The organism is Actinomadura sp. 3N407 (assembly GCF_052245875.1).
GTDB lineage: Bacteria > Actinomycetota > Actinomycetes > Streptosporangiales > Streptosporangiaceae > Spirillospora.
Map to the genome: position 1 here is coordinate 57,672 of NZ_JBQQBP010000001.1, position 807,535 is coordinate 865,206.

Annotated in this window: 758 protein-coding genes, 5 tRNA genes, 12 pseudogenes and 2 riboswitches (1 of these 777 running past the window's edge); of the genes and pseudogenes, 480 read left to right on the top strand and 295 right to left on the bottom strand. The window is 71.2% G+C overall.

Annotation, left to right across the window (positions count from 1 at the left end; all coding sequences use genetic code 11):
* From ACTWPP_RS00230 to ACTWPP_RS00245, 4 genes are all read right to left on the bottom strand, one after another.
* On the bottom strand, nt 1-2,288 hold the 5' portion of the coding sequence (locus ACTWPP_RS00230; RefSeq protein WP_443101950.1) for a CDP-glycerol glycerophosphotransferase family protein. The gene continues 1,261 nt to the left of window position 1, outside the view; 2,288 of the gene's 3,549 nt are visible here — the first part of the coding sequence; its start codon is at nt 2,286-2,288; its stop codon lies off the left edge, out of view.
* A gap of 121 nt (nt 2,289-2,409) precedes the next feature.
* Nucleotides 2,410-3,570, bottom strand: a complete 1,161-nt coding sequence (locus ACTWPP_RS00235; protein WP_443101951.1) for an acyltransferase family protein — start codon at nt 3,568-3,570, stop codon at nt 2,410-2,412.
* A gap of 11 nt (nt 3,571-3,581) precedes the next feature.
* Nucleotides 3,582-5,003: an LCP family protein gene (locus ACTWPP_RS00240; protein WP_443101953.1), complete on the bottom strand. Its 1,422-nt coding sequence runs from the start codon at nt 5,001-5,003 to the stop codon at nt 3,582-3,584.
* 113 nt (nt 5,004-5,116) lie between these two features.
* Nucleotides 5,117-5,977: a TIGR03089 family protein gene (locus tag ACTWPP_RS00245; protein WP_443101954.1), complete on the bottom strand. Its 861-nt coding sequence runs from the start codon at nt 5,975-5,977 to the stop codon at nt 5,117-5,119.
* Between the two features lie 104 nt (nt 5,978-6,081).
* Between ACTWPP_RS00245 and ACTWPP_RS00250 the strand changes: the two genes are divergently transcribed.
* The 3 genes from ACTWPP_RS00250 to ACTWPP_RS00260 are packed head-to-tail and all read left to right on the top strand — an operon-like array spanning nt 6,082 to nt 10,366.
* Entirely contained in the window at nt 6,082-8,169 is a 2,088-nt protein-coding gene (locus ACTWPP_RS00250; RefSeq protein WP_443101955.1) for a hypothetical protein, read from the top strand.
* A gap of 39 nt (nt 8,170-8,208) precedes the next feature.
* Complete coding sequence (locus ACTWPP_RS00255; RefSeq protein ID WP_443101956.1) at nt 8,209-9,249, top strand: glycosyltransferase family 2 protein; 1,041 nt, start codon at nt 8,209-8,211, stop codon at nt 9,247-9,249.
* A gap of 22 nt (nt 9,250-9,271) precedes the next feature.
* On the top strand, nt 9,272-10,366 hold the full coding sequence (locus tag ACTWPP_RS00260; protein ID WP_443101957.1) for a glycosyltransferase family 4 protein: 1,095 nt from the start codon (nt 9,272-9,274) through the stop codon (nt 10,364-10,366).
* On the opposite strand, the gene trxA is transcribed toward ACTWPP_RS00260, so the two are convergent.
* A complete protein-coding gene (gene trxA, locus ACTWPP_RS00265; protein WP_443101958.1) occupies nt 10,347-10,670 on the bottom strand; it encodes a thioredoxin in 324 nt (107 codons plus the stop codon). The genes ACTWPP_RS00260 and trxA overlap by 20 nt on opposite strands.
* Nucleotides 10,667-11,635 (bottom strand): lysylphosphatidylglycerol synthase transmembrane domain-containing protein, encoded by a 969-nt coding sequence (locus tag ACTWPP_RS00270; RefSeq protein WP_443102699.1) that lies wholly within the window; start codon nt 11,633-11,635, stop codon nt 10,667-10,669. The genes trxA and ACTWPP_RS00270 overlap by 4 nt, the downstream gene beginning before the upstream one ends.
* A 65-nt stretch (nt 11,636-11,700) precedes the next feature.
* Between ACTWPP_RS00270 and ACTWPP_RS00275 the strand changes: the two genes are divergently transcribed.
* The 5 genes from ACTWPP_RS00275 to ACTWPP_RS00295 all read left to right on the top strand — a co-directional run bounded on the left by ACTWPP_RS00275 (nt 11,701) and on the right by ACTWPP_RS00295 (nt 16,493).
* Nucleotides 11,701-12,405: a class I SAM-dependent methyltransferase gene (locus ACTWPP_RS00275; protein WP_443101959.1), complete on the top strand. Its 705-nt coding sequence runs from the start codon at nt 11,701-11,703 to the stop codon at nt 12,403-12,405.
* Nucleotides 12,406-12,576: 171 nt separating this feature from the next.
* On the top strand, nt 12,577-13,734 hold the full coding sequence (locus ACTWPP_RS00280; RefSeq protein ID WP_443101960.1) for a glycosyltransferase family 4 protein: 1,158 nt from the start codon (nt 12,577-12,579) through the stop codon (nt 13,732-13,734).
* A gap of 38 nt (nt 13,735-13,772) precedes the next feature.
* The gene (locus ACTWPP_RS00285) at nt 13,773-14,840 is read left to right on the top strand and encodes a sugar phosphate nucleotidyltransferase (protein ID WP_443101961.1); all 1,068 of its coding nucleotides are present in this window, start codon (nt 13,773-13,775) and stop codon (nt 14,838-14,840) included.
* Between the two features lie 242 nt (nt 14,841-15,082).
* On the top strand, nt 15,083-16,021 hold the full coding sequence (locus tag ACTWPP_RS00290; RefSeq protein ID WP_443101962.1) for a DNA-3-methyladenine glycosylase family protein: 939 nt from the start codon (nt 15,083-15,085) through the stop codon (nt 16,019-16,021).
* A 289-nt stretch (nt 16,022-16,310) separates the two neighbouring features.
* Nucleotides 16,311-16,493, top strand: a complete 183-nt coding sequence (locus ACTWPP_RS00295; protein WP_443101963.1) for a helix-turn-helix domain-containing protein — start codon at nt 16,311-16,313, stop codon at nt 16,491-16,493.
* Here the strand turns inward: ACTWPP_RS00295 and ACTWPP_RS00300 are convergent, their stop codons facing one another.
* From ACTWPP_RS00300 to cofD, 4 genes are all read right to left on the bottom strand, one after another.
* Nucleotides 16,494-17,540, bottom strand: coding sequence for a substrate-binding domain-containing protein (locus ACTWPP_RS00300; RefSeq protein ID WP_443101964.1), 1,047 nt, complete (start codon nt 17,538-17,540; stop codon nt 16,494-16,496).
* 28 nt (nt 17,541-17,568) lie between these two features.
* A complete protein-coding gene (locus tag ACTWPP_RS00305) occupies nt 17,569-20,133 on the bottom strand; it encodes a bifunctional FO biosynthesis protein CofGH (RefSeq protein ID WP_443101965.1) in 2,565 nt (854 codons plus the stop codon).
* Between the two features lie 100 nt (nt 20,134-20,233).
* Nucleotides 20,234-21,520 carry a coenzyme F420-0:L-glutamate ligase gene (locus ACTWPP_RS00310; protein WP_443101966.1) on the bottom strand — a complete coding sequence of 429 codons (1,287 nt, stop codon included), beginning with the start codon at nt 21,518-21,520 and terminating at the stop codon, nt 20,234-20,236.
* On the bottom strand, nt 21,517-22,470 hold the full coding sequence (cofD, locus tag ACTWPP_RS00315) for a 2-phospho-L-lactate transferase (RefSeq protein WP_443101967.1): 954 nt from the start codon (nt 22,468-22,470) through the stop codon (nt 21,517-21,519). The genes ACTWPP_RS00310 and cofD overlap by 4 nt, the downstream gene beginning before the upstream one ends.
* A gap of 157 nt (nt 22,471-22,627) precedes the next feature.
* On the opposite strand from cofD, the gene ACTWPP_RS00320 reads away from it, so the two are divergent.
* The 4 genes from ACTWPP_RS00320 to ACTWPP_RS00335 all read left to right on the top strand — a co-directional run bounded on the left by ACTWPP_RS00320 (nt 22,628) and on the right by ACTWPP_RS00335 (nt 29,123).
* Entirely contained in the window at nt 22,628-23,644 is a 1,017-nt protein-coding gene (locus ACTWPP_RS00320; protein ID WP_443101968.1) for a hypothetical protein, read from the top strand.
* A 222-nt stretch (nt 23,645-23,866) separates the two neighbouring features.
* Nucleotides 23,867-24,130 carry a WhiB family transcriptional regulator gene (locus ACTWPP_RS00325; RefSeq protein WP_021594342.1) on the top strand — a complete coding sequence of 88 codons (264 nt, stop codon included), beginning with the start codon at nt 23,867-23,869 and terminating at the stop codon, nt 24,128-24,130.
* A gap of 218 nt (nt 24,131-24,348) precedes the next feature.
* Entirely contained in the window at nt 24,349-27,648 is a 3,300-nt protein-coding gene (locus ACTWPP_RS00330; protein ID WP_443101969.1) for a glycosyltransferase, read from the top strand.
* Nucleotides 27,645-29,123 carry a DUF5719 family protein gene (locus ACTWPP_RS00335; protein ID WP_443101970.1) on the top strand — a complete coding sequence of 493 codons (1,479 nt, stop codon included), beginning with the start codon at nt 27,645-27,647 and terminating at the stop codon, nt 29,121-29,123. The genes ACTWPP_RS00330 and ACTWPP_RS00335 overlap by 4 nt, the downstream gene beginning before the upstream one ends.
* 42 nt (nt 29,124-29,165) lie before the next feature.
* Here the strand turns inward: ACTWPP_RS00335 and ACTWPP_RS00340 are convergent, their stop codons facing one another.
* Nucleotides 29,166-29,696 carry a metallopeptidase family protein gene (locus ACTWPP_RS00340; RefSeq protein ID WP_443101971.1) on the bottom strand — a complete coding sequence of 177 codons (531 nt, stop codon included), beginning with the start codon at nt 29,694-29,696 and terminating at the stop codon, nt 29,166-29,168.
* Between the two features lie 202 nt (nt 29,697-29,898).
* Here ACTWPP_RS00340 and ACTWPP_RS00345 point away from each other — a divergent pair, with 202 nt between their 5' ends.
* From ACTWPP_RS00345 to ACTWPP_RS00385, 9 genes and pseudogenes are all read left to right on the top strand, one after another.
* Nucleotides 29,899-30,279 (top strand): DUF3499 domain-containing protein, encoded by a 381-nt coding sequence (locus ACTWPP_RS00345; RefSeq protein ID WP_358451203.1) that lies wholly within the window; start codon nt 29,899-29,901, stop codon nt 30,277-30,279.
* A gap of 177 nt (nt 30,280-30,456) precedes the next feature.
* Nucleotides 30,457-30,732, top strand: coding sequence for a helix-turn-helix domain-containing protein (locus ACTWPP_RS00350; protein ID WP_443101972.1), 276 nt, complete (start codon nt 30,457-30,459; stop codon nt 30,730-30,732).
* Nucleotides 30,720-30,907 (top strand): annotated as a pseudogene (locus ACTWPP_RS00355) (zinc ribbon domain-containing protein); the annotation flags it as partial. The gene ACTWPP_RS00350 and the pseudogene ACTWPP_RS00355, both read left to right, overlap by 13 nt.
* A 112-nt stretch (nt 30,908-31,019) precedes the next feature.
* Nucleotides 31,020-32,375, top strand: coding sequence for a phosphomannomutase/phosphoglucomutase (locus tag ACTWPP_RS00360; protein WP_443101973.1), 1,356 nt, complete (start codon nt 31,020-31,022; stop codon nt 32,373-32,375).
* Nucleotides 32,376-32,414: 39 nt separating this feature from the next.
* The gene (locus tag ACTWPP_RS00365; protein WP_443101974.1) at nt 32,415-32,597 is read left to right on the top strand and encodes a Trm112 family protein; all 183 of its coding nucleotides are present in this window, start codon (nt 32,415-32,417) and stop codon (nt 32,595-32,597) included.
* A complete protein-coding gene (locus ACTWPP_RS00370; protein WP_443101975.1) occupies nt 32,594-33,733 on the top strand; it encodes an SIS domain-containing protein in 1,140 nt (379 codons plus the stop codon). The genes ACTWPP_RS00365 and ACTWPP_RS00370 overlap by 4 nt, the downstream gene beginning before the upstream one ends.
* Nucleotides 33,734-33,735: 2 nt before the next feature.
* Nucleotides 33,736-34,761 (top strand): cation diffusion facilitator family transporter, encoded by a 1,026-nt coding sequence (locus ACTWPP_RS00375; protein WP_443101976.1) that lies wholly within the window; start codon nt 33,736-33,738, stop codon nt 34,759-34,761.
* A 353-nt stretch (nt 34,762-35,114) separates the two neighbouring features.
* Complete coding sequence (locus ACTWPP_RS00380; protein WP_443101977.1) at nt 35,115-36,728, top strand: sensor histidine kinase; 1,614 nt, start codon at nt 35,115-35,117, stop codon at nt 36,726-36,728.
* A gap of 108 nt (nt 36,729-36,836) precedes the next feature.
* Nucleotides 36,837-37,508, top strand: a complete 672-nt coding sequence (locus ACTWPP_RS00385; RefSeq protein ID WP_443101978.1) for a response regulator — start codon at nt 36,837-36,839, stop codon at nt 37,506-37,508.
* A 161-nt stretch (nt 37,509-37,669) separates the two neighbouring features.
* On the opposite strand, the gene ACTWPP_RS00390 is transcribed toward ACTWPP_RS00385, so the two are convergent.
* The gene (locus tag ACTWPP_RS00390; RefSeq protein ID WP_443101979.1) at nt 37,670-38,026 is read right to left on the bottom strand and encodes a MerR family transcriptional regulator; all 357 of its coding nucleotides are present in this window, start codon (nt 38,024-38,026) and stop codon (nt 37,670-37,672) included.
* 143 nt (nt 38,027-38,169) lie between these two features.
* Here ACTWPP_RS00390 and ahcY (ACTWPP_RS00395) point away from each other — a divergent pair, with 143 nt between their 5' ends.
* From ahcY (ACTWPP_RS00395) to ACTWPP_RS00430, 8 genes are all read left to right on the top strand, one after another.
* The gene (gene ahcY / locus ACTWPP_RS00395) at nt 38,170-39,600 is read left to right on the top strand and encodes an adenosylhomocysteinase (RefSeq protein ID WP_443101980.1); all 1,431 of its coding nucleotides are present in this window, start codon (nt 38,170-38,172) and stop codon (nt 39,598-39,600) included.
* Between the two features lie 219 nt (nt 39,601-39,819).
* A complete protein-coding gene (gene ahcY / locus ACTWPP_RS00400; RefSeq protein WP_443101981.1) occupies nt 39,820-41,076 on the top strand; it encodes an adenosylhomocysteinase in 1,257 nt (418 codons plus the stop codon).
* Between the two features lie 3 nt (nt 41,077-41,079).
* On the top strand, nt 41,080-41,661 hold the full coding sequence (locus tag ACTWPP_RS00405) for a hypothetical protein (protein ID WP_443101982.1): 582 nt from the start codon (nt 41,080-41,082) through the stop codon (nt 41,659-41,661).
* A gap of 163 nt (nt 41,662-41,824) precedes the next feature.
* Complete coding sequence (locus tag ACTWPP_RS00410; protein ID WP_443101983.1) at nt 41,825-42,457, top strand: hypothetical protein; 633 nt, start codon at nt 41,825-41,827, stop codon at nt 42,455-42,457.
* Between the two features lie 36 nt (nt 42,458-42,493).
* Nucleotides 42,494-43,759 carry an MFS transporter gene (locus ACTWPP_RS00415; protein ID WP_443101984.1) on the top strand — a complete coding sequence of 422 codons (1,266 nt, stop codon included), beginning with the start codon at nt 42,494-42,496 and terminating at the stop codon, nt 43,757-43,759.
* Nucleotides 43,760-43,771: 12 nt separating this feature from the next.
* Nucleotides 43,772-44,287, top strand: a complete 516-nt coding sequence (locus tag ACTWPP_RS00420; protein ID WP_443101985.1) for an RNA polymerase sigma factor — start codon at nt 43,772-43,774, stop codon at nt 44,285-44,287.
* Nucleotides 44,284-44,766: a hypothetical protein gene (locus ACTWPP_RS00425; protein ID WP_443101986.1), complete on the top strand. Its 483-nt coding sequence runs from the start codon at nt 44,284-44,286 to the stop codon at nt 44,764-44,766. Before ACTWPP_RS00420 ends, ACTWPP_RS00425 begins: the two co-directional genes overlap by 4 nt.
* 132 nt (nt 44,767-44,898) lie before the next feature.
* Entirely contained in the window at nt 44,899-45,636 is a 738-nt protein-coding gene (locus ACTWPP_RS00430) for a hypothetical protein (protein ID WP_443101987.1), read from the top strand.
* A 107-nt stretch (nt 45,637-45,743) separates the two neighbouring features.
* Here ACTWPP_RS00430 and ACTWPP_RS00435 read toward each other — a convergent pair whose 3' ends face one another.
* On the bottom strand, nt 45,744-46,049 hold the full coding sequence (locus ACTWPP_RS00435; protein ID WP_443101988.1) for an SCP2 sterol-binding domain-containing protein: 306 nt from the start codon (nt 46,047-46,049) through the stop codon (nt 45,744-45,746).
* A 587-nt stretch (nt 46,050-46,636) separates the two neighbouring features.
* Here ACTWPP_RS00435 and ACTWPP_RS00440 point away from each other — a divergent pair.
* Nucleotides 46,637-47,671, top strand: a complete 1,035-nt coding sequence (locus ACTWPP_RS00440) for a CaiB/BaiF CoA transferase family protein (protein ID WP_443101989.1) — start codon at nt 46,637-46,639, stop codon at nt 47,669-47,671.
* 42 nt (nt 47,672-47,713) lie between these two features.
* The gene (locus tag ACTWPP_RS00445; RefSeq protein ID WP_443101990.1) at nt 47,714-50,710 is read left to right on the top strand and encodes a helix-turn-helix transcriptional regulator; all 2,997 of its coding nucleotides are present in this window, start codon (nt 47,714-47,716) and stop codon (nt 50,708-50,710) included.
* A gap of 300 nt (nt 50,711-51,010) precedes the next feature.
* Here the strand turns inward: ACTWPP_RS00445 and ACTWPP_RS00450 are convergent, their stop codons facing one another.
* Both ACTWPP_RS00450 and ACTWPP_RS00455 read right to left on the bottom strand, forming a co-directional pair.
* Nucleotides 51,011-51,856, bottom strand: coding sequence for a class I SAM-dependent methyltransferase (locus tag ACTWPP_RS00450; RefSeq protein ID WP_443101991.1), 846 nt, complete (start codon nt 51,854-51,856; stop codon nt 51,011-51,013).
* 236 nt (nt 51,857-52,092) lie between these two features.
* Nucleotides 52,093-54,072, bottom strand: coding sequence for an acyl-CoA dehydrogenase family protein (locus tag ACTWPP_RS00455; protein ID WP_443101992.1), 1,980 nt, complete (start codon nt 54,070-54,072; stop codon nt 52,093-52,095).
* Nucleotides 54,073-54,324: 252 nt separating this feature from the next.
* Here ACTWPP_RS00455 and ACTWPP_RS00460 point away from each other — a divergent pair, with 252 nt between their 5' ends.
* Nucleotides 54,325-55,083 carry an IclR family transcriptional regulator gene (locus ACTWPP_RS00460; protein ID WP_443101993.1) on the top strand — a complete coding sequence of 253 codons (759 nt, stop codon included), beginning with the start codon at nt 54,325-54,327 and terminating at the stop codon, nt 55,081-55,083.
* A gap of 58 nt (nt 55,084-55,141) precedes the next feature.
* Here ACTWPP_RS00460 and ACTWPP_RS00465 read toward each other — a convergent pair whose 3' ends face one another.
* The 3 genes from ACTWPP_RS00465 to ACTWPP_RS00475 are packed head-to-tail and all read right to left on the bottom strand — an operon-like array spanning nt 55,142 to nt 57,473.
* The gene (locus ACTWPP_RS00465; RefSeq protein ID WP_443101994.1) at nt 55,142-56,194 is read right to left on the bottom strand and encodes an ABC transporter permease; all 1,053 of its coding nucleotides are present in this window, start codon (nt 56,192-56,194) and stop codon (nt 55,142-55,144) included.
* Nucleotides 56,191-57,072 (bottom strand): ABC transporter ATP-binding protein, encoded by an 882-nt coding sequence (locus ACTWPP_RS00470; RefSeq protein ID WP_443101996.1) that lies wholly within the window; start codon nt 57,070-57,072, stop codon nt 56,191-56,193. Before ACTWPP_RS00470 ends, ACTWPP_RS00465 begins: the two co-directional genes overlap by 4 nt.
* Entirely contained in the window at nt 57,069-57,473 is a 405-nt protein-coding gene (locus ACTWPP_RS00475; RefSeq protein ID WP_443101997.1) for a GntR family transcriptional regulator, read from the bottom strand. Before ACTWPP_RS00475 ends, ACTWPP_RS00470 begins: the two co-directional genes overlap by 4 nt.
* Nucleotides 57,474-57,638: 165 nt before the next feature.
* Between ACTWPP_RS00475 and ACTWPP_RS00480 the strand changes: the two genes are divergently transcribed.
* From ACTWPP_RS00480 to ACTWPP_RS00515, 8 genes are all read left to right on the top strand, one after another.
* Nucleotides 57,639-58,142 (top strand): SigE family RNA polymerase sigma factor, encoded by a 504-nt coding sequence (locus ACTWPP_RS00480; RefSeq protein ID WP_443101998.1) that lies wholly within the window; start codon nt 57,639-57,641, stop codon nt 58,140-58,142.
* Nucleotides 58,139-59,203: a hypothetical protein gene (locus ACTWPP_RS00485; protein ID WP_443101999.1), complete on the top strand. Its 1,065-nt coding sequence runs from the start codon at nt 58,139-58,141 to the stop codon at nt 59,201-59,203. Before ACTWPP_RS00480 ends, ACTWPP_RS00485 begins: the two co-directional genes overlap by 4 nt.
* Before the next feature lie 44 nt (nt 59,204-59,247).
* Nucleotides 59,248-60,177, top strand: a complete 930-nt coding sequence (deoC, locus tag ACTWPP_RS00490) for a deoxyribose-phosphate aldolase (RefSeq protein ID WP_443102000.1) — start codon at nt 59,248-59,250, stop codon at nt 60,175-60,177.
* Nucleotides 60,178-60,180: 3 nt separating this feature from the next.
* A complete protein-coding gene (locus ACTWPP_RS00495; protein ID WP_443102001.1) occupies nt 60,181-61,626 on the top strand; it encodes an aldehyde dehydrogenase family protein in 1,446 nt (481 codons plus the stop codon).
* On the top strand, nt 61,619-62,503 hold the full coding sequence (locus ACTWPP_RS00500) for an aldehyde dehydrogenase family protein (RefSeq protein WP_443102002.1): 885 nt from the start codon (nt 61,619-61,621) through the stop codon (nt 62,501-62,503). Before ACTWPP_RS00495 ends, ACTWPP_RS00500 begins: the two co-directional genes overlap by 8 nt.
* Nucleotides 62,504-62,585: 82 nt before the next feature.
* Nucleotides 62,586-63,542 (top strand): hypothetical protein, encoded by a 957-nt coding sequence (locus ACTWPP_RS00505; RefSeq protein WP_443102003.1) that lies wholly within the window; start codon nt 62,586-62,588, stop codon nt 63,540-63,542.
* Complete coding sequence (locus ACTWPP_RS00510) at nt 63,520-63,795, top strand: DUF2630 family protein (protein ID WP_443102004.1); 276 nt, start codon at nt 63,520-63,522, stop codon at nt 63,793-63,795. Before ACTWPP_RS00505 ends, ACTWPP_RS00510 begins: the two co-directional genes overlap by 23 nt.
* On the top strand, nt 63,792-64,688 hold the full coding sequence (locus tag ACTWPP_RS00515) for an LLM class flavin-dependent oxidoreductase (protein WP_443102005.1): 897 nt from the start codon (nt 63,792-63,794) through the stop codon (nt 64,686-64,688). Before ACTWPP_RS00510 ends, ACTWPP_RS00515 begins: the two co-directional genes overlap by 4 nt.
* A gap of 36 nt (nt 64,689-64,724) precedes the next feature.
* On the opposite strand, the gene argS is transcribed toward ACTWPP_RS00515, so the two are convergent.
* The 6 genes from argS to ACTWPP_RS00545 all read right to left on the bottom strand — a co-directional run bounded on the left by argS (nt 64,725) and on the right by ACTWPP_RS00545 (nt 70,372).
* The gene (gene argS / locus ACTWPP_RS00520) at nt 64,725-66,470 is read right to left on the bottom strand and encodes an arginine--tRNA ligase (RefSeq protein WP_443102006.1); all 1,746 of its coding nucleotides are present in this window, start codon (nt 66,468-66,470) and stop codon (nt 64,725-64,727) included.
* Nucleotides 66,471-66,531: 61 nt separating this feature from the next.
* Nucleotides 66,532-67,764: a phosphate acyltransferase PlsX gene (gene plsX, locus ACTWPP_RS00525; protein WP_443102007.1), complete on the bottom strand. Its 1,233-nt coding sequence runs from the start codon at nt 67,762-67,764 to the stop codon at nt 66,532-66,534.
* A 134-nt stretch (nt 67,765-67,898) separates the two neighbouring features.
* Nucleotides 67,899-68,357: a hypothetical protein gene (locus ACTWPP_RS00530; RefSeq protein ID WP_443102008.1), complete on the bottom strand. Its 459-nt coding sequence runs from the start codon at nt 68,355-68,357 to the stop codon at nt 67,899-67,901.
* A 55-nt stretch (nt 68,358-68,412) separates the two neighbouring features.
* Entirely contained in the window at nt 68,413-68,778 is a 366-nt protein-coding gene (locus tag ACTWPP_RS00535) for a hypothetical protein (protein WP_443102009.1), read from the bottom strand.
* On the bottom strand, nt 68,775-69,650 hold the full coding sequence (locus ACTWPP_RS00540; RefSeq protein WP_443102010.1) for an alpha/beta fold hydrolase: 876 nt from the start codon (nt 69,648-69,650) through the stop codon (nt 68,775-68,777). The genes ACTWPP_RS00535 and ACTWPP_RS00540 overlap by 4 nt, the downstream gene beginning before the upstream one ends.
* Nucleotides 69,647-70,372, bottom strand: coding sequence for a DUF998 domain-containing protein (locus ACTWPP_RS00545; protein ID WP_443102011.1), 726 nt, complete (start codon nt 70,370-70,372; stop codon nt 69,647-69,649). Before ACTWPP_RS00545 ends, ACTWPP_RS00540 begins: the two co-directional genes overlap by 4 nt.
* A 391-nt stretch (nt 70,373-70,763) precedes the next feature.
* Between ACTWPP_RS00545 and ACTWPP_RS00550 the strand changes: the two genes are divergently transcribed.
* The 3 genes from ACTWPP_RS00550 to ACTWPP_RS00560 all read left to right on the top strand — a co-directional run bounded on the left by ACTWPP_RS00550 (nt 70,764) and on the right by ACTWPP_RS00560 (nt 72,580).
* Nucleotides 70,764-72,080 (top strand): KamA family radical SAM protein, encoded by a 1,317-nt coding sequence (locus tag ACTWPP_RS00550; protein WP_443102012.1) that lies wholly within the window; start codon nt 70,764-70,766, stop codon nt 72,078-72,080.
* A 102-nt stretch (nt 72,081-72,182) separates the two neighbouring features.
* Complete coding sequence (locus tag ACTWPP_RS00555; RefSeq protein WP_443102013.1) at nt 72,183-72,434, top strand: SCO4225 family membrane protein; 252 nt, start codon at nt 72,183-72,185, stop codon at nt 72,432-72,434.
* Nucleotides 72,431-72,580 carry a hypothetical protein gene (locus ACTWPP_RS00560; RefSeq protein WP_443102700.1) on the top strand — a complete coding sequence of 50 codons (150 nt, stop codon included), beginning with the start codon at nt 72,431-72,433 and terminating at the stop codon, nt 72,578-72,580. The genes ACTWPP_RS00555 and ACTWPP_RS00560 overlap by 4 nt, the downstream gene beginning before the upstream one ends.
* Nucleotides 72,581-72,640: 60 nt before the next feature.
* On the opposite strand, the gene ACTWPP_RS00565 is transcribed toward ACTWPP_RS00560, so the two are convergent.
* From ACTWPP_RS00565 to ACTWPP_RS00595, 7 genes are all read right to left on the bottom strand, one after another.
* On the bottom strand, nt 72,641-73,162 hold the full coding sequence (locus ACTWPP_RS00565; RefSeq protein ID WP_443102014.1) for a YbhB/YbcL family Raf kinase inhibitor-like protein: 522 nt from the start codon (nt 73,160-73,162) through the stop codon (nt 72,641-72,643).
* Nucleotides 73,163-73,228: 66 nt separating this feature from the next.
* A complete protein-coding gene (locus ACTWPP_RS00570) occupies nt 73,229-74,167 on the bottom strand; it encodes a carbohydrate ABC transporter permease (RefSeq protein WP_443102015.1) in 939 nt (312 codons plus the stop codon).
* Nucleotides 74,168-74,190: 23 nt separating this feature from the next.
* Nucleotides 74,191-75,135, bottom strand: coding sequence for a carbohydrate ABC transporter permease (locus ACTWPP_RS00575; RefSeq protein WP_443102016.1), 945 nt, complete (start codon nt 75,133-75,135; stop codon nt 74,191-74,193).
* Nucleotides 75,132-76,205, bottom strand: coding sequence for an ABC transporter ATP-binding protein (locus tag ACTWPP_RS00580; RefSeq protein WP_443102017.1), 1,074 nt, complete (start codon nt 76,203-76,205; stop codon nt 75,132-75,134). The genes ACTWPP_RS00575 and ACTWPP_RS00580 overlap by 4 nt, the downstream gene beginning before the upstream one ends.
* 34 nt (nt 76,206-76,239) lie before the next feature.
* Nucleotides 76,240-77,697, bottom strand: coding sequence for an ABC transporter substrate-binding protein (locus ACTWPP_RS00585; RefSeq protein WP_443102018.1), 1,458 nt, complete (start codon nt 77,695-77,697; stop codon nt 76,240-76,242).
* A 231-nt stretch (nt 77,698-77,928) separates the two neighbouring features.
* Complete coding sequence (locus ACTWPP_RS00590; protein ID WP_443102019.1) at nt 77,929-78,720, bottom strand: ABC transporter ATP-binding protein; 792 nt, start codon at nt 78,718-78,720, stop codon at nt 77,929-77,931.
* On the bottom strand, nt 78,713-79,681 hold the full coding sequence (locus ACTWPP_RS00595; RefSeq protein WP_443102020.1) for an ABC transporter permease: 969 nt from the start codon (nt 79,679-79,681) through the stop codon (nt 78,713-78,715). Before ACTWPP_RS00595 ends, ACTWPP_RS00590 begins: the two co-directional genes overlap by 8 nt.
* Before the next feature lie 215 nt (nt 79,682-79,896).
* Between ACTWPP_RS00595 and ACTWPP_RS00600 the strand changes: the two genes are divergently transcribed.
* The 4 genes from ACTWPP_RS00600 (at nt 79,897) to ACTWPP_RS00615 (ending at nt 83,534) form a co-directional block, all read left to right on the top strand.
* Nucleotides 79,897-81,444, top strand: a complete 1,548-nt coding sequence (locus ACTWPP_RS00600; RefSeq protein ID WP_443102021.1) for a bifunctional phosphatase PAP2/diacylglycerol kinase family protein — start codon at nt 79,897-79,899, stop codon at nt 81,442-81,444.
* Nucleotides 81,445-81,530: 86 nt separating this feature from the next.
* Complete coding sequence (locus ACTWPP_RS00605) at nt 81,531-81,767, top strand: DUF6158 family protein (protein ID WP_443102022.1); 237 nt, start codon at nt 81,531-81,533, stop codon at nt 81,765-81,767.
* 333 nt (nt 81,768-82,100) lie between these two features.
* A complete protein-coding gene (locus ACTWPP_RS00610; RefSeq protein ID WP_443102023.1) occupies nt 82,101-82,922 on the top strand; it encodes a VanW family protein in 822 nt (273 codons plus the stop codon).
* Between the two features lie 78 nt (nt 82,923-83,000).
* Entirely contained in the window at nt 83,001-83,534 is a 534-nt protein-coding gene (locus tag ACTWPP_RS00615; protein ID WP_443102024.1) for a YceI family protein, read from the top strand.
* Here ACTWPP_RS00615 and ACTWPP_RS00620 read toward each other — a convergent pair.
* From ACTWPP_RS00620 to ACTWPP_RS00655, 8 genes are all read right to left on the bottom strand, one after another.
* A complete protein-coding gene (locus ACTWPP_RS00620; protein WP_443102025.1) occupies nt 83,482-84,315 on the bottom strand; it encodes a hypothetical protein in 834 nt (277 codons plus the stop codon). The genes ACTWPP_RS00615 and ACTWPP_RS00620 overlap by 53 nt on opposite strands.
* Complete coding sequence (locus tag ACTWPP_RS00625) at nt 84,312-85,439, bottom strand: glycosyltransferase family 4 protein (protein WP_443102026.1); 1,128 nt, start codon at nt 85,437-85,439, stop codon at nt 84,312-84,314. The genes ACTWPP_RS00620 and ACTWPP_RS00625 overlap by 4 nt, the downstream gene beginning before the upstream one ends.
* On the bottom strand, nt 85,439-85,792 hold the full coding sequence (locus tag ACTWPP_RS00630; RefSeq protein ID WP_443102027.1) for a hypothetical protein: 354 nt from the start codon (nt 85,790-85,792) through the stop codon (nt 85,439-85,441). The genes ACTWPP_RS00625 and ACTWPP_RS00630 overlap by 1 nt, the downstream gene beginning before the upstream one ends.
* Complete coding sequence (locus tag ACTWPP_RS00635) at nt 85,789-86,517, bottom strand: hypothetical protein (protein WP_443102028.1); 729 nt, start codon at nt 86,515-86,517, stop codon at nt 85,789-85,791. Before ACTWPP_RS00635 ends, ACTWPP_RS00630 begins: the two co-directional genes overlap by 4 nt.
* A 10-nt stretch (nt 86,518-86,527) precedes the next feature.
* Nucleotides 86,528-87,700 (bottom strand): glycosyltransferase, encoded by a 1,173-nt coding sequence (locus ACTWPP_RS00640; RefSeq protein WP_443102029.1) that lies wholly within the window; start codon nt 87,698-87,700, stop codon nt 86,528-86,530.
* Nucleotides 87,697-88,659, bottom strand: coding sequence for an NAD-dependent epimerase/dehydratase family protein (locus tag ACTWPP_RS00645; RefSeq protein ID WP_443102030.1), 963 nt, complete (start codon nt 88,657-88,659; stop codon nt 87,697-87,699). The genes ACTWPP_RS00640 and ACTWPP_RS00645 overlap by 4 nt, the downstream gene beginning before the upstream one ends.
* 64 nt (nt 88,660-88,723) lie before the next feature.
* Nucleotides 88,724-90,385 (bottom strand): ABC-F family ATP-binding cassette domain-containing protein, encoded by a 1,662-nt coding sequence (locus ACTWPP_RS00650; protein WP_443102031.1) that lies wholly within the window; start codon nt 90,383-90,385, stop codon nt 88,724-88,726.
* 82 nt (nt 90,386-90,467) lie between these two features.
* A complete protein-coding gene (locus ACTWPP_RS00655; RefSeq protein WP_443102032.1) occupies nt 90,468-92,174 on the bottom strand; it encodes a proline--tRNA ligase in 1,707 nt (568 codons plus the stop codon).
* A gap of 78 nt (nt 92,175-92,252) precedes the next feature.
* Here ACTWPP_RS00655 and proS point away from each other — a divergent pair, with 78 nt between their 5' ends.
* Entirely contained in the window at nt 92,253-93,701 is a 1,449-nt protein-coding gene (proS, locus tag ACTWPP_RS00660; protein WP_443102033.1) for a proline--tRNA ligase, read from the top strand.
* A 51-nt stretch (nt 93,702-93,752) separates the two neighbouring features.
* On the opposite strand, the gene ACTWPP_RS00665 is transcribed toward proS, so the two are convergent.
* The 7 genes from ACTWPP_RS00665 to ACTWPP_RS00695 all read right to left on the bottom strand — a co-directional run bounded on the left by ACTWPP_RS00665 (nt 93,753) and on the right by ACTWPP_RS00695 (nt 102,948).
* The gene (locus ACTWPP_RS00665; protein WP_443102034.1) at nt 93,753-94,262 is read right to left on the bottom strand and encodes a DUF6328 family protein; all 510 of its coding nucleotides are present in this window, start codon (nt 94,260-94,262) and stop codon (nt 93,753-93,755) included.
* A gap of 55 nt (nt 94,263-94,317) precedes the next feature.
* On the bottom strand, nt 94,318-96,456 hold the full coding sequence (locus ACTWPP_RS00670) for a SpoIIE family protein phosphatase (protein WP_443102035.1): 2,139 nt from the start codon (nt 96,454-96,456) through the stop codon (nt 94,318-94,320).
* Nucleotides 96,457-96,613: 157 nt separating this feature from the next.
* Nucleotides 96,614-97,459 carry an ANTAR domain-containing protein gene (locus ACTWPP_RS00675; RefSeq protein WP_443102036.1) on the bottom strand — a complete coding sequence of 282 codons (846 nt, stop codon included), beginning with the start codon at nt 97,457-97,459 and terminating at the stop codon, nt 96,614-96,616.
* Between the two features lie 242 nt (nt 97,460-97,701).
* Nucleotides 97,702-98,124, bottom strand: coding sequence for a CBS domain-containing protein (locus ACTWPP_RS00680; protein ID WP_443102037.1), 423 nt, complete (start codon nt 98,122-98,124; stop codon nt 97,702-97,704).
* Nucleotides 98,125-98,241: 117 nt separating this feature from the next.
* Nucleotides 98,242-98,616 (bottom strand): SSI family serine proteinase inhibitor, encoded by a 375-nt coding sequence (locus tag ACTWPP_RS00685; protein ID WP_443102038.1) that lies wholly within the window; start codon nt 98,614-98,616, stop codon nt 98,242-98,244.
* A 129-nt stretch (nt 98,617-98,745) separates the two neighbouring features.
* The gene (locus tag ACTWPP_RS00690; protein WP_443102039.1) at nt 98,746-99,348 is read right to left on the bottom strand and encodes a sigma-70 family RNA polymerase sigma factor; all 603 of its coding nucleotides are present in this window, start codon (nt 99,346-99,348) and stop codon (nt 98,746-98,748) included.
* A 441-nt stretch (nt 99,349-99,789) separates the two neighbouring features.
* On the bottom strand, nt 99,790-102,948 hold the full coding sequence (locus ACTWPP_RS00695) for a M14 family zinc carboxypeptidase (protein WP_443102040.1): 3,159 nt from the start codon (nt 102,946-102,948) through the stop codon (nt 99,790-99,792).
* A 253-nt stretch (nt 102,949-103,201) separates the two neighbouring features.
* Between ACTWPP_RS00695 and ACTWPP_RS00700 the strand changes: the two genes are divergently transcribed.
* The 3 genes from ACTWPP_RS00700 (at nt 103,202) to ACTWPP_RS00710 (ending at nt 108,612) form a co-directional block, all read left to right on the top strand.
* Nucleotides 103,202-105,682, top strand: coding sequence for a SpoIIE family protein phosphatase (locus tag ACTWPP_RS00700; RefSeq protein WP_443102041.1), 2,481 nt, complete (start codon nt 103,202-103,204; stop codon nt 105,680-105,682).
* Between the two features lie 132 nt (nt 105,683-105,814).
* A complete protein-coding gene (locus ACTWPP_RS00705) occupies nt 105,815-106,699 on the top strand; it encodes a hypothetical protein (protein WP_443102042.1) in 885 nt (294 codons plus the stop codon).
* Nucleotides 106,700-107,838: 1,139 nt separating this feature from the next.
* The gene (locus tag ACTWPP_RS00710; RefSeq protein ID WP_443102043.1) at nt 107,839-108,612 is read left to right on the top strand and encodes a hypothetical protein; all 774 of its coding nucleotides are present in this window, start codon (nt 107,839-107,841) and stop codon (nt 108,610-108,612) included.
* Here the strand turns inward: ACTWPP_RS00710 and ACTWPP_RS00715 are convergent, their stop codons facing one another.
* The 6 genes from ACTWPP_RS00715 to ACTWPP_RS00740 form a co-directional block, all read right to left on the bottom strand.
* Entirely contained in the window at nt 108,613-109,494 is an 882-nt protein-coding gene (locus tag ACTWPP_RS00715) for a hypothetical protein (protein WP_443102044.1), read from the bottom strand.
* A gap of 295 nt (nt 109,495-109,789) precedes the next feature.
* Nucleotides 109,790-111,538 (bottom strand): sporulation protein, encoded by a 1,749-nt coding sequence (locus tag ACTWPP_RS00720; RefSeq protein ID WP_443102045.1) that lies wholly within the window; start codon nt 111,536-111,538, stop codon nt 109,790-109,792.
* A gap of 190 nt (nt 111,539-111,728) precedes the next feature.
* Nucleotides 111,729-113,093, bottom strand: a complete 1,365-nt coding sequence (locus ACTWPP_RS00725; RefSeq protein ID WP_443102046.1) for a M16 family metallopeptidase — start codon at nt 113,091-113,093, stop codon at nt 111,729-111,731.
* Nucleotides 113,090-114,346, bottom strand: coding sequence for a M16 family metallopeptidase (locus ACTWPP_RS00730; protein ID WP_443102047.1), 1,257 nt, complete (start codon nt 114,344-114,346; stop codon nt 113,090-113,092). The genes ACTWPP_RS00725 and ACTWPP_RS00730 overlap by 4 nt, the downstream gene beginning before the upstream one ends.
* A 315-nt stretch (nt 114,347-114,661) precedes the next feature.
* Nucleotides 114,662-115,015 (bottom strand): STAS domain-containing protein, encoded by a 354-nt coding sequence (locus ACTWPP_RS00735; protein WP_443102048.1) that lies wholly within the window; start codon nt 115,013-115,015, stop codon nt 114,662-114,664.
* A 98-nt stretch (nt 115,016-115,113) separates the two neighbouring features.
* Entirely contained in the window at nt 115,114-115,731 is a 618-nt protein-coding gene (locus tag ACTWPP_RS00740; RefSeq protein ID WP_443102049.1) for an ATP-binding protein, read from the bottom strand.
* Between the two features lie 272 nt (nt 115,732-116,003).
* Between ACTWPP_RS00740 and ACTWPP_RS00745 the strand changes: the two genes are divergently transcribed.
* Entirely contained in the window at nt 116,004-116,825 is an 822-nt protein-coding gene (locus ACTWPP_RS00745) for a helix-turn-helix domain-containing protein (RefSeq protein WP_443102701.1), read from the top strand.
* Entirely contained in the window at nt 116,825-117,076 is a 252-nt protein-coding gene (locus ACTWPP_RS00750; protein ID WP_443102702.1) for a DUF397 domain-containing protein, read from the top strand. The genes ACTWPP_RS00745 and ACTWPP_RS00750 overlap by 1 nt, the downstream gene beginning before the upstream one ends.
* A 193-nt stretch (nt 117,077-117,269) precedes the next feature.
* Here ACTWPP_RS00750 and ACTWPP_RS00755 read toward each other — a convergent pair whose 3' ends face one another.
* On the bottom strand, nt 117,270-119,117 hold the full coding sequence (locus tag ACTWPP_RS00755; protein ID WP_443102050.1) for a serine/threonine protein kinase: 1,848 nt from the start codon (nt 119,115-119,117) through the stop codon (nt 117,270-117,272).
* A gap of 159 nt (nt 119,118-119,276) precedes the next feature.
* Between ACTWPP_RS00755 and ACTWPP_RS00760 the strand changes: the two genes are divergently transcribed.
* The gene (locus ACTWPP_RS00760) at nt 119,277-119,903 is read left to right on the top strand and encodes a TetR/AcrR family transcriptional regulator (protein WP_443102051.1); all 627 of its coding nucleotides are present in this window, start codon (nt 119,277-119,279) and stop codon (nt 119,901-119,903) included.
* 93 nt (nt 119,904-119,996) lie between these two features.
* On the opposite strand, the gene ACTWPP_RS00765 is transcribed toward ACTWPP_RS00760, so the two are convergent.
* Both ACTWPP_RS00765 and ACTWPP_RS00770 read right to left on the bottom strand, forming a co-directional pair.
* Nucleotides 119,997-120,179 carry a hypothetical protein gene (locus ACTWPP_RS00765; protein ID WP_443102052.1) on the bottom strand — a complete coding sequence of 61 codons (183 nt, stop codon included), beginning with the start codon at nt 120,177-120,179 and terminating at the stop codon, nt 119,997-119,999.
* A gap of 278 nt (nt 120,180-120,457) precedes the next feature.
* Nucleotides 120,458-123,922 carry an AAA family ATPase gene (locus ACTWPP_RS00770; RefSeq protein WP_443102053.1) on the bottom strand — a complete coding sequence of 1,155 codons (3,465 nt, stop codon included), beginning with the start codon at nt 123,920-123,922 and terminating at the stop codon, nt 120,458-120,460.
* A gap of 272 nt (nt 123,923-124,194) precedes the next feature.
* Between ACTWPP_RS00770 and ACTWPP_RS00775 the strand changes: the two genes are divergently transcribed.
* Entirely contained in the window at nt 124,195-127,569 is a 3,375-nt protein-coding gene (locus tag ACTWPP_RS00775) for a pyruvate carboxylase (RefSeq protein WP_443102054.1), read from the top strand.
* 83 nt (nt 127,570-127,652) lie between these two features.
* Here the strand turns inward: ACTWPP_RS00775 and ACTWPP_RS00780 are convergent, their stop codons facing one another.
* Complete coding sequence (locus ACTWPP_RS00780) at nt 127,653-128,336, bottom strand: TetR/AcrR family transcriptional regulator (RefSeq protein ID WP_443102055.1); 684 nt, start codon at nt 128,334-128,336, stop codon at nt 127,653-127,655.
* A 166-nt stretch (nt 128,337-128,502) separates the two neighbouring features.
* Here ACTWPP_RS00780 and ACTWPP_RS00785 point away from each other — a divergent pair.
* Both ACTWPP_RS00785 and ACTWPP_RS00790 read left to right on the top strand, forming a co-directional pair.
* Nucleotides 128,503-129,444 (top strand): annotated as a pseudogene (locus ACTWPP_RS00785) (RNA polymerase sigma factor); the annotation flags it as partial.
* A gap of 123 nt (nt 129,445-129,567) precedes the next feature.
* Entirely contained in the window at nt 129,568-130,905 is a 1,338-nt protein-coding gene (locus tag ACTWPP_RS00790) for a serine hydrolase domain-containing protein (protein ID WP_443102056.1), read from the top strand.
* A gap of 15 nt (nt 130,906-130,920) precedes the next feature.
* Here the strand turns inward: ACTWPP_RS00790 and ACTWPP_RS00795 are convergent, their stop codons facing one another.
* Together ACTWPP_RS00795 and ACTWPP_RS00800 are read right to left on the bottom strand one after the other, a co-directional pair.
* Entirely contained in the window at nt 130,921-131,862 is a 942-nt protein-coding gene (locus tag ACTWPP_RS00795) for a threonine/serine dehydratase (RefSeq protein ID WP_443102057.1), read from the bottom strand.
* 86 nt (nt 131,863-131,948) lie between these two features.
* Nucleotides 131,949-132,833 (bottom strand): sigma-70 family RNA polymerase sigma factor, encoded by an 885-nt coding sequence (locus ACTWPP_RS00800; RefSeq protein ID WP_443102058.1) that lies wholly within the window; start codon nt 132,831-132,833, stop codon nt 131,949-131,951.
* 84 nt (nt 132,834-132,917) lie between these two features.
* Here ACTWPP_RS00800 and ACTWPP_RS00805 point away from each other — a divergent pair, with 84 nt between their 5' ends.
* Both ACTWPP_RS00805 and ACTWPP_RS00810 read left to right on the top strand, forming a co-directional pair.
* On the top strand, nt 132,918-133,265 hold the full coding sequence (locus ACTWPP_RS00805) for a VOC family protein (protein WP_443102059.1): 348 nt from the start codon (nt 132,918-132,920) through the stop codon (nt 133,263-133,265).
* A gap of 152 nt (nt 133,266-133,417) precedes the next feature.
* Nucleotides 133,418-135,457 (top strand): MMPL family transporter, encoded by a 2,040-nt coding sequence (locus tag ACTWPP_RS00810; RefSeq protein WP_443102060.1) that lies wholly within the window; start codon nt 133,418-133,420, stop codon nt 135,455-135,457.
* A gap of 15 nt (nt 135,458-135,472) precedes the next feature.
* On the opposite strand, the gene ACTWPP_RS00815 is transcribed toward ACTWPP_RS00810, so the two are convergent.
* Together ACTWPP_RS00815 and ACTWPP_RS00820 are read right to left on the bottom strand one after the other, a co-directional pair.
* Nucleotides 135,473-136,765, bottom strand: coding sequence for an RNA polymerase sigma factor (locus tag ACTWPP_RS00815; protein WP_443102703.1), 1,293 nt, complete (start codon nt 136,763-136,765; stop codon nt 135,473-135,475).
* 75 nt (nt 136,766-136,840) lie between these two features.
* Nucleotides 136,841-137,194, bottom strand: a complete 354-nt coding sequence (locus tag ACTWPP_RS00820) for a YciI family protein (RefSeq protein WP_443102061.1) — start codon at nt 137,192-137,194, stop codon at nt 136,841-136,843.
* 270 nt (nt 137,195-137,464) lie between these two features.
* On the opposite strand from ACTWPP_RS00820, the gene ACTWPP_RS00825 reads away from it, so the two are divergent.
* Together ACTWPP_RS00825 and ACTWPP_RS00830 are read left to right on the top strand one after the other, a co-directional pair.
* Entirely contained in the window at nt 137,465-138,286 is an 822-nt protein-coding gene (locus tag ACTWPP_RS00825) for an SAM-dependent methyltransferase (protein ID WP_443102062.1), read from the top strand.
* The gene (locus tag ACTWPP_RS00830) at nt 138,283-139,194 is read left to right on the top strand and encodes a helix-turn-helix domain-containing protein (protein WP_443102063.1); all 912 of its coding nucleotides are present in this window, start codon (nt 138,283-138,285) and stop codon (nt 139,192-139,194) included. The genes ACTWPP_RS00825 and ACTWPP_RS00830 overlap by 4 nt, the downstream gene beginning before the upstream one ends.
* Nucleotides 139,195-139,289: 95 nt before the next feature.
* Here ACTWPP_RS00830 and ACTWPP_RS00835 read toward each other — a convergent pair whose 3' ends face one another.
* On the bottom strand, nt 139,290-139,850 hold the full coding sequence (locus ACTWPP_RS00835) for a dihydrofolate reductase family protein (RefSeq protein WP_443102064.1): 561 nt from the start codon (nt 139,848-139,850) through the stop codon (nt 139,290-139,292).
* A gap of 127 nt (nt 139,851-139,977) precedes the next feature.
* Here ACTWPP_RS00835 and ACTWPP_RS00840 point away from each other — a divergent pair, with 127 nt between their 5' ends.
* From ACTWPP_RS00840 to ACTWPP_RS00860, 5 genes are all read left to right on the top strand, one after another.
* A complete protein-coding gene (locus ACTWPP_RS00840) occupies nt 139,978-143,184 on the top strand; it encodes a BTAD domain-containing putative transcriptional regulator (RefSeq protein WP_443102065.1) in 3,207 nt (1,068 codons plus the stop codon).
* A 120-nt stretch (nt 143,185-143,304) separates the two neighbouring features.
* On the top strand, nt 143,305-146,598 hold the full coding sequence (locus tag ACTWPP_RS00845; RefSeq protein WP_443102066.1) for an FtsX-like permease family protein: 3,294 nt from the start codon (nt 143,305-143,307) through the stop codon (nt 146,596-146,598).
* Nucleotides 146,595-149,138: an FtsX-like permease family protein gene (locus ACTWPP_RS00850; RefSeq protein WP_443102067.1), complete on the top strand. Its 2,544-nt coding sequence runs from the start codon at nt 146,595-146,597 to the stop codon at nt 149,136-149,138. Before ACTWPP_RS00845 ends, ACTWPP_RS00850 begins: the two co-directional genes overlap by 4 nt.
* Complete coding sequence (locus ACTWPP_RS00855) at nt 149,138-150,064, top strand: ABC transporter ATP-binding protein (RefSeq protein ID WP_443102068.1); 927 nt, start codon at nt 149,138-149,140, stop codon at nt 150,062-150,064. The genes ACTWPP_RS00850 and ACTWPP_RS00855 overlap by 1 nt, the downstream gene beginning before the upstream one ends.
* Nucleotides 150,061-150,759, top strand: coding sequence for an ABC transporter ATP-binding protein (locus tag ACTWPP_RS00860; RefSeq protein ID WP_443102069.1), 699 nt, complete (start codon nt 150,061-150,063; stop codon nt 150,757-150,759). The genes ACTWPP_RS00855 and ACTWPP_RS00860 overlap by 4 nt, the downstream gene beginning before the upstream one ends.
* A gap of 13 nt (nt 150,760-150,772) precedes the next feature.
* Here the strand turns inward: ACTWPP_RS00860 and ACTWPP_RS00865 are convergent, their stop codons facing one another.
* Nucleotides 150,773-151,519: a GntR family transcriptional regulator gene (locus tag ACTWPP_RS00865; RefSeq protein WP_443102070.1), complete on the bottom strand. Its 747-nt coding sequence runs from the start codon at nt 151,517-151,519 to the stop codon at nt 150,773-150,775.
* 460 nt (nt 151,520-151,979) lie between these two features.
* Between ACTWPP_RS00865 and ACTWPP_RS00870 the strand changes: the two genes are divergently transcribed.
* From ACTWPP_RS00870 to ACTWPP_RS00880, 3 genes are read left to right on the top strand one after another with little or no spacing between them, the layout of a single operon-like run.
* A complete protein-coding gene (locus ACTWPP_RS00870) occupies nt 151,980-153,185 on the top strand; it encodes a Tm-1-like ATP-binding domain-containing protein (RefSeq protein WP_443102071.1) in 1,206 nt (401 codons plus the stop codon).
* Nucleotides 153,182-154,003, top strand: a complete 822-nt coding sequence (locus ACTWPP_RS00875) for a phosphoenolpyruvate hydrolase family protein (RefSeq protein WP_443102072.1) — start codon at nt 153,182-153,184, stop codon at nt 154,001-154,003. Before ACTWPP_RS00870 ends, ACTWPP_RS00875 begins: the two co-directional genes overlap by 4 nt.
* A complete protein-coding gene (locus ACTWPP_RS00880) occupies nt 154,003-154,410 on the top strand; it encodes a cupin domain-containing protein (RefSeq protein ID WP_443102073.1) in 408 nt (135 codons plus the stop codon). The genes ACTWPP_RS00875 and ACTWPP_RS00880 overlap by 1 nt, the downstream gene beginning before the upstream one ends.
* Here ACTWPP_RS00880 and ACTWPP_RS00885 read toward each other — a convergent pair.
* Nucleotides 154,407-155,576, bottom strand: a complete 1,170-nt coding sequence (locus tag ACTWPP_RS00885) for an ROK family transcriptional regulator (RefSeq protein ID WP_443102074.1) — start codon at nt 155,574-155,576, stop codon at nt 154,407-154,409. The two genes, ACTWPP_RS00880 and ACTWPP_RS00885, sit on opposite strands and share 4 nt — an antisense overlap.
* Nucleotides 155,577-155,638: 62 nt before the next feature.
* Here ACTWPP_RS00885 and ACTWPP_RS00890 point away from each other — a divergent pair, with 62 nt between their 5' ends.
* Nucleotides 155,639-156,793 (top strand): MFS transporter, encoded by a 1,155-nt coding sequence (locus tag ACTWPP_RS00890; protein ID WP_443102075.1) that lies wholly within the window; start codon nt 155,639-155,641, stop codon nt 156,791-156,793.
* 58 nt (nt 156,794-156,851) lie between these two features.
* On the opposite strand, the gene ACTWPP_RS00895 is transcribed toward ACTWPP_RS00890, so the two are convergent.
* Nucleotides 156,852-157,016: a YchJ family metal-binding protein gene (locus ACTWPP_RS00895; RefSeq protein ID WP_443102076.1), complete on the bottom strand. Its 165-nt coding sequence runs from the start codon at nt 157,014-157,016 to the stop codon at nt 156,852-156,854.
* Nucleotides 157,017-157,076: 60 nt separating this feature from the next.
* Nucleotides 157,077-157,478, bottom strand: a pseudogene (locus ACTWPP_RS00900) (putative glycolipid-binding domain-containing protein); the annotation flags it as partial.
* 346 nt (nt 157,479-157,824) lie between these two features.
* Between ACTWPP_RS00900 and ACTWPP_RS00905 the strand changes: the two are divergent.
* Both ACTWPP_RS00905 and ACTWPP_RS00910 read left to right on the top strand, forming a co-directional pair.
* Nucleotides 157,825-158,346: a lytic polysaccharide monooxygenase auxiliary activity family 9 protein gene (locus tag ACTWPP_RS00905; RefSeq protein WP_443102077.1), complete on the top strand. Its 522-nt coding sequence runs from the start codon at nt 157,825-157,827 to the stop codon at nt 158,344-158,346.
* Nucleotides 158,343-159,233: a chitinase gene (locus tag ACTWPP_RS00910; RefSeq protein ID WP_443102078.1), complete on the top strand. Its 891-nt coding sequence runs from the start codon at nt 158,343-158,345 to the stop codon at nt 159,231-159,233. The genes ACTWPP_RS00905 and ACTWPP_RS00910 overlap by 4 nt, the downstream gene beginning before the upstream one ends.
* Before the next feature lie 141 nt (nt 159,234-159,374).
* Here the strand turns inward: ACTWPP_RS00910 and ACTWPP_RS00915 are convergent, their stop codons facing one another.
* Together ACTWPP_RS00915 and ACTWPP_RS00920 are read right to left on the bottom strand one after the other, a co-directional pair.
* On the bottom strand, nt 159,375-162,050 hold the full coding sequence (locus tag ACTWPP_RS00915) for a cellulose binding domain-containing protein (protein ID WP_443102079.1): 2,676 nt from the start codon (nt 162,048-162,050) through the stop codon (nt 159,375-159,377).
* 236 nt (nt 162,051-162,286) lie between these two features.
* Nucleotides 162,287-162,748: a MarR family winged helix-turn-helix transcriptional regulator gene (locus ACTWPP_RS00920; RefSeq protein WP_443102080.1), complete on the bottom strand. Its 462-nt coding sequence runs from the start codon at nt 162,746-162,748 to the stop codon at nt 162,287-162,289.
* Between the two features lie 91 nt (nt 162,749-162,839).
* Between ACTWPP_RS00920 and ACTWPP_RS00925 the strand changes: the two genes are divergently transcribed.
* Both ACTWPP_RS00925 and ACTWPP_RS00930 read left to right on the top strand, forming a co-directional pair.
* Complete coding sequence (locus ACTWPP_RS00925) at nt 162,840-163,901, top strand: LLM class flavin-dependent oxidoreductase (RefSeq protein ID WP_443102081.1); 1,062 nt, start codon at nt 162,840-162,842, stop codon at nt 163,899-163,901.
* Nucleotides 163,898-164,515, top strand: coding sequence for an NAD(P)H-dependent oxidoreductase (locus ACTWPP_RS00930; RefSeq protein ID WP_443102082.1), 618 nt, complete (start codon nt 163,898-163,900; stop codon nt 164,513-164,515). Before ACTWPP_RS00925 ends, ACTWPP_RS00930 begins: the two co-directional genes overlap by 4 nt.
* A gap of 20 nt (nt 164,516-164,535) precedes the next feature.
* Here ACTWPP_RS00930 and ACTWPP_RS00935 read toward each other — a convergent pair whose 3' ends face one another.
* The 4 genes from ACTWPP_RS00935 to ACTWPP_RS00950 all read right to left on the bottom strand — a co-directional run bounded on the left by ACTWPP_RS00935 (nt 164,536) and on the right by ACTWPP_RS00950 (nt 167,336).
* A complete protein-coding gene (locus tag ACTWPP_RS00935; protein WP_443102083.1) occupies nt 164,536-165,699 on the bottom strand; it encodes an NAD(P)/FAD-dependent oxidoreductase in 1,164 nt (387 codons plus the stop codon).
* Entirely contained in the window at nt 165,696-165,893 is a 198-nt protein-coding gene (locus ACTWPP_RS00940) for a ferredoxin (RefSeq protein ID WP_443102084.1), read from the bottom strand. Before ACTWPP_RS00940 ends, ACTWPP_RS00935 begins: the two co-directional genes overlap by 4 nt.
* 2 nt (nt 165,894-165,895) lie before the next feature.
* Complete coding sequence (locus tag ACTWPP_RS00945; RefSeq protein ID WP_443102085.1) at nt 165,896-166,786, bottom strand: pyridoxamine 5'-phosphate oxidase family protein; 891 nt, start codon at nt 166,784-166,786, stop codon at nt 165,896-165,898.
* 67 nt (nt 166,787-166,853) lie between these two features.
* Nucleotides 166,854-167,336 (bottom strand): VOC family protein, encoded by a 483-nt coding sequence (locus tag ACTWPP_RS00950; RefSeq protein ID WP_443102086.1) that lies wholly within the window; start codon nt 167,334-167,336, stop codon nt 166,854-166,856.
* Between the two features lie 144 nt (nt 167,337-167,480).
* Here ACTWPP_RS00950 and ACTWPP_RS00955 point away from each other — a divergent pair, with 144 nt between their 5' ends.
* Nucleotides 167,481-168,065, top strand: a complete 585-nt coding sequence (locus ACTWPP_RS00955; protein WP_443102087.1) for a CGNR zinc finger domain-containing protein — start codon at nt 167,481-167,483, stop codon at nt 168,063-168,065.
* 226 nt (nt 168,066-168,291) lie between these two features.
* On the opposite strand, the gene ACTWPP_RS00960 is transcribed toward ACTWPP_RS00955, so the two are convergent.
* Nucleotides 168,292-168,753 carry a nuclear transport factor 2 family protein gene (locus ACTWPP_RS00960; protein WP_443102088.1) on the bottom strand — a complete coding sequence of 154 codons (462 nt, stop codon included), beginning with the start codon at nt 168,751-168,753 and terminating at the stop codon, nt 168,292-168,294.
* Nucleotides 168,754-168,845: 92 nt separating this feature from the next.
* Between ACTWPP_RS00960 and ACTWPP_RS00965 the strand changes: the two genes are divergently transcribed.
* A complete protein-coding gene (locus ACTWPP_RS00965; RefSeq protein ID WP_443102089.1) occupies nt 168,846-169,415 on the top strand; it encodes a TetR/AcrR family transcriptional regulator in 570 nt (189 codons plus the stop codon).
* 556 nt (nt 169,416-169,971) lie between these two features.
* On the opposite strand, the gene ACTWPP_RS00970 is transcribed toward ACTWPP_RS00965, so the two are convergent.
* Nucleotides 169,972-170,044, bottom strand: a tRNA-Arg gene (locus ACTWPP_RS00970).
* A 672-nt stretch (nt 170,045-170,716) separates the two neighbouring features.
* Between ACTWPP_RS00970 and ACTWPP_RS00975 the strand changes: the two genes are divergently transcribed.
* Complete coding sequence (locus ACTWPP_RS00975; protein WP_443102090.1) at nt 170,717-171,748, top strand: D-alanyl-D-alanine carboxypeptidase family protein; 1,032 nt, start codon at nt 170,717-170,719, stop codon at nt 171,746-171,748.
* A 173-nt stretch (nt 171,749-171,921) separates the two neighbouring features.
* Here the strand turns inward: ACTWPP_RS00975 and ACTWPP_RS00980 are convergent, their stop codons facing one another.
* The 4 genes from ACTWPP_RS00980 to ACTWPP_RS00995 all read right to left on the bottom strand — a co-directional run bounded on the left by ACTWPP_RS00980 (nt 171,922) and on the right by ACTWPP_RS00995 (nt 176,274).
* On the bottom strand, nt 171,922-172,335 hold the full coding sequence (locus ACTWPP_RS00980; protein WP_443102091.1) for an MscL family protein: 414 nt from the start codon (nt 172,333-172,335) through the stop codon (nt 171,922-171,924).
* A gap of 189 nt (nt 172,336-172,524) precedes the next feature.
* A complete protein-coding gene (locus ACTWPP_RS00985) occupies nt 172,525-173,160 on the bottom strand; it encodes an SAF domain-containing protein (RefSeq protein ID WP_443102092.1) in 636 nt (211 codons plus the stop codon).
* On the bottom strand, nt 173,157-173,981 hold the full coding sequence (locus ACTWPP_RS00990) for an S-methyl-5'-thioadenosine phosphorylase (RefSeq protein ID WP_443102093.1): 825 nt from the start codon (nt 173,979-173,981) through the stop codon (nt 173,157-173,159). Before ACTWPP_RS00990 ends, ACTWPP_RS00985 begins: the two co-directional genes overlap by 4 nt.
* A gap of 163 nt (nt 173,982-174,144) precedes the next feature.
* On the bottom strand, nt 174,145-176,274 hold the full coding sequence (locus ACTWPP_RS00995; RefSeq protein ID WP_443102094.1) for an MMPL family transporter: 2,130 nt from the start codon (nt 176,272-176,274) through the stop codon (nt 174,145-174,147).
* Between the two features lie 308 nt (nt 176,275-176,582).
* Between ACTWPP_RS00995 and ACTWPP_RS01000 the strand changes: the two genes are divergently transcribed.
* Entirely contained in the window at nt 176,583-176,711 is a 129-nt protein-coding gene (locus tag ACTWPP_RS01000) for a hypothetical protein (protein WP_443102095.1), read from the top strand.
* A gap of 155 nt (nt 176,712-176,866) precedes the next feature.
* Here ACTWPP_RS01000 and ACTWPP_RS01005 read toward each other — a convergent pair whose 3' ends face one another.
* The 4 genes from ACTWPP_RS01005 to ACTWPP_RS01020 all read right to left on the bottom strand — a co-directional run bounded on the left by ACTWPP_RS01005 (nt 176,867) and on the right by ACTWPP_RS01020 (nt 180,788).
* Entirely contained in the window at nt 176,867-177,247 is a 381-nt protein-coding gene (locus ACTWPP_RS01005; protein ID WP_443102096.1) for an FmdB family zinc ribbon protein, read from the bottom strand.
* Nucleotides 177,248-177,416: 169 nt separating this feature from the next.
* Nucleotides 177,417-178,901 (bottom strand): potassium/proton antiporter, encoded by a 1,485-nt coding sequence (locus ACTWPP_RS01010; RefSeq protein ID WP_443102097.1) that lies wholly within the window; start codon nt 178,899-178,901, stop codon nt 177,417-177,419.
* Nucleotides 178,902-179,004: 103 nt separating this feature from the next.
* Complete coding sequence (locus tag ACTWPP_RS01015; RefSeq protein WP_443102098.1) at nt 179,005-179,994, bottom strand: NAD(P)-dependent oxidoreductase; 990 nt, start codon at nt 179,992-179,994, stop codon at nt 179,005-179,007.
* A gap of 182 nt (nt 179,995-180,176) precedes the next feature.
* Nucleotides 180,177-180,788 carry a 5-formyltetrahydrofolate cyclo-ligase gene (locus ACTWPP_RS01020; protein ID WP_443102099.1) on the bottom strand — a complete coding sequence of 204 codons (612 nt, stop codon included), beginning with the start codon at nt 180,786-180,788 and terminating at the stop codon, nt 180,177-180,179.
* Between the two features lie 3 nt (nt 180,789-180,791).
* Between ACTWPP_RS01020 and galU the strand changes: the two genes are divergently transcribed.
* The 10 genes from galU to ACTWPP_RS01070 all read left to right on the top strand — a co-directional run bounded on the left by galU (nt 180,792) and on the right by ACTWPP_RS01070 (nt 188,574).
* The gene (gene galU, locus ACTWPP_RS01025) at nt 180,792-181,727 is read left to right on the top strand and encodes a UTP--glucose-1-phosphate uridylyltransferase GalU (RefSeq protein WP_443102100.1); all 936 of its coding nucleotides are present in this window, start codon (nt 180,792-180,794) and stop codon (nt 181,725-181,727) included.
* Between the two features lie 26 nt (nt 181,728-181,753).
* Complete coding sequence (gene glp, locus ACTWPP_RS01030; protein ID WP_443102101.1) at nt 181,754-182,962, top strand: molybdotransferase-like divisome protein Glp; 1,209 nt, start codon at nt 181,754-181,756, stop codon at nt 182,960-182,962.
* Nucleotides 182,959-183,438, top strand: coding sequence for a cyclic pyranopterin monophosphate synthase MoaC (gene moaC, locus ACTWPP_RS01035; protein ID WP_443102102.1), 480 nt, complete (start codon nt 182,959-182,961; stop codon nt 183,436-183,438). The genes glp and moaC overlap by 4 nt, the downstream gene beginning before the upstream one ends.
* An 8-nt stretch (nt 183,439-183,446) precedes the next feature.
* Entirely contained in the window at nt 183,447-183,923 is a 477-nt protein-coding gene (locus ACTWPP_RS01040; protein WP_443102103.1) for a MogA/MoaB family molybdenum cofactor biosynthesis protein, read from the top strand.
* A gap of 150 nt (nt 183,924-184,073) precedes the next feature.
* Nucleotides 184,074-184,694 (top strand): GNAT family N-acetyltransferase, encoded by a 621-nt coding sequence (locus ACTWPP_RS01045; RefSeq protein WP_358451837.1) that lies wholly within the window; start codon nt 184,074-184,076, stop codon nt 184,692-184,694.
* A gap of 215 nt (nt 184,695-184,909) precedes the next feature.
* Entirely contained in the window at nt 184,910-185,440 is a 531-nt protein-coding gene (gene sepX, locus ACTWPP_RS01050; protein ID WP_443102104.1) for a divisome protein SepX/GlpR, read from the top strand.
* A 47-nt stretch (nt 185,441-185,487) separates the two neighbouring features.
* Nucleotides 185,488-185,561, top strand: a tRNA-Ala gene (locus tag ACTWPP_RS01055).
* A 450-nt stretch (nt 185,562-186,011) separates the two neighbouring features.
* Nucleotides 186,012-186,185: a transposase gene (locus ACTWPP_RS01060; RefSeq protein WP_443102105.1), complete on the top strand. Its 174-nt coding sequence runs from the start codon at nt 186,012-186,014 to the stop codon at nt 186,183-186,185.
* A gap of 695 nt (nt 186,186-186,880) precedes the next feature.
* Nucleotides 186,881-188,023: a helix-turn-helix domain-containing protein gene (locus tag ACTWPP_RS01065; protein WP_443102106.1), complete on the top strand. Its 1,143-nt coding sequence runs from the start codon at nt 186,881-186,883 to the stop codon at nt 188,021-188,023.
* Nucleotides 188,020-188,574: a hypothetical protein gene (locus ACTWPP_RS01070; protein ID WP_443102107.1), complete on the top strand. Its 555-nt coding sequence runs from the start codon at nt 188,020-188,022 to the stop codon at nt 188,572-188,574. Before ACTWPP_RS01065 ends, ACTWPP_RS01070 begins: the two co-directional genes overlap by 4 nt.
* Before the next feature lie 183 nt (nt 188,575-188,757).
* Here ACTWPP_RS01070 and ACTWPP_RS01075 read toward each other — a convergent pair whose 3' ends face one another.
* Both ACTWPP_RS01075 and ACTWPP_RS01080 read right to left on the bottom strand, forming a co-directional pair.
* Entirely contained in the window at nt 188,758-189,126 is a 369-nt protein-coding gene (locus ACTWPP_RS01075) for a hypothetical protein (protein ID WP_443102108.1), read from the bottom strand.
* Between the two features lie 958 nt (nt 189,127-190,084).
* Nucleotides 190,085-190,714 (bottom strand): TetR/AcrR family transcriptional regulator, encoded by a 630-nt coding sequence (locus ACTWPP_RS01080; protein ID WP_443102109.1) that lies wholly within the window; start codon nt 190,712-190,714, stop codon nt 190,085-190,087.
* Nucleotides 190,715-190,768: 54 nt separating this feature from the next.
* Between ACTWPP_RS01080 and ACTWPP_RS01085 the strand changes: the two genes are divergently transcribed.
* Entirely contained in the window at nt 190,769-191,245 is a 477-nt protein-coding gene (locus ACTWPP_RS01085; protein ID WP_443102110.1) for a VOC family protein, read from the top strand.
* A 21-nt stretch (nt 191,246-191,266) separates the two neighbouring features.
* Here ACTWPP_RS01085 and ACTWPP_RS01090 read toward each other — a convergent pair whose 3' ends face one another.
* Complete coding sequence (locus ACTWPP_RS01090; protein ID WP_443102111.1) at nt 191,267-192,277, bottom strand: tetratricopeptide repeat protein; 1,011 nt, start codon at nt 192,275-192,277, stop codon at nt 191,267-191,269.
* A gap of 238 nt (nt 192,278-192,515) precedes the next feature.
* Between ACTWPP_RS01090 and ACTWPP_RS01095 the strand changes: the two genes are divergently transcribed.
* Nucleotides 192,516-193,220 carry a class I SAM-dependent methyltransferase gene (locus ACTWPP_RS01095; RefSeq protein ID WP_443102112.1) on the top strand — a complete coding sequence of 235 codons (705 nt, stop codon included), beginning with the start codon at nt 192,516-192,518 and terminating at the stop codon, nt 193,218-193,220.
* Between the two features lie 548 nt (nt 193,221-193,768).
* Nucleotides 193,769-194,197: a DNA alkylation repair protein gene (locus ACTWPP_RS01100; protein ID WP_443102704.1), complete on the top strand. Its 429-nt coding sequence runs from the start codon at nt 193,769-193,771 to the stop codon at nt 194,195-194,197.
* Nucleotides 194,198-194,474: 277 nt separating this feature from the next.
* Here the strand turns inward: ACTWPP_RS01100 and ACTWPP_RS01105 are convergent, their stop codons facing one another.
* The gene (locus ACTWPP_RS01105) at nt 194,475-194,762 is read right to left on the bottom strand and encodes a putative quinol monooxygenase (protein ID WP_443102113.1); all 288 of its coding nucleotides are present in this window, start codon (nt 194,760-194,762) and stop codon (nt 194,475-194,477) included.
* Between the two features lie 601 nt (nt 194,763-195,363).
* Nucleotides 195,364-196,458: a PrsW family intramembrane metalloprotease gene (locus ACTWPP_RS01110; RefSeq protein ID WP_443102114.1), complete on the bottom strand. Its 1,095-nt coding sequence runs from the start codon at nt 196,456-196,458 to the stop codon at nt 195,364-195,366.
* Nucleotides 196,459-196,823: 365 nt separating this feature from the next.
* Between ACTWPP_RS01110 and ACTWPP_RS01115 the strand changes: the two genes are divergently transcribed.
* Complete coding sequence (locus tag ACTWPP_RS01115) at nt 196,824-197,204, top strand: response regulator (RefSeq protein ID WP_443102115.1); 381 nt, start codon at nt 196,824-196,826, stop codon at nt 197,202-197,204.
* Here ACTWPP_RS01115 and ACTWPP_RS01120 read toward each other — a convergent pair.
* Nucleotides 197,182-197,835, bottom strand: coding sequence for a response regulator (locus ACTWPP_RS01120; RefSeq protein WP_443102116.1), 654 nt, complete (start codon nt 197,833-197,835; stop codon nt 197,182-197,184). The two genes, ACTWPP_RS01115 and ACTWPP_RS01120, sit on opposite strands and share 23 nt — an antisense overlap.
* Nucleotides 197,836-197,963: 128 nt before the next feature.
* On the opposite strand from ACTWPP_RS01120, the gene ACTWPP_RS01125 reads away from it, so the two are divergent.
* The 4 genes from ACTWPP_RS01125 to ACTWPP_RS01140 all read left to right on the top strand — a co-directional run bounded on the left by ACTWPP_RS01125 (nt 197,964) and on the right by ACTWPP_RS01140 (nt 200,833).
* Nucleotides 197,964-199,364, top strand: a complete 1,401-nt coding sequence (locus tag ACTWPP_RS01125; protein WP_443102118.1) for a CHASE3 domain-containing protein — start codon at nt 197,964-197,966, stop codon at nt 199,362-199,364.
* Between the two features lie 138 nt (nt 199,365-199,502).
* A complete protein-coding gene (locus ACTWPP_RS01130; protein ID WP_443102119.1) occupies nt 199,503-200,171 on the top strand; it encodes a trimeric intracellular cation channel family protein in 669 nt (222 codons plus the stop codon).
* A gap of 97 nt (nt 200,172-200,268) precedes the next feature.
* Nucleotides 200,269-200,436: a hypothetical protein gene (locus ACTWPP_RS01135; protein WP_443102120.1), complete on the top strand. Its 168-nt coding sequence runs from the start codon at nt 200,269-200,271 to the stop codon at nt 200,434-200,436.
* 58 nt (nt 200,437-200,494) lie between these two features.
* A complete protein-coding gene (locus ACTWPP_RS01140; protein ID WP_443102121.1) occupies nt 200,495-200,833 on the top strand; it encodes a HEAT repeat domain-containing protein in 339 nt (112 codons plus the stop codon).
* A gap of 121 nt (nt 200,834-200,954) precedes the next feature.
* Here ACTWPP_RS01140 and ACTWPP_RS01145 read toward each other — a convergent pair whose 3' ends face one another.
* Nucleotides 200,955-201,392, bottom strand: coding sequence for a hypothetical protein (locus tag ACTWPP_RS01145; protein ID WP_443102122.1), 438 nt, complete (start codon nt 201,390-201,392; stop codon nt 200,955-200,957).
* Nucleotides 201,393-201,483: 91 nt separating this feature from the next.
* A complete protein-coding gene (locus tag ACTWPP_RS01150) occupies nt 201,484-202,722 on the bottom strand; it encodes an MFS transporter (protein ID WP_443102123.1) in 1,239 nt (412 codons plus the stop codon).
* Between the two features lie 144 nt (nt 202,723-202,866).
* On the opposite strand from ACTWPP_RS01150, the gene ACTWPP_RS01155 reads away from it, so the two are divergent.
* On the top strand, nt 202,867-203,298 hold the full coding sequence (locus ACTWPP_RS01155; protein WP_443102124.1) for an ArsR/SmtB family transcription factor: 432 nt from the start codon (nt 202,867-202,869) through the stop codon (nt 203,296-203,298).
* Nucleotides 203,299-203,356: 58 nt separating this feature from the next.
* Here ACTWPP_RS01155 and ACTWPP_RS01160 read toward each other — a convergent pair whose 3' ends face one another.
* The gene (locus tag ACTWPP_RS01160; RefSeq protein WP_443102125.1) at nt 203,357-203,722 is read right to left on the bottom strand and encodes a metalloregulator ArsR/SmtB family transcription factor; all 366 of its coding nucleotides are present in this window, start codon (nt 203,720-203,722) and stop codon (nt 203,357-203,359) included.
* Between the two features lie 81 nt (nt 203,723-203,803).
* Here ACTWPP_RS01160 and ACTWPP_RS01165 point away from each other — a divergent pair, with 81 nt between their 5' ends.
* The 5 genes from ACTWPP_RS01165 (at nt 203,804) to ACTWPP_RS01185 (ending at nt 207,579) form a co-directional block, all read left to right on the top strand.
* Nucleotides 203,804-205,411, top strand: coding sequence for an FAD-dependent oxidoreductase (locus ACTWPP_RS01165; RefSeq protein WP_443102126.1), 1,608 nt, complete (start codon nt 203,804-203,806; stop codon nt 205,409-205,411).
* A 191-nt stretch (nt 205,412-205,602) separates the two neighbouring features.
* The gene (locus ACTWPP_RS01170) at nt 205,603-205,917 is read left to right on the top strand and encodes an ArsR/SmtB family transcription factor (RefSeq protein WP_443102127.1); all 315 of its coding nucleotides are present in this window, start codon (nt 205,603-205,605) and stop codon (nt 205,915-205,917) included.
* A gap of 65 nt (nt 205,918-205,982) precedes the next feature.
* Nucleotides 205,983-207,029, top strand: a complete 1,047-nt coding sequence (gene arsB, locus ACTWPP_RS01175) for an ACR3 family arsenite efflux transporter (RefSeq protein ID WP_443102705.1) — start codon at nt 205,983-205,985, stop codon at nt 207,027-207,029.
* Nucleotides 207,026-207,157, top strand: a complete 132-nt coding sequence (locus ACTWPP_RS01180) for a hypothetical protein (RefSeq protein WP_443102128.1) — start codon at nt 207,026-207,028, stop codon at nt 207,155-207,157. Before arsB ends, ACTWPP_RS01180 begins: the two co-directional genes overlap by 4 nt.
* Complete coding sequence (locus ACTWPP_RS01185) at nt 207,157-207,579, top strand: arsenate reductase ArsC (RefSeq protein WP_443102129.1); 423 nt, start codon at nt 207,157-207,159, stop codon at nt 207,577-207,579. The genes ACTWPP_RS01180 and ACTWPP_RS01185 overlap by 1 nt, the downstream gene beginning before the upstream one ends.
* Before the next feature lie 21 nt (nt 207,580-207,600).
* Here the strand turns inward: ACTWPP_RS01185 and ACTWPP_RS01190 are convergent, their stop codons facing one another.
* The 3 genes from ACTWPP_RS01190 to ACTWPP_RS01200 all read right to left on the bottom strand — a co-directional run bounded on the left by ACTWPP_RS01190 (nt 207,601) and on the right by ACTWPP_RS01200 (nt 209,396).
* Nucleotides 207,601-208,350, bottom strand: a complete 750-nt coding sequence (locus tag ACTWPP_RS01190; RefSeq protein WP_443102130.1) for a tRNA(His) guanylyltransferase Thg1 family protein — start codon at nt 208,348-208,350, stop codon at nt 207,601-207,603.
* Nucleotides 208,347-208,469: a hypothetical protein gene (locus ACTWPP_RS01195; protein ID WP_443102131.1), complete on the bottom strand. Its 123-nt coding sequence runs from the start codon at nt 208,467-208,469 to the stop codon at nt 208,347-208,349. The genes ACTWPP_RS01190 and ACTWPP_RS01195 overlap by 4 nt, the downstream gene beginning before the upstream one ends.
* Nucleotides 208,470-208,835: 366 nt before the next feature.
* Complete coding sequence (locus tag ACTWPP_RS01200) at nt 208,836-209,396, bottom strand: GNAT family N-acetyltransferase (RefSeq protein ID WP_443102132.1); 561 nt, start codon at nt 209,394-209,396, stop codon at nt 208,836-208,838.
* Between the two features lie 207 nt (nt 209,397-209,603).
* On the opposite strand from ACTWPP_RS01200, the gene ACTWPP_RS01205 reads away from it, so the two are divergent.
* Entirely contained in the window at nt 209,604-210,182 is a 579-nt protein-coding gene (locus ACTWPP_RS01205) for a TIGR03086 family metal-binding protein (protein WP_443102133.1), read from the top strand.
* Nucleotides 210,183-210,440: 258 nt separating this feature from the next.
* Nucleotides 210,441-212,594, top strand: a complete 2,154-nt coding sequence (locus ACTWPP_RS01210) for an acyl-CoA dehydrogenase (protein ID WP_443102134.1) — start codon at nt 210,441-210,443, stop codon at nt 212,592-212,594.
* A gap of 51 nt (nt 212,595-212,645) precedes the next feature.
* Here ACTWPP_RS01210 and ACTWPP_RS01215 read toward each other — a convergent pair whose 3' ends face one another.
* From ACTWPP_RS01215 to ACTWPP_RS01225, 3 genes are all read right to left on the bottom strand, one after another.
* Nucleotides 212,646-213,659, bottom strand: a complete 1,014-nt coding sequence (locus ACTWPP_RS01215; RefSeq protein ID WP_443102135.1) for an aldo/keto reductase — start codon at nt 213,657-213,659, stop codon at nt 212,646-212,648.
* A gap of 92 nt (nt 213,660-213,751) precedes the next feature.
* Nucleotides 213,752-214,534: a hydrogenase nickel incorporation protein HypB gene (gene hypB / locus ACTWPP_RS01220; protein ID WP_443102136.1), complete on the bottom strand. Its 783-nt coding sequence runs from the start codon at nt 214,532-214,534 to the stop codon at nt 213,752-213,754.
* Nucleotides 214,527-214,895 carry a hydrogenase maturation nickel metallochaperone HypA/HybF gene (locus ACTWPP_RS01225; protein WP_443102137.1) on the bottom strand — a complete coding sequence of 123 codons (369 nt, stop codon included), beginning with the start codon at nt 214,893-214,895 and terminating at the stop codon, nt 214,527-214,529. Before ACTWPP_RS01225 ends, hypB begins: the two co-directional genes overlap by 8 nt.
* A gap of 151 nt (nt 214,896-215,046) precedes the next feature.
* Here ACTWPP_RS01225 and ACTWPP_RS01230 point away from each other — a divergent pair, with 151 nt between their 5' ends.
* The 16 genes from ACTWPP_RS01230 to hypE all read left to right on the top strand — a co-directional run bounded on the left by ACTWPP_RS01230 (nt 215,047) and on the right by hypE (nt 226,405).
* Complete coding sequence (locus tag ACTWPP_RS01230; RefSeq protein ID WP_443102138.1) at nt 215,047-216,096, top strand: hydrogenase expression protein HypE; 1,050 nt, start codon at nt 215,047-215,049, stop codon at nt 216,094-216,096.
* A gap of 152 nt (nt 216,097-216,248) precedes the next feature.
* Nucleotides 216,249-218,033: a nickel-dependent hydrogenase large subunit gene (locus tag ACTWPP_RS01235; protein ID WP_443102139.1), complete on the top strand. Its 1,785-nt coding sequence runs from the start codon at nt 216,249-216,251 to the stop codon at nt 218,031-218,033.
* Nucleotides 218,033-218,521, top strand: coding sequence for a hypothetical protein (locus ACTWPP_RS01240; protein ID WP_443102140.1), 489 nt, complete (start codon nt 218,033-218,035; stop codon nt 218,519-218,521). The genes ACTWPP_RS01235 and ACTWPP_RS01240 overlap by 1 nt, the downstream gene beginning before the upstream one ends.
* Nucleotides 218,518-219,171 (top strand): DUF5947 family protein, encoded by a 654-nt coding sequence (locus ACTWPP_RS01245; RefSeq protein WP_443102141.1) that lies wholly within the window; start codon nt 218,518-218,520, stop codon nt 219,169-219,171. Before ACTWPP_RS01240 ends, ACTWPP_RS01245 begins: the two co-directional genes overlap by 4 nt.
* The gene (locus ACTWPP_RS01250) at nt 219,168-219,371 is read left to right on the top strand and encodes a hypothetical protein (RefSeq protein WP_443102142.1); all 204 of its coding nucleotides are present in this window, start codon (nt 219,168-219,170) and stop codon (nt 219,369-219,371) included. The genes ACTWPP_RS01245 and ACTWPP_RS01250 overlap by 4 nt, the downstream gene beginning before the upstream one ends.
* The gene (locus tag ACTWPP_RS01255) at nt 219,368-220,057 is read left to right on the top strand and encodes a DUF6084 family protein (protein WP_443102143.1); all 690 of its coding nucleotides are present in this window, start codon (nt 219,368-219,370) and stop codon (nt 220,055-220,057) included. Before ACTWPP_RS01250 ends, ACTWPP_RS01255 begins: the two co-directional genes overlap by 4 nt.
* On the top strand, nt 220,054-221,022 hold the full coding sequence (locus tag ACTWPP_RS01260) for a hypothetical protein (RefSeq protein ID WP_443102144.1): 969 nt from the start codon (nt 220,054-220,056) through the stop codon (nt 221,020-221,022). Before ACTWPP_RS01255 ends, ACTWPP_RS01260 begins: the two co-directional genes overlap by 4 nt.
* A complete protein-coding gene (locus ACTWPP_RS01265) occupies nt 221,019-221,780 on the top strand; it encodes a hydrogenase maturation protease (RefSeq protein WP_443102145.1) in 762 nt (253 codons plus the stop codon). Before ACTWPP_RS01260 ends, ACTWPP_RS01265 begins: the two co-directional genes overlap by 4 nt.
* 25 nt (nt 221,781-221,805) lie before the next feature.
* Nucleotides 221,806-221,937 (top strand): DUF6893 family small protein, encoded by a 132-nt coding sequence (locus ACTWPP_RS01270; protein WP_443102146.1) that lies wholly within the window; start codon nt 221,806-221,808, stop codon nt 221,935-221,937.
* 10 nt (nt 221,938-221,947) lie between these two features.
* The gene (locus ACTWPP_RS01275; protein ID WP_443102147.1) at nt 221,948-222,472 is read left to right on the top strand and encodes a DUF892 family protein; all 525 of its coding nucleotides are present in this window, start codon (nt 221,948-221,950) and stop codon (nt 222,470-222,472) included.
* Nucleotides 222,469-223,065, top strand: coding sequence for a D-sedoheptulose-7-phosphate isomerase (locus ACTWPP_RS01280; RefSeq protein ID WP_443102148.1), 597 nt, complete (start codon nt 222,469-222,471; stop codon nt 223,063-223,065). The genes ACTWPP_RS01275 and ACTWPP_RS01280 overlap by 4 nt, the downstream gene beginning before the upstream one ends.
* Nucleotides 223,062-223,283 (top strand): HypC/HybG/HupF family hydrogenase formation chaperone, encoded by a 222-nt coding sequence (locus ACTWPP_RS01285; protein ID WP_443102149.1) that lies wholly within the window; start codon nt 223,062-223,064, stop codon nt 223,281-223,283. Before ACTWPP_RS01280 ends, ACTWPP_RS01285 begins: the two co-directional genes overlap by 4 nt.
* Entirely contained in the window at nt 223,280-223,933 is a 654-nt protein-coding gene (locus ACTWPP_RS01290) for a D-sedoheptulose-7-phosphate isomerase (protein ID WP_443102150.1), read from the top strand. Before ACTWPP_RS01285 ends, ACTWPP_RS01290 begins: the two co-directional genes overlap by 4 nt.
* The gene (locus ACTWPP_RS01295; protein WP_443102151.1) at nt 223,933-224,202 is read left to right on the top strand and encodes a HypC/HybG/HupF family hydrogenase formation chaperone; all 270 of its coding nucleotides are present in this window, start codon (nt 223,933-223,935) and stop codon (nt 224,200-224,202) included. The genes ACTWPP_RS01290 and ACTWPP_RS01295 overlap by 1 nt, the downstream gene beginning before the upstream one ends.
* Entirely contained in the window at nt 224,202-225,344 is a 1,143-nt protein-coding gene (gene hypD, locus ACTWPP_RS01300; protein ID WP_443102152.1) for a hydrogenase formation protein HypD, read from the top strand. Before ACTWPP_RS01295 ends, hypD begins: the two co-directional genes overlap by 1 nt.
* Nucleotides 225,341-226,405 (top strand): hydrogenase expression/formation protein HypE, encoded by a 1,065-nt coding sequence (gene hypE / locus ACTWPP_RS01305; RefSeq protein ID WP_443102153.1) that lies wholly within the window; start codon nt 225,341-225,343, stop codon nt 226,403-226,405. The genes hypD and hypE overlap by 4 nt, the downstream gene beginning before the upstream one ends.
* 17 nt (nt 226,406-226,422) lie before the next feature.
* Here hypE and ACTWPP_RS01310 read toward each other — a convergent pair whose 3' ends face one another.
* Nucleotides 226,423-227,082: a hypothetical protein gene (locus tag ACTWPP_RS01310; protein WP_443102154.1), complete on the bottom strand. Its 660-nt coding sequence runs from the start codon at nt 227,080-227,082 to the stop codon at nt 226,423-226,425.
* 242 nt (nt 227,083-227,324) lie between these two features.
* Entirely contained in the window at nt 227,325-228,500 is a 1,176-nt protein-coding gene (locus ACTWPP_RS01315; RefSeq protein WP_443102155.1) for a hypothetical protein, read from the bottom strand.
* Nucleotides 228,501-228,622: 122 nt separating this feature from the next.
* Here ACTWPP_RS01315 and ACTWPP_RS01320 point away from each other — a divergent pair, with 122 nt between their 5' ends.
* Nucleotides 228,623-229,123, top strand: coding sequence for a hypothetical protein (locus ACTWPP_RS01320; RefSeq protein ID WP_443102156.1), 501 nt, complete (start codon nt 228,623-228,625; stop codon nt 229,121-229,123).
* Between the two features lie 92 nt (nt 229,124-229,215).
* Here the strand turns inward: ACTWPP_RS01320 and ctaD are convergent, their stop codons facing one another.
* Nucleotides 229,216-230,952 (bottom strand): aa3-type cytochrome oxidase subunit I, encoded by a 1,737-nt coding sequence (gene ctaD, locus ACTWPP_RS01325; protein ID WP_443102157.1) that lies wholly within the window; start codon nt 230,950-230,952, stop codon nt 229,216-229,218.
* Between the two features lie 50 nt (nt 230,953-231,002).
* A complete protein-coding gene (locus tag ACTWPP_RS01330; RefSeq protein WP_443102158.1) occupies nt 231,003-231,386 on the bottom strand; it encodes a DUF3040 domain-containing protein in 384 nt (127 codons plus the stop codon).
* Nucleotides 231,387-231,866: 480 nt separating this feature from the next.
* Here ACTWPP_RS01330 and ACTWPP_RS01335 point away from each other — a divergent pair, with 480 nt between their 5' ends.
* Complete coding sequence (locus ACTWPP_RS01335) at nt 231,867-232,271, top strand: nuclear transport factor 2 family protein (RefSeq protein ID WP_443102159.1); 405 nt, start codon at nt 231,867-231,869, stop codon at nt 232,269-232,271.
* A gap of 232 nt (nt 232,272-232,503) precedes the next feature.
* Nucleotides 232,504-232,575: transfer RNA gene (locus ACTWPP_RS01340), tRNA-Met, on the top strand.
* A gap of 364 nt (nt 232,576-232,939) precedes the next feature.
* On the opposite strand, the gene ACTWPP_RS01345 is transcribed toward ACTWPP_RS01340, so the two are convergent.
* The 3 genes from ACTWPP_RS01345 to ACTWPP_RS01355 all read right to left on the bottom strand — a co-directional run bounded on the left by ACTWPP_RS01345 (nt 232,940) and on the right by ACTWPP_RS01355 (nt 240,788).
* A complete protein-coding gene (locus tag ACTWPP_RS01345) occupies nt 232,940-237,814 on the bottom strand; it encodes a DNA repair ATPase (protein ID WP_443102160.1) in 4,875 nt (1,624 codons plus the stop codon).
* A 233-nt stretch (nt 237,815-238,047) separates the two neighbouring features.
* Nucleotides 238,048-240,069 carry a flotillin family protein gene (locus ACTWPP_RS01350; RefSeq protein WP_443102161.1) on the bottom strand — a complete coding sequence of 674 codons (2,022 nt, stop codon included), beginning with the start codon at nt 240,067-240,069 and terminating at the stop codon, nt 238,048-238,050.
* Nucleotides 240,070-240,107: 38 nt separating this feature from the next.
* Nucleotides 240,108-240,788, bottom strand: coding sequence for a hypothetical protein (locus tag ACTWPP_RS01355; RefSeq protein ID WP_443102162.1), 681 nt, complete (start codon nt 240,786-240,788; stop codon nt 240,108-240,110).
* Between the two features lie 500 nt (nt 240,789-241,288).
* Here ACTWPP_RS01355 and ACTWPP_RS01360 point away from each other — a divergent pair, with 500 nt between their 5' ends.
* The 14 genes from ACTWPP_RS01360 (at nt 241,289) to ACTWPP_RS01425 (ending at nt 255,261) form a co-directional block, all read left to right on the top strand.
* Entirely contained in the window at nt 241,289-242,311 is a 1,023-nt protein-coding gene (locus tag ACTWPP_RS01360; protein ID WP_443102163.1) for a sulfotransferase family protein, read from the top strand.
* A 452-nt stretch (nt 242,312-242,763) separates the two neighbouring features.
* Nucleotides 242,764-243,021, top strand: a complete 258-nt coding sequence (locus ACTWPP_RS01365) for an acyl carrier protein (RefSeq protein ID WP_358451604.1) — start codon at nt 242,764-242,766, stop codon at nt 243,019-243,021.
* Nucleotides 243,021-243,644, top strand: coding sequence for an SGNH/GDSL hydrolase family protein (locus ACTWPP_RS01370; protein WP_443102164.1), 624 nt, complete (start codon nt 243,021-243,023; stop codon nt 243,642-243,644). The genes ACTWPP_RS01365 and ACTWPP_RS01370 overlap by 1 nt, the downstream gene beginning before the upstream one ends.
* A gap of 34 nt (nt 243,645-243,678) precedes the next feature.
* Nucleotides 243,679-244,635 (top strand): SGNH/GDSL hydrolase family protein, encoded by a 957-nt coding sequence (locus ACTWPP_RS01375; protein ID WP_443102165.1) that lies wholly within the window; start codon nt 243,679-243,681, stop codon nt 244,633-244,635.
* Nucleotides 244,636-244,666: 31 nt separating this feature from the next.
* Nucleotides 244,667-245,104 carry a nuclear transport factor 2 family protein gene (locus ACTWPP_RS01380; RefSeq protein ID WP_443102166.1) on the top strand — a complete coding sequence of 146 codons (438 nt, stop codon included), beginning with the start codon at nt 244,667-244,669 and terminating at the stop codon, nt 245,102-245,104.
* A gap of 15 nt (nt 245,105-245,119) precedes the next feature.
* On the top strand, nt 245,120-246,982 hold the full coding sequence (locus tag ACTWPP_RS01385; protein ID WP_443102167.1) for an acyl-CoA dehydrogenase family protein: 1,863 nt from the start codon (nt 245,120-245,122) through the stop codon (nt 246,980-246,982).
* A gap of 6 nt (nt 246,983-246,988) precedes the next feature.
* The gene (locus ACTWPP_RS01390; protein WP_443102168.1) at nt 246,989-248,980 is read left to right on the top strand and encodes a fatty acyl-AMP ligase; all 1,992 of its coding nucleotides are present in this window, start codon (nt 246,989-246,991) and stop codon (nt 248,978-248,980) included.
* A gap of 85 nt (nt 248,981-249,065) precedes the next feature.
* Complete coding sequence (locus tag ACTWPP_RS01395; RefSeq protein WP_443102170.1) at nt 249,066-249,647, top strand: PadR family transcriptional regulator; 582 nt, start codon at nt 249,066-249,068, stop codon at nt 249,645-249,647.
* A gap of 162 nt (nt 249,648-249,809) precedes the next feature.
* Entirely contained in the window at nt 249,810-250,319 is a 510-nt protein-coding gene (locus ACTWPP_RS01400; RefSeq protein WP_443102172.1) for an ATP-binding protein, read from the top strand.
* 44 nt (nt 250,320-250,363) lie between these two features.
* On the top strand, nt 250,364-250,711 hold the full coding sequence (locus ACTWPP_RS01405; protein WP_443102173.1) for a hypothetical protein: 348 nt from the start codon (nt 250,364-250,366) through the stop codon (nt 250,709-250,711).
* A 218-nt stretch (nt 250,712-250,929) separates the two neighbouring features.
* Nucleotides 250,930-253,743, top strand: a complete 2,814-nt coding sequence (locus ACTWPP_RS01410; protein ID WP_443102174.1) for a nitrate- and nitrite sensing domain-containing protein — start codon at nt 250,930-250,932, stop codon at nt 253,741-253,743.
* Nucleotides 253,740-254,159, top strand: coding sequence for a roadblock/LC7 domain-containing protein (locus ACTWPP_RS01415; RefSeq protein ID WP_443102175.1), 420 nt, complete (start codon nt 253,740-253,742; stop codon nt 254,157-254,159). Before ACTWPP_RS01410 ends, ACTWPP_RS01415 begins: the two co-directional genes overlap by 4 nt.
* Before the next feature lie 6 nt (nt 254,160-254,165).
* Nucleotides 254,166-254,588, top strand: a complete 423-nt coding sequence (locus ACTWPP_RS01420; RefSeq protein ID WP_443102176.1) for a DUF742 domain-containing protein — start codon at nt 254,166-254,168, stop codon at nt 254,586-254,588.
* Complete coding sequence (locus ACTWPP_RS01425; RefSeq protein WP_443102177.1) at nt 254,569-255,261, top strand: GTP-binding protein; 693 nt, start codon at nt 254,569-254,571, stop codon at nt 255,259-255,261. Before ACTWPP_RS01420 ends, ACTWPP_RS01425 begins: the two co-directional genes overlap by 20 nt.
* On the opposite strand, the gene ACTWPP_RS01430 is transcribed toward ACTWPP_RS01425, so the two are convergent.
* On the bottom strand, nt 255,258-255,875 hold the full coding sequence (locus ACTWPP_RS01430; protein WP_443102178.1) for a winged helix-turn-helix transcriptional regulator: 618 nt from the start codon (nt 255,873-255,875) through the stop codon (nt 255,258-255,260). The genes ACTWPP_RS01425 and ACTWPP_RS01430 overlap by 4 nt on opposite strands.
* 65 nt (nt 255,876-255,940) lie before the next feature.
* On the opposite strand from ACTWPP_RS01430, the gene ACTWPP_RS01435 reads away from it, so the two are divergent.
* Nucleotides 255,941-257,368: an MFS transporter gene (locus ACTWPP_RS01435; RefSeq protein ID WP_443102179.1), complete on the top strand. Its 1,428-nt coding sequence runs from the start codon at nt 255,941-255,943 to the stop codon at nt 257,366-257,368.
* A 164-nt stretch (nt 257,369-257,532) separates the two neighbouring features.
* On the opposite strand, the gene ACTWPP_RS01440 is transcribed toward ACTWPP_RS01435, so the two are convergent.
* From ACTWPP_RS01440 to ACTWPP_RS01455, 4 genes are all read right to left on the bottom strand, one after another.
* On the bottom strand, nt 257,533-257,757 hold the full coding sequence (locus tag ACTWPP_RS01440; protein ID WP_443102180.1) for a helix-turn-helix domain-containing protein: 225 nt from the start codon (nt 257,755-257,757) through the stop codon (nt 257,533-257,535).
* Nucleotides 257,757-258,362, bottom strand: coding sequence for a DUF2975 domain-containing protein (locus ACTWPP_RS01445; RefSeq protein ID WP_443102181.1), 606 nt, complete (start codon nt 258,360-258,362; stop codon nt 257,757-257,759). Before ACTWPP_RS01445 ends, ACTWPP_RS01440 begins: the two co-directional genes overlap by 1 nt.
* A 117-nt stretch (nt 258,363-258,479) precedes the next feature.
* Nucleotides 258,480-258,914: a hypothetical protein gene (locus tag ACTWPP_RS01450; RefSeq protein ID WP_443102182.1), complete on the bottom strand. Its 435-nt coding sequence runs from the start codon at nt 258,912-258,914 to the stop codon at nt 258,480-258,482.
* Between the two features lie 13 nt (nt 258,915-258,927).
* Entirely contained in the window at nt 258,928-259,467 is a 540-nt protein-coding gene (locus ACTWPP_RS01455; RefSeq protein WP_443102183.1) for a DUF2231 domain-containing protein, read from the bottom strand.
* 134 nt (nt 259,468-259,601) lie between these two features.
* Between ACTWPP_RS01455 and ACTWPP_RS01460 the strand changes: the two genes are divergently transcribed.
* From ACTWPP_RS01460 to ACTWPP_RS01470, 3 genes are all read left to right on the top strand, one after another.
* Entirely contained in the window at nt 259,602-260,300 is a 699-nt protein-coding gene (locus ACTWPP_RS01460) for a helix-turn-helix transcriptional regulator (protein ID WP_443102184.1), read from the top strand.
* An 82-nt stretch (nt 260,301-260,382) separates the two neighbouring features.
* Nucleotides 260,383-260,613, top strand: coding sequence for a DUF3040 domain-containing protein (locus tag ACTWPP_RS01465; RefSeq protein WP_443102185.1), 231 nt, complete (start codon nt 260,383-260,385; stop codon nt 260,611-260,613).
* Between the two features lie 82 nt (nt 260,614-260,695).
* Nucleotides 260,696-261,511 (top strand): glutamate ABC transporter substrate-binding protein, encoded by an 816-nt coding sequence (locus ACTWPP_RS01470; protein WP_443102186.1) that lies wholly within the window; start codon nt 260,696-260,698, stop codon nt 261,509-261,511.
* Between the two features lie 142 nt (nt 261,512-261,653).
* Here ACTWPP_RS01470 and ACTWPP_RS01475 read toward each other — a convergent pair whose 3' ends face one another.
* Complete coding sequence (locus ACTWPP_RS01475) at nt 261,654-262,208, bottom strand: hypothetical protein (protein ID WP_443102187.1); 555 nt, start codon at nt 262,206-262,208, stop codon at nt 261,654-261,656.
* Nucleotides 262,205-263,452: a protein kinase domain-containing protein gene (locus tag ACTWPP_RS01480; RefSeq protein ID WP_443102188.1), complete on the bottom strand. Its 1,248-nt coding sequence runs from the start codon at nt 263,450-263,452 to the stop codon at nt 262,205-262,207. The genes ACTWPP_RS01475 and ACTWPP_RS01480 overlap by 4 nt, the downstream gene beginning before the upstream one ends.
* 237 nt (nt 263,453-263,689) lie before the next feature.
* On the opposite strand from ACTWPP_RS01480, the gene ACTWPP_RS01485 reads away from it, so the two are divergent.
* The gene (locus tag ACTWPP_RS01485; protein WP_443102189.1) at nt 263,690-264,535 is read left to right on the top strand and encodes a DUF6338 family protein; all 846 of its coding nucleotides are present in this window, start codon (nt 263,690-263,692) and stop codon (nt 264,533-264,535) included.
* A gap of 3 nt (nt 264,536-264,538) precedes the next feature.
* Here the strand turns inward: ACTWPP_RS01485 and ACTWPP_RS01490 are convergent, their stop codons facing one another.
* The 4 genes from ACTWPP_RS01490 to ACTWPP_RS01505 form a co-directional block, all read right to left on the bottom strand.
* Nucleotides 264,539-268,051, bottom strand: a complete 3,513-nt coding sequence (locus tag ACTWPP_RS01490) for an indolepyruvate ferredoxin oxidoreductase family protein (RefSeq protein WP_443102190.1) — start codon at nt 268,049-268,051, stop codon at nt 264,539-264,541.
* A gap of 389 nt (nt 268,052-268,440) precedes the next feature.
* Nucleotides 268,441-269,604, bottom strand: a complete 1,164-nt coding sequence (locus ACTWPP_RS01495; protein WP_443102191.1) for a cytochrome P450 — start codon at nt 269,602-269,604, stop codon at nt 268,441-268,443.
* A complete protein-coding gene (locus tag ACTWPP_RS01500) occupies nt 269,601-270,419 on the bottom strand; it encodes an SDR family oxidoreductase (RefSeq protein ID WP_443102192.1) in 819 nt (272 codons plus the stop codon). The genes ACTWPP_RS01495 and ACTWPP_RS01500 overlap by 4 nt, the downstream gene beginning before the upstream one ends.
* Nucleotides 270,419-271,210: an SDR family NAD(P)-dependent oxidoreductase gene (locus ACTWPP_RS01505; protein ID WP_443102193.1), complete on the bottom strand. Its 792-nt coding sequence runs from the start codon at nt 271,208-271,210 to the stop codon at nt 270,419-270,421. Before ACTWPP_RS01505 ends, ACTWPP_RS01500 begins: the two co-directional genes overlap by 1 nt.
* A 211-nt stretch (nt 271,211-271,421) precedes the next feature.
* Here ACTWPP_RS01505 and ACTWPP_RS01510 point away from each other — a divergent pair, with 211 nt between their 5' ends.
* From ACTWPP_RS01510 to ACTWPP_RS01535, 6 genes are all read left to right on the top strand, one after another.
* The gene (locus tag ACTWPP_RS01510; RefSeq protein WP_443102194.1) at nt 271,422-272,021 is read left to right on the top strand and encodes a TetR/AcrR family transcriptional regulator; all 600 of its coding nucleotides are present in this window, start codon (nt 271,422-271,424) and stop codon (nt 272,019-272,021) included.
* A 65-nt stretch (nt 272,022-272,086) separates the two neighbouring features.
* Nucleotides 272,087-272,716 (top strand): LysE family translocator, encoded by a 630-nt coding sequence (locus ACTWPP_RS01515; RefSeq protein ID WP_443102195.1) that lies wholly within the window; start codon nt 272,087-272,089, stop codon nt 272,714-272,716.
* 162 nt (nt 272,717-272,878) lie between these two features.
* Nucleotides 272,879-274,099 carry a PucR family transcriptional regulator gene (locus tag ACTWPP_RS01520; protein ID WP_443102196.1) on the top strand — a complete coding sequence of 407 codons (1,221 nt, stop codon included), beginning with the start codon at nt 272,879-272,881 and terminating at the stop codon, nt 274,097-274,099.
* A gap of 32 nt (nt 274,100-274,131) precedes the next feature.
* The gene (locus ACTWPP_RS01525; RefSeq protein ID WP_443102197.1) at nt 274,132-274,752 is read left to right on the top strand and encodes a TetR/AcrR family transcriptional regulator; all 621 of its coding nucleotides are present in this window, start codon (nt 274,132-274,134) and stop codon (nt 274,750-274,752) included.
* The gene (locus ACTWPP_RS01530; protein ID WP_443102198.1) at nt 274,752-276,092 is read left to right on the top strand and encodes an MFS transporter; all 1,341 of its coding nucleotides are present in this window, start codon (nt 274,752-274,754) and stop codon (nt 276,090-276,092) included. The genes ACTWPP_RS01525 and ACTWPP_RS01530 overlap by 1 nt, the downstream gene beginning before the upstream one ends.
* A complete protein-coding gene (locus tag ACTWPP_RS01535; protein WP_443102199.1) occupies nt 276,082-277,515 on the top strand; it encodes a pyridoxal phosphate-dependent decarboxylase family protein in 1,434 nt (477 codons plus the stop codon). Before ACTWPP_RS01530 ends, ACTWPP_RS01535 begins: the two co-directional genes overlap by 11 nt.
* A gap of 39 nt (nt 277,516-277,554) precedes the next feature.
* Here ACTWPP_RS01535 and ACTWPP_RS01540 read toward each other — a convergent pair whose 3' ends face one another.
* Nucleotides 277,555-279,450, bottom strand: coding sequence for a hypothetical protein (locus ACTWPP_RS01540; protein ID WP_443102200.1), 1,896 nt, complete (start codon nt 279,448-279,450; stop codon nt 277,555-277,557).
* Between the two features lie 223 nt (nt 279,451-279,673).
* Between ACTWPP_RS01540 and ACTWPP_RS01545 the strand changes: the two genes are divergently transcribed.
* From ACTWPP_RS01545 to ACTWPP_RS01555, 3 genes are all read left to right on the top strand, one after another.
* Nucleotides 279,674-280,255: an RNA polymerase sigma factor gene (locus ACTWPP_RS01545; protein ID WP_443102201.1), complete on the top strand. Its 582-nt coding sequence runs from the start codon at nt 279,674-279,676 to the stop codon at nt 280,253-280,255.
* Between the two features lie 2 nt (nt 280,256-280,257).
* Nucleotides 280,258-281,271, top strand: coding sequence for an LCP family protein (locus ACTWPP_RS01550; protein WP_443102202.1), 1,014 nt, complete (start codon nt 280,258-280,260; stop codon nt 281,269-281,271).
* Nucleotides 281,272-281,354: 83 nt separating this feature from the next.
* Complete coding sequence (locus ACTWPP_RS01555; protein WP_443102203.1) at nt 281,355-281,774, top strand: CBS domain-containing protein; 420 nt, start codon at nt 281,355-281,357, stop codon at nt 281,772-281,774.
* Between the two features lie 100 nt (nt 281,775-281,874).
* On the opposite strand, the gene ACTWPP_RS01560 is transcribed toward ACTWPP_RS01555, so the two are convergent.
* A complete protein-coding gene (locus tag ACTWPP_RS01560) occupies nt 281,875-283,080 on the bottom strand; it encodes an aminotransferase class V-fold PLP-dependent enzyme (protein WP_443102204.1) in 1,206 nt (401 codons plus the stop codon).
* A 130-nt stretch (nt 283,081-283,210) separates the two neighbouring features.
* Here ACTWPP_RS01560 and ACTWPP_RS01565 point away from each other — a divergent pair, with 130 nt between their 5' ends.
* Entirely contained in the window at nt 283,211-285,100 is a 1,890-nt protein-coding gene (locus ACTWPP_RS01565) for an ABC transporter ATP-binding protein (RefSeq protein WP_443102205.1), read from the top strand.
* 61 nt (nt 285,101-285,161) lie between these two features.
* Entirely contained in the window at nt 285,162-285,620 is a 459-nt protein-coding gene (locus ACTWPP_RS01570; RefSeq protein ID WP_443102206.1) for a VOC family protein, read from the top strand.
* Between the two features lie 90 nt (nt 285,621-285,710).
* On the opposite strand, the gene ACTWPP_RS01575 is transcribed toward ACTWPP_RS01570, so the two are convergent.
* From ACTWPP_RS01575 to ACTWPP_RS01595, 5 genes are all read right to left on the bottom strand, one after another.
* Nucleotides 285,711-286,145, bottom strand: coding sequence for an SRPBCC family protein (locus ACTWPP_RS01575; protein WP_443102207.1), 435 nt, complete (start codon nt 286,143-286,145; stop codon nt 285,711-285,713).
* A gap of 154 nt (nt 286,146-286,299) precedes the next feature.
* On the bottom strand, nt 286,300-287,115 hold the full coding sequence (locus tag ACTWPP_RS01580) for an ABC transporter permease (protein WP_443102208.1): 816 nt from the start codon (nt 287,113-287,115) through the stop codon (nt 286,300-286,302).
* Nucleotides 287,116-287,215: 100 nt separating this feature from the next.
* Entirely contained in the window at nt 287,216-288,163 is a 948-nt protein-coding gene (locus tag ACTWPP_RS01585) for an ATP-binding cassette domain-containing protein (protein WP_443102209.1), read from the bottom strand.
* The gene (locus ACTWPP_RS01590) at nt 288,160-288,483 is read right to left on the bottom strand and encodes an ArsR/SmtB family transcription factor (protein WP_443102210.1); all 324 of its coding nucleotides are present in this window, start codon (nt 288,481-288,483) and stop codon (nt 288,160-288,162) included. The genes ACTWPP_RS01585 and ACTWPP_RS01590 overlap by 4 nt, the downstream gene beginning before the upstream one ends.
* A gap of 16 nt (nt 288,484-288,499) precedes the next feature.
* Nucleotides 288,500-288,859, bottom strand: coding sequence for a VOC family protein (locus ACTWPP_RS01595; RefSeq protein ID WP_443102211.1), 360 nt, complete (start codon nt 288,857-288,859; stop codon nt 288,500-288,502).
* Between the two features lie 130 nt (nt 288,860-288,989).
* Between ACTWPP_RS01595 and ACTWPP_RS01600 the strand changes: the two genes are divergently transcribed.
* Nucleotides 288,990-289,910 carry an NADP-dependent oxidoreductase gene (locus ACTWPP_RS01600; protein WP_443102212.1) on the top strand — a complete coding sequence of 307 codons (921 nt, stop codon included), beginning with the start codon at nt 288,990-288,992 and terminating at the stop codon, nt 289,908-289,910.
* 8 nt (nt 289,911-289,918) lie between these two features.
* Nucleotides 289,919-291,217, top strand: a complete 1,299-nt coding sequence (locus ACTWPP_RS01605; RefSeq protein ID WP_443102213.1) for a cytochrome P450 — start codon at nt 289,919-289,921, stop codon at nt 291,215-291,217.
* Here ACTWPP_RS01605 and ACTWPP_RS01610 read toward each other — a convergent pair.
* Both ACTWPP_RS01610 and ACTWPP_RS01615 read right to left on the bottom strand, forming a co-directional pair.
* Nucleotides 291,206-291,955 (bottom strand): SDR family NAD(P)-dependent oxidoreductase, encoded by a 750-nt coding sequence (locus ACTWPP_RS01610; protein ID WP_443102214.1) that lies wholly within the window; start codon nt 291,953-291,955, stop codon nt 291,206-291,208. The genes ACTWPP_RS01605 and ACTWPP_RS01610 overlap by 12 nt on opposite strands.
* A 179-nt stretch (nt 291,956-292,134) precedes the next feature.
* On the bottom strand, nt 292,135-294,864 hold the full coding sequence (locus ACTWPP_RS01615; RefSeq protein ID WP_443102215.1) for an ATP-binding protein: 2,730 nt from the start codon (nt 294,862-294,864) through the stop codon (nt 292,135-292,137).
* Nucleotides 294,865-295,167: 303 nt separating this feature from the next.
* Between ACTWPP_RS01615 and ACTWPP_RS01620 the strand changes: the two genes are divergently transcribed.
* From ACTWPP_RS01620 to ACTWPP_RS01640, 5 genes are all read left to right on the top strand, one after another.
* Nucleotides 295,168-295,494 (top strand): hypothetical protein, encoded by a 327-nt coding sequence (locus tag ACTWPP_RS01620; RefSeq protein WP_443102216.1) that lies wholly within the window; start codon nt 295,168-295,170, stop codon nt 295,492-295,494.
* Complete coding sequence (locus ACTWPP_RS01625) at nt 295,491-296,366, top strand: RNA polymerase sigma-70 factor (RefSeq protein ID WP_443102217.1); 876 nt, start codon at nt 295,491-295,493, stop codon at nt 296,364-296,366. The genes ACTWPP_RS01620 and ACTWPP_RS01625 overlap by 4 nt, the downstream gene beginning before the upstream one ends.
* A gap of 105 nt (nt 296,367-296,471) precedes the next feature.
* Nucleotides 296,472-296,606, top strand: coding sequence for a hypothetical protein (locus ACTWPP_RS01630; protein ID WP_443102218.1), 135 nt, complete (start codon nt 296,472-296,474; stop codon nt 296,604-296,606).
* A gap of 332 nt (nt 296,607-296,938) precedes the next feature.
* Nucleotides 296,939-297,730: an SRPBCC family protein gene (locus ACTWPP_RS01635; RefSeq protein ID WP_443102219.1), complete on the top strand. Its 792-nt coding sequence runs from the start codon at nt 296,939-296,941 to the stop codon at nt 297,728-297,730.
* A 10-nt stretch (nt 297,731-297,740) separates the two neighbouring features.
* Nucleotides 297,741-298,805, top strand: coding sequence for an SRPBCC family protein (locus tag ACTWPP_RS01640; RefSeq protein ID WP_443102220.1), 1,065 nt, complete (start codon nt 297,741-297,743; stop codon nt 298,803-298,805).
* Between the two features lie 54 nt (nt 298,806-298,859).
* On the opposite strand, the gene ACTWPP_RS01645 is transcribed toward ACTWPP_RS01640, so the two are convergent.
* The gene (locus tag ACTWPP_RS01645; RefSeq protein ID WP_443102221.1) at nt 298,860-301,787 is read right to left on the bottom strand and encodes an AAA family ATPase; all 2,928 of its coding nucleotides are present in this window, start codon (nt 301,785-301,787) and stop codon (nt 298,860-298,862) included.
* Between the two features lie 401 nt (nt 301,788-302,188).
* Between ACTWPP_RS01645 and ACTWPP_RS01650 the strand changes: the two genes are divergently transcribed.
* Nucleotides 302,189-303,514 (top strand): PucR family transcriptional regulator, encoded by a 1,326-nt coding sequence (locus ACTWPP_RS01650; RefSeq protein WP_443102222.1) that lies wholly within the window; start codon nt 302,189-302,191, stop codon nt 303,512-303,514.
* 40 nt (nt 303,515-303,554) lie between these two features.
* Here the strand turns inward: ACTWPP_RS01650 and bdeA are convergent, their stop codons facing one another.
* The 8 genes and pseudogenes from bdeA to ACTWPP_RS01690 form a co-directional block, all read right to left on the bottom strand.
* Entirely contained in the window at nt 303,555-304,400 is an 846-nt protein-coding gene (bdeA, locus tag ACTWPP_RS01655; protein ID WP_443102706.1) for a bis(hydroxyethyl) terephthalate hydrolase, read from the bottom strand.
* Nucleotides 304,401-304,614: 214 nt separating this feature from the next.
* A pseudogene (locus ACTWPP_RS01660) lies at nt 304,615-304,773 on the bottom strand (DUF6183 family protein); the annotation flags it as partial.
* A gap of 49 nt (nt 304,774-304,822) precedes the next feature.
* Nucleotides 304,823-305,062, bottom strand: a complete 240-nt coding sequence (locus ACTWPP_RS01665; RefSeq protein WP_443102223.1) for a hypothetical protein — start codon at nt 305,060-305,062, stop codon at nt 304,823-304,825.
* A complete protein-coding gene (locus ACTWPP_RS01670; RefSeq protein ID WP_443102224.1) occupies nt 305,059-305,679 on the bottom strand; it encodes an amino acid permease in 621 nt (206 codons plus the stop codon). Before ACTWPP_RS01670 ends, ACTWPP_RS01665 begins: the two co-directional genes overlap by 4 nt.
* Nucleotides 305,676-306,641 carry a polysaccharide deacetylase family protein gene (locus ACTWPP_RS01675; protein ID WP_443102226.1) on the bottom strand — a complete coding sequence of 322 codons (966 nt, stop codon included), beginning with the start codon at nt 306,639-306,641 and terminating at the stop codon, nt 305,676-305,678. The genes ACTWPP_RS01670 and ACTWPP_RS01675 overlap by 4 nt, the downstream gene beginning before the upstream one ends.
* A 44-nt stretch (nt 306,642-306,685) precedes the next feature.
* Nucleotides 306,686-307,687 carry an agmatinase gene (gene speB / locus ACTWPP_RS01680; protein WP_443102227.1) on the bottom strand — a complete coding sequence of 334 codons (1,002 nt, stop codon included), beginning with the start codon at nt 307,685-307,687 and terminating at the stop codon, nt 306,686-306,688.
* Nucleotides 307,688-307,707: 20 nt separating this feature from the next.
* The gene (locus ACTWPP_RS01685; protein WP_443102228.1) at nt 307,708-308,454 is read right to left on the bottom strand and encodes an SDR family NAD(P)-dependent oxidoreductase; all 747 of its coding nucleotides are present in this window, start codon (nt 308,452-308,454) and stop codon (nt 307,708-307,710) included.
* Complete coding sequence (locus tag ACTWPP_RS01690; protein WP_443102229.1) at nt 308,455-309,150, bottom strand: SDR family NAD(P)-dependent oxidoreductase; 696 nt, start codon at nt 309,148-309,150, stop codon at nt 308,455-308,457.
* Nucleotides 309,151-309,349: 199 nt separating this feature from the next.
* Between ACTWPP_RS01690 and ACTWPP_RS01695 the strand changes: the two genes are divergently transcribed.
* From ACTWPP_RS01695 to ACTWPP_RS01745, 11 genes are all read left to right on the top strand, one after another.
* On the top strand, nt 309,350-310,390 hold the full coding sequence (locus ACTWPP_RS01695) for a PucR family transcriptional regulator (RefSeq protein WP_443102230.1): 1,041 nt from the start codon (nt 309,350-309,352) through the stop codon (nt 310,388-310,390).
* Nucleotides 310,391-310,872: 482 nt separating this feature from the next.
* Complete coding sequence (locus ACTWPP_RS01700; protein ID WP_443102231.1) at nt 310,873-311,682, top strand: SAM-dependent methyltransferase; 810 nt, start codon at nt 310,873-310,875, stop codon at nt 311,680-311,682.
* Between the two features lie 228 nt (nt 311,683-311,910).
* Nucleotides 311,911-312,741 (top strand): helix-turn-helix domain-containing protein, encoded by an 831-nt coding sequence (locus ACTWPP_RS01705; protein WP_443102232.1) that lies wholly within the window; start codon nt 311,911-311,913, stop codon nt 312,739-312,741.
* Between the two features lie 288 nt (nt 312,742-313,029).
* Complete coding sequence (hpnC, locus tag ACTWPP_RS01710; protein ID WP_443102233.1) at nt 313,030-313,905, top strand: squalene synthase HpnC; 876 nt, start codon at nt 313,030-313,032, stop codon at nt 313,903-313,905.
* A gap of 4 nt (nt 313,906-313,909) precedes the next feature.
* Nucleotides 313,910-314,779, top strand: coding sequence for a presqualene diphosphate synthase HpnD (gene hpnD / locus ACTWPP_RS01715; protein WP_443102234.1), 870 nt, complete (start codon nt 313,910-313,912; stop codon nt 314,777-314,779).
* Nucleotides 314,776-316,362 (top strand): hydroxysqualene dehydroxylase HpnE, encoded by a 1,587-nt coding sequence (gene hpnE / locus ACTWPP_RS01720; RefSeq protein ID WP_443102235.1) that lies wholly within the window; start codon nt 314,776-314,778, stop codon nt 316,360-316,362. Before hpnD ends, hpnE begins: the two co-directional genes overlap by 4 nt.
* Nucleotides 316,359-317,369: a polyprenyl synthetase family protein gene (locus tag ACTWPP_RS01725; RefSeq protein ID WP_443102236.1), complete on the top strand. Its 1,011-nt coding sequence runs from the start codon at nt 316,359-316,361 to the stop codon at nt 317,367-317,369. The genes hpnE and ACTWPP_RS01725 overlap by 4 nt, the downstream gene beginning before the upstream one ends.
* A 97-nt stretch (nt 317,370-317,466) precedes the next feature.
* Nucleotides 317,467-319,347 (top strand): squalene--hopene cyclase, encoded by a 1,881-nt coding sequence (gene shc / locus ACTWPP_RS01730; RefSeq protein WP_443102237.1) that lies wholly within the window; start codon nt 317,467-317,469, stop codon nt 319,345-319,347.
* Nucleotides 319,344-320,852: a 4-hydroxy-3-methylbut-2-enyl diphosphate reductase gene (gene ispH / locus ACTWPP_RS01735; RefSeq protein ID WP_443102238.1), complete on the top strand. Its 1,509-nt coding sequence runs from the start codon at nt 319,344-319,346 to the stop codon at nt 320,850-320,852. The genes shc and ispH overlap by 4 nt, the downstream gene beginning before the upstream one ends.
* Nucleotides 320,849-321,853 carry an adenosyl-hopene transferase HpnH gene (hpnH, locus tag ACTWPP_RS01740; protein WP_443102239.1) on the top strand — a complete coding sequence of 335 codons (1,005 nt, stop codon included), beginning with the start codon at nt 320,849-320,851 and terminating at the stop codon, nt 321,851-321,853. The genes ispH and hpnH overlap by 4 nt, the downstream gene beginning before the upstream one ends.
* Nucleotides 321,854-322,139: 286 nt before the next feature.
* Entirely contained in the window at nt 322,140-322,958 is an 819-nt protein-coding gene (locus ACTWPP_RS01745; RefSeq protein WP_443102240.1) for a hypothetical protein, read from the top strand.
* Here ACTWPP_RS01745 and ACTWPP_RS01750 read toward each other — a convergent pair.
* The 4 genes from ACTWPP_RS01750 to ACTWPP_RS01765 all read right to left on the bottom strand — a co-directional run bounded on the left by ACTWPP_RS01750 (nt 322,886) and on the right by ACTWPP_RS01765 (nt 327,917).
* A complete protein-coding gene (locus ACTWPP_RS01750) occupies nt 322,886-324,307 on the bottom strand; it encodes a DUF1996 domain-containing protein (RefSeq protein ID WP_443102241.1) in 1,422 nt (473 codons plus the stop codon). The genes ACTWPP_RS01745 and ACTWPP_RS01750 overlap by 73 nt on opposite strands.
* Nucleotides 324,308-324,455: 148 nt before the next feature.
* On the bottom strand, nt 324,456-325,472 hold the full coding sequence (locus tag ACTWPP_RS01755; RefSeq protein WP_443102242.1) for a cytochrome d ubiquinol oxidase subunit II: 1,017 nt from the start codon (nt 325,470-325,472) through the stop codon (nt 324,456-324,458).
* On the bottom strand, nt 325,469-326,836 hold the full coding sequence (locus tag ACTWPP_RS01760) for a cytochrome ubiquinol oxidase subunit I (RefSeq protein ID WP_443102243.1): 1,368 nt from the start codon (nt 326,834-326,836) through the stop codon (nt 325,469-325,471). The genes ACTWPP_RS01755 and ACTWPP_RS01760 overlap by 4 nt, the downstream gene beginning before the upstream one ends.
* Nucleotides 326,837-327,071: 235 nt before the next feature.
* Nucleotides 327,072-327,917, bottom strand: a complete 846-nt coding sequence (locus ACTWPP_RS01765; RefSeq protein WP_443102244.1) for an SMP-30/gluconolactonase/LRE family protein — start codon at nt 327,915-327,917, stop codon at nt 327,072-327,074.
* Nucleotides 327,918-328,166: 249 nt separating this feature from the next.
* Here ACTWPP_RS01765 and ACTWPP_RS01770 point away from each other — a divergent pair, with 249 nt between their 5' ends.
* Nucleotides 328,167-329,231, top strand: a complete 1,065-nt coding sequence (locus ACTWPP_RS01770; RefSeq protein WP_443102245.1) for a class I SAM-dependent methyltransferase — start codon at nt 328,167-328,169, stop codon at nt 329,229-329,231.
* Here ACTWPP_RS01770 and ACTWPP_RS01775 read toward each other — a convergent pair.
* Nucleotides 329,210-332,065 carry a BTAD domain-containing putative transcriptional regulator gene (locus ACTWPP_RS01775; protein WP_443102246.1) on the bottom strand — a complete coding sequence of 952 codons (2,856 nt, stop codon included), beginning with the start codon at nt 332,063-332,065 and terminating at the stop codon, nt 329,210-329,212. The genes ACTWPP_RS01770 and ACTWPP_RS01775 overlap by 22 nt on opposite strands.
* 97 nt (nt 332,066-332,162) lie before the next feature.
* Nucleotides 332,163-332,750 carry a TetR/AcrR family transcriptional regulator gene (locus ACTWPP_RS01780; protein WP_443102247.1) on the bottom strand — a complete coding sequence of 196 codons (588 nt, stop codon included), beginning with the start codon at nt 332,748-332,750 and terminating at the stop codon, nt 332,163-332,165.
* Nucleotides 332,751-332,861: 111 nt separating this feature from the next.
* Here ACTWPP_RS01780 and ACTWPP_RS01785 point away from each other — a divergent pair, with 111 nt between their 5' ends.
* The 6 genes from ACTWPP_RS01785 (at nt 332,862) to ACTWPP_RS01810 (ending at nt 338,962) form a co-directional block, all read left to right on the top strand.
* Nucleotides 332,862-333,746, top strand: coding sequence for a hypothetical protein (locus tag ACTWPP_RS01785; protein ID WP_443102248.1), 885 nt, complete (start codon nt 332,862-332,864; stop codon nt 333,744-333,746).
* Nucleotides 333,747-334,081: 335 nt separating this feature from the next.
* Nucleotides 334,082-334,735 (top strand): M15 family metallopeptidase, encoded by a 654-nt coding sequence (locus ACTWPP_RS01790; protein WP_443102249.1) that lies wholly within the window; start codon nt 334,082-334,084, stop codon nt 334,733-334,735.
* Nucleotides 334,736-334,811: 76 nt separating this feature from the next.
* The gene (locus tag ACTWPP_RS01795; RefSeq protein WP_443102250.1) at nt 334,812-335,507 is read left to right on the top strand and encodes a response regulator transcription factor; all 696 of its coding nucleotides are present in this window, start codon (nt 334,812-334,814) and stop codon (nt 335,505-335,507) included.
* Nucleotides 335,500-336,633, top strand: a complete 1,134-nt coding sequence (locus ACTWPP_RS01800; RefSeq protein WP_443102251.1) for a sensor histidine kinase — start codon at nt 335,500-335,502, stop codon at nt 336,631-336,633. Before ACTWPP_RS01795 ends, ACTWPP_RS01800 begins: the two co-directional genes overlap by 8 nt.
* A gap of 279 nt (nt 336,634-336,912) precedes the next feature.
* Nucleotides 336,913-338,205 (top strand): tetratricopeptide repeat protein, encoded by a 1,293-nt coding sequence (locus ACTWPP_RS01805; protein WP_443102252.1) that lies wholly within the window; start codon nt 336,913-336,915, stop codon nt 338,203-338,205.
* A 172-nt stretch (nt 338,206-338,377) separates the two neighbouring features.
* Nucleotides 338,378-338,962 carry a suppressor of fused domain protein gene (locus tag ACTWPP_RS01810; RefSeq protein ID WP_443102253.1) on the top strand — a complete coding sequence of 195 codons (585 nt, stop codon included), beginning with the start codon at nt 338,378-338,380 and terminating at the stop codon, nt 338,960-338,962.
* 76 nt (nt 338,963-339,038) lie between these two features.
* On the opposite strand, the gene ACTWPP_RS01815 is transcribed toward ACTWPP_RS01810, so the two are convergent.
* Nucleotides 339,039-339,302, bottom strand: a complete 264-nt coding sequence (locus ACTWPP_RS01815) for a hypothetical protein (RefSeq protein WP_443102254.1) — start codon at nt 339,300-339,302, stop codon at nt 339,039-339,041.
* A 404-nt stretch (nt 339,303-339,706) separates the two neighbouring features.
* On the opposite strand from ACTWPP_RS01815, the gene ACTWPP_RS01820 reads away from it, so the two are divergent.
* Complete coding sequence (locus ACTWPP_RS01820; RefSeq protein ID WP_443102255.1) at nt 339,707-341,065, top strand: ATP-binding protein; 1,359 nt, start codon at nt 339,707-339,709, stop codon at nt 341,063-341,065.
* Nucleotides 340,980-341,879 (top strand): helix-turn-helix domain-containing protein, encoded by a 900-nt coding sequence (locus tag ACTWPP_RS01825; RefSeq protein ID WP_443102256.1) that lies wholly within the window; start codon nt 340,980-340,982, stop codon nt 341,877-341,879. Before ACTWPP_RS01820 ends, ACTWPP_RS01825 begins: the two co-directional genes overlap by 86 nt.
* A 171-nt stretch (nt 341,880-342,050) precedes the next feature.
* Here the strand turns inward: ACTWPP_RS01825 and ACTWPP_RS01830 are convergent, their stop codons facing one another.
* Both ACTWPP_RS01830 and ACTWPP_RS01835 read right to left on the bottom strand, forming a co-directional pair.
* Nucleotides 342,051-343,313, bottom strand: a complete 1,263-nt coding sequence (locus ACTWPP_RS01830) for an MFS transporter (protein WP_443102257.1) — start codon at nt 343,311-343,313, stop codon at nt 342,051-342,053.
* 203 nt (nt 343,314-343,516) lie between these two features.
* Entirely contained in the window at nt 343,517-344,305 is a 789-nt protein-coding gene (locus ACTWPP_RS01835; protein ID WP_443102258.1) for an MBL fold metallo-hydrolase, read from the bottom strand.
* A gap of 86 nt (nt 344,306-344,391) precedes the next feature.
* Here ACTWPP_RS01835 and ACTWPP_RS01840 point away from each other — a divergent pair, with 86 nt between their 5' ends.
* Nucleotides 344,392-344,991 carry a CGNR zinc finger domain-containing protein gene (locus ACTWPP_RS01840; protein ID WP_443102259.1) on the top strand — a complete coding sequence of 200 codons (600 nt, stop codon included), beginning with the start codon at nt 344,392-344,394 and terminating at the stop codon, nt 344,989-344,991.
* A gap of 487 nt (nt 344,992-345,478) precedes the next feature.
* Nucleotides 345,479-345,976 carry an anthrone oxygenase family protein gene (locus tag ACTWPP_RS01845; protein WP_443102260.1) on the top strand — a complete coding sequence of 166 codons (498 nt, stop codon included), beginning with the start codon at nt 345,479-345,481 and terminating at the stop codon, nt 345,974-345,976.
* Here the strand turns inward: ACTWPP_RS01845 and ACTWPP_RS01850 are convergent.
* The 3 genes from ACTWPP_RS01850 to ACTWPP_RS01860 form a co-directional block, all read right to left on the bottom strand.
* Nucleotides 345,927-346,121 carry a hypothetical protein gene (locus tag ACTWPP_RS01850; protein ID WP_443102261.1) on the bottom strand — a complete coding sequence of 65 codons (195 nt, stop codon included), beginning with the start codon at nt 346,119-346,121 and terminating at the stop codon, nt 345,927-345,929. The genes ACTWPP_RS01845 and ACTWPP_RS01850 overlap by 50 nt on opposite strands.
* A gap of 83 nt (nt 346,122-346,204) precedes the next feature.
* A complete protein-coding gene (locus ACTWPP_RS01855; protein ID WP_443102262.1) occupies nt 346,205-347,209 on the bottom strand; it encodes a DUF1349 domain-containing protein in 1,005 nt (334 codons plus the stop codon).
* A 31-nt stretch (nt 347,210-347,240) separates the two neighbouring features.
* Nucleotides 347,241-347,783 (bottom strand): dihydrofolate reductase family protein, encoded by a 543-nt coding sequence (locus ACTWPP_RS01860; protein ID WP_443102263.1) that lies wholly within the window; start codon nt 347,781-347,783, stop codon nt 347,241-347,243.
* A 238-nt stretch (nt 347,784-348,021) separates the two neighbouring features.
* On the opposite strand from ACTWPP_RS01860, the gene ACTWPP_RS01865 reads away from it, so the two are divergent.
* Nucleotides 348,022-348,996 (top strand): ArsR/SmtB family transcription factor, encoded by a 975-nt coding sequence (locus tag ACTWPP_RS01865; RefSeq protein WP_443102264.1) that lies wholly within the window; start codon nt 348,022-348,024, stop codon nt 348,994-348,996.
* A 126-nt stretch (nt 348,997-349,122) separates the two neighbouring features.
* On the opposite strand, the gene ACTWPP_RS01870 is transcribed toward ACTWPP_RS01865, so the two are convergent.
* The 7 genes from ACTWPP_RS01870 to ACTWPP_RS01900 all read right to left on the bottom strand — a co-directional run bounded on the left by ACTWPP_RS01870 (nt 349,123) and on the right by ACTWPP_RS01900 (nt 358,649).
* Complete coding sequence (locus tag ACTWPP_RS01870) at nt 349,123-349,974, bottom strand: alpha/beta fold hydrolase (RefSeq protein WP_443102265.1); 852 nt, start codon at nt 349,972-349,974, stop codon at nt 349,123-349,125.
* Between the two features lie 66 nt (nt 349,975-350,040).
* Nucleotides 350,041-351,345, bottom strand: a complete 1,305-nt coding sequence (locus ACTWPP_RS01875) for an erythromycin esterase family protein (protein ID WP_443102266.1) — start codon at nt 351,343-351,345, stop codon at nt 350,041-350,043.
* A gap of 213 nt (nt 351,346-351,558) precedes the next feature.
* Nucleotides 351,559-354,324 (bottom strand): helix-turn-helix transcriptional regulator, encoded by a 2,766-nt coding sequence (locus tag ACTWPP_RS01880; protein WP_443102267.1) that lies wholly within the window; start codon nt 354,322-354,324, stop codon nt 351,559-351,561.
* A 44-nt stretch (nt 354,325-354,368) separates the two neighbouring features.
* Nucleotides 354,369-355,313, bottom strand: coding sequence for an AraC family transcriptional regulator (locus ACTWPP_RS01885; RefSeq protein ID WP_443102268.1), 945 nt, complete (start codon nt 355,311-355,313; stop codon nt 354,369-354,371).
* A 325-nt stretch (nt 355,314-355,638) separates the two neighbouring features.
* The gene (locus tag ACTWPP_RS01890; RefSeq protein ID WP_443102269.1) at nt 355,639-356,772 is read right to left on the bottom strand and encodes a hypothetical protein; all 1,134 of its coding nucleotides are present in this window, start codon (nt 356,770-356,772) and stop codon (nt 355,639-355,641) included.
* 30 nt (nt 356,773-356,802) lie between these two features.
* Nucleotides 356,803-357,285, bottom strand: a complete 483-nt coding sequence (locus ACTWPP_RS01895) for a peptidoglycan-binding domain-containing protein (RefSeq protein WP_443102270.1) — start codon at nt 357,283-357,285, stop codon at nt 356,803-356,805.
* A gap of 461 nt (nt 357,286-357,746) precedes the next feature.
* Nucleotides 357,747-358,649 carry a LysR substrate-binding domain-containing protein gene (locus tag ACTWPP_RS01900; RefSeq protein WP_443102271.1) on the bottom strand — a complete coding sequence of 301 codons (903 nt, stop codon included), beginning with the start codon at nt 358,647-358,649 and terminating at the stop codon, nt 357,747-357,749.
* Nucleotides 358,650-358,837: 188 nt separating this feature from the next.
* Here ACTWPP_RS01900 and ACTWPP_RS01905 point away from each other — a divergent pair, with 188 nt between their 5' ends.
* Nucleotides 358,838-359,143: a DUF1330 domain-containing protein gene (locus tag ACTWPP_RS01905; protein ID WP_443102272.1), complete on the top strand. Its 306-nt coding sequence runs from the start codon at nt 358,838-358,840 to the stop codon at nt 359,141-359,143.
* Nucleotides 359,144-359,365: 222 nt separating this feature from the next.
* On the opposite strand, the gene ACTWPP_RS01910 is transcribed toward ACTWPP_RS01905, so the two are convergent.
* The 4 genes from ACTWPP_RS01910 to ACTWPP_RS01925 form a co-directional block, all read right to left on the bottom strand.
* Nucleotides 359,366-360,211, bottom strand: coding sequence for a hypothetical protein (locus tag ACTWPP_RS01910; RefSeq protein ID WP_443102273.1), 846 nt, complete (start codon nt 360,209-360,211; stop codon nt 359,366-359,368).
* A 58-nt stretch (nt 360,212-360,269) separates the two neighbouring features.
* Entirely contained in the window at nt 360,270-362,222 is a 1,953-nt protein-coding gene (locus ACTWPP_RS01915) for a DNA/RNA non-specific endonuclease (protein ID WP_443102274.1), read from the bottom strand.
* 705 nt (nt 362,223-362,927) lie between these two features.
* Complete coding sequence (locus ACTWPP_RS01920) at nt 362,928-365,456, bottom strand: transglutaminase domain-containing protein (protein ID WP_443102275.1); 2,529 nt, start codon at nt 365,454-365,456, stop codon at nt 362,928-362,930.
* Nucleotides 365,457-366,072: 616 nt separating this feature from the next.
* Nucleotides 366,073-366,528, bottom strand: coding sequence for a MarR family winged helix-turn-helix transcriptional regulator (locus ACTWPP_RS01925; RefSeq protein WP_443102276.1), 456 nt, complete (start codon nt 366,526-366,528; stop codon nt 366,073-366,075).
* A 92-nt stretch (nt 366,529-366,620) separates the two neighbouring features.
* Here ACTWPP_RS01925 and ACTWPP_RS01930 point away from each other — a divergent pair, with 92 nt between their 5' ends.
* From ACTWPP_RS01930 to ACTWPP_RS01940, 3 genes are all read left to right on the top strand, one after another.
* Nucleotides 366,621-367,490 carry an alpha/beta fold hydrolase gene (locus ACTWPP_RS01930; protein WP_443102277.1) on the top strand — a complete coding sequence of 290 codons (870 nt, stop codon included), beginning with the start codon at nt 366,621-366,623 and terminating at the stop codon, nt 367,488-367,490.
* Between the two features lies 1 nt (nt 367,491).
* Nucleotides 367,492-368,334 carry an EamA family transporter gene (locus tag ACTWPP_RS01935; RefSeq protein WP_443102278.1) on the top strand — a complete coding sequence of 281 codons (843 nt, stop codon included), beginning with the start codon at nt 367,492-367,494 and terminating at the stop codon, nt 368,332-368,334.
* Nucleotides 368,335-368,672: 338 nt separating this feature from the next.
* The gene (locus ACTWPP_RS01940) at nt 368,673-369,488 is read left to right on the top strand and encodes an SAM-dependent methyltransferase (protein WP_443102279.1); all 816 of its coding nucleotides are present in this window, start codon (nt 368,673-368,675) and stop codon (nt 369,486-369,488) included.
* A 157-nt stretch (nt 369,489-369,645) separates the two neighbouring features.
* Here ACTWPP_RS01940 and ACTWPP_RS01945 read toward each other — a convergent pair whose 3' ends face one another.
* On the bottom strand, nt 369,646-370,776 hold the full coding sequence (locus ACTWPP_RS01945; RefSeq protein ID WP_443102280.1) for an AfsR/SARP family transcriptional regulator: 1,131 nt from the start codon (nt 370,774-370,776) through the stop codon (nt 369,646-369,648).
* Between the two features lie 260 nt (nt 370,777-371,036).
* Between ACTWPP_RS01945 and ACTWPP_RS01950 the strand changes: the two genes are divergently transcribed.
* Complete coding sequence (locus ACTWPP_RS01950; RefSeq protein WP_443102281.1) at nt 371,037-371,249, top strand: helix-turn-helix domain-containing protein; 213 nt, start codon at nt 371,037-371,039, stop codon at nt 371,247-371,249.
* A gap of 12 nt (nt 371,250-371,261) precedes the next feature.
* Here ACTWPP_RS01950 and ACTWPP_RS01955 read toward each other — a convergent pair whose 3' ends face one another.
* On the bottom strand, nt 371,262-374,372 hold the full coding sequence (locus tag ACTWPP_RS01955) for an AfsR/SARP family transcriptional regulator (RefSeq protein WP_443102282.1): 3,111 nt from the start codon (nt 374,370-374,372) through the stop codon (nt 371,262-371,264).
* Between the two features lie 617 nt (nt 374,373-374,989).
* Between ACTWPP_RS01955 and ACTWPP_RS01960 the strand changes: the two genes are divergently transcribed.
* The gene (locus tag ACTWPP_RS01960; RefSeq protein WP_443102283.1) at nt 374,990-376,669 is read left to right on the top strand and encodes a BTAD domain-containing putative transcriptional regulator; all 1,680 of its coding nucleotides are present in this window, start codon (nt 374,990-374,992) and stop codon (nt 376,667-376,669) included.
* A gap of 273 nt (nt 376,670-376,942) precedes the next feature.
* Here the strand turns inward: ACTWPP_RS01960 and ACTWPP_RS01965 are convergent, their stop codons facing one another.
* Nucleotides 376,943-377,593, bottom strand: a complete 651-nt coding sequence (locus tag ACTWPP_RS01965; RefSeq protein WP_443102284.1) for a TetR family transcriptional regulator — start codon at nt 377,591-377,593, stop codon at nt 376,943-376,945.
* 120 nt (nt 377,594-377,713) lie between these two features.
* Between ACTWPP_RS01965 and ACTWPP_RS01970 the strand changes: the two genes are divergently transcribed.
* From ACTWPP_RS01970 to ACTWPP_RS02005, 8 genes are all read left to right on the top strand, one after another.
* Nucleotides 377,714-378,925: an MFS transporter gene (locus ACTWPP_RS01970; RefSeq protein WP_443102285.1), complete on the top strand. Its 1,212-nt coding sequence runs from the start codon at nt 377,714-377,716 to the stop codon at nt 378,923-378,925.
* Between the two features lie 82 nt (nt 378,926-379,007).
* Complete coding sequence (locus ACTWPP_RS01975) at nt 379,008-379,808, top strand: NAD(P)H-binding protein (RefSeq protein WP_443102286.1); 801 nt, start codon at nt 379,008-379,010, stop codon at nt 379,806-379,808.
* Between the two features lie 166 nt (nt 379,809-379,974).
* Complete coding sequence (locus ACTWPP_RS01980; protein WP_443102287.1) at nt 379,975-380,247, top strand: hypothetical protein; 273 nt, start codon at nt 379,975-379,977, stop codon at nt 380,245-380,247.
* A 497-nt stretch (nt 380,248-380,744) separates the two neighbouring features.
* Nucleotides 380,745-381,317, top strand: a complete 573-nt coding sequence (locus tag ACTWPP_RS01985; RefSeq protein ID WP_443102707.1) for an LLM class flavin-dependent oxidoreductase — start codon at nt 380,745-380,747, stop codon at nt 381,315-381,317.
* Entirely contained in the window at nt 381,314-383,047 is a 1,734-nt protein-coding gene (locus tag ACTWPP_RS01990; RefSeq protein WP_443102288.1) for an ABC transporter ATP-binding protein, read from the top strand. The genes ACTWPP_RS01985 and ACTWPP_RS01990 overlap by 4 nt, the downstream gene beginning before the upstream one ends.
* A gap of 373 nt (nt 383,048-383,420) precedes the next feature.
* A complete protein-coding gene (locus ACTWPP_RS01995; RefSeq protein ID WP_443102289.1) occupies nt 383,421-385,280 on the top strand; it encodes a tetratricopeptide repeat protein in 1,860 nt (619 codons plus the stop codon).
* 687 nt (nt 385,281-385,967) lie between these two features.
* The gene (locus ACTWPP_RS02000; protein ID WP_443102290.1) at nt 385,968-386,156 is read left to right on the top strand and encodes a hypothetical protein; all 189 of its coding nucleotides are present in this window, start codon (nt 385,968-385,970) and stop codon (nt 386,154-386,156) included.
* Between the two features lie 50 nt (nt 386,157-386,206).
* Nucleotides 386,207-387,016, top strand: coding sequence for an LLM class flavin-dependent oxidoreductase (locus tag ACTWPP_RS02005; RefSeq protein ID WP_443102291.1), 810 nt, complete (start codon nt 386,207-386,209; stop codon nt 387,014-387,016).
* Between the two features lie 194 nt (nt 387,017-387,210).
* Here the strand turns inward: ACTWPP_RS02005 and ACTWPP_RS02010 are convergent.
* A pseudogene (locus ACTWPP_RS02010) lies at nt 387,211-387,585 on the bottom strand (hypothetical protein); the annotation flags it as partial.
* A 686-nt stretch (nt 387,586-388,271) separates the two neighbouring features.
* Here ACTWPP_RS02010 and ACTWPP_RS02015 point away from each other — a divergent pair.
* From ACTWPP_RS02015 to ACTWPP_RS02045, 7 genes are all read left to right on the top strand, one after another.
* On the top strand, nt 388,272-389,168 hold the full coding sequence (locus tag ACTWPP_RS02015; RefSeq protein WP_443102292.1) for an AfsR/SARP family transcriptional regulator: 897 nt from the start codon (nt 388,272-388,274) through the stop codon (nt 389,166-389,168).
* The gene (locus tag ACTWPP_RS02020; protein ID WP_443102293.1) at nt 389,165-391,531 is read left to right on the top strand and encodes a lanthionine synthetase C family protein; all 2,367 of its coding nucleotides are present in this window, start codon (nt 389,165-389,167) and stop codon (nt 391,529-391,531) included. Before ACTWPP_RS02015 ends, ACTWPP_RS02020 begins: the two co-directional genes overlap by 4 nt.
* A gap of 26 nt (nt 391,532-391,557) precedes the next feature.
* Nucleotides 391,558-392,100, top strand: a complete 543-nt coding sequence (locus ACTWPP_RS02025) for a lantibiotic dehydratase (RefSeq protein ID WP_443102294.1) — start codon at nt 391,558-391,560, stop codon at nt 392,098-392,100.
* Between the two features lie 293 nt (nt 392,101-392,393).
* Nucleotides 392,394-393,866, top strand: a complete 1,473-nt coding sequence (locus ACTWPP_RS02030; protein ID WP_443102295.1) for an aKG-HExxH-type peptide beta-hydroxylase — start codon at nt 392,394-392,396, stop codon at nt 393,864-393,866.
* Nucleotides 393,775-394,110: an FDLD family class I lanthipeptide gene (locus tag ACTWPP_RS02035; protein ID WP_443102296.1), complete on the top strand. Its 336-nt coding sequence runs from the start codon at nt 393,775-393,777 to the stop codon at nt 394,108-394,110. The genes ACTWPP_RS02030 and ACTWPP_RS02035 overlap by 92 nt, the downstream gene beginning before the upstream one ends.
* 936 nt (nt 394,111-395,046) lie before the next feature.
* Nucleotides 395,047-395,886: a hypothetical protein gene (locus ACTWPP_RS02040; protein ID WP_443102297.1), complete on the top strand. Its 840-nt coding sequence runs from the start codon at nt 395,047-395,049 to the stop codon at nt 395,884-395,886.
* Nucleotides 395,887-395,958: 72 nt separating this feature from the next.
* Entirely contained in the window at nt 395,959-399,264 is a 3,306-nt protein-coding gene (locus tag ACTWPP_RS02045; RefSeq protein WP_443102298.1) for a lantibiotic dehydratase, read from the top strand.
* A gap of 327 nt (nt 399,265-399,591) precedes the next feature.
* Here the strand turns inward: ACTWPP_RS02045 and ACTWPP_RS02050 are convergent, their stop codons facing one another.
* The 3 genes from ACTWPP_RS02050 to ACTWPP_RS02060 all read right to left on the bottom strand — a co-directional run bounded on the left by ACTWPP_RS02050 (nt 399,592) and on the right by ACTWPP_RS02060 (nt 402,268).
* Nucleotides 399,592-399,972, bottom strand: coding sequence for a helix-turn-helix transcriptional regulator (locus ACTWPP_RS02050; protein ID WP_443102299.1), 381 nt, complete (start codon nt 399,970-399,972; stop codon nt 399,592-399,594).
* Between the two features lie 757 nt (nt 399,973-400,729).
* Nucleotides 400,730-401,167 (bottom strand): hypothetical protein, encoded by a 438-nt coding sequence (locus ACTWPP_RS02055; RefSeq protein ID WP_443102300.1) that lies wholly within the window; start codon nt 401,165-401,167, stop codon nt 400,730-400,732.
* Nucleotides 401,168-401,545: 378 nt separating this feature from the next.
* Nucleotides 401,546-402,268 (bottom strand): aspartate/glutamate racemase family protein, encoded by a 723-nt coding sequence (locus ACTWPP_RS02060; protein ID WP_443102301.1) that lies wholly within the window; start codon nt 402,266-402,268, stop codon nt 401,546-401,548.
* A 103-nt stretch (nt 402,269-402,371) separates the two neighbouring features.
* Here ACTWPP_RS02060 and ACTWPP_RS02065 point away from each other — a divergent pair, with 103 nt between their 5' ends.
* From ACTWPP_RS02065 to ACTWPP_RS02075, 3 genes and pseudogenes are all read left to right on the top strand, one after another.
* Complete coding sequence (locus ACTWPP_RS02065) at nt 402,372-403,295, top strand: LysR family transcriptional regulator (protein ID WP_443102302.1); 924 nt, start codon at nt 402,372-402,374, stop codon at nt 403,293-403,295.
* A 30-nt stretch (nt 403,296-403,325) separates the two neighbouring features.
* Nucleotides 403,326-403,550: pseudogene (locus ACTWPP_RS02070) on the top strand (transposase); the annotation flags it as partial.
* A complete protein-coding gene (locus tag ACTWPP_RS02075; RefSeq protein WP_443102303.1) occupies nt 403,531-403,692 on the top strand; it encodes a hypothetical protein in 162 nt (53 codons plus the stop codon). The pseudogene ACTWPP_RS02070 and the gene ACTWPP_RS02075, both read left to right, overlap by 20 nt.
* A gap of 131 nt (nt 403,693-403,823) precedes the next feature.
* Here the strand turns inward: ACTWPP_RS02075 and ACTWPP_RS02080 are convergent, their stop codons facing one another.
* Nucleotides 403,824-404,366 carry a hypothetical protein gene (locus tag ACTWPP_RS02080; protein ID WP_443102304.1) on the bottom strand — a complete coding sequence of 181 codons (543 nt, stop codon included), beginning with the start codon at nt 404,364-404,366 and terminating at the stop codon, nt 403,824-403,826.
* Nucleotides 404,367-405,218: 852 nt separating this feature from the next.
* On the opposite strand from ACTWPP_RS02080, the gene ACTWPP_RS02085 reads away from it, so the two are divergent.
* Nucleotides 405,219-405,596 (top strand): hypothetical protein, encoded by a 378-nt coding sequence (locus ACTWPP_RS02085; RefSeq protein ID WP_443102305.1) that lies wholly within the window; start codon nt 405,219-405,221, stop codon nt 405,594-405,596.
* A 638-nt stretch (nt 405,597-406,234) separates the two neighbouring features.
* Here ACTWPP_RS02085 and ACTWPP_RS02090 read toward each other — a convergent pair.
* Complete coding sequence (locus ACTWPP_RS02090) at nt 406,235-406,810, bottom strand: ArsR/SmtB family transcription factor (protein ID WP_443102306.1); 576 nt, start codon at nt 406,808-406,810, stop codon at nt 406,235-406,237.
* Between the two features lie 66 nt (nt 406,811-406,876).
* Between ACTWPP_RS02090 and ACTWPP_RS02095 the strand changes: the two genes are divergently transcribed.
* Both ACTWPP_RS02095 and ACTWPP_RS02100 read left to right on the top strand, forming a co-directional pair.
* Nucleotides 406,877-407,944, top strand: coding sequence for an aldo/keto reductase (locus ACTWPP_RS02095; protein WP_443102307.1), 1,068 nt, complete (start codon nt 406,877-406,879; stop codon nt 407,942-407,944).
* A 345-nt stretch (nt 407,945-408,289) separates the two neighbouring features.
* On the top strand, nt 408,290-408,892 hold the full coding sequence (locus tag ACTWPP_RS02100) for a hypothetical protein (RefSeq protein ID WP_443102308.1): 603 nt from the start codon (nt 408,290-408,292) through the stop codon (nt 408,890-408,892).
* A gap of 326 nt (nt 408,893-409,218) precedes the next feature.
* Here the strand turns inward: ACTWPP_RS02100 and ACTWPP_RS02105 are convergent.
* Nucleotides 409,219-409,290, bottom strand: a tRNA-Arg gene (locus tag ACTWPP_RS02105).
* Between the two features lie 106 nt (nt 409,291-409,396).
* Between ACTWPP_RS02105 and ACTWPP_RS02110 the strand changes: the two genes are divergently transcribed.
* From ACTWPP_RS02110 to ACTWPP_RS02240, 27 genes are all read left to right on the top strand, one after another.
* On the top strand, nt 409,397-409,780 hold the full coding sequence (locus ACTWPP_RS02110; RefSeq protein ID WP_443102309.1) for a response regulator transcription factor: 384 nt from the start codon (nt 409,397-409,399) through the stop codon (nt 409,778-409,780).
* A gap of 21 nt (nt 409,781-409,801) precedes the next feature.
* Nucleotides 409,802-410,488: a DALR anticodon-binding domain-containing protein gene (locus tag ACTWPP_RS02115; RefSeq protein ID WP_443102310.1), complete on the top strand. Its 687-nt coding sequence runs from the start codon at nt 409,802-409,804 to the stop codon at nt 410,486-410,488.
* A complete protein-coding gene (lysA, locus tag ACTWPP_RS02120) occupies nt 410,485-411,876 on the top strand; it encodes a diaminopimelate decarboxylase (RefSeq protein ID WP_443102311.1) in 1,392 nt (463 codons plus the stop codon). Before ACTWPP_RS02115 ends, lysA begins: the two co-directional genes overlap by 4 nt.
* Nucleotides 411,873-413,177 carry a homoserine dehydrogenase gene (locus ACTWPP_RS02125; protein ID WP_443102312.1) on the top strand — a complete coding sequence of 435 codons (1,305 nt, stop codon included), beginning with the start codon at nt 411,873-411,875 and terminating at the stop codon, nt 413,175-413,177. Before lysA ends, ACTWPP_RS02125 begins: the two co-directional genes overlap by 4 nt.
* A 116-nt stretch (nt 413,178-413,293) precedes the next feature.
* Nucleotides 413,294-414,361, top strand: a complete 1,068-nt coding sequence (gene thrC, locus ACTWPP_RS02130; protein ID WP_443102313.1) for a threonine synthase — start codon at nt 413,294-413,296, stop codon at nt 414,359-414,361.
* A gap of 22 nt (nt 414,362-414,383) precedes the next feature.
* Nucleotides 414,384-415,286 carry a homoserine kinase gene (thrB, locus tag ACTWPP_RS02135; protein ID WP_443102314.1) on the top strand — a complete coding sequence of 301 codons (903 nt, stop codon included), beginning with the start codon at nt 414,384-414,386 and terminating at the stop codon, nt 415,284-415,286.
* A 470-nt stretch (nt 415,287-415,756) separates the two neighbouring features.
* Nucleotides 415,757-417,913, top strand: coding sequence for a transcription termination factor Rho (gene rho / locus ACTWPP_RS02140; protein WP_443102315.1), 2,157 nt, complete (start codon nt 415,757-415,759; stop codon nt 417,911-417,913).
* A gap of 384 nt (nt 417,914-418,297) precedes the next feature.
* A complete protein-coding gene (locus tag ACTWPP_RS02145; RefSeq protein ID WP_443102316.1) occupies nt 418,298-419,701 on the top strand; it encodes a sensor histidine kinase in 1,404 nt (467 codons plus the stop codon).
* Between the two features lie 57 nt (nt 419,702-419,758).
* Nucleotides 419,759-420,412 (top strand): response regulator transcription factor, encoded by a 654-nt coding sequence (locus ACTWPP_RS02150; protein WP_443102317.1) that lies wholly within the window; start codon nt 419,759-419,761, stop codon nt 420,410-420,412.
* Between the two features lie 292 nt (nt 420,413-420,704).
* Nucleotides 420,705-420,923 carry a 50S ribosomal protein L31 gene (gene rpmE / locus ACTWPP_RS02155; RefSeq protein WP_021598595.1) on the top strand — a complete coding sequence of 73 codons (219 nt, stop codon included), beginning with the start codon at nt 420,705-420,707 and terminating at the stop codon, nt 420,921-420,923.
* 123 nt (nt 420,924-421,046) lie between these two features.
* Nucleotides 421,047-422,111 (top strand): peptide chain release factor 1, encoded by a 1,065-nt coding sequence (gene prfA / locus ACTWPP_RS02160; protein ID WP_443102318.1) that lies wholly within the window; start codon nt 421,047-421,049, stop codon nt 422,109-422,111.
* The gene (prmC, locus tag ACTWPP_RS02165) at nt 422,108-422,968 is read left to right on the top strand and encodes a peptide chain release factor N(5)-glutamine methyltransferase (RefSeq protein ID WP_443102319.1); all 861 of its coding nucleotides are present in this window, start codon (nt 422,108-422,110) and stop codon (nt 422,966-422,968) included. The genes prfA and prmC overlap by 4 nt, the downstream gene beginning before the upstream one ends.
* Before the next feature lie 73 nt (nt 422,969-423,041).
* On the top strand, nt 423,042-423,971 hold the full coding sequence (locus ACTWPP_RS02170) for an L-threonylcarbamoyladenylate synthase (protein WP_443102320.1): 930 nt from the start codon (nt 423,042-423,044) through the stop codon (nt 423,969-423,971).
* Between the two features lie 134 nt (nt 423,972-424,105).
* Nucleotides 424,106-425,209 carry a DUF2207 domain-containing protein gene (locus ACTWPP_RS02175; protein ID WP_443102321.1) on the top strand — a complete coding sequence of 368 codons (1,104 nt, stop codon included), beginning with the start codon at nt 424,106-424,108 and terminating at the stop codon, nt 425,207-425,209.
* Between the two features lie 162 nt (nt 425,210-425,371).
* Complete coding sequence (locus tag ACTWPP_RS02180) at nt 425,372-426,538, top strand: MraY family glycosyltransferase (protein ID WP_443102322.1); 1,167 nt, start codon at nt 425,372-425,374, stop codon at nt 426,536-426,538.
* A 193-nt stretch (nt 426,539-426,731) separates the two neighbouring features.
* A complete protein-coding gene (locus ACTWPP_RS02185) occupies nt 426,732-427,148 on the top strand; it encodes a hypothetical protein (RefSeq protein ID WP_443102323.1) in 417 nt (138 codons plus the stop codon).
* An 84-nt stretch (nt 427,149-427,232) separates the two neighbouring features.
* Complete coding sequence (locus ACTWPP_RS02190) at nt 427,233-427,457, top strand: AtpZ/AtpI family protein (RefSeq protein ID WP_443102324.1); 225 nt, start codon at nt 427,233-427,235, stop codon at nt 427,455-427,457.
* 61 nt (nt 427,458-427,518) lie between these two features.
* Nucleotides 427,519-428,316 carry a F0F1 ATP synthase subunit A gene (gene atpB / locus ACTWPP_RS02195; protein ID WP_443102325.1) on the top strand — a complete coding sequence of 266 codons (798 nt, stop codon included), beginning with the start codon at nt 427,519-427,521 and terminating at the stop codon, nt 428,314-428,316.
* A 99-nt stretch (nt 428,317-428,415) separates the two neighbouring features.
* Nucleotides 428,416-428,649, top strand: a complete 234-nt coding sequence (gene atpE, locus ACTWPP_RS02200; RefSeq protein ID WP_358465636.1) for an ATP synthase F0 subunit C — start codon at nt 428,416-428,418, stop codon at nt 428,647-428,649.
* A gap of 32 nt (nt 428,650-428,681) precedes the next feature.
* Nucleotides 428,682-429,239, top strand: coding sequence for a F0F1 ATP synthase subunit B (locus ACTWPP_RS02205; protein ID WP_443102326.1), 558 nt, complete (start codon nt 428,682-428,684; stop codon nt 429,237-429,239).
* The gene (locus ACTWPP_RS02210; RefSeq protein ID WP_443102327.1) at nt 429,236-430,057 is read left to right on the top strand and encodes a F0F1 ATP synthase subunit delta; all 822 of its coding nucleotides are present in this window, start codon (nt 429,236-429,238) and stop codon (nt 430,055-430,057) included. Before ACTWPP_RS02205 ends, ACTWPP_RS02210 begins: the two co-directional genes overlap by 4 nt.
* A 61-nt stretch (nt 430,058-430,118) precedes the next feature.
* Complete coding sequence (atpA, locus tag ACTWPP_RS02215) at nt 430,119-431,753, top strand: F0F1 ATP synthase subunit alpha (protein WP_443102328.1); 1,635 nt, start codon at nt 430,119-430,121, stop codon at nt 431,751-431,753.
* 5 nt (nt 431,754-431,758) lie between these two features.
* Complete coding sequence (locus tag ACTWPP_RS02220) at nt 431,759-432,655, top strand: F0F1 ATP synthase subunit gamma (RefSeq protein ID WP_443102329.1); 897 nt, start codon at nt 431,759-431,761, stop codon at nt 432,653-432,655.
* A gap of 2 nt (nt 432,656-432,657) precedes the next feature.
* Entirely contained in the window at nt 432,658-434,088 is a 1,431-nt protein-coding gene (gene atpD / locus ACTWPP_RS02225; RefSeq protein ID WP_443102330.1) for a F0F1 ATP synthase subunit beta, read from the top strand.
* Between the two features lie 80 nt (nt 434,089-434,168).
* Complete coding sequence (locus ACTWPP_RS02230; protein ID WP_443102331.1) at nt 434,169-434,555, top strand: F0F1 ATP synthase subunit epsilon; 387 nt, start codon at nt 434,169-434,171, stop codon at nt 434,553-434,555.
* A gap of 36 nt (nt 434,556-434,591) precedes the next feature.
* Nucleotides 434,592-435,056 carry a DUF2550 domain-containing protein gene (locus ACTWPP_RS02235; RefSeq protein WP_443102332.1) on the top strand — a complete coding sequence of 155 codons (465 nt, stop codon included), beginning with the start codon at nt 434,592-434,594 and terminating at the stop codon, nt 435,054-435,056.
* A gap of 154 nt (nt 435,057-435,210) precedes the next feature.
* Nucleotides 435,211-436,743 carry a M20/M25/M40 family metallo-hydrolase gene (locus tag ACTWPP_RS02240; RefSeq protein WP_443102333.1) on the top strand — a complete coding sequence of 511 codons (1,533 nt, stop codon included), beginning with the start codon at nt 435,211-435,213 and terminating at the stop codon, nt 436,741-436,743.
* Here ACTWPP_RS02240 and ACTWPP_RS02245 read toward each other — a convergent pair.
* Entirely contained in the window at nt 436,728-437,672 is a 945-nt protein-coding gene (locus ACTWPP_RS02245; RefSeq protein ID WP_443102334.1) for a DUF4097 family beta strand repeat-containing protein, read from the bottom strand. The two genes, ACTWPP_RS02240 and ACTWPP_RS02245, sit on opposite strands and share 16 nt — an antisense overlap.
* A gap of 118 nt (nt 437,673-437,790) precedes the next feature.
* Nucleotides 437,791-438,417 carry a cob(I)yrinic acid a,c-diamide adenosyltransferase gene (locus tag ACTWPP_RS02250; protein WP_443102335.1) on the bottom strand — a complete coding sequence of 209 codons (627 nt, stop codon included), beginning with the start codon at nt 438,415-438,417 and terminating at the stop codon, nt 437,791-437,793.
* A gap of 71 nt (nt 438,418-438,488) precedes the next feature.
* Between ACTWPP_RS02250 and ACTWPP_RS02255 the strand changes: the two genes are divergently transcribed.
* The 5 genes from ACTWPP_RS02255 (at nt 438,489) to ACTWPP_RS02275 (ending at nt 445,795) form a co-directional block, all read left to right on the top strand.
* Nucleotides 438,489-440,081: a GMC family oxidoreductase gene (locus ACTWPP_RS02255; protein WP_443102336.1), complete on the top strand. Its 1,593-nt coding sequence runs from the start codon at nt 438,489-438,491 to the stop codon at nt 440,079-440,081.
* 173 nt (nt 440,082-440,254) lie between these two features.
* Nucleotides 440,255-441,640, top strand: coding sequence for an FAD-binding oxidoreductase (locus ACTWPP_RS02260; RefSeq protein ID WP_443102337.1), 1,386 nt, complete (start codon nt 440,255-440,257; stop codon nt 441,638-441,640).
* A 500-nt stretch (nt 441,641-442,140) separates the two neighbouring features.
* A complete protein-coding gene (locus tag ACTWPP_RS02265; protein ID WP_443102338.1) occupies nt 442,141-443,460 on the top strand; it encodes a DUF1264 domain-containing protein in 1,320 nt (439 codons plus the stop codon).
* A gap of 17 nt (nt 443,461-443,477) precedes the next feature.
* Nucleotides 443,478-444,875, top strand: coding sequence for an MBL fold metallo-hydrolase (locus tag ACTWPP_RS02270; protein ID WP_443102339.1), 1,398 nt, complete (start codon nt 443,478-443,480; stop codon nt 444,873-444,875).
* Between the two features lie 47 nt (nt 444,876-444,922).
* Nucleotides 444,923-445,795 (top strand): NAD(P)-dependent oxidoreductase, encoded by an 873-nt coding sequence (locus ACTWPP_RS02275; protein ID WP_443102340.1) that lies wholly within the window; start codon nt 444,923-444,925, stop codon nt 445,793-445,795.
* A gap of 23 nt (nt 445,796-445,818) precedes the next feature.
* Here ACTWPP_RS02275 and ACTWPP_RS02280 read toward each other — a convergent pair whose 3' ends face one another.
* Complete coding sequence (locus ACTWPP_RS02280) at nt 445,819-446,265, bottom strand: MarR family winged helix-turn-helix transcriptional regulator (RefSeq protein ID WP_443102341.1); 447 nt, start codon at nt 446,263-446,265, stop codon at nt 445,819-445,821.
* 78 nt (nt 446,266-446,343) lie between these two features.
* Between ACTWPP_RS02280 and ACTWPP_RS02285 the strand changes: the two genes are divergently transcribed.
* The gene (locus ACTWPP_RS02285; RefSeq protein WP_443102342.1) at nt 446,344-447,015 is read left to right on the top strand and encodes a hemerythrin domain-containing protein; all 672 of its coding nucleotides are present in this window, start codon (nt 446,344-446,346) and stop codon (nt 447,013-447,015) included.
* A 207-nt stretch (nt 447,016-447,222) separates the two neighbouring features.
* On the opposite strand, the gene ACTWPP_RS02290 is transcribed toward ACTWPP_RS02285, so the two are convergent.
* The 7 genes from ACTWPP_RS02290 to ACTWPP_RS02320 all read right to left on the bottom strand — a co-directional run bounded on the left by ACTWPP_RS02290 (nt 447,223) and on the right by ACTWPP_RS02320 (nt 452,628).
* Nucleotides 447,223-447,717 (bottom strand): GNAT family N-acetyltransferase, encoded by a 495-nt coding sequence (locus ACTWPP_RS02290; protein WP_443102343.1) that lies wholly within the window; start codon nt 447,715-447,717, stop codon nt 447,223-447,225.
* Between the two features lie 53 nt (nt 447,718-447,770).
* The gene (locus ACTWPP_RS02295; protein ID WP_443102344.1) at nt 447,771-449,270 is read right to left on the bottom strand and encodes an aldehyde dehydrogenase family protein; all 1,500 of its coding nucleotides are present in this window, start codon (nt 449,268-449,270) and stop codon (nt 447,771-447,773) included.
* A gap of 99 nt (nt 449,271-449,369) precedes the next feature.
* Nucleotides 449,370-450,158 (bottom strand): site-2 protease family protein, encoded by a 789-nt coding sequence (locus tag ACTWPP_RS02300; RefSeq protein ID WP_443102345.1) that lies wholly within the window; start codon nt 450,156-450,158, stop codon nt 449,370-449,372.
* 72 nt (nt 450,159-450,230) lie between these two features.
* Nucleotides 450,231-450,815: a TetR/AcrR family transcriptional regulator gene (locus ACTWPP_RS02305; RefSeq protein ID WP_443102346.1), complete on the bottom strand. Its 585-nt coding sequence runs from the start codon at nt 450,813-450,815 to the stop codon at nt 450,231-450,233.
* Nucleotides 450,816-450,846: 31 nt separating this feature from the next.
* Nucleotides 450,847-451,254 carry a DUF3224 domain-containing protein gene (locus ACTWPP_RS02310; RefSeq protein ID WP_443102347.1) on the bottom strand — a complete coding sequence of 136 codons (408 nt, stop codon included), beginning with the start codon at nt 451,252-451,254 and terminating at the stop codon, nt 450,847-450,849.
* A 43-nt stretch (nt 451,255-451,297) separates the two neighbouring features.
* Complete coding sequence (nucS, locus tag ACTWPP_RS02315; RefSeq protein ID WP_443102348.1) at nt 451,298-451,978, bottom strand: endonuclease NucS; 681 nt, start codon at nt 451,976-451,978, stop codon at nt 451,298-451,300.
* 41 nt (nt 451,979-452,019) lie between these two features.
* Nucleotides 452,020-452,628: a TetR/AcrR family transcriptional regulator gene (locus ACTWPP_RS02320; protein WP_443102349.1), complete on the bottom strand. Its 609-nt coding sequence runs from the start codon at nt 452,626-452,628 to the stop codon at nt 452,020-452,022.
* A 143-nt stretch (nt 452,629-452,771) separates the two neighbouring features.
* Between ACTWPP_RS02320 and ACTWPP_RS02325 the strand changes: the two genes are divergently transcribed.
* From ACTWPP_RS02325 to ACTWPP_RS02335, 3 genes are all read left to right on the top strand, one after another.
* Nucleotides 452,772-454,895: an MMPL family transporter gene (locus ACTWPP_RS02325; protein WP_443102350.1), complete on the top strand. Its 2,124-nt coding sequence runs from the start codon at nt 452,772-452,774 to the stop codon at nt 454,893-454,895.
* Between the two features lie 112 nt (nt 454,896-455,007).
* Entirely contained in the window at nt 455,008-455,196 is a 189-nt protein-coding gene (locus ACTWPP_RS02330; RefSeq protein WP_443102351.1) for a hypothetical protein, read from the top strand.
* A gap of 136 nt (nt 455,197-455,332) precedes the next feature.
* A complete protein-coding gene (locus ACTWPP_RS02335; protein ID WP_443102352.1) occupies nt 455,333-455,719 on the top strand; it encodes an SCO5389 family protein in 387 nt (128 codons plus the stop codon).
* 63 nt (nt 455,720-455,782) lie between these two features.
* Here the strand turns inward: ACTWPP_RS02335 and ACTWPP_RS02340 are convergent, their stop codons facing one another.
* Nucleotides 455,783-456,877, bottom strand: a complete 1,095-nt coding sequence (locus tag ACTWPP_RS02340) for an LLM class flavin-dependent oxidoreductase (RefSeq protein WP_443102353.1) — start codon at nt 456,875-456,877, stop codon at nt 455,783-455,785.
* Between the two features lie 54 nt (nt 456,878-456,931).
* On the opposite strand from ACTWPP_RS02340, the gene ACTWPP_RS02345 reads away from it, so the two are divergent.
* The 4 genes from ACTWPP_RS02345 to ACTWPP_RS02360 all read left to right on the top strand — a co-directional run bounded on the left by ACTWPP_RS02345 (nt 456,932) and on the right by ACTWPP_RS02360 (nt 460,473).
* Nucleotides 456,932-458,506, top strand: a complete 1,575-nt coding sequence (locus ACTWPP_RS02345; RefSeq protein WP_443102354.1) for a 3-hydroxyacyl-CoA dehydrogenase family protein — start codon at nt 456,932-456,934, stop codon at nt 458,504-458,506.
* 15 nt (nt 458,507-458,521) lie between these two features.
* The gene (locus tag ACTWPP_RS02350; protein WP_443102356.1) at nt 458,522-458,836 is read left to right on the top strand and encodes an ATP/GTP-binding protein; all 315 of its coding nucleotides are present in this window, start codon (nt 458,522-458,524) and stop codon (nt 458,834-458,836) included.
* Nucleotides 458,837-458,844: 8 nt separating this feature from the next.
* Nucleotides 458,845-459,567 (top strand): alpha/beta hydrolase, encoded by a 723-nt coding sequence (locus ACTWPP_RS02355; RefSeq protein WP_443102357.1) that lies wholly within the window; start codon nt 458,845-458,847, stop codon nt 459,565-459,567.
* Nucleotides 459,568-459,681: 114 nt separating this feature from the next.
* Nucleotides 459,682-460,473: an alpha/beta fold hydrolase gene (locus tag ACTWPP_RS02360; protein ID WP_443102358.1), complete on the top strand. Its 792-nt coding sequence runs from the start codon at nt 459,682-459,684 to the stop codon at nt 460,471-460,473.
* 1 nt (nt 460,474) lies between these two features.
* On the opposite strand, the gene ACTWPP_RS02365 is transcribed toward ACTWPP_RS02360, so the two are convergent.
* The 3 genes from ACTWPP_RS02365 to mce form a co-directional block, all read right to left on the bottom strand.
* The gene (locus tag ACTWPP_RS02365) at nt 460,475-461,935 is read right to left on the bottom strand and encodes an AI-2E family transporter (RefSeq protein WP_443102360.1); all 1,461 of its coding nucleotides are present in this window, start codon (nt 461,933-461,935) and stop codon (nt 460,475-460,477) included.
* Nucleotides 461,936-462,086: 151 nt separating this feature from the next.
* Nucleotides 462,087-463,421, bottom strand: coding sequence for a DivIVA domain-containing protein (locus ACTWPP_RS02370; RefSeq protein WP_443102361.1), 1,335 nt, complete (start codon nt 463,419-463,421; stop codon nt 462,087-462,089).
* A 341-nt stretch (nt 463,422-463,762) separates the two neighbouring features.
* Complete coding sequence (mce, locus tag ACTWPP_RS02375) at nt 463,763-464,185, bottom strand: methylmalonyl-CoA epimerase (protein ID WP_443102362.1); 423 nt, start codon at nt 464,183-464,185, stop codon at nt 463,763-463,765.
* A 107-nt stretch (nt 464,186-464,292) separates the two neighbouring features.
* Here mce and ACTWPP_RS02380 point away from each other — a divergent pair, with 107 nt between their 5' ends.
* Nucleotides 464,293-465,528, top strand: coding sequence for an acetyl-CoA C-acetyltransferase (locus ACTWPP_RS02380; protein ID WP_443102363.1), 1,236 nt, complete (start codon nt 464,293-464,295; stop codon nt 465,526-465,528).
* 165 nt (nt 465,529-465,693) lie between these two features.
* On the opposite strand, the gene ACTWPP_RS02385 is transcribed toward ACTWPP_RS02380, so the two are convergent.
* Entirely contained in the window at nt 465,694-466,395 is a 702-nt protein-coding gene (locus ACTWPP_RS02385; protein WP_443102364.1) for a DUF4230 domain-containing protein, read from the bottom strand.
* Between the two features lie 121 nt (nt 466,396-466,516).
* Here ACTWPP_RS02385 and ACTWPP_RS02390 point away from each other — a divergent pair, with 121 nt between their 5' ends.
* Nucleotides 466,517-466,831: a DUF3817 domain-containing protein gene (locus ACTWPP_RS02390; RefSeq protein WP_443102365.1), complete on the top strand. Its 315-nt coding sequence runs from the start codon at nt 466,517-466,519 to the stop codon at nt 466,829-466,831.
* A gap of 69 nt (nt 466,832-466,900) precedes the next feature.
* Here the strand turns inward: ACTWPP_RS02390 and ACTWPP_RS02395 are convergent, their stop codons facing one another.
* Nucleotides 466,901-468,241: a hypothetical protein gene (locus ACTWPP_RS02395; protein ID WP_443102366.1), complete on the bottom strand. Its 1,341-nt coding sequence runs from the start codon at nt 468,239-468,241 to the stop codon at nt 466,901-466,903.
* Nucleotides 468,234-469,061 (bottom strand): ATP-binding cassette domain-containing protein, encoded by an 828-nt coding sequence (locus tag ACTWPP_RS02400; protein WP_443102367.1) that lies wholly within the window; start codon nt 469,059-469,061, stop codon nt 468,234-468,236. Before ACTWPP_RS02400 ends, ACTWPP_RS02395 begins: the two co-directional genes overlap by 8 nt.
* Before the next feature lie 475 nt (nt 469,062-469,536).
* Here ACTWPP_RS02400 and ACTWPP_RS02405 point away from each other — a divergent pair, with 475 nt between their 5' ends.
* From ACTWPP_RS02405 to ACTWPP_RS02415, 3 genes are all read left to right on the top strand, one after another.
* Nucleotides 469,537-470,487, top strand: coding sequence for a tetratricopeptide repeat protein (locus ACTWPP_RS02405; protein WP_443102368.1), 951 nt, complete (start codon nt 469,537-469,539; stop codon nt 470,485-470,487).
* Nucleotides 470,488-470,585: 98 nt separating this feature from the next.
* Nucleotides 470,586-471,245 (top strand): AAA family ATPase, encoded by a 660-nt coding sequence (locus ACTWPP_RS02410; protein ID WP_443102369.1) that lies wholly within the window; start codon nt 470,586-470,588, stop codon nt 471,243-471,245.
* Between the two features lie 110 nt (nt 471,246-471,355).
* Nucleotides 471,356-472,759, top strand: coding sequence for an NAD-dependent malic enzyme (locus tag ACTWPP_RS02415; protein ID WP_443102370.1), 1,404 nt, complete (start codon nt 471,356-471,358; stop codon nt 472,757-472,759).
* A 45-nt stretch (nt 472,760-472,804) separates the two neighbouring features.
* On the opposite strand, the gene ACTWPP_RS02420 is transcribed toward ACTWPP_RS02415, so the two are convergent.
* Nucleotides 472,805-473,452, bottom strand: coding sequence for a hypothetical protein (locus ACTWPP_RS02420; RefSeq protein ID WP_443102371.1), 648 nt, complete (start codon nt 473,450-473,452; stop codon nt 472,805-472,807).
* A 170-nt stretch (nt 473,453-473,622) separates the two neighbouring features.
* Here ACTWPP_RS02420 and ACTWPP_RS02425 point away from each other — a divergent pair, with 170 nt between their 5' ends.
* The 4 genes from ACTWPP_RS02425 (at nt 473,623) to ACTWPP_RS02440 (ending at nt 477,527) form a co-directional block, all read left to right on the top strand.
* Entirely contained in the window at nt 473,623-474,198 is a 576-nt protein-coding gene (locus tag ACTWPP_RS02425; protein WP_443102372.1) for a YqgE/AlgH family protein, read from the top strand.
* Between the two features lie 10 nt (nt 474,199-474,208).
* Nucleotides 474,209-474,472, top strand: coding sequence for a DUF3039 domain-containing protein (locus ACTWPP_RS02430; RefSeq protein ID WP_443102373.1), 264 nt, complete (start codon nt 474,209-474,211; stop codon nt 474,470-474,472).
* A 415-nt stretch (nt 474,473-474,887) separates the two neighbouring features.
* Nucleotides 474,888-475,712 (top strand): zinc metalloprotease, encoded by an 825-nt coding sequence (locus tag ACTWPP_RS02435; protein ID WP_443102374.1) that lies wholly within the window; start codon nt 474,888-474,890, stop codon nt 475,710-475,712.
* A 36-nt stretch (nt 475,713-475,748) separates the two neighbouring features.
* On the top strand, nt 475,749-477,527 hold the full coding sequence (locus ACTWPP_RS02440; RefSeq protein ID WP_443102708.1) for a DEAD/DEAH box helicase: 1,779 nt from the start codon (nt 475,749-475,751) through the stop codon (nt 477,525-477,527).
* A 61-nt stretch (nt 477,528-477,588) separates the two neighbouring features.
* Here the strand turns inward: ACTWPP_RS02440 and ACTWPP_RS02445 are convergent, their stop codons facing one another.
* From ACTWPP_RS02445 to ACTWPP_RS02455, 3 genes are all read right to left on the bottom strand, one after another.
* Nucleotides 477,589-478,149, bottom strand: coding sequence for a gluconokinase (locus tag ACTWPP_RS02445; protein WP_443102375.1), 561 nt, complete (start codon nt 478,147-478,149; stop codon nt 477,589-477,591).
* Between the two features lie 2 nt (nt 478,150-478,151).
* Nucleotides 478,152-478,733, bottom strand: a complete 582-nt coding sequence (locus ACTWPP_RS02450; protein ID WP_443102376.1) for an isochorismatase family protein — start codon at nt 478,731-478,733, stop codon at nt 478,152-478,154.
* Nucleotides 478,734-478,825: 92 nt separating this feature from the next.
* On the bottom strand, nt 478,826-480,145 hold the full coding sequence (locus tag ACTWPP_RS02455) for a nicotinate phosphoribosyltransferase (RefSeq protein ID WP_443102377.1): 1,320 nt from the start codon (nt 480,143-480,145) through the stop codon (nt 478,826-478,828).
* A gap of 135 nt (nt 480,146-480,280) precedes the next feature.
* Between ACTWPP_RS02455 and clpS the strand changes: the two genes are divergently transcribed.
* The 16 genes from clpS (at nt 480,281) to ACTWPP_RS02535 (ending at nt 491,722) form a co-directional block, all read left to right on the top strand.
* Complete coding sequence (gene clpS / locus ACTWPP_RS02460) at nt 480,281-480,577, top strand: ATP-dependent Clp protease adapter ClpS (RefSeq protein ID WP_131875481.1); 297 nt, start codon at nt 480,281-480,283, stop codon at nt 480,575-480,577.
* A gap of 47 nt (nt 480,578-480,624) precedes the next feature.
* Nucleotides 480,625-481,152: a DUF2017 domain-containing protein gene (locus tag ACTWPP_RS02465; protein WP_443102378.1), complete on the top strand. Its 528-nt coding sequence runs from the start codon at nt 480,625-480,627 to the stop codon at nt 481,150-481,152.
* A gap of 148 nt (nt 481,153-481,300) precedes the next feature.
* On the top strand, nt 481,301-482,221 hold the full coding sequence (locus ACTWPP_RS02470; RefSeq protein ID WP_443102379.1) for an MEDS domain-containing protein: 921 nt from the start codon (nt 481,301-481,303) through the stop codon (nt 482,219-482,221).
* Between the two features lie 27 nt (nt 482,222-482,248).
* Nucleotides 482,249-483,100, top strand: a complete 852-nt coding sequence (locus tag ACTWPP_RS02475; RefSeq protein WP_443102380.1) for an MEDS domain-containing protein — start codon at nt 482,249-482,251, stop codon at nt 483,098-483,100.
* Nucleotides 483,097-484,074, top strand: a complete 978-nt coding sequence (locus ACTWPP_RS02480; protein ID WP_443102381.1) for an anti-sigma factor RsbA family regulatory protein — start codon at nt 483,097-483,099, stop codon at nt 484,072-484,074. The genes ACTWPP_RS02475 and ACTWPP_RS02480 overlap by 4 nt, the downstream gene beginning before the upstream one ends.
* A 56-nt stretch (nt 484,075-484,130) precedes the next feature.
* On the top strand, nt 484,131-484,550 hold the full coding sequence (locus ACTWPP_RS02485) for a Mov34/MPN/PAD-1 family protein (protein WP_443102382.1): 420 nt from the start codon (nt 484,131-484,133) through the stop codon (nt 484,548-484,550).
* A 54-nt stretch (nt 484,551-484,604) separates the two neighbouring features.
* A complete protein-coding gene (locus ACTWPP_RS02490; protein WP_443102383.1) occupies nt 484,605-484,739 on the top strand; it encodes a hypothetical protein in 135 nt (44 codons plus the stop codon).
* A gap of 93 nt (nt 484,740-484,832) precedes the next feature.
* Complete coding sequence (locus tag ACTWPP_RS02495) at nt 484,833-485,105, top strand: MoaD/ThiS family protein (protein WP_443102384.1); 273 nt, start codon at nt 484,833-484,835, stop codon at nt 485,103-485,105.
* Nucleotides 485,106-485,126: 21 nt separating this feature from the next.
* Entirely contained in the window at nt 485,127-486,074 is a 948-nt protein-coding gene (locus ACTWPP_RS02500) for a PLP-dependent cysteine synthase family protein (protein WP_443102385.1), read from the top strand.
* A gap of 84 nt (nt 486,075-486,158) precedes the next feature.
* Nucleotides 486,159-487,004 carry a thioesterase family protein gene (locus ACTWPP_RS02505; protein WP_443102386.1) on the top strand — a complete coding sequence of 282 codons (846 nt, stop codon included), beginning with the start codon at nt 486,159-486,161 and terminating at the stop codon, nt 487,002-487,004.
* 248 nt (nt 487,005-487,252) lie between these two features.
* Nucleotides 487,253-488,092, top strand: a complete 840-nt coding sequence (murI, locus tag ACTWPP_RS02510) for a glutamate racemase (RefSeq protein ID WP_443102387.1) — start codon at nt 487,253-487,255, stop codon at nt 488,090-488,092.
* Between the two features lie 30 nt (nt 488,093-488,122).
* On the top strand, nt 488,123-488,872 hold the full coding sequence (locus ACTWPP_RS02515) for an MBL fold metallo-hydrolase (protein ID WP_443102388.1): 750 nt from the start codon (nt 488,123-488,125) through the stop codon (nt 488,870-488,872).
* A gap of 20 nt (nt 488,873-488,892) precedes the next feature.
* Nucleotides 488,893-489,612 (top strand): ribonuclease PH, encoded by a 720-nt coding sequence (gene rph / locus ACTWPP_RS02520; protein ID WP_443102389.1) that lies wholly within the window; start codon nt 488,893-488,895, stop codon nt 489,610-489,612.
* Nucleotides 489,609-490,226, top strand: a complete 618-nt coding sequence (gene rdgB, locus ACTWPP_RS02525; protein ID WP_443102390.1) for an RdgB/HAM1 family non-canonical purine NTP pyrophosphatase — start codon at nt 489,609-489,611, stop codon at nt 490,224-490,226. Before rph ends, rdgB begins: the two co-directional genes overlap by 4 nt.
* A gap of 627 nt (nt 490,227-490,853) precedes the next feature.
* The gene (locus tag ACTWPP_RS02530; protein ID WP_443102391.1) at nt 490,854-491,366 is read left to right on the top strand and encodes a SigE family RNA polymerase sigma factor; all 513 of its coding nucleotides are present in this window, start codon (nt 490,854-490,856) and stop codon (nt 491,364-491,366) included.
* Nucleotides 491,363-491,722, top strand: a complete 360-nt coding sequence (locus ACTWPP_RS02535; RefSeq protein ID WP_443102392.1) for a hypothetical protein — start codon at nt 491,363-491,365, stop codon at nt 491,720-491,722. The genes ACTWPP_RS02530 and ACTWPP_RS02535 overlap by 4 nt, the downstream gene beginning before the upstream one ends.
* A 123-nt stretch (nt 491,723-491,845) precedes the next feature.
* On the opposite strand, the gene ACTWPP_RS02540 is transcribed toward ACTWPP_RS02535, so the two are convergent.
* From ACTWPP_RS02540 to ACTWPP_RS02555, 4 genes are all read right to left on the bottom strand, one after another.
* On the bottom strand, nt 491,846-492,790 hold the full coding sequence (locus ACTWPP_RS02540) for an anti-sigma factor RsbA family regulatory protein (protein WP_443102393.1): 945 nt from the start codon (nt 492,788-492,790) through the stop codon (nt 491,846-491,848).
* On the bottom strand, nt 492,790-493,716 hold the full coding sequence (locus ACTWPP_RS02545) for an MEDS domain-containing protein (RefSeq protein ID WP_443102394.1): 927 nt from the start codon (nt 493,714-493,716) through the stop codon (nt 492,790-492,792). The genes ACTWPP_RS02540 and ACTWPP_RS02545 overlap by 1 nt, the downstream gene beginning before the upstream one ends.
* Before the next feature lie 79 nt (nt 493,717-493,795).
* Nucleotides 493,796-494,776 carry an anti-sigma factor RsbA family regulatory protein gene (locus ACTWPP_RS02550; protein ID WP_443102395.1) on the bottom strand — a complete coding sequence of 327 codons (981 nt, stop codon included), beginning with the start codon at nt 494,774-494,776 and terminating at the stop codon, nt 493,796-493,798.
* Between the two features lie 161 nt (nt 494,777-494,937).
* Nucleotides 494,938-495,597, bottom strand: coding sequence for a TetR/AcrR family transcriptional regulator (locus tag ACTWPP_RS02555; protein WP_443102396.1), 660 nt, complete (start codon nt 495,595-495,597; stop codon nt 494,938-494,940).
* Between the two features lie 79 nt (nt 495,598-495,676).
* On the opposite strand from ACTWPP_RS02555, the gene ACTWPP_RS02560 reads away from it, so the two are divergent.
* The gene (locus ACTWPP_RS02560) at nt 495,677-497,266 is read left to right on the top strand and encodes an MFS transporter (RefSeq protein ID WP_443102397.1); all 1,590 of its coding nucleotides are present in this window, start codon (nt 495,677-495,679) and stop codon (nt 497,264-497,266) included.
* Nucleotides 497,229-497,313, top strand: a tRNA-Leu gene (locus ACTWPP_RS02565). The genes ACTWPP_RS02560 and ACTWPP_RS02565 overlap by 38 nt, the downstream gene beginning before the upstream one ends.
* A 54-nt stretch (nt 497,314-497,367) precedes the next feature.
* On the opposite strand, the gene bcp is transcribed toward ACTWPP_RS02565, so the two are convergent.
* Nucleotides 497,368-497,835 (bottom strand): thioredoxin-dependent thiol peroxidase, encoded by a 468-nt coding sequence (gene bcp / locus ACTWPP_RS02570; protein WP_443102398.1) that lies wholly within the window; start codon nt 497,833-497,835, stop codon nt 497,368-497,370.
* Nucleotides 497,836-497,973: 138 nt separating this feature from the next.
* Between bcp and ACTWPP_RS02575 the strand changes: the two genes are divergently transcribed.
* Nucleotides 497,974-498,300, top strand: coding sequence for a DUF3618 domain-containing protein (locus tag ACTWPP_RS02575; protein ID WP_443102399.1), 327 nt, complete (start codon nt 497,974-497,976; stop codon nt 498,298-498,300).
* Here ACTWPP_RS02575 and ACTWPP_RS02580 read toward each other — a convergent pair.
* From ACTWPP_RS02580 to ACTWPP_RS02605, 6 genes are read right to left on the bottom strand one after another with little or no spacing between them, the layout of a single operon-like run.
* On the bottom strand, nt 498,251-498,607 hold the full coding sequence (locus ACTWPP_RS02580; RefSeq protein ID WP_443102400.1) for an anti-sigma factor family protein: 357 nt from the start codon (nt 498,605-498,607) through the stop codon (nt 498,251-498,253). The genes ACTWPP_RS02575 and ACTWPP_RS02580 overlap by 50 nt on opposite strands.
* Nucleotides 498,608-498,627: 20 nt before the next feature.
* Complete coding sequence (locus ACTWPP_RS02585; RefSeq protein ID WP_443102401.1) at nt 498,628-499,899, bottom strand: family 4 glycosyl hydrolase; 1,272 nt, start codon at nt 499,897-499,899, stop codon at nt 498,628-498,630.
* Nucleotides 499,896-500,573, bottom strand: a complete 678-nt coding sequence (locus tag ACTWPP_RS02590) for an SIMPL domain-containing protein (RefSeq protein WP_443102402.1) — start codon at nt 500,571-500,573, stop codon at nt 499,896-499,898. Before ACTWPP_RS02590 ends, ACTWPP_RS02585 begins: the two co-directional genes overlap by 4 nt.
* A 31-nt stretch (nt 500,574-500,604) precedes the next feature.
* Nucleotides 500,605-501,789, bottom strand: a complete 1,185-nt coding sequence (locus tag ACTWPP_RS02595) for an amino acid deaminase/aldolase (protein WP_443102403.1) — start codon at nt 501,787-501,789, stop codon at nt 500,605-500,607.
* Between the two features lie 55 nt (nt 501,790-501,844).
* Nucleotides 501,845-502,780 carry an alpha/beta hydrolase family esterase gene (locus tag ACTWPP_RS02600; RefSeq protein WP_443102404.1) on the bottom strand — a complete coding sequence of 312 codons (936 nt, stop codon included), beginning with the start codon at nt 502,778-502,780 and terminating at the stop codon, nt 501,845-501,847.
* A gap of 34 nt (nt 502,781-502,814) precedes the next feature.
* Nucleotides 502,815-503,102 carry a hypothetical protein gene (locus ACTWPP_RS02605; protein ID WP_443102405.1) on the bottom strand — a complete coding sequence of 96 codons (288 nt, stop codon included), beginning with the start codon at nt 503,100-503,102 and terminating at the stop codon, nt 502,815-502,817.
* A 188-nt stretch (nt 503,103-503,290) separates the two neighbouring features.
* Between ACTWPP_RS02605 and purU (ACTWPP_RS02610) the strand changes: the two genes are divergently transcribed.
* From purU (ACTWPP_RS02610) to ACTWPP_RS02675, 14 genes are all read left to right on the top strand, one after another.
* Nucleotides 503,291-504,139 (top strand): formyltetrahydrofolate deformylase, encoded by an 849-nt coding sequence (purU, locus tag ACTWPP_RS02610; RefSeq protein WP_443102406.1) that lies wholly within the window; start codon nt 503,291-503,293, stop codon nt 504,137-504,139.
* Between the two features lie 117 nt (nt 504,140-504,256).
* Nucleotides 504,257-504,871, top strand: coding sequence for a DUF6286 domain-containing protein (locus ACTWPP_RS02615; protein WP_443102407.1), 615 nt, complete (start codon nt 504,257-504,259; stop codon nt 504,869-504,871).
* 1 nt (nt 504,872) lies between these two features.
* The gene (locus tag ACTWPP_RS02620; RefSeq protein ID WP_443102408.1) at nt 504,873-505,430 is read left to right on the top strand and encodes a hypothetical protein; all 558 of its coding nucleotides are present in this window, start codon (nt 504,873-504,875) and stop codon (nt 505,428-505,430) included.
* A gap of 454 nt (nt 505,431-505,884) precedes the next feature.
* Nucleotides 505,885-507,546 (top strand): sensor histidine kinase, encoded by a 1,662-nt coding sequence (locus ACTWPP_RS02625; RefSeq protein WP_443102409.1) that lies wholly within the window; start codon nt 505,885-505,887, stop codon nt 507,544-507,546.
* Nucleotides 507,543-508,214: a response regulator gene (locus ACTWPP_RS02630; protein WP_443102410.1), complete on the top strand. Its 672-nt coding sequence runs from the start codon at nt 507,543-507,545 to the stop codon at nt 508,212-508,214. Before ACTWPP_RS02625 ends, ACTWPP_RS02630 begins: the two co-directional genes overlap by 4 nt.
* 47 nt (nt 508,215-508,261) lie before the next feature.
* Nucleotides 508,262-508,477, top strand: coding sequence for a hypothetical protein (locus ACTWPP_RS02635; RefSeq protein ID WP_443102411.1), 216 nt, complete (start codon nt 508,262-508,264; stop codon nt 508,475-508,477).
* 92 nt (nt 508,478-508,569) lie between these two features.
* Complete coding sequence (locus ACTWPP_RS02640) at nt 508,570-509,049, top strand: Asp23/Gls24 family envelope stress response protein (protein WP_443102412.1); 480 nt, start codon at nt 508,570-508,572, stop codon at nt 509,047-509,049.
* Nucleotides 509,046-509,669, top strand: coding sequence for a hypothetical protein (locus ACTWPP_RS02645; RefSeq protein ID WP_443102413.1), 624 nt, complete (start codon nt 509,046-509,048; stop codon nt 509,667-509,669). Before ACTWPP_RS02640 ends, ACTWPP_RS02645 begins: the two co-directional genes overlap by 4 nt.
* Nucleotides 509,670-509,828: 159 nt before the next feature.
* Nucleotides 509,829-510,023, top strand: coding sequence for a hypothetical protein (locus tag ACTWPP_RS02650; protein WP_443102414.1), 195 nt, complete (start codon nt 509,829-509,831; stop codon nt 510,021-510,023).
* Complete coding sequence (locus ACTWPP_RS02655) at nt 510,020-510,373, top strand: Asp23/Gls24 family envelope stress response protein (protein WP_443102415.1); 354 nt, start codon at nt 510,020-510,022, stop codon at nt 510,371-510,373. The genes ACTWPP_RS02650 and ACTWPP_RS02655 overlap by 4 nt, the downstream gene beginning before the upstream one ends.
* Nucleotides 510,370-510,978, top strand: coding sequence for a DUF6286 domain-containing protein (locus ACTWPP_RS02660; protein WP_443102416.1), 609 nt, complete (start codon nt 510,370-510,372; stop codon nt 510,976-510,978). Before ACTWPP_RS02655 ends, ACTWPP_RS02660 begins: the two co-directional genes overlap by 4 nt.
* Nucleotides 510,978-511,556, top strand: coding sequence for an alkaline shock response membrane anchor protein AmaP (locus ACTWPP_RS02665; RefSeq protein WP_443102417.1), 579 nt, complete (start codon nt 510,978-510,980; stop codon nt 511,554-511,556). Before ACTWPP_RS02660 ends, ACTWPP_RS02665 begins: the two co-directional genes overlap by 1 nt.
* A 393-nt stretch (nt 511,557-511,949) precedes the next feature.
* The gene (locus tag ACTWPP_RS02670; RefSeq protein ID WP_443102418.1) at nt 511,950-513,113 is read left to right on the top strand and encodes a thiolase family protein; all 1,164 of its coding nucleotides are present in this window, start codon (nt 511,950-511,952) and stop codon (nt 513,111-513,113) included.
* A 39-nt stretch (nt 513,114-513,152) separates the two neighbouring features.
* Nucleotides 513,153-513,599: a winged helix-turn-helix transcriptional regulator gene (locus tag ACTWPP_RS02675; RefSeq protein WP_443102419.1), complete on the top strand. Its 447-nt coding sequence runs from the start codon at nt 513,153-513,155 to the stop codon at nt 513,597-513,599.
* A 103-nt stretch (nt 513,600-513,702) separates the two neighbouring features.
* Here ACTWPP_RS02675 and ACTWPP_RS02680 read toward each other — a convergent pair whose 3' ends face one another.
* The 6 genes from ACTWPP_RS02680 to ACTWPP_RS02705 form a co-directional block, all read right to left on the bottom strand.
* Complete coding sequence (locus tag ACTWPP_RS02680; protein ID WP_443102420.1) at nt 513,703-514,044, bottom strand: VOC family protein; 342 nt, start codon at nt 514,042-514,044, stop codon at nt 513,703-513,705.
* Nucleotides 514,045-514,331: 287 nt separating this feature from the next.
* Nucleotides 514,332-515,705 (bottom strand): L-serine ammonia-lyase, encoded by a 1,374-nt coding sequence (locus ACTWPP_RS02685; protein WP_443102421.1) that lies wholly within the window; start codon nt 515,703-515,705, stop codon nt 514,332-514,334.
* Between the two features lie 55 nt (nt 515,706-515,760).
* Nucleotides 515,761-517,017 carry a serine hydroxymethyltransferase gene (gene glyA, locus ACTWPP_RS02690; RefSeq protein WP_443102422.1) on the bottom strand — a complete coding sequence of 419 codons (1,257 nt, stop codon included), beginning with the start codon at nt 517,015-517,017 and terminating at the stop codon, nt 515,761-515,763.
* A gap of 2 nt (nt 517,018-517,019) precedes the next feature.
* Nucleotides 517,020-517,409: a glycine cleavage system protein GcvH gene (gene gcvH / locus ACTWPP_RS02695; RefSeq protein ID WP_443102423.1), complete on the bottom strand. Its 390-nt coding sequence runs from the start codon at nt 517,407-517,409 to the stop codon at nt 517,020-517,022.
* Nucleotides 517,410-517,551: 142 nt separating this feature from the next.
* Nucleotides 517,552-518,646 carry a glycine cleavage system aminomethyltransferase GcvT gene (gene gcvT, locus ACTWPP_RS02700; protein ID WP_443102424.1) on the bottom strand — a complete coding sequence of 365 codons (1,095 nt, stop codon included), beginning with the start codon at nt 518,644-518,646 and terminating at the stop codon, nt 517,552-517,554.
* 73 nt (nt 518,647-518,719) lie between these two features.
* Nucleotides 518,720-518,806, bottom strand: a riboswitch (glycine riboswitch).
* Nucleotides 518,807-518,810: 4 nt separating this feature from the next.
* A riboswitch (glycine riboswitch) is annotated at nt 518,811-518,906 on the bottom strand.
* A 44-nt stretch (nt 518,907-518,950) separates the two neighbouring features.
* On the bottom strand, nt 518,951-519,277 hold the full coding sequence (locus tag ACTWPP_RS02705) for a hypothetical protein (RefSeq protein WP_443102425.1): 327 nt from the start codon (nt 519,275-519,277) through the stop codon (nt 518,951-518,953).
* 241 nt (nt 519,278-519,518) lie between these two features.
* Here ACTWPP_RS02705 and ACTWPP_RS02710 point away from each other — a divergent pair, with 241 nt between their 5' ends.
* Nucleotides 519,519-520,817: a M50 family metallopeptidase gene (locus ACTWPP_RS02710; RefSeq protein WP_443102426.1), complete on the top strand. Its 1,299-nt coding sequence runs from the start codon at nt 519,519-519,521 to the stop codon at nt 520,815-520,817.
* Here the strand turns inward: ACTWPP_RS02710 and ACTWPP_RS02715 are convergent.
* On the bottom strand, nt 520,807-521,904 hold the full coding sequence (locus ACTWPP_RS02715) for a PLP-dependent cysteine synthase family protein (RefSeq protein WP_443102427.1): 1,098 nt from the start codon (nt 521,902-521,904) through the stop codon (nt 520,807-520,809). The two genes, ACTWPP_RS02710 and ACTWPP_RS02715, sit on opposite strands and share 11 nt — an antisense overlap.
* Nucleotides 521,905-521,993: 89 nt before the next feature.
* On the opposite strand from ACTWPP_RS02715, the gene ACTWPP_RS02720 reads away from it, so the two are divergent.
* Nucleotides 521,994-523,067 carry a hypothetical protein gene (locus tag ACTWPP_RS02720; protein ID WP_443102428.1) on the top strand — a complete coding sequence of 358 codons (1,074 nt, stop codon included), beginning with the start codon at nt 521,994-521,996 and terminating at the stop codon, nt 523,065-523,067.
* 24 nt (nt 523,068-523,091) lie between these two features.
* Here ACTWPP_RS02720 and ACTWPP_RS02725 read toward each other — a convergent pair whose 3' ends face one another.
* Nucleotides 523,092-524,618: an ATP-dependent DNA ligase gene (locus tag ACTWPP_RS02725; protein ID WP_443102429.1), complete on the bottom strand. Its 1,527-nt coding sequence runs from the start codon at nt 524,616-524,618 to the stop codon at nt 523,092-523,094.
* Between the two features lie 143 nt (nt 524,619-524,761).
* On the opposite strand from ACTWPP_RS02725, the gene ACTWPP_RS02730 reads away from it, so the two are divergent.
* Entirely contained in the window at nt 524,762-525,496 is a 735-nt protein-coding gene (locus tag ACTWPP_RS02730; protein ID WP_443102430.1) for a hypothetical protein, read from the top strand.
* Nucleotides 525,497-525,834: 338 nt separating this feature from the next.
* Here the strand turns inward: ACTWPP_RS02730 and ACTWPP_RS02735 are convergent, their stop codons facing one another.
* The 3 genes from ACTWPP_RS02735 to ACTWPP_RS02745 all read right to left on the bottom strand — a co-directional run bounded on the left by ACTWPP_RS02735 (nt 525,835) and on the right by ACTWPP_RS02745 (nt 528,903).
* Entirely contained in the window at nt 525,835-526,806 is a 972-nt protein-coding gene (locus tag ACTWPP_RS02735) for an AurF N-oxygenase family protein (RefSeq protein WP_443102431.1), read from the bottom strand.
* A 58-nt stretch (nt 526,807-526,864) separates the two neighbouring features.
* Nucleotides 526,865-527,728 carry an SDR family NAD(P)-dependent oxidoreductase gene (locus ACTWPP_RS02740; RefSeq protein WP_443102432.1) on the bottom strand — a complete coding sequence of 288 codons (864 nt, stop codon included), beginning with the start codon at nt 527,726-527,728 and terminating at the stop codon, nt 526,865-526,867.
* A 68-nt stretch (nt 527,729-527,796) separates the two neighbouring features.
* Entirely contained in the window at nt 527,797-528,903 is a 1,107-nt protein-coding gene (locus ACTWPP_RS02745) for a ferritin-like domain-containing protein (protein WP_443102433.1), read from the bottom strand.
* A 108-nt stretch (nt 528,904-529,011) separates the two neighbouring features.
* Between ACTWPP_RS02745 and ACTWPP_RS02750 the strand changes: the two genes are divergently transcribed.
* Nucleotides 529,012-529,692, top strand: coding sequence for a TetR/AcrR family transcriptional regulator (locus ACTWPP_RS02750; RefSeq protein WP_443102434.1), 681 nt, complete (start codon nt 529,012-529,014; stop codon nt 529,690-529,692).
* Here ACTWPP_RS02750 and ACTWPP_RS02755 read toward each other — a convergent pair.
* Nucleotides 529,643-530,287, bottom strand: coding sequence for a TetR/AcrR family transcriptional regulator (locus ACTWPP_RS02755; RefSeq protein ID WP_443102435.1), 645 nt, complete (start codon nt 530,285-530,287; stop codon nt 529,643-529,645). The genes ACTWPP_RS02750 and ACTWPP_RS02755 overlap by 50 nt on opposite strands.
* Nucleotides 530,288-530,369: 82 nt before the next feature.
* On the opposite strand from ACTWPP_RS02755, the gene ACTWPP_RS02760 reads away from it, so the two are divergent.
* Complete coding sequence (locus ACTWPP_RS02760) at nt 530,370-531,833, top strand: flavin-containing monooxygenase (protein ID WP_443102436.1); 1,464 nt, start codon at nt 530,370-530,372, stop codon at nt 531,831-531,833.
* Nucleotides 531,834-531,931: 98 nt separating this feature from the next.
* Nucleotides 531,932-532,312, top strand: coding sequence for a nitroreductase family deazaflavin-dependent oxidoreductase (locus ACTWPP_RS02765; RefSeq protein WP_443102437.1), 381 nt, complete (start codon nt 531,932-531,934; stop codon nt 532,310-532,312).
* 51 nt (nt 532,313-532,363) lie between these two features.
* Here ACTWPP_RS02765 and ACTWPP_RS02770 read toward each other — a convergent pair whose 3' ends face one another.
* Nucleotides 532,364-533,587, bottom strand: coding sequence for a helix-turn-helix domain-containing protein (locus ACTWPP_RS02770; protein WP_443102438.1), 1,224 nt, complete (start codon nt 533,585-533,587; stop codon nt 532,364-532,366).
* A 471-nt stretch (nt 533,588-534,058) separates the two neighbouring features.
* Between ACTWPP_RS02770 and ACTWPP_RS02775 the strand changes: the two genes are divergently transcribed.
* The 17 genes from ACTWPP_RS02775 to ACTWPP_RS02855 all read left to right on the top strand — a co-directional run bounded on the left by ACTWPP_RS02775 (nt 534,059) and on the right by ACTWPP_RS02855 (nt 551,997).
* Nucleotides 534,059-535,060 (top strand): ABC transporter ATP-binding protein, encoded by a 1,002-nt coding sequence (locus tag ACTWPP_RS02775; protein WP_443102439.1) that lies wholly within the window; start codon nt 534,059-534,061, stop codon nt 535,058-535,060.
* The gene (locus ACTWPP_RS02780) at nt 535,047-535,835 is read left to right on the top strand and encodes an MlaE family ABC transporter permease (RefSeq protein WP_443102440.1); all 789 of its coding nucleotides are present in this window, start codon (nt 535,047-535,049) and stop codon (nt 535,833-535,835) included. The genes ACTWPP_RS02775 and ACTWPP_RS02780 overlap by 14 nt, the downstream gene beginning before the upstream one ends.
* Before the next feature lies 1 nt (nt 535,836).
* On the top strand, nt 535,837-536,673 hold the full coding sequence (locus ACTWPP_RS02785; RefSeq protein WP_358470212.1) for an MlaE family ABC transporter permease: 837 nt from the start codon (nt 535,837-535,839) through the stop codon (nt 536,671-536,673).
* Between the two features lies 1 nt (nt 536,674).
* On the top strand, nt 536,675-537,955 hold the full coding sequence (locus ACTWPP_RS02790) for an MCE family protein (RefSeq protein WP_443102441.1): 1,281 nt from the start codon (nt 536,675-536,677) through the stop codon (nt 537,953-537,955).
* The gene (locus ACTWPP_RS02795) at nt 537,952-539,019 is read left to right on the top strand and encodes an MCE family protein (protein ID WP_443102442.1); all 1,068 of its coding nucleotides are present in this window, start codon (nt 537,952-537,954) and stop codon (nt 539,017-539,019) included. The genes ACTWPP_RS02790 and ACTWPP_RS02795 overlap by 4 nt, the downstream gene beginning before the upstream one ends.
* Before the next feature lie 95 nt (nt 539,020-539,114).
* Nucleotides 539,115-540,233: an MCE family protein gene (locus ACTWPP_RS02800; RefSeq protein WP_443102443.1), complete on the top strand. Its 1,119-nt coding sequence runs from the start codon at nt 539,115-539,117 to the stop codon at nt 540,231-540,233.
* 1 nt (nt 540,234) lies between these two features.
* The gene (locus ACTWPP_RS02805; protein ID WP_443102444.1) at nt 540,235-541,488 is read left to right on the top strand and encodes an MCE family protein; all 1,254 of its coding nucleotides are present in this window, start codon (nt 540,235-540,237) and stop codon (nt 541,486-541,488) included.
* Nucleotides 541,488-542,759 carry an MCE family protein gene (locus ACTWPP_RS02810; RefSeq protein WP_443102445.1) on the top strand — a complete coding sequence of 424 codons (1,272 nt, stop codon included), beginning with the start codon at nt 541,488-541,490 and terminating at the stop codon, nt 542,757-542,759. Before ACTWPP_RS02805 ends, ACTWPP_RS02810 begins: the two co-directional genes overlap by 1 nt.
* Before the next feature lies 1 nt (nt 542,760).
* Entirely contained in the window at nt 542,761-544,011 is a 1,251-nt protein-coding gene (locus tag ACTWPP_RS02815) for an MCE family protein (RefSeq protein WP_443102446.1), read from the top strand.
* The gene (locus ACTWPP_RS02820) at nt 544,008-544,580 is read left to right on the top strand and encodes a hypothetical protein (RefSeq protein ID WP_443102447.1); all 573 of its coding nucleotides are present in this window, start codon (nt 544,008-544,010) and stop codon (nt 544,578-544,580) included. Before ACTWPP_RS02815 ends, ACTWPP_RS02820 begins: the two co-directional genes overlap by 4 nt.
* A complete protein-coding gene (locus ACTWPP_RS02825) occupies nt 544,577-545,182 on the top strand; it encodes a hypothetical protein (protein WP_443102448.1) in 606 nt (201 codons plus the stop codon). Before ACTWPP_RS02820 ends, ACTWPP_RS02825 begins: the two co-directional genes overlap by 4 nt.
* Before the next feature lie 21 nt (nt 545,183-545,203).
* On the top strand, nt 545,204-545,872 hold the full coding sequence (locus ACTWPP_RS02830) for a hypothetical protein (protein ID WP_443102449.1): 669 nt from the start codon (nt 545,204-545,206) through the stop codon (nt 545,870-545,872).
* A 16-nt stretch (nt 545,873-545,888) separates the two neighbouring features.
* Nucleotides 545,889-546,440, top strand: a complete 552-nt coding sequence (locus tag ACTWPP_RS02835) for a hypothetical protein (RefSeq protein ID WP_443102450.1) — start codon at nt 545,889-545,891, stop codon at nt 546,438-546,440.
* A gap of 438 nt (nt 546,441-546,878) precedes the next feature.
* A complete protein-coding gene (locus ACTWPP_RS02840; RefSeq protein ID WP_443102451.1) occupies nt 546,879-547,598 on the top strand; it encodes a hypothetical protein in 720 nt (239 codons plus the stop codon).
* Nucleotides 547,599-547,690: 92 nt separating this feature from the next.
* Entirely contained in the window at nt 547,691-549,814 is a 2,124-nt protein-coding gene (locus ACTWPP_RS02845; RefSeq protein WP_443102452.1) for a hypothetical protein, read from the top strand.
* Between the two features lie 483 nt (nt 549,815-550,297).
* A complete protein-coding gene (locus tag ACTWPP_RS02850) occupies nt 550,298-551,098 on the top strand; it encodes a hypothetical protein (RefSeq protein WP_443102453.1) in 801 nt (266 codons plus the stop codon).
* Nucleotides 551,099-551,304: 206 nt separating this feature from the next.
* A complete protein-coding gene (locus tag ACTWPP_RS02855; RefSeq protein ID WP_443102454.1) occupies nt 551,305-551,997 on the top strand; it encodes a hypothetical protein in 693 nt (230 codons plus the stop codon).
* Between the two features lie 107 nt (nt 551,998-552,104).
* Here ACTWPP_RS02855 and ACTWPP_RS02860 read toward each other — a convergent pair whose 3' ends face one another.
* Entirely contained in the window at nt 552,105-552,998 is an 894-nt protein-coding gene (locus tag ACTWPP_RS02860) for a hypothetical protein (protein ID WP_443102455.1), read from the bottom strand.
* A 392-nt stretch (nt 552,999-553,390) separates the two neighbouring features.
* On the opposite strand from ACTWPP_RS02860, the gene ACTWPP_RS02865 reads away from it, so the two are divergent.
* From ACTWPP_RS02865 to ACTWPP_RS02875, 3 genes are all read left to right on the top strand, one after another.
* A complete protein-coding gene (locus tag ACTWPP_RS02865) occupies nt 553,391-554,593 on the top strand; it encodes a helix-turn-helix domain-containing protein (protein WP_443102456.1) in 1,203 nt (400 codons plus the stop codon).
* Between the two features lie 252 nt (nt 554,594-554,845).
* Nucleotides 554,846-556,063 (top strand): helix-turn-helix domain-containing protein, encoded by a 1,218-nt coding sequence (locus tag ACTWPP_RS02870; RefSeq protein ID WP_443102457.1) that lies wholly within the window; start codon nt 554,846-554,848, stop codon nt 556,061-556,063.
* Between the two features lie 222 nt (nt 556,064-556,285).
* On the top strand, nt 556,286-557,449 hold the full coding sequence (locus tag ACTWPP_RS02875) for a hypothetical protein (RefSeq protein WP_443102458.1): 1,164 nt from the start codon (nt 556,286-556,288) through the stop codon (nt 557,447-557,449).
* A gap of 42 nt (nt 557,450-557,491) precedes the next feature.
* Here ACTWPP_RS02875 and ACTWPP_RS02880 read toward each other — a convergent pair whose 3' ends face one another.
* The 4 genes from ACTWPP_RS02880 to ACTWPP_RS02895 form a co-directional block, all read right to left on the bottom strand.
* On the bottom strand, nt 557,492-558,139 hold the full coding sequence (locus ACTWPP_RS02880) for a TetR/AcrR family transcriptional regulator (protein WP_443102459.1): 648 nt from the start codon (nt 558,137-558,139) through the stop codon (nt 557,492-557,494).
* Nucleotides 558,140-558,276: 137 nt separating this feature from the next.
* Nucleotides 558,277-558,939, bottom strand: coding sequence for a TetR/AcrR family transcriptional regulator (locus ACTWPP_RS02885; RefSeq protein WP_443102460.1), 663 nt, complete (start codon nt 558,937-558,939; stop codon nt 558,277-558,279).
* Nucleotides 558,940-559,054: 115 nt separating this feature from the next.
* On the bottom strand, nt 559,055-559,885 hold the full coding sequence (locus tag ACTWPP_RS02890; protein ID WP_443102461.1) for a lytic transglycosylase domain-containing protein: 831 nt from the start codon (nt 559,883-559,885) through the stop codon (nt 559,055-559,057).
* 72 nt (nt 559,886-559,957) lie between these two features.
* A complete protein-coding gene (locus tag ACTWPP_RS02895; RefSeq protein ID WP_443102462.1) occupies nt 559,958-560,548 on the bottom strand; it encodes a MarR family winged helix-turn-helix transcriptional regulator in 591 nt (196 codons plus the stop codon).
* Nucleotides 560,549-560,874: 326 nt separating this feature from the next.
* Between ACTWPP_RS02895 and ACTWPP_RS02900 the strand changes: the two genes are divergently transcribed.
* The 12 genes from ACTWPP_RS02900 (at nt 560,875) to ACTWPP_RS02955 (ending at nt 573,239) form a co-directional block, all read left to right on the top strand.
* A complete protein-coding gene (locus ACTWPP_RS02900; protein WP_443102463.1) occupies nt 560,875-561,678 on the top strand; it encodes an MlaE family ABC transporter permease in 804 nt (267 codons plus the stop codon).
* Entirely contained in the window at nt 561,678-562,532 is an 855-nt protein-coding gene (locus ACTWPP_RS02905; RefSeq protein WP_443102464.1) for an MlaE family ABC transporter permease, read from the top strand. Before ACTWPP_RS02900 ends, ACTWPP_RS02905 begins: the two co-directional genes overlap by 1 nt.
* Nucleotides 562,529-563,614: an MlaD family protein gene (locus ACTWPP_RS02910; protein WP_443102465.1), complete on the top strand. Its 1,086-nt coding sequence runs from the start codon at nt 562,529-562,531 to the stop codon at nt 563,612-563,614. The genes ACTWPP_RS02905 and ACTWPP_RS02910 overlap by 4 nt, the downstream gene beginning before the upstream one ends.
* The gene (locus tag ACTWPP_RS02915; protein ID WP_443102709.1) at nt 563,614-564,690 is read left to right on the top strand and encodes an MCE family protein; all 1,077 of its coding nucleotides are present in this window, start codon (nt 563,614-563,616) and stop codon (nt 564,688-564,690) included. Before ACTWPP_RS02910 ends, ACTWPP_RS02915 begins: the two co-directional genes overlap by 1 nt.
* Complete coding sequence (locus ACTWPP_RS02920; RefSeq protein ID WP_443102466.1) at nt 564,690-565,712, top strand: MCE family protein; 1,023 nt, start codon at nt 564,690-564,692, stop codon at nt 565,710-565,712. The genes ACTWPP_RS02915 and ACTWPP_RS02920 overlap by 1 nt, the downstream gene beginning before the upstream one ends.
* Nucleotides 565,712-566,791, top strand: coding sequence for an MCE family protein (locus ACTWPP_RS02925; protein WP_443102467.1), 1,080 nt, complete (start codon nt 565,712-565,714; stop codon nt 566,789-566,791). Before ACTWPP_RS02920 ends, ACTWPP_RS02925 begins: the two co-directional genes overlap by 1 nt.
* Nucleotides 566,791-567,894, top strand: a complete 1,104-nt coding sequence (locus ACTWPP_RS02930; RefSeq protein WP_443102468.1) for an MCE family protein — start codon at nt 566,791-566,793, stop codon at nt 567,892-567,894. The genes ACTWPP_RS02925 and ACTWPP_RS02930 overlap by 1 nt, the downstream gene beginning before the upstream one ends.
* Entirely contained in the window at nt 567,891-569,186 is a 1,296-nt protein-coding gene (locus ACTWPP_RS02935; protein WP_443102469.1) for an MCE family protein, read from the top strand. The genes ACTWPP_RS02930 and ACTWPP_RS02935 overlap by 4 nt, the downstream gene beginning before the upstream one ends.
* 23 nt (nt 569,187-569,209) lie before the next feature.
* Nucleotides 569,210-570,217, top strand: coding sequence for a hypothetical protein (locus tag ACTWPP_RS02940; RefSeq protein WP_443102470.1), 1,008 nt, complete (start codon nt 569,210-569,212; stop codon nt 570,215-570,217).
* A 98-nt stretch (nt 570,218-570,315) separates the two neighbouring features.
* A complete protein-coding gene (locus ACTWPP_RS02945) occupies nt 570,316-570,810 on the top strand; it encodes a MarR family winged helix-turn-helix transcriptional regulator (protein WP_443102471.1) in 495 nt (164 codons plus the stop codon).
* Nucleotides 570,811-570,924: 114 nt separating this feature from the next.
* Nucleotides 570,925-571,719, top strand: a complete 795-nt coding sequence (locus tag ACTWPP_RS02950; RefSeq protein ID WP_443102472.1) for a DUF2470 domain-containing protein — start codon at nt 570,925-570,927, stop codon at nt 571,717-571,719.
* 338 nt (nt 571,720-572,057) lie between these two features.
* Nucleotides 572,058-573,239, top strand: a complete 1,182-nt coding sequence (locus tag ACTWPP_RS02955; RefSeq protein ID WP_443102473.1) for a trans-sulfuration enzyme family protein — start codon at nt 572,058-572,060, stop codon at nt 573,237-573,239.
* On the opposite strand, the gene ACTWPP_RS02960 is transcribed toward ACTWPP_RS02955, so the two are convergent.
* Nucleotides 573,236-574,399, bottom strand: coding sequence for a DUF5925 domain-containing protein (locus ACTWPP_RS02960; protein WP_443102475.1), 1,164 nt, complete (start codon nt 574,397-574,399; stop codon nt 573,236-573,238). The genes ACTWPP_RS02955 and ACTWPP_RS02960 overlap by 4 nt on opposite strands.
* Nucleotides 574,400-574,484: 85 nt before the next feature.
* On the bottom strand, nt 574,485-575,264 hold the full coding sequence (locus ACTWPP_RS02965; RefSeq protein WP_443102476.1) for a lysophospholipid acyltransferase family protein: 780 nt from the start codon (nt 575,262-575,264) through the stop codon (nt 574,485-574,487).
* Between the two features lie 130 nt (nt 575,265-575,394).
* Between ACTWPP_RS02965 and ACTWPP_RS02970 the strand changes: the two genes are divergently transcribed.
* Nucleotides 575,395-576,246 (top strand): hypothetical protein, encoded by an 852-nt coding sequence (locus ACTWPP_RS02970; RefSeq protein ID WP_443102477.1) that lies wholly within the window; start codon nt 575,395-575,397, stop codon nt 576,244-576,246.
* 39 nt (nt 576,247-576,285) lie between these two features.
* On the opposite strand, the gene ACTWPP_RS02975 is transcribed toward ACTWPP_RS02970, so the two are convergent.
* The gene (locus ACTWPP_RS02975) at nt 576,286-576,963 is read right to left on the bottom strand and encodes a uracil-DNA glycosylase (RefSeq protein ID WP_443102478.1); all 678 of its coding nucleotides are present in this window, start codon (nt 576,961-576,963) and stop codon (nt 576,286-576,288) included.
* A 245-nt stretch (nt 576,964-577,208) separates the two neighbouring features.
* On the opposite strand from ACTWPP_RS02975, the gene ACTWPP_RS02980 reads away from it, so the two are divergent.
* Nucleotides 577,209-578,669 (top strand): WS/DGAT/MGAT family O-acyltransferase, encoded by a 1,461-nt coding sequence (locus ACTWPP_RS02980; protein WP_443102480.1) that lies wholly within the window; start codon nt 577,209-577,211, stop codon nt 578,667-578,669.
* Here the strand turns inward: ACTWPP_RS02980 and ACTWPP_RS02985 are convergent.
* Together ACTWPP_RS02985 and ACTWPP_RS02990 are read right to left on the bottom strand one after the other, a co-directional pair.
* Nucleotides 578,641-579,651: a hypothetical protein gene (locus tag ACTWPP_RS02985; protein WP_443102481.1), complete on the bottom strand. Its 1,011-nt coding sequence runs from the start codon at nt 579,649-579,651 to the stop codon at nt 578,641-578,643. The genes ACTWPP_RS02980 and ACTWPP_RS02985 overlap by 29 nt on opposite strands.
* Before the next feature lie 10 nt (nt 579,652-579,661).
* On the bottom strand, nt 579,662-580,570 hold the full coding sequence (locus ACTWPP_RS02990; RefSeq protein WP_443102482.1) for an NAD(P)/FAD-dependent oxidoreductase: 909 nt from the start codon (nt 580,568-580,570) through the stop codon (nt 579,662-579,664).
* A 64-nt stretch (nt 580,571-580,634) separates the two neighbouring features.
* On the opposite strand from ACTWPP_RS02990, the gene ACTWPP_RS02995 reads away from it, so the two are divergent.
* Together ACTWPP_RS02995 and ACTWPP_RS03000 are read left to right on the top strand one after the other, a co-directional pair.
* Nucleotides 580,635-581,207, top strand: a complete 573-nt coding sequence (locus ACTWPP_RS02995; RefSeq protein ID WP_443102483.1) for a helix-turn-helix domain-containing protein — start codon at nt 580,635-580,637, stop codon at nt 581,205-581,207.
* 16 nt (nt 581,208-581,223) lie between these two features.
* Complete coding sequence (locus ACTWPP_RS03000) at nt 581,224-582,504, top strand: MFS transporter (RefSeq protein ID WP_443102484.1); 1,281 nt, start codon at nt 581,224-581,226, stop codon at nt 582,502-582,504.
* Here the strand turns inward: ACTWPP_RS03000 and ddaH are convergent, their stop codons facing one another.
* The 3 genes from ddaH to ACTWPP_RS03015 all read right to left on the bottom strand — a co-directional run bounded on the left by ddaH (nt 582,505) and on the right by ACTWPP_RS03015 (nt 584,315).
* A complete protein-coding gene (gene ddaH, locus ACTWPP_RS03005; protein WP_443102485.1) occupies nt 582,505-583,344 on the bottom strand; it encodes a dimethylargininase in 840 nt (279 codons plus the stop codon).
* A 126-nt stretch (nt 583,345-583,470) separates the two neighbouring features.
* Nucleotides 583,471-583,806 (bottom strand): hypothetical protein, encoded by a 336-nt coding sequence (locus ACTWPP_RS03010; protein ID WP_443102486.1) that lies wholly within the window; start codon nt 583,804-583,806, stop codon nt 583,471-583,473.
* Complete coding sequence (locus tag ACTWPP_RS03015; protein ID WP_443102487.1) at nt 583,803-584,315, bottom strand: ATP-binding protein; 513 nt, start codon at nt 584,313-584,315, stop codon at nt 583,803-583,805. The genes ACTWPP_RS03010 and ACTWPP_RS03015 overlap by 4 nt, the downstream gene beginning before the upstream one ends.
* A 145-nt stretch (nt 584,316-584,460) precedes the next feature.
* Here ACTWPP_RS03015 and ACTWPP_RS03020 point away from each other — a divergent pair, with 145 nt between their 5' ends.
* A complete protein-coding gene (locus ACTWPP_RS03020; protein ID WP_443102488.1) occupies nt 584,461-585,765 on the top strand; it encodes an XRE family transcriptional regulator in 1,305 nt (434 codons plus the stop codon).
* A 28-nt stretch (nt 585,766-585,793) separates the two neighbouring features.
* Here the strand turns inward: ACTWPP_RS03020 and ACTWPP_RS03025 are convergent, their stop codons facing one another.
* Nucleotides 585,794-586,225, bottom strand: coding sequence for a hypothetical protein (locus ACTWPP_RS03025; RefSeq protein ID WP_443102489.1), 432 nt, complete (start codon nt 586,223-586,225; stop codon nt 585,794-585,796).
* Nucleotides 586,226-586,570: 345 nt separating this feature from the next.
* Between ACTWPP_RS03025 and ACTWPP_RS03030 the strand changes: the two genes are divergently transcribed.
* The 3 genes from ACTWPP_RS03030 to ACTWPP_RS03040 all read left to right on the top strand — a co-directional run bounded on the left by ACTWPP_RS03030 (nt 586,571) and on the right by ACTWPP_RS03040 (nt 588,892).
* The gene (locus ACTWPP_RS03030) at nt 586,571-587,059 is read left to right on the top strand and encodes an excisionase family DNA-binding protein (protein ID WP_443102490.1); all 489 of its coding nucleotides are present in this window, start codon (nt 586,571-586,573) and stop codon (nt 587,057-587,059) included.
* Between the two features lie 2 nt (nt 587,060-587,061).
* Entirely contained in the window at nt 587,062-587,628 is a 567-nt protein-coding gene (locus tag ACTWPP_RS03035; protein WP_443102491.1) for a PIN domain-containing protein, read from the top strand.
* 541 nt (nt 587,629-588,169) lie between these two features.
* Nucleotides 588,170-588,892 (top strand): hypothetical protein, encoded by a 723-nt coding sequence (locus ACTWPP_RS03040; protein WP_443102492.1) that lies wholly within the window; start codon nt 588,170-588,172, stop codon nt 588,890-588,892.
* Nucleotides 588,893-588,923: 31 nt separating this feature from the next.
* Here the strand turns inward: ACTWPP_RS03040 and ACTWPP_RS03045 are convergent, their stop codons facing one another.
* Nucleotides 588,924-590,504, bottom strand: a complete 1,581-nt coding sequence (locus tag ACTWPP_RS03045; protein WP_443102493.1) for a helix-turn-helix domain-containing protein — start codon at nt 590,502-590,504, stop codon at nt 588,924-588,926.
* A 122-nt stretch (nt 590,505-590,626) separates the two neighbouring features.
* Here ACTWPP_RS03045 and ACTWPP_RS03050 point away from each other — a divergent pair, with 122 nt between their 5' ends.
* The 3 genes from ACTWPP_RS03050 (at nt 590,627) to ACTWPP_RS03060 (ending at nt 593,600) form a co-directional block, all read left to right on the top strand.
* A complete protein-coding gene (locus ACTWPP_RS03050; protein ID WP_443102494.1) occupies nt 590,627-591,880 on the top strand; it encodes an NAD(P)/FAD-dependent oxidoreductase in 1,254 nt (417 codons plus the stop codon).
* A gap of 101 nt (nt 591,881-591,981) precedes the next feature.
* On the top strand, nt 591,982-592,932 hold the full coding sequence (locus ACTWPP_RS03055; protein ID WP_443102495.1) for a DUF2637 domain-containing protein: 951 nt from the start codon (nt 591,982-591,984) through the stop codon (nt 592,930-592,932).
* Between the two features lie 59 nt (nt 592,933-592,991).
* Entirely contained in the window at nt 592,992-593,600 is a 609-nt protein-coding gene (locus ACTWPP_RS03060; RefSeq protein WP_443102496.1) for a hemerythrin domain-containing protein, read from the top strand.
* Between the two features lie 49 nt (nt 593,601-593,649).
* On the opposite strand, the gene lpdA is transcribed toward ACTWPP_RS03060, so the two are convergent.
* Complete coding sequence (gene lpdA / locus ACTWPP_RS03065) at nt 593,650-595,053, bottom strand: dihydrolipoyl dehydrogenase (protein WP_443102497.1); 1,404 nt, start codon at nt 595,051-595,053, stop codon at nt 593,650-593,652.
* A 308-nt stretch (nt 595,054-595,361) separates the two neighbouring features.
* On the opposite strand from lpdA, the gene ACTWPP_RS03070 reads away from it, so the two are divergent.
* The 3 genes and pseudogenes from ACTWPP_RS03070 (at nt 595,362) to ACTWPP_RS03080 (ending at nt 597,455) form a co-directional block, all read left to right on the top strand.
* Entirely contained in the window at nt 595,362-595,964 is a 603-nt protein-coding gene (locus tag ACTWPP_RS03070) for a hypothetical protein (RefSeq protein ID WP_443102498.1), read from the top strand.
* Nucleotides 595,965-596,029: 65 nt separating this feature from the next.
* Nucleotides 596,030-596,713 (top strand): annotated as a pseudogene (locus ACTWPP_RS03075) (MFS transporter); the annotation flags it as partial.
* Nucleotides 596,714-596,774: 61 nt separating this feature from the next.
* A complete protein-coding gene (locus tag ACTWPP_RS03080) occupies nt 596,775-597,455 on the top strand; it encodes an MFS transporter (RefSeq protein WP_443102499.1) in 681 nt (226 codons plus the stop codon).
* 94 nt (nt 597,456-597,549) lie between these two features.
* Here the strand turns inward: ACTWPP_RS03080 and ACTWPP_RS03085 are convergent, their stop codons facing one another.
* A complete protein-coding gene (locus ACTWPP_RS03085) occupies nt 597,550-597,855 on the bottom strand; it encodes an ArsR/SmtB family transcription factor (RefSeq protein ID WP_443102500.1) in 306 nt (101 codons plus the stop codon).
* 215 nt (nt 597,856-598,070) lie between these two features.
* Between ACTWPP_RS03085 and ACTWPP_RS03090 the strand changes: the two genes are divergently transcribed.
* Genes ACTWPP_RS03090 through ACTWPP_RS03110 form a run of 5 tightly spaced genes read left to right on the top strand, consistent with a single transcriptional unit; the run spans nt 598,071 to nt 604,006 of the window.
* Complete coding sequence (locus tag ACTWPP_RS03090; RefSeq protein ID WP_443102501.1) at nt 598,071-599,495, top strand: family 2B encapsulin nanocompartment shell protein; 1,425 nt, start codon at nt 598,071-598,073, stop codon at nt 599,493-599,495.
* Entirely contained in the window at nt 599,492-600,877 is a 1,386-nt protein-coding gene (locus ACTWPP_RS03095; RefSeq protein WP_443102502.1) for a family 2B encapsulin nanocompartment shell protein, read from the top strand. The genes ACTWPP_RS03090 and ACTWPP_RS03095 overlap by 4 nt, the downstream gene beginning before the upstream one ends.
* A 45-nt stretch (nt 600,878-600,922) precedes the next feature.
* Nucleotides 600,923-602,146, top strand: a complete 1,224-nt coding sequence (locus ACTWPP_RS03100) for a family 2 encapsulin nanocompartment cargo protein polyprenyl transferase (RefSeq protein ID WP_443102503.1) — start codon at nt 600,923-600,925, stop codon at nt 602,144-602,146.
* A gap of 20 nt (nt 602,147-602,166) precedes the next feature.
* Nucleotides 602,167-603,723: a serine/threonine-protein kinase gene (locus ACTWPP_RS03105; RefSeq protein WP_443102504.1), complete on the top strand. Its 1,557-nt coding sequence runs from the start codon at nt 602,167-602,169 to the stop codon at nt 603,721-603,723.
* 31 nt (nt 603,724-603,754) lie between these two features.
* Nucleotides 603,755-604,006 (top strand): hypothetical protein, encoded by a 252-nt coding sequence (locus tag ACTWPP_RS03110; protein ID WP_443102505.1) that lies wholly within the window; start codon nt 603,755-603,757, stop codon nt 604,004-604,006.
* A gap of 21 nt (nt 604,007-604,027) precedes the next feature.
* On the opposite strand, the gene ACTWPP_RS03115 is transcribed toward ACTWPP_RS03110, so the two are convergent.
* Both ACTWPP_RS03115 and ACTWPP_RS03120 read right to left on the bottom strand, forming a co-directional pair.
* Nucleotides 604,028-604,918, bottom strand: a complete 891-nt coding sequence (locus ACTWPP_RS03115) for an LLM class flavin-dependent oxidoreductase (protein WP_443102506.1) — start codon at nt 604,916-604,918, stop codon at nt 604,028-604,030.
* 53 nt (nt 604,919-604,971) lie between these two features.
* On the bottom strand, nt 604,972-606,198 hold the full coding sequence (locus tag ACTWPP_RS03120; RefSeq protein WP_443102507.1) for an ABC transporter substrate-binding protein: 1,227 nt from the start codon (nt 606,196-606,198) through the stop codon (nt 604,972-604,974).
* A 205-nt stretch (nt 606,199-606,403) separates the two neighbouring features.
* Between ACTWPP_RS03120 and ACTWPP_RS03125 the strand changes: the two genes are divergently transcribed.
* Genes ACTWPP_RS03125 through galT form a run of 4 tightly spaced genes read left to right on the top strand, consistent with a single transcriptional unit; the run spans nt 606,404 to nt 610,817 of the window.
* Nucleotides 606,404-608,740: a sensor histidine kinase gene (locus ACTWPP_RS03125; RefSeq protein ID WP_443102508.1), complete on the top strand. Its 2,337-nt coding sequence runs from the start codon at nt 606,404-606,406 to the stop codon at nt 608,738-608,740.
* A gap of 6 nt (nt 608,741-608,746) precedes the next feature.
* Nucleotides 608,747-609,127 carry a DUF742 domain-containing protein gene (locus tag ACTWPP_RS03130; protein WP_443102509.1) on the top strand — a complete coding sequence of 127 codons (381 nt, stop codon included), beginning with the start codon at nt 608,747-608,749 and terminating at the stop codon, nt 609,125-609,127.
* Entirely contained in the window at nt 609,108-609,740 is a 633-nt protein-coding gene (locus ACTWPP_RS03135) for a GTP-binding protein (RefSeq protein WP_443102510.1), read from the top strand. Before ACTWPP_RS03130 ends, ACTWPP_RS03135 begins: the two co-directional genes overlap by 20 nt.
* 12 nt (nt 609,741-609,752) lie before the next feature.
* On the top strand, nt 609,753-610,817 hold the full coding sequence (gene galT, locus ACTWPP_RS03140; protein ID WP_443102511.1) for a galactose-1-phosphate uridylyltransferase: 1,065 nt from the start codon (nt 609,753-609,755) through the stop codon (nt 610,815-610,817).
* Here galT and ACTWPP_RS03145 read toward each other — a convergent pair.
* Nucleotides 610,792-612,252 (bottom strand): hypothetical protein, encoded by a 1,461-nt coding sequence (locus tag ACTWPP_RS03145; protein WP_443102512.1) that lies wholly within the window; start codon nt 612,250-612,252, stop codon nt 610,792-610,794. The genes galT and ACTWPP_RS03145 overlap by 26 nt on opposite strands.
* Nucleotides 612,253-612,410: 158 nt before the next feature.
* On the opposite strand from ACTWPP_RS03145, the gene ACTWPP_RS03150 reads away from it, so the two are divergent.
* Complete coding sequence (locus tag ACTWPP_RS03150) at nt 612,411-613,373, top strand: hypothetical protein (protein WP_443102513.1); 963 nt, start codon at nt 612,411-612,413, stop codon at nt 613,371-613,373.
* A gap of 111 nt (nt 613,374-613,484) precedes the next feature.
* On the opposite strand, the gene ACTWPP_RS03155 is transcribed toward ACTWPP_RS03150, so the two are convergent.
* Genes ACTWPP_RS03155 through ACTWPP_RS03165 form a run of 3 tightly spaced genes read right to left on the bottom strand, consistent with a single transcriptional unit; the run spans nt 613,485 to nt 616,557 of the window.
* Nucleotides 613,485-614,285, bottom strand: a complete 801-nt coding sequence (locus ACTWPP_RS03155) for a sugar phosphate isomerase/epimerase family protein (RefSeq protein WP_443102514.1) — start codon at nt 614,283-614,285, stop codon at nt 613,485-613,487.
* Nucleotides 614,285-615,409, bottom strand: a complete 1,125-nt coding sequence (locus tag ACTWPP_RS03160) for a dihydrodipicolinate synthase family protein (RefSeq protein ID WP_443102515.1) — start codon at nt 615,407-615,409, stop codon at nt 614,285-614,287. Before ACTWPP_RS03160 ends, ACTWPP_RS03155 begins: the two co-directional genes overlap by 1 nt.
* Nucleotides 615,406-616,557 carry a Gfo/Idh/MocA family protein gene (locus tag ACTWPP_RS03165; protein ID WP_443102516.1) on the bottom strand — a complete coding sequence of 384 codons (1,152 nt, stop codon included), beginning with the start codon at nt 616,555-616,557 and terminating at the stop codon, nt 615,406-615,408. The genes ACTWPP_RS03160 and ACTWPP_RS03165 overlap by 4 nt, the downstream gene beginning before the upstream one ends.
* A gap of 44 nt (nt 616,558-616,601) precedes the next feature.
* On the opposite strand from ACTWPP_RS03165, the gene ACTWPP_RS03170 reads away from it, so the two are divergent.
* Both ACTWPP_RS03170 and ACTWPP_RS03175 read left to right on the top strand, forming a co-directional pair.
* The gene (locus ACTWPP_RS03170) at nt 616,602-616,802 is read left to right on the top strand and encodes a hypothetical protein (RefSeq protein ID WP_443102517.1); all 201 of its coding nucleotides are present in this window, start codon (nt 616,602-616,604) and stop codon (nt 616,800-616,802) included.
* Nucleotides 616,803-617,105: 303 nt separating this feature from the next.
* Nucleotides 617,106-618,164, top strand: a complete 1,059-nt coding sequence (locus tag ACTWPP_RS03175) for a LacI family DNA-binding transcriptional regulator (RefSeq protein WP_443102518.1) — start codon at nt 617,106-617,108, stop codon at nt 618,162-618,164.
* Nucleotides 618,165-618,465: 301 nt separating this feature from the next.
* On the opposite strand, the gene ACTWPP_RS03180 is transcribed toward ACTWPP_RS03175, so the two are convergent.
* Together ACTWPP_RS03180 and ACTWPP_RS03185 are read right to left on the bottom strand one after the other, a co-directional pair.
* A complete protein-coding gene (locus ACTWPP_RS03180; protein WP_443102519.1) occupies nt 618,466-618,591 on the bottom strand; it encodes a hypothetical protein in 126 nt (41 codons plus the stop codon).
* 253 nt (nt 618,592-618,844) lie between these two features.
* On the bottom strand, nt 618,845-619,078 hold the full coding sequence (locus tag ACTWPP_RS03185) for a hypothetical protein (protein ID WP_443102520.1): 234 nt from the start codon (nt 619,076-619,078) through the stop codon (nt 618,845-618,847).
* Nucleotides 619,079-619,389: 311 nt separating this feature from the next.
* Between ACTWPP_RS03185 and ACTWPP_RS03190 the strand changes: the two genes are divergently transcribed.
* The gene (locus tag ACTWPP_RS03190) at nt 619,390-622,827 is read left to right on the top strand and encodes an nSTAND1 domain-containing NTPase (RefSeq protein WP_443102521.1); all 3,438 of its coding nucleotides are present in this window, start codon (nt 619,390-619,392) and stop codon (nt 622,825-622,827) included.
* Here the strand turns inward: ACTWPP_RS03190 and ACTWPP_RS03195 are convergent.
* The gene (locus ACTWPP_RS03195; RefSeq protein ID WP_443102522.1) at nt 622,816-625,035 is read right to left on the bottom strand and encodes a terpene synthase family protein; all 2,220 of its coding nucleotides are present in this window, start codon (nt 625,033-625,035) and stop codon (nt 622,816-622,818) included. The genes ACTWPP_RS03190 and ACTWPP_RS03195 overlap by 12 nt on opposite strands.
* 112 nt (nt 625,036-625,147) lie before the next feature.
* Here ACTWPP_RS03195 and ACTWPP_RS03200 point away from each other — a divergent pair, with 112 nt between their 5' ends.
* The 5 genes from ACTWPP_RS03200 to ACTWPP_RS03220 all read left to right on the top strand — a co-directional run bounded on the left by ACTWPP_RS03200 (nt 625,148) and on the right by ACTWPP_RS03220 (nt 630,141).
* Nucleotides 625,148-625,534 (top strand): phage holin family protein, encoded by a 387-nt coding sequence (locus ACTWPP_RS03200; protein WP_443102523.1) that lies wholly within the window; start codon nt 625,148-625,150, stop codon nt 625,532-625,534.
* Between the two features lie 13 nt (nt 625,535-625,547).
* Nucleotides 625,548-626,438 carry a Cgl0159 family (beta/alpha)8-fold protein gene (locus ACTWPP_RS03205; RefSeq protein WP_443102524.1) on the top strand — a complete coding sequence of 297 codons (891 nt, stop codon included), beginning with the start codon at nt 625,548-625,550 and terminating at the stop codon, nt 626,436-626,438.
* 66 nt (nt 626,439-626,504) lie between these two features.
* Nucleotides 626,505-627,065 (top strand): 2Fe-2S iron-sulfur cluster-binding protein, encoded by a 561-nt coding sequence (locus ACTWPP_RS03210; RefSeq protein ID WP_443102525.1) that lies wholly within the window; start codon nt 626,505-626,507, stop codon nt 627,063-627,065.
* The gene (locus tag ACTWPP_RS03215) at nt 627,062-628,039 is read left to right on the top strand and encodes an FAD binding domain-containing protein (RefSeq protein ID WP_443102526.1); all 978 of its coding nucleotides are present in this window, start codon (nt 627,062-627,064) and stop codon (nt 628,037-628,039) included. Before ACTWPP_RS03210 ends, ACTWPP_RS03215 begins: the two co-directional genes overlap by 4 nt.
* The gene (locus ACTWPP_RS03220; protein ID WP_443102527.1) at nt 628,036-630,141 is read left to right on the top strand and encodes a xanthine dehydrogenase family protein molybdopterin-binding subunit; all 2,106 of its coding nucleotides are present in this window, start codon (nt 628,036-628,038) and stop codon (nt 630,139-630,141) included. Before ACTWPP_RS03215 ends, ACTWPP_RS03220 begins: the two co-directional genes overlap by 4 nt.
* Nucleotides 630,142-630,187: 46 nt before the next feature.
* Here ACTWPP_RS03220 and ACTWPP_RS03225 read toward each other — a convergent pair whose 3' ends face one another.
* Nucleotides 630,188-630,433, bottom strand: a complete 246-nt coding sequence (locus tag ACTWPP_RS03225; RefSeq protein WP_443102528.1) for a DUF2630 family protein — start codon at nt 630,431-630,433, stop codon at nt 630,188-630,190.
* Nucleotides 630,434-630,553: 120 nt separating this feature from the next.
* On the opposite strand from ACTWPP_RS03225, the gene ACTWPP_RS03230 reads away from it, so the two are divergent.
* Nucleotides 630,554-630,967, top strand: coding sequence for an STAS domain-containing protein (locus tag ACTWPP_RS03230; RefSeq protein WP_443102529.1), 414 nt, complete (start codon nt 630,554-630,556; stop codon nt 630,965-630,967).
* Nucleotides 630,968-630,999: 32 nt separating this feature from the next.
* Here ACTWPP_RS03230 and ACTWPP_RS03235 read toward each other — a convergent pair whose 3' ends face one another.
* On the bottom strand, nt 631,000-631,599 hold the full coding sequence (locus ACTWPP_RS03235) for an RDD family protein (RefSeq protein WP_443102530.1): 600 nt from the start codon (nt 631,597-631,599) through the stop codon (nt 631,000-631,002).
* A 144-nt stretch (nt 631,600-631,743) separates the two neighbouring features.
* Here ACTWPP_RS03235 and ACTWPP_RS03240 point away from each other — a divergent pair, with 144 nt between their 5' ends.
* The 6 genes from ACTWPP_RS03240 (at nt 631,744) to ACTWPP_RS03265 (ending at nt 637,391) form a co-directional block, all read left to right on the top strand.
* Nucleotides 631,744-632,565, top strand: coding sequence for an acetate uptake transporter family protein (locus ACTWPP_RS03240; RefSeq protein WP_443102531.1), 822 nt, complete (start codon nt 631,744-631,746; stop codon nt 632,563-632,565).
* A 79-nt stretch (nt 632,566-632,644) separates the two neighbouring features.
* Nucleotides 632,645-632,830 (top strand): hypothetical protein, encoded by a 186-nt coding sequence (locus ACTWPP_RS03245; protein ID WP_443102532.1) that lies wholly within the window; start codon nt 632,645-632,647, stop codon nt 632,828-632,830.
* A gap of 188 nt (nt 632,831-633,018) precedes the next feature.
* Entirely contained in the window at nt 633,019-634,779 is a 1,761-nt protein-coding gene (locus ACTWPP_RS03250; RefSeq protein WP_443102533.1) for a hydroxysqualene dehydroxylase, read from the top strand.
* A 139-nt stretch (nt 634,780-634,918) separates the two neighbouring features.
* Nucleotides 634,919-635,386 carry a GDSL-type esterase/lipase family protein gene (locus ACTWPP_RS03255; protein WP_443102534.1) on the top strand — a complete coding sequence of 156 codons (468 nt, stop codon included), beginning with the start codon at nt 634,919-634,921 and terminating at the stop codon, nt 635,384-635,386.
* A gap of 39 nt (nt 635,387-635,425) precedes the next feature.
* Complete coding sequence (locus ACTWPP_RS03260) at nt 635,426-636,223, top strand: maleylpyruvate isomerase family mycothiol-dependent enzyme (protein ID WP_443102535.1); 798 nt, start codon at nt 635,426-635,428, stop codon at nt 636,221-636,223.
* Nucleotides 636,224-636,326: 103 nt separating this feature from the next.
* Nucleotides 636,327-637,391, top strand: a complete 1,065-nt coding sequence (locus tag ACTWPP_RS03265; protein ID WP_443102536.1) for a hypothetical protein — start codon at nt 636,327-636,329, stop codon at nt 637,389-637,391.
* 43 nt (nt 637,392-637,434) lie between these two features.
* On the opposite strand, the gene ACTWPP_RS03270 is transcribed toward ACTWPP_RS03265, so the two are convergent.
* Both ACTWPP_RS03270 and ACTWPP_RS03275 read right to left on the bottom strand, forming a co-directional pair.
* Nucleotides 637,435-637,932: a nuclear transport factor 2 family protein gene (locus tag ACTWPP_RS03270; RefSeq protein WP_443102537.1), complete on the bottom strand. Its 498-nt coding sequence runs from the start codon at nt 637,930-637,932 to the stop codon at nt 637,435-637,437.
* Nucleotides 637,929-638,801 (bottom strand): TIGR03619 family F420-dependent LLM class oxidoreductase, encoded by an 873-nt coding sequence (locus tag ACTWPP_RS03275; RefSeq protein ID WP_443102538.1) that lies wholly within the window; start codon nt 638,799-638,801, stop codon nt 637,929-637,931. Before ACTWPP_RS03275 ends, ACTWPP_RS03270 begins: the two co-directional genes overlap by 4 nt.
* A gap of 178 nt (nt 638,802-638,979) precedes the next feature.
* Between ACTWPP_RS03275 and ACTWPP_RS03280 the strand changes: the two genes are divergently transcribed.
* On the top strand, nt 638,980-639,888 hold the full coding sequence (locus tag ACTWPP_RS03280; protein WP_443102539.1) for an IclR family transcriptional regulator: 909 nt from the start codon (nt 638,980-638,982) through the stop codon (nt 639,886-639,888).
* A gap of 50 nt (nt 639,889-639,938) precedes the next feature.
* Here the strand turns inward: ACTWPP_RS03280 and ACTWPP_RS03285 are convergent, their stop codons facing one another.
* Complete coding sequence (locus tag ACTWPP_RS03285) at nt 639,939-640,538, bottom strand: flavin reductase family protein (protein ID WP_443102540.1); 600 nt, start codon at nt 640,536-640,538, stop codon at nt 639,939-639,941.
* 308 nt (nt 640,539-640,846) lie between these two features.
* On the opposite strand from ACTWPP_RS03285, the gene ACTWPP_RS03290 reads away from it, so the two are divergent.
* Genes ACTWPP_RS03290 through ACTWPP_RS03305 form a run of 4 tightly spaced genes read left to right on the top strand, consistent with a single transcriptional unit; the run spans nt 640,847 to nt 645,676 of the window.
* Nucleotides 640,847-641,716 (top strand): alpha/beta fold hydrolase, encoded by an 870-nt coding sequence (locus ACTWPP_RS03290; RefSeq protein ID WP_443102541.1) that lies wholly within the window; start codon nt 640,847-640,849, stop codon nt 641,714-641,716.
* The gene (locus ACTWPP_RS03295) at nt 641,713-643,452 is read left to right on the top strand and encodes an FAD-binding protein (RefSeq protein WP_443102542.1); all 1,740 of its coding nucleotides are present in this window, start codon (nt 641,713-641,715) and stop codon (nt 643,450-643,452) included. Before ACTWPP_RS03290 ends, ACTWPP_RS03295 begins: the two co-directional genes overlap by 4 nt.
* On the top strand, nt 643,449-644,468 hold the full coding sequence (locus ACTWPP_RS03300) for a 2Fe-2S iron-sulfur cluster-binding protein (protein WP_443102543.1): 1,020 nt from the start codon (nt 643,449-643,451) through the stop codon (nt 644,466-644,468). The genes ACTWPP_RS03295 and ACTWPP_RS03300 overlap by 4 nt, the downstream gene beginning before the upstream one ends.
* Nucleotides 644,469-644,491: 23 nt before the next feature.
* Complete coding sequence (locus ACTWPP_RS03305) at nt 644,492-645,676, top strand: acyl-CoA dehydrogenase family protein (RefSeq protein ID WP_443102544.1); 1,185 nt, start codon at nt 644,492-644,494, stop codon at nt 645,674-645,676.
* On the opposite strand, the gene ACTWPP_RS03310 is transcribed toward ACTWPP_RS03305, so the two are convergent.
* Together ACTWPP_RS03310 and ACTWPP_RS03315 are read right to left on the bottom strand one after the other, a co-directional pair.
* A complete protein-coding gene (locus ACTWPP_RS03310; protein WP_443102710.1) occupies nt 645,607-645,948 on the bottom strand; it encodes a hypothetical protein in 342 nt (113 codons plus the stop codon). The two genes, ACTWPP_RS03305 and ACTWPP_RS03310, sit on opposite strands and share 70 nt — an antisense overlap.
* Nucleotides 645,893-646,015 (bottom strand): hypothetical protein, encoded by a 123-nt coding sequence (locus tag ACTWPP_RS03315; protein ID WP_443102545.1) that lies wholly within the window; start codon nt 646,013-646,015, stop codon nt 645,893-645,895. Before ACTWPP_RS03315 ends, ACTWPP_RS03310 begins: the two co-directional genes overlap by 56 nt.
* Nucleotides 646,016-646,157: 142 nt before the next feature.
* Between ACTWPP_RS03315 and ACTWPP_RS03320 the strand changes: the two genes are divergently transcribed.
* The 6 genes from ACTWPP_RS03320 to ACTWPP_RS03345 are packed head-to-tail and all read left to right on the top strand — an operon-like array spanning nt 646,158 to nt 652,303.
* Entirely contained in the window at nt 646,158-647,063 is a 906-nt protein-coding gene (locus ACTWPP_RS03320; RefSeq protein ID WP_443102546.1) for a VOC family protein, read from the top strand.
* 4 nt (nt 647,064-647,067) lie between these two features.
* Entirely contained in the window at nt 647,068-648,594 is a 1,527-nt protein-coding gene (locus tag ACTWPP_RS03325) for an FAD-dependent oxidoreductase (protein WP_443102547.1), read from the top strand.
* Nucleotides 648,591-649,472 (top strand): LLM class F420-dependent oxidoreductase, encoded by an 882-nt coding sequence (locus tag ACTWPP_RS03330; protein ID WP_443102548.1) that lies wholly within the window; start codon nt 648,591-648,593, stop codon nt 649,470-649,472. Before ACTWPP_RS03325 ends, ACTWPP_RS03330 begins: the two co-directional genes overlap by 4 nt.
* Nucleotides 649,469-649,915 carry a nuclear transport factor 2 family protein gene (locus ACTWPP_RS03335; RefSeq protein ID WP_443102549.1) on the top strand — a complete coding sequence of 149 codons (447 nt, stop codon included), beginning with the start codon at nt 649,469-649,471 and terminating at the stop codon, nt 649,913-649,915. The genes ACTWPP_RS03330 and ACTWPP_RS03335 overlap by 4 nt, the downstream gene beginning before the upstream one ends.
* Nucleotides 649,908-650,714, top strand: a complete 807-nt coding sequence (locus ACTWPP_RS03340) for an SDR family NAD(P)-dependent oxidoreductase (protein WP_443102550.1) — start codon at nt 649,908-649,910, stop codon at nt 650,712-650,714. The genes ACTWPP_RS03335 and ACTWPP_RS03340 overlap by 8 nt, the downstream gene beginning before the upstream one ends.
* 8 nt (nt 650,715-650,722) lie before the next feature.
* On the top strand, nt 650,723-652,303 hold the full coding sequence (locus tag ACTWPP_RS03345; RefSeq protein ID WP_443102551.1) for an AMP-binding protein: 1,581 nt from the start codon (nt 650,723-650,725) through the stop codon (nt 652,301-652,303).
* A gap of 1 nt (nt 652,304) precedes the next feature.
* Here the strand turns inward: ACTWPP_RS03345 and ACTWPP_RS03350 are convergent, their stop codons facing one another.
* Nucleotides 652,305-652,481: a hypothetical protein gene (locus tag ACTWPP_RS03350; protein WP_443102552.1), complete on the bottom strand. Its 177-nt coding sequence runs from the start codon at nt 652,479-652,481 to the stop codon at nt 652,305-652,307.
* A gap of 346 nt (nt 652,482-652,827) precedes the next feature.
* Here ACTWPP_RS03350 and ACTWPP_RS03355 point away from each other — a divergent pair, with 346 nt between their 5' ends.
* The 4 genes and pseudogenes from ACTWPP_RS03355 to ACTWPP_RS03370 all read left to right on the top strand — a co-directional run.
* Entirely contained in the window at nt 652,828-653,346 is a 519-nt protein-coding gene (locus ACTWPP_RS03355) for a DUF6879 family protein (RefSeq protein ID WP_443102553.1), read from the top strand.
* A 9-nt stretch (nt 653,347-653,355) separates the two neighbouring features.
* Entirely contained in the window at nt 653,356-654,096 is a 741-nt protein-coding gene (locus tag ACTWPP_RS03360; RefSeq protein WP_443102554.1) for a helix-turn-helix domain-containing protein, read from the top strand.
* A 267-nt stretch (nt 654,097-654,363) separates the two neighbouring features.
* Nucleotides 654,364-654,783: a phosphotransferase family protein gene (locus ACTWPP_RS03365; RefSeq protein ID WP_443102711.1), complete on the top strand. Its 420-nt coding sequence runs from the start codon at nt 654,364-654,366 to the stop codon at nt 654,781-654,783.
* A 438-nt stretch (nt 654,784-655,221) separates the two neighbouring features.
* Nucleotides 655,222-655,551, top strand: a pseudogene (locus ACTWPP_RS03370) (protein kinase domain-containing protein); the annotation flags it as partial.
* A gap of 456 nt (nt 655,552-656,007) precedes the next feature.
* Here ACTWPP_RS03370 and ACTWPP_RS03375 read toward each other — a convergent pair.
* Nucleotides 656,008-656,601: pseudogene (locus ACTWPP_RS03375) on the bottom strand (MBL fold metallo-hydrolase); the annotation flags it as partial.
* A 117-nt stretch (nt 656,602-656,718) separates the two neighbouring features.
* On the opposite strand from ACTWPP_RS03375, the pseudogene ACTWPP_RS03380 reads away from it, so the two are divergent.
* Both ACTWPP_RS03380 and ACTWPP_RS03385 read left to right on the top strand, forming a co-directional pair.
* Nucleotides 656,719-656,889, top strand: a pseudogene (locus ACTWPP_RS03380) (LysR family transcriptional regulator); the annotation flags it as partial.
* 227 nt (nt 656,890-657,116) lie between these two features.
* Complete coding sequence (locus tag ACTWPP_RS03385) at nt 657,117-657,566, top strand: LysR substrate-binding domain-containing protein (RefSeq protein ID WP_443102712.1); 450 nt, start codon at nt 657,117-657,119, stop codon at nt 657,564-657,566.
* On the opposite strand, the gene ACTWPP_RS03390 is transcribed toward ACTWPP_RS03385, so the two are convergent.
* The 5 genes and pseudogenes from ACTWPP_RS03390 to ACTWPP_RS03410 form a co-directional block, all read right to left on the bottom strand.
* Nucleotides 657,563-658,492: an NADP-dependent oxidoreductase gene (locus ACTWPP_RS03390; RefSeq protein ID WP_443102555.1), complete on the bottom strand. Its 930-nt coding sequence runs from the start codon at nt 658,490-658,492 to the stop codon at nt 657,563-657,565. The two genes, ACTWPP_RS03385 and ACTWPP_RS03390, sit on opposite strands and share 4 nt — an antisense overlap.
* Before the next feature lie 72 nt (nt 658,493-658,564).
* Entirely contained in the window at nt 658,565-659,353 is a 789-nt protein-coding gene (locus tag ACTWPP_RS03395) for an SDR family NAD(P)-dependent oxidoreductase (RefSeq protein WP_443102556.1), read from the bottom strand.
* Nucleotides 659,350-659,655, bottom strand: a pseudogene (locus tag ACTWPP_RS03400) (SDR family NAD(P)-dependent oxidoreductase); the annotation flags it as partial. The gene ACTWPP_RS03395 and the pseudogene ACTWPP_RS03400, both read right to left, overlap by 4 nt.
* Nucleotides 659,656-659,718: 63 nt before the next feature.
* Nucleotides 659,719-659,955, bottom strand: a complete 237-nt coding sequence (locus ACTWPP_RS03405) for a ferredoxin (RefSeq protein WP_443102557.1) — start codon at nt 659,953-659,955, stop codon at nt 659,719-659,721.
* Complete coding sequence (locus ACTWPP_RS03410; RefSeq protein WP_443102558.1) at nt 659,952-661,118, bottom strand: Rieske 2Fe-2S domain-containing protein; 1,167 nt, start codon at nt 661,116-661,118, stop codon at nt 659,952-659,954. Before ACTWPP_RS03410 ends, ACTWPP_RS03405 begins: the two co-directional genes overlap by 4 nt.
* A 145-nt stretch (nt 661,119-661,263) precedes the next feature.
* On the opposite strand from ACTWPP_RS03410, the gene hsaA reads away from it, so the two are divergent.
* The gene (gene hsaA, locus ACTWPP_RS03415; RefSeq protein WP_443102559.1) at nt 661,264-662,430 is read left to right on the top strand and encodes a 3-hydroxy-9,10-secoandrosta-1,3,5(10)-triene-9,17-dione monooxygenase oxygenase subunit; all 1,167 of its coding nucleotides are present in this window, start codon (nt 661,264-661,266) and stop codon (nt 662,428-662,430) included.
* A 78-nt stretch (nt 662,431-662,508) separates the two neighbouring features.
* On the opposite strand, the gene ACTWPP_RS03420 is transcribed toward hsaA, so the two are convergent.
* Together ACTWPP_RS03420 and ACTWPP_RS03425 are read right to left on the bottom strand one after the other, a co-directional pair.
* Nucleotides 662,509-663,705, bottom strand: a complete 1,197-nt coding sequence (locus ACTWPP_RS03420) for an alpha/beta hydrolase family protein (protein ID WP_443102560.1) — start codon at nt 663,703-663,705, stop codon at nt 662,509-662,511.
* The gene (locus ACTWPP_RS03425) at nt 663,702-665,219 is read right to left on the bottom strand and encodes an FAD-binding protein (protein ID WP_443102561.1); all 1,518 of its coding nucleotides are present in this window, start codon (nt 665,217-665,219) and stop codon (nt 663,702-663,704) included. Before ACTWPP_RS03425 ends, ACTWPP_RS03420 begins: the two co-directional genes overlap by 4 nt.
* Nucleotides 665,220-665,379: 160 nt before the next feature.
* Here ACTWPP_RS03425 and ACTWPP_RS03430 point away from each other — a divergent pair, with 160 nt between their 5' ends.
* From ACTWPP_RS03430 to ACTWPP_RS03440, 3 genes are read left to right on the top strand one after another with little or no spacing between them, the layout of a single operon-like run.
* Nucleotides 665,380-665,994, top strand: a complete 615-nt coding sequence (locus ACTWPP_RS03430) for a TetR family transcriptional regulator (protein ID WP_443102562.1) — start codon at nt 665,380-665,382, stop codon at nt 665,992-665,994.
* A 48-nt stretch (nt 665,995-666,042) separates the two neighbouring features.
* Nucleotides 666,043-666,792 carry an SDR family NAD(P)-dependent oxidoreductase gene (locus ACTWPP_RS03435; protein ID WP_443102563.1) on the top strand — a complete coding sequence of 250 codons (750 nt, stop codon included), beginning with the start codon at nt 666,043-666,045 and terminating at the stop codon, nt 666,790-666,792.
* Nucleotides 666,793-666,804: 12 nt separating this feature from the next.
* Nucleotides 666,805-667,581, top strand: a complete 777-nt coding sequence (locus tag ACTWPP_RS03440) for an SDR family oxidoreductase (RefSeq protein WP_443102564.1) — start codon at nt 666,805-666,807, stop codon at nt 667,579-667,581.
* A gap of 48 nt (nt 667,582-667,629) precedes the next feature.
* Here the strand turns inward: ACTWPP_RS03440 and ACTWPP_RS03445 are convergent, their stop codons facing one another.
* Complete coding sequence (locus ACTWPP_RS03445; protein ID WP_443102565.1) at nt 667,630-668,550, bottom strand: 3-oxoacyl-ACP reductase; 921 nt, start codon at nt 668,548-668,550, stop codon at nt 667,630-667,632.
* A gap of 274 nt (nt 668,551-668,824) precedes the next feature.
* On the opposite strand from ACTWPP_RS03445, the gene ACTWPP_RS03450 reads away from it, so the two are divergent.
* The 9 genes from ACTWPP_RS03450 (at nt 668,825) to ACTWPP_RS03490 (ending at nt 679,584) form a co-directional block, all read left to right on the top strand.
* Nucleotides 668,825-671,353, top strand: coding sequence for an acyl-CoA dehydrogenase family protein (locus ACTWPP_RS03450; protein ID WP_443102566.1), 2,529 nt, complete (start codon nt 668,825-668,827; stop codon nt 671,351-671,353).
* Nucleotides 671,350-671,961, top strand: coding sequence for a PaaI family thioesterase (locus tag ACTWPP_RS03455; RefSeq protein WP_443102567.1), 612 nt, complete (start codon nt 671,350-671,352; stop codon nt 671,959-671,961). Before ACTWPP_RS03450 ends, ACTWPP_RS03455 begins: the two co-directional genes overlap by 4 nt.
* 63 nt (nt 671,962-672,024) lie before the next feature.
* Nucleotides 672,025-673,446, top strand: a complete 1,422-nt coding sequence (locus tag ACTWPP_RS03460; protein WP_443102568.1) for an ATP-binding protein — start codon at nt 672,025-672,027, stop codon at nt 673,444-673,446.
* Between the two features lie 7 nt (nt 673,447-673,453).
* Nucleotides 673,454-673,825: a hypothetical protein gene (locus ACTWPP_RS03465; protein WP_443102569.1), complete on the top strand. Its 372-nt coding sequence runs from the start codon at nt 673,454-673,456 to the stop codon at nt 673,823-673,825.
* A 1,060-nt stretch (nt 673,826-674,885) separates the two neighbouring features.
* Nucleotides 674,886-675,566 (top strand): alpha/beta fold hydrolase, encoded by a 681-nt coding sequence (locus ACTWPP_RS03470; protein WP_443102570.1) that lies wholly within the window; start codon nt 674,886-674,888, stop codon nt 675,564-675,566.
* Between the two features lie 9 nt (nt 675,567-675,575).
* Nucleotides 675,576-676,379, top strand: coding sequence for a class I SAM-dependent methyltransferase (locus ACTWPP_RS03475; protein ID WP_443102571.1), 804 nt, complete (start codon nt 675,576-675,578; stop codon nt 676,377-676,379).
* A gap of 187 nt (nt 676,380-676,566) precedes the next feature.
* Entirely contained in the window at nt 676,567-677,379 is an 813-nt protein-coding gene (locus ACTWPP_RS03480) for an SDR family oxidoreductase (protein WP_443102572.1), read from the top strand.
* 84 nt (nt 677,380-677,463) lie between these two features.
* Entirely contained in the window at nt 677,464-678,057 is a 594-nt protein-coding gene (locus ACTWPP_RS03485; protein ID WP_443102573.1) for a hypothetical protein, read from the top strand.
* Between the two features lie 141 nt (nt 678,058-678,198).
* The gene (locus ACTWPP_RS03490) at nt 678,199-679,584 is read left to right on the top strand and encodes a hypothetical protein (protein WP_443102574.1); all 1,386 of its coding nucleotides are present in this window, start codon (nt 678,199-678,201) and stop codon (nt 679,582-679,584) included.
* Between the two features lie 33 nt (nt 679,585-679,617).
* Here ACTWPP_RS03490 and ACTWPP_RS03495 read toward each other — a convergent pair whose 3' ends face one another.
* On the bottom strand, nt 679,618-680,637 hold the full coding sequence (locus ACTWPP_RS03495; protein ID WP_443102575.1) for a YeiH family protein: 1,020 nt from the start codon (nt 680,635-680,637) through the stop codon (nt 679,618-679,620).
* A 71-nt stretch (nt 680,638-680,708) separates the two neighbouring features.
* Here ACTWPP_RS03495 and ACTWPP_RS03500 point away from each other — a divergent pair, with 71 nt between their 5' ends.
* On the top strand, nt 680,709-681,632 hold the full coding sequence (locus tag ACTWPP_RS03500; RefSeq protein WP_443102576.1) for a LysR family transcriptional regulator: 924 nt from the start codon (nt 680,709-680,711) through the stop codon (nt 681,630-681,632).
* A gap of 16 nt (nt 681,633-681,648) precedes the next feature.
* Here ACTWPP_RS03500 and ACTWPP_RS03505 read toward each other — a convergent pair whose 3' ends face one another.
* A complete protein-coding gene (locus tag ACTWPP_RS03505; RefSeq protein WP_443102577.1) occupies nt 681,649-683,247 on the bottom strand; it encodes a class I adenylate-forming enzyme family protein in 1,599 nt (532 codons plus the stop codon).
* A gap of 245 nt (nt 683,248-683,492) precedes the next feature.
* On the opposite strand from ACTWPP_RS03505, the gene ACTWPP_RS03510 reads away from it, so the two are divergent.
* The 18 genes from ACTWPP_RS03510 (at nt 683,493) to ACTWPP_RS03595 (ending at nt 703,078) form a co-directional block, all read left to right on the top strand.
* A complete protein-coding gene (locus ACTWPP_RS03510; RefSeq protein ID WP_443102578.1) occupies nt 683,493-684,254 on the top strand; it encodes an SDR family NAD(P)-dependent oxidoreductase in 762 nt (253 codons plus the stop codon).
* A gap of 162 nt (nt 684,255-684,416) precedes the next feature.
* On the top strand, nt 684,417-685,823 hold the full coding sequence (locus ACTWPP_RS03515) for an ABC transporter substrate-binding protein (protein WP_443102579.1): 1,407 nt from the start codon (nt 684,417-684,419) through the stop codon (nt 685,821-685,823).
* A gap of 51 nt (nt 685,824-685,874) precedes the next feature.
* Nucleotides 685,875-688,097, top strand: a complete 2,223-nt coding sequence (locus ACTWPP_RS03520; protein WP_443102580.1) for a branched-chain amino acid ABC transporter permease — start codon at nt 685,875-685,877, stop codon at nt 688,095-688,097.
* Complete coding sequence (locus ACTWPP_RS03525; RefSeq protein WP_443102581.1) at nt 688,090-688,839, top strand: ABC transporter ATP-binding protein; 750 nt, start codon at nt 688,090-688,092, stop codon at nt 688,837-688,839. The genes ACTWPP_RS03520 and ACTWPP_RS03525 overlap by 8 nt, the downstream gene beginning before the upstream one ends.
* Nucleotides 688,832-689,608, top strand: coding sequence for an ABC transporter ATP-binding protein (locus ACTWPP_RS03530; protein ID WP_443102582.1), 777 nt, complete (start codon nt 688,832-688,834; stop codon nt 689,606-689,608). Before ACTWPP_RS03525 ends, ACTWPP_RS03530 begins: the two co-directional genes overlap by 8 nt.
* A gap of 5 nt (nt 689,609-689,613) precedes the next feature.
* Nucleotides 689,614-689,964 carry a hypothetical protein gene (locus ACTWPP_RS03535; protein WP_443102583.1) on the top strand — a complete coding sequence of 117 codons (351 nt, stop codon included), beginning with the start codon at nt 689,614-689,616 and terminating at the stop codon, nt 689,962-689,964.
* A 142-nt stretch (nt 689,965-690,106) separates the two neighbouring features.
* Nucleotides 690,107-691,306, top strand: a complete 1,200-nt coding sequence (locus ACTWPP_RS03540) for an NADH:flavin oxidoreductase (protein ID WP_443102584.1) — start codon at nt 690,107-690,109, stop codon at nt 691,304-691,306.
* Entirely contained in the window at nt 691,299-692,954 is a 1,656-nt protein-coding gene (locus tag ACTWPP_RS03545; protein ID WP_443102585.1) for an AMP-binding protein, read from the top strand. The genes ACTWPP_RS03540 and ACTWPP_RS03545 overlap by 8 nt, the downstream gene beginning before the upstream one ends.
* Before the next feature lie 15 nt (nt 692,955-692,969).
* Complete coding sequence (locus tag ACTWPP_RS03550; RefSeq protein ID WP_443102586.1) at nt 692,970-694,133, top strand: acyl-CoA dehydrogenase family protein; 1,164 nt, start codon at nt 692,970-692,972, stop codon at nt 694,131-694,133.
* Complete coding sequence (locus ACTWPP_RS03555) at nt 694,130-695,101, top strand: bifunctional MaoC family dehydratase N-terminal/OB-fold nucleic acid binding domain-containing protein (protein WP_443102587.1); 972 nt, start codon at nt 694,130-694,132, stop codon at nt 695,099-695,101. The genes ACTWPP_RS03550 and ACTWPP_RS03555 overlap by 4 nt, the downstream gene beginning before the upstream one ends.
* Nucleotides 695,101-696,165, top strand: a complete 1,065-nt coding sequence (locus tag ACTWPP_RS03560; protein WP_443102588.1) for an acyl-CoA dehydrogenase family protein — start codon at nt 695,101-695,103, stop codon at nt 696,163-696,165. The genes ACTWPP_RS03555 and ACTWPP_RS03560 overlap by 1 nt, the downstream gene beginning before the upstream one ends.
* A gap of 11 nt (nt 696,166-696,176) precedes the next feature.
* A complete protein-coding gene (locus ACTWPP_RS03565; protein ID WP_443102589.1) occupies nt 696,177-696,605 on the top strand; it encodes a MaoC family dehydratase in 429 nt (142 codons plus the stop codon).
* Nucleotides 696,602-697,777, top strand: coding sequence for a lipid-transfer protein (locus ACTWPP_RS03570; RefSeq protein ID WP_443102590.1), 1,176 nt, complete (start codon nt 696,602-696,604; stop codon nt 697,775-697,777). Before ACTWPP_RS03565 ends, ACTWPP_RS03570 begins: the two co-directional genes overlap by 4 nt.
* 79 nt (nt 697,778-697,856) lie before the next feature.
* A complete protein-coding gene (locus ACTWPP_RS03575; RefSeq protein ID WP_443102591.1) occupies nt 697,857-699,998 on the top strand; it encodes a hypothetical protein in 2,142 nt (713 codons plus the stop codon).
* A 108-nt stretch (nt 699,999-700,106) separates the two neighbouring features.
* Nucleotides 700,107-700,607, top strand: a complete 501-nt coding sequence (locus ACTWPP_RS03580; protein WP_443102592.1) for a DoxX family protein — start codon at nt 700,107-700,109, stop codon at nt 700,605-700,607.
* A gap of 334 nt (nt 700,608-700,941) precedes the next feature.
* Entirely contained in the window at nt 700,942-701,571 is a 630-nt protein-coding gene (locus tag ACTWPP_RS03585) for an HNH endonuclease family protein (RefSeq protein WP_443102593.1), read from the top strand.
* A 132-nt stretch (nt 701,572-701,703) separates the two neighbouring features.
* The gene (locus tag ACTWPP_RS03590; RefSeq protein WP_443102594.1) at nt 701,704-702,495 is read left to right on the top strand and encodes an SDR family NAD(P)-dependent oxidoreductase; all 792 of its coding nucleotides are present in this window, start codon (nt 701,704-701,706) and stop codon (nt 702,493-702,495) included.
* Nucleotides 702,485-703,078, top strand: coding sequence for a TetR/AcrR family transcriptional regulator (locus ACTWPP_RS03595; RefSeq protein WP_443102595.1), 594 nt, complete (start codon nt 702,485-702,487; stop codon nt 703,076-703,078). The genes ACTWPP_RS03590 and ACTWPP_RS03595 overlap by 11 nt, the downstream gene beginning before the upstream one ends.
* A gap of 93 nt (nt 703,079-703,171) precedes the next feature.
* Here ACTWPP_RS03595 and ACTWPP_RS03600 read toward each other — a convergent pair whose 3' ends face one another.
* A complete protein-coding gene (locus ACTWPP_RS03600; protein WP_443102596.1) occupies nt 703,172-703,507 on the bottom strand; it encodes a hypothetical protein in 336 nt (111 codons plus the stop codon).
* Nucleotides 703,508-703,533: 26 nt separating this feature from the next.
* Nucleotides 703,534-703,926: an ATP-binding protein gene (locus ACTWPP_RS03605; protein WP_443102597.1), complete on the bottom strand. Its 393-nt coding sequence runs from the start codon at nt 703,924-703,926 to the stop codon at nt 703,534-703,536.
* A 174-nt stretch (nt 703,927-704,100) separates the two neighbouring features.
* Between ACTWPP_RS03605 and ACTWPP_RS03610 the strand changes: the two genes are divergently transcribed.
* Nucleotides 704,101-704,940: a helix-turn-helix domain-containing protein gene (locus ACTWPP_RS03610; RefSeq protein WP_443102598.1), complete on the top strand. Its 840-nt coding sequence runs from the start codon at nt 704,101-704,103 to the stop codon at nt 704,938-704,940.
* The gene (locus tag ACTWPP_RS03615) at nt 704,876-705,082 is read left to right on the top strand and encodes a DUF397 domain-containing protein (protein ID WP_443102599.1); all 207 of its coding nucleotides are present in this window, start codon (nt 704,876-704,878) and stop codon (nt 705,080-705,082) included. The genes ACTWPP_RS03610 and ACTWPP_RS03615 overlap by 65 nt, the downstream gene beginning before the upstream one ends.
* 108 nt (nt 705,083-705,190) lie before the next feature.
* Here the strand turns inward: ACTWPP_RS03615 and ACTWPP_RS03620 are convergent, their stop codons facing one another.
* From ACTWPP_RS03620 to ACTWPP_RS03630, 3 genes are read right to left on the bottom strand one after another with little or no spacing between them, the layout of a single operon-like run.
* Entirely contained in the window at nt 705,191-705,817 is a 627-nt protein-coding gene (locus ACTWPP_RS03620; protein ID WP_443102600.1) for a dihydrofolate reductase family protein, read from the bottom strand.
* On the bottom strand, nt 705,814-706,284 hold the full coding sequence (locus tag ACTWPP_RS03625) for an SRPBCC domain-containing protein (protein ID WP_443102601.1): 471 nt from the start codon (nt 706,282-706,284) through the stop codon (nt 705,814-705,816). The genes ACTWPP_RS03620 and ACTWPP_RS03625 overlap by 4 nt, the downstream gene beginning before the upstream one ends.
* Nucleotides 706,281-706,619, bottom strand: a complete 339-nt coding sequence (locus tag ACTWPP_RS03630; protein ID WP_443102602.1) for an ArsR/SmtB family transcription factor — start codon at nt 706,617-706,619, stop codon at nt 706,281-706,283. Before ACTWPP_RS03630 ends, ACTWPP_RS03625 begins: the two co-directional genes overlap by 4 nt.
* 156 nt (nt 706,620-706,775) lie before the next feature.
* Between ACTWPP_RS03630 and ACTWPP_RS03635 the strand changes: the two genes are divergently transcribed.
* Nucleotides 706,776-707,147 carry a DUF1330 domain-containing protein gene (locus ACTWPP_RS03635; protein ID WP_443102603.1) on the top strand — a complete coding sequence of 124 codons (372 nt, stop codon included), beginning with the start codon at nt 706,776-706,778 and terminating at the stop codon, nt 707,145-707,147.
* 56 nt (nt 707,148-707,203) lie between these two features.
* Here ACTWPP_RS03635 and ACTWPP_RS03640 read toward each other — a convergent pair whose 3' ends face one another.
* Nucleotides 707,204-708,403, bottom strand: a complete 1,200-nt coding sequence (locus ACTWPP_RS03640) for an erythromycin esterase family protein (RefSeq protein ID WP_443102604.1) — start codon at nt 708,401-708,403, stop codon at nt 707,204-707,206.
* A 58-nt stretch (nt 708,404-708,461) separates the two neighbouring features.
* On the opposite strand from ACTWPP_RS03640, the gene ACTWPP_RS03645 reads away from it, so the two are divergent.
* Nucleotides 708,462-709,229: a TioE family transcriptional regulator gene (locus tag ACTWPP_RS03645; RefSeq protein WP_443102605.1), complete on the top strand. Its 768-nt coding sequence runs from the start codon at nt 708,462-708,464 to the stop codon at nt 709,227-709,229.
* A 33-nt stretch (nt 709,230-709,262) separates the two neighbouring features.
* Here the strand turns inward: ACTWPP_RS03645 and ACTWPP_RS03650 are convergent, their stop codons facing one another.
* The 7 genes from ACTWPP_RS03650 to ACTWPP_RS03680 form a co-directional block, all read right to left on the bottom strand.
* Nucleotides 709,263-710,891, bottom strand: coding sequence for a Coagulation factor 5/8 type domain-containing protein (locus ACTWPP_RS03650; RefSeq protein ID WP_443102606.1), 1,629 nt, complete (start codon nt 710,889-710,891; stop codon nt 709,263-709,265).
* 103 nt (nt 710,892-710,994) lie between these two features.
* Entirely contained in the window at nt 710,995-711,405 is a 411-nt protein-coding gene (locus tag ACTWPP_RS03655) for a hypothetical protein (protein WP_443102607.1), read from the bottom strand.
* Nucleotides 711,406-711,421: 16 nt separating this feature from the next.
* Nucleotides 711,422-711,976, bottom strand: a complete 555-nt coding sequence (locus ACTWPP_RS03660; protein WP_443102608.1) for an EndoU domain-containing protein — start codon at nt 711,974-711,976, stop codon at nt 711,422-711,424.
* Between the two features lie 12 nt (nt 711,977-711,988).
* Complete coding sequence (locus ACTWPP_RS03665; RefSeq protein WP_443102609.1) at nt 711,989-712,483, bottom strand: WXG100-like domain-containing protein; 495 nt, start codon at nt 712,481-712,483, stop codon at nt 711,989-711,991.
* Nucleotides 712,483-712,812, bottom strand: coding sequence for a hypothetical protein (locus ACTWPP_RS03670; RefSeq protein WP_443102610.1), 330 nt, complete (start codon nt 712,810-712,812; stop codon nt 712,483-712,485). The genes ACTWPP_RS03665 and ACTWPP_RS03670 overlap by 1 nt, the downstream gene beginning before the upstream one ends.
* Before the next feature lie 14 nt (nt 712,813-712,826).
* Nucleotides 712,827-713,231 carry a YbaB/EbfC family nucleoid-associated protein gene (locus ACTWPP_RS03675; RefSeq protein ID WP_443102611.1) on the bottom strand — a complete coding sequence of 135 codons (405 nt, stop codon included), beginning with the start codon at nt 713,229-713,231 and terminating at the stop codon, nt 712,827-712,829.
* A gap of 11 nt (nt 713,232-713,242) precedes the next feature.
* On the bottom strand, nt 713,243-713,650 hold the full coding sequence (locus ACTWPP_RS03680; RefSeq protein WP_443102612.1) for a YbaB/EbfC family nucleoid-associated protein: 408 nt from the start codon (nt 713,648-713,650) through the stop codon (nt 713,243-713,245).
* A 297-nt stretch (nt 713,651-713,947) separates the two neighbouring features.
* Here ACTWPP_RS03680 and ACTWPP_RS03685 point away from each other — a divergent pair, with 297 nt between their 5' ends.
* Nucleotides 713,948-715,510: a FadD3 family acyl-CoA ligase gene (locus ACTWPP_RS03685; RefSeq protein ID WP_443102613.1), complete on the top strand. Its 1,563-nt coding sequence runs from the start codon at nt 713,948-713,950 to the stop codon at nt 715,508-715,510.
* Here ACTWPP_RS03685 and ACTWPP_RS03690 read toward each other — a convergent pair.
* Nucleotides 715,494-716,393, bottom strand: coding sequence for an acyl-CoA dehydrogenase family protein (locus ACTWPP_RS03690; RefSeq protein WP_443102614.1), 900 nt, complete (start codon nt 716,391-716,393; stop codon nt 715,494-715,496). The two genes, ACTWPP_RS03685 and ACTWPP_RS03690, sit on opposite strands and share 17 nt — an antisense overlap.
* Before the next feature lie 153 nt (nt 716,394-716,546).
* On the opposite strand from ACTWPP_RS03690, the gene ACTWPP_RS03695 reads away from it, so the two are divergent.
* The gene (locus ACTWPP_RS03695; protein WP_443102615.1) at nt 716,547-717,707 is read left to right on the top strand and encodes an RNA-guided endonuclease InsQ/TnpB family protein; all 1,161 of its coding nucleotides are present in this window, start codon (nt 716,547-716,549) and stop codon (nt 717,705-717,707) included.
* Between the two features lie 100 nt (nt 717,708-717,807).
* Here ACTWPP_RS03695 and ACTWPP_RS03700 read toward each other — a convergent pair whose 3' ends face one another.
* The 3 genes from ACTWPP_RS03700 to ACTWPP_RS03710 form a co-directional block, all read right to left on the bottom strand.
* Nucleotides 717,808-718,953 carry an acyl-CoA dehydrogenase family protein gene (locus ACTWPP_RS03700; RefSeq protein WP_443102616.1) on the bottom strand — a complete coding sequence of 382 codons (1,146 nt, stop codon included), beginning with the start codon at nt 718,951-718,953 and terminating at the stop codon, nt 717,808-717,810.
* A gap of 121 nt (nt 718,954-719,074) precedes the next feature.
* On the bottom strand, nt 719,075-720,370 hold the full coding sequence (locus tag ACTWPP_RS03705; protein WP_443102617.1) for a phosphodiester glycosidase family protein: 1,296 nt from the start codon (nt 720,368-720,370) through the stop codon (nt 719,075-719,077).
* Nucleotides 720,371-720,498: 128 nt separating this feature from the next.
* On the bottom strand, nt 720,499-721,311 hold the full coding sequence (locus tag ACTWPP_RS03710) for a class I SAM-dependent methyltransferase (protein WP_443102618.1): 813 nt from the start codon (nt 721,309-721,311) through the stop codon (nt 720,499-720,501).
* A gap of 279 nt (nt 721,312-721,590) precedes the next feature.
* Between ACTWPP_RS03710 and ACTWPP_RS03715 the strand changes: the two genes are divergently transcribed.
* From ACTWPP_RS03715 to ACTWPP_RS03760, 10 genes are all read left to right on the top strand, one after another.
* Nucleotides 721,591-721,932 carry a DUF7064 domain-containing protein gene (locus ACTWPP_RS03715; RefSeq protein ID WP_443102619.1) on the top strand — a complete coding sequence of 114 codons (342 nt, stop codon included), beginning with the start codon at nt 721,591-721,593 and terminating at the stop codon, nt 721,930-721,932.
* Nucleotides 721,929-722,969 carry a phosphotransferase gene (locus ACTWPP_RS03720; protein ID WP_443102620.1) on the top strand — a complete coding sequence of 347 codons (1,041 nt, stop codon included), beginning with the start codon at nt 721,929-721,931 and terminating at the stop codon, nt 722,967-722,969. The genes ACTWPP_RS03715 and ACTWPP_RS03720 overlap by 4 nt, the downstream gene beginning before the upstream one ends.
* A gap of 325 nt (nt 722,970-723,294) precedes the next feature.
* Nucleotides 723,295-724,023 carry a hypothetical protein gene (locus ACTWPP_RS03725; RefSeq protein WP_443102621.1) on the top strand — a complete coding sequence of 243 codons (729 nt, stop codon included), beginning with the start codon at nt 723,295-723,297 and terminating at the stop codon, nt 724,021-724,023.
* A 16-nt stretch (nt 724,024-724,039) separates the two neighbouring features.
* Nucleotides 724,040-724,837 carry a glycosyltransferase family 2 protein gene (locus ACTWPP_RS03730; RefSeq protein WP_443102622.1) on the top strand — a complete coding sequence of 266 codons (798 nt, stop codon included), beginning with the start codon at nt 724,040-724,042 and terminating at the stop codon, nt 724,835-724,837.
* Nucleotides 724,834-726,042, top strand: coding sequence for a 2-phospho-L-lactate transferase CofD family protein (locus ACTWPP_RS03735; protein ID WP_443102623.1), 1,209 nt, complete (start codon nt 724,834-724,836; stop codon nt 726,040-726,042). Before ACTWPP_RS03730 ends, ACTWPP_RS03735 begins: the two co-directional genes overlap by 4 nt.
* Nucleotides 726,039-726,668 (top strand): HAD family hydrolase, encoded by a 630-nt coding sequence (locus ACTWPP_RS03740; RefSeq protein WP_443102624.1) that lies wholly within the window; start codon nt 726,039-726,041, stop codon nt 726,666-726,668. Before ACTWPP_RS03735 ends, ACTWPP_RS03740 begins: the two co-directional genes overlap by 4 nt.
* Nucleotides 726,665-727,420, top strand: coding sequence for an NTP transferase domain-containing protein (locus tag ACTWPP_RS03745; RefSeq protein WP_443102625.1), 756 nt, complete (start codon nt 726,665-726,667; stop codon nt 727,418-727,420). The genes ACTWPP_RS03740 and ACTWPP_RS03745 overlap by 4 nt, the downstream gene beginning before the upstream one ends.
* Nucleotides 727,417-728,718: a lipopolysaccharide biosynthesis protein gene (locus ACTWPP_RS03750; RefSeq protein WP_443102627.1), complete on the top strand. Its 1,302-nt coding sequence runs from the start codon at nt 727,417-727,419 to the stop codon at nt 728,716-728,718. The genes ACTWPP_RS03745 and ACTWPP_RS03750 overlap by 4 nt, the downstream gene beginning before the upstream one ends.
* Nucleotides 728,715-729,962 carry a glycosyltransferase family 4 protein gene (locus ACTWPP_RS03755; RefSeq protein WP_443102628.1) on the top strand — a complete coding sequence of 416 codons (1,248 nt, stop codon included), beginning with the start codon at nt 728,715-728,717 and terminating at the stop codon, nt 729,960-729,962. Before ACTWPP_RS03750 ends, ACTWPP_RS03755 begins: the two co-directional genes overlap by 4 nt.
* Nucleotides 729,959-730,966: a glycosyltransferase family 2 protein gene (locus tag ACTWPP_RS03760; protein WP_443102629.1), complete on the top strand. Its 1,008-nt coding sequence runs from the start codon at nt 729,959-729,961 to the stop codon at nt 730,964-730,966. The genes ACTWPP_RS03755 and ACTWPP_RS03760 overlap by 4 nt, the downstream gene beginning before the upstream one ends.
* Here ACTWPP_RS03760 and ACTWPP_RS03765 read toward each other — a convergent pair.
* The 4 genes from ACTWPP_RS03765 to ACTWPP_RS03780 all read right to left on the bottom strand — a co-directional run bounded on the left by ACTWPP_RS03765 (nt 730,944) and on the right by ACTWPP_RS03780 (nt 736,256).
* A complete protein-coding gene (locus tag ACTWPP_RS03765) occupies nt 730,944-731,906 on the bottom strand; it encodes a DUF5954 family protein (protein ID WP_443102630.1) in 963 nt (320 codons plus the stop codon). The genes ACTWPP_RS03760 and ACTWPP_RS03765 overlap by 23 nt on opposite strands.
* Before the next feature lie 124 nt (nt 731,907-732,030).
* Entirely contained in the window at nt 732,031-733,284 is a 1,254-nt protein-coding gene (locus ACTWPP_RS03770) for a cation:proton antiporter (RefSeq protein WP_443102631.1), read from the bottom strand.
* Between the two features lie 101 nt (nt 733,285-733,385).
* Nucleotides 733,386-734,438: a glucose 1-dehydrogenase gene (locus ACTWPP_RS03775; RefSeq protein WP_443102632.1), complete on the bottom strand. Its 1,053-nt coding sequence runs from the start codon at nt 734,436-734,438 to the stop codon at nt 733,386-733,388.
* A gap of 18 nt (nt 734,439-734,456) precedes the next feature.
* Nucleotides 734,457-736,256 carry a glycoside hydrolase family 15 protein gene (locus ACTWPP_RS03780; protein WP_443102713.1) on the bottom strand — a complete coding sequence of 600 codons (1,800 nt, stop codon included), beginning with the start codon at nt 736,254-736,256 and terminating at the stop codon, nt 734,457-734,459.
* Between the two features lie 257 nt (nt 736,257-736,513).
* Between ACTWPP_RS03780 and ACTWPP_RS03785 the strand changes: the two genes are divergently transcribed.
* The 7 genes from ACTWPP_RS03785 to ACTWPP_RS03815 are packed head-to-tail and all read left to right on the top strand — an operon-like array spanning nt 736,514 to nt 746,248.
* The gene (locus ACTWPP_RS03785; protein ID WP_443102633.1) at nt 736,514-738,790 is read left to right on the top strand and encodes a hypothetical protein; all 2,277 of its coding nucleotides are present in this window, start codon (nt 736,514-736,516) and stop codon (nt 738,788-738,790) included.
* Nucleotides 738,787-739,923, top strand: a complete 1,137-nt coding sequence (locus ACTWPP_RS03790) for a hypothetical protein (RefSeq protein ID WP_443102634.1) — start codon at nt 738,787-738,789, stop codon at nt 739,921-739,923. Before ACTWPP_RS03785 ends, ACTWPP_RS03790 begins: the two co-directional genes overlap by 4 nt.
* Nucleotides 739,924-739,926: 3 nt before the next feature.
* Nucleotides 739,927-740,712 (top strand): hypothetical protein, encoded by a 786-nt coding sequence (locus ACTWPP_RS03795; RefSeq protein ID WP_443102635.1) that lies wholly within the window; start codon nt 739,927-739,929, stop codon nt 740,710-740,712.
* 23 nt (nt 740,713-740,735) lie between these two features.
* Nucleotides 740,736-741,389 carry a hypothetical protein gene (locus tag ACTWPP_RS03800; protein WP_443102636.1) on the top strand — a complete coding sequence of 218 codons (654 nt, stop codon included), beginning with the start codon at nt 740,736-740,738 and terminating at the stop codon, nt 741,387-741,389.
* Nucleotides 741,386-744,895: a CHAT domain-containing protein gene (locus tag ACTWPP_RS03805; RefSeq protein WP_443102637.1), complete on the top strand. Its 3,510-nt coding sequence runs from the start codon at nt 741,386-741,388 to the stop codon at nt 744,893-744,895. The genes ACTWPP_RS03800 and ACTWPP_RS03805 overlap by 4 nt, the downstream gene beginning before the upstream one ends.
* Before the next feature lie 16 nt (nt 744,896-744,911).
* Complete coding sequence (locus tag ACTWPP_RS03810) at nt 744,912-745,313, top strand: hypothetical protein (protein ID WP_443102638.1); 402 nt, start codon at nt 744,912-744,914, stop codon at nt 745,311-745,313.
* Entirely contained in the window at nt 745,310-746,248 is a 939-nt protein-coding gene (locus tag ACTWPP_RS03815) for a hypothetical protein (RefSeq protein ID WP_443102639.1), read from the top strand. Before ACTWPP_RS03810 ends, ACTWPP_RS03815 begins: the two co-directional genes overlap by 4 nt.
* Before the next feature lie 59 nt (nt 746,249-746,307).
* Here the strand turns inward: ACTWPP_RS03815 and ACTWPP_RS03820 are convergent, their stop codons facing one another.
* Nucleotides 746,308-747,690 (bottom strand): endo-1,4-beta-xylanase, encoded by a 1,383-nt coding sequence (locus ACTWPP_RS03820; RefSeq protein ID WP_443102640.1) that lies wholly within the window; start codon nt 747,688-747,690, stop codon nt 746,308-746,310.
* A gap of 81 nt (nt 747,691-747,771) precedes the next feature.
* Nucleotides 747,772-750,927: a glycosyl hydrolase 115 family protein gene (locus ACTWPP_RS03825; RefSeq protein WP_443102641.1), complete on the bottom strand. Its 3,156-nt coding sequence runs from the start codon at nt 750,925-750,927 to the stop codon at nt 747,772-747,774.
* Nucleotides 750,928-751,252: 325 nt separating this feature from the next.
* On the opposite strand from ACTWPP_RS03825, the gene ACTWPP_RS03830 reads away from it, so the two are divergent.
* The 3 genes from ACTWPP_RS03830 (at nt 751,253) to ACTWPP_RS03840 (ending at nt 753,879) form a co-directional block, all read left to right on the top strand.
* A complete protein-coding gene (locus tag ACTWPP_RS03830; protein ID WP_443102642.1) occupies nt 751,253-752,056 on the top strand; it encodes an SAM-dependent methyltransferase in 804 nt (267 codons plus the stop codon).
* A gap of 101 nt (nt 752,057-752,157) precedes the next feature.
* On the top strand, nt 752,158-752,802 hold the full coding sequence (locus ACTWPP_RS03835; RefSeq protein ID WP_443102643.1) for a nitroreductase family protein: 645 nt from the start codon (nt 752,158-752,160) through the stop codon (nt 752,800-752,802).
* A gap of 39 nt (nt 752,803-752,841) precedes the next feature.
* Nucleotides 752,842-753,879 carry a hypothetical protein gene (locus ACTWPP_RS03840; protein ID WP_443102644.1) on the top strand — a complete coding sequence of 346 codons (1,038 nt, stop codon included), beginning with the start codon at nt 752,842-752,844 and terminating at the stop codon, nt 753,877-753,879.
* A gap of 41 nt (nt 753,880-753,920) precedes the next feature.
* Here ACTWPP_RS03840 and trxB read toward each other — a convergent pair whose 3' ends face one another.
* The 5 genes from trxB to ACTWPP_RS03865 form a co-directional block, all read right to left on the bottom strand.
* Entirely contained in the window at nt 753,921-754,898 is a 978-nt protein-coding gene (gene trxB / locus ACTWPP_RS03845; protein ID WP_443102645.1) for a thioredoxin-disulfide reductase, read from the bottom strand.
* Between the two features lie 215 nt (nt 754,899-755,113).
* Nucleotides 755,114-755,425 (bottom strand): muconolactone Delta-isomerase family protein, encoded by a 312-nt coding sequence (locus ACTWPP_RS03850; RefSeq protein ID WP_443102646.1) that lies wholly within the window; start codon nt 755,423-755,425, stop codon nt 755,114-755,116.
* A 26-nt stretch (nt 755,426-755,451) separates the two neighbouring features.
* A complete protein-coding gene (locus tag ACTWPP_RS03855; protein ID WP_443102647.1) occupies nt 755,452-756,159 on the bottom strand; it encodes an alpha/beta fold hydrolase in 708 nt (235 codons plus the stop codon).
* A 167-nt stretch (nt 756,160-756,326) separates the two neighbouring features.
* Nucleotides 756,327-757,004 carry a response regulator gene (locus tag ACTWPP_RS03860; protein ID WP_443102648.1) on the bottom strand — a complete coding sequence of 226 codons (678 nt, stop codon included), beginning with the start codon at nt 757,002-757,004 and terminating at the stop codon, nt 756,327-756,329.
* On the bottom strand, nt 757,001-758,449 hold the full coding sequence (locus tag ACTWPP_RS03865) for a histidine kinase (RefSeq protein ID WP_443102649.1): 1,449 nt from the start codon (nt 758,447-758,449) through the stop codon (nt 757,001-757,003). Before ACTWPP_RS03865 ends, ACTWPP_RS03860 begins: the two co-directional genes overlap by 4 nt.
* Before the next feature lie 306 nt (nt 758,450-758,755).
* On the opposite strand from ACTWPP_RS03865, the gene ACTWPP_RS03870 reads away from it, so the two are divergent.
* The gene (locus ACTWPP_RS03870; RefSeq protein ID WP_443102650.1) at nt 758,756-760,210 is read left to right on the top strand and encodes an aldehyde dehydrogenase family protein; all 1,455 of its coding nucleotides are present in this window, start codon (nt 758,756-758,758) and stop codon (nt 760,208-760,210) included.
* Nucleotides 760,211-760,374: 164 nt separating this feature from the next.
* Here the strand turns inward: ACTWPP_RS03870 and ligM are convergent, their stop codons facing one another.
* Entirely contained in the window at nt 760,375-761,778 is a 1,404-nt protein-coding gene (ligM, locus tag ACTWPP_RS03875; protein WP_443102651.1) for a vanillate/3-O-methylgallate O-demethylase, read from the bottom strand.
* Between the two features lie 301 nt (nt 761,779-762,079).
* Here ligM and ACTWPP_RS03880 point away from each other — a divergent pair, with 301 nt between their 5' ends.
* The 4 genes from ACTWPP_RS03880 (at nt 762,080) to purU (ACTWPP_RS03895) (ending at nt 765,298) form a co-directional block, all read left to right on the top strand.
* Nucleotides 762,080-762,439: a hypothetical protein gene (locus tag ACTWPP_RS03880; RefSeq protein ID WP_443102652.1), complete on the top strand. Its 360-nt coding sequence runs from the start codon at nt 762,080-762,082 to the stop codon at nt 762,437-762,439.
* Nucleotides 762,432-763,289 (top strand): class III extradiol dioxygenase subunit beta, encoded by an 858-nt coding sequence (locus ACTWPP_RS03885; RefSeq protein ID WP_443102653.1) that lies wholly within the window; start codon nt 762,432-762,434, stop codon nt 763,287-763,289. Before ACTWPP_RS03880 ends, ACTWPP_RS03885 begins: the two co-directional genes overlap by 8 nt.
* Nucleotides 763,290-763,308: 19 nt before the next feature.
* On the top strand, nt 763,309-764,172 hold the full coding sequence (locus ACTWPP_RS03890; RefSeq protein ID WP_443102654.1) for a methylenetetrahydrofolate reductase: 864 nt from the start codon (nt 763,309-763,311) through the stop codon (nt 764,170-764,172).
* Nucleotides 764,173-764,425: 253 nt separating this feature from the next.
* Entirely contained in the window at nt 764,426-765,298 is an 873-nt protein-coding gene (gene purU / locus ACTWPP_RS03895) for a formyltetrahydrofolate deformylase (RefSeq protein ID WP_443102655.1), read from the top strand.
* 67 nt (nt 765,299-765,365) lie between these two features.
* Here the strand turns inward: purU (ACTWPP_RS03895) and ACTWPP_RS03900 are convergent, their stop codons facing one another.
* Nucleotides 765,366-767,210 carry a cellulase family glycosylhydrolase gene (locus ACTWPP_RS03900; RefSeq protein ID WP_443102656.1) on the bottom strand — a complete coding sequence of 615 codons (1,845 nt, stop codon included), beginning with the start codon at nt 767,208-767,210 and terminating at the stop codon, nt 765,366-765,368.
* Nucleotides 767,211-767,332: 122 nt separating this feature from the next.
* Here ACTWPP_RS03900 and ACTWPP_RS03905 point away from each other — a divergent pair, with 122 nt between their 5' ends.
* The gene (locus ACTWPP_RS03905) at nt 767,333-767,917 is read left to right on the top strand and encodes a TetR/AcrR family transcriptional regulator (RefSeq protein WP_443102657.1); all 585 of its coding nucleotides are present in this window, start codon (nt 767,333-767,335) and stop codon (nt 767,915-767,917) included.
* A 47-nt stretch (nt 767,918-767,964) separates the two neighbouring features.
* Here ACTWPP_RS03905 and ACTWPP_RS03910 read toward each other — a convergent pair whose 3' ends face one another.
* On the bottom strand, nt 767,965-768,783 hold the full coding sequence (locus ACTWPP_RS03910) for an SAM-dependent methyltransferase (RefSeq protein ID WP_443102658.1): 819 nt from the start codon (nt 768,781-768,783) through the stop codon (nt 767,965-767,967).
* A gap of 162 nt (nt 768,784-768,945) precedes the next feature.
* On the opposite strand from ACTWPP_RS03910, the gene ACTWPP_RS03915 reads away from it, so the two are divergent.
* The 5 genes from ACTWPP_RS03915 to ACTWPP_RS03935 all read left to right on the top strand — a co-directional run bounded on the left by ACTWPP_RS03915 (nt 768,946) and on the right by ACTWPP_RS03935 (nt 776,096).
* Nucleotides 768,946-769,830 carry an SDR family oxidoreductase gene (locus ACTWPP_RS03915; protein WP_443102659.1) on the top strand — a complete coding sequence of 295 codons (885 nt, stop codon included), beginning with the start codon at nt 768,946-768,948 and terminating at the stop codon, nt 769,828-769,830.
* Nucleotides 769,831-770,356: 526 nt separating this feature from the next.
* A complete protein-coding gene (locus tag ACTWPP_RS03920; protein WP_443102660.1) occupies nt 770,357-771,820 on the top strand; it encodes a family 43 glycosylhydrolase in 1,464 nt (487 codons plus the stop codon).
* A gap of 10 nt (nt 771,821-771,830) precedes the next feature.
* Nucleotides 771,831-773,648, top strand: coding sequence for a rhamnogalacturonan lyase (locus tag ACTWPP_RS03925; protein ID WP_443102661.1), 1,818 nt, complete (start codon nt 771,831-771,833; stop codon nt 773,646-773,648).
* A 156-nt stretch (nt 773,649-773,804) separates the two neighbouring features.
* Entirely contained in the window at nt 773,805-774,374 is a 570-nt protein-coding gene (locus tag ACTWPP_RS03930; protein ID WP_443102662.1) for a TerD family protein, read from the top strand.
* Nucleotides 774,375-774,380: 6 nt separating this feature from the next.
* A complete protein-coding gene (locus tag ACTWPP_RS03935) occupies nt 774,381-776,096 on the top strand; it encodes a TerD family protein (RefSeq protein ID WP_443102663.1) in 1,716 nt (571 codons plus the stop codon).
* 158 nt (nt 776,097-776,254) lie between these two features.
* Here the strand turns inward: ACTWPP_RS03935 and ACTWPP_RS03940 are convergent, their stop codons facing one another.
* The gene (locus tag ACTWPP_RS03940; RefSeq protein ID WP_443102664.1) at nt 776,255-776,398 is read right to left on the bottom strand and encodes a hypothetical protein; all 144 of its coding nucleotides are present in this window, start codon (nt 776,396-776,398) and stop codon (nt 776,255-776,257) included.
* 338 nt (nt 776,399-776,736) lie between these two features.
* On the opposite strand from ACTWPP_RS03940, the gene ACTWPP_RS03945 reads away from it, so the two are divergent.
* Genes ACTWPP_RS03945 through ACTWPP_RS03955 form a run of 3 tightly spaced genes read left to right on the top strand, consistent with a single transcriptional unit; the run spans nt 776,737 to nt 778,357 of the window.
* Nucleotides 776,737-777,174 carry a hypothetical protein gene (locus ACTWPP_RS03945; RefSeq protein ID WP_443102665.1) on the top strand — a complete coding sequence of 146 codons (438 nt, stop codon included), beginning with the start codon at nt 776,737-776,739 and terminating at the stop codon, nt 777,172-777,174.
* Entirely contained in the window at nt 777,168-777,398 is a 231-nt protein-coding gene (locus tag ACTWPP_RS03950) for a helix-turn-helix transcriptional regulator (protein ID WP_443102666.1), read from the top strand. The genes ACTWPP_RS03945 and ACTWPP_RS03950 overlap by 7 nt, the downstream gene beginning before the upstream one ends.
* On the top strand, nt 777,395-778,357 hold the full coding sequence (locus tag ACTWPP_RS03955) for an NAD(P)-dependent alcohol dehydrogenase (RefSeq protein WP_443102667.1): 963 nt from the start codon (nt 777,395-777,397) through the stop codon (nt 778,355-778,357). The genes ACTWPP_RS03950 and ACTWPP_RS03955 overlap by 4 nt, the downstream gene beginning before the upstream one ends.
* Before the next feature lie 73 nt (nt 778,358-778,430).
* Here the strand turns inward: ACTWPP_RS03955 and ACTWPP_RS03960 are convergent, their stop codons facing one another.
* The gene (locus ACTWPP_RS03960; protein WP_443102668.1) at nt 778,431-779,036 is read right to left on the bottom strand and encodes a pyridoxamine 5'-phosphate oxidase family protein; all 606 of its coding nucleotides are present in this window, start codon (nt 779,034-779,036) and stop codon (nt 778,431-778,433) included.
* 230 nt (nt 779,037-779,266) lie between these two features.
* Here ACTWPP_RS03960 and ACTWPP_RS03965 point away from each other — a divergent pair, with 230 nt between their 5' ends.
* From ACTWPP_RS03965 to ACTWPP_RS03985, 5 genes are all read left to right on the top strand, one after another.
* A complete protein-coding gene (locus tag ACTWPP_RS03965) occupies nt 779,267-780,040 on the top strand; it encodes a helix-turn-helix domain-containing protein (protein WP_443102669.1) in 774 nt (257 codons plus the stop codon).
* Nucleotides 780,041-780,318: 278 nt separating this feature from the next.
* Nucleotides 780,319-781,362, top strand: coding sequence for an iron-siderophore ABC transporter substrate-binding protein (locus tag ACTWPP_RS03970; protein ID WP_443102670.1), 1,044 nt, complete (start codon nt 780,319-780,321; stop codon nt 781,360-781,362).
* Complete coding sequence (locus tag ACTWPP_RS03975; protein ID WP_443102671.1) at nt 781,359-782,420, top strand: FecCD family ABC transporter permease; 1,062 nt, start codon at nt 781,359-781,361, stop codon at nt 782,418-782,420. The genes ACTWPP_RS03970 and ACTWPP_RS03975 overlap by 4 nt, the downstream gene beginning before the upstream one ends.
* Complete coding sequence (locus tag ACTWPP_RS03980; protein WP_443102672.1) at nt 782,417-783,466, top strand: FecCD family ABC transporter permease; 1,050 nt, start codon at nt 782,417-782,419, stop codon at nt 783,464-783,466. The genes ACTWPP_RS03975 and ACTWPP_RS03980 overlap by 4 nt, the downstream gene beginning before the upstream one ends.
* Complete coding sequence (locus ACTWPP_RS03985; RefSeq protein WP_443102673.1) at nt 783,463-784,350, top strand: ABC transporter ATP-binding protein; 888 nt, start codon at nt 783,463-783,465, stop codon at nt 784,348-784,350. The genes ACTWPP_RS03980 and ACTWPP_RS03985 overlap by 4 nt, the downstream gene beginning before the upstream one ends.
* A gap of 334 nt (nt 784,351-784,684) precedes the next feature.
* Here the strand turns inward: ACTWPP_RS03985 and ACTWPP_RS03990 are convergent, their stop codons facing one another.
* Together ACTWPP_RS03990 and ACTWPP_RS03995 are read right to left on the bottom strand one after the other, a co-directional pair.
* The gene (locus ACTWPP_RS03990; RefSeq protein ID WP_443102674.1) at nt 784,685-785,656 is read right to left on the bottom strand and encodes an LLM class flavin-dependent oxidoreductase; all 972 of its coding nucleotides are present in this window, start codon (nt 785,654-785,656) and stop codon (nt 784,685-784,687) included.
* A 102-nt stretch (nt 785,657-785,758) separates the two neighbouring features.
* Entirely contained in the window at nt 785,759-786,718 is a 960-nt protein-coding gene (locus ACTWPP_RS03995; protein WP_443102675.1) for an AraC family transcriptional regulator, read from the bottom strand.
* Nucleotides 786,719-787,117: 399 nt separating this feature from the next.
* On the opposite strand from ACTWPP_RS03995, the gene ACTWPP_RS04000 reads away from it, so the two are divergent.
* The 3 genes from ACTWPP_RS04000 to ACTWPP_RS04010 all read left to right on the top strand — a co-directional run bounded on the left by ACTWPP_RS04000 (nt 787,118) and on the right by ACTWPP_RS04010 (nt 791,115).
* The gene (locus tag ACTWPP_RS04000) at nt 787,118-787,954 is read left to right on the top strand and encodes an SAM-dependent methyltransferase (protein WP_443102676.1); all 837 of its coding nucleotides are present in this window, start codon (nt 787,118-787,120) and stop codon (nt 787,952-787,954) included.
* Between the two features lie 319 nt (nt 787,955-788,273).
* The gene (locus ACTWPP_RS04005) at nt 788,274-789,776 is read left to right on the top strand and encodes an MFS transporter (protein WP_443102677.1); all 1,503 of its coding nucleotides are present in this window, start codon (nt 788,274-788,276) and stop codon (nt 789,774-789,776) included.
* A gap of 301 nt (nt 789,777-790,077) precedes the next feature.
* Complete coding sequence (locus ACTWPP_RS04010; RefSeq protein WP_443102678.1) at nt 790,078-791,115, top strand: ketoacyl-ACP synthase III family protein; 1,038 nt, start codon at nt 790,078-790,080, stop codon at nt 791,113-791,115.
* A 4-nt stretch (nt 791,116-791,119) separates the two neighbouring features.
* On the opposite strand, the gene ACTWPP_RS04015 is transcribed toward ACTWPP_RS04010, so the two are convergent.
* Complete coding sequence (locus ACTWPP_RS04015; RefSeq protein ID WP_443102679.1) at nt 791,120-792,742, bottom strand: AMP-binding protein; 1,623 nt, start codon at nt 792,740-792,742, stop codon at nt 791,120-791,122.
* A 150-nt stretch (nt 792,743-792,892) separates the two neighbouring features.
* On the opposite strand from ACTWPP_RS04015, the gene ACTWPP_RS04020 reads away from it, so the two are divergent.
* The 11 genes from ACTWPP_RS04020 to ACTWPP_RS04070 all read left to right on the top strand — a co-directional run bounded on the left by ACTWPP_RS04020 (nt 792,893) and on the right by ACTWPP_RS04070 (nt 802,591).
* Complete coding sequence (locus tag ACTWPP_RS04020; protein WP_443102680.1) at nt 792,893-793,774, top strand: sulfotransferase; 882 nt, start codon at nt 792,893-792,895, stop codon at nt 793,772-793,774.
* 1 nt (nt 793,775) lies between these two features.
* On the top strand, nt 793,776-794,549 hold the full coding sequence (locus ACTWPP_RS04025) for an SDR family NAD(P)-dependent oxidoreductase (RefSeq protein WP_443102681.1): 774 nt from the start codon (nt 793,776-793,778) through the stop codon (nt 794,547-794,549).
* A gap of 3 nt (nt 794,550-794,552) precedes the next feature.
* Nucleotides 794,553-795,482: a phage major capsid family protein gene (locus ACTWPP_RS04030; protein ID WP_443102682.1), complete on the top strand. Its 930-nt coding sequence runs from the start codon at nt 794,553-794,555 to the stop codon at nt 795,480-795,482.
* A gap of 17 nt (nt 795,483-795,499) precedes the next feature.
* Nucleotides 795,500-796,318: a transketolase gene (locus ACTWPP_RS04035; protein ID WP_443102683.1), complete on the top strand. Its 819-nt coding sequence runs from the start codon at nt 795,500-795,502 to the stop codon at nt 796,316-796,318.
* A complete protein-coding gene (locus ACTWPP_RS04040; RefSeq protein ID WP_443102684.1) occupies nt 796,315-797,304 on the top strand; it encodes a transketolase family protein in 990 nt (329 codons plus the stop codon). Before ACTWPP_RS04035 ends, ACTWPP_RS04040 begins: the two co-directional genes overlap by 4 nt.
* Nucleotides 797,279-797,446: a lysine biosynthesis protein LysW gene (gene lysW, locus ACTWPP_RS04045; RefSeq protein ID WP_443102685.1), complete on the top strand. Its 168-nt coding sequence runs from the start codon at nt 797,279-797,281 to the stop codon at nt 797,444-797,446. Before ACTWPP_RS04040 ends, lysW begins: the two co-directional genes overlap by 26 nt.
* Nucleotides 797,443-798,300, top strand: coding sequence for a lysine biosynthesis protein LysX (gene lysX / locus ACTWPP_RS04050; protein WP_443102686.1), 858 nt, complete (start codon nt 797,443-797,445; stop codon nt 798,298-798,300). Before lysW ends, lysX begins: the two co-directional genes overlap by 4 nt.
* Nucleotides 798,297-799,304 (top strand): N-acetyl-gamma-glutamyl-phosphate reductase, encoded by a 1,008-nt coding sequence (argC, locus tag ACTWPP_RS04055; protein ID WP_443102687.1) that lies wholly within the window; start codon nt 798,297-798,299, stop codon nt 799,302-799,304. Before lysX ends, argC begins: the two co-directional genes overlap by 4 nt.
* The gene (locus ACTWPP_RS04060) at nt 799,304-800,104 is read left to right on the top strand and encodes a [LysW]-aminoadipate kinase (protein WP_443102688.1); all 801 of its coding nucleotides are present in this window, start codon (nt 799,304-799,306) and stop codon (nt 800,102-800,104) included. The genes argC and ACTWPP_RS04060 overlap by 1 nt, the downstream gene beginning before the upstream one ends.
* Nucleotides 800,101-801,132, top strand: coding sequence for a M20/M25/M40 family metallo-hydrolase (locus ACTWPP_RS04065; RefSeq protein WP_443102689.1), 1,032 nt, complete (start codon nt 800,101-800,103; stop codon nt 801,130-801,132). The genes ACTWPP_RS04060 and ACTWPP_RS04065 overlap by 4 nt, the downstream gene beginning before the upstream one ends.
* Nucleotides 801,133-801,439: 307 nt before the next feature.
* Nucleotides 801,440-802,591: a serine hydrolase domain-containing protein gene (locus tag ACTWPP_RS04070; protein ID WP_443102690.1), complete on the top strand. Its 1,152-nt coding sequence runs from the start codon at nt 801,440-801,442 to the stop codon at nt 802,589-802,591.
* Between the two features lie 137 nt (nt 802,592-802,728).
* Here ACTWPP_RS04070 and ACTWPP_RS04075 read toward each other — a convergent pair whose 3' ends face one another.
* Together ACTWPP_RS04075 and ACTWPP_RS04080 are read right to left on the bottom strand one after the other, a co-directional pair.
* Entirely contained in the window at nt 802,729-803,178 is a 450-nt protein-coding gene (locus ACTWPP_RS04075; protein ID WP_443102691.1) for a hypothetical protein, read from the bottom strand.
* Nucleotides 803,179-803,244: 66 nt separating this feature from the next.
* Nucleotides 803,245-804,078, bottom strand: coding sequence for a histidine kinase (locus tag ACTWPP_RS04080; protein WP_443102692.1), 834 nt, complete (start codon nt 804,076-804,078; stop codon nt 803,245-803,247).
* Nucleotides 804,079-804,095: 17 nt separating this feature from the next.
* Here ACTWPP_RS04080 and ACTWPP_RS04085 point away from each other — a divergent pair.
* Nucleotides 804,096-804,890, top strand: a pseudogene (locus ACTWPP_RS04085) (MMPL family transporter); the annotation flags it as partial.
* 22 nt (nt 804,891-804,912) lie between these two features.
* Nucleotides 804,913-805,281: a hypothetical protein gene (locus tag ACTWPP_RS04090; protein WP_443102693.1), complete on the top strand. Its 369-nt coding sequence runs from the start codon at nt 804,913-804,915 to the stop codon at nt 805,279-805,281.
* Here ACTWPP_RS04090 and ACTWPP_RS04095 read toward each other — a convergent pair.
* Complete coding sequence (locus tag ACTWPP_RS04095) at nt 805,268-806,146, bottom strand: alpha/beta fold hydrolase (protein ID WP_443102694.1); 879 nt, start codon at nt 806,144-806,146, stop codon at nt 805,268-805,270. The genes ACTWPP_RS04090 and ACTWPP_RS04095 overlap by 14 nt on opposite strands.
* 15 nt (nt 806,147-806,161) lie before the next feature.
* The gene (locus ACTWPP_RS04100) at nt 806,162-807,364 is read right to left on the bottom strand and encodes an MFS transporter (RefSeq protein ID WP_443102695.1); all 1,203 of its coding nucleotides are present in this window, start codon (nt 807,362-807,364) and stop codon (nt 806,162-806,164) included.
* Nucleotides 807,365-807,535 lie beyond the last annotated feature (171 nt).

The following is an 807,535-nucleotide window of genomic DNA, read 5'->3' on the forward strand; positions in this document are numbered from 1 at the left end:
GAGCGGGCGACGGCGACCGCGACCTCGCCCTCGGCGGTCGGGGCGAAGAACCCCCAGTGCCCGCTCGCCAGCGGCAGCTCCTCGCCGAACCGCGGGATCCGGGCCGGGGACAGCTCGGCGGTGAAGCCCCGCTCGTCCCAGGTCGCCGGGAAGCGGTGGACGTCGCCGCCGTCGCGCAGCCGCACCAGCAGATGGTCCGGGCGTCCGGCGCCGGCCATCTCCCCGGTGAGGACGAGCCGCCCGTCCGGCGTCCACTCCGCCCCGGACACGGCCGGGCGGCGCGAACGCTCCAGGACGCGCAGGTTGCCGAACCTGGTGCGGGTGACGACGATCTCGTCGGTGCCGAGGGAGTGGCGCAGCTCGACGTCGTCGTCGATGGTGAGCCTGATCGGCTTCGCCTGCCCGGTCACCTGCAGCGAGGCCTTCCAGTCCAGGCCCTCGGTGACCCAGGTGTGCAGCATCGCGGCGGTCTCGGCGCCGTGCGAGACGAGCACGTCGACGGGCACCCGGACGGTGAACGTGCCGTCCGCGGCGATGTTCGCCGGCAGCCGCGCCTCGGCCATGCCCTGCTGCCGGGCCAGCACCAGCTCACCGGAGGCGGCGGTGTCCACGCCGGGGACCCGGCAGTCCAGCATGATGGCGTCGTCCTCGGCACGCGCCGCCGTGACGTGCGCGACGAGCCTCTTCACCTGGACGCCGAACCGGTTGTCGGGCGTGGTGACCGGCCGGATCGACACGTCCGGGGCCGCGTGCCACGCGTTCGCCCAGCGCATGTTGCTGCGCCGGGGGCCCCACAGCTGCCCGGCGCGGCGCAGCCCGCCCGGCGCGGTGACCTCGGCGTGCAGTTCCCAGGTGCCCGCGTGCGGCGTCTCCGCCGGGGGCCGCCGGTCGAGCAGCCGGTGGAGGCGCCGGCGTCCGGCGCCCAGGGCCGCCGGGTCGACGGCGACGCTGAACCCGGCCCAGTCGTAGTCGGCGGCCGCCCGGCGCGCGTCCGCCGACACGTCGGGGCGGCGGACACGCCGCACGGGCAGCTCCACCTTCAGGTCCGAGCGGGAGTGCTTCAGCCACACCCGGATCCGGCATGCCTCCGGGTCGGCGTCCGGATCGGTCATCGGGACGCGCGTGATGTAGGCGTGGCCCGAGATGCGCAGTTTCCCGTCCTCCCAGCGGGCCTCGTCGGCGCGGCCCCGCAGGCTCAGCTCGTCGGTGACGTCGTAGAGCTCGTCGGGGACCGCGCGATCCGGGTCGCCGAAGTACGGGTACCGCGCGTACCAGCGGTCGTCCCTGCGCACCACGTCGGCGGTGAAGATGCGGGCCTGCTGGTAGCCGATGAGCTCCAGCAGCTCCTCGAACATCCCCCCGGCGATGAAGTGGTACTTGAGCCGCTTCAGCGCCGACAGATCGCGCAGCGCGGCGTCGTCGGCCTCGTTCATGATGCCGGTCACCAGGGTGCGCAGCCGCTCCCGGTACTCGGGGCCGCCCTCGCCGGCCATGTCGATGTACAGCGGCAGCTCCCCGGACAGGGCCGAGGTCATCTGAAGGCGCCACAGTTCCGGCGACCGGTCGCGCAGGAAGGCGTTGACCGCCCGGATGGTGCGCACCCGGTCCTCAAGGTTGCCCGGCTCGGTGCGCCGCTGGGTGATCGACTGCGACTCCCCTTCGCGTTCCCGCCAGTAGTAGACGATGTCGCCCAGGACGTCCACGGTCTTCGCGAGGAAGTGCGCCGGGATCGTCACCGGGGCGTCCTCGTACAGGCCGGGCGGGAAACGGAAGTCGTGCGCGTCGAAGAAGTCCCTGCGGAAGAGCTTGTTCCACGCGGTCCGGTCGCCCAGAAGGTCGGTTCGCCGCGTGATGTGCGTCTCGTTCTCCGGGGCGAGGAAGATCTCAGTGTGCATCGGGGAAGGGCGCGGCCCGGCGGACGTGAGCCGCCGCACGCCGCCGCAGCACAGGTCCGAGCCGGTGCGCTCCAGGGAGCCCACCATCAGCTCGTAGGAGTAGCGGGGGACGATGTCGTCGGAGTCCATGAAGGCGAGGTAGCGGCCGCGGGCGTGCCGCACGCCGGTGTTGCGCGCGGGGCCGAGGCCCTGGTTCTCCTGGCGGACGAGCCGGAACCGGCCGTCCCGTTCCGCGAACTCCTTGGCGATCGTCGCGCTCGTGTCGGCGGAACCGTCGTCGACCATGACGACTTCCAGGTCGCTCAGCGTCTGCTGCGCGATGGACTCCAGGCAGGCGTCGAGGTAGGCCTCGACGTTGTAAAACGGGACGACGATGCTCAGCAGCGGCGACAACGACTCTCTCCGGCAGGGCGCGGCAAGGTGGTGAATTCCGCTTTTACGCTGGACGAACGCGGCGGATGGACCGTAGGGATGATATCCGACGGATGCTCGCCCTACCTGGTGACTGCTTTTCTCACCCGTGTCCGTGATCCGCCTGCCGGGGGCGGTTGCGAGGACGGCCTCCGGGTCGGCCTGCGGGTCGGCGCAGGGGAGTGAAAGCCCAAGTCATCCTGGGCTCCAGGGCCCAGTTCATCGTGCGGACGACCGGGCCGGCGCACAGCGCGGTGCCGACGACGGCGGAGGAGGCGATGAGGATGAACGTCCCCGGAAGCGTGTGCATCCAGGCCGACTCCCACCAGCCGGTGTAGTCCAGCAGGCGGATGACGAACCCGTGCAGCAGGTACGTGTAGAGGGTCGTGGCGCCGAGTGCGCTGAACCAGTGGCGCTTGCGTGGCACGACGCTGAGGAACGCGGCGACCAGCACCACCGCGGAGACGAGCATGGCCGACATCATCACCGTGCCCGCGGCGTTGCCGACCCCGAGTTCGGCGTACGGGTTCTTCCAGTAGACCCAGTCCTCCGACATGCGGTCCTTGGCGAAGAAGGCGACGGCCAGCCCTCCGGCCAGCACGGCGGCGCCGATGGGCCGGGCGATCGGCTTCTTGAGGATCTCGAAGTGCTCGGGCTTCAGCGAGAGGCCTAGGACGAACAACGGGAGGAGACCGAGCACCCGGTGGATGTTGAACACCCCGCCGAGGTCGCTCATGTAGGACAGCAGCGAGAACACCACGGCCAGCGCGAGCGGCCAGCGGACCTGCTGCCACACCGGCGTGGACAGGCGCCAGAGGAACAGCGCGCACATGAACCACATGAGCCAGTACGGCTGGAGGAGGCTGAACTCCAGCTTCTCCCCGCCCGCCAGCCAGGCGAACAGCGCGTAGGCGATCTCGAACGTCACGTACGGCACGCCGACATGGGTGATGAGCTTGCGCGCCTTGCCGGTGGAGAACGTCCAGTTCCTGGAGAGATAGCCGGTGATCACGATGAACAGCGGCATGTGGAACATGTAGACGAAGAGGTACAGGGCCTTGGCGAAGGGGACGTCCGACCGCACGTTGGCGATGGCGTGCCCCATCACCACCAGCAGGATCGCGAAGTACTTCGCGTTGTCGAAGAACGGGTCTCGCTGCTTGCGCGGCCGGCTCTCCTGCACCCCGGTGTCACCGGGCGCCGCCGGCGCCTCCCGCGGGGGCGGTGCCGTATCGGCGCCGGATGGCCTGGTGGTGTAGGTCATGGGCTGCCCGGTCAGGTCTCCTTGCAGATGTCGTCGCTGGCGCGGATCTCACCCTGCTGCTTCGGGATCCCCGCGCCGGCGCTCTTCAGGTTCGTCCAGTTCCGTCCGATGACCAGGTCGACCAGGCCCGGCGTGCCGCCCTTCCCGCGCGCCGCCGGCTGCGGCTTGCTGGGGATCAGGCCCGCCAGGGTCTGTGCCTGCTGGTCGGCACCGGAACCGTACAACACCTTGGTGGTGGAAGTGGTGGAGGGCGCGTTGCCGCCGACCGTGACCTGGAAGCCCTGCGACTCCAGGTCGTCCGCGACGCGGCCCGCCTGGCCGTTGATGCCGCTGCCGTTGAAGACCCGCACCCGCACCTGGCTCGGCGGGATCTTCACATCGCCCTGCTTGGGCTCCTTGGGCACGGTCTTGTCGTTGCGGACCGCGGCGAAGAACGGCTGGGCGGTGTCGCTGAGCGCGACCCGGTTCGGGTCCTGCGGGTCGGGGCCGGACGGGACGGTGACGAAGCGCAGCTTGCCCGAGGTCATGCCCTGCATCTCGCGGGCGATGTCCATCATGACCTGCGGCGTCAGTTCCTTGTCCGTGGTGAGCGACTCGGTGACCGCGTTCATCAGGCTGATGAGCTTCTTGGGGTTGCTGAGCACGCCCGCGCTCAGCGCCTTGCTGGCGAGGGCGCCCATGAACTTCTGCTGGCGCTTGATGCGGTCGAGGTCGGAGCCGTCGCCGAGGCCGTGCCGGACGCGCACGTAGGCCAGTGCCTGCTCGCCCTTGATGTTGTGCTTGCCCGCGCTCAGCCGGAGCTCGGACTGGGGGTCGTTGACGGCCTTCGACAGGCACACCGGGACGCCGCCGATGGCGTTCGTGATCGCCTTGAACCCGTTGAAGTCGACCTGCATGAAGTGGTCGACGCGGATGTTGGAGATGCTCTCGATCGTCTTGATGACGCAGGCCGCGCCGCCGTTGGTGAACGCCGAGTTGATCTGGGCGCGGGACTGCGCCGGGATCACCTGGCCGTTCCTGCCCTTGCAGGACGGCATCTGGACCATCAGGTCGCGGGGGAAGCTGATGCCCATCGCCTGGCCGCCGCCGGGGGACAGGTGCAGCAGGATCATCGTGTCCGAGCGGGGCGGGTCGTCCTTCAGCCGCCGGCCGTACTTGGCGTTGGCCCCGGCGCGGGTGTCGGACCCGAGCAGCAGGATGTTCATCGCCTCGTTCAGCTTCTTCGGCCGGTCGGGGCCGAGCTGGGCGTTGACGTCCTCGTGGGAGATGTTCCCGAACGCCTGGCGGTACAGGCCGTAGGCGGTGAGGGATCCGGCCACCATGACGAGCGACAGTCCGATGCACACCCATCCGAGGATGCGCCAGCCACGCCGAGGCGCCGGGTGGGGATCGACGTCGTCGACGTACTCCATGTACATCGGGTTGCTGTTCATCGGCTCCGAGGTCCGGGTCTAGGCAGTTGTGGGGGGTGTGGGGGTCGTCCCCCACAAGGCGTACGCCCGCTTTCCGGGGTCGGGTACTGGACGAGGGCAAGGGAGAGCGTAGGTCAGGCGAGCCGGCGTGGGTGCCCGGATTCGTCATCGCCTCCGGACAGTCCGGCGACCACCGTCACATGCTCCACGGTCACACGACGATCTAGTGTCGCTTTGTCGAAGTTTCGTTGGATTATGACGGAAGCACCCGAGATTAGTGGTGCGAGCAAGCCGGTCAGTACCCCGTCGAGTGTGGCGAAGGACATGTCAACCAGGAGCCGGTCGCGTGCGTCCAGCTCCCATTTTTCGACGGCGGCGCGGCCCGCGCCGACAAGTTCCACCCCCGTGAGTGTGGTCTTTGTCACACTCATCGCGGGCATCTCGGGCGTCACCTCCGGGCCTGGGACGAACCGGTCACCATAGCTGCGGACCTCCAGGGCGTAGTCGGTGACGCCCGGCGGGCACTCGGCGAGCGCCCCGCCCAGCGCGTGCAGCGACAACCCGACGATCTCCTCGGCCTCCGGGTCCCTGATCACGTCGTCCAGCACCTCCTGCGCCGCCGCCAGGATGTACGGCCCCGCCGCCCCGATCGGTTCGGCGCCCCCGGCCGCTTCCGCGGTGCCGCGTCCCCGGACCGCCTCCGGCTCGACCGGCTCCACCACGAGCCCGGCGGACCAGCAGGCCATCAGCCACACCGCGGTCTGCCAGTGCGGCGGCAGGACGAGCACGACCCGCGTGCCCGGCTCGGCGGCCAGCCCGTCCACCAGGAAGTTCGCCGTCTTGGCCACCCAGTTGTCGAACGTCCGCGCGGACAGTTCGACCCGTTCGCCGCTCGCGTCGTCGAAGAAGGTCACCAGCGGGTTGGACGGGTCGTCCGCCACCCGCCGCCGCAGCAGTTCCGCGGGTCCGGCCGCGTTCCCGGCGTGTGCGCTCATGGGCCGAGCGTATGCCCGCATGATCAGCCGGGAGTCGGCACCCTGCCGGTACCGCTACGCTCCGCACGGGTGAAAGAGTCGACGGACGAGCACGGGGCGAGAACATGAACGCGGGTCGGCTGCTCGTGCGGGTCACCGTGATCCCGGCGCTTCTCATCGTGGCGTGGCTGGCCGTCTCGCTGCCGCTGCTGATGGCGGGCGTGTTCCGTCCGGTCCCGGCGATCGCGCTGTTCGTGCCCGCGGCGGCGCTGGCGCTGTGGCTGGGCCTGCGGTCCCGGCCACGCGAGGACGCCGATGACGCCGATGACGCCGACGACGCCGACGACGCACGTGACACCCGCGACACCCGCGACACCGGCGACGCGGTGCCGTGGTGGAGCGTCGCCGCCGTCCTCGGCATCACGGTGGCGTTCCTGGTGCTCCAGATCGTCATGAGCTCGGAGCAGATCATCGTCCGCCGGGACCCGGCCTCCTACGTGCAGTTCGCGACCTGGCTGGCCGAGCACGGGTCGCTGCCGATCCCGCTGATGGAGCAGGCGTTCGGCGGCCCCGACGGCGTCCTCTACTTCGAGAGCCCCGCCTTCTACCAGCACGACGGCGCGATCGTCCCCCAGTTCATGGCGGGGCTGCCGCTGGTGCTGACGCCCGGCGGCTGGATCGGCGGCACCCACGGCATCCTGCTGATGGCGCCGCTGCTCGGCGCGTGCTGCGTGCTCGCGTTCGCCGGTCTGGTCGCCCGCCTCGTCGGGCCCCGCTGGGCGCCGGCGGGCGCGCTGCTCCTGGCGCTGACGCTGCCGATGCTCTACGTGTCCCGCAGCACCTTCAGCGAACTGCCCGCGATCGTCCTGTTGCTGGGCGGGCTGTCGCTGATGCACGACTCCCGGCGCGAGACGGGACGGCACGCCGACCTGAAGGCGTTCCTCGCGGGCCTGGCGCTCGGCCTCATCGTCCTGGTCCGCATCGACGGGCTGCGGGACGTCCTCCCGGTCCTGGTCTTCGCCGGGTTCTACGTGGCGCGCATGCGGTGGATCGGCTACTGGACGGCCGGCGGCCTGCTGCTCGGCGCCGGCGCCGGGCTGACCGAGGGCTTCACGCTGTCCCTGCCCTACCTGGCCTACCTGTACGCGTCGCTCGCGCCGCTGCTGGCCATCACGGTGGCGATCCTCGTGGCGACGACGGCCATGGTGGTCCTGCTGCGCTGGGACCGGACGGGGGCGCCGCTGCGCCGCGCCGGGGCGGCGGTCGCACGCGGCAGGCCGCCGGGGGCGGCGGCCGTGCTGACCGTGCTGGTGATGCTGGGGTTCGCGCTCCGGCCCCTGGTGCAGACCGTCCGCCGTCCCCCGGCCACGCAGGACGACGAGATGAACGTCCGCTTCATCGAGATGATCCAGCGGATCCAGGACCTTCCGGTCGACGGCACCCGCCAGTACTCGGAGAACAGCTTCCACTGGGTCGCCTGGTACATCGGCGTTCCCGCGCTGCTGTTCGCGACGTTCGGCGCGGCGCTGCTGGTGCGGCGGCTGATGCGCGGGCAGTCCCCGGAGTGGCTGCTGCCCTACGCGATGATCGTCTGGACGACGACGCAGGTGCTGATCCGGCCCGGGATCACCCCCGACCATCCGTGGGCGTCCCGCCGGCTGATCGGCCTCGTCATCCCCGGGCTGCTGCTGTTCACCGTGTTCGCGTCGGCGTGGACGGTGCGGCGCGTCCGCCGGCTCGGCTACTCGCCGCGGGCGATGCGGGCGGGCGCGGTCGCGGGCGTCGCGCTGATGCTGGTGCCGGTCGTGCTGACATCCGGCGGCTACCTGGTGACCAGGACGGAGCAGCGCGAGGTGGCCGCCGTCGACGGGATGTGCGACGCCCTGGAGCCGGGTGACTCCGTCGTGGTCGTCGAACGCTCCACCGCCGACCGGTTCCTCCAGGTCGTCCGCGGCATGTGCGGGCTGCCCGCCGCGCGCACGACCGACGCCGCCACACCCGACGACATGCGGCGCGTCATCTACAAGGTGCGAGAGACCGGACGCCGCCCGGTGATCATGGCGGCGAAGGCGGAGCAGGTCGCGCCGTACGGGCGGCCGTCCCGGGTCCTGCGCCTGAAGACGCGGCAGGACGGGCGGACGCTCACCGAGCCGCCCGGCGGCACCTGGGGGCTGGCCGTGGAGGTCTGGATCGCCGAACCCTCCCCGTCTTAAGGCCGCCCAGGTGCCGCCGGGCGAGTATCCTCGCGCTGCGTGAGCACTCAGTCTGCCGAGACCCGGCCCGCCGAGACGATGGCCCAGCCCGCTCCCGAGCCTCCGCCCGCGGCCGGGCCGCAGGCCCCGGAGTCCCCGGCCCCGCCGCCCGAACCCGCGGCCGCGCCGGAGCGGGCCGAGCCGGCGTCCGGGCCGGTCCACGTCACGATCGTGCTGCCCTGCTACAACGAGCAGGACCACGTGATCGACGAGGTCGAGCGCATCTGCGAGGCGATGGACGGCAGCGGCAAGACCTATGAGCTGCTGGCCGTCGACGACTGCTCGACCGACGCGACGCTCGCGCGGCTGCGGGAGGCGGCGCCCCGCTTCCCGAACATGCGGATCGTCGCGTTCCAGCACAACAGCGGCTCGGGCACGGTGCGGCGCATCGGCTCCCAGCAGGCCCGCGGCGAGATCGTCGTGTGGACGGACGCCGACATGTCCTACCCCAACGAGCGGATCCCCGAGCTCGTGGACCTCCTGGACACCGACCCGTCCGTCGACCAGGTCGTCGGGGCGCGCACGAGCGAGGAGGGGTCGCACAAGGCGCTGCGGGTGCCCGCCAAGTGGTTCATCCGCAAGGTCGCCGAGCGGCTCACCAACAGCCGGATCCCCGACCTGAACTCGGGGCTGCGCGCGTTCCGCCGCGAGGTGTCGCTGCCGTACCTGCGGCTGCTGCCGCCCGGGTTCTCCTGCGTCACGACGATCACGATCGCGTTCCTGTCGAACCAGCACCCGGTCCACTACATGCCGATCGACTACGCCAAGCGGGCCGGGAAGTCGAAGTTCCACTTCACCAAGGACGCCTACCGCTACATCCTTCAGGTGCTGCGGATGGTCATGTACTTCAACCCGCTCAAGGTGCTGATGCCGCCGGCGCTGTGGCTGATCGTGATCGGGCTGCTCAAGGGCGTGTTCGACATGGTGGTCCACTTCGGCTACTTCGCCAACAACACCATCATGATCTTCGTGACGGGGTTGATCATCGCGTCGCTGGCGCTGCTCGCCGACCTGATCGTCCGGTCGCGCGGCGACGTCTAGCGGCATGCCCACGCCCAGCGGCATGCCGGAGAGGCCACGCGTCGCGATCGTCGGGCCCGCGTTCCCCTACAAGGGCGGCGGCGCCCACCACACCACCGAGCTCGCGCACCGGCTGGCCGCCGCGGGCCACGACGTGGTCATCGAGTCGTGGCGCGCCCAGTACCCGGGGTTCCTGTACCCGGGGCAGCAGACGATCTCCGAGCCCGAGGGCGAGCCGTTCCCCGGGACCCGGCGGCGGCTCGACTGGCGCCGCCCGGACGGATGGTGGCGCACCGGCCGTTCCCTGCGCGCCTACGACCTGGTCGTCCTCGCGGTGCTGAGCCCGGTTCAGGTGCCGTCCTACCTGGGGATTCTCTCGGGGCTGCGGCGAGGCCCCCGCGCGGTGGCGCTGTGCCACAACGTCCTGCCGCACGAGCGCAAGGCGTACGACGAGCCGCTGATGAGACGTCTCCTGCGGAAGGTCGACGGCGTCCTCGTCCACTCCGAGGCGCAGGCCGAACTGGCGCGCACCCTCACCGGGCGTCCCGTGCGCGTCGCGGAGATGCCCGCGCACCTGCCCGTGACCGCCGCCCCCTCCCCGGACGACCAGAAGGTGCGGCGCCGGCTGCTGTTCTTCGGGATCGTCCGCCCGTACAAGGGGCTGGACGTCCTGCTGCGCGCCCTCGCGAAAGGGCCGGACGACGTGGCGCTGACCGTCGCGGGCGAGTTCTGGGGCGGGCTGGACGAAACGCGGGAACTCATCCGGTCGCTGGACCTGACCTCGCGGGTGGAACTGCGTCCGGGCTACGTCCCCGCCGCCGACGTCCCGGGGCTGTTCGCCGCCGCCGACGCGCTCGTCCTGCCGTACCGGACGGCCACCGCGTCGCAGAACGTGTGGATGGCCTACGAGTACGGTCTGCCGGTGATCGCCACCGACGTCGGAGGGTTCGCGGACCAGATCCGCGACGGAGTCGACGGACTGGTCTGCGCACCCGACGACGTGGCGTCCCTCGCCGGCGCGCTGGGCCGGTTCTACGCGCCGGGGGAGCCGGAGCGGCTCCGCTCCGGCGTCCACCCGGTCGACCACGGCCCGGTGTGGGCCGCCTATCTCGACACGCTCACAGGTGAGGTTCGATGACCTTCAGCAGGGCGCGCTTGGGCTTGGCACCGACGATCTGCTCGACGACCTCGCCGTTCTTGTAGAGGAGCAGCGTCGGAAGGCCCATCACGCCGTACTTGTTCGGCGTCTCGGGGTTCGCGTCGTAGTCCAGCTTCGCGATCTTGATCTTGCCGTCCTGCTCCGCGGCGATCTGCTCGAGAACCGGGGCGATCATGCGGCAGGGGCCGCACCAGTCGGCCCAGAAGTCGACCAGTACCGGGGTGTCGCTGCTGAGGACCTCGTCGGCGAACGTCGCGTCGGTCACGGTGATCGGGGCCGTCACGGTCCCTCCTTCGTTGGCTGCGTACCCCTCACAAGTTGCTTGGACGGCGGTTCATTCCCCGAGCCCGGCGTCGTACGCCCGAGCAGGAACGCCACCCCCGCGACGATCAGGTCGGCGATGGTCAGCAGCACCCGGGACGCGATCGCGACGACGACCGGCGCGCCCGCCGGCAGCACCGGCGTCAGCACCACCGTCAGCGCGGCCTCCCGCGCCCCGATGCCGCCCGGAGCGATGAAGACGAGGAACCCGGCGACGAACGCCAGCGCGTACGCGCCCGTCGCGAGGAACGGCAGGCCCTTCCCGTCGCCGCCGACGGCCATGCACAGCAGCCAGGTGTGCACACCGAAGAGGACCCAGCCGAGGACCGTCCAGCCGATGGCCCTGAGCGTCACGCCCAGGCTCACCGGACGCTCCAGCGGCGGACGCCGGATGATCCTGAGCATCAGCCCCAGGCACCAGGTCACGATCTTCGGGTGGAGGAGGATCAGCAGCACGGGCGCCAGCGGGAACAGGAACCAGTAGTTCTCGCGCGCCGTCACCGACGTCAGCGGCAGCGTCACCGCCGCGACCGCCAGCCCGCACGCCGTGGACGTCGCCACCGCCAGCAGCGTCGACCCGAAGCTGCGCTCGGGCGGGACCCTGTGCTCCCGCGTCATCTCGATCTGCGTCACCAGCGCCCACACCTTGCCGGGGACGTACTTGCCGAGCTGGGAGATTCCAGAGATCCGGAAGATGGCGCGCACCGGCAGCGGCGACCCGAGGCCGCCGAGGAACTCCCGCCATCCGAGCATCCAGGTGAAGAGCCCCGCCAGGCCCGCGGCCAGCGCCGCGGCCAGCGCCACCCAGGACATCTGCCGGAACGCGTCCACCGTCGCGTCCCACTGGGAGGCGACGCTGTAGGCGCAGAACGCCAGCGCGAGCATCACCAGGAACACCCGCAGCGCCCGCACGGCGACGACCTTCATCTTCACGCGCCCAGCGTAGGCGAACGCGACCTCGCGGCCGTCCGCGCGGCCTACAGTTGGAAACGATGAAGATCTCGGATGTGGTCGCCTTCATGGGCCACCAGGTACACGTGTGCCGGTACCGCGAGGCGGGGACGCTCCTCGGCTGGATGGGGCGGGACCTGCGCGGCCGGCGCGTCCTCGACGTCGCCGGCGGCGACGGCTACTGGGCCGGGCGGGCGCGCCGGCGCGGCGCCGACGCGGTCTCGATCGACCTCGCCCGCGGCAAGATGGTGTACGGGCGGACGCTCGCCCACGCGCCCGCCCTGATCGAGTGCGACGCGCTGCGCCTCCCGTTCGGCGACGGCTCGTTCGACGCGATCCTGTCCGTCTGCGCGATCGAGCACTTCGACGACGGCGGCAGGTCCCTGGACGAGATGGCGCGGGTCCTCAAGCCCGGCGGTGACATCTTCATGTCCGCCGACGTGCTGAGCCGCGCCGACACCTGGCCGAAGCTGCGCGACGCGCACAAGGCCAAGTACCACGTCCAGCACACCTACACCCACGACAGCCTCCGCAAGCTGATGGACGAGCGGGGCCTGGACCTCGTCAGGCACAGCTACCAGTTCCGCACGGCCGCCACGGAACGCCTCTACCTGTCGCTTTCGACGTACGGCGGCAAGGTCGGCTTCAACGCGGCGGCGCCGTTGACGCCCCTCGTCGCCCTCGCCGACCGCAAGGCACCGAACGAGCGCGGCAGCATCGTCCTCGTTCAGGCGCGCAAGAGATAGTTCAGCAGGGGTGTGGGGCGCGGCTCCACATTGAGAGGTGGTTCTCGGGGATGTGTAGGGGCGGTATCCACATGGAATCGCGATGAATGACGTGCCCCGAAGGGGGCGCAGACGGGCGTAGGCTCGAAGAGTAAAGAGTGATCTACGCCACCGCGAAAGGGGGAGCGGACCGTGGCGCCTCGGATTCTGCTCGACGCCACCGCCGTGCCGGCCGACCGCGGCGGACTCGGCCGGTACGTCGACGGGCTGCTGAGCGCCCTGCACGCGCAGGGTGCGGACCTGGCCGTCGTCTGCCAGCGTGCGGACGAGGAACGCTACGGGGGCCTCGTCCCCCGAGCGCGGATCGTCGCCGGCCCGGCGGCGCTGTCGCACCGCGCCTCCCGCCTGGCCTGGGAACAGTCCGGCCTCCCGCACGTCGCCGAACGCGTCGCCGCGGACGTCATCCACCTGCCCACCTACACGATGCCGGTGAGCGCGGTGCTGCCCACCGTGGTGACGATCCACGACGTGACGCAGTTCGCCGAACCGGAGGCGCACGACCCGGTCCGCAGCACCTACATCAAGTCGGCGATCCGCACCGCCGCCCGCCGCGCCACCCGGCTGATCGTCCCGTCCCGCGCGACCCGCGACGAGCTCGTCCGGCTCCTCGCCGCCGACCCCGCCGGCATCGACGTGGCCTACCACGGCGTCGACCACGAGGTGTTCCACCGGCCGTCCGAGGCGGAGATCAAGCAGGTCTCCGACCGGCTGGGCCTGCACGGCCACCCCTACGTCGCCTACCTGGGCGCGCTGGAGCCGCGCAAGAACGTCCCGAACCTGATCCGCGGCTGGGTCCGGTCCTGCGCGGACCGCCCCGACGCCCCGGCGCTCGTCCTCGCGGGCGGCGGAGGCTGGGACGACGAGGTCGACGCCGCCCTCGCCACCGTGCCGCTGGACCTGCGCGTCCTGCGCCCCGGGTACCTGCCCTGGCCGTCCCTCCCCGGGTTCTTCGGCGGCGCCCTGGTCGTCGCCCTCCCCAGCCGCGGCGAGGGCTTCGGCCTCCCCGTCCTGGAGGCCATGTCCTGCGGCGCTCCCGTCCTCACGACCCGCCGCGGTCCCCTCCCCGAGGTGGGCGGCGACGCGGTCGCCTACACCGAACCCGACCCGCCCGGCATCGGCGCGGCCCTCGACGCCCTCATCGACGCGCCTTCCCGCCGCGCCGAACTCGCCGACGCCGCCCACGTCCGCTCGCGGAAGTTCTCCTGGTCGGCGTCCGCGGAGGGGCACATGGCCTCCTACCAGCGGGCCGTCGACCAGCACGAGAGGGCCCGAGGCTCCCGCACCCGCTAGGCTCGCTCGCACCGCGCCCCGGTGGAGAAAGGAACCGAGTGGAAGCGATCCTGCTGGTGGGAGGTCAGGGCACCCGCCTGCGCCCCCTGACCATCTCCACCCCCAAGCCCCTGCTTCCCACGGCCGGCGTGGAGTTCCTCGCCCACCAGCTGGCCCGGGCCCACGCCGAGGGCGTCACCCGCATCGTGTTCGCCACGTCCTACCGCGCCGAGATGTTCGAGGCGGCGTTCGGCACCCACGCGCACGGCGTCGACCTGGCCTATGTCAGCGAGGACGAGCCGCTCGGCACCGGCGGCGCCATCCGCAACGCCGCGCGGGCCCTGACCGGCGGCCCCGGCGACCCGGTCCTGATCCTCAACGGCGACATCCTGTCCGGTCATGACGTGCGCGCCCAAGTCAAGCTGCACGAGCAGGCGGACGCGGCGGTGACGCTTCACCTGACCGAGGTCGACGACCCGTCCCGGTTCGGCTGCGTGCCCACCGACGACCGGGGACGCGTCACCGCGTTCCTGGAGAAAACGCCCCATCCGGTGACCGACCAGATCAACGCCGGCTGCTACGTCTTCCGCCGCTCGGCGATCGACGTGATCCCCGAGGGCGAGGTCGTGTCCGTCGAGCGGGAGACGTTCCCGTCCCTCATCGCGTCCGGCGCCGTCGTCATGGGGCACGTGGAGTCGGGCTACTGGCTGGACGTCGGCACCCCCGAGGCGTTCGTGCGCGGCTCCCGCGACCTGGTCCTCGGGACGCTCAGCTCCCCGGCGATGCCCGGTGCGCCGGGCGAGCGGCTCGCCCTTGCCGGCGCGAGCGTCGCCCCGGGCGCGGTCGTCCGCGGCGGCACGACCGTCGGCCGCGGCGCGGTGGTCGAGGCCGGCGCCACCGTGATCGGCAGCGTGCTGCTGGACGGCGCGTTCGTCGCCGAGGGCGCGACGGTCCGCGACTCGGTTCTCGGCCGCGACGCCCGCGTGGGCCCCGGCGCCGACCTGGACGGTGTGGTGCTGGGCGACGGCGTCGTCGTCGGCCCCGGCAACGAACTCCGTGCGGGGCTGCGGGTGTGGCCCGGCATCGAACTCCCCCCGACCGCCATCCGCTTCTCCGCCGACGCCTGACCCGCCGGACGCGTTCACGTGGCGGGCGCCGCTCGGGTGTCGCTGTAGGCCGGACTTCCGATCGGCGTTGATTTCGGGGCGCTTCGGGAGTGGCAGACTGGTGCTCGCCCGCCGGAGTGCCGGACGTTCGGGAAGGGTCCGAGCTCATCGCCGTGCGGGCGCTCCCGAGATCCCCTCGCGTTGACTGATCGAGCGCATGATGGAGTACATGAGATGACCTCCCGGGCCGGTCGGCGGTCTCGTTGAGCCCTTCCGACACTCCGGCCGGTGTGGCCGGGGAGAAGACCGCTGGGCGTCTCCCCGGCCGGGTCCGGGAGTGGCGGCCGCCGTGGCCGCTGGATCTGCTCGGCACGGTCTCGCCGCATCAGCGGGGACCGCATGATCCGGCGTTCCGGGTGGAGCGGGACGGCTCCGTGTGGCGCGCGTCCCATACGCCGGACGGGCCGGGGACGCTGCGGCTCCGGTGGCGCGGGGACGTCGTCGAGGCGACGGGCTGGGGGGCGGGTGCCGGGTGGCTGCTGGACGGGGTGCCCGAGCTACTGGGGGCCTCTGATGTGCCCGGGGAGTTCGAGGCGCGACATGACGTCGTCCGGGGGCAGGTGCTTCGGCGGCCCGGGTTGCGGATCGGGCGGACGGGGCGGGTCTTCGAGGCGCTCGTGCCGGCGGTGATGGAGCAGAAGGTGCTCACGCAGGAGGCTTGGCGGGGCTGGGGTTACCTGCTGCGGAAGTTCGGGGAGCCCGCGCCGGGCGCGCCCCACATGCGGGTTCCGCCGCCGCCCGGGGTGTGGGTCCGGATTCCCTCGTGGGAGTGGCACCGGTCCGGGTTGGAGGCCGTCCGGGCCCGGACGATCATCGAGGCCGCCCGGGTCGCGGGCCGCCTGGAAGAGGACGCGGGGGAGGGGCGGCTGCGGTCGCTGCCGGGGATCGGGGTCTGGACGGCCGCCGAGGTGCGGCAGCGGGCGGTGGGCGATCCCGACGCCGTCTCCGTCGGCGACTACCACCTGCCCGGCCTGGTGGGCTGGGCGCTGGCGGGCCGCAAGGTCGACGACGCCGGGATGCTCGAACTCCTGGAGCCCTACGCCGGTCATCGTTACCGGGTCACCCGGCTGCTGGAATCGTCCGGGAGGCGCCCGCCGAGGCGCGGCCCCCGTTTGCCCGTCCGGGACTACCGGTCTTTCTGACCGGGGCCGGGGCCGGGCGGCGGCGCAGCCAGAAGTTGTTCGGGGTCCAGTCGAGGCCGTCGCGGCTGTCGGCTCCGAAGAGGGGGCCCAGGATGGCTAGGGCGGTCATGATGCCGAGCACGTACAGCATGGTCTTCTTCTTTCTCTGGGATCGCTGTCGGCGTTCCCGCGCGGGGCGATCGGGTGGGGCGGGGTCACCGTCCCTTGCCGTCGCATGTTCAGTTTGACTGAGTCCAACGTTCAGGTCCAGCGACTCTTTCTGTAGGGAATGTGTAAGAATCGCTTCACGATGATGGATCTGGGCCGGTTGCGGGTGCTCCGCGAACTCAAGCTGCGCGGGACGGTCGGGGCCGTCGCCGACGCCCTCGGCTCCAGCCCGTCCCCGGTGTCGCAGCAGCTCGCCCAGCTGCGGAAAGAGGTGGGCGTCCCGCTGGTCGAGCATCGTCCAGGCTGCGTCCGCGGCGCGCCCTGATCACGTTTCCCAGGACGTGAGGGCCTCCTCGACCTCCTCGCGGGTCGGGAGGCGCAGGGAAGGCGGTGCCGTTTCCGGGAGGTCGTGCTCGTCGGCGTAGGCGGGCGCCAGGGTTCCGTCGGGGGCGCGGAAACCGGCCTGCTGGAGGATGTCGTGGGCGGCACGTGTCCCGAGCGCGGCTTTGAACGCCTCCGCCGCGTCCCGCCGGTGCCGGTCTTTCGTGGTCACGACGTAGGGGTGGTCCAGCATCAGCGTGCCTTCGTCCGGCATGAGGCCGGCGACGGGGTTGGGGCGGTGGGTGTCGTTGTAGGCGATGACGGCCTGTTCGGTGGTGACCGCCAGGGGACGGGCGGATCGTTCGGCGCCGGTGAGGTCGGCCAGTACCGCCGTCGACGCGCCGGACGTGCCGTCCGGCCTGCCGGGTGCGTTGCCGCGGAGTGCCTCGGCCGCGTCGTCGGCCTTGCCCTCGGCGACCTGCTCGACGGCGATCATGGCGATCGTCCCGCTCATGCCGGTGCGGGGGTCGGCGGCGCTGCGGGCCAGGCCGGAACCGGCCGCTTCGTCCTTCAGCAGCAGTCCCCAGCCGATGTCGAGGTCGGCGTCGCGGAACTCCGCCGCGACCGGACGGGGCGTGGCGAACACCACCGGTGTCGCGGCCACCGGCGTTCCCGCGGGCGGGACGGACGTGTCGCCGGCGTCCCGGACGATGTCCAGCCACAGCGTCGACTCCGGTACCCATGCGTCGGTCTTGGCGCGCAGGGTCGAGTCACCCGCGTAGCCGGTGGGCGGGGCCGCCGTGACGCGCGCGTCGACACAGCGTCCGGCCACGCGGTGTTCCTCGACGTTGAAGCGGTCCGCCACGTCGCTCAGCGCGGGCGCGATCTCCGGCTGGGCCGCGATGGTGATCCGGAGCGAGGAACCGCTGCACGCTGACGTCCCTGGGAGCAGGCCGAGCGCCCACGCCCCGCCGCCCACGCCGGACAGGAGCAGCGCCGCGGCGGCCCAGACGGCCGGCCGCCTCCATATGCGGCGCTCCTGTTCGTCCACGCGTCAGTCATACATGACCGACTGGATCTCAGGTACCGACCAGCGGCAAATTGAGCTTCCCTCCGGACTTGCCGAAATGGCCTATGCCGTCGGTGCGGCGGGACGCTTCCACGCGTTCCTCGGGCACTTCGCCGTAGAGGGTGGAGCGCTGCTTGGCGGGACGGCCAGCACGCGCCGCTATCCCCTCCAGTTCGCTGATGGCCTTGAAGGAACCGTTCTCCGACCCGGCCATGCGGCTGATGGTCTCTTCCATGAGCGTGCCGCCGAGGTCGTTCACGCCTCCCTGCAGAACCCGCGTGCACAGTTCGTCTCCCAACTTCACCCAGGACGTCTGGATGTTGGGGATCGCGCCATGCAACAGGATGCGCGCCAAGGCGTGGACGGCGATGTTCTCCCGGACGGTCGGTCCCGGACGTGCCAGCCCGGCGAGATAGATCGGCGAATTGTGGTGGACGAAGGGAAGCAGAACGAATTCGCTGAACCCGCCCGTCCGTTCCTGGATGGAGCGGAGCAGTTTGATGTGCGCGACCCAATGCGACGGTGTGTCCACGTGCCCGTACATCATCGTGGACGTCGTCCGGAGACCGATCTCGTGCGCGGTGGTGACGACCTCGACCCACTGGTCGGTGGGCAGTTTGCCCTTGGTCAGCACCCACCGGACGTCGTCGTCCAGGATTTCGGCGGCCGTCCCTGGCAGCGAGTCGACACCGGCCTCCTTCGCCCCCTCCAGCCATTCGCGGATCGACATGTCCGCGCGGGACGCGCCGTTCACGACCTCCATCGGGCTGTACGAATGCAGGTGGATGTCGGGTGCGCGGTTCTTCACCTCGCGGGCGAGATCGAAGTAGGCGGTGCCGGGCATGTCGGGGTGGATGCCGCCCTGCATGCAGATCTCGGTGGCGCCGGCCTCCCACGCCTCGTCCACCCGGTCCCCGACCTGCCGGAGGGACAGCGTGTAGGCGTCGGCGTCCGTGCGGCGCTGCGCGAACGCGCAGAACCGGCAGCCGGTGTAGCAGACGTTCGTGAAGTTGATGTTCCGCGTGACGACATAGGTGACGTCGTCGCCGACGGTGTCGCGGCGCAGGTCGTCGGCGAGTTTGGCGAGTGCGTCCAGTTCCGGGCCGTCGGCGTGCAGAAGGGCCAGCGCCTCATCGTCCGACAGGCCCGCAGGGTCCTGCTCCGCGCGCGCGAGAGCGGCCTTGACGTCGGCGTCGAAGCGCTGGGGGGCCGACATCCGTTCCTTGAGCGCGTCCCAGTCCCCGTACACCTCGTCGAAGTCGTCGCGGCGGTCGCCGGTGCGGCCGGTCGTGTCGATCTCGGTGTGCAGGTCGGTCCGTCCGGACGCCTCGAAACCGCCGTCGGGCTCCTGCCAGGGGCGCCCCTCAAGGACGGCGTCCTCCCGCGCGAGGCCGGTCGCCGGGTCGGCCAGCGCCGCCACGTGACCGATGAGCCGCGGGTCCAGCCAGGGCTCGCCGCGCCGCACGTACTCGGGGTAGATCGTCAGCCGTTCGCGCAGCTCGAACCCCGCCGCGGCCGTCTGCCCGGCCAGTTCGTCGATCTGCGGCCACGGCCGCTCGGGGTTCACGTGGTCGGGGGTCAGCGGCGAGACGCCGCCCCAGTCGTCGATGCCGGCGCGCAGCATCAGCGCGTACTGGTCGGCGACCAGGTTCGGCGGCGCCTGGACGCGGGCCTTCGGGCCGAGGACGAGCCGCGTCACCGCGATCGTCGCGGCCAGCTCGTCCAGTTCCGCGTCGGGGGTGTCGCGCATCTTGGTGTCGGGCTTCGCGCGGAAGTTCTGGACGATGACCTCCTGGATCGCCCCGTACTCCCGCATCGTCCGCCGGATCTCGAAGATCGCGTCCGCGCGTTCCCCGATCGTCTCGCCGATGCCGATGAGGATGCCGGTCGTGAACGGCACGTTCGTCCGTCCCGCGTCCTCCAGGACCCGCAGCCGGACGGCGGGGTCCTTGTCCGGAGACCCGAAATGGGGGCCGCCGCGCTCGCTGAACAGCCGCGTCGCGGTCGTCTCCAGCATCATGCCCATGGACGGCGCGACCGGCTTGAGCCGCTGGAAGTCACGCCAGGTCATGACGCCGGGGTTCAGGTGCGGCAGCAGCCCCGTCTCCTCCAGCACCCGGATCGCCATCGCGCGGACGTAGGAGAGCGTGTCGTCGTAGCCGTGCGCGTCCAGCCACTCGCGGGCCTGCTTCCAGCGGTCCTCGGGACGGTCCCCGAGCGTGAACAGGGCCTCCTTGCAGCCCATCTCGGCACCCCGCCGCGCGATCTCCAGGACCTCGTCGGGGCTCAGGTAGGGGGCGTCCAGTTTGTGGGGGACGGTCGCGAACGTGCAGTACCCGCAGCGGTCCCGGCACAACCGGGTCAGCGGGATGAAGACCTTGCGGCTGTAGGTGATGACGCCGGGGCGGCCGGCGGCGTCCAGTCCGGCGTCCCGGGTGCGGGCGGCGTAGGTGAGGAGGTCGTCGAGCTGCGCACCGCGGGCGTGCAGCAGTGTGGTGGCCTCGGATCGGTCCAGTGTCTTGCCGTCACGCGCGCGGGCCAGTGCCCGGCGAAGCGCGGAGCTCGTGGCGTCCATGCGGGCACTCTATGCCAATCGTCATATTTTGCACCGCGTCGGGGCCGTCGAAATGTCCGCCATCTGTGGCAGCCCGGGACGCGCGCGATCTATTCCCGCGTCACCGGACCTCGATGAACGCCTCCGGGCCGCGCGGCGGACGCTCGCGCGGCGGCGCGGCCGGATGCCCGACGCCGACGGCGCCCATCGGGTCCCAGTCGTCCGGCAGGCCGAGCGACTCGCGGACGACGTCGCGGCAGAACATCGTGCTCGACACCCAGCACGAACCGAGCCCCTCCACGGCCAGCGCGACCAGCAGGTTCTCCACGCCCGCGCCGGCGGCGACCACGAACATCTCCCGTTCGGCGCGCGACCGCCGCTCGTCCGGATAGTCGTGCGAACCGTCCATGACCAGGCACGGGACGACGAGGTACGGCGCCCGCCGCAGCACATCGCCGCGCCGCAGCCGCTTGGTGACCGACTCCTCGGAGAAGCCGTCGCGGCGCAGGTCGGCCTCCCAGGCGTCGCGCATCGCGTCCAGCAGCCGCGTCCGCGACTCCGCCGACTCCAGCAGGACGAACCGCCACGGCGTCGTGTGGTGCGGCGCCGGCGCGGTGATCGCGGCGGCGACCGCGCGGCGCACCGCCGCGGGATCGACCGGGTCGGCGGTGAACTCGCGGATCGTGCGCCGCGCGTGCAGCACCTCCGACGACCCGTACCGGAACATGTCCTCGTCCGGCGGGCGGACCAGCACCCGGGCGCCCGGCCCGTCCTCCCGCGTGACCAGGCCGGACAGGCCGCGGACGACGGCGACCGGTACCCCGTCCAGCTTGCCCTTGACCAGTTCCGCGGCGGCCGCGACCTCGTCGGCGACGGCGGTGATCGTGGCGTCGAGCCGGTTCCCGTGCGCGTCGTCGCGTCCCCGCAGGTCGCTGAGCGGCTCCAGGCCCGCGACGCCGATCGCCGCGTCCGTCAGCCCGTTGCGCCAGGGCCGCCCGAGCGTGTCGGAGACGATGACCGCGACGTCCGCACCGGTCCGCTCGCGCAGGCCCGCGCGGATGCGGCGGGCCGAGGCGTCCGGGTCCTCCGGCAGCAGCAGCACCGTGCCCGGCTTCGTGTTGGACGCGTCCACCCCCGCCGCCGCCAGGACGAGCCCCTGCCGGGTCTCCACGATCCGGGTCTCGCCGCGCGCGTGCGTCCGCCGCGCGACCACCCGCACGGTCTCCGCGTCGATCGCCTTCTCCCGGTCGTCGGCGACCAGGACCCGCCCCTCCGCCTTACTGACGATCTTGGACGTGACGACGAGGACATCGCCGTCCCGCACCGCCTCCGCCGGGATCAGCGCCGCGATGTCGTCGCCCTCCGCCACCTCCGGCAACCCCGCGACCCCGAACACCTCGAACCTCACTCGGCCTCCTCCGCCCGCTTCAGCTCCAGCGCGAGGTCGACGGCCGCCTGGGCAATGGCGGCCGTGGCCCGCTCATCGCTCATCAGCAGCGGCCGCGGCCGGATCTCGATGCCCTCCACCCGGACGCCGGCGTCCGCCTCGTCGACGAGCCAGCCGTCCAGCAGGCCGAGCCCGTACAGCTCGGCGACCGCGCGCGCCGACGTCTCCGTCCCGATCGCGGTCAGGCAGGCGTCCGCCATACCCCGCACGGGCGCGCCGCCGATGATCGGGGAGACGCCGACGACCGTCTTGGCCGCGATCGCGTCCCGGATGCCGGGCACCGCCAGGATCGTCCCGATGCTGACCACCGGGTTGGACGGCGGGAACAGCACCATGTCGGCCGCCTCGACGGCCGCGAGCACACCCGGCGCCGGCTTGGACTCCTCGGCGCCGATCGCCGCGATCGACAGCGCCGGGACCGACGCCCGCAGCCGCACCCACCACTCCTGGAAGTGGATCGCGCGCCGCCCCTGCTCGTCCTCGACGACAACGTGCGTCTCGACCTGGTCGTCGGTCATCGGGATCAGCCGGACACCCGGCTTCCACCGGTCGCACAGCGCCTCGGTCACCGCCGACAGCGTGTAGCCGGCCCCCAGCATCTGCGTCCGGACGATGTGGGTCGCGAAGTCGCGGTCCCCCAGCCCGAACCAGCCGGGCCCGACGCCGTAAGCGGCGAGTTCTTCTTTGACGGTGAACGTCTCGTCGGTCCGTCCCCAGCCCTGGTCCTCGTTGATGCCACCGCCGAGCGTGTACATAACGGTGTCCAGGTCCGGGCACACGCGCAGCCCGAACAGCGAGATGTCGTCCCCGGTATTGCCGATGACGGTGATCTCCGCGTCGGGAACCGCCGACCGGAGCCCGCGTAGAAAGCGGGCACCGCCGATGCCGCCCGCCAGCACCACGATCTTCATGAAGGGCAGCCTACGGGGGTTGCTCCGGCCCTGGCAGGCCGGACCTCGCCCCCGGAGAACGGGCGGGCCGGAAGGGCGTGCCCCCACTGGGTGAACGGCGCCGAACTATGCAAAGCTTTGCCGTGTAATCGCATTGCCTCGGTCTGGAGATGTCACCGTGAACAAGGAAGCCGTCCAGCGCCTGCGCGAACCGGCCGCCTGGGTACTGCTCGCCTCGGCGGGCGTGCAACTGCTCGCGGGCATCATCACGCTCCTGGGCGACGATGGCACGTTCACCTTCCGTGCGCTGCTGGAGACCCGTGACGGGATGTTCCTGCAGATCGGGATCGTCGGGCTTCTCGTCCTCGCGGTTCTGCTGGTGACCTGGGGCGACCGCCCCACGCCGCAGGCCCGGACGATCACCATGGGAGCGCTCGGCACCCTCGGCGTCATCGTCCTGTTCGGCGTCGTCTGCTGGCTGAGCGGGATGCTCGCCGACTCCGAATCCGCGGGCGCGCTCACGAAGCTCTCGGTGTTCCTGATCGGTGCCGGGAAGCTCGCCGTGGTCGGTGTCGGCGGCTGGTACGTCTACACCGTCTTCCAGGGGATGCAGCCGCCGCGCCCGCAGGCCCAGCCGCAGATGCAGCAGGGCTACCCCGACTTCGGTTACCAGCAGGGCCAGCCCGGTCAGCCCGGCCCGCAGGGGCAGCAGTACGGCCCGCAGGACTACGGCCAGCAGGGCCAGCAGCAGTACGGGCAGCAGCAGTACCAGCAGTACGGCCAGCAGCCGGGCGTCGAGGGCCAGCAGGCCGCGCAGCCGGGGTACGAGCCGCAGTACGGCCAGCAGGGCCAGCAGCAGGATTACGGCCAGCAGCAGTACGGGCAGCCCCAGCAGCAGTACGGCCAGCCGCAGGACTACCAGCAGTACGGCGGGCAGGGCGGCTACCAGCCCGGCCAGCAGGGCTACGAGCAGCAGGGATACGAGCAGCAGGGGTACGAGCAGCAGGGCTACGAGCCGCAGCAGGGCGCGCAGCCCGCCTCCGAGCAGGAGGAGATGGGCGAGTGGACCCGTGCGTACGGCGGCTCGGGGCAGGAGCAGGGGCCGCAGGGCACCCAGCCCGCGCCCGGCGGTGAGCAGCGCCCCGACGACGGCGGCGACTGGTACCGCGACAACCGTCCCCCGCCTCCGCAGTGAGGTACCTGCTCCGACGGTGACCGGCGGATTAACTGATCTTCAGCCAAAGGTCAGTCCGTTCATCCCGGCATAACCCGCTAAGTCGCCCTGGAAAGCTCTCCGGCTTGACGGGGCGGGCGCTACACGCGTGTAATTTCGTCGGTGTAGTTTCAATGCCTTCCCGGGGGAAGGAACCGGAGGGATGGCATTGACCAGGGGGTTCCACGGGCAGGGAGGTGCGCTGTGAGCGAGGTGGTCATCCCGCTGGCGCACGGCACAGACGGTGAAGAGTTGGGCTGGCAGGAGCGCGCACTGTGCGCGCAGACGGACCCGGAGGCTTTTTTTCCGGAGAAGGGCGGCTCCACTCGCGAGGCCAAGAAGGTGTGCCGGGCATGCGAGGTGCGTACGGAGTGCCTGGAGTACGCGCTGCAGCACGATGAACGTTTCGGCATCTGGGGAGGGCTCTCCGAGAGGGAACGCCGCAAGCTGAAGCGCCAGGCCGTCTAGCGGCGTCCGGCCGCGGGGGTCTTCGACGGGGGAGACCCGGCCGGACCGGCCGCGCACCCGGATCTCGAGGATCCAAGGCGTGCCCCGCGCGGCCACGCGTACAGTTGTCAGCCGTGCCGGCCCCAGGGCCGGCACGGCTGCCGTCGTTTCGGCCGACGCTGTCGTTTCGGCACGAACGTTCCAGCCACGAACCCGTCGTCCCACAGATCGAGCGATCCTTGGCCCCCACTCTCGATCGCCACGTCGTCACGGCCGTCCTGGTCACCCATGACGGTGCGCGCTGGCTCCCGGAGACGCTGAAGGCGCTGCTGACGCAGGCGCGGCCCGCGCAGCGCCTCGTCACCGTGGACACCGGAAGCCGCGACCGCGGCCCCGCCGTGCTCGCCGAGGTCGTCGGTGAAGGCGCCATCCTCACGCTCCCTCGCACCACCGGCTACGGGGAGGCAGTCGCGGAGGCGCTCCGCCAGGACGCCGCGTCCGCCCCCGTCCCCGACGACGACCCCGGCCCTGCTTTCACCCACCAGCCGACCCCCTACGACCTTCCGGCCCGCACCGAATGGATCTGGCTGCTGCACGACGACTGCGCGCCCGCCCACGATGCGCTCGCCCAGCTGCTGCGGACCGCGGACACCGACCCCAACGTGGCGGTGCTCGGCCCCAAGGTCCGCGACTGGAGCGACCGGCGCGTCCTGCGGGAGCTGGGCGTCACCGTCGACGCCGCCGGACGCCGCGAGACGGGCCTGGACCGGCACGAGTTCGACCAGGGCCAGCACGACGGCGTCCGCGACGTGCTGGCCGTCGGCAGCGCCGGGATGCTGGTCCGCCGCGACGTGTGGGACCGGCTCGGCGGCTTCGACGTCGAGTACGGCATCTTCCGCGACGACCTCGACTTCTGCTGGCGCGTCCACGCGGCCGGGCACCGGGTCGTCACCGCGAGCGACGCCGTCGTGTACCACGCGGAGGCGTCCCGGCGGGGGCTCCGCGAGATCGGCATGACCGCCGAGCACCCGGCCCGTCGCGACCGCCGCAACGCCGTCCACACTCTGCTCGCCAACCAGCCCCTGCCCGCGATGCTGCGGGCGCTGGCCCGCAACATCTGGGCGTCGCTCGTCCACGCGCTCTACCTGGCGGCCACCAAACGGCCGGTGGCGGCCCGCGAGGAGGTCCGCGCGCTCGGCGACGTGCTGCGCGACCCGGGGCGGCTCCGGCGGGCGCGGGCCGCCCGCGCGGACGGCCGGACGCGCGTGCACCGCAGCGTCCGGCGCTTCCAGTCCCGCTGGGTCGTGCTCCGCCGGACGGTCGAGGCGATCTCCGAGTACCTCGCCGCCCACGAACACGACCGCGAGGACCCGGACGAGGAGAACATCTCCGACGAGCCCGGCCCGATCCGCCGGTTCCTCGCCCGCCCCGGCGTCATGGTCGTCCTGGTGCTGGCCGCCGTCGCGATCGCCGCCGAACGCTCCCTGCTCACCGCCGCCGGACACCTCGGCGGCGGCGCGCTCGTCCCCGCGTGGGGCGGCGCGAGCGACCTGTGGGCGCAGTACCTGTCCGGCTGGCATCCGGTCGGGCTCGGCAGCGACGCCGGGAGCCCGCCGTACGTCGGGATCCTCGCCGTCCTGTCCACGGTGCTGTTCGGCAAGCCGTGGCTGGCGGTGTCGGTCCTGCTGCTGGGCAGCGTGCCGCTCTCCGGCCTCACCGCCTACCGCGCGTCCCGGCTGCTGGTGGTGGAGGCGCCGCGCACCGGGCGGCGCGCCCGCGCGAGCGGCCGCCGCGTCCCCGTGTCCGCCGTCCGGGTGTGGTTCGCCGCCGTGTACGCGCTGCTGCCCGCCGCCACCGGCGCCATCGCGGGCGGACGGCTCGGCACCGCCGTCGTCCTCGTCCTCCTCCCGCTGATCGCCATGCACGTCGCCCGCGTCTACGGCCTCCCCCGCTCCGGCCTGTCGACCACCGGCCTGTCGACCACCGGCCTGTCGGCCACCGGGGCCACCGCGTCCGACGCCCGGACGCGGCGCAAGCGCGCGGGGCGGTCCGCGTGGACGGTCGCGCTGCTGCTGGCCGTCGCGATGGCGTTCGTCCCGCTCACCTGGCTGATCGGCGTGGTCGGCGCGGCGATGGTGTGGGCGCTGTTCGACCGGCCGGGACGGAGCGGGCGCCGCAACCTCGCCATCGCGCTCGGCGTTCCCCCGCTGCTGATGCTGCCGTGGACGATCGGCCTCCTGCTCAACCCGTCCCGGTTCCTCACGGAGGCGGGCCTGCACCGGCGGTTCGAGCCCGCCACCGCCGCCGACCTCCTCGCCCTCGACCCTGGCGGCCCCGGCACGCCCGCGCGGTGGGCGCTGGCCGGGCTGCTCGCGGTCGCCGTGTGCGCGCTGCCGCTGCGCCGCCGCCGGGGCGCCGTGCTGGCCGGCTGGCTGCTGGCGATCTTCGGGCTGCTCGTCGCGATCCTGACCAGCGCCGCCACCGTGACCAAAGGGGCGGACGAGGCGCCCGTCTGGCCCGGCGTCGCGCTCATCTTCGCGAGCGCCGGGGTACTGCTCGCCGCGACCGCCGCCGTCCAGCGCGCCACCGAGGCCCTCGCGGGCAGCCACCTGATCTACCGGGTCGGCGGGGCGGTCGTGGTGCTCGCCGCGCTCACCGCCCCCGTGCTGGCCGCCGGGTTCTGGGTCGCCGGGGGCGCGGGCGGCCCGCTCGCCAAACTCGACCCGGACACGGTCCCCGCGTTCGTGCACGCCCCCGGCGGGCAGCGCACACTCGTCCTGCACAGAGAGCCGACCGGACGTGTCTCCTACACGCTCCTCAGAGACGCACGTCCGAGGATCGGTGAATCGGAGGTCATGGACGGCGGCCGAGCCGACGACCGCCTGGACGACCTCGTCGCCGGCCTGGTCGCCGGCCGTGAAGGTGACGCCGGGCCTGCACTGACCCGGATGGGCGTCCAGTACCTCCTGGTGCCGCATCCCAAGACGGACCCCATCACCAAGGTCCTGGACGCGGCGCCCGAGCTGACCCGTCTCAGCCGTACCGGCACGTTCGCCGTGTGGAAACTCCAGTCGCCGTCCGCCCGGATGATGCTTCTCCAGGGGGCCACGCTCACTCCATTGCCCGCAGGCAGGATCGATGCCCGAGTGCAGATCCCGCCGGGAACGGGCACGCGCGCCGTCCTCCTGGCCGAACCGTCCGACGGTGGGTGGCGAGCAACCCTGAACGGCCAGGACGTCAAAGAACGGACCGTGGACGGCTGGGCGCAGGGCTACGACATCCCCGCCGCCGGAGGACAGTTCCAGCTGACCAGGTCCATGACGATGCGCCACATGTGGCTCGTCGTCCAAGGCATCGCCGTCCTGCTGGTGGCCGCCCTGGCGCTCCCCGGCGCGCAGGCCGAGAACCTGCCGTTCGCCGGTGAACGCGAACGGCGCCGTGGACGGCGCAGCCGCAGGCGCGGAAGCCACACCCGCGCCCGGCACGAGACCCCGCCTCCCGAGCCCGTCGAGGAGCGCAGCCCGGAGGAGGTCTCATGAACCTGAACCTGAAGCCGGACGTGGACCTCGACAAGGTTCTGCGCCTCCTCAGCCTCCGCTACGCCTCCGCCGCCCTCGTGCTCGTCGCCCTCGCCGCGCTGTACGGGGCCGCGACGTTCTCCCGCCCGGGGCAAGCCCCCGAGAAGGGCCGGGACGCCCCCGTCACCACCGCCGTGATGGTCTGCCCCGGCCACGAAGGCGGACGGCTGGCCGTCCAGTCCCACCCCGACGGGAAGGCCGGTGGAAGCGTCGCCATGACGCCGACCAAGGGCGGCGCCGCGGTCACGTCCATGTCCTCGCCCGGCCGGGGCGAGAAGGACACCGAGTCCGGCGAGGACTCCTACACCCTCCGCGCCACCGGAGGCATGGCCGCAGGGCTGGAAGCCGAACAGACCACCCACCGGGACGACGGCGACGACCGCGGTCTCGCCGGCGCCCGCTGCGCCTCACCCGGCACCGACCTGTGGTTCATGGGCCCCGGCCCCGTCTCCGCCGACGAACTCGACCTCTACCTGACCAACGTCGACTCCCAGCCGGCGTCCGTGGACCTCACCGCCCTGTCCGGCGAAGGCCCCCTCGACACCGTCGACGGGCGCGGCATCCGCGTCGACCCTTCCACCACCAAGGTCGTGAAGATCGGCGAGTCGGCGGAGGGCCTCGGCGACATCGTGAAGACCGCCGCCGACCTCACGCTGCGCGTCCGCACCACCAGCGGCCGCGTCGCGGCGTCCCTGCGCGTCCGGATCGGCGAGGAGAAGGGCATCGAGTGGCTCCCGCAGTCGCACGCGCCCGCCCCGTCCCTGCTCATCCCCGGCGTGCCGGGCGGCTCGGGCGAACGCCGGCTCCTGGTCGCCGTGCCCGGCGAGGCCGACGCGCGGATCAGGGTGCAGGTGATCACGCCGGACGGCGCGTTCGCCCCGCAGGGCCAGGACATCCTGGACGCCCCCGCCAAGACCGTCACGTCCGTCGCCCTCGACCGCGCCCTGCTCGGCAAGACCGCCGCCATCCGGCTTGTCGCCGACCGCCCGATCCTCGCGGGTTTCGCCGCCGAACGGGGCGCCGACGTCGCCTACGGCACCGCCACCCCGCCGCTCGCCCGGTCCGGCCCCGGCATCGTCGCCGACAACCGGTTCGACTCCGCCCTCGTGCTGACCGCCCCGGCCGGCGCGGCGACCGTCCAGATCAGGACCATGAACGCCGAAGGCGCGAGCGGCCCGCAGGAGATCAGGATCCCGGCCGGCCGGACGGTGCTGACCGAGCTGACCGCCCCGTCCAAGGACGCCGAGGACGGCGCGGCCTACGGTGCCGTGATCATCCCGAAGCCCGGCTCGGCCCCCGTCCACGCCTCCCGCACCCTCTCCACGGGCAAGGACGACGAGTACCTGTTCACCGTCCTGCCGATCACCCCCGCGTCCACGACCGTCCACCTGCCCGACACGGCCGGCTCCCAGAGCGCCCTCGTCCCCGGCGAGTGACCGCCGCCTTCCGCTCCGCCGGGGCTCGGCTCCAGGCGGCGGTCAGTCGTCGGGGGAGTCGTAGCCGGGGTCGACCAACTCGGGAGACAGGCCGAGCAGGTCGGCGACCTCTTCGACGAGCAGGTCGCGGATCATGCGGGCCAGTTCCGCCTCGCCGGTGGCGCGGGCCTCGATGGGACGGCGGAAGACGACGATGCTCACCCGGTCGCCCTCACCGGCGGGGGGCCGAGCAGAGCTCGTCGATTGATCGGCGGTGGGTGGGGGCTGGAGGACGGTGGACCGAGCAGAGCTCGTCGATTGATCGGCGGCGGATGGAGGCTGGAGGACGGTCTGGCCGAGCGGGACGGGACCCTCGAACCACGGTTCCAGGCCCGGCACCTCCTCGACCGTGAACCGGACCCTCGCCAGTTCCCGGCCCCAGCGCAGGCCCAGCCGGCGCACCTCGTCGTCGACGAGGTCGTCGAACCGTTCCGCCCGGGTGCGCGAGACCGGCGCCTGCGGGGGTGTCAGAGGACCACGAACGCCACGACCGTGCCGATCGCGACGCCGTACGCCTGCCACACGGGATCGCACACCTCAAGAGTACCTCTGCCGCCGCCCGTCCCCGGCGAGCAGGCCATCGTGTACCGTCCGGCACCGCCACCGTCCAGACACCCCACGGTGAGGGTCGGAGACCACACGGAATGTAGTTGTTACCCCGGAAATCGCCCGGTAACGGCGACACGTGCGCCCGGGTGGTGGCGGAGCCGGTGGGAGGGAGGTACGGTCAGCCATCGTGAGCCCCGTCCGTACCTGCTCCCGCACCGCCTGCAAGGCGCCCGCAGTGTTCACGCTCACGTACGTCTACCGCGACTCCACCGCGGTCTTGGGGCCGCTAGCCACGTACGCCGAGCCGCACTGCTACGACCTGTGCGCGGAGCATTCCGAGCGGCTCACCGCCCCGATGGGCTGGGAACTGGTGCGGCTGCCGGTCGAGGAGGAGTCCGAGCCCAGCGCGGACGACCTGGAGGCCCTCGCCGACGCCGTCCGCGAGGCCGCCAAGCCCGCCCCAGGGTCGGGTCAGGAGCCGGTCGGGCAGGGCACGGAGGTCGGCCGCCGCGGCCACCTGCGGGTGCTCCGCTCGGAGCCCGCGGCGACGCAGCCCGGCCAGGAGTGACCGCACCACCTCGGGATACCCCCGCCCCGGAACCGCACCGCTCGCGTGGCGACGCCCCGGCCGGCCGCGGCCGCCCATTTCGGTAGGCTCGTGACCCTGCCGCTTCTCGGTCCACCGTCCGTCGCCCTCCTTCCGGAGCGGCTGCGGTCTCACACTCCGGCCGTTAGGTTGTGGGGCATGGCGCGGCAGGTGAAGCGGGCGTTTCGGTACCGCTTCTATCCCACGGACGAGCAGGCGGCGGAGTCGTCGCGCACGTTCGGCTGTGTCCGGCTGGTGTACAACAAGGCCACGCGGCGCCGCTCGATGTACCAGGCGCGAGTGCGCTCCTCCAAAGATCACGTGACGGCGCGGGCCGCTGGTTCTGCTCGATCCTGTGCACCGACACCATCACGCGGCTGGACCCGGTCGAGGCGGTCGTGGGTGGCGGGACCATCCGCGGGGGCCTGCCTTTGAATGTGAGGGTGTGGGAGTGCGGGTGCGGCGCCCGGCATGATCGGGACGTCAACGCCGCGCGTAACATTGTGGCCGCCGGGCTGGCGGTGTCGGCCTGCGGAGCCGGTGTAAGACCTCAACGGGAGTCCTCCCGGACGGGCGGCCGGCGGTGAAGCAGGAAACCCGACCGGCGACGGTTGGAACCCCTGCCTTCAGGCGGGGGAGGAGGTCAAGCAAGCAGGGTTCTCCGGGCGGTGTTCGTCCCGGTGGGCCCTTCCGGACCGGGTTCTTCTGGACAGGGAGCAGGAGTGGGCGACCTCGCCAAGATCTTCAAGGCGTACGACATCCGCGGTGTCGTACCGGACGAGCTCGACGCCGCGACGGCCGAGGCGGCCGGCGCCGCGTTCGTCCGGGTGACCGGGGCGAGCGCGATCGTCACCGCCCACGACATGCGCGAGTCGTCGGTGCCGCTGTCGGAGGCGTTCGCGCGGGGCGCGACGTCCCAGGGCGCGGACGTGATCGAGGCCGGGCTCGGCTCCACCGACCTGCTCTACTACGCCAGCGGCAACCTCGACATGCCCGGCGCGATGTTCACCGCGAGCCACAATCCCGCCAGGTACAACGGGCTGAAGCTGTGCCGCTCGGGCGCCCGGCCCGTCGGCCGCGACACCGGCCTCGCCGACATCCGCGAAATGATCGAGAACGGCGTGCCCGCCTATGACGGCGGGCCCGGCACGGTCTCCCGGCGCGACGTCCTCAAGGGCTACGCCGACCACCTGAAGACGCTCGTCGACCTGTCGTCCATCCGGCCGCTCAAGGTCGTCGTGGACGCGGGCAACGGCATGGGCGGGCACACCGTCCCGCCGGTGTTCGAGGGCCTCCCGATCGACCTGGTGCCGCTGTACTTCGAGCTGGACGGCACCTTCCCCAACCACGAGGCCAACCCGATCGAGCCGGAGAACCTGCGCGACCTTCAGGCCAAGGTCCGCGAGACGGGCGCCGACATCGGGCTGGCCTTCGACGGCGACGCCGACCGCTGCTTCGTGGTGGACGAGCGCGGCGAGACCGTCGCCCCGTCCGCGATCACGGCGCTGGTCGCGACGCGGGAGCTGGCCAAGCATCCGGGCTCCTCGATCGTGCACAACCTGATCACCTCGCAGGCCGTCCCGGAGATCGTCTCCGAGCACGGCGGGACGCCCGTCCGGACGCGTGTCGGGCACTCGTTCATCAAGCAGACGATGGCGGAGACGGGCGCGGTGTTCGGCGGCGAGCACTCCGCCCACTTCTACTTCCGCGACTTCTGGTTCGCCGACTCCGGCATGCTGGCGGCCCTGCACGTCCTCGCCGCGCTCGGGCAGCAGGACGGACCGCTCTCCGAACTGCTCGGCGAGTACACCCGCTACGTGGCGTCCGGCGAGATCAACAGCGAGGTCGCCGACCAGGCGGCCGCCGCCGCGAAGGTCAAGGAGTCCTTCGCCGGACGGCCCGGGGTCGCGATCGACGAACTGGACGGCCTGACGGTGAGCGACCAGGCGGGCGGCTGGTGGTTCAACCTGCGGCCGTCCAACACCGAGCCGCTGCTGCGCCTCAACGCGGAGGCGGGCGACGACGCGACCATGGCGGCGATCCGTGACGAGGTCCTGGCCCTGGTCAGGGAAAAGTGACCGGCCAGGGAAGTGACTGCTGAGGGAAGTGACGCTGCTATGACGATGAATCTCGACTCCTGGCTCCTGGAGATCCTCGCCTGCCCCAACTGCGGCGGCGACCTCCGCGCCGACGACGACGCCGCCGAACTGGTGTGCACCGGCTCGTGCGGCTACGCCTACCCCGTCCGCGACGACATCCCCGTCCTGCTCGTCGACGAGGCCAGGACCCCCGCCCCGTGACGGAGGGGCTGGATCCTTCGCGGCTGGAGGATGCGGCGGCGGCCGAGGAGGCCGATCCCGGGGGGATGCTGCGGCAGGTCGCGTCGTCGGCGGCGCAGGTCCGGGAGGCGCAGCGGGCGGCGGCCGAGGCGGGCGTCGCCGGGCTCGCCGAGGACGGCAGGCCGCGCGCGATCGTGGTCGCCGGCATGGGCGGCTCGGGGCTGTCGGGCGACGTCCTCGCCGCCGTGTGCGGGGTGGGCTGCTCGGTGCCGGTGATGACGGTGCGCGGCTATCGGCTGCCCGGCTGGGTGGGCGCCGCCGACCTCGTCATCGCGGTGTCCTGCTCCGGGGAGACGGAGGAGACCCTGGAGGTCGCCGCGGAGGCCGCCCGCCGGGGATGCAGGCTGCTGTTCGTCGGCGGGGCCGGTTCACCGCTCGCCGGCCTGTCCGACAGGAGCCGCGGGGTGTTCGTCCCCGTGCGTTCGGTGGGGCAGCCGCGGTCGACGCTGTGGGGCCTGACGATCCCGCTGATCCTCGCCGCGCGCTCGCTGGGCCTGGCGGACGCGCCCGACACGGTGCTGGAGTCCACCGCCGTCCTGCTGGAGGACGTCGCGCACCGGTGCCGCCCGTCCAGCGAGCCGTTCGTCAACCCGGCCAAGCGGATCGCGCTCGACCTGGCGGGCGACGTCCCGCTGGTGTGGGGGTCGTCCCCGCTCGCCGGGACGGCGGCGTACCGGCTGTGCTGCCAGCTCAACGAGAACGCCAAGTACCCGGGCGTCTTCGGCGAGGTTCCGGAGGCGGACCACAACCAGGTGATGGCGTTCGACGGCTTCTTCGCCCGGGGCGGCTCCCCGTCCGACCCGGATGACTTCTTCCGTGACCGGACCGACGACCCGGAGCACGGCCTGCACCTGGTGCTCATGCGGGACGGGGAGGAGCATCCGCAGGTGCGCAAGCGGTGCGAGGCGTCCGCCGGCATGGCCCGCGACCGGGGCGTGGCGGTGACGGAGCTCCGAGCCGAGGGCGAACATCCGCTGGAAAGAATCGCGAGCCTGATCGCGATGGCGGACTATGTCACGGTTTACTTGGCTATCGCGCTGGGCGTGGACCCCACTCCGGTGCCGGCCATTCAAGAACTCAAAGCGAGGATCTCCTAAAGATGAGTGCTGAGGGCGGAACAAAGGCCATCGTCGCGGCGCTGGTCGCCAACCTCGGGATCGCGGTGTCGAAGTTCGTCGCGTTCGCGTTCACCGGTTCGTCGTCGATGCTCGCCGAATCGATCCACTCGATGGCGGACTCGGGGAACCAGGGCCTGCTGCTCTTGGGCGGCAAACGCTCCAGGCGCCACCGGACGCAGCAGCACCAGTTCGGCTACGGGCGTGAGCGCTACTTCTACGCGTTCGTCGTCGCGGTCGTCCTTTTCACCGTCGGCGCGGTCTTCTCCCTGTACGAGGGCTACCACAAGATCTCCCACCCGGAGGAGATCAAGTCCGCGGGCTGGGCGTTCGGAGTGCTGATCGCCGCGATCATCATGGAGATCTTCTCCTTCCGCACCGCGATCAAGGAGTCGAACCTGGTCCGCGGCGACCAGTCCTGGTGGGAGTTCATCCGCCGCGCCAAGGCCCCCGAGCTGCCGGTGGTGCTGCTGGAGGACCTCGCCGCCCTCGTCGGCCTGTTCCTCGCGCTGTTCGGCGTCTCGATGGCCGTGGCCACCGGCGACGGCGTGTGGGACGGCGTCGGTACCATCGCGATCGGCGTGCTGCTCGCCGTGATCGCGGCGATCCTGGCGTTCGAGACCAAGAGCCTCCTGATCGGCGAGGGCGCCGACCCCGACACCGAGCGGCAGATCGTCGAGGCGCTGGAGTCGGTGGACCAGGTCGACCACCTCGTCCACATCCGTACCCAGTACATGGGCCCGGAGGAGCTGCTGATCGCCGCCAAGATCGCTGTCAACCACGACGACACGGCCGTGGACGTGGCCCGGGGCATCGACGCGGCCGAGGCGAAGATCCGGGAACGGTTCCCCGAGGCGAAGCTGATCTACCTGGAGCCGGCGCTGAGCGAGCCCTCGACCAAGGGCGTCCCGGCACCCGCGGACAGCCCGGAGACGACGAGCCCGGAGACGACGAGCCCGGAGGAGACGAGCCCGGAGGCGCCGGCCCCGGAGAGCCCCGCGTCATCGTGAACATGGGACCCCTCGCCGGGCGGCCGCCGCCGTGCCGGTCGACCCCAGCCCAGGCGAGACCGGCGAGTGCCTCCGAAGAGGCCGGTACGACGGCCGTCCGGCGAGGTGTTCCCATGCCTCCCCGCCCGGACCCCTGAAACCGGGCGGTTCTGGTGTGACCGCGGTGGCCTCGCCGAACCCCCTACGTCGGCGGCGGCCACCGTTGCGGTCACGGTTAAGACACTACGTTCGCGCTGGTCTCCGGCACGTCCCCCTCAGGGAGGGAACGCACGTGGTACTCCAGGTGGACACGCGCCGCCCGCATACATCCGCGCGGTGAGGAAAGTGCGCGCCCCAGCGGTCACTATTGAGAGGTGACCTCCGACGACAAGGCCCGGCCCGGACCCGACCCCGCGGGGTTCGGCCCAGCGCTCGCGCACCACGCGTGGCGGCTGTCCGGCCGGATCGTAGCGGGCGTGGGGCAGCTGCTGCTGTGGATCCTCACCGGCATCGGCACCCTGCTGCGCCCGCCGGCCGTCCGGCTCGCCGTGCGGCTGAACGGCGGCATGGGACGCCGCCCGGCCCCCGGCATGCCCGGCGCCCCCGGAGCGCCCGGTGGCCCGGCGGACGCGACGGCGCCGCTGCCCCGGTGGATCAACACCTGGCGGGAGGTCGCCGGCTCCTGGTACTTCGCCCCGCTGACCGGCCTCGCCCTCACCATCGCGGCCCTCGCCGAGCTGGCGCCGCGCGCCGGCTCGCCGATCAGCCTCGCGGCCGGGTTCGCGGTCGCGGCGACGCTCCCGCTGGTCTGGCGCCGGGAGAACCTGCGCCCGGTCGCGGCCGTGGTGCTCGGCGCGGTCGCCGCGAACCTGCTCACCGGCGAGATCCTGCTGATCACCACCGGTTTCGCGGCCCTCTACACGCTGTACGCGCTGGGACGGCAGCTGCCCCGGCAGTCCACCGGCGTTCTCGCGATCGGCAGCGTCGCCACGCTCGCGGTCGTCTACCTGGCCACCGGGACGCTGGACGACATCCCGTGGCCGGCCGCGTTCATCGCCGTCCTCGCCGCGATCGGCCTCGGGGACGCGCGGCGCGTCGTGGAGTCGGCGGGACGGACCGAGGCGGAGGCCGCCGAACGCACCAACGAGACCCTCACCCGGCTCACCGCCGTCCAGCGGGAGCAGGCGGTGATGCGGGAACGCGCCCGCATCGCCCGTGAACTCCACGACGTCGTCGCGCACTCCGTCTCCATGATCGCGGTGCAGGCGGAGACCGCCCCGTACACGATGGACAACCTGTCGCCCGAGGCCCGCGCCGGCTACACCGAGATCGCCAAGACCGCGCGGGACGCGCTGGTGGAGATGCGGCGGCTGCTCAGCGTGCTGCGCGCGGACGCCGCGCCGGAGCCGGAGGCGGCCAACTCCCCGCAGCCGCGCCTGGACCGGCTGCCCGACCTGATCGAGCAGCACCGCGGCGCCGGCGGCCGCGTCGACCTCGCCGTACACGGCGACCCGCGTGCGCTGTCCACGACGGTGGAGCTGTCGGCGTACCGGATCGTCCAGGAGGCGCTGACGAACGCCAGGCGGCACGCACCCGGCGCCGGAGTGCACGTCGACCTGATGTTCCTGCCGGACCGGCTGGCCGTCCGCGTCAGCGACAGCGGCGCGCCCGCGCAGGGTCCGGCAGGGCAGGACGGGTCCGCGCGGACGAGGGTGCTGAACCGCGACGACCCCGCCTCCCGTACCGCGATCGTGGACCCTGCGGGCCCGACGTCCGTGGACAGCGGACGCACCCGCCTGGAGACGCCGGAGTCCGGTGGCGGACACGGGCTCGTCGGGATGCGGGAACGTGCGACGATGCTGGGCGGACGGTTCTCCGCCGGCCCGGCCGCCGAGGGCGGGTTCCTGGTGGAGGCCGAGCTTCCGCTGACGAGGGAGGGGAATTCGACCCGTGGACACGGTTCCGAGGCGCCTCCGGGCGTCCGCTGACCCCGCCGCCGGCATTCCCCCCGGCGGTGTTCTCCCCGCCGGCGCGCCCCGCGCCGGCGTTTCCTTCGCAGGCGTCCCCTTCTTCGATGAGCCCGTGAGGCGGCAACGGTGATCAATGTGCTGATCGTCGACGACCAGACGATCGTGCGGGCCGGGTTCGCCGCGCTGCTCGCCGCGCAGGACGACATCACCGTCATCGGGGAGGCCGGCGACGGGCGCGAGGCCGTCCGGATCGCCGAACGCAGCCGGCCCGACGTCGTCGTCATGGACATCCGGATGCCCGGCATGGACGGCATCGAGGCGACCCGCCGCATCCTCGCCCTCCCCGGGTCGGAGGGCGTCCGGGTGCTGGTGCTGACGACGTTCGACGTGGACGAGTACGTCTACGAGGCGCTCGCCGTCGGCGCGAGCGGTTTCCTGCTGAAGGACGCGACGGCGGACGAGCTCGTCTCCGCCGTCCGGGTGGTGGCGCGCGGCGACTCGCTGCTCGCTCCGCAGGTCACCGGGCGGCTCATCCGCGAGTTCACCAAGCAGCGGCGCAACAGGCCGCAGGCGCCGTCGGAGCTGTCCACGCTGACGGCCCGCGAGTCGGAGGTCCTCGTCCTCATCGCGGGCGGGCTGTCCAACGGCGAGATCGCGGAGCGGCTCGTGGTCAGCGAGCACACCGTCAAGACGCACGTGGCGCGGGTCTTCACCAAGCTCGGCCTGCGCGACCGGGCCCAGGCCGTCATGCTCGCCTACGAGTCCGGTGTCGTCGTCCCCGGCGAGAACGCGTGTTGATCGCAGTCCCGGCCCACTGCGCTCGCCTGGCGGCTCGCTCCGTGACCGGGTCTGTGCGAGCGCGCATCGCTTCGCGATCTTCCGGTGAGGCTCGCCTTCGGCGTCGCCTCCCCCGTCAGGTCACGCGCTCGCGCGACGGCTGAGGCCGTTTCGGGCCGGCCCTACCGGCGGCGGAGGAGGCGCATGGCCTTCTCCTTCTCGAAGTCGAGTGCGCGGGTGGGAGGAGCGGACAGCCGTCCGATACGTTCGCCGAGTTCGCGCACGTGCGCCTGCACCTGGGGCTCGGCCAGGACGCGCAGCCCGAACGCCAGCTCGGCGGGGCCGATGTCGTAGCGCTTCTCCAGCGCGAGGGCGAGCGCGACGGCCCGCAGCTCGGCGTCGCCGAACTGGCGGTGGCCGCCGCCGCGCCCGCGGCCGGAGACCGCCTCCCGGGTGGTGGGCAGCAGCCCGAGGGCCTCGCGGTAGCGGAGCATGCGGGGCGAGGTGCCGAGCCGCCGGGCGGCCTCCGTGATGCGCATGGGCCAATTCTGACAAATCTGTGTCAGGAAGTCGCCTCCGGTCGTGCCAGCGGGTGCCCGCCGACCGTAGACTCACGCGTTGACGCCACCGCGCACCGACCCGCACCCCGCGGACCCGCCACCACCAAGGGAGCAACGAAAGCATGGACTACAAGGTCGCCGACCTATCGCTCGCCGATTTCGGGCGCCGTGAGATCCGGCTCGCCGAGCACGAGATGCCGGGCCTCATGGCGGTGCGCGAGGAGTACGCCGCCGCCCAGCCGCTGCGCGGCGCGAAGATCATGGGCTCGCTGCACATGACCATCCAGACCGCCGTGCTGATCGAGACGCTCGTGGACCTCGGCGCCGATGTCCGCTGGGTGTCCTGCAACATCTTCTCCACCCAGGACCACGCCGCCGCCGCGGTCGTCGTCGGCAAGGACGGCACCGTCGACGACCCGAAGGGCGTCCCGGTGTTCGCGTGGAAGGGCGAGACCCTCGAAGAGTACTGGTGGTGCACCGACCAGGCCCTCCAGTGGCCGGACGGCAGCGGCCCGAACATGATCCTGGACGACGGCGGCGACGCCACCATGCTGGTCCTCAAGGGCGCCGAGTACGAGAAGGCGGGGGCCGTGCCGACCGCCACCGCCGAGGACCCCGAGGAATGGGGCGTCATCCTCGACACCCTCCGCCGGACCATCGCCGACAAGCCCGGCCGCTGGACCGCGACCGCCGCCGAGATCAAGGGCGTCACGGAGGAGACCACCACCGGCGTCCACCGCCTCTACGAGATGGCGAAGGCCGGCACGCTCGCGTTCCCGGCGATCAACGTCAACGACTCGGTCACCAAGTCGAAGTTCGACAACAAGTACGGCTGCCGTCACTCGGTGATCGACGGCCTGAACCGCGCCACCGACGTCCTGATCGGCGGCAAGGTCGCTGTCGTGTGCGGCTACGGCGACGTCGGCAAGGGCTGCGCGGACGCGCTCCGCGGCCAGGGTGCCCGCGTGATCGTCACCGAGATCGACCCGATCTGCGCGCTGCAAGCGGCGATGGACGGCTTCCAGGTCACCACCCTGGACGACGTCGTCGACGTCGCCGACATCTTCGTGACGACCACCGGCAACTTCAACATCATCACGGCTGAGCACATGGGCCGGATGAAGCACCAGGCGATCGTGTCCAACATCGGGCACTTCGACAACGAGATCGACATGGCCGGCCTCGCCAAGACCCCCGGCATCGAGAAGATCGACATCAAGCCGCAGGTCGCCGAGTGGCGCTTCGAGGACGGCCACTCCATCCTCGTCCTGGCCGAGGGCCGGCTGATGAACCTGGGCTGCGCCACCGGGCACCCGTCGTTCGTGATGTCCAACTCGTTCACCAACCAGGTCATCGCTCAGATCGAGCTGTTCACCAAGACCGACGAGTACCCGATCGACGTGTACGTCCTGCCGAAGCACCTGGACGAGAAGGTCGCCCGCCTCCACCTGGACGCGCTCGGCGTCAAGCTCACCGAGCTGACCAAGGAGCAGGCCGCCTACATCGGCGTCCACGTCGAAGGCCCCTACAAGCCCGACCACTACCGTTACTGAGTTGATTGGCGGTGCCCGTGGCTCCGGGCGCTGGGGCGCCCTCCGCCACGGGCACCGCGTGCGATTGCCGCATCGCTCCGACTCGCCTAGCGGCTCGCTGCGCGATCAGGTTCTCGCAGGCTCGAACCTGGCTTCGCTCGCAATCGCGACGGTTTGGGTTGTCGCGTGGCTGGTGCGTCGGCCGGTGTTGTCGTAAAAGTGGGTGGATGCGGGGAGTCGATGAGCGATATCGCGGATGCTTCGCTGGCCTATGAGGGTGTCAAGCGGATCGAGTGGGCCGACCGGAGCATGCCCGTGCTGCGGCAGATCCGGGAACGGTTCGCTGACGAGCGTCCCCTGGACGGGCTGAAGGTCGCGGCGTGCATGCACATCACGACCGAGACCGCCGGGCTGATCCGTACTCTCCAGGCGGGCGGCGCGAGCGTCGCACTCGCCGCGTCCAACCCGCTCTCCACCCAGGACGACACGGCCGCCGCGCTCGTCCAGGAGTACGGGGCGGAGGTCTTCGCGCGGGCGGGCATCGACCGTGAGGGCTACTACGCCCACATTCACCAGGCGTTGGAGACCGGGCCCGACATCGTCCTGGACGACGGTTGCGACCTGGTCAACACGTTGCACATCGACCGCACCGACCTGCTCGGCACGGTCAAGGCGGGTTGCGAGCAGACGACGACGGGCGTCATCCGCCTGCATCAGATGGTCTTCGAAGGCGCGCTTCGCTTCCCGATGGTCGCGGTCAACGACACCGACACCAAGCACATGTTCGACAACCGGTACGGCACCGGCCAGTCGACCCTGGACGGCATCATCCGCGCCACGAACACTCTCCTGGCCGGCAAGACGGTCGTCATCGCGGGTTTCGGTTACTGCGGCCGCGGCCTGGCCGAGCGGGCGCGCGGCCTTGGATCCCGTGTCGTCGTCACCGAGATCGACCCGGTCAAGGCCCTGGACGCCGCCCTGCAGGGTTTCTCCGTCCAGCCCATGTCGGAGGCCGCCGTCGACGGCGACGTCTTCATCACGGTCACGGGTAACCGCGACGTCGTGAACGCTGAGCACCTCGCGGTGATGAAGGACGGCGCGATCCTCGCGAACTCCGGCCATTTCGACGTGGAGATCGACGTCCGCGCCCTGGCCGAGATGGCCGTCGAGGTTCACCGGGGCGTCCGCCCGCAGGCCGACGAGTACGTCCTGGCCGATGGGCGCCGCCTCGTCCTCCTCGCCGAGGGCCGCCTGGTCAACCTGGCCGCCGCCGAGGGGCATCCGGCCGCCGTGATGGACATGTCGTTCGCCGACCAGGCACTCACGTGCGCGTGGCTCGCCACCGCCCACCCGACCCTGGCCCCGGCCGTCCACGACGTCCCGAAGGAGATCGACACGGAGGTGGCGCGCCTCAAGCTGGCGTCGATGTCCATCTCCATCGACCTGCTGACCAAAGACCAGGAGGACTATCTGCACTCCTGGCGCATCGGATCCTGAGCCGTGCCCGCCGGCACCTACCTCCACCTGGACGAGGAGTCAGAGGAGCGCTTCCAGTGCGCCCCGGGACCCGGCGGCTGGCGCTACACGTCCCTGCGCTCCGACGGCGTCCGCGTGGACCTGGTCGTGGACGCGCGCTGGCGCCAGATCCGCCTCGAACTCGTCACGCCGACCTGGTGGCTTCGGGGCGGCGTCACCGGCCCCGAGGTCGCCTGGGTGCGCGCGGCCGGTGAGACGGGCACCGAACACACCGAACGGGCGGCGGGCTTCATATCCGACTCGCCCGGTTTCCTCATCGCGGTCGCGCGCTTTCTGGACCTGGGCGAGGACGCGGAGGCGGACGTCCGCCTCGTCCGGCTGAGCGGCCCGTCCCTTTCGCCGCTGACGGCCACCTGGCGATGGCGTCGGGCCGGAACGTCCACCTACGACACCGACACTGGGCCGCTCCCGGTCTCGCAGTACGACGTCACGGACCTGTCCACGGGCGAGATCGAAACGGTGCACCTCGCGGGCGACGTCGTCCTCGCCGCGCCCGGCATAGAACTCACCGCCCTGGAATCCCCGCCCAACCTCACCTTGCCGTGACCACACGGCGGGCGACGCGGCGCCGGAGCGGTCCCCAGGATCGGGCGGCCGAGAGACCCCGGCGTCGTCCGCCCCGCTCGTCACGGAAAATGCTCAACAAGCTGTCCTGATACGCATTTGCCGATATTGTCCCAAGCCTCGTCATGATCAGGAGGTCGCGGACGTGTACGGCCAGGTACCGGACCGGCAGGGGCAGCCGCCGCTGCCCGTCCCCCGGGTGGGCGCCCCCGCCCCGCCGCCCGCCAAGCCGCCCGCCAAGAAGCCGCCCGCGCTCGTCCTGGTGGGCGTGGGGGTCGTGGCCATGCTCGGCGTGGCGGCCCTCGGCGTCGCGCTGTTCAAGGACATCGGCGAGATGACGGGCCCGCTCAAGGCCGAGCAGTGCGTCGACACGAGCTTCGGCGTGAACGCGGGCAACAAGATCCCGGCCAGCGAACGGGTGCGCTGCGACGGCGGCGAGGCCAAGGCCAAGGTGCTCAAGGTCACGGGCGAGGGGGAGGCCACCGCCTTCCGGTACGGCACGCGGGCCGAGCCCGACTGTCCCGCCGGGACCGACGGGATAACCAACGTCACGGTCAAGACCGGCGACAAGCACTACTTCGAGGCGTGCGTCCGCAACGTCAAGGGGCCGCACCCGGGCGACCCGGGCGCGGGCGGCGCGCAGCTCTCCACCGGCGACTGCGGCATCGGGATTCACCAAGCAGACCCCGGACGTACAACGAATCGTTGTAACTGGCCGTCAATCCAGTTGTTTGATCCTGGAATCCCCTGCTCAGTACGGTCACCCCGATCAACGTGAAGTTGTCGAGGGAGATGACGAGGGGCGCGGGCGAACGTGGTCAGACGGTCGCTGGGCCGGCGGTTCGGGTGGCTCTGGACGGCGTACGCGGCCAGCACATTCGGCACCTCGCTCGCACTCGACGCGTTCCCCCTGATCGCGATTCTCGTGCTGGGCGCCGGACCGGGCCAGGTGTCCCTCCTGGCGGCCGCGGGCCTGGCGGCGGGGGCGGTGGTCGCGGTGCCGCTCGGCCCCTGGGTGGAGTCCAGCCGCAAACGGCCCGTGATGATCGGGATGGACCTGATCCGGTTCGCGGCCTTGATGAGCGTCCCCGCGGCATTCGCGCTCGGCCGGCTCACCCTCCTCCAGCTCCTGGTCGTGTCCGTCATCGTCGCCGCCGCCGGGATCGCCTTCAGGGCGGCGAGCGGGGCATGCCTGAAAGCGCTCGTGCGGCCCGGCGACCTGCTCGTCGCGAACGGACGGTTCGAATCCACGACCTGGACCGCCACCGTGCTCGGTCCACCGCTCGGCGGCGCCGCGATCGGCCTGTTCGGCCCGGTGACGACCGTGCTGGCGGACGCGGTCGGCCATCTCCTGTCCGCCGCGGCCGTCCGCGCGATCGGCGGAAGGGAGCCACGCCCCGCCCGAACCGGCCCACCCGGGTTCCGAGCCGGTGACCTGCTCGAAGGATGGCGGTACATCCTGACCCACCCGGCGCTCCGTCCGCTGTTCTTCAACTCGATCCTGGTCAAAGGTCTGATCCTCGCGACGTCACCGCTGCTGGCCGTCCTCATGCTCGGCAACCTCGGGTTCGCCCCGTGGCAGTACGGCCTGGCGTTCGGTGCCCCCTGCGTCGGCGGCCTCATCGGCTCGCACATGGCCCCCCGGCTCGTCGCACGGTTCGGCCAGCACAAGGTCATGCTCACCACCGGCACCCTGCGCGCGTGCTGGCTGCTCGGGCTGGCCTTCGTCCACCCGGGCACCACCGGCCTCGTGCTGGTCATCACCGTCGAACTCGGCCTGATCACCTGCATGGGCGTGTTCAACCCGGTGTCCGCCACGTACCGGCTGCAACAGACCGCGACGGACCGGGTGGCCCGTACCCTGGCCGCCTGGTCGGTCACCGGCAACATCACCGTCGCGGCCCTGACCGCCCTGTGGGGCCTCCTGGCCGCCATCACCGGGCCCCGCATCGCGATCGCGGCGGCCGGCATCGTCATGCTGACGACCCCGCTCCTGCTCCCTCGCCACGCCCGGACACCACCAGAACCGGACCCGGCCCCGCGTGAACCCGGCGGCCCTGTCCGGCGACTGTGCGGGTGACGGAAGGACGAGATGGACGACGAACTGCTGGTGGTCCGCTCCCAACTGGGGGAACGGGCGGCCTTCGCCGAGCTGGTGCGCCGCTGGCACGTCCCGGTGTGGACGTTCACCCGCCGGATGCTGGACGAACAACGAGCCGACGACGTGGCCCAGGAGGTCTGGGTGGCGGTCCTGCGCGGCCTGCCCCGGCTGGCCGACCCCGCCAGGTTCGCCCCCTGGCTGTTCACCATCGCCCGCCGTGCGGTGCTCAACAGGCTCCGCCAGGAGTACACGGTCACCGAAACCCCCGCCGGCCCGCCGCCGGACGACCTGGCCGGCGAAGTCGTGGACCGCACCGTACTGGTCGCCGCCCTGGCCGCGCTGCCGGCCGCCGAACGAGAGATCCTCATCCTGTTCTACCTGGAGGACCTGTCCGCCGAGGACTGCGCGCAGATCTGCGCCGTCCCCGTCGGCACAGTCAAATCCCGCCTCCACCGCGCCCGCCGCCTGCTCCGCGAACACCTGGCCGAGAAGGGATACCAGCCATGACCGACGAACCGCGCATCACCGCAGGGGAAATGCTGGAGCGGCTGGAGCCGATGATGTCGCGCGGCCGGCGCCTCCGGAACGTCGGGGCATTGCTCGCCGGACTGTCCGGAGCGACGTTCACCACGCTCTTGTGGGCCACCGAACCGGGGCCGCTGCCAGACCGCACACACCTGTCCTTCGCCCTGCTCACCCTGATCTGCCTGGCATGGACCGGCTACGGCATCTGGTCCCTCACACGGCGCACCCCGCTGTTCGCCCTGGACCAGGTGATCGCCGCCTGGCTCGCCACGGCCGCCGCCCTGCTCACCGCGACCGTCACGGTCACCCTGGCCGTCGTCAGGGACCGAGGCACGACCCTCGCCCTGGCGACGAGCGCCGTCCTCATCACCCTGGGCGCGCTGCTGGTCACCCGCGCCCACAAACGCCGAGCAGTCCTCCTACGCCGAAAAACAGACCTCACCGATCCCGACCACCGATGAAACCGACCCGCCCATCCCGCTCGGCGCCAACGACAGACCTGACTTCGATGACATCGTTCTAAGGCGGTGAACGGTAGGAACCGTTGGGCGTGGGGTGACCTGATTTTGCCCGGCGGCGGGAAAGCCCCCGGTGTGGGGGAGTGGTTCACGCGGGAGATCGCGGACACCGGGCGGCTGCGGTTGTTCTGCTTCTTCGTGGCGTTCATCGCCGGGTTCCTGTTCATCCGGTTCAGCGTGCGGATGATCCGGCGGCGGGTGCGGTGGTGGCCGGGGAACGTCACGCCGGGCGGGCAGCACATTCATCACGTGGTGTTCGGCCTGGTGTTCATGTGCGTGGGCGGTGTCGGCGGGCTGGCCGTCCAGGACGGGTCGTCCGGGTGGGCTGCGGCGTCCGCGGCGGTGTTCGGGGTCGGGACCGCGCTGGTGCTGGACGAGTTCGCGCTGGTCCTGTACATGCGGGACGTCTACTGGAGCGAGCAGGGCCGGTTGTCGGTCGAGGTCGTGTTCATCACGATCGCCCTGTGCGGGTTGCTGTTGCTGGGTCTGCGGCCATTGGGCGTGGACGACATCGCGGGGGACGGGCTGTGGAGCGTCATGCTCGTTCTCGTGCTCGATGCGTGCGTGGCCGTGGTCGCCCTGGTCAAGGGCAAGATCTGGACAGGGGTCATCGGGTTGTTCGTCGGCGTGATCGCGCTGGTCGGGGCCGTACGGCTGGCGCGGCCGGAGTCGCTCTGGGCCCGGCGCCGGTACTCAGCGGGTTCGCGGAAGGAGCGGCGGGCGCAGGTTCGTGAACGCCGGTACCGGCGTCCCGTGCAGCGGTTCGGTGATCGGCTGAGCGACCTCATCGCCGGACGTCCGTCCGCCGATTAGCTCAGTGATCGATCTTTTTGCGGGGGAGCGCGAACCTGGGCGTGGGGTGTGGGCGTCTGACTGTGTGGTGGCCGTGGAGGTCGGGGGACCACGGCCACCACCCCGACTCAGTAGGGGGACGGGCCGCCGAACATTTCGCTGAGGCGCGGCGCCAGTTCGAAGTCGCCGCGCAGTTCCAGCCGGCCGTCCATGATGAGGGACGCCGGGTTCGCGTCGCCGGCGAGGGTTCGCAGGAAGTCGGCCGTCGACATCGTGAGGGTGAGGGCCGGGTCCTTCGCGGGGCCCTGGCGGGCGCGGGCGCGGGTCTTGCCGATGCCGAGCGTCCAGGCGGTCTCGCCGCCCGTACGGGTCAGGCGGATTTCCAGTTCGCCGGTGAAACCGCCCGACGCGGACGGGTCGTAGGCGCGGGCCATGCCGGCGAAGAAGACGCGTTGGGCGTTCGGGCCGAAACGCCGTTCGATCTGCGCGTCGGTCCGGCCGTGGACGAGTTTGTAGAAGCCTCGCCGAAACCGTCTGCGGCTCGCGGCGCGGATGTCCGCGCCGACGGGAAGCCGGGTACGGGACGAGCGGTGTGCGCGGGCGACTTCCGCGTCCTCGTCGATGCGGTAGCCGGGCGGCGTCGTGCGGGCCGGTTTCCGGCGGGCGAGGGCGGCCTCGATGGCGGGGGCGAGGCGTTCGGCCTTGGCGGCTTCGCGTTCGTCGCGGCCTTCGGTGAAATGGGGCAGGACGGCTTTCCCGAACAGTTCGAGGGTCTCGCATATGTGCTCGTGCTTGTTCGGGCCCGCCTGGAGGACGAAGGAGATCTGGTCGACGCCGACCGACTCGTAGCGCCGGATCCCTCGTCACCCGGTCGCTCGTCACCCGGTCGCCCCTTCGGGTCAGCCTCACCCCGATTGGACGCCACGTCAACAAGCCCCGGACCGCGCCGACCAAGCGTTCGCTTGACGTGGTGCGGGCCGGGACGGCACCGTGAACCGGACGGAACGGCGGGAGGAGGCCCATGGCGCCGCTGGACGGACTCCGGGTCCTGGACCTGACGATGTGGCGGCCCGGCCCGTACGCGACCCAGCTGCTCGCCCAGCTCGGCGCCGATGTGATCAAGGTGGAGCCGCCGCGCGGGGAGCCGATGCGGATGTTCCGGAGTCACTTCGACGTCCTCAACCGGCACAAGCGCAGCATGGTGCTCGACCTGAAGTCCGAGGACGGGCTCGCGCGGTGCCGGGAGCTGGCGGGCGGCGCCGAGGTCTTCGTCGAGGGGTTCAGGCCCGGTGTGGCCGACCGGCTCGGTGTGGGGCACGAGGCGCTGCGCGAACTCAACCCGGGCCTCGTCTACTGCTCCATCTCCGGGTACGGCGCCGAGGGGCCGCTGTCGGACGTCCCCGGACATGACATCAACTACCGCGCCTACGCCGCCGCGCTCCCGCCCGACGCCGTGTCACCCGAGGCGGACGAGCTGCCCATAGCGGATATGTCCGCCGCAACGATGGCCGCGTTCGCGATCACCGCCGCCTGCCTGAAGGCACGGGCCACCGGCGTCGGCGACCGGATCGACCTCGGTATGGCGGACGTCCTGGCTCACTGGGTCGGCACCGTCCCGGAGGCGACACGGCGGTCGGGCGCCGGGCCCGTCCCCGGATACGGCGTGTACCCGGCGAAGGACGGCCGGAAGATCACGCTCGGGGTCGTGTCCGAGGACAAGCTGTGGGCGGCGACGTGCCGCGCCCTCGGGATCGGCGAGCACGCGGACGTCCCGTTCGCCGAGCGGCTGGGCAGGATCGGGGAGCTGGACGCCGCCGTGACCGCCGCCGTCGGGAAGCTCACCGGGGCGGAGGCGATCGAGCGCCTGACCGAGGCCGGCGCACCGGTCGCGCTCCTGCTGTCCCGCGCCGAGATGCTCGGCGTCGGCCACTTCGGGCAGCGGCGGGTCCAGGCCGAGGGACCGGTGCGGACGACCGTGCACCCGCCGCTCCCCGAAGGACCGGTCGCCGAGCTGGACGAGCATCGCGGGCAGGGCTGGCGTCATCTCACGGACTGATATTCAGGTTGGAATGTCCGATCCGGGTGGCATGCTTGTGACGTGAGCCCACGTGTGATGAGTCCCGTCCTGGTCGGCCGGTCGGCCGAGCTGGGGGAGCTGGAGGACGCGCTCGCCGGGGCGCCCGGGGCCGTGCTCATCGGCGGTGACGCGGGCCTCGGCAAGACCCGCCTGATCCGCGAGTTCGCCCGGACCGTGGCGGGCGCCGCCGGCGGCGGACGCGCCAGGGTGCTCGTCGGCGGCTGCCTGGAGCTCGGCTCCGACGGCCTGCCGTTCGCCCCGTTCACGACCGTCCTGCGCGAACTCGTCCGCGACATCGGCATCGACGGCGTCGCCGGGCTCGTGCCGCGCGGCGACACCGGCGGCCTCGCCCGGCTGCTGCCCGAGTTCGGGGAGCCCGAGTCCGACGCCGCCTCCGGTGAGGAGCGCGCACGGCTGTTCGAGGTGATGCTGACGCTGCTGGAGCGGCTCGCCGAACGCGGCCCGGTCGTGCTGGTCATCGAGGACGCCCACTGGGCCGACCGCTCCACCCGCGACCTGCTGGCCTTCCTGATCCGCAACCTCGGCGTCGCGCCGGTGCTGATCGTCGTCACGTACCGGTCGGACGAGCTGCACCGCACCCATCCGCTGCGCCCGCTGCTCGCCGGGCTGGAGCGGGTCGAACGCGTCCGGCGGACGGAGATCGCCCCGCTGTCCCGCAGCGATGTGGCCGCGCTCGTGGCGGAGCTTCTCGGGGACGAGCACCGCCAGGCCCCGCCCGGCCTCGTCGAGCGGATCGCCGCCCGCAGCGAGGGAAACCCGCTGTTCATCGAGGCGCTCCTCGACGACGACGGCACGCTGGCGTGCGAGATCCCCGAGTCGCTGCGCGATCTGCTGCTGGCCGGCGTTCAGCGCCTGCCGGAGGAGACCCAGGACGTCCTGCGGGACGCCAGCGGCGGCGGCACCCGCATCGACCACGCGCTGCTGGCCGCCGTCACCGGCCTCGAAGACACCGCGCTGACGCGGGTGCTCCGTCCCGCCGTCGCCGCCAACGTGCTGGTCGTGGACGGCGACGGCTACGCGTTCCGGCACGCCCTGATCCGCGAGGCCGTCCACGACGACCTGCTGCCGGGCGAGTACACGCGGCTGCACCGGCGCTATGCCGAAGCCCTGGAGGACGACCCGGCGCTCGTTCCGTCCGGGCGGCTCTGGGTCGAGTTGAGCTACCACTGGAAGGCCGCCCACGACAGTACGTGGGCGCTGGTCGCGTCCTGGCGCGCCGCCGCCCACGCACGCAAGGCCCTCGCTTACGCCGAGTGCTTGACGATGCTGTCGCGCGTCCTCGAACTGTGGGACCGGGTCCCGGACGCGGAGGAACGCATCGACGCCGACCACGTCACGGTCCTGGAGAAGGCCGCGTCCGCCGCCGACCAGGCCGGCGAGTTCGACCGCGGCATCAAGCTCGTCACCGCGGCCCTCCGCGAAGTCGAAGCCGAGGCCGGGACCGTGCCGGCGGCCGGGGCGGCGCCGGAGGCCGGGGAGGGCCCGCGTGACCCGGCCCGCGTGGCGATGCTGCTGGAGTTGCGCGGCCGCATGCGCTACCAGATGGCGCGTCCGGGCTTCGTCGAGGACCTGCGGGCCGCGGTGGCGCTGCTGCCGCCCGACCCGCCGACCGCGCTGCGCGCGCGTGCGCTGGCCACGCTGGGGAACTACGTCCGGCTCACCACCGACATCGGCGAGGCCCGCAGGGCGGCGGCCGAGTCCCTGGCCATCGCGCGGGCGCTCGGCGACCCCCTCACCGAGGCGGAGGCGCTGATCACCCAGTTCTGCGCCGACATCGACTACGTGAACGAGGTCGACCTCGCCGAGGTCGAACAGACGGTGAAGGCCAGCGGCGACCACCGGGTCCTGCTCCGGTACTACGTGATCAAGACGCATTTCCTGGAGGGCGCCGGCCGGCACGAGGAGGCCGCCGCCGTCGCCGGACGCGGCATCGAACTCGCCCGCGAGCACGGTGTGGCCCGTACGCAGGGGACGTTCCTGTCCATCAACCAGGCCGAGCCGCTCGTCTCGCTCGGCCGGTGGGACGAGGCCGTCAGCGTGCTGAACCACGCCATGGAGCAGGACCCCGCGGTGACGACCCGCACGTCGCTGCTCGTCCTGTCCGGCTGGATGGCGCTGTCGCGCGGGGACCTGGTCACCGCGAAAGAGCGGCTGATCACGTCCCGCGACATCATGAACCTCAGGATGAAGTGGCTCAAGACCCAGGACTACTTCAGCACGCTCTGGCTTGAGGCGAACGTGGCGCTCGCCGAAGGACGCGCCGAAGCGGCGCTGGACGCGGTGCGTCCCGTCGTCGGTCACGCGGGCCTGCCCGACGACGCCCGCTACGCCTGGCCGGCGCTGGTCACCGGCGCGTCGGTCTGCGCGGAGCTGGGCCCCGCCGCCGCGGGCGACCTGCGGCGGATCGAGGAACGCGCCGCCGCCCTCGACGTCAACGGCCCTCTCCAGCGTGCGCACTGCCTCACGTTCAGCGCCGAGCTGGCCCGCGCGCGCGGCGTCCTCGACCTGGCCGCCTGGGAGGAGGCCGCGGCGGCGTGGGAGGCGCTCGGCAACCCGTACTACCGGGCGGGGGCGCTGTTCCACGCGGCGGAGGCCGCGCTGGCGGGCGGCGACCACGACGCGGCGGCGTCCCGGCTGCGGACGGCTGCGGAGCTGGCGGACGGCCTCGGCGCCGTCCTGCTCGGCGAACGCGTCGCCGACCTGCTGCGCCGCACCCGCACACCGCGGGGAGGCGAGACGTCCGCGCCGCTCGGGCTGACGCCGCGGGAGTACGAGGTGCTGCGCCTGGTCGCGGAGGGCCGCAGCAACCGCGACATCGCCGAGGCGCTTTTCATCTCGGCGAAGACGGCCAGCGTGCACGTCTCCAACATCCTCGGGAAGCTGGACGTGGCGAGCCGTGGTGAGGCCGCCGCGACCGCGCACCGCCTGTCGCTGTTCGCCGCGCCCGCCGGGCGCGACACCGCCGAGAACGGGCGTGGCGCCGCCTCCCTGACGTGATTCGGTGGCGGGGATCTCCCCTCCGCAGGACCCCCGCCCCCGAACCGTCGGACCACACGGGAACTTCGTGGCCGGCCTTCGCGGTCACGGTCCGCGGAAGCAGGCGTGCTTCTCCGCCCGGAGAGGCGGCCCGTGACCGTTCCGGCCAATGCCCAGTGTCGTGGTCGAGGGGCCGCCAGGTACGGGAAGACATACCGATCTCCGGTACAGGAAAAAAGCGACGGGGACGAGCCGTGTTTCGTGACCCGTCCCCGTCCAAGGCGTCCTCGCCCGGCGCGTCCCGTCCGGGACCCGGCCGTGTCAGCGGGGGACGCGGGCGACGCAGAACACCGTCTGCCCGAACGGCGGCTTGACCACGCGCTCGATGGTGCGGGTGAGCGGCACGACCGTCCGGTCGTAGATCTTGACGAGCTTCGGGTCGGGGTAGCCGGCGCCGCCGCGGCGGACCGCGAACCACCAGGCGATCCCGCCGAGGAAGTTGATCGGCTTGAGCACCTCGGGGACGAGCCCGGCCTCGCGGACGGACGCCTCCAGCGTCGCCGGGGTGTACCGGGTGACGTGACCGACCTTGCGGTCGAAGTCCCCGTACAGCTGCATGTAGCCGGGCACCCAGATGACGATCCGGCCGCCGGGCTCGGTGACGGACGCGAGGTCGCGGAGCGCCTGGACGTCGTCCTTGATGTGCTCCAGGACGTTCATCATCACGACGGTGTCGACCTTGCGCCGGATCTCGATTTCGGCGGGCAGCGCCAGGTCGATGACCTCGACGTCGCCGTCACCGTCGTAGCGCTTGCGCAGCTCACCGACGCAGTACGGGTCGTTGTCGCTGACGACGAGGTAGTCGAGGCGCCCGGCGAACTGCTCGGAGAAGTGCCCGAGACCCGAGCCGACCTCCAGCATGGACCGGCCGACGTGCGGGGCGACGGTCTCGTACTCGTACTTGCGGTAGTTGCGGGCCTCGTCCCCGCCCAGATGGTTCTCCAGTGCCCCTTCCCCGGCGGCGGGCTGGACGACGTCCCCGCCCGCGTTCTCACCCGCGGCGGGCGCGGCGGGTGCGGCGGCCGGGCCGGACGGCTTCTTCTGCCGGCTGCCGACGAGGTTGAGGAGGGTGCCTGCGATGGACTTCTTCTGACCAGGTGACTGCATACTTCCCGCTCGCTGGGTGCGTTGGCGCTGTGCGTTGGCGCTCGGATGCTCGTTCGCCGGACCGGATGACCTGATCCGCTCGGGACGGTCCGATCTCAGGCGCGAAGATCGGGCCAGTCTACCCAGCCGCGGGCGCCGGGCGCGGCGCGGTGACCGAACACCGCGCGCCGCGCGGTGTGCGCGGGTCCGGTGTCCGGTGTGCCGCCGTGCCCGGTGGTGTGGCGGGTCTCCGCTGGTCAGCCGATGGTGCGGTGGACGTCCTCCTTCTCACTCGCACCCGGTTCGGACGGCGCGATCCACGGCCCGGGAATGGACGGGTCGAGGACGCCTTCCTCCACCCAGGCGAAGTCGCCCGCGAGGACGGCCCGGGCGAGTTTCACGTCCATCGCGTCGGTGTTGCGCCACAGCCCGTCGAACAGTTCGTCGACGCGGACGCGCGACTGCCGGCAGAACGCGTCCGCGAGCAGCACGGCCGACGCGCCGGGCGCCGTGGCCGGACCCTCGCCGTCCCGTCCGGCGCTGCCGAGCGGGCCCTCGGCCGACGAGTCGGCGTGCGCGCGGACGCACACAGCGCTCATCGCGAACAGTTCGGCGCCGATGTCGACCATCCGGCCGAGGAACCCCTGCCGCTGCTCCAGGCCGCCCTGCCAGCGCCCGGCCGCGTAGAAGATCGAACGGGCCAGCTTGCGGGACGCCCGCTCGACGTACCGCAGGTGCTTGGCCAGCTCTCCGAACTCGGCGTAGGACTTCGGGCGGTGCCCGGCCCCGGTGACCAGCGTCGGCAGCCAGCGCGCGTAGAAACCGCCCGCCTTCGCCGCCGCCCGCGCCTTCTGCCCGGTGGACGCGTCCGGGTCGATGATGTCGCCGGCGACCGACAGGTGCGCGTCCACCGCCTCGCGGGCGATCAGCAGATGCATGATCTCGGTGGAGCCCTCGAAGATCCGGTTGATGCGCAGGTCGCGCAGGACCTGCTCGGCCGGGACGCCGCGTTCGCCGCGCGCCGCGAGGGACTCGGCGGTCTCGTAGCCGCGGCCGCCGCGCACCTGGACCAGCTCGTCCGCGGCGCGGCACGCCATCTCCGACGACCACAGTTTCGCCAGCGCGGCCTCGATCCGGATGTCGTTGCGTTCGTCGTCGGCGAGCTGGCTGGACAGGTCGAGAATGGCCTCCATCGCGTACGCGGTCGCCGCGATGAACGCGATCTTGCGGGACACGGCCTCGTGCTCGCCGACGGGCCGGCCCCACTGCACCCGCTCCTTCGACCACTCCCGCGCGATCCTGGCGGCCCACTTGCCGCTCGCCGCGCAGATCGCGGGCAGCGACAGCCGCCCGGTGTTGAGCGTGGTCAGCGCGACCTTCAGGCCCGCGCCCTCCTTGCCGATGAGGTTCGCCTTCGGGACGCGGACGTCGTGGAACCGGGTGACGCCGTTCTCGATGCCGCGCAGCCCCATGAACGCGTTGCGGTTCTCCACGGTGATGCCGGGCGTGGACATGTCCACGACGAACGCGGAGATGCCGCCGCGGTGGCCGCCGTCGCCGCCGGTCCGTTCCTGCTTCGGGACGCGCGCCATCACGACGACGAGGTCGGCGATGACGCCGTTGGTCGTCCACAGCTTGACGCCGTTGAGGACGTAGTCGTCGCCGTCGGGGACGGCGGTGGCGCGCAGCCGGGCCGGGTCGGAGCCGACGTCGGGCTCGGTGAGCAGGAACGCGCTGACCTGCTTGGCGCAGCGCGGCAGCCATTCGTCCTTCTGCTCCGGCGTCCCGAACAGCTTGACCGGCTGCGGGACGCCGATGGACTGGTGCGCCGACAGCAGCGCGCCGAGGGCGGGGCTGACCGAGCCGACGATCATCAGTGCCCGGCCGTAGTACAGCTGGCTGAGCCCGAGGCCGCCGTACTTCTCGGGGATCTTCATGCCGAGCGCGCCGAGTTCGCGCAGGCCCTCGACGACGTCGTCCGGGATGCGCGATTCCCGTTCGATGAGCGCCGCGTCGATCTTGGTGGCGCAGAACTCGGTGAGCCGCGCGAGGAATTCCTCGCCCTTGCGGCGGGCCTCCCCGTCGGGACGCGGATGCGGGTGGATGAGGTCGAGGCGGAAGTCGCCGAGGAACAGCTGCTTGCCGAAGCTCGGCAGCCGCCATTCCGTCTCGCGCGCCTCCTCGGCGACCTTCCGGGCGGTCCGCTCGTCGACGTGGGCGTGGCTGCTCTGGCTCATGCGTCCTCCTGGGAAGGGGACGGCCCCCCACGTCCCCCGTTCGGATCTGCTGATCTGGGGTCCTCGGATGCGACGTGCCGATGCCCCGAAGTTACTCCCCGGTTGTACTTCTGAGTAGTCCCATGCATGTGATCGCCATTTCCCGTGGCCGGATCGGGAAACCCTCCCCGGGCGGACGGAGGAGGTGATCCAATGAACGGGACCGTCGCCGAGGCCTTGACCGGACCGGGCCAGAGGGGTTCGCTGTGCGTAATGGATGAGACACGCAAACCCACTCTCATCGCCTCCGTGCAGCGTGCGCTGCGTCTGATGGAGGTGGTCGCGTCTCATCCGAGCGGCGCGCCCGCCAAGCAGCTCGCCCGGGAGGCCCGGCTCCCGCTCGCCACCACCTACCACCTGCTGCGCACCCTCGCGCACGAGGGCTACGCCACGCGCCTGCCGGACGGTGTCTGGGTGCTGGGCGAGCGGGTCGAGTCCCTGCACGGGCGGAGCAGGACACAGCAGCTGCTCGCCCGGATCCGCCCGACCCTGATGTCGCTGCGGGACGAGCTGGGAGTCGCGGCCTATTTCAGCATGCATATGGACGACGAGATCCGCCTCATCGACATCGCCGACGGCCCGCGCGCCCCCCGCGTGGACGTGTGGGTCGGCTTCGAGGACGCCGCGCACGCCACCGCCATCGGCAAGTGCGTGCTGAGCCAGTTCGACGACGAGCACCGGCGCGACTACCTGTCCCGGCACCCGCTCGTCGACCTGACCCCGAACACCATCACCGACCCCGGACGGCTGTTCCGGTCCCTCGGCTCCCCGAGCGGCCTGCAGTTCGACCGCGAGGAGTACTCTCTCGGCACCGCCTGCGCCGCCGTCCCGGTCACCGACGCCACCGGCACCGTCCTCGGCGCGGTCGCCATCTCGTGCCGCCCCGGCAAGCTCCCCAGGATCGAGCGGTCGGCGCACCGGATGCGCGCGGCCGCGGAGGAGATCCAGCGCACGATCACCCTCACCCCCTGACCCGACGGCATCACCGCCACCGGTGCGTCCCGGTGGCGGTGAGCGGTTTCTGGGACTTCTAGGAAACGCGGCGGCGCGTCCAGTAGAAGCAGAAGCCCGTCAGGCCCAGGGTGAGGACGGCGAACACCCCCGTCTCGGCCCACTGGAGCGGCCAGAAGCGTTCGGCGGGCTGGTAGACCACCTTCTGCTTGTAGCCGTTCTGGGCGATCGCGTCGAAGCACGCCTGCGCCGGGCCATGCGGCGGCTCGCCGTTCGGCCCTGGTCCCGGCGGTGCGCACGCTCCGTCGAACTGGGAAATGGGAATTTCATCGACGATGCGGCCCGACGCGTCGATCGTGTCGTTCGAGACTGTCCAGGCCCCCGGTTCCGCCTCCACCTCCACCCGCATGTGTGCGGACGCGGAGTCCGGGGGTGCGTTCAGCATCATTTCCCCATGGTTCTCGGTCGAGATCGAGACGGTCTTGCTCTCCGGGGGGATGAGGTAGGGGCGGACCCACAGCGGCATCGCGATCTGGACGGCGACGAACACGGCCAGGGTGATCGCCATGGTCGGCAGCAGGCGGCGCACGAGGACGCCGACGGTGACCCCGAGCATGAAGGCGAAGGCCGCGTAGCCGATCGGAGTGATGCCCCGTGCGTCGAACAGGAGCGGCGTCATCCGCGGGAGGCTCTCGGCCGCCGCCTTGTCCAGCGGATCGGACCACCAGCTCGCGGCGAGCACGGCGAGCCCCGCGGCGCCCACGGTGGCCAGGCCGATGAGGCCGAGCTTGACGGCCAGCCAGCGGGTTCGGGTGACGCTCTGGTTCCAGACGAGCCGGTGCGTTCCGTTCTCGAGCTCACGGGTGATGAGCGGCGCGCCCCAGAAGATGCCGATGAGGCCCGGGAGGAACAGCACGATGCCGATCAGCGCGCCGAAGTACGCCTGGTGGTCGTCGAGGAACTGCCTGTTGAAACTCGTGCAGTCGCCCTGGGCGGTGCAGACCGCGAGCCCTTCGCCGTAGTCGTCGGAGAGACCGGGCCCGGTGACCGCCAGGACGGCGCCGAGGACCGCGAGGCCGCCGAACGCCACCGCGCCCTGGACGCGGAACTGCCGGAGCGTCAGCCAGATCATCGGATCGCCTCCAGTGCGGGACGGGTCGGGGCCGGGGCCATGTAGGCCAGGACGAGGTCTTCCATCCCGATCTGGCCGACCGTCCACGCGGGGTCGTGGATCGGGTCGTCCGTCCGGACGATGAGGGTGCTCTGCCTGTCGGTGTGGCTCTCGGACACGATTTCCTGCCCGGCCGGCAGCGTCGCCGGGTCGCGGCGCGGCCCGGTCAGCCGGTGGTGGGCGGCGAGAAGGTCGTCGACGTCCCCGGCCACCCGGACGCGCGAGTCGACGAGGACGATGAGGTAGTCGCAGGTCCGTTCCAGGTCCGACACCAGATGGGACGACAGCACGACGCTGAGCGAGTGCTCGACGGCGGCCTCCAGCAGACCCTGCAGGAACTCGCGGCGGGCCAGTGGATCGAGAGCGGCGACCGGCTCGTCCAGGATCAGCAGTTCGGGCCGCTTGGCGATGCCGAGGGTGAGGGCGAGCTGGGCCCGCTGCCCGCCGGACAGTTTCCCGGCCCGCTGCGCGGGGTCGAGCCCGAGTCGCTCGACGCGTTCCCGGGCGAGGGCGTCGTCCCATCGGGGGTTGAGCCGGGCACCGAGCTTGAGGTGGTCGGCGATGCTCAGCCCGGCGTAGGTGGGCGTGTCCTGCGCGACGTACCCGACCTTGGCGAGCTGCTCGGGTCCGCTCGCCGGACGCCCGCCGAGCACCTGGATGTCGCCGGCGGACGGCGCGAGCTGGCCGACCGCCAGGTTCAGCAGCGTCGTCTTGCCCGCGCCGTTCGGCCCGACGAGGCCGACGACCCGTCCGGCCGGGATGTCGAGCGTGCAATCGGACAGCGCCCAGCGCTGCCCGTACTTCCTGCCCAGTCCCTGGGCCTGCAAGGCGGTGGTCACGCTATGTCCTCCTGACTGGCGGACCGAAAGGTCGTCATGAACAGCGCCTCGATGCTCTCGTCGTCGAGTCCGGCCAGCCGCGCCTTGGCCAGCCAGCGCTTCAGGTCCTGGCGCAGCGGCCCGTGCGCGGCGAGCGACTCGCCCGCCAGCGTGCGCGTCACGAACGTCCCGACGCCCGGACGCGGCGCGACGAGGCCCTCGTGTTCGAGTTCCCGGTACGCCTTGAGCACGGTGTTCGGGTTGATCGCGAGCTGCGCCACCACGTCCTTGACCGTCGGCAGCTGATCGCCCTCGCGCAGCAGGTCGAGCCGCAGCGCGTGCCGCACCTGCCGGACGAGCTGCATGTACGGCGAGACGCCCGAACCGGGATCCAGATGGAACTCGATCACCGACACCTCCATTTAACTAGGATCCTAGTACTTTAGAGGTATGGCTCTATCTCATGTCAACAGCGCCGGCGAAAGTCCGGGCAGTCGGCAAGGGACCCCGGTCATTTCCGTGGCGTGTGCAACCTTCTGCGGGGCCCGGTGCATCAGGTGGGTGTGGAGCAGGCGAGGAGTGTGCGGATGGCGAGCCGTGACGAGGAGTTCACCGCCTACGTGACGGCCCGGATGCCGTGGTTACGGCGGGTCGCCTACCTGCTGTGCCAGGACTGGCACCGAGCGGACGACCTCGTCCAGTCAGCGATCACGCGTCTCTACGTGCACTGGCGGCGGGCGTCGGCGGCGGAGAACGTCGACGGGTACGCCCGGACGGTCCTGGTCAGGGTGTTCCTGGCCGAGCAGCGGGGCGGCTGGCGACAGCGGGTCCGGGTCGTCGACCGGACGCCGGACACGGCCGTCGAACCCGCCGACCACGCGGGCGGGGTGGATCTGCGGGCGGCGCTGGCGGAGTTGCCGCCGCGCCAGCGGGCCGCGGTGGTGCTGCGCTTCTACTGCGATCTGTCCATCGAGCAGACGGCCGACGCCCTGAACTGCTCCACCGGGACGGTCAAGAGCCAGAGCGCGCGCGGCCTGGACGCGCTGCGGCGCGTGCTGGGGCCGGTGGCTGAAGGGGAGAGGCTGGCGTGAACGATCTCAAGGCGGAACTGGAGCGCCTCGCCCGGACGCCCGGACCCGCACCCGCCGTGGACGTCCCGGCGGCGGTGGCCGCCGGACGGAGGGTCAGGCGGATGCGGCGGGCCCGGAAGGCGGCGGTGGTCGTCGTGGCGGCGGGGACCGCCGCGGCGGTGTCCGTGGTCGCGGTGCTGCCGTCGTCGTCCCACGAAGAGCGTCCCGACAAGGTCGTGGAGCCGTCGAAGTATCCGAGTCCGCTGGTCCAGAAGGCCACGTTCGGGTGGCTGCCCGCCGGTTACACGCGGACGCGGGTCGCGCAGGAGGGCGGGCGGTCCCCCTCCTACGAGGTGCATGCCGGGCGGGGCCCGGGGAGCATGTCCATCGAGCTGACCGTGATGCCTCCCGGAGAACGGCCGGGCATCCCGCTGCTGCCCGGAGCCCGGAAGGGGAAGCTGACGAAGGCGGCGCCGGTCAACGGGCGGCCCGCCTACTGGTCGATCAAGCCGGGCGGACCCGGGTCGCAGCAGGTGCCGGCGGAGTTCCGGTGGGAGTACCGGCCGAAGAGCTGGGCGCTGCTGTCGATCGGCGACCGGGCCGTCGCCGATGTGGCGACCGTCCACCGCATCGCGGCGGGTGTGAGGTTCGGCGGGGACGAGCCGGTGGCGTTCCCGATGCGGGTGTCCGGGATTCCGGACGGTCTCAAGGTCGCGCAGACGTTCGTCGACACCCGGCCGGAGGCCATGATCAGGCTGGGGAGCCCCCGCGAGGACGATCAGCTGACGGTCCTGCTGTCGGTGTCCCGCCCGCGATACAGGGAACTCTTCAAGCCCAACACGAAGATCGACGGGCATCCGGCGTTCGACACGCGGCTCCCGCATCCGGGGCTGAGGCCCGGCAAGGAGCCGAACCGGCAGACGCTCTGGGTGTTCGGGGTGGACGGGTTCGACGTCAACATCGTGGCGGCGGGCGAGCCGCTGCGGCGCCTGCAGGCCCGTGGCGGGCTGACCGGCCTGTTCCGCCGCGTCACCCCGCTGGGCACCGATCCCGCCCGCTGGACGACGACACCGCTTCGTTAGCTGTCTGTTTTGTGCCCGGGGCGTAGTTCGGCGATGCTTAGGGCGTGTCGACGGAGACTCTGAACAGCGCCGCCGAGCTGCGCGCCTTCCTGCACGGCCTGCCGGGCGTGGACCAGGTGGGGGCCGAGGAGCGGGCCGCGCGACTGGCCACCAGGTCCATCAAGACGACGGCGAAGGCCGAGGCGATCGACCTCGCGATCTCGATGGTGGACCTGACCACCCTGGAGGGGGCGGACACTCCGGGGAAGGTGCGGGCGCTGTGCGCCAAGGCCGCCCACCCCGATCCGGCGGACGCGTCCGTCCCCAAGGTCGCGGCGGTGTGCGTGTACTCCGACATGGTCGACGTCGCCGTCCGCTCCCTTGAGGGGACGGGCATCGGGGTGGCGAGCGTGGCGACGTCGTTCCCGTCGGGGCGGGCGCCGCTGGAGGCCAAGCTCGCCGACACGCGCGCGGCGGTCGCGGCGGGCGCGGCCGAGATCGACATGGTGATCGACCGGGGCGCGTTCCTGTCCGGCGACTACGCCAAGGTGTTCGACGAGATCGTCGCGGTCAGGGACGCGTCCGGTCCCGCGCATCTGAAGGTGATCCTGGAGACGGGCGAGCTGGCCACCTACGACAACGTCCGGCGGGCGTCGTGGCTGGCGATGCGGGCCGGCGCCGACTTCATCAAGACGTCGACGGGGAAGGTGTCGCCGGCCGCGACGCCGCCGGTGACGCTGGTGATGCTGGAGGCCGTCCGCGACTACCGCGCGGCCACCGGACGGCAGGTCGGCGTCAAGCCGGCCGGCGGGATCCGGACGACCAAGGACGCGATCAAGTACCTGGTGCTGGTCAACGAGACCGCCGGCCCGGACTGGCTGACGCCGGACTGGTTCCGGCTGGGCGCCTCCAGTGTGCTGAACGATCTGCTGATGCAGCGCCGCAAGCTGGCCACCGGGGTCTACTCCGGTCCCGACTACTTCACGCTGGACTGATCCATGGTTTCCGAGAACACGGTCTTCGAGTACGCGCCGGCGCCCGAGTCGCGGGCGGTCGTCGACATCCGCGCCTCCTACGGGCTGTTCGTCGACGGCGAGTTCACCGACGGGCACGGCGAGCCGTTCAAGTCGATCAATCCGGCCGACGAGACCGTCCTGGCCGACATCGCCTGCGCGGACGAGGCGGACGTGGACCGCGCCGTCCGGTCCGCCCGCACCGCGTTCGACAGGGTGTGGGGGCCGATGCCGGGCCGCGAGCGCGCCAAGTACCTGTACCGGATCGCCCGGATCATCCAGGAACGGTCGCGGGAGCTGGCGGTGCTGGAGTCGATCGACAACGGCAAGCCGATCCGCGAGTCACGGGACGTGGACGTCCCGCTGGTCGCGGCATGGTTCTTCTACTACGCCGGATGGGCCGACAAACTGCCCCACGCCGGGTTCGGGCCCGACCCGAAGCCCGTCGGTGTGGCGGGCCAGGTGATCCCGTGGAACTTCCCGCTGCTGATGCTCGCCTGGAAGATCGCGCCCGCGCTGGCGTGCGGCAACACCGTCGTCCTCAAGCCGGCCGAGACGACGCCGCTGACCGCGCTGCTGTTCGCCGACATCTGCCGCCAGGCGGAGCTCCCGCCGGGGGTCGTCAACATCATCACCGGAGCCGGTGAGACCGGCCGCGCGCTCGTCGAGCACGACGGGATCGACAAGGTCGCCTTCACCGGCTCCACCGACGTCGGGCGGCAGATCGCCCGTGCCCTCGCCGGGACGGACAAGAAGCTGACCCTCGAACTCGGCGGTAAGGCCGCCAACATCGTCTACGCCGACGCCGCGCTCGACCAGGCCGTCGAGGGCGTCGTCAACGGCATCTTCTTCAACCAGGGGCACGTGTGCTGCGCGGGCTCCCGGCTGCTCGTCCAGGAGTCGGTCGCCGAGGAGGTCCTGGACCGCCTCAAGACCCGGATGGCGACGCTGCGGGTCGGCGACCCCCTCGACAAGAACACCGACGTCGGCGCGATCAACTCCGCCGCCCAGCTCGCCAAGATCAAGGAGCTGTCGGACGCGGGCGAACGGGAGGGCGCCGGACGCTGGTCCCCGCCCTGCGACCTTCCCGCCCAGGGCTTCTGGTTCGCGCCCACGATCTTCACGGGCGTGGCCCAGTCGCACCGGATCGCCCGTGAGGAGATCTTCGGGCCCGTCCTGTCGGTGCTGACGTTCCGTACCCCCGACGAGGCCGTCACCAAGGCCAACAACTCCCCCTACGGGCTGTCGGCGGGGATCTGGACGGAGAAGGGCTCGCAGATCCTGTGGACGGCGCAGCGGCTGCGCGCCGGAGTCGTGTGGGCCAACACCTTCAACAAGTTCGACCCGGCGTCCCCGTTCGGCGGCTACAAGGAATCGGGGTTCGGCCGCGAGGGCGGACGCCACGGACTGGAGGCCTACCTCAATGCCTGAGAAAGCACGGACCGAGAAGGCGGGGGCCGGCCGTCTCGCGGTCCGCAAGACCTACAAGCTGTTCATCGGCGGCGCGTTCCCCCGATCCGAATCCGGCAGGTCCTACGTGGTCACCGACGCCAAGGGACGTTTCGTCGCCAACGCGGCCCGCGCGTCCCGCAAGGACGCCCGGGACGCGGTCGTCGCCGCACGCAAGGCGTTTCCCGGCTGGTCGGGGCGCACCGCCTACAACCGCGGCCAGATCATCTACCGCGTCGCCGAGATGCTGGAGGGACGCCGCGACCAGTTCGTCGACGAGCTCCGCGGAACGGGCCTGACGAAACCGCAGGCCGCCGCCGAGGTGGACGCGGCCGTCGACCGGTGGGTGTGGTACGCGGGGTGGGCCGACAAGCTCGCCGCCGTCGCCGGGTCCGCCAATCCCGTGTCCGGCCCGTTCTTCAACTTCTCCACGCCGGAGCCCACCGGCGTCGTCGCCGTCGTCGCGCCCGACTCGCCGCTGCTCGGCCTGGTGTCGGTCGTGGCCCCGGCGATCGTGTCCGGGAACACCGCCGTCGTGGTCGCGTCCGAACCGGCGCCGCTGCCGGCGATCACGCTGGCCGAAGTGCTCGCCACGTCCGACCTGCCCGGCGGAGTGATCAACATCCTCACCGGGCACCGCGCGGAACTCGCGCCGTGGCTGGCGGGACACATGGACGTCAACGCCGTCGACCTCACCGGATCCGCGCCCGCGGACGTCCCGGACCTCGAAGACAAGGCCGCCGGGAACCTCAAACGCGTCCTGCGCCCGGACGGAGCCGACTGGACCGCCGAGCCCGGAACCGCACGGATGACCGCGTTCCTGGAGACCAAGACCGTCTGGCATCCCGTGGGCGTCTGATCTGGAATGACGCGGCGTGTGTAGACAGTCACAAAGCGTGGAATAGATCTCCCCGTAACTGATCATCACTGGGGGGAGATCAGTGCCTACCAAGACCGCATCGCGCACGACGTCGAGCCGAGGTACGGCCGGTCGCGCGAAGAACACGTCAGCGAACAAGTCCACGACGGCCAGGAAGCCGGCGGCGAAGAGCACGTCGGCCGCGAAGTCGTCGTCCAAGACCACGACCAGCCGTTCGACCGCGTCCAAGGGCGGCACGGCGAAGAAGGCGGCGGCGAAGAGCACGGCGGCGAAGAAGACGGCGCCGGCCGGCCGGACGTCGCCGTCGACGGCCGCGACCCGCGTCACGAACGCGGCGAGCCAGGCCAAGACGGCCGCCACGCAGATGAAGTCGGTGGCGACCAAGGCGTCCTCGTCGGCGAAGGCCATGACGGCGATGACCAAGGCGATGACCAGCGCGACCAAGGCGATGAGCGACGCCGCCAAGGCGATGGACGCCGCCGCGAAGGTCATCACCACCACGGCCAAGTCGACCGGCACCAAGAGCACCGGGGCGAAGAGCACCGCGGCGAAGAGCACGGCGGCGAAGAAGAGCACCGCGAAGAAGAGCACGCCGTCCAAGTCGGGGACGACCCGCAAGACGACGGCGGCGAGCAGCGGCTCCAGGTCGACGACGTCGGCCCGGGCGGGCTCCGCCAAGTCGACCACGTCGCGCAGGTCGTCCACGGCGGCGGCGAAGGCGTCCGGCACGGCGAAGAAGACGACCGCGGCCCGCAAGCCCGCGGCGTCCCGGACGACCTCGGCCGCCAAGTCCGGCACGTCGCGCGGGTCCGGGATCTCGTCGGCGGCGAAGCCGAAGACGGCCAGGTCCACGACGGCCCGGAAGACGCCGGCCCGCAGCGCGGTGGAGGAGTCGAAGACGGCCGCCGCGCCCGCGGCGCCCATGGTCGAACCGAAGCCCGGTTCGCTCCAGCACTCGACCCGGACCGACGGCGGGTTCCTCAGCGGACTCACCGATGCCGGCGACCGTGGCCGCTGACGGGCCGATGGACGAGAAGGACATCCTGGCCCGCATCGACGAGTACGTCGGCGAGGAGCAGCGGCTCCGCGAGCGCTACCAGCGCGGCGAACTCGGGCGCGAGGAGGAGCACCGGCGGCTGGAAGGGCTGGAGGTCGCGCTCGACCAGTGCTGGGACCTGCTGCGCCGCCGCCGGGCCCGGCTCGAGGCCGGCGGGGACCCCGGCGGCGAGCGGGTCCGGCCACCGGACGAGGTCGAAGGCTATCTGCAGTGACCCCGGCGCGGGCGCGGCGCGGGCCGCTGCGCTTCGGCGTGTCCCTCGCACCGGACGCGTCCGTCCCGCTGATCCGGACCGCGCAGGACGCGGACCGGTACGGCCTCGACCTCCTCGGCGTCCGCGACCAGCCGTACCGGCGTGACACGGCGGACGCGCCCGCGCTGATGGCGTCCGCGCTGGCCGTCACGTCCCGGATCCGGGTGCTGCCGGCGGTGGCGTGCCTGCCGCTGCGTCCGCCCGCCGCGCTGGCCAAGGCGATCGCGACGATGGACCGGCTCAGCGGCGGCCGCGTCGAACTCGGCCTCGGCGCGGGAACGTCCTGGGACGGCATCGAGGCGTACGGGGCGGGACGGCTCGGCGGCACCGCGGCCCGCAGGGCCCTTGAGGAGGCCGTGCAGATCATCAGGCTGCACTGGAGCGACCAGAACGGGCTGCGCTTCCAGGGCGAGCACTACCGGTTCACGGCGATGCAGAGCGGTCCCGTGCCCGCGCACCAGATCGGAATCTGGCTCGGCGTCACCGGCCCGCGCGGCCTCGACCTCGCCGGACGCGTCGCCGACGGCTGGATCGCGCCGTCGTCGCTCGTCCCGCCGAAGAAGCTCGCCGACGGCCAGCGGCGGCTCGACGACGCCGCCGCCGGTGCGGGCCGCGACCCCGCCGAGATCCGCCGCGTCTACGTCCTGGAGGGCTCGGTCGACGGGCGGGACTCGCGGGGTTTCCTGCACGGCCCGCCACGCCAGTGGATCTACGAGCTGACGGAACTGGCCATCGGCCACGGCATCGACTCGTTCCTGTTCGGCGGCGACCCCGAACAACTCGCCGTGTTCGCCCTGGAGGTCGTCCCGGCGGTCCGCGAACAGGTCACCCGTGAACGCGTCTTGATGCAGTGACCTTGGCGCCGGGCCCTGTGACCAAGGGTCGAGTACTCACATGCGGTCGGGGGTGGGGACGCCGAGGAGGGCCAGGCCGGTGGTCAGGGTGCGCAGGGTCGCGGCGCACAGGGCCAGCCGGGACGCCTTCGTCGCCTCGTCCGGGGCCTTCAGCACCGGGCAGTTCTCGTGGAACGTCGTGTAGGCGTCCGCGACCGAGTAGACGTAGCTCGCCAGCCGGTGCGGCTCGGCGGTGTCGCCGGCCTGCTTCAGGACGGCGCCGAACCCGAGCAGTTCCAGTGCCAGCGCACGCTCGGCCGGGTGGCCGAGAACGATCGGGCCGGTCGCGTCCTCCGGCGCCAGCCCGCCCTTCCGGAAGATCGACCGGATCCGTGCCACCGCGTACTGCAGGTACGGGCCGGTCTTTCCGTGGAACGAGATCATCCTGTCGAGGTCGAAGACGTACTCGCTGTCGCGGGCGACCGACAGGTCGGCGTACTTCACCGCGCCCATGCCCACGTCCTGGACGATCGCGGCGCGGGTCGCCTCGTCGAACGACTCGTCGTGCTGGACCTCGTCGAACGCGGCGCCCGCCCGCTCGACGGCCTCGTCCAGCAGTTCGGACAGCTTGACGGTGCCGCCGGCCCGGGTCCGAAGGATCTTGCCGTCGGTGCCGAGGACGTTGCCGATCTGGGCGTGCTCGGCCTTGACGTCGCCGTTCAGCCAGCCGGCCATCCGCGACACGGCGAACACCATCTGGAAGTGCAGCGACTGCGGCGCGCCCACCACGTAGATCATCCGGTCGACGTGCTCGGTGTCGACGCGGTACCGGATCGTGGCGAGGTCGCTGGTGGAGTAGTTGTAGCCGCCGTCGCTCTTGCGGATGATCACGGGCAGCGGCTCGCCCTCGCGGCCGGTGAACCCGGGCGGGAACGCGCACAGCGCCCCTTCGCTGATCACCGCGATGCCCTTGTCCTCGAGCTCCTCGGCGGTCGGTGCGAGGAGGTCGTTGTAGAAGCTCTCGCCCTTGATGTCGTCGTCGGTGAGCGTGACGCCGAGCCGCCCGTAGACGGCGTTGAAGTACCGCTTGGACACGTCCACGAGGACCTGCCAGAGCCGCAGCGTCTCGGCGTCGCCCGCCTGGAGCGCGACGACCCGGCTGCGGGACCGGTCGGCGAACTCGGTGTCGCCGTCGAACTTCTCCCGCGCGGCCTGGTAGAACGCGGTCAGGTCGCTGACGGACGAGTCGCCGCGGGCGGCGGCGTCCTCGCCGATGTCGACCAGGTGCTCGATCAGCATGCCGAACGGGGTGCCCCAGTCGCCGACGTGGTTGTCGCGGACGACGTCGTGGCCGAGGAACGCCAGGATCCGCGCGATCGCGTCCCCGACGATCGTGGTCCGCAGATGTCCGACGTGCATCTCCTTCGCCACGTTCGGCGACGAGTACTCGACGACGACCTTCTGCGGCTTGTCCGCGGCGGGGACGGCGAGCCGTTCGTCCTCCAGGGCGTACTGCGCCTCGGCGGCGATCCAGCCGTCGCTCAGCGTCAGGTTGATGAAGCCCGGCCCGCTGACCTGCACGTCCGACACGACCTCGGCGGTGTCGAGGTTCGCGACGATCTCCTCGGCCACGTCTCGCGGCCTGCGGCCCAGCTTCTTGGCCAGCGGCAGTGCCACGTTGGCCTGAAGGTCGGCGAACTGCGACGGCCGGATGACCGGGTCGGTGTCCGCGTACGACGGTCCGAAGGCGGCGCCGAGTGCGGCCTGGACCCGGGCGGCGAGTACGAGTTGCGGATCGGGCATGTCACAAGGCTATCGGCGCGGTGCCCCGGCCCGGACCCGGTTTTCCGCCGTGTCCCGCCGGCTACGGGGTGGCGGGCGGCTCCATGCGATCGGGGACGGTGTCTCCGGCGGGTCCCCCGCCGCCCGGACGGGCGTCCGGCTGCGGGGCGTTGTCGGCGGGTCTGTCGGTGCCGTCGCGGTCGCCGTGCGTCCAGCGCCCGAACCGGGACGTGCGGGTCAAAGCGACCTGCTCGCGGATCCGCTCGACGATCCGCCCGGCGGCGAGCCGGTGCGCGAGTTCGCACGCCGAGGTGATGGCGCGGGCGTGGGACGCGCCGTGCGCGATGACGACCGTCCCGTTCAGCCCGAGCAGCACACCGCCGCCGTAGGTGTCGGGGTCGAGGCGGTCGCGGAGGTCCTGGAGGCGGCGTCGCTGGAGGAGCGCGCCCATCCGCGCGGCGGGGCTCGCCGTCATCGTGTCGCGGACCTCCGCGAACGCCGTCCGGATGGTGCCCTCCATGGTCTTGAGGGCGATGTTGCCGGTGAACCCGTCCGCGACGACGACGTCCACCCGCCCGGTCAGGAGGTCGTGGCCCTCCACGTTCCCCGCGAACTCGATGCCGTGGCTGCCGCCGGTGAGCAGCTCGTGCGCCCGTTTGGTCTGCTTGTTGCCCTTGCCCGGCTCGGCGCCGATGTTGAGGAGCCCGACGGACGGGCGGTCGAGGCCCAGCAGGATCTGCGCGTACGCGGTGCCGAGCGCGGCGAACTGGACGAGCCCTTCGGGCTTGACGTCGGTGGTGGCGCCCGCGTCGAGCAGGATCGTCGGGCGCGGCCGCGTCGGCAGCGTCACCGCGATCGCCGGGCGCATCACGCCCTGCTGGCCCTTCAGCCGCAGCCGCGACGTCGCCACGACGCCCGCCGTGCTGCCCGCCGACACCAGCGCCGACGCCCGCCCCTGCTTGATCAGATGGCAGGCGATCGCGATGGACGAGCGGGGCTTGCGCCAGCTCGCCAGCGCGCCCTCGCCCATGTCCAGGGCCTCGTCGGCGTGCACGATCGGGATCTTGCCGACGATGCCGTACCGGTCCAGCTCGCGGCGGATCCTTGAGGCCTGCCCCACCAGCACGAGCCGGACGTCGTGCTCGCGGACCGCGTCCACCGCCCCGGCGATGATCTCCTCGGGGGCGTGGTCGCCGCCCATCGTGTCGACCGCGATCGGCAGCGGACGGACCGCCGCCTGGCGGCGCGACCCTCCCTGGCGGGGGGCCTGACGGCGAGGCGTCGCCGGGCGGGGCGGCTCGCCAGTGCCGGTCATGGCCGCTCCAGGAGGGTGAAAGGAAATGCGGTGCGCCGCAAGAACGCAGCTCATCGCATCGTAGGACGTTCTTTCACCCGTCTTGGCGGCACCCGCCCGGAGTGGTGATCGTCACCCCGTCCCGTTGATCAGGCCTAGCCCTCCTCTGCGTGGCAGTCGGCGCCCAGGCAGGGCGCGTTCTCCACGACCGGGCGACCGTCCACCAGGATCGTGTAGCGGCTCTCGGCCGTCTCCCGTTCGCCGCTGCCGAGGACCTCGACCGGCTTCTTGTCCGAGGTCGTGCCGGTGCAGGACACGCGCAGCTTCTCCTTCGTCCAGCCGGGCAGGTCCTCGCACTTCAGCGGCGACGCCAGCGTCACGCCGCGCTCGTGCAGCTCGGCCGCCGCCGTCACCGGCAGCGCCTTGCGCAGCGCGGACTGGGTCTCGTACGTCAGCTCTTCGCGGTCGGACAGCAGCAGGAAGGCGCCGCCGCCCGCCACCACGAGCACGAGAAGCGCGGCGGACCCCAGGATCAGTGCCTTCTTGCGGCCTATCTGCCGGATCTTGCGACTCATCTCCACCATGACGGTGTCACCGGCGGTACGCGGGTGCATGCGGTCAGTGGTCGATCTTTTCGTTCCGTATGCGGATTCGTTGCCCTGCGGGTCCTCAGCGGCAGCCGGCGCCGAGGCAGTCCTTGCGCAGCACCTCGCGACCGCCGACGGTCACGATGTAGGACTCGCGGGGACGGCGGGTGTCCGCGCGGTGGACGACACCGTCCACGGTGACCGGCTCGCCCGTCCAGGTGCGGGCGGTGCAGTTCACGCGCACGACGGAGCGGGTTTTGATGTCGGGTGTCTTGCAGTCGGGGCGTTTGCGCAGTTCGATGCCCTGTGCCTTCAGCTCTTCCACGGTGCCGCCGGTGACGGCGTTGCGGTACGCCCCTTCCGAGATCCGCTGCGTCGTCTCGCAGCCGGACGCCCCCAGGACGAGTACGAGCAGCGCGGCGAGCATGGCCGCGGGGGGCCGCCTCACGGCGTGTCTCCCACTGCGGCTTCCGCTCGGCGCAGTTCGGCGACCGCGTCGGCGAGCACGTCGGGCCGGTCGAGCGGCACCATGTGCAGGGCGTCCGGCAGCTCGACCCGGCTCCCGTGCGGGCTCATCGCGGCGAGCCGCGCGTGGCCCTCGGCCCATTCGTGCTTCTCGTCCGGTTCCGTCACGTCCCCGAGCGCGGTCACGACCACCAGCGGGACGGGCGGGAACCGGCGCCGCTCGCGCAGCCGCGCCAGGTCGGCCGCCATCTCCCGGTAGGCCAGCTCCTCCGCGATGACCGTTCCGACCACCGTCCCGCGCCCGTACACCGACCGGACGACGTGGTCCGGGACGGCCTCGTCGCGGCGGCTGGTCTTCCGGAGGATCAGCCGCCGTCCGCACGGCCCGGCGACCTTGGCCAGCCGCGTCGCGCCGAGGACCGCCCCGGTCGCCGTGGCCAGGGGGGTCAGCACGGCCGCCAGGCGGATGGCCGCGCGCGGGTCGCGCTCGTAGCTCGGGTCGACCAGCACCATCCCCCCGACCAGGCCGGGACGCAGCCTGGCGAGGGCCTCGGCGTGGAACGCGGCCATCGAGTGCGCGAGGACGATCACGGGCCGTCCGGCCCGCTCCGCCAGGGCCTCCAGGGTCGCGGCGTCGCGCCGGAGGGTGGGCCGCGCGTTCCCGGCCGGGCTGAGGCCGAGCCCCGGACGGTCGAACACCGTCACCCGGTACTGGTCCCGCAGCAGCTCGACGGTCGGGACCCAGTCGAACCAGGCGCCGCCCAGCCCGGCGGTCAGCAGCAGCGGAACTCCGTCCACCGGCCCGGACTCGACCACGTGCACCTGTTCGCGTCCCACGTTCACGATCTCGCTCACAGCCGAGCCCTCTCTCTCGCCGCCGCGACGTCCCGTGCGGCGTGCGCCGCGTCCCGCCGGTCGGTGTACAGGGCCCGGGCGATGACCAGCAGCCCCAGGCACAGGACGCAGATCTGGACGCGCTGGACGACCCCGAGCCACTGCCCCATGTACATCGCCGTGAGTGTGCACGCCGCCAGGACGGTCTGCGTCAGCGCCAGCCGCCGGCCCCAGCGTGCCAGGGCCGGCCACCATCCGTACCGGCTGGCCGCCAGGGACAGCAGCACAAGCGCCGCCAGCCAGCAGATGATCACGGCGCTGCTGGTGACCGCGTGGAGTTGATGGGAGAACGACACGTGCCCCGAACGCTCCCGCAGCGCGCACCAGGTGTCCAGGCTGGGTGCGCAGTCCAGGGGGAAGACCGCGTCGCCGATGGCGAACAGGCCGAACAGGCCGAGGAAGGTCCATCCGGCGGTGGCCAGGGGCCTGCGCGTGAGCTTGCGGAGCGTTCCGAGCGCCACCAGGATCGTCAGGACGCCGGTGACGAGGTCTCCGGCGCTGTAGACGTAGTGGAACGGCTGGTCGGCGGCCGACAGTTCGCTCACGTAGCCGTTGAAGAAGTCGAGGTCGGGGTTGAGCACGCTCCCCAGCAGGAACGTCGCGTAGGCGAGGGCCGCGACCACGGTCAGGACGATCACCGGTGCGGGAACGATCCCCGGCCCGTCACGCTCGTCGGAGTTCACCAGACCCCCCTCCGCCGCCCGACCCTGCCGCCCGGCCCAGTATTTCCGAACTCGCGGCGTGGTGTGACACGGGGCGCGGGTCGCCGCGAAACCGCTGGCAGAATCCATCGCCCGCGTCCGCCTCCGGTGCGGCGACGGGACTTCACCCTCTGCTGACGGAGAAGTTGACGTGCCGTAGTCGTTGTACAACGGACGGAACGTCAACGATGATGTCCAGGCGATTTGTCGGGATCGTCCTTGACCAGCTTTTTTACTACCAGGTAGGGGGTATCAATTCGGCATGGACCCGCCCCAAACGGTTGAATGGGGGTGACCAGAGCAGGTCCGATCACGTTCCGTGACGACGCCCCCGGGGGTGCGCTTCCCCGCTGACAGCAAGGAGTACCAACACGTGACACTGGTGAACGACGCGGCGCCAGCAGTGCGATCCACAGGTCGCAAGTTCCGCGCCTTCACGGCGAAGCACCTTGACGAGCTCACCGCTCGCGCGGGGCTGTCGCCCGCGCAGCGCCTCGCGACCCGGGCGGTGGCCACGGTCCTGCCGTTCCGGACGAACGCGTACGTCATTGAGGAGCTCATCGACTGGTCGGCCGCGCCCGACGACCCGATCTACAGGCTGGTCTTCCCGCAGGAGGACATGCTCCCTCCCGAGGACGTCGCGCACCTGTCCGACCTCCTGCGCCGCGAAGCCCCCAAGGCCGAGGTCGAGGCCGCCGCCCACCGGGTGCGGATGAAGCTGAACCCGCACCCCGCCGGGCAGATGGAACTCAACATCCCGAGCTTCGGCGACGGCAAGATCCCAGGAATGCAGCACAAGTACGACGAGACCGTCCTGTACTTCCCCAAACAGGGCCAGACCTGCCACGCGTACTGCACGTACTGCTTCCGCTGGGCCCAGTTCGTCGGCGAGGCCGACCTCAAGATGGCCGGCGACGACGTCACCGCCCTGCGCGACTACCTCGTCTCCCACCCCGAGGTGACCAGCGTCCTGTTCACCGGCGGCGACGCCATGATCATGGGCGAGTCGGTGCTGCGCCGCTACATCGAACCGCTGCTGGACCTCGACCAGCTCGAATCCATCCGCATCGGCACCAAGTCCCTCGCCTACTGGCCGCAGAAGTTCGTCACCGACCCCGACGCGGACGACATGCTCCGCCTGTTCGAGCAGGTCGTGGAGTCGGGCAAGAACCTGGCGTTCATGGCGCACTTCTCCCACCCGCGCGAGCTCGAACCCCTCATGGTCGCCGAGGCGTGCCGCCGCATCCGCGACACCGGCGCGATCATCCGCACCCAGGCCCCGCTGATCCGGACGATCAACGACAGCGTCGCCGACTGGGAGAGCATGTGGCGCACCCAGACCCGGATGGGCCTCATCCCGTACTACATGTTCGTCGAGCGTGACACGGGCCCGCAGGACTACTTCGCCGTCCCGCTCGCCGACGCGTACGAGATCTTCCGGGACGCCTACAAGAACGTCTCCGGCCTCGCCCGCACCGTCCGCGGCCCGTCCATGTCCGCGACGCCGGGCAAGGTCTGCGTGGACGGCGTCGTCGACCTGGCCGGCGAGAAGGCGTTCGCGCTCCACCTCATCCAGTGCCGCGACGCGGACCTGGTCGGCAAGCCGTTCTTCGCCAAGTACGACCCCACCGCGGTCTGGCTGGACGAACTGAAGCCGGCCTTCGCCGACCGCTTCCCCTGGCAGACGTAAGAGGCAGCGGGGGCCGGTCACGGACCGGCTGAGTACCGGACCGGCCCCGGCTGAGTACGAACGCCCAGGCGGCGATCATCGTCATGCGACGAGGATGATCGCATGTTCCCCCACCGCCTTTCCGCCGCGGCGCCCAGCACGGCCCACCGGGTTCGGCTCGTGCCGGCCGCCGCGTACACCGTCGTCGTCCTCGTGGTGAGCGCGGTGGTCCTCGCGGCCGTGCTCTTCTCGGACGATCCCGGCTTCATCGGCGTCTGGCTCATCTTCGTCACGGCCCCGCTGGCAAGCTGGTCGGCCGTACCCGGGCGGACCTGCTGCGCCTGCTCGCCGACCCCGCCACCACCACCTGGCTGAGCGCCCGCCTCCGGATGAGCGTCGGCGGGGTCGGGGACCATCTCGCGGTGCTGCGCGCGTCCGGGCTCGTCACGAAGGAGCGCAGCGGCCGCTCCGTCCTCTACCGCCGCACGGCCGTCGGCGACGTCCTCGCGGGCACGGCCTAGACACGCCGCGGCGCTGCCCGCAGGCACATCGCGCTCGCCGCCGCGACGGCGGCGGCCGGATCAGCTGCCGTACTCGGGGACGATCGTGGCGCGGGCCAGCGTGTGCGCCGTGACGTTGAAGCCGACCACGGCCGGGGACGTGTCGGAGTCCAGACCGAGCGACTCCACGTCCAGGGCGTGGACGGTGAACACGTAGCGGTGCGGGTCGCCGGGCGGCGGGGCCGCGCCTCCGTACGCCTTCACCCCGAAGTCGCTGCGGGCATGGACACCGACCTTGGAGTCCTCGGTGCCGGCGCCGGTGGGCAGCTCGATCACGTCCGCGGGGATGTCGAACAGGACCCAGTGCCAGAAGCCGCTGCCGGTCGGCGCGTCCGGGTCGAAGCACGTCACCGCGAAGCTCTCGGTCTCGGCGGGGAACCCCGACCAGCGCAGGTGCGGCGACCGGTTGCCGCCGCCGAAACCCCAGTCGTCGAACACCTGCCCGTCCGGGAGACGCTCCCCGTCGGTGACGTCGTCGCTGGTGACGGTGAACGACGGAACCTCGGGCAGGTGCTCGTGCGGAAGCGGTGGCTTGCCGGCCATGGCGACCTCCTAGTCGGGGACTGCGCGTCAAAGATCTGCTTGCCCCTCCATCTCTATCAGGGGCGGTCAGGTCTTGACGGCTCCCATCGTGAACCCGGTGACGAAACGGTCCAGGAACAGGTTGAAGAGGAACGCGATCGGCACCGCCGTGATCACCGTGGCGGCCTGCAGCGACTGCCAGAAGAAGACGTCCCCCCGGACCAGCTGGGTCGGCACCCCGGTGCTGATCACCATCTCCGGGCTCGCCGACACGAACGCCAGCGCGTACACGAACTCGCTGGACGTGAGCGTGAAGCTGAACACCACGACCGCGACGATCCCCGGGAACACCAGCGGCATCACCACCCGCCGGAACGCGCCGAGACGGCTGTAGCCGTCCACCATGGCCTGCTCTTCCACGTCCTTCGGGACGGCCTTGAGGAACCCGATCAGCAGCCACACCGACACCGGAACCGTGATCGTCGGATACACGACGATCATCGACCAGAGCGTGTTCTCCAGGTGCAGCGCCACCACGACGCGCGTCAGCGACAGGAACAGCAGCGACGGCGGCACCAGATACACCAGGAAGATCGCGATGCCCATCGGCGTCCCCCACGGGCGGTCCAGACGCGCGAGGGAGTACGCGGCGGGCAGCGCCAGCGCCAGCGTCACCGCCACCACCGCCGCGCCGACGATCAGCGTGTTGACCACGAACGTCATGAACGGGGTGTCGGTGAACAGGAACGTCACATGGTCGGGCGTCGCCGGCATGTTGAAGAAGAACGGGTTGCTCTCCGGGTTGTACAGGTCCTGGTTCTGCTTGAACGCGCTGATCACGCTCCACAGGAACGGCAGCGCGCACAGCAGCGCGGCCATGATCGCGGCCGCGTACACGCCGCACCTGGCCGCCGCGTGTCGCCGCCCGTACCGCCGGCGGAGCCGCTCCACCTCGTCGCCGGACGCCTTCCCGGCGGGCGCCCCGCCGCCGGAAGACTCGTTGCCGGACCGCTGGGCCGTGCGCAAACTTCCTCGCCTCCGCTCGGGGCTCATCGGGCCTCCAGACGCCGGACCGCGCGCAGGATCGCGATCGCGGCCGCGAGCAGCAGCGGGAACAGGAACAGCGCGATCGCGGCGCCCTGCCCGACGTCGCCGCCCTCGATGCCGCGGAAGTACGCCCACGACGCCAGGACGTCCGTCGAGTGCGTCGGGCCGCCCCGCGTCAGCACGTACGGGACGGTCATGTCGGTGAACGTCAGGATCGCGCCGAACAGCGCGGCGACGGCGATCACCGGCATCGTCATCGGGATCGTCACCTCGAACATCCGCCGCCAGAACCCGGCGCCGTCGATCCGCGCGGCCTCGTCGATGTCGCGGGGGATCGCGATCAGCCCCGCCATCACGATCACCGCGGCCAGCGGCGTCAGCCGCCACACGTGCACGGCGATCACCGACGCCATCGCGGTGCCCGGACGGCCGAGCCACACGACGTTCGCGTCGATCAGCCCGACCTGGCGCAGCACCCAGTCGACCGGCGAGAAGATCGAGTCCAGGAACCACAGCCACGAGATCGTCGACAGCGCCACCGGCGTCGTCCACGGCAGCAGGATCAGGAACCGGACGAACCACTTGCCGCGGAAGTCGGCGACCAGGATGTTGGCGAGGATCTTCCCGAGCACGACGATCAGCACCATGCTCACCGCGGTGAAGACCAGCGTGTTCCGCAGCGAACGCCAGAACACCCGGTCCTCGAACACCTCGGCGAAGTTGGCGAACCCCACGAAGTCGAACGACGGGTCACCGGTCGTCACGTCCGAGAACGCGAACGCGATCGCCAGCAGGAACGGGATGCCGACCAGCGCGATGATGTAGATGACCGACGGCAGCAGCATCACCCACGCGAGGAACCCGTCACGGTCGGCGAGCCCCGCCTTCGTGCGCCTGTCACGCCTCCGCGCCGTGTCCGGCTCCGGTTCGGTCTTCACGTCCGTCATGGGGCGTCCCCGACCGGCACCGCGGCCGCCCGGGTTCCCCCCTCGGCGTCGAAGAACCGGAGCCGGTCCGAGGGCACCGCGAACTCGTGCGTCTCCCCGGCCTCCAGCGGCGTCCCCACGGTCGCGGGCAGCCGGGCGATGACGCGGGTCTCCTCGCCGATGCCCGTCACCGTCCCGTACACGTGCCGGTCGCCCGACAGGTACTCCATCCGGTCGACGTGCAGCGGCATCGTCACCCGCGTGTCCGCCGCGACGTTCTCGGCGGGCAGCAGATGCTCGGGGCGGAACCCCACCAGCCGGTCACCGCGCTTGACGAGGTTCATCGGCGGGGACCCGATGAACGTCGCGACGAACGTGTCGGCCGGGTCGTCGTACACCTCCTGCGGTGTCCCGATCTGCCGGACGCGGCCCCGCTCCAGCACCGCGATCCGGTCACCGAGGCCCATCGCCTCCGCCTGGTCATGGGTCACGTAGATCGTGGTGGTCCCCACGCGCTCCTGGAAGCGCTTCAGCTCGTCCCGCGCCGTCGCGCGCATCTTCGCGTCCAGGTTGGACAGCGGCTCGTCCAGCAGGAACACCGCAGGGTCACGGACCAGCGCGCGTGCCAGCGCCACCCGCTGCCGCTCCCCGCCCGACAGCTGGCGCGGTTTGCGGCGCAGCAGCGGCTGAATCTCCAGCAGATCCGCCGCCCACTTCGCCTTGCGGTCGCGTTCCTCCCGGGCCATGCCCTCCGCCCGCAGCGGGAAGACGATGTTGTCCATCACCGTCTTGTGCGGGTAGAGGGCATACGACTGGAACACCATCGCGATCTGCCGGACCCGCGGCGGGAGCCCGTTCACCACGTTCCCGCCGATCAGCACCTCGCCTTCCGTCGGCTGCTCCAGGCCCGCGATCGTCCGCAGCAACGTCGTCTTCCCGCAGCCGGACGGCCCGAGGAGCACGAGATACTCCCCGGGCTCCGCCGCCAGATCCACGCCGTCCAGCGCGAGGACGTGCTCCGACCGCCCCCGCCGCGCCCGAAGATGCCCGTCGAACGCCTTGACCAGCCCCTTCACTTCGACGGTATTCACAGACCTCGCCTCCGCTCAGAGGATGTGCACGGGATCAGCCGCCCACGAGGCCGCGGGAGCGCCAGTTCTCGAAGATCGAGTTGATGCTCTTCTCCGCCTCCGCGACGGCGTCCGCGGGGGACGCCTGGCCGCGGGCGGCGCGCCCGAACATCGTCGGCAGGATGTGCGTGTTGAAGGTCTCCCCGATCGCGGGGTTGGACGGGCCCGGGTAGCCGATGTTGGCGCTCCACGACACGGCGTCCTTCAGCAGGCTGAGCTTGTTCGCGGGCTTGGCGCCCCACGGGTCGTTGTCGAACCAGCCGTTCAGCTGCGGCACGAGCGACGGCCACGCCGGCAGGTCGTACAGCTCGGAGTGGTACGTCACGGCCGGGAAGTTGGCCGTGTAGTGCAGCAGGAACTCCTTCGCCGCGTCCGCGTTCTCCGCGTACTTGGGGACGATCCACTGCTGGATCACGTGCTGCGCCGCGAACGACGCCTTCGGGCCGCGCAGGGCGGGGACGAAGAAGATGTCGTCGCCGATCGTGCGGTTCGTGCCCATCGCGGTCCGCCACGCCGAGATCGAGTTCAGGATGAAGGACGACTTGCCGGCGATGAGCGCCTGGTTGTTGGACGCCGGGTTCCAGGAGAAGACCTCGCTGGTCTCGGCCTCCTTGAACAGCCGGGTCATGTACTCCACGGCCGCGACCGTCGCGTCGGAGTTGATCACGACCTGCTCGTTCTCGTCCTGGACGGAGCCGCCGAACGACCACAGCAGCGCCCGCGCCGCCATGTTCGAGTCGGTCTCGGGGGACAGCCCGATCCCGCACGGCACCCCCGTCTGCTTCTTGATCTCCGAGCCGCCGCGCAGCAGGTCGTCCCAGCTGGCCGGGCCGTTCGGCATGCCGACCTTCTCCCACATCGACTTGCGGTAGTCGCCGGGGTCGGGCGTCCAGCCGGGGCAGTAGGCGTAGAACCGCTCGGTGTTCGGGTTGTAGCTCGACTTGCGGCACAGCTCCTGCTGCTGTCCCCACCGCCGGTTCGCCTCCTGGACGACGTCGGACATGTCCAGGACGGACGGCTCGTACTGCGAGAACGGCGCGATGTGCTGGATGAGGTCGTGTCCGCGTCCCGCCTGGATCTCCGACGCGGCGCGGCGGGGGACGTCCACGGTGTTGACATGGTCGACGCGGACGTCGACTCCGACTTTCTCACCCCAGTCGGCGACGAACTTGTCGAACCACTTGTCGTGCCGGGGCACGAAGTGGCTCCACATCAGGATGCTGAGCGAGCCGCTCAGCTTCGACGCGGGGGAGGTGAACACCTCCTTGGGAGCGTTACCGGAGTTCTTCGCCTGCGGTCCGCTGGACTCGCTGGCGCATCCCGCCAAGAGTCCGTACGCGCCCGCGGCGAGCGCCGTGGAGGACAGGAATCCGCGTCTGCTGATTCCGGCGAAGTCGGTGCGGGGGGTGTGGGGGGTCGTGCCCCCTCGGGGGGTACTGAGCCGGTCGGCCATCGGGAGTCTCCCTCGCCGCTGAAGGTCTCCCCTCGAAGGTAGATCGACGAGGCCGTTTCATCCAGAGACGATCCGGTAACTCGGTGTCACTGTGGTCTCACGGGCAACACCGGTCCCAAAGGTCACTCGCGTTGCTCTTCGATGACCCTGACAAACCACTGACCCGATGTTTCAGCTGGCCTTACTCTCTCCGTGGTGCCGCCGCGCCGCCCCGTCACCTTCCGGCGGCCGCTACTTCCCGGTGGCCTCGGTGTAGGCGGCGATGACCTCGTCCGGCTCGCCGTCCATGTGCATCCGGCCCTCGTCGATCCAGATGACGCGGTCGCAGGTCTCCTTGATCACGTCCAGCTGGTGGGCGACGAGGAACACCGCGCCCGCCTCCTTGCGCAGCTCCTCGATCCGGCGCTTGCTCTTGACCTTGAACTGGGCGTCTCCGGTGGCGAGGGCCTCGTCGATCAGCAGCACGTCGTGGGTCTTGGCCGCGGCGATCGCGAACCGGAGCCGGGCGCCCATGCCGGACGAGTACGTCCGCATGGGGTACTGGATGAACCCCTCCTTGAGCCCCGCGAAGTCCACGATCTCCTTGTAACGGGACTTGGTCTCCGCAGGGGTCATGCCCATGGCCAGGCAGCCGAGGACGATGTTGCGCTCACCGGTGAGGTCCTTCATCAGGGCCGCGTTCACGCCCAGCAGGGACGGCTGGCCATCGGTGTACACGCCGCCCTTGTGCGGCGGCAGCAGCCCCGCGATCGCCTTGAGCAGCGTCGACTTGCCGGAACCGTTGGTGCCGATGATGCCGACGGCCTCCCCGCGGTAGACGACGAACGTCAGGCCCTTGATCGCGTGGACCTCGGTCATCGTGGGGCGGCTCTGCCGGCGGAGGACACGGGAGAAGGCCGACGCGGCGTTGCCCTTCCCTCCCGCCCCGTAGACGCGGTAGATGATGTGCAGGTCGTCGACGACGACGATCGGGTCCCGGTGCGGGTCGACGTCGACGGCCCCCCGGACCTTGGTGTCAGCCACGGCCGTATCGCTCCTCGGCTCTGTAGAAGTACATGAACCCGCCGACCAGCATCACCACGGACCAGATGAGGCCGTACAGCCACAGGTGCGCCGACGAGGTGACGCCCAGGTCCGTCTGGACGTAGTTCCGGTATTCGCCCAGCAGGACGTACCGGCTGAGCTCCAGGTACACGTACGCCGGGTTGAGCTGCAGGAGCTCGCCGAGGAAGGGGTACTCGGCCAGCTTGCCCCGCTCCATCAGCGAGGGCAGGCTGAAGATGACACCGGACATGTACAGCCAGGTGCGCATGACGAACGGCAGGAGCTGGGTGATGTCGCGGTTGAACGCGCCCAGCCGGGCCATCACCATGCTGATGCCCACGTTGAACATGAGCTGCAGGAACACCACCGGCACGAACAGCAGCATGTGGAACGACCACGGCTCGCCGAAGGCGATGATGATCGTGAACAGCACGGTCAGGGCCATCAGCAGCTGCTGGAACTCCACGACCGCGATCGCGAGCGGCAGCGTGGCCCGCGGGAAGTGCAGCGCCCGGATCAGCGAGAGGTTGTCCCCGACGGATTTGGCCCCGGCGGTGACGGACCGCTGCGTGAAGCCGAACAGGAAGACGCCGGTCACCAGGAACGGGATGAAGTCCGGTACGCCGCGGCTGATGCCCAGCAGCAACCCGAAGACCAGGTAGTACACTGCCGCGTTCAGCAGCGGTGTCAGCACCTGCCACACCTGGCCGAGGCGCGAGTCGCTGTACATCGAGATGTTCTTGGCGGAGGCGAACGCCCATATGAAGTTCCGCCGGGCCCACACACTTTGGAGGTATTTGCGCAGCGGGGGGCGCGCCGCGCTCTGCCTCAGCCCATGCCGTGCGGCGTAGTCGGCCAGCGTCTCGTTCACGTGATGGGGCTCCGCGATCGTTCCGACCGACTCGCCACCCGGGGAACCGAGCCGTTCCGGGTGACTCATGCCGCGAAGCTTATTGCAGTCGATGAGTCGAGAGTGACGTGTGCCCGCATGTGACCCCCGATTTGAGATCTTAACGGAATCATGTCGGCCTCCCTGGGGATACCCCGGTCATGCGCGTCAACCACAATCGGCGGACTCCCGCGCCGTCACGGCCCGTTCGCAGGCCCGGCCGCCGCCCGGCACAGGAACCCCGGCCGGGCCTGCTGCCTTCCAGCGTGCGGCGTTCCCGGCTGCTGCGCAGGCTCGGGCGGGCCGACCGGTGGGCGTTCGACCGGGTCGCGGCGGCACGGCTGCCGGGGCTGGAGTACGTCCTGCCGAGGCTGTCGCGGTTCGCCGACCACGGAGTGCTGTGGTTCACGACCGCGGGTGTGATGGGGCTCGCGGGACGGGCCGGGCTGCGGCGCGCGGCGCTGCGCGGCTCGATCGCGATCGCGGTGGCGAGCCCGGCGGTGAACGTCCTCGGCAAGCACGCGTTCGGCCGCAAACGCCCCGTCGTGGATCTGGTGCCGCCGATCCGGATCCGCTGGAAGCTGCCGACGTCGCACGCCTTCCCGTCCGGCCACTCGGCGTCCGCCGCCGCGTTCGCGGCGGGCGTCGCTCTGGAGGCGCCGCGCCGGGTGGCCGTGCCGGTCACGGCGACGGCCGCGGCGGTGGCGTTCGCCCGCGTCTACACCGGCGCCCACTATCCGGGCGACGTCCTGGCCGGGATGGGGATCGGCGCGCTCGCCGCGGTCGGGACGCGGGTGGTGTGGCCCGCGCGGCCTCCGGTGGCCCGCGTGACCCGGGCCGAGGACGCCGGCGCCGAGGGCGGGCCGGTCACCGAGGACGGGCGGGGCCTGGTCGCGGTCGTCAATCCCGGCTCGGGCGTGTCCGGTGAGGCGACCGCCGGGATCCTGCCGGGCCGCGCGGAGATGGCGATCGGGCTGGTGGAACGGGAACTGCCGGCGGCGGAGATCGTCCGGTACGGCCCGGACGAGGACATCGACAAGGTGTTCGGCGAGGCGGCGGGGCGGGCCGCGGTGCTCGCCGTCATCGGCGGGGACGGCACCGTGAACGCGGGCGCGCGGGCCGCGCTGGAACACGGCGTCCCGCTGCTGGTCATCCCCGGCGGGACGTTCGACCACTTCGCCCGCGCGCTCGGCATGGAGTCCGCGACGGAGGCGATCGCCGCCTACCGGGACGGGCGGCTCGGCCGCGTCGACGTCTCCTACGTCACACCCGCGGCCGGCGAGCACGGGCGCGACGAGGAGCACCTGTTCCTCAACACCGCCGGTTTCGGCGCCTACACCGAGATGATCGACCGGCGGGAGCGGCTGGAGCACCGGCTCGGGAAGTGGCCGGCGCTCGCCATCGCCGCCGCCCGCACGCTGCGGCACTCCGAGCCGGTCGAACTGGTCGTGGACGGCCGGAGACGCAGCGTCTGGCTGGGGTTCGTCGGGAACTGCGTCTACGGCTCGCGGGGCGCGGCGCCCACCTGGCGCGAACGCCTCGACGACGGGCGGCTCGACGTCCGGATGGTCGCCACCGGACGCCGCGTCCCCCGCGTCCGCGCGCTCGCCGCGATCCTGGTCGGGCACCTGCACATCACGCCCGGTTACCGCGCGTGGCAGGCGAGCCGCCTGGAGGTGGTGTCGCCGTCCGGGGGCGTGCGGCTGGCCCGGGACGGCGAGCTCTCCTCGCTGCCCGCCTCGCTGCGGTTCGGCAAGCACACCGGCGCCCTGGCGGTGTTCTGCACGGCCGACGCCACCGCCGGCGCCGCCTGAACGTTGATATCGAACGCGCCCGGCCCACGGTTCGGCTCCCTGCGGCCGGGTAGGGGACGGGACGCCCACGGAGGAGGGGGACCGGAATGACGAGCCATGACACCGCGATGGGAGTCGACCCTGGCGCGCTCACCGACGATGACCTGTTCCGTGAGCTGGGCCACCTGTACCAGACGAGGCTCGATGCCCTCCGGCACGCCGCCGACCAGGCGTACGGGGAGCACACGCGCCGTATGAACCAGCTCGAAGCCGAATACCTGCGCAGGCGTCCGGGGCGCGAGATCGATCCCGAGCGGCTGCGTGAGGGGGCCCGCGCCCGCTGACGGCTTCGTGCCGAACCCCGGCCGCCCGGCCGGTTCCGCGCCACCGGCCGGACGGTCGGCCGCCTGTTCCCGGGGCCGGCGCCGGGCCGGCCATCGGTGCGACGAGCCCTGCCGGGGCTTGTCTTGTTCGGGGGTTCGTCTTGTTCGAGTAAAAGGCCGGGCGTTGGCCGTGGTGGAGCGGAAGGGTCCGTTGCAGGATCCGGAAGGGATCCTCGGGGGGTGTGAGCTGTGAGGCGGACCCGGCCTGGCCGGAATCGACTGCGCCATCGGAAACGACATGGTCATGGGCACCAGCCGAAGCTTCGCGAGTGCGTCCGCCAGTGGTGGCCGTTCGTGGCGGGGGCGCTGGCGACGACCGGGCTGCTGCTCGGCGCCTACCTGTGGGCACCGCGGGAGCCGGGCGCGGCGGCGGCGCTGGCCGTCCCGGGCGACACCCCGCCGGACGGTTCGCCGCGGAAGAAGACCGTTCCGGGGCAGGCCGCGCCGGTCAAGCCCGTGCCGGAGCGGCCGATGAGCAGCTACACCACGCATTTCACGCCGGGGGAGCCCCGGGTGCGCAACATAGAGCTGGCCGCGGAGAGCCTGGACGGGCACGTCGTCGCCCCGGACCGGACGTTCTCGTTCAACGGCGTCGTCGGGCCGCGCACCAAGCGCCGTGGTTACGTGCCGGCCCCGGCCATCATGGGCTCGCGGCTGGTGAACGACGTGGGCGGCGGCATCTGCCAAGTGTCCTCGACGTTGTTCAACGCGGTGTTCCGGGCGGGCCTGGACATCCGGAAGTCACGCGCGCACACCATGTACATGCCGGAGTACCCGGAGGGACGCGAGGCCGCGGTGTCCTACCCGGCGCTGGACTTCACCTGGCGGAACGACACCGGGCAGCCCGTGCGAATCGAGATCGCCTACACGGCGTCGTCGCTGACGGTCAACCTGTGGGGGGAACGCAAGTACGAGGTGCGGTCGAAGACGTCCGAACGGTACGGGTTCAGGCCCTACCGGACGGGCGTGGGACGGGGACGCAGGTGCGTTCCCATGGTCGGCCGCAAGGGCTTCGAGATCGACGTCTGGCGGACCCTGCTCGACGACGGCCGGAAGGTCCGCCGCGAGAAGTTCCACACCGAGTACCGTCCGCAGCCCAAGGTGAAGTGCGCGTAGGGGTGTGTGCGGAGCCCGGCGGCGCGCATGACAGTGTTGAAGGCATGGCGGTGTTGAAGGCATGGCGGTGTTGAGGGCATGACGGTAGGCGAAGGAACGTACGAGCTGGGGCCGGACGATGGGCGGCTGCTGATCAGGACGGGCCGCAGCGGGCTCGGGCGGCGGGCCGGCCACGACCTGACCATCGAGGCCACCCGGTGGACGGCGGCGGCCGAGGTCCGGGAGCCGCTGGACGGGTCGTCCGTCGAGGTGACCGTCGACGTGGACGCGCTGGAGGTGCGGGAGGGCGCCGGGGGCGTGAAGCCCCTGACCGACGAGGACCGCGCGGAGATCAAGAAGAACCTGCGCAAGGTGCTGGACGTCCGGCGCTATCCGCACATCACGTTCGTCTCCACCCGGACCGCCGGGGACGACGAGATCGAGGGCGACCTGACGATCATGGGGCGGGTGAAGCCGGTGCGGATCCGGGCCGCCCTGGAGGGTGACCGGGTGCGGGGCGGTGTCACCGTGACGCAGAGCCGCTGGGGCATCAAGCCGTACTCGGCGTTCTTCGGCGCGCTCAGGCTCGCCGACGACGTGGAGATCGAGTTCGATCTTCGGTTTCCCGCCTAGCGCGGGCGGCGCGGGTGTACTGGTCGTCCAGGCTGCGGGGGAACGGCAGCATCCGGTGTACGTCTCGCCAGGGCGCGAACTGCCGGACGGCGTTGAAGCCGGCCGCGGTCACGATCCGTTCGACGTTCGGTCCGGGCGGGCAGGCGGGATAGGCGTCCAAGTGCGCGACCTGCGGGGGCAGACCGTCCGGCCTCTGGGGCGATATCAGCGTCATCGGCGGGCGGACACCCTCGGCGGACGCCATGTCCCGTGCGTAGGCGACGAGTTCGAGCGTCTCCGGGTCCGGGCCACTGTGGACGATGAGCCAACCGTCCACGTCGACCGGTTCCGACGGGGGATCGGTCAGGAGCAACGGCGAAACCTCGTCCGAGACGGTGTGCAGGTACGCCTCGTGCGGAGGATACAGGGGTTCGAGGACGAACGTGCGATCGAATCGCGGGGGGTCGGCGGGCAGCATCGGCGCGTAGGCGTCCCAGCGCAGCAGCCGCGCCAGATGCGTGACCTTCGTGCCGGGCGGGATGCCGTCGGCCCGGGTGAGTTCGCCCTTCAGCCCGGCCGGGAACGCGTCCACGATCACCTCGTCCGGCGCGAATCCCGCGATGTCGCCGCTCCGCACGACGCGCCAGCCGCCCGTGACGCGCGCATCGCCCGCGAACGGCGACCCGGTCACGACGGTGACGGGCCCGTCCGGGAGGTGCCCGTCCAGGCGCAGGGTGTGCAGGGCGGACCGGAGCCGCGTCAGATGCCCCAGCCCGTCACCGGAGGCGTAGCAGAGGATCAACGGACCGCGTCGAGGACGGCCAGGTAACCGGCGGTCTCGGCGGCGGGAGTGAAGTCCCGGCGGACGCGCTCCGCGCCCGCCGCGCCGAGCTTCGCCAGTTCCTCGGCGCCCGCCCGCGCCGCCCGGTCGATCGCCGCGCGGCAGGCGTGCGCATCGCCGGCGGGGAACACGAAACCGATCTCGTCGTCGGCCACGTCCGCGAGCCCGCCCGCGTCCGACGCGATCAGCGGCACTCCGAGCGCCGCGGCCTCAAGCGCGACGTTCGGCATCCCGTCGTAGAACGAGGGCAGCGCGACCAGGTCACAGCTCGCGTAGACGGCCGGGAGGTCGTAGCGCTCAAGGAACGGCAGGACCGAGTGCGGCACGGACCCTTCGCGCTCGGCCAGCCACTCCGTCACGGACTCCTCGACCTCGCCGACCAGCAGCAGATGGAACGCATCGGCGTGCCCGGACGCGGCCAAAGCGTCCAGGAAGAAACCGATGCCCTTCTTCACTTTGAGCTGCCCGATGAGCCCGATGGTCCGGTGTCCGGTCCGGACGTGCCCGTCCCGCCATGCCCGGCCCCGCTCCCGCTCGGACGGCAGGATCCGCCACTGCCCGGTGTCGACGCTGTTGGCGACGTACGCGACCGCGGTGTCCGGGGCCAGCGCGGACACCAGCGGCGCATGGGAGCGGGCGACGACGCACACCCGGGACGAGGCGCGCAACGCGTCCGCCAGCACGCCCCGCCGCCGCGTCGAGAAGACGCCGACATCGATGTCGTTGCCGCGCAGCAGCGTGATCAGCGGCGCCCCCAGCAGCGCGGACAGGACGGGCGCCGCGAGCATCGCGTACGTCCCGCCGAACGCGACCACGTGACTGTAGCCGGTGAGGTTCTCGGCGGTGATGGTCGTCCACAGGCGGCGCAGCGCGTGCTCGTGGTCGTCGCCGAGCGGGGCGGACAGCAGCCGCCCGCCGTGCTCACGCCTGACGCCCCACGGGCGGGCGCGGCGGGTCAGGTGCGCGACGTCGACCTCCGCCCCGGACGCGCGCAGCCCCCGGACGATGCGGTCGCACGACTGGGACATCCCGCCCTGGCTCGGCGGATAATGCTCGGTCAGCCACAGAACGCGGTGTGCCGGCATCAACTGTCCACGAAGCCCGTGTCGTCGTCCGTGCCCCAGTCGCCGCCGTGGGAGTACTCGCCGCCCGGGTTGAACGCCCCGCGGTCGTATTCGTCGAACGACGAGTACCAGTAGGAGTCGCGGTAGGTCTGCGAACTCCGCTGGTAGTAGTGCCGCCGGTAGCCCCGGGTCCAGGACGGGTCGTGCGGGTCGTCCGTCCGGTACCCCTGGGCCGCCGCGCACTCGGGGCAGAGCCCGCCCGGCGCGGCGTGCGCGCCGCAGACGGCACGTCCGCACTGCGGGCACGACGCCACCGCCGCCTGCCCGCAGTGCCCCAGAACGAAGAACCCGGTGGTCACCGTGCAGCGGGTCACTTGGCCCTCCTCGCGGCCGTGCCGGGCGGCGTCCACCGGAACGGTTCAGTCGAAACCTGCAGGATCTGGTCCACCATCGCCCCGTCCTCCAGCGGCCCGGCGAACTTCCCGTTCGCCCGGATCACCAGCCGCCCGCCCTGCTTGACCCGGACCCTGACCCATTGCGGCGGCGGCGTCCCCGGCCGCTGGACGACCGCGTCCTTCGCCAGCCGGCGCGTCACGCTCACGATCTGCACCGTCTTCGACTTGCTCTTGAACTTGATCTTGCCTCGGGGATTGCGTTTGCGGTACTTGCGGTGCCGGATCCGGTCGGTCACCGACAGCTCCAGGACGCTGCCGTCCCGCAGTTCCGCCCGCATCCGCAGCCACGGGTCCACCGCGTACCACTGCTTCATCGACGTGATCGGCGGCCGGACGGGCACGTCGTGCTGAGGCCCGTTCTTCTCGGGCAGCTTGTGGCCGCGCATGTCCGCCGCCACCGACAGCGTTCCGTCCGGCCGCATGTCCGCCGCCAGCACCCGCAGCATCGGCACCAGGACGCCCGGGACCCGCCCGGAGAGCCGCCACCTCCGCCGGCGGATCTCGGCGCTGTGCCGCGCGAGGCTCTGGATCACCTGCTCCCAGTCGTCCCGCCGCAGCGAGACGGAGAAGCCCCCCTCCAGGGTCAGCGCCTTGTGCAGCGGGTGGAACCGCTCGATGGCGGCCTTCTGCTTACGCCAGAACATGACGAACCACCTATCGCCCCCGTTCTTCGATCGGCCGCGTGACCGTGCGGTATACCTCTGCCAGCCGGTCGCGCGAACGCGCCCAGGTCAGGTGGTCCTCGATCCGCCGGCGGCCCCTCCGCCCCATCGCGGCGGCCTCCTCCGGATACTCCAGCAAGATCCGGACGGCCCTGGCCAGCTCGGCCGGACGGTCCGCGGGGACGAGCCGCCCGTGCTCCCCGTCCGCCATCAGCTCCCGTACCGCCGGCAGGTCCGAGGCCGCCACCGGCACACCGGCCGCCATGGACTCGATCACCTTCAGCGGCGCGCACCCCTGGTCGAGGTTGCGGGCGCAGCCCGTCAGCGGGGCCACCGAGACCTCCGCGTGCGCCAGCCACGCGGCGACCTCGTGATGCGGCAGCGTGAACCGCCAGTCGATCCTCTCGTGCACCCCGAGCCGCTCGGCCAGCCGCCGCACCGGCCTCGCGCGCCGTTCCGGGACGGACGCGCAGATCACGAGCCGCAGATCGTCCAGGTCGGCGAGCCTGGCGAACGCGCGCAGCAGCACGTCCAGGCCCTGCCACGGCTGCAGCGCACCGATATAGACGACATACCTCGCGGGGGCGTCGCCGGGACGCTCCGGCCTCTCGCGGATCTCGGCCCCGTTCGGCACCAGATGGATCTTGCCCTCCGGCACGCCGAGCCCCCGGACCGCCTCACCGATGACCCGCGACGGCACCACGACCACATCGCTGCGCTCCAGGCAGAACCGCTCCAGTTCCCGGATCTTGCCGAGCGTCCTGGGCGCCGCCCACGGCCAGGTGTGGCTCATCTCGATGGACGGCAGGCCGTTGACCTCGTACACGACCCTGTGGCGCCGGCCGTCCGCCACCGCGGGCAGCGCGCTCCACGGGTCCCGGACGTGGCAGACCTCCAGCGTCCCGAGATGCGGCTCCAGATGATCGGCGACCCACCCGGAGAACGCCTCCGCCCGGTCGATCAGGTTCGGGATCGGCGCGTCGAACCGCGCGATCTCCCGCGGCCCCTCCCGCTGGTAGCGCGGCAGGTCACCGCCGCCGATCACGCCGAGCAGGCCGCCCTCGTAACGCGTGAAGAGCTCGTCGGCCATCTGCGCGATGTGCACCGCCGACCCTTTGCTGGACGGGAACCGGTCGAACGCGACGTACGCCGCCCGGTGCCTCATCCGACCCGCACTTCCTCGTGCACGCCGCGATGCCAGGCGATCTGGTCCGCCAGCCCGTCGGCCAGCCCCGTCGTGGCCGTCCAGCCGAGCATCTCCCGGGCGCGCCCGGTGTCGGCCCACGTCCGTGCGGCGTCACCGGCCACCGGCGCCTCCCGCCGGATCTCCGCCCGGACGCCCAGGATCCCGGTCAGCATCCCGATCGCGTCCCGTACCGCCACGGGCTCATGATGACCGACGTTGACGGCGATGCCCGGCCGCAGATCCTCGGCCGCTGCCACCAGCGTCGCCGCCACCACGTCCCGGACATGCGTGAAACTCCGCGAACTGCGCCCGTCCCCGAACACCGGCAGCGGCCGCCCGTCGAGCGCCGCGTCCACGAACCGGTGGAACGCCATGTCGGGCCGCTGCCGGGGCCCGTACACCGAGAAGTACCTGAGCAGGACGGTGCGGAGACCGCTGCCCGCGGCCGACCCTGCGAGGCGCTCCACCTCCACCTTGCTGGCCGCGTACGGGCTGGCCGGGTTCAGCGGATCGTCCTCCCGGTTCGGCCGCCGCCCCGCCGACCCGTACACCGACGAACTGGACGCGATGACCACTTTCGGCCGCAGCCTGGCCGGCCGCTCCAGGCACGCCGCGAGCAGCCGCCGGGTGGCCACCACGTTGTCCCGCCGCGCCGCCGCCTTCCCGGTGCCCCACGAGCAGCGCACCCCCGGCCGCCCCGCGAGGTGGACGACGACGTCCGCGGCCGCGACGGCCTCCAGACCGTCCACCGCCAGATCGACCTCCGCGGCGACGACGCCCGGCCCCACCGCGACCTTCGCCCACGTCCGGCGCGCGACCTCCGGGGCCAGCGAACGTCCGGGCGCGTCAACGGCGAGCACCTCATGCCCGGCGCCGGAGAACGCATCGACCACATGGCTCCCGATGAACCCCGCCGCACCCGTGACGACCACCCGCACCCGCGCACTTTATCCGTACCAGTACAGACTTGGACAGATGCCCGACCCTTCTCACCTGCCAAGATCAGCGCAGACCCTGGGAGGGGCCCGGCCGGACCACCCGGGCTTCGTCCCAGACCGGTTCGCGGGACTCGTAGACCGAGCCGTCCGCGCCGAACACGAGGCAGCGGTCGAAGGAGCGGGCGAACCAGCGGTCGTGGGTCACCGAAAGGACGGTGCCCTCGTAGGACTCCAGCCCTTCCTGGAGGGCCTCGGCACTGGCGAGGTCCAGGTTGTCGGTGGGCTCGTCGAGGAGGAGCAGCGTGGCGCCGCCCAGTTCCAGCAGGAGGATCTGAAGACGGGCCTGCTGGCCGCCCGAAAGCGTCTCGAAGGGCTGCTCGGCGCAATATTGGAGTTCGTAGCGGGCCAGGGCGCTCATCGCGTCGTTGCGGAGGCGTGCGTGCTCGGTCATGACGATCTCGCACGGCGTGCGTCCCGCCAGGTCGGGGCGCGCGTGGGTCTGGGCGAACAGGCCCGGGACGACGCGCGCGCCGAGGCGGGCCGTGCCGGTGTGGGCCACGGGCGAGGCCGGGGTCGCGCCGCGCGGATGGGAGTCGGCGATGGCGGTGAGCAGCCGCAGGAAGTGTGATTTGCCGGAACCGTTCGAGCCCAGCACCGCGACCCGCTCGCCGTACCAGACCTCGGTGCCGAAGGGCTTCATGAGGCCCGTCAGTTCGAGGTTCTCGCAGATCACCGCGCGTTTGCCGGTGCGGCCGCCGTGGAGGCGCATCTTGAGGTTCTGGTCGCGGGGCGGGAGTTCCGGCGGCCCGGCCTCCTCGAACTTGCGCAGACGCGTCTGCGCAGCGCGGTAGCGGGACGCGAAACCGTCGTTGACCGTGGCCTTGTTCCTGAGGGTGTTGACGAGTTCCTTGAGTTTCGCGTGTTCCTCGTCCCAGCGGCGGCGCAGCTCCTCCAGGCGTTCGTTGCGGTCGCGGCGGGCGGCGGCGTAGGTGGAGAAGCGGCCGCCGTGGATCCAGACCCGGCCCGCCTCGACGGTGACGATGCGGTCGGCGGACCGGTCGAGGAGCTCACGGTCGTGGGAGACGAGCAAGATGGTCTTGGGTGATTCGCGCAGCCTCTCTTCGAGCCACCGCTTGCCCGGGACGTCCAGGTAGTTGTCCGGCTCGTCCAGGAGAAGGACCTCGTCGGGGCCGCGCAACAGGGCTTCGAGGGCCAGGCGCTTCTGTTCGCCGCCGGAGAGGGTGCGCACCTCGCGCCAGCGGCACGAGTCGTAGGAGACGCCGAGGGCGGCGACGCAGCAGGCGTCCCAGAGGACCTCGGTCTCGTAGCCGCCCGCGTCGCCCCAGCCAGCGAGTGCCGTCGCGTACCTGAGCTGGGTCGGCTCGTCGTCGCGTTCCATCATGGCGAGTTCGGCCGCCTCGACGGCGGCCGCGGCCTCGCGCACCCGGGGAGGCGCGATGGAGAGCAGCAGGTCGTGGACGGACGAGTCGTCCCGCATACCGCCGATGAACTGCCGCATCACGCCCAGCCCGCCGCTGTGGGCGACGGTTCCCGCCTGGGGCGTGAGGTCCCCGGCGACGAGGCTGAGCAGCGTCGTCTTGCCGGCGCCGTTCGGGCCGACGAGTGCCGCCGTCACGCCTTCGCCGACCCGGAAGGAGACGTCGTCCAGCAGCACCCGGCCGTCCGGCAGGGTGTGGCGGACATGACCGACCTCGACGTGGCCCACGGTGGCTCCCCCTCGATACGTGCCGAGTCTCGGGAACGCCGGTGGGTCCGTCAAACGGATTTCGGTGAAGCGGGCGGCGGCGTCAGCCGTCCAGGAGGGAACGGACGCGGGTGACCACGGCGTCCAGCGGCGCCTTCTCCGTTTCACCGGTGGCGCGGGCGGTGAGTTCGGCGGCGCCTTCGGCCAGACCGCGGCGGCCGACCGTGACGCGGAACGGGATGCCGGTCAGTTCGACGTCGCGGAACTTGACCCCGGCCCGTTCGGGACGGTCGTCGATCACCACCTCGACACCGGCCGCGGACAGGCCGGAGTAGACGTCCTCGGCGGCCTTGGCGACCTCGGCGTCGTCGGACTGGGCGACCACGACCGCGACCTGGAACGGCGCGACGGACAGCGGCCAGACGATGCCGCGGTCGTCGTTGTGGGTTTCGACGATCGCGGCCATCGCGCGTTCGACGCCGATGCCGTAACTGCCCATGATCACCGGGGTGCGCCTGCCGTCCGGGTCCAGGACCTCGACGCCGAGGGCGCGGGAGTAGCGGTCGCCGAGCTTGAAGATGTGGCCGACCTCGATCGCGCGCTGGATCTCCAGTCGCTCGCCGCAGCGGACACAGCGCTGACCGGCCCTGACCTCACGCAGATCGGCCCACTTGCCGACGTCGATGTCGCGGGCGACGTCGACGCCCCGCAGGTGGACGTCGTCGGTGTTCGCGCCGGTGAACATGTCGCGGCGGTCCCGCAGCGCCTCGTCCGCGATCACCGGGAAGGGCGAGGGGAGGAACGCGTCGACGGCGCCGAGGCTGCCGGGCAGCGCGCCCACGGCGTCCTGGATCTCGGCCGCGTCGGCGGCGCGGATCTCGGTGGCGCCGGTCGCGTCCACGAGTTTCTGCTCGTTGAGCGGATGGTCGCCGCGCAGCAGGACGAGCGTCAGCGTGCCGTCCAGGACGTAGACGAGCGTCTTGATCTGCCGGTCGGCCGGCGCGTCGTAGGCGCGAAGATCTTCGATCGTGCGGACGCCGGGCGTGTCGAAGCGTTCCGGCGCCGCGAGGCCGGGCCCGTCGGACGCGGCGGGGAGCACCGATGTCGCCCGTTCGATGTTGGCCGCGTAGCCGCACGCCGGGCAGTGGACGACGAGGTCCTCGCCGACGTCGGACGGGCACATGAACTCGGTCGAGCCGGAGCCGCCCATGGTCCCGCTGGACGCCTCGCACGCCAGCGCGGGCAGCCCGAGCCGGGCGAAGATCCGGGTGTAGGCGCCGTGGTAGGCGTCGAACGAGGCGTCCAGGCCGGGACCGTCCACGTCGAAGCTGTAGGCGTCCTTCATCGTGAACTCGCGGGTCCGCATGAGGCCGCCCTTGGGGCGCGGCTCGTCACGGAACTTCGTCTGGAACTGGTACCACTGCTGCGGAAGCTGCCGGTAGGAGTTCAGTTCGCGGGCGACCGTCGCGAAGATCTCCTCGTGCGTCATGCCGAGGGCGTGGTCGGCGCCGCGGCGGTCGCGCAGCCGGAACATCTCCTGGCCCATCAGGTCCCAGCGCCCCGAGCGCTGCCACGGTTCGGCGGGATGGAGGGCGGGGAGCAGCATCTCCTGCGCGCCGATCGCGTCCATCTCGTCCCGCACGATCCCGATGATCTTGGATCGGACGCGCACGGCCAGCGGCAGCAGCGAATAGTGGCCGGCCGTGAGCTGCCGGACGTAGCCCGCGCGGAGCAGCAGCCGGTGGCTCGGCGCGTCCGCCTCGGCGGGGTCGTCACGGAGCGTGGGAACGAACATCTGGGACCAGCGCATCCCGCGAGCGTAGCGAAGCACCCGCCGGTCGGGCCGTCCGCCGGTCGGCACCGGCCGCGAGTCAGTACCCTGATTGCCGTGAGCCGAGAAGGTGTGACGCCGCAGAGCGAGGATTTCTCCGCCTGGTACAACGAGCTGGTCGTGCAGGCCCAGCTCGTCGACCGCGGACCGGTGCGCGGCACGATGGTCATCCGCCCGTACGGTTACCGGATGTGGGAGCTGCTCCAGGCCGACCTGGACCGGCGGATCAAGGACGCGGGGCACGACAACGCGTGCTTCCCGATGTTCATCCCGGAGTCGTATCTCAAGCGCGAGGCCGAGCACGTCGAGGGCTTCTCCCCCGAGCTGGCCGTCGTGACGCACGCGGGCGGCAAGGACCTGGAGGAGCCGCTGGTCGTGCGGCCGACGTCCGAGACCGTCATCGGCGAGTACATGGCCAAGTGGATCGACTCGCACCGCGACCTGCCCCTGCTGCTGAACCAGTGGGCGAACGTCGTCCGCTGGGAGATGCGGCCCCGGATGTTCCTGCGGACGACCGAGTTCCTCTGGCAGGAGGGCCACACCGCGCACGCCGACGAGGACGACGCGATGCGCGAGACGATGTGGGCCCTCGACGCCTACACCGCCCTCGCGCGCGACCTGGCGGCGATGCCGGTCGTCGCGGGGGAGAAGACGCCCGGTGAGCGGTTCGCCGGCGCCGTCCGCACGTACACGATCGAGGGCATGATGCGGGACGGCCGGGCGCTGCAGGCCGGGACGTCGCACTACCTCGGCACCAACTTCGCCAAGGCGTTCGAGATCCAGTACCAGGACGAGGCGGGCAGGCTGACCCTCGCGCACACCACGTCCTGGGGCATGAGCACCCGCATGATCGGTGGCGTGATCATGACGCACGGGGACGACAAGGGGCTCGTGCTGCCGCCGCGCCTCGCGCCGTACCAGGTCGTGATCGTCCCGATCGGGCGCAAGGAGCAGGGCGAGGAGGCCGCGGCGGAGGCCCGCAGGCTGGGCGCGGCGATCAAGGCGATGGGCATCCGCGTGCACGTCGACGACAACCGCCCGCAGCTGTCGCCGGGCTTCAAGTTCAACGAGTGGGAGATGCGGGGCGTCCCCGTCCGCATCGAGCTGGGCAAGCGCGACATCGAGGCCGGCGTCGCGACCCTCGTCCGGCGGCTCTCCACGATCGAGGGGCAGGGCAAGGAGCAGATCCCGCTGGAGAAGGTCGCCGAGGTCCTGCCCGGGATCCTCGCCGATTTCCAGTCGTTCCTGCTGGACCGGGCCGAGAGGTTCCGCGAGGGCAACACCTCCGTCGTGGACGCCTGGGACGCGTTCGCCGCGCAGGTCGCGTCCGGCTGGGCCCGCGCCTTCCACTGCGGCGACGCCGCCTGCGAGGACGACATCAAGGCGGAGACGGCCGCGACACCGCGCGTCATCGCGTCCGACGCGCCGGAGGAGACCGGCGACTGCGTGAAGTGCGGCCGCCCGTCCGCCTACGGCAAGCGCGTCATCTTCGGCCGCGCCTACTGAGCGGAGGCGAGACCGGGGCACTGAGCGGAGGCGACGCTGGGCGGGCGCCGGTCAGTCGCCCTCGGGCTCGCGCGGCGGGCGGTTCGCCCTCAGCCGGGTCAGGTACGGCTGGACGAACCACACGTAGGTGCACAGCGTCAGCAGGGCCACCGCCGTGGTGATCGTCCAGACCGGCGTTTCCGCGAGCGACTCGACGATCAGCGTGGTCGCCGCCGTCATCGAGGCCATCAGGGCGAAGGCGCCGATGATCCCGAAGAGGTTGGCGCGGCGGATCAGCAGCGGTTTCTGCCCCAGCCGGAACAGGATCCGGTGGTGGAACGCCGGCGCGGTGAAGCAGATCGAGGCGATCGCGGCCCCGAACAGCGCGATGTAGAACAGCGGCGTCCCCGCACCGTCGACCTTGTCGAAGTTGGCGGAGAACGGGACGGTGAGCAGGAACGCGAACAGCACCTGCACGCCGGTGACCGCGACACGGAATCCCTGGAGAAGCTCCACCAGTTGCCGGTCGAGACGTTCGTGCTCGGTCTCGTTGCGTGGCTTGTCCGCGGGATCGACGGTCATGAACGGCATCTACCCGGCTAAATGACCATCAGTCCACCAACCGGGTCGGCCGTTCCTAGCCGAGCGACGGCGGTTCCACGCGCAGCGCGAGCATCGAGACGTCGTCGCGCAGGTCGCTGTCGCAGAACTCCAGCAGTGCCCGCTCCACCGCGGCGAGCATGCCCTCCGGCGGCTCGCCCGCGTGGCCGGCGAGGGATTCCAGCAGACGCTCCTGCCCGAACTCCTGCCGCAGCATGTCGCACGCCTCGAGGACGCCGTCGGAGTGCAGGATCAGTGTGTCGCCGACGGCGAGTTCGACCGTGTCCAGCCCGGCCTCGAAGTCCTCGAACAGGCCGAGCGGGACACCGCCGCGCGACGCCGACCTGATCACCCCGTCGGCGCGGACGACGATCGCGGGCGGGTGGCCCGCGGTGCCGAGGGTGACGACGACCCGCTCGGTCTCCAGGGTCAGCCCGGCCATCACCGCGGTGACGAACCGGTCCTCGTCCAGCAGGGCCTCGTTCACGATGCCCAGGACGTCCCCCGGGTGCGCCTTCCACCGCGCCGCCAGCCGCGCGCAGTGCCGGGCCGTCGCGGTCACGGCCGCCGCGTCCTCGCCCTTCCCGCACACGTCGCCGAGGATCAGGCCCCAGCCGTTCTCGGTGCGGAACACGTCGTAGAAGTCGCCGCCGACCTCCGAGCCGTGCGTCGCCGTCAGATACTTCGCGGCCACGCGCACACCGGGAATGGCCGGCAGCGACTTCGGCAGCAGCCCCGCCTGCAGCGTCTCGGCGACCTCGGCTCGGCGCCGGTACAGCCGCGCCGCCCGGATCACCAGGGCCAGGTAGCGTCCGAGGCGCTGGACGACCCCGAGGTCCATGAGGTCGAACGGGCCGTACTCGCCGCTGGCCGCCAGCGTGATCGTCCCGATGGCGTGGTCGCCGTCCTCGATCGGGACGCTCAGCACCGACGTCGCGCCGATCTTTCCGCAGACGGGCTGGCCGTCCGGGCACACGCCGAGGACGTCGAGGTTCTCCACGTGCGGCCGCAGCGCGCTCTGCCGGGTGACGAAGACGGTGTGGGGCAGGCTGCCCTGGGCGGGCTCCACCTCCTCCAGCATCCGTGCGGCCTCGACGGAATGCTCGTCCTCCGGGCCAATCACGACCTGGCGGCGCAGCGGCGGTGCCGAGCCCGCCGCGTGCGCCCCGGCCGGGGAGGACGCGCCCGGGCCGCCGTTCGGGCCGGTCAGGTCGATGAACGCCCAGTCGGCCAGTTCGGCCGCCAGCAGCCGGGCGCACCGCCGCACCGCCACGGTCTCGTTGAAGACCGGTTCGTCGAGCAGCAGTTCACTGGCGGTGGCGAGGACGTCCATCCGGTGGACGATCGTCGCGACGGCCTCATCGTCGGGCTGGGCGCCGTGAGCCGTCCTCGTGTGAGCGGGCCCGTCCAGGGCGGGCGCCGCCTGCGGGGACGCCGGTCGAGTGGACGCCGCCCGTACGGACGCCGCCCGTGTGGACGCACCTTGTGTGGACGCCCCCTGTGCGGGCGCCGCCTGGGCCGATGCGACCTTGGCCGACGCCGTCCGGCCGGACGCCGCCCGTCCGGTCTTCCCCCGCCCGTCGGGCGGGGCCTGGTCATCGGTGGGAGTGTTCGCCGGACCGGCGGCCACCACGACCATCGGGTCCGGTTCGCCGCGGATCCACACGCGGGCCAGCGTCACCACGGCGTCGACCGGGTGGTCGCGGCCGAGGAAGCGGACCGGGACGCGGCGGCGCCCTCCCGTCCGGACGACCGCGGCCAGCTGCGACCGCACGGCCGCACGGCCCGCCATGTCGCAGAACGCCGTGAACTGCTTGCCCGACACGTAACCGGCGGACGTGCCGAGCAGCGCCGCCGCCTGCCGGTTGACGCGCCGGACGCTCGTGTTGCGGTCCAGCACGAACAGCGGCACCGGGGCGTCCTGGAAGACCGTGCGAAGCACCCGCCGCTCGTTCTCGCTCGCGGTCGACCCGCCCTGCTCGCCGGTGTGCTCGGTGCCCATCGTCCGCAGCACGGTCAGCGCCAGCTCCAGCTCGACCAGGGCCGCGTCCAGCGTGGCCCGCAGGTCGGGCTCGGGCACGCCGGCGGCCTGGCGCAGCTCGCCGATGCGCCCTTCGAGGTCCGAGATCTCCCGCATCAGGGTCTCGGGTTCGAGCTGGTCGGGCTGATCGTGCATCTGGTCACCCTCTCGTCCGCGTCGTGCGGTGGAACCGGGTCGGCTTTCGCCCCGGGCCGACCGGACCAGGTTCGTCGAGTCGCGCAACGGCCCGGCCCTGCTGGGCCCGGCTGTCCGCAGCCTATGCGCCTCACCCCCGCGCGCCTAGATTCATGATTCAGGGAAGCCCCTGTTGACCGACGATACGTTGGGCGAGGGCGGTGAGCTTCACGTGACGTGTCTGCGAGATGCGGCGCATCTCGGCGAACGCCTTGTCGGCGTCGCACCCCAGCGCGTGCATGAGGATGCCCTTCGCCTGGTCGACGACGGCGCGCGCCTCGACCGCCTCCTGCAGCTGCACGGCGGTGCGGTGCACGTCGTCGTACTGCCGGGTGTTGGTGACCGCGGCGCTGCCCTGGGCCATGAGCAGGGACGCGAGCGCGTGCCGGCCGGAACCGAGCGACTTGGGCGTCACCCCGAACAGGGCGAGCGTGACGAGGACGGGCGGGTTCAGGTGGGGGGTCGTGGTGAAGCAGCGCACCCCGCGGCGCAGCATGTCGGCCATCGCCTCGGGCCAGCGGGTCTCGGCGAGGATGTCCTCGGACGTCAGCGCCCGCCGGTCCAGGACCACGTCGAAGATCGGCCCGTGGCCGCGGGACAGCTGCCGCTCGATGACCTCGGCGAGATCGGGATGGCTGGCCGCCGCCGCGAGCGGCTCGGGCCGTGCCTCCTCGGGCACCGGGACTCCGGACCGGGCACCGTCCGGCCGCGTGTTCTGCCTGGGGATGCTGGGGACGTCCTGGGCGGCGTCCGGCGGAACGCCGAGCGCGGCGCCTGGATCGTTCCCGCCCCCTCCGGGGAGGGCCCAGCGCACGCTCGCCGCGCCCGCGCATCCGGGGATGGCGCGCGAGGCCAGCTCCGTCACCCGGTGCAGGGTGCCGATGTCGGAGGACTCCCCGACCATGCCCAGCCGGGCGATCTCCAACGCGAGCTGGTCCGTCAGAACCGTTTCGGTGGGCGTCACCCCTCCGAGATTATCCTGCGTCGCGGGTTCCGGCGTCGGCGGCGCCTGGCCCGCTCCCCTGCCGTAGTGTCCACGGTTCATCGAAGTCCCCAGTGCTAGTAGTGCCAGGACGCTGCTGCTTCGTGGTGGGAGGGCCTGGACTGCTCGTAGGGACGGGCTGCTCGATGAAACGGGACGGCTCAGGTCGGAGGGCTCGTTCGATCGGGGCTGATCGGGGGATGGACGACGCCGGGGGCGGGGGCCTAGTTGTTCGCCGGGGCCTTGCTGATCTCGGTGAGGGGGCCGACGTCACCGTCGGCGATGGCCAGATCGCCGATGCAGATGATGCCGACCGGACGTTGCTCGGCGTCCACGACGGGCAGACGCCGGACCGCCTGCTCGCACATCAGCCGGACCGCGGTTCCGGTGTCGTCGTCCGGACGCACGGTGGTCAGCTCCGCCGTGCACACGTCGCCGAGAGGGGTGAGCGACGTGTCGCGGCTCTCGGCGACGGCCCTCACCACGATGTCGCGGTCGGTGACCACGCCGCATAGCCGTCCCGCGTAGGTGACCAGCACGTCGCCGATTCCTTTGTCCCGCATGATCCGGGCGGCTTCGTACAGCGTCGCGTCCAACGGCAGCGTCTGCGGAGCCGCCGTCATCACGTCGCTGACCCTTGGTGGCATCGCACGCACATCCTTCCGAATTGCCGGCGGCTCGCGCGGGCCCGTGTGCGCGCCTTACCCACGGTCGGCGCGCCTATTCGGACGGTTCCGCTATCGGCCGTCGCCCCGACTTACCCGTCAGAAGGCGAAGACCGTTCCGGTGCGCGACCGCATGGCGCAATCATTGCCGTACTCGGCCCGGAATCGTACAGGCTTTCCGTGCCACCGCCCCTTCGCCTGGGCGATCACCGGCGAGTGGACCGCGGTGCACATCCGCCCGTCCGGCGCGTGGGCGAACCGGCCGCCGGATTCGCTCAGCTCCGAACAGGCCCGCGCCGCCTCGGGATGCTCGCCTCCCGGCGGCTCGCAACGCAGCGTGACGCTCCTGCCGCCGGTCGTGGCGCGGTCCGGATGGGTGAGGGTGAGCCGGAGGGAGGTCTCCGGCTCCGAAGGAACCGCCGGCATGAGGGCGATCACCGCACCCGCGATGACGCCGGTGGCGAGGTTCGGCATCGATACTCCGAGGGGGTCGAGGGCGAAAGGGCATCGACAATCTCTCAGAGTATCCGCAAAGTAACTGATCGTGCAGGAAAATGGCCGATCCCGCAGTCACGGGGCAACTGCGGGATCGAGTCCGGACGGCTATGCGGCGAGCACGTGGTCGGAGAGGGCTTCGCGGAGCTGCTTGCGGCCTCGGTGCAGGCGGGACATGACCGTGCCGATGGGCGTGCCCATCATCTCGGCGATCTCCTTGTAGGCGTAGCCCTCGACGTCGGCGAGGTAGACGGCGTCCCGGAAGTCCTTCGGCAGGGCGCGCAGGGCGGTGATGACCTCGGAGTCGGGGATGCGGTCGAGCGCCTCGGACTCGGCGGACCGGAAACCGGACGAGTGCGCCTCGGTCCGCGCGATCTGCCACTCCTCCAGCTCCTCGGAGCCGGCGCGCTGGGGCTCGCGCTGCTTCTTGCGGTAGGTGTTGATGAAGTTGTTGGTGAGGATGCGGTGCAGCCACGCCTTGAGGTTCGTGCCTTCCTGGAACTGGTGGAAGTTCACGTAGGCCTTGGCCAGGGTCTCCTGGACGAGGTCTTCGGCGTCGGCGGTGTTGCGGGTCATGCGGACGGCGCTGGCGTACAGCGGGTCGGCGAGCGGCAGGACGTCGCGCTCGTAGCGCCGCGTGTTGTCGGCTGTCGCGGCGCCGCCCGCGTCGCGGCTCGCGTTGCGGCGGACAGGCGTGGTCACAGCGGTCATCGTCGCTCCCCGTAGGTAGTGGCCCAGCGAGAAAGGGCCGGTTGCTGGCGCGTGTTCGGGGGCACGCGCGGACCGGGCGGACGAACCGCCCCCCGTTCAAGTGGTACGTGCCACCGTTCCCGACGGGTTCGGAGGGTTCTCGGCCGCGCATGGAGGGTGGGCCAAGGGGTGTGCGCGGGTCAGCGATGCCAGGGCGACCCCGTCATCCGGGACGTCGCGGGCCAAGCTCGATCAGGCGCTTCCCACCCGTCGGTGGTCTTCCTGCTATGTAAGACGCCTGGAAGGGTCCAAATGGTTGCGTGCGGCCGAGTGTCGTCCGTCACACCCCGTGGCGTGTCGTCCCCGCCAGTGATGATCGAGCGGTATGGGCCGATGGGAGCCGGCGGGGACATGAGGGTCCCCGGGAGCCCGGCGCGACCGGGGCTCCCGGGGACGGGACGGTCAGCGGATCAGGTGTCTCAGGGCCCTGGCCATCAGGGCCCGCCGGTCTGCGGGGTCCGCCTGCTCAAGCCCGAAGCCGAACAGGATGCTGTCCCTGGTCGCGACCGACGAGACGGAGTCGATCAGGGCCTGTGCGCGGACGAGTTCTTCGGCGTTGCCGGGGCTTCCTTCGGGGGCGCCCTGGATGGCCCAGGGGCCGAGGCCGGTTTCGAAGCCCTCGGCGTCGATCTCACCGCCGGACGTGGTGAGCCTGGTGTCGTCGATGAACAGCCCGGTTCCGCCGGTGAAGGGGTCGCTCACGTAGGAGATGGACACCTCGACCTGCTTGCCCGCGTAGTCGGACAGGTCGAACGCGACGGGAACCCAGCCGTTGGAGTTGCCCGTGAGGGCGTTCCACTCACCGGACGATCCGGTGTTGCCGCAGGGGTTGCCTCCAGTGAGGTAGTGGTTGAGGAACGGGTGCATGTCGAGGTAGTAGCCCTGCTCGCACTGTTCCGGGACGGTCGTGGTCGTCCGCCCGTTCTTCTCGGGCAGGGTGGTCCAGTCGTCGCCGCCGGCGGTGTGCGCTTCGATGATGATGTTGTCGAAGCCCGTCTCGGTGCTGTAGGAGAGCTGGGCCTGCAGGGCCGGGGCCTGCGCGGCGGTGACCTCGGACAGGTCGATCGTCCGGGTCAGGCGCCGCCATGTGGAGTCCTGGTGGGGTCCGGCGACGTACCACTCGCCCTCGACGGGTTCGGTGGGCGCGGCGGCGCCCGCGTAGTCGCCGAGCTTCCAGCTGTTGAACTGCGGGAAGTCGTCCTTGGGCAGCACGGTGGAGGTGACCTGGAAACCGCTCGTCTCGTTCAGCGGGTTGGTCGCGGTTCCGGGGAGTCCCGCCGTGACGTCGTTGAACGGCCACTTCGTACCGGTGAACTCCGTCGGGGCCCCGATGCGCTGCCTGTCGTACGCGCCCAGGTAGTACTGGAAGAAGTCGTCCGACAGCAGTTCGCAGTCGTCACGGAAGCTCGTGGTGATCACGCACGGCTGCTCCGGATGACCCTTCAGGCCGTAGTAGATGCCGCCGCCGTTCGCCTGGCTGAGCGGTCCGTAGTATCCGGTCGTCTCGCCGGTGTGGACGAGTTTCCCGCCCTCGTTGAGGTACGAGCGGACGTTCAGGAGCAGGTCCTTCGCCCGGTCGGCCACCTGTGAGTCGGGGTAGTCGCCGATGACGGTCCGCAGGGGCTCGTCGGCCTCGTCCTGGGTGAGGCGGTTGTCGCCCAGGTACCAGACGACGGCCTTGAAGTGCTTCAGGACGCCGAGGTCGTGCGGGACGCCGTCCTTGTCGATGTCCCAAATGAGCGGCTTGTGCCTGGCCGCCTTGACGAGATCGGCGTACTGCTCGGCGTACCGGGGCCTGTCCGTCCCGGGTGGGTAGGTCGGGTTGACGCCGGTGTAGTCCTCGTCCGCGATGACCAGGACGTCCGCCCTGTTCTGGTCGCGAACGGTGTAGGTGAAGTGTTCGCTCTCGACGCGCTTCCGGCCCTCCCAGCCGGTGAACCACACCTCGACCTCGTCGCCGGGCCGCTGCCGCTTGACCTCCCCGCGGAACTCTCCGTAGTAGGTGTCGTTCTCGTCGCCGTACCGCTCACCGCCGCGCCACTCGCGCACCCGGTCGCTGTGCGCACGCCCTCCGTTGATCCGGTAGTTGAGCGTCTTGTGGCGCAGTGACCTGCGGATCACCGAGGCCACTTCCTGCGAGTGGCCGTAGGACGTGCCGAACGCGTCGGTCTTGAAGGCGGGGGCGGTGCGTCCGACGGGGGACACGGGCTCGTCCGGGTTGTCCGCCGACTTGGCGGCGGACAGGGCGAGCGGGATGTTCTTCTCGAACTCCTTCTGGATGAGCGTCTCGTCGTCCGGGAACTCGAAGCCGCTGCCGCAGTCGCCGGGCTCCCACTCGTCGTCCGGGTCGGACTCCGCGGCCGAGGCGCAGGTCGCCATCTCCGGCGTGATCGCCAGGGCGCCGTGCACATTGTCGGCCTGGCCGTCGGTGTCGCCGTTGGTGGTGTAGAGCTGGGCGCCCAGCTGCGGCGTGTAGCCAGGGACGGCCGGGTTGTCGATGTCGCCCAGCAGCGCCTCATGGATCACGTCGTCCGGGCTGTGGGTCAGGGTCTGCCACCCCACGCCGTACAGCAGCAGCTCCGCGGCCGAGTGGTAGTTGATCAGGTAGGCGGGGCGGAGCTTCTTGTAGAGCTCCGTCTGCACCCGGGTCTCCGGCTCGGAGGCGGGCGACGGGCCCCGGTAGGTCTGGTTGGAGGGCTGGTCCGAGGACCCCTCGTTGTCGTAGCCCCACTTGTAGGGGAAGTTGCGGTTCAGGTCGACGCCGTCGACGCCGGTGATCTGGCCGTCGCCGTTGTTGTCCCGGGTGTTCTTGCGCCAGAGCCGGAACCCGTCCTCGAACGTCAGGTCGTACCCGTCGACGTTGACGACCGGGATGAACCACAGCTCGGTCGTGTCGATGATCTTGGTGATCTCGGCGTTCGCGCCGTACCCGCCGACGTAGTGGTGCAGCAGCCGGCGCACCATCTCGGGGGTGATCCACTCGCGGGCGTGCTGGGCCGCCTGGTAGACGACGACGGGCTTCTTGTGGCGCTTGTGCCGTCCCCTGTCGTCCTTGCCGTCGTCCTTGGTGACCTTGACGGCGGTGATCGGCCGGCCCTCGCCGCTCTTGCCGATGTCCACGGCGGTCGCGATGGAGGGGTTGTCGGAGGCGACCTTGAGGAGTTCCTCGCGGATGTTCCCGGGGCCGCTGTAGGGGCGGAACACGCCGTCGGCGGCGGCCTTCGTGCGCGCGCGGGCGTCCTGGCCGCCGGCCTTCACCGTAAGGCCGAGGCCCTGACTGTTGAGCGCGGCGGCCTGGGGTGCGCTCATCACGGCCTCGACGCGGACGGTGCCCTTCTTCGCGCCCTTGGTGACACGGACGTCCTCGTGGTCGAGGCCGGAACCGTTCAGCAGCTCGACCTGGGCGGTGTTCAGCTCGGCGGTGTAGACGCTCACGGCCGCGCCGGGGGACGCGGGGCCGGGGGCGGCGGCGGCGGGGGGCGCCGCCAGCGTTCCGATCAGGAGCGCGGCGGCAGCGAGGATGGGGGTGAGTCTTCGATGCCGGAACAGTGTGCGCGGCATTGCGCCTCCCTGCAGGGATCACGAACGGGGGTTGCGTGATCGTCTGCCGGGGAATGATGGGTGTCAATGGGGCATTAGGGACCTATGCCGCATTCGGTCACCGGCTTGGCGGCCGCGTCCGTGTGTGCTTCCGCCCTCCGGCCGGACCGACTTCCCCAGACCGCCAGCGTGATCTTCTTACGCCAGGTAACGTTCCCTTTACCAGGAGTCGCCGAGAGCGCCGAGCGTCCTTCGCTCCGGGGAGGGGGACCAGATGGTCGTCGACGAGCTGCTGGGTGTGGCGCGGATGACCGCCATCACCCTGAACGGGCGCGGCCGCATCAGTCACTGGGACGACACCGCCGCCCGGCTGTTCGGCGCCGGACGGCACCAGGCCGTGGGCCGGCCGCCCGCTTCGCTGCTGCGGCTCCCGCGCGAACACCGCGGCGCCTTCGAGCCGGAGGTCTTCGGCCACGTCTGGTGCGGAGCCTGCACCCTGCCGCGCGTCGACAACGGCGAACCCACCGAGGTCGGCTGGTGGGTCTACCCGATCGGGCCCGACCCCGGCGGCCAGGACGTCCGGGTCCTGGCGCTGGCCGCCGACATGCGCCGGCTCCGCGAGGACGGCCCCGGCGTCACCATGGGCGACCTGCCCGTCGCGCCGCCCGACGGCACCGCCCGGCGCGCCGCCGGGGCACGGCTGCTGCGGGTCGAGCCCGCGCTGGCCACCTCGCCGGGGCCCGCCTCCGGCCCGTTCGCCGCCCGGCTCGCCGACCTGCTGCCCGCGATGGAACCGGCCGCGGCCGAGGAGATCGCCGCGCGGGTGCTCGACCTCGGCTGCCCGGCGGTCTCGCTCGGGCTGACCGTCCGGCTGCCGATCGTCCCGCACATGGACGCGCGGCCCGTCCCGCCGCCCCGGCCCGAGACCGCCCCGCCGCCCCGCCCCGTACCGGCCCCGGCGCCCAGGCCCGAACCCGCTCCGCCCGAGGAGGTCCGCCCGCACCGGGAGGACGACTGGATCCGCCCGCCCCATGCATCGCGCCCGGCCGCGCCCCACGCGCCCCCGGGCACCGACAAGGGCTGGGAGACCATGGCCGTCCGGGAGCCGCTGACCTACCTCGGCGAGGCCGGCCAGCAGATCGGCAGCTCGCTCGACCACCTGCAGGCCGCCAGGAAGCTCGCCGAGGTGCTGGTCCCGCGGCTCGCCGACTTCGCCGCCATCGAACTGCTCGAACGCGTCGTCGCCGACTCGGCGCCACCCGTCGACGAGATCGACGAGACCACGCAGATGCGCCGCGTCGCGGTCGTCCACAACGACGAGTCCGGACGCTGGGACGACCTCGTCCCCGAAGGGGAGGCGCTGCTCCTGTCGTCCTCCTCGCCGTTCGTGCAGGCCATGCGGACCGGGCGTCCCGTCCACATCCCGCACGTCGGCCCCCGGCGGGCCGCCGAGATCGCCGCCTCCTTCGGCGCCCGCGACCTGCGGCCGCTGTTCACCGGCCGGGCGCTGCTGATCGTCCCGCTGATCGCCCGGGGCCGGGTGCTCGGGACGTTCAAACTGATCCGCAAACCGGACCGTCCCGGATTCGGCGAACTCGACCTCGCCATGGTCGACGAACTGGCCCGCCGCGCCGCGCTGTGCATCGACAACGGCCGGCTGTACCGGCGCGAGGTGCAGGTCGCCGAGGAACTGCAGCACAGCATGCTGCCCGACGATCCGCCGGACGTCGCGGGCGCGCGCGTCCGCTACCGCTACCGGCCCGCCGAACAGGCCGTCAACGTCGGCGGCGACTGGTTCGACGCCATCCCGCTGCCCGGCTGCCGGCTCGGCATCGTCGTCGGCGACGTCATGGGCCACGGCCTCACCTCAGCGGCGATCATGGGGCAGATGCGCACCGCCGTCCGCACCCTCGCCGCCGAGGACATGCGGCCCGCGCGGCTCCTGCGCCAGCTCGACGGCCTCGCCCGCCGGCTCGGCGAGGACTACCTCGCCACCTGCCTGTACGCCGTGTACGACCCCGTCGAACGGAGATGCACCCTCGCCAACGCCGGGCACGTCCCGCCCGTCCTGGTGTCGGCCTACGGCGAAAGCCGCATCCTGACCGTCCCGTCCGGTGTGCCCATCGGCGTCGGCGGCGAGCCGTTCGAGGCGGTCGAGGTGCAGGTCGAGGACGGGTCGCAGCTCATCCTGTGCACCGACGGCCTCCTGGAGCGCCGCGACCGCGACGTCGAACAGGGGCTGGAGGAACTGCGCGGCCGGCTCACCGGGGCGACGGCCGATCTCGACGGCACCTGCGACACCCTGCTCGACACCCTCGCCGCGTCCACCCCCGCCGACGACATCGCCATCGTGGCGGTCGGGTTCGACGGGATCCCGAAGGACGACGTCTCCGTCTGGGAACGGCTGGAACCGCGGCCGAGCACCGTCCCCTGGATCCGGACGCAGGTCGCCGGCCGGCTCGCCGACTGGCGCCTCGAACCGCTCGCCGACACCGTCGAACTGCTCGTCAGCGAACTCGTCACCAACGCCCTCGTGCACGGCGCCGGATCCATGGGACTCCGAGTGATCAAGGGCGGGAGCCTGCTCTGCGAGGTCTACGACGACGGCGCCGACCTGCCCCGCCTCCGAAACGCCGACGCCACCGACGAGTCGGGCCGCGGACTCCAGCTCGTCAGCCACCTCGCCGCGCGCTGGGGAACGCACCGCACCGAGCGGGGAAAGGTCGTCTGGTTCGAACATCCGCTGCCGCGCTGATGTGCGTGGTCATGGGCCCGCATCGCGGCCTTGTGAGGTAAATGTCCCGTTGCGATGGATGGTTTCCACCGTTCCCGTCGGCTCTGATCGATGGAGAGCCCTTTCGTCCATCGAGGCCACCGGGGGAACCAGTTGGGGCAGAATCTGACGCTGCCGGTCCCGGAGACGCTCTACGGCACTTACGCCGTGGCGCTCCCCACGCCGATCGCCGACCCGGCCGGACTGTCCCACGACGAGGTGACGCGACGCACCCGGCCGCCCCTCCGCGACCTGGTCCTCGGCATGCTCGACAGCCCCATGCTCACCCTCGACCAGCGTCCCGCCGGCGACTTCCCGCCGCTGCCCGGCGAACTCCTCGCCGCCTACGGGGCCGATCCGTCCGACCTCACCGCCATCGCCGGCGCCGCGCACCTGCTCGCCGTCAGCGCCGCGTACCGTCCCGGCCGCCCACCCGCGCACGAATGGTCCGCCCGCGCCGTCGCCGGCGCCGTCGGGGCCGCGCTGACCGCCCCCGTGATCGACGTCTTCACCCCGCGGGTGCTCCCCGCCGGCCACATCGAACGTTCCCTCCCCGGCCCGGACGGCGCCTTCCGGCTCACCGACTGGATGCTGCTCCCGCACACCTCGGGCCCGCGCGGCTTCTTCTTCACCACCAAGGGCCTGGCCAGATTCGGGCTCCCCGAACTGCAGACCGAAAATGTTCCGCCCGCGCTCGTGGAACCGTGGGGACGCCTCCTCAACGGCCTCGCCCGCCGCGTCCTCGACCTCTGGCTGGACGAACTCCCCGCCGGTGAACAGCCCCTCGTCGTCGACATCCCCGAGATCGTCTCCGTGGGGCTGCGGGACATCGCCGCCGCTCAGGGCACCGACGAGCCGATGCGGCGGGAGGTGTCGGTCCGCCTGCGCCTCGACACCGGCGAGACCCCCGTCCTCACCGTGCGGCCCGCCGAGGACGGCCCGGACCGCCTCGAATCCCTGTGCGCCGCCCTCTTCGGCACGCCCGAAAGCCACCGATGACCTTGCCGATGATCTTGATCTGAGCGCAGGATCGACAAGTGAGATTCGGCCCGCGCGACCGTCCAAGCCCCGAACCCGAGGACCCCGGCCCCCCGGAGCCCGGAGACGCCGCCCCCCGGCCGCGTCCCGGCCCCTACCCGGAAGACGTCCACGTGGCGGGCAGAAGCTCCGCCCCCCAGGAAGATCAGCCCCCCTCCGACTGGGTCCCCGTCCAACCCCCGGAGGAGGCCCCCGCGAACGACCCGCCTTGGACCCCCCACCAGCCGGCCCCTCCCCCCGGCGCAACACCCCCATCGGGCGCCCCGCCACCCGAGCCCCTCCGACGCGCTCCCGGCACCGCTCCGTCCCCCCGCCGCCGACCTGCTGACACGCCGACGCCCCCGTCACAACCCAGACGCCCGCGGCCCGAGTCGTCCGCGCCATGGACACCACACGCGCCCACAGACCAACCCCCCGCCCAAGCGGGACCTCCACGGCCCGAGCCACCTCCGTCCTGGCAACCCCCCACCCCACCGGCCACCGAACCCGGCCCTCCCGAGACCACTGCTCCACCCGCCCCACCGGCCGCCGCGGCCGGCCCCTCAGCCGGCGTTGCTCGGCCATCCGAGTCGGCCGCCGCCTGGCGGCCGCGTGAGCCCGGCGTCGCGCCGCAGCCCGGTCCGACCTCGGGTGGCGCTCCGTCAGGCGCCCCGCGGCCCGAGTCGCCCCCGTCCTGGGAACCGCACGTCCCGCCCGCCCGGCCAGAAGCCGGGCCGCCGCCCGAACCGACCGCACCATGGCGGCCGCGCGAGCCCGAGGCGCCTTCAGGCGGGACTTCGCCGGAGTCCGGGACGCCGCCTGCATGGACAGCCGGCGGCCCGTCTTCCGGCGAGCCGCCGTCGGACGCCGGTGGTGCGCCGCCCGGTTCCACACCGGGCACCCCGCCGTCCGAGCCGCCCGCCACCTGGCGGTCGCGCGAGCCGGGCACCGCGCCGCAGCCGGGCACCCCCGGGCCAGAGCCATCCCCGGCGTGGGCGCCGCACGACCCGCTGGCCGGGCGGCGTGAATCACCGGCCGGGCGGCATGAGCGCACCGGCGACAAGCCTTTCCTGCCGGGTAAGGGGCTGTCGGCCGAGCCGCCGTCGCGGACGAAGCCGGACGTGGCGGCGCCGCCGGTGCGGCCGGGGCCGATGGCGGATCCGGGGCGCCGCAAGTCGCTCGCGGACGCGTTCGTGGCCGAGTTCGTGGGGAGCACCACGTGGCGGGCGACGCTCGCGGTGCTGGAGGGGGCCTTCCCCGGGCTGGGGATGGCGGCGACGCTCTCCCGCCGCACCGATGAGCTGTGGCGGACGATGGACGCCCTCGACCGGAAGGCCGCGGCCAAGCTCGGGGTTCCGGCGTGGCTCGACGACGCCGGGATGGTGTTCGACCTCAGCGCCCACCTGGGCGCGCGGACCGCGCGGACACCGATCCGGGAACGGCCCGGGCGTCCCCGCGCGTCACGGCCCTACGCGGGGGCGTTCGTCATCGACACCCTCGATCCGCTGCGGTACCACCGTGCCGTGGGCGGTCCGCGGGCGCCGCGCGACCTGCCGGGGGAGGGTGCGCTGCCGGTGCCGCCGGTGGCGGAGGACGACGACAGCGGCGTCGTGATCGTCGTGAACCTCACGTCCGCGGGCGTGCGGGTGCTGGACTCGGCCGCCCTGTGGCGGTACGCGGGCCAGGTGGTCACGGGAACCCTGCACGAGGCGGCGCGTCCGGAGACACGGGCCCGGGTCCGCCGGGCGCTGTGGGCACTGCGGCGTGTCGTCCTCGTCGACCCCGACCTCGGGCTCGGGCTGTGCCTGCAGATCGACGCGGCCCGGGTGCCCCGGTGCCTGCTGGCGTTCCGCGTGGACCGGACGGAGGGCGCGCCGCGGTTCGTCCGGCCCTGATCAGTCGTCGGAGCGCAGCCAGGACAGGTCGCTCTGCCGGTCGGGCGAAAGCTCGCGGAGATGATCCACGAGCTGCCAGGGCTCGGTCGGCGGCGTGCTCTCCTCCGGGAGGACGCCGCAGACCAGGGCGCTCTGCGTGCTGACCGCGGTGAACGGGCCGAACTGCACGACGCCGCCGCCGCGCAGCGCCGCCAGCTCGGTGAGCAGCGCGCTCAGGGCGGACGAGTCCCGCGGGTCGTACAGGCCGCGGACGTAGGTGAACATGTCCTCGGCGAGCACCTCCGGGCGCCGCCCCGAAAGGTAGTACACCGTCCCCCGGTAGGTGCCCGTGGCCTGCGCGGAACGCCGGTCGCGGACACGGGCCCGCAGCCCGTACTCGGCGGCGCACCGCTCGTACGCGTCGGCGAGCAGCGCCTCGGCCTCACCCTCCTCGCTGAGCAGGACGCCGGTGACGACGCCCTCGTCGCGGTCGAGACGGTCCAGCATCTCCCGATGCAGATCCAGGACGTCCTGCTCCACCGCGTCCAGCGAACGGGCCAGGGCGCGCTGGGCGTCGCGGTCGAGGTCGACGCCCGCCAGTTCCTCGGAGATGTCGCCGAGCTGTTTCTCCAGCCGGTCCACCCGGCCGGTGACGGACTCCAGCCTGTCGAGGACGTCGGCGGGCGGGCTCTCGGGCTGCGGCGGCGGGATCGTGATGCCGGCGGGCTCGGTCGCCTCATCGACCACCGTCCTGAGCGCCTCGTGCCGCCGCGCGAGTTCGGACAGCTGGTTGCGCAGGTCACGCAGTTCCGCCTGCGCGCGGGGGAGCCGCTTGTCGGACGCCAGGTAGAACTCCCGTCCGGCGATCGCAAGGCAGAGCAGGACCAGGATCACGGTGGTCATGTGACTCCTCGGAAGGCGGGCTGCGCTTTCGACGATAACCATCCGCGGCCGTGTTGGCGGAGGACGCGGCGGATCTCGTCCAAAAGGCCTGGCATTTCCCATGGCCCGCAGGGGCACCGCCGCCCGCCTTGTCAGTCGATGTCGCGACGCGGATGCCGGGGGCCGGGCCCGGTCGCGCACGCGGGCACGTTCGGACCCGCGATGAGGCGGACGCGGGGACGCGGGCGGGTTCGGCTGGTGGGCGAGCCGCGGCGGGTCGGTGGCGGTCCCGGGGTGCCGCGGGTGTGGGGATGGGTCAGCCGAACAGGCCGCCCAGCAGGCCGCCGAGGACTTCGGCGGCGCCGCCCGCGATCTCTCCCGCCACGTTGCCCGCCATGTCGCCGGCGACGCCGCCTGCGGCGTCCGCGACCATGTTGCCGGCGATGTCGCCGGCTGCCTGGCCCGCGTAGCCGGCGATCGCGTTGCCGAACGCGTCCACGGGTGCGCCCGCGACGTAGCCGGCGACGTTCTGCGCGTATCCGGCCGCGTCGCCCATCGAGCCGACGGCCATGCCGCCCGCGACTCCGGCGGCGCCGACCGCGGCGGCTCCGCCGACGACACCGGCCGCGGCGGCTCCGTAGCCGCCGTAGCCGCGGTGCCCATGGTGCCCGTGGTAGCCGGGGGAGCCGTGATGGACGTGCGCGGGCGGCGGGCCCGGCTGGCCGTGGGGCGCGGGCGGGTACGGCGCCGGGCCCGGCGGGGCGGGTGGCGGCGGCCCGGTGTGGTGCGGCGGCGGGTACGGTGCGGCGCCGGGCGGTACCGGCCCGGGTGGGGTGTGGCCGGGAGGCGGCGGCGGGGCGCTGTGGCCCGGCATGGGTGAGTGGGCGGGCGGAGCGCCCGGAGGGGGCGGCGGGAAGGCCGGGCCTCCCGGTGCGTGGCCGGGGCCGCCGCCGGGTGGTGGCGGAGGGGTCTGCGACGGGCCCGGCGGGTAGGCGGGACCGGGTGGGGGCGGCACGTGACCGTGGCCGGGACTCCGCATGGGGGCGGGCGCCTGGCCGGGGGAGGGTGCGGGCGGCGGGAACTGCGCGTTGCCCGGGCGGCCGTACTCGCCGGGGCCTCCGTAGGACGCGGCGGCGGGCTGCGCCGGTGACGGCGGCGGTGGCGGGAAGGTCGAGGGGCCGCCGGGAGGGGGCAGCGGAGCCTGGCCCGGAGGCGGTGTTATCTGACCGGGGGGCGGTGTCATCTGGCCCGGAGTGGACGGCGCTTGGCCGGGAGGGGGTGGGGGGCTGCCGTGGGCGGAGCCGGGGCGGGACGAGCGAGGCAACGCGACCGCGGCGTCCAGCCACTGGCTGATCTTGGTGTTCCAGTCGGTTTCGGCGGCCTCGGCGTGCGGGACCTGGAAGACGCCGAACGACTCGTCCGACGGGGCGTCGCGGTCCTCGGCGCGGAGCACGAACGCCATGCTGCGGGGGCTGGCCACGAAGCTCAGCCCGACCTTGTCGATCCGGCCCTGGTACGACGTCGGCGGGTTGAGGTGCATCTCCTGGTGGAACGGCAGCTGCTGGGAGACGCCCCGCAGCTTGGACGCCTCGAACGTCACGTTCGAGATCTGGAAGCCGAGCCGGGCGATCGCGGCGAGCACCCACTGCTGGGACTCCAGCGGCTCGACGGAGATCGGGTCGACGTCGCCGGGGTCGGGCTGGCCGGCCGCGTCGACCTCGGTGCACATCCCGATGGTGAAGCCGGGGAGCTCGTGGCCGAGCACGGTGGTGAACGGCAGCTCGTACGGCAGCGGGATGGAGAACGCCAGGTCGCGCTGCTGCGCGGGATCCAGCCGGAAACCGCGTGTCAGGGCGCCCCGGTACACCTCGGGCCCGGCCGTCTCACCGCCATAGCCGTTCTGCATGCGCGGCATGAGCGCCAGCGTCACGTGCCGGATCTCCACGGCCTGGGCGCCGCCGCGCAGATGCACCTTGCCCGCCACGACCCCGCCGGGTTTGCAGTTCGGCTCCGACAGGATCGTGTCAACGGACGGTCCGCCGCCCGCCATCTGCCCGTAGGACAACGGCCGTTCCCCTCTCCCGACGGCGAGGACGTTTCCCCGCATCAGTCAGCCCGCGCATTGTGGCCGACGCGAGTTAGACCTACTCCACCATGCCATCGGTTCACACCGCGAAGCGGAATACCGAGGCTTTTCCTCCGGCGTGATACGAAGTTCGCACCTCGCCGGTTTGCTCAGGAGTGGGCCGGAGGCCTCATTCCTCCTTGGCGGTGACGGTGACGGTGGCGTAGCCGAGCTTCTCCAGCGGTTCGCGGATCTGCGCGGCGTCCCCGACGGCGATGACGGTCAGCGCCTCCGGGTCGATGTGCTTGCGGTAGGCGCGGGCGACGCCGTCCGGGGTGGAGGCGCGTACGGCGGCCAGGTAGGCGCTCGGGTAGTCGGCGCCCAGGCCGCTGGCGGACACGTCGGCGAGTTCGGCGGCGACGGAGCGGGCCGTCTCGTACTCGGCGGGCGCCCGGTCGGCCAGCGCGCGGACGGACGAACCGTGCTCGTCGGCGTCGATGCCCCGGGACACGATGCCGCGCAGTTCGGTCAGCGCGTCGGCGACGGCGTCGGCGGTGACCTCGGTGTGGACGGCGCCCTGCGCGATGAACAGGCCGCAGTGCCGCATCCGCAGCAGACCCGCGCGCATGCCGTAGGTGTAGCCCTTCTCCTCGCGCAGCACCGCGTTGAGCCGGGACGTGAGCCCGCCGCCGAGCACGTGCGACGCGACCGCGAGGGACGGCCAGTCGTGGTGGGAGCGGTCGGGGACGCCGTGCCCGAAGCTGAGGTACGTCTGCACCGAGCCCGGACGGTCGACGACGACGATCCGGGGGGCCGACTCCGGCAGGACCCGGTCGGCGGTCGGCAGCGGCTCGCGGCTACCGGACCAGCCTTCCAGAGCGGCGGTGAGCGCCGCGTCGGCGTCCACCCCGGAAAGATCACCGGCGACGACCGCGGTGGCCTCAGCGGGCACCACGGAGCCGTAGAAGCCGCGGACGTCCGAACCCTGGAGCGCGCCGACCGAGGTGCGGGTGCCGCCGGTCGGGCGGGACGCGCGGGCGTCGGCGGGGAACATCACGGCGCGCAGTTCGCGCATGGCGCGCGATCCCGGGTCGGCGTCCTCCTGCGCGATCTCCTCCAGGCGTTCGCGGACGAGGCGCCGCACGTCGGAGTCGTCCAGCGCCGGCCGCCGCACGACCGTGGAGAACAGTTCGAGGGCCGCGCCGAGCCGCGTGGTCGGGACGTCGAGCGCGATCCGCAGGGCGGTCAGGTCGGCGTGCGCGAAGAAACTGGCGCCGAGCCGCTCGAACGCGGCGGTCAGCGCGGTGCCGCCGCCCGGCTCGGTGCCCTCCGTCAGCGCGTGCGCCGCCAGCGTCGCGACGCCGTCGAGACCGGACGGCTCACGGCCCGCGCCCGCGTGCAGGACGAGCCGGACCGCGGCGAGACGGCGTCCCGGCAGGTGGCAGCGGAGCGTCGCCGGGCCGGCCGGGACACGCCCCGCGGTGCCGGCCGGGAAGGCCCAGGCCGGGACGGGCCCGGGGACGGGACGGGGCTGCAGGTCCAGGCCGCTGCTCACGAGGTGCCTCCGTAGGTCAGGGCGGTGCGGGCGCCCGGCGCCAGCCAGCGGCCCGCCATCTCCTTGATCGCGTCGCCGGTCACCGCGGCGGCGCGGCCGGGGGCGGTGAAGACGCGGGCCGGGTCGTCGAACTGCGTGGCGTTCTGCGACAGGGCGTTGGCCAGGCCCGTGACGGTTTCGGTCTGCTCCAGGAAGCCGCGCTCGGCCTGCGCGGTGGCGCGGGCGGTCTCGTCGGCGTCCGGGCCGTGCTCGGCGAACCGCCGGAGCTCCTCGTCCAGCACGGCGGCGATCTTGTCCGGTTCCGGTCCGATCGCGTCCACGATCGCCAGGGACGGGCCGGACGCCAGCCGCGTCACCCCGGCCCACACCTCGGTGGCGATCTCGTCGCGCCGCACCATCCGGTCGTAGAGGCGGGAGCCGGAGCCGCCCCCGAGGATCTCGACCGCCAGCTCGGCGGCCTCGACGTCGTCGCCGCCGTCGGTGGGGAGCGTGAACATCGCGAAGTAGGCGGGGGACGGGACGTCCTCGTCGAGCGTCTCCCCGCGGACACTGCCCAGCGGCCCGAGGTCGCCGGGCCGCGCGGGCGGCTTCTCGGGGCCGGTGGGCAGCCCGCCGAAGTAACGCTCCACCGCGTTCAGGGTCTTCTCCGGGTCGACGTCGCCGACGACGGACAGGACCGCGTTGCCCGGCGCGTACCAGGTGGCGAAGAAGTCCGCGCAGTCTTCGAGCGTGGTGGCGTCCAGGTCTTCCATGGAGCCGATCGGGGTGTGCGCGTAGGGGTGGCGCTCCGGGAACGTCAACGCGCACAGCCGCTCGAACGCCGTCCCGTAGGGCTGGTTGTCGTAGCGCTGGCGACGCTCGTTCTTCACCACGTCGCGCTGGTTGTCGAGGTTGGCCTGGGTGAGCGCGGCGGGCAGCGTGCCCATCCGGTCGGCCTCCAGCCAGAGCGCGAGCTCCAGATGGCTGACCGGCACCGTCTCGTAGTAGTTCGTGCGCTCGAACGACGTGCTGGCGTTGAACGCCGCGCCGGCGCTCTCCAGCAGCGCGGCGTGTTCGCCTTCGGCGACGTTCGCCGAGCCCTGGAACATGAGGTGCTCGAAGAGGTGCGCGAGCCCGGTGCGGCCGGCCCGCTCGTGCCGTGAGCCCACCCCGTACCAGATGTTCACGGCGGCCAGTGGTACGACATGGTCCTCGCAGACCACCACGCGCAGGCCATTGCCGAGCGTGTGCTCATGCAGCGGCTGTTCTGCCACGGAGCGCTCCCGTCCGTTCGATGGGTCGGCTGGCGGACAGCACCGCACGCGTCGGCGGGACGTGCCCAGGCGGCGGGCGGGCTTGATCTCGGTCTCACCGTACCGGGTACCCGCGGCCGGAGGCGCGCCCCCGCGAACTGTGGATAACCCGCGGAGGCGAATCAACCCAAACCCGGCCGTATAAGGACGAGATCGCAACGAATCGGGTGCCGGAGAACGCGCCCGTGGACGGAAGACGGCGGGTGCCTGGGCGCTGGGAGCGGTGGCCGCTGGAGGGGCGGCGGTGCGGTGGGGTGCTCGGGAGGAGGCGGGGGGTCAGGTGGTCGGGGAGTTGTGGGCGGCGATGGCTTCCTCCAGGGAAGCGTGCAGGACGAAGATCTTGGTGAGCTGGGTGACGTGGAAGACGCGGCGTACCCGGTCGTTGACGCCCATGAACGACATCGAGCCGTCCCGCGCGCGGAGCCGGTGGTAGATGCCGACCAGCACGCCGAGGCCCGTGGAGTCCAGGAACGTGACCTCGCCGAGGTCGATGACCAGCTGCGCGCCGCCGTTTTCGATGATCTCGAGCAGGGCTTCCCGCAGCCGGGGGCTGGTGAAGACGTCGATCTCGCCGCTTATCTTCACGACCGTGAGGCCCTTTTCGACGCGATGCTCGACGGCGAAGTCCACCGGTGCTCCTCTCTGCCGCTCGTCTCGTCGAGACTAGTGGGAACTCGTTTGTTACCCCTATGGCACGTCGTTACGCAGGACGGGAACGGTCCGGGCCTTCATGGGGTACGGAACAGGGCCCAGACGACCTTGCCCTGCGGGATGGCGCGCCAACCCCACCGGACGCTGAACGATTCCACGAGGTGGAGGCCGCGGCCCGTCTCGGCGATGTAGTCGGGTTCCTTGCGGCGGGGCGCGGCCCGGCTCGCGTCCATGATTCCGCAGAGGAGCCAGGGGGCCTGGTGGCCGAGCCGCAGCCTGATGGCGGACGGTGCGGAGCCGAGCGGATCGGCCGGGTCGTCGTACACGCCCTCGCGGTGCACGTCGTCGCCCGGCCGGCCGCGGAACGTCCCCCCGCTGTGCCGCAATGCGTTCGTGACGAGTTCGGAGACGACGAGACCGACATCGTCGGCGAGTTCGGGCACGCCCCATTCGGTGAGCCGGGACACGGCGAAATGGCGTGCCTCAGTGACCGATTCCGGATCGGGCTCGACCGTGAACGAGACCGTCGGGCCGCGCAGTTCGGTCAGGGCCGTCACGGCCGTGTCCAGGCGCGGGGGCAGGTCGGACGACTCCGGGACGGGCGTGGAGCACCCGGCATGGCCGTGCGGATCGGCCGGCCCCACGAAGGGGCCGAGCTCCCACCGCGTGTCGTCGTGCGCGTGGCGTGACGTCATTCCAACCGGACCCCGCAGAGTGATCTCGTTGTGCAGCCGTGGCTCGGAAGTCTCGTGCGTTATCCTGCGCATCGTAGCGTGCGAATGCAAGGCCCAATGCACGTGCATCCGCGTTGTGAGGGTGTGGGGTGGCGCGAATGCACGCGAGCTGATCGGAGGTAACCGCAGGACGCTGAGGCCAGTGGCACACTAGGTTCGCTGTCCGCCGAATAGCCGGGAGGTTGGGCGTGACTCCAGAGACGCCGGGAAGCGGGTCGACGGTTCGTCGGATCCTGCTCGGGTCGCAGCTTCGCCGTCTGCGCGAGCAGAAGGGTGTGACCCGTCAGGACGCCGGCTACGTCATCCGCGCGTCGGAGTCGAAGATCAGCCGCCTGGAGCTCGGACGGGTCAGCTTCAAAGAGCGAGACGTGGACGACCTGCTCTCGTTGTACGGCGTCAGCGACAAGACAGAACGCGAGGCGCTGCTGCAGCTTGCGCGGGAGGCCAACACCCCCGGATGGTGGCACCGGTACAACGACGTACTTCCCGGCTGGTTCCAGACCTATGTCGGCCTGGAGGAGTCGGCGGCGTTGATCCGCACATATGAACTGCAGTTCGTCCCGGGACTGCTGCAGTCGGAGGGGTATGCGCGCGCGGTGATCCGCCTGGGCAACGCCGGAGCCGCCGAACACGAAATCGACCAACGCGTGGAACTCCGCATGCAACGGCAGGAACGCCTCACAGGTCCGGAAGCTCCGCGCCTGTGGGCGGTGGTGGACGAGGGGGCGCTGAAGCGTCCCATCGGCGGCCCGGAGGTGATGAGGGGCCAGTTCGAGCACCTCATCGAGATGTCCAAGCTTCCGAACGTCACCATCCAGATCATGCCGTTCAGGTTCGGAGGCCACGCCGCCGAGGGGGGCGCGTTCACCATCCTGCGCTTTCCCGAGCAGGACCTGCCGGACGTGGTTTACGTCGAGAACCTCACCGGCGCGATGTACCTGGACAAGCGCGACGACGTCGACACCTATCTGCAGGCGATGGAACGCCTGTGCGTCGACAGTGCGACACCCGAACGCACCGTCGAGCTTCTCGGTGATCTTCTCAGAGAGACATGATGCTTCAGAACTACTACGACAACGGGATGCCGGCCGCCAACCTCCAAGGGGCGCGGTGGCTGAAGTCCCGGCGAAGCAACTCCCAGGGGAACTGCGTTGAAATCGCCGAACTGCCGGGCGGGCGGGTCGCGATGCGCAACTCTCGTCATCCCGACGGCCCCGCCCTCATCTACACCCGCCCCGAGATCGAGGCGCTCATCCTTGGAGCCAAGGACGGCGACTTCGATCATCTCATCGCCTCCCGTAACTGAAACTCCCCAGGAAAACCGCCAGCAGCCGCCGCTTGACCCGCCGCAGGGGGGACGACGAAGTTCCTAGGGCGAAGATCTCGGCGGCCAATCGAATCGCGGCGGGTCGGCTCCGGTGTACCGAACGTCGACCCGACCGCCATCAGAGCAGAAGCAGAGGCCACCCAGGCGCGAGGGTGGCCTTTTTCTTTGAGGGTCAGCCGCAGTTGCCGTAGGGGGCGGACCGGCCGTTGCCGCCGAACCGGACGCATGCACCGGGTGCCTTCACGTACACCGGTCCCGCGTACCAGGCGAACTGTCCGCTGTCGGCGATCGTGCTGCCGCCCTGCTTCTGGATCCAGACCGACACCGAGGACTTCGTGCCCACGTTCTTCGTCTTTATCGTGACGGCGCAGTTGTAGGTGGAGCTGTTGTAGAGCAGGTAGGCGGTGCCGCCAGAGACGCTCAGGGAGCGCTGCACGTAGTAGCCGCTTCCATGGCCGCCGCTGTTGCACACCGCTTGCGGGCTGTACTTGTTGGGCGGTTCCTTGTCGGGCGTGGAGCCTCCGCCCCCGCCTCCGCCGCCGCTGCTCTTCGTCGGTGTCGGGGCTCCCGGCTGTTGCGGTGTGCCGGGCTTCTGGGACGAGTTCGGGTCCGCGGGGTTCTGGCTCTGTTCGGTCTTCGGCTGCCGCTTCTTCGTCGGACTCTGGGCTTCGCCACCGGCGCCGTTCGCGGACTCGGAACCGCCCTGCGCGCCCTGTTTCTGGTCGGACGCCACGGTCTGCTTCTTGTTGCCCGTGTCGTCGCCCGGCCTCGTCGCGGCCCAGACGGCGCCACTCGCGATGATGGCCGCCACTGCGGCGGCCACCGCGATCGGGACGAGCAGTCCGCGCTTCTTGCCGTTCGGCCCATGGGCCTGAGGTGGCCCAGGGGGAGCCGGCGGGGGCATGCCAGGCGCCCCGGGCATGTGGCCCCCGGGCGGCTGCTGGGGCCCATAGGGCGGCTGCTCGCCGTAGGGCGGCGGCTGCGGGGCCGTCTGCTGCCTGACGCCGGACGGGTCCGTGGCATGGTCGGGCGGCAGCACCGCACCGGCCATGGCGGACGGGGCGGCGTGCGGGTCCGTCGAGTTCGGCGGCGTGCCCGCGTACTGGGCGCCGGGGGTCTCGGCCGGAGTTCCGGGGAACGCGGGCAGCGGCTGGATGGGCGCCGCGGCCGAGGACGAGCCGCTGGCCGCGCCGACCAGGCGTTCCTGAGCCTCGCGGGCGGTGGGGCGCTGCGCGGGCTCCTTGGCCAGGCACACCAGGACGAGTTCGCGCATCGGGCTCGGCAGGTCGCCGAGGTCCGGCTCGCCGGTCAGGATCCGGTGCATGACCGTGGCCATCTCGTCGTTGCCGAACGCGGGACGTCCCGTGGCGGCGAACGCCATGGTCGTGCCCCAGGCGAACATGTCGGAGGCCGTGCTGACCTCTCCGCCGGTGAAGTGCTCGGGCGCCATGTACGCGGGGGTGCCGACGTTCTGCGTCTCACCGGCCGCGCCCAGCGCGCGCGCCACGCCGAAGTCGATGACGCGGGGGCCGTCCGGCCCCATCATCACGTTGTGCGGCTTGAAGTCGCGGTGGACGATCCCGGCCTGATGGATCGCGGTGAGCGCGGTCAGGGTGCTGATGGCGAGCCGTTCCAGCGCGCCGCCGGTGCGCGGGCCCTCGGTGCGCACGACATGATGCAGTGACACGCCGGGCACGTACTCGCTGACGATGTAGGGCTGGTCGCCCACGACGTCGGCGTCCAGAACCTGTGCGGTGCAGAACCGCGCCACGCGCTTGGCGACTTCGAGTTCGCGGACGAAGCGCGCGCGGGCGGAGTCGTCCCCGGCGAGCCCGCCGTGCAGCAGCTTGATGGCGACGTGGTCCGCGGCGGGAAGGGTCGGGGCGGCACCGGTGGGGCGGCCCAGGAAGACCGCCCCCTGGCCGCCTTCGCCCAGGCGGCCCAGGATCTCGTACCCGCCCAGCTCGGTCGGATCGCCCGACCGCAGTGGAAGGGCGTCCGGCATCGTCCTGTCCGTCACGCCACTCGCTCCCCGTCACTTCCGGCTCATCGGCAAGCCATTGCAGCAAGCTTATGGCCAGATGATGGTAGGTGCGCCGCAAAGCAATTGATCAAGGGGTATGGCGAAACCGAAATAAGAGGACTACAGTCCGATTAGTGCGGAGGGAGGGATGCGGTGATGGACCGTGGTCCGGCCGGCGGGAGGAGCGTCGACCTGGAGTTGATGCGGACGCCGCCGCCCAAGGAGCGTGCGGACGCCGCGCGCAACCGGGTGAAGGTGCTCGAAGCCGCCGCGGCGCTCTTCGCCCGGCACGGTGTCGCGTCGGTATCGATGGACGCGGTCGCCGCCGCTGCGGGAGTCGGCAAGGGAACCCTCTTCCGCCGGTTCGGCGACAAGGCGGGTCTGGCCGTGGCACTCCTGGACGAACGTGAACGCGACCTGCAGGACGCGATCCTGTCCGGCCCGTCCCCTCTGGGGCCGGGTGGTGCGGGCTCGGCGGTCTCCCCGTCCGAACGTCTGCACGCCTTCGCCGACGCCTACATGGATTACGTGCTGGCCCACCTGTCCCTGGTCCGCATGTCGGAAACGGCTTCCCCAGGTGCGCGGTACCGCATCGGCGCTTATGGCTTCTGGCATCGGCACGTGACGATCCTGCTCGACCAGATCGTCGCCGATGGGGACGCCCTGGCGCATGCGCTGCTGGCCGTCCTCAGCGCGGAACACCTCACCGCGATGGTCGACAACGTGGGCGCGGAACGCGCGCGGGCCGCCGTCCGCACACTCTTCGACGTGGCCACTTCCTAGAGACCCGCCCAGACCTCCCGAAGAAAGGCCGAAGCCCCCGTGGCATGCACGGGGGCTCGGATGCCAGGCCGGGGTCCGGCCGGACGGACGGGGTCAGGCCGGGTCGGGCGTCCGACGCTCTGCGTCGCGCTCCACCCGGCCGTTCGCGTTGCCCGGTGGACCCTCCTGGGCGTGATTGCGTTCCAGCTTTGCCGCGACCGCGAGGGCGCGCAGCGACGTCGTCTTCAGGTGTTCGCGTACGGGGCCGGTGCGGGTTCTGGGGATGCTGCTCGGCACGGTTCACCTCCGTGGGTCGTTGACTGGGGGTGCTACCCGGATCGCGGGCTTTCGCACGGTGGTTGCAACCGCAAGATCTTTACCCTTATTCCGAGTGATCGTTCCGTTTATGCGGATGTCCGGATCCGGCCCCGTCCACGCCCGAACGGTTCAGCTCGACAGCTGTCCAGGTCGCATGCCCAACGCGGCGGCCCTGGTGACCGTCCTCATACGGCGCGGCCGCCGCTGAGCACGGCGGCCGCCGAGCGCGGTCGGATGAGCGCGGTCGGAAGTCAGGGTCAGAGGTACAGGCCCGGTCCCTCGTCGGACGAGCCGGGCTTGGCCGGCTGCAGGTCGGCGGCGGACAGGGTGGACAGTTCGGACGCGTCCGACGAGGCCGTGAGGCGTTCGGACTGGACGGCGAGGGCGCCGTCGAGGAGGTTGCGCATGAGCCGCCCGTTGCCGAACGAGGCTCCGCGGGGCACGTCGCGGAGCAGGTCGCGCAGGCGCGCGGGGACGTCCGCGGACAGCTGGAGACCCTCCGCGGCGGCGAGATGCGCGAAGATCTCGACGAGTTCGTCCTCGGAGTAGTCGGGGAAGGCGATGCGCTTCGGGAAGCGGGATTCGAGCCCGGAGTTGGCGGAGAGGAAGGCCTCCATCTCCCGCTCGTAGCCTGCGGCGATGACGACCAGATCGCCGCGGTACTCCTCCATGAGCTGGACGAGCGTGGAGACGGCCTCCTGGGTGTAGGCGTCGCCGGTCAGCGAGTACGCCTCGTCGATGAACAGGACGCCGCCGAGGGCCTGTTCGACGGCGGCCCGCACGCGCGGGGCCGTCTGGCCGGTGTAGGAGCCGACGAGGTCGGCGCGGGAGACCTCGACGAGGTGCCCGGACGAGAGCAGCCCGAGGTCCGCGTAGACGGAGGCGACGAGGCGGGCGACGGTCGTCTTGGCGGTGCCCGGGTTTCCGGTGAACACCATGTGCCGGGTCGGCACGCCGACCGCTTGGCCGGCGGCGCGGCGCAGGTCGGTGGCGCGGGCCTCGGCGGCGAGCCGGTGCACCTCCTTCTTGACGTCCGCGAGGCCGATGAGGGCGTCGAGTTCGGCGAGCGGGTCGGTGACGGGCCGGACGCGGGCGGCGCCGGAGAGGGTGTCGGGGATGTCCTCGGCGAGCAGGGCGGCCAGGTCGTCCGGGGTGGGTTTGCGCAGGGCGGTCACGCGGCGGGCCTGCAGGGCGGTGGCGCGTTCGCACAGGTTGCGCATGGCGCGGGCGTTGCCGAACGAGCGGCCGCGCGGGGCGCGGCGCAGGAGTTCGGCCACCCTGTCGCGGGCGGCCGCCTCCAGTTCCAGGCCGGAGGCCGCCACCTGATTGTTGAAGATCTCGATGAGCTCGGCGTCGGTGAAGTCGGGGAAGCGGACCGTGCTGGGGAAGCGGGACGCGAGACCGGGATCGGACGCGATGAACCGCCGCATCTCGCGTTCGTAGCCGGCGACGATGACGACGAGGTCGTCGCGGTGGTTCTCCATGAACTTCAGGAGTTCGGCGATGGCCTCGGGGCCGTAGTCCTCCTCCACGCCTTCCTGGATCAACGAGTACGCCTCGTCGATGAACAGGACGCCGCCGACGGCGCGCCGCGCGACGTTGCGGGTCTTCACGGCGGTCTCGCCTATGTAGGTGCCGACGAGGGTCGAGCGGGTCGCTTCGACGAGGTGCCCGGACGTCAGGACGCCGAGGTCCTTGAGGACGCGGGCGAACAGCCGTGCGACGACGGTCTTGCCGGTGCCGGGGTTGCCGGTGAACACCGTGTGCCTGGCGGGCGCGGCGGGGACGGGCACCCCGGCGTCGCGGCGCATCTTGGTGGCCTTCGCGCCGGCGACCAGCAGCTCGATCTCGTGTTTGACGGTGCCGAGGCCGGTGAGGGCGTCGAGTTCCGCCATGGGGTCGGCGCCGGGGGAGTCGAACGAGTCGGGTATGTCGGGACGCTTGACGACGAGCTCTTCGCCGGGTTCGGTCCGTTCGCGGACGGATTCCACGACGATGTCGGCGAGGCGCTGGGCGAGGCGGGCGTTCCGCAGGTTCCGGACGGGCGTCGTGCCGGCGAGCAGTTGACCGGCGGCCGTCAAGGCGCGCTTATGCGCGCGTGCCCCGCGCTGCTGGATGGCCCGATTGAACAGCTCCGCGTGCCCTTCGGCGGTGAAGGGATGCGTGCGGACGACCGGGAACCGCAATGCGAGCGCCGGATTGACCTCGCGGATCCGGTCGTCGCCGCCGGGCTCGCACAAGGCGACGACGTGCAGGTCGTCGTGGACGTCGAGGGCCCGGTGCAGTTGCTCCAGGATGGCCTCGCCGCTCCGGTCGTCCCGGGACATGTCGTCGAGGCCGTCGATGACCATGAGCCGCACGCCCGCGCTGTCGCGCGCGTCGTTGTAGAGATGCACGGTGGCGGCCGAGACCTCCTTGGCGGCGAAGAAGTCGCCGGACAGCCACAGCGGCGGGTCGGCGAGGCCGTGCCGCTGGACGAGCCGGACGATCTCCTGGGCCGCGTCGCGCTTGCCGGTGCCGTCCGGGCCGACGATCATCAGCCGGACCGGTCCCGGTCCGGTGGCGATCTTCTCCAGCGCGGCGGCGACGTCCGGCTGGCCGACCAGGTCGGTCTCCACCTTCGCGCGGGCACGGGCGCCGCGCGGCTGGGACGGGGCCGTGCCGAGGTTCGCGGCGAGCGGGTTGGCGATCCGGCGGCGCGGTGCGAACAGCCGGTGGACGTCCTGCTGGAACCCGCCGACGGGGACCCACGCGGGATTGGGGCTGGCCGGCGGGTCCGGGAGCCCCTGGACGCTGGCGGTGAAGCGTATCGCCATGTCGAGCCAGCCGCGGCAGGCGTCGATGGCTCCGGCGCCGAGGCCCCGCGCGAGCCAGGCCCACTCGTCGAGCGACCACGAGTTCGCGTCGAACGAGCCGCGCCTGTCCTCGAACCGTCCGAGCAGTTCGCCGTACCGGTCCTCGGTGAGGACGACGGACAGTTCGGCGGGAACCTGCTTCTTCCCCGCCTGCAACAGCAGGTGGACGAGCAGCTCGTCGGCGGTCTCGCCGTGCGGGGCGATCTCGCGCAGGTGCTCGTGGACGGGCAGCAGGCCGGAGCACACCCATTCCAGGTGGCCGATGGGCCCGGCCAGTTCGGGCAGGGCGGCGATGACGTCGTCGTCGGCCTGCGCCGCCCACAGGTCCCGCCGCCGTTCCAGGGAGAGGTCGAGCCAGTTCCCGGCCGGGGGGTTGTCGTACAGCTTCAGCAGGGCCTGGCGGCGGCGTTCGAACGGCTCCAGGCCCTGGAAGACGCCGAGCGACTCGCGCGCCAGGGTGAGCGCGAGGTCCTGGTCGCCACAGTCCTCCAGCCATTCGAACGACCGGAAGTCGCCCTGCGGGGCACTCCAGGCGCCCCGCTTGTGCTTCGCGTTCTTCGGCTTGTTCATGTAGCGACCGAAGAACTCGTGGTACAGGTCGGTGAAGGCACCGGAGTAGAGGGCCGAGGCGCCCGGCAGGTAGGCGAGGAGGCCGATCATCTCGGCGGCGACCAGCGGGGCCGGGCTGGTCATCATGCCGTGCTGGCCGGTGGTCAGCGGTACGCAGCGCGGATCCTTGACGAGGGTGTCGATGCGGTCGCGGATCTCGTCGTACAGCCCGTCCGGGACGCGCCAGGGCCCGAACGCGTACAGGTCGAGGACGGGCTCTTCGGACACGAGAAGTTCCAGATGTTCCGGCAGCCGCACAATGTTCCCCTCTAAAGCACACCGACCCGGGTCGAACAGCCTAACGAGGGGGACCGACGAACGCGCGGACGCGGAGAATTACGCGGCATTTTGACCACAAGACGCCATCTATCACTTTGTTCACAAGTTCGAGGCGGCCCGCGAGGCTGTCCCAGCCGCTCAACTGGGTAGGTATCCGAAGATTCGGTTCGCCCGCCGGACAGGTCCCGCTCACCGCCGAGGTCGTCGGGTGCGGGCGGACGCGCCCGAGCCGTCTCCTGGGAGAAGAAACCTTGATCACAAAGTTGCTCGTCGCCAACCGCGGCGAGATCGCCGTGCGGGCGCTGCGCGCCGCCTACGAGCTCGGCATCGCCAGCGTCGCCGTCTACGCGCACGAGGACCGGTTCTCCCTGCACCGGCAGAAGGCGGACGAGGCGTACGAGATCGGCGAGCACGGCCACCCCGTCCGGGCCTACCTGGACGTGAACGGGATCGTGGAGACCGCGCTGCGGGTCGGCGCCGACGCCGTCTACCCCGGCTACGGGTTCCTGTCGGAGAGCCCGGAGCTGGCGGAGGCGTGCGAGCGCAACGGGATCAAGTTCGTCGGCCCGCCGTCGGCCGTGCTGAGCCTGGCGGGCAACAAGATCGAGGCGGTCGCGGCGGCGCGGCGCGCGGGCCTGCCGGTGCTGCGCTCGGCGACGCCCGAGGTCGGCACGGAACTGGAGGCGGCCGACGAGATCGGGTTCCCGCTGTTCGTGAAGGCCGCGGCCGGCGGCGGCGGGCGCGGGCTGCGCCGCGTCGACGACCGCGAGGACCTGGAGGCCGCCGTGGACGCGGCGCGCCGCGAGGCGCAGAGCGCGTTCGGCGACCCGTCGGTGTTCCTGGAGCAGGCGGTGGAGCGGCCCCGCCACATCGAGGTGCAGGTCCTCGCCGACGGCGCGGGCCAGATCGTCCACCTGCGCGAACGTGACTGCTCGGTGCAGCGCCGCCACCAGAAGGTCGTGGAGATCGCGCCCGCCCCGGAGCTGGACCCGGACGTCGCGCGGCGGCTCTGCGAGGACGCGGTGACGTTCGCCCATGAGATCGGGTACGAGAACGCGGGCACCGTGGAGTTCCTCGTGAACGACCGGGGCGAGCACGTCTTCATCGAGATGAACCCGCGCATCCAGGTCGAGCACACCGTGACCGAGGAGGTCACCGGCATCGACCTGGTGCAGAGCCAGCTGCGCGTCGCGGGCGGCGAGACGCTCCCCGAACTCGGCATCGCGCAGGACGAGGTGACGGTCAGCGGCTTCGCCGTCCAGTGCCGTATCACGACCGAGGACCCCGCGAACGACTTCCGGCCCGACACCGGCAAGATCTCGGCCTACCGGTCGCCGGGCGGCGCCGGGGTGCGGCTGGACACCGGCACGGCCTACGGCGGCGCGATCGTCAGCCCCCACTTCGACTCGCTGCTGGTCAAGCTGACCTGCCGCGGCCGGACGTTCGAGGAGGCCGTGCGGCGGGCGCGCCGGGCCGTCGCCGAGTTCCGGATCCGGGGCGTCGCGTCCAACATCCCGTTCCTCCAGGCGCTGCTGGACGAGCCGGACTTCCGCGCGGGCGGCGTCTCGACGGCCTACATCGGCGAGCACCCCGAGCTGCTCACCGCCCGGTCGAGCGGTGACCGCGCGACGCGGCTCGTCCGGTACCTGGCGGACGTCACCGTCAACAAGCCGTACGGTGACGCGCCCACCGACCTCGACCCGGCGACGAAGCTGCCGCCGCCGGCCATGGACGGCCCATTCCCGCAGGGTTCCCGTGACCGGCTACTGGCTCTCGGCGCGCGCGCGTTCGCCGAGGAGCTCCGGAACCAGAGCGCCCTGGCCGTCACCGACACCACGTTCCGGGACGCTCATCAGTCTCTCCTCGCCACGCGAGTACGTACCTACGACCTGCTCGCCGCCGCGCCCTACCTCGCCCGCATGACTCCGCAGCTTCTGTCGGTGGAGGCGTGGGGCGGGGCAACGTACGACGTCGCGCTCCGCTTCCTCGGCGAATCCCCCTGGGACAGGCTGGCCGCGATCCGTGAGGCCGCCCCGAACCTGTGCATCCAGATGCTTCTGCGTGGCCGCAACACCGTCGGTTACACGCCGTACCCCGATTCGGTCGCCCGCGCGTTCGTTCGTGAAGCCGCCAGTACGGGGGTGGACATCTTCCGAGTGTTCGACGCGCTCAACGACGTGGAACGTATGCGTCCCGCCATCGACGCGGCGCTCCAGACGCACGCGCTCGTCGAGGGAACCCTCTGCTACACCGGCGACCTGTCGTCCCCGGACGAGCGGCTCTACACCCTCGACTACTACCTGCGGCTGGCAGAGCGGCTCGTCGAGGCGGGCGTCCACATCCTGTGCATCAAGGACATGGCCGGTCTGCTCCGCGCCCCCGCCGCCCGCACCCTGGTCACGGCTCTCCGCGAGCGTTTCGACCTGCCCGTCCACCTGCACACCCACGACACGGCCGGCGGGCAGATCGGCACCTACATCGCCGCCATCGAAGCCGGTGTCGACGCCGTCGACGGGGCCGCCGCGCCGCTTTCGGGCACCACCAGCCAGCCGCCCCTCCAGGCGATCGTCGCCGCGACCGACTTCACCGACCACGCCACCGGCATCGACCTGGACGCGCTGACCGTCATGGAGCCGTACTGGGAGGCCGTCCGGAGGCTCTACGCCCCGTTCGAGATGGGCCTCCCGTCGCCGACCGGGCGCGTCTACCGGCACGAGATCCCGGGCGGGCAGCTGTCCAACCTGCGGCAGCAGGCCGTGGCGCTCGGGCTCGGCGACCGCTTCGAGGAGATCGAGCGCCTGTACGCGGCGGCCGACGCGATCCTCGGGCGCCTGGTCAAGGTCACCCCGTCCAGCAAGGTCGTCGGCGACCTGGCCCTGCACCTGGTCGCCGCCGGCGCCGACCCCGACGACTTCGCCGAGAACCCGGAGCGCTACGACATCCCCGACAGCGTCATCGGGTTCCTGAACGGCGAACTGGGCGACCCGCCGGGCGGCTGGCCCGAGCCTTTCCGCACCAAGGCCCTCGCCGGGCGCCAGTACACGCCCGCCCGAGCCGAACTCGACGGCGCAGAGGAGAAGGCCCTGGCCGGGCCTGAAGTGCGCGAGACCCTGGACCGGCTCCTCTTCCCCGGCCCCGCGAGGGAGTACCGCGAAGCCCGCGCGGCCTACGGCGACCTCTCCGTCCTGCCCACGAGCCCGTTCCTCTACGGGCTCCGCACAGGTCACGAGGTCGCGTTCGACCTCGAACCGGGCGTGCGCGTGCTGGCCGGCCTGGAGGCGGTCGGCGCCATCGACGAGGCGGGCGTCCGGCAGGTCATCTGCACCGTGAACGGCCAGCTCCGCACGCTCTCCGTCCGCGACAAGTCCGTCGTGTCGGACACGCCGCCCGTCGAGCGCGCCGACCCCGGCGAGCCCGGCCACGTCGCCGCCCCGTTCGACGGCTCGGTGACGCTGCGCGTGTCCAAGGGCGACGAGGTCGCCGCCGGTGACGTCGTCGCCACCATCGAGGCGATGAAGATGGAGGCCGCCATCACCGCCCCCGTCGCGGGGACGGTCACCCGGCTGGCCGTCCCCGAAACGACCCCGGTACAGGCCGGCGACCTCCTGCTGGTGGTCCAGAGCTAGCCGTCAACGACCGCGAGGCGCCGCGATCGCGTGCGAAGCCGGATCTGATCGCGCGGCGAGCCGCAAGGCGAGCCGGAGCGATGCTAGTGACCGCCGCGCCGCCCGCGGAAGGTGGGCGCCCGAGCGCCCGGCGCCGAGGGCTGCGCGGTGAACACTGCGTAGTCGCGCAGGGACGGTTCCAGGAGGTCGAACGCCGTCCTTGCCGACTCGGTGAGGGCCGCCGCGATCGTGACGCCGTCCTCGCCGTCCAGCGTCCGGCGGAGGGTCTCCTGGAAGAGGACGCGGTGGACGCCGCCCAGCTGCGCGGCCACCAGACGGGGGAGGACGTCGTCCGGGCGGGCGCCGGTCTCCTCGGCGAGGACGGCGGCCAGGGCGGCCTCACGCTCCTCGTGGAACTCCCGCAGCCGGGCCACGAGCGCGGGGCTGTCGGTGATCATGCGGGCGAACTCGGCGCCGGAGAAGCCGATCACGGGGTCGTGCCGGTCGACCGCGTGGAGGAAACCCCGGCGCAGCGCGGCGAGCGCCGACTCGCCGGGGGCGCGGTCGGCGACCGTCCGGGCGAGCCCCGAGACGAACGTCTCATGCAGGTCGAGGGCCAGGTCCTCCTTGCGCGGGAAGTAGTTGGTGACCGTCATCTTGGCCACCTGCGCCGCCGCGGCGACGTCGGCGATCGTGACCCGGTCGAAGCCGTGGCGCAGGAAGAGGCGCGTCGCCTGGTGCGAGATGTTCTCCCTCGTCTGCTGCTTCTTCATCTCCCGCAGTCCCATGCGGGCATCCTTTCACAGCTCGACCTAAATTTGTAGTTGACACATGTCTAGGTCGATTCTAAGTTTATGCCGCTAGGCTGCCGGGTACCGAGATCGCGTGAGCCGTTCCCTCCCGGCCGGACGAGCAACCGGACGAGCAAAGGACACCGCCCTGAACGCCAGCCACGCGAAGAGCGCATCCCCCCGCGCCACCGTGAACCTCGTCGACCCGATGAAGGACTACCTCTCCCGCATCGGGCGCACCGCGCTGCTCACCGCCGAGCAGGAGGTCGACCTGGCCAAGCGCATCGAGGCCGGCCTGTTCGCCCGCGAGCGCCTCGCCGCACTCGGCGACGACCTCAGCCTCCAGGACCGCAGGGACCTGGAGTGGATCGCCGCCGACGGAAGCCGCGCCAAGGCGCACATGGTCGAGGCCAACCTCCGACTCGTCGTCTCGCTCGCCAAGCGCTACATGGGCCACGGCCTGCCGCTCAACGACCTCGTCCAGGAGGGCAACCTCGGCCTCATCCGCGCCGTCGAGAAGTTCGAGTACCGCCGCGGCCTGAAGTTCTCCACCTACGCCGTCTGGTGGATCAAGCAGGCGATCAGCCGCGCGCTGGCCGACCAGAGCCGCACGATCCGCATCCCCGTGCACGTCGTCGAGATCCTCAACCGGATGACGCGGGTCCGTCGGCGGATGATGCAGGACCTCGGCCGCGAGCCGACGTCCCGCGAACTGGCCGTCGAACTGGACGTCACCGTGGAGAAGGTCGAATGGCTGCGCCGCCAGGCCCGCGAGCCGCTGTCCCTGCACACCCCCCTCGGTGAGGACGGCGACGGCGAACTCGGCGACGTCATCGAGGACCCGGACGGCGGCGACCCCGCCGACGTCGTCGCGTCCTCGATGCTGCGCGGACGCCTCGACGCGGTGCTGGAGACGCTCACCGAACGGGAGGCGGGCGTGATCTCGCTGCGGTTCGGCCTGTCCGGCGGCGAACCCAAGACCCTCGAAGAGGTCGGCAAGGTCTACGGGGTGACGCGCGAGCGCATCCGGCAGATCGAGTCGAAGGGGATGCACAAACTGCGTCACCCGTCCCGCCGGGAGACCCTCGCCGACCTGCTCGGCTGACCCGCGGGCCGCCCTCCCCGCCGCGAAAACGAGACCGAACTCATCTCGCGGTGGGATGACAGCGTGGATGATCTGCGAGCAGACTCTCTTCTGACGTGTCAGACGGCTGGAAAGAAGAGGGCGATGGCGAGGCGGTTCCGACGGCGGGCGCGGCTCACGGGCACCGGAGCGGCCCGCGGCGCCGCCGCGGGCGCCGCGGTGGCGCTGACGATGACGCTGGCCCAGGCACCGGCCGCCGCCGCGCCCGCCGCACCCCTCCCGGCCGGTGCCCGCGGTCCGTCGACCGGGCCGTTCGACCCGGCGAAGCTGCGCGCCACCCTCGACGCCACGCACGAGGCCGGCATGTACGGGCTGTTCTCGGCGGCGCGGGACGGCCGCACCACATGGGCCGGGGCGTCCGGGGTCGCGGACGTCCGGACCGGGCGTCCCGTCACACCGGACATGCGGCAGCGGGTCGGGAGCATCACCAAGACGTTCGTCGCAACGGCGGTCCTCCAGCAGGTCGAGGAGGGCCGCATCGGCCTCGACGCACCGGTGCGCCACTATCTGCCCGGCCTCGTCCCCGGACGGCGCGGGGCGCAGGTCACGGTGCGGATGCTGCTCAACCACACCAGCGGGATCGGCGACTACGTCGGCTCGGCGTTCCCGTCGTTGAACGACCTGTCACCCGAGAGCCTGGACGAACATCGCTTCCGCGACGTCTCGCCGGAGCAGCTCATCGAATGGGGGCTGCGAGCGCCGCGCACCGGTGTGCCGGGTGAGCGCTGGTCGTACTCCAACACCAACTACATCATCGCGGGGCGGCTCCTGGAGAAGGTGACCGGAACCGAGGCGGAGAAGTACATCACCCGCAACGTCATCGAGAAGGCCGGGCTGAAGCACACCGGCTTCCCGGGCAGCCCATGGATTCCCGGTCCGCACGCACGGATGTACGAATCGCTCTACCAGCACGTGAAACCGCCCCGCGACTACAGCACCTACGACATGAGCTGGGCGTGGACGGCGGGCGCCCTGGTCTCCACGACGGGCGACCTCAACCGCTTCTACCGCGAGCTCCTCACCGGCGGCCTCATCGGCCAGGACGCGCTGGCCCAGATGAAACGAACCGTCCCGGTGAAGGACGCGGACGGCAACGTCCTGATGAACTACGGCCTCGGGCTCTACGCGCTCGCCCTGCCGTGCGGGACGTTCTGGGGCCACGACGGCGCCGTCTTCGGGGCCGGCACCCAGTCGCTGACCTCCGAGGGCGGGGCACGCCAGGTCTCCCTCGCCCTCAACCTGACGAAGTACCAGCAGCTCGACGCCAAGGGCATCCCCGTCCCGCACCCGATCGACAACGCGCTCGGCGCGCACGTCGTGGAGGCCCTCTGCGGCAGCCAGGCCGCGACCCACTCCGGCGAGCCGGAGAGCGAGCGGCCCGTCCGGCTGCTGCCGCTCCATTATCTGCGCACCACGTCCTGACCCGGCGCGGGCGCGTCAGGCCAGGTCGGACGGGTCGGTGTTGGCGCCGCACAGGACGACCACGACGCGCTCGCCGGGGGACGGGCGGTAGGCGCCGGAGCGGAGGGCGGCGACGGCGGTGGCCGTCCCGTGCTCGACGGCCAGGCGGTACTCCTCCCAGGCGAACCGGCGTGCCTCGACGATCGCCTCCTCGGTGACCAGGACGGGGAGCACGCCGGCGCGGGACGCGACGGTGAACGCGATGCCGCCGAGCCGGCTGGCGCCGAGGGAGTCGGCGGCGACCCCGGAGACGTCCACGCGGACCGGGCCGCCCGCGTGGAGGGCGCGTTCGAGGGTCGGGATCCGCTCGGGTTCGACGCCGACGACGCGCGCGCGGCCGTCGAGGGCGGCGGCGACGCCCGCCATCAGCCCTCCGCCGCCGACCGCCAGCAGGACGGTGTCGATCTCACCGCCGGTCTGCTCCAGGAGTTCCAGGCCCAGCGTGCCCTGGCCCGCGCACACTTCGGGCAGGTCGTAGGCGTGGCAGAACAGCGCCCCGGTGTCGGCGGCGCGCTTGGTGGCGGCGTCCTGCGCCTCCGCGTACCGGGTGCCGACCTGGACGACGGTGGCGCCGAGCGTGCGGAGCCGGGCGACCTTCACCGCGGGCGCGGTCTCCGGCACGAACACCTCGGCGGGGACGCCCGCCTGCGCCGCCGTGTACGCGAACGCGAGACCCGCGTTGCCTCCGGAGGCGGTGACGATCCCGGTGTCCGGCAGCCGTCCCGAGTCCCGCGCTGCCAGGACGTGGTTGAACGCGCCGCGCGCCTTGAACGACCCGGTGTGCTGCGTCAGTTCGAGCTTCAGCCACATCCGTGCCGCGGGCGCAAGGGGAGCCGGGTCGACTTCGAGCAGGGGCGTGCGGCGGATGTGGCCCGCCACGCGTCCCGCGGCGGCCTGGACGTCCGAATGAGCGATCACGGGTTTCCTCTCCGTTTCCGGCCTCCATCAGTACCAACGTAGAGGTTGGGGCATGTTGCGTTACGGAGTCCCAGCGCGGCACGTGCTCATCCGCTTTGTGTCATCCGGATGTCCAGCAGGGCGATGCGGTCGGGATCGAAGATCAGATCGATCTCGGTGATGCGCCCGCCGATGACGGTGAAGGCGAACACCGCGCGGGACCGGCCGCCCTGCGTCCACACCAGGCCTGGCACCCCGTCGATGCCGGCGGGCCGCGCGCCCTGGGCGCGGCCGGAGAAGGTGCCGGCGACATCGGCCGCGCCCCGGACGACCTCGGGAATGCCGGCGTCCACGGCGGCCGGGTCGGCTCGCAGGACGACGTTCGGGTGCAGGACGGAGATCAGCGCGGACAGGTCGCCCTGCCGGGAGGCCAGCAGGAACGCGTCGACGACGTGGCGTTGACGGGCCGGGTCGGCGGTCGAGGGGCCGGAGGCGCCCCGCACGCGCCGGCGGGCCCGGCTGGCAAGCTGCCGGACGGCCCCCGGATTGCGTTCCAGGATGCGGGCGATCTCGTCGAACGGCACGGAGAACACGTCGTGCAGCACGAACGCGAGCCGCTCGGCCGGGGTGAGGGTGTCCAGCACCACGAGCATCGCGAGGCCGACCGAGTCGGCGAGCAGCACCCGGCCTGCCGGATCGTGCCCGCCGCCGCCGTCGGCGTCCGCGGGCGCGGGGTGCGGCGGGTCCTCCAGCGGACGCTCACGCCGTGCGGAACGCGACTTGAGCATGTTGAGCGCGACACGGGCGACGACCGTGGTCAGCCAGCCCGGCAGGTTCTCCACCTCATCGGCGCCGGAACGGCTGACCCGCAGCCACGCCTCCTGGACGGCGTCGTCGGCCTCGCCGTGCGATCCGAGAAGCCGGTACGCCACCACCCGGAGGTGGGGCCGGTGCCCCTCGAAACGTGCGGCCAGAAATTCCTCGTCGTTCATGCGTCACACCCTCGCGTCGCGGGTTGTCAGTCCCTATGACCGACGAAAAGGCGTCGATGTGACGTGAGGGCAGGAGTGCGAGAAATGAACGAAGGCGTCAAGACCATCATTTTCCCGGTCAGGGACCTGGACAGGGCCAAGCGCCTGCTGGCCGTGGTGGCCGGCGGTGAGCCCCACATGGACGAGCCCTACTACGTCGGCTTCAAGGTCGCCGGGCAGGACGTCGGCCTGGACCCCAACGCCCATGGCAAGGGCCTCACCCATCCGACCCCCTACTGGCATGTCGACGACATCCGGGCCAAGTACCAGGAACTTCTGGACGAGGGGGCGACCTCCGTCCAGGGCGTCCAGGACGTCGGCGGCGGCAAGCTCGTCGCCTCGGTGAGGGACGTGGACGGCAACGTCATCGGCCTCATCCAGCCCAAGAGCTGAACGGATCCCGGATCCCGGACCACATCAATCGACGGAGGAGCAATATGCGTCGCTGGGCTGAATTCATGTTGGCCCATCGCAGGCTGGTGATGGTTTTCTGGCTTGTCGTGGCCATCACCGGCGGAGCCGTCGCCGGACCGGTCAGTGAACGGATGACGACGGATTTCTCGCTGCCGGGTGAGCCGGGCAGCGAGACCGCCGCGCAGATCACCGAGACCTTCGGCAACGGCGGCTACACCGCGCCCTATCTGGTGACGGTGAGCTTCCCGGAGGGCAGGACGGTCGGGGGCGAACAGGCGGGGGTGGCCGCCGCGTTCGCCAACGTCCAGGCCGAGGTTCCCAACGTGCGGGTGCTGGATCAGGCCAACACGGGTGATCCCGCGTTCGTCACCGAGGACGGCCGCACCGCCTATGCGATGGTGTTCTTCCAGTACGACACGTCGTCGACCGCCAAGATCCCGACCGACGCCGTCCACCGCGCGCTGGACACCGCCAAACCGCCCGGCACCACGATCGGCGTCACCGGGGAGGGGGTGCTGGCCTCGGGCTCGGAGTCGGAGGGGCCGGGCATCCTGATCGAGGTGCTCGTCGGCTCGCTCGGCGCCCTGGCGGTGCTGGCGTTCGTGTTCGCCTCGATGCTGGCGTTCCTGCCGCTGATCATCGCCGCCGCGTCGATCCTGGCGACGTTCGCGCTGCTGCTGCCATTGAGCGAGCTGGGCACGTTCTCCGCCCTCGTGCAGTTCCTGATCGCGCTGATCGGGCTCGGGGTGGCGATCGACTACTCGCTGCTGGTGGTGACCCGGTGGCGGGAGGAACGCCATCGGGGCGCCGACAACCACGAGGCCGTGGTGATCGCGACGCAGACCGCCGGGCACGCCGTGGTGTTCTCCGGGGTGACGGTCGCGATCGGGTTGCTGGCGCTGCTGGTGCTGCCGGTTCCGTTCATGCGGAGCATGGGCGTGGGCGGTGCGCTGATCCCGCTGGCCAGCGTGGCCGCCACACTGAGCCTGACCCCGGCGATCCTGGGCAGTGTCGGCCCCCGGTGGGACTGGCCGAGGATCCGCCGCGAGGACTCCGCGAGCCGGTCCTGGAGCAGGTGGGCGGCGCTGATGGTCAGGCGGCGGTGGATCGCGGCGGCCGTGTCGATCGCGGCGCTGCTGGCGCTGGTCGGGGCCTTCTCCGGCATCAGGATCGGGATGGCGTCCAGCGATTCGCTGGCCGAGAGCGGACCCGCCCACGAGACGCTGGCCACCCTTGAGCGCGGCGGGGTCACCACCGGCAACCTCACCCCGATCGAGGTCCTCGCGACCACCCGCGAGGCCGGGTCGGTGGCCGCCGAGCTGGGCGGGGTGCCGGGCATCGAACGGGCGCTGGTGCCCGGCGGCGCCGCGAGCAACCGCGCCGGCAAGACGGTGGTGGTGCTGATCCCCGACGAGGAGACGGTCAACTCCACGACCGTCGGCACGGTCAGGGACGTCATCGACCGGGCGGAGGGGACCCCGGGAGTCATCGGCGTCACCGGCACGGGAACGGCCCAGATCGACTTCCTGAAAGCGGTCTACGGCAACTTCCCGATGATGCTCGCGCTGATCGCGCTGCTCACCTATGTCCTGCTGGTGCGGGCGTTCCGGTCGCTGCTGCTCCCCCTGAAGGCGGTGCTGTTCAACCTGCTGTCGATGGGGGCGACGTTCGGGGTCATCGTCCTGTTCTGGCAGCAGGGCATCGGATCGGAACTGGTCTTCGGCATCTCCGAGACCGGGGCGGTCACGTTCTGGGTGCCGCTGACGGTGTTCGCGTTCCTGTTCGGGCTGTCGATGGACTACGAGGTGTTCATCCTGGCCCGCATGCGCGAGGTGTACGACGCGACGGGCTCCACCACGACGGCGATCGTCCAGGGCATCGGCCGCACCGGGCGGCTGGTGACCAGCGCGGCGCTGATCCTGTTCCTGGCCTTCGCGGCGCTGGCGTCGGGTCCGGGCACCGACCTGAAGGTCATGGCGACCGGGCTGGGGTTCGGAATCCTGCTGGACGCCACGATCGTCCGGTCGATGCTGCTGCCGTCCCTGGTGTCGCTGATGGGCAAGTGGAACTGGTACCTGCCCGACTGGGTCGCGAGGATCCTCCGGGTGGAGCCGTCCCGGCCGGTCACCGTCCCGCCCGAACCCGGCCCGGCCCGGGTCCCGATCGGCTGACCGGCGTCGGGGCCGTCAGCTCGGCCGCGGTGAAGGACCGCCGAGGGAGGCGGCCCGGTCCAGGAGGATCTTGCGTTCGGGCTCGTTGCGGGTGAGTTCCGCGGCGCGCTCGAACTGCGCGCGGGCCTCGTCCAGCCGCCCGAGCCGCGCGAGCAGGTCGCCGCGGACGCTCGGCAGCAGGTGGTAGCCGCGCAGGGACGGCTCGTCCGCCAGCGCGTCCGCGATCCCGAGACCCCGCTCCGGCCCGTGCGCCATGCCGACGGCCACGGCGCGGTTCAGTTCCACGACGGGGGACGGCGCGACGCCCGCGAGGATCTCGTAGAGGGACGCGATCCGCGCCCAGTCGGTGTCCTCGGCGGCGGGCGCCTGCGCGTGGCAGGCGGCGATCGCGGCCTGCAGGACGTACGGGCCGGGCGGCTCGCCGATCTCCTTGGCGCGGAGCAGGGCGGCGAAGCCGCGGTGGATGAGGAGGCGGTCCCAGAGGCCGCGGTCCTGGTCGAGGAGCGGGACGGGTTCGCCGGACGGGCCCGTGCGGGCCCGGATGCGGGACGCCTGGATCTCCATCAGCGCGGCGAGGCCGTGCACCTCGGGTTCGCCGGGCGCGAGGCCGGCGAGGATCCGGCCGAGGCGCAGCGCCTCCTGGCACAGGTCCGTCCGCACCCAGTCGTCCCCGGCGGTCGCCGTGTACCCCTCGTTGAAGATCAGGTAGACGACCTCCAGGACGGAGGACAGCCGGGCGGCGCGGTCGGGGCCCTCGGGCACCTCGAACCGCACGCCCGCGTCCGACAGGGTCCGCTTCGCCCGGACGATCCGCTGCGCGACCGTCGGCTCGGACGTGAGGAACGCCCGCGCGATCTCCTCGGTGGTCAGGCCGCCGAGCATGCGCAGCGTCAGCGCGACCCTGGCCTGCGTGGACAGGACGGGATGGCAGGCGGTGAACACCAGGCGCAGGACGTCGTCCTCGATGTGCTCGTCGTCGGGGACGTCGATCTCCGGCGGGGTCTGCGTCTCCCGGTCGCGCCCGATCTCCTCCAGTTTGTGTTCGAGGCGCCGCTGCCGGCGGATCCGGTCGACGGCGCGGCGTTTGCCGACGGCCATGAGCCAGGCGCCCGGGTTGTCCGGGACGCCCGACTCGGGCCACTGTTCGAGCGCGGCGACCAGTGCGTCCTGCGCGAGTTCCTCGGCGAGGCCGATGTCGTTCACCATCCGGGCGAGACCGGCGATGATGCGGGCGGCCTCCAGCCGCCACACGGCGTCGATGCTCGCGTGGACGCCGGATCGCCGCACGTCGGAACCGTTCGAGGCCATCACGCTGCCGATGAGAGCACCCGCACCGGCCGCCGCGCAAGCTCGGGCGCGGCTCGGCGGCGGCTCAGCCGCGGCTCAGGCGCCGGGCATCGGGTCCCCGGGGCCGAAGACCTGCTTGATGACGCCCGCGCCGTCCCCGACGATCTCGTAGAACCGCTTGGACAGCTCGATCGCCTCCTCCCGGGTACGGGTCTCGACCAGCGCGAAGCCGACGACGGCCTCCTTCGCCTCGGCGAACGGGCCGTCGGTGACGGTGACCTTGCCGCCGGACGAGGTGATGCGGGTGCCGCCCGGCTCCAGCCCGCCGGTGGCCAGCAGCGCACCGGACTTGGACATCTCCTCGATGAACCTGCCCATCTCGATCTGCATCGCCTCGTCCGGCGGGCCCTGGTCCGCGCCGGTGTCCGTCGTCATCATCAAGAACCGCATCGCTGTCTCCTCTGTCTTGCGGGCCCGGTCTCTCCGGCCCTTCACAGACGCGTCGAAGAGGGGGTGACCGGATCGACATTCCTTCCCGACTTTCTTTGAAGATTTTCCGGGACCCCGTATCGTGCCAGGTCAGCGCGGTGCGATGGGGGCATGTTCGACAGATCCCCTCAGATCACCGCGAACTGAACATTCCGCTTCGGTGGGCAAGTGGACGTCCTACGAGTAACTTCGTCCCGTAGAAAGGTTCTTGCGCGTCCGAGGAGGCGTCCCGTGGGAGAGTCGGTACCGGGCGGCGGTGTCCCGCCCGAGCCCCAGATCGACAGCACGATCCCGCAGTCCGCGCGCATCTGGAACTACTGGCTCGGCGGCAAGGACAACTACCCCGTCGACCAGGCCGCCGGGGACCAGTTCGTCGGCGTCTACCCGCAGATCGTGGACATCGCCCGGCACTCCAGGGCCTTTCTGGCACGCGCCGTCCGGTACATGGCGGGAGAGGTCGGCATCCGCCAGTTCCTCGACATCGGCACCGGCCTGCCGACCATCGACAACACCCACGAGGTGGCGCAGCGCGTCGCGCCCGACGCCCGCATCGTGTACGTCGACAACGACCCCCTGGTCCTCTCGCACGCCCGGGCGCTGCTGACCAGCCGCCCCGAGGGCACCACCAGCTACGTCGACGCCGACCTGCGCGACCCCGGGCGGATCATCGCCGAGGCCGCGCGGACGCTCGACTTCGACCGTCCCGTCGCGCTGATGCTGCTGAACATCCTCGGCCACATCCCGGACTACGACACGGCGCGCTCGATCGTCACCCACCTGGTCGGCGCGCTGCCCCCCGGAAGCCACCTGGCCGTCGCCGACAGCACCGACGTCTTCACCGGCGACACGTTCCACAGCGCGATCAAGATGTGGAACGAGGCGAGCGAGACCCCCTACCATCTGCGCACGCCCGACCTGATCGCCGGCTACTTCGAGGGCCTGGAGATCCTGGAGCCGGGCGTCGTGCCGGTGTCGCGGTGGCGGGTCGAGCCGAGCCCGTTCGGCGAGCCGGACGAGGTGGACGAGTTCTGTGCCGTCGGGCGCAAGACATGAGCGCGGGCGAACCCCCGGACGAACCGGCCCGCGTCGTCCCCGCGCAGCGGGACCGGACGGCGGGCCCGACGGTGCTGCGGATGCTGGTGGGGGCGCAGCTGCGCCGGTTCCGCGAGGCGGCCGGGATCTCCACCGAGGACGCCGGGTACGAGATCCGCGCCTCCCACTCCAAGATCAGCCGGATGGAGCTGGGCCGCGTCGGCTTCAAGGAACGCGATGTCGCCGACCTGCTGACCCATTACGGCGTGACCGACCCGGGCCGCCGCGAGCCGCTGCTGGACCTGGCCGAGGACGCGAACATCCCCGGCTGGTGGCAGGAGTACGGCGACGTCGTGCCCTCCTGGTTCGAGCCCTATCTGGGGCTGGAGCAGGGCGCCGTGGTCGCCCGCGTGTACGAGGTCCAGGACGTCCCGGAGCTGCTGCAGACCGCCGGCTACGCCCGCGCGCTGCTCGCCGCCCGGTACCCGGAGGCGCCGCAGGACGAGATCGAGCGGCGGGTCGAGCTGCGGATGCACCGCCGCCGCGTGTTCGAGCGTCCCGATCCGCTGAAGCTGTGGGCGGTCCTCGACGAGGCGGCGCTGTGCCGCTCGGTCGGCGGGGCCGAGACGATGCGCGCGCAGATCCGGCACCTGATCGAGATGGCGGAGCGCCCGAACATCACCGTGCAGGTCCTGCCGTTCGCCGCCGGCGGCCACGCCGCCGAGGGCGGACCGATGACGCTGCTGCGGTTCGCCGAACCCGAACTGCCCGACGTCGTCTACCTGGAGCAGCTCACCAGCGCGCTGTACCCGGACCGGCCGTCCGACCTCATCCGGTACCGGGACGTCCTGAACCGGCTCGGCGTCCAGGCGGAGCCGCCGATCCGCACGCTCGCCCTCCTGCGGAGCGTCCTCGACCAGCTCGGGTGAGGCAAGGGCGAGGCCCCGGCACCATGGCCGGGGCCCTGCCCGCTTCTGCCCGCTTCCGCCCGCTCCGGCATGCTCCCGTCATGCCGCCCGCCCGGCTACTTGGCGGTGGGACGGTAGGTCGCGATGATGACGCCGGTGCTGAACGTCTTGGTGTCCGCCAGCTCGAACGACGCCGAGAAGTCCTTCTGGGTGAGCAGCTCCTCCGGGTCGGCCGGGCCGACGATGACGGGGTGGATCCACAGGCGCAGCTCGTCCAGCAGCCCGTGCTCCACCAGCGTCCGCGACACGGGGCCGAAGCCGTACTGCAGGATGTCCAGGCCGTCCTGCTCCTTCAGCTTGGTGATCTCGGCGACGGTGTCGGACCGCTTGATCACCGTGGTGTCGCCCCAGCCCGGCTTCCGCAGGGTGTCGGAGACGACGTAGTGGGGGAGGTTGTTCATCCGGACGCCGAAGTCGCCGGTCGACTCCTCCATGGCCGGCCACGCCTGCGAGAAGCCGTCGAACGTCCTGCGGCCCATGAGCAGGGCGTCGCAGGAGAACAGCAGGTCGTTGGCGTAGGCGGCGGCCTCGTCCTGGAAGTAGGCCGAGGTCCAGTTCTGCGGGTTCTCGATGACGCCGTCGAGCGAGATGTACGTCGAGCTGATGATCTTGCGCATGGTTTCCTCCGTAGATCGGATCGTGCCTGTTCGGGCTTGCTTGAATCACTGTGCGGCAGATCGTTTACGGGATTCTTACGGCGGGCTTCCGGGCGGCGCCGTCACCTGTCGGCATTAGGGTCGTGGTGTGCGTTTCGGGGTGCTTGGGGCGCTCGCCGTCTGGACCGATGACGGCGGGCTCGTCGCGGTGCCCGGGCTGAAGGTCCGGGCGCTGCTCGCGGACCTGCTGGTCAACGAGGGCCGTCCGGTGCCCGCCGACCGGCTGATCGACGACCTGTGGGGCGAGGACCCGCCGGGGAACCCGATGGGCGCGCTGTCGGCGAAGGTGTCTCAGCTGCGGCGCGTGCTGGAGGACGCGGAGCCGGGCGCGCGGGCGCTGGTGGAGTCGCGTCCGGCCGGCTACCTGCTGGGCGCCGGCGACGAACGGGTGGACGCCCGGCGCTTCCAGAGGCTGGTGGACGAGGCGCGCCGGGCCGCGGAGCCGAAGGAGCGGGCGGCGCTGCTCGCCGAGGCGCTGGACCTGTGGCGCGGGCCCGCGTTCGCCGACTTCGCGGACGAGCCGTTTCCGCGGCCGGCGATCGCGCGGCTGGAGGAGCTGCGGCTGACCGCGCTGGAGGAGCATGCCGAGGTGCGGCTCGACCTGGGGGAGCACGGGGTCCTGGCGGGGGAGCTCGGCGACGTGGTCGGCGCGCATCCGCTGCGTGAGCGGCTGCGGGCCGCGCACATGCGGGCGCTCTACCGGGCGGGGCGGCAGAACGAGGCGCTGGAGAGCTACGAGGGCTACCGGACGCTGCTGGCCGACGAACTGGGCCTCGATCCCGGATCCGAGCTGGCCGATCTTCAGCGGTCCATCCTCCGGCAGGACCCGGCCCTGGACGTGCCCGCGGGGCGCGAGCCCGGTCCCCGGTCGAACCTGCCCGTCCCCACCACCGAGCTGATCGGGCGGGACGACGCCGTCCGGGAGATCCGGGCGCGGATCGGCACCGACCGCCTCGTCACCCTCACCGGCCCCGGCGGCGTCGGCAAGACACGCCTCGCGGTGGAGACGGCGTCCGGCCTCGTGGACGGTTTCGGCGACGGCGTGTGGATGGCGGAGCTGGCCGGGTTCGAACGGTCCACGGTGCCCGACCTCGCGGAGGTCGTGACGGCGATCCTGGACATCCGGGACGCGCCGGGCGACGAGGGTCCGGCGCTGGACCGTCTCGCGGCGGCGCTCGGCGCCCGCCGGCTGCTGCTCGTCCTGGACAACTGCGAGCACGTGATCGAACAGGCCGCCGAACTGGCGGAGCGGCTGCTGCGCCGCGTCCCCGGCGTGCGGATCCTCGCCACCAGCCGGGAGCCGCTCGGCCTGCCCGGCGAGGTCGTGTGGTCGGTCCCCCCGCTGGACGTGCCCGGTGCGGACGACGACCCGGAGACGGCGAGCGCGGTCCGGCTCTTCGCGACCCGGGCGGCGGCGTCCTCGCGGGGATTCCGGCTGGACGAGGGGACGGCCGGGCAGGTCGGGGAGGTGTGCCGCCGCCTGGACGGGATCCCGCTCGCCCTGGAACTGGCCGCGACCAAGGTGCGGACGCTCGGCGTGGAGGGGCTGGTCGACCGGCTCGACGACCGGTTCCGGCTGCTGTCGTCCGGGCATCGCGGCGCCCCCGCCCGGCAGCGGACTCTCACCGCGATGATCGAGTGGAGCTGGGACCTGCTGACCGGGCCGGAACGGGCCGTCCTGCGGCGGCTGTCCGCGCATGCCGACGGCTGCGCGGCCGAGTCGGCCGAAGCCGTCTGCGCCGGGGAGGACGTTCCCGAGGCTGAGGTCTTGGACGTCCTGATCCGGCTGGTCGACCGTTCGCTCGTCGTCATGACGGAACGGCCGGGGGAGGGCCCCCGCTACCGGCTCCTGGAGTCCGTCGCCGCCTACGCCGCCGAACGGCTGGCCGAGGCGGGCGAGGACCGGCGGACCCGCACGGACCACAGCCGCCACTACATCGATCTGGCCGAACGCGCGGAACGTCATCTCTACGGCCCCGACCAGGCGCGCTGGCTGCGCAGGCTCGACAACGAGTCGGCGAATCTGCGTGCCGCGCTGGACGCCGCCACCGGCGACGACGCGCTCCGCCTGGTCAACGCCCTCGGCTGGTACTGGTTCCTGCGCGGCAAGCTGACCGAGGCGCTGCGGTCGTTCGACACGGCGCTCCAGCACGGCGGCGGAGACACGGCGGTGCGCGCGAGGGCGCTGACGTGGCGGGCGGGCCTCGCCGTCCTCAAGGGCGTCCCGGGCGACTGGCCGGCCCGCCGGGACGAGGTCCTCGGTCTCGTCGACGAGACCGGAGACCCGCACCTGCGGGCCTGGGCGCGATGGTTCCTGATCTACGCCCAGTTCGAGCTGGACGACGCCGGGGCGGGCGCGGCATCGCTGGAGGAGGCGCTGGACGCGTTCCGCTCGTCCGGTGATCGCTGGGGCGAGGCGGCCGCGCTCGTGCTGCGGGCGCAGCACGCCCACGCCCACGGCGACCCGGCCGCACTGGAACGCGACGCCGAGCGGGCCGCCGCGCTGTTCGCCGAGATCGGGGACCGCTGGGGCCGGCTGCAGGCGGTGGAGTGGCTCGGCGCGCTGGCCGAACTGACCGGCGACTACGACCGTGCCGAGCGGCTGCAGCACGACGGCCAGCGGATGGCGGAGGAACTGCACCTGTGGCCGGACGTCGCCGTCCGGATGGCCTGGCGCGGCTGGATCGCCTACCTGCGGCGCGACCACACGTCCGCCCGCCGCCTGTTCGGCCGCGCGCACCGGGTGGCCGTGGAGCAGGGTTTCGCGCAGGCCGTGACGTTCGCCGACATCGGCCTCGCCCTGGTGGCACACCGCGAAGGCCGTCTCGACGACGCCGAGGACCGTCTGCACCGCCTGCTGGCGGCCGCCTCCCCGGAAGAGTTCCCGCCGCTCTACCTGACCCTCGTCCAGACGGGACTCGGCCACGTGGCCGATGCACGCGGGGACGCGGCGGGCGCGCTCACCTACCATCGGGACGCGCTGGCCGTCGCGATCCGCCTGGAGGCACCGCGCGACCTGGCGGGCTCCCTGGAAGGGCTGGCCGGTGCACTGAGCCTGACGGGCCGCACCGAGGACGCGGCGCACGCCCTCGGCAAGGCGGCCGCCATCCGCGCGTCGGCGGGCCTGCCCCCGGGGCCGGCCGAACAGGAGGACATCGACCGCGCCGCCGGGCGGATCGGCGACGCGGGGGACGCCTTCGAGGCCGGGGCCGCCCTCGATCCGGAGGAGATTCTGCGGCGGGCGGAGTCGGTCCCGCCGGAGGGCGTCTCGGTGTGGCGCGCCGCCGCTGAGTGATTTGTCGCTAATTGCGACATTGTCGCGATTTGTCAAAGAATCATTGCGGCCCCTTGTCCCGCACGCCGCACACAGATGATCATCAGCGCCATGGGGCGGCGGGGGTTCATCATCGGGCGGATGGCCGGCGATCGGATGCTGGTGCTGGCCGCTTGCGCGACCGCGCTGTTCGCCACCACCGTCCTCGCGGCCCTGGTCGGCTACACCGGGCCGGTGACCCGGGAGGGGGTGCGGCGCACCCTCGCCGAGGCGACGTTCGAGACGGCCGGGACGACGATCGGCACGCACGTCCGACCCGGCGGGCTCGGTGACGTGCGGGACCAGGTCGGCCGCGCGCTCGGCCAAATCTACGGCGACGTGCCGCTGTCGGTCTCGATGAGCGTGCGCAGCGACTCCTACACGATGCCGGGGCAGGAGGACAGCGACCATCCCGAGCTGACCGCGTTCGCGACCTACACCGGGATCGAGAAGCACGCGCGCCTCACCAAGGGACGCTGGCCCGGCGCCGGCGCCGGTTCTGGTGAGGTGGAGGCGGCCTTGCCGCGCGCCGCGGCCGACGCCATGCGCATCGACGTGGACGACGCCTTCACCCTGAAGGGACGCGTCGACAAGACGTCGGCCGTGAAGGTCCGGGTCGTCGGACTGTTCGACGTCCCCGACCCCGGAAGCTACTTCTGGCAGGGCGACCGGCTCATCACGACCGGCGTCGAACGCCTCAACTACACGACGTACGGGCCGTTCGTGGTACGTCCCGAGGTGTACGCGGAGCGCTTCACCGGCACCGGCTCCGACGCCCGCTTCACCGTCCTGCCCGACCTGCGCGACGTGGACACCGGCGACCTCGGACCGCTCGCCGACCGCATGGCCAAGGGCGAGGAGGCCCTGCAGAAGGCCGGAGACGGGACGCAGTTCGCCGTCGTGACGCGGTTGCCGGAGCTGACCGGGCAACTGCGCGAGGCCGTGCAGGTCGCGCGCTCCACCATGCTCATCCCGGTGATCCAGCTCATCCTGCTGGCCGGGTGCGCGTGGCTGCTCGTCGCCCGGCTGCTGGCCGACCACCGGCGCGGCGAGGTCGCGCTGCTGCGGACACGCGGCATCGGGATGCGGCAGCTCGCGGCCGCCGGGCTCGCCGAGGGGCTGCTGATCGTCCTGCCCGCCGCGGTGCTCGGCCCGCTGCTGGCCGGGCCCCTGCTGCGGCTCGCCGGGCAGGCCCCGGCGGTGCGCGCGTCGGGGCTGCGGCTGGACACCGGGCCGTCCGCGCCGCTGTGGACCGTCTCGGTGCTGGCGGCGCTGGCCTGCGCCGTCATCCTGACGATCCCGACCCTGCGCGGCGCGAACCGCACGTTCGTGGAGGCGCAGGCCGGCATCGGCCGCCCGGCGCGGGGCGGGGCGCTCGGATCGGGCGTCGACCTGGCGCTGCTCCTCGTCGCCGGTCTCGCGATCTGGCAGCTCACCCGGTACGGGGTGGACGGTGCGGGCGGCGGCGCGTCCGGCGGTTCGGACGGTGTGGACCCGTTCATCGTGTCCGGCCCGGCGCTGGCGCTGCTCGCCGGCGGGGTGCTGCTGCTCCGGGCGGTGCCGGTGGTGTCCCGCGCCGCCGAACGGGTCGCGACACGGGGACGGGGACTGGTGCCCGTCCTCGGCACCCGGCAGGTGGGGCGCCGGCGCCTCCGCTACACCGGGCCCGTGCTGCTGCTGGTCATGGCGATGGCGGTCGGGGTCCTGTCGGTGACGACGATGGCGACCTGGCGCCGGTCGCACGTCGACCAGGCGGACTTCAAGAGCGGCGCCGACCTGCGGCTCGTCCCTTCGGCGCGCGGCGAGGGCCCGGCGCCGCTCGGGCAGGGCGGCCGGTTCGCGGCGCTGCCCGGCGTCACGTCCGCGACACCGGTGCTGCGCGCGGACGCCGACCTCGGCACCCGGCCGGCGGTCCTTCTCGGCGCGGACGCGAAGACGTTCGGCCCGCTGCTGCGCGTCCAGCCCGATCTACGGCGTGACCTGCGGCTGGACGAGCTGGCCCGGTCGCGTCCCGCCGCCCCGGCGCTGACCGTCCCGGGACGGCCGGAGCGGCTGCGGTTCGACCTGCGGCTCAGCCGCGCGGGACCCGCGCCGGGGGACGCGCCGCCATCGGCCGGCGCCGCCCACAGGATCGCCGTGACGATCGTGGACGGGCAGGGGCTGACCCGGAGGGTGACCCTTCCCGGACTCGCCGCCGACGGTGCCGTGCACACGCTCGCACTGGACGATCTGGCGGGGACGGGCGGCGCGCTGTCCCACCCGCTGTCGATACGGAGCGTCCACTACTCCTACGACCGGAACCCCGTCGGGGGGCCGCTCGAACTGGAGATCCTGCGGGTGCGGGGCGACGGCGCCGGGGAGGCGTCCCGCCCGGCCGGTTCCCGGTGGGACGCGTTCGCCCTCTCGCCGAGCGTGATGAGGCAGGTCGAGCCGAGCATGGAGGACGCGGAGGGAACGCTCGGGCGACTGTCGATCCCCGAGACCCCGCTGGACGACCCGAGGGCGGGCAGGTTCAGCAGGATACCGCTCGGGGACGTCCACGCGGTTCTCGGGACGTCCACGCCGCCGTCCCGCACCACGGGGAACACCGACCTCCAGCCGGCCGTGCCCGGCGTCATCACCGACGAGGCGGCGCGCCTGGCCAAGACCGGCGTGGGCGGCACGGTCACGCTGAACACCGTCGACGGCGACCAGCCGGTCAAGGTCGTGGGGGTGGCGCCCGCGCTGCCGAGCGTGCCGCCGGGCGTGCCGGGCGTCCTGGTGGACCTGCCGACCCTCGCCCAGAGCCGGGTCGCCGTCGGCGCGGCGGACACCGGAAGCATCGCTCCCCGGGAATGGTGGGCTTCGGCGCGGGACGGCCGCACCGCCCCCGCCGTCCGGGCCCTCACCCGCCACCCCGCCTGGGGCGGCGTCGCCGCCGACCGCGTCGCGCTGCGCTCCGAACTGCGGGACGCGCCGCTCGGCGCGGCGCTCCAGGGGGCGCTGGTGCTGGGGTTCGGCGCGGCGCTCGCGTTCGCCGTCATCGCGTTCGTGGTGAACGCGGCGGTGACGGCCGGTGAACGGTCCCGCGAGTTCGCGGTGCTGCGGGCGCTCGGCGTCCATCCCCGGCAGGTCGCCGGGATGCTCGCGATCGAGCAGGCGTACCTGGTCGTGCTGGGCCTGCTGGGCGGGACGGTCCTCGGGCTGGTCGTGGCGCGGCTGGTGGTCCCGCACGTGGTGCTGAGCGTGCAGGCCGCACAGTCGTATCCGCCCGCCGACCCGGTCGTCCAGTGGCCGGTCGTGCTGGCGATGGTCGCCGGGGTGGCGGCGGTGCTCGCGCTCGTGCTGCCGCCGGTCCTGAGCGTCCTGCGGCGCCGGGACCTCGGCGCCGGACTGCGCGCGGGGGAGGACCGATGAGGGGCCCCGGGACGCGGCTGGCGGGTGCGCAATGGGCGCCGCTCGCGGCGCTGGCAGTGCTGTCGCTGATGTCGGCGCTGCTCGCGGTCACCGTCCCCTCCCGGACGGCCGCCGGATACGACCGGGCGGCCGCCGCCGCGGTCGGGACCGCCGCCGACGTCCGGGTGGAGGGCAGGGCGCGCGGGGAGTCCGCCTGGTCCGCCGTGCCGGGTCAGGCGGCGCTGGCGTCCAACACCGTCGCCTGGCAGGGGCTGCTGCCGGGCTCCCTGCGCGGGGTCGTCGGCGAGCCGGAGCCGTCCGTCGGCACGGGACGCCTGAACGTCGCCGGCCGGTTCGCGGCGCCCCGGCTCCTCTATCTGAAGTGGGACATCGGCGCGTGGGACCGCATCCGCCTCGTCGCGGGTTCACCGGCGTACGACCGGCAGGACGGCGAGATCCTCGTCATGGTCTCCAAGCGGTACGCCGACCGGCTCGGCTACAAGGCCGGCGACCGGCTGAACCTGGGTGAAGTGCACGTCACGATCTCCGGCCTGTTCGAGCCGGTGAATCCCGCCGACCCGTTCTGGGCGCCGCGCGCCAGGACGCTGCACCCGGTCAAGGAGTCCCTCGGCTCACAGGGCCTCCAGGCCGACGCGGGCACGGCGCTGATCGGCCCCGGCGGATACGCGCGGCTCACGCGCGCGACCACGATGGAGTTCACCTTCAGCTGGCGGTTCCCGGTGCGCGAGCACGCGATCGGCGCCGGGGAGGCACGGGACATAGCCGCCGACCTGGACGCATTCCGTTCCGCGGTCGCCGGGCGCCGCGTTCTGTCCTGCACCGTCGTCACGGCGCTGGACGACCGGCTGAACGAGTTCGCGGGGCGGCTGCACACCGCGCGGTCCGTCCTCGGCCTGGCGCTGGGCGGGCTCGCCGCCGTGGCGTTCGGGGTGCTGCTGCTCGCCGCCGGGCTCCTCGGCGAACGGCTGAGGCCCGTCCTCGGCACGATGCGGGCGCGGGGCGCTTCGCTGCGTCAGCTCGCCGTCCCCGTGTGCGGGCTCGCCGCGCTCGCCGTCGTTCCGTCCGCGGTCGCCGGATACGCGGCGGGGCGGCTGCTCGGCGCGGGGCCGCCGCAGACGAGTTCGGTCGTCGCGGTCGCCGTGCTGATCGCGGGCGTGATCGCGGTCTCCGCCGTGACGGTGCTGCGGGAGCGGGGCCTCGGCGCCGACCGGCGTGACGACCTCGTCGCGGCGCGTCCGTCCCGGCGGCGGCTCGTCCTGGACGCGCTGCTGGTCGCGCTCGCGGTGATCGGCGTCGTCCTGCTGCGCGGACGCGGACGCGACGCCGGGACCGACCCGCTGATCGCCGCCGTGCCCGTGCTGCTCGGCGCGGCGCTCGGCGTGCTCGTCCTGCGCGCCTACCCGTACCTGTTGCGCGCCGCCTGGCCGTTCCTGCGGCGGCGCAGCGGGGCCGTCGCCTTCCTCGGCCTGGCCCGCGCGTCCCGGCAGAGCCTCGTCGGCACGCTGCCGCTGGTCGTCCTGCTGCTGGCCGCCGCCATCGCGGGCTTCGCCGCCACCGTGGACACCGCCCTGCGGACCGGCCAGGAACGCGCGTCCTGGGCGGAGGTCGGGGCCGACGCCCGGATCGCGGCCGGTCCGCTGGACGACGCCGCCCTCGGCAGGATCCGCGCCGTGCGCGGTGTGACCGGCGTGGTCCCGGCCCGGGTCGTCACGAACGTGACGTCCCAGGCGGACCCGGCGCCGATGACCGTGATCGGCGTGGACCTGGACGCCTACCGCGAACTCGCGCCCGACATGCCCGGCGTTCCGGACGCGTCCGGGGTGTGGGTGTCCGCGTCCGCCTCCCGCCTCCTCGGCTCGGGGGCCGTGACACTGAGCCGACCCGGCCTCACCCCGCTGCGCGTCACGCCGTCCGGCCGGATCGAGCGGTTCCCCGGCCTGGACGCCGGTTCCGCGTTCGTCGTCGTCCCTCACACGATGCTCGCCGACGCGAAGGGCTTCCCGTCCCAGGTCTTCGTCGCCGGGCACGACCTGGACACGAAGGCGCTGGGCGCCACCGTCCCCGGCCGGGACATCCGGATCCGGCAGGACGTGCTGAGCGGCATGACCCGGTTGCCACTCGCGTCCGTCGTCCACGACACCTTCCGGGACGGCGCCCTCATCGGCGGTGCGTACGGGCTCCTCGCCGTCCTGCTCGTCCTCGTCGTCGGGGCCCGCGCCCGGGGCCGCACCATCGCCCGCCTCCGCGCCCTCGGGCTGAGCCGGCGGCAGAGCCGGGGTCTCGCGCTCGCCGAGATCGCGCCCGTCCTGCTGTGCGCGGTCGGCGCCGGATGGGTGCTCGGGCTGCTGCTGCCCGAGATCACTGGCCCCGTCGTCGACCTGCGCCCCTACACCGGAGGCTTCACCGCCGCGGTGCACCTCCCGGGAGTCCCGGCGCTGCTCGGGCTCGCCGCGTCGCTGCTGCTCGCCGCCGCCGCTGCCGTCGCCGTCGACCGCGCCTTCGACGCCCGCCCCGGAACCGCCCTGAGAACGGGGGAATGATGACCGAAGCACCCGACCTCGCCGAGCTGGAACGCCGCGCCGCCGAACGCGGCCCCGTCTACGGCGAGGGCGCGCACATCGTCTGCGACAACCTCGTGCGCATCTACAAGACCGACGGCGTCGAGGTCGTCGCGCTCCAAGGCCTCGACCTGCTCGTCGACCCCGGCGAGCTGGTCGCCATCGTCGGCGCGTCCGGCTCGGGGAAGTCGACGCTGCTGAACATCCTGTCCGGCCTGGACGTGCCCACCGCCGGCGTCGCCCGCGTCGCCGGCTCCGACCTGCTCACCATGGCGTCCAAGGAGCGGCTGCGGTTCCGGCGCGAGCGGGTCGGGTTCATCTGGCAGCAGACGTCCCGCAACCTGCTCCCGTACCTGACCGCCGCGCAGAACGTCGAACTTCCGATGCGGTTCGCCGGACGGTCCCGCCGCGCCCGCGCCACCCGCGCCGCCGAACTCCTCGGCATGCTGGACGTCGGCGACTGCGCGGGCCGCCGCCCGGACGAGCTGTCCGGCGGCCAGCAGCAGCGCATCGCGATCGCCGTCGCCGTCGCCAACGAACCCCACGTCGTCCTCGCCGACGAACCGACCGGCGAACTCGACACCGCCACGGCCGCCGAGGTCTTCGCCGCCCTCCGCCGCGTCAACGAGGAGTTCGGCACCACCACCGTCGTCGTCACCCACGATCCGCAGATCTCCGAACACGTCGACCGGACGGTCGGCATCCGCGACGGCCGCACCAGCAGCGAGGTCCGCCGCCGCTTCGGCGACGGCTCCCTGACCGCCGAGGAGTACGCCGTCCTCGACCGCGCGGGCCGCGTCCAGCTCCCCGCGGCGTTCACCGAGGCCCTCGACTTGCGCGACCGCGTCCGGCTCAACCTGGAGAACGACCACGTCGGCGTCTGGCCGGACCGGAAGGACAGCGAATGACCGAGCCGATGGTCGCCGCCGAGGGACTCACCCGCACCTACCGCACCGGCCGGATCGAGGTCCCGGCCCTGCGCGGCGCGAGCTTCGACGTCGCCCCCGGCGAACTCGTCGCCATCAAGGGCCGCTCCGGCTCAGGCAAGACGACCCTCCTCAACCTGATCGGCGGCCTGGACGCCCCCGACGGCGGCACCGTCCGCGTCAACGGCCGCGACGTCGGCGCCCTCCACGAGAACGACCTCCTCGCCCTGCGCCGCGACCAGATCGGCTTCATCTTCCAGTCGCACGGCCTGATCCCCGTCCTGTCCGCCGCCGAGAACGTCGAGGTGCCGCTCCGCCTCGTCCGCACCGCCCCTTCCGAGCGCGACGAGCGCGTCCGCGTCCTCCTCGCCCTGGTCGGCCTCGCCGACCACGCGGCCCAGCGCCCCTACGAGCTCTCCGGCGGCCAGCGCCAGCGCGTCGCGATCGCCCGCGCCCTCGCCAACCGCCCCCGCCTGCTCCTCGCCGACGAGCCCACCGGCCAGCTCGACTCGGAGACCGCCGCCACGATCATGCCCCTCCTCCGCGCCGTCGTCTCCAGCGAAGGCGTCACCGTCCTGGTCGCCACCCACGACCAGGCCCTCCTCACCGAAGCCGACCGGATCCTCAACCTGCAAGACGGCGTCATCACCGAAACCCCCGCCCCAACCCCCGCCTGACACCGGTCGCGCGTCACTCGACGGGAATGACGTACGCCAACTCGTACCGGTCGACCGGCACCACGATTTCCGCGGTCTCGACGCGCCGGTCCGCCGTGGCGTAGGTCCGCGCGATCACCATCACCACCGACCCGAGCGCCTCGCCGAGCTGGTCGGCCTCGGCCGCCAAGACCGGGCGGGCGGTGACGACCTCCTGCGCGGTCTCGATGTGTCGGCCGATCTCCCGCATCCGCGCGACGACCCCGGCGCCCGCGTGCGGGCCCTCCTCCGGGAACATCACCGGTGTGCCCTGCGTGATCTCCAGCGGCTCCCACGACGTGGACAGCATCACCGGCTCGTCGTCGGCGAGGAAGGTGTACCGGCTCTCCATCACGGGGTCGCCCGCCGCGATGCCGAGCCGTTCCGCGACTGACGGGCTCGCCGCGGCGGTCTGCGACGATACCCGCCAGGTGCCGGCCCGACCCTGCCTTGCCATCTCCGTGCGGAACGGGGAGTTGGTGCGGCCGCTCGTGCCGTACCAGGAACGAGCAAGGCGCTTCAGTGTGGGCTTGCGCCTGACGTAGGTGCCCGATCCCGAGCGGGCCTCCAGGAAGCCTTCGGAGATCAGGAGCCGCACGGCCTGGATCGCGACCTGGTCGGAGACGTCGTACTGCTCGCGGAGCCGAGCGCGCGAGGGGACCTTGTCGCCTGCTGCGAGCTGCCCGCCGATGATCTGGCGCCGTAGATCATCGGCGATGCGCTGATAGGCGGGCTGGGTCACGGCGTCTCCGATTGCCGGGTGCGAATGTTCGGACACAGCCTGACAACCTGTGCGCACCGCTTGCAAGCTGTGCGCACAGCTTTGCTGTGACAATACGATCACCGTCCGTAGGAGGCGCCATGGAGTGGAGCCAGACCTATCCCGGCTGTCCCTGCATGGTGCCGGCCGCCAGGGCCTTCGTCCGCGGAATGCTCGCCGACAGCCCACGCCGGCGCGACGCCGAGCTCATCGCCTCCCCGGCCGCCTGCTCGTCGGGGCCCGATGCCCCGAACAACTCGGCCGGGCCATCCTGGCGGCCAGAAGACAGAACGCGGTCGCATCCCTCTAGAGCCGGGGTGGCGCCGCCGGTTGAGCAGCCCCCCATCCCGGCCGCGCCACCCCCACCAAAAGGTCCCCGCGCCGGATTCCTGTCCATGCCTGACACCGGTTGCGGGGTGGGGCGGTGGGGAATTCGTTCTTCATGGCGACTGTCGTGTTGGTGGGGACGCTCGATACCAAGGGGGCCGAGTACACCTGGCTCCGTGACCGGGTGCGGGGGCTGGGCTGCGATGTGGTGCTGGTGGACGCGGGGATCGGGGCGTCCGAGGTAGAGGCCGATGTTGCCGCCGAGCGGGTCGCGGAGGCCGGGGGCGCGTCGCTTGAGGCGTTGCGGGACGCGGGGGATCGGGGCGCGGCCGTCACGGCGATGGGTGAGGGCGCGGCGGCCGTTCTCGCGGGCCTGGAGCGGGTGGACGCCGTGCTCGCGGTCGGCGGGAGCGGCGGGTCGTCGATCGCGGCGCGGGCCGTCCGGGATCTGCCGATCGGGCTGCCGAAGCTGATCGTGTCCACGATGGCGTCCGGGGATGTCACGCCGTACGTGGGCGCCAAGGACGTGACGATGATGTACAGCGTCGTCGACATCGCGGGCGTGAACCGGGTGTCGCGGCTCATCCTCGGGAACGCGGCGGCAGCGGCGGCGGGGATGGCGAAGGCGTACGAGGGGGCGCGGGCGGCGCCGGGTGTGGATGAGCGGCCCCTTGTCGCGGCCTCGATGTTCGGAGTGACGACGCCGGCGGTGGACGCGGCGCGGGAGCGGCTGGACGAGCTGGGGTATGAGGTGCTCGTGTTCCATGCGACCGGGGCCGGGGGCCGGGCGCTTGAGGGGCTCGTGGAGAGCGGGCTGCTGGCCGGGGTGCTCGATCTGACCACGACGGAGCTGGCGGACGATCTGGTCGGGGGCGTCCTGTCGGCCGGGCCCGAGCGGCTCACGGCGGCGGGGCGGCACGGAGTTCCGCAGGTCGTGGCGCCCGGCGCTCTGGACATGGTCAACTTCGGGCCGCGCGAGACCGTCCCCGAGCGGTTCGAGGGGCGCGACCTCTACGTCCACAACCCGACCGTGACGCTGATGCGGACGACACGGGAGGAGATGGCGGAGCTGGGACGGCGGGTGGCGGCGAAGGTGGCCGATGCGACCGGGCCGACCGTCCTGTTCCTCCCCCTCGGGGGTGTGTCGGCGCTGGACGCGGCGGGGATGCCTTTCCACGACCCGGCCGCGGACGAGGCGTGCTTCGCGGAGATGGACGGCGCGGTGGAGACGGAGAGGCTCGACGTGAACATCAACGACCCGGTGTTCGGCCGCGCGATGGCCGACCGGCTGCACCAGTTGATCTCGGGGGGAGCGCAGTGAACCGTCAGACCGTCCTGGAGCGGCTGCGGGCCGGTGTCGCGGAGGGCAGGCCCGTCATCGGCGCGGGCGCGGGCACGGGGCTGTCCGCCAAATGCGCGGAGGCCGGCGGCGTCGACCTGATCATCATCTACAACTCGGGCCGGTACCGGATGGCGGGACGCGGGTCGCTGGCCGGGCTGCTCCCGTACGGGGACGCGAACCAGATCGTGGTGGAGATGGCGTCCGAGGTGCTGCCCGTCGTGAAGGACACGGCCGTGCTGGCGGGGGTGTGCGGCACGGACCCGTTCCGGGTGATGCCGGTCTTCCTCGACCGGCTCAAGGCCATGGGGTTCGCGGGCGTGCAGAACTTCCCGACGGTCGGGTTGTACGACGGGGTGTTCCGGCAGAACATCGAAGAGACCGGCATGGGATACGAGCTGGAAGTCGAGATGGTGCGGCTCGCGCACGAGCGCGACATGGCCACCGCCCCTTACGTGTTCGACGAGGACCAGGCGCGGGCGATGGCGGAGGCGGGCGCCGACGTCCTGGTGCCTCACGTCGGGCTCACCACCAAGGGCAGCATCGGCGCGGGCACCGCCCTGACGCTGGACGAGGCGGTCGAGCGGGTGCAGGCCATGCGGGACGCCGCGTACGCCGCCCGCCCGGACGTCCTCGTCCTCTGCCACGGCGGACCCATCGCCGAACCGGACGACGCCGCCTACGTGCTCTCGCGGACCGAGGGCGTCGTGGGCTTCTTCGGGGCCTCCTCGGTCGAGCGGCTGCCGACCGAGCGGGCCATCACGCAGCAGGTGGCCGCCTTCAAGAACCTGGAGATCTGATGCTGGTGAATCCCGGAGACGTCACGACGATGACCTTCGACTGGGGGTCGATCAAGTGGTTCGTCACGCCGTCGTCGGTGCCCGGTGCGAGCAGCACGCTGGGAGAGGTGATCGTCAACCCCGGCAAGGGGCACGCGCGGCACAACCATCCGAACGCCGAGGAGGTCATCTACGTGATCTCCGGTGAGGCGACGCAGATGGTGGACGACGGCAGGCCGTTCGCGATCCGCGAGGGCGACGCCGTCCACATCCTCAAGGGCGTCTGGCATTCCACGCACAACACGACGTGGCGCCCGCTCCGGCTGATCGTCACGTACACGCCGGGCGGCGAGGAGAAGGCCCTGGAGGGCGCACCGGACTTCTGCCTGCACGAGGCCGGCGCGGTTCCGGAATGGCGCCAGGCCTAGCCGCGTGACCAGGCGTCCAGGCCCTCTTCGGTGAGCAGGACGTCGAACGCGGCGTCGGCGGCGCCGATGAGCGCGCCCTGCGGGCCGAGGGGGGACCGCAGGACGGGCGGCGGGCCGGCCCGGCGGTAGCGCATCAGCGCCGAGGCGTAACCCCCGTCGAGGGACGCCGGCGCTGTCGCGGCCAGGTCGAGGGCCAGGCCGGAGAGGGTGACGACGTCCGGGTCGAGGGCGTTGACGAGGGCGCCCATGCCCCGTCCGAGCGCGTGGGCGGCGCCCGCGACGGCTCCCAGGGCTCCGGGGTCGGACGCCGCGGACGCGATGATCTCCCCGGCCGCGGTGCGCGGGTCGGCGGGCGGGGGACGGTCGAGCGCGCGGGCCATGGCGCGTCCGTCGACCTCCAGGTCCCAGCATCCGCGGGCACCGCACGGGCACTCCAGCGCGGGGTCGCCGAACGGCATGTGGCCGAACTCGCCGCCCGCGCCTGTCGCGCCGTCCACCGGGCGGCCCTCCACGACGAGGACGCCGCCGACGCCGACCTCGACCGTCAGGTGCAGGACGATCCGTGCCGCCGCGCCCGCACCGCGCCGGGCGTCGGCGAGCCCGATGAGCGACGCGTTGTTGCCGACGAGGAGGGGGATTCCGGGCGGCTTGAGCGGCCCGAGGCCGACGTCGCGCCAGCCGAGGCCGGACGCCTGGACGATCGTCGTCCCGCTGACCGTGCCCGCGACGCAGACGGACACCGCGCGGACACGCCGGCCGTGGCGGTCGTGCAGCGCGGCCACGTGCGCGGCGAGCGTCCCGACCAGGCCGGGCGAGCCGGAGTGGCGGCCGGTGTCCTCGGTGATGACGCGGCCGCCGAGTTCCACGCAGGCCACCCGCCATTCCTCGTGGCTGATGTCGACGACGCAGACGAGCGGGCCGCCGGGGTGCGCGGTGAGGGCGGGGGAGGGGCGGCCGCGTCCGCCGGTGCGGGGCGGCGCGGTCTCCTGGACCAGCCGGGACGCCTTGAGCCGGCTCGTGATCTCGGTGGCGGAGCCGCTACTCAGCCCGAGCGCGCGCGCCACGTCCGCGCGGGTCGCGGACGGGTGCGCGTGGACGTGGCGGAGCACGGCCAGCGCGCCCTGGCTGCGCAGGGCCCGTGCCGAGTGCGCGCTCTTCGGCTGCATGGGTGACATCCTGGCCGGTTCCGATTATCCTCGTTGCACGAGCATAATACGGAGGGGTGCGCATGACCGAGACGGCGGCACTGCGCCGAACATCCTCGACCTTCGGCCTGTACGCGACGTTCGGCTGCCTCGGCTACCTGCTCACGGCGCTCGGCGCGATCCTCCCCGAGCTGCGCGAGGAGCGCGGGCTCCCGCGCGCCGAGGTCGCCCTGTACCCGTCGGCGTTCGCGCTCGGGCTCGTCGTCATCGGGTTCACCGGGCACCGGCTCGCCGAACGCCTCGGGCGGCTCGCACTGCCCGCGGCCCTGGCCGCGCTGGCCGGCGGCGCCGGGATCATCGCCGCCGCCGGCGGGCGGCTCGGGACGGGGATCGGCGCGCTGGTCCTCGGCCTCGGCGGCGCGGGCCTCGTCCAGCTCATCCCGGCCGGGCTGAGAGCCCTGCACGGCGGGGACGGGGCGGTCCCGATCGGCGAGGCGAACGCCGTCGCGAGCACCGCGTCCGTGCTGTCCCCGGTCCTGATCGGCGCCGCGCTCGCCCACGGGCTCGGATGGCGGTTCGCGTTCGCCGTCCCGCCGCTGGCGCTGGCCGCCGTCCTCCTGCTCACGCGGCGGGCCGTGGCGCCGGTCGCCGCCGAGGACACCGTGCCCGCGGCGGGGGAACGGGCCCCGCGCCCCTTCGTGAGCCGGTGGCTCGACCTCGTCCTCGCCGTCGGCGTCGAATTCTGCATGGTGTTCTGGGCGGCGGACTTCCTCCGCTCCGTCAAGGACCTCGGCTCGGGCGCCGCGACGACGTTCTCGGCGGCGTTCCTGCTCGGCATGGCGGTCGGGCGGATCATGTCCGGGCCCGTCGTCCGGGCGGCGGGACGCCCCGACCGGCTGCTCGCCGGGGCCGCCCTCGTCGGCGTCGCCGGATTCGCGATCATGTGGACGGCGCCCGCACCCTTCACGGTCGCCGGGCTGCTCGTCGTCGGGCTCGGCGTCGCGCTGCTCTACCCGGTCATCCTCGCGCAGGCGCTGGCCGCGTGGCCGTCCCGTCCCGGCCGGGCCGCCGCCCGCTGCGCCCTCGCGTCCGGCGTCGCGATCGGCATCGCACCGCTCGCCCTCGGGACGCTCGCCGACCTCACCACCCTGCGCGCCGCCGTCTTCGTCGCCCCCGTCCTGCTGCTGACCCTCCTCGCCCGCTGCGGATGGCGGCTCAGAACGGCACCGGCGTCCTGACCACGCATCCCCGGCCATTTCCGAAAGGGCCGCCCCGCGCACCGGCCGGAAAGTCAGCTCACTTTGCCCGGACGTAAACCCAGTCGCCGTCATGCCTGACGAACCGGCTGACCTCGTGCAATTCCCCGGGCGCCGAACCCTCCAGGAAATGGGCGCGGAACTCGACCGTCCCCTTGTCGTCCCCGGGCCCGCCGCCCTCCTCCCGGACGATTTCCAGCCGCACCCGCCCCGGCTCGCGGCGACCGGCGGCCCAGGAGCCGCCCTGACGCCGCCGGCGCAAATGTCAGGCGCGGCGGACGGCGAGACCGGGGTACTCGACGACGAAACCCGCTTCGTCGTACACGAGCCGGGCCGTGAAGTCGAACGCCGGGGCCGCGTAGTCGTAGCACTGACGTCCGGCGGTATCGGTCCGCCGCGAGTAGGTCTGCTCCAGGCGGCCGACGGTCAGATCAGCGGCCCGCACATAGACGGCCGGCACCTCCGCCGTCCCGCCGACGGCCATGCCCAGCCGGTGGACGGGCAGCGCGTTCGTCATCGCGGACGACTCCAGATCGACGTCGAGGCAGCCATCAAGCCCGGGAACGTGGTCGCCGTCGACCAGCCATCGGCCGTGCTCGGCCCGCTGGACCGCGACCTCGCCGGGACCTCCGTCAAGCACGTGTGCGACCTGGGCGCTGCGCGTGCGCCATCCGTCATTCTTCCAGCTAAGGAGCGCCTGCTACGCGGGACCGGCCTCGCGAGCCCGGGGCGATTGGGCGAAAACTGCTAATGGCCCATGCTCCGCACTCAAATAATTGACAAAGTTCTGGACCTGAAATGGTGGTTCGGTTTCCGGCCTGCGCTGGTCATGTCGCGCGTGAATCGGCCGTCCGCCCGAAGCCTTGTCCGTTACCGGACGCGGGGTTACCGTTTCTCTTAGTTGATAGGAAAGTTTCCTATCAGATGGAGCTCCCATGCCTCGCTCCCCTCCATCACCCCGGTGTACGCGGCGCGTCGACGACCTGACCACCCCGAACACGAGGAATCCCCGCATGAAGAACACCAGACGCAAGCTCGCCGCCATCGCGGCGGGCCTCGGAATCGCCCCCCTGGTCGCCGTGATCATGCCGGCGTCCACCGCCTACGCCCACGGCTACGTCTCGGCGCCGATGAGCCGCCAGGCTCAGTGCGCACAACGCATCGTCCAGTGCGGTGCCATCCAGTGGGAGCCGCAGAGCGTCGAAGGGCCGAAGGGCCTGCGCAGCTGCAGCGGCGGAAACGCGCGGTTCCGCGAACTCGACGACGACGGCAAGGGCTGGCGGGTCACGCCCGTCGGCAACACGGTGACCTTCACCTGGACGTTCACCGCCCGGCACCGCACGCTCAACTACGAGTACTACGTCGGCGGCAGGCGCGTCGCCGTGGTCGACGGCCACGACCAGCAGCCGCCCGCCAGCGTGTCCCACACGGTCAACCTCGGCGGTGTGTCCGGCAGGCAGAAGGTGCTGGCGATCTGGAACATCGCCGACACCGCCAACGCCTTCTACGCCTGCGTCGACGTGGACGTGCGGTGATATCGCGGCGCGTCCTGACGCTTCTCGGCGCCGCCCTGCTCGCGGTCACGACCCTGTTCGCCGTCCCGCAGCCGGCCACCGCCGCGGCGGCCTGCTCCGCCCCCGACTGGGTGGCCGGGCAGTGGTACCCGGTGGGCAGCGTCGTCAGGTACACCGACGGCAACTACTACATCGCCGTACACGAGAACCCGGGCTACGACCCCGTGATCAGCCACTGGTTCTGGGACCCGCACACCTGCGACGGCCCGGGCGACCCCGGGAACCCCGGCGGCTTCGTGGTGAGCCAGGCGCAGTTCCAGCAGATGTTCCCGGGCCGCAACTCGTTCTACACCTACAGTGGCCTGACCGCGGCCATGGCCTCCTTCCCCGCGTTCGCCAACACCGGCAGCGACACGACGAGGAAACAGGAGGCGGCCGCATTCCTGGCCAACGTCAACCACGAGACCGGTGGGCTCGTCCACATCGTCGAGCAGAACACCGGTAACTACCCGCACTACTGCGACTGGGGCCGGCCTTACGGCTGCCCCGCCGGGCAGGCGGCCTACTACGGGCGCGGCCCCATCCAGCTGAGCTGGAACTTCAATTACAAGGCGGCGGGCGATGCCCTGGGCATCGACCTGCTCAACAACCCGTGGCTGGTGGAGCAGAACGCGGCGGTCTCATGGAAGAGCGCGCTCTGGTACTGGATGACCCAGAGCGGCCCGGGAACCATGACCGGCCACAGCGCGATGGTCAACGGCCGCGGCTTCGGCGAGACGATCCGCAGCATCAACGGCAGCCTGGAATGCGACGGCCGGAACCCGGCCCAGGTGCAGAGCCGGGTGAACGCCTACCGGCAGTTCACCCAGCTCCTCGGCGTGCCGGCCGGCGGCAATCTGACCTGCTGAGGAACCCATCACCCGACCGACCGCGATCCTCGACCCGCGCCCGGCCGCTCCGCGGGCGCGGGTCGACCCGCATCCGGGCGGAGGACGTCCCCGCTCAGCGCAAGACGGGGCGGGAGCACGGTGCCCGCCCCGCCTCCGGTGTCACCCGCCGGTGCAGGCCGGGGTGACGGTCTCGGCCGTGCCGGTGCCGATGAGGCCGAACGTCGTGGTGGCCCCGGCCGCCAGCGTCCCGTTCCACGACTCGTTCGCCGCGGTTAGCTCCGCGCCGTCCTGCGTCACCCCGGCTCCCCAGGACTGCGCGACGGTCTGGCCGCCGCCGAACGTCCAGGAGACCCGCCATGCCGTGATCGGGGCCGTCCCGGTGTTCTCGACGGTGACCTCACCCTGGAAGCCGCCCTGCCACGATCCCGTCGTCTCATAGGCGGCCGTGCAGGTGGCCTCAGAGGACGGCGGAGGGCTCGTCGGCGGCTGCGTCGTCGGTGGCTCACCCGTGGTCGGAGGGCTCGTCGGCGTGGTCTCGGACGTGTCGCCGTAGATGACGCCCCGGCCGTTCGTGCCGAGGTAGACACGGCCGTAGACCCGGGGATCGCCGGTGAGGGCCTCACCGGCGTTGCCGTACTGGTGCTGGTCGTCGTTGATGCGCGTCCAGGTTCCGCCCGCGTCGTTCGACCGGAACAGCCCGGTCACCCCGTCGACCGTCCCCATCAGGTAGAGCGCCGGGTAGCTCGCGCCAGGGGCCGCCTTGCCCGCCCCGACGTTCACCGCCGAGGAGACGTCCGGGACCTTGGCGAAGGTCGCGCCCGAGTCGGTCGAGTGGAACAGTCCGGTGTCGCCCGCGAGCCAGATGTCGCCCTCCCTGCCCGGCATCGCCTTGAAATGGACGCCACTGGACGGCAGCCCGGACGCCGCCGTCGCCGAGAACGACTGCCCGCCGTCGGTGCTGACGTAGAACGTGCCTCCCGACACCGCGTAGAACTTGCCGGCGTTCACCCGGTCCGACTCGACGATCGCGTTCGCGGGCACGCCGGACGACCGGCTCCAGGTATTGCCGAATCCGGCCGAGTGGACGACGGGCTGTCCGCCGTCCCCGGGCGCCCACACGAAACGGCCGCCGTCCGCCGCGGCCGCGACCGTGCCGCCGTTGTTGACGCCGCCGGGCTCGGTCCCCTGGAACCAGTTGGCCCCGCCGTCGGTCGAGAACGCCACGTGACTGTCGTTCGGGCGGTCGGCGTCGGTGAAGTCGCCCGCCCGCACGATCACGCCCGGGTTGGCCTCGGCGTAGTCGAGGCTGGTCGTGCTCGTGAAGACCGGCTGCGTGAACATCGTTGACGGGACGGCGCCGAGATCGGTGTGCCGGAACCCGCCGATGTCGCCGAGCCCGCTGATCAGCGGCGCGCCGGACGGCGGGCTGATCAGGTCGAGGACGGCGGTCTCCTCCAGCCCCGTCACCATCGGCCTGATCGTGATCTTGTCACCCGTGTCCCACCGGGTGAGGTCCTCGGTCCCGTAGATCGTCGCGCCCGTCCCGTACATCAGCCGGTCGGAGTCGAACGGATCGATCTCCACCGACTCGTTCATCCAGCCGAGCTTCGGGGCGACCTCCGGTGGCGAGGGGGCGGCTCCGAAGGTGAGCCACGGCACCGAGGAGATGTCCTGGGTATAGCGGAAACTGCGGTTCGGATAGCTCGTCCAGTCCCAGATGCGAGTCCAGGTCGCGCCGCCGTCGGTGCTCCGCCACATGATCGTGTCGGGCCACCAGGAGATCTGCGCCGCGACCATCAGGGTCCCGGGGTCCTGGCGGTCGATGGTCAGGCCGCTGTATCCGAAGTAGTCGTCGGAGCTGCTGGACGGCACGGGGCTGATCTGCGTCCACGCCCCGGACTGCGTGTCGAGCTTCCACACGTCGCCCTTGGCCCCGTTGTACGGGCCCGCCGTGTCACTGGTCGCTATGTAGAGCACATGGCCGGCCGCGTCCAGCACGCCCTTGTGCGCGATGTAACCGGTGGGCTGCCCGGGCACGCGCTCCCACGTCACGCCCGCGTCGGTGCTGCGGTAGACGGTGTTCTCCTTGTCCGCCACCCCCACGTAGATCGTCCGGGTGGGACTGCCCGCCGTCCCGGTGCTCTCGTCGAACGTCACCCAGACGACGCCCGGCCGGTGGCTGCCGTAACCGGTGGTGTCGCCCGGATCGTCGGAGTAGTCGCCGGGGTTGGGGAAGCTGCTCACCTCCGACCAGGTCACGCCCTGATCGGTGCTCCGCCACAGGCCGTTGCCCTCGGGCGTTCCCAGGTACAGCACGTCGTTGTCGTTGGGATCGACCGCGAGCCGTTCGCCCATGCCCCGGCCCGGCATGTTGCCGCCCAGCTTGAACGGCAGCTCCGCGACCTGCCACGTCCGGCCCCGGTCGGCCGAACGCAGCACCGCGCCGTTGTTGGGGTCCCAGTCGTTGGTGTACATCCCGGCCGCCGCGTACACCCGGTCCGCGTCCACCGGGTCGGCGGCCAGGCTGATCACGCCGTTGTACCCCCACCGGTCCCAGCCGACCCAGTCCAGCAGCGGAACCCACCGTCCGGCCGGCGGATCCCAACGGTAGGCCCCGCCGATGTCGGTGCGGGCGTAGACGAGGTCCTTCTCCTTGCGGCTGAAGACGATCCCGGGCACGAATCCGCCCCCGCCGATCGCCGCGTTCTTCCAGGTGTAGTCCGCGGCCGCCGACGCCGGACGGGGCGTGGCCGCCGCCACCCCCGCCACCAGGCCGGCGACGAGCGCCAGCGCCGCCAGCGCACTCGCCACGGCCCCGGTGAATGATCTTCGCATGGGCTCGAACCTCCTCGTGGTCCCGGTGACCAGGAGGCTGATCGAAGCGCTTCGACACGTCAACGTCTTTCACGGGACGGCCGCCTCACCGGCCCGAACGTCCCGCACCGCATGAAAGACCGGGCGCCGACCACCGGGAAACGACTGGATCGAAGCCGGACGGCGGACGGGGAAGCGCCCCCTCCCGGATCGTCCGGGCCGTCCGGACACCGGGCCGATGGCTCGGACAGGAGCGGCTAGAGGGACGGCTGGTCTGCTTGCAGGTTGTCGAGGATCTTTGCGGCGATGCCGGCGAACTGGTCGAGCTCTTCGGGGGTGAGACGGTCGATGAACAGGCGCCGGACCTCCTGCAGGTGGCCGGGCGCGGCGTCCTTGAGCGCCGCCAGGCCCTTCTCCGTGACCACCGCCTCCATGCCACGCGAGCCGCACCGTTCCCGGGCGAGGAGGCCCCGGTTGCACATCCGGGTGATCTGGTGGTGCATGCGGCTCTTCTCCCAGTCGGCCACCCGCGCGAGCTCGTAGGCGCGCATCCGCCTGCCGGGAGCCTCCGACAGCAGCACGAGCACGGTGTAGTCGGCGTTGGACAGGCCGCTGCCGGCCTGGAGCTGCTGCTCGATGCGCGCCCGTAGCAACTCCATCATCTGCATGGACGTCCGCCAGGCGTGGAGTTCGCGTTCGGTCAATCGCTGCTGCCCCATGAAGTCATCCTACCTGCGAGTTGACGCATCAACTCAACGTCGCCTACCTTGAGATGACACATCAACTCACTGAGGCGATCGAGGCGAGCACATGGCATTCGAGATCGGAATCATGACGTTCGGTGAGCTCACGGAGGATCCCGCCACCGGAGCGCTCCCGTCCCCGCGGCGGCGCGTCCGCGAAACGATCGAGCAAGCGAGAGTCGCCGACGAGGTTGGGCTCGATGTGTTCGGCGTCGGTGAGCACCATCGCACCGACTTCGTCGGATCGGCACCGGCCATCCTGCTGGCGGCCGCGGCGGAACAGACGAAGAGCATCCGCCTGACGAGCGCCGTCACCGTGCTCGGCTCGGAGGACCCCGTCCGCGTCTGGGAGCAGTTCGCCACGATCGACCTGCTGTCGCGCGGCCGAGCCGAGATCATCGCGGGACGCGGCTCCTACACCGAATCCTTCCCCCTCTTCGGATACGACCTGCGCGACTATGCCGACCTCTTCCGCGAGAAGCTCGATCTGCTGCTCAAGATCCGCGAGCAGAACCCGCTCACCTGGGAGGGAGACTTCCGCGCGCCCTTGGTCGACGCCGACATCGCGCCCCGCGCCGACGGCGCCACGCTCCCGATCTGGGTGGGGGTCGGCGGATCGCCTGCGTCCGCCGTCAGCACCGGCCGGCTCGGCCTGCCAATGGCGCTGGCCCTGCTGCTGGGGCCGATGACCTTCCACGAGCAGACCGTCGGGCTCTACCGGGAGTCCGCCGCGGAGGCGGGACACGACGCGGCCGCCCTGCCGATCAGCATCAACGCGCACGGGTACGTCGGGCGCACCAGCCGGCAGGCGAGAGATGTCATGTACCCCTACTTCGCGAGGGGCATGGCGGAGAACAACCACCAGCGGGGCAAGGGGTTCCTTCTCTCCCGGGCCGCATTCGACGCGCAGTCGTCGCCGGGGTCCGGTCTGCTGGTCGGCAGCTCACAAGAGATCATCGAAAAGCTGCTCGCCTACCACGAGCTCTACGGCCTGAACCGCGCCATGATCCAGATGGGTTTCGGCGGGCTTCCGCAGCAGGAGCACCTGGAGGCGATCGAGCGGCTCGGCACCGAGGTGGCACCGGTCGTGCGCCGTGAGGTCGCCGCACTTGAGAGGAGGGCGGCATGACCACCGCCCCGGCGGCCATCGATGCGGAACCGGCCGCGCGCATGGCCGGCGCGGCCCTGCGCGTCGTCGTCGTCAACGGCAGCCCAAGCCGGCCGTCCAAGACCATGGGTCTCGTCGACGCCGTCCTCGACACGCTGGCAGGGATGCTCCCCATTGAGACGTCCCGGATCGACGTGTACCGCCTGGGCCCGGGGTTCACCGGAGCGATCGAGCGCGACGACGTCACGCCCGACGTCGAAGCCGCCATCCGGCTCGCCGAGGAAGCCGACCTCCTGGTGGCGGCGACACCGGTGTTCCACGGTTCCTACCCCGGCATGTTCAAGCACTTCTTCGATCTCGTCGACCAGTACGCGCTCGCCAACAAGCCCGTCCTCCTGGCCGCGACAGGCGGAGGTGACCGGCACGCGCTCGTCCTGGAGCACGCCGTGCGGCCCCTCTTCGCCTTCTTCCAGGCGTTGACCGTGCCCGTCGCGTTCTTCGCGTCCGCGGGAGACTTCGATGGCACGGTTCTGCTCAATCCCCGCGTCCATGGGCGCATCCAAATGGGTCTCACCGACGTGGTGGACCTCCTCAGAGCCCGCGCGACGGGTACGCGAACAACGCCGGATGCTTGACCGCCGAGCGGGTCACCGTCTCACCCTGTCCCGGTCGCCAGGCGGCGGCGGTATCGCGGGAGGGCGCGGACGCTTCCGGTGGTGATCGCCCCGACCAGGCGGCCGTTGCGGCGGTACTCTCCGAGAATGTGACCGGACGGGTCCTCGTCGACGGTGCGGTATTCGAGATCCGAGCCGGTGAAGCCGACGGATTGCAGCCGCCGGCCGTACAGGTGGGACCAGAACGCGGGCACCGGCGCGGGCGCGTCGGGGCCGAGCGTCCCCAGCAGGGCGCGGGCGGCACGGGCGCCCTGGTCGGCGGCGTTGCTGTAGTGCTCGACACGGACGAGCCTGCCATCGAGCAGCGGATGGGGAGACCGGGCGACGTCTCCGGCGGCCGCGATGCCCGGGGCCGCGAGCCCGTCGTGGCCGAGGACGACGCCGTCGTCGAGGACCAGCCCGGACCCGCGCAGCCATCCCGTCGCCGGGCGTGCCCCCAGAGCCGCGACCACGAGATCGGGGGCGACGACGGAGCCGTCATCCAAGCGCGCGCGGGTCTCGCCGGGGGTGACGGTGAGATCGGTGACCTCGCGGCCGAGCCGCAGGTCGACGCCATGGCCGCGATGCAGGTCCGCCACGTGCCGGCCGATCCGGTCGCCGACCGCGCCGACCATGGGCTGCGGCCCGCGCTCGACCAGCGTCACCGACCGGCCCAGCGAGGTCGCGGCCGAGGCGATCTCGCTGCCGAGGAAACCCGCTCCGAGGATGAGGACGTGCCGGCTCGTGGCGAGGCGCCGCCGCAGCACCACGGCGTCGCCGACCGTCCGGAGGACGAGCACGCCCGGGTGGGCGAGATGCGGCGGGGCCGGACGGGGCGCGACCCCGGACGCGATCACCAGCCCGTCGAAGGCGACCCGCCGGTCCCCGATCAGAACGGTCCTGTGCCGGACGTCGAGGCCGGTCGCGGGACTGCCGAGAAGCCACTCGGCCTCCAGGCCGTCGGCGTCCGGGAGCCGCACCGAAGCCGGCGCCTCCTGCAGGAGGTACTCCTTGGACAGGGGCGGACGCCGGTAGGGCCGGTGCGTCTCGGCACCGATCACCACCAGCCGTCCGTCCCACCCCTGCCGGCGGAGTTCGGCCGCCGCGCTGAAGCCGGCCATGCCCGCGCCGACGATGACGACGTTCCTCATGGCCCGGGTCGTCATGGACCCTGTGTCCCGAGCCGGATCGCCTGGACGGGGCAGACGTGCGCCGCCTGGCGGACGGCGTCGTCGTGCCGGGCGTCGGGCGAGGGGTCGTAGACGAGCTCGTCGTCCTCGTCCAGCTCGAAGACATCGGGTGCCGCGAAGACGCATTGGGCGTGGATCTCGCAGACGGCCCGGTCGACGTCGATCTGCATGGTCAGGTTCCTCTCGCGGGCGGGTTGAATCGGGACGGCTTCTCCAGCCGCCACCGCAGAGCGAGGCGGTTGTCGAGCTGGACCACGTGGTCGATGTCGAAGTCGACGAAACGCTGGGCCCCCGGGCGGCGGGCGGCCCTGTCGCGGTCCCAGTCGACGGCGGCCGTTCCGCTCAGGTGCAGGGTGCGCCCGGCCGTCCAGTCGATGAACAGCAAGGAGGCCCGGGGGTCGAGCAGCAGATTCCCGAAGGTCATGTACATCGAGTTCCCGAGGTAGTCCGGCCAGCTGACGCGATGCGGCTCGGCGTCGAGGAACCCGGGGCTGCCGCCACGGTGGGACGCGTCCGCGCCGAGACCGGGCGCGCTGGTCCCGACGAAGAACGTGTCGGCCTCGCGGACCCACGCGAGCTGCGCGTCGTTGAGCGACGAGCCCTCGGTCCGCGTCGTGGGTCCGGACCGCCCCACCGAGTCGCCGCGGCGGGTCTGGATGTACTTCGGGCAGTTCGAGTAGACCTGGTGGGCGCGCACCGACAGGCCGCCGTCCGCCTGGTGCGCCCGGCCGTTGATGCGCATGCGGCGGCGTGTCTCGGTCTCGATGGCGAGCATGCCGATCTCGGTGGGGACGGTGAACGCACCGGCGAGCGGATCGAGTTCGGGGAGGCCCGCATCGATGTGGAGCGTCGACTCGTCCGGGACTGCGATGAACCCCGGCTCGCCGGCCAGGAGCGTGGTCCACGGCGAGCCCCGGTGCTCGGCCGACACGACGATCATCCGCTGACCGGCCAGGAACTCCCGGGCCACGTCGGGGATCGTGTCGCCGACGCCGGCGCTGCCGTGTGCGTCCGCGTGCACGTCGGCGCGTTGCTGGACGTCCACTTCGCCTGGGTGGAACATCCGGTTCTCCTTTCGGGAGGGCCCGGGGCGCGCGGCCCCGGGCCCGGTGGGCCTCAGTGCGGCGTGTTCAGAAAAAACCGCAGGTGGGCGCGTCATGGACGGGGGCGCTGTCGCCGTCGACGCCGCTGGGCGCGTAGATCTCGAGCCGGACGCCGTCGGGGTCGGCGAAGAAGACGCCCCCCGAGGCCGCCCCCTCGGCGTGGGCGACGATGCCGTCATAGGCGAACTCGACGCCGAGCGTCTTGAGCGTCTGCTCGGCGCGGCGGACGGCGTCCACGGTCGGGACCTCGAACGACAGGTGGTGCAGACCGGGCAGTCCGGTGTCGAAGCCGCCATCGCTCTGCTGCCACAGGGCGATGCTCACGCGGCCGTCCTTGCCCAGGAGCGCGAACTTCCGGTCGGCGTCCGAGCGGGCGACGACATCGAAGTCGAACAGCTTCTCGTAGAACTCGATCGACCGGTTCAGGTCCGTCACGTTCAGCGCGACGTGGCCGGTCTTCAGCGCCGGGTTGCTCATGGTGCCCTCCAGGTCGGCGAAGCGTCCCGTCACCCTCGGCAGGTGACTAATGTTTAGACAGCTCGTTGCCATTAGGTGCAGCGTAGAGCCTCCACTAATGCAAAGCAAGTCTTGATACATTAGGAAGGACCGGTGGGGCTCCAGGCCGCGCCGGGACCGACGCGAGGGGGAGGGGCCATGGCGGCCGACGACGTACCCGACCTGTATCCCTCCGAGCCGCGGCCGGTGCGCCTGATGAACACGATCTGGGCGGACAAGGGGCGGGTGCGCGACGCCCTGACGACCGTCGGGCAACTGGACCGGTGGGCGCGGCAATGCGGGATCCAGCCCACCGGCCCGCTCGGCGAAGAAGACCTGCTCCGGGCCCGGGAACTCCGCGATGCGCTACGCCGGCTCGCCGCGACCGTGGTGAACGACGAACGTCCGGCCGCCGTGGACGCGGGTCTGGCGGTCGATGGGGCCCTGGCGACACTGAACGGCTTCACCGCGCCGTGCGCCCCCGAGCTGAGGCGGGAGGGCGAACAGGAGTTCCGCCGGGACTGGCGGTTCGGCGTCGACGGGTTCGAACGCGAACTCGTCGCCCTGGCAGTCGAAGCCGGCGAGCTGCTGTCCGAGCGGCCGGAGGTCCGGCTCGGCGCCTGCTACGGGCCCGGCTGCGTGCTCTACTACTACCGTTCGCACGCGCGGCGCGGCTGGTGCTCGGCGGGCTGCGGCAACCGTGCCAGGGTCGCGCGCCACTACCGGCGCCACGCGAGCAGTTGAGCGGACGACGCGCGGTGACCGTGCACACTGATCCGGCGACCAGCGGCACGGTCATCGCGGGAGTCTGAACAGCGGCGGCGCGGAACCCTCCCGCCACAAGCTCCCGTCGCGACTTCCGAAGACGGTGACGAAGCAACGGTCACCGGCTTCCGAGCCGAGCACCCCCAGCCCGAGCCCGCCGGCGCCGACCGACCGCGATCCCGGCCGGCGGCCCTCCCCTCAACCCCTATTGGAGCGGGATGACCTTCCCGTACTCGCTTTCCGGACGCGTGCCGCGGATACGCCGGTCGGTCTCGTCGATCCGCAGATCGTTGATGCTCGCTTCGCGGCGCCGCATCAGTCCACGCTCGTCGAACTCCCACAGTTCGTTGCCGTAGCTGCGCCACCACTGGCCGTCGTGGTCGTGCCATTCGTACTGGAACCGGACGGCGATCCGGTTTCCGCGAAACCCCCACAGGCTCTTGCGCAGCGCGTAGTCGAGCTCCCGCTCCCACTTCGACGTCAAGAAGGCGACGATCTCCTCGCGGCCGGTGACGAACACGTCTCGGTTCCGCCAGACCGAGTCGGGGGTGTAGGCCAGTGCCACCCGCCGCGGGTCGCGGGTGTTCCACGCGTCCTCGGCCGCCTGCACCTTCTGCAGGGCGGTCTCCTCGGTGAACGGCGGGTAGGGGGGACGATCCTCGGACATCGCACTCTCCTCACATTGAGAACGACCGTTCTCTACCGGGCTCGCCCTAAGATAGGGAACGGTCGTTCTCAAGGTCAAGGAAGGAGGCGCCCATGCCGGCCGCGATCACCGAGGAGCAGACCGTCCTGGACCGAGAGGCGCTGCTGGACGTCGCGGAGAAGCTCTTCTACCGGCGGGGCATCCAGGCAGTCGGCATGGACGAGCTGCGGACCGTGTCGGGTCTGCCCCTCAAACGCATCTACCGGATCTTCCCGACGAAGGAGACCCTCGTCGTCGCGATGCTGAGGCGCCGCGACCGTCGATGGCGAGGAAGCCTGGCGACCCATCTGGACCAGGTGCCCGACCCCCGGGAACGCATCCTCGCGATGTTCGACTGGCTCGGTGACTGGTTCGCCGAACCCGGCTTCCGCGGATGTGCATGGGCCAACGTCCACGGTGAACTCGGGTCGTCGTCCCCCGCGGTCGCGGCCGAAGTGCGATCGCACAAGCAGGCGTTCCATGACCAGGTCGCCGAGTTGGTCGCCACCGTTGACCCACGGGTCACCGAACCGGTCTATCTGCTGGCCGAGGGGGCCATCGTGGTGGCGGGAATCCACGGTGACACCGCGGCGGCTCATCATGCCCGGCAGGGCGCCAAAGCACTGCTGGACGCCACTTCCTAACCTGATTCCACAGCCCTAGGCCCCTGATCGCCTTCTCCAACTCCAGAGACCCCACAGTGGCCGCTCAGGCAGCGGATCATGGGCCGACGCGCAGCGAAGCGCCACCGACGCAGGTCCGCGAACGCCTAACCCGCAACCCCATGCGCGGGCACTGAGAGGCGGTCGAAGAAGGCTTCGGCCTGGGGGTTCCCGGCGCCGGAGTCGACCGCGCCCATCGAGTGACGACATCCGCCGCCGTGCATACACCGCGCCTTCGGTCCGCAACGGGCAGCGGTATCGGGGACCAACGCCCGTGGTGACGGCGGCACATGATGCGGCGGCCGCCGGCCCACCGCGGACGGCCGGCCATTCCGTTCGTCACCACCTGGGGCGCCCGCCCCGCTCGGTCCCGCCAGTCGAAGGACGCCGAGTCCTCAGCCATAGGGCATCGTCCCGCGCCACCGGAGCGCTCTGGGTAACGCCGGACGCTGGGGACAGCCGGCATTCATCGGCCATCGGAGTGCCGAGAGAGCGCGAAAGCCGGTCGCTCAATACAGCAACCGGCCTCTGACCTGGGCGCCTCCGGCAGGATTCGAACCTGCGACACCCGCTTTAGGAGAGCGGTGCTCTATCCCCTGAGCTACGGAGGCATGTCGTCGCGCGCGGCAAGAGCGTAGCGGACGGCACCTACAGGGTAGGGGAAGGGACGCGTTGCGCGCTCCTTCTTATGTGGCGTCCCGGGACCCTAGGCCAGGTGGGGCCGCTGTGGGTACGCTTCGGTGCCGTGACGGGTCGGCATCGCGGGCAGCCGAGTGGCGGGACTGCCGAAGACGAGGTGGACGGGCGTTCGTCCCGGGGTAAGTGGATCGGCGTTGCCGCCGGTGTTCTCGCGGTGCCCGTCGTGCTGGCGACCTTGGTCCTGTTCGGGTCTGAGGAGGCGCCGGGGGAGCTGCCGGGGACGGCGGGGGCCTCCGCGCAGAAGGTGGCGCCGGCCACCCCCGCGGGTGAGCCGACGTACGGTGAGTACGTGCCGCCCGAGCAGGAGCCGGAGGTGGCGACGAAGGCGCCGAAGCGGGCGCCCGTTCCGAGGACGACACCGCGGCGCACGAGACGGCCCGGGTCGCCGTCCCCGTCACCTACGCAGACCACGACGAAGAGGCCGTGCCCACCGGGGTGGGAGGACGTCTGGTGGATGCGCCGGTGGTGCGAGCGGCATGATGATGGTGACCGTGGCCGCTGAACCGATTACGCACAGGTCATCGTAGAACCTGTAGTACCGTTCTGCCGCTGTTCCGCATTCGGGCATCAGGAGGAAAACCACCGTGCCGTACCCCCGGTCGGCGGCGCTGACCGCGGTCTTCCTGGTGATGACGACGCTCTCACCGCACGGCGCCGCCGTCGCGGCCGAGGGCGACACCCTGGAGTCGTTGCGCCGTGAGGCGTCGAAGGCTCGCACCGAGCTGGAGAAGGCCACGAAGCAGATGAAGGGCCGAAAGAAGGATCTGGACGCCTCGCAGGTCAAGCTGCGGAGCACCCTCAAGGACCTCGCGGTGGCCGAGGCCGAGCTGAACCGGATCCGTGAGCCGCTGGCCAGGCTGGCGAACTCCTCGTACAAGCAGAGCGGGGCCGTCGGGTCCATGGCGATCTTCGGCGGCGGCGATCCGAGCCAGGCGCTCCGCTCGACGGCGGACGTGACGTTGCTCGCCAAATCGCAGCAGGCGCTCGTGGACCGTGCCGACGACCTGCAGGGGCGGCGGAAGCGGCTCGCGTCGACCGCTCAGGAACTGCAGTCGCGCAACGCGGTCGAGCAGACCCGCCTCCAGCAGGAGGTGAACGGGCTGAAGAGCAAGTCGGCGCAGCTCACCGAGCAGCTCAACACGATGCTCGACAAGCTGGCGGTGAGCCGGCTGAAGCGGCTGCAACTCAAATGCGACGAGAGCCTCGCCGCCGACGCCAAGCAGTTCCCCAACGGGCTGATCCCGGCGAAGTACCTCTGCGCCCTGCCGCAGAAGGGGCACAAGCTGCGGGCGGACGCGGCCCTCGGCTTCTACAAGCTGAACGCCTCCTACAAGCGCCGGTTCGGCCGCGACATGTGCGTCACGGACGCGTACCGGAGCCTGTCGGAGCAGCACTCGGTCTACGCGCGGAGGCCCGGTTTCGCGGCCGTCCCCGGGACGAGCAACCACGGGAAGGGCCAGGCGCTCGACCTGTGCGGCGGTGTGCAGAACTCGGGCTCCGTCCAGTTCAACTGGATGGAGGCCAACGCCGGGAAGTTCGGATGGATCCACCCGGCGTGGGCCTACAGCAGCCCCTTCGAGCCCTGGCACTGGGAGTTCGGCGCCGAGAACGAATAACCGCCCGCGCTGCCCTCAAACACCACTCGACACCAACCCGAGCCGAGGCCAACACCGCCCGACGGCAACACCGCGGGCGGGTGACACCGCCGGAGGGCAACCGGGCCGAGCTGCACCTGCCGAGGGCAACGCCGGCCGAGGCTGTGCGGTGTAGGGAGGGCGGTGGGGCGGGTCTAGTAGGGGGCCTCGGCAGTGGGGACGACCTCGGCGGTGCAGTAGCGGCAGCGGCGGGCCTTCAGCGGGATGTCGCTGAGGCACTGCGGGCACTCGCGCTCGGTGGCCTCCTTGCCCCGGTCCATTCGCTCGATCAGCTTGGTCGTCGGCAACACCACGAAGAAGTAGACGATCGCCGCCGTGATGGCGAACGCGATCGCCGACGTCACGAAAACGCCGTACGGGAACTTGGTCCCGTTGATCGTCACGGCCAGGCCCGTGTAGTCGGGCTCGCCGCCGATCAGCGCGATCAGCGGCGTGATGAAGGAACTCGCGAAGTCCTTCACCAGGCCCGCGAACGCGGCTCCGACGACGAATGCGACCGCGAGTTCGACGAGGTTCCCGCGTAGGAGGAACTTCTTGAAACCACTCATGCCGGCTCCGGGGGTGTCGGGAGTGCGCCTCCCTGTGAAACGGGAGCGCAGGAACGGCTACGGATCGTAACGAAACCTCCTATGACATGCCAATCCAGGTCCGGATCATCCCTTACGCACACGTACGTGAAGGGGGTGTTGGTGTGTGGAGTGTGCCGTTCGTGGGGCTCTTCGGTTGCGGAGTGGCGGTCAGGGGGTGTGGTCGTGTTGGGCGGGGTTGATCGTTAGGGATAAGGGGGCGGTGGCGGCGGCCAGGGCGAGGGCTTGGGATCTGTTGGTTGCGAGGACTATCAGGGCGCCGTGTCGGCTGCCGGCTTCGTTGGGGGCGGGGATCGTTATGACGGGGACCGATGACACCACGACCTGGGCGGCGTCTCGTGGGGGGCCTGCGGTGGCGTCGGGCAAGGCGGGCAGGGGCGCCGGGGCGGTCAGGACGTCGATGTGGTCGCCCGGGTCGAGGAGGCGGACGGCCTCGGCGTCGGCTATGCGGACCGGGGTGGCGACCGTGCCGCGGCCGTAGGCGCGGAGCAGGCCGTCGCCGACGACGCGGGTGTCGGTAAGGGGCTCGTCTTCGCGCATGGGGGCGGCGAGGAGGCGGCCGGTGCCGGAGCGGAGGGTGCCGGACGGGACGGCGGCCGGCGGCAGGTTCACATGGTGCAGGTCGGGCGGAGTGAGGGTCGTCCCGGCGGGCAGGTCGCGGGCGGCGGCGAGGACGCGGACGGACGGTGGCGGGCCGGGCCGCAGCGCCATGAGGGCGAGGCCGGCGGCGGCCGCGGCGAACAACGCCGCCAGCGGCCGTCGCAGCCGGGCTAAGCGGGCGTTCACGGCAGTTCCAGGGGGAGCTTCATGCCGTCCAGGACGTTCGGGCAGGGGCAGGCGCGTTCGGTGGGCAGCGTCTTGACGACGTCGGCCACGAGGGTGCGGAGCCGGTCGATGTTCTCGCCGAAGACGCGGAGCACCTCCTCCATGGTGACGCCCTCGCCCTCCTCGATGCCCGCGTCGAGGTCGGTGACGAGGCACAGGGAGGTGTAGCAGAGGGCGAGTTCGCGGGCGAGGACGGCCTCGGGGTGGCCGGTCATCCCGATGAGCGTCCAGCCCTGGGAGGCGAACCACTGGGACTCGGCCCGGGTCGAGAAGCGCGGCCCCTCGATGACGACGAGGGTGCCGCGGTCGACGGGGGCCCAGCCGGCCGCCCGCGCGGATTCCACGGTGGCGTGGCGGCCCGCCGGGCAGTACGGGTCGGAGAACGACACGTGCACGGCGGCGCCGGCCTCGTAGTAGGTCTGCTCGCGTCCGGACGTGCGGTCGGCGAGCTGGTCGGGGATGGCGAGCGTGCCGGGGCCGTGGTCGGGGGTGAGGGAGCCGACCGCGCTCGGCGCCAGGACCTGCCGGACGCCGAGTGAGCGCAGCGCCCACATGTTGGCCCGGTAGGGGATCTTGTGGGGCGGGAAGCGGTGGTCGCGGCCGTGCCGGGGGACGAACGCGACGCGGCGTCCCGCGAGCTCGCCGACGGTGATGGGGTCGCTCGGGGGTCCGTACGGGGTTTCGACCCGCACCTCCTCGACGTCGTGGAGGAACGAGTAGAACCCGGAGCCGCCGATGACCCCGATCTCGGCGGCGGCTGGGGCGGAAGGCTGAGTGGACATGGCGCCGACATTAGCCACCCCGCGCCGGCGCCCGGGAGGCCGTCCGCCGATTGTGGATAACTCGGCGTCCGGAAGTGCCGGAAGCCCCCGGAAGAAGGGGCCCGGCCGAAGCCGGGCCCCTTCCCCTTCCCCGTCCCGGCCCGGAGCCGGGGGCCTGGTGGCGTCAGCCGACCGGGTCGAGCACCTTGGGCGGGTCGGCGGCCGGCTCCCGCTCGGCGAGGCGGCCCGGTGCCCAGATCCGCCGCCCGATGTCGTACGACAGGGCGGGAAGCAGCAGGGACCGGACGATGAGGGTGTCGAGCAGCACCCCGAACGCGACCGCGAAGCCCATCTCGACCATGAACACCAGCGGCAGCGTGACCATGGAGGCGAACGTCGCCGCCAGGACCAGGCCGGCCGAGGTGATCACACCGCCGGTGACGGTGAGGCCGCGTTTGATGCCGCGGCGGGTGCCGAGCGCCTGCGATTCCTCCCGGACGCGGTGCATCAGGAAGATGTTGTAGTCGACGCCCAGCGCGACCAGGAAGATGAAGGCCAGCAGCGGGAAGCCGGCGTCGGTTCCCTCGAACCCGAACCCGTACTCGAAGATCACCGCGCAGGCGCCGAGCGAGGCGAGGAACGACAGCACCACGGTGCCCATCATCAGCAGCGGCGCGATGAGGGCGCGCAGCAGCGCGACGAGGATCAGGAACACCACGCCCAGCACGATCGGGATGATCACCTTGTTGTCGCGGGCGGAGGCCCGCTGGATGTCCAGGGACGTCGCGGTGGTGCCGCCGACCTTGGCGTTCGCGGACGGGACGTCGTGCACGGCGGCGCGCAGCCGGTCGATGGTCGCGCGGGCGGCCTCGCTGTCGGCCGGGTCCTTCAGCGTCGCCTCGTACTTGACCAGGCCGTTCGTTGTGGCCGGTGCGCCGACCTGGGCGACGCCGGGCGTGCCGCGGACGGTTTCGGCGATCTTGTCGGACGCCGTCGCGGAGCCGATGACGACGGCCGGGGAGCCGGAGCCGGCGGGGTAGTGCCGGGCGACGACCTCCGTGCCCTGGACGGAGTCGGGCCGTCCGGTGAACATCCCCGCGTCCGAGAGGCCGTCGGCCTTGAGCGTGCCCAGGCCGAGGCTGAGGACGATCAGGCCGAGCATGGTGGCGGCCCAGAGCGCGCGCGGGCGCTTGCTGATGAGATTGGCGACTCGGCTCCAGATGCCGTGTTCCGCCTCGTACGCCTCCGGCTTCAGGTACTTGACGTCGTAGCGGGGGATCAGCGGCCAGAACAGCCACCGTCCGCAGATGACGAGGAGCGCCGGCAGGAGTGTCGTCATCGCCGCGAGGGCGGTCAGGACGCCCGCGGCGGCCACGGGACCCATCCCGGCGGTGGAGTTCATCTCGGCGAGCAGCAGGCACAGCAGGCCGACCGCGACGGTGGCGGCGGAGGCGATGATGGCCGGTCCGGCACGGTGCAGCGCGTAGGCCATGGCCTCGTGCCGGTCCTCGTGCCGGTGCAGTTCCTCCCGATATCGGGCGACGAGCAGCAGTGCGTAGTCGGTGGCGACGCCGAAGACGAGGACGGTCAGGATTCCGGCGCTCTGGCCGTTGACGGTCAGGTCCCCGTATTTGGCCAGCAGGTACACCAATGACTGGGCCAGCCCGAGGGCGAAGAGGGCGCTCAGGACCGGGACGAACCAGAGCATCGGGCTGCGGTAGATGATGAGCAGCAGGACGATGACGACGGAGCCCGCGGCCATGAGCAGGAACCCGTCGATGGTCTCGAAGACCTCGAACTGGTCGGCGCCGCTTCCGGCGGGTCCGGTGACGTGCGCGGTCAGTCCGGGAGGTCCGCGCTTGGCGAGTTCGCGCGCCTCGTCGACGGCGGCGGTCACGTCCACATCTGTGAGGGGCACGAGGGTCTGTAGCGCTTTCCCGTCCTCGGACGGGATCGGCCCCTGTACCTTCTCTGCGCCGGGCAGGTTCTGCAACGCGGAGACGTCCGAGGTGGCCTTGGTGCGGTCCGCGGCGGTGATTCCCCCGGCGCGCTCGTAGACGACGACCGCGAGCATCGTCTCGTCCTTGCGGAACTGTTCTTCCAGTTCGACGACCTGGGTCGATTCCGCTCCGGCGGGCAGCCACGACGCCGCGTCGTTCTTCTCGACGTCGCCGAGCCTGCCGGCCAGTGGCCCGAGGGCGACGATCAAGATGACCCACAGGGCCAGGACCGCCCATTTGGTGCGCCTGCCGGCGATCAGTCCGGCCAGACGATGGGCCCACGTCCGGGGGGGAGCCGGGCTCTGTGTGCTCATGGTTCCTCTCCTGTGCATTCTGACAATCGAGATATGTCGCGTCTTAGGTGAATGTCTCGATTGCCGAGACGCATGTCAAGTACTATCGCGAGATTTCTGCTAGCTCTACGTCCGAGATTCTCGCGAACAGAGCTTCCCCGAGGCAGAGCCTTATGGCGACGGGAGAGCCGGCCTGCCGGTCACCTCTCATCCCCTCAATCGTCGCCGGGCGGCACCGCCGGCGCGTCCAGCGTGAGATGGGACTTGGGCTACTTCATCGGGGGCAGGTGCGGCCCCCGCCGCTACCCCTTGAGATGTAGGAGCCGCCCATGAGGGGAGGAGGCAAGCGGAGATGGCCTCCGTTCAGCTGCCTCGCGGCGATCGTCGGCGACGGCGGCATGGACGCCGAAGGCGGCGGGTTCTCCGGCGGTGATGTGCCCCAGCGGCCGGCGGCCTGATGGCGGCCCCTACTGGCGATCTGGGGGCCCTGGACAGCGGTCTGCGGCCGGCATGTGCGGGTGTTCGGGCACGACAAAGCCGGGAGATCCGTCTGCCCCGCGAGGGGACGGCGGATCCCCCGGTTCGCCCTGCGCGGGCCGGAGGTCGCAGAAGGTCAGGCGACCTTTTCAGAGGACGAAGAGGAAGACGACGACGAGCTGGAGGACGACGAGTCGCCGCCAGACGACGAGGAAGAGGAGGACGAGGACGAAGACGCATCCGACTTGTCCGACTTCGACGAGCCGGAGGAGTCGGACGACGAGTCGCCGTTCGATGAGGAGCCGTTGGCCGAGGCCCCCGCGGTGGACGTCTTGCCGGAGCCGCGGCTGTCGGTGCGGTAGAAGCCCGACCCCTTGAAGATGATCCCCGCCGCGGAGAAGACCTTGCGGAGCCTGCCCTCGCATGCCGGGCAGTCGGTCAGCGCGTCGTCGCTGAACTTCTGCACGACCTCCAGAGGCTCGCCGCACTCGGTGCAAACGTACTGATACGTCGGCACGGTTCCTCCTCGCTGACTCAGCCCGGCTCAGCCCGGCTCAACCCGGACTGGCACTCACTTTGAACGACTGCTAATGGTACCCGTGGCTGAAACGGGATTCGCCCCCGGCCTGTTCCCTGACCGGTCAGAGTCCGACAGGCAGGGAACAGCCTGGTAACGGGACAGAAGGTCAAGCGCCCTTCTCGCCGAACCAGCCGGCCAGCTTGCCCTTCCGGCTGACCGCGCGCAGACGGCGTTCCGTGGCCTCGCGCACGGCATCGGTGGTCACGACCAGGAGGGTGTCACTCGCCTGCAGAGGCGTGGTGGGTTCCGGGACGAAGCTGGACCCGTTCCGCACGATGAGCGTGATGGACGCGCCGGGCGGCAGCCGCAGCTCGAAGATCTCCACGCCGTTCAGCATGGAGTCGGCCGGGATCCGGATCTCCAGCAGGTCGGCGTGCAGTTGCTCCAGCGGCGCCGCCTCCACGTCCAGTTCCCGGGTCTGCTCGTCGCCCTCCAGCCGGCACCAGCGCGCCGCCAGGGGCAGGGTGGGGCCCTGGAGCAGCGTGAAGATCACGACGACGGTGAAGACGATCGAGAACATCCGGTCGGATCCCTCGACCCCCTGCGCCATCGGGATGGTGGCGAGGATGATCGGCACGGCGCCGCGCAGCCCGGCCCAGGACGCGAACATCTTCTCGCCCCACGACAGCTTGAACCCGACCATGGACAGCACGATCGACACGGGGCGCGCGATGAGCAGCAGCACGAACCCGATCAGGAGGGCGGGCACGATCTGGCCGGGCAGTTCGCTGGGGGACGCCAGCAGGCCCAGCATCACGAACACCCCGATCTGCGCCAGCCAGCCGATGCCCTCGGCGAAGCCGCGGGTGGCGGGCCGGTGCGGAAGCCGGGCGTTGCCGAGGACGAGGGCGCTGACGTACACGGCGAGGAACCCGCTGGCGTGAAGCAGCGACGCGGCGCCGTAGGACGCGACGGCCAGCGACAGCACCGCGATCGGGTACAGGCCGGAGGCGGGCAGCGCGAGGCGGCGCAGGCCCTGCGCGCCGAGCCAGCCGACGGCGACGCCTACGATGCCGCCCGCGACCAGCTCGTACACCATCAGGCCGAACAGGGCGGCGAGGTCGGGTGCGCCGGTGTGGGTGCTGAGCGTGATCACGATGATCACGACGGGCGCGTCGTTGAAGCCGGATTCGGCCTCCAGCAGGCCGGACAGCCGGGACGGCAGCGGCAGCCGCCGCAGCACCGAGAACACGGCGGCGGCGTCGGTCGGGGCGAGCACGGCGCCGAGCAGGAACGCCGGCTGCCAGGGCATGTCGATCAGCCACATGGCGGACAGCGCCACCACGACGATGCTGATCAGGGTGCCGATCGTGGAAAGGCTGATCGCGGCGGGCACCGAGGACCGCACATGCCGCCAGCTGGTGGTGATACCGCCCTCGGCGAGGATCAGGACGAGGGCGGCGAAGCCGAGCGTGTGGGCGAGCTCGACGTCGTCGAAGGTGATGTGGAGGGGGCCGGACTCGCCGATGAATAGGCCGAGGCCCATGTACGCCAGGAGGGTCGGCAGGCCCGCCTGATGCGACAGCCTGACCGCGATGATGGCGCTGAGTACGAGCGTGGCCCCGAGGAGTAGCCAGATGTCGAGATGCACATCCCACCCTTCGGGGTCGTCAAAGTTGATCGTTTAGGAATCCTACAGATTCACGGGCCGATCGCACATTTGCGGTTGAGGGACGGCATGCCGGAGATCCTCGCTATCGCCGTCTGACGTGCGGATTCATACCGTTGACCACATTCCGCACCTCGCGTCCCTCGACGGCCGCGGTGACGTTGTCCCGCACGACCGACACGAGGTTGAACTGTGACTGGACGGACGTCCCGGCCGCGTGCGGGGACAGCAGCACGTCCTCGTTGCCGCGCAGCGGATGGTCCTCCGGCAGGGGTTCGTCGTCGAACACGTCCAGGGCCGCGCCCGCCAGCCGTCCCGATTCCAAAGCGGCGACGATGGCGTCGTCCGGCACGATCCCGCCGCGCGCCACGTTCACCAGCAGCGCGCTGTCCGGCAGTAGGGCGAGACGTTCGGTACCGATCAGCCCGCGGGTCTCCTCCGTCAGAGGCAGAGCGAGGACGAGGATGTCGGACGTGGCGAGCAGGTCGTCCAGTTCCCGGTATCTGGCCGCCGCCTCGGGACGCGGACGCCTCGTCCAGTACGAGACGGCGCAGCCGAGCGCCGCGAACAGCCGCGCCGCCTCGGCCCCGATCGCGCCGAAGCCGGCGATGCCGACGCGCTGGGTGTGGATCTCCCGCGGCCGCCGGGCGACCACCTCCATCTGCGGCCACCCGCCCGCGCGGACGCCGCGATCGGCCCAGGCGAGGTGGCGGCACAGCGCGAACGACGCGCCCACCGCCCACTCGGCGACCCCGCGCGCGTTGAAGCCCGCCGCGTTCGCCGCGGGCACGCCCGCGGCCGCCAGCGCGGCGATGTCGATGCTGTCCGTCCCGACCGCGGGCATCTGGACGAACGCCAGGCGCGGCGCGGCCCGTACGGCCTCGGCGTCCATGGCCAGCCGCCCGCTGAAGTCGGCGATCACGATGTCGGCGCCCGCGAGTGCGGACAGAAGCGCGGCGCGCTCCCTGGCCTGCGGGAACGTCACCTCCGCGGCGTCCCCGAGCGGCTCGAACAGCCGCCGGACGACGTTCTGGTCGATCGGGGGAAGGGACAGGATCCGCCACGGCGCCGTCATTTTCGAGACCTCCCGTTTCGCCGTCCGCCCCGACCGCCCCCGCGATCATGTCTCCCTCACTCTAATGAGCCCCGCGGACGACCCGCCCGTCCGAGCCCCGCCCGGGCCCCGAGCCCCCGTCCGAGCCCCCGTCCGAGCCCCGGCCATCCGCCTGTCCCCGCCGGTTCGCTGGTCCTGGCCGGTCAGCCGAGTCGGACGAGGCCCCTGGACGGGGTCACGGCCGCGCGGACGCGCTGGTCGTGCGGTTCGGCCGGCACGGTCTGGAGGAGCTCCGGGTCGTACAGCAGCGCCACGGTCAGGATCGCCGGGCCGACCCGGGCGAGCGCCCGGTCGTAGGAGCCGCCGCCGCGTCCGAGGCGCATGCCGGTGCGGTCGGCGGCGAGAGACGGAGCGATCACGACGTCCGCGCTGGCCACCGCGCCCGGCCCGCGGGGCGGCTCCGACGGCTCAAGGCGTCCGCGCGGACCCGGGACGAGCGAGTCGGGGCCCTCGTAGGACGCCCAGTCCAGATCGCCGTCCGGGAGCAGGCGGGGGAGCAGCACGTACGTGCCGCGCTTCCACAGCGCGAACAGCAGCCCGCGCGTGTCCGGTTCGGTGCCGGTCGAGACGTACGCCGCGATGGTCCCCGCCATCTCGACCTCGGGGACGGGCAGCAGCGCGTCCCGGATCGATCTGCCGGCCGCCGCGCGGGCTTCGGGCGTCATCGCCGCACGTCTGCCGATCAGTTCGGCCCGTAGGTCGGTCTTCGAAACGATGTCCTGCACGCTGCCGTCCTCGTGGGTGGCTAGGGTCATTACATGGCCGACACTGCACCTGTGCTCAAGGCGGTCGTCCCGGCGGCCGGTCTCGGTACCCGATTCTTGCCCGCCACCAAGGCGACTCCCAAGGAAATGCTGCCCATCGTCGACAAACCGGCGATCCAGTACGTCGTCGAGGAGGCGGTGGACGCGGGCCTCAGCGACGTCCTGATGATCACCGGCCGCAGCAAGCGGTCCATCGAGGACCACTTCGACCGGGCGTACGAACTGGAGGAGGCGCTGCGCGCCAAGGGCGACGACGAGCGCCTCAGCGCCGTCCATGCGTCCAGCGACCTGGCCATCATGCACTACGTGCGGCAGGGCGAGCCGCGCGGGCTCGGGCACGCGGTGCACTGCGCCCGCCAGCATGTCGGCGACGAGCCCTTCGCGGTGCTGCTCGGCGACGACATGATCGACGCGCGCGACAACCTGCTGCGGCGCATGATCGAGGTGCGGGGGCGGTACGGCGGCAGCGTCGTCGCGCTGATGGAGGTCGAACCCGACCAGGTCTCGGCGTACGGGTGCGCGGCCATCGAGGCGACGGACGAGGACGACGTCGTCCGGATCTCCGACCTCGTCGAGAAGCCCTCCGCCGAGGAGGCGCCGAGCAACTGGATCATCATCGGCCGGTACGTCTGCGACCCCGCGGTGTTCGACGTCCTGGAGAAGACCCCGCCGGGACGCGGCGGCGAGATCCAGCTGACCGACGCGCTGCGCACCCTCGCCGACACGCCCGCCGGCCAGGGCGGCGGCGTCTACGGCGTCAAGTTCCGGGGACGCCGCTACGACACGGGCAACAAGCTCGAATACCTGCGAACGGTCGTCCAGTTCGCCTCGGAACGTCCCGACCTGGCGCCGGAGTTCGTTCCGTGGCTGCGCGAGTTCGTGCGCGAGCACGACGCGTCCGGCGGCGTGGGCGGCTCCGGGGACTCGTGACGACACGTCAGACTAGGACCGTGGGCATGAGAACGGTCGATGAGCATCTGACGGACATCCTCGGCAGCGTCGCGGTGCTGCCGCCGCTCGACCTGGCGCTGCTGGAGGCGCAGGGGACGGTGCTCGCCGAGCCCGTGTCCGCGCCCGTCCCGCTGCCGCCGTTCGACAACTCCGCGATGGACGGCTACGCCGTCGTCGCGGCCGACATCGCGGCCGCCACCGAGACCGACCCGGTCACGCTGCCCGTCGTCGGGGACATCGTCGCGGGCGATTCCGGCGTGTCGGCGATCAGGCCGGGCCTGACCGCGCGGATCATGACGGGCGCGCCGCTGCCGGCCGGCGCCGACGCGGTCATCCCCGTCGAGTGGACGGACGGCGGCAACGCCACCGTCCGGGTCTCGCGCGCCGCGCCGGCGGGCAACTACATCCGACGCGCGGGCGAGGACGTCGTCGCCGGGCAGGTCGTCGTGGACGCGGGCACGCGCCTCGGCGCACCGCAGATCGGCATGATCGCCGCGGTGGGACGGTCACGGGTGACGGTGCGGCCGAGGCCCCGCGTCGTGGTGGTGTCCACCGGGGACGAGCTGCGCGAGCCGGGCTCCCCTCTCGCGCACGGCCAGATCTGGGAGTCCAACGGCTACATGCTCACCGCCGCCGTCGTGGAGGCGGGCGGAGTGGGCTACCGGCAGGCGACCGTCGTGGACGAGCCCGCCAAGGTGCTGGAGATGTTCGAAGACCAGCTCGTCCGTGCCGACGCCATCGTCACCACTGGCGGCGTCTCCATGGGCACCAAGGACGTGGTCAAGGAAGTACTGACCGGCACGGGCACGGTGGGCTTCCACAAGGTGCGCATGCGTCCCGGTAAGCCCCAAGGGTTCGGCCTCCTTGAGGACACGCCGGTCTTCACTCTCCCCGGCAACCCGGTAAGCGCGTACGTGTCGTTCCAGGTTTTCGTACGTCCCGCCCTGCGCGCCATGCAAGGACTGGCGCCCGAGCCACTGCCCACGGTGAGCGCCGTCCTCGCCGAAGACGTCAAGTCACCCGCCGGGCTCCGCCACTTCATGCGCGGCAGGCTGTCGTTCCACCGCGGCTCCTACGCCGTCACGGCGGCGGACGTGCAGGGCTCGCACCAGCTCGGCTCGCTGGCGTCCGCGAACGCGCTCATCGAACTGCCGGAGGATGTCGAAGCGCTCCCCGCCGGTTCCCACGTCGACGTCATGAGGTTGCCGTCTTGAGTGCCACCGGCCCCGAATTCACCCACCTGGACGACGCGGGCGCGGCCCGCATGGTCGACGTGTCGTCCAAGAACGTCTCGGCCCGTACCGCGACGGCCACGGGCTTCGTCCGCCTCTCAGCCGAGTGCGTCGCCCTCCTGCGCGCCGGTGACATCCCCAAGGGCGACGCGCTGTCCGTCGCCCGCATCGCCGGGATCATGGGGGCCAAGCGCGTCCCCGACCTCGTCCCCCTGTGCCATCCGATCGCGCTCCACGGCGTCACGGTCGACCTGGAGATCCGGGACGAGGGCGTCGCGATCACCGTCGTCACCCGCACCGCCGACCGCACGGGCGTGGAGATGGAGGCGCTGACGTCCGTCAGCGTCGCCGCGCTCGCACTGGTCGACATGGTCAAGGCCGTCGACCCCGCCGCCGTGATCACCGATGTGCGGGTCGAGGAGAAGACCGGCGGCAAGACGGGCGAGTGGCGCCGATGATCAGGGCGATGGCGGTCACCGTGTCGAACCGGGCCGCGGCGGGCGTCTACCCGGACAAATCCGGCCCCGTCCTCGTCGAGATGCTGGAAGACCTCGGCTGCCAGGTGGACGGCCCGGTCGTCGTCCCCGACGGGGAGCCGGTCGCCGGGACCCTCCGGGACGCGGTCGCCGCCGGCTACGACGTCGTCGTCACCTCCGGCGGGACCGGCCTCACCCCCACCGACCAGACCCCGGAAATGACCCGGCAGGTCATTGAATGGGAGATACCTGGTATCGCGGAGGCCATCCGGTTGGAAGGACGCGAAATGGTGCCCGCCGCGATCCTCTCCCGCGGGCTCGCCGGCGTCGCGCGCGGCACCCTCATCGTCAACCTGCCGGGCTCGACCGGCGGCGTCCGCGACGGCATGACCGTCCTCGGCGGAGTCCTCGCCCACGCCGTCGACCAGATCAAGGGCGGCGACCACCCCCGCCCGCCCACCGCCTGATCGACGCGGCTTCGGCGGCCTGATGACCGCGCCGGGACGAAGCACCGCCGCCTGTGAAAACGACCCTGGAACGGCCCGCGTGACCGTTTTCTCGGCGACAATTGATGGCGTTCGGACGTCCGACCAGGGAATCATGGAACCGTGGAACGTTTGCGGGGATGGCCTGCCACCCTGACCGAGGGTCCTGTCGGGCTGCGCCCGCTCCGGCACCGCGATGCCGCCGTCTGGCGTGAACTGCGGGTGCGCAACGCCGACTGGCTCCGCCCCTGGGAGCCCACCAATCCCGAGACACCGCTGTTCCGCAGCGGCCTCGGCCCGTACCTCAGCATGGTCCACACCATGCGCCGCGAAGCCCGCCAAGGCCTGGCCCTGCCCTGGGTCGTCACCCACGAGGGAGAATTCGCCGGGCAGCTCACCATCGGCGCGATCGTCTGGGGCTCGGCCCGTTCCGCCCAGATCGGTTACTGGGTCGACAAGCAGGTCGCCGGCCGCGGCGTCATTCCCACCGCGGTCGCCCTCGCCGTCGATCACTGTTTCTTCACCGTCGGCCTCCACCGCCTGGAGGCGAATATCCGTCCGGAGAACACGGCAAGCCGCCGCGTCGTCGAAAAGCTCGGATTCCGGGAAGAGGGAATTCGCCGCCGCCATCTGCACATCGACGGAGCCTGGCGCGACCACATCTGCTACGCCCTGACCGTCGAAGACGTGCCCGGTGGCCTGCGCGCACGCTGGCTCGCAGAGCGCAAACAGGCATTTCCCCGGCGCACTTGAGTGCGCCCTGACTTTCCCGCCGTAGGAATCCTGCGATCGAGAAGCCTCGGCAAACGGAGAGTAACGGCGAGATCGATCTCGCGACACACCGTCCCTTATGCTCGTCAACCTCTGACACCCCCTCGTACCGTGCGGGGCGTGACCCTGCTCCCAATGCACGTTCGCGCGCCGAAAGTCGGCCCGCCTGTTGAGCGTGCCCTGGGACGGTGGGGCCGGTGAGCAGCACCGTTCTCTATCTCGCCATCGTCGCCGTCTGGGCCATCGTTCTCGTGCCCATGTGGCTGCGCCGCGACACCGAGACGACCGGAATCACCCGGCTCCTCCACAAACGCTCCGAGGAAACCCTCGTCGAAGACGACGAGGAACCCGAGGAGATCCCGGAGCCCCGGCCCCGCCGCCGGACGAGCCGCGCCGCCGTCATCGCCCGGCGCCGCCGCCGCACCACGGGCCTCACCGCCCTGCTCCTCACCACCGCGGCCGTCGTCGCGTCCGGCCTCGCGCCCTGGTGGATCACCGCACCGCCGACCGTCCTCCTGGGCGGTCACCTGGCGCTCCTCCGAGTCGCCGTCGGCATGGACACCGCCCGCCGCCACGCCGCTGCACACGCCCGCGCCGTCGCCCGCGCCAAGGCCCGCGAAGCCCGCCGCGCCGCCGAAACGGCCGAACAGGCCGAGGTCATCGAGCTCCTCACCCCCGAGGAGGTCTTCGACCAGTACGCCGACGACCGCCGCGCCGTCGGCGAATAACCGGCGCGCGAGCACCCCCTGATGTTTGCTAACCTTACGGAGTCCTCGGGGCTGTGGCGCAGTCCGGTAGCGCACCTCGTTCGCATCGAGGGGGTCAGGGGTTCAAATCCCCTCAGCTCCACCCAGGAACCGCAGGTCAGTGGCCTGATCGGAGCATACTCCGATCAGGCCACTGATCGTTTGTCATCGAGATGTCATCAAGACCAACCGGCACCAGATGACACGCCCTGGCAACCAAGACCTAACCCTCACACCACCTGCCACCCGCGCACGCTCAAACGTCCTGGGTGCTGCATCAAGATCTCCGATGGAGTCCAGACTTCCCGTCAATGACTGGATGAGCCCTGATCGCGGGCTGAGGCGCTATCAGCAGGCTCCTGAGTGTGTTTGACGCGCGAAGCGGGGTCATGGCCCCGCCTGCACCCGTCATGGCTGGTACAAGTCCATCCCGCGCACCTGAGGCGCCACGCTCTGGTCCGTCACCGCACCGACGTCGAACGCGGACGGTGTTGTAGTCGGTCATCCAGACAACAGGGCGTGCTGGACGTGATCAAGGCTGGGGGAGCGGGGCGTGGACGGTGCGGTACCAGCGTTCGACCTAGCCACCAACAGCCCACCGGGCATTCCGGCCGAGGAGCTTGCGGCGATCTACCGACAACGTTGGGAGATCGAGCTGGCCTTCGACGAGTTGAAGAACCATCTCGACCATCCGGGCCGCTGCGCTCACGCACGCCCGAAGGAGTAGGCCAGCAGATATGGGCCTTCCTCGCAGTTCACTACGCAATCCGTCGCCTCGCCAATGACGCTGCCGTCAGCGCCGGGCCGGTCGTCGGCACCGACCGCATCTCCTACCTGAACTGTATTCGCATCGCTCACCGAGGCATCAGTCCCCAGGTCACGACCCATCGGCACCAAACTCAGCTTCACTCTCCGTGAAGCCCTGCACGAGGTACGCAGGCGCTCCTGCCTCCCCGGGACCGGCTGGCACCACCACCGAGCGATCAAGAAACCTCGCAGATGGCCGGTACTGCGCACTCGCGCCGGACGCCACCAGGTCGCCCCAGGCCGCTGGGCCCACAGCCAGACCATCGAGGGTAAACCCGCCGCGATGCAGGCCAAACCTTCCAGCACCCGACGCCCCGCCCCAGACGCAGGCGTCTCCCTAAAGCAACTGCATTGGCCTCGCGGCACCCAGCCCCCACAGGCCGAGGCGCGCCCGCGCAAAGCTGTCGGTCATACCGCCTCGCCGTTCGCGCGGACGCGCCCTCCGGGACGGGGCAGGGCCAACCAGGTCGGACAGTCTCGGAGGGTACGGCTACGGAAGGTAACGTTGGTCAGAGAGCATGTGAGGCATGCGGGGACACCCTCGAGCATGATCGATAAATGGTGTAGTGGAACCAAAGCGTGCAGGCCGCGGCCTAGTGTGCGAGAATCGCACACATGGGCGAGATTGACGCGAAGACGCTAGGTGAACGCATCCAGGATGCCCGCAAGCGTGCTGACATCAGCCAGGAGGACCTGGGAAGGGCGGTTGGCCTCGAACGTACGGTCGTGAACAAGATCGAGAGCGGCGTTCGCAAGGTCACGGCACTCGAACTTTCGGACATCGCTGGTGTGCTCGGTGTACGCATGTCCAGCTTCTTTGAAGATCCCGTTCCCGCGCTCGTCGCGCATCGGTCCAGCCAAGGGTTGGACACCGCGGACTCGAGCATCGATGCTCTCCTTGCGAAGTTCGCCGATGAGGTTGAGTTCATCGCCTCATTGGGAGTCGCTGAGCTTGGCCTCGATGCCGCTGACATAGTCGGTCAGGCGAACATCGTGCCGCCTTCAACGAATGCCGAGGCCGAGGCGCTTGCTGCGAATGCCCGCGAACTGATGACCCTGCCGGCAGAGGCTCCGATTCAACGACTCTCCGACAGCGTCGCAGCTATCGGGCTCCTGGCGTTTTCTCGTGACATCGGCAAGGACAGCGCCGATGCCGGGACGATCTTGCTGCCTCGTGGCGGTGTTAGTCTAGTGAACAGCCACATGAAGGTCGGTCGTAGGCGGCTTGCCCTTGCACATGAACTCGGCCACTACCTATGTTCTGACGACTACACGGTCGACTGGCGGGTGGACAATCGCCCCGACGATGCCGTCCCGATGGAGGCGCGCCTCGATCGTTTTGCACGCGCACTGCTCCTACCCGAGGCTGCACTTATGCGGCAGTGGAATGATTTCGTTGCACGATACGAAGAGCGTGGTGCGGCAGTCCGGCTGGCAAGTAACTTCCGGGTCGACATGGCTACCCTGGCCAAGCGGTTGAAGGAACTTGGATTGACTGACGGCCACACCGCCGATTTGATTCGGAAATGCAGAACCACCCAAGCCGACATCATTGAGATGAATCTGCATGTCCCACTCGAAGAGTTGCAAGGAACAACAATTCCGGGGCCATTTGCGCGTGCAGTGCTTCGTCTCATCCGCGATGAAAGAATAAGCCGTGAGCGGGCTCTTGACCTCCTCCAAAATACGCTGGATGAGGCGGATCTACCGCTGGTTCGTGAACGGCGTCCCGATGAAATCTGGAAGTTCATCTCGTGACGGTACCTGACGATGCCTGGGTATTTGACACAGGTCCGCTGCGACATTTTGCTGCGCAGGGATGGTTGGGGGTTCTGCGGTTTCTCACGGAAGGCCGTCCTGTCTTCATTCCTGATAGCGTAGAGCGCGAAATCAACGCTGCCACGAACTACGTGGCGGCCACGCATGCAGTGCTTGAAGCCGACTGGATAAACGTCTACCGCTCAACCGACCAGAGATTTGCCGCGACGTTTGCTCGTTATGCGGATCGTCTAGTGGCCGACGGCAAGAACACTGGTGAATGTGGTGTACTCACAATGGGCGAGCTGTATGGATGCGAGATAGTGATCGATGATTTGACGGCATACAGCATCGCCGAGGAGAAGGGACTTCGTGTCACGGCGTCCGTCCCTTTGCTTTGCCAATCCATTCGCATGAAAAAGCTAACCATGGCCATGGTCGAGGCGCTGGCTGACCACCTCCTGGAAAGCGAATATCACCTACCTTTCGGTCCTGGGGGTTTTCGTCGCCACGTCATTGAGCATGGGTTGCTAGATTATGATGTAATTTGAATCTGCGGTTCAGCATCCACGGCATCACCAAGATCAAGCAGACCATGCAGGCGATCTGTCGCAACCTCCTACGTGCCATCCCGCTGATCACATAGCGTCACGTCCCGCAGTCACCCTTCGACTTTGAAATCGCCCTGGCCACCACCCTTGCAAGGGCATGGGCATCCCGGTCGACCGTCGGCGCTACGCCAGCTGTTTGTGAACCTTCCCCTGGAGTGCGGGCAGAGTCGTGTGGCGGGTGAAACGCCCCAGCTTTCCCTCCCAGCCGCACGAGCAGCGGGCCCGTGGAACGGACATCGCCTTGCTCTGCTGTTCTCTATGGCGACCGGCCGGACTGAGGATCTCCGGGATCGCTCTGACCGCCCCGGTGGACGCGGTCCTTGCGTAGAACACCGGCCAGTGCTGGAGCAGGTAAGTCTCAAACGGGCGACGGTCGGCCGGGAACTCGTGTCGAGGGAGCTTGATGAGCAGCTCATGCAGGTCGCGCCGCAAACGGCCACTCGGACTGACCATGCGCAACCGGCGCTTCATAGCCGCCACCTGCTGCACCATCGGCCTTTCCGGCCTGTTCTCATCCGGCCTCTCGGAGGCGGAGGCCTGCTTCGGAACACCGGAACCACGAAGGTTCCGCGTGGCACTCGGAGCCGGAGGACGTACGCGCGTGGCTTCTCGTCGGCGCTGCTCTCTGTCCCTGATCTGGGCGGCACATGATCTCGACCGCCGCTGCAGGTCGCCGTTCAGACTTCGCATCCCTGTAAGGGTCTCGGCAACCCATCCATGGAGCCTTTTCGCTGACTCTATGTCGCCTTTCCGGAGAGCATCGAACGCCGCATCGAGAGATTTTGATACTTCGGCCTCTATCAGCAAAGTTCGCCCCAGTGTAGGGACAACGACTGAACCGGTCTCGACAGTGTTGATGTCGCCACCAACCCGTTGCGCAAGGATTCTGTACTTGCGCTCCATATAACCATCGCCCAGGGTGTCGAGAACTTGTCTCAGGCGCGCTACGGCCATCCTCGCCGCATCCCGATCTCCTCTGGACAACGCCGCATTCGCATCCATCAGCAGCCCATTCGCCGCCCGCCGGTAATCGGCGACTTCCTCCCTGGTCGGAGAAGCGCCGGGCGGTCTCTTGTCTTGAGAATGTGCAGCGGGCCAGGAGGGCCGGGGTTCCGGCTTCGCCGGGGCCGCGTCGGGGTGGACGATGCCAGTTTCGGAGATCCGGCAGTCGGCCAGGTCAGCCCATCTTAATCCGGCCGCTGGCGTCCCGAGCACCGACTCGGAGGCGGCGCTGCCCGTCCACGTACTGGCACATGGCCAGCAGGCCGGTGCCCTGGCCGCGGGTAAGTACCCTCCCGTTGCGGGAGGTATCACGTTGATCGCTTCGGACCGCCCTTTGGAACTGCACCATTTTCCAGCTTGACCGCGGCCGGGTGACGGCCACCTCGGTCTCCAGTCGTCCGATGCGGCACTGAGTCGCGGCCAGTTCGGCGTGGACTGGTCGCGGACGCTAGGCGGTGGCCAGGCGGGTGAGGGTGGTGACCAGCCACCGCTCGTACTGGTCCGGGCTCCAGTGGTGCATCCGGGTGCCGTGCAGGTAGGTCTCGGCCGATGCCAGGATCGCGGAGGTCTCGGTCAGCCAGTCGATGTCGCCGCCGTCCGGGAGCAGGCCGTCGTCGGCCGCCCGAGTCCAGAAGAGCCGCATGTTGTCGCGGGTCGCCTCGCGGCCGGCCTGGGCCGCTTGGTCGAGGACCGGCTCGGCCGGTGCGGCCTCCAGGGCCACCGCGAGCAGGTCGCCTGCGCGGACCATCATCTCGCGCGTGCCGCGGGCCGTCGCGTCGATCCGCTCGGCGAGGGTGGGGGCGGTGACGGCCAGGACGAACCAGGGTCGGCCGCGGACGTCGACCGGCGCGGTGTCGCCGACCAGGGCGACGTCGACGACCCGTTTGAGCAGGGCGGCCTTCGTGCCGAACCGCACATAGACCGTGCGTGCGCCGACGCGGGCCGTCGCGGCGACGGCGGTGAGCGTCGTGCCCGCGTAGCCGCGCTCGCGGAACAGCCGGGTCGCGGCACGCAGAACCTTCTCCTCGGTGTCGGCGACCCGGGCCGCACGCAGGTCGCCCTTGACGTCCTCTTCCACGCGTTGCAGTATAACTGCATCAATGCAGTGAAACTGCACACAGTAGGGGGCGTCATGGGGAACGTGCCGACCTTGGCCGGGGTCCACCACCTGAAGCCGCCGGTCAGCGATCTGGAGCGGGCACGCGCCTGGTACGAGAGCCGCCTCGGCTACGAGCTCGTGATCGAATTCGTCGAGCGGGGCACGCTGATGGGCGTGGCGATGCGGCATCCACGCGGCGGACCCGACCTCGGTCTCCGGTTGGGCCCCGAACGCGCCAGGGCGGCGGCCGGATTCGACTACTTCGCCATCGGCGTCCCGCACAAGGCGGCAATGGACGACCTCGCGGCGCACCTCACCGGACTGGGGGAGTCCCACGCCGGGGTGCATTTCGCGACCATCGGCTGGATCCTGCCGGACCTGCACGATCTGGACGACCACGAGGTCCGCTTCTACACGGTCGAGCATCACACCCAGCCCGCCGGTCCCGTGACCGTCCAAGACCCACGCGAAACTGCGGAACAACGCGATCTCCAACAGCGGACCGACTGATCTCCCGTCACCATCGCCGGGTCATTCGGGCGCTGGATCGTCTGGCAGCGGGTAGCGGGCGGTGAGGGCCATGGCGTCGTCAGTACGTCCGTTCGCCGCGTAGGCCAGTATCACCGCCGCTCGCAGTACGCGCAGGTCGTGGTGATCGGCGCCGAGCACGGCGTAGACGTCGCCGATGATGCACTCGCCCAGGGCGCCGGCTCGCGCGGTGTCGTAGCGGCCCTCGTAGTACCTGAAGACGAGCCGGGCCTGCGCACGCAGCGTTCGGGGATGGGTCGGGCCCAGCAGGCGTTCGTGGTCGGAGGCGATCTGCTCGACCAGCGATACCTCGTCCTCCGTGCAGTCGATCCATCGGTGGCAGTACGCGTGGCGCTCGCGGGCGTCGACGGCCTCGGGGTGGATCGGGCCGAGCCGCCGCTCCCGCTCGGCCGCGATCCGCCCCCATGAGGCGACGACGTGCTCGTGCAACCTCCGCTCGTCCCGCCATCGTCCGACGGTGCGGTAGGCGGAGGCGAGCTCGATCCGGGCGGACTGGGTGTCCGGTTCGTCCGGGCCGAGCCGCCGCTCCCGCTCGGCCGCGATCTCCTCCCAGCCGGTGACGATCCGCTCCCTCAATGCCGGGACCTCGTCATGGCGCTGCGCTCGGCCGTAGAGCGAGGCGAGGCTCGCCCAGGACGTCAAGGTGTCCGGATGAGCGGCCCCGAAGACCCTGACCCGGCCCTGCGCCACACGCTCCATGGTCGCGACCGCGTCGGCGAGCCGTGCGTCGCCGTCGCCGATGCCGAAGCGGAAGTACGTCAGCGCAAGCTGTTGCCCGGCCTCCAGGGTGTCCGGGTGGTCGGGACCGAGCGTGCGGTCGCGGACGGCCACCACTTCCTCTAGCTCGGCCAGGGCGTCCTGCTCGCGCTCGCTGTCGCTGTAGCCGAGGGCGAGGCGCACACGCGCCTTGAGCGTCGCGGGATGCTCGGCGCCGTACCCTTGCTCGCTGGCGGCGACGGCGGCCTCCAGTTCAGTGAGTCGTTGCTGGCTCATGCGCTCTCCACGTGGCGTGTCGTCGGCGCCGGACCCACGACTGTCCGTTCTCCGGCAGTCCGATCATGTCCCCCTCTCAGGCGTCCACGGCCCCAGGGCGTGGATATCCGGACCTTCGCAGAACGTCTGCCGTGGGGAGCTCGGCCGGCTTGAGGAGGGGCGGCATCCGCTCAGGGTAGGAGACGCGTCAGCGCGGAGCCCCATCACGAACGTCCGCTCCTGCCGCGAAGGGGACACAATGATCGGTGTGGTGTGGTTGCTGGACGAGGATGCCCTGGAGAGTTCGGCGGTAGTGGCCAACTGCGCGATGAATCGCGAGCGGTCGCTCAGTGGTTCGAACGGTTATGGCCGTGAGCTCGGTCTGGACATCATGGCGGAACTGACGGACCGCAGTGCGCGGTCGGGGCGTGTGCGGTGGCTGGACCTGTGCTGTGGGAGTGGACGTGCTCTGTCAGAGGCCGCCCGGCTCCTTGCCGACCGCGATGCGGGAGCACGGGTCGAGATCGTCGGGCTTGATCTGGTCGACCACTTCGTGGCGGGTTCCGTCCCGCCGGGCTTGCGTCTGGTCACCGGCTCCGTGACCGAGTGGGTTCCCGACGGCCGTTTCGACCTGATCACGTGTGTACATGGGCTGCACTATGTCGGCGACAAGCTCGGCGCTCTGACGCGGGCCACCGACTGGCTGGCCGAGGACGGGCTGTTCGCCGCCAACTTCGACGTGCATTCGGTCCGCCGCGCGGACGGAACACCGGCCGGTCGCCGTCTCACCGCCGAACTGCGCCGGCAGGGGTTCGTCCACGACGCCGCCCGCCGCCGGATTTCGCGTCGTGGCGGTGGGGAGATCCGGCTCCCCTACCGCTACCTCGGAGCCGATGATCAGGCCGGGCCGAACTATACCGGCCAGCCGGCAGTCGATTCGTTCTACGAGCCATTGGGGCACTGACCAACCAAACAGCCCCCCGCGCGCCGGGATCGGACACGCAGTACCCGTCAGACCGGGTACCGGGTGGCCTCGTCGAGTTTGGTATTTCCCGGGTCCGCGACCACCTGAGGCTTGGGCGGAACCTCCTGCCCGGCCACTAGGTCTTCCAGAGGGGTCCGGGGAGGCAGAGTTTGCCACCGATCCGCCGTGCTCTCCTGCCGCTGGTCATCGCTCATGTGACCATCATGCACCAGTCGCGCCCCCGCCCCTCAGGGCGGCAGGACGGGAGATCGGCCCCGACCGGTGAGCAATGATCTTCGACCTGGATTCGACCGACACTGATGGGCACCGCTGCTCTGCTCGATCGCCGGACGGAACAATTTCCACGCACTCCCAACAGCAAGATCACGAATGATTTGTGAGGACGCGGGATTTCGTGTCGGTGGCCGCCGACGAACCGGCGTGGACGACGGGCGGCGGACTCGCATCGTAGGCTGAATTTCGCACGTGATGGACGGGAGGCTGAGGTGGCCGAGACGACGCTGACCGAGACGATGGTGGCCCAGGTGATGGCCGAGCTGGCCGAGCTCGAGGACCCGAAGATCCGCGAGGTGAACGAGAAACACGGTGACGATCAGGTGAAGAAGAACCCGCACTCCGAAGAGCTGCGCCTGGCCTGGTTCGCCGATCCGGATGCAGTGGTCGCGAGTGCCGGCTGGGCCCTGACGACCGAACGCGTGACGAAGAAACCCGAGGGCCTCGATCTAGCGGGACTGCTCGACGTCATCGAGGCGGAGATGAATGACGCCCCGGATCGCCTGCAGTGGGCGATGAACCACTGCCTGGCTCAGATCGGGATCGAGCACGCCGAGTACCGCGCCCGTGCAATCGACATCGGTGAGCGCCTGGAGGTGCTCAAGGACTACCCGACTTCACCGGGCTGCACGTCTCCGTTCGCGCCCATCTGGATCACCGAGATGGTGCGCCGGCAGCGATAACCAGAGCCTCCCGCGTCATCGGCCGGACGCTTTCGTCTGTGGGTTGAAGTTGCATTAGGGGCGGTGGTCGTAAGGCGTTGACTATGCCGGGCCGTCAGAGCTTCGGCTGTACAGGACGGAAGTACAGCAACGCACCCTCACAACCGCTCTCGCCAGCAGCGTCAGCCCACGCCCCACCGGCGCGATGGCTGGCCCCCCGCACCTGATCCCGGCCGTTTCGGCCCTTTCGGCGGTGTCCGTTAGGGATCACGAACCGGACACCGACGGGCAGACCGGCTCACGTCAGGGCTCGTATGTCCGCTACGTCATATTCCGCCACGGAGGCTGAAAGGATCGCAGCGCCTTGTTCGTCGCTGGGACCGCTGCCGCGGAAGGCCTCGACGGCGGCCTGTGACTCCCAACGTTCGAAGATGTTGACACGGCCGGCGTCAACGAGATCGGCGGTGATCGCGAACTCGAGGCAGCCGCCGGCCCGTCGCGCCTGCTCGACCACGCCCACGCATCCTGCGAGGTAAGCTCCGCGCTGCTCCGGATCGACCATGAGGTGTCCTGCCACAATGACCATCTGCTGCTCCCTTTCGCCCTTGTGAACCGGCCGTCCGGCCGCTGCCTTGTGCGGCATCTATGTCACGTGCTTCGAGTGGGCCGTGGCCGTTCCGTACTGCGGGCGCCCGGCCTCGGCGTCGAAGTGTGGCATCAGCCGACCGCCGCGCTCGAACCCTCTGCGGCGGGCCCCGTCCGGCCCGTGCCGACCTGCATGACTCCGTCGGCGGAGACGCAGGCGGTGGTAGTCAACTTCATGGTCGCCTTTTTCTCGCATGGTGGCCATCGGCCGCACGGGCATGTCCGTCCCCAATCAGACTCCCGGCACGGGCAAAACTCATCGGAGCATGGGATCGGCGCGACGTTGCGAGCCAATGACCATCCCGCCTGGGCCCGCCTGCGTAGGGACGACAAACGCCACGTATCAGTTGCGGCGTTCAGTTTCGGATCGGAGAACCGCTTCCGCGCGACGTCGTGCAACGACTGACGTCCGGGATCAGCGACTTCCGCTCTGCCGCAGGCCATTTGCGCCACCGGGGCCCGGGGGAGGCGGCACCGGGCGGGTCGGGCGGCATCGCCGGTTCGGCGGAGCCGGTGGGATGTGCGGCGGGCTCGTGATGTGATCACCGGGGCTTCTCGGGTGCGATTCCTCGGGGTGGTGCCGGACGGTTCCATGGTTCGTGCCGACCCCTCGGCGCGGGTGGGTTCCACGGTGTGGGCCCAGTCCATGGCGGTGGCTGCACCCATGGGGCAGGGGCGCTTGGAGGCGCGCAAGCGACCGGCGGGGGAGGCGGGACCGGGCCGGGCGTCCTGACTGCCCGCCGCCAGCGTCCACGCAGGAGCAGCAGGCCGACCAGCGCGTCCATCACCCACAGTGTCCAGTTCAACGCGGTGGACAGGTGCACCTGCGCCGCGTCGAGGACGCCGGGGGCGTGGCCGAGTTCGATGCGCGTCACCTGCTCTGGGGTGGCGCTGAGCAGGAGCGTCAGCCAGTTCGCGAACTGCGGGGCCATGTCCCAGAAGGCGTGCAGAAGCACCATCAGCGCGTACCACGCCAGGACGGCGCCGGTGGGCCGTAGCCGGCCGCGGCGCGCGGCCGCGGCGAAGAGGGCCCCGCCGAGGACCGCCGTCCACAGGCCGTGCCCGACCGGTGTCAGGATGCCGCGCAGCACTTCGGTCTCGACCAGGCTCGTCAGCGAGGGCCCGGTTCTGGTGAACAATGCGTTGAAGGCGTAGCCCGCGCTTTCGAAGGCGGCGAAGCCGAACCCGACGGCCGCGCCGAGCACGATTCCGTCCCGCATCGTGTAGCGCGGCAGGCGGCGCGCCAGCAGCCACAGCGCGGCGAGTTTGACCCCCTCCTCGATCAGCCCGACACCCAGGTAGGACGGCGCCGACGGACTGCGGAGGAACACCGACTCAAGGAGGGAGGCGCCCAGTACGCCGAGCAGGCCGCCGTAGACGAAGGCGCTGAAGACCCGCTGCGCGGTGAGCACCTCGTCGGTGCGCTCGACGGCGTAGGCGGCGAAGGTGACCGGGACCAGGAAGCTGCCGAGCAGGATCAGGGTGGGGACCAGGTTGGGGTTCGCGGTGATGAAGGTGACCGCCACGGTCGCCGACCACATCAGCAGGCCGGCTCCGAAGATCCGCAGCCAGGCCGGCACGGTTCGCCGCCGGTGGACGGTGATGGGCGGGCCCGAGCCCGGCACGGGCTGCAACATGTCGTGCTCCTCGTGTTCTGGCCAAAGGCGGCGTCGCGCCCCGGCGGATGCCGTACAGGACGACCTCGATGCGGTGTTCCAGATGTTCCGCGCGGCCGCTCCCGGGCTGGAATTCACCGGCCGCGCTCCAGAACCAGCCTCACGATCGCGGCGGGAGAAGTCGTCACCGGCAGCGCCCAACTTGCCTGCCGGGCATCGGTAATCCGGAAGTTGCAGCTAGCCCGACCATGGCCCCGGCGGTGGACGGCGTCGCGCGGAGACCGGTCGTCGCGGCGGCGGGCGCCCGTTCTCCGTACCGGCCGGCGGCCGTGAATGTACAGCTAGCGGGAATGCCGCCTGCGGCCCCGCCGGGGAGCATGGGTTTCATGCTGAGATGCCTCATCGTCGACGACAGCCCGCGCTTCCTCAGGGTCGCGCGGATGCTGCTCGAACGTGAGGGCATCACGGTGGCCGGCACGGCCGCGACCGGGGCCCAGGCACTGGACCTTGCGGCCGAGCTGCGGCCGGACGTGACGCTGGTGGACATCGATCTGGACGGGGAGAGCGGCTTCGAAGTGGTCCGCCGCCTCGCCCGGCGGGCCGGCGACGCCCCGGCGCCGATGATCATGATTTCGGCGCACGCTGAGGACGACTACGCCGAGCTGGTCGCAGGCAGCCCGGCGGTGGGTCTCCTGTCGAAGACGGCCCTGTCGGCCCGCGCCGTCCGGGACCTGCTCGCCGGTGTCAGCGAGCCTCCAGGAAGGTGAGCACGGCGAGCACCCGGCGATGGTCCTCGTCGGCCTCGGGCAGGCACAGCTTGGCCAGGACGCTGCGGACGTGTTTCTCCACCGTGCCCTCGGTCACCCACAGGCGGCGGGCGATCCCCACGTTGGACCGTCCTTCGGCCATCAGGCCCAGCACCTCGCGTTCCCGGGCGCTCAGGCCGGCCAGCGGGTCGTTGCGCCGCCGTGCCGACACCAGCTCCTGGATCACTCCCGGATCGACCACCGAGCCGCCGCCCGTGACGCGCTCCAGCGCGTCCAGGAAATCGGCCACGTCGCCGACCCGGCTCTTGAGCAGGTATCCGACCGCGCGGCCGCCGGCCATCAGCTCCATCGCGTGGTCGACCTCGGCGTGCGCCGAAAGCACGAGGATCGCGGTCCCCGGAAGCTCCTCGCGGATCACCCGCGCCGCGTCCAGCCCTTCGGCGGTGTGCGTCGGCGGCATCCGGATGTCGACGACCACCAGGTCGGGCGTGGTCTCCCGGACAAGCGACAGCAGCCGCACCCCATCGCCGGCCTCGCCCACGACCTCGTAGCCGGAACGCTCCAGGAGACTGGCCAGGCCGGCGCGCAGCAGCACGTCGTCCTCGGCCAGGACCACCCGCACCGCGCTCATGACCAGGCCGTCATTCGCTTCATGGTGGCTATTATCGCCGCATCCCCTGCTAGGGGAGGCTACGAGCGTCGACGCGGTGCCACGGCGGGCGCCGCGCACCGGGCGCGTGGCGGGAACCGGAGGCTCGGATGAGGGGTGGCCTGACCCGGCGCGTGCTGGTCGCCAGCGGCCTGCTCGCAATGATCATCGGAACCGGGTTCGCCGTGCTGCTGTCCTCGGTCTCCGACCTGGACGACCTGCAGCGGCGGGCCCGCCAGTCCGAGGAGGTCCTGGTGGCGGCCAACCGGCTGCAGCGGATCATCATCGACGCCGAGACCGGCCAGCGGGGGTTCCTGCTCACCGGCCTCACCGGCTACCTGCAGCCGTGGGACGCCGCGCGTGCCGCGTTCCCGGCGGGTGCCGCGTCGCTGAGGAGCCTGGTCGCCGGGAACGCCGAGCAGGAGGCCCGGGCGCTGCGGATCGAGCGGGCCGGCGTCTCCTACCTGCGCGACTACTCGGTGCCGCTGGTCACCGCGGCCCGCCGGGACCGGACGTCGGTGGACGCGGCGGCGGCCACCCGGGAGGGCAAGCGGCGGGTGGATGTGATCCGCGCCGAGTTCGACCGGCTGCTGGCCGTTCAGAGGACGCTGGCGGCCGAGCGGCAGCGCCGTTCGGATGACGCGGACGGCCGCGCGGCCGCCGCGGCCGTCGTCGGCTTGGGCGGATCGATCGTGCTGGTGGCGCTGTTCGCCGCGCACCTGGCCAGGACGATCGCGCACCCGGTGCGCCGGGTCGCGGCCATGGCCGGACGGCTGGCGGACGGCGATCTCGGCGCCCGCGTCCAGGAGCGGCACGGCGTCGGAGAGATCGCCGCGCTGCAGCGCGGCTTCAACACCATGGCGACCGCGCTGGAGGAGAACCGGCGGGAGCTGGCCGCCTCCCGGGCGCGCATCGTGGCCGCCGCCGACCGGGAGCGCCGGCGGATCGAGCGCGACCTGCACGACGGCATCCAGCAGCGGCTGGTGTCGCTGGTGCTGGAACTGCACGCGGTCGAGGCGGTGGCGCCGCCCGGGACCCCGGAGCTGCGGGCGCAGCTCGCCGACGTCGCCCAGGGGCTGACCGAGGCCGTGGACGAGCTGCGCGAGCTGTCGCGCGGCATCCACCCGGCGATCCTGTCCGAGGGTGGGCTCGGGCCCGCGCTGAAGGCGCTCGCCCGCCGCAGCCCGGTCCCGGTCGAGCTGGACGTGGACGTCCCGTCCCGGCCGCCGGAGCGGGTGGAGGTCGCGGCCTACTTCGTCGTCTCCGAGGCATTGGCCAACGCCGTCAAACACGCCCGTGCGTCTGCGGTGTGGGTCACCGCGCTGGTTCGTGACGGACGCCTGCTCGTGTCGGTCCGCGACGACGGCGTGGGCGGTGCCACCGCCGGCCAGGGCTCCGGACTGATCGGCCTCAAGGACCGCGTTCACACGCTCAACGGAGCCCTCGACGTGACCAGCCCTCCGGGACGAGGCACCACGCTAGAGGCCGACCTGCCCACTGCGGACCGGTAGGCGCCGCGGCCCGCGGCACTTCAAGGACGGCGCGCCGCCTCGGTCCGGTCGCCCCACACGGCGTGTGGACCCACCGCAGCGGGTGCCGGTGGCGGGTTCGACGGCCGTCCCGTTTCCGGCCCGTGGTAGGTAGAGGGGATGGGCACCCAACCGCCGTTGTTGCTCGCGCTGGACTTGACCGGCACCTTCGCCTTCGGCCTGAACGGGGCGCTGACGGCGGTGCGCGCGGTGCAGCTCGACGTGGTCGGCGTTGTGGCGCTCGGGATGATCACGGCGCTGGGCGGCGGGGTCATCCGGGACGTCCTCATCGGCTCGATCCCGCCCGCCACGTTCGTGGACTGGCGGTACTTCGCCCTCGCCGCGGGCGGTGGGCTGCTCGCATTCGTCTTCAGCAGGCATCTGGATCGGCTGGAGGGGCCGATCACGGTACTGGACGCGATCGGGTTGAGCGTGTTCGCGGTCATCGGGGCGAGCAAGGCACTGACCTACGGGCTGGGGATCGGGCCCGCGCTGGCGCTCGGGGTGGTCACCGGGGTGGGCGGGGGCACGATCCGGGACACTCTCATCGGACGGATCCCATCGGTGTTGCGCAGCGACCTGTACGCGATCCCGGCCCTGGTCGCGGCCGGGATCACGGTCGTGGCCATCCAGACCGGCGTTTACGGCCTGCCCGCCGCGCTGGGTGCCGCGGCGGTCTGCTTCGCCATCAGGATGCTCGGCGTCCACCTTGAGCTCAACGCACCGCGCCCACCGGGGAGAGGCCCCGAAGCCGATCCGTCCGGGTCGGGTCCCGCCGATCGGGAGTGAGTCAGGGCAGGCGGCCTCGGCGATGCCCGGTGGTCGCATGCGGGAAGATCTGAGCAGCGGCGTACGTGCCGCTCTCGACCGGCCAGAAGGAGCCTGCATGGCCTGGGACAAGATCGACGAACTTCGCGACTACCTCATCGGAGCGGCCGGGGACTTCCCCGGCGCCGTCCGGGCGGAGGTCGTGGAAGGCGAGACGGGCATGTTCAGTGTCGAGCTCGAAAGCGGCGACGAGTTGTTCGTCGCCATAGCGGCCGTCGTCGTCTGACGGGACGGTCTTCGGCGACGTGCCACGGCCTGTCGGTGGCCGGTCGTAGGCTCGGCGTATGTCGCGGCAGCGTTTCGATCAGGCCATGCAGCTCATGCGGAAGAGCGACACGCAGGTCCGGGAGGACGCGTTCGACTTTCTGCGCGAGCACGCCGATGCGTATGTCGACGAGCTGATCGCGGAGTTCACGGCAGAGGAGGACCATGGCCTGCGCTGCTGGCTGCTGGAACTCGTCGCCGAGGCGCGGTCCTCGAAGGCGCTCGGCCTGTTCCGCGATCAGCTGGAGGGCATGGACGAGTCGTTGCGGTTCTGGGCGGTCCGCGGTCTGGAGATGCTCGACGACCGGGAGGCGGAGCAGACGCTCGACCAGGCGCGCGCGAACGGCTGGATCTCCTGACGGCGACGGCGCCCGGCCCGCAGCGAAGGCGGTGAGCCGTTCGGCCCCGTAGGGAGGAACGGCGAATGTCGCGATGACTCACCGTGGCCGAAGGCCAGGGGACGGCGCGGGGTCCTGTCGTTCACCTTTCCCGGACGAAGCCGTGGCGGGCCAGGAGGTCGGCGAGGTGCCGGCCGGTCGCGGTCAGCAGCGTCCCGCAGCCGTGGCACGCCTGGCAGGTCTCCTCCTCGGGGCCCTGCGGCCGTGCCTTCATGTGGTCGTCGATGGCCCGGTCGATGGCGGCGACGATGGAGGGTTCGGCGGGGGGTCCGGCCGGGCCCTGCTCGCCCGGTCCGTGTGGAACGCTCTGGTATGCGGTCGTGTCCGGGTTGAGGTCCGCCGCCCGGCGTGCTGCCTGGGCGACTCTGACGAGTTCGTCGGCCTGCCGGTGCCACATGCGCCACTGCTCGCGGACGGTTTTCCCCGTGCCGCCGCACGTTCCGCACCCGGTTTCGAGTGCCGCGAGGAATCGCGCCCACGGGTCCGCCGGGCCGGCCGCCGCATCGCCGGGCGTGGTCATCTGACGCGCGCCTTCACAACTCTCCGTCCACCGCAACTCCGAGTCTTGAGTTCCGGCTGGGCTCCCTCTACGGGTCATACGGAATTCGGGCTCATGGGGTTCGAACCCTCCGGGGGACGCTGCCCGCGGCGAGGACGGTGGCCAGGGCCGCGGTGGCGGTGAGGACGGCGAAGAGGGCGGGGTAGCCGCCGAGGGCGGCGGCGAGCGCGGCGCCCGCGAAGGGGGAGAGTGCGGTGGCGGTGGTGACGGGTGCGGCCAGGATGCCGGAGAGGGCGCCGTAGTCGGTGGTGCCCCAGCGGTCGGAGACGGCGGTGGCCTGCAGGAGGGTGGCGATGCCGCGGGTGGTTCCGGCGAGGACGGCCACGCCGGTGAGCAGGGCGACGGGTCCGGGGAGGACGGCCAGGGCCAGGGTGGTGGCCGTGGAGAGGCCGAGGATCCAGACGGTGCGGGCGCGGACGCTGGTGCGGCGGGTGAGGGCGCTGTAGCAGAGGCGTCCGGCGACTTGCCCGATGCCGCCGAGGCCCAGGGCCCAGGCCGCGGTGCCGGCGCCGGCGCCGCGTGCGGTCAGCAGGGGGATGAGGTTGGTCAGCACCGCGTACATCGCGAAGGCGGAGAGGGTGAGTGCGGCGGTGAGCAGGATGAAGGGGCGGCTGCGCGCGGTGGCGGCGGCGTTGCCGGTCGGCGTCTCGTCCTGGCGCGGGGTGTGGACGGCGGGTGGCCAGGGGCGGCGGAGCGCGATCGCGTGAAGGGGGATGGTGACGGCGGCGAGGACCGCGGCGAGGACGAGGTAGGCGCCGCGCCAGGTCAGGTGGGAGGCCAGCGCGTCGGTGAGGGGCGCGAAGACGGTGCTGGCCAGCCCGGCGACGAGGGTGAGGGTGGTCAGTGCGGGGACGTGCCGTGGTGCGTAGTAGCGGGTGAGGGCGGCGAAGGCGGGCTGGTAGAGGACGGCGGTCATGGCGGTCCCGGCCAGCAGCCATGCGGCGGCGAAGGCCCACAGGCCGGGGGCGGCCGCGATCGCGAGGACGGAGAGGACGGCCAGGACGGAGCCGGCGGTCATGATGGCGTGGGGGCCGCGCCGGTCCAGGACGCGGCCGAGGGGGATGCCGCCGAAGGCCGCCACGACGAGGGCGGCGGAGAACGCGGCGGTGGTGGCGGAGGTGGACCAGCCGGTGTCGCGGGCGATCGCGGGGGCGAGGACGGGGAAGGCGTAGTAGAGCACGCCCCAGCTGGTGATCTCGGTGATGCACAGGGCGATCAGCGGTGTGCGGGAGCGGCCGGACGCGTCGGGGCCGCGGGCCGGCGCGACCAGGGCGTCGGGTTCGTTGCTCATAGCGTCCGGAGCCCGCGTCTCCGGCCCTCCGGCCCGCCGTGAACTGGGCCGTGACTGCTCATGGACGCGAACATATCAACGTTTCATAATGTGTCAATTTGTTGATGTGCGGGCTACGATGACCACCGCGGAAGGGGGACGAACATGACCGCGCCCACAACCGGCCCCCCGGCCGGACCGCAGCCGAACCAGCCGGACCAGCCGGACCAGACCGACCAGACCGACCAGCCGAACCAGACCGACCAGACGGCCGCACCATCCTGCGCCGCGGCCGCCGTCCAGCCCGGCGACAGGCTGCGCGACTTCCTCAAAGCCCTGGCCGGCGAACAACGCCAGCAACTCATGGAACTGTTCACCGGCGGCGTCGAACTCACCGTCGGCACGGTCGCCCAGCGCATGGGCATCGGCCAGTCCAACGCCTCCCAGCAACTCGCCCTCCTGCGCCGCGGCGGCCTACTGACCTCCCGCCGCGTCGGCAAGGAAGTCCGCTACCGCGTCGACGTCCCCACCGTCGAGAAATCCCTCACCGAACTCCAGGACTACCTCCGCAGTTGCTGCCCACCCACCACCCCCTGACCCAACGACCCGGTCAGTCAAAGTCGTGTACTTGTGTAGCGTCCAGTGGGCTCGGCGGTCAGGAAAGGGCGGGGGCGGGCAGGGTGAACAGGCCGGACAGGCGGGTCAGCGCTTCGGGGATCACGCGGTAGTACACCCAGGTTCCGCGCCGTTCGCCTTCGATCAGCCCGGCCTGGCGCAGCACCTTCAGGTGGTGGGAGATGGTCGGCGCGGTCAGTTCGAACGGGCCGGTCAGGTCGCACACGCATGCCTCGCCGCCCTCCACCGAGGCGATCAGGTTCAGCAGCCGGAGCCGGACGGGATCGGCCAGGGCCTTGAACACCTTCGCGAGGTCGGCCGCCTCGTCCGCGGGCATCAAGGGGCCGCTCAGCGGTGCACAGCAGGCCGGCGCGCCGACATCGTCGATCTCCATCAACTTAGACATGCCTCTAATTTGACATCCTTCTATCCAGTGATGCAAGCTGAGCCCTGATTAGACGGACTTCGAATCAACAGGGGAGTCGCCATGACCGAGAAGCCCGAACGTCAGGAGCCCGCCGCGCCCTCCGCCGAGGGGAGCTGCTGCGGCGTCAACTCCTGCTGTACCGACACCGAGCAGGCGGTGAATCCCGACGTCACCGTCCATCAGGCCAAGACCGACGCCGGCTGCGGCTGCCTGCAGAACCGGGGCGGGGACGATGACGGACTGCCCGTCGTGGTGATCGGCGCCGGCCCCGTCGGCCTCGCCGCCGCTGCACACCTGGCCGAACGCGACCTGGACTTCCTCGTCCTGGAGGCCGGGGCCCAGGTCGGCCACGCGATCTCCGAGTGGGGGCACGTCCGGCTGTTCTCGCCCTGGCGGTACGACACCGACGCCGCCGCCCGCCGCCTGCTGGAGGCCACCGGCTGGACCCCGCCGCCCGCCGATCACCTGCCCACCGGCGCCGAACTGGTCCGCGACTACCTCGCCCCGCTCGCCGGCACCCCCGAACTCGCCGGACGGATCCGCACCTCCACCCGCGCCACCGCCATCACCCGCAGCGGCGTCGACGCGACACGCACCATCGACCGCGACGAGCACCCGCTGCTCGTCCGCACCGTCACAGCCGACGGTACGGTCCACGACATCCGGGCCCGCGCCGTCATCGACGCCTCCGGCACCTGGGGCGACCGCAACCCGCTCGGCCATTCCGGCCTCCCCGCGCCCGGCGAGGACGACGCCGCGCCCTACCTGGCCGGCCCCCTGCCCGACGTCCTGGGCCGTGACCGCGAACGTCACGCCCGGCGCCACACCCTCGTCGTCGGGATGGGCCACTCGGCCGCCAACACCCTGCTGTCCCTGGTCGAACTCGCGCAGACCGAGCCCGGCACCCGCATCACCTGGGCGGTGCGCGGCCCGTCGGCCGCCCGCCTGTACGGCGGCGGCGACGCCGACGCCCTGCCCGCCCGGGGCGCACTCGGCGTCCGCCTCCAGCAGGCGGTCCAGTCGGGCGCCATCGACCTGATCCGCGGCTTCACCATCACCGGCTTCACCGTCCCCGACGACGGCCCGGCCGGTGGTCCCGTCCAGGTCAACGCGACGACCCCGGACGGCGACCTGACCCTGCGTCCCGACACGGTGGTGGCCGCCACCGGGTTCCGCCCCGACCTGGGCATGCTCCGCGAGGTCCGCACCCAACTCGACCCCGCCACCGAGGCGCCGGTCAAGCTCGCACCGATGATCGACCCCAACTTCCACTCCTGCGGGACCGTCCCGCCGCACGGCGAACGCGACCTCGCCCACCCCGAACCCGGCTTCTACCTGGCCGGCGCGAAGAGCTACGGACGCGCCCCGACCTTCCTCATGGCCACCGGCTACGAACAGGTCCGCTCCATCACCGCCGCTCTGGCCGGAGACCGCCAGGCCGCCGACACCGTCCAGCTCGACCTCCCCCAAACCGGCGTCTGCTCCACCGACCCGCCTGCCGACGACCACACCGGAGCCACCGAGACCGCAAGCACGGCCCTCCCGGTCGCGCAGACCGAAAGCGGCTCATGCTGCGGCGGGCCGGCACCCGAGCCCGTCAGCATCGGCGCCCCGGCCGGGATCGGATTCGCCACCGGGCGCGTCCACGGCTACGCGGGCGAATCCTGACCAGTCCGGACGCTGAACCATAAGAGCCGAACCGACCCTGCGCCGGTGCCGGTGGCGGAGGCGCCACCGGCACCGGCCTGCTTGCCGGTTTCCACTTGCGCCGCAGCGGCGTGCGCTTGTGGCCCTGGTCCGGGATCGTCCCTGAATGCCCTCGAAAACGTCGGCGCGTTGCTCTGCTAACGTATCAGCCTATGGTGATGTCAGTTGAGACTGATGTATTAAGGGTGCTGGCGGATCCGCTGCGCGCTCGCATCGTGACCTTGCTCGCCGGTGAGGCACTGTGCACGTGCCACCTGGTGGAGGAGACCGGTGCCAGGCAGACCAACATCTCCAACCATCTGCGGGTTTTGAAGGACGCCGGGCTGGTGGAGACCGAGCCGTGCGGCCGGTTCACCTACTACCGGCTGCGCCCCGAGGCCCTGGACGCCCTGGCCGGACGGCTCGGCGAACTCGCCGGGGCCGCTCGCGCCGCCCGCGCCGACGACCGGAAGAGGCCCTGCACGTGACCACGACAGAACCGGCGACCCCGCAGTCCGGAAACGCGGCGTCCGGAAGCGCCGAACCCGGCCTTGTGGGCAGGCTGTCCACGCTGGACCGGTTCCTGCCGGTGTGGATCATCGCCGCCATGGCGATCGGCCTCGGGTTCGGCCGCGCGGTGCCCGGGCTGGACGACGCGCTGTCCAAGGTCGAGATCGGCGGCATCTCCGTGCCGATCGGGCTCGGGCTGCTGGTCATGATGTACCCGGTGCTGGCCAAGGTCCGCTACGACCGGCTCGACACCGTCACCGGCGACCGCCGGCTGATGGTCTCCTCGCTGGTGCTCAACTGGCTGATCGGCCCGGCGCTGATGTTCGCGCTGGCCTGGATCTTCCTGCCCGACCTGCCCGAGTACCGCACCGGGCTGATCATCGTCGGGCTGGCCCGCTGCATCGCGATGGTCATCATCTGGAACGACCTGGCCTGCGGTGACCGCGAGGCCGCCGCCGTCCTGGTCGCTCTCAACTCGGTGTTCCAGGTCATCGCGTTCGGTGCGCTGGGCTGGTTCTACCTCGAGGTGCTGCCCGGCTGGCTCGGCCTGGCCACCGACGAGGTGCAGTTCTCCACCGGCAAGATCGTGATGAACGTGCTGGTGTTCCTCGGCGTCCCGCTTCTGGCCGGGTACCTCACCCGCCGTACCGGCGAGAAGGCGCGCGGACGCGACTGGTACGAGAACCGGTTCCTGCCGCGCATCGGCCCGGTCGCGCTGTACGGGCTGCTGTTCACCATCGTCATCCTGTTCGCCCTGCAGGGCGACACGATCACCGGCCGGCCCGCCGACGTCGCCCGCATCGCGGTGCCGCTGCTGGTCTACTTCGCGCTCATGTGGGGCGGATCGTTCGCCCTCGGCCGCGCCGTCCGCCTGCCCTACCCGCGGACCGCGACGCTGGCGTTCACCGCCGCCGGCAACAACTTCGAACTGGCCATCGCCGTCGCCATCGGCACCTTCGGCGTCACCTCCGGCCAGGCCCTGTCCGGCGTGGTGGGCCCGCTCATCGAGGTCCCGGTCCTGGTCGGCCTGGTGTACGTCTCACTGTGGCTGCGGCGCCGCTTCACCGCCGAACCAGCGGGGACGACGTGAACGCGGCGTCCGACCGGGCGGCCGGGCCCCTGCCCGAAACGCGCCGCATCCGCGACGAGCTCGACCTGCTCGTGACCGACCTGCTCGTGACCGACCTGCTCACCACGCCCGACCAGCGAGGAACCTGATGCCCGACAAGCCCAGCGTCCTGTTCGTCTGCGTCCACAACGCCGGACGATCCCAGATGGCCGCCGCCTACCTCACCCACCTCGCCGGCGACAAGGTGGAAGTCCGCTCCGCCGGGTCGGCCCCCGCCGACCAGGTCAACCCCGCCGTCGTGCAGGCGATGGCCGAAGAGGGCATCGACGTCTCCGCCGAAACACCCAAGATCCTCACCGTCGACGCCGTCCAGGCCTCCGACGTCGTCATCACCATGGGCTGCGGCGACACCTGCCCCGTCTTCCCCGGCAAGCGCTACCTGGACTGGGAACTCGACGACCCCGCCGGACAGGGCGTGGACGCCGTCCGCCCCATCCGCGACGAGATCCGCACCCGCATCGAACAACTCACCGCCGAACTCACCGGCGAACCGGGCCGGCGATCGGGCTGAGCGCCACGCTCTTCTCCGTGCTCAGCCGGTCAGGAGGGTGCGGGTGAGGTCCCGGTAGGGCGCTTTCATGGGGAGGTCGCGCTCGATGTGGACGTGGCGGCGGGTGGCGGTGACGTCAACGTCCCGGATGGGGTCGTGGCCGGTCTTCTCGTGGGTCTCCCACCACAGCGCCACGCCGCGCCGCTGCCACGCGGGCACCTCGTTGAAGTTGATGCCGCGGGCGAAGAGCATTTCGTTCTTGGCCGAAGTCGACGCGCGGTCCAGTTCGCGGCTCGTCTGGCGGGCGGACCGGCCCTCCTTGCGGAGCGTCCAGTAGCACCAGCCGTTGAGCGCGCAGCGGGCCGCGTCGGCCTGGCGCCAGGACAGGTAGTCGACGACGTCGTCCAGGCCGGTGCCCAGCCAGACACGCGCGTCGAAGACGGCCGGTTCGCCCGCGGCGTGGGTGAAGGCCGCGGTGGCGGTCCCCGCCGACAGGGACACGAGTTTCTCCACTTCGCGGCCGAACATGTCGAACGACGGGTCGAGCACGACCGAGATCTCGTCGCTCTCGGTGTAGGCGTACCGGCCGCCCAGTTCGGTGAGAAGGGCTTGCGCGGTGCCGGTCATCAGCGCGGAGAAGCGCGCGTCGAAGGGCTTGTCGAAGCGGGCCTCGGTGTAGCGGGAGAACGAACGTCCGTCCACGCGGACGATGGTCCACGCGCCCGGGAGCAGCTTCACGGAGTGGAACCATTCCCGGGAACGCATCCGCGTCTCAAGATCGCCGGTTCTCATCCGCTTCCGTCGAATCGCTCGCGCACCCGCCGGGGGGTCTCGGCGACGGCGGTACGTACGGGTTCGCCCGCCACCTCGGCGGCCCTGCCCGCCATGGCGGTGGCAATGGCGACGGTCATCGGATCTGCCATGCGTTCCAGTTCATCACGCCCGGCCGCCGCCCACCAGACATCGGCCCTGGGGCGGCGGCCGTCTGCCTATTACCACATGAAAATGTTCATGATGGCAGGAATGGCAATAATGGCGGCGTCTATGAACATCTGTTTCCTCTGCGTGGTGGTTCGGCGCGAGCGTCATTGCACGTGCGACCACGGGCACATTCGTTGGCATCCGATCCGTCTTGAGTGCCCGGATACGGGTGATCTTAGGGCACTGTGATCAAGCTCGTGGTGATTTCGACGGAGAGGCCAGGCCTGCCACCAGTTATCCGACTGGTCCCGGCCCGATTTGCGTAGAATCAATCGTTTGTTAGATGGATTCCCGGACTACGACAGGTGGTCTCCGGTGGACGGGTCGGTGGCGGTGCGGCGCTCCAGGAAGACGACGTCGCGCCAGCGGCCGTGGTGGCGGGCGATGCGTTCCCGCGTGCCGACGACGCGGAAGCCCGCTCGCTCGTGGAGTGCGAGGCTGGCGGAGTTCTCCGGGAAGATGGCGGTCTGGATGGTCCAGATCCCGGCGGACTCGGTCGAGTCGATGAGGGCCCGGAGCAGTGCGGCGCCGACGCCGCGCTGCCGCCGGCCCGGACGGACGTAGATGGAGTGCTCGACGACGCCGGCGTAGACCCGGCGGCTGGAGACGGGGGACACGGCGGCCCAGCCGACGATCTCGTCGGTGGCGGCGTCGACGGCGACGTGGCGATGCCCCGGCAGCCGGGCGGCGTCGAAGTCCGCCCAGGTGGGGGCGGTGGTTTCGAAGCTGGCCTCGCCGGTGTCCAGGCCCGCCTGGTAGATGGCCAGTACCTGGTCGGCGTCCGATGCCCGCATGGGACGGACGGTGATGGCGCCGGTCCCGGTCTCCTTGACCGTGGGCCGTGGCTGGTCGGACATGGGGGCCTCACTCCTGGCGGGTCGCGCGCGACGATCACGTCCACGGTATTCGGCGCGGGTGAAACATGGTGAACGTGGGGTTTTCGGGTGGAATGTGACGTTTCAATGGTCGGGTCGGGGATTTTCGCGCAATGTGTGACGCCCGATGACTTTCTGTCTCGCGGAGGGTCCACAAGAGAGAGGCACACCACCACGATTGGAACGCCGATGCACGAACGGACGAGCGCGCGGTGTCAGACCCCGCGGGGCCACGGGCTGCTGGAGCGGGCGATCGGCTTCGCGCTGACGTCCGTCCAGGCGGTCACGCCGCAGATGCTGCCGCGCCGGACGCCGTGCGCGTCCTGGGACCTCGAGATGCTCCTGCTGCACCTCCGGGACTCGCTGACCGCGCTGGGCGAGGGCGCGTCCCTGGGACGGGTCGGCATGGAACCGGCGTCGCTCGTCCGGGAGGAAGATCCGGTTTCGGCCATGCGGGTGAGCGCCGTCCGTCTGCTGCGGACGTCCGGCGCGCTGGGGCGGGTCGAGATCGGTGACCGTCAGCTGATCGGGGATCTGATGGCCGCCGCGGGGGCGGTCGAGGTGGCCGTCCACGGCTGGGACATCGCGCAGGCGTCGGGGGAGCGGCGGCCCGTCCCGCCGGGGCTGGCGGACGAGTTGCTGAAGCTCTGCCCGCTCGTCGTGCCCGAGCCGCGCCGCCCGCTGTTCGGCGAGCCCGTCGAGGTGCCCCCGGACGCCGGCGCGGGAGAACGGCTGATCGCCTACCTCGGCCGCCGGCCGCTGACGTGAGGGGCGCGGCCGCCCAGCGACCACGAGTCGGCGGTCGCGGTCGTCTGCGCCGAGACGGGAATGGGGCGCGAGAGGGGCAGCGCTTCGTCGACGCGCCGCGGTAGCGGGAGGCGCGGTCACGTGCTCCGGGATCCGCGGCGCCGCACGGGTGTGCGGAGGAAGGCCGGCCGGTCCAGAATACGATTCTGACAATCGACGGTTTGCCGAAGTGCCGGGCCGCGCCGGGCGGGTGCCGAAGCGAAGTACTTTGGAGGGGCCATGGCGATCGCCATCAGCGAGGAACATCGTGAGCTGGCGCGGACGACCCGCACGTTCCTGCGCGACCATGACGCGCGCGCCGCGAACCGGGCGCTGCTGGAGGCGGACAAGGAGACGCTGCCGGGCTTCTGGACGGAGTTCGCCGGGCTCGGGCTGCTCGGCCTGCACCTCCCCGAGGAGCACGGCGGCGGCGGTGCCGGGCTCCGGGAACTCGTCGTGGTCGCCGAGGAGCTCGGCCGCGCGGCCGCGCCCGGCCCCTTCCTGCCGACGATGGCGGCGTCCGCCGCGATCGCCGCGTCGGGCGACGACGGGCTGCGCGCGCGGCTGCTGCCCGGCCTGGCCTCGGGGGCGACCCCGGCGGCGCTCGGCGTGGACGGCTCCGTGACGGTGCGGGACGGCGCCGCCTCCGGGGACGCCGGGGTGGTGCTGGGCGGCGGGCTCGCGGAACTGCTCGTCCTCGCCGCCGGTGACGACATGGTCGTCGTGCGTGCGGACGCGGCGGGCGTCACCGTCGAGGTGCCCGGCAACCTCGACCCGTCCCGCCGCTCGGCCCGCGTCCGGCTCGACGGCGTGCCCGCCGAAGCCGTCCTCGCGGGCGGCAGGGCCCATGCCACCGCCGTCGCCCGCACCCTGGCCTCCGCCGAGGCGGTCGGCGGCGCGCTCGAATGCGTGGAGACCTCGACCGAGTACGCCAAGGTGCGGCAGCAGTTCGGACGCCCGATCGCGACGTTCCAGGCCGTCAAGCACCACTGCGCGAACATGCTCGTCGCCGCCGAACTGGGCACGGCCGCCGTGTGGGACGCGGCGCGGGCGGCGTCCGGTCCGCGCGACCAGTTCGAACTGGCCGCGGCCGTCGCGGCGGCGCTCGCGATCCCCGCGTTCACCGGCAACGCCGGCCTCAACATCCAGGTGCACGGCGGGATCGGCTTCACCTGGGAGCACGACGCGCACCTGCTGCTGCGCCGCGCCGCCACGCTGGAGGCGGTGTTCGACCCGCACGCCGCGGAGCGGGACGTGACGCGGCTGCGGACCGCCGGCGTCGCCCGCGAGGCGCACCTGGACCTGCCGCCCGAGGCGGAGGCGCAGCGCGGGCGGATCCGCGAACTGGCCCGCGAGATCGCCGCGCTGCCGGCCGACGAGCAGCGGCACAAGCTCATCGAGACCGGGTACGTCCAGCCGCACTGGCCGCGCCCGTGGGGCGTGGAGGCGAGCGCCGGGCTGCAGCTCGTCATCGAGGACGAGTTCCGCGCCGCCGGCGTGAAGCGCCCCCAGTACGGGATCACCGGCTGGGTGATCCTGACGCTGATCCAGCACGGCACGCAGGACCAGATCGACCGCTGGGTGCGTCCCGCGCTCACCGGCGACGAGGTCTGGTGCCAGCTGTTCAGCGAGCCGGAGGCCGGGTCGGACGCCGCCGCCGTCAAGACCCGGGCCGTGAAGGTGGACGGCGGCTGGCTCGTCAACGGGCAGAAGGTCTGGACGAGCGGCGCGCACTACTGCCGCTGGGGCTTCGCGACCGTCCGCACCGACCCGGACGCCGCCAAGCACGCCGGCGTCACCATGGTCGTCGTCGACATGGAACATCCCGGCGTCGAGGTCAGGCCGCTGCGCCAGACGACCGGCGACTCCGACTTCAACGAGGTGTTCTTCTCCGACGTCTTCGTCCCCGACGCCGATGTCGTCGGTACCCCCGACCAGGGCTGGGCGGTGGCCCGCGCGACGCTCGGCAACGAGCGCGTCAGCATCGGCGGCGGTGTCGGGGGCCCGCCCGGACCCGACGTCTTCCGGCTCTACGCCGAGCGCGGCGACCGCGTCCCCGCCGCCGCCGAACGCGTCGGCGCCTACGCGGCGGAGGAGCAGGCCCTCCGGCTGCTCAACCTCCGGTCCGCCGAACGGGCCGTCGCCGGCGGCGAACCCGGTCCGGAGGGCAACATCACCAAGCTCGTCCTCGCCGAGCACGGCCACGCCACGGCCGACCTCCTCGCCGAGTTCGCGGGCCCGGACACGGCGTTCACCGACGGCCTCGGCCAGTTCGCCGGCCTGATGCGCCTCGGCTCCCGCGGCATGTCCATCGCCGGCGGGACGTCGGAGATCACCCGCAACCAGATCGGCGAACGCATCCTCGGCCTGCCCCGCGACCCGCTGATCCGGTAGGGCGTGGAAGCGGCCCCGGCGCACCCGCACTCGCGCCGGGGCCGCGGCATGTCAGCGGCGGCGGTTCCGCGGCTTCAGCGACGGGTTGCCGGACATGTGGTCGATGCCCGGCATGTCGGTACCCGGCGGGACGACCTCGTCGATGGCGTCGAGGACACCGCCGTCAAGGCGGACGTCGGCGCCGGCGAGCAGGTCGTCGAGCTGCTCCATCGTCTTCGGCCCGATGATGGTCGAGGTGACGGCCGGGTGCTCGGTGACGAACCCGAGCGCCAGATGGGTCATCGAGAGGCCCGCGTCGTCGGCGATCTTCTCCAGGCGTTCGGCGGCGTCGAAGCGGGCGGGCGCGTCCGGGCTCTGGTCGAGCCCCCCGCGGCGGCTGAAACGGGAGCCGTCGGGGGCCTGCTCGCCGCGCCGGTACTTGCCGGTCAGCCAGCCTCCGGCCAGCGGGCTCCACGGGATGACGCCCATGCCGTGCCGCCGGGCGGCGGGCAGCACGTCCTCCTCGATCGAACGGGCGAAGATCGAGTACTGCGGCTGCTCGCACACGAACCGCGCGGTGCTGCGGCGGTCGGCGGCCCACTGCGCCTCGACGATCCAGTCGGCCGGGAACGACGACGAGCCCAGGTAGAGCACCTTGCCCTGGCGGACGAGGTCGGTCAGCGCCCCGAGCGTCTCGTCCAGATCGGTGTTCCAGTCGTGCCGGTGCATCTGGTAGAGGTCGATGTGGTCGGTCCCCAGCCGGCGGAGGCTGTCCTCCACCGCCCGGACGATCCAGCGCCGCGACCCGCCCCGCATGTTGCGGTCCTCGCCCATCGGGTTGAAGAACTTGGTGGCGAGGACGATGTCGTCCCGCCGCCCCTTGATGGCGCGGCCCACGATCTCTTCGCTCTTGCCGTTCGAGTAGATGTCGGCGGTGTCGATGAAGTTGACACCCGCGTCCAGGGCACGGTGGACGATGCGTTCACACTCGTCGTAGTCGGCGTTGCCGATCGTCCCGAACATCATGGCGCCGAGACACTGCGTGCTGACTCGAACGCCCGTCCGGCCGAGTCTCCGGTACTCCATGCTGAGGTTCTCCCTGGTAGTCGGATGCGCGGAACGCTAGCTGCTGGAGTGCGCTCAAGGTCAAGTGCGCTCATCGCCGCCGCCGCGCGCCGTCAGGTGTCGGAGAGCCAGTCGTACCAGCTGTCGAGGCCGTCGCCGCGGGTGGCGGAGACGGGCAGGAGGCACAGGCCGGGGCGGACTCGGCGTGCCGCGTCCCGGCAGGCGTCCACGTCGAAGTCCACGTGCGGGAGCAGATCGATCTTGTTGAGGAGCAGGACGTCCGCGCCGCGGAACATGTGCGGGTACTTCAGCGGCTTGTCGGCGCCCTCGGTGACCGACATCAGCACGACCCGGGCGCGCTCGCCGAGGTCGAACAACGCGGGGCAGACGAGGTTGCCGACGTTCTCGATGAACACCGTCGAGCCGTCCGGCGGCTCCAGCGCGGTCAGGGCCTCGGCCACCATCGCGGCGTCGAGGTGGCAGCCGGAGCCGGTGTTGACCTGGACGGTGCGGGCTCCCGCGGCGGCGAGGCGGCGCGCGTCGAGCAGCGTCTCCTGGTCGCCTTCGATCACCGAGACCGGGCGGGACGGGCCAAGGTCGGCGACCGTCCGCTCCAGCAGGGTCGTCTTGCCGGAGCCCGGCGAGCTCATCATGTTGAGCGCGAGGACGCCGCGCTCGGCGAGCCAGGCACGGTTCCGTCCGGCCAGGTCGTCGTTGTGCGCCAGGACCCGATGGCCCAGCGGGACGACGTGGGCGTGGTCACGGCCGTGTGGGCGGTCGTGATCGTGTGCGGGGTCGTGGTCATGTGCGGGGGCGTGGCCCAGGGCGTGGTCCGGGGCCGTCAGGGTCGTCAGGCGCGGGGCGCCGGCCGCGTCGCATCCGCAGGTCTCACACATCGTCGGTGACCTCCACCGCCTTGATCGTCAGGTCGGCGCCGCCGCTGATCGTCACGTCGGCGCTGCCGCACGGGCACACGGCGAGCGGGCCGGGCGCCGGGAACGACGTCCCGCAGCTCGCGCAGCTTCCGGTCCCCTCGGGTTCGGTGATGTCGAGCCGTGCGCCCTCCACGCAGGTGCCCTCGCCGGCGAGCTCGAAGCAGAATCGCACGGCATCCGGCATGACACCGGAAAGTCTCCCTATTTCGAGGTGGACGACGGCCACCCGCGAATCGGGCAATTGCGTAGAAATCGCAGCTATGACGCTCTCCGTCACCGCCAATTCGTGCACGCTCGTCCCCCGTCGTTCTCGGTTGCGCACGCGGGTTTCTGCTGCCCCGATCTTCCCGGCTCAAACGCTGTGTTTACCGAGTCCATGCAATTGTTTGAAGGGCTTTTCGGCCGGTGTTTCGGGCCGTTCCGGCAGGGCAGGCCGAATTGGTAATGATCTCTACCGGTCGGAGGAGGAAGCGATGGTGAGCGCCGCGCCGGCGGAGCCGCGGACGGACGAGATCCACATTCTGTGGACGTCCGAGGGGATGAGCTGCGACGGGGACACGGTCTCGGTGACCGCGGCCTCGCTGCCGAGCATCGAGGACGTGGTCCTCGGTGCGATACCGGGCCTGCCGAAGGTCCACCTGCACAACAAGGTGCTCGCTTACGAGAACGGCGCCGAGTTCATGGAGGTCTTCCACCGGGCCGCGCAGGGCGAGCTGGAGCCGTTCATCTTCGTCGTCGAGGGATCGATTCCGAACGAGAACATCAACGGGGACGGCTACTGGACGGCGATGGGCAACGACCCCGAGACCGGTGAGCCGATCACGCTGAACACCTGGATCGACCGGCTCGCGCCCAAGGCGTGGGCGGTGGTGGCCGCGGGGACGTGCGCGACCTACGGCGGCATCCACGCGATGGCCGGCAACCCGACCGGATGCATGGGCCTCGCCGACTATCTCGGCTGGGACTTCCGCTCCGCCGGCGGCCTGCCGATCGTGAACGTGCCGGGCTGCCCCGTCCAGCCGGACAACTTCATGGAGACGCTGCTCTGGGTGCTGCACCAGGCGGCCGGGCAGGCGCCGGTGATCCCGCTGGACGAGCAGCTCCGCCCGACCTGGCTGTTCGGCAAGACCGTCCACGAGGGCTGCGACCGGGCCGCCTACTACGAGCAGGCCGACTTCGCGCGCGACTACAACTCGCCGAAATGCCAGGTGAAGGTCGGCTGCTGGGGGCCGGTGGTGAACTGCAACGTCACCAAGCGCGGCTGGATGGACGGCGTCGGCGGCTGCCCCAACGTGGGGGGGATCTGCATCGGCTGCACCATGCCCGGCTTCCCGGACAAGTTCATGCCGTTCATGGACGAGCCGCCCGGCGCGAGCCTGTCGTCCACGCTGCTGCGGACGTACGGGCCGTTCATCCGGACGATGCGGTCGATCACGAACAAGGGCGCGAACAAGGAACCCAAGTGGCGCCACAACCGCGAACGGCTGACCAGCGGCTACCACCCCCGCTGGCCGCACCACTGAAACCGCGCCGCCGGCCGCGCCACCTGAAGCGCGCCACCGGCGGCACCGCCGAAGCCGCGCCGATGAAAGCCGCACCGATGAGCCGGGTCACCGGACAAGCCCGTTACCGAAAGGCCGCGTGAATGAAGCAGGGCACTCAGACAAGGAGCGACATGTCCCCCGGGCAGGGGGGCCTCGTCGAGGTCGCGTTCGACCCGATCACCCGGATCATCGGCAACCTCGGCATCTACACCAAGATCGACTTCGCGAACCGGGAGGTGGCCGAGTGCAAGAGCACCTCGTCCATCTTCCGCGGCTACAGCGTGTTCATGAAGGGCAAGGATCCCCGCGACGCGCACTTCATCACCAGCCGCATCTGCGGCATCTGCGGCGACAACCATGCGACCTGCTCCGTCTACGCACAGAACATGGCGTACGGGGTCAAGCCGCCGCCGCTCGCCGACTGGATCATCAACCTCGGCGAGGCCGCCGAGTTCATGTTCGACCACACGATCTTCCAGGACAACCTGGTGTTCGTCGACTTCTGCGAACGGATGGTCGCCGAGACGAACCCGGGCCTTCTGGCGACGGCCAAGAACACCGAGGCGCCGCGCGGTTCCGTTCACGGCTTCCGCACGATCGCCGACCTGATGGCCGCGTTCAACCCGTTCGAGGGGTCGGTCTACAAGGAAGCCCTGCAGCTGAGCCGCATCACCCGTGAGATGTGCTGCCTGATGGAGGGACGGCACGTCCACCCGTCCACGCTGTATCCGGGCGGCGTCGGCACGGTCGCGACACCGCAGGTGTTCACCGACTATCTCGTCCGGCTGACCCGCTGCCTCGACTTCATCAAGCGGGCCGTCGCGATGAACGACGACGTCTTCGACTTCTTCCTCGACGCGGTGCCCGGCTACGACCAGGTGGGTCGGCGGCGGACGCTGCTCGGCTGCTGGGGCGCGTTCCAGAATCCCGACGTCGTCGACTACGACTACCGGCACATGTCCGAGTGGGGACGCGCCGCGTTCGTCACGCCGGGCATCGTCGTGGACGGCCGGCTCGTCACGACCGACCTGGTCGACATCAACCTCGGCATGCGGATCCTGCTGGGCAGCTCGTACTACGACGACTGGGCCAACGAGGAGACGTTCGTCAAGGAGGACCCGCTCGGCAACCCCATCGACAAGCGGCACCCGTGGAACCAGACGACGCTGCCGCATCCGCAGAAACGCGACCTCGACGGCGGGAAGTACAGCTGGGTCGTCAGCCCGCGCTGGCTCGACCCGTCCTCCGGCGACCACCTGGCCCTCGACACCGGCGGCGGGCCGCTCGCCCGGCTGTGGGCGACCGCGCTGGCCGGTGAGGTGAACACGCCGTACGTGCGCTCGACCGGGCACAGCGTCCAGATCGACCTGCCGAAGACGCCGGGCATGCCGGAGGTCAACCTGGAGTGGACGCCGCCGAAGTACGCCAACACCATCGAACGCGACCGGGCCCGCGCGTACTTCATCGCCTACTCGGCGGGGATGGCGCTGCACTTCGCCGAGCAGGCCCTCAACGAGGTCCGCGCCGGGCGGACGAAGGTGTTCACCGACTTCGACGTCCCGGACGAGGCCATCGGCGTCGGGTTCCACGAGGCCGTCCGGGGCGTGCTGTCGCATCACCTCGTCATCCGCGACCGCAAGATCGCGAACTACCAGCCGTACCCGCCGACGCCGTGGAACGCCAGCCCGCGCGACTCCAACGGCGTGCCCGGCCCGTACGAGGACGCCGTCCAGGGGATGCCGATCTTCGAGGAGAACGGCCCGGACGACTTCAAGGGCATCGACATCATGCGGACCGTCCGCAGCTTCGACCCGTGCCTGCCGTGCGGAGTGCACATGTACGTCGGCAACGGCCGGACGATCGAGCAGCGCCACTCGCCGATGTTCGGTGAGCAGTCGCAGTACGGGCAGGTCTGATGGGCTGGGACGACGAGCGCGTGCGCGAGCACGTCCGGCACCTCGAGGGGCTGCTCGGTCGGCTCGACCCGGCCGCCGCCCCGGCCGTCCAGGCCCTGGTGGAGCTGTACGGGGAGGCCCTCGACCGGGTCGTGCGGCTCGCCGCGGACGCGGCGCCCGCCCTGATCGGGGACGAGCTGATCGCCCACCTGCTGCTCATGCACGGCCTGCATCCGGAAACCGCGGAAACGCGGGTGCGGCGGGCGCTCGGCGGGCTGGAGGGGTTCCTGGCCGAGCACCGCACGTCGGTGGAGGTCGCGGGGATCGAGGGCCCGGCCGTCCGGCTGAGCGTCGCGACCGAGGGCCGCGCCGCCGCGCCCCGCCCGGTGATGGACGCGGTCGAGCGGGCGGTACGGGCCGCGGCGCCGGAACTGGAGCGCGTCGACGTCGATGCGCCCGCGCCGGAGCCGGTGCTGATCACGCTCGATCAGCTGCGGAGCCGCGTATGACGTCCGGGCTGTCCACCCCGCGGCTGGCGGCGCTGGCCGGCGCACCGTCCTCCCCTCCGCCGGCGCAGGCCGAAGCGGGGGCCGGGGCCGGGGCCGCCGAGCGCGCCGAGAGGTGCGAACTGTGCGCCGAGCCTCTGCCCGGCGCCCACCGGCACCTCCTCGACCTGGAGAAGGACGACCTGCTGTGCGCGTGCGGGGCGTGCACCATCCTGTTCGACGACCAGTCGGCGGGCGGGCGGCACTACCGGCTCGTCCCGGACGAGCGGCGGGAGCTGACCGGCTTCCATCTGGACGGGCCCCTGTGGGCGGCCCTCGGGATCCCGGTCGACCTGGCGTTCTTCTCCGTGAGCGCGCTGGGGGAGGTGTCGGCCCGCTATCCGAGCCCGGCCGGTGCGCTGCACGCGGCCGTCCACCCCGACAGCTGGCGGCGGCTGGTGGAGGCCAACCCCGTCCTGGCGGACCTGCGCGCGGACGTGCAGGCGCTCGTCGTCCACCGGGCGAGGCGGGCGGCCGAGCACTGGATCCTCCCGATCGACGACTGCTACCGGCTGACCGCCCTGCTGCGCGAGCACTGGACCGGCTTCGGCGGCGGCGACGCGGTCTGGGACCACATCAGCGGCTTCTTCGAAGAGATGAGGGGAGAACGATGATCAAGGTCGGCAAACCCGACGTCCGGCCCGACAAGCCGTCGCACGTCAAGGGCGTCCCCGAGGGCAACAGCACCGGCAACTACGAGAAGCAGGACGGGCATCTGCCGGACGGCACCTCGACCGCGCGCCGCTCCACCGGGATCGACGCGTCCGCCCGGGGACCGATCCTGGACTCGATGCCGAACCTGTCGCCGGCATGAGCGGGGCACCGGAGCTGGGCCTCGACCTGCTCGGCATCGAGGCGGAGACGTTCGCGGCGACGCCGACGCTGAACCTGCGGGTCGGGCTGCGGCGGCTGGACGGCGGGCCCGTCCAGTGCGTCCTGCTCACCACGACCGTCACGATCGCGGCGGCGCGCCGCGACTACGACGACGTCGAGCGGGAGCGGCTCGCCGGCGTGTTCGGCGAGCCGGACATGTGGGAGAGGTCGCTGCACGGGCTGACGTGGGGACGCGTCGGCGCGACCGTGCCGACGTTCCGCGGCGAGGCGGAGGTGACGCTCGCGCTGGCGTGCGGGCACGACATGCAGGTCGCGGCCGACCGCTACCTGCACGCGCTGCGCGGCGGCGACGTCCCGCTCGACCTCACGTTCAACGGCACCGTGTTCTACCCGGACGAGGACGGGAGGCTGCGCACCGGGCAGATCCCGTGGCATCACGAGGCCACCGGCCTGCTCCCCGTCCAGGCGTGGCGGGACCTGATGGACCGCTACTACGGGTCCGCCCGCTGGCTTCGCCTGGACGACGGCTGCTTCGGCCGTCTGGCCGCCTACCGGGCACGGCGGGCCCACTCCTCCTTCGACGACACGGTCGACGAGCTTCTCCGCCGGGCCGAGGCGCTGCGTGCGGACGAGGACCTGCGCGAGGAGGAAGAGTGGACTGCGTGAGGGCGGTCGCAGACGTCGTCCTTTACGAGGGCTATCTTCTGTGGCCCTACCGGCGGTCCGCGCTGAAGAACCAGCGGAGGTGGACGATCGGCGGCGTCTATCCGCGCCCGTACGCCGAGCGGACCGGCGACCGTTCGACGGTCCGCGCCGAGTTCCTCATGGACACCACGGGCTCCGACCCGGACGTCGAGTTCACGCTGCGGTTCCTGCACGCGGTGCACCGCCAGGTCATGGACGGCGACGCCCCGGTGGACGAGCTCCGCGTCGGCGACGAGACGTTCACGACGTGGCAGGAGGCCCGCGAACGCGAGATCACGAGCGGCCGGGTCTCCGTGGCGCGTCTTCTCCGTACCCCCGTCCGGGTCCCGGTCGCCGTGGCGGCGGGGGCCGAGGACGAGGCGATCGGCGGCACCGCCCGGTTCACGCGCCTGTGGCGGCGGGTGGACGGGACGATCGAGCTCTCGGCCGCCGAGGCCGGGGACGGCGCCGTGCGGCTGCGGGCCGAGGTCGTCAACACCGGTGCCGCCGAAGACCGCGACGCCGCCGTCCACGCGGGCATGCTGTGCGCCCACGTGGTGGCGCGGGCGGGCGGCGGCGCGGCGTTCGCCTCGCTGACCGACCCGCCCGAGCGGATGGCCGAAGCCGCCGCCTCGTGCGTGAGCGACGGGCTGTGGCCGGTGCTCGCGGGCACGCCGGGAAGCCACGACACCGTCCTCGCCGCGCCGATCGTCCTCTACGACTGGCCGCAGGTCGCGCCGGAGAGCCCGGGGGACATGTTCGACGGCACCGAGATCGACCGGCTGCTGATACTCAGCGTGCTCAGCCTCAGCGACGACGAGCGGCGGGAGATGGCGGCCACCGACCCGAGGGCGGCGCAGATCCTGGAACGCTGCGGCGCGCTCTCGTCCGGCGAACTGCTCACGCTCCACGGCGCCATGCGCGACCCGCGGAGGGACGTCTGGTGAGCGGGGACGGCAGGGCCGTCGTGGACGGGAGGGAGATGGCGCCGGGCAGCCGCGTCCGGCTGCGCCCGCGCGGCGGCGCGGACATCTTCGACCTCGCCCTCGTCGGCCGCACCGCCACCGTCGAGCGCGTCGAGGAGGACATGGAGGGCGGCCTGCACCTGGTCGTCGCGGTCGACGACGACCCCGGCCGGGCGCTCGGCGCCCGCAACCAGCTCGGGCACCGCTTCTTCGTCGGCCTGGACGAGGTCGAGCCGCTGCCGGTGGACGGGCCGTCCCGCGCGGTGCTCGTCGCGGGCATCGGGAACGTGTTCCACGGCGACGACGCCTTCGGCGTCGAGGTCGTCCGGCGGCTGATGACCCGCCCCATGCCGCCCGGCGTGGACGTGACCGACTTCGGCATCCGCGGCATCGACCTCATGTACGCGCTCGGCGACGGCTACGAGACCGTCGTCCTGGTCGACGCGTCGGCGCGCGGCCACGCACCGGGCACCGTCTCGCTCATCGAACCGGACACCCGCGATCCGGGCGGCTTCGGCTTCGGCACCGCCGTGGACGCGCACGGGCTCGACCCCGCGAAGGTGCTGCGGCTCGCCCGGGACAACGGCCGGGTGCCCGACCGGATCCTGCTGGTCGCGTGCGAGCCGTCGTCGCAGACCACGGACGCCACATGGGAGATGGAACTCAGCGCGCCGGTCAGCGCGGCCGTGGACGAGGCCGTCGAGCTGATCGAGGGGCTGCTGGCGAAGGAACTCGCATAGGGACCCGCGAAGGAGGGAGAGGGGAATGCGAAAGGGAATCCATATCGGCCCGGGAGCGGTCCGCACGGTGATCACGCTGTTCGCGGTGGCCCTGGTCGTCGTGCTCGTCAAGGAGATGCCGGCGATGCGCCGGTACATGAGGGCCGAAACGATGTGAACGGACGCCCATGACGACGATCGACAAGCAGTTGATCGGCTATCTGAAGGACGCGCACGCGCTGCAGGAACATGTGGAGGCGGCGCTGAGCGAGCTGCTGACCACGGCGGCGGACGAGCCGGACATGCGCCGGCCGCTCGGCCACTACGCCGAACGGTCCCGCGCGCACACGCGGGAGATCGAGGCGCGGCTGAGGGCGCACGGGTCCGCCCCGTCCCTCGTCCGGGACGCGGGAATGCTGTTCGCGGCGGTGGTCGAGGCGGGCCTCGGCCGCAGCCGCCGCGACACCGCCGGCAAGCACATGCGGGACGCCTACGTCGCCGTCCACCTGCAGATCGCGGCCGGGGAGATGCTGCGGCGCGTCGCCGAGCGCGCCGGGGACGGGGAGACCGTGGCGGTGGCGAGGGCGATGTGCGACGACGCGTACGGGATGTCGCGTGGACTGTCCGACCGCTGGGACCTCGCCGTGGACATGTCGCTCAGGCAGCACGGCGTCAGGGACGTCCCGCCGGCGCCCGGAGGTGACGCCCGATGACCGTCACGGTGACGGAGGTCTTCCGGCGCCGCGCCGAACCCGGTGCGGCGCTCGCCGGTGACGCCGGCACGATCGCCGCGGCCTGCCACGCGATGGCGGCGCGGTTCCACCGCGGGGGCCGGCTGTTCACGTTCGGCAACGGCGGCGCGGCCACCGACGCCCAGCATGTGGCGGTCGAGTTCGTCCATCCGGTGATCGTGGGGAAGCGGGCGCTGCCCGCGCTGTCGCTCACCGGCGACGTCGCGACCCTCACCGGCATCGGCCGGCACAGCGGGTTCGACGACATCTTCGCGCACCAGCTCCGCTGCTTCGGCGGCGCCGACGACATGGCGTTCGGGATCTCGCCGGACGGCCGGTGCGGCAACGTGCTGCGCGGGCTGGAGAGCGCCCGGGACCTCGGGATGCTCACGGTCGCGCTGGCCGGAGGCGACGGGGGAGCCGTCGCCGCGGCGGCCGACCATGTGGTGACGGTGCCCTCCACCGATCCGCGCGTCGTCAAGGAAGTGCACGTCACGGCGTACCACATGCTCTGGGAGCTGGTTCACGTGTTCTTGGAGCATCCGGACGTGCTCAGCCGGGAGGCGGTCACTTGACTTCGCCGTCAGGAGGCCGGGACTGTGCCGGCGACCACTGCGTGACGTGCTCGGACGAGGCCGTCCCGGTACGGGTCCTGCGGATACGGGACGGCGGCCTCGCCGACGTCGACGCCGGGGACGGGCGCATCGAAGAGGTCAGCGTGGCACTGGTGGACGCCGCGGCCGGCGACATCGTGCTCGTTCATGCCAAGGAGGCGATCGGGGTCGTGACATGACCGAAATGCAGCAGCTCTACCCGTTCCTGTACGCGGGCGGCTCGGGACTGGACACCCTCATGGACGACGTCCGCCGCTCGACCGCCGACAAGGCGAACGACATCGTCCGGCTGCGCGAGACCGTCCTGGAGGAGCACGGCGAGGACCTCGTGGCCTGCGCCGCCCGGATGGCGGACGCGTTCCGCTCCGGCGGGCGGCTGTTCACGTTCGGCAACGGCGGCAGCTCGACCGACGCGCAGGACGTCGCCGCGCTGTTCCTCAACCCGGGTGATCCCGGGACGCCGCTGCCCGCGCTGGCCCTCACGACCGACGTCGCCGTGGTCACCGCGCTGTCCAACGACATCGGGTTCGAGGTGGTGTTCGCCCGGCAGCTCGCCGCGTTCGGACGTCCCGGCGACATCGCGCTCGCGCTGTCGACGAGCGGAAACTCCGACAACCTGATCGCCGCGCTGCGGGAGGCGGGACGGCGCGGCATGGTCACGGTCGGCCTCGCCGGATACACCGGCGGCCAGATGGCCGAGGAACCGGGGCTGCACCACCTGTTCGTCGTGCCGTCGTCGTCCGTCCACCGCGTCCAGGAGGCGCAGACGACCATCTACCACGCCCTGTGGGAACTGACTCAACGTGAACTGACGCGGGAGGCCGTCTGATGTGCCTGGCGATACCGGGCGAGATCGTGGAGATCATGCCGGACCGTCCGCTGGCGACGGTCGACGTCACCGGCGTCCGGCGGGCCGTCAACATCGGCCTGCTCGACGGGGAGCGGCTCGCCGCCGGCGACTGGGTCCTCATCCATGTCGGCTTCGCCATGTCCAAGATCGACGAGGAGGAGGCGAAGGCCACGCTGCGGATGCTCGAAGGCATCGGCGACGCCTACGACGACGAGATCGACGCACTGCGGGAATCGAGGATCGACTGATGCGCTTCGTCGACGAGTACCGGGACGCGGAGAAGGCGCGGGCGCTCGCCGCCTCCATCGCGTCCCTGTGCGAGCCCGGCCGGCACTACAAGTTCATGGAAGTGTGCGGGGGCCACACCCACACCATCTACAAGCACGGCCTGGAGGACTACCTCCCGGAGAACATCTCGCTCGTGCACGGCCCCGGCTGCCCGGTGTGCGTGATCCCGATGGGCCGGGTGGACGACGCCGTCCACATCGCGTCCCAGCCGGACGTCATCATGACGTCGTTCGGCGACATGATGCGGGTACCGGGCGGAGACGGCTCGTTCTTCGACGCGAAGGCCGCCGGCGCCGACATCCGGATGGTCTACTCGCCACTGGACGCGCTGAAGATCGCCCAGCAGAACCCCTCGCGGCGGGTCGTCTTCATGGGGATCGGTTTCGAGACCACCGCCCCGTCCACCGCGATGACCGTGCTGCGCGCGGCCGCCCAGGGCGTCGGGAACTTCTCGGTCTTCAACAACCACGTGACGATCCTCCCGGCGATCAAGGCCATCCTCGACTCGCCGGACCTGCGGCTCGACGGCTTCATCGGGCCCGGCCACGTCTCCACCGTCATCGGCTGCCGCCCGTACTCGTTCATCACCGGCGACTACGGCAGACCGCTGGTCGTCGCGGGATTCGAGCCGCTGGACGTCCTCCAGTCGGTCCACATGCTGCTGACCCAGCTCGCCGACGGCCGCTCCGAGGTCGAGAACCAGTACGGCCGGGTCGTCCCCTGGGACGGCAACGCCAAGGCGCTGCAGGTCATCGGCCAGACCATGGAACTGCGCCCCTATTTCGAATGGCGCGGCCTCGGCTTCATCTCGCACTCCGCGCTCCGCATGAAGGACGAGTACGCGGCCTTCGACGCCGAACGCGTCTTCGACATTCCGGGCGGCCGCGTCGCCGACCCCAAGGCGTGCCAGTGCGGCGAAGTCCTGAAGGGCGTCCTGAAACCGTGGGAGTGCAAGGTGTTCGGGACCGCCTGCACACCGGAGACGCCCATCGGAACCTGCATGGTCTCGTCCGAGGGCGCCTGCGCCGCCTACTACAACTTCGGCCGCTTCACCCGGGAGCGCGTCCAGGAGGCCACCCGCGTCAAGGAGGCGACATCGTGACGATCCGCGAAGAGCAGGTCCTCGAACGCATCGACCGAGCCCGCAACGCCAGACCACGCCTCCGCGAGGACACCGTCACGCTCGCGCACGGCTCCGGCGGCAAGGCCACCCACACCCTGGTCGAGACCGTCTTCCGCGAGGCGTTCGGCAACCCCGTCCTCGACCGGCTGGACGACTCCGCGCACTTCGCCGTGAACGGCACCCGCCTCGCCTTCACCACCGACTCCTACGTCGTCTCGCCGCTGTTCTTCCCCGGCGGCGACATCGGCGACCTGGCCGTCAACGGAACCGTCAACGACCTGGCCGTCTCCGGCGCGACGCCGCTGCACCTGTCAGCCGGATTCATCCTCGAAGAGGGCTTCCCGATCTCCGACCTGCGCCGCATCACCGAGTCGATGCGCCTCGCCGCCGAGGCCGCCGGCGTGGACATCGTCACGGGCGACACCAAGGTCGTCCAGCGCGGAAGGGCCGACGGCTGCTACATCAACACCGCCGGCGTCGGCATCGCCCATTCCGCGCCGGCCGACATCCGGCCGGGCGACGCGGTCCTCGTCACCGGCCCGATCGGCGAACACGGCGTCACGGTCATGCTGGCGCGCGGCGAACTCGACATCGAGGCCGACCTGACGTCCGACACCGCGCCGCTGAACTGCCTGCTCGCCGACGTCCGCGACGCCTGCCCCGGCGCCGTCCGCCGCATGCGCGACGCCACCCGCGGGGGCGTGGCGACCGTGCTCAACGAACTGGCGTCGGACTCCGGCACGGCCGTGGTGGTCGACGAGTCCAGCGTCCCCGTGCGTCCCGCCGTGCGCGGCGCCTGCGAACTCCTCGGCATAGACCCGATGTACGTGGCCTGCGAAGGCCGCGCCGTGATCGTCGTCGCCGCCGAGGCGGAGGAAGCGGCCCTGTCCGCCCTGCAAGCCCATCCACTGGGCCGGGACGCCGCCGTGATCGGTCACGTGCGCGACGACCCGCCCGGCCTCGTCCTCCTGAAAACCGCCTTCGGAGGCACCCGCATAGCGGACCTCCTGGTAGGCGACCCCCTGCCCCGCATCTGCTGACCCGCTGCGACCTGTGATCAGGCGAGCTTGAACGAGGACACGATCTGTTCGGCGGCGGGCGGCATGGTGCCCTGCTCGGCCTCCAGCTTGACGAAGCAGTAACGCTCGTCGGAGACGGGGACGTTGACCTCGATCTGGTCGGTGGTGATCCCGTCGCTTCCGGTGCTGGTGTTGGTCATCTTGAACCCGGGTTTCCCGCTGACGGCGAGATCGGTGATCTCGGCGCCCCGGTTGAGTCTGCGCGCCTTCTCCTTCAGGGTCTCCAGTTCGGTGCCGATGATGCCGCCCCTGTCGCATCCGGCGGCCAGGTTCGGCGCGAAACCGGACGTGACGGACGAGTCGACCCCCCACACCATGCCGAGTTTCTTCTGCTCGCCCATCAGTTCCTTGATGAGCTCACCGCGGGCGCCGGACAAGTGGAAGGAGGTCTGCACCACAGGAGAGGTGTCCTGGGTGGGGTCGACCTGCTTCCATCCCTCCGGAAGGTTGACCGTGACGCCGGTGTTCGCGCCGCCGACGGGCGTTCCGCCGCCGCCCTGCGGCTCCGCGGCCACCGTGGGGCTCGCCGAGCCGCCTTGGGAGGTGCCGGGCTCATCCTTGTCCGAACCCGAGCAACCGGCCAGGGCCAGCAGCGCCAGGCTCAACACACCGGGGGTGATCAGTCGAGAAGGGAACACGGGGCCTCTTTCTTTCGCGGGCGGTTGCACATGCGAATCATCAAGAACGCCTTATCTCACAGGGACTGAGATGCCGTCATCCCATGAGAGGTTCGCATACGTTAACAGAATTTGCATCAGCTAATCTGCCTGTGGTGGATTCGTCGACCCCTGTGGCCCCTCCGGTGGGTCACCGCACCCGCCCGAGGCCGACCGCGACCAGGCGATCGACCGGCATGCCGACACCTCCGCGCGACGAGGCGCTACCAGTCCCGGACGGCGTTCACTCCCGATTCGAGGCTCTCGCGTGCCCATGCCAGGTCCGGGCCGTGGGCGGCTTCGGCCTCGTCCACGATGTGGTCGAGGGCGGCGAACAGGTCCTCCCGCTCCTCGGTCTCGATGAAGGGCACGCGGCCGTCCAGCGTGTTGAACGCCTCGCCGTACTGCCGCCCGATCTCGACCAGCCGAGCCGGCCGGTCACCGGTGGGATCGCCGGAGAGCACGGCCACGACGGCCCGCCGCGTCGACTTGTACTGCGCGACGGCCTTCCTGAACCGCGCGCCGCTGATGTGCCCGCGGCCGTCCCAGTGGCGCAGCGGGTTGTCCCGGTTCTCCGCGACCCATTCGGGCGTGCGGGCGCCGCGGATGTCGACATGGGTGCCGTTGGGCATCTCAGGGCGCCAGGTCGAGCGCATCGCGGTGGCGTACTCGGCGGGGACGCTGTAGAGGAGCAGTGACTCCAGCGCGGGGACGCCCCGGGGAAGCAAGCGGTCGTCCCGGCCCATCCCGAACAGGTCGACGATGTGGATCCTTTGCAACGACCCCAGTTCGTTGAGGGCGGCCGCCCCCGACAGCAGGCCGAGATCGCCCCTCAACGTCAGACCTGCCAGGTTCGGGAACCGCCGGACGAGCCGGCCACAGTCGAGCGACTCGATGCCACGGACGTTCAGGATCCGGATATCGGTGTGCGGTTCGTCCGGCAGATCGAGCAGATCGTTGATCTCGGCGCCGGTGTAGTCCGCCACCCGCGGGTCGGCGGGGTCGGTGTGGACGCCGCCGTCCCAGCGTCGCTGCCGGGCGAGCTGGTCGCCGAGCCTCCAGCCTGTGGAGTAACCGAGTGACGGCTCGTCGTGCAACAGCGGCAGGGCCCCGATGACCTTGTAGCTGCGCGGGAGAACCCATTCGTAGTTGCAGTAGGACAGGGCGCCGCCCCAGGAGTGGTGAGTCAGCCTGAGCGGCGAGACGTCACCGAGATCGGCCACGGAAGCGGGCTCGGGACCGGACCAGTCCAGTTCGAGCACCGCCGCCCTCGCATCGGCGGCGTCGACACGAATGATCTGTGCGGCCGTCCACTCGGCGAGAGCGATCGAGTAGGCGGCCACGACGTCACCCGCCGCGATCGGCCGGGGAGGCGTGGTGGCCCGGTTCCTGCCGGCCATGAAGTGATCATAAGCGGCGCGGAAGGCCGAGGGAGGCCAGGCGCCCACGGCGCGGGCCGCATGTCACATTCCAGGGCCCCGGCTGCTCTCAGGAGGCGACCTCGATCCGAAGGGGAACGCACATGATCATGGTGACCGGGGCCTCCGGCATGGAACACGTGATTCTGCGGCCTCACATGTTCGCGACCAGCGCGGTCATCCTGTGGTCCGCCCAGATCCGCGCCGGGGACGTCGTCCGGGGGCCGTACCCGCGGGCCGCGCAGGCCCCGATCGACCCGCAAGACCTGGCGGAGGTCGCCGCCCGCGCACTGCTCACCGATGACCTGCTGGGACGGGAGCCGCAGCTGACCGGCCCGGAGTCACTCACCCTGGAGGAGATGGTCATCGCGATCGGCGAGCCGCTCGGCCGTCCGCTGCGCTATGAGGAGGTCCCACCGCAGGACGCGTTCGAGGTCATGACGGCCTTCGGCTACCCCGAGGAGCTTGTGGCGCCCTTTCTAGGGTTCATGGCGGGGAGCGTCGGACGGAAGGCGTTCACCAGCGACGAGGTGGAGCGGATCCTTGGCCGCCCCGCCCGCACCTTCCCGACATGGGCGGCAGACCACACGGAATCCTTCCGCTGACGGCCCAACCGGATCGCCTCCGCCGTCGGGTGTGACGGCGGAGGCGACCGAGCCGCTGACCGGACCACCAGAGGACACGCCGGCGACGGCGGTCAACCGGGAGCCGGTCGGTGTCGGCCGTGTGAGCTACCGGTTTCGCCCTTCGGCTCGTCACCGGCTGAGGCGTGTGCCCGATCGCCACCGGCGCCGATGTGGGGATAGTGCAGATCGAAGGCGGGCCGTTCGGAACGGATGCCGGGGATGAAGGCGAAGTTGTGGCGTGGCGGTGGGCAGGAGGTGACCCATTCCAGCGAATTTCCGTAGCCCCAGGGGTCGTCGACGTGCACGTCCTGTCCTTTGCGGGCCGTGCGCCAGACGTTCCACAGGAACGGGAAGGTCGACAGGCCCAGCAGCGCGGCACCGGCGGAGGAGACCAGGTTGAGGGTGGTGAACTCGTCGGGGTAGTCGGCGTACCGGCGGGGCATGCCGTTGGCGCCGAGCAGGTGCTGGACCAGGAAAGTGGTGTGGAAGCCGATGAACAGCATCCAAAAATGGATCTTGGACAGCCGTTCGTCGAGCATCTTTCCGGTCATCTTGGGCCACCAGAAGGAGAATCCGGCGAACATGGCGAACACCACGGTGCCGAAAAGGACGTAGTGGAAGTGCGCGACGACGAAGTATGAGTCGTGGGTGTGGAAGTCCAGCGGCGGTGAGGCCAGGATCACGCCGGTGAGCCCGCCGAACAGGAAGGTGAACAGGAACCCCAGCGCCCACAGCATCGGGGCCTGGAGGACGATCTGCCCGCGCCACAGGGTGCCGACCCAGTTGAAGAACTTGATGCCGGTAGGGACGGCGATCAGGAAGGACAGGAAGGAGAAGAACGGCAGCAGCACCCGCCCGGTGGCGAACATGTGGTGGGCCCACACCGTCATCGACAGGCCGGTGATCGTGATGGTGGCGAAGACCATGCCGACGTAGCCGAACAGGGGTTTGCGGCTGAAGACGGGGATGACCTCGGTGATGATGCCGAAGAACGGCAGCGCGACGATGTAGACCTCGGGGTGGCCGAAGAACCAGAACAGGTGCTGCCACAGCAGCGCGCCCCCGTGCTCGGGATCGTAGATGTGGGCGTCCAGGTTGCGGTCGGCCCAGAGCGCGGCGAGGGCGGCGGCCAGCACGGGGAAGGCCAGCAGCACGAGGATCGAGGTGAACAGCACGTTCCAGGTGAAGATCGGCATCCGGAACATGGTCATGCCGGGGGCGCGCATGCCGATGATGGTGGTGATGAAGTTGACCGCGCCCAGGATCGTGCCGAACCCCGACATGATCAGGCCCGCGGTCCACAGGTCCCCGCCCTCTTCCGGGGAGCGAATCTCGTCCGACAGGGGCGGATAGCCGGTCCAGCCGAAGCTGGCCGCGCCCTCGGTGGTCAGGAAGCCGGAAACGGCGATCAGGGCGCCGAAGAAGAACAGCCAGAAGCTGAGGGCGTTGAGCCGCGGGAAGGCCACGTCGGGGGCGCCGATCTGCAGAGGCATGATGACGTTGGCGAAACCCGCGAACAGCGGGGTGGCGAAGAAGAACATCATCATCGTGCCGTGCATGGTGAACAGCTGGTTGTACTGCTCGTTGCTCACCACCTGGAGCCCGGGCTGCGCCAGCTCCCCGCGGACCGCCATGGCCAGCAGCCCGGCCAGCGAGAAGAACCCGAACGAGGCGATGAGGTACAGGTAGCCGACCTTCTTGTGGTCGGTGGTGCTCAGCCACTCGGCCAGCACACGGCCCTTCGAGGCCCGCACCGGCGCGGTCAGTGATGTCGGCGGCTCACCGGCCGGCCGCTTCACATCCGTCACAGCACACTCCTTGAGTCAGGCGATTGACCGTGTACGGGCCGCGCCTCGTTTCAGCACGGGGTCGGCGGGGACGGCCGGGTCGGCCCTGGCTGAGCGGAACGATCCCTCGGGTCACGCGTCGGTGGGCCGGGGTGCCGTCCCGCGGATTCCGGGGTCCGCGAGGGCGCCATGGCGGCGGTGGTGGCCTGCGCACCGTTGGGGGTGGCTCGGCAGGGCTGCCGCATCAGCATGGTGACGGCCGCCAGCATGAAGCTGACCCCCGCCAGCATCACCGCCGCCACGACCACCGCCACCCGGGGCGGCCGCCACGTGAGCCCCGCGTCCCTTTCCTGCGCGGTGAACTCGGCCAGCTGCCGATTCAGCCGCGGATCCTGCCGAGTGAGGTCGGCGTCGAGCCGCCGCAGCACCGTCCGCTCGTACTCCGACAAGCCCATTGCCCATCACTCCCGGTCCCCAGTGCGTCACATGGCCGGCTGGTGTCCTGCCTGTGCGATCGCCGGTGAGGCGACATCGCCGAGCAGACGTGGTGCGCCGTCACGGTGATGTCGCGGTGGCTGCTGCTCTTACCGCCGACATCGCCTGCAAACCTGACCGGTCGACAAGAGCGCAGCACGGAAACGCAGCAGGGATGGACGGCGATAGGACACCCCGGGCTTACCCAGCTCCATTGAGCAAACAGGTCCGGAGAACATAAAGATTCGGCGGTACATCCGTAAACGGGCGGGCCCTACCGCGTCACCTCGTTCCCGTGCGCCGCGGACTTCTGATCACGCGGTCCGCCACGAAATCACGTTCATGATGTAGGGAAGGTTTCACCGCGCTCCGGCATCTTGATCGGCAGGCGCCTAAGAGGGGTGCCCTCGAATCGGGCTTGTTGACTTTGCGCCGCATGTCCGGCGTGTAAGGTCGACCACATGACGGCAGAGTCACCGGCGCAGACTGTGCAACGCTTGTTCCCGCTGCTCGCCGAGGGGAAGAGTGCGGAGGCGGCGGCGCTGTTCGCTGACTCGGTGTCGTTCTCGATCCCGCATCCGCCGGGCATTCCGTGGGTACCGGAGGTCGACTCGGCGGAGGGCATGCGGACGTTCTTCGAGCTGCTGCAGACCCATGTGCAAGGCAAGGAGTTCGACCTCCACCAGGTCATCGCCGAGGGCGACGATGTGGTGCTCATCGGGCGCATGGTCTCCGAGGTCAAGAAGACGGGCCGGGACATCGACACCGCGTTCGCCCTGCACACCACGGTCCGGGACGGGCGGATCACCCGCTACCACCTCTATGAGGACAGCTACGCCGTTGCCAGGGCCTACTTCGACGACTGATCGTCCGGCCGGCCCGCCGCCCGAGCACGGCCACTGCGGCACCGTGCGGGCCATGGCGTGGGCCGCGTCCCCCCGGCCGACCACCTGCGGCGCGTTGATCGATTGCGAGGGCCCGCAGTCCGGGCGGATGAGAGCTGACGCCGATCACTAGACCGTCCAGCCTGTGGCGAAGGCGTGCCAGAAAAACCATTGGCGACCGGCCTGACCATTCTCTTACCATCGGTCGTACCGATGCGGGGTGGTGCAACGGGAGCACACAGGTCTCATAAGCCTGAAGATGCGGGTTCGAATCCCGTCCCCGCCTCTAAGAAAGGCACGCTCGGGCCCGAGCGTCACTGGCCGTCGGTGCCGCGGACGACGGTGTAGGTCGCGAGTTCGCCATGGCTCCGGCCAGACATCAGATCAGCAAGATCCTCGTCGCCTACCGCTGGCACGAGATCGCCGACATCTACGTGCACGAGGGAAGGGACAAGTACTGGAACAAGTTCCGCTACCTCAAAGTGCGGCTGCACTCCGGCAAGCGCCTTTCCCTCCCCGGTCTGGCCGAAACGGACTTCGATGTAGAGGAACTCCGCCAGATCCGCGAGGATCTTCTCCGCGCCTCAGGGGCGGCGCCTGACGTCGTTCGAGGCGGGCGGACGTGCGGTGGTCGCACGTCCGCCCTTTTGTCAGTGGGGGCGCAGGGCCTTTTCTATGGCGGTCAGTTTGTCTGCCAGGTGCAGGAGGGCGCCCACGGACGGGTCTTCCTGGTTTCCGGCGAGGGTCTGGGCGCGCTGGTAGGCGGCTTTGATCTCCGTCCAGCGGTCCGCCTGGGCGGGCGTCAGGGTGCCGCGGAGGTCGGCCAACTTGAGCATGTTCGCTTCGGCGTCTGAGGTCAGGGTTTGGGACTCGGCTCGGTAGTGGTCGTCTATGGCGGCTTCCAGCTCGGCTGCGTTCATGACCGGCAGGATGCGTTCGGCGAGTTTGTTCATGTCGCGGTAGGAGCCCTGGAGGCGGAATGGGGGCTCGGTGCGGGCGGAGTCGTCCTGGGCCGCGGAGGATATGTAGGTGCGGTTGACCGTCAGGACCACTTGCTGGACGTGGAGGAGCTTTTCCAGGACGGAGAGGATCTCGTCCAGTTCGGTCTGGGAGTATGGGTGGGACAGGCGGTCGGGGCGGACGGTCTGGTCGCCGGAGGCAAGGCGGACCAGCAGCTCCACGTCGGAGCGGTCGTGAGCGGTGAGGGGTGCGAGGGCGGGGTTGGAAGTCAGGGCGTTCTCGATGTAGCTGAGCGCGAACAGGTCGTCCTTGCCGGACAGGACGTCGCCCAGGTTCCACACGTCGGCACGGTTGGCGAGCATGTCGGGGATGCGGAAACGCTGCCCGGACTCGGTGTACGGGTTACCGGCCATGCAGACGGCGAAGCGTTTGCCGCGCAGGTCGTAGGCGCGTGGGTCGCCGTCCTTGACGCCTTCGATTCGGCGCTGGGCGTCGCAGAGGGGAATGAACTTCTGGAGGAGCTCGGGGGATGTGTGCTGGATGTCGTCCAGGTAGAGGAGGACGTTGTTGCCCATGTCGAGGGCGAAGTTGATCTTTTCGACCTCCTGGCGGGCGGTGGCGTTGGGGGCCTGGGCGGGGTCGAGGGACGTCACGTCGTGGCCGAGGGCGGGCCCGTCCACCTTGACCAGGGCCAGGCCGAGGCGGTCGGCGACGTACTCCATGAGGGTCGTCTTGCCGTAGCCGGGCGGGGAGATGAGCAGCAGCATTCCCATCTGGTCGGTGCGCTTGCCGTCGCCTGCGGCGCCCAGTTGCTTGGCGAGGTTGTCGCCGATGAGGGGCAGGTAGACCTCGTCGACCAGGCGGTTGCGGACGAACGCGCTCATCGTGCGGGGTTTGAGGGCCGGGATGCCGAGGCGCTTCTCCTCGGTCGCGATGAGGTCGTTCCGCTGCTTCTGGTAGGCGCGGAAAGCCGGGACGCGGTCGGTGCGGAAACTCTGCGTGCGGGCCAGGAGCTCGTCCAGGCGCAGGTCGATGTGGCGGTCGACTATGCGCGGGTGGTTGCCGAGCAGGTCGTCGATGGTGGCGGTCAGGGCGGCGGGGGAGTCGTAGCGGGCGGACGCGCAGAGCTGCATCGCGACCGCCTCGGGCAGGTCGGACGGGTCGTCGGCGAACGAGCTGAGCCAGGCTTCGGCGAGCTGGTGGCGGGCGGCGAGGTCGTCGCCGAGGGCGCTCAGGTCGTCCTCCAGTTCGGCTTGGTGTTCCTGGCCGAAGTTCTTCAGCAGCTCGCGGGCGCTTTGGCCGGCGACGAAGCCGTCCGGGGCGGTGGCCAGTTCTTCGATCAGGTACTCCGCCGCGAGCGGGCCGTCAGGGAGCACCAGGCCGGTGCCGTCGGTGAAGGCGGTGATGGACGCGGCGAGTTCGGTGATGAGGGCGGTCAGGGCGCCGGTGCGGCCGAACGCCTGGCGGGCTCGGACTAGGGAGCGGGCGCGGGTCGTCCATGCGGCGCGCTCTGCGGGGGTGGTGCCGTGGGTCCAGAAGAGCTGCGCGGTGGCGCGGGCCGGGGACGGGTAGCGCAGCAGCCCGGCGTCGGTGTGGAGGCGCAGCAGTGTTTCCAGGATGCGGGCGGCGTCGTGGTCGTGGACGCCCCGCTCGTAGCCCTCGTCGTAGCGGTCGGCGGCCACGTCGCGGACGAGGGTGAGGAGGCGGTCGTCCGCCGCGGCCCGGCGCAGCTCGGCGGGGTCGGCGTCCGCGAGGATCGACGTCGCCAGGTACTCGGCCCGGTAGGTTTCCGGGGTTTCCGAGACGAGGGTCTGGTTCCACAGATGGCGCGTCGCGGCGAAGTCCTCGTCGAGGACGGGGGCCCGGTAGTCGGTGCCGGTGATCGCGAAGGCGACGGTGTCGCGGTGCGGGACGAGGGTCAGCTCGATCGGGCGGGTGTTGACCGCGAACCGGTGCCGGCCGAGCCGTATCGTCCCGCCGTCGTCGCCGTACAGGTCGAGGCGGTCGCGCAGGGCGCGGCCGGCCTCCTGGCGGGCGGCCTTGACGCGGCCTTCCAGCTCTTCGGCGCGGACGCCGTCGTCCAGGGCGCGCAGCTCGTCGGCGATCGCGCGGAGGCGGGCCACCATCGCGTCGGTGGCGAAGTAGGTGTTGACCTCGTCCGGGGATCCGAGTGCGGCGGCGCGGCGGCGGATGCCGGAAAGAATGCGTTCGGCCGATTCGGTGAGGCGGTCGGTGCGGCGGGCGCGCTCGTCCAGGAGGGTCTGCTTGCGGGACGAGAACGCCTCGTAGACCTCGGTGCGCTTCGTTTCCAGCTCGGAGAGGAAGTCGTCCAGGTCGGAGAAGCGGGCCTGCAGGGTCTCCAGGCGGAGGAGCAGGCGGCCGAGCTGCTCGTCGCAGGTTTCGGGAGTGGTGGCGCCGGCGAGGGCGCCGGCGATGGACTGGTCGAGCAGGGCCAGTTCGGCGGCGAACGCGGCGCGGCCCTCGCGTCCGAGGAGGTCGCGGCGCCGGTTGTCGAGGACGGCGCGGGCCCGGTTGAGGCCGCCGAGGACTTCGCCGACACGCTCCAGGATCGCGGTCCGGGCGGTGGCGTCGGTGATGTCGAGGTCGCCGACGACCTCGGTGACGACCTCCAGGCCCTCGTTCTGCGCGTCGAGGAGGTCGGCGAGGGCCACCGCGTCGGCGGCGGTCTCGATGGCGTGCGCCGACCCGGTGATGCGCTCCACTTCGGTGTGGTAGCCGGTGAAGGCGTCCTCGCCTTGGAGGAATTCGACGGCGGCCCGGCCCGCGTCCCGGAGCTCCGCCTGGACGGTTTCGGAAAGCTCGTCGATCCGCGCGGTGTCGACGTAGCGGAGGTCGCGCAGCGTTTCCAGGTGGCCTTGGGCGCGGCGGAACTCGGCGAGCCGGGTGATCCAGCCGTCCGCGGTCTCCGGCGACTCCGTGCGCGCCCGGCGGACCAGGGCGGTGATGTCGTCGGCGGCCTCGGAAACGGCGGCGACGGCCTGGTCGGTGAGAGCCCGGACCTTCTCGTACTCGTCCAGGACCTGCCCGGCGGTCGAGCGGACGTCCGCCAGCGGCGCCGCCACGTCCCCGAGGTCGCCGTCGGCGAGCCAGTGGTACAGGTCGGACGTCCGCGTGCACGCCGAGATCAGCGCCTCGAACACCCGGGTCGACGGCGACATCTCGTCCACCATGCGGGTGACGGAGAGGCATTCGGAGATGCCGCGGACGAGGTCCGCGTTTCCGACGCGCTCCAGCGGGCCCGTCCCGACGGGCTGGGCGGCGGCGTGCGCGTCGGACACGTACGGGGTCCGCCAGATCTGCATCGGGTGGACGCGGGCGGGCTCGTCCGAGAACGCGCGCATCACGGCCAGCGTCCCGTCCTCGAACAGCGAGTACCCGTGGCAGGTGACCGGCGTCGTGACCTGCTTGCGGATCACGTTGTACGGCAGCAGCAGCGACCGGCCGTCCTCGCGCGAGTGGAAGACGTAGAGGACGTCCTCGCCGTTGGGGGAGCGGACGACGCGCTCGTACTCCAGGCCCGCGACGTCGGTGTCGAAGGTCTTCGCGGCGCCGGTGTCGAGGTAGTAGCCGCCCGGAAAGATGATCCCGTGGTCGTCCGGCAGCCTCCGGCACGCCTGCGCGATGCCGTCGAGCCGCACGATCTCCTTGGTGCGGACGTTGAACACCAGGTGCCGCCACGCCGTCTCGTTGTACGGGCGGATCCGCAGCAGGATCAGCGCCCCGACCCGCGCGCGCAGGACGTCGGCGTCGGCGAGGGACTGCAGCGGCTCGTCCACGGGCTCGGAGTAGATGCCCGTCCCGCTGCCGGTGTTGTCCTCGATCTTGACGGTGAGGGTCCCGCCGATCGTCTCGACGAACACCTCGCCCTCGATCGAGATGTGCGGGTGCCGCCCGGGGACGTGGTCGTCCCGCGTGGTCTCGACCCACTCGACGTCGTGCGCCGGCGGGAACTCGTGGTCGCGTTCGCCTTGGTTGTCCTCGTACACGACGGTCCCGTCGGGGGCGGTGCGCCACCGCAGGACACGCAGGTCGGACAGGCGGGGGCCCGTCTGGAACACGGCGAGCAGCCGCCCGTCCACGAGGCGCAGCTGAAGCAGCCGCGCCTGGCGGTAGTACCGGTACATGTCGGCGAAGTCGCGCTGGAACCGCGGGTCGTCCAGCAGGCCGGGGACCGCGTCCATCCCGGCAGGGACGAACGCGATGCCGTCGCCGTCCCGCGTGAAGCGGTGCAGGGAGAACACGTCGTCGACCGTCGTCTCCGGCTTCAGCCCGAGGAAGACGTTGTAGCCGAACAGCATCACCCCGCCGAGCGCGACCACGTCGCGCGGGACGCAGCTGTGCGACGTCCGGATCTGCTCGGTGCCCGCCAGCCGCAGTTCCGTGCCGCCGAAGACCTCCAGCCGCCGGTCGTTCAGCGACTCGGCCCGCCGCGCCAGTTCCGCGGCGTGCTCGGCGAGCCGCGCGCGCAGCACCTCGTAGGTCCCGTGGTCGAGCTCCGCCCGCCCGGCGTCGGCTCCGGTGGCCTCCCTCACGTCCTCACTCATTCGTCTCTCCCGTCTGTCCTTCGTTCACGCACATTCGCCGCGTCCTCCCCCGCCGGCCCATGCCCTCCACGCACCCCCCGCCACCCTCCCGCCACACGTCGAGCTGCGGCGTGTCGCCCTCATCGGCGGGCCTCAAAGGGCGACACGCCACAGGTCAACGCAGCCGTTGCGCGGTCGGGCGGTGCTGGGGGCGGCGAGCCCGTCGAGGGGACGCGGCTCGCCGCTCCTCGGCATCAGTTGGTGGCGGTCAGGGCGGATCCGTTGATCTCGGACAGGGGGGCGTCGGCGACGCCGAGGCGGCGGGCGGTGTCGAGCAGTTCGCGCAGCCCGCCCGTCTCCGGGCCACCGTCCTTGATCAGTCGCAGCAGGAGCGCGGAGAGCGTCAGGTCGCGGACGCCGCCGGTGTCGATCGAGCCGAGCAGCCTGGACATGTCGCCCATGAAGCTGCCCGACCCGTCCAGCCAGGGCCCGGCGATGGACTGCGCGACCTCGGAGTTCTGGACGAAGCCGTCCACGCTCTTGCCGAGGGCGATCGACCCGACGAGCCGGTCGAAGAACACGCTGTCGCCGCCGACGATGTTGATGTCGGCCTTGTCCAGCCCGGCCGCGAGGACGCTCGCCTGCGCCTCGGCGACCTCCCGCTGCACCTGGATCCCGGCGAGCCGGATGTCCTTCTCCGTCTCCAGCCGCAGCCGGTACTCCTCGTGCTGGCGGGACGCCTCGTCCAGCGCCGCCATCGCGCCGGCCTTCTCGTTCAGGCCCTCCGCCTCGGCCTTCAGGTTGTCGCGGATCCGCGTGGCCTCGACCAGCGCCTTCTGCTGAGCGACGGCGGCCTCGGCGCGGCCGAGCTTCTCGATGGCCGCGGCGTCCTTCTCGCGCACCTGGACCTCGGCGAGCCCGGCCGCGGCGGCCTCGGCCCGCAGGCCCTCGGCCAGCCGGATCTTGGCCTGCGCGTCCATCTCCGCGGACTCCTGGCGGGCCCGCGCCATCGTCAGCTCCTCGCGGGCGCGGTGCTCGGCGGAGGCCTCCGCGGCCTCGGCGGCCTTGATGTCCTTGACCAGGTTCTCCTGCGCCTCGGCCTCCGCGTGGATGATGACCGACTGGCGGGCGCGCTCGGCCTCCTCGACCGTCCGCAGCCGCTTGATGCCCTCCTCCTGCTCGGCGACCGTCCGCTCGACCGCGATCCGCTCCCGGACGACGTTCGCGATCTCCCGCTTCTCCGCCTCGACCTCCTTGTCGGCGGCGATCCGGGTCAGCTCCGTCTCCCGCTCGCGGGCGATGACCTCCAGGAGGCGGTCCTTCTCGATCCGCTCGCTCTCGATCGCGAGGACCCGCTCCTTGTTCTTCTCGGCGACCGAGACCTCCCGGTTCTTGTTCTCGGTCTGGACGCCGAGCTGCTCGTCGGTGCGGATGTGCGCGGTCTGCGCCCGCAGCCGCTCCTCCGCCTTCACCCGCTCGATCTCCGCCTCCTCGCGGGCCCGGACGGTCTCGACCTCACGCTGCTGCCGCAGCTCGGCGTCGGCCTGCCGGCGCTCCAGCTCCAGGATCGCCTCGCGCGCCTCCACGTCCTGGCGTGTGATCTCCTTCTGCTCGTTGCGGGCGTGCTCGTTGGTGCGGACGTGCTCGATCGCGGTCAGCTCGGTGATCTTCCGGATGCCCTGGGCGTCCAGGATGTTCGACCTGTCCAGGGAGAGCAGCGGCGTCTGCTCCAGGTAGTCGATCGCGGCGTCCTCGAGGCTGTAGCCGTTCAGGTCCGTGCCGATGACGCGGATGATGTGGTCGCGGAACTCGTTGCGGCGGATGTAGAGGTCGGCGAAGTCGAGGTGCTTGCCGACGGTCTTCAGCGCCTCGGAGAACTTGGCCGCGAACAGTTCCTGCAGCGTCTCACGGCTGCTGGCGCGTTCGGTGCCGATGGCCTGCGCCACCTTCACCACGTCCTCGGCGGTCTTGTTGACGCGGACGAAGAACGTGATGCGGATGTCGGCGCGGATGTTGTCCTTGCAGATCAGCCCTTCCCGGCCGGTCCGCTCGATGTCGATCGTCTTGACCGAGATGTCCATCATCTCGGCCTTGTGCAGAACCGGCAGGACGATCGCGCCGGTGAAGGTGACGTCGACCTTCTTGAACTTGGAGATGATCAGGGCGCGGCCCTGGTCGACCTTCTGGAACAGCTTCTTCACCATCAGCACCAGGCCGAGGGCGATGAGCAGCGCGAGCGCGAGGAGCACACCGGCTCCCAAGGTGATGGTTTCCATCGAGAATCCCTGTCTGTAGGGGGATAGGTCGCGGGGGATCAGAGGGCCGGACGGTCGAATGCCGCGTCATGCGGCATGACCCAGAAGAACTGTCCGGCCGGATCGAAATCGAAGATGAGCGCGGTGCTGCCGGTGGTGAGGCCGGTGCCCTGCGCCTCGCCCGCCACGGCCACGTCCATGGCCGGCTGCCTGACCTGGACGATGGCGGACGAGCCGTCGGGGGCGGTGACCTCGGCCTGGCCGAAGTCCGGCCCGACCCTCCCGGTGCGGATCACGCAGGGCATCCCGACGAAGTCGCGCAGCGACGTCGCGGCCGGGCTCCGGAAGACGCGGCGCAGCGGCAGCACGGCCAGCCGCGTCCCGGACCAGGCCAGCGCCAGGGCGGCGACCAGGACCAACGCCCGCAGGACGGTGCCGTCGAGCAGAGCCGCCCCGGCCAGGCTGACGAACCACGCGAGCGCGATCAGCAGCGAGAACACGACCGTGCCGGGGACGCCGCCGAGCCCGAGGAGCGCGAGCCCGCCGGCCACGGCCCCGTCCCCGGCGTCCCCGTCCTCGGCGCCGGCGCCGGCCCCCGCATCGGCATCGGCACCGGCGCCGAGGAGGTCGATTCCCAGGCCGCCGACCAGGACGAGTGCCCAGTACAGGACGACGACAAGGAGAGAGAAGCTGAAAAGCGCCGTCGGAAAACCGAAGGCGACATCGACGAATTCACCCATTTGAACGCACGCTTCCGCATCGATACGTCATGGACCGCGCCGGGCACGCTGAATGCGCGCCGGCCCGTGAAGAAAGGCCCGCTGAGGGGAGATGAGGGTGTCGCTCAGCTATCGGGGAAGTCGTGCGCCCAGGCCATGATGATCAGGCCGTACAGCGGGGCGGAAGCGCGCGGCGTCGGAGGCGGCGCACACAAAAAGTGCCGGGGAGTCATCAAACCTCCTGGTCGCAGACATATGCTGTCTCGCCGACCAGGCTTCCCGGCACACCAGTCATTACCTTAGCTTATTTCTCTCATTGAGGGAAGTCTTCTGCCGGATCGGCCGCCGTCACCGCCCGCTCCCTGGCGTTCACTCTCCCCGACCTCCCCGGTTCCCCGTGGGGGTTGCGCCGTGTGGTGGGCGGATGTCTAGCATGGGCGGGTCAGGTCTGGACGAACTTTCAGGTTGCGTTGAGGTGGCTTTGGGGTTCGGCTCAGACAACCGGCGTACTTTGGCGCGCCATGACTTCGCAGACCAGCCGGCCGATCTTCGTCATCGGCTGCCCCCGTTCGGGAACGACGCTGCTCCAGCAGATGCTGCACTCGCACCCGCGCATCGCGTTCCCGTCCGAGACCAGGTTCGTGCACACCTCCTACGAGGTGCGGCACACCTTCGGTGACCTGGAGCTGGAAGAGAACCGGCGCAAGCTGGCCGAGTGGATCGCCAAGGGCAGGGACACCAAGTTCCACGTCCTCAAGCTGGACGCGGAGGACATCATCGAGGAGATCGTGCACGGGCCCCCGACGCTCGGGTCCGCACTGGCGATCATCTTCCGGGCGTACGCGCGCGAGCACGGCAAGCCGCGCTGGGGCGACAAGCGCCCGAGCTACTTCCGCCGGATGCCGATGCTCAGGCGGATGTTCCCGGACGCGCAGTTCATCCACCTCGTCCGGGACGGACGGGACGCCGTGAGCTCGCTGAAGAAGATGCCCTGGTACCACGGCGACACGTACTCGGCCGCGCTGACCTGGCGGGAGGCGGTCGACACGGGCAAGCGCCTCCGTGAACGCCTCGGCCCGGACACCTTCTACGAGTTCCACTACGAAGACCTCGTCGCCCAGCCGGAGGACGCGCTGAAGCCGCTGTGCGAGTTCCTCGGCGAGGAGTACGACCCCGCGATGACCAAGGCGTACGAGCATGCCCGCAAGACGGTGCCGTCCGCGCGCAAGTGGCACCTCCGTACGCACGAGGCGCCCAACACCCGCAACGTGGGGGCGTGGCGTGACCGCCTTGAGGACTGGGAGGCGGATCTCGTCGAGCACGTCCTCGCCTCCCGGCTGGTGGACCACGGCTACACGCTGTCGGGGGTGTCGCGTCCGTCCGCCGCGCACCTCGCCACGTTCCATCGGCTCGCGGCGCACCGGTGGCGGTCGCGGCATGCGCACGCGGTGCTGGACCGGCTCGTGCAGACCCGCGACCCCAATCCCGTCGTCTCGCTGCTGGACGGGCCGGTGCCGGTGGACGGCACGTCTGACGAGGGCTGACTCCGCCGGAGACAGGTGCGTCTTGCCGCGGGGGAAGAAGGACCTGGCTTGCCCGTGATGGGTGGGTCTGAGTGGTTGACCGAAATTCTCATGGAACGTGCCGGAGTGCGGTGGCCGGCCGCTGCCCGCCCGGGGCGGACCTGCTGGGGAACGACGCAGGTCGCGTGCCGTCGTGAGGTCCGCGGGGAGGAACGGATCGGTGGGACTGGCGGGTATGCCGGTTTCCCGTCGTGCTGCGGGTGGGTCCCTTAACGGAAGTGGTTACCCATCGGTAACATGGCGCCGTTTTACCGTATCACTGACTTAATTTACGAAACAGAGACATGGTTGTGTCCGATCGTTCACATCCGGATCTGAGACACATCATCCATTTGCCTGTATCTTGCGTGTTGCTCGTCTTCCGATAGCTATCGCGATTGATTCGATGATCCTCTTACATAAGGAGGAGTGCGGTGACCCGATCGGAAACAATTTCCCACGGCGAGTTGCAATCGTGGCTTCTTGACAGGATCGCCTTCTACCTCGACAGGCCTGCCGAAAACATCGATCCAGGGGTCGAACTGGCCCGCTATGGCGTCGACTCGGTCTACGCCATCAGCATCATCAGCGACATCGAGGACCACCTGCAGGTCGAGGTCGACGTGGCCGAGGCCCGGCGCAGGGAGACGGTGACCGCGCTCACCGACTACCTGCTCGAACTCGTCGCGTGATGGGCGGCCGGCCGGGCGGCGCGCCCGTCATGGTGGTGCTCGGCGACAGCGTGGCCGAGGGCCAGAACGACCCGGACCCGGCCGGCGGGTGGCTCGGCTGGGCCGGTCGGCTCGCCCATGAGCTGGGCGTTTCCCGTGAGGAGATGCTCAACGTCTCCGACCCCGGTGCGACGATCGAGGACGTGGCCGGCGAGCAGCTGCCCGCCGTCCGGCACCTGCGGCCGGGCCTGGTCGTGCTCGGCTGCGGCATGAACGACGCGCTGCGCGGCTTCGAGCGGGCGGACGCGGCGGACCGGCTGAACGAGCTGTTCGGCTGGGCCCGGGAGCGCGGCGCGGTCGCGCTGGCGATTCCGGTGCCCCGGCCCCCGCTGCTCGACCTCGCCCCGATGTCGCAGTTCCGCAAGAAGCGGACCGTGCAGCGCATTCACGACTTCAACGAAGAGCTCGGCCGCGCCGCCCGCGAGTTCGGAATACCGTTTCCCGCGCGGGAAACGGTGGCGAAAGTCGCTGACCCCGCGATGTGGAGTGCCGACGGAATCCACCTGAACCCGAGAGGACACGCATATGTGGCGGAGGTGATCGCGCACATCGCACGAAGCCTGCTCGGCGAGCGGGCCATCTGAGCCTCGGGGGCCACCGCACAAGTCTGGGATAGAGATGAAGAGACCATTCACCTTCGCCCGCGTCCCCCAGTCGATGATGCTCATTCCGCTCGCGCCGGTCCTGGCCGTCCAGGCATGGCGGACGGCGCGCCGGACGCCCCGGCTCGCCCCCGCGACCGGGGACGAGTACGGCTTCGTTCCCGGCGCGGATCCCGGTGCCGGGCCCGCGTACCGGGTCGTGGTGATCGGCGAGTCCACCGCCGTGGGAGTCGGGGCGTCCCAGCATGCGCAGGCGCTGCCGGGCTTCCTCGCCGAGGCGCTGAGGGAGCGCCTGCGCAGAAGCGTGGCGTGGTCGGTCAACGGCGAGAACGGCGCCACGGCCCACCGGGTCGTGACCGGGCTCGTCCCACCGGTGAACGGCGCGTCCGGCAACGGATCGTCCCACGGAGCCCCGGCCCAGGCAGGCGCATCACCCGGTGATCCGGCCGCCGGCGGCGTGAGCCCCGACCTCGTGGTCGTCACCGTCGGGATCAACGATCTGATCCGGCGGCGCCCGCTGCGGCGGTGGACGGACGACATGGCCGAGCTCATCGCCGTCCTGCAGGGCAGGTACGCGCACGCGACCCTGGTCGTCGCGGGAATGCCGCCCGTCCACCGGTTCCCGGCGATCCCGCAGCCGCTGCGCCTCTTCCTCGGCGCGCGGGCGCGCACCATGGACCGGATCATGCGCGACGCGGCCCGGGCGGGCGGGGCGGTCCACGCTCCCATGGACGAGGCGATGGCGCGCGACCGCCGGCTCTTCGCCTCCGACGGCTTCCACCCGTCCCCCGACGGCTACCGGGCCTGGGCCGAGGATCTCGCCCGCGCCGCCGCCCCCGCCCCCGCCACCGCTCCCGCCATCACCACGACACCGGCCCCGGCGCCGGGCCCCGACCCCGGGGCCGGCACCGAGGCCGGTTCCGCCGAGAGCACGCCCCCCGCCGGCACCGTCCCGCCCCGGACGGTGAACTGACCGGCCCACGGCAAGCGAAGGGACAGCTCAGGTGACGGTTCCCGGAACGTTCCGAAAGGCGGTGGAGGCCCACGACCTCTCCGCGATCACCAGCGCGCTCGATCCCGAAATCGAGTTCCACAGCCCGGTGATGGTGAAGCCGTACCACGGCCGCGACGCCGTCGCCGCGCTGCTCGGTGTGCTGCTGGAGGTCTTCGAGGACTTCCACTACACCGACGAGCTGGTGAGCCGCGCACCGGACGGCCCCGGCGGAGCCGGGCCCGCCCAGGCGCTGATCTTCGACGCCCGGGTCATGGGCAAGGTCGTCCAGGGACTCGATCTGCTCAGGTTCGGCGACACCGGCCTCGTCACCGGCCTGACCGTGATGGTCCGCCCCCTGCCCGCGGCGATGACGCTCGCCCGCGTGGTCGGGAGGCGGATGGAGGGAGCGGAGGGACCGGGGGGCCCGTCCGACACCGCCCAGCTATAGGGAGTGGAAAGAGAGATGGACAGTAAGGTCCCCGCGCACCCCGCAGGTGCCGCACGCCCCGCGGAGCCCGTGACCCAGGCAGACCCCGCAGGTCAGGCAGACCCCGTGGGCCCGGCGCACTCCGCGCGTCCGGCGCCCGCCGTGCGTGCCGGACGTGCCGAGTTGTCTCCGGCGCACCGGATCGCCGCCGATCTGGACGGCTATCTCGGCGACCCGATGGACGACGAGGCCGGGCCGTTCTCCTACAAGGCGATCGTTGAGGCCGAGGAGCGCGACGAGTTGCCGCCGGGCGCGGTCGACGCCGTCCGGGCCTGGGGTTTCCCGAAGTATCTGGTGCCGGTCGGGCTCGGCGGCCGGCTGACGACGCTGGAGGAGCTGTTCTTCGTCACGCGCGGCATCTCGCGCCGCAGCGTCACCGTCGCGGTGATGTACGGGTCGGGGCTGCTGGCGGTGAACCCGGTCTGGCTCTGGGGCGACGGGTGGCAGCGCAGGACCGTGGCGGACGGGGTGCTGAACGGCGATCTGGCCTGCTTCGGCGTCTCGGAGGCCGATCACGGCAGCGATGTGATGGCGTCGGAGTCGGAGGCCGAGATCCGCGGGGACGAGCTGCTGCTGACCGGGACGAAATGGCCGGTCGGCAACGCCACCCGCGGGCGGTTCGTCACCACCTACGCCAAGACCGGTACGAGGGACTTCTCGCTCATCCTCGTCGACAAGGAGGAACTCGAACCGGACATGTGGGCGGCGCTGCCGCCGGTGCGGACGGTGGGGCTGCGCGGCCACGACCTGAGCGGCGTCGCGTTCGTCGGTGCCCGGATCCCGGCGGACCGGGTGATCGGGCGGCGCGGGTCCGGGCTCGTCCAGACGCTGAAGACGCTGCAGATCACCAGGACGGCGATCGCGGCGCTGTCGGTCGGGACGATGGACGCCGTGGTGCGCATCGGGATGGAGTACTCGCACCAGCGCACGCTGTACGGGTCGGACATCTACAAGATCCCCGTGATCCGCGACCATCTCGTCAAGACGCACCTCGATCTGCTGATCGCCGAGTGCGTGGCGATCCCGGTGACGCGCTGCCTGACGGTCGCGCCCGGACGCCTCAGCCTGTGGTCGTCGATCGTGAAGTACTTCGTCCCCGTTCTGGGGGAGGAGGTCGTGGCCAGCATCGGGACCGTGCTGGCGGCGCGCGGCTACCTGCGTGAGGGCGTGGCGCACGGGGTGTTCCAGAAGCTTCAGCGCGACCACGCGATCGCGAGCATCTTCGAGGGGACCACGCACGTCAACCTCGCCAACGTCGCCGGGCAGCTCCCCTATCTGATCGAGCCGCCGGAGGAGACGGGAGGCGAGGAGGAACTGCTCGCCGACCTGTTCTGCTGGACGAGGACGCCGCCCGCGTGGGAGCCGGACGGCCGGATGCTGCAGCTCACCAACGAGGGCCGCGACGAGGTCGGGCAGCGGTTCGAGGAGATCTCCGAGGAACTGCTGTCGGCGGCGAACGCGCACGCGGCGCCCGGGGTCGCGGCGGAGCTGAAGGACCTGATGTCCAGCATCGGCGGGCTGCGCGCCAAGGTGGACGAGGGCATCCGGGCGAGCGAGGGCGACACCGGTTCGGTGGCGGCGCTGGCTCGCGCCAAGCGGTACTGCGAGCTGCACGCGATGATCTCGTGCTGCCTCACGTGGCTGCACAACCGGCACGAGTTCGGCGGGGCGTTCGCCGAAGGGCAGTGGCTCGTGCTGTGCCTGCAACGCCTGCTGCAGCGCGCGCAGCCCGACACCGTCCTGTCCGAGGAGTTCCTCCCGTCGCTGGAGGGCGCGATGTTCCGCAGCTTCGACGAGCGCCGCTGGTTCTCCTTGCTGTCGCTGGCAGAAGACGAGTGACGGCCCATGCGCGCGCACAGGGATTTCGTGTCGCTCGTCCGGGAGAACATTCAGGAGCAGGGCGACGACCGGACGTTCACCTTCATCAGTGAGGAACCGGGCCGGAAGTACAAGGAGAACGTGCTCGGATTCGCCGAACTCGACCGGAAGGCCCGTGCGCTGGCCTGCCGGCTGGAGGCGCGCGGCCTGCGCGACAGGGCCGTCCTGCTCCTGTATCCGGAAGGGCTTGAGTTCCTGACGGCGTTCATGGGCTGCCTGTACGCGCGGGTCATCGCCGTCCCGGCGCCCCTGCCCGACCTGGACGCGGGACGGTTCGGACGCACCCGCCGGATCATCGAGGACGCCGACATCACGCTGATCCTCACCGAGACCGCCCACCGGGGCACGCTCGACGGGTGGCTGGACGACGCCGGCCTGAAGGGACGCGTCCACTGCCTGGACACCCAGAGCGGCGGGGCCGGGGAGGACGGCGACCCGGGCGGCGACCCGGACGGCTGGACGGCACCCGAGTTCGACCCCGGCACCCTCGCCTTCCTCCAGTACACCTCCGGGTCGACCAGCGACCCGAAGGGCGTGATGGTCACCCACGGGAACCTGCTGAGCAACGGTGAGGAGATCAAACGGCGCATCGAGGGGACACCCGACACGGTCGGGGTCGGCTGGGTCCCGCATTACCACGACATGGGCCTGGTCGGGCAGTTCCTCCAGCCGCTCTACCTCGGCTGCCGCTACGTGTTCACCTCGCCGATCACGTTCATCAAGCGTCCGGTGCTGTGGCTGGAGCTGATCACCCGCTACCGGGGCACGATCACGGTCGCGCCGAACTTCGGGTACGAGCTCGCCCTGCGCCGCGTCACCGACCGCCAGATGGACGGCCTGGACCTGTCGTCCCTGCGCGTGGTCAAGAACGGCGCCGAGCCCGTCCGGGCCGCGACGCTGGAGAGGGTGACCGAGCGTTTCGCCCCGATCGGGTTCCGCCCCGAGATGTGGATGCCGTGCTACGGGATGGCGGAGACGACCCTCCTCATCACCGCCGCGCCCCTCGGCGGCGGCCCGGTCATCCGCGACTTCGACGCCGAGGCCCTCACCCGCGACACCGCCGTCCCGCACGACGAACCGGGCGGCGCCGGCGGTGACCCCCGAGACAATGGCGGCAGCGGAAACAACGGTGCCCCAGGAAACAACCGCGGCAGCGGGAAGGACGGGGGCGGGGTGCGGCGGTTGGTGAGCAGCGGGTGCCCCGTGTCGCTGGACGTCCGCGTCGTCGATCCCGCGACGCGTGTGCGGCTGCCAGAGGGGCGTGTGGGCGAGATCTGGGTCGGCGGCGGCAGCGTCGCCCGCGGCTACTGGCGCAGCCCGGAGGAGACCCGTGAGGGATTCGAGGCCCGCACCGCCGAGGGCGGCGGCCCCTACCTCCGGACGGGCGATCTCGGTTTCCTCGCCGACGGCGAGCTGTACGTCACCGGGCGGCTCAAGGACCTCATCATCGTCAACGGGCGCAACATCCACGCCCACGACATCGAGGAGGCCGCGCGGGACGCGCACGGCGCCGCCCTCATCGGCGCGGCGTTCGTCGTCGACCCCGCGTTCGCCGGTGATCACGCGTTCGCCGGCGGCGGCGTGCCCGACGACGGCAGGGAACAGGTCGTCATCGTCCAGGAGATCAGCACCAGGGCCGCCGCGGGAACGCCGCTGGACGAGCTGGCGTCCCTCATCAAGACCCGCGTGGCCCGTGCGTTCGAGCTGCCCGCGCTGAGCGTCGTCCTGTCGGGGCGGGGCACGGTGCGGCGGACGACGAGCGGGAAGATGCAGCGCCGCCTGACCCGGCGGGCGTTCCTCAGCGGGGAGATCACCGAGCTGGCCGGCGACCTCGAACCGGGCGTCGCCGCGCTGCGCCGGCCGCCGGTGAGCGTCCGGTCGCCGGCCCCCGGGGCACCGGTCCCGGGGTCACCGGCGCCCGGCCATGGGAGTTTCGGTGAACCGGAAAATTCGCCCTAACCAATCCTAGTCAAAAGCATGACTAATCATGTCGTTGTCTGCTACCGTCGGCACAACCCTGAGTCAAGGCGGGGAGAGAAGGCCGATGGCGCTACGTCACGCGGTGCTGGCGGCGCTGCTCGATGGCGAGTACAGCGGCTACCAGCTGGCCAAGATCTTCGATTTGTCGGTCTCCAACTTCTGGCATGCCGTACCGCAGCAGCTCTACTCGGAGCTGTCGAGGTTGGAGACCGAAGGCCTGATCAGCGGACGGCAGATCATCCAGCACGACCGCCCCAACAAGCGGGTGTACACCGTCACGCAGGCCGGCGTCGCCGAGCTCGAACGGTTCGCGACGTCCCCCGCCAAGCCAGGGATCATCCGAGAGAACCTGCTCGTCATGGTGCAGGCCGTGGATCACATCTCCGCCGAATCCGTCATCGCGCAGCTCGAGGACCGGGCGGTGGCCTCCGCCGCCAAGGTCGAGGTCTTCGAGCACACCCTGAAGCACCTGCGCGGCGACCTGGACGAGGAGACGTTCCTGCGGACCGGTACCCCTGTGGGCCCGTATCTGACGTGCCTGCGCGGCCTGCGTTTCGAGCAGGAGAACTACGAATGGTTCACCAGTACCGCCCGGCTGCTGCGAGCCAGGGCGGGCACTCAGGCCGAGGGGGGCGAGCCGTCATGACCGAACTGCACCACGCACCGGCGGCCGCCATCCCCTCCGGCACCGTGCCGCCGCATGCCCGAACGGCGGCGGCACCGGCACCAACCCCCCGCGCCCTCCCCAGCCCCGCATCCCGGCAGGGCTGGATCGGGACAACACGCCTTAGTCAAGGAGGCGTCCATCATGTCGGGCGAACACCACACCATCGAACTCCCTAGCACCCTGGCCCCGTCCCCCCACAACGGCACCGCACCGCACGGACTGTCCACGATCGACGAACCCGCCGCGACCCTGCTGGGCGAGCTGACACTGCCCGCCGAACGGGCGTCGGTGCCGCGGGCGCGGCGCTTCAGCCGGTCCGTCGGCACCGCCTCCGGAGTCGGCCACATCGCCGACGACGCCGAGGTCCTGGTCTCCGAACTCGTCACCAACGCCGTCCGGCACGCCACCGTCCCCGGCTCCGCGCTGTGCCTGAAGATGCTGCGCACCGGCACCCGGCTCCGCATCGAGGTGCACGACCAGAGCGCCGCCGTTCCGCGGCAGCGTCCGGTCGACCTCATGGAGGAGACGGGACGGGGCTGGTTCCTGGTCGCGGTCATGGCCGAACGGCACGGCACCGACCACACACCGTCCGGAAAGTCGGTGTGGTGCGAAGTGCGGGCCTGGCCGCGGGACGAACACTCCGGACACTGAGCCTTCCCCTCGCAGATCCCCGGTTCGGCGATGGGAGGCGCGCCATGTCCGTTGACTACTACCGCTCGGACGGGAATCGCGCCACAGCCGAGGAGGCCCAGCGCCTGCTGCTCGACGTGCGGGGACGCCTGCTCGCGCAGGACGTCATCCGCGTCGGCGGCGTCGTCGTGGTCGTCTCGACCTGGTTCACCGTGATCGATCTCGGGCTCGCGGCGAACGGACGGCCACTGCTGTGGCAGACGATCGTGTCCGACACCACGATGCACGCCGACATCGGGCAGTACACGACCCGGGAGAAGGCCGTGCGCGGGCACGCGCAGGCCGTCTCCATGATCACCAGCCGGCTCCGCGGGCTGGTGGCCCGCGCGGCCATGGACGAGGCGCGGTCCTGACCCGCGCCCGCACGGCCGCCCTGCACGGCGGCCCGCACGGCGGCATCGGCGAGCACGAGCGCAGGACCGAAGACGAACGCACGGCCAGGACGTGCGCAGGACCAAGACGTGCGCAGGACCAAGACGAGCGCACGGCAAGACAGCGCACGACCAAGACGAAGAGACCGAGTACACGGGCCCTGAACCGCGCCCGTTCCCCCGCATGAGGTTGTGATCTGATGGTCGCCGAAGGTCGGCCGGCGGACCCCTACGCGGCCGCCTCGAACAGCAAACCCCCGGACGACGCGTCCGCCCGCAAAGGCCGGCGGAGACGTCCCATACGCCTGCGGATCACGGCCCTTCTGCTGGTTCCGCTGGTTTCCCTCATCACCCTGTGGGCGTTCGCCGCGAACATCACGCTCGGCGACGCGTTCGACAAGTACGACTTCTCCACGACGTACGAGAAGATGGGCCTTCCGGGCATCTACCTGGTCAACCAGCTCCAGGCGGAACGGTCCCTCAGCGTCGTCGCGCTCAGCACCGGCGACGCCGAGGCCAAGCAGAAGCTCGGCGGCCAGCGCAAACGTGTGAGCGCCGTGGAGGCGTCCTTCCGCAGGACCGCGCTGTCGCCCGAGGCGCGCGACGCCGCCGAACCCGAGACGAAGCAGCGGCTGGCCGTCGCGATCAAGGCCCTGGACACGCTGCCCGAGCTGCGCGCCCAGGTCGACTCCGGGAGCGCCGAGCCGCTGGAGGTCATCAACTCCTACAGCGCCGTCCTCGACGAGGTCATCAAGGTCTTCAACGGCCTGGTGACGGTCAACGACGTCGCGATCCTCACGCAGGGCCGCGCGCTGATCAGCATCGGCAACGCCCGCGCCACCATGCTGCGGGAGGACTCCCTCGTCACCGCCGCGATGGCGCGCAACGGGCGGCTCACCCCGGCCGAGCACACCGCGTTCGTGCAGTGGGCGGCCGAGGGGCGGCGGCAGTTCGAGGCGGGTCTCGCCGACCTGAACGGCCAGATCCGCGGGCCGCTGCAGCAGCTCGCCTCGTCCGAGGAGTTCAAGCGGTTCCGTGCGGCCGAGACCGCGATCGTCGACGTCCGCGACAACAAGCTGCCGCCCGAGGCAGCGCAGTGGCAGGCCACCACGCAGCTGCTGTCGCAGGCCTGGGCGCAGAAGATCACCCAGGCGAGCCTGGCGCTCAACGAGATGGCCGAGCCGATCGGTGAGCAGATCATCATGCGGCTCGTCCTCGCGGGCGGGTTCGGGCTGCTCGCCGTCGTCGCGTCGATCATCCTGTCGCTGCTGGCGGCCCGCAGCCTGTCGCGTGAGCTGCGCGGGCTGCAGCGCGCCGCGCTGAACCTCGCCGAGGACCGGCTGCCCGGCGTGGTGGCCCGGCTGCGCCGGGGCGAAGAGGTCGACGTGGCCGCCGAGGCGCCGCCGCTCGTCATCGGCAAGAGCCGGGAGGTCGCCAGGGTCGGGGACGCGTTCACGAAGGTGCAGCACACCGCGATCGAGACGGCCGTGCGGGAGTCGTACCTGCGGCAGGGCATCAGCCGCGTGTTCCTCAACGTCGCGTGGCGGAGCCAGTCGCTGCTGCACCGCCAGCTCCGCATGCTGGACGAGATGGAGCGCGGCGCGTCCGACCCGAAGGCCCTTGAGGACCTGTTCCGCCTCGACCACCTCACCACCCGCATGCGCCGGCACGCCGAGGGCCTGGTCATCCTGTCCGGGACGTCCCCCGGCCGCGGCTGGAGCCGTCCCGTGCACGTCGAGGACGTGCTGCGCGCCGCGATCGCGGAGGTCGAGGACTACACGCGCGTCGAGGTCGTCGTGATGTCCGGGCAGGCCGCCGTGATCGGCGAGGCCGTCGCCGACATCATCCACCTGCTCGCCGAGCTGATCGAGAACGCGACGGTGTTCTCGCCCGCGCCCACCGAGGTGCTGGTCCGCGGCGAGATGGGCGCCAACGGGTTCGCCGTCGACATCATCGACCGCGGCATCGGGCTCGACCAGGCCGAACTGGACGCGCTCAACCTGCGGCTGTCGCGGCCGCCCGAGTTCGACCTGGCCGTCACCGACCGGCTCGGCCTGTTCGTCGTGTCCAGGCTCGCCGGACGGCACGGCATCAGGGTCGCGCTGCAGCCGTCGCTGTACGGGGGTGTCAGCGCCGTCGTGCTGATCCCGCGCCAGCTGATCGTGGACGCCGACCAGCCCGACGACGAGGACGGCGCCGCCGGTGATGTCCCCGTCACCCGGCCGAGGCCCGTCCAGGAGAACGGCGCCTCCTCCGGGAACGGGTCGATGAAGTCGTGGCCCACCCCGTCGGCGTCCTCGTCCACCGCGATGCTGAACGCGCCGACGCCCTTCGACACGTCCGCGCCGACCTACGACACATCGGCGCCGACGTATGACACGTCCGCGCCCACGTACGACACGTCCGCGCCCGCCTATGACACGACCGTGCCTACCTATGACACCTCCGCGCCCACCTACGACGCGGCGCCGGCACAGGGCGGCGCCGCGCCGCCCGAAACGCCGGCGTCCTTCGAGGATCGGCCGGGACATGACGCGACGGTGGGGTTCAACGCACCGGCGTCCTTCCAGGATCAGCCGTCGTACGACGGGTACGAGACCCCGCCGTCGTACGGGACCCCGCCGTCGTCCTCTTACGGCACACCGCCGTACGGGCAGGCGCCGCCGGCGTTCGACGCGACGCGCCCGTTCCAGGCGGCGGGTCCCGGGCAGTACGGCCAGGACCCGGGCGGGACCGGGCACGCGGCGCCCGCGTCCTTCGGTGAGGCGCAGGCCCAGGCGGGGCCCGGCGGGCGCGCCCCGCTGCCGCGCCGCGTGCGCGGCGGGAACCTGGCGCCGCAACTCCGCGACGAGCAGCCGTTCGCCGCGCCATCAGCCCAGGACGACGCCGTCGCAGCCTGGGAGGAACGTTCAGCGGAGGCGTCCCGGGACCTGTTCGCCTCCCTGCAGGCGGGATGGCTCCGCGGCAGGGACGAGGACGAGGGACCCGCGGACGGCATGGAGGGAAGATCATGACCCAGCAGGGAGTCGCGGCCGAGCTGAACTTTCTCCTCGACGATCTCGTCGACCGGGTACCGCAGATCCGCAAGGTCGTCGTCCTGTCGCGGGACGGGCTCGTCATGGGCATGTCCCGGGGCGTCGGCCGCGAGGACGCCGAGTACCTGGCGGCGCTCGCCGCCGGGTTCCACAGCCTCGCGATCGGGGCCAAGCCGCAGCTCGATTCCGGCGAGGTCCGGCAGACGCTCATCGAGATGGACGAGGGCCTGTTCTTCGTCGTCCCCGCCGGGGCCAACAGCTGCCTGGCCCTGCTGAGCGAGGTCGGCGCCAACGCCGGTCTCGTCGCCTACGAGATGACGATGCTGGTCAAGCGCGTCGGCCGGCAGCTGTCCACGGGGCTCAGACGGGCCGGGCCCGGGCCCGGGCCCAGGTGACCCGCGATGGACCCGACCGACACGCCCGGCGCCCCGCGGGGGCCCGGCCGGGAACGGTGGCTGGACGCCGCCGCCGGACCCGTCGTCCGCCCCTACGCGGTCACCCGCGGCCGCACCCAGCCCCGCGGCGAGCCCCTGGACATCGTGGCGATCCTCGTCGCGACCGGCCGGCGGCCCGCCGAGCCCGGCCGGCTGTCGCGCCAGCAGCGCCGCCTGCTGACGCTGTGCCGGCGCCCGCACGCCCTCGCCGACCTGGCCTCGGACCTGGACCTGCCGCTCGGCGTGATCCGGGTCCTGGCCGGCGACCTGCTCGACTCGGGCCTCGTGGACGTCCAGCGGTGGTCCACGCCGTCCGGTCAGCAGTACGTCCAGCCGCACACCGACGCGAACCTGCTCAGGAGGGTGCTCGATGAACTCCGCGCGCTCTGATCCCCCGCCCGACGCCACGGACTCCGCACGAGACGAGAGCGGGGCGGAGCCCCACGACGAACGGGCGGACGGCCCGCGCGTCGCGCTGAAGATCCTCGTCGCCGGCGGGTTCGGCGTCGGGAAGACGACGATGGTCGGCGCGGTCAGCGAGATCCGCCCGCTGCGCACCGAGGAGGCGCTGACCGACGCGAGCGTCGGCGTCGACGACCTCGACGGCCTCGGCTCCAAGACGACCACGACCGTGGCCATGGACTTCGGCCGCATCACGCTGCGCGACGGCGTCGCGATCTACCTGTTCGGGACGCCGGGCCAGGAGCGGTTCTGGTTCATGTGGAACGAGCTGTCGCGCGGGGCGCTCGGCGCGGTCGTGCTGGCCGACACGCGGCGGCTGATGGCGAGCTTCGCCTCGATCGACTACTTCGAGCAGAAGGGCACGCCGTTCGTCGTCGCCGTCAACTGCTTCGACGACGCCGACCGCTACGACCCGCCCGAGATCCGGATGGCGCTGGACATCGACCCGCACGTGCCCGTCCTGCTGTGCGACGCGCGCCGGACGGTGTCGGCGAAACAGGTGCTGGTCTCGCTGGTCGAGCACGCGCTGCGGCTCGCCGGGGGCCCGCCGTCCACGAGCACCCGGTCCTGGCGGACCCCCGCCCCCACCCCGGAGAACTAACCGCCGCCCTGACCGCCGCCCGCCCGCGCTTCGCCGGTCCGGGCGTCATCGGTCCGGGCGTCGGCGGGCGGGCGGCCGGCGGCCCGGCCGGCGCGGGCCGGGTCGCCGCCGTTCGGGTCGCCGCCGTTCGGGCTCTCGTCGGGCATCGGCGGGCCCATGATGATCTCGTCCACCCCGACGTCATGGCCGTCCGTGCATCTGACCTGCGCCGTGACGGCCTCGCCGCAGCCGGCGTGCGTCAGCATGACCTGGCGTCCCTCGTCGCCGGGCAGGTACGTCTCGCCCCATTCCATGAGCCCGACGAGGGTGGGCGCGAGGTCCTGGCCCATCTTCGTCAGGTGGTACTCGTAGCGCGTGCGCTGCCCCGGTTCCTGGTAGGGCTCCCGGCTGAGCAGGCCGGCCTTGACGAGGTGGCGCAGGCGTGCGGTCACGGCGGACTCGGTCATGGCGAGGTTGCGGACGAAGTCGCCGAAACGGTTGGTCCCGAAGTAGGCCTCGCTGAGCACCAGCACCGCCGACGGCGGGCCGAGCGCGGCGAGCGTCCTCGCGACCGGGCAGTTCTGCATCGACCAGGCGTCGCGGTCGGCGAAGTGCCCCTCAAGTGCGATTGTCACCCCTCCACTATAAACCTGCTGACTTCGCTTGACCAAAGTCAGCCCGCTCGCTAGCCTCCCTGACTATGGTGGAACAAAGTCAGGTACGCCCACGGCCGGTGCTCGCGGTGCTCTCCGTCGCCTCCTTCATGGCGGGCCTAGACCTGTTCATCGTCAACGTCGCGTTCAACGACATCGGCCGCGACTTCGCCGGTCAGCCGATGGCCGACCTGTCCTGGGTCCTCAACGCGTACGCGATCGTCTTCGCGGCGCTGCTCGTCCCGCTCGGCCGGCTCGCCGACCGCTACGGCCGCAAGCCGACCCTCATCGCCGGCCTCGTCGTCTTCACCGTCGCCTCCCAGGCGTGCGCCATGGCGCCGGACCTGTGGTCGCTCGTCGGCTTCCGCGTCCTACAGGCAGCCGGCGCCGCCGCGCTCATCCCCACCAGCCTCGGACTGCTGCTGTCGGTGTACCCGGCGGCCCGCCGGGGCGGCGCGGTGCGGATCTGGTCCGCCTCCGCCGCGCTCGCCGCCGCGGCCGGCCCGGCGGTCGGCGGCGTCCTCGTCGACCTGTCCTGGCGCTGGGTGTTCGAGGTCAACATCCCGATCGGGATCGCCGTGACGCTCCTCGTGCTCCGGTACGTCCCCGACTCCCGTGAGGGTGCCACCGCCCGCGTCCCCGACGCGGCGGGCACCGCGGTCTTCACCCTCGCGATCGCGGCGCTCGCCCTCGGCCTCGTGAAGATCAACGCCTGGCCGGGCGAGCAGACCACCGTCGTGGTGGGCGCCGCCCTGCTCGGCCTCGCCTGGTTCTGGCTGCGCTCCCTGCGCCACCCCGCGCCGGTCATCGAGCCGTCGCTGCTGGCGGTGCGCACCTTCTCCTGGTCGAACGCGACGGTCCTGCTGTTCAGCGTCGCGTTCGCCGCCAACCTGCTGCTCGGCGTCCTGTGGATGCAGCAGGTCTGGGACTACTCGGCCATCAGGACCGGGCTCGCCGTCGCGCCCGGCCCGCTGATGGTCCCGATCATGGCGATCGTCGCCGGCACGCTGGTGGCCGCGCGCGTCCCCGTCGGTCTGATCACCGCCGTCGGGTGCATGCTCTGCGCGTTCGGCGTCGTCCTGATCGCGATGAGCCTCGGCCCGGCACCGGCCTACACCACCGAGCTGCTGCCGGGCTGGCTCATCGGCGGCACGGGCGTCGGCCTCGCCCTGCCCACCATCCTCTCGGCCGCCGCCGTCGACCTGCCGTCCCACCGCTACGCCACCGGCAGCGCCGTGGTGAACATGAGCCGGCAGATCGGCACCGTCCTCGGCGTCAGCCTCGCCGTCGCCGTCCTCGGGACGCCGGCCGGCTACTCCGAGGCCCACGACGCCTACGTGAACGCCTGGCTGATGGTCGGCGGGTTCATGGTGATCGCTGCGATCGCCGCCCTTGGCATGACCCCGCGCACCCCGCAGCCGTCCTCGCCCACCGTCCCCGACACAGAAACGGAAGTGGTCGCCCGTACCTCATAACCAGAGAACCCGGGCTACGGACGAAGCCTTGACCCGGACCGAAAGGCCCGGTTCGTCCGGAAGTCCCGTTTGATCGCGTCGCCCTTGGCCTCGGGTACCTGCAGAACCCGCGGCCAAGGGCGACGCGGCGATCTCCGGGGGACTGCCGGCCCGCCCGTCATGTGTCAGGTCTTCCGGTAGGTGATGAGGTCTCCCGGCTGGCAGTCCAGTTCGCGGCACAGCGCGCTGAGGGTGGTGAAGCGGATCGCCTTGGCGCGCCCGTTCTTGAGGATCGACAGGTTGACGACCGTCACGCCGACGCGTTCGGCGAGTTCGGCGAGGGTGATGTCGCGCTCGGCCAGGACGCGGTCAAGGTGCACCTCGATGTGATGCGGTTCTTCCGGTGGCATCAGACGAGGCCCTCGGTGTCGGCGCGCAGGCGGGCGCCATGGCCGAACGCGCCCGCGAGGGCGGCGACGAGGACGCCCAGGAGCAGGGTCGCCGCGGACAGCGTGTAGGTGACGTTCACCGCCGGCTCCAGGGGCGTCCCGCTGACCAGGGCGATCGTCGTGAGGGCCTCCAGAGCCGGGACGACGGTCGCGATCAGGATGAGGGTGAGCGCGATTCCGTAGAGGCGGCGGGTGTTCCGCGGGACGAAGACGTCCCCGTCCGCGCGGAACGTCTCGGCCATCCGCATGAGGAGCGTCAGGACCACGATGGTCAGGACCCCCCACACGATCTGGGGGCCGGCGAGCAGGATCCGGTCCCAGAGCCGGGGGTCGCCGACCGTGAGTTCGGCTTGGTGAGTGCCGCGCAGCGACGTCCCGCCGGACGCCGGGTGGGGTATCCGCGCCCGGTCGTCGATGGTGACCTCGCGGGTGTCCACCGGCGGGAAGAGGCCGGTCACCGCGAGGAGCGGGACGAGGGTGGCGAGCCCGACTCCCAGCAGGGCGACGCCGACGGTCAGTTCCAGGATGTGGCGGTCGATCCGTCTCCACCAGGACGTGGGGGACATGGGGCGGCTCCTTCGGGTGGCATATCGTTTCTCGATAGTATCGAAAAACGATATGCCACCGTCAAGTGCCTACCGCTTCACATGCCTCCACCTTCGCGCGCCTACCGCCCCACGCGCCTAGTCCTGGAGGGCGGTGAGGAGGACGAGGACCAGCGTGACGACCGCGAGGAGCCCGTGGCCGAGGACGACCGGGATGGGGAAGGCGCGCTCGGCCGGGACGTCGGCAGCCGCCGCGCCCGGGCCGCCCCGGGCGGTGCGGACGGCGGGCGCGCGGGTCACGGCGAGCCAGCGGGCGAACATGACGAAGCCGAGCAGCGCGACCGGCAGCAGGATGGCGAAGGCGGTCCAGGCCAGGGCCGGGCCGTCGGCGAACAGGTAGATCACCCAGACGATCAGGCCGGCGACGGCCAGCAGGAAGTGCCCGAAGATCACCGGGACGGGAAGCCGGGACGAGCCGTCCGGCTTCGCCCCGCCGCGGGCGATCCAGGTGCCCAGCATGTAGAAGCCGCCCAGCGCGGTGGCGAGCCAGGTGACGAGTGCGGCGATGCTCATGATTCCTCCGTGTTCATGACTGCTTGGTGTCCATGACGTCTCGCCGGGGCCGGTCGTCCACGGCGAAGCCCTCGGCCTGGGTGTTCTCGTCGGCGACGCGGACGCCGTAGCGGTAGGCGAGCTTCCCGCCGAGGAACCCCGCCGCGGCCAGGCCCGCGAGGGACACGGCCGAGAGCGCGATTTGGGCGGGCGAGACGGTGTCGTCGCCCATGCGCCAGCCGAACGCGGCCACGTAGGCGAACGTCACCGCGAGGTTCACGGACATGTGGACCAGCGCGGTGCGGAAGGCCCGCGTGCCGGGCGGGATGGCGAGCAGGTCCAGGAACCCGGCCGCGGCGGCGGCCAGCGCGCCGGCGACGCCTAGAGCGATGAGCCACAACGAGCCCTGGGCCGCGGACGCCGGGTCCTCGACCAGGTGCGAGGCGATGTCGAACACGAGGCTGCCCACCCAGGCCCCGATCGGCACCGTCACGAGGATCGGATGCAGAGGGTGGCCGTAGCTTCCGGCGAGCGTGCTCACCGGCCGCTTGGCGCGGTGTTGCGGATCGTCCATGACGACCTCCTATTTCACCAACAAGTATTGGTGTTATAGCAGACATACGTCAACGGTCTGCGGGTCGTCCAGCGTGTTGCCCTCTTTTGACCAGTTTTCTAGGTGTTATGGCGATCGCGCGTTAGGCTGATCCCGTGACCTCTGACTCCTCCGCGCTGGAGGCCGCCGCGATCCTGAGCGACGACCTGCGGCGCGGCATGTACGCGTTCATCCGCTCGGCCAAGGCGCCCGTGACGCGGGACGAGGCGGCGGCCAGCGTCGGGATCTCCCGGAAACTGGCCGCGTTCCACCTGGACAAACTCGTCGACGCGGGGCTGCTGCGCGCCCACTACGCCAGCCCGGGCGCGGCCCGGCGGGTCGGGCGGGCGCCGAAGGTGTACGAGCCGTCCGGCGTCGACGTGCGGGTCAGCATCCCGCAGCGCGAGCACGGCCTGCTCGCGAGCATCCTGCTGGACGCGGTCCGGCGGCAGGGCGCGGGGGAGAGCGGGGAGGCGGCCGCGCTGCGGGCCGCCGGGGAACGCGGCCGCGCCCTCGGCGCCGCGGAGAGCCGTCCCGTCCGGGGCGGGCGGCTCGGCGCCGAACGCGCGCTCACCTGCGCGGCGGAGATCCTGCAACGCCACGGGTTCGAACCCGACCGGGAGGCGCCCACGCGCCTGCGGCTGCGCAACTGCCCGTTCGACCCGATGGCCGAGAACGATCCCGACCTGGTGTGCCGCGTCAACCACGCCTTCCTGTCCGGCATGGTGGCCGGCCTCGGCGCGTCCTCCATCGAGGCGACGCTCGCGCCGCACTCCGGCCACTGCTGCGTCGAGTTCGGGCCCCGCGCGGAGTGAGCCACCGACGTTTCCGGCGGTAGATCTTGTTCGTCCCGGTTAGTTACTCAGGAGCGTCGCCGTAGCAATAGCTGGAGGACCCATGAGCCTGCCGTTGCACGAGACCCGTGTTCTCGCGCTCATCGAAATGAGCCTGTGCCGTGAGGACCGCGAGCTGGCGGCGCTCTTCGCGGCGTTCAACCGGCTGTCGGCGGACGAGACGCCGCCGCGCCGGGAACATCTCCCGAGCCGGCGGCTGTGCCTGGTGATGACGGCGGCCATCATCGCGGCGATCCTCGTCCTCGGAGTGATCGCCGCCGCCCTGTCCGGCTAGGGCACCCGCACTCTAAAGTTGATCCGTTGGAGACGGGACCTCAGACCCGCGCGCCGGGATGAGAACGCTCTGGAGGTTCGGCTTGGCTGTAGCGCGGGTTCTGGCGGCGGCCGTCCTGGCGTGCGGGGTGCTGGGGGCGTGCGGCCGGGGCGGGCAGGAGTCGATTCTCGACAAGTCGACGCTGGTGGTCGGAGTCCGGCCGGACCTGCCGGGACTCGGGCTCCGGAAGCCGGACGGACGGTTCCAGGGGTTCGACATCGACGTGGCGCACTATGTGGCCGACCGGCTCGGGAAGAAGGTCCGGTTCGTCCAGGCGCTGGCGGCGGAGCGGATACCGCTGCTGACCTCGGGACGCGCCGACCTGGTGCTCGCGACGCTGTCGGTCACGCCGGAGCGCAAGACGAAGATCGCGTTCGCGGGACCGTACTACATGTCCTACCAGGACGTGCTGGTGCGCTCGGACGAGCGCGGGATCGACGGCGTCCGGGATCTGAAGGGACGCAAATTCTGCGCCGTGGAGGGCGCGGACCCCACGACGCGGCTCCTCGCGATCCACGGGATGACCGCGAGGCTCGTCCCCGCCAAGGACTACGACGAGTGCATGGCCGAGATCAGGTCGGGCGGGGTGGACGCGATCACCACGAACGACGTGATCCTGGCGGGGCTGATCCGGCGCGAGGGTGATGGGTTCCGGCTGGTGAACGCCCGGATCAGCGAGCAGAACACCGGGATCGGGCTGCGCAAGGGCGACCCCGACGGGTGCGAGGCGCTGAACCGGGCCATCACCCGGATGTACCAGGACGGGACGGCCTCGAAGCTGATGGACAAATGGTTCGGCGGCACCCCCGGCCTCGACCTGTCGATCATCGAGATCCCCCAGTTCGAGGGCTGTGTCTGACCGGAAGCCCGCGTCCACCTGACCCCCTGTCTGATCGGGGCCCGTGTCTGTGAGGGTCGCGTCTGGGCGAGGGGCCGTGTCTGGCGGAGGTTGTGCCCCGCGGTGGGGCGGCGCTGGTCGGCGCTAGTCCGTGCTGGTCGTGCTAGTTCGTGGCGTGGTCCAGGATCAGGTGGAATTCGTCGGCGCGGTGGTTGGAGATCGCGCCCTCCCGCGTGCGGGTGGCGATCTTGTGGTGCAGGTAGGCGACGTCGGCGCGGCGGCGTTCGGGCGGGGACCAGGGGCGGTCGAGGATCCGCTCGATCACGTTGGTGAGGTCGATGCCCACGTCGTCGCGGACGTCGCCTTCCTCGACGCCCTCGTCCACGGAGAAGCGGAGCCTGAGCAGCGCTTCGTAGATGCGGGGTTCGGCGGGTTCGGTGTTCTCGGTGGGAGTGTCCTCTGGGGTGGGGTCCGACGGAGACGGAGACGGGGACGGAGACGGAGGCAGGGTCGGGGTCGGTGGTGAGGCCGCCTGGAGGGGGAGCAGGCGGCCGGCCGGGCGGTCGTCTCCCAGCGAGTCGCCGATCCCGATGACGAGGGTGGCCGCGGCGACGATCGTGGCGGCGACGCCGGCGAGCGCGAGCCATGGCAGGTGGAATCCGCGTTCCGGGCGGAGTTCTTCGCTCCGCCACTCTCCGGCGTCCTGTTCATCCGTCATGTCTGGATCGTTGCCAGGACGCGGTTCAGTTCGTCGGCGAGGTCGGGGGACAGGCCGCGTTCCCGCAGGCGGGTGACGATCTTGGCTTGGAGGAGATCGATCCGCTGGTCGACGTCGATGTCCCGGTCGGCGGTGAGGTCGTTCTCCAGGTTGGTGATCACGTTGTTGAGGTCGATGGCGACGTCGGAGCGGATCTCGCCCGAGGTGTAGCCGCGGCTCACGATCGGGCGGAGCCGTCCGAGCGCGTCCGTCACGCCGCTCTCGGCCGCGCGGGCACCGCGTTCGGGGGCCGGCGCCGCCGTCCGGTCCGCTCTCGTCGGAGGAGGCGGGGGGACGACGGTCACGGGGGTGCGCGGCGCGGAGACGAGGATCGCGGCGGCGGCCGTGACGGGGATGGCGATCACGAGGGCGACCGCCGCCAGGCGTGCGCCCCGGCGGCGCGGGCGCGCGGGCGGGCGCGCGGGTGGGCGCAGTGCCCTGGTGCGGTGGTCGTGGGACGGCGCCTGGCTCCGCACCGTCGTGAAGACCTCGTTCGGCGGCTCGTCGTCGCGGGCGAGGAGGTCGGCGATCTGCGTCGCGGACGGCCCGTATTCGGCGGTCGCGCGGGCGCAGCGCGCGGCGAGCGAGGCCGGTTCCCCGGACGTCCCGGCCGGGAGACAGGCGGAGATGACGGCGCCGAGCGCGCGGACGTCGGCCGCCCTCATCTCGCCGGCCGCGGCTTGGGCGGGGACGGCGGTCCTCCCGCGGCCGGGCGGCGTGCGGGCGCTGCGGACGATCCCGCCGATGCCGGTGTCGACGACCTTGACCTCACCGGCCGCACCGCGCAGGAGCATGATCTTGCCGGGTCTCAGGTCGCCGTGCGGGACGCCGGCCGTGTGCGCGGCCTCCAGCGCCGCGGCGATCTGGGCGCAGATCCCGGTGGTCTCCGACGCCGTGAGCGGGCCGAGTCGCAGCCGTTCCACGAGGGGTTCGCCGTCCAGGAACTCGGTGACGACATAGGACACGAGACGTCCGGACTTGTCGCGGGTCTGGTCGCTGTCGTAGACGGTCTCCAGGGCTGCGTGCGAGAGACCGGCGGCGCGGTTGACGCCCTTCTGGAACGTGCGGTGCAGATCGGTGTGCGCGGGCGCCAGCAGCTTCACCGCGACGGGACGGCCCAGCAGTTCGTCCCAGGCGCGCCAGACCTCCATCGTCCCGCCGTCGTCCAGACGCTCCACCAGCCGGTAGCGCTCCGTCAGCCGCAAGCCCGATTCCACTTGAACCAACCCTTGTCGCACATTCCTGGCCAGGTGTGGTCCCTGGCGTGTCAGGTGGTACGCGCCGTCCGGTGAGGGGGTTCGAACGCCCGCGCGCAAAGGCGCCGAGAGAGGCCGCGGTGGAACGTCAATTGGACCACGAGTCAGTGTGTCTTGATGTTGAGATTCCGTGGGCCAACTGAAAGGATTCGGATCTCCTGACCCCCGATTCGCGCTGGGGTGACGATGATCGAAGTTTCCATAGTCGTGCCCATTGTTCTGCTGGCCCTGGCGGTGGTACCGGGGCTGCATTTCGATCTTTTGCGCGGTCGCCGGGAGAGCCGCCGTCCGGGGAACGCGCCGGCGCAGTTCGCGCGGGTGGCCCTCTCCGGCACGCTCCTCACCACCGGCACGCTGATCATTCTCGGTGTGCTCGGGCAGGGCTCGCTGCTGAGCCTGCGCCATCTGCTCGACGAGAACGGCGGACCGGTCCCCTCGCCGCTCGTCGCGGGCTGGTCGGCCGCCTGTTTTATCACGCTTTCCCTGACGCTGTCATCGCTCGCCGCGGTGGTCCTGACGCGGCTGGAGAACCGTCCCGGGCCATTCCCCGCCATGCCCCACGCCATGGCCCGCCGGGCGGCCGGCCGCCGCGCCGGCTATTGCGACCGCGAGATCGAACTGGAAATCACGCTGAACACCGGCCAGACCTTTCGCGGAATGCTGGGAGAGGAGTCCGCGGCCCGCGGGTACGACGCCCGCTTCATCACCCTCAGCGGACCGATCTTCCAACTCGACGGCCACGGAAGACCATTGCCGCTGGACGCCCTGCATTGGGACCAGATGGTCGTCCCGACCCGCGTGGTCACGAGCGTCCTGGCGCGTCCCGTCGAGGAGCGGCCACCGCCCCCGCCCACGTTCCGGGGCGTCCCGTCACGGCATTCCACGCCGCGCCTGCACCCGTCCGACCAGCTCAAGATCCTGGCCGAGCGGTGCTACGAACTCCGCCACGCGCCACGCGCCCTGGCGAACCTCCTCGCCCTGCAGATCGTCCTCATCGCCCTGGTCGGAGCCCTGTCGAGCGCCTTCTCCTGACGGTCACACGCTCGCCGGGGAACGCTCGGCACGCCATGCGTCCAGCAGCTCGCCGAGCCGCTCTTCGTAGCGGGCGATGTTCGCGGTCTTGACGTCCTCGTATCCGCGGACCATGTCCGGCAGCTCCGCGATCCGGACGGCGTCGTCGAGGCGGTCCCCGGCACCCTCCAGCCCGGCGGCCAGCTCGTCCACGACGGCCAGGTAGCCGGTGACGAGGCGGCGTTCGGCGCGGCGCTGTGCCGCCAAGCCGAACGGGTCGAACGGGGTTCCGCGCAGCCGCCGCATCGCGCGCAGCACATGGAACGCCGGGCGGGCCGTCCGGCCGAGCGCGATCTTCCGGTCCAGCCCGATCGCCCGCAGCAGCGGCGGATGCAGCATGTACCGGACGGTGGACCCCGCGCCGAACTGCTCCTCGACGCTCCTGGCGAGGCCGGGGTCGAGGTGCAGGCGGGCCACTTCGTACTCGTCCTTGTACGCCATCAGCTTGTACAGGTTGCGTGCGACGGCGACCGCGAACCGCTGCCCGGCGGCGCCCGCCGCGCGCTCGGACGCGGCGACGCGCAGCACGGTGTCCAGGTAGCGCCCGGCGAGCGCGAGGTTCTGGTACGCGGCCAGGTCGGGGACGCGGATCCGCAGGACGCGGGCCAGCTCGCCGTCCGTGCCCGACGCCTCGACCAGGCTCATCGCGGCCGGCGCGGTCCCGTCCAGCGGCCTGCCCGGTGACGCGGGCGAGGCGGGTGACGCAGCCGGTCCGGCCGCGTCCGCCCAGCCCGGTTCGAGGACGAGGCGGCGCCCCGCGCGGAACGCCTGCACGTTCGCCTCGACCTGCACGCCGTTCAGCGCCAGCGCCTCCTCGACGGCGTCCGCCGACAGCGGCAGCAGCCCCGACTGGTACGCGGCGCCGACCACGACGAAGTTGGCCGTGGTCGTGCTCCCGAACCAGCGTTCGGCCAGCGCGAGGGCGTCGAACGCGACGAGGCGCCCGGCATCGGTCCGGTCGGCGATCTGCCGGACGAGCGCGGCGCCCGGCGGCAGCGACGCCGCCGTGTCGGTGATCATCCGGCCGGTCGGGACCTCGCTGGTCGACACGACCGCCGCGGTGCGGCCCGGCGCGCAGCGGCGCAGGTTCGCCTCCGACGTCCCCGCCAGGGAGTCGAACACGAGATAGGCGTCGGCGCCGCCCGCCCCGACCATCCCCGGACGGTCCCGGGCGGCGTCCCCGATCCGCAGGTGCGACACCACCGCGCCGGCCTTCTGGCTCAGCCCGGTCTGGTCGAGCGCGCGGGCGTGGCGCCCGTCGATCAGCGCGGCCGTGGCGAGGACCTGGTTGACGGTCACGACTCCCGTGCCGCCGATGCCGACGAGCAGCACGTCCGCCGAGACGGGCCGTCCGGCCGGTTCGGCCAGTGCGCCGATCTCCGGAAGCGACGGGCCGGCCGCCTTCCGCTCGCCCGGGATCACCGTGACGAACGAGGGGCAGTCGCCGTCCAGGCACGAGTAGTCCTTGTTGCAGGACGTCTGGTTGATCTGCGTCTTGCGGCCGAACTCCGTCTCGACCGGCTCCACGCTCAGGCAGTTCGACTTCACACCGCAGTCGCCGCAGCCCTCGCAGACCGCCTCGTTGATCAGCACCCGCTTCCGCGGGTCCGGGACGAGCCCGCGCTTGCGTTTGCGCCGCGTCTCCGCCGCGCACGCCTGGTCGTACAGCAGCACGGTCACGCCGGGCACCTCGCGCAGCTCGCGCTGGACGGCGTCGAGGTCGTCGCGGTGCCGGACCCGGACGCCGGGCGCCCAGTCCGTCCCGCGCGGGTACCGGGACGGGTCGTCCGCCACCACGACGATCTTCGCGACGCCTTCGGCGTGCAGCATCCGGGTGATCGCGGCCGGGTCGGAGCCGCCGTCGGCGGCCTGCCCGCCCGTCATCGCGACGGCCGCGTTGTGGAGGAGCTTGAAGGTGATGTGCGTCCCGGCGGCGACGGCCTGCCGGACGGCGAGGCTGCCCGAGTGGAAGAACGTCCCGTCGCCGAGGTTCTGGAACATGTGATCGGTGTCGCTGAACGGCGCCGCCCCGACCCACATCGCGCCCTCGCCGCCCATCTGGGTCGTGCCGATGCTCCGGTCGGTGAACACGGTCATGACGTGGCAGCCGATGCCGCTCGCCGCGACCGACCCGTCCGGGACGACCGTCGACCGGTTGTGCGGGCAGCCCGAGCAGAAGTACGGGGTGCGGGCCGGTGCGAGCAGGTCGATCCGCGGTTTGCGGGGACGCAGCACCGGGTCGCGCAGATCGATGTGCTCCTGACCGACGCGGTCGGCGAGGAGCCGGGCCAGGGCCTTGGTGATCCGGTCCGCGTCCAGGCCCCCGTCGGGCGGGAGGAGGTCGGCGCCGTCCGGCCCGTTCTTGCCGTACACCCGGGGACGTTCCACCTCGTCGTACAGGACGTCCCGGATCTGCGTCTCGATGAACGCGCGCTTCTCCTCGACCACGACGATCTCGCGGAGCCCGCGCGCGAACTCCCGCAGCCGGCCGCCGTCCAGCGGGTAGATCATGGCGAGCCGCAGGAGCCGCACGCCCCGCCGGGCGAGGGCCTCGTCGTCCAGGCCGAGCCGGTCGAGCGCCTCGCGCAGTTCCAGGTAGGTGCGCCCGGCGGCGACGAGCCCGATGACGGCGTCGCCGGCCGCGCCCTCGATCTGGTCGAGGCCGTTCGCCGCGGCGTATGCTGTCGCGGCCTGCAGCCGACCCTGCAGGACCTCGGTCTCCAGGGACGTCGTGTCCTTCAGGTCGACGCCCGGCCTCCGCGTCGGCTTCCACGGACGTCCCCGCCACGCGAACTCCGGAAGCACCGGATCGGGCACCGGGGCGGCGTCCACGACCTCGTGCGAGTCCGCGACATCGGTGACGACCTTGAAGCCGGTCCAGGCGCCGCTGAACCGCGACATCTCGAACCCGTGCCGGCCCAGCCGCAGCACGTCCCCGACCGACGCCGGGACCAGCACCGGCATGAACGCCTCCGCGAGTGCGCCCTCCGTCGCCGACGGCAGCGTGGACGACTTGGCGGACGGGTCGTCGCCCACCACCGCCAGCACGCCGCCGCGCTCGGACGTGCCGAGCCAGTTCGCGTGCTTGAACGCGTCCAGCGAACGGTCGACTCCGGGCGCCTTGCCGTACCAGAGGCCGAAGACGCCCTGGTAGCGCGGCCCCGGCAGATGCTCCACGAGCTGGGACCCGTAGACCGCCGTCGCCGCCAGTTCCTCGTTCACACCGGGTACGAAGCGGATGTCGTCGCCCTCCAGCAGCTTCGCGTCCCGCATGAGCTGCTGGTCGAGCCCGCCGAGCGGCGACCCCCGGTACCCGGACACGAACCCGGCCGTCGTCCAGCCGCGCCGCGCGTCCGCGCGCCGCTGGTCGAGCAGCAGCCGGACGAGTGCGTGGACCCCGCCGATCGCGATCCGGCCCCGCTCCAGTTCGAGCCGGTCACGAAGCGGGGACCGTCGTGCCCGTTTGCGTCCGGTCATGGTCTGGCCCCTTCGGCGTTCATCGAGCAGGTGCTCTTCGAGTCGATCGGACTCATTGAGCCGTCTCTGATGAGCGCCGTGCAAGATGCTGGAACGCCAATTGAGCGGATTGCTCAAGTCAGAACCGGGTTACCCGCCGAAGCTGAGCGTTGTGCCCGCACCGCGACAGGCCGCCGGCCCCGACCCCCGCCCAGCGCGCAACCGGGCCGCGGCCCTTCACCGGCGCGGTGACACCGGCGAGGCGGCACCATTGCGCGGAACCTGCCGGACGGGCTGCCGCGGCAGCTACCTCAGCCTGAGCGACGGCACCGGCGCCAGTGAAGCCACCGTGCGCGCACGACGGGGGCGCAAGCCGTAAGCCCGCCGCCCCGGGCACGCGCCGTGGAACCTCAGCGGGGTGTGAGCGTGACGGGGAACTTCGTCACGCCGCGCACGAAGGCGTTGCGGAGGATGCGGGGGCCTTCGGCGTCGGCCCACTCGGCGGTCTCGACGCGGGCGACGAACTCCTCGAAGAAGATCTGGAGTTCGAGGCGGGCCAGGGACGCGCCCAGGCAGAAGTGGGGGCCGAGGCCGAAGGCGATGTGGTCGCCGGGCCGGCGGGTCACGTCGAAGGCGGCGGGGTCGTCGAACACGGCCTCGTCGCGGTTGGCGGAGCCGTACATGAGGAGGATCTGGCCGCCGGCGGGGATCGGGACGCCGGCGATCTCGGTGTCGGCGGCGGCGACGCGGCACATGTTGAGGATGGGCGTCGTCCAGCGGACGAACTCCTCGACGGCGTCCGGGATGAGGGACGGGTCCTCGCGCAGCCTCCGCCACTCGGCGGGGTGCTCGATGAGGGCGCTGAGGGTGGTCGCGATGACCGTCCGGGTCGTCTCCGCGCCGCCGACGAGCAGCAGCAGCGCCTCGTGGGCGAGGTGGTCGTCGTCGTAGGCGGGCTGGCCGGGGCCCGCGTTCGACCAGATGGACAGCAGGTCGTCGGTGGGGCGGGCGCGGCGGTCCTTGGCCATTTCGAGGACGGCGAGGGCGTACTCGCCGGCGGCGATGGTGGCGTCGTCGGTGATGTAGCGGCGGCCGCCGCCCGCGAAGACGGCCGTCTCCGACCAGTGGACCAGCTGCGGCCAGGACTCCTCGGGGAAGCCGAGAAGCCAGCCGATGACGCGGGCGGGCAGGGGCGCGGCCAGCGCCGGGACGGCGTCGACGGTGCCCGCCTCCAGGGCGGTGGTGATGCAGTCGACGGCGGTCGCGCGGATCCGGTCGGCGTAGCGGGACACGCCGCGCGGGGTGAAGCGCTGGTAGACCATGCGGCGGCGGTGCGCGTGCTCGGGGTCGTCCTGCCCGATCATGGACGGGTCGGCCGGGAGCTGCGGGCGGTAGCCGCCGGAGTTCGTCCACAGCTTCGGGTCGCGTTCCACTGCGAACACATCGGCGTGCCGGGAGACGCCCCACAGTTCGTTCTCCGCGTCGTGGTAGACGGGGGCCTCGGCGCGCAGCCGGGCGTAGACGGTCCAGGGGTCGGTGGCGTACATCTCGCCGTCGAGAAGGTCGATGTTCATGGGGACTCCTCGGGGATGACTCCGCGTAGCGCGTCCGCGCCGAACAGGGGCTCGAAGATGGCTCGGTAGTCGGGGCCGCGCCGCAGGTGGTGGCCGCCGTCCACGTTGATGATCTGGCCGGTGATCCAGGACGACTCGGGCCCGGACAGGAAACGGGCGGCCTCGGCGATGTCGTCGGGCTCGCCGACGCGGGAGATCGGCATGCAGGCCAGGTAGTCGTCCAGGACGGGGCCCGGGTCGGTGACCCCGGCGACGAGTTCGGTGCGGACGAGGCCGGGCCGGATGCCGTTCACGCGGATGCCGACGCCGCCGAGTTCGTCCGCGCCGAGCTGGACGAGGTGGTCGACTGCCGCCTTCGACACGCCGTACGCGCCGAACCAGCGGTGGGTGCTGGACGCGGCGATCGAGGAGATCGCGACGAAGGAGCCGCCGCCGGTCCGGGCCATCAGCCGGGTCGCGTGCTTGAGGGTGAGCATCGTCCCGGTCGCGTTGAGTTCGAGGGTCGCGCGCCAGGCGTCGGCGTCGAGGGCGGGGACGGGGCCGACCGAGGTGGTCCCGCCCGCGCAGGCGATGACGGCGCGGAGCGGGGCGTTCGCGGCGGCGGCGCGGACCGCGGCCTCGACCTGCTCCTCGGAGGTGACGTCGGCGACGACGTGGCGGGCGCCGATCGCGGCGGCGGCGTCCTTCAGGCGGGCCTCGGTGCGGCCGCAGATCGTGACGTCGGCGCCGTCGGCGGCGAGGCGGCGGGCGCAGGCCAGGCCGATGCCGCTGCCGCCGCCGGTGACGAGCGCGGCGGTGCCGGTGAGGGCGGCCATCAGTGCTCCACCGCCGTCATGCCGCCGTCCACGGTCAGGTGCGCGCCGGTGATGAAGGACGCCTCGTCGCTCATCAGGAACCGGACGGCGGCCGCCACCTCGGACGCGGAGCCGAGGCGGCCCATCGGCGACTTGGCGCGGAAGCCCTCGAAGACGTCGGGGGGCGCGGTGCCGCGCAGCATCGGGGTGTCGATGTAGCCGGGGCACACGGCGTTCACGCGGACGCCGTCGCCGGCGAGGAGGTGGGCGAGGGAGCGGGTCAGGCCGAGGAGCCCGGCCTTGGACGCGCTGTAGGCGGGCAGGAACGCGTTCCCGACGAGGGCCTCGATGGAGGAGATCCCGACGATGGCGGAGCCGGGCCCGGCCTTGAGGTCGTCCAGGATCTCCTGCGTGATGAGGGCCTGCGCGCGGAGGTTGACGTCCAGTACGGCGGCCCAGCGTTCTTCGGTGAGGTCGCCGACCGGGTGCGGGCCGGGGACGCCCGCCGCGTGGACGAGCCCGCCGATGGAGGCGAGCGCGCCGCGGGTCTCGGCGACGGCGGCGGCCAGCGCGGGGGTGTCGGTGACGTCGACCGTGAGGGGGTGGACGGTGCCGCCGGTGTCCTCGGCGATCTCCTTGGCGCGCCCGGCGGGGTCGGTGCGGTCCCAGAGCGCGACCGGGCGGCCGGACTCGGCCAGGGCGCGGGCGCAGGCGGCGCCGATGCCGGACGCGCCGCCGGTGACGATGACACCCGTGGGGACGCCTGGGGGGACGCCTGTCGGGGGGACGCCCGTCGTGGGGGAGTGCGACATCCACGGCTCCTCGGCACGGAATCGGATGAGCCTCGAATCTAGACCAAAGTCTCAACCAAGCAAACGGTAGGTCTATCGTGAACCGGGGCGGGATGCCCGGCAAGGGTGGAAGGCCCCCTGATGTACGCGTTCGACGCGAATGTACGGGAGAATGGGGAATGGCCACGGCAAAGCGGGGGAAGCGGAAAGGCAGGACGTTTTGAGCGGCGACATGCGGTTCACCGTCACGCGCACGCTGAGCAAGGACCAGCAGGCGCGGCGGGAACGGCTGATCGACTCGGCACGGGAGCTCGCGCTCGAGGGCGGCTACGCGGCCGTCACCATGCACGACGTCGCGGACCGCGCCGGGGTCGCCCGCGCGACCGTCTACCGGTACTTCGCCACCAAGGACCACCTGCTCACCGAGGTCGCGGCGGCCTGGGCGCACCGCGTCACCGACGACATCGACGCGCTCGCGGTCGGCGACACCCCGCTGGAGCGGCTCACCGCGCTGCTGGAGCGCATCGTGTACGTGGCGGCGGAGGAGCCGACGCTGACCTCGGCCATCATCCAGGCGGTGACCTCGAACGACTCCAGCGTCGACGATCCCCGCACCATCCTGTTCCTGTTCCTGCGGGACCGGCTCTCGACCGCGATCGGCGATCCGGTGCCCGAGCGCGACGACGTCGAGATCGTCCTCGGCAACATCCTGCTCGCCGCGCTGATCGGCCTGGCATCGCTGCGCCAGCCGGCCGAGGAGGTCGCCGCGATGGTCCGCACGGCCGGCCGGCTGGTGCTGGGCGGTGCGCTCGCCGCGGCCACCGCACCCTAATGGTCCACTTTCCGCAGGTCTGATTGGACCTGTCGCATGGACCATCGCGGTCCTAGCGTACTCACATGACGAATCCGCTGCTGTTCCTGCTGGCCGCGCTGGTGCTGGTCGCCATCCCCGGCCCGAACCACCTGTACATCGCCACGCGCAGCATCGGCGAGGGACGCCGTGCGGGGGTCGTGTCCGCGCTCGGCGTCGAGACCGGCACGCTCGTCCACATCGCCGCCGCGGCGGCCGGGCTGTCGGCGGTCGTCGCCGCGTCCGCGACCGCGTTCGGCTTCCTGCGCTACGCGGGCGCCGCCTACCTCGTCTACCTCGCCTACCGGACGCTGCGCGGCCGCGACGACGCCGGTGAGCCGGAACTCGAACCGCAGCCGCTGCGCCGCGTCTACCTCGACGGCATGCTCGTGAACGTCCTCAACCCGAAGGTCGTGCTGTTCTTCCTGGCGTTCCTGCCCCAGTTCGTCGACCAGGGCGCGGGCGCGGTGCCGCTGCAGATCGCGGTGATGGGCATCGTGACCGCGCTGATCGGCCTGCTCAGCGACATCGGGTACGCCCTGGCCGCCGGTTCGATCGGGACATGGCTGCGCACCCGTCCCGTCTTCCGGCGGCGGCAGCGGCACGCGACGGGCCTGGTGTACCTGGGTCTGGGGGCCGCCGCCGTGTTCGCCGTGCCCGGCGGCCGCCGCGCCTGACGTTCCCGCCGCGCCTGACGTTCCAGCGGGGGCGAGGACGGATTGTCATCCAGGTGATAACCGTCCTGACGCATTGCGTAGACGGCCGTGCAGCCTCGGCCGATCCGTCATCGGTAGCTTCCGGAGAGCCCCGTACACCGAGGGGGCGGGGGAGGTGCGACGGTGACCACGACGCTTGGGGAGCGCTCGCCGCTGAAGCCCTGGGCGGGCGTTCCGAGTGAACTGTCAGACATATTCCGGCCCCATCTGGACGCCTTGGCCGAGGAGATGATCGAGGAGATCCTCACCGGGATCCCCGAGTACTCCCGCCCGCAGGACGAGGAGTACGCGCGGCTCGTCCGCCTCGCGGTCGAGGGCGCGCTGCGCCAGTTCGTCGACCTCATCATGGACCCGGAGAGCTCCTGGGAGCCGGTCGCCGCCGTCTACCGGGAGATCGGCTGGGCCGAGGCCCGCGAAGGCCGCAACCTGGACATCCTGCAGACCTCCCTGCGGCTCGGCGCCCGCGTCGCCTGGCGCCGGCTCGCCGCCGAGTCGGAGCGCTACAACGTCTCCCGCCGCACCCTCGCCAGCATCGCCGAGGCCATCTTCGCGTTCCTGGACGAGATCGCCCGCGCCGCCGCCGACGGCTACACCAAGGCGCGCGAGCAGGAGGCCGGCGAACTGGAGCACCGCCGCCGCCGGCTCCTGGACCTGCTGCTCGCCGAGCCGCCCGCCGCCCCGCAGGCCGTCGCCGACCTGGCGCGCCTCGCGCAGTGGCGCGTTCCCCGCACGGCCGCGGCGGTCGTCCTGTACGAGCGCAGGCAGCAGCCGTTCTCGCAACCGTCGCTGCCGCCCGACGTGCTCGCCGACCTCAACCGCCGGGAGCCGTGCCTGATCGTCCCCGACCCGGAGGGCCCGGGACGCGGCCGGATGCTGGACCCGGCGCTGCGCGACTGGGTCGTCGCGATGGGCCCCACCGTCCGCGTCGAGGACGCGGCCAAGTCGCTGCGCTGGGCCCGCGAGGCGCTGCCGCTCGCGCGCCGCGGCGTCCTGCCGTCCGACCGGCTGATCCGCTGCGCCGACCACATGCCGGCGCTGATCATGTTCCAGGACGAGGAACTGGTGCGGACCGTCGCCGAGCGGCGTCTCGCGCCGCTGAAGGCGGTCCGGCCGCGGCATCGCGAGCGGCTGATGCGCACGCTGCTGGCCTGCCTGCAGAACGGGTTCAACGCCACGGAGGTCGCGCACCGCCTGCACGTCCACCCGCAGACCGTCCGGTACCGGCTGCACCAGCTGGAGGACCTGTTCGGCGGGCGGCTGCACACGCCGGAGACGCGGCTGGAGATGGAGATGGCGCTGACCGTATGGCTCACCGCACCCGAGCCTTCTCAATCAATCGATTGACCATAAGCCGGGCCACCGCCTAGCTTGGCCCTATGGCCAGCAGCATGACCAGCGGCGACGCCGCCCCGGAGCGCATCCTCGGCGCGGCCACCCGGCTGTTCGCCGCGCTCGGCTACGACGGCACCTCCACCCGCATGATCGCCGAGGCGGCCGGGCTCAACGTGGCCACCGTCGCCTACCACGTCGGCGGGAAACGGGACCTGTACCTCGCCGTCATGGAACGTGCCCACCAGGCCGAACTCGCGGTCCTGGAGGACGCGATCGCCCAGCTCGGCACCGGTCCCGAAGAGATCCTCCAACTCGTCGACCGCTATGTCGACTTCTGCGTCGAGAACCCGGAAGTGCCCGCGCTGTGGATGCACCGCTGGCTGTCGGACGCCGCCGACGTCGCGCACCTTGAAGCGCAGTTCGTCAGGCCGCTGTTCGACCTGGTCGTCGCCGCCGCCCGCAAGGTCGTGCCCGACGACGTCGACATCGAGTACGTCGTGTGGACGGTCGTCTGGTGCACCCACGGGTTCGGGACCGGCGGCGTCCTGGACGCCGACGGGCGCCGCCACGGCCTGGAGGATCCCCGCGAAGTCGCGCGGTTCCGAGCCCACGTACGCCGCCTCGTCTCCAACGCGATCGGGCTGCCCGGCGGCCGGGACGCCTGATGGCCGCCGCGCTGCCCCGGCGCAGCCTCCTCGGCTACGGCATCGGCTCGGTCGGCACCGGCGTGTTCTCCGCCGTCCCCGGCCTGCTGCTCCTGTACTACCTGACCGACGTGCTCGGCGTGTCCGCCGCGCTCGCCGGCGTCGTCCTCGTGGTGCCCAAGGCGTGGGACGTCCTGCTCAACCCGATCGTCGGCGCCGCCAGCGACCGCGAGGCCGTCCGGACCGGCCGCCGCACCCGGCTGCTGCTCGTCGGCGCGGTGACGCTGCCGCTGCTGTTCGCCGCGATGTTCGCGGTGCCGGTCGAGTCCCCGGGCTTCGCCGCCGCCTGGGCCGGGATCATGTTCCTGCTGGCCGCGAGCGCCTTCGCCTGCTTCCAGGTGCCCTACGTGGCGCTGCCCGCCGAGATCTCGACCGAACCGTCCGAGCGGGGCCGCGCGATGGCCTGGCGCGTCGTCTGCCTCACGCTCGGCATCCTGCTCGCAGGCGGCCTCGCCCCCGCCCTCGCGGACGCGGGCGGAGGCGGGCGCGCCGGGTACGCGCTGATGGGGGCGGTCGTCGGGCTCGCCATGGGCGCCGCGATGATCGCGAGTACGCTGGCGAACCGCTGGATCCCGTCCCGCCCCGGGCCCCGCCCGCTGGGACTCATCGCCGCGCTGCGCACCGCCCGCGGGAACCGCCCGTTCTTCATGCTGCTCGGCGCCTACGTCACCAGCACCCTCGCCGTCGCGATCATGCTGGCCGGCGCGCCGTACGTGGCGACCTACCGGCTGGACGACTACGGGCTCACCTCCGCGATGTTCGTCTGCATGGTCGGCCCGAGCGCGTTCGCCGTCCCGATGTGGCACCGGCTGTCACGCAGGTACGGGGAGGTCGCCTGCTATCTGGCGGGGCTGGTGCTGTTCGCGGCGGCGGCCGCCGCGCTGTACCCGGTGATCACCTCGGTGGCCGGTGTGCTCGCGCTCAGCGCCCTGATCGGCGTCTGCTACGCGGCCGTCCAGCTGCTCCCGCTCGCGCTGCTGCCCGAGACCGTCCACGCCGACACGGAACGGACCGGGCACGCGCAGTCCGGTGCCTTCACCGGCCTGTGGACGGCCGCCGAGACCGGCGCGCTGGCCCTCGGCCCCGGCATCTTCGCTGTGATCCTCGCCGTCTCGTCGTTCCGCTCGTCCGACTTCGATACCCCCGTCGTCCAGCCGGGCTCGGCGCTGACCGGTCTGACCGCCGGTTTCACGCTCGTCCCGGCCCTGCTCCTGCTGCTGAGCGTCCCCCTGCTGCTGGCGTACCGCCGGCTGGCCGCCGCCCACCGACGCATTGAGGAACCGCAACGCCATGCCGTCTGACCACCTGCCCGAGAACGGCCGCCCGGCCGGCGAGCTGCTCACCGAACTCGCCCGGCTGCGGGACGCCGACCTGCCCGTGCGCGGCGGCCAGGTCACCGCCTACGTCTACGACACCGGACGCGAGGCCGTGCACGACCTCGCCGCCACCGCCTACCTGGAGATGCTGGAGGTCAACTGCCTCGACCCGACCGCGTTCCCCAGCATCGTCGCCCTCGAACGCCAGATCGTCGCCGTCGTCGCGGGCAGGCTCGGCGGCGGCTCCGGCGTCTTCACCAGCGGCGGCACCGAGTCGATCATGCTGGCGGTCAAGGCGGCCCGGGACGCCCGCCCGGTCGACGGGAAACCCCAGATCGTGCTGCCCGCGACAGGGCACCCCGCGTTCCACAAGGCCGCGCACTACCTGGGCATGGAGGTCGTGCACGTCCCGGTCGACGCGTCGTTCCGCGCCGACCCCGCCGCGACCGCCGCAGCCCTCACCCCCCGGACCGTCCTCGTCGTCGCCTCCGCCCCCTCGTACCCCCACGGCGTCATGGACCCGGTCCCGGAGATCGCGTCGATCGCCGCCTCCGCCGGCGTCCCCTGCCACGTGGACGCGTGCGTCGGCGGCTGGGTCCTGCCCTGGCTGCGGGACACGGGACGCGACGTCGCGCCGTTCGACCTGTCCGTGCCCGGCGTGACGTCCCTGTCCTGCGACCTCCACAAGTACGGTTACTCGCCGAAGGGCGCCTCGGTCGTCCTGTTCGCGGACGAGTCGCTCCGCCGCCGCGCCTACTTCGCCGCCGCGGAATGGCCCGGCTACACCGTCATCAACGCGACCGTCCAGAGCAGCAAGAGCGCCGGCCCGCTCGGCGCCGCGTGGGCGACCCTCAACGCGGTCGGCGCCCACGGCTACCGCGACCTCGCCGAGAACGCGATGAAGGCGGCCGAACGCCTGGTCGCCGGCGTCGCAGAGATCCCGGGCCTGCGCGTCCTCGGTGAACCCGTCGCCCCGCTCGTCGCCGTCGCGTCCAGCGACCCCGGCCTCGACGTGTTCGTCATCGCCGACGAGGCGCGGTCACGCGGCTGGTTCTTCCAGCCGCAGCTGTCCTACCAGGGCATCCCGCCGAACCTGCACTTCACGCTGACCGGCGTCAGCGACATCGAACCGCTGCTGGCCGCCCTCGCCGACTCCGCCGAGGACGCCCGCGCCGCCGGGCCCCCCGACGTCCCGTCCGACCTGGTCGGGGCCCTCGCCGACCTCGACCTCGACAGCCTCGACGACGCCGGTTTCGCCGGGCTCCTCGCGTCCGTCGGCGTGGACCTGACCGGCGGCCCCGAGATGGCCCAGCCCGAGATGGCCGTGGTCAACGCCATCCTCGACGCGCTGCCGCCCGCGACCCGCGAGGCCCTGCTGATCCGCTTCCTGTCCGCCCTCTACGCCTGACGCCCTGCGCCTGACGCCCTGCGCCGGACACGGGCGGGTTCAGCCGAGGCGGATCAGCCGCTCGACGATGGACGGCTCGTCCAGCGTCCGTACCAGCTCCAGCGGAACCTTCGCCGCGCCCGCCGTCAAGGTGCCGACCCGCTCACCGGTGCCCGCCTGATGCGGGGGATCGCCCTCGACGCCGACCGGCACGGTCAGCCCCGGCCAGCCGACGACGGTCACGGGGGACGCGGCGCGCAGCGGCGTCATGCCGCCGAGCCCGTCGTCGACCCGCGCGACCTTCGCGCCCTTCGGCGCGAGGGTCGCCGCGACCAGCGCGCCCTCGGCCGCGATGACGAGCCGCTGCGCCGCGTTGACGGCGTCCGCCGCCGACTGGGATTCCTGCCCCATAACCGCGCCCACGATCACGGCGTTCACGCCCTGGACGTCCTTGCGCGCCGCGAACACGAAGTTCCCGCCCGCCGCGTCCGTGTACCCGGTCTTCCCGCCGATGACGCCGTACTGGCCCAGCAGGTAGTTCCCGCCCTGCCGCGACAGGCCGCCGTCGTCCGGCACATACGCCGGCTTGCTCACGATCTCGGCGAACGCCGGGATCCGCATCGCCGCCCGCAGCAGCTTCACCTGGTCCGCGGCCGTGCTCACCGTCCCAGAGTCGTAGCCGCTCGGGTCGGTGTAGCGGGTGCTGGTCATCCCCAGCGACCGCGCGGCCGCGTTCATCTTCGCCGCGAACGCCTGGTCGCTCCCCGCGTCCCACCGCGCCAGCTCGTGCGCCACATCGTTCGCCGAGATGATCAGCAGGGCCTCCAGCGCCTTGCGCTGCGTCAGCCTCTGGTTCGCGGTCACGCCGAGGATCGACTCCCCGCGCTGCTTGCGCATCGGGATCTGCGCCGCCGCCTGAGGCGACACCGTCATCACCGGCCCCGCCTCACCCGGCTCCAGCGGATGATCGCGCAGGTACACGTACGCCGTCATCACCTTGGCGACGCTCGCGGTGGGCGTCGGCGCCGACCCTCCGGACGAGCCCATCGTCCCGAGCCCGTCCACGTGCACGACCGACTGCCCCGCCGACGGCCACGGCAGCGCCGGGGCCTGCCCCGGGAACGCGTGACTGGACGTGATGGCCAGATCAACGGCCGGCTCGGGGACCGGCCGCACGAGCTGCCCCGTGACGACCCCGGCGACCAGCACCAGGACGGCCACGAGGACGACGAGCCCGCGCCGCCCCCGCTTGGCCTCCGTCCCTTCCGCCGCGGGCGCCGCCGGGGGAACCGGGAGGACCGGAGGAGCCGGGGGAGCGGCCCCGTCCCAGGGCACAGTCCACTGCCCCGAAGACCGCGCGGCCGGAGATTGCCGCTGCGGCGCGGCCTGCGGAACCGGCGGCTGCGGAGCCGGACCCCGCTGTGGCGGCGGCTGTGGAACCGGCTGCTGCTGTGGTGGCGCGGTCTGCGAGGACGGAGCCGGCAGGCGCTCGACCCGCGTAGGCCCGGTCCCACCGGACGGAGGCGCGTCCTTCGGTTGCCGCCCAGGCGCAACGTCCTTCTTGGACGGAGCCTCGGCGGGAGAGGCGGCTCGCGGCGATTCGTCCTCCGCGGGCGCGACGTTGGCCGCCGCGTCCTGCTGAGGTGCGGGTGACGCCGCAACGGCGCCGGTGTCCTCGGCGGCGCCCGGCTTGGCGGCGTCGGGCTCCGCGGCCCCGGCGGCCTCGGAGGGGGCCTTCTCGCCGAGGTCCGGCACCTTCACGTACCAGGGGCCCGTCGGGGGAGAGGCGGGTTCTCCGGACGGGTCGCCATTCGGCTTGGCGGGACGGCGGATGGGGATGTCCGGTCTCGTCAGGGAGACCTTCGCGGGGATGCGGAACTCGGCGGTGGCGGTACGCGCGGGCTCCCGCTCGTCCTTGGAGCCGGACGTCACCGGTTCCCCCTTGGCGTCGTCCACGGCCCGACCCTCCTCGACTGGTGCCCCCGGCAGACGGAGCGGTCTCCCCGGCAAATCCCGTGCATATTGAAGGATGCGCAGTTTAGCGAGAAGGTTCGCGTGGATTCGCAACGGCTGCGCAGGTGTCGCGCGGCGGCGTGAACCCGGACGGGGACTCGCGGAGATACATCGGTGACAACGTCCCCGCACGGGAAGGCCCGGTGCGCATGCCATGGTGTTCGCGATGACCGCACCCCCGACGGCTCAGGAGAGCGACGCCGATCTCATCGAGTGTTCGCTTGCCGACCCTGAGGCGTTCGCCGCGCTGTTCGACCGCTACTCCGCGATGCTCTTCCGGTACGTCTCACGGAGGCTCGGCCCGGAGGCGGCGGAGGACGTCGTGGGTGAGACGTTCCTCGCCGCGTTCAGCAAGCGGCACCGCTACGACCTGGCGCAGCGGGACGCGCGGCCGTGGCTGTTCGGCATCGCGACGAAGCTCGTCGCGCGGCACCACCGGACGGAGGCGGTGCGCTACCGGGCCCTGCGCAGGAGCCCGGTCGACGGGCCGGTCGAGGGACCGGCCGACAGGGTCGCCGCCGGGGTGACGGCGTCGGCGTCGCGGCCGGCGCTGGCGGAGGCACTGGCCGGGCTCCCGAGGCGGGACCTGGACGTTCTGCTGCTGGTCGCGTGGGGCGACCTGGCCTACGAGGAGGTGGCGCGGGCGCTCGGCATCCCCGTCGGCACCGTCCGCTCACGCCTGAACAGGGCCCGGCGCAAGGTGCGCGCGGCGCTCGGCGGCACCGACCCGACGCGCGAGGAGGCGTGACCGTGGACGATCTCGAGATGCTCAGCGACCTCGGCCGGAGCCTGGAGCATGAACCACCGGCCTCGCTCGCCCGGCAGCGCGGGCGGCTGCTGGACGCCGCGAAGGCACCCGGACGCCGCCGCCCGGGGCGGTGGACGCTGCTCGGCGTGGTGGCGGCGGTGACGGCCGCGGCCATCCTCGTCCCCGCGACGATCATGCATGTGCGGGACGCGAAGCCGGTGGCGACGGGCACGACCGCGCCGGTGGCGGGCGAGGCCCTCAATGTGCTGCTGATCGGCTCGGATGGGCGGCGCGGCGGCCACGCGGCGCTTTCGGACACCCTGATGCTCGTGCATGTGCCGGCCGACCGGAAGAACATCCGCGTGGTGAGCTTCCCCCGCACCTTGCTGGTGACGATCCCGAGCTGTGACAACGCGCGCGGGAAGGTCGTCCCCGAGCGTCTCGGGCTGATCAACTCGGCGTTCTCGTCGGGCGGCGCCGCCTGCACGCTGAAGACGGTGGAGTCGCTGACCCGGGTGCAGATCGACCAGACCGTGGTGATCGGCTTCGCCGCGTTCAGGAAAATGGTGGACGCGCTCGGCGGCGTCGAGATGACGCTGCCGGAGCCGGTCGCCGACCCGAAGGCCGGTCTGGACCTGCCCGCCGGGACGCACACGCTGGACGGCACCCGGGCACTCGCCTTCGTCCGGTCACGCGCCATGGGGGGCGGCTCGGACGCGGAGCGCATGAAGCGCCAGCATGCGTTCATGATCGCGCTGGTGCGGGAGGCCAAGGAGCAGCGGCGGGCGAATCCCGTGCGGTTCGCGAAGTTCCTCGCCGTGGTGGCCGGTTCGGTCGAGGCCGAGCCCCGGCTGGCCGCCGGCAGGCTGCAGGCCCTCGCCGGCGGTTTCGTGAAGACCGGCGCCCTGGACGTGGAGTTCAGCGTCCTTCCGGTCCGTCCCGCGTCGGCGGATCCGAACCGGCTCGTGTGGGACGAAGTGCCCGCCGAGCGGCTGTTCGCGCCGTTCCGTGAGTGAGCGATGAGTGAGGCCGTTTCTGCCGGGTAGGGCCCGAGACATCCGGGCCCCAGCGACGACCCACGAGGCTCAAGGAGTGAGCGATGGCAACGAAGATCCGCGAGATCATGACCGGTTCGCCGACGTCGGTGTCCCCGGAGCTCGACATCGTGACCGTGGCCCGCGCGATGCGCGACGAGGACATCGGTGCCGTCCTGGTGGCGGACGGCGACGAGCTGCTGGGGCTCGTCACCGACCGCGACCTGGTGATCCGCGGGCTCGCCGCCGGCGGTGACCCGACGCAGTTGAACATCGGCGGAATCGCGAGCAGCGCGACCGCGACCGTCGGGCCGGACGACTCCCTGGACAAGGCCGCGCAGGTCATGCGGGAGCGTGCCGTGCGGCGGCTCCCGGTGCTCGAGGACGGCCGCCCGGTCGGGATCGTGTCCATCGGGGACCTGGCGATGGAGAGGGACGAGGTGTCGGCGCTCGCCGACATCAGCGCCGCTCGCCCGAACACCTGACGCCCGCCCGACCACCTGTCCCGCGAACCGACCCCCACCAGGGCGCGTCCGGCGGTTCCGCCGGTCTCCATCCCCGGCCACCGGACGCGCCCGTCCTTGGTCAGGGAAGGACGGACAGAAACCGGTCCAGTTCGTCTTCGGTGTTGTAGTAGTGCACGGAGGCCCGGACGGCCGCAGGAACGGCGTCCGGGTCATATCCGTGTGCGCGCGGGGTCGCGACGCTGACGTTGACGCCGCGATCCTTCGCGGCCTCTTTGATGGCGGCGGGGTCGTGGCCGTCCACGGTGAACGTGACGATGCCGGACGGCCGCTCGCCCTTGTCGAGGACCGTCGCCGCAGGCCGGGCGGCCAGTTTCCGGCGGAGCACGGCCGCGAGCCCCGTCACGTGCTCCTCGATCTCCGCGATACCCAGATCGGCCGCGTAGTCGGCGGCGACGCCGAGCCCGATCTGCCCGGCGACGTACCGCTCCCATGTTTCGAAGCGCCGTGCGTCCTCGCGCATCTCGAAGCCGTCGGGGGCCTGCCACGTGGCGGCGTGCAGGTCGAGGAACGGCGGTTCGAGCGTCGGGACGATCTGCCGCCGCACGTACAGGAACCCGGTCCCGCGCGGGCCGCGCAGGAACTTGCGGCCGGTCGCCGACAGCATGTCGCAGCCGATCTCGCCGACGTCCAGGGCGAGCTGGCCGGCCGACTGGCACGCGTCCAGCAGGTACAGGACGCCGTGCTCACGGCACAGCCGCCCGACGTCGGCGGCCGGGTTGACGAGCCCGTTGTGCGTGGGGATGTGGTTGAGCGACACCAGCCGGACGTCGCCCTTGGCCAGGGTGGCTTCCAGCGCGTCCAGTGACACCGTCCCGTCGGCCTCGTCCGGGACGACCTCCACGCTCACGCCTTTGGCCGCCGCCACCTGCTGGTAGGCGATCGTGTTGCTGGAGTACTCGCTCGTCGTCGTGAGGATGCGGTCCCCTTCGGCGAAGGGGACCGCGTAGAACGCCATGTCCCAGGCCCGGGTGGCGTTCTCGACGTAGGCGATCTCGTCTGCGCGCGCGCCGATCAGCCTTGCCACCGCGTCGTAGAAGCGTTCGACGGCCGGGGCGTTCAGTTCCGCCGCCTCGTATCCGCCGATCGTGTTCTCCAGCGTGAAGTGCTCCGCCACCGCGTCGATCACGGGACGCGGTGGCAGCGCGGCGCCGGCGTTGTTGAGGTGGGCCACTCTCGCGCAGCCGGGGGTGTCGGTCCGGAGCTTGCCGATGTCCACGTGCCGCCCTTCCTCGAAAATGTCGTACCCCCGCGCGACCCTGGTCACGGGTGGCGACTTGACCTCAACCTTTGTTGAGGCCGCATGCTTGCTCTTCCAGGCTAACGATCAGCTCTGGTGATCCGTCCTAGGTGATCATTGCTGAACGGTCAGTACCAAGTGATCAACGGGGTTCCTCATGGACATGGAAGTCACGGCGTGGATGTCGTTGCACCACGCGATGAACGCGCGGGACAGCAGGCCCTTCTCGAAGGCGACGCTGCGGCGCATCGGCCGGTTCGCCCGCCCCCACCGGCGGCGGCTCACCGCGTTCCTGGTGCTCAGCGTGGTGATGGCCGTCCTGGCGGTCGCGACACCCGTGCTGGCCGGACGGGTCGTCAACGCGATCGTCGACGACTCCGCGACGTCCACCGTCGTCAACCTCGCCATCCTGATCGCGTTCCTCGCGCTCGCCGAGGGCGGCCTCGGCCTCGCCAACCGGTGGCTGTCGGCCCGCATCGGCGAAGGACTGATCCTCGACCTGCGCACCGCCGTCTTCGACCACGTCCAGCGCATGCCGATCGCGTTCTTCACCCGGACCCGCACCGGCGCCCTGGTCAGCCGCCTCAACAACGACGTCATCGGGGCGCAGCGCGCCTTCAGCGACACCCTCTCCGGCGTGGTCAGCAACCTGGTGACGGTCCTGCTGACCTTCGCCGTGATGATCCGCATCTCCTGGCAGATCACGCTGCTCGCGTTGGTCCTGCTGCCCGTCTTCGTCCTCCCGGCCCGCCGCATGGGCAGCCGCCTGGCGCGCCTCGAACGCGAGGCCGCCGCGCACGACGCCGCGATGAGCACGCAGATGACCGAGCGTTTCTCCGCGCCCGGCGCGACGCTGGTGAAGCTGTTCGGCCGCCCGGCCCGCGAGTCCGCCGAGTTCGCCGCCCGCGCCCGCCGCGTCCGCGACATCGGCGTCCGCACCGCGATGGTGCAGCACGTCTTCATCACGGCCCTCACCATGGTGTCCGCGCTGGCCCTCGCGCTCGTCTACGGCCTCGGCGGCTACTTCTCCCTGCGCGGCCACCTCGACGCCGGCGCCGTCGTCGCCCTGGCCCTCCTGCTCACCCGCCTCTACGCGCCGCTGACCGCCCTCGCCAGTGCCCGCGTCGAGGTGATGAGCGCCCTCGTCAGCTTCGAGCGCGTCTTCGAAGTCCTCGACCTGGAGCCGCTCGTCGCCGAGAAGGCCAAGCCCGGCGCCGTCCCGGACGGCCCCGTCGCCGTCGAGTTCGACGGCGTCCGCTTCGCCTACCCGTCCGCCGACAAGGTGTCCCTGGCCTCCCTCGAAGAGGTCGCCACCCTCGACACCCGCGGCGGCGTCGACGTCCTGCACGACGTGTCGTTCCGCGCCGAACCCGGCCAGACGGTCGCGCTGGTCGGCTCGTCCGGCGCCGGGAAGTCGACGATCGCGCAGCTCCTCCCGCGCCTCTACGACGTCGACTCCGGCACGGTCCGCCTCGGCGGCGTCGACGTCCGCGACCTGTCCTTCCAGGCCATCCGCGACACGCTCGGCATGGTCACGCAGGACGGGCACCTGTTCCACGAGTCCATCCGCGAGAACCTCCTCCTCGCCCGGCCCGAGGCCACCGAGGACGACCTGTGGGACGTCCTGCGCCGCGCCCGCCTCGAAGCCCTCATCAAGGGCCTCCCGGACGGGCTCGACACCATCGTCGGCGAACGCGGCTACCGCCTCTCCGGCGGCGAACGCCAGCGCCTCACCATCGCCCGCCTCCTCCTGGCCCGGCAGCGCGTCGTCATCCTGGACGAGGCCACCGCCCACCTCGACTCGACCTCCGAGGCCGCCGTCCAGGAGGCCCTGACCGAGGCGCTCGACGGCCGCACCGCCGTCGTCATCGCCCACCGGCTCAGCACCGTCCGGGCCGCCGACCTGATCCTCGTCGTGGAGGAGGGCCGCATCGTCGAACGCGGAACCCACGTGGAACTGCTGGCCGCCGGCGGCCGCTACGCCGACCTCTACCGCACCCAGTTCGCCGACCAGCCCGGCCCGCCGCCCCTGGAGCCCGTCGCCTGACCGGCGACCCGGTTTGCAGCCGGAGCCAGGGGCATGACCGGTCCGGGGGGAGGACGCGACCATGGTGAACCGAGATGAGCTGCCGGCGCCCGAGCAGGGGCTGATACTGACGCACTTCCTGACCGTGCGGGACGTGGCCCGGTCCCGCGCGTTCTACGCGGACGTGTTCGGCGGTGAGGTGGTGTTGGAAGAGAACCCCGCCATCGTGAAGGTCGCCAACACATGGATCATCATGAACCCGGGCGGCGGCCCCACCCCGGACAAACCGAACGTCACACTGTCGCCGCCCGAACCGGGCGACCCGGTTTCGGCGTTCATGAACGTTCGCGTGGCCGACATCGCCGCGTTCTACGCGGAGGCGACCGCGCGGGGCGCCCGTTTCCTGACCGAGCCGATCGACCGCGAGGCCGAGGTGCGGTGCTACCTGCGCGACCCGGACGGCCACCTCATCGAGGTCGGCCAGGCCACGGGCATGCTGGAAGGCGTCTACGCCGACCCGCGGGCGAAGGGCCCGGCCTGAGCCGGGCCCTTCGCCGGTAGCCGTCCATAGCCGGGTCCGGCCGGCGGACACGTCTCGCCGGAGCGCGGCACCGGGGTGGGGGAGTGGCGGTCACCCGATCTCGGCGAGGGTGGCCAGGAGGGCGCGGATGACGTGCGAGCGCCAGCCGCTGCCCATACCGCGGAACGCGAAGGCGTGCACGGGGTCGTCCAGGTCGAAACCGGCGTGCTCGATGAACAGCCGGGTGCCGCGCCCTTCGGGGACGAGCCGCCAGGTCACCGTCGTGTCGAGCCCGCCGCCGCCCCAGCTGATGCGCAGCAGCCGCTCCTCGTCGATGTCGAGGACCCGGCAGGCGATGGTCCCGTCGAAGCCGATGTTCGGGATCGGCCTCGTCGCGAACGTGAAACGGTGCCCGGCCACGGGCTTGAAGTCGTTCGGCATGAGCCAGCGGGCCAGCAGATCCGGCTCGGTGAGAGCCCGCCACACCTTGGCCGGCGGATGCGGCAGGAACTCGTCCACCTCGATCGACGCGCGCTCATCACTCATGTCGCCCCCGGTTCCGTCTCGTGAAGTATGTCCCGCCCCGTCCGGCGCCACCACACCGGCCGCCGCCGTTTCGGCCGCCACCACGCCAGTCCTGCCGTGTCGATCGCCGCCCTGCCGATGCCTGCCGGTCGTTGTCGTGCCGGTCGTTGTCGGGTCATGTGCGGCGGAGACGGGTGACGGCGACGGCGGCGGAGACGGCGATGATCCCGGCCGTCCACGCCAGCGCCCGCGTCACGTAGTGGCCGCTGCCGTGGCCCAGCAGGGCCTCGGCGGCCTCGCCCTGGGTGAGGGCCCGGACGGTGTCCATCATGACGGTCACCGGCTGGTTCTCGGCGAAGCCGCGCAGCCAGCCGGGCATCGTGTCCACCGGCACGTACGCGCTGGACACGAAGCTCAGCGGCAACGCCAGGAAACCGACGCCCTGTGCGGCCTGCGGGTTCGCCGTGAGCAGTCCCAGCGCCACGAACATCCAGACGAAGGCGAAGCCGAACAGCACGCATAGGCCGAACCCGGCGAGCGCGGAACCCCAGCCCGCGTGGACCCGGAAGCCCACGGCGAAGGCCAGCGCGGCGCTCACCGCGAGGATCAGCGTGACGCGGACGGCGTCGGCCAGCACCTGGCCGGCGATGACGGCCAGGCGCGGCATCGGCAGCGACTTCAGCCGGTCGAGGTACCCGGAGATGAGATCGTCGGCGACCGCGACCGCCGCGCTCATCCCGGCGAACAGCCCGCTCACCGTCAGCAGCCCCGGGATCATGTAGTCGACGTAGCTCATGCCGGCCCGGCCGATGCCGCCGGTGCCGATCGCCCCGCCGAACACGTACCGGAAGATGAACAGGAACGCGACGCTCTGGACCAGCCCCATCACGATGATCTGCGGCGTCCGGAGCGTCCGGCGGATCCCCCGCCGGGCGACGACCCAGCTCGCCGCCCCCAGAGCGGCGCCGCCCGGGACCCGCATCACCGTCATACCGGCCTCCTCTGGGGCGCCGCGCCACCGCCGGACGGCGGGAACGCGGTGATGGGCGGTGCGTTCCGGTCGACGTGGCCGGGCCGTGTCGCAGCGGCGGTCATGCCACGCTCCTCTGGGTCGGTGTGCTGGTCAGGGCGAGGAAGACTTCGTCCAGGGTGGGGCGGCGGAGAGTGATGTCCTCGACGGCGATGTGCCGGCCGGCCAGGGCGCGGACGGCCTGCATGAGGTCGTCCGGGCCGTTCTCGGCGGTCATGGTCACCAGCCGGGACGGCGGGTCGGAGTGGACGGCGCCGAGCCCCTCCAGCGCACGCGCCGCGGCCACCGTCGCGGCGTGGTCGCGGACGCGGATCTCGACCAGATCACCCCCGGCCTGGGATTTCAGTTCCCGGGGCGTGCCCTCCGCGACGACCCGGCCGCGGTCGATGATCACGACCCGGTCCGCGAGGTGATCGGCCTCGTCCAGATACTGGGTGGTCAGCAGCACATCGGTGCCGCCGGCGGCCAGTTCGCCGATGGCGTCCCACAGCTCGATGCGGCTGCGCGGGTCGAGCCCCGTCGTGGGCTCGTCCAGCAACAGCAGCCGGGGTGCGCCGACCAGGCTCGCCCCCAGGTCCAGGCGGCGGCGCAGTCCGCCGGAGTAGGTGCGCACGAGCCGGTCGCCCACCTCGCCCAGCGAGAGCCGTTCGAGCACCGCCGCCGCGCTCGCCCGCGCGCCGCGGCGGCTCTGCCCGAACAGCCGGGCGATCATCTCCAGGTTCTCCCGTCCGGTCATCGCTGCCTCCACGGCCGCGTACTGCCCGGCCAGCCCGATGATCCGCCGGACCCGGTGCGGTTCGCGGACGGCGTCCACGCCGTCCACCCGCAGGGTCCCGCCGCCGGGCCGGACGAGGGTGGCGACGGACCGCACGAACGTTGTCTTCCCGGCGCCGTTCGGGCCCAGCAGGGCCACCACCTGGCCGGGTTCGGCGACCAGGTCGAGCCCGGCCAGCGCGGTCACGTCGCCGAACCGTTTGACCAGCCCGGCGGCCTCGACGATCGGGGTCACAGGTCGTCCTCCTCGTCCAGCAGTTCGCGCAGATCGGACAGCCTCTCCCGCCAGAACCGCTCGTACGGGCCGAGCCACTCCGACAGCTCCCGCAGCGGCCCCGCCTCCAGCCGGTAGATGCGCTGCCGGCCGCTGCGCCGCTCGCTGACGAGCCCGGCGTCCCGCAGGACCTTCAGGTGCTCGGAGACGCTCGGGCGGCTCATCGTGAAATGGGACGCCAGGTCGTTCACCGGCTGCGGCCCGTCCAGCAGCAGCGCCGTCAGCTCGCGCCGGACGGGGCTCGCCAGCGCCGCGAAGACGTCCACCTCGGCACTCGCCATCTCGGCCCCCGCCACCTCAGCCCTCGGCCAGGACGATGCCGTTGCCGTCGGGGTCGGTGAACGTGGCCTGACGTCCCCACGGCAGGTCCTGTGGCCCGTCGACGTCCACACCGGCGCGGCGCAGCCGCTCGCAGTCGGCGTCCAGGTCGGACGTCTCCAGCATCAGCCCGTGGACGCTCCCCGGCGTCATGCCGGGCATGTGATCCGCCAGGACGACGTTCGTCTCCGCGCCCTTGGGCGCGAGCTGGAGCCAGCGGATCGGGCCCATGGACTGGTCCGTCACCACCTCGAACCCGAGTGTGTCCGCGTAGAAGGTCTTGGCGGCGTCCTGGTCGGAGACCGGCACGGTCAGCATCCGCACATGTGTGATGTTCATGCGCACGATAATACGTAGGTAACTTCCTACGTGTCAAACGTAGGAGATTGCCTACGCGTCGATTCGGATCGGTCTCCGGCACGGCCGCCGGGCCGGGTTTAGCCGGTGAGTGCGGTGGCAGGTTGAGTGCATGCGTGCCGCCATCTATGACTCCTTCGCCGCCGACAACTCGCGCCTGAAGGTCGGTGACGTCCCCGAACCCAAGGTCGGCCCCGGCCAGGTGCTGATCGAGGTGCGTGCCGCCGGGGTCAACCCGGTGGACTGGAAGATCATGGCCGGCGGCCTGGACGGGATGATGGACGCGGTGTTCCCCGTCGTCCCGGGCTGGGACGTCGCCGGGGTGGTGCGGGGGCTCGGCCCCGACACACCGGAGTTCGCGCCGGGCGACGAGGTCATGTCCTACGCCCGCAAGGACGTCATCGGCGCGGGGACGTTCGCGGAGTACGTCACCGTGTCCGCGGACGACGTGGCGCGCAAGCCCGCCGCGCTCGGCTGGAACCAGGCCGGTGGCCTGCCGCTCGCGGGGATGACCGCGCAGCGCGCCCTGGACCGCCTGGAGGCCGGCCCGGACGACGTGCTGCTCGTCCACGCCGCGTCCGGCGGCGTGGGAAGCCTCGCCGTCCAGATCGCCCGTGACCGGGGCGCCCACGTCATCGGCACGGCGTCCGAATCGAACCACGACTACCTGCGGGAACTCGGCGCCGAACCGGTGACCTACGGGGAGGGGCTGGCGGACCGCGTCGGGGAACTGGCACCGGGCGGCGTGTCCGCGGTCGCCGATTTCGCCGGCGGCCAGCTCGACACCACGCTGTCGGTTCTGCGGCCGGGAGGACGGCACGTCTCCGTCACCGAGAGCGAAGTGGAAAAGCACGGCGGGCACTGGATCTGGGTCCGCCCGGACGGCGCCGCGCTGGCCCGGCTGGCCGCCCTCGCCGACCGCGGCGCCCTCACGGTCGAGGTCGCCGGCACGTTCTCCCTGGACCAGGTGGGCGACGCGTTCGACGCCAGCCGCAGCGCCCATACACGCGGCAAACTCGTCATCACGCCCTGAGGAGCATCATGCACCTGACCGGCCTCATGGATCGGCTGGACGACACGTTGCCGCTGGCGGCGCGACCCTACGGCCTGCTGCCGGCCCGCGCCCGGCAGCGGGACCGCGACGTCTTCGACACGCGGCTGCTGCTCCAGAAGACCACCTGCATGACCGGCGCGGACGCCGCCCGCGTCTTCTACGATCCGGACCGTTTGGTCCGGGCCGGTGCGGCTCCCAGCCGGCTGCGCCTCACCCTGTTCGGCGAAGCGGGCGTGCAGTCGCTCGACGGGGAGCGGCATCGGGCCCGCAAGGCAATGTTCATGTCGCTGATGACGCAGGACGCCCGCGACGACCTCCGCGACGTCACGGCCCGGCTCTGGCGGGGACGCATCGAGGGATGGCGGGAGAAACGGCAGGTCGTCCTGCTCGACGAGGTCAGCGAAATGCTGTGCGAGGCGGTGTGCGCGTGGTCGGGAGTACCGGTCACGGCGCGCCAGCTCCCCGAGGTCACCCGGCTGCTCACCGCGCTGATCGAGGCCCCGGCGGCGGTGGGCCCCCGCTACCTGCGTGGACGTGCCGCGCGCAGGCTCGCCGACCGCTGGGCCGCCGAGCACGTCACCCGATCCCGTGCGAGACCGGACCATGGGACGGCCCTGGACACGATGGCCAGGTACCAGGACACGGACGGACGGCTCCTGCCACCGCGCGTTGCGGCGGTGGAACTGCTCAACGTCCTGCGGCCCACGGTCGCGGTGGCCCGCTTCGTGGTGTTCGCCGCGCTGGCCTTGCACGGCAACCCGCAGTGGCGGAACCGGCTCGCGGCAGAAGACGATCCGGAACTCCTGGAAGCGTTCGTCCAGGAGGTGCGGCGCTTCTATCCGTTCTTCCCGCTGGTCGCCGCGCGCGCCGCCCGCGACTTCGAATGGCGGGGCCACCGAATTCCCAAGGGCCGGCGCGTCCTCCTGGACCTTCACGGCACCGACCACGACCCGCGCCTGTGGGAGCGTCCCGAGCAGTTCCGGCCGGAGCGTTTCCTCGGCACGGACCCGGACGCCTACTCCATGATCCCGCAAGGCGGCGGTGACCACTACGAGGGACATCGGTGCGCCGGGGAATGGATCACCAAGGACCTCATGAAGGTCTCGGTGACCGCCCTGACCCGGTGGACGAGTTACTCCGTACCGGCCCAGGACCTGCGCATCGATCCCCGGCGCGCCCCCGCGATGCCCAACAGCGGTTTCGTCATCACCCAGGTGGGCCCCGCCCAGGCAGGTATGGGCGGTGGCCCGGCCCAGCCGGTCGAGTCAGCCCGGTCAGTCGACTAGGGCCCCGGCGGAGATGTTCACCTGGGTCGAGGTCAGGCTGGCGGCGTGGTCCGACACCAGGAACGCGGCGACGCGGCCGACGTCGGTGAGGGTCGCGGCGCGCTTGAGGAGGGTGGCGTCCACCATCTGCTCCTTGACCGGGGCGATCTCCGGTACATCGGGCATGCTTTCGGGGATGCCGCCGGTCCGCATCGACAGCACCCGGACCGAATGCGGCCCCAGTTCGCACGCCCACTGACGGCGCATCGCCTCGACCATGTCGGCGCCGATCTGCACGGTTCCCATACCGGCCATGCGGTTGCCGGGGTCGGCACCGCCGAAGTGCAGGATCACGCCTGAGCCCTGCTTGACCATGTGGCGGGCGGCGGCCTGCGTGGTCTGCAGGAACGACCGGGCCACCTTCTCCATCGACCGGGCGAAGTCCCCGACCGGCATCTCGATCATGGGAACGAACAGGGCGTCCTGGGAGATGACGTTGACCGAGATGTCGACGCTGCCGGCGGTCTCCGCGACGGAGTCGACCCAGCCGTTCACGGCGGCCTCGTCCAGGGCGTCCACGCGCGCCGTCTCGGCGAGGCCGCCCGCGCCCCGGATGCCGTCGGCGACGGCGTCGAGCGTGGCGGGCGTCCGGCCGGCGAGGAACACCCGCGCGCCCTCGGCCGCGAAGGCGCGCGCCATGGCGCCGCCGATCGATCCGCCGCCGCCGTAGATGACCGCGGTCTTGTTCTCGAGAAGCATTTCGTTCTCCAATCCAGCCCATTCGAGCTTGTTCGAGGTGGACTTGACGCTAGGCGTGCGGTCACGCGGCCCGCATCGGTCGGCGTACGGACGTTGAACGGCACAGGTCAGAGCGGAAACGCGGGCCCGGAAACGGTTCCGGCCGGGACGCGTCCGGCAGGCGCGGCGGAGCGGCTAAGTCAGGTGACCGATACCAGCCGGGCCAGCTCCATGCGGCGGGTGACACCGATCTTCGGGTACGCCTTGTAGAGGTGATGCCCGACCGTGCGGGGGCTCAGATAAAGCTGCGCGCCGATCTCGCGGTTGCTGAGCCCGGCGGCGGCGAGCCGCACCACCTGCAACTCCTGCGGGGTGAGCCGCTTCAGGGGGTCGGTGTCCCCGGCGCGTGCGGCGGGCCGGTCGCCGAGCACCTCCAGTTCCATGCGGGCGCGCTCGGCCCAGCCGTCGGCGCCGAGACGCGCGAACGCGTCCGCGGCGGCGGTCAGCTCCGTCCGGGCCTCGGTGCGGCGGCGCCGGCGGCGCAGCCACTCGCCGTAGAGGAGCCGGGTCCGCGCGGCGTCGTACGGGTGGTCGCCGTGCAGGCTCAGCGCGGCGCGGAAATGGTCGTCGGCCTCGTCGCCGTGGGCCAGCAGTGCACGGCATCGCGCCACCATCGCCGTATTCGACGTGGCCGTATTCGACGTTGCTGTGCTCGACGTGGTCGTGTTCGATGCTGCCGCGGCCCACGCCTCGAACGCGGGAAGGTGGGTTCGGGCCAGGTCGGGACGTCCGGCCCGCACGGCGGCCTCCGCGTGGTCGGGCACGGCGCGGATCAGGAGGTCGTGCCGGGCAGGCCCCGAACACACCGCGTCCAAGTGCTCCAGGGCGGTGTCGGCGCGGCCGTCGGCGAGGTCGAGAAGCCCGAGCCCCCAGGACGCCAGCGCGGCGTTGGTCGGATGCAGGTCGGCGTGCCCGAGGACCTCGGGTGCCTCGGCGCGGCTGCGCTCCGCGTCCGACTCCAGCCGGACGGCGATGCACTTCAATGCGGTGACCTGCATGTCCATGCCGATGTCGGTGGCCAGCGAGATGCCTTCCGCCGCCGCCGACTCCGCGCCCCGCATGTCGCCGAGCAGGAGCCGTGCGATCGCGAGGGGCTCCAGGATGTACGGGAGCCAGCCGAGCGCGCCCTGCGCCCTGGCGTCCGCGGCCATGCGTTCCAGCAGCGTCGCCGCGGCGCGATCGTCGGCCACGACAAGCCCTATGTAGCCGGCGATGACGCATTCGACGAGGTCTTCGACGTCGCCGTTCAGCGCGGCCCCGACCAGCGCGCGCATCGGCGGTACGGCCTCGGTCACGCCGCCGTCGAGCAGCCGCCCGTACGCGATCAGAGCGCTGGTCACCGGGACCTTCGGCGACCCCGCCGGGAGCCGCACCGTCCTCAGCCGCTCGACGCTCCGCCGCACGAGATCGTGCGCGCCGGCGTCCCGGGCCGACCAGACGGCCTCCGTCAGCATCGACACCGCCTGCTCCGGGTCGCTCCCCGTGATGAGCGTCGCCCCTTCCAGCGCGAGCGCGGCGTCCGCGGCCGGCGAGTCGCGCTCGTAGGCGACCTGGGCGCGGATGAAGGTGGCCTCGGCGATGACCCCGTCCTCGGCGGTGAGCTGCGCGGCCTCGGCGGCGAGGCGGGTCGCCCGGTCCGGCCGGCCGGCGTCGTAGTCGGCCCGCGCCGCGTGGACGAGCCGCCGGGCCTTGCCCTCCGGGTCGGTGCTGAGCCGCGCCGCGCGCTCGTAGGCGGCGGCGACGGCGGCCGTCCCGCCGCGATGCCCGGCGCGGTCCGCGGCCCGCTCCAGCTCCGCCGCGACGTCCTCGTCCGGGCCCGTGGCGGCCGCGGCCAGGTGCCAGGCGCGGCGGTCGGCGTGCTCGTCGCCGCGGAGCGCCCCGGCCAGGGCGTCATGGGCGGCGATCCGCTGATGGTGGGCGGCGTTCTGGTAGGTGACGGCGCGGATCAGCGGATGCCGGAACCGCACGTCCTCGCCGCTCAGGACCACGAGCCTGGCCTCCTCGGCGGGACCGAGGTCGGCGGGGCCGAGACCGAGCGCCGTCGCCGCGCGCAGGACGACGCCCAGGTCGGCGGTGCCGTCGGCGGCGACCACCAGGAGCAGCAGGCGGGTGGCGTCGGGCAGCTCGGCGAGCTGGCGTCGGAACGCCTCCTGCACCCGGCGGCCGACCGGCAGCGGCCCCGCGTGGCCGGCGGGCCGTGCCCCGGCGGCGTTCGCCAGCTCGATGAGGGCGAGCGGATTGCCGGCCGCCTCGTCCAGAAGCCGTTCCCGTACCGGGACGGTCAGGCCGGGCGCGTGCTCCGCGACGAGCTCCTCGGCGGCGGCGCGGTCCAGCCCCGCCAGCTGGAGGACGTCGATGCCGTGGTCGGGGAAGGGACGGGCGGTGTCCCGGACCGTGAAGATCATGGAGATCGGGTCGGCGCTGAGCCTGCGGGCGGCGAACAGCAGCGCGTCCAGCGAGGCCCGGTCGAGCCACTGCGCGTCGTCGACCAGGCACACCACGGGACGGTCGGCGGCCAGCTCGGACAGCAGCGTGAGGGTGGCCGCGCCGATCAGGAAGCGGTCGCCGGCCGGCCCGGCGGCCAGACCGAACGCCGACCGCAGCGCCTCCGCCTGCCGCCCCGGCAGCCCGTCGAACCGGTCGCCGTAGGGGTACAGCATCAGGTGCAGGCCGCTGAACGGCAGCTCCGTCTCGGATTCGATGCCGGCGCCGCGGATGAGCCGCATGTCCCCGGCGTCCGACGCGATCTGGTCGAGCAGCGCGGTCTTGCCGATGCCCGCCTCGCCCTGGATCACCACGGTTCGGCTTCGTCCGGAACGGGCGGCCTTCAGCAGCCCGGCGATACAGTCCCGCTCGCGATCTCGCCCCATCAACACGCCGGAAACAGTAACGAGAACGGGCGGGAGAGAACAGGGCGGCGGGTGCCCCGGCCGGAGGCGTGGCCACCCGCGGGCGTCCATGCCAGTGGTTACAGGGAGATTCACGCGGATATGACAAGCGCCGGAGGGCGACCCGGGACCCCGCAACCGGATCCGCGTGATGTCACAACACGGCCGCGCGCGGCGTCTCCATGTCGAGGCGATGCACAAGAGTGAGCGATCGACAGCAGGAGGAGACATGGCGAGCACGCCCCGGATTCCCCGGACGGAACTCACCGCGTCGTCGGCGGTCTCGTGAAGATCTTCAGCCGCAGGATGGTCGGCGACGTCCCCGAGCCGGCCGAGGTGATGTGGCATTACCCCACCTTGGTCAAGGACATGAGCGCGTTCGGCCGCAAGGCGCACAAGTGGAACAGGCTGGACGCCGACCTGAAGTCGTTCGCCCACATGGCGGTCGCGTCGCTCATCGGGTGCACCTGGTGCCTGGACCTCGGCTACCTCCAGGCCCACAACGAGGGGCTCGACGCGGCGAAGCCCGGGATCGAGGCGCAGGGGTTCGCCGCGTCCTGCGACCTGCGGCCCCTCGCACAGCCGACGAAGGACGTGGCTTGGCCGGCATGAGCGACGACCCTTTCATCACCCACCGGAACCTCCTGTTCACGGTCGCCTACGAGATGCTCGGCTCGGCGGCCGACGCCGAGGACGTCGTCCAGGAGACCTGGCTGCGCTGGGCCGCCGTCGACCAGGCCGAGGTGCACGATCCGCGGGCCTACATGGTGCGGATCGTGACCCGGCAGGCGCTCGACCGGCTCCGCACCGTGGCGCGGCGGCGGGAGGACTACATCGGGGAGTGGCTGCCCGAGCCGCTGCTGACCAGTCCCGATGTGGCGGAGGACGTCGAACTGGCCGAGAGCGTCTCGATCGCGATGCTCATGGTGCTGGAGACGCTCGGCCCGGCGGAGCGGGCGGTGTTCGTCCTGCGGGAGGTCTTCGACGTGCCGTACGACGAGATCGCCGATGCGCTGGAGAAGACCCCGGCCGCGGTCCGGCAGATCGCGCACCGGGCTCGGCGGCACGTGGCGGCCCGCCGTCCCCGCATGGAGGTGAGCCACGCCGAGCAGCGGGCCGCCGTGGAACGGTTCCGCTCGGCGATCCAGACCGGCGATCTCCAGGGCCTCTTCGACGTACTGGCGCCCGACGTGGTGCTGGTCGCCGACGGCGGCGGGCTGGTGCCCACGCTCAGGCGCCCGGTCGAGGGCGCGAAGCGCGTGGCCAGGATGCTCGCCGGCTTCCCGAGGGTCGTGCCCGGCGCCCGCATCGGGGCCATGTGGCTCAACGGCGCCCCCGCACTGCGGATCGATCTCGACGGTGAGCTCAACACCGCGGTCAGCCTGGTCATCGAGGGGGGACGGATCACCCGCATCTACGCGGTCAGCAACCCGCACAAGCTCGCGCGGCTCGGGGAGGCGATGCAACTCAGCCGGACGCGCTGAGCCGGCTCGGCCGCGCCCGATGGGACGCCGGCCGCATTCACGGCGCGGCGCCGCGCCTTGCGCCGCTCTTCGCCGGTCTGGCCGGCCGCCACCGAAGACTCCGACATGCCGCCCCCCGCCGCCTTCAGCGCCCTCGCCCGTCGCCTGCCCGGTCTCCGCCTGCAGGTCGAGGTCGAGGATCTGACCTGGGCCCGCGGCTACGCCGACGCAGGTCCCACCGCCGTCCCCGTCACCTGGTGAGCCACCCTCGCGGCGGTCGGCGTACACCACGGATCCAGTGCTGGACGGTCGCTGAGGACGGCGCGGAAGCCGTCCACGCTGGATACAGGGTCCTTGGAAACGATGTGACAGCGGCCAGTGATCGTGCGGCCCGGCAACGAAACCGTTGAGAGTGGGCCGGACCTGCTTGCCGCGGCTGAGCCTGAGGTGGGGGAGCGGGCGCGTCATTTCTTGACGCGATGACCTGGGCTTTCGCGGTGCCGGCGGCTTCACGCCGGCCTGCGGTCTGTTTTGCCCTGAGTTGACCGGGTAATGCGGCGCCGTACGTGTGCGGGCGACGAGGTGGATACGACATGAACTTCCGGACGGGGCTGGCCGTCGGTGCGGGTGGTGCCCTGGCCGCGCCGTCGGTACGGCGCCTGGTCCGCCGGGCGCTGGACGGGGTCGTCCAGCGGCTTGAGCGGCGGCTGGAGCGCGCCGTCCGGGATCTCACGGCCAAGGCGGAGCAGGGAGGCCCGCTCGTCAAGGCCGCTCTGGCCGGAGTCAAGGCGCTGCATGAGGGCAAGTCCCCGGCTCGGGCGTTGCTGAGCTTCGGATGGACGGCTCTGAAGGAGACCCTCGCCCGCATCTTCGGGCGTGGACGAAGGGGGAAGCCGACCAACATCGTCGAACAGACCGACGTGGGCGCCCCGCGCCGTCTCGTCTACGACCAGTGGACGCTCTTCCAGGAGTATCCGTCCTTCATGAAGAAGGTGGAGAGCGTCGATCAGGAGTCCGACGGGAAGCTGACCTGGAAGGCGAAGATCTTCTGGTCCGGCCGGACGTGGGAGTCGACCATCGTCGAGCAGGTCCCGGACGAGCACATCGTGTGGCGGTCCGAGGGGCCCAAGGGGCACGTGGACGGGACGGTCAGTTTCCACGAGCTGACCCCGAACCTGACCCGCGTCCTGCTCGTCCTGGAATACCACCCGCAGGGCTTCTTCGAGCGGACCGGCAACCTCTGGCGCGCCCAGGGGCGCCGTGCCCGACTCGAACTCAAGCACTTCCGCCGTCACGTGATGACGCGGTCGCTGACGCATCCCGACGAGGTGGCGGGCTGGCGCGGCGAGATCCGCGACGGCGAGATCGTCACAACCCCCAAGTGAGGAACGCATGATGAAACGCGGAAGCCGGATGGGCGGGTTGCCCATCGGAAACATCGCAAAACGGCTGCCGGGCGGGCGCCGCAAGCGGACGCCCGGCCTGAGCGACATCACCAAGAAACTGCCCGGCGGCGGCGGTATCGCGAAGAGCCTGCCGGGCGGGCGGGCCATCGGCACGGCCGGCGGCGTCCTGCTCGGCGCGGGCGCGGCCGTCGCGGCGGGCCGGGCGCTCAGCGGCCGCCGGGGCGAGGACGACTCGTCCAACCGGGAGGAGCCCGAGCGGAAGTCCGGGCAGAGGAACGCTTCGGAGAAGAGCGAGACGAAGAACGAGTCCGACGAGCAGGCCGGTGAGAAGAACGGCCACGGCGTGTTCGGACGCCTCAAGGACACCGTCGGCGGCGCCATCCCGGGCGGCGGCAAGGACGACGGCGACGAAGAGGGCGAGGACGCAGGCAAGGGCGGCGGCGAGGGCGGCGGCGCGACGAAGGTGAAGGTCACCAACATCGTCGAGCACGTCGACATCGGTGCGCAGCGCCGTCTCGTCTACGACCAGTGGACGCGGTTCCAGGACTACCCGTCCTTCATGAAGAAGGTGGAGAGCGTCGAACAGGAGTCCGACGGGAAGCTGACCTGGAAGGCGAAGATCTTCTGGTCCAGCCGGACGTGGGAGTCCACGATCGTCGAGCAGGTCCCGGACGAGCACATCGTGTGGCGGTCCAAGGGGCCCAAGGGGCACGTGGACGGGACGGTCAGTTTCCACAAACTGTCGCCGAACCTGACCCGCGTCCTGCTCGTCCTGGAATACCACCCGCAGGGCTTCTTCGAGCGGGCCGGGAACCTCTGGCGCGCTCAGGGGCGCCGCGTCCGGCTGGAGCTCAAGCATTTCCGCCGGTACGTGATGACGCAGTCGCTGACGCGTCCCGACGAGGTCGAGGGTTGGCGCGGCGAGATCCACGACAGCGAGGTCGTCCGGACGCACGAGGACGCGATGGACGAGGAGGAGCGCGCCCGGAAGAAGGAGAAGAAGGGCAAGCGCGACGCTGCGGAGGGCGCGGAGGAGTACGAGACCGTCCGCTGACCTTCCGTCCGCCCCGGCAGTATGACGGCGTGCGTGGTGTGGCGGGTCTTGCGGTCAGCGGATCAGGCGGGCCAGTTCGACGCGCGAGCGGATCCCCAGGCGGGTGAAGACGTTGCGGAGATGGTGGTCGATGGTCCGCGGGCTGAGCAGCAGACGCGCCGCGATCTCGCGGTTGGTGGCGCCTTCGGCGGCCAGCCGCGCGATGTGGGCCTGCTGGGCGGTCAGCTTCCCGAAGCCGTTCGCCGTGCGCGTCGCGGTCGCGGTGCCCGGTCCGCCGTCCGCCCCGATCTCGCGTGCGCCGGCCGGTGGGGCCGGCTCGAGGACGGGCATGGGCGTGATGGTCTCGCCGGCGGCGCGCAGTTCCGCGCGGGCCCGCGCGGTCCACGGGGCGGCGTCGTAGCGCTCGAAGATCCGCAGTGCGGCGCGCAGGTGCTCGCGGGCGGCGCGGGGGCGGCGGTCGCGCCGGAGCCGGTGCCCGAACAGCAGTTCCGTCCGGGCCAGGTCGAACACGGCGCCGGCGGCCTCGTGGAGGCGGAGCGCCTCGGTGAAGTGCTCCCCGGCTTCGGTGTCGCAGTCGGCGAGCAGCGCCAGGCAGCGCCGCGCGAGCGCCGCGCGCCCGGGGGCACGTGCCGTCCCGTCCAGGCCGTCCGTCCAGCGGCGGTAGTGCTCGAACGCGCCGACGGCCTGCGCGCGCCGGCCGTCGAGGACGAGCGCCTCGACCAGGTGCGGGACGGCCATCAGCCGCGCCGGCGGGTGGGCGAGGCCGGCGCCGCCGGGCAGGCGGAGTCGGGCGGCGGCGTCGGCGGGGCGGTCCGCGGCGAGGTCCAGGCAGGCGGGCGCCCAGGAGCCGAACGCGGCGGCGCGGGTGAGGCCGCGGCGGTCGGCGGCGCCGGTGAGCCGTTCCAGGTGCCCGTGCACGGTGTTCTCGTCGCCGTTGAACGCGGCGGTGAGCGCGAGCGTGGCGAGTTGTTCGGCCGCGTGGGCGTGAAGCCGGGTCGCGCGGGCGAGGCGCAGCCCGTCGTGGCAGGCGGCGATGGGGGACGGCGGATGCCCGAGGAGCGCCTCGCTGCGTCCGGCGATCACCAGTGCGTACGACTCGATGGGCGCGTTGCCGGCCCGCCGGGCGGACGCGACGGCGGCGGCGGCGAGGGTCCGGGTGGACGGCCCGTCCCCGAGCGTGAACGCGGAGAGCGCCGCCCACGCCTGCGCGGCCGGGTCGGTGGTCTCCGCGCCGAGCAGGACGGCGCGTCCGAGCCGCTCCGCCGCCTCCGCGTAGCGGCCGCGGATCGTGGCGGCGACGCCCGCGAGGTGGGTGCGGATCAGCTCGCCGCGCAGCTCGGCCCCGGCATGGTCGCCGGGCACGCCGCCGAGCGGGTCGCCGGGCACGCCGCCGCGCGGGCCGCGGGGCAGCGTCGCGGCACGGTCGGCGATCTCCAGATAGGCGCGGTGGTCGCCGGCCGCGTCGGCGGCCTCGGCGGCCCACATCAGCGCGGTCAGCGCGGCGTCCGCGTCGCCGCCCGCGAGCCGCTCCGCCGCGTCCCGGAGCATGGGGACCGCCGTCGCCGGGGACCCCGCCGCCACCTCGATCTCGCCGCGCAGCAGGCCGGCGTGGGCGGCGCGGGTCTCGGCGCACGTGAACGGGCGGACCTGCCGCAGCAGCGAGCGGGCCCGCCGTGACCGGCCGCTCGCCCACGCGTCGCCGGCCGCGGACAGCAGCCGGTCCGTCCGCGCGGCGTGGTCGGCGGTGAGGGTGGCGGCGCGCTGCCAGATCCGCCACGAGTCGGCGTACCGGCCGGCCTTCTGCGACGCCCGCGCCGCCGCCGCGAGCGCGCCCGCGAGCCGGTCGTCGGGTTCGCCCGTCATGGCCGCGCGGTGCCACAGCCGCCACGGCCGCTGCCATTCGTGCACGAGGATCTCGACGAGCAGCGCGTGCGCGTCCTGGCGTTCCTCGCGGGACGCGTCGGCCCACAGCGAGGACCGGACGAGCCGGTTCCGCACCGTCACCGCCTCGCCCTCGAATCGCAGCAGCCCGGACGCGCGGGCCGCGTCGAGGTCGCGCGGGCCGATGCCGTCCGTCCGGGTTGCCCGTGTCACGGTGGCGGCGCTGAGCCATTCGTCCGCCACCGCCATGAGGACGAGCCGTCGGGCGCCGACGGGAAGCTGCAGGTAGCGGCGGCGGTGCAGGTACCGTAGCGCGCTGCCGGCGGGGAGCGAGCGGGGCGGCGGCGCGGTGCCGGACAGCTGCCCCGGGGTCAGTGCGGCGGCGAGTTCGCGGATCGCCAGCGGCGCGCCGCAGGCGAGGTCGACGATCTCCTCGGCGAGGTCGCCGCAGGCGGTACCGTGCGGGACCGCGCATCCCAGCGCGTCCCCGAGCGCATCGTGTAACACCTGGCGGCCGGCGTCGTCGTCGAGGGGCGTGAGGCGCAGCCGCCGGATGCCGGCGAGGCCGTCGGAGTCCCGCTGTTCGCCGCGCGCGGCGAACAGCACCGCGACGGGTTCGTCCTGGACGCGGCGCGCCGCGAACGCCAGTGCCTCCAGCGACACCCGGTCGAGCCACTGGGCGTCGTCGGCCCAGCACAGCAGGGGCCGGTCCCGGGCCGCCCGGCTCAGCAGCTCGCACACCGCGGCGTACAGGACGAACGGCGTGCCGTGCCGCGCGTCGCCGCCGGTGATCGCGCCGAGCGCGTCCCGGTGCGCGGGGGGCAGTTCCGCGATCAGCCCGGACAGCGGCCGGAGCAGCCGGTGCAGCCCCGCGTACGGGACGGTCGTCTCGCGCGGGACGCCGGTGGTGCCGAGCGTCCGGAAGCCGGGCGCGGCCCGGTGCACCGCCGCCTCCAGGAGCGTCGTCTTCCCCATGCCGGCGTCGGCGACGATCGCCAGGGAGCCGCCGTGCCCGTCGCGGGCCCGGTCGAGCGTCGCGCCGATGGTGTCGAGTTCGCGTTCACGTCCGTGGATCCGTTGGGGTGGGTGTGCCTGTGCCATGCCGGTCCTCCTCTGCGGGAACGAACCTTGGCCGGTGCGAGCCTCGCCTGGCGTGAGCGTCGCTTGGTGGGAGCGTCGCTTGTGGGCGTCGCTTTGTGAGCTTCGCCTGAGCGAACTCGGCCAGACGCGGACCTCGACCGGAACGGGGTCTCGGCTAGAACGAATCTCTAGAACGAGCCTCTACAATGAACCTCTATCGGACGGGGCTTCAAGGGAGCGGGCCCATAGGTCAACACGTGTCCCCGGGACGGGTCCAGAGCGCCGTTCTGTTTCGGGGACGGGGCGCAATCAGGACGGGCCCCGATTGTGCCGGGGCACAGTCTGACCGCCGGACGATGGCCGCTGGGTGCCCGAAATGGCACGATGAGGCCCCCGCGTTGTGCTGGAGGTGGCCCACGGTGATGGGAGGACGGATCGGAACGGCCGGCGGGATGAGCGCCGACCGCACGGCCGACCGCGGTGCCGACCGCGGCACCGATCACAGGGCCGACCGCGAGATCATGCGCAAGGCGGTGCTGCGCCTCACCGACCGCCTGCCCGACCTCGCCGACCGGCTCACCGCCGAGATCCTGTCCGGCGACGGCGTCGACCGCGACGAGTCGTTCTCCCGCGACGTGTGGGAGATGTGCCATACCGGGCTCGGGCACGGCTTCGAGACGATCCTCGAACCCGGCCGCGGCCGGGCCGACCTCGAATGGGCGCAGCGGCTCGGGCAGCGCCGGGCCCACCAGGGGCAGCCGCTCGACCAGCTGCTCCGCTCCTACCGGCTCGCCGGGAAGGTGTTCTGGGAGGCCGTGGTCGAGGTCGTCGACCGGCACGACCCGGAGAACGTCCCGACGCTGATCCGCCAGGCGACCCGCACCTGGGACACGATCGACCAGCAGTCCGGCGCCGCGGCCGCCTCCTACCACCGCACCGAACTCGCGCTGGCGCGCCGCAGCGAGGAACGCGTCCAGGCGATCGTGGACGCGCTGCTCGACGGCCAGGGCGCCGACGGCGGGCTGCTGTCCACCGCGACGTCCGTCCTCGGGCTGCCCGCGACCGGCCGCTACGCCGTCGTCATGCTCGGCGCGGAGAGCGGGTTCGGGGACGGCGCAGAACGGCGCCCCGGCGACACGGCCGGGATGCGGTTCATCTGGCGGCTGCGCACGGACGCCCAGGTCGCGCTCGTCGCGCTCGGCACCGCGGAACTCGACGACCTGGTCGCCGCCGTCCGCCCCTACGCGCGCTCGCACGCCGGCGTCAGTCCCGTCGTCGACTCCCTCGCCGAACTGGGCGGCGCCCGCTGGTTCGCCGAACTGGCCCTGCGCACCTGCCGCGGCCCCGGCAACCAGATCGCCCGGCTGGACCGCCGCCTCCCCGACGCCCTCGTGCTGTCCCAGCCCCGCCTGGCCGGGCGGCTCGGGCACGTCGCGCTCGGCGGCCTCACGGACGTCGACCCCGCCTTCCGCGACGTCCTGCTGACGACCCTCGGCACCTGGCTGGCGTGCGACGGTTCCGCCGCCCGCGCCGCGGACCGGCTGTTCTGCCACCGCAACACCGTCCTCAACCGGCTCCGCAAGATCGAGCAGCTCACCGGCCGGACGCTGGCCCGCCCGCGCGACCTGGTCGAGCTCGTCCTCGCGCTGAGCGCCCTGCGCCTGCACGGCAGCGGCCTGCACGGCAACGGCCCCGAGGACGGCGAAGGGCCGCCCGTGCGGGGAGGCAACGGGCGGCCCGGCCGGTAGACGGCGATGGTGGCCAGCGGCGGTGGCTAGCGGCGGGGGGCTAGGAGTTGGGGCAGGTGTCGCGGTACTCGGAGATGTCGCTGCTGCGGCTCGGCGGGGGGCAGAGGAACTGGTCGTAGCGGGTGTCGTTGTCCACGTACCGCTTGAGCCAGGAGATGCTGAACTTCGCGATCGTCGTGTTCGAGGTGTTCGGCGCGAAGTGGCTGGCGTTGTTGAGCTCCAGGTACGCCTTCTCCGCCGACGCGGGGATGCTCTCGTAGAACGGCTCGGAGTGCGAGGTCACCGACGCGACCGAGTCGTTCTCGGCCCCGATGATCATCGTGGGGACGCGGACGTTCCGGAAGTTCTTGTTCAGGTTCCACGGGGTCAGGGGGATCGCCGCCTGGAGCTCCGGACGGTCGAGGGCCGCCTCGAGCGACCCGCCGCCGCCCATCGAGTGCCCCATCACGGCGAGGCGGGACGAGTCGATCCGGTTCCGGACGCTGCTGCGCCCGGTCAGGTAGTCCAGCGCGGCCTCCAGCTGCCGGCCGCGGCTGTCGGGCTGGTCGAAGCGCGAGTTGGTGTCGATCGTGAAGACGACGAAGCCCTGCGAGGCGAGCCGCGGCCCGTACCAGGACATGCTGGACTGGCTGGCGGTGAAGCCGGGTGCGATCGCGATCGCGCCGAACGTGCCCTCGGAGGTGGTCGTCGGGTAGTAGATCGTCCCGCCGCCGAAGCCGGAGACCGACCACGACGAGACGCTGTCATCCGACACCGAGAACGGGCCGCGCGGGGCCTCGATGCTCGACTCCGTCGGGTCGGGACCGCGCTCGTACGGGTTCTCCGCGGCCTGCGCGGCCTGCGGTACGGCGATGGTTCCCGCGGTCAGAGCCGCGGCGAACACCATTTTCGCCGCGAGCCTGGGGGTGGATAGCACGTCGATTCGCTCCTGTTCGCGATGGAGCCGGGGGGAACGGCTCCAGAACGGGGGTGGGGCCGGGGACCCGGCTCCAGGACGCCGCCATTCTCGGCAGGCGCCCGCCCCGCGAACATCGGCGAAATCGCCGGTCCGTCGAACCTTTTCCACAAACTCCCGATAAACGTGCCATTACCGCTGGTCGTCAATCCGCGTCGGTGGCGGCGATGATCACTACCGTCCGGCCGTCGGGGCTCAGGACGGCGATGCCCACGTCCATCGGGGGAACGTCCTGGAAATGCCAGTCAGAGATGTGGAAGAGCCAGGTGCACCGTCCGGCCGCCTCCTCGATGGCCGCGATGTCGCCGTCCGGGGCGGCCCATCCGCCTCACCCCTTCGCCGATCCCCCCACATCACGCCCCCGGGTGCCCGGCCCGTCCCGCTTGCCCGGCCTGCTCGGCCCGCTCGGACTCGCCGTAGGCGGGCGCGATCCGGTGGCGTGCCCAGCCGAGGTAGAGCGCCGTCCCGGCCAGGCCCACCACGGTCAGGGTCAGGACCATGCTCCACTCGATGTACCAGGCGTCGCCGGTCTCGCGCGGCCAGCAGATGTTGATCGTCTGGACGGCCAGCCACAGCGCCGCCACGTACGTCACCGGGGCGCTGAACCGGCCGAGGCTGAACGACCCCGGACGCCACCCGCCGCGCAGGTGCAGCAGCGCGGCGCCCCACACCGGCAGCCCGAACGCGACGTAGAAGCCGACGGTCGTGAAGTTGACAGCGTCCGGCGGCCGACGATGTTGGCGAGGCTGCCGAGCACCAGGATCGCCAGGGCCGTGCCCATCGTCGCGGCCTTGCCGGGCGCGTCCACGCCGATCGCCTGGAGCAGGAAGCTCGCCGCGCCGTACGACAGCGTGGACAGCGCGATCGTGAGGCCCCACATGTAGGCCCACGCGGCGAACCACCCGGAGCCGGGGCCGCGCACGTGCCGGGCCCACTGGTAGACGCTGCCCTCGTACGGCCAGCGGGACGCCAGCTCACCGAACACGCACGCGACGAGCAGCTGCCCCCCGAGGACGATCGGAAACGCCCACCAGAACGCGGGACCGGCCGCGAGCAGGCCCAGCGTGAAGATCGCGTACAGCGCGACGATGGGCGACACGTCGGCGAACGCGAGCGCGGTCGCCGAACGCAGGTCGAAGCCCTTGCGGAGTGTGTGCGGATGCTCGGTGGGGGCCGGTACCTTGCCGATTCCGGTGCTGGAGGGGGTCATCGCGTGCCTTTGCTGTCGGTGTCCGGAGGGCCGGACGGGGCCTGCGGCGGGAGGCGATGCGGGCCATGCGGGCCGGAGGGCTCCCCGGGGAGGCCTTCGGGCAGCGGGATCGCGCGTGGTGTCAGGCCCAGCGAGCGGACGTGGCGGGCGATCTCGCCGAGCGGCGCCAGCCACACGTCCGGGCAGGACGCGACGTGCTCGATCAGCCCTTCCAGCGCGACGGCACGCCCGGGACGTCCCGAAAGGAAGGGATGTGCGGTCAGGACGAAGCAGCCGCGTTCCCGGCGCAGCGCCTCGAACTCGGCGCGCCACATCTCCACGGCCTTGAAGGGATTCTCGATCAGGCCCGTCCCGGAGATGTCGGGCAGGTAGCAGTACTGCTCCCAGTCGTCCAGGCCCCAGTGGACGGGGATCTCGACGATGGACGTGCCCGTGCCCGTGCCCAGCTCGTACGGGACGTCCGCGTCCATCAGGCTCGTGTCGTACAGGAACCCGCGCTCGGCCAGCAGACGCGGCGAGGCGTGGGTCAGCTCCCACATCGGCGCCCGGTACCCGTCCGGGCGGACGCCGGCGACCTCCTCCAGGGCGGCCAGGCCCCGGTCGAGGATCTCCGCCTCCGTCCGCTCGTCGACGGCGCCCCACGGCCCGGCCAGCGGTTCGTGCAGGTAGCCGTGGTGCGCGATCTCGTGGCCGCCGTCCAGGATCGCGCGGACGGCGCCGGGGTGGCGGTGCGCGGTGTAGCCGGGGACGAAGAACGTCGACCGGACCTCGTGCCGGGCGAGGATCCGCAGCAGCCGCGGAAGCCCGGTGAGCGGCCCGTACGCCTGGTGGCTCAGCACGCTCAGCCGCGCGGCGGCCTCGGGGTGGACGCCCAGGACGGCCGATTCGGCGTCCAGGTCGAAGGTGAACGACGCGGTGGACGTCGCCCTCCCCGGCCACCGGACCGGATCAGCGGGCCGCATCCCATCGGGCCCCGTCCCACCGGGCCCCGTCCCACCGGGACCCGTCACGCCCGGCCCTTCGCCAGCAGGCCCAGCACCTCGTAGATCACCGTGGCGGCCGCGATGGCGGTGATCTCGGCGTGGTCGTAGGCGGGCGCGACCTCCACCACGTCGGCGCCGACGATGTTCAGCCCGGCGAACCCGCGCAGGATGCCGAGCAGCTCCCGGCTGGTCATGCCGCCGCTGTCGGGCGTCCCCGTGCCGGGCGCGTAGGCGGGGTCGAGGACGTCGATGTCGATCGACAGGTAGACGGGCGCGTCCCGGACCCGTGCCCGCACCCTCTCGGCGACGCCCCGCGCACCGAGGTCGTCCAGTTCGGCGCAGTGGACGATCGTGAACCCGAAGCGCGCGTCGTCCACCAGGTCCTGCGGGTCGTAGAGGGGGCCGCGGATGCCGACGTGCGCGCTCGCGTCCCGCATCAGCAGCCCCTCCTCGGCGGCGCGGCGGAACGGGGTGCCGTGCGTGTACGGCTCGCCGAAGTAGGTGTCCCAGGTGTCCAGGTGCGCGTCGAAGTGGACGAGGGCGAGCGGGCCGTGCAGCGCGTGCGCGGCCCGCAGCGCCGGGAGAGCGATCGTGTGGTCGCCGCCGATCGTGATCGCCCGCCGGCCGTCCCCGGTCAACTCCCGCAGCCCCGCCTCGACCTGCTGGATCGCCGCGCCGATGTCGAACGGGTTGCAGGCGATGTCCCCGGCGTCCACGACCTGCTGGGACGCGAAGGGCAGCACGTCCAGCGCCGGGTTGTACGGCTTGAGGAGCCGCGATCCCTGCCGCACCGCCGCCGGCCCGAACCGCGCCCCCGGGCGGTAGGAGACGCCGCTGTCGAACGGGACGCCGACGACGGCGACCTCGTAGCCGGGGACGTCGGCGCGGCGGGGGAGGCGGGCGAACGTCGTCGGCCCGGCGAACCGCGGGATCTCCAGGGCGTTCACCTGCCCGACCGGCTCCCGCGGGAGGGGCTGCTGCGCGTCCGGCTCCTGCGCGGGGGGCTCCTGGGCGGCCGGATCCATCGGGTTCCTTTCCGGGAGGCTCACGCGCGGGCCCTCGTGGTACCGCCGTTGACGTGCAGGGTCTGCCCGATGAGCGTCGGCAGCCGGGCGTCGGCGAGGAACGCGACCGACTCGGCGACCTCCTCGGGCGTGGCGATGCGGCCGAGCGGCACCCGGTCGGCGTACCGGGCGCGGATCTCGTCGACGGTCACCCCGGCGGCCTTCGCGTCCACCTCCAGCTGGGCGGTGTCGATCACGCTCGGCGCGATGGCGTTGACCGCGATGCCGAGCGGGCCCAGCTCACGGCCCAGCGACTTGGTGAGGGCGATCATCCCGGCCTTGGACGCGGAGTAGGCGGTGGCGTCCGGCCACCCGATCAGCCCCCATTCGGACGAGATCAGGACCATCCGGCCGCCGCCGCGCTCGACCATCCCGGGCAGGACGGCCTGCGCGCACGCGAACGTCCCGCCGAGGTTGACGTCGATGATCCGCCACCAGTCGTCCAGGTCGTGTTCGGCGAACGGCGCCATCGTCATGTAGGCGGCCCCGGCGACGAGGATCCCGGTCTGCTCGCCCGTCTGCCGCTCGACGCCGGCGACCATCGTCTCGACGGCCTCGTGGTCGGACACGTCGGCCGGTGCCGTCACGCCGCCCAGTTCGGCGGCGAGACCGGCCACGTCCCGGTCGGGGTGGTCGTTGAGGGCGACGAGGTGGCCGCCGGCAGCGAGCCGCCGCGCGATCGCCGTGCCGAGGCCGCCGCCGGCCCCGGTGATCAGTGCGACCGCCATCTAGATCACCGCCCCGGCGTTGGGGGACAGGATCTCGCCGGCGCAGAACGTCGCGTCCTCGACGAGGTAGGCGGCGGCGAGCGCGATCTCCTCGGCGGCCGTCAGCCGCCCGGCGGGGAGGGTCTGCAGGTAGGCGGGCCTGCGCCAGGGCGAGTCGGACGGCAGCAGCGGCGTGTCGGTCGGGCCGGGCGCCACCGCGTTCACCCGAACGCCGGACGGTGCGAGCTCCGCCGCCAGCGCCCGGACGAAGCCGATCACCGCGCCCTTGGCCGCCGCGTAGTGGGCTTCGGCGTCCCCGCCGCCGATGGCCAGCTCCGACGTGACCGCGACGACGCTGCCCCGGCCGCGTTCCATCATTCCCGGCGTCACGGCCTTGCAGACGTTGACCACCCCGCCCAGGTGCACCCGGAGCATCCGGTGCCACTCGGACCAGGCGATGTCGGACACCGGGACGATCGCGTAGTGCCCGGCCGCGCACAGCGTCGCCTCGATCGGCCCCAGCTCGCGCTCGATCCGCCGGGCCGCGGCGGTCACCTGCGCCGGGTCCGACACGTCGACGCCCACCGAGTAATCGGCGTCGTCGGCGGGGCTCAGGTCCAGGCCGGCCGTCGTCCAGCCGCGCCCCGACAGCTCGCGCACCATCGCGGCGCCTATGCCGCTCGCCGCGCCGGTGACGAGTGCGACTCGCTCCCGCATCTGACCTCCGAACAGGTGGGTGAACGGCTGGGCGTTCACGTGGGCAAGACATCAGGCAAACCCGTCATAACCCCAGGTGACAAGGGGCATGGTGATTTCTTGGCCAAATGCACCGCGCCATGCCCGGGCTGTCGTGCCCTTCTCCAAAACACGGTCATGATCAGGCGCCACCGCCGACCCGGGGTGAGAGGCTGAGGCTGTGACCAGCGATCCCGCGGTGCTGCGCCTCACCGTCCGGCAGCTCCTTGAGGTGCCGCGCTTCCGGCTGCGCCTGGTCGCCGGGGAGGACGGGCTGGACCGCCCGATCCGCTGGGCCCACTCCACCGAGCTGCTCGACCCCGGCCCCTACCTGCGCGGCAACGAGATCGTCCTGACGGTCGGCGCGTCACTGCGCGACGACGAGGCGTGCGCCGCGTTCGCCGGCTCCGCCAAGGCCAGCCGCGCCAGCGCGATCGGTTACGGCATCGGCGACGTGACGGCCGCCGCGCCCGACGCCCTGCGTCAGGCCTGCGACCGGTTCGCCCTGCCGCTCGTGGAGGTCCCGCCCGAGGTTCCGTTCCTGAGCTTCACCGAGTGGTTCGCCGAACGGCTCGCGTCCTCCCACGACGAGCGGCACGAGCGCGAGGAGACCGGGCGGCTGCTGCGCATGGTCCGGGAGGGGCTCGCGTCCGCGGAGGTGCTCCGCCCTCGGATCGACGAGACCGGGCTCGACCACGAGTCGCTTCTCGCGATCGCGATGGACGCCACCGAGGAGGATCTTCCGGGTCTGCTCGGGGTGGACGGCGACATGGCCGTCCTGATCACCAACGACGACCACGCGTGGGCCGAGCCGGCGGGCGTCGGCAGCCCCGGCCCCCTGGAGCATCTGCCGCTGTCGCTGACCGAGAGCGTGGCCGCGCTGGACGCCGCGCGCCGCTCCGGGGGCGTCGTCCACGCCTCCGACCTGGCCACCTTCCAGGCGCTCCTCGGCCGTCTCACCCAGGATCAGATGGCCCCGTTCGTCGACCAGATCGCCCGCCCGCTGAGCGAGTACGACGCCGCGCACGGGACCCGTCTCACCGAGACGCTCCGCACGTTCCTCGACATGGGAGGCTCGGTCGGCGCCACGTCCCGTGCCCTCTTCCTGCATCCGAACACGCTGCGCCACCGTCTGGCCCGGATCGAGTCGCTCACGGGCCGCAATCCCCTTCAGTTCGACGACCGGGTGGCGCTGGCGATAGCGGTCTGGGTGGTGCGCTGACCCGGAATATCCGGCCGTGCCGCGCCGGAGGCAGCGAAATTGCGGTAAATGTCGGAATTGCTCCATGGGAAATGCCCGGCCGGCGCGGGGAAGCGGGCAGAGCGGCGGAGAGCGGGGAGAGTCGGGGGAGGGCGTGTGCGGCGGCGGGGTGTGAACCCTGTGCGCTTCGGTGACGGCACCGTGGCGCGACCGTAAGTGATCGTCGCAGCGTGCCGGGACGACGGGCCGTTGCCGGACGTTCGTGATCTCCACTGGAGCCCCCGCGGTCACCGCCGTCACGCCGACCTCGGAGTCATGCCCACTCTGTGTATTCATTAATGTCCTCAATGGGAATGCGGACAGGCCCGAATTTCGCGTTTCTGGCCACCCCCGGATGGACGGGGCTAGGTTGGCCCGTGACACGCGTTCATTGACCGTGTGCGTGAACGTTCGGCTGATCGTGTGACTGACAGAGCCGTACCGGTGAAAGGAGCGTCAGACCGATGACGGATGCCCCCCGCGGCCCGGAACAGGCGCCGGAGACGAAGATCAATACTGACGTTCCGCAATCGGCCCGGATCTGGAACTACTGGCTCGGCGGCACCGACAACTACGAGATCGACCGGGTCGCCGGCGACCAGTACTTCTCGCTGTATCCGGGCATCGTGCCGATCGCCCGCGCCGGCCGCTACTTCATGGACCGCGCGATCCGGTTCCTCGCCACCGAGCGCGGCATCCGCCAGTTCATGGACTGCGGGACCGGCCTGCCCACCCTCGACAACACCCACGAGATGGCCCAGCGCGCCGCCCCGGACGCGAAGGTCGTCTACGTCGACAACGACCCTCTCGTCCTCGCGCACGCCCGCGCCCTCCTGACCGGCAGCGGCGAGGGCCGCACCGCCTACATCGACTGCGACCTGCACGACCCCAAGACGATCATGAGCAGGGCGTCGGAGCTGCTCGACCTGTCCCAGCCCGTCGGGCTGATGCTGATCGGCGTCATGGGGCACATCGTCGACGCCGACGAGGCGCTCGGCGTCGTCCGCGGGCTGATGGAGCCGCTCGCGTCCGGCAGCTACCTCATCCTGCACGACTCCAACGACACCAACGAGGCGTTCAACGCGGCGCAGCGCGCCTACGACGAGACCGGCGCCATCCCGTTCCGGCTGCGCAGCCCGGAGTTCATCCGCAGCTACTTCGACGGGCTGGAGATCGAGGAGCCGGGGCTCGTGACCAGCGGGGCGTGGCGTCCGGAGGTCGGCGTCGAGGTCGAGGAGCTCCCGACCCTCTGCGCGTTGGCCCGCAAACCCTGACACAGAGCCGCTCCGAATCCGTGCGGCCCTACCCGGACACGTGCGGAGACCGCCCACGGAAGCGGCGCGCCGGACGTCGCTCACCGTTCCGTGTTCGACGCGGTGCGTAAAGGTATAGTGAGGCCTTCGTCCACGACTGTCCCCCGATGAGGAGTCCCCTTGGCCTCCGTCACGATCACCGGTAGAAGACAGCCCACAGACGCCCTGGGGGACCCCCTCGTCCCCAGGATGCTGCTGGCGCGGGGGCTCCGCACGCTGCGGGAGGACGCCCGGATCAGCCGGACGGACGCCGCGCGGAAGATCAAGGGATCCGTCTCCAAGATCGGGCGGATGGAGCTGGGCCGCTCGGGATGCGGACCCGCCGACGTCGCCGCCCTCCTCGACCTCTACGGCGCGGACGACGACGAGCGGGCGACGCTGCTGGCCCTCACCGAGCAGACCACCGCGCGTCCATGGTGGTACGCCGACGGCGACATCGTCCCGGCGTGGGTGCGGCCCTACCTGAGCGCCGAGCAGGCGGCCAGGCTGGTCCGCACGTTCGAGGCCCAGTTCGTCCCCGGCCTGCTGCAGACCGAGGACTACGCCCGCGCGCTGATCCGCCGCGTCAACCCCGAGGCGGAGGTCGAGCGGCGCGTCGAGTTCCGGATGCTGCGCCAGCGCGTCCTGCGCCGCCGGCCGCGGCCCCTCAACCTGTGGGTGGTGCTGGACGAGGCGGCGCTGTGGCGTCCGATCGGCGACCCGGAGACGATGCGGGGCCAGATCCGGCACATCGTCGAGCTGTGCCGGCGGCCGAACGTCACCGTCCAGATCGCGCCGTTCGGGATCTGCGGGCGCGTCGCCGGCGACGGGCCGCTCACCCTCGTCCGGTTCCCGCAGCAGGGACTGCCCGACATGGTCTACCTGGAGCGGGCCAACAGCGCCGTGTACCCGGTTCGGCGGGCGGAGATCGAGCGGCACTGGCACGTCTTCAACACCCTGGTGACCGAGGCCGCCCCGCCCGAGCGCACGCCGCAGATTCTCTCCGGAATCCTCGGCACCTACTCATCCGGCACCCACTGACCCACGGCTCGTACTTACTCTGCGCACGTACGAATTTCCGGCACGTACCGACTCTCGGCACGTACTGACTCTGCGCATGTACCCACCGTTCCGACCCGCTCGGCGATCACATATTCGCGGCTGACCACTTCCGGCCTATTTCCTTAAATAACGGATATTCGGGAGGGGTGGCGCGGCGGTTCGGGGACGTAGGCCACAAGGGGCTTCTTCGACGCCCATGTTTACCGGTCGATCACCCGGTTACCGGGCATCGTTGACGCCCCACGCCGCCGCCCTCGAAGGAACGCCATGTCCGTCAGCGAGCGCCTGTGGAACGAGACCCGCCTGTGGAACGAGACTGAGGAACGCCGGTCCCGGGACGCACTCCAAACCCGGGAGAACTTCCCGGTCGCCACGCGGTTGCTGCCGGCGCGGCACCGTGCTCACCTGTTGAACGTGTACGGCTACGCCCGGCTCGTCGACGACATCGGCGACGAGGCGCCCCCCGGTGAGCGGGCGGCCCTGCTCGACCTGGTCGAACGCGACCTCGACCGGATCTACGCGGGCACGGCGCCGGAGCTTCCGGCGATGCGCAACCTGGCCCGGACGGTCACCGCCCGCGCGATCCCGGCCGAGCCGTTCCGCCGCCTGCTGCGGGCCAACCGCGAGGACCAGGTCGTCTCCCGGTACGGCACGTTCGACGACCTGCTCGGCTACTGCGCGCTGTCCGCCGACCCGGTCGGGCACATCGTCCTGCACGTCTTCGGCGCCGCCACCCCGGACCGGCTCGCACTGTCCGACCGGGTGTGCACCGCGCTCCAGATCATCGAGCACTGCCAGGACGCCGGCGAGGACTACCGGAACGGGCGGATCTATCTGCCCGGCGACGACCTGCGCCGGTTCGGGTGCGAGGAGAGCGATCTGGGAGCCGCCGTCACCCCCACCCGGCTGCGGGGCGTGATCGCCCTCCAGGCGGCGCGGGCCGGGCGGATGCTGGACGACGGTGCGGCGCTCACCGGGCGGCTCCGCGGTTTCGCGCGGGTCGCCGTGGCCGGATACGTGGGCGGCGGCCTGGCGGCGCTGTCGGCGCTGGAACGCGGGGCCTACGACGTGCTGGGGGCCCCGTCACGGCCGAGGAAAACGCGGCTGCTGGCCGAGTGGTCGCGGACTCTGGGAAGGAGATGACGAGATGGGCGAACCCGCGCAGGCCGGTGCCTACCGGTACTGCGAGAACGTGGTCCGTTCGCAGGCGCGCAACTTCTCGTACGGGATCCGGCTGCTCCCCGCGCCGAAGAGGCGGGCGCTGAGCGCCGTCTACGCGTTCGCCCGCCGGATCGACGACATCGGCGACGACCATCACGCGCCGGCCGCGGACAGGCTCGCGAAGCTGGCGGCCGAGCGCGCGAACCTCGCCGACCTCGACGCCCGCCCGTCCGATCCGGTGCTGGTGGCGCTGTCGGACGCGGCGCGCCGCCACCCGATCCCGCTGGACGCGTTCGGGGAACTGATCGACGGCTGCGAGGCCGATGTCCGCGGTGGCTGCTATGACACCTTCGACGACCTGCTCTGGTACTGCCGGTGCGTCGCCGGGACCGTCGGCCGCCTGTCGCTCGGCGTGTTCGGGACCTCCGACCCCGGGACGGCCGGGCCGCGCGCCGACGCGCTCGGCGTCGCGCTGCAGCTGACGAACATCCTGCGGGACGTCCGGGAGGACGGGACGAACGGCCGCGTCTACCTCCCCGCCAAGGACCTCGCCCGGTTCGGGTGCACGCTGCACCGGGACGAGGCGGGCCGGCTGACCGACCCGCCGGAACGGCTGGCGTCCCTCATCCGGTTCGAGGCGTCCCGCGCGGAGGAGTGGTACGCCACCGGGCTCACGCTGCTGCCCATGCTCGACCGCCGCAGCGCGGCCTGCGCCGGGGCGATGGCGGGCATCTACCGGCACCTGCTGAAACGCATCACGGCCGATCCCATCGCCGCGCTGGACACGCGCACGTCCCTGCCGGCGTGGGAGAAGGCCGCCGTGTCCGCGAAGGCGCTGTCGGGGATCCGCCGATGAGCGCCGGCGGAGGCCTCCGGGGCCCCGAAGGCGCCGACGGCCCCGAAGGCGTCGGAGGGCATGTCGCCATCGTCGGCGGCGGCCTCGCGGGGATCACCGCGGCGCTGGCCCTCCAGGAGGCGGGCCTGCGGACGACGATCTACGAGGCGCGTCCCCGGCTCGGCGGCGCCACGCACTCCTTCGAACGCGAGTCGTGCGGGCGGCGCCTCACCGTCGACAACGGGCAGCACATCTTCCTGAAGTGCTGCTCGGCGTACCGGGGGCTGCTGGAACGGCTGGACGCGCTGGACCGGGTCCGCGTCCAGGACCGCTTCGACGTCCGCGTCCTGACCCCCGAAGGGCCGGGCGGGCGGCTCCGCCGCGCCAAGGCACCCGGCCCGCTGCACTTCCTGCCCGCGCTCGCCGGCTACGCGCTGCTCTCCCCGGCCGACCGGCTGCGCGCCGTCCGCGCGTCGCTGGCGCTCGACCGCCTCGACCCGGACGACCCGTCCCTCGACGGGTTGGGCATGGGCGGCTGGCTCGCCGAGCACGGGCAGCGGCCGCAGGCCAGGCGGGCGCTCTGGGAGCTGTTCGTCACGGCGGCGCTCAACGTCGGGCTGGACGAGGCCGCGCTCGGCCCCGCCGCGATGGTGTGCCAGACGGCGCTGCTCGGCCGGTCCGACGCCGCCGACATCGGTGTCGCGTCCGTCCCGCTCGGCGAGCTGCACGGCACGATCGCGGCACGGCAGATCGAACGGGGCGGCGGCCGGGTCCATCTCGGCGGGAAGGTGTCGGCGATCGAGGCCGGGCCGAAGCTCGTGGTGAACGGATCCCCGGCCGTCGCGGACGCCGTCGTCGTCGCGGTGCCGCACCGGGCGGCGGCCGCGCTCGTCCCGGAGGAGGCGTGCCCGGACCGGGCGAGCTGGGCGGCCCTCGGGTCCAGCCCCATCGTCAACGTCCACGTCGTCTACGACCGGCCGGTCATGCGGGAGCCGTTCGTCGCGGCGGTCGACTCGCCCGTCCAGTGGGTGTTCGACCGCACCGATGTGAGCGGCTTGACCAGTGAGGACGGCTTGACCGGTGGCAACGGTCCGAACGGCGGCCAGTACCTCGCGGTCTCGGTCTCGGCGGCCGACCGCTGGATCGACACCCCGGCCGCCCAGCTGCGGGAGGTCTACCTGCCCGAGCTGGAGCGGCTGTTCCCGGCGGCCCGCCGCGCCCGCGTCACCGACTTCTTCGTGACGCGGGAACGGCACGCCACATTCCGTCAGAGCCCCGGCAGCGGCGCGCTGCGTCCCGCGTCCGCGACCCGGCTGCCGTGGCTGTTCCTCGCCGGCGCGTGGACCGACACGGGCTGGCCCGACACGATGGAGGGAGCCGTGCGCAGTGGCCTCAGTGCCGCCCGCCTCGTCCGCCGACACCTGCGCGACCCGGGCTACGACCCGGCCACGTACGTCCCCGGCACGTACGCCCCGATCCCTGACGACCCGACCCCGGAAGCCCGGACCCCGGAAGCCCGGACCCCGGACGACCCGAGCACGTACGACCCGAGCACGTACGACCCGAGCACGTACGAGAGCACGGACGAGGTGAGCGGCCGATGACGACCGTCCCGACCCCCATCACCGATGGACGCGCGCTGGTGGACCAGGCGATGCGCGCCTCCGCCGAACGGCTCGATCCCTGGACCCGCCGCGTCGTCGCCTACCACCTCGGCTGGACCGACGAGGACGGCCGCCCCGCCGCGGCCGGCGGGAAGGCGCTGCGTCCCATGCTGGCGCTGCTGTCGGCCCGCGCCGCCGGGACGCCGCCCGAGACGGCGCTCCCCGGCGCCGTCGCCGTCGAGTTCGTGCACGCGTTCTCGCTGCTGCACGACGACATCATGGACGGCGACCGGACGCGCCGCCACCGTCCCGCCGCATGGACGGTGTTCGGCCCGTCCGCCGCCATCCTCGGCGGCGACGCGCTGCTGGCGCTGTCGGAGAACCTGCTGCTGGACGAGCACACGCGCGGCGCGCACTGGGCGGCGCGGGCGCTGACCGCGGCCACGCAGCGGCTCATCACGGGGCAGGCGCTCGACCTCGGGTTCGAGCAGCGCGACGACGTGTCCCTCGACGAGTGCCTCGCCATGGCCGCGGACAAGACCGGGGCGCTGCTCGCCTGCGCCTGCTCGATCGGGGCGATGCTCGGCGAGGGGCCGACGCGGCTCGTCACGGCGCTGACCGGGTTCGGGGCCGAGATGGGCCTGGCGTTCCAGCTCGTCGACGACCTGCTCGGCATCTGGGGAAGCCCGGACACGACCGGCAAGCCCGTCCTGTCGGACCTGCGGGCGCGCAAGAAGTCCCTGCCCGTGGTGTTCGCGCTGAACGCCGGGACCGCCGAGTCCGGACGTCTCGCGGAACTGTACGCGCGGCCGGAGCAGCCGTCCGAGGACGCGCTGCGGGAGATGGCCCGCCTGGTCGAGGCGGCGGGCGGACGGGACTGGGCCGCGGCCGAGGCGGACCGCCGCATCGCGTCGGCCGAGCGGCACCTCGCCGACTCGGGGATGGACGGCCACGTCCGCGCCGAGTTCCGCGACATCGCACTCTTCGTCACCTCCCGTGATCACTGAACCCTCACGTCCCTCACGTCAGCACCGACGAGTCAACACAGGCGAGTCACACAGGCGAGTCACACAGGCGAGTCACACGGACGAGAAGGAGCGCCGAATGACCACGACGGAGGCGCCGGGACTCACCGGCGCGGCGGCCGCCGCCGCCGAGGCGGCCCGCGACCACCTGCTCGGCCTGCAGTCGCCCGAGGGCTGGTGGAAGGCGGAGCTGGAGACCAACGTGACGATGGACGCGGAGGACCTGCTGCTCCGCGAGTTCCTCGGCATCCGCTCCGATGACGACACCCGGGAGGCGGCGCGCTGGATCCGGTCGCAGCAGCGCGCCGACGGGACGTGGGCGAACTTCTTCGGCGGCCCGCCCGACCTGTCCACGACGATCGAGGCGTACGTCGCGCTGCGGCTGGCCGGAGACCCGGTGGACGCCGGCCATATGCGGCGCGCCGCCGCGTACGCGCGGGAGGCGGGCGGCATCGAGGGCAGCCGCGTGTTCACCCGGATCTGGCTGGCGCTGTTCGGGCAGTGGTCGTGGGACGACCTGCCCGTCATGCCGCCCGAGCTGATGTTCCTGCCGAGCCGGGTGCCGCTGAACGTCTACGACTGGGCGTGCTGGGCGCGGCAGACGATCGTGCCGCTCACGGTGCTGGGGTCGCTGCGTCCCGTCCGGGCCCTGCCGTTCGACCTGCCGGAGCTGCGCGGCGGTGTCCGCCCGGCGCAGGACGCGAAGGGCTGGGGGCGGGCGTTCAACGCGCTCGACCGCGTCCTGCACGTGTACGAGAGGCGGCCGGTGCGGCCGCTGCGGACCGCCGCGCTCCGCCGGGCCGCCGACTGGATCATCGCCCGCCAGGAGGCCGACGGCTGCTGGGGCGGCATCCAGCCGCCGTGGGTGTACTCGCTGATGGCCCTGCACGAACTCGGCTACGGCCTCGATCACCCGGTGGTGAAGCGCGGTCTCGCCGGGCTCGACCGGTTCACCATCAAGGACGCGAAGGGGCGCCGGCTGGAGGCGTGCCAGTCGCCGGTGTGGGACACGGTCCTGGCCGTGAACGCCCTCGCCGACGCGGGGCTGCCCGGCGACGATCCCGCGATGGTGCGCGCCGCCGCGTGGGTCGTCGGCGAGGAGATCAAGGGACCGGGGGACTGGTCGGTGCGGCGGCCGGACGTCCCGCCGGGCGGCTGGGCCTTCGAGTTCGACAACGACGTCTACCCCGACACCGACGACACCGCCGAGGCGATCCTCGCCCTCCGCAAGGCGGGCCTCCCCGACGCGGAGGAGCCGATCAGGCGCGCCGTCCGCTGGCTGACCGGCATGGCCTCGCGCGACGGCGGCTTCGGCGCGTTCGACGCCGACAACACCCGTGAACTCTGCACCAAGCTGCCCTTCTGCGACTTCGGCGCGGTCATCGACCCGCCGTCCGCGGACGTCACCGCACACGTCGTCGAGGCGCTCTCCGGGGAGGGCCTCGCGGAGACGACCGTGGTCAAGCGGGCCGTCGTGTGGCTGCTGAAGGCCCAGGAAGCGGACGGTTCGTGGTTCGGGCGGTGGGGAGCCAACCACGTCTACGGGACGGGAAGCGCGGTGCCGGCGCTGATCGCCGCCGGCGTCCGACCGGACAAGCCCGCGATCCGCCGCGCCGTGACCTGGCTGGAGGAGCACCAGAACGACGACGGCGGCTGGGGCGAGGACCTGCGCTCCTACGACGACCCGTCCTGGATCGGGCGGGGCGCGTCCACGGCGTCCCAGACGGCGTGGGCGCTGCTGGCGCTGCTCGCCGCCGGTGAGCGCTCCGCTGCCGTGGACGGCGGCGTCCGGTGGCTCGTCGACCATCAGCGCCCGGACGGGAACTGGGACGAGGAGCACTTCACCGGCACCGGTTTCCCCGGCGACTTCTACATCAACTACCACCTCTACCGGCTGGTGTTCCCGATCAGCGCCCTGGGCCGCTATGTGGGTGGGGAGTACGCGGGAGGGAAGACATGACGCGTCTCGTCGTCTGCGCGGCCCTCGGCATCGAGGCACGAGCCCTCGCACGCGAGGGCGCACAGCATGAGGGGCCGCACGAGGATCCGCACATCGTCCGGACCGGCATGGGGCCCGCCAAGGCGCGGGCCGCCGCGCGCGACCTCCCCGAGTTCGGCGCGCTGGCCGTCGCCGGCTGCGGGGGCGCGCTGGACGAGCGGCTGCGCCCCGGCGACCTGTTCGTGGCGACCGAGGTCCGGGGGCCGTCGGGGACCGTGCGGTGCCGTTCGGCGGAACCGCTCGCGGGCCTGCTGGAGAAGACCGGGGCCACCGTCCACCGCGGGCCGCTGGTCACCACGGACCACATCGTGTCGGGCGCGGAACGCGCCGAACTCGCCGCGACCGGCGCGCTCGTCGCCGACATGGAGTCGGCGGAGCTGGCCGCGGCGGCGGGGGACCGGCCGTGGGCGGTCGTGCGGGCCATCGTCGACACTCCCGGCCGCCCGCTCGTCAGCCCCGCCACGCTCTCCGGCGGGACGGCGGCGCTGCGGCGCCTGCGGACCGTCGTCCCGGCCCTGCGGGAATGGGCGGACGCGGCCGGCCCGCGCCGGCTCCTGCTCGCGGGGCCGCGGTCGTTCTGCGCGGGCGTGGAGCGGGCCGTCGAGATCGTGGAACGCGCCCTCGACCTGCACGGACCGCCCGTCTACGTGCGCAAGCAGATCGTCCACAACACCCACGTCGTGGACGAACTGCGGGGCCGCGGCGCCGTGTTCGTCGACGAACTCGACGAGGTGCCGGCCGGCTCGGTGACGGTGTTCTCCGCGCACGGCGTCGCGCCCGCCGTCCGCGCCGAGGCGGACCGCCGCGGGCTGCGGGTCATCGACGCGACGTGCCCGCTCGTGTCCAAGGTGCACGCGGAGGCCCGCCGGTTCTCCGCGCAGGGCCATCTGGTCGCGCTGATCGGCCACGCCGGGCACGAGGAGGTCGAAGGCACCCTCGGGGAGGCGCCCTCCTCGACCGTACTGGTGGAGACTCCCGAGGACGTCGCGTCGCTGCCCGCCGGCCGCCGCGTCGCCTACCTCACCCAGACCACCCTCGCCGCCGACGAGGCGGGCGAGGTGGCCTCGGCGATCACCCGGCGTTTCCCGGACGCGGTCGGCCCGCACACCGACGACATCTGCTACGCCACCACCAACCGGCAGGAGGCGGTCGCCGGCGTCGCCCGCGACAGCGACCTCGTCCTCGTCGTCGGGTCGTCCAACTCGTCCAACTCCCTCCGCCTCGTCGAGGTGGCGGAGGGCCACGGCACGCCGGCGGTGCTGATCGACGGGCCCGCGGACATCCCTCTCGGGCGGCTCAAGGACACCGGCGTCGTCGGCCTGACCGCGGGCGCGTCCGCGCCGCCGTCCGTCCTCGACGCGGTCGTCGACGCCCTGCGCGGCCTCGGTCCCGTCGACATCAAGGAACACACGGTCACGGTGGAGACCACGGAATTCACCTTGCCAAAGGAGGTCCGGACACCATGAGCATGCCGCTACGCCAGAGCGTTCGCATCGGGAGCTACATCCTCCGCAACAAGCTGCGCGGCAAGGAGAAGTTCCCCCTGATCGTCGAACTGGAACCGCTGTTCGCCTGCAACCTGTCCTGCGCCGGCTGCGGCAAGATCCAGCATCCCGCCGACGTGCTGAAGAAGCGCATGCCGGTCGAGCAGGCCGTCGCCGCGATCGAGGAATGCGGCGCGCCCATGGTGTCCATCGCGGGCGGCGAACCCCTCATGCACCCGCAGATCGACGAGATCGTGGGTGAACTCGTCAAGCGCAAGAAGTTCGTCTTCCTGTGCACGAACGCGCTGCTCATCCCCAAGAAGCTCGACAAGTTCAAGCCGTCGCCCTACTTCGCGTGGGCGGTGCACATCGACGGCCTGCAGGAACGGCACGACGAGTCCGTCTGCAAGGAGGGCGTCTTCGACGACGCGGTCGCCGCCGTCCACGAATGCCAGCGCCGCGGTTTCCGCGTCACCACCAATACGACGTTCTTCAACACCGACACCCCGCAGACCGTCATCGAGGTCCTCGACTACCTCAACGACGACCTCAAGGTCGACGAGATGATGATCTCGCCCGGGTACGCCTACGACAAGGCGCCCGACCAGGAGCACTTCCTCGGCGTCCAGGAAACCCGGGAACTGTTCGCCAAGGCCTTCTCCGACGGAAACCGGAAGCGGTGGCGGCTCAACCACTCGCCCCTTTTCCTGGACTTCCTGGAAGGCAAGGTCGACTTCCCCTGCACGGCCTGGGCGATCCCGTCGTACTCGCTCTTCGGGTGGCAGCGCCCCTGCTACCTGATGTCGGACGGCTACGCCCAGACCTACCAGGAACTCCTCGACGAGACCGACTGGGAGTCCTACGGCCGGGGCCGCGACCCGCGCTGCGCGAACTGCATGGCCCACTGCGGCTACGAGCCCACGGCCGTCTTCGGCACGGTGGGTTCCCTGAAGGAATCCCTGAGGGCGCTCCGCACCACCTAGTCCCGGCACCGTACGAGTGGCGGATCTCGGCGTCCGGCAAGGGCCGCGCCGCCGTCCACCTCGAGGTCGGCACGGTGACCGGCGCCGGCGTGCACCGCCCGCCGGACGTGGTGGCCCTGGCTTCACAGCGCGGCCGCAACGAGCGGTTCCACGGCTTCGGTGAGCAGTTCGCCCCGTTCGACCTGGCGGGACGCCGCGTGCCGATCGTGGTCCGCGAACAGGGCATCGGGCGGGGCCGGCAGCCGCTCACCGCCATGGTCGATCCGGTGTCGGGCCAGGGCGGCTCGTGGGACACCGCCTACGCCCCGATGCCGTTCTACGTCACCAGCGCCGACCGGGGTTCGCGCTGTCCGGCGGCCGGTACTCGATCTTCGACCTGTCCCAGGCCGGGCGGGTCGTCGTCCAGACATGGGGCACCCGGCGGCACGCCGAGCTTGACACGGGCCGCGAACCCGCCGAGGTCCTCGCCGCGCACACCGCCTCGACCGGGCGGATGGGCGCGCTGCCCGCCTGGACGCGCGACGGCGCCGTCCTCGGCCTCCAGGGCGGCACCGCGAAGGTGCGCCGGACCGTCGAGGAGATGCTCGCCGCCGGCACGAAGATCTCCGCGGTGTGGCTGCAGGACTGGAGCGGGCAGCGCACCATGTCGTTCGGCGACCGCCTGTGGTGGACGTGGCAGCTCGACCGCGAGCGCTACCCCGGCTGGGACGGCCTGGTGAACGACCTGCACCGGCGCGGCATCAAGGTGCTGACCTACGTCAATCCCTTCCTCGTGGATCCGTCCGGCAGGACGCTGGATCAACGTCTTCACCGGCCGCGCCTACGGCGACCGCGCCCGCGACGTCCGGCTGACCGTCCCCGCGCCGCTCGGGACCCCCGCCGCGTTCGTCCGCGACGGCGATCCCGAGGGCGCGAAGATCCGGGCCGCGCTGCGCCGGGCCGGGCTCACCGGCCCGTCCTGACCCGCCCGGCGGATGATCGGGCAGGTTCAGGACGGGCGCAGCGGATGGTGCCATGCGCGTGGGCTGCGCGTCAGCACCTGCGGTTGCGGTTGATGCATTTGGCGACCGCGGCGTTCAGACGCTTGGACATGACGTTGATGTAGCCCGCGTGGTCGGTGTCGGGCCTGTGCCGCTCGGTCGCGAAACCATCGAGCGCGAAGCGGACATCGTCGTCGTTCTCGGGTGGCGTGTTGGGGATGTTCTCGTACACCAGGGCCATGGTCAGGTGGGGGACGGCCTGGAATCCGTCCGGGCAGGCTCCGTTCTCTTCGGGGAAGACCGCGTGGTCCCGGTGGTTGGCGCTGTCGGTGTTCTCACCGTCCCAGCAGCTCGGCTCGTCGAAGAAGCGCACCAGGTTGCTGCCGTCGGGGCAGAGCGGGTACTTGTCGGTGAGCCGGTCGGTGAAGCCGGTGCACGTCCAGGTCGCCTGGGCGTTCGCGGTCCCGTTCGAGACCGTCTTGGCGTCCCCGGTGAACAACCGCAGGAACTGCGGCATCGCCGTCACCTTCCCGCGCGGGTTGCCGCTGTAGCGCAGGACGACCTTCGAGGGAAGGACCGGGGTGCCGACATTGTTCTTGTCGACCTCGGCGGCCCCCTCCGCGAGGTCTCCCGGCTCGCGGACCCGCAGCACCGGCCAGAAGTACGTCGACCTCTCGGCCGCGATCTCGCAGGTGGTGTCGGCCGCCGCCAGGCTCTCGTCGGTGGAGGACGCGTCCGTGGACACGTTCCCCAGGTAGTCGTGCAGATGCTCGGCGCCGTTGGGCACGCCGGGGGAGACGATGATGTTGTCGGTGTTCTGGTGTTTCTCCTGGTTGGTACCGCATTCGGAGATGAAGCTGCCCCGTGACGCGTTCCGGTTCGGGCGGACCTTCTGCCGGTTCGGCTCCACATCGCGGATGTCGACGAAGTCGTCCGCGAGGGGCCCGACGACCCCGGCGCCCTGCTGCCCGTCTCCGTCCTGGCCGCCGTCGCCGCCTTGCCCGTCGCCGTCGCCGTTGCCGTCGCCGCCGTTGCCCCCGGCGAGGCGGCACTGGGAGAGCCCGGCCAGCCCCGGGGGCCGCTGCCCCGCACGCTGGAAGCTGATCTCGATGCGGTTGAGGACCGCTGTGCGCTTGTCCTGCAGCGGCTTCATCACCGCGTTCTGCGCGAGCTGCGGCCCGCCCTGTCCGGACAGGGTCTTCAACCTGCTGTTGGCCGCGCTGATCTGGGAGTCCAGCAGGCCGAGCTCCCGTTCGACCGCTGCCTGCTGGGACGCGGGGACCTGCGGCAGCCGGGACCGGACGTCCGGGCACGCGACCTTCTGGGCCGCTCCGCCTTCGGCGGATGACAGGCTGGTATCGGCCGACTGGCCGCACCCCGTGAGCCCGGCCGCCGTGATCATCAGCGCCCCCCCGGCGGCGAGGACGGCGACGAGGGGACGTTTCCTTTCGGGTCCGCGCTTTGTGCGCTGCATATGGCGCCCTTCTGATCTCGTGAAATCCCCGCTCACCGCATGCGGTACGCACCCGGCGCGGCGAAAGGTTCACCTATGCAAGAGTTCTGAGTCTCCGCAGGCAGCCAAGCGGCGCGGCGGACACGGCGTGCGCCGACGACGGCCCCGTTCAGGCCCCGGTGTCCGCGTGGGGCTCGCCGGGGTCCCGCTGGGAGAGGTAGAACAACCAGGCCAGAGACGGGGCCAGCAGTAGGGCGCCGACGAGGCTGGTGCCCAGCGCCGCGTGCAGGACGGCGGGGACGGCGGCCGCCTCGTCCACGGTGACGCCGGGAAGCGGCCACGGGTGCTGGGCCAGCCCCCACGCCCACAGGACGCCGCCGGTGGCGGCCGCGGCGGTGAACCTCACGGCCAGGTAGCGGCGCAGGTGCAGCAGCAGCAGGGACGCGACGCCCGCGATGACCGACAGGATGACCAGAGCGGCGGCCGACCCGGAGCGCAGCCGCTCGGCCAGGCCGGGGGCGTCGGCGGCCACGACCGCCAGCCCGGCGACCGCCAGCGCGCCCACCGCCACGCCGGCGGCCATCGCCCGGCGGCGGAAGGCGTCCACGAGTTCCGGGGCGTGCCGCTGAGCGTCCCGCGTGAGGAAGACGGCGGCGAGGTAGGCGCCGACGCCCACGGCCAGCAGTCCGGTGACGGCGGAGACGGGATTCAGCCAGGACGTGAACGGGTCGCCCTCGGCGAGGCCCGGCGGCACGCGTCCGGTGGCGATGCCTCCGGCGGCCGCGCCCAGGCAGAAGGGCGTGGTCACGGAGGAGAACGCGAACACCGCCCCGTACATCCGCCGCCGCGCCAGGGTCGTGCTGACCTTGCGGAAGGCGAACCCGGCACCGCGGCCGATGATCCCGAGCGCGGCGCCGGTCAGCGGGATGTAGAGCGTCGAGGAGACGGCCGCGAAGACCGACGGGAATCCCGTCCACAGCAGGACGACCGCGAAGATCAACCAGACGTGGTTGGCCTCCCAGACCGGCCCGATCGAGTGCTCGATGAGCGAACGCTGCGGCGCGCCGCGGCGGGTGCCCCCCGCGAACAGGTCCCAGAACCCGCCGCCGAAGTCCGCGCCGCCCAGCAGGACGTAGGCGGTCATCGCGAACCACAGCAGCGTCAGCAGGGCGTCGGCGGCGCTCATACGACCGGGTAGCCCGTCACGTCCTGCTCCTGCGGGGCGGCCGGGACGGGCCGGTCACGAGCCAGCCGCCTCAGCACGTACACCGTGGCCACCGTGAGGACCACGTACACCGCGGTCACCAGCGCCAGCCCCACCCAGAGGCCGGGCGCGGGGTTGACCGCGTCCTTGGTGCGCATCACCCCGTACACGACCCATGGCTGCCGGCCCACCTCGGTGGTGACCCAGCCGGACTCCAGCGCCACCACGGCGCCCACCCCGGTCAGGCACGCGGCCCGCAGAAACCACGGCGTGCGCGGCAGGTCGCGGCGCCTCCACCAGACGACGGCGAACCACAGTGCCAGGAGCAGCAGGGCGAACCCGATGCCCACCATGATCTGGAAGGACCAGTGGACCACGTTGACCGGCGCCCGGTCGGCCACCGGCACCTGGTCGAGGCCCGCCACCGGCGCGTCCGGGTCCCAGTGCGCCAGCAGCGACAGCGCGTTGGGGATCTCCACCGCGTACCTCAGCTCCCCGTCGACGGCGATCCCGCCCAGGTGCAGCGGCGCGCCGCGTTCGGTGACGTACGCGCCCTCCATCGCCGCGAGCTTGGCGGGCTGGTATTCGGCCACGAGGTGCGCGGCCCAGTCCCCGACCCCGACCTGCACCGGCGTCACGACGGCCGCGAAGGTGAACGGCAGCAGGAAGCCCAGCCGGTGGTAGCGGTCCCGGCGCCCGCGCAGCATCGCCACCGCGTACACGCTGGAGACGGAGAACCCGGCCACCATGAACGCCGCCAGGATCATGTGGACGGTCTGCGGCGGGGTCGCCGGGTTGAACATGGCCGCCCAAGGCTCGACGCCGGTGACGAGGCCGTCCCGCATGTCGAAGCCCCGGGGCAGGTTCATCCACGCGTTCGCCGTCACCACGAAGAACGCGCTCGCCACCCCCGCGATCAGAATGGGCAGCCCGGACAGCAGGTGGACGCGGGGCGGCAGCCGGTCCCAGGAGTACAGGTAGATGCCCAGGAAGATCGCCTCAAGGAAGAACGCGAAGCCCTCCAGCGTGAACGGCAGCCCGATCACCTGCCCGAACCGGCCCATCAGCCCGGGCCACAGCAGGCCCATCTCGAAACTCAGGATCGTCCCCGACACCGCGCCGACCGCGAACAGCACGCCCATCGCCCGCGCCCACCGGCGCGCCAGCAGCCGGTAGTGCACATCGCCGGTCCGCATCCCCCGCCATTCGGCCAGCAACGTCAGCGCGGGCATGCCGACGCCGAAGCACGCGATGATGATGTGCCACCCCAGTGACAGACCCATCTGGGTCCGTGCCGCCACCAGGTCCGCCGGCGTCGCGGCCTCGGCCAGGACGGCCGTCCCCATCACCGGGTCCGGTTCCCGGGGGACGTGGACTCCGCCTGCTCCCGGTACTTGACGGTCACGCCCCCGCCACCCGTACGTTCCGCTGATCCGGCCGTCCCGCGGCGCCGCGGCTCGTCACCTTCCAGCCTCCTGCCCGCCATGGCCTCCCCCGGCCCCCGATAGCGCTCGCCGCCCCTTCTACCCATCGGACCCCACGCGAATCACCGCCGGCCGGCGGCCACGCGGCCCGGCGCGATCAGGGCCACCCCGCACCCGGGACGTCCACCCGCGTCATGAGCACCTGGCCGCTTCCCGGCGTCACCGGGGTCTCCTCGGCCATGCCGCGCCACTCGGCCGCCACGATGAACAGCGTCGTGCCCTCGGGGCCGCCCAATGCGCAGGCGAAGCCACCACGGTCCAGCTCGACCGTGTCGAGGACGGCACCGCCCTCGGCCACGCGCACGCACCGCTGGTTGGGCACGTCGGCGTACCAGACGGCGCCCTCCGCGTCGAGGCAGATGCCGTCCGGGGCGCCCTCGCCCAGGTCGGCCCAGACGCGCCGGTCCGACAGCCCGCCATCGGCGTCGATGTCGAAGGCCACCAGGCCGCCTCGGTAGGAGTCCGCGACGATCAAGGTGGAGCCGTCCGGCGTGACCGCCATGCCGTTGGGGAAGTCGATGTCCTCGGCCACCTGCCGCACGGACCCGTCGCCGGCCGCCAGGAAGACCGATCCCGGCCGGAACTCGTCCCCGGCCATCGGGTCGAAGTTGATCCGGTTGACATAGGCGTTGCCGCGGCCGTCCACCACGATGTCGTTCCAGCCCGGCTCGCCGAGCTCCGCGTGGACGGCCAGTGTCCCGTCCGGCTCCCGGCGCAGCAGCCGCCCATCGGCGGACGAGACGATCACCATCCGCCCGTCCGGCAGCCAGGCGGTGCACAGCGGCAGCGACTCCACCCGCGCGACCACCTCGCTGCCGCCGTCCAGGTCCACGGCGACGACCTCGCCCGCGGACCAGTCGGAGAAGTACAGCCGGTCCCCGTGCCATCGCGGGGACTCGACAAGCCCCCGGCCACCGAGCAATGTCCGGATCTCACCCATCATGATCACACCCTTTCCTCGACGTCTCACCCCCTACACGAACGACCCTGACCCAGATCGACACCCGGCCGGCTTGTGTCCGAGATGGACGCGCGTCGGCGGTCATGGTCGCCGTGGCAGGCCTGGAGTTCACCCGGCGGCTCTCATGGCGTGGGTCGCGCCGGGGTAAGGCCGGTGTGAGCGCGGTGTGAGCCTGCGGTGAGGCGCCACCCGGAGGATGCGGGGGATCCACCGAACACACGGGGAGGAAGAATGGCGACAGAGGAAATCACAGAGCGCTTGATGGCGGACGCGGTGACCACCATCGAGATGCTGAACCTCGCCTTGGGCATCCGCCTCGGGCTGTACCAGGCGCTGGCGGAGGGCCCTGCCGACGCCCGCGCCCTGGCCAAGTCCACCGGCGTCCACCCGCGCTACGCGCGCGAATGGCTCGAACAGCAGAGCGTCAGCGGCGTGCTCACCGTGGCGGCCGACGACGACGATCCGTACGCACGCGCCTTCGCGCTGCCCGCGGACGTCGGTGAAGCGCTGCTGGACGACGAAAGCCCGTTCTTCGTGGGGACGCTGCCCGGGATGGTGGCGTCCATCGCCGAGGTGCTGCCGCAGGTGGCGGGGGCGTTCGAGTCCGGCGGCGGCGTCCCGTACGCCGCCTACGGGGCGGGCACCCGGCACGGCATCGGCGGGCTCAACCGGCCCATGTTCCGCGCGGGCATCGCCGACTGGGTCGCGGCGATGCCGGACCTCGCGGCGCGGCTGTCCGGCGGCCCCGGCAAGGTGCTCGACCTGGGCTGCGGCACCGGCTGGTCGGCCATCGCGCTCGCCGAGGCGTTCCCGTCCGTCAGCGTGCACGGCATCGACCTGGACGAGGCATCGATCGAGGAGGCGTCCGGGAACGCCGCCGGACGCGGGCTGGGCGGCCGGGTGACGTTCGCGCTCGGGGACGCGGCCGAGCCCGGAGCCGGCGGACGCTACGACATGGTGTGCGTGTTCGAGGCGTTGCACGACATGGCCGATCCGGTGGCGGCACTGCGGTCGGCGCGGGACATGCTCGCCCCCGGCGGAGCGGTCCTGGTCGGCGACGAGAAGGTCGCCGAGCACTTCACCGCCCCGGGCGACCTGGTGGAACGGCTCAACTACGCGGTCAGCGTCCTGCACTGCCTGCCCGCGACACGGGCCGAGGGCACCGCCGTGGAGGCCGGCACCGTGCTGCGGCCCGCCATCGTGCGGGCCTATGCCGAGGAGGCGGGCTACGGAAGCTGCGCCGAGCTGCCCATCGACCACGACCTGTGGCGCTTCTACCGGCTCGACCCCGCCTGACCCGCTCCGGGACGCGTGGCCTCGGCGATCGCGGTGAGGGCGAGCCCCACCAGGTCGTCGAGCGATCGCCCGGCCCCGCGTTCCCTGGCCCGGCGAGCGGCGTCGGCACCGAGCCGCTCCCGGGCCGCCGCGAGCGCCTTGAGCAGCTGGACGGCCTCGGGCGCGTCGGCGGGAAAGCCCACGGGCGCGCTCTCCAGCGCACCGTCGAGCTCGCACGCCGCCCCTTCCAGGCCGGCGCCGACCAGCAGCGGGATCAGATTGCGCAGGGTGACCCACTGCTGGGTGCGGTTGCCGACCCGCCGCCAGTGCTCGATCGCGTCCCGGTAGGCCGGCAGCGCGGTGGCGGGATCGTCGCCGGTCCGCCCCCGGAGCGTCACCACCGACACCGTGGCGATCCCCGCTATGAAATGCGCGCCCAGGGCGCCGGCCGTCCGGCGGGCCTCCTCCAGCAGTTCCAGCGCACGCACGGGATCTCTGTGCATCCGTGCCTCACCGGCGTAGTACAGCGCCAATGCCGTCAGCGCCGGCTCGCCGCTCTTGTCCGCCACGGCGCGGCAGTCGTCCGCGGCCGGCTCGGCGGCCTCCAGATCACCCCGGTAGGCCAGGGCGATCGCCTTGCCGCCCAGGGCGCCGCAGATCAGGCCGAGGTCGTCCGGGCAGGCCTGCCGGGCGGCCCCCTCGTAGTGACCGATGGCCTGGGCGAACCGTCCCTCCAGCACCGCCACATCGCCGAGGACCGCCAGCGCGGCCGCCGAGTTCGGGGAGCCGGACGGCGCATCGGCCAGGGAGCGCCGGGCCAGCGCGGTGGCGCGGCCGAAGTCGCCGCGCGCCCACGCGCCGAACGCCGCGGACGCCAGCGCGGCGGGCCGCAGCGGGTGACCCGCCGCACCGGGAAGCTCCGCCGCCGTCGCGGCCCACTCCTGGAACTCGAAACGCATGTGGAACAGCGCGTACAGCGTGAGCGCCGCCGCCAGCTCGACCGCCAGCCCAGCGTCCTCGGCACAGGACCAGCGAAGCGCGGTGCGCAGCTCGTCGACCGGCAGCGGCCCGTACGGGTGCCGCCGGGCCACGGCGATCTGATGCCGGGCGTGCGTGGCGGACAGACTCAGGTCCTCGCCGTGGCGGGCCAGCAGCTCCGCGGCGTACGCGCGGACCGTGTCCAGCAGCCGGTACCGGTCGCCCTCCGGGCCCGCCACCATCGACTTGTCCGCAAGCCCGGCCAGCGCCACGGCGATCCGCCCGGCCGGCAGCAGGCCGTCCGCGCACACCGCCTCGGCGTCGGCCAGCCCGAACCGTCCGCTGAAGACCGCGAGCCTGCGCAGCAGTATCTGCTCGGACGGGTCGAGCAGGGCGAACGACCAGTCAAGGACCGTCCGCAGGCTGCGATGCCGGGGCCCGCCCGTCCGCCACCCGCCGCTCAGCATGTCCAGCGCCGGACGGTCGACGACGGCTCCCAGGCCGAGCCCCCGGACCCGCGCCGCGGCCAGCTCGATCGCCAGCGGCAGCCCGTCCAGCCGCGCGCACAGCGCGGTCGCCCGCGGCACGTCGCCGGGCCCCAGATCCGGCCCGCCGGACGCGCGCAGCCGTTCGGCGAACAACGCCACCGCCTGCGACGGTTCGCGCAGCGGAGGCACCGCGAGGACCTGCTCACCCGGCACCGCCAGAAGCTCCCGGCTGGTCGCCAGGACCGTCACCGACGGGCACTGCTGGACGATCCGCTCGACCAGCACCGCCACGGCCGGCAGCACATGCTCGCAGTTGTCGGCCACCAGCAGGGTGCGGGCCGGACGCAGCGCCTCGACCAGCGCCTCCTCGACGTGACCGCTGACCGGCTCGGGCAGTCCGAACGCGTCGGCGAACACCCGTGGCACATCCGCCGGGTCGCCGGCCGCCGCCAGATCGATCCAGCTCGCCGCCCGGGACCCGGCGACCTCACGGGCCAGCCGCGTCTTGCCCACCCCGCCGGGCCCGACCAAGGTGACGATGCGCGCGCCGTCCAGCAGACCGGTGAGCCCGGCCAGCTCGTCAGCCCGGCCGACCAGCGCGGTCAGCGGCCGTCCCGGAACCGGTGCCGTGCCGGTCCGCGGTGCCGCCCCGGGCAGCGTGTGGCGCAGGATCCGGCCGTGCAGCCCTTCGAGTTCCGGCGACGGCTCCAGGCCGAGTTCTTCGCGAAGCCTCATGCCCAGCGAGCGATGGACCTCCAGCGCCTCGCTCTGACGTCCTGCCAGATAGAGGGCCCGCATCAACAGCCCGTGCGCCCTTTCGCGCAACGGGTGCGCGGCCGTCAGCTCGCGCAGCTCGCCCAGCGCCCGGTCGAGCCGGCCCAGCGGGAGCCACGCCTCGCACCGGCTCTCCTCGGCGGCCGTTCGCAGCTCGCCCAGCCGCACCGAAGCGCCCCGCGCGAAACCGTCCGCGAACTCTGCGTACGCCGGCCCGCGCCACCGCGCCAACGCCGTCTCCAGCTTCTCCGCCGCGGCGCCCGGATCACGGGCGAGCAGCGCACCGGCCTCCCGCACCTCCCGCTCGAACCGGGTGGCGTCGACCGAACCGGGATCCACGACCAGCAGATATCCGGGCGACCTGGTCACCAGCACGCCGGCGCCGATTCGCCCCCGCAGCCGCGAGACGTTGGTGTGCAGCGCGTGCCGGGCCCCGTCCGGCGGGTCGCCGTCCCAGACCGCGGCGATGAGCTCCTCGGCACCCACCACGTGCCCCGCCGCGAGCAGCAACCGGCACAGGAGCGCGCGCTGCGCCCTGCCGGGCATCGCCAGCCGCTCGCCGCCGCGCCGCACCTCCAGCGCGCCGAGCACCCCGAACTCCAACGCGCCGCTCATGACGTCCGCCCCCGTTCAGGAGCCTGCGGGCATCGCCCCCACCCGAATTGTGACACGCCGACGGTGCCGCGCCCGGCCTGATCCAGGGAGAGCCCTGTCAGTGTGGCTCGGCGGTTCTGCCGGGGTCGCTGTGCCGCCGGTCGGCCAGGGCGGTGATGCCGGCTGCGGCTGCGGCGGCGAGGTCGGTGACCGTCGCGTCGTCGACGGGCAGGTTGATGATGTACAAGGCGGCCGCGAGGGAGCCGAGCAGCAGCAGGTGGGCGATCGCGGGGTCGACGGACCCGGCGAGCTCGCCTCGGGCCACGGCCCGTTCGATGATTTCGGCGAAGTCGGCCTGTTCGGTGGCCAGGAAGGTGTCCTGGAACCGGGCATCCAGTTCGGGATTGACGGCGAGTTCGCTCATCAGGGCCGGTGCCAGATGCCGGGCCGCCGGGGCGGCCATGCGGACATGGAACGTGCGGACCAGCGCCAGCAGGTCCCCGTACAGGGAGCCGGTGTCGGCCACCGGAGGCGGCTCCTGTCCGTGCATGGTGGCGACGAAGGCCATCTCGGCCTTGGAGGCGTAGCGGCGGTAGATCGCCGCCTTTCCCACCCCGGCGCGAGCTGCGACCTGGTCGACGGTCAGATCCGGGTAGCCGACCTCGTCGATCAGCTCACGGACGGTCTGCAGGATCTTGTGATCCACGCGACTGTCTCGGGGACGTCCACCCCGTTGCCTTCTCCCTGCCATACCTGCATGATACGGAACATCAGTACCGAAACGATAGTTCCGTAACTGCTCGGAAGGCGAGGAGACATGAACATCTCGGCAAGGACCGTGACGCCGGCCAAGAGCGTGACGGTGACCGCACCCCGGACGCGGGCGCTGGGGGCCGCCGCGGCTCTGGCGACGGTCATCGCAGTGCTGCACACCTTTGTGCAGGCGACTCCGACCATTGACGCGCTGATGGCCGGGGACACCCCCGCCGAGTCCCAACAGGGGCTGCGGATGATGTGGCACGGCATGTCGGCGATCGCCTGGACCTGCCCGGTCGTTCTGCTGCTCCTGCGGCGTATGCCGGCGGCCGTGACCAGGCCGGTACTCGGCTTCGTCGCGCTGCTGAACGGCTCGCAGGCGCTGTTCTACGCTGCGGCCGGGCTAGCCGTTCTATGGGCCGACGGCGCCTCCGGGCCGCTGTCGCTCCCGCAATGGGCGCTCCACGCTCCGGTGGCGGCCCTGGCCTGGCTGGCCCGCCCGTCCCGTCCGGCACAACAGTCGGCGCGACCGGCCCGTCGTCGCCGGGGCCACCTGGTGCTGCCGTGGTTCACCGCGATCTTCGCGACGGTCATGGCGGCGTTCCACTTCGTCCAGGGCACCTTCATGAGCTGGCCGGCCGAGGTGCTGGCCAGCAACACCACTTCACCGGCGAAACCGGCGCTGTACGTGATGTGGCTGTTCAGCTGTGTGGTGTTCACCTCGGTTCCGGTGGCCGTGGTGTGGTCGCTGCGCGCGCCGGCGGCGGCCGGCCGCTTCGTCGTCAGATACGCCGCCGTCCTGGTAGCGGCCCTGATGGTGTCGTGGTGCATCGAGGTGACATTCGTATCCGGAGACGACCTGCAACCGTCCGGGTGGCCGGTCCTCGGCGTCCTCGCCGCTCTCACCGCGCTGAGCGCGCCACCCCGATCCCGATCGAACACATAGAGGTGCGTGTATCGCGGGCGTATTGAAAATCGCATACGCCACCGCAACGGTCTTCCGTCTGCAGTGGGGGCATGGACCACAGCGCATCACTGCCAGCGCCGGCCCGTCGTACGCGCAGGATCGTGCTCGTCAGTCCGGCGATCCCCGGTTCACGCCAACGTCGAAGATCGGCCGGCCGTCATTCCCGCCGAAGTGCGGGCGGGCGGTATCGGCTCGGCAATCGTCATCGGCGCGGTCGCCGGCCTGATGCCCGCCCCGCGCGCCGCCCGGCTTTCGCCGACCGAGGCCCTGCGTACGGCCTGGCCCTCGGGTGGTGAGTTGTGGCGAATCCACCCTTGGCGATCAAAGCGCGCGTCCTAGCGATCGTCACTCGGCTCGTCGGCGTGCTGCTGGTGCCGATCGCCTTCTGCCGCGCACCGGGTCGCGCCCGCTTCCTGGCCTGCCAGTGGGCGTTGGGCCTGCGCTTCCCCGCCGAGGATCTCCGCGGGCTGGCACCGGAGACGCTGGCGGCGTTCACGCACGCGCGGGCCGAGGCGTTCTGGCGCGACGGGCAGCTGATCGGCCTCACGTCGGGATATCGCGACGCGGCGGAACAGCACCGGATCTTCGCCGCGGAGGTGCGGCGCGCCGGCTCGGTGTCCGCGGCGCGGCGCCGGGTGCTGCCGCCGCAGGAATCCAGCCACGTGCGGGGGCTCGCGCTCGACGTCCGGCCGACCGAGGGCGCGCGGTGGCTCGAACAGCACGGCGGACGGTACGGGCTCTACCGCGTCTACGACAACGAGTGGTGGCACTTCGAGTACCGGACGGTCGAGCCGGTCCGGCTGCCGCATCCGGATGCCGCGGCTCGGCTGTCTGAGCACGGCGCCGCGTACGGGCCGTGTCAGATCTACGCCAGTGAGCCTTGGCATTACGAACTGCGTCCCGATGCCGTCGACGGTTGCCCGCCGATGTTCGCGGACCCGGCCGAGGACCCGAGGATGCGGCCGTGAATCAGGTCCCGGTCGCGCTTGAGCGCCGAGCGAGAGCCATATGCCGGCGATATGCCGTGCTGCTTAGCCTTCAGGCATGCGCGTGCTGATCGTGGAGGACGAGCCCTACCTGGCCGAAGCCGTCCGGGACGGTCTGCGGCTGGAGGCGATCGCCGCCGACATCGCCGGCGACGGCGACTCCGCCCTGGAACTGCTCGCCATCAACTCCTACGACCTGGCGGTCCTGGACCGCGACATCCCCGGCCCCTCCGGCGACGAGATCGCCCGGCGCCTCGTCGCCTCCGGCAGCGGCATCCCGATCCTCATGCTCACCGCCGCCGACCGCATCGACGACAAGGCCTCGGGGTTCGAACTGGGCGCCGACGACTACCTCACCAAACCGTTCGAACTTCGCGAGCTGGTCCTGCGGCTGCGGGCGCTGGACCGCAGACGCGCGCACGTCCGGCCCCCCGTCATCGAGATCGCGGGCCTGCGGCTGGACCCGTTCCGGCGGGAGGTGTTCCGCGACGGACGCTACGTCGCTCTCACCCGCAAGCAGTTCGCCGTGCTCGAAGTCCTCGTCTCGGCCGAAGGCGGTGTCGTCAGCGCCGAGGAGCTTCTGGAGCGGGCCTGGGACGCCAACGCCGACCCCTTCACCAACGCCGTCCGCATCACCGTCTCCGCGCTGCGCAAACGACTCGGCGAACCATGGCTGATCGCCACCGTGCCCGGCGTCGGCTACCGAATCGACACCGGCATCGACCCCGTCCACCCTGGCGGCACTCGTGAATAGGCGCCCGGGGTTCAGCGCCCGGCTGAAACTCACCCTCAGCTACGCCGGATTCCTCCTGCTCGCCGGCGCTCTCCTGCTGGCCGTGGTCTGGTTGTTCCTGCTGCGCTACGTACCCGACGTTTCGCTCATAACCGGGCCGGGGGACGGCCGGCGCGGGGAGCCTGGCCCGCAGTTCATACCCAACCGCTCCGACCTCCTGCGCGCCTTCGCCCCCCGCGCGGCCCAGGCACTGGCCTTCCTCCTGCTGTTCGGGCTCGTGGGAGGATGGATCCTCGCCGGCCGGATGCTCGCACCACTCACACAGATCGCAGACGCGGCACGGACGGCCGCCAACGGATCACTGTCCCACCGGATCCGCATGGAAGGCCCCAACGACGAATTCCGCGAGCTCGCCGACGTGTTCGACGCCATGCTCGGACAGCTCGAATCCCACGTCACCCAACAGCAACGGTTCGCCGCCAACGCTTCCCACGAACTGCGCACCCCGCTGGCCATCTCACAGACGCTCCTGGACGTCGCCCGCAGCGACCCCGCCCGCGATCAGGGCGAACTCATCGAACGCCTCCACACCGTCAACACCCGGGCGATCGACCTCACCGAGGCCCTCCTGCTGCTCAGCCGCGCCGACCGCCAGAGCTTCACCCGCGAGTCCGTCGACCTGTCCCTCATCGCCGAAGAAGCCGCCGAAATGCTGCTTCCCCTCGCCGAACAGCGCCGGATCACCCTCGACGTCACCGGCGAGAGGGCACAGACCGTCGGCTCCGCGGAGCTCATACTGCGGATGGTGACCAACCTCGTCCAGAACGCCATCGTCCACAACCTCCCCGACGGCGGCACCGTGACGATCCACACCCAATCGCAGCACGGCGCGAGTGTGCTGCGGGTCGAGAACACCGGCCATCGGGTCCCTCCGGAACTCCTGCCGACCCTCACCGAACCCTTCCAGCGCGGAACACAACGCACACGCACCGACCAGCACGCCGGCGTCGGCCTCGGGCTGGCCATCGTGCACAGCATCGTCCGAGCTCACGACGGAACCCTCGACCTCACACCCCGCCCCACCGGCGGCCTCCTCGCCACGATCCGACTTCCCCACCACCCGCAGCCACCGTCCCCGAACGTGTAGGGGGCTGGACGTCGGTGACGGCGTTCCGAAGTCGTGAGGCGGGCGGCCGGCCGCCTGCTCCGGTGTGTGGCCGGTGGTAGTCGTCCGGCGGATCGGGCGTCGTCGCTGGTGAACTCGGTCGGTGATCCTTCATGCCGGGATTGCGTGTATCGCGGACGTATCGAAAAACGCATACGCCACCGCAACAGTCATCCGTCTTCAGTGGAGGCATGGACCACAGCGGTCCGTGCCGAGGGCATGGTGCCCCGGCTTCGGAAGGTGTCACGAAAGGAGAAGGCCGTGGTTGACGACGGAGAATGGGACCGGCGTTCGCTGCTCCGGGGTGCCGTGGTGGCCGGTGCCGCCGCGACCGCGCCGCTGCTGGGCGGGGCGGCCACGGCGCAAGCCGGCGGCGGTGACGCGGACGCGTTGTTCAAGGCCGGGAAGTTCGAGCAGGCCGGCCGCGCCTACGAGGAGATCCTGAAGAAAGACCCCAAAAACGTGCACGCGGCACGCCGGCGCGGCTATGTCGGGCTACTGGCCAACCAGTTCCGCGACGCGGAGAAGTATCTCACGATGGCCCTCCGACTGGCACCCGGCGACAAGACGGCCAACCAGTTCCTCGGCGACTGCTACACCCGGCAAGACAAATTCTCCCTCGCCGTACCATGTTGGCGAGCGGCGGGCGAGGAAGTCTACGCCGAATGGTTCGCGGCAGTCCGCGGCGAGCCGTATCAGATTCACGGCGACATCGGCCGGATGCCATGGCGGCAGATGGACCCGATGCCGCTGGTGGAGGCCTCGGTGAACGGCGGACCGCCGAAGCGCTTCTCGTTCTACACCCGCGTCCCGTGGCTGGGCATGTCCTCGAAAGTAGCCGAGGAAGCCGGGCTGCGCCCCGTCGCCAGTCAGAAGATCGAGTACGGGGGCCGCACCGTATGGCAGTACTTCGGGGTGCTGGGCTCGTTCAGGCTGGGCGGCATCGAACTGCGCAACATCCCCGTGGAGTGGTCGGAGTCGGACACAGATGCGCCCGATGGGCCCAACGACGGCATCATCGGAACGTGGGTCTTGTACCACTTCCTGACCACCTTCGACTACGCGGGCCGGTCGCTGATCCTGCGCCGCCGGACCCCCGAAACGGCCGGGAAGGCACGCGCCGACGCCGAACGGGCGGGCGCCGAGCCCCTGCCGCTGTGGCTGGCCCGTGAGCACCTGCTGCACAGCAGGGGCAGCATCGCCGGCTCCGGCGCACAGGTGGTGGCCCTGGACCTCGGCGGAACCAGCGAAATGGTCGCGAGCATGCCCGGGGAAACGGCCAAACGGTTGCGGGTCCGCACCGACTACGACCGCCCATTGGAGGCCTTTGCCGGGGGTCAGCCAGTCGTCAGCCACCCCTGCTACCCGAAGGAGGTCCGCCTCGGCAACGCCACCGCCAAGGACGTCTACTGCTACGCGAACAACCGGCCTCCAGGCAGCCCCTACGGGTTCGACGTGCTGGCCCACTTCGCCCACAGCTTCTACAAGCCCTACAACGTCACCCTCGACTTCACCGACATGAACGTCTACATCGCCCGCGGCAAGGCCACCTGATCGCCGCGACTGCACGGGCGTCATGGGAGCTACCCGGAGCCGCCGGCTCGTACGGTCGACGGGGTAAGGGCGAAGTCGACGGGGTAAGGGCGAACCGGACGCCCTTACCCCGTGCACAACCGTATGGGGATACGCTCTTTCGCCAGGATCACCGACTTCACGAAGCGGGCTGATGACCGACCTTGTTCAAGCGCATGAGGCTCTGCGTGGTCATTTGAAGACGTTCTTTGATGGTCACGATATGGACTGCGTGGGCGGTGTCCCCGGTCCGATCGAAAGCGTGATCCCGGGCTTCCGCATCTTTCGTGTCGGGCCCGGCCCTCGGTTCTCCGGCTGGGTCTATGTCAGCTCCGGCTGCTGGTCGGTCACCGCAGGCGAGCATGACGGTCATGGCTTGGAGCTCGTTCTGATGGCCGATGAGGATGCGTGGCAGCACCTCGAAACCATCACCATGAACGCCTACTATCACGCCGGTCCACCACATCACAGGCTCGACCACGGGCATGTGGTCCCCATAGGACGGCCATGGTTCAAAGACTCCGCCTGCGACCGTTGCCTGATCTCGTTGCCCTATCCACTCGGACCTGACTTCGAGGTCTGCTCCTGGGACCAAGGACACGCAAGGATTCTGTGGCTGCTGCCGATCACACCAGCCGAACGGGACGTGTGGCGGGATCAAGGTATGGAAGCTCTTGAAACACTTTTCGACCAAGCCGGCATCGACTTCGCGAATCCCGGGCGACCATCGGTCATCTAGCTCCCGTGTCACGCTCCGCACCCACGCCAACGGCCACCGAGCGAGGCCGGCACCGAATGCCTCCGCCGTGGTGTGATCAGGGGTCCGGGCCTTCCACTCTGATCGTCCCAGACTGTGGGTCGTGGAAGCCTTGGGCGACGAGGCCGCCGTAGTCGTACTGTGCCGGCCTTCCCCGGCTGAGGCGCACCGCCCACACGGTGCCCCAGGCGCCGGGCTCCTCGCTCGTGAGCGCTTCGGTCAGGTCCTTCACCGCTCGTTGCCGGTCGGCGGTGATCCCGCCGGGTCCGGTGCGCCGGCTACCCGGGCTCCGGACTTCCCAGCTGTACAAGTGACCGCTCATACCGCCCCTCTCAGCCGTTCTCGCTCAGGGGGGAGTGGGGTCCCGGCGGTCGGGTCCCCCTCGACCCCGACCGCCGGGAAAAGGCAGCCCGGGGCCGCCGCCGAACGGCCTGCGGGGGCGGTGCCGCACCATCGCGGAGTGGGCTGTAACCCATCCGCCTTGGGTGGCCGTTCGCCCATCGGTATGGCCTCGCCCCGTCCAGCCGGTGCCCATCATGGCCGAATCGCTGTCGGGGCCGCATCGGTAGGTGGACCGATCCGGCGTACCGACTCGGCAGGTCGGCGAACCTATGACCCGGGGCTCGTAAGGCGGGAATCTCAGCGATCACCGTTGCCGTTCGTGTCGAGGCGACTACAATTCGGAGGTCCCCTGGTAGCCGGGCTTCCGGCGGTAACCGACTGGAGATGGCCGTGGCGCGGAGCGCAACGCTGGAGCGACAGACGGGGAGACTGCCCGCGGGGCTCACCAGCTTCATCGGCCGGAAGGCGGAGCTGGATCAGATCCGGCGACTGGTCGACGGTCACAGGCTGGTCACCTTGACCGGTCCGGGCGGTGTCGGCAAGACCAGGCTCGCGGTGCGGGCCGCGAGCCTGGTGCGGGAGATGTTCGACGACGGCGTCCATTTCGTGGGCCTGTCCGGGCTGACCGAGCCGTTGCTGCTGGCGCAGACCGTCTCCGACGCGTTCGGGTTGGGTGAACGCGCCGGCGAGCCCGCTGCTCGTCTCGCCGATCACCTCGCTGACCGGGTGGTGCTGCTCGTGCTCGACGCCTGCGAGCATCTGGTCGAGGAGTGCGCGGTGCTGACGGAGACGCTGCTGCGGTCCGCTCCGGGGCTGCGCGTCCTGGTCACCAGCCGCCAGCCGCTCGACGTCATGGGCGAATGCACCTTCACGGTCGCGCCGCTGGGCCGGCCGGGCCCCGGCCTGGACGGTGACCGGGGCGATGAGGAGTGCGATTCGGTCAAGCTGTTCGCCGAGCGCGCCGCCGCGACCGTGCAGGGGTGGACGCTCACAGGCGGCGACCGGGAGACCGTCATACGTCTGTGCGACCGTCTCGACGGCATCCCGCTGGCGATCGAGCTCGCCGCCGTGCAGCTGAGGGCGTTCTCGCTGGACCAGGTACTGGGCCGCATCGGCACTCACCTGTTCCAGGTCCGCGGACGGCGCACGAGCCTGCAGCGTCATCAGACGCTGCGCGCCACGGTCGACTGGAGCCATGAGCTCTGCTCGGCCGAGGAGCGACTGTTGTGGGCGCGCCTGTCGGTCTTCGCCAACGACTTCGATCTGGACGGCGCTGAACACGTGTGCTCGGGTGACGGCCTGGCGTCCGAGCGCGTCGTCGAGGGACTGACCGGCCTGGTCGAGAAGTCGATCGTGCAGCGCGCCGATCGTGGCGGCCAGGTCCGCTACCGGATGCTCGACACCCTGCGGGAGTACGGCGCCGAGCTTCTCGCCGCGCAGGGCGAGCGCGAGGTGACGCGGTTACGCCATCGCTGTTTCGACTGGTATGCCGGGTTGCTGCGCCGCGCCCGCGCGCAAGGGGCGGCACTGGATGGACAGGCTGCTGGAAGCGCGCGATACGACCGACGAAGGCTGGGCGACCCTGCTCACGATGGCCGCCCTGATGACGACCTTCCAGGACGATCTCGCCGCCGCCGGGGATCTCCTGGACCGGGCCTTGATCCAGGCTCGTGCGGAAGGCGACGAGGTCGGCGTCGTGCAGGCGCTCGCCGCCCAAGGGGTCGCGGCATTGTTCGCGGGTGACTTCGACCTGTCACTGCAGTTGCTCGGCAGCGCCGACCGCATGTGCCGTGACAACGGCGACGACGACATGCTCATTCTGCTCATCGATGTCTTCCGCGGTGTGGCGTGTCTGTTCCGGAACGACTTTCCCGCAGCCATCGCACACGCCGACCGGGCCACGCGGAACGGTGAGGAGCGCGGCGAACTGTGGGGACGTTCCTATGGCATGTTGGTGTGCGGGCTCGCGTTGTGGCTCGCCGGAGACCTTGAAGAGTCGATGCGGCGCCTTCGGTCGTCGCTGCGGATCAAACGTGACCTCGACGACGGGCTGGGCATGACGCTGGGGCTGGAGGCGATCGCCGGGTGCCTGTGCAGCCGGGGCGAGTTCGTCCGCGCCGCCAGGCTCCTCGGAGCGGCCGACCGGATGCGCGAGTACACCCAGACATCATGGCTCGGCCCACACCACGCACTGCTCCGGGAGACACACATCGACATGGCCGTGAAGGCCCTGGGACAAGAGCGGTACCGCACGGCCTTCGAGGAGGGCGAGCGCCTGCCCTTGGCGCATGCGGTCCAAGACGCCCTCGACGTATCCCCGCCTACCGACGCCGCGTCCGCCGACGGGTCCGGCAAGGCAGTCGGCTCCTCCCTGACCGAACGTGAACTGCAGGTCGCGGCACTGGTGGCCGAAGGGCTGTCCAACCGGGAGATCGCTGAACGGCTGACCATCGCCAAACGCACCGCCGACTCACACGTCGAGCACATCCTCGGCAAACTCGGCTACTCCTCGCGCGCACAGATCGCGGTCTGGATCAGCACGCAGAAGGACGGGTGAAGCGCCCGCTCGATCAGGCTCGGAGACCTGCCCCCGCTGCCGGACGCGTTCATCGAGCAAGACGCATTGAATCCCAGGTGGATCACGTCCGACGTCGGCCGTATGGCGCCCCACCAACTGACTGACCTTCAGGAATGGCCGTTCTGCAGGAAGTGGGTCGGGGGCCAGCGCTCATCGGCTGCGCACTGCGGCGACCGCCGGCACGATGGCCAGTGCCAGGATGCCGCCGCCGATGGTCAGAAGGGGGTAGCCGGCTCCGGCGACGACGAGGCCCGAGGCCATGCCGCCAGTGGCGCCGGCGATGGCGACGGAGACGTCGACCTGGCCTTGGGTCTTGGCGCGGGTGGCCAGCGGGACGGCGTCGGTGACGATCGCGGTGCCGGTGACGAGGCCGAGGTTCCAACCCAGACCCAGCAGCGCGAGGGCCACCGAGAGCGGGGCGACGGAGTCGTCGGGGGCGCCGGCGGCAACGATTCCGGCGGCCAGCAGGGCCAGCGCGGATGCGGTGGCGATCGTGAGGCGGCCGTAGCGGTCGACGAGCCAGCCGGTCAGGGGCGAGGGCAGGTACATCGCGCCGAGGTGGATGGCGATGACGAGGCCGGAGGCGGCGGTGCCGTGGCCATGGTCGTGCATGTGGACGGGTGTCATAGTCATGATCGCGACCATGACCAGCTGGGTGAGCACCATGACCAGCGCGCCGACGAGCACGCTGAAGCGGTGCCTTTCGACCGCCGCCGGGAGGAGACCGCTGGTATCGCCCGGCTGCGCAGACGCCACGGCGGTGCGATCGGCCTCCAGAGTGCGGGCCAGCTGCAGCGGGTCGGGGCGCAGCCATACGGCCAGGACCAAGGCGGCCAGCGCGTAGGCGGTGCCGGCGAGGAGGAACGGTCCGGCCAGATAAGGGATGCCGAGGGTGTGAGCAAGCTCGCCGGTGGGTGCGGCGAGGTTGGGGCCCACCACGCCGCCCACTGTGGTGGCGACCAGCACCGTGGACACCGCCCGGGCGCGGCGCGCGGGGACCGCCAGATCGGCCCCGGCATAGCGGGCCTGCAGATTGGTGGCCATGCCGGCGCCGTAGACGAACAGAGAGAGGAACAGCAGGGCGGGATTGCCGGCGACGGCGGCAGCGATGACGCCCGCGCTGCCCACGGCACCGGCCAGATATCCGCCGGCCAGGCCGAGGCGGCGGCCGCGGGCTTGGGAGATGCGCCCGACGGCGAAGGCCGCCAGCGCGGAGCCGGCGGTGCCCAGGGCGCTGGGCAGACCGGCGAGGCTGGTGGAGCTGAGCATGTCCTGCGCGAGCAGGGCACCGACGGTCACGCCGGCCGCCAGTCCGGCGCCGCTGAGGACCTGAGCGGCGACCAGGACGATCAGGGTGCGGCGCTGCGCCTTAAGGCGCGGGAGGTCCTCGATCCGGGCGAGCACGGTGGTCATTACGAGAGAGTCCTAAGGCATTCGACAGGCGTGACCCGGCCGGACGGCGCCATCGGCGCGGTTTCGACAGGTGAGGTCTGCGAGAGACGAAGGGATGGCCCGGCGACGGCGCACCGCCCTCAACGGTGTGGCAGGCCTAGCCGGTCAAGGCTGTGAGCTGACCGGCGCTGCCGAGGGGCGTCCGGGGCTGCCTGGCTGCGCGGTCAGCCCCGGTCACCCAGGTCCAGGCAGTCGACCAGCCCGGCTTCGGTGAAAGCGGCTACCAGTTCGTCACGGCCCTCGGTGAAGTGGGCCCAGCTGTCGTAGTGGACGGGAACCACCCGACGGGCGCCGAGGATCTTTGCGGCCTCGGCGGTCTGGGCGCTGTCGAGGACGATGAGCGCGCCGTCGAAGAGGACGGGGAAGCGGGGAGCCCCGGCGAAGAGGATGGCGGTCTCCATCGGGCCGAAGCGTTCGGCGATCCGCTTGACCATGTCGAGCGAGGCGTTGTCGCCGCTGACGTAGACCGTGGGCAGGTTCTCCCCGGTCAGGACGAATCCGACGACCTGGCCGGTGATCGGTTCGACGTCCTCGCGTGCGCCGGGCCCGTGGATGGCGGGCACGCCCGTGACGGTGATCGTGCCGCCGCCGGGGCGGTCCAGTTCGATCGACTCCCAGTCGGCCAGCCCCTGGGCCCCGTTCCCCAGGCGCTGCCCGCCCCCGGGCGTGGTGAGGGTGAGCGGGACGTCGGCGAGCAGTGCCCGGCCGGAGTCGTCGAGGTTGTCGGGGTGCTCGTCGTGGGAGAGCAGGACCACGTCGATGCGGCCGAGGCCGGCCGGTTCGGCGGAGGAGGGCGCCGTCTTGGTCAGCCGGCCGCCCGGTACCCGGTATTCGCCGGGAGCGTCGAAGGTCGGGTCGGTCAAGAACCGCAGGCCGCCGTATTCGAAGAGGGCGGTCGGGCCGCCGAAAACGCGGACCGGGATCTGCTCAGTGGGCACGCTGGTACCGGGCATCGAGAAACCTCACGGATGAGAAGTGGTTTATCCGTGAAGGACGGTAGTGGTGTCTCACGGATGAACGCAAGCCGTACCATGAAGCCATGAGCGAGCTCCTGACCGCCGAGTCTGTGCTGCCGCCCGCGCCGGGGGCGGAGGCCTACCTCGCCCTCGACTTTGTCAACAGCGCCATCGCGCTGCCTGGAGGGCAGTTCATCGATCTCCTCGGCACCCCGGAGGCGACGAATCAGTGGCTCACCGAACGCGGCCTCGCTCCGGCCGATGCCGGGGTGCAGGAGACGTGCGCGACGCAGCTGCGCTCGCTGCGCGAACACGTCAGGGCATTGTTCGCCGCTCGTGTCGCCAGGCTGCCCGCCTCACCCGCGGCTCTGTCCGCCGTCAATGACGCGCTGAGCGGGGCCCCCACGGCCCCCTTGCTGTACTGGGACGAGAAGAACGGCCCCTACCGCGCGGCGCCGTGCCCCACCAACGCGATCCTCGACCGCGCTCTTGCGACCCTTGCGGCCAACACGGCCGACCTCCTCACCGGCTCCGACGCCGACCGCCTCACCGCCTGTGGTTCCACTTCCTGCAACCGCTTCCTGCTGCGCCACGGCCGGCGCCACTGGTGCTCCATCCGCTGCGGCGACCGCGCCCGCGCCGCCCGCGCCTACGCCCGACGCACTCAGTCGAAGGCGGACTGAGACCCCGCATCCCGGGGATGTGGGCTCATTGTGCGGCAGCCCTACACAGGACGACGACGTGGCTCCCGCTCAACGTGAGCAGCTCGGCAGGGGCATGCCGGCCACGCTAGGGGGCGCCACTGACAGTGACATTGCGGGAGGTCGGCATGGGTGACACGCCGCGCACAGTAGACGAATTCGAATGAGAGTGCGCGTTAGGGCCATGGATGATTTCGTGAACTCCATCTTCGATGGGTCACATGACCACAACACCGCACACCTCGAAACACTCGCCGCCTCAGACCGTCTCCGTCATCGGCGGCACCGGGGGGCGGCTGGTCTTGCCGTCCGGTCGCACCACGGTCGAAAGCATGCTGGGGCGACCCGCAGGTGACTTCTCCGCGTACGTCGGTCGCACGGCGGCATCGGACGCCTGGAGCGTCGGGAGTGCGACGGCGGTGCACCGGTGAACGTCCCGACGCCCGCGGGGGGCGAAGCCCTGAGGACCGTGACCCTGGTCGTGGCCACGATGACGACCGGCTTCACGGCGAGCGTGTTCGTCCACTGGTCGAACACCATCATGCCCGCCCTGGGTGAGGTCGATGACCGCACCTTTGTCGCGTCCTTCCACGCCCTGGACGCCGCGATTGCCAATCCCCTCTTCCTCGGTGTGGGGTTCCTGGGCGCCCTGCTGTCCACGGGTCTCGCCGCAGCGCTCCATCTCCGCGGGGAGCAGCGGCGGACCCTGATGTGGATCGTGGCCGCTCTGGGGTGCTACCTGGCGGCGCTGGTGATCACGTTCGCCGTCCACGAGCCCCTCAACCAGGCCCTCAGGGCTCCTGGGGAACTCGCCACCGACGCCGACGTCGCTGCCGCGCGTGCTCGGCTCGAGGAGGCGAGGTGGACGGCGTGGAACACGGTGCGGGCGGTCGTGTCGACGCTCGCGTTCGGTTGCCTTACGTGGGCCCTGGCGGGATCTCGGCGTTGGAGAAGTACGGCGCTGTGAACGGCAGGCTGTCGCCGAGCCAGACCTGCAGCGCGGCGTACATCTCCGCGTAGCAGCCGCCACGGTAGGCCTCGGGTGTCGCCCACCAGCCGACGTCCACGTCGTGACGGACCAGCTCTTCGGTGAGGGGACGGCGTACCCCCATCGGGTACAGGTAGCAGCAGCCGAGGTAGGTGCCGTCGCTGCGGTGGATGCCCTAGGTGAACGACGTGCCGTCACGGAACTCCATCATCGACCTTCCTGTCCGGTGACGAAGTCGCCGCAGGCCTCCAGCAGCACCTCGGTGCCCTGCCGGCCCCCGTCACGTTCTTCGGTGGATCGGCATCGCTGCCCGACTCGGACCCTGGTGCCGCCCTCATGGTCGGAGAAGGTCATCTCCATCACCGTGTCACCCCCGGGGAAAGCGGTCTCCATGACCAGGCGCCGGCCGTCGACGACGTCGAGGTAGCGGCCGGAGAGGCCGGTGCCGGCCTGCCACCGGCCGCCGGGGCGAACGTCGAGGCCGACGGTCCCGACGTCACCGCCGAACCAGGACGCGAACGCCGCCGGATCGGTCCAGGCCTGCCAGACCTGGTCGCGCGGCGCGGCGAGGTCGCGCTCGACGACGTACTCGAGCGGCGCTGGGTGGGCGGCGTCGTGCAGGTCGTGGACAACCGCGTTGAGGTAGCTGATCTGGGTGAACCTGGCTCGACAGCCCTCTCCCGTGGGGGACTGGGTGAGGAACCCGACCTCGCAGTCCTGCTCGCCGAGGTAGAAGTGCCGGATGAGGTGCCAGACATCCCCGTCGGTGGATGCGTGGAACGCGTAGGCGCCGGCTCGACGGGAGACCTTGAGCCACACCGTGCCGGCGTCGGTGTGCAGGCCGGTGGCGTCGTCGGAGCGGCCCCGCGTCACCACCGAGACCAGCATCGGCTGCCGCTGAGTTGAGATCTCGTGAGCGAGTTTCGCCCAGTGGTCTGGCGCCGGCCTTACCACGAGGGCACCGGCATCGAACGCACTGGCGAAGTCGACGGAGACCCGCGCGGTGAGCGTGAACTCCCGGTGCGGGGCGACGCCTAGCAGCGCCGACCCGGTGGCGGTCACTTCGCCGGTGGCCGGGTCCACGAACCAGTCGGTGCGGGGACCGGTGGTGATGGTCAGTGCGTCCTCGGCAGGCTGCACCGGTAGTGGGGCGCCGGACCACCGCAGTGCCATCGGCACTCCGGTGAGTCGGACGACCTCGGGCAGGTCCATGGTCGTTCTCCCGCTTCTCGGTCGGCGCGCCCTACACCCGGCTCTGCATGGCGATGACCACGACACCGTTGTCGAAGGCGGTGGTGCCGGTGGTCTCGAACGCGGCGTGAAGCCCGGGCGTGAGCAGCACGTCGTCCGGCCCGCCCACGCCGGCGAGGACCGGGTGATACCACAGGTGCAGCTCGTCGAGGAGCCCCGCGCCCGCGAGGCGCTTGGCCACCGGGCCGAAGCCGTGCATCAGGATCGTGCCGGCGCCCTCCTTGAGCCTCGCCGCGGCTTCGAGCAGATCTCCCTGTACGACCGTGGTGGCATTCCATTGCGGATCGGTCAGGGTGGTGGACGCGACGTGCTTGGGGAGGGTGTTGATCCGCTCGGCGTACTCTCCGTCTCTCCCGGGCCAGGCCGATGCGTAGATCTCGTAGGTGTTTCGGCCCATCAGCATGGCATCGGCCTCACGGAGCTGCCGCAGCGCCAGCTCGTCGGTCTGGTCGCTGACGTAGTCGAAGTGCCACCTGTCCATGTGGTTGATGACGCCGTCCAGCGAGACGAAAGTGGAGTTCACGATCTTTCCCATGTGCTTCCCTTCATGGCGTGGAGTCGGCTCGGCCTGGTCGGGTCCGGGCCGGCGGGCATACGTCGAGCAACGACACCCGTCCTGCGTCACTGGACGTAGAGGCCCCTGCAATTGAGGCGATCCGGCCGGCGGTCCGCAATCGTTTCAGCTCTGCCGGAAACGTCGTCGGATTCCGGTTGCCGGACACCACCGGTGTGCGCATGATCGTCGGGCGACGACACCGACGAGAGGGCGCCGAATGCTGCGGCTGCTGTTCGACGTGACGGATCTGGCCCGCACGACGTTCGCCGTGCCGTTTCCGCTGTGCGAGGTGGCCGGCAGCATCGAGGCGGCCCAACGCCCGGCGAGCCGGTTTCGAACCCTGTGCAGAACCTCGAACACGCGCCTCCCCGCCACGGCGCGCCCCCTGCTCGGGCTGGTCCTGCCGCATGGAGGGGTCCCGGAGTTCCTGGCGCCAGAACGGACCGGCCCCCTCGACGAGCTTCTCGACGTGGTGCGGACGACGCCGTCGGGGCGGCTGACCGAAGACCTCGCCGAGGTCAGCGCCGGCGGTCCGCGGACGTCGTGGGCACGCGATCTCGCCATGGGCGAGGCTCACGCCGTCCGGCATCTCGGTGACGCGCTGCGAAGCTGGCATGACCATGTGCTGGCTCCGCACTGGCCGAGCCTCCAGCGCGCCGTGTCGACCGAGCTCGCCCACCGCGCCTGGCAGTGGGGGACCCAGGGCGCCGAGACGACGCTGAACACCTTGCATCCCAGCATCCGCTGGCGCGACGGTACGCTCGAAGTCGATGCACCTGTGAACGCCGACATCGCCCTCGACGGACGGGGCCTGCGCCTGGTGCCCTCGGCCGTGTGGGCACGGCCGGTGCTGGCACTGGGGTGGCGGCAGCCGACTCTCACCTACCCCGTGTCCGGCGACGTGGAGAGCGCCGGGACTCCAGGCCGTGAGCACGGCGACCTGCTCGCCGGGTTGATCGGCGGCACCCGCTCCCGCGTGGTGCGGCGGCTCGCAACGGCCGACGACACGACCAGCGGCCTGGCCACCGCGCTCGGCATCAGCCCGGCCTCGGCCTCCAGCCATGCCAAGGTCCTCCGCACGGCCGGCCTGGTGACGAGCCGGCGACACGGCCGGGAGGTTCGTCACGCCCTCACGGAGCTCGGACACCGGCTGGCAATGGGCTCGTGTCCGAGCGACGCGTTGCGCGGGTAGCGAAGCGGACCGCCTTGGTGGAGGTGTAGGCGATGCAACGATGGAGCCCCGCTAGGGGAGGCTGGGCCGAGTTCCTGGGTCTTCATGGCACAAGGTTCCTGCTCACCTATGAAACTGACGTGGCCCTTAACCCGGCCTGCCGGCGGGCGAGAACGTCGCGATCTGGGCGGCGACCAGCGCTGGTGCGTCGAGCTGGACGAAGGTGCGTGCCCCCGGGACCTCGATGAACTCCCCGGTCGGGAAGGTTTCTGCCAGCCGCCGTCCGAGGGCGGGCTTGAAGGCGCGGTCGGCCATGCCCCAGACCACCCGTACGGGGATGTCGACGTCCTGCATCCGCCTCGACACCTCGAGAAGCTCCTTGCGGTCCATCGCTTTGAGGAAGCGGACGGCGTCCTCGCGGATCTCGGGGTCGGTCAGGCTCGGCTCGATCCAGGAACGGGTCTGCTCGGCGTCGAGGTGGTTGGCGAGCAGTCCGAGGCCGAGCGGTGAGTGCCGGAACGCCTTCGCGCGCATGGGGAGCAGGTTCATGCGCATCCTGACCGTGCCGCGAAGCAGGGAGAAGATCAGGTTGAAGGGGAACGGCGGGAAGGTGTCGAACGCATCGCAGTTGAGGAAGACGACGCGGCCGATCCTGCTGGGGTCGGCGTCGAGTGCGTACTGCGCCAGTGCGCCGCCGGTGTCGCTGCCGACGAGGGTGACGTCGTGCAGGTCCAGTGCCTCGAGGAAGGCGAGCACCTGGTGGGCGACGCCGCGTGGGGTCTGGTCGGCGTCGCGGTGCATCGGGGTGCGGTGAGCGCCCAGTGGCCAGTCCGGTGCGTAGGACCGGATGCCTCGCTCGGCCAGCAGGTCCGCGACCGCCGACCACACGGAGCCGTCGACCAGGAACGCGTGCAAGAACACTACCGGCGGTGCGCTCGTGTCCTCGGGTCCGACGGCTCGGTAGTTCAGTGGTCCGTGGGGGAGTTCGATCGCGTTCATCGTTGTGACCTTTCTCAATTCATTGACGTGGTCATTCCTCGTGGTGGCGTGCGCTCGGGCGTGCGCCTACGGGCCGGTGGGGGCCTCGTACGTCCGGCTCGCGGTCGTCACCGGCAGGTAGATGGCGGCGTCGAAGGCGTCGCGCAGGCCGTCGACGGTCATGGAATAGTCGTTGCCGTCCTGGCTCGCGTCGTACTCCGGCAGGATCACCCGCATCGTGTGGGTGCCGTTCAGCCAGGCGCGCACGCGGCCCGGAGCACGGGAGTGGCGGAGGTCGATGGCGAAGGCGGTGGGGCGGGCGGCGTGGAAGGTGGCCTCGAGCATCCCGGGTCGCGGGGCTCCGATCGACTGGGGCGGGGGCTTCGACCCGAACCCCGGCGAGCTGATCTCGCCGGCGCCGAACCAGGTGCCGATCGACACGTAGCGCTCACCGTGGCGGCGCTCCAGGATGCCGCCGGCCATCGTGCCGCGCAGTTCTTCCCTGGGAGTCCGGTAGGTGAGGGCGGGGGCTGCGGCGGTGTGTACGTTGGCGGCCCAGTAGACCGTCTTGCGATGCCCGGTCAGGTCCTGCCACCACTGGAGCGAGTCCGCGATGAAGCGTTCGCGGTGCGCACGGAACCCGGTCTCGGCCTGGTTGCGGAACCAGCCGAGGATCGCGCGGGCGTGCTGTTCGGCGTACTCCCGCTGCCACCGGTCCGGACCGTCCACGTCCTGGACGAGAGCGACGACCCGCTCGGCCGCGGGGACGAGAGCCTGCTTCTCGGCGTCATTCAGGCCGAAGTACCACGTGTACGGATTCGCCTTCTTCGGCGGCCGCACGGTCGTGAATTCGGTCCTGAGCTCACTGAGCCGGTCCGGTGCGTGTGCTCTCACGTACCGCTCGATGTCGTCGAAGCCATGCTGCCGCAGCTGGAGCAGGTCGGTGCCGAGGAACCGGACCTTGTCCTCGTGACGCTGGTTCCAGGCTCGCAGCCACTTCACCAGGTCGAGGATCTCCTCGGTGCCCCACAGATGGGAGGCCATCCGGTCGACGAGCATCCGGGGGTCGCCCTGCCCGGTGGTCAGGTACCGGTCGATGAGAACGCCGCTGCCGAAGTCGTCCTCGAAGGCGAGGGTGCGGAAGCCGTGATGCTCGACCAGCCTGCGGACCAGCCGGTGCTTGACCTGGAACTGCTCGCTCGACCCGTGGGTGGACTCGCCGAGCCCGACCAGCCGGGCGTCCGCGACGACGCGGTCGAGCCACCTCAGGTCGCGAGCCGGTGCGCCGGGCGCGATCTGGACGTCCCGCGCGCGCCGGTCGATCCATGACTCGACGGTGTCGCACGAAGGGTCACCAGCGGCTAGGGCCGTGCCGGGGGTGACGACTGACATCGACGTGAGAGTGAGGCCGAGTAAGGCAGCGGACAACGCCGCCAGCCGAGGGCCCGTTGTGGTGCTCATCGGAACGCTCCTGGTGAAAGCTCGTGAACAAGTCAGCATGAGCATCCCGGGGACCAGGGGACCGAACATCGTCCAGGTGGCCGATATGGCGCGAGCTTCGTCGGCGTTCGCCGCATCGGCCATCGGCCGACCCGCGCGGTCGAGCTACGTCGACCCGCCACCCATCCGGGTGCTGGCGACGCGTGCGAGCTCGGTACGGTTGCCGATGTCGAGCTTGCGGTAGATGTGGGCGAGGTGCGTCTTCACGGTCGCGCGGCTGATGAAGAGTCGGTCACCGATCTCAGGATTGGTCAGTCCCTCGACGACCAGGGAGGCGACCTTGAGCTCGGTGGGCGTCAGGCTCTCCCAGCCGATCGTGGGGCGTTCCCGGGTGCCCCGACCCCGGGTCGCGAGGTCGACGGCGTCGTCGAGGGAGAGGGCGAAGCCCTCGTCCCAGGTCGCCTGGAAGCCCTCATCCAGCGCTGACCGGAGGGCGTCGAGCACGCTGATGACATCGGGGTCGTCGACCGGACGACGCGGGTACCCCATCTGTTCGCGGCCTGCGGTGGAAGCGGCGTAGAGCCGGACGGCGAGCGCGTGCCGGCCGGTGGCGGCCGCGTTGCCGGCGAGCGCGTCCAGGCTGTCGGCGTAGAAGGTGCGGATCCCGGCTGTCCTGCGCACCGTCAGGGCCTCGTGGTGCAATTCAAGCGCCCGGCCGGGGTCGCTGCCCGCGACCAGGAACGCCTGCTCGGTCAGGCCGTCGGCCAGGACCATTGACGAGCCGAGGCCGCGGCCGAGCGCGACGGCGCGCGCCGCGTAACGCTCTGCTTCCTCGGGACGGCCCAGCCGTCGCAGGACGCCGGCGAGCCCGGCCATGCATCGCGCGGCCATCCAGTCGACCCCCTCGGGTGTGAGCGAGCGGGTGCCGCGGTCGAGCCAGCGCCACGCGTCATCGAGATCGCCGGCCCACAGGTGCAGCAAGCCGATCGTCACCATGTAGCCGACGATGTGGGCGTCGGGTGCCTGGTCGACCATCCGGATGACGGGGACCAGCAACCGCAGGCCACCGGGAATGTCACCGGCCATGCCGCGCGCGAGTGCGGCCTGCGACAGATTCGTGCCGACGGCGAAGTAGTCGCCGAGCGGCTCGACGATCGCCAGGGACTCGTCGCCGAAGGAGACGGCGCCGCGGACGTCGCCGCAGTACATCGCCGCGAACAGGTCGATCGTGCGGGCGAAGGAGGCGCAGAAGCGGTCGCCGCGACGGCGGCTCTCCTCGAACGCCGGGCAGGTGACCTCTACGGCCTCGTCATGGCGATCCCTGGCGCTCAGCGAGTACGCCGCCACGACCAGGCCCCAGTCCCGGCTGAACGGGTCACCGATGCGCCGGCCGATCTCGTGGCCCTCGATGGCCAACGAGTGGCATCTCTGGAAGTCGAAGAAGAACGGGCGGTAGGCGGCCATCACGAGGCATCGGGCACTGGTGCGATCGTCGCCGGCCTCGCCCGAGATCGCGAGGGCGCGCTCGGCGGCCTCGGCCGCCTGATCCAGCCGTCCGCTGACCATCCCGAGCATCGCTACCCCGCACCACAGCCTGCCCTGAACGGCCGACCGGTCCTCGGAGTCCAGAGCGATCGCCCGGCGCAGGTACCGCAGCCCTTCGTGGACCCACCCGCGAACGAACCAGAACCGCGCCATCGCCGCGGCGAGACGCCGGACTCGCTCGTCCCGGAGGCCGCTGCCGAGCCCCCGGTTCAGGGCCGCCGCGACATTGTCGTGGTGGCTGCTCAGTACGCGGCGCCACGTGTCCTGATCACGGTCCAGCTCCCGCTCGCCGCGCTCGGCGAGGGCGAGGTAGTAGTCGAGATGCCGATCTCGGGTCGAGGGGAGTTCGCCGGCTTCCCGAAGGCGTTCATCGGCGTATTGCCGGACGGTATCGAGGAGCCGGTAACGCACGTCGGTCTCGCCCTCCCGCACGACGACCAGTGACTTGTCGACCAACCTGGTGAGGACGGTGAGCATGTCCTGCGGTGGGCCAGATCCGTCGTTGACGCACACCGCCTGCACGGCGTCCAGGGAGAAGGTTCCGGCGAACACGGCAAGGCGCCGGAACACGACTCGGTCATCCTCTTCGAGGAGGGCGTGGCTCCACGCCATGGAGCCCGACAATGTCCGGTGCCTGGGCAACGCTCCTCGGGGACCTCCCGCGAGCAGGTGCATGCTGGTTTCGAGCCCGGACCGGATCTGGCTCGGCGACAGCATCCGCACCCACGCCGCCGCCAGCTCGATCGCCAAGGGAATGCCGTCCACTCGTCGACAGATCGCCCGGACGTCCGCTTCATGATCGTCCACCGGGAATCCCGGCGCGACCAAGGCCGCTCGATCGGCGAAGAGACTGAGCGACTCCTCGTCCTGCAGTGACGGCACCCTCCGGACGGCCTCTCCCGGCACGCCGAGCGGCTCCCGGCTCGTGGCGAGGATCGACATGCCGGGGCAGGCACGCAGGAGCACGTTCACCAGATCCGCGCACGCGGCGAGCAGGTGCTCACAGTTGTCCAGGCACAGGAGCAGGTGACGTTCCCGGAGCAGGCCGGCCAGCAGATGGAGCGGTTCGGTGTCGGGGTCAACGAATACCCCCATGACCGATGCGACTGCGCGGGCGACCTGCTCGCCCTCACCGACCGATGTCAGGTCGGCCCACCAGACGCCGCCGGGCAGTCCGTTCCCCAGGCGGTCGGCCAACCGGGCGGCGAGCCGGGTCTTGCCGCAGCCACCGATGCCGGTCAACGTGACCAGCCGCCGAGCGGCGATCAACCGCTCGACCTCCTCCAGCTCCTCGAGCCGGCCGATGAACGTCGTCAGCTCGGCCGGAACGCCCCCCGTCGGCAACGGGCCGGCATCGCCCGGTGCGCCGACGACCTTCGGGGGCACCTACCTGCACCTCCGCACGAGCATCCCCCGCCCGGGACAGCGGTTCATGCCGGCACGCCGCCTTGCTGTCGGTAGGCAAGCGGGCTGACGCCGTGGTGACGCTTGAACGCGGTGCTGAACGTGAACGGGTTGGTGTAGCCCACCTCCGCGGCCACGCCGGAGACGGGCATGTCCGCCTCTCTGAGGAGGTCGGCGGCGAGCGCCATCCGCCAGGAGGTGAGGTGACTCATCGGCGGTTCGCCTACCGCGGTCATGAACCTGCGGGCGAAGCCGGCACGGGACATCCCGACCCGCTCGGCCAGGGATGCGACAGTCCAGGGACGGGCGGTCTGGTCGTGCATCAGTTCCAGCGCGGCGCTGACGATCGGGTCCGCGCCGACGCCGAGCCACCCCGGCGGGTCGGCGCCCGGCGAGTTGGCCCAGTGGCGGATGGCGGCGACGGTGAGGCCGTCCAACAGCCGATCCAACAAACTGGCCTGACCGATGCCCTCACCTTGGATCTCCCCGGCGAGGACCTCGACGAGTCCCGGGCCGCGGTCGGCCGCTCTCACCACCCACGCCGAGGGAAGCGCCCGGAGGAGCCGGGAGCCGACCTCGTTCACGCTCGGATAGGTGCCGACGAGCATGGTGTCGCGACCGGCTGCGGCGTTGCCCCAGGTCCGCACCCCGCGATGGGTCGGGAGATCCAGGCTGGTCCCGGCCGGCGTCTCACACCCACCGCCCTTGTGGATCACGGCTTGGGGCGCACGGCCTTCGATGTCGGCGAACGAATAGGGGGCCGGGCGGGCGATCAACAGCAGGTCACCGGAATAGAGCCTCACCGGGTCACCGTCGTCGGGCACGTAGCAGGCGACGCCGGAGGTCACCGCCACCACCGACAGAGGAGCCTCGTCCTGTATCCGCACACCCCAGGGCGGAGTCATGGTCACCCTGAGCAGAAACGCACCCTGCGCACGCGGCGCGTCCAGCAGAGCCGTCAGTGGATCCACTCACACCACGATAGACGAATCCGAATGAACCGGCGCCATTCGACAACGAATGGTGATCGCACGATCTCCCGGTTTGATGGACGGCACGACCGCTGCAGTCCTGAGAACGCTGAGTCCGGGCGGCCTCATCTCCACGAACACCGGCAGCGTGGCCGCCGTCGCCGTGACCAGCCCTGCGCCGATGAGATCCCTGCCTCTCCCCGATCCGGGAGGGACGGCGATCTCGCCGGCGCGAAATGCCGGGGCAGCGGGCCTTTCGCCTCCTTCCACTACGTCTTCAAGGACGGCCAGTACCGGGGTGACGAATACAGCCGCCGCCAGGGGATCAGCGCTTCGGTTCGGCAGGCGCGGACGTGGGGCCGAGAGGCGGCGAGGCGGCCGGGCCGTGCACGCCGTCCAGGACGGCCTGGCCCTGCCTGTCGACGAACTTGGTGAACAGCTCCTGCGAGTAGCCGAGGACGACCGCCCAGGCGATGATCTGCCCCGGCGAGTCGAGCGCGCTGAGCCCCGGGACGAACCCGCCGCGCATCAGCAGCAGGCCGAGCACCGCGGTCAGCGCGCCGGTCGGCAGCTTGAGCAGGGCCAACGCGACCGGGATCCCGAACGCGGTGGACGTCCCGCGGATCTTCCGCAGCGCCGACGCCGCCGCGATCCCGGCCGCGACCAGCCCGATGAACTCCACGACGATGTAGTCGCCCCACCCGGCGACCTCGCGCGTCCGCGTGTCCAGCCGGTCGGCCGGGACGGACGGCGTGGCGCCCGTGGGGCAGACGATGCTGAAGTCGCTCCGCGCGCCGGGGCCCGGCGCAGGGGTGAAGCACAGCGGGACGGCCGTCCGCCACAACGCCGAGAGCACCCCGATGCCGATCACCGCGCAGAACAGGAGCACGGCGATCCACCGGACGATCCGCACGAAGCTGTCGGCGCGGAGCTTCTCCCGCAGCGCGGCCTGGCGTGCGGTGTCCACCGCGGCCACCAGGGTGACGAGATGCCCGTCGGTGAGGGGCGCGGGACGTCCGGCCTCCTGGGCTTCGCGCAGCTCCTTGGCCAGCCGCTCGACGAAGATCCGGTGCTCGTCGGCCGGAGCGAGATGCTGCTTGACCGCGGCGGACATGGCCGGCAGGAACGATTGCAGCTCCTCGGGTGAGAGCGTCCGCATCCACAGCGAGCGCGCGCAGTTCAGGTGGAGCTGGGCCGTCGTGACATGTGATGCCGTCAGGTTCCTGCGGTGCGTGCCGGGGTCGATCACGTCCATCGCCCGGTCCAGGGCCTGCTGCGCGCCGCGCACCAGTTCCGCATCCGCGGGCGGCTGGTTTCCCGCGTCCCGCGGGGAGGCGAGGATCGCGCGGAGTTCGTGGACGTCCGCGCGCACTTCTTCGCACAGCACCCACGAGCCCCGTTCGCGCTCCCATTCGTCGAGTCTCCGGGCGCCGGGAATCCAGCCGGTCCAGCGGCTCATCCGCCGATGTCCTTCCGGGATGCGGCCGGGTCAGGCGGCGGCCGTCGGCACTTTCTCCTGCCAGGCGGCGTACCAGGTCTCGTAGCCGACCTCTCCGGTCTCCGGCAGCCCGAGGGCGCGCTGCATCAATATGCACGCGCTGGCGTCCTCGTCGTCGTAGTGGCCGTCGATGTTCTTTATTCGCCAGCCACGGCTGTCCACCTGGCGCTGCCACGCCTTGACGTGCTCTCCGCTGGACCCGTACACGAGAGTCACATCAGGTGGCGGCGGAGGGAGCGTGCTGGGGGCCTCCCATGCCGCCCGCCAGGTGTTCGGCCCGACGATGCCGTCGGGCTTCAGGCCCTTCTCGGTCTGAAAATTCATGCAGATTCGCTTGCTGATCGGGCCGTACTTCCCGTCCGGGCCGATGTTCCAGCCGCGCGTCTTCATCTGCTGCTGCCACTGTTTGACGCCGGGACCGCTCGTGATCGGCGGGTACGACATCATCGGCGGCTTGAACGGCGGGGCCGACATTGCTGCCTCCTCTAAATCGTTCCCCTTCTATGGATCCCGTCCCAACCACCGAACCAGCGAACCGGCGAAAGAACCACCAAGGAGAGGTATCAGGAGACCCTTTTTCCGCATTTTCACGCTCGTTTTAATTTTCGTTGGCTTTGCCTGTGAGAACCGGCACCGTTTGTCGGTGGGTTCGGGCACCGGTTGATGATCGACCAGCCGAAAATGTCGATGAGTTTGGGCACCACGTCGGGCCGTGTTGAGTTCGGTGGGGGTGCTGTTTGCGGGTCCGGCCTCGGTACTGGAACAGTGGTTGGCGTTAAGCATTGACCGACGTCATGGACGCCGTTGACGGCAGGCGTTCCCGCCGGTTACCCGTGCTTGTCCGGTTCGGCGTCGGCGAAGGCGCGGTATCCGCCGAGATCTCGGGCTGGGCGAGGACGTCGCCGCGGTGTACGACTCGCTTGACCCCTTGCGCGTCAGTCCGGCAGCCAGTGCAGCTCGTGCGCCAGGGTTTTGGCGACGGCACGGATGCGGCGGTGTAGCGGCGACTGTTCGCGTGGGAGGACCAGGTGGATCGTCAGACTGGGCGCGCCTCGCAGCGGTCGCCAAGTGAGACCGGCCGGTTGTGCCGTGACCGCGGCTTCTCCGGCCGGGGCGAGGGTTACCCCGTCGCACAGGTCGCGCTGAGACATGTCGAAAGAGACTGCGGGCGTGTGGAATCGGGGGTGTGGTCGGGTGTCTCGGAACAGTGCGGACAGCTGATCGTGGATCACGGGGTTGGCCGCACGGTCGGGGAGTCGCAGCGGATACGCGGCCGCGTCGGCGATCTCGATCTCCGGGTGTCCGGCCAGCGGATGGTGCTGCGCCAGCTGGACCCCGATGCGCGCACGCCGCAGCAGGAACCGGCGCACGCCACGGCCCGGCTGTTCACCGCGGGTGATCCCGGCATCGATGCGGCCGTCGGCGACCGCGGGGGAGATCTCCGGTGTCGCCATCGGGACCGCGCTGACCTCGAGTCCGCTGTTGCCGCGAATCAGCCTGTCCACCAGGGCCGGTGCCGTCTCGGCCCCGGCGCTGAGGCTGTATCCGATGCGCAGCGTGCCCAGTTCACCGGCCGCCGCGCTCCGGGCGGTGTCCCATGCCCGGTCCAGCGCCGCCAGCGCGGGCGGCGCGGACTCCGCCAAAGCCGCACCGGCCGTGGTCAATACGACGCTACGCGTGTTGCGGACCAGCAGGGCCGTACCGAGTTCCGCCTCCAATCGGCGCATGCGGGCGCTGAGTGCGGGCTGTGCGATACCGATCCGTGCGGCCGCGCGGGTGAAGTTCAACTCCTGCGCCAGCACCAGGAAGTACCGCAGGCTCACCGTATCCGGCGCCACGTGCCCTCCCTGCCGATTGATAACGATCCGTTCTGAGTCTATCCCGTACCGGTCTTTCCCTCGACCGCACATCAAGCCCTAACCTGCGCATATGACGATTCAACCGGCCGCAGTACCGGCCGCCGGGATCGATCGATCTGAGTGTCAATTCGAAGTCGGACGTGTCCGGCCGAACACAGGAGGTTTCCATGGCTAAGGGCTACTGGGTCAGTGTCTACCCCGCCATTTCCGACCCTGAGGGGCTGGCTGCCTACGACAAGCTGGCCGGTCCGGCTGTCCAGGCTGGGGGCGGGCGCGTCCTGTCCCTCCTCCCGTCCCGTGGCGGTCGAGTCGTCGCCCACGAGGCCGGAATCACGCAACGCGTCGTTCTGATCGAGTTCGACAGCTTTGAACAGGCCGTCGCGGCATACGAGAGCGAGGCATACCAGAAGGCGCTGGTGGCCCTCCCCGACGGCGTCGAGCGCGACTTCCGCATCATCGAAGGCATCGACTGACCGGCGGGCCCAGCCATCCCTGAGCATCCGTCACCTGATACGCACACGGTGCTGAACGACGACTCACGGGACGAGTTCGAAGCCATGCCCCGCGTCCCAGTTCGTCGTCGACGTCCTCGACGGCCTGATCCCTGTCGGGCGCATCGAAGTAGCCCAGGGGCGCGCCTGGCTGCGCCAGGATGGCGCACTGGAGCCGGCCGCCCTGCTTCGGGGATCAGGTGGTCATGCCACAGATCTACCGCGAAGGCCCGTTCCCCGTGAGCCCTGCTTGCGCGAACTGGCCGACCTGAAAGTCGGCCATCCGGCCGTCGAGGCTTGAGCCCATCGCCGCACCTCATGCACGCCCGTCACGGGGCCGCGCCGGTGCGACAAACTTCCGACCACCGGGCCAGCGGCCCCGAGGCCGGGGTCCGCCAGCGGCGCGTTCTGCTCGCGGGGGACGGTTTCAGATCGGTTCGTCTGGAGGTTGGCTCGGATGGTCGCGACGGTTTGAAGTTGCCCCAGCCGGGCGTTGGGCGATGCGGGCCTTGAGGCCTTGACGCAGACGTGTTGAGGCGCCCGGCAGAGTTGCCAGTTGTAGGACTTCGCTGGTTGTGAGCTCAGTGCGGCCGGCAAGTGCGAGGGCGGCCGCATAGGGCCGGTTGCCTGGGGTGTTGAGTTTGGTTTCGAGTTCGCCGAGAAGTTGGAGCAGGACTGCCCGGTCGGCGTTGGCGTGGGTGGCGATCTGGGATAGCAGCTGGTTGTCGTTCCAGGCATCCGATAGGTCACCTGCGTCGCATCATGCTCATCCACCAGCCGATCGAAGATCCGTTTGACGGTGTGCCGCTGCTTGCGCGGAGCATCCAGATCCGCCCGCAGCATCTGATCGATCAGCGGCCTGTAGGCATCAAGCCGGGTCTTGCGCGGCGGCAACTTCTTGCGCGGCTCGGGCCACACCGACGCCAACGCCTTGGCAACCGTCCGCCGGGACACCCCATGCTTGTGCTCCAGCGCCCGCCCCGACAGCCCAGCCGCCGAGTCACGGCGGATCGCCGCGTACAACGCGACCTTCTCGGCCTGCGATGCCACGGCGCCTCCGCGTTCACTACTCACCGACAGAGCCATTTCGTTGCTCCCGACCTCGCCGTCAGAGGATCAGGTCCTCGGGGCGGACGATCTCGCGGGGCGCCGGAACCGTCTCCAGCCGCTCCAGCGGATCGGCCTGGACGTGCGGGTCGACGTTGAGGCCGGTGAGCTCGCCGAGCCTGCGGACCGGTACCTGGAACGTCTTGTACGCGCCGTAGGAGAAGGCCTCCTCGCCGGCCAGATCGTCGATCAGGACCGCCTGGCTGAGCAGGTACCCGGTCGCCGAGAGCTCGCCGGACGCGTCGGCCATTGCGACGATCTTCCAGAACTGGCGGGGCAGGCGGACGCCGCGGTAGACGTCGTCGTCGTCGGCCAGCACCGGCCCGGTGAACACGCTGACCGCCAGGTCATGGTTGTCGGCGTTGTTCAGGACGTAGTCCTCCAGCCCGAGCCACAGCGTCTGGCCGGCGTTGAACGCGTGGTGCTGAGGGGTGGCGTTGGTGAAGTGGAAGGTGTCGTCGTTGGCGGCCTTGGCGATGGCGTCCGTCCCCCAGGCGGGGTCGATCCGGCGCACCAGATGGCCCCGGTCCAGGTCGTTGGCGCGGTAAACGTCCTCGCCGGTCTGCTCTCCGGCGGGCAGCCGCGGGTCGAGGAACCAGCGGTCCCCCTCGCGCCGGGGACGCCGCGAGCTCCGGCCGTCGATGTTGCAGGCGGTGAACAGCGCGAGCGCCCGCTGCCGGTGCATGACGACGCTGAAGTGGTGGTAGCGCAGTTCGGCCGACGCGACGGCGGCCAGGTCGGGTGACAGTGCGGGCATCGGCAGCGGCCGGGCCAGGAACGCGGGATCGTACCCTTCGCGGGCGCTGTAGTCGGGGTCGATCGCCTCCAGTACGCCCGCGGCCTCGGCCGCCCGCCCGTCCGCGAGCCGTACCGTGACCTCCATCGGGATCGTGACCGTCCCTTCGCGCGTCTGCGCCGCCGGGACGGCGGACAACGCCCGCGACGCCGCGCGCGAGACCGGAGGCGGGCCGACCGCCGAGGCCTGGAGAGGCACCGCGCGCTCGCTTCCCGGCGGAGCGAACAGCTCGTCGACGAGCGCCCGCTGCGCCTCGGGAAGCGACGTTTCGCGCACCACCCCACAGATCCGGCTGATGCGGATTCCTTCGTTGACGAACCCGCCGGTCTCCTCCGGATCGGGCACCGGAACGCTCGCGTGGTGCAGGGCGACGACCTCCCACTGGTCGTTGAACACCGGCGAGCCGGACGACCCGGGCTCGGTGTCGGCCGCGTAGTGCAGGAACCGCTCGGGGATGTCGACGATCCGGTTCTCGCGCAGCGCGACCTGCTTCCTGTCCCCGCGCGGGTGCTGGACGATCGTGACGAACTCCCCGATGATCGCCTTCCCCTCGGCCTCGATCAGCCGGTTGTAGCCGAACGCCGCCAGCTCGGCGGCCGGGGCGTTGACCGCCACGAGGGCGAAGTCGAGTCCGGTCTCGGCGAGGAAGAACCGGTCCGGATCCAGCGGGTACGCCACGACGGCCAGCGGCCGTCCGTCGACGCCGTCCTGGTAGTTGAACTCGACCACGCTGGTACGGGCCGTAACGGCGTCGGGCAGCACGTGGTGGTTGGTCAGGAACAGGGACGGGGACACCAGCGAGCCCGTCCCGTACCCGACCGTGCGGCCGCCCTCGTCGCGGATGTTCACCCGGCCGACGGTGCGCGCCGCGGCCACCCCGGCGTCCAGATAGCGGACGCCCACGTAGTCGACCGTATTGATGATCTTCTCCAGCCGCGCGGCGGGCTCCGCGGCCCCGGGTTCCAGCAGGGAGCCGTCGCCGTAGAACCGGCTGAGCCTGTCGACCCGCTTGGCGACCCGCTCGGCGGTGTCGGCCACCGCCACGCCGCCGGGCGAGGCCAGGACGGTCTCGTGCTCGCGCCGTTCCGGAACGCGCTCGGCCACCCGGCGCGCCGCCGTCTCCCGCTGGCGCTCCAGCCCCCGCTCATAGAACTCCATTTCAATTCCCCCGGGTCATTGAATATCCGTGAACCACCTACTTCTCCTAATTTCCTCGGTTATCGCCGGATTTCGCCAGTCCCGGGTTGCCCTCTTTACCCCGCATCGGGAAACGTTTGACGAAGAAGACGCGCGAGTGGGTCATCGAGGTGATCAAGGACCTGCACGGCAAGCTCGCCGAGACCTGGCCCATGGTCTTGGGCATCGGTGACGCCGACGTACCCATTCCACACTCGTGGCCGCATTCCGCCACGCCATCCGTCACCGAGGTGGTGCAGCGGGGGCGGGGCAGGCATACCAGGAGGACGGCCCGTACACCGAGCAGGCGTACTCATCGCGGTCCCAGCCGGTGACGGCCCGGCCGGTTAGAGCGGTGATGGCGGCGGCCGTTGCCGAACAGGCCGAACCCGGCGCCCTCGATCTCGCCGTCCGGACCGGTCAGGCCCCACCGGCCCTCATCGCGCCGCAGGCACACATCGGTGCCGTCCCACTCCCTGGCCGACCTTCACCGCCGCCGGCTGCTCCGGGAGCTGGTCATAGACCGTGACCGAGGGGACGGGCCGAGTATCGGGCGGCAGCGCCGCGAAGCGGGCCTGCCAACGTCCGGGCCACCCTTGCGAGCGGTCGCACATTGCCGGACGAGTACGTCCTCCGCACCACCCAGCCGCAGCGGTCGGCCGGTCTTCCCATGAATTGAGGGTCAGGTCACTTTCTGTACGGTTCTTTGTCGATCCCGTGCTCCGGGAGCGGCGCTGCCACCTGTACCCGGGGAACGTCGACCGGCTCTGCTACTCGGAACGGCCGCTGAATCAGCACACTTCCGCTGTTCCCGGTCGCAACCGCGACGTGCAGGCTGCCCGCGTCGATCGGCGCCACGGTCCACAAGGTCCACTCGATCTCGCGCTCGTCTCCGGGCTCCAGGTCTCCGAGCCGACGCTGAGTCTCCTCCACCCGGATCGCGAATGGAGCCGTCATGTCGGCGGTCACGTCACGGATGGGCTCGTCGGAGATGTTCCGGATGACTACCCGGGCGGTCGACGGTTCACCCACGACGAGTCCCCTGGCCTCCCACCCCAACCCTGCTTCGACGCCTACCGGCAGCGACACCTGCTGCAGCGCCGCCGGCAGCGTTGCTTCTGCCGTAACCATCCTGGCCTGCAACAGCAGGGACTGGCCGGGAGGCAAGGTGGTGGGAAGGTCGAGCCGGACCGAAAGGTCGATGGACTCGCCGGGTGCGATTGCAGCCTCCAGGTTCACCTCGGCGTACGTCGTCTCCGCGAGCCGCTTGACCTCCGGCCGAGTGCCGATGAGCTCGACCCGGACCGGCCCCTGCAGCGCCTCCTCGCCGTGATTCTCCAGATGCAGCGTGCCGCTCAGCACTCCGCCAAACCGCAACTCCCGCCCGTCGAGGCTGAGCCGACTGGGGGCCAGGGCTCTGGTGCGCACCCCCGCGCAGTCCCAGTGCGTCTGCTCCCAGTAGCCGGCCTCACACAGTTCCTCGACCCAGGCGGCCTTGACCAGGGCCTGCGACGGTTCGCGGCATGCGTTGCGCCCGTAGGAGACGTCCGTGCTGCCGTCATCGACTTCCCCGGGCACCCAGTTCTCGCCACCCATGATGATGATGTCGTTGTACTTCTTGATCGCGACGTTGCGCGTGGTGCCGAAGGTGCGCCGCGACTCCGCGGTCATGCCGGGCAGCTCGTGCGGGTGGAGCACCCGCCATTCGAGCGCCCCGTCATGATGGGAGAGGAACTCCACCCAGGTGTCGAATCCCCAGAGCTTCTTGGGGTCGAGGTCGGGATGCGGGTGCTCCGGGGAGGAGTCGACGGTCACCGGGTGCGCGGGGATGCCCATGGCCCGCAGGAACGCGGTGAGGCAGCACGCGTCGTCGGCGCACTGCGCCTTGGACTCACTCGTGATCAAGTGGACGACGTCGTTGCCGTGCCAGTTCAGGTCGTAGGCGAACAGCGCTTCCTCGGCCCTCGCCAGTGCGTGCGCGGCCGCGTACGGGTCGATATGCCCCTGCGCGGCGTTGACTGCCGGCATGAACACCCGGGCATCGCTGGGATGCAGGTAGTACGGAAACGCCGCGGCCGAGTTGAGACCGGTGCCGAACCAGATCGCGGTCGCGTCGAAGGTGAACCGCGACGGTCCGCCCACCGCTGCCGGGTCGAAGACGATGAAGAACGGCGCCTTGGCCTCCTGCTGCGGTACGCAGGAGGCGCGCACGGAGACCGTGTACTGCCCGACGGGTATTCCGTCGGGCACCGCCCATCCGGTCGAGGACGTCCAAGGCCAGGCGGCCGAGTAGTACCCCGGGTAGATCTCGGTCACTACGGGCTCGGCGATCACCTGGCCCCCAGGGTCGAGGATGTGGACGTCCACGCTGCCCTGGCAACATGCCTGAATCCGGATCTGGGGACCCGCCCCGGCTCCGCGCGGGAACACCGGCCCAGGGATCGGCTGTTCCTCGCCTTTGGGCAGGAAGAACGGATGCCCGCCGAGGATCTCGACGGCGGGAGACTCCACGCGGCGGACGACCTCGACGGTGTTCGAGGTGGGGCTGATCGTCCACGCCCCGGGAGACCCCAAGTACTGGATCGCCGTGATGTGATCGCCAGAGCTCAGGTTGATGCCGGAGCCGAGTTCCACAACGACGTCACCTGGGGCCGCTCCGGCGTACCCGACCGGGATCCCCTTGCGCTGCACCACGACGATGGCGTTGATGGTGGTCTTCCGCACGACAACGTGGCGGGCGTGGTCACAGATCGGACCCACTACGTACGGGGCATCGAGCCTCCCCTCCGGGGTTGCCTCGGTGGGGACGCTGATGTGTTCGCACAGCTTCTGGGTGGCGGAGATCTTCTCGCCGGTCAACTTCGTGCTCAGGGGGACCGCGTTGGTGCCCGCATTCGCAAGGCCGGCGCCCAGGACGACGCCGCCTCGGGTGACCTGAATCTCGGATCCCACCAGCAGGCCCGTGAGCGTTACGACGTCGTTGCCAGGAATGAGCGACGGCCCGTCGATCCCGGGTGGCGGGACCGGTAGGGGAGTGGGACGAACCTTGACGGGCGGGTCCGAGAGCAGCCCGTCGACCTGGTGGTCGGTGCCCTCACAGCCGAACTGCTGAGCGGTGACCCAGCGGTCTTTATGCAGTGGCGCGGTGACGACGGGAACGTAGGAAGTCGCGGCCGGTGCGACCCCGATCTCACCGCCGTCCTCGTATGCGTGCACCCGTGTGCTGGGTACGAGCGAAAGGCGTCATTGAATGAGGCAGAGCGGCGACCTCGTGTCCAGCCGCCGCAGGTCCGTGTAGATCCGAAGCGGATCCACTCCCCACACCAGTGCCCCTGAATGACATTTCGCAATCAATTGACTACCCACGGTCGCACAATGCCCTCTGAAGGGTCGACAAAACACAGGCCCAGGCCCGCTGCAACGAGGTCATGCTCGCCGCGTTCATCCCGCTCGCCTACACCATCGGCACCGACTTCAAACCCGCGCCCCGCATCCCATGCGACCAGGTCCTGCGCTGGAAGCGATGGTGAACGCTCGACCGCCGGGCCGAGCACCTGACACAAGCCGCAGAGGCCGCGGACCCGGACTGCCTGATCGCGAACGCGCCGCCGTCGAGTACGCCACCCGCGCCCGGGGTGCCGGGGCGCGGCCGAGCAGCGGCTGGGCCGGTCTCACCCCGGCCGAACGGCAGGTCGTACGCCCGCGCCATCCACCCCGATGGCCGATGTTCCACCGGTCCCGCTCGACGCTGGACGCGATGGAGTCCAGGATCCGGGGTGAGGTGAACGCCTGCTTGGTCGTGTGGTTGATCGGTGATGTCGAGATCGGACGCCTAGCGCCGGTCGCTGAGGGTCTGCTCGATGCCGATGAGGGCGTCGAGCTGTTGTGGGGTCAGCAGGCTGGTGAGGTGGCGCTGGACGGATGCCAGGTGCGCCGGAGTGGCCGTCGCGTGCGCCTGGCGGCCTGAATCGGTGAGCAGCACGTCATCGCCGCGGCCGTCGAGCTCGCAAGGCTCGCGGGCGATGAGACCGCGGCGCTCCATCCGGCCGAGTTGGCGGGACAGGCGGCTGTGGGCCCAGCCCATCCGGGCGGTCAGCTGGCCAACGCGGATGCAGTGCTCGCCGCTCGACATCGCCACCACGGCGGACAGCACTTCGTAGTCGGGCAGCGACAGGCCCGACTCACGCTCCAGGTCGCGGGCGACCTCGGCGTCCACGAGCAACTGGAGCCGGCGGTAGGCCTGCCAGGCGTCCTGCGCGGCGATCTCCGGCTGGCGCGTTCGGGTCATACGGACGAGTGTACGGGGGTTCTCTTTACATGTAACGAATCTGAGCCCTATCTTCTTCGTTACATGGAACGAAACCATCCGGAGGGTATGCGATGTCGACCGGTGAGCGGATCATCAAGGCCAACGGCGTGGAACTGTGCGTGGAGTCGTTCGGCGACCCGGCCGATCCGGCCGTCCTGCTGGTCCATGGCGCGGGCCACTCCCTGCTGGCTTGGGACGAGGAGTTCGTGGGTCGGCTGGTGGCCGGGCGCCGGCAGGTGATCCGGTATGACAGCAGGGACGCGGGCCGTTCGACCGGCTACCCGGCAGGATCACCCGCGTACGGGCTCGGTGACCTGGTCGCAGACGCCGCCGCGCTGCTCGACGTGCTCGGCGTTACCGCCGCCCACGTGGTCGGCATGTCGCAGGGTGCGGCGGTCGCCCAGCTCCTGGCCCTTGACCACGCCGACCGGGTCGCCTCACTCACCCTCGCCTCCTCCACGCCCGGCGGCCCCGGCCATCAACACCCCGATCTGCCGGCGATGTCGCAGGAGATCCAGGAACTCTTCGCGAACGAGCCCGCCGAGCCCGACTGGTCCGACCGGGCCGCGGTCATCGACTATCTCGTCGAGGCCGAACGGCCCTTCGCGGCGCGCTCCCGCCCGTTCGACACCGACGGCATGCGGGCGGCGGCCGAGCGCGTCGTGGACCGGACCGCCGACATCGCCGCGCAGCTGACCAATCCGTTCATGATCGACGCGGGCGAGCCCTGGCGTGGGCGGCTCGGCCACGTCGGTGCTCCGACGCTGGTGTTCCACGGCACCGAAGACCCGTTCTTCCCGGCCGGCCGCGGCCGCGCGCTCGCCGCGGAGATCCCCGGCGCCCGCTTCCTCCCTCTGGAGGGGACCGGCCACGAGGTCTTCCCCCGGCACCGATGGGACGCCGTCATCCCAGCGATCCTCGATCACACCGCGGGCCGATGACATGATCGCCATCGCGCTCGCGCTGGGTGCGAGCCTCGGCTGGGGAGCCTCCGACTTCCTCGGCGGGTTGAAGAGCCGCTCCGCGCCGCTGCTCACAGTCCTGCTGATCTCGCAGTCGACCGCCCTGGTCCTGGTCACGGTCCTGGTGATCGTACGCGGTGCGAGCCCGCCGGACACGGGGGCGCTCGGCCAGGCCGCCGCCGCCGGCCTCGCGGAGACGGTCGGCGTCGCCGCGCTCTACCGCGGCCTTGCGGTCGGCAAGATGAGCATCGTCGCTCCCGTCGCCGCGACCGCGCCGGTCGTCCCGCTCCTGGCGGGCCTGGCGACCGGTGAAGCCCCCGGGACGATCCAGCTCGGCGGACTAGGGCTGGCGCTGCTCGGGCTCGTCATCACCTCGCGGCGATCCGGTGGCGATGAGGGCGCGACCTCGCGGTCTCTGCCGAGCGTCCTGTACGGGCTGCTGGCGGCCCTGGGCTTCGGCACGTTCTTCTTCACCATGGACGGCGCAAGCGAGAGCGACGTCGGCTGGGCCCTGCTGACCGCCCGCCTCACCGCCACCACGGCCGTCGCAACAACCGTTGTCCTCAAGCGCCATCGCGTCGCCCTCGCGCGGACCGGCCTCCCCGCGGTCGCGGCGATCGGTGTCCTCATCATCACCGCCGACGCCCTCTACGCGACCGCCTCGACGCACGGCCTGGTGAGCATCGCCGCCGTCCTCGGCTCACTCCACACCATCGTCACGATGGCCCTGGCCCGGGTCTTCCTCAACGAACGGCTGGCACGTCCACAGCATCTCGGGATCGCCACTTCCCTTCTCGGCGTCCTGACCATCTCCGCAGCGTGACCTCCTGCGGCATCTTCACGGCGCGGTGTTGAGGACGCGGACCAGCGCGCGCACCACCATGCCCGGTGAAGCCGCTACAACCCCGCCCATCCGTCCGCCCGGCGAAGTCCAGGGGAGCGGGAATGTCGCCGAGATCGCGCAGTCCCTCGGCGGACGCCGAGGGCGCCTCGTGATCGACACATGGGCGGGATCACCGCGCTGGCCCTCGTCTCCGGACGGGCAGCGATTGCGGGATGTTACGAATCGGGTGTGGTGCAGATAATCGGGATATGGAAAGGTTGGCCGTTCCAGGTTTGTGAGGACCAAGAGGACCTGGCCGACGATGAGAAGGGGGCTCTATGGCGGACAGCAGCGAGTCTCCGCATGGGATCGACACCAGCGTGGCCCACACGGCCCGGGTATGGGATTTCTGGTTGGGTGGCAAGGACCACTATGAATCCGACCGTGAGGTCGGCACCCAGGTTCTGGAGTTCCTGCCGAACATGGTGGAGACGGCCCGGGCCGACCGCGCCTACCTGGGCCGCGCGGTCCGCTTCCTGGCCGCTGAGGCGGGCATGCGCCAGTTCCTGGACATCGGCACCGGTCTGCCGACGGCCGACAACACTCACCAGGTCGCGCAGGCGGTCGCACCCGAGTCCCGGATCGTGTACGTCGACAATGATCCACTGGTGCTGGTGCACGCCCGCGCCCTGCTGACCAGCACACCCGAGGGCGCCACCGCCTACATCGAGGCCGACCTGCGCGACCCGGGCCCGATCTTGAAGAGCGCAGCCCGTACCCTGGACTTCTCCCAGCCGATCGCTGTGATGCTGCTGGGGGTGCTGAACTTCATCCCCGACTACGACGAAGCCCGCGAGATTGTGCGGACCTTGATGGACGCGGCGCCTTCGGGCAGCTATCTGGCGGTCGCGCACGCCAGCAACCAGGCCAACCCAGCGCGAGCGGCCGCCGCAGAGGAGTTTTGGAACAACAACGCCACTCCGCCGATCACCTTCCGCGACGGGGCGGAGATCGAAGGCTTCTTTGAAGGTTTGGAGCTGCTTGAGCCTGGGGTGGTGTCCTGCTCACGATGGCGGCCGAACGTGGGCACTCCGGACGTCATCCCCGAGGTTGATCAGTTCGGCGCGATAGGGCGCAAGCACCGATCTCACTGATCCAACCGCGCGCGGAACGCCTTTGCTGCGGCGGGCCGGGAGACTCGGTGGAGATAACGGACCACCCCGCGTGCGCGGGGCCGGCTCCTGCTGCCGATGCAGCTTCAGATCGCCGCCGGCTGCTCCCCGGTGGCCACCGGGATGGCGCTGCTGCCGATCACCGCGGTAGTGCTCGTCCGGTCGCCGCGGAGGGGACGCTCGTCACACGTGGCCTGGGGCGTGACGCTCCGTCCGGCCCACCGAACCGTCCCACCGCCGGCACTGCACCCTCGCCACCCCAACGCTCCGCCAGGGCGGTCTTGCCGACCCCGGCCATCCCGTCGATCGAGCCGATCACCACTGTCGCGGCGGTACGGGCGCGGGTCAGTTCGGCCAGCTCGCCAACGCGGCCGGTGAACACGGGAGAGGCCGCAGGGAGCTGACGAGGCGTCGGGCTCGATGCCGTTCCGATCGAGCCTCGCCTTGCCGTTGGCGTACCTGGACCCGGACCGGAGCCCGGTAGGGCCCAATGGGGCGGAGCAGGCCGGGTCAGGGCGGAGTCCTTGCGCAGGACGGCGAGGTGGAGCCGCCGGAGCCGGTCGCCGGGGTCGATGCCGAGTTCTTCGCCGAGCCGCCGCTCGACCCGTCGGTAGACGGCCAGCGCATCGGCGGTCCGCCCACTGCGATGCAGGGCGAGGACGAGTTGGGCTACCAGATGCTCGCGAAACGGATGACTGTCGACAAGCTCTGTCAGTTCGGCGACGATCTCGGCCTCGTGCCCGCTTCCCAGAGAGGCGTCGTACATCTCCTCCAGCGCGGTCAGTCGAAGCTCGGCGAGGCGGGCGTTCGTGGCGGCGATGACGTCCGTAGGCGGCACGTCGGCGAAAGGGGCGCCGCGCCAGAATCGCTGCGCACGGCGCAGCAGTTCGAGACGATCCTGGCCCCGGTAGGCTCGCTGCGCGCTTCTGGCGTCGGCGACACATTTTTCGAACAGGTGCAGATCGAGCTCATCCTCGTGCACCGTCAGGCTGTAACCCGGCTTGCGGGTGACAATTCGGTCGGCCGCCGCCGACCCGGCTTCACTGGTCCGCAGCTTCCGCCGGATTCGCGAAACATGGCCGCGCACCAGTGCCCGTGCCTGCGACGGCGGACTCTGCGGCCAGAGCTCGTCGGCGAGCCGGTCCACGCCGACCAGGTCGTTGGCGTGCACCAGCAGGATGGCCAGCACGGTCCGGTCTTGGGGCGATCCCAGGGGCAGCGACGCGCCGTGATGGTCGACGGCAAGCGGTCCGAGCACCCTGAATTCCACGCTCACCTCCGGCAAGGGCGGTCTGAGTCATTCTGCCGAGGACGAGGCGACCTCGCAGCTCGATCGGGGGGAGCGCGCCCACGTTCCGTCCACGTTTCGACCAACGAGCCCTGGCAGCCTCTGGGTCGCTGCAAGGAAGCCCCGGGCCGACAGGGACCCGAGCCCGTGCCCACCCTCCCTCACAGAACTGCTGAATTCAGCTCTATTGGAGCCTCGTGGTGTGAGGATCGCATTCCCCTTCACCTCGCTACAGGAGGTACGTGGCCGAAACAATGCCGAAGGGCACCCACGTTGTCGGCACCGAACGCATACGGCTCGCCTTCAGAATTGCACCGCGCTATGCGGCCGGCGAGACCATCCGGGACTTGGCCGCCGAGACCGGCCGGTCGTACGGCTTCATCCACAACGTGCTGAAGGAGGCGGGGGTCCCGCTGCGCAGACCGGGCGGCAGCACCCGGCGCATGAGGGACTGACAGGAGACGCCCTCAGCACTCGGCGGGAGGCGCGAGGCGGGAGGTGAGATCGGACAGTTGGGCGTTGATCTCGGTTACGGACATTTCCTCGTGGACGGCGAGGCCCAGGTTGGTGAGGATGGCCAGGGCATCGCGGAAATGACGGTGGGCCTCGTCTGGGAGGCCAAGCGCCCGTGCGGCTTGCGCAAGTCCGTGGTGGCTGCGTGCAGCTTCGGGAGAGTTGCCCTGCTGAACCAGGTCGAGGGCTTGGCGGTGGAGGGCGAGCGCCTCTTTGGGTTTTCCGGTCGCCCGGAAGGTGTGGCCCAGTCCGTTGAGGGCGTCGACCGTGTATCCGTCGCTTCCCACGTCGCGGGCGATGGCGAGGACCTGTTCGTAGTGCGCCGCCGCCTGCTCGTGCCGGTGCTGCATCCGGTCGATGTCCCCGAGACCGATGAGCGCCTCCATCTCACCGAACCGGTCGCCGATGTCGCGGGCGATGGTGAGGGCCTGGCTGAACTGCTCGAAGGCCTGTTCATCGAGCCCGCCTAGGCGGTGCATGTCGGCAAGGCCGCTGAGTGCCTCCATCTCGCCGATGCGGTCGCCGGTGTCGCGGGCGATGGTGAGGGCTCGGCTGAACTGCTCGGTCGCTTGGTCGTGACGTCCCAGCTTGTGGCCGATGGCCGCGAGACCGATGAGCGTGTGCAGTTCGCCGATGGGGTCGCCGATGTCTCGGGCGATCGCGTGAGCTTGTCCGTACCGGTCGTGGGCTTCTGTGTGCCGGCCCTGGCGGTACAGGACATGTCCCAGCCCGCGCAGGGCGTGATGCTCGCCGATGCGGTCGCCGATGTGGTGTGCGATATCGATCGCCTGGATGAAGTGCTCGGCGGCTGTGTCCGTGCGGCCGGTCAGTTTGTGAACGTCGGCGATGCCGACCAGGGCACGTTGCAGGCCGACGCTGTCGGCGGTCTGCTGGGCGGCGTGCAGGGCGTGGGTGTGCAGGACCTCGGCGTACCTCAGATATCCCCGTACTCTCAGGTGGGGGTAGAGCATTCCGGAAAGGTGGATGGCGTGGTCCGGCCACCCGTGAGCGGACGCGTGTCCCGCGGCCGCGATCAGATTGGGGAGTTCCATGTCGAGCCAGGCGGCGGCGTCGGTGTGGGTCGCCAGGCCCGCCGGATGGTCGTCCGACGGGGTGACGAAGGGACGGTGCGGCGCCTCCTGCGGATAGAGCAGGTCGATCGCGACCGTCGTGGTGAAGGCGTAGTGGTCCAGGAGGCGCGCCAGGGCGGCGCGGCGTTCCTCCTCCGGCTCCTGCTCACGGCAGGTGCGCACGACGTGCGCGCGGACGAGGTCGTGGAGTCGGTAGAAGTCCGGCGCCGGCTCGGAGATCAGGTGGACGTGGAGCAGGGACTCCAGGCGTGTCCTGGCCTGGGCGGGGGTGGTGTCGATGAGCGCCGCCGCTGCGGAGGCGTTGATCTCGGAGCCGAACTGGAGGCCGAGCAGCCGGTAGGCGCGCTGCTGGTGGACGGTGAGGTGGTCGTACGACAGGTCGAGCGCGGTGGCGACGCTGCGCTGCCCGGCCCGCAGTTCCGCCAGCCGGAACTGGTGATCGCGGAGCCGGTTGAGCAGGTCTGCGAGCGACCAGTTCGGGTGGGCGCGGAGGCGTGCGGCGGCGATGCGGATGGCCAGGGGTAGCCGCCCGCACAGCTCGACGATCTCCGTCACGAGAGTGGACGGTGCCGCGGCCGGGCGGTGCCGCTCGGCGATGCGGGTGAAGAGGGCGACCGCGTCGGCCGGTGGTAGTACGTCGAGCGACACCGGGGCGGCTTCGTACAGGTCGGCGAGTTGGTGGCGGCTTGTGATCAGGACCAGGCAGCCGGGTGTCCCCGGCATGAGCGGCTGTACCTGGTCGTAGCCTGCCGCGTTGTCGAGCACGATCAGGACGCGTCGCCCGGCCAGGGTCGTGCGGAGCAGCGCGGACCGGTCCTCGGGATGGTTCGGGATGGCGTCGTCTGGGACCCCGAGCCCGCGTAGCAGCCGGTCGAGCGCGTCGGCCGGATCGACTGGAGGCACACTGTCGGTGAATCCGTGCAGGTCGAGGAAGAGCTGGCCGTCCGGGTAACGGTGCGCGAGCCGGTGCGCGGTGTGGATCGCCAGGGCGGTCTTCCCCACTCCGGCCATCCCGTCGATGACCTTGATCGTAAGGGTGGCCGCGTCGTCGTCTGCGTCCGGCTCGGCCAGCTCGGCCAGCTCGCGAGCACGGCCGGTGAACAGAGGAGACTCGGGCGGCAGCTGCTGCGGGACCACTGGAAGCGGCGCCCCGGCCGACGTGGACGAGACGTTGGGAGTGTCAGGCGCCTGGTCCGGCGACGCAGGGGGCGGGCGCACGTCAGGATCGTTGCGCAGGATGGCGAGCTGCCGCCGCTGGAGTTCCGCGCCCGGGTCGATGCCGAGTTCGTCGATGAGCTGCCGCTTGACCCGCTGGTAGACGTCCAGCGCCTCCGCGGTGCGTCCGCGGCGGTGCAGGGCGAGCATCTGCTGCGCCACGAGGCGCTCGCGGAGCGGGTATTCGGCGGCGAGTTCGGTCAGCTCGGCGACGATCTCGGCATCCTGCCCCGCGTCCAGCATGACGTCGAAGAGCTGTTCCAAGGTGGCCAGGCGTACCTCGGTGAGCTTGGCGGCCGTGGCGTGAATGGTCGAGGTGGGCGGGACGTCTGCGAACGGCGCTCCCCGCCACAGACCGCGCAGCCGGCGTAGCAGCTCCCGGCAGCGCTCGGCGTCCCCCGTCCGCGAGAGCCGGCGGGCGTCGGCCACCGCCTTCTCGAATCGGTGCAGGTCCAACTCACCGTCCTCGACGCGGAGGAGGTAGCCGGGTTTGCGCGTGATCAGCCGACGAGCTGCCACGTTCCCGGCCGGGCCGTCCCGGAAGCCCCGGCGAATCCGCGAGACATAGCCTCGGGCGAGCGCCCGCGCCTGCGCGGGCGGACCCTCCGGCCACAGCTCGTCGATCAGCAGGTCGAGGCCGACTGTTTCGTTGACGCGGGCAAGCAGGATCGCCAGGACGGTACGGTCCCGTGGCGTGCCGCCGACTAGCGACCTGCCCCGATAGGTGACGTCGAGTGACCCGAGAACCCAGAACTCCACGATCGCTCGCTCCGACTGACGGTGGGTGCGGCCCAGGGGGCCTCAACCCACGACCTGCAAGCTCATCTTAATTAGTGGGCCTTTGACGCGGCACCGTGTGCCATGGTTCACGCAATTCGCCATCGTGCGGACGCGGCCTTCAGATGGTCGCACCGAGCACGAAAACCGCCGGCGAGATACGGGATGGCCTGCTCCTCGCCCCAGCCGGCACTGAATGACCGGCCCCGCCGGTTGGCAACGCCAGCAGCGCCTGGCGACGGTTATCAGCGCCCGGGACGCAGGCTCAGGCATGGTGATCGGTTACGGATCGTCTCTGCACGCCGGCGCGCTCGACCGTCACCGCCTCACATACTGCGGTGTCACTTCTGGGGTGTCGTGTAGCCAAGATGCGTTCCGCTGTCGGCCGCCTCGGACGGAACGCTCTCCCATCTCAGTCGGGAGCAGCCATCCACGTTCCGTCCATGTCTTTTCCAACGGCCCCTGGCAGCCTGGGCTCTCAACGAGAACGTCCTCCAGAGGGCAGGATCCGAGTGGGGCGCCACCACGGTGATCACGGTGATCGGTAGAGCCTTGACGGATCTCGAAGGGGGCGACCGGAGAAGGGAGACAACGACTGTATGCCTGATGGATTGAGTCGGGTCGGTCGTTGGGTCGACCGCGAAGCGGACGTTGAGTTCGCGTTACTGGGGCCGTTCGAGATGCGGGTGGGCGGGCGGAACGTGCCTGTGGGAGGGCCCAAACAGCGCGCTCTTCTCGCTGCGCTCTCGCTCCAGGCGGGCCGGCCGATGCCGGTAGAGGAACTGGTCGACGTGATCTGGGGTCATGAGCAGCCCGCCAACCCGCGTCGTGCGGTCCAGTTGTACGTCAGCCGGCTGCGGGAGACGCTCAATTCCCTCATCTCCGACGACATCATTACTACCTGTGGTGACGGCTACTGCCTCCGCGTCGCGCCGGGGCAGACGGACCTGATGCGCTTCCGGAACTGGCTGAGCGTGGCTGCGCGAGCGGCCGACGAGGGCGATCTGGACGCAGAAGCGGAGGCGCTCGCCACCGCGCTGGCGCAATGGCGCCGAGATCCGCTGGCCGGTGTGCCCTCTGACAAGCTGCAGCGCGAGATCGTGCCTCAACTGCGCGAGGAGCACCTGTGGACGCTGGAACGACGTTTCGATGTAGAGCTGCGCCGCAGGAAACATGGTGAGATCGTCGGCGAGTTGATCGCCCTGACGGCACAGCATCCGCTACGGGAGAAGCTGTGGGCACAACTGGTCACGGCTTTGCACGCCAGTGGCAGGCGCGGCGACGCTCTGGACGCCTACCACACGGTGCGGCGGAATCTAACCGACGAGCTCGGATTGGATCCAGGGGAGGAGCTCCAGGCTCTGCAGGCCCTCGTCCTCACCGGTCGCCCTGGTGCCACTCTCGGCACCTCTCCGGGGTTTCTGCCGGTGCCGAGGCAACTTCCGCCTGGCGCGTTCGCCTTCGTCGGTCGTAGCAAGGAGCTGTCATTCCTCGACACCCTCCTTGAGGATCAGCACCACGCCTCCGCGATGCGGATCAGCGTGATCTCCGGTACCGCAGGCATCGGCAAGACCGCCCTTGCCGGCCACTGGGCCCGTCGTGTCGCAGACCAGTTCCCGGACGGCCAGCTATGGATGGACCTTCACGGCCATGGACCGGGGAAGAGCCTTTCCTCTGGGCGGGCTCTGAAAAGATTTCTGCGGGCGCTCGGCACCCCCGTCGAGGAGATTCCCATGGAGGTGGACGAACAAGTCGACCTGTATCGCTCGCTGATGGACGGCCGACGCATATTGGTGGTCCTGGACAACGCAGAAAGCGCCGCGCAGGCACGACCTCTGCTTCCCGGCGCGACGGGCAGCCTCGTTCTCGTCACCAGCCGGACACATCTTTCCGGCTTGGTCGCCGCCGAGGGCGCGCGTCCGCTTGTGTTGGATCCGCTCAGCCCCGGTGAGGCGCGCTCCCTGCTGGCCGCGCGGCTCGGCGCTGACCGGGCCGCGACCGAGTCCGCTGCGGTGGAGGAGATCATCGACCTGTGTGCCAGGCTGCCGCTGGCGCTCACGGTCGCAGCCGCTCACGCCGCCTCCCTCGGAGCGGCCGGCCTGGACAGCACCGCGACGGCGCTGCGCGCCACACGCGGGCCCCTCAAGGACTTCGCAGTTTCGGACCTGACCTCCTGGCTGCCGACTGTCCCGGTCGGTAGTGACGTTTCCGGACCACATTCCCCCTATCTGGAGGCTGCGCAGTTGTCATCCGCTTCGCATTCGCCGCGCAGTACGTGACGACATCGGTCGGAGTGGGCGCGGAGGCGTAGCGCTCCCGCGAAGATCGGCTGATCCTCGCGACCGAGGGCGTCGACCAGGTCCATCAAAGAAGGACGCAGGGACCACCGTCGTAGGAGGTGGGCTTGGGGGATCTGTGGTGCTCGGATCTTCATCGCGGATCGTTGTTCCCGGCGACGCACGCGGAGCTCAGACGTCATGATCGAGCGGGCTCCGTCAGCCGGACTCATGGACATGGCAGCCGGATGGCGGCCGTACAGCGTCTTAGGTGGCTCAGGTTCGGGCCGTCGGCGAGGTGGTGGAGCCGGCCAAACTGGTGGCGCCGGGGACGGCGTCGAAGGCCGCCCGGATCCGGTCGGCGAGCACCTTCCTGCCCCCGCGTTTGCGGTCGGAGATCCAGTCCTTGGCGCCACAGCGGTAGGCGCCCAGGGCGATCTCGACGGCCAGTCTCAGTCGCAGGTCCCTTGCGTCGATGCCCAGCCGGGGTGCGAGCGTCGCGATCAAACGGTCCTGTGTCTCGGCCGCGAGCATCATGCTCGCGGCCCTCAGCTCCGGTGTGCGGCCCATGAGGGCTCGGGTGCGGAAGAGCCGCTCGGGCCAGTCGCCGGGCAGGTTTCCCGTGGCTTCCACGAGCGCGTCGCGCAAGGTCGCCAGGGTCTCACCGTCCAATGCGCGCCGGTCGACGGCGTCGAGGTAGGCGTCCCACAGTTCGGCCTCGGCGGCCAGTGCCACCGCTTCCTTGGAACCGAAGTACCGGAAGAACGTCCGTTTGGACACCTGCACGGACTCGACCAGCTCGTCGAGCGTGGTGGCGTCGTAGCCGTGTTCGTTGAACAGCCGCAGGGCGGACTCGGCGAGATCTTGGCGAGTGCGCTGCTTCTTGCGCTCCCGGAGCGACTGCGGAGCGGCGGTCTGACCTGGCATGGCGCCACTCTAACGCGAAATCAACCCAGACGCAATAGCCCTTTGAAGGCTATCGCCCCTTGACGCCATATGCCACTGAGTGCCACTCTGAGGAAAGTCGTTCATCATCGGAGGAGCCTCATGACCACGACACTCGAACGCCCACCGACGAAACGCCCGCCGACGAGACCGCCGAACCCTGGACCGGCCGTTCAGGCCACACTCATCGCCTCCGCCCTACTGCCCATGCTCGGCGGCGCCACCATCGCCCCCGCCCTCCCCGAGGTCCGGGACGCGTTCGCGGGCACGCCGAACGCGTCGATGCTCACCGGGATGGTCCTGTCCACGCACGCACTGGCACTCATGCTGCTGGCCCCGCTCGCCGGATGGGTCAGCGACAGCGCCGGCCGCAAACCCGCGCTGCTGGCGGGACTGGCCGGGTTCGCCCTCGCCGGCACCAGCGGGGCCTGGCTGCCGAACCTGCCTTCCATCCTGGTCGGCCGGTTCTTGCTCGGCGCCGCCATCGCCCTGCTGATGACCAGCATGACCGGCCTGGTCGGGGACCTGTTCGACGAGGACGCCCGACGCAAGCTGCTCAGCCGCCAGCAGGCCGCGGGCACCGGCGGCGGCCTGCTGTTCATGCTCGGCGCGGGCGCACTGGCCACGGCCGGATGGCGGGAGGCGTTCCTGATGTATCTCGTCGGAGCCGTGGTCCTGCTGCCGGCCCTGCTCTTCGTGCCGCGGTCGCGGCCCGCCGCCACCGCGGCGGACAAGGGACCGACGAGCACGGACCGGCTCGGCCTGTGGATGGTCGCGCCGGTCGCCGCGATGTTCCTGGTTCAGGCGATCTTCTACGTCGTCCCCACCCAGGTACCGGGGCTGTTCGCCCGGGAGTTCGGCGCCGGCCCGTTCCAGATCTCGATCGCCCTGTCGTTCATGACGCTGACCATGCTCCCCGCGTCGCTGCTCTACCCGCGACTCAGCAGGCGCGCAAGCGGCCCCGCCCTCATCGCGGCCGCCTTCACCGCCCCCGTCGCCGGATTCCTCGTCCTGGCCGGGGCGGACACCGGCCGGACGGTCGTGGCCGGGCTGATGATCATCGCCGTCGGGCTGGCACTCGCCGTGCCGAACCTGAACAACTGGATCATCTCCGGCACCCGCGCCGAGGTCCGCGGCCGGGCCGTCGGCATGCTCACCACCGCCCTGTTCGCCGGCCAGTTCTTCTCTCCCGTACTCACCCAGCCGGTCATCGACGCCGTGGGGCTGCGGCCGGCCTTCCTCGGCCTCGCCGGGGTCTCGGCACTGACCGCGCTCGGCTACACGACCCTGGCCCTGCGCAGGAAGCAGCCCTGAACCACTCGCTTCGGCATGCCCCGCTGGGCAAGCCGACTCCCCCTCAAATCGCCAATCAGCCCGAAAGAACGGAAGTCCTCTCATGACCATCTTGATCACCGGCGCCAACGGCAACGTGTCCGGCGCCCTGCTGCACTCCCTGGATTCTGATGACGTCCGCGCCCTCGTGCGGGACCCCGCCAAAGCCCCCGAGGGCGTGCCGGCCGTGGTCGGCGACCTGGATGTCCCCGCTTCCCTGACATCCGCCTTCGAGGGTGTGGACGTGCTCTGGCTGCTCACCCCGATGGGCCCGCAAGCGCCCCACCAGAGCCTGAACGCCGTGTGGGCCGCCCAGCGGGCCGGGACACGGCACATCGTCCGGCTGTCGGCCATCGGCGCCGCCTATGACGCACCAACCCGCAACGGGCGCCTCCACGCCCTGTCCGACGCCGAACTCGCCGATTCCGGCCTCAACTGGACGATCATCAAACCCGGATCCTTCATGCAGAACCTGATCGGCTCCGTCGTCGACGGCACCTTGTACGGTGCGGCCGGCGAAGGCCGCATCGGAATGATCGACGTGCGCGACATCGCCGACTTCGCCGCCCACGTCCTGTCCGACCCCGCTCCCCACGCAGGCCGGACCTACACCCTGACCGGACCGGCCAGCATCTCTCTCCGCGATGCAGCCGCAGATCTGGGTGCGAACTATCACTCGCTCACACCTGCGCAGGCATACGAAGCGATGCGGCAGGCCGGCCTTGACGAAACGCTCGCAGCAATGGGCGCCGAATACGCCGCAGCCTTCGCAGACGGATGGGGCGACTCCATCACCACCGACTTCACCGACATCATGGGCCGCCGACCCCGCACCTTCGCAGAATTCGCCCGGGACATGCGGTAACGGGAGAAAGCCCAGCCAACGCCGCCCTTCCAGCGTCCTATGCGTCACCTCTCTTCCCTTACGAGAACATTTCGAACGACGAAAGGGCGGTGCGGCGCGGCCCGCTCCGCCCCTCGCCCGTACCGCGGCTCGCTCGACGCCCGTACCGCGGGCACGCTCACAGTTCGTGGACACCGGCGACGTCGTCGCGGACCCGGCCGACCAGGTCGCCCGGGTGGCCGAGTTGCTCAGCTCCCGGGAGTACGCGCTGTACCGAGCCCTCATCGCCGCGGCGCAGTCCGACCCGGCGATCTCCCAGACCTTGGTCACCCGCCGACCCCGCCTCATGTCGTGCGGCACCCGGGTGCATACCATCCCGGTCGCCTTGGCCACATCGATCGCGGCGACCCGCGCCACCACCGCGGGTTGCCCCCGGCAGATCACAGGCGGCACCACCTGACCCGCACACCACGATCGCCCTCCAAAGCCATGGACTGAACCGCGCATTGAACGCCGTCTAAAGAGATTGAAGCCATTATGAAGCCGGCCGGTGCCATGCTATGACCACATCGGCGCTCCAGCCGGGATAATCTGACGCGTTCGCGAGGACAGTCATCATCTCGCCAACAGAACAACGGGTACGGAATCACGCGGTCGACAGGGCTTCCAGAAGCAGCCGCCCAGGAACGGAGGCATCATGCTGGCTGGTGACGGCGCACGCCGCGCCTGGACCAGGCCAGGGGATGGCCATACTGCACCTGTCTTATCCGCACAGCCCTCTATGAGGGTGAGGTTCGGCGTGGGGGACCGGCCCGAGCCCCTCGCCGACCCTCACCGGAGGTAGATCAAATGGGAATTGCCCCACCGTATGGCCGTGTGCCTCCACGCGGATCTATTCGTCCGATCCGTGGTACTGCCAGAGGCAGCGCTCCGGTCCCGATTTCCATATTGGATCTGGTGACGGTTAGTTCGGGTAGTACCGTCGCTGATGCGGTACGCACCACCACAGAACTGGCCTGCCTCGCCCAACGCCTCGGATTCCATCGAATGTGGGTCGCCGAACACCATTCCATGCCCAATATCGGTAGCTCTCCGCCGACTGTGCTCTCTCCCTATGCCAGAGCTGGGGAGCCGATCCACTGGCAGTGCTCACCCCCCATGCACATGACGATCCGCGATTCGGCGCAGAAGCGTTTCCGCCGACTCAGGCCTGACCTGTGCGGCCTGCTCGCTCCCGCCCGTCCATCGCCTCATGTGCCAGAAAGCGCGCACGCTCCCGCCCTCCACGAGATCCTCGCGCGACAGCGGCCGGCGCTTCGCGCCGCCGGCGACCGCATCCGGACGCCGGCCCTCGATGGACGGCTGCCCACGACCGAACAAAACATCCTGGAAAGCCGCACCCACATGCAGGCGAACCGCCTGCTAGGCGTCGAGTCCGCGAAGGAGGAGATGAGTGTCCGGCTCTGGACGCTCACCGTCCGTGCGCTCGCCGCCATGCCGAACGCCTCGCCCCTCGGAAACCCGTCATGAGCCGTCCCAGCGCACGCGCCGGGCTCTTGACCTTGGCCCCCTATGTCCGCGGTCAGCTCGGCACGCTGGCTGCCGCTCTGGGCTTGTCGCTCGCCGGCGCCGCCACCACGTTGGCTCAGCCCATGCTGACCAGATCGGTGGTGACGACCGTCCAAGCGGCCCAGCCGATCTGGCCCCTGATAGTTCTGCTGGTGGGCCTCATGCTGATCGGTGCGGTGCTCGGTGGCGTACGTTCGTACCTGCTCTACCGGGCCGGTGCCCGAATCGTGTTGTCGACCAGGCGGGACTTGATCGACCACATGCTTCGGCTGCCGGTCGCCGAGTTCGATCGGCGCAGGACCGGCGACCTGCTCTCCCGGGCGGGAACGGACACCGCGATGCTGCAGACCGCGGTCACCTCGGGGATGGTGGACCTCGTCGGCGGCGCCGTCATCACCATCGGCGCCTCGGGCATGATGCTGTGGCTCGACCCTGTCATGTTCGGATTCACCGCGGTCGCGTTCGCGGGCTTGTTCGCCGGCTTCTTCGCCACGCGACGTATGCGCGACGCCTCACTTGAGGTCCAGGAGCGCCTCGGCGAGATGACCTCCGCGGTAGATCGGGCCATCTCAGCCGTCCGGACCATCAAGGCGAGCTGTGCCGAGACCCGCGAGGCCGCCCTCATCGGTGAGCATGCCGAACGGGCTTACACCGCCGGATTGCGCCTGGCCCGCCTGAACGCCCGACTGGGGCCGATGCTGAACACTTCGGTCCAGGTCGGCCTGCTGTTGATCATCGGCGTGGGCGGGCTCCGCGTCGCCACCGGCGCGATGCTCGTCGGCGACCTGGTGGCGTTCGCGCTTTTCCTGTACCTGTTGATGGCACCCATCTCGCAGATGCTGACTGCGTACATGGAGATGCAGACCGGCCTCGGCGCGGTGCAGCGTATTGAGGAGGTCCTGGAGGTACCGGCCGAGGCGACCGACAACCGCTTGGCCGTTCCCCAGCCGAGTTCGCTCGTCCCGGCGGTTCAGTTCGACGGTGTCGACTTCGCCTACCCCGGTGGCGCGCACGCACTACGCGACGTGAACTTCAGTGTGGCGTACGGGACGCTAACGGCACTGGTGGGTCCTTCCGGCGCCGGCAAATCGACGGCGCTGGCACTGATGGAACGGTTCTACGACGTCGACTCCGGCACTGTCCTCGTGGCAGGTCGAGACGTCCGGAAACAGCCACGTGACCAACTACGCGCCCACCTCGGGTATGTGGAGCAGGACGCACCAGTACTGGCTGGGACCATCCGGGACAACCTACTTCTCACGGCGCCCGAGGTGGACGACGATCACGTCATGGCCGTGCTCGACGCTGTCCGGCTGACCCATCTGGTCGAACGATCCCCCTTCGGCTTGGACGCCCTGGTGGGCGAGGGCGGCATCCTGCTCTCAGGCGGAGAACGTCAACGCCTGGCCATCGCGCGCACGCTCATCGCCGCACCACCGGTGCTGCTGCTCGACGAGCCCACGAGCAATCTGGACGCCCTGAATGAGGCGGCCCTTCGCGACGCCATCGCGGCGGTCTCTCGACAGCGCACCCTCGTCATCGTCGCGCACCGGCTGTCGACTGTGATGCACGCCGACCAGATTGTGGTCCTCGACCATGGTGGAGTTGCCGGCATCGGGACGCACGGCGAACTCATCGGAGCTAACCCGCTCTACCGTGAACTCGCCGCGCAGCAGTTGCTGACCGCATGACGATCAGGAGCTCGACTATGCGGAACGTGGACCCTGCGCGGAGGCCTTCTACGTGCTCGCGTCTGCGGGGAACTTCCTCGCGGAGTCGGCAAAACCGAACATGTCGGGCCGGGTCGACTATTCCGTCGCGATGAAGTCGATGTGAAGCCGGGGCTGATTATGGTTGCTTGGCGTTGGCTCCCTGTCGGGTGAGGTCGCGATCCCTCATACCTGGCAGCGGTGTGTCGAAGGGAGGTGAACATCAGTGCTGCGAACGAGCGTGAGTAGCAACCGGATGCGTCGGATGACGTCGCTGAGGTTCGGCTACATCTTCTGACCGCAGGGACCGGTGATCACAATGAGAGACAGAATTCGTGTGTGCGCCGGTCACGACTTGGACGGGCCGTTCACCTTCGGGCGACGATTGCTGGCGCTCACGGATGCGGCCCGTTCAGGCGGACCGATCAGCATCAAGGAGCACATCGTTCGCGCCTTCATCGGCGCGCCCCCAACGGACATGGATGGCGTGTCGACCTTGCCTCTGAGCCTGACGGTCAATCCGCGTTACCGCACCAGGTTCTACGGTCAAAGCCACGTGAGGCTCGTTTGCTACGAGCTGGCCAAGCTCGTCGCGGCGAACGATGTTCTGTCGGACCTGTCGATCGAAGTCTGCCATGCGGAGTCGGCGGACGGGACCGATCGTGAACTGTTGGAGGCACTCGACCGGCGGTTCGACCGCTCTTCTGCCGGTCCCCGGATCGCTCGTCGACCCAGCGACGGCCATGCGCCGAGCCTCTATCCCGACGTGCAGACGGCCGAGATGGTCGGGATGCCCGACCTGGCCGGCGCGGCGGACCACCGGTCGTGGCACGATGCCAAGGCCGGAGAGCTCACCGATGTCCATACCGAACCGCGCCACCGCGATGCGCTGGTGTTCCATCTCCTGCGGGGCAGCTCACCCGAAGCCGCCCGGCCTTACCTCCGTCAACTCTTGATCGATGCGGCCGGCCTGGGCCACTATGAGGCCGCCTTGAGATATGGTCGCCAGTTCTTCGCCCTCAGGTCCTCACCAGATGAGAGCGACACTGACTACCACGCCGCACTGAACGCATACGGTATGGCGTTCCTCCAGACCGAGCAGCCCTACGAGGCAATGTCCGTATTCGATGCCGCTCTCAAGGATCGCAGCGATCCCGCTCTGCATGTGACTGCGCACTACGTCACGGCCATGGTCTACACGAGGTATGCGCCACCTGAAGAGCGGAGTCTCACCAAGGTCTCTGCCGCGCTGGACCAGGCTGAGGCGGTGGCCGCCGACATCGAGGACCCCCACCTGCGATGCCATTGTCAGGGTTTCCTGTTGAATGCTCGGGCACTGGTCGAGATGCATCGCGGTGACCTCGCTGGCGGTATCGCCCTCCTCGACCAAGACCTCGAGCTCCTTCGTACCCAGTTCGGCACGCTCGATGAGTTGCAACATGACGTTGTCGTCCACGACAACCGGTCGACACTGCACATGAAATTGGGACAGGTCGACCGAGCGATCGACGACCTCAATTACGTCATTGCGAAGGACTCGTATACCGCGGAATACCGCGTTGACAGAGCGATCGCATTGCATGCGGCAGGACGGACACCTGAATCGCTCGACGACTTGAATGTCGCCATTAAGCATTGCATCACCGGCCCCGAGGCCTACCAGAACAGAGCACTCCTGCGCCGCGAGGAGGGTGATCTGAACGGCGCGATCGACGATCTCCGAATCGCCTACGACATGGACCCCGCGGACGAAGAGGCTCTCGTGCTGTTGGCTGAGGTTTTGATCGACTCCGGGATGCTCGATGAGGCCGAGCACGTCCTCGATCAGAGCGAGTCGGACATGACGTCGGACGAGCGGTTGGTCGTGTTCCGGGCACGCATAGCAGCGGGTCGTGACGACGCCTCCCGAGCGCTGCGAGTCCTCGACCGCGCTCTTGACCAGCACCCCGATTCCGTCCCATTGCGAATGGAGCGCTCAACCGTCTTGCACTTGGCTCATCGGCTCGATGACGCCTTGGCCGACATTGAGCACGCCGCAGCCAACGGGGAGAGCAGCCCAATCCTGGAACTGAACCGGGTGATGTTGCTGGTCGAGCTCGGGCGAAACGATGAAGCGCGCCAGAGGCTGACCCCCCTGCTCGTCAAGGGTCTCCCCCTGGAGTTGCGCTCCCACGCTCGACGACTCCAGAGCGCCATCGACTCCGCGCCCACCTAGTGGGAGAGAGTGTCTAACGAACGGCGGATCCGACCGGCAACGGCCATCACAAGGAAGGCATTATGACCGCTACACCTTCGACCCTCGATGGCTTCGGGGGCGAAGGCCGTGGACGCGTTGAAGAGCCTGGAAGCGCAGCCGTCAGGGACTCCCCGGTGTATGGGGCGCGGAACGCACCGATAGTGGCGGCGGGAACTGGGGAGGCCCTCCCTGGCCCGTGACCTGCGGCAATGTGTCACCGGAGCGTCGCGCTCTATAACCGATGACCTCGGGAAGTGAGCGGGTGCCGGGTGGGCGTCGGAGGCGGCCGTAGTACTGCTTGAGCCGACCGGACAACACAACCGGTGGTGAGGGAAGGGCCGCTGCTTCGCGTGATCGGGTCCGTGCCTTGCAGCATGTGCTTTACCGGGCGGCCAAGGCCGATCCTGGGCGGAGGTTCCACGCGCTGTTCGACAAGGTCTGCCGCAGAGACGTGCTGCAGCGCGCGTGGGTGGTGGTGCGCAACAACGGCGCACCGGGCAGGACAGGACCACCCTGGCCATGGTCGAGAGTACGGAGTCGACCGTCTCCTGGACGAGTTGGCCACCGAGTTGCGGGGAAACGGCGGCGCGACGGATGAGGACCGCGGAAACGGGTTCGGGGGCGGCGTCTGGGCCATGGGGGGCGGGTGACAACGAGAGCAGGGCGTTGATCACCCAGACCTACCAACGTGCCGACGCGTTCCTGTTCGGCCGGCAGACCTACGAGCTGTCCGCCCGCTCCTGGGGAGCAATCGCGCTTGACCTGGTCGACTCGCGAGTCGACTCGAAGGGCGTAACGATCCAGGTCTATGGCCCGGCCGGGCGCCCGCAGTATCCAACCGACCGAGGCACGTGACATAGCAGGACCGGAACCCATCCTTACCACTACTGACGAGGACAGGAACGATGACCGATTCGACGGCAACTGGCGGAACCAGACCCTTCCGATTCGGGGTCGTTGCCCCGCTCAGAACAGACCTGCCGACGTGGCGAGACCGGGTGCGCCGTATCGCCGACAGCGGCTACTCCACGCTGCTGATGCCCGACGTCCCGCAATGGCAGCCGGCGCCTGCCCCCACGCTGGCCGTCGCGGCCACCCTTGCCGACCTGCGGGTGGGCACTTGGGTGTATGCCTCCCCGCTGCGCCCGGCTTGGAGCACCGCGTGGGAAGCGCACTCGCTATCGGTGCTCACCGACGGTCGCTTCGAAATGGGCATCGGCACCGGCAGGCCCGGCATCGAAGACGAACTCCGCGAACTGGGACTGCCCGTCGTACCACCGAGCGAGCGGCTGGCCCAGGTGCGTCAGACCGTGACGGCGCTGCGAGATCTCGACGGCCCCGACGTGCACACGCCGGTGGTGATGGCCGTGCGCGGGCCGAAGGCCCAGGCAATGGCGGCCGACCTCGCAGACACGGTCGCCTTCGCACTGATGCCGGGAGAGGACCGGGGCGAAATCACACGGGTGGTACGCGACTTCCGCGCCATCCGAGACGTCGAACTCGCGCAGCACGTGGCGGTGATCGGCGACACCGTCGCGCCGTTCATGGCGTCCCCCGACACCGATCCTGCTGCACTTCACGCGGCGGACTCACTGGCGGTACTTCCGGATGACCCCGCGGCGGCCGCCGAGGAGATCCAGCGACGACGGGAGGAGATCGGCTTCTCCTACTTCGTCTTCGGCGGCGACGTGCCGACACGCTCGCTCCGGTCGTAGCTGAGCTGGCCGGACATTAGGCCACGGGCCAGCAAACAGATAGTTGGACAGGCAGCACATCGGCACCGAGGCCCGCAATTGAGCAGCAGGTGTGAGGATTGCTCGGCGCACCCCCAAGAACTCCAGGGGGCATCCGCAGTCCAGACGTCGGCCCGAACCATCCGGACGGAACCACGAGATCGCCAGCCGAGTCCCTACGACTGGTCGGCGCTCCCGGACCCGGCCGGCTCGTCGAGCAGCAGCAGCCGGGTGCACCGACCAGGTCGCTCCCAGGTCGAGCCGGCGGTTCGACGGGCGGGAGCTGGAAACGGAGTAAAGCGCCTTGCTCGCCCAGGGCGCGGACGTGGACGTGGTGCCGGTTGAACAGCTTCTTGCGTTCGCCGAGCTTGCGGCGCTTTCTGCGTTTGTACGGGGTGCCGATCGCGCCGCCGGGCTCCGACGTAGGCCTTGTCGGCGTAGCAGGCGATCGCTCGCTGGGTGAGTGCGTCGATGATGCCGTGGGCGCGGGCGGCGGTCAGATCATGTGTGGAGCCGGGCGGGGCGGGTGATGCCCAGATGAGCCGCCCGTGCGGGTCGGTGAGGAATTAGATGTTGACGCAATGCCGGTGGTGCTTGCCTGAGTAGTACAGCCGGTCGATCGGGGTGCGGGTGCCGTCCAGGATCACGAATGGTGACCTGGCGGACGGTGGGGTGTGGCGGCGAACCGGCTCACCCCGCGTCGTGAAGCCGATCTGAAGCAAGGGCTCGCTAGCCTCGCCTCTCGCGGTGAATTTCGTCGGTGACCAGCCGTTCCACGCGCCACACCGCTCAACAGGCCAGCTAGCAGGATCGGGCGCTGAACCGGGGTCCCCTGTGACGCAAAGAACAACAGGAAGGAAAGGTCGGGTTGCGGAGCGGACATAGAGCCGCAGCCGTTACGGATACCGGTACGGCTTCGGCCGGGCAACCCGGACGATTCAAGATCCGCAACGATCAGAATGAAGAGTAGCGTGGATAGCAATTGCCGGGAGCGTATATGGAGCCAAGGGTCGGGCCAGCTCAAACAGGCGCCAGCAGTACGAGAAGTGATCGCCCCTGGGCGCCTGCCGGTTTATCGCTGCGTTCCAGCCGACCCACCTTTCGGGTGGATCCTCGTCGCCTCCCTTGCTTGAGGAGTTGTGAAGGGCGAGTTCGTGCCGTTCCTGTGGAATTACCTCGGCGTTGGCATCTGTCAAGTCGGAGTCGCCATCAGGTACGTCGGCCGAGGAGATAACAGATGTCCAACGCTAATCAGAGCGCCAACAACACCAAGGTCACCCGCCACGTCCACGAGATGTTCGACAACGGCCGATGGAACCTCATCGACGAGCTTTGTGCCCCTGCCCTCGCTCCAGCGAGCGTCGCAGACGACGCGGACGTCGGCTCGTGGCGATTCGGCGTCCTGGGCCCGGTCGCCGTACGGCTCGATGGGGAGGCGGCCGGGATCGCGGCGGCCAAGCATCGAGCGGTGCTGGCGGTCCTGCTCGTCCGGCCGGGACGGCAGGTCAGCGTGGATGCGCTCGTAGACGCGTTGTGGGGCGAGGAACCGCCGGATACGGCGCGCAAGGCGGTCCATGGCTACGTCTGGCGTCTGCGTCGCGTTCTCGGAGCCGCCGCCGCCCGGCTGGTGACGACGGAATCCGGTTACCGGCTGGTCGTCACTCCGGACGAGGTGGATGTCGGGCGGTTCGACCGGCTCGTCGCTCAAGCCCGGGGCGAGATCCGGGACGGGCGGGACGACCGCGCGGTGCGGACGCTCACCGACGCCCTGAGCCTCTGGCGGGGACCGGCCTTCGCCGATGTGCCGAGGACCCCGACGGTCGAAGCGTACGCCGCACGGCTGGACGAGGTTCGTCTGCAGACCCTTGAGCGGCTGGTTGGCACCCAGTTGGCTCTCGGCCGGTATGAGGAGGCTCTTCCCGACCTGGTGGAGTGGTCGGCAGCACACCCATACCGCGAGTCCCTGCAACGCTTGCTGATGACCGCGCTCTATCGCAGTGGCCGCCGTATCGATGCTCTTGCGGTGTACACGGGCCTGCGGCGCGCGCTCGTGAGCGATTACGGAATGGACCCCGAAGCGGAGACGGTCCAGCTCAACGAGTCGATCCTCCGCGACTCCGTGGAGGGCTGGTGAAGCCCGAAACCGGTTCGGTGACGGACGGCGCTGAGAAGGGCCCCGCACGTGTCGAACGCGTGATCGCCGTGGCGCCGCGGAAGAACGGCACCCATCTGGTGCAGGAGTTGATGGTGCGGCTCGGCTACCGAGTGCACGGTGAGTCCGTGCCACCGCCGGACGGCGCAGTGGAGCTGAGTATCCGGCAGCGCCTCGACCTCGCGCGGCACTACCTGCACCCGGACGAGCAGGCCCGGCTGGACTTCCGGCACGACCGTGAGGGTTTCGTCCGGACGACGAACCAGCTGTGGTTCCAGGTCGCCGAGATGTGGCAAACGCGCCTCGCCGCCGTGAACGTGACGCATACCGAGCTGTCGTGTCCCGAAGCGGTCCACGGGCTCCGGATGCATCCCGACGCATGGCGGTTGCCGTTCGGCTCCACGCCGGCGAACATCTGCTGGACCGCGCACGCTCTCGATCTGTACCGGCTTGACCGGGCGTTCTACCGCGAGTGGCAGTCATCCTGGGAGCCGCGCCTGCTCCTCAATTACCGTGACCCGCGCGACACCGTGGTTTCCCTGGCCGCGTTCTTGTCCGGAGACGACTACAAGATCAATCGTCAGCCGGAGTCGGCGGTGTACCGGCCGATCCTGCGCGGCATGCCGGACGTCGCCGATCGCATCACCTACCTGCTCCGCGACCCTACCGTCCCGCTCTTGTCCGACTACGAGGCGGCGATCAGTCTCTACCACCATCCACACGTCTGCGCCGTGTCGTTCGAGGAACTGGTCGGCCCCCGGGGCGGCGGCAGCGCCGGGCGGCAGGTGACCGCGGTCCGTCGCGTGGCCGAGCACGTCCGGGCCGACGTCGACGCTTCGGCCGTGGCCGGGACGCTCTTCAACTCCGACGCCTACAGCTTCATCGGGGTCGGATCGGGACGTGGCGCAACGTGTTCACCCATCAGCACGAGCGGCTGTTCCAACAGCGGTTCGGACACCTCCTGGAGCTGTTCGGTTATGTCTGAGCTCGACCTCTTGCCGCCCACGCTGGCCGCCGAGTGCCGGGCCACGGCCACGATGATCCTGGACCGGCTCGCTGACCTGGGCCTCGCGGTCGAGGCCGCCGATGCGGCCGAGCGCACGACCGGTTACCCGGTCTGGCGGCCCGGTGCCTCGCTGTACAGCGGCGCCTCCGGCAGTGCCCTCGCCTTCGCCGTCGCCGCAGAGCTGTTGCCGGAGAGTGCGGACCGGTCCCGTGCGCGGGCCGAGGAGTGGCTGCGGCTGGCGGCCGGCAGCACGCACGACGCCCCTGTCCTCTCGGCCGGCCTCTCCAACGGGACCGCTGGGATGGCGGTCGCCGCCACGGCGTGTGCGGCCGTCGACGGGCGTTACCGGGGAACGCTGCGGACTCTTCACCGCAAGCTCGGCGAGCAGGTCGCCCACTCCCGGGTTCCCGCCGCAGGCGAGCTGGCATTCGACTACTACGACGTCATCTCGGGCGCGGCCGGAATCCTCGGGTACCTCGCCGCCGTCGTGGAGGATGACGAGGCCGCGGGTCGAGCCCGCGACGTCCTTGTGGGCAGGCTCGTGGACCGGTGCCGGTCAGGAGCCGACGGCTGGTCGTCGTGGCGCATCGAGCGGAAACACTACCCGCAGCGTGAGATCGAGCATGAGCTGTACCCGTACGGATATGTCGACCTCGGTCTCGCCCACGGGATAACCGGGCCGCTCGCCGCGCTCAGCCGGGTCAAGCCGGCCGCCGACGGGAGGGACGGCGTGACGGACGCCGTCCGCCTCCTGGCCCGGCGGCTCATGGAATCAGTGACACGAGATGGCACCGACCTTGCCTGGCCGCGGGTGATGCCGTTCGACGCGGCGGGCGCGGTCGCGCCCGCGATGGCCCACGAAGCCGGCGAGGCGTACTGCTACGGCCCGTTCGGTGTCTGCTCCGCCCTGTTCGACGCGGCGCAGCGTCTGGCGGACGACGCCGTCAGGACGATCGCGGTCGACGGCTTCGCGGCCGCGACCCGGCGCCTGCGCGAAGGGCCCGGCCCGGAGACCCCCGGGCTGTGCCACGGTTGGGCCGGGCTGGTCCTGATCTGTCGTAAGTTCGCGATCCTGGCCGGCAGCGAGCCGGCGCGCGCCGCCCTGCCGGAGCTGGTCGAGAACTTGCTCGCGTACTGCGACGCTGACCGGCCGCTCCTTGTGCAGGACTACAAGCCACGGGAAGTGGGGGGCCCCGGCTCCCCGCTCGCGGATGCCCCAGCGGGAGCCTGGATCGATCATCCGGGTTTCCTCGATGGTGCGGCCGGTGTCGCCCTGACCCTCCTGTCCGTGACCAGCTCGGCGCCGCCGCGTTGGGCGCGAGCGCTCCTCGTCCATTGACCACGTCGAAGGCCAGGAGATCACCGATGGCGCGATCTGCCGGACGGGTGCCTGCGACCGAGGGCGCGTACGTGGCGTCCTCGCTGTTCGTGGTTCGTGCTGCGGTCCTGCCCGTGGACACCTTCCCTGGCCTCGCCGGTGAACCCGTGGCCGCCGGCGCGACGCCGGCCGCGCTCCGGGCCGAGGGGCGCCGGGCCCTGCATGCCCTGGCGCGTGAACCCCGGGTCGGGCAGGCCCTGCACGCGGCGAGCACGAGCCTGGTCACGGCACTCGACGCGCGGCCGGACGGCAATGGCCACGACCGGGCCTGTGCCGCTCTACTGCGCTACCTCACCCGGATGTCCACGCGTCCCACGCCGCACGGACTGTTCGCGGGCGTAGCGGCGGGGACGTTCGCGGCTCGTACCACCGCCGTCCTGGACGACGACCCAGTCCGCGCGACGCGTACACGCGCTGACGCCGCGTGGCTCGCCGAGGTGGTCACGCGGGTCGAGGCGGATACCGCGCTGCGTGGACGGCGCCTACGCCCGGCTGTTGCGCCTCCAGGCCGCCGGATACCAGGACCATGAGGCCGGCGCCGGCCCGGACCTACCGGAGGAGCCGGCCGCCGCGGGGCGGTGAGGCGGCGACACCGTGGTCACACCCGACGTCACTAGTGTCCGTGCCAGAAGATCGAAACGAGAGGGGACATCATGCCAACCACCGCCGTCTCTGCACCCGACAAGGCTGTGCTCGGCCTGGTTCGCCGGCCTGAGATCGGGGTCGACTCTCCGGCCGAACGGGCCTGGTATCCCGCGTACGCCGCACCGGCGGAGTGACCCAGGCGGAGCTGCCACCGCACTGACGAAAGGAACCGGGCCTCATGACCGACACAGAGTCCGGGACGGAGCGGGTCCGGCGTACGGATGCGGCCCTCGGCCGGCACGGGGACTTCGCCGATCCGACCGCGATCCGGCGACGCGGCCTCGCGCGTTACCGGCTCGGCCTGACCGTGCTCGCTGCCCGTGACCCTGTGAACGCCGCTGCGCTGGAACTGGCGGGCGGGCTCGACGACACGAACCTGCTGCCGTTGCTCCTCGATCCGGTGCTCCGCAACGCGTTCGAGGACGAGCTGACCCGGCTCGAGAACGGCATAGAGATCAGTCGGGCATTCGGCGACCTGCTCGCCAGGTTCCCGGTCGGCGACGCGGCGGGAACAGGGCCGTGTGAACGCCTGATGCGGCCGTCGGTACATGCGTGGCCGGTCCATGGCCCCACCTGGCTGTGGACCGAGATCGACGACGGTCCCGCACCCGACCCGGTCTACCGGGCCAGGCTCGAAGGGCTGTTCGTGGCGACGTTCAGCGCTGCGGCACGCGGCGTGCCCGTGACCGACGAGATGATCCTGGCGCTGCGCCGGGGTGCCGACCTGCTCTGTGACCTTCTGCCGATCAGCGGCGCGGGAGTGTTCCCGCACATCGCGACGGTCGGGTTCGCGACCGACGAGCGGCCCGACGGGCCGTTGCTGTCCGTCTCCGGCGGTGACCCGTTGCCGTCCGCGATCTTCATGGCCCCGAGCCGGCTCACCGACCCGTGGGAAACGGCGGAGATCCTTTTCCATGAGGGTCTGCATCTGAAGCTGTTCGACGTGTCGCGATCCGGGTCGCTCGTCGTCGAGCCCGACCGTCAGGTGACGATTCCGTGGCGGACATCGAACTGGACATTGGTACGTGTCCTGTTCGCGCTGCACGTCTATAGCCACCTTCTGCTCTTCCGCGCGGCCGCGACGGACGCGGGGGAGCGGCTGGCCGCCCGCTACGGTCCCCCTCCGCGGTCGGCGGCCGTGGACCGGCCGACACCCGGCTCGCCCGCAGCCAGAGACGGGACGTACCTCACGGTTCTTGACCGGGCGCGATACCTCGCCGAACAGGCCGAGGCAATCCACGGCGGCTGCCTCACCGCGCAGGGAAGCCGGTTCGTCGGCTGGCTGCTGGATGCGATCGAGACGATCGAACCGGGCCTTCGCACCTGGCCGAAACCGTCTCATGACCATGTGCCGCCCCGAAACCAGATCGTGGCAACGCGCTACCGCCGGGTCGAGCCGGCGACGAGCGTCGCCCTCCCCGACCTGGGTCAACTACTGGTGATGACCGAAGCCGAGCCGAAGGCTCGCTGGCTCAACGCCCGCGCGTGGCTGGTCTACGCGCTCTGCGACGGCCAGGACATCGACACGGTGGAGTCCGAGTACCGACGCCACCTGCTTGATGCCGGCCAGGAGGCCGACGACAGCGCTGCCCAGGTCCGAGCCGGCCTCCGCGACCTCGCTGACACCGGCCTGGTCACCCCCGTCCCCTGACCACCCAGAACCGGCCGGGCCAAGAAACAGCATCGAAGGAGTCACCATAACCACCCATGCTCTGGAGCACGCCCCAGTCGAGGCTCTCGACGAATTCGACCTCGACGTCAGGATCTCCACACTTCCCGGCCCCGACTCGCCCCAGGCCGGCTTCAGCACCTGGTTCTCGTGCAAAGGCACGTGCGGGAACTACTCGTGCTGGTGCCCGGCCACTGGTGCTTCCGTGCAGGCCTGCTGCGCCTGACCGGAGCGTCCCCCTGTCCCCGGACCATCCCGAACCGATCGGGCTGGAGAACAAAGCACGACGACACCGAAAGGATTCACCATGCTTACTCAGGTCCAAGAGAAGGCCCCAACCGAACTTTTCGATGACTTCGACCTCGACATCCAGGTCTCCACCCTGCCCGGGGACGGTATTCCCGTCGCAGGGCACACCTGGTGGTGGTCGTGCAGTTCGATGTGCATTTCCATAACCTCAATCCAGTCATGTTGCTGAGCATTTGACGAGAACGTCATAGTGGTTTCGGCCACCCGAACTGGAACCACTATGACGTCTCAGTAAAAAGATTTGATCAATCGACTCCCGATAAGCGTGATCGAATGATCAGAAATGATTGTTGAAGCCAGGAACGACTCGGAATTATATTGTGGCACCATGAACTGACCGGGCTGAAGAACGAAGCACGACAACATCGAAGGGATGCACCATGCTTACTCAGGTCCAAGAGAAGGCCCCAACCGAACTTTTCGATGACTTCGACCTCGACATCCAGGTCTCCACTCTGCCCGGGGACGGTATTCCCGTCGCAGGGCACACCTGGTGGTGGACGTGCTGTAGCAATACAAGTGTTTACACCGTCACGACGAACCAGAAATGTTGCTGAGCATTTGATGAGCGTGTCGAGCGGGTCCGGTTGAAGCCGGACCCGCTATGGCGTCGTGAGTATGAGAAACCTGATTAATCGGTATCGGCCAGACGTGGTGAGCGACTGCCGGCAATGAGCGGCCGTACATTCGTCGTGCCAAATCAAGCTGTCATGGTGAGGGGAATGCTTCGATGCCCGTAGAACGGGTTATTGCAGTGTCACCGCGAAAGAGCGGAACGCATCTACTGCAAGAATTGATGGTCTCGCTTGGCTACCACACTCATGGTGAGGCGGTTCCCCCGCCGGAGGGTGTTGTGACCCTGAGTCTGCGTCAGCGGATTGAGTTGGCCGAACGATTTGCCCATCCCGATCAGCTGTCCCGGCTCGACCGTCACAAAGACCGTGAGGGGTTCATCCAGGCCACCAACCTGTTGTGGTATCAAGTCGCCGAACTATGGCAGGTCAAACTTGCCGGGATCAACGCATCCAATACTCGACTCGCCTTCCCTGAACTAGATCACGGGTTGCCGATGCACCCGCACGCCTGGCGGCAACCGTTCTCCGCCACCCCACCAGGCATATGCTGGACATTTCATTCTCTGGACATATGGCGGCTTGATCCTGCGTTCTACCTGGAATGGCAGAGCGAATCCGGGCCACGTCTGGTCCTGGGCTATCGCGATCCACGTGACACCGTCGTCTCGATGGCGGCATTCCTGTCCCGCGAAGGAGGACAGCGGTTCACTCGTCAGCCTGAAGCGGCCGTTTTCCGGCCGATTCTACGGAACCTGCCGAGTGTGTCCGACCGGATCACCTATCTCCTCCGCGATCCAGCTATTCCGCTGCTCGCCGACTTCGAAGCCGCGATCAGCCTGTTCCACCATCCGGACGTGTGCAGTGTGTCGTTTGAGGAACTCGTCGGCGAGCAGGGCGGCGGCACCGCGGCGCGCCAGCTCGCAGCGGTGCGCCGGGTCGCCGAACATGTCGGGTCCGACATCGATCCCGAGGTTGCCGTGGAGAAGGTCTTCAATCGCAATTCCTACAGCTTCCACCGCGGCCAGATCGGTGCCTGGAAGGAAGTGTTCACCGTAGAGCACACCCGACTCTTCGCTGCCCGATTCGGCCATCTGCTGGAGGAGTTCCACTATGGCTGACGTTGAACAACCGGCTGACTCCTGAAATGAAGGGGCTGCGAAGAACGCAATGGGCGCGAGGAAACGAGTCAAATGACACAATCTTCCGGTCCGGCCACATCCCCGCAGGACGATGGGACGGGCCTGTACGAAGCACCGGATCTGTTCATGCTTCGGGCTCCCATCCTGCCCGCGGATATATTCGCCAATCTAGATGAGGGCGAGGGGACGTTGGCGACGGCGCTTCCGGACGCACCGAACGCCACGGGTGCCGCGCTGGCGCATGCGCGTGCCGAAGGCCGCCAGACCCTCCGTAGGCTTGCCGCCTCGCCACGCACTCGTCAGGCGATCCAGGTCGCCAGCTCGAGCCTCGGCGCCGCGCTGGACAGACTCGACGACAACGCCCCGCACGACAAGGCCACCGGCCGACGGTACGCCGCCCTGCTTCGGTATCTCGTCCGCATGTCGTCTCGCCCCACCCCGCTGGGACTGTTCGCCGGGGTCGCCGCCGGCACTTTCCGCAGTGAACCCATGGGCGACGACCTGGCAACCTCGCTCAACGCCGGCGGAAGCGGGATCGCGATGTTGTGCTCCGACCCGGTGCTGGCGACTCGCACCCGGGCGGACAGCGCCTGGCTGGCCCGAGTGGTCGAGCGGATCGAACGCGACCCTCTGGTACGTGACAAGCTGCGCGTACGGGTGAACACGCTGCTGCACCGAATCGGTGGGCTGGCTGTGCTCCTCAAGCTGGACTTTCAGGAAGACGCCAACCGGGAGCGGATCGAGTTGGCGATCAACCGCCCTTTGGCGGTGGCGCTGGAACTGGCCGAACGAAACCCGACCTTCGGCGAACTTGCGGTCGAGCTCGCCGACCGTTTCCCGACCACGGCCCCAGAGAAGATCCGCAGCCTGCTCGACCGGCTCTGGGAGGAGGGCATAATCCTCGGCGACCTGCTGCCCTCCCCAGTCGAGCCGTTGCCGGAGGTCCATCTGATCAAGCGCCTGACCGACCAGAACGTACCTACCGGCGCCATCAATGATCTCATGCGCATGCGGCGACTGGCCGACGACGTGGATCGAGGTGCGGGCCGCGCCGACGCGGAGAGTGTGTCGCTGCTTGAAGCACACCAACGTGCGATGACGCCCGACTTCACCGGCCCGACCCTTCAGCTCGACACCGCGCTCGCGCTGAAGCCCTCGACGCTGCCGGTTGAGATCGGCAAGGCTGCGGCCGCCGCGGCAGAACTGTTGATGAGGCTCGGTTGCACGAGGCAGCGGCGACCTTACATCGCCGATTACCACCGCATCTTCTTGGAGCACTACGGTGCCGACTCGGAGGTGCCGCTGCTGGACGTGCTCAACTCCGAGACGGGCCTCGGACCGCCCAACCTGTACTTCAAGCCGGCCCGTCGGCAACCGTTGCCGCAGCAACCTGAGCCGGTACACCCGGAACGCGACCGTGCCCTGGTGGAGTTGGCGGTTCGCGCCGCCCGCGACGGCCTGCTGAGGATCGACCTCGACGACGAACTGGCCGACCGGCTCACGGTCTGGCGCCCGGACGAGGCGCACAGCCGCCCGCGCACCGCTCAGGACCTGATCTTCCAGATCGCGGGGGCCTCGCCCGAGGCGATACGGGACGGCCGATGGCTGCTGGTACTCAGCACCATCGGCAGTTACGGTGGCTGGCAGGCCTTCGGCCGGTTCTCCGACCTCATCGACGAGGCCGCCCTGGCACGGATCCGTGGCCAGCAGCGGCTGGAGGAGACGCTGCGCCCTGACACCGTGTTCGCAGAGCTCAACTATGAGGTCCGGCACAGCCGCCGCGGGAACCTGGCCGGCCATCCGCCCACTCGCGGCTACGAGATCTGTGTTAACACAAGCCCGACCGGGCCGCCGGTAAAGCAGATTCCGCTTACCGATATCGTTGTCGGCGCCAACGCAGAACATTTCTACCTGCGCTCCCTCTCGCGGGGCCGTTATCTCTCGGTCAGCCAAACCCATGCGCTGAGTGCCACGACGGCGCCGAACATCTGCCGTGCCCTGCTGGATTTCTCCGAAGACGGTTACAGCCCGCGTTCTCTGTTCGAGTGGGGTGCCGCAGCCGGTGCGCCTTTCCTGCCGCGGCTTACCCGGGGCAAGGTGGTGCTGCACCCGGCCCAGTGGATGATCGACGCATCGACCTTCCCGGATTGCAGGGACCCGGACGCCTTCTTTTACGCGTGCCAGCGCTGGAGGCGAGAGTGGCAGGTCCCCAGGTTCACGCATCTGACCGTGCTGGACAACCGGCTCTTGCTCGACCTGGACCATCCGATGTGGGTGGACGAACTGCACCGAAACGTGACCCGGCTGCGTGACCGGCTGGCGGGTGGTCCCGGCGAGCAGATCCAGTTGATGGAGGCTCTTCCTGGACCTGACGACCTGTGGCTTCGAGACCGTGACGACCGCCCGTATCATGCCGAGATCGCCGTCCCCCTCGTGCTGCGGGACAGGACTCGGATGCCGCAGCCGGCCCCCACCCGGGCCGGCGCACCGCCCGCTGCTCATCGCCGGTGGCTACCCGGCGATGAGTGGCTTCACCTGAAGCTGTACGCAGCTGCGGATCGCCACGACAGGATCATCGCCGGCCCGCTGCGGGCGTTGCTGGCCGACGAGCAGTTCGCCCGGCTGGTGGACCGCTGGTTCTTCATCCGCTATTCAGACCCCCTCCCGCACCTACGCCTGCGGTTTCACACACCCACGCCGGACTCGGCCGCGGAAGTGATGTCCCTATGTTCTGATTGGGCCCGTGGCCTAGTCCGCACCCGGCTGGCCACCGACCTCGCGTTCTGCAGTTACGCCCGAGAGGTGGAGCGGTACGGCGGTGGCCATGCGATCGAACGGATGGAGAGTGCGTTCTGGGCCAACAGCCAGGCCGCAGTCGAACTCGTACACCTGCTGCACACCGAGCGCGGCCGATTCGACCCGGACGTGGTGCGCGTGACCGCGCTGCACGAGCTTTACCGCGCGTGGGGAGCCGACCCGCCACTACCCGACGGCCATAGCTCGGCATGGCTGACGGACGAAGCCCGGCACCGCTTCCGTGAACTCCGACCCCTGCTCTGCGAAATCCTTGTGCCCGGGGAACGCCGGCCGGATCAGCGCGCACAAGAGTACCGGGACGCGCTGAACCCGGTGTTCGCCAGGCAATGGAATCTGCTTGCCGAAGCAGGTTCACATATACGCGAACTCGCATCCCGCAGACTATTGACAGGCAGCGAGGAGAACGTCATCAAGAGCCTCGCACACATTCAGTCGATCCGGCTCGTCGGATTGGACCACGCCCGAGAGCGTATGGACCAAGCACTGTGGCAGCTCGGTCGGCGTGCGATCCGCAACCGTCCTGCCCGCACGAGCCGGTGACGGACGACACCACGGAGCCGGTGTCGCCGAAGATCAGTACGGCCGCGGCCGCCCTGGCGAAGTAGTCGCCTACCCAGGACGGCACCGCCGCGCTGAACAGATGGCAACGAAGCCGAGCGGAACTGGATGGTCGTTCCAGCCGGACACCACGGTCGCCCGGCTGACCCCCAGCGTCCTGGCCGGGTTGCGTTGCGAGGGCAGCCGCTCGCCGGGTTCGAGGGACCAGTCCCGCACAGCCTGCCGGAGGACGCGGGCGAGATCGCGTACAGCGGGCGTGTTCCCGGCCGCTGAGCTGCGGAATCGTCCGTCCGTGCACGGGTTCTGGCGCTACTTGCGCACCGTTCGTCCCTGGCCGGTGGCCCTGATGAGGAAGGTCAGCTCGGTCCGGGAGGCCGTGCCGGTCTTCTGGAAGACCTTCCTGAGGTGGTACTCGATGGTGCGCGGGCTGAGGAAGAGCTGGGCGGCCACATCGCGGTTCGTGGCGCCCTCGCCGACCGCCAGCGCGATCCGCAGCTCCTGCGGCGTCAGGCCGGACAGCGCGCCGGGGGAGTGCTCGCCCGTGCTCGCCCCGGTGGCGCGCAGCTCGTTGCGGGCACGGTCGGCCCAGGCCGCCGCGCCCAGTCGGGTGAACGTCTCCAGCGCCGAACGCAGATGGGGCCGGGAGTCGGCGGGGCGGCGACCGCGGCGGAGGTGCTCGCCGAGGAGCAACTCCGTACGGGCCCGGTCGATCGGTACGTCGGCACGGGCGTGCAGGCGAGGGCCTCACGATAGGCGCCCTCGGCGCTCGCCGCGCCTTCCGCGCCCGTCGATGCCAGGAGGGCCCGGCAGCGGGCGGCCAGCGCCAGGGAGCCGGGGGCCCCCATGGCCTGGGCCAGCCCAGCATCGGGTTCAGCAGCGGCGCGGCCTCCGCGCTTCGGTCCGCCCGCACTGCGGCCTCGATGTAGTCGGGCAGGCCGGCGAACTTGATCCCCGGGTGGGTGGCGTCGCCCCGGTCCAGCGCACGGTAGTGGCGCAGCGCGTCCTCGGAGCGTCCTGCGGCCAGTTCGAGCGTGCCGAGCGCGCGGCGGGCCACCGCGGCCGCTGCCGTCAGGCCGCGCTCGCCCGCCTCGTCGAGGACATCGGTGGCCAGCCGCCGAGCAGGGCGCGGCGCGCCCGCCGTCGCCGCCGTGCCAGTACGCCGACGCCGCCGCGGCCAGGCGCCGGGACCGGCCGGGGCCGGGCGCGCTCAGCTCGGCGGCCCGCTCAAGGGCCGCCGCCGCGGCCGCCGGGCCGAGCCGGCGCGCGGTACGGTCCGCCGACCGTTCCAGCAGCGCGGCGGTCGCCTCGTCAGGGCCGTCGGCGGCACACCCGAGATGCCAGGCCCGGCGGTCCGCCTCGGCTGTGTCGTCGCGGAGCGCCGCGGCCAGCGCCCGGTGCGCGGCGCGCCGCGGCTCCGGACCGGCCCCGTGATAGACGGCCGAACGGATCAGCGGATGCCGGAACGCCACCGTCGTCCCGGTGACCTCGACAAGATCGCCGAGGTCGTCGAGCGCCGGGGACGTTCGCCGCCGGCGAGTTCGGCGTGGGCGCGGTCGAGCACGTCCACGCGGCCGGTGCCGTCCGCCGCGATCAGCAGGAGCAGCCGCCGGGCGGCCGGTGAACGGCGCTGCACGCGGTGCGAGAAGGCCGACCGCAGCCCGTCCGCCAGCGCGATCGGGGCGCGCGGGTCCGCGTGGCCGTCCGGCTCGTCGGCCCACAGTTCCCGGATCGCCAGCGGATTCCCGACGGTCGCCAGCAGCAGGCGCTCCCGCTCGGCCGGCGGGAGCGCGCCGCCGCCGGCGCGCTCGGCGATCAGCGCCAGTGCCGCCTCGCGACCCCGATCGCGGAACGCGCATGCCGTCCCGCCTCGCCGAACAGCGCGCACAGCAGGTCCGGCCCGCCGGCGCCGACCCGCGGCTGTTCGGTGAACGTGTTCGTCGAGGCGACGAACACCCACGGCCTTCACCACGCGTACCACGGCCGCCAGATCACCGACCTCGTCCTTCAGCTCCGCCAGCGAGTTCAGCGCGTACTGGCGCGCACACAGGTACCGCTCCTCCGCGCCGACCCCGTCCCCGTCCCCGGAGCCGACCGGTCGCGATCAGCTTCCCCGTGCGGAGCGGCACCTGCCCCGACGTGTGGACGTGGGCACCGCTGCGCACGGCCGGCATGTAGTTGGCGGCCGGCGCTCCTACATCCGGCACCACCAAGCCAAGCTCCGCAAGGCGCTGCTCGGGGCACGGCGCCGTCCGGCCGATCGGACTCATCGCGCCCCTCCGCGCCAGGTCGGCATCGGCTTGTCGCCCACGGCGGTGTCGTAGGCGGCGCGGGCGATCAGACGAGTCGAGTCCAGCGTCGGCAGGGGAGAGGCGTCCTGGGGCACCAGAAGGGGGATTTCGGTGCACACGAGTGCGACGGCGTCGCAGCCGCGTACCGCCAGCCGCTCGATGACACGGACGTACTGATCGCGCGACACGTCGGTGAGGACGCCGCGGACAAGCTCGTCGAAGATGATCCTGTTGACGGTCTGGCGGTCTTCAGCGTCCGGGACCTCGGCGACGATTCCCCTGGCGGCCAGCGCCCGGGGGTACAGCGGCCCGTCCATCGTGTACTTGGTGCCGAGTACGCCGACGCGGTTGCGGCCGTCGCGGGCGGCCCGGTCGGCGACCACCTCGGCGATGTGCAGGCCCGGCAGCGCTAGGGCGGGTCCGGGCACCTCCAAGGCCATGTGGGCGGTGTTGTCCGGGCAGACGAAGAAGTCGGCACCCGCGCCCGCGAGTCGTCCAACGCTCGTGGCCAGGGTCTTGCGAACCGCGGCATGATCCCCTGCATCCCACGCTGGCATGCTGAATCCGAACGCGGTGTAGTCCAAGGTCACATCCGGGTGTTCGTGACGGCCCGTGCGGCGGAATCCCTCTTGGCAGAAAGTGAGGAAGCACAGCGCGGCACCTTCGGTGCTGTGGGCGAGGATGCCTAGACGCTTCATGAGGCGGCTTCGGTGCTGAGCATGGCTTCATCCTGCACAGTGGAACCCCACAGGCATACTCTGAGGCATGGATCGGTATATGGCCCATGCCTTGGAGGTATGAGTGGATCTGCGTCTGCTCGGCTACATGGTCGCGATCGCCGAGGAAGGCTCGATCAGTGCCGCAGCCCGCCGGCTCCGTCTGACCCAGCCGACCCTGAGCCGGCAGCTTCGTGACCTGGAACGGCGGCTGGGTGTCGAGCTGTTCACCCGTACGGGCCGCGGACTGGTTCCCACCGCGGCCGGTTCGGCGTTGTTGAAGCGCGCCGTGACCGTGCTGGACGAGGCCGAGGCGGCGCTCGACGATATACGCCTGGCCGCGCGGGGAATGACCGGACGGCTCACGATCGGGTTCGCCGGGTCGGGCATCAACGGAGCTCTCGGGCAGGTCCTCGGCCGCATCCGCCGCCAGCTGCCCACCGTCGACCTGCGGCTCCTAGAACTGTTCGACGACGCCGAGATGTCGGCCGGTGTCCTGGACGGCCGACTCGACGTGGCCGTGCAACGGCTGCCGATACGCGCCCCCCGCCTCGCCACCCGGATCTGGACGCGTGAACCGCTCACCCTCTTCCTACCGGCCGCCAACCCGCTCGCCAGGACCCGCGAGCCGGCGCCGGCGTCGATCCTCGGTGACATCCCCCTGGTGCTATGGCCGCGAGACTCGGCGCCCCACTCCCACGACGAGGTCATCGCGCTGTGCCACCGGGCCGGGGTCGTACCACGGATCGGGGCCCGGGGACGGAGCGCGCAAACCATCCTCGCCCTGGTCGCCGCCGGATTCGGTGCGGCCGTGATGGCCGACTCCTACCAGGTGCTGCATCGAGAGGGCGTGGTGCCCCGGCGACTCGCGGGCACCGCCACCACGCTGCACCTCGTCTGGCGCGCCGACGACACTGCCCCGCTAGTCGCGCGCTTCCTGACCGCCCTGACCGACGCACACGACACCCCGGCCACACCGCCCGAAGCCGCCACACCAAACCCCTGCTGATGCCCGTCTCCCCAGAGACACCAACTGATCCCGCACAGCCCCTGGCAGCGCGGCACGAACGAGAACACCGACGGACTGCTGCGCCAGTACTTCCCCAAGGGAACCGACCTGAGTAAGCACAGCCAAGACGACCTCGACGCCGTCGCTGCCACATTCAACAGCCGCCCCCGAAAAACTCTGGGATGGAAGACTCCCGCTGAAGCCTTCAGCAAGCATCTATGCTCACCGACAGGAAGTGTTGCAACGACTCCTTGAACCCAAGCAATATACGGCGATCCGCTTCACCCGGCGGCTCGCCGACGCCGGTGTCCTGCCCTCCACAGGCAGCGTCGGGGACGGCTTCGACAACGCGCTCGCGGAGAACCTTTGGTCCACCATCAAGATCGAGCTCGTGTAGTGGCCCGAAGCCAGCTTCGCCACCCGCGCCGCATCTACGGCGGTCGTGGTAAGCACATAGATACGGTACGCTATGCCGGATTATCGCGACCTGCCGTCGCAAAGGGATATGGCTCGACAAACGGAGTCTCGTCAGCAGTCGGCACCTCTGGGAACATGGTGGACCGGAACCACCTTCAATGTGTCGCCGTCGAACGTCGAGCGGTAGGTGCATCCACTGTCGGTGACCACCTCGATCTGGCGGGAACCTGTGAATCGCACGGTTTTGGGTGCCGGCCCGTCCTCTTCTCCCGTCCAAACTACTGACTCCTGGGCGAACAGCCCCTTTCCGGTGCGGATCCGCACATCACCCAGATAGTCGATGTCACCAGGGCCGCCGCCCCCACCCTGGAAAAGCTCATAGCGCTCATCCGGCGAGAAGGCCAGGGACGCACCTTCTCCGTGGTAGCCGAACACCAGCCAGGCCAAGTATCCCATCGCACCAATGATCAGGGCGAAGCTGCAGCTGATGATACCGACGATCATCCCCAGCCGCCGCCCCGGCATCGCCATCCAAACAGCGACGCCGGTACATGCCAGGGCCATGCAGAGCAAAACGAGGCCTATCGGCCCGTTCAAGCGAAAATTGTATACGCGTGCGAGGAAAAAGAACGTTAGGGAAACCCCGGCCAGCACGAAGAAAATGACAGGTCCGATAAGGCGCCATCTTAACACTGTAGCTCCTCAAAGCGGGTTGTCCTCGCCACCCAGAACCCCATCGAATCTGAAGGCGTCTACCTTTCCCCGAAGCCCAACACAACCGTTCGAAACCGCCGACTCTGCAACCTACACGATTCCCTTACAGCCTGCCATTTGGGCTGGTCAGCGGCGTGCTGCAGACCGAACCGCGTCATGAGCCCCCGCCCGCAGCACGGACACCCGCGGTGAGGTCCCTCAGCGGTGTCTGAGGACAGGTCAAACCCTTCGACGTGACGAGGCTGTGCATCCCAATACTGGAATGCCGCCGGTATGGATTATGCAGCCCGGCATCCCGAAAACGCGCCCCCCTCAGCCGGCTTTGCGGCGAGGTGGAGTTGAGCGGACGTACGCCGTTCCCGAACTGCCGGGGTCCGGCATCTCGATCAGGTTGCCGGCCATTGCCGAACGGGCGGCCCGCGTCCTCGCGGCACCCGGATCATCCGCAGACGGCGACGTAGGCCGGAGTCACCGCCAAGACTGGACCCTCACCTTCACCACCGCGACCATCGGCAGCCCACTCGATACCACCCTCGGCCACTGGCCTGACCACCACAAAGCACAAGCGGGTCAGCCTTCTACACGACCCAACCGGGCACGTGATAGGTCGAGGTTAGGATTCACTCGCCTGTCCAGGTGGTGGCAGATCACCCACCGATGGCAGCGGCCGAGGGAATGGTCGGGTTCGATGCCTTTGCGATACCGGGCTCGACCTGCTGGCGTTGCAGCCATGCACCTCACGGATGCGGGGCACCCGCTCAGGAGGCACCGCGGGAGGAGGTCTGGCGTGCGGTGAGCACCACCGACGGCGTCCGCGAGTGGTTCGGCTACAACTACGACGAGCGGCACGGCAACTGCCCGGAGCGCCCTGCTGCCGAGGTGCGCGCGTTCGTCGACGACGCACAGCTGTCCCCGCCCGAGCGCATCGCGTTCGACGACGACACCGCGCTCACCGTGACCGCCGACGGGACGCGCACGATCGTCCGGCTGGTCGTGCCGGAGGTCGCCGACGCGAAGTGGGAAGAGCTCTACGACGGCGTCGCGGCGGGGCTGGCGCTTCTACCTAGAGCAGCTAGGCTTCTGGCTGGAGGCCGCCCCCGAGGGGACCCGGCGCACCATCTACCTGGCCGGCGAGGCGACCGGCCCGCAGGTCGTCGTGTAGGTGGTTGATCTGTTGCCGCCCAGCTCGCCGTCGCTTGTCGGTGTGAGTCCGGTCCGGGTAACTGAGCCGTTCCAACCTGGTGTCAGCCGGCGTTGATCAGTGTCTGGATGGCCTTGACGAGTGTGGTCGCGCGGCTGGGGCCGGCGCGAATCTTGCGAGGACCTTCCAGCTCTTGATTTCGGCGTTGGCCCGCTCGCCCGGTCCGCGTTGGCGGGCATTTGCGGTTGACCTCGCTTTGGTGGCTGGCAGCGGGCGGTAGGCATCAAGGAAACCGGCCCTCGCTGCACGCCGCTGCCATCGCCGCCGGCCGCGAGCTGATCGACGCCGACCCCGCTCACCTGGACGCCGAACGCGGCCATGGACGGATCGGCAGCTGGACCACCTGGACCACCGGCACCGGCCAGAGCCTTAGCCTGTCGGGCCTGCCGGGTGCGGCCCGGCTCGCGGTCATCCGCCGGGACGTGGCCGACCTGGCCGGACAGCCGCTCAGCAAGGAGATCGTCCTGGTCGCCACCAGCCGTGCCTGCCTGTCGGCCGCCGAGATCTCCGCGCACCTACGGCGCCACTGGGGCATCGAGAACCTCGAGCGCCGTCCCTCGCCGAGTCAGAAGACCCGGAACGCCCTGTTCACATGCCGGGTTTCGGCTCAGGGTTCGGTCGGAAAAGCGCGTGCGAACGCGAGGACGGTGCGGCGTTCGGCACCGTCGTCGGGGGTCTCCCGGCGCCGCCACCTCAGGAGCACCGCCTCGACTTCCTGTCCGAGCTCGACGAGCTCCGCTGGCGTGAGCCGCATCCACGTGTGCACACCGAACGCACTCTCATCCCACGGCGCGTCCGCTGTGTCGAGGAACTCGCGTGCGCGGTCATACTCCCTCTGCAACAGGGCACCGTCCGCCGCGGTCGCGGCGGCTTCGGCTGCGGGCCTGCCGCGAAATGCGCCGGGGCTCCATCTCGCCCCGCGGGTCACCAGCTGCCACCGACGTTGCCTGCGATCCGCCGCCGATACAGGCCCCCGTTCCACCAGTCCCGCAGCGACGAGCACTTTGACGTGGTGGGAGACACTTCCGGTCGCGAGCCCGGAAGCCTGCGCGAGATCGGTCGTGGTCTGTGGTCCGTTCGCCGCGAGAACATCCATGATCTGAGCTCGGTCGGGGTTCGCCAATGCCGTCAGGGCCTGGATGTCGTCGATGGTCCTGACATCGTCGGTTTCGCCGTCTTGCATGCCACCATCTTAGAGCTATGCAAGCAGATTTGCGCAAATCAGCTTGTGTATCTAGCGTGGTGTTTCATGACGATGACGTACGCGGCACTGGGCCGGACCGGGCTGACCGTGTCCCGGTTCGCGCTGGGCACCATGATGTTCGGCCGGTCGGGCAATCCCGACCACGACGACTGCGTGCGGATCATCCACACCGCCCTGGACGCCGGGATCAACCTGATCGACACCGCCGACATGTACTCCGGCGGCGAATCGGAGGAGATCGTCGGCAACGCTCTGGCCGGGCGCCGTGATGAGGTCATCCTTGCCACCAAGGGACATTTCCCGCTGACCGAGGGACTGAACACGGGCGGCAACTCCCGTCGCCACCTCATCCGCGCAGTCGACGCGAGCCTCAACCGGCTGGGCACCGACTACATCGACCTCTACCAGGTGCACCGCCCGGACTGGTCCACCGACCTCGAAGAGACCCTCGGCGTGCTCACCGACCTTGTCCGTGCGGGCAAGATCCGTACCTTCGGATGCTCGACGTACCCGGCCTTCGAGATCCTCGAGTCCCACCGGGTGGCCGAGCAGCGAGGGCTGATGCGGTTCCGCACCGAACAGCCGCCCTACAACCTGCTCGCCCGCGGCGTCGAACGCGACGTCCTGCCGGTTGCGGAGCGGGAGAGTATGGGGGTGCTGACCTGGAGTCCGCTCGCGTTCGGATTCCTCACCGGCCGCCACCGCAAGAACGGGCCCGTCCGAACACAGGGGCGGGCCGCGATCCGCCCCGAGTGGTTCGACCCCGCCGACCCGGTGACCGCCCGCAAACTCGACATCGTCGAAGAACTCGTCACGGTCGCCGATGAACTCGGGTGCTCGCTGCCCGCACTGGCCACCGTGTTCCCGCTGCACCATCGCGCCGTGACATCGGTGCTGCTCGGGCCACGCACCGCGGAACAGCTCACGGCATCCCTTGATTGTGCCGATCTGACGATCGACGAGGCTGCGCTGGACCGGATTGATGAGATTGTCCCGCCGGGCACCGACGTGTACGACGCTGCCAACTGGACATCCCTGCCCTGGACAGCCGAGCCCGAACGCCGCCGGTCCCGCTCCGGCGGGACCGGTCCACGGAAGAGCAGTGGGCGATGACGTCAACCAGCATCGACGCGATGAGCAACTGGAGCGTGCACCCGAGCCCGCCACCTCCAAGGTAGCCAGAAAGCTGTGGATGCCCCGTCGAGGAGAACGACGATGACTGTCAATCCAAACTGACGATCATTGTTGACACCTGGGTCTCGGACCACTACGGAGATCATCTGTGTCCAAACACCAGTCCCCAGCTCGACCGCCCCAACCCCCCGCTGGACCCGTGAGGCCAAGCGACGCCCGTTCGCCGCGGGTTTGCGGTGGCTGCGAGAGCGCTCGCTACTCCTCAGAGCACTCGCAGAGCCTCAGGTGATCCGGCGAGCAGAGAAGCGGCTCACGGGCAAGCGCGTGGCGACGGACACCTACAGCCTCAACACCGCCGTGGTCTACGCCATGGGGTTGGGGGAACTCTCGGACAACCCGCTCAAGGCCGTGGGACGGACGCATGAGGCTCGCCAGGGCGAGGTAGACCCTCGTGTCGTCATCACGCACGCCCAAGCCCGAGACCTTCTCACCGCGCTTTCCTACGTCGGTTCATGGGGACGGGGGAGAGGACGCCGATTGGTCGCCTTCTTCGCGACGCTCTACTATGCCGGCCTACGACCGACCGAGTGCATCGCGCTGAGGGCAAGCGACTGTTTCCTACCGGACGACGGTTGGGGCCGTCTGACGCTCGTTCAGACGCTTCCCGTCACCTCGAAAAGGTGGACAGACCACGGGGAGCGCCACGAGCGGAGAGGGCTCAAGCAGCGTTCCGCCAAAGCGGCCCGCATCGTGCCGATACCGCCGTCTCTCGTGGCCATCCTCCAGGCGCACATCAAGGAGTTCGGCACGGCTGAGGACGGGCGCCTGTTCCGCAACGAGCGGGGCGGCATTCTGGGTGCCTCTACCTACTCGCGAGCGTGGGAGGAAGCCCGCCAGCTCGCGTTCACGCCCGCTCAGGTCGCATAGCTGCTCGCCGGCCGCCCGTACGACCTGCGACACGCGGCCTTGAGCACGTGGCTCAACGCGGGAGTCTCGCCGGCGGACGTGGCCAAGCGTGCGGGCAACTCGGTAGAGGTCCTGCTCAAGCGCTATGCGGGATGCCTGGACGGTCAGGAGGACGCCAACAACCGACGTATCGAGATGACGCTAGAGGACGAGTGAGCGCCGACGAGAGGGTCCCTCGTGAGTGGTGCTAGACAGTGGGATCGGGTGGGACTCAGTTGGACTGTGGTCCCGCCCGGTTCGTGGTGTCTGTGCTGGTCAGCGGGTTGATCTCGCTGGTCCGTGGAAGGTGCCCCCTGCAGGATTCGAACCTGCGCACACGGCTCCGGAGGCCGTTGCTCTATCCCCTGAGCTAAGGGGGCCCTGCGCCCTCGGGCGGCGCGGTAGAAGGTTACCAGGGTTGGCGGGGTGACGCGCACGTGGGCGTTCGCCGTGCGTGTGGGGTTGGAGTGGGCTAACTTCGAGGCCGTGACCGAGCCACTGGGACGCGTTCTGGTCGTCGATGACGACGAGGTGATCCGCCAGCTCATCGCCGTGAACCTGCAACTGGAGGGGTTCGAGGTGGCGACCGCGGTGGACGGTCAGGACTGCCTGGAGAAGGTGGCGGACGCCAGGCCGGACGTGATCACGCTTGATGTGATGATGCCGCGGCTGGACGGGTGGGTGACCGCGATCAGGCTGCGGGAGGATCCCGGGACGGCGCACATCCGGGTCGTGATGATCACTGCCAGGGCGCAGGAGCATGATGTGCGGCGGGGGCATGAGATCGGCGTGGACGCTTATGTGACCAAGCCGTTCGATCCGAATCAGCTGATCCAGACGGTGCGGAAGCTCGCCACGGTGTCCAGATAGTGGTCGGATAGTCTCACCAGGGTGACTCCAGGCGATGTGAGCGGTGCCCTTGTGCGCGCGGTGCGGGATGCCGTGGCGGAGGGTGAGCTTGCCGTTTCCGTGCCTGATGGTGTGGTTGTTTTCAGTCGGGGTGCCGGGGTTTATGAGAGTCCTGTGGCGCTGAGGCTTGGGGTTGATCCGGGGGTCATCGCGCGTCGTGTCGGGGGTGTCGTCACCGGTCGCGGGTTCGTGCGGGTCGTTGTTCCGGTGGCGGACGTGGTGGATGCGGTTGTCGGGTTCCGGAGTGTGCGGGTGCCGATGGGTGGATGGAGCGAGTGGCCTAGGACGTTTGAGAATCCTGGGTTTTCGGTGCGCTATGCCTATGCGAGGGCTTGCTGGGTTGGGCGTTGGGCTTCTGAGCTTGGGATCCGGCCAGGGGGTTCTCCGGATTTGGCGTCTGAGGAGCTTGAGCTGGTGGGGGCGTTGGGGGACGTGCCGGGGCGCGCCGCCCAGGCGGAGCGGGAACGGGATGCCAGGCCGCTGATGTTGTGTTTGGAGAGAGTGGCCGGGGCGTACCACGACGTCCATGAGCGGTGTCCTGCCGTGCCCAAGGGTGATGAGGAGCCTGGGGCGGTGCATGCCGGTCGGGTGGGCTTGGCGGAGGCCGTGAAGGTCGTCCTCGGCAACGGGCTGAACGTTATTGGTGAGACCCCTAGAGAGCGGATATGAGTCGAGTACATCCAGCTGGGCCCCTGCACGCCGATGTTCTGCCGGAGGACCATCCGGTGGGGCCGGCGGAAGATCTGAATGCGCTGGAGCCCACGGTCTGGCCGCGGAACGCGAAGCGGGACGGTGGGGTGCTCACCGTCGGTGGTGTCGACGTCCGGGATCTGGCGCGGGAGTACGGGACGCCTTTGTACGTCTATGACGAGGAGGACGTCCGGAGCCGGGCCAGGGCTTATGCGGCGGCGTTCCATGACGGGGACGTGCACTATGCCGGCAAGGCGTTTCTCTGTACGGCCTTGGCCCGGTGGCTGAACGAGGAGGGGCTCGGGCTTGATGTGTGCAGTGGGGGCGAGCTCGCCATTGCGTTGGCGGCGGGCTTCCCTACGGAGCGCATCACGCTGCACGGGAGCAACAAGGCGTCCTGGGAGATTGAGAAGGCCGTTGAGGTCGGGGTCGGACGGATCGTGCTCGATTCGTTCGAGGAGATCGCACGGGTGGGGTACATCGCCCAGGAGAAGGGTGTCCGGGCCAAGGTGATGGTGCGCGTCACCACGGGTGTTGAGGCGCACACTCATGAGTTCATCGCGACGGCCCATGACGACCAGAAGTTCGGGTTTTCCAGGAATTCCGGGGCCGCTCTTGAGGCCGTGCGGCGGGTTCTGGAGCTGAAGCAGCTTGAGCTGGTGGGGCTGCACAGCCATATCGGGTCGCAGATCTTCGAGGTGGACGCGTTCGAGGTGGCCGCGCACCGGCTGGCCGGGCTGCTGGTGGCCATCCGGGACGAGCACGGCATCGAGCTTCCGGAGCTGGATCTGGGTGGTGGTTACGGGATCGCGTACGTGCCGGGGGAGGAGCCCCATGACCCGAAGTCGATCGCGGACGCGTTGCGGGACATCGTGGCGCGCGAGTGCCGGGCGTACGAGCTGACGATGCCGCGGCTGACGGTGGAGCCGGGGCGGGCGATCGTGGGTCCCGGGGGCGTCACGCTGTACGAGGTCGGGACGGTGAAGGACGTCGAGGGCCTGCGCACGTACGTCTCGGTGGACGGGGGCATGAGCGACAACCTGCGCACGGCCCTGTACGGCGCCGAGTACACCGGGGTGCTGGCCAGCAGGTCGTCCGAGTCACCGCCCATGCTCAGTAGGCTTGTCGGCAAGCACTGCGAAAGCGGCGACATTGTGGTGCGTGACCTGTGGTTCCCCGAAGATCTTGCGGCGGGGGACCTGGTGGCGGTCGCGGCGACCGGTGCGTACTGTCGATCGATGGCCAGTAACTACAACTTCGTCCCCAAGCCGGCCGTGGTGGCGGTGCGGGACGGCAGGTCACGCGTGATCGTCCGCCGGGAGAGCGCGGAGGACCTGCTGCGGCTCGATGCGGAGGTCGAAGCGTGAAACCCGCACTGCGCGTGGCGCTGCTCGGATGCGGCGTGGTCGGCACGGAGGTCGTCCGGCTGCTGAACGAGCAGGCGGACGATCTGGCCGCGCGTGTCGGGGCGCCGCTGGAGCTCGCGGGGATCGCGGTGCGGCGGCCCGACCGGGTGCGTGAGGGCGTCGGCCGGGAACTGCTGACGACGGACGCGCAGGGCCTGGTGACGAGGGACGACGTCGACATCGTCATCGAGGTGATCGGCGGTATCGAGCCGGCCAGGACGCTGATGCTGGAGGCGATGAAGGCCGGCAAGTCGGTCATCACGGCGAACAAGGCGCTGCTGGCGGAGGACGGGGCGACGCTGTTCGCGGCGGCGAGGGAGTACGGTGCCGACCTGTACTACGAGGCGTCCGTGGCGGGGGCGATCCCGCTGCTCCGGCCATTGCGGGAGTCTCTGGTCGGTGACCATGTGCATCGGGTGCTCGGCATCGTGAACGGCACCACGAACTATGTCCTCGACCAGATGGACACGCATGGCGCGGGGTTCAACGAGGCGCTGGAAGAGGCGCAGGCGCTGGGCTACGCGGAGGCCGACCCGACGGCCGATGTGGAGGGCTTCGACGCCGCGGCCAAGGCGGCGATTCTGGCGCAGCTCGCTTTCCACACTCCGGTGACGGCCGCGGACGTCCACCGTGAGGGCATCACTGAGGTGAGTGCCGCGGATGTGGCGGGCGCCCAGGGAATGGACTGCGTCGTCAAGCTTCTCGCCATCTGCGAGCGCGTTCCTTCGGAGGACGGCCGGAACGGCCGTGGCGTGTCGGTTCGCGTGTACCCGGCGATGATTCCGCGGTCGCATCCGCTGGCGAGTGTCCGCGAGGCGTACAACGCGGTGTTCGTGGAGGCGGAGTCGGCCGGTTCGCTGATGTTCTATGGCGCGGGTGCCGGTGGCGCGCCGACGGCGTCGGCGATTCTGGGTGACCTGGTCGCGGTGGCGCGGAACGTCGCCGGCGGCACGCCCGGACCGGTCGAAGTGACGTACGCCAAGCTTCCCGTGCTGCCGATGGGCGAGACGGTCACGCGCTACTACATACAGGTGGACGTGACGGACGAGGCCGGTGTTCTGGCCACGGTCGCCGAGGAGTTCGCCAGGCACGGTGTGTCGATCCAGGCCGTCCGGCAGGTCGGGCTGGGCGAGGAGGCGCAGCTCGTCGTCGTGACGCACAGGGCACCGGACGCGGCGCTGTCGGCGACGGTGGAGGGGCTTCGCGAACTCGAAATCGTCCGAGAGGTGGCGAGCGTCATGCGCGTCGAGGGCGAGGATTGAGCCTTCATCCGGTGTGTTTCCCGGGTCGGGACCCGAAGACCCTCCCGGGGATGAGAAGGGCCTAGCGGCGACCGGTAGAATCCGGTCAACATCGCAGGTCATCCGAGGAGATCGACTTGAACCCGAACGCCCGCGCGTGGCGTGGCCTCATCGAGGAATACCGCGACCGGCTTCCGGTGTCGGACGCGACGCCGGTCGTCACGCTGCTGGAGGGCGGTACCCCGCTGGTGCCCGCCGGCCGCCTGTCCCAGATGACCGGCTGCGAGGTGTTCCTCAAGGTGGAGGGCGCCAACCCGACCGGGTCGTTCAAGGACCGCGGCATGACGCTGGCGATCAGCAAGGCCGCCGAGGACGGCGCCAAGGCGGTGATCTGCGCGTCGACCGGCAACACGTCGGCGTCCGCCGCCGCCTACGCGGTGCGCGCCGGGATGACCTGCGCGGTCCTCGTCCCCAACGGCAAGATCGCGATGGGGAAGCTGGCCCAGGCGCTGGTGCACGGGGCGCGGCTGCTGCAGGTGGACGGCAACTTCGACGACTGTCTCGAACTGGCGCGGAAACTGTCGGTCGACTATCCGGTCGCGCTCGTCAACTCGGTCAACAAGTACCGGCTGCTGGGGCAGAAGACGGCGGCGTTCGAGGTCGTCGACGCGCTCGGCGACGCCCCCGACGTGCACTGCCTGCCCGTCGGGAACGCCGGCAACATCTCCGCGTACTGGATGGGGTACAAGGAGTACGCCGGTGACAAGGAGGCGTCCAGGACGCCGCGCATGCTCGGTTTCCAGGCGAGCGGCGCCGCGCCGTTCGTGAAGGGCGAGCCCGTCCTGAAGCCACAGACCATCGCCACCGCGATCAGGATCGGCAACCCCGCGTCCTGGGACCTCGCCATCGCCGCGCGGGACGAGTCCGGCGGCGCCATCGCGTCGGTGACCGACAGGCAGATTCTGGCCGCCTACAGGCTTCTCGCCAGGGAAGAGGGGGTTTTCGTTGAGCCCGCTTCCGCGGCCAGCGTCGCGGGCCTTCTGCAGGCGAGTGAGCAGGGTGGCGTCGAGCCCGGTTCCCGGGTCGTCTGCACGGTGACGGGCAACGGCCTCAAGGACCCCGACTGGGCGATCTCCGGCGCGCCCGCGCCGACCGTCATCAAGGTCGACGCGCATTCCGCCGCGTCCGAGCTCGGTCTCACCTGAGGTGGGCTGGACGGAAGGGCCGGTGCTGGTGCGGGCGCCGGCGACCAGCGCCAACCTGGGCCCCGGTTTCGACTCGCTCGGTCTCGCGCTGGGCCTGCACGACGACGTCGAGGTGGAGGTGACCGGCGGCGGGCTGTCCATCGAGGTGGACGGCGAAGGCGCCGAGGTCGCCGACCGGGGCGAACGGCACCTGATCGTCAGGATGCTGCACCGCGCCTTCGACGTGCTGGACGGGCTGGCCGGATCCGGTCCCGGACGGCCGCCGGGGCTGCGGCTGCGCTGCCGCAACCGGATCCCGCACAGCCGGGGTCTCGGATCGTCGTCCGCCGCGATCGTCGCCGGGATCGTCGCCGCCCGCGCGCTGCACCCCGCCGGGAAACTGCTCGACGACGGCGCGGCGCTGCGTCTCGCCACCGAGGCCGAGGGGCATCCCGACAATGTCGCGCCGTGCCTCGCCGGCGGCCTGACCGTCGCCTGGACGACGCCGGCCGGCCCGCGGCTCGTGCGCCTGGAATCGCAGGTCACGCAGGTCATGGCGTTCGTTCCCGAGCAGCGGCTGGCGACCGAGCGGGCGCGGGGGCTGCTGCCCGGGACCGTCCCGCACGGCGACGCCGCCGCCAACGCCGGACGCGCGGCGCTGCTCGTCGCGGCGCTCACCGGCGGGCTGGACGCGGGCGTCCTGCTGGACGCGACGGAGGACCGGCTGCACCAGGACTACCGCGCTCCCGCGATGCCGGAGTCCGCCGAACTGGTCAGGCGCCTGCGCGCGGCGGGCGTGCCGGCGGTGATTTCCGGGGCAGGTCCTACTGTCCTGGCCTTCACAAGCGCATCACAAGTTGATTCGATGGCTCCCGGAGTGGGTAATGGGTGGCTCAAGCACCCATTGGACGTCGCGACCCGCGGCGCACGCGTCCTGACCGGATGATCGGGGTCCCGGTCCTGATGGCGGCGCCGGGGGCGGGGGCCGTTGCGCATCCCGCCCGTGCAGGTCCCGGCATGATCCCGCTAGGTAAAATGCGAAGACATCGACCTCTGGGGAATAGCAGTGCGGCCTGGTGATGTTAGGCTGAATGCCGCACCAGATGCCCCGTTCGGGGCAGCGTGCTCGTCAGCCGCGCGTCACCTGTTCGGCCCTCCGGCCGTGTCGGTCCCGCGTACTAGGCTTCCCGACACCGTGACAATCCGTTGTCCGGCATTCCAGCGAAACTTCGGACGTGGCGGTACCGGGAACACGCACGAGCGAACCGTCCCGTCCATCATCTGGCTGCGCCCAGAACACGCAGATCCCGGCCCCACCGTGATCAGCGGAGCCCGTTCCGGCGCCCCCGCCGGGCCGCACCACCGGGTCGACTGGCCGGAAACCGGCCAACGCCCGCTCCCTGGGAAGGACCCTTAGTGAGCGAATCCAGCGAACTCCTTACGGACGCATCAAGCACGGGACCCGCCGATGCCGCAACGGCCGGCGCGGAGTCCGCCACCCCCCGGCGCCGCCGGTCGGGCACCGGCCTGTCGGCCATGGTGCTGCCCGAGCTCAAGGCGCTCGCGTCCAGCCTCGGCATCACCGGTGTGACCGGGATGCGCAAGAGCCAGCTCATCGCCGCCATCCAGGAGAAGCAGGGCGGTCAGGAGCAGGGCTCGGCGGGGGGCGAGCAGGGAGCCGCTGCCTCGGTGAAGGCCGAGCGTCCCCGTCGTAACCGGACCGCCGCGGCCAAGCACGAGGTGTCCGACGACCAGGTGACGGTCGGCGAGGGCGAGCAGGCGCCCGCCGGCAAGCGGGCCGACGCGCAGTCCCCGGCCGACGAGCAGGCGTCGGCCGGCAAGCAGGCAGAGGTGCGGGCCCCGGAGGGCAAGCCGGCGGACGCACAGACGGACGCACAAGTGGACGCACAGACAGACGCACAGACCGACAAGGCCGCCGAGAAGCCGGCCGACAAGCCCGAGAAGCAGGACCGGGCCGAGCGCCAGGGCGGCCGGCAGCGGAGCGACAGGCAGGATCGCGGGGGCTCCGAGGGACGCGGCGAGCGCGGCGAGCGGCAGGGCCGCGACCGTGACCAGGGCCGCGAGCAGAACGCCGAGGACGGCGAGTCCCAGGGCGGACGCGACGGCGGCCGGGACGGGCGGGAGAACCGTGACGGCGGCCGCGACGGCCGTGAGGGGCGCGAGGGCGGCGGACGCCAGCGGCAGCGCGGTGGCCGGGAGCGCGGCGACCGGGACCGCGGCGACCGCGGCGACCGGAACGACCAGGGCGGCGGCGGTGGCCGCCAGCGCGGCCAGAGCCAGGGTGGCGGCCAGGGCGGCCAGGGCGGTCAGCACGACGATGACGACGGCGGCGGCCGGGGCCGGCGCGGGCGCCGGTTCCGCGAGCGCAACCGCGGCCGCGGCCGCGAGCGCTACGAGGAGCCGGTGATCACCGAGGACGATGTCCTGATCCCGGTCGCGGGCATCCTCGACATCCTCGACAACTACGCGTTCGTCCGCACGACCGGCTACCTGCCGGGCCCGAACGACGTGTACGTGTCGCTGGCGCAGGTCCGCAAGAACGGGCTGCGCAAGGGCGACGTCATCACCGGTGCGGTGCGGCAGGCACGCGAGGGCGAGCGGCGCGAGAAGTTCAACGCGCTGGTGCGCCTCGACACCGTCAACGGGATGGAGCCCGACCAGGCCAAGGGCCGCGTCGACTTCAGCAAGCTGACCCCGCTGTACCCGCAGGAGCGGCTGCGGCTGGAGACCGACCCGGGCATCCTGACGACCCGGATCATCGATCTCGTATCGCCGATCGGCAAGGGCCAGCGCGGCCTGATCGTGTCGCCGCCCAAGGCCGGCAAGACGATGGTGCTCCAGGCGATCGCCAACGCGATCACCAAGAACAACCCGGAGTGCCACCTGATGGTCGTCCTCGTGGACGAGCGTCCGGAAGAGGTCACCGACATGCAGCGGACGGTGAAGGGCGAGGTCATCCACTCGACCTTCGACCGTCCCGCCGAGGACCACACCACGGTCGCGGAGCTGGCGATCGAGCGCGCCAAGCGGCTCGTCGAGCTGGGCCACGACGTCGTCGTGCTGCTCGACTCGATCACCCGACTGGGCCGCGCCTACAACCTGGCGGCCCCGGCGTCCGGGCGCATCCTGTCCGGTGGTGTCGACTCGACGGCCCTGTACCCGCCCAAGCGGTTCTTCGGCGCCGCGCGCAACATCGAGAACGGCGGCTCGCTGACCATTCTCGCGACCGCCCTGGTGGAGACCGGGTCCCGGATGGACGAGGTCATCTTCGAGGAGTTCAAGGGCACCGGCAACATGGAGCTGAAGCTCAACCGGAGCCTGGCCGACAAGCGGATCTTCCCGGCGGTGGACGTGGACGCGTCCAGCACCCGCAAGGAGGAGATCCTCATGGCTCCGGAGGAGCTGCGCGTCGTCTGGCAGCTGCGCCGCGTCCTGCACGCGCTGGACACACAGCAGGCACTGGAACTCCTCATCGAGAAGATGAAGGAGACCAAGTCCAACGCCGAGTTCCTGCTCCAGGTGCAGAAGACCACGGTCTCCGACGACCGCTGACCGAGGACCGCAGACGCCCCCGCCCGGAACACTCCGGCCGGGGGCGTCCGCACCCCCGGCCTGTTCGCATCCCGGCCCGGTCAAGCCACCCCAGCCCCGTGCCGACCTGGACCGTCGCGATCGCGCCCGAAGGCAGGTGCGAGCGAAGCGAGAACCTGATCGCGCAGCGAGCCGCAAGGCGAGCCGAAGCGATGCAGCGATCGCACCGCAGTGCCCGCCGAAGGAGGGCCCCAGGCCGGGGCCGACGACACGACCGCCAAGGGCACTGCAATAAAACAGGGTGGGGTTAGCCCCACCCCCGATTGGGCGGCGGCCATCATGTCGCCCGTCCCTCCCGCTCGGCAGGCTTGGACCGTAGGTTGGAACGGGTACGGAGGGACGGACGTGGGCGAGCTGAGCAGGGACCCCGGCGCCGGGGGCGCGACCGCGGGCGGCACCGCCGCGCGGTGGGCGGCGGCGCGATGGGCCACGGTGATGCAGGTCGGCGGGGACACGGCGGCGACCGTCGCGAACACCCGGTGGACTCCGCTGGCGATGGCGAAGTCGTCGCTGACGTGGCGTTCGGCGATCTATCTGGCGGCCAGCATGGCGTTCGGGCTGGGCTGCTTCATCGGGCTGGCCGTCGGGCTGTCGCTGTCCATCGGACTGCTGATCATCTGGGTGGGCCTGCCGATGCTGGCGCTGATGATGATCGCGTGGCGGTGTGCCGCGATACTGGAACGGCAGTTCGTCCGCGCGGCGTTCGGCGTGCGCATCCCGAGCCCGTACCGGCGGCTGCCGCCGGGACGCAACCCGCTGGTCAAGCTGAAGGGGATGGCGTCCGACCCCGCCACCTGGAAAGACCTGCTCTACCTCGCCGTCCTGTTCCCCATCACGCTGGTCGAGTTCGTCGTGTCGGTGACGGTCTGGGCCGCGACGGGGATGCTGCTGGCCATGCCGATCATCGTGGCGGCGGACGGCGGCGCCGAGGTCAGCCTCGGCTTCGTCTCGTACTGGGCCGGCAATCCGCTGGAGGCGCTGCCGATCTCGGTGGGCGGGCTGGTCTTCCTCGTCCTGGCGATGTACGTGACGCGGGTGATGGCGATCGGGCATTCCGCGTGGGCGCGGCTGCTGCTCGGCCCGAGCCCGTCGCAGACCGAGAACATCGAGCTGCGGAAGCGGACGGAGCATCTGCGGGCGAGCCGTGCCCGCGGGGTAGACGCGGCGGAGTTCGAGCGCCGCCGCATCGAGCGCGACCTGCACGACGGCGCCCAGCAGCGGCTGCTGGCGGTGGCGATGGACATCGGGCGGGCCCGCGCCAAGCTCGACGACGACCCGGAGGGCGCGCGGGCGCTGATCGAGCAGGCCCATTCGGGCACCAGGGAGGCGATCTCCGAGCTGCGCGACCTGGCCCGCGGGATCTACCCGGCGATCCTCACCGACCGCGGCCTGGACCCGGCGCTGTCGGGGCTGGCGGGCCGTGCCCCGGTGCCCGTCGAGGTGGAGGTCGACCTGTCGGAACGTCCCCCGGCGGCGGTGGAGAGCATCGCGTACTTCATCGTGGCGGAGTCGCTGGCGAACATCGCCAAGTACGCCCGCGCGACCCGGGCGTCCGTCCGGGTGGTCCGCGAGGAGCGGTGGGTGGTCGTCGAGGTGATCGACAACGGGGTCGGCGGCGCGGTCGCGCGGCAGGACGGCGGCCTGGCCGGGCTCGCCGACCGGGCGGCCACGATCGACGGGATGCTCATCGTGGACAGCCCGCCCGGCGGTCCCACGATCATCCGCGCCGACCTTCCCTGCACCTGGTAGCCGGAACCCGGGATCGCGGGGGTCGCCGCGGTCGCGGGCCGGCCCGATAATGGACGGATGCGGGTAGTGATCGCCGAGGATTCGGTGCTGTTGCGCGAAGGGCTCGTCCGGCTGCTCGGCGACGCCGGGATCGAGACGGTGGCGACGGTGGGGGACGGCCCCGGGCTGCTCGGGATCGTCGACGAGCACGATCCCGACCTCGCGATCGTGGACGTCCGGATGCCGCCGTCGTTCACCGACGAGGGGCTGCGCGCGGCCCTGGCCGTGCGGGAGCGCAAGCCCGGCACGCCGATCCTCGTCCTGTCGCAGTACGTGGAGGAGCGGTACGCGACGGACCTGATCGGCGGCGGCGCCGAGGGCGTCGGCTACCTGCTGAAGGAGCGGGTGTCGGACATCGCCGAGTTCATCGACGCGGTGCGCCGCATCGCCGCCGGCGGGACGGTCATCGACCCCGAGGTGATCGGGCAGCTGCTGGGGCGGCGCCGCGTCGGGGACCCGCTGGAGGCGCTGACCCCGCGTGAGCGGGAGGTGCTGGGGCTGATGGCGCAGGGACGGTCGAACGGCGCCATCGCGGCGGACCTCGTCGTCACCGAGGGCGCCGTGGAGAAGCACATCTCCAACATCTTCATGAAGCTGGACCTGCAGCTCGCTCAGGGCGGGCACCGCCGGGTCATGGCCGTCCTCGCCTATCTGGGCCGCGGGGGCGGCTGAGGGCCCTCGGCCGGGGACGTCCCGGGGACGTCCCGCGTGCGGGCGGACCCCGGCGGGATCGGGGAATGCCCGGTGACCTCGCCACGTTCAGGTATCTGGCACACTTGGAGCGAGTCGTTCTCATCCGGGGTGTTCCGGCGGCCCGGCACCGCCGACCCAGCCGAGGATGAGGACGGTTCGCGCAACCGCTGCGGTACCGGTTCACGTCTCCTGCATCATTCATGGCCCTGTCGGGCGTGATCGGCCATGTGAACCCGGAGGCGCCCGGCGACCGCCAGAAGCGAGGAGAACGATGAAGCCTGACATTCACCCGAACTACGTCGTCACGACCGTGACGTGTACGTGCGGCAACACCTTCGAGACCCGCAGCACCGCCGAGAACGGCGTGATCCACGCGGACGTGTGCTCGAACTGCCACCCGTTCTACACGGGCAAGCAGAAGATCCTCGACACCGGTGGCCGGGTCGCGCGCTTCGAGCAGCGCTTCGGCAAGAAGAAGGCCGGCAAGTAGCGCGAGCGCCGCACACAGCGACCAGGGACGGCCCGGGAACACCTCGCGAGGTCCCCGGGCCGTTCGAAGTCGGCTTCCGGAGGCCGCCGCGGCCCCGGGGGCCGGGACGGGCCAGGACACAGCGTGAATCTCGACGATCTGATCAGCGAATACGCGGGCATCGAGGAACGGCTCGCCGACCCGTCCGTCCACGGCGACCAGAACCTGGCGCGGAAGCTGGGCAAGCGCTACGCGGAACTGCGGCCGATCGTCGAGACGCACCGGGAGCTGAGGTCCACCGAGGGCGATCTCGCCACCGCCCGCGAGCTGGCCGGTGAGGACGCGGCGTTCGCCGCCGAGGCCGACGAGCTGGAAGGGCGCCGCGGGGACCTCGAGGAGCGGCTGCGGCATCTCCTCGTCCCGCGTGACCCGAACGACGCCAAGGACGTCATCCTGGAGGTGAAGGCGGGCGAGGGCGGTGAGGAGTCCGCGCTGTTCGCCGGTGACCTCCTGCGCATGTACCTGCGGTACGCCGAACGCGTCGGCTGGAAGACCGAGATCCTCGACTCCCACCTGTCCGACCTCGGCGGGTACAAGGGCGTCACGGTCGCCGTGAAGGCGAGGGGCGCCCACGAGGAAGGCGTCTGGACGCGGCTGAAGTTCGAGGGCGGTGTGCACCGGGTCCAGCGCGTTCCCGCGACCGAGTCGCAGGGACGCATCCACACGAGCGCCGTCGGCGTGCTGGTGACGCCCGAGGCCGAGGACGTCGAGGTCCAGATCGACCCGAACGACCTGCGCATCGACGTGTACCGCTCGTCCGGTCCCGGCGGGCAGAGCGTCAACACCACCGACTCCGCGGTCCGCATCACGCACCTCCCGTCCGGCGTCGTCGTCTCGTGCCAGAACGAGAAGAGCCAGCTGCAGAACAAGGAGCAGGCGCTTCGGATCCTGCGGTCGCGGCTGCTGGCGATGGCGCAGGAGGAGGCCGACGCGGCGGCGGCGGCCGAGCGCAAGAGCCAGGTCCGGACGGTGGACCGGTCCGAGCGGGTGCGCACCTACAACTATCCGGAGAACCGGATCTCCGACCACCGGGTCGGCTACAAGGCCTACAACCTCGACCAGGTGCTGGACGGCGACCTCCACAACGTCACGCAGGCGCTCGTCGACGCCGAGATGGAACGCCGCCTGGCCGAAGCACAAGGATCATGAATCTGCTGCTCGACGAGATCGCCAGGGCAACCGCACGGCTCGCGGACGCGGGCGCGGCCTCCCCCCGCGCCGACGCCGAGGAGCTGGCGGCGGCGGTGCACCGGGTGCGGCGCACGGAGCTGCACGGCGTCCCCGACAGCGCGTTCGACGCCCGGTTCTGGGAGTTCGTCGCGCGTCGCGAGGCGGGGGAGCCGCTGCAGCACATCACCGGCCGCGCGTTCTTCCGCTACCTGGAGCTGAAGGTCGGGCCGGGCGTGTTCGTCCCGCGCCCGGAGACCGAGGTCATGGTCGGCTGGGCGTTGGAGACGCTGCGCGACATGGACGTCCGCGACCCCCTCGTCGTCGACCTCGGCACGGGGTCGGCCGCGATCGCGCTGTCGATCGCGCTGGAGGCGCCTCGCGCGCGCGTGCACGCGGTAGAGAAGGACCCGACCGCGTTCGTGCACGCCACCCGCAACATCGAGGAGCTGGACGAGCGGGGACGCGTCCGGCTGCATCTGGACGACTTCGGCTCCGCGCTCAAGGAGCTGGACGGCACCGTCGACCTCGTCGTCAGCAACCCCCCGTACATTCCGATGAGCGAGTGGGAGTACGTGCCGCGCGACGTCCGCGACCACGATCCCGCCGACGCGCTGTGGGGCGGCGGGGACGACGGCCTGGACGCGATCCGGGTGGTGGAGCGCACCGCCCGCCGGCTGCTGCGTCCCGGCGGTTACGCGGCCGTCGAGCACAGCGATCTGCAGGGCAACGGCGTCTACTGGATCTTCGCTGAGGAGCACGGCTGGCGCGACGTCCGCAACCGCCGCGACCTGACCAACCGGGACCGCTTCGTCACCGCGCGGCTGGTGGCGGAGTGACCGGCCGCGGGCCCGTTATCCTTGGCGGTGCCATACCCGATGAGCGCCGCGCAGATGGGAAGACGGGCGACCTGTGAGCCGACGTTATGACTGCTCCGATCCGATGGAGCGCACCCGCGGGATCGCGGAGGCCGTGTCGGCCGTACGGCGCGGCGAGCTGATCGTCCTGCCGACCGACACGGTGTACGGCATCGCCGCGGACGCGTTCACCGCGCCCGCGGTGTCGGCGCTGCTGGACGCCAAGGGACGCGGGCGGGAGATGCCGCCGCCGGTCCTGGTCGGGTCGGTGCGGGCCGCGACGGCGCTGGTGGAGGATCTCGGCACCTACGGGCAGGACCTCATCGACGAGTTCTGGCCGGGCGCGCTGACGCTGGTGTGCCGCGCGAACCCGAACCTGATGTGGGACCTCGGGGAGACCAAGGGGACCGTCGCGGTGCGGATGCCGATGCACGAGCTGGCGGTGGAGCTGCTGAAGGAGACCGGCCCGCTGGCCGTCAGCAGCGCGAACCTCAGCGGCCGGCCCGCGGCACGGGCCGCCGAGGACGCCGAGAAGATGCTCGGCGACTCGGTCTCGGTCTATCTGGACGGCGGAGCGTCCGGGCACGCCGGCCCGTCGACGATCGTGGATCTGACCGGGGCCGTCCCGCGGCTGCTGCGGGCGGGCGCCGTTCCCGAGCACAGGATCCGCGCGGTGGTCGGCATGCTGCTGACCGACGAGGACGAGCGGGACGAGCACGACGAGCCGGAGACGGCGGGGCAGGACGAGTCCGGCGAGGTGACGGTGGACGCCGAGCCCGCAGAGGCCGTGTCGGCGGTGGACCTGGCCAAGCCCTCCCTCACGAAGGGGGAGTCGTCAGAAGCCCCGGATGTGGCGGCTGAGCCCGTCCCCGGGGCCGCTGGGCCCGCCGAGACGGTCTCCGGCGCGGTGCCTGAACCGGCGTCCGACGAGTCCGCCGACGCGGGCGTGAAGCCGTCGCTCACCAAAGACGAGAAGCGGGCCTAGGACGGAACGGCGGGCGGCCGTCCGGGCGCCCGCCATGACGAGCGTCACAGCGGGCTCCGGACCCGGCAGTGGCACGTAGCCTGGCGGGTGTATCGACGTCGTTACACCGACACCGCGGCGGCAACGGTGAAACTATGCCTGACGTGCGTGGCCGTGTCCGGGGGCCCGTGATCGCCGCGGGCGTGCTGCTCCTGCTGGCCTTCGTTCTGCTGCCGCCCGCCCGCGCCGCCCCGCCCCGCGACACGGAGACCGGCGAGACCGGCCGGATCGGCGGGATCGACAGGACCGGCGGGATCGACGGGACCGGCGGGTCGGCCGAACCCGCTCCCGCGGTGTCCGGGGCGGTGCCGACGCCGGAGACGGCCGCCGGGGAACTCGCGGAGAGCATCGCGACCTACGACGTCGTCCTCGCCCTCGGCACCGACGGCGTCCTGCGCGTCCGGGAGACCATCACCTACGACTTCGACGAGACCGGCGGGCACGGCATCGTCCGGCATGTGCCGTTCCGCCGCGGCGACCGGCTGTACGAGGTGCGCGACATCCGGACCAGTTCGTCGACGGGCGCCCCGTCCAGGGTCAAGACGATGCGGCTGCTGAACGACGTGCAGATCAGCGTCGGCGGCCGGCAGCGCGAGGTCCGCGGGCGGCAGGCCTACGTGATCGAGTACGAGGTGGCGCGGGCGTTCACGCCCCGCGCGGACCACGACGCGCTGGTGTGGGACGCGATCGGGACGAGCTGGGACGTGCCGATCAGGAACGCGGCCGTCCGGGTGGAGGCGCCGGTCCCGCTGCGGCACGTGACCTGCGACGCCGGCACTCGCGGCGCGACGACCCGCTGCCTGCGCGACCGCGACGGACCCTACGCCGTGGACTTCATCCAGCGCACCCTCGCCCCGCGGGAGGGCATGAAGATCCGGGTGCGGCTGCCCAAGCGCGCGATCGCCGTCCAGCCCCCGCTGTACGTCCCGCCGCGCTGGGCCGGCGGCTGGCCGGGCACCGCGCTGCTCGCGCTGTCCCTCGGGATGGTGGCGCTGCTGCCCCGCCGCCCGGCCCCGCGCCGGCGGGCGGGCCCGGTCCTGGCCGCGGCCGGGGCGCTGCTGGTCGCCGCCGACGCGGGCGACGAGGTCGCGGCGCACGGACTGTGGGCGTTCTCGATGGGAGACCGGTGCCTCGCCGGCCTCGCGCTGATGATCGTCGGGGCCGGGGTGGTGTGCGTCCACCGGTTCCGGGCGGTGTAACGCGCCGCGAAGGGCCGCCGGGAGGATTACAGTTGACCGGTCGCGATCGTGAACAGATCGTCCCGCTCGGCCGTCTATAGGGTGACGGCGGCCGGGATGTGAGGGATCGCGCGCACGGGGCAGTCAACCAGCAGCGGTGATCGGCGAAGGAGGCGCAGGGGAGTGCGGGAATACCTGCTCACGATCCTGGTCGCCGCCCTGGTCGCCTACCTGCTGACCCCGATGGTGCGCAGGTTCGCCGTCTGGTTCGGGGCGCAGGCCGTTCCCCGCGACCGCGACGTGCACGTCATCCCGACGCCCCGGCTGGGCGGTCTCGCGATGTTCGGCGGGATGGTGGCGGCGCTGGTGGTGGCGACCGGGCTGCCGGAGATGCGCAAGGTCCTCGCGGACGGCGACGTCAGCGTCGGCAAGGCGCTGCTGCTGTCGGGCGGTCTGATCGTGCTGATCGGCATCGCGGACGACCGCTGGGAGGTGGACGCGCTCACCAAGTTCGCCGGCCAGGTCGCGGCGGCCGGGATCTTCATCATGCAGGGCATCCAGATCTATGTGATCCCGCTGCCGACGGGCGAGTCGCTGTCGCTGCCACCCGCGTACGGGGTGCCGCTGACCGTCCTCGTCGTCGTCGCCACGATCAACGCGGTCAACTTCATCGACGGGCTGGACGGCCTGGCCGCGGGCGTCGTCGGGATCGCCGCGCTGGCGCTGTTCTCCTACGCGTACCTGCTGTCGCGGACGAACGGGCTCACCACGCTGACCGCCGCGACCCTCATCGCCGCGGTGCTGTTCGGGATGTGCGCGGGCTTCCTGCCGCACAACTTCAGCCCCGCGAAGATCTTCATGGGCGACACCGGCTCGATGCTGATCGGGCTGCTGCTCAGCGCGTCCACGATCATGCTGACGGGCCAGTTCGACCCGGCGATCCTCGCCAACGGGCTGTTCCCGTTCTTCGTGCCGGTGCTGCTGATCCCGGCGGTGGCGGCGGTGCCGTTCATCGACATGCTGCTCGCCGTGTGGCGGCGCACCAACCAGGGCAGGTCGCCGTTCTCGCCGGACAAGCAGCATCTGCATCACCGGCTGCTGGAACTCGGCCACTCCACCCGCCGCGCCGTGCTGATCATGTACTTCTGGGTCGGGCTGCTGGCCTCCGGGCTGGTCGGCCTCGCGCTGTTCGACGCCGCCTGGATCACACTCGGGATCACGCTGCTGGTCGCGATCGCCGGTGTCCTGCTGATGCTCCGCAAGCCGCGGCTCTCCACCCAGGCCGGCGACTCTCCGCAACCCCCGTCGCGAGCCGGCCGATCGTCACGCCACGGCGCCGGGGTGCCGTGACCGGCCCGTCTTCGCGCGCGACGCCTGGAGCACGGCCACGCCTGGGCTAAAGTCCCTGGTGAGAGCGTTGTCGGAGGCGGAGTCGCGGGCCCCGGGCGGGCATTACCTCTAGGGTAATTGCGGACGATCCGGACGCTTGTGATACCTTTCACGAACAAGAAACGACCACCGAACGTGACCAGCCGGAGCCCTCATGCAATCCAATGACGCCAGGATGCTCCGCGGCGCCGCGATCCCGACCGCGGTCGCCGGGGTGGGTGCCGTCGTGATCGGCCTGTTGGCCGCCGGCGGCAAGGGCGCCCTCGCGGCGGCACTGGCCGCCGTCGTGGTGATCGCCTTCTTCTCGATCAGTGCGCTCGTGGTCTCCTGGGCCGGCAAGTACTCCGCGCAGACGATGATGCTCGCCGCGCTGGCGAGCTACATGGTCAAGATCCTCGCGGTGATGCTGCTGGTCACGAGCATGGACGGGGTCACGGTCTGGAACACGAAGGTCTTCGGCTGGGCGGTCATCGGGCTCGCACTGCTCTGGATCGCCGCCGAGTTCCGAGTCGCTCTGCAGCGGAGGCCCTACATTGACGAACCCGAGAACGCGCTGGACCGGAGTCCGTGATGCACGCGCCGCGGATGGTGATGTTCCCAACGGGCTACTCCAATATGACCACCGCGTGCATGGCCTGCTATCGTCCGGAGCGCGATGAGCGAGCAGAAACGTCGGCCGGAGGACGGCCAACGGGAATTCGTCGACGCCGCTTGGTCCGTGCCCAGCTACCTTCTCTCCGGAATGATCATCTGGGGCGGGGTGGGGTGGCTGCTGTCCAGGTGGACGGGCCAGGACTGGTTGATCCCGGTCGGCGTGGTCATGGGCGTCGGGCTCGCCATCTACCTGGTCTACGTGAAGTACGGTCGCCACTCCCTCTGAGCGGCCCCGCCGCCGAGGAAGCCTTCGTGAAACATCACCACATTGATGAAGGGAACGCCGCGTGAACGCGCTGACGGTCCTCGCCGCCCCCGGTGAGGGGGAGTTCCAGGCTCCGGGGACGGAGCTGTTCGACTTCCCGCCCCTCTTCGCCGGCGGCCCCGCCTGGCTCACCAAGCCCGTCGTCTTCGCGGTCTTCGGCTCCCTGGTCGTCTGCGTCGTGTTCTGGATGGCGTTCGCCAAGCCGAAGCTGGTGCCGCGGGGCATGCAGAACCTCGGCGAGATCGGCTACATGTTCGTGCGGGACGAGATCGCCCGCCCGTTCCTCGGCCGGAACACCGAGCGGTGGATGCCGCTGCTCATGTCGCTGTTCTTCCTGATCTGGGTCTGGAACATCTTCGCGGTCGTCCCGATCATCCAGTTCCCCGTCGCCTCGCACATCGCGTTCCCGGCCGTCCTGGCGATCTTCGTTTACTGCATCAAGGTGTACCTGGGCATCAAGCACCAGGGCCCGGTGAAGTACTTCACGAACATGATCCCCAAGGGCCTGCCGCTGCCCGTCTACTTCCTGCTGGTGCCGATCGAGTACCTCTCGACCTTCGTCATCGCCCCCTTCACCCACGCGGTGCGGCTCTTCGCCAACATGTTCGCCGGGCACATGATCCTGGCGTTCTTCAGCCTCGTCGGCTTCTGGTTCCTGTTCGAGAAGCCCACGGCGCTCGGGTTCGGGGTCGGCATCATCGGCGTGATCGTCACCATCCTGCTGACCATGTTCGAGCTGCTGATCCAGTTCCTGCAGGCGTTCCTGTTCGCGATGCTCGCCGCCATGTACATCCAGAGCGGTCTGCACGCGGACCACTAAGCCCGGGCCCACAGTGCCCCGGTACGGGGGCCCAGCAAGACAACCTCGATAAGCCAGACCGGCGGAGACTCCGCCGGCCGACAGAAAAGGAAAGAACCCATGACGGGAGTCCTCGCCGAAGTCAATGGCAACGTCACCTCGATCGGTTACGGCCTCGCGGCCATCGGCCCGGGCATCGGCATCGGCATCATCTTCGGTCAGGGCGTGAACGCGATCGCCCGTCAGCCGGAGCTGACCGGCGTGATCCGCACCAACATGATGCTGGGCTTCGTCCTCACCGAGGCGCTGGCGCTGATCGGCCTGGTCGCGCCGTTCATCTTCCAGGGCATCTGAGCACGGGTCCCATCTGAGGAAGGGCTGCAGACATGATCGGAGCAGCTTCCGTCCTTGCGGCGGAGGAGAACAACCCTCTCGTCCCGCACGCGTACGAGCTCGTCGTCGGCATCTTCGCGTTTCTCGTCGTGATGATCGTCCTGGGCAAGATCCTCACTCCGCGCCTGCAGGAGACGCTGGAGAAGCGGACCGAGGCGATCGAGGGCGGGCTCGAGCGGGCCGAGCAGGCGCAGAAGGAGGCCCAGCAGGTCCTCGACCAGTACAAGGCGCAGCAGAAGGCGGCGGCTGTCGAGGCGTCCAACGAGCGCCGCAAGGCCGAGGAGCAGGGCGCGCAGATCATCGCCCAGGCCAAGGAGCAGGCCCAGGTCGAGGCGCGCCGGATCGTCGACAACGCCAAGGCGCAGATCGAGGCCGAGCGGCAGCAGGCGCTGCAGTCGCTGCGGGCCGAGATCGGTGCCATGTCGGTCGAGCTGGCCGGACGAGTCGTGGGCGAGTCCCTTGAGGACAACGCGCGGCAGAGCCGGGTCGTCGACCGGTTCCTCGAGGAGCTCGAGGAGCGCGCTCGTACGCAGGAGCAGATCACATCATGACCATCACGGGAGCGGTGAGCAGGGCGTCGCTGGCCGAGGCCAGGGAGCGGCTGGAGGCGGTGATCTCCTCCGCCGACCTGGCCGAGCTCGGCGGCGACCTGTTCGCGGTGCTGCACCTGATCGACCGCGAGCACGGCCTGCGGCGGGCGGTCTCCGACCCGTCGCGGGACGGTGCCGACAAGGCGCAGCTCGTCCAGATCCTGCTGGAGGGCAAGGTGTCGCCGGCCGCTCTCGGGCTGGTCGCCGACGTCGTCCGGCTGCGCTGGTCCAAGCCTTCGGAGCTGTCGGACGCGGTGGAGGTCCTCGCGGTCACCGCCGAGGCCGCCCGCGCCGAGGCCGACCGGAGGATCGACGACCTGGAGGACGAGCTCTTCCGGTTCTCCCGGGTCGTCGAGGGCGAGGCCGAACTGCGCGGTGCCCTCGCCGGGCCGGGCCTGCCGGACGAGCGCAAGCTCGGGCTGGTCCGGGCGCTGCTGGAAGGCAAGGTCACCGCGGCGACGCTGACGCTGGTCACCGAGCTGGTGCTGCGTCCGCGAGGACGTAGCCTGGAAAGCGGGCTGGCCGAGTACGGCAAGCTCGTCGCCCAGCGCCGGCAGCGGCTGGTCGCGCTCGTCCGCACCCCCGCCGAACTGTCGGAGGCGCAGCGCACCCGGCTCGCCGCGGTGCTCGCCGCCGCCTACGGCCACGAAGTACACCTGAACATCGAACTCGACCCCACGGCGATCGGCGGACTGTCGATCGAGATCGGGGACGAGGTCATCGACGGCACGATCGCCGGACGGCTGGACGATGTCCGCCGGCGGCTCGGCGCCGGCTGACGCCGGCGGAGCCCGACCGCCGACCGGCGGAGCCGACCCCAAAGGGAGCAAGAGAGGAATCATGGCGGAGCTGACGATCCGTCCGGACGAGATCCGGAACGCGCTGGAGCGCTTCGTCCAGTCGTACGAGCCTGAGGCCGCCGCGCGCGAAGAGGTCGGCACCGTTGTCGATTCCGGCGACGGCATCGCCCACATCGAGGGCCTTCCCTCCGCGATGGCGAACGAACTCGTCGAGTTCGAGGACGGTACCCGTGGCCTGGCTCTGAACCTGGACGTGCGTGAGATCGGCGCCGTTGTCCTGGGTGACTTCAGCAAGATCGAGGAAGGCCAGAAGGCCCGCCGGACCGGCGAGGTCCTCTCGGTCCCCGTCGGCGACGGCTTCCTCGGCCGCGTCGTGGACGCGCTGGGCAACCCGCTGGACGGCAAGGGCCCGATCGAGAGCACCGAGCGCCGCGCGCTCGAACTGCAGGCCCCCTCGGTCGTGCAGCGGCAGTCGGTGAGCGAGCCGCTGCAGACCGGCATCAAGGCCATCGACGCGATGACCCCGATCGGCCGCGGCCAGCGGCAGCTGGTCATCGGTGACCGGCAGACGGGCAAGACGACCGTCTGCGTGGACACCATCATCAACCAGAAGGAGAACTGGGAGTCCGGCGACGAGAAGAAGCAGGTCCGCTGCGTCTACGTCGCGATCGGGCAGAAGGGCTCCACGATCGCGAACGTGCGCCGCTCCCTGGAGGAGGCCGGCGCGCTGGAGTACACCACGATCGTGGCGGCGCCCGCGTCCGAGCCGGCGGGCTACAAGTACATCGCCCCCTACACCGGGTCCGCGATCGGGCAGCACTGGATGTACCAGGGCAAGCACGTCCTGATCGTCTTCGACGACCTGTCGAAGCAGGCGGAGGCGTACCGCGCGGTGTCGCTGCTGCTGCGCCGCCCGCCGGGACGCGAGGCCTACCCCGGTGACGTGTTCTACCTGCACTCGCGTCTGCTGGAGCGCTGCGCGAAGCTGTCGGACGACATGGGCGCCGGTTCGATGACGGGTCTGCCGATCATCGAGACCAAGGGCAACGACGTGTCGGCCTACATCCCGACGAACGTCATCTCCATCACCGACGGGCAGTGCTTCCTGGAGTCGGACCTGTTCAACCAGGGCGTCCGGCCGGCGATCAACGTCGGCATCTCGGTGTCCCGGGTCGGCGGCGACGCGCAGATCAAGGCGATGAAGACGGTCGCCGGGACGCTGCGCCTGGCGCTGTCGCAGTTCCGCGACCTGGAGGCGTTCGCGGCGTTCGCGTCCGACCTGGACGCCGCCTCGCGTTCCCAGCTGGACCGCGGTGCGCGCCTGGTGGAGCTGCTGAAGCAGCCGCAGGGCAGCCCGTTCCCGGTCGAGCAGGAGGTCGTGTCCGTGTGGGCGGGCACCTCCGGCGAGCTGGACGAGGTGCCCGTCGCCGACATCCGCCGCTTCGAGCGCGAGTTCCTCGACTACATGGAGCGGGAGGAGAGCGGCATGCTCACCTCCATCCGGGAGACCGGCAAGCTCTCCGACGACGGCCTCGCCAGCCTCAAGAACGCCATCACGGAGTTCAAGAAGGGCTTCCAGACCAGCGAGGGCGAGATCCTGGCCGAGGAGCCCGTCGAGGCGATCGCGGACGAGGACGTCGAGCAGGAGACGATCACCCGCGTCAAGAAGGACTGACGGCAATGGCCGCACAGCTTCGTCAACTCCGGCAGCGGATCAAGTCGGTCAAGTCGACCGCCAAGATCACGCGTGCCCAGGAGATGATCGCCACGTCGCGGATCGTCAAGGCCCAGCAGGCGGTGGCGGCGTCCAAGCCGTACGCCGACCAGATCACGCAGGCCCTGACCGCGCTGGTGAGTCATCACGTCGGGATCGACCACCCGCTGCTCCAGGAGCAGCCGGCCGACACCCGCAGCGCGGTCCTGATCGTCACGAGCGATCGCGGGTTCTGCGGCGCCTACAACGCCAATGTGATCCGCGAGGCCGAGTCCCTGATCAGGGCGCTGCGGGACGAGGGCCGCGAGCCGGTCCCGTACGTCGTCGGGAACAAGGGCATCACCTGGTACCGGTTCCGGGACCGGCCCGTCGCGCAGACCTGGCACGGGTTCAGCGACCGGCCGTCCTTCGCGAACGCGGAGGACATCGGGCGGCGGCTGACCGAGGACTTCCTGAAGTCGGACGCCGAGGGCGGCGTCGGTGAGATCCACGTGGTCTACACCGAGTTCGTCTCGATGCTGACCCAGGCGGTCCGGGTCACCCGGCTGATGCCGCTGGAGATCGAGGAGGCCGAGTCCTCCAAGGTCCCGCCGGCGTACGAGTTCGAGCCGTCCCCGGCGGCCGCGCTCGACCTGATGCTGCCGAACTACATCGAGAGCCGCATCTTCCACATGCTGCTTCAGTCGGCGGCGTCGTTCCAGGCGTCGGTCCGGCGGGCGATGAAGTCGGCGACCGACAATGCCAACGAACTGCTCGGGGTCTACACGCGCCAGATGAACCAGGCGCGGCAGGCCGCGATCACCCAGGAAATCAGCGAGATCGTCGGTGGCGCTGACGCGCTCGCCGAGTCTGGCGGGGAGTGATAATGACTGCTCAGGTAGAGACGGCGACCGCGACCGGGCGCGTCGCTCGTGTCATCGGCCCGGTCGTCGACGTGGAGTTCCCCGCCGACGCCATCCCGGAGATCTACAACGCCCTCAACGCGGAGATCTCGCTCGGCGGCGAGGAGAAGACCCTGACGTTCGAGGTCGCTCAGCACCTCGGCGACAACATGATCAGGGCGATCTCCATGCAGCCGACGGACGGCCTGGTCCGCGGGGCGCCGGTGCGCGACTCCGGCAAGTCCATCGCGGTCCCGGTCGGCGACATCACCAAGGGCCACGTGTGGAACGCCCTCGGCGAGGCGCTGGACGTCCCGACCGCGTCCCTGGAGATCAACGAGCGCTGGGGCATCCACCGGCGCGCTCCCGCGTTCGACCAGCTCGAGTCCAAGACGGAGATGCTGGAGACCGGCATCAAGGTCATCGATCTGCTGTGCCCGTACGTCAAGGGCGGCAAGATCGGCCTGTTCGGCGGCGCGGGCGTGGGCAAGACGGTGCTCATCCAGGAGATGATCCGCCGTGTGGCCCGCAACTTCGGCGGCACCTCGGTGTTCGCCGGTGTCGGTGAGCGCACCCGTGAGGGCAACGACCTCTGGGTGGAGATGGCCGAGGCGGACGTCCTCAAGGACACCGCGATGGTGTTCGGCCAGATGGACGAGCCGCCGGGCACCCGGCTCCGTGTGGCGCTGTCCGCGCTGACGATGGCGGAGTACTTCCGCGACGTGCAGAACCAGGACGTGCTGCTGTTCATCGACAACATCTTCCGGTTCACGCAGGCCGGCTCGGAGGTCTCCACGCTGCTCGGGCGCATGCCGTCCGCGGTGGGCTACCAGCCGACGCTGGCCGACGAGATGGGTGTGCTGCAGGAGCGGATCACCTCGACGCGCGGTAACTCGATCACCTCGATGCAGGCGATCTACGTGCCCGCCGACGACATCACCGACCCGGCGCCGCACACCACGTTCGCGCACCTGGACGCCACGACGACCCTGTCGCGCGGCATCTCGGAGAAGGGCATCTTCCCGGCGGTCGACCCGCTCGACTCCACCTCGCGGATCATGGACCCGCAGATCCTGGGGAACGAGCACTACTCGGTCGCGCAGGAGGTGAAGCGGATCCTGCAGAAGTACAAGGAGCTGCAGGACATCATCGCCATCCTCGGCATCGACGAGCTGTCGGAAGAGGACAAGGTCACCGTCCAGCGGGCGCGGCGCATCGAGCGTTTCCTGTCGCACCCGATGTACGTGGCCGAGCAGTTCACCGGCCAGCCCGGCGAGACGGTGCCGAAGGACGAGACGATCGCCTCGTTCAAGGCGCTGTCCGAGGGCAAGTACGACCACCTGCCCGAGCAGGCGTTCTTCATGTGCGGTGGCATCGAGGACGTCGAGAAGAAGGCCAAGGAGCTGGAGAGGTAGTCCGCTCGCGGGGCCGTCCCTTCGCGGGGGCGGCCCGTCTCCAGTAGTCGGAGGACGCTCCAGCAGTCGGAGGAACAGACGTGGCAACCCTGAAGGTCGGGCTGGTCTCGCCGGAGCGCGAGATCTGGTCCGGCGAGGCGAAGATGGTGGTCGCCCAGACCATCGAGGGCTCACTCGGCATCCTGCCGGGCCACGCCCCCGTGCTCGGCGTCCTCCTCGACGGCAGCGTGGTGAAGATCGAGCCCGCCGACGGAGGCGAGCCGGTCACGGCGATGGTCGGCAGCGGCTTCTTCTCCATCGCCGCCGACGAGGTGTCGGTGCTGGCCGAGCAGGCCGAGCTGGGCGGCGAGATCGACGTCCAGGAGGCCAGGCGGGCACTGGAGGACGCGCTCGCGGCCGAGAGCGAGGACGCGGCGCCGGAGCGGCGGGCCCGGGCGCGGCTGCGCGCCGCGGGCATCGAAGCCTAGGCGCTGCGCGCGGCGCATCGACGGACGGCGGGGGATTTGGGCGAGCACCTGGCACTGGATGCGGGCGGGGTGCTCGCCGCGCTCGTTCTGGTGGCGGTGCTGCTGTACGTCTCCATGGCGGTGCGCCGCCGGCTGTTCGCGCGGGGAGGCGGCACCGTGGAGTGCAGCCTGCGGGAGCTCCCCCGGGAGGGCGGAGCCCCGGGAGTGTGGAGGCTCGGCATCGGCCGCTACAAGGGCGACGCCCTGCACTGGCACCGCGTGTTCGAATTCCGCAGCAGGCCCCGGCAGGTGATTCACCGCCGGGGCCTCGTCGTGTCCAACCGCCGCGACCCGGACCCGGAGGAGGCCGAGGGTCTGCTGCCGGACGTGAGCATCATCGAGGTCAGGGACGGTGACCTCACCGTGGAGCTGGCGATGGGCGCGGCGGCGCTGACCGGTTTCCTGGCCTGGCTGGAGGCGGCCCCGCCGGGTTTCCCGGTGGAGCTGCGCCCGCCGGAATGACGCGGGTCGCGATCATGAGGTGAACGGCAATCAAGGGGTAAGGCGCCGGTCTTGAATCGGCGTGGCCGCCGCGCCGCGGCTTGAGGCGGATGGGACGCGGGACCAGGATCGCTGCTGGTCCGCTCCGTCTTCGTCTCCGTCCGCAGGAGTGCACGTGCGCAAGCAAAAGCTGCTCACCGGCGCCGCCGTGGCGCTGCCCGCCGCCTTTCTGCCGGCGGCCCTTCTCCCGTCGGCGCTGCCGGCCGCGGATGCCGCGCCGGCGCGTCCCGACCTGGCGAAGCTGGTCACGCTGAAGGATGTCGAGGCCCACCTGAAGGCGTTCCAGGAGATCGCCGACTACAACGGCGGTCACCGCGCCGCGGGAGGCCCCGGCTACGACGTTTCGGTGAAGTACGTCGTCGGGCGGTTGAGGAAGGCCGGTTTCAGGCCGAAGGTGCAGAAGTTCACGTATCCGTTCTGGCGGGAGAAGTCCGGTGCGGTTCTCGCCCGGACGGCGCCGTCCAAGAAGTCCTACAAGCGGGGGGACGACTTCGTCACCCTCGCCTACTCGGGTTCGGGTGACGTGACCGCGCCCGTGGTCGCCGTCGACGTTCCGGCCAAGGGCAAGGACGGGACGAGCGGCTGCGAGAAGCGGGACTTCAAGGGCTTCAAGAAGGGGGCGATCGCGCTCGTCCAGCGGGGGACCTGCACGTTCGAGAGCAAGGCCGCCAGGGCCGCGGCCGCGGGCGCGTCCGCCGTGGTGATCTACAACAGGCCGGGCGAGAAGGGGCCGGTGAACGGCACCGTCGGCAAGCCGTCGAAGATCCCGGTCGTCGGCCCCGCCCACGAGCTGGGTGCCGCGCTGGTGAAGGCCGCGAAGAAGGGCGGGCTGAAGCTGCGCGTGAAGACCGACACCGTCCACGGGAAGCGATCGTCGTCCAACGTCGTCGCCGACACCGAGCGGGGGCGGGCCGACAACGTGGTGCTGCTCGGCGCGCACCTCGACAGCGTCCCGGACGGCCCCGGGATCAACGACAACGCCACGGGCGCGGCCGCGCTCATCGCGATCGCCGCCAAGATCAAGGAACTCGGCAAGGACAGCATGCGCAACCGGGTGCGTTTCGCCTGGTGGGGCGCCGAGGAGGAGGGCCTGCGCGGCTCCGCCCACTATGTGAAGTCACTGTCGGCCGGGAACCGCGACGCGATCGCCCTGAACCTGAACTTCGACATGCTCGGGTCGCGCAACGGCACCCGCGGCGTGTACGACGGCGACCACTCCGCCGGCGGCGGCATCCGGGCGCCCGCCGGGTCGGGCGCGATCGAGAAGATGTTCCGGGACTACTTCAAGGGCCGCAAGCTGCCGACGACCGAGAGCGAGTTCAACGGACGGTCCGACTACGGCCCGTTCGTCGAGCACGGCATCCCGGCCGGCGGCATGGACACCGGCGCCGACGGCGTCAAGACCGCCGCGGAGGCCAAGGCGTTCGGCGGCAAGGCCGGCAAGGTGTACGACCCGTGCTACCACGCCGAGTGCGACCGCCTGAAGAACGTGAACCTCAAGCTCCTCGACACCAACGTCGACGGCATCGCGCACGTCACCCAGCATCTGGCCCGCACGACCGTCGCCGTCAACGGCGGGGCGCGCCTGACCTTGGTCCGCGAACCGTCCTACCGGCCCGTGTGGCAGGGGCCCTACCAGCTCCGCTGAGCGGCCGGGCGTACGGTGACGCTGCCGTCGCTGGTGCTCAGGTCGATGCGGCGCGAGGACGAGGAGTCCTGGCGCACGGCCGGGTCGATCCGCTCGCTTCCGTTGTCGGTGGACGTGGTGATGGCGTAGCCCTGGCCGGTCGGAAGCCAGAGCCGGATGGAGCCGTTGTTGCTCCTGGCCCGGACGTTCGCGGGCGGCGCGGTGAGGCCGAGGGACACGCCGCCGTCACTGGTGTTGGCGGTGACGCGTTCGGCCGCCAGCCCGTCGGCCCGGATGGAGCCGTTGTCGGTGTGCAGGTCGGCGGTCTTGACGCGGCCGCTGAGGCGGATGCGCCCGTCGCGGGAGCGGGCCGTCAGCCGGTCGGCGGTGAGGCCCGTCGCGGTGATCGAGCCGTTGTCGCTGCTCAGGTCGGCGGTGGTGGCCCGTCCGGACACGCGCACCGAACCGTCGTTGGAGCTGATGGACGCCGAGGACGCCCGCATGTCGCTGACCTCGATGGAGCCGTTGTCGCTGTGCAGCTTCACCGTTCCGGCGAGACCGGACGCGACGATCGACCCGTCGTTGCTGTTGATCTCCACGGGGATGTCGTCCGGGATCTGGACGCGGTAGGAGATCCCGCAGGCGGTGGCGCCGATCGTGGCGTTGGCGCAATCGGCCGACAGCGTGAGCGTGTCGCCCTCGGTGACGCGCCTGGCCTCCGGCTTGTTCTTGTCGTTCGACCAGCGCAGCCGTTCGCTGACCTTGATGGTGTCGGTGTCGGAGACCGTGACCCGCACCCGGCTCCCGTCCCCCCGGATCTTCAGTGCGGTGATGCCGGCGGGCGCGGTGTAGGAGCGAGTCTCCTCGTGTGTGCCGAAGCTCAGGTTCCCGCAGCCGGCCACCGCCGTCGCCGCGACCGCCAGCATGGCCGTAGCCGTCAGGATCCTCACGTGGTCTCTCCCCTTGTCGCAGTCCGCCCGTACGAACCAAGCCTGCTCTGGACGGGGCGTCGTCACCAGGAGGTGAGCCGGTCTCCGGGGGGTGGGGTTAGCCCCACCCCCGCACCCGTCAGCGTTCCCCGCCGGGCTTCCACAGAACGTCGCCGTGCTCGGCGTTGGCGACGCGGCACAGGATGAACAGCAGGTCCGACAGCCGGTTGAGGTACTTGGCGGTCAGCGGGTTCACGCCGCCCTCCGCCGCGTCCGGGTCGCCTTCGGCGGCGGCTCCGTGGGCCTCGACGGCCGCCCAGGCCGAGCGTTCGGCACGCCGCGAGACCGTCCTGGCCACGTGCAGCAGCGCCGCCCCCGGAGAGCCGCCCGGGAGGATGAAGCTGCGCAGCGCGGGCAGGCTCTCGTTGTGCTCGTCGCAGGCCGCCTCCAGCCGCTCGACATAGGACGGCTCGACGCGCAGCGGCGGGTACTGCGGGTCCGGGATGACGGGTGCGCACAGGTCGGCGCCCACGTCGAAAAGGTCGTTCTGGACGCGGGTCAGCAGCGTGACCACGTCCTCGGGCAGGGAGCCGAGTGCGATCGCGGTGCCGATCGCGGCGTTGGCCTCCTCGACGTCCGCGTAGGCGGCCAGGCGCGGATCCGTCTTGCGGGTACGGGACGCGTCGCCGAGCGCGGTGGTGCCGTCGTCCCCCGTCCGCGTGTAGATCCGCGACAGCACGACCGGGTTGTCCGTGTTCTTCGCCATAGCCAGAACCCTAGCGCCGTCGCACGTCGAAGCCCGTTCGGTAGGGTTTCGGAAAGACCCCGGAGGCCACCGTGTACGACTACATCATCGTGGGAGCGGGCAGCGCGGGCTGCGTTCTCGCCGCCCGGCTGACCGAGGACCCCTCGGTGAAGGTCCTGCTGCTGGAGGCGGGCCCGCCCGACGACGCGCCCGAGATCCACATCCCGGCGGCCGTGGCCTCGATGATCAAAGGTCCGTACGACTGGGACTACGCCACCGTCCCGCAGGAGAACGCCGCCGGACGCAGCGTGTACTGGCCGCGGGGACGCACGCTGGGCGGCAGCTCGTCCACCAACGCGATGATCTACATCCGCGGCGCCCGGCACGACTACGACACCTGGCGCGACTCCTACGGCTGCGACGGCTGGGGCTATGAGGACCTGCTGCCCTACTTCCTCCGCGCCGAGGACCAGCAGCGCGGCGAGATCCCCTACCACGGCGTCGGCGGCCCACTCCGCGTCGAGGACCTGCGCTACAAGCACCCGCTGACCCGCGCCTGGGTGCAGTCGGCCAAGGCGTACGGACTGGCCGCGAACCCCGACTTCAACGGCGCCGAGCAGGACGGGGTGGGCTTCTACCAGGTCACCCACAAGCGGGGCAGGCGCTGGTCGACCGCCGCCGGCTACCTGCACCCGATCGAGCACCGCCCGAACCTCACCGTCGTCACCGACGCCCTCGCCACCCGCGTGGTGATCGAGGACGGCCGCGCCACCGGCGTCCGCTACGAGGCACGCGGAGATACCATGCTGGCCCGCGCCGAGGCCGAGGTCGTCCTGTCCGGCGGTGCGGTGAACAGCCCCCAGCTGCTCATGCTCTCCGGCGTCGGGCCCGCCGGCCACCTGCGCTCCGTCGGCATCGACGTCCTGGTCGACTCCCCGGTCGGGCAGCGGCTCCAGGACCACCCGTTCGTGAACGTCATGTTCGCCACGCCCCGTAACAAGGCCCTGTGGGAACTGGCGAACGCCCGCTCCCTCGCCCTCTACCAGGCCCTTGGGCGCGGCCCCTACGCGTCCAACATCGCCGAGGCGGGCGGGTTCGTCCGGACGGTCGAGGGGCTGCCCGCGCCCGACCTGCAGTACCACGTGCTGCCCACGCCGTTCGTCAACCAGGGACTCACCGAGACGTCCGAGCGGCTCCTGTCGGTCATGGTCACCGCGATCTCCATCGCCGGCCGCGGCGCGCTGACCCTCCGCTCGGCCGCCCCCCGCGCCAAGCCGCTGATCGACCCCGCCTACCTCGCGGACAAGGCCGACCTGGACATCCTGGTCGCCGGTGTCCGCCAGGCCCGCGAGATCGCCGCGTCCGGGCCCCTGGCGTCCCTGATCGGCGGTGAGTGGGCCCCGGGCGAGCAGGTCGAGTCCGACGAGGCCATCACGGACTTCGTCCGCCGCGAGGTCGCGACGCTGTTCCACCCCACGAGCACCTGCGCGATGGGCACGGGCGATGCGGTCTGCGACCCCGAACTCCGCGTACGCGGCGTCGAGGGCCTCCGCGTGGTGGACGCCTCCGTCATGCCGGCGGTCCCGCGCGGCAACACCAACGCCCCCACCATCGCGATCGCCGAACGCGCCGCCGATCTCATCCGCGGCCGCACCGTCCTCAAACCGGCCAACGCCCCCAAATAGGGAACGTCCCATCCGGGCATCGGGGGGCAGTATTTACCCTTTGCCCGGTTGTGGGGGGATTGAGCTGGGGTGATGCTGGTGGTAACCGCCCGCCGGGAGGGGCCCGGCGGGGTCATCGATACCACGGGCGCGCGCGATGCAGGGGTGTGCCGCGGCCCGTCGGGGGAGGCCTGATGGAGGCCACGGTTCTGGAATCCATGCGGACTACGCTGCGCGGCCCGGTCCTCGGCCCACAGGACTCGGAGTACGTCCGGGCCCGCGCGATCTACAACGCGATGATCGACACATGTCCCGCCGCCATCGTCCGGTGCGCCGACGCCGCGGACGTGATGGCGGCGCTCGGCCTCATCCGCGAGGCCGGTGCTGAGGCGGCCGTCCGGGGCGGCGGGCACAGCGGCCCCGGCCTGTGCCTGGTGGAAGGCGGCGTGACCATCGACCTGTCGCCCATGCGCTGGGTCCGGGTCGATCCGGACGCGGGCACGGCCGAGGTCGGCGGGGGAAGCCTGATGAGCGACCTGGACCACGCCACCCACGGGTTCGGGCTGGCCACGCCCGCCGGGATCGTCTCGACGACCGGGGTCGGCGGCCTCACGCTCGGCGGCGGCCACGGTCATCTCACCCGCAGGTACGGCCTCACGGTGGACAACCTGCTCGCCGCCGACGTCATCCTGGCGGACGGCACATGGGTCACCGCGTCCGAGTCGCGGAACCCCGACCTGTTCTGGGCGCTCCGGGGCGGCGGCGGAAACTTCGGTGTCGTCACCTCGTTCACCTACCGGCTTCACCCGGTGGACACCGTCGGAGTGGGCATCACCGCGTGGCCGATCGACGCCACACGCGAGGTCCTCCGGTGGTATCGCGACTTCCTGCCTCAGGCGCCAGAGGAACTGAGCGGCTTCTTCGCCGTCATGGTCATCCCTCCCGGGCCGCCGTTCCCCGAGGAGATCCACGGCAGGAAGATGTGCGCCGTCGTCTGGTGCTACACCGGCGACCCGGACGATCTGGAGGACGCCCTCGCGCCGGTGAGCGAGCCCGGCCGTCCGGCGTTCCACTTCACCAGCCCGATGCCCTATCCGGTGCTCCAGTCCATGTTCGACGACCTCATTCCGGCCGGCCTGCAGTGGTACTGGCGGGGTGACTTCTTCGACCGCCTCACCGACGAGGCCATCGACGTGCACCACAAGTACGGCTCGGAGATCCCCACCGACCTGTCCACCATGCACCTGTACCCGATCGACGGCGCGGCCCACCGGGTGGGCAGGGACGACACAGCCTGGAGCTACCGGGACGCCACCTGGTCCGGCGTCTACGCCGGCATCGACCCCGATCCCGCGAACGCCGCGACCATCCGGCAGTGGTGCGTGGACTACTGGGAGGAACTGCACCCGTACTCGATGGGCGGCTCCTACGTGAACTTCCTCGGCGCGGACGAAAGCGAGGACAGGATCCGGGCCACCTACCGTGACCACTACGCGAGGCTGGCGCAGATCAAGGCCGAGTACGATCCCGACAACTTCTTCCGGGCGAACCAGAACATCAACCCGGCCGCACACGGCTGACGGCCGTCCCGGACGGTGCCGGGAAGACGGTGCCGGAAATGAGGAGCGCCCCCGTCCGGTCGGACGGGGGCGCTGTGCGAGTACAGGCCGCGGGCGTCACCGCTTGAGCGCCTTCGCGATCCGGACGCGGCGCGCCCTCTTCGCCTCGTCCCGCAGTACCCGCACACGGTCTTTGATGATCACGTTGCTGAACTCCGGCCGGTTCATGTCCTTCTCCTTGTTCCCGCCGGGCCCCTCTTGGCCCGACGTGTACAAGGTTCGTCCTAAGCCCCCACCCCCCACATTGGGACGACGCCTTATTCAGGCGCCTCAGACCGCCTTAGATCCGCGCCCGCCTCCCGAAGGGGCCTCAGAACTCGCGCGGTCAGGCTGAGAGCAGCCGACCGCAGGCGCCGCCGGCATCCCGGCCGGGGCGGCGAGGAAGGGGGTGGACAGGCGGGCCCGTGGTCTGTCACGATCCGGCCCATGATCTATGAAAGGGGCGTCGCCGCCCCCCTCCGGTGAGCGTCTTCGCGCAGCGGGAAGCTGCCGGCATCCGTGCGGAATGGCTCGGGCATCTGCTCTCAACCGCGCCCGCCGACCGTCCGGCCGCCGAGGCCGCCATCTCCGAGCTGTACAGGCTGAGCGGGCTCGATCCACCGCGATTCCACTGGGTCGCCTCGCCCCTGGCCGCCCTCGAAACCGTCCCGCCCGGCGTACGGCTGCGGGCGTCCGAGACCGTGGACCGTTTCGCCGACTGGTCCTGCGGCTGGTGGTGGCCGCGCGAGCACGTCTGCGTCGTCTCCGAGCGGCCCGTCGAGATCCACACCGAGGTCTGGGGCGACGAAGGGCGGGTGCGGCTGCATCGCCCGGACGGTCCCGCGCTCCGTTTCGCCGACGGCTGGGCCGTGCACGCCTGGCCCCGGCGGATCATCCGCCGGGGCCGGAAGTGCGACGGTTCCAGCCGGTGCCGCACCGGGCCGGTCGCCCTGGGGTGCGAAACGCGTGTTTGCGGGTACGGCAGGCCCCAGTCCCCAAGTGGAAGCGACCGCAGCCCGGCCGTTCGCGGGGCCGGGACCGAGAGGCGAGGGGTAACCATGGCCGTCAACCCGATGATCAAGGATCGTGAGAGCCCCGCACCGGCCGGACGGGGCAAGGGAGGCTGGCTGGCCACCTTGGAGCAGGGCGCGAACCTGCTGCAGGAGGCGACGCCGCTCAAGGACTTCGACGTCTACGTCGTCGGCTTCCACTGCGCCAAGGGAGAACCCGACTTCCAGATGGAAGCCCACCACTACTGCCGCGTGGTCAACGACGACCTGCTCCAGTGCGTCCTGTTCGACGGCAACACCAGGGACGCCAACCTCATCGGCATCGAGTACATCGTCTCCGGCCGGCTGTTCGAGACCATGCCCGCCGAGGAGAGGCCCTACTGGCACCCGCACAACTTCGAGGTGCTGTCCGGGCAGCTCGTCGCGCCCGGTCTGCCCGACGCCGCCGAGAAGGCGTTCATGAAGCGGCTGATGAACTCCTATGGCAAGACGTGGCACACGTGGCACACCAGCGGTCACGGCGAGGAGCCGGGCATGGATCTGCCCTACGGCGACCACAAGCTGATGTGGTCCTTCAACCGTGACGGCGAATGCGATGAGGATCTGCGCCGTGCCCGCAACGAGGCCATGGGCGTGGACACCGACGCCAAGCGCTCCGACCGCCAGTCCTTCCTTGAGATCGCCCGGCCCCAGTGGGGCGTCGACGCGATGAAGGACGACTTCCCCGACACCGCGCCCATCCCGGGGGTCACCGATGTTCGTGACGCGGGTCCGCCCGGCACCAAGTCCTGACCTGGAGGTGCGGCCCGATGTTCTTCCAGCAGTTCTATCTCGAAGGTCTGGGGCACGCTTCGTACCTGCTGGGATCGGAGCAGACCGGAGAGGCGCTGGTGTTCGATCCCCGGCGGGACGTCGACGACTACCTGGCGCAGGCGCGTCGTCGGGGGCTGCGTATCCGGTACGCGCTGGACTCCCACGGCCACAACGACTACCTGTCGGGGGTGACGCAGCTCGTGGCCCGCACCGGCGCGCAGGCGCTCGGCGCGGCCACGGCGGACCTCGGCTACCACCACCGGCCCCTGCGCGACGGGCAGCAGGTCGAGATCGGGGAGATCGGCATCGAGGTGCTGCACACCCCTGGCCACACCCCCGAGCACATCAGCCTGCTCGTCTACGACCGGGACATCGGGGCGGAGGAGCCGGCGCTGCTGCTGTCCGGCGGTGCCCTGCTGGTCGGGGATCTGGCCCGGCCCGACCTGCTCGGCGGGCGCGCTGAAGCCGAGGAGGCCGCACGGGACCTCTGCGCCACCGTGCAGAACAAGATCCTTTCTCTGCCCGACCATGTGGAGGTCTTCCCGACGCACGTGGCCGGGTCGCTGTGCGGCGGCAGCATCGGAAGCCGGCTGTCCACCACGGTCGGCTACGAGCGGCGCACCAACGCGGGGCTCGCCGAGGCGGGCGACGCGACGCGGTCCGCCGAGGACTGCCTGCGGCTGGACGATCTGCCCGCCGCGCCGCCTTACTGGCGCCGGATGCGCGCGAAGAACCTCGCGGGGGTCGAGCCCATCGCCTTGATCGAGGAGCCCGCCGCCCTGCCGGTGGGGCAGGTCGAGCAGGCCCGTGACGACGGCGCCGTGGTGCTGGACGTGCGCGCGCCGGAGGCGTTCGGCGGGAGTCACGTCCCCGGCGCGCTCAACGTCGGTCTCGGCTCGTCCTTCGCCACCTGGGCGGGGACCGTGCTGCCGGAGGACGCCCGGGTGCTCCTCGTCGTGGACCGTCCCGAGGACGTGTGGACGGTGGCCTGGGACCTGCTGCGCATCGGCTACGACCCGCCCATCGGCTGGCTGGCCGGCGGCATGACCGCGTGGCGCACCGCCGCCGAACCGCTGGGGCGCATCCCGCAGATCACCGTCCATGAACTCCACGACCGCCTGGGGGCCGGCGAGGTGAACCTGCTGGACGTCCGACAGCCCGCCGAATGGTCCGCCGGGCATGCTCCCGGCGCCGCCTTCATCACCGGCGCGGACCTGCCCGAGCGGCTCGACCGGGCGCCCGGCGGCAAGCCGCTGGCCGTCACCTGCAGCTCCGGGTACCGCTCCTCCGTCGCCGCGAGCCTGCTCGCGGCGCACCGGGACGTGCCGGTCCTCAACGTCCTCGGCGGGATGACGGCGTGGAAGGCCGCCGGGTTTGACCTCAACTCAACTTGAGGTCATACGTTCGGCGGCAGGTAAGGCGACCGTCTGAGGGGATGTCCATGACCACGACGACCACTCCCATCACCGTATTGGGGCTCGGCCAGATGGGATCGGCCATCGCCGGGACCTTTCTCGAAAGCGGCCATCCGACGACGGTTTGGAACCGCACCGCCGGCAAGGGCGAAACCTTGGGCGAGGCAGGTGCCTCGGTGTCCGCGACCGCGGCCGAGGCGGTGCGCGCGAGCCCGCTCGTGGTGGTCTGCCTCCTCGACTACGAAGCGGTCGACGAGGTTCTGGCCGGGGTCGGCGACGCGATCGCCGGCAAGGCGCTGGTGAACCTCACGAGCGGCTCTCCCGGCCGGGCACGGACGACCGAGCGCTGGGCGGCCGAGCACGGCGCCGACTACATCGACGGCGGGATCATGGCCGACCCGCCGGACTTGGGAACGTCCAACGCGTTCCTCTCCTACAGCGGGTCCCGCGAAGCGTTCGATGCCCACGAGGCGACGCTGCGGGAGTTGGGCAACAGCACGTTCTACGGCAGCGACGCCGGATTGGCCTCCGTAGAGTTCATGGCGCAGGTCGCGATCGGGTACGAGATGCTCATCGGCTTCCTGCACACCCTTCGGCTGGTGCAGGCGGAAGGGGCCGATGTGGCGGAGTTCGCCGAGCGTGTCGCGGAGTCGATGGCCGGCGGCTACCGGCCGTTGCTCTCGGCGATCGGAAAGGCGGTCCGCGACGGCGAGTTCCCGCCGGACATGGGCCCGTTGTCGGTGCAGGCCGCTCTGATGGACGACCTGATCGACCACCGGCGATCCCTCGGCGTGGACGTGACGCGGATGCGCGAGGTCAAGAAGCTCATGGACGAGCGGATCGCCGCCGGCCACGGCGACGAGGGCTTCTCAAGCCTGTTCGCTCTCCTGGGCGGCTAGGCGGTCGAGGTGCCGCTTCGGGCCTAGCGGCTGCCTTCTTGTCCTTCCAGCCGGTCGAGTTCGGTAAGGAGCCGGCGCAGCAGGGCGCGGGCGGTCGCGGCGCCATCCTGCGGGAGGGCGCGGGCGAGCGTGCTGTTGACCGTCCCGGCGCGAGCCGTGAGTTGGCTCAGGGCCTCGCGGCCGCGCGCGGTCAGGGTCAGCAGGGGAGAACCGCGGTGGTCCGGGTTGGGTTCGTAGGCCGCGTGCTCGAGCGTGACGAGATCGTTGGCGACGCGCTGCACGTTCTGCCGGCTCACGCCCAGGCGCCGGGCCGCCTGCGGCACGGTCAGGGGCGTCTCGGACACCGCACTCAGGACCTGCCAGCGCGCCTGGGTCAGCCCCTCGGACTGGGCGGTGCGTTCCCCCAGGCGACGTAGTGCTCCGGCCGTCTCGAACACGTCGGCGATCAGCAAGGCGATCTCGTCGGACACCCGACCTCCTAGACAACATGTTGTCTTAATGACATCTTGGTGTCAGTCTAGCCGGGTGTTCAGACGGAAGGAAACGCCATGCCGAAGATCGATCTGTACCGCAATGTCCATATGGGCCAGCGGCAACGCCTGTTCACCCTGGCGATCGAGCTGGGTTCCGCGGACGCCGACGACACCACCGGACTCTCCGCGCTGACCGGCCGCTGCCTGGCCATGACCCGGGAGCTGCGCGAGCACGCCGAACACGAGGACTCCTTCGTCCACCCGCTGCTGCGTGAACAGGCGCCGGCAGCCGCCAAGGCTCTCGACACCGAGCACGAACGCCTCGAAGCCGCGCTGGACGACCTGGACGCACAGGCCCGCCACCTGCCCGACGTCCCGCCCGAGGACCGAGGCGAGGCCCGGCACCGCGCATACCTGGCGCTGAACGGACTGATCTCCGCATACTTGGCCCATCTGGACGCCGAGGAGACGATCGCGATGCCCGCCCTGCAAGAACGATGCAGTGACGAGGAACTACAGCGCGTCTTTCACGCCTTCCAGGCATCGCGGACACCTGAGCAGCGGATGACGGATCTGCAGGAAATGCTGCCCGCACTGCCGCCGTCCTCCCGGGCGTCCATCGCCCGCCAGGTCCTCGGCGCCGGTCCCGCGGCGCAGGCCGGGCGGACGCTGCGCCTGCTCGCCGCCCCCCTCGCCCCGGCCGACCGGACCAGGCTCTACGACGACGTCGGTGCCCCCGAGTCCTGAGCCCGTTGCCCGCGGCGGGCGGAGCCGGAGCCACCGACCGCGCGTACCAAGGCAGGAGGGGACGCCCGCGTCCGAGCCGGCGATCTGCGCTGGGCGGCTGGCGGTCACCGCTGGACGGCGCGGAGAACCACCGCAGTTCGCGGTGGTGATGGCCGGCCTCCGCGTCGCCCGGCCCGGCGGAGGACACGATCGCTTCTGAAGGACGCTCTAGGCGACTTCCACGAAACCCAGCCGGTCGTACAGGTGCCGGGCGCGGCGGTTGCGGCGGGTCACGGCGAGGGACAGGGTGTCGTGGCCCTGCTCGGCCAGGGTGTACATGACGGCTTGGATCAGGCCCCGTCCGAGACCCCGTCCGCCATGGGACGGGCTGACGAACAGGAACGCCAGCAGCGGGAGGTCCTTGTAGAGGGTGACAAGGGCTCCGGCTACGGGACGTCCCTCATGATCGGCGACGAACGATGCCTCACGCAGGAAGGTGCCGTATTCGCCGTCCAGTGTGAGCTGGATTTCGCGTACCGCGCCTTCGCGGTCGCCTACGTCGGCCTCGTCGGGGGTGCCGCGGTAGGCGTCCCACATGAGGGTGGCGAGCGCGGGGATGTCGTCGCCGGTGAACAGGCGGAAGCCGCGCGGGGGCGGCGGCGCCGCGTGCAGGGGCGCCTGGAGGCGGCTGCGAACCGGTGCGCCGAACGTCCCTGATGGCATGGTTTCGAGTCTAGGCCGCGCCCCCGCCGGGTTCCGGCGGGGGCGTGCGGGCGTCAGCGCTTGTACCGGCGGCCGTGGACCATGTTGATCAGGCCGAGGACGCGGGCCATCTCCTTCTCGGTGCGGGAGAAGGAGGTCAGGTTCATCGTCGCGAACCGCTGCCGGGTGATGGCCTTCGGACGGGTGAACTCGCGCAGGCCGTCCGCGCCGTGGATGCGCCCGAAGCCGGACTCGCCGACGCCGCCGAACGGAAGGGCGGCGACGCTCGCGAACGCGGCGAACGCGTTGATGGACGTCATGCCGGAGCGCATCCGGCGGGCGACGTCCAGGGCGCGGGACTTGTCACCGGAGAAGATCGTCCCGGCGAGGCCGTAGCTGGTCGTGTTCGCCTTCTCGACGGCCTCGTCGAGGTCCTTCACGCGGTGGACGGTGATGGTCGGGCCGAACGTCTCCTCGCGGACCGCGGACGAGTCGTCCGGCACGCCGGTGAGGACGACCGGCTCCACGTACGGCTTGCGGACGGACTCGGCGCCGCCCACGACGGCCGTGCCGCCCTTGTCCAGGGCGTCCTTGATGTGGCGCTCGATGATGTCGAGCTGGGACGGCATCGTGATCGGGCCGTAGGCGGCCTCGCGGTCGAAGCCGGGGCGCAGGTCGCGGGCCTTGTCGGTGAGCTTGCCGAGGAACTTGTCGTAGGCGTCGTCGACGACGTAGATGCGCTCGACGCCGATGCAGGTCTGGCCGGCGTTCGACATGGCGCCCCACAGGGCGGCGTCGGCGGCGGCGTCGAGGTCGGCGTCGGAGTCGACGATGCAGGCGTCCTTGCCGCCGCACTCGGCGACGATCGGGGTGAGGTTCTCCGCGCAGGCGGCCATGACGCGCTTGGCGGTGCGGGCCGAACCGGTGAAGGCGACCTTGTCGATGTCCGGGGAGGCGGCGAGCGCCGCGCCGGTCTCGCCCAGCCCGGTGACCGTCTGCAGCACGGGGTGCTCGGGGACGACGGCGGCGACGAGTTCCTCAAGGAGCACGCCCACGCCGGGGGTGAACTCCGACGGCTTGAACACGACGGCGTTGCCGGCCGCGAGCGCGTAGGCGATCGAGCCCATCGGGGTGAAGATCGGGTAGTTCCACGGGCCGATCACGCCGACGACGCCGAGCGGCTGGTACTCCAGCACGCACTTCTGGTTGATCGCCATGAGGCCGGGGTAGACGGTGCGCGGGCCGAGGATCTTCCGGGCGTTGCGGGCGGCCCAGTCCAGATGGGAGATCGCCATGATCGTCTCCAGCTGGGCGTCCTGCAGCGGCTTGCCGGTCTCCTGGTGGACGAGCTCCGCCATCCGGTTGAGGTTGCGGGCGAGCGACCCCTTGATGTTCAGCAGCCGGAGCCGGCGCTCCTTCCAGCCGAGGGCGCGCCACCAGCCGGCCGCCTCCCGGGCGCGCTCGATCGCCGCGGCCACGGCGGCGGCGTCCTGGACGGGATGCTCGGCGACGACCTCGCCGGTGGCCGGGTTCAGGGACGCGAAGGTTTCGGCGCTCTCCGTGGCCACGGACATGAGGAACCTCCCGGGAGGAGCCTGGTAAGTGATTGCTTGCAGCGATGTACTCGCTAGTAAATCACCCTATGCCCCGGGGCGGCACCCCGGCTCGGGACGTCAGTTCTCCCACCACTGGAAGAGCGAGTGCCCGAACTGGATCGGGAACTCCTCCAGCCCCAGCGCGCCCGTGATGTTGAAGATCACGTCGAAGAAGGCCCCGTTGATCGGCCCCAGCCACAGCAGGGCGATCAGGATGAGGAAGGCGTACCCGCCGTAGGGGGCGACCTTGTCCACCCACCGGCGCGGCAGATACGGCTCGATGATCCCGAAGCCGTCCAGCCCGGGGATCGGCAGCAGGTTCAGGACCGCGGCCGTGACCTGCAGGAACGCCAGGAACGCCACACCCAGCCAGAACACGCCGTGATCCTGGTGGGCGAAGTTCTTGTAAAGCACCGCCAGCATGATCGCGAACAGCGCGTTGGACAGCGGGCCAGCCGCCGAGATCAGGCTGTGCCGCAGCCTGCCCGGGATCCGGTGCCGCTCGATCCAGACGGCGCCGCCGGGCAGCCCGATGCCGCCGAGCACGATGAACACCACGGGGATCAGGAAGCTGAGCGTGATGTCGGAGTACTTCAGCGGGTTCAGCGTGAGGTAGCCCTTGGAGACCACACTGCGGTCGCCCGACCGGTAGGCCATGTACGCGTGCCCGAACTCGTGCAGGCACAGCGACAGCATCCACGCCGCCAGCACGAACCCGAACAGCGCGAGCCGCGCGGGCTTGGCCGGATCCTCCCCGTACCGCCAGGCGATCAGGCCGCACAGGACCGTCGCCCCCACGATCGCGAGGAATACCGGGCTCGGCCGGACGGCCGCACCCCCCCGCGTCCCGTGCGCAGTCCCCTCCATCGCCTCGGCCCCTCTCGCCACACCGTTCCGCCGGCGCCCCGTCCAGTCTTCGAAGCTACCTTCTCGCCGGAGTCACGGTGCCGCGATCACCGGAACGACATAGGTGCGCAGGAAGCGGCGCAGCCCGTCGGCGTCCCGGTCCCGGTCCATGACGATCAGCGAGGTGATGATGCGGAAGAGGAACTCCACCGTCCCCTCCACGTCGATGTCGGCCCTGAGCGTCCGCTGCCGCTGCGCCTGCTCGAAGTAGGGCCGCACGTAGTCGCAGCACAGCGCGAGGACGTGCTCGGCCGCACCGGCCACCGCCGCCTGCATGTGGCCCGCCGCCTCCGGCACGAGGAAGTGCGCGATGGTCGGCTCGCTGCGGACGTACTCGACCGCGTCCAGCGTGCCCTCGACGATCGCCTCCGGCACCGACCGCTCCCGGCGCAGCCGCTCGGCGAGCCGGTCCAGGAACCGGCGCAGGTCGCGGACCACCACGGCCAGGATCAGCTCGTCCCGCCCGCCGGTGACGCTGCGGTACACCGTCGCCCGGGACAGCTTCGCCGCGGCCGCGATGTCCTCGACCGTGGTCTTGTCCACGCCGAAACGGCCGAAGCACTCCTCGGCGGCGTCGATGATCCGCTCGCGCGTCGCGTCGGTGCTGACCGGGGACATGCCTGCACATTACCGGCCGCCCGCGGGACGCTCAGTCCAGGGAGTACTCCAGGGCCCAGGTGTGGGCGCCGTCCTCGGTGACGGTGATCTGGCCGACGCCGCGGATGCCCGTGAGCTCGCCGGTGCCGGACGTGGGGACGATCAGCCACCGCAGCCACTGGGTACCGGGCGTCCCGTCCTCGCTGCCCGCGCTGTGCTGCAGGACGAAGGTGCCCTCGCGTCCGTGCAGGATGCCCTGGACGTGCTCGATCCCCACGTAGGCGACGGGCCCGGCCGCGGACTCCACCGTGATCAGTTCGGACGTGCTCGTCCCGACGAGGTCGCCGTGGAACGTCTTGCGGACGCCGACCCGGGTCAGCCTGGTGCCGCCCCGCTCGTCATAGGGCTTGTCGGCGTCCCAGGCGTCGATGTCGAAGCTGCCGCCGGCTTGAAAGGTCATGCCGCAATGATGCCCGTCCGCACCGGCATCGCGGGAGGACCGGTCAGAACAGGGTGCCCTCGTGTTCGATGCCGCGGAGCGCGTCGTAGTCGAGGGTGACGCAGTCGATGCCGCGGTCGGTGGCGAGGACGCGGGCCTGCGGCCTGATCTCCTGGGCGGCGAACACGCCGCGGACGGGCGCGAGGTGCGGGTCGCGGTTGAGCAGCTCCAGGTAGCGGGTGAGCTGCTCGACGCCGTCGATCTCGCCGCGCCGCTTGATCTCGATGGCGACGGTGGCGCTGCCCTCGTCCCGGCAGAGGATGTCGACGGGGCCGATCGCGGTGGGGAACTCCCGGCGGATCAGCGACCATCCGTCCCCGAGCGTGGTGATGTGCTCGGCGAGCAGTTCCTGGAGATGCGCCTCCACGCCGTCCTTCTGCAGGCCGGGGTCCACGCCGAGTTCGTGGCTGGTGTCGTGCAGGATCTCCTCGATCGTGAGGATGAGCCGCTCACCGGACTTGCCGTGCGTGATCGTCCAGCGGGCGACGGCGCCGTTCTCCTCGTAGCTCTCCTCGCGCAGCGAGCAGGGCGGGTTCATCCAGTTGAGGGGCTTGTAGGCGCGGTCGTCGGCGTGGACGCTGACGCTCCCGTCCGCCTTGATCAGGATCAGGCGGGGGGCCATCGGCAGGTGGGCGGTGAGCTTGCCGGCGTAGTCGACACTGCACCGGGCGATAACGAGACGCACGCCGCCCAACTTTAGCGGCGCCGCCGGGCGCGCGGGCCGGATCAGCCGTGGACGGCGAGGGCGACGACGGCGGCGATCAGGCGGTCGAGGTCGGCGCGGTAGGCGTCGTCGCCGACGATGAGGTGCCGCATGGCGAGGCCGTCGAAGGCGTTGAGGAAGAACCGGCCGAGCGCCTCGGCGCCGGTGGCGAGGGCGACGCCGGTCTGCTCGGCGAGCCCGGTGACGAGGTCGGCGGCGGTGCGCTCCATGGCGTGCTGGTGCTTGCGCAGCGCCTCGCGGATGTCGGGGTCCCGGAGGCCGTAGGTGGTGAGCTCGTTGTAGAGGGCATAGCGGCCGGGACGCTCGGCGTAGGTGTCCCAGAGCGCCCAGGCCATGATCCGCACCGACTCGGCGAACCCTTCCGCGCCGGGCGCGGCCTCGTCGGGCGCGGCTGTGCAGACCCGGTCGATCATCTCGGCGGCGAGCTGCTCGATGACCGCGCCGTACAGGTCGCGCTTGGTGCCGAACGTGTAGTGGACGGTGGCCTGCGCGACGCCGAGTTCGGCCGCGATGGCCCGGGTGCTGCCGGCCTCGACGCCCTTGCGCGCCATCAGGTCGATGGCGGCCTCGACGAGCTGGGGACGCCGTTCCGCGGCGGGGACGTGGGCCATGCCGCCCAAGGATACCGAGGTCGCGAGGCGGTGACCGACGTCACCTTGTCGCTCGACTTGTTCGAGTGACTCAGTCGATCGTACAGTCGTCCCGGTGCGCCCGCACGGCGGGGAGGGCGCACAGCTATCGAGGGGGGACGACGATGACGAATCTGCTGCACCGGCTGGGACGGCTCGCCTACCGGCGCCGCGTCGCGGTCCTGGCGATCTGGCTGGCGCTGCTCGGCGCGCTCGGCGGCGCGGCCGCCGTCTTCGCGGGTCAAACCAGTGAGGAGTTCCGCGTCCCGGGGACCGAGGCACAGGCGACGCTCGACCGCATCGCCGGGAGCCTGCCCGAGTACGCCGACGCGTCCGGACGGGTCGTCCTCGCCGCGCCGCCGGGGGAGCGCATCGAACCGCGGGACGTGCGTCCGGCCGTCCAGGCGATCGGCCGGGTGCCCCGTGTCGCGCGGGCCGTGGACCCGTTCGCCGCGCGGGCCGTCTCACCCGACGGGCGGATCGCGCTCGTCCAGGTCGTGTTCGACCGTCCGGCCGGCGAACTGGAGGAGGCGCCGCGCGACGGAGTGCGCGACGCGGCGGCGCCGGCCCGGGACGCCGGGCTGAGGGTCGAGTTCGGCGGGGACGCCTTCGCACCGCCCGTCGAGGTCGGCGGCGGCGAGATCATCGGTGTCGGCGTCGCCGTCGTCGTGCTGCTGATCACCTTCGGGTCGCTGGTCGCCGCCGGGCTGCCGCTGCTCAGCGCGCTCGCCGGGGTCGGCATCGGGATGGCCGGGCTGTACGCGCTCACCGGCCCGCTGGAGATCATCTCCACCGCCCCGGTGCTCGCCCTCATGATCGGCATGGCCGTCGGGATCGACTACGCGCTGTTCGTGCTGTCGCGCTACCGGCAGAACCTCGCCGCCGGGGCCGGCCACGAGGACGCCGCCGCGCACGCGACGGGCACGGCGGGCGGCGCGGTGGTGTTCGCGGGCGCCACGGTCGTGGTGGCACTGGCCGGGCTCGCCGTCGCGGGCGTCCCGTTCCTCACCGTCATGGGCCTGTCGGCGGCGAGCGCGGTGATCGTCGCGGTGTTCGCCGCGATCACTCTGCTGCCCGCGCTGCTCGGCTTCGCGGGCGGCGCCGTCACCCGGGTCCGGGTGCCCGGACTGCGCGGGGGCCCACGGGACGGGACGGGGTTCGGCGCGCGGTGGGCACGGCTCGTCGTCCGCAGGCCCCTGCCGGTCCTGCTGGCCGGCCTCGCGGTCACCGGGATCATGGCCGTCCCCGTGCAGGACCTGCGGCTCGGCCTGCCCGGCGGCGGCTCCTACGCCGAGGGCACCGGCGCCCGCCACGCCTACGACCTGACCACCGAGGGGTTCGGACCCGGCTTCAACGGCCCGCTGATCGCCGTGGTGAACGGCGGGCCGGACGCCGCGCGGCGGGCGGCCGCGCGCATCTCCGCCCTGCCCGGCGTCGCGGCCGTCCTGCCGCCGGACGCCTCCGCCGACGGGCGGACGGCCGCCGTGCCCGTCATCCCCGAGCACGGCCCGGACACGCGGGCCACCGAGAACCTGGTCGAGGCGATACGGGACGAGCCGGGCATCGCCGTCACCGGCACCACCGCCGCGAACATCGACGTCTCCCGGAAGCTCCGCGACGCCCTCCCGCCGTTCCTCGCCGTGATCACCGTCATCTCGATGCTGCTGCTGACGCTGGCGTTCCGGTCCGTGCTGGTGCCGCTCAAGGCCGTCGCCGGGTTCCTGCTGAGCGTCGGGGCGTCCCTGGGCGCCGTCGTCGCCGTCTACCAGTGGGGCTGGCTGGCCGGCGCCGTCGGGGTGCCGAAGGTGGGGCCGGTGGTCGGCTTCCTGCCGATTCTGCTGATCAGCGTGCTGTTCGGCCTCGCGATGGACTACCAGGTCTTCCTGGTGTCGCGGATGCGCGAGGAACACGCCAGGGGCGCCGCGCCCCGCGCCGCCGTCGTCACCGGCTTCACCGACGGCGCGCGTGTCGTCACCGCCGCCGCCCTCATCATGATCGCGGTGTTCGGCGGGTTCGTGATCGGGGACGACCCGATCGTCCAGCCGATCGGCTTCGCGCTCGCCGTCGGCGTCGCCGTGGACGCCTTCGTCGTCCGGATGGGCCTCGTCCCCGCCGTCATGGCGCTGCTCGGCCGCGCCGCGTGGTGGTTCCCCCGCCGCCTCGACCGGGTCGTCCCGCACGTTGACCTGGAGGGCACGGCCCTGCCGGAGCCGGAGCGGACGCCCGGACCCGCGGCCGTCCGCGGCTAAGGCGGTGTCCCCGCGGATCTAAGGCGTCGTGCCGATGTGGCGGCGGACGCCTTAGGGCGAGCCTTTGGATGTCGGGCCCGGTTCGATGGCCCGGCATCCAGGAGGAGGGGCCGTGTTCCACCACGACATCATGCAGTCGATCATGCGGGAGCGGGCCCGTGAGCTGCGGGCGGAGGCCCGGGCCGTGCACGCCGGCCGGCTGGCGCGCCGGGCCCGCGAGTTCTGGGCGGACCGCGCCGAGCGGGCCGTCGCCCGTCCGGTCCGGCGGTCGCCCGGGCACGGCGCGGAACCCGCGCGTTGACCCGACCCCGGCCGGCCGCCCGGCCGGGGGCGGCCACGTAGCGGAATGAAAATCTTTGTCAAGCCTGGAATTCTCCGGGCGTCGTGATTAGCGTCGCGTGTGGGAGTCATCCTCCGTCTGGCGAAAGGACCCCCGCATGTCTCTTGACGTGACCCCGGAACTCCTGGAGACGGCGCAACAGGGCGAGGTCGGCGACGCGGCGTTCGTCGAGTGCATCAGAACGTCCCTCCCGTACGCGTGGGACATGATCAGCGGGCTGGTGGCGCGGCTGCAGGTGGACGGCGGCGACTTCGCCGACAACCTGACGCCCCCGCCGGACGAGCAGGCCCGCGGTCAGCTGCTCCGCGTCCTCGCGAGCGACGCCATGCGCGACGCCCTGGAACGCTACTTCGGCGTCAAGCTCGCCTTCCAGAACTGCCACCGCGTGGCCGTCTTCCCGACCGGCGAGTCGAACGCCTACCGGACGTTCGTGACGGCCAGAGAACAGATCCTCAACCAGTCCCCCGAACTCCGCGACTGCTGACCGATTCGCTGACTCGCGGCGTGTCGCCCTGAGCGCGGCCTCATCAGGGCGGCACGGCGCGAGTCAACGTGTGGCGGCGCGGACCTTCGGGAGAACGTCGGTGCCCAGCCGGGCGATGTTCTCCAGCGTGGCGGCGCGGGAGCCGGCGGCTTCGACCAGCAGGATCAGGTGCCGGATTCCCGTGCGTTCGACGGTGGTCACGAGAGACTCCACGCAGTCGTCCGGTGAGCCGACCGGATGCAGGTCGCACATGAGGCGCGTGTAGGCGACGGGGTCGCGGGACGGCCGCGGACGGTCGTCGACGGGCACATATCCCTCCAGGCCTGGGCCCAGCCAGCGCGGCATCTCGTCCATGAGGGTTCTGACGGCTTCTTCTCGTGTGTCGGCGACCTGGGCCACGTGAGTGGAGATGTGCGGGGCGTCAGGCAGACCGTGACGGGCCACTGCGGCGGCCTTCTCGTCCGGGCCTACATGCATCCCCAGCAGCATCGGCAGATCGCGCTCCGCCGCCAGCGTCTCGGTGGCCGGGGACGTGCAGGCGACGGTCACCGGCGGCGGGACAAGCGCGCGCGGGACGACCGGCACCTCACGGAAGCGGAACTGCTCCCCGGACCATGCGACGCGGTCTGAGTGCAGCCAAGACAGAAGAAGGTCCAAGGATTCGGCGAAGCCTTCCTCATAGCGGGGGAGGCCGGTGCCGAACACCTCCAGGTCACGCCACGGCCCGCCGCGTCCGACCCCCAGGCGGAAACGGCCGCCGGACAGCAGCGACAGCATCGCCGCCTCCTCGCCCAGCGCCACCGGGTGCCGGCTGGACAGCACGCTGACCGCCGTCCCGACATGGACGCGGCCGGTGCGGGCCAGGATGTGCCCGGCGAGGACGGTCGCCGACGGGACGACCCCGTACGACATGAAGTGGTGCTCGGCCAGCCACACGTCGTCGAACCCGGCCCGTTCGGCGGCGACGGCGGCCTCAACGGTCCGCGACAACGCGGCGGCGTCATCCTGGCAGACCGGGCGGAGCTCGTCCTTTGGTTGGTGGTGGGTGGGGGCTGGAGGACGGTCGTCCGGGCGGAGCTCGTCGTTTGAATGGTGGTGGGTGGGGGCTGGAGGACGGTCGGGGAAGCGGGTGGCGAGGAGGAAGATTCCGAGGCGCACGTCCCCGTCGTACCCGCCCTCGTGCGCACGCGAGCGCTTTGGGAGACTGCCGTCATGACTGGTGGTTCGTTCAGCAGAGTCGGAGTCGTCGGACTGGGCACGATGGGCGCGGGCATCGCCGAGGTGCTGGCGCGCGGCGGCCTCGCCGTCGTCGGCATCGAGGTGAACCAGGACGCGCTGGAACGCGGGCGCGGGCATCTGGAGGGCTCGACCGGACGGGCCGTCAAGCGCGGGAGGCTCACCGAGGACGCGCAGCGCGAGATCCTCGGCCGGGTCGCGCTGTCGACCGACTTCGCCGACCTCGGCGACTGCGACCTCGTCATCGAGGCCGTCCCGGAGCGGCTCGACCTGAAGCGCAAGGTCTTCGCCGAACTCGACCGGGTGTGCCGGGACGACGCCGTCCTCGCCACCAACACCTCGTCGCTGTCGGTCACCGACATCGCGGTCACCACCGGACGCCCCACCAAGATCGTCGGCGTGCACTTCTTCAACCCGGCGCCCGTGATGAAGCTCGTCGAGGTCATCGCGACCGTCCTGACCGAGCCCGACGCCGTGTCCCGCGTCGCCGGGCTGGTGGAGGGCCTCGGCAAGACCCCGGTGACGATCGGGGACCGCGCCGGGTTCGTCGCGAACCGGCTGCTGTTCGGATACCTGAACCAGGCCGCGGCGATGCTGGAGTCCGGGCACGCGACCCGCGACGACATCGACACCGCGATGAAGGCCGGCGCGGGCCTGCCGATGGGCCCGTTCACCCTCATGGACCTGATCGGCCTCGACACCTGCCTGGAGGTGCTCGAAGCGATCTACGCCGAGTCGCGCGACCGGCGCCACGCCGCCTCCCCGCTGCTGCGCGAGCTCGTCACCGCCGGGCTCCTCGGCCGCAAGACGGGCCGCGGCTTCTACACCTACGGCGAGTCCGGCGCCGAACCCGGGGCGGAGGCCGCCGGCGGCCCGAAGCCGGTCGTGGGCATCGTCGGCGTCGGTCCCCTCGCGGACGCGATCGCCGCGCTGTGCGACCGTGCGGGCGCCGAGGTCCGCGACTCCGCCGCCCGTTTCGCCGACTGCGACCTGATCGTCGAGGCCGCGGAGGACGCCGAGGCCGGGCGGGCGCTGCTGTCCGCCGCCGCCCAGGCCGCCAAGCCCGGGACGGTGCTGGCCGTGACGTCGGTGTCCGGCCCGGTGATCGAGCAGGCGATGGCCACCGGCCGTCCCGCCGACGTCGTCGGCCTGCACCTGCCGGACCCGGCCGGGACGCTCGCCGAGGTCGCCGCCACGGTCGCCACCGACCCGGGGATCGCCGACCGGGCCGCGGCCCTCGCCGGACGCCTCGGCCTCACCGCCGTGCGCTGCCGCGACCGCGCCGGCTTCATCGTGGACGCCCTGCGCTTCCCGTACCTGAACGACGCCGCGGCGATGCTCGGCGCCGGATACGCCGACGCCGACTCGATCGACGCCGCGATGACGCTCGGCTGCGGCTACCCGACCGGCCCGATCGCCGACCTCGACCGGCTCGGCCTGGACCGCGCGGTCACCGTCCTGCGGGCCCTGCACGCCGAGACCCGCGACCCGGCCCTGGCCCCCACCCCTCTCCTCACCGAACACGTGACCGCGGGAAGCCCGCTCCGCTGAAATATCCTCGACGTCATGAGCCCCCGGAAGAATCGCCGTGCACTGTCTGGACGTCCCTCGCGGGGCGGCGGCGGAGCGTGGGCTCAGGAGACCGAGGAGGGCCCGGACGGCGAATGGATCGTCCGGGCGGTCTCCGGGGCCGCCGCGACCAAGGCGTACCGGTGCCCGGGGTGCGACCAGGAGATCCCGGGGGGCGTCGCGCACGTCGTCGCCTGGCGGGCGGACGACCGGGGCGGCGAGGACCGCCGGCACTGGCATCGCCCCTGCTGGCAGGCTCGGGGCAAGCGTTCGCCCCGCGTCATGCGTTCGCGTGACGCGCCTCGTTACTAAGGAGACTCATGGCGGAGATCAGGGCGGCCACGGTGCTGCCGGCGCGGCGCGAGGAGATCACGCTGCACACCTCGGACGGGCTGGAGCTGGTCGGCGAGCTGGCGCTGCCCGCCGGGGGCCCGCCGGTGGCGACGCTGGTGTGCCTGCATCCGCTGCCCACCGCCGAGGGCATGATGGACAGCCACGTCCTGCGCAAGGCGTCCTACCGGCTGCCGGCGCTCGCCGGGGTCGCCGTGCTGCGGTTCAACACGCGCGGGACGACGTCGGCGCGCGGCACGAGCCAGGGGGAGTTCGGCGAGGGGGAGACCGAGCGTTTCGACGTGGCCGCGGCGCTGGAGTACTCCGAGTACCACGATCTGCCGCGCCCGTGGCTGCTCGGCTGGTCGTTCGGCACCGAGCTGGCGCTGAAGTGGGGACGTGACCCGCTTGTCGAGGGCGCGATCCTGCTGTCCCCGCCGCTGAGGCGCGCGGGCGACGCGGACCTGGACGCCTGGGGCGCCGACGGGCGGCCCGTCGTGGCGCTGGTCCCGGAGTTCGACGACTATCTGCGTCCGGCGGAGGCGCGGGAGCGGTTCAAGCGGGTCCCGCAGGCCGAGGTGGTCGCGGTGGACAACGCCAAGCATCTCTGGGTGGGCGAGCCGTATGTCCGGATCGTCCTGAACGAGATCGTCAAGCGGGTCGCTCCGGCGGCGGCCCCGCTCCCCACTGAATGGGACGAATTGGACGAATAACCTCATGCGGCCGATCGCGGCCACTCTCGTCACGTACGACCCGATAGCGGGTAACGATGGCTTAGCGATCGCGTTCACGGCGCCCGACCGGGACGCCGCCCGGAGGGACCGCCCATGACCGTGCAGCTGTACGCCAGGGATGTCGGAACCGGCACGCCACTCGTCCTGCTGCACGCCTTCCCGCTCTCCTCGGCGATGTGGCTCGGCCAGCGGGAGGGCCTCGCGAACCGGTTCCGCGTCATCACCCCCGACCTGCGCGGCTTCGGCGGTTCCGTACTCGGCGACGACGAGCCGTCGATCGACGCGATGGCCGACGACGTCGCCCGCATGTTCCGGCGCCTCGGCGTCCGGCGGGCCGTCGTCGGCGGGCTGTCCATGGGCGGCTACGTGGCGATGGCGCTGTGCCGGCGTCACCCCGACCTCGTCCTCGGCCTGGTGCTGGCCGCCACCCGCGCCGCCGCCGACGCCGAACCCGTCCGGGAGAACCGGCTGCGGCAGGCGGGGCGCCTCGAAAGCGACGGCACCACCCAGGTCCTGGTGGACGAGGTGCTGCCCGGCCTCCTCGGGCCGACCACGTTGCGCCGGCGCGCCCTCGTCTACGGGCGCGTCCGCGGCCTCGTGCAGTCCACCCCGCCGCGCGCCGCCGCGTGGGCGCAGCGTGCCATGGCCGGACGCGCGGAGGCGTTCGACACGCTCCGCGGCCTGCGGGTGCCCGCCCTCGTCATGATCGGGGACGAGGACGCGCTGGCCACCGAGGACGAGGCCCGCGCCATGTCCGACGCGCTTCCCAACGCGGAACTGCTGGTCATGCCGCGCGCCGGGCACCTGTGCGCGGTGGAGCAGCCGGATCTGTTCAACCAGGCCGTGGCGGAGTTCACCGCCGCCCTGGCCCGCACGAGCCGCTGAGCTAGATCACCTCTTGCCGGGGCATGACGACCTCGCGGATCAGCAGCGAGATCGCCGCCGCCGTCGGGATCGCCAGCAGCGCCCCGACCACGCCGAGCAGCGCCGCGCCGACCAGCGCCGCCACGATCGTCACCGCCGGCTGCACGTCCACCGTCCGCTTCATGACGCGCGGATACACCACGTAGTTCTCCACCTGCTGGTAGACCAGATAGAAGATCACACAGGCGATGAGGTCCGTGGTGGTCCCGGTCAGGAACGCGACCAGGGCCACGACGACCGCGCCGATCGTCGCGCCGACGAGCGGGATCAGGGCGGTCACCGCGACGATCAGCGACAGCGCCAGGGCGTACTTCACCTGGAGGATCGACAGGAAGATGTACGAGGTGACGCCCGCGATGAACGCGATCGTGAACTGCCCGGCGACGTACCCACCGATCCGGTCGAGGATCTCGTCGCCCAGCAGGGCGACGCGCGCTCTGCGGGAGCGCGGTGCGAGCTTGTAGAAGAACGTCTTGATCTGCGGCAGCGAGCTGAGGAAGTACAGCGTCAGGATCAGGATCGTGATCGTCTGGAAGGCGCCGCTTATCGCGACCTTGCCGATGCCGGTGGCGGTGTCGGTGAGGCTGTTCTGGAAGTCCGGGCTGTTGACGGCCTTCTCGGCGCGGTCCAGCAGCCCGTAGCGCTTGTCCCACTCGGCCAGCGTCTGGTTGTTCTGCAACTGCTGGACGTACTCGGGGATGCTCTTGCGCAGCTCGGTGACCTGCTCGGTGATCGGCTGAACGAGGGAGGCGACGAAGCCCGCGAAGAAAAGGATCACGACGAGGAACACCGTCGCGACCGCCGCGCCGCGCGGGAAACCGACCTTGCGGAGCCGCTCCACCGCCGGGTTCAGGCCGACCGCGAGGAACAGCGCCACCACGATCATCACGATCACGGACTTGGCGTTCGACGCGGCCCGCACCAGCAGCCAGGCGGTGATGACGCCGAGCGCGGCGGTGAACCCGAACACGAACGGGTGGGCGCGGCCGAGCGGCTGACCGGGCCGTCCGAACGGGAACAGGTGGTCGACGCCGGCCTCGCGCCTGCGCTGCTCCACATCGTGCGCCGGGTCGGGCGCATCCGAGTCGGCGGGCGGCGCCTGCTCGGCCGCCGGTATCGGCGCCGGGAGGTTGACGGGCGTGCCGGTGGCCGGGTCGCGCTCCCCGGACGGCTCGTCGATCTCCTCGGGCTTCAGCGCACCACTGGGAGCGGTGGCCTCCTCGTCCGGTTGCTCCGATTCGTCCGCCGGCGTTCGTCCGGACGCGTCGTCGTCGCCGTCGGCGTCCCCGGACGGCTCGGGGGACGGGTCCGCCGAGCCGGCGTCGGCCGGTGGGGTGGGAGCGGGGACCGTACGGCCGGTCGCGGGCCGCCCCTCGGCGGGTACCGCCTCCGGCCCGTCCTCTCGGGAGGTCTCGTCGGACACGCCGCTCTCCTCTTCCATCCTGCCGTGTGTACGCACGCCGCGTCGCGGACCTGGGCGCGGGCCGCGCTACAGGGTGAGACGACGGAAAGCCCAGAGGCGTTTCCGCTGCCTCCAGGCTTTCCGTCACGTTCGGACCGTTGTCAGATGACGGTCACTCCTGCCACCAGTCCTCGTCGTCCTCGTCGGACTTGCCCGTCGGGGCGCCCTGCTTGGCGGACGCGGCCTTGGCGGCCGGCTGCTGCTGCCGGGGCTGCTCGGCCTGCTGCGCCGGGGCCGCCTTGGGCTCGGCCGCCGGGATCGCGGCCTTCTCCGGGGGCGCGGCCAGCTCGGCGTCGCCGCCCAGGTTCGGCGCGACACCGCCGATCAGCTGACGCAGCTGGTTGAGGTGGCTGGTGATGCTGTCGCGCTGGCGGGTGAGCTCGTCGACCTGCCGCTGCGCCGCCGTCCGGACGCGGTCGGACTCGGCCTTGGTCTCGGCGAGCAGCTGCTCGGCCTGCGCCTTGGCCTCGGCGATCACGTTGTCGGAGTTCTTGCGGGCGTTGGCCATGAGCTGCTTGGCGTGCGAGTCGGCCTCGCGCCGGGTCTGCTCGGCCTGCTGGGTGGCCTTGGCGGCGCGCTGCTCCGCGGACGCGGCGCGCTGCTCGGCCTCGGCGACGAGCTTCTGCGTGGCGGCCTGGGCGTTGGAGTGCCGCTCGGCGTCCTGCCGGTCGGCCTCCTCGCGGCGGGCGGCCAGCTGGATCTCGAACTCGGCCTCGGCCTGGGCGCGCTGGGCCTCGCTCTCCTCCAGGATGCGCTGGGCCTGGGCCCGCATCTCGTCGGCCTGCCGCTTGGCCGTCGTGAGGATCTCGTCCCGCTCGCGCTTGGTGGACGCGCGCAGCTGCGCGACCTCGCGCTCGGTCGTGGTCCGCAACTTGGCGATCTCGCGCTCGGCGCCGGCGCGCTTCTCGGCGACCTCGTGGTCGGCGGTGGCGCGCAGTTTGGCGACCTCGCGCTCGGTGGTGGAGGTCAGCTCGTCGGCCTCGCGCCGGGCGGAGGTGCGCACCTCCTCGGCCTCGCGTTCGGCCGCGCCGCGCATGTCGTCGCCCTCGCGCTGGGCGTTCGCACGCAGTTCGGCGGCGTCGTTCTCGGCGGTGGCGCGCTGCTCGGCGGCGTCGACCTTGGCCGCGGCCTTGATCTCGTTCGCCTCGGAGCGCGCCGCCTGCACGAGCTCGGTGGCCTGCTCCTCGGCGAGCCTGAGCAGTTGCTCGATGCGCGCGCCGAGACCGGAGTAGGTGGGACGTTCCTGCTCCTGCAGCTGACGGTGGGCGTCCGACAGCTCTCGCTGCATGGCCTGTGTCTGCTCGCGGGTCTGCCGGACCTCGTTGTCGAGCGTTTTGATGTGCTCGTCGACCTGGTGCCGGTCGTAGCCGCGAAGCACCACGTCGAATTCGCGCGGGGGCGTGTCTTCAAAGAAGTTGCTGAGCTGGGCGTCGATGTCGGACTGCATGTGGCTCAATCCTGATGTGACGGGGCTACGGGTAGTTCCGGGGACCGGTTGATCGCCTGACATGACGGGCGCAGTGCCCCAGACCTCTTCCGGCGACTGAAGCGTACTCCGGACACTGCCGTGTTGGGGGCTCATCTTGACGCGCTGCGTGTTTTGTCCTTTTTATGTACCTGACCTCCGGGTCGGTCGCCGCCCAGGTGCGGGCACCACAAATGCACCAGATGTGGCGGAACGGTCACACAGCGGCGGTCAGTACCCCGTCGTCCGCGGCGGTGATATCGAACACGTCACGATCCGATCGCGCCCCTGTGGCGGCGCCTCCAGAAGATCATGCGCGTCCGTCAGCGCTTCTGCACGAGCTCGGTCAGGACGCCGTGACAGTCCTTGGGATGCAAAAAGTTGATCAAGGATCCCATGGACCCGTTGCGCGGCGCGTCGTACAGGACCCGGACGCCCTTGCCCGCGATGCCGGCCGCCTCGTCCGCGACGGTCCCGTCCGTCCCGAAGGCGATGTGGTGCACGCCCTCGCCGTTCTTCGCCAGCCACTTCGCGACCGCCGAGTCGTCCCGGATCGGCTCGATCAGCTGCAGATAGCTCGCCGCCCCGTCGCCCGTCTCGTTGATCTTGAGCATGCACTCCCGGACGCCCTGCTCCTCGTTCACCTCGAAATGCGCGTCGGTGAAGCCATAGGTCGCCTTGTAGAACTCGACGGTGGCCTCCAGGTCATGACAGGCGATGCCGATGTGGTCGATACGGGTCAGCATGGGCTTTCTCCCTACTCGGGCGGCCAGGCGGGGGCGAACGGAACCGAACCCGGTTCTCCTGGGTATGGTGGCAAACGTCGCCGCAGCACCACCCTGGAGGCCCCCTCATGACCGCCACTTCCGTGATCGTCGCCGGAGCGCGCACTCCCGTCGGGCGCCTGATGGGCTCGCTGAAGGACTTCTCCGCGGCCGACCTCGGAGCGCACGCGGTCAAGGCGGCGCTGGAGCGCGCCGGGGTGTCCGGCGACCAGGTGCAGTACGTCATCCTCGGCCAGGTGCTGCAGGCGGGCGCGGGGCAGATCCCGTCCCGGCAGGCGGCCGTCAAGGCGGGCATCCCGATGAGCGTCCCGTCGGTCACGATCAACAAGGTCTGCCTGTCCGGCCTGGACGCGATCGCGCTCGCCGACCAGCTCATCAGGGCCGGCGAGTTCGACATCGTCGTGGCGGGCGGCATGGAGTCGATGACTCAGGCCCCGCACCTGCTGCCCAAGTCGCGCGGCGGCTACAAGTACGGCTCCATCGAGGTCCTCGACCACATGGCCTACGACGCGCTGACCGACGCGTTCGACGGCATCGCCATGGGCGAGTCGACCGAGATGCACAACGCGAAGCTGAACATCTCCCGCGAGGAGCAGGACGAGTTCTCCGCCCGCTCCCACCAGCGCGCCGCGGAGGCCATCAAGAACGGCGTGTTCGACGACGAGATCGCGCCGGTCGAGATCCCATCGGGGGCGGCGGGGCGTGGCCATGGGGGTGGAACACAGCGTCGTGGTGAGCCGATCGTGTTCTCCGGCGACGAGGGGGTGCGCGGCGACACCACCGCCGAGTCGCTCGCCAAGCTGCGTCCCGCGTTCAGCAAGGAGGGCACGATCACCGCCGGCTCGTCCTCGCAGATCTCCGACGGGGCCGCGGCGGTCGTGGTCATGTCCAAGGCCAAGGCCGAGGAACTCGGGCTGACGTGGCTCGCCGAGATCGGCGCGCACGGCAACGTCGCCGGCCCGGACAACTCGCTGCAGTCCCAGCCGTCCAACGCGATCAAGCACGCCCTCGGCAAGGAGGGCCTGAGCGTGGACGACCTGGACCTCATCGAGATCAACGAGGCGTTCGCCTCCGTCGGCATCCAGTCGATGCGCGACCTCGGCGTCGGCCCCGACAAGGTCAACGTCAACGGCGGCGCCATCGCGCTCGGCCACCCGGTCGGCATGTCGGGCGCCCGCATCGCCCTGCACCTGGCCTACGAGCTGAACCGGCGCGGCGGCGGCGTCGGCGCCGCCGGCCTCTGCGGCGGCGGCGGCCAGGGAGACGCGCTGCTCATTCGGGTTCCGACCCGAACCCTCGCCTAGGGCTCGCAACCGATCGGACCCCGTGCGATCGCTGCATCGCTCCGGCTCGCTCTGGGGGCTTGGTGCGCGATCAGGTTTCTTGCTTCGCTCGAAAACTGCCTTCGGACGCGATCGCGACTGTTGAGGTTGTTGCGGGGTTGCGGCGGTGGCTGGGGTCGGTGCGTATTACTGGGCGGCGGGGGTGATGGTTACCGTTGTGAAGCCCAGGGCCTTGAGCATGTTCTCCAGCATCGTCTTGGTGTTGGCGTCGGCTCGCTCCTTCAGGCCGCTCTGGACGGCCGCCGTCTGGATCTTCTGGGACGCCAGGACGTAGAGCTGCTGCTGGTTGCCGGGGTTGCTGCTGAAGAAGTCGCCGAAGCGGTCGAGCAGGCCGCGTTCGGTGGCGTAGACGTAGCTGTGCTTCGGGTCGAGGTTGGTCTTCTCCAGCTGGGCGGGCGGCAGCGTGATGGTGGCGGACGTCCGGTCCGCGTTCACCTTGACGGCGCCCGAGCCGAGCTTCGAGAAGTCCACGTAGGCGTCGACGGAGCCGTTCCCGACGAACAGGGTGCGCTTGCCGCGCAGCGACCCCGGCAGGAACTTGGCGTCCTTCTCCAGATCCACGATGACCTGGAAGTTGCCGCTCGCCGCCTCGTAGCGGTGCAGGTCGCGGATCGACTTCAGCAGGACGGGCCCGCTGCGGTCCTTCGTCTCCACGCCGAACGGGTTCAGCCATCCGGGGAGGCCGCGCAGCGCCTGCTGGGCCACCAGCACGACCGCGATGGTCGCGACGATGAGCAGGACCGGGGTGATCAGCCCGCGCCGGGAAACGCGGGACCGGACGGGGGGCGACTTGCGGGGCGCGTCGTTCTTCGGTTCCGGGCGAGCCATGTACGGGACATTCCCGGTAGGACCCTCCCGTACCTGGCGGGCCGGTTAGGTCGATGTGAGCGAAGCCATAGCGCGGGACGAAACCCCAGGCGGGGGCCGGTGCGTTGGGACCGGTGTGGACATGATTCGTGCTTTCCGCCTTGTCTCCATCGCCGAGGCGGCCTCTTTCCTGCTGCTGCTCCTGGTCGCGATGCCGCTGAAGTACGGGGCGGACGCGGAAGTGGGCGTACAGCTGATGGGCCCGATTCACGGAGTCCTGTTCATGGCCTATGTCGGGATGGTCTTCCTCGTTCGCGAGGCACTCCGCTGGGACGGCAAGCGCACGGTGCTGGCGCTGGGCGCGGCGGTGCTGCCGGTCGCCCCGTTCCTCGTGGAGCGCTACTGGACCAGGCCCGCGAACACGCCCGCAACGGGCGCCGCGTCAGCCGCGCGCTGACGCCGATGAGCTTCTGCGTGGTCGCGGCCGGCTGGGGGTCCGCCGCGGCCACGCAGAGGATGAAAAGGCTCAATCAGCGTGTCTGAGGGGCTTTCGCCTGGTGGTGACGTTCGAGTCCTTTTTCGCCGCGCTTCCCACATGCTTCGAGTGCTTTGCCGGGCCGTGGGCCTTGGCCGTCCGGAAGTCGGCGGGGCCGAGCGCGCAGGCCCGGTAGCCGGTGAAGTTGAGCCGTAGCCAGGCGCGCCGCCGGGCCTCGCTCCAGGACGCGAACCGCCGTGCCGCGCGAGTGTCGGCGATGGCGGGAGGTGCGTCGCCGAGAAGCCATGCGTCGACCAGTGCGCGGTAGCCGTTCGGTGGGGCCGCGCAGGCCCGGGCGTCCCTGAGGCTTCTGCTGATCTGCCGGACGGCGCGCGCCGCGTACCCGGGCGAGAGTTCCTCATCGAGATGGACGGTGGCGACGCCGTTCTTCACCGAGACGGGCGTGCCCGCCGGGCGCTGCTCCACCCTCGTGAACGCGCCGGGCGTGTCGTTGAGGCGCGCGGCGAGGGGAGTGGCCGCCGCCATCAGCCGGGGCAGCGCGTCTCGCAGGGCGGGGTGGACGCACACGGTCAGCGGCCATTCCCGGCAGACCGGCGCCGCCGGGACGGGCGTGACCGTCCTGCCGGATCCGTGCAGGCCGAGCGTGGCGGTGACCGTCGCTCCCAGCGCCACCACCAGCGGGAGGACGAGCAGGAACCGCCGGGTCGCCCACATCACGTAGCCGAGGATCAGCGCGGTGGTCAGCCCGGCCGTCCAGGTGACCTGGTCGATGAGCACCTGGGGGCGCAGGGTGGTGAACAGGGCGATGTGGTCGAACGCCGCCGGGGGAAGAAGGCTCCACCACGACATGCCGGGGACGCGCAGCGCGGCCCACAGCGACGTCGCGGCGAGGACCAGGGCGGCTGTGGCGCGGTGGGGGACGACGCGTCCCGCCAGATAACCCGCGACGACGTGCAGGACGAGCGAGCCCGCACCGGCGACGACGCCCATCGGGTGGGGATGCCCCGACTGGCCTTGGAACAGGGTGACGGCGACGACCACGACCGTGACCGCGATGTAGGACACCAGCGCGGCGGCGGACAGCAACAGCAGGTCGAACAGGACACCGGTGGCGGGCGAGCGCGCGGTGAGGTCGCGCAGATAGTCGAGCGGACGTTCCCGTACCGCAGTCCACGCGGCCAGGCCCGCGGCGACGGGACCCAGGAAGCGGACCGCGTTGACCAGCGCCACGACGGTGTTGTCCCAGTAGGCGACCGACGGGCACAGCGACAGCATGGCCGCCGCCGTCCCGACCGAGGTGAGGACCGGCACCGCGACCAGCAGTGCCGTGCGACGGGCGTCCAGCCGGAGCACCCGTCCCAGGTCAGACACCGGTGGCGCTCCCGGCGGGCGGCCGCCTCGCCCGCGGCCTCGTCATCTGCGGCAGCGGCACACTGGGCAGCGTCATCTGCGGCAGCGTCAGCCGCGCGGGCCGGCGCTTCGGGGGCACGGGCGCGGGCGCCGGTTCCGCCGGGTCGGCGCCGCGGCGGTCGGCGGCGGTGCGGCCGCGGCGAGCGGTGGCGGACCGGGTGGGCTGCTCGGTCAGCCTGCCCCGGGCGAGCGTGAGGAGGCGGTCGCACCATCCGGTGAGCGTCCCGGTGGCGTCGGCCGTGACCATCACCGCAGGGGCGAGGGTGCGCAGCACGGGGATCAGCTCCGTCATGGCGGAGGTGAGCACCTGGTGCCCGGGGCCGTCGGCGCCGGTGGGCCACGGCTCGGCGGCGGCGCACAGCTCGCCGAACGGGTCGTCCAGGAACAGCACGTCGGGCTCGTGGACGCACGCGGCGGCGAGCCCGGCCCGCAGCCGGACGTCGGGCGGCAGCAGCGCCAGCTCGGTGCCGGCGGCCTCGGCGAGGTCGAGCCGCCGCACCATGGCGCGCGCGGCGGACGCGCTCGTCCGCTTGTAGTACGCCGCGTACTCGACGAACTCCCCGGCCGTCATGTGCTCCGCCCGGGAGAACCGCGCCGGCAGGTAGCCGATCCGGGCGCGCGCGGCCCGCACGCCGCTGGTGTGCGCGACGTCGTGCCCGAGAACGTGCAGCGCGCCGGCATTCGGCCTGCGCAAGGTCGCGAACGTGGCCAGCAGAGTGGATTTACCGGCACCAGGTGGACCGGCCAGGCCGACCACGCCTTCGGGCACGCCGAAGGTCACCGGGCGCAGGAGCCACCGCCCCCCGCGGCGGACACCCATTCCTCGGGCCACGATCACGGAATGATCCGCGATCACAAGTTTCCCCCCATTGCTCGTCATGCGGTCGCGGCGGCGGGCGGCGACCCCGGTGACCGGGTGCGCCGGTGGCCTCGGTCCCCCAACCCTGCCACGCGGTGCCCGCCCCGGCCGGGCCGCCGTCGGGCGGTTCCGGCGCGGCGGTCGCTTTTGCCGTGCCGCGATGCATCGACATCGTGACTATAACCGGGCTTGGTGATGGCTGCCAGCAATCTTTTTGCCTTTACGGCAGGACGCCTGGATTCTTTGCCCGCCGCGCCCTAGGTGAGAATTCGAAAAGGCGGGCAATTGCCGAACTGTACGTAGAATCGGGACGTGCCGGACGTCCGGTGCGGGCGCCACGCTCCGCTGGGAGCGTACGGACGCGCGGCCACACGCGCTCATGAGGCAGGATGGACCCATGCCTTCTCGGGACTTTTCGTTGCACGGGGCCATCGATCTGGGGGCGCGCCAGTCGGCCGCCAGGAAGCAGCAGGAACGCCGGCCCCAGGGCGGCGACGCGTCCGCGGGCGCGCCCGCCGGCCAGTACGTCGTGGACGTCACGGACGAGACGTTCAACACCGAGGTCGTGGAGCGGTCGCAGTCCGTCCCCGTCCTGGTGGACTTCTGGGCCGAGTGGTGCGGTCCGTGCAAGCAGCTCGGGCCGATCCTGGAGAAGCTCGCCACCGAGGCGGCCGGCAAATGGGTGCTGGCCAAGGTCGACATCGACGCCAACCCGCAGCTCGGCGCGTACATGCAGCAGATGGGCGTGCGCGGCATCCCGTTCGTGGCGGCCGTCGTCGCCGGGCAGCTGCTGCCGTTCCTGAACGGCGCCGCGCCCGAGCCGCAGGTGCGCCAGGCCATCGACCAGCTCTTCGAGGCGCTGCGCAAGGAGGGCATCCTGCCGGACGCCCCCGAGGGCGAGCAGCCCGTCGCCGACGAGGCGGGGGCGCCCGCCGTCGACCCGGTGTACCAGCGGGCCGAGGAGGCCCTGCAGCGCGGCGACCTGGACGGCGCCAAGGCGGCGTTCGAGGACGTCCTCGCCGCCGACCCGCGCGACGCCCAGGCCAAGCAGGGGCTCGCGCTGGTGGGGCTCAGCCTGCGGGTGCGGTCGCTGGACGCCGAGGGCGCCATCCGGGAGGCCGGCGCGAAGCCCGGCGACGTCCAGGCGCAGATCAGCGCGGCCGACGTGGAGATGGTGTCGGGCCAGATGGAGCAGGCGTTCGACCGGCTGCTGACCGCGGTGCGCGGCAGCGCGGGCGACGACCGCGACGCCGCGCGCAAGCACCTGCTGTCGCTGTTCGAGCTTCTTCCGCCGGACGACCCACGTGTCGCCAAGGCCCGCCGCTCCCTCCAGGCGGCCCTGTTCTGACCGGTCGCGTGCTGCTCTGACCGGTTACAGGCCGCTTTGACCTGTCCTGACCGGCTCAGCCCAGTTCCGGACTTCCGCGGAACGGGCATGGTGCGGATGTGAGCGCGCGCGTGGTGACCATCTCGGCCGCGTTCGGGGCCGGTGGGCCGGTCGTCGGCCCGGCGGTGGCCGGGCGCCTCGGGCTGCCCTTCGTCGACCGCGCCATCCCCGAGCTGGTCGCCGGTGAGATCGGCTGCACGCTGGAGGAGGCGCTCGCCCACGACGACCGGGCCGAGAGCGGCATCGGCCGGATCCTCGCCGGGGCCGCGCGGCTGCCCACGGTCGCGCTCGGCATGGACGTCTACTTCCCCGAACGCGCGGTCCCGCTGCCCGAGGAGTTCGTGGAGCACACCGAGAGCGTCATCACCCGGACGGCCGAGCGCGGCGGGGGAGTGCTGCTCGGCCGGGCCGCCGCGGTGGTCCTGGCCGGGTACGAGGGCGCGCTGCACGTCCGGCTGGACGGCCCGCGGGAGCGGCGGCTGGCACGCGCGGCCGCCGAGATGCCCCCCGAGCCGGGACGAGCCGCGCGGACCGGGACACCCGACCGTGATGTTGAGCGTATGCTCGATGACAATGACCGCGCCCGGACGGCCTACGTGAAGCACTTCTACGGGGCCGACCCGGCCGATCCGCGGCTCTACCACCTCGTGATCGACTCCACGGGCGTGCCCGTGCCCGCGACCGTCGAACTGATCGTCGTCGCGGCGCTGGCGGTGTGAGCCGCGGACGGTCCGGGCGCGGCCCCCGGACGCACCGTCCCGGACGCGCAGTCCCGGCCGGAGCGGCGCGCGCGGGACATGGATGACCCGTAGCAGAGGGAGCAGTTGCCGTGGCGAGCGTGCCAAGCGTGTCGTACTCGATCACCGTCCGCCTGGAGGTCCCGGCCGGCGGCAGGGCCGTCAGCCAGATCACCCACGTCGTGGAGAACGCCGGCGGCATCGTCACGGCCCTCGACGTCAACACCGCGGGCCACGAGACGCTGCGCATCGACGTCACGATCGCGACCCGCGACACCCAGCACGCCGAGGCGATCTCCGGCGCGCTGGAGAAGATCGAGTCCGTCAAGATCCACAAGGTCAGCGACCGGACGTTCCTGATGCACCTCGGCGGCAAGATCGAGATGCAGTCCAAGGTGCCGCTGCGCAACCGCGACGAGCTGTCGATGGCCTACACGCCCGGCGTCGCCCGCGTCTCCCTCGCCATCGCCCGCAACCCCGAGGACGTCCGCCGGCTGACGATCAAGCGCAACAGCGTCGCGGTCGTCACCGACGGCTCGGCCGTGCTCGGCCTCGGCAACATCGGGCCGGAGGCCGCGCTGCCCGTCATGGAGGGCAAGGCGGCGCTGTTCAAGCGGTTCGCCGGGATCGACGCGTGGCCGATCTGCCTCGACACCCAGGACACCGACGAGATCGTCCGGACCGTGCAGATCCTCGCCCCCGCGTTCGGCGGCATCAACCTGGAGGACATCTCGGCGCCGCGCTGCTTCGAGGTCGAGGCCCGGCTGCGCGAGCTGCTGGACATCCCCGTCTTCCACGACGACCAGCACGGCACCGCGATCTGCGTGCTCGCCGCGCTGACCAACGCGCTGCGCGTCGTCGGCAAGGACCTCGGCTCCGTCCGGATCACGATGGCGGGCGCGGGCGCCGCCGGCAGCGCCATCCTGAAGCTGCTGATGCACGCGGGCGCCCGCGACCTCGTCGTCTGCGACCTGCGCGGCGCCGTCTGCAAGGACCGCGACGACCTGGACGACTCGCTCCGCTGGATCGCCGAACACACCAACGCCGACGGCTACTCCGGCGACCTGCGCGGCGCGGTCAAGGACGCCGACGTGTTCATCGGAGTGTCGGCCCCCGGCATCCTGAACGGCGACGACGTCGCCACGATGAACGACGACGCGATCGTGTTCGCGCTCGCCAATCCCGAGCCCGAGGTGTCGCCGGACGAGGCGCGCGAGCACGCCGCCGTCGTCGCCACCGGCCGCAGCGACTACCCCAACCAGATCAACAACGTGCTGGCGTTCCCCGGCGTCTTCCGCGGTCTGCTGGACGCCCAGGCCGACATCGTCACCCTGGACATGCTCGCCGCCGCCGCCAAGGCCCTCGCCGAGGTCGTCACGCCGGACGAGCTGGGCCCCAACTACATCGTCCCCAGCGTCTTCCACCCCGACGTGAGCAACTTCGTCGCCGGGGCCGTCCGGGAGGCCGCGGGCGGACGTACCCGCACCGAGGCCTGAGCCGGGGGTCGGCGCGGGTCCGCCGGGCGGCGCGGCCCGGCCGTGCTACTTGGACTTGTCCGGGAAGATCCGGTCGCGGCGGCGGGGCCAGATCCCGCCGTACCAGAAGATGATCGCGCCGGTGAGGATGACGGCGACGCCGGTCGCGCCGCGCGCCCACAGGACGGCGTCGGGCCCGGTGCTGGGCAGCTCCTCCGGCGGGGTCTTGGTCGGCGCCGCGCCCGCCTTCTCACAGTCGGCCTTCACCGTCTTGCTCTCGATCCGCTTGTTGGCCCAGTTGACGGTGATGCGCGTGCGGCGGTCCTCGCGGAGCCCGACGGCCACCGACCGGGTCGAGTTCGCCCGGATCTGGCCGGGGATCGCGGCGGTGCCGTCGTTCTTCTCGACCCCGAAGTCCTCGTTCCGCTTCCCGGTGTTGCGGATCGTGACCTTCACGGTGCCGGCCGGGCAGGAGACCGACCCGATCGAGGCCGTCACCGGCTGCGCGGGCGCCGACGCGGTCGGCGACGGCGAGGTCTCGGACGGGCCGGGCGACGGCGAGGTCGCGGTGCCGGACGGGCTCGGGCTCCCGGGCGTGGTGGCGGAGGTGGAGGCGCGCGACTCCGGTGATCCCCAGTCGATCAGCATGGGGATGGCGAGGAGCGCTGCGATGACGAAGAACACGGCGCCGATGACGACCCTGGGCAACTGCATCGCTGTCCTCCCCGGCCCGCCGGGCGCGCACCAAGCGGGCGGCCGATGATCCTAGATCATTCTTAACCTAGGTCCTTGTGGTGCCGATATCCCCATCGATAGGAATGCGTAACAGGCTAACGAGTGGGGGGACGTGCCGCCGGAGGTCCGCGCAACGCATGATGGAACGCATGGAAGACGGCATCAGGGTGGGGCTTTTGCTGGTGGCGACCCCCCAGCTGGAGGATCCCAACTTTCGGCGGAGCGTCGTCCTGCTCGTCGAGCACGAGGGTGACGGCGGCACGCTGGGCGTTGTCCTCAACCGGCCGACCGAGGTTCCCGTCGACCGTGTGCTGCCGCCCTGGGCCGAGCTCGTCACGGGGCCTGCCGTGGTGTTCCAGGGCGGTCCGGTCGCGCTGGAGAACGCGCTGGCCCTGGCCCGCCTCCCCGGGGAGGAGGAGCCGCTCGGATGGCGCGCCCTGAACGGCGGCGCCGAGGTCTCCCGGGTGGGCCTCGTCGACCTGGAGGCCCCTCCCGGTCTGCTGGCGGCCGAGCTGCTGCAGCTCCGGGTGTTCGCGGGCTACGCCGGATGGTCGGCGGGGCAGCTGCGCGCCGAGATCGAGGACGGCTCCTGGTATCTGGTTCCGGCCGAGGCGGGGGACGTCTTCGCGGACGACCCGGACCGGCTGTGGCAGGACGTCCTGCGCAGGCAGGGCGGCGACCTGGCGTTCGTCTCCACTTTTCCCGAGGACCCGACGCTGAACTAAGGTGGACGACGTGAGTACGAAGATCCTTCCCGACGGCGACACCCAGACTGATGTCAGGCCCGACCTCTCGCACGGTGACGGCGACCATGAGCGGTTCGCCCACTATGTGAAGAAGCAGAAGATCACCGAGAGCGCGGTGACCGGCACGCCGGTGATCGCGCTGTGCGGCAAGGTCTGGGTGCCGAACCGGGATCCGAAGAAGTATCCCGTCTGCCCGGAGTGCAAGGAGATCTACGAGTCCATGAAGACGGGCGGCGGCAAGGGCGACGAGTGAGCATTTTCATCCGGCCTGTCGCCAAGGCCATGTGCGGGCGACCGAGGATGAGAATCGTTCATTTGGCCGGCCGCTGAGAGGCGGCTGACGGCGCGCCGCCCGTTCCGGCGTGCGCGCGTGCGGTCCCGCGGTCGCGTTCCACCTCTGGGATTCCCTGAGAGACGCTGACCGCGGGACTTCGGTGTTCTTTACATACGGGGGATGAATGCGGCGGTTGGCCGGGGTTTCGGTGTGCGCACTGTTGATTACGGTGTGTGCTGTTCCAGGTTCGGCGAGTGACCGGGGGCGGGTCCGAGCCGCTCCGGCGGCGGGACGCGAGGACGGATGCGTCCCGGATCCGGCCGCGGCGCGAAGAGGCCATCCGGGGGCCCGTCCGGGCGACCGGGCCGACCTCGGCCATGACCAGGTCGTCGCCATGCTCGCCGATCTCCGGCGGACGCTCCTCGGCCGCTTCGGCACCTCCGACGAACGGCGCCTCGACTCCACGCTGCGCAGAGCGCGGCGCGTCGTCGTCCCGGTGCGGTTCCACGTCGTCCACAGCGGACGCAAGGGCCGGCTGTCCAAGAAGGACGTCCGCCGGCAGATCTCCACGCTGAACGCCGCGTACGGAGGCAAGAAGGGCGGCGCCGACACCCGTGTCAGGTTCCGCCTGGCCGGCTACGACCGCACCGACAGATCGGCCTGGTTCCACAACCCGAGGAGACACGAGAGCCCGATGAAACGACGCCTGCGCAAGGGAGGGCGCCGCACGCTCAACGTCTACACCGCCGCCGTGGGGACGGACGTGCTGGGCTTCTCCACGTTCCCCCAGTGGTACCGCGAAGATCCGCGCATGGACGGCGTCGTCATCGACTACCGGAGCCTGCCGGGCGGATCGCTCGGCCCGTTCGACCGCGGTTACACGGCCGTCCACGAGATCGGGCACTGGCTCGGCCTGTTCCACACGTTCGAGGGCGGCTGCTTCTCACCCGGGGACGGTGTGGCCGACACCCCGTACGAGGCGAGACCGGCGCAAGGATGTCCTCACTCCCGGGACACATGCCCGCAGAGGGGCCGCGATCCCGTGCACAACTTCATGGACTACGCCCACGACACCTGCATGCGGGAGTTCACCGCAGGCCAGGGCCGTCGCATCCGGGCCGCATGGGCCGCCTACCGCTCCCGCCGCAGCGGTCACCGGAGTGTGGAACTCGGCACAGCGGGGACCGCCGGGGCACGATCTGTCGGTGGGGCTCGGTAGCCTTCGATGACCGTGAGCACCTTCGCCGCATCGAGCATGCCTCCCGCCTTCCCCGAGCGGGCCGCCTGGGGGACGGCGTCGTCCCTGCGCGCCTGGCAGCAGCAGGCGCTGGAGGCGTACTTCGGGGGTTCCGGGGGTCGCTCCCCGGGCGAGCACAGCGGTACGGACGGTCGGCAGCCGGGACCGCGCGACTTCCTCGCCGTCGCGACGCCCGGTGCCGGTAAGACGACGTTCGCGCTCCGCCTCGCCCGCGAGCTGATGGAGCGCCGCGTCATCTCCGCGATCACGATCGTGTGCCCCACGGAACATCTCAAGCGGCAGTGGGCCGAGTCCGCCTCCCGCGTCGGCATCATGATCGACCCGGAGTACCAGAACGGGCAGGGGCCCGTCGGCAAGGACTTCCACGGCGTCGCCATCACCTACGCGACCGTCGCGGCGCGTCCCGCGCTGCACCGCAACCGCACCGAATCCCGCAAGTCGCTGGTCATCTTCGACGAGGTGCACCACGCGGGCGACGGCCTGTCCTGGGGCGACGCCGTCCGGGAGGCGTTCGAGCCCGCGGCGCGGCGCCTCGCGCTGTCCGGCACGCCGTTCCGCACCGACATCAACCCGATCCCGTTCGTCCAGTACGACGAGGGGCCGGACGGCGTCAAGCGCAGCCGCGCCGACTACACCTACGGGTACGGCCCGGCCCTCGCCGACGGCGTCGTCCGCCCGGTGATCTTCCTGGCGTACGCGGGGGAGATGCGCTGGCGCACCCGCGCCGGCGACGAGATCACCGCGACGCTCGGCGAGCCGCTCACCCAGGACCAGACCGCCCAGGCGTGGCGCGCCGCGCTCGACCCCAAGGGCGACTGGATCAAGCAGGTCATCGCCGCCGCCGACCGCCGCCTCACCGAGCTGCGCCGCGTCATCCCGGACGCGGCCGGCCTGGTCATCGCCACCGACCACGAGACGGCCCGCGCCTACGCCAAGATGCTGCGCGCCGTCACCGGCCAGGGCGCCACGGTCGTGCTGTCGGACGACCCGGGCGCGTCCAAGAAGATCAAGCAGTTCGGCGAGACCGACGACCGCTGGATGGTCGCGGTGCGGATGGTGTCCGAGGGCGTCGACATCCCGCGCCTCGCCGTCGGCGTCTACGCCACCTCCACCAGCACGCCGCTGTTCTTCGCGCAGGCCATCGGCCGTTTCGTCCGCGCCCGCAGACGCGGCGAGACGGCCTCGGTCTTCCTGCCGTCGGTGCCGACGCTGATGGGGCACGCCGCCGAGATGGAGACCGAGCGCGACCACGTCCTCGACCGCCCGGTCCGCGAGGACGGCCTGGACGACGAGCTGCTCGCCGAGGCCAACCGCGAGAACGACTCGCCCGACGTCGGCGAGGAGCTTCCGTTCGAGACGGTCGAGGCGTCCGCCACGTTCGACCGCGTCCTGTACGACGGCGGCGAGTTCGGCATGCACGCCCAGCCGGGCTCGGCCGAGGAGGAGGAGTACCTCGGCATCCCCGGCCTGCTGGAACCCGAGCAGGTGTCGGCGCTGCTGCGCAAACGGCAGGCGGAGCAGATCGCCGGGGAGCGCAGGCGCAAGACCGGCGACCCCCGCGACGACCGCACCGCCGCCGAGGACATCGCCGCCCTCCGCCGCGAGCTGAACGGCCTCGTCGGCGCGTGGAACCACCGCACCGGCAAGCCGCACGGCGTCATCCACACCGAGCTGCGCGCCGCGTGCGGCGGCCCCGTCATCGCCCAGGCCAGCGCCGACGACATCCACAAGCGCATCGCCAAGATCCGCGAATGGGCCGCGAAACGCCGCCACTGAGGCGAAGATCGCCGGCGGGCGGCCTCGGCCCGTCTTTACCGTGTGCGGTGCCGGGCCGCTGCTACGTCCGCGACCGATACGGCCGGCCGGCGTCGCCGGGGTCGGTGTCGGCGGGGGTGAGTCCGAGGCCGGCGATGATGTGGGCGACCGTTTCCTCCGGGGTGCCGTCGATGGGGGCGGTGAGGACGTCCTCGTCAGGGGCGGGGAGTTCCAGGTCGGCGAACTGGGTGTCCAGGAGGTCGGCGCTGAAGTAGTGGCCCTTGCGGTCCCTCATGCGGGCGGCGATCATGTCGCGGTCGCCGTCCAGCAGGACCATCGCGACGTGGGAGCGGCCCCCCGCCAGCATGTCCCGGTATCTGCGTTTGAGGGCGGAGCAGGTGACGACGCCGGGGCGGTCGGTGCGGAGCCGGTCGTCGATCCAGGCGGCGATGGAGTGCAGCCAGGGGAGGCGGTCGGCGTCGGTGAGCGCGTGCCCCGAGCTCATCTTGTCGATGTTGGCCTGCGAGTGGAACTCGTCGGCCTCGGCGTAGTCCCAGCCGATGCGTTCGGCGAGCATGGTCCCGATGGTGGTCTTGCCGCTGCCGGACACGCCGGCGATGAGGACGACCCTGAGTTCCGTCATGGTCAGGCGGCCACCACCGGGGCACCGGACAGGACGATTCCCTCCTGCGCCAGTTCGTCCAGCGCCCGGTCGACGGTGGGCTTGCTGACCCCGGCGGTGAGGTCGAGCAGCACGGTGGTGCGCAGGCCCGCGCGGACGGCGTCGACGGCGGTGGCGCGGACACAGTGGTCGGTGGCGATGCCGACGATGTCCACGGCGTCGACGCCGCGGGTGGTGAGCCAGTCCGCGAGGGGCAGCTCGTCGTCGGAGAAGCCTTCGAAGCCGCTGTAGGCGGCGGTCTCGCGGCCCTTGCTGAACACCGCCTCGATGGGCGCGAGGGCCAGGTTGGGGTGGAAGTCCGCGCCCGGCGTGCCGATGACGCAGTGCGGCGGCCACGTGTCGACGAAGTCGGGCTCCTCGGAGAAGTGGTCACCGGGGTCGAGGTGGAAGTCCCGGGTCGCCACGATGTGCCGGTACTCGTCCCGGTGCCCGGTCATATGCCCGGAGATGGCGGTGGCCACGTCCGCCCCGCCGGCGACGCCCATCGAGCCGCCCTCGCAGAAATCGTTCTGCACGTCCACGATGATCAGAGCCTTCTTGCCCATGACCGCTCCCCTGTACCGGTTTCTCCTCCGGATTCGCCCAGACGGTTCTTGCCCAGACAACTGGGACGCTACCCCGTCAAGGCGGGTTGGGATCAACTGCGCGGGCCGCCGTTGACGAACTCGGTGGGTACGGCGGGTTCGCCCTTGGAGAGCTGGGTCGCCGTCGCCGGCAGTTCCGCGACCGCGCGGGCGTGGCGTTCCCTGGTCTCGGTGAGCGCTTCGCGTCCGACGACCTCGCCGCCGCGCACCAGCGGTACCTGGAGGACGCGGTCGCGCGGGCCGGGGGCCGGTTCACCGGTTGAGATGGTCTCGACGTAGGCGACGCCGTGCCCGTCGATGCGGCGGACGGCCGTCTTGCGTCCGCCACGGCTGGGTTTGCCGGTGGAGCGTTTCGCCACCGGACGCATGGGGGCGTCCTCCTCGGGCCCGTCCGACCGGGCAACGAGCTTGTACACGAGGGACGCCGTGGGGGCACCCGAGCCGGTCACGAGGGACGTCCCGACGCCGTAGCCGTTCACGGGTGCCGCGCCCAGGGCCGCGATGCCGTACTCGTCCAGATCGCCGGTGACCACGATGCGCGTGTCGTGCGCGCCCAGCGCGTCGAGCTGATCGCGGACGCGGCGCGCCAGCACGCCCAGATCGCCGCTGTCGAGCCGGACGGCGCCGAGGGCCGGTCCGGCGAGTTCCACGCCGGTGCGGACGGCCCGTTCGACGTCGTAGGTGTCGACCAGGAGCGTGGTGCCCTCGCCGAGGGACGCGAGCTGGGCTTCGAAGGCGTGCCGTTCGCTGTCGTGCAGGAGGGTGAACGAGTGCGCGCTCGTCCCGGCGGTCGGCACGCCGTACAGGCGGCCCGCCTCCAGGTTGGAGGTGGTGGCGAATCCCGCGATGTAGGCGGCGCGCGCGGAGGCCACGGCGGCGCGTTCGTGGGCGCGGCGCGACCCCATCTCGATGATGGGGCGGTCCTGGGCCGCGTGCACCATCCGGGACGCCGCGGACGCGATCGCGCAGTCGTGGTTGAGGATCGACAGGGCGAGGGTCTCCAGCAGGACCGCCTCCCCGAACGTTCCCTCGACGACCAGGATCGGCGATTCCGGGAAGTAGCAGTCGCCCTCGGCATAACCCCAGACGTCGCCGGTGAAGCGATACTCCTCCAGCCATCGCAGCGTGGGCTCGTCCACGATGCCGTTCGATGCCAGGAACTCCAGCTGCGCGGGCTCGAACCGGAACGCCTCGATCGCGTCCAGGAGCCGCCCCGTACCGGCGACGACGCCGTACCGGCGGCCGGCGGGCAGGTTCCGTGCGAACACCTCGAAGACCGAGCGCCGGCCGGCCGTTCCACTGCGCAGCGCCGCCTGGAGCATGGTCAGCTCGTACTGGTCGGTCAGCAGGGCAGTACCGTCACCAAGGTCCACAGTGGAACCATAAGCCCCACTGTGGGCACCATGGTCGTGTGGGCCATCGCACCCGAACGGGGAAGTGGCGCATAGCATCGGGTGCAGTGGGCGGACGGACTTCATGTGGAGAGGGGGAGACGCGGAATGAGCGCCATGAGCACGGCGCCCGCACCCGTCGAACTGGAGCGGCCGGACGCCGAGGAGGACGTGAGCGCCGACCGGCCCTGGCTGGCCATCGTCTGGAACGACCCGATCAACCTGATGTCGTACGTCACGTACGTGTTCCAGGCCGTGTTCGGCTACCCCAAGACCAAGGCCGAGAAACTGATGCTCGACGTGCACCACAAGGGGCGTGCCGTCGTGGCCAACGGCACCCGCGAGGAGATGGAGCGGGATGTGGAGATCCTGCATTCCTACGGCCTGTGGGCCACCGTGAAACGGGACGACTGAGCCCGTGGGCGGAGCGATCCGATGAGCCGTGTGGAGCGGAGCGACCCGTGAGCCAGGTGAAGAAGACCCGCGACGGCATCAGGGTTCGGCTGGAGGCCGAGGAGATCGCGCTCATGCGCGCCCTGATGGAGCAGCTGCTCGCACTGCTGGGCGACGCGCCCGGCGGGGACGACGAGCTCGCCTCGATGGGCATCACCGAGAACGCCGCCAAGCCGGAGGACCCGGTTCTGGCGCGGCTGTTCCCGGACGCCTACCGCGACGACGGTGAGGCCGCGGGTGAGTTCCGCCGTTACACCGAGATGGGGTTGCGCGACGGTAAACGCGAGGCCGCCGAGGTCGTGCTGGCTTCGCTGGGCGGTGCCGGGTCCGCCGTCGTCCTGGACGAGAAGCAGGCGCAGGCGTGGCTGCGGGCGCTGAACGACGTCCGGCTGGCGCTGGGCACCCGGCTGGACATCACCGAGGAGTGGTACGAGGAGGCGGAGAAGATGGACCGGGACGACCCCCGCACGCCCATGTTCGCGGCCTACGACTGGCTGACCATGCTGCAGGACAGCCTCGTCAACGTTCTCTGGTGACCGTCCCGGACGTCCACAGCCGGTCATAGCGGACATTACCGATTGTCGGGACGCCGGTGCGGACGGTTGTTACCGTGTCGCCAAGGGCGTTCAGGCTCGTACCGGCATGGCCCGTACCGGCGGGCCGGAAGGGCAATCGGAGGCCGCCATGTCCATTGTGGGCACCCGTGCGAAGCCGGTCGGCACGATGAGGCTGGGCGACCATCTCGCCCTGCTGTTCGACAACGACGAGGAGCGGCGGTCGATCATGGCCGCCTACGCGCGCGACGGGGTCCGCGCGGGCCACAAGATCATTTACATCTCCGACGGCGTCCCCGCGCCGGACGTGCTCGGCTGGCTGCTCTCCGAGCGGGCGGACGTCACCGGCCCCGCCCCGCGGGACCGGGCGGCCGATCTCGCCGCCGCCATGGAGGCCGGGCATCTCGTCGTGCGGACCGCCGAGGAGACGTTCCTCGCGAGCGGCCGGTTCGACCCGGCCGAGAGCATCGAGCTGATCGCCACGGAGGTCGACCTCGCCTACGTCCAGGGCTACGCGGGCGTGCGGATCGCGGGCGAGGCGAGGTTCTCGCTGCGCCGCTGGCCGGGCACCGAGCAGTTCGGCGAGTTCGAGCAGATGCTCGACGACGCCTTCATGACCTCCGACGTGAAGGCGATGGCGGTCTGCCAGTTCGACCGGCGCTGGTTCGACGACGCGCGGCTCGCGGCGGTGGAGACCCGCCACATGGGGCGCGTCCGCGTCGACGACTACCACGACGACGGCTCGCTGCGCATCACGCCGATCTTCAGCCCGCCCGGCGCCGAACTGGCCGGGGTCATCGACGGGTCGACCCGTCCGGCCGCCGAAGCGGTCCTGGCGTCGATCACGACCCGGACGGGCCTGCTCTGCCTCGACCTCGGCGGCGTGACGGCCTGCGACACGGACGGGCTGCGCCTGCTGACCGGCGCGGGCCGTCCCGGCCGGGGCCGCGGGCTGCTGCTGCGGGGTGTGCCGCCCGCCCTCCGCGACCGGCTCCGCGACGAGGGCCTCGCCGACGCGCCGGGCATCTCCATCGAACCCCGCTCACGCTGACGGCACCGGCGCTCCCCGAGGAGGTCCATGGCTCCCGAGCAGGTCCGTCACCGGTCCGGAGGACCCGCCACGCCGGTCGGCGAGATGCGGGCCGGCGATCATCTGTGCCTCGCCTACGTCAACGATGAGGAACGCCACGCCGTCCTGACGGCGTTCCTCAACGATGGTCTGCGCGCCGGGCACGCCCTGGTCTACCTGGTGGACGACGAGCCCGCCGGCGCCGCCGCGGAACGGCTCCGTCACGGCTTCGGGGCCGCGCTCGGCGACGGCCGCCTGAACGTGCTGTCCACCGCCGAGACCGATCTCGACGCCGTGATCGGCTCCGCGCTTGCCCGCGGGCACCCGGGGGTGCGGGTCACGGGCGAGGCGTCGCCCTCCCTGCGCGGCTGGCCCGGCACGGAGCGGTTCGCGGTGTTCGAGGGCGCCGTCCACCGGGCCGTCACCCGGCCGGGCCGTCCCGCGATGGCGCTGTGCCAGTACGACCGCCGCTGGTTCACCGGCGACCACCTGCGCGAGGTGGAGGACCGCCACGGCGGACGGGCCGGCGCCGACGCCGTCTTCGACGACGGTGTGCTGGCGATCGTCCCGCTGTTCGCGCCGCCCGGCCTGCGGCTGTCCGGCGCGATCGACGAGTCGACCCTGCCCGCGCTGGTCGAGGCGCTTCGCGAGTTCGACGACGCCGCGCACCTGTGCCTGGACCTGTCCCGGCTCGACTTCTGCGACATGGACGGCCTGCGCGCCCTGATCCGCGTAAACGAGACGAGCACCGTCCTCGACCGGCAGGTGATCCTGCGGTCGATGCCCGGGTGCGTGGAGCTGATGCTGCGCGCCTCCGGCTGGGACACCGCGCCCGGGATCGTCGCGGAGGCGGCCGTATGACCGGGCGCAGCGCCCTGCGTCCCGGGGTTCCCGCGCGGGCCGGCCGGGACGTCCTCGTCCACCGGGCGCTGCTGTACGGGTCGCGGCGCGAGTTCCTGCTGACCGCCGTGCCGTTCCTGCGCGCCGGGCGGCGCTCGGGCGACGCGGTCGTCGTCATCGCCGGGCCGCCGGCCGCGGCGGCCCTGCGCGAACAGCTCGGCCCCGAGACCGCCGCGGGGATCGAGTTCATCGACGCGGCGCGGTGGTTCCGCGGCCCGATGCTCGCGCTGGCCTCCGGCCACGACCGGGCGTGCGCCGACTGGTGGCCGCGCGGGCGGCTGCGGCTGCTGGCGGAGCCGGTCTGGGACGGCCTGACACCGCTGGAGACCCGGGAGTGGAAGCGGCACGACGCGCTGCTGAACGTCGTGTTCGCCGGCACCCCGACCCTGATCATGTGCGCGTACGACACGGAGGCGCTCGCCGGGCACGTGCTGGACGCCGCGGCGCGCACCCATCCCGAGCTGACCGGTCCGGACGGGCCGGCGCCCGCCGGCCGGTTCACCGGCCCCGCCGAGTTCTGCGCCGAGTGCGACGCGGGTGCGCTGCCTCCGCCGCCCGCCACGGCCGCCCGCAGGTCGTTCGCGACGGGCGGGCTGCCGGCGCTGCGGAGCTTCCTGTCCGCCGAGGCCGCCCGGCTCGGGCTGCCGGAGGGGCGCACGCTCCCGTTCGTGCTGGCGGCGAACGAGGTCGCCACCGGCGTCGTCCGGGACGGCGGCGGACGCGGCTCGCTGTGGGTGTGGGCGGAGGGCGGCGAGCTGATCTGCGACATCGCGGACCCGGTGCGGATCATGACCGGCCGTTTCGCCGGCTACGAGCCGCCGGGCGGCCCGGGGCACGACGCCGAGATGTGGGCCGTCCGGCGGCTGTGCCACATCGTGGAGATCCGCTCGGGCGCCGACGGCACCCAGATCCGCCTCCACGTCAAGCTCGGCTGAGGCCGCGGAGGCACGCCCGGCGTCCGACGCCAGGGGCATTGCAATAGGCTCGGACCATGCTGACGATCGAGCGTGCCCTTGTCGAGAAGATCGTCGCGCATGCGCGCGCCGACCATCCCGACGAGGCCTGCGGCGTCATCGCCGGCCCCATCGGCTCCGACCGGCCCGTCCGGTACGTCGCGATGATGAACGCCGAGCGGTCCCCGACGTTCTACCGGTTCGACTCCCACGAGCAGCTCAAGGTGTGGCGGGAGATGGACGACCGGGACGAGGAGCCGGTGGTCATCTACCACTCGCACACCGCCACCGAGGCGTACCCGTCGCGCACCGACATCTCCTACGCCTCCGAGCCGAACGCCCACTACGTGCTCGTCTCCACCCGCGAGGAGGACGACACCGAGTTCCGGTCGTTCCGGATCGTGGACGGTGAGGTCACCGAGGAAGAGGTCGCCGTCGTCGACGCCTACGACGCTTAGCGGCGGCACGGGTCGGCACGGAACGCCCGGGTCGCGGCCGGTAAACTGGTCGTCATGTGGACGAGCGGGCACGGGACGGGCGGCGAACCGCCGGCGGCTCGACGCCGCGCCGGCTCCGCCGCGGTGCCACCCGTACAGAGCTTCCTGTTCGGGCACTCGCGCGCCGAGGTCGTCTACGACTGTCGCTGACGCGCTGATCCTGCCTGGAATCATCCCGCTCCCCGCCCGGTTGTGACGCAGAGGGCGGGGAGCCCCCGTACGACGTAGAAGGAGATCACCGCGATGGCGATCGAGGTCCGCATCCCGACGATCATGCGCAACCTCACCGACGGCGCGAAGGCCGTCGAGGGCAAGGGCGGCACGCTGGACGAGCTGTTCACCGACCTGGACTCGCGCCACGCCGGCCTGCGCGGCCGGCTGGTCGACGACAAGGGCCTGCGCAAGTTCGTCAACGTCTACCTCAACGACGAGGACGTACGTTTCCTCGGCGGCCTGGAGACGGAGGTCGCCGACGGCGACAGCGTCACCATCCTCCCGGCCGTAGCCGGCGGCTGAGCCGGGCTGGGCGGCGGCACAATGCGTTTCGACTCTCTGCTGGACTCGCTCGGCCGCACGCCGCTGGTCGGACTGCCGCGGCTTTCGCCGAGCGACGACGTCCGGCTCTGGGCCAAGCTGGAGGACCGCAACCCGACCGGCTCGGTGAAGGACCGTCCCGCCTTCTACATGATCGAGAAGGCGGAGAAGGAGGGGCTGCTGACGCCGGGCTGCACGATCCTGGAGCCGACGTCCGGCAACACCGGCATCTCGCTGGCCATGGTCGCGAAGCTGCGCGGCTACGAGATGGTGTGCGTGATGCCGGAGAACACCTCCGCCGAGCGCCGCCAGCTCCTGGAGATGTGGGGCGCGCGGATCATCTTCTCCCCGGCGGCCGGCGGCTCGAACGAGGCCGTCCGGGTGGCGAAGGGGCTGGCGGAGGAGAACCCCGACTGGGTGATGCTCTACCAGTACGGCAACGAGGCCAACGCCCTCGCGCACTACGAGACGACCGGCCCGGAGATCCTGGAGGACCTGCCGACGGTGACGCACTTCGTCGCCGGGCTCGGCACCACGGGCACGCTGATGGGCGTCGGCCGGTTCCTGCGCGAGCGGGTGCCGGACGTGAAGATCGTCGCGGCGGAGCCCCGGTACGGGGATCTGGTGTACGGGCTGCGCAACATCGACGAGGGCTTCATCCCGGAGCTGTACGACGAGTCGGTGCTGACCACGCGGTTCTCGGTCACGTCGGGGGACGCGCTGCGCCGCACCCGCGAGCTGCTGGAGCAGGAGGGCATCTTCGCGGGCATCTCGACGGGAGGCGCGCTGCACGCGGCGCTCGGCATGGCGAAGAAGGCGGTCAAGGCCCGCGAGCGGGCCGACATCGCTTTCGTGATCGCCGACGGCGGCTGGAAGTACCTGTCCACCGGCGCGTACGGCGGGACGCTGGAGGAGGCGGAGGCCCGCCTCGAAGGGCAGCTCTGGGCCTGACCAGGCAGGCTCCGGCCGGTGCCTGAGAGCGCCGGTGTCGCGTCCGGCACGGTAGAGTGCGTTTTCGAACGTTATTCTAGAACCGTGCCGGACGGGTGGACGATCCCCGCCGCGCGGCAGGGACGCAGGAGTGTGCGGATGAGCGGGTTCGGCGACGCGACCGCGGTGAAGCAGGTCGACGACGGCCGGTACGAGGCCGTCCTGGACGGCGACTTCGGCTTCGCCGAGGCGCTGAACGGCGGCTACCTCATGGCCGTGCTGGGCCGCGCCGCCGTCGACGCCTCCCCGCACGCGCACCCCGTCTCGACCGCGGCGAACTTCCACCGGGTCGCCAAGCCCGGCCCCGCCGAGGTGACCGTCGAGTCCCGCAAGCAGGGCCGCACGGCCGCCGCGTCGCTGGTCACCCTCGTCCAGGACGGCCGTCCCGTCGTGGACGCCCTGATCACCACCGGCACCCTCGACGCCGCCGCCGAACCCGCCTGGACCGGTGAGGCGCCCCCGGCGATGCCGCCGCTGGAGGAGTGCACCGACTTCCGGCCCCCGTCGGGCGACGGGTTCGCCGACCGGGTCGACATGCGCTTCGACCGGTCGACGATGGGCTGGCTGGACGGGCAGCCGAGCGGACGCCCCGAGATCCGCGGCTGGTTCCGGCACCGCGACGACTACGCGATCGACGCCTACTCCCTCGCGCTCGCCGTGGACGCGCTGCCGCCCGTCGCGCTGAACCTCGGCGCGCAGGGCTGGGCCCCGACCGTCGAACTGACCTGGCACATGCGGGCGGTGCCGGCGCCCGGCTGGCTGGCCGTGCACGGCGGCGGCCGGCTCCTCTCCGACGGCTGGTTCGACGAAGAGGTCGAGGTCTGGGACTCCGCGGGCCGGCTCGTCGCGCAGAGCCGGCAGATCGCCCGGGTGCCCCGCCTCCGCTCGTGAAGCGACTCCCTGTGGGGGACGCCCCCACCCCCCGGTTCGCTCTCGCTCAAACTTTTCTCTGTGGGGGGACGACCCCCCACACCCCCCGGTTCGCTCTCGCTCAAACTTTGCACCACCGGCGTTTCGGCCCGGTTCGCGTCCGGATCACGCGCACACGGCGTGAACTGGACGGTTTTCCGGCATGTGACGGTGTGATGTCCAACGCATGACGTACCCGTGCGGGGCCTTCTCGCTTAGCCTTGTGCACCATGTCAGCAGCATCCCGGGGGGACGGCCTCCCAGACGCCCCCATCGGGATCTTCGACAGCGGTTTCGGCGGGCTGACCGTGGCACGCGCCATCCTCGACCAGCTGCCGAACGAGCCGATCGTCTACCTGGGGGACTCGGCCCGCCAGCCGTACGGGCCGCGTCCCATCGCGGAGGTCCGCGCCTTCGCCCTCGAGATGCTCGACCGGCTCGTCGACGAGGGCGTGAAGATGCTGGTGATCGCCTGCAACAGCGCCAGCTCGGCGATGCTGCGCGACGCCCGGGAACGCTACGCCCTCCCGGTGGTCGAGGTCATCAACCCCGCCACCCGGCGCGCGGCCCGCGCCACGTCCAACGGGCGGGTCGGGCTGATCGCCACGGAGGCCACCGTGAACAGCCGCGCCTACGACGATGCCTTCGCCGCCGCACCGCACATCGAACTGGTCAGCACGGCGTGCCCGCGCTTCGTCGAGTTCGTCGAGGCGGGCGTGACGATGGGCGGGGAACTGCTGGACGCGGCACGCGGCTACCTCCGCCCGATCGTGGACGCGGGATGCGACACCCTCATCCTCGGCTGCACCCATTACCCACTGCTGACCGGCGTCATCTCGTATGTCGTGGGAGACGGCGTCACACTGGTGTCAAGCGCCGACGAGACCGCCAAGGACGTGTATCGCGTGCTCCACGATCGGGGGCTTTCCCGCGCCGAGGCGACGCCCCGGCCGCGGCACCGGTTCCGCGCCACCGGGGACCCCGCCGTGTTCGCCGAGCTCGGCCGGCGGTTCCTGGGGCCGGAGATCGGTTCGGTTGAGACGGCGCCGGACAAGGCGCTGACGACCTGATTCCTCGGGGACGCAAAGGAGGAGTTGAGCGTGCGGGTCACAGTGATCGGCTGCTCCGGCAGTTTCCCGGGGCCGGACAGCCCCGCGTCCAGCTACCTGATCGAGGCGGACGGCTACGCGCTGGTGCTCGATCTCGGCAACGGGGCGCTCGGATCGCTGCAGCGGTTCCGCTCGCTGTACGAGATCGACGCCGTCTGCATCTCGCACCTGCACGCCGACCACTGCCTGGACCTGTGCGGATACTGGGTGGCGCGCACCTACCGGCCGGGCGGCCCGCCACCGCCGATCCCGGTGCACGGCCCCACCGACACCGCGGCTCGGATGGCGCGGGCCTACGACCTCGACCCCGAGCCGGGCATGTCCGGGACGTTCGAGTTCCACGACCTGCGTCCCGGCCCCTACGAGATCGGACCGTTCCGCGTGACGACGGCGCTGATGCCGCACCCGGTCGAGGCGTACGCGTTCCGCATCGAGCACGGCGGCAGGACCCTCGCCTACTCGGGCGACACCGGCGTGTCCGACACGCTGGTCGAGCTGGCGAGCGGCGCCGACCTGTTCCTGTGCGAGGCGTCCTTCCTGGAAGGCCCCGGCCTGCCGTCCGAGCTGCATCTGACCGCCCGCGAGGCCGGCGAGCACGCCGCCCGCGCCGGCGCCGGACGGCTCGTCCTCACCCACCTGGTGCCGTGGAACGACGCGGACCTCTCGCTCAAGGAGGCCAAGGCCAGCGGTTACGACGGCGACATCGAGCTGGCCCGCGTGGGCGCCCAGTACACCCTTTGAGTCCCGCTAGGGTGGATCGCATGCCTCGCCCCGATGACCGCGCGTCCGACCAGCTCCGTCCCGTCCGCATCCAGCGCGGATGGCTCGACCACGCGGAGGGCTCGGTGCTGGTCGAGTTCGGCGCGACACGGGTACTGTGCGCCGCGTCCGTGCAGGACTCGGTGCCCCGGTGGCGGCGCGACAGCGGCCTCGGCTGGGTCACCGCCGAGTACGCGATGCTGCCCCGCGCCACCAACACCCGCAACGACCGCGAGTCCGTGAAGGGGCGGATCGGCGGCCGCACCCACGAGATCTCCCGGCTGATCGGCCGTTCCGTCCGGGCGTGCCTCGACTTCAAGGCGCTCGGCGAGAACACCGTCCAGCTCGACTGCGACGTCCTGCAGGCCGACGGGGGCACCCGCACCGCCGCGATCACCGGCGCGTACGTGGCGCTGGCCGACGCGGTGAGCTGGATGCGCGAACGCAGGCTGCTCAGGGGCGACCCGCTCATCACCTCGGTGTCGGCGATCAGCGTCGGCGTCGTGGACGGTGAGGCCCGCCTCGACCTGTGCTACGAGGAGGACTCCGCCGCCGGGACCGACATGAACGTGGTCTGCACCGGCGACGGCCGGTTCGTCGAGGTGCAGGGCACCGCCGAGGGCACCCCGTTCGACCGCGCCGAACTCGACGCGCTGCTCGACCTCGCGGCCGGCGGCTGCGCCGAGCTGACGCGACTTCAGGCACAGGCCCTCGCGCGATGACCCGGATCGTCCTGGCGACCCACAATCCGGGCAAGATCGCTGAGCTGCGCCGGATCCTCGGCGGCCTCGACGTCACCGGCCTCGACGCGTTCCCCGGCGCCCCCGATGTGCCGGAGACCGAGCCGACGTTCGAGGGCAACGCGCTCCTGAAGGCCCGCGCGATCGCCGCGTTCACCGGCCTGCCCGCCGTCGCCGACGACTCCGGCCTGTGCGTCGACGCGCTGAACGGCATGCCGGGCGTCCTGTCCGCCCGCTGGTCGGGACGGTTCGGCGCCGCCACCGGCGACCGCGACGCCGCCAACCTGAGGCTCGTCCTCGACCAGATCGCCGACGTCGCCGACGGACGGCGGGGCGCGGCGTTCGTGTGCGCGGCCGTCCTGGTCGTCCCGGGCGGCGCCGAGCACGGCGTCGAGGGACGGATGCGCGGCGCCCTGATCCGCGAGCCGCGCGGCACCGGCGGCTTCGGCTACGACCCGATCTTCGTCCCGGACGGCGAGTCCCGCACGACCGCGGAGCTGTCCCCCGAGGAGAAGGACGCCATCAGCCACCGCGGCAAGGCCTTCCGCGCCCTCGCCGCCCTCGTCCCCGCCGCCCTGCCCACGGAGTCGGCCTGACGCCCGCGGAGAAAACCGCGGCGGTGTGACAACCGGGAGCCGCCGGGCGGGGGTTATCAGGGGTGTACGGAAAACCTCCCCTGAGGAGCAACATGATCGACAAGGGTCGTCTCCGCCGCGCACCGATGGTCGCGCTGGCGGGAGTGGGCGGGGCGGGCGTCTTCGCCGCGGCGCTGTGGCTGGGCACCGGATCGGGAACGCCCGCGAACGCGGAACACGCGGGCGCGCGGGGCGGGCTCGCGCCCTCGGAGTCCCCACAGCCGGTGCCGTGCACCACCGCGCGGCTGCCGACCGGGAAACCTTCGCCGGTTCCGGACGTGGCCGACCCGTCGCAGGTCCCGTCCACACCGGTCCCGTGCCCCCCGTCGGAGCCGGCCCCGGCAAAGCCGGCCCCGGCAAAGCCGGCCCCGTCGGAGCCGGCCCCGTCGGAGCCGGCCCCGTCGGAGCCGGCCCCGGCAAAACCGGCCCCGGCAAAACCGGCCCCGGCAAAACCGGCCCCGGCGGAATCAGCCCCGGCGGAACCGTCCGCGGCCGTCCCGTCGCCGGTTCCGCCCGGGGAAGTGGGAACCGGGCCGGCACCGGCGCCGGCCAGCCCCACTCCCAAGAGGTAGGTGGCATCTGTCCACGGTGAGCGCCCGGGAGATACGCGGGGCCGAGGTCACGTTCGACGAGTTCGTGACCGCCACCGCGAGCCGCCTCCTGCGCACCGCCGTGTTCATGGTCTATGACCGGCATCTCGCCGAGGATCTGCTCCAGACCGCCTACGAGCGGGTCGCCCGGCGGTGGGAGCGCATCGCGGACGGCAACCCCGAGGCCTACGCCCGCAGGGTGCTGGTCAACCTCGCTCTCGACGAGAACAAGCGGCGGGCCCGCCGGCGCGACACGCCGGCCGGGTCCGTCGCGGACCTGGAGCGGCTCGCCGGCGCGGCCCCCGCTCCGGGGGCCGGGCCGGGCGACCTCGACGAGATCCTGCGCGGGCTGCCGGCCAAGCAGCGTGCGGTGGTCGTGCTGCGCTACTGGTGCGACATGAACGAACGAGAGATCGCCGACACGCTCGGGATCTCACAGGGGACGGTGAAGAGCCACACCGCGCGGGCCATGGCGGCGCTGCGGGAGCACATGAGGGAGGGCCGGGGGTGAACGACGAACTCGACGCCCTGCTGCGCGACCACTACCGCGCGGCCGCGGACGGCGTCCACGCCGACCCGGACACGATCCGCAGGTTCCGGGACGCGGGGCGGGCGGCCCGGCCGGCCCGGAGCGTGCTGCGGCGCTGGGCGCTGCCCGCCCTGGCGGCCGCCGTCACCGCCGCGGTGCTGGTGGCGATGGCCGTGTTCGCCTGGCCGGGAGCTCGGGAGCCCGAGGCGCCGCGTCCGCTGGCGCCGTCCACCGTCCCCACACCCACCGCCCCCACGCCCACCGCGCCTCAGCCTGCCGCGCCTCAGCCTGCCGCGCCTCAGCCGGCCCAGCCACGGCCTCAGCCGTCAACAACCTAAAGGTGCGCGATCGCGACCGAAGGCAGGTTTCGAGCGAAGCGAGAAACCTGATCGCGCAGCGAGCCGCAAGGCGAGCCGAAGCGATGCAGCGATCGCACGCAGTGCCCGCCGAAGGAGGGCCCTCTAGGGCCCGACGCCAAGGGCACTGCAGCGAACACGCAGGCGGATGAAGGTGCCGTCCCAGCCCGCGCGGAGTTCCATCAGGTCGACGAGGAGGCGGACGGTCCACAGGCCGAAGCCGGGCTGGAGGGCCGTGTCCGGCGGGATGAACCCCGTCAGCGGGCCGGGGCCCGGGCGCCAGAAGCCGTGGTCGCCGATCTCGCAGACGAGGTCGGCGCCGTCCCGCCATATCCAGAGGCCGATCGGCGGTGTGCCGTGCTGCAGCGCGTTGGCCGCGACCTCGTTGGCGGCCGTGACGAGGTTCCGCGCGGACTGCTTGGCGAGGCCGAGCCTGCCCGCGCGTTCGCCGATGAACGACCGCAATACGTGCAGGTCGTCGCCTTCGATGGGGAGGTATTCGGCGGTGCCGGGACGGTCGAAGCGCAGGCCGCGGTCGCAGCCGGACCCGAACGTCTCCGGGTCGACGTACTCGTCGCTCGGGCCGTTGTGCCCGGGGGCCAGCAGCAGCGGGTGGGTCCGTCTGGCCTCCGCGACGATCGCGGGCGGCAGGGTCGTGGTGTCGTAGGGGCACAGCGCGCTCGCCCCCGAACCTTTGAACACCACGTTGATGAGGGACTCGTAGCGGATCCATTCGAGGGTCTGCCGCTCGTCCCAGCCGTCCCAGACGGGTTCGGCCAGCGCGCACAGGCTGCGCGGCGCGCTCTGCTTCACGACGGTCTGGTAGTCGCGCAGGGTGTGGACGGGATGCCGGTAGAACTCCGCCGAGTCGAAGAACCCGATCGGCGCGTCGCCCGGCGTGAAGACGTCCCGGAGCGCGGTCAGGTTGGGTTCGCGCACCACGGCGATGACGGCCTGGTCCTTCTTCAGCCCGGATTCGAGGTACGGCACGGTGACCGACAGGAAGTCGTCGATTCCGCGGTACAGGAAAGCCCTGTGCTCCAAAGCCATCAGATACTGCCCTCCGTGTCCGGGAGCGCCCGTTCGCCGCCGCGGGCCAGGCCCGGCAGCCGGTGCCAGCCGACCATCTCGATGACGTTCTCCACATCGGGCGCCAGATGGTCGAGGACCAGCGGCTCGCCGGCGGGCATCCCGGTCGCGTGCCGGGCCAGCAGGTGCAGGCCGCCGAGGTCGATGAAGCCGAGCCGGGACAGGTCGAGGTGGACGCGGCGCCGGTCGCCGCTCACCTGGGCGAGCTTCTCGGCGAACACGGCGTGCCGGGCGGCGTCGAGCTCGCCCTCGACCCGGAGCCCGTCGGGTTCGAACGTGCGCACTATCTTCAGGATCCCGTCGTCGAATTCGGGGTTCACTTCCACGAGGACCTCGTGTGTGTCGCGGAGGGCGTTGAGCTCGTCGCGCGGGCACGCGTGCCGGTCGATCTGGCAGATCGCCATGGCCATCGTGCTCGGCGACACGGCGTCGTCGACCCGGTGCTCGCAGCCCAGCATCCGGCCGAGGTCGGGCGGGCCCGGCCGGTTCACCAGCCAGCTGTAGTCGGTGGTGAGGCGCACGGCGCGGAAGCCCTGGTCGAACGCCTCGTCGACCTCGCGGGCGAGGGTGTCGAACATCATGGCGGGGTCGAACTCGCCCCGCCGGTTGAGGCAGGCGTCCCGCCGCGAGATCACCCGCAGCCGGCCCGCCCTGCCGTGGGCGTCCACGTCGATCCGGTGCCGGGGGCCGAGGCCGGGAAGCCGCTCGGCCGGCGCGTCGGTGACGTACACGACCTTCTCGTTGGTCCGCAGGCCCTCCCGGACGAACGGTCCGATGACCCGGTCGCGCTCCTCGACGCCGCTGTAGGCGAGCCAGCCGTGATCGCCCGGCCGTACGTCGCTGACCGGACGTTTGATGGCCCAGGATGTCTCCCGCTCGCTGATCATGGGGCCTGCCCATCGAGGTCGGTGGTTTGTTCAGCGTACGCCGCCCGGGACGTTTTGGAAGCCCAACGCATGGAACCCCTCACTCTCCGTTCACGGGGGCGGGTCGGGTGGTGGCGGGGAGCGCGATCCTCAGCCGGACGACGCTGCCGTCGTCGCCCGTCCTGATCTGCACGGTCGAGCACAGCAGCCGAACGGCCCACAGCCCGAACCGGGTTCCCGACGTGGTGCCCGCGGGGCGCGGCGGGATGAGCCCGTACCCGGTGCCGGGGGCCCACCTCCCCACGTCGGCGACCTCGCAGACGAGGGCGTCGTCGCCGGCCGTCTCGGTCCACATGCGCAGGACGATGGGCGGCTCGCCGTGCCGCATCGCGTTGGTGACGACCTCCGTGACCGCGACGAGGAGCCGCTGGAGGTCCTCCTCCGGCAGCGGCGTCTGCCGCGCGTAATCGGTGACGTACGCGCGCAGCCAGTACAGGTCGGCCTTGTCGATCTTCAGGGTGTCGGCGTCGGACGGCGGACGCGGCAGCGGCTCGCGGTCGCACTGCGCGCAGTAGGCCCACGGGTCCAGGAATCCGGGGTTGGGCAGGGACCGCCCGCCGCGCACGGTCTCGGGGTGGGTCTTGCGGGCCGCCGCGACGATGCCCGCGGGGAGCGTGGCCGAGTACGGGCACATGAGCGCCGCGCCGGTGCCGCGGAACGCGACGTTGACGACGGCCTCGATCCGCTGCCATTCGGCGATCTCCAGCGGGGACCGCGACGACCACACCGGTTCCCCGAGGACGCGCAGGCGGCGTCCCTGCCGGGCGGCGTCGTCGGCCGCGCTCAGGCAGTCCGCCAGGGTCCGTGCCGGGTGCGCGTACCAGGCCGCCGGTTCGCTGAACTCGACGCCGGCGTCGGCGGGGCCGAGCGCGTCGCGCAGCAGCATCTCCCGCCCGGTCCCGCAGACGGCGAGGACGCGGTCACCGGTGTCCAGCCCGTCCTGCAGGAAGGGGAGGGCGCCGTCGAGGAACTGGTCCGCGCCGTCGTAGGGCAGCAGACGGTGCGTGAATGAAGCGTTCACGACGGTCCCCGGCGAACTTGTGATCATGGCGTCACCGACTGTGTCGACGGCCTGACCCGTCAAGCCTAGGCCGCCCGCCCCCGGCCTGCCGAGACCGTTCTTCAAATGATGTCGCCGGATTTTCTGCGCCCCTGTCCGCAATTCCGGCGCGGGTGTGTCCCTTACCCGGGCCGGACGTGTGGCGCCCGGGCGGTCGTGTCCGCCGGGCGGGGCAGGGCCCGGCGCGGTGGACCGTACAGGACGGCGCGGAGTCCGGGCGCGAGCCGGGCGATTAATTCATCGCGCGGCATCGATGCAACGGGTTCCACGCCGAGGATGTGGCGCGAGAAGATCACGCCGGCGAGCTGCGCGCCGAACACGCCGGTGCGGTTCCGGACATCGGGGCCGCCGACGTGGTCGGCGATGCGGCCGATCAGCTCGTTCTCGACGAAGTCGCGCAGCAGCCGGGCGAGTTCGGGGTCCTGGGTCGCGGCCCGCACCATCAGCACCAGCGGTTGACCCCGTTCGGGGTCGTCCCACGCGGTCAGCAGCGCGCGCAGGACGCGTTCGGGCAGCGTAGCGGGGTCGCCGGGCAGCGCGCCCGCGAGCAGCTCGGGCGGATTGGCGATCAGCCCCAGCACCGCGCCGAACAGGCCCTTCTTCGATCCGAAGAAGTAATTGATCAGCGCGGCGTCCACGCCGGCCTCGGCGGCGATGGAGCGCATCGTGGCGGGCCCGTAGCCGTCGGCGAGGAACCGGCGCCGGGCCACCGCGAGGATCTCCTCCCGGGTGTCGGGGCTGCCGCGCCGCCGGCCGCGCGTGGTCCCGGATTTATTCATCATGGTTGAAATATAGCCGGGGCGACTGCCAGATTCGAGGTCACCGAACAGAAACCGAGCACGTGATTCAGGGAGGCCCACCATGGCCGCCACTTCCCCGGGAGGCGGGACCGTCCATCGCGCGGTGCTGCCGACCGTGATGCTGTCCCTCGCCACGGTCGTGTCCGCCGTGGCGTCCCTCAACACCGCGATACCGTCCATCGCCCGCGACACCCACGCCGGGCAGACGGAACTGGCCTGGATCATCGACGCCTACGCGCTCGTCTTCGCCGCGCTGCTGCTGCTCGGCGGCGCCATCGGCGACCGGTACGGGCGCCGCCGCACCCTCGCCGCCGGGCTCATCGTGTTCGGCGCGGGCTCGGCCGTCGCGGCGCTGGCCAGCGACCCGAACTGGCTGATCGCGATGCGCGGGGTCCTCGGCGTCGGCGCCGCCCTGGTCATGCCCGCCACGCTGTCCACGATCACGTCGACGTTCCCGGCGGAGCGGCGCACCCGCGCCGTCGGCGCGTGGGCGGGCGTCGCCGGCGCCAGCGCGATCTTCGGGCTGCTCGCCTCCGGCGCGCTGCTGGAGGCGTGGTCGTGGCGGTCGGTCTTCGTTCTCAACGTCGTGCTGGCGGTGATCGCGCTCGTCGCGACCCTCGCGGTCGTCCCCGAGTCCGCCGACCCGGACGCGCCGAAGCTCGACCTGACCGGCGCCGCCATCACCGTCGCCGGGCTCGGGATCGGCGTCTACTCGATCATCGAGGCTCCGGTGGCGGGCTGGACGAGCGTCCGGACCCTGGCGGGAATCGCCGCCGCGATCGTCATCCTCGCGGGCTTCGTCGGCTGGGAGCTGCGGCGGCCGAACCCGCTGCTGGACCCGAGGCTGTTCCGCATCCGGCCGTTCTCCGCGGGCGCGCTGTCGATCACCCTGCAGTTCTTCGCCTTCTTCGGGTTCATCTTCATCGTCCTGCAGTACCTGCAGCTGGTGAAGGACCAGAGCGCGCTGATCGCGGCGCTCAGCATGGTGCCGATGGCGCTCACGATGATGCCGTTCGCCCGCGGCGTCGCGCCCCGGATGGCCGCCCGGCTCGGCGCGCCCCGCGTCATCACCGCCGGCCTCGTCCTGGTGAGCGCGGCGCTGCTGGTCCTGTCCCGGCTGGACGAGACCAGCTCGTACTGGCTCCTGCTGACGGGCCTGCTCCCGCTCGGCGCCGGCATGGGACTGGCCATGACCCCCGCGACGGCGGCGATCACCGACGCGCTGCCCCAGGACAAGCAGGGCGTCGGCTCGGCCATGAACGACCTGGCGAGGGAGCTCGGCGGCGCGCTCGGAATCGCCGTCCTCGGCAGCATGCTCCAGTCCGGCTACCGCGCGAACCTGAGCCTTGAGGGGCTGCCTGGCCCCGTCGCGGAGCAGGCGGAGTCGTCCCTCGCGCTGGCGCTGAGGGCCGGCCCCCAGGTCGCGCAGGAGGCGCGGGCGGCGTTCGCCGGCGGTGTCCAGTCGGCGATGCTGACAGCGTCGATCGCCCTGGCCGTCACGGCCGTCGCCGTCGCCGCACTGTCCCGCGCCGCCCGTCCCGGGACGGGCAATTCCGTTGCCGAGCCCGCCGATCAGAACGCTAAGCTGAACGCGCTTGCCGACGACGGCACCGGCGGGCGTGGCGAAACCAGGTATACGCGGCAGGTTTAGGTCCTGTTGGTGGCGACACCGTGGGGGTTCGAATCCCCCCGCCCGCACCCCGAACGCGAAGAACCGGCCCGCGCCGCGCGGGCCGGTTCCGCTAGTGGCGGCTAGACGCCGAGGTCGCGGCGGAGACGCTCCACGTGGCCGGTGGCCTTCACGTTGTAGTACGCCTTCTCGATCCCGCCGTCGGGGTCGATGATGAAGGTGGAGCGGATCACGCCGACGACGACCTTGCCGTACAGCTTCTTCTCCCCGTACGCGCCGTAGGACTTCAGGACCTCGGCGTCCGGGTCGGACAGCAGCGGGAAGGTCAGGCCCTCCTTCTCCCGGAACTTCGCCAGCTTCGCGGGCTTGTCGGGGGAGACGCCGACGACGGTGACCCCGGCGGCCTCCAGGTCGCCGAGGCTGCTCTCGAAGTCGACCGACTCCTTGGTGCAGCCGGGCGTCATGGCCGCCGGGTAGAAGTAGAGGATCACGCGCCTCCCGCGCAGCGAGGCCAGCGACACCGGGGACGCGTCGGCGTCGGGAAGCTCGAAATCGGGGGCGACGTCGCCCGGCTGCAGCCGCTCAGACACCCTGGCCCGCCTTTCGCTCGGATGGTGGCTCCAACCGTACCGTCCGGGGTGCGGCGGGCGTTCGCGGGGAAGACCTGCGAGACTGTTCGGATCATGCTTCGCTGGTCATGGTTTCGCCCCACACGATAAGGACACGGCATGGCTGACAGGCCCCGCGACCCGGAGGCGCTGGAAAGGTACATAGAGCGCAACGTCCAGGAGCTCGCACGCACCGTCGACGAACTCTCCGACCGGGTCCATCCGAAGAAGGTCGTGAAGCGGGGCGCCGATCGGCTGAAAGAGGAGGCGGGTCAGGTCGCCAGGGCCGTCGGCGCGATGGTGCTTCCGTCCGCGGACGGCAAGGCCGTCGACGACGAGGAGGCCGAGGGCGGCGGGCCCGACAAGCGCCTGGTGCTGGCCGGCGTCGGGGCCGCCGTCACCGTGACCGCCCTGGTCCTCTTGAACCGTAGGCGCAAGCGCCGCTGAGCCCCGTCAGGGAGGCGCCGGTCCGCGGTCTGCGGCCGGCGCCTTTTCGCGCCGGGAAGCCGCCCTTGCGTCCCGGGGCAGCGGGGCCGGGGCGTTGCGGGAAGGCGTGGGCGAGGAGCTCGGCGGCGATGCGCAGCTCGGCGAGCTCGGCGCGGCAGGGCGGGCAGCCGCGCAGATGCGCCGACAGCTCGTCGGCCTCCGCGCCGGGAAGCCGCCCGAGGGCGTAGACGCCTAGGCCGATGCGGTACTCCCCGCAATCCGTTCCTCCCACAACATGGAGTACGGGTCCGGGACCTGTCCCGTTCACTCGGACGGCCCCGGCCGGGGTCAGGTGAACTGGGGGAGATGCTCGCGGTGCGCGGCCAGGCCCTCGTCCAGAATCCTCTCGGCGGTGTGCTTGCTCCGGACGAACGGGTGCGCCATCAGGGCCTGCAGGGCCGTCCGGCGGTCGCCGGTGACGGCGGCTTCGGACGCGAGCCGCTCGTAGGCGTGGATCGCCTGGGTGAGGCCGCGCACCGGCCCGGGGAGCGGGCCCATCGTCAGCGGGACCGGCCCGGAACGTCCGACGAGCGACGGGACCTCGACGATCGCGTCCGGGTCCAGGGACGGGATCGCGCCGTTGTTGCGGGTGTTGACGATCATCCGGCGTCCCTCGTCGCGGTGCAGAGCGCAGATGACGTCGACGGCGAACTCGCCGTGCTCGCCGCCGCCGCGCTCGCGGGACGGGTCGGGGTCGGCCTTCCCGGACTCGGCGGTGACCTGCTCGTAGTACGCGGGGAGCATGGCGAGGATGTCCTGCGCCCGGGTCGTGCCCTTCTTGCGCAGTTCTTCGACGACCTCGTCGTGGAAGAAGTAGTACTTCGCGTAGGAGTTCGGCAGGAAACCGAGGGTCTTGGCGAGTTCGGCCATGCGGGACGGGTCACGCCACGGTGTCGCGCCGCCGCCGGGGACCTCCAGATCGTCCAGCAGCAGCGGGACGTCGAGGTCGTGGCCGTCGAGCCGGAGCCGCTGCGCCCACGTGGCGTGGTTCAGGCCGATCCAGTCGGCCTCCAGCCCCTCGAACGGGAGGCCCAGCAGCTCGGCCCACATCTCGGTGTCGCCGATGGCCTGGTCGCACAGGCCGATGATGCGCGCGCCGGTGGTGCGGGCGACGGCGTCGGTGACGACGTTCGTGGGGTTGGTGTAGTTGACGATCCAGGCGTCCGCGTCGGCGGCGGACGCGATCTCCAGCAGGACGGGAACGGAACGCAGCGCCATCAGGAACCCGCCCGGCCCGGCGGTCTCCTGCCCGACGACGCCGTGCTTGAGGGGGATCGACTCGTCCAGGTGGCGTGCGGCGAGCCCGCCTGGGCGGAACGTCGTGAAGACGTAGGAGGCGCCGTCCAGCGCGGTCTTGAGGTCGGTGTGCGCGGAGACGGTGATCGCCGCGCCCCGGGCGGCGAACATGTTGCGCGCCAGCCGCGTCATGACCACCAGGTGCCCGGTGTCGATGTCGTAGCAGGACACCTCCGTGCCCGCCAGGTCGCCGGCGCGGTGCAGCAGGCCCCGGATCACGCCGGGCATGTAGCCGCTGCCCGCCCCGATGATCGCGATCTTCACCGCGGCTCCAGGTCCGGCGGCGACACGGTGAAGCGGGCCTCGACGGCCGCGCGGACGATCTGCGTGGCGGGCTCCAGGTCGATCGGCTCGGGCTCCTCGGGCGCGTCGCCGAGGCCCCGCCCGTACGCGGCGGCCAGCGTGACGGGGCCGCCCGAGTCCTGGGGCCGGCCGAGCCCCTCGTCCGACAGCTCGACCAGGCCGGTGAGCCGGGACCCGAGCGCCTCGGCGTAGCTGCGGGCGCGTTCCACGGCCTCGTGCGCGGCCTGCCGCGCGGCCCGCCCGTACACCTCGCTCTCGCGCCGCAGGTCCCAATCGGGGCCGTCCACATAGGTGCGCTCCAGGTCGCCGAGCCGGGTGACCAGCTCGCCGAGCACCCCGAAGTCCGCGACCGTGATCTTGATCCAGACGGTGCCGCGGTAGGCGCGGATGTCGCCCTCGCGCCGCTTGTACTTCAGCAGCGGGGTGATCGCCAGCCCGCCCGTCTCCAGCTTCTCCACGGCCTCGCCGTAGGACTTGACCAGGTCGAGGCAGCGCTGGTTGCGCTCGGTGAGCCTGTCGAGGGCCGTGCGCCGGTCGGATTCCTGCGACTGGACGTGCACGGACAGCCGCGCGATCTCCGGTTCGGCCTCCAGCACGGCCTCACCGCGAACACTGATCATGGGAGCGTCGCTCATACGCCCAACCTAAACGCTCGGGCGCGCGCCGCTACAGGAATGTGCGGCCTTCGCCCCGGTAGGTGGGGACCGTCCGGACGACCCGGTCGCCGTCGAGCAGGTGCAGCGCGTCGAACCGTTCGCAGAGTTCGCCCGCCTTGGTGTGCCGGAACCAGACGCGGTCGCCGATGGACAGCAGGTCGGCCGAGTGGCCGAGCAGCGGTGTCTGCACCTCGCCGGCGCCCTCGTTGGCGTCGTAGGACAGGCCGGTCGGCAGGTACGGCTGGGGCAGGCGGACGGCGTCGGCGGGGCCCGAGGCGAGGTAGCCGCCGCCGAGGCAGGTCGCCACGCCGGGCGCGGGGCGCCGGACGACCGGCTGGGCGAACAGCGCGGCGGGGCGTCCGCTGAAGTTGGAGTACTGGTCGAACAGGTGCGGCTGGTAGAGGCCCGAACCGGCCGCGACCTCGGTGACGGCGCGCTCGGCGGCGGTCTTCTCGACGCTGCCGGTGCCGCCGCCGTTGACGAACTCCAGGTCGGTCAGCTCGCGGACGGCGCGGACGATCGCGGCGCGGCGGCGGGCGAGCTCCATCCGGGACCGCCGCTGCATGCCGCGGATGACGCGCCCCCGCGCGGGACGTCCGGGCGGGACGTCCCCGACGCCGGCGATCTGCGACTCGTAGGCCATGAGCCCGGCGAGGTCGAGCGACGGGCGCTTGAGTATCTGCTCGGTGAACGCGCGGACCTGGGCGGGTGTGCGCAGCGGGGAGCGCAGCGCGCCGATGCGGACCCGTCCGGCCAGCGGGCGGTACGAGGCGTCGATGTCGATGCAGACGCGGACCCTCCGGTCGCCGGCGGCCGACTCGATCAGGTCGAGGTGCTCGGGGGAGTCGACCATGAGCGTGACGGCGCGGGAGGCGGCGGGGTCGCCGGCCAGTGCGGCGATGGCCGTCCGGTCGGTGGTGGGGTAGGCGACGAGGATGTCGTCGCTGACGCCCTCCGAGGCGAGCCAGAGTGCTTCGGGGAGCGTGAAGGCCATGACCCCGGCGAAGCCGTCCATGGCGAGGACGTCCTCCAGCAGCGCCCGGCAGCGCACCGACTTGCTGGCCACGCGGATCGGTTTGCCGGCGGCGCGGCGGACGAGGCCGTCGGCGTTGGCGCGGAAGGCCGCCAGGTCGACGACGGCGAACGGCGCCTCGATCCCGGCCGTCGCGGCGTCATAGCGGTCCCGGAGGTTCATGCTGGCCAGACTGCCACACTACCGGCGAATGTGAAAACCTCTCACGTAATGTCGGTCAGCCGGCGCGCGGATGGGAGGCGAAGAAGTCCCAGAGCATCGCGCTCGCCTTGTCCGGCCACTGGTGCCCGCCTCCATTGATCTTGCAGAAGGTCACCGCGACGCCCCGGTCCCCCTTGCCGGTGCCCTCGCACTCGGTGTCGTCGGTCAGCGCCCTGACCCGCTCGCTCGGCTCGGGCAGCCCGGCGACCCCGCGCCAGAACTCGACGGCCTCCGACACGGGCGGGAACGGCCGCCGGTCGTTGAAGTCGCGGTTCCCGCCGCCGTTGAACGGCACGCTGCCGTCCGCCGTCCCGTGGAAGATCATCGCCGAGACCGGCCGGCCGGGATCGCACTCGGTCACCAGCGCGCCCTCCACGACCCCGATCGCCGCGACCTTCCCGGGCTTCTCGCAGGCCATCCGGTACGCCATCCCGGCGCCGTTGGAGAACCCCGTGACGTAGACGCGGTCCGGGTCGGCCAGCCCGGCGCCGGTGAGCTTGTCGATCAGCTTGGTCAGGAACCCGACGTCGTCCACGTCGCCGATCTTCGCGGCGCCGCAGCAGTCGCCCGCGTTCCACGTCGTCATGACTCCGTTCGGGTAGGCGACGAGGAAGCCGTTCTCGTCCGACAGCCGGTTGAAGCCGGACAGGTCCTCCATCTTGCCCATGGTGGCGAGCCCGCCGTGCAGGGCGATGACCAGCGGCGGCGGGTCGGCGGGCTTGCCGCCCTCCCAATTGCCGCCGGTCACCTTGGACGGGACGTGCAGCAGGAACTCGCGGTGCCCGATCGTCCCCACGTCGATCTTCTGCTTGTGCGTGCCCTGTGAGGTCGGGATGCCGTCCACCTTCGCGGGCCGTCCGCCCTCCCCGCCCGTGCCCTCGCCGCCGTTCTCGTTCGTGCAGCCCGCGAGGACGAGGGTGATCGCCAGGACCACGAGCAGGAGTCGCCGCATGGAAGCAAAGCTAACCCCAAAGGGGGCCCGCAAACTACTCGTGAGTAGTAATCGGGGTGATCCTGACCTCGCGGGCCTCGGCGCCGGCGGCCCGCGGTCGGCGTGGGAGAGCAGCAGGTTGTCGAAGTCGTACAGCAGGCGCGGCGTCGTACAGCAGGCGCGGCGGCGCGGGCGTGTCCGGTGCGGGACGGGGCGCGTCCGGCAGGTCGAACAGCTCGCGCCCGTTCCCGTCCTCGACCACGGGCATCTTCGCCCGCGCGAGGAGGAGCTGCCGGTCCAGCGTGGCGCGGTTCAGGGCACGCCGGGAGAGTCGCTCGGTCATGTGCGTCATTCTCCCGCCCGGCATCCCATGGGCGTGTCCCCGTGACCGGCACGGGGACACGCCGCCCGCCGTCCCGGCCGGGACGGCGGCGGGACGGGCGGGCGGCGCGTAAGCTCGAAACGACCCGCCCTGAGCTGCCGCGTCGCGCCAGGGCCCGCCCCGTCCCCACCGCGACAAGAGTGAGACCGTTGAACGAATATGTGCTGACCCTGTCATGCCCCGACCGGCCCGGCATCGTCGCCGCCGTCTCGGGACTGCTGGCCGAGCGCGGCTGCAACATCCTGGAGAGCCAGCAGTTCGGCGACGGAGAGTCCGGCACCTTCTTCATGCGGGTGCAGTTCGCCGCCCTGGACGACACCGACCCGGACGAGCTGCGCGGCGCGTTCGCGTCCCTGGTGCCCGAGCTGGGGCTGCAGTGGCGGCTGGACGCCCTGGCCGACCGCCCCCGCGTCCTGATCATGGTGTCGAAGGGCGGGCACTGCCTCAACGACCTGCTCTACCGGACGCGGTCGGGGCTGCTCGACATCGACATCGTCGCGGTCGCGTCCAACCATCCCGACCTGCGGCCCCTCACCCAGTCGTACGGGATCGACTACCACCACCTGCCGGTCGGCTCCGGCGGCAAGGCCGCGCAGGAGGCCGAGATCCTGACGCTGGTCGAGCACTACCGCGCCGACCTCGTCGTCCTCGCCCGCTACATGCAGATCCTCTCCGACGACTTCTGCGCCAAGCTGCCCGGCGCGATCATCAACATCCACCACTCGTTCCTGCCGAGCTTCAAGGGCGCCCGCCCCTACCATCAGGCGCACGCGCGGGGCGTGAAGCTGATCGGGGCCACCGCCCACTACGTCACCGCCGACCTCGACGAGGGCCCGATCATCGAGCAGGAGGTCGCGCGCGTCGACCACACCCACAGCCCGGAGGAACTGGTGGCCGTGGGACGCGACGTCGAGTGCCTCGCCCTCGCCCGCGCGGTCCGCTGGCACTCCGAGCACCGCGTCCTGCTCAACGGGGACCGGACGGTCGTCTTCCGCTGATCCCGCGCTCCGTCCCGGCGAACGCGTGAGATGTCGGCATGGCGTGTTTCACTCCACGTGACAATGCCTCACCATGGGTGACGATGTCGGACGTGCCGATGGCTCACGGGGGTGGCCATGACGGAAACGCTGGTCAAGGACCTGATCGAGGAGGCGCAGGGCAGACGGCGGGCGCGGCGGCTCGCCGTCCGCGAGTTCCGGCCGCGCCGCGCGTTCGCCGGCCTCACCGCCGCGCTGCTGGTGACCGTCGCGGGCGGGGTCGCCGCCATCGAACTGCTGGCCGCGGCGCTCGGCTCCGGCGTCCACCCGGTCCCGGGCGCCGCCGCGGTCGCGGACGCGCTGCGGCGGCACTCCTGGCATGACCCGGACGTCCTGCCGCTGACCGGCGCGATCACCGTCCTCGGCATCGCGTTCCTGCTGGCCGCGCTGCCCGGCCGGCTGCGGGGCGTCCCGCTGGCCGGCTCCGACCCGCGCCAGGCGGGCGCCATCGGACGCGCCGCCCTGCGCCGCACCGTCGCGGACGCGGCGCTCGACGTGCCCGGCATCGAAAGCGCCCGCGTGCGGGGCCTGGGGCTCTTCCGCAGGGGTCTCATCGTCCGGGCCGTCACCCACTACCGCAACCCGGCGAACCTGGCGGAACTCGTCCACGCCGCGATCGACGCGCGGCTGGACCGCATCGAGCCGATGCACCGGCCGCAGGTCGACGTCCGGCTCGGCTGGCGGAGGGACTGAGATGAAGATCGCGATCGCGGTGATCGGGGCGGCGCTGTTCGCGTGCGGCGCCACGGCGTTCGCCGCCGGTCTCGGCGCGTTCGGCGCCGTGGCGGACCGGCCGCTGCTCGACCCCGCGCTGGCCCGGTTCGCCGGCGACAACGGCTGGTTCCTGCCGACCGCCGCCGGCGTCGCGGAGATCCTGGCGCTCGCCGGCCAGCTGTGGCTGGTCGTCCAGGCCCGGTACGCCGTCCACCAGTGGTGGCCGGACGTCGACCCGCAGACCCGCGTCCGCGCCAGGGCCGCGGCCGGCGACCTGGCCCGGGACGCGCGCGGACTGCCCGGCGTCCACGACACCCGGGTCCGGCTCACCGGCACCGCGGACAGGCCCCGGCTGCTGCTGAAGGTCGCCTGCGCAGGTGACACGCTGGTCAGCGAGGTGTACGGGGAACTGGGCGCGGGCCCCGTCGAACGCTACCGCCGCGCCGTCGGCATGCCGGACCTGCCGGTGGTGATCCGCTTCCGCCCCGACCTCCCGCGTCCCGGGAAACGCCGCCGTCCGCAACCGGAGGCCGCCTGACCGGCCGGGGGCCGCCCAGCGTCAGGAGCGGGTGACACTGACGCTGGACGGCCGGCCCCGGCGACCGTCCACCGGCGCTTTGAGCTGCGGCGCGCCGCCCTCGTCGGCGGATTCTGAAGGACGAGACGCCGCGGGCCGGCGAAGCGCACCGGCCGGGACGAACACGGCGGCGGCACGTTCGCGGCACACGGGGCGGCGCCCGTCCGGGAGTCCGTGCCCGTGGCGGGCGCGGATCCCGGACGGGCGCCCGCGCCCTGGGCAGACGCCCATGTGCCGGCGGAGCGGGCACATGCACACGGCGGGCGCCTGCGCTGGGGGAGGGGCCGCACAGGTCGGGAGCGAATGGTCGGCGGGGGACTGAATGCTGTGCACCCGTCACTATGCGCGTTCTGATCCGGGTGGTCACCCTTGTGTACATTTCGTTCACGGTGAGTCCGAGACGAAAGGTGGGCGTGTGCGGCGTCCCGGATGGACGATTCCCGGCCGCTGGAGCCTGGCGCGGCAACTGCTGGTGCTGCAGGCCGCGATCGTCGGGCTGCTCGTGGCGGCCGGCGCGACCATCGCCTACCTCGACGCCGGGCGGTCCGCGGACGACGCCGCGACGCAGACCGTGACGGCCGTCGCGCGAAGCATCGCGGACGCGGACAACGTCCGCACCGCCGTCGCGTCCCCCGACCCCAGCCGGCTGCTGCAGCCGTACGCCGAACGCGTCCGCCGCGACACCGGCGTCGCCTTCATCACGATCATGAGCCCGGCCGGGATCCGCTACACCCACCCGAACCCGTCCCGGATCGGCGGGCGCTTCGTCGGCAACACCGGGCCCGCCCTCGCCGGGCTGACGTTCACCGAGACCTACACCGGCACGCTCGGGCCGTCCGTCCGCACCGTCACGCCCGTCTACGACGGCGGGCAGATCGTCGCGCTCGTCGCGGTCGGCATCACGATCCGCGTCATCTCCGCCGAACTCCGGGAGCGGCTGCTCTTCCTCGCCGGGATCGCCGCCGCCGTCCTGGCCGTCGGCATGGCGGGAAGCTACCTGGTCGCCGCCCGCCTGCGCCGCCAGACCCGCGGCGTCGCCCCGGCCGAGCTGCGCGAGATGTTCGAGTACTACCAGGCGATCCTGCACGCCGTCCGGGAGGGACTCCTCCTCCTGGACCGGTCGGGACGCGTCGTCCTCTGCAACGACGCCGCCCGAGACCTGCTCGACCTGGGCCCTCCACAACCGGCCGCCGGGCGGTCGTCGTCGCGGGTCGCGCTCGCGTCGCCGCTGCCCTCGGCGGATCTGCGGGGACGGCTCGTCACGGACCTGGGACTGCCGGACGAGCTGGTCGCCACCCTCGTCTCACCGGAGCCGCGGTCGGACGAGATCCACGTCGCCGACACCCGTGTCCTCGTCGTGAACACCTCGCCCGTCCGGTCGCGGGACCGCGCGATGGGCAACGTCGTCACCCTGCGCGACCACACCGAGCTGCAGGGGCTGACCGGCGAACTCGACACCGTGCGCGGGTTCGCCGAGTCGCTGCGGTCGCAGGCCCACGAGGCGGCCAACCGCCTGCACACGGTGGTGTCGCTGGTGGAGCTGGGCCGCCCCGACCAGGCCGTCGAGTTCGCCACCGCCGAGCTGAAGACCGCGCAGCGGCTCACCGACCGGGTCGTCGGCTCGGTCACGGAACCGGTGCTGGCGGCGCTGCTGCTCGGCAAGTCCGCGGAGGCGGGGGAACGCGGCGTCGACCTGCTCATCACCGAGGACACCGTGATCGAGGGCGTGGCCGGGCCCCGCGACCTCGTCACCATCCTCGGCAACCTCATCGACAACGCGGTGGACGCCGCGCTCGCGGGCGCCGACGTCCGCCCGCCCCGCGTGGTCGTCAGGGCCCGGAAGGACGACGGCGCGCTCGTCCTGGAGGTGTCCGACAGCGGGCCCGGGGTGGACCCGGCCGCGGTGCCCGAGATGTTCCGGCGCGGCTGGACGACCAAGACGTCCGGCGGGCCGGTCGGCCACGGCCTCGGTCTCGCGCTGGTCGGGCAGGCCGTCCGGCGCCACGGCGGCGACGTCCACGTGGGGCACGACGCCGGCGCCGTCTTCACCGTCCGCCTGCCCCTGGACCCGCCATGATCAGAGTGCTGGTCGTCGAGGACGATCCGGTCGCCGCGGAGGCGCACCGCTCCTATGTCGAGCGCGTCGCCGGTTTCGCCGTCTCCGGCGTCGTCCACTCCGGCGCGGACGCGCTGCGGTTCTGCGAGCGCACCGCCGTCGACGTCGTCCTGCTGGACTTCTACCTGCCCGACACCCACGGCCTCACGGTGTGCCGCGCGCTCCGCGCCGGCGGCAGCGACGTGGACGTCATCGCCGTCACCTCCGCCCGCGACCTGGCCGTGATCCGGTCCGCGGTGTCGGTCGGCGTCGTCCAGTACCTGCTCAAGCCGTTCACGTTCGCGTCCCTGCGCGACAAGCTCGACCGGTACGCGCGGTTCCGGGAGCAGGCGGTCGGCCCCGGCGAGGTCAGCGGCCAGGCCGACGTGGACGGCATGCTCGCCACCCTCCGCACCCCCGGTCGCCGTTCGCTGCCCAAGGGCATGAGCGGTGAGACGCTGCAGGCCGTCACCGAGGTGCTGACCGCCGCCCCCGACGGGCTGTCCGCCGCGGCGGCCGCCGACCTCGCCGGCGTCTCCCGCGTCACCGCCCGCCGCTACCTCGAATACCTCGCGGACAACGGCCTGGCGCACCGCCGGCCCCACTACGGACAGGTCGGCCGCCCGGAATTGCGCTTCTACCCCGGGTAGACGGGGTACGCATGGGGCGAGGGTGAAACGACTTCGGGGGAGTTGTCGTGAACGACATGCCAGACAGGGCCGACGACAAGGCGACCGGGGACACCGAGCCGGAGCGGGAGAAGCGCCCGCCCCGCACCGAGGGCCAGGGGCCGAAGAAGAAGCCGGGCGACGCCGCCCGCAAGATGCGCGAGATGTTCAAGGGCCAGGGGCTGCCGCGCGACGTGCGCAACACGCCCCGCGACGGCGGCGCCCGTTCCACGCCGGTCGAGTAAATCGACGTTGACCTGCTCTTTCTTCGATATGGCGGTTTGTCTGACCTGTGCCGAGCATCAATCGCACATCAGCCGACGCATGGGGGAACGTCATGAGCCAGGATGACGCGCGGGTCGCAGGTCAGGGCTCTGCCGGGATGACGCGCAAGCGAGGCGCCGACGGAGGCTCCAGCGAACTCGTCACGCCCGACGGCAGCACCAGGATCGCCGACGCCGTGGTCGCCAAGATCGCAACGATGGCCGCCAAGCAGGTCGGCGGTGTGCACGCGATGGGCGCCGGGATGTCGCGGACGCTCGGGTCGGTCAGGGAGCGCATGCCCGGCATGACGACCGACAGCACCCAGGGCGTCGCCGTCCAGGTCGGCGAGCGTCAGGCCGCCGTCGACATCGACCTCGTCGTGGAGTACGGGCTGTCCATCCCGGACCTCGCCGGCGCCGTGCGCACCAACGTCGTCAACGAGGTCGAGCACATGTGCGGCCTGGAGGTCGTCGAGGTGAACATCACGGTGGACGACGTCCATGTGTCGGGTGACGACGCGGACGAGCAGCCCGAGGAGCCCCGGGTTCGATGATCGCCTGGACGAACGATGTGGGCCTGTTCGCGCAGCCCAGGTCCGCGGCCGGCGCGCACCGCCGCCACGACCCGGCCCCGGACGACCACCGTCCGCACACGCGCCCGGGAGAGTCCGCGGCGCGCGAACGGGACGCAGCCGGAGGAACCGCCTCGGACACCCCGACCGAGCGGGTGCGCGGAGAGACATCCCGGCGCACCGGCGAAGAAACGCCCGGCGGCTCCGGCACCGGATCGCCCGGCGGCTCCGGCACGGGGGCGTCCGGCGGGCCCGGCACGGGGTCGGGCGGTGCGGTGAAGGGCATGCGCGGGCAGGCCGGAGCGGCGTCCGAGAGGCGGGGGGTGTCCGGCGAGCTGGCGGACCGGGTCGCCGAGGCGGCCATGACGTGCCCGGACGTTCTCGGGCTGACGGCCGGTCCGCGCGGCTGGATCGCGACCTACCGCGCGGGACCGCCGCTCGCGGGGGTGGCGGTGCGTGCCGGTGAGGTCGAGGTCGGCGTCGTCGTCCGGTACGGACGGCCGTGTGTTGAGATCGCCGACGACGTCCGGCGGGCGGTGCGTCCGCTGGCCGGCCGGCGGAGGGTGGACGTGCTGATCGGGGACCTGGCCGATGACGGCTAGCGCGGACGTCCGGTGGACCCGCCCCGCGGCGAGCCGCGGAGCGTCGCCCCCGTTCACCCGCGCCTGCGGGCGGACTGCCACGACTGAGCGAAGCGGTGCCGGTCGGGTGAAGGCAGATGACCGCCGTACCGGCGGCCCGAAGGCGAGGGGGAGATCGGGATGGACATGAAACCGCTGTGGCCGCTGGTCGGGATGGCCTTCGGGGTGGCGCTGGGGTTCGCCGGCGCGTTCGGCGGGTTCGGGCCGTTCTTCATCGTCCTGTTCCTCGGCGCGCTCGGATTCCTGGTCGGCCGCGCCATCGAGGGCGATCTCGACCTCGGGCGGCTGATCGGCACGGGCCGGCGGTCGCGATGACGGTCGCGGAGCGGGGCAGCACGACGATCCGCGAGCGGGCGGTGGCGCGCATCGTCGCCAAGGCCGCGGCGGAGATCGACGAGTCCGGCGGGGTCGGCCGGACGGTCCTCGGCGTGCCGGTACCCGGGCGCCGCCCGGCCCGCACCGAGGTCCGGGTGCACGGAGACGTCGTCACGGCCAGGGTGGCGATGTCGGTGGCCTACCCGATGCCGGTGCGCGCGGTCGCGCGGCAGGTGCGCGAGAGTGTGCGCGGCCGGGTGGCGGAGCTGACCGGCCTCACCGTCCGGCAGGTGGACATCGACGTGTCCGAGCTGGGACGTCCGGACGCGGGTGAGAGGACCGTGCTGTGACCGTGCAGGCCGGTCCCCGGCCCGTCGAAGAGCGGCGCGAGCCGAAGCGCAGGGCGCGTAAGGCCGACCGTGCGGCGAAGCGCGCGTTCCACTCGCGCCGGGTACGGCCCGCCATGGTCGGTGCGCTGCTGCTGACGGCGGCGGGCGTGCTGACGGCGATCGAGGTCATCTCGGCGTTGTTCGACCGTCCGGCGCACATCTTCCCGTACGGATGGGTGGGGGACGCGGCGTGGGACGACTGGTACGCGCTCGCGATCTTCGGTGCCCTGGCGCTGCTGGGCCTGTTCTTCCTGCTGGCCGCGCTGCTGCCGGGCAAGTCCCGGATGGTCCCGCTGCACGGCCGGGACCCGAGCCTGATGATGGGGGTGAGCAGGCGCGGGCTCAAGCGCGCCGTCGCCGCGGCCGCCGAGGAGGCGCCGGGGGTGTCGGGCGTGCGGCGGGTCCGGCTGCGCCGCCGCCGGGTGAAGGTGGTCGCGAAGACGCCCGTGCACGACCCCGCGGGGCTGGACGAGGGCGTCACCGCGGCGGTGCGCGACCGGCTCGACCGGCTTGAACCGCTGCCCGGCCGGTCCGTCCGGGTGAGCCTGAAGCATCAGGGGGTGTGATGGACCGCCGTCCCGCGCACATCAACCGCACCGGCCTGACCCTGCTCGGCGCCGTCCTCGCCGCCGGAGGGGGCGCGGGCCTCGCGCGGGGTCTGGGCGTCTTCGGTGACGGGCGGGCCTCCGCCCCCGTCCTCACCGACCAGGCGCGCAGCTTCGCCGACGACAACGGCTGGTTCTGGCCGGCCGTCGCGGCCGCGGCGGTCGTCCTGGCGCTGCTGGGGCTGGCCTGGCTGCTCGCGCAGGCACGCACCGGCAGACTGCCGGGCCTCGCGCTGGAGCCGGACGCCGAGGCCGGGACGACGCGGTTGTCGGCCAAGGCCGTCACCGGTGCGCTCGAGGCCGAGGTCGGCGAGTATCCGGGCGTGCGGAAGGTGCGGGCCCGGCTGATCGGCTCGTCCAAGCGGCCCGAGCTGTGGCTGAACGTCGCGTACGGGCAGCTCGCGGATCCCGCCGAACTGCGCCGGCGCGTCCAGGACGAGGCCGTGCCGCGCCTGCGCGCCGCTCTGGAGCGCGACTCGGTGCCCACGGTGGTGCGGTTGCGTCTGGTGCCCGGGGAGCAGTCCCCAACCGTCATCTGATACTTGACGACACTTTGGGGTCCATTGAGGGCTATTCAATGCTTTTGGGTCTATTGTCCGAAGTGAACGTAAACGTCGAGGACGTGAAGGAGGAATGCTTGTCCGACCTCGAAGTCTCGGGCGGCTCCACCACGGGGTCCTTCGACGTATGGAGGGAACAGACGGACCACAGCATGGGCCCCTCCCGCTGAGCGGCCCGACCGCCCGGGGGTCACGACGGTATACGCCGTGGCCCCCGGGTTATGTCCGTCCGGCCTTCGCCCTGAGTCCGGGGACGGCCGCCCGCCTCTCGGCGCGGGTGTGAGCCAGAGCACCGGGGTAGTGGGTTGTGTTTTCCAACTTACTGATCGCATACTTCGGGAGTGAGTTGGGAAACACAACGGAGGTGAGGGCATGCGGGACGCGGTGATCGTGGAGGCGGTGCGCACGCCGGTGGGCAAGGGCAAGCCCAACGGGACGCTGCACGACGACTACCCGGCCGACCTGCTGGCACGGACGCTGAAGTCGCTCGTCGAACGTGCGGGCATCGACCCGGCGCAGGTGGACGACGTCGTCGGCGGCGTCGTCACCCAGGTCGGCGACCAGGCGCTCAACATCACCCGCACGGCCGTCCTGGCCGCCGGGTTCCCCGAAAGCGTCCCCGCCATGACCGTCGACCGGCAGTGCGGCTCGTCCCAGCAGGCCCTCCACATCGCGGCGCAGGGCGTGCAGAGCGGCGCCTACGACATCGCGATCGCGTGCGGCGTCGAATCGATGTCGCGGGTCCCGATGGGGTCGAGCGTGCTGCCCGGCAGCAACCCCTACGGGACGATGCTCGGCGAGCGGTACCCGGACGGCCTCGTCGGCCAGGGCATCAGCGCCGAACTCATCGCCGCCCGTTGGGACCTGCCCCGCGAGGAACTCGACGCCTTCGCCTACGAGTCGCACCGGCGCGCCGCCGAGGCGTGGAAGAACGGCGAGTTCGACCGCGAGGTCGCCTGGACGGGTCAGCGCGACGAGACCGTCCGCCCCGGAACGTCCCCGGAGGTTCTCGCCGGGCTCAAGCCCGCCTACTACGACGACCGCACGGCCGAGCGGTTCCCCGAGATCGGCTGGAAGATCACCGCCGGCAACGCGTCCCCGATCAACGACGGCGCCGCCGCCGTCCTCGTCATGGGCGCCGACGTCGCCGAGCGCCTCGGCCTGCGGCCCCGCGCCCGCTTCCACGCCTTCGCCGTGACCGGCGACGACCCCCTGCTGATGCTCACGGCGATCATCCCGGCGACCGAGAAGGTCCTCGACCGGGCCGGCCTCGCACTGGCCGACATCGACCTGTTCGAAGTGAACGAGGCGTTCTCACCCGTCGTCCTCGCCTGGCAGCGCGAGACCGGCGCCGACCCCGCACGCGTCAACGTCCGCGGCGGCGCGATCGCCATCGGCCACCCCCTCGGCGCCAGCGGAACCCGCATCATGACGACGCTGCTGCACGCCCTCGAAGACCGCGGCGGACGGTACGGACTGCAGACCATGTGCGAGGCCGGCGGCCTCGCCAACGCCACCGTCATCGAGAGGCTCTGACGGATGAGCCGGCCAGGTCCGGCGGATAGGCTTCCCGGCATGCCGAAGGACGCCCGTCCGCGCGAGTGTTCCGTCGCCGACACCCTGGACCTGGTCGGCGAACGCTGGAGCCTCCTCGTCATCCGCGAGCTCAGCTACGGGGTGCGGCGCTTCGACCAGATCTTCCGCAACACGGGCGCGTCCCGCGACATCCTCACGTCCCGGCTCCGGAAACTGGAGGCGAACGGCATCATCCGCCGCGAGCGCTACAGCGACCACCCGGCCCGCTACGAGTACCACCTGACGCCCGCGGGCGTGGAACTGTGCGACGTCCTGCTCGTCCTGATGCGGTGGGGCGACCGCCACCTCCACGCGGACGACCCGCCCGTCCGCTGGCAGCACTCCTGCGGCCACCCGGTCAGCCCCGTGGTCATCTGCCGCCACTGCGGCAACGAGGCCCGCCAAGGCGCCCACTCACCCACCGGCCGCGGCGCCCTCACCTCCTGAACTCAGCGCTCGGCCGCCACCCGCACGCCGAGCCCGATGAACAGCCAGGATGCTCTGACCCGGCAGGACGCCGTGCGGCTGACCGGAGTCGGCGTCCGGGTCGTCAGCCCGGGCCGCCGCCGAAGCTGATCTCGTTGCCTTCCGCGTCCCGGTAGGTCACTTTGCTCACGCCGTTGTCGTAGGTCTCGCGCTTCGCGGGTTCGAGGCCCCGCCGGGCGATCTCGGCGACGCGGTCGTCGAGGTCGCCGACGAACGACAGCACCAAGGCGTTTCCGGCCCGTTCCGGCTCCTGCACGATGTAGATGTACCGGTGCTCGGCCACCTCCCACACCGCCTCGATGTCGTTCGGCAGGAACGACGGCGGCCCGCCGAAGAACCGCTCGTACCACGGCAACGCCGCGTTGTAGTCGGTGACGGGGATGCCGGCGAACAGATCCAGTGCCATGTCGTCCTCCATGCGGAGCCGATGTGTCGCCGGTACCGACCTCGGCGGCGCCGGAGATTCATCGTTCCCGGCCCAGGATGTCGAGGACGTGGCCGTGGAGCGGGACGCCGACCGCCCGGCGCAGTACCTCGTTGTGCCGTTGTAGTTCGGCGTCGCAGCCGCTGGTGCCGGGCGTTTGTTCGCCTGCGGCGTGTCGAATCGCGGTCCCTTCACGGCGCGGCCCGGGGCCGTCCGAGCGGGATGGACGAACCCGCAGCGGGGCTCTCGTGTTGTACCGGTCCCGGCTGTCAGCATTCGATGACGTTTACGGCTAGGCCGCCCCGGGAGGTCTCCTTGTACTTGTCGAGCATGTCGCGGCCGGTGTCCCGCATCGTCTTGATGGCCTTGTCGAGGGAGACGAAGTGGCGGCCGTCGCCGCGGAGGGAGATGCGGGCGGCGCTGATGGCCTTGATGGCGCCGACGGCGTTGCGTTCGATGCAGGGGACCTGGACGAGGCCGCCGACAGGGTCGCAGGTGAGGCCGAGGTTGTGTTCGATGCCGATCTCGGCGGCGTTCTCGACCTGCTCCGGGGTGCCGCCGAGGACCTCGGTGAGGCCGGCGGCGGCCATCGAGCAGGCGGAGCCGACCTCGCCCTGGCAGCCGACCTCGGCGCCGGAGATGGAGGCGTTCTGCTTGAACAGGACGCCGATCGCGCCTGCGGTCAGCAGGAAGCGGACGATGCCGTCGTCGTCGCAGCCCGGGACGAAGCGGTCGTAGTAGTGCAGGACGGCCGGGATGATGCCGGCGGCGCCGTTGGTGGGGGCGGTGACGATGCGGCCGCCGGCGGCGTTCTCCTCGTTGACTGCCAGGGCGAAGAGGGTGACCCAGTCCATTGCGTGGAGGGGGTCGGACGCCTCTTCCGTTGACAGCTGGCGGTAAAGCTGGGGGGCGCGGCGGCGGACCTTGAGGCCGCCGGGGAGGAGGCCCTCGCGGGTGCGGCCCCGGGTGACGCAGGCTCGCATCACGTGCCAGAGGTCGAGGAGGGCTTGGTGGATTTCGCCGGGGGTGCGGCCGAACGCCTTTTCGTTCTCCAGCATGAGGGCGGAGATCGACAGGCCTGTCTCGTGGCAGCGTTCCAGGAGCTCGGCGGACGTGTCGAAGGGATGGGGGAGGGCGGTGTCGTCGGGTTTGATGCGGTCGGCGCCGGTGGCGTTCTCGTCCACGATGAAGCCGCCGCCGACCGAGTAGTAGACCTTTGTGCGCAGTTCGTTGCCCGAGCGGTCGAGGGCTGTGAAGCGCATGCCGTTGGGGTGGCCGGGGAGGGATTCCTTGCGTTCGAAGATGAGGTGTTCGTTGACCACGAAGGGAATTTCGTGGTCGTCGAAGAGGTGCACGGTCCCACTTTCGCGGATCTTCTTCAGGCGGGCGTCTATGCCGTCGACGTCGACCAGTTCGGGTTTGTCGCCTTCCAGGCCGAGGATGACGGCCTTGTCGCTGCCGTGACCCTTTCCGGTGAGACCGAGGGATCCGTAGAGGATGGCCTGGACGGATGCCGTCTTCTCCAGCAGCCCGTCCTGGTGCAGGCCGCGGGCGAAGCGGTGCGCGGCGGCCATCGGGCCTCCGGTGTGGGAGGACGACGGGCCGATCCCGACTTTGAACAGGTCGAAAACGCTGATGGCCATTGCTACCCCTTTGTAGCCTGCGCCCCCTTCCGGTGTGGAAGGGGGCGCGGTGACGTCACAAATCCGGGTACAGGGGATGCTCGTCGGCGAGCGCCTTCACGCGGGCCGACAGGGCGTCGCGGTCGAAGGTGGGCTGGAGGGCCAGCGCGATGATGTCGGCGACCTCGGCGAAGTCGCCGGTGGTGAAGCCGCGGGTGGCGAGCGCGGGCGTGCCGATCCGCAGGCCGGAGGTGACCATCGGCGGGCGCGGATCGTTCGGGACGGCGTTGCGGTTGACGGTGATGCCGATGTCGTGCAGGCGGTCCTCGGCGTCGCGGCCGGTGAGGTCGGAGTCCACGAGGTCGACCAGGACGAGGTGGACGTCCGTGCCGCCGGTCAGGACCTTCACGCCGGCCTTGGCGGAGTCCTCGGCGAGGAGGCGTTCGGCGAGGAGCCTCGCCCCCTCGACGGTGAGGGACTGGCGTGCGCGGAACTCGTCCGACGCGGCGATCTTGAGGGCGACGGCCTTGGCGGCGATCACGTGCTCCAGCGGGCCGCCCTGCATGCCGGGGAACACCGCGGAGTTGATCTTCTTGCCGTACTCCTCGCGGGCGAGGATCAGGCCGCCGCGGGGGCCGCCGAGCGTCTTGTGCGTGGTGGTCGTGACGATGTCCGCGTACGGGACGGGCGACGGGTGCAAGCCCGCGGCGACGAGGCCGGCGAAGTGCGCCATGTCGACCATGAGCAGGGCCCCGGACGAATCGGCGATCTCCCGGAACGCGGGGAAGTCGAGCTGCCGCGGGTACGCCGACCAGCCCGCGACGATCATCTTGGGACGGTGCTCGGCGGCGAGGGACGCCACCTCGTCCATGTCGACCAGGCCGTCCTCCGCGCGGACGTGGTAGGGCACCACGTTCAGCGTCTTGCCGGAGTAGTTCAGCCGCATCCCATGGGTGAGGTGCCCGCCGTGCGCGAGGTCGAGGCCGAGGATCGTGTCGCCGTGGTGGAGCATCGCGAAGTAGACGGCCGTGTTGGCCTGCGCGCCGCTGTGCGGCTGGACGTTCGCGTGCTCGGCGCCGAACAGCGACTTGGCGCGGTCGATGGCCAGCTGCTCGGTGACGTCGACGTGCTCGCAGCCGCCGTAGTAGCGCCGGCCCGGGTAGCCCTCGGCGTACTTGTTGGTGAGGACGGAGCCCTGCGCCTCCAGGACCGACACCGGCGCGAAGTTCTCCGAGGCGATCATTTCGAGCGTGGACTGCTGCCGCCGGAGCTCGGCGGCGACGGCCTCGGCGACTTCCGGGTCGGCCGTGGCGAGCGAATCGTTCAGGCTCAAGATCAGCTCTCCTCGATCAGCTTGTCGTAGGCGGCGGAGTCGAGCAGGTCGCCCGGCTCCTCGGAGACGCGGACCTTGAAGATCCAGCCCTCGCCGTACGGGTCGTCGTTGATGACCTTGGGCTCGTCCACCACCGCGCTGTTGATCGCGGTGATCTCGCCGCTGACGGGGGAGTAGATGTCGCTGACCGACTTGGTCGACTCGATCTCGCCGCAGGGCTCGCCCGCCTCGACGGTGTCGCCCTCGGACGGCTGCAGCTCGAGGTAGACGATCTCCCCGAGGGCGTCGGCGGCGTGCGCGGTGATGCCGATGGTGACGATGCCGTCCTCGCCACCGAGGCCGGACACCCACTCGTGCTCTTCGCTGTAGCGGAGCTGCTCCGGAACGCTCACGATCACTTCTTTCTAGTCATGGTGGGGGCCGGTCCCCACACCGACCAATTTCTTCTTGTCACTGTGGAGGGTGACCCCCCACACACCCACAACTTCTCCTGTCACTGTGGGGGGTGACCCCCACACCCCCACAAGTTCTTCTTCAGGAACGCTTGTAGAACGGCAGGGCGACCACGTCCACCGGCTCCTGCCGGCCGCGGACGTCGACGGCGAGGCCCGTCTCCTCGACGCCGCTGTCGAGGTACGCCATGCCGATCGGCGTGCCCAGTGTGGGCGACGGGGCGCCGCTCGTCACGACCCCGCACGGCGTGCCGCCGGACGTGACGACCTGATACCCCTTGCGCGGCGCGCGACGCCCGCGCGCGACAAGTCCCACGAGCCTACGGCCCGGCGGGGTCTGCGCCTGAGCCGCCAGGGCGGTCTTCCCGACGAAGTCGCCCGGCTTGTCCAGCTTCACGATCCGGCCGAGGCCCGCCTCGAACGGCGTGGTCTCGGCGGTCAGCTCGTTGCCGTACAGCGGCATCCCCGCTTCGAGACGAAGCGTGTCGCGCGCGGACAGCCCGGCGGGGACGACGCCGTCCACCCCGGCGAGCGCCTTCCACAGCGCGACGGCGTCGGACGCGTCGACGAACAGCTCGAAGCCGTCCTCACCCGTGTACCCGGTGCGGGCAATGAGGGCGTCGACGCCCGCGACCCGCCCGGCGAGGACCGCGTAGTACTTGAGGTCGGCGACCGCCGCGTCGGTGAACCCTTCGAGAATTTCCTGGGAACGAGGGCCCTGCAGCGCTATCAGCCCGTACGTGCCGGAACGGTCCTCGACGGCGGCCTCGAAGGGCGTGGCCCGTTCGGTCAGCGCCTCCCGGACGACGGCCGTGTTGGCGGCGTTCGCGACGACCATCCAGGTGGCGTCGGCGAGCCGGTAGACGATCACGTCGTCCAGGACGCCGCCGTCCTGCCCGCAGACCATCGTGTAGCGGGCCTTGCCCACCGGCATCGACGCGAGGTTGCCGACCAGCGCGAAGTCGAGCGCGGCGCCCGCGCCCGGCCCGGAGACGAAGATCTCCCCCATGTGCGACAGATCGAACAGCCCCGCGCCGGTGCGGACGGCCTGGTGCTCGGCAGTCTCGCTCGCGTAGCGCAGCGGCATCAGGTGGCCGGCGAAGTCGACGAGGTTCGCGCCGAGGTCCTGGTGGACGTCGTGCAGCGGCGTCTTCTTCGCGGTCGGGTCGGCGGACATCGGTTCGGCTCCTTCGTCACGGGCGCGTGTGGTCCATCGTCCCACTCGCGCACCGGGCGGCTCGGTGCCTCCCCCTCTGTCATCGGCGCCTGAGAGCTTCACCCGCCACCGGGGCGGGCTTTCACCTTCGGCGGGGGACGGGGTCCCCGCTTTCCAGAGGTCGCCTGGTCCGTGCGGTCCGTGGGCCTGAGAGGTTCCGGGGAGGATTTGCTCCTTCGGCGTCCCTCACCGGCTGCAAGGGACTCTCCCGCACGGGATCATCGGCGTTCAGCATCCTATGGCATCGTCCTGGACGCCGCGAGGGTCAGCGTGGTGCGGGGGGCGGGGACGCGGACAGCGCCTTCATGCACGTGCGCAGGGCCGTCATTCTCTTCTCGATGTCCTGCTTGGGAGGCGTGGACGCCGGGTTCGGGCTCGGCAGCTCCACGCCCTGCTTGCGCATGCAGTCGTTGAACGCCTTGGTCGCCTCCGACTGCGGGGGCGGCGAGGGCAGGACCGCGTTCCCCTCACCGGACGAAGCGGCCGGCGGCGCGGGCGATGACGTCTCCGCGGCCCCGCCGCCGTCGTCGGAGCCGCCGCATCCGGCGAGGGCGAGCACCAACGCCAGGGCCGCTACATGACCGCGCTTCAAGGCAGTACCTCCGTGGACCGGGGTGGGGCCGTCATGGTGGCAGGCGGGACGTCCCGTCAATACCGACGCGGGTGCCAATGACGCGTGCGCGGATTAGCAGCTCACCTCAAATCGGGGCACAAAAGGCGTCGGTCCGGCTTGCGCGCTGGTTCAACCAAAGCGGGGCCTGTGACGTACTCTGAGTTGGTTGCTGTTGACCACCCCCCGGTGAGCGGGGTGCATGACCGGAGGGGCTAGCCGCATGGCCTACGTGGCTGGAGCGTTGATTCTGTTCTTCGGCCTCCTGGTGTCCATCGCGCTGCACGAGCTGGGGCACTTCTCGTTCGCCAAGCTGTTCAAGGTGCGGACCACCCAGTTCATGGTCGGGTTCGGGCCGACGATGTGGTCGTGGCGCCGGGGCGAGACCGAGTACGGGATCAAATGGATTCCGCTCGGCGGCTACATCCGGATGATCGGGATGCTGCCACCGCGCAAAGGCGACGCCCCCGGGAAGATCCGGCAGGCCAGCACCGGCCCGTTCCAGGGCCTCATCGAGTCCGCGCGCGGCGTGGCGCTGGAGGAGGTCAGGCCGGGGGACGAGAACCGCGTCTTCTACGGCAAGAAGTGGTGGCAGAAGCTGCTGATCATGTCCGGCGGGCCCGCGATGAACCTGCTGCTGGCGGTCATGTTCTTCGCGATCCTCCTGATGGGAATCGGCACGAACCAGCCGCAGCCGGTGATCCGGGAGGTCGCCGAGTGCATGGTTCCGGCGAGCCAGTCCGAGCTCACCGAGTGCCCGGCGAACGCCGCGCCGACCCCGGCGAAACAGGTCGGGCTGCAGGCCGGTGACCAGATCGTCGTCTTCGGCGGCAAGAAGATCGACGACTACCGGGAACTGCAGGAGCTGATCCGCGGGGCGGGCGGGCAGACCGTGCCCATGACCGTCGAGCGCGACGGGCGGGACGTGGAGCTGAACGTCCCCATCACCCGCAACCGGATGTACCACCTGGAGGACCGGGACAAGATCGTCGAGGTCGGGTTCCTCGGCATCACGCCGACCAGCGCCGTCGAGCGGCAGGGCCCCGGCGCGGTCGCGAGCACGATGGGCGACCTGACCGCCCGCACCGCGGGCGCGCTGGTGCGGATGCCGGAGAAGATGGTCGGCATCTGGCACGCGGCGTTCGGCGGGGACGAACGCGACCCGAACGGCCCGATCGGGGTCGTCGGCGTCAGCAGGATCGGCGGGGACGTGGCCGCGTCCGAGACCCTCACCGGCACCGAGAAGGTCTCCTACTTCGTGATGCTGCTCGGGTCGCTGAACCTCGCGGTCGGGATGTTCAACCTCGTCCCGCTGCTGCCGCTGGACGGCGGGCACATCGCCGGCGCCCTCCTGGAGGCGATCAAGAAGGCTTTCGCCAAGGTCTTCCGGAGGCCCGACCCCGGCTACGTGGACGTCGCCAAGGCGCTGCCGGTGACGTACGTGATGGCGGCCGTCCTGATCGTCATGGGCGGGCTGCTCATCTACGCCGACCTCGTCAACCCCGTCCGGTTCACGGGGTAGCGGGCATCTCGCCTGTCTTCAGGAAGCCGTTCAGCGCGGCGAGGTAGGGCGCTATGTCCAGGCCCTGCTCCGCCAGCCACGCGTCCGACCCGTAGGTGCCCGCGTAGCGTTCCGCGCCGTCGCAGATCAGCGTGACGACGCTGCCGCGTTCCCCGCTCGCCCGCATCTGCGCGATCAGTTCCGCCGCGCCCCACATGTTGGTGCCGGTCGAGCCGCCGACGTCCCGGCCGGTGACCTCGCTCGTCCAGCGCATCGCCGCGACGGACGCCGCGTCCGGTACCCGGATCATCCGGTCGATCACCGTGGGCAGGAAGGACGGCTCGACGCGGGGGCGGCCGATGCCCTCGATCCGTGAGCCCGCCGCCGTCCGCTCCGGGTCCCCGTCGGCGAACGAGCCGAAGAACGCCGACCCCTCCGGGTCGACGACCGCGAGCCGCGTCTGGAACCGCCGGTAGCGCGCGTACCGGCCGATCGTCGCGGACGTCCCGCCGGTGCCCGCGCCGACCACCACCCAGGACGGCTCGGGGAACCGCTCCAGCCGCATCTGCTCGAAGATCGACTCGGCGATGTTGTTGTTGCCGCGCCAGTCCGTGGCGCGCTCGGCGTAGGTGAACTGGTCCATGAAGTGCCCGCCGCACTCGGCCGCGAGCCGCCGCGACTCGTCGTAGATGGTCGACGGGTCGTCCACCAGGTGGCAGCGGCCGCCGTGGAACTCGATGAGCTGGATCTTCTCCGGGCTGGTGGACGCGGGCATGACCGCGATGAACGGCAGCCCGAGCAGCCGCGCGAAGAACGCCTCCGACACCGCCGTCGACCCGCTGGACGCCTCGATGATCGTCGTGTCCGCGCGGATCCAGCCGTTCGCCAGCCCGTACAGGAACAGCGACCGCGCGAGGCGGTGTTTCAGTGAACCGGTGGGATGGACGGACTCGTCCTTGAGGTAAAGGTCGATGCCCCACTCCGGCGGCAGCGGGAACACGTGCAGGTGCGTGTCGGCGCTGCGGTTGGCGTCGGCGTCGACGAGCCGGACGGCCTCGGCGATCCAAGCCCGGTACCCGGGGTCGCAGTGGTCCTCGATGCGGGTCACGGCGGCTTTCTCCTCGGATCGTCGCTGATCGGCCGGGTCCCACGATATCCGTGCATGTCACAGGGCATGATGGAAGCTGCGGGGGGCAGATGATCGAGATGTTCGACGCGCGCATCGTGGAGACCGGGCGGCTGCCGCTGTTCGGTTTCTTCGTCGCGTTCATGATCACTTTTGTGTTGACGCGGGTGAACGTCCGGCTGATCCGCTCGAACGTGCGGTGGTTCCGGAACGTGACCGCCGGTGACGTGCACATCCACCATGTCGTGTTCGGCGTCGTGCTGATGCTGGCGGGCGGCGTGGCGAGCCTGGCGGTCCCCGACGCGCTCGTCGGCCTCGACCTGGCGGCGGCCGTCGTGTTCGGCATGGGCTCCGCCCTCGTCCTGGACGAGTTCGCGCTGATCCTGCACCTCAGCGACGTCTACTGGACGGAGAAGGGCCGCGCGTCCGTCGACGCCGTCTTCGTCGCCATCGCCGTGACCGGGCTGCTGCTGCTCGGCGTCCATCCGCTCGGCTACGAGAGCCTCGGGCTGGACCCCGGCGCCGGAGCCATGTCGCCCGTCTACGTCGCGTTCCTCGTCGTCAACCTCGCCCTCGCCGTCCTCACGCTGCTGAAGGGCAAGATCTGGACCGGGCTCATCGGCCTGTTCGTCCCCGCCCTGCTGGTCATCGGCGCGATCCGGGTGGCGCGTCCCGGCTCGCCCTGGTCGCGCTGGCGCTACGACCACGAGTCGCGCAGGTACCAGCGCGCCGTCCGGCGGGAGAATTCGATCCGCCGGCCGCTCATCCGCGGCAAGATCTGGGTGCAGGAGTTCATCGCCGGGCGGCACGACCTCATCCCGCCCGAGCTGCTGCAACGCCGCACCGAGGCCACCGACCGCGCCCGCCGCCGGCGGCTCGCCCGTGTGCAGCGCAGGGCCGCCGCCCGCGCGGAGCGCAAGGCCGTCTCCCCCTTCCGGCGCAAGACCCGGACCTGGGCCGAACGCCGCGCCGAGACCCGCACCCGGCGCGGCGCCGTCACCCGCGGCGGGAACGCGTCCCGGATGCGGACGCGCGCCGCGTCCAGGCGCCGTGACCGCCCGCCCGCCCCGGAACGTGACTCCCGCCAAGCCCCGGAGGAGGAACCCCCGACCGGTGGACGCCCCCGAGCCGGCACACCCAGCTGACCCACCGGCTCGTGACCGGGGGGTCTAGTCCATGACCGGGGCGACGGCGCGGACGGTTTCGATCGTGTCGGCCTCGGCGGCGGACTTGTCGGGCCGGTAGCGCAGGACGCGGGCGAAGCGGAGCGCGATGCCGCCCGGGTAGCGGGGGCTGTGCTGGACGCCGTCGAACGCGATTTCGACGACCAGCTCGGGCCGGACGTGGACCGTCCAGTCGTCCTCGCGCACGGCCAGTTCGCGGAGCCGCTTCGTCTGCCAGGCCAGCAGCTCGTCGGTGAGGCCCTTGAAGGTCTTGCCGAGCATGACGAACCCGCCGGTCTCGGGGTCGCGGGCGCCGAGATGCAGGTTGGACAGCAGCCCCTGGCGGCGGCCGTGCCCCCATTCGACGGCGAGGACGACGAGGTCGAGGGTGTGCCGCGGCTTCACCTTGATCCAGCCCGCGCCGCGCCGCCCGGCCGTGTAGGGGGAGTCGAGGGACTTGACGACCACGCCCTCGTGGCCGCGCGCGACCGCCTCGTCGAAGACCTCCTTGGCCCGCGCGGGGTCGCCGGTGACGATCCGCGGCATGCGCAGCTCCTCCGGGACGACCCGGGTCAGCGCCGAGTCCCTTTCGGCGCCCGGCGCGTCGAGGAGGTCGGCGCCGTCCAGATACAGGACGTCGAACAGGTACACCGACAGCGGCACCGGCTCGGTGTTCTTCGCGGTCCGCGTGGCGGTGCGGGCGGCGGTGACCTGGAACGGGTGGGGGCGCCCGTCCGGCCGGAGCGCGATCAGCTCGCCGTCGAACACGGCCGCTCGGACGGGCAGCTCCTGCACGGCCGCCACCACCTCGGGCAGCCGGGAGGTGATCTCGTCCAGCGTCCGGGTGAACACCCGCACCTCGCCGCCGGACACGTGGACCTGCGCGCGGATCCCGTCGAGCTTCCACTCGACGGCGGCCTCGGCGTCGAGCTTGCCGAACGCGTCCTCGGTGGACGGGGCGGACGCCGCGAGCATCGGCTTGATCGGCCGCCCGACCTCCAGCGTGAATTCGCGCAGCGCGCCGACGCCGCCGGCGAGGGCGGCCGTGGCGACCGGCCCCAGCGTCCCGCGCAGCATGAACGCCCTCCGTACCTCGGCGGCCGGCACTCCGGCCGCCGCCGCGATCGCCTCGGCCATCACGCCGTCCAGCGCGCCCTGCCGCAGCTCGCCCGCCAGCAGCCTGATCAGGAAGCCCTGCTCGGTGCGGGTGGCGCGGGCGAACAGGGCCGCGAGCAGGTCGCGCCGCCGGGCGACGGAGCCCGGCCCGGAGACCGCGCCGATCTCGGTGAACGCCGCGTCCACCTCCGGGACGGTCAGGGTCGGCTCCGCGGCGGGCGGCGGGATTTCCCGCAGCGACGCGTACCCGACCCCGATCTGGCGTTGCGGCAGCTCACCGGACAGGTACGCGACGACGGTCGCGGCCTCGCCCGGCTCCGCCGCGCGCAGGCACTCCGCGAGCGCGGATACCTTGGCCTTGCGGCCCGAGGTGCCCGCCACGGCCTGCGACGTCCGCGTGATGTCGGCTATCAGCACTTCTCCATTGTGACCACGGGGTCTGACAATCCACACCGTCCGGGGGCCTGGTCAGGGGATGCGGGCCTGGCTACGTTGACGGGAGGCGGGCCGGTGAGTCAGGCGAGCCGGTGAGAGCGAGACGGGGGAGTGAGGAGCGGGGAGTGGGGCTTCAGCGTCCGTCGGAACCGTTCCACCGGGTCTACTCCGCGCCGGAGCCGCCGTCGCCGGCCCGCAGGCCGAAGCTGCTCAAGCTGCTGGCGGTGGCCGCCGCCCTCGCGGTGGCCGGGGCGGTCGTCTTCCTGGTGATGCCCGGGCAGGGCGCCGACAAGGCGGCCGCGCGGCCGACGCCGGCCGGCACGCCGGAGACCCCGGCGCCCTCCGCCACGTCTGCGCAGCGGATCGTCCGGGCACTGCCTGCGCCGTGCGGGACGGTGTCGGAGGGCACCGTCGACCGCACCGTCCCGGGGGCGACGCGGCGGGAGAGCGCCAACTCGACCTTGACGACCTGCACCTACTCCTCGAAGGGCCCGGCGTTCCGGTGGCTCCGGGTGGAGGCGCACCTGTACACGCCCGGCAACACCCCGACCCCGGTGAAGGACGCCGAGAACTACTACGACGCCCAGTGGGCGCAGGCGCACGACGCCCCCCTGTTCCGGACGTACACGCTTGAGCGCCACCGGGGCATCGGTGACGAGGCGTATCGCTGGTTCAAGGCCGATGAGGGCCAGCCGACGGTGGTGGGGGAGGTCACCGCCCGGATTCGCAACGCGGTATTCACGGTCAGTTACAGCGAGGGGACGTCCGGTGAGGGCGGCCGGGACGAGCGGGAGCGGGTGTGCCTCGGCAAGGCCGCCGCCGTCGCCCGCGAAGTGCTCACCGCGCTAAATCATTTCTGACCTGAATCGGCCGATCATGGCATATTTTCTGTCAACACCTTCTAGGGTGATGCGGTAATAGGGGAGGGGTGCGCCGATCATGCTCCCCGCCGAGGCCGGATGGTCGGCGTGCTGCAACGCCTGGGAGGAGGAGGTCGACGACGTGACCGTGCAATCGGTAGGAGTGTCCTGGGTGTGATAATCCCAGGTCAGCAACCTGTAGCGTCGACGGGCCGCGGAGTGGACCCCGCTCCGCGGCCCTTTTTGGTCCCGGTGTCCAGGCCAATGACCCGCAATTCACGAACCATTTTCTAATACAAGGTTCGACGTCGAGATAAATGGCCGTGGAGTAGAACCGGTTATCGTTCCAGCAGACCCGCCTTGATCCACACGTCGCGGGCCCGGCCGTCCAGGAACCCGACCTCGTCGAAGAACGCGGTGCACTTGCGGAACGCCCACGTCAGCGTCGCGCGCCGGTGCGGGCTGTGCGTCGCGACCCGCCGCGCGAGCCTCGGATCCAGGCCCACCGCCTCGTAGCACGACGGGTGGATCACCTGCCCGGCCATCAGCCTCGTCGCCTGCGCCAGCCCGTAGGCCGCCATCCGCCGCCGGACCGCCGGCAGCTCCGCCACCAGCCGCTTCAGCTCCTCCCGCGCGTACCTGATGTGCCGCGCCTCCTCGATCACGTGGATCCGCGTCACCTGCCGGATCATCGGCTGCACGTCCTCGTCGGGGAACGTCAGCCGCTGGAACGCGTCGGTGAACTCCTCCACGACCAGCGTCCCGGCGAACATCGGCATCGGGTCGTACACCGCCCCGAACAGCTTCGCGAAGTGGAACTCCAGGGCCCGCGGCCGGTGCGTGCGCAGCCCGCACGTCCGCACCATCCGCCCGAACATCTTCGAGTGCCGGCACTCGTCGGCGATCTCCGTCAGCGCGTACGCCACGTGGTCGCTGTCGTAGCGGTGCCGGTAGGCGTGCATCACCAGCGACTGCATCAGCAGCATCTCCGACCAGATGCCGAACGAGGCGATGCTGCACATCTCCCGCTTCGTCAGCTCCACCCGCTGCCGGTGCGTCAGCCCGTCCCACAGCGGCGTCTCATAGATCGACACCAGCCGCGGAGGCATGTAGAACGCGTCGGGGTCCTGCGGCCCGTCCCAGTCGACGTCCGCGTCCGGGTCGAACGAGTGCTTGCGCGACGTCCGCAGCAGCCGCTCGGCGACCACTTCCCGGTGCGTCAGCTCCAGCGCGTGATCGCCGTCCTTGCAGCGGATCTGCGCCGTCCACGTACGGGGCCGGCCATCGCTCGACAACACATCAGAGGGCATCGATCCGTCTCCTCTCACCGAGGGAGGGTCAGGGGAGGGCCGCGCCCGGACGTGGGCGCTACCCCCGGGGGGCGGGGATTCTGGCTAGCAGTCGGACGGTCGCGGGGGACACCCTGGAGAGGGTGTGCAGGAGGTGGCCCTCGAAGTTGACCGGGACCACGGCCTTGTTCTTGATGATGGCGTGGACGATCCGCTCCGCGACCTTCTCCGGCGGGTAGTTGCGCAGGCTGATGGCCTTCTGGCCACGCCGGCGGAGGCGGTCGCGGGCCGAGGCGTCGTCCTCGACGTAGGTGCCGTGCTCGACGATGTCGGTGCTGACGAAGCCGGGGCAGACGGCGGTGACGCCGATGCGCGACCCCGCCAGTTCGGCGCGCAGGCATTCGCTGAGCATGAGGACGGCGGACTTGGTCGTGCAGTAGGCGGGCATCACGCGCCAGGGCGCGAACGCCGCGGCGGACGCGACGTTGACGATGTGGCCGCCGAAGTTGGGCTTGTCGGGCTTGTTGGGGAGGGCGTGGACGCGGTCGCGCATCTGCTTGCCGAACAGGCGGGAGCCGTGGACGACGCCCCACAGGTTGACGCCCAGGATGCGGTCCCAGTCGTCCAGGCCGGTGTCGAGGAAGGGGCCGGCGACCGCGATGCCGGCGTTGTTGACGACGATGTCGGGGACCCGGTGGGCCTCCTTGACCTCGGCGGCGAAGGTCCCCATGGCCTCCGCGTCCGACACGTCCACCTGGTAGGCGGTGCCGCCGGCGCCGACGGTCTTGGCGACGGCGACGGTCTCTTCCGCGGAGGGGAGGTCGATGTCGGCGGCGATGACGCTCGCGCCGTGTCCGGCCAGCGCGACGGCGGTGGCGCGTCCGATCCCGCTGCCGGCTCCGGTGACGACGGCGAGCGCTCCGTCGAAGTGCGCGAGTGGCATGCGAGACCTCCGAGATTGTCCGATGTCCGGGACGGCAGCGATTCCGAAAGAATCGGATCCAACCGTACTCAGCCCGCCGCGGCGTCGGCGATCACGGCGTCCACCTCGGCCTTGCGGTCGGCCTCCTCCGCGGCGAAGCGCTCGGTGTCGAGCCTGTCGGCGATCTCCTCGTCCTGGCTCATGAGGGCGTCGAGGTCGGCCTTGGACATGTCCAGGACGCCCATGTCGTCGTAGGTCCGCTGGATGCGTTCGCTCCACAGGCCGATGTCCTTGACGCACGGGACGATGCGGCTGAACAGGAGGCTCTGGAACATCCGCATGTAGGGGGAGTTCTCCACCATCTCGTCGACCTCCTTGGGGTCGATGCCGAAGTTGGTCCAGATCTCCCGGCCGCGGATGCGGTCGCGCATCAGGTAGCAGCCCTCGATGACGAAGTCCTCGCGCTCGCGGAGTTCGGCGGGTGACAGCTGCTTGTAGTAGTCGCGGAGGGCGAGGCGGCCGAACGCGACGTGGCGGGCCTCGTCCTGCATGACGTAGGCGAGGATCTGCTTGGGGAGCGGCTTGGTGGTGATGTCGCGGATGACGCCGAACGCGGCGAGCGCGAGGCCCTCGATGAGCACCTGCATGCCGAGGTAGGGCATGTCCCAGCGGGAGTCGGTGAGGGTCTCGTTCAGCAGGTCCTGGAGCTTGGTGTTGATCGGGTAGATCAGCCCGACCTTGTCGTGCAGGAACCGTGTGAACAGCTCGACGTGGCGGGCCTCGTCCATCGTCTGGGTGGCGGAGTAGAACTTGGAGTCGAGGTCGGGCACCGTCTCGACGATGCGGGCGGCGGTGACCATCGCGCCCTGCTCGCCGTGCATGAACTGGGAGAACTGCCAGGACGTGGAGTGCTGCCGCAGTTCGCCGCGCTCCTTCTCGGAGAGCCGGTCCCAGTACTTGGTCCCGTAGATGGCGAGGGACTGGTCGGGGACGCCGAGGGGGTTGTGCGGGTCGACCTCAAGGTCCCAGTCGATCCGCTTGGCGGAGTCCCACTGCTTGTCCTTGCCCTTCTGGTAGAGGGCGAGGAGACGGTCGCGGCCGTCGTCGTACTCCCAGGTGAACCGGGCGTCGCCGGCCATGGGCACGGTCCAGGTGGACGTGTCGACGGGCTCGGTGTAGAGGTCATGGGTCGACATGGGCGCTCCTCCCCGGGAGGCGCGGACGTACGGTGTACGTCTCGCGTACAATGTACGTACCGTGTCACGGGACACTTACGGATGTCAACGGCGGAAAGGGCGGCACCGATGGCGAGGCATGTGACCTCCGACACCCCGCAGCCGCGGCCGGTGCTGACCCGCGAGCGCATCGTGCTCGCGGCCGTCGAGCTGATCGAACGCGAGAACGCGGACGCGCTGTCGATGCGCCGCGTGGCGTCCGAGCTGGGCGTCGCCGTCATGTCCCTCTACAACCACGTCCCGAACAAGGACGCGCTGCTGGAGGGGGTCGCCGAGCACGTCGTCTCCGGCCTGGAGCTGCACGACGACCCGTCCGAGCCGTGGCAGGAGCGTGCGCGGGCCCTGGTGCGGGCCTTCCGGAAGGTCGCGCACGACAAGCCGCGCTGCATGACGATCGTCCTCACCCACAAGATCGACACCGCGGCCGGGCTGCGGCCGGCCGAGCGGGCCCTGGCGCTGGCGGACGCGGCCGGGTTCGACGGCGAGACGTCCGTGCGGATCATGCGGGCACTGCTCGCCTACGCGCTCGGCGCGCAGATGCGCGAGGTCGGCATGGCGAAGATGCTCGGCCATCTCGTCGAGACGGGGGCCGAGTCGTGGGCGAACCTCGACCCGGACGAGTTCCCGCACGTGATCGCGCTCGCCTCCGAGCTGGCCACCCACGATCCCGAGGCCGACTTCGAGTTCGGCCTCGACCTGCTCATCGGGGCACTGGACCGGCTTCCCCGTCGTCCGGCAGATAGGGGCTGAGGCCGTGCCGGCAGAAGTCGGTCATGTACCGGGCCGCCTCCTGCGCCGACACTTCGGGGCGCCGCGTCCGCCACTGCGCCAGCCGCTCGCTCGCCCCGATGATGATCTCGGTGTAGGCGTCGACCGCGCCGACCGGGGCGGACGGCGCGAACATCGCCAGCACCCCGGCGATCAGCTTGCTCTGCTGCCGCCGCGTCGACTCGACGGCCTCGATGGTCTCCGCGGACGCGGCCATCGGCTCGCGCAGCAGCATGGCGAACGACTTGCTGTGCGCGTCCATGAACTCGAAGTAGGCGACCATCCCGCGCCACAGGATGTCCTCGGGGGTGGTGGCGCCCGCCATGGCCTTCTGGGTGACGTCGAGCAGCTCGGCCTTGGACCGGCCGACGCAGGCGACGAGCAGCCCGTCCTTGGAGCCGAAGTACTCGTAGAGCATCGGCTTGGAGACGCCGCAGCGCTCGGCGATCTCGTCCATCGAGGTGGCCTGGTAGCCGCGCTCGCCGAACACGTCCTCCGCCACGTCCAGCATCTGCCGTTCGCGCTCGGCGCGCGACATCCGCCGGCGGGCCGGGCGGCGGGGTGTGGCGTCACTCACAGGAAATCCCCTCTGTTGGACCTACCGTCAGTAACCTACTCCCGGTAACTTACTGGAAGTAGGTTACGCGAGAGGATGGGTTATGAGCGAGCGCGCCCCGGCGATCGTCATCATCGGCTCCGGCTTCGCCGGGCTCGGCATGGCGATACGGCTCAAGCAGGCCGGCTTCCACGACTTCACCGTCCTGGAGAAGAGCGAGGCACTCGGCGGGACGTGGCACGACAACACCTACCCCGGCTGCGCCTGCGACGTGCCCTCCCACATGTACTCCTTCTCCTTCGAGCTCAACCCGGGCTGGACGCGGATGTTCGCGCCGCAGCCCGAGATCCGCTCCTACATGGAGCGCACCGCCGACAAGTATCGCGTGCGCGATCACATCCGCTTCGGCGCGGCCGTCGAGTCCATGGAATACGACGACGACGCCAAGCGCTGGAACGTGACGCTCGGCGACGGGACCGTCCTCACGCCGAAGGCCATCGTGTCCGGCATCGGCGCCCTGCACGTCCCCTCGTTCCCGGACCTGCCCGGCATCGAGCGGTTCCAGGGCACCGCCTTCCACTCCGCCGAGTGGGACCACGCCTACGACCTCACCGGCAAACGCGTCGCCGTCGTCGGGACGGGCGCGTCCGCCATCCAGTTCGTCCCGCAGATCGCGAAGACGGCCGCCGACCTCGTCGTCTTCCAGCGGACGGCGCCGTGGATCCAGCCCAAGCCGGACGTGTCGATCCCGGCGCCGGTGCGCAAGGCGTTCGAGAAGGTCCCGGGCGCCGCGCGCGCCTTCCGCGGCGGCATCTACTGGGCGCTGGAGGCCCGCGCCGTCGGCTTCACCGTCGACCCGCGGCTGTCCCTCCCGCAGGAGCAGCTCGCGCGCCGGCACATCGCGAAACAGATCGCCGACCCCGGGCTGCGCGCCAAGGTGACGCCCGACTACACGATCGGCTGCAAGCGGATCCTGCTGTCCAACGACTACTATCCGGCGCTCGCCCTCCCCAACGTGGAGCTGGAGACCTCCGATATCGCGGAGGTCAGGGAGAACTCGATCGTCACCGCGGACGGACGCGAGTACGAGGTCGACTGCATCATCTACGGCACCGGCTTCAAGGTGACCGACGCCCTCACCGACCTTCGCGTCACCGGACGCGACGGCGTCAAGCTCCAGGAGATCTGGGCGAACGGCATCGAGGCCCACCGCGGGACCACGATCCCGGGGCTGCCGAACTTCTTCATGCTGCTCGGCCCGAACACCGGCCTCGGCCACAACTCGGTCGTCTTCATGATCGAGGTGCAGATCCAGCACGTCCTGGGCTGCCTGCGCCTGCTGCAGGAGCACGGCGCCGACACGATCGAGCCGAAGCCCGGGGCCGCCCGCCGCTTCAACGACCGCCTGCACCGGCGCCTGCGCCGCGCCGTCTGGAACGAGGGAGGCTGCAGCAGCTGGTACCTGGACGACCAGGGCGTCAACCGCACCCTCTGGCCGGGCCACACCTTCGAGTTCTGGGCCGGCTCCCGCAAGCCGAAGCCGGAGGAGTACACCATCACCCGCTAGAACCCCGTTCACTTGCGGCGTGTCGCCCTCATGGCCGCCCCTATGAGGGCGACACGCCGCAGTTCAACGGACGGGGGCGGGTGTGTTAGGGAGGGGGCATGGCGAAACCGCTCATGCCTCGGGCCTTGCGTGGGTTCAACAAGGCCGTCACCAACCGGATCCAGGGGGTCTACGCGCCCTACGTTCCGCCCCTCGCGATGATCGTCCACAAGGGGCGCAGGTCGGGCCGGGAGTACCGGACGCCGGTCACCGCGTTCCGCAGCGGCCGGACCCTCATCGTCGGGCTGCCGTACGGGGCGGACACCGACTGGGTGCGCAACCTCCTCGCCGAGGGGCGCGGCGGCGTGGAGCGGCTCGGGCGCGTCCGGCGGGTCGGCAACCCCCGGGTGCTCACCGCGGACGAGGCGCGGGAACTGCCGCCGGCGGGACGGCACGCCGCCCGCTACATGGACGTCCTCGTCGCCGACATCGAGGACTGACGGGCGGCGCCGCCCCCCGGAGCATCGGAGTCCCCGGGCGGCGGCGCCGGGTCAGGTGGGGGGCGAGCCTCTGCGGCTCGGGGCGCGGCGGTTGCGGAGGCTCGCGGCGCGGAGGGTGGCATCGAGGGAGAACCGGGCGTCGGCGTCGTCGAGGCTGTCGCCCATGTAGCTCTCGAGCTGCCGGAGCCGGTACCGGACGGTCTGCGGGTGGATCTTGAGGCGCTCGCCGATGTCGACGGCCGTCGACCGGGTGGTGACGGCCTCGGCGAGCGTCTCGACCAGCCGCCTGCGCTGCCCGTCGGACATGTCGCGCAGCGGTTCGAGGTGGTGGCGGGTGAGCTCCTCGACGAGCGGCGGGTCCGACAGCAGCCACATGGTCATCAGATGGTCCCGGCACGGGATGAGGGACCCGTCCCGGATGACGCCCTCCTCGGCGAGGCCGAGGACGCGCCGGGCCCAGCGCAGTGAGTGGGTCGCCCGTTCCAGCGGGACGGTGAGGCCGATGACGCAGCTCGCGTCCGACAGTGCCGCGTGCAGCATGGCGTGGCGCGCCTCGGTGAGCGGCCCGGGGACGAGCATGGACGGTTCGGCGGAGTCCATGTCCACCAGGACGTCGGCGTCCAGCGCGGCGCGGGTGCACGGCGCCTCGGGGTGGACGGCGATGAGGGTTGCCTCGCCGGGGAGCGGCCACCAGCTGGTCGCCTTGGCGAGTTCCTCGATGGCCTCGGGGACGACGGCGGGCTGCTGGAGGATCAGGTGCAGGAGCCGCTTGCGATCCTCGCGGCGGCGGACGTCGGCGTGGCCGGTGGCCTGCTGGTGTCCGAGCCGGATCTGGGCGACGGCCTCTTCGAGGTAGACGAGCATCGCGTCGACCGTGCTGGAGACGATCGACGTGGGGATCTGCTCGCGTTCGGCGACGATGACGGTGCGGCGCCAAGCGATGTGGAAGGCGATCCGGGACGCGGCCTGCAGTTGGTCCAGGTTGCGTCCTTCGATGGCCTCGAACTGCCCGACCGCGCGGCAGGTCTCGTTGCGCTGCGTGGCCGGCGCGCCGGGATCGGCGACCCTGTCCAGGAATCCGGTGAGCAGTATCTCGGTGCTGATCCGCAGAATCTGGTCGTAAGCGGAGTCCACCGGACGGTGGTACTCCGGGATGGACTTCCGGATCTCGGCGACGACCTCTTGGGTGACTTCGGGCAGCTCCGAACGCAGCAGGTCGATGAAATCGGAGAAGACGCTATTGCTCGTTTCGGACAATTCCAATGCCTGCGACATGGGGATGGGAAACCTCCGCATCGGGCCGGCGTGCACCGGCGCCGTGCTGCCCGTCCCGGGGGTGGGACGGCGGTGCCGGCGGGGTGTACCGAGCGGGGGCGGACACCCTGGGGACGGGATCGAGGACACCCGTGAACATAAAAGTTGTAAATAGGTTCTGACAAGGCTTCCGCCCCGGATCGCCTGTGGCGGGGTACCGGGTTGCGCGGGATGTGACAAAACCGCGGTCCGGTTACTGTCCCGTTGACAATCCTCGGTCAGCGGCCTCCGCCGGCCCGCCGGCGCACCGCGCTATGTTACCGGTCGGTAGTCACCGGCGAAGGGTTTGAGAAGATCAAAGACTAAGCCGGTGACAATTCTGAAGACCATTTACTGAATTGCCGCAGGAATCCTGCGGACCCCTATTGAACCCCGGGTCTACTGGCCCGTAACGTCCTCGCTTGACCCGGCCGACATGGGTGGTGATGGTCGTTGGGAATTGAAGTCGTGGTCGAAGGGCTGTCCAAAGCGTTCGGACCGCAGACCATTTGGAGCGATGTCACCCTCACCCTGCCCGAGGGTGAGGTGAGCGTGCTGCTCGGTCCGTCGGGCACCGGCAAGACGGTGTTCCTCAAGTCGCTGATCGGGCTGCTCAAGCCCGAGCAGGGGCGGGTGCTGGTCGACGGCGTCGACATGGTGAACGACCCGGACCGCAGGGTCTACCAGGCCCGCAAGCGGTTCGGCCTGATGTTCCAGGACGGTGCGCTGTTCGGATCGCTGTCCCTGTTCGACAACATCGCGTTCCCGCTGCGCGAGCACACCCGCAAGAAGGAGTCCGAGATCCGCCGCATCGTGCTGGAGCGCATGGAGATGGTCGGCCTCGCCGGCGAGGAGCGCAAGCTGCCCGGCCAGCTCTCCGGCGGCATGCGCAAGCGCGCCGGGCTCGCCCGCGCGCTGGTCCTCGACCCCGAGGTCATCCTGTGCGACGAGCCGGACTCGGGCCTGGACCCCGTCCGCACCGCCTACCTGTCGCAGGTGCTCATCGACGTCAACGCGCGGATCGACGCGACGATGCTGATCGTCACGCACAACATCGAGATCGCCGCGACCGTCCCCGACAACATCGGGATGCTGTACCGCCGCGACCTGATCGCGTTCGGCCCCCGCGAGGCGGTGCTCACCAGCGACGAGCCGGCCGTCGCGCAGTTCTTGCACGGCGATCCGCGCGGCCCCATCGGGATGTCGGAGGAGAAGGACGCCACCGCCCTCGCCGCCGAGGCGGCGGCGGCGACCGCCGCGGCGCCGCGCCGCCGCCGCTCGATCGAGATCCCCCCGCAGCTGCGCCCGACGGCCGGGATGCCGCCCCGCCGGGGTGAACAGCGCCACGCGCAACGCGTCGACGCGATGCTTCCGAGCCTTTCCCATCCCGCGCAGCAGGCCATCTGGGCCGGGCGCCGCAACCGGCAGGAGGCGGGCGGCCATGGTCGCGCCTGAGACCGCGGCCCCCGGTGCCGGCGCGCTGCGCCAGGTCGGGAGGCTGTTCGCGCTCGCCGGGACCGTCATCGCGATGACGTTCCGGCGGCCGTTCCAGCTGCGCGAGCTGATCCAGCAGTTCTGGTTCATCGCGTCCGTGGCGATCCTGCCGACGGCGCTCGTGTCGATCCCGTTCGGCGCGGTCATCTCGCTGCAGGTCGGGTCGCTGGCCAAGCAGCTCGGGGCGCAGTCGCTCACCGGCGGCGCGAGCGTGCTCGCCATCGTGCAGCAGGCGAGCCCCCTGATCGTGGCGCTGCTCATCTCCGGCGCGGCGGGCTCGGCGATCTGCGCCGACCTCGGCTCGCGGACGATCCGGGAGGAGATGGACGCGATGGAGGTGATGGGCGTATCGCCCATCCAGCGCCTCGTCGTCCCCCGGGTCCTCGCCTGCATGGCGGTAGCGGTCCTGCTGAACGGCCTGGTCTCCGTCGTCGGCGTCGCCGGCGGCTACTTCTTCAACGTGCTGATGCAGGACGGGACACCGGGCGCCTACCTCGCCTCGTTCTCGGCGCTCGCGCAGCTTCCCGACCTGTACATCAGCGAGCTGAAGGCGCTGCTGTTCGGGTTCATCGCCGGCGTCGTGGCCGCCTACCGCGGGCTGAACCCGAAACCCGGGCCGAAGGGCGTCGGGGACGCGGTCAACCAGTCGGTCGTCATCACCTTCCTGCTGCTGTTCTTCGTCAACCTCGTGCTGACGGCGATCTACCTGCAGGTCGTCCCGCCGAAGGGGGCCTGACATGGCGATCCCCGGCGCCCGCCGGTTCCGGCCGGTGAAGCTGGTGTCGTGGCTGGACCGGCCCGGCGACCAGCTCACCTTCTACGTCAAGGCGCTGCTGTGGACGCCGCGCGCCCTGCGCCGCTACATGCGCGAGTCGCTGCGGCTGCTCGGCGAGGTCGCGTTCGGCAGCGGCGCACTGGCGGTGATCGGCGGCACCGTCGGCGTGATGATCGGCATGACGGTGTTCACCGGCGTCGTCGTCGGCCTCCAGGGTTACGCGGCGCTCGACCAGATCGGGTCGTCGGCGTTCACGGGGTTCGTGTCGGCGTACTTCAACACCCGCGAGATCGCGCCGCTCGTGTCGGGCCTGGCGCTGTCGGCGACGGTCGGCGCCGGCTTCACCGCGCAGCTCGGCGCGATGCGGATCAACGAAGAGATCGACGCGCTGGAGGGCATGGGCGTCCCGTCCCTGCCGTACCTCGTGACGACCCGCATCATCGCGGGCACCGTGGCGATCGTCCCGCTGTACGGGATCGGGCTGCTCAGCTCGTTCCTGGCGTCCAGACAGGTGACGCTGTGGTTCAACGGGCAGTCCGCCGGGACCTATGACCATTACTTCAACATCTTCCTCGCCCCCGAGGACGTGGTGCTGTCGTTCGTCAAGGTGCTGATCTTCAGCGTCATGGTGGTGCTGGCGCACTGCTACTACGGCTACCGCGCGGTCGGGGGCCCCGCCGGCGTGGGCGTGGCCGTCGGCCGTGCGGTCCGCACCGCGATCGTGCTGATCTCCGTGACGGACTTCTTCATCAGCCTCGCAATCTGGGGCGCGACGACGACGGTGAAGGTGACGGGCTGACATGGCGAGACAGGGCACCATGCACGTGGTCGGGAAGCGGCTGGCCGGGGTGGCGTTCCTGCTGGTCCCGGCGCTGCTGATCTGGCTGTCGATCGCGATCTACAACAAGCGGTTCACCGAGTCGACGACGGTGACGCTGCGCACCGGGACGGCCGGGCACGAGATGCACCCGCTCGCGGACGTGAAGGTCCGCGGCGTCGTCGTCGGCGAGGTCCGCTCGATCCGGGCGGACGGGTCCGGCGCCCGGCTGGAGCTGGCGCTGAAGCCGGAGATGACCGACCGCGTCCCCTCGAACGTCACCGCGATGCTGCTGCCGACGACGGTGTTCGGCGCCCGGTTCGTGTCGCTCGCCGCCCCGCCCGGGACGTCGGCGCCGCCGATCGCCGAGGGCGACGTGATCTCCGAGGACCGCAGTGAGAACGCGGTGGAGCTGTCCCAGCTGCTCAACAACACCATGGACCTGCTCAACACCCTCAAGCCGGCCAAGCTGTCGGCGACGCTGAACGCGATGTCGAGGGCGTTGGAGGGGCGCGGCGAGCAGATCGGCGACAACTTCGAACAGCTCGACCGGTTCCTGCGCAAGTTCAACCCGGAGGTGCCGGCGCTCACCCGCAACTTCGCCGAGCTGGCGGAGTTCACGCAGCACGCGTCCGACGCCGCGCCCAACCTGCTGCAGGCCCTCACGGACCTGACGGTGACGAGCCGCACGATCGTCGAGCAGCGCACCTCGATCGCCGCACTGTACGACGCGGTGTCGGGTTCGTCCGCCGACCTCGAAGACTTCCTGAACGCCAACTCGGGCAACATCATCGAGCTGGCGACGGCGAGCCGGCCGAGCCTGGACCTGCTGCGCCGCTACGCCCCGGCCGCGCCCTGCACGTTCCGCACGCTGGCCGACTTCGTCCCGAAGATGAACCGGGTCCTCGGCAAGGGCACCGACCGGCACGGCGTCCGCGGCACCGTGGTGCCCGTCCCGCACAAGGGCCGCTACCAGCCAGGGCAGGACGCGCCGCGGTACGGCGCAGGCGGCGGCCCGCGGTGCCCGAGCGTCCCGTACCTGCCGAGCGGCGGCGGGGAGACGAAGGTGCTCCCGGCCGGCGGGGTCCCCGGGGAGGGCGGCACCGTCGGGGGCGGCCTCGGCCCCGCGAACTCCGCGTCCGAGACCGATCTGGTCAACGAGCTGGCCGGACCCCCGCTCGATGAGGTGCCCGAGGAACTGCCGGACTGGTCCACCGTGCTCGTCGGGCCTATCTACCGGGGCACGGAGGTGACGGTCAAGTGAGGCTCACCGGCCAGGGCGTGAGGGGGATGGCGTTCCCCCTCACCAGCTCGCTGATCTTCATCGTGGTGACGGTGCTGGCGACCGGGCTGCTGGCGTCCAGCATCACCGGCGCCACCAGCGGCGACCGCGTCACCTACCACGCCAAGTTCACCGACGTGGCCGGGCTGCATCCGGGCCACGGCGTCCGTATCGCGGGCGTCGAGGTCGGCCAGGTCGAGGAGATCGAGGTGACCGACCGGCGGCTCGCGCTCGTGACGTTCGAGGTGGACCGCGACAGGGACATCCCGGCGACGGCGACCGCCGCCGTGAAGTACCTCAACCTGGTCGGCGGCCGCTACATCGCCCTCGACCGGGGCGCCGGCGCGCCCGGCGACACGCTGAAACCGGGCGAGACGATCCCGGTGGAGAACACGTCCGGGACGCTGAACCTCACCCAGCTTTTCCGGGGTTTCCAGCCGCTGATGCAGGCGCTGTCGCCCGGGGACGCCAACAAGCTCTCGGAGTCCATCGTGAAGGTCCTCCAGGGAGAGGCCGGCACCATCGAGAGCCTGCTGCGCACGGTCGGGCAGCTGACCAGCACGCTCGCCGCCAAGGACGAGGTGATCGGCCAGGTCATCACCAACCTCAACAGCGTCGTCCAGACGGTCAACTCGCGGGACAGGCAGCTCGTCGACCTGGTCACCACGCTCCGCGAGTTCACCTCGGGGCTGGCCGCCGACCGCAAGCCGATCGGTGAGGCGATCGCGTCGATCGCGGACCTGACGTCCGCGACCGCGGGGCTGCTGCAGGTCGCGCGGGATCCGCTGAAGGACGACATCGTCCAGCTCGGCCGCCTCAGCGACAACCTCAACCGGGACGCGCCGCTGCTGGAGCGCTTCCTGGAGCGGACGCCCACGAAGCTGCGGACGTTCGGGCGGCTGGCCTCCTACGGGTCGTGGATGAACTTCTACCAGTGCGAGGTCAAGTTGATCGGCGTCCACTATGCCGGTTCCGATCTGTCGAACAAGCCGCCGCCGACCGGCATCCCGATCTCGGACGACGCGGAGGAGAGGTGCCGCGGATGAGGCCCCCGACACCGCCGCAGGGCGGGCCGCCGCCTCCGGGGGGTGCCCCCCCGCCCCCCGGAGGGCCGCCCCCGAGCGGGCCGCCGCCGGGCGGTATGCCATCGGACGGGCCGCCGCCGGACGGGCCGTCTCCGGGCGGGCCGACGGCGCCGCTGCCGCGCGCGTTGCCGCACCCCAAGAAGGGCAGGCCGCGGCTGAAGCCGCTGCGGGAGCGCAACCCGATCCCGGTGTCGATCATCGGCCTGGTGGTGCTGCTGGTGCTCGGCCTGCTGGCCTTCCGCGCCGACGACCTGCCGGTCATCGGCGGCGGGACGACCTACGACGCGTACTTCTCCGAGGCCGCCGGGCTGAAGCCCGACCAGGAGGTCCGGGTCGCGGGCGTGAAGGTCGGCAAGGTCACCGGCGTCGAGCTGGAGGGCGACAAGGTCAAGGTCACCTTCCGGGTGAAGGACACCTGGGTGGGCGACTCCAGCCGCGCCGCCATCATGATCAAGACGCTGCTGGGGTCGAAATACCTCCAGCTCGACCCGCTCGGCGCGCGTGAGCAGGACCCCGACAGGCCGATCCCGCTGGAGCGCACCATCGCCCCCTACGACGTGACGACCGCGTTCCAGGACCTCGGGCGGACGTTCGAGCAGCTCGACACGGCCGCACTGGCCGCCAGCCTGGAGACGATCTCCACGACGTTCGAGGACACCCCGGCCAGCGTCCGCGTGGCGCTCAAGGGCCTGTCGTCGCTGTCGAACACGATCGCGTCCCGGGACGCCGAGCTGGCGCAGCTCCTCACCGGCACCAAGCAGCTGTCCGGCACGATCGCGGCGCAGAACGACCAGTTCAAGACGCTGTTCGAGGACGGCAACCTGCTGCTCGCCGAACTCCGCAGACGCCGCCAGGCGATCCACGCGATGCTCGTCGGCACGCGGCGCCTCTCCGCCGAGCTGGTCGGGCTCGTCGGCGACAACCGGCGGACGCTCGGCCCGACGCTCGCCTCCCTGGGCAAGGTCACCGACCTCCTCGAACGCAACCAGAAGAACCTCGACCGCACCCTGGAGACCGCCGCCCCCTATCTGCGCCTCGTCGGCAACACGACGGGCAACGGCCGGTGGGTGGACGGCTACCTGTGCGGCACCGTCCCCGACGAATACCTGGAGAACGGCAGATGGACGCCGCCCGTGAAGGGCTGCGAGCCGCCGCACCTGACGGGAGGCCGGTGACATGGCGCCGTCCCCGACACGCACCGTGAAACTGCCCCGGCTGCCGTCGGCGGCCCGGGACCGGCAGGTACGGGTACTCGAAGCGATCATCGTGGTCTTCGTCGTCCTCGTCGCGATCGCGCTGATCCCCATGCTGGGCGACGGCCCCGGACGCAGGATCACCGCCCACTTCGCCACCGCCATCGGCGTCTACCCGGGCTCCGATGTGCGCGTCCTCGGCGTGAGGGTCGGCTCGATCGACGCCATCGAGCCGCAGGGAACGCGGGTCAAGGTCGACATGACCGTGGACGAGGACGTGGACGTTCCCACCGGCGCCCGAGCCGTTGTGATCGCCCCGAACCTCGTCTCCGACCGGTACGTGCAGCTCGACCCCGCCTACAGCGGCGGCCCGAAGATGGCCGAAGGCGCCACGATCGACGTGAGCCGCACCGCGACGCCGCTCGAACTCGACCAGCTCTACACCGCCGTGCGCACGTTCGCGAACGACCTGGGGCCGCGGGGGCTGAACGCCCAGGGCGCGCTGTCGGACGTCATCAGCGTCGGCGCCGCCAACCTCGGCGGCAACGGCAAGCTGCTCAACAACACGATCGCCGACCTCGGCAAGGCGTCCCAGACGCTCGCCGACTCCAGCGGCGACCTGTACGCCACCGTCGCCAACCTCAACAAGTTCAGCGTGATGCTCCGCGACAACGAGGCACAGATCCGGCAGGTCGAGAACCAGTTCGCCGAGGTCAGCGGCTTCCTGGCGGCGGACCGGCAGGAACTCGGCGCGGCACTGGCGAGCCTGGCGCGGGCGCTCGGCGAGGTGAAGCAGTTCATCGCCGACAACCGCGAAGCGCTCAAGGGCAACGTCGACAAGCTCGCCGACATCACGCAGGTCCTCGTCGACCAGCGCGCATCTCTCGCCGAGATCCTCGACACCGCGCCACTGGTGGCGCAGAACGCGCTGAACGCCTACGACCCGAAGACCCGCTCGCTGATGGCCCGCGGCAACCTGCTGGAGATCACCATGGCGTTCGGCAGCCTCGACCAGCCGGGCGTCGACCCACCGGCCGCCAACACCAGCCCGGTGTGCGCCGCGGCGTCCTCCGCGACCGAGGCGATCCGCGAGCAGTGCGAACGGCTGCGCACGTCCGGGCTGACCGCTGTCCCGCCGTCGCAGACGTCCGGTGTGCCGCCGCTGCCGCTGCCGCCCGCGGGACCCGTTCTCGTCCCCCGGGCCGACGCCGGCACCGGCGCCGAGGGAGGCCGCTGATGCGCGTGCCCATGAAGGTGATGGCGGTCTGCACGGCCGCGACCGTCCTGGCGGCGGGGTGCTCGATGCAGGTCGAGGACATCCCGCTGCCGGGCGGCGCGGACCTCGGCGACCACCCGTACACGGTGAAGGTGCAGTTCGAGGACGCGCTGAACCTCGTCCCGCAGGCGGCCGTCCGGGTCAACGACGTCCCGGTCGGGCGGGTGAAGGACGTGTCGCTGCCGAAGGGGTCGTGGGAGGCCGTGGTCACGCTGATCGTGAACGGCGACGTGCGGCTCCCGGCGAACGCCACCGCGAACCTGGAGCAGTCGAGCCTGCTGGGGGAGAAGTACATCGAGCTCTCCGCCCCCGCCGCGCCGTCCGCCCAGCCGCTGACCGACGGCGCCACGATCCCGGTGGCCCGCACGTCGCGCAACGCCGACGTCGAGGAGGTCTTCGGCGCGCTGTCGCTGCTGCTGTCGGGCGGCGGGCTCCCGCAGATCCGGACGATCAACAAGGAGCTCAACAAGGCGCTCGGCGGCCGGGAGGACACGATCAGGTCCTCGCTGCGCAACCTCAACGAGCTGACCAGCACCCTCAACCGCAACCGCGCGTCGATCACCGACGCGCTGGACGGGCTCAATCGGCTGTCGTCCACGGTGCGGTCCCGCAACGGGCAGGTCGAGACCGTCCTGGACGACCTGTCGCCGGGCCTGAAGGTCCTGGAGGACCAGCGCGGGCAGCTCGTCGAGATGCTGCGTGAGCTGGAGAAGCTGTCGGACGTCGCCGTCAGGACGATCAATGCCAGCAAGGACGACACGGTCGCGAACCTGCGCTCCCTCGCGGTCATCCTCCGCAAGCTCGCCGACTCCGGCCGGAACCTGCCGAAGTCGCTGGAGGTGCTGCTCACCTTCCCGTTCACCGACGAGGCGCTCAAGGCCGTCAAGGGCGACTACCTGAACGGCTACCTCACCGTCATCGCCGCAGAGGGTTTCAACTGCGTCGCCCCGCCGGTGAAGGAAGAGGGGCCGTTCGAAGGCATCGAGGGAGAGGACGGCGAGCGGGAGGGCGGCGGGCTGGAGGCCGCGGCACGGGCACTGGCCGCGGAGGAGCTCCCCGGGCCGCAGCCGCCACCATGCCCCACCACGGGCGGCGGCCAGGAGCGGAACGCGCCGGCCGCACCGACGCCGGAGGCGCCGCGGCAGGTCGCACCGCAGGCGCCGCCGGGCGGCCCCGGCACCCCCGGCGAGGCGCCTCCCCTTCCGCTGCCGACGCTCGGGGAGGGCGACTGACATGCTGACACTGGGCACCCGCATCAAGATCGTCGCATTCATCATGATCGCGTTGGCCGTGGTCGGCTACGTCAGCGTCAACTACGCCGACCTGGGCCGATATGTCGGGATGCGCGGCTACTACACCGTGCGGCTCGACCTGCCGACCACCGGCGGCCTCTTCGAAGGATCCGCGGTCTCGTACCGCGGCGTCACCATCGGCGAGGTCGGCGAGCTCGACCTGAGCGACGACGGCGTCATCGCCGAACTCCACATCGAGAACTCCGCGCCGGAAGTTCCGTCGAGCCTGCAAGCGGTCGTCGCCAACCGCTCCGCCGTGGGCGAGCAGTACGTCGACCTGCGGCCCCGGACCGAGTCCGGTCCCCATCTGGCGCAGGGCGCCACGATCCCGCGGAGCGCCACCACGACACCGGCACCGGTGAACGAGACGCTCAAGAGCCTCAACGACCTCACCGGGTCGCTTCCGCTGAACGACGTCACGGTCCTGATCGACGAGCTGGGCCTGGCGTTCGCCGGACAGGGCCCGCACCTTCAGCAGCTCCTCGACACCAGCGCCCGGTTCGTGTCGGCGTCCGACTCGGCGTTCCCCGAGACCCGCGCGCTGATCCACAACGGCGGGGACGTGCTGCGCACGCAGAACGAGCTGGCGGGCGCGTTCACGTCGTTCTCGCTGAACACTCGCCTCCTGGCCCGGCAGCTCCGCGACTCCGACGCCGACCTGCGCGACATCATCGCGTCCGGTCCGGGCGCGGCGGCGGAGGTGTCCCGCCTGCTCCGCGAGCTGGACCCGAACCTGAGCGTGCTGCTGGCCAACTTCCTCACCATGGCGCGCCTCGGCGAACCGCGCCAGGCGGCTATCGAGGAACTACTGGTCCGGCTTCCGCAGGCCGCCGGGATGGTGTCGTCCATCGTGGCCGGGGACAAGCTGCGGATGGGCCTCGCCACCACGTTCTTCAACCCGCAGCCCTGCACACGCGGCTACGGCAAGACCCGCTACCGCAACGGACTCGACCTGTCCACCGCCCCCGCGTTCAACACCGGTGCCCGCTGCACGGAGGACCCGGGCACCGGCATCAACGTGCGGGGCTCCGCGAACGCGCCGCGCAAGGGGGTGCCGGTGCCGGCCAGGCCGGGGTCCCTGACCAAGACCGAGATCACCGACATCTTCAGCACGTTCGGGCTGTCCGCCCCGGCGGACCCGGCCCTGTCGACCGACCTGCGCGGCCTCCTCGGACTGGGGGGCCCACGATGATCGGCGCCGCGGCGGCGCGCCGTGCGGCCACCCGGGCGGTCACGCTGATCCGCCCGGCCGGCTACGTGCTGATCGCCGCGGCGACCGTGTTCCTCTGCGTGTCCCTCTGGTCGCTCGCCCAGGCCGGGCGGGGCGACGACAACGAGTATGCCGCCGCGCGAGACGAGCTGACCCGCACGGCCGTCCAGCACATCACGCTGCTCAACAGCATCGATCCCAAGCGCGCCGACCTCGACCTCGCGCACTGGCTGCGTGTCGCCACCGGCCCGTTCCACGATGCCCTCAAGAACGACATGCCCACCGCACGCGCGAAGTTCGCCAAGCAGAAGGCCGCGTCTCACGGCAAGATCACCGCACTCGCCGTCACCGACTTCGACCGCCCCGCGGGCAAAGCGACCGTCATCGCGTCCGTCCGGATCTTCACCGACGCCACCGGAGAGGACGGTCGGCGCACCGAGCAGCGCAAGCGCTACGAGGTCACGATGCAGCGGGTCGCCGGCGGATGGAGGGTCAGCGAGCTGAAACCGCTGCCGCCCGGGGGGAAGCCGGCCGAGGGGAGCGGGTCGTGAGCGTCACCGAACAGGAACCGCGGACCCGGAAGGAACGCCCGGCGCGCCGCGTCCGGATCCCGCGCAAGAGACCTGCCCTGCGCCCGCTCGCCCCAACGGTCAAGCGGGCCGCCGGGCTGGGGTGGCCGGTGGCCCTCGCCCTGGCGATCTGCCTGTCCGCCTTCGCCATCGACAGCTGGGCCGACAGGCGGAGCGAGGGTTCACCGGCCGCCAACCGGGCGCTCCTCGACGAGGCCGCCACCAAGAAGGTCGTCGCGGACGTCTCCGCGAAGATCGCGCGGATCTTCACCTACACCCACACCGACCCGGCGGCCACCGAACGGGCCGCGAAGGAGGTGCTCACCGGCGACGCCACCGGCGAGTACCACGAGCTGTTCGGCCTGGTGAAGAAGAACGCGCCGGTCATGAGGCTCTCCCTCACCACGAAGGTCGCCAAGGCCGGGCTGATCAAGCTCACCGACGGAACGGCGGTCCTGCTGGTCATGCTCGACCAGACGACCACCCGTGACGGCGAGCGGACCGGCCCGCCGGTCGCGGCCCAGCTCATCGTCACGGCACGCAACGACCAAGGCTGGCGCATCAGCGACCTCCGGGCCGCCTGAAGGAAAAGGGGTGGAATCACGGTGACAAAGATCAAGACCGCCGATCCGAAGGCGGAGGAGCCCGAGGCCGAGGTCCCCGAGCCCGCCGACGACGCCGCGCCGCCCCCAGAGCCCGAGGCGTCCGAGGACGCGAACGAGCCCGAGGCGTCCGAGCGACCGGAAGAGCCCGCGCCGCGCCGCCTCTCCAGGGACCCGCTGATCCGGGTGGCATCGCTGGTGACGCTGATCGCGGTGGCCGCGGCCGCGTGGTTCGGCTGGTCGTACAACGCGGCGGCGGGCAATGACGATCTGGCCTACGCGGCCGAACGCGACAAGGTTCTCGCCGCCGCCGACCAGGCGATCGTCAATCTCAACACCCTCGACCACCGCAACGTGGACGCCGGCCTGAAGGTCTGGCAGGACTCGACGACGGCCAAGCTCTACGACGAGATCGTCAAAGGCCGTTCGCGGCTGGAGGCCGAGGTCAAGAAGGCCGAGACGACGAGCACCGCGAAGATCCTCGAATCCGGCCTCACCGAACTCGACGCCCGCGCCGGAAAGGCGGCGGTCATCGCCGCCGTCCGCATCACCATCACCGGCGCCGAAGGCGAACCCTCCGACAACATCCGGCGTTTCGCCGGCCAGCTCACCAAGACCTCGTCGGGCTGGAAGCTGTCGGCGCTCGGCCAGGCCCCGACCGGAACGCCCTGACGGGGAGGAGAAACGAATGGCAGCGATCAGCACCATCGGCCGGGCATTGCCCAGCACCGCGCGCATCCGCCTGGTCGTCCTCCTCGGTGCGCTGACAATGGCACTGGGCGGTGCGGCCGCCTGGGCGGCCGACCAGGAAAGCGGTCTCACCGGCGCGGCCTCCGCGGAGAACACCGCCCTGAGCGACAATGCCCGCACCAGCGAAGTCAGGGGCCAGGTCACCACGGCCGTTAACACGGTGTTCTCTTACAACTACGCCGATGTCGCCAAAACGGAGAAGGCCGCCCAGGAACTCCTCACCGGAAAGGCCGTCCAGCAGTACAACCAGCTTTTCGCGCTGGTTCGCAAGCAGGCGCCCGAGCAGAAGCAGGTCCTCACGACAACGGTCACCGACTCGGCGGTGAAATCACTGACCGGCGACCGCGCCCGCCTTCTGGTCTTCGCCGACCAGCGCAACACGCGAACCGACAAGAACGAGACGAGCTATTCCGCGGCCGTCTTCGCGGTGGACGCGATCCACACCGATGGCAAATGGAAGATCACCACCATCGACACCCTCGGCGCCTGACCACACCGACCCGGGACGCGGATCGGAGGACCACCGGCATGCGAAGCTCACCCAACGGGGTTCTAACCGCCATCGCGGCCGCGGCCACCACCGTAGCCCTCACCGCCCTCCGGCCTCCGCGGCCACCTTGACGGTCACGCCCCGGCGGGCCATTCACCGGATGACAGATAAGCTTGATCAAAGACTAAGGTGATGACAATTCTATAGCGGCTTATGGAAGGGTGTAGGGGATCTTCGGATTTCCTCTTGAAATGTACCCTACTGGTCGGTATCTTCTGATAAGAAGTACAGCAGGGCTGGGTGGTCTTGTGGTGAAGCTGAAGAAGTTCGGCTTCCGGGGTTCTGCTCCCGTCAACCCGGAGGAGTTCGTTCTGTAGAACGCGGTCAGTGTCCCTACGAGTAGAAGAAATCACCCCCCGTGAAGGGAAAAGAACTGACATGCGAAAGATCACCCAGAAGGCCCTGACCGTTACCGCGGTCGCGGCCGCCGCCGCCGCCCTCACCGCGCTCCCCGCCTCGGCGAGGATGGCCCCCGTCGACGTCTCACTCCCCGGGGTGACCCCGCCCTCCGCCGATGAGCCCATCACGGGAGAGAACAACGGTTCGGTCGTGGCGTTCAACACTCGCACCGGCGCGGTCCTGAGCTGCGACGACACAACCACCACAAAGGCCCTGACGGCCCAGGGCACCGTGGACGTCGGCACCGGCCTGTCCGCGACCGGCATCGGCTCGGTGACGGGCCTGACCTTCAGCAATTGCACGGTCAACAGCCTGCCGGCCAACGTGACGGCGGATACGACCACGTCGTGGAGCCTGAACGTCACGGGCACGACTACATCGGGAGTCACTCCCGGTCAGCTGCTCGGAGTCAAGGTCCATGTGGACATCCCCAGCCTCTCGTGCGAGGCGGACTTCCAGGGCCCGAACGGCACGGGCGGATTCATCGACGGTCAGCACACCAACCCGGCGAACCCCGGAGACCCCAGTGTGCTCGATCTGCCGTTCGGGGCCACCAACAACCTCGTAGCGCAGAACGTCGACACCGTGAACTGCCCCACCAACCTGGTCGCGAACGGCGACGGAGCCTCGCTCTCCGGCGCGATCCACCTCAGGGGGGTTAACGCCACCAACAACGAGGGGCCGACCGTCATTTCCTAGATGGCGCCATGAGGTGAGGGCACGGCCCTGAACGAAGCCGCACCCGGGCGCTCGCCGCCCGGGTGCGGTTCCCCGTCGATCAAGGATGTGAGATGCACCAGGTGTTCCGAGGCGCCGCGCGGATCGCAGCGGTCGTGGCCCTTACCGTGAGTGGTGGCGCGTTGGTGGCCGTCCCGCCGGCGATCGCGGACATCGGTTCCGACATGGGGCTCGTTTGCTCCGGTAAATCCGGAACACACGAAGTGGCGCTGCGGATCGAAACGACTGTCCCGACGTCCGGGGCCGTCGGCCAACCGATCCAGCTGGGCACCATCAAGATCGACATCGGTCTCCCTCCCGAGCTGGTGAAGGAAGTTTCGGTGACTTCCCCGAGCGGGGCATCGACACCACCGGTGACGGGTGTCACCCCATCGTCCGTGTCTTCCCCCGCGCTCGGGGGGGTCGCGGAGATCCAGGTCGCCGTCCGCGAGCCGGGCGGCGATCGGCGCGCCGGGTGGCCGGCCTTCGCTCTGGCGGCCGCACCGCCGCGCGGTGACGGCGCCGTGCATCTGACCGGCAGTGGGGTGGCGCCGCCGGTGGTCCCCGGATCGCCGGGCGGGCTCTCATGGTCCGCCGGGGAAGTGGACCTGTCGCTGGTGCCGGGTGACACGACGACGGGGAAGGACGCGGCGGAACTGGCGCTGCATTGCGTGGCGGAGAAGGAGACGGTGCTCGGGACCGTACAGGTGAAACGTGGGAGCGAGACCGCGGTCCCCGGCGCGTCGAGCGCGTCACCCGGTCAGGCCGCTGCCCAGGAGGGATTGTGCAAGATAATTCCCGGTCGGGGGGAAGATCCACGGTACGCCATCAGTGACGATCCCAAACTGGCGGAGATCTATGAATCCCCGTCAACTCCGAGCAGTCTGTTCCCCTTCTACGCTCCTGGGCAGATGTACTGCATCAAAGCCACGGGATTCTTCAATATCAAGAAGGCCGGGAACGCCGTCCCTGTTGCTGTTGAGAACAACGCGCGGGCGCTGACCGCAACTTATAATGGCAATCCGATCTTTGGGCCGAACTGGTCGGAGTTTCACGGATATTTCGTCAACCGCACCTACCCGACTCCCGCCACGATGCTGGGTTTCGGCTTCATGCCGACACGCGCGGTGGCCAGAGCCGTCCAGGTCGGTGCTCCGGGGACTGGAGAGTCCGACCCAATCACAGGCAACCTACGAATTCTCCAGCGACTTGCGACGTTTGACATTCCGGATCCGACTGTCGAAAACCAAGAGATCCGAGCCAGTGCATATATTCGAATAAAAGCGGGCCAGACCGAGGTAAATGGAGTACCCCTCGATCTCGGTGATAAGTGCATGACAGGTCCGACCCTGCTTTACGCGAATGGATTCATGGGGAATCTGAGAACCGGGACAACTCAATACGATCAGGGGCAGACGCTCATCGCCGAGGATTTCAAGATCCCCCCCTTCTCTGGTTGTGGAGTGACCGAAGACCTCAGTCCAATCCTTACCGCCAGCGTCTCCGGGGCGGGAAACTATGCGAACCTAGAGTCGGGGACTTGGTGCAATGCCATCTCGGGCGTCAATTGCGTAAATGGCGCGGGTGCGCTTCCTCGCACCTTTTCTGTAGATCCGGGCGGGGATGTCACTGCAGTCGCGAAACCGTTCGTCCTTACCAGGGATGTTGGCGGGGGGCGCTCTCAGCTCAGGTGCGAGTCGGCGACCATGCGGCTCCATATGGAACGTGGGCACTGGCAGTCTCGCTTCAGGCTGGCCAAGGGCGACATGTCCCTTGACGGTTGCGAGGTCGAGGCGTCGGATGGCGTCGTCCATCAAGTAGGGGAGGACGGCGAAGCCACCCAGGACGGCTCGTTGTGGCTGAACATGACCATTGATCCAAGCGGCAAGCCGGTGATGGTCGTAAACGGGGTGCTGCTCAACGCGGTTGTGGGCGTCAGCGAAGGCAAGACGTGTACGCTGCGGATATCCGACCAGCTGACAGACCTCTTCCCTCCCCCTCCTCGGGTCACGGACGAACGCCCCGGGGAGATCAGAGGGACCTATGGCAACGGGACCTTCTCCCTGAATGAAAGTACGTTGAAGCCGTCGGTGAAATCAACGTGCAGGATTCCGGGATTTACGGACTTCAATGGCGTCTTCAATTCAATCGAGGGTGATTTCGTCTTCGATCCGGCGCAGCGAATCACGTCGCCCTGACCGAACCTGCCGTTGCAATGGGCCGCTCGTTCCGGCGCGATCTGATTCCGCGCCGGAAGTCCCCGGGCCGGCCGCACCGCTGCCCGCACCACCCCGGGCGGCGGTGGGGCCAGGCCGGCTCGCCGCAGGCCGTCACCGGCCTGCGGCGAGTACGGTAGCTCCGCCCCGCTCTCCGCCATGTGCCGGAACCAGGGCCGAGCGAGTGTGGGATGAGGGTCGAGCGCACCCCCGGACATGCGGTCAGTGACAATATCGACCGCCCTCAAGGTGCCCATTCTGATATTCGCTAACAAAGCGAAAAGATCTTCATATTTGCACGGTGCAGCGTATTGAAGCGTCATTGTTTCGGTATTACTCTCCGGTTGGGAATCAAGGATCGTTCTCATCGAGGGTCCGTTTCACGGTTCCGCGTCGGCTGGGGTCACGCTGTGACCGTCCGGCGCTCTGTGTCCGCTTATCCCGGTAAGAAGAAAGGACAGACTGGTGAAGTTCGCTCGTCTCCAGAGACGCAGTTCCCGGCTCGCGCTTTCCGCCGTGGTCAGCGCCGTGCTGCTCACCTTCGGCTTGGCCTCCCCCGCCGCGGCGGCCAACCCCGACCCGATCCCGGAGAGCTTCGACTTCTCCGATTGCCCGACCCTCCCAGAGGGTGCGTCGCCGTTCTTCTCACACTGCTGGGTGGGCGTGGTCACCAGCGGCACCTTCAAGATCGGTAACTTCGACCAGGAGATCGAGGAGCCCATCAGGCTCACGTGGGCGACCACCTTCAACACCGACACCTTCGAGAGGAAGACCATCTTCGGTGGGCTTCACGCGGAGAAGATGCTCGTCCAGCCCGGCCTGTTCGGTGACCCGTTCCTGTCGGCCGTGTACGCCAAGGTCGAGTACGCCGGCGTCTTCGAAATGCCGGTCAGCAGCGACTTCCAAATCAACCTCGGGGTGAAGGTCCGGCTCATCAACCCGATCCTCGGGCGCCACTGCCTGGTCGGCACCAACGACAACCCGATCATGCTGAGCCTCTCCACCGGCACCACCGACCCGCCGGCCCCCAACACCCCCATCACCGGAGAGCCCGCCACGGTCGCGCGGCAGGACCCGCAGCCGACGGTGCTGCAAGCCAAGCACGTCGGCAACGCGTTCTCGGTGCCCGGCGCCTCCGGTTGCGTGTTCGGCGGCGGCGTCGCCGACTGGCTCGTCAACCAGATCGGCGGATTCCCCGCGCCGGCCGGGACCAACACCATGATCCAGAACGAGTACATCGTTTCGAAGCAGTACAGCCAGCTCTGAGCCGAGCGCGGTCAACCGCACGCCGTGCCCGCTGGCATCGCCGCGGGCACGGCGTGCGTACTTCTCCGGGCGAGAGTAGCCACCACCGCGTTCGCATCGCCCGGTCATGCGCCACCTATGCGAACCTTCAAGTAGCCCATGCCCAGACGATCAGGAGCCCCTGACGTCCGCTCACGGTTCTGCCGTCACGACCGCCGGAGAGCAGCATGGAGACCACGGCATCGCGGACGAGCAAGGAGTTCGAGCCGAGCCGTCCCTGGGTGATCGGGGCGGTTCTGCTGTGCGCGGTCGGGACGCTCGGGGCGGTCGCCAATTCGGCGAGGCCCCGGGGTGACGTCGGGCGTGCGGCCGGGTTCGCGGACGTTCTCCGCATCAACCCGGGTGTGGTGTCCTACGGGCAGGCGGTGGTGGTCGCGGTGGTGACGGCCGCCGGGGTCCGGCTCGTCCACATCGGCGCGCCGGGCGCGGGCGCGGTGCTGATCGGGGCGGGGGTGGGCGCCCAGGTCTTCGGCGCGTCCACCGACGTGTGGATCGCGCACATCGCGATCGTGCCGCCCCGCGGTTTCCCGTTGGACTTCGCGGAGGCCGTCCAGGTCCTGCTCCATCTAGTGCTGCTGGCCACCGCGATCGGCGGGGCGCTTCTGGCGCCGGCCCTTCACCACCGCTATGACGGACGCCCCGAACTGGCCGGGCCGTCCGGCGCCGAGCCCCAGATGGGTGCCCGCACGGCGTCCGCGGTCGCGGCGGCGACCCTGGTGTTCGTCCCGGTCGCCCACCTGGACACGGTCAAGGGCGGGTTCAGCGTCACCGCATGCTGGTTGCTGCTGGCGGTGGGCCTGGCGGCGGCGGTGGCGTTCGCCGTCCTCGAACGGCGGAGGGCGCGGCCCCGGTCGTCCTGAGACCGCGCCCGAGCCGACGATGTCGCTGCGCGGATCCCAGCCGTCATCGTGTTCACCCGGTCACTGCGACCGACCTCGTTCGCCTTCGCGTACGCGGCCGGTCGCCATCAGGTGAAGATCTTGTCGAGTGACTCGGCGGTGACCGCGTGGCGGGCCCAGGTGTGGATCTGTTCGAGGTCCTGGCAGGAGTTGATGCGTTCCCGGAGGTCATCGTCGATGGTGAAGCCCCGCGACTCCAGGACGATGAGAAGAAGCTCGATCTCCCCTTCGACTCTGCCCTTGGCCTCGCCTTCGGCCCTGCCCTTGGCCTCGCCTTCGGCGATGTGCTTGAGGGCGAAGTCGCTCTGCCATTCGTAGACGCCGGCCTGCATGATCTCCTCCAAGCAGTGTCGCGCGGCTGCGGAGAGCTGCGACCGCACGTAGTCATGATACAGCTCGCCCCTGTCACGGTCCGTGACCTCCAGGGCTTCGGCGAAGGCCGTGAGGACGGCCTTCCGGGCAGGGCCGTCGGCGTGCGCGACGGTGCTCAGGATCGCAAGTTCCGGCAGGGAACGGGCCTTGTCCGGGTCGGTGACGGCGGGCACCTCGGTGAGGTTCAGCACCCAGGGGCGCAGGATCCAGCCCTGATGCCCGCTCTCGATCGGTTCACGGCACCAGGCGGAGGTGTTCCTGTCCGGGCACAGCACCAGCAACGTCACAGGGCACTCGCAGCGGGCCCGGAGCGTGGACAGGTAGACGGGCCAGCTGTAGCGCTTGCGCCGGTCCGGTTTGAGCTGGATCTCGACGACGATCGCGAGATCCGGGCGCTTGGGGTCACCGAGGAGGACGGTCGAGTCGCATCGGTATTCGGTGGGGTTGCAGTCGGTGAGCGTCTCCGATCCCAGTGATATCTGCTCGTACTCGGGGGGCTTGATTCCGGACGCCGCCTGAAGGAGCTCCGGGGCCAGCGCGGGCTGGTTCCGAAACAGGTCGAGCGGCACCTCATGTTCGGCGGAAGGCACGAGCGGACGCTACCGGTGTTCACGCCACTACGAAGAGCGAAAGTTGTTACGTGGGGCGATGAGGTAGATGTTCGGCGATGTCCCCGTTCGTGGTACGGGTGGCGTCGGCTCTCCGCCGGTCCCGTACGCCGTGCGGCAAGGCCCGGCCGGTAACAATTGAGGTGCGGACTGGGCGTCGAATTTATCGCCCGGTGATTGACATGGACGGCCATTTGCTCGCCAAGTGAGCACGGGTGTGGTGTGAGGGTCCGCGTGGGCACAGATTACTCGGTAATGAATGCGTGGAGAAGCCCGTACGGACTGTGAAAGTTTCTCAGGAATGGTGCGCGGCGGACGCGGCTGGGTTACGTTTCTTTGCATCGTTCCTCTGTCGGCGCGAAGGAGGGTGGACGATGACGGGGACCCTCGCTGGGCGAGGGCGTCCGGGGCCGGTCCCGCCACAGGTGATCGCCATTCTGAGTGCCGAACTGCCGTCCCTCGCCGAAGAGATCATCAGTGAGGTCAGGCGGTCGGTGCCGGAGGACGCGCGGCAGGGCGGGAAGGTGCGGCAGCCGACCATCCGGGCCAGCGTGGAGCAGGTCATGGCCGCGTTCGTCGACCAGGTGACGGGGGCGGGCAACACCCACGAGCACCGGGACGAGCTGTGCCGGGAACTCGGGCGCAGCGCGGCGTACGAGGGGCGCAGCCTGGACGCGCTGCAGGCCGCTTACCGGGTCGGCGTCCAGGTCGCGTGGCGGCGGGTCGCCGACGTGGCGCAGCGGCGGCGGCTGCCGTCCGGGGTGATGACGCAGCTCGCCGACGCACTGTTCTCCTACATCGACGAGCTGGCCTCGCTGTCGGTGCAGGGGTATCTGGAGGCGCGGTCGCGGTCGGCGGACGAGCTGGCAGGGGTGCACCGGCGCCTGCTGCGGATGGCGCTGCGCCCCGGCGCGCCGGGCGGCGCGCTGGCCGAGGCGGCGGAGACCGCGGGCTGGCCGGTGCCGGACGAGGCGACGCTGGTCGCGCTGCCGGCCGGGGCGCGGTGCGTCCGGGCGGCGCTGGACGAGGACGTGCTCGCCGACCTGGGGGACGCCGAACCCCATCTGCTGGTGCCCGGCACGTTCGACACGGCGCGCAGGCAGATGCTGGTCAACGCGCTGCCCGAACGCCGGTCCGCGGTGGGGCTGACCGTCCCGCTGGCGGAGGCGGCCCATTCGCTGCGGTGGGCACGGCGGGCGCTGGCGCTCGTCGAGGCCGGCGTCCTGGAGGACGGCGGTCCGACGCTGTGTGAACGGCATCTGCTGGAGCTGTGGCTGCTGTCGGACGAGGCGCTGCTCGACCAGCTCTCGCGGCGCCAATTGGGGGCGCTGACGGGGATGAGCCGGACCCAGCGATCCCGCATGACCGAAACCCTCGGTGCGTGGCTGGAGGCACAAGGAAACGCGGTCGAGACGGCGCGGCGTCTGCGCGTGCATCCGCAGACGGTGCGGTACCGGATGCGGCGGCTCGGCGAGACGTTTGACGAGCAACTGGCCGATCCGGCGTCGCGCTTCGTGCTGGACGCGGTGCTCCGGGCGCACCGGTTGCGACAGGTGCGGAGGCCGTCGATGCGATGAGTCAAACTCCGCCAGACGGTGCGTGCCTGCGTGAATGACAGCGAGTAACTTTACATCTTCTTTACCTTGAGGTGCGGTGTATTCGATCTACCGTCGGCGTGTCTCAGTTCACAGCCTGTCGGGGGCGCACGGGGGTCCCCGCTCAGTGCGTCCTTGGCGTTTCCGTAGTAGAGCCGGCCGTCCGGGACGCCGGGTGCCCCCGCCCGGTCATACGCCAGGGCCCGTGACGGCGGCGTTCTCGGAGGTGTCCCGATGACAAGGACGCTCACGCCGGGGGCGGTGCAGCCGCGGCCGAGGCTGCCACGCCGGCTGGCCGTGCTGATGCGCCCGGAGCTGCCCAGTCTGTCCAAAGAGATCATCCGTGAGGTGCGGAGGTCGATCCCCGAGTACGGCAGGCCCATGCAGGGGCCGTACGTCGAGGCCCTGCAGATCGGCGTGGAACGGGCGCTGACCGACTTCGTCGAGCAGGTCGCCAACCCCCGGGCGCCGCGCGAACGGTACCGCGAGACGTACCGCAGGCTCGGCAGGTTCGAGTCGCAGGAGGGCCGGACGCTCGACACGCTGCAGGCCGCGTTCCGCATCGGCGCGCAGGTCGCGTGGCGCCGCATCATGAAGGTCGGCCCCCGCCGGCACCTGTCCAGCGACGTCATGGCGCAGCTCGCCGACGCGCTGTTCGCCTACATCGACGAGCTGGCCGCGCTGGCCCTTGAGGGCTACTTGGAGGCGCGGCCGGACGGGGAGGTCGAGGCGCATCGCCGGCGGCTGCTGGAGCTGCTGCTGCGCCCCCTCGGGTCCCAACGCGTCCTGGCCGACGTCGCCGGACGGGCGGAGTGGCCCATACCGGACGAGATGACCGTGGTCGCGGCCCCGCCCGGCTCCCCGTACGTCAGGGCGGCCATGGACGAGGACGTCCTCGCCGACCTCACCGCGGACGAGCCGTTCCTGGTGGTGCCGGGCGGTCTGACGCCCGAGCGGCGGCGGGCGCTGCTGCGGGTGCTGCCCGAGGGGCAGCTCGCCGCGGGTCCCAGGGTGCCGGTCGGAGGTGTCGCCGACTCGCTGCGCTGGGCGCGGCACGCGCTCGCGCTGGTGGATGCGGGGGTCTTGGGAGACGGCCCGGTGACCGACTGCGACGAACACCTCATCACGCTGTGGCTGCTGTCGGACCAGGCCCTCGTCGACCGGCTCGCGCACCGCCATCTCAGCGAGCTGGCGGATTTCCCGATCCGGCAGCGCGACCGGCTGATGGACACCCTGCGCGCCTGGTTGGTGAGCCGCGGCACCGCCGCCGAGATCGCCGAGGAACTGAACATCCACCCGCAGACCGTCCGCTACCGGATGAGGCAGCTCGAAGGCATCCTGGGCGACCGGCTGAACGATCCCGACGCACGTTTCGCGATCGAGGTCGTGCTGCGCGCGACGTGGCTGCGGTGGCGCGCCGCGGAAGGCGCCGGCGACGGCCGGATGAACTGACCCTTTTCGTCCCGGCGTCTCCCCTGGGGGACGCCGGGATCAGTTCCGGCGGGCACCGGGAAAAGGGCTCACTCGATGATAATCGCCGAATGCGGGGACGTCCGTCCATGAGCAGCTGACAATGACATTGCCGGGCGGTCTTGATTGCCCTTTCTCCGCGTGCTTCCATCCAATTCGGAGTAATTCGGTGGATGGTCGCGACGTGGTGGAGGTGCGTTCAGGGTGCGCTCACGTTCGGCGCGTTCGTTCCTGGCGGGACTCGGCGTGATGGCGCTCATCAGCCTGACGGGCATGCACCCGGTGTACGCGGACACGACCCCCACGCCCACCGCGACCGTCACCGATACACCGACCGAGACGCCCACCGAGACGCCGACTGAGACTCCTACGGAGACGCCGACCGAGACGCCGACTGAGACACCGACGGAGACGCCCACCGAGACTCCTACGGAGACGCCGACCGAGACGCCGACTGAGACACCGACGGAAACGCCCACGGAGACGCCCACCGAGACGCCGACCGAGACCCCCACACAGACGCCGACGCCGACCCCGACCCCGACGGACCCGCCCGGCAAGCCGGGCACTCCTAGCAAGCCCAAGAACCCCGTGCTGTCTCTCGGGCTCTCGGTGTCGTCGGCCACGATGCGTCCCGGCGCCTCGGTCACCGCGACGGTCGAGGTGTCGTCGGCGCACGCGACCGCGCAGAGCACCGTCCTGCGGATGTCGGCCTCCGGCGCCTCGGTGAGCCCGCGGACGCAGAACCTCGGCGCCGTCGGCGGGGGCGGAGCCGCGGCGGTCGCGACCGTGCGCGCCCCGTCCGACGCCGATCCCGGCGTCATCACGGTGAAGGCCGCCGTCTCGGCGGCCAAGGCGAGGAGCGTGTCCCGCAGCTACAAGCTGATCATCACCGATTCCGCCGGCGCGCCGCCGCCGGGGGTGAGCCTGGCGAACCTGCCGCCCGGCGTCCCGCCGCTGACCCCGTCCGACTTCAACCCGCTCGCGGGGATGAAGGGACCGCAGGTGGCGCTGCCTCCGATCGCCTCACCGCAGATCGCGGCGAGCCCGATGCCGCTGGTGCCCGTCGCCGGCCTGCGCACGGTCGAGGACGAGATGTTCACCGTGCAGCGGCTCTCCGCCCTGCAGGCGGGCTTCCTGGCCGCGATGACGGTGTCGGTGACGCTGCTGCTGCTCCGGCTGCGGCTGGCCCGCCGCGCCTACACCGTGCGCATCCCGCTGCCGCGGGCGCAGCGCAGGCGCCTGCGGCTCACGGGCAAGCGGCTCACCGAGGCCCGGCTGCGTGCCCTGCCGCCGCAACCCGCGCCGGTGCGTCCCGTCCGGCTCGTCTGGCTGCCCGTCAGACCGGCCCGCGCCGCCCGCCTCTGAGCGCCGCGCCGCCGCCCGGGACGCCGGCCCGCCGGGACGGGGTCACTTGTCCGGGGCGAACATGGGACGGTAGCCCGCGATGAGCTGCCGGATCACCGGGCGCTGCTCGGCCGGGGTGCGGCCGCGCAGGTCGTGGATCGGGTCGAGGCCGTCGTAGTACGGCGCGAGCGCCAGGAACGGCAGGATGGTCAGGATCAGCGTGGCGAGGACGTCGAGATCGGCGTCCTCGCGGATCGCGCCCTGCGCCTGCCAGAGCTGCAGCGTCGGGTGGACGACCTGCAGGTAGTGCTGGTTGGCGGTGTCGCGGACGACGGAGCGGACGCTGTTGTCGAGCTCGAAGTTCGTCGCGGCGGTGACGCCCCGCTCCAGCGGATGGTCGGACATGTACTCGGTCCAGTCGCACAGGACGTCGAACAGCCACTCGTCGAAGGACTGGTCGAAGTCGATCCGCTCGATGCGGCGCTCCATCTCCTCGCGGATGCGCCGGGACGTCTCATCGCAGACGAACGCGAAGAACTCCAGCTTGTCGCTGAAGTACTGGAACAGGGAGCCCTTGGCGATGCCGGCCTCGCGCGCGATGGTGTTCAGGCTGCCCGTCGAGTACCCGTTCTCCCCGAACTCGCGCATCGCCACCTCGAGCACCCGCTCGCGCTTGGCGACGTTGAGGCGGAACCAGGTGGACGTTGGCATGGAGCCCTTCGACTTTCCGTCAGGAACCGGTAACCCAGGGGTCAGGATAACGGTCCGGCACGTCCCGTGTGACCCAAAACGTCACCGGCGCCCCGCCCGCCCGCCGATGCCGGCCCGCCCACCAGGCCGGTCGTGGTTCAGCGCGCCAGCCGGATCAGGATGCGGCACACCTCTTCGATGATCTCCGCGGCCTCGGTCTCGTTCTCGGCCGTGGCGATCTCCCGTCCGGCCTCGCCGATCACCGTGGTCAGCACCAGGCTCAGCACCTGCTCGGGCCGGCCCGCGGGGGCGCCGCCGGTGGACCCGCCGAGCAGCTTGGTGTTCTGCGCGATCCAGTGCTGGGCGCGGCTGCGGCGCATCAGCGACGACCCCGACGGGCCCTCGCCGCCGAGGAACAGCCGCGCCGCCTCCCGCCGCTCCCAGCACACCAGCAGGTAGGCGCGGGCGCCCGCGGTGAACAGCGCGATCGGGTCGGACTCGCCGTCCTTGCGCGCGGCGGACACGGCCTGCGCCGCGGCCGCCTCCTGCTCGTCGCTCAGGTCCTCCCACAGCGCCACGTACAGCCCGGCCTTGCCGCCGTAGTGGTGGTAGAGGCTGCCGACGCTGATGCCGGACCGCTCGACGATCTCGGCGATGCCCGCGTCGGCGTAGCCGCGGTCGGCGAAGACCTCCAGCGCCGCGGTCAGGAGCGCCTGCCGGGTGGCGTCGGCCCGCGCCCACTGGCGGCCGCCGCCCGCGCCGTCTCCGCCGTTGCCGGTGTCGCCCGCGCCGTTCGCCTGCCGCGCCCTGCTCGTCCGCATCCCCCCATGGTGCCAGGCCACGGGCTTCCCGCACGGGGTATCGGACGCCTCGGAGCGCCTGAGACCGCCTGAGAATGCCTTGGAGCGACTCGGAGCGTCTCAAAGGACCGGCGGCTCAGTACCAGTTGTGCGACTGCCAGAAGGACCACGCGCCGCACGGGTCGTCGTAGCGGGCCTTGATGTAGCCGAGCCCCCACGCGATCTGGGTCGGGGAACTGGTGCGCCAGTCGGCTCCGGCGCTGGCCATCTTGTTGCCGGGCAGCGACTGCGGGATGCCGTAGGCGCCGCTGGACGGGTTCTCGGCCCGCTCGTTCCAGCCGCTCTCGTGGATCCACAGCGTCAGCAGGGACGGCCAGCAGCGGTCCCACCCCTTGAGGGCGTTCATCTTCTTGCCGTACGCCTTGTTCTGCTTGGCGCTCGGGTTGGTCTTGGCGAGCCGCTCCCGCTCCTGCTGGGCCTTCAGCTTCGCCCGCGCCTTCGCCTCGCGCTTGGCCTTCTCCTTGAGCCGCTCCAGCTCGCGCTGGTGCTCCTCGTAGGCCCGCTTCTTGGCCGCGGCGATCGCGTCGGCCGCGACCGGGTCGATCTCGGCCGCGGACGTCAGCTTGGCGAGCATGTCGTTGGCCGACAGGCCGGCGGCGGCCATCTTCGGGGGCTTGGTGTCGTCCTTGACGAACCTGTCGATGTCCACCAGCGTGACCGCCGCGCCGATCGCGACGATCGCGACGATCATGATGGTGACGTTGCTGGTGAGCGCCCGCCGCAGCCACCGCTTCTTCGGCGGGCGGAAGTCGGGCGTCGCGTCGGCCCCGTACGGGTCGCGGCGGTCGTAGGGGCCGTTCGGGCCGCTGCCGCCGCCGTGCGCGTCCGGCGCCTCCCGGGGCGGGGGGACCCGGGTGCGCCGTCTGCCGGTGTCGGGACTTCTGCGCGTGCCATGACTCTTCGGCATAGGAGAAGACTGCCTTATCGCCCGGGGTCGGTGTCCTCGAAGGGAAAGTACGCCGGCAAGTCGGCACGGGGTTCACCCATCGCGGTGCCCCCTGTTCCGTCCCGCGCCCGGATCCGGCAGCTCCACGTCGCCGGCCGCCAGCCGCGCCGGTTGCAGGGCCTCGAAGACGTCGCGGTGCATCCCGCTGAACGCCGCGAGCTCACCGCCGGGCGCCTCCAGCGCCAGGGCGACCTCGTTGACCCGCTCGCGTCCCGCCGCGGTGATCTCGACGAGCGTGGCGCGCCGGTCGCGGGGATGCGGGGTGCGGCCGACGAGCCCGGCCGCCTCCAGTTGGTCGACGGTGAGCTTCACCGTCGTCGGATGCATCATCATGAACCGGCCGAGCGTGCTCAGCCGTGCCTGGCCGCGGTTGATGAGAGCCAGGGTGGTCAGCAGGAAGTAGCCGGTCTGGGTGAGGTCCAGCCGTTTCAGCTCGACGTCCAGTGCCTTCTTGAGCAACTGGTTGAGCCGTCCCACCGCGCAGATCGCCATGAACGGCCAGGGCCCGCCGAGGAGCCCCTGCCCCTCCCAGCGGTCCCGGACGCCCATGACCAACGGGTCGACACCGTCGTCCATCTCGGCTTCCACGTCCTCTGCTGCGCCTCGTCGCGCCTCGGTTCGCACCGGCCGATCGTAGCTTCGGACAAATCAACATGTAAGTACTCGCTTCTTAGACCTTCTTCCAATAGAGTGCCTCAGATCACACGCGGTGCCCGAGTGCTTGCTAGGGCGCGCGGCGCCGTGTGTGATCCCGGTCTCGGCCGAGACCATGGTGGCGCGCGCGAACGAGCAAGGACCTGGGCGCCGCCCGTGGCCCGGTCGAAGCCGGTGCATCGGATGAGCGCCGACGTCCGAGAACGTAAGGAGGCTGCGATGGCCCTTCCTCACCCCCGTTCCGGGGGGTCGCCCCCCGGAAATGACCGGCCCCCTTCGGGGGAGGTCGCCGGCTGATGGCCATGAGCCTGACGAAGGCCCCGGACCTGGCGCGCAGACGTGTCGGGCGTGCGCTCGACGAGACCGGGATGCTGTGCGTGACCCTCCTGGAGGGGCTGCGCCGCACCTGGGACGTCCGCCAGTGGTGGGGCGAGTTCATCGAGCAGTGCTGGTTCCTCGCCCGCGTGACGAGCGTCCCGGTGATGCTCATCGCGGTGCCGCTCGGCGCGACCATCTCGCTGCAGGTCGGCGACATCGCCCGGCAGCTCGGCGCGCAGTCGGGCACCGGCGCGCTGCTGACCGCGGCCATGATCCAGCAGGTGGCGCCGCTGGCCGCGGCGCTGCTGGTCTCCGGCGTCGGCGGCTCGGCCATCACCGCCGACATGGGCGCCCGCAACATCCGCGACGAACTCGCGGCCATGGAGGTCATGGGCATCAACCCGATCCACCGCCTGGTCACCCCCAGGCTGTGGGCCGCGAGCATGGTGTCCGGGCTGCTCTGCTCGGTGGTGATCCTGGCGGGCGTCCTGGGCGGCTACTACTTCAACGTCATCCAGCAGGGCGTCAGCCCCGGGGCGTTCTTCGACGGCGCCACCGCCCTGCTGCAGTTCTCGGACCTGCTGATCACCCTGTTCAAGGCGTGGGTGTTCGGGTTCATCGCCGCCGCGGTCGCCTGCTACATGGGCATGAACTGCGACTACGGCCCCGTCGGTGTCGGCCGCGCCGTCAACCGGGCGGTCGTCGTCACCTCGATCGTGGTGTTCGCGACGAACTACATCCTCACCATGATCTACCAGGTCCTGTTCCCCCCGAGGTTGTGATGGTCGCCATTTCCCCCGTCCGCAAGCTGGGCCGTGCCGTCAGAGGCCGGACCGCGGGCCTCGCCGCGTCGGCCAACATGCCGGTCTTCCTCGGCCGGGTCCTCTACCACCTGTTCGTCGACATCATCGTCCGCCGCAAGTACGGCAAGACGCTCGCCAAGCAGGTCAGCGACATCACCGTCGGCGTCGGCGCGCTGGTCATCGGCGGCGGCATGATCTTCGTCATCGCGACGATGTCGCTCGCCACCGGCGCGATGGTCGGCCTGCAGGGCTACCCCGGGCTGGAGCGCATCGGCGCGGAGGCGTTCACCGGGTTGATCGCGAGCTACTCCAACGTCCGCGAGGTCACCCCGATCATCGCGGGCGTCGCGCTGGTCGCGCAGGTCGGCACCGGATTCACCGCCGAGATCGGCGCGATGCGGATCTCCGAGGAGATCGACGCGCTGGAGGTCATGGGCATCAACTCCCTGGCCTACCTGGTGTGCACCCGGGTCGCCGCCGGCGTCATCGCGCTGGTGCCGCTCTACCTGGTGTCGCTGTTCATGGCGTTCTTCGCCACCAGGTTCATCACGATCCAGTATTTCGGGCTATCGCCCGGCATCTACGACTACTACTTTCACCTCTACCTACCGCCGATCGACGTGTTCTACAGCGTCATCAAGGTCGCTGTGTTCGCCTTCATCATCATGTTCATCCACTGCTACCGCGGCTACTACGCGGCCGGCGGCCCGGTGGGCGTCGGCGTCGCCGCGGGCCGCGCGATCCGGGAGTCGACCATCCTGATGATCCTCATGAACCTGGTCCTGTCGTACATCTTCTGGGGCCACGGCAGCACAGTGAAGTTGACCGGATGAGCGAAGAGACACTCTCCAACCGCTCCCGGACGATCTTCGGGCTGATCGGCGCCGGCGTCATCGCGGCCGCCGCGACGTTCGTCGCCGTGGGGACGACGCCGTCGCACGAGGGCTCCACCTACTACAACGCGACGTTCGGGCGGGCGGGCCAGGGCCTCGACCCCGGCAAGTCGGACGTGAAGATCCGCGGCATCGCGGTCGGCACCGTCGACGAACTCACGCTCGACGACAAGGGCCGCGTCAAGGTCCGGTTCCGGGTCGACGAGGGCATCAGGATCGCCGACACGGCGGTCGCGGCGATCGAGCCGATCTCGGTGTTCGGCCCGAAGGACCTCGCGCTCGACCTCGGCGCGCACGAGGTGACCGGCCCGTACCTCAAGGACGGCGGGACGATCACCAAGACGGAGGACCCGGAGGAACTGTCCGACACCGCCTGGCCCGCCTACGAGCTCACCAAGGCGATCAACCCGAACGAGGTGGCGACGATCCTGCACACGTTCGGTGCCGGGCTCTCCGGGCAGGGACCGGCCCTGCACCGGACGATCGGCAACGGCGCCAAGGTCGTCGACGCGACCTACCGGGACCGGGCGGCGATCAACGCGCTGCTGAACGACATCAACGGCCTGTCGGGCACGTTCGCCGCCCGTGGCGACACGATCGTCCGCATCACCACCGACTTCAACAAGCTCTCGCAGGTCATCAACGAGAATCCCGACAAGATCGGGCAGCTGCTCGACCAGACGAGCGAACTCGGCGACAAGGTCGGTACCTCCCTCCAGGGGCACGGCGCCAACCTCGGCAAGATCATCGACGAGGGCGGCAAGATCGTCGCGGTGCTGGACGACCAGCGCCGCAACATCCCGGTGCTGATCGACAGCCTGAACGGATTCTTCTCCCTGCTGGCACAGATCATCCGCGTCCCCGGCCCGGAGAACACGGTGATCGCCCAGGCGCGCAACACGCTCCCGCTGGACATCTGCCAGATCATCATCGACGTCTGCCCGTCCACACCCGCCAACTCGCCCTTCACGGCGGGCGGCGGAACCGGCGGGGCCGGAGGCGGGGCGGTGAGCAAGCCGTGATGCTGCGCCTGCGCGGCAAGTCCGCGCGCGGACCGGACTACGCCACGACGCTGAAGTTCTTCGTGTTCGTGGTGCTGACCGGGCTGCTCACGTTCTACATCGGCCAGCTGATCCTCGGCACCAGCTTCAAGGACCGCTACGAGCTGACCGCGACGTTCGACGACGTCACCGGCCTGCTCGAAGGCGACGACGTCAAGGTCGCCGGCACGCCCGTCGGGCAGGTCGACGGCATCGAGGTCGTCCGGGGCAAGGCCGTGGTCGAGATGAAGGTCGACAAGGAGGTCCGGGTCCCGGACGACTCCACCGCCGCGATCCGCTGGCGCAACGTGATGGGCCAGCGGGTGATCTACCTGGAGCCGGGCAGGAGCGGGAACAAGCTCGGCGACGGCGACCGCGTCCCGCACACCAGGTCCGTGGTGGACCTCGGCGCCATCGTCAACGCCCTCGGCCCGCTGACCCGCAACCTGGACCCGGACCAGCTCAACAAGATCCTTTTCTCGTTCACCCAGGCGCTGGAGGGCAACGAGCAGAACATCTCGGTGCTGACCGGCAACCTGGACGCGCTGCTGCAGACGTTCGCGGTCCGCAAGAAGACGATCGAGGGAATGATCGACAACTACGAGACGGTGAGCGCGGCGGTCGCCAAGCGGGACCGGCAGATCGCCGCGAGCGTGGACAATCTCGAGTCGCTGGCCACGGTGTTCGCGAACAACCGCAAGCTGCTGGAGGACGCGGTCGTGGAGATCGCGGGCGTCACCACCAACCTCAACCAGGTGCTCGGCGGCCAGGACGCGCAACTCGCCCGCATCATCGACAACCTCGGCAAGTTCAGCGAGACGTTCCGGCTCAACGTCGACCAGCTCGAGAAGATGGTGCAGACCCTCCCGCTGACGCTGCGGCAGCTGTTCGCCTCCGCCAACGGCGGCCATTTCCTGCGCACGAACGCGCTCTGCCTGAACATCGTCCAGGGGCCGTGCCCGTTCCCGATGGAACTGCCGAGGGCGCCCGGAACGGACCAGCCCGACCAGGCCGACCTCGCCAAGCTGCGGAAGATGCTTCAGGGGGGTGGCGGCTGATGGCGCTGAAGTCCCTGCGGGACGTCAACCACAAGATCGTCGCGATCGTCACCCTGGCCGCGGTCGGCGCCGCCTGCGTGTTCGCGTTCGCCGTCGGCCAGCTGCACCTGTTCGAACGCGGCTACACGATGAGCGGCGAGTTCAGCGACCTCTCCGGCCTGAAGAAGGGGCAGGACGTCCGGGTCGCCGGCGTGAAGGCGGGCCGGATCACGGACGTGCGGCCCGACTTCGGGCATGGCAAGGTCATCGTCACCTGGCATGTCGACGCCGGAATCGACCTCGGGCCGAAGACCCGGGCCGAGATCACGACGACGACGCTGCTCGGCGGCCGGTACCTGCGGCTCGCGGGCCCGGTCGCCAAGCCCTACATGGCGGACGTGCCGGAGTCGAGGCGGCGGATCCCGCTGTCGCGCACCAGCGTCCCGTTCACCGTCCCGGACGCGCTGGAGGGCGCGCAGAACATCGTCGGCAAGCTCGACCAGAAGAGCATCGACAAGCTGCTCACCCAGATCAACAAGATCGAATCGCCGGGGGCGGCGAAGCTCCACCGAATCCTGGCCAACATCCAGGATCTGTCGCGGATGCTGAACGACTCCTACCCCGAGATCCAGAAGCTGATCGAGAACAGCAAGACGATCACCGGCACGCTTGCGGGCAAGGACGAGGAACTCCGCCAGATCATCAACGCCAGCCAGGTTCTGCTGCGCACCCTCGTGGAGCGCCGCAACGAGCTGGCCGCGACGATCGGGCAGGGCAGCCGGACGGTCCAGACGCTGTCCAACGTGATCTCCAAGAACCAGAAGGAACTCGACACGCTGCTGGACAACTTGCACCTACTGACCACCCGGCTCGCGCCCAACATGGACGCGCTGAACACCAACTTCTCGCTGCTCGGGCCAACGTTCCAGCAGGTCGCCAACCTCAAGGGCAACGGTCCCTGGATCGAGGGCGTGCTCACCGGGCTCGGCCCGCTCCAGCCGCCGGGCCCGATCTCCACCCGGCGGCCGAAGGGAGGCAACTGATGGGCGAGAGTCGAGCCCATGCGGAGGAGCGCCCCCCCACGCTCTCCAGCAGAAGCCGGGCGAGGGGAATCGCCGTCGCGCTGTGCCTGGCGCTGACGGCGTCCCTCGGCGGCTGCTCGCTCGCCCCGTCCGGGGGCGGCGAGCGCACCATGGTCGTCTACGTCCCGAAGGCCCGCTCCTTCTACGAGGAGTCCAAGGTCAAGGTGATGGGCGCCGACGTCGGCCTGGTCGACAAGGTCGAGAACATGGGCGACAAGGTCAAGGTGACGTTCCACGTGGACGAGGACGTCCCGCTCCCGAAGGGCGTGCAGGCGTCGATCGTCCCGCTGAACCTGATCGGTGAGCGCAACCTCGTCCTGCACCCGGCGTGGAAGCCGGGGCAGCCGAAGGAGACCTCGAACGTCATCCCGATCGAGCGCACCAACGTTCCGGTCGAGGTCGACGACGCGCTCAAGTCGTTCACCAACCTCGCGAACGCGCTCGACCCGACCAAGATGCAGTCCGCGCTCGGCACCGCCGCCGACAACCTCGACGGCAACGGCAAGCAGTTCAACGCCACCCTCGAACAGAGCGCGCGCCTGATCGAGAATGTCGCCGGGCAGGACAAGGAGCTGATCCAGGTCGCGCAGAACCTCAGCCGGCTGGCCGGGGTGGTGCGGGGACGCGAGCAGGTCCTCGGCACGCTGATCCGGGACTTCGGAGAGGCGTCCCGAGTGCTCAGCGCCGAACGCGGCGAGCTTCAGCAGCTCATCCGCGGCGTTGTCGAACTGTCCAAGAACGGCGACAAGCTGCTCCAGAAGTACAAGGGCAAGCTGCCGTACGACCTGGCGGTCCTCACCCGGGTCGCGCTGATCCTCAAGGGCAACGTCAAGGAACTGGCTCAGCTGCTCGAAACGCTGCCCGGTATCAGCGGGGCGCTCCTCGGCGCCTACAACCCGAAGAACAAGTCGCTGCAGATCCGGTTCGCCACCGACGCGTTCCTCCGGACGTGGCTGAAGGGCCTGATGGACACCGACGAGGTCGGCTGCCCGCTGCCCCCGCCCAACTCCAACTGTCCCTGGGATAACGGAGGCAACTGATGAGCCGAGTCACGGAGGGAGGACGCCCTCCGGCACCCCGTGCCGCGAGCAGGGTGATCATCGCGTTCGTCGTCGCCATGGCCCTGGCGGTCTCGGGCTGCTCCTACAAGACGGCGGGCGCCCCGAAGGGCGACCTCACCCTGACGGCCACGTTCACCGACGTGCAGCAGCTCGTCGCCGGGCACAGCGTGCAGATGTCCGACATCACGATCGGCAGCGTCACCAAGGTCGAGCTCGACGGCTACAAGGCCAAGGTGACGCTGTCCATCGAGGACGGCATCAAGATTCCCAAGGGCAGCCGGGCCGAGATCAGGGTGACGTCGCTGCTCGGCGAGAACTATGTGGAACTGCGGATTCCGCCGGGCACGAGCATGGACACCGGCCCCTTCCTCGCCGACGGCGCGGCGATCGCGGACACCAGCGTCCAGCCGTCCTTCGAGCAGGTCGTCGGACAGGCCGGGCCGCTCATCGAGGCGCTGGCCGGAGACGACGTGGCGACGGTCGTCAACGCGGGGGCGACCGCCCTGGACGGCAACGGCAAGAAGCTCAACAAGACGATCGCCCAGGCGAACAGCCTGGTGAAGCTGTTCGCCGACCAGCGCCGCGAGCTGGGGGAGTCGATCGACCGGCTCGGGAGGCTCGGCCGTTCCCTGGCCAAGGGCGGAGATGCCTTCGAGGAGGCCCCGGTCCAGATCGAACGCACCACCAAGCTGCTGAACGATGACAAAGAAAAGATCATCAAGACGGTGGACCGGCTCACCTTTCTGGCCCGCGAGCTGAACGACAAGGTCCTGGAGGGACGCATCCAGCGGTTCCGCACGCTGCTGCAGGACCTCGACCCCGTCCTCCACCAGCTCGGCAACAACCGCAAGCGTCTCACCGGTCTGGTGGACGGTCTGGTGATGTTCGCCGACCGGCTGCCGAAGGCCACCTATGACGGCCAGCTGCTGCTCTACCCGATCCTGCACATCGTCTGGCCCGACGGGACGCCGCTCCTGCCCGGCTCCGAAGGGCCGGCGAAGCCCGCGAGCACGATCGAGATTCCGAAGGAGATCGGTACCGCGCTGCCGGACCTCGAGAAGATCCTGGAGCCGCGCCGATGAGCACGCGAATCACGATCAACCTGGCGGTCTTCGCCGCGCTCGCCGTGATCATGGTGGTGTGGGCGTTCAACAACGTCATCCGGTTCGACTTCATCGACCGCCCGTACCACATCACGGCCGAGTTCGAGTCCTCACCGGGCCTGCACCCGAACTTCGAGGTCGACTATCTCGGCCTGCGGATCGGCAAGATCGACTCGGTGGATCTGGAGAAGGACAAGGTCGTCGTCCGGCTGGACATCGAGCGGGGCGTCAAGATCCCGCAGGGCGTCACCGCCGCCGCGGCCCGCAAGTCCGCGGTCGGTGAGCCGGTCGTCGAGCTGACCCCCGGGCCGGGCAGGGCCGACGCACCGCCGATGGAGCCCGGCGCGCGGATCCCGGTGACGCAGACCAGCGTCCCGCCCAAGTACGGCGACCTGTTCGGCGCCGTCATCGACAGCCTGAAGGCCATCGACCCCGAGGACGCCAGGGTCGTCACGCACGAACTGGCCGAAGGCTGGTCGGGACGCGAGGAGTCGCTCCGCCAGATCATCACCGGCGGCGACGACCTGACGGCCACCTTCGCCGAGAACACCGAACTGCTCGACGGGCTGACCAACGATCTCGCCAGGATCACCCACGTCCTGAACCAGAACCGCGGATCCCTCGGTGCCGGGATCGACAACCTGGCCGCGCTCACCACGGCGCTGAGCCAGGTGCGCGGTGAGCTCGCCGAGCTGCGCGACAGGGGACCCAGCCTGCTCGGCACGGTCAACGACCTGCTGGACAAGACCGGTCCCGACTTCGAGTGCACCGTCGACACGCTCGGCAACTGGGGGCTGTCGAAGTACAACCCCCGGTACCTGGAGGACCTGAGGAAGACGATCGCGCTGGCGCCGGACCTCCAGGTCGTCCTGAACAACGTGATCGGGATGGACAAGGGCCTGCCCGTCCTGAACGTCTTCTTCGAGATCACGACGACCAAGAAGGCGGCGCTGGAGTACAAGTACCCGCTCCCGCAGCCCACGGTGAACAAGGTGCCGACCTGCGCGGGCGGGCGTACCCCGGGGCTGACCGACCAGAAGCCCTACAAGGCCAAGAATCCGGGCGAGACGATCCCGACCCATGACCCGGCGCTCGACAGGCAGGGCGTCCAGGCGGAGAAGGCCGCGAACAACGGTGACTCTTCTGATGGGCCGCCGATGTGGCTAGTGTACGTTCCCCCGGTCATCGCACTGCTGGTGCTGATCAGGGTCATGATGGGCTCGGTGCCCGTGCTCTCCCGCCTGACCCGCCTGCGTCGGGACAAGGACTGACCCAACCCCGAGGAGTATCCGAAGTGACAGCCAAGACCGGCAAGGACGAGGCCGACGAGGTCGAGGCGGTCCCGGCCGAGGCGGAGACCGAGGAGACCGGGGCCGCGGCGAAGCAGGCGCGTCCCGCCGCCAAGCGCAAGCGGCGGGTGCGGGTGATCGAGGTCATCGACGACGAGGATCTCGACGAGGTCCTGGAGGCCCTCGACGCCGAGGACGCCGAGGTCGCAGAGGAAGCCGAGGAGGCGGAGGAAGCCGAGGAGGAGCCCCCCGCCCGTCCCGCCAAGACGGTGAATGCGGAGAAGGCGGCGGCCAAGCCGGCCGCGAAGCCGCGTCCGAGCCGCCTCGAACCCCCGGAGGATGACGCGGACGAGGAGGCGCCGAAGAAGGCGTCGGCCCGCGAGAGCACCGGGTCCTCCGGGGACCGCGCGGCCCAGCCGAAGATCTTCGGCCTCGGCATGACGCAGGCCATCGTGATCGTCGTCCTCGTCGCGCTGCTGGCGAGCCTGGCGATCTGGCAGTGGCGGACCGCGAGCGGCCTGTCGTCCGAGAAGGACGACCGGGAGGCCGTGAGCAGGGTCGCCTCCGCCTACGGTGACATGGCGTTCAATTACAACGCGCAGAACTACCAGAAGCAGGCGGACAAGGCCCAGGAGCTGATGGGCGGCGACCTGCTGGAGGACTTCAAGAGCACCACGCTGCCCACGGTGGCCAACGCCTTCAAGGCCGATCCCCAGGTGGTGCTGTCGTCCAAGACCAACCAGGTCTTCGTGGGCAGCCTCAACGGCAAGTTCGCCACGGCGGTGGTCATGGTGGACGTCTCGTTGAAGACGAAGGACGGCTCCGTCGACCAGCCGGCGACGCTGCTGCGGCTGTCCCTGGGCAAGATCGACGGCAAGTGGAAGGTCACCCAGCAGTATCCGTCGGGCGTCAACGACCAGAACAAGGGCCAGCAGGGGCAGCTCCCGAACGTCCCGACCGGCGGCGCGTCCACATCGCCGAAGCCGGACAAGAGCGAGAAGCCGGGGGACTGAGAATCCTCATGCAGGCGCCCCGCACGGAAGTTGTGCGGGGCGCCGCGCGTTGTGCGGAGAAGGGGTCCGGGGGACGGAGGCGCGGCATCATGTCGACCGTGACGAGGCAGGACGGACGCGGGACGGCTCCGGTCGTCCCGGACGAGGTGGTCCACGAGTTCGGTGTGCTGCTGGGCGCGGCCGCGGTGCTGGAGCGGATCGCGGGCCGCGAGCTGGAGCGCCGCTGCGGTATCCGGCACGCGGTGTTCGAGGTGCTGCTGAAGCTGTCGGGCGCCACCGGCGACCGCCCGCGGACGATGGGCGATCTGGCCGGTGAGCTGATCCTGACCAGCGGCGGCATGACCCGGATCATCGACCGGATGGAGGAGGCCGGCCTCGTCCGCCGTGAGCCGGCCCCCGGCGACCGCCGCCGCCAGCAGGTGGAGCTGACCGGCGCGGGCCGCGCGAAGCTGGACGAGGCGCTGCGGGTCCATGCCGAGACGCTCCGCGAGCATTTCGCCGGCCCGCTGACCGGCGATCAGCGCCGCGTCCTCGTGGACGCCCTGCGAACCCTCCGGACCACGGCCCGCGAAGAGCTCGGCACCCTCCACTGATCAGCGGGCGCAGCACGTGGAGTCCGGACTCTGGGACGGGGGTTGTCCATCCCTCACCCTTGATGGTTAGGTATGCCTAAGTTAGGTAAGCCTAACCTTCAATGTTGAGGAGGCATGGTGCCGCGAGCGGAGACATCGCAGAGCACGGAGACGACGGACGTGCCGACGGCGGCGGAGCGGGCGAGGACGCTCGCCTACGGCATCGCCGACGGCGTCCTGGTCGCGCCGGGCGTCCCGTACGCGCCCGTCCCGGTGCACTCGACCGACCGGGACGGCAGGCCGCTGCTGCTCGTCCAGACCGCCTCGCCGATCGCCGCCGCGCTCGCCGCCGAACCCGGCATGCCCGCCACGCTGCGGATCTCCGACGTCGCCCCGGTCGCGCTGGCCGACCGCGTCCGCGGGCGGGCCTGGCTGCACGGCCGGCTCACCGAGGTCCCCACCGGGGAACTGCGCACCGCCGCGTTCCGGCTCTCCCGCGCCCATGCCCGTCCCGAACTGCTCGACCTCGGCGACGAGCGGGCCGGCCGTGACGGCGGACGCGAGTGGACGATCCTGGCGCTGGAGGTCGCGCAGGTCGAGGTCGACGACGCGTGGGGGAGCGCCACCCTGGAGCCGGAGGAGTACGCGGACGCCGCGCCCGACCCGTTCGTCGCCATCGAGGCCGGTATCCTCACGCACCTGGACTCCGCGCACCGGGACGACCTGACGAGGCTGCTGCCCGAGTCCGTCCCGCCCGGGCCCGTGCGGCCGCTGTCGCTCGACCGGTACGGAATGTGGCTGCGCTGCTCCGCGCCGCCGCCGGGCGCGCCCTCGTCGTTCGATCTGCGGCTCCCGTTCGCCGAACCTGTCAGTGATCTCCACGGCCTGCGCCGCGTGTACCGGCGCCTGTTCGCCCGCGCCACCCCGTAGAGACCCGTAGTACGTACCGCCGCCGACCCGGACATACGTGTCGATTTGGCGGTGATCTCCCGGATGGCGGGAGGGGGCCCCGGCGGGTGATGCTCGGGTCTCCGGCCGAGGGACGCCGAGCGTCACCCGACCGGACGGCCCCGATCACCGGCTCGCCCTCGCGGGGTGGGTGAGCCGGTGACGGGAAACCGTACCGGGTCGCCGTGTCCGCCGGCGCCCCCGGCCGGGCCGGTGGTCCGGCGCCGCTGAGCATGCCGCGGAGCATGCCGGGGCGTGGTCCGGGCCACTGGTGACAATTGGCCGTTCCGCAGTGCCCGGTCGCGCCGCAGGCTGGAGACATGACCGGACACCATCCGCAGACCCGAGCCGTCCACCCGCCCGTGATCTACCCGGCGGGCAGCCGCCCGATCGGCGTGCCGATATACCAGGGCCACCTGTTCTCCTTCGAGGCCGCCGACGGCCTGGCCGCCGCGTTCCAGGGCCCGGACGAGGCGTTCATGTACGCCCGGATGGGCAACCCGACCGTCCGCTCCCTCGAACAGGCCGTCACCGAACTGGAGGGCGGTGCCGGGACCCTCGCCACCGCGTCCGGCATGGGCGCGGTCAACGCGGTGCTGATGGGCCTGCTGCGCGCCGGCGACCACGTCATCGCGCAGACCGCCCTCTACGGCGGCACGTACGCGCTGTTCCAGGGCCTCGCCGACCGGTGGGGCGTCGAGGTCACCTACATTCCCGGCGACGACCCCGCCGAGGTGCGCGACGCGATCCGTCCCGCCACCCGGCTCCTCTACCTGGAGACGATCGCCAACCCCACCACGCACGTGACGGACCTGCCCGCGTTCACCGCGGCCGTCCGCGGGACGGACGTGCTGACCGTCGTCGACAACACCTTCGCCCCGCTCCTCTGCAAGCCCATCGACCACGGTGTCGACATCGTCGTCCACTCGACGACGAAGTACCTCGGCGGGCACGGCGACGTCATCGGGGGCGCCGCCGTCTTCGCCGACCCGGACCTGCACCGCCGCATCTGGAGCCACGCCCTGGAACTGGGCTCCGTCGCCGACCCGTTCGCCGCGTGGCTGACCGTGCGGGGACTCGCGACGATGCCGATGCGCGTGGCCCGCCAGAGCGCGTCCGCGCTCGACCTCGCCGGCCGTCTCGCCGCGCACCCGTCCGTCTCCCGCGTCCACTACCCGGGACTGAGCGACCATCCGCAGCACGAGGTGGCGCGGCGGATGCTGCCGGACGGAAGCGGCGGCGTCCTCGCCTTCGAACTGGTCGGCGGCCGCGACGCGGGCGGCGCCTTCTCCGAGGCCGTCCGGCTCATCGGCCTCGGCCCGTCGCTCGGCGCCGTCATGTCGCTGGTCATGCATCCCGCGAGCACGTCCCACCGCCAGATGGACGCGGCGTCCCTCGCCGCCGCCGGGATCGGCGAGGGAACCGTGCGGCTGTCCATCGGCCTGGAGGAGCCCGACGACCTGTGGGCCGACATCGAGCAGGCCCTGGCCAAGGCCGGCTAGAGGTAGAACCCGGCCGCGGAGGCGGGGGCGTCCTGGCTCTCGGGACGCGTCTCGCCCTTGCGGAGCGCGACGAGTTCGGCGAGCGTCGCACCGTCCGCGCCGATCTCGTCGGGCGCCGTGTCCGTGCCGTCCAGCCACGACACCGCCTCGGCCCGGGTGAGCGGGCCCACCTCGATCTGCGCGAGGCACCGGCCGGGGCGGACGACCGCCGGGTGCAGCATGGCGAGGTCCTCGTTGGTGGTGATGGCCACCAGCACGTCCCTGCCCTGCCCGAGCATCCCGTCGGTGAGGTTGAGCAGCCGCGACAGGCCCTGGCCCGTCGACTGCTTGGCCTCACCGCGGATCAGCTCGTCGCAGTCCTCCAGGATGAGCAGCCGCCAGCGGCAGTTCTCGTCCTCGTCGTCCCCGACCGCCACCTCCATCAGATAGGCGGGCGTGCCGAACAGCGCCTCGGGGTCGAGCACGCAGTCGGACTGGCACCAGCCGTTCCAGGCGCGGGCGAGGGCGCGCAGCGCGGTGGTCTTGCCGGTGCCGGGCGGGCCGTGCAGGAGCAGCAGCCGCCCCGACACCTCCTCGCGGGTGAGGCTCATCACGTCGTCGAGCGCCGCGGCGACCGGCGCGGTGTAGTTGCGCCGGATGTCGTCCCACGTGTCGGCGGTGATCGCGCGCTCGCTGCGGACCGGGCCGTGCACGCCCATGTGCCAGAAGCCCATCTCGACGCTGGTCTCGTCGACCTTCGGCGGGTCCGTCGCGTCCTTCACCGACTCTTCGAGGACGGTCTCGGCGAGTTCCTCGGTGACGGCGGAGACCGCGACGTACGCGACGCCGCTCTTCCACCGGTTCGTCAGCAGGGTCCAGCCGTCGCCCTCGGCGAGCACCGACTCCTTGCCCTTCTCGTGCGCGACCCGGACGAGCCGGGCGGCGTCCGGGCGCAGCGGCGCGTCCGCCCGGACGTGCTCCAGCCGCGTCGAACGCGACCACGGCTGCTCGCCGGACGCGAACGGGCGCAGCGACAGCACGTCCATCACGTCGGCAGGCGAGTTGTTGTCGCTCAGGTTGAAGACCACGGGCAGCGTCGACTCGGACCCCGGGTCGGTGACGTTCTCCCGGGGTCCGACGAGATGCAAGACCTCCTGGGGCCTCTCCTGCGACATGGTCATGGCATCGATGATCAGGGCAGGCGGCGGACCGCGTCCACCGAATTAGCCGGGCGCCGGCGCCCGTGTCGCGAGCGGCGCCCGCGAGTCAGGAGCCCTCCCGGGTCTCGCGCGCCTCCCGGGCGGCCTTGCGGGCCTCCGCCTCTTCGAGGTCGAGTTTCTCGGCCTCCTCCGGCGTCGGCGCCGTCCCGCCGAGGTAGGCGGGCTGCCACCACGTCTCGTCCGACCGCGGGACGTCGGGGTACTCGCGCTGCGCCCTCTCCAGCAGCTCCGACATCCGGGCGTGCAGATCCCGGGTGACCTGGTCGTAGTCGTCGCCGCGCTTGGGGTACATCGGCTCGCCGACCAGGATCGTCACCGGTACGCCGCGCTGCAGCAGCCGCCGCTTGCGGCCCTTGGTCCACAGCCGCTGCGGGCCCCAGATCGCGACCGGGACCAGCGGCACCTTGCCCGCGACGGCCATCCGCACCGCGCCGCTCTTGATCTCCTTCACCGTGAACGAGCGGCTGATCGTCGCCTCGGCGAACACCCCGACGATCTCGCCGGACTTCAGCGCCTTCAGCGCCGCCGCGTAGGACGAGGCGCCCGCGTTCCGGTCCACCGGGATGTGGTGCATGCCGCGCATCAGCGGCCCGCCGATCCGGCTGTCGAAGATCTCCTTCTTGGCCATGAACCGCACCAGCCGCTTCGCCGGGTGCGCGGCGAGGCCGGCGAAGATGAAGTCGAGATAGCTGACGTGGTTGCTGACGAGCACCGCCCCACCGGTGCTGGGGATCTGGTCCGTTCCCTCCAGACGGATCTTGATTTTCAGGGTCTTGAAGACCCCGAGAGCCGTCCTGATCACCGGCGGGTACACGATTTCGGCCATGGGAGCACCGTACTTGAGCAGCTCATGATCAGCGAGTGTCTGCGGGGATCGCGATGGATCACACAACGGGCCCGAACTCTGAGAAGGTGGGGTTGTGACGTGATCCGCTGATGGGTGAAAGGGGATGAGCATGGAACCGTTGGACGCGGCGGCGGACGTGCACGCGCTCATCCGCGACGTGCTGCCCGCCCTGGCGCCCAGCGCCTGGTTCGACTCCGGTACCTCGGAGGTGGTGCTCCCAGTGGGCCGGTCGGAGGCTCGGGCCTCCAGCTGGACGGTACTGGAACGCTGTGCCCGCGAGCCGCGTTCCGCATGGCCGCGGGTCGTGGACGAGTGGGTCCGCGAGGTCGGTGACCGCGCGTTCCTCGCGGTCGGCGAGATGGAGCTGTTCGGCGACGTCCGGGAGCTGCTGCGGCTGCGCATAGTGCCCAAGCTCGCGCCCAGCGACCGTGAGGGCCTCGTCGTCGTCCCCGCCGGGGACCACTTCGACGCGATGGTGATGATCGAGCATCCCCGCTACGGCGGCCCGCTCACCAAGGCCCGCGCCGGTCTCCTCGGCCTGCACAAGCTCGGCTACGTGATGACGAACACCCATGACCGCGAGCTGGCCGACGTGGCCGTCCGCACCCAGCCGCTGCTGCCGGGCCGCAACGTCCGCGTCGTCACCAAGCCGGGCAGCCGCTACGTGTCGGCGCTGCTCAGCGAGGTCGACCAGTTCCTCCCGGGACCGAACGAGCACGGCGCCCTCGTCGGCGTCCCGTGCCACAGCACGCTGCTGCTGTACCCGATCACCTCCACGGCCGTCCGCGAGGTCCTCCCCGTGTTCGCCGACGTCGTCCGTGAGATGCACGCCGACGCCGACGACCCGTGCGCCCCCGGCGTCTACTGGAGCCACGGCGAGCGTCGCCTGACCCCCCTCCCCGCGAACCCGGGGGCCTCCCCCGAATTCTCGACGTTGCTGCACCGCCTCCCCGAAGAGTGAGACCTCACCCCTGGGCCGTGCTCAGGGAGTCTCCAGGGCTCAGGGGAGTTTCCAGTCGACGGGAGGCGCGCCCTGCCGCTCCAGGAGCTGGTTGGCGCGGGTGAAGGGGCGGGAACCGAAGAAGCCGCGGTCGGCGGAGTAGGGGCTCGGGTGCGGGGACTCGATGCACGGGACGTCGCCGAGCATCGGCTTGAGGTTGCGGGCGTCGCGGCCCCACAGGACGGCGACGAGCGGGCGGCCGCGGGCGGCGAGTGCGCGGATGGCCTGTTCGGTGACCTCTTCCCAGCCCTTGTCGCGGTGTGAGCCGGGCTTGCCGGGCATCACGGTCAGCGACCTGTTGAGGAGGCAGACCCCCTGCTCCGTCCACGGGGTGAGGTCGCCGTTGGACGGCTCGGGGTGGCCGAGGTCGTCGCAGTACTCGCGGAAGATGTTGACCAGGCTGGCGGGCAGCGGCCGGACGCCGGGCGCGACGGAGAAGCTGAGGCCGACCGGGTGCCCGGGCGTCGGGTAGGGGTCCTGGCCGACGATGAGGACGCGCACGTCGTCGAACGGCTGGGTGAAGGCCCGCAGGATGTGGTTCCCGGCGGGCAGGTAGCGGCGTCCGGCGGCGACCTCGGCGCGCAGCCAGTCGCCCGCGGCGGCGATCGTGCCGGCGACCGGTTGCAGCGCGGTCGCCCAGCCCGCTTCGACGATCTCCGGGAGTGGTCGTGCCGTCATGGGGCACCACCCTAGTGCGATGATCATGCCGCTGACTGGTTGATCAGGTTTGTGAAGTTTTCTGACCGCATCAGGCCGGAAGAAGGCAAAATCTTTACAGGCTCACTTGAAACCGGCAGATGAACCCGGTGAAACGTCCTGTTAAGTGCTGGTTACTTCCTATCGGCCCACGTTGACCTGCGCTCCCGAACGGCATAACTCCTTGGAGGACAGGGCAGGCGCAGAACGAGCGGACGGACGAGAGCATGAGCCAGCTGACCACCGTGGACGCCACCTTCCTCCACGCCGAGACCGGCACCACCCATGCCCACATCGCCGGGCTGGGCATCGTCGACGCGGGCACCTGCCCCGGCGGCCGGCTCACCGTGCCGCTCGTCGCCGAACTCGTCCGGAGCCGCGCGCACCTGGCCGCCCGCCCACTGCGGCAGCGGCTCGTCCAGGTCCCGCTCGGCCTCGACCACCCCTACTGGGAGGACGACCCGGACTTCGCCCCCGAGCGGCACATCACCGAGATCGGGCTCCCGGCGCCCGGGACCGACCGGCAGCTCGCCGACATCGTCGCGATGCTCCACGAACAGCCCCTCGACCGCACCCGCCCGCTCTGGGAGATGGTCCTCATCCAGGGCCTGCTGGGCGGCCGGACGGCGGTCTACGTCAAGGTGCACCACGCGGCCATCGACGGCGTGATGGCCGCCGAGACGCTCGCCGCGCTGCTGGACCTGTCGCCCGAGCCCCGCGACCTGCCCGCCGACGAGACCGCCCCCGCCCGCGCGCCCGGCATGGCCGGCATGCTCGGCACCGGGCTGCTGAAGGCCGCGCTGCATCCCGTCCGCAGCGCCCTGTCGGTCGCGCGCACCGCCCCGTACCTCGACGAGATCCCCGGTCTCGCGGCCGTCCCCGGAGTCGGGCTGATGTCGTCGGCCGTGCAGGGCGCGCTGCGCCGCCCCGGGCTGCCCAGGACGCCGCGCAAGAGCGCCCCGCCGACGCCGTTCAACCGGCCGATCGGCCGCCGCCGCTCCGTCGCCTGCGGTGAGCTGCCCCTGGACGAGATCAAGCAGATCAGGCGGGGCCTCGGAGGCAGCGTCAACGACGTGGTCATGGCGCTGTGCGCGACGGCGCTGCGCAAGTGGCTCGACAAGCGCGGCGACCTGCCGGACCGTCCGCTCGTCGCGGCCGTCCCGGTGTCGCTGCGCCGGCGCGGCGCCGCCGCGGAACCGGGCAACCAGGTCTCGATCATGACGACGGCGCTCGCCACGCACGTCCCCGACCCCGCCGACCGGTACACCGCCGTCCGGCAGGACATGGACGTCGCCAAGCGGCGGTTCGTCGGCTCGTCCGGGAACTGGGTGCGGGAGATGAGCGGCATCCTCCCCGCGCCCATCGCCGGCGCCGCCACGCGTTTCGCGCTGCAGGCCGCCCCGGCGATCTCGCTGCGCCCGGTCAACCTGCTCATCTCGAACGTGCCGGGCCCGCAGTTCCCGCTGTACCTGTGCGGCGCGAAGGTCCTCGGCTACTACCCGATCTCCGTCATCTCCGACGTCAGCGGCGGCCTGAACATCACCGTCTTCTCCTACGACGGCCGCGTGGACGTCGGCATCGTCGCCTGCCGCGACCTCGTCCCCGACCCGTCGGAGATCGTCGACCACCTGGTGGACGCGCTGGACGAGCTGAAGGGCCTCAGCCGCGAGGCGCTCGGCGAGGAATGAGCGACCGGCGGTGCCGCCACGCCAGTTCCAGTGCGGCGGCACCGGCCGGCTGCATGGGCCGCGGGACCGTCCCGTCGAACGGCGCCATCGACACCTCGCCCTCGTCGTTGACGGCGACCAGGCCGCCGAAGAGGCCGCCGAACGTCTCGCCGTCGATGACGACGACGGTGAGGAGGTCGAGCGCGAACGTCAGCGGATCGACGCCGAGCCCCAGGAAGTACGCCCGGAGGCGTCCCCTTTCGCGGGCGGCGGTCATCGCCCGGTGGAAGGGCCACTCCTCCTGGACGAAACCCTCCCCGTAGTCCTCGCCCATTCCGAGCAGTTCTTCGGCGTACTCGCGGACCATGCACGGCCACAGGCCGGGCGGCTCGTCGCCGAGCGGCTGGAAGACCCCGACCGGCATCACCTGGTGGAGACCGCCGGCGTGCGCGACCTTCGCCGGGTCCCGCCAGTGCAGGACGTACGAACCGGTGGTCGTGACGGTCACCGTCGTGATCGCCGCCAGTGCCGCCCGGCGGGTCAGGTCGCACGGGTCGCCGACCCGGGTGCGCAGCGGCAGCCCGTCCACCCCGGCCGCCAGCTCGTGCGCGGCGGACTCGCCCACGTTCACGCCGTCGAAGTACCGGGCGGGACCGAACCGGAGCACCGGCGGGGCGGCGGCGAGGAGGCGGTGGCTCGGGCGGTCCTCGAAGACCCTGGGCGGCGCGAGAGCGGCCATGGCCTCCGCGTACGTGCGGTGCCCGGCGGGCAGCCCGTCCGGCGGATCTGCGATCGCCGGCGGGACGGGCCGCGCGTCCCACTCCAGCCGCACCGACTCCAGCGGAACCGGCGCGGCCGGGATCCACTCCTCGCGGCACAGCAGCGGCGTCCCCGCGACGCGCGGCGCGTCCGGGTACAGCCCGCCCGCGGTCTCGCCGAGCGGGCCGCGGGCGGCGTCCAACGCCGCCCGCTCGTCCCGCCACCGCCGCTCGCCGGCTCGCACGCCGCCCACCCTAGGCGGCGAGCTTCTCGGCGATCTCCGCTTCGATCAGATCGAAGTTGATCATCGCGGCGGCCATCGAGCCGGCGGAGGCGGCCATGACGACCTGGGCCATCGGGGTGACGACGTTGCCCGCCGCCCACACGCCGGGGACGCTGGTCCGCCCGGTCGCGTCGACCTTGACGAAACCGTCCTCGCCGATCTCGCAGCCGAGGTCGGTCAGCGGTCCGGCCTTCGCGACGAACGTCGGCGCGACGAACACGGCGTCGCAGCCGAGCGTGGAGCCGTCCGACAACTCGATGCCGGTGACGCGGTCGTTCTCGACGACGACGCGCCGGGCCTCGCTCTCCACGACGCGGATGCCGCGCACGTCCAGGCGGGTGGCGTCCTCCCCGTCGGGGGCCTTCTGCGTAAGCAACGTCACGTCCGGCGACCACTGGCTCAGCAGCGTCACCTGGTGCACGGACTGCGGGGAAGTGGCCAGCACGACGATCCTCTTGTCCCGGACCTCCCAGCCGTGGCAGTACGGGCACATCTGCACCTCGCGGCCCCACCGCTCCAGGAGACCGGGAACGTCCGGCAGGACGTCGGTCACGCCCGTGGTGACGAGCAGTTGCCGGCCCCTGAGCCGGGTGCCGTCGTCCAGGGTGACGACGACGCCCTCGGCCGCGTGCTCGACCCTCCCGTCGATGATCTCGCCGCCGTAACCGCGCACCTCGGTGCGGCCGACCTCCAGCAGGTTCCCGGGCGGCATCCCGTCGCGGGTGAAGAACCCGTGCATGTGCTCGGCGGTCGCGTTGCGCGGCTCGCCCGCGTCCACCACGGTGACGCTGCGGCGGGCGCGCGACAGCACGAGGGCGGCGCTGAGCCCGGCCGGGCCGCCACCGATGATCAGTACGTCTCTTTCAGCTGTTTCCGTCATACCGGGAGGATGCGCGAGGGTCCGCGAACTTGACAAATCCCTTTGCCGATTCTGCAATGAGCGCATGGAGACCACGGAAGACGTCCTGGCCGGGGTGGGGCCGAGACTCAGGAGGCTGCGGCAGGAGAGGAACGTCACGCTGACCGCGCTCGCCGAGGCCACCGGCATCTCGGTGAGCACGCTGTCGCGGCTGGAGTCGGGCAAGCGGCGGCCGAGCCTTGAGCTGCTGCTCCCGCTCGCGCAGGCCCACCACGTTCCGCTGGACGAGCTGGTCGGCGCCCCGGAGGTCGGCGACCCGCGGATCAGGCCCCGCCCGCGCCGCCTGCACGGGATGACCGTGCTGCCGCTGACCAGGCGTCCCGGAGGCGTCCAGGCGTACAAAATGATCATCCCGGAGCGGACGCCGCCGCCCGAGCCGAAGACCCACGAGGGCTACGAGTGGCTGTACGTCCTGAACGGGCGGCTGCGCCTGTTCCTCGCCGGCCGCGATCTCGTGCTGGAGCCGGGGGAGGCCGCCGAGTTCGACACCCGGCTGCCGCACTGGTTCGGCGGCGCCGGCGGGAGCGTCGAGGTGCTCAGCCTGTTCGGGCCGCAGGGCGAGCGGCTGCACCTGCGTGCCCGGCCACGCCGAACGTGACATAAATTGGCTATCCGTGCAGACTGCGGAACAACCCCTGGATTCCCCCGAGAAACCGAAGGCCGCCCCCATCGCGTGGGCGCTGTGGGGCATCGGCGTCCTCGCCTACGCCACGGCGGTACTGCACCGGACGTCCTTCGGCGTCGTCGGCCTGGACGCCGTCCACCGCTTCGACGCCTCCGCAGGCATCCTCGCGTCCTTCACCGTCCTGCAGCTCCTCGTCTACGCGAGCATGCAGATCCCCGTCGGCCTCATGCTCGACCGCATCGGCCCGCGCCGGATGGTCGCCGGCGGCGCGCTGCTCATGGCCGCCGGGCAGGCGCTCATGGCCGTCTCCACCGACATCGGCACCGCCATCGCCGCCCGCGTGATGGTCGGCGCCGGCGACGCCATGACGTTCATCAGCGTCCTCGGCATCGTCGTGACCTGGTTCCCCGGCCGGTACGTCCCCGTCGTCACGCAGTTCACCGGGCAGCTCGGGCAGCTCGGGCAGATCCTCAGCGCGATACCCCTGGTCGCGCTGCTGCACGGGCCCGGCTGGGGCACCGCGTTCGGCTCGGCCGCCGCCCTCGGCGTCCTCATCGCCGTGCTCGCCTTCGCCACCCTCCGGAACGGTCCGGCCCGCGCCGAAGTGCCGACACTGCGCGAGACCGGAGCCAACCTCGCGGGGGCCTGGCGCCACCCAGGCACACGCCTCGGCCTCTGGTCGCACTTCGTCACCCAGTTCACCTCCCACACGTTCGCGCTGATGTGGGGCTACCCGTACCTGGTGTCCGGCCAGGGCATGAGCCCCGCCGCCGCCTCCGCGCTGCTGACGATGTTCGTGCTGGTCGGCGTCGTGGCGGGCCCCTTCATCGGACGCCTCGTCAGCCTCTACCCGCTGCGCCGCTCCTGGCTCGTCCTCGGCATCGTCGGGCTCAGCGTGGCGGCCTGGGCGGCCGTCCTCGCCTGGCCGCCGCCCGCCCCGTCCTGGCTGCTGGTGATCCTCGTCCTGTGCGTCGCGCTCGGCGGCCCCGGCTCGATGATCGGCTTCGACTACGCCCGGACGTTCAACCCGCCCGGACGGCAGGGCACCGCCACCGGCATCGTCAACGTCGGCGGCTTCTTCGCCTCCCTGGTCACGATCCTGCTGATCGGGCTCGTCCTGGACGTCATGGCGCCGGACGGCGACTTCACGCCCGAGGCGTTCCGGGCCGCGTGGACCGTCCAGGTCGGCATCTGGGCCATCGGCATCGCGGGCGTCCTGCGGACCCGCACCCTGGCCCGCCGCCACGCCGGCCTGACCGGCCGCCGGTGATCAGGCGCGCAGCTCCAGCGTGCAGCACTTGGGCCCGCCGCCCGCCTTGCGCAGCTCCGACAGGTCCACCGGGACGGGCTCGTACCCGCGCTCCCGCAGGGTCTCGATCAGCTCCACCGCCTCCGCGTTGATCACCACGTTGCGCCCGTCGCACACGGCGTTGAGGCCGAGCACCGCCGCGTCCCGCTCACCCGCGAGGATCGCGTCCGGGAACAGCCGCTCCAGCACCGCCCGGCTCCCGGGCGAGAACGCCCCCGGGAAGTAGGCCACATTCGCGCCGCCGAGGGGGAACAGAGCCGTGTCCAGGTGGTAGAACCGCGGATCGACGAGCCGGAGCGTCACCACGGGCCGCCCGAGGAACTCCTGCGCCTCCTGATGAGCCGCGATCTCGGTCCGGAACCCCGTCCCGGCGAGAATCACGTGGTCCAGCGTGAGGAAGTCGCCCTCACCCTCATTCGTGTGCTGCGCCTCCAGCACGTCGGCGAACCCGTTCTCCTTCAGCCACCCGGCGTACGCGGGCCCCTCCGCGTGCCGCTCCGCATGCGTGAACCGCGCCCCGTACACCCGCCCGCCGACGACCAGGGCGCCGTTCGCCGCGAACACCATGTCGGGCAGCCCCTCGACCGGGTCGATGAGACTCACCTCGTGCCCGAGCGCCAGGTACGCCGCCCGCAGCGCCTCCCACTGCTCCACGGCCCTCCCGGTATCGGCACCGCGCACCGGGTCCATCCACGGGTTGATCGCGTACGTGACGGCGAAGTGCTCGGGACGGCACATCAGATAGTGCCGCCGCAGCGCGGTCCGGGCAGTGCGCGGCTCCATTGCCGGCATGACGCTCATGCATGTCTCCAGGGGAACGTCCGAAGGGATCGACTCATCGGAAGCCTAGGAGCGAACCGCCCGCGATCCAATGCGCCAACCTTGCGATGACCAGGCACTTCGTTGCGCGTTTCCCGCCAAGGAGCGTCATTCATTGCGCGCCCCGACCGCACGCCGCCCGGCGTCCGCCAAGGCTCTGCCGACCCAAGGCCCGAGCAGCACCCGCACTCCCTCCGCCGCCCTCACCGGATCGGCGCACGGCCCCAGCAGCACCCCTGTCGACGACCGGAACCACGCCGCCCGGCCACCTTCGGCGCTTGGGACGAGGGCCACGGCAATGCTCTCGCCGGCCACCGGCATTCGAGCGTCCACGACCCGCAACAGCGGCAGGCCGTCAGTCACGCGCAGCGTGCACGTCCAGCCGTCGTCCGCGAGGACGCTCGCCAGCCGCCTCAACAGCGCTTCCGCGGCAAGCCCCGTCATCGAGACGTGCTCCTCGACAGGACGCGCTTGAAGACCGGCGCCTCGGACTGCGGTTCGAGCACCTCCAAGACCTGCGTCCACCACACCGTCTTGCCGCCCTCGGCCCCGGGGTGCCAGCCCCACCGGTCGGCGCACCCGGCGACGACGGCCATGCCCCGGTGCCCCTCGTCGGTGTCGGACGCCGCCACGAGCCGAGGGAACCCCGGCTCCGGGTCGGTCACGTCCACCCGGAGCCGCCCGTCCATCAACCGGACCCGAACCCACACCACGCCACCGGCCCGCAGCCCGGCCCGCACGTGCCGGACGGCGTTGGTGACGACCTCGGACGTCAGCAGCACCGCGACATCGATGTCGGCCTCCTTGACGCCCCACCCGGCCAGCGCCTCCCTCACAGCCCGCCGAGCGTCCCCGGGCGCCCGCTCGTCCAATCCCCACACATACGTCCGCGCAGCCTGACTCGCGCGCGTGATGCCGCCCCGCCTCAGCGTGGTGTTCCGGTGTTCGTCCATGGTCGCCCTCTCGTCTTCTCGGACGCGGGACGCGAGTCCCGCTTTACTCAGTGAAACCGTGCGCACACGGACCGAGAAAGGCGACAATGAAGGCGTTGGAGGGACACAAGTCCGCCCGCCTCCCCGGTCGAAGGGTGCCCATCCCATGACTGATCAGCCACGTCCCCCATGGGCTGCACGTCTCGAAGCCGAACGCCGCGCCCGCGGATGGGGTCCGTTCAAGGCGGCCCGCCGTCTCTACGCGGCCGCCGGCATCGACCACCCCGACCTGAGCCAGGTCAAGAACCTCTCCCGGCAGATCAACCGCCACGAGAAAGGAGAGGTCTTCCCCGCCGACTGGGGCTCCGCCTACGCCACCGCGTTCGGAATGGAGGAAAAGGACCTTTTCGGGCAGGGATCGACCGATCACCCGGTGGGTACCGTAGACGCGAGCCCTATTCCCGACGATGGGGACGACGACGTGAAACGCCGCGCCGCACTCCAACTGCTCGCAGCCCTCGGCGCCGGAACGGCCGTCCCGCCGGGAACCCTGGAAGAGATCCTCTCCAGCATCGACCGCGCGACCGGCCAGACCGCCGATCTGGCCGAATGGGAGCGTGCCGTCCATGAGTACGGCCAAAAGATCATGGTCCGGCCGACCGGGGCGCTAATCGGCGATTTGACGGCCGACATCATCGCCGTGGGACAACTGCTCGAACAAGTTCGTGCGCCGCAGGAGCAGGCCGGGCTACTACGCGTCAGCGCGGGACTGTCAGGCCTCTTGGCGATCGAGTTGGGCGATGCCGGTGAAGAGCGTTCCGCCCGGATAACGTGGGCCGCCGCCCGCCGCGCCGCCGACGCGTCCGGCGATCGTGACCTGCAAGTATGGACGCGTGGCAGAGCGGCGCAGGACGCGTTCTGGGCGCGACGGCCATGTCAGGTTGTCGACGCTCTAACGGATGAAGCCATTGCCATCGCTGGTGGCGTGCCGTCTGCCGGGCTGGCCCGCGCGCACGTTGCACGCGCATATGTCGCGGCAGACCGAGGTGACAAAGGCCAGGCCCGCGCCTCACTGGACAAGGTCAAGGACACGCTCGACTACCTGCCGCACCGGACCGAGCAGACGGTCCTGGAATTCCGTGAGAGTCAGATGCGGTGGGCTGAGTCCTATGTGTTCAGCCAGCTGGGTGACAACCAGGTGGACGAGACGCTCGCGCAAGCTACGGCTCTCTACCCGCGAACTGCCCAGGGGCCGATTACGAACCTGAACGTGATGAGAGCGATGGCACTCGTTAAGGCCAGGGAGATCAATGCTGGCCTTCAAAGTGCTGTAGCCACCCTGCATAACCGACCGGAAGCCGTGACCGCCGGTACCAGGCACCTCGCGGGCCAGATGCTCTCCGCGCTCCCCGACCAGGCGCGGGCGCTTCCGGCGGCCCGGGAACTGCGCGTCCTCACGTCCGCCACCTGAGTGACCGTGCGGAGCGCCCGTCAGCAGGCTAGGCGGGGAGTGTGAACGAAAGGTTCGCGGCGGAGCGGTGGTGGATTCGCTGGCGGCCGTCGTGGATGCGCATGCGGAAGGACTCGGGGCCGGGACGGTCCGCTTGCCGCCACGCTTCCCAGACGGCCTCAACGGCGTCCCACAGCCGTAGTGGACCTGCTTGCTGGACGCGCCACTCCCCGTCGTCCGGTGTGAGGGTGGCGGCGGAGCCAGATGTGACGTCTATGACGTGCATGGCGTCCCCGGCCGTCACAAGTTGCGCGTTGGAGACGGCGAGCTGGGCGAGGAACCGTCCGAAGAAGCCTTCCTCCGTCGCCTCGTCGAGGCGTTCCGGGCTATGCCGGACGGGGCGGGCCTCAGCATCCCGTGTGAGGGCCGCCCAGTGCGCTGGGTTTCCCGGTTCCGGACGTTCCTGGACACGCGCAGCCATGAAGGAGAGGATGAGGAAGGGGCGCCACCGACCCGAGGAACGGGCCGGCCCCAGTCGGGTTCGTCGCCATCGAACTGAGTGATCAGCGTGGTGTCGGTGTAGACCGCCTTGAGCCAGCGTTCCCGGTCGATGGCTTCGGTGACCGGTTCCCAGACGGTCAGCGCGTCATCGGACCGCTGCCGGAGTCGGCGTAGAAACCCGGAACGAATCGGTGCCGGGCACGGACTCCACCGCGCGCCGCCACATCGGGTCGTGCACGGCGCATCCCGCAACGAGGTCTGCCCGCAGCCGTTCGGGACGGACCGGCATGATCCCGTCCTTCGAGTGTTGCGTTTATTTCGATAGTTGCGCATACTGCGACTAGGAAGGGAGGCAGTCATGATCGGTGTCCAAGTCAGGTCGATTGAGCCGGGAGCGATAGATGCCCAGGCCGCCGAGCGTGCGGTTCGGCGCATCAAGGACTACCTCATGCAACATCCGGATGAGGAGACGATCCGGGTCGCCGGGGAGCGGGGTGTCGAAGAGCCCCTGATCCTTCCACGGGATGCTGTGAGCCTGCTCGCGTTCATCCTGGCCCAGGCGGCCGAGGGGAGGGGAATCTCAGTCATCCCATCCCGCGCCGAGTTGACCACCCAGCAGGCAGCGGACCTGCTGAACGTGTCACGGCCGTACTTGATCGGCCTTTTGGAGGCCGGGACGATCCCGTACCGGATGGTGGGCCGGCATCGCCGTATCACTGCCGAGGCCGTCCTGGACTACAAACGCCGCGACGACCTTGAGCGGCGGACCGCCGCGGACGATCTCGCCGCCCTCGGGCAGGAACTCGGGATCTGATCATGCCCTTCGTCGTGCTTTACGACGCCAACGTCCTCTACGGCAACACACTGAGAGACCTGCTAATCCGCATCGCTCAGGCCGGTGGGGTGCAGGCCAAGTGGACGCACCGGATCCTGGACGAGATGCTCACCAATCTTGCGGCAGCCCGTCCCGGCATTCCGGCGGAGAAGCTCCTGCGGTTGCGTGGACTCATGAATGCCGCCGTTCACGACTGTCTGGTCGAGGGGTACGAACCTCTGATCGAAGGCTTGAAGCTTCCGGATCCAGATGATCGGCATGTGCTCGCTGCCGCGATCAAGGCCGGTGCGCAGGTCATCGTCACGTCCAACTTGAAGGACTTTCCGGCGGCGGCGATGGAGGTCTGGAATCTCGAGGCCAAATCACCGGATGATTTCGTGCTCGACCAGATAGATCTGGACGATCGTGTGGTGTGGGCCTGCGTCCAGCAGATCGTCGACTCCCGCGTGAACCCTCCGGAAACGATCGAGGATGTCCTCGATGCGATGGAGCGGGCCGGTCTTGTGGAATCAGTCGCCGCCCTGCGGAGCGGCCGACAAGCCCTCTGATCCATGCGTGGGGCCGGACGTCCAGTGACTCCGCGCGGTGCCCCTGTGGTCGCAGAAGTGGTCCAGCCGGGCGGTGAGTGTCGGCAGGAACGATGGATTCGCTGGTGGCCGCCATGGATGTGCACGCGGAAAGACTCTGGGCCTGGACGGCCCGCCGCCCGCCACGCTTCCCAGGCGGCTTCAACGGTGTCTCATGGCCGTACCGCACCGGCCTGCTGGGCGCGCCACCCCCGCCGTCCGGTGTGAGGGTGGCGGCGGAGCCAGTGGTGACGTCCATGATGTGCATGGCGTCCCCGGCTGTACGAAGGACGTGGAACGGACACGACTTCCTCGCCACGACGGCTTCACGCATGCGGTGTGCGTCGCATAGGCAACCCAGCTGCCCAGGCAGGTCGCCTCGTCCAAACGGGTATTGATCGACCGATCAGCCGGTGGGTACAGTGCACGCGAGCCCTATTTCCTCCACCGTTATCGGCGGGTTTGCGCCGGTGCGCCGGGTTTCGGTGTTGCCGCCCGTACGGCCGGTACGGGAGTGCTGCTCATGAGACCCGACGACACCCCCCGTGGGCTGACCGGCGATGCCTATGTCGCCCGGCAGAGCTGGCGAGTCAATCTGCCGACCCTGGTGGCCCTCGGTGCCGTGGACGTGTTCTTCCTCTATCGGACGATTCGGTATCCCGAGCCCGGCCTGGTCGCTGTGCTGGCGGTGTTCGGCGCGGTGACCGCCCTCGCGGCCTTTTTCATCGTGAGGCCGATACGTCGCGGGGAGGTGTCGTTCGCGGTGGACTCCGGTGGCGTCTACTTCGGTCCGAGCCGCCACCGGGATGAAACAGCGCTGGTCCCCTGGTCGTGGATCGACTGCATCGTGACCTTCGATCTGATCTTCCGCGTGAGAAACGGCCGAAGGGTCCGCCGCCGTTGCGTGGGGGTCGAGCTCAACGCCATGGGCGTCGCCGAACGGATGGGCGGCCTGGGCGGCCTGCCCAGGCCGCCGGAGGCACCGCCGCCGACCGCGGAAGAGCAGGAGTTCTTCGAGGCGGTGCTGGCTCCCTGGCTAGGCATGCTGGCCGAGCCGTCGCTGGTGTCGCGACCGATCGAGGGCTGGCGGCTGGACATGGAAAGCCTGGCCAAGGCGGTCATGCGCTTCGCGCCGGACAAGCCGATCGAGCGCCGCCCCACCCGCCGTGAGCCGGGCGTCGCACGCCTCGCGCTGACCGCCGCCTGGGAGGCCCACCAGAACCAGCAGCGCTTCTGGTGGCGCTAGCGGGCGCATAGGACCCCGGCCAGGGGATGGATCACGGCTGCCCCCGGTGACCTCTGCGGGAGGTCACGCCTTCCATGGCGTGGTTGTGGAGGGCGTTCAGTTGGAGGCGTAGGGCCAGGCGGGTTTGGGGGGACGACAGGTCTAGTGCGGTTACCTCGGCCATTCTGCGTAGGCGGTAGCGGAGGGTGTTGGGGTGGACGTCCAGGGCCTGGGCTGTGCCCTTTGGGTCGCCGTAGTGGTCGAGCCAGGCGGCGAGGGTCGGGAGGAACGCCGTGCCGTGGGTCTCGTCGTGGGTGCGTAGGGCGGGGAGGGGGCCGCCGAGCAGGCCGGATTCGGTTCCCATGGCCTTGCGGGCGCGTTCGACCACTACGGCGTCCCAGGCTTCCTCCAGCAGGATCAGGCCCGGGGTGAGTCGGCCCGACGTGACAAGGGCGGCCAGTTCGGCGGCCTCGGCTCGGGAGCGGGGGAGTTCGTTGTGGGAGTTCGCGGGGCCGCCCGCCGTCGCGTACAGGTCGGGGTCGTGTGCGCGGACCTGGGTGAGGACGTGGTGCAGCCAGGGCATCGACCCCGCGTCCGTCGCGTGTGGGCGGTCGGTCAGGACGGCGTAGAGGGCGTCGTCCAGGTCGACGAGGAGGGGGCGGTGCCAGCCGAAGCGGTGGGTGATCGCGTCCCACAGGTCGAGGTGCTGCCGGACGTCCTCGTCGCCGGTTCCGAGGGTCACGACGCGCCAGGGCGGGGTGGGGGCGGTGATCTGGGCGCCGTCGCGAAGTGCGGCGCGGAGCTGGTCGTCCGACACCCGGCGGGCCACCCCGGCTTCGGCGCGCAGGCGCAGGAGGTGCAGGGCCAGGACGGACGCCAGGTCGGTGAGGCGCTGGACGCGGTCCGGTGGGATCGGTGTGCGGGCCACCACCCAGATCGAGCCGAGCCATTCGCCGCCGGCGCGGACGGGGATGACGAGGCGGGGCAGCATGCCGTCCGGGCTCTCGGGGACGAGCACGGGGTCATTGGAGCGGGCCAGTTTGCGGAACACGCCGGAGGCGCGGAGGTGGGCGATGACCTGGGGCGGTACGCGGCGTCCCACGATGGTGGAGACGCGGGCCGGGTCGGTGGTGTCCTGGCGGCCCGAGTAGGCGAGGACGCGTGAGCGGGCGTCCTCGATGGTCACCGGCGCGTCGGCGATCTCGGCGGCCGTGTCGGCGAGGGCGTACAGGTCGTTGTGGACGCCCTGCGCGCCGGGCGGCCCGGGGAGGGGTGCGTAGGCGCGGTCGATGGCGCCGCGCACGAGCCAGACGACGTGCGTCCAGGACGTGTCGGGCTGCAGTTCGATGAGCGCCGGCCGCAACCGCCTCGCGGCCGCCGTGACCTCGGGGGCGTCGGCGAGCGGTGCTTTCAGGACGACGCCGTCGGCGCCCGCCGCGTCGGCCCGTTCGAGGAGGGCGACGGCGTCGGCCGGGCCGGTCACGCCGACGCCGAGGACGATCTCACCCGGCTGCCCGGCCGGTTCGCCCGGTTCGGCGAGGACGACGTCGTGCACCTGCCCGTCATGGCCGTCCTCGACCATGCGCAGCAGCCCCGGGCCCAGGGATTCGACAAGGTCGGTCAAGCTGATCATCCGGCGCCCCCTTGTGCTGTTCACACTATGCGGCTCGGCTCGATTGGCCGAAGGCGACAGAGACTCCGTTCGTGTGGCGGGCGACCATCGAAGTGTCGTCAATCACAAGGAGATGAGCGGGCATGGCTCTCGACACGCGTCCGCGCCGCGTCGCCGTTGTGGGCGCCGGGATGGTCGGTCTGTCCACCGCCTGGTTCCTGCAAGAGCACGGCGCCGACGTCACCGTTCTCGACCGCCGGGACGTGGCGGCGGGAGCGTCCTGGGGCAACGCCGGCTGGCTGACGCCCGGCCTGGCGACCCCGCTTCCCGAGCCGGCCGTCCTCTCCTACGGCGTGCGGGCGGTGCTCAGCCCGTCGTCGCCGGTCTACGTCCCGCCGAGCGCCAGCCCGCGCCTGCTCAGGTTCCTCGCCGGGTTCGCCCGCAACAGCACGGCGGCCCGGTGGCGGCACGCGATGGAGTCGCTGGTGCCCATCAACGGCCGCGCACTGCAGAGCTTCGACGCGCTGACTGAGGGCGGCGTCAAGGCGAAGACCAGGGACGCCGGGTCCTTCCTCGCCGCGTACCGGACGGCCGATGAGCGCCGCGTCCTGCTGGAGGAGATCGAGCACATCCGCGAGGCCGGGCAGACCCTGGAGTTCGAGGTCCTCAGCGGGGACGAGGCGCGCGGGATCCAGCCCGCCCTGTCCGGCGAGATCGGTGCGGCGGTCGTGCTGCGCGGGCAGCGTTTCATCAACCCCGGCGAGTTCGTGCACGCCCTCGCCGACTCCGTCCGCGACCGCGGCGGCAAGATCCGGGCGGGCGCGGAGGTCGGAGACATCCGCGACGAACCCGGCGGCGTCGCCGTCCGGACGACGGGCAACGACTTCGAGACGTTCGACACGGTCGTCATCGCGAGCGGAGTGTGGCTCGGCGACCTCGCCCGGCGGTTCGGCGTCGGCGCCCTCGTGCAGGCGGGTCGCGGCTACAGCTTCAGCGTGCCGGTGGACCGCGTCCCGGACGGCCCGGTGTACTTCCCGTCCCAGCGGGTGGCGTGCACGCCGCTGGGCGACCGGCTGCGCGTGGCCGGGATGATGGAGTTCCGCCGTCCCGAGGCCCCGCTCGACCCGCGCCGGGTCAAGGCGATCGTCGAGGCCGTCCGTCCGCTGCTGCGCGGCGCCGACCTGGACGACCGGCAGGACGAGTGGGTCGGGTCGCGCCCCTGCACCCGCGACGGCCTGCCTCTGATCGGCGCGACCCGTTCACCGCGGGTCTTCGCCGCGGGCGGGCACGGCATGTGGGGCATCACGCTCGGCCCCGCCACCGGGCGCCTCCTCGCCGACCAGATCGTCACCGGCGAGCGGCCACCGGAGTTGGCCCCCTTCAGTCCGCTCCGCTGACGACCTGGGGGTTTGGGCGGTTCTGGCGCTTTCGTCCGGACGAAGGGGCTTGGCGCGCTACCGTCACGGGGTGATCTAGACCCGTGGCGGGAGGGACGCCGATGGACGAGGTGCGCACGGCCACCGCGCCGCTGACCCGGGCGCAGAAGATCCTGGCGGGGGTCGGCGGGCTGTTGTTCGCCGGGCTCGCCGGCCTGGGCGGCTACGGCTCGTTCGCCTCCGTCCGGGACGTCGCCGAGCCGTGGTTCGGCGCCCAGGCGTGGATCGTCCCCGCCGGCGTCGACCTCGGCATCCTCGCCCTGGTCTCGGTCGCGCTGCTGCTGGAGTGGCTGGCCATGCCGATGCCGGCGCTGCGCTGGATGGCGTTCGCGTTCACCGGCGCCACCGTCTGGCTGAACGTGTCGGCCGCGCACGGCGACCCGACCGGCATGGTGATGCACGCCGCGATGCCTGTGCTGTTCATCACCTTCATCGAGGCCGTCCGGCACGCCATCCGCCGCCGCGCCGGGATCGCCGCCGGGACCGTCCGCGAAGGCGTCCCGATCGCGCGCTGGCTGCTCGCCCCGTTCTCGACGTTCCGGCTGTGGCGCCGCATGGTGCTGTGGCAGATCACCTCCTACCCGCAGGCCCTCGTCGCCGAGCAGCGCCGCCGCCACGCCCTGGCCCTCCTCGGCGACCACTACGGCCGCAGGTGGAAGTCCAGCGCCCCCGCCGACATCGTCTGGATGCTGTCCGACGGCGTCATGCTCGACCAGGCGTTCACCCGCGTGAGCGAACTCACGACACCGGAGCCCGAGAAAGAGGACGTCCCGGCGACACCGCCTCGCCGTCAGCCACAGCGCAAGGCCGCGCCGCGCAAAGCCCCCCAGCAGCAGATTCCGCGCAGCGTCGCCACCGACAACGAGGCCCGCGCGCTGTCCATCATCGACGCCGAACCCGGCATCACCGGCGCCGAACTGGGACGCCGCCTCGGCATCAGCTCACGTCAGGGCCAGAGACTCCTGAGCCGCCTGACCCGCCCCGCCCCCGCCTCGGCGACCCGCGCGTCCTGACCGGTCACGTTTCCTTCTCCCGCTTCGTCAATGCGATGAAACCTAGAGAAGGAGAGAGCGTGAGCAAGCACGACTGGACCGCGATGTACGCGATGCACAACGCTCTGCGCAGAGAACTGGAGCAACTGGCCAAGGTCACCGCCAGGACGGACGACGACCCCCGCCGGATCCTGGCCGTGGCCGTCGGCTGGGAGCTGTTCAAGAAGTCCCTGCACGTCCACCACACCGCCGAAGACGAGGCGCTCTGGCCGGCCATGCGCGAAACCCTCGCGTCCCGTCCCGACGATTTGGCCCTCCTGGACGCGATGGAAGCCGAGCACGCCGCCATCGACCCGCTCATCGAGGCCATCGACAACGGCTCGGAGCCGCTCGGCGACCTGGTGGACGCCCTGGCCGCCAACCTCACCGCCCACCTCAAGCACGAGGAGGACGCGGCGCTGCCACTGATGGACGCGACCGTGACCTTCGAGCAGTTGCAGCATTTCGGCCAGGTCCACGCAGCCGGAATCGGCCCCGACGCCTCGCGTGTGTTCCCGTGGTTGCTGGACGGCGCCAGCGAACAGACCATCGCGACCATGCTGGCCCCGCTGCCCGAGCCGGTCCGCGCCGCCTTCGAGAACGACTGGCGGCCCGCCTACGACGCCCTCACCCGCTGGCCGACCCCCTGACCGGACCCACCGGCGTGCCCGCGCCCCGCGGGCACGCCGCTCGGCCGGGTCAGAGATTGATCATGTGGCCGGCGAGGCCGTGCACGGCCTCCTTCATCGCCTCGCCCAGCGTCGGGTGGGCGTGCACGTTGCGGGCGACCTCGTTGACGGTCAGGTCCCACTGCTGCGCCAGCGTCAGCTCGGGCAGCAGCTCGGTGACCTCGGGGCCGATCATGTGCGCGCCGAGGATCTCGCCGTACTTGGCGTCGCTGACGACCTTGACGAACCCGTCGCCCTCGCCCATGCCGAGCGCCTTGCCGTTCGCGCTGTAGGGGAACTTGGCGGTCTTGACGTCGTAGCCCTGCTCCTTCGCCTGCGCCTCCGTCCAGCCGAAGCTCGCGACCTGCGGCTGGCAGTACGTGGCGCGGGGGATCATCACGTACTCCAGCTCCATCGTCTCGGCGTCGGCGATGGTCTCGGCCGCGACGATGCCCATCGCCTCTGCGGCGTGCGCGAGCATCAGCTTCGCGGTCACGTCGCCGATGGCGTAGATGTGCGGGACGGACGTGCGGCAGCGGCCGTCCACGTCGATGGCGCCGCGCTCGGTGAGCTGCACGCCGGCCTTCTCCAGCCCGTAGCCCTCCACGTTCGGCTGGAACCCGATCGCCTGCAGCACCTTGTCGGTCTCGATGACCTGCTGGGCGCCGTCCTTGCCGGTGACGGTGACCTTCACCTTGTCGCCGGAGTCGTCGATCGCGTCCACGCGGGTGGAGGTCAGCACGTCCACACCGAGCTTGCGGTACCGCTTGGCCAGCTCCTTGGACACGTCCGCGTCCTCGTTCGGGACCATCCGGTCGAGGAACTCGACGATCGTGACCTTCACCCCGTAGTTGTGCAGGATGTAGGCGAACTCGACGCCGATCGCGCCCGCGCCCGCGATGACGATGCTCTCGGGCAGCTCGGAGCTGAGGATCTGCTCCTCGTAGGTGACGACGCGTTCGGACAGCGACGTGCCCGGCAGCAGCTTGGTGTGCGCTCCGGCCGCGATGATGCAGCTGCCGAACGTGACGGTCTCGCTGGAGCCGTCCGCCCGGTCGACCTGCAGGGTGTTCGGGTCGGTGAACGTGCCCCGCCCGTCATAGGACGTGATCTTGTTCTTCTTCATCAGGAACTGGACGCCCTTGACGAGCTTGTCCGATACCTGGCGGCTGCGCTGGTGGGCGACGCCGTAGTCGAACGAGACCCGCCCCTCGACGTTGATGCCGAAGGTCTTCTGCTCCTGGGTGAAGATGTGCGCCAGTTCGGCGTTGCGCAGCAGCGCCTTCGAGGGGATGCAGCCGACGTTGAGGCAGACCCCGCCCCAGTACCGCTCCTCGATGATCGCCGTCTTCAGCCCGAGTTGTGCCGACCGGATCGCGGCGACATATCCACCCGGGCCCGCGCCCAGGACCACGACGTCAAAGTGTTCGCTCATATCCATGGACGATATTCGGCGCCGCCGGTGCTCGCATCCCGGGCGTACGGGGACGTGCTCCGGCCGGGGTGCCGTTCGTGAGGCGGATGTCACGTACTGTTAGTGTTTTGGGTGGCCTTCCGCTGGTCAGTGATCCCGGAAGGCGGGGCGGCGCGCGAGCGACGCGAGCCCCTACCGTCCCGGCCGCGGAGCCCGGTGGCGCCCCCAGGAACGGCCTGCCGTGCCGATGGAACCCCGTCGAACCGATGGAACATCGTGCCCGGGCCCGGTCGTTGTCCCCGTCCTGAGCTGAGTGGAGGAGAAGACGAGTGCGGATCCCGAAGCGCGTCAACACCGTCCTGGACTGGATGGAGCAGCACTATCCCGCGCTCGGGGTGGTCGTCGCGCTGGTCGTGGTCGCACTGGTGGCGACCCTCGCGCCGTCGTCGGTGGGCGTCCCGGCCGCCTGTTTCGTCCTGGGGGTCGCCGCCGGGGGTTTCGCCGTGCACGTGCGGTCGAGCCGCCGCGTGGCCCGGTCCCGCGCCGAGGTGGACAACCTGCTGCGCGAGAACGGCGCGCTGCGGCACCGCAACACCGTCCTCGCCAGCGGCGTGATCACCCGGGAGGCGCAGGAGACGCAGGCGCTCGTGTCGATCCCCGAGGACGACCTGCTCGACGGTGACGCTGACGGGGACGGGAACACGCAGGGCACCGCCACCCTCGACGAGCTGCTGGGCGGTGATCCGCAGACCACCGACGAACTGCCCGACGAGCTCGGCGAACTCGGGGAACCCGGCGAGGCCGAGGCCGACGGCGACGCCGGGGATCGCCGCGACGACGATCCCCAGCGCACCACCGTCCTCACCGAGCTGCCGGACGATCTCATCGGCGAGGACGCCGAGGACACGGCGAGGAACTCCCGGAGGTCGTGACCGCGCCGTTCCCCTGAGTGACCGGAAGCCGGTGACCGGCGTTAGCTTTACTGATCAACGGGCAGATGGGGCCCGTGGGGACGCCGACGAACGCGGACTCGGGGGATGGGACGGGACGGGGCGGTCCCGGTTCCGGTCCCGGGTCCGGTGTGGACGTGTCGAAGGACGAGGCCGAGCAGGGGGCCGTCCGCAAGGCCGTCGTCGCCTCCGCGATAGGGAACTGCATCGAGTGGTTCGACTTCGGCGTCTTCAGCGCCGGGGTGATGACGGCGATCGTCGGCGACGTGTTCTTCCCGGGCGGCGAGTCCGGTGCGACGCTGCGCTCGTTCGCGCTGATCGCGGCGGCGTTCATCGCCCGCCCGTTCGGCGGCCTGTTCTTCGGCCCGATGGGCGACAAGCTCGGCCGCAAGCGGGTGCTGGCCACCACGATCCTGCTGATGTCGGGCTCCACGTTCCTGATCGGCGTCCTGCCGGGCTATGACACGATCGGGATCGCCGCGCCGCTGCTGCTGCTCGGCGTCCGGCTGGTCCAGGGCTTCTCGACGGGCGGCGAGTACGGCGGCGCCGCCACGATGATCGCCGAGTACGCGCCGACGCGCCGGCGCGGGTTCTTCGGCAGCTTCCTGGAACTCGGCACGCTGGTCGGCTACATCCTGGGGGCGGGGCTCGTCTTCGGCATGGATCTGCTGCTCAGCGAGGAGGCGATGCACGGCTGGGGCTGGCGGATCCCGTTCCTGATCGCGCTGCCGCTCGGCGTCGTCGGCCTCTACGTCCGGACGCGCATCGAGGACACCCCCCACGTTCCAGCGCATGGAGGAGCAGGGCAAGAAGTCCCAGTCGCCGCTGAAGGACACGCTGACGCACTACTGGCGCGTCATCCTGATGCTGATCGGGATCGTGTTCCTGCTGAACGTCGCGGACTACACGCTGCTGACGTTCATGCCGTCCTACCTCGTCGACTACCTGGAGATGAACGACAACACGGCACAGTTCATCACCATCGGGGTCGAGGCGGCGATGATCACGGTGATCGTCCCGCTGGGCGCGCTGTCGGACCGGATCGGCCGCAAACCGCTGCTGACGACCGCGGCCGTCGGCTACATCGTGCTGGCGTGGCCGGCGTTCGCGCTCATGCAGACCGGCAATGCGCTCGGTGTGGCGGCCGGCTACACCATCGTCGGCGGCCTGCTGGTGCTGATCCTCGCGGTGATCGCGGCGACGTTCCCGGCGATGTTCCCGACCAGGGTGCGGTACGGGGCGTTCGCGATCGGCTACAACATCTCCACGTCGCTGTTCGGCGGGACGGCGGCCGTCCTGATCGGCTCGATGATCGACCTGACGGGGTCCAACTACGTCCCGGCGTTCTACATCATGTTCGCCGCGCTGGTCGCGCTGGTCCCGATCCTCAAGATCCCGGAGACGGCCGGGGTGCCGATCGAGGAGGCCGGGGAGAAGCTCGCCCCGGAACCGGCGGGTTCCGGGGCGAGGTAGCAGCGCGCCGGGCTCGCTCCCGCCGGAGCGCGTCGGGCCGCTCGCGTCAGCGGTGTGCGAAGTGCCGGCGGGCCCAGGCCGCCGCCCGCCCACATCACTCTCCGGCGTCGAGGTGCTGTTCGAGGGCGTCCAGCCGGGACGCCCACGCGCGCCTGTAGGGCGTCAGCCAGGCGTCCACTTCGGCGAGCGGTTCGAGACGCACCTCGTACACGCGGCGTTGCGCGTCCTGCCGTGCCCGGACGAGCCCGGCGTCGCGCAGCACCCGCAGATGCTTGGACGTTCCCGGCTGCGTGAGCCCGAGCCGCTCGACGAGTTCGCCCACGGGGCGGGGGCGTTCCAGGAGCAGGTCCAGGATGTGGCGGCGGGTCGGCTCGGCGAGCACGGCGAACGCGGAGGACATGAGCGCATCATAACCGTTCGTTCATATGTGGCTTCGGTTATATGCAGCGGTCTGCGGAGTGACCATGGCCGGGCGGGTGCGACTTGTGTGGCGCCACGGCAAAGCAGAGGTGGAGGACATGGCTCGTTGCGTTCATCTGATTACCGTCGGTAGCGTCTCCGTTGGCCGAACCCGGCCCCTTCCTGACCGACCGGCGACGAATCGGTGGTGTGCACGTGACCGAACAGCAGGAACAGCGGGAACAGCAGCAGTTGAGCCTCGGCACCGCGGCCGCACGGAACCTCGCGACCACGACCAAGTCCGTCCCGCAGATGCAGGGCATCACCTCGCGGTGGCTGCTGAAGCTGCTGCCCTGGGTCCAGGCGGCCGGCGGCGCATACCGCGTCAACCGGCGGCTCACCTACACGCTCGGCGACGGACGGGTGACGTTCGTCACCACCGGCGCCGACGTGCGGGTCATCCCGCGCGAACTCGGAGAGCTCCCGCCGCTGCGCGGCTACGACGACGACCTCACCCTGGACGCCATCGCCGGACGGTTCACCCAGCAGGAGTACGAGCCGGGCGACGTCATCGTGGAACAGGGACGTCCCGTCGACCGGGTCATCCTCGTCGCACACGGCAAGCTCAGCAGGATCGGCACCGGTGAGTACGGTGCCGAGGCCGTCCACGGGACGCTGGCGGACGGCGACTTCTTCGGCGAGCGGGCCCTGCTCGGCACCGAGGACGGCGAGGACCCGGAGGAGTGGGAGTACACGGTCAAGGCCGTGACCGCCTGCACGATCCTCAGCATGAGCGAGGCCGACTTCCAGGAGACGCTCGGCCAGTCATCGTCCCTGCAGGCGCACCTCGACGAATACCGGGCCAGTCCCCGGGCGGCGCACAACGAGCACGGCGAGGCGGCGATCGATCTCGCGGCCGGGCACGCGGGCGAGCCCGTCCTGCCGGGCACGTTCGTCGACTACGAAGGCTCCCCGCGCGAGTACGAGCTGAGCGTCGCGCAGACCGTCCTGCGCGTCCACACCCGCGTCGCCGACCTCTACAACGAGCCGATGAACCAGGTGGAGCAGCAGCTCAGGCTCACCATCGAGGCGCTGCGCGAACGCCAGGAGAACGAGCTGGTCAACAACCGGGACTTCGGGCTCCTGCACAACGCCGACCTGTCGCAGCGCATCCACACGCGCGGCGGCCCGCCCACCCCCGACGACATGGACGACCTGCTCACCCTCGTCTGGAAGGACCCGGCGTTCTTCCTCGCCCACCCGAAGGCGATCGCCGCGTTCGGCCGCGAGTGCAGCGCCCGCGGCGTCTACCCGGACGGCATCGACGTCGGCGGCCACAAGGTCCCCGCCTGGCGCGGCGTGCCGATCTTCCCGTGCAACAAGATCCCGGTCAGCAGGACCAGGACCAGCTCGATCCTGCTGATGCGCACCGGCGAGGCGGCGCAGGGCGTCATCGGCCTGCACCAGGTCGGGCTGCCGGACGAGTACCAGCCCGGCCTGTCCGTCCGGTACATGGGCATCGACGAGAAGGCCCTCATCTCCTACCTGGTCAGCGCCTACTACTCGGCCGCCGTCCTCGTCCCCGACGCGCTCGGGATGCTGGAGTCCGTCGAGATCGCCCACGGCGGTGCCGGGGCGTGACGGAACGGCGACTGGCCCTCGGCACGGGGGCCGCCCGCAACCTCGCGACCACGACCAAGTCCGTCCCGCAGATGCAGGGCATCACCCCGCGGTGGCTGCTGGCGCGGCTGCCGTGGGTGCGGGCGGACTCGGGCACCTACCGGGTGAACCGCCGGCTCACCTACCGGCTCGGCGACGGCCTGGTGACGTTCGTCAACGACGGCGCCGAGATCCGGGTGGTCCCGCCGGAGCTGGCCGAGCTGCCGCCGCTGCGCGGCCTCTCCGGCACCGGCGTCCTCGAAGGTCTCGCCGGACGGTTCGAGCAGCGCGAGTACGGCGCCGGCGAGACCATCGCGGAGGCGGGCCGTCCCGTCGACGCCGTCCACCTGATCGCGCACGGCAAGGTCGCGGAGACCGGACCGGGGGAGTACGACGCGGACGCCGGGATCGGCGTCCTCGACGGCGGCCGGTTCTTCGGCGACCGGGCGCTCCTCGCGGCGGACGAGCGATGGCCGCACACGTTCCGCGCGCTCACCTCCACCACCGTCCTGACGCTCACCCGGGAGGCGATCGAGGAGCTGACCGGCAGGTCCGAGTCCCTGCGCATCCACCTGGAGGAGTACCGGGACGCGCCCGTCCCGCCGCGGACCGGGCACGGCGAGGCGGCGATCGAGCTGGCGTCCGGGCACGGCGGCGAACCCGTGCTGCCCGGCACGTTCGTCGACTACGAGGCATCGCCCCGCGAGTACGAGCTGAGCGTCACCCAGACGCTCCTGCGCGTCCACACCCGTGTCGCCGACCTCTGCAACGGGCCGATGAACCAGGTGGAGCAGCAGCTCAGGCTCACCATCGAGGAGATCAGGGAGCGGCAGGAGCACGAGCTGATCAACAACCGGGACTTCGGGCTGCTGCACAACGCCCACCCGCGGCAGCGCGTCCAGACCCGCGGCGGGCCGCCCACGCCCGCCGACCTGGACGAGCTGCTGGCGCGGCGCCGCAAGTCGCGGTTCTTCCTCGCCCACCCGAAGGCGATCGCCGCGTTCGGCCGCGAGTGCACCCGCCGCGGCGTGTACCCGGCCGGCGTGGACGTGGACGGTCCCGGGGGCGTCCGGCAGCGCGTGCAGGCGTGGCGCGGCGTCCCGATCCATCCCTGCGACAAGATCCCGGTCAGCCCGTACGGGACCAGTTCGATCCTCGTGCTGCGCACCGGCGAGGACGACCAGGGCGTCATCGGCCTGCGCCGCACCGGGATGCCCGACGAGGTCCGGCCGGGCCTGTCGGTCCGGTTCACCGGCATCGACGACCACGCGGTCATGACCTACCTGGTCAGCGCCTACTACTCGGCCGCCGTGCTGGTCCCCGACGCCCTCGGCGTGCTGGAGAACGTCGAGATCGCCCGCTAGAGGACCGCCCGCCAGAGAACCGCCCGCAGCAGGAGAGGGGACGACATGCCCGTCTGGGGAGACGACCCGGCGGTGGTCCGCTGCGACCACCGTCCGCCAGCCCCCGCCCGCCACCAATCAAAGGACGAGCTCCGCTCGGACGGCCGTCCGCCAGCCCCCGCCCGCCACCAATCAAAGGACGAGCTCCGCTCGGACGGCCGTGCGGATCCGGGCGCCGGGGGCCGCCCGGATCCGGGCGATCCCCGGACGGGCCGCGCCCGCCCGGCGGCCGAGGTCCTCGGCTGGAGCCGCCGCCTGCTCCAGCCGGCCCTGCGCGACGCGGTCGAGACCCTGCCGGACGCGGCGCGCGGCATCGCCGCGTACCACTTCGGCTGGTGCGACGAGCGGGGCCGGCCCGCCGCCGGCGCGGGCGGCAAGGCGATCCGTCCCGCGCTGACGCTGCTGGCGGCGGAGGCGGTCGGCGGGACGGCCGCCGCCGCGCTGCCCGCCGCCGTCGCGGTCGAACTGGCGCACAACTTCTCGCTCCTGCACGACGACGTGATGGACGGCGACCTCACCCGCAGGCACCGCCCGACCGCCTGGAGCGTCTTCGGCGCCAACGCCGCGATCCTGGCCGGGGACGCGCTGCTCGCCGCCGCCTTCGAGGTGCTCGCCGACGAGCCGTCCCCGGTCATCACCCGCGCCGTCCGGACCCTCAGCGGGGCCGTCCTCGACCTGATCGAAGGCCAGAGCGCCGACCTCGCCTTCGAGGAACGCGCCGACGTGACGCTCGACGAATGCCTGGCCATGGCGGGCCGCAAGACCGGTGCGCTGCTGGGCGCTGCCTGCGCGCTGGGCGCGGCCTACGGCGGCGGTACCACCGGCCAGAGCGCCCGCCTCCGCACCTTCGGTGAGCAGCTCGGCCTGGCGTTCCAGCTGGTGGACGACCTGCTCGGCATCTGGGGCGATCCCGAGGTCACCGGCAAACCCGTCCACTCCGACCTGCACAGCCGCAAGAAGTCGCTCCCCGTGGTCGCCGCGCTCACCTCGGCCACCTCCGCCGGCGACGAACTCGCCGCGCTCTACCTCCGCGACGACGCCCTCACCGGCGACGACGCCTCCCGCGCCGCCGCCCTCATCGACGCCGCCGGCGGCCGGACCTGGGCCGCCACCCAGGCCGCCACCCTCCTCACCCAGGCCGTCACCGCCCTCGACGCCGCCGGCCCCGCCCCGACCACCGCCGCCGAACTCCGGACCCTCGCCCGCCTCATCGCCCACCGGGACCACTGACCCGGGCCTAGACTGCCGGCGTGGCTCCCCTCGATTCCGCCGATCCACGACAACTTGGTGCCTACCGGCTCACCGCGCGGCTGGGCGAGGGTGGGCAGGGGGTCGTGTACCTCGGGCACACCGACGACGGCGCCCGGGTCGCGGTGAAGCTGTTCCACGCGCAGCTGACCGGCGACCTCGGCTCGCTCGACACGTTCGGCCGCGAGCTGGAGGCGGCCAAGCAGGTCGCGCGGTTCTGCACCGCGCAGGTCCTCGACTCCGGGACGCTGGGGGAGCGCCGCTACATCGTCAGCGAGTACATCGACGGGCCGCCCCTCAACCGGGTCGTCGCCGAGGACGGTCCCCGCACCGGCAGCGCCCTCGACCGGCTGGCGATCGCGACCGCCACGGCCCTCGTCGCCCTGCACGACGCCGGCGTCGTGCACCGCGACCTCAAGCCGCACAACGTGCTGATCGGCGAGGACGGCCCGCGCGTCATCGACTTCGGCATCTCCCGGGCGCTGTCCGGCGCGCAGACGATGGTCAGCCGCGCGGTGGGGACGCCCGCCTACATGGCGCCCGAGCAGCTCCAGCCGGGTGAGCTCGGCCCCGCGGTGGACGTCTTCGCATGGGCGTCCACGATGGTGTTCGCCGCGACCGGGCGCCCGCCGTTCGGCAACGAGTCCATCCCGGTCGTCTTCAACCGCATCGCGAACGAGGAGCCGGACCTCACCGGCATCGAGGAGCCGCTGCGCGGCCTTCTCGCCGACTGCTTCGCCAAGGACCCGGGGCGCCGCCCGTCGGCGCAGGACGTCCTCGACCGTCTCGTCCGCCGTGCGGGCCGCGCCCCGGCCGCCCCGGCCGTCCCGCCCGCGGCTTCCGCGTCCCCGCCGCCGCTTCCGCCCATGCTCGCGCCGCCGCCCGTGCCCGCGTCCATGCTCCCGCCCGACTCCCTGCCGGTGGGGCCGCCGACAGACCCGTCGATGGGGCCGCCCACGGGCTCCACGGTGGATTCGGTGACCACGCCGCACGGGCGGGGAGGTCGGCGCAAGGCGGCCGTCCTCGCCGGTGCGAGTGTCGCGGTGGTGGCCGCCGTCGCCGCCGTGTTCGCGGTCACCTGGTTCGCGGACGGCGGTTCCCCGGGCGACGGCGCCCGCGCGGAGCCGCGGAGCTCGACCGGCGCGGCGGCCACGAAGTCCGCCGCCGCGCCCCAGGCGGGAAGCGAGGGCAGGGTTCCGGGGGCGAGCCAGAGCGCGTCGCCCACCGCCTCCCCGCAGCCGTCGTCGACCGCCTCGTCGGCGCCGTCGTCGTCGCCGAAGCGGCCGGGGACGTCGCCGACGGCCCGGCCGAAGCCCGTCCGGGTGGAGCTCGGCCCGGGTCGCTTCACCGCGTACTGCCAGAGCCTCGGCTGGGAGTGGGTCGAGTACCGGGAGACGCCGAGCACCGGCGCGTACTGCGTCAAACGCAAGGGCGACACGATGAAGCTGACGTCGGCCCAGCTCGACGGGGGATGTCGGTGGCGGTACGACGACCCCCGCGCCCGCCACTACTTCAAGGGCAAGTCGAACTACTGCTATGCGATGAAGCCCGCCTCGTGATCGATCACCTGTTCGAGTAGGGTGTCGTGCCGTGCAGGCCAACCGGGCGGGCAGCACCCGCGAACACGTGCCGTTCCTGTGCCCCGCCGGGCATCGCCTCGCCGCGGGGCGGGTCATCGTCGGCTGGTCGCCGTGCGTGTGCCCGCCCTGCGACGGGCGGGGCCGCGGCCTGCGCGGCCACCGGACCTACCTCTGCCTCGACTGCAAGGACGAGCACGTCACGACCAAGTGCTACTTGCCGCACCACGTCCCCGCCGAGGACGCCGCCTACCGCTGGCCCTGACGCGGGGCCGGCGCCGTCGCGTCAGACGCCGCGTTCCTGGGCGACCTGCGCGCGGACGACCGGTACGACCTCCTCGGCGAAACGTCTGATCTGGGTCTGCTGGTCGCCCTCCGCCCAGAGGATGAACGTGTCCATGCCGGAACCCACGGCCAGGTCGGTGACCTCGTCCGCCCACTGGGACGCGGGTCCGCGCAGGAAGCCCTCCGACGCGCCGTCGGTGATCGTGCCGTTGATGTTGTAGAGCCTGCGGACGTCCGCCGGGTCGCGTCCGGCGGACGAGGCGGCCTCGTCGATGCGGGCGTGCAGCCCGGGCAGCCGGTCGGGGGTGGCCCAGGAGGACGACGGGAGCCAGCCGTCGGCGGAACGTCCCGCCAGCGCGAGGCCGCGCGGGCCGCCGACGCCGAGCCACAGCTCCATCGGGTGCGCCGGGACGGGCCCGGCCTTGGCGCCCCTGAGGTGGTAGTGGTCGCCCTCGAAGCGCAGGTTGCGCTCGCCGCTCCACACCTCCCGGACGACGGTGACGGCCTCCTCCAGCGCGTCGGCCGCCTCCCCGCGGCTGCGGCGCGGGCCGCCGTACGCCTCGATCGCCTCCCAGAACCCGCCCGCGCCGAGGCCCAGTTCGGCGCGGCCGCCGCTCAGCGCGTCCAGGCTCGCGGCGGCCTTGGCCAGCACCGCCGGAGGACGCAGCGGCAGGCTCGCGACGTCGGGGAACACGCGTACCCGTTCGGTGACGGCCGCGATCATGCTCAGCAGCGTCCACGTGTCGACGTAGCGGCGCTGGTAGGGGTGGTCCTGCACGCCGATCAGGTCGAGTCCCGCGCGGTCGGCGGCGCGCGCCGTCTCCAGCAGCGGATCATCGGCGTTCGGGACGAGGAAGTAACCGAATTCGAGTGGCCTGCCGTAGTCGCCCATACCGCCGGAAACTCCGCTCCGTGGTCGGTTGTTCCCGGCCCGCCCGTCCTTGGTCAGCCCTTGATCTGCGTCCAGGCCTGGGCCCAGCGGGAGTACTCGACGCACGCGTTGCCGCGGTCGTCGCCGCAGTCCTTCACCGGGGTCTTCCAGAACGCGAGGCGCTCGTAGAACTCGGGGTCGCCCACGTTGTAGGTCGAGCAGAAGCCCTTCGCGGTGTACTTGCACGCCTCGGGGTTGGCGGGCGCCTCACCGAACCACTGCGCGACCTCGGCCTGCACCTTCGGTGTCGTGATCCAGTTCATCCACTTGTACATGCAGGTGGGATGCTTGGCCTTCGACGAGATCATCCAGGTGTCGGACCATCCGGTCGCGCCCTCGGACGGGATCGTCGTCGCGACCGGCGTCTTGTCGGCGAGCGCGAGGTTCGCGGTGACCTGCCATGCGGTGCCGGCGTAGTTGTAGCCGCTCTTGAACGACTGGAGTTCGTCCAGGTAGTTGGCCCAGTACTGGTTGACCATAGGGCGCTGCTGCTTCAGCAGCTCGACCGCGGCCTCGAACTGTTCCTCGTCCAGCTCGTACACGTCGGTGATCCCGAGGTCGGGGCGGTGCGCCTTGAGGTAGAGCGCGGCGTCGGCGATGTAGATGGGGGAGTCGTAGGCGACGACGTGCCCGGCGGCCGGGGAGTCCTTCTCCCACACCACGCTCCAGGACGTGGGACGCTGCGGGATCTTGTCGGTGCGGTACATCAGCATGTTCGCGCCGTAGCCGTGCGGGACGCCGTACATCTGGCCGCCGACGGAGTTGTACGGCTGGTTCTTCAGGTACGGGGCGATGTCGCCGTAGTTGGTGAGCAGGCCCGTGTTCACCGGTGCGACGAGCCCGCCGTAGATGAGGCGCAGGCTCGCGTCACCGGACGCGGACACGCCGTCGTACCGCCCGGTCTTCATGAGCGCGACCATCGAGTCGGACGTGTCGGCCACCTTCGTGTGGACCTTGCAGCCGGTGGCCTTCGTGAACGGGGTGACCCAGTCGACGTTCTTGTCGCTGGAGCCGTCCTCGGCGTACCCCGTCCAGGCGACGAGGTCGAGCCGGCCTTCGGGGGTGCCGAGTTGCTGCATCACTTGGATGTCGGGCGGCGCGGCGCGTTCCCCGGGGGCGTCGCTGCACGCGGTGGTCAGCGCGGCGACCGTGGACAGCGCGCCCACGGCGAGCGCGGCCCGCGACCGCCGGGGGCGGGGCCGTCGGGAGCGCTTTTTCGTCGCGGGTGGAATACGAGCCATCACGGTGAGGCATCATAAAGGTATTTCGGACCGTCCGTGCGTACAAACCGTGATGATACGGAAACTCTCGACACACGGCCGCGCTCGGTTCTAGGCTCTCCTCCGTCCCGTGCGGGCCCTCCGGTTTCGCGCAGATCCCCGTTTCCCGTCCCCTCCTCCCCGTTCCGCCGCCCCCGTCGTCCATACGAGTGAAGGTTCAGTCGCAGTGCCAAAACGAGGCCGCCCCGTGGACCCGGCCGCCGGTGACCTGCGGGCTCCCAGGGCCGCGCGGTTGCGCTCCATCCGCTTCAAGGTCGTCCTCATGGTCACCGTGTCGGTGGTCTCGCTCGGCGGGCTGTGGGCGTTCGCCGCGAGCATCGCGCTCGGGGAGGGCCTCAACCTCCGGCACGTCAAGACCGTCCAGGACCACTACGGGTACCCGTCCGGCGCGCTCGGCAGCGCGCTGCAGGCCGAGCGGCGGCTGTCCCTGGTCTACCTCGGCGGCGGCGCCGAGGGTGACCGCGCCGCGATGGAGTCCGGCCGACTGGTCACCGACCGGCAGGCCGACCTGTTCCGCCGACTGGCGAAGGACGAGGGCGCCCGCGCCGCCGCGCCCGCCGACGCCCGCAGGCTCGCCGACCGGATCCTCACCGAGCTGGACGGCCTGGACGGGCGGCGCCGCGCCATCGACACGGGCAAGACCGGCCGGGGCCGCGCGTTCGCCGACTACACCGCCCTGCTCACCGACGTCGGATCGCTGCAGGGCTCGCTCGCCACGCTGGACAACTCGCAGGTCGCCAAGGACGCCCGCAACGAGGCGGCGCTGGCCCGCGCCCGCGAGGCCCTCGCGCAGGAGGACGCGCTCCTCGCCGGCGCCCTCGCCGCCGGACGGATGACCCCCGACGAGCACGCCCGGTTCGTCCAGCTCGTCGGGACGCAGCGCGCCCTCTACGAGTTCGCGGCGTCGGAGCTGCGCGCCGCCGACCAGGCCTACTACCAGCGCATCGTCGGGATGCCGGAGTACGGCAAGTTCCGGGCCCTGGAGGACCGCTTCGTCGAGTCCGCCCGGCTCGTCAAGTCCGCGGCCGGCTCCGGCGTGCTGTGGAAGACGACCGCCGACTCCAACCTCACCCGGCTGCGCGGCCTGGAACTGGCGGTCGCGGCCGGCGCCGAGAAACGCGCCGAGCCGATCGCCGACGGCATCATCACCCGCGTCGTCGTCGCCGGAGTTCTCGGGCTCCTCGCCGTCGCCGCCTCGCTCGTCATCGCGGTGTGGGTCGCCCGCTCCGTCATCCGGGAGCTGGCGCGGCTGCGGCGCGAGGCGATCGACCTGGCCGACGTCCGGCTGCCCGGCGTGATCCGGCGGCTCCGCCGCGGTGAGGAGGTCGACGTGGCCGCCGAGGCGCCGCCGCTCTCGTTCGGCACCCGTGAGATCGCCCAGGTCGGCGACGCGTTCAACGCCGCCAGGCGGACCGCGATCCAGGGCGCGGTCGAGGAGGCCGTGCTCCGCCGCAACGTCAGCGACGTGTTCGTCAACCTCGCCCGGCGCAGCCAGACGCTCCTGCACCGCCAGCTCAAGCTGCTCGACTCGATGGAACGCCGCATCGAGACGCCCGACGACCTCGAAGACCTGTTCCGCGTCGACCACCTCGCCACCCGCATGCGCCGGCACGCCGAGGGCCTGATCATCCTGTCCGGGCAGGCGCCGGGACGCGGCTGGCGCAGCCCGGTCGCGATCGTGGACATCGCCCGCGCCGCCGCGTCCGAGGTCGAGGACTACACCCGGGTCAACGTCACGCCGATGGCGCGCGCCGCGATCGTCGGGCCCGCCGTCGCCGACGTCATCCACCTGCTCGCCGAGCTGATCGAGAACGCCACCGCGTTCTCGCCGCCGCACACCACCGTCCAGGTGCACGGGCAGTCCGTCTCGCACGGCTTCACCCTGGAGATCGAGGACCGCGGCCTCAGCATGGACGAGCTGAACCTCGCCGCCGCCAACGAGCGGCTCGCCACCGCCGCCGAGTTCGACCTGTCCGACAGCACGCAGCTCGGGCTGTTCGTCGTCGCGCGGCTCGCCCGCCGGCACGGCATCAAGGTCACGCTGCGGACGTCCCCGTACGGCGGGATGACCGCGATCGTACTGCTGCCCGAAGACCTCGTCGCCCCGGACGACATCGACTCGGGGCTCGCCACGCCGGCGCTCGCCACCCGCCGTACCGAGGACGCGCTCGTCCCCGCCGGCACGGTCGTCAGCGGGCGGCACGCCCTCCAGGCCGCCCCGTCCGCGCCGCCCGCCTCTGAGTCGCGGCTCCCGCGCTCCCCCCGGGAGGTCCGGCGGCGCTCCGCCGGTGCGTCCGGTCTGGCCGGGCGGCCGACGCTGCCCAAGCGCGTCCGGCAGGAGAACATGGCGTCCCAGCTGCGCGACGCGCCCCCCGCGGCGCCGCCCCCGGCCGAGCCGCGCGCCAACCGGACACCCGAAGAACTGCGGTCGATGATGTCGTCCATCCAGCAGGGCGTGCGGCGCGGCCGCGCCGAGGCCCTCGACAACGACGAGGACACGTGACGGGCCATGACGGGTCCTGGCAGCCAGTGGCTCGATGACGAGGCCGGGCCGATCGTCCGCTCGTACGCGCTGACCCGCGGCCGGGCCAGGCCCGCGACCGGCGAGCCGTTCGACATGATCACCATGGTGTCGACCGTGGCGCGGCCCCGGTCGGGCTCGCCCGGCATCGGCCCCGAGCACCTCGACATCCTGGAGATGTGCCTGCGGCCGCAGCCGGTGGCCGAGATCGCCGCGCGGCTGCGGCTCCCGCTGGTCGTCGTCCGCGTGCTGCTCGGCGACCTGCTGCACCACCGGCTCATCACCGCCACCCGTCCCCAACCGGAGAGCGGCACGCTCTCCAAGGAACATCTGCTGAGGGAAGTGCTCGATGGTCTCCAAGCCCTCTGAAGAAGCGGGGCCCGCCGAGGACGCGGAACCGGTCCCGGCGCCACCGATCGCGGTGAAGATCCTCGTCGCCGGAGGATTCGGGGTCGGCAAGACGACGCTGGTCGGCGCCGTCAGCGAGATCCGGCCCCTGCAGACCGAGGAACTGCTCACCGACCGGGGCGTCGGCGTCGACGACACCGCGGGCGTCGAGCGGAAGACCACCACCACCGTCGCGATGGACTTCGGCCGCATCACGATCCGCGACGGGCTCGTCCTGTACCTGTTCGGCACGCCCGGCCAGGACCGCTTCTGGTTCATGTGGGACGAGCTGTCGTTCGGCGCGCTCGGCGCCGTCGTCCTCGCCGACACGCGACGCCTCGCCGACTGCTTCCCCGCCGTCGACTACTTCGAGAACCGCGGCCTGCCGTTCGTCATCGGCGTCAACTGCTTCGACGACGGCTACGACTACACGGCCGGGGAGATCCGGGAGGCGCTCGACGTCGGCCGCGGCGCGCCGGTCGTCCTCTGCGACGTCCGCGAACGCGCGTCCGGCAAGGAGGTCCTGACCACCCTGGTGAAGCACCTCCTGGCCGTGCACGAGCGGCAGAACCGGGAGAACGCGTCGGCGCTGTAGGCTTCTGCGGAGATGCACAGGACACGTGCGCGGCTGTCGGACGGCCGCGAGATCGTCTACTACGACGAGGAGCCGGGCCGGACACCCGTCCCCGACCCGCGCGGGCTGCCGCCGGTCGAACCGGTCTGCGAGGTCCGCCGCGACCCGCTGACCGGCGACCACGTCACCGTCACCGCGCACCGCAACACCCGGACGTTCCTGCCGCCCGCCGACCAGTGCCCGCTGTGCCCCGGCGGCCCCGCCTCGGAGATCCCCGACGCGTCCTACGACGTCGTGGCGTTCGAGAACCGCTTCCCGTCCTTCGACGCCCGCACGCCGCCCGTCCCGCCCACGATCGACGGTGTCGAACGTGCCCGCGGTGACGGACGCTGCGAGGTCGTGTGCTTCACCGACGACCACGTCGCGTCGATGCCGGTGCTGCCGGTCTCCCGCGTCCGCACCGTCGTCGACGCGTGGGCGGACCGCACCGCCGAACTGTCCGCGCTCCCCGGCGTCCGGCAGGTCTTCGTGTTCGAGAACCGCGGCGTCGAGATCGGCGTGACCCTGCACCACCCGCACGGGCAGATCTACGCGTACCCGTTCGTCACGCCCCGCACCGAACGCATGCTCGCTCAGGCCGCCTCCCACCGCGACCTGTTCGGCGACGTGCTGAAGGCGGAGGCGGCGGGCGGCCGCGTCGTCCTGTCCGGGGAGCACTGGACGGCCTACGTCCCCGCCGCCGCCCGCTGGCCCGTCGAGGTGCACCTCATGCCGCACCGGCACGTCCCCGACCTCGCCGCCCTGGACTCCGCCGAACGCGACGAACTGGCCGTCCTCTACCGCGACCTGCTGCGCCGCTGCGACGCCCTCTACGACGACCCGCTCCCGTACGTCGCCGGCTGGCACCAGGCACCCGCCGGCGAGGGCCGCGACCTCATCCGCCTGCACCTGGAGCTGTTCTCCGTCCGCCGCGCCCCCGGCAAGATCAAATACTTGGCGGGCTCGGAGTCGGGCATGGCGGCCTGGATCAACGACGTCCGGCCGGAGGAGATGGCCGCCCGCCTCCGCGGCGTCACTGGCGGCGCAGCGTCCGGGTGATCCCGGCGGCGATCGTCGTCGCGAGCACCCACCCGGTGATGATCAGCGCGTAGGCGAGCCACTGGTGCCCGCCGGCCGGCTTGAACGCCTTCTCCTGCCCGAAGTCGATGATGGGCAGCAGCAGGTCGAGCGTGTAGAACAGCGCGTTGAACGGGGGATGCTCATCCGCCTTCAGCGGCTCCGGATGGCGTATCCCGAACACCGTCGTGCCGACGGCGAGCAGCCCGGCCAGCCATCCCGCCGCCCACACCGGCCGGAAACCGAACCCGACCGTCACGTCCTGCAGGTAGCCCCACAGCCGTGCGTACCACGGGCGCGTCGAACGGTGCCGGCGCTGCTTGGCGAGCTGCACGTTCCGCGCCGCCCGGTCGTCCCCGGCGTGCCGGTACGCGGCGGCGAGCTGCTCGTACGCGTGCGGGACGTAGCCTTCCGCGTCCCGCTCCAGCATCGCGATCCTGACCTTCGCGGGGAGCCGCGGAGTGAGCGAACCATAGGTCAGGCCGTCCAGCCACACCGCGCCGCCGAGCGCGCCGGGCGGGACGTGCAGGAGGCCGAAGCGGCCGCGGAGCATGTTCACCTCACCGTCAACTCTCGCCTCCCGCAGCCACACCTCCCCGATCGAGGAACTCGTCGCGCGCAACGCGCACCCGTCCGGCGCGGACAGCCGCGCCTCTGTGAGGACGAGCAGCCCCGGGATCGTCGCACCGCGCACGCTGACCTCACCTTCGAACCGGGCCCGCGTCGCATTCACGTCCGAACCGACGGTGAGGTTCTCGCCGTCGAAGACCCGCCCTCCCGGGCTGCGCAGGACGGCGCCCACCAGGTTCACGATGCCGGCCACCGACGCCCCGTTCATCCGGACCTGCCCGCACGCCACCAGCCCGGGACCCCAGATGTCGTCCTCAAGAACGGAATGGTTGAGGTGCAGGACCTCCTCATCCTGCCCGTCCTCCCTCCCCAAGCGCGCCCGCTCCATGAAGAGGACGCCGGACAACCGCGCCCCGCCGAGCCGCACCTGCCCCAGGACACGGCAGTCGGTGATGCGCAATACCCCGTCCATGCGCAACGTCGCCGCGTCGAGCCCCGGCAGGTAGGACTCGCTCAGGTTCACCTGCCGGGCGCGCGCCCCGTACAGCACGGGCGTCTCCTCGAAATGACACGCCCTCAGCAAGACCGGATGCTCGACCGTCGCGTACTGCAGGTTCAGCGCCCCGGAGATGCGCGCCCCCACCATGCGCAGCGCCGCGACCTCCCCGTCCACCGGCGGGCTCAGCAGCAGCTTGCGCAGCACCCAGGCCCGCACCGTCCGGCCGGAACCCCACGCGTCCCCGCGTTCGGGGTCGTCGTCCGTGCCGTCCCGGAGGTCGACCGGCGTCCCGGTGGGGAACGCCCGCCAGACCCGCCGCTCCACGGGTGTCAGATCGATCGGCTCCACGATCAAGGAACCTAGTCCAAACCCACCCGTCCCTCGACGTACCGGACGCCCCGCCGATGGGGTCATATCAGCACCCGGGCGCGGAGATCTGTCACACCTCGACCGAGTTTCCGTGACTCCGTGGAACGATCTCCGCCGGGTGCCTTACTCTCCCTCGCATGCCGGAAAGCGTGCTGGCGGACCTGCTGGCGCACGGGTCGTTCGACAGCGTCGCCGCCACCGCCGAGGGACCGCCGCTGGCCTTCGCCTCCCAGGCGGGCCCCGGCGCGAACGCCGGGCGGGCATGGGACCCGACGACGGGTCTCGCGCTCGGCCCGCCGATCCCCGACTTCCCCGCCGAACGCGCCGAATGGGCCTTCGGCGCCCCCGCCGGATCCCCGGTCGTCACCTGGACGCACCGCGACCGCGTCCACGTCCACGACCTGGGGACGGGCCACGAGCTGTCCCTGGACGGCCAGCCCGAACTCCTGGGCCTCGCCGTCCACACCGGCCGCGGAGCCGTCGTCGCCGTCTTCGGCCCGGCGAACGACGCCGAGGTCATCGTCTGGGACGCCCTCACCGGCGACCGCCTGACCGAGTTCCCCCTCTGGCTCGGCCACCAGACCGCGATAGACCGCTGGATCCTGCACGCGACACCCGTCACCGGCCCCCTCATCGGCCTGCCCGGCGACTCCGCCGTCACCCTCCTGGACGTGGAGCGCGGCGACGAGATCACCAGCCTCCCGGCCCGCGCGGTACTGGCCCCGTCCCCGGACGGCCTGGTCCTCGTCCAGCCGACCCCCTCCGTCCTGCGCGTCCGCGGCCTCGACGGCGACCCGGTCGCCGACCTGACGGCACCGGCCCCCTGCGACCAGGTCGCGGCGACCCTGGCCGACGGCCGCCTCCTCGTAGCCGCCGCCGTGGAGGACGACCCCGGAACCGTCCTGGCCTGGGACCCCTCGACCTCGGAGCCGTCCCACCGCGTCAAGATCCCGGCCCCCGTCAACGACCTGGCCCTGACCCCGGACGGCACCCTCCTGACAGCCACCGACGAGGGCCTCTACCAAACCCGCCTATGTGGCCGGGCAACGTCCCCCGCCCAGGCACCCGCAAAGCCGAACCCCTCCTCTACCTGGACATAGACGGCGTCCTCAACCCAGAAGCCCCGAGCCGGGTAGCGCGACGGGCGACCGGTCACGACGGACGTTCGCGTCGTTGTGCGGTCGTGGGCCGCGGGGTGCCGCGGGTGGGGGTCACAGGACGTGCCGGGCGTAGCGTGACAAGGTGAGGTCGAGGGCGGCCGGGCCGGGCATGGCCCACAGGCCGTCGTTGAAGATCTCTACTTCGATCGGGCCGGTGTAGCCGGTGGCGTCGACGGCCTCGCGGAAGCGGCGCAGGTCGACGCAGCCGTCGCCGAGCATGCCGCGGCCCGTGAGAACGCCCTCGGGGAGCGGGGTCACCCAGTCGGCGACCTGGAACAGGGCGAGGCGGCCCTCCGCGCCCGCGCGGGCGATGCCGTCCCAGGCGTCCGGGTCCCACCACAGGTGATAGGTGTCGATGATGACCCCGACCTGGGCGGGCGGGTGGGGTGCGGCGATGTCCAGCGCCTGACGCAGGGTCGAGACCACACACCGGTCGGAGCAGTACATCGGGTGCAGCGGCTCGATCGCGAGCCGGACGCCGTGCTCGCCGGCGTACGGCGCGAGTTCGGCGATGATGTCGGCGACGCGGGAGCGGGCGCCGTCAAGGTCGCGTGACCCGTCCGGCAGCCCGCCGCTGACCAGGCACAGGGTGGGCGCGCCCAGTGCGGCGGCCTCCTCGATGGCCCGGCGGTTGTCGTCCAGTGCGTCCCGCTCCTGGAAGAAGCCGCCCCGGCACAGGGACGTGACCGTCAAACCGTGGTCCTGGACGAGCTTGGCCGTGCGGGCCAGACCGTACTCGGCGACGGGTTCCCGCCACAGGCCGACACCCGTGACTCCGGCCGCCGCGCAGCCGGCGGCAAGGTCGGGCATGGGCCAGTGGCGGGTCGTCCACTGGTTGAGGCTGAGCCTCATCAGGCGGCTCCTTGGACGGTCAGCCAAGCGCGCATCCGGGTCGCGGCGAGGTCGGGGTCCGGGTAGAGCCCGGCGGCGTCGGCGAGCTGGAAGAGGCGGACCATGTGCGGGACGGAACGTGCGTTCTCCAGCCCGCCGACCATGCGGAAGTGCCGCTGATGGCCGGTCAGCCAGGCAAGGAAGACCACACCGGTCTTGTAGTTGAAGGTCGGGGCCTCGAACAGATGCCGAGCGAGCGGCACCGTCGGCGCGAATATCTCTTCGTAGGACGCGGTGTCGTTGCCGTCGAGCGCTTGCAGCGCGGCTGCGGCGGCGGGCGCGATGGGGTCGAAAACGCCGAGCAGCGCGTCGCTGTGCCCTTCGGCGTCTCCTCTGATCAGTTCCGGATAGTTGAAGTCGTCGCCCGTGTAGAGCCGGACGCCGGACGGCAGCCGCCGGCGGAACGCGATCTCCCGCTCGCCGTCCAGCAGTGAGATCTTGACGCCGTCGATCCGGGACGCGTGGCCGGCGATCAGAGCGAGGAGCGCGTCGGCGGCGGCGTCCAGGCCGGGTGAGCCCCAGTAGCCGTCGAGGGCCGGGTCGAACATCGGCCCCAGCCAGTGCAGCACGGCCGGCCGCCTGACCTGGGACAGCAGACGCCCGTAGACGGAGGCGTAGTCGTCCGGGCCGTGCGCGGCGGCGGCCAGGTGGCGGCTCGCCATCAGGACGGGGACGGCGTCGACCGACTCGATCACCGTGAGTTGCTCCTCGTAGGCGGCGACGATCTCCGCCGGCGAGGCCGGTCCCGGGGGCAGCTGGTCGGTACCGGCGCCGCAGACGATCCGGGCGCCGCCTGACAGCGCTTCCCTGCCGGCCCGGAGGATGAGCTCCCGGGTCGTCGTCCAGTCCAGGCCCATGCCGCGCTGCGCCGTGTCCATCGCCTCCGCGACGCCCAGCCCGTACGACCAGAGATGGCGGCGGAACGCCAGCGTGGCGTCCCAGTCGAGCGAGTCACCGGACGGATCCGGCACGACGTGCGCGGCGGCGTAGGCCACCCGCGACGTGCTCGGCCCCGGCGGAGGCGGGTAGGTGCGCGGCTCGCCCATCGTGTGAGGGGCGGCCAGGCCCGGGAGTTCGATCTTCATCGCGGCAGCTCCGGAACCTCCAGGCGGCGGCCCTCACGCCACGCCCGCAGCCCCAGCTCGGCGAGCTGCACGCCGCGCGCCCCCGCGTAGAAGTCCCACGGGAACGCTTCGTCGTCGGCCACATGCCGCAGGAACATCTCCCACTGCGCCTTGAAACCGTTGTCGAACTCGCCGTTGTCGGGAACCTCCTGCCACTGCGACCGGAAATCCTCGGTGGCGGGCAGATCGGGGTTCCACACCGGTTTCGGCGTCATCGACCGGTGCTGGACGCGGCAACGCCGCAACCCGGCGACCGCGGACCCCTCCGTCCCGTCCACCTGGAACTCCACCAGCTCGTCGCGGAACACCCGGGTCGCCCACGACGAGTTGATCTGCGCGACGATCCCGCCGTCCAGCTCGAAGATCCCGTAGGCGGCGTCGTCGGCGGTGGCCTCGTACGGCTTGCCGTCCTCGTCCACACGCCCGGGGATGTGCGTCGCCCCGAGCGCCTGGACGGACCGCACCGGCGCGACCACACCGTCCAGCACGTACCGCCAGTGGCAGAACATGTCGAGGATGATGCCGCCGCCGTCCTCCGCCCGGTAGTTCCAGCTCGGACGCTGCGCCTCCTGCCAGCCGCCCTCGAACACCCAGTATCCGAACTCGCCGCGCACCGACAGGATCCGCCCGAAGAAGCCGCCGTCCACCAGGCGTTTCAGTTTGAGCAGCCCCGGCAGGAACAGCTTGTCCTGGACGACGCCGTGCTTCACGCCCGCCTCCTCCGCCAGCCGCGCCAGGTCGAGCGCGCCTTCCAGGTCCTCGGCCAGCGGCTTCTCGGTGTAGACGTGCTTGCCCGCCGCGACCGCCGCGCGGATCGCGGCGGCCCGCGCGCCGGTGACCTGCGCGTCGAAGTAGATCTCGGTCTCCGGATGCGCCAGCGCCTCGGCCAGGTCGGTCGTCCAGGCGGTGAGGCCGTGCCGTTCGGCGAGGTCGCGCAGCTTGGCCTCGCTCCGCCCGACGAGCACGGGCTCGGGCCACAGCACGGTGCCGCCGGCCGTGCGCACCCCGCCCTGCTCCCTGATCGCGAGGATCGAGCGGAGGAGATGCTGGCGATAGCCCATCCGGCCGGTGACGCCGTTCATGATGATCCCAATGGACCTGCGTGCCATCCCGTTCCTTCCCAGCCTGTCGTGTACCTCGCGGTCGGCCCGCAGTGCCGGACGCGGCTCGTGACGCGGCCGACCCCGGGCGGGCCGTGGTCGCGGCGTGGTCGCGCTCCGCCGGCGGGTCGACATCGTTCGCCTCGGCGATCGTGCCGGGCCCGCCGGTCGTCACCCCGACCCGGTTCGCCGGGTGCGCGGCCCCGGTGATCGAGTGCGCGACCGGCAGGACGGTCGTGCCGGCCTCGGCCTGAAAGCGCTTACCGACCACCGTGCCGCGAGGCGGGCCGGCGGCGGCGCGACGGGCCGCCACGATCGTTCGAGGCCGTCGCGGAACCGCTCGCCCGCGCCCGGCCGTCCGCGTCCGGCCGCTCCCGGCGCGTCCGCCGCCGGCATCGCGGTCGTCGTGCCCTGACTCGCCATGGTCTCCTCCGGAGCCGGTGTCGGGAAAGCGGTTCAGAAAGCGCTTTCTGATGTACCGTAAGGAGCGTCGCACGCGCGGTCAAGAGGGTCTCTCCGCAGGACCCGCCGCGCGGGACGGCGTCGAGGGGGCGGTGATGACGGAAGCGGCGGAGGAACAGCGGGCCGCCGGCCGGGCCTACGTGACGTTGCAGGACGTCGCGGGGGAGGCCGGTGTCTCGCTCGCCACCGCGTCCCGCGTGCTCAACGGAACCTCGCAGGTCCGGGCCGACCTGCGTGAGCGGGTGCTCACGGCCGCGGGCCGGCTCAGCTACACTCCCAACGCGCACGCGCAGGCGCTGGCCAGCGCGTCCAGCACGTCCGTCGGCGTGATCTGCCACGACGTCAGCGACCCCTACTTCGCCGCCGTCGCGCGCGGCGTGATGCACACCGCCGCCGAGCACGGCATGCTCGTGATGCTCGCCAGCACGTTCCGCGACCCGGCCCGCGAGATCGAGTACGTGGCGATGCTGCGCGCCCAGCGGGCCCGCGCGATCCTGCTCATCGGCTCCGGCTTCGAGAACCGGGACTGGGAGCGCTCGATGGCCGCCGAACTCGACCCGTACCAGCGCACCGGCGGCCGCGTCGCCGTCCTCAGCCGGCACCGCAGCCTCAAGGTCGACGCCGTCCTGCCGCAGAACCGGGAGGGCGCCGCCGACCTCGCCCGCGCCCTGCTCGACCTCGGCCACCGCGACTTCGGCGTGCTGACCGGCCCGCGCGCCCTCACCACCGTCTCCGACCGGCTCGCGGGCTTCACCGGCGCCCTCGCCGACGCGGGCGTCGGCGTCCCCGCCGAGCACATCGTCGAGGCCGCCTTCACCCGCGACGGGGGCTATGCGGCCGCGACCGAACTGCTCCGTACCAGAACCCGTCCGACCTGCGTGTTCGCGGTCACCGACGTGATGGCGATCGGCGCGCTCGCCGCGTTCCGCGACAACGGCGTGTCCGTGCCCGGCGACATCTCCCTCGCCGGCTTCGACGACATCCCGATCGTCCGCGACCTGACCCCGTCCCTCACCACCGTCGCGCTCCCGCTCCGCGCGATGGGCGAGCGGGTGATGGGTCTCGCCCTCCGCGAACCCGCCACCCGCCGCAGCCGCATCGAACACATCGCCGGCGAAGTCGTGCCGCGCGCCAGCACGGCCCCACCCCGATGACCCCGCGGCGCGCCCGCCGTCCCCCGTCCAGGACGCCGCCGGGCGCGCCGCCTCCGGGGAGGCGCGCATGAACAGCGAGCGGGTCGAGACGTTCTAAGGGCCATGACCTGCGCCGTCGCGCGTTCAAAGTCAAGATCGGCCTGCACGGCGAGCCACTGGACGCCGCCGTCGTCGAAGCCGTACGCCTCCGTGCCGGTGACGACGCGCCAGACCGTCCGCGGCCTTGCGGTGGGCGTCCTCCAAAGAAGAACCCGCCCGGAGATCCCGGACGGGTCCTCATCTATCTGTCGAGCGTGGCCGCTCAACGCGCGGCGAGGTCATCCTCTTTCGCCTCGGCCTCCACGGGACGCTCGGAGTCCGAATCCGCCGGCCGCTCGGGCCACGCGACGATCTTGGTGCGACGAGGGTTCGCCAGAGGGTTGCTCATCGTTGCTGCCGTCCTCCTTTTCGGGCCGAAAGAGCAAATGTTCCCGATGACCTGCCCGCTTCCGCAAAATGGTCTAGACCGCAAGCCGCACGGGCCACCGAAACCGGGGTCGCCCCCGCCTCTGTTCCCCGGCACTCTCTCTGCCACGGACGTAGCCGAGCTGATCCGCCCCCAGAACCCCGCGCCGAAGACGTGACCACCGGGCGAGGCCAAAACCTCCTGGGCTTCGCGCTAATGGCCGCACGCGACGCCCTCACCCCCTACGGAAGCGCATGACGTCCGAGGTAATCGATCCGCGCCGCTCCGCAATGGGATGGTCGGCGGCATGGAACGCGCAATGGAAGTGGCGGCGGGCGGCCGCGTCTTGCGGGTCGGCGGTGCGGCGCAGCGCGTACCCGAGTATCCGCGCTCGGTTGGCGGTGTAGATCTCCTCGAATCGGCGCCGCCTGTCACCGGGCGGATGGGAGTCCTCCAAAGGGGATGACAAGCCCTCTCCTTTCGTCGCACGCCCCAGGGGCGGCGAAAATGATCGGACGCAGGGCACATGTCCGGACCTCGCTCAGCATTTCGCCCCGGACGGTGCGCTCCGGGGCCTCCCTTCGTGATCGTTACGGGACGTAGCATGGGCGGGGCTGGATTCTGCGGGGTGGAGGACGGTGTATGCAGCGGCGGCAGGGGCCTGTTTTTCCTGGGTATCTGATGATCCTGCTGGTGGCGCTTCTGGGGCTTGCACTTCAGGTTTCCCCACAGACCACTCATATCGTTCAGGAGTGGGCGCTTCCGGTCATCGTGGTGTGCATGCTGCTGATCCCGCTCGTGCTGGCCTGGGAGAAGGGACAGGAGCGGCGGAATCTCGCGCGGCCGGGCTGGAAGACCGACCGGTCGCCGTATCCCGGGCTGGACGCGTTCACGGAGGACGACGACGGCGTCTTCTTCGGGCGCGACGGTGAGATCCAGGAACTGGTGGAGCGGCTGAGGCCGGGGAGTGAGCCGCGGTCGATCGCGGTGACGGGGCCGTCCGGCGTGGGCAAGTCGTCGCTGCTGCATGCGGGGCTCCTTCCGAGGCTGGTGCAGCAGCGGCGGTGGGTGGTGGTTCCGTCGATGACTCCGGAGGACGATCCGTTCCGGGGTCTGGCCCAATGCCTCGCGGACGTGCTCGGCGCGGACGCCGAGGAGATCGCGGAGGAGCTGCGGCGGGAGCCCGCGCGGCTCCGGCGGCGGGTCGACGCGCTTCGGCGGGGGCGGCGGGGGCGGTCCGTGCTGTTCGTCGTCGATCAGGCCGAGGAGCTTCTGACGCTGACGGAGGACGGTGAACGTGACGCCTTCCTCGGGATGCTCCGGGACGCGCTCGACGCCGATCTGAAGCTGTGGGTCGTCTTCGTGTTCCGGGCGGAGTTCCTGACGGCGTTCCTGAGCGGTGGGTCCGCCGACATGTTCCGGCATCCGTTCACGGTGACGGCGCTCGACCGGGCGGCGTTGCGGACGGTGATCCGGGAGCCGGCGGAGCGGGCCGGCATCACGTTCGAGCCGCCCGAACTCGTCGCGCAGATGGCCGAGGACACCCGGGACGGGACGGCGCTCCCGCTGCTCGCCTACCTGCTGCACGAGCTGTACCTGCACGTCGGCCGGAACGGCACCATCACGCTGGAGGACTACCGAAGGACGGGCGGGGTCGACGGCGCGCTGACGCGGCGGGCCGACCGGCTGATGCTGGAGCTGGAGGCGCTGGAGCCGGCGCCGCCCGTTCTGCAGACGCTCCTGAAGTTCGTCAAGTTCACCGAGGGGCGGCCGACGCGGCGGCGGGTGCCGGGCGGTGAGCTGGACGAGGCGGAGCGGCTGGTCGTGGACGCGTTCGTCCGGGAGCGGCTGTGCACCAGCGGGCGGGACGGTGAGGACGCGGTGTTCGAGGTCTCGCACGAGGCGTTGTTCTCCGCGTGGGCGCCGCTGCGGCAGACGATCGCGCTGCACGCCGAGGTGCTGCGCCGGATCGCGGACCTGGAGCAGTGGGCCGCCGAGTGGGACCGCTACGGACGCCAGGAGGCGTATCTGGTGCGCGGTGAGCGGCTGACCGGGGCGCGCAAGTGGATCGCCGAGGCGGAGGGGCTGGCCGCGATCGAGCCGCTCGCCATCGAGTTCGTCGAGATCTCCCACCGGTCGGACGGCGTGGCGATGCAACGGCTGGCGGACTCGATCGCGAGGCAGGCGCTCACCGCGTTCCGGACCGACCCGGAGCACAGCCTGCTGCTGGCGTTGGCGGCGCATGAGGAGTGCGCGCCGACACCGCTCGCGAGGCGGGCCCTGTCGGCCGGGTTCGCGGTGTCGCGGATGCGCGGTGTCGTGCGCGGCCATGACGACACGGTCTGGGCGGTGGCCTGGTCGCCAGATGGTTCCCTGCTGGCGACGGCGTCGTCGGACCGCACGGTGCGGGTGTGGCAGACCGCGTCGAGCGAAGCTCGTCGATTGGACGGCGGCGGGTGGGGGCCGGGGGACGGTGTCGAGGTCGCCGTGCTGCGGGGGCATGAGAACACGGTCTCGTCGGTGGCCTGGTCGCCGGACGGTTCGCGGCTGGCGTCCGCGTCCGACGACGGCACCGTGCGCGTGTGGGACGTCGCGTCCCGCACGCGGATCGCGCTCCTGCGCGGGCACGGCGACAAGGTGTGGTCGGTCGCCTGGTCGCCGGACGGCACGCGCGTCGCCTCCGCCTGCCAGGACGGTGACGTCCGGATCTGGGACGTGTCGGAGGGGACGGCCGCGACGCTGAGCGGCCATGAGAGCTGGGTCAGGGACGTGGCCTGGTCGCCGGACGGCACCCGGATCGCGAGCGGCTCCGACGACCGGACGATTCGCGTGTGGGACGCGGTGACCGGCCGTGAGCTGGCGGCCTGGCGCGGGCATGACGAAACCGTCCGGATGGTCGCCTGGTCGCCGGACGGCGCGAGGCTGGCGAGCTCCTCCTATGACCGCACCGCTCGGGTGTGGGACGCCGCGACCGGCGCGTCCGAGCCGGTGCTGCGCGGGCACGCCGACGTGGTGTGGTCCGTCGCCTGGTCGCCGGACGGCGGATGGCTCGCCACCGCGTCCTTCGACCGGACGATCCGGCTCTGGTCGGCGGCCGACGGCACCGAGCTGGGGGTGTTCCGCGGGCATGGCGACAACGTGCGCTCGGCGGCCTTCTCGCCCGACGGTGCCCGGCTGGCCAGCGGCTCCGACGACCGGACCGTCCGGTTCTGGGACACCGAGCGCGCCGCCGAGATCACCGTGCTGCGCGGCCACGGCCGTGCGGTCGTGGCGGTCGACTGGTCCGCTGACGGCCGCCTCGCCTCCGCGTCCTACGACCGCACGGCGCGGATCTGGGCCGATGGCGGACCCCTCGTCCTGCGGGGCCACACCGACGAGGTGTGGGACGTGGCCTGGTCGCCGGACGGGGGACGGGTGGCGACCGCGTCCAGCGACCGGACCGTGCGGATCTGGAACGGGGGCGACGGCGCCGAGGAGACCGTGCTGCGCGGGCACGGTGACTCGGTCCGGGCCGTCGCCTGGTCGCCCGACGGCGAGCGGCTCGCCTCGGCCTCCGATGACCGCACGGTCCGGGTGCATGGACGTGATGACGCGGAGCCGCTCGTTTTGCGCGGGCACGAGGACACCGTGCGCTCCATCGCCTGGTCGCCCGACGGTGAGCGGCTCGCCGGCTCGTCCCAGAGCGGGGCGGTCCGCGTATGGGAGTCCCGAACCGGCCTTGAGGTCATGCTGCTGAACGTGCCGCGGGGCGCGGTCCGGGCCATGGACTGGTCGCCGGACGGCCGATACCTGGCGGCCCTGTCGAATGATCGTGACGTGCAGGTCTGGGACGCCTCGCAGGGCACCGAGATCGCCGTCTTGACCGGGCATGACGGCTGGGTGTGGTCGATCGCGTGGTCGCCGGACGGGCAGGTCGTCGCGACCGCGTCCGCCGACCGGACCGTCCGGCTCTGGGACCCCCTGACCGGACGGGAACTGTGCGTGGCGGCCGTCCACACCGACGAGGTGTGGGACGTCGCCTGGTCGCCTGACGGAACCAGGCTCGCCACCGCCTCCCACGACAGGACGGTGCGGGTCTGGGAGGCCGTCACCGACGGCGCGGCGCTCGTCGAGCGGGCCCGCAGCCGCGTGTTCCGGCGGCTCACCCAGGACGAGCGCCACACCCTCATGATCCCGGCCCCGCGCCCCGCGCCGGAGGGCGAGCGGTCACCGGCCTGAACGGGTGAAGAGATAGAACGCGGAGGTGCCGAGGCCGGCGGGTTTCGGGACGCCGGGGAGTGCGTGTTCGCCATCCGGCCTTCCACCCGAGCCGTCACCTGGTGCGAGTGCCCGGGGATGAAGAGCGAACACGGTTCCGCGTTCGTCGTAGCGGTCGGTTTCCCGGTGCCACTTGAGGATTCCGGCCATCCAGTCGCGGAGTTCGCCGACATAGGCCGCCAGTGCGGTCCGGGCCGTGTCGTCCAGCTCCAGTTCGTCGGCGAGGGCGGGGAGTTCGTGCGTGACGAGGTACTCGAACTGGCGGCGGCGGGAGGTGATGAGGTCGTTGACGATGGGCAGGGCCTCGTCGCGGCCGCAGCCGAAGAAGTTCTCGATGGCCAGGACGCCGTTGTTGAGTTCGCCCTCGTACTCGATCTCCTTCTGGTAGGAGAAGCAGTCGTTCAGGAGGCAGGCGACGTCCATCGCCGAGACGTCGATCTCCCGGAGGGTGCGGGTCCGGAAGACGCGTGCCGGGATCTCGTGTGAGCGTTCGATCCGGGAAAGGCTCATCGTCATTTCGGAACCGAACGTGTGGCGGCGCATCTCGATGTAGTCGACGGGGTCGGGGATGCGCGACTGAAGGTGGTTGTTCAGCTCCCACAGCCAGCTTTCGACCATGTGCTCGACGGCCGCGCGGAATTCGCGGCGGCCGTGGTCGTCCATGGGGGAGGCGGTGCGGTGCCACACGTCGGCCAGGGCCGCTTCGAAAGGGTTCTCCGGGACGGGGGTGCCGCCGCAGTCCAGCGGCATGAAACCGGGGACGCGGGCGTGGAAGAGTTTCGCACCGGCCATGTCGCGGTCGCGGTTGAAGACGGCGGGGAAATAGTCGTCGCCGTAGGTGCCGCAGGCCAGCCACTGGGTCGCGAGGTCGAGGGCCTCCGGGCCGGCGTCCGGGTCCAGGGACGCGGCGCAGATCTCCAGCCCCATTCCGGTGAGCGTCTCGGCGCTCCAGACCGGGTCGGGCAGGCGGGGCTGGGGTGAGAACATGCCCATCTCCCGCGCCCAGGCGACGACGTTGCGGCCGGCGCTCTCGCGGTGCGGGTTGACGCGGGCCGGGTAGGGGATGTCGAACTCGGGCAGCGGCGTCGGCCCCACCTTCTGGAACGGGACGTGGGGGAAGCTGATCCGGACCGATTGCAGCAGGGCCGGTATCCGGGCGGCCGACATGCCGAGGGACTTCTTGTTCATGTAGCGGCTGGAGCGCATGTGCCATTCGTGGCCTCCGGACTGCCAGTCCTGGAGCGCCTTCACGTATGCGGCCACGCTCGCCCGTTCAGCGGGATCGAGGGCGTGGTCCTCGAAGGTCTGCGGCAGTTCGGTGAGGGCGGTGTTCTCGAACTGGCGCAGCCGCGAGGTCAGCAGGTCGTTGACGGTGTCGGCGGCGGCTTGGGGCGACACGTCCAGGAAGTGCTCCATCACCAGGACGGAATTGTTCACCTCGCCCTCGGACTCGGTCTCCCGCTGGTAGGAGAGGATGTCGTTCCGCAGATGCACGCCGTCGGCGAAGGTGTCCTTGAGGACGCGCAACGGCCGCGTCCCCACGACACGTTCGGGAAGTTCGACGCCCGCCGCGTGCTCGGCGAGATCGGCGGACCAGGGGGCGCCGCCGACCTTGCGGCGCATCTCGATGTACTCGACCGGGTTGGGGATGCGGCCGGTGCTGATGTTGGACAGCTCCCACAGCGACTCGCGAAGCAGGTTCTCGGTGCTTTCGGAGAAGCGGGCCCGCCAGGCGTCCGACTTCGACGGGACGGTTCGCGCCCACAGATCGGCGAGCCCGCGTTCGACGGCGTTCGCGGGCTCCGGCGGGTCGAGCGACATGAACAGCGGCAGCCGGTCGAGATATGCCCGCGCGCCGGGCTGGTCCTGCGGCTTCTTGAAAACCTCCAGGAAATGGTCGTCGAAGTAGAACACCCAGACGTACCAGTCGGTGATGAGGTCGAGTTCCGGTCCGTCGCAGTCGGGGTGGGTGTAGGCGCACAGGAGCGCGTAGTCCATCGCTTCGAGAGCGCGCTCGTCCCAGATGTCGGGTGTGCCGGGGTCCCTGTCGTCGTCCAGCATCTTCATCTCCCGCGCCCACGCCATCGTGTGCGCCCGTGCGCCGGGCAGGTGCGGGTTCAGCCGGGCGGGGTACGGGACGTAGAAGTCGGGGAGCTCGAACGGTTGCATCGACCGGCCTCTCTGTCGGGGTCCGGTCGGCAACTTACAGCACGCGCAAAGTTACTGACGGTGACACCTTGCTCTCCTGGTTCCTTCGTATCCCTGCGGGTAAGGCGAGGTCATGACGGAGTCGCGCGAACCCGCGGAGGTCGACGGCTCGCTGGAGCAGAACCTCCTGCTGGCCCGGCGGGTGGTCGACGCCGCGCAACAGGAGATGCTGGACAAGGCGCGGCAGCGCATCCCGGCGCTGCGGCTCGGCGCGGTCGCCGGGGCGTTCGGGATGCTCGCCACGGCCGCCGCCTACCGGATGAACGTGCTGTTGCTGGAGAAGAAGCTGCCGCCGGAGATCGCGTCGTTCGTCGCCGCCGCCGTGTACGGGGGCGGGGCCGGCGCCGCGGCGATGGCCGCGTCCCGCAAGTGGAAGGGACTGCCGCCACCGCTGCCCACCGACACGGCGCGCCAGGTCGTGGAGATCCTCTCCGACTCCGATGACACCGACTCCGGCTGATTGACACACGTTGATGATCATCAGCAGACTCGGCGGCGTGCGCATCAGCGATCTGGCCGACGTTCGGGCGGAGCGGCCGGAGGCGGTCGCGGAGGCCGCGGCGGGACGCGGGCGCCGGGACGCGCCGCCCGGCGCGTCCGGCAAACTGATGATCATCGCGGCGGACCATCCGGCGCGGGGCGCGCTCGCGGTGGGCGGCGACCCGGTGGCCATGGCCGACCGGGGCGAGCTGCTCGACCGGCTCTGCGCCGCGCTCGAGCGCCCCGGCGTGGACGGCGTGCTCGGCACCCCCGACATCCTCGAAGACCTGATGCTGCTGGGCGTCCTGGACGGCAGGCTCGCGATCGGCTCGATGAACCGGGGCGGGCTGGCCGGGACGGCGTTCGAGATCGACGACCGGTTCACCGCCTACGACGCCGGCGCGATCGCCGCGTCCCGGCTGGACGGCGGCAAGATGCTGCTGCGCATCGACGACGCGGACCCGGCGACCGCCCGGACGCTGGAGTCCTGCGCGCGGGCGGTGTCGGGGCTCGCGCGGCACCGGCTGATGGCGATGGTGGAGCCGTTCGTCTCTCACCGGGTCGACGGCCGCGTCCGGAACCTGCTGACGCCGGAGGCGATGATCCGGGCGGTGTCGGTGGCGTCCGGGCTGGGCGTCACGTCGGCGTACACGTGGCTGAAGGTGCCGGTCGTGCCGGAGATGGAGCGGGTGATGGCGGCGACGACGCTGCCCGCGCTGCTGCTCGGCGGCGAGGTCGTGGGCGACTCGCGGGAGGTCCTGGACGGCTGGCGGCGGGCGATGCGGATCCCCGGCGTGAAGGGCCTCGTCGCGGGACGGTCGCTGCTGTACCCGCCGGACGGCGACGTGCGCGCGGCCGTGGACGCGGCCGTGGAGGTCCTGTGACCGCTGACCCGGCCCGCCCCGGCCGGCGCCCTGACTCACTCCTGTGATCCGGGGTAGGGGCGGGGCATGTACAGCGATGTCACCCCGGTGAACGCCGAGATCACCTTGGCTGTGAACGGGACGGAGCACCGGCTCAGCGTCGACACCCGCGCGTCCCTGCTGGACGTGCTGCGCGAGGACCTCGGGCTGACGGGCTCGAAGAAGGGCTGTGACCACGGGCAGTGCGGCGCCTGCACCATTCTCATCGACGGGCGCCGCGCGAACGGATGCCTTGCGCTTGCCGTCGCCCACGACGAAGCCGAGATCGTCACCGTCGAAGGGCTCGCGCAGGATGGACGGCTCAGCCCCGTCCAGGAGGCGTTCATCGAGCAGGACGCCTTCCAGTGCGGGTACTGCACCCCCGGCCAGCTGTGCTCTGCGACAGGTGTGCTGGACGAGGCAGAGCAAGGCTGGCCCAGCGCGGTGACCGAGGACCTTGGCGCCGACCCCGTCCTGGACGACGACGAGATACGCGAACGGATGAGCGGCAACCTGTGCCGGTGCGGTGCCTACACCGGCATCGTCGCCGCGCTGAGGGATGCGTCCGAGAGGGAGCGGGCACGGCGCGGAGAGGCGGCGGAAACATGAGGCCCTTCGCATATGAGCGCGCCACCAGCGCCGAGGACGCCCTAGCGCGACACGACGGCGAAACCCTGTACCTGGGCGGCGGAACCAACCTCGTTGACCTGATGCGGCTCGGTGTCGAAGAGCCCGCCAGAGTCGTCGACGTCGCACACCTCCCGCATGACCAGATCCAGCTGAAACCGGACGGCGGCCTCAGCATCGGCGCGGCCGTGAGCAACAGTGCGCTCGCCGCAGACCGGACGGTCCGCGAAGGGCATCCCGTGCTGGCGCAGGCTGTTCTCGCAGGTGCGTCCGGACAGATCCGCAATCTGGCGACCGTCGGCGGCAACCTCCTGCAACGCACACGCTGCTCCTACTTCCAGGACGCTTCCAAGCCGTGCAACAAGCGGCGTCCCGGAAGCGGATGCCCCGCTCGTGAGGGCGAGCATCACAACCTGGCGATCCTGGGCCATTCGGAGGCATGTGTGGCGACCCATCCGTCCGATATGGCGGTGGCGTTGACGGCCTTGGACGCATCGGTCCGGGTCCAAGGCCGCGCGGGAGAAAAGACCATCCCCGTGGACGAGTTCCATCGGCTGCCCGGCAACGAGCCAGAACGCGACACCAACCTCGAACCGGGCGACCTCGTCACGGCGGTCGAGGTTCCACCGGTCGGCATGCCGTCCCGCTACCGCAAGGTCAGAGAACGCGCGTCGTTCGCGTTCGCGCTGGTCTCGATAGCGGCGGCGCTGGACGTGGAGGGCGGCGAGGTACGGGACGTCCGGCTGGCGCTGGGCGGCGTCGCGCACAAGCCGTGGCGCGCCCGCCGCGCCGAAGAGGCCCTGCGGGGGGCGCCCGCGACACGGGAGTCGTTCCTGCGCGCCGCCGAGGCCGAACTGGAGGCCGCCGAGCCGCTGCGCGACAACGCGTACAAGGTGCCGCTCGCGCGCAACCTGATCGTCCGGATGCTCACGGAACTGGGGGAGGGAGCGTCATGACCGAACGGCTGGAGAGCCGCGAGAAGGTGACGGGGGAGGCGCGCTACGCCTTCGAATACCCCGTCGGCGACGTCGCGTACGCCGCCGCCGTTCAGGCGAGCATAGGACGAGGTGAGGTCAGGTCCATCGACACCGAGGCGGTGCTGAGGCTGCCCGGTGTGCTCGCCGTCCTGTCCTGCGAGAGCGCCCCCCGGCTCGACGGCGACCCAGAGGGCGAACTGGCCCTGTTCCAGTCCCGGAAGGTCTCCTACCGTGGTCAGTTCATCGCGGCCGTGGTCGGCGAGACGTTCGAAACCGCGCGGGAGGCGGCACGTCTCGTCCAGGTCGAGTACGCGCCGGAGGCACCGGATGTGCGGCTGCGCTACGAACATCCCGGTCGCTACAAGCCCGACAAGGTGAATCCCGTCTTCCCGGCGGACACCGAGCAACGCGACCCGCAGGACGCCTTCGGCAACTCGGCCGTGCGAGTGGACGTCACCTACACGACCCCCGCCGAGCACAACAATCCGATGGAGCCGCACACCACCCTCGCCGATTGGAGTGAGGACGGAACCCTCACGCTCTACGACTCGACCCAGGGCGCGTCGAGCGTCCAAAGCACGATCGCCAAGGTCTTCGGCCTCGACCGGACGCAGGTGCGGGTCGTGGCGCCGCACGTCGGCGGAGGGTTCGGCTCCAAGGGGATCCCGAAGCCGAACGTCGTCCTCGCGGCGATGGCCGCACGCGCCGTGGGACGTCCCGTCAAGTTCGCCGTGCCCCGCCAGCAGATGTTCGCGACCACCGGCTACCGGACGCCGACGATCCAGCACATCAAGCTCGGCGCGGACACCGACGGGCGCCTGAACGCCGTGCTCCACGACGTGGTCGAGCAGACGTCCACCCTCCAGGAGTTCGCCGAGCCGACCGCGACGCCCACCCGCGTCATGTACCAGGCCCCGCACCGGCGCACGTCGCACCGCCTAGTCCGCCTGGACGTCCCCACACCGTCGTGGATGCGCGCCCCAGGCGAGACCCCGGGCATGTACGCGCTCGAATCCGCCATGGACGAACTCGCCATCGCCACCGGCATCGATCCCATCGAGCTTCGCATCCGCAACGACACCGATCACGACCCGGACAGCGGCCTGCCGTTCAGCTCCCGCAACCTCGTCGCGTGCCTCCGCGAGGGCGCCGACCGCTTCGGCTGGGCCGGACGCGACCCTTCGCCCGGCACGCGCTGGGAGGGCCGCAAGCGCATCGGCATGGGCGTCGCCGCGTCCACCTACCCCGCCTACATGTCGCCGAACGAGGCGACGGCCCGCGCCGAGCCCGACGGGACGTTCACCGTCCGGATCGCCGCCGCCGACATCGGAACCGGCGCCCGCACCGCCCTCGCCCTGATCGCCGCCGAGACGCTCAAGGCGGACCTCGGCGACGTGACCGTCGAGATCGGCGACAGCTCGTTCCCCAAGGCGACCGTCGCGGGCGGTTCCTCCGGCACCGCGAGCTGGGGGACGGCCGTGGTCCGCGCCTGCGAGGCGCTGCGCGGCAAGCTGAATACGGCGGTTCCCGGGGGGCATGGGGCGTCGTCGCACCGCACGGGAAACGGCGCAGTTCCGCCCGAGGGCATCGAAGCGTCCGCCGACACCACCGCGGAGATCAAGGAGCGGGACGCGTACGCCCGGCACGCGTTCGGCGCGCAGTTCGCCGAGGTCGAGGTGGACGCCGACACCGGCGAGGTTCGCGTCCGCCGCATGCTCGGCGTCTTCGCCGCCGGGCGGATCATCAACCCCACGACGGCCCGTTCCCAGTTCATCGGCGGCATGACGATGGGGATCGGGATGGCGCTGCTGGAGGAGAGCGTCATGGACGAGGAGTTCGGCGACTTCCTCAACCGCGACCTCGCCCAGTACCACGTCCCCGTCTGCGCCGATGTCCGCGACGTCGAGGCCGCGTGGGTGGAGGAGTCCGACCCGCACCTGAACCCCATGGGGTCCAAGGGCATCGGCGAGATCGGCATCGTCGGCGCCGCCGCGGCCATCGGCAACGCCGTCCACCACGCGACCGGCATCCGCGTCCGCGACCTGCCCATCACCCCGGCCAAACTCCTCCTCGACCTCTGACCCGCGGCCGGATTGGTTCGGCCGGATTGGTTCGGGGGCAGAGCGCCTATTGCCGGTAGCCCTCGACCTCGCCGGCGGGGCGGACCCGGGCCTCGTCCGGGTTCTGTCCCGCCGCGATGCGGGCCCGCCGCTGCCGGAGCAGATCCCAGCACTGGTCGAGCGCCACTTCGAGCTGCCGCAGCCGCTGCCGCGCGTCGGTGTCGCTGGTCTCGGCGCGCTCGTGGGCCCGCCGCAGCGCGTGCTCTTCTTCGATGAACTCGTTGATACGTTCCAGGATCGCCTTCTCGTCCATCAAATGGCTCCCGATCACGGTTTTCCCGGCTGGTGGGGTTCAGAAGGGGCCGACAGATGAGAGCCTGGCATATACGGGGCCGACCACGGTAGCGGCGCCCCCGGCCGAGGCGAGGAGCGGATGACGGTCTGGCGGATCACCGATGGTGAGGACGGCCTCGAATCCGGGGAGCGGGCGTCTCCCCGCTACGACATCGTCGAGCACGACACCGCGCTGCTGCGCGTCGCCGCCGCGGCGTCCTCGCCCCGGTTGCTGATGACCGGTGAGATCGACGTCTCGAACGCCCGCGACGTGACGCACGCCCTCCAGGCCGTCCAAGACCGCGTACCAGGCGACGTCCACGTCGACCTGGCCGGAGTCGACTTCATCGACGTCGCGGGCCTGCGCGCCTTCACCCTCGCCGCCCGGGACCTGAACGCACGCGACCGCATGCTCGTCCTGCACGGGGTGTCGTCCCACATCGACAGGCTCTTCAGGCTGATCGGCTGGAACACGACCCCGGGCCTGCAGATCCACTGCCGCCCCCGCAGCTGACGACCGGGACCCGCGCCTGACGGCCCGCGGGCTCAGGTGATCAGGAGGACGCCGACCACGATCGCCAGCGCCATGACCGGGAGGGGCGCGGCGAGGACGGCCCGGCGCACCGGCTCGTCCTCCGCGGACCGGATCACCACGGTTCCGGCGGTCCGGTCGTGCAGGCAGCGGCGGGTCCGCTCGTCCCCGTGGTAGGCGAGCAGGTCGCTCCAGGGGCCGGTGCCGGGGGAGACGTGGGAGCCCCAGGTCGGCCACAGGCGGCGGAACGCCTCCTTCCAGCCGGGGAACCGAAGGTCGTCCAGCCTGATCACGCGGATGCCGGCGATCCGCTGCCCGACCGTGCAGCCCCACAGGACCAGCCGGACGACCCGCAGGAACAGCCAGAGCCAGGTCATGGCGAGCAGCGCCGCCAGGGACATGGCCATCATCAGCTCGAAGGAGATCTCCTGGTCGTCCAGCCCGATGATCCCGGCCATCAGCAGGGTCTGCGGTGCAATGAACGCCAGCGTCACGGTCAGGGCGTCGATCAGGCGGGCCGCGGCCCGCTGCCGCCGGCTCGCCAGGACGATGACGGGACCGCCGTCCCCGTGCGGCGGTGCACCGGGCTCGACGAAGATCGGTCGGGAGCTCACGGTCGTTCATCAAACCACCACGCTCGGGTGTGGTGCGAGCAACCGGCGGCGGCGCCGCTCGAGGCTCACATCCGCGCGGTTGTTTGGCCCCTCAAACCACGGTTAGGGGAAACGCATGGCTCTCCGATTCCAAAGGGGGATCTCATGGCAAGGCGTAGAGAGCGTGCCGTTTCGCCGGAGGCCGGCGAGCGTGCAGGCACGACGCCCACCGAAGGAGTCGCCACGGCGGCGCCCGGAAGGGGCGTCCACGAGCCCGGCGAGCACGCGCTGTGGGAGGACAGGACGCGGGTCGTCCTGAGCCCGATCGCGGCGCCGTCCATCCTCGGGCTGTTCGGCTTCGCGGGCGCGACCATGATGGTCGGCGCCTGGCAGGCCGAGTGGTACGGCAACGCCCAGACCCCGCTGATCCTGTGGCCGTTCGCTCTGGCGTTCGGCGGGATCGCGCAGTTCGTGGCCGCCATCTGGGCCTATCGGGCGCGTGACGGCCTCGCGACCGCGATGCACGGCATGTGGGGCGCCTTCTGGATTGCGTTCGGCCTGCTGTTCATGCTGATCAGCGTCGGTGTCTACCCGGAGACGCAGGCTCCGGCGCTCGGGGCCGCCCATCCGGGCTTCGCGTTCTGGTGGGTCGCCCTCGCGGTCATCACCGGGCTGGGCGCGATCGCCTCGCTCGGCGAAAGCCTGGGCCTGACAGGGGTGCTGACCACCCTTGCGGTGGGCGCGGGCTTCACCGCGGCGGGATTCTTCGCACCGTCCATGTGGTCGCTGAACGTCGGCGGCTGGCTGTTCGTCGCATCCGCGGTCCTGGCCCTGTACGTGGCCGCCGCGATGATGTTCGAGGGCAGCTTCGGACGGACGATCCTTCCCCTCGGCAAGTACCGCGCGGCCGCCAACATCCCCGGCCGCCGGGCGACCCGGCCGCTGGAGTACGCACAAGGCCAGCCCGGCGTGAAGAGCGGCCAGTGACCTTCGGCGTGTCCGCTTGACATTCCCGTTGCCCTATCCTGGACCGATCCTTGGTGAGCGGCCCGGAAGGGGAGCGGGAATGTCATCTGCGGTCCGGAGGACGTGGTTCCGCCTCGTCCTGACCTATCATCGGCTGTGCGCGCGTGACGACGCCGCCGCGCACGGCTTCTCCGTGCCCAGCGGCGTCTGGGCATGCGACCGCTGCCACCAGCCCCATCTCGAGCTGTCCACGCTCGTTCACCATCTGCGCACCGAGCACGCCTGACGCGCCCGCGACTCCGCGCGGCTCACGGCGCGGCCCCCCTCCTGGCTCTCCGCACCGGCTCACCCCGACTTCACGCCACCGGCCGGTGACGTAAAGATATGCCGAGATTCTTATTGGCAGACCGCTAATAGCGTGTTAGAAGGTAACCAGGCACTTATTCATCGGGGGCCGAGCAGCCGGAGGTCGCCATGACGACACGCAGACGGTTCCTTCGAGACGCGGGGCTGGTGGGCGCGGCCACCGCCGGGGCGGTGGCCTTGGGCCCCGTCCCCGCGCACGCGGCGAGCGGACGCAAGGTCGCCGTCCTCGGCGCCGGGGTCGCGGGCCTGACCGCGGCGCACGAGCTGATCGAGCGGGGCTTCGAGGTCGACGTCTACGAGCGTGACGAGCTGGGCGGCAAGGCCCGCAGCATCTTCGTGCCGGGCACCGGGACCGGCGGACGCCTCGACCTGCCGGGCGAGCACGGATTCCGGTTCTTCCCCGGCTTCTACCACAACCTCACCGACAACATGCGCCGGACGCCGTTCCCGGGCAACGGCAAGGGCACCTGGGACAACCTCGTCCGCGCCGACGCCTACATGATGTCGAGGGAGGGGCGGCCCGACCTCACCGTCCCGTTCCCGTTCCCGCTGCCACCGGAATCGCGCATCTGGGACCCGGACAGCTTCCTTGCGACGATCAAGTCGGGCCTGCAGACGGTGGCCAGGCTGTCGGTGACGGAGGCGGCCTTCGCCGCGCAGAAACTGCTGGTCTACGTCACCAGCTGCGACGAGCGAAAGTTCGGCCAGTGGGAGAACATCACGTGGGCCGACTACATCCGCGCCGACTGGTTCTCCGACGAGTACAACAAGTTCATCGCCGACGGCACCATCCGCAACCTGGCCGCCACCAAGTCCAAGGACGCCAGCACCCACTCGATCGCCATGGTCGGCGAGGCGACCGTGTGGAGCATCCTCGGGCTGGGCAACGAGCCCGGCTCGTCGGTCGACCGGGTCCTGAACGGGTCGACGTCGGAGATGTGGCTCGACCCGTGGATCGCGCACCTGACCGATCTCGGCGTCAAGTTCCACGTCGGGCACGACGTCGACTCGCTGGAGGTCTCCGACGGCAAGATCGTCGGTGCGGGGGTCTCGGGCGGCTCGACGATCTCCGCCGACTGGTTCGTCGTGGCGATGCCGTGCGAGCGGACCGCGGGCCTGCTCAGCTCCGACGTCCTGGCGGCCGACCCCTCCCTCGCGGGCATCAGGGCCCTGCGCACCGACTGGATGACGGGCCTGATGTTCTTCCTGAAGAAGAAGCTGCCGCTCGCCCCCGGCCACGTGAACTACGGGGACTCCACCTGGGCGGTCACCTCGATCAGCCAGGAGCAGTTCTGGAAGCGCGACTTCTCCGCCTACGGCGACGGGAGCGTCCGGGACTGCCTGTCGTCCATCATCTCCGACTGGTTCACGCCCGGGACCTTCAACAAGAAGAAGGCTTCGGACTGCACGCCGTCCGAGGTCGCCACCGAGGCGTGGAAGCAGATCAAGGCCCACCTCAACGACGGGGGCGAGGACGTCCTCACCGACGACATGCTCCACTCGTGGTTCCTCGACCCCGCGATCAAGCCGGACGGCTCCGGCGGGGTGACGAACGAGACGCCGCTGTTCATCCAGCAGCCGGGCTCGTGGAGACTGCGCCCGTCGTCCGAGACCGGGATCCCCAACCTGTTCCTGGCCGGCGACTGGGTGAAGACGCCGATCAACGTGACGACGATGGAGGGCGCGAACCAGGGCGGCCGGTCGGCCGTCAACGCGCTGCTGGACGCGGCCGGGTCACGCGCGTCGCGCTGCTCCCTCCACCGGCTGTACGAGTCGCCGCTGTGGACGGTGTTCAAGGCGAAGGACAGGATGCGCTACGCGCTGCGCCTCCCCCATCAGTTCGACGTCCTCGACACGCGCTGGCCCTAACGGAGCGAGCGGCGGGGCGGACGAGATCCATGATCTCGGCGGTCTGGGCGGCCGCGGCGGGAACGCCGGCCGCCCCGGTGATCTCCGCGACCGCCGTGATGCGGACGTCGGCGGCCTTGGCGGCCTCCGCGACCATGTCGTGCAGGACGTCCCAGCCGGCGGAGAAGGGCAGCAGAGCCGTCCCGCCCGAGGTGTCCAGGGCGGTGAGGGCGGTCTCGTCGGCGACGTCGTCCAGGACGGTGCGGACCCGGCGGATCTTGCGGCGGGCGGCGACCCTGGCGCGCTGGCCCGAGCCCGCCTCATCGAGGTGCGCGACTACATCAAGCGGAACGGCTGCTGGCCCATCCAGCCCGTCCTGCCGACGGACGCCGACTTCCTTCAGGGCGCCGTCAACGCGATGAACAGCGTCATCCGGCAGCAGACGACCGCGCACGGCGGCACCTACATCGACCTCGTCACGCCCAGCGCGGGCCATGACGCCTGCCAGTCCGCGTCCAAGCGCTGGATCGAGGGCTACGTCCCGGTCAACCTCGCCGCACCCCTGCACCCGAACGCCCGGGGCGAGGCCGCCTACGCGAACATCATCCACGGTGCCCTCAACGCCTGACGGACCGTAGGCTCTGAGGCCGATGGAGGGGACCTCAGAATGAACGAGCCTATGCGCGCCGGCACCGCCGCTTACGAACAGACGATCCGCTCCACGCTCGGCCTCGCCGCAACCCTCGGCGAGGCCGACTGGGATCTGCCGACCGAGTGTCCCGGCTGGACGGTCAAGGACCAGTTCGCCCACCTCGTCGGAGTCGAACTCGACCTGCTGGGCGACCCGCGGCCCGACATCGACGTCCCCGAGTTCGACCACATCCGCAACGAGTTCGGCCAGGTCCTGGAGAAGGCGGTGCACGTGCGCCGCCCCGTCCCGGGCCCGGCCGTGGCGGCCGAACTGGCGGACGCCCTCGAACGCCGCCTGGCCGAACTTCCCGGCATGGACCCCGACCGCCTCGTCATGTGCCCGGACGGCAGGGAAGGCCCCTACAGCCGCTTCATGCAGTTCCGCGCGATGGACTGCTGGACCCACGAGCAGGACGTCCGCCGCGCGGTCGGCCGTCCCGGAAACCTCGACGCGCCCGCCGCGCACTGCTTCTGGGACCTCCTGAGCGCCGTCCTGCCCCGCGTCGTCGCCCGCGCGGCCAAGCCCGCGCCCGGCGAGTCCGTGGCGCTGAAGATCTCCGACCCGCTCGACCTCCATGTGGCCGTCCGCGTGGACGACGACGGCCGCGGCCACTGGACCGGCCCCGCGGACCCGACGGCCGAGCTGGCCATGACCTGGGAGACCTACGTCCGCCTCACCGCGGGCCGCTGCGCTCCCGGCGCCGTCACCGTCGAAATCACCGGCGACCGGGACCTCGCCACCCGTGTCCTCGCCAACATGGCCATCACCCCGTAGCCGCATCCGGCCACCCGGGGCGGGCGCCTTTACAGAGTGACCTTGCCACTAAACACTGGCGCAGAACACAGGTCACTTTGCCCTCGTTGGGAGGCGCTGCCCCGTGAAACCCGGACTCGTCCGTCGTGTCGTACCACTCGCCGTGGCCGCCGTGCTGGTGAGCCCCATCCCCGCATTCGCCGACGCGCCAAGTGGGGAATGGAGGCACGTCCAGGTCACGGGGCTGGAGAGTCCCGCGCTGTACGGCGTCTCCGCGCCGAACCGGGGGCACGCCTGGGCGGTCGGCAGCCAGGCGTCGGGCAGTGAACCGCTCGTCCTGCGCTGGAGGCACGGCACCTGGACGCCCCAGTCCGTCCCCGAAGGAACGGCGCCCGAACTGGTGGACGTCGACGCGCGCCACCCCGCCGACGTCTGGGCGGTCGGGCAGGGCGGCGGCGACGCCACCGCGAAGTCACTGCACTGGAACGGACGCACGTGGACGGCCGTGCCCCATCCCTCGGAGACGCCCATGGCGGTGTCCATCGATTCCCGGGGTTCCGCCTGGTCCGCCGGAATCGGCGCCGACGGCTCCAAGGTGTTCCGGTACCGCGCGGGGGAGTGGGCCGACCAGGGCCTGACCGTGCCCAGCGGCGCCCTGCTGAACGCCATCGCCGCGCGCACCCCCGAGGACGTCTGGGTGGGCGGCGCGCCTTCGTCGGGCGGCGGAACGGCCCTGTGGCGCTACGACGGCGAGTCGTGGAACCACATGTCGTGGCCGAGCACATGGCCCCACTGGGTTCTGCAGATCGTCCCGGTGGGCCCGGACGACGTGTGGTTCTACACGCTTCCGATGGACCCGCTGTTCTCGGGGCCCGAACTCGTCCACTGGGACGGCAGCGCGTTCACCGCGACCAAGACGCCATCACCGTACGAACGGGTGGGCACGTTCGCCTCCGACGTCGGGTTCCTGGGGGACATCGCGTCCGACGGCCGAGGCGGTATCTGGCTGCAGGACAGCCAGTCCCGGTACTACCGGCACTACGACGGCGCCACATGGACCAACGTGCCGCGTCCCCCCGCCGCCGGCTGGCCCTACATGTACGACCTTGAGCAGATCGGCCGGACCGGCTCGCTCTGGGGCGCCGGCCTCGGCGCCGGGGACCTGCTCAACATCGATCGCTTCCGCTGACCGCGCACCCGGCGGGGTCTCGCGCCAGGCGGCCGAGGCTCCGTCAGTGGTGGCGGACGGCGTCCGGGAAGTGGGAGGCGAGGAGGTCGGGGGACTCCTCGCGGCCGTCGAGGACGCGGTTCGTCCGGTTGACGGCCCGCCAGCCGGCGGGGGTGCGGCGCAGATGCCAGTGGTTGGCGGTGGCGCGGCGCAGGACGAACCCGTCCGGGGTGTCGACGATCATGAGCGTGTAGCCGGCCGCGGTGGCCTCGTCGCCGTCGACGGTGACGTGCGGCGGGCCCGCGAAGTGGGCGCAGCCGCCGGTGATCCAGCGCTGGTGGGGTGCGGAGCGGACCATGGCCTCGATCTCGGCCCGGCCGGTCATCAGGAGTCCGTCCACGTCGTAGACGCCGTCCTCGTCCCAGAGTGCGGCGACGTCGCCGGCGCAGCCGCTGTCGACCAGGGGCCCGTAGGACAGGATCAGCCGGGTGATCTCCCGCTCGTCCTCCAGGGCGCGCAGGCGTCGTTCGATGGCGTCCAGGCGGGATTCGGCAGGGGTCACAGCTTCTCCTCGAAGGTCAGCGCGTAGGTGCCCGCCAGGTCGCGGAGCGCGGCGAGCTGCTCGCGGTGGTGGCCGGGCGACGAGGACGCCAGCCGGACGCCGGCGATCGTGGCGCCCGCCTCGCGCAGCCGTGCCAGCGCGGTGCCGGCGGCGTCCGGGTCGCCGATCGGGTCCAGCGGGCGGGACGGGGCGAGCACCACGTCGAAGCCGGGCGGAAGGTCGCAGGACGCGAGCATCTCCGCGAGCGCGCGCAGGGGGAGACCGAACGGGACCCAGCCGTCGGCGGTCAGCGCACGGCGCAGGGAACGGGCCGTCCGGCCGCCGATCCACAGCGGGACGTGCTCCTGGACGGCGTGGGGTTCCACGACCAGGCCGGAGAAGTCGTAGTGCGTGCCGTGGTATTCGGGCGTGCGGCGGCCGAGGGACGCGCGGAGCGCGGCGAGGGCGTCGTCGGCGCGGGCGCCGCGGCCGGCGAACGGGGCGCCGAGCAGGTCGAACTCCTCCTCCAGGCTGCCGACGCCGAGGCCGAGCGTGAGGCGCCCGCCGCTGACGCGGTCGAGCGTCCCGTACCGCTTGGCGATCGCGAGCGGATGGTGGTAGCCGAGCACGAGGACCTGGGTGGCGAGCCGGATGCGGGACGTCCGGGCGGCGAGATAGCCGAAGGTGGCGAGCGGGTCCCAGTAGGCGCCGCCGCGCTGTGCGGCGGCCTCGGCGGGCACGGCGACGTGCTCGCTGCAGGTCACATGGTGGTAGCCGAGCCGGTCGGCGGTCTCGGCGATCCGGCCGATCTCCTCGATTCCCGCGTCCCGCTCCCACTCGCAGTGGCCGGGTGGCTGCGCCACCACCGGCGTGACGAGGCCGACACGCATCGTTGCTCCCCTCTACGGCAGGAAAACGTTCTATCACGATGCCTCCGGCGGGCCGGGCCTCGATCCCGGCGGTTGAGACCTCACTGACCTGCTAGAACTCGCCCCCCTTCCCATGACAGCAAGCGGTTGCTACATTCACTAAACAAGAATTCATTTCAGTCATGTTCTGGGAGACGCGATGACCGAGGCCATGTTGGAGGCGCCAGCCCCGGCCCGCGGCGAGTCGCCGCCGTCGATGATCGAGCGGATGACCCTGATCCTCGACGCGTTCAACGGGCCGACCGCCCGGCTGACCCTGGAGGACGTCGCGCGCCGCACCGGGCTGCCGCGGTCCACGGCGCACCGCATCCTGGACCAGCTCGTCCGGCAGGGCTGGCTCGCGCACCACTCGTTCGGCTACGGGCTCGGCCGGCGCGCCCTCGGCCTCGGCGGGCAGGACGGCGGGCACGGCAAGATCCGCGAGGCCGCGGCGCCGCTGCTGCACGAGCTGCAGGTCACCACCGGGCTCGTCGCGCATCTGGCCGTGCTGGACGGCGCGGAGGTCTTCTACCTGGACAAGCTCGGCGGGCGGCTCGCCGCGTCCGTCCCGTCGCGGGTCGGCGGACGGGCCCCGGCGCACTGCACCGCGCTCGGCAAGGCGATGCTGGCGTGGCTGGAGCCCGAGCAGGTGGACGCGCTGCTCGGCGCCGGCATCAGCCGGTTCACCAGCCGCACCATCGGCGAGCTGGGCATCCTCCACCAGGAGCTGCACCGGGTCAGGCAGCGCCGCGGCCTGGCGTTCGAGCGCGGCGAGTCGTTCCCCGGCATCGCCTGCGTGGCGGCCGCGATCCGCGGCGCCGAGGGGCCGGTCGCCGGCATCTCCCTGGTCGGCGACATCCGCACGCCGCTGGAGAACGTGGCGCCGCTGGTGGTCACCGCCGCCCGCGAGACGTCGCAGATCCTCTTCCCCGGCTCGTCGTCCCGCGGAGAACGCGCGGGCGGACGTGCCCGGGGCGGTGCCGCCGCCCGGGCGAACCGGGAGACGACGTGGTCGCCGGAGACGATGAACCGGCTGCTCGCCGTCGACGGACGCGGCGACTGGATGTGACGCGCCCCCCTGTGACGCGGCGACCCGTGACGCGGGCTCCGGAGGTGGCGTCAGCCCCAGCCCCACCGGTCGCCCAGGCCCCACGGGTCCGGCGCGATCGGCGCGTCGGGCTCGCCGACGCCGAACCGGCTGCGGAAGAACACCATCGGACGCCGCCAGGCCCCGTCCCGCACCTCGTGCCGCTCGACCGCGAGGACCCGCCCGATCACCACTTCGTGGTCGCCGGCCTCGTGCACGTCGTGCACGACGGCGTGGACGCCCAGCAGGACGTCCGGCAGCGCCGGGGTGCCCCACTCGGACGTCTCCCACTCAAGGCCCTCGAACTTGGCGCCCCGGCTCGACCCGAAGCGTTCGCACAGCTCGCGCTGCTCCTCGCCCAGCACGTTCACGCAGAACCGGCCCGCCGCGCGGATCCGGGGCCACGACCGGCCCCGCTTGTCCGCACAGAACAGGATCAGCGGCGGCTCAAGCGACACCGACGCGAACGACTGGCAGGCGAAGCCGACCGGCTCGCCGCCGTCGAGTGCGGTGATCACCGTCACGCCCGTGGCGAACTCCGCCATCGCCTTGCGGAAGTCCGCGGGGTCGGGCGCGGCGGTGTCGGCGGGCGAGAGTCCGGTGTCGGCGGTGAGCGCGGGCTCGGCTGGCATGTGTTCACCTCGGGGCTCGGTGCGGGACACAATCCCTGTCATCAACGTCCTACTCAACAAAACGTCCAAGGAACAAAATCCACTAAGTGGCATGGACCCACCACCGGTCAAGTGGTCCGGTCCGCCGGAAACGTAGGCATGGCCCGGACGGGACGGCGCGTCCCGATCCCGATGAGTGGAAGCCGGCGCCGGACCGGCCCCAGGAGCGGGCGGTGAGACGTGCGTCCCGCTGATCGGGATCCGCCGGGTGACCTTGCCGCCGCGCGGATTACGTTCCCGTCAAGCCACCCTCGAAGGACTGGGAGATCATGCCCACGGAGCTGACCTACGAGTCGACGCTGCGCGAGCTCGCCACCGACCGGGGCGTCCTGCGCTACCACGAGGCCGGCGAGGGGCCGCCCCTGCTGATGCTGCACGGGTCCGGTCCCGGCGTGACCGGATGGCGGAACTTCCAGGGCAACCTCGCCCGGTTCGCCGAGCACTTCCGGTGCCTGGTCCTGGAGTTCCCCGGTTTCGGGGTCAGCGACCCGACCGACGAGCACCCGATGATGGCGGCCGGCGGCGCGATCGTCCGGTTCCTGGACGGACTGGACCTCGGCCAGGTCGACATGATCGGCAACTCGATGGGCGGGATCATCGGCGCCCAGGCGGCGCTCAGGCATCCCGACCGCGTCCGGCGCCTGGTCACCATCGGGGGGCTCGGGCAGAGCATCTTCAGCCCGTCGCCCGGCGAGGGCATCAAGCTGCTGATGGAGTTCACCGACGACCCGACCCGCGAGGGCCTGGTCCGGTGGCTGCGCTCGATGGTCTACAACCCTCGGCTGGTCACCGAGGAGATGATCGAGGAGCGCTGGCGGCAGGCCACCGACCCCGACACCCTCGCCAGCGCCCGCCGCATGTACGGGTCGAAGGCGATGGCGGCCCGCGCGAAGGCGATGGCGCAGTCGGACGAGCCGCCGTACTGGTCGATGCTGCACAAGCTCAAGGCGAAGACGCTGATCACCTGGGGACGTGACGACCGGGTCAGCCCCGTCGACATGGTCCTGGTGCCGATGCGCACGATCCCGGACGTCCAGGTGAACATCTTCCCCAACTGCGGGCACTGGGTGATGATCGAGCAGAAGTCCGCCTGGGAGAGCGCCGTGCTGGCGTTCCTGACCCGCAAGGACGACGCATGAGCGCGACCCCGGAGTGGGACCACGAGTACGACCTGGTGATCGTCGGCAGCGGAGGCGGTGGGATGGCCGCCGCGCTGGCCGCGCACGACGCCGGCCTGTCTCCGCTGATCATCGAGAAGGGCAAGAGGTTCGGCGGCTCCACCGCGGTCTCCGGCGGCGGCATCTGGATTCCGAACAACCCGACGCTGAAGGCGCGCGGCCACGACGACAGCCGCGAGTCCGTCCGCCGCTACCTGGACCTCCTCACCGAGGGACGCGTCCCGGCGGCGCGACTCGACGCGTTCGTCGACAACGGCCCCGCCGCGATGGAACTGATCGGCCAGAGCAGGTGGATGAAGTTCTTCTGGACGAAGGGCTACGCCGACTACCACCCCGAGTACGAGGGCGGGCGCCCGCTCGGCCGGTCCATCGAGGCCAAGCCGTTCGACACCCGCAAGCTCGGTGAGGACGAGAAGTACCAGCGGCCGAACAGCATGAAGGGCCCGCTCGGCCTGTGGATCACCGCGAAGGACTACCACGACCTCGCGATGGCCAAGCGCACCTGGGCCGGGCGGCGCGCGTCGATGGTCGCGGTGTGGCGCGTGTCGTCCAACATGATCCGCCGCCGCCACATGGCGACCGGCGGCCGGGCGCTGGCCGCCCGGCTGCGGATGGCGCTGAAGGACGCCGGGCTCCCGCTCTGGCTGAAGACCACCATGACCGAGCTGGTCACGGATGAGGACGGCCGCGTCACCGGGGTCGTCGCCACACGTGACGGCGCGACCGTGCGGATCCGCGGCCGCAAGGGCGTCCTCCTCGCGACGGGTGGTTTCGACCACAACCAGGAGATGCGCGACAAGTACCTGCCGAAGGGCGGGCAGCAGGACTTCGCCATGGGCGCCCGCGAGCTCACCGGCGACGGCATCCGCGCCGGTGAGAGTGTCGGCGCCGCGCTGGACCTGATGGACGACGCCTGGTGGATGCCCGCCGTCCGGCACCCGGCGGGGGCCACGATCCCGCTGCTGTCCGAGCGGTGCATCCCGCGATCGGTGATCGTGTCGCAGGACGGCAGGCGGTTCACCAACGAGTCGGCCCCGTACGTCAACTTCGTTCACGACCAGCTCGAAGGCGGGCACGTCCCCTGCTGGTTCGTGATGGACGCCAAGGCCCGCTCCCGCTACCCGTTCGCGCAGATCCTGCCGGGCGCGCCGATTCCGAAGGCGTTCTACGACGCGGGCATCGCGTTCAAGGCGGACACGCTCGAAGAGCTGGCGGGCGAGATCGATGTCCCGGCGGACGCCCTCGCCGCGACCGTCCGGACGTTCAACGGGCACGCCCGCGACGGCAAGGACCCCGACTTCGGCCGCGGCGACTCCGCCTACGACCGCTACTACGGCGACCCGAACCTGAAGAACCCGAACCTGGACGTCATCGACACGGCGCCGTACTACGCGTTCCGGATGGAGGTCGGCGACCTCGGCACCAAGGGCGGCCTCGTGTCCGACGAGCACGCCCGCGTCCTGCGCGGGGACGGGACGGTCATCGAGGGCCTGTACGTGACGGGCAACTCCTCGGCGTCGGTGATGGGCAACGAGTACGCGGGTCCGGGCGCCACGATCGGCCCGGCCATCGTGTTCGGCTACATCGCGGCCCGGCACGCGGCGGCCGCGGACGGGGACCCGGACTGGGACGCGGACGGGGACCCGGACTGGGACGCGGACGGGGACTCGGACGGGAAGGCCGCGGAACGGTCATGACGGGACTCAAGGTGCGGGTGGCGGAGGTCGTCCACGAGACGGCCGACGCCCACTCGCTCGTCCTGGAACCCGGCGAGGGCGACCGGGACCGGTTCGGCTACCGGCCCGGGCAGTTCCTCACCGTCCGGGTCCCGTCCGGGGAAGGCTGGGCGGCGCGCTGCTACTCGCTGTGCAGCTCGCCGGTCGCCGACGACCGGCTGAAGGTGACGGTCAAGCGGGTCGACGGCGGGCTCGGGTCCAACTGGATCTGCGACAACGTCACGGCGGGCGACGTGCTGGAAGTGCTGCGGCCCGCCGGCACGTTCACGCCGTCCTCACTGGACGACGACCTGCTTCTCGTCGCGGGCGGCAGCGGCATCACCCCGGTCATGTCGATCCTCAAGTCCTGCCTGGCCGGCGGGAGCGGCTCGGTCACCCTCCTGTACGCCAACCGGGACGAACGATCGGTGATCTTCGCGGGCGAGCTGCGGGAGCTCACCGAACGGCACCCCGGCCGGCTCACGGTCGTCCACCTGCTGGAGTCGGTGCAGGGCCTCCCGACGCCCGCCGCCCTCCGGTCCCTGGCCGCCCCCTACACCGGGCGGCAGGCGTTCGTGTGCGGGCCGGAGGTCTTCATGGACCTCGTCGCGGAGACGTTCACCGGCCTCGGTATGCGGGTCCACGTCGAGCGGTTCTTCTCGCTGGACGGCGACCCGTTCGAGGAGCCGGACGCCCCCGAGGAGATCGCGGACGACGGGGAGGCCGGCGAGATCGAGGTCGAGATGGACGGCGAGACCCGGACGGTGCCCTGGCCGAAGTCCGAGCGCCTCCTCGACGCGCTGCTGCGCGCCGGCGTCGACGCCCCGTTCTCCTGCCGGGAGGGTTCCTGCTCGGCCTGCGCCTGCGTGGCGCTGGAGGGCGAGGTCACCCTGGACGCCAACACGGTCCTCGACGAGCAGGATCTCGCCGACGGCCTCATCCTCGCCTGTCAGGCGAGGCCGGTCACCGACCGGCTGAAGATCACCTACGACGGCTGACGACACATCACGGGAGACAGGCGATGGCGAACCGCGTGCTTGACACGATCATGGAACGGGCGGACCAGATCCGCGAGCTCGGCCCCGCCAACGAGGCCCTCGGCAGGCTCGACGACAAGGCCGCGACGATCCTGCGCGACGCGGGGGTGATCCGGCTGCTGCAGCCGGAGGCGCACGGCGGCCTGGAGGTCCATCCCCGGGAGTTCGCCGAGACGGTGCTGGGCATCTCCGCGCTCGACGGCTCCACCGGCTGGATCGCCGGCATCGTCGGCGTCCACCCGTGGGAGATGGCCTACGCCGACCCGAAGGTCCGCGAGGAGATCTGGGGCGAGGACCCCGACACCTGGATCGCGTCCCCGTACGCGCCGATGGGCATCGCCCGCCCCGTGGACGGCGGCTACGTCTTCAACGGCCGCTGGCAGTTCTCCTCCGGCACCGACCACTGCGACTGGATCTTCCTCGGCGGCATGCTCGGCGACGAGGAGGGCAAGATGGCGCAGCCGCCGCGGTCGCTGCACCTCATCCTGCCCCGCTCCGACTACGAGATCGTCGAGGACTCCTGGGACGTCGCCGGGCTCAAGGGCACCGGCAGCAAGGACATCGTCGTCAAGGACGCGTTCGTCCCCACCTACCGGACGCTGGAGTACGCCAAGGTCGTGGACGGGTCGGCTCCCCGCGAGGCCGGTCTGACCAACCCGTCCTACCTGATGCCGTTCTCCTGCGTGTTCCCGCTCGGCATCAGCGCCGCGGTGATCGGCATCGCCGAGGGCGCCCTGTACCACCACATGGCCTACCAGCGGAACCGCGTCCAGATCACCGGGACGAAGATCAAGGATGACCCGTACGTGCTGTACGCGATCAGCGAGGCGGCCGAGGAGATCAAGGCGTCCCGCACCGCGCTGCTGGACAACTGCTCGCGCATGTACGACATGGTCGCCGCCGGGCAGGTCCCGACGTTCGCCGAGCGCGCCGCCGGCCGCCGCACCCAGGTCCGCGCGGCCTGGCGGGCGGTGCAGGCGATGAACGAGATCGTCGTCCGGTCCGGCGGGAACGCGATGCGCAACGACAACCCGATCCAGCGGTTCTGGCGGGACGCGCACGTCGGCCTCGCGCACGCCATCCACGTCCCCGGCGCCGTCTACCACGTCTCCGCGCTCACGGACCTGGACATCGAGCCCCCGCAGGGCCCGATGCGCTCCATGATCTGACCGTCCGCCCCCCGTTCAACGGACGAGCTTCGCTCGCATGCCCTTCCCGGAACCGGTGTGCCGGGGCCGTGAGCGCCTTCACGGCCCTCCGTGACCACGAAGCCGGGGTCGAGGTTGAAGGCGCGGACGCCGCGTCCCAGGTACTCGGCGTTGATCGCGCCGGCCAGCCGCCCGAACGCCGCCTTGGACGCCGAGTACGCCACACCCCAGCCGCCCTCACCGGGCGGCCCCGGCGGGTCGCTGGTCGCCGACCCGGAGCACAGGTTGACGATCGTTCCGCCGCCGGCCGATGCCCCGGCTCGCCCCGGTCACCAGCGCGACCTGTCTCTTTGCGGTCATCAGAGGATGATGACACCGGCCGTCCGGCCCGCCGCGCGACTCTCACTGAGCGGGAAGGCCCCGGCGGCGCTCCACACGATTTGACAGGTTGAGCATGGACGGCCGCCGCGCGGGCCGCGCTCTCCAGAGAGGACCGAGGACAGTGACGCAGATCCGAGGGCTGGGATATCTGAAGGTCCAGACCCGCCACATCGACCGCTGGCGCGAGTTCGCCCTCGACGGGCTCGGGTTCGCCGAGGGGAGCGGCTCCGACCCGGACGGCCTCTACCTGCGCATGGACGAGCGCCGGTCGCGCCTGCAGGTGCTGCCCGGCGACTCCGACAGGGTCTTGGCCGTGGGCTGGGAGGTGCGCGACCAGTACGCGCTGGCCGCCGTCCGCGAGGCCGTCGAGAAGTCCGGTACGGCCGTCACGACGCTGAAGCCCAAGGAGGCCGCGGAGCGCGACGCCGAGGAGGTCATCGCGTTCACCGACCCCGGCGGCACCCCGGTCGAGGTGTTCTTCGGCCCGGTGCTCGACCACAGCCCCGTCCGCACCGGTTTCGCGCAGAAGTTCCTCACCGGCGCGATGGGCATGGGCCACGTTGTGCTGCCCACCCCGAACTTCGCCGAGACCGTCACGTTCTACAACGAGGTCCTCGGCTTCCTGCCGCGCGGCGCGATGAAGGTCGGCGGCCCGGTGCGGATCCGTTTCATGGGCGTCAACCAGCGCCACCACAGCCTGGCGATCTGCCCGGCACCGCACGACGGCGACCCGGGCCTCGTCCACCTGATGGTGGAGGTCGACACCCTCGACGCCGTCGGCATCGCACTCGACACCGTCAAGGAGAAGGGCTTCTCCATCTCCTCGACGCTGGGCCGGCACACCAACGACAAGATGGTGTCGTTCTACGTGCGGGCGCCCGGCGGCTGGGACGTCGAGTACGGCTGCGAGGGCATGCTCGTGGACGAGACGTACTACACCGCCGAGGAGATCACCAAGGACAGCTACTGGGGCCACGACTGGTCGGGGTCCGAGCCGCTGGCCGCGTTCACCCCTCCCGGGAAGTGATCGGGTGAACCGTCCTCCAGCCCCCACCGACCACCAATCGATCGACTCGCGGCGTTCCTCGGTCGAGCCGTTCGCGCTGCGCGACATCGGCGAGTTCGACCATGAATGCGACGTGCTCGTCGCCGGTTTCGGCTGCGCGGGCGCCGCTGCCGCGTATGAGGCCGCCCGCGCCGGCGCTGACGTCCTGGTGCTGGAGCGGGCGAGCGGGCCCGGCGGCTCGTCCGCGCAGTCCGGCGGCGAGCTGTACCTCGGCGGCGGCACCGAAGTGCAGAAGGAGTGCGGCTTCGACGACGACCCCGACAACATGTACGCCTACCTGGAGGCGGCGCTCGGCCCCAACGCCGACACCGAGAAGCTCCGGCTGTACTGCGACGGGAGCGTCGAGCACTTCGAGTGGTTCCGCGAGTGCGGCGTCACGTTCAACCCCAGCCTCTACCCTGCGCCCGTGTGGATGCCCTTCTCCGAGGACGGGCTGATGTGGCTGGGCGAGAACTCCTGGCCGTACAACACCATCGCCAGGGCCGTCCCGCGCGGGCACCGTCCGGCGGCGCGCGGGTTCGGCGGTCAGGTGCTGATGGAGAAGCTTTCCGCCGCCGCCACCGACGCGGGAGCCGTCACGCACGTCGACACCGTGGCCACGAACCTCGTCCTGGACGAGGACGGCCGCGTCGCCGGTGTGGTGGCGCGCCGGTACGGCAAGCAGGTCACCTTCCGCGCCCACCAGGCGGTGGTGCTCACGACCGGCGGGTTCGTCGACAACGAGGAGATGCTGGCCGACCACGCGCCGGTGCTGCTCGGCCACGACAAGGTCAGCGACGGCCTCGACGACGGCTCCGGCATCCGGATGGCGACCGCGATCGGCGCCGCCACCCGCCGCATGTCCGTGGTCGAGATCGCGCTCACCGCGCTGCCCGCGATGGTGTGCCGCGGCATGCTCGTGGACGGGATGGGCCGCCGCTTCCTCAACGAGGACGTCTACCCGGGCCACTGGAGCGTCCACGCCGTCAGGCACCAGCCCGGCCCCTACTGGACGATCATCGACGAGGAGGGCTACGAGTCCGTCCCCGAGCCCGACCGGTGGGGCGTGCTTCCCAAGTACGTCACCGAGACCCTGGCCGAGCTGGAGGAGTCGCTGGGCATGCCCGCCGGGTCCCTGGAGACCACGGTCGAGACGTACAACCGGCACGCCGAGAAGGGCGAGGACCCCTACTTCCACAAGGACCCGAAGTGGCTGCGGCCGCTGAAGTCCCCGTTCGCGGCGATCGACCCCGCCGCGGGCTTCTTCGGCGCCGGCGGCACGGGCAAGGGCACCGGCGCGGGCGGGTTCACCCTCGGCGGGCTGCACACGACCGTCGACGGCGAGGTTCTGAACAACTCGGGCGAGCCGGTGCCCGGCCTGTACGCCGCCGGCCGTGCCGCCTCCGGCATGCACGGCGAGGGGTACATCAGCGGAACGTCCCTGGGCGACGGCACGTTCTTCGGCCGCCGCGCGGGCCGCGCCGCCGCCGCACTCGAAAAGGGCCCCGAATGAAGTACGCCGTCCTGCTGCCCGTGGCGGCGGGAGTCACCGCCGATCCCGCGTGGATCGGCGCGTACGTCCAGCACGCCGAAGCCCGCGGCTTCGAGTCGGTCGGCGCGGTGGAGCACGCGGTGGTGGCGAGCGGCTATTCGAGCGTCTACCCGTACGACGAGTCGGGCCGCATGGAACTGGCCGACGACCTCGACATCCCCGATCCCCTGGACCTGCTGGCGTACCTCGCCGGCCGGACGTCCCTGATCGGGCTCGCCACCGGCGTGCTCGTCCTGCCCGACCACCACCCGGTCGTGCTCGCCAAGCGGCTCGCGACGATCGACGCGCTGTCCGGCGGACGGCTCCGGCTGGTCGTCGGCATGGGCTGGATGCGCGAGGAGATCGAGGCGTGCGGCGCCGACTTCGACTCCCGCGGACGCCGCGCCGACGAGCAACTCCAGGTGCTGCGCAAGCTGTGGGCCGACACCGCGCCCGAGGGAGCCACGCACGACGGGGAGTTCTTCCGGTTCAAGGGGGCGATGAGCTACCCGAAGCCCGTCCAGGCGGGCGGCGTGCCGATCCACGTCGGCGGCCACACCAAGGCCGCCGCCCGCCGCGCCGGCCGCTACGGCGACGGACTTCAGCCCCTGGGCGTGGCCGGCGACGAACTCCGCGCCCTGGTCGCGCTGATGCGAGAAGAAGCCGAGGGGAACGACCGCGACCCGGACGCTCTCGAACTCACCCTCGGCCATTCCCTGTCGGCCGTCACCCCGGAGAAGTCGGAGAAGCTGTCCGCCCTGGGAGCGGGCCGTCTCGTCCTACGCGGCAAGCCGACCAAGGACCTGAACGAGGCGCGGGACGAACTCTCGGCGTGCGCCGACCGCCTCGGCCTGCCATGACGCTGGGGACCGGCGACCGGGTCGAACTCCTCGACCTGGTCGCCCGGTACGCGCTTTGCGCCGACCGCCGCGACCTCTCCGGTCTCGCGGACCTGTTCACCGACGACGGCGTCCTCGTCCTGCCGGACCCGCCCCGCTCACTCGGCCCGGTACGGACCTTCTCGGGACGGGACGAGATCATCGCGGCCCTGTCACCTCTGAACGACGTCCCGGTGACGTCCCACGAGATCGTCGGCCAGGTGCTCGATGGAGTGACCGGGCACATCGCCTGCGTCGCCCACCACCTGACGGAGCGTGAGGAGGGCAGGCCGTCCGACCTGGTCTGGCACCTCCGCTACACCGACACCTACCGGCGTTTGAACGGCACATGGCACTTCGCCCGGCGAGAACTCCAGATCGACTTCATCGAGACCAGAACCGTGCGGAGGTGGCGCGTTGCCTGAGGACGCCCGGGTCAGCGTGGTCACGGGCGGGGCGCTCGGCATCGGCGGGGCGATCTCCCGCCGCCTGGCCGCCGCCGGCGACCTGGTGATCCTCAACGACATCGACGTGGACGCCGCCGCCCGTGCCCGCGCCGACATCGGGGCAGCCGGAGGCCGCTGCGTCACCGTCATCGGCGACATCGTCGAGGACGAGACGATCGAGAGGGTGACGGCCGCAACGCGGGGCCGCGTGGACGTCCTGGTGAACAACGTGGGCGACTTCCGCCCCGCGTCCGCGTCCTTCCAGGACAGCACACCGGCCCAATGGCAGCGCCTTTACGAACTGAATCTCCTGCACGTCTTCAAGCTCACCCACGCGCTGCTCCCCACCATGGTCGAGCAGCGCTCCGGCAGCATCGTCAACAACTCCACGGTCGAGGCGTTCCGCGGCATCCCGCAGCACCCGGTGTACTCGGCGTTCAACGCGGGCGTATCCGCCTTCACCCGCAGCCTCGCCGTAGCGGTCGGCCGCCATGGCATCCGCGTCAACGCCATCGCCCCCGACCTCGCCAACACCGAGCAGACCCCGGTCGAGTGGATGCGGCGCGGCTACGACGAGGGCCTGGAACACACCTGGGTCCCCCTGGCCCGCTTCGGTGAACCCGACGACTACGCCGCCGTCGTCGCGTTCCTCGCGTCCGACGACGCCCGCTTCGTCACCGGCCACACGATCCCGGTCGACGGCGGCACCCTCGCCGCGTCCGGCTGGTTCGTCCGCGCCGACGACCAGGGCTGGACGAACCGACCCCACCGCGCCTAGGGAGTGCCATGCCCGCGCTGCACGACGACCGCCCCGCCCGCGAGGTCACGTTCGCCGAACTCGTCGCGGCCCGCGCGGACGACGACCGCACGGCCCTGAACTTCGAGGACGCGTCCTGGACGTGGCGCGAGATCGTCACCGAGGCCCGCCGCCGCGCGACACTGGCCCGCGCCGCGGACGGCCACGTCGGCCTGTTCCTGGAGAACGGCCCCGAGCACCTGTTCTGGCTTCTGGGCTCAGCGCTGGCCGGCGTCCCGGTCGTCGAGTTGAACCCGACCCGCCGAGGCGCCGAACTGGCCCGCGACATCACCCACACCGACTGCGCGCTCCTGGTCACCGAGACGTCCCGCGCTCCTTTGCTCGAAGGACTGGTGGACGTGCCGACGCTGACCATCGACGTCCCCGGCTGCACCGACCGCCTGGCGAAGACCCTCCTGGCGGACCTCGACTCCGTCAGCCCCGAGACGATCTTCTCCCTGGTCTTCACCTCCGGGACGACATCGGCCCCCAAGGCGGTGATCTGCACCCAGGGCCGGCTCGGCCGGATCGCCGTCCAGCAACGCGACCGCCGCGCCCTGACCCGCGACGACGTGTTCTACGTCGTCATGCCGATGTTCCACTCGAACGCCCTGATGGCCGGAATCGCCCCCGCCGTCGCAACAGGCGGCCGCATAGCCCTCCGCCGCAAGTTCTCGGCCTCCGGGTTCCTCCCGGACGTCCGCCGCTACGGCGTCACGTTCTTCAACTATGTCGGCAAGCCCCTCGCCTACATACTGGCCGTCCCCGAAAAGCCGGACGACGCCGGCAACACGCTCCGCATCGCCTTCGGCAACGAGGCGGCCGAGCGCGACATTGCCGAGTTCACCCGCCGCTTCGACTGCACCGTCATCGACTCCTACGGCTCCAGCGAAGGCGAGATCCGCCTCAACCGCGTCCCGGGAACACCGCCCGGCTCCCTCGGCGTCGCCGAGCCGGGCACCGTGGTCATCGACCCGGAAACCCTCCAGGAGTGCCCGCGCGCCGAGTTCGACGAACACGGCACGCTCCTCAACGCCGACGAGGCCATCGGCGAGATCGTCGACACGATGGGCGCCGCGAAGTTCGAGGGCTACTACAACAACCCCGAGGCGACGGCGAAACGCGTCCGCAACGGCTGGACGTGGTCGGGCGACCTCGCCTACCGCGACGCCGACGGCTACTGGTACTTCGCCGGCCGCGACGACGACTGGCTACGCGTCGACGGCGAGAACTTCGCAGCAGCCCCCGTCGAACGCCTCCTAGCTCGCTACGAGCCCTTCACAGACGTAGCCGTCTACGCCGTCCCAGACGAACACGTGGGCGACCAGGTGATGGCAGCCGTCACCCTAGCCGCCGATCGAACCTTCGACCCGGCGTCCTTCACGGCCTTCCTCAAGGCCCAACCCGACCTCGGCACCAAGTGGACGCCCCGCTACATCCGCATAGCGGACGCCCTACCCCGCACCCCCACCAACAAGGTCATCAAACGCCCCCTGCGCGCCGAAGCCTGCAACACAACAGACCCCCTCTACGAACACCACAACGGCACCTACGAACTCCGGTCCACGTGACCTACCGGCTGTCCCCGCCGACCTGGCGCTCGTACTCGTCCCACTGGCCGATTGACTCGATCAGCACGTCTTCGAGCTGTTCGGCCGCCGCCCGGTACGCCTGGGCCCGTCCGGCGCACATGCCCGCGTCACGTATCCGACCGTGCCGCAACCAGACCCGCGACCGCGTTGCCTCCATCTCCGCCAGGATTCACCACCATCAGCCCACGCGCGCCGGATGGTTGACGGCGGGGCGGGCAGAGCGGAGTATCGGTACTGCCGCATGCAAGTCGACGCATGCGCCTGTGCCGGAGGTCAGCATGGCTCTGGAGTTCTACGGCAAGGACGACACCAGCAAGAACCAGGGTTCGCCCGCCGTCTTCCTGGATCGCGCAAGAGGCGACCTTGTGCTTCAGGGTGGACGGAGAACGATGAGGCCGTGCTGGCTGAGATCTCTTCCTGCAGTCGCACGGCCGACGACGAGTCGTCGGTCCGAATTCCCGCGCGCATGAAGCCGATGATATTGAAGGCATTGGAGGCTCTCGATGGGGACGCCGCTGACCAACGAGAAGTTTGAAGACCTTCTCGCCGCGGCGACCAGTTCCGCCGTCCATCTGGAGTTGCGCGACGCCTATATGGCGGATGCTTCGTTCGCGCAGTGGCTTGAAACCGGCGTCGTGTCCCCTGATGTCAACGATGCATGGTGGATATCGACCGTCGGTAAGGCGGTCGCGAGAGGGGTCAGGGTTCAGCGGGCGCGGATTGTTTCCGAGCCGCTCTCTTCATACAGTCGCTGGCTCTGGGAATGTACGGCCCCGGTCAACTTGAAGGCAGGGGAACAAGTGCGATGGCTGCCACGCCATCTAACCGCCGGTCTTTCTGTTCCTCCCGCCGATTTCTGGGTTTTCGACTCCGCTGTTCTCGTATGGAACCACTTCGCCGGTGATGGCGAATGGGCCGGTAACGAAGTGACGCGTGACCAGTCCCTGGTCATGCAGTCCTCCGCCGCCTTTGCGGCCGTGTGGGAACGAGCGATCGACCACGGCGAGTACCGGCCTTCCTGACCTCCACCCATGCCGGTCCACCCTTCATCGTCCATCCAACAGGCTCGGGAGTCGCTGGCCGCCCGACTGCGAGAGATTCGCTTGGATGCCGGTCTATCGGCCAGGGAGGTGGCAGCCGCATGCGGCTGGCACGAATCCAAATGCAGCCGAATGCAGAACGGAAAGCAGGCCGTCGCGGATTCCGACATCAAAGCATGGTGTGCGGCGTGTGGATCAGATGAGCGGGTCGCGGCGGAACTTGTGTCGATCAACCGTCAACTCGACTCCGCATACGTGGAGTGGCGGCGAATGCAGCAAGGTGGCCTGAAAAGGCTTCAGGATGCTGTGATGCCGCTATGGGAGCAGACCACAAATTTTCGGATCTACGAGCCTGGTGTTGTGCCGGGTTTCTTCCAAACCCATGGCTATGCCTGCGCCCTACTCGCTCGGATAGCAGACTTCTTCTCACTTCCAGATGACGGTGATGAGGCAGCCATGGCAAGGATTGAACGAGAGCGACTGCTCTACGCAGGCGGTCACCGCTTCGCGGTCGTCATTGAGGAATCGGTGCTACGCACCAACATTGGTGACGTCGATGTAATGAGCGGCCAACTCGGCTATCTGCTCGATATAATGACGCTGCCATCGATATCACTCGGAATTATTCCATTCTCGGCTATCCGTGATATGTGGCCGGTGGAGGGGTTCTGGATTCTGGATGAGCAGCAGGTCGTCATCGAGACCGTTACCGCAAAGATCACGGTGAGGTAGGCCGGCGAACTGGACCTGTACCGGAGGACCTTCTCCGAGCTCTCCTCGATGGCCGTTCATGGCAGGGATGCTCGCAGGCTGATCACCGACGCGATCGCCCGCCTCTGAAGATCGTGTGCAAGTTCACGCAAGCATCTGGCGTGGTCGGTGGACAGCTTTCTAGTGTCCTGGTCAAGAGCTTCCGGGACCGAGTGGCGGGACAGCCGCCGCACGTCAACTGGTGATGAGGAGCAGCCCATGTCCGTAACGGCAGCGCATCCGACTCCGATGGTCACCGACCCCAAGAGGCTGATCAGCGACGATCTGTTCGGTCGGCTGGTCTCCCTGGAATCGCTGAAGGGGGAAACGCTGCTGCATTACGACCTGCACAGCGGGAACCTCCTCACCGCTAATCAGGAGACTTACGTTATTGATTGGTCGTTCGCGTGCCGGGGACAGCCATGGATCGATGCCGCGCTGCTCGTCCCCCGGCTGATCGAAGCAGGACAGAGCCCTGCGGCAGCGGAAGCGCTCGTCACAGCGCACCCCGGGTGGAGAACGGCCCCGGCCGACGCCGTCACCGGCCTCGGCGCATTGTGGACGATGTTCCGCGAATACAAGGCCATGCACGGGCCAGCGGCCACACGCGACTTCCGTGCCAGAGCGGCGCGAGCGGGTCGAGCCTGGATCGCCTACCGGACAGAATGACGGAAGGCGCGGTTGCGCATTACTTGGACGCAGCGGACGTTCGTCAAGGCTGCTCCGAGGTCTCTCCGGGCGAGGACGGCCAGGAGGTTTCTGCGTTTGTGTAGGAAGGTGACGTCGTCCAGCAAATGGGTCGCCCGCCGACAAGGTTGACTGCAAATTCCATGCCAGGTCGAGGATGAAAGTCATCCCCGACCTTGCCCCCGCGTAGGGAAGTGTCCGAGACCGTCCGTGAGCTCCTTGTCGTTCGGGCGCTGCGACGGGGGCGGGGCTGATGGGTCCGGCGGACGTGTGCCGTGTTGTTGTGGAAAGTTTGGTTGTGATCATCGGCGGGTGCGGGAGGGCGTGCGGGTGTCCAGCGAGAAACTGAAGCCGCTCCAGGCGGACGACGCGAAGCGGGTCGGTGAGTACCGGCTGCTGGCGCGGCTGGGGGCGGGCGGGATGGGCCGGGTTTACCCGGGTCGCTCGAAGGGCGGACGGCCGGTCGCGGTCAAGGTGATCCACCCGCACCTCGCTGAAGATCCGCAGTTCCTGCGGCGGTTCGAGCAGGAGGTCGCGGCGGCGCGGCGGGTCGGGGGCATTCACACCGTGCAGGTGGTGGACGCCGACACCGGCGCCGATCCGCCCTGGCTCGTGACCGAGTACGTCGCCGGTCCGTCGTTGCAGGAGGCCGTCGGCGAGTACGGGGCGTTCTCCGAGGAGTCGGTGGCGGGACTCGGTGCGGGCCTGGCCGAAGGGCTGATGGCGATCCACGAGCGCAACGTGGTCCACCGTGACCTCAAGCCCGGCAACGTGCTGCTCGCTCAGGACGGGCCCCGCATCATCGACTTCCGTGCTCGTCCAGGGCGGGGAGCCTCCGCTGCCGGAGCCGGTCACCACGATGATCGCCACTCGGGTGGCGGAGACCGAGGTGCTGCTGCCATCGCTGCGGGACAGGCTGGGAAAACCGCCGCGGGTTCCCTGGCCCGGACGTCCGGGGTCCGCGCTGGCCGCGGGAGCGGCGGCGGTGGCGGGTGTGCTGCTGGTCGCCTTCGCCGTCTGGGCCATCGCGGACGGCGGGAACGAGCCCGTCGGATCGGGTGCCGCCGCGCAGGTGACCACCTCCCGGACATCCGATGCCCCCCAGTCGCCCCTATCACCGACGTCCAGTTCCGAAGTTCGCGGGCGTTCGGCGGCCAGCCGTTCCATCACCGAGATCCACCGGATGCCGGACACGTCGGTGTCGTGCGGCGGGAACCACGGGAAGATCGCGAACTGCCCGGTCTCCACCAGGTCGCCGGTGAACAGCACTCCGGCGTCCGGGACCGTGATCACCTGGTCGCCCCTGCTGTGCGCTCGGCCGGTGGGCCGGAGCCGCACCGTCCGTCCGCCCAGGTCGAGGTCGTAGGAGTCGTCATAGACGACGTCCGGGGCGGGCACCTCGACGCCCTCTAGCCGCCGGGCGACCGGCTCGCCGAGCCCCCGGAACATGCCGAGGTAGCCGGCGCCCTTCGTGGACAGGTCCTCCGCCTGTGCCCTGTTGACCAGATACGTCGCCTCTTCGGCGAACGTTCGCGCGCCGAATGCATGCTCGGGGTGGAAGTGCGTGGTGGTCAGGTACAACTTGCGGCCGGCCGCGTAGTCCGCCGCGAACTTGAGCACGGTTTCGGCGTTCCCCGTGCCCAATCCCGTCTCGACCACCAGCACCGAATGCGTGCCGCCGATGACGCCGATGTTGGGCACCAGCTGCACCCGCCGGTTCGGGACGACCACCAGATCGTGAGCGATCTCCTGCACCTCCGTGATCTGGACGACGGGCTCGGGGTACGGGTATTCGTCCATGGCAACGACTCCTCACAAGACGGGCGGGCCGGATTCGTTCCAGTCCAGCGCGTGGCCGGCGGCGGCGTCCAACACCGAGTCCGCACACCCGATACTCCGCGGGTATCGTCGCCGGTGATGGACCTACGCTCGCTGCGCTACTTCGTGGCCGTCGCCGAGGAACGCCACTTCGGCCGCGCCGCCACCCGCCTGCACATGACCCAGCCGCCGCTGAGCCGGGCCGTCAAGCGGCTGGAGAGGGATCTCGGCGCCGTTCTGCTTCGGCGCTCGTCCGCGGGAGTCACGCTCACCGCCGCCGGGGCCGCCCTCTACGACGAGGCGCGAACGCTGCTGGAGCAGTCCGAGCAGGCACGAACCCGGGTCGCCGCCGCGGCCGGCGCCTCGGCCCTGACCGTGGGCACGCTCGCCGACAGCGCCCAGCAGGGCGGTACCCGGCTCGTCGCCGCCTTCCGGCGGACTCACCCGGGGGCCCACGTCCGAATCCGCGAAACCGACTTCACCGACCCACCACCGGGCTGCGGGCGGGCCTCGTCGATGTCGCTCTCACCCGTGCGCCGTTCGACGACACCGGGATCCGCATCCGCGTGCTGCGCTCCGACCCGGTCGGGGTGGTGCTGCGCGCCGACGACCCGCTCGCCCGCCGCGACACCCTCCAGTTGAGCGATCTCCGCGGCCGCCGATGGTTCCGGCTGCCCGACGGAACCGATCCGATCTGGCGCGCCTACTGGACACCCGCCGGTGATTTCCAGGACGGCCCCGTCGTCCGCACCGCCCACGAGTGCCTCCAGGCCGTCCTGTGGAACGGGACGATCGGGCTGACGCCCCTCGGTCACGAACTGCCCGAGGGGCTCACGGCCGTCCCCTTGGCCGACATGCCGCCCAGCCGCCTCATCGTTGCCTGGAACAGCGCCGACGCCGACCCGCTCGTCCGCTCGTTCGCCCGCCTCGCCGGGACGGCGTACTAGCCCGCGGCGTCCGGCGGCGCCGTCAGCAGGACGACCTTGCCGCGGCCATGGCCGGTCGCTACCTCGCGGTGGGCGTCGGCGGCGCGTTCGAGGGGGAATGCCGCCCGGACGTGGACGCGGAGGCGGCCCTCCTCGTAGAGGCGGGCGGCCTCGGCGACGCGGGACGCCGAGCGCTTGTCGGGTGTCGTCCGGACGCCGAGTTCCGCCGCGCGGCCGTGTTCGACCAGGGTGATGATGCGGTCCCGGTCCTTGACGAGGTTGAGCGACACGGTCAGGGCGTCGCCTCCGGCGCCGTCGAGCGCCGCGTCGACACCGGACGGTGCCAGAACTCGTACGCGTTCTTCCAGGCCGTCGCCGTAGGAGACCGGGATCGCGCCGAGCGAGCGCAGGTAGTCGTGGTTGCCCTCGCTCGCCGTGCCGATGACCGTGGCTCCGGCGATCCGGGCGAGCTGGACGGCGACCGTCCCCACCCCGCCCGCCGCCGCGTGGACGAGCAGTGTGTCGCCCTGCCCCACGGCCATCTCCTCAAGCGCGATGTGCGGTGTCATCACGGCGGCGGGGAAGCCGCCCGCCACGTCCCACGGCATGCTCGCGGGCTTGGCCGCGAGGGCCTCGGCCGGGACGGCGACGTACTCGGCGTAGGCGTTGAGGCGGCAGTTGCCGATCACCTCGTCGCCGGGTTTCACGCCGGTGACGCCCGCGCCGACCTCGTCCACGACGCCCGCGAACTCGTTGCCGGGGACGCGCGGGAAGCCCCCGGGCGTCCCCGGCGGCGACCATCCCTCCCGGATGGCCAGGTCATAAGGCTGCACGCCGGCAGCCCGGACCCGGACCCGGACCTCGCCGTGGCCGGCCTCCGGGGCCGGCACGTCCAGGAGCCTCAGTGCGTCCGGCCCGCCCGGCTCGGTGAATCCCGCAACCCGCATGGTGGTCCCCCTTCATCGTCGATCAAGAGGGACACTAGGACCTCAACTAAACTTGAGGTCAAACGTCCGGGTCTATGACGGCTTCGGGAGCAGGCGCTGCATCGCCTTGTGGGTTCCGGCGACCAGTCTGTCGCGGGGGAAGCCCGCGCGCTTCTGCGCCATGTCGTAGTTGCCGCCGGCGACCCAGACGGGGCCGTCCTTGAGGTGTTCGAGGCCTTCGCGGGCGATGTCGTCGGGTTCGGCGACGTTCAGGCCCGGGATGTCCATGTTGAGGCCGGCACGTTCCATCGCGGGGGTGCGGGTCACGCCGAGGACGAGTTCCAGGACGTCCACCCCGTGCTCGCGCATCTCCAGCCAGAGGCCCTCGGCGAAGACGCGGCCGAACGCCTTGACGGCGGAGTAGATGCTGATCTGCGGCTGGCCCATGTAGCCGGCGAGGGAGCCGACGAGCAGGATGCCGCCGCGGCCGCGGGTCTTCATCCGCGCGCCGAAGTGGTGCGTGAGGGCGAGCTGGGCGGTGACGTTGAGGTCGATGGCGCTCTGGAAGCGGTCCAGGTCGCCGGAGACGAACTCGTGGCCGTAGCTGTTCGCGCCCGCGTTGAAGACCAGCAGCCCGACGTCGAGGTCGTCGGTGACCTCGCGGACCGCCTTGAGCGGGTCCTGGGCGACCAGGTCGAGTTCCAGGGCGCGCACCTCCGCGCCCTTCGCCCGGACGGCGTCGGCGGTCTCCGCCAGGGGGCCGGGCTTGCGGGCGATGAGCACGAGGTTCAGGCCCGCGTCGGCGAGCCGGTGCGCGAAGGCGGAGCCGACGCCCTCGGAGCCGCCCGCGATGACGGCCCACGGGCCGTACTGGTCGATCATTGTTCTCCGTCCAGGTCCGGGGACCAGGCGACGCCGTTGATGTGCGAGCCGCCGTCCGCGAACAGGGTGTTTCCGGTCAGGTAGCGGGCGTCCTCGGACGCGAGGAACACCGCCACGGGTGCGATGTCGGCCTCCGGGTCGCCGAGGCGGCCCATCGGGTTGGCGTGGTCGGCGGCGGCCTCGGTCTCCGGATGCTCGGCCGCCATCCGCCGGAACGCGGCGCTCTTCGCGCCGGGGCAGATCGCGTTGACCACGACGCCCGCCGGCGCCCACTCGCGGGCGGCCGTCCGGGTCAGCGTCCGGAGGGCCTCCTGCCGTCGCCCGCGCCGGTCACGACCGCGACCGGCCCGTGAGCCGCCCCTCCGTCACTCGACCACCTTGATGGAGCCGGTCAGTGCCGCCTCCTGGATCGCCGAGCGGAGCGCCGGGCACGTGTCGTGCGGGTCCTGGAGGCCCACGCACGCGGCCCTGGCCTCGGCGTTCCACTGGATGCTCGTCTGCTCCCAGCTCGACTTGCGCACCAGCACCTCGGCGGCGCAGCGGCGGCAGCGGACGGGCAGCAGCGGGCCGTCGAGGAGGCGGTCGTCCTGCCGGGTCGTCACGCCGAGGCCCCTTCGGCCTGCCGGCGCGCGAGGTTCTCCTCGACCTCCTTCTGCCACGATTCGACCGGACGGGTCGTGTCGATCTCGAACTCGAACCGGTCGGTCATCTCCGGCTTGACGTCGGCGACGTCGACGTAGAACTGGTCGTACCAGCGGCGCAGCTGGTAGACGGGCCCGTCCTCCTCGCACAGCAGCGGGTTGTCGATGCGGGCCTTGTTCCGCCAGATCTCGATGTCCTGCTCGAAACCGAGCAGGATGAAGTCGGTCAGCTTCTGCGCGGTCGCCTCGGCCGCCTCGGCCGGCAGCGCGTCGCTGTGCTGCACGATGATGCCCGAGTGCAGCGAGAAGGAGTTCTCGTCGATCGGGTAGTGGCAGTTGATCAGGACGGAGTTCAGGTCGTACCCGTCGTAGTGGTAGGTCAGCTCGTCGATCATGAAGGAGGGGCCGTGGTAGGAGGCGACGGAGGTGTTGCCGAGCATCCGCGGCCCGCCGCCGCCGCTGCCCTCCCGCGCCTGCCGGGCGTCCTCCCGGGTCACGCCCTTCATGATCTGCGTGGCGACCTGGCCCTCGAAGATGTTCTTGAAGAACGTCGGGAACGACTTGTGGATGTAGAAGAAGTGCGCCATGTCGACGACGTTGTCGATGATCTCGCGGCAGTTGGTGTTGACCACCGTCTCCGTCCAGCGCCAGTCGGTCCAGTCGTCGCGAGTCGCGCCCTCGATCACCGGGATCGTCACGTCCGCGGGCGGCTTGCTCCCCTCCGGGTCGTTCCAGACGAACAGCAGCTTGTCCTGCTCCATCGTCGGCCACGAGGCGGTACGGGCCCGCAGCGGGACGCGCCGGGAATACGGGATCTTCTTGCAGCGCCCGTCGCCGCCCCAGCGCCAGTCGTGGAACGGGCAGGCGATCTCGTTGCCCTTGACGGTGCCCTGGGACAGGTCGCCGCCCATGTGCCGGCAGTAGCCGTCCAGGACGTTCGTCCTGCCGTCCGCACCGGTGAAGACGACGAGCTTCTGCCCGAACGCGTTGACCGTGTGGGGCTTGCCGTCCTTGAACTTCTCGGCCAGCCCGAGACAGTGCCATCCCCGGGCGAAACGGGAGGAGATCGCCTCCGCCTCGATGGCGCGGACGGCGTCCGACTCGGTTGCGGTCACGTAAATCATCCCTTCAGCGGGTGGACGGGTGATTCGAACGTTAGGTCGCAGGTCACCGTCCCGGCCCGCGAGTCCCGCTGGCCGGGACGTTCCCGACCGCGACGGCACCCTGACATGGTGTCCTTCAATGGCTGCACAAGGGAAGGAGCCGGGGATGAGCAACGAGGTCCTGGAGACCGTGCGCGGGCTGCTGCCGGGTATCGCCGAGCGGGCCAGGTCCGTGGACGAGAAGGGACGCATCCCCGCCGAGACCGTCCGTGAGCTCACCGCCGCGGGGGTGTTCCGGATGCTCCAGCCCACCCGCTACGGCGGCGCCGAGGACGACCCGGTCGCGTTCTACGAGGCGATCCGGACGATCTCGGGCGTCTGCGGCTCCACCGGCTGGGTCGCCGCCATCCTCGGCGTCCACTCCTGGCATCTCGGGCTGTTCGCGGACGAGGCGCAGCGCGAGGTGTGGGACGCCGGGCCGGACACGCTCGTCGCCTCCTCCTACGCCCCCATCGGGCGGCTCACCCCGGTCGACGGCGGATACGAGGTGACGGGACGCTGGTCGTTCTCGTCCGGTGTCGAGTTCACGTCGTGGGCGCTGCTCGGCGCGCTCGTCGTCGGCGCGGAGGGACGTCCCGTCGACTTCATGACGGTGCTCGTCCCGAAGGAGGACTACGAAGTCCGCGAGGTGTGGGACTCGATGGGCCTGCGCGGCACCGCCAGCGACGACATCGTCGTGGAACGGGCGTTCGTGCCCGCGCACCGCGCGATGCGCAACTTCGAGCAGGCGCAGCTGCGCAACCCGGGCCGCAAGGTCAACCCCGGTCCGCTGTACCGGATGCCGTTCGGGACGGTGTTCACCGCCACGGTCACCGCCAGCGTCATCGGGATGGCGGCGGGCTGCCACGACCACTACGTGGACAGGATGCGCGACCGGATCCGGCTGAGCCTCGGCGGCGGGCGGTTCGTCGAGGACCCGTTCGCGCAGGTCTCCGTCGCCCGCGCCGCGTCGGAGATCGACGCCGCGATCCTGCAGACCGACCGGAACGTCCGGGAGATCCACGAGTACGCGGTCCGAAACGAGAAGATCCCGATGGAGCTGCGGTTGCGCGCCCGCCGCGACCAGGTCCGCGGCACCGAACGCGCCATCCAGGCGATCGACATCCTGTTCAAGACCGCCGGCGGCAACTCCCTTCAGCGCGGCAACGTCATCGAGCGCGCCTGGCGCGACGCCCACGCCGGCAGCGTCCACGTCGCCAACGACGTCGAGCACGCCCTGTCGATGTACGGCCGCGGCGAGTTCGGCCTCAAGGTCGAGGACAACCTCGTCTGACCCGCTCGTTGACCTGCGGCGTGCGCCCGTTTCGCGCGGCCGCGCAAGGGCGGCACGCCGCAGGTGAAGGTGGTCCGGTCAGCAGGTGGCCGGTGGGGTGTCGCCGGCGCGGAGGTTCTGGGCGAACTTCAGGGACGTCTCGAACGAGGCGTGGATGCTGCCTCGGTGGTCGGCGCCGTCGAACGTCCGGTAGGCGATGTTCCCGTAGCGCTTGCAGAGGTCGTTCACGATGTTCCGTGTCGCGGCGGGGGCGACCTCACGGTCGGCGGTGCCTTGCACGACCAGCGTCGGGACCTTCAGGTTCAGCCCGAGCGCCTCCTGCGCGTTGTAGTAGGTCTCGAACGCCGTGAGGTCGGCGTCGGGGCGGAACACCTTGTTCAGCGGCAGGTTCGCGCTGAGCTGCTTGAGCTGGGCGAGGCACGCGTCCGTGCGTCCCGCCTCGGCCAGCGGCGCGGCCTCCTCGGTCAGCAGCTTCTCCGGGGCGAGCGACGGGTCGGCCGCGTAGGCGCCGTTGAGCAGGACGAACAGGAACGGCAGCGCGATCTCCGCGCCCGGGTACTGGTTCCTGACGTAGGCGGCGGTCTGGCTCATGTTCGAGCCCGGCGCGATCGACACGGCGCCCTTCAGCCGGACGTCCCGGGGCCTCTGCCGCGCCGCCGCCGTGTAGAGCGTCGCCTGGCCGCCCTGGCTGTGGCCGGCGACGAACCAGTCACGTCCGATGCGGTGGTCGGCCTTGCGGGCGGCGCGCACGATGTCGGTGACGGTGTTCGCCTCGCTGACGCCGTTCATGTACGGGTGGCCGCCGGGTGTGCCGAGGCCCTCGTAGTCGGTCTGGACGACCGCGAAGCCGTGCGACACCCACTTGTCCAGGTACGTCTCGGTGATCGACAGGTAGTCGTGCGCGTGGCCGCCGGCCGTGTCGGCGGACGGCGCGCACCTGTCGGCGGTGCCGGTCGTCCCGTGCGCCCAGCTGAGCACGGGCCAGCCGCCGCGCGGCGCCTCGCCCTCCGGGACCGCCACGGTGCCGGTCACGGTGATCGGCTTCCCGCCCACGCCCTCCGACGTGTAGGTGATCTTCCGGTTGACGGCGGCGCTCGGCAGCGCCGCCGCGTTCGTCAGCGGGGCGCCGGCCAGCAGCGTGCCGCGCCGGCCCGGCGGCACGCCGGGACCGCCGTGCTCTCCGGCCCGCGCGGGGACGGCGGCGATCCCGGCCGTCCCAGCGCAGGTGATGGCCGCGACGGCGAGCCCCGCCGCGCGCCTTCTGGCAGGTCTCATGGGTGGTTCCTCCTGATGTCCTGGACGGCGCGGTAGGCGAACGCCATCGCCGACCCGATCGGAATGCCCGGCCCCGGATAGACCGGGCCGGTGAACGAGGCACTGGTGTTGCCCGCGGCGTAGAGCCCGGGGAGGGGACGGTCCGAGCCGTCCAGGACGCGGCCGTCCGGGTCGGTGCGCAGCCCGCCCTTCGTCCCGAGGTCGCTCAGGACGACCTTCGCCGCGAAGTAGGGGGGTTCGTCGACGGCGACGACGCAGGACCGGCCGCCGGAGAAGTAGCGGTCGTAGGGGTCCTCGCCGCGGTGGAAGTCCTCGTCCACGCCCTTCTCGGCGAAGCCGTTGAAGCGTTCCACCGTCCCGGTGAGCGCGTCCGCCGGCAGGCCGGTCTTCGCGGCCAGCTCGGTGATCGTGTCCGCCCGGACCCACGCCCCCGACGCGAGCTGGTCGTCCGGCACCACGGGCGGGACGGAGATCGCCGGCAGCCCGCCGGACCGCGCGTCGAAGATCAGGTGGAAGGGGCCCCGCGCATCGGCCATCCGCCGCCCCATCCGGTCGTACGGGAGGGACTCGTTGGCGAACCGGCGTCCCGACCCGTCCACGATGAGCCCGCCCCGGAAGCCGAGCGTGAACGCCGGCCGTCCGTCCGGGGTCAGGAGGCCGGGGCAGAACCACGCCTGGTCGAGCAGCCCGGTGGACGCGCCGATCCGCACGGCCGCCTCGATGGCGTCGCCGGTGTTCGCGCCGTCGGGGGCCATCGTCCATTCCGCGTCGCCCGGCACGCCCCGCTCGTCCCGCAGCGCGGCCGACGACTCGAACCCGCCGGCCGCCAGCAGCACCCCGCGCGAGGCCCGCAGCCGGACGGGGCCGCCCGGCGCCGCCGCGCGCACGCCGGCGACGCGGCCGTCCTCGACGATCAGGTCGGTCAGCGCCGTCCTCGTGCGGACGGTGCCGTGGCCGGTCGCGTTGACCGCCAGCAGCAGCCGGCCGATCAGCGCCCGTCCCCGCGCCATCGGCTTGGACGAGTGCCCGCGTCCCGTCCGGTCCCGGTCGACCGGCGGGCGGACGAGCCCGGCCAGGTCGCCGAGCCGCTCCGCGGGCAGGTCGAGGGGGACGAACGACCGCCCCATGTCCAGGCGTCCGGGCGCGTCGAAGTAGTCGGGGAACGCCCGCCACTCGAACTCGATCTCCGGGTCCCGTTCCAGGAACTCGACCAGCTCGGCCGCGGTCTCCAGGAACGCCTCCCGGTGCGCGGCGTCGCCGTCGCCGATCAGCGCCCGCAGGTAGGCGCGGGCCGACTCGGTCGAGTCGCCGATCCCGGCGCGCTCCTGCACCCGCGTCCCCGGCAGCCAGATCGCCGACCCCGAATACGCGGACGTCCCGCCGAGCAGGTTCGTCTTCTCCAGTACGGCCGTCCGCAGCCCGCCCGACGCCGCCGTCAGCGCACCGGCCATCGCCCCGGCGCCCGACCCGGCCACCACCACGTCGTATTCGTCGTCCCACCGGGCATTTCCCACGTGACACCCCTCCCGATCTCGGCGCGCGCACAACGTAAACGCGGGCGGAGCCGGGGCGGGTGGCGCGGTCCCACTGACCGGTATCGCGGATCGCGGGGACGGCCGGGAGTCCGGATATTGTTCCCTGTCAGCAGCAGGAATGGACCCGGGGGGGAGGACCGTGGCGAGGATCGCAGCGGGCAGGCTGTCCGCCGAGCCGAGCTCTCCCGAGCAGCACGACCGGCGGCAGCGCATCCTGCGGGCCGCGTCCCGCATCGGCGCGGAGAAGCCCCTCGAACGCGTGCAGATGCACGAGGTGGCGAAGGCGGCCGGGGTCGCGATCGGCACCCTGTACCGGTACTTCCCGTCGAAGGTCCACCTGTTCACCGGGGTGATGGCGGCGCAGGTCGACCGGCTCCGCGACCAGGTCACCGAGCCGTCGCCCGGCACCACCCCCGAGGACGCGGTCGCCGGGCTGCTGGTGCAGGCCAGCCGGCACCTGATGGCGCAGCCCGTCCTGTCGACGTCGATGCTGCACGCGTCGAACACCGCGCACGTCGCGACCGTCGCCGACACCGTCCACATCGACAACACGTTCCGGGACATCCTGCTCCGCGCCGTGGGCATCGAGAACCCGACCGCGCAGGACGTCACCCTCGTCCGGCTGCTGATGCAGTGCTGGTACGGGGTGCTCCAGTCGAGCCTGAACGGCCGCGCGTCCATGGCGGACGTGGAGAGCGACATCCGGCTGGCCTGCCGCCTGCTGCTGGCGCCCCGCTCGAACGCCTCCCGGTGATCGGGATCGTCCGGGCGGGCGGTTGCGGGACGCGGCTAGCGTGCCGCCATGAATCGCTATGACGGCGTGAAAGTGCTGCTCACCGGGGCGGCGTCGGGCATCGGACGGGCCACCGCGATCCGCCTCGCCGCCGAGGGGGCCGCGGTCCACGCGGTGGACCTCTCGGAGAAGGGCCTGGCCGAGACCGCCGCCGCGGCCACCGGCCCCGGCACGATCACCACCCGCACGGCCGACGTCACCGACGAGCCCGCCGTGGTCGCCGCCGTGGCGGACGCGGCGGACACGCTCGGCGGCATCGACGTCCTCGTCAACGTGGCGGGCGTCCACAAGACCACCCCGATCGAGACGCTGACGGTCGACGACCTGAACCGGCTGTTCTCCGTCAACCTCGTCGGAACCGCGCTGTTCTGCCGCGAGTCGCTCAAGCACCTCCCGGACGGCTCCGGCGTGATCGTCAACACGGCGTCGCTGTCGGCGACGCAGGGCAACCCGTTCATGACCGCGTACTCGGCGTCCAAGGGGGCCGTGCTGGCGTTCTCGCTGAGCCTCGCCGCGGAACTGGCCGCCCGCCGCATCCGCGTCGTGCCGATCTCCCCGGGGGCCGTCGACACCCCGCTGATCAGGAACCCGGACATGTTCCCCGCCGGTCTCGACCTCGGCTACTTCTCCAAGATCCGCTCGTATTTCGGCGCCGCCGACCCGGAGCAGATCGCGTCCGCGATCGCGTTCGCCGCCTCGTCCGACGCGGCCTACTTCACCGGCGCCGACCTCCGCGTCGACGGCGGCTCACACCTCTAGAAGGGACCGCACATGGCCCGCACCATCGCCGTCAGCGGAACGGCGTCCGGCATCGGCGAGGCCCTGGCCGGGCTCCTGCGCGACCAGGGCGACACGGTCATCGGGATCGACTTGCGCGACGCCGACGTCCGCGCCGACCTCAGCGGCCCCGAAGGCAGGGCGCGGGCGGTCGCCGGAACGCTGGAACTCTGCGGCGGGACCCTCGACGGCGTCGTCGCCTGCGCCGGCGTCTCCGACTTCACCGTCCTCCCCGTCAAGGTCAACTTCTTCGGCGCCGTCGCCCTGCTGGACGGCCTGCGCCCGGCCCTGGCCCGTGCCGGGGCGCCGCGCGCCGCCGTGGTCGGCTCCATCTCCGGGACGCACCCGGTGGACGACGCGGTCGTGCGCGCCTGCCTCGACGGCGACGAGGACGCGGCGCTCGCGGCGGCGGCGAAGGTGGAGGAGAGCGGCGCCGGGGGACGGCTGTACCCGTCCTCGAAGTCGGCTCTCGCGCAATGGCTGCGCCGCGTCTGCGTCACCCCCGAGTGGGCGGGTGCGGGCATCGCGCTGAACGCGATCGCGCCGGGCGTCGTCCGCACGCCGATGACGACGCCGCTGTTCGAGGACGAGGCCATGTTCAAGGTCATGAACGAGGCCGTCCCGATGCCGCTGAACGGCTACGCCGGCCCCGAGGTGATCGCCGAGGCCCTGCGCTGGCTGATCGCCCCGGCGAACACCCATATGACCGGCCAGGTCATCTACGTGGACGGCGGCGCCGAGGCGACCCTCCGCGGCCCCGAACTGTTCTGAGGGAACCGGTGGCCGCCCTCGTGCCGGGGCGGCCGCCGACCGGAGGGGTCACCTCTTGCTGGTGCCGGTGTCGTCGAGCGCGGCGACGCCGTGGGCGGCGTAGGTCCGGTGCGGGTCGCGTCCCTCGAAGTAGGGGGTGATCTGCTCGCCGAGTTCCTCGACGGAGAACACGCCGCCGGCCGCGGTGAACTTCTGCTCCACGGTCGGCGCGGCCATCAGCGCCACCATGTCGCCGTAGACGACGAACACCTGCCCGGTGATGTTCTCGGACGCGGGGGACGCCAGGTAGCCGACGAACGACCCGACCCGCTCGGGCGCCATGACGTCGAGCCCGCCCGGGGCGGTGCCCTCGGCGAACGTCGCCTCGGTCATCGCCGTCCGGGCGCGGGGGCAGATCGCGTTGGCGCGCACCCCGTACCGGCCGAGGCCCGCGGAGGTCGACAGCGTGAGCGCCACGATGCCGGCCTTCGCCGCCGAGTAGTTCGGCTGGCCCGCCGACCCGAACAGGAACGCCTCCGACGCGGTGTTGATCACCCGGCCGTAGACCGGGCCGCCGGCGGCCTTGCTCGCGGCGCGCCAGTGCACGGCGGCGGCGCGGGACACGGCCGCGTGCCCCTTCAGGTGGACGCGGATGACGTCGTCCCAGTCCGACTCGGACAGGTTGAACAGCATCTTGTCGCGCAGCACGCCGGCGTTGTTGACGACGATGTCCAGCGAGCCGAACGTGTCGACGGCGGCCGACACCAGCGTGTCGCCCATCGACCAGTCGCCGACGTCCCCGGTCACCGCGACGGCCCGGCCGCCCGCCTTCTCGATCTCGGCGACGACGTCGCCGGCGGCCGGTCCCATGTCGTTGACGACGACGCCCGCGCCCTGCGCGGCCAGTGCGAGCGCCTCGGCACGGCCCAGCCCGGCGCCCGCGCCGGTGACGACGGCGGTGCGGCCCGCCAGGGAGAGGTCAGCGTTCATCGGAGAGCCTCCGGGTCGGTGTTCAGATGGCATGCCGGAGGCTAGTACGTATTCTAGTTTCGTCTCCGGCGCCGTCCCGCTGAGCGGGTCCGTGCGCCCGCCCTGAACGGCTCAGACCGCTGAGTGAGACCGCCCTTGCCTGCAAATCAGAACGAATTCTAGTGTCGCTCCCATGGCGCAAGGTCGCGCCCGGGGGCGCCGGTGGGCGAGAGCGCGTTGCCGGGTCGGTGCCTGACCCGGTCGCCCGGTCCGTTCGTTGTTCGAGGGAGATCTCATGGCTGAGGCCGTCATCGTCGATGCCGTCCGGACACCGGTCGGCAAGCGTTATGGCGCGCTGTCGGGCCTGCACCCGGTCCCGTTGCTCGGCCTGACGCAGCGGGGTCTGCTGGAACGCTCCGGCCTCGCGCCGGACACGGTCGGGCAGGTCGTCGGCGGGTGTGTCACGCAGGCGGGGGAGCAGTCCAGCAACGTGACCCGCAACGCGTGGCTGTACGCGGACCTGCCCCACCGGACGGCGTGCCAGGCCGTCAACGAGCTGGAGCGGTCGGACGGGTCAACCGCGCTCGTCACGATGTGCGCGGGCGGGGCGCACTCCACGGCCACATCATCGAACGGATCTGAGGAGCACATGACCATCGGACTGACGGAGGAGCACCGCGACCTGCGCGACGCCGTGCGCGCGTTCACGTCCCGGCAGGTGACGCAGGCGGTGGTCCGCGCCGCCGTGGACGCCGGACGGGAGCAGGTCCCGGCCTTCTGGGACGACCTCGCCGCGCAGGGGCTGCTCGGCCTGCACCTTCCCGAGAACGCGGGCGGTGCGGGCTACGGCCTGGTCGAACTGGCCGTCGTCGTGGAGGAACTGGGACGCGCCATCGCCCCGGGGCCGTTCCTGCCGACCGTCCTGGCGAGTGCCGTGCTGCACCGGGCGGGGCACGGCGACCACCTGCCCCTCCTGGCCGATGGCACGAAGGCCGGCGCGGTCGGCCTGGACGCGGGCGGGCTGACGCTGTCGCGCTCCGGCGACGAGGTCACGCTGACCGGCACGTCCGGCCCTGCCATGGGCGCCTCGCCGGCGGACGTTCTGGTGCTGCCCGCGAGGGACGGCGACGGGACGGCCTGGATCGTCCTGCCCCGGGACGCCGTCAAGGTGCACGAACTGCCCGGCCACGACCTGACCCGCCGCCTGGCCAGGATCGAGTCCGAGAACACAACCGTCCCCGCCCGTTCAGTCCTGAACCTGGACTCACAGGCCGTCCGTGATCTCGCGGCGGTGCTGTTCGCCGCCGAGGCGTCCGGCCTGGCCGACTGGGCGACGTCCACCGCCGCCGAGTACGCCAAGGTCCGCGAGCAGTTCGGCCGCCCGATCGGCCAGTTCCAGGGCGTCAAGCACCGCTGCGCCCGGATGCTCGCGCACGCCGAGCAGGCCCGCGCCTGCGCCTGGGACGCCGCCCGCGCGCAGGAAGGCGACCCCCGGGAGGCGTCGCTCGCCGCGGCCGTCGCCGGGGCCACCAGCGTGCAGGCCGCGTTCCAGGCCGCCAAGGACTGCATCCAGACGCTCGGCGGTATCGGCTTCACCTGGGAACACGACGCGAGCCTCTATCTGCGGCGCGCCCAAACCCTTCGCGTCCTGCTCGGTTCCACCGCGAGCTGGCGCCGCCGCGTCGCGAGCCTCACCCTGGACGGCGTCCGCCGCGAGCTCGGTGTCGAGCTGCCGCCCGAGGCCGAGCGGATTCGCGGCGAGGTCCGTGCCGAGCTGGAGCCCGCCAAGGACCTGGACGGCAAGGAGCGCCTCGCCTATCTCGCCGACCGGGGTTACACGTCCCCGCACCTGCCCGTCCCGTGGGGCAGGGGCGCCGACGCGGTCGCCCAGCTCGTCATCGCCGAGGAGATGCGCGCCGCCGGCCTCCGCGCCCACGACATGGTCATCGGCAACTGGGTGGTGCCGACGCTGATCGCGCACGGCTCGCCCGCCCAGCACGAGCGGTTCCTGCCCGGGTCGCTGCGCGGCGACATCCGCTGGTGCCAGCTGTTCTCCGAGCCCGGCGCCGGCTCCGACCTCGCCGCCCTCGGCACCCGCGCGGAGAAGGTCGAGGGCGGCTGGAAGATCACCGGCCAGAAGGTGTGGACGTCCATGGCCCGGGAGGCCGACTGGGGCATCCTGCTGGCGCGCACCGACCCGTCCGTCCCGAAGCACAAGGGACTGTCGTACTTCCTGCTCGACATGAAATCGCCCGGCATCGACATCCGCCCGCTGCGCGAGCTGACCGGCGACACCCTGTTCAATGAGGTGTTCCTGGACGGCGTGTTCATCCCGGACGACCTCCTTGTCGCCGCCCCGGGTGACGGCTGGAAACTCGCCCGCACGACCCTCGCGAACGAGCGGGTGTCGCTTTCCAACGACTCGTCCCTGGGCAGCGGCGGCGAGGCCCTTCTCGAACTGGCCGCCGAAGGCGCGGACGACGAGCGGCTCACCACCCTCGGCGGGATCCTCTGCGACGCCCAGTCCAGCAGCCTGTTCGGCCTGCGCACCACGCTGCGCTCCCTCGCGGGCGGGCAGCCGGGCGCCGAGTCCAGCATCGGCAAGCTGATCGGAGTCGAGCACATGCAGCAGGTGTGGGAGACCGCCGTCGACTGGACCGGACCGGACGCGCTGACCGGCGAGGGCAAGGGCGGGAGGGGGGACCCGATGTGGATGTTCCTGAACTCCCGGAACATGTCGATCGCGGGCGGCACCACGGACGTCCAGCTCAACATCATCGGCGAGCGGCTCCTCGGCCTGCCCCGCGACCCGGCGGCGTCATGACGCTCGACCTGCAGGCCGATGCCCGGAAGTGCGGCGTGGACGCGGCCTCCGCCGCGGCCCGCCGCGTCATCGACGCCCTCGTCCGGACGGGCGACATGACGGATGTCGACATGTCAGACATCGCCGACCGGCTCAACGCCGTCGCCGACGACTTGGAGGAGGCGGCGCCGTCACGGAACGACCGCCTCGTCAACATGTGGGTCGGCGACGGCAACACGCGCCACGATCCGGTGACCGGCCCGGAGAACCCGATCGCCCCGCCCCTGGAGTACGTCGGCGTCGACTCCCACACCATCGAGGCGACCACGACGCTCGGGCTGCCCTACCAGGGCCCGCCGTCCAGCGTCCACGGCGGCGTGTCCGCCCTGCTCCTCGACCACACGCTGGGCGTGGCGAACGGCTGGGCGGGCACGTCGGGCATGACGGCGGAACTGACGCTGCGCTACCACCGCCTGACGCCGCTCTTCGAACCGCTGACGATCACCGCCCGCCAGATCTCGGTGGACGGCCGCAAGATCCGCACCGAAGGCGAGATCCGGGCCGGCGGCGAATCCTGCGTGACGGCCGAGGGCCTGTTCATCGCCAAACACCCGCCCCGCCCCCGCTGACAGAGCCTCCGAACTATGTAGACTGAATCTACGTAGGTTGAATCTACATAGCTCGGAGCTACTGTGTTCATCGGCAGGAAGACCGAACTGGCGCTGCTGTCGAAGCGGCTGGAGCGGGTCTCCACCACCGGCACGGGGACGGCCGTCGCGCTCCGAGGCCGCCGCCAGGTGGGCAAGTCGCGGCTCGTACAGGAGTTCTGCGACCGCTCCGATGTGCCCTACGTCTTCTCCACGGCCACCAAGGGCGCTTCACCCATCGAGGCGGTGGCCGCATTCCTGCGCGACCTCAAAGAGTCGGCCCTGCCGACCGACCCCGAACTCGTCCCGCTCCTGGACAACGGCAGTTGGCCGGACGCACTCCGAATCCTGGCCTCGGCCCTCCCCGGCAGACCGTCCATCGTCGTCCTGGACGAGTTGCCATGGCTGGCCGAGCAGGACCCCCTGTTCGACGGCGCACTGCAAACCGGATGGGACCGGCTGTTGTCGTCCAAGCCCGTCCTTCTCCTGCTGCTGGGCAGCGATGTGCACATGATGGAAAGGCTCACCGCCTACGACCGGCCGTTCTATGGACGTGCCGACAACCTGGTACTCGGCCCGCTGAACCCGGCGGACACGGGCGAGGCCCTCGGGCTGGACGCGGCAGACGCCATTGACGCGCACCTCGTCTCGGGCGGCCTGCCCGGCATCATTCGCACCTGGCCGCACGGAACACCCGCCCTCGACTTCATCGAAACGGAATGCGCCGACCCGGCGGCGGCGCTTTTCAGTGTCCCGGAAGCGTCCCTGCTGGCCGAATTCCCCAACCCCGACATCTCCCGCCGGGTCCTGGAGGCCGTCGGCGCCGGCGACCGGACCCACGCCAACATCGCCGCAACCGCCGGCAGCCGAGAAGGAGTCCTGCCCTCGGGAACCCTCTCACCGCTCCTGCGCCGCCTCACCACCGAAAAGAACGTCCTCGCGGTCGATGAACCCCTTTCCACCAGACCGGGAAAACCCGCCCTCTACCGAATCGCCGACAGCAACCTGCGCCTCTACCTGACCGCTCTCCGAGCGGCACACGAACAGGCCCGCCGGGGCCGTCCCGAAGCAGGTTTCCGCCTCGTCCAGCGCCGCTGGACGTCCTGGCGTGGCCGGGCCGTCGAACCCCTGATCCGCCAAGCCCTAGAACGATCGGAACTGCCCTGGCCCGACGTCGAGAGGGTGGGCGGATGGTGGAACCGCCAGTTCAACCCCGAGATCGACCTCATCGGCGCCGACCGAGCCCCCGTCGCGAACCGCATCTACTTCGCCGGCTCGATCAAATGGCTCAACAGCCCTTTCAGTTCCCACGACCTGGCCGAACTCCGCCGCTCCGCAGCCCAGGTCCCCGGCCTGGACCCCGCAATGACCGGTCTGGCGGTGGTCTCCCTCTCCGGCATCGAGGCCACGGACCCGGTCGACCTGGTGTGGACACCGCGAGACGTCGTCGCGTCCTGGCGCTCCTGAGGAGTGCGTGGAACTGTCGCAGCTCGCCACCGACGTCGGCGTCCGGGGCGGCAAGGCGTCCGAGGCCGGAGTTCTTTCTTCGCCGAAGGCGATGTGGACGTCGTCGGGCACGGTCGTGTCGTTGACGTGTGTCATGCCGGCCTGGACGCGCAGCGCGAAGTGCGCGGTGAGGGTGCCGCCGGGACGTTCAGCACTCGGTTTCGATCGCGATTTCGATCCTCTTGACAGTCCCGTCATCGGTGACTTCGAGAGGAAAGCAGCCCGGCCTCGCCACCCAATAGCCACCGGCGAAGGCCATCCATTCCTTTTCTCCATCGCACCCATTGAAGCTGATGCGCTGTGCCGGATGGCTGGGGTTTCCTCCCCACCCGATCCATAGCTCACCGCGTACCTCGTCGGGCACGCTGATCTCCAGTGACGCTCCGCGCTGGACCTCAAGCCCGTTTTTGGCGAAGTAGCGGGTGGACCCGTCCGGCATTTCCGATGGGCGGGCCGCAAGTTGCAGGCCTCCCGCATCCGCGGAGGGTAGTGCCGCACCCAGTATAATGGTGTGCCCCTTTGACGGACTGTCCAAGGAATTGATCACGTTTTCGCACGGTATCTCCGAAGAGCTCGCCTTCCGCGCGGTGCCGGTCGGTGGCACTGCCGGTGATGAAGATCCGGAGGGCGGACTCGCCGAGCAGGCATTGCCGGCCAAACATAGTATTAGACACGCAAATACGGTTGAAGGCCGCACGGCCGCACCCTTTCAATAATGGGCGTCATGGTATCAAAGACATCCGTCAGCGACCTATGTCGCATCGACGATGCTCGTTGCGGCAGCGCTCCTGGGTCGGGCTCAAGCCATGTGACTCGCTCACGCGGTGCGAGGGCCGGTCTCACGTGCCGAGAGGCCCTCGTCGCGCCGGCCGCCGAAGGTGCGGACGGGCGTGAGACAACAGGCGGGAACAAGGACCGGGGTCAGGTGGTTACATCATGTGGTCGGTGTGTCCGGTGTCCCCGGGCCTCACCTTTCGCCTTCGCGGAATACCGTACGGCCGGAGCCGCGTCGCGCATCTCGCCGAGAGGCGACCCGCACACCGGCCCATGACCAGAACAGACCCCGGTCGGCGCCCCACTCGCCGCCGGGGTCGCGTTCTTTCCGGCCCCGGAACGGGAACGCGACGTCAGGACCGCCGCCGATCTGCTGAAGTCCCAAAGGGTCGGCGGCCGGGCGCCTGAGATCTCGAACACGCGGCGCAGGCGCGGACTGGTCGATCCGGACTTCCGAGGGGTGAGCGCGCCTTCGGGGAGACCGCCCGCCCGGCGCCGCCGAGAATGTCGGCGCCGTCGCCTAACCTCTCCACGAGACCGGAAGGGCGGGCTGCACGTCGATTTCACCCGGAGCCGGGCGGCAGGCGGCGTCTCGGCCGGGATCTGAGCAGCGGAAGGGGCTGGGTGTGGCCACATTCGTCTTGATCCACGGCGCGGGCGACGTCGGCTGGTACTGGCATCTGGTGGAGGCCGGGCTGCGTGCACGAGGTCATGACGTCATCGCGCCGGATCTCCCCTGCGACGACGACTCGGCGGGCCTGCCCGAGTACGCCGACACCGTGGTCGGTGCGATCGGCGACCGGACCGATCTGATCGTCGTGGCGCAATCGTTCGGCGGCTTCGTCGCCCCGCTCGTCTGCGACCGGATGGCGGTGCAACTGCTCGTCCTGGTCGCGCCCATGATCCCCGCGCCGGGCGAGGCGCCCGCCGACTACTGGGCCCATACGAGATATGGCGACGAGGTGCGAGGCCGCTACGACGATACGGTCGCCCTGTTCTACCAGGACGTTCCGCCGGAGCTGGCCGCCGAGGCGCTGGATCGGGGGCGCGACCAGTCTGTGGCCCGGATGGGGGAACCGTCGCCGCTCAAGACCTGGCCCGGCGTCCCCACACGGGTCCTGATCGGTCGCGACGACCGCCTGTTCCCCCCTGGTTTCCTTCACCGCGTCGCCCGGGAGCGCCTGGGCGTCACCCCCGATGAGATCGACGGAGGGCACACCCCCGCGCTGAGCCGCCCGCAGGAGCTGGCGGACCGCCTTGAGGCGTACGCCGCCGAGCAAGGACTGCCCGGCCCCGGGCCGTCGTGAAGGACTGCGATGCGACAGACTGCGGACGAACACACGCCCGGCACGAGCTACGACGCTGAACTGCGGCGGCACAACGAGGTACTGCGCCGGGCGGTCGGCTTCCAGCCGCACGACCACGTCCTCGACATCGGCTGCGGGACCGGGCAGACGACCCGGCAGGCCGCGCGGACGGCGCGGGCGGGCAGTGCGTTCGGGGTGGACGTCTCGGCGCCCGCGATCGAGCGCGCCCGCGACCTGGCGCGGGCGGACGGACTCCGCAACGTGGCCTTCGAGCACGCCGACGCACAAGTCCACCGCTTTCCACAGGAGCGCTTCGACCTGGCGATCAGCCGGTTCGGCACGATGTTCTTCGGCGACCCCGTGGCCGCGTTCGCCAACATCGGGCGGGCGCTGCGCCCCGCCGGGCGCCTGGTGATGATGGTCTGGCAGGCGGGCGAGCGCAACGAATGGGACGTCGCCATCCGCCAATCCATCGGAGGGCCGGTGGCCGGTGCTTCCGGGGGACCGGATCCGTTCTCGCTCGCCGACCCGCCGGCCGTGCGGGAGATCCTGCGGGCCGCGGGGTTCGCCGACGTCGCCTTCACCGACGTCCACGAACCGGTCTACTACGGGCCGGACGTGGCCGCCGCCCTCGACTGGGTCCGCGGTTTCATGTCCACCCGTGAGCTGCTGAAGCAGTTGGATCCCGCCGCCGCGACCCGGGCGGGCGAGCGGCTGCGCGAGGTGCTCGCCGCGCACCTGAACGACGACGGTGTCTGGTTCGACTCCCGCGCCTGGATCGTCGCCGCTCGTCGCCACCGGGCGGGAACATGACCGCGCTCAGCCGGATGATCAACCCGAAGGCCGCCGGCGCCTGAAGCCGCGACCGTGCCCATCGGGTTGCACCGGATTTCGGACGCTGCCCGGGGGCGATGTCACGTTTCGGACGGCCGGTCAGTCGTCAGGGGTGAATGCACGAACAAGCTCATCCGGCTTCGGGCCGCGCGCGTTTGGAGGAGTCATGATGTCACCCATCCTGGTCACCGGTGGTACGGGCACGCTCGGGCGGAACGTCGTCCCGCTTCTGCGCGAGGCCGGACGCGACGTGCGGGTGCTCAGCCGGCGCAGCCGTGAGGCGGGGGACGGCATCGAGTACGTGACCGGTGACCTGCTCAAGAACGAGGGGATCGAGGCGGCGATCGGTGGAGCCGAGATCGTCGTCCACCTCGCGGGCAGCGCCAAGGGCGACGACGAGGCCACCCGGAACCTGATGCGGGCCGTGTCGCAGGCGGACGTCAAGCACCTGGTGTTCATCTCGGTCATCGGCGCCGACCGGGTCCCGCTGTCCTGGCTCAAGACCCAGCTGGACGCGGAGCAGGCCGTGATCGACTCGGGCGTGCCGTGGACGATCCAGCGTGCCGCCCAGTTCCACGACCTCGTCATGAAGGCCGTGCAGAACATGGCGAAGCTCCCGGTCGTCCCGAACCCGGGCGGTCTGCGGTTCCAGCCGGTCGACGCGCGCGACGTCGCCGCACGGATCGCCGACCTGGCGCTCGGTGAGCCGTCCGGGCGGGTGCCCGACCTCGCCGGCCCGAAGGTCTACGGGATGGGCGAGCTGGTCCGCGGATACCTCAGGGCGCGCGGCAAGCGCCGCCCGATGGTGCCCGTCCGCATACCGGGGAAGGCCGGCCGCGCCTACCGCGCCGGCGACAACCTGACCCTGGACGGCGCCGACCACGGCACCCGCACCTGGGAGGACTTCCTGGACGAGCGGCTCGGGCAGGCGGGGAAGACGCGAGCCCCGGCCCACAGCCCGTCGCCCGGCAACGGCTGAGGCCCCGCACGCCCGTCGAGCCCCGGTTGCGGGCACCGGGCGGCGGGCGTCCGCTTGATCCGGGGGCGGGCTCCGGTAAACGCCGTGTCCGGCAGCGCCGTCTCCGCACGCGACATCTGGGCCGTGGGCAGCGACCGGTCGACCGGCTGCGGCGACCGCACTGTCGCGCACTACGACGGCAGATCGCGGCGCGCGGTCCCCACCGGCGACGCGTTGCCGCCCGACGTCCCGCAGCCCGACGAGGGCGGCCCGTACCAGTGCGTGCACCTGCGCGACGTCCTCGCGACGTCCCGCCGGGACGTGTGGGTGACCGGGAGCGTCTACCGGTCGGATGGGGCGGACCACAGCGAGGAGCGGCCCGTCCTGGCCCATTGGGACGGCAGGACGTGGCGGGGCGAAGACGTCCCGGGCAGGTGGCTGCCGGAAAGGCTCGCCTCCGACGGGCGCGGCGGGCTGTGGATCGCGGGTTCGGACGATCCGTACGGTCCGACGCCCGAGGACACGCCGTTGACGCACCGGGCGGCGGACGGCACCTGGCGAACGGCGGCGATCGACGCGGGAGGCCGTACCGCGCGCATCAGGGATCTGGCGCTGATTCCCGGGACCCGGTCGCTGTGGGGTGTGGGCCGGATCGTGACCCCCGAGGAGATCGACGGGGCCGTTTACCGCTACCGCTGATCCGTTCCGATCTGCGGCCGGGAACGCGGTGCGGGCGACAGCGCGGCCCGCGCGGGAACCGGATGTGAACGGTGGCCATCTAAACCGTGATCTCGCGCCCCGGTGGGGCGTTGTGCCGGGGGCGGCCGAACGGGGTTTGGCATGGTGCGGCGGGCAGGGTCCGCGAGCGGTCGGCGGAACGACCGGGGCGCCGGGGCGCTCGAATACGGTGCGCTCGTCGCCGTCGCCGCGATGGTGGTCGGGATCCTGTTCACCGCCGTCCCCGGTGTGGCCGAGCCCGGTATCAAGAACGCCGTCTGCGACCTGTTCGGCGGCGAGTGCGGGGACGGCGGGCAGGGCGGGGACGGCGGGGACGGCGACGGTTCGGAGCAGGGCGATGACCAGCGGGAGCCCGCGGCTCAGGCGCCCTGCGCGGTGTCGACCGTGGAGCGCAACAGCATCCGCCAGACCCTGCTGGGCATCGACACCACGACCGAGGGCGAGACGCACACGGTGCAGATCTTCTCCGACGGCGGGGCGATGCTGAAGGAGGGCACGGTGCACGGCTCGGGCACGTCGGTCGGTTTCTCGTTCGACCTGCCGAAGGGCGCCGGCGGGTCCGTCCAGCTGAGCAGCGGCGAGATCACCGAGCAGGGCGACATCCTCTACTTCCCCACGGGTGAGGACCGGGACAGCTACATCGCCTACCGCCGGGCCCTCCAAGACCTTGAGCGCAAGGTCTTCACGGGTGAGGTGACGCGGGAGCAGATGCTGGCCATGCAGAGTTCGCTGTCCGCCTTCCGGGCGGGAATGATCCAGTCGCAGTACACCAAGGTCGGCCACGAGGGGACAGTCAAGATCGCCGGTTCGCTGTTCGGGGCGAGCACCGCGGCCGAGCTGGGAATCGGCTCCTCGTCGGTCGTGGAGTACAACGGCGACGCGGGCGAGACCACGACGACGTTCCAGGTCGACGCGAAGGCGCTCGGGCAGCTCGGCATCATCGTGGCGGGCGAGGCGCACGGCCAGGTCGACGGGCAGGTCAGCCTTTCGGTCACCACCGACGCGGGGGGCCGCCCGAAGAGCCTGAAGATCGGCGGCCAGATGGCGTTCCAGGGCCAGGTCAACGGCCTGAACGGGGACCTCGGCGGTGTGACGGACTACGCGCCGACCGACAGGATGGGACGGCTCGGCGGCCTCATCGACGCGGCGGCGGTGAGCGTCGGGGTGACCCACACCGAGGACCCGCGGGGGATGCTCCAGGTCGACCTCGGGCTCGATCTCACCGACCCGCGGAACCGGGCGGCGTTCGAGAGCTTCCTCAAGAACCCCGGGAACCCGGACGAGCTGCTCACCCGGCTCGGCGACCAGGGCACTCTCGACCTGCGGGCATACGAGGGGACGTCGGAGAAGGAGGGCGCCGAGTTCGGCATCCAGGCCGTGTTCGGCATCGGCGCCAAGGCCGAGAACACCACGACCACCATGACCCTGACCGACGCGTACACGCTGGACGGCCAGGGCCTGCGCCGCCGCACCGACTGCCTCAGGTGAATGGCCGGGCGCCGCCCGGCCGCCGCTGCAGGGTCACGTGCGGCCGAGGACGGTCAGGGCGGTGAGGGAGACGGTGCCGACCAGGACGGTCGAGAGGGCGCCCAGGAGGAGGCCGCGCCGGCCCGTCCGCAGCAGGGCGCGGACGCGGACGGACGTCCCCAGGCCGAACATCGCCGCCGCCAGCAGCACCGTCGAGAGTTCCTTCGCGCCGGTGAGGACGGGGTCGGGGACGACGTCCGCGCTGCGCAGCAGCAGCATGGCCAGGAAGCCGGCGACGAACGGCGGCACGATCGGCGGGCGCTTCCGGCCGTCGGCCCCGCCGGCCCTGCGTTCGAGGACGCCCATCCCCGCGACCATCGGCGCGAGCAGCACCACCCGGGTCAGTTTCACGATCACGGCCGTGCCGACCGCCGCCGCACCGGCCGGGGACGCGGCCGCGACGACCTGCGCGACCTCGTGGACGCTCAGCCCGGCCCACATGCCGAGCGTCCCGGGGTCCAGGCCGAGCACGCTGGCGCCGAGGAACGGGACGGCGGCGATGGCGGCGCCGCCGTAGAGCGTCACGAGCGTCACGGCGGTCGCGACGTCCTCCTTCTCGCTGCGGGCGACGCTGTCCATGGCCACGATGGCGGAGGCGCCGCAGATCGAGAAGCCGGTGGCGACCATGAGGCCCAGGCCGTGCGACACGCCGAGCAACCGGCCGAGCGCGAGCGTCCCGGTGAAGGCGAGCAGGACGGTGACGACCACCACGGCGAGGAGGCCGGGCCCGAGGCGCAGCACCTCGGTCAGGCTGAGCTGCAGGCCGAGCAGCACCACACCGGCGCGAAGGAACGTGCGGGTCGCCTGCCGGAGGCCGTGCGCGGTGACCGCGGGCAGCGCCCCGCCGGCCAGCACGCCGATGAGCACCGCGACGGTGAGCGCGCTCAGCGCCGGGACGAGCAGGTTGATCGCCATCGCGACCGCGGCGCCGCCGGCCGCCACCGCGATGCCGGGCCCGGCCCGCCGCCGCCGTGCTCTCGCCCGCCGCGGGCGGATCGCTTCCAGCGTGCTCATGCGTCCGAGCCTTCCGCGGCGGCCGCGGTCCCGGTACCGGCCGATTCGACCTCACGTCATAGCCTGAGGGCATGACCCCGGAGTCCGACGCCGCGCTGCCCGACATCGAGTCGCTGCGGCTGCTCGTCCTGGTCGCCGAACGGCGGAGCCTGACGGCCGCCGCCACGGAGCTGCGGATCAGCCAGCCGTCCGCGAGCAAACGGCTGTCCCGGCTGGAACGCCGGCTGGGGGTCCGGCTCGTCGACCGGACCCGCCGCGGCTCGTCCCTCACCCCGGCCGGGACGCTGGTGACCGGGTGGGCGCTGCGCGTCCTGGACGCCCTCAACGCGCTCGCCGGCGGCGTCGAGGCGCTCCGCCGCGAGCACACCGGCCAGCTCACCGTCGCGGCCAGCCTCACCATCGCCGAGTACCTGCTGCCCGCCTGGATCGGGGAGCTGCGCCGCGCCGACCCCGACCTGCACGTCGGCATGCAGGTGACGAACTCGGCGCACGTCTGCGAGCTCGCGCGGCGGGGGGAGGTCGACATCGGGTTCATCGAGTCGCCGGGCCGCCCGGCGGGGCTGCGGTCCCGGTCGGTGGCGGGGGACCGGCTGGTCCTCGTCGCGGCGCCCGGTCACCCCTGGACGCGCCGGAAACGTCCCGTCCCACCGGCCGAGGTCGCCGCGACGCCGCTGATCAGCCGGGAGGCGGGCTCGGGCACCCGGCAGGCCGCCGCGCAGGCGATGGCCGCGCACGGCCTCGACCTCGCGCCGCCGCTGCTGGAACTCGGCTCCAGCACGGCCGTGCGCAGCGCGGTGGTCGCGGGAGCGGGTCCCGCTCTGATCAGTGATCTCGTCGTGGCGGCCGATCTGGCCACCGGGACGCTCGCCGAGATCCCCATCGAGGACGTGACGGTGGAGCGTTCCCTGCGGGCCGTCTGGCGGACCGGCACCACCCCGTCCGGTCCCGCCGCCGCGCTGCTGTCCCACGCGCGCCGCCCATCGGCCCGAGCCTGAGGGACGACGGCGCCCGTCAGGAGATCTCGTTCTCGACCTGCTTGCGCAGCACCTTGCCGGTGGCGTTCCTGGGCAGCGGCTCGGTCGTCACCTGCCAGCGGGAAGGGACCTTGAAGTAGGCGAGCCGTTCCCGCGCGAAGGCCGCCAGTTCCTCGGCCGGGGGCGCGGCGTCGGCGAAGACCACCACCGCCGCGACCTCCTGGCCGAGATCCTGGTGCGGGACGCCGACGACGGCGCACTCCCGGAGCCCCGGGTACTCGGCGAGGACGTTCTCGATCTCGGTCGGGTAGATGTTCTCGCCGCCGCGGATGATCAGATCGGAGCGGCGGGTGGTGAGCCGCAGCCGCCCCCGCTCCATGACGCCGATGTCGCCGGTGTGCAGCCAGCGGTCGCCGATGGTGCGGTCGGTGGCCTCGGGGTCCCGCCAGTAGCCGATCATGTTGTAGGCGCTGCGGGCGCACACCTCGCCCTCGACGCCCTCCGGGACCGGCCTGCCCTCGGCGTCGCGGATCTCCACCTGGACGCCGAGGTTCGGGCGGCCGAGCGTTCCCGGCGCCTCGGCGAGGTCCATGGGGGTGGCGACGGAGATGGCGGTGCACGACTCCGTCAGCCCGTAGCTGTCGACGAGGGCGCCGCGCGCGGGCGGGAACACGGCCTGGAGCCGCTCCTTGAACGCGGGCGAGGACGGCGCGGAGGCCAGCGCGAACGCGGTGAGCGACGACAGGTCGTACTTCGACAGGTCGCCGTGCTCCATCATGCGGTGCGCCATCGTCGGGACGGCGCCCCAGTTCGTCACCCGTTCCTTCTCGACCAGGCCGAGGACCCTGTCGACGTCGAACGCGCCCTCGGTCATGATCACGGCGGTGCCGGTGGCGAGCCGCGGGACGGCCAGGTTGTGCAGGGACGCGATGTGGAACAGCGGCAGCGCGAGCAGGTAGCGGCGCGACGCCGGGTCGATGCCGAACGCGCCCATCATGGCGTCGTTGAAGCGGTGGTACTCGATCACCGAGGTGAGGTTGCGGTGCGAGTGGACGGCCCCCTTGGGGCGTCCCGACGTGCCGCTCGTGTAGAGGATGATCGCGGGGTCGTCCTCGGCGACGTCCGGAACGTCCAGCTCGGCGGCGGGGTAGCGCCCCGTCAGCGACGGGACGTCCCTCTCGACCGTCAGGACGTCCTCGGAGATCAGCGCGGCCCGCTTCGCGTCCGCGATCACGATCTTGGGGTCGGTGTGGGCGAGCGCGTACTCGATCTCCTGCGGCGCCCACCAGGCGTTGTAGCCGACGGGGACGGCACCGGCGGCGATCGCCGCCCAGAAGGAGACGATCCATTCCGGGCTGTTGGCGGCGTTGATGGCGATGCGGTCGCCGGGCTCCACCCCGAGGTCGTCACGCAGCGCCTTCGCCATGGAGGCGACGGCGGCGGCGTGCTCGGCGAAGCTCAGCCGGCGGGACGCGGTGACGATGTAGTCGCGGTCGCCGTGCGACGCCGAGCGGGCGAGCACCTCGCCGAGACTGCGGGCGCGGCCCGCGAACACGGGCAGCCGGGTGCCGAGCACGTCCTCTTCGCGCAACTCGAACTCGCCGCCGGGACCGGTCAGCTTCTGGACGATCTCCATCGGACCCCCTCCTCCTCGCCGGGCGGTTCATTCTCGACCCGGGATCGCGGGCTTCACCAGCACATTCCGCTCAGCGGGACGGCGGAGGGCCTCCCTCGGCGGCGAAATTCCCGGTGAGCGGGACTGGGCCTATCACGTGCGCCGCGTCACATCACCATGACCGTCACCAGGACTGAGTGGACCGGACCTGCCGAAACGGCGGGGCGGGCCGGGCTGGGCGCGAAGCAGGACTGAGCGGAGTGGCAATGGGAAGCCTGAGCGACAAGGTCGCCATCATCACCGGAGCGGGGCAGGGCGTGGGGCAGGGCATCGCGCTCGCCCTCGCGTCCGAGGGCGCCGCGGTCGCCGTGCTCGGCCGCACGGAGGCCAAGCTGGACGCGACCTGCGAACTGATCCGGGATCGGGGCGCGAAGGCGGAGGCGTTCGTCTGCGACGTCGCCGACACCGAAGCGATCCCCGGCCTGGTCGGACGGGTCGCCGACACGTTCGGCGGCATCGACGTCCTCGTCAACAACGCCTATTCGGGCTCCTACGGCCCGCTGCTCTCGATGAGCGACGCCAAGTTCCAGAAGGGGTTCCTCACCGGCCCGTTCGCCGCGTTCGCCTTCATGAGGGCGTGCCATCCGCACATGAAGGCACGCGGCGGCGGCAGCATCGTCAACCTCGTCACCTCCGCCATGGTCCGCTGGGACCCGGCCACCTACGGCGCCTACGCCGCCGCGAAGCAGGCGCTCCGGTCGCTGACGCGGACGGCCGCGGCCGAGTGGGGCCCGGACGGGATCCGCGCCAACAACATCGCCCCGCACGCCCTCTCTCCGGGGCTGAAGTGGTGGGCCGACAACAACCCCGAGGCGGCGGAGGAGTTCCGCGGGACGATCCCGCTCGGCTACATCGGCGACTGCGAAGAGGACATCGGCCGGGCGGTGGTGGCCCTCGTCCAGCCGGCCATGCGCTATCTCACCGGCGCCACGGTGCCGCTGGACGGCGGCCAGGCCAACTTCGGCTGACGGCGGCCCGCAAGCGCATCCCTCGGCCAGGAACGTTCCACACGGCGCCGCGGCGCAGACGCCGCCTTTGCGCGCCGCTCCCGGCGACACAGACCACCGTCCCCCGCCCGACATCACCCACCCCACTCGCCGCCCACGCGGCCGGTGAAAGGAGTACGACCGATGAAGGTCGACAAGATGGGACGCCTCGCAGCGGGTGCCCTCGTGGTCGCGCTGGCGACCGCGTCCTGTTCCAGCAGCCGTTCCGGCGACGACGGGCTGTCCTCCGGCGACGCGGACGGCAAGCCGGCCGCCGCCGGGACGTTCGGGACGCTCCCGTCCCCGTGCGGGCCGGGCGACGCCAAGGGCAAGACCGACCAGGGCGTCACCGACGACCAGATCACGGTCGGGTTCGGCGACGACCGCGGCTTCCCGTCCGCGCCGGGCCTGTCCAAGGAGATGGGCGACGCCGTCGCCGCGATGATCGACTGGTGCAACGATCAGGGCGGCATCAACGGGCGCAAGATCAAGGGCAACCAGTACGACGCCGCCTACATGCAGTCCGCGAAGGTGATGCAGGAGGCCTGCAAGCAGGACTTCTTCCTCGTCGGGCAGGGCTTCGCGATGGACGAGGCCGCCGAGCAGTACCGGGTGGCGTGCAAGCTGCCGACGGTCGCCGGCTTCACGGTCGGCCCGAACGCCGCCATGGGGCCGATGAAGTACGAGGCCGTCCCGTACCCGGTGGACCTGATGAACATCGGCGGGCTCCGCATCGCGGAGAAGCTCTTCCCCGACTTCAAGGACAAGACGGACATCCTGCTGTCCACGTCCCCGGCCGTCAGCGCCGGCACCAACAAGATCACCGGCGCGATGAAGGAAATCGGCATGGAGCCGATGGAGTGCGGCGTCCGGCTGAACGACAAGGGCGAGAGCAGCTACATGCCGTTCGCCGAGAAGATCGAGGACTGCGGGGCGCAGTACCTGTGGTCGTCCGACTCGCCCGACCCCGGCCAGTTCAGCCTGCTGGAGTCGATCGAGCGGGCGGGCGCCGAGCCGAAGTACGTCTTCGAGGCGACCTGGTACAGCCGGCTGGTCTCCAAGTGGAACACCTCGGGCACCGGCGACAACATGCACATCGGCATGATCTTCCAGCCGCTGGAGAACGCCGGCGAGGTCCCCGCGGTCAAGCAGTACATGGACCTCGTCAACGCGAAGAAGGGCAAGGTCGCCCTGCTCGGCATGCAGGCCACCTCGTCGTTCCTGCTGTGGGCGCAGTCCGCGGACAAGTGCGGCTCGGACCTGACCCGGCAGTGCGTGATCAACGAGCTGTCCAAGGTGCACGAGTGGACGGGCGGCGGCCTGCACGCGCCGACCGACCCCGGCAACAACAAGCCGGCGTCGTGCGGGCTGATGGTCAAGCTCAACGGGACGAAGTACGAGCAGGTCCACCCGAAGAACGCCGGTGAGTTCGAGTGCGGCCCCGAGTTCGTCGTCAAGATCGACCAGAAGAACTGGGGGACGGAGCTGAACGGCGACCGCATCTCGACGAAGTTCCTGACCGGCGACGTCATCAAGCCGCAGACGTCCTGATCCGGCTCCTGATCCGGACGCCGGCGGAGGCGACCACATGGCGGTGAACACATGACGACGTTCCTGACCTACACGATCCTCGGCCTGGTCCTGGGATCGGTGTACTCCATCGCGGCCTCGGGGCTCGTGCTGACGTACAACACCTCGGGGATCTTCAACTTCGCCCACGGCGCGCAGGCGATGTTCGGCACGTTCCTGTACTGGCACTTCACCGAACGGTGGGGCTGGCCGGTGTGGCTCGCCCTGATCATCGTGATCGGGGTCGTCGGCCCCGCGATGGGCGCCGCGCTGCACACCGCGATCATGCGGGGCCTGCGCGGCACCGCCGACGTCACGAAGATCATCGTGACGGTGGCGGTGCTGCTCGGCACCGTGTACCTCGCGCAGTGGGTCTGGAACCCGGACGAGGCCCACACCGTGGACATGTTCTTCGGTGCGGGCGCGAAGATCACCGTGGCCGGGGTGGTCATCAGGTACCACGAGATCGTCTGCCTGGTCGCCGCCGTCGCGATCGCCGCCGGGCTGCGGGTGCTGTTCACCCGCAGCCGGGCCGGCGTGGTGATGCGCGGCTCGGTCGACGACCCCGACCTGCTGCGGCTGAACGGCCACGACCCCGAGCGCGCGGCGATGCTGTCGTGGGCGCTCGGCTCGACGCTCGCCGTCCTCGCCGGGGTGCTGATCGTGCCGATCAGCGGCGGCGGGCTGGACGCGAACATGCTGACGCTGCTGGTGATCGACGCGTTCGCGGCGGCGATGTTCGGCCGGCTGCGCAGCATCCCCCGCACGTTCGTCGGCGCGATGGTGCTCGGCCTCGCCGCGAACTACGTGCTCGCCTACCTGCCGTCGGCGGGCACGTTCACCGGCAACCTGCGCGTCTCGCTGCCGATGATCCTGCTGTTCGTCGTGCTGGTGGTGCTGCCCCAGGACCGGCTGCGCGGGGCCGCGATCCGGACCCGCGAGCGGTACCGGGCGCCGACCGTCCGCGCGGCGGCGGTCTGGGGCGCCGTGCTGATCGCGGTCGTGTACCTGTACAGCCTGCTGCTGTCGGACGGCGCCGTCACCACGTTCGCGCTCGGCATGACGTTCGCGATCATCGCGCTTTCGCTGACCGTGCTGACCGGCTACGCGGGCGAGCTGAACCTCGCGCCGCTGGCGTTCGGTGCGGTCGCGACCGTCGTGGCGTTCCACACCGGCGTGGAGGGCACCGGCCTCGCGTCGTACATGACCGTCCAGGGCCTGCTGCTGGCCGTGGTGGTGGCGGCGCTGGTCGGCGGGCTCGTCGCGCTGCCGGCGCTGCGGCTGCGCGGCCTGTACCTGGCGCTCGCGACGATGGCGTTCGGCGAGTTCCTGTCGAACATGGTGCTGCGCGACACCACCGAGCACGAGCTTTTCGGGTTCGAGTTCACGCTGTTCCCGGACGGCTCGCTCGTCGTCCCGCCGCTGAAGGCCGGCCCGCTCGACCTGCGGGACGGGACGACGTTCCTGATGACCGCCACGGTGCTGTTCGCCCTGATCGCGGTCGGGCTCGCCGCCCTGCGGGGCAGCGGGTACGGGCGGCGGCTCGCGGCGATGAAGGACAGCCCGGCGGCGACGGCGATGCTGGGGCAGAACCTCGTCCGGCTGAAGCTGAGCGTCTTCATGATCTCCGCGGCGATCGCGGGGCTCGGCGGCGTACTGATGTCGGCCGCGACCGGTACCGTCGCGCAGGAGAACTTCTCCTTCATCGGCAGCCTGTCGCTGCTGATGCTGGTCGTGGTGGCGGGCATCGGCTACATCAGCGGCGCCCTGTTCGGCGGCCTGATGGCGGGCGTCGGCGCGACCGTCCTGGTGGCGACGTTCGGTGACCTCGCGCTGGAGAACGAGGGCTTGGCCACCATCTACGACGCGCTCGGCCACCTCGTCCTGGTCGGGACGGCGCTGGTCGGGATGGGCGTCGGCAGGAACCCGAGCGGCATCGTCCACGACGTCATCGAGGGCTACCGGGCGATGCGCGGCGCCAGACCCGTCGTGTACGGGGCGGCGGCGTTCGGCGTAGTCCTGTACGTCCTCGCGCTGACCGGCGTGATCGGGACCTGGACGTTCGCGCTCATCGTGCTGTGCGTGGTGATGGTGCTGCCGGTCTTCGGCCGCATGTACCTGGACGAAGGACGGCGCACACGTCCGACCCCGCTGGAACTGGTCGGCGTGGACGAGCCCTACACCGACGAGCTCCGGGCACGGCTCGACCGCGAACTCGGCCTGCCGGTCCTTGAGAAGGGAGGGGCCAATGCCTGAAACGAGGATCCTGCTCGAAACGCGGGGCATCACCGTCCGGTTCGGTGGCAACACGGCCGTGGACGACGTCGGCGTCACCATGGAGGAAGGGCGGATCACCGGGCTGATCGGCCCGAACGGCGCCGGCAAGACCACGATGTTCAACACCATCACCGGCTTGCAGAAACCCGCGTCCGGCCAGGTGCTCTTGGACGGGGACGACATCACCAAACTGTCCCCGGCCAAGCGCGCGCGGCGCGGCATGGCGCGCACGTTCCAGCGGCTGGAACTGTTCCTTTCGCTGTCAGTGCGCGACAACGTGCGCGTCGCCGGCGACGTCCTGCGCAGCACCGGCCGCAAACGCTTCGACCTGGACGAGGAGACCGAAAAGGTCCTCGAACGGACCGGGCTCACCCACATCGCCGACCGCGACGTGTCCGACATCCCCATCGGACGGGCCCGCGTCGTGGAGGTGGCGCGCGCGCTGATGACCTCACCGCGCGTCCTCCTTCTGGACGAGCCCGCGTCCGGGCAGACCGAAGGCGAGACGGAGGCGTTCGCCGAGATGCTCACCGCCCTCGCCGGCGAGGGCCTCGCGATCTGCCTCGTCGAGCACGACCTGCCGCTCGTCATGAAGCTGTGCTCCACCATCCACGTCCTCGACTACGGCGCGCTCATCGCGTCCGGGACACCACCGGAGATCAAGGAGTCGCCGGAGGTCATCGCCGCCTACATCGGCACAGAGGAGGCCAGTCATGGCTGAGGTCGTTCCGCAGCCGCGTGCGGCGGACGATGACACCGCCGCCCACGACGGCACCGCCGCCCCGGACGACGCCGTGCCGCTGCTGGAGCTGGCCGGCGTCCGTGCGGGCTACGGCGCGATCGAGGTGCTGCACGGAGTCGACCTGGCGCTGAAGCCGGGTTCGCTGCTGGCGCTCCTCGGCCCGAACGGCGGCGGCAAGTCGACGACCATGCGGGTGTGCGCGGGCCTGCACCCGGTGTCCGGCGGTGAGCTCCGGTTCGCGGGACGCAAGGTGAACGGCATCTCGGCGCAGGACGCGGCCCGCGTAGGCGTGTGCTCCATCCCGGAGGGCCGCGGGATCTTCCCCAACCTGACGGTGCGGGAGAACCTGTGGGCCGCCACCGGGACCGGCGCCCGCCTGGAGGACATGGAGGAGAAGGCGTACGCCCGCTTCCCGATCCTCGGGGAGCGCCGCCACCAGCTCGCCGGATCGCTGTCCGGCGGCGAGCAGCAGATGCTCGCGCTGTCGCGCGCACTCGGCACCGATCCGGCGGTGCTGCTGCTCGACGAGCTGTCCATGGGCCTCGCGCCCATGATCGTCACCCGGATGTACGAGACGGTCGCCGAGCTCGTCGCGGGCGGCCTGTCGGTGCTGGTCGCGGAGCAGTTCGCCCGCGCCGTCCTGCCGATCGCCGACACCGCCGCGCTGATGCTGCACGGGCGCGTCGTGGCGGCCGGCCCGCCCGGCGAGTTCGAAGACCGGCTGTCCAGCGACTACCTGGGAGGTTGACCCCAATGCTCACTGAGGAACGGCGCCAGCGGTTCAAGGACGACGTGGCGCGGCAGAAGCTCAAGACCGATCAGTCCCGCTTCGACGGCGTGTTCCGCATCGTCGGCGTCGTCGCGATGGTCGCCGGTGTCGCCGGCGTCTTCGTCGCCTACAACGTCTCGCTGACGAAGGACGACATGCGGGACGTCGGCTCGTTGCAGACACTCGCGGTCGGTTTCCTGGCGGTGACCGTCCTCGGCGCGGCCCTGTACCTGGCCGCCGCGGTCACCCGCGTCCTGCGCCTGTGGCTGCTGCGCCAGCTGGCGGAGCAGCAGTCCCAAGCCGACCAGATAGCCGAGGCGCTCAAGTCCCGTTGATCTGCGGCGTGTCGCCCTCGTCCGGCCCCTCGAAAGGGCGACACGCCGCAGATCAACGCGGTGGATGCTCCCGGTCAGCGGGACGCCGGGGGCTTGCCGGCGTCCCGCTGATTAACGTCTCGTCCAGATGGAGGACCCTTCAATGAACTTCCCGAAGCCCGATGTGTTCGCGCCGGCGAAGCTGGGGCCGGTCACGCTGCGGAACCGCGTCATCAAGGCGGCGACGTACGAGGGCCTGACCAGGAACGGCCAGGTCACCGATGCGCTGATCGACTTCCACGTCCGGCACGCGCGGGGCGGCGTCGGGATGACCACCGTCGCGTACTGCGCGGTGGCGCCGGAGGGCCGTACCGACCGCCGGCAGATCCACTGGACGGACGGGGCGATGCCCGGCCTCCGCGAGCTGACCGACGCCGTGCACGGCGAGGGCGCGGCGGTGTCCGCGCAGATCGGGCATGCCGGGCCGGTCGCCAACCCCAAGAGCAACAAGCTGCCCGCGCTCGCACCCGGCCGGCACTTCCACGCCACCACGCAGAGCTTCGCCAAGGCCGCCACGCCCGCGGACCTGGACCGCATCGTCGAGGCCCACGGCCGCGCCGGCAAGAAGGCGATCGAGGCCGGATTCGACGCCGTCGAGATCCACATGGGGCACAACTACCTGACGAGCTCGTTCCTCAGCCCGAAGATCAACCACCGCAAGGACGAGTACGGCGGCTCGCTGGAGAACCGCGCCCGGCTCGCGCGCGACGTCGCCCGCGCCGTCCGCGACGCCGTCGGCGACCGCATCGCGATCACCGCGAAGCTCAACATGGACGACGGCGTGCCCGGCGGGTTCTGGCTGGACGAGGCCATCAAGGTCGCGCGGTGGCTGGAGGCCGACGGCACGGTCGACGCCCTCCAGATGACCGCCGGCAGTTCCCTGCTCAACCCGATGTACCTGTTCAAGGGCGACGCGCCGCTGCGGGAGTTCGCCGCCGTGATGAAGCAGCCGGTCAAGCTCGGGATCAAGCTCGTCGGCAGGCGTTTCCTGAAGGAGTACCCGTACGAGGACCTCTACCTCCTGAAGGACGCCCGGCAGATCCGCGCGGCGGTCGACCTGCCGCTGATCCTGCTCGGCGGCGTCACCACCAAGGCCACCATGGACACCGCCATGGCGGAGGGCTTCGAGTTCGTCGCGATGGCCCGCGCCCTCCTGCGCGAGCCCGACCTGATCAACCGGATCAAGGACGAGCCCGCGACCGAGTCGCTGTGCATCCACTGCAACAAGTGCATGACCGCGATCTACGGCGGCACCCACTGCGTCCTGTCCGCCGAACCGGCCTGGGGGAGCGCGAGTGCGTGACGAGACGATCGCCGATCTGCTGCTCGCGCGGCTGAACGACGACCGTCCGGGCCTGCGCAGCCGCGAACGGACCTGGACGTGGGACGAGGTCGTCCGGGAGAGCGCCGCCCGCGCGTCGCTGGCGCGCGCGCTGCGCCGGGACGGGCCGTTCCACATCGGCGTGCTGCTGGAGAACGTCCCCGAGTACGTCCTGTGGCTGGGGGCGGCGGCGCTGAGCGGCGCCACGATCGTCGGCGTCAACCCGACCCGGACCGGCGCCTACCTGGAGCAGGAGGTCCGGCACACCGACCTTCAGCTGCTCGTCACCGACCGGTCCGGGCTGGAGCTGCTGGACGGTCTCGACATCGGCGTCTCGCGCGACCGTTTCCTCCTGATCGACGATGACGACTACGCGGCACGGGTCGCGGCCTGCGCGTGCGAGCCGAAGCCCGGCGAGTCCATCACCCCGGAGACGCAGATGCTTCTGCTGTTCACGTCCGGGACGACCGGGAAGTCGAAGGCGGCGCGCTGCTCGCAGGGCAGGCTCGCCGAGCTGGGCCGCAACAACAGCGCCAAGTACGACGTGAAGCGCGAGGACGTCTGCTACTGCCCGATGCCGCTGTTCCACGGCAACGCGCTGATGGCGCTGTGGGCCCCGGCGCTCGCCGCCGGCGCGACCGTGGCACTGGGGAAGAAGTTCTCCGCGTCCGGGTTCCTGCCGGACGTGCGGTTCTACGGCGCGACGTTCTTCACCTACGTCGGCAAGGCGATCGGCTACGTCCTCGCCACGCCGGAGCGGCCGGACGACGGAGACAACACGCTCACGCACGGGTTCGGGACGGAGGCGTCCCCCGAGGACAAGGCCGGGTTCCTGCGCCGCTTCGGCGCGAAGCTCGTCGAGGGTTACGGCTCCAGCGAGAGCGCCGGCATGATCACGCGGGCCCCGGACACGCCGCCGGCCGCGCTCGGACGTCCCGCACACGACGGCGTCCGGATCGTCCACCCGGAGACCCGGGAGACCTGCGCCCCCGCCGTCCTGGACGAGCACGGCCGCGTCACCAACGCCGAAGCCGCCGTCGGAGAGATCGTCGACGTGCACGGCGCCGCGAAGTTCGAGGGCTACTACGACAACCCCGAGGCCGACGCGGAGCGGGTCAGGCACGGCTGGTACTGGACGGGCGACCTCGGCTACGTCGACGGCGGCGGGTTCCTGTACTTCGGCGGACGGTCCGGCGACTGGATCCGGGTCGACTCGGAGAACATCTCCGCGCTGCTCACCCAGAACGTCGTCCGCCGCCACCCGAGGGTCGTGGACGCGGCCGCGTTCGGCGTCCCCGACCCGCGCTCCGGCGACCAGGTGATGGCGGCGATCGAGATCCCGGCGGGCGTCACGTTCGAGGACCTCGGCCTCGCGGCGTTCCTCGCCGCCCAGGACGACCTCGGCACCAAGGGCGCACCGCGCTTCGTGCGCGTCTCGCACGCGCTGCCGACGACCGGTTCCGGCAAGCTCAGGAAGAAGGAGATGCAGCTCGAAGGCTGGCGGACGAGCGACCCCGTGTACCGGTGGGCGGGCCGGGGGGAACCCGGGTACGTCCTGATGACCGAGGCGGACAAGGCGGCGCTCCGCGAGGAGTTCGCCGCCGCCGGCCGTGGCCGTTTCCTCCCGTGACCAAGGAAGGCATGTATGGATCTGCGTGAGTCCGACGCGCATCGCAGGCTGCGCGCGGAACTGAGGGCGTACTTCGCCGGCCTGCTTCCCGAGGACGTGCGGCGCCGCGCCGGCGAGCAGGGCGTGGGCGGCGACCGGTTCCGCGAGATCGTCAAGATGCTCGGCAACGACGGCTGGCTCGGCTACGGCTGGCCCGAGGAGTACGGCGGGCAGGGCAGGTCGATCGCCGAGCAGTACGTGTTCTTCGACGAGGTCCAGCGGGCCGGGTTGCCGTTCCCGTTCGTCACCGTCAACACGGTCGGCCCGACGCTGATGCGCTTCGGGACGGACGAGCAGAAGAGGCGGTTCCTTCCGGGCATCCTGTCCGGCGACATCGTGTTCGCGATCGGCTACACCGAACCCGACGCCGGCACCGACCTCGCGTCCCTGCGGACCAAGGCCGTCCGGGACGGCGACACGTTCGTCATCGACGGCAGCAAGGTGTTCACCAGCGGCGCCAACACCGCCGACCACGTCTGGCTCGCCGCCCGCACGAACCCGGACGCGCCGAAGCACAAGGGCATCTCGATCCTGATCGTCCCGACCGACGCCGACGGGTTCTCCTGGAGCCCGATCCAGACCGTCGGCGGGATGGTCGTGACGACGACGTACTACAACGCCGTCCGGGTGCCCGCGTCCGCGGTCGTCGGGGACGTCGACGGCGGCTGGGGCCTGATCACCAACCAGCTCAACCACGAGCGCATCGGGCTCGCCGCGCTCGGCGGCCGGATGATCCGGCTGTGGGAGGACGTGCGGGACTGGGCCCGCGAGAACGGCGTCATCGACCTGCCGTGGGTGCGCGCCGACCTCGCCCGCACGCACGCCAGGCTGGAGGCGATGCGGCTGATGAACTGGAAGATGACCATGGCCGTCGAGGCGGGGACGCTGACGGGCGCGCAGGCCGGGGCCACGAAGTCCTACGGGACGGAGACGCACATCGACGTGCAGCGCACGCTGACCGGCATCCTCGGCGCGGCGGGGCGGATCCGTCCCGAATCGCCGGGCGCGGTGCTGCACGGGCAGATCGAGCAGCTGTCGCGGCAGGGCATCGTGAACACGTTCGGCGGCGGCGTCAACGAGGTGCTGCGCGACATGGTCGCCGTCCAGGGGCTCGGGCTGCCGAGGTCGAGGCGCTCATGAGCGACCCACTCACGAACGACTACGAGGCCAGGCTGCGGGCGTGGGCCGGGCGGGAACTCGTCGCGCGGCGCCCCGGACCGGACCCGGTGAACGTCCCCATGATCCGCCACTGGGTCGAGGCGATGGCGGACGACAACCCGGTCTACCTGGACGAAGAGGCCGCCAGGGCGACCGGGCGTGACGGCATCGTGGCGCCCGCGTCGATGGTCCAGGCGTGGACGATGCGCGGGTACGCCGCGTCCGTCCGCGCGGACGACGCCCCCGCCGACGCCGACGAGCTGAAGGCGCTCCTCGCCGAGGGCGGGTACACGTCCGTCGTCGCCACCGACTCGGAATTCGAGTTCCACCGCGAGCTGGTGCCGGGCGACCACGTCAGCATCGAGGAGACCGTCGAGTCGATCTCCCCGGAGAAGACGACGGCGCTCGGCGCGGGACGTTTCGTCAGCACGGTCAAGACGTACCGGGACGCGTCCGGCGAGATCGTCGCCACCCAGAAGTGGCGGCTGCTCCGCTTCCGTCCCGCCGAGAAGCCCGCGCCCGCCGAACAGGCACGGCCGGAGGCGCTGCGGCCGAGGCCCGCGATCAATCCCGACAACGCGTTCTGGTTCGACGCGGCCCGCGAGCACCGGCTCGTCATCCAGCGGTGCGCCGACTGCAAGTCGCTGCGGCACCCGCCCGGCCCGTGCTGCCCGCAGTGCGGCTCGTTCGGCTGGGACACCGTCGAGGCGCAGGGCGAAGGCCACGTCCACAGCTACGTGGTCAACCACCACCCGCGCCACCCGGCGTTCGACTATCCGCTGGTCGTCGCGCTGATCGAGCTGACCGAGGGCACCCGGCTGATCACGAACATGACCGGGGTCGCGCCCGAGGACGTCGAGATCGGCATGCCCGTCGTCCTCGACTGGCTCGACCCGGACCCCGACCTGTCGCTGCCGGCGTTCCGCCCGGCCGACGCGAAGGAGCGCTGATGGACTTCACGCTGGGCGAAGAGCTGGAGGCGGTCAGGGACCTGGCCCGGCAGATCTTCGCCGACCGGGCCGCCCAGGCGCGGATCAAGGCCGCCGAGGAGTCGGAGGCGGGTTTCGACGAGGGCCTGTGGGCCGAGCTCGGGGAGACGGGCCTGCTCGGCGTCGCGCTGCCGGAGGACGCCGGCGGGGCCGGGCTCGGAGCCGCCGGGCTGGCCGTCCTGCTGGAGGAACAGGGCCGCACGGTCGCGCCCGTCCCGATCTGGCCGTCCGTCGTCGCCGCGTTGACGATCGCCGAGCACGGGACGCCCGCGCAGCGGGACGTTCTGGACGGCCCGGTGCGGCTGACCGTCGCGCTGGAGGAGTTCGGGACCGCCGACCCCGCCGCGCCGCGCTGCACCGCCGTCCACGACGGGGACGGCTGGCTGCTGACCGGCACGAAGGCCGCCGTCCCGACGCCGTCCGGGACGAGCCACGTCCTGGTGGCGGCCTCCTCCCCGGACGGCCCCGGCCTGTTCCTGGCCGAGACCTCCGCCGCCCGGACCTCCTGGGAACGCACCGAAACCACCACCCACGACAAGGCCGCACACCTCACCCTCGACGGAGCCCCCGCGCAAGCCCTGGGGGACGGGGCCCTGGCGACCGCGCTCCGCCTCGCCCGCATCTCGCTGGCGGCCGTCCAGATCGGAGTGGCCGAAGGCGCGCTCCGCCTGGCGGCCGACCACCTCACCGGACGCGAGCAGTTCGGCCGGCCGCTCGCCACGTTCCAGGCCGTGCAGCACCAGCTCGCCGACTGCTACATCGAGATCGAGGCGCTCCGCGTCTGCCTCTGGCACGCGATCTCCCTGATCGCCGCGGGGGAGGACGCCGAGACCGCCGTCCTGGTCGCCAAATGGTGGTCGGACGAGGGCGGGCTGAACGTCGTCCACCGCGTCCAGCATCTGCACGGCGGCATCGGCGTCGACGTCGACTACCCGGTGCACCGCCACTTCCTGTGGGGCAAGCAGATCTCCGGGACCCTCGGCGGCGCCTCCTTCGACCTGGACCTCCTCGGAGCGAAGCTGTGAACCACCACGAGGTGAAGCACTACGAAGACGTGGCGGTGGGGGAGGAGCTCCCCGAGTTGAGCATCCCGCTCACCCGCACGATGATCGTCGCGACGGCCCTCGCCAGCCGCGACTACCAGGACGTCCACCACGACCCGTCGCTCGCCGCCGAACGCGGCTCCAAGGACGTCTTCATGAACATCCTGACGACCAACGGGCTCGTCGACCGGTACGTGACCGGCTGGGCCGGTCCGGCCGCCGTGGTGAAGGCCATCAGGATCCGGCTCGGCGCGCCCAACTACCCGGGCGACACGATGGTCCTCACCGGCACCGTCTCCGCCAAGGCCGACGACCGCCGCGTCGAGATCTCGGTGCGCGGCGTCAACGCCCTCGGCCCCCACGTCACCGGCACCGTCGTCGTCCAGCTGCCCGTCCTCCGACCGCAGGGGAGCGGTTCATGAGCGTGCTGCCAGGGGCGGCCGCGATCGCCGGGATCGGCGCCACCGAGTTCTCCAAGGAGTCCGGCCGCAGCGAACTGCGGCTGGCGTGCGAGGCGGTCCTCGCCGCCGTCACCGACGCCGGCCTGGAACCGTCCGACGTGGACGGCATGGTGACGTTCACCGCCGACACCAGCTCCGAGATCCACATCGCCCGCAACCTCGGCATCGGCGAGCTGAAGTTCTTCTCCCGCATTGGGCACGGCGGCGGCGCCGCGTGCGCCACCGTCCAGCAGGCCGCGATGGCCGTCGCGACCGGCGTCGCCGACGTCGTCGTCTGCTACCGCGCGTTCAACGAGCGCTCCGGCGTCCGCTACGGCCTCGGCCAGGCGGACCGCCCGATCGACGTCAGCGCCGACCGCGCCGCCTACTCGTGGATGACGCCGTTCGGCCTGGCGACCCCCGCCCAGTGGGTCGCCATGTTCGCCCGCCGCTACATGCACGAGTACGGCGCCACGAGCGAGGACTTCGGACGCGTCGCCGTCGTCGACCGGGCGCACGCCGCCAACAACCCGGCCGCGTGGTTCTACGGCCGCCCCATCACCCTGGAGGACCACCAGGCGTCCCGCTGGATCGCCGAACCCCTCCGCCTCCTGGACTGCTGCCAGGAGAGCGACGGCGGCCAGGCACTCGTCATCGTCTCCGCCGAACGGGCACGCGACCTCCCGCACCATCCCGCCCTGATCTGGGGCGCCGCGCAGGGGTCCGGCAACGACCAGCACATGATGACGAGCTACTACCGCTCGGAGATCAGCGGGATCCCGGAAATGGGCCTGGTGGGGCGGCAGCTCTACGCGCAGTCCCGGCTCACCCCCTCCGACGTCCAGGCCGCGATCCTCTACGACCACTTCACGCCGCTCGTCCTGCCGCAGCTCGAAGAACTCGGCTTCTGCGCCAAGGGCGAGGCCAAGGACTTCGTCGCCGACGGCAACCTCGGACTCGGCGGGCGCCTCCCGTTCAACACCCACGGCGGCCAGCTCGGCGAGGCGTACATCCACGGCATGAACGGCATCGCCGAGGGCGTCCGTCTCGTCCGGGGAACGTCGGTGAACCAGCCCGGCGACGTCCACAACGTCCTGGTCACCGCCGGAACGGGCGTCCCGACCAGCGGCCTGATCCTCGGCGCCGACGCGTAGACGAACAGCGGGCCGGGGGGCCCGCTGTCGGCACGGGCGGCTAGGGTGACCGGCGTTCGCGAGATGGACGGGGAGAGCGATGACGGCCGCCGGGCTTGAGGGCATCGAAGACATCGACTGGGCGTCGCTCGGCCACGCGTACGGGGCGGCGGAGGACGTGCCGCGGACGCTGGCGGACGCCGTCGGCGAGGACGACGAGTTGGCCGGAGAGGCGACCGAGTACCTGTTCGGCAGCATCTTCCACCAGGGGACGCTGTACTCGGCGACGCCGTGGGCGGTGCCGTTCATCGCCCGGCTGGCCGCCCACCCCGGGACGCGCCGGCGCGAGATGCTGGTGTCCCTGCTCGGTGCGATCGCCGCCGCCCGGGACGCCGTCCCGCAGGTCCTCGCGGACGTGGGCGCGGCCCTGGCCCGCGAGACCGGGCTGCTGCTGCCGCTGCTGGACGATCCGGACACCGGGATCCGGCACCACGCCACCTACGTGCTCGGCCACCTTCCTCGCGACCGCGCGGCCGAGGCGGTGCCCGCGCTGCGGGCGCGGCGGAGACGGGAAAGGTCCCCGCGCGTGCTGGCGGGCCTGCTGGCCGCCGCCGGCCGCCTCGACCCGCCGGGCAGCGCCGCATGGCTGGCCGATGAGGTGGCGGGACGGTCGCCGGCCGTCCGGGCCGGCGCGCTGTGGGCGATCGCCGCCAACGGGCTCCCGTGGTCGGACGCGGCTTCGGACGCGGTCGTCCAATGCTGGATGAGAGGGGAGCCGCTCAAGGGCTGGGTCTGGGCGGACGACCCGTTCGGCGACATCACCGCCCGGATCGACGGCGCGTCGTTCTCCGCCCTGGCGCGCACACTGTTCGACCAGGGCACTGCCGATTCCGCGCGGACGGCCATCGACGCCGCCTACCACCGGTGCGTGCGGTCACGCCCGGCCCGTGCCGAGTCGGCGGCGCTGCTGGCGGCGGGCGTCCGGCATCCCGACATCGGCGTCCGCGTCACCGCGGCCACCGCGATCCGTGACGTGTCCGAGGCCGCCGCGGCTTCCGTCGAATCCCTGGCGCAACAGGTCGCCGACCCGCCGCCCGCCGCGTTCGAGGACGTCGACTCACTTGAGGCACGGGTGTTCGGCGCGGCCCTGGAGACGCTGATCGCGCTCGGCGATCCCCGCTGGCGCACACCGTTCATGACCGCGCTCATCGCGGGCGGGATCACCGCGGACGCCCTGAACCTGCTCATCGACACCGGCGTGACCGCCGACCCGGAGCTGCTGGCCGCGGTGCGGCGGCGGCTGGCGGCGCTGCCTCCCGAAGGGCCCGAGGAGTCCGGCGGCCACGCCGCCCACCTCGGCAGGATGCGGTGGCACAACGAGGTGAACGGGCTGACGCGGCTGCTGCACCGCTGGGGGGCGGACGCGGCGGGCGCGGTGCCCGAACTCGTCGCGCTCGTCCCGTCCGACCGCTGGTGGACGGTGCGGGCGCTCGCCGCGATCGGTCCCGCCGCCTCGGCTGCGGTGCCCGTGCTGACCCTGGTCCGCGACGACCCGGAGGCCCCCTGCGAGCGGCGCCTCGACTGCGCGCGGGCTCTGGCCGCGATCACCGGGGACGCCGGCCAGTTGAGCGCCTGCATCGCCGAAGCCGTTGCCGGCGGCGAGCCACTGCCGGCGGCGCGAACGGCGGTCGAGCACGAACTGCCCCTAGACGATCTCCTTCCCGCACTGCGCGACGTCGCGGCCACGCCCGGCGGGGACGACCCGTCCGCCGTCCGGCGCCGGATTGAGGCGGCACGGCTGCTGCTGCGCGCCGGGGAGACCGCAGCGCCGCTGCGGGCCGCCGCCGACGCGCTCGACAGCGGCAGGTACACGGCGGACGCGGCCGAACTCGCCGGCCTGATCGGGCCGGCCGCGGCGGACCTCGTCCCGCGCCTGCGCAATCTGCTCGCCGGCCGGCGCGACCGCGCCGCCGCCGCACTGGCGATCCGCCGCGTCACCGGCGAGGCCGCGCCGCTCGTGGAGGCGGTCCGCTCGCGGCTCGCGTATCCGGGAGCAGGGCCGTGGCTCGTCGAGCCGCTGCGGGAACTGGGCGCGGACGCCGCCCCGCTGCTGCCCGAGCTGCGCGAACTGGCCCACGGCGATGCCGCGATACCGGGCGTCGGCGTCTATGGCCGGCAGGTCCGCCAGGACGAGGAGGAGCGCCGCCGGCTTCTCGCCGCCCTGGCCGAACTCGCGGCCTAGAAAGAGAAACCGCCCCCGCCGCTCCCCTTCCCCGCGAATCCAATCTAGTCATTGACAAGATAGCCTGCGGCTCATATCTTGTCAGTGACAAGTTCAAGGGGGATCGACATGGCACCATTGATGTTCTTGATCGGGGGCACGCTGGCCGGGCTGGTGGCGGGCCGGGCGGGCGTCCGGCGGCTGCGGCCGTGGCCGGTGCCGCTGCGCGGCGGGCTCGCCCTGATGTTCACGGTGACCGGAATCGCGCACTTCGTCGGCATGCGCCAGGAACTGATCGACATGATCCCGCCCGCGCTGCCCGCACCGGGGTTCCTGGTGACCGTGACCGGCGTGCTGGAGCTCGCCGGCGCGGCGGGGCTCCTCTGGGGGCGGACCGCTCCGTGGGCCGCGGGCGGCCTCAGCCTGATGCTGGTCGGGATGTTCCCGGCGAACGTGCACCTGGCCCTCAACGGAACCGACCTCCCGTGGGACGACCGCCTGGCCCCCAGGACCGCGATGCAGGTGGTCTTCCTGGCCGCCACGCTCGCCGTGGTCGCGCACTACGCGCGGGAGGCCCGCCGGGCGGAGCCCGTGGACGCTCAGCCGGAGGACCGGCGGATGAAGGTGTGAGCCGGCGGCCCGGACCTGGGCGCGGACGCCTGAACGCGAACGCGCCCCTGCGGTCCGGGCCCGGGTGTTCGACGGCGCGATTCCCCCGGTGCGGACGGGGTTCAGCGAGTTTTCATCTGCCGTGACGGGCTCGTCGCCCGCAGTGTCGCGGCAGGTCACAGAGGTCGGGACGGGGATTTACGGCAGCTTCCGACCAAAGGCGGGGGCACAGCTGGGCAACGCGTGACATTTATTGGTATTTGTCCCAAATGTCACCGTCGCAGTGCCGCCGTTCCCGCCCCGCTCAGGGCGCCCCCGGCCCTGGCAGGGAACGGCCGCGGAAGGGCTCCCCCCGATGCGACGACCGTTCCTGTTCCTGCTGCCCGCCGTGCTGGCCGCGGCGCTGATCGGCGTTCCCGCCGCGCCGGCGTCCGCGACCCCGCCCAACATCCCGTCCGCCTCCACCGCCGCGTCCCGGCTGGCCGCGCTCACCGTCGCCGCCGAGTCGCACGCCGGCAGCTACGACCGCGACCTGTTCCCGCACTGGATCACGATCTCCGGGTCGTGCAACACCCGCGAGACCGTCCTCAAGCGGGACGGCCGGAACGTCTCCACCAACTCCTCCTGCTACCCGACCTCCGGCTCCTGGTACTCGCCCTACGACGGCGCCACCTGGTACGCGGCGTCCGACGTGGACATCGACCATGTGGTGCCGCTCGCCGAGGCGTGGGCGTCGGGTGCCTGGGCCTGGTCGACGTCCCGCCGCCAGACCTACGCCAACGACCTCGGCGGCCCCGAGCTGTGGGCCGTCACCGACAACGTCAACCAGGCCAAGGGGCACAAGGACCCCGCCGAATGGCAGCCGCCGCGCGCCGCGTTCCGCTGCACCTACGCCCGAGCCTGGATCCAGGTGAAGTGGTACCACGACCTCACCGTCGACGGCGCCGAGAAGAGCGCCCTCTCGGCGATGCTCGGCACCTGCTGAGCGCGGGCACCGCCGCCCCGGCCCACGCGGGCGGGGCGGCGGAACCCGTCCTGAGACGACAGCGGCCCGGCCCACTGAACTCTAGAGAAGATCTCTAGAGAGAGTCTCTAATAACCGCTACGCTCTCGTGCCGTGAACGAGACGCTGAACGTGGTGGTGACCGGTGGGAACCGCGGGGTGGGACGGGCCGTGGCGGCGGAGGCAGCCCGGCGGGGCCACCGGGTGACGATCCTGGCACGGCGCCCGGACGAGGGGCGGGCCGCCGCGCGCGAGATCGGCGCGGAACTCGTCGTCGGGGACTTGTCGAGCCTCCGGACGGCGCGGGCCGCCGCCGAGGAGATCGCCGCGGCGCTCCCCGCCATCGACGCGCTCGTCCACAACGCGGCGCTCTGGCCCAGCCACCGCGACCTCAACGAGGACGGGTTCGAGCAGGCGTTCTTCACCAACCACCTCGCGCCGTTCTTGCTGAACCATCTGCTGGAGCGGCAATTGCGGCGGGTCGTGCAGGTCAGCGCGGGCCTGTACGTCATGGGGAAGGTCGACCCGGAGCGGACCCCGGCCGGCGAGGACTTCAGCGCCACCAGGACCTACGCCAACACCAAGCTCGCCAACCTGCTGATTGTCCCGCTGTTCGCCGAGAGGTGGAAGGAGGCCGGCGTGACGATCGACGCCGTGCACCCCGGCGTCCTGCGGACCGGCCTCGGCGAACGCAGAGGCTTCCAAGGGCTGCTGCTGCGGACGGTGAAGCGGACACTGAAATCCGCCGAGGCCGGCGCCGAACCCGTGGTGAACCTGCTGACCGCCGAAGGCACCGGCCGGTACTTTCACGGGCGGAAACAGCAGACGCTCAGACCCGTCGCACGCGACACCGTCCTCGCCCAAAGGCTCTGGGACGACGCCGTGAAGGCAGTCGATGTCGCGTAGGCACCAGGGCACGGACGAGACCGTCGCCCGGATCCTCGACGCGGCCCTCCAGGTGCACGCCGAGCAGGGACGCGAGGGCTTCACGATGAAGGGCGTCATCGAGGCCACCGGGATGAGCAGCGGCAGCCTCTACCACCATTTCGGCTCCTTCGACGGCCTCGCCGCCGCGCTGTGCGCACGCTGCCTGGCCGACCTCCTGGACGCCCTGCTCGACGCGCTCACCGGGATCACCGAGGCGCGGGCGGGCGTCGAGGCGGTGGCGCGCGCCTACCTGACGTTCACCCGGGAGCACAGCGACGCCGCACGGTTCATCCACGCGTCGGCGCACGCGGCGTTCCTCCCGGCGCACGCGGACGTGGTCGCGGAACGGAAGGCACCCCGCATCGCGCGGCTCGCCGAGTGGATGGCCCCGCACATCAAGGCGGGACAGGTGGCCCCGCTCTCACCCGCGACGATGGAGATGCTCCTCATCGGCCCCGTCGCCGAGACCGCCCGCCGCTGGCTGTCGCGCGACCCCGCCATCGACCTGGACGAGTCCGCCGACGTCCTCCCGCCCCGCATCTGGCGTTCCCTCCAGCCCTGACCTCCGCCCAACGGACAGACGACGCATGGCCCGGTCGCGGTGAAGCTGATCCGCCCCGAGCACGCCGGCGGCGGAGCGACCCCGCCTCGGGCGCTACCGGTGACAACGCGGCCGCGGAAACGTCCGCGGATACATCTGGTGCTTAAGAAGCCCGTCGATCCGCTCGGCCGCCGCGTCGGCGTCTCCGCACCCGATCAGAAACTCCGACCGTCCCGTCTCGACGGCGAAGTAGCCCCAGGTCCCGCCGGGTGCGGCCCGGACGGCGATCACAAGCCCGACGTCGCGCTCGATACCGCTGGCGTACACCCGAAGCAGCGGAAGCGAGACCGGGAACTCCTTGCGCCGGTAGTACCGGAGCAGCCGCCACCCGCGGGGTTCGAGCGCGACGGCGAGCGACTCCAGGTCCCGGACCATCCGTCGGCGCCCCACCCGGCTCCGCCACCGCAGCACCGCCCTCAACGGAGCTTCGCCCACGTGACCTTGCCGCCCTCGTTCAGGGGCCGGACGCCCCACCTCTGAACGATCTCCGCCATGAGCAGCAACCCCCGCCCAGAGGTCGCCGCGTAGTTCTCCGGCGGTATGAGGGGAAGCCCCTCACCGGCGTCCTCGACCTCCACGACGACCAGGCCGTCGTGCTCGTCCCGAAACACCCGCACGACGATCGGCCCCTCGCCGTGCAGGTAGCTGTTCGTGACCAGCTCGCACACCACGAGCCGTCCCACGTAGTCGTCGCCGACCCCCCACTCCCGGAACCGTTCGGCGAGAAACCGCCGCGCCAGGCGAGGCGCCCGATCGTCGGATTCCAGGACGAGGGTCGGTATCTCCTCCACACGAGCCGCTGCCGGCATTGCGGTACGTCCTTCCGCTCTGTGTCTGATTTGGCGTGCCCATTGAGCCACCGAGCGTGCACCGTGCGTAACAAACCGCAGGACTCCTGGCCACAAGTCGCGTAGTTGACCCCCTCCGCGCTTGAGTGCGGTTGGGGCGCGCTTGAGGCCGTACCCCCCGTAGGAGAAGTCGTCATGAGCAGCCGACGCAGAAGGAGCACGACCAGCCCGACCCTCGTCGCCTTCGGAAGGCGCTTTCGGCGCTTCCGCGACGCCAAGAACCTGACGCAGGATGCCCTCGCCGCACGCGCGCACAACGGTGCCGGTGTCAAGCCGCAGTACATCGGGGCGATCGAGAACGGACGGGCCAGGTGCACCGAGAAGTTCGCCGCTGAAATGGATGAACTACTCGACGCGAATGGGGAACTCCTGAACCTGTGGCACGACCTCGCCATGGATTCGGCGTTTCCGGCTTGGTTCGACTGGGTGACCGTGGAGGGCGATGCAGTGATGCTCGCGTCCTACAGCCTCGCCGTCGTCCACGGTCTTCTCCAAGTCCCGAGCTACGCCGAGGCGATTCTGCACGGCGACAAGGATGCGGTGACAGCGCGCATGTCCCGGCAAGCCATCTTCACGCGATCGGACCCACCGCCGCCAGACGTCTCCTTTCTCCTGGACGCGCAGGTACTGACCCGGCCGGTGGGCGGGCGGGACGTCATGGTGGAGCAACTCGAACATCTCGCCGCCAAGATCGAAGACGGAATGCAGATACAGATCGTTCCGTCCGATGGGACGCACCTTGGCAACACTCACTCGTTCACCATCGCCACTCTTGACGACATGCAGCAGGTGGCGTATGTGGAGACGATCGCCCGGGGCTACACCATGGCCGAACCGTCGGATCTTGTAGCCTTCGCCAAGGCACTCCGGCAAGTCCAGGGCCTCGCGCTTCCCTTGGCGCAGTCGCTGGATGAGATCCGTAGGACGGTGGAACGTGGAAGTAGACAAGACCGCCTGGCGGAAGGCCAGCCGTAGCACCTCGACCGGAGGCGAATGCGTTGAACTGGCCGAATTCCCGGAAGGAATCGGAATCCGTGACTCCAAGCATCCGGGCGGGCCGAAGCTGGTCGTCGGGCGGGAGGCCTTCCGTGCTCTGGTGGCCGAGTTGAAGCGGTGACCTAGGTCGCCCTGTCCACGCAGTCGAACGGACACCGATAGGTCCGCCCCCGTCACTCGACGAGATTTCGGCTGACCTGGCAGGTTGCCGGGGTTTCGGTGGCGCTGGTCATGTGAAGGCGGTGACGCCCTCGTATTCGGCTTGGCGGGCTTGGCCGGTCACCTCGTATTCGAGGAGGAGCAGGCCGTTCGGTGTGGCCTCGTGGTGGAGCAGACGGAGGCCGGACGGGATGCCCGCGCCGGCCAGCAGGCGCCGGCCGGTCCGGAGGACGGCGGGGGCGACCACGAGGCGGAGCGTGTCGATCAGGCCCGCCGACAGCAGTGAGTCGCCGAGGCGGGCGCTGCCGTGGATCTGGAGTTCCCGGCCCGGCCGCGCCTTGAGGTCGGTGACCGTGTGGGCCGGGTCTCCCTTGAGGACGGTCGTGGGATTCCACGTCCCTTCGGTGAGGGTGTTCGACACGACGTACTTCGGGAGGGCGTTCATCCGCTCGGCGAACGGGTCGGCCGGGTCGGTGATCTGCGGCCAGTCGCGTGCGAACGCCTCGTAGGTCCGACGTCCGAGCAGCAGGCCGTCGGCGAGGTCGAGCCAGTCGGACGCGCGCTGGACGAACGTCCCGTCCATGTGGGGGACGAGCCAGCCGCCGCGAGTGAATCCGCCGCTGGTGTCCTCCTCCGGCGAGCCGGGCCCCTGGCTGACCCCGTCGAGTGTGACGAACTCGGTGAGGGTGATCTTCATCGGTTGCCCTCCGCGAATGCGGCCAGCTGGGCGGCGACCGTGCCCCAGCCGTCGGCGAAGCCGAGCTTGTCGTGATGAGCGCGAGCGTCCGGGGTGCCGTGCTGGACCACGATCCGGTAGTCCGTGCCGTCCGGATGATCGCTCAGCGTGATCGTGGCGGTCATCGCGACCGGGGCGGGGCTCGCGGGGCGCCATGTGCCGTCGATCGCGTTGGTGAACACGATCCGTTCGAGGTCGTCGACGGCGAGGAAGCACGCGTCCATGTGCGGGACGAACTCGGCGCCGTCGTCGCTCAGCCGCGTGACGAACGCCCCGCCGGGCCGCAGATCCAGGCGGTCGACGCGGCAGCGGGACGGAGCCGGGACCCACCACCGCTCAAGCCGGGACGGCTCGGTCCAGGCGCTCCACACGGTCGCGCGGGGCGCGCGGATGATCCGCTCCAGGCCAAGGTCGAGGTCGGGATTCATCGTGTGTTCTCCTTCGGGTCGGTGACGAGCTGTTCGAGGCGGTCGGTGCGCCCCTCCCAGATCCGGCGCTGCTCCGCGAGCCAGTCGTCGACCAGGGCGAGCCGCTCGCGGTTGAGCTCGCAGGTGCGCACCCGGCCGGACTTGACCGTGCGGATGAGCCCGTTCGATTCGAGGGTCCGCACGTGCTTCATGAACGAGGGGAGGGTCATCGGGAACTCGCGGGCGAGGTCGCCGACGCTCGTGGGCCCGTGGCCGAGGCGCCGGACGACGGCGCGCCGCGTCGGGTCGCCGAGGGCGACGAACAGCCCGTCGAGCTGCGCCGAATACTGTGCCATGAGGCTAAGTATTGTGTTCGTCGACAGTGAGCGCAAGGGCTGAGTGTCGAGCCGCACAGTGTCCTGGCGGCCGGGTTGAAGCGCTGCCCCTCCTCGCGGTGGCATGTCGGGCGGGCTCTAGAGTCGGGGCACGCTTGGTGAAGGGGAGGTGGCCGGATGGCGGTCGATCCGACTGGCGACGGGCTGAAGCGGTATCTCGCCGAGGATCCCGGAGGGCCGGTGGTGATGTTGAACCTGCTGCGCTTCCGCGAGGGCGGGCAGGCGAGTTATGCCCGGTACTCCCGGGCGCTCAGCGAGACGATTCTCCAGCGGTACGGTGCCGAGGTGCTGTTCTACGGCAAGGGCTCGACCGCGCTCGTCGCCGAGGACGGGCAGGCCTGGGACGCCGTCCTGCTCGTGCGCTACCCGTCGCGGGAGGTGTTCTCCCAGATGGTCGCCGATCCCGATTTCCAGGCCGTCGCCCACTTCCGCACGGAGGCGCTGAGCGAGGCCGTCCTCCAGGCGACCATTCCCGTCGGCTCCGGCTGACGGTTCATAAGGCGCCGCCGGGTCGTCAGCCGGCCGCGCTGGGCGGCTGAGCAGGTTCAGGTTTGCGGGACGTCCTTGATGAACACGATCCCGTCGATCTCGGCCAGGTGGGCCGGGTCCAGTGAGGCGTAGCCGAACCAGGGCGACACGCGGTGGGCGGGGCTTGCGTCGCCGAAGGCTGCGGCCAGCCGGCCGGCGTCGACGACGTAGCGGTCCTCTGGGAGCGCGTACAGGAACCCTTCGAGGGTGTCCGGGGGCGGGGTGTCCACGCCCTGGCGCCGGATCGTGCCGAGGGCCGTGGCGAGGAACGCGTACTCCTCGCCCAGGTGCGAGCTGACGATCGCGCCGGCGCTCCACCACTCCAGCGGAAGGTCGCCCATCCGCATCGAGCTCTTGCCCCGCTGGAGATGGCTGTTATGGGCGTGGACCAGCGCCGGGCCCCACTCGATGACGGCGAGGAGGTTGGCGGCCATCATCGAATCCCGCTGGGCGCACATCCGCGTTACGCGGGCTGGGGAGGCGTCGGCCATCCAGAAGTGGTAGCCGAGCAGGCCGGTGGCGGTGCGCCCGTACAGGCGAGCCCGTTCCCAGCCGTGTCGCGAGGTCGCCGCGATCAGGTGCGGTGTCTGCGCGTCCAGCAACGCCACCAGGTCGTCGGCGAGCAGCCGCAGCTCCCTGGCCTCGGTCGACCGCCCCACGGACTGGGACGGGTCCATCACCGTGGCGGGATTGGACCACCGGTCGTCGCTGCCGAGTAGGCGGTCGAGCGTTTCCGCCGTGCAGGGGAGCAGGTCCGGCTCCACCCAGGCCGCGAGGTAGTTGTGGAGTGCGGTGAGGGCCTGCCGGGGGCTCGCGGCCCAATACTCCAGTGGGCCGTCGATACCGGCGAAGCGCAGCCGCTCGGACGCGGGCCGCCCGTCGTTGTAGGCGCGCATCCAGCGCACGAGCTCGCGGTTGCCCGCCTGCGTGCCCCACTCGTGGCTGAATCCATGCTCCATGACCGCGTCGAGGGTGCCCGTGCCCGAGGTGACGTAGTCGTCCACGACCAGGCCCATCATGCAGTCGCTCTCGACGGAGATCGACCGGTAGCCCTCCTGCTCGACGAGCTGCCGGAAGAGCTCGTTGCGCAGGTCGAGCAGAGTGTCCTCGCGGTGGGCGGGCTCGCCCAGGGCGAGAACCCGCGGCCGGGCCGGGAGCAGCCTCATGACGGCGGCGGCCTCGACGGGATGGGTGCTGTCCGTGATGTCGGTAGCCATGCCTTCAACGGTATCGTTGAACCTTCGGTTGAAACTTTTCCGCGATATCGGCAGGACTATGGGACGAGACCTTAAAAGCGGTGAACGGCTCAGGCCGATTGACCTGGCGCGCGGGCACGGTCTGTCCACGCAGGCGATCCGGAATTACGAGGACGCCGGCATCCTTCCGGCCGCCGCTCGCACGGTCCATGGCTACCGCACCTATACCCCGCTGCACGCGCGGGCCCTGCGCGCGTTCCTCGCCCTGGTGCCCGGCCACGGCCACCAGACGGCGACGTCGATCATGCGGGCGGTGAACGAGGACGCGTCCGAGAAGGCGTTCCGCCTCATCGACGTGAGCCACGCCCAACTCCTGGACGACCGCCGGACCCTCCAGGCCGTGGAGAGCGCCCTCCGCGACCTGGGGCCCACCACGGCGTCCGGGCGCACCACGGCGTCCGGGCCCGGCGCGGTGTCCGGGGCGGCCGCGGTGTCCGGGCCCGGCGGCACGTTCATCGGGCCGCTGGCGGACGAGCTCGGAATCCGGCCCGCGACACTGCGCAAATGGGAGGGCGCCGGGCTGGTGCGCCCGCGCCGCGACCCGCGGACCGGCTACCGCGTCTACGACGAGGCCGACGTGCGGGACGCCCGGCTCGCCCACCAGCTCAGGCGGGGCGGCTACCTGCTGGACCAGATCGCCCCGCTGATCGCCCAGGTGCGGTCGGCCGGCGGGCTGGAGCCGCTGGAGGACGCCCTGCGCGACTGGCACGGCCGGCTGTCCGCCCGAGGGCGCGCGATGCTGGCCGGGGCCGCCGAGCTGGAGGCCTACCTCCGCGAGCGTGAATGACATGGCCGTTCGAGCCAGGGTCGGCTTGTCCTGTCACCCCGATCCGGTTTCGGTGCGGTGCCACATCTGGAGGTAGGCCTCGGCGCCCCGGGCCAGGTCGTCGATGATCTCTTGGCCGCCGACGTTGCGGACGTCGGCGAGCCAGTCGGGGACGAGGCCGTAGTTGGCGACGCCTTCGGTGTTGAGGTCCCAGGTGCGTGTCCCGGTGCGCAGCCGGTCGAGCTTCACGGTCGGGTCGAACGGTGAGGTGTACGGGTAGCGCAGCGGGTCGGCGCCGCCGTTGCGCGGCGGGGGCAGTGCGCCCATGCCGTTGGCGTCGAGGCCGTAGCCGTAGCCGAAGGCGGTTCCGGGGGTGTGGTGCGCCTTGTTGCGCTTCCACTGCTGGACGAAGGCGTCCGCCGCGTGCCCGTATCCGGTGATCATGCCGCCGAGGGCGTAGACGCGGGGCTTGTAGGTGTCGTCCATCCAGCTGTGGGACGAGATGACGCCCGAGTAGCGGGCCTCTTCCAGGAGGTCGAGGGTCGCGTCGGCGGCCTTCACGCTCATGTGGTCGATCTCGACGATCATGTTGCGTTCCATCAGGCCGCGCACCATGTGCTCGCCGAGGTCGGTGAGTCCGTTGACGTTGCAGTGCGGCGCCTCCGGATACAGCGGCAGGGTGATCCCCGCCTGCCCGAGCAGGCGCAGGAGTTCGGCGACCTGCCCGTTGACCGCGCCGGCCGGTTCGATGGTGTTGTCGTGGGCGGCGCCGGTGCAGGTCTCGGCCTGCCAGAACCGTCCGGTGGAGAGGAAGTTGCCCGCGTTGACGAACGCGCCCGTGGTGCCGCCGTCGAAACGGATTCCGCACAGTGCGTTGTCGTACTTGTGGCACACGAACATGGTGGACACGCCGAGCCGTTTCATCTCGTCCAGGCCCCGGTCGATGTCCTGGCGCGTGCACTGCGGCTCGCCGCCGATCGTCCGGCAGCCGAACGGTTCGGAGGTCTCGACGCCGAGGACGACGGCGAGCTTGCCCGCCTCGATCACCCTGCGGGCCTCCGCGGAATCGCGCACGATCCGGAACCAGCCTTCGCCGGGTCCGCCGCTGCGCCGGTCGATGCCCTCCTCCATTTCCCGCATCCGCTGCGCCTGGAGCCGGATGACGTCCATCTCGTCGCACGAGTTGCGCTTGAGCGGATAGATGTCGCAGAGCTGCCGGTTCGCCACCAGATGGTTGACGAGGACGCGCTGGCCGGCGCGCCAGGAGCGTTCCAGCCAGGTGTAGTGGGCCTGCTGGTGGGTGCGGGAGTCCCACGCGGGCCAGTCCTTGAACGTGGGCCAGCCGGTGGGGTCGTGGGTGCCGAACGGTGTGCCGTGCCTGGTGAAGTTCTCGAACCAGGCGAACATCCCGTTGCCCGCGTGGTCGGGGCAGTCGCGCAGCGCCTCCTGGATCCCGCGCGGGTCGAACGGCTTGCCGCACAGCAGTTGCCCGCCGAACGCCTCGTACGACATCAGGTGGGTGTGGGCGTCGAGATAGCCGCGCACCTCGCCGCCGGTGGTCGTCCCGGTGGACGGGGCGGCGGGGGGCGTCGCCGCCTGCGCGGCGGGTGTCAGGAAGGAGGCGATGAGGAGGAGGACGAGCGGCAGCGACGCCGTACGCCGGAGGGGGTGGGTGGGGGACATCCGGCACCTCGTGCGGGGGGAGCGGTCGGACGGAGCTGAGGTGCCTGATACATGCCCGCTTACGGAAGAAAGTGAACGCTTGCTTGAGGCCTGTTCCGGCCCGTCAGATCAGATGGGCGCGGCAGGGGTGCGGACGCTTCCATTCGTTCTCCCAGGTGTCCAGCGCCGTCGACGCCGCCTCCCTTCCCGGGCGCAGGAAACCGAAGTAGGCCATGACGACCTCGTGGGCGTCCTCGAACGAATAGTCCTCGCTCCAGTCGTCGGAGTAGAGATCCTGCAGGTGCATGCCGCGCTCGTCGATCACGACGCGCCAGGAGTTCCCCTGCCAGGAGTTCTGCGTGTCGGCGCCGTGCCACACGTCCTCGGTCCAGGCCAGCACGTCGAGGCAGGAGGTCGCGTCGCTCTGCACGTCGCTCGTCAGCATGGACCCCAGGGCGCTGTAGTCGGGACTGGACGGTTCGCTCGCGACCACACCGAGTTCGTTGCGGAAGAACCTGATTTTCGTCGTTGTCATCTTTTCGTCTCAGAGATCAGAAGACCGGCCAGGCCGAGTTCCAGTCGCGGCCGGAGCGGTTGAACGAACCCTCGACGACCAGGCCGTCCGCCATTCCCTGCCAGCGGCGCGGGTTCCCGAACCTGTCGTGCGCGGTGACCGTGTGGTTGTCGAAGGCGTTCCGGATCGTACGGTCCACGCTCCGCGGCGTCCAATTGTCGGGGAAGAACGTGCTGGCGAAAGGTTTGTCGACCCATTGCCCGTTTCCGTCCCGCATTTGCACCCGGGCCCGGTAGGTGCCGTGCGGGCCGGTCGCGGTGACGGGGCCGATCCTGCGGTCCGGCCAGTCCTGCCCCATGAAACGGTGGTGGTACCCGCCGGGTGTGCGCTGGCCCGCGTTCGGACCGCCCCTGGACGTCCTGATCTCCCCGCGGAAGACGTGGTGGTGCCGGCTGCTGCTGTTCACCTTGCGGCGCATCCATTTGATCGCCGGTTCGAACAGGCCCGCGCCGCCGCTGCCGCCGCCGCGGGACCGGCCCCGCAGCAACAGTCCCGTGACGAGAACGCGGATCAGGAGCATCGCCCGTCGCATGACGCCGCCCGCCTAGCCGTTGAAGATGGCCTGGAGGGCCATGTCGATGAGCAGGTCGATGGCGATGCCCGCGAGTTCCTTGAAGATCGGGATCTCCAGCAGCGAGGCACCGAAGGTGACGGCGGCCGTCGCGATCGCCTGGGCGATCTGGATCGCCAGGATCGTGAGCTGGATGATCACGTTGATCTTGAGGGCGAGGACGATGCCGCCGCAGACCATGAGGCCCGCGCCGATGATGGTCGCCGCCGTCCCCAGATCCTCGAGGTTGCTCTTCGGGGAGTCCTCTTTCGTCCATTCGGCGCGGAACGCCTCGATGTCGTCGCCGCGGTTGCCCTGCATGATGCGCTGGGCGTTGCCGTCCGCCTCGCCGAGCGGGCCGCCGTGCGCGCCGGCGAAACCCAGCCAGGCGCCGCCCATCGCCAGCAGCTTCGTCTCGTCGGCCTCCGGCCAGGTGTAGCCGAGCATCGACAGAAGCGAGATCAGTTCGCCGGGGAGTTGCAGGCCCATCAGCCGAGTACGTCCCGGACCCGGTTGATCTCCACGACGTTGCTCTGCTCGCCCGCGACATGGTTGGCCGCGACGAACTTCATCGCCTGCGCCTGCCCGTCCAGGGCGGTCAGGTTGTCCTCGTAGCACTCCACGGCGACCTGGTAGACGGCCTGGTAGCACCCGCCGATGAGGAAGCCGATGTCGTCCTGCCCCCACGGCTCCCCGAAGCCCGCCAGTTCCTGCTGGAACGCCTGCCAGTCGGCCGCCAGCCGCTGCGCGGCCGTGCTCATGCCGGCGCCCGCGGACCGGATCAGCTCCGGATCGACCTCGTACCCCGGCATTCCCATGGGTTCCCCCTCCGTCAGTGGCGTTCGAATCCGTTCATGAGGTTCTGCATCGATGTCACGTAGGCGCGCATCTGCGTCAGGCTTCGATCCCGGAGTTCGCCGAGCCGTTCGGCGAGTTCCGCGGGGTCGGCGGCGCCTTCCGCGGCCGTGGCCTGTTCCAGCGCGTCGAGGGCCGCGTTGATCGCGGCGGCGGCGCGGTCGGCGATCTCGTGGGAGCCGAGGCGCAGGGCGCGCGGTGCGATGCGGACCTCGTCGATGCGCCCGCCGGCGGTGACGCGCGCCGTCACCAGGCCGTCGGGGTCGTGGCCCTCGACGGCATCGTGGGACGCTCCGGAGGGGGCGCCGCCGGCCTGTTCGGCGAGACCCGACGCGCGCCGGAGGAGGCCGTCGAGATCGTCGGCCGCGGTGTCGCGTGTCATCGCGTCCTCCGTCATCGCATCCTCGCCTGGACGCGCGCGACGGCCTCGTTGATCGACTCGTCGATGAGCGCCATCTGCCGCAGGCCCTCGTCCTGGACGTCGCGCAGCGTCGCCGCGAGCGCCGACGGGTCCGCCGGGGGCGCCTCCGCCGAGTCCGCCCGGGACCGCAGGTCGTCCAGCGCCGCGTTCGCCGCCTCGGCGATCAGCGCCCCCAGGTCCTCCGGGGTGCGGCGCAGGGCACGCGGGTCGAGTTCGAGTCGGGCCACCCTGCCGCCGGAGGCGGTCACGCGGACCTGCTCGTCGCCGGCGCGGCCGGTTCCCTCGGGCGCCGTGCCGGGGGTGCCCGCGCGCAACTCGGCCAGGCGGCGCTGCGCGTCCGCCAGTCGTGCCCAGCGATCATCTCCGGGCATTTCGCTCATCGGCCCATTCCTCGCATCGAAGATCAAGTTGCAAGGGCAACCCTAGCAATGAACGCGAGAATGGAACATCCGGGCGTTTAGGTACAGACCGGGTTCGGGGAACTGCCTCGGTCGCCGATGGTTCCGCGATATGCACCGCTTTCTCTTGAGTCACTCTGCTTTGGTCCCCGCCACCTGGGGCGTGCTCCTTTCCCGTTCGCCACTCGCCGTGACAGGGCCGCCCCGGTCCGCCGGGGCGGTACCGATGAGCGGGACGGCATGGCCCGTCCGGCCCCGCGGCGGCCACTATGGAGGGTTATGAGCGAGCTGACGATCGCGGGAGTGCTGGCACGGGCCGCCGAGGAGTCTCCGGACATGGAGGCCGTCGTGGACGGGGACGTCCGGGTGACCTACGCGGAGCTGCGGAATCGGGTGCGCGAGGCGACCGGCGCGTTCATCGGTGCCGGTGTCGAGCCGGGGGACCGCATCGCGATATGGGCGCCGAACAGCCTCTCCTGGATCGTCGCCGTGCTGGGCGCCCTGGGCGCGAGGGCGACGCTCGTGCCGCTCAACACCCGGTTCAAGGGCGACGAGGCCCGGTGGCCGCTCTCCAAGGCGCGGGTGAAGGTCCTGTTCGTCGAGGACGGGTTCCTCGGCATCGACTACCCCGCCATGCTCGGCCTGGACGAGTCGGGCGCGATCCCCGGGCTGCCCGAACTGGAGGCCGTCGTCACGTTCAACGGGGCGGCGCGTCCCGGAGTCGTCACCTGGAGCGAGTTCACCGGCGAGGCCGCCTCGGGGGAGGAGGCCGACGCTCGGGCGGCGGCCGTCGAGCCCGGGGACGTGGCCGACATCCTGTTCACGTCCGGGACGACCGGGCGCCCCAAGGGCGTCATGTGCACGCACGAGCAGAACGTCCGCACGTACAACGCGTGGACGGGACGGACGGGCGTCAGGGCCGGCGACCGGTACCTCATCGTCAACCCGATGTTCCACTCGTTCGGCTACAAGGCGGGCGTGCTGGCGTGCGTGCTGAAGCGCGCCACGATGGTGCTCCAGCGGACGTTCGACGTGCCGGAGACGCTGCGGCTCATCGAGCGGGAGAAGATCACCGTCCTGCCCGGCCCCCCTACGATCTACACGTCGCTGCTGGACGCCCCCGGCCGCGGCGAGCGCGACCTGTCGTCCCTGCGGCTGGCCGTGACCGGCGCGGCGGACGTGCCCGTCGCGCTGGTGCGGCGGATCAAGACCGAGCTGTTCCCGCAGGTCGTCACCGCGTACGGGCTGACGGAGTCGTCCGGCACGGTGACCGCGTGCTCGGTCGGCGACGATGACGAGACCATCGCCACCACCTGCGGCAGGCCCATCGCGGACGTCGAGGTCGCCATCGTCGACGAGAAGGGCGAACCGGTTCCGGCGGGCGCGGACGGCGAGGTCCTCGTCCGCGGCTACAACGTGATGGCGGGGTACCTGGACGACCCGGAGGCCACCGCGGCGGCCGTCCGCGACGGCTGGCTCTACACCGGCGACCGGGGACGGCTGGACGAGCGCGGCAACCTCGCCATCACCGGGCGGACGAAGGAGATGTTCGTCGTCGGCGGGTTCAACGTGTACCCGGCGGAGGTCGAGGACGTCCTCGCGCGTCACGACGCCGTCGCCGAGTCGGGCGTCGTCGGCGTCCCGGACGCCCGGATGGGCGAGGTGGGCCGGGCCTACGTCCGGCTGCGCCCGGAGCGCGAGGCCACGGCCGGGGAGCTGATCGCGCACTGCCGGGAACTGCTCGCGAACTTCAAGGTCCCCCGGGAGGTCGTCTTCGTGGACGACCTCCCGAAGACCGCGTCCGGCAAGGTCCGCCGCGTGGAGCTCAAAGAGCGGCCATGACGCGCGCCCTGTGCTCGGACGGCGAGCCCCACGCCGAGTACAGGGCCCGCGCCTTGCGGATCCACAGCGACGGGTCGTACTCGTCGGTGTAGCCGATCGCGCCGTGCACCTGCAGGGCCGTCTTCGCCAGCCCGTAGGACGCCTCGGACGCGGCGACCTTCGCGGCGGACACGTCCCGCGTGAAGTCCGGCGTCCCGTACGACAGCGCCGCCCCGTACACGAGCGGGCGCGCGAACTCCAGCTCGACCAGCGCGCTCGCCAGATGATGCTTGATCGCCTGGTATTCGCCGATCGGGCGGCCGAACTGCTCCCGTGTCTTGGCGTACTCCACGGACACGTCCAGCAACGCCTGACCGACACCGATCTGCTGCGCCGCGCACAGCAGCGCACCGAAGCCGGTGAACCCGCCGCCGCCCTCGGCGCGGAAGAGCCGCCGGGCCGGGTCGAGGGACGTGAGGCGCTCGCCCGCGTGGGTTTCGGCGCCGTCCGCGGTGAGCACCAGGTCGGCGACGTCGGCATCCAGCGCGTGCGGGACGGCCATCGACACGATCGCCTCCCCTTCCGCCATCCGGGACAGCCAGGGCGAGTCGCCCAGCAGTTCGGCGGCGGCGAGGGTCTCGACGTAGGGGCCGGGCGCGGCGGCGCGTCCCAGCTCCTCGACGGCGACGGCCAGCTCGACCGGCAGGAGACCGGCTCCGCCGTGCGGCTCCGGGACGCCCACCGCGAACACCCCGGCCTCGGCGACCGACGACCACAGCGCGCGTCCCGGGCCGCTGTCCCCTGCGGCCCAGGCGCGGACGGTCTTCGCGGTCGCGGCCTCGGCGAGCAGCTTGCGGAGCGTCTCGCCGAACATCCGCTGCTCGGCGGAGAGAACGAACTTCACCGCTCACCTACAGTGTGGAGGCCCCGTCCTTCAGGGCGGGGGGGAAACGCGGCGCGATGCGGCATGGTGATCGTCCTTCCTGGTTGGGTGCGGTGCCGCCGCGGTGGGGCGACGCTGTGTGATTTCGTCGGTGTCTGCCGTTACCTTCGTGGCGTGAAGATCGTGGTGCGGGTGAAGTTGCTGCCGACGGCTGAGCAGGCGGTGGCTCTGGCGGCGACCCTGCACGCGTGCAACACCGCCGCGAACCATGTGTCCGCCGTGGCGTTCGACCGGGAAGTGTTCTCCCGCAACGACCTGCAGAAGATCATCTACGGGGAGGTGAAGGACCGATTCGGGTTGTCGGCGCAGCCGACGGTCCGGACGGTGAAGAAGGTCGTGGACGCCTACACCACACTGCGTGCCCAGATCCGAGCCGGGCTGTTGGGCGCCGAAGGCTCCAAGCGGCGCGTCAAGGCCGAATCGAAGCCGATCCGGTTCCGCCCCGATGCGGCGCAGCCGTTCGACGACCGGTGTCTCAGCTGGCAGTGCGATGCCCGCACCGTGTCCATCTGGACCGTCCACGGCCGCATGAAGGATGTGCTCTTCACCGGGTCGACGGCGCAGCTCAAGACGCTCGCCGAGCACCGGCAGGGTGAATCGGACCTGGTGTGCCGGAGCGGCAAGTGGTTCCTGGTCGCCACGTGCGAGGTACCTGAAGCGCCGCTGAACCAGGACCCGGCCGATTGGGTCGGCGTAGATCGCGGCATCATCAACCTGGCCACCACCTCCGATGGCGACAACCACCAGGGTCGGGGCCTGAAGCGGTACCGCAAACGGCAGGCGCGGATCCGGGCTGAGTTGCAGGCAAAGAAGACCCGCTCGGCGACCCGGCGCGCCAAGCGGATGGCCAGGCGGGAGGCTCGGCACGCCGCTCACGTCAACCACAGGATCAGCAAACAGATCGTGGCCGTCGCCGAACGCACCGGACGCGGGATCGCCGTCGAGCAGCTCGACGGCATCCGTGACCGGGTACGGCTTCGTGGCGACCAGCGGGCCGAGATCTCCTCGTGGCCGTTCCACCAGCTCGGCGAATACTTCACCTACAAGGCGCGCAGGGCCGGGGTGCCAGTGGTCGAGGTGGACGCGCACTACACCTCGCAGAGGTGTCCGCGCTGCGGCCACACGGCCAAATCCAACCGTCCCACCCGGGACGACTTCCGGTGTCGAAGGTGCGGGCTCGCTGGCCCCGCCGACCACATCGCCGCCGTGAACGTACGCGACCGCGCACGCACGGCCTGGGTGTTCGTCAACGCACCCGTACCACAAAGGACCTGACACCTCCTTTCGCTGGTAGATGCGACCCGTCACCGCCCCACCGTCGGGGCGGTCAGGGAGCGCGACCCGGCCTGAAGGACCGAGCCCACAAGCTCGGCCTTCAGGGCCGAGAAGTTGACCGGGACCCCCTCGGGAGGCCGAGCAGCCGCTCGGCGATCACGTTGCGCTGGATCTCGTTGGTGCCCGCGTAGATCGGGCCGGCGAGAGAGAACACGTAGTTCTCCAGCCACTCCGACTCCAGCTCGCCGTCCGGTCCGAGCAGGTCGAGGGCCGTCTCGTGCAGCGCCACGTCGAGCTCCGACCAGTAGATCTTGTTGAGGCTCGACTCGGACCCCACGTCCTCGCTCCGCGAGATCGTCTCGAAGCCCTTGAGCCGGTACGCCCGCGACCTGATCCAGATGTCGGCGACCCGGTCCCGCAGCGCCGTGTCGGACGGGTCGGCGCGCTCCCGCCACAGCTCGACGAGCCGCTCGGCCGCCGCCGTGAACCGCCCGGGGCTGCGCAGCGTGAGGCCCCGCTCGTTGCCGGCCGTGGCCATCGCGACGCGCCAGCCGTCCCCGGCCGCCCCGATGACGTCCTCGTCGGGAACGAACACCCTGTCGAGGAACAGTTCGGCGAAGGCGGGCTTGCCGTCCAGCCGCCCGATCGGACGGACCGTCACGCCCTCCGCGTCCAGCGGGAACATCAGGTACGTCAGCCCGCGATGCCGCGCCGTGTCCGGGTCGGAGCGGAACAGCCCGAAACCCCGGTCGGCGAACGCCGCCCGCGAACTCCACGTCTTCTGCCCGTTGAGCAGCCAGCCGCCGTCCGTCCGGGTGGCGGTCGAGCGCAGCGCCGCCAGGTCGCTGCCCGCGCCGGGCTCCGACCACGCCTGCGCCCAGATCACCTCGCCGGCGGCCATCGGCGGCAGGATCCGCGTGAGCTGCTCCGGCGTGCCGTGCCTCAGCAGCGTCGGCGCGAGGAGGTTGATGCCGTTCTGGCTGACCCGCCCCGGCGCGCCCGCCGCGTAGTACTCCTCCTCGAAGACCAGCCATTGCAGGACGGAGACGCCGCGCCCGCCGTACTCCTCGGGCCAGGAGACCACCCCGAGCCGTGCCCCGCCGAGGGCGCGCTCCCACTCCCGGTGCGCCGCGAAGCCCTCCTCGGTCTCCAGCGATGGCAGCGGTTCCGCGGGGACGTGCTCGCGCAGCCATGCCCGCACCTCGGCGCGGAACTCCTCATCCGCCGCCCCGAACTCGAGATCCATCTCGCCTCCCTTCTTTCTAACAACTGTTTGGTAGAGTAACGGCTCTCCCGGCCGCCGCCACCACGGCGTCCCGCCCAGTCGGATCCGACCGCCGTCGCCCGCCTCCGGGCCGGCCGTTCGCTCAGGGGCGGCGGGCGCCGGCGAAGACGCCGATCCCGTTCGCGACGGCGCGTTCCGTCCCGTCCGATGGCGTGTTGCGGACGGTCACCGACCTCTCACCGCGGCGGCGTGCGACGAACGTCGACGAGCCGCCGCCGTCGAGATTGACGGCGTCGTCCACACCGGCCTTGTCCAGGAGAGACGCCAGCTCGGCGACGGTCACGCCGGCGCTCTTCGCCGACCGGCCGTCCGCCACGACCAGGTACACGCGGCGGCCGTTGCGGCTGATCCCGGCGGCCGTGCGCGGCGCCGGGCCCCTCGGGCTCAGGCCGTCCAGCGGCTCGCCGTCCCGCAGGATCGGGAAGCCGCCCACGGCGAAACGGAACCGCCTCGGGCCGGTGAAGCGGTAGCCGACCCGCACGCGGTCGCCCGGACGGAGCTTGCGCAGCGCGTTCGCGCCCTTCTCCCGCCCGACCAGCACGGTCGTGCCGCGCGGGATCGCGCCCGCGCCGACCCCGTCCGCCACCGCGACGACCACGCCCCGCCGGACGGTCACCTCGGCGGTGTTCGTGCTGCACGGCGCGTTGCGCGCGGTGTCCGTCCCGCACACCGCGCGCAGCCGCGACACGCTGCCCCAGTCATGGGTGAACGCGCCCGCGCTCCCGACCGGCAGCGCGTACTGGTTGAGCCCGCGCAAGGCGATGGTGGTGCGTTTCGATCGAATGGTCCCGGTCAGATGGAGCCGCCCCAGGTGGCCGCGCCGGTCGGTGCCGATCCCGATGACGTCCTCGGCGGACGTACCGGGCGGCAGCGCCGGGCCGAACCGCTGCCCGTCCGGCACCGCCCCCTTGAGCGGGCGGCCCGCGTCCACCTCGGGGCCGGACGACGACCCGGTCGGCACGACCCCCGGACGGGTCTCGCTGATGTTGAAGTAGTCGCCGTTCACCCCGGCCAGGGCGCGCCGCGCGTCCGCCATCGCCGAGACCGTCCGCCTCGCCGCGACCTTCGGCGGGTGCAGCAGCCCCACACGGACACCCGGGGCGCGCAGATCGACGTCCAGCAGGTTGCCGAGGACGGGGCCGCCGACCCCCGACGTCTCGAACGTCCTGGACACCACCCCGGGCGCCAGCCGCTCGGACGACGTGAACCGCAGTTCCCCGACCGTCCTGGACGGTGGCAGCGCGAGCGCCCGCGCGTCCGGCCGCTCTCCCGATCCGGCGCCGTCGACGTCCGGCGGGCGCGGCACGTCCGCACGGGCCGGAACGGCGCCGGCGGCCACGACCCCGGCCGCGATCGCCCCGGCCACCATCCTTCGCATCACGTGCGGGCGCCCCTCACAACGGAAACAGAATCCCGCCGATCATGACGCTCACCACGTGAAATCCAGGCGATCCGCCCGCCAACACTCCCCGAAGATCCGGCGTCCCCGGCCGCCGTGGCTCCGGATCACCCCGCGGGGGTGACCGCGACGGCCTCCAGATAGGTCGACGGGACGTCCACGGTGCCGTCGCCGGCGAGGTTGTGGCCGGTGACGTACCGGGTGAGGTCGGCGGTCAGAGCCGCCCGCCCGTCACCGTCGAGGGTGTCGAACGCCACCGTCAGCGGGCCGAAGTAGGACCGGAACCAGCCGATCAGGTCCGCCGGCGAGCGGAAGCGGAAACGCCACTGCCGCTCGGTGCAGTCGAGGGCGGACACGTGCGGGCCGAACAGTTCCTCCATGTGCTTCGCGGTGCCCCACAGCGTGGGCGGCGGGGGGCCGGCCGCCCCGGCGGTGTACTGGTCGACCAGGCGCAGCAGCTCGCCGAGGTACCCGTCGGGCGCCCAGCTCGCCACCGCGATCCGCCCGCCCGGCCGGACGACGCGGAGCAGTTCGCCCGCCGTCCCGCGGTGGTCCGGGACGTACTGGACGCCGAACGTGGAGACGGCGACGTCGAAGGATCCGTCCGGATGCCCCAGCCGCCGGGCGTCACCGGTCTCGAACGTCACCTCCAGCCCTTCGGCGGCGGCGCGGACCCTGGCCCGCTCCAGCAGCCCCGGCACGTAGTCGACCCCGGTGACCACGCCGGAGCGGCGCGCGGCGGCCAGCGCGGTGTTGCCCGTCCCCGTCGCCACGTCGATCACCCGGTCGCCGGCCCGGACCGGCGCCGCCTCGCAGAGCAGCTCGCCGACGAGGAGCCACAGGTTGCCGACCCGCGCGTAGTCGCCGCTCGCCCACGTGTCCCCGCTCCCGGTGTCGACCCCGGTGATGTCCTCGCGCATTCGCCCGCCTCCAGCCGGCTCGAACTGACCCTGGTGATCGTCCGGCATCCGGAAGCGGGCGACAACCTTCTTGATCACAACCCCAGGTCGCCCGGTGTGTCGCGGTCTGGGGCGATCTGACCTTTCCGTCCCTGGGGTCCGCGCTCTGTGGGGATCTCGCTTTCCGCCGTGCCGACTCTTCGTCGGACATGCTGTCCGCCGGCCCGCACCCCTGCCGAAGTCGGCGCACCAGAGTTAGGATCGCGATCTAGAATCAGGTTCGGGTGTGCCGGAGGAGTCATGGCGAAGATCATCGAGCACGGCACCTGGAACCTGAGGCCCGCGGACGAGGACCTGCACGACCCCGGCCCGGAGCCGCTGTGGAACGAGTCCTACTACTTCGACTTCGCCGCGCCGGACGGCTCCGTCGCGGGCTACATGCGGCTCGGCCTGTACCCGAACTGGGACCGCGCCTGGTACTGGGCCGCGCTGGTCCGCCCCGGCCGCCCCGCCCATTTCCCCCGCGCCCTGTGCCGCTTCGACATCGAGGACGGCCGCACCGGCCACGGCTGGACGGAATGGCACCAACCCCCCGACTGGCAGGACCACGGCTGGTCCCATCTCGCCGAGGAGAGCCCATGACCCGACCGGTCTCCGGCGCCGGCGACCTGACCGCGTCCTGGGTGAGCGACGCCCTCGCCACGAAGGTCACCGCCGTCCGCGCCGAGCCCGTCGGCACCGGCCAGGTGTCCGACAGCCTCCGGCTCTTCCTCACCTACGCCGGCCCCACCGGCCTACCGGCCACCATGGTCGCCAAGGTCCCCGCCGCCGACCCGTCCAGCCGCGCCGCCGCCCGCGCCATCCGCACCTACGAGGTCGAGTCGAGCTTCTACGCCGAGATCGCCGGCCGTCTCGACGCGGGCATTCCGACCTGCTACTTCGCCGCCTACGACCCCGAACCTGACGAGTACGCCGTCCTCCTGGAGGACCTCGCGCCCGCCGTGCCGGGCGACCAGCTCGCCGGCGTCACCGCCGAGGACGCCGCCGCGGCGATCGACGAGATGGCCGCGCTGCACGCCGCCGGCTGGGACGACCCCGCGCTCGCCGCCCTGCCCTGGCTCAACCGCCACGACGCCGAGTCGGCCGCCTTCACCGCCGCGATGGTCACCGGCCTGTACGACGGCTTCAAGGAACGCTACGCCGCCGACCTGGACGCCGGCGTCATCGCCCTGATCGAAGACTTCCTCCCCTCGATCGGCGCCTACCTGGCCGACCGTGAGGGCCCGTCCACCCTCTTCCACGGCGACTTCCGCGCCGACAACCTCCTGTTCGGCGGCCCCCGCACCGCCGTCCTGGACTGGCAGACCTGCGCCTACGGCCCCGGCCCGGCCGACCTCGCCTACTTCCTCGGCTCCAGCCTCCCCACCGAGTCCCGCCGCACCCACGAACGCGCCCTCGTCGAGCGCTACCACAAGGCCCTGACCGCCCGCGGCGTCCGTCTCACCTGGGACGACTGCTGGGACGCCTACCGCCGCCACGCCTTCCACGGCATCGTCATGGCCATCGGCGCCTCCATGATCGTCGAACGCACCGACCGCGGCGACGAGATGTTCCGCACCATGACCACCCGCCACGCCCACCACGCCCGCGACCTCGACTCCCTCACCCTCTCGCCCTGAACGCACCGGCGACCGCCAATGCTCCAGAAGATCAGGGACTGGGGGAGGCCGAGACCACGCGGACCGGCTGCAGACCCTTCCCGCTTTCGGCAGCAGCCCGCCCCGGCGCGAACGAAAGCAGCGGGGCCTGCGCTGGGCCCTGGGGCCCTGTTTTCGGGTTTCGCCTTGACATGAATGGACGTCGTCCAATCTACTGGGAGCGCTCCCAAGGATTGACGTCCGCAGGCGTTCATCCGACGTGGGAGCGCTCCCATGATTAGTTGCAAGTGGGACCACGGGGCTCGGTGCCCGCCGTTGCGCGGCGCCGTGGGAAAGGTGTCGGACAATGACCGTAAGCGGCGGGGCCTCGGTCTCTCAGGCACCACCCGGTGACGGTGGGCCGGATTCGGCGGGCGATGACGCGGCGCCGGCCGAGTCCGGCCGATGGGGGGCGCACGCCTGGTGGATCGCTCTTGCCGCAGGTGTGCTCGGCGCCTCGGCCGTGTGGCTGTTCCTGCCGCGTGGGCGTGACATCCAGGCGGTGTGGGAGCTACCGGTCAAACTACTGGTGTTCGCATGTCTGGCCTGCGGAATCGCGCTCTTCCCGTGGCCGTCCAGGGTCCCCTATTGGGTGCTGTACGCGCCGTTCGTATTCTTTGTCGGCTACCTCTTTCCGCGGATCAGCGGCTTCTACTACCTGGATGGCGAACGCGCCCACGGCGACAGTTTCTACACCCATCTTTACCTGCTGCTTTATCCGGGCGCGGTACTCACCATCGCCGCCGCGTACAGGCTCGGCGGCGGGACGCCCGGCCGGTGCCTGAAGGTCGTCTTCACCGGCATCGCCGTCATCTTCTCCGGCTTCCTGGACCTCATGTGGTACGTCGTCAACCCGGTCGGCGTTCCGCAGGAGATCGACGCCCCGCACATCAATCTGATCACCGGCGGACCGATCTCGTTCGGCGCGACGGTCGTCTTCGCGCTGGCCCATATTCCGATCATCGTCGGGTTCAACCTGCTGCCCCTGGACCGCTGGATCGGGCGCCTGCTCGGCATCGGGCGGGTCCGTACCTGAGCGGGAAGGGAACACCATGCCTACGTACGGGGACGCGTCCGGCGCCATCGAGATCTCCGTGGCGGCGCCCGCCTACAACGAGGCGGAGAACATCGCCGCGGCGGTGACCGAATGGCGGACCTACCTGGAACGCGACACGGCGATCGCCGCGTGGGAGATCGTCGTATGCGACGACGGAAGCACCGACGCGACCGGTGACATCCTCGAAGAGCTGCGCGCGGACTGCCCCGAACTGGTCGTCGTCCGGTTCGACCGCAACCGGGGGGCGGGCGCCGCGATCCGCGCCGCGATCGCGCACACGCGGATGGAGTGGGTGCTGCTCTTGGACTCCGACGGCCAGTTTCCGATCGCCAACCTCGACCGGTTCCTCGGGCTCGTCCGGGCCGGTGAGGGGACGGCGTTCTCCGGCGCCCGGATCCGGAAGGCAGACGACGCCGCCCACCGGTGGGGCTCGGCGGCGAGCGGCGCGGTCAGCAACGTCCTGCACCGCACCCGGTACCGCGACTTCAACTCGATCTTCAAGCTGGTGCACGGCCCGCTGCTGCGCGCGCTGCCGCTGGAGGCCGGCGGGATGAACTGCTCGACAGAGATCACCGCCCGGGTCGTCGAGCTCGGCCGCACCTGGGTGGAGATCCCGATCGAGCACCGGGCACGGGCCGGCGGCGGACGCGGCTGGCGGTACTGGCGGGGCGCCCGCGACCGGGCGCTGCTCGTCGGCTACCTCGGCTACCGGCACTGGCTGCTGCGGCGGGGAGTGCTGCGCGCCCCGCCCGCCGGCGACCTGGAAGGGCGCGCCGCCGGGGAGATCCGGTGAGCACCGCGGTCGCGATGTTCAGCGGCGGGCGGGGCGGCGCCGCGATCGCGCGCCGGCTGCTGCGCACGCCCGGGATCCGGCTGTCCCTGCTGATCAACGGCTATGACAACGGGATGTCCACCGGTGCCCTCCGCCGCTATCTGCCGGGGATGCTCGGGCCGTCGGACTTCCGCAAGAACCTCCTGCTGCATCTGGACGCCCGCAATCCGGGGCAGGCGGCGCTGGCCTCCGTCCTGGAGCACCGCCTTCCGGACGGCACGACGCCGCGCGATCTCGCCGAGTTCGTCGACGGGCTCGCCGTCGACCTCGTCGAGGGATGCCATGCGCTGCCCCGGCGGCCGCGCCTGGCGGTCGCCCGGGACCTGGCGGTCTTCCTGGAACGGCTCGGCACCGGCGCCGGCCGTTTCGACCTCGCCGACTGCGCGCTCGGCAACCTGGTGTTCGCCGGCGCCTACCTGCGGCTGGAGGAGGACTTCAACGCGGCGGTCCGCTCGTGCGCCCGGACGTTCGGGTCCCCGGTACGGCTGCTGAACGTGACCGGTGGTGAGAACGCGCACCTGGTGGCGCTCAAGGAGGACGGGCGGCTGCTGGCGGACGAGGCGGAGATCGTCGCGCCGCAGGACCCGTCGCCTATCACCGACCTGTTCCTGCTCCGCGAGCCGGTCCGCGACCGGGACGAACTGGAGGCGATGCCCACCGGGCGGCTGCGGCGGGTCCTGGCCGGCCGCCGTGCCGAGGTGTCGCCGCATCCGGAGGCGCTGGAGGCGATCCGGGACGCCGACCTGATCGTGTACGGGCCCGGCACCCCGCATTCGTCGCTGTATCCGAGCTACCTGACGCCGGGGGTCGCGGACGCGGTCACGGCGAGCCGTGCCGCGGCGAAGGTGCTGGTCGTCAACATCCGGGAGGACCACGACGTCCGGGGGCTGAGCGCGTCGGGGCATGTCGGCCGCGCCCTGCTCCACCTCGGCGACCCGTTCAACGAGCGGCGGACCGTCACCCATGTCCTGTGCCATGCGGGGGCGGACGTCCCGGCGGTGCCGGTGGACGTCCCGGAAGGCGGCGCCTGGGCGAGGGCCCGGTGGGTCAGCGCGGACCTGGAGGATTCCGCGCGTCCGGGTACCCACAGCGGCCGGCGCACCGTGGACGTCCTCACCGCCCTGGCGGGCATTCCCGCCGAAACGCCGCTGGAGGAGGCCGGATGATCTGGCTCTGTGACCTCGACGGGACGCTCGTGGACTCCGCCCCCGCCCACGACGCGGCCTTCCGCGCCGCGCTCGCGGAGATCGCGCCCGACCTGCTGGGTTCTTTCCGCTACGACGATCACGCGGGCGCGGGCACCGACGAGGTCGCCGCCGTCCTCGGGCTCGGCACGGACGACGCCCGGCGGCTGATCCGGAGCAAGCGACGGCACTACCGCGCCCATGTCGACGCGGGGAAGGTGGCGCCGTTCCCGGGGGCGCACCGTTTCCTCGCGGCCCTGGCCCGGCGCGATCAACCCGCGTACCTGGTGACGAGCGGCAGCCGCGGCTCCGTGGAGCGGGTGCTGGCGGCCTGCTCGCTGAACGGGTGCTTCCGCGGTGTCCTCACCGGCGACGACGTCCCGGTGAGCAAGCCGAATCCGGCGTTCTACCTGCGCGCCTGCGAACGGTGGGGCTTCGGGCCGGCGGAGGCGGCGGCCGTGGAGGACTCCGTCCACGGGGTCGCCTCCGCCGTCGGAGCGGGGCTGGTGACCTTCCAGGTGCACGCGGCCGGGCCCGCCCCGGGCGCGATTCACGTGGGCGGACTGGACGACCTCGTGGCCCTTGCCGACCTGGCGGTCCGGCCGTGACCGGCTCCGTGTGCGCGGTGATTCCGGCGGCGGGACGCGGGACGCGGCTCGGCCTGGACGTTCCGAAGATCATGCTGGAGATCGCCGGCGGCGTCACCGTGTGGCATCTGCTGTACCGCCGGCTGCTGCCGTACACCGGCCATGTCCACGTGGTCGTGGCGCCCGAGGCGGAGGGGCCGTTCCGGCGCCTCGCCGCCGACGAGATCGGCCGCGGCACCGTGTCCGTGAGCGTCCAGCACGAGCCGACCGGTATGGGCGACGCCGTCTTCGGGGCCTCCGGGCACTGGGAGTCCCATGACGGGATTCTGGTCGTCTGGGGCGACCAGGCGAACCTGTCCGAGACGACGGTGCGCCGCGTCGTGGACGCTCACCGGCGGGCGCCGGGGCTCACCGTTTCGCTCGTGCCGATGCCCGATCCGTACGTCGAGTACGAGTTTGCGGGCGGTCGGCTGCTGCGGGTACGGCAGTCCCGCGAAGGCGACGATTGCCGTTCCGGCGGGCTCAGCGACGTCGGCGTGTTCTGCCTGAGCACGGACGGGCTCGAAACGGCCTGGAAGGACTACCTCGCCGACGCCGCCCGGGGCACGGTGACCGGAGAGATCAACTTCCTGCCGTTCCTGGCGTACCTGTCGCAGAACCGTGGCCGTGTCGTGAACCCCGTGCACGTGGACGATCCCGACGAAGCGCGCGGCATCAACACCGCGGAAGACCTGGAGTTCGCCCGGCGGGTTCACGCGGGGTCCGCGAAGTGAAGCCCGCGCGGACGGGATCGCTGCTCGGCGGGCACGGATGGGCGGCCGGGCCGACGCTGCTGAGCAGCCTGGCCAGCGGCACGGCCGCCGGCACCACGCTCGTCATCGCCCGGGGCGCGGGCCCGCGGGAGTTCGGGCACTTCACCCTGGTTCTGACGATCGCGCTGATCGTCGCCGTGGGCATGCTGATGAGCCTGCACTACGTGATGCTCCAGGAGTTGCCGCGCGCCGAGCCCGCGGACCGTCCGGCCCTGGTGGCGACGGCGTTCCTGTCCACGCTGGCGCTCGGCGGCGGCCTCACCGCGGCCGGGGCCCTGCTCTCCCCGATCCTCGCCGTTCCGGTGGGCGTCGACGCTCGGACGCTGTGCCTCTCGTTCGCGCTCGGGCTGTCCCTGGCGTTGAACCAGCTGACCGAGGGCCTCCTGCGCGGCCTGAAGCGGTACACGTTCGTGGCCACCCTCAAGCTGGCCGTGGCCGTCGCCTACCTGGCCGGTTCGTCGTTCTGCCTGCTGGTCCTCGACATCCGTGACGGCGAGGTCTACATCTTCGCGCTGATCGCCACGAACGTCGCGTTCGTTCTGGTGGCGGTGCCGAGCCTGGGGATGGTCCCGCGCTCGTGGTCGTGGACGTCGGCGCGCTCGCAGTACCGGCTCGGCGCCTACATGACCGTGATCGCCGCGCTGACCGGCGTCCTGTTCGGGATCGACGTGATCTTCCTGAACCACTGGGCGGGGAAGGGTGACGTCGGTGTGTACTCCGTCTACAACGGCTTCCCCAAACGGCTGCTCGGGGTGCTGTTCACCGACGGGATCGGCTTGGTGCTGCTGCCGGCCCTGGCGGTGGCTGACAAACCGGCCGTGATGCGCCGCATCGCCCGGATCACGCCGCTGGTCGCCGCGGGGACGGCGGCTGTGGCGTTCGCGGCGAGCACCGTCTTCTTCTTCCTGCTGGGCGGCGGGTATCCGTACTCGCTCGGGCTGATGGCGCTGTCGTCGCTGGGCATCGGACTGCACACGGTCTTCAACCTGTACTCCGTCGCCCTGTCGATGGACGGAGTGCGGGGCGCGCGGCTCCTGGTCGGCTGCCTCGCGGCCGGCGCGCCCGCCGCGCTCGCCTGCCTGGCGGCGTGCGTCGCCTGGTGGGGGCTGACCGGCGCGCTGGCGGGCTTCGCGCTGGGCAACGCGGTTCTCGTTGCGGTGGTGGGCACCGCCGCGGCCAGGGCGTACCGGCGGACGGACCCGCCCCGGCGGCCCGCCGCGCAACAGGCGGAGACCGAACGCGTGGAGGCGCAGCGGTGAGGATCGCCTACATCGTCAACCAGTTCCCGCCGAGCGTCACCACCGGGCTCGGCCGGTACGTCGAGCTGATCACGCCGTATCTGGCCCGGGAGCATCGGCTGGCCGTGTGCACGCTGAACGACGGCCGCGGGCCCGTGCACCACGCGAGCGGAACGGTCACCGTGTACCGGCCGCTCGGCCGCGTCCTCGGCGCGATCAACCGCCGGCGGCGGCTCAACCGCACCCGCGGGATCGAGTTCCTGCTTCTCACCCTGAACGTCGTGGTGAGCAACTGGCGGTACTTCCTGCGGCTGCGGCGCCTCGGCCGGGACGAGCGGCCCGACCTGGTCGCCGTCCACGACACGACGAACTTCCTGTGCGGCCTGCTCTGCCACTACGTGCTGCGGCTGCCGGTCGTGCTGCACGTCCACACCACCGAGTACGGAATAGCCCCGCAGCGCAGCATCTCCGACCCACTGCGCGTGTTCGCGGCGGTCGAGCGGTGGCTGGCGCGGGTCGCGCGGCGTGTCGTCGTCCCCACTCCCGAGGTGCGCGACCAGCTGACCGCCGCCGGCTGGGACCGGACGCCGATCGACGTCGTGTACCTGGGCGGGACGTTCGAGCGGGTCCTCGCCGATCCCGCGCTCGACCGGGACGAACTCCGCCTCGGCGCCGCCGCCCTGCGGTCACGCCTCACGATCCCGCCGGACGACCCGGTTCTCCTCTTCGTCGGGCGTCTCGAACGGCAGAAGGGGATCTACGAGCTGCTTGAGGCGATGCGGAGCGTCCGCAAGGACGTCCCCGGGGTGCGCCTGGTGCTCGTCGGGGAGGGAGACGACGCGGGAGTCGCGCGCATCGTCGCCGAGACGGGACTGGACGGGCACGTCCTCACCTCCGGCGGGTTCGTCGGCGGGCGGGCGCTGCTGGAGTACTACGCGATGGCCGACGCCTGCGTGTTCCCTTCCCTCTTCGAGCCGTTCGGGCTTGTCGCGACCGAGTCGATGGCGCTGGCCAGGCCGACGATCCTCGGTGCCGGGTTCTCCCGCGTCTTCCTCGGCGACGCGGACCGGCCCGCGGCACGCTTCATCGCCGGCACCGGACCGGACGCCGTCGCCGACGCCGTGACCGAGGTGCTGACCGACCCGAAGCTCCGAGCGGCGCTCGCCGAGCACGGGGAACGGCTCGTCCGGGAACGGCTGAGCTGGGCAAGGACGGCCAGTGAGACCCTCGCCGTCTACCGTGCGGCGCTGGGCGGCCGGCCATGACGACCGTTTCCGTGGTCGTCCCCTGCTACAACGCGGCGAAGACGCTGCGCCTGTGCCTGGAGGCGGTGCTGGCCCAGACCCGGCGCCCGGACGAGATCGTCGTGGTCGACGACGCGAGCGGCGACGACTCCGCCGCGATCGCCGCAGGGCTCGGCTGCCGCGTCCTGCGGCTGCCCGTGAACCGCGGCGTCTCGGCCGCCCGGAACGCGGGCGTCGGCGCCGCCATGGGGGACGTCCTGTTCTTCCTCGACTCCGACGTGGAGCTGCGCCCGGACGCGGTGGCGAACGCGCTGCGGATCCTGAAGGACGATCCGGAATGCGGGTGCGTCCAGGGCGTCTACGAGCCCGAGCCCCTCATCGACGACGGGCCGGCCGAGTGGTACCGCATCCTGCACGCCGCACACTGGCGCCGCCGCCATCTCGGCGATGTCACCGGCGTCGTGTTCGCGCTCGCCGCCATCCGCCGCGACGTGCTGCGGGCCGTGGGCGGGTTCGACGAGACGCTGCGCGACTGCGAGGACGTCGAATACGGCGGCCGGCTCGCGGGCACGTGCCGGGTCGTCCTCACCGACGAGGTGCGGGGACGCCACGACGACGCGAGCCGCCTGCTGCCGATCCTCGCCGAGCAGTGGCGCCGGGCCGTCCCGCTCATTCCGCTCGCGCTCACCGCGTCCAGGCGGGGCGGCGGGCAGCCGGAGCACGCCAACCGTCCCGCCGGCATCCTCGCCTGCGCGCTCGCGGTGGCCTCTCTGCCGCTGGGCCTGCTGCACCCGGCCCTCTTCGCGCTGCCCTTCGCCCTGCTGGCCTGCTTCGCCGCCGTCGATCCGGCGCTGCTGCGCTTCGTCCACCGGCACCGCGGACCCGCGTTCACCGCCTATTTCGTGACGGTTCACTTCGCGGTCCACGTGGTGCTGGTCTCCGGCCTGGCCTTCGGCTCCCTCCGCCTCCTCCCGGGCCTGCGGCGGCCGTCGGCACGGCGGTTCAGGCTTCGGTGGCGCCGGTGAGGCCGTAGCGTTCCTGGTCGCAGGGGCGGGGCGCCTCGGGGCCGTCGCGGCCGAGGCGCAGCATCCGGGAGACGCGGACGGTGCGGAACTCGCGGCCGCGCGCGGTGATGTGGTGGCCGGGCGCTGATCGGATCTCCGTGGCGAGCGCGGTCCACTCGGCGAGTTCGGCGGGGGCGGCGGGGTCGCCCTGGAACTCGCGGAGCCGGGGGAGCAGGTCGGTGAAGTGGCGTGCCAGCCGGTCGCGGGCCTCGGCGGGATCGTCGCCGCCGGTGATGGGCGCCCAGGAGTCGCCGTCGGTCTCCACGACGATGAAGGTGGGCGGGAGCAGGACGACGCCGGGGTGCGTCTGGATCGCGTGGCGCGCCTCGGCGCGGACCAGGTCGGGGACGGTGCCGGGCACGGGCATCCGCGCGACGAGGTTCAGCCGCAGTTGCGCCTCCCACTGCCCGCACGGCGCCGGCGGGTCGATCAGGTGGCCGCGCAGGAGTTCGTCGCCGGCGAGGTCGGCGTCGGTGGAGCGGGGCGGCTCCATGACCCGGTCGCCGATCAGGACGAACTTCTCGACCCGGATGATCCGGTAGCGGCGGTCGACGATCTCCCATTCGTCCTTGGCGAGCTGCTCGCCCTCCTCGGGGTCGAGCCGGCCGGCCGCCGCCAGCATGGCCTCGGCGGTCTCGGGGTCCTTCTCCTCGGCCGCCGCCGTCCGCAGGTCCATGGCGAGGCCGTACCGGGCGGCGGACGGATCATCGGAGCCGAGGGATCCAATTCGCCACTCTTTTCCTATTTGTACCGCATGCCCAAAATTGGGGGAGCCGGCGGGGAGAATCTTGGGATACTGGAGAATTCGCTCACCGAGTTCCCGGTCGCGCACCGCCGCGACGGGATCGAGCTGGGCGACCACATTGATGTAGTCGTACCCGTGCATCAGCGGGAAGGTCATGCCCGCATCCTGGCCGGACGGCCCGCCCGCGCGCATGATTTTGGCGATATCCACCGGCCCGCCTCGCGGCAATTAACCGGAAATGGCGATATTGTGCATCGGCCTGCCGGACGCGGCCATAGGGTTAGGAATCGATGGTGTCGGAATCTTCGGATTGTTCGGCCGGCGGCGCGGCGTCCGTCCCATTGCGGGATCTGCCGAACCAGGTCGGGACCTCGCGTTCGCTGTCGAAGCCCCGCGCCACGATCACGTCGGTGGACGAGTGCGCCAGGATCGACAGCGCGATCGTCACGGCGACGAGGTGGAAGATCTCGTCGGCGGCCGAGATGCCCGATTTCAGGACGATCAGCCCGTACACCACCGAGGCGAACCCCTTGGGCCCGAACCACATCACCGCGGTCTGCTCGCGGGCGGTCAGCTTCGACCCAAGGAACGACACCCAGATCGCCACCGGCCGCGCGACGACGAGGGCCAGCACCGCGAACACCCAGCCCGTCCAGCCGACGTCGCCGAGGAACGTGGGGGACAGCAGCGCACCGAACACCACCAGCGCGGCGAGCTTCAGCAGCTCGGCGATCAGCTCGCCGAACTCCTCGAAGGACTCCTTGTACTGGTCGCCGACCGTCGCCACCGTCACCCCCGCCGCGAACGCGGCGAGGAACAGGTTGCCGTGCGTGGCCTGTGCCAGCGCGAGCACCAGCAGCCCGATCGCGAGGGCGTTCAGCGGCTTGTACTTCGGCGACACCGCGAACAGCCGGGTGCGTTCCAGCGCGAGCGCCGCCAGCGGCACCGCCACGCCGATGACCAGCCCGCTGGCCAGCTCGGCGCCCAGCGTGCCGATGTGCAGGTCCTCCGAGCCCTGCGCGACCGCCAGGAACACGATCACGAACGGCAGGATGAGGCCGTCGTTGACGCCGGACTCCACGTTCAGCAGGTGGCGCAGCCGCGGCGGCACCTTCTCGTTGCCGACCAGCGCCGCCGCGAACACCGGGTCGGTCGGGGTGAGCACCGCCGCGATCAGCAGCGACTCGATCCAGTCGAGGCCCACCACATAGTGCGCGAGGAGCGCGGTGATGAGCAGTGTCAGCGGCAGGCCCCAGCCGAGTGCCCGTCCCGGCAGCCGCCACGCGCTCCGCAGGTCCTTCCAGCCGGCGTGCATGCCGTCGGTGAACAGCACCGCGAACAGCGCCAGCTCGGCCAGCGTGTTGACGATCTCGTCGTCCGGGCTCAGCGTGATGACGTTGCCGATGCCGTCGCCCAGCAGGAAGCCGCCCACGAGGAACAGCGCCGCCGTCGACAGGACGGTGCGGTGGGCCAGGCTCGACACCAGCACCGCCAGCAACAGCAGGGCGGCGAAAACCAGCAGGAGGTTCGTCATCACCGGAATCCTTCAGGGGTCGACTGACGTACTGCCGACCAGACTTCCCGGCGCACCGCCCAAACTCTAACGTTCCCGTCTCCTCAGACGTAACGCCGGGCTCAGTCGTTCAGGGTGATGGCGACCTTGACGTCGTCGGGGCGGGGCGTGAACGCGTCCTCGAAGCCCTCTAGCGGGACGCGGCGGGATACCAGCCGCCCGAGCCAGTCCAGGTCGGCCCGCGCCAGGGCCCGCGCCGCGTCCTCGTAGTGGCCGAGGCCGGCGTTGACCGACCCGATGATCGCGTCGTTCTCCAGGACGATGTCGCGGTTGAGGCCGCCCGCGTCCACGGTCACGTGGCGGCCGGCCGACGACACCCCGGTCAGGCAGACGATCCCGTACGCGGCGTTGTTCGCCATCGCCCCGAGCACGAGCTCGGACGCGCCGGTCGCCTCGATGACCACGTCCGGCTCCGTGCCGCCGACCGCGTTCTCCAGGCCGTCGTGATGGTAGGCGGCGCCGAGGTCGGCGACCAGCCCCGGCTTCGGCCCTTCGGTGACGCGGTCGAGGACGTGCACGTCCAGGCCGCGCTGCACGCCCAGCAGCGCGGCCAGCAGCCCGATCGGCCCCGCGCCGGTCACCAGCACCTTGCGCGGCTCGAACCACGCCCGCCCGCCGACCTTCTCGATCTGGTCCCACGCCTTCGCGACGATCGTGGCCGGCTCCATGAGCACGCCCACCTCCGCCAGCCGCGGGTCGAGCGTGACGGCGTAGTCCGCCTCCACCGTCCACACCCGGCTCGCGAAGCCGTGGAGTTCCTTGATGCCGCGCTCGGTGTAGCGGCCGTTGCGGCACATGTCGAACTCGCCGTGCGCGCACGCCTCGCACGGCACCGGGTCCGGCCGGCGCACGACACCGACGACGAAGTCACCGGGGGAGAAGCCGCTGCCGAACGGGGCGTCCCGCACCCGGCCCAGCGACTCATGCCCGATGACCAGCCGGTCGTGGCCGGGCGGGGCGAAGCCGTACTCGCCGGCCGCGATCTCCCTGTCGGTGCCGCACACCCCGACGGCGAGCCCGTCCACGAGAAGGTCGTTCTCCCCGGGCTCCGGCTCGGGGACGTCCGTGACGGCGAGTGAGCCGGGCTCGCCCGGCAGGACGGTCAAGGCGCGCATGGCGTTCTCCTTCCACGACTACGGGCGTGATGTCTTGGCCGAATCCAGCCAGGCGGGGCGTGTGCCGCTGAGATGCCGCGCGGTGTTGACCAGCCCGACATGGGAGTACGCCTGCGGCGTGTTCCCGACCTGCCGCCCCCGGGCGGTGTCGTACTCCTCGCTGAGCAGGCCGAGATCGTTGCGCAGGTCCAGCAGCCGCTCGAACAGGTCGGTGGCCTGCTTGGTGCGGCCGATGCCGTGCAGGGCGTCCGCGAGCCAGAACGTGCACACCAGGAACGCGCCCTCGTCTCCCGGGAGCCCGTCGACGCCGCCGTCCGAGCGCGTGTCGTAGCGCAGCACGAACCCGTCGCGGTACAGCTCCCGCTGCACCGCGTCGACCGTCCCGACCACGCGCGGGTCGTTCCACGGCAGGAAGCCGACCTGCGGGATGAGCAGCAGCGCCGCGTCCAGCCCGCGAGAGCCGTAGAACTGGGTGAACGTGCCGCGGTCCGCGTCGTAACCCTGCTCGCACACGTCGGCGTGGATCCGTGCCCGAAGCGCCCTCCACTTGTCGGCGGGCCCCTCCAGCCCGTACCGCTCGACCGCCTGGACGGCCCGGTCGGCACCCGCCCACGCCAGCACCTTGGAATGGACGAAGTGGCGCCGGGCGCCCCGCACCTCCCACAGGCTGTTGTCGGGGTCGCTCCAGTGCCCTTCGAGGAAGTCCATCAGGGCGACCTGGAGGTCCCAGGCGTTCTCGTCCGCCCCGATGCCGGCGTCCCGCGCCAGGTGCAGGCCGTCCAGCACCTCGCCCCAGGTGTCGAGCTGGAACTGGCCGGACGCGGCGTTGCCGATCCGGACCGGCGACGACCCCTCGTACCCGGCCAGCCAGTCCACGGTGAACTCGGTGAGCCGGCGCGTCCCGTCGATGCCGTACATGATCTGCAGGGCGGCGGGATCGCCGGCGACGGCGCGCAGCAGCCACTCCCGCCACGCCTTCGCCTCGGCGACGAACCCGGTGCCGAGCAGCGCCTGCAGCGTGAACGTCGCGTCGCGCAGCCAGCAGAACCGGTAGTCCCAGTTGCGCGGTCCGCCGAGCTGCTCCGGCAGGGACGTGGTCGCGGCGGCGACGATCCCGCCCGTCGGGGCGTAGGTGAGGGCCTTCAGCGTGATCAGCGACCGGCGGACGGCCTCGTCCCACCGCCCGCCGTAGTCGTAGCCGCGCATCCAGTCCGACCAGAACAGCTCCGTGTCCCGCAGCGCGTCCTCGGGCTCGACCGCCAGGGGGCGCGGCTCATGCGACGGCTTGTACGTCAGGACGAACGGGACCCGGTCGCCGGCCGACACGCTGAAGTCGCCGTACGTGGTCATGTCGCGCCCCTCCAGCTCGACGGGCGTCTTCAGCCAGGCGGCGTCCGGGCCCGCGATCGCGTTGCGCTCCCCTTCGCGGTGCCGCATCCACGGCACGATCCGCCCGTAGTCGAACCGCAGCCGCAGCGCCATGTGCATCGGGACCCGCCCGCTGACGCCCTCCACGATCCGGACGACGTCGGCGGCCTCCCCGCGCGGCGGCATGAAGTCGATCAGCCGGACGGTGCCCTCCGGCGTCTCCCACTCCGATTCCAGGATCAGCGTGTCGCCCCGGTACCGGCGCCGCGTGCACAGCCCGCCCGACGCGGGCGCCAGCCGCCAGAACCCCGCGTGCTCGTCGCCGAGCAGGGACGCGAAGCACGCCGGGGAGTCGAACCTCGGCAGGCACAGCCAGTCGATCGACCCGTCGCGGCCCACCAGCGCCGCCGTCTGCGAGTCCCCCAGCAGCCCGTAGTCCTCGATTCGCAACGCCAAGACGCACCCCTGCTCTCATCCCGATCCGGCTCACTCCGAAGTACCCGTGATAGTGGATGTATGCCGGGGCGTCCGCGGTTCCCCCGACCTCTTCATGCCGATCCGGCGTTCGACGGCATTTTTGATCATGGCCGGATCGTGACAGCGGAATGCCGGCCGGAAGCCACGCTCGCGGATTGGCCGGGCCGTCCTTATGCTTGCCGAAAACGGGGACCGGCCCGCAGGCCGGCAGGAGTAGGGGGAAGACGCCTTTGAAAGGTGTCGGCGACCGCATTAACGCGGTCCTGGAGGCCAGGCGTGCGCAGGTCCCGGTCGTCGAGCGGGAGATCTCCCAGTGGGAGAGCGTCTTGCGGCTCCTGGACGACCTCGGCGCGACGCTCCGGGAATTCGATTCCGCCGAGGAGGGCAAGGACGCGGCCTCCGCGATCGCCGGCCTGGACGTCGCGGCGCTGAGCGCCCGGGCGGCCGGGGCGCTCGGGGCGCTGGCGGCCGTGCGCGCCAAGGTTGGGCGCCGCACGGTGAACATCGGGGTCAGCGGCCGTGCGCGCAACGGCAAGAGCACGTTGCTGCAATCATTGTCGGGCCTGTCCGACGAGCAGATCCCCACCGGCCGCGGCCAGCCGGTGACCGCCGTACGCAGCCGAATTCACCACTCGGTAACGCGCGCGGACGCCCAATTGACCATGCATTCCGAACAGTCGTTCTGCGATGAGGTGCTGGCGCCTTACCACACCGTTCTCGGATTTTCATCCCCACCGCGGACACTGGACGAATTCGCCGCCCATCGTTATCCGAATGAGGACGGCACGCAGAACGATGCGCAAGGGGAGGGGCTGCGCGGCCACCCGCGGTTCGGCCCGGTGCTCGCCCGGCTCGGGGAGATGCGCGAATCGCTGGACACCTTCCGCGGCCACCTGACCGGGGGAACGCGGGGGGCCGACCTCGGCGAGCTGCGCGGCTGGGTCGCCTACCCGCCGGCCGGGGGCGCCTCCGGCGGCCCACCGGACCGCCGCTACCTCGCGGTCCGGGACGTCGTGATCAACTGCGCTTTCCCGATCGAGGACGTGGTGGCGCTGGGCCTGGTGGACCTGCCCGGGCTGGGGGAACTCGTCCCGAACGCCGAGGAGCACCACCTGGCGGGCCTGGAGAACGAGGTCGACTTCGTCCTCATGGTGAAGCGGCCGACCGACACCGGCGCCCTCTGGTCGGTCGAGGACGCCCAGGCGCAGGAGCTGATCAGGCGCGCCGGCGGGGCCGTCGCCGACCGCGACTTCATGGCGATCGTGGTCAACACCGGCGGATGCGAGCAGGTCAACATCGACGCGCTCAACGCCGACATCGACAAGCGGCTGAACGAGGGCGTCCCCGGCCGGTTCCACCACGTGATCAACGTGGACGCGGCGGACCGCGCCGACGTCCGCGACCGGGTGCTCACCACGGTGCTCGACCATCTCGCGACGGCGCTGCCGCGGATGGACGCCGCCTCCGTCGGCCGGGCGCTGGACACCAGCGCGGCGGCGCGGCGGGACGTGCTGGCCTCCGTGGAGGACGCCCTGGCGGGGCTGCGCTCCGTCATGACGCCCACGGCCACCGAGGAGCTGATCGCCCGCGCGGAGGCGCTGCGGCTGGAGGCGGCCGAGTCGCTGCAGGCGTGGGTGGACGTGCTGCGCGAACGCGCCGGCGAAGGCTACGAGGACCAGGAGTTCCACGCCCGCGTCAAGGAGGTCGCCGACGACGTCCGGGCCTGGATACTCGACGGGTTCGGCGAGGGCGAGGACGCATGGACGCGGCGGGCGCTCGGTCAGATGCGCCTGCACAAATCCGGCGCGTCGTTCGCCGAAGGCGCCCTGAACGGCATCCGTGTGGAGGTGTCCCGCCGGTTCAGCGCCATCGACGACCTGCTGCTGCGGCGCCGCGAGCGGTTCTGGACCGAGCTGATCGACGCGCTGGGCCCCCGGCTCGGGCGGCTGGTGGAGGACGAGGACCCGCAACGGGCGCTGCGCGGGCTGGCCGAGCGGCTCCGGGAGGCCCCCGACCCCTGCCCCGTCCTGGCGGAGTCGCTCGACCTGGTCCTGGACGTCCGGCTCGACTACCGCACCCGCGTCCTGCCCAAGGTGCGCCGGGCGCTGGAGGTGCTGCTGCCGCAGTCCCGCGGGGACGCCGCGGAGCTCGCCGCGATGCTGACGGTGCCGCGGACCCCGGAGGGCGCGGCGGAACTGTTCGTCGCGGTGTCCCAGCTCGCCCGCCAGGCCGCCTACGACGCCGGCAAGGTCCTCGCGGGCGAGCCGAACGTGAGCGCGGCGGCCCTGCACGCCTACGGCGAGCAGTTCGAGGACTCGGTGATCCGCTCCGGTGCGTCGGAGGCCGAGTTCCGCCGGATCGCCGGCGCGTTCCGCGACCAGCTTTGGGACGAACATCCGTCCGGGGCCGCCACCGCCCGCGTCCAGCGCGTCCGGGGCGCACTGACACGGCTCAGGCAGACGCTGCGCGACGCGGCGGCGACCACTCACGGGGGTGCGGGGAAATGAGCGAAGCGTTCAAGGTCGCGGTGGTCGGCCCGTCCAGGGTCGGCAAGACGACGCTGCTGACCGCGATCCTGTCGGACACCGCCGATCTGCTGGCGGGCACGCCGGTCAACGTCGCGCTGGACGAGGCGACGGCGAGCCGGGTGCGCCGGCAGAAGAACCAGCTCCGCGGAGCGATCGCGGCCGGCGAGTTCGACGCCGCCGCGCTGGGCGGCACACAGTCGATGTCCTCGTACGAGATCAAGCTGCAGGCCGACGGCGACGTCGGGCTGGAAATCCCGTTCCGCATCCTCGACTACCCCGGCGGATGGCTGGACCCGGACAGGCGAACGGAGTCACCCGCCGCGCAGGAGCAGTGGCCGCGCTGCGAGGCGCACATCAAGGACAGCATCATGCTTTTGATGCCGATCGACGCGGCGGTGCTGATGGAGGCGTCGACGCCGGCGCAGCGCGCCGCCGTCCCGGACCTGCTCGGTCTGACGGACGTCGAGGCCGTCGCCGAACGGTGGGCCAAGACCCGCAACCAGCGGCCCGCCGAACCGGCGGTGCTCCTGCTGGCGCCGCTGAAATGCGAGAAGTACTTCGCCGACAACGGCGGCGCCGGGCACGAGGCCGGCAGGGTGCGCAAGGAGGTGCGCGAGAAGTACAAGGAGGTCAGGCGGATCGTCGAGGCCGAATGCAAGGACCGGCTGGTGCACGTCGTCTACGCCCCGATCGACACCTACGGCTGCGTCGAGCTGATGGAGGCCGAGTGGCCGGAGCTCGAGCCCGGCCGGCTCGACTTCCGCGGGCACTACCGGTTCCGGGGACGTCCGCCGACGATCAGCGTGAAGGCCGCGGGGACGGTCATGCAGGAGCTGTGCCGCGCCATCCTGGACAGCCAGATCGGGAGGACGACCAAGGAAATCGACGCGAACCTGACTACTTACACCAGGCTGCTGGAACGCAGGGCGGGGGAGAAGGGCTTCTGGGGCGCGATCAGCTACTACCTCGGTGGTGAGGCGCTGGACAACCGGGCCCAACGGCAACGCAGCCAGCGGGAGATCGCGCAGGGGCACCGCCAGCGGGAGCAGCTCCGTGAGGCCGTCGAGAAGCTCGTCGCGGCACCGACCGACGACCGCGTGGAGGTGTGGTAGCCGATGCGGGCCTACCTGATGACGCGCGGGATCCGGCGCGATCTCGACTACGACTTCGTCGGCGCGTCGCCGCCCGACCGGTGGTGGCGGTCCCTCGACGACCGTGACCTCGTCGTCCTGGAGGAACCGGCCGTGCTGGCCAGGAACGCGGAAGGTTCGACGGGGATACTGGTCAGCGGCCTGCCCTCGTCCCGGCGAGACGTGCTGGGAACCCGCATCCGGCACACGTTGGTCGTGGACGGGCTGGAGGCCGACTCCGCACTGGCCGGGCGGCTGGCCGCCACCGCGCTCGACCCGGACGGCCGTCACCGGCTGGGGAAGGAGCTGGACGGGCTGCTGCCCATCGAGGCGGTCGAGGCCGCCCTGTCCGGGGACGCGGGCGGCGCCGAGATAGGCGAGCTGCTGGAGAACCTCCTCAGATCCGCGGGCTGGGCGACGGAACCGGCCGGGGACGTCGCCGACCGCGAAGGGTCGTGGGCGGCGTCGCTGAACGATCCCCGTGGCCGTGCCGACTTCCTGGCCCGGATCGCGGCGTTGGCGGACGGGCGCGAGGGGCACGCGTTCGTCACGCATTCGCTGACGACCACTTCCGGAGCCGGACGCGCCGCGGCGGAACTGCCGGGCGACACCGCGATACTCCTCGCGGACGGGGAGATCGGCGGGGTGGTGGCGCTGGGAAAAGGCGTGGACGCCGTGGCGGGTCCGACCCGTCCCGGCGTCCCGCTGACGGCCGGGCTGACCGCCGTGGCCCTGATCGCGGTGATCGTGCTGACGATCCTCTTGCTCTGATCGCCCCGGACGAGGAGTTCCGCTTGAGCCTCCAGGCCGGTGCCCGCTGGTGGACGGGATTCGTGAGCGTCTCCCCGCCCTTCCTCCACGGGACCGTCACCGCGTACGGGACGACCGACGAAGTCCCCGTCGAAGGCTCGTTCGCCCTGGAGAGCGCGATCTCGCGCGAGATCGCGCGGGTTCAGAGGCTTCCCGGTGGAGATCTGCTGAATCCCGTGGTGAAGGCGAAGGGGCGCGTCGACCTTCGTTTCGACGAGTTCCGGCTGCGCGGCGCGATCGACGGGCGCAGATGCAGGAAGACCGAGGTCCGGCGGCATGGGCACGTCCAGCGCGGCATGCTGGAGTGCGCCGAACTCCTGGACCGGCTGGGCGAGCTGACCCGGGCGGTGTCGCTGGAACTGCACCGGCTCGGCGAGCACGATCCCCGGGACGCCCTCGAGAAGGCCCTGCGCAGCTGGCGTATCGCGCGGCTGCGGCTCGGGATCGGGGAGAGGCAGCCGGGCAGCGACAAGGCGAACGACGGTACCCGCATCCTGCGCAACGCCCTGGACGGCGAACCGCTCACCGATCCGCGCCTGCGGGAACTGGCCGAAGAACTGATCGGCAGGCTGGAGACGATCGAGCACCCGACGCGGGCGGGCCGGATCCGGGATCTGCTCGGGGACCTCGCACGGTGACCGAGGATGTGATGACGCGGGCGATGGCCGCGGTCGCCAGGCGGATCGCGGTGCTGATCTGCCTCGATGACCGGCGTGCGGTGCTGGACGACGCCGCGATGGAGGATCTCGCGGTGCTCGACGAACTGGCGCGGCGGCCCACCCGGTCGGGCGGGGGCTCCTTCTCCGTCTACCTGACGACGTGGCTGCTGCTCGCGCGCCTCCAGTCCGACCCGCACCTGCCGACGGCGGAACTCGAACGCCGGACGGCGGACGCTCTCCTCGCCCAGTTCCGGGAGAAGTCGCCCGGCATGTTCCCGGACGCCGCCGACGAGGTCATCAAGGGCACCGCCACCGCGTTGCCGCCCTCACCGACGTTGTGGGCGTTTCTGACGGACGTCCTCACCGCGACCGGGGGCGCCGCCGACAGGAGTCTCGCAACGCAGCTGATCATGCAGCGGGCGACGGTTCTGGCGGGCCGCTATATGGCGCTGCGCGAGCCGGACGACCTTGACGCGGCGATGGCCCTGGTGGGCGAAGCCTTGGAGGCCACCGAACACGACGGCCCGGAGCTGGGCATACGCCTGGCGACCTCCTCGCATCTGCACCAGCTCCGGTATGAGCGGGACGTCGAACCCACCGACCTGGAGGAGGCCGTCCGCGCCGGTGAGAAGGCGGTGGCCCTGCTCACCGGGGACGGCCGCAGCTCCTTCGCCCTCAACGCCGCCGGGCTGGCGATGCTGGAGCGGTTCCGGGTGGACGGACGTCCCGAGGACGCCGACCAGGCGGTGGCGTGGCTGCGCATCGCCGCCGGGGACCGCGCATCCAACGAACCCGCCGCCGACCTCACCAACCTGGCGGTGGCCCTGCGGGAACGCGACCCGGTCGGGACGGTCCGCCCGGACGACCTGACGGAGGCCATCGCGCTCTACGAGAAGGCCCTCGGCAGAACGTCCGAGGACGACCCGTCCCTCCCCGGCCTGCTGGCCGACCTCAGCGAGGCGCTGCGCACCGCAGCCGAACAACACTCCGACCCGGCACTGCTGGACCGCGCCGTGGAAACCGCCGAAGGGGCGGTCGCGCGCGCCGGTGAGCATGCGAACGGAATGCTCCAAGCGAACCTGTGGGCCCATCTCGGCGCCGCCCGCGGATTGAGGGCTCGGCAGACGGAGTCCATGGAAGGCTTCAACCGGGCGGTCGAGGCGAAACGACGGGCCATCGAGATCTCCTCGGCGGGCGGCCACCCCGGGCTGCCCGCCCATCTCCACAATCTCGGCATGTGCCTGCACGACCGGTTCCACCGCTCGCAGCAGCTTGACGACCTGGAGGAGGCCACACGCGCACAGGAGCGCGCCGTGGAGATGACCCCGCCGGACGCACCGGACCGGTACGAGCGGCTGCACGGGCTCAGCATCACCTCGCTGACGCACTACTCCTGGAGCCGCGACCCGGCGAGGCTGGAGCGCGCGGTGGAGGCCGCGGGCGAGGCCGTGACGGGTACATCGCCCGGCGATCCGATGTTCCCCTCCCGGCTTCAGCAGCTCGGCACGGCGGTGGCGAGAGCGGCGAGGCGGCCCGACGCGGCATCGGGTGCGCTCGACCTCGCGGTCACCTGCATGACCAGGGCGCTGAACCTCACCCCTCCCGAGTCGCCGTATTACGTCGGACGGCTGGTCGCCACCGCCGAGGCGCTCACGGACGCCGGCGACCGGGCCGAGGCGGAACGGCTGCTGGCCGAAGCCGTCGAACGGTCGCCCACCACGGACCCTCGACGGTGCCTCGCGCTGGCGTCCCTGGCCCGGATACGGCTCGAACGGGCGGCGCGGGAGCGGGAGGACCGGCCGGCGGCGATCGATCCGGCCCGCGAGGCCGCCCGAATGGAACACGGCCCGGTCGTCAACCGGCTTCTGGCGGCGGAGGTGTGGGGGGTCGCCGCCGGCCTCCAGGAGGACTGGACCGAGGCCGCCGAGGCCCATGCCCTCGCCATCGACCTGCTGGCGATGACGGTCGGGATCGGCCAGGACCGCCGCAGCGCCGAGGCCGGTCTGGCGCGCCGCCCCACGCTCGCCTCCGACGCGGCCGCCTGCGCGATCGCCGCCGGCGACCCCCGTGCGGCCCTCGACGTGCTCGAACGCGGACGAGCCGTGCTCTGGGCGCAGATGCTCGAACTGCGCACCGAACTGGACGCCGTCGAGGCCGCAGACCCCGACCTCGCCCGCACCCTCCGCGAGGCCGCCGCCGTCCTCGGCCGCGATCCCGCCGAGGAGCGCGAACGCGGCACGAGCATTCCTTCGCCCCGGACGGGGCCCGTCTCCTCTGGACGGGCGGCCGTCCGTCCGGAACCGCTCACCACCGGCCGCGCGGACCGGCGTATCGAGGCGGCCGAGACCTGGTGGCACGGGGTCGCCCGGGCGCGAGCCGAGTACGGCCTGATGCGGCCCCCGGACCCGGCCGAGATGCGCGCCGCGACATCGGGCGGGTGGCACATCGTGATCAACGTGAGCGAATGGCGCTGCGACGCCCTCGCCGTCCGCGACGGGCGCATCCAGGTGATCCCGCTCGACGTCGGCGCCGAGGAGATCAACGAGCGGGTGGACCTGCATGTCGCCGCGCTGGCCGCCTTCGAGGAGGCGCCGGGCGGGCTCGCCGCCACCGTCCCTTTCGGTGCGGCCGTGGCCGGAACCGTGGAGTGGCTGTGGGACGCGGTCGCCGGGCCGGTCCTGGAAGCCCTCGGCCTCGGCGTCGTCACCGGCGACGACTGGCCGCGCGTCTGGTGGTGCCCGACCGGCCGGCTGGCACTGCTGCCGCTGCACGCCGCCGGCCATCACGGCGCGCGGGACGGTCGCGCGGTCATCGACCGGGTCGTCTCGTCCTACACCCCGACCCTTGGCACCCGGATCGGCGCCCCGGAAGCCTCAAGGGCCGGTCGGATGCTGGTCGTCACCGCGGGTGCCTCGGAAGGCGAGCGGGCGCTGCCTTACGTCGCCGAGCAGCTAGCCGTCCTGGAGCGAACGTTCCCGGAGGGCGCGCGCACCGTCCTGACCGACGAGAACGCCACCGCCGACCGGGTGCGGGACGGGCTGGCCACGCACACGTGGGCGCATCTGGCCTGCCACGGCGTCCACGATCTGAGCGACCCCGCGCGGGGCGGCATCGTCCTCCATCGCGAACGGATCACCACCCCGGAACTGGCCGCCGAATCGTCCGGCCACGGCGAGTTCGTCTGCCTGTCCGCCTGCAAGACGGCGATGACGGGCGACGCCCTGGCCGACGAGATGGTCACGGTCGCTGCCGCCTTCCACTACACGGGCTGGCGCCACGTGGTCGCGGCTCTCTGGTCCATCGACGACAAGGACGCGTTTCGCGTCGTGGACCTCCTCTACGGAGGGGAGTTGGCCCCCCGGCCGGGCGTCCTGGAGCCCGGGAACGCGGCAGCCGCTCTGCATCACACGATCCGCACCCTGCGCGACACGAAGGCCCGCGGCGGCGTGTGGACGTGGGCGGCCTACGTCCACATCGGTCCCTGAGTGAGAAAGGCGTTCGATGACCGATTTCAACATCCTGCAAGACCCGGACATGGGGGACGAGCCGCCGCGCGACGCGCTGCACGTCTCCCTTCCGTCCGGCATCTCCTTCGCGGACGGCCTCGGAGTGGTCGAAGCCGTGCTGGAGGCGGACACCTCGCGGCATGAGAGCATCGTCGTCAGCATCGGGGACACGCCGCAGGCGATGACGTCGCGCACGTTCCTGGCCGCGAACTTCGACATGACCGGCCTGATGGGCCCGGGGGCGGCTCAGCGCCAGGAACTTCCCGGGCAACCGGCCAAGTACGTCCCGCTCCACTACAGCTGCCCGGTGTGCGGGGCGGAGCAGTACCGTGTGCGCGCGCTCGCTGGACTGCGGTGCCCCAATGATTGCGGCCCCATGGTCCTGGATTCCCAGTGAAGTTCGACGCGACCGCGAAGCCGCCCCTGGAGGCCTTCTCCAACCGGTTCTTCCTCGTCGGCTACTTCCCGTCCTACGCGGCGGCCCTCTACATCCTGATCCTCGTGTGGGCGGGCGCGCCCGCCGACCGGGTCTCCTTCTGGCGCGCCTGGCAGACCGCCACGCAACTCGGCGTCGGCGAAGCCATCTTGATCTTTGTCGCGGTCGTGCTGGCCGCGCTGCTCCTGCAGCCGCTGCAACTGTCGCTGACCCGCCTGCTCGAAGGCCAGTGGCCGGTGAAACGGATGCGGGAGGCCGGACGCAAGTACCAAGCGTGGCGGGCTCGCCCGTTGCGCGAGACCGCCGACCAGCCGGTCGGCGTCCTGCCGGACGGCAGGCCCAACCCCGCCCTGCAGGAGGCGGGGGCCGCGGACGCCGTGTACTACAGGCGCTATCCCCAGGACGAGAACCTCATCCGCCCCACCGCCCTCGGCAACGCGCTCACCGCGATGGAGGCGGGTGCGGGCGACGTCTACGGCTGGGACGCCGTGGTGGCGTGGCCCCGGTTGTATCCGCTTCTCGGTGATCGGATGCGGGCTCTCGTCGACGAAGCCCGCGACACCCTCGACATGTCCGTCCGCCTCTGCGTGGTCACGGCGCTTCTGGTGCCGGTCAGTCTCGGGCTGCTGCACGAATCCGGCCTGTGGCTGCTGCTCACCCTCCTGCCGCTGGCCGTGTCGTGGACCGCCTACACCGGTGCGGTGCGCGCCGCGCAGACCTACGCGGGGACCGTTCACGCGGCCTTCGACCTGCATCGCTTCGACCTGATCACGGCGTTGCGACTGCCGTTGCCGCTCTCGTCCGCCGGGGAACGCGAGCAGGCGAAGGCGCTGTGCCGAATGTGGCGCCAGGGCGTGCCGGTCGACTCACGCTACGCGCAACCTCCACAACAGTGACCGGCACGGCGGCCTGGGAGCTGCCGCCGTGCCGGTTGTCAGGGGGATGGGGGGCAGGGTCAGGGAGTGCTGCAGGTGAGTGCGGGGTTGGACACGTTCCCGTTCGAGGCGCTCGCGGTGAACCCGAACGAGGCGGACGCGCCCGGTGCCAGGCTGGAGTTCCAGCCCGCGGGCTTGACCGTGATGACGTTGCCGTTCTCGGTCGGGCTGCCGTTCCAGAGGGACTGCACGTCCTGCCCGGAGTTCATGGTCAGGACGGCCGTCCACGAGCTGACCGCGCTGCTGCCGGCGGTGATGGTGACCTGGCCGTTGAACCCGGTGTTCCACTGCGCGGTGCGGGTGTAGGTGCAGGTGACGCTGCCGTCGCCGTCGCCGTCCCCATCTCCGTCGCCGTCGCCGTCTCCGGGGGTGCCGCCGAGGGCCTCAAGCGTCGCGTCGTACGCCGGCTTCTTGTTGTAGTTGTCGTCGAAGAGCAGCGCCGCGCCCTCGCCCTCGAAGACGTCCGGAACCCAGGAGTACTTGTCGGTCACGCCCCACACGGTGATGCCCTTGCAGCGCGGCACGGCCAGGCACGCGGAGGTCACGGCACGGTAGTCGCTCGCCTGCTGGGCCAGCTTGGAGCTGTTCGGCGGGGTCTGCATCCGGATGTCCAGCTCGGTGATGTAGACGTTCACGCCCAGGTCCGCGAAGCGCTGGATGTTGGCCTGGATGTCACCCGGGATGCTGCCCACGATCAGGTGCGCCTGGAGGCCGACGCAGTCGATCGGGACGCCGCGGGACTTGAAGTCCTGGACCATGGCGTAGACGGCGTCGCTCTTCGCGTTCCGGCCGTCGATGTTGTAGTCGTTGTAGCAGAGCTCGGCGCCCGGGTCGGCCTGGCGAGCCGCCCGGAACGCCTCCTCGATGTAGCCGTCGCCGATGACGCGCTGGAAGACGGTGTCGCGCCGCGCGCCCGACCCGTCCTGGAACGCCTCGTTCACGACGTCCCAGTACTCGAGGTCGCCGCGGAAGTGGCCCGCGACGTTCGAGATGTGGTTCCGCATGACGTCCAGCAGCTCGGTGCGCGAGGAGATGCTCTCGACCCAGCCGGGCAGCTGGCTGTGCCAGACGAGGGTGTGCCCGCGCACCGCCATGGCCTGGGACTGGGCGTGGCTGACGAGCTGGTCGGCCGCGCCGTAGCTGAACGAGTTCCGGGACGGTTCCGTGGTCTCCCACTTCATCTCGTTCTCGGGGGTGAGCTGGTTGAACTCGCGGTTCAGCGTGTTGACGTACGCGGATTCGCCCATGTGGCTCTGGGCGGCGGCGGTACCGAAGACGATGCCCTTGGCGGCCGCCGCCTCCTTCAGCGTGCTCGCCGCCGCCGAGGCGGGGAGCGCGCCGGCCACCAGCATCGCCAGGAGCAGTGTGACCGCTCCAAGCACCGCGGTGAGTGCTCTTCTCATGGTTTCGATCCTCCTTGGGGGTGGGGGCCTTTTCGTCCGGGCGCTTCTCGGGGATGCGGATGAAAAGGGTCAGGCGGGGGGTCAGCGAAACCCGGCCCTCCGGCTTTCGGGGGGCCCGAGATAGGAGGTCCTGAGTCCTCCGGTGTCGACCACGATCTTCTGCAGGACGACGGTCGGGTCGACCATCCAGAATTTCAGGGTGTGCGTCCCCGCTCCGGTGATGGTGTGCGTGGTGACGGTGCGGTTGACGTTGTCGGAGGTGTTCCGCTCCCATTGCTTGTTCATGGTCGTGTCGTTCGCACCGGTCGCTTCGGTGACGTTCACGACCTGGGGCTCGTCGCCGTCGATCGAGACGGCGTACTTCAGCCCCTCGGTCGAAAGGACGCTGTTCCTCGGCGACAGGTAGGCCCAGACCTTCACCGGGCCGGTCGTCGTCAGCGTCATGTCGTATTCGAGGCGCGGGCCTTCACCGGGCTCCTGGCTGGGCGCGGTGACGGGGAACGGCTCCATTCCGGCGTCCGTCCGCCCGACGCCCGGGACGCGCTTCCAGTGGGCGTCGCCCGTGCGGGTCGCGCGGGTGTAGCCGTCGGCGTCCATGGAGACGTAGCCGCCGGCCTCCAGGAAACCGCGGGCCTTGAACGATTCCGGCTTGTCGACGACGGCATGGACGGTGACGGTGCGGCCGTCGGCTCCGGAGATCTCGATGGGCACGCGGCTGGTCCCCTCGGGCGCACGCCGCCAGTCGACCCGCACCGTCGCCCGTATCTGCTTGTCGACGCGGCCTCTGGCGTGGGTGACCTTCACCCACGGCTCGGCGGGGGAGATCCGGTAGGCGAAGGGGTCGGAGCCGCGGTTGAACACCTCGATGTACTGCTGGGGCGCGCTCTGGTACGGGCTGAATTCCGGCAGGACGGCCTCGGACTTCTCCTCCGGCCACCACTTGTCGGAACCGTCGATGGCGACGCCCATCTCGGAGCCGTCCGGTACCTCGATCCGCTTGAGCTCGGGGAAGATCTTGTCCGGCAGGGCCACGTGGTCCTTTTCGGGCTGCTGCCAGGGCGCGTTCGGGCCGTAGCGTTCCACGTCCCCGTAACCGATCTTCGGCTGGCTCTGGAAGCCGTTCCATTTCCCGCCGGCGAGCTCGTTGTTGTAGTAGTCCGACATCGCCTGGTCCTCGTTGAACCGGGCCGCGGCGAGGGCGGCCTGGTCATTGGTGGCCGCCCGTCCCTGCTCCGCGTAGAGAATGTTCGTGAATTCGGCCTCGCGCAGCTCGTACAGGTTGGCCGTCGCCTTCACCCGGTAGTGGACGAGCTGGTAGTAGGCGTCCTGATACTCCTCCGGCAATCGGTGGCGTATCCGTTCGGCCTTCCTGGCGAGCCGTTGCCACCGTGCGGTGACCCTGTCCATCTCCCGGTACCGGTTCAGGTAGAACGGCGTTTCCTCGTCGTCGTAGACGACCGCGGACGGGTCGGTGGAAATGTCCTTCTCCGGGTCGACGGTGATGCGGCGGTTGAGCAGCTCAGGCTTGCGGAGCGCCTGGAGGTCGCCGTAGGCGTTGAGCACCTCGGCGATCTCGCCCGCGTGCTTGGAACCGAAGTTCTGCGCGGCGAACTGCCGTTCCCATTCGTCGAGCTTGTGCAGGGGCCAGCGGTCCGGGTCCCAGGCGTAGTCGAGGAAGAACTGCAGCGGCAGCTCGTTGCTCTTCATGTCGCCGACGTTCGCGACCCACAGGTTCCGGATGCCGTACTGGTACGACTGGTGCAGCTGCTCCCACGTGTTGCCGAGCTGCGCGGTGTCGACCCATTTGTAGTTGCGGCCGCCGCCCACATAGTCGAAGTGGTAGTAGAGCCCGTATCCGCCGGGGCGTTCCGGCAGCCCCCGCTCGGGCATCTTGCGCATGTTCCCCCAGTTGTCGTCGGTGAAGACGACGGTCACGTCATCGGGGACGCGCATGCCCCGGTCCCAGTACCGCTGCACCTCCTTGTAGAGGGTCCAGACCTGCGGGGTGGCGGACGCCTCCTCACCGGTGGCCTCTTCCAGGATCGCGCGCTCGCTGGCGATGATGTTCTGCATCAGTTCGATGCCGTCGCCGTCGGGCAGGCTGGTGTCGCCGTTGCCGCGCATGCCGAGGGTCACGACGCCCTCGAAGTCGTCCCGGACCATCCGCTCGATGCCGTCTTTCCAGTACTTCTTGATGGCGTCGGAGTTGCGGCGGAAGCTCCACTCGCCCGTCCCGCCGTACGGGTCGCGGCCCGGCTTGGTGATGTCGCCGTTCTCGTCGCGCTCCGCCGGGACGGCGTGCCGGTTCCACTCCTCGATGCCCCGCATCATCGGCGCCTCGTGGGACGTCCCCATGACGACGCCGTACTTCTTCGCGGTCGCGTGGTTCAGCGGATCGTCCTCGGCGAACGCCCGTCCCCATACCGCCGGCCACAGGTAGTTGGCCTTCAGCCGCAGCATGGTCTCGAAGATCTTGGCGTAGAACTCGTGGTTGAAGCCGTTGGGATAACCGGGTGCCTTTCCCTCGCCGAAGAACTTCGGCGCCCACCGGTTCAGTGCGGGGTTCTCGTCGTTGATGAAGAAGCCCCGGTATTTGACGGCCGGTGTGCCCTGGGTGTGGCGGCCCGGCTTGACGTACACCTCGTCCCGCTGCCGCGACGGGGCGTCGGCCCAGAAGTACCAGGGGGAGACGCCGATGTTCTTGGAGACGTCGTAGGCGCCGTAGATGGTGCCGCGCTGGTCGCTGCCGGCGATGACGAACGCGCGGCGGACGCCCGGCATCGGGTGGTCCACCACCTGTTCGAGGGTGGTCTCCCATTTGCCCGCGATGCCCTTCACGTCCAGCTTCCCGGAGGAGACGAGCCGGTCGATGAGCGGGCTCTTGCCGATCGTGCCGATGATGACGACGGCGCGTCCGGACGGGACGTCGCCGTCGGTGGAGAGCGCGGGGCGCTCGCCGGTCACGCGCTCGATGTCGGCGCGCAGGTCTCCGGCGACCCGTACGACGCCGGGATGGTCGGCGCCGCTGACCACCAGCGGCGCGGCCTTCCCGTCCGCGACGAGGGGGAAGTGCCCGCGCCCGTCCCGGAACGAGATGTAGGACGAGGGGTCGGCGGGCCTGTCGTGGCCGTGCCCTGCGCGGTCGGCGGGGAGCGCGGCGGCGGGCTGGGCGGTGAAGGCGATGACGGTCGGTATCAGGGCCAGGAGCGACTTCCACGTCCGACTCGATCTGCCCATCGGCTGTCTCCTCACTGCGGGAGCGTCATGGCTTCGAAATATTTCGATACTTTTCGAGAGCCGACAGGAAAATAACCCCAGGAATCCCTTTCGTCAACCACCTCTTTCACCCTGGAGTGAGGCAAAGGGCTCTGATCAGGCCGCTTGCGGTCACGACTCGTCCATCGAAACATTTCGAAGAGGGTGGGACGATCAGAAAAGGCCGTGCGCGGCCGGCCCCGCACATTTCGTTCCGCGGAAAGATCGGAACGCAATATGCTCTCTCGCAGGTGGCCGCGATCCCTCGCGGTGGTGGGTCGGCGATCGCTAGAGAGGGCCCCGAACAGTGACCAACGATGAGCAGGCTCACGTCGACCTGAACGTGGACGTCGCTCACCCCGCCCGGATGTACGACTACTACCTGGGCGGAAAGGACAACTACGAGGCCGACCGCGTGGCCGCCGAAGCGTCACTGGAGGCCGCGCCCGAGCTTCGCGCGATCGCGCGGGAGAACCGCGCCTTCCTGCACCGCGTCGTCCGTCACCTGGTGAACGCCGGGGTCAGGCAGTTCCTCGACATCGGCGCCGGGCTCCCCACCCAGCGCAACGTCCACGAGGTCGCCCAGGAGATCGCGCCGGAAACACGCGTCGCCTACGTGGACAACGACCCGATCGTCCTGGTCCACGCGCGGGCGCTGCTGAGCTCCCACCGGCTCGGCCGCACGGCCGTCGTCCAGGCCGATGTCCGCGACCCCGAGGCGATCGTCGCCGACGACGGCGTACGCTCGCTGATCGACTTCGGGCAGCCGCTCGCGGTCATGCTCGTCTCGGTGCTCCAGTTCGTCCCCGACCGTGAGCCGCAGGACATCGTCGCCCCGCTGCGGGACGCGATGCCGGCCGGCGGCTACCTGGCCGTGTCGCACCCCACGCAGGACTTCCGCGCCGGCCAGGTGACCCAGGTCGCCAGCACCTACAACCGCGCCAAGGCCCCCGCCGTGCCGCGCCGCAAGGCCGAGATCGAGCGCGTCTTCGACGGCTTCGAAGTGCTGGAGCCCGGCATCGTCCAGACGCCCCTGTGGCGGCCCGACGGCCCGGTCACCACCAACCTCGATCTCATCTGGATGTACGGCGCGGTGGGCCGGAAACTCTGAGCCGGCCAGACCCGGCCGCCCGGCCGTCTCACCGCGCCCGACCGCAGAACCGCAGAACCGCAGAACCGCAGTCCGACCCGACCTGACCCCGGAGAGGTGACATGGACGTCATCGAGGCCATGAAGACAACGGGAACGTGCCGCTACTTCCGCAGTGACCCTGTGCCGGACGAGGTCCTGATGTCGGCGTTCGAGGCCGCGAGGTTCGGCCCGCAGGGCGGCAACCGGCAGCCCGTCCGCTGGGTCGTCGTCCGCGACGAGGACCGCAAGCGGCGGCTCGCCGAGTGGTACCTGGCGCCCTGGAAGGCCTACCTGGAGGGCATCGGCACCGGGGACATCGGCGTCGGCACCCTGCCCAAGGCCGTCACCGACGCCGACCACTTCGCCGAGCACCTGCACGAGGTCCCGGCCATCGTCGTCCTGTGCGCCGAGATCGACGGCCTGCACCCCACCGACCTGGAGCTCGACCGGTTCAGCGTCGTGGGCGGCGGGTCGATCTACCCCACCGCGCAGAACTTCTGCCTCGCGCTGCGCGACCAGGGCGTCGCCAGCGCCATGACCACCCTCCTCGTCCACGTCGAGCCGCAGGTCAAGGAGCTGCTCGGCATCCCGGACGGCGTCATCACCGCCGCCCACATCGCGGTCGGCTACCCGGAGCACGGCTTCCCCGCCCGGCTGACCCGCGCCCCCGTCGATGAGATCGTCTTCGACGAGACCTACGGCACCCCATTCACCGGCGCACGCTGAAGCATGGTGGAGTGGAGGGGCCGATACCGAGGAGCGTTGATGGCACCGTTGCCGCTACTGCCCACGTCGCTGGTCGGGAGTTACGCCCAGCCCGAGTGGCTGATCGACCGGTCGAGGCTCGCCGGGCGGTTCCCGCCGCGCGTCCGAGCCAAGGAGCTGTGGCGCGTCGCGCCCGACCTCCTCGCCCGGGCGCAGGACGACGCGACGCTGCTGGCGATCCGGGCGCAGGAGGAGGCGGGGCTGGACATCCTCACCGACGGGGAGATCCGCCGGGAGAGCTACTCGAACCACTTCGCGACGGCGCTGGAGGGCATCGACGTCGACAACCCCGGCACGGCGCTCGACCGCAGCGGTCACCCGAACCCCGTCCCGCGGATCACGGGGCCGATCCGCCGGCCGCGTCCGATCGAGGTCGAGGACGTGCGGTTCCTGCGGGCGCACACCGACCGGACGATCAAGATGACGGTGCCCGGGCCGTTCACGATGTCCCAGCAGGCGCAGAACGAGCACTACCCCGACGCGGAGGCCGCGGCGATGGCCTACGCCGAGGCGGTCAACGCCGAGATCGCCGACCTGTTCGCGGCCGGCGCGGACGTGGTGCAGATCGACGAGCCCTATATGCAGGCGCGTCCCGACGCCGCCCGCGCGTACGGGCTGAACGCGCTGAACGCGGCGCTCGACGGGATCACCGGCACGACGGCGGTGCACATCTGCTTCGGATACGCGGCGATCATCCACGAGCGCCCGGAGGGCTACTCGTTCCTGCCGGAGCTGGCCGGCTGCCCGGTCGGCCAGATCTCCATCGAGACCGCGCAGTCCGGGCTCGACCTGGGTGTCCTCGCCGACCTCACCGACAAGACGATCATCCTCGGGGTGATCGACCTGTCCGACGAGGCGGTGGAGACCCCCGAGACCGTCGCCGGGCGCGTCCGCCGCGCCTTCGACCGGGTCCCGCCCGAGCAGATCGTCATCGCCACCGACTGCGGGATGAAGTACCTGCCGAGAGAGTCGGCGGAGGGGAAGATGCGCGCGATGTCCGCCGCCGCCGACCTGCTCCGCGGGGAATTCGGAAGCTGACGGCGGCATGCGTACGGCCCGTACGCATGCCGCCGCGCCGGTCAGCCGTGGTGGGACAGTTCCTTCTGCGGCTGCGGGACGGTCTCGGCCATGCCCTGGTCCGCCAGCCACCGCTCGGCGTCGATGGCGGCGGAGCAGCCGGTGCCGGCGGCGGTGACGGCCTGGCGGTAGACGTGGTCGACGACGTCCCCGCAGGCGAACACGCCGGGGATCCCGGTCGCGGTGGCCGGCGCCTCGACCTTCAGGTAGCCGTCGGCGTCGGTGTCGAGCCGGCCGGCGAACAGTTCGCTGCGCGGGTCGTGCCCGATCGCGATGAACAGGCCCGTGACGTCGAGGCGGCTCTCCTCGCCGGTGCCGGTGTCGCGCACCTGGACGCCGGTCAGCCGGTCGTCGCCGAGCACCCGCACCACCTCGCCGTTCCAGCGGAAGGTGATCTTCTCGTTGGCGAACGCCCGATCCTGCATGATCTTGGACGCGCGCAGCCGGTCGCGGCGGTGGATCACGGTGACGGAGCGGGCGAACTTGGTGAGGAGGATCGCCTCCTCGATCGCGGTGTCGCCGCCGCCGACGACGGCGACGTCCCGGTCGCGGAAGAAGAAGCCGTCGCAGGTCGCGCACCATGACACCCCGTGGCCGGAGAGCCGTTTCTCGTCCTCAAGCCCGAGTTCGCGGTAGCCGGAACCGGTGGCGATGATGACCGCCCGCGCCAGGTGCACGTCCGCGCCGACCTTGACGACCTTCGGGTCGGCGGTGAGGCCGACCTCGGTGACGTCGTCGGCGACGAGTTCGGCGCCGAAGCGCTCGGCCTGCCTGCGCAGGTCGTCCATCAGGTCCGGACCCATGATCCCGTCCGGGAAGCCGGGGAAGTTCTCCACGTCGGTGGTGTTCATGAGGGCACCGCCGGCCGTCACCGAACCCTCGAACACCAGCGGCTTGAGGTCGCCCCGGGCCGCGTAGATCGCGGCCGTGTAGCCCGCGGGGCCCGAGCCGATGATGATGACGTTACGGACGTCGCTCACTGTTCTGCGCCTCTTCCACGTGATCGCCGTTCACTGGTTCATTTCCTGCCGGCCGTACACGGATTCGCGCCAGGGGATGGCAAAACGCTTCAGTCCGTTGACGGCGAAGTACGGCAGCAGGCCCAGTGCCGACGGCAGGATGATCGTCGCGAACGGCGCGGGCGCGCTCAGCTCGTTGAGGGGTGCGGACCACCGGGTGGCTCAGCGGCGGCCCGTCACTGCTCGCGCTCCTGGGGATGGGTCGCGAGGGGCTCCACCGTGACGTCCAGCCATGGCGCCATGGGCAGGGACATCAAGGCGTCGTGCAGCTCGGCGGGGTCCGCCGCCTCGTAGAGGCCGATCGTCGCCGTACGGCCGGGCACCCGCCACAGCCTCTTCAGGACGCCGGACGCCCGCAGCTCCATGGCACGCTCGCGCTCGGCCTTGCGCAGCCGCTCCCGCTCGTCGGCGGGGGTGGCCGGGGGCAGCCGGTTCTCGGCCCGGACGAGGAACTCCACGTCGTTGTCCTCTTTCTCGTCTGTGAACATGCGTTTCTCGTCTGTGGACACGCGGTTCAGAGGTCGGCGAGTTCGAGCAGGACGTCGGCGAGCGCCTTGGGCGCGGTGACCATCGCCTCGTGTCCCGTCTCCAGTTCACGGACGGGCCACCCGCGCCGCCGGGCGCGGTCCGCCTGGGCCCGGAAGACCCGCATCCAGCTGACGCACTCGACGAACGCCGCCGGCACGCCGTCGGCCGCGCCGGTCAGCCGGAGCGGATCGGTGTAGGTCTTCCACGGATGCGGGGTCAGCCTGGGAATCAGCCAGTCCACGTCGTCCTGCTCGTTCACGCCGAGCACCGACAGCGACCGGACGGGGACCAGCCATCCGAACCCCGCGGTCGCGGCGGAGTCGGCCCAGTGATGCGCCACCGTCTCCGGCAGCAGATCCCGGGCCGCCTCACCGTCCGCGCCGGCGAAGGCGTCGAGATGGACCCGCCTCGCGATGGCGTCCGGGCGGCGGTCGGCCACGGCCGTGACGATCTGCCCGGCGTAGCTGTGCCCGACCAGCACCACGTCGCGGAGCCCGAGGACGTCCAGGAGCCGGACGACGTCCTCGGTGTGCGTGTCCAGCCCGACCTGGGGAGACAGCAGATGCGCCCGCTCGGACAGCCCGGTCAGTGTCGGCGCGTGCACCTCATGCCCGGCGGCGCGCAGCGCGGGGACGACCCGGTCCCAGCACCACCCGCCATGCCACGCGCCGTGCACCAGTACGAAGACGCTCACGTTGTCGCCGACCCCCTAGCCGGTGGTTGAGCCGGGCACGGCGGGGTCACCGCGCCCCTGCACAACCGTAGGAAAAGGCCCGCAACGGGTGGTCGGCCAGATGTCGGCGCCGTGCGGCCGATTCGGCGCACCGGCACTACGACATACGTCTCGGACGCACGTCCCGGTCAGGACTGCGGCGAGATGAGCCCTTCCCGGATGGCGAGCAGCGCGGCCTGCGTGCGCGAGGAGAGCTGGAGCTTCGTCAGGATGTTGCTGACGTGGGTCCGCGCCGTCCGCTCGCTGATCATGAGCTTGCCGGCGATGTCGCGGTTGGAGCCGCCCTGCGCGAGCAGGATGAGGATCTCCCGTTCCCGCGCGGTCAGCGACGCCAGGCCGACATGCGGGGCCGACATCCGCCGGACGAGCCGGCCGGCCACGGCCGAGTCCAGGTGGACCTCGCCGTCCACGGCGGCGCGGACGGCGGCGACGACCTCCTCCGGCTCGGCGTCCTTGAGCACATAGCCGGTGGCGCCGGCGGCGAGCGCGGCGTGGACGCGCTCGGCCTCGCCGAAGCTGGTCAGCACGACGATCTTGGCCGACGGGTGGCGGCGGACGATCTCCGCGGTCGCCTCCACGCCCCCCATGCGCGGCATCTTGAGGTCCATGAGCACGACGTCCGGCATCGGCTCGCCCAAGGTCTGCCACTGCCGCAGCCGCTCGATCGCCTGCCGCCCGTCGGCCGCCTCGCCCAGCACGCGCAGCCCCGGGACGGTGTCGGTGTAGGCGATCAGGCCGCGCCGCACGATCGCGTGATCGTCGACGATCATGACCCGGATGACGCCGGCGGAGGTGTCGTCGGTCATCGGTCCCCTTCCCGTCCGGCGCGCGTGCCGGGCAGCCGCACCCGGACCGTCCAGCCGCCCGCCGCGCGGGGACCGGCGGTGAGCAGACCGCCCCAGCGTTCGGCGCGTTCCCGCATCGACACGAGCCCGAGCGCGGACGCCTCCGGATCCGCGGTCTCCGCGCCGGGGCCGCGACCGTCGTCGGTCACCTCGATGTCCAGGCCGCCGCCGGCCGTCCGGTCGAACCGGACGACCGCCTTGGCCGCCCGCGCATGCTTGACCACATTGTGCAGCGCCTCCTGGACGATGCGGTACAGGTCCTCCTGGAGTTCGACTCCCAGGTCGGGCTCCCCGCCACCGCCCGTCAGGACGTCCACGGCCAGTCCGGTGCGCGCCTCCAGGCCGGAGGCGTGCGCCTGGACGGCCTCGACCAGCCCTCGCTCGCCCAGGTCCAGCGGGCGCAGTTCGAAGACGAGCCCGCGCAGATCGTTCAGCGCGCTCTGCGACAGCTCCGCGAGTTCCTCCGCGCCGTTGCGGACGACGGCCGGATCGGCGCCGGCGCCGTCGAGCTGCGCCCGCAGCGCCTTGGCCTGCATGCGCATCGAGAACAGCTGCTGGACCACGGAGTCGTGCAGGTCCCTGGCGAGCCGGCGGCGCTCCCGCGACCGCGCCTGCGCCAGGAGCGCGGCGGTGTCGATGGCGACCGCGGCGTGGTCGGCCATGGCCTTGAGGAAGGCCAGGGAGTCGGCTCCCGGATCCTCGCGCGGAACGTAGTACGCGTTGATCGCGCCGAGGGTGCGGCCGCGGATGACCATCGGCATGGCCACGAACCCGTCCCAGTCGGGACGGTCCATGATCTCCCACAGCGGCTCCCACACCGGATCCGCCATGATCATCGGTTTGCGGTGCGGTACCACGACCGGCTCGCCCCGCTGGAAGGCGTCCAGGAAACGGACCCTGGCGCCCCGCCGGCGGCAGGCGCTCAGCCGCTCGGTGAAGTCGCGGGCGTCGCCGAACCCGGCCATGCCCAGCACCCGCACCGCGTCGTTCGGGTCGTCGATCGCGAGGATCTGCACCGCCGCGATGTTCGCCGTCATCACGATCTCCCGCGCCACGGCGTCGAGGGTCGCCCGCAGCGAGCCCGCGTCGGCGACGCTGGAGGCGGCCCGCACGATGGCGGTGAGACGCGCACGCTGCCGCAGCGTCTCGGTCACGTCCCGGAACCAGACCGCGTACCCGTTGCCGGGCACCGGGGCGAGACGGTATTCGAGGTCGCGCTGACGCCCGTCGGGAGCCGTCCACGGCGTGTGGCACAGGTGCCCGGGGACACCGACGTCGAACGGCGCGGAGGCGCCTAGGAGCTCCCGGGAGGAAATGCCGAGGATGTGCTCGGCGGTCGGGTTGACGAGGGTGAAACGGGCGTGGCGATCGAGAACCGCCATGCCGTCGGCGGACACCTCGAGCATGACGCGGAGTGCGGACCGGTCCGCGTTTCCGGATTCCCGGGCAGTGCCGGCGGTGGATTCCAACGTCGTACCGTACCTCTCCAGGCCGAACCGCCAGAATACCCACCGATTTCCACATGTTCCGGCCCTTGGCCTGCGGCGGAGAGCAATCGCGACAAATGACGTAGCCCGGTCCGGGACATCCGATCCCCCCGAGGCGGTCATTCAGCGGATACTTCCGATTTGCGGGCCGACTACTCTCCGAGCCAAGCCTCGAACACCCGGGGCCCGTCTTCCCCGTCTCCGATCGCCGAGGTGTGAGCGCCGATGATGCCGCTGGATCAGCTTCCCGAGATCAAGACCGACCTCTTCATCGACGGCGAGAGCCGGACGGCGGACGACACCCTGCGGGTCATCGACCCCGCCGACGGGGTGTCGGTGGTGGGGTACGCCGCGGCCGCCGGCGCCGAGCAGGCCTCCGACGCCGTCGCCGCGGCCGACCGGGCGTTCCCCGCCTGGGCCGCCCGCACCCCGCGGGAGCGCGCCGGGCTGCTGATCGCCGCGCTCGCGCCGCTGGAGGCCGACCGGCCGGTGGCGGCGGAGATCCTCACCCGGGAGAACGGGAAGATCCGGATGGAGTCGGTCATCGACTGCATCGTGTTCGAGAAGCGCTTCCGCCTGGCCGCCGAACTGGCGGACCAGGTCGGCCACGTGACCCGGCTGGCGGCTCCGCCGGTCCGGACGGAGATCTCGTATCTGCCGCTGGGCGTCGTCACGATCATCGTGCCGTTCAACTGGCCGCTGGCGATCCTGGCGGCCTCGCTGCCCCAGGCCCTGCTGGCCGGCAACACCGTCGTCGTGAAGCCGCCGCCCACCACGCCGCTGGCCGCGGTCCACGTCGTCCGGCAGGTGGCGCAGGCGCTTCCCCCCGGGGTCCTCAACGTCGTGACCGGCGCCGACGACGAGATCGGCGCCGCGCTGATCGAGGACGCCCGGGTCAGGAAGGTCTGCTTCACCGGCAGCGTCGCCGGGGGCAGGCGGATCATGTCGATGGCCGCGCCGTCGCTGACCCGGGTGGCGCTGGAACTGGGCGGCAACGACCCGGGGATCGTCCTGGCCGACGCCGACCTCGGGCCGGAGCCCATGCGGCGCCTGTTCTCCGGGACGTTCGACTCGACCGGCCAGATCTGCATGGCACTGAAGCGCCTCTACGTGCACCGCTCCCGCTACGACGAGGTCGTCGAGGGCCTGTCGGCGCTCCTGGAGACCACACGGCTGGGCCACGGCCTGGACGAGCAGGTGACGATGGGGCCGCTGCACAGCCCTCGGCAGCTGGACTACGTCCGGGAACTCCTCGCCCAGGCCCGCGACAGCGGCGCCGAGGTCCGCGAGTTCGGCGAGGCGGCCGACGGCGCGGACCTGACCCGCGGCAACTTCATCAGGCCCTCACTCGTGCTCGACCCGCCGGGCGACGCCCGCGTCGTGACCGAGGAGCAGTTCGGCCCCACCCTCCCGATCCTGCCGTTCGACGACGCGGTCGCCCGCGCCGACGACGGCTGGTCGGGGCTGTGCTCCTCGGTCTGGACGTCCGACCTGGACCGCGCCGCCGCGCTCGCGGCACGCCTGCGCACCGGCTACACCTTCGTCAACGCCCACGGCGCCGGCCACCTCGACGAGCGCGCGCCCTTCGGGGGCTTCAACCAGAGCGGCATGGGCCGGGAGATGGGCATCGAGGGGATCCGCGAGTTCATGGACACCCACTCCGTCGGCTTCCCCGCGTAGCCCTCGAAACCGCGACGGCATACACCGAACCGCTCGTCGGCTCCGTGCGGGCGAGGCGGGATACCGGCCCGGCTCCCTGGCGGCGGTCGCCCCGGCGACCGGCTGGATGACGCCGGCGCCGGCCTCCCCGACCGGGAGACCGGCGCCGTCGTCTGCGTGCGGGGTCAGACCTTTGCGGCGGTGCGCCATCCGGGCTGGTAGGTCTCCCGGGCCATGACCGTGTAGGGGGCCGGGCTCACGATCGCGCGCACCGCGAGCTGCTCGTGCGGCTGGACGGTGGTCTTCCTGGAGCCGCCGTCCGGCTCGCCCCAGATGACGCGCACCTCGGCGCCGAGCGGGACGTCCGGGTTGACCGTCGCCAGCGAGAGCGCCTTGCGCTCGTTCGCGCTGTAGCCGGTGAACAGCGACAGGCCGACGGTGTTCCCGTCCGCATCCAGTACCGCGTCGAAGTTCGACGATCCGTAGTTGGCGTTGGGCAGGTCGAAGAACTGGTAGCCGGGGCCCTCGGGGTCGACGGGGGAGGCCAGGAGCTTGGCGACGTCCTCGGCGTTCCACGCGAGGGTGACCTTGCGCCGCTGGGTGTCCGGGTCGACGGCCTCCAGCGCGCTCCGGCCGACGAAGTCGTGGTCGTACTTCACGAACCCGCCGTAGCCGAGCTCCCACGGGTTGAGGTAGTAGTCCTGGATCCTGTCAGAGATGAAGCTGCCGGCCAGGGCATTCACCGCTTCGTAGCTGTCCGCGCCCAGCCACTCGCGGTAGGGGCGCAGCTCCTCGCCGGTGTAGATGGCGGGCAGCGGCGACGGGATCCAGCCGGACTCCAGGGTGTTGCAGGAGTACGCGCGCGCACCGGCCGGCTCCATGCCGAACTCGCGGCCGGCCTCAAGGATCGCCTCACGGACCTTGTCGTAGGTCTCGTACGGACCCCAGAGCTCCAGGCCCGGCGCGCCGGCCATGCCGTGCCGCAGCGTGCGGACCCGGTCGCCGGCCACGTTCAGGTAGCCCATCTTGAAGAAGCGGACCCGCTCGACAGGTCCTCCGTTGACCTTCTCGATGACGTCCCACGCGCGCGGCCCCTGGATCTGGAAGCGCCAGACGTCGCGGGTGACCGGCTTGCCGTAGGGCCGCGAGGGTGAGCGGTCATCCTGGCGGATGTCGACGTTGTATCCGCTGCTCCCCTTGAACGTCAGCCAGTTGGCCACGGGCGCGCGGCCGACGAAGACGAACTCCTCCTCGGCGAGCCGGAACAGGATGCCGTCGCCGATGACGCCGCCTTCCGGTGAGACTGGGACGAACTGCTTGGCGGAGTCCACCGGGAACTTCGCCGTGCTGTTGACGCCGGTGTCGGTGAACAGCTTCAGGGCGTCCGGCCCGGAGATCCACAGGTTGACCATGTGGTGGGTCTGGTCGTAGAGGACCGCCGTCGTCTGCCAGGCGATGACCTCGCGGCGGAAGTTCGTGAACTCGGCCGGGACGACCGGGTAGATGTAGGCGCCCAGCTGGGAATTCCGGAGCAGTTCAACGGTGTCGCCCGACCGGTCCAGGACGTCCTGCAGGTTCTTCGCGCTCATGTGCTACCCGTTCTCACTCGCGTTGCCATGGTCAGCGGCCTACTGGCCCACGCTAGGGACGCCGCGAGCCCCGCAGAACCGAGGAATGGCGGAAGCGGGACGGCCAGGATGGAACCCGCGGCCGCGACAAATGACGTAGAAAACGGCGGGTACGTCATTTGTCGCGGCCTCTACTCGGCAGGGCGGCCGCCCGCAGTCGGGACAAGTGCGTGATGGCTGGACGTCCGCTCCGCCTTAGCGTCGGAGCCGACCGCCGCCGCGGCCTCCGCGCCGCGCGCAGCCCGAGTCAGGGGAGCGCCCAATGAGCAGTCGGAGCAGGCCGGACCTGCCGGGGACCTACATCTTCGACGGCCCCGCCGGCCGCCGCGGGCGCAACATGAACAGGCTGTTCATGTCGCTGCGGGACCAGGCCGCGCGGGAGGAGTTCCTTGCCGGTGAAACGGCCTACTGCCACCATTTCGGCCTTTCGGAAGAGCAGACGGAGGCGGTTCTCGGCCGCGACTGGCAGGCGATGCTCGACCTCGGCGGCAACATTTTCTACATCTACAAGCTCGCGATGATGGACGGCCTTTCCATGCAGTACCTCGGCGGAGTCTTCACCGGCATGACCGAGGACGACTTCAAGGCGGCCATGCGGGCGGGAGGACGGACCGATGTCTGAGGTGATCTGGGGGCTGGCGACCTCGCACGTCCCGTCCATCGGCGCCGCCATGGACCGCGGGCTGACGGGGGACCCGCTCTGGGCGCCGCTGTTCGACGGTTACGGGCCGGCCCGCGACTGGCTCGCCCGCAACACCCCTGACGTGGCCATCCTGATCTACAACGACCACGCCAACGGCGTCGACCTCGACATCGTGCCCACCTTCGCCATCGGGACGGCCGACAGGTACCGGGTGGCCGACGAGGGCTTCGGCCGCCGCCCCGTGCCCGACGTCGACGGCGCGCCCGAGTTCTCCTTCCACATCCTGGAGAGCCTGATGGACGAGGGCTTCGACCTGACCGTCTTCCAGGACCTCGACGTCGACCACGGCTTCACCGTCCCGCTGTCGGTCTGGACCCCGGACCCGGGCGACGCCTGGCCGTGCCCGGTGATCCCGATCATGGTCAACGTCATCCACTACCCGCAGCCGACCGCCGCGCGCTGCCACGCCCTGGGCAAGGCGCTCGGACGCGCCATCGCGGGCTTCGACGGCGCCCGGACGGTCGGCATACTCGGCACCGGCGGGATGTCGCACCAACTGGCCGGAGCGCGGGCCGGGTTCATCAACCCCACGTTCGACCACATGTTCCTTGAGGCCATCGAGAAGGACCCGGAGAAGCTGGCGGCGATGAGCCGGGAGGACTACATCCGCCAGGCCGGCTCCGAGGGCATCGAGCTGATCATGTGGCTCGTCATGCGCGGCGCGATGAACGAGCAGGTCCGCAAGGTGCACACCGTGTACCACGTGCCCGCGTCCAACACGGCCGCGGGCCTGGCGCTCTTCGACAACCGCGCCGCGCGGACGGCTTGATCCGGGGGTCACGAGGTTCATGATTTCCGAGAGTCTCCCGTCGGCCCGGCCGGCGAAGGCCGACGTGGCCGACGCGCTGAAGAACGCCACCTACGAGGTCCTGCCGTTCAAGACCGCGGAGGAGAAGGTGCTCGCGCACGTCCCGGCGGACGTGGCGCTCACGGTCACCACGACCGAGGCGAAGGGCCTCGGCCCGACCATCGACCTGGCCGTGCGGCTCCGGCGCCACGGGTACCGGGCGGCACCCCATCTCGCGGCGCGGCTGGTACGGGACGAGGCACACCTGACCGACATCGCCGCGCGGCTCCGCGAGGCCGGTGTGGACGACGTTTTCGTCATCGGCGGCGACGCGCCGGAGCCCTCGGGGAGGTTCCCGGACGCGCTGAGCCTCCTGGAGGGCCTGAAGAACACCGGGCACACGTTCGCGTCCGTCGGGATCGGCGGCTACCCCGAGGGGCACGGGCAGATCGGCGGCGACCTGATCGAGCGGGCCCTCGAAGCCAAGACGCCGTACGCGACGCAGATCATCACGCAGCTGTGCTTCGACGCCGCGACCACGGTCCGGTGGGCGCGCAAGGTGCGATCACGCGGTGTGGGACTGCCGATCCGGGTCGGTGTCCCCGGCGCGATCGGCCGGCAGAAGCTGATCCGCGTTTCGGCCGGTCTGGGGCTGGGGCAGTCCGCCCGGTTCCTGAAGAAGCAGCAGAGCATGTTCTGGCGCTTCTTCCTGCCCGGCGGTTACAGCCCGAACAGGCTGGTCGAGCGCCTCACACCCGCGCTCAGTGAAAGCGACAACAACCTGCGGGGCTTCCACGTGTTCACGTTCAACGAGCTGGAGAGCACGGAGGCCTGGCGCCAGGGGTGGCTCTCCCGCCTGTCCTGACCACCGCCGCCGGGGACCCGGCATCCACGACGTCCCACGGGCCGTCCCCGCCGGTGATCGCGCCGGCCCGTGAGCGTCCATCCCCGAGGAGCTGCAGAACTGATGAGCGCTCAGGTACCCGGCGGGGTGGGCCCGGTGACCGACGTGGGTCTCCTGCGCAACACCGTCGCGGCGGCGCGGCTGCTCGCCGGGCGGCCGGCTGACGGGACCCCGTTCCCCTGCCCGATTCGAACGATTCGCTCTTGGAGGCGCCATGACCCTCACCACCGACGCCCCGCACGGCGTCCTGCTGCTCTCCTGCCCGGACGCGCCGGGCATCGTCTACACGATCTCCGAACTGCTGGTGCGGCGCGACTGCACCATCGTGCAGAGCCAGCAGTTCGGAAGCTCGACCAGCGGCACGTTCTTCATGCGGGTCGAGTTCGCCCGCATTGACGGGGCGCCGCTCGACTTCGGCGTGCTGCGCCGGGACATGGAGGACATCGCCGCCCGGTTCGGCATGACCTGGCGGCTGGCCGATACCGCCGAGCGCCTCCGTGTGGTCGTCATGGTGAGCAGGTTCGCGCACTGCCTCAACGACCTGCTGTTCCGCAACTCGATAGGCGAGCTCGACCTCGACGTGGTGGCCGTCGTGTCGAACCACCCCGACCTCGGCCGGCTGGCCGACGGCTTCGGAGTGCCGTTCCGGCACATCCCGGTCACGCCGGACACCAAGCCGGAGGCCGAGGCGGGGCTGCTCGACATCGTCCGCGAGGAACGCGTCGACCTGGTCGTTCTGGCCCGCTACATGCAGATCCTCTCCGACGACCTGTGCAAGCGGCTGGAAGGGCGGGCGATCAACATCCACCATTCGATGCTGCCGAGCTTCAAGGGCGCCCGCCCCTACCACCAGGCGCACGCGCGCGGCGTGAAGTTCATCGGGGCGACCGCGCACTACGTCACCGCGGACCTGGACGAGGGCCCGATCATCGAGCAGGAACTGATCCGCGTGGACCACTCGCTGAACCCGGACCAGCTCGCCACCCGCGGCCGGGAGGCGGAGTGCCGCGCCCTGGCGCGCGCGGTGCTCTGGCACAGCGAGAACCGGATCGCGGTCAGCGGCAACCGGACCGTCGTCTTCCAATGATCGACCGCCCTCCGCATTGCGTCATCACCCCGCTGCTCCGCCTGCCCGGCGTGCCCTTCCCCGAGGGTCAGCCGGCGGGGAAGTGGCTGGTCGCCCAGGAGGAGAGTTCGGCGCGGGCCGCGGCCAGCTGAGCGGGCGTCACCGGTGAGCCGGTCGTGGTGTTGACGACGAGCGCGAAATGCACCGCCGCCGCGGAGTCGCCCGCCGGCGTGAGCTGCAGCCGGTGCGCCGAGGACGAGCCGGGTTCGCGCGTCGCCTTGATCGGACCGGACGCGGGCAGGCCGCTGAGCGCGCCGAGGTCGCTGACGACCGTGGTGCCGGCCGGGGCGAAGGACCCCGGAAGGTGCAGGTCGGTGGGGGCCTCGGTCGCCGACCCCTTCCATGCGAGGACGCCGAACTGGCGGCCGCCGACCAGGTCGGCCACGGCGGGCAGCGAGGACGGGACGGTGAGCCACGCCTGCTGCTGCCCGGCGCCGCCGTAGCCGGAGCGGGCCAGGTCCTCGAACGCGAACGCCAGGGTGTCGCCGTTCACGGCGGCGGGGTAGAGCCGGTCCAGGACGCGCCGGTCCAGCCTGAGCGTGACGTCGCCCTCGTCGTCGACGGCCACGACCGAGTGGTTCTCGTCGTTCCACCCGTCGCCGTCGGTCTGCACCTTGCGGGGGTTGCCGTTCATCAGCTCGTGGTGGCGGTCGTGGTAGATGTCCCAGTGCCACTGGATGGCCGACAGGACGGTGCCGCCGTCGGCCGGCTCGTTCCACCAGGTGCGGCCGGGGACGCCGTGGTCCATCGCCTGGTACATCGCGCGGATCATCCACGGGGTGCGGTCGTCGTCGAGCTTGTTGCCGAACTCGGAGATGAACGGCGCCGTCCCCAGTTCCGTGGCGCGCCGCCGGATCTCGTTCATCGGCGCGGCGTAGGTTCCGTCGGACGCGGGGGACGGGTCGAGGGTCATCCGCGCCCCGTCGTAGTAGTGGCTGTTGAAGACCATCCGGGTCCCCAGCCGGCCGATCGACGACATGCCGCCCTGCTCGAAGAAGCCGGTGTTCCAGAAGACCAGCGGCTCGACGAAGGCGGGCTTGGCGGCCCAGCCCGATTCGTCCATGGCGGTGCGGAAACGCTGGTAGAAGGGCATCAGGTATGCCTTCTCCCAGTCCAGGCCGGACCCGCCGTCCAGGCCGCCGTCGAACGGCTCGTTGAAGGGGTCGAACCCGACGATGCTGTCGAACGCCTGCCGCGGAAGCCGCTGTTCGAGGTAGCTCATGGTCGCCTTGGCCTGGGTGATGAAAGCGTCCTGGACGCCGATCGGCCCGGCGGACGTGGTGAGCACGCGGTTGCGCCAGAAGTCGTAGGCGGCCTCGCGCACGGCGGCGTTGGTCTGCATGTTCTGCCCCCACAGCAGGCAGATGCCGCACGACTCCTTCGGATAGTCACCCGCCTCGATCACCCATTCGGGGGCGCCGTCCCCGGTGTACCAGCTGCCCTCGTTGAACAGGTGGGAGGAGTACAGGTCCTGGTGGTAGTCCAGGAGCACACGGAAGCCGCGGTCGGTGAACGCCCTGATCTGCGCGATGGCCCGGTCGAGGTAGGCGTGGTCGATCCGGTCGGGGGCCGGCTGGACCCCCTCCCAGCTGATCAGGAAGCGGATCGCGTTGGCCCCGGTCAGATCCCGCATCGCCTGCGCCGACTCGGCGGCGTCCGCGGCGCTGCGGAAGGGCAGCAGGTCGTTCTCGTAGAGCTTGGTGCTCCCCGAGACGTTGAAGCCGCGCAGCGTCACCTCGCGGCCGTCGCCGTCCCGGAACACCCAGTTCTGCTCGTCGGGTGAGACGACGATGACCCCTGCCGGGTCCGCCGCCTTCGCGGGGGGAGCGGTGACGGCGGACACACCGGCCATCGCCAGGAGTGCGGCTGACACGAGGCGGACGGAACGTGGCGGCGCGTGGAGGACACGGGACACGGGCATGGCGGGGGCCTTTCCTCTCCGGGGCCTCTACAATGCAAGAAGGTTCTTGCATGCGCAAGAGGTACCTTGCGTCCGTGTCATCCACCACGCGCGAACGCATCCTCGACGCGGCCCTGGCGCTGATCCAGCAGCGCGGTTTCGGCGGCACGACCGTCACCGACATCGAGGAACTGGCCGGGCTGTCTCCCGGCAGCGGCAGCTTCTACCGGCATTTCAGGTCGAAGGAGGACGTGTTCGGCGAGGTCTTCGAACGGGAACTGGGCCGCGCCCAGCAGCACCGCCAAGCCTTCGAACGCGGCCCCGTCACCGCCGACCCTCGGGAGGCGCTCACCCGGCGCCTCCTGCAGCAACTCGACTACCTGGCCCAGATCAGGCCGCTGATCACTCTGCTGGCCCGCGAACACGGCAGGTTCCCCGAACTCACCCGCAAGATCCGTGGCGCGCTCCTGGACGAGGGCATCGCCGAGGAGGCCGAGCACCTGACGCGGGACCTGCCGGACCTGCCCGGCCATGAGGACCCGCACGCACTCCTCGCCGTCGTGGTCTCCGCCCTGACCGGATACCACCTGTCCCGCGAGTTCTTCGGCCGCCCCCCGGCCGACATCGACCCCGACCGGTTCACGGCAGCCCTCGCCGCTCTCCTCACCACACCCCGCTAGCGCGCACGTCAGGCACGGCGCACGTCAGGCGGCACGGTGCACGTCGGTCAGGGGAGCTTGGCGAGGCCGCCGTAGGCGGACACCTGGGCCGGCGTGGGGGCGGACGGCTCGGCGGGATCGCGGCGCCACCGCGACACCAGGACCACCCCGGGCTGGACGAGTTCGAGTGCCTGGCCGGTGAAGACGAGCCGCTCGAACTCGGCGGCGGTCCGGGGCTGGGTGCGCACGCCGTCGTCGCGGTATCCGGCCGACGCCGAACGCAGCGCCGGTTCGTGCTCGGCCGTCACGTGGCTGGCGAGCACGTAACTGCCCGGCGGCAGGGCCTCCACGAAGGTCCGGAGGATCTGGTCGGGCCGCTGCTCGTCGGGGACGAAATGCAGGATGGCGCTCAAGATCAGTGCGATGGGCTCGTCGAAATCCAGGATCTTGCGGACGAGGTCGCTGTCGACGATGGACCGGGGCTCGCGGATGTCGGCGTCCAGATAGCCGACCTGCCCCCTGGGGTCGGAGACCAGCAGGGCGCGGGCGTGCACGAGCACGATCGGGTCGTTGTCGACGTAGGCGATCCGCGCCTCGGGCGTGATGTCCTGCGCGACCTCGTGCACGTTCGGTGACGTCGGAATGCCGGTGCCGATGTCGAGGAATTGCCGGATTCCGGCCTCGGCGGCGAGGTACCGGACGCCGCGGAGCAGGAATCTGCGGTTCTCCTGGGCGCCGATCCGAATGGCCGGAAAGGCTTGCGCGATTTTTTCCGCGGCGACCCGGTCGGTGGCGAAGTTGTCCTTGCCGCCCAGCAGATAGTCATATACACGCGCGGACGAGGGATTGGCGGCGTCGACGAGCGGACGCCGGGCCGCGGGCTCCACCGGGCTCCCGGAGAGCGGCGTTCTCTCTTCTCGTGGGGTTGGCACGTTCGGTGACTCGCACTCCTGGCGGCGGCAGAGGGGAGTAGTTTACCGTGACGGGCAATGCCGGAAGGAATGACCCGGAGAATGTTGCCTCCCGTAATCGACCGATCGGGGACCGTGATGAGGATCGCCATAGCCAGCGCGTCCGGGCAACTGGCCCGCGGTACCGCGAAATACGTGCTGGAAAAGGTCTCTCCCGATGACGTCGTCCTGGTCACCAGGAACGTGGACGCGCTCGCCGGGTTCGCGGACCACGGCGTGGCCGTGCGGCACGGTGACCACGACCGGCCGGAGACGCTGCCCGCCGCGTTCGAGGGCGTCGACCGGCTGTTCCTTGTCAGCCTGCACGAGCTCGGCCACCGCGTCACCCAGCATCGCAACGCCATCGACGCGGCCGTGGCGGCCGGGGTGCGGCACATCGTCTACACCTCCTACATCATGGTCGATCCCGCGTGCCCCTCCACGGTCGTCCCCGACCACCTGCGCACCCACGAGCTGCTGGACGGCTCCGGGCTCGACGTGACGTACCTGCGCAACGGGCTTTTCGCCGAGACCCCGGTCACCCAGATCCTGCCGCCGGCGATCGCCCGCGGCATGCTGGTGGACAACACCGATCACGCCCGGGGAGCCTTCGTCCACCGCGACGACTGCGCCGCCGTCGCCGCCGGGGTCCTGACGTCCTCCGGTCACGAGGGCAAGACCTACGACGTCACCGGTCCCGAGCTGCTCAGCTTCGCCGACATCACCGCGCTCGCCGCCAAGGTGTCCGGCCGCTCCGTCGGCTACCTCAGCGTGGGCGACGAGGAGTTCGACGCGCAGTTGCGCGCCGCGGGCGTCCCCGACGAGGTTCGCGGCATGATCGTCTCCTTCGGCGTGTCGCTGCGCGCCGGCTTCGGGGAGCCGCTGACCGACACGGTCCGCCGCTTCACCGGCCGCCCGGCCCGCCCCATCACCGACCTGATGGAACAACACCGCGCCCTGCTCGCAGGCGGGACGGGCGAGTGACCCGCCCGTCCGTTCGTTGACTCCCCGCCTCCGGTGAGCGCGGGCGGAGGCCGGCACTTTCGTTCCCGACGAGCGCCCGTCGAGTCGGCGAAGCGATCGAGCGGATCGGCGGTGCGCGCACAAGCAAGCGAGCGCTTGCTTGTGGTACCGGTAACCTTTGGAGCGTTCCCGCGTTCGCGACGATGCCCGCGAGCAGGGAAGTCGTCCGCCGCCGGCCGCCTCCGGCGGCCTCGCTCATTCGGCCCGCGCACCGAATGATGTGACAGGGGTATTGACAGAGGCGAGGTGTTATCGCAAACATTCATGCACGTCGCCTTACGGCAACGAAGCCGCGCGACGGGTCGGCATGCGCGTTCCCCGGTTCTCCGCCGATGACGCCGGCGCACCGGACATTCCCCTGCCGCAGGGCGGGCCCGACGAACGACGTCGCCGCCGCACCGAGCAGGACGCCCGCCTCGACGAGTGCACCGTCGGCAACGTCGAGGCCCTAAGTGAAAGCGCTTTCACGCCGAGGCCAGGAGGAACCGTGAACGAATCCGGAAAGGTCGACCGCCGGGCCGTACTGCGGACGCTGGCGGCGATGCCGGCCGCCGCCGCCGGGGTCGCGGCATGGCCGGACGCCGCCGCGGCCGCTCCCGCGCCGCCGGGCGTGCGCTACACCAACCCGCTGGTGCGGCAGCGCGCCGATCCCCACATCGTCTGGCACACCGACGGCCACTACCACTTCACCGCGACCGTGCCGGAGTACGACCGGATCATCCTGCGCCGTGCCACGACCATCCAGGGCCTGTCCAGCGCGCCGGAGAAGGTCATCTGGGTGAAGCACGCGACCGGTGACATGGCGGCGCACATCTGGGCACCCGAGATCCACTTCATCGACGGCCGGTGGTACGTCTACTTCGCCGCCGGGAGTTCCGACGACGTCTGGCGCATCCGGATGTACGTCCTGCAGAGTTCCGGCGCCGACGCGTTCGCGTCGACCTGGACCGAAAGAGGCCGGCTGGCCACCCCGTGGGACACCTTCTCATTGGACGCGTCCACCTTCGTTCACAACGGCACGCGCTACCTGGTCTGGGCGCAGAAACCACCGGGCAGTGACGTCAACTCCGGCCTCTACATCGCGCGGATGAGCAGTCCGTGGACCATTACCGGGACGCCCACGCTGCTGAGCACGCCGACGCTGCCCTGGGAGACGATCGGCTACAAGGTCAACGAGGGGCCCGCCGTGCTCGTCCGCAACGGGCGTGTGTTCATGACGTACTCGGCCAGCGCCACCGACGCCAACTACTGCATGGGGCTGCTCACCGCCTCCGCCTCGTCCGACCCGCTCAACGCCGCGTCCTGGAGCAAGAGCCCCGACCCCGTCTTCACCAGCAACGACGCGACGAGCCAGTACGGGCCGGGGCACAACTCCTTCACCGTCGCCGAGGACGGGAAGAGCGACGTCCTCGTCTACCACGACCGCGACTACCGCGACATCAGCGGCGATCCGCTGGACGACCCGAACCGGCGCACGCGCATCCAGAAGCTCTACTGGAACGCCGACGGCACGCCCAACTTCGGCATTCCCGTCAGCGACGGCGTGACGCCCTACCGCCTCTCCTCCTACAGCAGCCCAGGCCTGTACGTCCGCCATTACGGATTCCGGGTCCGGCTCGACGCGGACGTCGCCGAACTCGCCGACTCGCAGTTCCGGATCGTGCCCGGCCTCACCGGCGACGGGACGGTGTCACTCGAATCGGCCAATTACCCCGGCCACTATCTGAGGCACCGCGACTTCGAGATGTGGGTGGAGCGCGACGACGCGACCACGCTCTTCGAGGCCGACGCATCCTTCCGGCGACGGCCCGGGCTCGCCGACCCGGCCGGGATCTCCCTGGAGTCGGTGAACTTCGCCGGCCGCCACGTCCGGCGGCGTTCGTCCCTCCTCTACCTGGAGGCCGCCGACTCCACCGCCGCCCGCGGCGACGCCACCTTCTACCTCGAATAGGAAACCGCGCATGGCTCCCGAACTGCGCCGACCACTCTGGATCATCGTCCTGGCGGCACTGCTCGCCGCGCTCACCACCGTGCCCGCCGAGGCGCACCGGGCCGCCGCCGCCCGCCAGGCCGAACGGCTCGACCGCGGCCTGATCGGCGTCCGGTCCGGCAACGGAAACTACGTCGGCTGGCGGCTGCTCGGCACCGACCCGCCCGGCGCCGCCTTCGCCCTCTACCGCGGGACGACCCGCATCGCCACCGTCGCCGGCTCGACCAACCACTGGGACGAGGGCGCCCCCGCCGGCGCCTCCTACACGGTGCGGCCGATCGTGAACGGCACCGAGGGACCGTCCTCCGAGCCGTCCCTCCGGTTCGGCGACGGATACCTGGACGTGCCGATCCAGCCGCCGGGCTCCGGCTACAGCGCCAACGACGCGAGCGTGGGCGACCTCGACGGCGACGGGCGCCTGGAGATCGTGCTCAAGTGGGACCCGTCCAACTCCAAGGACAACTCGCAGAGCGGCTTCACCGGCAACGTCCACATCGACGCCTACCGGCTGAACGGCGCCCGCCTGTGGCGGCTCGACCTGGGCCGCAACATCCGCGCCGGGCAGCACTACACCCAGTTCCAGGTGTACGACTACGACGGCGACGGCCGCGCCGAAGTGGCCATGAAGACCGCCGACGCCACCGTCGACGGCACCGGCAGGGTCATCGGCGACGCCGGCGCCGACCACCGCAACTCCAGCGGATACATCCTCGACGGCCCCGAGTACCTGACCATGTTCGACGGCCGGACCGGCGCCGCCCTCCAGACCGTCGACTACGTGCCCCCGCGCGGCGACGTCTCGGACTGGGGCGACTCGTACGGCAACCGCGTGGACCGGTTCCTGGCGGGCACCGCCTACCTGGACGGCGTCCGGCCGAGCCTGATCATGGCCCGGGGCTACTACACCCGCAGCGTGATCGCCGCATGGGACTGGCGGGACGGCCGCTTCACCCGCCGCTGGACGTTCGACACCGACAGCTCCACCAACACCGGCCGCGGCTTCGACGGCCAGGGATCGCACAGCCTGTCGGTCGGCGACGTCGACCAGGACGGCCGCGACGAGATCGTCTACGGCGCCATGACCGTGGACGACGACGGCCGCGGGCTGTGGACGACCCGCACCGGGCACGGCGACGCCCAGCACCTCGGCGACTTCGACCCCGCCCGCCCCGGACTGGAGTACTTCAAGGTCAGCGAGTCCACCGGCCAGCCGTCCTCGCTCTACATCGAGCCCCGCGACGGGCGGATCCTGTGGTCCACGTCCGCGTGCTGCGACAACGGCCGCGGCGTCGCCGGTGACATCTGGGCGGGGCGGCTCGCGTCCGAGTTCTGGTCGGCGTCCGTCCCCGAACTGCGCAGCGTCACCGGCAACAACGCCGGCCGCAAGCCGTCCTCGGCCAACTTCCTGGTCTGGTGGGACGACGACCCGGTCCGCGAGCTGCTGGACGGGACCCGCATCGACAAGTACGGCCCGTCCGGCGACACCCGGCTGCTGACCGCGCAGGGCGTGCACTCCAACAACGGCACCAAGGCGGTCCCGTCGCTGAGCGGCGACCTGCTCGGCGACTGGCGTGAGGAGGTCGTCTGGCCGACGACCGACAACACCCGGCTCCGCATCCACACCGCGCGGCAGGTCACCGGCCGCAAGCTGTACACCCTCCTGCACGACACCCAGTACCGGACCGCGCTGGCCTGGCAGAACAGCGGCTACAACCAGCCGCCGCACCCGAGCTTCTTCCTCGGGGACGGCATGTCCACTCCGCCCCAGCCGCAGATCTACGTGCGCTGACGAGGAGACGACCGGCCACGAATGGGGTGACAACAGGCGGCTCGGCTGCAAGGCTTTCCTCGCACCCGGGCCGCCTCTTCGTGGCGACCGGGTGCCTTCAGGCCGGTGCGCTTTGGGGTGCGGCACGGCACAGGGGACAGCAAGGAGGCGACGGCTGTGACCGTCTCGATGGTGAAGGGCCAGCGGATCTCGCTGGATAAGCCCGGCGGTGTGCTGAGCATGGTCCGGATGGGCCTCGGCTGGGACGCGGTGAAGAAGAAGGGCTTCTTCGGTTCCCGGGAGCGGGACATCGACCTCGACGCATCCTGCGTGCTCTTCGCCGACGGCAACATCGCCGACGTGGTCTACTTCGGCAAGCTGGTCAGCGACGACGGCTCCGTCCGGCACACCGGCGACAACCTGACCGGGCAGGGCGACGGCGACGACGAGTCGGTGGTGGTCGATCTGAGCCGCCTGCCGGTGCACGTCACGTCGCTGGTGTTCACGGTCAGCTCCTTCAACGGGCAGACCTTCAACGAGGTGGACAACGCCTTCTGCCGGCTGGTCAACGAGATGGACGGCGGTGAGATGGCCCGGTACACGCTGAGCGGCGGCGGTACCCACACCGCCATGGTGATGGCCCGGATCTACCGTCACGGCGACGGCTGGAAGCTGAACGCGATCGGTGAGCCGTGCCACGGCCGCACGTTCCAGGACATGCTGCCGACGATCGCCGGGCTCGCCTGACCGCCGATGACCGAACTCTCGCCCGGCGCCAACGCCCCGCTGTCCGCCCGGCGGGTGACCGCCACCGTGTCCTGCGCCCTGCCCGTGGACGTCAGCGCCCTGCTCGTGGGCCCGGACCTGCGGGTGCGCTCCGACGCCGACCTGGTGTTCTTCAACGCGCCGGAGGCGCCCGGCGTCCGCTGGGTCGACGGCGGTGGCCGCCAGCGCCTGGAACTCGACCTCGACGCGGTGCCCGCCGACGCCCAGGCGGTGCTGATCGCGGTCAGCCTGTCCGGGACCGGTTCGTTCGGGTCCATGCCGCCGCCGCAGGTCCGGCTCGCCGGAGACGGGGACGGCGACGGCCCGGCGGCCCTGTTCACCGTCCCGGGACTGGGCCCGGAGAAGGCGATCATCGGACTGGAGGTCTATCGCCGGGCCGACCGGTGGAAGGTGCGCGCCGTCGGGCAGGGCTACGCCGGCGGGCTGGCCGAGCTGGTCGAGGCGCACGGCGTCGAGGTGGACGATCCGGGTGAACCGGCCGGCGGGGCCGGGCGGCGAAGCATGGGCGCCCCGCCGCCGGGCCCCGCCGTCGGGGCGCCGCCACCCGCGCAGCAGGTCCCGCCTCCGGCGCAAGGAGGGGCACCGGGGCCGCCGCAGATGCCGCCCCCTCCGCAGGCGCCGCCCCCTCCGCAGGGGGCGCCCGCGCCGCAGGCGCCGTCCAGCGCGGAGGTCGGCTATCTGGAACGGTGCTGGCTGGTCTGGGAGGACGCCAGCCGCTCGCTGGCCTCGTTCCGCGCCGCGACCGAGCACGCGCTCACGCTCCGCAACGAGGAGATCTCCGGGCGGGCGCCGCGCGGGCGTTTCGAGCAGCTCATGGCGGCGGCCGACGAGCGGCTCCGGGCCGACGCCGGGCAGCTGCGCGACGAGCTTGCCCGGGTCGAGCCGCAGGTCACCGCGGAGGTCGCGCCGTTCGACGCGCCGTCCTGGCTGACCTGGCAGCCGCGCGCCGACCTGGCGGAGGGGGTGCTGGTGGGCCGGCTGTCCACCGCCGAACTGCCCGATCTGCGGGTGCCGCTCGTCCTGCGGGTGCCCTGGCGGCGCGGCATGTGGATCTCGACGGGCACGATGCCCGGCGACTCGGCCGCCTTCGCCTGGTCGCTGGCGACCCGGTTCCTCGCCGCCGTCCCGCCCGGGGTGGCCGGGCTGGAGGTGATCGACGCGGCGGGTCTGTCGGGCGCCGGCTGGCTGCACGGGTTCGACCCGGTCACCAGCGCCCGGCTGCTCGGCGGCGGGGTGGCGACCGGGCCGGCGGCGGCCGAGCGGCTCCGGTACCTGCTCGACCTGGTGGACCTGCGCCGGATCGGCGGCCAGGACGACGACCTGCCGTCCGGCGCCGGCGGCCCCCCGGTGCGGCTGGTGGTGATCCTCGACGCCGGCGCCGCCGTCGCCGGGGAGCAGGCGCATCAGCTCCTGCGCCTGGTGGAGGACGGGCCGCTGGTCGGGATCCCGGTGCTGCTGGTGGAGACCGACACCCCGGCGGACGAGTCGGTGCGCGCCATGCGGGTCCGGCAGTCCTGCAACAACCTCTCCTCCAGCGAGGGCGCCATCGCCGACTCGTGGGTGGGCACGGACTGGACGCTCACCCCCGAGGTGCTCCCGGACGCCGCCGGCGGCGCGCGCGCCCCGGCGCTGTTCGCTCACGTGCTCGGCGCCCACGCCCGCACCATCGCCTCGTACGACTAGGCCGGCCTGCTGTTGCACAGCACCGGGCCCGGGGACGGGAAGGCCGGTGTCTCAGGCGCAGCCTTCGAATTCCGGCACGGTGGTGGTGACTTCGAGACCCGACGTGGTGAACCACTGGCCGAGCAGCGTCTCGGCGGTCCCGTTCTGGTACATCCCGGTCATGATCCTGTTGACGGCATGGCAGCCCTCCAGGTCTCCCTTGCGCGGCCGATCCCGTACCGCTCGTCGGAGAACGGCGCGTTGACCATGGTGGTGGCGGAACCGGCGGCGAACCCGGCGAGGATCAGGTCGTCGGTGGACACGGCGTCGAGGCGTCCACCGGCCAGCGCCTCGACGCACTCGCTCTAGGAGCCCGCCGGGACCGGCTCGGCGCCCACCCCCCGCTCCTCGGTGACACGGCGCCAGGAATTCGACCCCGCCACCTGGCGAGCCTCTTGCCGCGCAGGTCCCGCACGTTCTCGATGGACTGTTCCCCCTGCCGGACGAGGATGTCCTGATGCGCGACGTAGTACGGCCCGGCGCGCCCGTCACCTGCGCTTCTTCGCGCTCATGGCGCTCGTCCGGCGCCGCGGAGGTTAAGAAAACTTGACATCATGTCCGCTCTGTTTTACATTCCTCGCATATGTCAAGTTTGTTTTACATGAGGTGGATCATGGCCTACGAGGAGAAGCGGGCGTGGATCATGCTGGTGGTCTCGGCCATCGCCTACGCCGGTTACGCGGCCGTCACGCTGGGGCGGGCGGGGCCTGAGCCGCTGGCGGAGGTGCCGTACGCCGCGACGCTGCTGTGGAGCATCGGCGCCGCGATCGCCGCATCGATCGCGCTCACCGTCGCGGCGGGGGCGGTCGCGCCCGAACGGGCCAGGAAGGACCAGCGCGACCGGGAGATCAACCGGCTCGGCGAGTACATCGGCCAGTCGTTCGTCGCCATCGGCGGCGTGGCGGCCCTGGCCATGTCGCTGGCCGAACTCGACCACTTCTGGATCGCCAACGTGATCTACCTGACGTTCGCGCTGTCGGCCGTCCTGGGCTCGGTGGCCAAGATCTTCGCCTACCGCAGGGGTTTTCAGTCGTGGTGAAACCGACCAGGGTCACCAACTCGATCCGCGCCCTGCGGTTCGCGCACGGGCAGATGACCCAGGCGGACCTGGCGGAGCGGATCGGAGTGACCCGGCAGACCGTCATCGCCATCGAGCAGGGGCGCTACTCGCCGTCCCTGGAGATGGCCTTTCAGATCGCACGGGTGTTCAAGGTGCCTCTGGACGAGGTGTTCCAGTACCCCGACGGACAGGGAGAACAATGAAGGCCATCATCGGCGACGGCTACGGTCCGCCCGGCGACCTGCGGCTTCGCGACATCGACACGCCCGTGCCCGCGGCCGGCCAAGTGCTGGTACGCGTGGCCGCCGCCGGCGTGCACGTGGGCGACTGCTTCGCCGTACGGGGCGCGCCGCTCCCCGTCCGCTTGGGAACCGGCCTGCGCAGACCCAGGTACGGGCCCGGACACGATCTGGCCGGCCGCGTCGAGGCGGTCGGTGAAGGCGTCGAGCGGTTCCGGCCGGGCGACGAGGTGTTCGGCACGGGCGACGGCACCTGCGCCGAGTACGCCCGCACCACGCAGGACCGGCTCGCGCTCAAGCCGTCCGGCCTCACCTTCGAGGAGGCCGCGGCCACGCCGACCTCCGCGGTCACCGCCCTGCGCGCCCTGCGCGAGGTGGGGAAGCTCAAGCCGGGCCAGGAGATCCTCATCAACGGCGCCTCGGGCGGCATAGGGACCTTCGCCGTGCAGATCGCCGCGTCGCTCGGCGCGCGGGTGACCGGCGTGTGCGGCCCGGCGAACCTGGACCTGGTCCGGTCGCTCGGCGCGCACCACGTGATCGACTACACCCGGGAGGACTTCACCGAAGGTGCCCGGCGCTACGACCTCATCCTCGACAACGTGGAGAACCGCTCGCTGGCCGACTGCCGCCGCGTGCTCGCACCGTCCGGGACGCTCCTGCTCAACAGCGGCACCGGCGCGCGCGGAATCAGCATGCTGATCCGCCTGGCCAAGCCCCTCCTGCTGTCTCCGTTCACCCGCCAGGGCCTGCGCCGGTTCGTGGTGTCGCCCAAACGGCACGACCTGGCCGCACTGACGGAACTCCTCGAATCCGGGAAGGTCAAGCCGGTCATCGAACGGACCTACGCGCTGCCGGAAACCCCCGCCGCCCTCAGCCACATCGAAGGCGGCCACGCCCGCGGGAAAGTCGTCATCACCATGTAGGGACGCTCTCGCCGTGCGGGGGTGTGGCCCGAGGGCCGGCGCCCGGACCCGGGCCCGCTCGCCGGAACGAGCGTCAGTACCGGTTCGTTTCGGCGTCCAGGGCGAGGCCCTCGTCGATCGCCTCCGCGGAGTTCTCGATGCCCATGTGGTCCTTGGCGATCCGTCCGAGGGTGGGCAGGCTCTTGCGGTCCGGCCAGGTTTCGGGGTTCCAGAGCGACGAGCGGAGGAAGGCCTTCGCGCAGTGCATGTACAGCTCTTCGACGTCGATGAGGACCGCCAGCCGCGGACGCTTCCCTTGGACGGTCAGGTCGTCGAAGAACGGCGCGTCCGACACGAGCGTCGCGCGCCCGTTCACCCGCAGTGTCTCGTTCATTCCCGGCACGAGGAACAGCAGCCCGACGTGGGGGTTGTGCAGCACGTTGCGGAAGCTGTCGATCCGGTGGTTGCCGGGGCGGTCGGCGAGCGCCAGCCGGTGGTCGTCCAGGACCAGCACCGACCCGGCGGGGTCCCCCCGGGGCGAGACGTCGCAGGTCCCCTCCGAGTTCGAGGTCGCCAGCAGCACGAACGGCGAGTGCGCGATGATCGTGCGCGCGTGCTCGTCGATCCGGGCGATGTCCTTGTCCCAGAGGGTCTGCGAGGGTTCTTCGACGATCTCCCGGAGCTCGGCTTCGGTGCTCACCGTACGGATCTCAGAAGGATGCACCGTCCGAATATAAGGTAAACCTCACCAATAGGGCGCTTTGGGATGTTCGTTGCGGGGTCCGTGGAGCGTCCGGCGCTCAGGGGACGCGGCGAGGGACCACGCCACGGGGGAGCCGGCGCCGTGGCCGGAGGATCCCGTCAAGGCGCCGGGCTGTCGCCGCAGTACAGGGGTGAGGAATTGCCGCTCGTGCCCGACCGCGTACTCCCATGACGACGGAGAACCGCACGCTGCCCGCCCTCGCGGCGGGGCCGATCGAGATGCCGTCCGCGATCCTGAGCTGGAGCGAGGACTTCGCCCGCGACACCGTGTGGAACGAGCATTCTCACCCTTTCCATGAACTGCTCTGGAACGAGCGGGGCGCGTCCACGGCCGTGGTGGGGCCGCGGGTCTGGACGATCACCCCCGCCCTGGGCCTCTGGATGCCCGCGGGCACGCTGCACTCCGGCTCGGCGACCGCCGGCACCTGGTGCCGCGCCGGATTCTTCGGCTTCGGCGCCATGTCCTCGATCTCGTCCACACCCGTCGGGGTCGAGATCACGCCGCTGCTCCGGCTGCTGCTGGAGCGGCTCGCCGACACGGAGCTGTCATCCGGGTCGCGGGCCGTGACCGAGGCGATGGTGTTCGACGTGCTCACGCCCTCCTCGCGTGAACTCCTCGTGCAGATGCCCGTCTCCGATCTGCTGCGCCCGATCGCCGACGCGGTCCGGAGCGATCCCGGCGATCAGCGGACGCTGGCGCACTGGGCGTCTCACCTGGGTGTGAGCGCCCGCACGATCACCCGGGCGTTCAACGTGGAGACGGGCACCAGCTTCGCGCGGTGGGTCGCGGCGGTGCGCGCCCAGCATGCGGTCGAGTTGCTCGGCCGGGGCTGGGAGATCGACGCCGTGGCGGAGGAGGTCGGCTACCGATCGGCGAGTGCGTTCGGTGTGGCCTTCCGGCGGACGACCGGGCTGACTCCGGGGGCGTTCCGGGCGCGTTGAGTCATCGGGGCACCGAAGGCCGCCTTCCGGTGCGGCGCAGGGGTTGCGGATACGTCGCCGCCCTCGCGTCGGATGGTCTTCGCCCGGGTTCGATGTCCTGATCTCGATAACGGATGTCCCAAAAGCTTGATTGCGACATCTTGGGCATTCCTCTTAAGGTGCCACCAAGGCAAGCCTTACCTAACTAGATCTGGGCTTGCGGCCGTACGGTGTACCGCTCCACGGACGCCACCCGCGATCCAGACGTGCGACGGCCCGGCGCCAGAGGATCCCTGAACATGGAGCACGGATTGAAACGTCCACACAGCCTGCGCGTCCTCGCCGTCCTGGCGATCCTGCTGGGCGGCATCGTGGCCTGCGGCAACTCGCCGGAGAGCCGGGAGGTGAGCACGAGCGGCGGCTCGAGCGCCTTCCCCATGACGATCAAGCACGCACTGGGAACGACCACCGTCAAGGCCAAGCCGAAGCGGGTGGCCACGGTCAACTGGGCCAACCACGAGGTGCCGCTGGCCCTCGGCGTCGTCCCGGTCGGGATGGCCGCCGCGAACTTCGGCGACGGCGACGGCGACGGCGTCCTGCCCTGGGTGTCGGAGCGCCTGAAGGAACTCGGCGCCGAGACCCCCGTCCTGTTCGACGAGACCGACGGCATCGACTTCGAGGCCGTCGCCGACACGCGCCCGGACGTGATCCTGGCCGCCTACTCGGGCCTGACCCAGCAGGACTACGACACGCTCAGCGAGATCGCCCCCGTCGTGGCCTTCCCGGACGCCGCGTGGGCGACCCCGTGGCGCGAGATCATCCGGATGAACGGCAAGGCGATCGGCCTCGCCGCCGAGGGTGAGAAGCTCATCAAGGACATCGAGGGCGACATCGCGGCGGCCGTCGCGAAGCACCCGCAGCTCAAGGGCAAGTCGGCGATGTTCCTGGGGCACATCGACCCCAACGACGTGAGCGAGATCGGCTTCTACACGACGCACGACACCCGCACGCTGTTCTTCGAGGACCTCGGGCTGACGACCCCCGGCAGCATCGCCGAGGCGTCCAAGGGCACGCAGAAGTTCTCCCTGTCGCGGAGCGCGGAACAGATCGACGTGTTCGACGACGTCGACATCATCATCGGATACGGCGACGAGAAGCTGCTCAAGAAGATCAGCGAGGACCCGCTGCTGTCGAAGATCCCCGCCGTCGAGCGCGGCTCGGTCTACTTCCTGCCCGGGACCAAGCCGCTGGGCACCGCCGCGAACCCGACCCCGCTGTCGATCTCGTGGGTGCTGGAGGACTACGTCAAGGCGCTCGCCGAGGCCGCGGACAAGGTCAAGTGACGTCGGTCGACGCCGACCCGCCGGTCGACGCCGACCGCCCGCCGGACGCCGCCCTCGTGCGGCGTCCGGCGCGCGTCCGCGTCCTGTGGCTCCTCGTCACCGCCCTGGTCCTGGCCGCGCTCATGGTGGCCTCCGTCGCCTACGGGTCGCGGGACGTCGCCTGGTCCGACGTCTGGGCCGCGCTCGGCGGCGCGGACGACACCCTCGAACGGGCGGCCGTCACCAAGCGCATACCGCGCACGCTGCTCGCGGTGCTGGTCGGCGCCGCGCTCGGCCTCGCGGGCGGCGTCATGCAGGGCGTGGCCCGCAACCCGCTGGCCGACCCGGGCATCCTCGGCATCAACATGGGCGCGTCGCTCGCCGTCGTCACCGCCGTCGCGTACTTCGGGCTCACCTCGCCGACCGGGTACATCTGGGTCGCGATGGCGGGCGCCGCCGCCTCGGCCGCGTTCGTCTACACGGTCGGATCCCTCGGACGCGGCGGACCCACGCCCCTCAAGGTCACGCTCGCCGGCGCCGCCACGTCCGCGGCCTTCGCCTCCCTCGTCAGCGCCGTCGTCCTGCCGCGCAACGACATCGCCGGGGGCTTCCGGCTCTGGCAGATCGGCGGGGTCGGCGGCGCGTCCTACGAGCGCATCGGGCAGGTCCTGCCGTTCCTCGCCGCCGGCTTCGCCGTGTGCCTGCTGTCCGCGCGGGCGCTGAACTCGCTCGCCCTGGGCGACGAACTCGCGGCCGGACTCGGCGAGCGCGTCGCCGTCATCCGCACCACGGCCGCCCTCGGCTCCGTCGTGCTGTGCGGCGCGGCGACGGCCGTCGCCGGGCCCATCGGCTTCGTCGGGCTCGTGGTCCCGCACGCGTGCCGCCTCCTGGTCGGCGTGGACCACCGCTGGCTGCTGCCGTCCTCCGCCCTGGCCGGCGGGGCGCTGCTCACCGCCTCCGACGTCGTCGGCCGCGTCGTGGCGCGCCCCCAGGACATCGAGGTGGGCATCGTGACGGCGCTGATCGGCGCCCCGTTCTTCATCCACATCGTCCGCCGCCAGAAGGTGCGTGAGCTGTGAGCGCCCCCGCCCCCGCCCCCGCCGCCGTCCAGGCGGTCGCCCGCGGCCGCCGCCGGCGCGGCTCCCGGCGCCGCCTCGTCGCCGGGACCCTCGCGGTGCTCATCGTCGCCGGGTTCGCCGTGACGCTGATGGTCGGGCAGACGTTCTACCCGCCCGGCGACGTGGCCCGCGTCGTCCTCGGCGAGCAGGTGCCCGGAGCGTCCTTCACGGTCGGGCGGCTCCGGCTGCCGCGGGCCGTCCTCGCCGTCACCGCGGGGTTCGGCTTCGGACTGGGCGGCGTCACCTTCCAGACGATGCTCCGCAACCCGCTGGCCAGCCCCGACATCATCGGCATCAGCGCGGCGGCGAGCGCCGCGGCGGCCGTCGCAATCGTGACGCTGTCCCTCGGCGGCACCCAGGTGTCGATCTTCGCGATCGTCTCCGCCCTCGCCGTCGCCCTGCTGATGTACGTCCTGGCCTTCCGGGACGGTGTCGTCGGCACGCGGCTCATCCTGATCGGCATCGGGATCGCCGCGATGCTCCACAGCGTCATCTCCTACGTCCTGTCCCAGGCCGCCGCGTGGGAACACCAGGAGGCCATGCGCTGGCTGACCGGCAGCCTCAACGGCGCGACGTGGGAGCAGGTGCTGCCCGCCCTCATCGCCGTGGCCGTCCTCACCCCCGTCCTGCTTCCCCTGGCGCGCGACCTGTCGGCGCTGCAGCTCGGCGACGACACCGCCTCCGCCCTCGGGGTCCGCGTCGAACGCACCCGCGTCGCGGTGATCGTCGCCGCCGTCGGCCTGATCGCCTTCGCCACGGCGGCGGCCGGGCCGGTCGCGTTCGTGGCGTTCCTGTCCGGCCCCATCGCGGCCCGGCTCGTCGGCACGGGCGGCTCCCTGCTCCTGCCCGCCGGATTCGTCGGCGCCCTGCTGGTCCTCGTCGCCGACTTCGCCGGCCAGTTCGCGTTCGGCACCCGCTACCCGGTCGGCGTCGTCACCGGCGTCCTCGGGGCGCCGTACCTCGTCTACCTGATCGTCCGCACCCACCGGGCCGGAGGCTCACTGTGACCACGTCCCACTCCCTCGTGGCCGAGCACCTCACCCTCGGCTACGGCGACCGCGTCGTCGTGGAGTCCCTCGACCTGACCGTGCCGCCCGGCGAGATCACAGCGGTCGTCGGCGCGAACGCCTGCGGGAAGTCGACGCTCCTGCGCTCCCTGTCCCGGCTCCTCGCACCCCGCGAGGGCCGCGTCGTCCTGGACGGCAGGCAGGTGCACCGCACGCCCGCCAAGGAACTGGCCCGCACCCTCGGACTGCTACCCCAGTCGCCGGTCGCGCCCGAAGGCATCACCGTGCTCGACCTCGTCTGCCGCGGACGCCACCCCCACCAGGGCATCTTCTCCCGCTGGAAGGGCGAGGACGACGCCGCGGTCGCCGCGGCGCTGGAGGCCACGCGGACGACCGACCTCGCCGACCGTCCCGTCGACGAACTGTCCGGCGGCCAGCGCCAACGCGTCTGGATCGCCATGGCGCTGGCCCAGCAGACCGACCTGCTCCTCCTCGACGAACCCACCACGTTCCTCGACGCCAGCCACCAGATCGACGTCCTCGACCTGCTGACGGACCTGAACCGCACCCGCGGCACCACCATCGTGATGGTCCTGCACGACCTCAACCTCGCCGCCCGCTACGCCGACCACCTCATCGCGCTCGCCGACGGCCGCCTCCACGCCTGCGGCACCCCGGCCGAGGTCCTTACAGAAGAATGCGTCCGCACCGTCTTCGGCCTGGACTGCCGCATCATCGAGGACCCCGTCTCCGGCCGGCCCCTGATGCTCCCCATAGGCCGCCACCACGCCCGGCCCCACCCCGTCCCGGCCCCGGCCCACGCTCGGGAGGGCCGCCTCGGTCAGGACGCGGGCGTGAGGCGGACGGACGCCCCCGGAGGCTGAGTCATCGCCGGTCCGGCGCCGCCGGACCGAGCGCGAGCCCGCGATGCCGTGTTCGCCTGGGTCCCCGGAAATCGGGCAACTGACCGGCGATGAGTTCGGCGGCCCGCCGGGGTCGGCACCGAGAGCCTGAGGGGGAGCGATGTGCTGTGAGGACGATGGTGCTCCGCACCTGCCGCCGGCCGCGGTGCGACGCTGGCGCACGAGGTGCGTCTCGGGGAGACCGGAACCTGGCTGGCGGCCGCGGTGCACGGTGGCGACGGCGACCAGTACACGGTGGGCGCCCCCGTTTTCGCCCACACCACGTCGGCGCCTGGCCCCTTGCAGGTGCGGCGCGTCAGCTTCGGGCCATTGCGGCGAACGCCTCCAGTTCGCGGGGGACGTCCGGGCCCGCCGGCTGGAAGACGACCTCGGTGGCGCCGCCCTCCTCCAGCTGCGCGAGCTTCTCCCGCCACCCGGCGGGGCCGAGCGCCATGCCGAGCCCGTCCAGCAGCTCGCCGGTGACGAAGAGCCGGTCGCGTTCGTTGATGGCGACCAGATGGCCGTCATGCATCGCCAGGTGGCGATGCTCACGCGGTACCGCGTCGTAGGCGGCCGCCCATTCCCGCCCGCCGGGGATCAGGTCGAGCTGGTCGAACTCGGCGGCGAAGTGCAGCAGCACTCCCGCCGCATGCCCCGCCGCCGCCAGTGAACGTTCCGACCCGGGATCCTCGCCCTCGTCGAGCACGGTGCCGAACGTCAGCACCGCGCTCCAGTCGAAACCGGGCACGGGAATCGGCGCGCCGAACGCTCCGTCACCCACTTCCCGGGCCACCGCGAGGCCCTTGGGTCCCTGCGCGCCGATGAGGAACGGCACCTCGATGGGACGGGGCGGCGCGAAACCCTGATGGTGCAGCATTTCGATGACGGCGTCGTCCCAGCGCACCTGCTCGCCGCGCAGAAGCGCCTTGACCACGCGGACGTACTCGGCGACCCGCGCCCACGGCATCGGGCGTTTGCCGAGGGCGAGCCGTCCGGTGAACCCCGACCCGACGCCCACCGCGACGCGTTCCTGGCCGACCAGCGAGACAAGGGTGGCGATGGCGGCCGCGCTGACCATGGGGTGACGCAGCGCCGGGACCATGACGCCGGGGCCCAGGCCGATGCGGTCGGTGCGCTCTCCCGCCCGGCACAGCTGCGTCCACACGTCCGGATACAGGGCTGGGGAGTCGTAGAACCACGCGCGTTCGTAGCCGAGCTGGTCGGCGATCCTGGCGTGCTCGTGGCTGTCGAGGGAAGTGGCGAAGGCGCACGACATTCTCAGGGCCATCTGGGTCCTCCCGGCGTCGTTTTGACCGTGAAGTTACCTTGGAGTCGTCGTGCTCGCGTATACGCGCGCGCAAGGAAGTTTTCGTTACACGCGAAGGCCTGGTCAGCGGTCGCCTTCGTACCGCACGTCCCGCGGGCACTGCCCGTAGCGCCGGCGGAACGCGGTGCTCAACGCGCTCGCGGAGGAGAAACCCGACGCGTACGCCAGGTCGGCGATGGACATGTACTGGTACGCCGGGTTGCGCAGCCGTTGCTTGACCAGCCGCAGCCGCTCCTCGCGGATCAGGTCCCGCGGCGTGGTGCCGGCTTGCTGCAGGGCCAGCTGCACCTGCCGCAGCGACCAGCCCAGGTCCTGCGCCATCGTCGCGCCGGTCAGTTCCGGGTCGGCCGCGTGCCGCCGCACGTACCGGCGGACCAGCGACTCCACCTCGGCCAGATGGCCGGGGACGTCGGGACGGTCGTCGCCGACCGCCAGCATGCACAGCAGCTCGACGATCCGTTCGCAGACGGCGTCGAAATGGGGTCCGGTGATCCTGTCCTGCTCATGCGACAGGCCGGTCACCATGGCGTTCACCACATGTCCCAGCCCGGTCGTCAGGTCCAGCCCGGCGGCCAGCGGCGAGGTCCGGTTGAGGGGGTCGTCGATCTCCCGGGCGGGAATGGTCATGATGAACGCCCGTGTGGACGAGTCGTGCCGCAGCTCGAACGGCTCGCCGAGCGCGAACAGGGCGCCGCTGCCGGGTGTCAGCCGGGCCTCCTGGTCGTCCTGGCGCACGACCAGCTCTCCCTGGGCCGGCACCAGGAACCGGTAGTCCTCGTCGGGGTCCTGCCGCACCTGGCCGGGGGTCCGCACGTACCGGATCTCGTCCGACCAGAAATCGACGATCTGGTAGGAGTCGGTGCACTGCCGGATCGTCCCGCCGCGGAAACCGCCAGGCTGCACGAACCGGTAATCCAGCCGGCAGTGATAGGACGTGACGTGCTCACTCCAGAAGTCGGCGCGTTCCCCCGACCACAGCTCCGTGGTCTCGGCCGATTCCACGCGATAGGTTTCTCCAGCCACCGAAGCCACCTTTCACCACAGCACGCAACCGGCGATCACTCACCGTCGCTCCAGGCTAATGCGAACGGGCCTCTCCCGCTGGGGAATTCGCCGGGTTCTGCGCCATGGCGGCTTTTGTACGCGCAGACAATAAGTGCCACGCCGGTCGGTCCGTGCCCCTGTCCCGCCACGATCGCAGACCGGCCGGGCCCGGCCTGCGCCACCGCCGCCCCGACCTGGTCCTGATGTGGTCCATGTCCAGGCGACTCAGCACGACATTGCCGGTGTTCTGCGGGGCGGTCACTGACCTGCAGAAGCTTGCGCCCGATGAGAACGAGCCCTGCGCGCGTGCACAAGACCGCCGCCGGGCGCCGGTCTATCGTCGCCAGTGCCCCTCCTCGACATGGGAGAACACCGCAAATGAGTGGATCTCTCCAAACGCTCGATATCAGCGAAGACAGGTTCGTGCACTGGTCCGGCGACTCGCCCAACGTGGCCCGGTTCTACGACGCGATGCTGTCCGGCAAGGACAACTTCGCCGTCGACCGCGCCGTCGCCCGCGAGGTGGCGATGCTGGCTCCCGGCGTGCCGCGGCTGTTCCATGACAACCGGACCTTCGTGGCCCGAGCGGTGCGCCACATGGCCGACCAGGGGATCACCCAGTTCATCGATCTGGGGTGCGGGCTGCCCACCGCCGACAACACCCACCAGATCGCCCAGCGATGCGATCCGGCCGCCCGCGTCGTCTACATCGACCGCGATCCGGTCGTGGTGCTCCACGGCTACGCCTTCCTGGCCGACAACTCCCAGACGGCGGTCGTCGGCGCCGACGTCCGCGATCCCGGCCAGGTGTTCGGGGCCGTCGACGTGCGTCACCTTCTCGATCTGTCCCGCCCGGTCGGGGTCCTGCTCACCCTGACGCTGCACCACGTCCACGATGACGACGACCCGCACGGCCTCGTGCGGTCCTACATGGACCGGCTGCCCGCCGGCTCCATGCTGGCCCTCAGCCACTTCCACGCCGCGGAGACCGAGCCCCCCTTCGACGGCCGCGCCCGCGAAGTCGAACACCTCCTGCTCGCTGCTCTGGGCTCAGGGTGGTTCCGGTCCCGGGCCGCGATAGCCGCGTTCTTCGACGGCCTCGACATCGACCGGCACGGCCTTCGTCCTCTGGAGCACTGGGGCGGCCACCGCGTCGGCAACGGACGTCCCCACGGCTCCTCCATGGCGCTGTGCGGGCTGGCCCGCAAGCCCTGAAAGCCCGCAACCCCTGAGAGGCAGTCCGGGCAGGCCCGCAGCCGAGAAGGCCTGATGGCCGGCCGCCCGGGAGCGGCTGTGCCGTCGCGGGTGGCGGCGAAGCGGACCCTTGCCCGACGGGCCGGCCCTGGTGCCGGATGGCGTCGTCGGTTACCTTCCGCCCGAGCCCGCGTGACTGCGCACGCCATCGTGAGGACCTCATGCTCCCTGACAGTGCGTTCGACCGCCGTCCCGTGCCCCAGGGCACCGCCACCGCCGGCCACCGCGGGACACGGCCCGCCGTCACGTGTCCCGAGGACGATGCCCCGCGAGGCGCACGATGACGCGCCGGTCCCTTCCCGCGCGGCCTTGGAACCGGCGCCGGGAACACCGCGCGGCGAGGTCCGCCACCACACCCGGCGGGCACACGCCGGACGACGACGCCCCCACCGGAGGACTGGCGCTCGCGCTCCTGGCCACGTGCCAGCTCGTGCTCGTGGTGGACGCCTCCATCGTGAACATCGCGCTGCCCAGCATCCAGCGCGGCCTGGGCTTCACCGACGCCGGCCTGTCGTGGGTGGTCAACGCCTACACGCTCGCCTTCGGCGGCCTGCTGCTCCTCGGGGGACGGGCCGGCGACCTGCTCGGTCACCGGCGGGTGTTCTCGGCGGGCGTCGCCGTGTTCACCGCCGCCTCGCTGGCCGGGGGCCTCGCGACCACGCCGGGGTGGCTGCTGGCGGCGAGGGCCGCGCAGGGCGCCGGCGCCGCCCTCGCCGGGCCGGGGGCGCTCGCGCTCATCACCACCACCTTCGAGGACGGGCCCCGCAGGAGCCGCGCGCTCGCCGTCTTCTCGGTCGTCGGGAGCGCGGGCATGGTGGCCGGGCTGGTTCTCGGTGGGCTGCTGACCGCGTGGGCGTCCTGGCGCGCCGTCCTGTTCGTCAACGTGCCGGCCGGGGCGGCGATCGTCCTGCTCTCGCGGCGGGCCCTGCGCGAGTCCGAGGCCCGGGAGGGCCGCTTCGACATCGCCGGGGCGCTCGCCTGCACGCTCGGGCCGGCGCTGCTGGTCTACGGTTTCATCGGCGCCGCCGAGCGGGGCTGGTCCGGGGGCACGGTGAGCGCCTTGTGCGGGGCAGCGGTGCTGCTCGCGCTGTTACCTCTGATCGAGGCGCGGGCCCGGCAGCCCATCATGCCGCTGCGCCTGTTCGGCGACCGGGACCGGGTGGGCGCCTTCCTGATGCGGCTGCTCCTGACCTCGGCGATGAGCGGCATGCTGTTCTTCCTGACCCTCTATGTTCAGGGGGGCCTCGGGTACGGCCCGCTGGCGACCGGGTTCGGCTACCTGCCGACGACGATCACGCTCATCGCCGCCGGCCGGGCGGTGCCTCGGCTGCTGTCCCGGTACGGCCCGCGGCCGGTCATGGCGGCGGGCGCCGCGCTGTGCGCGGCCGGGATGGTGTGGCTGACACAGATCTCGCCGACCAGTTCCTACGTCACGATGATCCTGGGGCCGGTGCTGCTCTTCGGTGCCGGAACCGGGTTCGTGGCGGTGGCGGCGACGTTCGTGGCGATGGCGTCGGTCCCGCCGGGGGAGTCCGGCGCGACCTCGGCGCTGCTCCAGAGCATGCAGCAGATCGGCGGGTCGCTGGGCGTCGCCGTCCTGGTCATTGTGAACGGCGCCGCCGCGCACGACGCCTCGCCCGTGGACGGCATGCGGGGGGCGTTCACCGCGGGCGTGGTCTTCACCGTCGCCATGCTCGCGTTGGCGCTGCTCGCCTTCCGCCGTCCCTCCCGCGATCAGGGACGGACGGTGTCACAGATCTGGAGGCGCGGCCCGGAGAAGTAGCACCCGCCCCGCGCATCGGCGAGCCACGCCTCCTCCGGACGCGGCGGCAGTTTCGTCCAGAAATGTATTGGCGATATTCGCACATTCGGGTGCCCCGAAAAAGAGAGCGAGTCCGTTTGCGGGAAAGCCTCCAGAACGGAGGACGACATCCCGCCGAACCGACCATTTCGTACAAGGTGGCCGCACCGAGTGCCCTTTCGTCGTTCACCGCGCCTCCTGCGATGCCGGAAACGGTCCTCGCTCCCCGACAAAGATCAACATAGGGTGTCATTCATTCGCCGCCGTCACCTTGGAGGTCCGCATGCGCTGCGACGGTCTGTTCCTTGCCGGGTTCGCCCACCGGCTCCCGGGCGCCGTGGACGTGGACGGCGCGGTCGACGACGGCCGCTATGACCCGGCCGACCGGCGCGCCGACGCCTACTCCTCCGTCACCGTCGCCTCGGACGAGGCCCCGCCCGAGATGGCCGTCGCCGCGGCGCGGCGGGCGCTCGGCCGGGCGCGGACGCCGCCGTCCGATGTCGCGCTCCTCCTGCACGCCTCGGCGTGGTTCCAGGGCCTCGACTACTGGCCGGCCGCTTCCTACGTGCACCGTGAGGTCCTCGGGGACGCCGCCCGGCACGCGCCCGCGCTGGACGTCCAGCAGATGTGCGCCGGCGCCATGGGCGCGCTGGAACTGGCCGCCTCGTATCTGGCCGCCGACTCCTCCCGCCGGTCCGCCCTGGTCACGACCGCCGACCGGTTCGCGGACCCCGGCTTCGACCGGTGGCGCGGCGACGTGCGCGGCATCGTCTACGGGGACGGCGCCGCCGCCGCGGTGATCGGCCGGGAGGGAGCCGCCCGGCTGCTGGCGGTCTCGACGGTCGTGGACACCGGGCTTGAGGGCATGTACCGCGGCGACGAGCAGTTCGCCCCGGCCCCCGGCCGCCGGGTGGACGTGCGGGCCCGCCGCAAGGCGTTCGGCGCTCACGCGCGGCAGCTGGTGGGGAGCGTGGCGGCACGGACCACCTCCGGCCTGTCCGAGGCGGTCGGGCGGACGCTGGACGACGCCGGGCTCAAGCTCGGCGACATCGGCCGGTTCGTCTTCCCCAACGTCGGGCTGCACGTGCTGCGGACCCGGTACGCCGAGCCGCTCGGCCTGGACGTCGAGCGCACCACCTGGGAATGGGGCCGCCGCACCGGCCATGTCGGCGCGGCCGACCAGCTCACCGGGCTGACCCACCTGGTCGAGACCGGCCAGGTGGCACCGGGCGACCGGGTTCTGCTGGTCGGGATCGGCGCCGGATTCGCCTGGACGTGCGCCGCGGTCGAGATCACCGGCCGCCCCGGCTGGAGCCTCTGACGGATCACGCCGTCAGGCGCGCCCGCAGCGTCGTCTTCTGCACCTTTCCGGTGACGGTCTTGGGCAGCTCGTCCACCAGCTCCAGCCGTTCGGGCCAGTAGATCGGGGTCATCCCCGCCTCCTCCAGCATCTCCCGGATCCCGTCCAGAGTGACGGAGGAAGATCCCGCGGCCGGGACGACGACCGCGCAGATGATCTGGTCGGCGCCCTGCCGGACCGGCAGACCGATCACCGCCGCCTCGCCGACGCCCGGATGCCGGCAGATGGCCTGCTCCAGCTCGTTGTCGGGCACGAACAGGCCCTTGCGCAGGACGGTGTCCTTGGCCCGGCCGGTGATGCGGATACCGCCCCGGCCGTCCGGCCGGGCTAGGTCGTCGGTGTTGAACCAGCCGTCCTCGTCCAGGAGCGCCTGATACAGCTCCGGGCGCTTGAGATACCCCAGGCACTGTGTCGGGCCGCGCACCCACAGCACGCCCGAGCCGTCACGCTGGCCGGGGATCGGGTCGATGCGCAGCTCCATGTCGGACATCGGGCTGCCGTCGCTGTGGGCCGCCCAGTCGTCCGGATCGTCGGGACGGCTGACGGTGACCGCGCCGTTCTCCGACATGCCCCACAGCGAGTGCAGCCGCAGCCCGAACACCTCCTTGACCTCCTCGACGAGCACCGGCGGGATCGGCGCGGACCCGCTGACGATCGCGCGCAGCGCGCCGAGGTCGCGCGGCGCCTCGCGCTGGGCGTCCACCAGCGACCGCATGTAGGGCGGCGGGGCGTACACGTAGGTGACGCCGTGCGCGGCCAGCAGGTCGCGCGTCGGCGACCCGTCCTGGGAGTCCACGAACACGCTGGTACCGCCCAGTGACAGCGGCATCAGCATGCCGCGGACGAACCCCGTGTAGTGGGTGTTCCAGGCGATCATGGTGATCACGTCCGAGGCGTCCAGCGCGAACACCTCGGCCTCGCCGCGGATCGCCGCGTACAGGGTGTTCTGGGTGTGCACCACGCCCTTGGGCTCGCCGGTCGTGCCGGAGGTGAACAGCAGCAGGTACGGTTCGTCCGCGTCACGCTCGCGGCCGTCCAGTTCCGAGGCGCGGATCTTCTCCCAATGCGTGTCGAAGAAGTGTTCGTGCAGGTCGAGGGCACCCTCGGGTCGCGGTCCGCCGGACACGACGACGTGCTCCAGCGACGGCAGGCCGCCGGCCAGCCGCAGACCCAGCTCACCGAGCGCCACGCCGCCGTCCTCCGCCTCGGTGATCAGCACCCGCGCCTCGGTGAGGTCGAGCATGACCTCCAGCTCCCGCCGCCGGTAGATGGTCAGCAGCGGGCAGATCCGGGTTCCGGCGCGCAGGCAGCCCAGGGCGAGCGCGGCCAGCTCCCAGCCGTTGGTGAGCTGGACGGCCACGGTGTCGCCCGGCCGCAGGCCCAGCTCGGCCAGCGCGCCGGCGCAGCGGTCGGCCAGCCGGCTCAGCTCGGCGTAGGTCAGCACGGTGGTGCCGCCGCCGGCCCGGTGGGCGACGACGGCGGTCTTGTCCGGGTGTGCCGCCGTATGCCGGCGCAGGTCGTCGAGGAAGGTCTCGTTCCGCCACCAGCCGCCCCGGCGGTATTCGTGCGCGTTGGCGAACCCGGACATCCCGGCCCTCCGTCTGTCATGTCATGACGTCACAAAAAGAGGAATCAATCATGTTCTTATCTTGATGGTTACGTTTTACGCAAGATCATGTTTATATGTTGGCTGACCGACGTGCACCGGTTCCCTGGGGAGTCGTGGTCGCCTTTGAAGGTGCTTTACATCACCGGTTGGTGCCGCAGCGGCAGCACGATGTTGGGCGACGTCCTCGCCGAGGCTCCCGGCGTCGTCCACGTGGGCGAGTTACGTTTCCTCTGGCGGAACGGGGTGCTGGGCACGGGCAGCAACCGCCGGTGCGGGTGCGGCGTGACCCACCGTGAATGCCCGGTGTGGTCCAAGGTGCTGGAGGAGATCCGGCCGGCCGGGCGCTCCCTCGTAGAGCACGCCGCCGACGTCGTCGCGTGGCAGGAGGCGTACCGGACCCGGCATACCCGGAGGGTGCTGCGGGACCCGCCGCGCAACGGCTGGCCCGCCACGCTCGCCGCCGCCTACCACGCCATCGCCCGGGTCTCCGGCGCGCGGATCATCGTCGACAGCTCCAAGTACGCCTCCGACGCCGCGCTGCTGTCCACGCTGCCCGGGATCGAGGGCCGCTACGTCCACCTGGTCCGTGACCCGCGCGCGGTCGCCTGGTCGTGGCTGCGGCCCAAGGAGTACACCGGGTACCGCTCGGCCCTGAACAGCACGTTGCACTGGGTCGCCTTCAACCTGGCGGCCGACGCCGTCGGCCGCGCGCACCGGACGGACTCGCTGCGCATCCGATACGAGGCCCTCGCGGCCGGCCCGCGCGCGGCCGTCGACCGCATCCTGACGCTGATCGGGCACGAGGGGCCCAATCCCGTCACCGCCGATGGGACGGTCGAACTGACCGGCAACCACACGGTCACCGGCAACCCGAACCGTTTCGACCGCGGCCGGATCACCATCGGGGAGGACCGCAGATGGCACACCGCGCTGCCGCGTCACCAGCGTTTCGCGGCCACGCTGCCGGCGCTCCCGCTGCTGCGCCGGTACGGCTACGAGAGAAGGGCGTGACGTGGACCTCGGACTGACCGGAAAGGTGGCCCTGGTCGCGGGCGGCTCCGCGGGCATCGGCCTCGCGATCGCCCGCGACCTGGTCCGCGAGGGGGCCACGGTGTCGATCGCGGGCCGCGACTCGGGCCGGCTGGCCGAGGCCCGCGACGCGATCCGCGCGGACCTCGGCGCGCGGGTCGGCACCCGCGCGCTGGACGTGCGCGACACCGGGGCCGCACGCGCCTGGGTCGACGACACCGCGGCCGAGCACGGCGCCGCGCACATCATGGTCACCAACGCCGGGGGGCCGCCCGCGGGACCGACCGGCGCGTTCGGCCCGGACGACTATCGCGACGCGGTCGAGCTGGGCATGATCTCCCACATCGCTCTCGTCCAGGCGGCGCTGCCGCATGTGCGCGAGGCGGGCTGGGGACGGATCCTGATGGTCACCAGCGAGACGATCCGCGACATCATCCCCGCGTTCGCGCTGTCGGGCATCGCACGGTCCGGGCTGGCCGGCTACGCCAAGACGCTGGTCCACGAGCTGGGCCCCGGGGACATCACCGTCAACGTCCTCGCCCCCGGATACACCGCGACGGACGCGCTGCTGTCCGGGCTCACCGGCGAACCCGAGGCGGAGACCGCCCGGGTGGCGCGGCAGGCGGGCATCCCGCTCGGCCGGGTGGCCCGCCCCGAGGAGGTCGCGGCGGCGGCGGTGTTCCTGCTGAGCGCCCGCGCGAGCTTTGTCACCGGCACCGTCCAGGTCGTCGACGGCGGCCGTTCCCTGGGAGTGTGACCCGTGTCGGACGTGCGCATGATGCTGGACGACCCGGAGCTGACCCGGCGCAGCCCGGGCGAGGAGTTCGCCCTCGCCCACGCCCGGCACGGACCGGACGCCTCGGTCGCGCTGCGGGCCTCCATCAGTGACCTGTTCCCCCCGGCGAAGCGCCGTCCCCGCCTCACCGTCAGGCACCTGCTCCGCAAGGCCGTCGTGGACACCGACGAGGTCACCGTCTTCACCGAGCGGGCCGAGAACACCTCACCGGACGCCGCCGCCCCGGAATGGGAGTTCGAGGTGGGCGCGCGGACGGTGAAGACGCAGACGATCAGGGCGTCGGTGCCGGTCCCCGGGGAGATCCTCGCCGACCCGGCCGCGCTGGCCGCGTTCGTCGACTACCGCCTGCTCGTGCGGCTCGGCACGGTGGAGAACGACGTCCTGCTCAATGGAACAGGCGTGGTTGCCGGGGGGTGTGGGGGGTCGTCCCCCCACAGGGAGACGGGCATGGTTGCCGGGGGGTGTGGGGGGTCGTCCCCCCACGGGGAGACCGGCCCGATTCGCGGCCTGCTGCGTTCCCCGGGCCTGCGGCGCCGTCCGGACGCCGCGGACGAGTCGGTCGCCGCCGCGCTGCTGGCGACGGCGGCGCTGTGCGAGTGGTACGGCGGGTCGGCCGACGGGATCGTCATGCACCCCGACGACTGGTGGCCGCTCGTGGCGGACGGCGCCTTCCTGGAACGGCTCGCCGTCCAGGGCGTCAAGGTCAGCCGGACCCGCATGGTGCCCTCGGGGACGGCCCTCGTCGGCGACTTCACCGCCGCCGCGACCCTGCTGGACCGCCGCTCCTCGACGATCCGGCTGGACGGGGACACGCTCGTGGCCGAGATCCGCGAGGGGCTCGCCGTGCATCTGCCGGGGCATTTCGTGCTGACCTCCCTTCCGGGCCGGCGCTGATGGACGGGCCGGCACCGATGGATCCGCCGGCGGACCTGCCGGAGATCGCCCACCGGGTACGCGAGCACATCGTGGGGATGTGCGCCGGGCCGGAGGGCGGTCATCTCGGCGGGTCGATGTCGCTGGTCGAGGTCCTCACCGTCCTCTACTTCGAGGTGATGCGGATCGACCCGTGCCGGCCCGGCGCGCCGGGCCGCGACATCCTCGTCCTCAGCAAGGGCCACGGCGCCATCTGCCTGTACGCCGTGCTGGCCGAACGCGGCTTCTTCCCCGTCGCGGAGCTGGCGGAGTACGCCCGGCCGGGCAGCAGGCTGATGGGCCACCCGACCCGTGCGGTGCCCGGGGTGGAGATGCCGACCGGATCCCTCGGCCACGGGCTCGCCCTCACCAACGGGTTCGCGCTCGCCGACCCGGACCGCCGCTGCTTCGCCGTCATGGGCGACGGGGAGCTGCAGGAAGGCGCGGTCTGGGAGGCCGCCATGGCCTCCGCCGCGCTCCGGCTTGGCAACCTGACGGCCGTCGTCGACCGCAACGACCTGCAGATCACCGGCCCCACGGAGGACGCGATCGGCCTGGAGCCGCTGGCGGCGCGCTGGCGCAGCTTCGGCTGGTCGGTGCGCGAGGTGGACGGCCACGACTTCGGCGCGCTGCGCGAGGCGCTCACCCGCGACGGTGAGGAAGGGCGTCCGGTGGCGGTCATCGCGCACACCGTCAAGGGACGGGGGCTGCCGTCGATCGAGGCCACGACCCGGAGCCACTACGCGAGGCTGAGCGGCCGCCAGGCCGAACGGTCCCTCGCCGTGCTGCGCGCCCGGCGCAGGCGGGCCGTCTCATGACGGGCGACGACCCCGCCGCCCGCCCGCGGTCCGCGCGGGAGGTGTACCGCGACCTGCTGCCGGAACTGATGCGCGCCGACGACCGGCTGTACTGCCTGGACAGCGATACCGGGCTGTTCGACGCGGAGGCCTTCGCCGCCGTCGCCGGCCGCTACCTCAACCTCGGCATCGCCGAGCACAGCCTGATGGGCACGGCCGCGGGCCTGGCCGCCAGCGGGAACGTGCCGTTCGTCACCGCGATGGCGACCTTCGCCGCCACCCGGGCGCTGGAGGCCATCAAGATCGACATCGCGTACAACGCGCTGCCCGTCCGCATCGTGGCCACGCACGGCGGGCTGGCCGCGGGACACCTCGGCCCGACCCACCACGCGCTGGAGGACCTGGCCGTGATGCGGACGCTGCCCGGCTTCACCGTGGTCGTCCCGGGCGACGCGCGGCAGGCGGGCGAGGCGGTCCGGCAGAGCGTGGCACCGCCCGGGCCCGTCTACATCCGGCTCGGCCGCTCTGCCACCCCCGACCTGGACGGCGGCCCGTTCGAGATCGGGAGGGCGCAGTGGGTCCGGCCCGGCGGGGACGTGGCGATCATCGCCTGCGGGCCGCATCCGGTGCTGGCGGCGACGCGCGCCGCCGACCGGCTGGAGGAGCACGGCGTTCAGGCCGCCGTGCTCAACCTGCACACGCTGCGCCCGTTCGACGTGGCGTCCGTGGTGGCGGCGGCCGAGGGCGCCGCGGGCGTCGTCACCGTCGAGGAGCACTGGCGCTCCGGCGGCCTCGGCGGCGCCGTCGCCGAGACCCTGGCCGAGCACGCGCCCGCCCGCGTTTCCCGGATCGGCATGCCCGACGCGTTCGCCGAGGGGGCGGGGAACCAGGACGACCTGCTCGACCGGTACGGCATCACGGCCGGCGCGGTCGTCGCCGCGGCACTGAACCTGACCAGCGGAACCCATGGAGGTGGCAGACATGACCCAGGCCTGTCCCGAGTGTGAGGGCCCGGTCGAGCTCGCCGAGCCGGTCCGGCTGAGCGAGATCGCGCAGTGCGCCGACTGCTCCAGCGAACTGGAGGTGGTCGGCCTGGACCCGGTGACCCTCGCGCTCGCCCCCGAGATCGAGGAGGACTGGGGCGAGTGAGGCCGGTGGCCGTGCTGGCCTCCCGGGTGCGGTACGAGGAGAAGCGCATCTTCGCCGCGCTGGAGCGCCGCGGGGTTCCGTACGCGCACGTGGACACCCGCCGGTTCGGCGCCGAACTGGGCGGCGGGACGGCGGCGGGCGGCGGGCCCGGATACGCGGCGGCGCTCAACCGGGAGATCTCCCAGAGCCGCGGCCTCTACGCGTCGCTGCTCCTGGAGGCCCGCGGCGTGCCGACGGTCAACCGGTCGGATGTGATCACCGTCTGCGGCGACAAGCTGCGCACCTCGCTGGAGCTGGAACGCGCCGGGGTGCCCGCCCCCCGCACCGCGGTCGCGCTCACGCCGGAGGAGGGCGCCGAGGCCGCCGAGCGGCTGGGCTTCCCCGTCGTGATCAAACCGGTGACGGGGTCCTGGGGACGGCTGGCCGCGGCGGTGCACGACCGGGCGACGGCCGAGACCGTCCTGGAGCACCGGGCCGCCCTGCCCTCACCGCTGCAGCACATCGTCTACCTGCAGGAACTGGTCGACAAGCCGGGCCGTGACATCCGGGTGATCTTGACCGGCGGCACGGTGGTGGGCGCGACGTACCGCTACTCGGACGGCTGGCGCACCAACACCGCGCGGGGCGCCCGCTCCGCGCCGTGCCCGCTCACGCCCGAGCTGACCGAGCCGGCGATCCGCGCCGCGCGGGCGGTGGGCGGCGGGGTGCTGGGCGTCGACCTGATCGAGGGGCCCGAGGGGCCGCTCGTGCTGGAGGTCAACCACAACGTCGAGTTCCACGGGTTCCAGGACGCGCACGGTGAGGCCGTGGACGTCGCGGACGCGATCGTCTCCCACGTCCTGGAGACGGCGTGATCCGGGTCAGCGTCATGGGCGCCGCCGGGTACCTGGGCGGCGAGCTGCTGCGGCTGCTCATCGGCCATCCGGGGACGGTGGTCGCCCAGGCGGTCTCGACCCGCTTTCCCGGCCGCCGCGTCGACTCCGTCCACCCCAACCTCCGGGCCCGGACCGACCTGCCGTTCAGCGCGCCGGACGACCTGGACGCCTGCGACGTCCTCCTGATGGCCACCCCGCACAAGGCCACCATGACCCTGCTGCCCGAGGTGAGGGGACGGGCCGGGACGGTCATCGACCTGTCGGGCGACTTCCGGACCCCGGACCCCGCCGTCTACGAGCGGTACTACGGCGTCCCGCACGTCGCGCCCGAGCTGCTCGGCGAGTTCGTTCCCGGCGTTCCCGAGATGTTCCGCGCCGAGCTGGCCAAGGCCGACCTCATCAGCGTGCCCGGGTGCACGGCCACCGCGTCGATCCTCGCGCTGCTCCCCCTGACCGGGCTGATCGGCCCGGACGTCCAGATCGACGCCCGCACGGGATCGAGCGGGTCGGGCGCGCTCGCCGGGAACGCCAACCTGCACGCCGAACGCAGCGGGGCGATGCGGGTGTTCGCCCCGGTGCGGCACCGCCACGAGACGGAGGTGTCGCGGCTGACCCGGCTGAACGCGCGGATGACCGCCACCGGCGTCGAGGCCGTGCGCGGTGTGCAGGTCGTCTGCCACGCCACCGGTGCGGCCACCGAGAAGACGCTCCGCCGGGCCTACCGCGAGCGCTACGCCTCCGAGCCGTTCGTCCGGGTCGTCGCGCACCGCACGGGCACGCACCGGCTGCCCGATCCGAAGCTGCTGTCCGGCTCCAACTACTGCGACGTCGGCTTCGCGGTGGACGGCGACCGGATCACGGCGATCGGCGCGCTGGACAACCTCGTGAAGGGCGGTGCGGGAGCCGCGGTGCAGTGCCTCAACATCCGCACCGGCCAGCCCGAGACCCTGGGCCTGGGGTTCCCCGGCCTGCACCCGATCTGATGGGCGTCACCGTGGTCAAATGCGGCGGCGCGGTCCCCGCCGAGGCGGTGTGCGCAGACCTGGCCGGTCTCGCCGGGCGGGTGGTCCTCGTCCACGGTGGCGGCGCCGAGATCGACCGGCTCGCCCACGAGCTGGGCGTACCTCCCCGCACCCTCGTGTCGCCCAGCGGCGTGACCAGCCGCCACACCGATCCGCCCATGCTCGACGCGGTCACCCTCGCCCTCACCGGCCGGGTCAAACCGCGGCTGGTGCGCGCCTTGGCGGCGGCCGGCGTCCCGGCCGCCGGGCTGACGGGCCTCGACGGCGGGCTGCTGCGGGCGCGGCGCAAGACCGCGCAGCGCACCGTGCGGGACGGCCGCACCGTCATCGTCCGGGACGATCACAGCGGCCGCCTCACCGGCGTCCGGCCCCGGCTGCTGCTCGCGCTGCTCGGCGCCGGGTTCGTCCCGGTGGTGTCACCGCCCGCCATCGGCGAGGACGGCGCGCCCGTGAACGTGGACGCCGACCGGGTCGCGGCGGCGGTGGCGGGCGCGCTCGGCGCCGAACGGCTCGTCCTCCTCACCGCGGCGCCGGGCCTGCTGCGGGACGCCTCGGACGAGGACACGCTGCTGGACCACTGCGTGCTGCCTCCCGGCGGCCCGATGCCGCACGCGGTGGGCGGCGGCATGCATCGCAAGCTCATCGCCGCCCGCGAGGCCCTGCTCGCCGGCGTCTCCAGGGTGTCGGTCTCCGATGGGCGGGTACCCCGTCCGGTCACCGCCGCCCTGGACGGCGCCGGCACGAAACTGGAGATCACATGAGCGCACCCGTCGACCTCCTGCACGCCATGCTGTCCATCCCCTCGCCTTCCGGCCGGGAGGACGAGCTGGCGCGCTTCCTGGAAAAGGCCATGAACGACCTCGGCATGGCCGCCCGCCGCGACGAGGCCGGCAACGTGATCGGCGACATCGGGGCCGGGAACGGCCCGGTGGTGATGCTCCTGAGCCATCTCGACACCGTCGACCGGCCGCTGCCGGTGCGGCGGGACCGAGACCGGCTGGCCGGCCGGGGGGCCGCCGACGCCAAGGGACCGCTCGCGGCGATGATCAGTGCGGCGGCGGCCCGGCCGTCGTTCCCCGGGACGATCCGGGTCGCCGGGGCGGTCGAGGAGGAACGGCTCTCCCGGGGCGGCGAGCATCTGGCACGTACGGTCCCGCCGCCCGACGCGCTGCTCATCGGCGAGCCGAGCGGCTGGTCCCGGGTGGTGCTCGGCTACAAGGGCAAGATCGACATCGGGTACCGGGTGACCCGCCCCGCGACCCACTCCACCAACCCCGTCGCCAAGGCCGGCGAGGTCGCGGTGGCCTTCTGGCACGACCTGCTGGAGGCTCTCGGCCCCGACCGCGACCACGGCGCGTTCGGCCGTCCCGCCGCCACCCTGCGCGGAATCCACGGTGACCCGACCGAGGCCAGGCTCGACATCGACTGCCGGATCCCGCCCGGGTTCGACGCCGGGGCCCTGGCCGAGCGGCTGCGCCTCCGCGCGAACGGCGGCGAGGTCACCGTCGTCCGGCACGTCCCCGCGGTGCGCCGCGCCCGCTCGGACCCGGTCGTGCGCGCGGTCACGGCGGCCATCCGGCGGCACGGCGGGACACCCCGGCCGACCGTCAAGACGGGCACCTCCGACATGAACACCGTGGCGCCCCACTGGAACGTGCCCATGGCGGCGTACGGCCCGGGCGACGGCTCCCTGGACCACGCCGACGACGAGCACATCGAGATAGGCGAGTACCTGAAGGGCATCGACGTGCTCACCACGACGCTCGACGAGCTGGCCACCGCGCTGTGATCGGTCATGCGGCCGGCCGTGGCGTCGAGCTGCACGAAAGGAAAGCCGACATCGGGAGGGCCGCCGCGGCCGGGTTCCGTGCCGGCGCATCGATCGCCGGCCGCTCACCCGGCTGTGGAAGCCGCGTACCAAGGGCCGTAGCGGTGCGTCCTGCCGGGCGCCGCACGGCCCGTCCGGACGGACGAGGACGGTCTAGGTCTGGCGGGTGATCTCGCTGTGACGGGTCACCTCCGGCGGGGGAGGCGGCCGCGGCGGTCGGCGCGGCACGGTTTCACCACAAGAAATCGTGCGACCTCAGGAGGCTCCCATGCTCGTGCGGAAGACCGGCATCCGCGCGCTCCTCTCCCTCGCGGCGGCGGCCGCTGTCACCGGCGGGACGGTGACGGCGGCCGAGGCGGGAACCCGGACGGATCTGCAGCGATCGCTGGACGGAATCGTCTCGGCGGGCGCGGTCGGCGTCCAGGCCGAAGCGATCGGCAAGCATCGAACGTGGCGCGGTACCAGCGGCACGGCCCGGCTGAAGGGAGGGCGGCCGGTACCGCGGCAGGGGCTGTTCCGGATCGGCTCCACCACCAAGACGTTCACCGCGACCGTCGTCATGCAACTGGTCGCCGAGAACAAGGTCGGGCTGGACGATCCGGTCGAGCGGTATCTGCCCGCCCTGGTGCCGAACGGAGAGAACATCACGGTCCGGCAACTGCTCAACCACACCTCCGGAATCCGTGAATACCTGGAGGACTCCGAAGAGTTCCCGCTCGAAGGGCAGGACTTCCTCGACCGGATGCGGTTCACCGACTACGCCCCGCGGACGCTGGCGCAGATCGGCGTGAGCCTTCCTCCGCTCTTCCCGCCGGGTACCGGCTCGCGTTACTCCAACACCAACTACGTGCTGGCCGGACTGATCATCGAGAAGGTCACGGGCCGTTCGTACGCCGAGGAGGTTCGCCGGCGGATCATCCGGCCGCTGGGGCTCGACGACACCTCCCTGCCCGGGACGCGGACCTCGATCCCGGGGCCGCACGCGCACGGCTACATCCAGGTCACCGAGGACGGCACGACCCGCCCGGTGGACATCACCCGCCTCAACGCGTCGTGGGCCTGGGCGGCCGGTGAGATGATCTCGACCACCGGTGACCTCAACCGGTTCTTCGCCGCACTGCTGGGCGGCAGGCTGCTACCGCCCGCCCAGCTCAAAGCCATGAAGACCACGGTGCCGTTCACGTTGCCGGACGGCAGCGCCGACGGCCTGGGGCTGCTGAAGCTCCCGCTGCCGTGCGGGGTGTCGGTATGGGGCAAGGACGGCGGGCTCCACGGATACATGACCCAGTCCATGCACTCCGAGGACGGACGGCACATCACCATCTCGGTCACCCTGCGCGAGAACTCCGGGTCCGCCTACATGAAGATCGGCGAGGCGATCCAGAAGACGGTCGCCGACACCTTCTGCGGACGGAGGTAGACGCTCGACACGCACCGGAGTAGGCGGCAGGTCATCGATGGGATCCGGTGGCGGGTGCGGGCCGGCTCTCCGTGGCGGGACGTGCCGTACAAACCCGGCGGCGGCAGCGCCGCCTTCTCCGCGGAGCGGGCGCGCAGTCAGTGCCGGCGGGGTCGCGATGCGTATCCGAGGTTGATCATTGTCAGGCAGACCCAGGTGAGGACGAATCCAGTGAGGCCGACGGTGCCGACGGCGATCGCGGTGAGCGGGACGCCGGCGTCAGTGAGGCGCAGGCGATCGTGATGGTCACAGTCCGGTCGCTCCTGACAGCCTCGCGGTCGAGCGCCGCTCGCTCCTGGACATCGGCCTCCACCCGGGATGCCGCCACCACCGGAGCGGGCTCTGAACGTGGGGCCGCGGATGTCGGCGGCCTGGAGCTCATCGTGGAGGGTCCTGACGGTGACAGGCCCGTCGAGATCGGAGAGAGTGGCCGACCCGATCAAGACCTTCAGGTCCACCACGCCGGACAATCCCTTGAGGTCGGCCCGACCGAACGCGAGGCTCGCGTCGATCATTGTCCGGCGAGGCACTTTGATGTCGTAGTCCACTCGGCAATGGCCGATGGTGTAGTGACAGACCGTGGTGATCTTCAGTGTGTCGCCGGCGACGTCACGTTAATAGGCGACCGCCTCCGCACGCCGAGACGGACGATCCTCGAACCCGATCTCGAGCCGTACCGGCACGGGGCAACGCCGGGCCATGCTGGTCACCGCCGGTGGCAGGCCGCGTTCGCTGAGCACGGGCGGGTGGGCGCTGCGAGCTATGCTCCGTAGCTCCTCGATCGCCGCGCGGGCGTCCCCATGCGCCTCAGTGAGCAGTTCCTCGGACTTGTCCGGATCGCGGGCGAGCTGCTTGTGGGCTCTGCTGATCGCGATCGTGACAGCCAGCAGACGCTGCTGGGCCCCATCATGCAGATCCCGTTCGATCCGCCGGCGCTCGGCTTCGGCGGCGTCCACCATCAGCGAACGCGTTGTCTCCAGGGTGGTGATTCGCTGCCGTAGCAGCCGTTGCGCGTCGGCCGGGTCGCGTACACGCGCCATCAGCGTGGCCTCGAGATGGATCAACGGCCTTGCCCCGGCCAGTGCGGCGGCGATGAGCGCCAACCCGAGAACCGTTCCCGGGATCGTGGTCGCCGGGCTCGCCGGTACTCCGGCGAACGTGGCCGAGTCCGCCCCGAGCACGGGAATCAGGATCGGCAGGGTCATCAACGCGGCCCCAAAGGAGAACGCGCTCAAGAGCAGGGCTCCGGTGCCGCTGCTCCAGGCGGCCGCGAGCAACGAAAACGCCAGGTTCTGCCAACCCCAGCGTCCTCTCAGCAGTGTCCGCAAGGGTGGCGGTGGATCGATGTCCGCCGGAGGCACGCCAAGTTCCCGGGAGAGCCGGCGGTCCGAGAGAACGGTGATTCGTCCCGCCGCTCGCATCGCAACGACCAGGACCGGCAGGCCCAAGAGGAACAGGGGCGGAGCAGGCCGCCCGCGACACGCTCGCCGAGGTGCGCCGGGACCTGGCGCCCGGCGCCGTGGGGCAGGTCAGAGGCGCTGAATGGTCGGTGGGCGGCGCGGTGGCCTTCGACGCTGACTTCTCCAAGGTGCAGCGAGAGCGCCTGCCGTGGGTCGTCGGCTTCGTCGTGTTGTTCTGCCTGATCGTGATGGTGATCGCATTCCGTTCGGTATGGATCGCGCTGATCACGGGCCTGCTGAACCTGATCTCGGTCGGTGCCGCCTACGGAATCTTGGTCCTCGTATTCCAGAACGACTGGGCCGAGGGGCTGCTCGACTTCAACTCCACCGGCGCCATCGTGTCCTGGATCCCGCTGATCCTCTTCGTGGTGCTCTTCGGCCTGTCCATGGACTACCACGTGTTCGTCCTCAGCAGGATCCAGGACGCGCTGCGAGCCGGCGCCGCCCCCCGGGAGGCGATCCGTCAAGGCGTCGTCCACTCTGCCGGGGTCGTGACCAGCGCGGCGGTCATCATGGTGGCGGTCTTCGCGATCTTCGCGACGCTGTCCACGATCGAGATGAAGCAACTCGGCGTGGGTCTTGCGATGGCGATCGTGCTCGACGCCACTCTCGTGCGCGGCGTGCTCCTACCCGGCGCCCTGGCCTTGATGGGCGGTCGCGTCTGGCCCAAGGACGTTCTGGAAGCGGCTGCGTCGCCTCGCCGGGCGGCGAAGGCCCGCGAGATTCGGCGCGACGTCGACGCCGAAGAGGACGCCGGCGGCGTTCACGAGGCCGACAGCGATGACGTCGGTGTGTCCTGATCCACTTGCTGCGCACGCGGCGGTGCACGAGCTGCTGGCCAAGGGCGTGGGGATCTCCGCGATCGCTGAAACGCTCGGCCTGGATCGCAAGACCGTGCGCCGCTACGCCCACGCCGCCACCCCGGGGACCTGGCGCCCGCCCAGGGCGGACGGCGCGGATCACGCGTCGACCCGTTCCTGCCCTACCTGCACGAGCGGTGGAACCAGGGCTGCACGGATGCTGCCCGGCCGTTCGACGAGATCCGCGAAAGGCGGCTACACCGGCGGCCGGCGCACCGTCCGCCGTCACCTGCAGGATGTGCGCGCCAGCGGGAAACCCGTCCCCCAAGGTCACCAGCAGCTCAGCTCCGCCGCACCGGAGGCGGTGGGATCGGTGGTCAGGCCGCGGTGACCGTGCGTCCGAGGAAGTCGCGGACCAGGCCGGCGATCTCGTGGCCGTGGGTCGCGAGGGCGAAGTGGCCGGCGTCGAGGAGGTGGATCTCGGCGTCGGGCAGGTCGCGGGCGAAGGCCTTGGCACCGTCCGGGCCGAAGATCTCGTCGTTCTGGCCCCAGGCGACCAGGACGGGTGGCCGGTGGGTGCGGAAGTACTCCTGGAAGGCGGGGTAGCCGTCCAGGTTGAACTGGTAGTCCCAGAAGAGCTGGAGCTGGATCTCCTTGTTGCCCGGGCGGTCCAGGTACGCCTGGTCGAGGACCCAGGCGTCCGGGCTGACGCGATCCAGCATTTCGGCGGGGACGCCGTGGGTGTGCTGCCAGTGCGTGGCCTCGGCGGTCAGCAGTTCGCGGACGGCGGGCTCGTGGGCGGCTCGGTCCTCGGCGTGGGCGAACAGCACGTCCCAGAACGGGGTGAAGCCCTCCATGTAGGCGTTGCCGCTCTGGCTGACGATGGCGGTGACCCGGCCGGGGTGGCGGCTGGCGATGCGCAGTCCGATGGGAGCGCCGTAGTCCTGGATGTAGAGGGCGAACCGGTCCACGCCCAGCTCGTCGAGTAGCGCGAGGGTGACCTCGGTGAGGTTCTCGAAGCCGTACTCGAACTCGTCCACCGGCGGCATCGCCGACTGGCCGAAGCCGATGTGGTCGGGCGCGATCAAGTGGTAGCCGTCGGCCAGTTCGGCGATGAGGTCGCGGTACATGGCCGAGCTGCTGGGGAAGCCGTGCAGCAGGACGAGCGTGGGGTCGGCCGGGTCTCCGGCCTCCCGGTAGAAGACGGGCAGCCCCTGGATCTCGACAGTGGCGTGGCGGATCGGGTGGACGGTCATTTCGGTCTACTCCTGTCAGTTGGTGGAAACGGTTTCCCGGCGGCCGGGCGAGACCAGCGCCGCCGCGGCGGTGCTGAGCAGCAGGCCGAGGGCGAAATAGGCCCGGTAGTCGCCGGAGACGGCGTGCAGCGCGGTGGCGACGGCCAGTCCGGCGGCGGCCGACAGCTGGTGGACCAGCCAGGCGGGGGCCAGCGTGCGGCCCATCCGGGAGCGGTCCAGGCCGCGGGAGACCACGGCCATGGTCAGCGGGATCACCGGGAAGGACGCGACGCCGAACAGCACCGCGACCGCGACCAGCGCGGGACCTTCGCTCACCACGGCGGCCAGGCCCAGCGACACGGCGCGCACGGCGTGCAGGATCCGCAGCAGCGTCTCGGGGCGGTGGCGGCGCAGCAGCCGGGCGCTGACCGCCGAGGCGATCCCGGCGGCGACGGCGGCGACCGCGACCAGCCGGCCCGCGTCGGCGGCCGACCAGCCCAGCCCGACGGCGTGCTTGGGCAGCAGCAGCACCATCACGTACAGCGTGGCCGAGTGCAGCCCGAAGGAGATCAGCATCCGCGTGCGTCCGCGCAGGCTTTCGCGCCCGGCCGCCGACGCCTGGAACCGGTCCTTGGGCAGCGCGGCCGCCAGCACGACCGTGACGGCGAGCCCGGCCGCGCCGAGCAGAGCGTAGGTGGCGCGGACGCCGACCGGCTCGAACAGGGCGGTCGCCGCCCACGGGACCAGCAGCTGCCCCAGGTTGATCCCGGTGGAGGCGCGCGCCAGCGACGGACCGGCCCGCTCGCCGCGGAGCCGGCCGATCAGGGTGGTCAGGGCCAGGCTGGACGAGGCGGCGAAACCGATCCCGCCCAGCACCAGGTAGACCACCACGAACTGCCAGGTCTCCTGGACGACCGACAGCGCGAGGTAGCAGGCCGCCATGAACACCAGCCCGGCCAGCAGCACCGCGCGGGCGCCGATCCGGTCCAGCAGGGTGCCGATGACCGGCTGCAGCAGCCCGGTCAGCGCGGTGCTCAACGCCGCGGCCACCGCCAGCGCGGTGGCGTCCATCCCGTACGCGGCGGCGGCCGGGGCGAAGAAGACGCCCGCCGAGAAGTTCAGGCCGAACGACACCGTCATCGCCGCCAGCCCCGACCACGCCGCCCGGTCGCCGGTACGGCGGGCGCGGCCGGTGCCCGGGTCCGCCCTCGGCCCCTTCACGTCCAGTTCAATGGTCATGGTCGCTCCCGGAGGTGACCGGGTACGGCGGCTGCGACCGCCGTACCCGGCGGGCGGTCAGTGGCGGACGACCGGCCAGTCGATGTCGGTGCCGGCGGCCTTGTTGAAGTAGTTCGTGAAAACGTTGAGCGCGACGTGGCCGACGACCTCGGCGATCTCTTCGTCGGACAG

Coding starts and splice junctions, on each gene's coding strand:
- ACTWPP_RS01830 (WP_443102257.1), bottom strand. CDS start 343,313: ATGACCACCGTGCTCGCCCGGATCGAGGACCTCCCGCGCCTTAAGGCG.
- ACTWPP_RS01410 (WP_443102174.1), top strand. CDS start 250,930: ATGGTCGCCGAAGGTCGGCCGGCGGACCCCTACGCGGCCGCCTCGAAC.
- ACTWPP_RS01085 (WP_443102110.1), top strand. CDS start 190,769: ATGGGGAACGTGCCGACCTTGGCCGGGGTCCACCACCTGAAGCCGCCG.
- ACTWPP_RS01935 (WP_443102278.1), top strand. CDS start 367,492: ATGATCGCCATCGCGCTCGCGCTGGGTGCGAGCCTCGGCTGGGGAGCC.
- ACTWPP_RS02900 (WP_443102463.1), top strand. CDS start 560,875: ATGGCCATGAGCCTGACGAAGGCCCCGGACCTGGCGCGCAGACGTGTC.
- ACTWPP_RS02095 (WP_443102307.1), top strand. CDS start 406,877: ATGACGATGACGTACGCGGCACTGGGCCGGACCGGGCTGACCGTGTCC.
- ACTWPP_RS01350 (WP_443102161.1), bottom strand. CDS start 240,069: ATGGAAACCATCACCTTGGGAGCCGGTGTGCTCCTCGCGCTCGCGCTG.
- ACTWPP_RS00855 (WP_443102068.1), top strand. CDS start 149,138: ATGACCGAAGCACCCGACCTCGCCGAGCTGGAACGCCGCGCCGCCGAA.
- ACTWPP_RS03850 (WP_443102646.1), bottom strand. CDS start 755,425: ATGTTCACAGACGAGAAAGAGGACAACGACGTGGAGTTCCTCGTCCGG.
- ACTWPP_RS03765 (WP_443102630.1), bottom strand. CDS start 731,906: ATGACCTTCCCGCTGATGCACGGGTACGACTACATCAATGTGGTCGCC.
- ACTWPP_RS03510 (WP_443102578.1), top strand. CDS start 683,493: ATGGGAAGCCTGAGCGACAAGGTCGCCATCATCACCGGAGCGGGGCAG.
- galT (WP_443102511.1), top strand. CDS start 609,753: ATGCACAGGACACGTGCGCGGCTGTCGGACGGCCGCGAGATCGTCTAC.
- ACTWPP_RS01510 (WP_443102194.1), top strand. CDS start 271,422: ATGCGGTTCACCGTCACGCGCACGCTGAGCAAGGACCAGCAGGCGCGG.
- ACTWPP_RS03055 (WP_443102495.1), top strand. CDS start 591,982: ATGGACGAGGTGCGCACGGCCACCGCGCCGCTGACCCGGGCGCAGAAG.
- ACTWPP_RS01625 (WP_443102217.1), top strand. CDS start 295,491: ATGAGCGACGACCCTTTCATCACCCACCGGAACCTCCTGTTCACGGTC.
- ACTWPP_RS01415 (WP_443102175.1), top strand. CDS start 253,740: ATGACCCAGCAGGGAGTCGCGGCCGAGCTGAACTTTCTCCTCGACGAT.
- ACTWPP_RS02970 (WP_443102477.1), top strand. CDS start 575,395: ATGGAACCGTTGGACGCGGCGGCGGACGTGCACGCGCTCATCCGCGAC.
- murI (WP_443102387.1), top strand. CDS start 487,253: ATGTCAGCAGCATCCCGGGGGGACGGCCTCCCAGACGCCCCCATCGGG.
- ACTWPP_RS01835 (WP_443102258.1), bottom strand. CDS start 344,305: ATGCCCGGTACCAGCGTGCCCACTGAGCAGATCCCGGTCCGCGTTTTC.
- ACTWPP_RS02780 (WP_443102440.1), top strand. CDS start 535,047: ATGGTCGCGCCTGAGACCGCGGCCCCCGGTGCCGGCGCGCTGCGCCAG.
- ACTWPP_RS00495 (WP_443102001.1), top strand. CDS start 60,181: ATGGTTTCCGAGAACACGGTCTTCGAGTACGCGCCGGCGCCCGAGTCG.
- ACTWPP_RS02350 (WP_443102356.1), top strand. CDS start 458,522: ATGAGCCCCCGGAAGAATCGCCGTGCACTGTCTGGACGTCCCTCGCGG.
- ACTWPP_RS03955 (WP_443102667.1), top strand. CDS start 777,395: ATGAAGGCCATCATCGGCGACGGCTACGGTCCGCCCGGCGACCTGCGG.
- ACTWPP_RS02495 (WP_443102384.1), top strand. CDS start 484,833: ATGGCGATCGAGGTCCGCATCCCGACGATCATGCGCAACCTCACCGAC.
- ACTWPP_RS01115 (WP_443102115.1), top strand. CDS start 196,824: ATGCTGAGATGCCTCATCGTCGACGACAGCCCGCGCTTCCTCAGGGTC.
- ACTWPP_RS01605 (WP_443102213.1), top strand. CDS start 289,919: ATGCACCTGACCGGCCTCATGGATCGGCTGGACGACACGTTGCCGCTG.
- ACTWPP_RS03475 (WP_443102571.1), top strand. CDS start 675,576: ATGCGACAGACTGCGGACGAACACACGCCCGGCACGAGCTACGACGCT.
- ACTWPP_RS01345 (WP_443102160.1), bottom strand. CDS start 237,814: ATGAGTGAGGACGTGAGGGAGGCCACCGGAGCCGACGCCGGGCGGGCG.
- ACTWPP_RS00510 (WP_443102004.1), top strand. CDS start 63,520: ATGCCGGCGACCGTGGCCGCTGACGGGCCGATGGACGAGAAGGACATC.
- argS (WP_443102006.1), bottom strand. CDS start 66,470: ATGCCCGATCCGCAACTCGTACTCGCCGCCCGGGTCCAGGCCGCACTC.
- ACTWPP_RS03155 (WP_443102514.1), bottom strand. CDS start 614,285: ATGAGGCTCAGCCTCAACCAGTGGACGACCCGCCACTGGCCCATGCCC.
- ACTWPP_RS00805 (WP_443102059.1), top strand. CDS start 132,918: ATGAACGAAGGCGTCAAGACCATCATTTTCCCGGTCAGGGACCTGGAC.
- ACTWPP_RS02735 (WP_443102431.1), bottom strand. CDS start 526,806: ATGCCCTCTGATGTGTTGTCGAGCGATGGCCGGCCCCGTACGTGGACG.
- ACTWPP_RS02435 (WP_443102374.1), top strand. CDS start 474,888: ATGCTCGCCGATCTCCGGCGGACGCTCCTCGGCCGCTTCGGCACCTCC.
- ACTWPP_RS02220 (WP_443102329.1), top strand. CDS start 431,759: ATGGCCGCACAGCTTCGTCAACTCCGGCAGCGGATCAAGTCGGTCAAG.
- ACTWPP_RS01015 (WP_443102098.1), bottom strand. CDS start 179,994: ATGACGGCGCCGTGGCGGATCCTGTCCCTTCCCCCGATCGACCAGAAC.
- bdeA (WP_443102706.1), bottom strand. CDS start 304,400: ATGGTGTTCGCCGCGGCTCTGACCGCGGGAACCATCGCCGTACCGCAG.
- ACTWPP_RS02975 (WP_443102478.1), bottom strand. CDS start 576,963: ATGACGGCACGACCACTCCCGGAGATCGTCGAAGCGGGCTGGGCGACC.
- ACTWPP_RS02890 (WP_443102461.1), bottom strand. CDS start 559,885: ATGCCGAAGAGTCATGGCACGCGCAGAAGTCCCGACACCGGCAGACGG.
- ACTWPP_RS01915 (WP_443102274.1), bottom strand. CDS start 362,222: ATGGAGTTCTATGAGCGGGGGCTGGAGCGCCAGCGGGAGACGGCGGCG.
- ACTWPP_RS01645 (WP_443102221.1), bottom strand. CDS start 301,787: ATGGCACAGGCACACCCACCCCAACGGATCCACGGACGTGAACGCGAA.
- ACTWPP_RS03990 (WP_443102674.1), bottom strand. CDS start 785,656: ATGGCCCTGAGAATGTCGTGCGCCTTCGCCACTTCCCTCGACAGCCAC.
- ACTWPP_RS00780 (WP_443102055.1), bottom strand. CDS start 128,336: ATGGGACTGCGGGAGATGAAGAAGCAGCAGACGAGGGAGAACATCTCG.
- ACTWPP_RS01280 (WP_443102148.1), top strand. CDS start 222,469: ATGACCGTCACGGTGACGGAGGTCTTCCGGCGCCGCGCCGAACCCGGT.
- ACTWPP_RS01490 (WP_443102190.1), bottom strand. CDS start 268,051: ATGACCGGACGCAAACGGGCACGACGGTCCCCGCTTCGTGACCGGCTC.
- ACTWPP_RS00750 (WP_443102702.1), top strand. CDS start 116,825: ATGCTTCAGAACTACTACGACAACGGGATGCCGGCCGCCAACCTCCAA.
- ACTWPP_RS03490 (WP_443102574.1), top strand. CDS start 678,199: ATGGTGCGGCGGGCAGGGTCCGCGAGCGGTCGGCGGAACGACCGGGGC.
- ACTWPP_RS02260 (WP_443102337.1), top strand. CDS start 440,255: ATGGAGGCCACGGTTCTGGAATCCATGCGGACTACGCTGCGCGGCCCG.
- ACTWPP_RS01810 (WP_443102253.1), top strand. CDS start 338,378: ATGACCGACCTTGTTCAAGCGCATGAGGCTCTGCGTGGTCATTTGAAG.
- ACTWPP_RS01195 (WP_443102131.1), bottom strand. CDS start 208,469: ATGACCGTCGCCATTGCCACCGCCATGGCGGGCAGGGCCGCCGAGGTG.
- ACTWPP_RS02540 (WP_443102393.1), bottom strand. CDS start 492,790: ATGGCTTTGGAGCACAGGGCTTTCCTGTACCGCGGAATCGACGACTTC.
- ACTWPP_RS03085 (WP_443102500.1), bottom strand. CDS start 597,855: ATGTCCTCCGCGTTCGCCGTGCTCGCCGAGCCGACCCGCCGCCACATC.
- ACTWPP_RS01690 (WP_443102229.1), bottom strand. CDS start 309,150: ATGCGGGAGCGAGTCGCACTCGTCACCGGCGCGGCGAGCGGCATAGGC.
- atpA (WP_443102328.1), top strand. CDS start 430,119: ATGGCGGAGCTGACGATCCGTCCGGACGAGATCCGGAACGCGCTGGAG.
- ACTWPP_RS00845 (WP_443102066.1), top strand. CDS start 143,305: ATGGCCGGCGATCGGATGCTGGTGCTGGCCGCTTGCGCGACCGCGCTG.
- ACTWPP_RS00635 (WP_443102028.1), bottom strand. CDS start 86,517: ATGTTCTGGCGTAAGCAGAAGGCCGCCATCGAGCGGTTCCACCCGCTG.
- ACTWPP_RS02865 (WP_443102456.1), top strand. CDS start 553,391: ATGACGGGGACCCTCGCTGGGCGAGGGCGTCCGGGGCCGGTCCCGCCA.
- ACTWPP_RS01145 (WP_443102122.1), bottom strand. CDS start 201,392: ATGACCACGCCCGGCGATGCGGCGGCCGGCCCGGCGGACCCGTGGGCG.
- ACTWPP_RS03025 (WP_443102489.1), bottom strand. CDS start 586,225: ATGGCTGCGCGTGTCCAGGAACGTCCGGAACCGGGAAACCCAGCGCAC.
- ACTWPP_RS01235 (WP_443102139.1), top strand. CDS start 216,249: ATGTCCCCCGGGCAGGGGGGCCTCGTCGAGGTCGCGTTCGACCCGATC.
- ACTWPP_RS03715 (WP_443102619.1), top strand. CDS start 721,591: ATGGCGAAGATCATCGAGCACGGCACCTGGAACCTGAGGCCCGCGGAC.
- ACTWPP_RS02710 (WP_443102426.1), top strand. CDS start 519,519: ATGGCCTACGTGGCTGGAGCGTTGATTCTGTTCTTCGGCCTCCTGGTG.
- ACTWPP_RS02545 (WP_443102394.1), bottom strand. CDS start 493,716: ATGATCAGCGAGCGGGAGACATCCTGGGCCATCAAACGTCCGGTCAGC.
- ACTWPP_RS00245 (WP_443101954.1), bottom strand. CDS start 5,977: ATGAGCGCACACGCCGGGAACGCGGCCGGACCCGCGGAACTGCTGCGG.
- ACTWPP_RS01185 (WP_443102129.1), top strand. CDS start 207,157: ATGCCCGACAAGCCCAGCGTCCTGTTCGTCTGCGTCCACAACGCCGGA.
- lysA (WP_443102311.1), top strand. CDS start 410,485: ATGAGTCGAGTACATCCAGCTGGGCCCCTGCACGCCGATGTTCTGCCG.
- ahcY (WP_443101981.1), top strand. CDS start 39,820: ATGAGCGATATCGCGGATGCTTCGCTGGCCTATGAGGGTGTCAAGCGG.
- ACTWPP_RS00365 (WP_443101974.1), top strand. CDS start 32,415: ATGACGATGAATCTCGACTCCTGGCTCCTGGAGATCCTCGCCTGCCCC.
- ACTWPP_RS00595 (WP_443102020.1), bottom strand. CDS start 79,681: ATGAGTCACCCGGAACGGCTCGGTTCCCCGGGTGGCGAGTCGGTCGGA.
- ACTWPP_RS00960 (WP_443102088.1), bottom strand. CDS start 168,753: ATGTCCGAGGATCGTCCCCCCTACCCGCCGTTCACCGAGGAGACCGCC.
- ACTWPP_RS02920 (WP_443102466.1), top strand. CDS start 564,690: ATGGCGCTGAAGTCCCTGCGGGACGTCAACCACAAGATCGTCGCGATC.
- hpnE (WP_443102235.1), top strand. CDS start 314,776: ATGAGCGCCGGCGGAGGCCTCCGGGGCCCCGAAGGCGCCGACGGCCCC.
- ACTWPP_RS03200 (WP_443102523.1), top strand. CDS start 625,148: ATGACGGAGTCGCGCGAACCCGCGGAGGTCGACGGCTCGCTGGAGCAG.
- ACTWPP_RS01395 (WP_443102170.1), top strand. CDS start 249,066: ATGGCGCTACGTCACGCGGTGCTGGCGGCGCTGCTCGATGGCGAGTAC.
- ACTWPP_RS02885 (WP_443102460.1), bottom strand. CDS start 558,939: ATGCGGACGAGCAGGGCGCGGCAGGCGAACGGCGCGGGCGACACCGGC.
- ACTWPP_RS01570 (WP_443102206.1), top strand. CDS start 285,162: ATGGTGAACCGAGATGAGCTGCCGGCGCCCGAGCAGGGGCTGATACTG.
- ACTWPP_RS01105 (WP_443102113.1), bottom strand. CDS start 194,762: ATGGTCATTGTGGCAGGACACCTCATGGTCGATCCGGAGCAGCGCGGA.
- ACTWPP_RS01270 (WP_443102146.1), top strand. CDS start 221,806: ATGCGAAAGGGAATCCATATCGGCCCGGGAGCGGTCCGCACGGTGATC.
- ACTWPP_RS01895 (WP_443102270.1), bottom strand. CDS start 357,285: ATGTCGGCCCCGCCGTTCAAGCCGCCGATGATGTCGTACCCGCCGATC.
- ACTWPP_RS00375 (WP_443101976.1), top strand. CDS start 33,736: ATGAGTGCTGAGGGCGGAACAAAGGCCATCGTCGCGGCGCTGGTCGCC.
- ACTWPP_RS02615 (WP_443102407.1), top strand. CDS start 504,257: ATGACGGAAACGCTGGTCAAGGACCTGATCGAGGAGGCGCAGGGCAGA.
- ACTWPP_RS02450 (WP_443102376.1), bottom strand. CDS start 478,733: ATGGGCAAGAAGGCTCTGATCATCGTGGACGTGCAGAACGATTTCTGC.
- ACTWPP_RS01610 (WP_443102214.1), bottom strand. CDS start 291,955: ATGCTTCTCGAGAACAAGACCGCGGTCATCTACGGCGGCGGCGGATCG.
- ACTWPP_RS03880 (WP_443102652.1), top strand. CDS start 762,080: ATGAGCAGTCGGAGCAGGCCGGACCTGCCGGGGACCTACATCTTCGAC.
- ACTWPP_RS00450 (WP_443101991.1), bottom strand. CDS start 51,856: ATGCAGTCACCTGGTCAGAAGAAGTCCATCGCAGGCACCCTCCTCAAC.
- ACTWPP_RS00615 (WP_443102024.1), top strand. CDS start 83,001: ATGACGGTAGGCGAAGGAACGTACGAGCTGGGGCCGGACGATGGGCGG.
- ACTWPP_RS02745 (WP_443102433.1), bottom strand. CDS start 528,903: ATGTCGACCCATGACCTCTACACCGAGCCCGTCGACACGTCCACCTGG.
- ACTWPP_RS01320 (WP_443102156.1), top strand. CDS start 228,623: ATGATCATGGTGACCGGGGCCTCCGGCATGGAACACGTGATTCTGCGG.
- ACTWPP_RS00335 (WP_443101970.1), top strand. CDS start 27,645: ATGAACCTGAACCTGAAGCCGGACGTGGACCTCGACAAGGTTCTGCGC.
- ACTWPP_RS02150 (WP_443102317.1), top strand. CDS start 419,759: ATGCGGGTAGTGATCGCCGAGGATTCGGTGCTGTTGCGCGAAGGGCTC.
- ACTWPP_RS01795 (WP_443102250.1), top strand. CDS start 334,812: ATGCGCGTGCTGATCGTGGAGGACGAGCCCTACCTGGCCGAAGCCGTC.
- ACTWPP_RS00915 (WP_443102079.1), bottom strand. CDS start 162,050: ATGCGAAGATCATTCACCGGGGCCGTGGCGAGTGCGCTGGCGGCGCTG.
- ACTWPP_RS02355 (WP_443102357.1), top strand. CDS start 458,845: ATGGCGGAGATCAGGGCGGCCACGGTGCTGCCGGCGCGGCGCGAGGAG.
- ACTWPP_RS02555 (WP_443102396.1), bottom strand. CDS start 495,597: ATGATGAATAAATCCGGGACCACGCGCGGCCGGCGGCGCGGCAGCCCC.
- mce (WP_443102362.1), bottom strand. CDS start 464,185: ATGCTGACCCGTATCGACCACATCGGCATCGCCTGTCATGACCTGGAG.
- ACTWPP_RS00890 (WP_443102075.1), top strand. CDS start 155,639: ATGACCGAGACGGCGGCACTGCGCCGAACATCCTCGACCTTCGGCCTG.
- ACTWPP_RS01940 (WP_443102279.1), top strand. CDS start 368,673: ATGGCGGACAGCAGCGAGTCTCCGCATGGGATCGACACCAGCGTGGCC.
- ACTWPP_RS03770 (WP_443102631.1), bottom strand. CDS start 733,284: ATGACGAACCTCCTGCTGGTTTTCGCCGCCCTGCTGTTGCTGGCGGTG.
- ACTWPP_RS02325 (WP_443102350.1), top strand. CDS start 452,772: ATGACGAATCTGCTGCACCGGCTGGGACGGCTCGCCTACCGGCGCCGC.
- ACTWPP_RS04095 (WP_443102694.1), bottom strand. CDS start 806,146: ATGACCGTCCACCCGATCCGCCACGCCACTGTCGAGATCCAGGGGCTG.
- ACTWPP_RS00260 (WP_443101957.1), top strand. CDS start 9,272: ATGCCGGAGAGGCCACGCGTCGCGATCGTCGGGCCCGCGTTCCCCTAC.
- ACTWPP_RS01435 (WP_443102179.1), top strand. CDS start 255,941: ATGGTGGAACAAAGTCAGGTACGCCCACGGCCGGTGCTCGCGGTGCTC.
- ACTWPP_RS02815 (WP_443102446.1), top strand. CDS start 542,761: ATGCTGACACTGGGCACCCGCATCAAGATCGTCGCATTCATCATGATC.
- lpdA (WP_443102497.1), bottom strand. CDS start 595,053: ATGAGCGAACACTTTGACGTCGTGGTCCTGGGCGCGGGCCCGGGTGGA.
- ACTWPP_RS01485 (WP_443102189.1), top strand. CDS start 263,690: ATGATCGAAGTTTCCATAGTCGTGCCCATTGTTCTGCTGGCCCTGGCG.
- hpnH (WP_443102239.1), top strand. CDS start 320,849: ATGAGCATGCCGCTACGCCAGAGCGTTCGCATCGGGAGCTACATCCTC.
- cofD (WP_443101967.1), bottom strand. CDS start 22,470: ATGAAGATCGTGGTGCTGGCGGGCGGCATCGGCGGTGCCCGCTTTCTA.
- ACTWPP_RS03130 (WP_443102509.1), top strand. CDS start 608,747: ATGACGGGTCCTGGCAGCCAGTGGCTCGATGACGAGGCCGGGCCGATC.
- ACTWPP_RS03795 (WP_443102635.1), top strand. CDS start 739,927: ATGCGGGCCTACCTGATGACGCGCGGGATCCGGCGCGATCTCGACTAC.
- ACTWPP_RS02290 (WP_443102343.1), bottom strand. CDS start 447,717: ATGCCATCAGGGACGTTCGGCGCACCGGTTCGCAGCCGCCTCCAGGCG.
- ACTWPP_RS02840 (WP_443102451.1), top strand. CDS start 546,879: ATGCGAAAGATCACCCAGAAGGCCCTGACCGTTACCGCGGTCGCGGCC.
- ACTWPP_RS00815 (WP_443102703.1), bottom strand. CDS start 136,765: ATGGCCTCGAACGGTTCCGACGTGCGGCGATCCGGCGTCCACGCGAGC.
- ACTWPP_RS03345 (WP_443102551.1), top strand. CDS start 650,723: ATGCCCGCGCTGCACGACGACCGCCCCGCCCGCGAGGTCACGTTCGCC.
- ACTWPP_RS01555 (WP_443102203.1), top strand. CDS start 281,355: ATGGCAACGAAGATCCGCGAGATCATGACCGGTTCGCCGACGTCGGTG.
- ACTWPP_RS03010 (WP_443102486.1), bottom strand. CDS start 583,806: ATGACGGGGCTTGCCGCGGAAGCGCTGTTGAGGCGGCTGGCGAGCGTC.
- ACTWPP_RS01440 (WP_443102180.1), bottom strand. CDS start 257,757: ATGCCACCGGAAGAACCGCATCACATCGAGGTGCACCTTGACCGCGTC.
- ACTWPP_RS03015 (WP_443102487.1), bottom strand. CDS start 584,315: ATGGACGAACACCGGAACACCACGCTGAGGCGGGGCGGCATCACGCGC.
- ACTWPP_RS01965 (WP_443102284.1), bottom strand. CDS start 377,593: ATGCCAGGTCAGACCGCCGCTCCGCAGTCGCTCCGGGAGCGCAAGAAG.
- hsaA (WP_443102559.1), top strand. CDS start 661,264: ATGAGCAACGAGGTCCTGGAGACCGTGCGCGGGCTGCTGCCGGGTATC.
- ACTWPP_RS01600 (WP_443102212.1), top strand. CDS start 288,990: ATGCGTGCCGCCATCTATGACTCCTTCGCCGCCGACAACTCGCGCCTG.
- ACTWPP_RS01255 (WP_443102143.1), top strand. CDS start 219,368: ATGAGCGGGGCACCGGAGCTGGGCCTCGACCTGCTCGGCATCGAGGCG.
- ACTWPP_RS03330 (WP_443102548.1), top strand. CDS start 648,591: ATGAAGTACGCCGTCCTGCTGCCCGTGGCGGCGGGAGTCACCGCCGAT.
- ACTWPP_RS02905 (WP_443102464.1), top strand. CDS start 561,678: ATGGTCGCCATTTCCCCCGTCCGCAAGCTGGGCCGTGCCGTCAGAGGC.
- ACTWPP_RS02060 (WP_443102301.1), bottom strand. CDS start 402,268: ATGAAGCGTCTAGGCATCCTCGCCCACAGCACCGAAGGTGCCGCGCTG.
- ACTWPP_RS03335 (WP_443102549.1), top strand. CDS start 649,469: ATGACGCTGGGGACCGGCGACCGGGTCGAACTCCTCGACCTGGTCGCC.
- ACTWPP_RS01360 (WP_443102163.1), top strand. CDS start 241,289: ATGACTTCGCAGACCAGCCGGCCGATCTTCGTCATCGGCTGCCCCCGT.
- ACTWPP_RS03670 (WP_443102610.1), bottom strand. CDS start 712,812: ATGGGAATGCCGGGGTACGAGGTCGATCCGGAGCTGATCCGGTCCGCG.
- ACTWPP_RS02345 (WP_443102354.1), top strand. CDS start 456,932: ATGACTGGTGGTTCGTTCAGCAGAGTCGGAGTCGTCGGACTGGGCACG.
- ACTWPP_RS02810 (WP_443102445.1), top strand. CDS start 541,488: ATGCGCGTGCCCATGAAGGTGATGGCGGTCTGCACGGCCGCGACCGTC.
- ACTWPP_RS02595 (WP_443102403.1), bottom strand. CDS start 501,789: ATGAACCTCCGGGACCGCTATGACGCCGCGACGGCCGGGATCGAGGCG.
- rph (WP_443102389.1), top strand. CDS start 488,893: ATGCCTCGCCCCGATGACCGCGCGTCCGACCAGCTCCGTCCCGTCCGC.
- ACTWPP_RS02275 (WP_443102340.1), top strand. CDS start 444,923: ATGACCACGACGACCACTCCCATCACCGTATTGGGGCTCGGCCAGATG.
- ahcY (WP_443101980.1), top strand. CDS start 38,170: ATGGACTACAAGGTCGCCGACCTATCGCTCGCCGATTTCGGGCGCCGT.
- ACTWPP_RS03575 (WP_443102591.1), top strand. CDS start 697,857: ATGACGGCCGCCGGGCTTGAGGGCATCGAAGACATCGACTGGGCGTCG.
- ACTWPP_RS03020 (WP_443102488.1), top strand. CDS start 584,461: ATGACTGATCAGCCACGTCCCCCATGGGCTGCACGTCTCGAAGCCGAA.
- ACTWPP_RS04100 (WP_443102695.1), bottom strand. CDS start 807,364: ATGACCATTGAACTGGACGTGAAGGGGCCGAGGGCGGACCCGGGCACC.
- ACTWPP_RS02995 (WP_443102483.1), top strand. CDS start 580,635: ATGGAGACCACGGAAGACGTCCTGGCCGGGGTGGGGCCGAGACTCAGG.
- ACTWPP_RS01785 (WP_443102248.1), top strand. CDS start 332,862: ATGAACATCTCGGCAAGGACCGTGACGCCGGCCAAGAGCGTGACGGTG.
- ACTWPP_RS03570 (WP_443102590.1), top strand. CDS start 696,602: ATGAGCGTGCTGCCAGGGGCGGCCGCGATCGCCGGGATCGGCGCCACC.
- ACTWPP_RS03420 (WP_443102560.1), bottom strand. CDS start 663,705: ATGAGACCTGCCAGAAGGCGCGCGGCGGGGCTCGCCGTCGCGGCCATC.
- prmC (WP_443102319.1), top strand. CDS start 422,108: ATGAATCTGCTGCTCGACGAGATCGCCAGGGCAACCGCACGGCTCGCG.
- lysW (WP_443102685.1), top strand. CDS start 797,279: ATGACCCAGGCCTGTCCCGAGTGTGAGGGCCCGGTCGAGCTCGCCGAG.
- ACTWPP_RS03630 (WP_443102602.1), bottom strand. CDS start 706,619: ATGGCACAGTATTCGGCGCAGCTCGACGGGCTGTTCGTCGCCCTCGGC.
- ACTWPP_RS03450 (WP_443102566.1), top strand. CDS start 668,825: ATGGCTGAGGCCGTCATCGTCGATGCCGTCCGGACACCGGTCGGCAAG.
- ACTWPP_RS02385 (WP_443102364.1), bottom strand. CDS start 466,395: ATGGCTCGCCCGGAACCGAAGAACGACGCGCCCCGCAAGTCGCCCCCC.
- ACTWPP_RS02175 (WP_443102321.1), top strand. CDS start 424,106: ATGCCTGACGTGCGTGGCCGTGTCCGGGGGCCCGTGATCGCCGCGGGC.
- ACTWPP_RS00885 (WP_443102074.1), bottom strand. CDS start 155,576: ATGCAGCCGAAGAGCGCGCACTCGGCACGGGCCCTGCGCAGCCAGGGC.
- ACTWPP_RS03240 (WP_443102531.1), top strand. CDS start 631,744: ATGGCAAGGCGTAGAGAGCGTGCCGTTTCGCCGGAGGCCGGCGAGCGT.
- ACTWPP_RS02670 (WP_443102418.1), top strand. CDS start 511,950: ATGCGGGACGCGGTGATCGTGGAGGCGGTGCGCACGCCGGTGGGCAAG.
- ACTWPP_RS00790 (WP_443102056.1), top strand. CDS start 129,568: ATGGCGAGGCGGTTCCGACGGCGGGCGCGGCTCACGGGCACCGGAGCG.
- ACTWPP_RS01250 (WP_443102142.1), top strand. CDS start 219,168: ATGATCAAGGTCGGCAAACCCGACGTCCGGCCCGACAAGCCGTCGCAC.
- ACTWPP_RS01295 (WP_443102151.1), top strand. CDS start 223,933: ATGTGCCTGGCGATACCGGGCGAGATCGTGGAGATCATGCCGGACCGT.
- ACTWPP_RS02025 (WP_443102294.1), top strand. CDS start 391,558: ATGGCGCGATCTGCCGGACGGGTGCCTGCGACCGAGGGCGCGTACGTG.
- ACTWPP_RS03665 (WP_443102609.1), bottom strand. CDS start 712,483: ATGGGCCTGCAACTCCCCGGCGAACTGATCTCGCTTCTGTCGATGCTC.
- ACTWPP_RS01475 (WP_443102187.1), bottom strand. CDS start 262,208: ATGACGGATGAACAGGACGCCGGAGAGTGGCGGAGCGAAGAACTCCGC.
- ACTWPP_RS01905 (WP_443102272.1), top strand. CDS start 358,838: ATGGCTAAGGGCTACTGGGTCAGTGTCTACCCCGCCATTTCCGACCCT.
- ACTWPP_RS01850 (WP_443102261.1), bottom strand. CDS start 346,121: ATGGGGGTACGCCGTCCCCTCACCGAAGAGCTGGTCCGTCACGACGTG.
- ACTWPP_RS03305 (WP_443102544.1), top strand. CDS start 644,492: ATGGCGAACCGCGTGCTTGACACGATCATGGAACGGGCGGACCAGATC.
- ACTWPP_RS01595 (WP_443102211.1), bottom strand. CDS start 288,859: ATGAACATCACACATGTGCGGATGCTGACCGTGCCGGTCTCCGACCAG.
- ACTWPP_RS02250 (WP_443102335.1), bottom strand. CDS start 438,417: ATGGCGAAGAACACGGACAACCCGGTCGTGCTGTCGCGGATCTACACG.
- ACTWPP_RS00945 (WP_443102085.1), bottom strand. CDS start 166,786: ATGTTCCACCCAGGCGAAGTGGACGTCCAGCAACGCGCCGACGTGCAC.
- ACTWPP_RS03165 (WP_443102516.1), bottom strand. CDS start 616,557: ATGGCACGCAGGTCCATTGGGATCATCATGAACGGCGTCACCGGCCGG.
- gcvT (WP_443102424.1), bottom strand. CDS start 518,646: ATGTCCGCCGACCCGACCGCGAAGAAGACGCCGCTGCACGACGTCCAC.
- ACTWPP_RS03195 (WP_443102522.1), bottom strand. CDS start 625,035: ATGCAACCGTTCGAGCTCCCCGACTTCTACGTCCCGTACCCCGCCCGG.
- ACTWPP_RS02485 (WP_443102382.1), top strand. CDS start 484,131: ATGCTGACGATCGAGCGTGCCCTTGTCGAGAAGATCGTCGCGCATGCG.
- ACTWPP_RS01190 (WP_443102130.1), bottom strand. CDS start 208,350: ATGAGAACCGGCGATCTTGAGACGCGGATGCGTTCCCGGGAATGGTTC.
- ACTWPP_RS02675 (WP_443102419.1), top strand. CDS start 513,153: ATGCCGAAGGACGCCCGTCCGCGCGAGTGTTCCGTCGCCGACACCCTG.
- ACTWPP_RS00640 (WP_443102029.1), bottom strand. CDS start 87,700: ATGAGGCACCGGGCGGCGTACGTCGCGTTCGACCGGTTCCCGTCCAGC.
- ACTWPP_RS03355 (WP_443102553.1), top strand. CDS start 652,828: ATGGGGACGCCGCTGACCAACGAGAAGTTTGAAGACCTTCTCGCCGCG.
- ACTWPP_RS01495 (WP_443102191.1), bottom strand. CDS start 269,604: ATGAACATCGACCTTCTCGACGGCGAGATGTACGCCACCGACCCCTGG.
- ACTWPP_RS01425 (WP_443102177.1), top strand. CDS start 254,569: ATGAACTCCGCGCGCTCTGATCCCCCGCCCGACGCCACGGACTCCGCA.
- ACTWPP_RS01330 (WP_443102158.1), bottom strand. CDS start 231,386: ATGGGCTTGTCGGAGTACGAGCGGACGGTGCTGCGGCGGCTCGACGCC.
- ACTWPP_RS03285 (WP_443102540.1), bottom strand. CDS start 640,538: ATGCCAGCCGAGCCCGCGCTCACCGCCGACACCGGACTCTCGCCCGCC.
- ACTWPP_RS00940 (WP_443102084.1), bottom strand. CDS start 165,893: ATGCAGATCGACGTCGACCGGGCCGTCTGCGAGATCCACGCCCAATGC.
- ACTWPP_RS02750 (WP_443102434.1), top strand. CDS start 529,012: ATGGCGAGGCATGTGACCTCCGACACCCCGCAGCCGCGGCCGGTGCTG.
- ACTWPP_RS03840 (WP_443102644.1), top strand. CDS start 752,842: ATGGCACCGTTGCCGCTACTGCCCACGTCGCTGGTCGGGAGTTACGCC.
- ACTWPP_RS02380 (WP_443102363.1), top strand. CDS start 464,293: ATGACCGCCACTTCCGTGATCGTCGCCGGAGCGCGCACTCCCGTCGGG.
- ACTWPP_RS02605 (WP_443102405.1), bottom strand. CDS start 503,102: ATGACCGAGCGACTCTCCCGGCGTGCCCTGAACCGCGCCACGCTGGAC.
- ACTWPP_RS03500 (WP_443102576.1), top strand. CDS start 680,709: ATGACCCCGGAGTCCGACGCCGCGCTGCCCGACATCGAGTCGCTGCGG.
- ACTWPP_RS02770 (WP_443102438.1), bottom strand. CDS start 533,587: ATGTCGCAGGCATTGGAATTGTCCGAAACGAGCAATAGCGTCTTCTCC.
- ACTWPP_RS02990 (WP_443102482.1), bottom strand. CDS start 580,570: ATGACGGAAACAGCTGAAAGAGACGTACTGATCATCGGTGGCGGCCCG.
- ACTWPP_RS01705 (WP_443102232.1), top strand. CDS start 311,911: ATGCTGCTGGCGCGGGGGCTCCGCACGCTGCGGGAGGACGCCCGGATC.
- ACTWPP_RS02470 (WP_443102379.1), top strand. CDS start 481,301: ATGTCCATTGTGGGCACCCGTGCGAAGCCGGTCGGCACGATGAGGCTG.
- ACTWPP_RS01230 (WP_443102138.1), top strand. CDS start 215,047: ATGGTGAGCGCCGCGCCGGCGGAGCCGCGGACGGACGAGATCCACATT.
- ACTWPP_RS03455 (WP_443102567.1), top strand. CDS start 671,350: ATGACGCTCGACCTGCAGGCCGATGCCCGGAAGTGCGGCGTGGACGCG.
- ACTWPP_RS03275 (WP_443102538.1), bottom strand. CDS start 638,801: ATGCGTGTCGGCCTCGTCACGCCGGTGGTGGCGCAGCCACCCGGCCAC.
- ACTWPP_RS02800 (WP_443102443.1), top strand. CDS start 539,115: ATGCCATCGGACGGGCCGCCGCCGGACGGGCCGTCTCCGGGCGGGCCG.
- ACTWPP_RS00820 (WP_443102061.1), bottom strand. CDS start 137,194: ATGCGGTTCTTGATGATGACGACGGACACCGGCGCGGACCAGGGCCCG.
- ACTWPP_RS02835 (WP_443102450.1), top strand. CDS start 545,889: ATGGCAGCGATCAGCACCATCGGCCGGGCATTGCCCAGCACCGCGCGC.
- ACTWPP_RS03555 (WP_443102587.1), top strand. CDS start 694,130: ATGAGCGACCCACTCACGAACGACTACGAGGCCAGGCTGCGGGCGTGG.
- ACTWPP_RS01130 (WP_443102119.1), top strand. CDS start 199,503: ATGGGCACCCAACCGCCGTTGTTGCTCGCGCTGGACTTGACCGGCACC.
- ACTWPP_RS01420 (WP_443102176.1), top strand. CDS start 254,166: ATGGACCCGACCGACACGCCCGGCGCCCCGCGGGGGCCCGGCCGGGAA.
- ACTWPP_RS03530 (WP_443102582.1), top strand. CDS start 688,832: ATGGCTGAGGTCGTTCCGCAGCCGCGTGCGGCGGACGATGACACCGCC.
- ACTWPP_RS00980 (WP_443102091.1), bottom strand. CDS start 172,335: ATGAGTGGTTTCAAGAAGTTCCTCCTACGCGGGAACCTCGTCGAACTC.
- ACTWPP_RS00250 (WP_443101955.1), top strand. CDS start 6,082: ATGAACGCGGGTCGGCTGCTCGTGCGGGTCACCGTGATCCCGGCGCTT.
- ACTWPP_RS01120 (WP_443102116.1), bottom strand. CDS start 197,835: ATGAGCGCGGTGCGGGTGGTCCTGGCCGAGGACGACGTGCTGCTGCGC.
- ACTWPP_RS00390 (WP_443101979.1), bottom strand. CDS start 38,026: ATGCGCATCACGGAGGCCGCCCGGCGGCTCGGCACCTCGCCCCGCATG.
- ACTWPP_RS00830 (WP_443102063.1), top strand. CDS start 138,283: ATGAGCGCGGGCGAACCCCCGGACGAACCGGCCCGCGTCGTCCCCGCG.
- ACTWPP_RS04035 (WP_443102683.1), top strand. CDS start 795,500: ATGGATCCGCCGGCGGACCTGCCGGAGATCGCCCACCGGGTACGCGAG.
- ACTWPP_RS00930 (WP_443102082.1), top strand. CDS start 163,898: ATGACCACCGCCCCGGCGGCCATCGATGCGGAACCGGCCGCGCGCATG.
- ACTWPP_RS01580 (WP_443102208.1), bottom strand. CDS start 287,115: ATGACGGTGATGCGGGTCCCGGGCGGCGCCGCTCTGGGGGCGGCGAGC.
- ACTWPP_RS02185 (WP_443102323.1), top strand. CDS start 426,732: ATGCAATCCAATGACGCCAGGATGCTCCGCGGCGCCGCGATCCCGACC.
- ACTWPP_RS01865 (WP_443102264.1), top strand. CDS start 348,022: ATGCTGCGGCTGCTGTTCGACGTGACGGATCTGGCCCGCACGACGTTC.
- ACTWPP_RS01095 (WP_443102112.1), top strand. CDS start 192,516: ATGATCGGTGTGGTGTGGTTGCTGGACGAGGATGCCCTGGAGAGTTCG.
- ACTWPP_RS01515 (WP_443102195.1), top strand. CDS start 272,087: ATGACGAATCCGCTGCTGTTCCTGCTGGCCGCGCTGGTGCTGGTCGCC.
- ACTWPP_RS03260 (WP_443102535.1), top strand. CDS start 635,426: ATGAACGAGCCTATGCGCGCCGGCACCGCCGCTTACGAACAGACGATC.
- ACTWPP_RS03225 (WP_443102528.1), bottom strand. CDS start 630,433: ATGGACGAGAAGGCGATCCTGGAACGTATCAACGAGTTCATCGAAGAA.
- ACTWPP_RS03205 (WP_443102524.1), top strand. CDS start 625,548: ATGATCATCAGCAGACTCGGCGGCGTGCGCATCAGCGATCTGGCCGAC.
- ACTWPP_RS01465 (WP_443102185.1), top strand. CDS start 260,383: ATGAGCCTGCCGTTGCACGAGACCCGTGTTCTCGCGCTCATCGAAATG.
- ACTWPP_RS01455 (WP_443102183.1), bottom strand. CDS start 259,467: ATGGACGATCCGCAACACCGCGCCAAGCGGCCGGTGAGCACGCTCGCC.
- ACTWPP_RS01315 (WP_443102155.1), bottom strand. CDS start 228,500: ATGGCCGGCAGGAACCGGGCCACCACGCCTCCCCGGCCGATCGCGGCG.
- ACTWPP_RS01565 (WP_443102205.1), top strand. CDS start 283,211: ATGGACATGGAAGTCACGGCGTGGATGTCGTTGCACCACGCGATGAAC.
- ACTWPP_RS00460 (WP_443101993.1), top strand. CDS start 54,325: ATGGATGAGACACGCAAACCCACTCTCATCGCCTCCGTGCAGCGTGCG.
- ACTWPP_RS02640 (WP_443102412.1), top strand. CDS start 508,570: ATGAGCCAGGATGACGCGCGGGTCGCAGGTCAGGGCTCTGCCGGGATG.
- ACTWPP_RS02475 (WP_443102380.1), top strand. CDS start 482,249: ATGGCTCCCGAGCAGGTCCGTCACCGGTCCGGAGGACCCGCCACGCCG.
- hypD (WP_443102152.1), top strand. CDS start 224,202: ATGCGCTTCGTCGACGAGTACCGGGACGCGGAGAAGGCGCGGGCGCTC.
- ACTWPP_RS03505 (WP_443102577.1), bottom strand. CDS start 683,247: ATGGAGATCGTCCAGAAGCTGACCGGTCCCGGCGGCGAGTTCGAGTTG.
- ACTWPP_RS00935 (WP_443102083.1), bottom strand. CDS start 165,699: ATGACGACCCGGGCCATGAGGAACGTCGTCATCGTCGGCGCGGGCATG.
- ACTWPP_RS02500 (WP_443102385.1), top strand. CDS start 485,127: ATGCGTTTCGACTCTCTGCTGGACTCGCTCGGCCGCACGCCGCTGGTC.
- ACTWPP_RS03710 (WP_443102618.1), bottom strand. CDS start 721,311: ATGCGCGAGGACATCACCGGGGTCGACACCGGGAGCGGGGACACGTGG.
- ACTWPP_RS00880 (WP_443102073.1), top strand. CDS start 154,003: ATGCTGGTGAATCCCGGAGACGTCACGACGATGACCTTCGACTGGGGG.
- ACTWPP_RS01970 (WP_443102285.1), top strand. CDS start 377,714: ATGACCACGACACTCGAACGCCCACCGACGAAACGCCCGCCGACGAGA.
- ACTWPP_RS03515 (WP_443102579.1), top strand. CDS start 684,417: ATGAAGGTCGACAAGATGGGACGCCTCGCAGCGGGTGCCCTCGTGGTC.
- ACTWPP_RS00860 (WP_443102069.1), top strand. CDS start 150,061: ATGACCGAGCCGATGGTCGCCGCCGAGGGACTCACCCGCACCTACCGC.
- ACTWPP_RS01670 (WP_443102224.1), bottom strand. CDS start 305,679: ATGACCCCCTCCAGCACCGGAATCGGCAAGGTACCGGCCCCCACCGAG.
- ACTWPP_RS00920 (WP_443102080.1), bottom strand. CDS start 162,748: ATGGGGCAGCAGCGATTGACCGAACGCGAACTCCACGCCTGGCGGACG.
- ACTWPP_RS01385 (WP_443102167.1), top strand. CDS start 245,120: ATGGACAGTAAGGTCCCCGCGCACCCCGCAGGTGCCGCACGCCCCGCG.
- ACTWPP_RS01525 (WP_443102197.1), top strand. CDS start 274,132: ATGGCCAGCAGCATGACCAGCGGCGACGCCGCCCCGGAGCGCATCCTC.
- ACTWPP_RS02575 (WP_443102399.1), top strand. CDS start 497,974: ATGGCTGACAGGCCCCGCGACCCGGAGGCGCTGGAAAGGTACATAGAG.
- ACTWPP_RS00670 (WP_443102035.1), bottom strand. CDS start 96,456: ATGCACGATCAGCCCGACCAGCTCGAACCCGAGACCCTGATGCGGGAG.
- ACTWPP_RS00965 (WP_443102089.1), top strand. CDS start 168,846: ATGCCGGCCGCGATCACCGAGGAGCAGACCGTCCTGGACCGAGAGGCG.
- ACTWPP_RS02600 (WP_443102404.1), bottom strand. CDS start 502,780: ATGCGGCGACTCCTGCTCGTGGTCCTGGCGATCACCCTCGTCCTCGCG.
- rpmE (WP_021598595.1), top strand. CDS start 420,705: ATGAAGCCTGACATTCACCCGAACTACGTCGTCACGACCGTGACGTGT.
- ACTWPP_RS04005 (WP_443102677.1), top strand. CDS start 788,274: ATGACGCGCCGGTCCCTTCCCGCGCGGCCTTGGAACCGGCGCCGGGAA.
- ACTWPP_RS02270 (WP_443102339.1), top strand. CDS start 443,478: ATGTTCTTCCAGCAGTTCTATCTCGAAGGTCTGGGGCACGCTTCGTAC.
- ACTWPP_RS01535 (WP_443102199.1), top strand. CDS start 276,082: ATGCCGTCTGACCACCTGCCCGAGAACGGCCGCCCGGCCGGCGAGCTG.
- ACTWPP_RS03865 (WP_443102649.1), bottom strand. CDS start 758,449: ATGCTCGAGGTGTCCGCCGACGGCATGGCGGTTCTCGATCGCCACGCC.
- ACTWPP_RS03915 (WP_443102659.1), top strand. CDS start 768,946: ATGAGGATCGCCATAGCCAGCGCGTCCGGGCAACTGGCCCGCGGTACC.
- ACTWPP_RS01450 (WP_443102182.1), bottom strand. CDS start 258,914: ATGAGCATCGCCGCACTCGTCACCTGGCTCGCCACCGCGCTGGGCGGC.
- ACTWPP_RS02590 (WP_443102402.1), bottom strand. CDS start 500,573: ATGAGCGACGCTCCCATGATCAGTGTTCGCGGTGAGGCCGTGCTGGAG.
- ACTWPP_RS02320 (WP_443102349.1), bottom strand. CDS start 452,628: ATGGCCCACGTCCCCGCCGCGGAACGGCGTCCCCAGCTCGTCGAGGCC.
- ACTWPP_RS03230 (WP_443102529.1), top strand. CDS start 630,554: ATGACGGTCTGGCGGATCACCGATGGTGAGGACGGCCTCGAATCCGGG.
- shc (WP_443102237.1), top strand. CDS start 317,467: ATGACCACGACGGAGGCGCCGGGACTCACCGGCGCGGCGGCCGCCGCC.
- ACTWPP_RS02910 (WP_443102465.1), top strand. CDS start 562,529: ATGAGCGAAGAGACACTCTCCAACCGCTCCCGGACGATCTTCGGGCTG.
- ACTWPP_RS03495 (WP_443102575.1), bottom strand. CDS start 680,637: ATGAGCACGCTGGAAGCGATCCGCCCGCGGCGGGCGAGAGCACGGCGG.
- ACTWPP_RS03760 (WP_443102629.1), top strand. CDS start 729,959: ATGACGACCGTTTCCGTGGTCGTCCCCTGCTACAACGCGGCGAAGACG.
- ACTWPP_RS03350 (WP_443102552.1), bottom strand. CDS start 652,481: ATGGAGGCAACGCGGTCGCGGGTCTGGTTGCGGCACGGTCGGATACGT.
- ACTWPP_RS00690 (WP_443102039.1), bottom strand. CDS start 99,348: ATGACCGCTGTGACCACGCCTGTCCGCCGCAACGCGAGCCGCGACGCG.
- ACTWPP_RS00715 (WP_443102044.1), bottom strand. CDS start 109,494: ATGACCACCGTGATCCTGGTCCTGCTCTGCCTTGCGATCGCCGGACGG.
- atpE (WP_358465636.1), top strand. CDS start 428,416: ATGACGGGAGTCCTCGCCGAAGTCAATGGCAACGTCACCTCGATCGGT.
- ACTWPP_RS00680 (WP_443102037.1), bottom strand. CDS start 98,124: ATGCCACCAAGGGTCAGCGACGTGATGACGGCGGCTCCGCAGACGCTG.
- ACTWPP_RS03680 (WP_443102612.1), bottom strand. CDS start 713,650: ATGAGCGAAATGCCCGGAGATGATCGCTGGGCACGACTGGCGGACGCG.
- ACTWPP_RS02030 (WP_443102295.1), top strand. CDS start 392,394: ATGACCGACACAGAGTCCGGGACGGAGCGGGTCCGGCGTACGGATGCG.
- ACTWPP_RS03595 (WP_443102595.1), top strand. CDS start 702,485: ATGTCGCGTAGGCACCAGGGCACGGACGAGACCGTCGCCCGGATCCTC.
- ACTWPP_RS00760 (WP_443102051.1), top strand. CDS start 119,277: ATGGACCGTGGTCCGGCCGGCGGGAGGAGCGTCGACCTGGAGTTGATG.
- ACTWPP_RS03635 (WP_443102603.1), top strand. CDS start 706,776: ATGGCGGTCGATCCGACTGGCGACGGGCTGAAGCGGTATCTCGCCGAG.
- ACTWPP_RS02785 (WP_358470212.1), top strand. CDS start 535,837: ATGGCGATCCCCGGCGCCCGCCGGTTCCGGCCGGTGAAGCTGGTGTCG.
- ACTWPP_RS02965 (WP_443102476.1), bottom strand. CDS start 575,264: ATGGCCGAAATCGTGTACCCGCCGGTGATCAGGACGGCTCTCGGGGTC.
- ACTWPP_RS03820 (WP_443102640.1), bottom strand. CDS start 747,690: ATGAGAAGAGCACTCACCGCGGTGCTTGGAGCGGTCACACTGCTCCTG.
- ACTWPP_RS00850 (WP_443102067.1), top strand. CDS start 146,595: ATGAGGGGCCCCGGGACGCGGCTGGCGGGTGCGCAATGGGCGCCGCTC.
- ACTWPP_RS03215 (WP_443102526.1), top strand. CDS start 627,062: ATGAGGCCCTTCGCATATGAGCGCGCCACCAGCGCCGAGGACGCCCTA.
- ACTWPP_RS02295 (WP_443102344.1), bottom strand. CDS start 449,270: ATGTCCGTGGCCACGGAGAGCGCCGAAACCTTCGCGTCCCTGAACCCG.
- ACTWPP_RS03390 (WP_443102555.1), bottom strand. CDS start 658,492: ATGCGGGTTGCGGGATTCACCGAGCCGGGCGGGCCGGACGCACTGAGG.
- ACTWPP_RS02740 (WP_443102432.1), bottom strand. CDS start 527,728: ATGCCACTCGCGCACTTCGACGGAGCGCTCGCCGTCGTCACCGGAGCC.
- ACTWPP_RS03890 (WP_443102654.1), top strand. CDS start 763,309: ATGATTTCCGAGAGTCTCCCGTCGGCCCGGCCGGCGAAGGCCGACGTG.
- ACTWPP_RS02680 (WP_443102420.1), bottom strand. CDS start 514,044: ATGGCACTGGATCTGTTCGCCGGCATCCCCGTCACCGACTACAACGCG.
- ACTWPP_RS03175 (WP_443102518.1), top strand. CDS start 617,106: ATGACGGAAGCGGCGGAGGAACAGCGGGCCGCCGGCCGGGCCTACGTG.
- ACTWPP_RS02645 (WP_443102413.1), top strand. CDS start 509,046: ATGATCGCCTGGACGAACGATGTGGGCCTGTTCGCGCAGCCCAGGTCC.
- ACTWPP_RS02760 (WP_443102436.1), top strand. CDS start 530,370: ATGAGCGAGCGCGCCCCGGCGATCGTCATCATCGGCTCCGGCTTCGCC.
- ACTWPP_RS03040 (WP_443102492.1), top strand. CDS start 588,170: ATGAGACCCGACGACACCCCCCGTGGGCTGACCGGCGATGCCTATGTC.
- ACTWPP_RS02390 (WP_443102365.1), top strand. CDS start 466,517: ATGATTCGTGCTTTCCGCCTTGTCTCCATCGCCGAGGCGGCCTCTTTC.
- ACTWPP_RS01000 (WP_443102095.1), top strand. CDS start 176,583: ATGAGGGGAGGAGGCAAGCGGAGATGGCCTCCGTTCAGCTGCCTCGCG.
- ACTWPP_RS01635 (WP_443102219.1), top strand. CDS start 296,939: ATGAACTTCCGGACGGGGCTGGCCGTCGGTGCGGGTGGTGCCCTGGCC.
- ACTWPP_RS02620 (WP_443102408.1), top strand. CDS start 504,873: ATGAAGATCGCGATCGCGGTGATCGGGGCGGCGCTGTTCGCGTGCGGC.
- ACTWPP_RS03445 (WP_443102565.1), bottom strand. CDS start 668,550: ATGAACGCTGACCTCTCCCTGGCGGGCCGCACCGCCGTCGTCACCGGC.
- ACTWPP_RS03245 (WP_443102532.1), top strand. CDS start 632,645: ATGTCATCTGCGGTCCGGAGGACGTGGTTCCGCCTCGTCCTGACCTAT.
- galU (WP_443102100.1), top strand. CDS start 180,792: ATGGCCGACACTGCACCTGTGCTCAAGGCGGTCGTCCCGGCGGCCGGT.
- ACTWPP_RS00350 (WP_443101972.1), top strand. CDS start 30,457: ATGGCGCGGCAGGTGAAGCGGGCGTTTCGGTACCGCTTCTATCCCACG.
- ACTWPP_RS02980 (WP_443102480.1), top strand. CDS start 577,209: ATGAGCCAGCTGACCACCGTGGACGCCACCTTCCTCCACGCCGAGACC.
- ACTWPP_RS01445 (WP_443102181.1), bottom strand. CDS start 258,362: ATGTCCCCCACGTCCTGGTGGAGACGGATCGACCGCCACATCCTGGAA.
- ACTWPP_RS03705 (WP_443102617.1), bottom strand. CDS start 720,370: ATGCGAAGGATGGTGGCCGGGGCGATCGCGGCCGGGGTCGTGGCCGCC.
- speB (WP_443102227.1), bottom strand. CDS start 307,687: ATGGATCCGGCCGCCCAGGAGCCCCCCGCGCAGGAGCCGGACGCGCAG.
- ACTWPP_RS01090 (WP_443102111.1), bottom strand. CDS start 192,277: ATGAGCCAGCAACGACTCACTGAACTGGAGGCCGCCGTCGCCGCCAGC.
- ACTWPP_RS02955 (WP_443102473.1), top strand. CDS start 572,058: ATGACCGGACACCATCCGCAGACCCGAGCCGTCCACCCGCCCGTGATC.
- ACTWPP_RS00740 (WP_443102049.1), bottom strand. CDS start 115,731: ATGACGTCACGCCACGCGCACGACGACACGCGGTGGGAGCTCGGCCCC.
- hpnD (WP_443102234.1), top strand. CDS start 313,910: ATGGGCGAACCCGCGCAGGCCGGTGCCTACCGGTACTGCGAGAACGTG.
- hypB (WP_443102136.1), bottom strand. CDS start 214,534: ATGTGTGAGACCTGCGGATGCGACGCGGCCGGCGCCCCGCGCCTGACG.
- ACTWPP_RS01640 (WP_443102220.1), top strand. CDS start 297,741: ATGAAACGCGGAAGCCGGATGGGCGGGTTGCCCATCGGAAACATCGCA.
- ACTWPP_RS02665 (WP_443102417.1), top strand. CDS start 510,978: ATGGACCGCCGTCCCGCGCACATCAACCGCACCGGCCTGACCCTGCTC.
- ACTWPP_RS01765 (WP_443102244.1), bottom strand. CDS start 327,917: ATGATGGGTGAGATCCGGACATTGCTCGGTGGCCGGGGGCTTGTCGAG.
- ACTWPP_RS02445 (WP_443102375.1), bottom strand. CDS start 478,149: ATGACGGAACTCAGGGTCGTCCTCATCGCCGGCGTGTCCGGCAGCGGC.
- ACTWPP_RS00925 (WP_443102081.1), top strand. CDS start 162,840: ATGGCATTCGAGATCGGAATCATGACGTTCGGTGAGCTCACGGAGGAT.
- ACTWPP_RS02765 (WP_443102437.1), top strand. CDS start 531,932: ATGGCGAAACCGCTCATGCCTCGGGCCTTGCGTGGGTTCAACAAGGCC.
- ACTWPP_RS02440 (WP_443102708.1), top strand. CDS start 475,749: ATGCCTCCCGCCTTCCCCGAGCGGGCCGCCTGGGGGACGGCGTCGTCC.
- hpnC (WP_443102233.1), top strand. CDS start 313,030: ATGTCCGTCAGCGAGCGCCTGTGGAACGAGACCCGCCTGTGGAACGAG.
- ACTWPP_RS02090 (WP_443102306.1), bottom strand. CDS start 406,810: ATGCAAGACGGCGAAACCGACGATGTCAGGACCATCGACGACATCCAG.
- ACTWPP_RS00295 (WP_443101963.1), top strand. CDS start 16,311: ATGATGGATCTGGGCCGGTTGCGGGTGCTCCGCGAACTCAAGCTGCGC.
- ACTWPP_RS00810 (WP_443102060.1), top strand. CDS start 133,418: ATGACGACGGATTTCTCGCTGCCGGGTGAGCCGGGCAGCGAGACCGCC.
- ACTWPP_RS01110 (WP_443102114.1), bottom strand. CDS start 196,458: ATGTTGCAGCCCGTGCCGGGCTCGGGCCCGCCCATCACCGTCCACCGG.
- ACTWPP_RS02930 (WP_443102468.1), top strand. CDS start 566,791: ATGAGCCGAGTCACGGAGGGAGGACGCCCTCCGGCACCCCGTGCCGCG.
- ACTWPP_RS03615 (WP_443102599.1), top strand. CDS start 704,876: ATGAGATCCGTAGGACGGTGGAACGTGGAAGTAGACAAGACCGCCTGG.
- ACTWPP_RS01575 (WP_443102207.1), bottom strand. CDS start 286,145: ATGAGTGATGAGCGCGCGTCGATCGAGGTGGACGAGTTCCTGCCGCAT.
- ACTWPP_RS03295 (WP_443102542.1), top strand. CDS start 641,713: ATGAGCGCGACCCCGGAGTGGGACCACGAGTACGACCTGGTGATCGTC.
- ACTWPP_RS04015 (WP_443102679.1), bottom strand. CDS start 792,742: ATGTCCGGGTTCGCCAACGCGCACGAATACCGCCGGGGCGGCTGGTGG.
- ACTWPP_RS02360 (WP_443102358.1), top strand. CDS start 459,682: ATGACCGTGCAGCTGTACGCCAGGGATGTCGGAACCGGCACGCCACTC.
- ACTWPP_RS00835 (WP_443102064.1), bottom strand. CDS start 139,850: ATGCGCAAGATCATCAGCTCGACGTACATCTCGCTCGACGGCGTCATC.
- ACTWPP_RS03835 (WP_443102643.1), top strand. CDS start 752,158: ATGGACGTCATCGAGGCCATGAAGACAACGGGAACGTGCCGCTACTTC.
- ACTWPP_RS03790 (WP_443102634.1), top strand. CDS start 738,787: ATGAGCGAAGCGTTCAAGGTCGCGGTGGTCGGCCCGTCCAGGGTCGGC.
- ACTWPP_RS01335 (WP_443102159.1), top strand. CDS start 231,867: ATGACGGCAGAGTCACCGGCGCAGACTGTGCAACGCTTGTTCCCGCTG.
- ACTWPP_RS01160 (WP_443102125.1), bottom strand. CDS start 203,722: ATGTCTAAGTTGATGGAGATCGACGATGTCGGCGCGCCGGCCTGCTGT.
- ACTWPP_RS01215 (WP_443102135.1), bottom strand. CDS start 213,659: ATGGAGTACCGGAGACTCGGCCGGACGGGCGTTCGAGTCAGCACGCAG.
- ACTWPP_RS04010 (WP_443102678.1), top strand. CDS start 790,078: ATGCGCTGCGACGGTCTGTTCCTTGCCGGGTTCGCCCACCGGCTCCCG.
- ACTWPP_RS03520 (WP_443102580.1), top strand. CDS start 685,875: ATGACGACGTTCCTGACCTACACGATCCTCGGCCTGGTCCTGGGATCG.
- ACTWPP_RS03650 (WP_443102606.1), bottom strand. CDS start 710,891: ATGTCCCCCACCCACCCCCTCCGGCGTACGGCGTCGCTGCCGCTCGTC.
- ACTWPP_RS01725 (WP_443102236.1), top strand. CDS start 316,359: ATGACGACCGTCCCGACCCCCATCACCGATGGACGCGCGCTGGTGGAC.
- ACTWPP_RS01545 (WP_443102201.1), top strand. CDS start 279,674: ATGACCGCACCCCCGACGGCTCAGGAGAGCGACGCCGATCTCATCGAG.
- ACTWPP_RS00565 (WP_443102014.1), bottom strand. CDS start 73,162: ATGGCCGGCAAGCCACCGCTTCCGCACGAGCACCTGCCCGAGGTTCCG.
- ACTWPP_RS02720 (WP_443102428.1), top strand. CDS start 521,994: ATGATCGAGATGTTCGACGCGCGCATCGTGGAGACCGGGCGGCTGCCG.
- ACTWPP_RS01875 (WP_443102266.1), bottom strand. CDS start 351,345: ATGTCAGTCGTCACCCCCGGCACGGCCCTAGCCGCTGGTGACCCTTCG.
- ACTWPP_RS01840 (WP_443102259.1), top strand. CDS start 344,392: ATGAGCGAGCTCCTGACCGCCGAGTCTGTGCTGCCGCCCGCGCCGGGG.
- ACTWPP_RS02310 (WP_443102347.1), bottom strand. CDS start 451,254: ATGACCTTTCAAGCCGGCGGCAGCTTCGACATCGACGCCTGGGACGCC.
- ACTWPP_RS02035 (WP_443102296.1), top strand. CDS start 393,775: ATGCCGGCCAGGAGGCCGACGACAGCGCTGCCCAGGTCCGAGCCGGCC.
- ACTWPP_RS03220 (WP_443102527.1), top strand. CDS start 628,036: ATGACCGAACGGCTGGAGAGCCGCGAGAAGGTGACGGGGGAGGCGCGC.
- ACTWPP_RS01855 (WP_443102262.1), bottom strand. CDS start 347,209: ATGGACCTGCCCGAGGTCGTCCGACTCACCGGAGTGCCGATGGCACTG.
- ACTWPP_RS04000 (WP_443102676.1), top strand. CDS start 787,118: ATGAGTGGATCTCTCCAAACGCTCGATATCAGCGAAGACAGGTTCGTG.
- ACTWPP_RS03700 (WP_443102616.1), bottom strand. CDS start 718,953: ATGGATCTCGAGTTCGGGGCGGCGGATGAGGAGTTCCGCGCCGAGGTG.
- ACTWPP_RS01405 (WP_443102173.1), top strand. CDS start 250,364: ATGTCCGTTGACTACTACCGCTCGGACGGGAATCGCGCCACAGCCGAG.
- ACTWPP_RS02305 (WP_443102346.1), bottom strand. CDS start 450,815: ATGTCCCCGGTCAGCACCGACGCGACGCGCGAGCGGATCATCGACGCC.
- ACTWPP_RS03725 (WP_443102621.1), top strand. CDS start 723,295: ATGACCGTAAGCGGCGGGGCCTCGGTCTCTCAGGCACCACCCGGTGAC.
- glp (WP_443102101.1), top strand. CDS start 181,754: ATGAGAACGGTCGATGAGCATCTGACGGACATCCTCGGCAGCGTCGCG.
- atpD (WP_443102330.1), top strand. CDS start 432,658: ATGACTGCTCAGGTAGAGACGGCGACCGCGACCGGGCGCGTCGCTCGT.
- ACTWPP_RS01770 (WP_443102245.1), top strand. CDS start 328,167: ATGGCGACAGAGGAAATCACAGAGCGCTTGATGGCGGACGCGGTGACC.
- ACTWPP_RS01400 (WP_443102172.1), top strand. CDS start 249,810: ATGTCGGGCGAACACCACACCATCGAACTCCCTAGCACCCTGGCCCCG.
- ACTWPP_RS00990 (WP_443102093.1), bottom strand. CDS start 173,981: ATGTCCACTCAGCCTTCCGCCCCAGCCGCCGCCGAGATCGGGGTCATC.
- ACTWPP_RS03645 (WP_443102605.1), top strand. CDS start 708,462: ATGGGACGAGACCTTAAAAGCGGTGAACGGCTCAGGCCGATTGACCTG.
- ACTWPP_RS01165 (WP_443102126.1), top strand. CDS start 203,804: ATGACCGAGAAGCCCGAACGTCAGGAGCCCGCCGCGCCCTCCGCCGAG.
- ACTWPP_RS03660 (WP_443102608.1), bottom strand. CDS start 711,976: ATGCGACGGGCGATGCTCCTGATCCGCGTTCTCGTCACGGGACTGTTG.
- ACTWPP_RS03045 (WP_443102493.1), bottom strand. CDS start 590,504: ATGATCAGCTTGACCGACCTTGTCGAATCCCTGGGCCCGGGGCTGCTG.
- ACTWPP_RS02805 (WP_443102444.1), top strand. CDS start 540,235: ATGGCGCCGTCCCCGACACGCACCGTGAAACTGCCCCGGCTGCCGTCG.
- ACTWPP_RS01755 (WP_443102242.1), bottom strand. CDS start 325,472: ATGAGCGCCGCCGACGCCCTGCTGACGCTGCTGTGGTTCGCGATGACC.
- ACTWPP_RS00240 (WP_443101953.1), bottom strand. CDS start 5,003: ATGAACAGCAACCCGATGTACATGGAGTACGTCGACGACGTCGATCCC.
- ACTWPP_RS01650 (WP_443102222.1), top strand. CDS start 302,189: ATGGGAGGACGGATCGGAACGGCCGGCGGGATGAGCGCCGACCGCACG.
- ACTWPP_RS03625 (WP_443102601.1), bottom strand. CDS start 706,284: ATGAATCCCGACCTCGACCTTGGCCTGGAGCGGATCATCCGCGCGCCC.
- ACTWPP_RS03870 (WP_443102650.1), top strand. CDS start 758,756: ATGATGCCGCTGGATCAGCTTCCCGAGATCAAGACCGACCTCTTCATC.
- ACTWPP_RS00555 (WP_443102013.1), top strand. CDS start 72,183: ATGTTCCCCCACCGCCTTTCCGCCGCGGCGCCCAGCACGGCCCACCGG.
- ACTWPP_RS03970 (WP_443102670.1), top strand. CDS start 780,319: ATGGAGCACGGATTGAAACGTCCACACAGCCTGCGCGTCCTCGCCGTC.
- ACTWPP_RS01530 (WP_443102198.1), top strand. CDS start 274,752: ATGGCCGCCGCGCTGCCCCGGCGCAGCCTCCTCGGCTACGGCATCGGC.
- ACTWPP_RS01925 (WP_443102276.1), bottom strand. CDS start 366,528: ATGACCCGAACGCGCCAGCCGGAGATCGCCGCGCAGGACGCCTGGCAG.
- ACTWPP_RS02870 (WP_443102457.1), top strand. CDS start 554,846: ATGACAAGGACGCTCACGCCGGGGGCGGTGCAGCCGCGGCCGAGGCTG.
- ACTWPP_RS03435 (WP_443102563.1), top strand. CDS start 666,043: ATGAATCGCTATGACGGCGTGAAAGTGCTGCTCACCGGGGCGGCGTCG.
- ACTWPP_RS03945 (WP_443102665.1), top strand. CDS start 776,737: ATGAGGTGGATCATGGCCTACGAGGAGAAGCGGGCGTGGATCATGCTG.
- ACTWPP_RS01960 (WP_443102283.1), top strand. CDS start 374,990: ATGCCTGATGGATTGAGTCGGGTCGGTCGTTGGGTCGACCGCGAAGCG.
- ACTWPP_RS03440 (WP_443102564.1), top strand. CDS start 666,805: ATGGCCCGCACCATCGCCGTCAGCGGAACGGCGTCCGGCATCGGCGAG.
- ACTWPP_RS03655 (WP_443102607.1), bottom strand. CDS start 711,405: ATGACAACGACGAAAATCAGGTTCTTCCGCAACGAACTCGGTGTGGTC.
- ACTWPP_RS01775 (WP_443102246.1), bottom strand. CDS start 332,065: ATGAGCGGCGCGTTGGAGTTCGGGGTGCTCGGCGCGCTGGAGGTGCGG.
- ACTWPP_RS03685 (WP_443102613.1), top strand. CDS start 713,948: ATGAGCGAGCTGACGATCGCGGGAGTGCTGGCACGGGCCGCCGAGGAG.
- ACTWPP_RS01135 (WP_443102120.1), top strand. CDS start 200,269: ATGGCCTGGGACAAGATCGACGAACTTCGCGACTACCTCATCGGAGCG.
- ACTWPP_RS03250 (WP_443102533.1), top strand. CDS start 633,019: ATGACGACACGCAGACGGTTCCTTCGAGACGCGGGGCTGGTGGGCGCG.
- ACTWPP_RS00800 (WP_443102058.1), bottom strand. CDS start 132,833: ATGAACGACGAGGAATTTCTGGCCGCACGTTTCGAGGGGCACCGGCCC.
- ACTWPP_RS01685 (WP_443102228.1), bottom strand. CDS start 308,454: ATGGCGGTCGCACTGATCACCGGGGCCGGCGGCGGCCTCGGCACGGCG.
- ACTWPP_RS03810 (WP_443102638.1), top strand. CDS start 744,912: ATGACCGATTTCAACATCCTGCAAGACCCGGACATGGGGGACGAGCCG.
- ACTWPP_RS01860 (WP_443102263.1), bottom strand. CDS start 347,783: ATGGGAAAGATCGTGAACTCCACTTTCGTCTCGCTGGACGGCGTCATC.
- ACTWPP_RS01760 (WP_443102243.1), bottom strand. CDS start 326,836: ATGGGGACGGCCGTCCTGGCCGAGGCCGCGACGCCGGCGGACCTGGTG.
- ACTWPP_RS03560 (WP_443102588.1), top strand. CDS start 695,101: ATGGACTTCACGCTGGGCGAAGAGCTGGAGGCGGTCAGGGACCTGGCC.
- ACTWPP_RS03610 (WP_443102598.1), top strand. CDS start 704,101: ATGAGCAGCCGACGCAGAAGGAGCACGACCAGCCCGACCCTCGTCGCC.
- ACTWPP_RS02845 (WP_443102452.1), top strand. CDS start 547,691: ATGCACCAGGTGTTCCGAGGCGCCGCGCGGATCGCAGCGGTCGTGGCC.
- ispH (WP_443102238.1), top strand. CDS start 319,344: ATGACGCGTCTCGTCGTCTGCGCGGCCCTCGGCATCGAGGCACGAGCC.
- ACTWPP_RS01290 (WP_443102150.1), top strand. CDS start 223,280: ATGACCGAAATGCAGCAGCTCTACCCGTTCCTGTACGCGGGCGGCTCG.
- ACTWPP_RS01750 (WP_443102241.1), bottom strand. CDS start 324,307: ATGCAGCGCACAAAGCGCGGACCCGAAAGGAAACGTCCCCTCGTCGCC.
- ACTWPP_RS03190 (WP_443102521.1), top strand. CDS start 619,390: ATGCTGCTGATCCCGCTCGTGCTGGCCTGGGAGAAGGGACAGGAGCGG.
- ACTWPP_RS01590 (WP_443102210.1), bottom strand. CDS start 288,483: ATGGCGAGTGCCGAGGTGGACGTCTTCGCGGCGCTGGCGAGCCCCGTC.
- ACTWPP_RS00465 (WP_443101994.1), bottom strand. CDS start 56,194: ATGATCTGGCTGACGCTCCGGCAGTTCCGCGTCCAGGGCGCGGTGGCG.
- ACTWPP_RS01630 (WP_443102218.1), top strand. CDS start 296,472: ATGCCGCCCCCCGCCGCCTTCAGCGCCCTCGCCCGTCGCCTGCCCGGT.
- ACTWPP_RS01240 (WP_443102140.1), top strand. CDS start 218,033: ATGGGCTGGGACGACGAGCGCGTGCGCGAGCACGTCCGGCACCTCGAG.
- ACTWPP_RS03585 (WP_443102593.1), top strand. CDS start 700,942: ATGCGACGACCGTTCCTGTTCCTGCTGCCCGCCGTGCTGGCCGCGGCG.
- ACTWPP_RS04040 (WP_443102684.1), top strand. CDS start 796,315: ATGACGGGCGACGACCCCGCCGCCCGCCCGCGGTCCGCGCGGGAGGTG.
- ACTWPP_RS00695 (WP_443102040.1), bottom strand. CDS start 102,948: ATGCCGCGCACACTGTTCCGGCATCGAAGACTCACCCCCATCCTCGCT.
- ACTWPP_RS03965 (WP_443102669.1), top strand. CDS start 779,267: ATGACGACGGAGAACCGCACGCTGCCCGCCCTCGCGGCGGGGCCGATC.
- ACTWPP_RS01355 (WP_443102162.1), bottom strand. CDS start 240,788: ATGGGTGAATTCGTCGATGTCGCCTTCGGTTTTCCGACGGCGCTTTTC.
- ACTWPP_RS01675 (WP_443102226.1), bottom strand. CDS start 306,641: ATGCGGCCCGCTGATCCGGTCCGGTGGCCGGGGAGGGCGACGTCCACC.
- ACTWPP_RS01870 (WP_443102265.1), bottom strand. CDS start 349,974: ATGAACGCGATCGAACTCCCCCACGGACCACTGAACTACCGAGCCGTC.
- ACTWPP_RS03675 (WP_443102611.1), bottom strand. CDS start 713,231: ATGACACGCGACACCGCGGCCGACGATCTCGACGGCCTCCTCCGGCGC.
- ACTWPP_RS03730 (WP_443102622.1), top strand. CDS start 724,040: ATGCCTACGTACGGGGACGCGTCCGGCGCCATCGAGATCTCCGTGGCG.
- ACTWPP_RS01020 (WP_443102099.1), bottom strand. CDS start 180,788: ATGACCCTAGCCACCCACGAGGACGGCAGCGTGCAGGACATCGTTTCG.
- ACTWPP_RS03410 (WP_443102558.1), bottom strand. CDS start 661,118: ATGATTTACGTGACCGCAACCGAGTCGGACGCCGTCCGCGCCATCGAG.
- ACTWPP_RS03315 (WP_443102545.1), bottom strand. CDS start 646,015: ATGACCGCAAAGAGACAGGTCGCGCTGGTGACCGGGGCGAGCCGGGGC.
- ACTWPP_RS01040 (WP_443102103.1), top strand. CDS start 183,447: ATGGCGGTCACCGTGTCGAACCGGGCCGCGGCGGGCGTCTACCCGGAC.
- ACTWPP_RS02045 (WP_443102298.1), top strand. CDS start 395,959: ATGACACAATCTTCCGGTCCGGCCACATCCCCGCAGGACGATGGGACG.
- ACTWPP_RS01245 (WP_443102141.1), top strand. CDS start 218,518: ATGACGTCCGGGCTGTCCACCCCGCGGCTGGCGGCGCTGGCCGGCGCA.
- ACTWPP_RS03580 (WP_443102592.1), top strand. CDS start 700,107: ATGGCACCATTGATGTTCTTGATCGGGGGCACGCTGGCCGGGCTGGTG.
- ACTWPP_RS03300 (WP_443102543.1), top strand. CDS start 643,449: ATGACGGGACTCAAGGTGCGGGTGGCGGAGGTCGTCCACGAGACGGCC.
- ACTWPP_RS02285 (WP_443102342.1), top strand. CDS start 446,344: ATGCCGAAGATCGATCTGTACCGCAATGTCCATATGGGCCAGCGGCAA.
- ACTWPP_RS02490 (WP_443102383.1), top strand. CDS start 484,605: ATGTGGACGAGCGGGCACGGGACGGGCGGCGAACCGCCGGCGGCTCGA.
- ACTWPP_RS01170 (WP_443102127.1), top strand. CDS start 205,603: ATGGTGATGTCAGTTGAGACTGATGTATTAAGGGTGCTGGCGGATCCG.
- ACTWPP_RS03720 (WP_443102620.1), top strand. CDS start 721,929: ATGACCCGACCGGTCTCCGGCGCCGGCGACCTGACCGCGTCCTGGGTG.
- ACTWPP_RS03935 (WP_443102663.1), top strand. CDS start 774,381: ATGACCGAACTCTCGCCCGGCGCCAACGCCCCGCTGTCCGCCCGGCGG.
- ACTWPP_RS01065 (WP_443102106.1), top strand. CDS start 186,881: ATGGGCGAGATTGACGCGAAGACGCTAGGTGAACGCATCCAGGATGCC.
- ACTWPP_RS02915 (WP_443102709.1), top strand. CDS start 563,614: ATGCTGCGCCTGCGCGGCAAGTCCGCGCGCGGACCGGACTACGCCACG.
- ddaH (WP_443102485.1), bottom strand. CDS start 583,344: ATGAGCGTCATGCCGGCAATGGAGCCGCGCACTGCCCGGACCGCGCTG.
- ACTWPP_RS03860 (WP_443102648.1), bottom strand. CDS start 757,004: ATGACCGACGACACCTCCGCCGGCGTCATCCGGGTCATGATCGTCGAC.
- ACTWPP_RS03150 (WP_443102513.1), top strand. CDS start 612,411: ATGCCGGAAAGCGTGCTGGCGGACCTGCTGGCGCACGGGTCGTTCGAC.
- ACTWPP_RS00625 (WP_443102026.1), bottom strand. CDS start 85,439: ATGCCGGCACACCGCGTTCTGTGGCTGACCGAGCATTATCCGCCGAGC.
- ACTWPP_RS03535 (WP_443102583.1), top strand. CDS start 689,614: ATGCTCACTGAGGAACGGCGCCAGCGGTTCAAGGACGACGTGGCGCGG.
- ACTWPP_RS01075 (WP_443102108.1), bottom strand. CDS start 189,126: ATGGTGCAGCAGGTGGCGGCTATGAAGCGCCGGTTGCGCATGGTCAGT.
- ACTWPP_RS00435 (WP_443101988.1), bottom strand. CDS start 46,049: ATGGCCCGCGCCTACGACCCGTCCGCGTCGGGCGGTTTCACCGGCGAA.
- ACTWPP_RS02790 (WP_443102441.1), top strand. CDS start 536,675: ATGGCGAGACAGGGCACCATGCACGTGGTCGGGAAGCGGCTGGCCGGG.
- ACTWPP_RS01125 (WP_443102118.1), top strand. CDS start 197,964: ATGAGGGGTGGCCTGACCCGGCGCGTGCTGGTCGCCAGCGGCCTGCTC.
- ACTWPP_RS02960 (WP_443102475.1), bottom strand. CDS start 574,399: ATGACCATGTCGCAGGAGAGGCCCCAGGAGGTCTTGCATCTCGTCGGA.
- ACTWPP_RS02650 (WP_443102414.1), top strand. CDS start 509,829: ATGGACATGAAACCGCTGTGGCCGCTGGTCGGGATGGCCTTCGGGGTG.
- ACTWPP_RS00870 (WP_443102071.1), top strand. CDS start 151,980: ATGGCGACTGTCGTGTTGGTGGGGACGCTCGATACCAAGGGGGCCGAG.
- ACTWPP_RS03775 (WP_443102632.1), bottom strand. CDS start 734,438: ATGCGCGCCTTGACCGTCCTGCCGGGCGAGCCCGGCTCACTCGCCGTC.
- ACTWPP_RS03100 (WP_443102503.1), top strand. CDS start 600,923: ATGCCCGTCTGGGGAGACGACCCGGCGGTGGTCCGCTGCGACCACCGT.
- ACTWPP_RS02855 (WP_443102454.1), top strand. CDS start 551,305: ATGGAGACCACGGCATCGCGGACGAGCAAGGAGTTCGAGCCGAGCCGT.
- ACTWPP_RS03605 (WP_443102597.1), bottom strand. CDS start 703,926: ATGCCGGCAGCGGCTCGTGTGGAGGAGATACCGACCCTCGTCCTGGAA.
- ACTWPP_RS03180 (WP_443102519.1), bottom strand. CDS start 618,591: ATGAGCAACCCTCTGGCGAACCCTCGTCGCACCAAGATCGTCGCGTGG.
- ACTWPP_RS03525 (WP_443102581.1), top strand. CDS start 688,090: ATGCCTGAAACGAGGATCCTGCTCGAAACGCGGGGCATCACCGTCCGG.
- ACTWPP_RS00235 (WP_443101951.1), bottom strand. CDS start 3,570: ATGACCTACACCACCAGGCCATCCGGCGCCGATACGGCACCGCCCCCG.
- ACTWPP_RS02335 (WP_443102352.1), top strand. CDS start 455,333: ATGTCTCTTGACGTGACCCCGGAACTCCTGGAGACGGCGCAACAGGGC.
- ACTWPP_RS02560 (WP_443102397.1), top strand. CDS start 495,677: ATGGCCGCCACTTCCCCGGGAGGCGGGACCGTCCATCGCGCGGTGCTG.
- ACTWPP_RS04070 (WP_443102690.1), top strand. CDS start 801,440: ATGCTCGTGCGGAAGACCGGCATCCGCGCGCTCCTCTCCCTCGCGGCG.
- ACTWPP_RS02655 (WP_443102415.1), top strand. CDS start 510,020: ATGACGGTCGCGGAGCGGGGCAGCACGACGATCCGCGAGCGGGCGGTG.
- ACTWPP_RS01930 (WP_443102277.1), top strand. CDS start 366,621: ATGTCGACCGGTGAGCGGATCATCAAGGCCAACGGCGTGGAACTGTGC.
- ACTWPP_RS00440 (WP_443101989.1), top strand. CDS start 46,637: ATGGCGCCGCTGGACGGACTCCGGGTCCTGGACCTGACGATGTGGCGG.
- ACTWPP_RS02300 (WP_443102345.1), bottom strand. CDS start 450,158: ATGGAGGGGACTGCGCACGGGACGCGGGGGGGTGCGGCCGTCCGGCCG.
- ACTWPP_RS00425 (WP_443101986.1), top strand. CDS start 44,284: ATGACCGACGAACCGCGCATCACCGCAGGGGAAATGCTGGAGCGGCTG.
- ligM (WP_443102651.1), bottom strand. CDS start 761,778: ATGAGCGCGAAGAACCTGCAGGACGTCCTGGACCGGTCGGGCGACACC.
- ACTWPP_RS01205 (WP_443102133.1), top strand. CDS start 209,604: ATGCACGAACGGACGAGCGCGCGGTGTCAGACCCCGCGGGGCCACGGG.
- ACTWPP_RS00270 (WP_443102699.1), bottom strand. CDS start 11,635: ATGAAGGTCGTCGCCGTGCGGGCGCTGCGGGTGTTCCTGGTGATGCTC.
- ACTWPP_RS01200 (WP_443102132.1), bottom strand. CDS start 209,396: ATGTCCGACCAGCCACGGCCCACGGTCAAGGAGACCGGGACCGGCGCC.
- ACTWPP_RS00655 (WP_443102032.1), bottom strand. CDS start 92,174: ATGCGCTGGTCCCAGATGTTCGTTCCCACGCTCCGTGACGACCCCGCC.
- ACTWPP_RS01890 (WP_443102269.1), bottom strand. CDS start 356,772: ATGAGCCGCTGGACCGGCTGGATTCCCGGCGCCCGGAGACTCGACGAA.
- ACTWPP_RS04060 (WP_443102688.1), top strand. CDS start 799,304: ATGGGCGTCACCGTGGTCAAATGCGGCGGCGCGGTCCCCGCCGAGGCG.
- ACTWPP_RS00420 (WP_443101985.1), top strand. CDS start 43,772: ATGGACGACGAACTGCTGGTGGTCCGCTCCCAACTGGGGGAACGGGCG.
- ACTWPP_RS00905 (WP_443102077.1), top strand. CDS start 157,825: ATGAAGAACACCAGACGCAAGCTCGCCGCCATCGCGGCGGGCCTCGGA.
- ACTWPP_RS01700 (WP_443102231.1), top strand. CDS start 310,873: ATGACGGATGCCCCCCGCGGCCCGGAACAGGCGCCGGAGACGAAGATC.
- ACTWPP_RS01820 (WP_443102255.1), top strand. CDS start 339,707: ATGGCCGTGGCGCGGAGCGCAACGCTGGAGCGACAGACGGGGAGACTG.
- ACTWPP_RS00700 (WP_443102041.1), top strand. CDS start 103,202: ATGGTCGTCGACGAGCTGCTGGGTGTGGCGCGGATGACCGCCATCACC.
- ACTWPP_RS03120 (WP_443102507.1), bottom strand. CDS start 606,198: ATGGCTCGTATTCCACCCGCGACGAAAAAGCGCTCCCGACGGCCCCGC.
- ACTWPP_RS00500 (WP_443102002.1), top strand. CDS start 61,619: ATGCCTGAGAAAGCACGGACCGAGAAGGCGGGGGCCGGCCGTCTCGCG.
- ACTWPP_RS00665 (WP_443102034.1), bottom strand. CDS start 94,262: ATGACCGTCGATCCCGCGGACAAGCCACGCAACGAGACCGAGCACGAA.
- ACTWPP_RS00475 (WP_443101997.1), bottom strand. CDS start 57,473: ATGGAGGTGTCGGTGATCGAGTTCCATCTGGATCCCGGTTCGGGCGTC.
- ACTWPP_RS03360 (WP_443102554.1), top strand. CDS start 653,356: ATGCCGGTCCACCCTTCATCGTCCATCCAACAGGCTCGGGAGTCGCTG.
- ACTWPP_RS00995 (WP_443102094.1), bottom strand. CDS start 176,274: ATGAGCACACAGAGCCCGGCTCCCCCCCGGACGTGGGCCCATCGTCTG.
- ACTWPP_RS03210 (WP_443102525.1), top strand. CDS start 626,505: ATGTACAGCGATGTCACCCCGGTGAACGCCGAGATCACCTTGGCTGTG.
- ACTWPP_RS02425 (WP_443102372.1), top strand. CDS start 473,623: ATGGAAGACGGCATCAGGGTGGGGCTTTTGCTGGTGGCGACCCCCCAG.
- ACTWPP_RS02420 (WP_443102371.1), bottom strand. CDS start 473,452: ATGCAGTTGCCCAGGGTCGTCATCGGCGCCGTGTTCTTCGTCATCGCA.
- ACTWPP_RS03080 (WP_443102499.1), top strand. CDS start 596,775: ATGGAGGAGCAGGGCAAGAAGTCCCAGTCGCCGCTGAAGGACACGCTG.
- ACTWPP_RS01815 (WP_443102254.1), bottom strand. CDS start 339,302: ATGAGCGGTCACTTGTACAGCTGGGAAGTCCGGAGCCCGGGTAGCCGG.
- ACTWPP_RS03640 (WP_443102604.1), bottom strand. CDS start 708,403: ATGGCTACCGACATCACGGACAGCACCCATCCCGTCGAGGCCGCCGCC.
- ACTWPP_RS02880 (WP_443102459.1), bottom strand. CDS start 558,139: ATGCCAACGTCCACCTGGTTCCGCCTCAACGTCGCCAAGCGCGAGCGG.
- ACTWPP_RS00955 (WP_443102087.1), top strand. CDS start 167,481: ATGGCGGCCGACGACGTACCCGACCTGTATCCCTCCGAGCCGCGGCCG.
- ACTWPP_RS03365 (WP_443102711.1), top strand. CDS start 654,364: ATGGTCACCGACCCCAAGAGGCTGATCAGCGACGATCTGTTCGGTCGG.
- ACTWPP_RS02630 (WP_443102410.1), top strand. CDS start 507,543: ATGATCAGAGTGCTGGTCGTCGAGGACGATCCGGTCGCCGCGGAGGCG.
- ACTWPP_RS03550 (WP_443102586.1), top strand. CDS start 692,970: ATGGATCTGCGTGAGTCCGACGCGCATCGCAGGCTGCGCGCGGAACTG.
- ACTWPP_RS01615 (WP_443102215.1), bottom strand. CDS start 294,864: ATGGGGCGAGATCGCGAGCGGGACTGTATCGCCGGGCTGCTGAAGGCC.
- ACTWPP_RS00455 (WP_443101992.1), bottom strand. CDS start 54,072: ATGAGCCAGAGCAGCCACGCCCACGTCGACGAGCGGACCGCCCGGAAG.
- ACTWPP_RS01375 (WP_443102165.1), top strand. CDS start 243,679: ATGAAGAGACCATTCACCTTCGCCCGCGTCCCCCAGTCGATGATGCTC.
- ACTWPP_RS02685 (WP_443102421.1), bottom strand. CDS start 515,705: ATGGCCATCAGCGTTTTCGACCTGTTCAAAGTCGGGATCGGCCCGTCG.
- ACTWPP_RS02480 (WP_443102381.1), top strand. CDS start 483,097: ATGACCGGGCGCAGCGCCCTGCGTCCCGGGGTTCCCGCGCGGGCCGGC.
- ACTWPP_RS03740 (WP_443102624.1), top strand. CDS start 726,039: ATGATCTGGCTCTGTGACCTCGACGGGACGCTCGTGGACTCCGCCCCC.
- ACTWPP_RS01505 (WP_443102193.1), bottom strand. CDS start 271,210: ATGTCGCACTCCCCCACGACGGGCGTCCCCCCGACAGGCGTCCCCCCA.
- ACTWPP_RS03035 (WP_443102491.1), top strand. CDS start 587,062: ATGCCCTTCGTCGTGCTTTACGACGCCAACGTCCTCTACGGCAACACA.
- clpS (WP_131875481.1), top strand. CDS start 480,281: ATGAGCACGGCGCCCGCACCCGTCGAACTGGAGCGGCCGGACGCCGAG.
- ACTWPP_RS01150 (WP_443102123.1), bottom strand. CDS start 202,722: ATGAGCAACGAACCCGACGCCCTGGTCGCGCCGGCCCGCGGCCCCGAC.
- ACTWPP_RS00585 (WP_443102018.1), bottom strand. CDS start 77,697: ATGGCCGACCGGCTCAGTACCCCCCGAGGGGGCACGACCCCCCACACC.
- ACTWPP_RS00685 (WP_443102038.1), bottom strand. CDS start 98,616: ATGCCGAACCTCGCCACCGGCGTCATCGCGGGTGCGGTGATCGCCCTC.
- ACTWPP_RS01140 (WP_443102121.1), top strand. CDS start 200,495: ATGTCGCGGCAGCGTTTCGATCAGGCCATGCAGCTCATGCGGAAGAGC.
- ACTWPP_RS03115 (WP_443102506.1), bottom strand. CDS start 604,918: ATGGGCGACTACGGCAGGCCACTCGAATTCGGTTACTTCCTCGTCCCG.
- ACTWPP_RS03050 (WP_443102494.1), top strand. CDS start 590,627: ATGGCTCTCGACACGCGTCCGCGCCGCGTCGCCGTTGTGGGCGCCGGG.
- ACTWPP_RS01275 (WP_443102147.1), top strand. CDS start 221,948: ATGACGACGATCGACAAGCAGTTGATCGGCTATCTGAAGGACGCGCAC.
- ACTWPP_RS00605 (WP_443102022.1), top strand. CDS start 81,531: ATGACGAGCCATGACACCGCGATGGGAGTCGACCCTGGCGCGCTCACC.
- purU (WP_443102655.1), top strand. CDS start 764,426: ATGACCCTCACCACCGACGCCCCGCACGGCGTCCTGCTGCTCTCCTGC.
- ACTWPP_RS00480 (WP_443101998.1), top strand. CDS start 57,639: ATGGCGAGCCGTGACGAGGAGTTCACCGCCTACGTGACGGCCCGGATG.
- ACTWPP_RS01975 (WP_443102286.1), top strand. CDS start 379,008: ATGACCATCTTGATCACCGGCGCCAACGGCAACGTGTCCGGCGCCCTG.
- ACTWPP_RS03135 (WP_443102510.1), top strand. CDS start 609,108: ATGGTCTCCAAGCCCTCTGAAGAAGCGGGGCCCGCCGAGGACGCGGAA.
- ACTWPP_RS03885 (WP_443102653.1), top strand. CDS start 762,432: ATGTCTGAGGTGATCTGGGGGCTGGCGACCTCGCACGTCCCGTCCATC.
- ACTWPP_RS01390 (WP_443102168.1), top strand. CDS start 246,989: ATGCGCGCGCACAGGGATTTCGTGTCGCTCGTCCGGGAGAACATTCAG.
- ACTWPP_RS00275 (WP_443101959.1), top strand. CDS start 11,701: ATGAAGATCTCGGATGTGGTCGCCTTCATGGGCCACCAGGTACACGTG.
- ACTWPP_RS02950 (WP_443102472.1), top strand. CDS start 570,925: ATGGTGCCGCGAGCGGAGACATCGCAGAGCACGGAGACGACGGACGTG.
- ACTWPP_RS03480 (WP_443102572.1), top strand. CDS start 676,567: ATGATGTCACCCATCCTGGTCACCGGTGGTACGGGCACGCTCGGGCGG.
- ACTWPP_RS03280 (WP_443102539.1), top strand. CDS start 638,980: ATGACCGAGGCCATGTTGGAGGCGCCAGCCCCGGCCCGCGGCGAGTCG.
- plsX (WP_443102007.1), bottom strand. CDS start 67,764: ATGACCGGCACTGGCGAGCCGCCCCGCCCGGCGACGCCTCGCCGTCAG.
- ACTWPP_RS02370 (WP_443102361.1), bottom strand. CDS start 463,421: ATGCAGTCCGACATCGACGCCCAGCTCAGCAACTTCTTTGAAGACACG.
- ACTWPP_RS01370 (WP_443102164.1), top strand. CDS start 243,021: ATGGGCGGCCGGCCGGGCGGCGCGCCCGTCATGGTGGTGCTCGGCGAC.
- ACTWPP_RS03290 (WP_443102541.1), top strand. CDS start 640,847: ATGCCCACGGAGCTGACCTACGAGTCGACGCTGCGCGAGCTCGCCACC.
- ACTWPP_RS02925 (WP_443102467.1), top strand. CDS start 565,712: ATGGGCGAGAGTCGAGCCCATGCGGAGGAGCGCCCCCCCACGCTCTCC.
- ACTWPP_RS02935 (WP_443102469.1), top strand. CDS start 567,891: ATGAGCACGCGAATCACGATCAACCTGGCGGTCTTCGCCGCGCTCGCC.
- ACTWPP_RS03925 (WP_443102661.1), top strand. CDS start 771,831: ATGGCTCCCGAACTGCGCCGACCACTCTGGATCATCGTCCTGGCGGCA.
- ACTWPP_RS00305 (WP_443101965.1), bottom strand. CDS start 20,133: ATGGACGCCACGAGCTCCGCGCTTCGCCGGGCACTGGCCCGCGCGCGT.
- ACTWPP_RS01155 (WP_443102124.1), top strand. CDS start 202,867: ATGACCGCGCCCACAACCGGCCCCCCGGCCGGACCGCAGCCGAACCAG.
- ACTWPP_RS02210 (WP_443102327.1), top strand. CDS start 429,236: ATGACCATCACGGGAGCGGTGAGCAGGGCGTCGCTGGCCGAGGCCAGG.
- ACTWPP_RS02190 (WP_443102324.1), top strand. CDS start 427,233: ATGAGCGAGCAGAAACGTCGGCCGGAGGACGGCCAACGGGAATTCGTC.
- ACTWPP_RS03825 (WP_443102641.1), bottom strand. CDS start 750,927: ATGGGCAGATCGAGTCGGACGTGGAAGTCGCTCCTGGCCCTGATACCG.
- ACTWPP_RS04065 (WP_443102689.1), top strand. CDS start 800,101: ATGAGCGCACCCGTCGACCTCCTGCACGCCATGCTGTCCATCCCCTCG.
- ACTWPP_RS03395 (WP_443102556.1), bottom strand. CDS start 659,353: ATGATCGACCAGTACGGCCCGTGGGCCGTCATCGCGGGCGGCTCCGAG.
- ACTWPP_RS02820 (WP_443102447.1), top strand. CDS start 544,008: ATGATCGGCGCCGCGGCGGCGCGCCGTGCGGCCACCCGGGCGGTCACG.
- ACTWPP_RS00530 (WP_443102008.1), bottom strand. CDS start 68,357: ATGCACCCGCGTACCGCCGGTGACACCGTCATGGTGGAGATGAGTCGC.
- ACTWPP_RS03620 (WP_443102600.1), bottom strand. CDS start 705,817: ATGAAGATCACCCTCACCGAGTTCGTCACACTCGACGGGGTCAGCCAG.
- ACTWPP_RS02005 (WP_443102291.1), top strand. CDS start 386,207: ATGACCGATTCGACGGCAACTGGCGGAACCAGACCCTTCCGATTCGGG.
- ACTWPP_RS03540 (WP_443102584.1), top strand. CDS start 690,107: ATGAACTTCCCGAAGCCCGATGTGTTCGCGCCGGCGAAGCTGGGGCCG.
- ACTWPP_RS01500 (WP_443102192.1), bottom strand. CDS start 270,419: ATGGCCGCCCTCACCGGCACCGCCGCGCTCGTCACCGGCGGCGGCAGC.
- ACTWPP_RS01990 (WP_443102288.1), top strand. CDS start 381,314: ATGAGCCGTCCCAGCGCACGCGCCGGGCTCTTGACCTTGGCCCCCTAT.
- ACTWPP_RS02205 (WP_443102326.1), top strand. CDS start 428,682: ATGATCGGAGCAGCTTCCGTCCTTGCGGCGGAGGAGAACAACCCTCTC.
- rdgB (WP_443102390.1), top strand. CDS start 489,609: ATGACCCGGATCGTCCTGGCGACCCACAATCCGGGCAAGATCGCTGAG.
- ACTWPP_RS00575 (WP_443102016.1), bottom strand. CDS start 75,135: ATGACGGACGTGAAGACCGAACCGGAGCCGGACACGGCGCGGAGGCGT.
- ACTWPP_RS02405 (WP_443102368.1), top strand. CDS start 469,537: ATGCCTTCTCGGGACTTTTCGTTGCACGGGGCCATCGATCTGGGGGCG.
- ACTWPP_RS03160 (WP_443102515.1), bottom strand. CDS start 615,409: ATGAAGATCGAACTCCCGGGCCTGGCCGCCCCTCACACGATGGGCGAG.
- ACTWPP_RS02015 (WP_443102292.1), top strand. CDS start 388,272: ATGTCCAACGCTAATCAGAGCGCCAACAACACCAAGGTCACCCGCCAC.
- ACTWPP_RS01210 (WP_443102134.1), top strand. CDS start 210,441: ATGGCGATCGCCATCAGCGAGGAACATCGTGAGCTGGCGCGGACGACC.
- ACTWPP_RS01100 (WP_443102704.1), top strand. CDS start 193,769: ATGGCCGAGCTGGCCGAGCTCGAGGACCCGAAGATCCGCGAGGTGAAC.